Here is a 922,746-nt window from a genome sequence, read left to right as displayed (position 1 = left end):
CCTACAGAGGTTACATGGGCAAAAATTTCAATACCCTGTTGCTTTAAAAACAGTTTTGCAATTGCTCCGGCTGCAACACGGGCTGCTGTTTCGCGGGCAGAAGAGCGTCCGCCACCTCGGTGATCGCGGATACCGTATTTCGCATCGTAAACATAATCGGCATGGCTGGGACGGTAAACATCAACATTATGGCCATAATCTTTTGAACGCTGATCTTCGTTTGGGATAAGCAAGGTAATTGGTGTCCCGGTACTTTTTCCTTCAAATACACCCGATAAAATCTGAACGGTATCGCTTTCTTTTCTTTGCGTGGTGATTTTGGATTGACCCGGTTTACGTTTGTCGAGTTCTGATTGGATGAAATCCATATCAATATCCAATTGCGCCGGACAGCCATCAATAATTACCCCAATGGCTACGCCATGAGATTCGCCAAAAGTAGTGATGCGAAAAAGTTGTCCGAATGAGTTGCCTGCCATATTATTTAGAGGTGAGAAGCTAGATATGAGATTTGAGAAATACCCGGTTTACCATATCTGAACTTCAGTGTTTTAGTTTAAACTATTTAGGATGTTAGATTTGAGATTTATCACTCAAACCCTAAAACCTCGTAGGTGTTATTTAGTTGTCTTAATTTATTTTGTATCTTAATCCTGATGCATTCACTCACATTTCGTGTCTCACATCTCAGATCTGAGTGCTCAAATCTCTCTCACCTCAAATCCCGCTTTTTTCAAATCTTCCCAATAATAAGGATAAGATTTTTCTACTACCTGCATTTCTTCAATTTCAACTTCGTTAATCAACAGTGCAAGTGGTGCAAAAGCCATTGCCATACGGTGGTCCTCGTAAGTTGCAAAAGTAACTTGATCAGGAAAATGAAGGTTATCCGTATTTAAAGTATAAACCAGATTATCTTCTGTAAAAGTAACGCCTATTTTGGCTAATTCATTCTGAAGGGCCGCAATACGGTCTGTTTCTTTTATTTTTAGTGTTTCTAAGCCTGTAAAAGACATATTCTTACCCAAAGCTGCTGCAATAACTACGATAGTTTGTGCTAAATCCGGGCAGGTTTTTAAGTCCAAAACTTCTTTGGTATCTAAAGTAAGGCCTAAATTGCTAATGGCGATTCCTTTATCGGTTTTACTGGTAGCAATGCCAAAAATCTTCATGATATTCTTGATCTGGCTATCGCCCTGCAAACTTTTTTCTTTTAAAGCAGGTAAACTAATTTCAGCTTCATCTGCCAGAGCTGCAATGCTGTACCAGTATGATGCCGCACTCCAGTCGGGTTCTACAACCAAAGTGCCTGGTTTAAAAGTCTGTGGTTTAATGGAAATTGAATTTCCGTTCCAGTTATGTTCAATACCAACTTCAGCCAACATATCTAAAGTCATATCTACATACGGTTTAGAAGTAAGTTCACCTTCAATTTCTAAAGTTAAACCCTGAGGTAGGATAGGAGCAATCATCAGCAAAGCCGAAATATATTGACTGCTGATATCGCCTTTAATCTTTACCTGGGCAGTTTTTTGATCCAATGGACCAACAATATTCAATGGCGGAAAACCTTCAGCCTCTGCATAAGAAATATCAGCACCGATGGTTTTTAAAGCCTCTGCCAATATACCAATGGGACGCTGCTTCATCCGTTCTGTTCCCGTAAGTAAAAAATTACCATTTTTTGCCGAAAGATAGGCCGATAAGAAACGCATAGCAGTACCTGCAGGGCCAACGTCAACCAGTTCGGAGTTCGCAGTTTTCAGTTTGGAGTCTGCTCCCAACTCACTAGTCTCAACTCCCAACTTGTTTAGTATCCCATTTAAGGTTACCGTATCGGCAGCATTAGAAAGGTTTTCAACTTTAACCAGTTTTTTGCTTAATGCGCTAATAATCAGGGCTCTATTGCATTCGCTTTTCGAGCCTGTTAATTGGATTTCCGTATTGATATTCCTGGTTCCTTTAAAAGAAACTAAGGCGTTTTTCGACATTTTATTCTGTTTTTATTCTTAAATGTAAGTGTCAGATGGAAACACCTGACACCACATCAATAATGTTATATAGAGAGGATATCTTTTTAAGGTTGGGTTTCAACCTCTGCCTTAAACCTTTACCTTTTTAAAGATCTTTGTTTTTAAGATTTAGACTTTACCCTCCACCTTAAACCTTCAAACCCTCTACCTTATTATGCTTTAACCTCAGTATGTTGCTCTGCAGCAATGCCTTTTTCAGCTTTACCAGCATTCATAATCTCAGTTTGCTTACGGATTGATTCACCGTGCATTAATTCTAAGAATTTCTCGGTAAAGTTTAAGTCTAATTTTAAAGCTTTTGCAAAAGCGTGACCTTTTTTAATGATGGCATCCCAACGGTTAACCTGTAAAATAGTTACCTGATTATCACGTTTAAACTCACCGATTTTCTCTACAATAGCCATCCGTTCACCTAATTTCTGTAATAAGATATCATCAATTTTATCGATTGATTTACGTAGATCAGCCAATTTATCAGCGAAAGCTTCGTTTGGTGCTTCCGGTTCACGTACCGTTAAACGATCTACCAATTCAGCTAAAGCAGCTGGTGTAACTTGCTGTTTAGCATCTGTCCAGGCAACAGAAGGATCTACGTGCGATTCGATCATTAAACCCTGCATATCTAAATCCAATGCTTTTTGAGAAATGTAAGGGATCAGTTCACGGTTACCACAAATGTGACTTGGATCGTTAATGATCGGTAATTCAGGACAAAGTGTTTTTAACTGGATTGCAAGTTCCCACATCGGTTCATTGCGGAAAGAACTTTTCTCGAATGATGAGAAACCGCGGTGAATAGCCCCGATTTTAGTAATTCCTGCGCCATTGATACGCTCAATTGCACCGATCCATAACTGTAAATCTGGGTTAACCGGATTTTTGATTAGCACCGGAACATCATGGCCTTTTAAAGCATCAGCAATTTCCTGAACAGTGAAAGGATTTACCGTAGAACGTGCACCAATCCAAAGGATATCTACACCAGCTGCTAAAGCCTCTTCAACGTGTTTTGCATTGGCAACTTCAACAGCCGTTGGTAAGCCTGTTTCTGCTTTAGCACGTTTTAACCACTCTAAACCAATGCTTCCGATACCTTCGAATTCTCCCGGGCGGGTACGGGGTTTCCAGATACCAGCTCTCAATACCGATACTTTACCGGTAGCAGCCAATAAATGTGCTGTAGTTAATAATTGTTCTTCAGTTTCTGCACTACAAGGACCAGAAATGATTAATGGTTCGTTGTTTACGTTTAACCAGGTGTTTAAAGGCTGAATGTTTAAATTAAGTTTCATGATGACGGGTTTGTTTAAAGTCCAGAGTCCCTAGTCGGAAGTCTGAAGTTATATTTTAATTATTTTATTATTACAAGTTTGAATGTTCCTCTATTTGTCTTTGGACTCCTGACTTAGGATTCCTGACTTTTTACACTTTATCATTCTTCTGGTACTCTCCCAGGATATTAAAGTTTGATGTATATTTTAATGCCTTTCTAATGGCCTTATCATACTTTTCGGTACTTGGCCATTCTAAATCAACGTAAAAGTAATACTCGTTTCTTTTACCTAAAACAGGCATAGATTGTATTTTTGTTAAGCTTACCTCTTGTTCTGCGAAAATATTTAACACAGTTGCCAATGAGCCTGCCTTGTGTCCAACCTGAAAACAGATTGATGCTTTGTTTATTTTTTTCCTTCGTCTGTTTTGTCTTTTTTAAGGATCAGAAAACGGGTGTAATTTTTCTTGTTCGATTCTACCCGGCGTTCCAAAATGTTTAATCCGTAAAGTTCAGCAGCTAAGCTGTTTGCAATGGCCATGGTATCTGTTAATTGCTCTTCCTGGATCCGTTTTGCGCAGGCAGCGGTATCGTTGCTCTCTACAATTTTAATGTGTGGGTAATCGTAAAAGAAATCAATACACTGGCGAATGGCGATAGGGTGTGAAGTAACCACTTTAATATCCTCAAACTTTACGCCCGGTAGTGCCATTAAGTGCAACTGAATAGGTAAGTAAACTTCGCCCACAACCGAAAAACCAAAATCTCTGATCAGCGTATAGTTTGGCAATAAACTGCCGGCGATAGAGTTTTCGATAGCCATTACCACAAAGTCGGCATCGCTTTTCTCCAGCTTGTCGCAGGTTTCCTTAAAAGAATTACACTCAACAGTTTCAATGTCTTTACCAAAGAATTTGTAGGCGGCTTCTTCGTGAAAAGATGCTTTAATACCCTGAATTGCTACACGTTTTTTCGTTTCCATTTTTGCGTTAAAACAAAAAAGTCCCGGCTGTTTGCCGGGACTTTTTTATACATTTTAATATTGTTATATATCTTTTTGCATATTAGCCCCGGCTCTTACTAAAATAGTAAAAGTAACCAAAGTAATATGTGTTTGTAATTTGCATTTCTTTTTTTGTTGAGCCAAATGTAGTAACAAAATTTAATTTGTCAATAGGAAATTGAAAATATTTTTAATAGAATTAAATTTTGTTAAAAATGGGCTGTTTTTTTGATAGTTTTTTTTGTTTCTTGAAATGGCTTAAAAACGGATTTTTATATGGTTAGGATGTTATAATAACAGACAGATGGTTTCTTGTTGAATTGTATATTTAAATCATTTCTTGAGCTTTTTTGAGGTTTCAAGAACAAGATCCTTATAAAATTCACCAAAATAACTTGAGTAGTTACCGTTTTTTGAAATAACGGTAAAACTACTGCATGGATAGTGGTATTTGAAAAATAGCTTTTCTACAATTTGCTCCGAATCCTTAATCCATGGAATTGCATTTTTATATCTTTCGAGGCCCTTAATATCTTTATAGATATAAAATGTTTTAGCCTTGGCGATTTTGATAACGCCTTTTTCAATCTCTTTATAGGTCGAAATAGTAAAATCAATATTGCCTGTAGAATTGCAAGGGTCAGATCCCGGGTGATAAATAATTACAATTTGTTGTAAAGAGTCGATCTTTTTATGTGAAGCATTTTCTAAAAATGAAATGAGTTTTATCTTATCATTTATTTTACCTTGTTCTTCTCTGTTGATTAGTTTATGATGATTGGATGAATCACCAGGAATATCCAAAACAGCGTTTGTAATTCGTTTTTCTTCAAAGATAGATTTGCTGATTTCTTTATCGTTTACATCGAAATATCTTATTTTTTGAACTTCTTGTGCGTTTATAGCGAACGTTAGCAGAAGAATAGACATAAAGAAGAGCACTAGCTTTTTCATGATGATGTAATTTACTGCAATATGCTAAATTAACGACAAACATAAAGAAAGCGTACTGATTTTTGAATTGTGTGCATAGCATTAAGATTCCCGTTTGTGCCTATCGTGTGGACACAATTAATTATAACATTCTTCTATCGCTCTATGCCGCTGGGCATGGCACTTTGGAGCGCTAAAGTACCCAAAGCGCTTTGTCATCCGATGGCTATCGGATCCAGCAATAAGCCTTTTGCGCAATCTCACGCGCATCAAAAAAACAGCGGCACTTCGTTTAATCAGGTATTGTTTGTGTTTTCTTTGGTCTGATTGAGCCCTGCGGGGTTTGTGTTCAATATTTTTTTAAATTAGATCATAGGTTATGAACACAAAACCACTGCGTTTCAGGTTTGTTACTGCCATTTTTACTGTTCTGCACCTGTTTTTTTGATTTCCCCGGCTCTTGGGATTGACAGCGTCCTTGGTTATAATCCGTGCTTTATTAAAGTTAGTTAGCAAAACGCCTAAAAATACTTAAAAGATGTGTCCACACGATAGGTTTGTGCGGGAATGACGACTTTACTAATTGAGTACTATCAATAGAAGCGTAACCAGTACATACAGGCGATGAAACATCTGTTCGAAAAATGTTATCTGCGTTTATCTGTGTGCATCTGTGGTTAAAAAACAATAGCTAAAGCATATCACGAAAAAGGTCCGTGTGGATACACAGACCTTTAGCTTAATTTTTTATCCTGTAGAACTTAACTCTCCCCGATCGTTAAGGCCTTTTACTTTTTGCTGTTGCAGTTCTTCGTATTTTCTCTTTTCCTCGTCACGTAATTCCTGTTGCATAATTTTAGCAATTTTAGTGCTTCCGTCATGGCTCCATCCCGGTGGATTGAAAATGTATTTCACTTTATCCACGAATGTTGGTGCCTTTTTAACGTCGGCTGTTAAAGCAATAAACTCATGGAAAATAATATTTACAGGGCCGGTATCCTTTGGTTGTGTGGTTAAGCCGTATTTCACTACATCTTCAGGCAATTCTTCCTGGAAAGTGCCAAACCACCTGTCCCATAGGATTAATACCATACCCATGTTTTTATCTAAATAACGCACATTGCTGGCGTGGTGTACCCGGTGGTGCGATGGCGTAACGAAGATGTATTCGTACCATTTAGGGAATTTGATGTTGTATTGGGTGTGAACCAAATTTCCATAAATCTGGGTAACCAGGTAGGCAAAAAGAATATCAACCGCAGTAAAGCCCATGAATGCTAGCGGAAGATAAAAGAAAACCCTGTACAATGGCTCAAAAACAGTTGAACGGAAACCCGTGGTTAAGTTAAAGTGTTCAGATGAGTGATGTGTAACATGCATTGCCCAGAAAAAGCGTACATAATGACCAACGGTATGCAAAAACCAATACAGAAAATCCTGAGCTAAAATCAAAACAAGCCAATACACCCAAACATTTGAGATCTGGAATAAGCGGAATTGGTAACAATATTCCAGTAGAAAAAAGGTACCTGTTTTGGTGCCTAAATTAATTACAACGGCTGCCGTCATCAGGTAGATGTTCGTCCAGGTATCGCGTTTGGTATATAATTTTCTGTCGTGCTGATAGCTGAAATACATTTCAACTAAGGTTAAAACGATTACAAAGCCAAATAGCCCGATAACAGAAATGTCACTTCCGGTATACTTCATTTTATAAACTATTATAGTAATCTAAACTGCTTAAAATATCGGCTGTACTTACACGGCAGTTAAACGTGCATTTACCTATGCTTTCTAAAAGTGAGAATAGGATGTTTCCATCTTCGTTTTTTTATCACTTTTCATTAAATCTAAAAGTGTATTGTGGCTTTCTTTTTTGATGCGGTATTTAGGGTATAATGATAAGATATATTTACTGATATCTTCCAGTTCTTCCGTACTCAGCGTACTGTTATTAATGGAAAGCGCTGCCTCGCACACAAAACCAATGGCAATGGCCTCGCCATGTGTTAACGGATTTTCGTCGTTTGCCAAAGAGTAACCTTCTATAGCATGACCAATGGTATGACCAAAGTTTAAAATCTTACGCAGGTTTTTCTCATGGGGATCGATGGTTACCACTTCATTTTTAATTTCAACCGAGCGGTAAATGTCCGCTGCAGTCGGCGTTAAATAGCTGCTTGCCTTTAATTTCTCGTAGTAAGGCTTATCGTAAATTAAACCGTGTTTAATCATTTCGGCAAAACCCGATAAAAGTTGGCGCTCTGGCAGTGTTTTTAAAAAAGCAGTTTCAATAAAAACCATTTGCGGCAGGGTAAAGGTACCAACCATATTTTTTACATTGTCAATATCAATCCCGGTTTTACCACCTACCGAAGCATCAACCTGCGAAAGGAGGGTTGTAGGGATATTAATGAAATCGATTCCGCGTTTGTAGGTTGAGGCAATAAAGCCACCCATATCTGTAATTACGCCACCGCCCAGATTGATCATTAAACTTTTGCGGTCGGCTTCAAAATCCAGTAAGGTTTTCCAAATGCCGATACAGAAATCAATGTTTTTATTTTCTTCACCTGCCGAAGTTTCAATGAGGTCAAATTCAGAAAAATCTAAAATTGACTGAAAAAGGGGTAAGCATATTTCACTGGTATGTTCATCAGCAAGTACAAAAATTTTGCTGTATTTGTTGCTTTCTAAAAGTACTTTTAAAGCGGCTAAATCACTTTCGAAATAAAGGGTGTGTCCTGCGCTGGTGAGTGGTTCCATTAAATAATTTCTATTTTATTTTCCCCAAAAGTAATAATATCGCCAACTCTAACCTTGTAGCGTTTGCGGAATTCGACCTCGCCGTTAGTTTTTACTAAACCATCCTCAACAACAGTTTGGGCGTCACCACCACTGCCAACTAATCCGCTTGCTTTTAGCAGTTGGATTAACGGAATAAATTCGCCTTCTAATTTGAATTGTATCATTTTATGCAAAAATACGATTATTTAGAGGTTTTTAGTTTTAACAACCAATGCTTTTTATAATTTTGCACCAATCTGACTTATCATATAGTAAAAAATGGATTTATCCAACCAAAAACAACCAAATTTCGACAATACGGAAATTGCTTTCCGTCAAAAATCTAACCATGAGCTTAAAAAAGCATACTGGCTTTTTAAAATGATTGGCAATAATTTCCTGACCAAAGTTGGTCCGGCCATTACAAATTTCTTTTTAAATATTGGTTTGCCGATTCAGGGCGCTATCAAAGCAACCATTTTTCAACAGTTTTGCGGTGGTGAAACCATTGCAGAATGTAATAAAGCTATTGAGCAATTGGATAAAGGCGGGGTAGGTACCATTTTAGATTATTCGGTAGAAGGAGAAGAAGAAGAACAGGTTTTTGACGAAACCTGTGCCGAAATTATCCGCACGATCGTGCGTGCCGATGGCGATACCAAAATTCCGATTACGGTTTTCAAAATAACAGGTATCGGCCGTTTTGCGCTATTACAGAAACTGGATGCCAAAGAAACTTTAACTGCGGCAGAACAGACAGAATATGAAAAAGTAAAACTGCGTTGCGAAATGATCTGTAAAACGGCTTTCGATAAAGCTGTGCCAATCATGATTGACGCTGAAGAAACCTGGATTCAGAATACCATTGATGAGTTGGCGCTGGATATGATGCGTAAATTTAACCGCGAGCGGATTATTGTGTACAATACTTACCAAATGTATCGTCATGATAAATTAGCCGATATGAAAGCCGACCACTTAATAGCCAAAGCAGATGGTTTTATTTTAGGCGTAAAAATGGTACGTGGTGCCTACATGGAAAAGGAGCGTAAACGCGCTTTGGAAATGGGATATCCTTCGCCAATTCAGCCTGATAAAGAAGCATCTGACCGCGATTATAACGAATCTTTACGTTATTGTATTGATCATATTGAGGAGATCGCCATTGTTGCCGGAACGCATAATGAAGATAGCAGCCGCTTATTAACCTATCTTTTAGAGGAAAAAAATATAACACACAATCATCCTCATGTATATTTTGCCCAGTTATTAGGAATGAGTGATAACTTAAGTTTTAACCTTGCAGATTCGAACTATAATGTAGCAAAATATGTTCCTTATGGACCGATTAAAGCAGTAATGCCTTATTTATTCAGAAGAGCACAGGAAAATACTTCAGTGGCCGGACAAACTGGCCGTGAACTTGGTTTGATTGAAAGAGAATTAAAAAGAAGAAAACTGTAGTTCAGTTTTCAGTTCACAGTTGGTGGTTTTCAGTTAACAGAGTCGTCATTTCAAACGGAGTGCAACTAAGTCGAGAAATCTATGTCTGGCAGATCTCTCCATTTCACTGCGCTTCAGTCGAGATGACGATTTTTCATTTCGTATCGTCATGTCGGATTTATTTCAGCATCTTTCATGTCTTATAGTTTTTTTATTGTTATTGGAAATGAACATACAGTAGTCCTTCGGAACATGCAGCCTCGCTTTGCGCTGTATCTTTTTGGCTACCCTTCGACTTCGCTCAGGGTGACAGCCAAAAAGGATGCCGCTTCAATCGAGTTTAGTTTGCAAGGCTAATTTTTTATTATGCCTTGCAAAAATTACTTCTTTATATAAAACGATTGTAGTCAATAAGCCTTCTTTTTCGGAAATAAGCCCGAAGTATACTTGAGATAGCAATATCTTAACGTTTAAGACCCTGAAATAAATTCAGGGTGACGACCGCTTGTGAAAATCAGCTTGTTTTTTGGAAATGAGTGTGCAGTAGTTCTTCGGGGCATGCAGCCTCGCTTTGCGCTGTATCTTTTTGGCTGCCCTTCGACTTCGCTCAGGGTGAAAGCCAAAAAGGATGCTGCTTCAATCGAGTTTAGATGGAAAGGTCGTTTTTTAAACTGCTGAAAACTATTTCTTCACTACAAAAGATTGTCTGCCTGATAACAAATCGTAGAACAGGATAAAATCGCTCACTAAACTATAGCCTGGATATTGAAAAGTAGCAGGTTTGTTTTTCTCGAAAAAGAAATGCCCCACCCATGCAAAACCATATCCCAATACCGGTATCGCCAAAAAGAAATGCCAGTTGTGAAAAAGAAAGCCAGTAAAAAAGCCAGGCAAACCAAACCAGTACCAATAAAATGCAGGATACGCGATGTGGTATTCTTATGTTCTGACAAGTAAAAGGGTAGAACTCTTTTAGCGACTTGAACTTTTTTCTGACATATCCTAATTTACAAAATCCCGTTTGCTTTTAAAAAGGCACCCAGCTGTGCCGGTTTTTCGGTCATTAATAATGCATTTAAGCCCACTTTTTTAGCACCTTCTATATGTTGTGGGCTATCGTCTATAAATAAGGTCTCTGCCGGATCTAAGTTGTTTTCTTTTAATACCTGCTCAAAAATATTGGTATTGGGTTTGCGCAGTTTCATCTGTTGCGAGAAATAAGCTTTCTCAAAATAAGCATCGTAATTATTAATCTCGAATGTTGTCTTCAGGTAATTGATAATCCAATCGTAATGGATTTCGTTATTGTTGCTTAACAAAAAAGTACGGTATTTTTCTTTTACTTCAAGCAGTAAATCGTGGTTTTCTTGTATCGTTCCAATTAACAGGCTATTCCATGCCTCATCAATCTGCTGGTCGGTTAATTCAGGTTTGCCCGCGGCATTTCTAATTCCCTTCCTAAATTCGGCCGGAGAAATGGCACCAGTTTCAAAGTCATCAAATAGCTGGTTGTGCGCTTTGTGTGCAAAGAAATTTTCGATATCTGTAATACCCAGTTTTTGAAAAGAAGCCTGAGCAATTCTGAAATCTATATCAAATATTACGTTTCCGTAATCAAAAATAATGTTTTTAATGTTTTGCATGTAAATCTTCTGAATTTGCTGCAAAGATATTATTGCTGGATTAATGAAAGGTATTAAATCATCAATTTTTACAATAAAAAACCCGCAGTGCTTAATTGGCGAGTAATACTTTGTAGATGCGTCATTCCTAAATGATTGGGGATCTTAATGCTTAGTGGTATTTTCTATTTGCACTAAGATTCCCACCTTCACGGGAATGACGCAACATAAAAATAATTTTATTTATAGACCTATTTAGGCGCTACCGTAATCGATTGGATAATAGTCCGCTTCTTTTTATCGACTGTTTTTATCGCTTTAAATACGAAATAAATATCATGATTTTTTCCGTCCGAAATCATATTGACAGGCACACTTTTTTCTAAAAGTAGATTTCCCGATCATAATGCCTTTACTATCGTCCAATCTGATTTCGATTTCGCCATCCGATCCAGAATCAAGGTTCAGGAAAGAAAATTCAAATCCAGAAATACCGGTTAAATCAACATTTTTAACGGCTATCCAGCCGTTATCACTGGTGAGAATGAGTTTCTCCCCGCCATAAATATCTTTACGCTCAAAGCCTCCAAAATCGTTAATGTCGTCTGCATTAATTACATTACTTCTCAGGTTGATCACTTTTGTTGTGGTTAACGTTTTTTTAATGCTGTACCTCCTGCGTCTGTATAAGTTGCCTTTAGTGTTAAAACTGATTTCTTCTTATCAGTAGCAGCTGTTGGAATGATTTTGCCTGCAGTTGGAAGTGATGCTTTAACCGCTTCTTTATTACCTAAAGTCATAATCCACTCCGTAATTTTTTTAACTTCAGCTTCTTTCATCGCGGTGTGTGCAGGCATTGGTACTTCTCCCCACACGCCATGGCTACCGCCAATCACCTTTGAAGCCAGGTAATCAACCGCTTTAGGGTCGTTTTTATATTTTGCTGCAATTTTATCAAAAGCCGGCCCAATAGAAACTGCCGATTCTTTATGGCAGGTGCTACAATCAGATTTCAACATCAGTGCTTTACCAATGATGGTTTGTGCTGCCTGCTGATGACCCAATTGTGCGCCAGCCAAATCGGTTCCTTCTGTATAAGTATTTGAAATATATATGCGGTTATTGTTCACTTTAGCACCTTTATCGCTTACTAAAACTTTATAATCAACTGGTTTATTGGGAAAGTAAAAGCTCTTGTTTCCAGCTAAGTCTATAGTTACAGTTGGGTGTTCGTTCCCTGCATATACCGGTATCACCTGGCTTTTTGCCGAAGCTTTATTATTGTCTATTACGGTGACACTTACCGGATATTCGCCTGCTTTAGCGAAAGTATACTGTAGCGTTGGCCTGGTGGTGGTTTTGGTAATGCCTTTTCCCAGGTTCCATATATAGGTTAAAGGATCTCCATCAGGATCTTTAGCGGTAACTGTTGCCGTCATTTTATAAGGCAATAAACCACTCGTTTTCGCAATGTTCAGGCTTTCAACCAAGGGTGGGCGGTTACCTTTCATGTAGTCTATTCTGGTAATTGCAGCATCAGGGTTTTTGGTGAACCAGCCTTTACCGTACTCCAGGATATACAATTTTCCATCGGGACCCAATTCCATGTCAATAGGTGCTGCTAAAGAAACATTAGACATAAAGGGCTCCATGCTTACATAATCACCTTGTGCATTCATGGTTACCGCTTTAACCCAACCACGTACCCATTCATAAATAATCAGCTTCCCGTTATAATAAGCTGGGTAAGGTGAATTTGCTGAGGCATAGTACACCGGACCGGCCATTGCTGTTCGGCCACCTGCACCAACCTGTGGGAATTCTTTCGATTCTCCGTAAGGATACCAGATATAAGCAGGTTGTGCCGGCGGCAGTTGCTCTAAACCGGTGTTGTTTGGCGAATTATTGATCGGTTTTGCCGGATCAAATGCATTTCCATTTGCGCCATTGGTATAATCGTAAGCTTTATAAGGATAATTATTGCCAATAAATAAGGGCCAGCCAAAATTACCTGCTTTACGGGCCTGATTTACTTCGTCATAACCTCTGGGACCTCTCAAATCGTCATCGTCCGGTGCATCAGGTCCAACCTCGCCCCAGTATAAGAAGTTGGTTTTTTGATCTACAGAAATGCGGTAAGGGTTTCTGTTACCCATTATATAAATTTCAGGTTTGGTTTTCGGATTGTCTTTAGGGAAAAGGTTACCGTCCGGGATACTGTAAGTCCCATCTTCATTTACCTTGATTCTAAGTATTTTTCCCCTCAAATCGTTCGTATTACCAGCGGATCTCCTGGAGTCGTATTGTTCAAATCCCTTTCTATTGTCGAGCGGGGCATAGCCTTTGTTTACATATTGCTGTTTTGGAGCATCAAATGGGGTAGAGTTATCACCTGTTGATACATATAGCAGGTTATCTGATCCAAAAGCAATAGATCCTCCGGTGTGACAGCATATTTCGCGCTGAGAATAGAATTCCAGCACAATTTTTTCCGATTCTTTTACAATCTGATCGTTAACCAATTTAAATCTGGATAACCGGTTGACAGATTTATCAAATGGACTGTAAAAAAGATAGATGTATTTATTTACAGCAAATTTTGGATCTGCGGCCATACCCAATAAACCTTCTTCTGCATTTACATTAGGGGTGCTGGTTTTAAAATAAACATCTAGTTTACCCGCTTCTTTAATTTTTTTAGTCTGATTTTTATAAATCAATACCTCACCCCTGCGTTGGGCAACTAAAATATCCAGGTTTGGAAGTATCGTCATTTCAGTAGGTTCTGTAAATTCTCCTTGTGCAAGGGTAACCTTCACAAAGCGGTCCTGGTCTGGTGTGTCTATTTTATGTTTTGGAAAAAAATCGAAAGTTTTGCTTTCGTACACGTTTTTGTTCAATGTTGTTGCCGATATAAATACAAATGCAATGGCAGATAACAGAAGGGTAAAGGTTGTTTTCATTTATTTGGTTGAATGATTTTTAATAAATATAGGATATACTTTTATAGCCTTAAGTATTGTATCAAAATTTATGCGAAAAATAGCGGAATATATATTCGTTATCGATTGGTAAAATCATGAAATGATGGCTATTACAATGCTTGCTTAAAATTAGCCATCATACTAAAAATCAGGTCATATCATCAAAATATTATTCCTCAAAATCTGTATGGTTAGGTTCATGTTTAAAATCGTACAACCATAAGTTGTTTTTAATGCTATTTTTTTGTCAGTTTATTGTCATTGTCATTTTAATCTGTAACTTACCAAAATGGGCGATAAAGTAAATTTGATTCTTGGGATAGTTTCCCTTTTAGGTGGTTTTAGCGTTTTCTTTGTAATTTTTAGCGAAAAAAAGGGTTAGTTCAATTTTTAAATACTTTTTCAATGAGAAACTTCTTTCCATGAAGGTTTATTTTGATGATTAGCTATAATTGAGCATTCAAGTGAAGACTGGATTTATTGTCTGGTATTCTATTAATCCTTTTATTATTTAGGATAGTTGGACTATGCACTTATAAACGTAAACCAACAACCTGTTGTATGCCAATCGGGTCTTCGATACCGGTAAGACATTGCTTGTTGTATCGGTTTTTAAATTCAACTCTTGATTATTAGTGCTAACCATTGCTTGGTCTATTGATCTGTTATAGAAATTTAATTAATCGCTAAACTTTTTTTGTTTTTTGTATGTTTATTGAGTAAAATCTAAATAAAAATGCAAGGAACAGTAAAATTTTATAATGAATCTAAAGGTTTTGGTTTCATTATAACAGAAAACGGAGAAGAAATTTTTGTTCACGCTACAGGCTTAACTGATAAAATAAATCAGAATGATCGGGTGGCATTTGAGGTTGCTCAAGGTAAAAAAGGTCCTAGTGCGGTTAATGTGAAATTGATTTAATATTCCGATGAGATTAGGTACAGTAAAATTTTATAATCAAAAAGAAGGCGTTGGCAGTATTACACCATCAAATGGCGGAAGAGAGCTAAGTGTTTTTGCTCATGGTGTAGTCGATCCAATAAAATCCAATAATATTGTTCAGTTTGATATTGAATTTACGTCAAATGGTATTGAGGCCACTAAGGTAATTGTGCTATCTGCATAGATCAGTATTCTCGAATATCTTTTTATCCTATTATCATTTAATTATGTAAGCAAAAGAATGATGCTGATTTAACGATTCAATTCTTTAATCTGTATTACAGAAAGCATTTATCATTATAATAATTTATTTTAGCAGCTTGTAAGCAAATCAGATGAATTTGATCTTACAAATTGTTTATCCTTAAATTTTTATGATACAGCTAGAGCCTATCAAAGGTTTTTTTCGAAGAGAACGTGCGTTGCAGGCAATCTACCCCATGCGCATGTTGATTGTACGCGATGGAAATGGCTTTTTATGCATGAATTCTGGCGATTACACTTTGTTAAAAGGCAGGATTTTTTATTCCTGAAGAAGGCCTCGTTAGGCTTGATGGCGAAATTACTTCAGGTTATTGGTTGAGTTTTAGTAGTTTATTGTACGCAGAGTTTTTACTTCAGCACTTAGATCCGAAGGCTAAGAATCTCTTTTTAAATTTATCTTTCAGAGATCTTGATTCACACAAATCGACTAAAACTTATAGTTTACTCGATCAGCTAAAAAGAGAAATCAATGATAAAAAAGATATGCCCTTTTTAGCCCAGTACTTATCTTTATTTCTGGGTTATACAGCTGGTTTAGATGGCTATCTGGCTGCCTTAACTTTAGATGATTTACAGCAGGTATTGAGATTCAGGGCAATTTTAGAACAATTTTACAGGCAAGAAAGATCCATTCAATTTTACGCAGAAGGTATGGGGATGAGTGCTGGTAAACTAAATAGATTTTTAGATCGGGTGCTTGGAAAAAGCCTGACAGTGCTTATAAAAGATCGCATTATGCGCGAAGCGGAAGAATTATTGCTCAATAGCGATTATACAATTGATGAAATAGCTGAACTATTGGGCTTTGAACAAACTACTAATTTTAATAAGAGTTTTAGACGTCACAAGGGCATGTCTGTATTAAGATTCAGCCGCCTGGCCTAAATTCAATGAAAAATTGGTGCGTCTGCCAAAGAAATTTCATCAGCTTGATTTCATCTCTTCTAGAAGACAGGTATTCCAGACCTCACCACATTAATTGTTTTTGCGCCTAACGCGTAAAGCTTTGCTTACTGCATCTATTTTATCAGCCGCACCAATTTTACCTCCGCTAAAGTATTAAATCTTAACCTAAACAAGAAAAAATATTCCTAAAAATGCTACCTAATTGTATTTTAGCATTTACAGTTATGCGTCTGCCTTAGTTTTTCATGACTAAAATAAAAATGTAATCTGGTATTTATAGTTTATTCGCAATTGAAGTGTTACCCAACTGGCGTGCAGGTGTACCCTTCAGTAAGGGGATACGAGGAAGAGAAGCGTAAAAGCGAAAGACGGGAACACACGTGTTATTTATTGCAGGCTGAGCGCTCCAAATTTTAAGTATGGGTGTCGAATAGTAATAGATAATATTGCAGATGACAGGAAATGTAGGTGCTGTGGTTCCTGGCGTTTTGCAGTCCCGCTTTTTGTTTCAAGTCCTCGCTGCGCTGTGGGCTTTACATTGCAATCGGGTTTATGAACAAAGGTTCTGTACCTTGCATACCCTAAAAATTAAATGCTGCATTGTCCATTAGCCCCGGCTGGTGTGTTACCTTGCAGCAACGAGGTACGAGGCAGCGAAGCATAAAAGCGAAAGACGGGAGCACTACTTGTTATTTAGTACAGGGTACGCATTCCAGATCGTTGGTATTTGACAGGAGCTATGTTACAGATTCTTTGCTACAGCATGGAATGACAATCTGCTCATTAATTTTCAAACAAATAACCACTATAAGCCAGTCCTTTGGCTACACTTTTAAAATTATCGCCAGAGTTTAGCGGAATATGCGGGAATTTAGTTTTAAACAAGTTTTGGACTGCCGAAACCATTGATGTTCCTCCTGTTAAAAACAAACAGTCTATATCTCCCGGGTTGATTTTGTATGTTTCCATAAACTGATCCAGGTAAGTATCGATTTTGTTGATGTCTTTTTCGATGATGGAATTATACTGTTCGAGCGAAATATTTTCATCAATCTCAATTTCCATATTGTTATAGTGGAAAGTAGAAACGAGTTGGTCAGAAAGTTCAATTTTTGTTTTCTCTATTGATCTGAACAAAGAATAACCCAGGTTATTTTCGATCAAGGTAATCAGGTTTTTGAATTTCGGATCGTTTCCAGAGTAATAATAATATTCCTCTATCTCTTTCTGAATTTTTAAGCCGTTAAAAAAGTTCATTTTATCCCAGGTGCAGATATTTGCAAAAAGCGACTTGGGAACATTTAAAACCTTGCCGGGTGTGGCCTCGTACATGGTGTTTTTTCCAAAATACGGTGTGCCTCTATCCCACATAAATGCAGAATCAAGACTATCGCCACCAATATAAATTCCACCAGAAGCAATCATATCATTTTTACGGTCTTTACTGCCAACCTTATCTGGATCGAGAATAAGGTAAGTGAAATCTGTTGTTCCTCCACCCAGATCGGCTACTAAAACACGCTCTTTCTTAGTAATGTTTTTTTCGTAGGCAAACGCAGCTCCAATAGGTTCAAACTGAAATCGGACATCGGTAAAACCAGCACTTTCTGCTGCCTTTTTTAACCTGGTTTGTGCCAGTGTATCTTTCATTGTATTATCATCATCAAAGAAAACCGGGCGGCCTATTATGGCCTTGTGACATTCTTCACCAATAATCTGATCAGCCTTCATTTTTAAGTCTTTAAGAATTAAGGTTACCAGATCTGAAGCTGTATATCTTTTATTATGAATACGGGTTTCGGTAAAAGTAGTTCTCGAGAGGATTTGTTTGATAGATTTGATAAAGCGGCCTTTCATACCATCGCTTAAATAAGCATCTATTGCTTTTTCGCCAACGATATGACTTTCGCCATCCACAAGACTTTTTACTTCTGTAAAATAAATCAATGAAGGGATAGAAATCGTGTCTACAATTTCTTTCTTTTCTTCATCATAAATAGAAAGTGCCGAATTGGTTGTTCCAAAATCGATTCCGTATAAAAACTTACTCATGGTTTGCTATGCTGTGGTTGTCGGCTAAAATGGGGTTGCGAAAGTATTAAAAAAAGCGAGGCCTGAAAGCTTTTTAAGGTTAAAATATCCCTTGTATATAAAACCTTATTCGCTATATTTAAAAAAACATTCACGCTTTAAATTAATCACAGTTGAAAACTACTATACCCTTTTTACTGGGCTTGATTTTCCAGCTTTTTTGTATCAACACTGTTTCTTTAGCTCAAAAAATATACCCGATACCGTAAAGACAGGGATTTATGTTACGAGCATCCATGATATTGATTTTAAAGATAAAGAATATACCATTAATTTCTGGCTTTGGCTAAAGTATAAAAACAAGGAATTTAATTTTGCTGATAACCTGGAGATACCACAGGCCAAAACGGTCAGCAAATCATTTTCAACTATAGATAGCAGTGGTAATGAAGTATATATGCTAATGAAGTTGCAGTGTGTAATGAAAGATTCCTGGTCGATCAATAATTTTCCATTCGACCATCAATTGCTGAGGCTTTCTGTAGAAAATTCACAATTTGATTCGGCAGCCCTGGTATTTGTTCCTGATACTTTAGGTAAGCAGTTTGATCCCCGGTTTACCCTACGCGGGTGGAATATCGACAGTTTAAAAACTTCTACAGCCAATAAAATTTATGAAACGGCTTTTGGCGATCCAGGCATAAAAGTGCCAAGAACAGAATATAGTAGTTATAAGGTGAGGATAGGGATTAGCAGAGATGCTTTTGGCCTGTTCTGGAAAATGTTTTTAGGCATGTATGTTGCTTTTTTTATTGCATATATGTGCTTTTATATCCACGCAGACAGCATCGACTCGCGCTTTGGGCTAAGTGTAGGCTCTCTTTTTGCTGTAATTGGTAATAAATACATTATTGATGGTTCGCTCCCTGAATCGACTACTTTTACCCTGGTAGATACTTTGCACGGAATTACCCTAGTATTTATTCTGATCGTTATCATCTTAACAGCCTTTTCTTTAAAATTGATCAAAAGAGGAGAGGAGAAAAAAGCCGAAAGGTTTGATCGGTTTTTCTCCTTATCTCTTTTAACCGTTTATCTTCTTGTCAATATTTTCTTTATTTTAAAGGCAATAAATACTTAGGTTATTTAAAATAACTCACTAGTACCCAAATGCGCATTTACAATGCGGGTAATCTGCTGGCCGAGTTCTTTGGCATTGCCAATACCTACGCTTTTAAGCGCCGCCAGTTGGTCGGTGGTTCTGGGCATTTTTTCGGCAATAGAAAGTAATGCTAAATCAGACAGTACAGCATAATCCTGAGTGCCACGTTGCCGGGCTATTGTTTTGCGCCATTCAACCAGGTTTTTATAAACCTGAGGATTGGAAATCTCTTTTGGCTTAATGCTGGATTTAATCGGTTTTTCTCTGGTTGTTTATTGCCAGCGGCATGCAAGGTATTGATATAATCTTTGATCGAAAAGGGGTTCCATGAAATCTTAAATAAATCCAGCTTGATCTGGAGTGCATCTTTACAGTCGTTTAAAACAGTAAGGAGTTTGTCAGAGTGTGTATCATTATAAAAGTTGATGGCCACAATTTTTGCCGTTAAGGCAATGAGCTGTTCCAGTTTTGGAATGAAATAATCTGACGCTTTCTGCAAACGTTCCATAAAAGCACTTTCATTTGCAGGATTTTCATTGGTACTTATTTTCGAGAACTCCTTTGTAATGAAATTTCTGGCTACTTTAAAGATCTCATGTTGAAAGATCTGGTTTCCCTGTTCGTAAATAGATAAAAAAGCATTTTTCTCATCTTTATCGATCAGTTTGGAGCGCCCGAGTTTTTCCCAATCTTTGGCAATCAGCGAAAAATCCAGAAGCTCACGGATCAATCCCCACGCATATTGCTGCGTATAACGTGCCAGCAAATCAGCGGTAGGTTTATCCTGGTGAGCCGCTTTTGTGAAACTGATCACTTTGGCGTCGGTAATGATATTTTCGTTAACCACAGGCGATTTTAGGATAAGCCCTTCCAGGCTTCTGCAACGGCTCAGTGCTACGTAAGCCTGTCCATGGGTAAATGCGGTGCTCACATCAACTATTGCCTGATCGAAGGTTAATCCCTGGCTTTTGTGCACGGTAATGGCCCAGGCCAGTTTAAATGGATATTGCGAGAAGGATCCGGTACTGGTTTCGTCGATTTTATTTTCTTCGTCACTCAGGCTATATTTAACATTTTGCCAGATTTCTTTTTCTACTTCGATTTCCCTGCCACCGTTAGTGAAAGTTACTTTTATCGAATCTTGACTGATTGCGGTAATTTTTGCGGCTTTTCCGTTGTAGAATAGCTTTTTACCGGAAGAATCATTTTTAATAAAGATGACCTGTGCACCCAGCTTTAGCTGAAGTTTTTCATCGGTAGGATAGGCATCTTTAGGGAAATCACCACTTACCTCCGCATTGAATTCGAAAATTTCTCCGGGCAATTTTTCTAAACAGCCCTGGTTAATTTCATTAACCAGTTGGTTGTGTGTGGTGAGCGTGATGTAATCATCTTTCCATTCCTGATCTAAAGATGGATCGTAACGTTCATTCAATTTGGCAAGAAGGCCGGCATCGAGACTGTTTTCCCGCATCCCGTTCAAAATATCGAGAAATGTGGGGTCTGATTGACGGTAAACTTTATCTAAGGTGAACGTAAGCATTGGCGTAGACCTGAAAATCAGGCTATCGAAAAAGTAGGGGCTGGAATAATAACTACCCAGGATATGCCAGGCATCGTGAAAAATAGGAGAGAGTTGGTACAGATCACCGATCATTAACACCTGAACGCCACCAAAAGGACGGTTAGAGCCTTTAACACGCTTTAAAGTACGGTCTACAAAGTCAATCAGATCAACCCTAACCATACTAATCTCATCAATGATCAATAAATCAAGGCAGCGTAAGAGTCTTGTTTTTTCGTCTGAATATTTAAAATTACTTTCAGCGTTTTCATCAACAACCGGAACCAGGGGGCCGAAAGGAATTTGAAAAAAGGAGTGGAGCGTTACGCCACCAGCATTTATTGCCGCAACAGCGGTAGGTGCAACAATGGCAAAATTCTTTTTTGTGGTATCCCTAATCTTGCGTAGCAGGGTAGTTTTACCGGTTCCAGCTTTACCGGTTAAAAAAACAGGCTGATTGGTGGTGGCTAAAAAATCCAGAAGAAGTTGGTTGTCCGGGTCGGGCGTATTCATATCAATTACAAAATTAACCTATTCAAAATTGATTTGAGGGCAGGTAAGCAGGCGTTTTATCAACATTTTTTAATCGGAAACGAGGCTCAATAAAATGAAAATTAAAATTAAGCGCTTGAAAATGAGTTTATATTCTTTCTTTTTATAAAAAATGGTTAAAACATTTTCCTAATTTCAATTCAAATTTGTAACATTGCACTCGCAAAAAAGGAATACCTTTTTTCCGGGCCTATAGCTCAGCTGGTTAGAGTAGAAGACTCATAATCTTTTGGTCCCTGGTTCGAGCCCAGGTGGGCCCACTGAAAAAAACCGTCAAACGAAGAAATTCGGTGACGGTTTTTTGTTTTTCTGGGGGCCGATTACCAATTGGTTTATTTGATAGTAATTGGCAATGATGCAGAAGTTAAGCCATCTGCTGTTGCTGTTATGATTACTTTACCTGGTTTATTTTTAGCACCAATAATTGCCAGGGCCAAGCCATTGAATGCTTTACGATGATCGGCTTTGAACGATTCGTGGCTGGTTTGGCTTCCATTATCAACACCTGCCAGGAAGCTATCCGCTCCTGATAATTTGAATTTGACATCATTATCAGCATTCGGGACCATTATGCCATTCTTATCTACAATTTTAACCGTGATAAAAGAAAGATCATGATCGTTTGAACGTATGATGCTCCTGTCTGCACTTAATTCTATCCTGGCAGGTGGACCTGCAGTTTTAACTTCGGTAGTTAACACCACTTTGCCATTTTTGCGCGATATGGCTTTTAAGGTACCCGGCTCATAGTTTACTTTCCAGGCAATGTGCAGATCGTCGCCCTGTTTTGATTTTGTACCTAATGATTTGCCGTTCAAAAACAGTTCAACTTCATCGGCATTACTGTAATAGGCCCAAACATCAACTACTTTACCAGCTTCCCAGTTCCAGTGTGGTAATAAGTGGAGCACTGTTTTATTGGTCCATTCACCCTGGTACATATAATAAACATCCTTAGGGAATCCCGCCAGATCTACTATCCCGAAGTATGAACTGCGGGATGGCCATTGGTAAGGCCATGGTTCGCCTATATAATCGAACCCGGTCCAGATGAACTGGCCGGACAGAAAAGCATATTTTTTATATATTTTCCAGGTTTCCTCGTGGGTATGACCCCAGGGTGCCGAAATATTATCATAAGCGTTAACGGTATTATCGGCATTCATGGTCCATCTTACCTTTTTACCATTAACTACCCCGCCTCCCGGCCATCGTTTAATGGTATCGGGCGAAGTATTATAAACACCGCGGCTTTCCAGCGCCGAAGCAGTTTCGGTACCAATGAATTTTTTGCCGGGGTAGTCCTTCTGGAAAGTGGCCAGTTTATCGTTATGGTAATTGTAGCCTAACAAGTCAACAGCGCCTGATTCAACAATTTTATTGCCAGGGCCGGGTTCATTATTGCCGGTAGTGATTGGCCTTGTGGTATCCAGTTTGTGGATGATACCGGCAAGCTCACGGGCTATACGTGTCGCACTGGTATCTCTTTGCTCGGGTATTTCATTTCCAATACTCCATATCATCACCGATGGGTGATTCCTGTCGCGCAGTATCTGATCGGTCAGGTCGCGTTTGTGCCATTCATTAAAGAAAAGATGAGAATCGAACTGAGGCCTCTTATGAATCTGCCATACGTCAAATGCTTCGTCCATAATAATCAGGCCCATGCGGTCTGCAAGGTCTAAAAACGCTGGTGCGGGTGGGTTGTGGGAGGTGCGTATCGCATTAACGCCCATTTCCTTTAATATTTTAAACTGCCTTTCCAGCGCATGCACATTAAATGCAGTGCCCAGCGCGCCCAAATCATGGTGTTGGCAAACGCCATTTATTTTCATGTAAACACCGTTCAGGCTGAAACCTTTATCTATATCAAAATTGAAATAACGGATACCAAGCGGTGTTTCATACTGATCAACCACTACATTATTCACCAATATTTTAGTTTGTACTTTATACAGGAACGGTTTGTTAACCGACCATAATACCGGGTTATTAACACCGAAATTTTGGCTTACAGTAGTAACCGTATCCTTTAAATTAACGCCGTTAAGGGTTTTGCTTGCTACTACTTTACCATTGGCATAAATGCTGCTGACAACAGTAGCAAGTTTAGTATTGCCTGCCGCGTTTTTTATGCTAACGCTCAGGTTAACATCGGCATGGCTGGCGCTTACCTTTGGTGTGGTTACAAAAGTACCCCAGTAGTTAACGGCAATTTTGTTGGTACTTATTAGCCAAACATTGCGGTAAATGCCCGAACCGGAATACCAGCGGGAATTTGGCTGTAAAGAATTATCAGCCTTTACAGCGATCACATTTTTACCGCCATAATTTAAATATGGCGTAAGTTCATATCTGAAACTGATATAACCGTTTGGTCTGTAACCTAAATGATGGCCGTTTATCCACACATCGCTTTTTTGATAAACACCGTCAAAAGCAATATAGATTAATTTGTCTTTATCAGTTTGCGGAACGGTAAAGCTTTTACGGTACCAGCCTATACCGCCTGGTAAAGCGCCGCCTTCCACAGTAGCGGGGTTTTCTTTTTTAAATTCTCCCTCTATGCTCCAGTCATGAGGTAAATTTAATTTTCGCCAGCCGGCATCATTAAAATCAACATTTTGGCCGTTTGGTACGTCGCCCAGGTTAAAGGTCCAGTTTTGATCAAAATCCAAAACCAATCGTCCGCTTTGCGCATGCAAAGCAGGTGATAAACTGATCAGGATAAACAAGTAAAATAATTTTTTCATTTTGGTTAGAAATAATTATTAAATGTATCTATAACGTTTATTTATAACAAGTAATTCAGCGTAAATTATGTGTTATATTGGATATTGCGGTCCCTTGCTTAACCACCGTGTCCTGAGAAACAGAAATATCAATTCCGTATCGCTATGACCAAGCCAATTTGCTGATATCAAACATGTTTATAACATTTAGCTACACAGATCGGTGCTCTACACCCTAAGGGATTGTATCGTCAAGCCTTACGGATTTTCCAGATAGGCTGCCGATGTAACGTGATTATGCACGCTCCATGGTCGATGCCTCCATAGTTTCTGGCTACAGGTTTGGGTAACTGAAAATTCTGGTGAGATGAAGTTTGAAATTAATGTTGAAAAAGTTAATTTAGAGCACATTACGGATGCTTCTATCCCTTAAGAATAAACCAAATAAATGATTAATGTACATTTTGAATGTGAAATTTTAAGAGCCAGCAGGACCAGGCTATTGCAGTTAATTGAAACGAGTGATGATGAAATATTATTTAAAATTCCAGCAGGTTTTAACAGTAATATAATCTGGCAAATTGGTCATTGTATCACTTCTCAACAGCGGCACATGTATATGCGTAGTGGATTACCGATGTATATCTCAAAAGAATTCATGGAATCCTTTAAAATTGGATCTTCTCCACGTTCCTGGAAAATTAATCCGAGTGTTAATGAGGTGAAACGTTTATTGATTGATACCGTTAACCACCTTGAATCCGACTTGGGATCCGGTTTATTTGTGAACTATGAGTCTTTTGAGTTACCCATCGGATTTCAAGTGAAAAATCATATCGAGGCACTACAAGCCGCTAACTATCACGAAGCAGAGCATAGTGGAAAGATTTTTACTTACTTGAATCTGTTAATTAAAGAATAATTACATCAATGACCACACGCTTTCGCCTCATTACTACGAACGATCACAGCCGTCATTATCACCTAATACCACGACAGGAAACCCGCTGCAACTGGGTTCAAATAATCTGTACGTATATTTGTGATCACTGATTTTTTCAATGTGATACGTTTTTAGTATAGGAAGCTGTTTCAAAAATCAATGATCCAACCGCGTTTATACTGAGCGCATACTTAATGTATATCTAAGCTGTGGTTCGCTTGGTAGTGACCACTTATTAATTCAGTGAGCTTTTTAGTTAACTCTATACCTCTTAAATCTTTCGCAACGATGTTTCCCTTGGGATCAATCAATAAAGAACCTGGAATTGCCAGTATTCCGTAATATGTAGCAAGTTCTCCATTCCAGGTTTTCAAGTCAACCAGCTGCGTTCAGGACATTTTTAGCGCGGCTAATGCATGTAGCCATTCATCACGACTGTCGTCCAGGGAAATGCTTAAAATGGTAAAATTTTGATCCTTAAAAGTATTGCTTTTGTTCCACCTTTATTATAGGAAACGGGCTGCGAAAAACTATACTTCGTTAAAAGCAAAAAGAATGTGAGACAAAATAATCTGAACATATTTTAATTTAAATCCGAAACTTTTATAAAGTAGGAAAATCGAATAACATGTGAAATTTTTTAACTAAAATTAACAGTATTAATAAAGGTATGCATATTGGAAGAAGTTAAAATATGATCTGTTCAAGTTGGATGCCTTTACGCCATTGTTTCAAAAAATACAATTTGTAGGTTACGCCTTAGCTTTCACGGATTTCAAAAACATGAAACCCACTACACCCGATAGGATTGAAGCCGTTAAAATCGCAAACTTCGCTTCCGAAACATGGAGCACTTCGCTAAAAGAGAGCAGGGCAATAAAAATCGACATGGTAAAACCAATTCCGGCGAGCATGCCCAAACCTAAGATGTGTTTCCAGCCTGCCCCGGTGGGTAAATCGGCCCATTTCAGTTTCACGGCAAGCCAGCTGAAAAAGGTTACACCTATAGTTTTTCCTACAAATAAACCTACGATAATGCCGAGGCCCAGAGGAGAAACCAGTCCCGTAAGCATTTCTTTTTGGAAAGCGATATTGGTATTCGCCAGTGCGAAAACCGGCATAATGAGGTAATTTACGGGGATGGTTAAAAAATGCTCCAGTTTTTCCAATGGCGATTCGATGTCTGTTTCGTTGGTGGGGATGGTGAAAGCCAGTAATACACCTGCAATGGTGGCATGTATGCCCGAGTGGTGAATGAAATACCAGAGAAATATTCCGGGGATGAGATAGAATACAAGTTTCTTTACGCCGAAATAGTTCATTAAGCTTAAAATAACGAGGATACCTCCTGCCATAGCCAGGTATACGAAATGAATCTGGTTGGTATAAAAGATTGCGATCACGAGAATGGCACCTAAATCATCCACAATGGCCAGCGCAGCCAGGAATATTTTTAAACTGGTGGGTACGCTTTTACCTAACATGGCGATAATGGCGAGGGCAAAGGCAATGTCGGTGGCCATGGGGATACCCCAGCCTCCGGCGGTTTCTGTACCTTTATTAAATACCGAATAAATTAAAGCGGGAAAAAGCATGCCGCCCAGTGCTGCAATTACAGGCAGTGCTGCACTTTTCATGGAAGAGAGTTCGCCTTCTACCAGTTCGCGTTTGATTTCGAGTCCGACTAAGAGGAAGAATATAGCCATTAAGGCATCGTTTATCCACGCTAAAATGCTGTAGCTAATGGTGCCAAAGCCGATTTTTGTGGCTAAAAAGATTTCGAAACTTTCTTTTGAAGCAGTATTGGCTATAAGTAAGGAAATGGCCACGCAGATCAATAATAAAAAACCACCTACTTGTCCGGAGCGAAAGAAACGCTGAAATACTTCTAGATTGATGAGTTTAGCCATAGGGGTAAAAATAGGAAAAATGAAGGGGGAAAGGGGAAGTTTTTGTAAGGAAATCTATTATTTTAATGGTATGGATTTAGGTTCTATTGGAAGTTATCTAATACGGTCGTCATTCCCGCGCATGCGGGAACCTTAAAGCACTGGCTATTCTTTGTCTCGTGCTCGGGCTTGCCTCGGCTACCGATGAAAAATCGGTACAGGTCCGCAGCTGCCCAGAGGCTCTTTCTTTTTTCAGTTGTGTATATATTTTTATAGGCCTTCAAGCTTGCTTCGCAGGTTGGCTTGGCCCAAAAGAAACAAAAACCCAAGGCTTGCATCTTTTCTTGTAAAAAGCTACGAAATCTTGATAGCGGCAGTATCCAAGCTCTTATCCTTGCTTACTCCACCGCTCCCGCTTGATCCTGCCTTGGGCTGTGGGGTTGTGAGGGGAGTTGCAAAGATTTTCGTGCTTTTTCCGGCGGAAATATGCTAGGACGGATAGCAGGGTACAGGTCGCATGGAGCATATTACAGGGTGCGATAATTTTTTAAGTCCTTTCCCTTTCAGTAGGAAAGGTACAGATAGGCGGATAGGGGTAAGGCACTAAGACTAATAAAAAAGCCACAGATTTTTTAAATCTGTGGCTTTTCGTTTTTTCGTCATGCTGAACTTGTTTCAGAATCTATAAGACGCTGATCCCAATGTGAAATATATTGTTGCATTAAGATCCCCGCATGCGCGAGGATGACGACCATTATTAAAACTGAAATAATTCAGCATGATGGACAAGGGTTATTAAGGCTTTTTACCAATATTTACTCTGATATTGACTTCGAAATCGCCATCGGTGTAACCGCTGATGGCTGAGGTCGCGGTATTGTAATAAGCCATAAAATATAAGGTCGATTTGTAATTCATGCCAAAACCAACCGTAGCATTTTGCGTATTGTGGTACATGGCCATTACGTACAATTTATCGTTGGCAAAATTGGCATTCAAACCCGCATCCCATAGGTTATCGAAGTTTTTAATGCCCCTGAAAACACCTTTAGGCTCCAGGCTGATTCCGTTAATACCCGATCCCAGCAAGAACTTATAACTCAAGGCAGAATAAAAGGTGGGTTTATCGGCAAAATTTAAATCATCTTTTCTGAAAACTGAACGCATATTTGGCACGGCACCCTCAACGGTTAATCCTTTCGAGGTATAAGAGATCCCGAAATCGCCATCCAGGTAATAACCCCGATCGTTAAAACGGGCGATGGATGGGTCGTTAATATCGCTGTTTCTTACACTGTTTAAATCCAGTTTATCCTGACTTGCGCCAAAAGAGATTCCGAAGTTTAACTTCTGGTCGTCATTGTTTAACGGAAGGTGATAGGCAAAGGTTCCAACGGCTTTGGTGCGCTGGATGCCACCCGATTTCTCGTTATAGATGTTTACGCCCCAACCCACTTTGTTTACCTGCTGATCTAAAGTTACGCTCTGGGTAATGGGTGCACCCGGAATATTTGACCATTGTTTGCGGAAACTGCCGTTAATGTTAAACCCTTCGTTAATACCCGCCATAGATGGGTTTACGAGGTAACGGTTCTGGAAATATTGTGCATTGAGCGGAAGGATCTGTGCTTTTACAGATCCTAAAAATAATGTGCCTGCAGCAAATAGAAACGTTACGCGACGCATTTGCTTTATGTTTTTGGTAATTGCTTTCATGTCTGTAATTAGTCTCTAATGATATTGATATAACCTTTAAATGTACCGATGCCCTTACCTAAATCGATGATGTAATAATAGGTGCCTTCGTTTAGCGGGCTACCGTTTATTGTTCCATCCCAGTCATTGGTATAAGTTTGCCTGGTATATAAAACCCGCCCCGCCTTATCAAATATTCTTAAGGTATTGTTTGGATAATAATCGATGTTTTTTACGATAAATTTATCGTTATACCCATCACCATTAGGGGTAATTACTGTACTGGCTTCTAACTTATAATCTTCGGTTACGGTTATTAAAATCGTCTGATCGCTTACACAACCACTGGCATTGGTTACAGTTACTTTATAGGTGCCGCTTTGTTTTGGTCTGATGGTTGCCGATGCCATATTTTGTCCGTTGGTGATTTCAGCACCTGTCCAGCTGTATTGTACACCACCGGTTGCAGTTAATATAATGGCATCGCCTTTAGAGATGGTTACACCCTTATTGCTGCTGATGGAAATCACAGGTAAGGCGTAGACTGTTACAGTAGCGGTTCCGGTTTGCGCCTGACCGCAATTTGCATCTTTAACATTGACTAAATTATAGGCAAAAGTACCGGCTGCATTAGTGGGTGCCGAAACCGTTACCGATGCACTTGTAGCGGTTGTCGTTACAGTTTTACTTGTTCCGCCGTTAATGTTATAGGTAAAAGTATAAGGTGCGGTTCCGTTTGCACCGGTAAAGGTGATGGTTTGGGCGGCTCCGTTTAAGCAAACTGCTGATGCGCCAGCAATACTTGCTGTAGCGGTTGAAGTAACCGTTAATTTGAAAGTTTTAATGGTTTTGTCTACCCCTCCAAAATCTGTTCCGCCATTATCCATTACAGTTACGGTAATATTGGCTACACCACTTACATTGTTTTTTAGATGGTAAGTGATGGTACCTTTATCTGTACCATTTGGTGTTACGGTTAATAGATCAAACAGGTCAGCATGATCAGCAGTAACCGAAAGTGTAGTATTTTGTGCAGTTTCAGGACCAGCAGAAATTCCGGTTAAAGCAATGTTTTGGTTGGTTGAGGAATAACAAACTGCCTGGTTTTCCACCGCATCGATGGTGGGTGCAGCATTGCCGAATAAATATCTCGTTTTAATCGGATAGTGATCTGTTGTGGTAGAACTGTAATTGGTCACGAGGTTTTTAACGGCATCTAAAACCTCGGCAGAGGCCGGAATGTAGTTGAGGTTAAGGTTTTTTGTGATGATCACGTTATCAATTACGGTATTAAATCCGGCTGTAGATTGTTTTCCTGCTAAACTTAAAGGTAGCGTAACCGGGAAATAATTAGCTGTATCCTGGGTGAAATCGGAATATGAAGTGCCGGTACCTGCAGGCATTGGTGCAATGGTTTTATCGGCATCCAGTACATCGTTAAAATCGCCAAGAATAATAACTTTTTTGCCAGCAAGGTTAGCATCAAGCCAGTCTTTCAATTGTTTATTTCCGCCTTTTCTACGGTTATAGGCATCAATCTGATCGGCTGTTGGTCCTGTGTTTGCTTTCGCATGAATTTCAACAAAATAAACGGTATCCAATTTATTGTTGATTTTCACCTGTGCCTGCATCATATAAGGAAAACGGCCCGATGACCAGTTTTTGTAAGGGGTACCATCGGCACTGGTTGCAGGTACAGCAGGGTTATAGGTATCTCTTAAAATGCCTAAAGTCGAAATTGGCTTAATCAGATCGGTGCGATACATAAAAGCCAGTTTTTGTGCCAACGGATAGTCTGCATCAGCTTTATCATCAGCATAGGATCCAAATTCGCTGAATAAAACATTATATCCTGCCGGTAAAACGGTATTTCTGAACAAAGTGGTATCTACCACCTCTGCAAAACCATAAATATCTGCATTTAGATTGTTCACTATGGTTTTAACGTTAGCCGCCTGTAATACATCGTTCGATGGATCCTGAGCTGGGCTGCCAAACCATTCAATGTTCCAGTTCACTACTTCTAATGTGTTGGCAATATCAAAGGTATTTCCGGTTAAGGCTACGGTTTTATTTGCCGAACCGGTAGTAGTAATGCTTACATTGCCGGTATAACTGGTATTCACTACCGTTGGCGAAAATTTAGCATAAACTGTTGGCGAAGTATTGTTGATCTCGGCTTTTGGATAAGTGATGGTACTGCTATAGGCTCCGGTACTTGTTTTTGATAAGGTGAAATTAGCAGGAGCAGTTAAGGTGACATCGCCTGTTAAGTTGCCTGCAGAAAAACCAAAGCTATTTGCAGCAGAAGTGGTATTAACCGCCTGAAAACCAAAACTAAGGCTTGATGGCGAAGTAGTAATGTCAACCGCTGGAGGTGTGCTCGAATTGGTTACCGCAAAATCATCAACTGTCCAGCGGCTGGCTGATGAAGTGGTCGAGTTATATACAATAGCGATATAAATTGGCGTTGCTTTGTAGGCTGATAAATCTATATTGTCTGATTTGGTCCATTTATCGCTACCCGTTTCAGGGAATTTACCATCTAAACTGGTCCATGTAGCCAGTGCAGGATTACCCGAACCGGTATAGTTTGTAGAAATTTTAAGTTGTAATTTATCACCCGCGAAAGCAGATCTTGTCCAGAAAGATAAAATAGCATAATTAAATGAAGAAATATTTAAGGCCGGAGAAATCAACCAGTCCTCATTTAAAATATTACCGCCAGAATAACCATTAATCTGGAGGGCATTTCCTGCGCTCGTAACACCTGTAGGGTCGGTCGCGTCATGTCCGAAGGTAGTAGTACAGCCCCAGGTTTGCGGACCTGTTACGCTGTATTGGTAAAAACCATCAGACAAGGCAGAACTGCCTACTGTTGTACAGTTTTCAAAATTGAAAGCCGTTTGGTTAGGATCTACCGCCGCTCCTGTTAATGAAAGTGGAACCGAGGTTGCACCTGCACTGGTGTGTAAAACTGCACCTGTTGAATTGCCCACAGTTGTTGGGCTAAATTTTACATACACCGTTTGATTGGCGGCTAAATCTGCTACACTATAACTTAATGTAGTAGAAAAAGTAACGTTATCTTTAGAAATAGAATAAGGTGCAGTTGTTGTTAAAGTAGTGGCATTGGTTAAGTTTCCGGCCGAGAGTACATAGCTTTTTGAAGCTGATGTGGTATTTATTGCCTGGTTACTGAAAGCCAGGGTTTTTGGCGTAACAACTAAATAGGGGCCAGTTGTTGAAGTGGGTTCAGTTACCGAGCTGTTTTGCGGATTTGGTGTCCTTGGTACAAAATCTGACGAATTTTCATCGCTATCATATCCATTACCTGCAAATTCTTCTGTACCACCAATGCCCATGGTGGTGGCATTTGATGTTGCATTTGCTTTTCTTTCAATTGATGTGGTGTTGGTTGTGGCAGGTGCAGGGGCAGTACCTTCGTAGCCATTTGCTGTTCCATAACCAACTTTATCAATAATATTTGCATTAACCGGATTGGCACCTGTTTGAGGGGTAGCTAAATTGCTTAGCAATACTTTTCCTGTTGTACCCGATAAGGTGAGTGTACCAATCTTATCAGGTGTTGGTAAATCTAATGTACCACCTGTACCCGCTGAAAGTTGGATCAGGTAAAAACCTTTTGAGGCGATAGAACCCGATAAGGTGGTTGCTGCCCAGCTGCCCGTACCGGTAGCACTTGCATACTGCACGCTCCAGCCTGTTAAATCAACAGCGCTAAGGGTTGGATTATACAATTCGATAAAGTCGTTTTTATAGGTAGCGCCGCTGTTGCCACCACCGCCATAAACTTCAGAAATGACCACGTGATTGGCACCTGTTGGTTCTTTTGTCGAAGTGTTTTGCGGGTTTGGGGCCGTAACTACAAAATCGGTACTGTTGTTGTCGGTATCGTAACCATTTCCATTAAACTCTTCGGTACCGCCAACGGCTAAGGTTGCCGCTGTTGAAGTTGCACTTGCTTTACGTTCAATTGAAGTTGTATTGGAGATTACGGAAGTAGGTGCGGTTTCGAAACCGGTGGCTGTTGGGCCAAAGCCTACCTTATCAACTACCGCAGTGGTTGATGGATTGGCACCAGTTAAAAGCACATTTGAATTGCTTAAAATTACTTTTCCGGTTGTACCGGATAAGGTTAAAGTTCCGGTTGCATCTGGTGTAGGCAAATTAACCGTTCCACCTGCTCCAATAGCTTCCTGGATCAAGTAGAAACTTTTTGCAGGTATGCTACCCGTTAAATCTGTTTTTGCCCAGGTGCCTGTTCCGGTAGCATTTAAATACTGTACACTCCAGCCGGCTAAATCAACCGTGGTGTTACCTGGGTTATATAATTCGATAAAATCATTTTTGAAGATTGCGCCGGTGTTTCCGCCGCCACCATAAATTTCAGATATTACAACGTGGGTTGGCGCTGCGGGTGGAGTTGTGCCCATACCTGCCGTAGTAATGTTCTGTGTGCTTGCACCAGTGCTCGAAATACTAATATTGCCAGATGCTGCGGATGGTGTTGTAGGGCTAAAACGCGCAGAGACCGTTTTGCTTGTGGCAAGCTCAGCGACAGTATAAACTAGCGAAGCGCTATAAGTAATATTATCTTTTGATAGATAAAAAGGTGCTGTAGTGGTAATATTTACCACATCGGTTAAGCCCTTGGCATTTAAACTAAAGGTTTGTGCCGTAGAATTGGTGCCTGTATTTTGAGAACCAAAATCGAAAGCCGTTTGGTCTACTGTTAAAATTGTTGATAGTCCATTTCCGCTTACCGCAACATTAACCGGGCTGGCACCAGTGCTGGTATTGGTAATATTGCCAATGGCATTGCCGCCTGAAGTTGGACTGAAACGTACATAAACAAATGGAGATGCAGCCACTTCGGCTGTGGTATAACTGATGGAATTGCTGAAAGCAATATTATCTTTAGATACAAAGAAAGGTGCTGTCGAATTTATTAAAACAGCAGCCGTCAAATTGGCTCCTCCTAATGTATAACTTTGTGCTGTAGAATTTGAATTGATGTTTTGATCGCCAAAAAGAAACGTTGTATTTGAGGCTGATAAAACCGGCGTAGTTGTAGTATTGCCCTTTGGCGTGATGCTAAAATCGTCAATAGTGTAAATGCCATCGCTTCCTAAATCGTCTGTATCTGTCCAGCGGATATAAAGTGTAGCACCATTTGCCCAGGTAATTGCGTTGATGCTTCCAGAAACAGGGGTTTGGTTTGCTGGTAAGTTACCATCAATGCCGGCTGCCGTGGTTGTTGTTGTTAACTTTTCGTTAAGGTCCATGCCGGTAAGCGGGAGCCAGGTGGCCGATGCGTCGGCAATACTGGTGGCATTGAAGCTATATTCGAAATTTAGTTTTTCGTTAACCGTAGCCGTTGAGCCAGTTCGCCACTGTTCCATGACCCCCGATAAATCGATTGAGGTTACGGTGGCACCGGTGTTATTCTGAAATCCGGCCCCAAATCTCGGTACTAACGCGCCAGAGGCAAGGCTTCCTAACGAACGGTCGGCAGCTCCTGCTGTTCCTGCATTGTAAGCGGCTCCACTATTTGACGAAGCGGTGTAAACCGTTAACGTTAAGGCCGAACCAACGGCTGCGGCGTTTGTGCCGCTCGCTTTAACGGCACTCCATCCGGCAACTGTCGAAGTTCCTGTTGCGGTTATGCCGTCAAAATTTTCTGCTTTAGCGGTATTTATTGCCGATAATGAAACCTGGGCAGATAAATAATCCCCGAAAACCAGAAAAAATAAAATGAGAAGTAAAAATCTTTTCATAGAATAAGTTTTATTTATAGCAAATGTATAGGCAAAAGCCTTATAATCAGATTAACTTAATGTTAATTTAGGTGATTGTGGAAAAATAAATGTAATGAGGAATAATTTTATGATTATGCAGACGTTGACGTGCTTTTGGGAAAATCTTTTAGCAGATTAGGGACTAAAAATCTCTAGTGCGATTGAAACGGAAAGCCCAAAATCTCGATGTGAAAACCTACTGTTGACATATCTTTTGCAATATCCTTAGCATTGACCGTCATTGCCAGCTTGACTGGCAATCTTAATGCAAAAAGAAAGGTTAATTCGTTGTGCGTGAAGCTTTAAGATTCCCATTTTCACGGGAATGACGCAAGAAGAATGGAATTGTGTCTACATGGCAGGGAGGACTTGAAGAGCAAAGCAGGGCAGGAGACCGCCACAAAGAACCTGAAATTCACTTCTAAAAAAGCAATCTAATATATCCCTGATCAAACAGGTTTCCAGCTTATTCACGCAATTTTTATAAGTAAGATATTATAAATACTCTTCAATATTTCCTTTACCCTCACGGATGACTTCAAACTCGCCGGTGGTACAATCAATTACAGTAGAGGCTTCATTATCGCCATAACCGCCATCTATTACCAGGTCTACCAGGTCTTCATATTTTTCGTGGATCAATTCCGGATCGGTAGAATATTCGATTACATCATCATCATCTTTTATGGAAGTTGATAAGATAGGATTGCCGAGTTCTTTGACAATACAGCGTGCAATGTTGTTGTCGGGTACACGGATACCGACCGTTTTTTTATTCGAACTTAATAATTTGGGTACGTTGTTATTCGCATTAAAAATAAAGGTAAAAGGACCAGGCAGCGCTTTTTTTAATACCCTGAAAGTGGTATTGTCAATCGGCTTAATGTAATCAGAAATGTGCTTTAAATCATGACAGATAAAAGAGAAGTTGGCTTTCTCGGGCTTGATGCCACGTAAACGGCAAATTTTTTCGATAGCTTTAGGATTGGTAATATCGCAGCCCAAACCGTAAATGGTATCAGTTGGGTAGATGATCAAGCCACCTTTTTTCAGCACTTCAACAACCTGTTCAATGGCTCTTTCGTTGGGGTTTTCCGGATAAATCTTAATAAGCATAGCGTAAAAATAACAATTTAATGGTGTCAGTTGTTTAATAATCCTAATCTTTGTACTAACAAAACATACGCTAATCTATTATTATGAGAAAAGCTTTCGTTGCGATTGCCGCATTTTTAATTGCCCTAACCATTATGCTGGGTTTGTACCATCCTTTTTTATGGTGGACATTCATCTTCACCGGTCCTTTTGTAATTCTTGGTATTTACGATTTATACCAGCCTAAACACAGTATCGTAAGGAATTATCCTGTTTTCGGGCGTTTAAGGTATTTTATGGAAGAATTGAGGCCGAAAGTATATCAATATTTCGTAGAAAGCGATACCAATGGTACGCCTTATAACAGGCTAAACCGTTCATTAATTTATCAACGAGCTAAAAAAGACAACGATACCATTCCCTTCGGAACGCAGTTAAATGTTTACGATAATGGCTACGAATGGTTAAGCCACAGTATTGCTGCGATTTCACACCATGAGCTGAATTTAGATCCGCGTGTTACCGTTGGTGGGCCAGATTGTAAAAAACCTTACTCTGCCAGTATCTATAACATCTCGGCCATGAGTTTTGGTTCCTTAAGTCAGAATGCCATTTTAGCCTTAAATGGTGGTGCTAAAATGGGCAACTTTGCCCACAACACAGGTGAGGGTGGCATCAGCGATTATCACCGTCAGCCAGGTGGCGATTTAATCTGGCAGATTGGGACAGGGTATTTTGGCTGCCGTAATGCTGATGGAACTTTCAACTATGATGCCTATGCCGAAAGGGCACGAACGGATCAGGTAAAAATGATCGAAATTAAACTTTCGCAAGGCGCTAAACCAGGGCATGGTGGTATGCTGCCAGCCAAAAAGGTAACGCCAGAGGTTGCCAGGATCCGTTTGGTGCCCGAAGGCAAAGATGTCTTGTCTCCGCCGGCTCACTCGGCTTTTAATACACCTATCGGTTTATTGGAGTTTGTTAAAAAACTCCGTGATTTATCAGGTGGTAAACCCGTAGGCTTTAAACTGTGCATCGGTCGTAAAAGCGAATTTTATGCCATTTGCAAAGCCATGGTAGAAACCGGAATTTACCCTGACTTTATCACTGTTGATGGTGGTGAGGGTGGAACAGGTGCTGCGCCGCAGGAGTTTTCGAATTCGGTAGGTATGCCCTTGCGCGAAGGTGTGGCATTTGTGTATGATGTTTTAAATGGTTTTGATCTGAAAAAACACATTAAAATAATTGCTTCAGGTAAAGTGGCAACAGGTTTCGATCTGGTTAAAAATATAGCCCTTGGTGCCGATATGTGTAATGCTGCCCGCGGAATGATGTTCGCTTTGGGTTGTATTCAGGCTTTAGAATGTAACAGCAATACCTGCCCGACAGGAGTGGCCACGCAAGATCAGAGTTTAATGAAAGGCCTGGTAGTGGAAGATAAAACGGTTCGCGTTAAAAACTTCCATAACCTAACCGTAGCCAGTGCGGTAGAATTATTAGGTGCAGCGGGTTTAAGAGAAACACATCAGTTAAGCAGGGCCTATATCAACAGGCGCGTAAGCCCAAGTGTAATGCAGAGTTATCTGGAGACTTTTCCCTATATTCCTGCAGGTAGTTTGTTACAAACGCCTTATCCAACCCGTTACGAACTGGGAATGGCATTGAGTACTTCGGCCAGTTTTGCCCCAACAGATTATAAAGTTTCGGCGGTAGATTACGCACACGCCAATCCGTATGGTGATAGCATGCATGATGATGGACGATAACAGCCAGGGATAACTTACGAAGTTTCAAAGGGCAAAGGACGCTAGCGTTGGCAGAACTTCGTAAGTCTTTTCCGTATCGCCTTGGTTTTTGGCTATTTTTGGAAAAGCAGGTGCAGTAGTATTTGGGTTTGTTCAGTCCTGCTTTTTGCTGCAGTCCAACGCTGCGGGCTTTCCGCGTCAATCAGGTTTAAGTGGCAAGTAATGAAGAGGTATTAACGGATTAATCAGCAAATATTCAATCGGAACGGAAACCACCAATTTGCAACAATATGATCGCGAATGAATCGTCATCTCGACCGTAGTGGAGAGATCTTTTAATATGGTCCAAAGATCTCTCCATTTCGTTGCACTTCAGTCGAGATGACACCGATTTTTAGAATATATAATTAATAGGAGATAACTTCTGGGGTTTTCCCGTTAGTGTAAAAAAAGAAGTCAAGTTTTTAAACTTGACTTCTTTGATAATAGGCTATTTGTTTTCCCTAAACCCTAAACCCTAAACCCTAAACCCTAAACCTTCCTAAAACTCTGCGTTTTTCGGAAATCTCGGGAAAGCGATTACGTCACGAATGTTGGTCATTCCGGTTACGAACAATACTAAACGCTCAAAACCTAAACCAAAACCTGAGTGCGGTGCCGAGCCAAAACGGCGGGTATCTAAATACCACCAAAGCTCATCTTGCGGGATATTTAAATCTTCCATACGTTTCGTTAAACGATCCAAACGTTCTTCACGTTGCGATCCGCCAATCATTTCTCCAATACCCGGGAATAAGATATCCATGGCTGCAACAGTTTGTCTGCCTTCCGCATCTGGTTCGTTCTGGCGCATGTAGAACGATTTAATATCAGCAGGATAATCGGTTAAGATGACCGGTTTTTTAAAGTGTTTTTCCACCAGGTAACGTTCATGCTCACTTTGTAAATCAGCACCCCATTCATCAATCAGGTATTTAAACTGTTTCTTCTGGTTCGGTTTAGAAGACTTTAAAATCCTGATTGCCTCGGTATACGTTAAACGTTCAAATTCGTTGGCTAAACAGAAATCCAGTTTTTCTAAAAGGCTAAATTCGCTGCGTTCGTTCTGCGGTTTTTGTTTATCCTCTTCAGCTAAACGGGTATTTAAGAATTCTAATTCATCTTTGCAGTTATCTAAAGCATATTTTATGACATACTTCATCATATCTTCTGCAAGCTGCATGTTGTCTTCTAAATCTGCAAAAGCAACTTCGGGTTCAATCATCCAGAATTCTGCCAGGTGACGTGTTGTATTCGAATTTTCTGCCCTGAAAGTAGGGCCGAAAGTATAAATCTGTCCGAAAGCCATTGCTGCCAGTTCACCTTCCAATTGTCCGGATACAGTTAAGTTGGTTGCACGGGCAAAGAAATCCTGCGAGAAATCTACCTTACCGTCTTCCGTTCGTGGTGTATTATCGAAATCCAAAGTGGTTACTTTAAACATTTCGCCTGCACCTTCCGCATCACTTGCGGTAATTACAGGGGTATGCATGTACACAAAACCACGATCGTTGTAGAATTGGTGGATGGCAAAGGCCAAGGCATGACGCACCTTAAAAACCGCGTTAAAAGTATTGGTACGGAAACGCAGGTGTGCAATTTCGCGTAAAAACTCTAAACTGTGTTTCTTTGGTTGTAATGGAAACTTTTCAGGATCGCTATCGCCCAAAATTTCTACCGTTGTTGCCTTGATTTCGACAGATTGACCTTTACCAAGTGATTCGATCAATTTACCTGTTGCAGAAATGGCCGCGCCAGTTGTTATTCTTTTTAACAGCTCATCAGGTAAATTATTAAAATCGATCACAACCTGGATATTGCCCATGCAAGATCCGTCATTTAAGGCAATAAACTGATTATTACGGAAAGTTCTAACCCATCCCATAACCCTTACTTCTGTGTCAAATGCTGTCGACTTTAATAAATCTTTAATTTGCTGTCTCTTAATCATATTGTTATTTGTAAAAGGCGCAAATTTAGAAAAAAAATGTATCAGTTAGCAGTTTTCAGTATACAGTTTTCAGTTTTTTAGCATGAATCCGCTGCCAACTGAAAATTGCGAACTGTTAATTGCCAAGTCTTATCGTAAATTCTTATCTTGAAAAGATTTACAGCTAAAGACAATTTTAACATATCCATCTACAGCGCCTCATGAATAAGTTTGATATAGATAAACAAACCCTAACTGATTTAAACATATTTGAGGTTCATGGCTTAAATAAAAGTATTTTTTCTCTGTTCAAACTTACTTCTACAATTAAAGGCAATGATAAATTATCTGAAATTTTCAGATTGCCTTCCACAGATATTAAGATCATTACGGAAAGACAAGGTTTAATCAAATATCTATCCAATTATAACGAAGATTTAAACTTTGACCATACGAACATAGACTTTATTGAAAGTTATCTGGAGCAGAATGGTAAAATCAAATTCTATTCAAAGATTTCGGCATTAACTAAGTCTATCAATTATTTCTTTTATCCAAATCAGGCATATTATTTAAAAGAAAAAGGCATAAAGGAAATTATCTCTTTGCTTAAGAAGCTTACTGAAGTCTTTGCGACACTAGATCAAGAGGTTAAGCCTGCGCTGGTTAAAGAATTTAATGAGGTTGCTGGAATTTTATTTAAGCAAAAATTAATTAAAGCTATTGTTGAGCGGTTTGAGAAAAAGATTAACTTATTCGAATTAGAAGAGCTGGATTTTATGTTTAGGGGATCTGAGCTAATGACAATCAAGCGGTTTTTAGATTTAGTTTACCAAATTGATGCCTATTATGCTGTTGTTAAGACAGCCAGGAAATACAATTTATCCTTGCCAGATGTAAATGCAAAAGAGTCCCATCTGCGTATTAAAGGTGTTTTTCATCCTTTTTTAAATCATCCGGTTGCTAATGATATTGAATTTGAAATTGGTAAGAACGTCTGTTTCCTAACGGGAAGTAATATGGCTGGGAAATCTACTTTTTTAAAATCTGTTGGGATTTCTGTTTATCTGGCTCATTTAGGTTTTCCTGTTCCTGCAACCTATATGGAGACAGGAATTTGGCAAGGATTGGTGTCGACCATAAACTTGCCTGATAATTTAAATGAAGGGTTTAGCCATTTTTACAATGAAGTTTTAAGGGTAAAGAATGTTGCAGAGAAGATTAAAGTTTCTAAAAATATTTTTGTAATTTTTGATGAGCTGTTTAGGGGTACGAATGTTAAAGATGCATTTGACGGATCTTTATCTGTGATTAAATCATTTTCTGCAATAAAAGACTGTTATTTCATGATTTCAACTCATATTATTGAGGTTGCCGAAATATTAAAGGAGAATGAAAGTATTATGTTTAAATATCTATCTACCAAAATGGAGCACAACAAACCTACATTTACCTATAATCTTATGAATGGAATTACCGATGAACGGATAGGGATGTGGATTATTGAAAATGAAAAGATTGATGAAATTTTAAGCAGTAGAAATTTAGAATAGATTTCTACTGCTTTTTATGGCTGATGATATAAAACTATAAACTGCCTACTGTTGTTGTTGTTGCTGTTGTTGCTGCTGCATGGCTTCCATGTACTCCTGATAGCTGTTTTTGGTTCTCCCGGTAATTATTGATCCTGTGGGTTTGCTGTAATTCACCTCTTTTGGCTGGAAGTAAGTTTCCTGATCGTTAAAATCTTCATCATTATAACCTACAGATACATTAACTTCCATGATGTGTTCGAAGCCGCCTTTATAAACCCCTTTTACGGGTGAGCAGTCGGTAAAATTCCGGCCTACCGCCAGGCGGACATGGTTTTCGTTTACAATGCAATTATTGGTCGGGTCTAAACCTAGCCAGCCATATTCGGGCAGGTAAGCCTCCGCCCAGGCATGGGTTGCGCCTTCGCCCCGCATGCCGTCTCTGTTAGGGCAGATATAACCGCTTACATAACGTGCCGGGATGCCCGTTAAACGCAGCATGGCGGTTAATACATGTGCGAAATCCTGACAAACGCCCGCTTTTAGTTTTAGAATCTCCTCAATGGTGGTATCAACTGCCGTTACACCTTTAATGTATTCGAAATTGTTGAAAACATCCGCGCAGTATTTTATAGCGGTTTGGTAAGGGGTATCATCACGACCTTTAATGCTCAGGGCTGTTTCCTTTAATTGAGTTATCCCGTCAAAACTTTCCTGCCGTAAATAATCGATAAAGGGTACTTCAAATTTTAGGGCGCTTAAGCTGTTCCACTGCTCGCTGCTAAACATATCATCCTGTGGCAAAGGCTTCGGAAAAGTTTCTACACTTACCTTCGAAAAGATTTTAAGTTGGGTGTGCGGTTCGTTTTGGGTAAAAGTGCCCACTTCATTGCCGTAATAATCAATAAAAATTTCAATCTCCGGGCTTCCAGAGATATTCAGGTCGTGTTTAACCACTTTCTGAAAATCATCTTTAATTGGAAATAGAATAATCTGATTCGCACTATCCCGAACAGGTAATTCGTACTTATAATTGGTAATATGTTTGATTTTGAAAATTGGCATAATGTTTATTGTTATGTTTTACCACAGATAAAAAGGATAAACACAGATGAGAAATCAGTAAAGGAAAATCATATCTATGTTAATTGTGTCTATCTATGGTTAAAAAACTGTTTATGAATTTGCGAAATAATATTCATTTAGCAGGTTTCCGATGCCGAAGAGTTCGGCCCTGATTTCTGTAAGGTAATGGTGTAATTGCTCTTCGTTCATGGTGTTAACTGAGCTATAGGTAATCATACTTTTTAAGCGTCCTATTTTAAAAGACAGGTTATTGTAGTGTTCGATATTACTTTCGCTCTTTAACCGGTTAAAATATCTTTCAATATTGTTCATCGCATATAATGCCGAACGCGGAAAATCGTTATTAAGCATTACCAATTCGATAATGTTTTTTGCATCAAATCCCTGGCGATAGGTTTTCAGGTATAATTCATAGCCACCCAATGATAGTAATAAATGTTTCCAATAGGCGATATCAGTCAGCAGGTCAGGATTGTTGCTGATCGAACTGAATTTAATGTCCAGGATATCGATAGATTGGATGCTTCTTTCCAAATGTTTGCCGATTTTCATGAAACTTCTGCTTTCACCACGTTCCATTACGCTGTCGGCTGTGCCATGATATAACATTACCTGTTTAATCAAAACATCCAGGGCTGTTACCGGATCATCTTTTTGTACGTACCACAATAATTTCTCGTCTTTAACCGCATGGTAATATTCGTTTAAACATTGCCATAAGTCTTTGGGGATATGTTCCTGTACGCTCCTTGCATTCTCACGCGCAAGGGTAACGATGTTTAAAATCGAATTCTGGTTATCGCGGTTTAACAGGAGGTATTCGATCACGGCGCGACTATCATGCTGGATATTCAATAGTTCATTTTCGTCATCAGATGAAAAAATCCTGATTACGGGTTTCCAGGTGAATTCCTGTATGGTATCTTGTGAGGAAGCGTAATTTATTTTTAACATACGCAGCATGCCGTCGCTGCGCTCAACATACCTGCTTAACCAATATAGGCTTGATGCCACTCTACTTAACATATTCTGTATTCTAAGAAGTTAAAACCCATGTATCTTTACTGCCACCGCCCTGCGAACTGTTTACCACAAGTGAACCCTCTTTTAAGGCTACCCTGGTTAAGCCTCCCGGAACAATCGAAATACCATCTGGTCCATTTAAGGCGAAGGGGCGGAGGTCTATTCTGCGCGGAGCCAGTTTCCCATTAATAAAACACGGCGCGGAAGACAGGCTGATGGTGGGTTGGGCAATAAAGTTGCGCGGATCTTTCAGTACCTCAATTTTGTATTCATCGGTTTCCTTTTCGCTGGCCGCATGCCCCATTAACATGCCGTAACCCCCACTTCCGTTGGTTTTTTTGATTACCATGGTATTAATGTTTGCAAAAACATAATCAAGCTCATCTTTATTGCTGAGCTGATAGGTGGGTACATTCTTTAATATAGGTTCCTCATTCAGGTAATACCTGATCATATCTGGTACATAGGTGTAAACGGCTTTATCGTCGGCTACGCCATTGCCTACTGCATTAATAATAGCTACATTACCTTTACGGTAAGCACCCATCAGGCCTGCTACGCCCAGTACGCTGTTTGGATTAAATACTAAAGGATCGAGATAATCATCATCCACCCTCCGGTAAATTACATCAACCTGCTGCAGGCCGGTGGTGGTTTTCATAAATACCTTTTGATTTTTAACTACCAGATCACGCCCTTCTACCAATTCTACCCCCATTAAGCGGGCCAGGGTAGTATGTTCGTAATAGGCAGAATTATACATGCCCGGACTCAGCAGTACAATTGTTGGGTTCGAAACTGCTCTGGGAGAGAGACTCATTAAATTTTTATATAATATGGCAGGATATTCGGTTACGCTCCTTACGCCGCACTGCGGAGTCAGGTCGGGGAACAGCCTTTTGGTAATTTCCCTGTTTTCGAGCATATAACTAACACCTGATGGGGTTCGGAGATTGTCTTCCAGTACGTAGAACGTGCCATCGTGATCTCTGATCAGGTCTATTCCGGCGATATGGATGTAAATATCGTGCAATACATTTACATTGTGCATCTCCCTTAAAAAGTGCGGACAAGAATAAATTACATTTATGGGTACAATTTGATCTTTTAAGATAAATTGATTGCTGTAAATGTCTTTAAGGAAAAAGATTTAGCGCTTTTAGCCTTTGTTTTATTCCTTTTTCTATGAAAGACCACTCGATGGAAGTAATAATTCTCGGGATGATATCAAAAGGAAAGATTTTTTCGATGCCTTCACCGCTATCATATACCGTAAAGGTAATACCTTGACTCATAAATAGCTTTTTAGCGAGTTCTTCCTTTTTGTTTAGATTTTCGAGAGACTCTTTAGAGAAATTGCTGATGAAATTTGCATAGTGATTTCTGTAATTATCACCATTTAGAAACATTTCATCGTAAGTTTTGGGATGATTAAAATAATTTTTTATAAAATCTTCTATCATTTCGCTTAAATATTTCCTTAAATTATAATTTTTTGACTAAATAAATAGCTTTTAAGGGTAAATATTTGTTTTTGTAGTTAATTATGTCTGTTGATTTGATTTTTATTGTCTTAATATTAGTGTTTTATCTAATTTTTTATAAAAAAATTAAATTTTTTTATAAAAATACTTGCTGGTATGGATAAAGTTTGTACTTTTGTAATGCTCGTTAATTATTATTATATATTTGGTTTAAAAAAAGCGCTGGCAACGGCGCTTTTTTTATAAAAACTTAAAGACTTATTCATAATCAACATAAACCAAACAACCTAAACCAAGAAAGCTCCAGATAACTGGAGCTTTTCTTTTTTATATTTATTTCAATTGGTTAACTATAGGATAAAGCTTGGTGCAGAGTAGTAGTTTTGTCATCTCCACGCATGCGGGGATCCTAATGTGATATGCTTTTCCTTTTATAACTTATAAAATCCTTTTAGATCTGCGGTCCTTTTCTGCGCGATTAGCGGGAAACAAATGAATTTTGTAATTTAAGGTTTTTTCCGCAGATTTAAGAAGATAAGAAACGCAGATTAAACAGGTATTGAGTTAAGGATTAAGAAATGTCATCATCCTCGCTTATGCGGGAATCTTAATGCGATATGCTTTTCCTTTTATAACTTATACAATCCCTCTAGTTCTGCGGGCCTTTTCTGCGCGATTAGCGGGAAACAAATGAATTTGCATTTAAGGTTTTTCCCGCAGATTTAAGAAGATAAGAAACGCAGATTAAACTGATATTGAGTCAAGGGCTAAGAAATGTCGTCATCCTCGCTTATGCGGAAATCTTAATGCGATATGCTTTTCCCTTTTATAACTTATACAATCCCTCTAGTTCTGCGGGCCTTTTTTGCGTCCTCAGCGGGAAACAAATGAATTTGCATTTAGGTTTTTCCCGCAGATTTAAGAAGATAAGAAACGCAGATTAAACAGATATTGAGTTAAGGGCTAAGAAATGTCGTCATCCTCGCTTATGCGGGAATCTTAATGCGGTATGCTTTACAATTCCCTTTATAACTTATAAATTCCCTTTAAATCTGCGGGCCTTTTCCGCGTCATCAGCGGGAAACAAATGAATTTGCATTTAAGGTTTTTCCCGCAGATTTAAGAAGATAAGAAACGCAGATTGAACAGGTATTGAGTTAAGGGCTAAGAAATGTCCTCATCCTCGCTTATGCGGGAATCTTAATGCTATATGCTTTTCCTTTTATAACTTATACAATCCCTCTAGTTCTACGGGCCTTTTTTGCGTCCTCAGCGGGAAACAAATGAATTTGCATTTAGGTTTTTCCCGCAGATTTAAGAAGATAAGAAACGCAGATTAAACAGATATTGAGTTAAGGATTAAGATCCTCGCGCATGTGGAGATCTTAATGCTCTAGTACTGGTACTTCGTCAAATTTTTTTATACAAAAAAAAGCTACCCGATTTGGATAGCTTTCAATATAATGTTTTGTTGTTGTTATTCTTCAGAATAGGTGATTTTATTCACATGTTTATCGATTTCCCATCTTCCGGTACCTTCTTCACCAATCACTTCGAATAATTCTAATGCTCTGCGTGCTTTATACTCTTCTTCGCGTTGTTCTTTCAAGAACCAGTTCAAAAATTCCATGGTTACAAAATCCTGTTCTTTATGGCATTTGGCCGCCAGGTTTTTAAAACTCTGGGTAATGGCAATCTCTGCTTCTAAAGCATCTTCGAAAACTTCTCTAAATCCGGCAAATTCGGTTTTGATGCCAGAAACTTCCGGAGATATTGCGTTTCCACCCATATCCAAAACATATTTGAATAATTTCAATTGGTGTACTCTTTCTTCTTCAGATTGCTTTAAAAAATAATCTGCTGAAAAATCAAATCCATTTTGGTCACACCAGGATGACATGGATAAATATAGTGATGAAGAGTGTGCTTCTTTTTTGATCTGCTGATTTAATAATGTTTCAATATCCTGTGATATTAAACATTTAATGCGCATTAAGTCTTTCATAATTTTCTTTGCTTAACTAATAATACAAATGTAACATCAAATTAACCAGATTGTGTGATTTATTTGCAATATGAAATTAGTCTAAATTGCTGATAATTAGTTATTTGTAATCAGTTTAAATAAGGTGGGATGGATCATGTAAGAGGTAAGACGAATGATGGAAAATGGAAGGATAACGCGAGACGGATAGTGGTTGAGGATCAGAAGGATAAAGATCAGTTTTCAGTTGGCAATTTTCAGTTAGTAGTTTCCAATGAATTAAATCATGTGAATAATTTAGGATCAGAGAATGGTAATATATCGAAATCTACTTGGTGATCGTCATCCTGAGAGGTAGTTTATTGTGTAAAAATCAACATAAATGACAGTAATTAATCTGTGTTTAAAAAAAACTCGATTTTTCGTCCTTTCGAGCGGAGTGCTGCCTGTACCGATTTTACATCGGTAACGCAGTCTAGAACCCGAAGGCTCTGCGAAGCAAAATCTGTTTTAATAGATCTCTCCACTTCGCACTGCTTCGGTCGAGATGACGAGTTTTTTGGAATCTGTCAATGATAGCTTTTTGAAAGGATTTTTTTAAATGTTTCACAAGGCTTTTCGATACTTCGTCAAGCTCAGTACAGGCCAGGCTCAACGTGACAAATTCAATTGAATTCCAATTTATGATGGGGCTTCTGCGCACAGAATGGACAACCAATGAACAATATTCAATAAGCAATTATTGAATGACAGTGAGGTAAGCAGGAAATTTTGAGTTAACGGTTTTAAACTGGCTGTTGAATATCTGCAGTTAACCAGTTTAAACAACTAACCCAAAGAATAGTCGGCAATTTTCAGTTACCAATGGACAAATGACTAATGAACTAGTAAACTAATCTATAGAGGCAGTCGCTGATGATGTGGTTGAGTTTGAACATGGTGAAAGTACCATGCAACAGATCTTTTAAGGCAATAATTTCCAATGCACTTAATAAATAGATGTGTTCGCAACCATTAAAGGTAACCAGTTCGAAATCGGCTTTGTGGGTATTTAAAAGGAGTGCTTCAATATCAATCTGTTCTACAACAGCTTTTAATTTCTGAAGAGACAGGCAATTGAAACGTGCAAATTTACCGCCAAAATCTACATAAAAGCAGTTTAACTTATCTGACTGATAAATTGAACCATGAGTATTTGAGAATACGTTAACCAGTTGGTTAATATCTATACACGCTTTTTCCATCGGTTACAAAAATTGGTATTATTTAGATTAAATACAAATAAAAACCAAAATAAATTTAGAAGCGGTTTGGGTTAGGCGTTTAGCGGCACAGAGATGATGCCCAGAAGCTAATTATTTTATTTTAAAAACCATGTGATGGTATAATCCTCCCATAAACTGTTTCTCGTTCTGGATAACGAAATCCATTTTTTCGTAAAGCCTTAATGCGTTTGGATTATTTTGTTCTACCAACAGGCCAACATTATGATGGCCAAGTTGTTTAGCCCAGTCTATACCTGCTTTAATCAGCTGTTTTCCAATTCCTTTTCTCTGGGCTTCTGGATTGACGCTGATGCTATCCAGGTAAAACTCTCCATTTTCGGTTTCTGTGCCTTGGTTGACGTCATTTGCATGGTAGTGTGCGGCTACATAATGAAGAAATGGTTTGCGGAGTTCGGGCAGTTTTCCTCCATCATAAGCATTCAGTGATCCCAAGACTTTACCTTCTTCTTCATAGACCAGTGTATTTTCATAACTGTATTGATTGCCCTGTTGAATAAAGAAGTAGCTGAATATCTGATTGATTATATTTTCATCTTCAACATTGGTTAGTTTCTGAGCCAGTTTGTCCATGGCCCGGATAATCAATGGCACTACAACTGTAGCATCTGAAGGCGTTGCTGGTCTGATCATTTATACGTCGCTTAGCTTAAAGGTTTCTGCCACGCGGATTCCCTTTTCTGTGCGTTGGAGGGTACAGCATTCGTTAATGGGATCGTGCTCTAAGTACAATATATAGTTGTTATTAACGGCTTCTTCTAAAAAGGTCTGCTTTTCGGTTAACGTTTTTAGAGGGAACATATCATAAGCCATAACATAGGGCAGGGGCAGGTGACCTACCGAAGGTAAAAGATCAGCCATATACACAATGGTTCTGCCTTTGTAGCTGATTTTGGGCAGCATCATTGCATCGGTATGGCCGTAAGCAAAACTGATATTGATATTTTTTTGCCATTCGATATTTTCTTTTTCCGGCACAAATTTAAGCTGCCCGCTTTCCTGGATTGGCAGAATGTTTTCTTTTAAGAAAGAAGCTTTTTCCCTTGCATTTGGCTCTACTGCCCACTGCCAGTGTTTTTCGTTGCTCCAGTATGTAGCGTTTTTAAAAGCTGGTGAAAGTTTTTCGTCTTCTCTTATAATAGCTCCGCCCACATGATCAAAGTGCAGGTGTGTCAGGAAAACATCAGTAATATCTGCAGTGCTAAAACCCAATTTGGAGAGCGATTTTTCCATAGAATCATCACCATGCAGATAATAATGACTGAAAAATTTTTCATCCTGTTTATTTCCAATCCCAGTATCTACTAAAATTAACTGGTTGCCTTCTTCTATCAATAAACAGCGCATGGCCCAGGTGCAAAGGTTATTGCTATCGGCAGGATTGGTTTTTTGCCAGATGGCCTTGGGTACAACGCCAAACATTGCGCCGCCATCTAATTTAAATAAGCCTGTGTTTATGGTGTGGAGTTTCATTTTTTTAGTATCGAGTAGTCCAGTATCAAGTATTTAGTATCGAGTATCAAGAAGCTATTATTAAATATCAAGATTGGAATTGGCTAAAAATAAGAAAACCCTTTAGGATTAACTAAAGAGTTTCTGTAATAATATTGGTTTTATTTGTGGTGTTGGCCTTAAGCCTTCCACCTTTAAACCTTCTGCCTTATAGGTGGATCACTTCTCCGTAGGCATCAGCGGCAGCTTCCATAATGGCTTCGCTCATGGTTGGGTGAGGGTGAACAGATTTAATCATTTCATGACCAGTAGTTTCCAATTTACGGGCAACTACAATTTCGGCGATCATTTCGGTAACGTTGGCACCGATCATGTGTGCACCTAATAATTCTCCGTATTTAGCATCGAAAATTAGTTTTACGAAACCATCTTTAGCACCGGCAGCACTGGCTTTACCTGATGCTGAGAATGGGAATTTACCGATTTTTAATTCGTAGCCAGCTGCTTTTGCTGCTTTTTCGGTATAACCTACTGAAGCAATTTCTGGTGTGCAATAAGTACAGCCCGGGATGTTGTTATAATCTAACGGCTCAACATGCTGACCAGCGATTTTCTCTACGCAGATAATGCCTTCTGCAGAAGCAACATGCGCTAAAGCTTGTCCGCCTACTACGTCGCCAATGGCATAATAACTTTTAACTGAAGTATTATAAAATTCGTCAGTAACAATTTTGCCTTTCTCTGTTTTGATCCCTGTCTCTTCTAAACCAATGTTTTCGATGTTAGCTACAATACCTGCTGCCGAAAGCACGATATCTGCCTCGATAGTCTGCATACCCGAAGCAGTTTTAACAGAAACTTTACAACCTGCACCGCTGGTATCAACCGATTCAACACTTGCTGAGGTCATTACATCGATACCCACTTTTTTCAGGCTGCGTAACAATTGTTTAGATACATCTTCGTCTTCCACCGGAACAACGTTATCCATAAATTCTACAATGGTTACTTTGGTACCCATGGTCGCATAGAAATAAGCAAACTCTACACCAATAGCTCCAGAACCTACTACTACCATGCTTTTTGGTAATTCAGGAAGTACCATGGCCTGGCGGTAGCCGATAATTTTTTTGCCATCCTGTTTCAGGTTAGGTAGTTCCCTTGAACGGGCACCTGTAGCAATGATGATATTTTTTAGCACTTAGTTCCTGTTGAGAACCATCCGCACCTTTAACTTCTAATTTGTTTCCTGGTTTTACTTTACCAGTGCCCATAATGACGTCAATTTTATTTTTTTCATTAAAAATTGAACACCTTTGCTCATGCCATCAGCAACGCCACGGCTGCGTTTTACCACAGCAGCAAAATCTGCAGTTGCACCAGCAGTAGTAATTCCGTAATCAGCAGCATGATTAATATATTCGAAAACCTGAGCGCTTTTTAAAAGTGCTTTAGTAGGGATACAGCCCCAGTTTAAACAAATACCACCTAATGATTCACGCTCAACAATTGCAACTTTTAGTCCCAATTGAGAAGCTCTGATTGCAGCTACGTAACCACCTGGGCCGCTGCCTAAAACAATAACGTCGTAATTCATCTGTTTTTTAATCTATTTTAAAGAGATTTGTTTTTAATTGTTTTATACCTGTAATCTGCTCAATTATCCCTTAATACGGGTTGTCTACATCCAGATTACAAAATTTATAAGATCTTCATCCTGCAACAATCGCTCAAAACTAAAAAAAATGTCAATTGGCTTCGGTGAATATTGAGATAACTGTTAAAAATTACAATGATTGAATATTGTTGCCTCAAATTTATGGTTGCCTGTTGATTAGTGTTTGTGCTTTTGCCGATAAAAAGTAAATATTTAACGATAGGTTTAATTTATCGTGTTTTTACATAAAAAGTTATTGTTTACAGGCGTTATTGGAAAAATACCAACATTACATCGTCTTTTATGCGTAAATTATAACTAGCCTAAGGTTTTGTTATAAATAATCTATTTATATGATCAAAGTATTGATAAACTGAAAGTTATAATCTGCTCAATATGTGTTAAATGTTGAAAAGTTTTGCCTGACTTAATAATAATTTAACATTAGATGTTAAAATGTGTTAAATTTAATTAGGACATTTGCAGCTTAATATCATTAATTAGATTATTCAACAACAAAAAACATTTAAAAAACAAAGTATGAAGAAATCTTTACTTTTAAGATTAGTACTGGTTATTGTTGCATTTGTAAGTGTTACCATTGGTGCGAATGCACAGGTAACCTCATCATCAATGACAGGAACAATTAAGGATGCCAAAGGCGCCTTACCTGGAGCGAGTGTTAAAGCAACACATACGCCAACTGGTACAGTATATTCTGTGTCAACAAATAATGATGGCCGTTTTGTAATTAATAACATGCGTGTAGGCGGTCCTTATATTTTCGAAATCAGTTTTGTTGGCTATCAACCTGAAAAAGTAACTGGAGCAATGTTAAAGTTAGGTGAGCCTTACTTATTAAATCTTGTTTTAAGTGAAAATGGCAAACAACTACAAGAAGTTGTGGTTGCTGGAAAAAGAGATGCCGTATTTAGCAGTAAGAAAGTAGGTGCTTCTACCAATGTTAGTAAGGATCAAATTCAAAGCCTACCATCTCTATCACGTTCATTACAAGATTTTACACGTTTAACACCGCAAGCTAATGGTAATTCATTTGGTGGTATTAACAATCGTTTTAATGGCTTAACTATTGATGGAGCCGTAAATAATGATGCTTTTGGTTTAGGAAGTACAGGTGCGCCAGGTGGTCAGGCAAATACACAACCGATTTCTTTGGATGCGATTCAAGAACTTCAGATTGTTTTAGCTCCATTTGACGTTACGAACAGTAATGCAATTGGTGGTGGTGTTAACGCTGTAACCCGATCAGGATCAAATACTGTAGAAGGTTCAGCTTATTTTTTCGGAAGAAATCAAAACACAATTGGTAAAAGTGTTGATGGTACAAATGCCAAAGCATTACCTTTCCATAATTTTACTTACGGTGCAAGAGTAGGTGGCCCAATTATTAAAGATAAGTTATTCTTCTTTGTTAGTGCTGAAAGACAAAGTATTGTTCAACCTACAACTTTTAACTCAGGCGATGTTGGTGCAGTTTCTACAGCTGAGCTTTTAAGAATTGCTAAAGTTGCTAAAGATCGCTACGGGTACGATGCTGGTGGTATTGATGCATTTGATGCAGAAACTAGAAATGATAAATTATTTGCTCGTATAGATTGGAATATCAATTCAAAAAACCAATTAACCTTGCGTCATAACTATATTAAAGCTTATGATGATAACATTTCTAGAAGTGCAACATCTTTCCGATTCGCAAGTAATCTATATCGCTTTAATGATCAACAAAATAATTCAGTATTAGAGTTAAGAAGTGCTATTTCAAGTACTTTATCGAATAATTTAATTGTTGGTTACTCTAGAATTAGAGATACAAGAGCTACTGTTGGCGATTTATTCCCTCAAATCAGAATTAATGGTTTAGGTACTGGCAGTCAGTCTGCTACATTAGGTTCAGAAGCATCTTCAACAGCGAATGAATTAGACCAGGATATTTTCGAATTTACTGATAATTTTAAAATTTTCGCAAACAAACATACTTTCACAATTGGTACACACAATGAGTTTTATAAAATTAGAAACTTATTTGTGAATAATTTAGCCGGAAGTTATGCATGGAATAACTTAGCGGACTTTGAGTCCAATACTAAGCCTTCTGCAGCTACAAGTACTTCAAAAATTCCAGGAGATCCAAGACCTGCAGCTAGATTTAGCGCTGCACAGTTAGGATTTTACTTTCAAGATGAAATAGATGCTTTTAAAGGTTTTAAATTAATCGCTGGTTTAAGAGTAGATGTGCCATTAATTTTTGATACTCCATTAGCTAACCCTGATGTCGTTGCTACTTTTCCTAACTACAAAACTGATCAGGTTCCAAGTGGTCAAATACTTGTTTCTCCTCGTTTGAGCTTTAACTGGGATTTAACAGGAGATCGTTCGGTTCAATTGAGAGGTGGAGGTGGATTATTAACAAGTCGTGCTCCATTTGTATGGATATCTAATCAATTCTCAGGAAACGGTATGTTAACTAGTTCTGTTAGCGCACCAATTGGTACAGGAACCTTTATTCCAGATGTAAATAATCAATCGGCTGCTGGTGGTGTTGCTGGTACAACTTCGCAAATTAGTTTAATTGATAATAATTTCAAGTTACCTCAGGTTTTTAGAGCCAATTTAGCTGTTGATTTTAAATTACCTGGTGGAGTTCAGGCAACTATCGAAGGATTATATTCTTCTACAGTTAACAATATTTCATATAAAAATTTAAATATTAAACCTTCTGTAGCATCGATTAATCCCGCTTTGTCAGGTGGTGCAGATACCCGTCCACTTTTTGTAAATACAACGGCCGGTCGAGTAAACGGAGCTAAGTTTACTGAAGTTTATTTGTTACAGAATACGAGAAGCGGTTCAGCTTATAATGTAACTGCTCAGTTGCAAAAATCATTTGACCTAGGATTATATGCTTCGATTGCCTATACCTACGGGAAATCAGAAGATATTAACTCAGGTTTTAGTAGCACAGCAAGTTCTGGGTTCGGAGGTGTGTTAATTTCTAGAGATCCGCAAAACCCGCCTTTAGCTTATTCTAACTATGATCTTCGTCATAGAATAGTTGGAGCTTTAAATTACTCAATTAAATATGGTAAAAATAAAGCTTCAGCAACTACTTTTTCATTATTCTACGTAGGTAAATCTGGGACCCCATTCTCATATATCTATAATGGAGATCTGAACGGAGATAATTCAATTTCATCAGGGAACCCAAGTAATGATTTGATTTTTGTACCTCGTACCTTAAGTGACATTAAATTAATTCCTTTAGCTGCTTCAGGTTCTTTACCTGCTCAATCGGTAGCTGAACAATGGGCTGCTTTGGATAATTATATTAGTAACGATCCTTATTTAAGTAAAATTAGAGGTCAATATTCTGAGCGTAATGTTGCGAGAATGCCATGGGAACATCAGTTTGATGTTCGCATTATGCAAGACCTAGGTATTGTATTTAAAGGCACTAAAAATTCATTACAGCTTTCTGTTGATATTATTAATGTTGGTAATCTGATTAATAAAGATTGGGGCAGATCTTATTTTATCAATAATACTGCATACTCACTTATCAATTACGTAACAACTAGTGGCGGTGGTTTTACATTCAGAGCACCAACTGGTGGTGTTCCGTATGCACCATCTTCATTTCTATCAAGATGGCAAGGACAAGTTGGTATTCGTTATAACTTTAATTAATACGGAATACAGCATTAGAAGCCCTGATCATTCGATCGGGGCTTTGTTGTTTACTACCATTTTAAAACTAGCTGATTGTCTATCCATTGAAGTATTTTGCGTAATAAAATAACTACTTCATGTAAAAATAATAATTGCTAATTGTTGATGTGTATTTTTAATACGGAAAACAAAAAAGCTATTATGAAACACATGCTCTCTACGAAAATATTCCTTTCGCCAATTAGAATAATCCTGTTCTGCTTGAATTAGTTTGCCACGCCAGTGCTAATTAAACTCTACAAGCCTAAACTTCTGTGCCTTTTTAATAAGTCATTATTGTTTTATCTATTTAAATCAATCAATATGAATTAATTTTTTGAACATCTAAACATGAAAAAAATCTATTATGCTATTGTAGTGCTTATTATTTTTCGAGTGCTTGTAAAAAGAAAGCTTCAATTAAGGAAGAACAACAGGAGGCTCCGGGGAAAACCATTACCTATCATTTAAAAAATGGAGGCCAGGTAACAGTGGCCATTAATAGCAGAGGAGAATATGTTGTTGGCGGTGATGTTGTTTTGTCAAAAGACCAAATTGCCTATTTGGAGTATAATAAAGTAGGCAGTGGCAAAGAAACTACACACAGGAGTACTTTTACCGCTGAATTTCAAAAGTTATGGCCTGGTGGCATCATTTATTATGTGATTAATGATGCCAGCATAGTTCAGATATCTTAAATGCGATGAGCGATTGGGAGGCCAGCACGCCAATACGTTTTCTACAAAGAACAAACCAGGCTAATTATGTTAATTTTCAAGGAGCTCCACCCATGGGGGCGGCGATTCTCAATTAGGTATGGTAGGTGGGCAGCAGCTCATTAGATTATCCACAGGTGCAGATAAATCTACGGTCATCCATGAAATTGGACATGCCGTGGGGCTAATGCACGAACAAACCAGAACTGACCGCGATCAATATATAAATATCGATTTTTCCAATATCAATAATGATTGGAAAGATCAATACAAAACTTATGATGTGCTAGGTAGATCTGGATTTCAAATAGGAACATTTGATTATAATTCGGTGATGTTATATCCTTCAAGTGTGCCAGAAGCAAGAGTAGGTTCAAATACGTCACCACAAATGACTAGAAAAAATGGAACTACTTGGGGGTATAATTCTTATATATCTCAGGGGGATATTGATGGGGTGAACTATTTATATTCACCCTCAGTTTATGCTAGAATTTCGGTAGTTTATGATGATGTTAACTCTTATAGTAATATTGATGATGCGCGTCACATCTATATTAATAAAGCAGAATTTTTCAGTGATGCAAGTTATACAACTAAAGTAGTTCTTCAAAAGCCAATTGAATTAAAATATATTTATACTCATGAAGAAATTGGTCGCACCACGGAGATAAATGAAAGTAGGACTGTAATTGCTCCAGCTGGAGCTAATGAAGTATATTTAGGTGAATCCAGAGATGAGTATAGACTTGACTATGGTAATTATGTTTTCCACTTTATTTCTTCCTATCAGATTAAAAAATGGCGTAGGCTATAAGTTATAAATATGAACTTAAGAGAAATCTAAAGTGTAATTTATCAAATGTATAAGGCTCAAATAGTTTCAACAATTTTTAATTAAACTTAATTTCTAATAAAAGCTCCGATCATACAATTTGGGCTTTTAATAATACCAAAAGTTTTATTTAATGAATGGCGATTCGTGTAAATAAAAAAGGCTGCTGAAAACTTAATTTCAGCAGCCTTTTTACATTGTGATTTTATTTCTTAATTATAAACGAAAGTTCCTTTTTCGCTTTCGATGGTTACCTGTTTCTGATCGCCTTTTTCTACGCGACCGATGATCTGCGCATCGATGTTAAAGCTTTCAGAAATTTCGATAATGTGATCTGCAATCTCCTGAGGGACATACAGCTCCATACGGTGACCCATATTAAATACCTTGTACATTTCCTTCCAATCCGTGCCCGATTGTTCCTGGATCAATTTAAATAGCGGTGGGATAGGGAATAAGTTATTCTTGATGACATGGATATCATCATTAATGAAATGTAATACTTTGGTTTGCGCACCACCACTACAGTGTACAATACCATTAATCTGGCCGCGGTAGCTTTCTAAAATCTTTTTTAATTACAGGTGCATAAGTACGGGTAGGTGATAACACTAATTTACCAATAGTGGTTTTGCCGAAACCTTCGATTTCTATTTCTTCAGCCAGTTGTTTTTGCCCGGAGAAAACCAGGTCAAAAGGAACGGCCGGATCAAAACTTTCAGGGTAATTATTGGCTATTGATTTTTCAAAAACATCGTGACGGGCAGAGGTTAATCCGTTCGATCCCATTCCACCATTATATTCGGTTTCGTAGGTCGCTTGTCCATATGAGGCTAATGCCACAATTACGTCGCCAGGTTTAATATTATCGTTGCTGATGATGTCTTCGCGCTTTAAGCGACAAGTTACCGTAGAATCGACGATAATGGTTCTTACCAAATCGCCAACATCTGCAGTTTCGCCACCTGTTGAGTAGATAGAGATGCCCTGCTCGCGTAAATCGGCTAAAATTTCTTCAGTTCCGTTAATTACGGCAGCAATTACTTCGCCTGGAATGAGATTTTTATTTCGTCCAATGGTTGAGGATAATAAAATGTTATCGGTAGCACCCACGCAGATTAAATCGTCGATATTCATGATAATGGCATCTTGCGCAATACCTTTCCATACCGAAATATCGCCGGTTTCTTTCCAGTAAACATAAGCTAAAGAAGATTTGGTGCCGGCACCATCGGCGTGCATAATGTTGCAATATTCCTCATCTCCACCTAAAATATCCGGGATAATTTTGCAGAATGCTTTAGGGAAAATTCCTTTGTCGATGTTTTTGATGGCATTGTGCACATCTTCTTTTGAGGCAGAAACGCCGCGTTGATTGTACCTGTTATCACTCATGTTGCCGCAAAGATAGTTTTTTAAGGTGGAAGGTAAAAACATAGAAGCTAAAATGTAAAGTGAATAGTCTGAAGTAGGATGATTGCTTTATTTTCAAGGTGCCTAAAAAAGTGTTTTGCTCATTTTTTTGGAAGTGAAAGGTCGTTTTTCATAGGAGCCTGCAGCCCCGCTTTTCCTCCTGCCGTTTTAAATTTCGGGGATTAAAAAACTGTCGATTAAAACGGCATCCGTACAATCGGGCTTAAGTACAAGAGATAGGTTCTTTGTGGCGGATTTTTTTCTTCTACGGGTCCAACATCATTAAGTTAAGCGCCGCGGTTGTCAGTCTGAGCGTAGTTGAAGACTTCTTGTGGTTGATAAATGGCAAATAAATGCCCTTCGACTACGCTCAAGGTGACATCTCTTTGAGATTTATCCTTTAACATATAACATTGTGCACAGGCTTATCTGAAATAAACCTGATTGCATGGATGCTGTAAACGATGAATTAAAAAGGCAGTGAAAAATTTACAGCAGGAAGGAAAGCAGGGCTGGATTAACCAATGAGCACTGGTATTGCTTTCCAAGAAAAGCCTTTGCGAACGTAAATCACTTTTCGATTAGATCCTGAACCAAGTTCAGGAGGACGTTACGGTGGGGGATAACGATAACCAATTTCAATAATTAATCGATTAACTAGTTTACAGTTTTTATTGACAGTTTATTTGCAAAGAAAAACAACGAACCAATGAGTAACTATAACTAACGAAAAAGGGCGTAAAGTTAAACCTTACGCCCTATACCTTAAACCTTACGGCTTAAAAACTATTTCATAAATAATAATTCTCTGAATTTTGGTAAAGGCCAAACGCTATCGTCAACAATTTGCTCTAATTTATCAGCATGGTAACGGATGATATCGAAGTAAGATTTAACTTTCTCATCGTAGGCAATCGCTTTTTCGCGGGTATCTTCGATTTTGTTGGTTACTTTACGTTCTTCTAACATCGCATCGATATTGGTTTTCACAATTTCTAAATGCTCAGTTAATTTTTTAACGATATCAATAGAAACTTTGCTGTCTACACCGATTGCTTTTAATCCTTGTACATTTGCAATTAGAGAGTTTTGGTAAGCAATTGCAGCAGGAATAATAGCAGTGTTAGCTACTTCGCCCATTACACGTGCTTCGATCTGTAATTTTTTGTAGAAGTTTTCTAACATGATTTCATGACGGGCATGAATCTCACGTGCACTGTAAATACCTGTTGTAGCAAATAATTCAGCAGATTTCTCCGTTAAATAAGCATCTAAAGCTTTTGGTGTAGTTTTGATGTTTGATAAACCGCGTGCTGCAGCTTCATCTTCCCACTCCTGGCTGTAACCATTTCCTTCGAAACGGATGTTTTTAGATTCTTTGATGTATTTTTTGATCACGGTTAATAAGGCGATGTCTTTTTTATCACCTTTTTTGATCAGTTTATCCACTTCAACTTTAAATTTAACCAATTGCTCGGCCATAATTGCGTTTAAGATCGTCATTGGAGCAGAAGAGTTTGCTGAAGATCCAACAGCTCTAAGCTCAAATTTGTTACCTGTAAATGCGAAAGGAGAGGTACGGTTACGGTCGGTATTATCTAATAAAATCTGAGGGATTTTAGGGATACCTAACCAAAGTGCGTTATCTTCTTTGATTTTTTTGCTGATACGTGAGTGCTCAATCTCGTCTAATACATCGTTCAATTGTGAGCCTAAGAAGATAGAGATAATTGCGGGTGGCGCTTCGTTAGCACCTAAACGGTGATCGTTGCTTACTGATGCAATACTTGCACGTAATAAATCGGCATGCTCGCTAACTGCTTTGATTGTGTTTACAAAGAAAGCAAGGAACATTAAGTTATTTTTTGGCGTTTTACCTGGAGCCAATAAGTTTTTGCCGGTATCGGTAATTAACGACCAGTTGTTGTGTTTACCTGATCCGTTGATACCTGCATAAGGTTTTTCGTGTAATAAAACACGGAAGTGGTGACGACGGGCAACTTTTTCCATCAAATCCATCAACAATTGATTGTGATCAATTGCTAAGTTGATTTCTTCGTAAATTGGCGCACACTCAAATTGAGACGGTGCAACCTCATTGTGACGGGTTTTTAAAGGAATACCTAATTTTAAAGCTTCGTTTTCGAAATCTACCATGTAGCTGAATACACGCTCAGGGATAGAACCGAAATAGTGATCTTCTAACTGCTGACCTTTAGCAGACATGTGTCCGAATAAAGCACGGCCTGTTAACAATAAATCCGGACGGGCGTTGAATAACGACTCATCAACCAGGAAATATTCTTGCTCAATACCTAACGATGCATTTACTTTAGTGATGCTTTTATCGAAATACTGGCAAACATCAACAGCAGCTTTATCTAATGCCGCTAATGCTTTTAATAAAGGTGCTTTATAATCTAACGCTTCCCCTGTGTAAGATACGAAAACAGTAGGGATACAAAGGGTTTTACCTGCTTTACTTTCCATAATGAATGCTGGAGATGATGGATCCCATGCAGTATAACCACGGGCTTCGAAAGTATTACGGATACCACCGTTAGGGAAACTAGAAGCATCTGGCTCTTGTTGAACTAAAGCGCTTCCTGCAAATTTCTCGATAGCTCCATCGCCACTTGGCTCAAAAAATGAATCATGTTTTTCAGCAGTTGTACCTGTTAACGGCTGGAACCAGTGCGTATAATGCGTTGCGCCGGCACTCATTGCCCACGCTTTCATAGCGGTTGCAATTTGGTTGGCATCGTCTGAATTAATTAACTCACCCTGGTTGATAGATGATATTAATTTTTCATATACGTCCTTAGATAAGAAATCTCTCATTTTTTTCTTATCAAATACATTAGCGCCAAAAAAGTCAGAAATTTTTGCCGCTGGTGCTTTAACTTCTGGTGAAATTCTGTTTTGAGCCTCTTTTAATGCGATGGTTCTTAAGCTTTTCATTAATTCGTTATGTTTTTTGTCAAAAATAGTATATTTTATTAATTCCTGTTAAATAATCGTGAAAATTATATCAATTTTATTGAAAATGAAATAAAAAAATGTTTTTCGGGTGAGAAATTTCATTTTTTGTAAAGAAAAGAGATTTTTCGAATGTTTTGTGGAATTGATGATTTTGCTGCATCATGGTATAAAAATAAAAGCTATGTTCAACTCTTCTATTAACGTATACAAAACCGAGTGGCTCGATCTTGTATTTGCAAACCGCAACAAAAATTATGGTGCTTACGATTTAAGGTCTAAATCTTCGAAGATTATGACCAGGGCACTATTTGTATCAGGTAGTTTATTTGTGTTATTGTGTTTCTCGCCTTTAGTTTATGCGAAGCTCTTTCCGAAAGAAATTATTGTAGAAATACCTCCAACAGAAGTAAAATTGGATAATGTGATTCATCAAATGAAACAGGATCTGCCTAAACCAGAGGAAAAGCCTGAGCCAAAAAAGGCTGATCCGGTAAAGGTTAAAACGGTAGCCTTATCTAATAATATAGTTGTCGTAAATAAAGTAAATCTTCCAGATCCACCAACGATTAAGGAAATCGAGAATGCTGTGATCAGTGATAGAACACAAGAGGGGATTGTAGCTCCAAATTTGGTTATTCCAGAGGCAAAAGGTAATGGTGATGGAACAGGAACAGCTAAAGAAGGTACAGGAGAGAGTTCAAATGAAGTTGTTGGTTTGAATGGTGTTGATGAATACCCTGAATTTACTGGTGGTGCCAAGGCTTGGTCTAAATATATGGAACGCAATCTAAGGTATCCATCAAGGGCTCAGGAAGAAGGCGCAGCAGGAAAAGTATTTGTGAGTTTTGTGGTAGAAAAAGATGGTTCCATCACGGATGTGTCCGTAATTAAGGGAATCGGTTTTGGTTGTGATGAGGAAGCGATGAAAGTGATCAAAAAATCGCCGTTATGGAAACCGGGAAAAAATAAAGGGGTTCCGGTGCGTGTAAGGTATAATATGGCCATTAATTTCCAGATTTCTAATTAGAAGAGGATCTAAGATGTAGGAAGGGAAATGGATGATGGTGGGATTTCTAATTAACGCTCTTGGTTTTTAGGGAGATGTAGGGTTAGGTAATTGAACGGTTTGGGCGCGGTGCCCAGGCCGTTTTTTATGTAATCTGATTTAAATAGTTGCGTCATTTCGAGCGTAGTGCTACCTGTACCGATTTTACATCGGTAACGCAGTCTGTGAGGACACGGATCGTGGATGTTGGTAAATTGAAGCGGTTTGGGCGGTGCCCGGCCGGTTTTTTGTTCTCGTGGTTTTATTGTTGCTTTTTTTGGAAGGCAGGGACAGTGCCTTTTTGTAATTGCAGTCCCGCCCTTTGTTTCAAATCCTCACCCTCGTACCTCGGGCTGTGGGTTTTCCACTTCGGTCGGGTTTAGGTGGCAAGGCTGGTGGTGCTATTAAAGGTTTAACCTGGGGGCAGAAAGTCTTATGCCGAAGAACAGGCTTTTGTTCAATAAACCCGACAGAGCAGTTAGCCCGCGGTGAAGTGCAGCGGACGAGGACTATAAGCGATGGCGGGTGTACAGCAGCTATGAAAGGCGGAACGCTCATTTCATGATAAAATAAATCATTTAGAATAATACAAAAAAAACGTCATTTCGATACGATAGCTATTGGATGAAGCTTGCCGGTTTAAGCATCTGTTATTATTTATACATGGTATGCTTGTTTCACAGGTTTCATCGGTAGCGAAATAAAGAAATCTATTATAGATCTCTCCATTTCGCTGCGCTTCAGTCGAGATGACGGCACTATAAGGCACTCCGCTCGAGATGACGAGTGTATTTAACAAAAAATGGATGATGGTTTTTAATTCTATCATCCATTTTACATCTTCCGTCCAGGTATTACCCTTTGTTCTCAATCCACTTACGGGCATTTACAAAGGCTTCCATCCAAGGAGAAACTTCGTCTTTTCTGCCTTGCGGGTAATTTGCCCAGTGCCATTGGAACAATGAACGCTCAATGTGCGGCATCATCACCAGGTGGCGTCCGGTTTCATCGCACAACATTGCCGTGTTGTAATCGGAACCATTTGGGCTGGCCGGATAAGTTTCGTAAGCGTATTTGGCTACAATTTTATATTGATCTTCTGCGTATGGTAACGAGAATCTTCCTTCACCATGTGATACCCAAACACCTAAAGTGCTTCCGGCAAGGCTTGATAGCATGACAGAATTGTTTTCCTGTAAAGTTAACGACGTAAAAATACTTTCGTGTTTGCCACTTTTGTTATGCAACATTTTAGGTTTATCGGCGTGGTCTTTATTAATTAAGCCCAGCTCAACAAATAACTGACAGCCGTTGCAAATGCCTACTGATAAAGTATCCGGACGGGCAAAGAATTTTTCTAAAGCAATTCTCGCTTTCTCGTTATATAAAAATGCACCTGCCCAACCTTTTGCAGATCCTAAAACATCAGAGTTAGAGAAACCGCCTACTGCGCCAATAAACTGGATATCTTCTAATGTTTCTCTTCCGGTAATTAAATCGGTCATGTGTACATCTTTTACATCAAAACCAGCTAAGTACATGGCATTCGCCAGTTCGCGCTCAGAGTTACTTCCTTTTTCACGGATAATGGCTGCTTTTGGTCTGGGCTTGGTTTCGTCTATTACCGGTTTTTTACCATCGAAAGTAAGCGGGAAACTGTAATTTAAAACGTGGTTTTTATAATTGTTGTAACGCTCTTTAGCTAAGCCATTACCAGTTTGTCTGCTGTCTAATAAGTATGAAGTTTTAAACCAAACATCACGCAGGTGGTCGATATCAAAACTGAAGCTATCGGCAGCATTTTTAACCTCAAGGGTAGCTGAAGTGCTTACAGTACCAATTTTTTGGAAAGTAACACCGTTTTTGGTCAAAGTTGCCTCAACAGCAGCATCGGCCTGGAAAACAACGGCAATATTTTCAGCGAAGAGCAATTTAATGTTATCCTGCTCTGCTAAAGCCGATAAGTCTATCTGAGCACCTAAATCACGGTCGGCAAAACACATTTCCAACAGGGTTGTAATTAAACCACCGCTGCCAATATCATGTCCGGCCTGGATTTGACCTGCTTTAATTAATTCCTGTAAGGTGTTAAATGCATTTTTAAACTGATCTGCATCTTTAACATCCGGAGTTTCGGTACCTACCTTATTTAAAATTTGCGCAAATGATGAACCTCCCAGTTTATAACTATCGTTAGAAAGGTTGATGTAGTAAATGGCACCGCCATCTTTTTGCAACACCGGCTCAACTACTTTGGTAATATCATCGCAGTTGGCACCAGCCGAAATAATCACCGTTCCGGGAGCAATAACATCACCGTTTGCATATTTCTGCTTCATTGATAGGGAATCTTTCCCGGTTGGGATATTGATTCCTAAACCAATTGCGAAATCAGAACAAGCTTCAACGGCAGCATATAAACGGGCATCTTCACCTTCGTTTTTACAGGCCCACATCCAGTTGGCAGAAAGTGAAACACTTTTTAAACCATCTTTTAAAGATGCCCAAACAATATTCGAAAGTGATTCGGCAATGGCATTGCGGCTACCGGCAGCCGGATCAATCAGCGCCGAAACAGGCGAGTGACCAACTGAAGTGGCAATACCTTCTTTACCCTGAAAATCTAAAGCCATTACGCCGCAATTGTTTAAGGGTAATTGCAACGGACCAGCACATTGTTGTTTGGCTACACGGCCACCCACACACCTGTCAACCTTGTTGGTTAACCAATCTTTAGCTGCAACAGCTTCTAATTGAAGTACTTGTTCTAAGTAAGTGTTTAATTGGGTAGCATTATAATTAAGTTCACTGTATTTGCGATCTACCGTGGTATCTTCCATTACAACTTTGGGCGAGCTGCCAAACATGTCGGCCAACTCAAAATCCATCGGTTTTAAACCGGTAGTGGCCGATTTAAAGGTGAAACGGTGATTGCCGGTAACTTTACCTACGGTGTACATTGGTGAACGCTCGCGGTCGGCAATTTTTTGTAAGGTTTCGATATGCTCGTTGCCAATCACCAATCCCATTCTTTCCTGCGATTCGTTACCAATAATTTCTTTTGCTGAAAGGGTAGGGTCGCCTATTGGTAATTTATCAAGGTCGATTAAACCTCCGGTTTCTTCAACCAGTTCTGATAAACAGTTTAAGTGACCACCTGCGCCGTGATCGTGAATAGAAATGATCGGATTGTGATCGCTTTCTACCATACCACGAACGGCATTGGCCGCACGTTTTTGCATTTCAGGATTTGACCGTTGGATCGCGTTTAATTCAATTCCGCTTCCATGCTGACCCGTATCAGCAGATGAAACTGCTGCACCACCCATTCCGATTCTATAATTTTCGCCACCTAAGATCACGATATTATCGCCTTCCTGTGGTTTAAGTTTTTGCGCCTGGCTGGCTTTACCATAACCAATACCGCCGGCAAGCATAATCACTTTATCAAAACCCAATGTGCGGTTATCTTCTTCGTGTTCGAAAGTTAAAACCGAACCTGTAATTAGTGGCTGACCAAATTTATTTCCAAAATCGGTAGCACCGTTTGAAGCTTTGATCAGGATATCCATTGGCGTTTGATATAACCATTGTCTCTCTTGAACGCCTTGTTCCCACGGACGGTTATCCTCCAGACGCGAAAGCGCGGTCATGTAAACTGCAGTTCCGGCTAAAGGTAAAGAACCCTGCCCACCAGCCAAACGGTCTCTGATTTCGCCACCCGAACCGGTTGCAGCACCATTAAAAGGCTCAACAGTTGTGGGGAAATTATGTGTTTCTGCTTTTAAAGAGATTACGGATTCGAAATCGCTTACTGCATAAAAATCAGGCTCATCGGCACGTTTAGGTGCAAACTGCTGTACTTTCGGCCCCTTAATAAAAGCAACGTTATCTTTATATGCTGAAACAATATCGTTCGGGTTCTCTTCAGAAGTTTTGCGGATGAGCTTAAACAATGAAGTAGGCTGCTCTACACCATCAATTACGAATTTTCCGTTAAAGATTTTGTGACGGCAATGCTCTGAATTCACCTGCGAGAAACCAAATACCTCAGAATCGGTTAAAGGTCTTTCTAATTTTTTTGCCAATTTATTTAAGTACTCAACTTCTTCATCACTTAAAGAAAGTCCTTCCTTTTTATTGTAAGCTGCAATATCGGTGATTTCTAAAATCGGTTCAGGTTTGATGTTGATGGTATAAACCTCCTGATCAAGTTTGTCGTATTTTTGAGAAAGCATCGGGTCGTAATCTGAAAAATTCTCGTCAACCTGCTTAAATTCTTCAATCCTGATGATGCCTTGCATGTCCATGTTCTGGGTGATCTCCACGGCATTAGTACTCCATGGAGTAATCATTGCTGCTCTTGGTCCAACGAAAAAGCCTTTTAGAGCTGTTTCCTGCGAAATTTTGGCACCGCCAAATAACCATTCGAGTTTAGTAATATCAGTGGTAGAAAGCGCTTTGTCTGTTTGTAAAACAAAAATCGCCTGCGATTGACTAAGGAAGAAATGAATCATGCTTTTTTTTGAAGTTGCAAAAATAGCTTTTTTATATGAAAAAACAGGTGCGATACTAGGATTGAATGATAGAATTTTGAATGATTGAATGTCAAAATATATAATGATGGAATGAAGGGATTTTTGAATGAATGAATGGCAGGAGGCGAAATGATGAAAGCCTGGAGATAATTTGATTAATTGAGGGGGATATTTTGCAACTTTGTCCGGTTAATTCACTCATTCAATCATTTTGCCATTCAATCATTAATTTTTATGCTTCGAATCCACCACATTGCCATTATCTGTTCTGATTACGAAAAATCGAAAGATTTTTATGTAAATAAATTGGGTTTTACGGTTTTGGCCGAGGTTTACCGTGCGGAAAGGAAATCGTATAAACTCGATCTGGCGGTAAATGGTGTGTATCAGATCGAACTTTTTTCGTTCGAAAACCCACCTGCAAGGCCATCACGGCCAGAAGCACAAGGCTTGCGTCATCTGGCTTTTGAGGTAACGGATATTGAGAAAGAAATTGCTAGATTAAATGAACAGGGAATTGTAACGGAGCCGATCCGCGTTGATGAATTTACCGATAAAAGGTTTACTTTTTTTGCTGATCCGGATGGTTTGCCTTTAGAATTGTACGAAATTTAAGATGAGCATTTTTAAGTTTAAACAGTTCGATGTCGATCAAACAGGCTGTGCCATGAAGATTAATACAGATGGCGTATTGCTTGGTGCAACAGTTTCGCATCCTTCGCCAAAAAGAATCCTGGATATTGGCACAGGAACAGGCGTAATTGCTTTAATGCTGGCGCAACGTTTTCCTGATGCATTTATAGAGGCAGTGGAGATTGATCAACTGGCTGCTGAAACTGCGAGCAAAAACTTCCGGTTATCAGTTTTCAGTGAGCGCCTGAATATTAACCATGTTGCAATTGAAAAATATAATACGAATGAAAAATTTGACCTGATCGTATCTAATCCGCCTTTTTTTGTGAATGATTTAAAGAATGAGGAATTTAGAAAAGGCATCGCCCGGCATGCAAATGAAGATTTTTTAGTTTATTAGTTGAAAAATCTAACTCACTTTTGGCTGATGATGGGCAGATCTGGCTTATTTTACCGGTTAAACAGGCGAATGAAGCGATTGCGATCGCATCTCACTATGATTTATCGCTTGCTGAACGGATCAATATTCATTCTGATGAAAATAAACCTACTTTCAGGCAAATTATCTGTTTGAAAAGAGGCGAAGCGCTTTTAAAAGAAAGTGATTTTAATATTTATCAATCTTTAAAGGAACATACCCAAGAATACAAGCTTTTATTGAAAGACTTTTTCCTGGCTTATTAGAGTCGATTTTATGTCTCATCTGATATAATTCTTTTTATCTCATTATCATTTGTAATTTAGGAGGCATAATCTCACCTAAATTAAAATGAAACGTATTCTAAATGTATTCTTGCTGTGCTTCATGGCACTATCTTCTCTTGCTCAATCCAAAAAACAAAAAACTGGCGATCCTTTAGCCGGGATTGATACTTTGCTGAACAGGATCTTGAAGGATCAGCAAGTAGCTGGTTTTGCGGTAGCCGTAGTAAAAGGCGATCAGGTCATTTATAGTAAAGGTTTTGGTTACCGCGATGTCGAAAACAAAAAACCAGTTACGCCGAATACACTTTTTGCTATAGGTTCCAGCACTAAATCATTTACCTCCGCACTCATTGGTTTGCAGCAAAAAGAAGGAAAGCTTTCTTATGATGGCATTGCCACCTCTTATTTGCCGCAGTTAAAGTTTTATAATGATAATATGAACAGCCAGATTACCGTGCGCGATATGATGTGCCACCGCACCGGTTTATCGCGTTATGATTTATCCTGGTTTATTTTTAATACTTCCAACCGCGATAGCATCATACAGAGGGTGCGTTACATGGAGCCAACTGCTGCCGTGCGTGAGAAATGGCAGTACAATAACTTTATGTTTTTGGCGCAGGGTATGATTGTCGAGAAACTGACCGGAAAAACCTGGGAGCAGAATATTAAAGAAAAGTTTTTTGGTCCACTGGAGATGAACCGTTCAAACACCAATATTTTTGAATTTGAAAAGGATCATGATGCTTCTTTACCTTATACCATAAACGATAAAGGCGCAATCGAAAAAATCGATTATTTTAATATTGACGGAATGGGGCCAGCCGGAAGCATCAATAGCAGTGTAAACGATATGACGCACTGGTTAAAAGTGTGGATCAACGGGGGATCTTTTAAAGGAAAAGAGATTTTACCCACTTCTTATATAAGAGAGGCTGCAAGCTCTCAGATGGTAATGGGGGCTGGTTTACCCGAAGCGGATAAGGATATTTACCTATCTACCTATGGCTTTGGCTGGATGATCAGTTCGTACCGTGGGCATTATATGGTAGAGCATGGGGGCAACATCAATGGTTTTTCTGCAAGTGTGTCCTTTTTTCCTACGGATAAAATAGGTATTGTGGTTCTAACCAATCAGAATACTTCTAATGTTCCTAAAATTGTTTACAGCAGCATTGCCGACAGGGTATTGGAACTGAAAAATATCGACTGGAATGGTAGAGCGATTAAAGCAAAAAAAGAGGCGAAAGAAAGAGAAAAGGCAGCAAAAAAAACAGCTGAAAATCCCCATGTTCTAAATACCAAACCTTCACATCCTTTAAAAGATTACGATGGCCTGTTTGATAACCCTGCTTATGGTGTGATCAATGTATCGTTTAAAAACGATTCGCTTTTTGCTATGATGGGAAAAGAGAAACTTTTGCTTAGGCACTATCATTATGATGTGTTCAGCATCAGCGGTATCGATAAAAAAGGGAAGATTGATACGGCAGAAAGTGATCTGCGTTTTAATTTTATCAGCGGACAGGACGGCAAAATTGAAGGAATCAGTATTCCGCTTGAGCGGGGAATGAAACCTGCCATTTTTACATACAAACCAAGAACTGTTGAGTTGAGTGCTGCGGACTTAGAAAGTTATACGGGTACTTACGGAGAAAAGGGGATGGCTAAGGTATATTTAAAAGGCAAAATTTTGTTTGTTTCAGTACCCGGTCAGCCAGAATATGAAACCATATCAGTAGGAAACGATACTTTTAATTTTAAAAATTTAAAAGGCTTTAGTTTAAAATTCGAGAAAAAAGAGGGGGTATCAAAAGCTTCGTCCGTTTCGTTTATACAACCTAACGGGACATTTAAACAGGTAAGGCAAAATTAGAAGACAGCCCCATTATCAGTCCTGATTTGGAGCTGTGTCTATGATAATATCCTATAATTAAAAAAAGGATGATTCGTTGGGATTTGTTGCCGCTTAAGCTAAAAAGCATCTCTTTTATAGCTGTTTTAAAAAGGGGCAAAAATAATTTACCCGTAAATAAAGGTGTAAAACGCAGCGGATATTAACTTTACAAAATGAAAAAAATAGGATTAATTTCTGATACCCATGGTTTTTTAGATGATGCCGTTTTTAAGCACTTTGATGGGGTGGATGAAATATGGCATGCGGGAGATTTTGGTCCCAATGTTGCAGCACCTTTAGCTGCTTTTAAGCCTTTGCGTGGGGTGTTCGGAAATATCGATGATGGAGCGATTAGATCAGCCTTTCCAGAACAAAATCGATTTAGCTGCGAAGCGGTTGATGTTTGGATGACCCACATAGGCGGATACCCGGGTAGGTATTCATCTTTTGTAAAACCAGAAATATACACTAACCCTCCTAAATTATTCATTACCGGGCATTCGCATATTTTGAAAGTAATGTTCGATGAAAAGATTAAATGTTTGCATATAAACCCCGGTGCAGCCGGAAAACATGGTTGGCACAAGGTGAGAACCCTGATTAGATTTTGCATTACTGATGAAAATATTCATACCTTAGAGGTCATAGAGTTATCAGGTAGATAATGTAAAATTTACACTAAGTATGGTTTGTGGCGTTAAAACACTAGGACAATTTATTATAGAAAAACAGGCAGATTTTCCTTATGCCAAAGGTGAACTCTCCAGGCTGCTAAGAGATATTGGCATTGCCGCAAAAATCGTAAACCGCGAAATTAATAAGGCAGGTTTGGTTGATATTCTTGGCGATATGGGCACTACGAATATTCAGGGAGAAGAACAGAAAAAATTAGATGTTTATGCTGATGAGCAGTTTATTGCCGCACTAACCAGTGGTGGTGAATGCTGTATCGTGGCAACTGAAGAGGAAGATGAGATCATTCATATCGAATCGCCGGTTTCTCAGAATGCCAAATATATTGTTTGCATTGATCCTTTGGATGGTTCTTCAAACACGGATGTGAATGTTGCAGTTGGTACTATTTTTTCTATTTACAGAAGGAAATCCCTTGAGGGGAGAGCCAGTTTGGAAGATGTATTGCAAAAAGGTACACAACAGGTTGCTGCGGGTTACATTATTTACGGCTCATCAACCATGCTGGTGTACACGACCGGAAAAGGGGTAAATGGATTTACACTTGATCCATCAATCGGTGAATTCTGTCTTTCGCATCCTCAAATGAAAATACCCGAAACGGGCTATTTATATTCTGTAAATGAAGGGAATTATGTGCATTTTCCCGATGGCGTAAAAAAATATATCAAATACTGCCAGGTAGAGGATGAGGCAACTAAACGCCCTTATACATCGCGTTATATTGGTTCCATGGTTGGCGATATCCACCGGAATTTAATAAAAGGAGGAATTTATATTTACCCCACAACCTCACGTTCGCCTAACGGAAAATTAAGGTTGTTGTATGAATGTAACCCGATGGCTTTTATTATTGAACAGGCAGGAGGTAAAGCCAGTACAGGTTTTGAACGTATACTCGATATTAACCCAACTGAATTGCATCAAAGGGTGCCGATTTTTATCGGATCAAAAAAATGGTCGAAAAAGCCGAAGAAATGATGTTGCTATATACGGCAAAACCGATCTCTATCGAAAACAATGTAGATGCTAAACTGGAAGGTTTAAATGTTATCGGTGGATTGGATTAAAGCAAAGTTGTTTTATTTCTTTCTGCTTCAAAAAAAGTATCTATAGCCAGATTTTGCTTGTCTTGTGAAGCAAAAACAGCTAAACGGTCGCAACGCTCATTCTCCGGGTGATCGTTGTGGCCTTTAATCCAGATGAATTTTACTTTGTGAAGTTTATATAGTTCAAGGAACCTCAACCAGAGGTCTTTGTTTTTCTTGTCTTTAAAACCTTTTTTCACCCAGCCGAAAACCCATTTTTTTCAACGGCATCTACTACATATTTCGAATCCGAATAAACGGTGACCTGTTGGTTCAAACTTTTTAATGCCTCTAATCCCTTTATTACAGCCAATAACTCCATGCGGTTATTCGTAGTCATTCTAAAACCACCACTCAATTCTTTGTAGTGTTGTCCTGCCCTTAAAATGGTACCCCAACCACCTGGCCCAGGGTTTCCACTAGCTGCTCCGTCTGTATAAATTTCGATCATAAACGCAGTAAAGTTATGTTTTTAGGTTTAAAAAGTGCCTATTTTATCTGTTGCTGAATTTTTTTTCAATTTCAAATAATTGAATGTTAAGGAATTAAAAATTTGTTGTAAAAACATTGAAAAAAATATTTGCAGGGAATGTTAAAAGTCGTACTTTTGTGACATCAAAAAACACGGTGGCTGTAGCTCAGTTGGTTAGAGTATTGGTTTGTGGTGCCGAGGGTCGTGGGTTCGAGCCCCATCAGCCACCCCCAAGCGGTCAAAGGCTTTTCAAGAGGTTTTTGGCCGCTTTTTTTGCTCGTAACTCTTTGTTTTTCAGGTAAATAAGTTCGGCCACTCTGTTGACTTTCAGGGTTCGACATCTCCCTTCAGAAAAAGTCAACTTTTCTGGGAAAAAAAGTGCCAATTAAGAGCCTTTTTGCCTCAATATTACATATCTCAAAAAGTTTATCAAGTTCGCAAAGTAGCCTTACCGCTTTCTCAGCAAGGTTTTTGACCTGATTTGGTGTTGATTTCTGTACGTTCAGGGATCTTAAGTGAGACTCCAAGCTTACAACTGTCGAACCCACCTCTTCTTTGACCTTCCGGTGCTCCGCCGGAGTGATTTCTCCATCCAGCACGGGGATTATTCCAAAAGTGGGCAACTCGCTCCAGCTGGAAAATGTGCTGAGATGACATCTAAAGTTGTGTAGTTGGCTAATTTTCAGTATTGTTAAGGCGAGGTTTAAATGTGCTGAATTCATGATCATATTGTTTCCTCTAAATCCATACAGCAGGGTTAGCCTGAAAACCAAAATAAATTTACGCATGATCTATAGATCTCAATGACGTTGTCTGATCGAACTCAGCGTTCATTTGAAGTGAATCCGAATTTTAACTGAGCTTAAGGCCAGGGTCGATCTATTCAGAGTCTAAAGATATCCCACTAAAAGAGAATAAAATAAAACGTATTTAATTTTGTTAAAATCGTATCATTGTAGTACAATAAGGAATTATATGAAAACTTTTGATCAAACGGGGCAGTCTCGCAGTAGGTTATCGAAAGGTATACGCCTGAACTGGACGCCCGTAGAAAAAACTGAAAGTGTAAATATTACCACCAAGGTTATCATTGGGGAAATGGTTCGCTTCGAAAAAAATACTACTATTGAAGCACATTCGGCAAATCGTAAATTTCTGATTCCTTGACCTTCGACCATCTTGGTTACGAACTGAAATTCGTACAAAAAAAATATCAAAAGATGGTTCCGACCATTTTTTTCCTTGATATATAAACTTTGTTTTCCACCCGTCTTAATTATCTATTAACCGCAGATTTATCCCAACGTATCTTTTGGTTTCGTTGGCTACATAATCTACGGTCGCAGATCAGGAATACTGGAGGATGGAACTCACGCAGACCTTAAATTTAACGAAATGAACTGCAGGTAAATTGCAGCATATCAACAATAGGCTGTAAAACATTTTTTCTGAATTACAGCCCATATCCATCACTGCGCTTCACCAATTTTAACTTGCAGGTTTACTTAAGGTAGCTATGCGGTATTTTTGATTGGCCAGCCCCGAAAACCAGTACAGCTACCGCTTCCTGCCCAAATTTTGCTGCTGTTCCCGCATCCTTCGTTCTTCCTCTTTCCTTTTAATCTCCGCAAGCGTCTTCTCATCCAGCATCTGCTTTTTTTGATCCTTCTCCACCGGGCGGCCGCTACCAGACAGCCCCGGTTTGCGGTTAGCCAGCTGCGCTTTTATACCCTTAACATATTGATTGTTCTGTTCCTCCGCAAGAAAACTCTCTTTCACCTCCCTTGCCTCCAGAAATTCCTGCATCACCTTTGCCGTATCCGGGCTGCCGGTAAGCATCGCATGTATAAAAGTACCCTGCCTGGCAAATTCCTGCACTGCATCCACTGTTTTCAGTCCCGCCTGCGTCATTTCACGCTTACAGGCTGCTTTGGAGGCCTCCAGTTTCGCCGACTGGCTCTTTATCAGTTTTGCATTCAGCTCTTTCTGTTTCTCCAGTTCCTTAATCCGTTCGGGAGAAAGGCCCTGCTTAACACTATTATTTAACTGCTTATCTACGATAGCCTGCTGCTTGTTTAACTTCACATGCTCCTTCCTCAAACGGGCATATTCCTTTATTAATGAAAATAATTCCATAGCCTTTTGATTAAATGTCCTTATAATCCGCGCCTAAGCTGAAAGGCAGCTGCGCTTTTAAATAGCTGTCATTGAAATACTGCAGGCGGGCGGCTTCGATCGGGAAGCCCTCATCCGGAATGATGTATTGAAATGTTGAGCGCCTAAGCTCATCAGGCCGCATCACCGGCTCGGCCTGTACATTGGTGCTATAACCCTGGCTTTTACTGGTGCTATTGGTACCACCGCCGCGGCTGCTGCTTTCCGACACATTGCTGCCCTTGGTAATCAGCGTTTTTTGCCCGGTTTCTTTACTTAAAAGTTCTGCTGTCGACTGATCAGAAACCCCTAAATACTGCTTAAACCTGCAGTTCGTGGCAAGGGTTTCCCAGCGGTTGCCATAAATATCTTTGATCTGCGCCAGATCTTGGAAAACCAGATAAAGGTTAACCCCGAACTGCCTTAAATAACTTACCCCTTTTTCAATCAAATCCACCTTACCTAAACTCGCACACTCATCCAGAACCACCAACACCCTTTCTTCAGGCTCAAATAAATCCTTGGTCAGACTCTGCAGAATAGCAGATACCCATAATCTCGAAAGCCGGCCATAGGCGGCCGTTTTATTCAGTGGAAGCACCAGATAAACCGTCATCTTTTCGTGCTTTAACTTACTTAAATCGCAATCCGTCCTCGAAACTGATTTCTTAACAAAAGGATCGTCCAGAAATTCGGTATGCTTTAAGGTTGTCGATAAAATGCCATTCAATTCCTCCCCGCCGATCAGGGTAAATTCACTGATGATCTGCTCCAGGTATTCCGAATAAATCGAGGTTGAACACTGCGCCATCATCGTATCCAATAATTCAGGCGAACTAAATGTCTTCAGGATAAAGTTTCGAACGGTAACAAGATCTTTCGGCCCCTCTTCAAATGCCTCCGAAAAAGTCACGAACAATATCGCGTTGCGGATAATCATACGGCTGCGCTCGTCCCAGTGTTCAGATTGTCCGTCGGTTTTCAGCACCAGCGATTCCGCCAGAATATTGGCCTCCGCATAAATTTCATCATATTTTCCATCCAAGAAAAGCGCGGTGATGTACTGCATCGGGTTGATGCCCTTAATCATACTGCCATCCTGGGCATCAATGCATGGCAAAAGCTCCTCATAAAATTTACGGGCCTGCACCAGTTCTTTCAACACCTCAGCTGAAGCATTTGTGGCCGAAAGTTTTTTGATGTGCCGATCAATGCGTGCAAGTTTCGCCTTAACCTGCTTCAAACATTCCCCAAAGGGGTCAATGATCGCAATTTCCTGATCCAGCGAGTTGGCCCTGGAAAATACGCTTCTCAAAGTGATTTCTCCTTTCGGGTCATTAAATACACTAGAGCCATTATACACCAAAGCATTCGCCATAATGGAACTGGTTTTCCCCTTACCCGCTGCAGCAAGCACCAGCACATTTCCCTCACCCTTAAATGAAATGAAATCCTGATTATTATTTTTTCCCTGTTTGCTAATGCCCAAAATTACCCCACCTTTTTCCCGCAGGCCGTTGCGGTGCATTTTCACCCTCCTCCATAAAACGCCCCTTCCAGGGGCCACTGTCTCCGCTTAACTCAAAAACATAGCCGTAACCGGAAATCAGGCTCAGGATATAAATCAATAATGCAATTCCAATTAATATCAGCAGCGCCAACGGGTGGGTGAAAAAGAATATGATCGCAAGCAATATTAAGCCAAGCATATTCACCGTCGGACTGAAGATCTTCCGAAATGCTTTGGGGCTTAAAAGCACGTAGATAAATGCGCAAACCATGGCCAGCAGCACAAAATCCAAAAGTACATCCTGTAGCCCGCCAGTACTTGAGAACGCTTTGAACGAATTTACATCAAAGGCGCGCGCGCCTTTCAGCACGCCGCCAAGATAAACTGCCAGGACATATCCCACAAGAAGCACAAAGCCTACCTTGTTTACCAAAAACCTAAAAACAATTGCCATTAATTTTAAAAATCTTTCCATAACCTATCTTATTTGTTAGCACTCCATTCATTTAACCAATCGGATAGCTTATCCGACTTATCTGTTGATTCGTAGGCAACCAAACGTCCGTTGGTGTATTTGGAACCAAAATATTCCGTCCAAAAATCAGCTACACGCTGTACACCTTCCTCCGTTTTGATGATGCTGCTCGTTGCCCTTCCCAGACAGATGACATTTGCACCGCCCAAAGCTGGCAGCTGATTCGCGCCCGCTATACGTTTAAGCAACTGCTCGGCATCTGCCCTGAGAATACCCATAGGCTTATTAAAGGAAATCTCATCATCCGTCTGGATCATATCGGAAAGGATAATCAGGTAGTTGTGCGGCCTTAGATCATGATCCAAAAGCAGTTTGCTTTCATCTTTTTCCAAATCCGACTGCACATTGCGTATCGCCCAAAGAATATTGCTTCTATCGGCATATGGCTTGCGCTCGGCAAACATGCGCAACAGCATCGGGCGAATATGGGGCAGGGCATAGGCCTTGAAATGTTCCAGACGCTTTTCCATCCTGGCCTTTCCATTTGCCTCCATCATCTCCTCCGGGCGGTGAAACGGAGGGCCTGCCCAGGCAGTATCAGTTGCAGAAATAACCTTTTTATTGTAACCAAACGGTAAATCGTCATAGGTTTTAACCTTTAACAGATCTACCCTCAACACCGAAGCCGGATCCGAATAAGAACCTTTATCAATTACCCCGATTGATAATTTATCGCGGGCGCCAAGGTTCTTAAAAGCAATCTCGACCGCAGTGATGTAACTGTTAAGCTGTTTCTCGCTGATTGAATTGGATACATCAAAAAGAATATTGATGTTTCTTCTATAATCTTTTTCACCCTGAAACAATTCCGGAATATTGGTCGGAATATTCTTGCACTGGGTTAGCATAGCGATCACCATTAGCATCGCTATGGTGATCGTGAATTGGTTAATACTTTTCATATTGCTTAGTTTTTGTTGAAGTTAATTTTAGGTTTACCGTTCACAACTGTAGTTTTATGCCCCCTGGCTTCTTCAGTATCAGGATGGAGGTTAGCCGGCTGCACTAAATCTTCCACATCAGCTTTGCCTGCTCCTTCGGTTACATCCGCCATTGCTGTATCGGTGGTTCTGGATTGATAAAAGCCCTCAGGTTTTGATGTATTTTCAAATTCATTGCGAACTTTTTTATTACTATTATCGGTGGCCATCATCACCAAATACCTGGTATGATGCTCGATATGGCTTAAAAACTGGTTAAAGTCAGCAATAAACTCAATACCGTGACGGGAGGCCTTAGGAAGTTTGTTTTTTAAGTTGATTTCATTTAACTGTGCTTCAAAAAACTTAATATTCTTAAAAACCTTCGAACATTCCTCGAATAAAACGTCATTATATTTTTTAGGAATCGTCCGTTGAAATTCATTTAACTTCCTGCGCAAGCCCTTAACTTTTTCACGGTACCGTCCCTGTTCAACATAAGCCCTGATCAGAAACGAAAGCAATTTAACCTTGGAATATAGTAAGCCGCCGATAACCGGCAGGATGGCCGATAGGATTACCAGCGCAATGGTCTGAACGATTGATGCAGAGGTTTCAATGCTTTTTGAGCGGATTAAAGCAAAAAGTACAATCACCATATTCCCTAGTAGCATCAGCATAAACCAGATTCTTCTCTCCACGTTTTCCAGATTTTTACGCTGCTGCATTTTCGCATCATTAACCTGGCCTGGTTGGTAAATACTGCTGTTCACCTTACCGTTGCTGATATCATACTGTTCGCATAGCTCGCTTTCTTTTTCCTTAAAATAGATTTTAAAGAATTCCTCCGCTGCCAAAACGCTTAGTGCAGTGGTAAGGCCAGCCAATGCTATTCTTAAAGCAACCCAGCCCATACCGTTATCACCTCTGGCAATCATCAAACTTAATGCATAAAACGTCAGTGCACTTTCACAAAGGATAATCAGCGTTACAAAGAACACAAATCTTCTTTTTTCCGCTTTATTACCTTTATGCACATGTGCTGGTATCGTGTTTAACTTCCTCGGATCGTCATTCAGTGCATCCAGTTCTGCACGTGAAGCCGGAATCACGTCTCCAGCGGCGTCAGTGTTTGAAAGTTGAACAACTCTGTTCTGTAATGCAGCTACCTGACTTACTACATATTCAATTAATCCCTCAACGCTATCTTTTAATAACGCACCATCATTAAATCGGTTTAAAAATTTTTGGAATCTTTTCATTGTTTAGGTTCTAGTTAATGAAAGCTTTGTCTGATCCTGTTTCCAAACCTCAAAGCCGTTAAAGCCTGGAAACAACACCAATGCCTACGGAGGTACCATTCCGCGATTGGTATGATACAAAAGTGTTGCTAAGAAATTTATTTTTCAGTCAGACAGGCTTTTACGAAAAGTTTTTCCGTAAAGGATGAAAATGTGTTTTCGGAAGGAACGGTCAGCCAAGAGTTAGCTAACATTAATGTGCACAGATGGGCTATAAAGGAAATGGGGTAGCCTTTGCTATACCTACAGCTGGCTATAGTGCATGATCTATTATTTTTTGTAAACGTTCTTTAAGCTGATCTAATTTAGTGTCGGTGCCTTCCAGATGTTTGGGACATTGCGCTGGAAAAAAATCAATAGACCGAAGAAGTTGGTTGATTTCGAAAATAGAAACACTGTTAAGCACATCTTCAGTAATTTTTTTCTGCAAGGATTCCGATTTTGAAGCTAATTTTTTCTTCCCGACCAAAAGTTTATGGTCAGTTTGCATATAGTTATAAGCAGAAGGCAGCTCACATTCTAAATTACGATAAAGTAAATCGTCAGATGGATTTCCAAGGCCACTAAGAACGTGGATTTTAGCGAAATTCATCCCGAAGATATTATTACATATCAAAGCAAACATCCTAAAATTGCTAAACACTTCGAATTTTCCGTAAACGTCATTTTTTGTATTTTGCTTGAGGCTGATGAGATTGCTTATATTTTTCGGCAATCCATTGGATATGGCATGCTCATCTTCACAAAGGAATTCGTAAAGCGCAGTAAATAATTCGTCATACTTCTTCGCTATATCAATTTCCTTTTCTTCTGCATACTTAAAATACATATCGTAAGCCTCCAAAAGAGGATAACCAAGTTTAGTGAAAACTTTCTCCCGGTTGATCACCATTTCTTTAGGAGGAAGTCTCGGGTAGTAAACCTTTGTAGCCAGAATTTCTGACTTATATTCTCTTAGCAAAATCTCCCAGTTGCACTTTATCCATACATAAAACAGCTTAACCAGAAAATCTTCGTAGAACTCTTTTGGATGGGCCGTTCGTGTACAAAACAATAGATAAAGATTTCCAATAGGCTTGGGTGATCGCTCCATGTCAGACTGCTTCAATGCCATGGGTTTGACAATAACGCAAATATTTGGAAATTCATGTAGCTTCAGGTTTTTGTAAAGCTTTTCTGCATAGGTGTGAAGGTAGGTTTTAAAGTCAGGCTGGCTTTTGTAACTTTCTCGCTTTGAAGGTTTCTTTTCTTCGCCTTTAAAGAATGTCCACCATGACTCTTCATCATCGGCGAATTTCATCGACCTGGATTTAGATCCGGAAGTCGGGTTGGAGTGAAGTAATAATTGCGTCCGATATTTATACCAAGCAGGATGCTCAGCGACACTCGAGCCAAATATCTCGACGATTTCATTTATTGTTTGCCGATAATTTTTCATTATCTGTATTTCCTCAGAATCAGAGAAAGGACTATAAATCAAAGTTTCCCCGATTTCCTTCAGATCATTCAGTGAGGTACTTTCAACAATGGAGAATAATAGCTCATTTCTACTCACTTGTTCAAAGTAGTGTTTAATGAAATTCTGGATTTGGCTTTTATCAGCATTATTACCGACTAGAATACGGGATTCGTCTATCGATTCAAAAGAAAATGGTTGAGGATTGTCGGAGCGCATGGCTCTAATTTACTGTATTATAAGTGATTATTCCAAATAAAATTTTCAAGAGTTCCTTCGCCGTAGGTACATACCGTTTCCGCCAGGTCATCCTTCGGCCCGCGAGAACAGATGCACAGGTGGCGAGCACTCGAACGCACAAAACAACCTTTAGCTTTCAGCACGCGCATCACATCCTGACAGATATCCCTTGTCATCAGTTCCTGAATCTGCAGTCTTGCCCCATGTACCTCTTTCGCTAATCTGACCAGTTTTCCCAGGCCGGTAATAATCTCATCAGGCTGGTAATAAATATCGACAGTGCCAAAAAACGGTGCGAAATGATGCTCGCACATCGAATAAAAGGTAATGTTCTGCATTTTAACCAAACCGTTATAATCTTTTACATGAATAACATCATTCAGGACGTCTTCGGCATTCAGGGCATAACCTTTGAAAAGTTCATTGAAGGATTTTCGGATACGGTGTTCCGAGCCTATAAGTTTTTCGCGAACCTTATCATTTTCGATAAAGCTAAAAAGCGCTGCTAAATTATCTTCTTTCATTTCTTTTATAAATTTCTATAACCTGGCTGATGGTAAATTCAGGCTGGTTTAACATTTTTTCAAAAACTGCACTAATTTGTTTGCTACGTTATCCAGTTCGATGAGCATCAGATACGATACCTGCCTGGCGAGTTCCATAAAATCAGGGCAGCGTAAAAGCGCCGTGAATGGAACAGTCTTTATTAAAGTGTAGTTCCTTGGAAAGCCATCAAGTTTGATTTCAGGATTTGAGGATTCTGTGTTCTGATTACACCACTCCATAAGGTCACCCATGAAATCATCATTCGTATTGAGTACCTGAATCACCGTTTCCGGATTAATTTCCCTTATTTTTTCATTTAGTAAATCAACGGAATCGTCGATAAACTGCAGGGTATGGCTGATCAGAACCGTATTGATCTGCTCTTTACTTTCGAAATCAAAAAAATCGCACTGTTTTCTGACATGTCCAGGCTGGCAGGGATAATCGTGACGGCTGATTTTGTTTACATCGATCATAATGACCTTTTTATCTCCAAGTGCCTTAAAGGATATATCCCCAATTCCGGCCCCAACATCGAGTATCGGCGATTTTATATATTTCTGTACCGTGTGCTGCAGGTGATGACAGATAATCTGGTTTTCTTCACAGAATGTCTCTTTAAAATTATAGACATCCAGCGTCTGAATTGAATTGCGGAACCTCACTTAACTAAGTTTAAAAGGATTAAAGTTCGTTCTGGTGTCAAAATGGTCTTCATTTTCCACCTTCTTAAGCCAGTTGACGAATGGAATGCTTATCGGTAAAGCAATCACTTCCCAGCCGACCTTAAATAGCCATGCGGAAAGAAATACCGATAGCATCTCACTTAATGGCATAATTCCCAAAAAAGCAATCAGGATGAAAACGGAGGTATCAACGGCCTGTCCAACCAGGGTAGAGGCGATAAACCTAACCGACATCGATTTTCCCTGTTGTCTAACTTTTAATTTGGCTATCGTCAGCGAATTGACAAACTCGCCGCAGATGTATGCAACAATTGAAGCAATGGCTATTCTTGGTACCCTGCCCAGGATCACATCGTAAGCCTGTTGGTTCTGCCAGAAGTCAGCCGAGGGAAGCCTTCTTGTGATCTCCAGGGAAATGATCAAAAGCAAAAGGGAGAAAAAACCTGTCCATATTGCTTTCCGACTTTGTGTATATCCGTATACCTCAGTAAAAATGTCTCCAAATACATATACAATTGGAAAAAGTATGATGCCTGCAGGAAATGCGGTACTTCCAATCTGGAAAAACTTGGTATCCAGAATATTAGATATAACCAGACAGGCACAAAATAACCCGGTAATCACCGAGAAGAACTTGTATTGCTTCATATCGTAAATGATTAAGGATTAAATCTAGTCGAATTTAACCAGCAACTCGGTCAGTCTAACTATTTTATGCAGTCAGAATAAATTTAAGCGTTTGGATAATCTGCTCAACCGGCAATGATTCCTTATTCATCAGTCAGGTATATTATCAGTCCATATGTTCCGGCAACAAACCATTCGCCCTGATCTCATCCACCATGTCCGCAAAAGAACTTAAGAAACTGGAACTCACATTCTTTCTTCCCGTTAAATTAAACCAGTCTTGAAAGAATCGCCAGGCCGCTTCCACTTTGGCCTCATCCGTAGAACCTTCAATCGCTTCCAGATGCCTGCCCAGGGAGAGGTTGATAAACTCCGACAATATTTCCTCCGCGTCTCTAATTCTGCGTTTACGCTTAGCCGACCAGTCTTTACTCAACACCTGATACCAAAGCCTTTTGATCGACTGCCGGTCCAGCGGACTGATTTTAGCGGGGTACAGTTTGGTCAGTACCTGTTTTTCCTCCACCCCGATGGCCTCGAAAATAAATTCAATATTAAACTCAAAGGCTTGGTTGTTCCATAAAATATCAAGACGGTCCCACTCCTTTGCAACTTTTTTCGTCATTAGTCCCGTCAGCACAAAAAAAGTTACATTGAAAAGTATGGTCAGAAACGTCATTGAAACATTATCTTCAAAGCCGAGTTGAATCGTGGAGAAATCATAGGCCACCACCAGGAAATAAACTGCAAACGGAAAGTACTTTGCTATCCTGGAAAAGGCCATGTAAATTTTATGGTATCCGCGCTGCTCGGCGTCCTGCTTAAAAAGTTTTTTTGGAATGCTCAATACCTGCAGCATGGCCACGTACTCATACAGGTAATAGTGATGGTTCTTAAAGCCTGCATCCGTCCAGGCACGTTTGAAGGTGATTTTTAGGTTGATTTTCTCCCTGAACAGACTGAAATAAAAGATCACCAGTAAGATCGTCAGTAGCAGGCCACTATACAATCCAAGGTAATTGGTATGAAAGGTGATACCCAGTATCGGTACCTTGATGAGCTCCATGTGTTCAATCTGCGCATCCTCAAATTTGCTCAAGGAATTCATGATGGCTTCCCGCTCGTAAATATTATGCCCTTTGATGTAGTTGAGCGCTTTACCAATTTCCACGTATTTGTCATACCGGTCGGTCCAGTCTTCCGCAATCACCGGTGCCATTGCCGGATTCTGCAATCGGAAATTTCGAAGAACAGGGTATAAACGGTCAAGCTTATTTTTTAGCGCGCTTCTTGACAAGTATCCCGCGCCAGGATAATAAATCTTTTCATTCTGAATCATAAACTCAGATAAGCTCGCTACCGGTTTGCTCTCTTTGTTGCTAAGCTGCTTCTCATTCATCGACATCAGCTCCGATGGCAGAATAACATAATTCACCACATCTTTTTTAATCTCGATCTTGGATTTAAACCAGTTGAAGCTGGGCTTTAAAGAGTTAATCAAAGCCATGAGCACCAAAAAACTGGTGAAGGTGAGCAGTAAAAGAATGCTTCGGCTTCGCCGTGAGGATTCATCAACCGCCTTAAGCAATTGATCGGTACTAAAGGGCAGTGCCTTTAAAGCGTCTTGAGGAGCGTCCATAAAAAAACAAAATTTTTAGCGGTATCTTATTCTTAAAGCAGGTTAAGTGCTGGTAAGGGTATGCTGCTGAATTTTATCGGATCAACTGAAAAAAATAAGCGACTTAACAATCAAACCAGTATCGTAGCTAATTTAAAAATAAACAGCAAAGCTTAATATACTTAAAGTTAAGTATTTAAGATTTTCCTTAGCGTTAAAAATCAATTAGTTTTAAGCCGGAGCAGGATTAGCCATCAGAAGAGGGCATAGGTACCAATTTCATTTCACCAGCCCCATGATTTTCCTCAACACCAATCCCCAAATTTATTCACACCTTTTATCAATTTTCACTATGTTTACCCCTATAACCAAATGAACAGCCCAAACGAAAGTGCAGACCAGCAGCTCCTTAGCCTCCTCATCCAGGGAGAGGAGGCCGCCTATACCTTGCTTTACAACCGCTACAAACACCTGCTGTTTCTATTTGCATCCAAAAGACTTTCCGATCCCCAGGACGCCGAGGATATCCTGCACGAAATCTTCTTAAGCCTCTGGAACAACCGGGAAAGCCTGAACCCCGAGACCAACCTCAGCGCCTACCTGTATAGTGCCGTGCGTTACCACATCATCAATCAATACGCCAAGGCCAAAACAGCGGCCAGGTACCTCGATTCCTTTAACGATTATTTGAGCCAAAACCCAAATACCGAGGAAACCGACCACCTGCTGCGCCACAAAGAACTTGCCGCACTCATCGAAAAAGAAATCAGCCAGCTGCCAAAAAAAATGCGCGAAGTCTTCCAGCTGAGCCGCGACTCCGGATACAGCCGCCAGCAAATCGCCGAAGCACTCGGCCTGTCCGAGGAGACCGTGAAAAGCCATCTGCATCATGCCCTTAAAATCCTGAAAACCAAACTCGGAAGCATGAGTGTGCTGCTTTTCTTTTGATAGACATCCCAACAAAATCTAGTTTTTTCCAAATTGATTTTAGCAGATAAAGCCCCTTATCCGCTGACTGTTTTACAACGGCAGCACCTGCTGGCCGTCCGTCAATATCCTGTGTTAACGATACAATCAGCGGATACTGCTGAAGTGAACCTGATACGCATCATGTAAATGCCGGTTCATGCCCTGAGCCTGATGGCCGGCCTAATTTTGACTGGCAAAAATACTGCGCTCTACCGCCAGGGGGCAGTTATGCTGTATTCCTATAAGTGATAATATTTTAAAATAAATTTGTTATTTGTTTAATATTGAGTAATTTAGCTATAGTCTAAACCAACTCTCAAAATGGCCAAAAAACCTAAATCGCCCGTCAGGGCACAGGATTTGCCGGTGCAAAGCCCTGCCGTCAGAAAAAATCAAAAGCAGCCAACAGACTCAAAGCGCAGTCCGATAGGGAGGCTTACGAGAAAGCACTGGAAATACTTAACCCGCCTTATCAGCTGAGTGAAGAAATAAGCCTGCTCAATAAGGGTTTTTCGCTTACCGAACCGCAACTTGCCCAGGAAGACTTTCCCTACGGCTGGATATTGGCGGCAGTAACCAAAAATCCGACGCATGATGCCATCAAGTCTTATACCGCACAATGGCTGGTTCCCGAACCACCCCTGGATGACGGACATCTGCTGTTTGTGTTCATCGGCATCAGCAACGCGACCGAGCTGGTTCAGTGCCAGCTGCAATGGGGACACACCAACTGCGGGGGAGGAGGCGGTTACTGGTCGATTGGATGTACCCAGGTCCATAACAAAAAAGCCTATTGTGATGAGCAGAACATCGCCGTAAACCCCGGTGATGTCATCAGCGCATCCATCTCGCTCTACCGTTCCGAAAAACAACAGTTTTATTATGACCTGGCAATAACGAATGGGAAAAAAACAGTAAATATGCACTGCAATTACCTCATTGCGCCCAGGGACTGCTCGGTCGTGCTGGAATCCTACGGGGTGGAAAGGTCGGAAAACTTTCCGCCCAATAAATATACCACCATTGACAACATCCGCATTGAGACCGTAGCGGATAAAGCTATGCCCATCCAGTGGAAAAATAAAAGCCAGCAAAATCCGGATGGACAACACTTGGCCATACCCAAAATTGACAGAATCGCCTTATGGTATCATGCATTACCCGTTAACCCAGCAACACTATCATGAAATACTACCTGCTAACTATCCTATTTTCCATGCTGGCGCTTTTCACAGGAATCTGCCATGCCCAAAGCATTTACTTCAATGATAAGGGACAGGTGTTCGGCAACCTCCCCAATAAATTGGAAACCGGATCCAAGCTGACCTTTGAGGTTAGCGGTGAAGATTTAGGAACTGCCGCTCAAAAACAGATTTCCGAGCGGGCAAAAGCCTGTAAGACGCGCATCCTTGCCATCCAAAAGGACCCCGACATCATGGAGCAGTTAAAACTCGTATACCAGATTACACCGGACGATCTGAAAAAAGTGCTGACCGATATGGATGCCATTGACAAAGCCAGCCAAAGTTTAACCTACATTCCGGCGATAGACACATCCATTAGTCATTACCAGCTTTATTCAAAAGATATCAGCCTTACCTTTGATTTAAAGATACATTCAAACGTTCCTTTCGAATATAATAAGCCAGGCTGGACACTAAAATACCCCAATCAGAACCTGTTAAACCTGCAGCTTTCCAGAAACGAGCTGTTCAAGAAGTCGGTCTATAATTGGTACGCACAGACCAGGGTTTTATTCCACACCCCCGATGCAGGAAGCCTTTCAGACCTGAAAATTGCCAGTGAAAAAGCGAAGCCTGTAGCCCTCGCCATAAATGCCATTTTACAAAAGAGAAAAAATTACCTTAACAGCATTGATACGCTAAAGCGCTATAACCAACAACTGGATGTGCTTTTGGAAAAGCTCGACAAGCTTCCAGATATCTCACTACTGTCCGAAAACAAAAACTGGGTGCTGAAATGGCTGTGGCATGGCGGAGAAGGCATGCCTAAATTAAACCCATTTGATTTCATTTCGGACACGCGATACGAGCTTCCGGATACATCGGGGCTTCCAGCGAAGAGAATGGAGGTGTTTACCAAAGAAAATTTTTGAAATCTGTGGATTATACCAAAGTGGCAGCAGGTACCGTAGAGAATCTGGTGAAGCAAATCGCGGAAACCCGACTGGAAATAGGGAAGCAACTGAAAGCGTATGCAAAAATTTCCGGGCAAACTGCAAATAACCAAAAACTCATTGCGGATTTCGCCACTACCAATACCGCCCTGAACAAACTCTCCCTGCTTGCAAGCATCCCGACCGGCAGAAACCCGATACTCTATATGCGCCATCATGACGCAAGCGATGCGGGCGCAATCCTGAATACCCAGGAAGATCCCGAATACCTGGAGAGTGACCGTGTATTTATCTTAACCCACAACCTGATAGCAACGGAAAAAGCGGTGATTACGCTAAAATATGCAACCATAGCAACCGACCAGAGTCCCATGGCAGAACTGCTGACCGGTGTACTCAGGCAGCTCGATAAAGTTAAGGCAGACACCTATGGCGGAACGGCTGATGAAAAAGAACTCTTGCAGGTGAATACCAGATTCAATCAAAAACTGGCCAAGATTAAACCTAAGCTGCTTTACCTTAAAGCCATTGAATACATTCTGGCCCAGGAAAACCCCAATCTGGACATCAAGGAAATGCAAAACAAAAATGAAATCTACCACACCCAGCGCGACCGAACCCCAAAAATGGAAGGTGCCGTGCAGGCCACATATACCCTGGGGATTGCCGATGAGTCCAAAAAGAGGAAGCCGACACCACCGATGCCACGGCCATAGTCAAATCCTCCATACCCATCGACACCTTCCGCTACCGCGTCAATAAACTTTACCGCATATTCCCCATGGCCGGCATCGCCTATACAGTGAACGATTTCGCCAGCCTGAATGCTAATGCCACCAATACCGGTCCAGGTATCGTTGAAAACGAAAAGAAAACACATTTTTTCGCCGGTCTGAAAGTCTACCTCAAAAAAATTGACATCCGCAACACCAACTTCATCGGCGGCAAAGATAGCCATGGCAAAAATCTGTTCTGGTCGAGAACACATCTGGACGTCGGCTTCGACCTCTCGGATCCCCTTGGCAACATCTTTACCGGAGCAGGCCTTGATCCCTGGACGGGCATTTCGGTCAATTTTGGCGCCGTTTGGAACCGCTACACCTACAATACCTATACGTCCGGTATCCAAAGTAGCAGCCAAAAACGCTATCGCCCAGGATTTTACATCGGGATCTCCACCGACATCACCCTATTCGCCCAAATTGCCAAACTGTTAAGCCTATCCAAATGAAAAACCACATCCTGATTACCTGCATGCTTTTCCTGCTCGCAGTGCTTTTCTACCGCTGCAACAAATATGAAAACCTCAATGCGTCCGGCCTTAGCGGAAGACTTGAAATACGGGATACCCTGGCCGTCCCGGTCACCTCGACCATGAACAAAGTGAGCATATTTTTCAATGCCGGGAGTGATACCACGACTTATCTGTCCAAGACCCTGACCGACTCAATGGGCAATTTTTTCCTGCCCTCGACCGCTAGCAAAGATGCAGTACTGTACGCCAATTTCCTGAAAGACCATATTTTTTACAAAGGATCCGTTCAGCTCAATACCCTGGCAGGCGCGCAGCGCGGTGTCGTGCTCACCGTCAGGCCCGTATACCAGAACGGATTCGCCCTTTCCTTCGGTTCCTCCACAGGTCAACTGCCGAATTACCCTTTTCGTATATACGCCAACAGGTCCGCGGCAATCGTAGATTCAGCACGGTTCGCCATCCTTAACGATAAAACCAGCACCACGGGAAGCTACCGAAAATATAACATCCTGGCGCGCCGTTATTACATCACCGCAAAAGATTCCATAAGCGGTGCAAAAACCAAACTGCTGGATTCGATTGATGTTCCCGTTTCAGGCACGGTGAACAGAACGGTCACGGTTCACTAAGCCAACAGGCAGCAGGAAAGCAAGCTATGGTCTGCTTCTCTGCTGCCAACCTGGAAATCGCGGCTTCATTTCACCATATCCTTAACCGGATAGCCCAGCGTCAATAGCTTTTCTTTGATTTCTTTTTTACAGTTTCGATGCACCCGAATTCCTACAATTGCCTCCCTGGGAATCTTAACCGCATAGCCCAAAATATCCGCCGAATCATCCGGGATATTTCTGCCCGCGAGAATAATCCTCGATTCCTTTTGATAACTATACTTCTTGATAATACGCGTAAACATCTTGACAAATAATTCATCTGTTAATTTCGCGTTGGATAGAATGCCCATCATGCCCTTGTAAACGTTCAGGTTCCGGGATTCCTCCCAAAGCATATCCACTCCCGCCGCACTTTCAAACAGTGTCGGGTTTTTTCGGTAATCTACCCTTTTAAAACAGTCACCCAGCCCGATCTTGCGCGCAAAATGTTCCTCCAGCAGCGTTTTGTCGTATTCGACCACCAGGCCATCCCTGGCACCGGGATAAAAGCGCAAGGCATACTGCGTAGGGATCTTTCGCGTGAAACAGCAGATGCCCGCCCTGGCCGATTTTGCGGCAATATCCTGGTAATCCTCAAAGAGCCTGGTGAAGGCATCCAAAATGGCTTCATTTTCCTGCACAAACGCAAAGACATTTCCTTGATCTGGGGAATGGATAATCTGGCCAAAGTTTCGAGAGCATATTTTCAGTTGCTCTTAGAGGAAGATGGAGGCAATTATCCGAGCCGTGAGACCCATCATTTGTTTATGGCCATCTTGTACGATCTGCACGAGTTTGGAACAATAAACTCGGAACTGTATTCCATATTACCTGAAGATAATGTGTATAGGCGGTTGCTTGACAATTGGGACTCGGAAGACAGGGAGTTGTTGGCAACGCTTACGAGCGAAATCTGTGATTTCCATATTTATAGTGCACTAGACCTTAAAAACAAGTTTTCGGAAATTTTGTCGCTGGATTATATTCCATACGAGATCTGTTTGATAGAGACGATCAGAGCAAAACAGGGGCTTTTTACCATTGATTTTAACCACCCGCTTATGGAGACGCCAATGGCAAAGATTCCCGTCAAAAAAATTGAATGGGACTTGGAGAAGGATAAAATCTACCAGTACCTGCTAAAGGCTGCTTCGGTATAAATTTATGGGGTTAAGGTTTTGTAAATCAGGTAATTATTTGTGGTTTCGGCGTATTTTTTTAAATCTTTTTTCTGGCGATAATTAGAATCAGGAAAACTCATTTGTGTTCCACTGTAAGATCATCTATTAAAAACGATTCTCCCAACAAACAATATATTTCCATGTCAGGATATTCTGTGATGGATTCAAAAATAAGTGAGACCACAGCGTCCTGATAAAAGCATATTTTGTTGAGTTCAAGTGACTGTTCGAGGCTGGCATAGTCGCTGCTCACTGGTTTATAGTCTGACCCGGAGTATGCCGCATCTGTCAGTTCAACGGCTATCGCTGTTAGGAGTTTCTGTAAGATTTCTGCATTGAAAGTCCTTATCCATACTTCTGCCTGTAACATCAGATCACTAAAATCCGCTACACCGGGATCATCTTCCTCCAGATCCAGTTCCACTGTAACCCTACCAATTTCCATCAGGTTGATATTTCCGATAAGTCTACCTTCGAGAAGATGGAGATCCTTAAATTTTTCCATATAATTTATTTGATGGTAAATATCCATTCTAATATGTGGAAAATGGTGATTGTTTCTTTCGATTTTGATATCCTGAGCGTTATTGCCATTTTGCACCTTTTGCTTGTAGTCAAAAATAAAAAAGAATTTTTTATATCATATATTCGTGATATATTTTTTTTAAACTGGCGATATGATCTCAATTGCGGTTCCCTAAAAAAGATCCAGAAAGGGCTTTATCTTGCAAAATCTTTGATGATGCCTCAAAAAATCGCAAATTGCACGAAAGTTGAATCGGATGGCAAGAAAAGTTACAGATGGGCCAGTTAGAAACAAGGAGCGCACAAAAGCGAACCTGATCACTGCACTTGGAAAAATTCTGAAAAAAGATGGTTTTTCCGGGTTGAGTATCTCCAAGGTTGCAGAGGAGGCAAAAGTGGACAGGAGGCTAATCTATGACTATTTTGGTGGCATTGAGGGATTGATTAAAAAGTATCTTGAAAACAATGACTACTGGAAGATTAACCCTGAAGATATTGGTGGCATTGTAGAGGCGAGTAAAGCAGATTCTGGAAAAACCCTTGCCTATAGCGTTCTGGAGGGCCAGTTCGACAGCCTGATCAACAATGAAGAAATGCGGCGTATCATTACCTGGGGGCTCAGCGAAAAGTTGTCCATATTAAAGGAACTGGACCTTAAGCGTGAAAACATTGGCGATCAGGTATTGAGCGAGGTTTTCGACAAGCATTTTGCCTCTGGTGACAAAAATTTCAGAGCCATGTATGCCATACTGATGGGCGGGGTATATTACCTAACCCTGCATACGAAGATGCAGGAAAACCCATTCTGTGGGATAGACCTGCAGCAGCCTTCTGGACAGGAAGCGATCAAAAAGGCACTCAGGCAACTTATTGATCTGGCCTATTTGTAAGCATTATTTGAGATTAGCATTTTCAGTACACATGAATATTTTTTATTTAACTACTTTATCTCAATTCTGAAATGATTTCACTCACTTTTTGCTCATAGGTTTTATCTAAAAATTCATTATCGTACCAGAACTCCAGTTTTTCAATGACCTGGGGAAGATAGATAAATGTGCGGTTTTCAATATTGTCTTTTAAAATATCATTTGCCTTGGCTTCATCACCCAGGTGCCTGGCCATGATCACTTCATTGGCCCGGTTGACGTGTTCGTAAAGGCAGATTTTCCATTGGTTATAACCTTCCTGGGTCATTTTATCTTTTATCGGGTCGAAAAGAAAGGCCTTCGCCTGAATAATGTTTTGGTCTGCCAGGTCTACCGCTGGATTTACGAATGAATGGCCGAATTCATGGATGCAAATGGTTCGGAGTGACAGGGCATTACTATAACCTAAGTTCAGCTTTGCCACATCGTTTATTTCCCCGGGCTGGTTAAAGCTTGCAAAGATATTTCCAATTGTATTTTTGTCTCCAACGGCAAAACCAGAGCTGAAGGGGAGCGTTAAACTAGGGTAGAGGATATACTCGGGGACACTCTTACCAAAGTAGTTCTCCATTTCTGAAATGAAATTTTCTTTGGGCAGGTTCAGGGCAACCTCTTCGGTCATCTTTTTATAGTATGGAGTATATCTGGTCAGAAAATCCTGGAAATTCACCTCCATAAAAAAATCGTTGAAGGCTGTTACAAACCTTTCTGCATCTTCTTTCGATTTAAAATGGGTGATGTCGGTAACACTAGTCACCTTTGCATTTGGAAAATCATCCAGGCTCAGAATGAAATTTGAATAATGCAGATAGAAATCCCTGTCCAGATAGGTTTTGATCAGGTTAAGGTTTTTGGAATTTAAAAAGGGTTTGAACTCGAATGCTATTTTTGAAGTTAGTGCGTATAAATCCTTAAAAATAGGTGGCTTGTTCGAAAAGTCTGTAAAGTCCTCGTAATTAGCCAGGAGATAACTTAGTGCTAATAGTTCGATGTTCTTTTTGTAAATGATCCGGATGTCTTTTTTCTTATAAACAGGATAGCTCAGGCTGAATGAACCTGTCGCATTTTTGCCCGAGATACTGATTGCTGCCCCTTTATCAAGATTTATCCGGTAATGATTGACTTGATGCTGGTCAGCTAACTTTTGATTGTTTAATATTAAATCCAGCGTTCCCTTATCTGAATTGATTTTGGAACTTAAATAAACAACAGCATCCTTCTGCGCGCTGAATTTTAGTTTTTCTGTTGCGTTAAAGTTATCGTAAGTTGCTTTCCATTCGTGACCGGTCTGCGTGCTTTTTAAGTTTTTTGTGATGGAACACGCATTCAGCAGAATAGAAATAATGGATAGGAAAATTAGCTTTTTATTCATTTTTATCTTTTAATTTTCATTTTTTGGATCAATTGAACTTTTTTGGGTAATAAATTCTGATTCGCTTGTTCATTTTATTTTCTTGGCTTTCTGCAAGGTTTCTTCAATATTTTGGGTTAAAATTTTCGGCAAAAAATCTTCTCTTGGTGTCCCGTCGATGTGGTAAAGTCTTTCGGTTGGGAATTGAAACCCGATTTTAGTTTCCAACATGCGAAAGTTGGAAATTGCACCCAGCAGACCTGCCATTTTTGTCCCGATAATTTTTGCTCTTTCCATGCCATCAAAACCAATTGCCATTCCTTCTCCCATACTTCCTGTCCAATGGCCTACCAAAATATAAATTTTCCCAGTATAGATTTTCTTGCGGGGTGTTACGTATTCTAGCCAATGTCTTTTAGTCTAGTATTCTCTCTCATCAAATTCGTGAACCTGGAAGGGAAGCAGTTTATCAGTAAATCTTCCCATTATTGCTCTTGCAACGGTTGAATTTCCACCACTCGGTGTTTCCGTTAAATCAATAATTAAGTTTTTATATTGAAATAGACTATCGAACGCCTGATCGAATGCTGTGATGAGATTGTTGCTTCCCAGGGAATTATTGATTTTGATATAGGCGGTACTTTCATTGAGTACTTTACTGTAAAAAAGTTCATTTCTATTCCCATAGCTAACAGGATGAAAAGTTGTTGGCTTTCCATTTTCCGTTGCAACAATTTCCCTGTTTGAATCATGCGTTCCTGCAAAAAGCATATCAATGGCATATTGATACATTTTTTGATTGTACTGGTCGGCGAATTTCGGCAGGAATTTTTTTAGCTGTTCATCAATAGGTTTTCCGTTAAACAGGGTGACTTCCATTCCTATTTTTAAACCCGCCAAATCTGCCCCAAAGCCTTTCCTTAAATCTTTTATAAGGTACCTGTTTCCCGATTTTTCGATGTATAAATCTGAACCCGATGGAATTAACCTGTTGGATGTTTTCAGGTTTGTGCTTAATGAGGAATGTCCGTTATACAGTTCATTAAATATATTTTCGAGCAGCTGAATAAATTCATTGTCATTTGAAATTTTTCCGGCTTGCGGTTCGTAGATTTCTTTAACTTTCTTCCAGTCAATGTTTTGCTCTTCAAAGTATGCATAGTTATCATTAATGTCAGACCAAAAGCCATTGAAGTCTTTTTGATATTTTGTTTGAGCGAAAGCGGAGTAACCGTTAACGATAATTAATAGTGTTAGAGCGAATTTTGTCAAAAATTTATTGTTCATGGACCTGATTAGTTATTTAAAATAGTCAAAAGGGTATTGGGAATATAGGCCTGGATGAATCCCGTTCACGGCATGCTCAAATGCTTTGATTTCATTTCCGGATAGATCTTTTGAATCCAGAATCTCTTCTAGTTCAGCATATAAAAAGGCCATGCTTAAAAAATTGATAAAGCTGATGTTCAGGTTCATGAACTGATCAAGCTTTTCATATTCGCCCTGTTGGTGATCAAAAAAAGTAAGTATCCTGTTGCTCGATCCAAAAACCAACTGTCTCCTTGGCCGGTGCTACCAATCAACCATAGTATATTCCCGATCGTGGGATAGGCTTCCTGTACAATTTTATTTTCTTGTAAAACTGCTTCATATCCAAATAGCACAATATCTGGTGTAATTTCACAGCCAAGGTGGTTTGTAACGAAATTCAGGTAGGTAGAACTCACCAGCGGAAGCTTGAATAACTTTTTAATCGGTGAAGCGCGTTTAGGCAAACGGTTTAATAGGTTGTTCTCGGATTTTATAACATCATACATTTTACTGAGGTTAAAAATATAAATTAAACAAATGGCGTACCCGCACCTAATTATTCATAATAACTTTTTACCCCAATCCCAATTGTCCAAAAGTTTTTTGCCCTCTTCAAATCTTCGTTCAGCCAATCTTTGTTTTCCTCATATTTATGGTCAGCTTTCATTTCTGCGATGCTTTCCTCAACGCCTTTTTCTATTAATTGCCGCCAGATTCCCACTGAAATATTTAAAAACGCATAACAATACTCAGCTTCACTGTCGTCTATTTTACCATTATTTTTTTCGGCAAGGATTTCAATAAGTTTATCTGCCCCAATTTCAAATGGGTTGATTCCATAAATTGACAGCTCCGTATTTTCCGGAAACGGTCCATAAAGGAATTCTATAAACTCTGCATTTCCTTCGTTGTCAAAGTCGATACGGACATCGTACTGGTCATAAAAAAGTTGTTTTAAATTTGAACTTTTTGAAGGATTTCCCAATAATTTTTCAATCTCCAGTTTAGATTGTCCAAATGAAAGTTTTCCAATGTTTTCAATCTCGATTCCGTCTAATGGTAAAATTTCAATCCTGATCATTTTAATGAATATTTTTTAAAAACGCTTATGAAGTTTAAACCCGGTTGTTGAACCACAATACAAATATATCACATGTTTGTGATATTTGTCTATTTCTTTAACTTTGTGTTGTCGTTTTGTATTGAGCCAGCCGATACTGATGCAGCCATAGGCGATAGGATGTTAATTAACCAAAGCAATAATCAGAAAATATCTTCCGCGACTCGCTATATTTTAATGGAAAAAGCTAAGAGATATAATTAAAATAAACCATAAAAAATGAAAATTCTTTATATCGTTCCAATCATTTTACTGCTTGTATTTTTATGTTACCAGATTTCAAAAGAAGGTTTTGCAAAAGTTGAAGATCAATTACCAAGTAAATTTGTACAGTACAAGTCGATTGATAGTTTGGTAGCCATTAAGAGTGGAAACACTCAGATGAGCCTGCTACTGGAAAGCAAAAGGAACATCGAAATTTTTTTAACATCAGAGTACAATATTATTGTCTCTGGCTTTTCAGGTGAAAGGAAAAATTCATTTATTAGGCTCGACGCTGACGGGAATGTAGCCGATACGCTAATCCTGATGTCCAGACCTGAAGATATTGTGTTTCTGAAAGGTTTTATTATAGAGAAGCAGGCACATCAATATTACAGATGGAGCTTCAATGGTTTAAAAACGCCGATCAGAATTACTACACAAAATTCTGGTTTTGATTGGGATGATGAAAAACAAAGTAAACAACTTTCCGATATCGCCAAGCAATCCAAAGCTGTTTACGTGGATTATAACTTTGATAGTCCTGTTCCCCAAAAAAAGGTTGGAGAGGGCCTGCAAACTACTCAGGCGGTTTCCAGCTATGCTGTCATCACCTACATCATCGGCGATGAATGCTTTCAGTTTTACACTATTGAAGACGTGCGTAAGTATTTTTCATCAACTTATTTGCAGGAAATGTCATGGAATAATCTTTTCAAACGAATAAATAAGAAAAAATCTGCTGACGAAGAGATCATCAGCACACCAAACATAATGTACAAATATTTTCAGAGGTTAAAATTAGAAAAGGTTCGCTTTTCAGGAGGGGGAGGGAATGCGCCGGGTTTCACAAAAATGCTTTATCCCGGTTACCTGTTTACCGATGTGATTTTTAAAAATGATACCCTGAAGTTGAAGGAGTTCATGTATCTTGATGAAGAATCGCATGCTTCAATGGTAGAAATTGATGGCAAAAACATTGGTACGCTTTCTAAGAACAAAGTACAGCCCGTAATGCATATCAACGGGTATATGTACTATACAAATGATAAACTACAATACGCTTTATTTACCAATAATGATCAAAAGCTGTATTTGATCAAATAGGTTGCCGGAAGTCTAATATATACTAGTGAAAAAATTCAGAAACTTTCCGTCTTAAATTAAGAAGACTTTGAATAACTTTCGAAGAATTTTAATTTAACGACTTTCTGAATTCCAAAGGCGAAATATCAGTTTTAGCTTTAAATAATTTACTGAAAGACTGGGAATGCTCAAAGCCCAGTTCATAAGCAATTTCACTCACTGAAAGTTCAGTTGTTGAGAGTTTTTCTTTAGCTTTTTCAATTAGCTTTTCGTGGATGTATTGTTGTGTGGTTTGTCCGGTTAAAGTTTTCAACAGACTGCGCATATAATATTGCGACATATTGAATTTGTCTGAAAGAAGCTGAACACCCGGTAAACCTTTTTTCTTTGAGATTATTTCCTTCGAAATAATCTTTGAACAGAATTTCCAGCCGTTCTAAAAATTGATGATGCGCTTTGTGACGTGTAATAAATTGTCGCTGATAAAACCTTTCAGCATAATTTAAAAGCGTTTCCAACTGAGAAATAATAATGTTCTGACTGAATTTATCAATGTTGCTTTGATATTCCTGCTTAATATTATCAGTAATTTGCTGGATTTTCATTTCTTCATCTTCGGATAAAAATAAGGCTTCATTGACAGAATAATCAAAGAATTCATATTTCCTGATTGCGCCTGCCATTGGTGTATTCCAAAGAAAATCCGGATGAATCATCATCATCCATCCGGACGGATTTTTGCCATTCTCTTCTCGTATGACGCTCAGTATCTGATGTGGGGCCATGCAGAACATCACGCCTTCATCAAAATCGTAATCCTGCTGCCCGTATCTATATTTATGATTCATATCTCGTTTGACAGAAATCATGTAAAAATCAAACATCAAGCTCTGCTTTCCACTTTCCGGAGCTGGCGCCATATCTTCAAAATTTATCACACTGATGAGCGGATGTTTTGGCTTAGGTAAACCACGCAAAGTATGGAATTGAGCGATGGTTTTTATTCTTATCGGCGAATCAGACATCAGTTTAATATTTAATCAAATTTAATGAATATATAGATACAGACTATTTTGTCTCAGAGAAATAAACGTCATTTTGCAAATCTTCCATTAAAGTTGGGTATTGAGGATTCCAACCTAATGTTGCCTTAGTTACTTCACTTGAAGTCTGATTATTAAGCTTTGCAAAATGTGCAAACCAGCCGAAATGTTCTGCTGCTTCATCGTTTGTCAGGGAAACAACCGGAACCTGCAATTTTTCTGCAATAAATGTTGCAATGTCTTTAAACGGAATTCCCTGTTCTGCCACTGCGTGATATCTTGTTCCACTGATGAAAGGTTTCTCCAAAGCTAACCGGTACAATTTTGCTGCATCTCGTACGTGGACAGCAGGCCAGAAATTACTACCATCATTAATTATAGCAGCTTTTCTTTTTTCTTTTGCAATATTAATTGAGATTGGAACAAAACCAATTAAATCTCCTTTTCCATGAACCGATGGAGAGAGTCTTACAACGGCAACTTTCACACCTTTTGCGGCTACGGCATCGGCTGCATTTTCTGTTGCAATTCTGGGATGAGGATTGTTTGCGGAAAGGTCTTTTTCAGTTGTGATTCCGTCTTTTGAAAAAAGTGCAGTTCCTGAAGTGATGAGAAAGGGTTTGTCTGTTCCTAATAATGCTTCGCCTATTGTTTCAATCACTTTTCCATCAAGTAGACACATTTCCGCGAATCTCGTAAAATCGTGGACAAAGCCTAAGTGAATTACTGCATCTGAAGCGATAGCTGTTGATTTCAAACTATCAAAATCGTTTAAATCTCCGCGGTGCGCTTCTGCGCCGGCTACAATCAATTTATTTACTGATTCTTCCGAGCGGGCCAATCCCAAAACCTGGTGTCCATTGGCTAATAATTCCTGTACTACGGCAGTTCCTACGAAACCTGTAGCGCCTGTAACAAATACTTTCATTTTGATATCATTTAATGTAGCAAAGTTCAGATTTTGTTTCTGTACGCTTGTAGCCGAAAAGTGTTTTCTTGTAGCCGAAAATTTAAATTAAATTGGTGAGGTTAAAATAAAACTTAAAAGCGCTTAATTTCCGGTACATTCAATATGAATTTAGAAGGAAAAAGAATGCTCAGGAGTGCTAAATCAGATGACTCTTGAAGTTGATAAACCGGAAGATGTATTATAGCGTCTCGCAGAAAATAATTATGCAAATGCCGGAAACGTTCAATTAACAGGATGTGATAGGCATTGGATAGCCTTACGATTTATTTCCTGGTAAAATAAAAAATCAGCTTTGCAGTAGCATAAGCGGGGTCATTTTTATATGGCGCTTCAAGCGACCATGTCATTTTATTGTTATCTATGGTGACTTTGTAGGTTTCGGTGGGATTATTTGTAATGCTGATGTAGTTGACATTATTGCTGCTAGAGAAACTGTATGTATAGGTTCTTGTACCCCTAATATCATAACTGTTCACAGAGTTATTTTCAAAATACTCCCAGGTCTGCTCACCTGTACCAGACTGATCTACAGAATTTACCAGTTTCCCAGTCGCATCATAATACTCGATGATCACGCTCGTGGTGATCCAGTTACCCAAAACTTTTTGTTTAAGTGCGGCAGGATCGTTGTTTGCCGGAACATTTTCAGCATCTTTTTTGCAGCTGATGATAAAAATAAAAAGAACAAGGATGAATAGGGACAGTTTGTGTTTCATGTAGCGGATTTTTTCTGAACAACATTTAGCCATGAAAATAGTTTTGCTTATACAGCATGTTCCGGGAGTGTAAAATAGAATTGCGCACCATTACCTTCCTCGCTTTCTACCCAGATGTTGCCTTCATGTTTGATAAGGATTTCCCTGCATAGAAAAAGTCCTATGCCGAAACCGGAAACTGTAGGGCTTCCCTTAGAGCGGTAATAGCGGCCAAAAATCTTTTCCATCTCGCTCTTTTCTATCCCAGGCCCCTGATCTTTCACTCTAACCATCAGTCCTGCCTTATCTTTGCTGCATTGGATTTTTATATTGCTGCCAGGAGGCGCATACTTTATGGCATTTCCGACCAGGTTGTATATCACAGCTGAGATCTTATTGCGGTCTGCGAACACCCTCAGGCTACAGGTTGACTGAAAGGTGATCTTGTGTGTGCTGTGCATAAAGGAGAGCTCTTCCACAACTTCTTTAAGTAGCTCTGAGAGCTGGAAGGGTTCCTGCTGGAGTTCAAGACTCCCTGATTCCAGTTTTGAGATATCCAGAAAACCGGCAATCATTTTCGACATTTTATTGATCTGTATCTGCGATTTGTTTAATGCACGTTCGAAATTATCTCGGTTCATAGCATCAAGACGTGTTTTCATGATCTGGATGAAACCATTCAGGGAGGTTAGCGGGGTGCGGAGCTCATGGCTAATCATCCCTATGAATTCGTTCTTTCTGATCTCTTCGTTCTTTCTCATGGTAATATCCAGGCAGGAGGCAATATATCCGGCAAAAGAACCGTCGGATCGGAACCTTGGAGGGCACTGGCATAAATACCAGCGGTATTCGCCTTTGCTGTCGGGCATGCGGAACTCCATGTTGAAGACTTCCCGCTTTTTGAAACTTTCCATGTAAGCATTGATAAACTGCTGCTTTTCTTCCGGATGAATAAGATCAACCCAGCCATTGCGTAGCAGCTCTTCAATCTTTCTTCCGGTGACATTTTCCCAGCGCTTGTTAAAATATATACGGTTATTGTCCTCATCGCCAACCGAGATTAGTAGCTCGGTGCCTTCTGCCATGATCCGGAAACGTTCCTCACTCTCGGCGAGTTCGATAACTCTGCGCTCTACGCGCTCTTCAAGTTCAGAATTAAGCTCATGAAGTTCTTTTCTTGTCTCTTCCAAAACGGAGATGATATCCTTATAACCCTGGAGGGAGGTAAGTGTTTGTTCTGCTTTTTCAATTGCCTGTTCTTTCAGAACCCTTTCGGTAACATCAATCGCGCTGTTCAGTACGGCAATTACTTTACCTTCACTGTTTTTGATAGGTAGGTACTCAAAATCGAAGTAGTAGGTGCTGGTTTTTCCGTCAACCTTGAGTTCTGCGGGCGATCCCTGCCCGGAGCAGGTCTTGCCATCCAGCCATGCCTTACGGAACATATCAGGATAGGGCTGACCGCCAAGCTCAGGCAATGCATCCAGCAAGGATTTGCCGATGACATTGCTGTCCTTTCCCCATATCTTTAACATGGCCTGGTTTGCACTCTCGATGACCGCATCTTCCCCGCGGTGTACCGAGGTGGCTGTTTTCGTTAAACTATATATTTCCAGTAGTTCCTCACTGCTCATTAACCCATACCTGTGGTCCATTAGAATAACGCTTTAGCTGTAAATTTTCTTTCTTATAAACTTCTTTTAATGTAATTTTAACGTGAAAGTACCCCCTTATGTTTGAAGGAATTTGAATTTAGTTTTATAAGTAGTGCTATTTGGCTGTCTTTTTATGCCACTATCGCATATTCTACATCTGGGTTTTAGATGGTTTGCCAGGCTGATGTCCTGATTATTCATGAAAATCCGGGCTGTTATTGCTTTCCTTTTTTTCCGGTTTGTCAAAATAAAAAGCAATTATTTATGGCCTTTATGTGGTTATTTAAAGCTCTGGCAGAAATTTAATAGCTGTGGTCATGGAGTATAAAGCAGGGATGACTTTTCTTCAGCCCGGATATAAAAAGTTTATCTCTTATCCATCGATTTTAAATTGGGAGGCTAAATTGAAAGGTGGATCCTTTGCCCGGTTCGCTATCTACCCAAATCCTTCCATTGTGCCGCTCGAGGATTTCTGAACAGAGATATAGTCCAATCCCGAAACCTGCGATGGTTTGTGACTGATCATTTACACGGTAGTAACGCTCGAAAAGTTTCTCTATATCTTCCTTGCTGATTCCTCGTCCCTCATCGCTCACTGATACCACTGCGTTACTGTCTTCTATTCTGCAGTTGATACTAATTGCTGTTCCGGCAGGAGAATATTTGACCGCATTACTGATCAGGTTGGTTACCACATGTCCAATTTTATCCCTGTCGGCATTTACAAATACAGCCCCGGCCTGATGAAATATAATACTGTGGCTATTTGTTGTCACCCTGAATTCGGCCCCCATTTCGCTTATCAGATCTGATAGGTCGAAGTTTTGTTTCTCAATATGGATTTTCCCTGATTCCAGTCTGGAGACATTGAGAAAACTATTGATCATGCCAGTCATCTTTTTTAGCTGGTTGTTGGCTTTTTCCAATGCGGTTGAGGTAAAACTGTCCCCGCTTTTTTTAGCCTTGCTTTGCAGGAGCTGTACATAACCGGTTAGGGAGGTCAGAGGTGTTTTGAGTTCGTGGCTAACCATGCCGATAAAATCGTTTTTTCGCTGCTCGTCTGCTTTCATCTCTGTCACCTCGGACAGTATTCCGACCATTTTTACCGGTTTTCCCTGACTGTCGTACCTCGCCCGGCCATGTGCGCTGATCCAGTGCAGCGATCCGTCGGGCCACCGGATCTGGTACTCTCCTTTGTATATGCTGTGGTTTTCCTTTGCTATACGGACCAGTTCTCTGATCTTATCCCTGTACTCTGGAAGCATGGCTTCGAACATATCTCCATAAACGAAATCTTCTTCTGGTTTTTTCCCAAACATCCGCTTAAACTCTTGATTATACTTCATGGTCCCGCTATCAAGGTCAACTTCTGTAGATCCCAGTGACCCGGCGTCCATGGCGATATTCAGTCTGGTATTCATTTCAGAGATTTCCTGTCTGGCATTCACCTGTTCGGTAACTTCGGTGACTACCTGGAGAATGCTTCCAATTTTGCCATCTTCGTCGGCTATTGGCTGGTAAGTAAAATTAAAATATCGCTCTTCTGCTACACCGGATTTGAAAATGATTGCCTTGCTCTCCATGCCATGATAAGGTATCCCGGTTTCCAGCACGTCATGAAGAATTTTTAGAAAAGGCTGGTTTGCAATCTCAGGGAGTGCCTCTTCGAATCTTTTTCCCTCGACTGCTTCTGTTTTATTCCAGATTTCCAGCATCCGGTCGTTGGCACTCTCAATAATTAGATCAGTACCTTTAAATACATTGATTGCAACAGGTGCCTGCTGGATGAGCCGTCTGAATTTGCGCTCTCCTTCCGCCAGGTCTTCGATCAGCATTTCCATCTTTTCGTTGATCGTGAAAAGTTCCTCATTTGTGGCTAAAAGTTCTTCATTGGAAGCCCTGATCTCCTCATTGGAAGCCTCAAGTTCCTGGTTTAGAAAAGAAATCTTCTCCGTCCTTTCCTTTACCAGCACATCAAGTTTTCCGTTCAGTTGCTCCAGTCTTTCTTTCGTTGCATGGAGTTCTTCATTGGTTGCCTTAAGTTCCTCCATCGCAGTAGCAAGGTCCTCATTTTGAGTATTGAGCTTTTCATTGATGTCCTGTTCCCTTTTAAGAGACCCAACATGTTCATTTACCTCATCAATTGCTATTTGTTTAAAAAAACGGTCTGTAACATCTGTGGCGCTGTGCAGGATACAAATGGTTTTGCCATTTATATCAAGGATGGCCCGATATTCAAAATCGAAATAGAACAGCTGCTCTCTGCCGTCAACAATCAGTTTGGCCGGGGTATCTGCACCGGAAATGGTCAGCCCATCATCCCATACTCTGGCAAACATCTCAATAAAAGGTTGTCCCTTAAGCTCTGGAAGTGCCTCCTGTAGGGATTTGCCTATAACTGACCGGTCCTTGCCCCATATACGCAGCATTGCATCGTTTGCAAACTGTATATATGCATCCCGACCAATATGAAGGGCCGTCGCAGTCTTTGTATGAGTGAATATTTCAATTACCGTACGCGCATCAAGAAAACCGGGTGCAATGGACATGGGGTAGATTTTAAAGCTATAAAGTTAATGTATTGTGGTATATTCAAAAAATGAATCTATAACGTTTATTGTAATAAATGGTTTCATTATACCGCCATTTTTTATTACCCACAAGAAAGGCAGTTTGCGCTGAAACTTTTCTATTATGTCTGTGATGAACCGTTGCGGTGTTGAAATTTATGGCTTGCTATTTTGCTCAATGAGAGGCCAATCATTTGGATTTCCTGAATTTTATCACATGTTTTGTGAATCCTGTTCGCTTGGACTAGTCTTATTCCAGGTAGATATAATGGATTTTTGAAGATAAATGCACTTTCCGCTCTGATATTGTCAAAGAAATATCTGTGGCATTTGCTGTTATTCTTCCGTTTTCTGCCGTTTTTAATTAAACGAATGCCTGAACTCCAAAGGGGAAACATTTGTCTTTGTTTTGAAGAGTTTGCTAAATGATTGTGAATGTTCAAAGCCCAACTCATAAGCAATTTCCGAAACGGAAAGATTTGTAGTTGATAATTTTTCTTTAGCTTTTTCTATGATTGCGTTCTGTATGTACTGTTGTGTGTTTAGCCCTGTCAATGAACTCAGCATATCACTCAAATAGCGTTGAGACAGCTTTATTTCCGTGCTGATATATTTTACTGATGGCAAGCCGTTTTTCAGACTATTTTCATCTTCAAAATAGCTGTTTAAAAGTTCGTCCAGAGAAGTTATGATGTCGTGATTGATTGCTTTCCTCGTAATAAATTGCCTGTTGTAAAAACGATTGCTGTAGTTCAATAACAATTCTATTTGCGACACCAAAACATCCTGACTAAAACTGTCAATATTGTTGTCTAATTCATTGGTTATTGTAGTAAATAAATTGGCTATGATTTCTTTTTCTTTTGCAGATACAAATAAGGCCTCTGAAGCATCGTAAGAGAAAAACCCGTATTGATTTATTGTTTTTCCTAATGGATAATTTCGGATAAAATCCGGATGAAAATACAAGGCAATCCCTTCATAGCTCTCTGTCTCTTCGGGTGAAAAAACGATTTGTTTAGGCTTCAAAAACGCCAGTCCGCCTTCTTCAAAATCGTAATATCCCTGCCCGTATTTTATTTGTCCTGTGAAGGTAGGTTTAAAGGATATTTTGTAAAAATCAAGACTTATTTTTTGCCCTTTTGGAAACTTTTCCATCGAAACATTATTGTAGTCAACCAATGCAATCAACGGGTGCGATGGTGCAGGAAATCCCAGGATTCGCACCAATTGAGATATACGCTGAATGTGATTGATGTTAGATTGTTGGTGCATTTTTCGTTAGCGAATTTAATTAATTTTGTTTGGATGGACGAATCACAATGTCGCCAATTTCAACATCCTCCGGTTGGCTTATAGCATAAATTGCAGCATTGGCGATAGCCAGGGGGTTGATGGCAATCTGTTCCATGCCTTTTTGAATAGCTGTTTTCATTTCTGCGTTTTTAATGTTGTTCGCAAAATCTGTTTTCACAAATCCGGGTGAAATACCCGTGATGCGCATATTTCCGTCAGACTCTTGACGAAACGCCTCTGCAATCGTGCGAATGGCATTTTTAGTTCCTGCATAAACGCCCTGCGTGGGCACAATCTTTATTCCTGAAGTTGAAATGATATTGACGATATGACCAGATTGTTGTTGTTTGAAAATGGGAATTGCGGCCGCCATCCCGTACAAAACGCCTTTAAGGTTAATATCAATCATTTCTTCCCAACCTTCAATATCCAATTCGTCAATGCGGCTTAATTGACTAATACCTGCGTTATTTACAATAACATCCAATTTTCTGTATTGTTTAACTGCTGTATTGACCAGCCGCGTCAGGTCGGCTTTATTCTTCACATCGATTTGCGAAAAGGTGGCCTCGCCACCTTCGCATTTAATTTCTTCAATAACTTGTTGCAATTCTGCTGTTCTCCTTGCACCCAAAACAACCTTGGCACCGTTTTTTGCTAATGCTATGGCGATGGCTTTGCCCATTCCGCTGCTTGCGCCTGTAATGGCTACAACTTTTCCTTTAATATTTTCCATTGCTGTTCGTTTTTATTTGTCTATTTGTTTTTCTAAAAATTCGGGATAGCGCTCACCCACAAGGGTAATCCCATTTACTGTTGTGTCAATTTTTGTAATTTCGTCGGTTGTTAATACAATATTTGTACTGCCGATGTTTTCTTCTAAACGATGCAGTTTTGTAGTCCCGGGAATAGGTACGATCCAGGGCTTTTGCGCTAAGAGCCAGGTCAATGCTAATTGTCCGGTTGTTATATTTTTTTGTTGTGCAATCTCAGAAAGTGCATCCACTAAAACCAGATTGGCCTTTATATTTTCTTCGCTGAAACGAGGAATGATATTTCTGCGGTCGACATCTTCTAATTTTTTGTTGATGATACCTGTAAGGAAGCCTTTACCTAAAGGACTGAAGGGAACGAAACCGATTCCTAGCGCTGCCAACGTCGGTATGATTTCATCTTCCGGTTCACGCCAAAACAGAGAGTATTCGCTTTGTAACGCTGAAACAGGCTGAACTGAATGTGCTTTTCTAATCGTTTTAGCACTTGCTTCCGATAAACCGAAATATTTAACTTTGCCCTCTTGTATAAGGTCTTTTACTGTTCCTGCAACATCTTCTATCGGAACATTAGGGTCAACCCTGTGCTGATAAAGCAGATCAATGTAATCTGTTTTTAATCTTTTTAAAGATGCTTCGGTGACTGCTCTGATCGTTTCGGGTCTGCTGTCTAAACCTACCGCTGGTCTGGCATCCTTACAACCGAATTTTGTAGCAATTACCACATCTTTTCTAAAAGGCTGTAATGCTGTGCCAACAATTTCTTCGTTGGTGTAAGGTCCGTAAGCCTCGGCGGTATCAAAAAATGTGATCCCCCTTTCAACTGCGTTGCGTAGTAGTGTTATGGCCTCTTTCTGATCAAGGCCTTTGCCGTCCAGAAAGTTTAAACCCATACAACCAAAGCCCAACTCGGAAACTTCCAATCCATTATTTCCTAATTTTCTTTTTTGCATAATCCTTTTTTTAATTGTTTCCAGAACTGAATAAATTTCAGGTATAAAATTCCTGATTGCCGTGCTGTAAAAAGTAGCCCAATTGGTAATTGTTGTAGTCAGATTTTCAAAGGTTTTTTACACTATAGACAAGTCCGCTATATTTATCTAACGATTTGATGGTTTTCATATCATTGGCAGACGACTCAAAGTCAAATACATTGAAATTTTCACTGATCTTTTCCTTACTTGAAAATTTCGGATCTATAGAGATGTGTGACCAATTAGTTTAAACGGCCCCGTTATACCAATGACGAGCCAGTAGTTTATTGTTCCTTTAATTTTGGTGAGATGGGGCGATGACTTCTGGTTTTTCCAGTAAAAAACCTATAAAAGTCTTTTTCGAAAGGAACGACTGTCAGCCGTTGAAAGGCAGATTAACTGATGTAGTATTTTCTGGTTTTTAAAACAAGAATATGGTATGTTATTTATATAATTTTAAATGTCTTACTATTGAACTGATTTGTTATTTTAGCCATAGGCAGGTGATCGACCTATGATCAAGCTAAGCCATCAGTATTTTAAATCCAGGAGTTTACTATGCCAAGGAAATCATTGGCTTTACCTTTATCCTTTTTGCCATTTTCTTTTTCCTACATCAGCGGTATGAGCTCCATCAGCTTGGTGGAATACTCCGTTCACCTGATACGTTAATAATTGTACTTGGCATTACATTAACCATAGTTTATTGCCTTTGCCATGCCATTATGTACCGGTACAGCTTTAAGGCCATAGGTGCCAACATCAGCATGGGTAATGGGTTAAAGCTTTTTCTTAATAGGAACTTCGTTAGTGTGTTTCTTCCGGGTGGGGCGTAACCTCGCTTGCTTTTTCTCCGGCGAGATAGAAAAAGGTGGCGTAGGCCGGACCCGGATCAGTCTGGCATCCTATATATATATGGCCTCGCAGGAATTTTTACGGTGTTTATTGTTACCATCCCCGTGATGGTTTATTTGCTCTTTACCAGGCAACAGGTGGAGGGTGATTTATTGGCTTTCGCTGTACTTAGCCTAACCATTATCCTTTTGGTAAGCCTCAGTATTTCGTTCATAAAGAAAGGCTGAGCCTTAGAAAGCTTATCCGTTTCCGGCCGGATACCGAACTTATTTTAGAAGAAATTGCGGGCAGTATAATAAGCCTATAGCTTTAAATGTGGTCAATTTGCGATGCATTTAAAGATGAAACGTTATAATTTTGCTCCTACTGATTTTTAAGCCGGAAGGATGAGATAATCCTACCGGCTTTTAAGTAACAGGATGAAATAATGCTTGTTTAATTACCTATAAATGCTATCAAATCAGCATTTAGCTGATCCTTCGACGTGATGAAAAGTCCATGCGGTTCACCCTGATAAACAATGTATTTTGAACCGGGGATCATTGCAGCAGCCTGCTCACCTGTTGCTTTGATTGGCACAGTTTGATCTTCATCGCCGTGGATAACCAGGGTAGGTACATTTATTGACGAAATATCTCCCCTTAAATCAGTCGATGAGAAAGCCTTCGCACAGCCCAGCGTCGATTTTAAAGTTGCCTGCATCGCTACCACCAGGTCATTGGTCAGAATCTCATTGCTCACAGGTTTGTTTAGCAAGCCAACGCCATAGAACTGTTTCCCGAACCCACCAAGAAATCCGGCACGATCTGCCTGTATACCTGCTGCTATTTCATCGATTTTCTCCTGCGGAACGCCATCCGGATTATCATCTGTCTGTAACATGAATGGTGCTATTGAACTTATCAACACAGCTTTTGATACCCCTTTGCCTCCATGTCTGCTGAAGTATTTTACCACCTCGCCACCGCCCATAGAGAAGCCAACAAGCACAGCGTTTTCAATTCCAAGCTCGTCAATTACAGCTTTCAAATCATCTGCCAAAGTATCATAATCGTAACCTGCCAATGGTTTATCTGATTTACCGAATCCTCTTCTATCGTAAGTGATGCAACGGTATCCTGCATCAGTTAAAGCAGCTACCTGATAATCCCACATCTGGTGGTCGAGCGGCCAGCCGTGGATCAGTACTACAGGTCTTCCAGATCCTAAATCCTGATAGTGGATATTTACTTCGCTGCCATCCTGGGCTTTTGATGTTATAAATTTCATAGTTTAAATTAAAGATGTTTATGCCTTTTAAACACTGGAAAAAGAGATTATGTTCTTGAATCGGCACTGATATCCTACTTCCGGAGGTTTTGAAAATGGGGATAGACTAAAGAATTTGAATGGAATCAGGTCAATAATCGTGTTTTTTAAAGATATTTTATACTGCTGTTAGCGCTTTCAGGAAGGACCGGGGATTTGAAATGCTTGGAAACGAAGAATTCTTTTGTCTGATAACAGGATCGTCTGGATAAAAAGAAAGGGATTACCTTGAGGATATCCCTTATCAACTAACCAAACTAATGTATCCCGGGAACCACTCCGGAATCAGTTTATAAACGTATTGACACAGGAAATGTTTTAGAGCCTGTTTAAATTTTTATAGCAAATATTACATAGCATTTTACTGTCACGCTAAAGGATAATTTCTTTTATAAAAATCAATATGAACGACAGATGTACAAGAGAGGTGAATGGTCTCGAAGTATCGTTTCGACCGTAGTGGAGAATCCGAAGGCCCTGCGAAGCGAAATCTTTTAAATTAGATTTCAAAATAACCCGGTACAAAAATATCTCCATTTCGCTTCGCTACATCCGATAGCTATCGGATTAGGATGACGACCATTCTATGGGATAAATTTTATTGTTCTATGAGATATATCATCTCAGGAGATTTAGATCGGGTTGGTTTACTGTAGTCAATTAACTATTTTTACAGCAGAATGCAATCCGTAATAATCAGGCCGAAAAATGAGATATTGAAAAAGTACATTCAATACTTTTTATTTTTCAAGAAGACTGATGCAAATATTTTAAACTATTCTACTTTTCCAAATAACAACCTTTGCCTCGCAATTTACAGGGAAAACAAAATCGATTACATTAAAGATTCAGATTGCAATAATTGCTTAATTACACCGGGCACGGTTAACTTCAAAAGCAGATTGTTCGGGTTTCATAAGATGCCTTTCAATGTTGAGATCAGAACTTCTCTTGATCAGGTATGCATTCTTTTTCATCCGGCGGCATTAAGCGTTTTTACCCGTGAATCTTTTGAGGATTTAATAAGCTCAGATCATGTATTTGATATATTCAAAAACAGGAATGAATTTATTCTGGAGCAGATATTTGAAGAAGAAAATTTTTCCATCAGAGCTGATAAACTTGAAAGCTTACTGCTGGCAAATCTAAATGACAGGCAGCCCGAAAAACTCAAAGAGGCTTTGTACCTGATAGGAAAGGGTGGCGAACATCATCTATCTGTTGAAACCCTGGCCGGAAAACTTGGAATAAGTAACCCTACACTGTTCCGGTTATTCAAGAATAATGTGGGGCTGAATCCAAAATCTTATATCAGGACCTGGCGCTTTAGAAATATACTGAATGAAATACTTGATAAGCGAAGTGCTTTGAAAACCTTAACGAGTGCAGGGCATTCACATTTATATTATGATCAGGCCCACTTCATTAAAGACTTCAGATCATTTTCCGGTCATTCTCCAAACCAGCTCATCGATAAAATTTCCATTGAACATAATGACCTGGCCTGGATTTTCAACAAAAAGTAATTGTGAACGATTTTTACAATTTTAAGAAACAATGTCTTAGTTTCTTTGTGAAAAAAATATACAATGAAATACCTCTTTTCGATAGCTATCTTATTCCTTTTGACGCCTTTTCTGGTTGCCAATGCCCAAATTAGGGATGAATCAGAATTGCCCGGAATATCCTATCACCAGATGCTTAAAGAGCATGATACCCTCGTTTCCTACATCAAACAGATCAGTCCGGTAGTTTACTATAACAAAGAGGTGAGGGGTATCGACTTCAGTTTGCATGCAAAGCAGCTCAGAAAGAAAATTACTCCTCAAACCACGATGGGGCAGTATCTCATTATCATTAAAAAAACACTGAATGCTGCACAAGACGGTCACACAAGCCAGGTAAATTCCACTTTGCTCGACATTGTTAAAAAATACTGGATTCCCGCTAAGCTGGTATCTTTTGACAGTAGTGAAACCTCAAACATGTATCAGTATGCAAGGTATTTAAAAGAGGCCTATTATTCTAAAGCTGAGCTCAATCTGATCTATACTTCGGGAGAATATTATAATCTTCTGCCCTTTAGCTATCAGGGAAAAAAATATCCCGCCAGCATGAAACTCCTTAGCTGTAACGGCAAAAATATTCATGATTTTGTAAAATCACTCACTCTGCTTGTATCTCCATTGCGATGGGATAGGGTAAGGAACAGGGTTTATGATGAAAATTTTTACTGGCCGGCAGAAATCTATAAAAACGGAATCCTTAAGCTTACTTTCCTTGATCAAAAAAACATCAGGCACCAGCTTAACATTTCCAGTAAGGATACCGTAAGTTATCTTGCAGTTAAACATAACAATTATGGTTATTTTAGCCAGACCGATACGGTCATTACCCATTTTTTGAGAAACAGGGGATCTTTTATGCCAAAATCTCGGCGATGCGGGAAGAACTGGGCGATACGATAAAACGCCGGTTGGGGAGTGTTTTTCGGAGCCATAAAGTAAAAGGTGTAGTAATCGATATCAGGGGCAATGGAGGGGAAGTGACAATACGTATAACAAATTCCTCAGTAAATTAGTTAAAGACACGCTAAAGAAGAACGTAGTTGTAGCCAGAAATTTTAGTCCTTACATTCAGGCGCACTATCATATCAACAGGGACTCTGTACTTAAAAGCAGTATCTATACTTTCAATCCTGGCGGTCCGATATTGAAATCGCAAAAGATGTATTATATCAAACAGGATTTTAATTTCGTTGTTCCTGATAGCGTTACTTATGATTTTGATGGAAAAATATATGTGCTCCAGGATAAGTTCATTTACTCATCTGCCAGCAACTTATCGAGTTTGGCAAATAGCAGTGAGCAGCTGGTCAGCATCGGTGAGACGCCTGATTTACTGGGAGGACTTCAGGCCAGTACATTGATGATGATGTTACCCTTTAGCAAATTTATTTTTAGGGTTGAGCCCCAGATCGATCTCACAGATATCAAAGCAGTAGGTGATATTTTTCAGAACCATGTAGAATATCCGGTTCCCTACACGATTCAGGATTTATATCTGCGCACAACAACAAAAGATGAAATATTTGGGAAATCTTTTCTTTTAAAACACGACCCTATGTTCCAAAAAATATTGGAACTGGAGAAAAGTAATTAAATTCATAAAGGTCGTGATGGTGAGGAACGCCTGGGTAAATGGGTATTTTGATCAGGATAGCATTTAATTAGATGGCATGGAAGTTCTCAGGCTATTCAGAAAGCTTATACCCTGTCCCTGTGTTCGTATCAGGGCTGCTGGTTTTAGCCGATTGTAACATATTTACGTTTACGGCGCATTCTCAGACGGGCATGGAGAAACTGATCCCGTTTTAGGCAAGATGCACTGGCAAACCATTGTCCGATGTTCATCAATATTTGGGCCAGGCCAGTTAAATTATACGTGCGTCAAACCAACTAATGGTAGATGATATCATTGGTTCGTTCTTCAAGTTTTGGATCTGCGGGGAACTGGCGCAGGTAAAACTCTTCATAGTACGCTTTGATGATTGCAGCGAGCGGCGTTGCAAGCAAGGCGCCGGTAAGGCCGAATGCTGTTCCCATAGCCAGCAGCAGGAATAGTGATGACATGGGGTGGATATTCATTGTTGAAGACCTGAGTTTTGGCATTAGAAAATCAGAAACCAGCTCGTTAAGCAACAGGAAGAATACCAGGCACCAGAGGGCCGTTGCAGGACTTACCGATAGCGCCACCAACGTAGGGGGATAGCCATAATATAGAACCCGATTTTTGGGATAAGCTCAGAAAAGAAGGCCAGTGCTGCCCAGACAAGTGCGCCCGGAACATTCATCAATGTAAGGAAACCATATACCAGCACAGCCTCTATTGCGCCACCAATCAGATTGGATTTCATCCAGCCGACAAGCATGACCGACGTATGTTTCATCGCGTTTTCTGCTTTTTCCCTTTGCCTGACCGGAAATACGGTAAGATAGAGCTCAATAATAGGTTTTGGATTTCCTACGAAAAATACGACCATGCAGATAAAAACGATAAAAACGAAAACGCCACCCAGAACAGAAAATGAAAAATTTCCGATGCCCATAACCGTATTGCCGATGGAAGGTATTGCTGAGGAAATCGAAGTTCCGCCATCACTGATCTCCTTTCTGAGTTCTGGAAATTTGCTGAGCAGCGAATCCAGATAGCCAGACACGCTTGCATAATATTTTGGCAGGTTTCCGATTAGCACATCCAGCTGGTCACTCAGGTGTGGAACTACCATCCAGCCGAGTAGTGCGGTAATTCCAAAAATCACGAAAAACACAATCAGACTGGCCAGCCAGCGCCTCATGCCTTTTTTTCAAGGCGGCTTACCGGTGCATTAATGATCACCCCCAGAACAATGGCAAAAATGCCAAGAAGTACTACGCTAAGGATTTTAAATAAAAACCAGAGCAGAATAACCAGTCCTGCTGTGTAAAGGATGATTGAGGTTACTGTCCTGAATATCCCGTCGTTTGTTTTGATGCTCATGTGTAAAGTTAACCCCGGATAAGGATAAAAAGTTTGCATGAGTTTTAATGTAGGTGGAATGATGGGGATTTTCTGCTCTTCCATCTGGGAGTTTCGCAAAAAAGCAACTGGTTTTCATCTGCCATGGCCATCTTTTTCGAGTCTGTGTAGGAAAGCCTTAAAATCTTACACTTTACCAAATCTATTTTATCTTATGGTGAGGAGCGCTGTAACAAGATACATCATGGCTGATTTGTACAAAACTGAACCATTTCCGTACAAAACCGAACCCTTGCTTAGGCACAAGTAGCTAGTTTTGGAATCTCCAAATATGACTACTATAAATTATTATGAGATCGACAGTCGGGGCATTCCGCAAAGTTCCGGAAATTCTCCTACGCCATTTATATCGATGCCAATCTTTGAGAAGATTAACATCGGGTGGAAATGGGCAATTTATGCTTTTTTACTGTTTCTTACTTTTGCTATGGCCGGTTTACCCTGCCTCGCACAGGATGGATGCTACAGCCGCCTGGATAAGGATACCCTTACCATAGGCAATCAATTTATAGAGCGTAAGTTTATTTGGAACAGGGGGATGTTATCACTTACAGCCTAAGCGACAAAAAAGGCAGGCAAGTTTGGCTTAACAAGCTTAGAAACCCCGATTTTTACATTCAAGCCGGCACAGGCGCAAAAAATGGGCATTATGAGGTGTTAGTGAGAAAAGACAATACCGTCCAGATCTCCGCACAGGAAACCATTATTTCTTTTTCTATAGGCAGTCTCGATATCAGGCGAATTTACCGGATTAATGCTCAAAGTGCCTCAATCGCTTGCGAAACCTATCTGAAAGGGCAGGTTGAAGGGATAGCAGGGGGCAACCGGCCAATGCCGCTGACCAAAAAAACATTGAATTTGCTGATGACATGAAGGTTAACGGTTCTGCTGCAGTTTTAGATCAATTAAAGCTGGAAGGTTACCATTGGCTGGCTAAAGCAGTTGAATTTTTTGACGTAACCGACTGGAACAACAATCTTGTACTGGAGAATAAGTTTATCCCCTATCGAAAAAGAAGTTACCGGGGCAACCTGCTTTTCGCGCACAACCAGGAAAAAGAGGCCGGCTTTTTTTCTTAAAGGAAGCGCCAGCTTCCAGTGTACAGCTGGCCTATGGCGGTCAGGATTTTACGACTGAGTTTGGCCATTTTGCCGTAAACGGTTTGGGGCTAAGTGCCAGGGATATCCGTGCAGATGAGTGGCGCAAAGCCTATACGGTTGTGTTGGGCGTTTATAGCGGACAGGAGTTAGATCAGCTACAGGCATTACGTGCTTATCAGAAAACCATCCGTAAAAATGAGCCGCAGCGAGACGAAATGGTGATGATGAATACCTGGGGTGATAGGAGCCAGGATGCTAAAGTTAATGAACGGTTTAGCCTTTTAGAACTGGAAGCTGCAGCAAAGCTGGGGATCACGCATTTTCAGATCGATGATGGATGGCAGCGCGGAAAAAGTCCAAATTCTGCTTTAGCAAAAGGATCTTTTAAAAATATTTGGGACAATGCCAATTATTGGAAACCTGATACTGCAAAATATCCTAACGGACTCGGTCCGATCGTAAAGAGGGGCGAGGCGCTGGGCATTGAGATTTGCTTATGGTTTAACCCTAGTATTCAGCAAGACTATGCAGACTGGGAGAAAGACGCTTCGGCGATGGTTGAACTCTACCGGATGTACGGAATCAGGACATTTAAAATTGATGGACTCTCCATCCCCAACAAGCAATCGGAAATTAATATTGGTAAAATGTTTAGTAAAGTGTTAAGCGAAACAGAAAACCAGGCTGTTTTCAATCTCGATGCCACCGCAGGTCGCCGGGGCGGGTACCATCTTTTTACTGAATACGGTAACATTTTTCTTGAAAACCGTTACACCGACTGGCAAAACTACTATCCTTACTGGACACTTCGTAACTTATGGCAACTTTCTAAATATGTTCCGGCAGAGAAGTTACAGATAGAATTTTTAAATAAATGGAGAAATGCCGACAAGTATGGCAATGATCCTTTCGCTCCTTCGAGGTATGCTTTTGAATATTTATTTGCCAGTACAATGGCTGCCCAGCCCCTGGCCTGGTTCGAAGGAACAGGGCTTCCTGGAGAAGCATTGGGACTGGGAAAACTAATCGCAAAATACAAAAAGGTTCAGCACGATTTCCATCAGGGAACCATTTTGCCAATTGGTGAGGAGCCTTCGGGCAAATCTTGGACAGGATTTCAATCTCTTCAAAAAGATAGGGGTTATCTGATTGTGTTCAGGGAAAACACTCTGGATGCTGCAGGCATACTGGAGACGTGGTTTCCGGAAAATGTCCGGATACAGCTGAAGCCGCTGCTTGGACGGGGGAAGGCGATGATCCAGACCACTGGTCGTAAAGGTTCCCTGAAGGTAACATTACCCGTTATAAATGATTTCGTGATGTACAGCTATACCATTTTAAGATAAACCAATGAAACAAATTATATTATACTTATTCCTTTTAACGTTCCTTAGCATCCCCGCAACCGCCCAAAAGAGGGTTAGTGTTAATTCTCCCGACAGGAGGTTGCAGGTGGATGTAAGCATTGCCGATAGTATTTGTTTTCAGCTGGAACACGATAAAGAAGGGGTACTGAGTTCTGGTGCAATAGCCATGAAACTAGGCAATGGGAAAACCTTCGGTATCAAATCTCACTTAAAACAAGCTAAAACCATTACGGTTAAACAAGATATTCCCGCTCATTTTTACAAAAGAAACCATATAAGTGATCACTACTCAGAATTAACACTGGAATTCAGGGAAGATTTTAAACTGATTTTTCGACTTTACAATGAAGGAATGGCTTACCGTTTTGTATCTACTGGTAGCAAGGATTTTATCGTTAATGAAGAACTGGCCGCTTTCCATTTTCCAAAAGATTACAAAGCCTACATCCCTTATGTGAAGACTAAGGAAAAGGCATTGGAAGGACAATATTTCAATTCATTTGAAAATACCTATACCTACAGCAATCTGAGTAAAATGGATAACCGTAAACTTGCGTTTTCGCCTCTAGTAGTAGAATTGGATAAGGGAAAGAAAGTGTGTTTGGCAGAAGCTGATTTGCAAAGCTATCCGGGTATGTTTCTTTTTAATTCTGCCGGTGGAACCGTTCTGGAGACAAACTTTGCCACGTATCCAAAATCTACCGAACAAGGCGGACATAACCAGCTGCAACAAATAGTGACCTCACGCCAGCCTTATCTCGCTAAAAGTAAGGCTGGCGCAAAATTCCCTTGGCGAATGGCCATCGTAACAACCAGCGATAAAGCCCTGGCTGATAATGATATGGTTTACAAGTTAGCCGAACCCAGCCGGTTAAAGGATATTTCGTGGATAAAACCAGGAAAAGTTGCCTGGGAATGGTGGAATAACTGGGGCCTGAGTAAGGTAGACTTTGTTTCGGGGGTTAATACCGAAACCTATAAGGCTTATATAGATTTTGCTGCCAAAAATAAAATTGAATATGTGATTCTGGATGAGGGTTGGGCGGTGAACCTCAAGGCGAGTTTGTTTGAGATTGTACCTGAAATTAACCTGAAAGAACTCATTGCTTACGGGAAAACCAAAAATGTAGATATTATTCTCTGGGCCGGATACTATGCCTTTGAACGCGATTTAGAGCAGGTTTGCAGGCATTATTCCAAGCTGGGGATAAAAGGCTTTAAGATTGATTTCATGGATCGGGATGATCAGGATATGGTTGATTTTCACTACCGTGCTGCAGAAACGGCTGCTAAATATAAACTGCTGGTCGATTTTCACGGTACTTATAAACCCACAGGGTTAAACCGAACTTTTCCAAATGTAATCAACTATGAGGCAGTAAATGGTCTTGAGCAGATGAAATGGACCGGGTCTGAAATGGATATGGTTACCTACGATGTGACCATGCCCTTTATCAGGATGATAGCTGGCCCGGTAGATTATACCCAGGGAGCAATGCGTAATGCCACCCGGCGCAGCCATAGGGGAATAAATGATGAACCCATGAGTCAGGGAACCCGTTGCAGGCAGCTGGCAGAATATGTGGTTTTTGAATCTCCCCTAAATATGCTCTGTGATAGCCCTGATAATTATGCGAAGGAGCAGGAATGTACCGATTTTATCAGCGCTATACCTACGATTTGGGATCATACCATTGTACTTAATGGTGAGATTGGGCAATACATCACTACTGCCCGCAGGAAAGGAAACACCTGGTACCTGGGTGCTTTAACCAATTGGGAAGCGCGCAAACTTGATCTCGATCTCAGCTTTCTTGGCACCGGAGATTATGCTGCAGAAATTTATCAGGATGGTATGAATGCCAATAAAATCGCTACAGACTACAAAAAGGAGCGAATTGCTATCCCTGCTGATCGGAAATTATCCGTTAACATGGCGCAAGGCGGTGGTTTCGCGATGAAAATTTTTAAAAAATAAACGTGGTAATTTTATGAAACCAATTAGAACCATTTTTAATTTCCTCCTACTGATGTGTTGCTTTCTGTCGAATCTTTCTGCACAGGAGACTTTGGTTAATGTATATGGTAGAAAAACACAATCCCTTAACGGGAAATGGGAGGCAATTATAGACCAGTACGATCAGGGGAGGAAAAACAAAATCTACCTCAATAAAAAACCTGAAGGAAAAACAGATTTTTATGAATATGCCTTTGATGGTGGCTTAAAGTTGAATGTGCCTTCAGACTGGAACAGTCAGCTATCCGAACTGAAATATTATGAAGGCACTGTCTGGTATGCAAAACATTTTGATGCCCCCAAAAAACATCAGGGGCGTTTGTTTATTTACTTTGCTGCGGTAAGTTATCGTTGTAAGGTTTATCTTAATGGAAAAGAAATTGCTGAACATGAAGGTGGTTTTACGCCTTTTCAGGTGGAGATAACAGACCTGGTGCAGCAATCAGACAATTTTTAGCCCTGGAGGTAAACAATACCCGAACTGCAGATGCCATTCCGGCGAAATCATTCGATTGGTGGAATTATGGTGGCATCACACGCGATATAATGCTGGTTTCAACGCCTAAAGTTTTCATCCGGGATTACTTTATTCAACTGGACAAACATCGCAGTGATCAAATTAATGCGCAGGTTAAAATCAGTGATAACCAACATAATGTAGCGGTAATCGTCGAAATCCCGGAATTGAATATAAAACAAAAACTGGTTACCGATCAACAGGGGATTGCGAGAATGTCAATCACCAATGTAAAAAATACAGCGCTGGTCTCCGGCATCTCCGAAACTTTATCAGGTGTTTATATCTACTGCGACAGATAGGGTAGAAGAAATGATTGGCTTTAGAAACCTTGCTGTAAAAGGAACACAGATTTACCTTAACGACAAGCCGGTCTTTCTAAAATCTATTAGTTTTCATGAGGAGATTCCACAACGCAAAGGCAGAGCCTTCTCTGAAGCAGATGCCATGATGCTTTTATCTGAAGCGAAGGCTTTAGGTTGCAATATGATTCGTTTGGCACATTATCCTCAAAATGAATATACGGTACGCGCAGCCGAAAAAATGGGTTTTCTGTTGTGGGAAGAGACTCCAATATGGCAGGGAATTGATTTTGAAAACCAGGAAACCAAAAAGAAAGCCGGAAATATGATCAGAGAGATGGTTATGCGGGATAAAAACCGGTGCGCCCTCTCTTTTTGGGGCATGGCCAATGAAACGCAGCCATCTGTTGCCCGTAATGAATTCCTGAAATACCTGATCAAATGCACCAAAGATATTGATAGCACCCGTTTAATTACTGCTGCATTCGATCTGGTTCGGTTTGACCGGAATAAACAACGCTTTGTTATGGACGATCCTTTTATTAAAGAAATAGATGTAGTAGCCATTAATAAATACATGGGTTGGTACCATCCCTGGCCAGTTACGCCAGATAAGGCCATTTGGGAGGTTGCCAGAGATAAGCCATTGATTATTTCTGAATTTGGTGCAGAGGCATTGTACGGTAAATCAGGTGATGCTGATGTAGCGAGCTCATGGAGCGAGGATTATCAGGCCCGGCTTTATAAACACAACCTGGAAATGTTTAAAAATATTCCAAATCTCAATGGAATTTCACCCTGGGTATTGTTCGATTTTCGGTCACCGTTCCGCTTTCACCCTACTTATCAGGATGGCTGGAACAGAAAAGGACTGGTTTCTGATCAGGGATTCCGTAAAAAAGCCTGGTACATCATAGCAGATTATTACAAAAACATCAAATAAATTTATGAGGAGATATTTTTTAGCCCTGTTGTTAACGGTGTTATTATGGTGCAACCTTGCAAATGCACAACCATTAAAAACAGTTGTTGAAAAGGCCCTGGCTTTTTCTGAACAGCAAAGTCTTTTAATGGCCAGGAAATATGAACATGAAGCAGGAGTATTGCCCCGTTCATTTGAAGCTTGGAAAAACACGATATCTGATTCACGGTGGTGGTGTAGCGGATTTTTTCCTGGCTCGCTCTGGTATCTTTATGCGCACAGTAAAAATCCTCAGCTGCTGCAATATGCCAGGCTCTACACAGACCGGGTAGAACGCGAAAAATATACCACCGATAATCACGATGTGGGGTTTATGCTCTATTGCAGTTTTGGAAATGGTCTGCGTTTAACAGGACAAGAATCTTACAAGGAAGTTTTGCTTACGGGAGCGCAATCGCTGGCTACCCGCTATGATCCTAAAGTAGGGCTCATCAGGTCATGGGATCATAATAAAACCGTTTGGCAGTATCCGGTTATCATTGATAACATCATGAATCTGGAATTGCTTTTATGGGCCAGTAAACAATCGGGCAGCGAAAAACTGAAAAAAATAGCCCTTTCGCACGCCGATAAAACTATGGAGCATCATTTTCGGCCCGATTTCAGTTCCTACCATCTGGTTTCTTATGATCGCCGGACTGGTCTTCCGCATAAAAAACAAACCCATCAGGGCTATGCTGATGATTCTGCATGGAGCCGCGGCCAGGCTTGGGGACTCTATGGTTACACTTATCTCTATCGGGAAACCAAAGAAAAACGCTATTTGGATCAGGCCAATCACATTGCTAGCTTTTTGATCAATCATCCTAAAATGCCCGAAAATTTTATTCCTTACTGGGATTATAATGCTCCACAGGAAGCTAATACGCCAAGAGATGCTTCAGCTGCCTGCATTATGGCCTCAGCACTGACCGAATTGAGTGATTTTGTAAATGCTGACACCAGGAAGAAATACATGGAGGTGGTAGAAAAGCAAATCCGTACACTCGCTTCTGATGAGTATACGGCAAAGTTGGGCGAAAACGGAAATTTTATCCTGATGCACAGCACAGGGGCATTTCCGTTTAAATCGGAAGTTGATGCACCACTAACCTATGCAGACTATTATTATCTGGAGGCGCTCAGTCGTTTGAAGAAAAAGATTGTAACCCCCAGTTCAGCAAATGATGTTGGATATATCCAGCCCAAATCCCATTGAAATACCCTATATCTTTCTATGAATACGATAAAACCCTGTTACAAACCATTATTAACTGCATTTATTCTTTTAAGCTTTTTAACTGTAAAATCTCAAACCCAGACCGTAGATTTATCTGGCAAATGGCGTTTCCAAACCGATGTGATGGATTTTCGCCGGGCTTCGCTTTCTCCAAGATACAACCATGAACTGCAGGGCGAGATCCGGTTACCCGGAATAACGGATGATTATCAAATAGGTTACAAGGTACCCTATAAATATATCGACAGGCTTACGCGAAAATATGAGTATCTCGGACCAGCCTGGTATCAGCGGGATATCGAGATTCCCCAGTCATGGAAAGGGAAACAGATCTTTATTTATTTTGAGCGTACCAGCTGGCTAAGTTCCATTTATGTGGATGCCAAAGAGGTGAGTAAAAACGACTATGTAAGTGTTCCGCATAATCATAACCTTACAGCTTTTCTTAAACCTGGTAAAACCCATCGCATAACCGTATGTATCGATAACCGGTTTCAGTATAATACGCATAAATGGGACCATGCGCATACCGAATTTACACAAATTAATTGGAATGGAATCCTTGGTGAAATGAAAATGATAGCGGTTGATCCCGTTTATATTGAAGATTTACAAATCTATCCCAATATCGGTGAGCAATCTGTTGATGTAAAGATGGATCTGGCTAACAGGACAGGTAAACTGGTTTCGGGTAGTATTACATTTAATGTTGCCGGTAAGGATTATAATCTGGAAAAGGTGATGAAAGTAACCGGTAAAGACTCGCTGATCCATTTTGAAGGTAAAATATCACTCGGTAAAAAAATCAAACTTTGGGATGAGTTTCATCCCAATCTTTATACGCTCAGTTGCAAAGTAAGCAGCGATGCTGAAGGCGCAAGGTTTGAACATGAAAAAAGGCAACATTTGGCATGCGTGAAGTAAAACAAGGGAAAAATCATATTTTGATCAATAACAAACCTGTCCATTTGCGTGGAAACGTAGAAAATGCCGTTTTCCCAAAAACAGGCTATGCGCCGGTAAAAGAGGATGAATGGGAGCGGATCATGCAGCTGATGAAACAATATGGGTTGAACCACTTGCGCTTTCACTCCTGGTGTCCGCCTGATGCGGCATTTCGAATGGCCGATAAATATGGTGTTTATTTCCAGATAGAAATGCCCATGTGGGGTAAAGATGCTGAGCCGGATGAAGCACGATATAATTTCTTTAGGAGAGAGATGACAGCCATATTAAAAGAGTATGGAAACCACCCTTCGTTTGTATTGTACTGCAATGGAAATGAGATTACCGGCAATTTTGATTTTATTGAAGAGTTAACGGCCAAAGGCAGGTTGAAAGATAACAGACATCTTTTTTGCGGCTCTACTGCCCGGACACGGGTGAAATCAGATCAGTTCTACGTGTCTCAGCAAACCAATAAAGGACCTGTTAAAGTTTATGAGGGATTGCCTTACACCAACTGGGATGTGAGTCAGCAATCGGATGTAGACGTTGCGGTAATCTCTCATGAATCGGGACAGCGTGCCGTTTATCCAAATTTTGATGAAATTAAAAAATATGCCAATAGTCCGGTGGAACCCAGAAACTTTGAGATTTTCCGTGACTTACTGGAAAAAAACGGGATGCTGGACCAGGCCAGCGACTTTTTCAAAGCTTCAGGAGCCTTAACCGTGGTGGAGTATAAGGCGGTAGTAGAGGCATTGCTGCGTTCGGCAAAATCAGCGGGATTCCAGCTTTTGTCTCTTAACGACTTTCCCGGGCAAGGATATGCCTCTGTAGGTATTTTAGATCCTTTCTGGGATTCGAAGGGCTTGATCAGTCAGGAGAAATGGCGGGAGTTCTGCGGGCCAACTGTCGCATTACTGCGTTATGCCAAAAGCGCTTACTTTAATGACGAGGTATTTCAGGGAGATGCTGAACTGTATAACTTTAGCCCTTCTATATTAAAAAATGCAAAGATAGAATGGCTGCTTAAGGATGAATCTGGTAAAAGGTTAAAACAGGGGCGTTTGAAAACCCAAACACTGGGTAATGATGGTGTTTTTCCTATGGGTAAATTTACATTCGATTTAAGGGACATCAAAAAAGCAGAAAAACTAACAGTTTCAGTAGTAGTTAACGATACCATTAAAAACAACTGGAACATCTGGGTATATCCCCGAAACGAAAAACTTTTGACCACAACTGCTGATGTGCTTTATACCACAGTTTTTGATGAGCAGGCGAAACAAAAACTCGCTGCAGGAGGGAAGGTTGTTTTAACACCATTGCCTGAACAGGTACAGGGCCGCAAATCTGTTTTTCACAACCACTTCTGGAACCCCATTATGTTCGCCTGGCCACCAATGACCATTGGTTGCCTTATCCACAACGAAGAGCCGGTTTTCACAGATTTTATCACTGCTAATCATACCGATTGGCAATGGTGGGATATTTTAAACAATGCCAGGGTAATTGAAATGAAAGATGCACCGCAGGCATTGCGGCCTTTTATTCAGGTAATCGATGCCAACGACAATAACGAAAAATTGGGCATAGGTTTCGAAGCCCGGGTTGGGAAAGGTAAGCTTCTGGTACTGGCAGTAGATACTAAAAAAGATATGGATAAACGTCCGGCGACCCGGCAATTGCTAAAAAGCATTGATACTTATGTGAAGGGCGATCAGTTTAATCCTAAAGTGACGATAGATGAGCGGTTTATTCAGTCATTTATCATTAGGTAATTCGAAAATCAACCATGAAAAAAATAACTTACATCATTCTATTTCTTACAGTTCTATCCTGTAAAGGCATTGCTCAGGAGATCAGGTTTGAGCAGCAAGCCAGTATAAACCAGGTTTATTTAAAATCTCAGGAATCTAAAAACCTGTTGCCCATGAATGAGTTGAACCTAGAAACAGGTTATGCTTTATACCAGACAGATATTAATATATCTACGGAAAATCCTAAGCTCACTTTAGAAAATGTCCGCGATTATGCGGTAGTGTTTCTCGACGATAAATTGCAGGGAACGCTTGCCGATCAACATAAACAGCTTACGTTGAATGCAAGAGCCGGAAAGCATAAACTCCGGATTTTTGTAGAAAATATTGGCCGCATCACCTACGGCCCTGAGATTCTGGATAATTCGAAAGGATTGTTCGGAAGTATCACCCTTGATGAAAACGAAATTGAGGACTGGATGATTACGCCATTGCCCGTTAAAAACCTTGAGATTTCTAAACTGGTATTTGAGCAGAGAAAAGCATCGGCCTTACCCTGTTTATTTAAAGCTGAATTTAGCATACCACAACCATCAGCTTATTACCTCGACATTTCTGGCTGGGGCATGGGGGAGGTGTGGATGAATGGAACCTATGTTGGTGCTTACTGGGAAGAAGAAAAACAACAATCCATTCAGATTCCTTCAGAAGTGCTTAAGACCGGCCAAAATGAGATCGTTGTATTCGAATTAAAAAATCTCGGGCAGAAAAATATGAAACTCAGTACGCAAGCCATATTTCGTTAAAAATTAAAAAAATGACCAAACAGATAACCCTTTTAACTGCTTTAGTACTGATATTTAATGTTTTATCAGCACAGACTAAAAAAACAAAATTTTTATATCAGGATGCGCGCCAGCCAGTTGAACTGCGGATAAGCGACCTGCTGGGGAGGATGACTTTAGAAGAAAAGGTGATGCAGTTAAATCAGTACACTTTGGGCAGGAACGACAATGCCAATAACATGGCCGATCCGGTAAATGATATTCCGGCTGAAATTGGTTCATTGATCTATTTCAGCAGCAATGCGGAACTGCGCAACCGGGTGCAGCGAAAGGCTATGGAGCAAAGCCGCTTGGGAATTCCGATTATATTTGGTTATGATGTAATTCATGGTTTCAAAACCATTTACCCGATATCGCTGGCACAGGCCTGCTCCTGGAACCCGGATCTGGTGCAGCGAGCTACAGCCGTAGCTGCTCAGGAGTCCAGAATGTCGGGGGTAGACTGGACATTCTCTCCCATGATTGATGTTGCCCGGGATGGGCGCTGGGGCCGGGTTGCAGAAGGATATGGTGAAGATCCCTACACCAATGGCGTATTTGCTGTGGCATCTGTAAAGGGCTACCAGGGAAAAGACCTGTCGGGTCCGGTGAGCGTAGCAGCGTGCCTGAAACATTATGTGGGTTATGGTGCATCTGAAGCTGGCCGGGATTATGTGTATACAGAAATTTCCGATCAGACACTTTGGGATACTTATCTTCCTCCCTATGAAGCAGCTGTAAAGGCCGGAGCTGCAACCTTAATGAGTTCTTTCAATGATATCAGTGGTACACCAGGCACCGCAAATACTTACCTGCTGAGAACAGTTTTAAAAGAGCAGTGGAAGCACGATGGTTTTGTAGTTTCTGATTGGGGAGCCATAGAACAGCTTCGCAGTCAGGGGATTGCTAAAGACAAGAAAGAGGCTGCCTTGAAAGCTTTTAATGCTGGTGTAGAGATGGATATGATGAATCAAAGTTATGATAAACATCTTGCCGCATTGGTAAAGGAAGGGAAAGTAACACAGGCAGTCCTGGATGATGCGGTAAAAAGAGTACTGCGCATCAAATTTCGTTTGGGCCTTTTTGACAAACCTTATACCCCTGAAATTCCGGAAAAGCAACGTTTTCTGTTGCCTCAAAGTCGCGCTATAGCAGCCCGTCTGGCCGAAGAATCTATCGTGTTGCTTAAGAACGGGCATAATGCTTTACCCTTAACAGCGGTGAAAAATATTGCCGTGATTGGCCCTATGTCTAACAGCAAATGGCATTTGTTAGGCTCCTGGAGGGCGCACGGAAATGCCGAAGATGCCGGCACAATCTATGATAACATCAAACAGGAATTTGGAAATAAAGTGACGGTAACTAATGCGCAGGGCTGCGATTTTGATGGCACAGACCAGTCAGGTTTTGCAGATGCAAACCGCCTGGCCCAAAATGCAGATGCAGTAGTAATTTGTTTGGGGGAGAAAGCTAACTGGAGCGGCGAAAATGCTTCCAGATCTTCTATTTCGCTACCAGCAATTCAGGAAGCGTTAGTGGCAGAATTGAAAAAAAGTGGTAAGCCGGTTATTTTACTGATTTCCAGTGGTCGCCCTTTGGATTTAAGCAGATTAGAACCCATGTGCGATGCCATCCTGAGTATGTGGCAACCGGGCACAACAGGAGGAAAGGCAATTGCCGAAGTATTATCTGGAAAAGCTAATCCCTCTGGTAAGTTGGCCATCACTTTCCCTTATTCCAGCGGCCAGATTCCAATTTATTACAATCACCGTCAAAGTGCCCGCCCAAACCAGGGAAAGTATCAGGACATTACCAGTAAACCTTTGTATGAATTTGGCCATGGGCTGAGTTACACCACTTTCGACTACGCTGAATTGAAAGCCTCTTCTTTAAGCATTAAATTAAATGAAACTTTAAGGGTAGAGGTTGGCGTGAAAAATACCGGAAACCGCGATGGAATGGAGACCGTTCACTGGTATATATCCGATCCGGTGAGTAGCATTTCACGTCCGGTAAAGGAATTGAAGTTTTTCCAGAAACAATTCATCAGAAAGGGTGAAACAAAAGTGTTCAGTTTCCAGGTTGATCCCAAAAGAGATTTGGGCTTTGTGAATGCCAGGGGTGAGAAATTCGTTGAAGAAGGCGATTATTATATCATCGTTAAAGACAAAAAGATAAAACTTGAGCTGCTGAAGGAATAATTCTTCCTCAGCGGCCTAACCGGCAACAGTATGCTGTGCTGTTGAATAACAAAAATGCTTTTCTGGCCTGCATTGTACAAAAGTAAACCATTTCCGTACAAAAACGAACCCTTCAAACTATGGTTTAGAACTAGTTTTGTGCTAACCAGATATAAGAACCAAATATGAGGAGCACAGTACAGATCATCAATTTTACCTTAGCTTACATTCCGGTAAAGGCTAAGCTGGGGTTTGCCGGCGTACCTCAAAAATTGCCAATGCGATTCGCGGTAAAACCGGATTTTGATGCCGCGCTGTTTCCTCTTTTAAAAACCAGCCATAAAACGCCTCAAATTTAACAGTAAGCCACCAGACCCCTGAACCTCAAAACCCGCTGTTAAGTTTTCCATTATAGTGCACAGGAAATAAATAATTCAAATACTAACCATATATCACGCTAAATGATTAAAAAAATACAAATCAAACTTAAAGGCTACATTACAACGCTGGTGCTGTTATTATTCATACACGTTAGTTATGCGCAAGACCAGAAAAAAGTTACAGGAAAAGTTACCGACGAAAAAGGAGAGGTGCTCGTTGGGGTTTCCGTGAGGGTTAAAGGCAGCAATACGGGCACTTCAACTGATAAAGATGGTAATTATACCCTGCAGGCTGCCCCTGCTGCCATTTTGGTATTTTCCTATGTTGGCTTCAGTAACCAGGAAGCGGGTGTAAACGCCACGGGAGTAGTTGACGTAAAAATGGCTGGAGATAAACAACTCGACGAAGTTGTAGTGGTAGGTTATGGTACAGCCAAAAAAAGGATCTCACAGGTGGACTAGCAGTGGTAGGTAAGGAGCAGATCAATATGGTTTCTACCCCGAACTTAATGGATCGTCTGGTTGGTCAGGTAGCTGGTTTCAATATCACTACAGGTAATGCCGCCCCCGGACAAGACCAGACATTACTGATCCGTGGCGAAAACTCACTATCCGCCAGCAACAATCCATTAATCATTTTAGATGGAATTCCATATAGCGGCTCGCTTGTAGACCTCGACCCGAATAACATCGAAAACCTCACTATTTTAAAGGACGCTTCAGCGGTCGCTATCTATGGTTCACGTGGCTCAAACGGGGTTATCCTTATTCAAACCAAAAGAGGGATACTGGGTAAGGCACAGGTAAATTATAAAGGACAGTTGGGATTTGCAGAACCCATGCAGCGAATTGATGTGATGGGACCCAATGAATACATCAGGTTTAAACAGGATATCGGCAGATTAAGATTGGGCTATACCGGCGAACAGCTTGATCCAATTGCCGGAAACATCATAAGCGTTACTGAACGTGAAAATTACAAGAATGGAATTACCAGCAACTGGCAGGATTACATCTTTCAGAGGGGGATCACCATGGATCATCAGTTGAGTATCTCAGGCGGTACGCAAAATACCAAATACATGGCGGCTGCATCGTCGCTTAGTCAGGAGGGGGTAGTTTATAATTCGAAACTTTCCAGATTAAACGTTACGGCCAACATTGATCAGACTTTCAATAACTGGTTAACCGTAGGCATTGGCACACAGTTTACGCAAAGAAGTGATGGAGGAATTACCCCAAACATCGAACACGCAATTAAACAAAGCCCGTACGGAAAGTATAAAGATGCCGCAGGTTATTACGTTGCAGAGCCAATGGAATATTCGCTGATTGTAAATCCAATGCGTAATGTTAATGCAGATCAGGATCGGATTAACCGTAGTTTTTCCTTACCGGTTATGCTGATCTCAAACTGCCGGTGAAAGGCTTAACTGCCAGATCAAACTTTGGTTATAATTACCGTAACGGATTTACAGGAACCTATTATGGCCGCGATACTTTTGATGGAAGAGAACAGGCAGGTTTAGTGGGAGGGAAAGCAAGCGTTAGCAACAATCAGTATAACGATTATACCTGGGAGAATATCCTTAAGTACGAGCGTACTTTCGGCGATCACCGTATTGATGCTACAGGTTTATTCAGTATGAACCAGACCAGAAGTGTAAATACCACTCAAAATGGAGAAGGCTTTGTTACCGATGATACGGGTTACTTCATCATGGGTAATGCCAGCCGTAACATTACAAACGTTTCCGGTATTTCAGAAACAGCCATGTTATCCTACATGGGGCGCCTCAATTACGCCTATAAAGGCAAATACCTGGCTACATTTACCGGCCGCACAGATGGAGCTTCCGTATTCGCGGTAAACAGAAAATATGCTTTTTTCCTTCAGCAGCTTTGGCCTGGAACATCAGCGAAGAAAAGTTTGTGAAAGATAATATAAACTGGATTGATCTGGTAAAACTAAGGGTTTCTTACGGAGCTAATGGTAATCAGGCAATTACTGCTTACAGAACCTTAGACCGCCTGAATTCAAGTGTGAAATATACCTGGGGAGATGGAAGCACTGCGGTTAATACCGCTTACCTGGCAGGTGATGGTGTCGGAAATCCTAATTTGAAATGGGAAACTACCTATACAACCAATGTCGGCCTTGATTTTCAATTGTTTAAAAATCGCCTGAGCGGAACAATTGATGCCTATCTCTCCAATACAAAAGATTTATTAATGATTCGCACGGTGCCTATCATGAACGGTTACAGCCGCATCTGGGATAATATCGGGCAAACCCAGAATAAGGGCTTCGAGGTTACGCTGAATTCGCTTAACATCAATTCGGAAAACTTTAAATGGAATTCAACAGCCGTGTTTTCTTTGGATCGCGACAAGATTGTGGAACTTAGAGGCGATGGCCTGGATGATATCGGTAACAACTGGTTCATTGGTAAGCCCCTGAGAGTTTTCTACGATTACAATATGATCGGAATCTGGCAAAAGGGAGAGAACTATGCCCCTCAGCCGGGAGCAGGCGCCGGAGCTGCGAAACTGGAGGATGTGGATGGTAACGGAAAAATAGAACTCGCCGACAGGAAAGTAATCGGCTCAAAAATGCCAAGGTATACTGCTTCATTCAGCAACCGTTTCAGCTATAAAAATTTTTATATGTCTGCCCTGCTTACCGGTGTATTCGGTGTATGGCGTGATGATCACATGGCCAACATAGGCGCATGGACATTTGGCATCACGAACTATGTTCATCAAGCCAATTACTGGACCCCTGAAAATCCTGGTGCAACCATTGTTTCGCCGGGGTATACCAATAGTCTTGGGCATGGTTACTATAAGAAAGTTAGCTATGTACAGGTGAAAAACATCACACTTGGTTACCGGGTAGCACCACAACTGGCTAAAAAAGTTGGAGTAAGTGGAATTGATGTGAACGTCAGTGTGAATAATCTTGATACCTTCTCCAACATCAGGCAGGTACTCAATTATGACAATACCTGGATGGCCTCTTACCCCACTGCCCGCTCTTATATGTTCGGCTTAAATGTTAACTTCTAACCCATTACACAACATGAAAATTATTATAAAAACAAGCCTGGCACTTATAATGCTACTCTCAGTAAGTGGTTGTAAAAAGTTTTTGGTAGAAGAATTAAAATCAGAACTGGCACCAACCAATACTTATACCAGTACTTATGGATTTGAAGTTGGCAGTGCCGGATTGTATGCGCTAACCCGGTCTGAATACAATACTTATGGTGAAGGTGGTGCTTTCATTCACAATGGTGCCTGTCCATACGAAGCTTTACAGGCGGGAACAGATATCGCCGATGTGATTAATAGTGATGCATCGTTATTGCCATTTGCCAATCTTACGCTTGCTTCTTCCGATCGTTTTGTAGGGACTTACTGGAACTGGGCTTACAGCCTGATTTCCTCTGCTAATCTCATGCTGGTTTATGCCGAAAAAATACCAACTGGGATAACCCATCTGATAAAGCCCGTTTTCAGGCTGAAGCACGTTTCTTCCGTGCCTATGCCTACCGGTATCTGATATACCTGTATGGTGATGTACCTTATGTAGAAACCATATTATACGATTTTAAACTCAATTTTACCCGCTCACCAAAGGCTGAAGTGCTGGGGCATATTATTGACGACCTGAAATTCGCAACAGAAAATCTTCCGGCAAATCCAGATCAGGTGAAAGATGGAAAGCTGACTAAGTGGGCTGCTTATCATTTGCTAAGTGAGATGTATCTGCTGAACAAAGAATATGAACCTGCTGCACAGGCCGCTCTCGCAGTGATTAATAGCGGTTATTATAACCTTATGAAAACCCGTTTCGGAGCCGGTAAAGATAAGGCTGGCGATGTATTTAGTGATTTGTTCGTGGAAAATAACCAGAACAGAACAAAAAATGCCAATAAAGAAAGCATCTGGGTACTACAGTTTGAATTTAATACTGTTGGTGGTGGAACAAACTCTGACGACTGGACGCGCAGGGCATGGATTCCAAACTATTCTTCCATTACCGGATTTGTATTGGCTGACACGCTGGGTGGGCGTGGACTGGCGCAGTTAACCCCAATGAAATGGTGGGTTGGCACCACAGGTACTAATGCAACAGGCAACGTACCCGGTATATTTGAAACCGCTGATATTCGTAATTCAAACTATAACATCAAACGCAACTGGTATTATAACAATCCCGGAGAAACATCTTTATATGGTAAAAAAGCAAATATTACCGAGCAAACCTGGTTCTCAACAAAAACTTTGTTTCCTGCCATCACAAAATTTTTCTACGGCCGTGCCGAAAATCTTAGTTTAACAGGCAGTTACAAAGACCGTATGAAATTCCGCCTAGCGGAAACTTATCTATTACTGGCAGAAGCCTACCTGGGGCAGGACAATCCATCGAGAGCAGCCGATGCCGTGAATGAAGTCCGTAAGCGTGCCGGTGTTTCAGTAGTCACTGCCAGTCAGATGACGATAGATTTTCTCCTCGATGAGCGTATTCGTGAATTGGTGGGAGAAGAAACCCGCCGGTTCACGCTGATTCGTACAGGTAAACTGGTTGACCGGGTGAAACGTTATAATGCAGCAATCAAAGATAAAATCATGGATTTTCATAACCTCTGGCCCGTTCCACAGGCAATTATCGATGCCAACAGGGAAGCACCTTTTCCACAAAATCCTGGTTACGGTAAATAATGATGACCCTGCAACTACCTTGAAAATAGCATAACCATTAATTACACTCCATATTCATTTAAGGATGAAAAGAAATAAATATTTATATAAAATAATGCCTTTGGTATTACTGATAATTGGTTTGGTTGCCTGTAAAAAGGGTATTAATGATATCGGAAAAGTTCAGGAACAACTGGCTATTATGCCCTCGGCAGAAAGCATTGTACTTGATGAGAATAACCTGTCCAAAAATATTATCACATTTAACTGGAAGCCTGCCCGGCCACAATCGGATGACCATCTGGTATCTTATACTACTAAGCTGGATGTAGTCGGAAATAATTTTGGCTCTTCTACAGCGATTATGAACTATGAGGATGAAGGGACTTTCAGCAGGAGTTTTACTTCCGAACAATTGCAGAATTGGGCCAGTCAGAAATGGGGAATCCCGAACAATAAGGCGTTTACTTTGGAATTCAGGGTTGTTGCCCAATGGGAAGGAGGCGCCACTTTCGAAGCTCCCGAAGTACGAACAGTACAAATTAAAGTAACACCAATTAAAGCTGTCGTTTTTGATGCAGACAAGATTTTTTTATCAGGAAGTGCTGTGCCTGGTATAAACAAGGTTGAAATGACAAAAACATTCGAAAACCTGAATCAGTACGCTTACTTATTGAACCTTCAGCCTGGTGATTTACAGATTCCGGTAGACTATAAAGGTGCAACCAACTATATCGCTTCTGCTGATGCAAATACAGCTTTACAAGATGGCAGTGCGGTGGCCATAAAAACCAGGGAAACCGCATTTTCATGGAAGATAGAAACCGCCGGACTATACCGGGTAGTGGTAAATATGCAAAAAGCAACTGCCACCATCTATTCGCCCCTGCAGGCCTTAACCCCAAAAGTGGTAAACTGGACAGGCGACGGATCGGTAGCTCAAACCACAACCATTACCGATTTATGGATGCACGGCGCGATCAACAGTTTTGGTACACCACTAAAAATGGAATGCAGGGTGAGTTTAGCCGACCCGCAAATCCTGGTTTACACGGGAGCAAGGGTTGGAAAAACAAAATTCATTGTTTACGGTGGCACAGATAACAATAAAAATCTTGCCTACGCCTTTAGTGCCCCGCTTTCAGCCACTAATACTGCGCAAGACCTTACATTGGTGCAGGGAACAGTAGCTACGCTATCCGGAGGGTCAACAAGTGCACAGCGAAACTCATACTACACCATCCCGTCAGGCACTAATGTGCTGGTACTCGACCTGCGTAATATGACTATTCTCGCAGAAAAAAGATAGATCTCCATCAAAACAGTGAATCATTTATCAATCACATTAAGATTTTAAAAAGATGAAAACATTAAATTATAAATCAATCCTATCGCAAATTGCGATGACCCTGATATGTATCATGGTATTTGCATGTAAAAAAGCGGATCTGAGGAAATTACCAAAGCCGAAGGTACATTGGTTAAACCCAATTATAACAGAAGTACGATGTTCAGAAACCCGTTAAACGGCTGGGTGATGTATGGTTCAGGTTCTGGTTCAGCCAGCTACTGGGACACAGAATATTACGTGCCGGATCTTGGAAAAAAGTAAAAGCGATTGATTATGCTTCCGCTTGCTACATCCGTACCAGTTGGGCCACTTTTAACCCGGCCAACGGCGTTTATGCCTGGAGAGATCCAAGCACCGCAATTTATAAAATGATCAAAGCGGCAAACGATAAAGGTTTGCCCATTGCTTTCCGTTTTGTGGCCGACGGGCAGGATCAGGGCCTTAACACACCGCAGTTTGTGATTGATGCAGGTGCCAGGTATTATCTGGCAGATAGTAAATTTCCGGATCGGAAATCCCCTATCCACAGGATCCGGTTTTTCAGCAATACTATGCCAAATTTATTCAGGCGCTGGCCGAAGATTTTAACGATCCGAAGCGTACATCGTTTATTGATGGTTATGGACTTGGGAAATGGGGTGAGGGGCATGGTGTGATATATGAAGATCCCAATACCGCCACAGTGGCCAATACCGAAAAATATAAAACCGAAGTAATGGACTGGATTACATCTTTATATTCCAGGTATTTCACTAAGGTGCCTTTGATGATGACTTATCATCGTTTAATTGCGGATCCGGCCAGTGGAGGCTCGGTTAATGCCAACAGCACCCGTTTGCTGGAAATGGCAATCAACAAGGGATATAGTCTTCGTCAGGATGCATTCGGAATGACAGATTATTATCAAAGCTGGGAAAAGAATTTTGCAAAAACCTGGAACTTTAAACGTCCTATTATTATGGAAGGTGGCTGGATTACCAGCGGTACACACCGTTACTGGATTGATCCGAGTGGAAAATACAGGGAGGGGCATCCGGAAAGATGTACGCCAGGGCGAGTTTGATTCGTCAGCCGAAGCTTGCGTGAACATGATGGATTTCCGCATTGGGGATATCGAATCCTGGTTCTCAAAAGCTTTCAACCTCACTCAGCGTTTCATCTCTGAAGGTGGATATCGTTTATACCCGGATCAGGTTTACCTGCCCGAAAAAGTGAATAACGGAGCGGAAGCAATGATTACACACCGGTGGAGAAACATGGGATGGGGCTATTTTCCAAACAACATTCCGCAATGGAATTACAAGTATAAAGTAGCCTTTGCACTTTTAGATGGCAATGGAAATGTAAAGAAGATAATTATTGATACCAAAGCCGAACCTTCTGCCTGGCTGAAAAATAGTCCGGCTACCTACGAACTAAAAGCAAACATAGGTGTTCCTGCCGGAAGTTATACCTGGGCGGTAGCAATTGTTGATACTACAAAAGAAAACCAGCCAGGAATAAAACTTGCCGTGAATGGTGATATCACTTCTACAGGATGGCTGAAACTTATGGATGTAGCTGTTCAATAATCGCGGTTTAAAGTGGCTGTATTATAAATATAGAATTGTCAATCCTGAGGGATAATTTATTGGATAAAAATTGATATGAATGACATATAAAGTTTAATTAAGTAATATCCCTCGGGAAATCGTCATTCCCAACCCGATTAGCTATCGGGTTGATTGGGAATTCCACGGAGTACTCATGAAGAGCTTTGAAATAAGGGAATACTTATGAATAATCTTAAAACGTTTGCATTAAGATTAGCTTTGCTGAGCACTTTGTGGTTCCCGCATGCGCGAGATCATCCTATAGCTATCGGATGACAACCGAACCAGTGGATTCTGTCAATGGTAGTGAGCTTTTATTAGGACCTGTTTAAATGTTGTACAGCCTGCTAACCGTTGGCGATCATAGTGCGGGTTTTAAATGAATCCAATCACGATTGATATAAAATCAAATAGAAATCGAAATAAATTTATAGATAAAAAATTTTAATGGTAATTTCAAAACTCAAGACTTTACCTGCTTCTGCCTTTTGACCTTATGGATATCCGGAAAATCTCTTATTTGCTATTTTGTTGTTGTGCATTTCTGCTGCAAAGTGCGGCTGCAATTGATATTTCAAGATATCGGTTCCATGTGATGCCCGAAACATCATATTATGGAGGTATTCAGAGCATCACCAAAGACAGTTTGGGGAGAATCTGGTATACTGGTCCGGATGCTGTTTTTATGTATGATGGGAACAGCTTTTATCAGTTGAATGAATTGGCCTCAAAGAGCAATCCCAAGGTAAAATGGGCTTACGGTTCTCTGGTAACGGATAAAAAGGGTGGACTATTTTTGGCCACCAATCACGGTTTATTGAAGTTTAATTACGGCCAGTTTAATTTTGATTTGATTCTCCCGGGAAAAATCCGTTCGATCTGTGTCCATGACGACGGCAATCTTTACATGCTCTCTGGCGAAAGCCTGTTCATATATGATCGGGAAAAAAGGTTTCTAAAAAAATCAAGCTTCCTACCAGCAAGTATTTCAATAATGTGATCAGCCTGAAGGGAAATGTTTACCTCTCTCAGGAAAATTTACTTTACAGCTTCGATACCGGGGCAGCACGCTTTTCGGTTTTTACCAATCTGGGTCAAACCTCCTTTGTGGTGAACGATGCTGTGGCCTACCAGGGTGATTACTATTTCCTTACTCAGCGTGGAGGCATTTTCGTGACCGATGCTAAAGGTGTAATTAAGAAAAATATCCCAATAGCTGCTCCGGGTAACCAGACCACTATGGCTAAAAAAATCTTTATTGACCAGGTGGGCATGATGTGGGTAGCCACACAGTCGGGGCTGATGCTTTATGATCCGCAAACCCACGTCAGCAAGCTGCTTAAAATGAACCTGAACGATGCGTTTTCGCTGCCAAATAACTCTATATGGACCATTTATGGTGACCCGGATCAGGGCGCCTGGATTGGTACTTATGGAGGTAAAATCGCCTATTGTTCACTTTACGATGCTTATGTCCGATATTTTACACCCAGCCCGGGCGGACTAAACCACCCGGTAGTAAGTGGTTTTCAGGAAGATGATCTGGGCAATGTTTGGATTGCTACAGAGGGCGGTGGGCTCAACTATTGGAACAGGAAGGATGATACTTTTCGCCATTTTACCAAGGCAGAAGCCAACTCCATCAATTCTAACATGGTTAAGCGCTTAAAATTTGATCCAGGGCGAAAAAACTTATTTATTTCTTCTTTCAACGGGGGTATTTCTGCCTATGAAATGGCTACAAAGCGTTTCAGTAACCTTAACATCCTTTTACCCGGAAGCAAACAGCCTTTAACAGTGTATGATTTTGTACGTGATGCGGACGGAACCTGGTGGATGACCGATCCCGATAAAAACTTTTTCCACCGGAAGAAAAGTCAGGCAGCAGAAACGGAGATGGTTAAACTTACCGGCGCTAATGGCCAGGCGCTGGACCTGGAAATTGAGGCAATTTCGTTCGATAAACAGCAGCATCTTCGACTGGTTAGCCATCAGGGCCTGTATATCGCAGATCCAAAAACGCTTAAAGTGCTGCGACATTATGTAATCAAAAATGGCCCTTATTCGGTAAATCACCTTTGCAGCTATTATGAAGCATCAAATGGAGACCTTTGGCTCGGTACTTCGGGAAGAGGTGTCAATATTTTAAAAAAAGACGGACGTTACCTTAATTTTAACAGTACCAATGGTTTTCTTCCTAAAATTGTTTTCGGTATTCTTGAAGACGATGTTTCAGGAAATATTTGGTTTAGCACCAATGAAGGATTATACTTTTTCGATCAGAAAACTCAAAAGTTTGAAAAAGCCAGGTTTTATAAAGCAAACAGTTGTGGTTCTTTTTATTTACGGTCGGCCTATAAAACCAAAAATGGAGAGATGTTGTTTGGAGGTACAAACGGGTTTTTACTTTTTGATCCGCAATACCTCAACAAAAACCTGCAAAAACCAAGGGTGTTTTTTACCAGCTTATTAATCAACAACCAGCAGGTAAGCAATGCCTCCAAAGATTCTCCATTAGTCACAGACATTTCTACGCTAAGCAATCACAATGAGGGAAGGATTTCACTTTCCAGTAAGCAGTCGAATATTGAAATCCGTTTTTCGTCAAATAGCTATTTATCCGCAGATAAAAATCAATTTTCGTATCGCATGGTTGGCTTAAGTGATAAATGGCTTAAAACGAATACCAGTCAACACGCTGTTCAGTTTTTTAATTTGCCAGGTGGAGATTACATTTTTGAAATCAAGGCCTCCAACAATGACGGACTCTGGGGTAACGAAATTTCTAGACTCTATTTTCATGTAAATCCACCGTTTTTCTTATCCTGGTGGGCCTATTCCATTTACACTTTAATTGCACTGGGGCTTTTGTTTTTCATCATGCGGTATTATACCAATAAGAAGGTTTTTAAGGAACGACTGGCTTTGGAAGTGCTGAAAGAACAGAATATGCGGGATTTAAACCAGGCGAGAACAGATTTTTTTACTAATATTTCCCATGACCTCAAAACCCCGCTCACCCTGGTACTCGAACCACTGAAGCAGTTAAAAGAAACTGTCCAGAAAAATGACCATGCAACAGGTTATATGCAATTAATTGAGAAAAATGTTGCCCGCATACAGCGTACGATCAGTCAGTTGCTACGTTTTAGAGAGATCGAAAGTCAGAAAGTGACCCTAAACCCTCAGGTTGGTGATTTTATCAGTTTTGTGCACGATGTTTTCGGTCTTTTTGAGCTCTACGCGAACAAAAAAGAAATAGAAACCAATATCACTTCCCACGAAGACCATTTATTTGTAGCCTTCGATTATGATGTTATTGAAAAGATTTTGACCAATCTTTTCTCGAATGCCTATAAAATATACTTCAAACAAGGGCTATGTAGGGGTAAGGATTTATCAGTCTACGGCCGAAGAGCAGTTGCGGCCAGGTATTGAGCCAGATCACCTTGAACGGGAATACATCTCTGTAGAGGTGTTAAATACCAGTATAGGCTTTTCAGAAGAGCAGATTGCAACATTATTCACCTCCTTTAACCGGTTATCGTCTTACCGCCCTACTTTTGAAGAAAGCTCGGGCCTTGGCCTTGCCATTGTAAAAGAACTGGTTGATGCCATTGAAGGAAAAATCTGGATGGTAAATAAAACCAATAAAGTCTCTTTTACCATGATGCTCCCGCTTAAAAAAGAAGCAGGCTCCGGCGATATGCAGTCGAACGTATACGATTATACCATCTCTGAAATTGACGATATCCTTTTAGAAGCCGAAGAACCCGGCCATTCACTAAAGAATGTCAGGAAATCTACCAGCATTTTATTAATTGATGATGATCCTAACCTAAGAAACTATCTGGAACGCAGGTTATCTGAAAAGTATAATGTATACTTAGCCAGCGATGGCATGGAGGGCATTATTAAGGCTGAAAAAATCTACCCTCAATTAATCATTACTGATCTGGTGATGCCCAATACCAATGGATTTGAGGTATGCAGCCATTTGCGGCAGAACTTTAAAACCAGCCATATTCCTATTGTCATGATTTCGGGCATGGGCGATGTACACCAGAATAAAACTAAAGCGCTGGAACATGGCGCAACGGTTTTTATTGATAAACCTTTTGAAGTAGAATACCTTATTCAGCAGATTGATACCATCTTGAAAAATCAGCAGGAGATGAGGGAAATGTACAGCAAGCGGTTGGTAGTCGATCCTGCTAATGTGACCATTACTTCTATGGATGAGGAATTGCTGATTAAGGCCATGAAGTTTATTGAGCAGAATATGGCCAATCCGAATTACTCTGTCGACGATTTTGTGTCTGATATGAACACTGGAAGAACAATCCTGTACCAAAAGATCAATGATATAGTGGGCATGTCTATCAAAGAATTTATTCTAAACATCAGACTGAAAAGAAGTGCCTACTTGCTTGAACATGCAGATTTAACAGTAGCAGAAGTAGCTTATCAAACCGGGTTTAACAACGCCAAATATTTTAGTGTCTGCTTCAAAAAACAATTTGAAACCAGTCCATCTGAATATAAGAAACGCTATAGTTCAGAGAGTAATACCATTTAAAAACGCATACCGGGCACATAATTTACCGTTAGCAGCTAATAAGCTGGTTTAGTATAATATCTATAAAAGGGGCTATTGAATTATTGAAGCCCTGTAATTAACCAAATAAAACACATGAATCGTTTAAAAATTTTTCTCTTTATTTTATTTACAACCGGGCTTTTGTGTACACTGCCGGGGCAGCAAGTCTTTGCGCAACATCAACTCAAGGGGATGCATCCGCAACAACAGATTGATTTTGTTAAAAAGCAGATCAAAGCCAAAAAAGAGCCTTATCTGTCTGCTTATAAAGCGTTGATAATCAAAGCAGATTCAGCGCTGCAAGTGACACAACATGCAGTTGAAGATTTCAGTATTCCGGGCTTCTATTCAGACAAGGAAACACACCGCAGAACTTCTCTGGCCCTCCAGGTTGATGGTTTTTCAGCTTATAGTTGCGCCTTGGCTTATCAGCTGAGTGGGAAAACAAAATATGCTGATAAAGCAGTTTATTTTCTAAATGCCTGGGCATCCATTAATAAAAAGTATTCTCAATTGGATGGTTCGCTCGTGATGTCATACTCTGGTACCACCTTAATGATCAGCGCCGATTTGCTCAAGGACTATAAAAGATGGCAGCCCAGGGACGTAACGCAGTTTAAATGGTGGACTAAAAATGTATTTCGTGCTGCTGCAAACAGCATCCGGTATCGGAATAATAATTCTGGCGATTGGTCCCGTTTTGCCTCTCTCCTTGCTGATACCTACCTGGAAGACCATGAAGATCTGCAGCAAAACATTAACTTGATTAAAAAGGATCTTTTTGATAAGATTGCTCCAGATGGCCACCTGGTGGAAGAAGTAAAGCGCCAGGGAAAGGGTATTTGGTATACTTATTTTTCTTTGGCACCGCTCACTGCATCCAGCTGGGTAATCTATAACCACACGGGTGCAAACCTTTTTGAAGCCTCGAAGGATGGTGCATCATTTAAAAAGGCGCTTGATTATTTGTTTTACTACAATCAACACCCTAAAGAGTGGAAATTTTTCAAAAATCCGGATACAGGATCTGTCCATACAATAACAGGCTTCTGGCCGGCCAACCTGCTAGAGGCGATGAATGGAATTTACCCTTCGCCGCAATTTGATGACTTTCTTGCTCCATACCGTCCCATTATGTATACCACACATGATTATGCCTGGACATTCCCAACCCTTATGCCTTTACGTTTAAACGGATACCAATAAATTATTCACCATGAAAAAACATTTATTTAAACCATTATTGCTTGGCTGTGCCTTCTGCATCAGTTTATCTGCAAATGCGCAGCAAAAAAACATCCTAAGCCTCCTGCACTCTGTGCCAATGGATACAAATTGGTATGGGCCGAAGAATTTAACAGCAATGGCGCACCCAATCCGGCTAACTGGACTTATGAACTCGGATTTGAACGCAATGAAGAATCTCAATGGTATCAACGGGAAAATGCAAGGTGTGAAAACGGAAAACTAATCCTTGAGGCCAAAAGAGAGAAAAAGGCAAATCCTAACTTTAAGGAGGGAAGCAGCGACTGGAAAAAGAATAGAAGAGAAGCCGATTATACTTCTGCCAGTATCAAAACACAAGGATTGCACAGCTGGCTTTACGGCAGGTTTGTAATGCGCGGCAAAATCGATATCCGCGATGGCATTTGGCCAGCCTGGTGGACACTGGGAACAAAAGGATCCTGGCCTGCAACCGGTGAAATCGATATCATGGAATACTACCGGAAAAAACTCCTCGCCAATATCGCCTTTATGGGTTCGGATAGAAAAGATGCCTGGTTTAGCACAGAGAAAAATATAGATTCCCTGGGTGGTCGGGCATGGGCAGATCAATTTCACATCTGGCGAATGGACTGGGATGAAAACAGCATTGCGCTTTATGTTGACAACCAGCTTTTAAATAAGGTATCATTAGACCGGTTAGTAAACCAGAATGGCACCAATATTAATCCTTTTAAACAACCGCATTATATGCTGCTCGATTTGGCAATAGGGGGTAAACAGGGTGGAGATCCCTCAAAGACTACATTCCCGGCAAGGTTCGAAGTAGATTATATCAGGGTTTATCAAAAATAATCAATTAAGAAATGAAAGATATGAATTTAAAACAACTGCTTCTGATTTTAGTATTTAGCTGTTACAGCGGACTTAGCGCCTTTTCAGGTGAAACACCTGTAAAAAGGGATTCTACTTTAGAAACCACAAACATTTTTAAAACGATGCAGCGGGTTGCAGACTGGCAATTAAATACCTGGAAGAATAAGGGATTTAATCATCGAAAAGCAGATTGGACCAATGGTGCCTGCTACACGGGCATTTTTGCTTTTGGTAACCTGAAGGGCAATGAACATTACCTGAAAACGCTGGTTGATATTGGCGATGAGCTAGGCTGGAATACCGGGCATTTGCGCTTTCATGCAGATGATTATTGCGTAGGACAAACTTATGCACAACTCTACAGTAAGTTCAAAAAGAAAAAGATGATTGCACCTTTTATTTTGCAGGCCGATAGTATCATCAGCCAACCCCATAACGAACCTTTGAACTGGAAAAACAATATCCAAAAAAGAGAGTGGGCCTGGTGTGATGCGCTTTTCATGGGACCTCCTTCTCTGGCATACCTGAGTACCGCTACCAAAAACGAAAAGTACCTGAATACGGCTGTTAAATTGTGGTGGAAGACAACCGAATTTTTATATGATCCTGAGGAGAAGCTGTTTTTTCGGGATGAGAGTTTCTTTAATAAAAGGGAGAAAAACGGGCAAAAAATATTTTGGTCGAGAGGCAATGGATGGGTTTTAGCTGGTCTGGTAAGGGTATTGGAGAATATGCCGAAAAACCACCCAGATAGAAATAAACTGGTTCAGCTTTATAAAGATATGGTATCCAGGGTTGCCGGATTACAGCAGTCAGATGGTAGCTGGCATGCTTCATTATTAGATCCTGCGAGTTTCCCGGTTGAGGAGATGAGCGGTACCGGCTTTTTTTGCTATGCTATTGCCTGGGGTTTAAATCATGGTTTTTTAGAAAAGCAGCAATATCTTCCTGTTGTAGAAAAATCATGGAAAGCCCTGGCTTCTGCTGTTCATGAAGATGGTATGCTGGGGTATGTACAGCCAATTGGTGCAAGTCCGGATGCCGTAAATGCCAGTAGTACCGAGGTTTATGGCGTGGGCGCATTTTTGCTGGCAGGAACTCAATTGTACGAATACCTGAAGAAGCCAAAACAGGCACATTAAAATTATTGATATGAAGATTAATATGAAACTATGGTTTCCGGCTTTAGTTAGGTTCAGCATTCATTTTCTGCTATTGATTTGCCTGGCTGCAAATGTTTCTGCTCAAACCCGGCGGGATACATTACGCTTATTTATTATAGGCAATAGCTTTTCCCAAAATGCATCCACCTTTTTGCCGCAACTGGCAAAAGAAAGAGGAAAAACGCTCATTATCGGGCGCGCTGAACTTGGAGGGCATTCACTTGAGCAGCATTGGGGTTATGTAGAAAAAGCAGAAGCCGATCCTGATGACCCCAAGGGAAAACCTTACAGCGGAAAATCATTAAAAATGTTGTTGAGCCAAGGGAAATGGGATATTGTTACTATCCAGCAGTATTCTTTCCTTTCGGCAGACTCCTCCAGCTACTATCCCTATGCCGGCAAACTAATTGCCTATGTTAAGGCGTTGCAACCTCAGGCGCGTATTGTCATCCATCAAACCTGGGCGTACCGTACCGATGCAAAGAAGTTTGGGCGTATAGCCGAAGGCAAACCCGCAATGAGCCAGAAGGAAATGTGGCAGAAATCACGTGCGGCTTATCATCTCCTGGCAAAGCGGATCAATGCCCGGATTTTACCAGTGGGTGATGCTTTTGAAGTCGTGGCTAACCACAAAAAATATGGCTTCAAACCCGATCTTTTATTTAATTATAATCAGCCTACAGCTCCAAATCTACCAAATCAAACCCATTCGATCAACATCGGGTACTTCTGGAGTAAAAAAGAGCTGGTGTTCGATCCTAATCATGCCAACGATGCAGGGAAATACTTAGGTGGATTAATCTGGTATGGCATCCTGTTTGATGATTCAGTTAAAAATATCCGGTTTAAGCCAGAAACAGTCTCCGACGAATTTGCCCGATATCTTCGTAAAGTGGCAGCCCATACCATAAGTAAAAAACAGCCCGTAAAATAATTAGCGATGCTCATCCTCATTCCATTTGGGCTATTTTCGGTTCGCAAATCTCAAACTTTTTGAAAATAAACTGCAGAAATTACTCATCCGTACAAAAACAAACCATTTCCGTACAAAAGTGAACCCTCTGAAGCAGATAAGCATATAGATTTGTGTTAACCAAATAATAAACCTAACTAAGTATGACAACCCATTTCCCAACTATTCCCGCTATTGCAAACGAGGAAAACACAAAATCTGAATTACGAGCCAGTACATTGATAAGGCCCTTCCGTTTAATTATCATTTCCCGGCATCATGTTTAGCTTAAAAGTCTGCATCAAATTCAATAAAAATGCTTTTGTACTGCTTTCCTATCTCCTTTCCTAAATTCAGCTGATAAAAACTGAACCCTTTTAGAGAATTTACGAGGACACCTGTAAGGTATCCTGGAGATTCGTTATGCACGAAAGTGGAAGTATTTATAATCCTATAACTCTAACCATATATCAGATAGATGATAAAAAAAATAAACCTAAGGTCCAAATGCTGGCTTTCTGTGGTTGTTGCATTCTGGTGTCAGGCACAGGCATTTCCGGCCGAGCCCATAAAAATAACCAGCAGCACCCTTACCAAACGCTCCATACCGCTGTTTCAGGAAATAACCGGAACCGTTAAGGATGAGAAAAATCAACCCATTCCCGGTGCAACCATAAGAATAAAGGGAACCACTATTGGTGTTCAAACCGATCTGGATGGAAAATATAAAATTAATGTTAACCCTGGGCAGGTGCTTGTTTTTTCAACCATTGGTTTTGAAAGCAAAGAGATAACGGTTGGTGCTACCAGCGTAATCAGCGTTACTTTAACCTCAGCAAGCAGCTCGCTCAGTGAAGTAGTGGTAAACGGTTATTCTACACAAAGACGATCAGCCGTTACTGCTGCCATCAGTACCGTTTCTGGTCAGGATTTATTAAAAGCGCCGGTAACCAATGTTAACAATGCTTTGGCCGGTCGCGTACCTGGCCTGGTGGTGCAGCAAACCTCCGGACGTCCGGGGATTAATGGTGCAGCTTTGTATATCCGGGGACAGGTATCTCCCTCAGCTACAGCGCTTATTATTGTTGATGGCGTTGAACGGACTTCCTTCGGGGATATTGATCCCAATGAAATTGAAAGTATCAACGTCCTCAAAGATGCTTCATCTACCGCCTTATATGGTTTGAAAGGTGCAAATGGTGTGTTTGTGGTCACGACCAAAAAAGGCGTGGAGGGGCCGGCAAGGGTAACACTTTCAGGTAATCTCGGCATCATCAGTGCAACCTCCCGTCCGGAAATTCTGGGTGCCTATGAGAGTGCCGTGCTGTTAAGCGAAGGCCAGCAAAACGTTGGTGAATCGCGAACCTTTACCGATCAGGATTTAGCCATCTTTAAAGCCGGAAACGGCAATCCGCTACTTTATCCAAATGTGATGTGGTATGATGAACTGGTTAAGGACCATTGGATGCAAAACCAGCAAAACCTGACCATATCAGGCGGCAGTGAAAAAGTAAAATACTTTACCTCGTTCAGCCACATGCGCGAGGAAGGAAATTTTAAGGAATTTAAAACACCATTAGATTATTCTACCTCCCCGAGCTATAGCCGTTACAACTTCAGGGCCAGGGTTGGCATAGACCTGACCAAAACCACTAATTTTGAGGTTAATCTTGCAGGCCGGAACGAACACCGCTACAGTCCGGCAGGCATGAGCGAATATAATGACCCTGCGGGGGTAGTAAGTAACGGTATTGAAGGGCTTGTGGGCCGGGCGTTGAAAATGCCTTCATGGGCAGCACCGTTTTTTAAAGAATATATCAATTCCGATGATCCTAAAATTATTGCTTTGGATGGAAATTATAACCACATCGTAAATTATGGACTAGGTGGGGTAAATGCTTTCAACCCTTATGCTTTGCTCACCTACGGCGGATATGCCTTTACCGATAATAATATTGCAGAATCGATTTTCACCTTAAAGCAAAAACTTGATTTTTTAACCCAGGGCCTGAGTTTTAAGGCTCAATTTGGTTATGATGCCACACAATTATCCGGAAAGCTGCAACGTGGAAGTATAGGTTATCTAGAGCTGGATAGAGCGACTTTGGCACTAACACCTGTAGGTGGTACCTATAATGACTTTTTTGGGGCACCTGCTTATTCAAGAAGTGGTTTTACCAAAACGAATCTCCAGTTATTTTTAACCTACGGTAGGTCATTTGGCGAGCATAACCTGAGTGCTAATCTAATCGGTCAACGCGAACTTCAGGGCTCGGCTGCGGCTGCTGCTCCTTATGCCAATCAGGGAATCATCTCAGAGGCCACCTATAACTATGGAAATAAATACTTTATAACGGCCAGCGCCACTTATAATGGTTCGGAAAACTATGCCAAAGGTTACCGTTACGGATTTTTTCCGGCAGCAACGCTGGGTTACAATCTGGCCAACGAGGAATGGATGAAAAAATTTACCTGGATCAGCATGCTCAAAATACGCGGTTCTATTGGAAGGGTAGGTATTCCGAGTCCGGGAACAAGCCGTTTTTACTACCAGAACAGGTTTGGGGCCGGATCAAACGTAGTGTTTGGCAACCCGAACAGTAACTTCAGTGCTCCGACTTATACCCAGTTGCAATATGGCAATCCATTTATCACCTTTGAGGTTTCCTTAAAAAGAAATATCGGGCTTGATCTTTCTCTTTTCAAGGATAAGCTGAACATCACCGCAGACCTTTTTGATGATGAACGTTCGGATATTTTAACTACCCGTTCGGCAACCAGCTTTGCTACTTATGGAGCTACTGTGCCAAGTACCAATTATGGTATTAATTACAACCATGGATATGAGCTCTCGGTAACTTACCGGGATAAGATTAAAGATTTTACCTATTCCTTTACGGGAAATCTGAGTTATGCCAGAAATGAGCGCAAAGTACTAGACGAAGCGCCTGGTCTTGCAGAAAACCTTCGGGTATCTGGCAAGCCAATCGGTACCTATTTCGGATACCATGTTCTGGGTTTTTATGCAGATCAAAAGGATATAGACAGCAGTCCGATGAATAAAATTACCGCTTATCCTTCTATACCGGGCGATTTTAAATACCAGGACGTAAACGGCGATGGGATAATCAATAACCAGGATGTAATAGCCATTGGGCATCCTAATATCCCGGAGTACAATGCAAGCTTTAATATGCAGTTTGGGTATAAAGGATTTCAATTATCGGCACTGTTTAATGCGGTAACGAATGTAAGCTCAAATGTTGTGTTTCAAAGCGGTGGCCTTAATCAGTATTATGCACCGATGTTAAATAGGTGGACGCCTGGCAATACCAATGCAAGCTGGCCGGTAATTCGTCCGGGGCTGAATGCAAATCCTAATGAAAGTCTCAACGACTTTATACTGCAAGATGCTTCCTATATCAAATTACGAAATGTGCAGTTCAGTTACAGTTTGCCTAAAAAATGGATAACAAGACTCCGGTTAAATAGTCTTACCGTATTTGTTAGTGGTCAGAACTTAAAAACCTGGACCAATTTCTATGGAATAGACCCTGAAAATAGTTTGTCGGGAAATGCCTACGCTTCTTCCATCGCCACTATTCCCACTACCAAGGTTTTCAATTTTGGCCTCAATTTATCACTCTAATTAAAGGTTACAATCATGAAAAAATTCATATATCTTTTGTTTTTACTTTTTCTCTCTACTGGTTATTCCTGCAAAAAGGATTTTTTACAACGTGATGTGGGTATCCAGAGCGATCTTGAAGAAGTTTTTAAAGACCCGCTGCTGGCTTCCCGTTTTGGTGACTTTACCTATACCTTTTCTATCTCAGATTATGGTCGCTTGAGTGGGTACAAGGGAATGACCTCACAATTTACAGATGAATCCATTGCCAACAATGGTCAGATAGAAGTGGCGGCAATGAACAGTGGTCAGTTTTTAGATCCCGGGGCCTCAGATGTAACAGGCATTTACACCCAGATGTATCGTGGAATTAGAAATGCGAACCTGATGCTGGCCAACATGGATAAAACACCATGGACAGATCTTTACAATCCTAATTACATTAAAGGTGAACAACTTTATCTTCGTGCTTATTTTTATTTTGAGCTTTTAAGACGCTTTGGCGGAGTAGTGATATTAACCCAGCCACAGGATTTTACCGAGGCCTCTACAGATCTTCCCCGCAGTAGTTATGCAGAAACTTTTGCGCTGATTTTAAGTGACCTGGAACAGGCCATCACGCTGTTGCCATTAACCAATGCCGACTGGCCCAATCCGGCAGCACAATCTAACCGGGCTACGGGGGCTGCAGTGATGGCGCTTAAAGCAAGAGCTTTGCTATTCGATGCCAGCCCGTTAAATAACCCTGGCAATGATTTGGCAAAATGGAAAAAGGCTGCAGCCGCATCAAAGGCAATTATAGACCTGAATAAATTTTCACTGGAGCCCAATTATGCCAACGTACTCACTGTAGCAAACTCTAACGAATATATCCGGATCTGGCCGCGTGGAGGCCGTGGATTTATTGGTACTTACCTCAGCGATTTTTTGATTCCTACGAGTTATGGAGGAGCACAATCTAACCTTTCACCTGTTCAGAATCATGTTGATCTGTATGAAATGGCGAATGGTAAACCGATTACCGATGCCACCTCGGGATACAATCCACAAAATCCTTACCTCAACAGAGATCCGCGGTTTTATGTGAACATCCTTTACAACAATACCACCTGGCAGGGGCGGGCGGTGCAAACCTGGCAATCTGAACCCAATGCGCAGGGTATTATAACTTATGGAACTGATATCAGTACCGCCACGTCAATAACCAAAACCAGTTACTACCTGAAAAGGCTCTGGCCGGAAGCTTCACGTTCGGGCTCAACAGCATCAGCATTGCTCAATTATGTTTTCTACAGATATGCTGAAGTACTGATCAATTACGCCGAAGCTTTAAATGAAGAAACAGGGCCAACTGCTGAAGTTTATGATGCGGTGAATGCCATTCGCCTGCGGGCTAAAATGCCGGTTTTGCCAGTTGGTCTCAGTCAATCTGAAATGCGCGAACGCATCAGAAACGAGCGTGCCATAGAGTTCGCTTTCGAAGACATGCGTTGGTGGGATATACTTCGCTGGAAAAAAGGGCCTGAAATCGTTGCTCAGCCAATGAAGGCCATGAAAGTGATTAAAAATGCCAATGGATCTTTCAGCTATAATGTGGTAGAATTACCCGCATTTAAAAAGGTATTCAATAATAACATGTATTTATACCCGATTCCCAGAGCAGAAATGAATAAGACCAGTGGTGCCTTGAAACAGAATCCAGGCTGGTAGTTATTCAGTTATACATAATTTAAAAGATAAGAAATGACAAGATATATTAAATGTTCGGGCATTATGCTGGGCATCATCTGCTATCTGTTTACCTGTACAGCCTTAGCACAAACTACCGGTAAGCAGGAGACTGTTACAGGCGAAAATGCTAACCTGACAGACTCAACAGATAAATTAATAGAAATTCCATTTGGTACACGCAGCAGAGAAGAACTAAATTATGCCCAGAGTTCGCTTCGCTACAACCAGCTCAGTAAGGTGCCCATCAGCAACCTGTCTGGTTTACTTGCCGGGAGATTGAGTGGTTTTTTATTCAGGTGGACAGGTAATCAGCCTGGCGGGGGAAACGTATCCTATCAAATCCGCGGAAAATCATCTTATGCGCAAGGTGCTTCACCTGCTTTTCTGGTTGATGGAATTGAACGTGATTTCGAAGATATGGATATTAGCGAAATTGAAAGTGTAACGGTATTGAAAGATGCTGCTGGCTTAAACTGGTATGGCCTGAATGGAGGCAATGGCGCAATTCTGGTAACAACAAAAAGAGGTAAAGTAGGAGAGAACCTCATTTCTTTTGATGCCCAGGGTGGTTTTCAATCTGCCGGCAACCTTATTAAGCCCTTAAATTCCTTTGATTTTGCTACCCTGTATAATCGAGGGCTAACCAATGTGGGGCAGGCACCGGCTTATAATGATGCTGCCCTGGAAGGTTATAAAAACCATATTAATCCCTTTCTCTATCCGGACAACAACTACCTAGATCGCTTTCTAAACAAAAGGGCAGCTACACAAAGGTATGCGCTTACCTTCAGCGGAGGGAGTAATAGGGTGCGTTATTTCAGCTCCGTTAGTTACTTTAATCAGCAAGGTCTTTTTAAAGAAACTGAAACACCTAATTACAATTCTAATTATGGTTATAAACGTTATAATTTCCGTATCAATTTAGACTATGATGTTACTAAAACACTTACGCTTACGCTGTTGGCAGGGGTTAGGAGTGAGGTACGCAATGATGTTGGAGATGGCACCAGCACTGTTTTTAGTAACTTGTATAACTTGCCGCCAAATGCCTTTCCTATTTTAAATGCAGATGGATCTTACGGCGGAACCTCACTTTTTCAAAATAATCCCCTTGGTCAGTTACAGGCTACAGGATTCTCCAGAACCACAACTAATATTTTACTGGCCAGTATCATGGCCGACCAAAAACTGGATTTTATCACCAAAGGCCTATCCGCTAACTTATTCTTTTCTTACGATGGTTATGGTAATTATGGTGATGGCCTATCCGAAAATTATGCAGTTTTCAATCAGACAGTCACTCCTGTACAAACTTATCGTACGCCGGCGGTTATTGCTTACCGGACTGCAGCATTCCAAACCAATACCAAAAATAATGAACTCTGGTTTGGCTTAGATTACAACAGGAGCTTTGCTACAGATCATCAGCTAAAAGCCAATATACGTGCCCAGCAATATGTAAGTGCAGCGGTAGACCGGTTGGATTATCGTTCCCGTATGCTCGTGGGGAGAGCAGATTACAGTTTCAGACAGCGCTATATGCTGGGGTTTACGGGGAGTTACTCCGGGTCTGAGAACTATGCTCCGGGAAGACGTTTTGGCTTTTTTCCGGCAGTATCGGCCGGGTGGCTAATATCCAGAGAAGATTTTCTGAAGGATGCTTCAGTGCTTAGCTATCTTAAATTGCGGGGATCTTATGGTCGCTCGGGTAATATTGGTCCAACTTACGATGCAAATGGTAATGTGGTCAGGTTGCCATACCGTACGCTGTTTACCAGAGATGCAGGCCCATTCTTGGGCTCTACTTTTTCTACTTCAACCACCGCAAGACTGGTAAGTCCGGCGGGTAATCCCTTAACCACCTGGGAAAAAATTGACCGCCTGAATGTAGGTACAGATGCAGACTTTTTTAAGGGAGCACTTTCCTTCTCTTTTGATTATTTTGATGAAAAACGAACGGATATACTGGGGCCTGCAAACCTACCAGGTATAGTTGGAATTGCCATCGCGCAGGTAAATTCGGGCAAGGTAAGTAGTAAGGGGTTTGATGCCAGCGGAACTTTCAATAAAAAAATTGGTGAAGTGCTGATCAGTACCAACGCCAACTTTACCTATGCTAAAAATGTAATTTTGGAAAGAACTGAAAACGTATTGCCTAGTCAATCTACAATAGGCCGATATGTGAATGGCGGAAATTATTACATTGCGGAAGGTATTTTTCAGAGTCAGGCAGAGATTAATGCCAGTCCGAAACAAACCCTTTCAAGCCTTGTTGTGCCGGGTGATCTTAAATACAGGGATGTTAACAATGACAATGTAATAGACGCAAATGATGCAGTCTCAAGCGACTATACAGATATTCCGAAAATATTTTATGGATTTGGCTTTAATATTAAATATAAACAGTTTGATTTCGGAGCACAGTTTCAAGGTGTTGGTGGCAGAACCGTAGATGTCTCTGATATTGTATATGCAGGTCCAAACGGGTTAAACCAGCTGAGTTTAGATACCTGGACTCCAGCCACAGCGACTACGGCAAAATATCCGCGTATCGGAATCTCAGACAATGGAAACAACACAGCCAACTCTACCTTTTGGTTGTATTCAGGAGATTTTTTAAAACTCAGATCTGCTGAAATTGGATACAGTACACCACAAAGCCTGAACCAACGCTTACGATTTAAAGGCGCAAGGATTTTTGTAAGTGGCAATAACATCTTCTCAATTTCTAAACTCGGTGAACTGGGTATTGATCCCGAAACACCCAATGCAGGTCGTTTTTCGTCTTACCCTTACGTAAAAACCTTTGCAATAGGCTTAAATGTTAAATTTTAATTCAAAATGAAGATGAAAAAGAAAATATATGTAATGCAAATTGTTTTGGCTGTTGTGCTGATGAGCTTTGCTGCCTGCAAAGATGAATTCTTTGAACCTTCCTACAGTGAAGGTCCCGTTAATGAAGAAGCCATCTGGAATACCGACAGGCGTGTGCGTGAGTATTTAAACAACGGTTACAATTATATGCTGGCCAGGTACAACGTTGACGGCTCAGGTGCATTAATGGCCAGCGGAAGTGATGAAGCCGTAAATTCAAACTTAAACAGCAACGTAAACATCTTTAATAATGGCAACTGGAGCAGTTTAAGGACTTTTGATGAGCAGTATACCAATCTTTATAATGGCTTATGGGTGGTGAATACGTTTTTGGAGCGATCGCCCACGGCTGTAATCTTCCCGGCAAGCGATCTTCGCGGATTAAGAGGAGAAGCATTTTTTCTGAGGGGTTTATTTCATTATGAATTGTTTAAAAGATATGGCGGAATTGTCCTGGCCACCCGGTCCTTTTCACCTGTAGAAGACCTGAACATTCCCCGCAATGCTGTTGATGATGTGGTAAAACAAATTGTTAAAGATTGCGATTCGGCAATCAATCAGATTCCTGCAGCTTCTACCAGAGATTGGGACGCTGCTAATTACGGACGTGCAACAAAGGCTGCGGGAATGGCGCTGAAAGCTAAGACACTGCTGGTTTACGCAAGTCCTTTGTATAACCCGGGTAACGACCTGCAACGCTGGCAAAATGCCGCAAATGCCGCAAAGGATTTAATCGACTTAAATAAACACAGCTTATTGAGTATGGCCTTATTCCCGAACTTATGGGATTACACCACTGCTGCAACTTCTTACAACAATGAGGTTATCTTCGCCACACCGGCAAGTAATACCAATGCAATAGAAGCAAACAATGCGCCCATTAGCTTCACAGGCGGATTGGGCAGAACAAACCCTACTCAGAATTTGGTTGATGCTTTCGAGATGACCAATGGTAAGCCCATAACCGACCCTGCATCAGGCTATGATCCGCAAAATCCGTATGCGAACAGAGATTCGCGTTTAAACCAGTTTATTGTTTTTAACGGTGCAAATTTTAAAACAGGCAGTCTGACCCGGGCTGTGGAAACTTATGAAGGCGGGCGTGATAATGTGCCTTCCAATGTAAACAGTACAAAATCCGGTTATTACCTGCGAAAGTTTTTGAGTGGTAACGCTACTTACAACATCACGGGTACCACAAGTGTAAGACGGCCCTGGGTCTTGTTTCGTTATGCAGAAATTTTGCTCATCTATGCAGAAGCCCTGAATGAATTTAGCGGTCCGGATGCAGCGGTTTATGCTTCCATAAATGCTGTACGTAACCGTGCAGGAATGCCTGCACTGGCCGGGTTAACACAATCGCAAATGCGTGACCGGATTAAAAATGAACGCCGGGTGGAATTGTGTTTTGAAGAACAACGGTTTTTCGATGTCCGCCGCTGGAAGGATGGGGAAAGTAATTTTAACGGAGCGGTTAGGGGGATGAAAATCACGAAGGTGGGTACTGCACTCACCTATAGCCCTTTTGTAATTGAAAACAGAATCTTTACCAGCAAGAACTATTGGTATCCTTTTCAACAAACTGAACTCAATAAGGCAAATAAACTTATTCAAAATCCAGGGTATTGATGATGATGAACAGATTAAAATCCTTTGCTCATCAAGGCAGATTGCTCATCAGCTCTAGGATGAAAAAACAGTGATCTGCCTGATTGGGCTAAATTTTCTTTCGACCTGCTTATATGCGCAGAAAACAGATAAGTTTATGGGAGAAATCGTTAATTATGATGAAAGTAACGTCCCAGCTTATACCTTACCCGATATACTGCTTACCGCAAAGGGAGAAAAGGTAAAAAATACCTCTGCATGGGAAAAGAAGCGTAGACCAGAACTTTTAGCCCTTTTTGAAGAACATGTTTATGGAAAAACACCGGGTGGTTTAGATAGTTTAAAATTTGTGGTTACCAATGAGAAAGCCGATGCCATGGCAGGAAAGGCCCACTTAAAAGAAATAAAAATTACGGCATGGAATGGCGGCCATTCGGTATCCTTTCCTGTAGTACTCTTTATTCCCAACAAGCGAAAAACACCTGCTCCGGTATTTTTACTGATTAACAACCGAAGCAGCAGAAATACAGATCCGGAGAGAATAGAAAAGAGTACTTTTTGGCCGGCGGAGATGATAATCGATAGCGGTTATGCCATTGCTGCTTTTCATCATTCGGATGTAGCTCCTGACCGTAAGGATAGCTATCAGAATGGCGTATTAAAACAGCTGTTTCCTGCAGAACTGGCAAAAGATAATGGCATGAAGGCCATTGGCGTTTGGGCCTGGGCCGCCAGCAGGGTAATGGATTACTTCAAAACAGATAAAGAAATTGATTTTAACAAGGTTGCGCTGGTAGGGCATTCGCGAGGTGGTAAAACAGCCTTGTGGGCGGCCGCCCAGGATCAACGTTTTGCTATGGTATTCAGCAGTTGCTCAGGCAGTACAGGTGCATCGCTTGCAAGGCGTAAATACGGAGAAACCATAAGCCTGATCAATAAGCAGTTTGGTTATTGGTTTAACAATAATTACAAGAAATATAGCAATGATGTAAACAGCCTGCCTGTTGACCAGCACATGCTCATTGGTCTGATTGCCCCAAGGCCGGTTTATACAACCAATGCTACAGAAGATCGATGGGCAGACCCTTATGGCTCATTTCTATCATTGGTACATGCTAAGCCTGTTTACGACCTCTATGGTAAGAAAGTTAACCTTCCCAAAGAGATGCCTGGTGTCAATATCCCGATAATTAATTCGGCTATGGGTTACCATTTCAGGGAAGGAAAACACGACCTCAATATTTATGACTGGACAAATTTTATCCGTTTTGCCAATCTCCACTTTAAATCATGAGGTTTGGGCTTATGTTGTTGTTAGGCAGTTGATTATGTTGTTTTTCTAATTGCGTATGTGAAGAAAGAAAGTTGGTTAGTTTTAGTTGATGGAGGCATGCTGCAAAGCGCCTCCTTTTTTGTTTTCTTAATCACAAACCCTGTTATAGCTTTGAAACATAAAGTACGTGAGACTGTATTAAAAGTGAAATCTGGTAATTAAGGCCTGAATTTTATTTCGTTCTGCGTCATTCTCGCATAGGCGGGAACCACGGAGTGCTCAGTAAAGCTAATCTTAAAGCGCGCTGCAATAGCATTAGGATTTCTAGTTAATTGGGAACAAAGATGTATCAAAATACAATTTGCTCGGTGAGCCAGCATAAATCTTTTTGATACGGCCTATTTTTCTGTGTACTTGTGTTAAAACTTTGCGCGCTTTGCGGTTAAATCAACACTTAACGAGTTGAGGTTTGGGGGGCTAAGGTGCACCTGTATATTCTCACATTTCTGATTTGATTAAATCAAACATCGAAGATGCCTTTACAGTTATATAAAGTTATCTTTTTTGGAAAATGATCGTAATTTAAGCCCTTATAAGACATATTTTTCCATTGTGTACAAAATTGAACCATTTCCGGACAAAAACGAACCCTCCCGGGTCGCTCTTTGTGTATTTTTATCACAACCAAATTATATTCTTATGAGCTACTATCTTAAATTCCATTAAATGGATCGCAAGGTGAAATGGAAGGCTAATACATGTCGGTTAATTCATATATGATGGATTAAAACGTGCGTAACGCTTTTCATATCCGAAGTAGACAGTTTACTTTGGTCACCGGTTTTTAACCTTTCATGCTGATTCGGAACAAAGATTTGTCGACGATCTTTCCCCGAATTGGTAATGTCTCTTAATGTCAATCCCGTAGTTAGGTAACAACTGGTGCGCACTCAATTTAGCGTAGAAGCAAACTATTGCCTTAAGTTTCAAAATCGATGCAGCATTAATATAGCAAACTTTTAATCCAAAATTTAATATTTATTACCATGAAAAAAATCATTTTCGGGCATACCGGAAAGGCTGCTCTGCTTGCTTTTCTATGCTTGCATTCGCTTTCCTGTTCAAAAAAGGTGGAAGAAGATTTTTCGGAAACCTTTAGTAAGGGGCCTAAAAAAATGGCTGTTATTGCCAATAATTTGCTGGTCAAACCGGTATATAACAGTACGGCGGTATTAAGGAATCCACTAAACGGGTGGGTAATGTATGGCAAACGTGATGCTACCGATACTTATTGGGACAGTCAGTTTTTTGTCCCTGAATTGGGTACCAACGTAAAGGCGATAGATTATGCCTCTGCCTGTTATATCCGCACCAGTTGGAGATCGCTTAATCCCAGTCCTGGCGTTTATGCCTGGAGAGACCTTAACTCGCAGATTGGTAAATTAATCAATGGCGTTAAAACCAAGGGTTTGCCTATCGCCCTGCGGATTGTGGTAGATGGACGTGACCAGGGAGAAAATACTCCGGCCTTTGTGTTCACTGCCGGCGCTCAATATTGGTTATCCAACCCTGCAGTGCCTTCACAGAAAACACCCTTTCCACAGGATCCGGTTTTCAGGCAATATTACACCACGTTCATTGAAGAGCTCGCCAAAGACTTTAATGATCCCGTTCGCACCTCTTTTATTGATGCCTATGGATTAGGCAAATGGGGAGAAGCACATAATACCGTATATGCTGCTCCAGGGGTATTAACGGCCGCACAAACAGAAACCGTAAAGGAAGAAGTATTGGACTGGATCATGGCGCTCTACAACAGGACCTTCACCAAAGTGCCGCTGGTGATCAATTATCATAGACTAATAGGCCATCCTACCAGCTGGGGTGCAGCAAACCCTAACAGTGACCGCTTATTGGTGAAAGCGATAAATCAAGGATATAGCCTGAGGCACGATGCATTTGGAATGACCGATTATTACCAAAGCTGGGAGAAAAATTTTGCGGCAACCTGGAAACATAAACGCCCGATTATTATGGAAGGAGGATGGATTGTGAGTGGTACACACCGATATTGGATTGACTCAAGTGGCCAATATCGCGAAGGGCATCCTGAAGATGTAAGAAAAGGCGAATTTGACAGGTCGGCGGAAGCTGCTGTAAACATGATGGATTTTAGGGTTGGCGAAACAACTTCCTGGTTTCAAACCAGTTTTCCTCTGGTAAAACGCTTCAATGCGGAGGGAGGCTACCGACTTTATCCCGATGAGGTATCATTACCAAATGCGATGGCTAACGGTGCCACCGCTACATTGAGCCATCGCTGGAGAAATATGGGCTGGGGTTACTGCCCCAATAACATTCCCCAATGGAATTATAAATATAAAGTGGCCTTTGCTATTCTGGATACTGCCGGTGTGGTAAAAAACTTTTTATTGATGAAAATGGTGACCCTTCCAAGTGGCTGAAAGATAATCCTGTTACGTATAATTTTACAACACCGGCAATTAACTTGCCTGCTGGTAGTTATAAATGGGGGGTAGCCATCATTGATAAAACAAATGCTAACAAACCTGGAATTGCGCTCGCAGTTACCGGCGACTTTAAAAACGGCTGGCTGGAACTGGGTAGCCTGCAGATACAGGCTGAGCCTCCCATTGGTCAAACCGTTAAATTAAAAGGTCCCAATAACCTGTTTGTATCGGGCGAAAATGGTGAAGCGCCGATGAGATGTAATCGCGCGAGTGCTTCTGGTTGGGAAACCTTTACCATTGTTGATGCAGGTGGGGGAAAAATCGCACTGAAAAGCATGAACAAATATGTATCTTCTGAAAATGGCGCTGCAACCGGGATCACCTGCAACCGCACAACCATTAGTGATTGGGAAAAATTTGATTGGGTGGTAAACGCAAACGGGAAAATTTCCCTTAAAGGAGGTAATGGCAAATACATTTCTTCTGAAGATGGTCAGTCGGTAATGAAATGTAACAGGGCTGCTATTGCCGGCTGGGAGGCCTTTTCCCTGGAATAATGCTGAAGAAGGGTTAGAATAAGTGATTGTTCCCTCCCAAATTTTTCAGCTGATCACCATCATCTGATGTTTGCGTATAATGTGTTGATTAATTATAATGGGTTGCTCTTCATGGGCAACCCTCGTCTCATTAACGTAATCGCCTAGGGCTGCTTTTTTATGTCCGGAGAAAACTCGGACGTAAACCGGATATAGTTTTAAAAGCGATTGAATTAGGCTGAACAGTTCCGCCATTTCAAAACATTTCTAGCTTAGTAACGAACAAATAACACACAGGATTTATTTAAACACAAAAAAAGCTGTCTCATAAATGTAGAATTGTCATCCTGAGCTTGTCGAAGGACCTGTTTTAAGTGTCTTACAAGACGTTTCTACAGGCTCAACGTGACAAATTCAATTGAATTACAATTTATGAGACAGCTTCTTTTTGGCTTTCTGGAATTTCATCCCAGCGATACTTTATTTAGAAAAAAATATCACAGAGGTGATGATGATAATGCCTGGTGGATAGATCTAATTTTCCTTAAGGCCGTTTCTGATCATGTTCTTTTCCAGGTATTCGATTAGTGCCTGCGGATGATCGGTTTGCATACCCTGAATGCTTTTTTCATCGCCGCCGACCAGTCTTCATGCGTTTCACTACTGTTTTGGACATCAACAAAAATACTGATGCCCATAGACCTGATGATGGGCAAGAGTTCTTTTGATGGGATATTGTCTATGGCTTCCAAAGGCATTTTCTTAAGCGATTCCAACAGATCTTCTTTTGTTACAGCCATTCTGCTGAGCGTGGACATCAAAGGCATTTTTAGTGCATTTTTTCTCCAGGAAGCATATTGTTCACTGCTGTTAACGTAAACCAGGATTTCTTTTTCCATCCCGGCTTTTTTTATCTCGCTGTAAGCTTGCGCTACATCTGCAGCTTTAAAATCCAGGTAAATGTTGATTCTGTCTTTACAGGTCTTTAAGGCATCTTGGAAAGTGGCAATATGGTGTAAACTACCATCTTTGCCTTTAAGGATGAGTTTTTTCACTTCCTCCAGATCAAGGTCTTTTATCTTTCCTTTCCCATTGCTCACCTGGTCTACCTGATCATTATGCAAAAGCACAAGTTTTCCGTCTTTCGTGGTGCGCAGATCCAGTTCCACATAGTCGGCCCCTATTGAAATTGCCTCCTCAATAGAGGCAATCGTATTTTCAGGCTTGATTAAGTGGCTTCCCCTGTGGGCAATAACAATGAAAGCATTTTTGCTTTCAGGTAATGGCTGTAGCGCCTGCTGTGCAAATACCGTGGGGCAGAAACCGCTCAATACCATTGTTATCAATAGTATATTTACATTAAGTCTCATATTTTAAGGTTTTAGTGCTGGGTTCATATCTGTAAATGCTGCAGCATGATCCCGGTCTGCTTTTTTAACGAAAAAGCATCAAATAGTTCGCCCGAAGTTTTATAAGCCTCAAATTTAAGATTTGCCCCATCAACGTGGATCACCTGGAAAAGCTGCGTATTTTCTAACGATACATCCATCCATTTTGCACCATCTACCTGGTACATTTTAGGGCCTGCAACCGAAACCAGGTAAACGGGTCCGCTAATTTCCCTTCCAGATAGTCCCCTTGGCAGGTTTTGCCCACGGCTATAGGTATGGTCGTGCCCCTGTAGCACCAGATCGATATGATATTTATCAAACAAGGGTTTAAAACGTTCCCTGAATTCCTTATTGTCCCTGCTTTTTGCCGTCGAGAAAATAGGGTGGTGAAAGGTGATTACTGTCCAAAGTTTTTTATTTTCTTTTAACACTTTTTCAAGCCACTCATATTCAGCTTTGGCCGAAGCTTCGTCCAATATAATCATTTGTGAATCCAGAGAAATGATACGCATATCCTGGTAATCTACATAATAAACCGATTCTTCCAATCCCTTTGGTCCGTTGCCGGCAAATGTATACTGTACGCCCCAATGTGGATCAAGTACCAGTTTTCTTTTGTCATCCCGTACATATTCGTGGTTTCCGGGAGCGGGGAGGCTGGGAATCATACCATTGATAAAACCACCTCCATAATGCCATTCGCCCCATTCCTGATCGTTATTGGAACGGTTGATCAGGTCGCCGGCATGGATGATAAACCTTGCATCTGGTTGATGCGAAAATGCCTTACGGATTACTCTCGACCATTTTGAACGGATGTCGTTCTGTGCATCGCCCAGGTAAATAAAAGAAAACGGCTTACTTTTAACCGAAGCGGTGGTAAACTGAAACCACTCGCTCCAATGCTCTCCCGATCCAACACGGTAGGCATAAACCGTTTCCGGTTTAAGGTTGGTAAAAGTAACATGGTGGTATTTCGCTATTTCATAATTATTTCCGCTTCCCAACAGGGTAGAAGTTGCATCATAACTGGTGATGGATTGTTCGAGTGCCGGATTGGAGTCTTCGGCCTTGATCTGCGCTTTTGAAGCCTTAATCGTAGTATCGGTCCGCCAGTTAACGGTCTGGCTGGTGGCAGGGTCTGCGGCCCAGGTTAAAATCACGCGGTCCGGGAAATGCCCAGGTTTAAAATCCTGGGCATAAGTGTTAACCTCAACAGCTAAAACAGAGAGTGTAAATAGAAAAAGAGCTTTTATATATAATTTCATGGTTGTCATCGTTATGGAATTTAATTTATTTCAGGTACCACATTAAGGTGTACTGATTATCGGCACCGAAAACAGAAACGGCTTTTTGGTAATTAACGCGGTTTTTTGCGCTTTCCGAATCAGGGTACGTATAACGTTTTGGTATACCTCTTCCGGTAGCGAGCGGACCAGTAACAAAAGCAGGGTAGCCGGTACGGCGCTGATCAAACCACCCTTCTGAGCCTTTAAACAGCATGGCCAGCCATTTTTGGGTAATTAACTGCTCAAGCGTACCATCGTATTTTACCAGCGGTTGATCGTAATAACTTTGGGCAGCAGTTACGGCATAACTGCTCATCGATTCCCTTATGCCTTTATAGTACAGCGATTCTGCCGTTTCGCCGGGTACGGTAAGTTTTCCTTTTTGTATGGCTTCTGCTAAAATAAAACATTGCTCAGTATAAGTGATCAGGCTGGCTTTTAACAATGCGTTAGAAGCGCCTCCGTTTTTTCTGAAAAACGTAGAAGAGAAAACCGAAACATGATCTTCGCCACCGTTATAGGCAGATGGTGCATCGATGGCATTGGGTACTCCCACATACCGGCTCAGATCTACGGTAGAACCTGTGGTGCTTTTTACCGGTTCTACCCAAACGCCAAGTCTTGGGTCGGTCCTTTGGATCAGCCTGTCTACAAGTTCCTTGCTTACTTTGGTTTTCTGGTAATCGAAATCGATCATAGCCAAAGGCCCACCAGGCCAGCTATAAGCCGCAATATTGCCTAAATAGGCCATTTCGGCATTGTCTGCACTGCTTTCGAAGATAGGATATGCTGTTTTATCATTAACAATTTCCTGCATCTCGGTAAAGGCAGGTGTATAGTTTTTCGAGATGCGCAGCAACATCCTTAAGCGCAGCGAGTTGGCAAACTTTCGCCAGCCAAGCGCTTTTCCTTTAAACATCACATCGCCCTTAGCATTTATTTCCTGACTGTTACCCCTCAATATTTCGTTCGCTTCCTTTAATTCTTTCAAAAGATCCGGGTAAATGGCCTGTTGCTGATCGTATTCAGGGTAGATGAGGTTAGCCTCTTTCGATTTTAATGCCTGCGAATAGGGGATATCGCCATATAAATCGGTAAGGTAGCCAAAGTTAAAAGCCTTCATGATTTTACCGATGGCAACATACTGGTTCTCCGAACGTTTCTGTGCAGTTTCCATAAAGGTTTTATTCACCGCTAAGCGCGCATAAATATCATCCCAGTCAACCGGACCCCAATCTAACAGATCATAACCGGTATTTCGAACCAGGGTAAGGTAGCGCGCTGCCGAAGCCGGTCTTCTGTTAACCGCATTTTCCTGGTAGGCATAAGCGGTGGAAACCAATACATCCGATAGTAAAAACTCCGTATTTGTAGTTTCAGGTGCATTGGGATTGGTATTTATTTCTTCAAAATCTTTAGTACAGCTTGTTATCAATGCAAGCAGTAAGAAAAGAAGCGTTGTATATTTGAATTTCATTTTTGTACAGTTTAAAAGTTACAACTTAGTTTAAAACCGAATGAGCGTGTACCCGGTAAAGTCCAGTGGCCTACGCCCAGTTTAAAGCCTTCGGTAACACTCATGGTCGTTTCCGGGTCATAACCCAATCCATTGGCGGTCCAGGTATACAGGTTCCTTCCAATAAGTGATAACGATAGGTTACTGATGGGCAGTTTGCGGGTCAGTTTTTTATCAAACAGATAGGTTAACGAAGCTTCCCTGATTTTCAGGAATGAAGCAGAATAAGTTAATCTTTCGTAGTATTTATTATAAGTGTTGTTATAAAAGTCAGATGCTGCAATAATTACGGTATTTGGGCTAATGTTTCCGTTGGCATCTGCAATATAACCCGGAATAATCATGCCATCGTTCCGTTTTCTGCCCTGCGAATCCGTCCATGGTAAACCGCCGGTTTCTGCATCCCTACCTGTCAGGGTGTTGTCGGTCAAACCGGCATTGATCAGGCTTTTAACTACATAAGAATAAAAATTACCGCCCTTGCGCCAGTCTAAAAGTACATTTAAGGTGAAGTTTTTATAACTGAAAGTATTGTTAAAACCAATAGTAAAATCTGGATTGTAGTTTCCTACCTTGATGTATTCAGAATTGTTGCGGATATAATGACCTGTTTTATCCAGCAAGGCTGCTCCCGCATTTGGTCCGCTGGTTACTTTGGTATAACTCGGGGTATAGAAGTCGCCGATTTTTGTACCTTCCTTAATCAGGTAACGAATATTATCCCCGTCGGCACTGCCCATCGAATATTCTTTTAAACCTTCTGATAACTCAATAACTTTATTTTCATTTTTGGTGAAATTGACATTGGTTTCCCATTTAAAGCTGCCATCAAAAGGAACAGCATTTAATCCGATTTCCCAACCGCTGTTCTGGATATTTCCGGCATTAATTAAGCGGTTGGATGAACCTGATGCAATGGTGGTTGGGATGTTAATGATCTGGTTCCTTTTGTTTGTTTTATACCAGGTTACATCGATGCCCACACGGCTTTTGAAAAAGCGCAGGTCTCCGCCAAACTCGTATGAAGTAGCAATTTCAGGCTTCAGGAAGTTGTTTTTAAAGTTAAACTCAATGGTCGCTCTTTTTACATCGCCCCAGTCCTGGTTAAAAGGGATGGTATTGTACAATTGATAAGGGTCTGTATCACTACCCACCTGCGCCCAGTTGGCCCTTAGTTTAACGAACGAAAGCACGTCTGATTTGATCTGGAACACATCCGTTACAATTGTGCTTAAAGATGCGGAAGGATAAAAGTAAGAATTGCTGCCGGCTGGAAGTGTACTCGACCAATCATTTCTGCCCGTTACATCAAGAAAAACCATATCCCTGAACGATACCTGGCCAAGACCATAAATACTATTGATGCGTTTGCGGGAATTATATTGCGAATTTACAATAGTACCTGCCTGCGCATTGGCAATGTTGTAAACACCCGGAATACTCAGGCTCTCTGTTTTCTGCGCGGTTGACCTGTTGGTCTGATCCATTTGATTGCCTCCGGCAGAAAGACTCAAAGACCAATCCTGATTTAACAGTTTTTTATAGCTCAGTAAAAAATCAGTGTTTTGTTCCTTAAAGAAGGAATTATCTATACCATATCCACCGAATTTAAATCTTTTCGAACTAAAAGGGCGTTTGGTTTCGTGCGCTTCATTGTACATGTCAAGTCCGGTACGTACCATTAAGCTCAGGTTTTTGGTGATGTCGTAAACAGCCTGTACATTTCCGGTTAACCGGTTTCTGTCGTAGCCATTGGTATGCTCATAAGCTACAAAATAAGGGTTATCAGAATCATCTGCTGAAAACTGCTCGATGTTTTCCCTTCCTGGTTTCCAGTAGTTTTTCAGGTCGTTGATGTTCATATTAGGTGGAAGTGAATACAGCATCTGCGTAACACTTTCCCGGTAAGCCGACGGTCTGTTGTCGCTTTTATTGTTTACATAACCAATATTGGTACTGATCTTTAATTTAGGATGCAGCACATAGGTGGCAGAAAGGTTAAGCGTATTCCGTTTGAGGTCGGTATTGGGTACAATCCCTTTATTGGCCAGATTGGTGTAGGATAAGCGATAATTACCATCCGCATTTTTTCCGCTGATGGAAATGTTGTTGGTGTAGGTAGAGCCGGTTTCATAAAAATCCTGTGGATTATTAGGATGCGATACCCAATCGGTGGCAATTGGTTTTCCGCTGGCATCCAAAGGACTGTTCCATTGCAGGTGTTTGGTACCTGCATCGAGCCGCGGCCCCCAGGCAGATGAGGTGGAAGATGCCGGATCGTCGGTATATTCGCCTCCTCCAAAGGTGTGCTGAAAATGTGGGAACATCCATGCCTGATCGTACATGGCGTTTGAGTTAAAGTTTATCCCTAATCCCTTTTTGTTTACCAAGCCACTTTTTGTGGTAATCAAAACCACACCACTTCCGGCCCTGCTGCCATATAATGCTGCTGCACTTGCACCTTTTAATATGGTGATACTTTCTACATCATCCGGACTGATATCCGCAATCGGGCTACCGTAATCAACCGATGAGCGGCCAACTTCTGATGTTGCACGTAGCGAATGTGCCACCGGAACACCATCTACCACAAATAAAGGCTGGTTGTCCGTAGCGATTGACGATTGCCCCCGGATGGTGATAAATGAACTTGATCCGGGATCAGCACCCGTGCTTACTACATTTACACCAGCCACCTTTCCGGCCAGTGAGTTGATCACATTGACTTCTTTTACCGTGTTTACATCACTGCCTTTTACCGTGGCAATGGAATAACCAAGAGCTTTTTCGGCACGTTTAATACCTAAGGCGGTAACCACCACATCAGAGAGCGCCGTTTCATCAGGAGAGAGGTTGATGTTTAGTTCAGTTTCGCCCTTCAGGGCAATCTCCCTGCTTTGATAACCGATCATTTTAAAGACCAGCAGGGCCTGATTGTTTAATACATTCAGGTTAAATTCTCCATTTAAGTTGGTGCTGGTAGAATTGTTGCTGCCTTTTTCAATTACGTTTACCCCCGGCAGTGGCACACCTTTTTCATCAGTTACCTTACCTTTAATTCGTATTGATTTTTTGATAATGATCTGGTTTTTCTCGATCAGGTAAGTGAGTTGAAAAGTAGGTAATATCCGGTCGAGCAAAGCGCTTACAGCCTCATTTTCTGCCTTAAAACCACTTAGGTTTTGTTTCTCTACGGCATCTTCGTTGGTGTATACAAAATACAGGCCGGTTTTCTTTTCAATGGTTTTGAAAAGTTCCGTTAATGCTCCCTTTTTAATATTGATACTTACTTTAACGTTTAATTGTTGTGCATTTACCGGCGATGCCTGCCCTACAAAGAGCATGGTGGAGAGCATGATGTAAATAAGGGTAAAAAAACGCATTACGCTAAAAATTAATTGACTAGTCACTGCGGACTTTTTCATAACTTTGTTTGTTTTAATCTTGATGGGTTAAAATAAAATTTAAAATTTCTTAGCTGCGGCATGCGCCAACATGCTGCAGCTATCTTTTACTCGTTGTTTAGTTACATTTACCTCCTTTTATATAAATAATCTGTTTGTTTATGGTATAATGGATGTCAAATGTAAGCTCCAGTGTGCGCAACACCTCTCTTATGCTTACATTATCAAATTTTGCTGTCAGTTCACAGTTATCAAACGAGCTGTCTGAAACTACCTTAAGGGCATATTTGCGTGATATGGTCTGGAATACATCTTCCATCGGCGTTTTGTTGAAATACATTTTTCCGATCCGCCAGTCAGTTGATGTTTTGGCATCTTCCACATCTTCGCGTACCAGGAGTGCCAATTTCGTATTGTAAATTACTTTTTGATTTGGAAGAAGGTGGACAGCTGCTGATTGTGTGCCTGCTGAATCTCTCGAAACTGCTACCTTTCCGGTGAGTACGGTTACTTCTGGCCTGTAATTTTTCCATGCCCGGATGTTAAAACTGGTTCCAAGTACCCTGGTTTGGATATTCTGGCTTTTTACTACAAAAGGATGAGCAGGATCTCTTTTTACTTTAAAAAAAGCCTCGCCATTGAGTTTAACTGTTCTGATGCCGGCACGTTTCAGGTTTTGCGGAAAGCTGATGCTACTTCCTGAGTTTAACCAGATCTCGGAACTATCCGGAAGCAGCACATTAATGATTTTACCGGGCGCTGCAGTTTTGGTTGTCCACACAACCTGATTTTGGTTAACAGTCAATGGCCTTTTATCTTTAGCAATAAAAAAGATCAGTGCTCCAATAATTGCTGCAGCAGTTGCCGCTGACCACCATTTTAATTTTTTCAATTTTCTGACCGGAGCCGGATGGATTTGTTCTTTGATACTGGCAAAACTTTCCTTCCACAATCCGTCATCCGGTAGTTGCGCCGTGTCCTGCCATAACAATAACACCTCTTCTAATTCTAACTGCTCCTCACGATCACCATCTTTACCTACCCAATCCCTGAGCCTTTTTTCCAGCAATGCAATTTCAGCTTTGCTGCTGGGCAAATCTTCCTTTACAGCCAAATATTCGAGTACTAATTTCCAGGTTTCCTGATCCATTCCCATGCTTTTGTATCTACAGAGACAAGAAATGCAGGAGCAACTACGGGTCGAAACCTGTTAAGTTTGCGTTAATAAATTATTAACGCCGTGTTTTACCTGAATTCAGCGCTGTTTTGCAATACTTTTTGCTGAAGAAACTGAAAGCCTTTTACCAGGTGGTCTTCTACGGTCCTCACCGATATATCGAGTAAAGCTGCAATTTCTTTATAACTAAAGCCATCAATCCGATACATATAGAAAATAAGCCGTCGCCTTTCCGGCATCTGATCAATCAGTGCATAAAGTACACGGTTCCGGTCTTTATTTTGGAAAGCCTGTGAAGGCGTTTCTTTCCGATCGATAATTTCCGGGGCTTCTTCTTCGTTATCAATACGCAGAAGGTTTGCTTTTGGCGCTTTATAATAATTTGTAGCAGCATTTTTTATGGCACGGAATAGATAGGCTTTTTCGTTAGAAAGGATAGTTTCATTTTTCCAGATGGATATGAATACATCATTTAAAATAAGCTGCGCATCTTCTATATCCTTTACCAGGTAAATGGCGTACTTTTTCAGCGTGGGGTACATGCGGCGGTAAAGATCTTCGAAAGATTTTTCGTCAAACTTCTTCTTATTATTATTAAAACCGGCAGTATTGTTTTCGCCCATAAAATTATCGCGTCAAAATTAAAATTCAGAAACGATACACATATTAACTCAATATTAAATACTCATGGTAATTTCGCGTTCAGTTATAAATGATTTGAGAAGGGAATATTAAGCATTGGATACTATTTAACCTGTTTTTATTTGGGATATTTAGTTAGTGTTAAATTACAGGTAGGTTAATTCATTGTTAAGTATCTTTTTTATCTTGTTATAATGATAATTTAACATTAAATTTATCATTAGGTAATTTTGTATCAATGAAATTTCCTCTTTTTCTTTACTACGAGCTGCTGATCAGATTGACCATTTTTAGACCTGAGATTGGAGAATTCCGATCTGCACTGCCTTTTGATGATTATGTACTGCTCAAAACCGATAAGGGAATGATGGAGATCCCAACAGATATAATAAACATACAGTTCAAAGATCCAGGATTGATCCCGGAGCGTGAGATAGGCAAACTTGCTGCCGCCTTTCGTCCCTATAGCGAAATTGACTCGATGACCGGTGGGCCGGTTTCAAATGCCTCCTAAAGCGAGCTTAAAATATCACTTCGGCACTTACCAGAAATGCTGTCATAAGCAATTCATTGAGTGAACTTTATTTCATGTTGTATTAACATCACACCGGTATTTTGAAGATCAAAGTCAAACACAGTTTTACATTGATCCCAAAACATTCAGGCCAGGTTATCTGTGATTTATCTCATAGATTTATACCGGAGGTAAAAAGATGTGTTGCAGGCTAAATCGTTAATATGGAGATAGAAAAGTATCAATCCGGCCGAGATTTTATCGGCTTTGTGAACAATCTTTGTGCCTTGGAAGAAGATGCAGCCGCAATGCTTTCCAGGCAATTAGAAATCCTTCGTTTTAAAAAAGGACAGGCTATATTGGTGCAGGGAAACACCTGCAGGTACCTATATTATATTAACAGCGGACTGGTTAAAACAGGCTTTGAAAGTAAAGACCGCACTTTTGTTATGCGTTTTTTTGCCGAAGGCGAGATGTTTACCGTTTTGGATAGTTACCTCTCGCAGAAACCCTCTTCTTATGAAGTTGTGGCTTTGGAAGATACAGTGATTACGCAGATATCACGAACAGAAATGGATAAACTCCGTACCCGTTTTCACCACATGGAAACTTTTTTTGGGAAACTGGCTGCCATGGCTTCGGTTAATATGATGGCCAGGATCGGTGAAATATTGGAAGAACAGGCATCAGCGCGGTACGAAAATTTTGTAAAGGAAAATCCAGGCCTCCTACAGAGGGTGAGCCTTCGCGATCTGGCCAGTTACCTGGGCATTACCCAGGTTTCTTTAAGCAGGATCAGGGCTGGAATGTAATTTTTTATCATTTGATAAATTTTCACCGTCACAGATGTACTAGGTTTGAATATAAATTTAAAGGTGATGAAAACACAATTCTCTGTACCGCAAAAGTTAAGCCTGGTAATCGCGATTATTTTTACCCTGGTTGCACCAATAGTGGGATATCTTTCCATCGGATTGCCGCCTGTTATTATTGTGGGTGGATCTGCACTGATTGGTTTAGTATGCTGGTGTGCCACTTATCTTAAAAATCCCGTCGAACCAAAAATCATTTTACCACTTTTTCTGCTCACGGTTGCTGGTCTTCAGATCCACATCATAGAAGAGTACCTCACGGGTTTTGCTCCCGCAATGAGCAGGCTTTTTGGCATTCCATGGAGTGAAAAAAGTTTCTTGATGGTTTTTGCGCTGATTGGACCAACAATTTACACCCTTACTGCCCTTGGTTTGTATTACAGAATTCCGATTGCAGGTTTTGTTGCCTGGTTTATTTTTATAGGCCCGGGAGTAGCAGAGTTTACCCATTTTATTTTTCCGCTGATCAGGCCACAACTAAACGCAACAACATTGGATGCACTTACAGCGCCTATTCATGGAAAACTAATTGTCAATATGCGCAATTATTACCTCGGCACAACCGGAAAATATTATTTTCCAGGTATGTGGACAGCAATATTACCCATGATACCAGGTGTTTATGCCATTTACCGTTTGTTTAAGTTGAACAGATCCGCAAAGCTTCAGGAGTAGCCCCATATTACTAAACTGTTAAACTTTTGGTTTGCACTTTGAAATGTAAGCTGACTTACTACTTTTGCGGCGATCAAAAAGAAATGATCGTGTAGAGCGCTGGCCGGTAGCATGCCGAAGGTTCGATTCCTTCCTCTACAACTTTTCGGGCAAATGCTTCCGTCGTCAAAAGTTATTTAATGCAATCCCGGGCAGGCATCTGTAGGATATAGTTACATCAACAGGTCGTGAAGATGTTGTATGAGTGGTTTACTTCAGCCCTTATTTGAATTGGTCATGTTGGTCGTTATCGCTTCCCTCTAAGTGTTTGCGATAGTCCTGGATTACTATCAAAAGTTCATTTGCGTTCATATCCAGTTCTGATGCGGTCAGAGAGATCTGCAGGTTCCCGGCAGGATCCTGTATGCCACTGACTACCATGGCAGATAGTTTTTTTGAATGATGGGCATATAATGCGCTGCCTTGCCTATACTTAGTACCACCAGGGTATCCCATCCGGCTTTCGTAATGGAGATGTCGAGGATGTCTTTCCATGATATCAGACCTGCGGCTTTACTCACTGCGGTAACTTCTGAGTATATTCCTTCATTACTAAGTATGAGTAGGGGAGCTAAACGATTTAGGGAGATCAGCATCCTGATGATGACAATCAAAAGGATGATTCCTAAAGCGGCCGACACCCCCGCAAGTTTAGTGGCGATATTACCGGTGAATAATCCGATACTGTATAAAAATACCGCCACAAGTGCAATCAGGATGCCTGCGCAGATAAAGATAAGCTGCGCTGATTTTTTTGTTTCTGTAAAATTCCATTTACTGTATTTGAATTTTAACTACTTAATGCTGTAAATAGTTCACTTCAAAGCTGCCATACATCGCCATTTCAGCACTGTGGGATATGACAAGTTTTAGCTTTAATTTTTCAATTACTTCCTTCGCGAAACTGATGCTTCTGTTCAGGTCCTTAATCCCGCGTACTTCAATTCCCCGAGAAAGCATTTTGAATTTTGATGGCTCGAATTTTTCAATGAATTTTTGAATATCGGTTACTTTTTTGTTATCTGACATATTTTGATTTTTAGTGCTTATAACTTCGGGAAATGCTTTTTGTTTGCGCTCTTTTTGCACAGTGCTTTTTAAAATCGTCTTATCTATCGATGTTTTTTGTCTTAACGCCACTTTTTCTCTTTTTATGTATCAATGTTGCAGCGATTTACGGAGATTGCTGAGTACCTGTTAGCATCTTAAATCGGGAGCTTGTATTTTACAAATAATTTTAACAGGTCTTTCGGATACATAACAGTACAGCGCATCATTTGGACTGAGCCTATTGGCCGCTATCGATGGAATGCCCATTATACGTTTATACTAAAATACTAACTTTGGAAAATGAAGCCTAACCGCGTTATATTTTTTATATTCAATAATGTTCATCTTTTAGATCTGGCTGGTGCTGTCACCGTTTTTTATGAATCCGGATGCTGCGGAAAAAATTACGATTTACATTACGTTTCGCCGTATGAGCATCCTGGAGCCTCCTCTGGTCTGGGCTTTACTAATGTTGAGCCGCTCAGTTCAGTAACAGTAAACAGGAATGATATTGTAATCGTTGCAGGAATGGAAATTCAAAAATGGAACAGGGCAGATGACCAGCTGTGGATGCCCTGGCTGCGGTCTGCCGCTGCAACTGGTGCAACAATTTGTTCAATTTGTACGGCCGCCTTCGCGCTTGCTGCTACCGGACTTTTAAATGGGAAGAATTGCACCACACATTGGGCGTGGACGAAAGCTTTGCAACAACAATATCCACAGATTAAGGTAATAGAGAATAAACTATTTGTACAAAGTGACAGGATCTTTACCAGCGCCGGAATTGCCACAGGTATTGATCTCGCACTTTACCTCGTCGAAGAGCAACACGGAGCAGCTTTTACACACACTGTAGCAAAAGATATGGTGGTTTACCTGCGCAGAGATGGAATGGACTCACAAGACAGTGTTTATTTGCAAAACAGGCAGCATATTGATCATCATATCCATCAGGTACAGGATTTTATTATCAAAAATCTACATCAAAAAATAACAATTGGCGAACTGGCTGAACTGGTTTTTATCAGCCCACGCAACCTTACACGTTTGTTCAAAATTGCCACGGGAATAACCATCGGACAATATATCCAATCAGTGAGACAGGAAAAGGCCAAACATCTGCTCAAAACCGGGCATAAGATAGCCTGGGTAGCATGTCAATGTGGTTATAATAGTACGTCTCAGATGCGGAAGTTGGTTAGGGCTCGAAGTGTTAATAATTAGTCATAAATAGAATGGCCGGATCGTGACCATGTCTGTCCGGATTTATCGGCTGTATCCTATTAATTTTGGATTCAAATGATACATTTATGAAACAGCTGTTACACCTGCTCTTTTTTATACCCTGCCTGGCATTTTCGCAGGTCTATGCGAATACCTATGTGTGTCCTCCTTGTAACTGTCCTTGTGACACGCATACTTACCAACAACCCGGGATATGTGCGCATTGTGGGATGAAATTAATAACGAAAAACGAACAGGTTTTAAATGATCAAAAAAAAGTAACGGTCTGCTTTTACTTATATGATGGGGTAGAGGTTCTGGACTTTGCCGGACCGATGGAAGTGTTTTCCTATGCGGGGTTCAAAATTATCACCGTCGCAAAAACGAAAGCTCCTGTATTGTCACAGGGGATTTTGAAAATCACTCCGGATTACAGTATTAAAGACGCTCCGCAGGCTGATGTTTTTGCAGTATTTGGCGGTTCTGACGAGATAGCAACAGATGATCCTGAAGTTATTTCCTGGATCAAATCCAGGGATAGCACAACCAAAAGCTATTTTTCTGTCTGCACCGGGGCGTTTATTCTTGGCAAAGCTGGACTGCTTGATCAGCTTACCGTTACCACTTTTCATAAAAGCATAATAAATCTTCAAAAGGCCGTACCAAAGGCTAAAGTGCTTTCCAATGTCCGTTATGTTGACAATGGCAGGGTGATCACCACAGCAGGGATATCGGCCGGTATCGATGGAGCCTTACACCTGGTTTCAAAACTTAGCGGTAAAGAAGCGGCGCAAGCAGTTGCAAAACAGATAGAATATGATAAATATGTGCCTGAACAGGGTATGGATTTATCCCACTAAAAGTCTGCAGTTAAGCTAAACGGATATATTTTGGAAGTTGATCATGGACAACTATTGTGTTCCACGACACTTAAACAGTGATCGTGTTCTATGAACTTCAGTAATTAACCAGGTAATGGATGAGAACGTTAATCTGTTAAATTGCGGCCAGGTTTATCTTTTTCCTGCTCTTGGCGCTAAGGTCAGAAACATCCGCTTGCCTTCAAGTTTTGGGAATAACTCTACTTTGCCTACCTCTTCGAGGCCTTGCGCAAATTTCAGCAGCAGTATTTCTCCCTGGTCTTTGTAAACAATCGATCTTCCTTTGAAATGCACAAAGGCACGCACTTTTTCTCCGCTTTCCAAAAAGGAAACGGCGTGTTTGAGCTTGAACTGAAAGTCATGCTCATCGGTATTAGGCCCGAAACGTATGTCCTTGATGATGGTCTGTTTCGCCTTGCTTTTAATTTCCTTCTGCTTTTTTTCTGTTCGTAAAGGAATTTGCTGTAGTCGATGATACGGCAAACTGGCGGCGTGGCGTTCGGGGAAATTTCAACCAGATCTAAATCCAGTTCTTCAGCCAATTTGAGTGCTTCAGCCAGCGGATAGATATTGGTCTCAATATTATCTCCGGTTAAGCGTACCTCCGGTGAGGTGATAAAATTATTAATCTTGTGTTCTGCTTCTTTTTTTTTGAAGGGCAAGCGTGGCCCCCTGTAAAATCCTGCTTTTTTTAATGCCAAATTTGAAAAGTTTTAATGAAAAAATGATGTTAACCGGAGCGGTTAATTTCAGGATGAATGATAATATAGCTTTTTATGCCCATATATCCAAACCCCTAGTTAAATGATGACTATATGCGTAATTTTATGACGTTAATATGCCTTTAGGTACATCCAGACCTGGGGAGTCGTTGAGCTAAGATTGTCAACCCTTTAGCCTGTGGTTACCTGATTTACTGCCTTGTTTTCAGTCCTCAGTGCTTCAGAGGTGATCAATATAAATCCGGATATTAGGAGCAAAATAGCCAAAACCCGGAGGATTTTTTCCGTATTTTTGGTGTTAACCATCCTGTCAGGGCAGGTAAATCTGCTGATCCCTGTCACTTTTCTCCGTTCGTTTCTGCGCCATAGCGCAAAGAGGAAAATGAAGGTGCCGAAAACCAGCAGTAAGATGCCGCTAACCAGTGGTATTGTAGTGAAATTGAATGTCTCTTGCGTTTCCATCATATAAAATAGACCAACAGGTAGCAAAAAAGTTTAAAATAATATTTTTTTGCTGGCTATACACGTTGTATTAAAGGAAATCCTGACTCAATTTCTACAAATTCTAATTTCCGGCTTACCAATTTTTTTGGTTGAGTCTTCTAAAAAAATAAGTATGAAGATTAACTTAACTATCTAACTGTTTGAAGCGCCTTATCAAGTATATCATCGTGTCCATTAACGAAATTACCAGGATCTGTGGTAACCTTAAGGTCTGGTGGAAAACCAATGCCTTCATACATCTTTCCATCTATGTATTTAAATGCTGCAGAGGATGTATAAACAGATAAAATACCGTATATTTCGAATGGTCCGGCATTGTAAACGCCATAATTTGTGATCGGTCCGGTAGCTCCCCAGGTTTGTTCCCCAATTATGCTGACATTGGGTAGACAGCGAAGCGCCATTGCCGCAGCTTCTGCTAATGAGACCGTGAAATGATCGGTAAGGACAATAATTGGCATAGCAAGTGATCCGCCATCCTGGTCAGGATTAATGGCAGCACTAATCCACGGAGTATAGTTTTTTATTCCTCCGCCATTTTTATATCGTGTATAGCCGAAATTCAATCGTTTGTCAATGAAATGACCAACAAAGAAATTTAAATCCTCAATGTTTCCTCCCGGATTATTCCTAATATCAACAATAACAGCCGTTAAAAGTGATTTTTTTAACTTCAAACGATTAAAAAAATAGGATAGTGTTTCAGCAGCGGTGTTCTTTTCCTTGGATGTAAAAGCTTCTTTCAGCGAAAATAAATTACAATTAAAGTACAGGATTTGATTATTAATTAAGCCGCTGGTTACCTGCAATCTTTTGTTATCGCTGGTTATGAAATAACCTGATTTAAAGCCTTTATCCAAGTAAACCGTATCTATTGCAATGTAATTGTATGGTGTATGAAACTGCTTTGCCGCTATTTTTCTGGTAGCAGCAGGATAAATATAGCGGCCCGATAGCCCCATTAAATTGAAGTTTATGGTATAATGACCATCTGTTAAGCCTTGAGTGATTGACTCAAAGTAGCTAAAGGCTGTATTTAAATCATTATTATTGTTTGTTTTTAGGTTGGAAAATAAGGGCTGATATTTTTTGTACACATTATCCCAATTGGTCGTATCAATATCCCAGTAAACATAATTTGTACTCATTTGTGTCCAATAGCTTTTAAAAATCGCATCAAAACTTTGAAGATTATTTTTCGGGGTTGAGACATCCATCTCTTTCTTGCAGTTTGACTCGGCAAATAACAGAGATAAAATTAAAACCAACCTGATTATACGATTCCTTATCATTTTCTTTTGACTAAATTATAGGTAATCCCTAAAGAGACCGATGTGGTTTGGTTATAACTGGTCATATTATAAGCTGGATTATTTTTTTGCCGGTTAGAAATTGCGTAAAAATATCTGCCTGCAATAAACCCATCCAACTGTTGAAAGAAGTTGAATTGTAGCCCTAAACCGCCTACATAACCAAAATCGAATCGTTGATCTTTTTGCTTATCAAACCTATAGCTCTGACTGTAGGGAACTAAGTTAAATTCCTGACCATGCTGATTTTTAGCGCTGTTTACTGAGAATATATCCGGCACGGTACCGTCAATTTTGCTGTTTACCCAATAATCACCAAAGATACCAGCGTCAAAAAAATACTTCAATCTTTTTCCGATAACCGCATGCAAGGTTAATGGAATCTGTAAATACTTATTGCTATGATGTGTATAAATGCCCGCAAGTGAGTCTGTTCGACTAACGCTGTAATTCTTTTCAATAAGGCCTGGCATTGTTTCAATAGCTATTATATGACCTAATCTAAATTGAATTCTTGACGCAAAATAGTAACCATTTTGGGCATCAACACGTGTTGAAACTTTACTGAGGTCATTCGTTTTTAGAAAGTTACGGCTGACTCCTGCTTCAAAGCCCAACAATTGCTGGGCTTTTGAAGTAAGAGAAAATGATATTAATAATACAACAGTAATACCTTTGGATAGCCTCATTAGCCAGATTCTAGAATAACTTAATTGTGCATGTCATGGATTTAATCGATTATTCCATTTTGAAATAAAACTGGTCTATCCTAGTTTTAGGTATGACAAAAATAAAAAAACAGCCTTTTGAACTCATGAAACTCAAAAATCAAGATCTATAATTTTTAGTTAATTGTTGACCAAGTTGGCAACAAAACTCTTCACGATCAGCGAAGATGGAGCGCCATTATTTGGCACTACATTAAAGGAAACCCTTACGGCGACCTGCGTATTATTAACGGGTAAACTATGCTCCGCCAAATATTGTAAAGTAACTGACGATCCAGTATAAACGGAAAGTGAGCCAATGTTTTCATGTGTAGCATTAGCATTAAAGTTATAACCTGTATTTGGGTTTATCATCACCACCTGATAGGTTAAATTCTGAATGCTGGCGCCTGTTGCACTTGAATTAATAACAGATGTGTTTTGTTGAACTAATCTATTAAAAATTGACGAGTTAACAGTATACTGTATGGAGTATTGGTTGTAAGGGATATTTTGACCACCTTCGTTTACCAAAACCGATTGTCTGGTTGTGTGGACGTTTACAGTTGGTCTTGCACTCAAGTTAAATACGCCAAGCGGATGACCAATTAATGGAACCGGAGCACCTATTGTATTTGCAACAGTTTGACCTGGAAACACCAGGCTATTAGGAACTAATGGCTGGCTTCCTGATAATGTTCCGTTTAGTGATATGGTAGAATTCATTTTCAAATCTACTTCCTGCGAGTTGTTACTATTTCCACCGAAGATACCGCTTAGAAAGCCCGTTACGTTACCGGCTAAACCGCCGGCTGCCGCGCCACCTAAACCTGACAAAAATGTTCCCGATGCTGCTCCAGCTGTTGCAACGGTTCCGTAAATTTCTGCCGCTCCGACAATACCGTTGATCAATGTGCCTGCCAAATCAAAGCCGCTTGAGGGTTGAGTAATATTACCGTTTAAGGTACCTACATTGGTTCCGTTCAATGCTATTTGAGAAATGTTTACTGTCTTTGAATTCCACGTAAATCCTAAATGCGGATAAGTAGTATCTGCAAATGCAGGATCATAGCCTATTTCATACTGCATAGAATACCAGCCTCCGCCTACAGCTACACCCTGATTATTTGTTTTTACAAACGATGGTGTGCTTATATTAGGATCAACAATGTCAACCCCATCAAAATTCAACATTTTAGACGATGTGCTATTATCTGAGTAAGTGCTTAAACCATGTTCGATGCTAGAACTGTTTCCAAACAGTCCTGTAGGTATATAAAGATAATACCTTATTATGCCGCGATAGCGGTTATAAAGGGCAAAATATAATCCGCCAGCCGGTTGACTTGCAGCTGTTGCAATGACATTAGGATTAAACGTGTTATAAACCAGCTCCCATCCATCATTACTTTTATAGTCACTGACCAATGACGGGTCGATGTAATTACCAGATTGGCTCTGCCATGGAAGAGAAACTATCGGAGATGATCCCGCGACCGGCATTGTTGAAGCGGTTTCCCAGTTAAAATAATAATTGGGTACATCTTTTGTCGTAGATTTTACAGTAATGCTTTTGGACAGGTTATCTTTATGGCAACCTGAAAAAACAAATAAAGAAATTAGAAATGCAATTGCTTTGTAAGAAGTGGCTTTTTTCATTGGATGTGATTTGATTTAAATGCTGACTGAATATTCATCCAATGGTAGTTATCAAATGTTAATTGATGGTGATCAAATAGTTAAGTCTGTTTTTGATTTTAACCAAGGATCAAATGAATTTAGAATTTATTGTTAAATCACCTGAATAATAAAATTAGTAACTGGGTATGCCTGGTGGTTTTCTACGCCTTCACTACCTGTCAGCTGTTCCGTCTGAAACGATGCAAGTAGCTCTTTCCGATGATTATTCTTTTGCGTCAAAATAAACATCACAATAAAATGTAAACTATTCTGAGAAAATCCATTAAACTACCTGTTTCGTGATTAATATCAGGCGATGATTTAATACATTTATGGAATTTTTTCATCGTTGTTCGAAACAATAGATAACTTAAAATTGACTGAAGCAATTAAGTAGATTATATGAATATATTAGAGTTTTTAAAGCAGCCATGGCCTTGGTATGTAGCCGGTCCGCTAATTGGATTAACCGTACCAGCACTGTTGATCCTCGGCAACAAGTCGTTTGGCATCAGCTCTTCTTTGAGACACATCTGTGCAGCCTGCCTGCCTGCAAACATCCCTTTTTTTAAATACGATTGGAAGAAAGAAGCATGGAATTTGTTCTTTGTATTTGGGATTTTAATGGGTGGTGCCATCGCAACAGGACTTCTCTCCAATCCAAAGCCTGTTGAAGTTAACCCAAAGTTAGCCGCGGAGTTAGCCGGTTATGGCATTACCAATTACGATAACCTAATACCACAGGACATTATGAATTGGCCGGCGTTACTCACGTTAAAAGGCTTTTTGCTAATGGTAGTTGGTGGGTTTTTAGTCGGTTTTGGCACCCGGTATGCTGGTGGCTGTACCAGCGGGCATGCCATTATGGGTTTGTCTAATTTACAATGGCCATCATTAGTAGCCACCATTTGTTTTATGATTGGCGGATTCATTATGGCCAATTTAATTTTGCCCCACATTTTATTCCTCTAAACAATCATCATGAAACAACATACAAACACAGATTTTGAAACCCGCTCTTTAGATGCGGTGTGCGTAAACGAAAGTCAATTAACACACAAATGGTACCATAACATTAAATACCTGGTTGTAGGCGTACTGTTCGGCATTGTCTTCGTGAAATCAGAAGTGGTAAGCTGGTTCCGTATCCAGGAAATGTTTCGTCTGCAGTCATTCCAAATGTATGGCATTATAGGCAGTGCGATAGTGGTAGGGATGACTTCTATTTGGTTAATCAAAAAATTCGATATTAAAACCATTTACGGAGAAAGTATCGTATTTCATCCGAAGACTTTCAATAAAGGTCAGATATTTGGCGGCTTGCTATTCGGCTTTGGTTGGGCCATTACAGGAGCCTGTCCGGGGCCGCTTTTTGCGCAAATTGGAACGGGTGCAACGGTAATCTCTGTTACGCTTGTAAGTGCTATTGCTGGTACCTGGGTATATGGACTACTTAGAGGCAGGCTGCCACATTAATTTATTAATATACTGATATGTAGTCTTTTACGTGTGTGTATAATCGGCTAATCTTTCAATTCTTTATACAGTTATTTTCTAAGCGTCAATCTCAAATTGTTGTAATATTTTTAAGTTCAGTAAAGAGATTTTTATAAAGATATAGCCACCTTTACTGAGCCTTCATTACCTCTTTTTTATTGCAAAACGATTTTCGAATTGTTCTTAATGCTGGTTTTTTTGAGCTGATGGTAAAAGTAAAGGCGCTGCCTGTGCCAGGGGTAGACTGGACGCTGATTTGTCCGCCAAGTTTCTCAACCAAAAGTTTTACCGTCGCAAGGCCAATTCCGGTTCCGCTTTGGGCGAAGCGGTCAGAAGTGTTTAGGGTAACGTTCCTTTGAAAGATACGTTCCAGCTCTTCTTTTCTGATACCCATCCCGTTATCGCAAACGGTAATGTTGACCAGGTCGTCTTTAATTACACAATCTATTTGGATCAGGCAAGTCTGTTTGTCGTTATACCGCACCGAGTTGGTTAATAGGTTGATCATGATCTGATGGAGCGCGATTGCTGAAGTGTTGATCTCAATCTTTGCTTCCGGGTAGCTGATCTGTACATTTTCTGGAATGCTGAGCATAGATACCGTTCTGCGTAGAAAGCTACCAAGTTCAATGGATTCGTGTTGTGCCGTCAGAATTTCTGGTCTGATGGAATAGTCGAGCATGTCGTTAATCAGTTTCGCAAGGGTTTTTGCACTATTTAGGCTGGTTAATGCCAGCTTGTGCCCTTTATGGTCACCGCTATGGTTTAAGTGACGAGTCAAAAGCTCCGTACTCATAGAAATGGTAGTTAATGGGTTTTTGATGTCGTGGGCTGCAGCTGTGGCAAACTGCTGCATAAATTGATTGGTCTCAGCAAGACGCCTGTTCGCCTCGCTGAGCAGCAGTAGTTTCTTTCTTAATTCCATCTGGGCAATTACCTGTTTACCCAGTACCTTCAGCGACCAAAGCTGCTGCTCATCCAGTGTTCTTGGAATAGTATCTATCACGCACAGCGAACCAAGTTGCATCCCTTCTGAGGTTTGCAGTGAGATCCCTGCATAGAACGCAATATTGGGATCACCCGTAACGAGCGGGTTTTCGGCAAATCGCTGATCTTCCCTTGCATTGCTAACCATTAGTATTCCTGATGGATCAGTAATGGTATATGCGCAGAATGCATGTTCTCTGGGGGTCTGCTGAACATCAATGCCCAGCTTACTTTTAAACCACTGGCGCGAGCTGTCTACCAGGGTAATCAGCGCAATGGGCGTTCCACAGATCTGAGAAGCCATTTTGGTCAGTTCATCAAAATCCTCTTCAGGCAGGCTGTCCATAATCTGGTAAGAATCTAGCGCCTGTAATCTTTGCTGTTCGGTATCGGGAAGGTTTGGTGTATTGTTCAAATCGTGGTAAATTTAGCTTTAGTTTTTTCTTTAGAATCAGTTTCTGGTTGCCTTGAGCTTTCCACTCTTTTGGTACTGCTGGGTTTTGATGTTTTCCCACATGATCAGCCTGTCCTCGATTCTGGAAAATACACGGATATCCCCATCCTGGGAAATGACAATACCCAGGCTGCCGGTGTGCAACCAGCAATGAGCGATCATTGAGCGGTGCCGGGTACCAAAATGTTTCGGATCTATGGCGATCAATGACTTAGGGGTTGCGGTGGCAGTAGAGGATATATAGATCTTTCCTGGCATCTTTTTCGATCTGATTACCCCACCAAAACCCCGTGCTATCATGTCCTGTCCAAATAGCACTACACCGTCTACGCAGCTCTGGGAGGCGATGAAACTCACCGAACCCTTAATCTCGTTTGCCACTTCTGTTTTTGCATGCAGGGCGATTGTTTCCTGCTCATAGAGCGATCTGGTTACCGTTTGTTTGCCCGAAGCCAGCCGCTGGTCGATCATTTGCTCCGTAACATAATTGTTGATGGTCTGCTTCAGGTAAGCGATGATGGCAAGAAGCAACCTTTTATAGTTAAGCTCATATTTAATGTCGACGGCACTACTATCTTCTGAGATCAACACCGCTCCGCCATGATGATAGTTTTGAATTTTTAGCAGCAGCCTGGAAAGTGTTTGGGTCCAGATACTGTCTACAAATCCTTCCCAGTCTGCAAAATCTTCACCCGGATGGGAGGCAAGTAAAAAGGCCTTTATCTCGGCCCTGATTGCGCTGGCATTTTTTCTGATGATCTTGGATACTGGTCCAATGGTGAATACATCCAGGTAACGGGTAACCAGTACGTTCTGTTTTAGGGTAGCCAGCAGTTCGTAATCGAACATTACCTTAAGCGTGGCAATATCATCTATAAATACCTGGAACAGCCCGGGTTGTTCCGACCCTGATTCGGATTCATAATTCAGAAAGCTCTGGTAGTGCATAGCCTGGTCGATCATTCCCCAGATAAAGAGTTTTTCATCCTGATCATAATAGACTGCCAGCGAAGTTCCAGACGGGTCGGCTGCCTTAGATAGCTTGGTCAGAGACCTGATGTCGAGAGGAATGTGATGGCCGAATTCCACGCAGCTCCATCTTTCAGAAACGATTTTTCGCGGCGGATTGGGATCAGGGTTGGCAGGATCGATAAGCGTTACGGCCACCTTGGTCAACTCGCCCTCTTCGGTTCTCATCGAGGTGTAGAAAAGGCATTCGAAAAGTTCTTCAAGAACAATTAATGGGGGAGTGGCCAATGCCAACCTGCTATGGTTCAGCTTGGCATGGATATGCGCTGCAAGGTCCGTTGTTTTTGATTTTTCCTCAATCATTGCTTGATAGCGCTGTTATTTGGCTTGATATACGGTTTATAACAGCAGATAGATGTATAGTGTTTTTAAAAAAATAATTAACCACAGATAGGAAGGATGCACACAGATATGAAAATCCGTGTTTATCTGTGCTCATCTGTGGTTAAAAACTCTTAACTTAATGATATTGTTGGATTGGCCTTGCATTACTGAGCATTCCGTAATAGAAAGCTTAATATATAGTTAACATGGACACTGTATTTTTGTGCAAAATATTTTTGGTCAATCTAATTCTTCATGGTAAAGCATCAATTTCAAAACGATCCGTTGCACAATAGGGATGTTTTCGATCAGATTTACAAGGAGTACCATCAGGCTGTATATGCCAATATTTTTAAGCTGATCAAGGATGCTTCCATCGCCGAGGATATTCTTCAGGATGTATTTTTTGCACTTTGGGAAAATAAGGCTAAACTAGATCCCGAACAACCGGTATCTGCATGGTTATTTGTAGTGAGTTACAACAGATCAATATCTTACCTCAGAAAGAAAATAAAACAAAATATCAGCTATGTAGCTAGTTATGATCCTTTTCAAACTGTTGCCGAAGAAATATTTCCTGACCAATACCTGATCGAGGCAGAACTTAGTATGCTTGAAGAAGCTATAAATGCACTCTCGCCCCAAAAACAAAAGGTATTCAGGCTATGCAGGTTTGAAGGGAAATCGCAAAAAGAAACAGCACAGCTTTTGGGATTATCTACTGAATCGGTAAAAGACTACCTTAAACAATCCAAATACTTCATCAGGGAGTATATGCTGTCCAGAAATCCAACTGGTGGAATAATCAGTGTATCGGTTCTGGTGATGTTAGTCCATCTGTAGTTTTCTTAACGGTAACTTAATGTTTTAATAACATTTTTGGTCACCCCCATTTCGACTCCTTCCGCGTATTTACAGGCAGATGAACGAAATAAATCAACTCATAGATAAATTATGGTCTAACGAGATCAGTTTAGAAGAGCAGCATACACTCCTGGAATCTTTAAAAAAAGATTCAGCTGGGTTAAAATCTGATTTAAAAACTGGCTATGACGGGGAGCTGTCAAAAGGTAATAAAGAAATTACCGAAAAGCGATTCGAGCATATTTTAGCCAGGCTCCATATCCGTATGGATGAGCAGGAGATAAAACATAGTGCAAAAATATTTCCACTCTACCATTGGATAAAGATGGTAGCGGCAATATTAGTTGTTACTTTAGTTACAGCACTATATTTCAACCTTAATCATACCCCGCAGAAGAAAGGATTAACTGGTAACGATGTACAGATAAAAAAGAAATACTCAGGCAGCCATACAATTCTGGCAAAAGTGAGATGATTATAAATCTTTCTGATGGTTCACGCGTTACCCTGCAGCCTCAGAGTTCACTGAGTTATTATGAACCTTTTGATAGCAGAAGTAGAAATATCAGCATGAAGGGTGAGGCTACTTTCAAAGTTGCCAAAGATAAGCATCATCCTTTTATCGTAAGTGCAAATGGTTTTACCACAACTGCACTGGGTACTGAATTTACCATCAATACCAATAAAAAGGACCGGCTCACGGTAAAGCTGATAGAAGGGAAGGTAGTTGTTAAAGCTGGCTCAGAAAGCAGGATGAAAATGAGCGATGTTTATTTAATTCCCGGCGAGCAGTTATCCATTAATACCAGACTAAAGTTGCATAGCCTGATCAATTTTAAAGATCCGGATAAAGCAGTTAAGCCGCAACCAACACTAAGCGTGGCCACAAAGGATGCACTCTTATTTAATGAAACGCCTTTGAGTGAGGTGTTTAGCAGCTTATCTAAACGTTATGAGACTGGTCTTGTTTATGAGGGAATTGAAGAGGCCGAACTGCAGAAATTATACTTTACCGGTAGCGTTGGTGTTACCGAAAAATTAAATACGATACTGCCTGTTATCTGTAACATGAACGGGTTAACCTATAAACTTACCGCCAAAAGCATCACCATCAGCAAACAAAAATAATTTTTAAACCCTGGTTTTAAACCAAAATGAATGTCCCCGAAATGGGATAAAGGGACGCTATTGCTTAATTTTTAATTACATCATGCAAACAAACAAACTTAAAAAGACAATCAGAAAATTCAAATGTTTTGCCGCATTTGTGCTACTGACCATGATTACCCACGCTGTTTATGCACAGCAGAATACTTCCGTCAAAGGAACCGTAGTTGATGAAAAAGGTGCTACACTTCCCGGGGTATCGGTAATGATGGTAGATCAGACAACTAAAAAACAAGAAAGTACGGTTACCGATTTAAAAGGAATATTTGTTTTTAACAATGTTAAAATAGGAAACAGGTACGATTTTTCTTTTAATTATGTTGGATACGAAAAGAAAACATCACCGGCCTTTCTAATCAACCCGGGTACCAATAACTCTATCCTCATCCGTATGGAAACCAGTTCTTCAGGTTTGAATGATGTGGTGGTGGTAGGTTATGGCAGCCAGCGGAAAACCAGGATTACCGGAGCAATTTCGCAGGTGAAATCAGAGGAACTGAATAAATATGCGGGCAGTAACTTTGCCCAGCAACTCGCCGGTAAAGCAGCTGGTGTGGTAATTAATGATGCTTCGGCGCAGCCAGGCACCGATCCACAGATCGTGATTCGCGGTATCGGTACGCTTACGGCAGGCGTAAGTCCTTTGGTCGTGGTAGATGGTTTTCCGCTCTCTGAAGGAAGTTCGCTCAATACTGTAAATCCACAGGATATAGAAACCATTGATATTTTAAAGGATCCGGCATCAGCAGCCATTTATGGTTCAAGGGCTGCCAATGGGGTAATCCTGATTACCACTAAAAATGGCCGTTCAGATAAGAATACCGTTTCTTTCGACTTTTATACCGGTGCGCAGGTGCGTGCAGATAAAGTTGATCTTGTAGATGGTTATCAGTTTGCCCGGCTGAATACCGAAGCACGGGACTGGGGTTATGTGTCGAGAAACCCAGCAAACAGAAGTATTACAGATGATTATGCCACCAGGGTTTCGAAGGGTGCGAATAAAAGAGATTTAAGGTTAAACTACGTTCAGCCCTATTTAAATAACCAGCCAGGTTTAACCAATACCGATTGGCTGGATGAGATTTTTCGAACGGCACCCATCAGCAGTTATAATGTTGCGGTCTCAGGTGGAAACGATAGATCTAAATACTATTTCTCGGGCAATTATTTTGATCAGGACGGGATCGTGATAGAAACCGGACTGAAACGTTACAGCATGTCGTTTAAGTTTGATTCCAAACTCTCCAAATCATTTGATATGGGTTTGAGCATTAACCCAAGCTACAACCGTCAGAATTTTTTCCAGAATGATGCGAGCAGGAGCAGCGATGCCATTGGTGCCGCTCTGATCATGTATCCTTTTTTCCCTGCCAGAAACAACGATGGCGCTTTGGCCATAAGCCAGCAGATTACAGCGAATACACCAGAAGATGGTGCCCTTGGTGAAAATCCTGTTGCAATAATGGAAAAAACGAAATACAAGAAAAACCTGTTCCGCACCTTTGGTAATGCCTACCTTAATTTTAAACCCATTACAGGGCTTACCTTTAAATCACTTTTAGGTGGAGATTACAGTAATAATTTTATCGACTTTTTTACCCCATCTGATGTGGGCGAATACCGTACCGCAGCGCCCAAACCAGCCAGAGCGAGCGAAACAAATGGCTCGGTGATCAATTACCTTTGGGAGAACACCCTTACTTTTGAGAAGACCTTTGGGAAACACGATATCAATGTGCTGGCCGGAACCACTTTTCAGAAAGAATCTGGTAACAGTACGCTGGTTTCAGGTACCGGAATTCCTGATAATAATATTGACAACATCGCCGGTGCATCTTCATTTTCTGTGGTTCCGCAAAGGTACATCTGGACACAGCTTTCTTACCTGGCAAGATTACAGTATGCTTATGCAAACAAATACCTGTTTTCGGCAGCCATCAGGAGAGATGGATCTTCAAGGTTTGGTGAGGATGCCAAATGGGGTAATTTTCCATCGCTAACCGGGGGATGGATCGTGAGCAGAGAAGATTTTTTTCCAAAGGTAAACTGGATTGATTTATTAAAATTTAGGGCTACTTACGGCAAAGCCGGAAATAATCAGATTGGTAATTACAGCTCTTATGCCCTTGCAAATCCGCTAAGTTATATAAGCGGATCAACACTTCTTCCTGGCTTTGCTGCGGTTAACCCGGCAAACAGTACACTATCCTGGGAAACTAAAACTTCTTATAATTTTGGAATGGACTTAGGACTTTTCAAGGTCTTGAACCTTTCTGCCAATTATTATTCAATGGTCACTTCAGATCTTTTACTGCAGGTTCCCGTGCCCTCTCAATCGGGTTATGATAGCGCATTGCAAAACGTTGGCAGGGCCAGCAACAAAGGCCTGGAACTCGAACTCGCTGGTACAAATATTAAACTTGGTCCCTTAAACTGGAATTTTGGTGCTAATATTGCCACCAATAAAAATAAGGTATTGGAGCTGGGGCCGGGACAGAACCAGATTGTTACTGGTACCAATAGCGCATTCAGAACCAAAGTGGGTGGCCCAATTGCCGAGCTTTATGGTTATAATGTAACCGGTGTGTACAAAAACCAAATTCAGATAGACAACAGTCCGCACCTTGCCGGAACCCTGCTGGGCGATTATATTGTGCAGGATGTAAACAGCGATGGAAAAATAACGCCCGATGACCGGATGGGTTTTGGTACCTATGCACCAAAAATTACTTATGGTTTCAACAGTAGTCTGGCTTATAAAAGCTTTGAACTGAATTTCTCCATCAACGGAATATGGGGAAGGAAAATTTATGATAATGGATTAGTCAATATGGAATCCGGAGAAGGTTTCTCGATGGCCGATACTTATTATTACGAGAACAGATACCATCCTGTTAACAACCCTAATGGTTTTTTGGCGCAACCCAATACCAATTACTCGGCCAACAGGCTAAATACCAATGCCTCGAATATTTTCTTCCAAAAGGCTGATTATATCCGTTTGCGTAATGTTCAGCTTACTTATAACCTGTCTTCAAAATTATTGTCTCAACTAAAAGTATCCAGGGCAAGTGTATATGTAACCGGAAATAACCTGCTCACCGTAACTAATTTTCGGGGATTTAATCCTGATGCCACCAGCGATAACGTATTGACCTCAGGCTATTCTAATTCCAACTATCCCGTGGCCAGGTCTTTTGTAGCAGGTTTCAATTTAACCTTTTAATGTAAAGCAACATATTAATTATATGAAACCCTCATCAAGCTTGCCGCTTAAAAACCATAATATACCGATGAAAAAAATAATCAATAAAATACTTGTTACAGGAGGAATTTTCTGTCTTTTAGGGCTAACTTCCTGTACTAAAGAACTTGATCAAAAGCCTATTACCTCTAAATCACTCACTAATTTTCTCACTACAGAAACAGAAGTTGAAGAGTATGTGAACGCGGTTTACGGTACCTTACAATTAAACGGCTTATATGGCCTTTACCTGCCGGCCATCGGAGAAATTCCATCAGATAATACATTCGATGAGGTGCCTGCGAACGACAGCGGGATGTATGGCCAGCTCGATCAGTTTACCACCGTTGCCTCCAATGGCATGCTTTCAGATTTATGGAAGAATTCCTATCAGGGCATTCAGCGTGCCAATACCGTGCTGAACAGGATTGATGGTATCCCTTATGCCAGCGCTGCCGTAAAACAGGCAAGAAAAGGAGAGATGCACTTTATTCGTGCCCTGCTTTACTTTAATATGGTTAGGATATTTGGCGACGTACCGTTAGTGACCAAAGAAACCACTAATCCCAACGAATTTTTTGGGCAGGGACGGACAAATAAAGGTCTGGTATATGCACAGATCATTTCAGACCTGACCAATGCCATACAAGAATTGCCTGCAAGTACCACTACACAGGGAAAAGCTGTTAAAACAGCTGCTCAATCTTTAATCGGGAAAGTCTATCTGACTTTGGGTAAATTTGCAGAGAGTAAAGCTGTACTTGCTGATGTAGTTGCCTCCGGGAAGCATACGTTACTCGCCGAACCTGCAGATATTTTTTCGTTGAGCAACAAAAACAACAATGAAGTTATTTTTGCCGTGCAGTTTGCATCTGGCATAAACGGAAATAGTGAAGGCAGTTCAGCTTACCAGCAGTTCAGCCCATCGGGTACCATCAGTGGCGCAAAAGGCCATAACTTACCAACCAAAAGTTTCTACCAGTTGTACAGTGCTTCAGATAAACGCAAAACAGCTTATGTTGGTCTAATCAGTACCGGAACTCCTTTCTCTACTAAACTGAAGGCTTCAGCAACAACGCCGGTAGACGGAGGCAGTAATTTTGTGGTATTGCGTTATGCAGATGTATTTTTAATGCTGGCTGAAGATGAAAATGAGTTGGGAAATTGGGAGGTGGCAAAGACATATCTTAATATGATCAGAAAGAGAGCGGGTCTGACAGATGCCTCACAGGAAGGTGTAGTCGAGGTAAGGGCTGCTATTGCCCTGGAGAGAAGATTGGAACTGATAGGGGAAGGCCATCGTTGGTTTGATCTGCTTAGAACAGGTACTGCCATTTCGGTAATGAACGCCTGGTTTGCTTCGCAAAATATAACCACCAGAATTACAGACCGCGATCTGCTGCAACCTATTCCGCAAGACCAGATTGATACAGATCCTGCAATTAAACAAAATCCATAAGTACCATCCAATTTAAATAAAAACGAAATGAAAAAAATTATTCTGCACTTAGTTATAACATTTATTGCTTTTAGCGGGTTTGCACAATCAGTACCAGAAGCTAGCTTAAAAGAAGTACTTAACCCTAAAAGCCAAAGGGTATTGGTTACTGCCCATCGTGGCGACTGGCGCAATACGCCTGAAAATTCAATTCAGGCCCTTAAAAACTGTATTGCTATGGGAGTAGACATTATGGAACTGGATCTGAAGAAAACAAAGGATGGACATCTGGTGATCATGCACGATCAAACCATTGATAGAACCACAACAGGAAAAGGTAACGTGTCTGATTATACCCTGGCTGAAATAAAAACATTTTTCCTACGCTCAGGTTCAGGGCATCCAACCAAACACCATCTGCCAACCTTTATCGAAATACTGGCCATTGCGAAAGATAAGATCATTATTGACGTAGATAAGGGATATGATTATTACCCGCAGGTAATTAAGGAACTGCGCGAACAGGGAATGATCGGCCAGGCCATCGTGAATGTAAAAGGAAGTACACCATTACCCCAGATAGAACAGGAGGTAGGTAAAATTGAGGAAGACATTACCATTATGCCAATAGTGGATATGAAAAGAGCTGATGCTTCAGAAATTATTGCCAGTTATAAACCCCATCAAAAAACCATTATCCAGGCCAACTTCAGTACCGATACCTTACCGGTTTTAAAAAATATGGCCAGCCTGAGAGCAAATTACGGTTTATGGATCAATAGTTTATGGCCAGAACAGAACGGTGGTCATGATGATGACCTGGCAGTTGAAGAAAACAAAAAGGATGAAAGCTGGGGCTGGTTGATTAGCCGTAAAGCAAACCTGATTCAGACGGACCGGCCAAAAGAACTTATTGAATATTTAAGAGCGAAAAAACTTCATCATTAGTTTTTCTGGCTGGATTTTGATTAAGTATAGCTAAGTGTTGTATAGAGGCTGTATTATAAAGACTCCAATAGAATGGTCGTCATCTCGACCGGAGCAACGCGAAGTGGAGAGATCTATTTAGTTAGATTTCTCGACTGCGTTGCACTCCGCTCGAAATGACGGTAACACGAGGGAATTTTTACATGAAGATTAATTACTGTCTTTTATATTGGTTTTTATAAAATAAACTATCCTTCAAGATGACAACTCAATATTTATGATACAGCTTCTTGTTTAATATAGTTCAGTTCGAAATCAATGTTTTTGCAGAGACCAATTTAATGCCACTTTTTTTGCGAACAGACTATAGATTGGATTTATTTGATGAGATGGAGTAGATAGTTTTAGGTTTTTCCAGACTGGTTATTAAATTTAACCGCTTTCCTTTATCTTTGCCGCTAATTTAATATTCCCTTTTTGTGATCAATGTAAATAATATCTCCGTTTCATTTGGCGGAACTACCCTTTTTAGCGACGTAACCTTTTCGATAAACGAGAACGATAAAATCGCCCTTATGGGTAAAAATGGTGCAGGCAAGTCGACCATACTCAAAATAATTGCTGATGTAGCTAAACCTACTTCCGGTAGTGTAACAGGTCCGAAAGAAGCTGTGATAGCGTATTTGCCACAACATTTGCTTACTCAAGATCAGGTTACTGTTTTTGAGGAAACCATGAAAGCCTTTGCAGAGGTAAACCAAATGCAAAAAGAGCTTGATGAACTGAACGAGCAGCTTACTATCCGTACCGATTACGAAAGTGATGATTATATGAAGCTTATCGAGCGCGTATCAGAACTGAGTGAGAAATTTTATTCGATTGAAGAAACCAATTATGATGCAGAAGTAGAGAAGGTATTAAAAGGATTGGGTTTTGAGCGTAAAGACTTTAGCCGTCAAACTTCTGAGTTTTCAGGTGGGTGGCGTATGCGCATTGAGTTAGCCAAAATTTTATTAAAGAAACCTGATCTGATTTTACTGGATGAGCCTACCAACCACATGGATATCGAAAGTATTCAATGGCTGGAAGATTTCCTGATCAATTCAGCAAAAGCGGTAATGGTAATCTCACACGACCGTACCTTTGTAGATAATATTACCAATCGCACCATTGAGGTAACCATGGGCAGGATATATGATTATAAAGCTAAATATACCCATTATCTTCAACTGCGTGCTGATCGCCGTATACACCAGTTAAAGGCTTATGAAGAACAACAGCGTTTTATTGCCGATAACCAGGAGTTTATTGATCGTTTTAGGGGAACTTATTCTAAAACCTTACAGGTGCAATCGCGCGTAAAAATGCTCGAGAAGCTCGAAGTAATCGAAATTGATGAAGTAGATACCTCGGCATTAAGATTGAAGTTTCCGCCATCGCCGCGTTCAGGTCAGTATCCGGTAATGGTAGAAGAACTTACCAAAACTTACGGCGATCATGTTGTTTTTGAAAAAGCATCTATGGTGATCGAACGGGGAGAAAAAGTAGCTTTCGTTGGTAAAAATGGCGAAGGTAAATCGACTATGATTAAAGCCATCATGGGGGAGATAGATTTTGAAGGCGGTTTAAAAGTAGGGCATAATGCTAAAATTGGCTATTTTGCGCAAAACCAGGCCGCTTTACTTGATGAGAACTTCACCGTATTTGAAACCATTGATCAAATTCCGTTAAGCGACGGCTCAATAAAAATCAAAGACCTTTTAGGTGCCTTTATGTTCAGTGGCGATGATACCACTAAAAAGGTTAAAGTACTTTCTGGTGGCGAGAAAACGCGTTTAGCTATGATTAAGCTGTTATTAGAGCCTGTAAATGTATTAATCCTGGATGAGCCAACCAACCATTTGGACATGAAAACCAAAGACATTATTAAAGATGCCTTGAAAGATTTTGATGGTACATTAATTTTGGTATCGCATGACAGGGATTTCTTAGATGGATTGGTACAAAAAGTATTCGAATTCGGCAATAAACGTGTTCGCGAACACTTTGAAGATATAAAAGGATTCTTAGCCTATAAAAAAATGAATAGCCTGAAGGAAATTGAGCAGAGTTAACACGCTTTAAATACTAAATTTTTCAAAGCAGTTCTGAAAAGAACTGCTTTTTTGTTAGGAGTAAATGAGTTAAACGAATAATTTACTTTACAGTATTGGCAATTCTATATTTTTTAATGCCATTCTTTTTGCAAAATCGATAACGCATCAGGCTGATAATTTAATATTTATAATAAATCTACTATATCCATAGATAATATAGATATATTTATATATTTGCAGTGTAAATGTTACACATAACGATATGAACCATCTTTACATTAACAATTCTACATTACCTAAAGTTAAATTAAACATCGTTTTAAGCTTTGCTGAAATTTGTTGTGAGATAGATTCAGATTGTTGTATGTGCCGGTAACAACTTAGCGCTCGCCATAAATATTATTTAATATATCCTTATTATCCCTTTTTATGAATATCCTTTTCAGAAAACTGGTAATCAGCTTTTTGGTTATTTTTCTGACATGCTTTTTTTGAACTTTAAGCAGGCAGATCCCATTGTTAAATCTTATCCGGTAGCTTATTCTGTTTTATCTTGCTGTTCATCTAAGCTTCCAAATCGGTATGGGATAAAATTTACAGCATCAAATCCATCCAAAGAAAATTTTCCCCGCATTCGGGAAAAGGCTATCGCTGGAATGATATGGATAAACGGCGGAAGCTATTTAATGGGCGGGGATGATAAGCAGGCGCAGGCCGATGAATATCCAAAGCACCGGGTAAGTGTTAAAGGTTTTTATATTGATGTGACCGAAGTAACCAATGCCCAGTTTAGAAAATTCGTCAATGCAACACATTATAAAACTACTGCTGAGCGAACTCCCGATTGGGAGGTGATCAAAAAACAGCTTCCCCCCAACACCCCTAAACCTGACCCTGGTTTACTCGCAAAAGCTTCGCTGGTTTTTAAACCGAGTGTTAATAAGATCGATTTAAATGACTATTCTCAATGGTGGGTATGGACCAAAAATGCGGATTGGAAACATCCTCATGGACCAGAGAGCGATATTAAAAATAAAGATAATTATCCTGTAGTTCACATCTCTTTCGAAGATGCATTAGCTTATTGTAAATGGGCCGGAAAGCGTTTACCAACCGAAGCGGAGTGGGAGTGGGCAGCGAGGGGTGGGCTCGAAAATAAAATCTATCCCTGGGGTAATGAAGCCCTCAACATAGGTAAAGCGAAGGCAAACACCTGGGAAGGAGAATTTCCTAATCAAAACGCGAAGAAAGATGGCTACTATTATGCTGCACCGGTAAAATCTTATCAGCCCAATAACTATGGGCTGTACGATATGGCAGGTAATGTATGGGAATGGTGTTCAGATTATTACGATAGCAGATATTATGCAAGTGCCAAAGTTTTCGATAACCCCAAAGGTCCGGCTAAATCTTTTGATCCTGATGATACTTTTGCCATAAAAAGATCGATCAGGGGCGGATCCTTTTTATGTAATGCCAGCTACTGCTCCGGATATCGGGTTGCACGGAGAATGAAAACATCAGAAGACAGTAGTCTGGAACACCTTGGCTTCAGATGTGTAAAAGATAAATAACCAGATTCTTAACTATAAACCAAAAACAAATGAAAATGAACTGCAGAAAATAAAAAAGGGAAAAATTTTCATTTCTCCCTCCAAACTAAATAAATCTTCGAACCAGGTTCTCAATTGGCGTTGGCCCTGATTCAAATGGTAACTTAATTCTAAACAAAATTATGCAAAATTTCTATGAAGTACGTGCCCGGCGCACGCTTACTTCAAAATTTCTTACACAATACTTTAGGAAGCTATTCTCTGTTTCCTTCATCGGAAGAAAAAAATAACCTTCAGCTTCCTGATTTTATCGTTGCTGCTTGTACTTTCAAAAACTGGACATGCGCAAACCACCCCGCTTATTAATTCAACCTTAACCGGAACGGTTAGGGATGCCAGAACAGGTGAAACTTTACCAGGCGTAAATGTGGGCATAAATGGTACTACCCATACGGCACTAACAGATAATAACGGTGTTTTCCGTTTCGTAACCGGACAAAAGTTTCCGTATACGCTTACCATTAGTTTTGTTGGCTATAAAACATTGCAGGTAGTAGCCAACGGCTCGCCCCTTGAAGTAAAACTTGATGAACAGGTAAATACACTGAACAATGTAGTGGTAGTAGGTTATGGAACGCAGAAAAAAGCGATTTTACAGGCGCTCTTTCTTCTGTTCCCACTGAACTGAAAGGCGTTCCGGTAGCCTCGCCAGACCGGCTTATCCAGGGTGCAATTTCTGGTGCCCAGGTTACCCAATCCAGCGGACAGCCTGGCGGTGGGGTTTCGATCCGGGTACGTGGCGGAACATCTATAAACGCAGGGAACGAACCCCTTTATGTAATTGATGGTTTCCCGGTTTACAATGGCGATGCATCAGTTGACGCAGGTATAACCAACGGACCGGCTATCAATCCGCTTTCTGCAATTAATCCAGCCGATATCGAATCGATAGATATACTTAAGGATGCTTCTGCAACTGCAATCTACGGCTCTCGCGGTGCAAATGGTGTAATTCTGATTACCACTAAAAGAGGAAGCAAAAATAGTTTTTCCATTAACTATAGCGGTTATTATGGTACACAAAAAGTGAGTAAGAAAATAGGTTTAGAATGCCAGGGAATGGGGGATGCTAAAAAACGACGCCCTTACCGATGCCGGTAAAGCACCCTTTTATACACAGGCGCAGTTAGACCAGCTTGGAGAAGGAACCGATTGGCAGGGTGAGGCTTTCAGAACAGCGCCCGTGCAGAATCACAGCCTTTCAATTTCGTCGGGTAATGAAAAAACACGTTTATTACTTTCTGGAAATTACTTCAAACAAGAAGGGGTAATTTTAAATACAGGTTTTGACCGGTATTCGGCAAAGCTAAATGTTGATCATGAAGTAAACGCTAAATTCAAATTGGGGGCGTATCTGAACGGAAGTGTAACCCATGCTGATGTTGCGCCAAGCGGCATTGTGGCCAATATTCTTTCTATGGTACCCGTTGTTCCGGTAAAAGATGCTAATGGAAATTTTACGGCCAACAGTAGTTTTGGGGCAACGGTTGCAAATCCGGTAGCCACATTAAGCTTGCAAACCAACGAAACAAAAACCACCAGGTTCTTGGCCAACAGTTTTGGAGAATACACCATTATCGATGGACTAACAGCCAGGGTTTCACTAGGCGCAGATATCATCAATAACAAACAGAACAGATATCTGCCATCTACACTTTACGAAAGTCTGCCGGGTGGAAATGCATCAATAGGCGTTTTATCTACATTAAACTGGCTAAATGAAAATACGATTAACTACAAAAAAACAGTTAATGGAAAACACAGCTTCGATATACTTTTAGGTAATACACAACAGAAATCGGTTACCGAAGTTTTTACCGCCGGTGCTTCAAATTTTGTTAGCGATGCATTTAAATACAATAATCTGGCTTCCGGAACTGTACTGGTAACTCCAACATCATTAAAAACAGAGTGGTCACTGCAATCTTTCCTTGCCCGTATCAATTATGCTTACGATAATAAATACCTTTTAACCTTAACGGCCCGCGCAGATGGATCATCAAGGTTCGGTATCAATAATAAATGGGGAACTTTCCCTTCGGCAGCAATTGCCTGGAATGCCTCAAATGAGGAGTTTCTTCAGGGTATAAAAGCCATCAATTCGTTGAAATTCCGTTTTAGTGCGGGTGTAACCGGTAACCAGGAGATCGATCCATACCGATCACTTTCGCGCTTGTCAAGTTATCAATATACTTTTGCCAATACCCTGGTTAATGGTTTGGCTATTGCCAGTTTTGCAAACCCTGATCTAACATGGGAAAAAACAGCCCAATATGACTTTGGTATCGACCTGGAACTGTTTTCGGGCAGAATCCAGTTAACAACTGATGTGTATTACAAAAGAACTTCAGATTTATTGCTTGAAGTTCCGGTGCCTTATTCTTCAAGTTTGACCAGCGCATTTCAAAATTTAGGTGTGGTAAGAAACAAAGGGGTAGAGTTAGGGCTGAAAACCATAAACTTCCAGGGCGATTTTAACTGGACAACCAACCTGATATTTTCTGCCAACAGAAATAAAATTATTACGCTTGGTGGCGCGCCTTATTTCTTTGTGACAGATCCGGCCAGTCCCACCACTTTACCAACGCAGATTATTAAAGTTGGCGAATCGGTTGGTGCATTTTACATGTACGAAACTGATGGTGTAAATCCTGCTACGGGTTTACAAAAGTACAAAGACCTAAATGGTGATGGTGCGATAACGCAAGATGCCGACCGTAAGATTGTGGGCAGTTCACAACCAAAATTTTTGGCAAGTATTACCAACACTTTTAGGTACAAAAATTTCGATCTGTCGGTTTTCTTTAATGCCTCTTATGGGAACAAAATCTTCAACTGGACGCGCGCCAACCTGGAGTTAGGAACTGGTTATACCGGTGCTGTAGCAACATTGCTCGACCGCTGGACACCAACCAACCGGAATACTGATGTGCACAAAGCCATAGAAAACCCGGCAGTAACTATTTCTGATCGTTTTGTGGAGGATGGCTCTTTCCTCAGACTGAAAAATGTCTCTATTGGTTATAGCATTCCGGGCCGCTTACTCTCCAAATTTAAATTAAGTGCAATAAGGGTGTATGTTTCAGGTTCGAACCTTTACACGTGGACGAAGTATACAGGTTACGATCCGGAGGTAAGTACAAATGGGCAGAACTCGATAAGCACGGGGATGGATAGGGCAGCTTATCCGAATGCAAAATCAATTCAGGGTGGCATTAGCCTTACACTTTAATTTTTTCAAAATCTAATTTTTATTACGATGAAAATAAAATATTTTCTGTTGGCAATTGCTGTTGCCAGTCTTTCAGCCTGCGTAAAACTGGATGAAAACCCAAAATCATTCATCTCGCCAGAGCAATTTTACAAAACAGCTGGAGATGCCATTTCTGCTGTTAATGCCATATATTATCCAATGGTTGACAATAGTACAGGCGCACAGCCGATATATAACCGGTTGTTTTATACAGGATTGGATTTCCTCACGGATGATCTGGATGCTGGTCCTGGCTCTCCAAATGCAGAAGTAAGGGCACTTGCCAAGCTAACCCATGCTTCTACAAATTTGCGTATTCAACAAATCTGGACGGAACATTACGAGGGCATTAATAAAGCGAATATTGCCCTGGAAAGAATCCCCGCCATAGAAATGGATGGCAAACTTAAAAACCGCTTACTTGGTGAGGCTAAATTTTTGAGGGCCTTTTATTATTTCAATTTAGTCAGGCTTTATGGCGATGTTCCATTGCTGTTAAAAGACCAGACACAGTTGAGCATTGCTGAACTGCAGGTGCCACGAACACCGAAAGAACAGGTTTATCTGCAGATTATCAATGATCTGGAAACCGCTGCCTCTTTGTTCAAAGCGGGCTCAAGTGGCGAAGCAGGTCGCGCTACCGAGGGTGCAGCGGTTGCTTTGTTATCCAAAGTGTATTTAACCAGAAGAGATTGGGCCAATGCGGTAAAATATGCTGAAGCTGTAATTACAGGTACTTATGGATATGCATTATTTGATGATTATGCGCAGGTTTTTCTCCCAGCCTATAAAAATGGAAAAGAGCACATCTTTTCCGCACAGATAAAAGGAAGTACGATCAGTACCGGTCACTTAATTACCTCAAGTGATATCCGCTCCGGTGTTCCCGGATTAAAAGGATCCTATGGAAATCAGTTGGCTTTTTATACCGTTGGAAGCGATAATTTTTTCAGCTTGTACAAACTTTATTCAAGTAAGGATAAAAGAAAGCGTGTATCATTTGTTACCTATTATACCAGTCCGACAGACGGCAAAAAGTATGCAACGATCAATGCGCCTGGCGATTCTGTTCCTTTTATCAATAAAAACTGGGATCCTAATTATGCCAGCACCGGAAACTCTGATGCCAATATGAACATCTTGCGTTTTGCGGAAGTGATTTTGATAGACGCTGAAGCTGAAAATGAACTCAACGGGCCAACAGGCAAAGCTTATACTTCAATCAACAAAATCAGGAAAAGGGCCGGTTTGGCCGATTTAACAACAGGATTAACCAAAGATCAGTTCAGGGATTCTGTTTATCTGGATCGCCGCCTGGAACTGGTAGGAGAGTGCCACAGGTATTTCGACCTGATCCGCCAGACGGGAACCGAAGTTACAGGAGTTGGTCCTGAAGGGAAAGGGATTTTACTTAAGAACCTGAAACTCGTTGGAAAAACGAATGTAGCAGCGCGACATTATTTATACGCCATCCCACAAGGTGAAATTGATAGAAACCCAAAACTTACCCAAAACCCAGGCTGGTAAGAAACAAATTTTTAGAAAACCATAAACTTTAAATGATACGTATTATGAAAAGGATACATTATAAGATTGCGGGAGCAGCTATTTTAATATCATCGATATTTCAAGCAGCATCTGCACAAACATCAAAACCATTAACATCCGATCAGGGTTTTAAAGGCAAAATTGGCAGAACAGCAGCCGAATCTCAGGAATATTTTCCCGAAAAGAAAAAAGCGCCAGCGGGTGCGCCAAATGTAATTGTATTTTTAATTGATGATGCCGGTTATGGTACATCGAGTGCTTTTGGAGGTTTAATGCAAACGCCGGTGTTGGATAGTTTGGCCAATAATGGGTTACGTTATACCAATTTCCACTCTACAGGGGTTTGTTCTCCAACACGTGCTGCACTGCTCACTGGCCGTAACCACCATTCGGTACATATGGGGACCTTAAATTACAGCTCGAGTGGTTTCCCTGGTTATGACGCAATTATGCCAGCCGATAAGGGAACAATTGCCGAAGTACTGCACGAAAATAACTATAGCACTTTCGCTATAGGTAAATATCATGTTGCGCCGATTAATGAAATTACAGCAATTGGCCCGTATGATAGATGGGCTGTTGGTCGGGGATTCGATCACTTTTATGGATTTCAACTGGGGCATACCGATCAGTATCATCCAAATCTTTACGAAGACACTAAAGTTGTTGATCCTGAACCTAATGGGAAACACCTGACCACTTTACTTGCTGATAAAGCAATCAACTATATTTCAAATCAAAAATCCATTGCAAATGATAAACCTTTCTTCCTCTATTTTGCAACCGGTGCTATTCATTCTCCGCATCAGGTAGATAAAAAATGGAGCGATTTGTATAAAGGCAAATTTGATAAAGGTTGGGATTGGTATAGAGAAGAAGTTTTTGCCCGTCAGAAAAAACTGGGTGTAATACCCGCCAATGCTGTACTGCCCGATCGCGATCCTACGGTTAAAGCCTGGAATAGCTTATCGCCAGAGCAAAAGAAAGTATATGCCCGTTTTATGGAAATTTATGCAGGTTTCTTAACGCATGCGGATTACGAGTTTGGCCGCATTGTTAACTATGTAAAAGAAATCGGACAGGCAGATAACACGGTGATACTGGTAAGTATTGGTGATAACGGATCAAGTCACAGCCCGGAGCATGGTAGCTTAAACGGTTATATCAGCTCACTGGATGAAGATAAACAAGTTGCAGCGTTATATAAAAATATTGATAAATTAGGTACAGAACATTCTTTTGAAGATGCACCTTCAGGCTGGACGCAGGCAACCAATACACCGTTCAGGTTATGGAAAGCAGACCCGAACAGTGAGGGAGGTACACATCAGCCGCTTATTGTGTATTATCCAAATGGTCAGCTTAAAAAAGGTGATATCCGAGGTCAATACGGGCATGTAATTGATATTGCACCAACCATATATGAGTTAACGGGGGCAAAGGTTCCTGAAGTTATTAAAGGAAGTATACAGAAACCGATTGAAGGGACGAGTTTGGTTTATTCGTTTAAAGATGCTAATGCAGAAAACAGACACAAAATTCAATACTATGAGTTATTTGGAAAGCGGGCTATTGTGAAAGACGGCTGGAAAGCTTCTGTTTTTCATAAATCCGGGAGTGATTTTAATAAAGATGTATGGGAACTTTATAACCTGAATGAAGATTTTAACGAACGGATTAACTTAGCCGCAAAATACCCTGAAAAAGTAAAAGACTTACAGGCACTTTTTGAGCAGGAGGCCATTAAGTATAATGTATTTCCATTAAATGACAATGCCCTCGGCCACAGCGTCGGCGGGCGGGCCCGCAGCCCGTTTGGTCTTGATAAAAAGGTGGTGCTTTACCCAGGTATTGAGCAGTTTTTAACCCTTAGCGGACCACAGTTCCAGAACGATGCATTTTCTATTACTGCAGATGTTGATATCAAATCGGCAGGAGCGCAAGGGGTTTTATTTGCTACCGGTTCTGAATTTGAAGGCTTAAGTTTATTTATCAAAGATGGAAAATTTGTAGTGGCACATAACACAGGCAGCATCGTAAAGTATCTGGAATCGAATGTTCCGGTTTCGCTGGGCAGATCAAAACTGAAGTTCGAATTTAATTTCACTGCGCCGGCTCACGAAAGTAAAGATAAAAATGCACCTGCAGGTACTGAGGCTATTTATATCAATGATAAAAAAGTAGGCGAGCGTAATGTTGTTGCTGCAGAAGGTAGAATTGCAATATATAAAGATGGGATAGATGTAGGTGCAGACAGAAATTCGACTGTAACCGATCGTTACAAAGCACCCTTTAACTTTACCGGAAAGTTAAACAACATCACTATTGAATATAAATAAGACGATAAACAACGGGGCTGTCTCAAAATAACAGATTCAGCGCTGGCAAAAGAATTAAATTTGGCGATGTCGTCATGCTCAGCTTGACTGGGCATCTTAATGCTTTGATAGGTACTTAGTTGCCGTTCTCTCGTATTAAGATTCCCGTTTTCACGGGAATGACGACCTTTCAAAATATTATTCTGTCTAAAATCTCCAAAATCATTTCTGAGACAGCCCCTTTTTGTTTTATAACAATTTCTCAAATCGAAAAAAAATGAAAATAATACTCAGAATTTTTATGCTCGCTGTTTTGGCAAAAAACACATGGGCTCAGGATAAAGCCGGTAATCCTGTTTTTAATGGAAATAAATTGTTTGCTGATGTGAAGCAATATGTTGATTTTGGGATTCATAGAACTGCGACAGATGGCGACAACAAAACATCAGCATGGCTAAAAAATAAACTGGATAAATTAGGGTATAAAACCGAATACCTTTATTTTCCGGTGAAGCAGTATTTCTTGGAAAGTTCTTCAATAAAAGTAAGAGATAAAGTATTAAATGTGTTTCCGCTTTGGCCTGTTGCCCAGGCCAATGTTTCTTTAAATGCTGTTTTAGTTGATGCAGATAAGAACAAACAGTCTGTTTCGGGAAAAATTGCCATCATCAGATTGAAAAAAGAAGACCGTCAATACATTGACCGTTTAGAAAAAATCGATCGGTTTAATTATTTGATTGCCCGGCATGCCAGCGCTATAATTTTGATTGTGGATAATGATGCAGGCCAAATAGCAGCTTTAAATACCCAACCAGGTGCATCATGGAAAATCCCTGTGGTTCAGATTGCGCCAAAAGATAGCGCGCAGTTAATCAGCGGTACCACAGCCTCCCTTCAGATTAAAGGCAGTTTAAAAGACGTACAGGCACGTAATGTAATTGCCAAAATTGGATCTGGCAAAAAAGAAATAATTGTTTCTACTCCAATTAGCGGCTGGTTTACCTGTGGTGGAGAACGTGGACCTGGAATTGCAATTTTTAATGCCATTGCCGAATGGGTAAGCATTACCAAACCACCGTATACCTTTGTTTTTATCGCAAATTCATCACACGAACTGGAAGATCATAGGGGAACCCATGTATTTATTGATGAAAGGGCACCAAAGCCAGAAAATGTTAGGCTGTGGGTGCATTTAGGTGCAAGTTTTGCCATAAATGCTTATCAAAAAACAACAGACGGAATAAAAAAACTTGATGCTGCTGATCCTAAAAGAAGAGTTTATTATAGCTCAAATATGGAGAATACAATCCATAAAACCTTTGATAACAGATCGATTACTCAGCTGAAGGATGTTGCATTAGGAGAGCTTAGTGTAGCCAAAAAATACGGGTACGCTTCTTATTTCGGTTTTGTTGGCCCCGATTTTAATCCTTATTTTCACACAACAGTTGATGACCAGACCGCTACATCGCCAAAAATATTAGAAGAAACTGCTTTACTGATCAGGAATGCAATTGAATTAGAATTGGCGAATCACTTGTAATGAAATTAAATCGGGTTGCGTGATACGGTTAAATTAGCTTAGTGCATTAAAGTTGAAAAAAAGATCGATTAACACGCTCTATAATTTTACACTTAAGCACTTGCAAGACTGGATAATATGTCATGCAGAACTTGTTTTACAAGTAGACGTGGTTCGCATCTTTTATTGAAGAAAAGCCCTGAAATAAATTACCTTCGGCGAGCTCGCTAAGGCCCGGTTCAGGATGACGACCGCTAAATACAAATTGATTGAGGGAAAAGAAGCATTTAAGGATCTTTTCCCTTTTGATTTACTATTTTTATAAGCTAATGAACAAGCGCAGCAATTTCTTCCCCGGTTCCCACCTGGATAATGTCTGTTTGGGTCGCCCCAAAATGATCAATAGTCAAATTTGGTGCTTTGCTCATAACCAGCGTATGGCGATTGGTATTGCCTTTGAGTTTTAATGTGCTTTTGTCGAGAATTTCCGTATACAAGCCCTCGCTACTGGTATCAATATCGGCAAAGGCATTCCCTTTAAGAATGATCTGGAGAAATTTCGTAGTAAGTTTTGCTTCTGTTTTCACTACAGCATTTTCATCGGCCTCAATGCGGTAGATATCGTTTACATAAATAATAAGTTTACACTTTTCTGTATCGGGGCTGGTAATGCGCAGGGTCTCTCCCTGTTGCGTAACTTTCGCACTACCCGTGTTATCATCTGCATAAGATACTCCAACAGTTGGCCGCTGAACCAACATCACTTCTACATTGCCCTTTATCACAATCCTTCTAAAATTTTGAATTTTATAAAGTAATGTCGTGCTTTTTTCTGCAGCCTTTACATTTGGAAGGGTAACCATTAAGGTTATTACGGCAAATACCATAGTGATTAGCGTTTTAATTGAGGTTTTCATGTTGTGTTTATTAAATATTAAATTTTTTATGTTAGGGTGGTCTGCTAATATGAATCAGCTTACACCAATATTATTCAATTGCATGGTTAACCAAGCTAGTGCCAAAATGTAAATGTGACTTTAATCGCTCTGTAAGCGATATTTTTTGCTCATGGCTTGTCGGGACCTGTTCATTTCCGAACAGTTGATGTGCGACAGCGAACAGTTTTTTATAGCGTTAATAAAGAACTCCGGTTAAAAGCGAGATTAGTTGCTTCGTGCCTTATAATGACGCTTAAGTAACAACTGATATTTAGTGTTATTTTTTTGACCATATAAGACGTTTGAGGACCATACAAGTTTACATGTTCTTGTATGGTGTGAAAGCTTAAAGGATTATTTTATGGATCAGATGTTTTTAGGTGTCTAAGGCGGTTAATTAAACTGCGTAGTCTTTAATTTTTACGACCACCTCAGACATCTTAGCTCAATGAGTTTTGCAGCATATAAAATCTTAAACCTAATACGTTAGAAAGCGCATATAGGACATCATTCCTATTTTTTTCCAGGCCACAGACCTGATGGTTACTTATAATGACGACCATTTTATTGGATTCTCTCATTGATAACCTGTCGAAGGACTAAATTAAATAGGCCTTGGCAGGGCGTTTCGATACTTCGTCAAGCCCAGTATAGGCTAAGCTCAAAGTGACAATACGAATCGAATTTAACTTTTGATACAGCTTCATTATGCTTAAAAAGCTTCGAGCTTCAGAATCTGTGCCTTGTAAGCAGCAGGCAGAATCAGGTTTCTTAAAGGTTTGTTCAACTTGAGTTTCCTGCTTATTTTGTATAAAGTAATCACTTGTTTAATAGTTTTTCCTTCCCCCAGTTTAAGTAATTCATTCACTTTAAGCGGAACGATGAGTGCTTGTATTTTTCGCATTAACGAATATCTCAGAAAACCCAGGTGTTTTTTGTACTGATCAAAAAGATCATGAGAAAAGCGGCTATAAATTAAATTTTCCTGTAACTGTTGTTCATGCATCATTTTCCAGTCCGCAAAATTAGTAGGAAGTCCGTTTATTTCCATGCGGTGCCCAACTCGATAGAAAGTGGTAAATATTTCCTCTTTTTCTTTTAAAGTGAGTTTTCTTTCCAGCACTTCGAAAGCGCGGATGGAATAGCTAATCAGCATAAATAATACATCCCGATAGGCCCAATCTGGAATTTTAGCACCTCTTCCAGCTTCAACATGCCGATGAATTATCGTAATCTGATCTATCGCTGCATGGGCTTCAGTTAAAGTAGAAAATACGATTTTCTGCGCATAACCAACCGTAGAAAACAGTCTTCCCAATGGATTTTTAGGCAGTTTACCGGTAAAATATAACCAATCAACAGATTTATTCAGGCTAAACTCTGCTGCGGCACCGGCAAAAATAAAAAGAATAACATCCGTATTGCCCCATATTTTCCTTACGATGGAATGTTTATCTACAAAGTCCATAATGCGCTTATAATATTTCAATTTTTTTGATGTTGATTCGGCATAGTATCAACGGGATAATTCCGAGAATGCCAAAAGAACAATCGATCATTTGCCAAAATACCGGGATGTGACGGATATTTCCCGCAATTATAGCCAATGGTATAATCGCAATACAACAGATCATACCAAAGTCGATCACCCATTTGTTTTTTACAGGGTCTTTTAATGGACCGATAAAAAGCACGGCCAACATGAGATGGGCAAAAGCCAGCCAATCGGTGCCATAACTTAAAAACGGATAATACAGATTGGTTGTTTTAATGGCCTGATAAATTGTTCTAAGCCAGTTTTTAAGGCTAATTGGGCATGTTTCAATGTGTTTAACCAAATAAGCTATTTCGGTTTCTAACGGAAAAGCCGTTAATCCGCTTATCGCCAATCCAGCAATAATTGTACAGATATATATTTTGACGTGTAACCTTAGTTTTTGTTCTTCCGCATTCATCGCTTGCCAGTTAAATAATGTTGATTTGCCAGTAATTGCATCACTTGATGGTGAAGGTCTTTACGATTGTTCGCATTTACGTTTATCAGATAAAAAAGCTTTGATCCTGTTGCTCCAGTCCATCTCCAAAATAGCTGATCAATACTCTTAACCGTGCCATTGTCGAACCACCAGGCAGCATAAATCAGATCAGTTCCTTTGCTGAGGATGGCGGTGTAAATTTCAGTATTGGCTACTTTTTCTTTTTTAATATTATTAAAATCATAACCACTTCCTGTCCAACATAGTTTAGGGTCGTGCCCGGGAACATAAAATGCCGCAGGCTTGATATAGATCAGGGCTTCGCTATTTTCGAATTTGGATATTCCTGTTTCCAATTGTTTCTTCTTAAAGCCGGATAATTGAATTTGATTGTTAATAGGCGTCAATTGATCGGCTTTTATAATATTTCGGGCAATAAAAATAAGCAAAGCCAATAAGGTGATATGTAATAACTGAAACCTGATATTATAACTTACTGAGCTGCTTTGATTAGAAAGCTGCTTGACCGTCGAAAAACGTTTGATTATAGCTTTCGATATAAATATTAACGGCAAAATAACATAAATAGACAAGCAGATTAGCCCGATCGCATCATGAGAAATGGTACCAGGCATACTTTTGAAAAATACCAATAACAAGATCCTGAAAAAATTGCTGCAGATGTTTAATCCGATAGTTAGGAAAAACAATCCGCCAACCAGTATAAATCGTAACTGCTTATCTGTCTGTTTTTGGTAATATACCAATAAGAATAAACAGATGATGAGCGAAATAACGAGCATATTTAAGCCTGCGCAGGCCGGATCTACTGCAAAACTATGTTTTTCGAGTTCGATAATGTTCCCAACGGCAGTAGCTTGCATGCCTATTGCATTAAGAAGCGCTGTTACTTTGGTGGTAAGCCATAAGCGGATGGGGAAATCGACAGTGGAAATAAGATATTTAAATACCGGAGAAAGGAGAAAAAGTAAAAACAAAAAAGCTTCGCTTAACTTGCCCAGGCTATTTTCTATAAATAATAATGTCGCAAATAACAACGCAATAAAAAAGAAGGTCTTCACCGGTATACAAATAGCAAAAACAATTGTTATAACAGCAGGAATTAAGTACCTTAAAGAGAATTGACCGCTTTTAAAGTTGCAGATAAATGGAGAAAGCAGGAGTCCTGTATATAAATTTATACCCCAGTTTAAAAAGCCAGGTAGAAACCATAATAGTATAATAAAATACACGAAACTTATTCCCACAAACACAAAGGGAAAGACTGGTTTTTTGAGATTGATAGCTAACATACTATAGCCTTTTTATCTTTCCTTTTAAAAAAATATAGCTAATAAAGCTCAAGCAAAGGGCAAAAAGTGCCCACTCGTGTGGCTCTGGCACGGCACCTGATGATTTCATTGAAGCATTTTTTAAACTGTTTTTGTTCTCCTCAATATTAAAACGATCATAATCTTTTTGTGTTTCGAGTACGATTAAGCTCGATACGGGTGATACAATGAAAGCTTGCTCTGCCTCTGCAACTAAATCAGGTTTGATGTAATTTTTCGAGAAAAATCCGGGCCTACTTTTTTCATAATATCATTATAGGCAAATAAGCGTAACAAATGATTAGGGGCATTTTGAGTCTGTACATTATCTGCTTTTTTATCATTAAAGCTGCATCTTCAATTACAACAGTTTGCTCATTTTCTTGATTCTGTATAAATATATGATTGGCCATTAATTTATCCAGAGCTTCCATACTTCCAGACGAATAGTTAAATACCCTAAGTTCTTTTAATGCTTTCAGATATGGGCTTTCTAATAATCCCAGGTTAAAAAATGGATCTGTTTTGGCACTTTTAAATAATTTACAAGTTCCTTGCTAAAATGGCTATCCCCCAGGTCGTTTAGGTTAGGGGTTTGTACACCTCCCTTCGATACGAGTAATGTTTTTTCGGGAGCGCTTATTTCCTGGATTGGAAACAAGCTAAAAGTGTAGCCAGAAAGCTTGTTAAACAGCTCTTCGCGGTTTTGCGGTGTAAGTTTAATCATCGCACGATCGAAAACATAGACAGGTTTTTCTTGCGCCATCATGCAAACCGAATCGAATTCTGCTTTACTCCAGCTACGGTTAATGTCCAGATATATGCAATCTGGACTAAATGAGTTATATTTTTTATTGTAATTGGCGAGTTGATAACTGCTGCCAGCAAAAGAGAATGCTGCTGTTGATAATGGAGGTGCCAAACATGAAATACTTGCATTCAATTGCTGTTTTTCTTCAGATAAATAAACATTCCGATCGATTTCTTTAAAAGATTTGGGTAGTTTTAATCCCGTTATTTTGCCTGAACAGGTGAGTTGGGTAGTTTCTAAAGCATTGCTGGCAACCGGACCCTCAAAAAATATTGGTTGATAGATCAGCTGCTTTCCTTCTTTCCGCAGCGGGCTGGTTACACCAATCTTAAACTTGCGATTTTCTTTAGGCGTGCAAGGAAATATCCGTACTGTGATGGTATTGCCCTCTTGCCAATGAATTACAGAAGGATCACGTTGTTCTACACCTACAATGGTATTATAAGCAGAATCTGCTTTAGCTTTTGTAGTCAACCTCGATTTTTCTTCTTTTCCCGCTATCCATAACGATAATGAAGAAACAACCGAACCCTCTGAAAGATTAAAAGTGTAAATAGCTTCCTGACTGCTCCAGGAGGACTTAGCATTGTTTTTAATCATTACTGTTTTTTCGGTATAAGCCATTCGATAGGCCGGAAATAATCTAATGTTATTGATTGTACTTATGGTTTCGAGGTGGTCACCTGCCCATAAACGCTCTTGCGCCTGATGCCTTGCCCGATGTAATGATTTTAAAATATTGATTCTTTCTTTTTCATCAAGGTTAGGTTTTTTAAACAATAGTGTAGCAATCACCACTAATGGATCATGTTGTTGTTTCTCGTCAAATGATCTGTTAGGCATCCCTACCAAAAAAAGATGGTCTATATCCGCTTCGTGATACACGAATCCTGTTTTCAATAAACGTTCGGTAACAAAAGTTGGTTCAAGTTGCTGGGCCACTTCAACCCATGCAGGCAATTTCGAATCATTCAGACTATTTCTATTGATTATCGAGTTTATTTTTTCACTGGTTTGTTGCCATTTTAATGAGAAAAAGGTTAGTACGATAAGGGGTAATAGGCAACCAGCTGCCGTTGGATACCACAATTTTCTATCGATGCGTATGGCCTTTGTGATAAGGGCAATGGTAATGATGGTTAAAAATAATGGAACATAAGTATGAATTGAAATGCCTAAGGCCACTAAACCAATCAAACTGATGAAATAGAGCGGAAATAGAAATATTGAATAATAAATAAAAAGCATCAGGGCTAATCCAACAAAAAAGAAGAGAACATACCTGAATTTTTGTAAAAGGACCAATTTAAAGTTCGAGGCAAGGATTAGCGTAACAACCGACAGGATAATCCATATTGAGCACCATGTTACTGAGCTATCAAATACATTCATTTCGCGGTTTAAACTAAATGCGCTAATGAATAATAGAATGAGTAATAAAACCGTATGGTGTAATTTTCCTTGCCCCCAATGCCATTTATAATTCGAAAAAAGATGTACAATTAAACATATTTGATAAACTGCAGAAAGGGCATAGTTAACAAAAAATACACCTGTACTATTTTCCTGTTCGATATTGATGGTTAATCCAAAAGTGATTGCAGAAATGGCTACCATAATTAATCCGCCAAAGTATAGGGAATCCTGTGAGCGTAATTTATTCAATTGATTCATGTTTTTGGTTTTTAAAGTGCTTTGTATTTCAAAGTTAATATGAATAAAAAAAACAGCTTTTTTGCTGTTTTGTAAAGTGCTTTGTATTTCAAAGTAAGTACTAAAAATTGAACATTCCAAAAAAAGTTGAAGATTTTTGATATGATGAACTTTTTATCTTCTTGTATTGAGATTGGAAATAGAAGATAGGTTGCACTTAAAGATGATGGTGCAGGTTGACATTTGGAGCGAGTTTATATTTGGATAAACTACAAAGCAAAAGCGCCAGCATCGCGCTGGCGCTTTTGTTATCATTAACTAAACTAAATAAACGCACTGCTACTAGCAGTTCCTTCATTTGTTAAACAAATATCCTTCTGATTGACAATTAAAACGAAGGCGGTTGATAAATACGGAAAATGTCCTGCTGGGTAGGTTTTGGCGGAATTTAATTTTGTTTGTATTTTTAATGATACTTTTTAATGAAATTTTGTTCTTTTTTTTGTGATATGCATAAGAGTTAATAGGAGAGTATTCATATATTTGGGTATTCATTATAAAACTAAGCCTAAAAGAAATAAATAGACTAACCACTATAATGGAATTATACACCCCTGACCAAACAGATAGAGATATTTTAACACTATTACAAAAAGATGCAAGGCTGACCTATAAAGAACTTGCCGCTATACTACATCTTTCAAAATCTCCGATTCAGGAACGCGTAAAACGCCTGGAACGTTTAGGATTCATTTCTTCTGTTGTGGCATTAATTGATCCCAATAAATTCGATAACTGTATGATCTGCTATCTGCAGGTTCAGCTTACCAATCATTCTGTTAATACCTTTATGGTATTTCAGCAGGAGGTAAATAAACTGGATGAAGTACTGGAATGTTACCACACTACAGGTGGCTTCGATTTTATGCTCAAGGTTGTTGCCAGAAATATGATCGCTTATAATGATTTTCTAACCAATAAATTGGGGCGTTTAGATAATATAGGTACCCTGAATAGTTCACTAGTAATTACACAGGCCAAACGCGAAACTGCTCTGCCTGTATAGGGCTTAAAATAAGTATTTAATTGATGATCCCGAACCAATCAACCTAATGTAAACTTGATTGAAAACTGTGTTTCGTTAGGTTGTATTGTTTTTAGCGAGAAATCAAAGCCATGGTTTAAAAGAATTTCGCGCACTAAGGTCAGTCCAATTCCCTGTCCATCTTTTTTAGTGCTGAAGAATGGGCTGAACAGCTGTTCGGTATCTTGTTGAGAGATTCCCTTTCCGGTATCTGATATCGTGAGCATTTGTTTAGACTGATCTAGTGTTAATGTAATTTTTCCTGTATTTTCGATGGCTTCAATTGCATTTTTAACAATATTGATCAGTGCCTGTTCCATTTGTTCAACATCGGCCGAGATAAAATAGCTTTCATGGGTGCCTTCGAAATCAATTTTGATATTTTTTTCGTTTGCCTGAAAATACATAAGTTGGGTAACCGATTTTATCAGCTCAACCAGGTTTATTCTTTTTCTGTTTGCCGCTGGTAGTTTAACCAGATCCGCAAAGTTGCGCATAAAAATATTTAGGTTCTGATTCCTGTCTGCAGCAATCTTTAATGCATTTTTTAAGGAATAGTCCTGTTCGTTTAGCCACAGGTTTTGTTGTGATAGCGCGGTATTGATGATCGAATTTACTGGTCCAACGGTATTGTTTACTTCGTGTGCCATCATTCGGATCACTTTACTGTACACACCTTTCTCTGCCGCAAAAATTTCGGCGGTTACTTCTTCCATCATGATAAAAATACGCTCAAAACCCCGGTCAATAAATCTTGATTTCTGGATCTTATAGGTATGCAGCCCGTTAACGCGTACTACTTTAGAACTGCCTGTTTTTATTTCATGTATTTGTTTTTCAAGCAGATACTGGTTGTCGGTTAAAATTTCAGTCGCTTTTGGGTTAATCTGTTTAACCTGCTTATCGTAATCTAATATAATAATGCCGGTAGGAGAGGTCTGAATCAGTTTTTCGAGAAAAAAGTGCTGTTCCTGTTGTTTGGTCCGTTCAGTTCTAAGTTCATCGATCATCCGGTTGTAAACATCTACCAGTTCATCTACTTCTTTTTTGCCGGTAGATAGAAATTTAACATTAAAATCTTTATCCTTTATTGCCGAAACACCCTGCCTCAAAGAGGTAAGGGGCGCAATCAACTGTTTGTATAAACTCAGCGAAATCAATATCGAAATGATAATAAGTAGCTCAGCAAGCAAGAAAATAAGCTTATTTTCTTTAAAAATGAAGTAGCTCATCACCAGACAAATAAGGTGGAGCAGCACTAAAAAGAGGATATATTTAGTCTTCAGTTTCATTAAAAGGGATTTGATATTTTTCCAACCGGCGGTAAAGTGCATTTCGGGTAATGCCCAAAGATGCAGCGGCTTTTGTAATCCTGTTTTTATGGAAACTCATGGCTTGTTTAACCATCTCAGCTTCCATCTGGTCTAAAGTCATTGTGCCAACGCCAGGCAATTTTATTTTTTCGTTCCTTAAAGGAGATAAATTCAGTTGAGATTGAAATTCATCTATTCCCAATTCATTTTTATGGCTGATCAATATTGTTCGCTCTACCAGGTTTTTTAACTGCCTGATATTTCCTGGCAAGGCCAGTTGTTGCAACCAGCGCATTGCCGCTGAGGAGACGGACAAATCAGGACGGTTATAAATCTCTTTCATGTTGTTAATGAAGAAATTTACAAGTAATGGAATATCTGATGGACGTTCTCTTAAAGCAGGCAGATGAATGGTGATTAAATTGATCCGGTACAATAAATCTTCTCTGAACAGGCCCGAAGCCACCATTTCGTTCAGGTTTTTATTGGTGGCGCAAACTACCCTGGTATCAACTATTTTAGTGCGGCTGCTACCCAAAACCTCGTAAGTTCTGTCTTGCAGTACCCTTAATAGTTTTACCTGACTCGAAGCTTCAAGATCGCCAATTTCATCCAGAAATATAGTGCCCTTGTTTGCCATTTCAAAACGGCCGGTTCTGTCAAAACGGGCATCGGTAAACGCACCCCGGACATGGCCAAACATTTCACTCTCAAATAAAGAGGAAGAAATGCCGCCCAGGTTTACTTTTACAAATGGCTTGTTCATGCGGTTGCTGTTTTCGTGGATGGCTTCTGCAATCAGCTCTTTTCCCGTTCCACTTTCACCTGTAATCAAAATTGAGGCATTGGTAGATGCTACACGTCCAATGGTTTCGAGAATGGCCAGCAAACCCGGATCTTCCCCAATAATCTGCTTAAAATTATACTTTTTATCGAGCTCTTTTCGGCTTCTTGATAGTGTTTTTTTGCCGTTTAACTGTAGTAACGTTTCTACCGACTGTAGTACATAGTCATTATTCCATGGTTTATTGATAAAATCGTTTGCGCCCAGTTTCATTCCCTGTACCGCAAGTTCGATGCTCGCCCAGCCCGTAATCAATATTATAGGTAAAGCAGCATCGAAATTCCTGATTTTTTTGAGCAGATCCATACCTTCTTTGCCCGAAGTACCAATAGAAAAGTTCAGATCTAAAATAATAAGTTCAGGCTTTTGGGTTTTTACCACCTCAAAAGCCTGAACAGGACTATCTGTACTCACAATTTCATTTCCTGTGTTTTTTAAAAGAAGCGAAAGCGAAGTACGTACAGCTATATCGTCATCAACAATTAATATCATATACGAAGTTAAGATAAGTTATTCTTCGTGCAATGCAATAGCAGGGTGGATGCTGGCCGCCTGTTTACCGGGATATAACGAACAGAACAAAACCAGTAAATAAATGAATGCCACCGATAAAAGCATCGCAATGATGTAAACACCTGCGGGAACATTAAAAACACTGAGTAATGGAAATTGGATTGCAAAGAAACAACCAACCAGTAACGACATGGTAGCCAATATGATCGCTTCCATCACCAATTGATAAGAAACAGTTCGGCCGCTTGCACCGATAGCCCGGCGCAAGCCGATTTCTCCCTTCCTTTTATTGATGTTGTACCACAATACCCCAAATAAACCCAATGCAACATTAATAATCAGAAAACTGGCAATAATGATAAAAATAACCATTGGGATAATGGTTTGCTTATTTCTCTTATCGCGCATTTCATCCAGGTGTTGTATTTCCACCGCATTTTTTACTGTATTTGCCATAAACTTATACAGCTGGCTTTCAAAGGTAGCATCTGTACCCTCGCGCACTTTTATTAAAATATTGTGGGTGTATTTATGAAAAGAAGTATCAATTGGGTTAAAAATAGCGCTGCCAGCAGGCAAGAAATCACCACTTGCTTTAATGTCTTGCATCACTCCAATTACCTTTAACTTCTCTTTTTCATCGTAATTACCAATTAATTTCCCAGTTGCTTGTGCATTACCAAAAAGCTGTTTCTTAAGTGTTTCATTGATAACGATATTTTTATTATTGCTAACTGCATCTTCTGGTAAAAACCATCTGCCTTCCAATAATGGTACATTCCATACTTTTTTGTAATCAATACCAACGGTATAATTAGCTATATAATTAAACTTTTTTCCATTTTGTGTTAAACCCGTACTCGAAAAAGAATCTGAATATGGGTAGTTAGCGCCAGAGTATGCAATTCCTTCTATCTGAGGCATTGATTTTAAAGCTTTTTGAAGGTTATCGTAGAAAATTTTTAGCGAATCATTATTTTTGGTTAGAGCTCCATTATCGTAAGTAATACACCAAACTCTTTTATAATCAAATCCTAATGGTTTGCTATAATTCTGGTAATAGTAAGTGAGGAATGAAAAAACCGCAAATATAACCAGAAAAGAAACTAGTATTTCGGAAAGAAACAGGAAATTCTGTCTCCGTTTATTCCATATCAATTTAAATAAATGTTTAAACATAATAATATATTTTAATGGTTTACTGTGCTTTAAGGGCTTTTACAACATTTAATTTAGACATTCTCCATGCGGGGTAAACACCCGAAAATAAACCAAAAAATATGCAGGCGATTAAGCTGTAAAACAATACGGTAAAATTCATGCTGAGGCGCATGTTCGAGATAAGATTTGCACCATTGATCAAATGAATAACGATTACTGATAAAATAATCCCGATCACGCCACCTAAAAAAGTAAGAACTAGATTTTCTACAATAAACTGGTATACTAAGGTTTTAGAAGATGCACCGAATGCTTTGCGTACCCCAATTTCAGAGGAACGTTCCATAATTCTTGTAATATTGATATTGACTAAGTTTATGGTGGGCAGCAATAAAAACAACAGTGTAAAAAGACTAATGATCGAAACCACTTTTGTTAAGCCATTCGAAGTTCCATCACCTGCGATTCTTCTGGTTATATTGGCAAAAAACGGATCGGCGTTACAATATATTTTGTCGAAATCTTTTGGTAATGGTAATTTTTTAACCATCTGATCAAATTCCTTTTTCATTTTAGGCACATCAGCCTCACTTTTTGCCAGCAATATGGCATTGTATCCCCCCATTAAATCAATGTTTTTATAATCTTTTGAAATCGTATAGGGCAGGTACATATCACCACTAAAATTATAAAGCGTTTTCGATACATTTTCTACCACTCCAATTACCCTGTAGTTAATGTTATCGGCTGATATATATTTGCCAATTACCGTTTTTGTATCACCGAAATAAGCTTTTTTGTTTCTTCAGAGATTACCGCAACCAATTCTGCATTGTCTATTTCTCTCTGTTGAAAAGCTTTGCCTTCTAAAAACCGGTATTCCAGTACATTCCAGTAATCGGCATTGGTGTACTTGTATTCGATTACCAGTTTTTTATTGTTTACATAAGCATTTGATGCTTTTGCATTGGAAGAAATGGCCATCTTTTGCACCGTTTTTAAGGTAGAAACATAATGTTCGAAAAAATAAAAAGAAACATCGCTTCTGTTCATCCAACCTTCTTTGGTGTTTTTATATTCCATTGTGGAAACATAAAGAGAGCGGATTCTTTTATAGTCTGGGTAATCAGGACTTAAAATTTTATCCATAAAAGCGGTGGCTACCATCAAAATGGTGAGCGTAAAGCTAATCCCGAACAGGCTGATGAAGGTGAAGAATTTTCTCCGTTTCAATACAGCCAAGGCTATTTTAAAGTAGTTTTTTAGCATAACTTCGGATTATTGAACTTGTGAACCATCAAACAGACGCACCAGGCGGTGTGTTTTATGCGCCATACTTTCATCATGCGTTACCATAACAATGGTGGTGCCTTCATTTTTATTCAGGTTGATCAGGATATCCATAATCTCGTTCCCCATAGCACTATCTAGATTTCCGGTGGGTTCATCGGCTAAAATAATCTGTGGGTTGCCAACTATAGCCCTTGCAATGGCCACACGCTGCCGCTGACCGCCCGAAAGCTGCGTTGGGAAATGTTTTAAGCGGTTGCTTAACCCAACTTTTTCTAAAGCTGCAGTAGCAAGCACTTTTCGTTCTTTGGCTGATGAAGTACGGTACAATAAGGGTAATTCTACATTGTCCAGTACCCTAAGGTCATTGATCAGGTGATAACTTTGAAAGATAAAACCCAGTTTTTGATTTCTGAATTTTGCCAGTTTCTGATCTGAAAACCGGCTGATATCCTGTTCGTCGATTTCAATGTTTCCTTTTGATGGCTCATCCAGTAAACCCATGATATTCAGGAGCGTACTTTTACCACAGCCCGATGGCCCCATGATCGAAAGAAACTCACCTTTGGCAATATCCAGGCTGATTCCGTTGATGGCAAGTGTTTCTACCGTATCGGTCCGGTAAACTTTTTCAATGTTTTGTAAGCGAATCATAGTGTATAATTAGTAATTAAGATTTATTAATAGGTTATTTTTCTGTTTTTTTCGAAATCGTAAAGCGAGAGGTAACGGAGCTGGTAGTAAGCGCCCCAGAAATCGCGCAGGGATGAAACATAATCGCGTTTTGCTCTGTCGTTTTCCTGAAAGGCGATACTGAGGTCGGTAATGCTCAGGTTGCCCAGAACATACCGCTCGCTGGCAATTTTGTATTTTTCAGCAGCAATCTTTTCGGCTTCATCAGTAAGCAGAATCTGTTCTTTCATCATGTTAAAAAGCGTTACCTGCGTTACAATCTGTTGTTTAAACGTCTGTTTATCCTGCTCTACAGCATAGGTGATAAATTGCTCGTTGGCCTGAGCAGTTTTGGTCCGCGATTTTGACCTTCCCCAATCCATTACAGGGATAGCAAGCTTTAATTCGACAGATTGCTGGTTTTTTGGAGAGCGGTAAATGTCGAACGCGCTGTTTGCTGCATTAGAGAAACCAAGGTTAGCCCTCAAGGTTGCAGTTAAGCCATTTTCGCCTTTTGCTTTTGCTACATCTCTTTTGGCTTCGGCCAAACGGCGGATAAAGCCGATAGCATCCGAACGGTTTTCGAAAGCTTCGGCCAGAACTTTATCTGTAATGACGGTCATTTGGGCCACTACTGCAGGCATCTGCAGTTTAATCCTGTCGTCGCCTTCAATGCCAATGTAACTCCGCAAGTTTAAGGTGGCAATTTCTACATCGCGTTTTGCGGTACCCACTGCTTTCTGCGCATTTAACACTTCTAACTGAAGCTGCAGCATTTCATTTTTAGAGATTTTGCCCAATTCGAATTTTGTACCGGCAATGGTTAAAATGCGTTTGGTATTCCCATAATTTAAATCGGCAATGTTCAGGTTAACCTGTGCCAGTAACAAATCGAAAAAATACTCTGTAACCGTTATGGCAATTTTTTCCTGTGTTTCTATAAAAACCTGTTTGCTTTCATTGAATTTTAATGGTTCTATTTTTTTGTCCCATTTTAGGCTGTTAAACTGTAGTAAGGGTTGTGTATAACCAATGCCGTAGGGGATTCCGTTGTACAGCACACTTTTTCTGTCGAAATCGTCAAAACGCTGTAACTGTGTGGTCCCATAAATGTTTCCTCCGGTAGCGGCTATGCTCTGACTAAAATTTAATGTCAGTGAGGAGTTATCGTAATGTACAGGTTGAAAAAGTATACTTCCGTTGGGCTGTTGAACCTGTGTGTAGGTTTTGGTATATCCAGGCAAAATCCCTTCCAAAGCGAGTTGTGGCTGGTAATTTGATTTAAATGTGCGCCATTCCCAATATTTGGTTTCCTTTACGGTGATGGCCTGTTTGGCGGCAATAGAATTTGCCTTCGCCATTTCCACAACCTGCTGTAAGGTGAATTGCAAGGTGTCTGTTTTTGGAAATGCAAAACCTTTTAAAGTAACCATGATCAATAAACCCATAAGTAAAAATTTCCCCGCATAGTCTTAATTACTGATGGTTATGTTTTTTGTGTTTTTGTAATTGCCCATATCTGAGGTAATTACCTCATCACCAGCTTTTAGTCCGCTTAAAATTTCTACATAATCGAAATTGCTTAAACCGGTTTTAACGGTTCTGCGTTCGGCAATTCCATTTTTAAGTACAAAAACTTCTTGTAGGTTGGAGCCATTAAATGCCGGACCATTGGCAATCCTTAATACCCCGTTTCTGGTGGCGGTAACCAGAAAAACATCAACTTTTTGGTTTGGGCGAAGTTCTTTACTGTCTTTTTGGTTCAATTGAATGTCGAATGAAACAATAGCGTTGCTTACTGAAGGAGAGATGTTTACAATGGAGCCGCGTAACTGTGTATTGCCAATGCGGATAATGGCAGCCATATTGTTATGGATTTTATCCAGCAGGTTATCAGACATGCTTCCGGCAACTTTAAAGCCACTTAAATCGGCAATTTTGACCAAAGCATCACCCTCATGTACACTAGAGCCTATGTTTTTGTTTACCCAGGTAATTACGCCGGGCCTTGTTGCAATTACATCGGCCAGATCGAGTTTTCGTTTTAGCGCATCAAGATCATTCCTCTGGATGGCCAAAGCAATTTCAGCTTCCCTGATTTCGATTTTCATAGTCTGTTGTTTGCTCTTAATCTCATTTTCCAGTTGAAGTTTTTCCAGTTCAGCAACTTTTAAGTCAAGTTCAGCGCGTTCTACATCTTCCTTTGTTCCGCCGCCGGCTTTTAATAATCTTTTAGCTGAAGAAACCGCATCTTTAAGATTACTGATCCGTAATTGTTTAATGCTGTTATTGGATTTGATATCGAAAAAACTTTTCTCCAGATCTAATTTCAGCTTACGGATCTCATTTTCTTTTGATTCCATTTGAAACTGAAGTTTGCCATAATCCGTTTGACTCACCGATTTATCAAGTGATAAAATCGATTGACCTTTATTTACTTTGTTACCGGCATCCATTAAGACATTTTTAATGGATGCGTTTATCGGACTTGTTAAAACCTCTTCAAATTCAGGTAGTACCTCGCCGGTAGCATTAATGGTATTTTCGATTATTCCGGTCTCTACCCTGGCTGTAGTAATATCGGCACCGGTTAGCGATGGCTTAAAATAAAACCGCACCGACCAGATGATCATCGCCAGAATAATGATGATAATAAAAATGATGAGGTAAGTTTTCTTTTTCCTTTTCGAAGAAACTTCTTCTTCAATGAGTTTGTCCATTTAAATAATTTATACCAGGCTTACAATAGGGATGCCATTGTTAAGTTGCTGTTTATTAGTGATTTGTTTTTTATTTCAGATTTAAAAATGCCCGATATCGAACATCCTGTTTATTATCGGGCAAAAAAATGAAAGGCTGAAAGGTCCACCGATTTGCAACAAAAGATTTAAGGTCAAATATTTGTTACGGATAAAATCTTGCTGAATAACTACTTTAGTTAGATATTGGGTAACGGTTTATATTATAATAAGATCATATTCGCTTGTTGCAGCCTGCCGAATGCGGTAAAAGTATTTTTAGAACTGAAATCAAATTAACATCATACTATGTCGAATCGAAACAACGCAGCCGATACAACCGGAGCCTTAACAGATGCCGGAATAAGCCCTGATAAGAAAACATTTTTACAATCGCTCACCGAAGATTGGTGGGCAGTTATATTAGGGGCAATTATTATTGCGGCTGTGCTTTATTTAACCAGCAATAGTACTGTAATCAGTTTACCTGCATTTAAATGGGCAAATAGTGAAGATCTTTTGGGCAAGATATTATCGGGAGCTAACCTATTGCTGATTGTTGAAATGGGGGCTGTTTTTCTGGCCTTTGCTTCAATAGCTATAGGTTTATCGGGGGGTAATGTTGCACGGTTTGCTGGTGGTTTTGCACTTATCTATTTATTAGCCATTGTTTCCTTTATTATCGGAGGCAATAAAAGTGTATCCTATTTTGGATTGGAATATGTGGTATTTGCATTGCTTATCGGTATCGCGTTAGGTAATCTGATTAGGTTGCCCTATTGGCTAAAAGAAGCGGTGCGGTCTGAGTTTTATATTAAAACAGGTTTAGTCATATTGGGAACAACTATTTTGTCGGCCGATTTGATTAAAGCTGGTTTACCTGGTATCATACAGGCGGTTATTGTTGTTACCGTAGTCTGGTTTTTTCGATGTGGTTGAGCCGCAAGTTAAAAGTTGATGATGAATTTGGTGTGATATTGGCGTCAGCAGTATCTATTTGCGGAGTTTCTGCAGCAATTGTAGCTGCCGGAGCTATTAATGGCGATAAACGTAAATTATCTTATGTTACCACTTTAGTGTTAATTATGGCTATCCCGATGATGGTAATTTTGCCCTGGGCGGTAAAGTATTTTCATATACCTGAAGTAATTGGAGGAGCATGGCTGGGCGGTACTTTAGATACAACGGCAACCGTAACCGCTGCAGGCGATTTGGTTGGACCAATAGCCGTTAAAGCAGGAGTTATCGCCAAGTTTTCGCAAAATGTTTTTATAGGTGTAGCTGCATTTTTCATTGCAATATGGTGGGCCTATAAAAAACCTAAAGGGGAAGATGGCGTAATCCTTAAAGCAGAGCGCCCGGGATTGAAAATTGTGTGGGAGCGATTTCCTAAATTTGTATTGGGTTTTGTTGCGGCATCTTTAGTATTTTCTTTTCTTTTATCTCCTGCAACGGCGAAAAGTGTTGGGCCAACCTTAAATGGTTTACGCACGGTTTGGTTTGCAATCGCATTTATTTCTATCGGTATGGAAGCTAAATTTTCATCATTGGTAAAACTTCAGGAGAGAAACCTGCATTTACTTTTGTTACCGCACAAATATTTAATATATTCTGGACCCTTTTATGGTCGTATATTTTATTTGGCGGATATTTATTACCTGTGCCTGATTTTAAATAGAATGGGAATTGGGTTTAATGAAGTCGAGAAATTTTTAAACCTTCACAAAAATTGAAGTATCATCATTTTTCCACTACGATCGAAATGATAATACTTCAAAACCAATGTTTTATATACAGAATCGTCATTCCCGCGCAGGCAGGAACCACGCAGTGCTCAGCGAAGCTAATCTTAAAGCGCTTGAATTAGGATTATCCATAAGTTGTCCTTTTATTCAGAGGTATTCATCAGCGCTCTGTGATTCTCAATCAACACGAAAGTTATCGGGTTGGGAATGACGATTCCTCTCAGCCCACGATTGGTAAAAAAGCGACATTTCTGTCGATTTTTTACTCTTTTGGTTTCATTATTTTGCAAATGCGACAGTTTGCAATGCATTTGTATCCGGGTTACTCACTTCTGTTGTTAGTGCAGCAAATCTATCCAGGTTTAATTTTGGTGTTTTACTCATTACTAAGGTATGTTTTTCAGTAGCCCCGCTCAATTTTAAATCGGCATTGTCTTCGATTACGGTATATAAACTTTCTGTATCAGAATTGATTTCGGCAACAGCATTTTCTTTTAAAAATACCTGAAGATATTTCAAAGCCAATTTGCCCTCTGTTTTTACCACAGCGTCACCGGATGCTTTAACCCTGTAAATATTATTAACATAAAGTGTAATTTTGGCGACTTCATCATCTACAGAACTGATTTTTAATGCATATCCTTCTTGTGTTACTTTTACTTTGCCAGTATTGTCATCATTGTAGCTAATGCCTTCTTTCGATCTTTGAACTAAGGTGATTTCTACGTTTCCGTTTACGCTAACCTGGGTTACGTTTTTAGGCGCATAAACTTTAGTTGGTTGTTTCTCATCAGCCATTGCACTTGTAGAGAAAATAGCAGAACTTAATACGATAGCTGCTAATATAGATTTTGTTAAGGTATTGATTGAGGTTTTCATAATGCTGTTGTTTATATTTTTAATTAATACTTTGTGTTTGTTTTGTAGATAAGACGCCTATGCCCTTAAAACGTTGCAGCAGAAATATCGATATTATACCAACACAGCTAAATTGTCGACCAACTGGATTTAAAAACAGCCCAATGGTCGGATTTATTTTTGTATTCTAATGTTACGAGTTGCTGTTTGTTTAATTTCTGCTCTATCGCAGATTCTATTAATACAAAACTTAATAGTTAGATTTTATATTATCTTTAAACAAGAATTCTCAAAATGCTGCTGTATTTATTAATAAATTAGGAGCGGGAGGAATCTTGAGATCTAAATTTTTTTAACCAAATAATTTGAAAAATATATGAGAGGTGCGAAATTCAGCTATCCGTTTTTTTTGATTTGCCTGATTTATATCGGTTTTTGTGGTTTTATTTCAGAGAAACAGGTTTATCCGCGTTTAGGTATTGTATCTGGTCTGGCACAGGATAGTTTAGCTTATGCTTCTGGTTTTAAAATGATCGGTGAATCGGTTCCGAAGCTGCTTTCACCTGTATTAACCGATGATCAGTTTAATGCCAGTTTAAAAAGATTAAAGCAGCAAAATGTAAAGTATTAAGCTGTAACCTTTTTTTCCGGCGAACATAAAAATAGCTGGACCAGAGGTAGATGAAGCGAAGGTTTTAACTTATACCGAAACTGTTCTTTCAAGAGCGGGGCAAGCAGGTGTTAAGTTTATTGTTTTGGGTAGCTCGGGTGCAAGGAGCATTCCCGCAGAATATAATATCGTTAAGGCAAAATCTGATTTCGTTATTTTGGCTGGAAAGCTGGCGCAAATTGCAGGAAAATATAAAGTTACCATTTTGTTAGAGAACCTCGAAACCACCGAAACTAACTTCATCACTTCATTAAAGTCAGCAGCAGAGATAGTAAGGGAAGTTAATCATCCTAATTTCAGGCTCAACGCCGATATATTCCACATGATGCGTGAAGGAGAATCTCCTGATGAAATTATTGAGGCCGGTGACTTGATTGGATTTTCAGAGGTTGCCGAAAAACAAAACAGATCATTGCCTGGTGTTATGGGCGACGATTTTAAACCTTATTTAAGAGCTTTGCACAAAATAAATTATAAAGGTTTCATTTTTATTGAAGGGAGCATCAAAAATGCTGCTGTCGAAATGCCGCTAGCTTTCAAATATCTTTCTGCTCAGATTGCAGAAGTATATTCAGAAAAGAAAACAGATTGATGTTATCTCCTATCGAAGATATAACTTGACTTATTTCGATAATAACACCAATGATTGCATATTTGATTCTTTCGCAGCCTTATCAATTTTTGGTAGACTCATTTTTTGCCATTCTGGTTTCAAAGGTTAAGGGTAGATTTTCATTTTTACTAATCGCAGCGATGGCTCTCACTAAGTTAAGCATAAATTGACGGTCGATATTTCTAAACAAGGATAGGCTGTTCAGCTTTTTTAGTTTTAGATTCTATGGTTAGTGCATTTAAGGAAATACTGATATTTAAAGTGTAGAAACCCTCTTCATCAATTCCTGCGGTCATTTCTGCATGTTGATGGTAGGCATATTTGAGTCGGTTACTGATATTATCCATGCCTGAGCCAAAGCCTACCTTGCTTTTTATCGATCTCGGTAGATTACGGCTTTCGATATGCAATTTGCCATCAATAGTGTAAACATCAATAGTGGCCTTATTTTCTGCATCATTAAGGTTTCCATGTTTAAACATATTTTCCAGAATAGTAAGCAAAACAAGCGGAATGAGTTTAATTTCATCAAGATCAGGTCCGCTGGCAAACTCAATATAAATTGCACCCTGGGTAATTTGGTGCAGGCCGATCAGGTTTTCACACTGCGAAATTTCATCACTTAAACGGACATAACCTTCATTATGTTGCGTGCTGGCTGCAAAGCGCATCATATCAGAAAGATAAAGCATCACTTTAGCATCTTCCGGAGAGTAAGCACTTAATTTTTGGTGTACAAACTCAAATGTATTGAACAGCAGATGCGGATTAATCTGTGCTTTCATGAAAGCATTCTTAGACATGGCCAGTTCCTTATCCATCTTTTCCTTCTCAATAAGCATTTGAAAACGCTGTTTTTCGATACGGGATTTTTCTGTTTTTTCTTTAATAAACCGCTTTAAGAAATAATACCCTGTAGAAAAAAGAAGGAAAAAAGAACCCCTGTAAAGTACCTTGGTTATTCTGATCTTGAGACTTGGCAGTTGCCCGGGTAAAATATTGGTATAAGTATTTAGCAAAATGTCAACACCTGTAACTATGCCTAAATAAATCAAGATAGTTGATATAACAACCAGAGGAACTTTCCATACTGCTCCGTTATGAAATGCCGTTGCTTTTTCCAGCAGTAAAGCATAGGTATAAAATAAGGTGATATTAATCGTGTAATGAATAGCGTAGTTACCGAATGTACCTAACAGGCCAAGGAAGTAAATAACCATCACAGTCTCCCAAACGATAAATGCTGTCCAAGCAATTATGTGTATACGATATGTGTATAACCATCTTTGCAACGTACCGTTGCGCCATTTCAACCTATTCATAAAGGCATATTTACTATTTGTGTAACAACTAAAGTTATAGGGTGCCATTGCCGCTAGTTTTCGAAAAAAAACAATTATGAAAACTCAAAAATTAGCAAAAAAAACACTTTTTGTATTTAAAAAAAAACAGAGCGGAAAGATCAATAGGCCAACAACCATTTCTGAACCCACCACCACAACATTTACTACAGTTTCAGGTTTAATTTAAAACCATTAAATGTTTCCATCAGTAGCCGTTATTTTTTACGGCTACTGATGATTAACCTTTCGGAAATAAAACTTTTAAATTCGTTATAATAAATATCGCCAACCGTAAAGCTAATCTGGTTGTTCATGGTAATCCGATTGCCATCTATATACAAAATCTTATCAATCGCCACAATATAACCACGGTGTAATTGTATAAAACCGTTTTTGATGCTAAGCTGTTCCCGAACATCTTTTAAGCTTAAGTAAGCAATAATTACTTTTTCTACAGTATGTAATTTAATGTAATTATGAAAACTTTCAAAGGCAATAATATCTTCATATTTAACCATTACCGCACGGTGCTCTTCTTCCTTATTTTTCACCAGAAAATAATCCTCGTTGGCACCTCCAGTCATTTCATGTCCAAAAAGCCTGGTAATTGTTGTAGCAAATTTAGCATAGCTGTATGGTTTAAGCAAATAAGCATCTCCTGCAGCTTCAAAAGCATCAAAAGCATACTCCTGGTGAGAAGTAGTGAAGATGAGTTTTCTGGTTCTGAAGCGGATGGCTTTGGCCAGTTCCAGCCCCGAAATTTGGGGCATTTCCACATCCATAAAAATTACATCAACCGTTTCTGAATTGGCTAACTCCCTTAAGGCAGTAATTGGATCGGTATATTGCTGCACTAGCCGCATGTTTGGAGTATCCTCAATATATTTTTGTAGTCCCGCTAAGGAGCTGTACTGGTCGTCTATGGCTATGCACTTAATCATCTTCAAAAAATCTGGTTCTCTTATAACGAAATTACGCCTTTTCGTAACGAAAAGAATACTATCTGTACGCTTTAATTTTAAATTTTTTCCTTATTCACTAATTTAATAGAAAAATTCTCGATTAAGTTTACTAGATGCGGGTAATAGCTACAATCCATAAAATAATGCTAATACCGATAAACGTATACTCATCTTTACCGGATTTGCTAATCTATTATAAGTTTGAAATTTATTCAAATTAAGAGCAAGGGCCCAACTGCTTTGTTACAAGAATATACATATCCCTACACCCATGTAGTTGTAGCCATTTATTAAGCATTTCATGTTTTGTGTCATTGCATTGCAACGTACCTTACGGATTATGTTGGCTAAACGTCATTTGTATTCATTTAAACGTGAGTTGGTTTTATTAAAGATATTTTTGCAATACAGATTTTACTCCTTTAATTATGGCCGATCACTTATTGAAAAATGTACTTTATTCCGTTCTCGATCTTGCAACCGTTTTAGACGGTTTTACTGCTGCAGATACCTTTAAAACCAGTCTTGATTTAGCTAAACAGTCTGAAACTTTAGGTTATACACGTTACTGGTTTGCAGAACACCATAACATGGCTGGTGTGGCCAGTTCAGCAACGGCGGTACTAATTGGTTATATTGCTGGTAATACCAATAGCATTCGAGTAGGTTCCGGAGGTATTATGCTGCCCAATCACGCTCCCTTAATTGTAGCAGAACAATTCGGCACGCTGGCTTCGCTTTATCCTAACCGGATCGATCTGGGCTTGGGCAGGGCACCCGGAACCGATCAGGTTACGGCAATGGCCATCCGAGGTGAAAACTTTAATGCTGTTCATAGCTTTCCCAGGGATATTGAGAAACTGCAACAGTTTTTCTCTGCCAGTAATAACCGGGCAAGTGTAAGGGCTATGCCTGGAGAAGGTTTGGATATTCCGATCTGGATTTTAGGTTCGAGTACAGATAGCGCGCGCTTAGCCGCAGAAAAAGGACTTCCTTATGCTTTTGCCAGTCATTTTGCCCCAACCTATTTTGAACAGGCGATATCCATTTATAAAAATAATTTTAAACCCTCGGCATTTTTACAGGAACCCTATGTAATGGCATGTGTGAATGTGGTAGCTGCAGATACTGATGCGGAAGCAGAACGTTTATCAAGCTCTGTAAAACGTATGTTTTTAGGAGTGATAACAGGCAAAAGAGAATTACTAAAACCTGCCGTTGATGATATTAATGAATATTGGGGTCAGTTGGAAAAAGAAGCTGTAGAGCAGATGTTGTATTATTCTTTTATTGGTAGTGCTAATACCATTAAAGAAAATTTAGAAGCATTTGTTGTCAAATATGGCATAAACGAAATTATGAGCACCTCGCATATTTATGATCATCAGGCTAAATTGCATTCGAATAAAATTTTTGCAGGGTTTTTTGGGTAGTTGCGAGTCATATCAATCGCGTCATGCTCCCGCAGATATCGCTGATTGCGCAGAACCTATTGCTTTTTGACATTAAGCAGTTAATGAAATTAAGACTATATTGTTAAATCAATCGCATCATGTTCCTGCCGATATCGCTGATTACGCAGAACTTATTTCATTTTGACCATTAAATAGTTAATGACATTAAGACTCTGTTATAAATATCTGCTTCAATCTTCTTAGATCTGCGGGGGCTAATCGCTAATGTTCCTGCAGATATCGCCGATTAGCGCCGAATCCCTTCCATTTTACATCTTACATTTTCCATCATCACGTACACTTTAAGATTTGTTAATAATAAGGGAATATTGAGCTGGTAGCTTTGCTGTGAAAAAAGCACCATCCCTTGAGCGAAACTTTACTTTCATCTTTACAGTGCGGAAGCCATCTGGCCATGGAAAAAATCTACCAGTTTTATTGGGAAGATGTTTTTGATGCTGCGCTAAAAAAAACGGGTGATGAAGCCCTTGCACAGGATATTACCCAGGAGATTTTCATTTCGCTTTGGGAAAACCATAAAACGATTAACCTTTCCGGAAGCTTGGGTGCTTATCTGCATGGAGCCGTAAAATATAAGGTGATTAATTATTTCAGGTCGGGCAGTATTAAAGAACAGCACCAAACTGCGCTTACGACCCTGATGGATGAACAGCATTCTGCTGCTGCGGATGATAAACTAATTTTAAAAGAGCTTCACCTGGAGGTGGATGCCGCCATTGCGCTTTTACCAGAGAAAATGCAACAGGTTTTCTCGATGAGCAGAAAACAGGAAAAATCCATCAAAGAAATTGCTGCTGAACTCGACGTTTCTGTGCAGACGGTAAAGAACCAGATCTCTGCAGCATTAAAGCTTCTTAAAAAAGTCTTTCCTATATCCTGTTAATTGCTGTATTGATCGGCTTAACATAAAGTTAATCTATAGATAACATTTTTGGTTGGTACCGATCTGCTTTTCAACTGACATGTATTTAGATGACAGAAGAACAGGCAAAGGAACTGCTGCAGAAATATCTCGATCAGCAGGCAAGTCCGCAAGAGCAAAAAAAAGTTGAAGAGTGGTACGCTACACTTCAGTCAAAAGATGTGGCATTATCCGCCGATCGGAAAGCAGCGATAGGGGCGCAGATGTTTGCTCACCTTCAGGTGGCTATGCAAGAGAAGCCAAAACCCGTCAAAGTATTCAAACTACAATCTTTTATCAGGATTGCTGCCGCCGTATTCCTCATCATAACAATTGGAATAAGCGTTTGGAAACTCAATACAAAAGTAGCGCCTGAAAATCAGGTAACAGTAGTTACCGGAAATAAGCAACAGAAGCGAATTACTTTGTCAGATGGTTCGGTGGTTTTGTTAGGTCCGTCAGCAAAACTCTGCTATCCTAAAGCCTTTGCTTCAAACAGCCGCCATATTGCACTTAAAGAAGGGGAAGCTTTTTTTGATATTGCTCATCAGGAAAAAAGGCCGTTTACAGTGCATACAAGCGCCGGGGTAGACATTAAAGTTTTAGGGACCTCTTTCAAAGTTAAATCATATCAGGCAAATAAACAGCTGGAGGTGGCTGTAGTTACGGGTAAAGTGGCGGTGAGCAATCAAAAAGGTAACCCGGCTACGCTGGTCAAGGATGAGTTTTTAACTTATGATAAAAATGAGGGTCGCGCTGCTATCCGTAAAATCAAAGCGTCTGCTTTTATCGAATTTGCTTTCGATGGTGCAAACCTCAATCAGGTGATCACTAAACTCCAATATGTTTATAGCATTAAAATTTTGCTGAACGATATCACTTTGGGTAAACTTAAAACTACTGCATCCTTCAGCAGCAAACAATCGCCTGAAGAGATTTTGGATATTATCTGCAGTCTGCATCACCTCAGGTTCAATGCATTAAAAAATCATAAAACATTTAATATATACAGATGAGATAGGATATGATATAGAAATTATCTACGGTACCGGTCAGATCGTTCGCCGCAATCTTTCTTTCTGGCAATAAAAGCCAGTATAATTAAAGCTTTACAAAAATAAAATCAAACAAATTAAGCAATGAAAACAACCTCCGCTAAGAGGACACCAGCTCTTTACAAGATCATGAAATACTCATGTTTAACATTTACAATCCTCTGCATTTTTTGCAGCTCTATCCTCGCTTCGGCAGGTATGGCACAAAAATTAGAGAAAACTACGGTTAGTATTACCATCAATAAAGGCCGTAAGATGACCGAGATCATCAAAGAAATTGAATCCCGTACCGGGCTTAGTTTTGTGTACAATCCAGATCAGCTGCAACAAAAAAACATGTCTTTAAGTGGCGATTTTAACACAGAACCCGTAAGATCACTTTTAGACAGACTTGGTTTGCAGGTTTTAGAAAAAGGTGGATACGTGATTTTAAACAATGCCGTAATGAATAAGCCAGACCGGATAATCACAGGGGTAGTAAAAGATACCACAGGTTTGGCACTTCCAGGTGTTTCGGTGAAAGTATTGGGCACACAAAGTGGCACTATTACCGATGGAAACGGTGCTTATCGCATTGCAGTTGCCGCTGATGCCGTACTGTCATTCTCGATGATTGGTTATCAGACCATGGAAGCAAAAGTTGGCGAAAACCAGGTAATTAACATGGTTTTGAAAGAAGAACGCTCCACACTTGCCGATGTAGTGGTTGTAGGTTACGGTACACAGAAAAAGAAACCTTAACCGGAGCAATCAGTATTGTGGGGATGGATAAACTTTCTTCGCGATCATTAAATAGTGTAGGTGAGGTGCTTGCCGGAAAAACTCCGGGTGTAATTGTGACCAACGAGGGTGGCGATCCGACATCGATGCCTCGTATCAATGTTCGTGGCTCAGGCGGTATCAATGGAGAAAATGTACTTTACGTAATCGACGGATCTATCTTTTCGGGTACTCCACAGCTTAACCCTAACGATATTGAATCGATATCGGTGCTAAAAGATGGATCTGCAGCCATTTATGGCGCAAGAGCTTCTGGCGGTGTAATATTAATTACGACCAAAAAAGGTAAAAGCGGTAAGATGCAGATCAGTTTTGATGCTAAAATTGGACAACAAAGTGCCTGGAAAAAACTAGAATCATTAAATGCACAACAGCGTGCACAGGTTGCCGCAACTGCAGCTAAAAACGGTGGTACTACCATATTGCCAGCCTTTGATGCCGCAAAATATCCTGACGGGCAGATTACACGTACCAACTGGATGGATGAAGTGTTTAGAGATGGCTTATTGCAGGATTATAATGCTGCAATTAACGGTGGCTCTGAAAAATCGAATTATTATTTGAGTTTCAATTACCGCAATGCCGAAGGGATTGTGTTAAACACTAAAACCAAACGTTATAATTTCAGGATCAATACCGAACATGAGGTAACCAATTGGTTAAAAATTGGCGAAAACTTATCGTACAGCAGCACTAACGGAAACGGCGCCAATACCAGCAGCGATTATACGGGTGCTTTACTTTCGGCCATTTATTATCCTACAAATGCCACACCTTACAATGCCGATGGTAGTTTTGCAGGTTTACCTGGACCGTATGCCGGAGATTATGGCGATATTGTTAACCCTGTTGCCGATTTAATGCGTATTGATATCAACAACCCGGTAAATGTGTTGGTCGTTAATCCCTATGCCAATATTAAATTAGCCAAAGGTTTAAATTTTAGGTCTAACTTAAGCATCACCAAAACAGATGCTGCTTTTAAAAGCTTTACACCAAAAAGGCCTGAGGTAGGAAAACCCGTATTAAGCAATAGTTTACAGGAAAGCAGTAACCATAATAGCGATTTCCTGACAGAACAAGTGTTAAATTACAAAGGTACCTTTGGTAGCCATCAGCTCGATCTTACAGGTGGTTACTCATTTCAAAAAACACAATACAGAAATTTATTTGCTTCAGGATCAGGTTTTGACGATGAATCGCCACAATACAGGTACTTGATGAACGCCACAGTAATACAGCCTTCTTCCAGCGGTTACAGCGCACAGGCACTTTCGTCATTGTTTCTGCGGGCAAACTATAACTATCGCGAAAAATACCTGGTGTCGTTAATCGGTCGCCGTGATGGCTCGTCATTACTGACCAAAAATAACAGGACCCGGAATTATGGTTCAGCTTCTGTTGGATGGCTAATGAGCAAAGAAGACTTTCTTAAAGATGTAAGTTGGTTAAATGAATTGAAATTAAGGGGTAGCTATGGTTTTCTCGGTAATTTAGCGGCACTTACTTCTGCTGCGGTGAACCCATTGTTAAGTCCAACACAAAGTTATTTTGGCCAAACGCCAACTTTGCAAAATGGTTATGTTCAAACGGTTTTGGCCAATCCTAATATCGCATGGGCAGAATCTAAACAAACAAACTTTGGTGTTGATGTAGCCGTATTAGGCAGATTGAGTCTTACAGCAGACTATTTTGTTAAAGAAATTAATAAAATGATCCTGGTGAGAACATTACCCGGAACAGCAGGTTTAGGTACTCAGACCATTAATGCCGGTAAAGTAAAAGATAAAGGTTTTGAGTTAGGATTAAATTATAATAGTGATAAAAATGCAGCTTTTACTTATTCCGTAAATGCTACTTTAACCAAAATAAACAACAATATAGAAGAACTTATTCCTGGTATAGAAAACCAGGTTGTATCTACCAATTTCCGGAATGAAGTTGCCCCCCTTACCAATAGGGTAGGACAGCCACTGTATAGTTATTTTGTATTAAAAACGGATGGTATTTTCCAAAGTCAGGCAGAAGCCGATAACTATAAAAATGCTAAAGGACAAAAAATTCAGCCAAATGCAAAGGCAGGTGATTTTAGATTTGTAGATATCAACGGTGATGGATCTATTGACAGTAAAGACCGTTATTTTGCTGGTAGCGCTTATCCCGATTTCTCTTATGGGTTGAGCTTTAACGCAAGTTATAAAAATTTCGACTTTAATATTTTTGCACAGGGCGTACAAGGAAATAAATTATTCAATGCCGTAAAACGTACTACTTATAGCGCTAGTGGTCCTTCATACAACAAATTGGTCGGTATTTTAGATGCCTGGTCACCAGAAAATCCAGGTGGCAAAGTGCCGATTATTTCAACTAGCGATGCCAACGGAAATTTTGCAGCTTCTGATTTTTATGTGGAAAATGGCTCTTATCTGCGTATCCGTAACGTAACCCTGGGTTACAGTTTGCCAAAATCGATCGCTAATAAATTAAAAACAGGTGGTGTAAGAATTTATGCCACAGCAAACAACCTTTTTACCATTACTAAATATTCAGGCTTTGATCCGGAAATCGGAATGGACAACAACGGAGTAGATGTTGGCCGTTATCCGCAGGCACGAAGTTTTATCCTTGGTTTAAGTGTAAATCTATAATCAAAAACAACAATGAAAAAGAATTTTAAATATATCGCATTTGCAGTACTTGCTGCTTTTTCTTCATGCACAAAAGAACTTGATATCATACCTGAAGGGTCTCCATCAGCGCAAAACTTCTGGAAAACTAAAGAGGATGCATTGAAAGCCGAAGGTGGAATGTACGAAATCTATAATGCTGAAGATTTTTACGGTCGCGGGATGTTCTGGTTTATCAATGCCAGCGATGATATGGTTACCGGCCGTAACAAGCCAGAGGCTGATAACATTAAAAACTTTAACCGTACTTACGTAGGCGGTGGTTATACCGAAACGCAGTGGAGCATGCGTTATGCCATCATCAAACGTGCCAATGATATCATTACCAATGTGCCAAAGATCAATATGGATGAAAATTTAAAGAAACAGATCATTGGCGATGCTTATTTTAATGCCGGTTTGGTTTATTTTCAGCTGGCTGCAAATTATGGAAACGATAAAGCGGGTGTACCAATTGTTAAGCCTGAAACCGATGCATCTCAGCCTATTCCCCGCGCCAGCAATGTAAACGAGAACTACGATTATATTATTTCGCTTCTTTTAAAGGCAGCTGATAACCTTCCCCTGTTTTCGGCAATGAAACCTGCAGATTATGGTAAAGCACATAAAACGGCTGCCTGGGCTTACTTATCTAAGGTGTACCTTTTCAAAAAAGATTATGCCAATGCTGCAAAATATGCTGATATGGTTATCACTTCAGGTCAGCATGATTTAATTAATACGGGTTTTGCCGATGTTTTTAAAGCGTCAAACAACTGGTCTAAAGAATATATATGGTCGGTAGTTTGTACACCAAGCGGTGGCGGAACAGGCTGGGGTAGCAAGCTCCCGGGTGTAATGCTAACCAACAAAGCATGGGGTATTTATAATGGATGGGGTTATTATCTGCCAACCAAAGAACTTTACGATTCTTATGAAGCCGGCGATCAACGCAGAGAAGCTACCATTTTGAAACCTGGCGATAAATTTATGTTCTTTGGTGCCGAGCGTAGCTTTACTAAAGATGGGGGAGCAACTTCCAATTACCAGTTTAAAAAATACATGGAGCCGTTTTCTTATGCCAACCCAATTCCAACTCATGTTAACCCTAATGGTGATAATGGAACAACTGATTTAAATGTGCCATTAATGCGTTATGCCGAAGTTCTGCTGATCAAAGCAGAAGCTGCCATTAACCTAAACGGTGCAGGAGCGGGAGATACCGAACTGAACAAAATAAGGCTTCGTGCAGGTTTAAATGCTAAAACAGGAATGACTATAGATGACCTTAAACGCGAACGTCGTAATGAGCTTGCCGGAGAATGGGCAGATCGTCACCGCGATTTAGTAAGATGGGGCGATGCGCAATCCACTTATGCTAAACCATTACACGATTTTGATGGAATTGTAATCTGGCCGGCAAGAACTTTCAACCCACAGGTACACGATGTTTGGGCGGTGCCACAAAGAGAAATTGATAACAGTGCGGGCGTGATTAAACAAAATCCAGGATGGTAAAAAAAATAGGGATAAACTTTGCAGCGCTGGCCTTTGTGCTGGGGCTGCAAAGTGCATCTGCCCAGGTAAAACTGAGTGCAAACCGCGGACATAGCCATAACGATTATAAGCAGGAAATTCCCCTTTTAGCGGCATATTATGCCGAAATGGGATCTATTGAGGCGGATGTATTTTTAAAGGAAGGGCAATTATATGTAGCACATGAGGCTTCAGAAATTAAACCGGATTTTACACTTAAAAAATATACCTTGATCCGTTAGCCCGGTTTTTAAATCAAAAGGAAATCATCCCTATAGCAATGCAGCCTTAAAACTGCAGTTGGTGGTTGATGTAAAAGAAGATTACAAGCATGTACTACCTGTATTGCTAAAAGAGCTCGAAGGTTATGCTGAGGTATTCGATGCAAAAAAGAATGCCAATGCGATTAAAGTAGTGGTTAGTGGCGATATGCCTGCACCAGCCGATTTTAAAAATTATGATGAGAAATTATCTTTCGATGGCAGGCCGGCAACAACTTATACCGATGCGCAATTGGCAAGGGTGGCGATGATCAGTGATGATTTGAAAAATCACACCGTATGGAATGGAAAGGGCAATCCTACCAAAACCGATGAAGCAAAGATGAGAGCCACGATAGAGCAGGCACATCGTAAGGGCAAACCTTTCCGCTTCTGGGCTTCGCAGGATAGTCCGAACACCTGGATTGTGCTCGAAAGGCTTGGCGCAGATTGGATCAATACGGATAAACCGACCAAACTGAAAGATTTTTATCTTCATCAGGATAAACTGAGTTATACCAATCCAAAACCATATACAACCTATTCACCAACTTATAAAACCGACGGCCAGGACAAAGCACCCAAACATGTCATTTTGTTAATTGGTGATGGGATGGGACTGGCTGCAATCCACGCTGGGTTAATTGCCAATCATGGGGATCTGAATATGGCAAAGTTCCATTACATTGGCTTTTCTGAAACCGCTGCGGCTGATGCCGGAAACACCGATTCGGCTGCGGGAGGCAGTGCTATGGCAATTGGCTATAAAACCAATAACCGTTACATTGGCATGGGACCTGATGATCAGCATAAAACCAATTTAGTTGATACTTTATCCATCTTCGGTATCAAAAGTGGTATCATCACCGCGGGCGATCTGACCGATGCAACGCCAGCAGTATTTTACGCCCATCAACTCGACCGCTCATACAACGGCGCAATTGCGAATGATCTGTTAAGCAGCAAGGCCGAAGTTTTAGTGGGTTCTAACCGCAAAGCTTTCGAGCAGAATAAAAACAGCAGGCTTTTGGCAGATCTGAAAACTAAAGGTTTTCAGGTAACAAATAGTTTAGCTGATTTTGAAAAACAACATGAAGGCAAACAATTGGTTTTGCTTGATGATTCGGCTACCCGGCCGGTGACAAAAGGTCGTGGCGATATGCTTAAAAAATCCTTAGCACATACCGCGGAGATTTTATCGCAAAATAAAGCTGGTTTCTTCATTATGGCCGAAGGCGCGCAGATCGACTACGGTGGTCATACCAACGATTTGCCTTATCTCGTTACCGAATTACACGATTTTGACCGTACGATTGCCGAAGCGCTTCGCTTTGCTGATCAGGATGGTGAAACACTGGTGATCGTAACTGCCGATCATGAAACAGGAGGATTAACACTTTTAGATGGTGCTGCTGAAAAAGGAATGGTAAGGGGCGAATTTAGCACCAACGATCATACGGGTATTATGGTTCCGGTGTTTGCCTACGGTCCTGGCTCGCAAAACTTTACCGGTGTTTATCCTAATAACCAGATTTTTCATAAAATCATGAAGGCTTATCGTTTAGCGAAGTCCAAATAAAAAAGAATAAACCAAATCCCAATGGTGGTGTCTGTATACCAGAATACAATATCATTAACCACTGATGTACACAGATAAACACGGATCTATATCTGTGTGCATCCTTTTTGTCTCCCGAAAGAGCCTATCGTGTGGACACATCTTTTAAGTATTTTTAGGCGTTTTGCTAACTAACTTTAATAAAGCACGGATTATAACCAAGGACGCTGTCAATCCCAAGAGCCGGGGAAATCAAAAAAACAGGTGCACAACAGTAAAAATGGCAGTAACAAACCTGAAACGCAGTGGTTTTGTGTTCATAACCGATAATTTAATTTTAAAAAATATAGAACACAACACGAAGTGTCACTGTTTTTTTGATGCGCATGAGATTGTGTAAAAGGCTCATTGCTGGATCCGATAGCCATCGGTTGACAAAGCGCTTTGGGTACTTTGGCGCTCCAAAATGCGCAGCATTCTTGAACACAGCTAAAAACAACATTAACTGTGAAAAACTACCATGCCCCGCGGCATAGAGCGATAGAAGAATGTTATAATTAATTGTGTCCACACGATAGGAAAAACCGGGATAAGTTGTGGTTAATTACATTTACGTAATGACATTATTCACAACACCGCTTTTTTAATTCGTGTTATTTAACATACCGTTGCTACTTTTAACCCAACAAATAACAGATAATGGAAAGAAGATCTGCGCTCAAAAATATCGGTGGCCTGTTTTTGCTGCCAACCTTATCAAAAGTTTCGTTATCCACTGAAAAAAAGACCGTTTTAAGGGTTGCGCACATTACCGATGTCCATCTGAAAAATCAGTTTAATGCACCAGCAAGATTTGCAAAATGTTTGCACCACTTACAGGCGCAATCTCCAAAAGTAAATCTGATTTTAAATGGTGGAGATATTGTTTTTGATATGAACAAGGAAAACATGAATACCATTAATAATCAATGGAAACTGGTACAGGAAACCATGAAAAACGAATGCAGCATTCCTGTACATTACTGTTTGCGGAACCATGATATCTGGTGGAACGAAGATAGCAAAGGCGATGTTTTTTATGGAAAAAAATACGCCTTGGATAAATTGCAGCTGGTTAAACCTTACTATAGCCTGGTACAGAACGGCTGGAAAATTATTGTGCTGGATAGTACCCATTTGGATATCGATAATACCTGGTACATTGGCAAATTGGGCGATGAGCAATTAGATTGGCTTAAAAACGAACTGGAAAACACCAGTAAAACAATGCCGGTCATGGTGATGTCGCACATTCCAATCCTTACTGCACTATTGATGATAGAAGATAATATTGTAAACAAATGGACCATGCTGGGAGGAGATATGCATACCGATACTGCTAAAATTATTAACCTTTTTTATCAGCATCCCAATGTAAAACTGTGTTTAAGTGGTCATTTGCACATGCGCGATAAAGTTATATACAACAATGTGACCTATCTTTGCAATGGAGCGGTATCTGGTGCATGGTGGGAAGGCAACAGGAGGGAAACCGCACCAGGTTACGGTTTAGTTGATTTGTATGAGGATGGGAGTTTTGAAGAAAAATATGTGAATTACTAAATGATTGGCTTCCTAGAACCGTCATTTCGAGCGGAGTGTAATGAAGTCGAGAACCCGAAGGCTCTGCGAAGCAAAATCTATCGAGACAGATCTCTCCATTCCACTGCGTTCCAGTCGAGATGACGACTTGTTTTAGAAAGAAAGCTGCATTTAAGCCCTTTGCACTCTGCCCCCTGCTTATAAATAAAAAATTGATTATTCAAGATAAAGCCTTAAAACTATTCTTGTTATTCCCTTAACATTGCCTTCACATCCAGATCCTTGCTTTGTTCAAAAAAATTAAATGAAGAAAGAACTACTCACCCTAATCGTAGCCCTAGCTATCGGTATGGTATCGTGTAAAAAGAATCATGAAGAAACACCAGCAGAATTTACTTACCCGGCCGTGGCCGAAGTCTCCGATCCATCGGTACTTTTTACCACTGCAGCTGGTGTAAAAGTATATAACGGAGGTTTTGGATCAGCAGTTGCCGCCGATCCGAACTCGCCGGATGTTTTTTATATGCTGACCGACAGGGGGGCGAACGTTGCCGGACAGCTCGCAAACTCAATCATCATCGGAAAACCTGATTTTGATCCACAAATTGGAAAATTCAGGCTGAAAGATGGGAAATTGGTACTCGAACAAACTATCGAACTTAAAAATGCATCTGGAAATAAATTAAACGGACTTCCAAATCCTGCAGGAATGGGGGCTTCTGGTGAAACTGCTTATGACTTAAATGGACAGGTGATTGCTCCAAGTGCCGATGGAATCGACTCAGAAGGCTTGGTAAGAGCAGCTGACGGATCATTTTGGATCAGCGATGAATACGGTCCACATATTGCACACTTCGATGCAACTGGTAAAACAATAGAACGCATTAACCCATTTGGAACGGGAACCGGCGGGCGTACCATTCCGGCTGTATTTGCTAATAGAAGAGCAAACCGTGGCATGGAAGGTTTGGCCATTACCCCAGATGGAAAAACTTTGGTAGGCATGATGCAGTCGCCAATGTACAACCCGTCTAAAGCTGCGGTTGCGAATTCGGTGGTTTTAAGAATTTTGACTTTTGATATCGCAAGCGGAGCAACCAGGCAATACGCTTACCTGATGGATAATACTACTTTAACAGGCGTGAGCGATATTGTTGCCGTTAACAGCACTACCTTCTTAACTATTGAACGTGATGGATTGTATGGCGGCGCAGCAAGCAATCCGGCAACATTTAAAAAAGTTTTCAAAATAGACCTGAGTGGTGCTACCGATATTTCTGATTCCGGCAATGGTGCAACAGGAAAACTTTATGGTGGCAAAACCGTGGAAGAACTGAACAATGCAGCAGGTTTAAGCGCAGCGGGAATTACCCCGGTAAGCAAAGCGGTTGTTTTAGACCTGTTAAAAGATCTACCATCCATTTATCCGCACGATAAAGCAGAAGGTTTGGCCTTACTTCCTGGCAATATCCTCGTAATTTCTAACGATGATGATTTTGGTGTGGTGGATAATGGTGCAAGTGGCTTTGCACAAAAAATATTGCCTTTAACAAATTCGGTTGATAGAAACCGTTTATACTTTGTTAAAATTAAACTTTAAAGTATTTAGCCATGTATCAATTGACTCATGGCTAATTTATAACATGAAATAAGACATAAGTTGAAAATTACGTATACTTAGTAAGTCGGTAACTACCGTAATTTTACCTTTTTTATGTCTTTCTGCATACATTCAGGTTAAGATTGTTAAGTTTGGTATAACCTATCTTAATTTGCCTATGTATTATAGCTGTGCAATTGTCGATGATGAACAGCACGCCATTGATGTACTTCATGATTATATTGAAGACACCCGTTTTTTGAAACTCTTTAGCACCTTTAAAAATCCCATTGATGCATTAAAAACAATTGGTGCAGGTGATAAAATCGATTTTCTCTTTTTAGATATAGATATGGATGGAATGAAGGGGACTGAATTATCCCAGCATCTCCGCTCCAAAGCCAGGTTTGTGATCTACGCATCTTCCCACCTTGAAAATGAGGTGAGAAAAATAGATTCCAGCTTTGAATGTTATCTGGGCAAACCGATCTCCATGAAACGTTTTGCAGGTACCATTGATAAACTGATACGACTCAATAATCTGCCGATAAACAATTGAAATAGTTTATGATCGAACTTACTTACCTTTTTGAGCAGGAATTTTTAGACGATGTATCTTATCAGTTAATCCGGGCCGGTACCGAAGACCCCTGGTTAGTATTATCCGGATGCAAAGTGCTGGGTATTATTGATGAGGTTGAAGGATCATGGAAGCAAATTGCTGGAGGAGATATTCCACCAATGGTCATTAAAGGGATGGGCGATTTGATTAATATGCAGCAATTTAGCTGGTTGCCAGATCTGATTAAAAAACAATGGTCAAAATATGTACTTGATGTAGTTGTGGAAAATATAGACTGTTACGAAATAGTTTGCCATAAAGAGGCTTGTTCCAAACGTTTTAAACAACGCTTTACACTGGGTATTCATGCGCTGGCGCAAAGAGAATCGGCCATTACTTTTAAAGTACGTTGCTTTCAGAGATCTGATTATTATGAAGTAATTAAAGCGCCGGCGATTGATCGTTATGTTTAATTTTTTATCGCATTTCTGCTTCTGATAGTAGATAATTTCTAAAGTAAGTGACGTTCCGGTACTAAAATTCTCTTGCTTAAGTCTGGCTTAAGGATAAAACAATCTCAACGGTATGGTATTAATCTTGTTTGTTTTAAGATGTCAATGTAATATTTAAATTTGGCCAGATAAAACAATCCTCAATATGACCTTTGTAGAAAAACTGGAGGCCTTACGCCAATTAATGCTTGCTCAGCAAGTAGATGCCTATATTATTACCGCTGCAGATCCACACATCAGTGAGTATTTACCGGCACATTATAAGGCCATACCTTTTGCTTGTGGATTTACAGGATCGGCAGGTACGCTGGTCATTACCCAGGATTTTGCAGGTCTTTGGACTGATTCGCGATATTTTACACAGGCTGAAGCACAATTGAGCGGTACCGGTTACGAATTGGTAAAGTTGAAAGTACCGCATACACCGGAGTATATCAATTGGTTACTCGAAATTTTGCCAGGTGGCGCAAAAGTAGGCTTTAACCACGAGCTCATTACGGTGGCATTAGCACTCGAGATGAAGAATCGTTTAGCCCAGTATGAAATAGAAATAATTGATATTGATTTTATCAGCGCAATTTGGCCAGATCGGGTAGGGCTACCCGTAGAAAATGCTTTTTTAATTAACGAAGAAGCTGCGGGACTTAGTATTTCGGCTAAAATAAACGAAGTAAGAACGGCTTTAAAATTAAATAAAGCAAATTATCATTTTATTTCTTCGCTTGATGACATCGCCTGGCTGTTTAATTTAAGAGGAAAAGATGTAGATTATAATCCTGTAACTTTAAGTTTTGCCTTAATAACGCCTGCAATGGTAAAACTCTTTATCGATAAAAAGAAGCTGTCGCAAACTGATATTTCTACTTTAAATGAGCAGGGCGTAACTTTGCATCCTTATGGCGAAGTAGCTCAGGCACTAAAAAGTCTGCCAAAAAATATGCAGATTTTTATCGATCCAAAACGTACCTGTTTCGGTTTGTTCGAATGTTTGCCAAAAAGTTCCAAAATCATTGCAGGAATTAATCCAAGTGCACATTTAAAGAGTTTAAAGAATAATACTGAAATTAATCATATCCGAAAGGCGATGCTTCACGATGGGGTAGCTTTAACCAGGTTCTTTAAATGGATGGAAGATCATTTGAGCAGGGAAAAAATTACAGAGTGGTCTGCAGCAGAGAAATTGGCCTCCTTCAGAGCAGAACAAGCTTCTTTCGTGGGTTTGAGTTTTAATACCATAGCTGGTTATAATGCAAATGGTGCATTGCCACATTATAGCGTAACAGCAGAAAGCAATCAGGAAATTTTAGGTAATGGTTTGTTTCTTGTCGATTCCGGAGGCCAGTATTTGTATGGTACAACCGATATTACAAGGGTAATGCCTATTGGTAATTGCTCGGCAAGCCAGGCTGATGATTATACCTTAGTATTAAAAGGCCTGATTGAAGGTGCTAAATTAATTTTTCCGGAAGGTACCAAAGGTTATCAAATCGATTCCATCTGTAGAAAACCGCTTTGGGAACATTCCATAAATTTTGGTCATGGTACAGGTCATGGTATAGGTTTTTTTCTCAATGTACATGAAGGACCTCAGAATATTAGTCCTGCCAATGTAGATGTAGTCTTTAAACCAGGTATGATAACCTCCATAGAGCCTGGTATTTATCGTCCGGGGAAATATGGCATACGTATTGAAAATCTGGTTTTGTGTGTACCTAAGGGAAATAGTGAATTTGGCGATTTTCTCACTTTTGAAACCTTAACTTTATGTTTTATCGATACCGCTATCATCAATAAAACACTTTTAGCAACAGATCAGATCGCCTGGTTAAATCAATACAATCAAATGGTGTTTGAGAAGCTTAAGCCCATGTTGTCTGATGAAGAATCCGAATGGTTGAAAGTGAAATGTCAGCCTGTTTAATCATTTTTTACCAATGATTTTAAATATGATCGTCATTCCCGCGCAGGCGGGAATGTTAAAGCGCTTGCATGACGATTATTCATAAGCTTCCCTTGTTTTAAAGGCATTCATGAGCACTACGTGGTTCCCAGTCAACCCGATGGCTATCGGGTTGGGAATGACGTTGCGGTGAGTAAATGTGATCTCCACTCCAATGTTTTTCTAAAAAGCTGACCTCTCAGGGTATCGTTGATGCTAATGATTAGGTTTTCCCTTCATGTATGATAATCTGCGTTTTTTTTGCGTAATCTGCGGGAATTAAATGGACTAGTATTCAATATAATCGTTGTCAATCTGAGCTTGTCGAAGACCCTTATGCTATTTAGTGATCAATTGCTTAAATGTTTCTTATATCTCTTATGTGGTTAATAATTTGATATGGGGAATGAATTCCTGCTATTCACCATCGATCCCGCCGTCCACTTACTGCCATGCCCAACTTCTCGTAAATACACCAATTCTTTACCGATTTTGCGCTATTTTTAACTTCGATGCCTGCTTTATCTTTTAAATTTTAATTTTGATTTAACCACATTCCTAAATTTCCTTTATCATCATGATTATCGAACTAAAAAAGAAGAGAACCTTATCCATAATAGCTTTTGAAGCAATATTTTGCTGTATTTTATCTTTTATAAATATTGAGGTTGTTCTGGCCCAATCACCTTGGATTGCTTTAGGCAAAAAGCCATCTACGCTGGGACTGGAAAATGGATTTTCGACTTACAATGCCGGAGCATTTAACCTAAAGCTTGTTAAATCATCACAAACTGTAGCAGGTCTCCAGCCTAAAGTGGTAAAAGATTTTGATTTTGTACCGAGTGACAGTTTAAAAGTACGTAGTTCAGATGGTTTGTATCATTTGGGCGATATCAACCTGAAGTTGCGTTATATTGGCGAAGAAGCCTGGAAAAGCTACAGCACGGCCATGAAACGAAGCCCTGTGAAAAATATAGTGCCGGGTAAAAATGTACTCGCCGCTGCCGATCTGGCTCCAACACTTCCGGCTGATATCCCATTGCAGGTAAAAAGGATCTGGGAAATGTTGAACGGAAAGCTGGTATTGCGCTTCGAGCTTAAAAACAAGACCGATAAAAATCTGGAAATCGGTGCATTGGGGATCCCGATGATTTTCGATAATATTTTAGAAGGCCGTACATTGGAGCAAACTCATGCTAAAAATGTATTTTACGATCCTTACATCGGTAAAGATGCTGGTTATTTACAGGTTACCCGGTTAAGCGGGCATGCGCCTTCTTTACTGGTTGCTCCGTTGGGGCATACACCATTTGAAGCTTATAATCCACTTAATGACGACCGCACACCAAGGGGGATTGCTTTTGAAGGCTTTTACGAATGGATGGTGTACAGTAAAGCCTATGCTGAAAACGAATGGAAAAATGCCGAGCAATGGAATACACCTACTTCAATCTTTTTAAAGCCGGGCGAAAGCCGTAGTTATGCCCTTCAGTTTATTCTGTCAGGAACCGCAAAAGATATTGAAAGTAAACTGATCGAAAATAAAAGACCTGTTGCTATATCCGTTCCGGGTTATGTGCTTCCTAAAGATGTGGAAGGGAAATTGTTTATCAACTATGCTAAAAAGATTAAAACTATTCAGGTTCAGCCTGAAAATGCCTTAAAAATAGTTGCGTCAGGCTCAACCAAAAATGGCTGGAAAAGTTACGCAGTTAAGGGGAATACCTGGGGTAGAGCAAGATTATCTATTACTTACGAAGATGGATTGGAGCAAAGTATTAATTATAAAGTAATTGAAGCGGAAAGTGATGTCATTGCGGCTTACGGTAATTTTTTAACAACCAAGCAATGGTTTAACCAGGCCGATCCTGTTTTTAATAGAAATCCTTCTGTTATTACTTATGACAATGAAAAACAGCAACAGGTAATTCAGGATAACCGTGCCTGGATATCGGGTTTGAGTGACGAAGGTGGTGCGGGTTCATGGTTAGGTGCGATAATGAAGCAGTTGGTGCAACCCAAAAAAGAAGAGGTTGATAAACTGAAGCAATTTGTTGATAGTGTAATGTTTGGGAGGATACAACTTAAAAATGGTCCTCAGAAATATGGGGTAAAAAAGAGTTTGTTTTATTATGCACCGGATTCGCTCCCTAAAGATACTTATGATGCAAAGATCAATTTTAAAACCTGGTCTGCATGGCCAAAAAAGAAGCTGATAACCTGGGCCGGTCTTATAACTACCCGCATGTTGCAGCAGCCCATTGGGTGATGTACCGGTTAGCGCGTAATTATAGCGGCCTTATTGAGGAGCAGAGTTGGAAACAACACCTTATCGATGCTGCTGAAACAGGTATGGCTATGGTTAACATAGCCCCTTATTACGCACAGTTTGGTCAAATGGAAGGCACGGTATTTTATCTCATCTTAAATGACCTTAAAAACGAAGGACTAACAGATGAAGCAGCCAGGTTAGAAAATGAAATGAAGAAGCGGGCCAACCACTGGCGTTCATTACAATATCCCTTTGGTAGTGAGATGCCTTGGGATTCTACAGGTCAGGAAGAAGTTTATGTGTGGTCGAGCTATTTTGGCTACCAGGATAAAGCAAATGTAACGCTCGATGCCATATTAGCCTATATGCCTGTGGTACCGCATTGGGCTTACAACGGTAATGCCCGTCGGTACTGGGATTTTCTTTATGGAGGTAAACTCTCGCGTATCGAACGGATGATCCATCATTACGGTTCAGCGCTTAATGCCATTCCTGTTTTAATGGATTACCGCAAAAATCCAGGCGATTTCTATCTTTTACGTGCCGGTTACGGTGGGTTATTAGGTTCGATCTCCAATATCACCCAGGAAGGTTTTGCACCTGCGGCATTTCATGCTTACCCATCAACCTTAAAAAATGACGGCATTACCGGCGATTATGGATCTGGCTTTTTTGGCTATGCGGTTAATACATCATCTTACATTTTACAACATCCCGAATTTGGTTGGTTATCTTTTGGTGGCAATTTGGAGAAAAAGGGGAACGTCATCAATGTTAAATTAACTACAGCAGCAAAATCGTCGGTTTACATTGCGCCTGTGGGGCTTTGGATTAGTCTTGATGCCGGAACCATTGATGAAGTAGATTATAATACGGTAAATGGTGAAATTCGCTTAAAGCTAGCTAAGGCAAACGAATACCTACCTACTGCCTTGTTAAGGTTGTCGCAACCGACAAAAGTTAATGGAGTTGGTGTTTATTCCATAAAAGGCAATGGTATGGAGAAGAGAGGAGGATACGAATTCCCACTTTCAAAAGCTGATACCACTGAGATTATTCTTCAAAGATAATATCAATCCACCTACTGTCTGAGCCCCGTGATTAAAATTACGGGGCTTTGTATTTTCAATTAATTCTGATAATCAATCATATATATGCTTTATCAATATTATGTGTTGATATAATATATCTATATCATTTATATTCCAGATTATTAAAGTAAACATTGAACTTGGATAGACGTGTTTTATAAATCGAAAACCATTGATTTTGTTTCATTTATAACTACATATTTACTTCATATTAATTAATTTAAAATTTTATAGTTCAAATAAGTATATAATTTAATAGTGGTGTAGTCCATTTAAAAATTGTTTAGATGGTCCTCGTTTGTAGCGAGGATGGCTTGAGAAAGGCGGTTTTTTATGAAATAGATTAAGCCTGCTATTGACAGACTCCGATAGGATGGTCGTCATTCCCGCGCAGGCCTCTATCAAAACAGATTTTGCTTCGCAGAGTACTCCGTGGTTCTAGACTGCGTTCTGATGTAAAATCGGTACAGGTAGCCCTCCGCTCGAATGACGGTAACTCGGGGAATTTTTACGCGTAGATTAATTGCTGTCAATAATATTGATTTTTATACAATAAGTTACCCCCTCAGGATGACAAAAGAAACTTGATAAATGTGCTGTGTATCCGCTAAAAATTGTTAATGTTAACTTTTTTTAATCAGCCTTATTGTATGCAGATTTTATCCTTTTTTTCGCTAACCTGAAATTTATTGTGATTTTTGTGCCATAACCATAGCTTATAATTTGCAGATATACACCATATTTTATCCATTCATTTTAATTCTGATGCAATGAATATGGCTTTTTTGGATATTTGCTTAACACATAAAAAATATGTTTGAAAAGAAAGTTTACCTCCAAAGAAGAGCAGCACTAAAATCAAAGATAAATTCGGGAATATTACTCTTTTTGGGTAATGAAGAAAGCCCGATGAATTATAAAGACAATACCTATCATTTTAGGCAGGATAGTACCTTTTTGTATTATTTTGGGATCAGTGAGCCATCTTTGGGCGCTATTATAGATCTGGATGAAGATCAGGTAATTCTTTTGGTGATGAAATGGGAATTGATGATATTGTATGGATGGGCAGGCAGAAAACACTGGAAGAAAAAAGTTTGGATGCTGGTCTAGCCAAAGTTCTGCCTTTTGTGCAACTAAACACCTATCTTAAACAATGCCAGGACAAAGATCGTGAGGTTCATTTCTTACCTCCTTACCGTTCTGAGAATAAAATTAAATTGGCCAACTGGCTTAACCTGCCAATCGATCAGCTTAAAGAAAAAGCATCACTTAATTTTATTAAGGCTGTAGTGGCACAACGGTCGGTTAAATCGGTTGAAGAAATTGAAGAGCTGGATCGTGCTGCAGCAATATCTGCCGATATTCATTTAATGATCATGCAGCAGGCAAAACCCGGCATGTATGAACGCGAACTTGCAGCTAAAATTCATGGTGCTGCATTGGCTTCGGGCGGTAATCTGGCCTATCCGGTTATTTTAACGGTTCGGGGCGAAATTCTGCATAACCACTACCATGGCAATCAGCTCCGGGAAGGACAACTGGTTTTAAACGATTCTGGTGTAGAAACAGCTTTAGGTTATGCTGGCGATCTTACGCGCACTTTTCCCGTAGGCAAGAAATTTAGTGCTGAGCAAAAAGATGTTTATGATATCGTATTAAATGCTTACACGCATGGCAAAAATATGCTGGCACCGGGGGTAAGATACTTAGATGTGCATTTGGCTTCGTGTAAAATGCTGGCACAGGGTTTAAAAGATATTGGCCTGATGAAAGGTAATATAGACGATGCCGTGCAGACTGGTGCGCATGCCATGTTCTTTCAATGTGGAACAGGACACATGATGGGCTTAGATGTACACGATATGGAAGATTTAGGTGAGCAATATGTAGGTTATACAGATGAGCTAACTAAAAACACCAGCCAGTTCGGATTGAAATCGTTAAGGTTGGGCAAAGCGCTTGAAGCGGGTTATGTATTAACGGTAGAACCAGGTGTTTACATCATCCCGGAGCTAATAGACCGTTGGAAGGCCACTAACCAGTTTGCCGAATTTATTAACTACGATAAATTGGAGCAGTTCAGAAACTTTAGCGGCATCAGGGTAGAAGACGATTTTCTGATTACCGAAAACGGAAGCCGGATGCTGGGAAAATATTTGGCCTTAACTACGGATGAAATTGAATCGGTTAGGAGCGAAGCTTATTAGTAACGTTGGTTATTTGAAATGACTGTTGTTTTTTGTTTTGGAGCGCAGGTCCATTCGATTTTTTAAAGAATGTTCCTGCCATCCGCTTTATTCCGATGAAGGATCGGAATGCCCGCTGCTGTCAGGGCTAGATACGTAGGCAGAAGCACAGGACCAGGGTTAAATAAACCTGATAGAACGGATGCTCCCGATTTTTCATCGGAGCAGAAGAGAAAGCAGGACTACCGTAACCCATGAAAAGCTGCATTTGCTTTTCAAATTAATATTTTGCTATTGCTTTTGGAGCGCAGGTCCATTCGATTTTTTAAAGAATGTTCCTGCCATCCGCTTTATTCCGATGAAGGATCGGAATGCCCGCTGCTGTCAGGGCTAGATACGTCGGCAGAAGCACAGAACCAGGGTTAAATAAGCCTGATAGAACGGATGCTCCCGATTCTTCATCGGAGCAGAAGAGAAAGCAGGACTACCGTAACCCATGAAAAGCTGCATTTGCTTTTCAAATTAATATTTTGCTATTGCTTTTGGAGCGAAGGTCCATTCGATTTTTTAAAGAATGTTCCTGCCATCCGCTTTATTCCGATGAAGGATCGGAATGCCCGCTGCTGTCAGGGCTAGATACGTAGGCAGAAGCACAGGACCAGGGTTAAATAAACCTGATAGAACGGATGCTCCCGATTCTTCATCGGAGCAGGAGGGATAGCAGGACTACCCTAACCGATGAAAAACTGAAACTGCTTTTCAAATAATAATACGCTATTGCAACATAACAACCAGCAAAAAGATATGAAAAAAATAACCTCCTTAACCCTACTCTTCTTAACGTTTAGTACCCTGCTTTTTGCACAAAACCCCAAAAAGGTTTACACTTTGGCCGACACCTTAAGAGGAAGCTTAAATGCCGAACGGAACTGGTGGGATGTGCAGCGTTACGAACTTTCAGTTAAGCCCGATTACAATGATAAGAGCATAACAGGCTCAAATAAAATCGTATACAAAGTAGTGCAGCACAACAATGGTAATACCCGTATGCAGATCGATTTGCAGGAGCCATTAATCATTGATAGTGTTTTATATAATGGTGGTTCAAAGGTGAAATTCGAACATGTTGGCAGTGTCTGGTATGTACATGTGCCTGCACAAAAGTTATCGGCAATGAATAATGTCCATATCTTTTACCATGGAAAGGTACATCAGGCCAAAAGAGCTCCCTGGGATGGCGGTTTTATTTTTACTACCGATTCACTTTCACGTCCGTGGATGACCGTAGCCTGCCAGGGCTTAGGTGCTTCGGTTTGGTATCCAAATAAGGATCATCAAAGCGACGAGCCTAATCTGGGTGCATCTTTAACCATGACTGTTCCGGATACATTGGTGGCAGTAGGTAACGGGCGCCTGGTATTTAAAAAGGATAACCATGATGGTACCACGACCTATCAGTACAATGTTAAAAATCCGATCAGTAATTATTGCATTATCCCTTACATAGGTAAGTATGTTAATTTTAAGGAGAAATATGCAGGCGAAAAAGGTGCCCTTGATGTGAATTATTGGGTGCTTGATTACAATTACCCAAAGGCTAAAACCTACATGCCCGATCAGGTACATAAAATGCTGAAAAGTATGGAGCATTGGTTTGGTCCATATCCTTTCTATGAAGATGGTTATCAGTTAATCGATGCTTCGCATACGGGTATGGAGCATCAATCTGCGGTTTCTTATGGTAATGGGTACAAGTACGGCTACAGAGGCAGAGATATGTCTGGCAACGGCTGGGGTTTGAAGTGGGATTTTATCATTATTCACGAGAGCGGGCACGAATGGTTTGGCAACAACATTACTACCAATGATCTGGCCGATATGTGGGTACATGAAGGATTTACGAACTATAGCGAAACACTTTTTGTCGATTATATTTTTGGTAACCAGGCTGGAAATGAATACAATTTTGGGATTAGAAAAGGCATTAAAAATGATAGTCCTATTATTCCCCCTTATGGTGTAAATGCACAAGGCAGTGGCGATATGTATCCAAAAGGAGGCAACATGCTGCATTCCATCAGGCATAGTTTAAATAACGACGAACTTTTTAGATCCATATTACGAGGGCTTAACCAAACCTTTTACCATAAAACGGTAACTACTGCACAGATCGAAAATTATATTTCTAAAAAAGCAGGTTACAATTTTTCAAAGGTTTTTGATCAATATTTACGTACGGTACAGGTTCCTGTCTTTGAATATTACCTTAAAGATGGTAAAGCTTTTTACCGGTATAGCGACTGTGTTAAGGGCTTCAATCTCCCTTTAAGTTTGAAAAAAGAAGGAATTAAAACGCTTAAAATTATTCCTTCGCAAAACTGGCAGCAAATTACATTGGCCAAAGGGCAGAATGCACTTTTCACAAAATCGGGTATTGAATTTATGTACTACCTGCAGGTAAAAAACACAAAATAAATCATGGCGAAACAAAAAGGATAGGGGATGGTTCTCTATCTGACTGATTTTAAAGGTATTCTTGTTTGGCAGGACATTTTTTTGTGATATCTAATTTCACTTACAATTCCTTCTGGTTTTTTCCAATCAAATCTGTCTGATTGAAGTGGCGTATTTATGACTAATATCGGTTAAAATCCAACAATATTGCTGTTGGGCAATTTCCTAACTTTGAATATCGTTTATTTAGTTTTATCTCCGGTAATCTGATTAAATGATGCCTGGCGATTAGATCCGGTTTTTGGGTTTTAGGCCAGATTAACTTTTGAAAATATTATAAAAACATAACATTACAATGAGTATCAAATGGACTGGGGTTTTCCCTGCTGTAACTACAAAATTTACAGCAAATGATGAGTTAGATTTTCCGGCTTTCGATTTAAATATCGAAGCGCAATTAGAAGCAGGTGCTGAAGGGATAATTTTAGGTGGATCGCTTGGTGAAGCCAGTGTATTAACCGATGAGGAAAAGTTTGGTCTGTTATCGCATACCTTAACCGTGGTAAATGGACGTGTACCGGTTTTATTAAACATTGCTGAGTCAACTACAAAAAAGCAATCGAAGTGGCTAAAAAAGCCGAATCGCTAGGTGCACAGGGTTTAATGTTATTGCCGCCAATGCGCTATAACGCTGCTCCGGATGAAACTCTGGCCTTTTTTGGTGCCATTGCTGAAAGTACCAGCTTACCGATCATGATTTATAACAATCCTGTTGATTATAAAATCGAGGTAACATTAGATATGTTCGAGGTTTTGACCAAATACGATAACATACAGGCGATCAAAGAATCAACAAGGGATGTATCAAATGTAACGCGGTTAATCAACCGTTTTGGCGACCGTTTCAAAATCTTTACCGGAGTAGATCCGTTAGCGATGGAAAGCATTGTGATGGGTGCACACGGATGGGTTGCAGGTTTGGTTGATGCTTTTCCAAGAGAAACCGTTGCTATTTTCAGGTTGATTAAAGAAAATCGCATTGCTGAAGCACTAACGATCTACCGTTGGTTTTTACCTGTGCTTGAGTTGGATATTCATGCAAAATTGGTTCAATACATTAAATTAGCAGAAGTTGCAACAGGATTAGGAACCGAGGCCGTTCGTGCACCACGCTTACCATTAAGTGGAGCAGAAAGAGAGAAAGTATTGAAAATTATTAATGATGCACTAGCTGTTCGTCCGGAATTACCTGCAGGTAGCTGGGGGAAATAGTTTAAAAACCAAATATGAACGGGAAAAATATTGTAGCCGGCACTTATATTGAAATTAATGAAAGAAGCCTTAAAGCTGTTAATCCTGCAACGGGATTAACGCTTGATGGTGAGTTTTTTAAAGCGAACGAAAAACTTGTTGATGATGCCTTAACATCAGCAACATCGGCTTTCCAAAGCTATAGAAATCTTAACAAAGATCTTAAAGCAGTTTTTTAAACGCCATTGCCGATGAAATTGCTAATCTTGGCGAGGAACTGGTAAACAGGGCTTCGGCAGAAAGTGGTTTACCTTTAGCCCGTTTACAAGGCGAATTGGGAAGAACTACAGGACAATTAAGGTTATTTGCCAATCTGGTTGCAGAAGGCTCCTGGGTTGACGCAATTATTGATACCGCATTACCTGAAAGACAGCCTTTACCGCGACCTGATATCAGGAGAATGCTAATCCCAATCGGACCAGTAGTAGTTTTCGGTGCAAGTAATTTCCCACTTGCTTTTTCAGTTGCAGGTGGCGATACCGCATCAGCATTAGCTTCTGGTTGCCCGGTGGTTGTTAAAGCACATCCCGCACATTACGGAACCAGTGCTTTGGTAGGTGGTGCCATTGTTAAAGCAGCAGAAAAAACAGGAATGCCTAAAGGTGTTTTCTCTTTGTTGTATGATGATGGTTATACCATTGGTGCTGGCCTGGTTCAGCATCCGCTAACTAAAGCGGTAACTTTTACCGGTTCGTTTAAAGGCGGAATGGCCTTAATTAATCTTGCTCAGCAGCGCGAACAACCTATTCCGGTTTTTGCCGAAATGGGAAGTATTAACCCGGTAATCTTTCTTCCGCAAGCCATAGAAAATCAGGCAGAAGAACTGGCTAAAAAATACGCCGCATCTATTACCTTAGGCGCCGGTCAGTTTTGTACTAACCCAGGTTTATTGTTAGCGGTACAATCACCTGCACTCGAAAATTTTAAAGCCGTTTTAAAAGAAGCTATTTCAACTATTCCTTCGGCAACCATGCTTACTGAAGGTATTGCCAACAATTATGGTAAACTTTCTGCTGAAGTAGTAAACGAAAGTGGTGTTGCGCTTTTATCGGCGTCAACCGTAAAAAATACGGAGCTTCAAAATCAATCAGAGGCGAAAATTGCTCAGGTAAGTGCTGCCGATTTTATTAAAAATCCAAAACTCCGTGAGGAAATTTTCGGTCCATACTCTTTATTGGTTGTTGCTCAGGATCGTGCAGAACTGGAGCAGGCTATTGAAGTTTTGGAAGGACAGCTTACGGTAACCTTAATGGCCGAAAAACAGGAACTTCAGCATTACCAGACTTTGATAAACAAGCTGACTGATAAAACCGGAAGAATTATACTGAATGGTGTGCCTACAGGTGTAGAAGTTTGTGCTGCCATGCAACATGGCGGACCATTTCCGGCTACTAACGATAGCCGTTTTACTTCTGTTGGTTCTACTGCAATCAATCGTTTTGTGAGGCCACTGGCTTACCAGGATTGGGAACAGGAATTATTGCCGGATGAATTGAAAGATGGCAATCCATTGGGTATTTTCAGAACGGTAAATCAAAAATTAACGAAATCTCATGAGTAAAACTTTTTTTGTGTAGATGCACATACTTGCGGAAATCCGGTTAGATTGGTTGCAGGCGGAGGACCTCAGCTTATTGGCTCAAACATGAGCGAAAAGCGTCAGCATTTTCTGAATGAATTTGATTGGATCAGAAAAGGTTTAATGTTCGAACCCCGTGGGCATGATATGATGTCGGGTAGTATTCTTTATCCACCTCACGACCCTGCAAATGATGTAGCTGTACTTTTTATCGAGACTAGTGGCTGCCTGCCAATGTGTGGGCACGGTACTATTGGCACCATTACCATTGCTATTGAAGAAGGACTCATCCAACCGAAAATACCAGGGGTGATCAGAATGGAAGCGCCAGCCGGATTGGTACTGATTGAATACAAACAGGAAGGAAAAAAAGTAAAGTCTGTTAAGCTGAAAAATGTGGCATCTTACCTGGCCGCTGAAAATCTTCAGGTAGAATGCCCTGATTTAGGCACACTTACTTTCGATGTAGCTTATGGCGGAAATTTTTACGCAATCGTTGATCCGCAGGAAAATTTCCCCGGACTGGAAAACTATACCGCTTCGCAACTAATTAACTGGAGCCAGACCATAAGAAAACGCATTAATGAGCTTTATAGCTTTGTTCATCCACAAGACCCTACGATAAATGGCTGTAGCCATATCTTGTGGACAGGAAAAACAATAGATCCTGCATCAACTGCCAGGAACGCAGTTTTTTATGGTGATAAAGCCATCGATCGCTCGCCTTGCGGTACGGGCACTTCAGCCCGTTTGGCACAGTGGTTTGCAAAAGGAAAACTAAAACAGGGAGAGGATTTTATCCATGAAAGTTTTATAGGCAGCAAGTTTATTGGAAGAGTAGAAGAGGTGGTAGACCTGAATGGGATCAAAGCCATTATACCGAGTGTAGAAGGTTGGGCGAAGGTTTACGGCTATAATACTATAAAAATCGATGCTGAAGATGATCCCTATGCATACGGATTTCAGGTGATTTAATGAGTTTTTAAAAAGAATATCAGCAGTATAAATTAAAAGCATGTCGAAAGTATTAATTATAGGTGGTGGAATAGTAGGTTTAACTTCAGCATATTACTTGCAGAAAAGAGGCTACGAAGTAACGGTTTTGGATAAAGGAGATATTACCGACAATTGCTCATTTGGTAATGCAGGGATGATTGTTCCAAGTCATTTTGTTCCTTTGGCTGCACCTGGAATGATCAAACAGGGGATCCGTTGGATGTTCGACAGCAAAAGCCCCTTTTATGTTCGCCCATCTCTAAATATGAACCTTATTAACTGGGGTTTGAAATTTATGAAACATGCCACGGCAAAGCATGTAAGCCAGGCAGCAGTGCCATTACGCGATTTATCGTTACTGAGCAAAAAACTATATGAAGGCCTGGCAAAAGAGTCTGATTTCGATTTCGAATTAACCAACAATGGTATTCTGGCATTTTATAAAACAGAAAAAGCGGGAGAAGAAGAAGCACATTTAGCTGCAAAAGCAATTGAACTGGGCCTGGATATGGCTGTACTCACTGCCGACGAATGCCATGCCTTACAGCCAGATTTAAAGTTAGATGTTTTAGGAGCGGTACATTATCGTTGTGATGCGCACCTTTATCCAACAAAGTTGATGAATGCTTTGCTTAAGTATTTATTAAGCAATGGCGTTAAAATAGCGCATAATAAAGAAGTTGATAAAATGGAGACGGCAGGTAATCGCATTACAAAGGTTTTTACAGGTGGTATCGCCTGGGAAGCCGATCAGTATGTTCTGGCAACTGGTTCGTGGTCGCCTGCTGTGGCTAAAATGGCCGATGTTAAAATATCTTTAATGCCCGGTAAAGGTTATTCTTTTATGGAGCCTGAACCTCAGCAGCGTTTAACTATTCCTGCATTGTTATGTGAAGCCAGGGTAGCCATCACACCAATGAACGGTCAGATTAGATACGGCGGTACGATGGAGCTGGATAAGATCAATACCCGTATTAATATGCAAAGAGTTAAAGGGATTGTAGAATCGGTTCCGGCATATTTTCCCGATTTAAAACCTGCGGTTCCTTCAGAAAAAAATATCTGGTACGGTTTCCGTCCTTCATCACCTGATGGTTTGCCATACATTGGCAGAAGCGAAAAAAGAGAAAATCTGATCATCGCTACCGGCCATGGTATGATGGGTTTAAGTTTAGGACCGGCAACAGGTTTATTGGTTAGCCAGATTGTTTCAGGCATGGCCACTGATCTGAAAATGGAGCCATATAAAGTAGTTCGATAATAGGAATTTGTATTGTATGTTTAGTCATTACCAGACGCCATTTTTCAAAAAGGGTTGGTAGGATATGTTGAGAGGTACCGTCATCTCGACCGTAGTGGAGAGATCTTTTAAATTTTCAATAACCTGGTACAAAGATCTCTCCATTTCGCTGCGCTACAGTCGAGATGACGACTTTTCTATCGGAGTCTTTCAATGATAACTTAGTCTAAAAATAGCGTAGGCAATGTTTTAAAAACCTGATTGCTCTGCTACTTCTGGTTCTCAAATCAATGATTAGCTTACATTATTTCATTTGTTTTTATCCACTTTTCAGCAATTAGATTTCCTAAAAAAATAAGCACAACCAAAATTAATAGATCAACAATAAAGTATTTAAGAGAAAAGCCAAAATTCGATGTGTAACCCTGTTATTCGGGATTTGTAATCCCGTCTAAAGGGCTTTCAATCCTTTACTGGTGGATTTAAAATATATAATACCATAGGTTATACCGATTCCAATCGAGCTTGTTAATCTATAGGATTCTTTGTGTTCAAAACACGCTTTAAATCGTATTAACTATTTTGTTTCGTCTTCATGCAAAATGATAACAAAACACTAATAATTAATTATCCTATTATTTAACGTCATTAAATGATCAATTCTAGAGCAATTTCCCAAAAAAAGCCGGAATAGACTACTAAGTCAAAAACAGCAAACATTACTTGTTTAAATTAATCGTTTTAAATCTTGCATTACAGTGGGTTAACTAAATTTCTAGTAATTTTCCAGCTACCGGATTCATCATTAAATCCGTCATATATTATCAAATTATAGCAGGATTTTAACCTTATTTAAGTTTTATTGGTTTATTTGAGTTAATATTCATACATTCAATTTATAATCAACAACCAAACCTAACTAACTGAATCATGAAAGTATTACCATTTACCATGCTTGTTCCCGATGACAAGAGTGTGATATCGGAACATATTGAATCGCCTTTTTTTTACCAATATCTGCACCGTCACGATGAATGGCAGATCACGTATATCGAAAAAGGAGAGGGGACATTAATTGCAGGCAATGATATGCATGCTTTCCGATCGGGTGATATTTTTGTAATCGGGGCAAAACTTCCACACCTATTTAAAAGTAACCCCGAATATTTCTCTGCTGATAGCAATAAAACCATCAAAGCATGTTCCATTTACTTTAATCCGAACGGTATTTTAGCGGCTTTGTTTAACCTTCCTGAAATGAAGATGGCAAGTGGTTTTTTAGCTAAAAACAAACATGGTTTCAAAGTTCCGGCTGCTGCTACCAAAAACATGATCACCAAAATGTTAAATGTTCATGAGGCATCAGGAGTTGATGTATTGTTTAACTTTTTGAAACTGGTTAACAGTTTTCAGGATTTAAATGAAGATGTAGAATCCTTATGCTCAGATATGTATTCTTCTAACGTAACTGAAAATGAAGGTATGCGTTTGAGTAAAATCATTAACTTCATTACCGAAAATTACAATAATCAGATTTCATTAGAAGATGTAGCCAATGCTGCATTTATGACGCCACAGGCATTTTGCAGGTATTTTAAGAAACATACCGGGCATACTTTTGTGTCATTTCTAAATGAAGTGAGAATTAATGATGCCTGTAAAAGTCTTATATCAGGAGAAAAAGCCGATTGTATCTCAGGTGTGGCTTATAAGGCTGGCTTTAACAGCATTACCAATTTTAACAGGGTGTTTAAAAGTATTATTGGTCAATCGCCAAGGGCATATATCGATACTTATAATAATGTAAGCAGGGTGAGCTATATAGGGGCTTAAGCAAAAAGATATTTTTTATATTAAATAAGCGAACCATTTTTTCAAATGGAGGCAAACGCTATTTGCCTGTTTTAACCAAACCAAATGCAAAACAAATTAAACTTTTTCGCCATTTTTTTAATCGCTAGTCTGTTATCTGGCACTTTTGTACTGGCTCAAACACCAAATCAAAGCTTGTACGAACAAACCAGTGAAATGGGTACGCTGATTGTAGGTTACCAAAGAGATGTTGATGCCATTAATGATTTCTACTATCCTTATTCCGCAGGGGGTACTTATTCTTATCCGATGACTACTTTTAAAAGTCCGGAGCAAAGAAAACGTCTGCAGGATATCAATAACGATTACTTAAACAAGTTAAAATCTGCCAAATTTGAAGGCTTTAGTATTTATGGCAAGGTAGATTATATCCTTCTTAAAAAACAGATCGAATCTTCTGCATGGCTCTTAGGTAAAGAGGAGGCAGACTATAACATCCTATCAAAGTATTTTACCTTTGCCGATGCCATTTATGCACTCGAAAAATTAAGAAGAAGGGGTACTTATAAAGAAGGCGCTTTGCTGGCTGCAGAGATGGATGAAATTTCGAAGCAGGTTGATGCCCTGAGTCTAAATTTTAAGAAAGGAATATTAACGCCCGATCAGCTTAAAATGGCAGCAGCGATAACCTCAGGTTTAAAACACCGTTTAAAAGGCTTTTACCAGTTTTATATGGATTATGAGCCGGGTTTTACCTGGTGGGTACCTAAACCGTACGAAAAATTAGACCTGGCCTTAACCAGTTACGCTAAACTTTTTAACGATAATGGTGATGCTGCTCTTTCCCTAAAATCAAATAAAACAGAAATTAAAGGAAATCCTATCGGAAGGGAAGAACTGATCAGACAGCTAAATGCAGAGCTTATTCCTTACACACCGGAAGAACTGATCAAGCTTGCGGAAAAAGAATTTAAGTTTTGCGATGAAGAACTTTTAAAAGCGTCAGCCGCTATGGGCTTCGGAAATGACTGGAAAAAAGCTCAGGAGAAAATCAAGAACAGTTATGTGCCCTTGGGTAAACAGCCAGAGTTGATTGTAAAACTACAGGATGATGCCTTAAGTTTTATAAAGGCCAACGATCTGATCACTATCCCGGCACTTGCAGAAGAAACCTGGGGTATGGTCATGATGTCGGCAGAACGCCAGTTGGTAAATCCATTTTTTACCGGTGGGCGCGAAATCAGTATTTCTTATCCGACAAATTCGATGGAGGAAGACGATAAGTTAATGAGTATGCGTGGAAATAATCCTTATTTTTCAAGAGGAACGGTTCAGCACGAACTCTTACCAGGCCATCATTACCAGTATTTTATGAATAACCGTTATAAAAGCTATCGCGATCCTTTTAAAACACCTTTCAGCGTAGAAGGCTGGCCCTTATATTGGGAGCTTTTGCTTTACGATAAAGGTTTTGCCAAAACGCCTGAAGAAAAAATGGGGATGCTTTTCTGGCGGATGCACCGTTGCGCGAGGATTCTTTTTCGCTGAACTTTCACCTGGGTAAATGGACACCTCAGCAATGTGTCGATTTCCTGGTAGATCGTGTAGGGCATGAACGTGCCAATGCAGAAGGCGAAGTACGCAGATCTTTCAAAGGCGATTATAGTCCTTTATACCAGGTCGCGTACCTTACCGGTGGTCTTCAGCTTTTTGCACTGAAAAAAGAATTGGTTGATAGCGGCAAAATGAGCTTTAAGGATTTTCATGATGCAGTGATTAAAGAAAATTTAATTCCTGTAGAAATGATCAGGGCTACTTTAACCAATCAGCCCTTAACACGAGATTTCAAAACTTCATGGCATTTTTACGATCAGCTTAAATAAATAAACTTCAACCAACCTTAAAACCACCAAGCAACCGAACAGATGATTGAAAAAGAAACCACACAATTTAAACCCTCACTTAAACTGATGGATGCAACCATGCTTGTAGCCGGAAGTATGATCGGCTCGGGTATTTTTATTGTAAGTGCCGATATTACCCGAAATGTAGGCAGCTCTGGCTGGCTGTTAGTGGTTTGGCTGATTACAGGCTTCATGACGCTTACTGCAGCATTAAGTTATGGCGAATTAAGTGCCATGTTTCCTAAAGCAGGAGGACAATATATTTATTTAAAGGAAGCATACAATCCGCTGATTAGTTTTTTATATGGCTGGAGTTTTTTTACGGTAATCCAAACCGCAACCATTGCCGCAGTAGGTGTCGCATTTGCCAAGTTTACCGCTTATCTCATACCTGCATTAAGTGAAGATTTAGTTGCCATTGATTTAGGTTTTTTTACCATCTCACCCGCACAACTCCTGGCCATTGGGGTAATTGTTTTACTAACCTATATCAACAACAGAGGGGTAAATGGCGGTAAAATAATCCAGACAACCTTTACCGTGGCCAAATTGTTAAGCTTGTTTGGCCTGATTGTTTTTGGACTTTTCTTTTTAGATAAAGGAATCTGGAAAACAAACTGGGAAAATATGTGGGTTTTGGGACCTTTATCTGCCGATGGCAGTATTGGTTCTTATACTACTTTGGCTGCTTTCGGAGCCATTGCTGCCGCGATGGTGGGTTCGATATTCAGTAGCGATTCCTGGCACAATGTTACCTTTATTGCCGGCGAAATTAAAAATCCTGCGCGCAATGTTGGTTTGAGTTTAGCCTTAGGAACCATCATCGTAACTGTACTCTACATCCTTACCAATGTGATGTATACCGGTGTACTTTCATTACATGATATTGCCTACGCTGATAAAGACCGGGTGGCGGTTTCTGCTGCCAACCATATTTTTGGTACTGCTGGTACCATCATTATCGCATTAATGATTATGGTTTCGACTTTCGGTTGTAATAACGGTTTAATTATGGCTGGTGCCCGGGTGTATTACTCAATGGCCAAAGATGGGTTATTCTTTAAAAAAGTTGGTACACTCAACAAAAATGCGGTTCCCGGATTTGGACTCTGGATCCAGTGTGTTTTTGCCTGTTTATGGTGCATTAGCGGAAAATATGGCGATCTGTTGGATATGATCTCGTTTGTGGTGGTGATGTTTTACATGCTCACTATTTTCGGGATTTTTATCCTTCGTAAAAAACGGCCTGATGCCGAAAGACCTTACAAAGCCTTTGGTTACCCTGTCCTGCCAATCATCTATATGATAATGGGACTGGCCTTTTGCATATTACTGATTATTTTTAAACCCAAATTTACCTGGCCTGGATTAATTATCACATTAATAGGTATCCCGGTTTATTACCTGATTAAAGGAAATATAGCCCGCCAGGATTTGAAATCAAAAGATCCGGTTGATGTGAATGGTTAAAATACTAATGTTATTCATCAAAATCTAAAGAAAACCTGCAAAGCTGCAATACTATATTTACCCACAAAAAATCTGTAATGAGCATTTACGCAACCGTTAAAAAATCAATAGTTTTTATCTTACTAAGTTTTGTTTCCGCTCAATTGCTGGCACAGCAAGCCAGGTTGCAGCCATACACCCCAAATCCTGCTGAAGTGGCGGATGCCTATCAATTATCCTTGAAAATGGATACTACCTTACGTAATATTCCAACTAACAATGATATCATTCCCTTCTGGAAAAAAGACGGGACAGCATTTTGGTATAAAAAGAATCTTCCTGATAAAACATGGGAATATTATTATGTAGATGCCGCAACAGGTAAACGCCAGGCCGCATTTGATCATCATAAACTTGCGCAGAATATCGAAAAGGTTACCGGTAAAAAACAGAATCCACTAAAAATTCAGCTTGCTGAGTTATATTTCGCCGATCAGGGCAATACGGCAAAACTAAAAATACAAAATAACTGGTATCAGTTAAACCTGAATGATTATAGCTTAACCAATACCAATGATACCAATATTTATCGTTACAATGCCAAAAGACCTTTACAGCAAAGGAGATCGCGCTGGCAAGGAAACCGCGAATCTAAAAAATCGCCGGATGGCAAAAGTGAAATCCTGATCCGCGGCGGCAACCTGTTTGTCATTGATCTGGCAACCAAGGCTGAAACCCAGCTGAGTACCGATGGTAATGCCGATAAACCTTACGGCGAATTTGCCTGGTCGCCTGATGGAAAAAATATTGTGGCTTACAAAATCGATCCCAAAGAAATTAAAAAAGTATATTATGTATTAAGTTCTGTTTCGGGCACTACCCGTGGCGAATTAAAATCGAGAGAATATGCACAGCCTGGTGATGATTTTACGGCTTATCAGCCCTATGTTTTTAATATAGCGACAAAAACGACAATTAAAGTAGATGCCGACCCGATCGATTTCTTTGGTGCACCGGAACTGCACTGGCGCGGCAATAACAGCAGGTATTATACTTATGAGAAAGTAGACAGGGGGCATCAGCGTTTCAGGGTAATTGAAGTGGACGTTTTAACAGGGAAAACCAAAAATATTATCGACGAGAAAACCAAAACCTTCATTTATGAAAGTCGCATTTATACCAGATACTTACCTAAAACAAATGAAATATTGTGGACGAGTGAGCAAGATGGCTGGCAACACCTTTATCTGGTAAATGCCTTAACCGGAAAGCAGCAGTTAATTACAAAAGGAAATTATGTAGTTCGGGATATTGACAGTGTAGATATCGTAAAACGCCAGGTGTGGTTCAGGGCAAATGGAATGCATGCTGACGAAGATCCTTATTTTATCCATTACTATCGGATCGGGTTTGATGGAAAAGGCCTGGTAAACCTCACACCAGAAAAAGGTAATCATAACCTCAGCTTTTCTCCCGATCGGAAATATTATATCGATACCTATTCTCAGGTAAATGTACCACCGGTTAGCGAATTAAGGTTAACGGCAAGCACTAAAAAATTAAACGAAATAGAACATGGAAAAACAGATGCTTATTTAGCCACAGGTGTTAAATTGCCTGAAGTATTTGTAGCTAAAGGAAGAGATGGCAAAACGGATATCTGGGGCATTGTTTGCCTCCCTTCAAAAATGGATCCGGGTAAAACTTATCCTGTAATCGAAAATATTTATGCAGGTCCGCATGATAGCTTTGTGCCTAAAAATTTCCTGCCGGCCAGCGAAATGCAGAGTATTGCCGAACTGGGTTTTATTGTGGTACAGATTGATGGAATGGGCACGGCCAACCGGTCTAAAGCTTTTCATGATGTATGTTGGAAAAACATAGCCGATTCCGGATTTCCAGACAGGATATTGTGGATGAAAGCCATGGCGGTTAAATATCCAAATGCTGATATTTCACGTGTAGGGATTTATGGCACTTCGGCGGGTGGGCAAAGTTCAACAGGTGCACTGTTATCTCATCCTGAGTTTTATAAGGCTGCAGTTTCTGCCTGTGGTTGTCATGATAACCGAATCGATAAACAGTGGTGGAACGAACAATGGATGGGCTATCCGGTAGGGCCGCATTATGGAGAACAATCTAACATTACCAATGCAGGTAAATTACAGGGCAATCTATTTCTAATTGTGGGCGAAGCAGATGAAAATGTACCGCCGGAATCGACCTATCGACTTGCCGATGCATTGATCAAAGCAAATAAAAATTTCGATATTTTAAGCATTCCGGGTATGGGGCATAGTGATGGGGGAGTTTACGGACGCAGACGTAAACGCGATTTCTTTGTGAAACATTTACTAAATGCCGAAGCTCCAAATCCGAATATTTCAAAGTAGGGGTTCATTGGTAGAAGTTAGAATTTTTTCAAATACATCGGAGGGTTGATGGCAGATATACAAGGGACGTCATTTTCGCTGCGCTACAGTCGAAATGACGGCGACTTTTTAATTCTACCATTGGTAACTACAAGCAGAACTGGTAATTGTAAATTGCAAACTGGCAACTGAAAATTGGTCGCTGATTCATTCTATAATTAGACAGAATTAGTTATTTTAGCTGTAATAAATTACGCTATGAAAAATAACTTTTTGATTTTTGCCTTCTTATTCTTTTCTATTCCGGTTTTTGCACAAATAAAAAAGGCTTCGGTAAAAGATTTGGCATTTATGTCCGGAACCTGGGTGCAGAAAAGTGAATGGGGCGATTTGGAGGAATTTTGGAGCCGGCCAAATGGCGAAAGTATGATGAGCAGCTTTAGGTGTGTTAAAGATGGGAAAGCTTTATTTTACGAATTCGTTGTGATTGAACTTGAAGAGGGTTTGCCTGTGATGAAGATGCGGCATTTTAACCGCGGAAGCATTGCCTGGGAAGAAAAAGAAAAACCACTACTTTTTCCGCTGGTATCCTTAAAGGGAAAACTTGCTGTTTTTGAAATGAAGGATAAGTCGGTGAGATTAAGCTATCAATTGATTACTGAAAATAAATTAAGCGTTGTGCTGGAAGAAAAGGATAAAAACGGTCAGCCTAAAAAAGATATATTCAGTTTTACCCGAAAACTTTAAGTATTTTTCCATTCAAAATATTGACCTCCTGATATGTTGCCAAAAATTAAAATATCCTGTCTGTTTTTACTTGTGTTATTATCCAGCGCATTTGCTGCTCATGCATCGATAGATTTCTATCAGATCAAAATTTACCACTTAAAAACCGATGCTCAGGAAAAAACGGTGGATGATTATTTGCAAAAAGCATATCTGCCTGCATTACATCGAAGTGGAATAGCCAAAATTGGTGTATTTAAACCCATTGTAAGTGATCAGACTGGCGCTAACGAGAAACTGATTTATGTATTCATTCCATTAAAATCATTTAATGGAATTTTGGAACTGGATAAAAAGCTGGCAAAAGATAAACAATATGCTGTTGATGGTAAAGCTTACCTGGATGCGGTTTACACGGAGGCACCTTTCGAGCGTTTAGAATCAATTGTATTAAAAGCTTTTGAAGACGCACCTCACTTTATGCTACCTAATCTAAAATCGCCGATGAATGAACGGGTGTACGAATTAAGAAGCTATGAGGCACCTACTGAGAAATATTTTCAGAATAAAGTTCAAATGTTTAATAAAGGTGACGAAATCGGTTTATTCAAAAGATTAAATTTTAATGCCGTATTTTATGGAGAAGTAATCGCCGGAAGTCGTATGCCTAACCTCATGTATTTAACCACTTTCGAAAATAAAACAGATAGAGATGCGCACTGGAAAGCATTCTCAGCAGATGAATATTGGAAGAAACTTTCAGCAATGCCAGAGTATCAACACAACGTTTCTAAAAACGATACTAAATTTGTTTACCCAACAGACTATTCAGATTTTTAAGAAAGGCAAAAGCTGAAAGACTAAAGCAAAAAGGTAAACTAAATTCCGTGCAACTCTGTGCTTCCGTGGCAAAAAAACTAACCAGAAAGATCCTGAAATAAGTTACCATTGACAGACTCCAATAGAATGGTCGTCATCTCAACCGGAGCAGCGCGAAGTGGAGAGATCCATCAAAACAGATTTAGCCTCGCTGAGCACTCCGTGGTTCTCGACTCCTCTCGACGGTAACCCGGGGAGATTTTTACGCGTAGATTAATTGCTGTCAATCATGTTGATCTTTATACCATAAATTACCCCCTCAGAACGACGATCGCATGATCTGAGCAATGAAAATCTTAATGCCCTTAATTGCTTAATGTTAGAAAAGGCGAAAGCTGAAAGACTTTTCAGATAAACAGAACTGCGGATTGACCGGTTTTTGTGTAACAATAATTTAGCAAATTGTATCTTTACCTCCGCTAAAAGATTTTTTTTAGCTATTCTGTCGGTTTGCCCTTCTAATGATGAGATTTATAAAAGCATTTGGTTTTATTATGCAATTCTGGCTGTTTTTTAACAGCGTTAATGCGCAGGTACAAAATTCTATTCCAGAACATTATGTGCTTAAAACCTATGGCATTAATGATGGTCTCCCATCTAAAAATACTACCGTTGCTTTAAAAGATAAAAGAGGTTTTGTATGGATAGGTACAGAAAATGGGCTCTGTAAGTTTGATGGTTATTCTTTTAAAGTTTATGTAAATATTGCCGGCGATAGCACCTCTTTAACCAACAATTATATCAATGCTATGGTAGAAGATAGCAATGGTCATTTTTGGGTGGGTACCATGAATGGCTTAAACAGGTTTGACCCGGTTACCGAAAAATTTGAACGTTTTTACCATAAAGAAAACGATAAGGCTTCGCTAAGCAATAACAAAGTATGGTCTTTACTGATCGATAAAACCAACAAATTGTGGATTGGTACCGATGATGGATTTAACCTTTATAACAAAAATTCAAAAACTTTTAAGGTTTATCAACCCGATGCAAAAAATCAGTATGCTATAAAAGGAAAATCTGTTAATGCTATTGCAGAAGATGCCGCTGGCAATTTATGGTTGGGCAACTGGAGTAACGGACTGAATAAATTCGATCAAAAAACAAAGCGGTTTACCAATTACATGCAAAAGGAAATCGCGAATCAAAAAATCCGAACGATATCTGGACGCTCTGCCTTGATCATGATGGCATGATATGGATTGGATGTTATTGGAAAGGCGAGCTTTTCCGCTTTGATCCTAAAAGTGAAAAGTTTACAACCTATCCAGGTGTGGGCACAGGTAATTCTTCCGTATTTAATGTTTTAAGTCTAGGAGCCGGAAAATTACTGGTAGGTGGCAGCGCCGGAATATTCTGGGTAAATACAAAATTAAATAAATGGGAAAAAATAGATAAGCTCGAATTTTTTGCCAACGGCGGTTTATATCGTGATAAAAGCGGAATGATATGGCTCTGTGGTAAAAACGGCCTGACTAAAATTGATTTTAACCAATATAAATTTAATTTTATTTCACTTCCTTTCGGACAGGCAGAAATCAGGTCGATAATTAGTGATCGTGGCAGTTTTTGGCTGGGTACCAGCAAGGGCCTTTATAAATACAATCCAGATAACCGCTCCGTTACCAGGCTTTCGCACACCAGTAACTTAAACAGTTTATCCAGTAATGATATTATTAACCTGTCTGTTGATTTAAAAGGTCAGTTATGGGTAATGAGCGAGAACGGATTTGACCTGTATAACGAAAAGGAGAATAAGTTTGTACATCACCACCATCGTTCTGCATTGGGAAATTTTTTTAACGAGGATGTTTTCAGAGACCTGATAGAGGTAAATGATGGCGAATATTATTTAGCTACAGATGCAGGCTTAAAAATCTATAACGATAAAATTAAAGCCTATACGCATTACTATAATGATCCTAAAAATTTGGGCTCTCTGAGTAATAACCATTTATACTGCCTTTTAAAAGATGCGCAGGGAAATATCTGGATAGGGACATACGGGAGTGGCCTGAGCCGTTTTAATCCTAAAACAAAAAGGTTCAGCAATTACATGATCGATAATTCAAAAACGGGCGGAATTAGCAATAACATCGTAATTAGCCTTTATCTGGATTCGCACCAGAATGTTTGGATCTGTACCCGCGATGGATTGAATAAATATGTAGCTAAAACAAATACTTTCGAGATATATTCAAAACAAAACGGTTTTGCGAGCAATGTTTTTACCGATCTGGTAGAAGATAATAATGGCAAGCTGTGGGTAACTACCGAGCAAGGTGTATCACTTTTCGATCCTGTAAACAAAACGGTTAAAAATTACGATGAGAAAGATGGTGTTTATGCCAATGCTGCCATCTGTAAAAATGCGAAAGGAGAAATTTACCTGGCAGGAAGTAAAGGCATCGTTTATTTTAATCCACAACAACTTAAATACAATAAAGAAGCGCCTGCAGTTTACTTTTCTGATTTTTCGGTTTTTAACAAACTGATTCTCCCTGGCAAAGATTCTCCTTTAAAATTACCCGTTTATATGACGAAAAGTGTCACACTGCCTTACGATCAGAGTGTACTTTCTTTTGGCTTTGTGGCCTTAAACTATACACTTTCAGAGAAAAACCAGTATGCTTATTTTCTCGAAGGTTTTGATAAAAAATGGAATTATACTGGCAGCGAACATAAGGTTACCTACACCAACTTAAACCCTGGTAAATATATCTTGAGAGTAAGGGCATCAAACAACGATGGCGTTTGGAATAGGAAAGGAAATTCAATCCAGATCATCATTACGCCACCCTGGTACCGTACCTGGTGGGCTTTTGGTTTTTATGGACTGGCTTTCTTTGGCATTGTGTATGCCTATCTTAAATATCGTGAGCACCAATCTAACTTAAAATTTCAGATTAAACTGGCCCATGTAGAAAGTGAAAAAGAAAAGGAGCTGAGTGAAAAGAAACTATCCTTTTTTACCAACGTATCGCATGAGTTCCGTACACCGCTTACCTTAATTATCAATCCGGTTAAGGAGCTTTTGTATAAGAATGATAATAATGTGGATACTACTGATTTAAATATTGTGTACAGGAACGCTAAACGGCTTTTAAGTTTGGTAGACCAGCTGTTGTTGTTTAGGAAAGCAGATACTTACGGCGAAAAGTTAAAAGTGGCACCGATAAATCTGGTGAATTTGTGCAAAGAGGTATTTCTTTGCTTTATACACCAGGCCCGGTCAAAAAATGTAATACTCGAATTTAGCTGCACCGAAGAGGTGATTGCTTTTTACGCCGATCGGGAAAAAATTGAAATTGTGTTCTTTAATCTCCTTTCTAATGCGATAAAATTTACGCCGGAAGGTGGTAAGGTTAGGATGATTGTAGATAACAGCAAGGAAAATGTAATCATAAGTATTGAAGATTCAGGCTGCGGTATCACAGATGTGGCAGGAGAAAAATTATATGAGAAATTTTATCAGGATCCCGGAAACAAATCAGCTAAAGGTGGTTTTGGAATTGGTTTATACCTCGCTAAAAATTTTATTGAAATGCACGGAGGCACCATAAACTATACCAGTATAGAAAATAAGGGTACTACCTTTAATATCGCTTTGTTAAGAGGAGTGAGTCATTTTAAAGATGCCATCATATTACAGGAAGAATTAGTAGATACCGACTCTTCATTATTTAAAGAATTGATAGAAGATGAGATCAGCGCCAACAAAGTTGTAGAAGCTGCTGAAGGACCGATAGTGGATAACCAGCTGGCCATCGAACTAAAAAGCATGCTGATTATTGATGATAATCTTGAAATAAGAGAATACCTTAAACAGGTTTTTAGAATGGATTATCACCTTTACGAAGCCAGTACCGGAGAAAAAGGCTATGAGATGACGAAAGCGCTATTACCCGATATTGTGATCTGCGATGTAATGATGGATGGCATAACGGGTATAGAACTATGCAGTAAAATAAAAGAAGATGTTTCCATCTCTCACATTCCAATTATTTTACTTACTGCCATTTCTGCTCCGGAGGTTAAGCTTAAAGGAATTGAAGGTGGCGCCGACGACTATATCAGTAAACCTTTTGATAAGGACTTTTTAAAAGCAAGGGTAGCCAGTATATTAAAGAGTAAAAATGCCCTGCAAAAGTATTTTTATAATGAAATTACGCTCAACTCAAACAATACCAAAATCTCTGCAGAATACAAAGAATTTTTAGATAACTGTATCCGCATTGTAGAAGAACACCTTACCGATCCTGATTTTAATATCGATACCCTGTCAACCGCCCTGGGTATGTCGAGATCTAATTTATACCGTAAAATAAAATCCATTTCAGGTCAGTCTGCCAATGGCTTTATCCGTTTCATCAGGTTGAGGAAAGCGGCCGAAATTTTTATCAATACCGATAAAACCATTCAGGAAACCTCTTACATGGTAGCCATTACCGATCCTAAATATTTTAGAGAGCAGTTTTATAAACTGTTTAACATGAATCCATCACAGTATATTAAAAAATTCAGGAAGCCGTTTTCCAATCATATCCAATTAAATTCGACTGGCAAAAAAGGTAAATCATAAATTGTATTTATTTGCCCGTTTTTCTGCAATATGTCTTAAAACCTTATTTAGGGCATAATCCGGTCTGTTTGCCCCTCTAATTTGGATTGTTTGCACCCTATAGGAGTTGTTTGTTGGCGCTAATTTAGCCTTTCATAAAGCAGTGCTATAATCGCGATTCCGATAGAGGGTTCTGTTGGGTAGGTTATAAAATTGATCTGCTAACCAAATATTAAACTTGCAAACAAATATGAGAAGAAAAGTTCTGAAAGGATTTTTGCCAAAATTCTTTACAATTAAAACACTGGCATTTCTATTGATCGTATCCATCAGTTTACCGGCAATGGCATCTTTAGTTTCCGTTAAAACAGGGATAAAAAGACAGCTTAGAGAAATTGTGGTAACGGGTACAGTAACAACCGAAACCGGAGCTACATTTCCGGGGGTAGCGGTTAAAATTAAGGGAACCGAAAAAGCGGTTCAAACCGATGCAAAAGGTAAATTTAGTATCAGCGTGGCAGCCACTACAGACGTACTTGTTTTTTCTTATGTAGGCTACACCAGTCAGGAGCAAACAGTTGGCGATAGAACGACCATTAATGTTCAGCTTGGTTCTGATACCAAAACACTAAACGAACTGGTAGTGGTTGGTTATGGAACACAAAAGAAAGCAACGCTTACAGGATCAATATCGCAGGTAAAGGGAGCCGACCTGGTAAAGAGTCCGCAACCAAACCTGTCAAACTCTTTAGCGGGCCGGTTTTCGGGAGTTATCGTAAATAACCGCAGTGGCGAACCTGGCGTTGATGGTTCTACCATTACAGTAAGGGGCTTGCTACTACCGGGAGCAATAATGTATTAATTGTTGTAGATGGAATTCCCGGGCAAATTGGCGGACTTGAACGCTTAGATCCCAACGACATCGAAAGTGTATCGGTATTAAAAGATGCTTCTGCAGCTATTTACGGTAACAGAGCAGCCAATGGCGTAATTTTAGTGACTACGAAAAAAGGAAAAACGGGTAAACCAACTATCAATTATAGTTTTAACCAGGGCTTTAGCTCGCCAACAAGGTTGCCTAAAATGGCCGATGCTGCAACTTATGCACAGATTATGAACGAAATTAGTTTCGATTCCAATCCTGCAGGCGGTCTTAATCAATCTTACACCGCAGATCAGATCGAAAAATTCCGTAATGGTTCCGATCCGTTATTATACCCTAACACCGATTGGCTGGATCAAACTTTAGAAAAAACAGCTTTACAGAGCCAGCATAGCCTTTCTATTAATGGTGGTAGTGAAGATGTGAAATATTACATGTCCTTAGGAACTGTTTCTCAGGATGGGTTGTACAAAAATGGAGCAACTAAATACAATCAATACAATTTCCGTACGAATATAGATGCCAATGTTTCTAAGTACCTTAAAGTGGGCTTATCAGTATCAGGCAGACAAGAGAATCGCGTGTTTCCGCAAGTTGGGGCAGGCGATATATTTAGATCCATTTATAGGGCAAAACCAATTGCAGCGGCATATTACCCAAATGGTTTGCCAACAACGGGTATAGAAAACGCAAACCCTGCGGTGCAGGTTACCGATATCGGTGGCACCAATAAAAATCCTACACAGGTTTTAAACGGAATCTTAAGGGCTACATTTATTATACCAGGGGTAGAGGGACTTTCTGTAGATGGCTTTTTCTCGGCAGATAAATCAAATGTTTTTAGTAAAAAGTTTTAACAAACCTTACCTGTTGTATCAATACGATACAGGTTCACAAATCTACAAAAGTGTAATCGTTGGTGGTAACAATCAAAAAGCAACTTTAACCGAAAGCCATAAAAACGAATCGCTGCTTACTTCAAATATTAAATTGAACTATGCCCGTAAGTTTAACCTGCATGATATTAATGCTTTTGTGGGTTACGAACAAAGTGAAAATCATTTAGAATATTTCGATGCGCAACGCTTTAATTATTTATCTACATCACTGCCTGAGCTTTCGCAAGGCGGCACAGCCGCTACCGATTTTCTGAACTCGGGCTATAGTTCTAATTATAACCGCCGGAGTATAATCAGCCGTTTAGCTTATACTTATGATGACAAGTATCTTTTTGAAGGCCAGTTGCGTGTTGATGGATCATCCATTTTTCCTAAAGGGAAACAGTATGGTGTTTTTCCGTCCGCTTCTGCAGGTTGGGTGATCTCAAAAGAAAAATGGTTTAACGAAAGCGTTAAGTTTATTGATAACTTAAAAATCCGTGCATCGTATGGTGCGCTGGGTAACGATAATGTAAATGGTTTCCAGTATTTTGATAATTATGTATTGGTGGGCAATGGCTTCGTAGCTCAAAGCCCTGGTGCAACAACATCAACCATACAACCTGGCGTGAACCTGGTTAAATTGGCAAACCCAAACATTACCTGGGAAGTAGCAAAAAAACTCGATATCGGAATTAACGCTACAGTATTTAAAAACTTTAGCATCGAAGCCATTTATTTTCAGCAAAAACGCTCCGATATTTTAACCACCAGAAATGCTTCAGTACCAGGTTCTTCAGGTATCGTAAATCCATACGATGATAAGAGTGTGAACTATACGCCATTAGTACCTTCAGAAAATATTGGGAAAGTAAACAGTAATGGCTTTGAGGCTACTTTAGGCTATAACCATAATGGCGAGAATCTGAAATGGAATATTTCTGGAAATATAACCTATGCCAAAAGTGAAGTAATTTTTATTGATGAAGCCAGTGGTACTTTAGATTATCAACGCAAAACGGGCAGACCATTAAATGTTGATCTCCTTTACAATAGTATTGGCATATTTAGAACGCAACAAGAGTTAGATGCTTACCCCCATGTAAGTGGTGCTAAAGTAGGCGATTTGAAGTATTTGGATTATAATAACGATGGCAAAATTACTGCCGATGATCAAACCAGAACGCCATATAGCAATACCCCTCAAATTACTTATGGTTTAAATTTCGGAGCTTCTTATAAAAATTTCGATTTATCATTTGTTTTATCAGGCCAGGGACAGGTAAGTCAATACGTTTTGCCTGAAGCAGGAAGCATTGGTAACTTTTACAGCAGCTGGGCCGATAACAGGTTTAGTGCCGCAAATCCGAATGGAACTTATCCAAGGGTAACCGATCGTGCTTCGAATGCCATCAGTGGCGGACAGTTTACCAATACGTTTTGGTTAAATGATGCCTCTTTTTTAAGACTTAAAAACGTAGAGCTTGCCTACAATGTTAAAGCAGCATTTCTTCAAAAAATAAATGTATCTGGCTTAAGGTTTTATGCGAGTGCATTTAACCTGTTAACATTCTCAAAAGTTAAAGATTACGATCCTGAAGGAAACAATGGTAGTGGCCAGTTCTATCCACAGCAACGCATTATTAATTTAGGCGCTAATATTAAATTCTAAACACCATGAATAACAAATCAATATATACATCACTTTTAGGCCTGTCTCTTATCTCCATGAGTATTGTGGGCTGTAAGAAAGATTTTTTAAATGTAGAACCAACAGATCGTATTGCAACCACCACTGTAGAAACAGATACTGCGGTATTGGAAGCTTTTATAACGAACAGATACATTGGTACCCGATTGCAGGACAAAGAAGCGGATGGCTCTGCACCGGGTTTTGGCAGAGGTTTCGAGTATAGCATGTGGAGTTCTTTTACCGATGAATCTGTTTATAATAACGACGATGCTACCTGGTTAATCCAAAGAGGACAGTTGGAACCTGAAAATTTAGGAAGTGCGGGTGTATATTGGGGCAGGAGTTACAGAAGTATAAGAGAATGTAATTATGCGCTTGGTGTGCTTGCTAAAATTGAAATGAGCGCCGCGCATAAAAAACAATTGGTAGCAGAGCTTAAATTTGTAAGGGCTTTCCGTTACCAGGATTTAATTCGCAACTATGGCCGCGTAGTTTTAATGGGCGATAAGGTAACCAACCTAACTGATAATTTGCAGGATCCGGCATTGTTTCAACGCGCCTCGATTAAAGAATGTATAGATTATGTCGCTGCACAGCTTGACCAGGCTGCAGCAGATTTACCTTTAGATAATAGCGGAAGCTGGATGGTAGGAAGGGCAACCAAAGGTGCGGCACTAGCGCTCAAATCGCGCTTATTGTTATATGCAGCGAGTCCGTTGTATAATGCAGGTACCTGGCAGGCGGCTGTTACAGCAGCGCAGGCAGTTATTTCTTTAAATAAATATGGAATATATACCGGTGGATATGCGAACTTGTTTTTAACTGACCAAAGCAATGAGGTTATTTTTGCAAGGTTGTTTACCAAAAATGCCAATCATACCCACTTAGAAATTGCCAACGGACCAAACGGTTATGGCGGCTGGGGCGGAAATTTACCAATGCAGAACCTGGTTGATGAATATGAAATGGCCAACGGGAAACCCATTAGCGACCCTAATTCTGGTTACGACATCAATGAACCTTACAAAGGCCGTGATCCGCGTTTTGCCGCAACCATTTTATACAATGGAGCAGCTTATCGCGAGCGTAATGTAGAAACTTTTATTCCTGGGGGAAAAGACAGTAAAGATGGAAATGATAACTGGAATACCAGCAAAACCGGATATTACCTCAAAAAATTTATGAATGATGCCTATCCATTGCAAAACCCCTGGGGTAATGCAGGTTTTCAGCCATGGATCTATTTTAGATATGCAGAAATTTTGCTTAACTATGCTGAAGCGGCTAACGAAGCTTACGGACCTGACGCCGTTCCTGCCGGATCGACCATGTCGGCCAGGCAAGCCATTAATATGGTAAGGGCAAGGCCAGGTGTTAATATGCCTGAACTGGCTGTTGGACTTACGCAGACACAAATGCGTGATGCTGTTCGTTATGAGCGCAGGGTAGAGCTCGCTTTTGAAGAACATCGCTTTTATGATGTAAGAAGATGGAAAATTGCCGATGTAACCGAAAACAAACCTGCTGGCGGAATGATTATTACCAAAACAGGCAGTGGGTTTACTTATACACCTAAGGTTGCTTTAGACGGGCGCAAGTTTGAAACCAAACACTATTGGTTACCTATACCAAGAGCCGAAATTTTAGCTTCAGGTGGTAAACTGGAGCAAAACCCTGGTTACAATAAATAGAAATTAAGTTTTACATGGTAAAGTCATATCAACATATTAACAGTTTTTTTATCTGCCTGGCCTTATTTTTCTGTGGCAGAACAGCTCTTGCACAAGAAACTATTCTGAAAATAGAAATTGATCCTGCCAGCACATTTCAGACTATAGAAGGCTTTGGCGCTTCTGATGCCTGGAGTTGTCAGTTTGCCGGATTATGGCCTGCAGAGAAAAAGGATAAGATGGCTGATTTGCTTTTTAGTACCCAAACCACAAAAGAGGGGCAGCCCCTTGGTATCGGGCTTAACATCTGGCGTTTCAGTATTGGTGGCGGTAGTGCCGCCCAAGGTAAGGCAAGCGATATTGGCGACGAATGGCGTCGTCAATATGCTTTTTTGCAGCCAGATCGTACTTATAACTGGAACGCGATGCCAGGGCAAGTCTGGTTTTTAAAAGCAGCCAAAACCCGGGGAGTGAAACAGTTTATCGGCTTTGTAAACAGTCCGCATGTCCTGTTTACCAAAAATGGGAAAGCCTATTCTACAGATGGCAATTGCAATTTGAATTTTGAAAAACTTCCGGAATTTGCTGCCGATCTTGTAACTACCATCAACGGAATAAAAAAACAACCGGGATAGCGCTAAATTACCTTAGCCCTGCTAATGAGCCGCAGTGGAAATGGAATGAACACAACCAGGAAGGCTGTCCTTATAACAATAACGAACTTGCTCAACTTTACAGGGGTATTAATGAAGCCTTTGTTAAAAATCAGGTTAAAACCAAAATACAAATAGGAGAGGCTGGCCAGCTCGATTATTTATACGATAATGGCAATAGTGTAAAAGGAAACCAGGTATATCAGTTCTTTAATCCTTCATCATCCAATTATGTCGGCAATCTACCGGGCATAGATCAATCTATTTCCGGCCATAGCTATTTTACAACAAGTCCGGAGCAAAAGTTTATTACCGTACGAAAAAAAACAGGAGCGGCAGTAGCTCAGATAAAAGGTTTAAGGTATTGGATGTCTGAATATTGCATTTTAGGCGATAGTTTAATGAAAGGAGAAAAGCGCGACCTTGGTATGGCTCCTGCATTATTTATCGCCCGGTTAATCCATCACGACCTGATTTTATCAAACGCTACGTCATGGCAGTGGTGGCTGGGCATCTCAGCCAGCGATTATAAGGATGGTTTGGTTTATATCGACAAAAATAAAACAGATGGGCAGGTTTATGATAGTAAAATGTTATGGGCCCTCGGTAATTATAGTCGTTTTGTTAGTCCAGGGAGTAAACGCCTTCAGGTTAAAACATCCGGGGTAAATGTACCTCAGGTTGATGTATCATCCTATCTGCAAAATAAAAAGCTCGTAACAGTAGTAGTTAACCCTACAGAAAACGATCTTGATCTGGATATTGAGGTAAAGGGGAATAAACAAAAATTTGTTCAAACTTATGTTACCTCAGCCGAATATAATTTATCACCCTATAAACAATACCAGGATACCAAACGTGTTCGTATTCCGGCTAAATCTGTTACCACTGTACTCAGTAATTAAACCTGATTGATTTGAAATGATAACACACCTCATTTTTTAATCCCATCCTATTTGTTTGAGCTGAAAAGCACTTTATAAACCGATATGGGAAAACTATGTTTTTGATTTTTTAATATTTAACACATCCTAAATGAAACCTACCCTAAAACATGTAATGATTAAAGTAATTTTAATTACTTGTTTTGCCAGCTTTGGTGCATTCGCACAAGTTCAGCACACTTTTAAACTTGCAGACTCTGTTTTTCTGCTCGATAATAAACCTTTTCAGATCATTTCGGGAGAAATGCATTATCCCCGTATACCTAGAGAAGCCTGGCGCGACAGAATGAAAATGGCTAAAGCCATGGGTTTAAATACGATTGGTACCTATGTGTTTTGGAATGTGCACGAGCCTCAGAAAGATCAGTTTGATTTTTCTGGTAATAATGATATTGCCGAATTTGTGCGCATTGCAAAAGAAGAAGGCTTATGGGTATTGCTTCGCCCTAGTCCGTATGTATGTGCCGAATGGGAATTTGGCGGTTATCCATTTTGGTTACAGAATATTAAAGGTTTGCAGGTTAGGAGTAAAGAAACACAGTATTTAAAAGAATATAAAGAATACCTTACGGAGATCGGTAAACGTTTAGCACCTTTGCAAATTAACCATGGTGGCAATATCTTAATGGTGCAGGTGGAGAACGAATATGGTTCTTATGGAAATGATAAAGAATACCTGAAAATTAATGCTCAGCTGTTTAAAGATGCTGGTTTTGATGGTGTACTTTCCACCTGCGATCCGGTTCCGGCACTGGAAGGCGGTCATTTGGCGGGCTTGCTTCCAGGCGTAAATGGTATCGATAATCCAGCTCAGATCAGAACATTAATTAATAAATATAACAATGGTTCCGGACCTTATTTTGTACCAGAATGGTATCCGGCATGGTTCGATTGGTGGGGTACAAAACACCATGAGGTAGATCCAAAAACATACGCCAATAAGCTGGATACAGCACTTAAAGGTGGAATTTCTATTAATATGTATATGTTTCATGGTGGTACAACCAGAGGTTTTATGAACGGGGCCAACTTTAATGATTCTACAGCTTACGAACCACAGATTAGTAGTTATGATTATGATGCACCTTTAGATGAAGCAGGTAATGCAACAGCAAAATTTATGCTTTTTCGCGAAGCGATTAAAAAGAATCTGCCTGCAAACCAGATACTTCCCGATGTACCCGGCGCTAAGCCAGCAGCGGCATTGCCTGCAATTGCATTTGCCAAATCAACCGATATTTTTAGCCTGATTGGAAAACCAAAATTAAATGAACAACCACTAACCTTCGAAGCCCTTAACCAGCCCTATGGTTTTGTATTGTACAGCAGTACAATAAAAGGCGGACGCAAAGGTGTTATTAAAATCAACGAGCTGCGCGATTACGGATTAGTATATATCAATAAAAAACTTGTAGGTGTTTTAGACAGAAGACTTTACCAGGATAGTTTGATGCTTAATCTTCCTGCTGGCCATGTGCAATTGGATATCTTGGTAGAAAACATGGGGAGAATTAATTTTGGCCCTTACTTACTTAAAAATAATAAAGGGATTACTAAAAACGTAACTTTTAATGGAGAAGAAATTAAATCGTGGAAAATGTATCCATTGCCATTTGATAAAATAGATACGAAAAAAATGCAATCTAAAGTAAGTAGTCAATCTGCAGCAGCACTTAAATCAGCTACCTTTAATTTAACAAAAGTTGCCGATACTTATTTAGATATGCGCAAATGGGGGAAAGGACTGGTTTGGGTTAACGGACATAATTTAGGTAAATATTGGGGTATCGGACCGCAACAAACCATTTATCTGCCAGCAGAATGGCTTAAAAAAGGAAAGAATGAAATTGTCGTTTTTGAACTGCTTAAACCTGCGCAGAAGACGTTAACCAGTTTGGATAAAGCTATTTTAAATGAGTTGAAAAGCAAATAATATTTTCATTTCCTTTAAGTTAACGCTTCATCAATATAATTGAAGGACTTAAGAAAATTAAAATTTTAATTGTAACGATAGCCATTATGTTAGTATATGCTTAACATAATGGCTATTGCTGCTTTATCACTAACAGATGAACATATAGGTTGAATTTGATTTTTTAGCAATACATCTTTTTACGCAAAAGTTTTACGCATCAATTTGAAAGATACTTCTTTGCGGTTTCAGTTAAATCATGCTCCTGATTCTGCTCAATGTTTCGAGCCTCATGCCCGTAAATGAGGCCACGTACTTTAATGGTACACGGTTAATCAGGTGTGGGTAAGAAATCAGGAACCTTTGGTAGCGTTTTAATGCGGTAGGAAGCCTGCAGATATAGGCTCTCTCAGATGCTCCCTGAAAATAAATTTCAGTCATCTTTCTACCAACATAGTTTGCGATAGGAAAATTTTCGTAAAGCAGTTTCGACATTTCATGCGGAATCGCAATCGCAAATACCGGATCTATTGTTTCAATGTACTCATCAGAGCTTTCATTCTCCCATAAATTCCTGATGGTTCCTGCCAATTCGTTTTCTGCAGCAATCCAGGTGGTAATCTTTTTATTTCCCATTTTAAGGTAGCCATGTACTGCTCCTTCCAGAATAAGAAAAATGTAACGGTTGTATTTTAATGGCGAAGCGATATGTTTGTTTTTAGCAAAACGTACAGGGAATGTGTAACGGTTAATAATTTCCTCCATTTCTGGAGTAAGTGCATGGTAAGACCTAAAGACTGTAATAATTGGCGAGAAACCACCAAGCGTAGCCCATTTATCTTCACCATAAATATTTTCAATATTCATTAGGGTAAAGGAAGTATATATGTAAAAGTGAAAATAATTATAAAAATAAAAAAATCATTATTCTCCTTACAACCAAGGGGAATGTCGATTGCTAATCAGCTACAAATTCATAAAATTAGGGTAATATGTATTGCTGGTAATTCGCTTTTTGGTTGTTTAAGGTAAAAGGGTAATAACGATTCTAAGAGATTTTAGGCAGGTTAAATACATATTTCTTTAAGAGGTTTATTAACTTGGAATCAGCTAACTGAAAAGGAGAAAAAAATGATTTTTTTTATTCGCATTTAACATGATGATTCCTAAATATTTAACTCCATTTTATTTAGTTATTGTTAACTTTCTATTAAATATTTTGGATTTACCTTTTGCAAGAATGAATTTAATTCCTAACTTCGCAGCCTCGAAAGGGAGAAAATGATTCCGTAGCTCAGCTGGTAGAGCATTACACTTTTAATGTAGTGGTCCTGGGTTCGAATCCCAGCGGGATCACAAGAGACCTCACAGAAATGTGAGGTTTTTTTGTTTTATCCCCTCTGGGATTCGAACAGAAGTGCCGGCCTGGGTTCAATTTGTAAAAGGCTCAGGGCAGGGTTCGGGGTTTTGCGGGGCTGAGCCAATCCCAGCGGGATCACAGAAGATAGTATCAAAACTACGTAAAAGCTTGTAAATCTAATGATTGCAAGCTTTTTTTTGTTTTACCGGAAAACCCAAAATATGCAATAAATCGCATAAAAAAAGTGAGTGATTCGGTGAGTAGTTTTATAAAGTGGTATACTCACTAAAAACAACGTAAGTTATTGACTTACAAAAAGTTAAATCATTTAACGACTTGATACGATTAGACTGCAAGGCTAACTTTGTTAACTTTAAATCAGTCGATTATGAAAACTAATTTCAGTCTGCTCTTCTACCTGAAGAAACCAAAAAACTATCTTAAAGGTGCTGTTCCTGTTTATCTAAGGATTACTGTAGAGAAACCGTGCGGAGATGGCCACTAATCGGAATTGCGACCCTAAGCGATGGAATGCAAAGGGTGGCCTGGGCTATCGGTTCTAAAGAAGAGATCAAGGTGTTGAACACCCATTTTAACCAATTGTAGAATGCCGTTTATTATACTCATTAACGTGTTTTCGATATGGGCTTTCCGATTACAGCAGATGCAATTAAATCCATTTAACTCGGCACACTCACCAATTCCCATACCTTATTGGAATTGGAGGCCGTTGCATAACATAACCTAAGAATAAATAGGATTTATTCTGGTGTAGGTATTTGTAACGGATGGACTATGACAGATAAGCGTTATTAGGGACATGGAGAGTTGTGTAAATTTTTATTTTAAATTATGGCTTTGAAATAATTTCAGGTGGGGTTTTTATTTTCAACTGTTGTCATACCAGATCCCAGTCACAACTCTAGAGGATGGAAAGAAACAGCGGTAAAGGATTTAACAATTAATGTACTACCAGAAAGTTACTTGGAAAACATTTGGGATCTTATCACAACAGCAAGCATATATGCTACTGGGAGTTTTGATTTGACAGTTGGAGTGCCTGGTGATCTTCCTAATGCGATAGTTGCAAAAGAAGCTGCATTAGCTGCGAACACTACAATGATAGGACTTGAAAGAAGCTATGGAACAAAAGGACTAACAATTCTTATAAAATCTGGTACCTTAGGTAAATCGGTGGCTAAATTAATGCAAATACAACTAGGGGCAGTGATACCCGGTGCAAGAGTAAGTGCTAGATTAACAGGGAAAACGCCTCCTCATACATCGGTAACCGGAACAAATTGTCAATAAATGGATAATATAAAAGAAAAAATTTATCAGATAATCAAAAATCAGTTTCAAAGAGATTTTTTTATGATCAGGGTTCTATAACTACTACTGAAAATATTAATGTGCAAATCAAAAAATTTGAGAAGGAGAACCCAAATGCTTCAACTATTTTTTCAAGTAACCTGAGTAATAGCTTCCCAAATATTAAAATGGAAAACTTTACCCATTTTTTTAATCACGATAGATGTATAAGATTTCTTATTCAAATAAGTGAAGAAAAAAGATTTATATGTCAATTAAGTGTTTTTAATTATTTTTCGGTGTATCAACATAGTGCAAAATTAGCTCATAGTAGATATGAATATGAAGTACCTCATTACGTTAACATCAATGAATCAGAAATTTGCGATGAAATATATAGATGCAGTAACGTAAACTCAATTAGAGCAATTTGGTTAAGTAGAGATATTTTAAACGAAGTGGTAGATGAGTTTTCAATTCTGGATGATGATCCATTATTCCGGTATGAAATAAAAATTTCGGACATTCTTTTCACAGATCATTATATATAACGAGGAATGAAAATGTTTTCACGACGACTTCTTTCAAAAAACGGTCCAAACTGTTATTTACCATGGAGCCAAACATTTCAAATATATAAAACATCAACAGGTGTTGACTTAGCTGAAACAAAAAAGGCGCTGAGTTATATAATTAGTGCATTGGCACAAAAAATCCCAGTATTAATAGGTGTTGACAATAGATCGGGTGCCCCAGCAGCAAATCCAGATAACTCAACAGATCATTTTGTTGTTGTTGTAGGAATGGGGACTGACGAAAAAGGAAAATTTTTACAATTTGTAGATAACGCAACTAATAACCCTTCTACGGGTGCAAGTTTCAGTAACCGACTTTATTATAATTCTACTACAGGAAAAATCACAGGGAAAACAGCTGTTACTGACTATAGAAATTATCCGGGTATGCATGATTATATTGTCACCCAAGTTCGTAAAAGCATAAAAAAATAAAAAAAATGAGATATCTACAAATATTATTTGTCCTTTTATTGTTCACATGTAACAAATCTTACTCCCAAGTATATGACAAAGCTATTAAGGGCACCATAGTTAAGTTTCTAAAATGGCATAAAGAGGGAAAAGAAGAAAAGTTAGGAGAATACTATTTCGTACCCAGATATGACGGAACGGGAGACAGAAAAAGATATTTTGATCGTGATAGTTTAGAACTTTATTATAATAATTTTAGGCATAGTGGCTTAATTTCGGAATTATATATTGAGCAATTAAAAGAATATTTCAACTATTATGAAAAATTTCTTGGGGATAAGCCTAAAGATGGGGAATTGATCAAAATTGAAGGTTTAGACCAGGATATCGTACTCAACACGTTCGAACCAGAAGAAATTTTAGAAAATATAGGGACATTAAAAATCACTAAAATTTTAGTCATATATAATAAGGCATTAGTTGGGATAAATTTTAAGAGAAATGTTAATATGATTTTTCAATTGACAAAAACTGATAATAAATGGCTTATAGATTATATAGGGGGCGACAATACAAATAAAAATAGTGCATTTAGTCAATAACCTGTACCTGATGATCAAGTTCTCATCTTTCAAATATATTAATATTTGATAATTTGGATCAGGCAAAAAAGTTGGGGGGATAAATAATTAATAATACTTTACCAGCTCTTTAAATTCAGGTTGTCTATTTCCTTAAGGTGCTTGTCCTTGGTGTGTAACTTTAGGTCAAATTGCTTTGATACTGCGGCTATCCACATGTCATTCTCCGGTATTGGCTTACCTTTTTGCAACAAGGCAGTTTTGGTTAAGGCATAGTGATTTGCTGTTTCTTCATCAGCAATAAGAACATTACACCTTTCTAGAAAAGAGTTGAGTTGATCTGTTTAATGTGCTCTTTGGGTTAGCTTATCTGTAAGCACCCAGATATAGTTCTCCTAATACAGCAAAAGGAATATTTATTTCCTCCCCTAAGGTTTCAAGAAACGCTGTAATTGTTGGATTGCCTTTAAATAACTCAATAACCACATTAGTGTCTAATAGATTACTTCCAGTCATCTGCGTGGATTGTTTCACAAGATTCTGTAATTATACGTTCCATTTCTTCCGTCTCGTCCTTAGACCAGATTCCAGAAAAATCTTTTAAGCTTGGCGTTTTCTTAACTGTTCTATTATTGTTATTCTTTAATAGCTTCTCCAAAGCAGATAAAGTAGCTTCACTCTTTACTTTGAGCATTTCTTCTATCAAATGTAATTTACGTGTTTCTATGTGCATGGATATGATATTGAGTGTTAACACCAAAATAAAGAATTATTTCTAAAATAACCATACCCCTAAATCCTAATGAACTTGAACAAGTGCTAGTTATACATGTGATTTCAAGTTTTTAATTTTTTCGTGATCTTTATTTAAAACCATCTCGCTAGACTTTTGCAACGAAAGTTTTATTGTGGTATAGCTCCGATTTGAGTCATTAAAGCTAGCAAATCAGGTTGTCCTATTTCTTCAATTATCTGGTTGTCAGATAAACGATAAAAATTCATTGCGCTAACTGCGATCGGTTTTCCGGTTGCGGGTACGCCAAAGAAAGTTCCTTTATGGGTTCCCTTCATTGTAAATCTAACGGCTACTTTGTCATTTTCAGTGATCATATCTTCAATACTCCATTGAATATCAGGAAAGCCGCTGCGCATCATTCCTATAAGCGTTAGATAACCTTTAGGCCCTTGCAACGGATCAGCCTGAAACGGCACATAGAATTTCGCAGCTGGACTTATTAATTGTTGAGACAAATTTTCATCAGCAGTATTAATAAATTGTAAAAATTGATTGAGGAATTCTTTTGTTGTTCCCATTTTATATTTTTTTGACTTGTAAAACTGTGTTGTTATACAATGCAAAGATGGTTTACAAATGTCTCTTCAGCCAATAAACAAGCTTAATAAATAGTCTTAATGTAGTTTAAGGGTAACTATTATTTTAATGATATATCTTTTCTGATTTTGCTCAGAAATTCAGGTGTTATGCCCAAATAGGAAGCTATCTGAGCATTGGGTAATCTTGAAGATAACTCGGTATACTGTTCAAGAAAATCCAAATATCGTTGCTCTGCATTTGAACTGAAATTTTGTAACAAGCGGGTCTGAAGTTCAATAAATTTTTCCTCCACGATCACCCGAAAGTTTCTGTCAAACTTTGGTGAATTCACAAAAAGATAAAGCAAGTCTTGCTTCTCAATTTGCAAAATGGTAGAAGGTTCAATTGCCTCTATGAATAGTTTGCTTGGTTTTCCCGAATAGAAACTCCCCAGATCAGCAACCCAATCATTTTCTGCTGCAAACCTTAGATTATGTTCCGTCCCTTTTTCATCAATGCCATACATTTTAAAGCAGCCTTTCTCAACAAATGTATAATGTTTGCAAATAAAGCCCTCCTGTAAGATCATCTGTCTCCGTTTTATTTTCCTTGGCGTTACTCTTTCGGAAAGCAAAATTATTTCATCGGAATTTAGAGGAAGGTACTTTTTAAAATATTCAATTAAAGGTTGTATCGTCAAGTTTTTGATATTAAGCCTGTATAGTTTTTACAGAAAAGAGTTCCTAAATAAATCAGCAATTTAGAGCTGCAAAAATAGAACTAAAATTCTGTAAATCATTAGCAATGATAATTGGATTTTACGGTTAAATTCCCTAAGCTTAGCAGAATGCTCCTTGTTCTTTCCCTTTGAGGTATTTTGGGGGCTAAGCTTAATCCTATTAGTAATGTCCTTACGGCTGACGATCACATAAATCCTCCAACGCTCATTGGAAAACGATTTCACTATGCTGAAATCCCGAACCGCTGTTTATTGCCTTTTACCCCGTGCTGCTCCGACACAGCTATACACCAACAATACCTTAGGTTAACTTTCTCTTTACCTTTTATTTGGCTATTGTGAACCTGCCAATCGAAATCGAGGTAAATTTTTGATCTAGCTCATCTAAACCAAGGCTACAGCTCAACCGAAGTAAGTGTGAAGTAGTGTGCAAGCAGATACGAAGCAGACCTGGCCGGAAGGTGGCTTAAACGTGGGGTAGATGTGGGGTGAAGGTGGAATTGGAATATTCTTTTTGGAGATTTTTAATCAGATGGATCGATTTGGGTGATCATCCCTTTTTGATTATCCTAAGATACTAAAATTATGGTTTTCAGGGTTGTCATGATCAAAATTAAATAACAAAAGGCCCCTTTTTTACAAACCGCAGAATTAAGGCTCTGGTAAGAAAGGAGACATGGTAACAGCCTGATGGCATTGGAGATTTGGCCCATCTTTTCTTCAAATTATCCCCGAAAGCAAATCTTTTACGCTGCCTTCTACCGGCAATAGGGGTTTTTATATCTTGCAACGCTATTTTTTGCTTCGCAAAATGCTTTTGTGTTAAGTGCCGAAATCGCTGATGTAAGCCAAAATATAGTTTTACTTATTTTTTATGGGCTTGCATTTATGCCCGGGCCCCTCTTCGAAAATGTAACCAGTTGCCGTGCATCAGGTTTTTGACATACATGTCTCTTTATGAAACACAGTTTAAGAAGTTTACAGGCATTGAAGACCAGTATGGATATAATTTATCAAAAAAAATCAATAATGAACGCTTATCAAATATAACATACTTACTGATGAAGCCATTAGAGTCGGTTTTTCTGATCTGTTTGTATCTTTTTACGCAAAAGCCTGAATACCGCATCAGGAAACAGTATTTAATGGGAAAAGGCTAGGCGATTACAGAGGCCGTTTTTTATTTCTATTGATGATAAAGAAAACAATAACGAGAATTACTCCTGCCAGCACTACCCACACTATCGCTTGGCCAACAATATATCCTAATCCAAATGCTATATTTCCCATATTGGAAGTACCTTGTTGTCGGCTCGCCTTATTAGCGGTAATCTTTAAGGAATTGAAAAAGCGCTCCCGGGCGGGTTTAGAGACTTCGTCTTTATCCTTATCCGTCCAGAAGTCAACATAAAGCATTTGACTGTTCAGGAACAGAATCCTTTTAAACCGTAAATTTGATAAATTAGGATTGTTGGTTACATACTTAATCTCATATCCTTGCAACCCATCGAGATGGTAAGGCTTTTTACTGACAAGTTCGCCCTTTGATGTTTTTAATGTTCCTCCAATGAATCCGGAATAAAGGCTGTCAAGTTCATTGTGACTAAAACCTGCTCCGTTTTTATTAAGATCAGAAAGACCGGCAAGATAAAAGCCTGATGAATCACTATAATGATGTACATGTTGCCCTAAGGTATCAATGGTTTGAGGTTTATCAGGGAAGTCAATTGCGGCTAAATCGCCTAGTGTTTGATGGAAAAAACCTGCTCTAAAAGAGCATAAAACGATAAATAACACAAAAATTGTAAATATTTTTTTAGTCATAGAGGCTGTTCTGGTAATTTCATAATGGATTGAACGATGAGAAATAAGAATACAAGGTAATCATTGCAGCCAAAATGCACGAAGAATTGCGTATCTATATTATTTTATAGTTTGATATAAAATATGCTAAAGAATTAGCAAAAGGCAGGGCAATTACTCTATGATCCTGTACAATCCAAAACCGGGGGAATAAAGATATTTGATGCCGTGCAAGGCAATCACTTGTGGCAGAACCAAGTTCTCCGCCTTGAACTTAAGGTCACCTAATTTATAATAAGACATGTATACCGGAGAGGGAAGCCTGCCTTTTTTCCATCGAACTAAAACATCATCATCAAATTCTTTTACGTTTTTTGCAGTTCTCGAAAATTCACTGTTGAAAAGATAGTCATTGCGCACAAATAAGGTTCCATCTTTTATTTCAAAAATATTACATCGTTCCTGATGTACCGTTACATATTCACAAGGTTTGTAACCGTATCGTTTTAAAAGTGCTGTTTCATATTGATGAAGTGCCAAACGTTTTAAACTGTCATTTTCAATTTTAAGCGCTTCCGACTTTGCACTCAGACTGTCTGTAAAAACTACATTTTTGAAATCCTGGGATTTGCGATAATCCGGATAGAAGTATTTTTTACGATTAAAATAAAGATTACCCTTTTTATCTATAAAAAAAGGCAGGTCCCAGTCATAAGTTTTCTCAAAAATGATTCGTTGGTTTACGTCCATTATTTTAAACGGAGCATCACTTCTGTCTGGTTTCAAAAAAATCTGTCATCTTCTAAAAAGATAATTTCACTTAAATTTTGCATGTCTGTAACCAGCTTAAACTTACCCTGATCCTGAAGTAAATCAGAAATTAAAGGCACTTCCGGATGGCTATCCTTCTTTGGAAATGGATTACATGCTGAAGCTAACAGCATCATCATCAAACCGGCAAATTTACATCTCATGGTACGTTTTTAAGAGTCGAACCTGTAACAAAAACTGAACCATAAGCATGATTGCCGGTTTGCTAAGCATCCGGTATGTTTGGCTCTACAAGTTTAATGAGTTTTTCAAGGGATTCCTGCCAGCCAAGATAACACATCTCCAGGGGTATCATCGCGGGTATGTTTTCCTGCAATATGTTCAGGTCTGTACCTACGGATGTTTTTCTGAACCAGATGGTGTTTACGATGATACCCGGTAAATTTGAATCTTCAAACTTATCGGTGTATTTTAACAGTTCATTCGGAACAACCTCTAAGTATTCGCCACCAAACGCATTAGTACTTCCTGTGGTGAAATTCTGGAAAGACATTTTAAACGTGCCGCCCGGCTTTAAATCCATATCATGAATGATGCCGAGAAATCCATAAGGCGGCATCCATGATGCAAGTGCTGTAGGCTCTGTAAAAGCACGGTACACCTTTTCAGGGGATGCTTTAATAACTCTGTGTAATGAAACGCTGTTGTCTGACATACAATTATTTTTATTTTAGAATTTTACTTTGCTTAACAAAGATGACGTTATTACCAGATAATTTGCAGGGTTATATACGACAATTTACAGGGGATATCGGACAATATTTTCTTCGACAACATGGTGCAGGCCAGCTTTCGTTGTGGTTACCCACCAGGTGATTGATGGGTCTGATGGTTTCCTGATGTGATAATGAACGCCTATACCAAATGAGTTTTCAATGTTATGTAATTGAATGATGGGGGATGAATTTTAACCGAACCGGGATAGGCTAGGTATCACAACTTACATCGTCCCAATCTTGTTCTCCATACCTGATTAGCCAATTTAGGGCGTAATGCCTTTCATATACTACGCCGGAAATAGCTTCTTCAAGTTGGACGTTTGCCAATCTCGCATCTACACAAGCCCAGTCGATTCTGTAGTAAAGGTCATTTGCGTCCAGAATTTCAGCTGCAGATCTTGTTTCAGAGATGGAATTGATAAAAGTATTGGGGTCTTTTTCCGCACCAACAGGATAATCTTGTTCAGGGATGTCATTTAAATTGCAAAGTTGGCCAGGCAAATCAAGTTCATCAATCTTACCTAAGGCCCACATCAGCGTGTAAATACATTCGCTTTTCCAACTTTCCGTATTTTTCCGCGCTTCGGTAGGATTACCCAGGAATTCTTTTTCTGCAGGTGTGGTTTGTGCCCATAAATCGTATTGCTGCAAATAGGCAATTGCAATATCGGCCGGTATTACATTATTTGCAACAAAATTAGTGACGGCTAGCACGCATAACCTGGTCGCAATTTCTTTTGGTGTTCTGATTAAAGTTTCACTTTCAGCATTAATGCAGGGTAAACTTAAATTAACTTTGATGCTCCTTACTTTCAGTAATGCTTCACTTCTTTCTTTTCTTCTGATTTGGTCATCAGATAATTGAGATTGTTCCTTATCAAAATATTTCGACTCAATACTAACACTAAGTTTCTCAATTTCTGAATTTCCTGAAGTATCCAGAATTAGAGCTAAATTATTATCTAAAAAGTGTTGTCCGTCAGACTTGCTGATTAAAGTGCCTGGCTGTGTGAATATAATAGCATCAAACTCAGTTGCTAGTTTTTGAAGCAGTGGTTTTATGTCTTTGGTGTCCTGCGGTTCCTGTTCTACAGAAAACTCGCTATTTATAGTAGAGACTTTAGCCAGCAGCAAATGTTTCAACTGTTCATTTGATGCCGGTAATGATGTAATATATCCGTAAAGGCCTTTTAAGTTTGCCGTTAGCGGACTGTCGTCAATTTCCGGAAGCTGGTAGGAGGGAAAGGCCCTTTCACGATAGCTTACTCTAATCGTAACAGATGGACTAAATAACCCGCCTTTTATAACCAGTTGCGCTATTTTATCTTCACCTGGACCACTGATGGATAATATCCCTTTAGGGAATTCTTTCTGAAGCAGGTCTGCGATTTTTTCAAACCCAATGTAGTGGGAATAATACGTACAAATCATGTGTTTTACTTTGAACCGGTGATGAATCATCGCAACAAAAACTGAACCATACATGGCATGAATTTCGCTATTCCTGAAGCTTATTACTAAACACGCCATGAAATTACTAAATTACGCCGTAGCCTGCTTTTTCTGTTGTTATCTTTTTTCCTGTTCAGGACAGGTGGAAACCAAATCTAAATCCAATGACTCTTTAGCTAATGAAATGGTTAATGCATTCAAAGGCAAGAGTCTGGAAGAAATTAATGAGTTATTAAAAAGTAATTCCGAACAAATTGAAGGGCTTTTAAATTAATGGATACACGGCTGGAGATAACTCCTGCGAAAAGTAGTAATCCATCTTCTATTGAAGGCGTTATATCCGGACCTGCATTTACAATTAGCCCGGAGAAAATCATAGGACCTGCGCTTAATGAAATGGCTAAGCACTATGAGTTTTCACAAAAGATCTTCCCTGAAGGTTCGGTTATCACAACATCTCTTAAACCAGGCTATACCCCCGTTATTCAGGATCCTATAGGAAAAGACGGATCTACTGTTTTACGAAGTGAATTTATAGTGCATGGTTTATATTTTCATGACCATTCCAGTTTAAAAGACAACATTGGATCGGCAGACAGTCATGAAAATATTATGATTAAGGGGAGAAAGCCAATAGACAGCCTTAAAGCAACTGTAAAATATACCTATATCACTAAGATGGAAAAGGTGATATTGGATGAGAAACAGACAGAGAAAAAAATTGGTGAAGGTACTATAAAACTTAAACAGCTGGGCGACGGTTCGGCAACCTTTACCTATAACGGGCCTGAGGGATATCTGCTATCAATAGCAGGAATGGATACGCAAGGCAGATTGATTGATCATAATAGTTCGGCTACTAACTCAATTCCTTCAGCTGCTAAACGTAAATTTCTGGACGAACTTAATGAAGTTCTAAAATCTACAACGAAGAAGATCGACGCAGGGAAATATAAAAACGTGGATGAATTAATTACAGATCTAAAAGCTACCTTACCTTCATCAATCACTGAAAAAGATGCCGCTGAAACCAATTCCCAGTTGTCAAATTATCACTTTTATCAGGATATTTCCAAGATTGTGGTTTATTATGCTGCGGCTGTTAAAACGGTTGAATATCAGGTGACACTGAGAAGTGAGGATATTATAGCCACTGGTCTTTCTATAGGAATTGGTGAAAAACAAAGCGGTTATGGAATTGTACAGGCAGACGGCAGTTGGTTAATAAAACCTTCTTTCAAAATCCTTCATGCTATAAATCCATTTTATTACGGAACCTGTGAGGAGTATACTGCTGATGAAAAATGCGAATACTTTAGATTGGATGCGAAGAATAAAAAAATGATTCCATTTGAGCAAAGCAAGCTAAAAGGTTATGTACTGAAGCGTGCTTTAAATGCAAATCTGGTTCTTTTTCAACAGAGAAATATCGACCCCGCAAAAGTCTATGATAATGGAGTGATGGATAAAAATGGCAACGTTATCATGAAACCGGTTTACTATGACGTATGGATTGCAGGAAATTATCTGATTACCGCAGGAGAGAATGGGAAAACCAGTGAAGGAGAATTTGGTTTATACACACTAGCCGGTAAGCCAATTATTCAGGGAAGTGCCCAGCCAATCGGTAGTAAAGGTAATTTCATCTTTATTGAACAGGAGGGTAATCCGAATGATGGGAATAAAAAATATAAGTTACTGGATAACCGCTCAGGAAAAAGTTTTCTGCCTGAAGGGACCTTTGCACTAGAGACGAACTATGTTGGCGATGCCCTGCTGGTGAGCAATGGCAAGGGCAAATACCTGATGGATAAGAATAAAAACAAAAAGGCTGATCTATCTGAATATGTGGTAATCAAGCAATTTGTAGGCAATTACGCACTTGTAAAGTCGAAAGCAGGCTATTGGGGAGTGATTAACAATGCCGGAAAGCTGGTAGTAGCCTGCGCAAATACAAGTTTATCACCAGTATACAATGATATTACGCTAATTACCGATGCACAGGGGCCTGAAGGTAAACAGCGAAACGGATTGTTAAATATTGTAACCGGCAGAATGATTGTACCATTAATGTACAGAGGAGACAATGACGTAGCCTCTGTACATGGAGAAGCTTCAACAACCACATATTACATAGCTGGCAAAAAATTTGATGCTTTTGGCAAGGAAATGGAAAACTAAAGGCTGTGTAATAAATATAGAATTGTCATCCTGAGGGATAATTTATTGTATAAAAATCAATATGAATGGACAGGTGGATCTCGAAGTATCATTTCGACCGTAGTGGAGAACTATGTTAAAAGATCTCTCCACTTCGCGTTGCTGCGGTCGAGATGACGACCATTCCCTTGGAGTCTGGGAATGGTAGCTTGTCGAAGAACCTGTTGTAAATGCCTTACCAGGCATTTCTGGCTGATATTCCTTTGTGCCAGATAGATCAGTTTCAGCAGGATCAAGCAAAAAAGTTGGAGGCAAGCTTAATATCCCTTTTTAACAAGAATCGATCACACGAAATATCAATAATCAATATTTCCATTCTCCAGGTGGGCGATACGGAATATTTCTCTGGAGATAATGGCAATATTTTCTTTTAGCTCATCCAGCGAGCAGTTTATGGTGCCAATAGGAATGGGCAGTTCCATAATTTCTTCCAGAAATTCTATTTTTAATGAACAGCCTGGAGTATCTTCTGCGTTGCCTTTTAGCAGGGAGAAAATTTCGCTGGCTTCTTTTTTGTCTTTGCCAAGAGAAAATTTGCCATAGGTGATCTTTCCACCTGGTCCCTGAAGGCTGATATTGATGGTGAAACGGGTTTCCATAGCTAAACTGTTGTATTTTTTCTAAATAGACTGGAGTACATGATCAAATAAAAAGTGCCGCATGTAGCGGCACTTGGGAAATTATTGTATCTCAATCTGTCTGGAGACTGCTTTAGCTTCTTCCTTTTTTGGAATGTTAAGTTTGAGTATGCCATCTGTATAAGCGGCCTCGATACGATCAACATCAGCACTTTCCGGAAGGGTAAATGCTCTGGTAAATGAAGCGTAGCTATATTCCCGTCTGTTATAGGTTTTACCCTCATTATTGTTTTCGGTATGCTGCCCGGTAGAAATGCTCAACATATCCCGCTCTACGGATACCTTGAAATCTTCTTTTTTAACCCAGGTGCCGCCAGTTCGATGTGGTAAGCTTCATTTGATTCGGAAATGTTGACTGCAGGTACGCTGTTTAAGCGACGGTCGTTAAAAAAAGTATCGCCTAATACTGATTCAAAGATGTCATTAAAGCCTGGCAATAATGAACTGTTCTTTTTTCCGGATTGAATTTAACCAATGTCATAGTTTTTCTCCTTTTAATGTTTTAATAATAAATGGACTATAAATCAATTAATTTAACACTTTAACCTTCTTTCAAAGGTTACATCTCTGGTTAATCAAGCGCTGTGCCAGGGCGTTCAAGGCAGGTTTGCGAACGGTTTTACCTGAAAAATTTTCATTTTTTATGAAAATTTTTCAGTGCATTGCTGAAATTTTTTCAGTTTTACCCTTCTGTGCCTGGCCGCTCTTAAATGAGCGAAATGAAGTAATTTTAGCGTTAATGGCTCATTGCAGTTCAGCGTATTTTATTTGCTTTCTCCATTTTTACTTATTCTTAAAGCATTTCAGCAGGCAGCATCGGATAATAGCAACCAAAACCGGATATATGATGCGGACAATATCTTTTTCGAACCCCTGCCTGGCTGCTCAATTCGCCAATGCACCATAAATTAACATTAGGGTGTACGTTCAAAGTAGATGATATGGTTATCGAAGTTACCCTGATAAGGATTCCCTTTTGCCCGGAAACCATTGGCTACAAGAAATCGCTGACTGCTGGGGGTTGCTGTGGTAGAAAATATAATACCATGATAATCACTGATTTTTCTGAGTAACATCCGTTTTAATGTGCTACTGATTCCCTTTTTACGAACTGATTCACGGGTGAACGAATAACCGATTTCTAAAAATGGTTTGTCTATACCTGCGATAATACCAGCTTTTGTATACACTTCTTCCAGGTACGATGGACATGGCCTTTTAATAGCCGAAATGCCGACCAGTTTTTTTCCATTGTAGCAGAATGCAAGAAACGCTGCATTGAAAATCTTTAAGGGCAGATCAACAGGCGAAACTTTATTTCCCTGTCTCAACAATAAATAGAAGTGATGGAGCTGGATCATCGAACAATCATAGGGTCTTTTGATTTCAAAATGGCAATTGCGGAGAAAATTCGGTTGCTCATGATAGTCCTGATCAAATACCAGGTCGGTAGATATATTGTGGTTCATCAGAATAAATTTAGGTAAGGGTAGGAATGGCTGGTTTTTACGGCAGCTTATTTGTTTTTGATACTTAATGATGTACGTAAAGGACCTGATAAGGCAAGCATTTCGCACACTTTATCATTCCAGTCTATCAATGCATCTTCAGGTGAGGTTCCAAGGCCCGAAACATCGTGTTCCTCTTCAAAGGATAATACCGCATAAAAGCAATCACCATCCTGATATACGGAGGGCTTAAATTGCATCACAAAAGTGGGTAATCTATACCTGTTATAATCAAAATCTACCAGTTTTCCTGGTATCGTTCTGGCTTGCTGTTTCATCGCTTAATGTCTTATGGAAACATTGTTATTTACCTGTTTTTTACTTGTTGTAAGCAAACGTACCTGTAAAATAGCCAACCAATGTTTTCTTAAGGTTAGCTGATTATTGTTTGTTTGTTAAGTGTTTGATAGCGTTGTGTTCTGGAGGAAAAAAATGTTGGTTATATGTTTTCCGAAGGCTGGGGAGAGTAATGTCGTATCCTCATTTGTAAAAAAAGAAAACATTTTTTTAAAAGAAAGTTGCAGAGCTTTCCTGTTACTATGCGGCAGTAAATAAAGATATTCAATTTTTTAACAGAGATGTGATGAATGTAACGACAATAAAGATAAATTTTCTGCTGTACTAATCCTTTTTAATATAGATGCAGTCAGATACAAGTATACTTCCGTTCCTGAGGTGTGCAATGCGGAATATTCCCTGGAAATAATGGCAATATTTTCTTTTAACTCATTCAGCGAGCAGTTTATTGTGCCGATAGGAGTGGGCAATTCCTTAATTTCTTCCATAAATGCTATTTTTAACGAGTAGCCTGGAGTATCTTCGGCGCTACCTTTTACACAGTATCAGATAGCATGCGGCATGTACATCAGCCAACAATACGAATTGTTAAAAAATGTTAAAATATTTTGAAAAAAAAACAACTTTTTTTTGTTTTGAAGCCTCATCAGATAAGAAGATCAGAAAACATTTTTTAGAGCAATTATTAACATTTTGGTTTAGATTATGTCACTACAATTACTACCCAAACCCTTGCGGAAAGGCTTATTTCGCACATTTTTATTAATCATTTTTTTTGTGGCGGCCAAGCCACTTTATGCACAAAATCAGGAAACTCCGAAAGGGACATCTGAGTTTTCTGCCAAGCTGATTAACATCGAATCGGCTGTTAATGAACCGTTCCGCTTTTCCACTTCACTGCACAATGGATCAGCCAGCCAACAAGTTTACGAACTGAAGTCGGAATTGCCCATAGGATGGCAGATTAGCTACCGCGTAGATGGTAGCCTGGTAACCTCTGTTAATTTAGCAGGCGGCCAAACGCGGGAGATCGCCATCGAAATTACCGCATCCAATAACGCGGCTACCAGAAAGTACCTTATTCCTGTAAAAGCGGTATCCTCTTCACAGACGCTGCCATTACAACTGGAAGCGGTGGTTAAGGGATCTTATGGTGCCAGCATCGGTACGCCTGGCGGAAGGATGAGTGAAGAACTTACGGCTGGTTCTCATCAGGATATTGAGCTTGAGGTGCAAAATACGGGCACCTTGCCTTTATCCTCGCTGAGTATTTCTTCACAACTACCTACCGGATGGGAAGCAAGTTTTTCGCCAAGCCAGATTGAAAGACTGGAAGGTGGTAAGAAGGCGACCGTTAAAATGATGCTAAAAGTGCCGGATAAAACAATTGCCGGAGACTATAGTGCCACCTTTACCCTGGGCGGTAACAATGCCAATGCTCAGGCCCCCTTTAGAATCTTTGTTAAAACCTCTGTACTTTCCGGCTGGATTGGTATACTCATTATTGCACTGGCAGTTGCAGCAGTATATGTGCTCATCCGTAAGTACGGTCGTAGGTAGCCATTTTTTAAGAAACCTTAAAATCTTCAACCAGAAAGATGGAACCAATCATAGATTTAAAGGACCTGTGCAAAAGCTACGGTTCGCATGTTGCCGTTGATCAACTCAGCCTAAAGATTCCTCATGGCGAAATATTCGGGTTGCTGGGGCCAAACGGTGCGGGTAAGACTACCAGTATACTGATGATGCTCGGCCTGACTGAACCCGATAGCGGCACGGCCATTGTTTGTGGCCATAATGCCACACGAGATCCTATTGAAGTAAAACGAAAAGTGGGCTATATGCCCGATAATCTTGGCTTTTATCCACAGTTAACCGGTCTTGAAAACCTGGTATATATGGCAAGGCTAAACGGGTTGGCTGAAAAGGATATGATTGAAAATGCCCGTCGGTTCATGGAATTGGTAGGGCTGAAGTCAGCTTCAGATAAGCTAGCCTCCAGTTATTCCAGGGGTATGAAGCAAAGACTGGGACTGGCTGAAGTGCTTATCAAAAAACCGGAACTAATCATCCTGGACGAGCCTACTTTGGGATTGGATCCGAGCGGGGTGAAGGAGTTTCTTGAACTTATCAAATCTCTGCAGCAGGAACAAGGCTTAACTGTATTGCTTTCGTCGCACCACCTTCACCACGTTCAGCAGGTGTGCGACAGGGTAGGTATATTCGTGGATGGAAAGTTGCTTGCTACCGGGGATTTGCCTGCACTCTCCCGCGAGCTCTTCGGAAACACAGGTGTAGAGACCAGCATTGATCTGACTCAAATACCAGTAGATCCTGAGGTGCTAAAGGATAAATTCAGTAGTTTTCCGGAGTTTAATAGTCTGACTATTAACGGTGTGAGCCTGAAATTTAATACCACTGAAGACATCACCCCAAAACTTATTCGCATGCTTATCGAATCAGGTGCAGACATCCAGGCTGTAAGCCAAAAACAATATGGACTGGATGAGATCTATGAGAAATATTTCGAAAAAAACACAAATTTAACCCCAGAGCATGAAAGCGCTTAGCGAAAGCCATTATTGGGCAACAAACAAAAATAATTCAAAAGAAACTTACCAGCTCAGTCCTTTTAAGGTGATGGTGAGAAAAGAGGTATCAGATCACGTGCGTAGCTGGCGTTTTATCCTGCTGCTTGCTTTAGTAGTGCTCACATTTTTTGCCTCATTGTACATTTCCATGTCTAACATCCGGGCAACCTTTACCAATACCAACGATCCTGATCATGCGTTTTTTTACCTCAAGCTGCTCACAGCCACAGATGGTTCTATGCCACCTTTTCATGTCCTGATGAGTTTTTTAGCACCATTGCTTGGTATCACTATGGGTTTCGATGCCATTAATTCCGAACAGAACAGTGGTTCGCTGACAAGATTGTTAGCCCAGCCTATATACCGCGATAACATCCTGCTGGCTAAATTTTACAGCGCAATGCTCATTATTGCAACGCTGTTTATTGCCCTCACCTTGCTGATGATTGGCGGGGGACTGTTTGTTACCGGGGTAAGGATTGAGCCTCAGGAGTTTCTGAGAATTCTTGCCTTTGCCTTACTCACCATGGTTTATGTCGGTTTTTATTTAAGCCTGTCTATTATGCTTTCGGTTGCTTTTCGCCACGCCGCCACCTCAGCCTTAACTGGGCTGGGCATCTGGTTGTTTTTTACGGTATTTTATCCGATTGTGGTTAATCTGGCCATCAGGGCTTTTTTACCAGATGCAGCTTATCTGACCCAAAGTGAGACTATGGCCTACAATGAGTTAATTCTGAGTATCATGCGTATTGCCCCGGGGCAGCTATACAGCGATGCTGCAACGACCATGCTAATGCCATCTATCAGAAGTCTCGGGCCATTGAGTATGGAGCAGCTTTCCGGAGCCATTCCCTTGCCGCTTCCGCTACGGGAGAGCCTGATGATTGTGTGGCCGCAACTTAGCGGACTTCTGGCAGGCAGCATTGCTTGTTTTGCGGGCTCTTATTATCTTTTCATGCGTCGTGAAATCAGAAGTTAATGTCCGGATGATTGAATAAAATAACATTCCTGTTTAATTTCCGATTCCAAATCGAATGTAGTTGCCCAAAATGCTAATAGCCAGATCAGGGTGATCGCTTGGCTTTCTGCTCAATCCGGTTTTGGGTAGCTAACATTTAACTTATAATTTTTTGTTTTACTGACCAGATCCTGCCCAAAACAACCTCAATTCGATCATCAATCTGTCTTTGAATAAGATTAAAATTTTCGGCTGTTAATCTTTTTGGCTTAACCATAGTCAGATGTATTATACAGGTGCAAACGATGAAGGTTAAAAAGAAAGCTTCGAATACATTAGATAAAACCGGAGACGAGGAGGATAAAGGCATCTTCCCCAAAAGGATGATATTTTTTATTCTTTTGCTCAGCGCGCTACTAATGATCCTGATCTTGTTTAAAGCTTAATTTAGATCAGTTCATAGTGATTTAAGGCATCGCTGGCTGATCCTGAAGATAAAAGATCAATTCTCCGCCCTGAACCAGCGATTGATGTGTAATTTGATTTTTGGTAAAAGATTTTCCGTTTAAAGTGATTTTTGAAATGAAAATAGATTTTTTAGTCTTTTTGAAGGTTGTTATGGTTAATTTTTTGCCATTGTTAAAGGATATTACCGTTTGTGTAAATAAAGGACTGGTTAACTGGTAGTTTCCTGAAACAGGATCTACCGGATAAAAACCCATCGCTGCAAATACATACCATGCTGACATTTGTCCGGCATCATCATTACCACTTAAACCGCCAGCCCCCTCATCATACTCTTCTGCTAAAATACGCGATACCTGTTGTTGGGTTTTCCAGGGAGAAGTGGTGTAATTATACAAAAAGGGGATCTGGTGACCAGGCTCGTTACCGTGCCAATATTCCTTTTTGCCGAAAAGGGAATCCAGTTCATTTTCGAGATTTTTACTTCCGCCCATTAATTTAATCAATCCAGGCATATCATGCGGTACGTAAAAGGTGTATTGCCTTGGGGTTCCTTCCGTAATATAGGGTTCACGGTGGTCAGGATAAAAGGGCTTATACCAGGTGCCGTTTGCAAAGCGACCCCTGGCCATTCCCACCTGTTGATCGAATACATTTTTATAATTAGAAGCCCTCTCCATCAGTTGTTTATAGTCCGCAGTTTTACCCAGGTCTTTCGCTACCGTAGCCAAAGCATAATCATCGTAGGCATACTCAAGCGTTCTGCTCACCTGTTCCCGTTTGTGGTAAGCATCCGGAATGCTGTCTTCCATGGGGATATAACCATATTTCAGGTAACGGTTGATGCCACGGCGGCCTTTGCCGTTGAGGTAATCGGCAGAATCGGGCATCTGAAAGGCATTTTGCCGCATCAGGCGATAGGCTTCCTTTACATTATAACCGCGGATTCCCTTATTATAGGCCGAAGCCAGAAAAGCAGTAACGTGGTCGCCAATCATGGCTGCGGTATAATTATTCCAGCAGGGGAAAATGGGTAGCCAACCACCTTGTTGTCCTTTTAACACCAAGGAATTTGCAAAATCGTTAGTTAAATCGGGTTTTAAAAATGTGATAAGCGGTAATTGTGCGCGGTAAATATCCCACATCGAAAAATCATCATAATAATTTCCTTTGGTCAGTGTTTTTTTGAGGTAATTGCCTGCAAACTGAGGGTATCCACCATCTGCATCGTTAAATAAACGTGGGTGTTGCTGTGCATGGTAAAGCGCCGTATAGAATATCCGCTTGTTTTTTTCATTAGCGTCTTTAACCTTAATCTGGCCAAGTGCCTGCTCCCAAGCCCGACTTGTTTTAGCCACAACGGTTTCGAGGCTAGCGGTGTTGATCTCGGTTTCGAGGTTACGTTTTGCTGCAGCTATGCTGGTAAAAGAAGTACCGGCGTAAATGCTAATGCTTTCTCCTTTTTGTAATTTAAAGCCAACATAGGCACCTAAATCTGTCTGGTTTTGGATAGATTGATGTGCTGAAACATGGCCACCGCTAAATACACCACTTCTTGTAAAACCTTTTTTAATGCGGATGAAAAAATAGCCGCTAAAGCCCGCAGGCTGTCCCCAGCCCTGGTAAATGCGGTGAACAGGATTATACCCCGAGATTTCACCTCTTTGGCGGTCAATTTTAATATATCCTTTACCCTGATCACTATTTGGGGTAATTAACAGGTAAATACTATCTGCATTTAGTGCTGTCACTCTAATCAGGCCACAACGCAAAGTGGCGGTAGCTTCAGTACGGAGGTGATAGCCAGGTAAATTTGTTTTGTAATAAGCAGGTGTTGCTACTTCACTATGGTGCGTATAATCAGCAGCGTAATCTGTTGGGCTGGTTTTCAGCTTGCCAGAAATGGGCATGATGGTAAAGCTACCATAATCTTGCGTACACGAGCCGCTGATCCAGTGACTAGCCCTAATGCCATAAAATTTCTTGTTATTGTAATAATAAGGGGCAAGACATTTCTTTTCCGAAAGCTGAGTTTGTGGCGTCCACTGGGTCATACTAAAGGGTGGCGCAACGGCTGGTATGGTATTAGCCAACCGTTCTGTTTTGTCTTCTATATGCTGGCTGGCTAGTGTGGTACTCGCGGATGTACCCGAAAATGGCTGCACATATTTGATTACAGATTGCTGTGCGAAGGCCTTATTGCTAAGAAGGATAAAAAGCAATGAAATACTGGTATAAAATGTTAATCGGCTAGCCCGGTTTTTACTTCGTTTTGTAAACGTTTTAATCATTTTTATATCTGAAAAGTTCATCATTGCAGCGCTTTTATGGCCTCTTTCTGGTCAATAATATTTTTAATGTATACCTGATCTGTTTTTTTAAAACGATGCTGTTATTGTATACTGTTTTTTCAATTTCCTTAACGAGATTTACTGGTGCATTACCCCGATGGTTTTGCGGTATTTCTGATACATTTCCAGTGCCACATTTACCGGGTTTCCAACAGTTTTAGTCGGGTAGTCTTTTCGCTGATTCACCCATTTCCATTCCCAGTTGCTTACTTCTTCATTAAATTGGCTGGTATTAAAATCGCTTTGCTGTTTTAGTGATTGTTCGGCACGGGCAAAGAAAAGCTGCCACCTTGGTTTATAAAAATCAGTTAACAAGCCGCTCCATTGCCTGCAGGCATACTCGTTCAAGGGGCTTTTCGCATCACCCCAAAGGGTAATCAGGTCTTTGGCATTCATTTCGTAAAGTGCTTTTTCAGCTGGGGTTTCTCCCCATTTCCTTGCATCACTTACCCATGGCCCAAGCATAAAATCTTTTCTGGTGGCCAATAGCCTGTCCATATCATCAATCAGCTGGATAAATTTGCTACTTTCTTTTTTAAACGTAAGCAGGTCTTTTTTGCGGTAGGCCGCCACCATGTTTCTTTGTACGGGCAAGGCATAATTGGCCATTACCTGTCGGGTAATATCAACCAGATCGTATTGAAAACCATCGCTGGTTTTGCAAAGCGGTGCGGCTTTTACAAATTCATCCCAGGCCGGAAGCAAATCTTTTTCCTGGTAATTTAAGGTGGTTTTTGCCCAACGGGTTAACGAATCGAAAGTAGGACGTGCCTGAATAATCGATTCTGCACCATCTCTGATATATTGATCAGCCGGAACGTTGTATACGGTTTTACGCAATATTTCCCAACCTTTTAACGCATTTACATTACTTTTTCCGTAGCGGTTGCGCACAAATTTGGGTAACCAGGTTTTTAAAGCTATGGGTTTAGACTGCCAGGCATTATCCATCATTAACTCATAAAGTACCGGATTTTGTTCTATGCCCTCCATGCTCAATCCAATACCTTTCATTTTACCACTTTGTGGATCATTGAGTGCCTCGGCCGGCGCAGTTGCCACTACATCCATCCGCCCAAAAAGGTTGGTATTGCCACCAAAATTGTGCAGCATATTCCAGATCCATGGTTTACCATAAAAGCCTTGTGTCCTTTTCCAAACCGGTTCTATTTCGGTAGCCAGGTCGAGTAAAATCATCTTATCGTTTGGTACGGCCTTTAATAAGGCCTCTGTTTGTGGCTCTTTCCAAAATTTTCGATCACTGTAGAATAACCATCCCTGCATTACCCAAATGGCTTTCGGATCTGCTTGTGCCATACCGTCGTAAATCCTTGCGCTTAGTTTACCTAAAAAACCGGGATCGGAAGAAGGTGGCTCATTTTCGTTAAAAGTATCGGCAGAGTAAAGGTGATCGGTGCCCAATAATTCAGTTTGTTTTTGCAGGAATTTCTTCCCGATCTGCGCAAACATCGGGTCTTCCGAATCAAGAATATAAGTATCGGCAAAGCCATTGGTCCAGTTGGTGGCTTTTAACTTTGCCTGTGGAAATTTATTTTTAAATGCTGCGGGAACATGTCCGGTAAAGGCAGGCAGTACCGGTTTCATTCCCAGCGACCTTTGCCGTGCTAAAATTTTCTTTTGCAGTTCAAAGTGACTTTTCATCCAGCTTACCGGAAGCGGACCAGCCCAGCCATCAATATTACCCATCCAAAACCAGGAGAAATAAGCAGGACCGGTAAAAAAACCTTTAAGTTCTTCATCCGAAAAGCCCATTTCTTTGTATAAAAGGTACCAGGTATATTCTTCGCCGGTAATGGCGAGAGGCATGTTAATACCATGTAGTGCCATCCAGTCTATCTCTTTTTCCCAGCGCGGCCAATCCCACCAGCTCATACTGTAATTAAAAGTACAATAGTTTAAATAGTAACGGTAATCGTAGGGTGTTTCCTTTCTTAATTTCGTTTTTACAGCAGGCAGGGTAGCAGGCAAATTTAAATTTGTGCCATTCCAGGTAATCTGGCAGTGGGCATATTCAGTTAAGTAATAATAAAAAGCCGAAGCCAGGGCAACACCGCTGCTGCCACTAAGTACGATCTTGTTGTTGCTGCTTTCAATTTCAAAAACATCTTTACCGTTTACTGCAGCAATACTTTTGGTAACGAATGTCTGGTGTTGTTTTGGTAAAATCCGCGCAATAAGTTGATTAGATGAGACCAGGTATTCCTGAGACCACAGGTTAGTGAACGATAGTACGAGCAGTACTATGAATAGCATTTTTATTTTCATATCAAATTTTTAGGAACCACTTTTTATCGAAGAGGAACTTTAAGCCAAACAATTGTATTAGGAGTACACCTGTCCATACGCCAGCCTGTTGCCACGTGGCAGGGATGGTATTGATAATTCCACCGAAGAGGAAGTTAGCAGTAGATTCGAAGTTGAACAGACCGTGCGCAAAAATATAAATTAAGATGGAATTGGTACCCATCCATACCATGGGCATGCACCATTTTTGATAACTGCACACATCGATAAAATAATAGAAAAGTGCAAAAAGTATGATGCTCCAGCCGCCTGCAAAAAGTACAAAGGTGCTCGTCCACATGGTTTTGTTGATCGGGAAAAAGAAGCTGCCAGCGAGTGCAATTAGCAGTAGTGTAATACCCGCAATGATTAAATACAATACTTTTTTATTTGGATTGGGGCATACTGTTTTATCCTTTATAAAGCTGCCGGTAAATATGCCCAGCATGGCCGAGCAAATGGCCGGTATAGTACTCAGTAAACCTTCCGGATCGTAAACTACACGGTGAAGCTTGCCTGGAAGCAACAAACGATCTATATAAGCTGAAAGATTGCCCTCTGGCGTAAATATACCACTGCCAAAGCCTGGAACGGGTACAAAGCGCATGATGAGGTAATAGCCAGCCAGGATAGATACAAACCAGATGACCTGTTTTTTAAGTGAGGTATTCAGATAAATTAAAGCAGCAAAGAAAGTGGCCAGGCCGATACGACCCAGTACACTGGCAAAACGGATCTGCTCATAACCTTTCCATTGCAGCATGCCGTTAACTACTGCACCCAGTAAAATTAAAATCAGGGTTCTTTTAATCAGGGCATAATAAATTTTACCTGTTGATGCCTGCCCGGTCTCTTTTTCCATGAAATACTTCTGATAAGAAAAAGGCATAGATACCCCCGAAATAAAGATAAAAAGCGGGAAAATAAGATCGTAAAAGGTAAAGCCATTCCAGGGCGAATGGTGCAGCTGGTTGCTGATGCCTACTAAAATCTTTTCGAACAGGGAAAGGTTTGGGGTGCTTGCAATGGTCCAGTTGTACGGATCCCGTATCAGTGCATGGTCTTCTTTAATGCCATTGGCCAATCCATGAAAAATACCTTCGCCACTCACAATCCAAAACATATCAAAGCCACGTAAGGCATCCAGCGATAGGAGCCGCCTGGGTTTATTTTCAGGGGATGCTGTTGAAGATATGGTACTGGTTGTTTTATCCATGGTACAGATGGCGCTTATTTGGATTATTTTTTAATGAGTGTGTTATAAATAATTTCACCCTGATCGTTAATGGCTTGTACGCGTAATTGGTTGTTGCTAACCGAGAATAACATGAAGCCATATTCAGATGCCACCATTTCGGCATCGGTAATGAGTTTTACTGGTGTTTTTTCAGAAGCTGAACCAGAAATAAAATAATGTGTTTTTCCGGCAGGTTTAATATACTGCATACTGTGTTCGTGACCGGTAAGATACACATCTACGCCATATTTTTCAAAAGTTGATTTTAAGGAATTACGCACAGCTTTGGTATCATATGCACTCGGTGCGGCTGCCGCCTGTATAAATAGGGTGGTGGCCTACAACAATTTTCCACTTAATTGCAGGATCAGTATCGGCCAGTGTTTTAGCTATCCAACGTTTCTGTGCGGTGGTATCTTGTCCTTTAACATTTGGGCCATATTCGGCATTGCTGTAAAATTCGGGTATAAGCGGGTTGGTATCAATAAAAGCAATGAGTACCTGGTTATCGAGGTCTCCATTGATGGGAAATTTCTTCGCATAATACCGGGCCGGCATTTTCCACCTGCGGCTGATTTTTGAATAATCTACCTGTGCATCGGGGTTTGATTTATAATCGTGGTTGCCCAGAACAGGGTACCAGTCCCATTGTAATGAAAAATCGGTATATATATCTTCGAAAGAATATTTAAAAGAAGGATCTTGTGCGCTGATTACGCCACTGGGATAAAAGTTATCGCCGGTAGAAATAATAAAATTAGCCTTTACTTCGGATGCTGTAATACCCATTTGTTTGGCTACCTGTTTTTGATGATCGGCACCGTTCCGTCCCCAATCGCCCATAGCGATGAAATTTAAGGCAGTTGGATCTCTGGTCAGCACCTTTGTTGCCGTAATATTTTGTGAAGGCCTTTTGGTTATAGTTTGAGCATATAATGAACCCGAAATAACAAGGGGGAAAATCAGTAGTAATTTTTTAATCATAAAGGCAGGTTTAAGCTGTTGCAAGTTTAGGATAAAAAAATAAGAAGAGGCTATTTCATAAATCAATTTATCTTTGAATTTTGTCACGTTGAGCTTGTCGAAACGCCTTAAAAGACACTTTCGCAAGTCCTTCGACAAGCTCGGTATGACATCTGTATTTATGAGACAACCTCTTCTTATAAATTTGCTGGATATTTCTAATTGTATCCTGGATTTTGTTTCAATTTAGGATTTAAAATTAGAGCTGAGGCTGGAATCGGCATGAGTCGGTGAAAAGTTTGCGCATCCGTTTTAAAGCCCCATGTACCTTCATACTTTCCAAAGCGTATCATATCGTTACGGTGCCAGCATTCCCAGGCCATTTCTCTGCAACGTTCTTTATATAAGTCTTCTAAGGTAACTGAGGTCCATGCAGGTGAAGTAGTACGAACGGCACGTAACTGATTTACCAATGATAAAGCAGTTTGACCTTGTGTTGGTGTTGCGCCTCTCAATATCGCTTCTGCTTTCATTAACAAAATATCAGAATACCTGAAAACCGGTACATCATTATTCTGGTTTCTGCTGGATGAGGTACTGTCACAGTAAAATTTATTATTTCTGTATCCCATATTCCAGGCAATTTCATCGTTTCCGGCATCAAAAGGTCTTGATGCATCTCTAAGGGTAACATTTGGTGTAATATCAACCTGATAGGTAAGGGCATCTGCTCCATCTGAACCGGTATAAAATTGATCATATCCTTTTTTTGTGGTAGGCACTGTTACCGGTGAGCCATCATAATATGTCTGTAGTCCTTTGATCCATTGTGCATTCCTTTTATCATTAGGATCATTGAAATTAGCATAATATTCAGGCAAGGTACTCATTGGTGCACTTGGCGTAAATTTTAAGCTGTATTTTTTCTGTAAAGAACGAGGTAAGGAGTAACGCGAATAAATCATGGTACCATTACTAAAACCCGGATCGAAAGGGATCGCAAAAATAAATTCTTTGATCTGAGGTCCATTATCTATGAAAAACATTTTTCTGTAATCGCTTTCTAAGCTATAAGGAGAACCTGAAGCCCCAATAATGGCATCGCACATGGCTACTGCTTCATTGTATTTTGGTGTATTAATATAAACTTCTGCATTCAGGTACATTTTAGCCAGAATAGCATAAGCTGTATACTTATTTGGGCGGCCATAAGTCGCTGTTCCTACCGCGCTACTTAAATTAGGCAATACTTCCTTAAGTTCTGCTTCAATAAAGTTGAAAACTTCAAGGCGCGATTTGGTTTCAGGCGGCGTTGTTTGCCCGAAAGTGGTTACAACAGGAATATTCCCCCATAAATCCATCATCATGAATAATGCCAGGGCTCTGGTAGCCCTAACTTCTGCTACTGCTGCTGTTTTTCCCGGAGATTCAGCCGCATCTTTCAGTAAGAACAAGCTTTGATTTGCTTTACTTATGGTTGCGGAAAGCCAGCCCCAGCCACTATTTACATGGCCATTATCTTTAGTCCAGGTATGCTTATGGTGGTTTTCAAATACGCCACCATCATACCAGTTACCGCCCCTGGCAGGCATAATGGCTTCATCAGTACTTAAAGACTGCATAAAGAAATAATCGGTACTCCAGTTTTGGCGAAGCTGTACATATACCTGACCGGTTAGCTGTATAAAGTGTTGGTCTGTTTGAGGAAATGTTTCAGGGGTGAGCTGTGTTTCCACTTTCAAGTCCAGTTTATGGCAAGATGTGAACAGGCTTAGCGATAAAGCTGTACCTGCTATGTATTTAATAAGATTTTTCATCTTTTGTGATTTTTAATTAAATGATACGTTTAACCCGAATAAAAATGTTCTGGTTTTAGGGTAAAAGTTATTGGTATCTACACCCGGAGCAGTACCGCCCTGGTTAATTTCCGGGTCGATGCCTTTATAGCCTGTTATTACAAACAGGTTATTCGCTGTAGTATACAAACGGATAGCGTTTACACCAGGAATAAGACCTTTTTTGAAAGTATACCCAAGCGTAGCATTATCTAAACGCAGGTAACTACCATTTTCCAGGAACCTGCTCGAATATTTATAGGAGTTGAAATCAGCTGGTGATTCATTTTCAACCTCTACCGGTATATTGGTAAACTGTGCAGTGCTCGGTCTGAACAAATCAGCACGGGTAACGTTCATAATTTTAACGCCTAACGCCGCTCTCATAAATACACTTAAATCAAAATTCTTATATCTTAAATTGTTTGACCAACCTAACAGCGCTTTCGGTTGCGCATTGCCAAGAATATAATAGTCGGTTTTGTTAAGCGGGGTCTTTGTTATATTTCCTGCAGCGTCATAATACTGTGAAACACCATTTGCATCTTTACCTGCATACTTAAAGGTGAAAAAAGTTCCGATTGGCTGCCCTGGTTTTAGTATTTGAAGTGTTGCACCACTTTGTCCGGCACCATCAGGAGAAACAGTAAGGCGATCCTCGATATTGAATCTGCTATCATCTGATAAGGTAATGATTTTATTTTGGTTATGCGCCAGGTTAAATCCGGTAGTCCAGCTGAAGTTATCCGTGCTTACTGGCGTACCGTTTAAAGCCACCTCAATACCTTTGTTGCTCAGACTACCAACATTTGCCGTATAAGAACCTGCTGGGTATAAGTTCGGATCAACGCCAAATGTCAAAATCAGATCGGTTGTTTTTTTATCATACACGTCTACCGATCCTGTTAATCTGCCATTAAATAGTCCAAAATCTAAACCAATATTGGTTGTAGCCGTTTTCTCCCATCTTAAATCAGGGTTTTCATTTTGGATTGCACCATAGGCACCTTCTCTCGGTGAACCGTTATAATAAAATTGTCCTACCTGCCCGTAAATAAGTTTAGTAGTCAATGGGGCAAAACCAAGCGAGTTACCCGCAATACCATAACTACCTCTCAATTTAAGGGTTTTAATTACGCCTATATTTTTAAAGAAATTTTCCTGATCAATGTTCCATGCTGCACCTACAGATGGGAAATATCCCCATTTCTCATTAGCACCAAATACATTCGACCCGTCTTTTCTAATCGATCCTTGTAAAAGATATTTGTTTTTATAATTATAATTTACCCTTGCAAAATCAGAGATCATCAAAATTTCCTGATAAGTTACATTTGGATTAAAATCAACTCTAAAATCAGTTACCGCGTATGGGTTTCCCTAAACTTAAATTATTATAACTAACCTGGTTAATCGGGAAATTTGTAGAGGTAGCCTGAAACCCATCATTATTTAGCGATTGCTGATAAGAATAACCAACAACGGCATTGATGTCGTGGTCACCAAATTTTTTATTCCAGGTTAAATACGTTTCTATAATTTTATTGGTGTTTTGATAGGCATTTCTAACCGCCAAGCCATCTTTACCCACCAGGGTTACAAAGCTAGGTGTTGCCGGTGGTTCTGGCGTGTTACGAACATTGTTATACCTGGAAGTATAGATGTTATTATAAAATGCACCATAAACATTTTGGCTATTCTGGTAAGATGCAGAAACATCGTAAGAGAAGCCAAATGGTAATTTTAAGTTAACGGTTAAATTTCCTAAGATATTTTTATTCTTCAGGTTCTCTGTACCGTTTTCAAGCATAGAAACCGGATTATAATAGCTGGTCTGGATTAAGTTATCGAAATAAGACCCATCAGGATTTTTTACCGGTGCTGTTGGCAGGTAAGTAAGCATTTGCGATAGCACGGTATTACGATATGGAACCAGATTAGCGTTGGTTACCGAGTTGCTAATGTTCAATCCGATCTTCAACTTATCGTTTAAAGCTTTTTGTTCAATCCCGATGCGACCGATAAATCTGTCTAAATCGCTGGTTTTGATAATTCCTTCTTGTTTAAAATAATTTAAACTGGCATTGTAGGTAGTTTTTTCCGTACCACCACTTAAAGAGACGTTGTGGTTGTATGATAAAGCATTACTGCGTTGTACCTCGTTTTGCCAATTGGTATTAGCACCTTTATCATTGGCTGGTGTAAGGGCGGAATTGCTTTTCGCTAGGAATGCCTTTAACTGATCAGCATTCATCATGTCATACCGGTTAGATACGTTTTCTACACCAAAGTAACCATTGTAAGCAATCTGTGTTGCACCTGCTACACCTCTTTTGGTGGTTACCATAATTACACCATTTGCAGCCCTGTTACCATAAATAGCGGCAGCTGCAGCATCTTTTAGTACATCGATCGAAGCAATATCATCTGGTGCCAGAATTGAAATGTCGGCACCAACCACACCATCAATTACAAATAACGGCGATTGTGCACCATCGCGAAGGGTAGATGCACCACGCATAATGATTGCTGCATTTTGGCTAGGATCTCCATTTCTGGTAATGTTTAATCCCGGTACTTTACCTTGTAACATCTGGCCAATATCACTAATGGCCCCTTTATTCAAATCATCACCTTTAACCGTAGATATGGAACTGGTTAACGCTTTTCTTGAACTTTTACCATAACCCACTACAACCACATCATTAAGAGCGGCCGTAGATTCTAAGATAGTGACTTTATAGGTAGATGCTGTACCTACGGTAAGTTCTTTAGTTTGATAGCCCAGGAAACTGAAAAGAATTTTGTCGCCGGTTTTTGCTGAAATGCTGAATGATCCATCTGTACCTGTGGAAGTTACTTTCGAGGTACCTTTTACTGAAACAGACGCACCGATTACAGGCTGGTTTGTATTATCTAATAAATTTCCAGTAATTTTTCGTTCAGTTTGCGCGTAGGCAACATTGAACACCTGGCTGATAAGTAAAAGCAGCATAAATATGCCACTATACTTTAAGCGTGTACATTTAAATCTCATGATTTTTGTAAAATTAGATTCATAAATTGTTTATTTGGTTATTAATGTTTGGAGATAGAATTAAAATTTAATAGTAGCCGGTAAATATTTAGCCACCAGTGCTTTGTAATAAGGCTGCAGTTCTTCCCAGCTTTTCTGATTGGGGTTTTTAGAATATAAATCGTAAGGGTTAAACAGGTTAACCCATTTAAACATTTCATGGTCTTTTTCATTCATCAGGTGCTCATACGCATTTTCCCTGTGCTGTGAATAAAAGGAATGGTAACGGAGCATATATAAACCTGGTTCTGGCAGGTAGGGCTTCATCATGTGGTATACATATTCATCATGCCCCCAAGACATATCTACATGATCGAGGCCGCAATTTTGAGTGTAGACACCCAATTTGGTTTGATAAGTTTCATTATTATAATCGGGATTCTGACTGAAAAATTCCGGATAAACAATTTTATCTGAATACGCACATCCTACCGGGAAAGTATCACCAACTACGGCCCATTGTGGCTCTCCGAATAAACAAAGCACTTTACCCATATCGTGGATTAACCCAACCAATACCATCCAATCGGGATGGCCGTCGTTTCTGATGGCCTCAGACGTCTGCAACAGGTGTTGCATCTGGTCTAAATCGGTATCCGGATCAGAATCATCCACCAGCTTATTCAGAAAATCAAACGCACTCCAGATTGGCATCTCTTGCTTGTCGAACTTTAAGTAATCTGCTTTTTTCTGTTTTACGAAATCGTATGTTTGATAGGTATGGTTAAGCCTGTAAAACTCTTTTACACTGTCTTTTTCTGTTTCTTCGTAATTTCTGAACTGCTCTTCTTTTTTGTCAGCATTGATGTTTTTAGGATCCGGATAGCGGGTTAATATATCCTCTTCCCATTGATCAAGATTTTGCAATGGATTTTGATTGTCCTCTGAAGATGCACTTTGGTTTCTCATAAGGCTAGAAATTGATTTGTATGAAATTTTGTTGGTTGTTGGGTTAAAGTTGAGTTTTTGAAAGCTTAAAATTTTATGTTTCACCAACTTTATTTACTTAAACGATTACGTAAAATCCTGTTTTGGATTAAAAAATATGGTTTAAAATGTTTAAATTTAAGTAGTTATGATTTTTGGCTGATTTGACTGAACGTATGTTAGAGAAAAGACAAAAGAAAAAAATGAACGGTGATGTAACGATTATTTTATATTTTCGTTCGCGGCCAGATATTTATTCCGGTAGGAAAAGATATCGGCTGCTTACTCAGCTAACTTGTTTCTGAACATCAACTTCACCTGGTTATATCCGTATAGCCAGGAAGCAGCTGTTTTTGATGAAGTTGCTGGTGAAAAAAGGGAGGATTTGGCTTATCTCAATGCTCTTGGTGAAGCCAGGTAAACTTCAAAAAACTAACAAAACAAAATTAAAGACATGGCGGAAACAGTTAATATTAAGCGGTTGGCTCAGGAATTGAATATTTCTATTGCAACCGTTTCTAAGGCCCTCAACGACAGCTATGAAATCAGTTTAAAAACCAAAAACAGGGTGTGGACTTTGGCTAAGGAACTGAATTATACACCAAATCCGGCAGCGAGTAACCTTCGGAGCAACAAAACCAAAACTGTTGCAGTAGTTATACCCTGCGTAGCCAATAATTTTTTCTCCTTATCTATCATGGGAATTGAAGAAATAGCCCGACAGCATGGTTACCATGTGCTCATTTATCAAACCCATGAAAATATAGAAGCAGAAAAAGCTTTCACCAATAGTTTGTTAAACGGGAGGGTAGATGGTATTCTTACTTCCGTATCAAGCAGTGAATACAATAGTGAATATTACGCCAATCTGGTTAAGAAAATCCCTCTGGTATTTTTTGATCGGGTATATGAAAACCTGGATGCGGTTAAAGTAACTACTGATGATTATGAGATTGCTTTCCAGGCCACTGAACATTTAATTGAGTGCGGCTGTACCAAAATTGCCTATTTATTTGGCCTCGAAAATCTTCCGGCAGGTAAAGCAAGGTTTGCCGGTTATCTCGATGCACTGAAATTACATGGGATAATGGCTTCGGATGAAGTCATTGTTAAATATCATGATGACGAAGAATTTAACCTGCAACAGATCAAGGAATTGCTTGGGAAGTATAAACCCGATGCACTTTTTTCTTCTATTGAAGAATTCATCATTCCTGCTTATTGCGCTTGCAGGGAATTGGGTTTGCAGATTCCGGATGATATTAAAGTTCTCAGTTTTTCTAACCTGAGTACGGCAAAGCTCTTAAGCCCCTCGCTTACCACAATTTCGCAGCCTGCCTTCGAAATTGGACGTGAAGCGGCAAAATGCCTTTTCAAAACCCTTAACAATAAACAACTGGACGATGAACAGAATATCATATTGAAATCGGTGCTGACCAAACGCGAATCTACAGGTTGTTAACAGGCTGAATTTAAGTTATAGCTAGCTGATACGCGAAAACGTTTACGTAATTAAATAATCGAATTAAACCTTCAACATTGGGATTTTTTCTGACTTTTAAAAAAACCAAATGTAAAAAACCCTTATGAATCACTTGTCTGTATTCGATTATGTTGTTTTTTTAATGTATTTTATCATTGTTTCGGTATACGGCTATTGGGTTTATCGAAGCAAGAAAAAAAGCGTACTGATACGAAGGATTATTTTTTGGCAGAAGGCTCACTCACCTGGTGGGCAATTGGTGCATCTATCATTGCTTCTAATATTTCTGCCGAACATTTTATTGGCATGTCGGGTTCGGGTTTTGCTATGGGGCTCGCCATTGCCAGTTACGAATGGATGGCTGCCGCTACATTAATTATTGTGGCTATATTCTTTCTGCCCATTTACATTAAGAACAAAATTTACACCATGCCACAGTTTCTGTCTAACCGTTATAATAATACGGTAAGTACATTAATGGCAGTTTTTTGGTTACTTGTTTATGTATTTGTAAACTTAACTTCCATTTTCTTTCTTGGTGCCATTGCTATTGAAACGATTACGGGCATTCCTTTTAATATATGCATCATTTTCCTGGCTATTTTTTCTGCTATTATCACCCTTGGCGGCATGAAGGTAATTGGTTATACTGATGTGATACAGGTTTTTGTTTTAGTGGCAGGCGGATTGATTACCTGTTATATGGCGCTTAAACTTGTAGCTGAAAAATTGGATGCACCCAGCGTTTTGGCCTCTCTTCCATTATTGCGCAGCGAAGCATCTGATCACTTTCATATGATATTTTCTAAAGGAGATAAATTTTACAGCGAATTGCCTGGTATTGCGGTACTGGTAGGTGGTTTGTGGATCAATAATTTAAATTATTGGGGTTGTAACCAGTATATTGTTCAGCGGGCATTGGGAGCCGATTTAAAGACCGGGCGTAACGGATTAATATTTGCCGCATTTTTGAAATTACTCATTCCGGTAATTGTTGTTATCCCAGGTATTGCTGCCTATGTGCTTTATCAGCGTGGTTATTTCCATTCCGAAATGCTTGATGCAGCCGGAACTGTTAAACCTGATCATGCATACCCGGTTCTCATGAATTTATTACCCGCAGGAATAAAAGGACTTGCTTTTGCTGCGCTTACTGCCGCTATAGTAGCCTCACTTGCCGGAAAATGTAATAGCATTGCCACTATTTTTACACTTGATATTTACAAGAAGTTTATCAAACCCGAAGCATCAGAAACACGATTGGTTTCAGTTGGTCGCTGGTCTGTGGTTGTCGCATCTTTAATTGCTATCGTTATCGCTCCTGCATTGCGGAGTTTCGATCAGGTTTATCAGTTTATTCAGGAATATGTTGGTTTTATTTCGCCGGGTGTTTTTGCGATCTTTTTACTAGGCTTTTTCTGGAAGAAAACCACTTCACGTGCTGCGCTTGTCGCTTCTTTATTAACCATCCCTTTATCTGCTTTTTTTAAATTCCTGCCTGCGCTAAGCAGCGGCGCTATTGCACCGATTCCTTTCTTGAATAGAATGTCGTGGGTATTTGTGATTATTATGGTTTTAATGGTTCTGGTAACCTTAACGGATCCTAAAAGTAAAGATAACCCGCAGGGACTGGAGATTGATAGCAGCATGTTTAAGGTTACTCCGGCATTTACCATTGCCTCGGTTATTATTTGTGGTATTCTTGCAGCGCTTTATACCGTTTTTTGGTAAGTGAGTATGTACTTAAAATAACCCAATTTATATTTATAACGAATTGAGAAATGAAGATAAGAATTTTACTTTTTTTGCACTGCTGATTTCTTTCAGTGGGATGGCCCAGAATAAATTATATAATATTAAAAATTATGGTGCAGTTGGCGATGGCAAAACCAACGATGCAGCGGCCATTCAGAAAGCCATTAATGCCTGTTCTGCAGCAGGGGGCGGGCAGGTAATTGTACCCGCCGGGAATGTATTTTTAGCCGGTCCATTTAACTTAAAATCGTTTGTTGATTTAAGGGTAGAGGGTGGTGCTAAAATCCTGGCCAGTCCTGATGAAAAACTGTATACGCAAAGTGCTTTTAGAGAAAATAAAGGCGAGGGTACCATCTGGATAGGCGGAGAAAAGCTTGAACAGGTAAGCATTAGCGGAACAGGGGTGATTGATGGAAATGGAATTTCGTTTATGGGGGAGGAGCTTAGCGACTCGTATGTTTTAAAACCTTTTAATATTGTAGATCCGCGACCGCATTTGCTTACGCTAACCGGCTGTAATAAACTGAATATAGATGGGGTAACTTTTCAAAATTCTGCCTACTGGACCGTTCATTTAATAGGTTGTAATGATGTTTCGATATCGAATATAACATTACTGAACAGCATTAAGATCCGTAATAGTGATGGTATTGATCTGGATCACAGTAAAAACGTGCGGATTACCAATTGTTTTATCGAATCGGGTGACGACTGTATCTGCTTAAAAAACAGGCGTGAGTTTGAAGAATATGGCGCCTGCGAAAACATTGTGATCAGCAACTGTACCATGACCTCCAGCTCTTGCGCCATTAAAATAGGTTCTGAAAATATGGACAGGATTAGCAATGTACTGATCAATAATTGCAATATCAGAAAGAGTAACCGCGGTATAGGGATTCAAAACCGTGATGAGGGGACCGTAGATAATGTAATTTTTTCTAACCTGTTTATCGAATCAAAACTTTTTTCGGATGTATGGTGGGGTAAGGCAGAGCCGATTTATATCACCGCTTATCCAAGAGCAACCAGCAACAATAAAGATGCTGGCTGGCGATTGCCGAAGGGCCAAACCAAGGGCAAGGTTGGGGCAGTTAAAAATATTTATTTCAGTAATATCCGGTGTACAGGAGAAAGCGGAGTTTACATTAGTGGAGAAAGTCCGGATAAAATTTCCGAAATCTACTTTGACCAGGTGAGTGTTTACCTCGATAAAACAACAAAAGAAGCAGGAGGAGTATATGACCGCAGGCCAAGCAATGTTGAAGGGCTGGTTAAAAGTGCGATTGCGGGGTTTTATTTTGAAAATACCGGATACATCAGCCTGCTTAACAGCAATGTAGTATGGGGTACAAATAAGCCAGACTATGCAGGAAAAGCTTTGGAGGAAAAGAATGTGAGTAAACTTAAAACGGTTAACTTTAGCGAAACTACATTAGAGAAGTAAGGAAATTTTAAATACTTGGGCTGCGTTCGTGAACCAGCCCCTGCTGCGTTTTAATATATTAATTTATCTGTTGCTTTCCGTTGTTACTGATGTCAATTTCAGCTAATGCAGCTGTAATTTCATTAATAGTTTTGATACTGAAAACATGTCTGCCAGTTAACCACCTTTTGATTTCATCAGGATTAATATCCAGTATAAACGCAAGGTCTTTTTCAGATGAACCCTTTATTGCAAGTATTTCTGTAGTTTTAAGGGCAACTTCGAGGTTTAGCTGTTCTAGTTTCTCAATTGCTGGATTTCCGTTTTCTTCCAGCCAGATAGAAACAAAATCGTTTTCTTCCATTTTAGTTTTTTAACATTTAGCGTAACAGTTGATTGATCGGCAACTGGCTTTTAGAGCGGCAAATTTAGTGATTAAGCGTATTATTGCAAACCAGAATCAAAAGAGAAAGATCTTAATCAAATAAATCAATTTAAAAATGGCATCAGATCAGAAATTCGTAGACTTTGTTATCGATCAGATTGGTTATTCCGGACGTGTTACCTTTAAGAAAATGTTTGGTGAATACGGTTTGTATTTTGATGATAAGTTATTTGCGCTCGTGTGCGATAACAAATTGTTTGTTAAACCTACTTTATCGGGAAGAGCTTATATAATTGACGTTGTAGAAGCGCCACCTTATCCAGGTGCAAAAAATCAATTTTTAATAGAAGAGCAATTGGAAGATAGCGATTGGTTAAAAAAACTGATCAGCATTACAGTAGCTGAACTACCCGAACCCAAGCCACGGAAAAAGAAATGAAGACATGATTTAAAATTTCGTAACAAGATTGTTTTATTGCCCTGAATTAAGGCTTTTACTGCTGGAGCAGGGTTGTTGTAGTGCATATTTTAGCTATATTGGAAGTATGAAAAATTTATTCCTTGTTCTGTTATTATCACTTTCTTTTCACCCTTTATTCGCACAGCAAACGCAAAAGCCGATGCTTTATGGTAACAGCTGGATGGCCATCACCGGAAAGCCAATGGCAGCAACAGCGGGTGCAATGATCTTTCAGCAAGGGGGAAATGCTGTTGATGCGGCATGTGCCATGTTAGCTGCCACTTGCACCATGTGGGATACCTTGAGCTGGGGAGGAGAGACGCAGGCGCTGATTTACAATCCGAATACAAAAAAGGTGATCGCCATTAATGCGATGGGCGTTGCACCAACCGGAGCAACCCTAGCCTTTTTTAAAGCTAAAGGTTATAGTTTTCCGCCAGAATACGGTCCTCTGGCCGCCACCACACCAGGTACGCCCGGCGGCTTGATCTACATGCTGAGTAAATACGGCAGCATGAGCCTGGGTCAGGTTTTAGCACCTGCCATGCAGATGGCTGCAGGTTATGCCATAGAAGCACAGGCTGCAAACAGTATGGAACGGGATAAAGATTTGATTAAAACCTGGCCTTACAGTAAAAAGGTGTTGTTGCCACATTTGGGTGAGAAACGGGAGGCGCCAGAAGCAGGGGAGGTTTTTGTTCAAAAAGAGCTGTTGGCCACCCTAACCAAAATGGTTGAAGCAGAGCAAGCAGCATTAAAGAAAGGAAGCACCCGACAAGAGGCATTAATGGCCGCTTATGATCGTTTTTATAAAGGAGATATCGCAAAAGAATTTGTTCGCGGAAGCAAAGAACAGGGTGGTTTAATTACCATGGATGACCTTGCTAAATGGAAACCGGTTGAAGAAGAAGCGCTAAGCACCGATTATAAAGGAATCAAGGTGTATAAATTAAAACAGTGGACACAAGGACCTGTTTTACTGCAAGCTTTAAATATACTGGAGAATTTTGATCTGAAAGCAATGGGCTATAATAGTTCAAAATATATTCATACTGTTTATCAGGCAATGAACCTGTCGTTTGCTGACCGTGATTTTTATTATGGAGATCCAGATCAAAATCCTGCTGAACCAATAAAAGGTCTTTTAAGTAAAGATTATGCAAAACAGCGTGCATCACTTATTCAGTTTAATAAAAATGATGCAAACGTAGGCCCTGGCGATCCTTACCCATATGAGGGAAAGAAAAACCCTTATTTAAATCTGTTAAAAAGCAGGGGTTATAACCCGGATACAGCCAAACGTAATTTTGCACCAAAGCACGACCTGGGCAACAATACGCCAAAAGAAATTTATGAAGACCGCTTGTGGCGGGGAACAACATCTATAGAAGCTGCAGACAAAGCAGGTTGGGTAGTATCAGTTACCCCAAGCGGAGGTTGGCTTCCGGCCTGTATTGCCGGTAATACAGGTATTGGAATGAGTCAGCGCATGCAAAGTTTTGTGCTCGATTCTGCCTTAAACCCCTTCAATGTTGTTGCGCCTGGCAAACGACCAAGAGTAACCTTATCGCCCTCACTATTTCTCAAAGATGGTAAACCTCTTATAGCTGCTGCAGTTCAGGGTGGGGATACCCAGGACCAGAACTTACTGCAATTCTTTTTAAATATGGCTGAATTTGATATGAATGTGCAAAGGGCAACCGAAGCAGCTAATTTTAATACCAATCAACTTTGGCTTTCTCTGGGGGGGCTAAAACGAGCGACAGAGAACCAAAACCCGGTCAGATCTTATTAAATGCCAATACTAAAGAGGAGGTGCGTACTGAATTGAAAAAAATGGGTTATACACTCAGTTTTTCAGAACGTACCAGTGGCCCTATCAATGCCATTTATTTTGATTGGAAACACAATAGTTTGCAAGGTGGATCGAGTAACCATGGAGAAGATTATGGCATTGCATGGTAGTAAATTAGGATCGTAGTATACTGGGCTATAATTTTATTATTTGGTAGAAATAATGAACAAAATGCACGTGTCTAAACACGCTTAGTATTGAAATTTATAATGCAGTTAACTACTAAACGTAATTACAGTTAATATTTATAATTGCATGCTTTGATGAAGATTTGCATTTTCTGTCTCTGGATTTTCCGGCGCTTCACCTAATGGAACTATGCCACAAGCTGCCCATATAAATTTAAAAATATTTAGGAATTCGCATTGTATATCCCTTTCAGATTGCATTTCTTTTTCCATGTTGTGCCGCTCTAATCTGGTTATAAAACAAAGAAAGCTGGTTTGTGTTTGCTAAGATAATCCTTTAATGTAAGTATTGTGTTTCGTAAATGTTAAGATAATGTTTGTTTTGAAAGGGTAAGAATTATGTAGAAAAACAGCGATATGTTCCGGTTTTCTTTTTGCATTCTTCACAAGTAGTATAGGTTATTCCTGTTTCACTCCAACCACCATCTTTTCTTTCGAAAACACAAAACTCGCCATCAATTTCTACGCACCTTAATGTAGGTAAGAAAAATAGTTTATCTTTCTTAGCCCTTTTTTTCTTAATTTTCTCATTGTTAACAATGTTAAGGTTTCAAAATAATGGTGTCTTCATACCTCATAATAAGCGATACCTTATCGCCCAGTACATCATCAACCGATATCACTAATGCCTTGTTGCCGCTTAGCTGATTGTCTTGCGTGAGTATTACCTTTTCAATCCGGAGACTGTCTGAATTAAAGTTGGAGCCGTATCGTTTATCCAGTAAAAAATATATTTTGTTACTGTTCCTCTTGGTAGGCGTATAAGCTTTGCATTTAGCTGTTATCTTAAAAGTTTCATCAGCAAGGAGATAGGGGCCAGCTGCCCGGCTGTCTAAAATTCCGTAATAAAAAGGGCTAAAGCCTGTAGCAGTATCAGTATCTAACCATGGCCGCTGAACCGTGAAAAACAAGAAACTGTTCTTGTTTCCACTTTTTGCATCAAACAAAATGAGGTAAACATCATACTCGCTTTTGCCCCCACGGTTATAGGAAGTAAACTCATTTTTGCGTTGTTTACTCAGAACTGCCCAGTCTACAAAATGATTCTGTTCCATCCAGCCTTGTAGAAAACCTGCTTTATATACTCTTGCACTGATGGCATTCTTTTCAGCGGCCAGTATAGATTTACTTCCGCTGATCACATTTTGCAAAAACGCTTTATCAATGTCTTTATTAAAGTTAAACGGATGTTTTATGATGGTGCAGGAAGTGCTCAGCGCCACCAGCAAAAAGACAATGAGTTTACTGCTATTTAACTTTAACATAATTGACATTATTAAATGATCCTCCAATAAAAACCCTGTTCACATCGTTATTTGGGTGCAAAGGCATTTTGCCAATGACGTGTATCAGATCCTGAAAAGAAAATATAGTTCCGTTTTCACCCACCCTTAACGAACCCAAAACACCCGCATCAACACTAAAATGTTCATTTAGTCCAATCCTGAGATGATATTGAGAACTGTTGTAGTTCGAATCTTTTTTCTTTTCGACTGATCATCGGCAGACTGAGCATACGGAGGAACATCTATACCGATGATTTCAGAAAGCTCAAACAAAAATGGCTGGTAACCGGTAAACTGGTCGAAACTTAACTCGCCATAGTTAAAACCCTTGCGGGAGTGTACGAAGAATGAACCACCACCCGTCCACCAGCGATCAAAACCATCGCCAATGCCAAACCACTTTACAGGTGCAGCACCATCATTATAATAATTAAAGCTAAGTCCCGGCCCTGAAAGCGTAACCGAACCTACCACCTGGTTGCGCCGATGGTTATTGAATACAATATTGGTAGAGAGCAGGCCGAAATAATTGTTGTTTAAGTTAATGTTGTAGAAAGCTGAATTCTGCATCGTGCGAATCAGTTTATTGTAACTTAACGGATGGCCTCCATATCCGGCAGATATAGCGTTGGTAAAGTCTATTTCAACATTATCAATCAGGGGATTCAGATTGGTGCCAACAGTTTTCCTGTATATAGAAATGCTGCCTCCATAGTTTGCGATGAAGCTGTTTTTGTAAACGGCGCTCACTGCAAACCCGCCATAAAGGTTTACCCGGGAAAAGTTTGCTTTTTTCCATAGTTAAGATTTGCATTGAGTCCGAAACTGAAATATGGTGCATAAGCCCAATCTTTTTGAGCATAGGTATTACCATTAAAAAGGGCTAAAAAGGCTAATGCTATTAGGTATTTCATGGTAGAGCGACTTAAATATCAAGTTGTTAATACGGTAAATCCATACTTCCTGTAATCAGAACGCATGAACTTAATTTTAAGGTATAACAGCAATTTGTATTGGTAATGCAATTTAATTATTCTTGTACAGAATACAAATACCCGATATTAGGTATTTACTGGATTTTCAATATGTGATCAGGTTTTATACCCAATATTGGGTATTGTAATCTATCAGATGATCCGTTATATTTACGTATTCGATAACTGGAGCGCTTTAGGTTAAAGCAAGCTGTTATCTTCGGTTGAATGCTGTATATTTTCAATTGATTTAATATTATTCGGTATGTCCCCAAGTGGATTTTGTGCTGTGCCTTAGGGGCATTTCATCTAAAACCTTTCAACTTATGAATATCGCTGTTGCAGATTTACATTGCCACCCTTCAATGAAACCTTATGGGCGTAGCTTTCCCGATAGGGTACCTGGCACCAATCCTTTAATAAAAGACTGCATTTATTTCTATGGTGATCCACCATTTGTAAAAAAGATCCTCAATAAAATTTTAGGTATTACCAGCTTTCCCCAGGCGGGCATTCAGGCACTTGAAAAGGGAGGTGTCGGACTTATTTTTTGCTCACTTTATCCTTTCGAAAAAGGATTTGTCAGGAAAGGTGCCTTACCAGGTGATTTAGTTACCGATAGCGTAAACCTTGTTACTGGCATTGGAAAAGAGCGTATACATTACATTCAGGATCCACACAATGGATATTTTGCAGATCTGGAAAATGAATATGCTTTTTTAAAGGCTTTAGATGGAAAAGTTTTCACTTTTGGACCAAAAAAATTAGATATGTATTGCTGATAGATTTTCAGCATATTGCCCAAAGTGAAGATGATGAGGTGCGTACAGTCTACATTGGATTATCTTTTGAAGGGATGCATGCCCTTTACAATCGCTTTGAGGATGTAGGGAGCGACGATCCTTTGGTAAAACAAAGCTTAATGGATAACCTGGCAAAGGTAAAGGCCTGGCCGCACTGCCCGTTGTTTATCACTTTTGCCCATCATTTTTATAATGGATTATGTGGGCATGCCGCCAGCTTAACTGATTTTTCAGTAAAGCTGATCACCAATCAAAGTGTGATGCTTGGAACAGGCCTAAATGCATTAGGTAAGGATATGATCAGGGCATTATTATCCAAAACAAACGGAAAGCGGATCCTTATCGATATTAAACACATGAGTATCGCATCCAGAAAAGAATATTTCGAACTTTTGGATCAGGAATATAAGAATGAGCACATACCGGTAATTGTGAGCCATGGGGCAATATGTGGCGACGAGTATGCTTATAACTTGTTTTTAAGTTCGGATATTAACTTCTCTGACCGCGAAATTGTGCTCATTGGCCAGACTAAAGGGCTGTTTGGGATACAATTAGATGAAAGACGTATTGCCAGCAGTCATGAAATTGCACTATTTAGAAAGCACCTCGGGAGCGAGGCAATCTTGCTTCATGCTGCACTGTTTGTTTGGAGGCAGATTCGTTATATTGCAGTGTTGCTCGATATTAACAGGCTTCCCGCCTGGGACATTCAATGTTTAGGGAGTGACAACGATGGTATTGTTAATCCTATTGATGGGATATGGACCTCTGCCGACTTTGGATTACTGAAAGACAGACTTCTTATCCACGCAAATGCTTTTGTTGCAAATCCCGATTACAACATGTCGATGCCGGATAATTTGATATCAGGAGCAGAAATTGTAGAGAAGTTTATGAGCCGGAACATGCTCAGTTTTATGGAGAAAAATTTCAGATAATTTCCAGATGCAATATTTAATCTATAGAAAATGATATACAACGATCGAAAAGCCATGGATCCTTCTATAAAGAAATGTCTTATCGACAAATTGCTTAATAATCAAATTACGGTTAGCGAACTTGTTGAGTTGCGGCCGGAGATTAATGAGTTTGATCTCTCTGAAATTATTCAGCATATCTACGACCTTAATCTGGAGCAGGTACGGAAAATAGCAGCACTAGCGCCTGTTATGGCTAAAGTAGACGCATTAAAAAATAGCCAGCGTAATACCCGTTTTATAAAAAAGGTAAAAAATAATTTTCGTAAGCATAGCGCTAAGCATAACGGACTTAAAAACAGGGTAATAGTGGTAGAGGGCGATTCCTGGTTCAATTACCCGATCCTTTTAAGTGATGTAATCGACTGGGTTTCTATGGAAGAGAATATGGCTGTTTATAGTCTGGCCTCTGGAGGCGATTGGCTGATGAATATGGTTAGTGCCAAAAAATATGTCGAACAGCTTTCTACACTTCAGCCTGATGTATTTATCATTAGCGGGGGAGGCAACGATCTGGTTGGAAACCGGAGAATTGCAGCCATGGTTACACACAAGGGAGACTCTAATGAATTTGAAAATAGTGCATTTGCGAAATACCTCTATCAAAATGCAGCTAATCCGCCCGACAAACCTGAAGATTTTAAGCGGGGTATTCAGTTCATATCCAAAGATTTTTATGCTTTGTTGGCCTTTTTTCAACTCCAATATTACTTTATCATAAATGGAATTCTCACCGGAGGTAAAGGTAAGAGGTGAAAAGGGTAAATTTCCGGGCATACAGATTATTACACAAGGTTACGATTACGCCATTCCAAGCGATAAAAAGATAGCAGGGTATAATCCGCTAAAATGGTACCGGCTGTTTGCACGAACTTTTCTCGGACATGGCGGCTGGCTAAAAACGCCCTTACAGCTCAGGGGTATTTACGATTCTGAAGATCAGCGCAAAATTGTTTATGCCATGATTTACCTGTTTAATGAAATGATGATTGATATTGGACGTATTTTTACTGAAATGTTAGGGGAAAACCGGGTATTCCATATCGATTCGAGAGGATCAGTTGGTAAAGATGGCTGGACAGATGAATTGCATCCATTACCCCAACATTTCAAAAAAACAGCAGCGGCCTTTATTCATTGCATTAACAACCCAAATCAAAATGGAACTGCAGTTGTAGAAGTTTTAAAACAACAGGAAGGAAACCAGCAATGAAAAAGATATTAATTTTGGTTTTTATTACCATCTGTGGTATAATGTCTTTTCAGGGAAATATACTTCAGCAATTCAGCGGCAAAGGAATCATTAGTCTGGAACTCGCTAATAAAGATGCAGGAACGGAAATCATTTCGCTTTGGAGCGACACGCTTTACGGCGACCAAACACTTTTAAACCTCGCACAAAAGAATACACACCTCGATTTTCTGTTTATTTTGGTCTATGTATTACTCATCATGACCTTGTCTAATGCGCAAATGCAAAGAGAAAAAACAAGTTGGTTAAATGAATTGCTAAGATTTAATTTATTTCTGGCCTTTTTAATTGGCACAACAGATGTTGTGGAGAATATCAGGCTGATTCACAGCTTTCACCACCTTGGAAATCTGGGTGAGTTTTGGCGAACAGATTTTATTGCCTGGCCTAAATTTGTGATGGCAGGTTGGGTAATCCTGATCTACATTTTCTCCGTGATTAAGTGTTATTTTAATAAGTAATTTTGGTATCAACCGGTGTCCATCCCAACCGGTGCAGCTGTGGAGTGGAGAAATCTCCGGACTATATTTATGTTTCTGTAGAAAAGCAGCCATATTACCGCTTTTCAATAACCTTAAAAAACTTAACTGCCACCTCGCCGGTTATTGATAGATAAATATGCCTATCCTGATGAACATATAAATCATAGGGTTTCGATAGCCCCATGCTTTGGCACAGGGCTATCGAAATATTTATTATTTAAAAAGGGACGATTAAATTGCCCCGTCTTCTTTAACCATTTTATTAATGGCTTTTTGTACTTTGATTACATCTGTTTCAACTGTTTTTCTAACCGCTGGATCAAATGACGCTGCAAATTCTGCACCAATAGAAATCTGATCTTTTTCATTCAGTACATTGAGTACAAAAGCATGGCTTCCGAATTTAAATCCGCTTTTTATTTTGATCACGTCTTTTTCAAATATTTTCAAAAATTCGTAACTGTTGCTGATCTGATCAAAACAATCTCTTACCGCTTGAAAAACGAGGTGTGTTTCTATATTCAGACCGTTTATAATTACCGTAACCGAAGTGAGGTCATTTAGCTCCGGAAGAAGGTCTTCGCTGTAAATAATGTCTTTCGGGTCCAGGATTACGATGGTTTCCTGATCTGCATTTTCACCTGCCTGTTGTGATAATTGCATAGTGGCATTACCGTCTTTTAGGATAACAGTGTTTGCAGAAGTGTTTTCAATTTTAATATCGCTAATGGTATCTTTTATGATGCCTACAACTAGTTCGAGCGCTTTTGATTGGGTACTGTTCATTATGGTATTTTTTGCAAAGGTAAGGCTTGCCTGCGGTGCTGGATAATTATCTTTTAAATAAATATAATAATTATTGCTAAGTGTTTTATTTTTAACGGCTTAATCTTTTATTTTGGCTGGTGTTGTTTTATTTCAACTGTTTATTAAATGACGAAGGTAGAGCTACGGATTATCCAAAAATGATTACATGAGGGTAAACTGCTCTGTATTCTTATACTCGATTTCAGATATGCCGTGTACATCAAACTGATAGATGCTGAGTCCCGGATAGCTGATGAGCTAAAAGGAGTGCTCGGCAATTAATAAACTGGGCGGGCCGCCCGTTTTTTCCAATTGATTAATTCATTTCATGTAGTTAAACAGTCATAAAACCTGTTTTATCCTTATTGTTAAAATATTCAGATCATCCAAAAACAAGAGCCATTTTTGTGGATTTATTGTTTCTTCATCAAAAAAGGGTTATTAATTCTCTAAATTGGCAAAAAAGCATCTTTAATATTCTGTTTGTGGTTGTAAATCATCTTTTTATCTTTTAAATCATGATTTTCGGATAGCAAACATGAATTTCAACTTCATTTAAACTTCATAAATCTGTATTTATTTCGCCTTCGAATTAAATCATTGCGTAACCATAATTTATTGAAATCAATTAAGTGTCTGCAAACCGGTCGTAGACAGCTTTTCATTATAAATTGGTTGCCAGGGAAAACTAATTAGAGAATAAAAATAAATCAGATTAAAACCACTCAACGAAAAAAATGAAAAGAGTTCTCATGTGCTTAGGCTTGTGTACTTTGCTTTACGTAACAGGTTGTACCTCGAAGAAAGAAGAAAAAGAAGAAGTAGCTACTTATGCGGTAACCACGCCGCTAAGAATGGATACTTCGTTTACCAAGGAATATGTTTCGCAGATTAAATCTGTCCGGAATATCGAAGTTAGGGCCCAGGAAAAGGGCTATCTCCAAAATATTTATGTAGATGAAGGCCAGCGTGTAAAAGCGGGTCAGCTGTTATTTAAAATTATGCCAAAAGCAGCCCAGTCTGAGTTGCTAAAAGCACAGGCTGAAACTAAATCGGCAGAAATTGAGTTGGAAAACACCAAATTATTATCGGATAAAAATATTGTTTCCAAAAATGAACTGGCGATGGCCAAAGCCAAACTTCAATCGGCAAATGCTGAAACCTCACTGGCAAAATTCCACCTGTCAAATACCGAAATCAGGGCACCGTTTGATGGCACCATCGACCGAATTCCATTAAAACTGGGTAGTTTGGTTGATGAAGGCGCTTTGTTAACCAGCCTTTCGGATAACAGTCAGGTTTTTGCTTATTTCAATGTATCAGAGCCAGAATATTTAAACTACCAGAGTGCAGCAAAAGCAAAAGGACAGCAGGAAGTAAGTCTATTACTGGCCAATAACGAGTTGTTGAAATCTAAGGGTAAAGTGGAAGTGATAGAAAGTGAATTTGATAATGAGACAGGGAATATTGCTTTCAGGGCAAGGTTTAATAACTCGGATAACTTGCTTAGAAACGGCGAAACCGGTAAAATTCAGATGGTTGTTCCTTTAAAAAATGCCATTGTTATCCCACAGAAAGCAACTTACGATATTCAGGATAAAACTTATGTTTTTGTAATCGATAAAAACAATAAAGTACACTCCAGGGCCATCACCATTGCTGGTGAACTGCCGGATTTATACATTATTGGCGATGGCATCACAGTAGAAGATAAGATCTTACTTGAAGGTGTACAGAAGGTTAAAGACGATGATAAAATTGCCTTTAAATTCCAACAGCCTCAGGACGTGATGAAACAATTGAGATTGAAAACAGAATAATCTAAACCCCTCCATACTTATTTTATGTTTAGTAAATTCATACAAAGGCCAGTCCTTTCTATCGTAATATCGCTTATTATTGTGTTTCTTGGTGTGCTGGCCATCAGCTACCTGCCGGTTACACAATTCCTTCCATTTCTCCGCCCAAAGTAAATATTACGGCAGAGTATCCTGGGGCGAACAACGAGCTGTTAATTAAATCGGTAGTTATTCCACTCGAGCGTGCACTTAACGGTGTACCTGGAATGAAATATATTGCTTCTGATGCCGGTAATGATGGTGAAGCATCAATCCAGGTGGTATTTAACCTGGGTACCGATCCCAATCAGGCCTCGCTTAACGTACAGAACCGTGTAGCCGCTGTTACCAATAAACTTCCGCCTTTGGTGGTTCGCGAAGGGGTAAAAATCACCCGTGAAGAGTCGAACATGTTGATGTACATCAACTTGTACAGTAAAGACCCTAAAATGAACCAGAACTTCCTGTACAACTATGCAGATATCAACTTGCTTTCAGAGCTGAAAAGGGTTGATGGTGTGGGTTTTGCCGATATTTTGGGCGACAGGGATTATGCTATGCGTATCTGGTTAAAACCAGACCGTATGCAGGCGTATAAAATCTCAGTTGATGAAGTAATGAAATCGCTTGATGAGCAAAGTTTAGAAGCCTCTCCCGGTAAAACAGGAGAGAGTTCGGGTAAACGTTCGCAGGCTTTTGAATATGTATTAAAATATTCAGGTCGTTTTAATACCAAAGAGGGATATGAAAACATCGTAGTAAGGGCAACTCCCAATGGAGAATTACTTCGTTTAAAAGATATCGCTGATGTAGATTTTAGTGCTTCTGCCTATAACTTGTACTCTACCTTAAACGGAAAAGCATCTGCCGCGATTGTTTTAAAACAATCTTATGGCAGTAACGCCAGCCAGGTTATTAAAGATGTGAAAGCTAAAATGGCTGAGATTAAATCGGCATCATTTCCTAAAGGTTTAGATTACGAAATCAGTTACGACGTTTCCAAATTTCTGGATGCATCTATCGAAAAGGTTATCCACACCCTGGTAGAGGCTTTTATCCTGGTGGGTTTAGTGGTATTCCTGTTCCTTGGCGATTGGCGTTCAACCCTTATCCCAGCCATTGCTGTACCGGTATCGTTGATCGGAACATTTGTGTTTATGCAGTTCTTCGGCATCACACTCAACTTAATTACCCTATTTGCTTTGGTATTGGCCATTGGGGTAGTGGTAGATGATGCGATTGTAGTAATTGAGGCGGTGCATGCCAAGATGGAGCACGACAGACATCTATCGGTTTTAAAAGCTACACAGGAGGCCATGAAAGAGATTGGTGGAGCGATTATCGCAATTACCTTCTTAATGGCGTCGGTATTTATTCCGGTAGCATTTATGTCTGGTCCGGTGGGCATTTTCTATCGTCAGTTCTCCATTACCATGGCAACGGCAATTATCCTTTCTGGTATTGTAGCTTTAACGCTTACGCCTGCATTATGTGCCATTATGTTGAAGAATAATCATGGTTCAACCAAAAAGAAAACCATAATCGACCGTTTCCTGGATGGTTTTAATAATGGTTTTAACAAACTTTCTGGTAAATATGAACTGGTATTGAGCAAAGTGGTAAGCCGCAGGATATTAACCTTTGGTATATTGGTTGCCTTTTGTCTGGGGGTTTGGGGATTAAGTGGGAGTGTACCATCAGGCTTTATTCCTAACGAGGATCAGGGGATGGTGTATGCCATTATCCAAACGCCTCCGGGATCTACTTTGGAACGTACCGACCAGATTGCCGAGAAACTGCAAAAAATGTGTGAAGACATTGATGGTGTAAAGTCAGTTTCATCATTGGCCGGATATGAGATTCTTACGGAAGGTACAGGATCGAACTCGGGTACCTGTTTAATTAACCTGAAAGATTGGAGCGAGCGTAAACATTCGGCTGCAGAAATCATAGAAGAGCTTGAAGAAAAATCAAAATCTATCCCTGGTGCAACCATCGAGTTTTTCCAGCCACCAGCAGTTCCAGGTTATGGTGCAGCAGGTGGTTTCGAGCTTCGTTTACTGGATAAAGCGGGTAGCGGCGACTACAAAAAAATGGAAACCGTTGCCAACGATTTTGTAAGGGAACTGAATAAACGTAAAGAGTTATCATCCGTATTTACTTTCTACAGTGCGAGTTTTCCGCAATACATGCTTGATGTTGACAACGACATTGCGCAACAAAAAGGAGTAAGTATTGACAATGCGATGAACACCCTGTCAACTTTTGTGGGTAGTAACTACGAAACCAGCTTTATTAAATATGACCGCCAGTATAAAGTAATCGTACAGGCATTGCCTCAATACAGGGCTTTACCAGAGGATATCTTAAAACTATCGGTTAAAAACGATCGCGATGAGATGGTGCCATTCTCAGCCTTCATCAAAATGCGTAAGGTTTATGGTTTATCGGAAATTACCAGACACAATATGTACAATGCTTCGGAGATCAGCGGACAATCGGCTCCTGGTTACAGCTCCGGTGAGGCCATTAAAGCCATTACCGAAGTAGCCAAGAAAACCTTGCCAAGGGGATTCGGTATCGATTGGGCAGGTATTTCTAAAGATGAGGTATCAAGAGGTAATGAAGCTATTTATATCTTCCTGATCTGTTTGGGTTTCGTGTACCTTGTTCTGGCTGCACAATATGAAAGTTTCATTTTACCACTTTCGGTAATCCTTTCTTTACCGGCCGGTATTTTTGGAGCGTTTCTCTTCCTTAAATTATTAGGATTGGAAAACAACATTTATGCGCAGGTAGCCATGGTGATGCTGATCGGTTTATTGGGTAAAAATGCCGTACTGATTGTGGAGTTTGCGACGCAGCGCCATGCACAGGGCGCAACGATATTTAAGGCGGCAATGGAAGGCGCAAGTGTACGTTTCCGTCCGATTTTAATGACCTCTTTTGCCTTTATTGCAGGCTTGATTCCCTTGATGATTGCAAGTGGACCGGGGAAAATCGGTAACCGTACCATCGGATCTGCGGCTGCAGGCGGTATGCTTTTCGGTACCATTTTCGGGGTAATTGTGATCCCTGGGTTATATTATATATTCGGAACAATTGCAGCAAAACATAAGCTGATCAGAATTGAAGAAGAACATCCGTTAACTGAAGAAATTGAGAATAATGTTTAAAAATAATATTTATAAAGGCCTTGGATTAGTGCTAATATGCGCTGCATATACCGCCTGTAAGTTACCGGAAGTAGCCCAACGTGCCGAAAATAAAAATGTACCTGTGAGCTTTAATGGCTCACAGGATACAGTAAGTACAGCTGGTATTCAATGGCGTAACTTTTTTACAGATCCTAATCTGATCAACCTGATTGATACCGCACTAAAAAATAACCAGGAGCTGAATATTACCCTTCAGGATATCGAAATCGCAAAAAATGAAATCAAGGCAAAAAAAGGAGAACTTTTGCCAAATGTAACCTATGGAGTTGGCGCTGGATTGGATAAAGTTGGCCGTTATACGAGTTCAGGCGCCGGCGATGCCTCTACTGAAATTACTCCAGGCAAAGGGGTGCCAGAAGTATTGCCTGATTACCACTTTGGTTTGCAGGCCAACTGGGAAGCAGATATCTGGCATAAACTGCGCAATTCGAAAAAAGCAGCAATTAACCACTACCTGTCGACAGTAGAAGGTAAGAATTTCGTAATCACCAATTTAATTGCCGAAGTAGCCAATTCTTATTATGAATTGTTAGCCTCTGATAATCAGTTGGAAACGGTAAAAAAAACAATTGAACTCCAAAGCAATGCATTGGAGTTGATGAAGATCCAGAAACAGGCCACAAGGGTTAACGAACTTGCTGTACGTAAATTTGAAGCAGAGGTGTTAAGTTCTAAAAGTTTGGAATTTGATATTCAGCAAGATATTACCGAAACAGAGAATAAAATTAATTTCCTGTTAGGTCGTTTTCCTCAGCCAATCATTAGGGATAAATCTAGCTTTACCGATCTGGTACCTGCAACCATACACTCGGGTTTACCAGCTCAGTTGTTGGCCAACCGTCCTGATATTAAACAGGCAGAGTATGAACTAGAAGCTGCTAAATTAGATGTTAAAGTGGCTAAGGCACAGTTTTATCCATCATTGGGTATTTCTGCTTCAATTGGTTATCAGGCTTTTAATCCTTCATATTTATTAAGAACACCAGAATCTCTGATCTACTCTTTGGCAGGAGATTTGGCCGGACCGCTGATCAATAGAAATGCCATTAAGGCGGAATATTCATCTGCAAACGCCAAACAACTACAAGCTGTTTTTGATTATGAAAAGACCATTTTAAATGGTTATATTGAAGTAGCCAATCAGCTATCGAAAATCAGCAACCTGCAAAAAAGCTACGATCTGAAATCGAAACAGGTTAACGCACTTACGCAATCGATCGATATTTCGAACGAATTGTTTAAAGCAGCCAGGGCTGATTATTTTGAGGTATTGATGACGCAACGTGATGCTTTACAATCGAAATTAGAACTGATCGATACCAAAAAACAGCAGTTAAACGCTGTGGTAGACATTTATCATGCGCTTGGTGGTGGATGGAAATAGGTGAATACCACAGTCCCCTTAAATAATTACAATACTTTAAAGTATATTATCCCTATATCCAATCAGGCTGTTCCATTTGGAGCAGCCTTTTTCTTTTTTGTCATTCTGAGCGCAGCGAGGAATCTTTATAGCTACGCTCGTTTTCTAACAGGCGTTGAATACCTCTCGTTATCGTTGTTGCTGAGAAGGCTTTTCCAGCCGACAGCCAGCCCCGATTTTCGGGGAAGCAATCTTACAACAATCGCTATTAGCGTATGCATTACAATAACAACTTTTCTTTTTTGATCTCTGAGCAGTTTACAACGAGCACCCACCTTACAATTACCCTTTGTTCATTTATTTATCATAAAATTCATTTTGCAAACAATGCCTTTTGTCTGCGGTTATTTTATCATGGAATTTATCATCATATCTGAAATACAATGGGAAAAACAACATTTAAATTTGGCGAATTAGAAGTTAACCGTTTAGGTTATGGCGGAATGCAGTTAACCGGCAAGGGTGTTTTTGGCGAAGTAGAAGACCGCGAAAATGCGATAACCGTTTTGCGCGAAGCAGTTGCAAATGGCGTTAATTTTATTGATACTGCAGAGGCTTATGGGCCGAAGTTTAATGAATCACTTATTGCTGATGCCTTATCTCCTTTTCAAAAAGATCTCTTTATTGCAACTAAAGGTGGTTTTGATCGACCAGGTCCAGACAATTGGGTGCCTAAAGGTGCCCCTGAAAAAATCAGGCAGGATATTGAAGGAAGTTTACAACGATTAAAAGTAGATTCAATAGATTTATGGCAACTGCACCGCATCGATCCCAATGTGGATGTTGCCAAAACCCTGGCGCCTGTCGTAGAAGCTGTGAAAGAAGGCAAAATAAAAAATGTAGGATTATCAGAAGTAACCATCGATCAGATTAAACAAGTGCATGATATTCTTCCGATAGTTTCTGTTCAAAATTTATATAATCTTAGCAACAGGCAATGGGAGAGTGTTTTAGATTTTACGGCAGAACAAGGTCTGGCTTTTATTCCCTGGTTTCCTTTGGCTTCTGGTCCGCATAAGTTAGCGGATAAGATTAAAGTGATTGCCGAAAAACATAAAGCTACAACCGCACAAATTGCTTTGGCCTGGTTATTAAAAAGATCGTCAAATATCCTTTTAATCCCTGGGACAAAATCTGTAGAACATTTAAAAGAAAACTTAAAAGCCGCAGAAATCGAATTGACTGAAGAAGAATTTGAAAGTTTAGCGAATTAAGGAGAAGTTTTGAGCGTAGCGAGGAATATTTTTCTTTTTTACCGGTTTTAGCGTCTTTACTGGTCTTAGCGTCCTCGCTAAGACCTTTTTTATGAAATTTATTTTTTGCCACGGAAGCGCAGAAACACGGAAAATTCCTATTGATCTGTCACTCTGGGCGTAGTCGAAGAGCCTTAAACTAAAGTATTCAGTCAATATTGGTTCTCTTTTTTTTATAATTTATTTTTTTGCTACGGAAGCGCAGAAACACGGAAAATTTCCTATCGATCTGTCACTCTGAGCGTAGTCGAAGAGCCTTAAACCAAAGTATTCAGTTAATATTGGTTCTCTTTTTTTATAATTTATTTTTTTGCCACGGAAGCACAGAAAACATGGAAAATTCCTATCGATCTGTCACTCTGAGCGTAGTCGAAGAGCTTTAAACCAAGTATTCTGTCAATATTAGTTCTCTTTTTTTATAATTTATTTTTTTGCAACAGAAGCACAGAGAACACGGAAAATTCCTATCGATCTGTCAATCTGAGCGTAGTCGAAGAGCCCTGAACCAAAAAATTCAGTCAATATTGGTTCTCGCGTGCGCACAAATGAGAGTGGTTGGAGTTATTAAATTAATAATAGATTTAGAAGGGCCGTCATTTCGAGCGCAGCCGATAAATCTTTAAATTTGATTTCAATAACTTGGTTCGAAGATCTCTCCATTACGCTGCGCTTCAGTCGAGATCACGATTTTTCTTTTTTAAATAACTTTTCATCTTTTTTCCAAAATATTCCTTTATAAATAGGATATTTAAGCATGAAAAAAGTCTTCCTAACCAGCATTATTTTATTTTCTATCCTATTTCAAAAAGCCATGGCGCAAAATAAAACCGAAGATGTACCTGCAGTTTTAAATCATATCGCTGTTTATGTAAGCGATCTGAGTAAAGCCACTATTTTTTACGAAAGTGTTTTCAACCTTAAAATGATTCCTGAACCTTTTAAAGATAACCGCCATACCTGGTTTACCTTAGGGCCAGCCGGACAGTTGCATTTAATCCAGGGGGCAAAAGGAAATGAAACTTTTGATAAAAACGGGCATTTATGTTTCAGTGTTCCATCGGTTGACGATTTTGTAATGAAACTGAATGCTAAAAACATCAGTTTTGAAGATTGGGCAGGCAAAGAAAAAGGCATTACTCTTCGAGTTGATGGTGTAAAACAGATTTATTTCAAAGATCCGGACGGTCATTGGCTTGAAGTAAACGACGCGAAGTAAATTTTTTACTACGTATTAACTTTGTTTGGTCTCATCACTTATATTTAGTGCTTAGCCCTGATAAACTCATGAAAATATCTTGCCTTAAGCATCTTCTTGTACTTCTTTTACTTTTGGGATAACGCAACAGTCAAATGCCCAAAATGAAAAAGCCGAAGCCGATTTTCAGCAGGTTATGGAGAAATACAGTGCTATTGGCGCTTCAGTAGCTGTAGTAAAAGATGGCCAGATTATTTATACCCATTCGTTTGGTTTAAAAGATTTAGAGAAAAAACTGCCTCTAACCGACCGGGATATTTTTAGGATCGCTTCGATTTCTAAATCTTTTTCGGCAACATCAATCATGCAATTGGTAGAAGCGGGAAAAATTCATTTAGATGATGATTTCGGTGATCTGGTAGGTTTTAAAATCAGGAATCCAAAATTTCCTGATCAGAAAATTACCTTAAAAATGGCCTTGTCGCATACCTCCGGTTTAAATGATTCGCAGGGCTATTTGAACCTCGATGTAATTAATCCGGATAAAAACCCCGATTGGGCCAAATGTTATAATAATTATCCGCCAGGAAGCAAATTTGATTATTGTAATCTCAATTTTAACCTGATCGGCACCATCATTGAGAAAAAATCAGGAGAACGTTTTGATAACTATGTGAAAAACCATGTTCTGAAACCTTTAGGCCTTTATGCTGGTTATTGTGTCGATTCTCTTGATAGTACCCGTTTTGTAAGCCTGTATGAATATCATGCTGATACAAAATCTTTTAGTTCTTCGCCAACCGCTTATGCTCCAAGGAGAGCCGAAATTGCAAATTATGTGATGGGTTATAGTACACCGGTTTTTTCGCCAACAGGAGGGATGAAAATTTCTGCTAAAGATTTAGCTAAATACATGATCATGCACATGAATTACGGCACCTCGAATGGCGTTAAAATTATAAGTAAAAATAGCGCTAAAAAAATGCAAACTGCCTTAACTGATGATGAAGGATATGGCTTGGCCATCAGAACTGCAGATCACCTGATACCCGGGGTTAAACTTAAAGGACATACTGGCTCTGCTTATGGCTTATATAGTACCATGTTTTTCAATCCCAAAGAAAAATTTGGATTTGTAATCATCACCAATGGAATAAATGCAACTTATACCGATGGTTTCCCCGATTTCAGTCGCGCCGCTATTAACAGTTTGTACCAATCTTTTCTTAAATAAGATTTAAAGCAAGTTTGCCAGACCATTTTTATTCGAAAAGGTTGTTAAAATTTTAATACAGGCTTTGGGATGATTGATATTAGTTCCTTTCACTTTACCGTCAAAAACATTTTTTACAGGTGCCAAATCTATCAGATGTGAACAATCGGTAATTGTGTGATCATCTGTTTTTACTAAATTTCTGTTTTCGTTAATCTCGTAATCCATCTTCTCCATTATTGATTCGCAAACCTTTGATAAGTACTTCCGGATTTAATTTTCTCCATCATTAAATATTCTTTCAATATTGAAAATTCCATACTCTGAATGGCTTTAACAACTGATTTTAGTTGCTCACCTGTTACCCCTAAACGGGCTGCCCAATAATTGCGGTCTTGTTCGTCTGCGATTTCGATAAATTCTTTCCTCGCATTCATCGAATTTAATTGATATTCCATCTTATGAATTTTTGGTTAGTAATATTTAAGAAACACTAATAAATTACTTTTGGTTTTGCAGTTTTGTCAGTAAATTCTCAGATAAAGTAACATACCTGTTGAACAAATGAAAAATTACATAAATGGCGATGATTTTTTGCTTTAAAAACAATCTAAACGCTTAATTTCAGCATATAAATAGCGAGTATAGACTAATTTGAAGAAATTAGTAATATTTTCTTTACAAAAACATTAGGTTTTGTTGAATTACATTTTTATTATTGTATTGTAATATAATTTTTACAATGCTTAATTATTTTCTAGCCAATAATCAAAGTCTGTATCCAAGTCGAAAATATTATCAGGATAACCGGTTTGTATTATTTCTTTGGGTACTGATTACCCTGATTTTTGTAATAGATTCGTGGGCAACACATCGTTACAATAATTACCTGATTTTCGAGAATACATTTAGAAACTTACTGCACGAGCATTCGCTCTATGCTGTTTATCCGGCTTATCATGATGATGCGAATCATTATGGTCCCATTTTTAGTATGTTAATTGCTCCATTTGCAATCTTCCATAACTGGATAGGATTATTGTTATGGAACCTGTTTAACTGTTTCCTGCTTTTTAAGGCTATACAAACTTTGCCATTAACTGAAGATCAAAAAATAATTATTGGATATATTGCCATTCCCTGTTTGATAGAATCTATGCTTAACCAACAGTTTAATGCTGGTGCAGGTGCACTGATGATATTGAGTTATACGCTGGTGAATAAAAATAAAGGGATATGGTCGGCACTTTGCATTGTACTTGGTACTTTTATCAAACTTTACGGTATTGTAGGCCTGGTTTTTTCTTTTTTGCCAAAAAAAGCCGGCTTTTACCTTATGGTTGATTATGTGGTCGATAATATTATTCTTATTGCCCATGCTTTTAGCGTCTCCTGATTATGTGGTTCACTGTTATGTAGATTGGAAAAACTCTTTAATAGATAAAAACATGGTCAACGTGTTAGGCGGAGGGATCGATATTTCCATTATGGGTTTCTTTAGGGAGCTTTTTGGTGAAAAGAAAATACCGAATTTTCTATTCCTGATCCTTGGTGCCGTATTATTTATGTTGCCATTTATAAATATATCGCGTTTTAAAAAATGCAGATTCCAATTGATGATCCTGTCATCGGTATTGATTTTTCCAGTATTATTCAGCACTGGAGCGGAAGACTGTACATTCATTATTTCTATTGTTGGGGTAGGTGTATGGTATGTGAAAGAAAGTAACGCGGCTATGAAAAAGGTATTATTGCCCATTTTACTTCTAATTACGTGTAATTTCCCTCTATTATTATTTCCGGTATTTGCGAAATCGCACCCGTTATTTTTGGCTATTATCAGCCTGCCTTATTTTCTGGTGTGGTTAAGGGTTGTTTATACCGCCACTAAAAACAGGTTCGCCTATGCAGAAGAAACAGAGTCGGAAATGGTTACTGTGCTAATAGATTAAATTTTAAAATTTTATTTTTTTAAAGGTTTTAATACCCGTTTATAAAAACAGATGTTAAAACCTTTTTTGTTATCAGGCTGTTTTATAGCAATCTAATCAAAAATTATTATGGATGATAAACAAAAAAACGGGGGTGCTGATCGCGGTAGGATCAACATTAACGAGGGTTATGAGCTGGATTATTGGTCAAATAAATTTGGCGTGAGCAAAGATAAGCTAAAAGCAGCTGTGCAAACGGTGGGTACTTCTGCCCATGCAGTAGAAGATTTTTTAAAAAAATAAACATTGATTATGAGTCTGGAAAAATATGTTGCCAAGCGCGATTTCTCAAAAACGGCAGAGCCCAAATCAGGTGAAAGCAGCGATCCGAACAAGTTGCACTTTGTGATCCAAAAGCATGATGCATCACGCCTGCACTATGATTTCAGACTTGAAATGGAAGGCGTTTTAAAAAGCTGGGCCGTACCAAAAGGTCCGTCAACCGATCCCAAAACCAAACGTTTGGCCATGATGGTAGAAGACCATCCTTACGATTATAAAGATTTTGAAGGCATTATTCCGCAAGGCGAATATGGTGGTGGAACTGTAATTGTATGGGATGAAGGTACCTACGAACCAATTGAGGCTATAAACGGCAAAAAAGCACAGGAAAAGCATCTTTTAAAACAGTTAAAAGAAGGTTCGTTAAAAATTAAATTGAACGGAGAAAAACTTCAGGGCGAATTTGCGCTGGTTAAAACGCATGGAATGGGCGAAAATGGCTGGCTGCTCATTAAACATAAAGATGATTATGCCTCCACAAAAGATATAACCAAGGAAGATAAATCGGTTCTTTCCGGAAAAACTATCGAAAAGATGGAAAAAACATCAGATAAGGTTTGGAAAGAAGGAAAAGAGCAAAAAATAAAGCCCGAAAGAAAAAATCCCGGGCCGAAGGTTAAAAAACAAACAAAACCAGTAGGGGATGATAAAAGCATTGATGTGAAAGCCATCCTGAAAAAAGCGCCAAAATCGGCTATGCCTAAAAACATAAAACCCATGTTGGCTACGTTGGTGGATGAGCCATTCGATGATCCAAACTGGCAATACGAAGTAAAATGGGATGGATACCGGGCTTTGGCTTTTATCAACAAAGGAAAAGTGGAGCTCTTTTCGAGGAACAATAAATCATTTAACGAAAAGTTTTATCCTATTTACGATCTGCTTAAAGAATGGAAAATCAATGCCGTTTTGGATGGTGAAATTTTAGTGTTAAATGATAAAGGCATATCCAATTTCGGTTCATTACAAAACTGGCGAAGTGAGGCAGATGGTGAACTTGTTTTTTATGTTTTCGATATCCTTTGGTATGAGGGCAAAAACCTGATGGAAATGCCGCTTAATGAGCGCCAGGCCATTTTAAATGATATTTTGCCTACAGATGATGACCGTGTGCGTTTAGGTAAAGTTTTCAAAGCCAGTGGTGTCGATTTTTTGATGCCGCACAAAGGATGGGGTTGGAAGGCATCATCGCTAAAAAATGGATAGCACCTACGCTCCCGACCGAAGATCGAAAGAGTGGTTGAAAATTAAAGTGCACAAACGCCAGGAGGTTGTTATAGCCGGTTTTACCAAAAACGCTGATACCTCCAAATCTTTCAGCTCCCTTTTACTGGGCTTATATGAAAAAGGAAAATTGCAGTATGTAGGTAAAGTTGGTACCGGGTTTTCCGATAAACTGCAAAAAACAATGATGGAGCAGTTTAAGCCTATTATAATAGCTAAAAGCCCTTTTGAAAGTATTCCCGATGTAAATAAACCATCCCGTTTCAGACCAAATCCACCGAAGGCAAAAGCCACCTGGTTAAAGCCGCAGTTGGTTTGCGAAGTCGCTTTTACTGAAGTAACCGAAGATGGTGTTTTCCGTCACCCTTCCTTTCAGGGGATGAGGGAGGATAAAAAAGCGAAAGAAGTGGTTCGGGAAGAGGAAAAACCTACTCAAAAGGTTGTTGGTAAGGTGAAAGAAAAAGAGGAGCATGCCCATGCTATTAAACCGCCCAAAGGAAAAGAACCCAAAACCTTATTAAACCCTAAAGATGAAACACAGGTAAGAAAAATTAAAGGCCACGAACTTAAATTTACCAATTTGAGCAAAGTGTATTGGCCAGAGGATAAAGTAACCAAAAGGGATATGTTTAATTACTATTACCAGGTTGCTGATTATATTTTACCTTATCTTAAAGACCGGCCACAATCGCTTAACCGTTTCCCCGGAGGAATCCACGGGCCAAGTTTTTACCAGAAAGATGTAAAAGGAAAGGCACCAGATTGGACAGAAACTTTTCCGTACGAAAATGGCGAAGGGGAGAAAAAGGAATACCTGGTAGGTACGGATGAGGCTTCTTTATTATGGATGGCCAGTTTGGGCTGTATTGAAATGAACCCCTGGTTTAGCCGTGTGCAACACCCTGATAATCCTGATTATTGCGTCATCGATCTCGATCCGGATAAACACTCTTTTGATCAGGTGGTTGAAGCTGCCCTCGAAACCAAAAAAGTGCTTGATGCAATTGAAGTACCCAGTTACTGCAAAACTTCAGGCTCAACAGGCATGCACATTTACATTCCTTTAAATGCCAAATACGATTACGATCAGAGTCAGATGTTCGCTAAAATCGTTGTAAATCTGGTACATAAACAGATTCCTGACTATACTTCATTAGAGCGAATGGTAGCTGCAAGAAAAGGAAAAATGTATCTCGACTTTTTGCAGAACAGGCCAGGGGCAACCATCGCCGGACCATACTCTTTACGGCCAAAAGTGGGGGCAACCGTTTCCATGCCTTTGCATTGGGATGAAGTAAAACCTGGTTTGAAGATGAAAGATTTCAATATTTTTAATGCGATAGATCGTTTAAAAGTTGAAGGAGACTTGTTTAAAGGGGTTTTAGGTAAAGGTATAGACTTAAAAAAAGCCATAAATAAGGCCAAAAGTGTTTTTGGATAAAGATGAATGATCTTTTCCCGCTTTGATTATATTTGAAAAAAATTAAAATAATGATAGCACACCACGTTTTATTCTGGCTTAAAACCGATACCACTGACGAGCAAAAAACTGCCTTTCGCAATGGCTTACAAACATTAGAAAACATTGAAGTTGTTAAAACTTTTCATATTGGCGTACCAGCCCCGATTGAGCGTGCCGTTGTAGATACTACTTATACTTTTAGCTTGCTATTATTATTTGAAGATTTGGCTGCGCATGATGTTTACCAGGTTCATCCATTGCATAAAGCTTTCCTGGATGAATTCAGGGTTTATTTCGAAAAAGTTGTCATTTACGACGCAGAATAAAGATTTCATGCCTCCGATAAACCGGAGGCATTTTTTTAGGTTTTGATTTCTAATGGATTTCTGAATAGCACATTGTTATAGAACAGTCATTACCTTCATTCGGGGGCATCGGATAAAATGTAATGAAAGATACAGAAAAGCCTTAAGTATATGCTGTGCTTTATTCAGCGTGCCCTGTGGCTCAATGTGATTAAGGTAAGCCCATTGGCACAGATGGAAATAATTTAACCACAGATAAAAAGGATGCACACAAATGTGAAAATCCATGTTTATCTGTGTACATCCGTGGCTAAAAACCTTAACTTAATGACATTGGCTTGCTGGCTAAACAGTTTTATAAAGAAATGTGCTCTGCCCAACTGGTTTATGAAATCGTATATCACTAATTAAAAATACAATTTTATATACTTATTTATAAAGAATTTGTAATGCTGAAAAACCAAAGTGTTTTTGATTGCGTAAGTGTTTTAAACCGCGATCATTATGGAAAAAACAGCTAAACTTATTAAAAGAGCATCAATTAATATAAATCAGTTGGATAGCATTAAAATTGGTGATTTTTTATCTGATGAATATGGTAAATCGGGTAAGGTTTGTGAAATTGAAAAGATAAACCGTCATGGTGAATATCATTATTACTTTAAACTGCTAAAATCGGGTACCATATTGATTATTCTTTAATTCTTTCCAGGTTTAACAAATTGATTATATTTATGTTATGAGAAGATATCTTATAGCATTGTTTTTTTTATTGCTTGTTAATCAAGTTGTTTTGGCTCAAGCCATTAAGGGTAATTTCGCCATCAAAAATGTGCTTACCGGCATGCTGTTGCGCGTAAAAGATGCCAGCGGTAAAAATGGAACACCACTGGTAGCTTACCAACCGCAGAACTGGAAATGCATGACCTGGAATTTTATTGCTATTGAGGGGAATACTTATCAGTTAAAAAATCTCTTTACCGGAAAAACTTTTCAGCCAAAACCTAATGATCAAATTTTAGAGGAACAGCCTTTAACCCTGGGCAGCGATATTCAGCAATACGAATTCGAGCCTGCCGGAAAACATACTTATTTCATAAAACTCAAAGGAACCGATCTTTACCTCACGCCAGAGGATAAAAAAGTAACTACAAATTCAGCCATTATCCTGGCAAAGAAAACGAAAACCAAGGAACAGCAATGGACGATATATGAGCAAGCACCTACGATGTAAATGCAAAAAGCTCCATATCACTAAAACTGGAGCTTTTTGTTGATAAGCGCTTTTGCTTAAAATTTATAAGCTAATGTAGTCATAAACTGACGTGGAGGAATTGGGTTAACACTGTAGTTCTCATGTACAAAGTAATTTAACTCATTCGTAATGTTCGAAATTTTAGCCAATAATGAAAGCTTTTTCCAGTTGTAGCCGGCAGATAAATCGAATGTGGTAAACGCAGTTAAAGGAATTAACCTGCTATAAGTTTGTACCTTGGTGTCATTGTAACCACCGTTACGCGAACCTGTATAATAAGCAGATGCACCAAGCTTTAAGCCTTTAACACTTCCTTCCTGAAAAGTATAAAATAAAGTTCCGTTTGCAGTGTTTTTGGTAGAACCTACTAATCTTTGTCCTTCTATCACACCACCCACTATAACATCTTTGGTGGCATTAGGATCGGTTTGTGTTGGAGCTGCTATTTTTAAAACTGTTCTATCACGGGTTTCGGTATAACGAATAAAGTTATAACTATAACCTGCAATAAAATTCAGGCCTTTTACAATTGTACCTGTAATATCTAACTCTAAACCATCGCTTAACGATTTTCCATTAAGTTCCTTGATGTTTGCATCACCATTTGGTGCACCCTGAGCATTAATAAGGGCCTGTTGTGCATATTTGTCATTGGCAATTCTATACCAGGTTAGGTTAACTGATAACCTGCCTTTAAATAAATCATTTTTAACACCAGCTTCATATTGTTGCAAAGTTGAAGGATCTAATGGTGCTAAGTTAATGTCAGTTCCTGTATTTTGAACAAAATTGCTCGAATAACTTGCATAAACTGATGTCGTTTTCAATGGTTGGTAAATTAAACCAAGTTTTGGGGTGAAAGCACTTTCTACTTTAGATTTGTTTAAACTGTTTACGCTTAAAGTTTGTATGCCAGTGGCCAGGTTTGTGGTAACCGTTCGAGGCGTTTTTTGAAAGGTATAACGAACACCTGCAAGTACTTTAAATTTGTCTGTAACCGAGATCAAATCTTGAACAAAAGTCCCCATACGATATAACGGTGCAAAAGTTTCTGAAACAGTGTTTACGTTTGGCTCAATACCCGATCCGAAATAAGTTGATGGATCAAGCAGGTTAACGGTACCATAGTTAAAGGTAGTTAAGTTATTATTGTAAGTAAATCCACCACTCGTTGTGCGTGATTGATCTGCATCGGCACCAACTAATAACGTATGGGTTATGTTACCGGTTTTAAAGTAACCATTTAAGTTAACCTGCTCATTGTAAGTAAATTCTTTTGTTTTAGAACGGGTAACATTACGTAAAGCAAGGCCATATGGAAGCGGATTGGCTGCTTTTGTATCTGCAAATGGACGTTCTGCACTGAAATAATTACGGTTGTAAGATTGTAGGTTGGCCAATATATTCAACTTCCAGTTATCATTAAATTTATGGTTAAGGTTTAATTGTGTAGTAGCGGTATTCGTTTTATTGTAGGCCCAAGGCGCATTCACAAAAGCCTTACGGCCTATGTCTGCAATCTGGTTCTCCACCGTACCGATACCAAAATCTGGTGTCATGTTGCTTTTTAAATAATCACCTTGTAACAAGATGTCTGTTTTCTCGCTAATTTTATAGAGCAAAGATGGATTCACATAAACCCTGTTTGAGGTTACACTGTTTCTAAAGCTGGCCGCATCTTCATAAGTACCGATTAATCGAAAGGCCAAATTTTTAGTGATCGGGCCATAAATATCTGCGGTTGGTTTATACATATCGTAGCTACCTGCACGCATCGAAACTTCTCCACCATATTCGAATTTAGGTTTTTTCGTTACCATATTCACTACAGCACCGCCACTTACGCCGCCATAAAGTAAGGCTGCACTTCCTTTTAAAACCTCAACCGATTCTAAAGTACTGGTTTCGGGCATGCCGCCGCTTGTAGCACGTGATCCATTTTTGAAAACGTTGTTGGCGCCCAGGCTATAGCCACGGGCAAAGAATGTTTCGCCACTTACCGATCCGCGGTTTTCGCCAAAAGCAACGCCATTTACATTTTTTAATACATCACTTAAGCGGTTTGCCTGTTGATCGGTAATTACCTGGTTCCCGATAATTTGTACGGCCTGCGGAAGATCCATAGGAGCAATTGCAATTTTACCTAGGTTAACTGGCTTTCGATTGGGGGTTTTATAACCGTTAATGGCTACTTCATTTAATTGTGAGGAAGATTCTGCTATGGCGAAATCTGCATTTACAGTCTGACCGGCAATAACAGTAATTGATTTTTCCTGAGCTGAAACACCAATAGCAGATGTTTTAATCGTATAAGTACCAGGTGTTATATTTTTGATGATAAAGTTACCTTTCTCATCAGTTTGTGTCTTTTTACCTGTGTTTTTTAAATCAACATTTACATACACAGCTGGATTGCCATCGCTTGTTTTAACCGAACCCGAAACAGATCCATTTTTGATTTGTGCCATTGTATTCCCTGCTAAAAACAGAAAAAGAGCTATAATATTTAAAAGAATAGTAAATTTTTTATTCATTTTATTTAGATTAATTCTTAGTTGGCGCAAAGGAACTGTTTAATAAGCATAATAGCAAAATTATTTTTATTCGTTCTAAATAAGATTAGTGATTCTGTGAATATTTTTGAAATATATATCATCTCCTAATACGTATATTAGAACTGTTGTATCAGAACTATGCCAAGTAACCAGGATCATTTTTATTCCAATCTTTCAACTAATAAAATTCCTTTATACCAGCTATTGGTTAAAAAGCATTTGTTTAAGCAAATACCTTCAGATTGGCATGTAATCATTACTGATATTAAAAGTTCTACAGCTGCCGTTAATGCAGGTTTGTACGAAAATGTAAATCTTATTGCAACAGGGAGTATTGTTGCAGTGCTCAATACTGCTTTTAAAGCCAATATTACGGTGCCATTTTTCTTTGGGGGTGATGGAGCAACCTTTATCGTTCCACCTCGAATTGTAGACGGCGTGATGAAATCGTTACTGAAATATAAGAATAACACCAGCGAAAATTTTAAGATCGATTTAAGGGTTGGAATTGTACCTGTTGCAGAAATTTATGCCAGGGGACATAACCTTCAGATGTGTAAGTTTGCTAGCGCTGAAACATTTTCTATACCAATTGTTTTAGGAGATGGCTTGGCCTACGCCGAAAAATTGATCAAAGGAGAAGATTACCTGTTATCGGGCCACGATACTGTCAGTGATGAAATTGATTTAAGCGGCATGCAATGTCGATGGGATAAAATTGAACCACCAGAGAATAGTGAAGAAATTGTAACCCTTATCGTAATTGCCCAGGATTACGGGCAACAGGCGGATGTATTCAGCAAGGTGATTCATCACCTCGATCAGATTTACGGCTCTCCTGAAAAACGCCAGCCGATTTCGGTTTCTAAACTGATATTCAGGACAAGTTTTAACAGTCTGGGCCAGGAAATGAAACACCGTTTAGGGAAGATCAAACTTTTTGAACTTGTTAAGTCATGGTTCATCAATATCTATGGATATATTTATTTCCGAACAGACCGTGGTAAAAAATACCTGAAGCAACTTGTCGAAATGTCGGATACACTGGTAATAGATGGCAGGATAAATACAGTAATTACCGGTACCGCAAAACAACGTTTGGCATTAGCGCAAGTCCTTAACCAGCTTGAAAAAAATAATGAAATTTTGTATGCTTTTTACGTAAGTGGCGAATCGGTGATGTCTTGTTATGTAAGGGACCTGGAAGACGACCATATTCATTTTGTTGATGGAGCGGATGGAGGATATACCCGGGCCGCAGGGATCCTTAAACAAAAAATAAGCCATAAATTTAATGTTGAGTGATAAAAGTCAACAATTTAACAAACTACCCCAAACATTTGTGAAGGCTACTTGTATGATACTTAGTCTAATTCGATTAATCAAGATATCAGCATAGTCTACCGTAAATATGGAAAGTTATTCAAAGGTTTTAAGTAACGATCAACTTTTAGAGGTTCTTTTCCTATCTAAAGATGCAACAGCCATATACACGTCAGAACAAATCGTAATCGAAATGGCCAACGATGCCATGATTTCTTTTTGGGGTAAAGACCGCTCTATTATTGGCAAACGCCTGGAAGATGCCGTACCTGAGTTAAAGGGGCAGCCTTTTATTAATATGCTGAAAAATGTATTGCTAACAGGCATTACGGATAGTGGTGATGCTATCCCTGCCGAAACGATGAGAGATGGTAAGTTACAGACCGCTTATTATACCTACGAATACCGGGCCATTAAGGACGATTCAGGAATGCCATATTGTATTCTTCATACCGCGAGCGATGTTACTGATATTATGAAGGCAAAAAAAGCGATCAAGGAAACAGAACTGCAGCGGGAAGCGCTGGATCAGGAACAGATTTTAATCGGCATAAAGGAAGAACAGCAAAAGAATGATTTTATCAGTATGGTAAGCCATGAGCTGAAAACGCCATTAACTTCTATCAGTGCTTACTTACAGTTAATGCAGAGTCGAAGTTTAACAGATGCTTTTATCGCAAATACTTTAGCTAAGGTGCAAAAGCAGATCCGGAAAATGAGCACATTAATCAGCTCTTTTTTAAATGTATCGCGTTTAGAATCAGGAGAAATTCAATTGAACCTATCATATTTTGATCTGAATAAACTAATTCACGACCTTGTTGAAGATTTAAGTTTAGTATATCCGACTAATCAGATTGATTTTAAAGGGGGAGATTCTAAATTAATTTACGCAGATAAAGATAAAATTGGCTCTGTAATTTCAAATTTAATTAGCAATGCGGTAAAATATTCTGATCAGAATAGTACCGTTTTGATTCAATCTGCAAGCAGAGAGAATGAAATGAATGTTTCTGTAACGGATCATGGCATTGGCATTCAGGCCCATGATCTGGAAAAAATCTTTTATCGGTTTTACCGTGTAGAAAGCCACCAAACTAAAACCATTTCAGGTTTTGGGATAGGTTTATACCTCAGCGCAGAGATTATTAACCTCCATAACGGGAAAATATGGGTAGAAAGTAAGTATGGCGAAGGTTCTACCTTCCATTTTGATATTCCACTTGTTCCTTAGCTGATATATTCAAATAAAAAACACAATCTTAAATGCTTATTTGTTACTGTTAAATGAGCATTTCATCTATAAACCCTGTAAACGGGGAAATTATAAAAACCTATCAGGAAGATACTGAAGCGTTAATCGGTCAGAAAATCGATCAGGTACATCAAGCGTGGTTAAGTTACAGGGAAACCGATTATCAAAGCCGCTCGAAACTATTGCTGCAGGTTTCGAAACTATTAATCGAACGTAAAGATCAGTTGGCCGGACTTATGTCGCTAGAAATGGGGAAACCGCTAAAAGCTGGTGTTGCTGAAGTTGTTAAATGTGCCTCTGTTTGTGAATACTATGCTAAAAATGGTGCTGAATTTTTGGCTGATCAAACCATAAAAACCAGCGCATCCAAAAGTTACGTGAGCTTCCAGCCTATCGGTGTGGTATTGGCTATTATGCCCTGGAACTTCCCTTTTGGCAAGTGTTCCGCTTTTTGGCGCCGGCATTAATGGCCGGTAATTGCGGTGTTTTAAAACACTCATCAGGCGTTACAGGCTGCGCTATAGAAATAGAAAAAGTAATTGAAGATGCCGGCTTTCCTGCAAATGTTTTTAAAACGCTGATCTGCAATAGTAAAGCCATTTCAAAAGTAATCGAAAACCCCCACATCAAAGCCATAACCCTTACAGGAAGCACTGAAGCCGGTAAAAAAGTAGCCGAACAAGCAGGGAAACTGATCAAAAAAACAGTATTGGAACTTGGTGGGAGCGATCCTTATGTGATTTTGGAAGATGCTGATTTAAAAAAGACCGCCAAAATATGTGCAGAAGCCAGGTTAATTAATAACGGGCAAAGCTGCATTGCTGCAAAACGTTTCATTGTGGTAAAAACAGTTGAAGAACAGTTTACAAAATTTTTTAAAGCCGAAATGGAAAGTAAAAAAACTGGCGATCCATTGCAGAGCGATACTGATTTAGGACCAATGGCGAGGGCAGACCTTCGCGATGAGTTGCATCAGCAGGTTTTAAAGAGTATCGAACAGGGTGCAAAATGTGTTCTAGGTGGCGAAATCCCCGGTATGGAAGGTGATCATGCCTATTACCAACCCACCATATTAACCCATGTAAAAAAAGGCATATTGGCTTATGATGAAGAAATATTCGGTCCGGTGGCCGCAATTATCTCCGCAGACGATACTGAAGATGCCATCCGCATCGCCAATGATACCAATTTTGGACTGGGCGCAGCCGTTTTTACCGAAAATGCAGCATTAGCAGAAGACATTGCCCGGAATAAACTTGAAGCAGGATCTTGTTTTGTAAATGAGGGGGTTAAATCAGATCCCGCTTTGCCTTTTGGAGGCATCAACCAGTCCGGTTACGGCCGTGAATTAAGTATGTTCGGTATTCATGAGTTCGTGAATATCAAAACCGTGTACATCAAATAATAATATCCTATATGAAAGCAGTTAGAATCCACGAATTTGGCGGACCAGAAGTTTTATCTATAGATGAAATACCAGTTCCCCAGCCAGCACCAGATGAAGTATTGATTAAAGTGCATGCAACCAGTGTAAATCCGGTAGACTGGAAAATTAGAGAGGGACAAAGGAAAGAGAAATTTCCGGTAAAGCTACCTTTAACTTTGGGTTGGGATGTTTCTGGCACAATTGAGGCATTAGGCGAAAAAGTAAGTGCTTTTAGAAAGGGAGATGAGGTGTATGGTAGGCCCGATCCGACAAAAAATGGTGCTTATGCTGAATACATTGTGGTTAAAGCCAACATCATCAGCATTAAACCTACCAGTATTGGATATACTGAAGCTGCTGCGGTACCCCTGGCAGGTTTAACAGCATGGCAAGCATTATTCGACCACGGTTTGTTAAAAGCAGGACAAAAAGTACTGATTCACGCAGCAGCCGGTGGGGTAGGAACATACGCCGTACAATTTGCAAAATGGAAAGGAGCTTATGTAATTGGCACAGCCTCAAGTGCTAACATCGATTTTTTGAAGCGTTTAGGAGCCGATGAGGTAATCGATTATAAAATGGAAGATTTTGAGACCGCTTTAAGTGATGTTGACTTGGTTTTAGATACTATTGGCGGAGAAACGCAACTCAAATCGTTAAATATATTAAAAGACGGGGGAAGGGTAATCACCACCCTAATGCCAGAGTTTGTGGCAGAAGCGAAAGTGAAAAATGTTCATCTTATCGGTTTTACTACACAATCAATTCCCGATCAACTGGCTGAAATTGCCACTTTGATCGATTCTGGTAAAGTTAAACCTATCATAGAAAAAGTTTTGCCTTTTACCAGCGCCAGACAAGCTCAAACCGAAAGCGAGCAGGGACATACAAGAGGAAAAATTGTATTGCAGGTAATTTAGGGTAGGGAAGTCCGAAGTCGGATGTTAGAGGTCCGAAGAAATAATAATTCATATTGTTATCGTCCTTCTGAATTTATTCAGAAGGACGATAATATTCAGACTCTAAATCTTAATGATCTTAACAGCTTAATGGTGAAAAAGAACCTGTAACTCTTTTCACGTGTTTTGCTACTCGCTCAGCGACTTTCGGTAAAAAACAATGATTATTTTATATAAATATCCTTGCTAAAATCATTTTCCGCTACATCAACAGACTGTGGCTGGATAATCACAAACTTGATCACATTATATTCTGATTTTATTTTATCCCTCAGCCTGTCAATCGCATTGGTTAAATTGGTAGTGTTTAATTCTGCTTTAAATGTAAGAATGAGCACCAGCAATACTTCCTTTGGCGATTGATATTGGGATAATATGCTCGTTACCGTAATTACATCCTGATCATTTTCTGCCAGTTCTTTTATCTTCTGCTGTGTTTCTGGCGTTAAGCCTTCGCCCATTAATAAACTACGGCTTTCCCTGGCCAGTATAAAAGATACAAAGATTAAGAGTGTACCTACTAAAACAGAAGCCAGTCCATCTAAAAACGGAAGGTTTAAGTTGTGGCTTAACACCATAAATATAAAAACAATCAATAATCCTAAAACGGCTGCGCCATCCTCAAATAATACTAAAAAGCCAGAGGGATCTTTGCTTTTAATAATGGCTTTCCACCAGGGCAAACCTTTACGTGTTTTGTTAAATTCTTTCATTGCAATGATTAAAGAAGCGCCCTCGAATAAGAAAGATAATCCCAATACCACATAATTCCAGGTTGGATTTCCCAAAACTTCAGGATGGCGGATATGCGCAATCCCTTGCGAAATAGATACTACACCACCTAAACCAAAAATCATGATGGATACAATGAACGACCAGAAATACAGCTCTTTACCGTAGCCAAATGGCCGTGACTTATCAGGTGGTTTTACACTTCTTTTTAAGCCATACAGCAATAAAAGCTGGTTGCTGGTGTCAACCGTAGAGTGAATGCCTTCGGCAATCATTGATGAACTGTTGGTAAATGCCCCTGCAATGAATTTAGTTACTGCAATTAATAAATTGGCCGCTAATGCGCTGTAAATAGAATTGTTGGCTCTTGCCATAGATTAAGGAATGTAAAGGATTCATTTCTTAAACGGTTTTAATGTGATTTGGTTTTATAACGAGCGATGAAAAGATGCTGTATTCCCAATTCAATTGGGAATCTTAATGCAATACGCTTTAAGATTCCCGCCTTCGCCTATCGTGTGGACACAATTAATTATAACATTCTTCTATCGCTCTATGCCGCGGGGCATGGTAGTTTTTCACAGTTAATGTTGTTTTTAGCTGTGTTCAAGAATGCTGCGCATTTTGGAGCGCCAAAGTACCCAAAGTGCTTTGTCATCCGATGGCTATCGGATCCAGCAATGAGCCTTTTACACAATCTCATGCGCATCAAAAAAACAGTGACACTTCGTTTAATCAGGTATTGTGTGTGTTTTCTTTGGTCTGATTGAGCCCTGCGGGGTTTGTGTTCTATATTTTTTAAAAAATTAAATTATCGGTTATGAACACAAAACCACTGCGTTTCAGGTTTATTACTGCCATTTTTACTGTTGTGCACCTGTTTTTTGATTTCCCCGGCTCTTGGGATTGACAGCGTCCTTGGTTATAATCCGTGCTTTATTAAAGTTAGTTAGCAAAACGCCTAAAAATACTTAAAAGATGTGTACACACGATAGGCCTTCGCGGGAATGACGATTTTTTAACTCTTAAACGGCGTTATTTGATTGGTCTTGACCAGTACAAATAAACAGGACCGTCATTTCGACTGCAATGGAGAAATCTTTTAACAAAGTTCAAAGATCTCTCCATTGCGTGATGATTCATCCGGTAGCTATCGGATCGGGATGACGGCTATTTTTGGAATTTTTAACCTAAAATCTCATCAATTAACTTGATTTCAGTTTCACTGAATTTGATATTATCTAAAGCTTTAATTGAATCAGCAATTTGTTCTGGTTTACTGGCACCTATCAATACCGTTGTAATGCGGTTATCTTTTAAAATCCATGATAAAGCCATCTGTGCCAATTTTTGGCCACGTGCTTTTGCCACTTCATTTAATTTGCCGATTACTTCTATTCTCTCCGGGGTGATATTGCTCTCATTTAAGAAAACACCACTGGTAGCCACCCGCGAATCGGCAGGGATACCGTGTAAATATTTATCGGTAAGTAAACCTTGCGCCAATGGCGAAAATGGAATACAGCCTATACCATTTTGCTCCAAAACATCAAGTAAACCATTTTCTACCCAACGTTCAAACATAGAATATTTCGGCTGGTGGATTAAACACGGAGTACCGTTATCTTTTAAAATTTTAATGGCTTTTGCAGCATCTTCCGCCTGGTAATTTGATATGCCTACGTATAAAGCCTTTCCTTGTTGAACCATTAAGCTTAATGCCGCCATGGTTTCTTCAAGCGGAGTTTCTGGATCAGGACGGTGGTGGTAAAAAATATCAACATAATCCAGTTTCATGCGTTTTAAGCTTTGATCCAAACTCGATACCAGGTATTTTTTTGATCCCCAGTCACCGTACGGACCATCCCACATGGTATATCCCGCTTTGCTTGAAATAATCATTTCGTCACGGTAGCCCTTAAAATTTTCATGAAGAATTTTCCCGAAAACTTCTTCAGCCGAACCAGGGAGCGGACCGTAATTATTGGCTAAATCAAAGTGAGTAATTCCATTGTTAAAAGCAGCGTAGATAAGGTTTTTGCTGTTTTCAAAAACATTTACATATCCGAAATTATGCCATAAACCCAAAGATATTGCGGGCAATTTTAAGCCACTGTTTCCGCAACGGCGATATAGCATTTGGTCGTAACGATCTGTTGAGATAATCTCGTTCATATTTGTGGTTTGATTGCCACAATAATAATCAGTTTCAACGGATTTTAATGACCATTGGTTAATATATTATCAGTTTATAATTGATAATTACAAAATCAGCACTCTTGTTGCTGTAAATATTTGACTCAGGAGTAGAACAGTAATTATAAACTGCCTTCGTTTACTTAAAAGTTAAGATCAGGTAATTTTAATACTTCCACATTTTGTGATTATCAATTCTGCAAATCGTATCGTTGCTGATGTCTTAGGTAAATTATTCTATAAGATATGCTTTTTACTTATTCTAAATCGTTTTATTTGCAATATTATGTGATATCATTATATTTAAAAAAAATAAAAAATCTAAACCAAGTATTCCATTTTATGAAATTAAAATCACTAGCTGGCCTCGGCGTTCTGGCTGCAATCGGGTTTGTATCCTGCCAATCTGAAATCAAAAAAACTTCTTCTACAGATAGTTTGAAAAGCGACTCTGCTGGAGTTGTTAAACTAGTTCCCGATTCATTTAAAAAAGAAATTGATGGTAAACTAACAGCATTGTATACTTTAAAGAATAACAACAATGCGGAAGCAATTTTTACCAATTACGGCGGGCGCCTGGTTAGTTTATTAGTACCTAATAAAGATGGTAAGTTAATTGATGTGGTGGTAGGTTTTAAAAGTGTTGGTGATTACGAAAAATCTACCGAACCCTATTTTGGCGCAACTATTGGCCGATATGGCAACCGTATTGCCAAAGGTAAGTTTACGCTTGAAGGTAAAACCTATTCGCTGTTTACCAATAACGGGCAGAATACACTTCATGGAGGAAAAAAGGCTATCAATATGTAGTTTGGGATGCAAGCCAGCCCAATCCCAATACTTTGGTGCTACATTATCTATCAAAAGATGGCGACGAAAATTTTCCTGGTAATTTAGATGTTAAGGTCACTTACACCTTAACAGATGATAATGAATTGAAAATGGATTATGAAGCCAAAACAGATAAAACAACAGTAGTAAATCTGACAAACCATGCATTTTTTAATTTAAACGGCGATGGAAGCGGTACCATTTTAAACCATGAAGTGCAAATTTATGCTGATGAATATACTCCTGTAGATTCGACATTGATCCCGACCGGAAAAATTGTTAAAGTAGCCGGAACACCTTTCGATTTTAATAAAACCACAACTATAGGTGCCCGTATAGACGATAAAAATGAACAACTAATCTTCGGTAAAGGTTATGATCATAACTACGTACTTAATAAAACCAAGGCAATGGGCATGTACCACGCGGCTACGGTTAGAGGAGATAAGTCGGGTATAATAATGGATATTTATACGCAGGAGCCAGGTTTACAGTTCTATAGTGGAAACTTTATGCAAAGTAAAAATACTTTTAAAACTGGTGCTAAAGATGATTTCAGAACTGCAATTGCAATGGAAACGCAACATTTTCCGGATTCTCCAAACCAGCCTGCATTTCCTTCAACTGTATTAAAACCCGGACAAGTTTACAAGACAAGTTCAATCTATAAATTTACCAAATAACATTTGGTAATCCCTACATCTCTGTGATGATAACATGGTATACGGTCTGTGGAAACACAGGCCGTATCTGTTTAGAAAAGATCTTGTAGTACCGGACCGGTATAGTCTTCTATAAAAGCAATAATGTTATTGTAAGCAGAAAATTCTTCACTGGTGTGCATGGTGGTCAGTACAATACACTTCATCCCCGCATTTTGAGCAGCTTCAACGCCTTTTGGTGCATCTTCAAATACAATACATTGGTTAGATTCAACACCTAAAATTTCAGCACCTTTGGTAAATGTTTCAGGATCTGGTTTGCTGTTTATCACATCTTCTGCGCTTACTATCGCATTAAAATAAGAACGGATATTTAAATTATCGAGTACAAAATTAATGTTAAAGGGAATTGCAGCCGAACCAATAGCCATTTGAATGCCTGATTGTTTTGCTTTTTCCAAAAAATCGCCTAAACCGGCTATCAACGATAAATGTTTTTTATATGCAGCCTGATAGCGGTGTTCTTTTTCAATGGAGATCTGATCAATCTGTTCCTGAGAGAAATGACCTACACCAAAAACACGTTCCAACAGATCCTGGTTTTTACCGTACATCTGTTTTTTGACCGCATCAAAACTGATACTCGCGCCTAAATCCTTTGTAAGGATGTTATGCCATGCCTGATTATGAAAAGCCATGTCGTTAATCATGGTGCCATTTAAGTCGAAAAGAAAAGCTTTGGGTTTATCGTTCGTCATGGCGGCAAAATTATCAGATTTTTTTATGATTCTGTTAAAATACAGTTATCATTACGAAAATTTAACTGAAAATTGTTTGTTTACGGGGCGTAAACATTATGGAGAAAATAAATTTCCCTTCAATGTAATTTTTTGGCAATTACACTCGTTTTCATTTTTTTAAATTTAGTATTCAATTAATTGCAATGTATAGTTTAACACCAGAGATAAATATGATGACTGATGCGCATGATGAATGCGATGCACTTATTGATTATTTAAATGGACTGCAGCCATTAAGAAAAGAGATAATTGATCGGGCAAAAAACGAAACCTTCAAAATATCTGTGCGAAAGAATGAGGTTTTGCCAAACCTTAATAGTATTAATGGGGATTGCTTATGTTTCATTGTTAAGGGTTTAGTACGGGCTTTTATACTGGATGAAGAAAAAGACATCACTGCCTGGTTAATTGATGAAAATCACTTGATTGGTCGTATTCGAAATCCAGGGGCATTTGGACCAACTTACCAGGAACAGTATCAGGCACTGGAAGACTCCGAATTGCTTATATTTCCATATCGGTTTATTGATGATCTGTATGCAAAATTTCCCGAAACCAATATTTTAGCCAGAAAATTATTGGCTATACATTACCATATGTCGCAGGAGCGATCTATCTTGTCACTAATCCCTTCAGCAGAATTAAGGTATAAACAGTTCAAAATCAGGTATCCTGCTATAAAGTCTAGGGTGCCACTAAAATTTTTGGCAAGCTATTTAGGGATGCGGATTGAAACTTTAAGCAGAGTCAGAAAAAAGAAAAACTGCAAGAAAGGTGTTAGCGCCTGTTTAGAATGAAATGAAATTTATTTCGTATGTCGGTCTGAGCGTAGTCGAAGATCATTTCAACGCATAAATAAAGTGCTTCGACCAGTCTATCAATGACGGATTTAAAAAATTGCCATCATTTTGCCCTCTTGTATATTAACCTTTTAACATATTTGAAAAGGTTCTAACCTCTGCCATTAAGGTTATTTTGCAAATCGTTATTAATCAATATTTTATTGCTTACGCATTTCCATCCAACTAGGCCATATACAAATAAAATACCCCGTTCTGCGGACACCCTTTCTAAAAGAGGGGAATTATATGCCAAGTGATATTTTTTAGCATCCTTTATATTGATCTTTATGAAATAAGTTATTCCCAGGATGACAGCAGTGGGCTATTTATATTTGTTGTAAAAATTTAAACATGCGCTTAATCTTTTTTCTTTTTAAAATAAAAGTAACAAAGTGGAAAAAGGCAGATCAGGCCTAACAGAAAACCACCAACAGTATCTGTAAACCAATGCGCGCCCAGGTAAATTCTGGACGGGGCAATGGTGATCATCAAAAAGGCTGATAGATAAGTTACTATATTTTTGGTTAGCTTTGGCAAATCTTTCAACGTATTCATCAAAATAATTAAGAATCCAAAAAAGAGCGTATAAGAGAGTACATGCCCGCTCGGATAGCTTTGAAACCGGTTTACTTCCACCAGCCGTACGTAAAATGCAGTAGGGCGGGGACGGTTAATTACATTTTTTATACCCAGAATAATTAATCCAGATAATAATACTGTCGAAATAAATATTCCTTCGCGTTTATATTTCTGATAATAAAATATGATCGCCACTATTACTACTGAAAGTAATGAATAGGGAAGTTCGCCAAAAAAGCTGATGGCCAACATTAATTTATCTAACCAGTCTGCGTGGTATTGCTGAATAAATAACGAAGTTTTAATGTCAAAACCAAGTATGGGATGTTGTGCAATAAAAAAACTTAAACAAGTAAAAGCAGCAATTAGTAATGAGAGTATAAAAATTAATGTATTTCGTTTTAAAGGCATAGGCACAGATTGATAAAAAGCCAAAACTATGGATTTTATGTCAATAGAAGCAAAATTTTCAGCTTTTTAAATTGGACATTATTGAAAACAAAAGTCGGTAAAAGCCCAAATTTAATGGTATGGAAAACTACAGGCCAAAAATTTCATCAAGGAAATAAGCCGATTCATCAAGGAAATAAACCTATCTGTATAATTCTTTATGATAAGTTGAAATGATTTTTAATCTTCGGGTCAGATAATAAGGATATCTATGCTTAAGTGGTTGGCAGGATTAATTCCTGCCGACTAACGAAGCGCACCCTTCGACAATTTATTCATAAATTATATTTTTTGTATTAACGCTTCGGCCAAAGCCTACCTCCTTTAAATGAGGAGGTGCTTAGGTTGTTACCACATCTCCCGTTCTAGTTTCAGTTTTTAAATAATTTTACATTAAGAACACGTCTAAAATAATTTAGATACCTGTAAAAATATAATCCAATATATCATCAAAGTTAGCAGCCTATATTTATCCGGTTTTAATTGATTTAGCATCAGACTCTGTGATTTTTATAGCAAAAGGATGGGGAATTAGTTTCTGGACTGTTTTACAATATTTACGTTAATTACGTGTGGCGTTTTATTAGAGGAGAAATTATGGCACATCAGGTTCAGGTATTTTAGGTTGGTGTTGCAGGTATTGTTTTTAAATTATCGGTAGGTGATCAAGTAATTTTTGTGGCTGTTCATTAAATATCCGTAATTTGGTTTTTTAATTTGCAGAAAGCAAATCCTAACGCTGATGAAGACTAAGCTATTTTCATTTATTTTTTTCTGGTATTTATCATTCAGCTTTACGCCGAATATAGCAATAATACCAGTTTGCGTACTTTTTCCAAACCTTTAATTGTGTTGGTGCTTTTGGTGTGGCTATATGTTACTACAAATTTAAAAGGCCGTTTCCATAAAAGAGTTTTTACGGGATTAATTTTTGCCTGGGCGGGAGATCTGTTATTGATGTTGCAGGACGGTGGGACAAGTTTTTTTATCTTCGGATTGGCTGCTTTTTTAGTTTGCCATATTTTTTACATCAGGGCTTTTACACTCGATCATAAATCCAATCCAAGTCATAAGACGCCATATTTTTTATGGGCTGTGGGTGCATTTGCTATTTTCTGTTCTGGTTTGTTTTTCTATTTACAGCCGCATCTTGGGCCTATGCAGTTTCCGGTTTTAATGTATGCCATTATCATCTGTGTGATGGCCTTAATGGCAGTTAACCGCTACGGGAAAGTTAATATTTTTAGTTTTAAACTTATTCTTTATGGTGCGTTGTTTTTCTTGCTGTCTGATAGTGTTTTAGCCGTTAATAAATTTGCACAACCCATTCCGCAAGGTGGTGCGCTGATTATGGCTACTTACATGATTGCGCAATATTTAATTGTTTACGGTACTATTGAGCGCAAGTTGGTGGTAATGCGGACGGAAGTGTAGGGAGTTGTTTTGTACTTTGTCATGCTTCGTGCCTACCATTGACATGGCTCCAATATAAAGGTCGTCATCTCGATCCGATAGCTATCGGATGTAACGCAGCGAAATGGAGAGATCTATTTAGCTAGATTTAGCTTTGCTAAACACTCCGTGGTTCTCGACTGCGTTACCGATGTAAAATCGGTACAGGTAGCACTCCGCTCGAAATGACGGTAACTCGAGGGATTTTTATGCGTCGATTAATACTGTCATTTATAATGATTTATATGAAATAAATTAACCTTCAGCATGTCAACATATTTAAGGTCATTTCAAATTAAAAAGGATTTTCACTATACCAGGTTTATAAAACTCAAGACTGTAGAGAGAAGAAAAATATAAATCACTACATCAACCTTCATCTACTTTTCACCTTTCTTCTCCTTATCCAAAACTGTAAAAACCTGTACCAGGCGTTCTCCATTTTCATCAACTAAGGTTAAGGTATGTTTACCTGGTGGCGGACTAATGGCCAATTGATGAAAATTAGTAGTGGTGCTTACGTATTCATTATCAATGTGCCAATATATTTTAGCACCTGGATTTCTGTGTGCTGCATTAATCACAATTTTACCTCTTGATCCATCCTGTTCTAAAGGAATGTAAACTATCGCATTATTTTTTGGGTAAATGATCTCCATTACACTATTTCCACCTGAGAGTTCACAGCCAACTTTAAAAGGAGGGAGGGATTTATAATCGCTGTTTTTTATTTTATAATAATATTCCATGGCAGGTGGTAAAATAAACCAGCTTTTGTGCTGCATATTGGTTATACTTTCACATTGGTCGGTAACCCTGAAAGTGCCGGTTCTGTCTAAATGGACCAATTTGTGAAATGGACAAATGGAAGTCTTTTCTCCCGAAACAGGAACAAGTTCTTGTACCACATCAGTACAATATTCTGCTGCCTTGTAACCGCTTTTTTTGCAAATTTTAAGTTTTTTAAGTTTTGTTGTGGGCGTTTCGAACCATTTTCCATTGGGTAATAACCTGAAAATATCAAAGAGCACCGGCGCGGCTGCTTCTATTCCCACCAAACCAGGTCTGCCTTCACCATCTGCATTACCCACCCAAACGCATACGACGTAATTTGGAGTTAAGCCTACGGCCCAGGCATCGCGGAAACCAAAACTGGTACCTGTTTTCCACGCTATTCTTTGCGACGAGGAAAATTGTTCCCATAAACCTTCATCACCTGGGCGCATCACTTCTTCCATGGCATTAAAGGTTGCCCATATTGCACCATGATCTAAAAATGAGTTACGCTGATAGTCTTTTTCTTCTTTAGTTTTATTATTAAAGTAAGTTGCCTGTTTATAATCTTCAGGATTATAGAGGCCTTTGTAGGTGTTGAAATGGTTTAGCGTACGTACCATACCCATATAAGTATTGGCCAAATCCCACATCGTAACTTCACTGCCACCCAAAATTAACGACAAACCATAGTGATCTGCCGGCTGGTTCAGTGTTCCGATCCCCAATTTTTTTAATTTATCGTAAAAACGTTCGTATTTATACTGCTGCAACATTTTTACAGCCGGGATGTTTAGCGAACGGCTCAGCGCTTTATCTGCAGCAATAGCGCCGTCATAACCCAGATCATAATTTTGAGGCGAATAACCTGCTATTTGAGTCGGGATATCTGGAATTAAGGTGTGAGGCAATATGAATCCATCATTCATCATGCTGGCATAAAGCAAAGGTTTTAAGGTACTGCCCGGGCTGCGCGGCGCTTTAATCATATCTACATGACTTTGCAGATCAGGATTTTCCGGTTGATAAATATTGCCTACATAACTCACCACCTGACCAGTTCTGGCATCAAGCACTAAAGCTGAAATATTATTAATGTCGTTGGCTCTATAGCGGTTGTTATAGCGTTTTAATATCGAGTTTACTTTCAACTGGATGTTTTCATCTAATGTGGACGTAATCCTCGTAAAATTGATTTTTAAACTTGCTCTTTCTGCTTTAAAACGGTTTAATAAGTGTGGCGCATTTTGCGGTAGGGGCATGGGCTTGCCCGGAACAGGCTCTAACTTAGCTAAATTAGCCGTTGCCTGATCGATGTATTTTAGCCTGGCTAACTTATCTAATAAATCGTTTCTTTTTTGATCAGCCTGCTCGAGTTTTTACCGGGATGAACCAACGACGGGCTGTTTGGAAGAACGGCTAAGGTGGCCATCTCGCCCCAGGAAAGCGTTTGAGCATCGCGTCCGTAATAGCGCCAACTTGCAGCCTCCAAACCCACAACGTTACTTCCAAAAGGCGCATTAGCAGCATATAGGCCAATAATTTCTTCTTTTGAGTATCTTATTTCTAAGCGTAATGCTAAAATCACTTCCAATAATTTTTGCCAAACCGTTCGGTCTTGTTTTCGTGAGAGGCGAATTACCTGCATGGTTAAGGTACTGCCACCGCTTACAACGCTTTTGGCCCGCCAGTTCTGTCGCATGGCCCTGCTCATGGCTAAAATATCCACACCAAAGTGGCTATGAAATCGTTTATCTTCAAAAGCAATAATGCAATCCTTAAATTTTACAGGAACGCTATCGGCCACCGGGAAGCGCCACTGTCCATCGCTGGCAATTGCAGCACTCAGTAAATTGCCATTGCTGGCCTCAATTACATAAGAAGTAGGTGTTTTGAAAAGTTTGGAGGGTAAAGCGAAAAGAAATGCCAAAAGCAAGACAAAACAGATGAGATCAGAAATGAGAAATGCTTTTGGGATTTTGTTCATGTTGTTATAGAAACCTATCAGGTTTAGAAAACCTGATAGGTTTGAAATTTATTTGTTAATTTGTCTAATTTCGGTTCGTGTCTCCACGACCGAGGCTTTAGCGTAAAATTTACACTCGTAATTTTAACGAGGGTAAAATATATTTAATTTTACACTCGTTCTTATTGCCATGGTTCGTGTCTCCAAGAACCATTTTTACGTTTAAAATTCTAATCTTAAATCCTTTAAAAACGAATAATCAGTTTCATCCTTTCATAAAACGAGGCAGACGAATATAAATAATCTTCAGGATTCGTTGCTAATTGCCAGGGTTCCGTACACGGATTGTTGTGTAGGTAATCTAACTTTTGATACGCAATTTCTGGAGAGTATAAATGTATCGCTGGTGAATCTCTCTGCCAAAATTCATAATTTTTATTAATGGAATTTTTATAAAAATGAATAAGCTCATTTGGACTTAATAATTTTTTGAACTTGTGTGCCGTATATTTTAAAAATGAACTTTGGACTGTTTCTTTACCATTAAGTTCGTTTGTTCACCAAATAGTATGTATATGATTAGGCATGATAACAAAGGCAAAAATATCAAGTTTGCTTAGTTTACTCAAATGAACTTAAAATAATATGCTTAAACTCATCTTTTTCCAATAATTTCTGCCATTTGTTAATGGTAGCTGTCCAAAAATAAATTTTTCCGATTTCAATGTAATTCTTTCTGTTGGCTTCAAATAATTTATCCATTTTTATTAGATTTCAGTTTATAGAGATGCGAGCAGGGAGTAACTGTGGTTTTATTAAATTTCGGTTCGTGGAGACACGAACCGAGGCTTAAGAATTAAGGTTCTTTTCTTTTTTATAACTAAGGTTCGTATCTCACGAAAAATTAAACCTCTCAGGTTTTTAAAACCTGAGAGGTTTAAAGATATTCTATTTCACTACCTGCACCCACTTACCTGCTTCTGTGGCCGAAATATCATTATTATACATTGCTTCACATTGAACAGCCGATAAGTAATATTTACCCAGATAAGATGCGTTCAGCAATACCTTATAAACCAGGCTTTCGCCCTCTCTAACATTAAAGTAAGTGAAAACGCGATCATCCCTAATGTCCTGATAGGTAAAAGGAGATGAAGCTAAAATACTCTGGTTATCGTTCACGCGGGTATTAATAATTTCCCATCCCGAAGGGAAAATTTGAGTTAATGCCATTTGTTCGTAGTAACCCATCCTGCCAGGATTTTTTACCGTTACCTCTGCGTAGAAATCTGTTCCTTGTTTTAAAGTAGTAGGGTCTAGAACTTTTCCGTTTAAACGTTTGTAGCTCACACTCATATCCAAAACCTCAGGACGGTTGGGTAAAAAGTTGTTCTGACCAGCAACTGGTTGCCCTTCTAAAACCAAACGAACAAAAAGTACATTATTTCCATTGTTAGTAACCGATGCGGTATTGCCTTTAAAGGTTACAGGTGTGCTGTTAATATATTGATTTGAATTAACAGGTGCCGTTTTTCCATCTAATATATATTGGTACTGCAATTTATTGGCAGACTGATTTGAACCGCAGAATTTAGCGATAGCCAGCAAACTATAAGCGGTTGTTTGTGTGCTATACCAGGTGTTTTCACCAAGTTTGGCTGCTAAAGGTTGTAATAAACTGGCTGCTTTTGCTTTCTGACCGAGTAGGGTTAAGGTTTCTAAAATCATGGCTTGATCACGAACATCAGACCCATAAGTGCCACCCAGTTGCTTATAAGCCTGGATGGATGTATCCAGTCCTCTGATCATGTTCAGGGCCACCTCATTTTGCCCAGCTAGTTTATAAGCTGCTGCCAAACGCCATTTCGCTGCCACAGATAAATATTGGAAAGCTTTTAAACGGTTCATGGCAGCCATTTCAGGTTTTTTAGCCAATGCCAGCATGTATAAACGGTACGCTTGTGAAAGATCGCCACCATAGAAATTATTACTGTTTGGTGCCCAGTTTGTCGCTTTTGATTTTTGAAAGCGCAATAACTCATCCAGAAGGCCGACAGGTAAGGTATAACCAGCATTTTGTGCCTCAATTAAGAAATGACCGGCATAATTACTTCCCCATTCGTCAGATGTTCCTTCTCCAGGCCAGTAAGATAAACCACCATCAGTAGTTTGGAAACCTTTTAGCCTGTTTATTCCAGCTTTGATGTTTTTCTCTGTTTTGGCTTTCTGTTGTTCGTTCAATGGGCTCAACCGATCTAGAAATAGCTGTGGGAATATGCCTGACGTAGTTTGCTCAACACAGCCATGGGGATATTGAATGAGGTAACTCAATCTTTTGCCAAGGTTAATCGCCGGGATAGAAGATACCTCCAGTGAACCAGAATTGGTACCTGTCATTCCGATCGGTAAATAATTTACAGCCCATTTAGTATGTGGCTGAACAGTTGCAGAAACTACATTGGTTACATAAGGATTTGGATTTCTGATATCCATTTCTACATCGTAAACCGTTTTTTCGGCTCCACTTTGCGCGATCACTTTTACCCTGGCAATACCTACATTGTTCGGTGCTTTTACCTCGAAAGAAGTCATCTGCTCGCCCGTTTGTTTGTAGTAAAGCTGTTGTTTATTAGTGCCCTGAACAATTAAATTACTGGCCTGAAGCTGTACGGATACATTCTTAAGGTTATTCTCTGTAGCGAAAACGGTTACAGGCAGCGTAAAACTCTCACCTGGGCCAATTACCCTTGGCAAGGTAGCCAAAACCATTAAAGGCTTCTTAACCTGAACCGATTTTTCTGCAAAACCATAAGCTGCATCCTGTCCGGCAACTACCATAGCCCTCACCGCGCCAATATATTGCGGTAATTTAAATTTGTGTGTTTTACTTTCTCCTTTACCAATGGTAAATGGCCCCATAAATTTAACTACTGCTTTAAAGCGGTTCGCTTTAGCCGGATTAAGGTTTTTGTTGATGCTACCATCACCACCGATGCTTAAAATACGCTCTAAATTTCCACCCCATGCGCCAAGTACATAGTCGAATAAATCCCATGTTTTAACACCTAAACCTTCGCGGGCATAAAATGCGCCATGTGGATCCGGTGTTTTAAATCGGGTTAAATCCAATAAACCTTCATCAACCAGTGCAATGGTATAGGTCATTGCTTTACCGTTCTGCTCACCTACAGTAATGGCGTTTTCGGTTTCCGGTTTAATTTTATCGGCCATTTTAATGGTCGGTTTTAAAATGGTTTGCGGATCTTCTATAGAAAGTGGAATAGCTCCATACATTCTAATTGGTAAATCGTTAACTGTTTGTGCATGCGGTTGTAATAAAGTAATATTGGCAAAAACATTAGGTGCCATCTCTTTTTCAGCCTTGAACTTAAATTGCGTTTGTCCGGCTTTGGTATCTACCCAGAAGGTTTTTAATACCCGGCTTCCATTTTCAATTGAGATCAGTGCTCTTCCGTTTTTGCCCGTTGGAATAGTTAGGGTAATATCTTCTCCAACGGTGAATTTTTCTTTATTGGCCGTGAAAGATAACATAGAGGCCTCTGTTGGGTTGCTGCCTTGTTCGCGTTGTGCCCAGCCCGGCCAATCAATGTAAACAGATTTGCCGGTAACATGTCCGCCATTTACATCGCGTACTAAAATTAAATAACGGCCCCATTCTGGTTCATCAACACGTAAATTCCAGCTTCCTTTTCCGTTGAATAGGTTTACCTGATGACTTTCTACCAGTTTATTGAACTGGTTTTGAGTGAAATTGGCGTAAGTGTTCTGATCATCCTGTTCCCACCACCAGCGCCATTGTGTTTTATACAACTCTACTGTAACAGTTTTGGTGCCGCTCAATAATTTTCCATCGGTATTTACATTAACGATTTCAATTTTATGCTCTTTTCCGGTAACCAACATACCACTTAAACGATCGCCCTTTTCAGCACGGATCCCTAAATAGCTGTTGTATACGTGATAGGGAATACTGAAATTATCGATGCTGAAGTTACCTCCCGGTTCGAAAACTTTTGTGGTGAAATTTGCTCTTAATACACCAGGAGCAGTATTGTTCTCATTTAGATTGGTGTTAATCTGAGCGGTACCGTTTTGGTTTAATGTACCTTCGAAAATGGTTTTAACCTGCGATTCAAAGTTAACCGTAGGATTATCAAAACTAAAACCCTCAAAGCCTTTAAACTTGGTTTCGGTGGTGTTTAAGTTTACATCAACCTTTGCTTTTAAGTTTTGTGCAACGGCACCGAACAGCCATTTAGCAGATAGGGTAGCAGCTGAGGTTCCTGCGCTTAAATATGTTTTATTGCCAACGTTGAAATCAATTTTCAAGCGGTTTGGCATTACGGTTTCAATTTTTAAGGTTTTGGTAAAAGTAGCACCGCCTGCTTTCACTTTGGCCATCCAGTTACCTGTAGGTGCAGTACTTTCTGTCGCGGTTTTAAAAGTGTAGAATCCATTTAAAGACTTGCCATTAATCAATCTTTTATAAAGCTGGCCTTTAGGATTATAGAATTCCATGGTTACCGGGTAGTTGGCCGGAAGTTTTTTTAATTTATCTTCCAGAACGAAAGAAACAAATAAACTGTCGCCAGGTCTCCAAACGCCACGTTCTCCATAAATAAAACCTTTTAATCCACTTTGAACTACATCACCTCCCACATCGAACCGGCTTAAAGGAAGTGAGCTGCCATCGTCTAATTTAAGGTAGCCACGTTCCGAACCATTTTTAGCGATCAATAAAAATGGCTGGCGTTTCAGGTCAAAACTTGCAAAACCATCACCATCAGTTTTAGTCGTAAAAATGATCTGTTTCTGGTAATCCATTAATTCCAGGTTTATACCGCTCAATGGTTTTGCTGTCAATAAATCTGTTGCGACAATCAGCATGCTATTGTCGTTACCGCGTTTAGCCACTAAGCCTATATTTGAGGCAATTAAGTTTCTGCTAGCCCAGCGCTGGTTGGTATAAAATGATGGTGTACATGGATTGTCTTTATCATCCCATCTGTAATTTGGCGGATAATAATTATTATAACGCTGCCAAAAATCATCATCCTCATCAATCTTTTCACCATAACCTTCATAATCCCCATATTCACTTTCTTCATCATTACCATCGCCTTTTTCTACTCCGGCTTTGCAATTGTAAGCGTTATATTCCTGTCTGAAAGCAATAGTAACACGATACATCGCACCAGGTTCAGTACGGATCATTTTATCCAGATCGAGTGTAAAGCGGTTCTTTTTATGAAGGTTAAGCGCTTTATCTTCATCTAAGCGTACCGTTTTTTGCAGAATTGGTTTGGCTACTCTCCGCAATTCGTTACCATCTTTATAACTATTGGTTTGAAAAAACTGCGGAATGTTGTTTTCATAAATCTTGATCACTGTTACATCAACAGCCTTTAAATTAGTCGCTTCAAAAGGTAAAACCAATTTTCCTGAATTGGGTAAAATGGTGCCTGCGCCTGCAATGGTAACCGATGGTAGTTTATCTTCAAAAACAAGATTGGCTACTTTACCGGCGGTTAGCGTTTTGGCGTTGATATTTTCGACCCCTGCATTTACACTTAAAGCATAATTGCCTTTTAATTCTTCTGGTGCGTACACTTTAACCTGACTGGCATCAATGGTGTACCTAATATCGCTTAGGTTGCCCAGGGTGATCATACCGGTTAAATCCTGTCCTACACCAATTGGCTCAGAAAACTGTACCAATGCATAATCTTCTTCGCCCTGAATGGCTTTCATATCAAGGATTTCGAATTTATTTATGGACGGAACACGAACTTCTACTTCTCCTTTTTGATCGGCATCAATGGCATCACCATCCCATTCTAATTTTAAATTTTGGTCGTTACCCGTCTTTTTAATGCTATCGATGGTAAATTTCGAGGTGTTTTTAGCTGGATCATGTTGCCATTTGATTTTTAATTTCTGATCAAAATCCAGTGACAGCGTTTTTTCAATTTTACTTGTTTCTTCAACGTCGGCAGTAGCTACTTCACCTGTAAGTTTCATGTAATCCAGAGAAGTGTTGTTTTGCGACACCAATCCGTTTTGAGAAAGCATGATCCCCGGGGTAATTACTTTAAACTCAAAATCGAAGTCTTCAAGACCTTTTTCTGTAACAGAAACTTCCGAAAGTTTAAAGGTCGCCTCGTAGTTTTTACCTGGTTTAAGGCTTTCATCAGGTCTGAATTCAACCGTTTGAGGGTCTATCCAATAGGTTTTTCCAGAGATAGAAGGAGAGAAGTCGAAAAGTTCGCGGGTATCTGCTTTGCCCAGATCCTGCATGCCCGTTGCGGCATTAGCCAGGTGGACTCGGATAAAACTCTTTTTCGAAATGGTACCGGAAGTATAAGCTTCGATATATTTCGCATAAGCCTGGTTTTCTTCGTGATTTTTCTTTTTCCTGTTAAAATAAATAAATACGATTGCAACTATTGAAATAGCGAGCAAGCCAATAAAAATAAATTTCTTTTTTGAGGACGATTGGTAGGTAGATGGTTGTTCCATAAATGAAATTCGTTAAGATAAATGAGATTATAACGCTGCGGTTGCCGCAATTGTTATGCCGTAATTCACTCGAATATACCGAAATTCCACTGTTCCACCCGAAAATCAACTAAAATTGAAGTTAAAAGAAATAATGTTGAAAATTAAAGTGAATGGTTTGTTCATTTGCAGGGTTTTGAATATGTTTACAGCATCAACTTCAATAAAACCAGATATGACAAAGAAACTCTTAATTCTTTCGTGTTTATTAATTTCTATGCATTTTTGTTTTGCGCAAAAAACAAATGCAGAAAAAGAAGTAAATGATTCTGTAAGCAAACTGATCAGCTTAATGATAAATCCTGATAGTCTGGGTTTGGACAAATTGTTACTCAATAACCTGAGTTATGGCCACTCAAGCGGGAAAGTGCAAACTAAACAAGAGTTTATGCATTCGCTTCTTTCTGGTGAATCTGATTTTCTAGATATCAACTTAACGGATCAATCGGTTATTATTCAGAATAAAACAGCCTTAGTTAGGCATACCTTAAATGCTAAAACGAATGATAAAAATGTTCCAGGAAATGTAAAATTATATATTCTTTTAATCTGGAGTAAAGAAAAATCAGGCTGGAAGTTGCTTGGAAGGCAAGCTATTAAGGTTCTATGATTTTTTTACAATTTCGGAATCGGATTCCGAAATTGTAAATTTATAAAATGATAGAAAGAACTGCTAAAAAAGAACTTCTTGATTTAAGTAATCAATTTAAATCAGTAGCCGTAATTGGCCCAAGGCAATCTGGAAAAACTACCTTAACAAAAAATGTTTTTCCAGATAAACCCTATGTTTCTCTGGAAAATCCGGATACGCGTTTATACGCCGAAGATGACCCTCGTGGATTTTTAAGTCAATTTCCTAATGGAGCTATCTTAGATGAGGCCCAGAGGACCCCTAAGCTCTTTTCTTATATACAGCAAATTCTTGATGAATCGAAGTCTAAAGGAAAGTTCATCATAACTGGATCTAATAATTTCTTACTTCAAGAAAGTATTGTGCAAAGCTTAGCTGGGAGAGTAGCTTACATTAAACTGCTACCTCTTTCTATCCCGGAATTAAAATCTGCAAATTTGCTTGAAGAAAATATTAATAGTTTTATTCTTAAGGGCGGTTATCCACCTATCTATGATCAAAACATTCCGCCGAATAAATGGCACCAAAATTATATAAATACCTATTTGGAAAAAGATGTGAGGCAGATAAAGAATATTACCAATTTATCATTATTCGAAAGGTTTTTAAGACTATGTGCAGGTAGGACCGGGCAGTTACTAAATATGAACAGTTTAGGAATTGAAGTTGGGGTAGACAGCAAAACAATTGCTTCGTGGATTGCGGTTCTTGAAAGTAGTTTCGTGATACATCTACTGCGACCTCATCATCAGAACTTTAATAAACGTATAGTTAAAATGCCAAAGTTATATTTTTATGATACAGGATTGGCAGCAGCTTTACTTGGAATACAAAATGAACAACAATTGGATACTCACCCAGGTAAAGGAAGCCTTTTCGAAAATATGGTTATTATTGAAATGTTAAAATCAAGATTTAATTTAGGTTTAAGCGATAATCTATATTTCTGGAGGGATAATGTGGGGAATGAGATTGATGTTCTGATTGATGAAGGAGGTACGCTTTATCCTATTGAAATTAAGGCTGGCAAAACCATAAACACCGATTACTTTAAGGGCATTAATTTTTGGAATAAATTGACTTCTGGAATAGGAGGTACAATAATATATGCAGGAAATCAATCGCAGATAAGGAGTAATGATATTAATATTTATCCTTGGAACAGCATCGGTTGGAAATAACTAGACGGACAAGCGGTTAAGGTGCCTTAGCTGAGTTTGGAGTTGAGCGTTTGGAGTTGTGAGGACTAAATGCAGAAGAAAAAATTTATCATTTAATTTTTTCTTCATACTTTTAAATCGTTAGAAAAAGACTCCAGACTCACCACTCCAAACTCCCAACTATTTTATCATCACCCCCGGTCTGTTCACTAATGGAATTTTAATCAGATTAGAGTCGATAATGCTTTCAGGTAAGAAAATAAATTTTTTGTCGTAAATGGTACTGCCGATGTAATAGCTCAGCCAGTATTCGTTGGTTAAACCAAAAACCTCGGGATCAATGGCTTCTACGCCAGCAAAAGAATTTGCTTCCATATCACCAACAAAGTGCCTTAATACAGAAGTTTTTACCTGCTTACCGTCTTTTTCTCCATAACCCTTAGAGCTGATTAAAACATTGGTTATGGGTTCGTTTTTTAAATTGACGAGATAAACCGTCCAGCTTTTTACTTCAGGTGTTTCGCCCATTAATACAACGGCCATTGCGATATCTTCAACTGTATTTTCTGGTAAATCTGATTTCAATTGGGTTAACTGTTAAATTGTTTAATCGTACTGTGTAAATTAATGAATTTCAAGATGATCTTTAATCTTCGATTTAATTCTTCTTCGCTACAGCCTTTTTTGCCGGCGCTGCTTTTTTCTTTGCAGGTGCTTTTTTCTTCGTTTCAAAAGCATTAGGTACCTGTTCCACAATCATTTTCTTCACCGTTTCCAAATCAATGTCTGCCAGTTCTTCTGGTGTATATTTCTGCTTGGTCGCCTCGTTATTCCTTAATTTGAGCATCAGTTTACCAAAACGGATAAACGGTCCCCAACGGCCATTCTCAATAGAGATTTTTTCAGCATCCCAGGTTTTAATGTACCTGTTGGCTTCTTTTTCTACTTTTTTGCCGATTAAGGTATTAATATCTTCTTGTGTTAAATTGTCGAAATCATATCCTTTTGCCGGAATATTGATAAAAAGATCGTTCCATTTGATAAACGGACCAAAACGGCCTTTTCCTTTTGTTACCCCTAAACCTTCGTAAAAAGCAATCGGCGCATCAGCATCCATTTTCTCTCTGATAATTTCAACTGCTCTTTCGTAAGTTACCGATAGCGGCTCTTCGTTTTTAGGAAGAGAAATAAAACTTTCGCCCCACTTTACATAAGGACCAAAACGGCCAACCCCAATCATTACTTCCTTACCTTCAAAATCAGGAAGCTGGAAAGGAAGTTTAAATAGTTCAAGCGCTTCATCTAAAGTAATGGTTGCAACAGATTGTGTGCGCATTAAGCTGGCATACCGGGGTTTTTCCTCTTCATCCAATTCTCCAATCTGAACCAATGGGCCAAATTTACCAACCTTAGTATATACATTTTTACCAGTTGCCGGATCTAATCCCAATAAACGCTCACCTGTAGCACGTTCGGCAGTTTCTAAAGTGGTTTCAACTTCGCTATGGAAAGGATTATAAAAAGAATGCAGCATTTTGGTCCACTCTTGTAAACCTTGCGCAATTTCGTCAAATTCCTTTTCTACCTTGGCCGTAAAGTTAAAATCTACAATACCTTTAAAATGTTCTACTAAGAAATCGTTCACTACTTCACCTATATCAGTAGGGAAAAGTTTCGATTTTTCTGCACCGGTAATTTCCGATTTAATTTCTTTTTTTACCTGTCCACCAGCTAAAACAAAAGCAGTAAACTTTCGTTGTTTGCCGTCTCTATCTTCTTTAACCACATAACCACGGTTTTGTACGGTAGAAATAGTTGGTGCATAAGTAGACGGGCGGCCAATGCCCAGTTCTTCCAGTTTTTTAACCAAACTGGCTTCTGTATATCTGGCTGGCGGGCGCGAATAACGCTCCGTGGCCTGCATTTCTTTTAAAAATAATTCCTGCCCCTTACTTAAAGGAGGTAAAATTGCACCACCTTCTTTTTCTTCGTTTTCTTCATCATCCGTAGATTCCAGGTAAACTTTTAAGAAACCATCGAACTTTAATACTTCACCTTCTGCCACTAAATGTTCTTTTCTGGTTGAAGCGGTAATCTGTGCGGTTGTCTTTTCAAACAAAGCTTCACTCATTTGCGAAGCAATGGAACGTTTCCAGATCAAATCGTATAAACGTTTTTCTGAAATATCTCCATCTACGGTATGTCTGTCGAAATATGTCGGGCGGATGGCTTCGTGAGCTTCTTGCGCACCAGCCGATTTGGTTTTATAAACGCGGTGTTGGTGGTATTTATCTCCATAAGCAGATTTAATCTCGGCAGCAGCAGCATTTAATGCGGTTTCTGATAAATTTACAGAGTCTGTTCTCATGTAGGTAATCTTACCCGCTTCGTACAGCCTTTGCGCCACCTGCATGGTTCTCGCAACCGAAAAACCTAATTTTCTGGAAGCTTCCTGTTGCAGGGTAGAAGTGGTAAAAGGAGCGGCCGGATTGCGCTTTGCCGGACGGGTTTCTAAACTCGTGATATCGAATTTAGCATTTACACAATCCTGAAGAAATTTTTCGGCATCCGATTCACTTTCAAAACGTTGTGGCAATTCTGCCTTCACCATTTCTTTTCCTTTTCCGGTAGAAAACTGTGCAGTAATTTTATAAGCAGGGGCTGCATTAAAGTTTAAAACTTCGCGTTCTCTATCCACAATTAAACGTACGGCTCACGGATTGTACACGGCCTGCAGAAAGGGATGGTTTTATTTTTTTCCATAATACAGGAGAAAGTTCAAAACCCACCAAACGATCCAATACACGGCGAGCCTGTTGAGCATTTACCAGATTATAATCAATCCCACGGGGACTATCGATTGCTTTTAGAATTGCAGGTTTGGTAATTTCATGAAATACAATACGTTTTGTTTTCTCTACTTTCAGGCCTAAAGTTTCAAATAAGTGCCAGGAGATGGCTTCTCCCTCGCGGTCCTCATCGGATGCCAGCCATACCATTTCGGCCTCTTTAGCTAGTTTTTTTAATTCGGCGACAACATTTTTCTTGTCGGCGGGAACCTCGTAGGTTTGGGCAAAATTGTTCTTAATATCAATCGCCATATCGCCTTTAACTAAATCACGGATGTGGCCATAGCTAGATTTCACAAGGAAATCTTTGCCTAAATAGCCTTCTATAGTTTTAGCTTTTGCGGGTGACTCGACGATTAATAAATTTTTGGCCATGAAATACGTTTTTGTGCAAATAAAGCTATAATTAAAGCATAAATCCAAACCTGAGGAGAATTTAATACATTTTTTTTATTAAGTAAGTGATAAATATGTTGGTTTATAGTCCGATTTTAATGGGGTTTTAATCTTTTTTTTGAAAAGCAATAACAATGCTGTTAGGTTGAGGTTGGGCCCGCCCCGTTTCTGCCGATGAAAAATCGGCATCTCACTTCGGTCGGGTTTAGTTGGCTTGGCTGATGCTGCTATTCAGGTTTTAATAGCATTTTGCTAGTATGAAGCGATAAGAACAGACTTTGTTAATTAAACCGGATAGAGCGGAATAGCCCACAGCGCAGCGAGGACTATAAGCGATAGCAGGGCTACAACTGCGAGGAACTACTGCGCGCTCATTTCCCGATCAAAAGAAATAATGATTTATGATAAATAGCTGCCTCAATGGCAATACCTTAGGTGTTTTAATTATGGATATTACATAATTTACAGCCACATTACATCAGGACAACCGATTTGTACCTATATTCGTATATAAAATAAAAACAACGATGATCAGCACTATTCTAATCCTATTAAACTTATTGGCATCTCCACCAAAAAATGTTTACGATTTCAGCTTTAAAACCATTGATGGTAAGGAAATTAAGCTTTCTAAATTTAAAGGCAAAAAAATCCTAATTGTTAACACAGCATCTAAATGCGGTTTTACACCACAGTATGAAGATTTAGAAAAACTTCAGAAACAATATGGTAAAAAGGTCGTATTAATCGGTTTCCCGGCGGGTAATTTTGGCGGACAGGAATTTTCTACCAATGCAGAAATTAAAGAGTTTTGTACCGGGAAGTATAATGTTTCGTTTTTGCTTGCAGAAAAAGCAGTGTTAAAGGCGATGATATCAGTCCTTTGTTTAAGTATTTAACTTCTCAGACCAATACAGAAGAACAAGGCGATATTAAATGGAATTTTGAGAAATTTCTAATCAACGAAAAAGGAGAATTGGTACACCGTTTCCGTTCTAAAACAAAACCTACTGACGAAGCGATCGTAAAAAACCTGTAAAAGGATGTAAAATGGATCATGTAAGAGGGGAGATGAATCTCTTTCTTCTGCAAATTATTTAAAAGGTAAAGTGGTATAGCCATTTTGCCTTTTTTTATACACAATATAGGAGAGATTGGAGAATTTTGGGCAAGAGAAAGGGGCTTAAATCCATAAGCCCCAATAAACCAAACAAACTATTTATGAAGTTTAAATAAAACGCCTGTTTAGCTAAAAAGTTTTTGAAAAAAATAAATTTATTGGTTGATAATATTGCGTTAGCAGATCAATCACTATTTATGACGTAAAATCGGCGATACTGTAACCAAATTGATGGAAAAAGGTGGGATATTTTTGACGCTGAGATGTTAAAACAGGTTAAGCTGCTCGGGTTGGTATAGGTTGGGGTCGAAGCTGTAAACTTCAGGCATATTTTGCCTATTGCTAACGTAATAAAGCGCTGTTTCCTCATGTCTCGAAGCTACTTTTACAAGAGTATCACCGGCCACATGTTTAAAAAGATTTTCAACCAACTCTGCGTTATTATTATCTTTTGATAAGTGACTCAGTAAGAGATGGCTCATGTATGGCGCTTTGTGATTAATGAAAAGTTCCAGTGCCTGTGCATTGCTCAGGTGGCCATGGCCACCTGTAATCCTTCTTTTCAAAAAATAAGGATATTTACCACGCTCTAGCATCGCTGCATCATAATTGGCTTCTAAGAAAGCGGCATGACAGTTTTTGAAATGGCTAATTAAACGATCGCATACTGAGCCAATATCTGTAAAAACCCCAACTCTTACTTCATTACATTCAATAGTAAAACTATAAGGATCAGCGGCATCGTGAAATTTAGAAAAGGCGGTAATCTTTAAGTTGCCAATATGAATATGTTGTTGATGGTTTAATGAAAAGGTATTGTTTGCATCCAAAAGAAGCCGGCTGCTTTTTAAGGTAGCTGTACTGATGTAGACCGGGAGTTTATATTTTTTAGCAAAAACAGCTAACCCTTTAATATGGTCGCTATGTTCGTGCGAGATAAAAACAGCTTTTACTTTGCTTACAGGCAAACCCAAACGGTTCATCCGGGTTTCAACCTCTTTGCAGGTTAGGCCGATATCAACCAAAACAGCTTCATTATCATTACCTATATAGTAACAATTGCCATTACTGCCTGAATTGATTGATGTAAAATATAAAGCCATTTTGAGGTTGCAAGATAAGGCTTATTTGGCGAAGCAAAAAAGAAAATTATACTCTGACACCATTGTGTTCTACTAAACGCGAAAGCAAGGGTAAAAAAGCCTGGATGAGGTTGATTTCTTCAGAAGAAAAGATTTTTTCCATGGTTTGTACCAGCCATTCTTCTTTTATTTTTCTACTTGCAACAATATGTTTTTCGCCAAGTTTGGTTAAGCCGATAAAAACCTTTCGTTTGTCCTCTTCACTTGGAAAGCGCTCTACACATTTAGCATCAAACAGGCGGTTAATGATCTGCGAAATGGCTTGTTTGGATACTCTTTCCATGTCTGCCAGTTCTGTAGAAAGCATTTTGCCATGTTGTTCCAATAACGACATGGTCAGTAATTCAGCGTTACTAAAGTCTGAACTTACATTTTGCTTGCGTAACTCCCTGGTTAAGCGGGTAACGGTGCTTCTTAATTTTGCGGCAATCTCTTGTGTTTGAGTAGGCATATTATTGGTAAATAAACTTTACAAATATAAGGTTTTATTTCTATAGATGAACTAAAGAGCTTTTATTAGGTGTGTGAATTATGATGATAGCGTGATAAAAAGACGTGCTTTTTGTTTTGCAGTTTAATTAGGAATTTATACTTTTGTAAAGTTACTTTACTATTTTGATTATGAGTATTTTTCGTTCGTTAAGACATTACAATTACAGGTTATTTTTTACAGGCCAGGCCATTTCATTAATAGGTACTTGGATGCAGCGTGTTGCCATTAGTTGGTTGGTTTACCGTTTAACAGGTTCGGCATTTTTATTGGGACTGATTACTTTTTTAAGTTTAATCCCTTCGCTGGTACTGGCGCCTTATGCAGGGAGCTATGTTGACAGGCATAACAAGTATAAGATTTTAGTGATTACCCAGGTCATACTGATGCTTCAGGCTGGTGCTCTGGCTTTAATGATCTGGTTTAAGGTGTACGATATGTTCTGGATTGCAGCACTTGCGCTGGTTCAGGGCCTGGTAAATGCTTTTGATGTTACCGCCCGACAATCGTTAATGGTAAATTTAATTGATGATAAAGAAGATTTGCCCAATGCCATAGCCCTCAATTCTTCAATGTTTAATGCGGCAAGGTTGATCGGGCCGGCATTGGCAGGAATAATTTTAAGTACCTGGGGTGAAGATATCTGTTTCCTGATCAATTTCGTAAGCTTTATTGCTGTATTAGGTTGTTTGGTTATGATGAAACTGAAACTCACCAGGCATCAAAAATCGACAGAAAATATCTGGATAGACCTGAAAAAAGGCTACGATTATCTTAAATCATCTCCGGATTTGGCCTCTATGGTATTAATGATGGCCGCATCGAGTTTATTGGTAATCCCTTTTACTACTTTGTTGCCTGTTTTTGCAAAAGATATTTTTAATGGAAATGCCACAACATTTGGCTGGTTTGAAAGTGCTGCAGGGCTAGGGGCCTTCTTCGGGGCAATTTATATGGCTACTTTAAAGGCGGGTCAGAATCTACAGAAAATTGTTATGATGTCGGGTGTGCTGCTGGCTATTTCTGTTGTGGCGCTGGCTATATCCCCATCACTTATTATGGCTTTAATTTGCACCAGTATGGCTGCCTTAGGCTTAATGGCGCAAACTTCATCTATTAATACCTATTTGCAAACCCACGCCGATGATGTCATGCGGGGCAGGACTTTAAGTTATTATATTATGGCTTACCAGGGGGTATTGCCGATCGGAAGTTTATTGATGGGTTATTTGGCGCATATTTTTGGTACCCAGGTTGTAGTCGCCTTTGAAGGTGTTGCAGGGTTGTTGATTGTGGCTGCGTTTGTATATCATGAAAAACATAGAAATCAATTGAATAGCAGTGCGATGTCGCTGAATTAATATTTCGTCCGTTTTTTTGTGTGAGTGGTCGTCACCCTGAATTTATTTCAGGGTCTTAATAGATAAAGATGCTGAAATAAATTCAGCATGACGATCGCGTGGATATAAAGTTGCGCGCAAAACGCCAGCCGCTATACACTACCCGCATTTACCCGTGCACCATCAACTTACAATCGACCATTACTTTTTGGTAATTATGAATATCAATTTCTTTGTTAATCAATTGTATCAATAAAGAAATTGCATTTTCACCTACCGATTCGGGGTTTTCTTCAACAGAGGCGATAGGGGGTGAATCGAGATAACTGATGAAAGAAGTGTTGCCAAATCCTATACATTCCAATTTGTTAGTGTTCAAGTGGTTGGTGGATTTTAGGTATTTGATCGCATCGAATAAGATAGGTTCTTTAAAAGCCACAAGTGCAGTGGGTTTATTTTCCGGATAGACGAACAAATTCTTAATTGCCGAGATTGTATTTTCCTTATCAAAATCGGTATAAGCAACTAATTCTGATGAAAAAGGTAGCTCTTTATCCTTTAAGGCATTGATATAGCCATTAAAGCGATCGTGCGTGAAATTAATCATTTTGGGGCCACCCAAATAAGCGATCTTCTGATGCCCCCTGTCTATTAGAAACTTGGTAGCCTGGTAACAGCCCTGGAAAGTATTGCACAATACTTTGTGGCAGTTGAGGTTAAAACTCGGGTTCCGGGTATAATATACTACCGGAATGCCTATGTTTTCGAACTGGTTTAGGTGTGCAAAATCTTGTGTATACTTCGAAATAGCCACAATTAAGCCATCTACCCGGCTCCGCAACAGCATATTTGCAGATTGAATCTCTTTTTCCAGCTCATCGTGAGATTGACTGATAATCACATTGTATCCATTTTGTGTGGCAAACTGCTCTATTCCATAAATACTCCTGGTAAAAAAGTGATCTAAAAGATTGGGTAAAATAACGCCAATAATGCGCGATCTCTTTTCTTTTAAATTGATAGCTGATTTATTCGGCGTAAAATGCAGATCGCGTGCCATTTCCTGAACACGCTGCCTGGTGTATGCGTTTATGGTTGGGTAATTGTTAAGGGCTTTTGATACTGTTGAAACTGACATCTTTAACTTCTCAGCCAGGAATTTCAGTGTAACAGGGGTATTGTTCGTCATCTTTTCCAATCTCAGTACATAATTAAGAAAAAAGCAATTATTTCAAACGTTTGAAATGTATTTTCAGTAGATTTTATCGCGTTTTGGCCTTTTTAAAACCACTTAATCTGTTAAGCTTTTCTAAATTCGTTATCACAATATAAACCAAGCAAAAACAGAATCTTGCTCAAATTTAGGCTAGCGACAGAGAAACCGTCCGCAATTAATTGTTAGTTTTGAAACGATCAATTAATAATATTAAAACTTAAGTTATGCTAAAAACAACCTATAGCGTATTTTTAATCTGCTTTTCGCTTCTTTCATCATTCAGTTACGGTCAGGTTACGGCTATACAGAATATTCAGGGCCGGAAAATCCAGAGTCTTAATGGTAAATGGAATTATATTGTCGATCCTTACGAAAATGGTTATTATGATTATCGTCATGATCCATACGATCAATCGAAAACCGGATCCGGGGGCTTTTATGATGATAAAGTTCAGAAAGATAAGTCAGAGCTGATTGAGTATGATTTCGATCATTCGCCTCAAATGAATGTTCCAGGTGATTGGAATTCGCAATCAGAAAAATTAGAGCTTTACGAGGGCAATGTTTGGCTCCGTAAAAAGTTTGATGCAAAACCCGAAAAAGGGAAAAAATATTTCGTTTACTTTGGTGCAGTAAATTACGAAGCCCATGTTTATCTCAACGGTAAAAAACTAGGGGTACACAAAGGTGGTTTTACGCCCTTTCAGTTCGATGTAACCAATAATTTAAAAGCTGGCGAAAACTCCCTGGTGCTTAAAGTTGATAATATCCGTAAACAGGATGAAATTCCCACTGTAAATACCGATTGGTGGAATTATGGAGGCATTACACGTGATGTTTTTTAGCAGAATTTCCTGAGCATTTTATCAGTGATTACAAACTTCAGCTCGTTAAAGGAAATAATAACCTGTTAAGTTTTTCGGTAAAACTTGCCGATGCCACTGCCGGACAGGAAATCACACTTTCTATCCCTGAGCTTAAGCTCGAAAAGAAATACAAAACCGATGGCGAAGGTAAAATTGCTGATGAGTTTACCTGGAACAATTTAAGCTTATGGTCGCCCGAAACACCAAAATTGTATGCCGTAAATATTAAAACCGATAAAGAAAATATTAATGATAAAATTGGTTTCAGGACTATTCGGGTTGATGGCGATAGCATCCTGTTAAATGGTAAGTCTGTTTTTTAAGAGGAATATCACTTCATGATGAAAACCCTCTTTTAGCCGGGCGATTACGCTCAGAAGGGGATATGCGGATGATGTTGCAATGGGCAAAAGACATGAATTGTAACTACGTTCGGCTGGCACATTACCCGCATAACGAGGAGATGATTCGCCTTGCCGATGAAATGGGACTATTGGTTTGGGCCGAAGTGCCTGTTTACTGGACCATTAGCTGGGCCAACCCGGCAACCTATGCCAATGCCAAAAAACAATTGACTGATTTAATTGTACGCGATAAAAACAGGGTCAGTGTAATCGTTTGGTCGATCGGGAATGAAACCCCGCTTAGTGATGCCCGTTTAAGTTTTATGAGTAATCTGGCAGAAACTGCCCACACGTTAGATGATACCCGTTTGGTGGCTGCTGCTTTAGAGGTGCACCGAGAAGGGAATACGATCATTTTAAACGATCCTTTGGGCGAAAAAATTGATCTGGTTAGTTTTAATGAATATGCCGGCTGGTACTGGGGAGGTAATCCATCGGAAATTACCAAATACAATTTCGATATCAAATATAAAAAACCTGTGGTAGTGACTGAATTTGGTGGCGACGCACTAGGCGGGTTCCATGCTGATGAAAATACCCGCTGGAGCGAAGAGTACCAGGAGGCATTGTATAAAAACCAGATTACGATGTTGAGCAAAATCGGTGCTTTACGCGGGATGACGCCATGGATTTTAACCGACTTCAGATCGCCAAGAAGACAACATCCAATTTATCAGAATTTCTGGAACCGCAAAGGATTAATCAGTGAAACAGGTAAGAAAAAGAAAGCGTTTTATGTATTAAAAGATTTTTATGACCAGATGCAGGTTAAATATAAATAAATAAAGAACCATAATCTGTTGATTAACGGATCATCAGATTATAAAATATAATTTATGGATAAATGTGAGACTGCAACAGCAAGTAGTTTACACACGCCATTGTAAGGGTATAGAATAAATAAAAGAACTAAATAAATGGTAAAAGAAATAGAAGGCCTGTTTTCGTTAAAAAACAAGGTGGTAGTGGTTACAGGTGCTACGGGTGTTTTGGGTGAGGCTTTTGTAAATGGATTATGTACCGCTGGTGCTGTAATTGTTGTTATAGGAAGAAATGAAGAGGCTGCAAAACAAAGGGTTACTGATGTAACAAATGCAGGAGGAAAAGCCATTTATATAATTGCTAATGTATTGGATGAGCAGAACCTGCTTGATGCGAATGAAACCATTATCAAAGAATTTGGCCGCATAGATGCCCTGGTAAATGCAGCAGGTGGAAATGTGGCGGAAGCTGTGATTCAGCCAGGAAGTGATATTTTTGATCTTAATATTCCGGCCCTGAAACAGGCATTTGACCTCAATTTATTTGGAACCATTTTGCCTACGCAGATTTTTGGTAAAGAAATCGCAAAAAATGGGGGAAGTATCGTGAATATTTCATCTGTTTCGGCTAATCAGGCCATTACACGCGTATTGGGTTACTCACTGGCCAAAACTTCAATAGATTGTTATACCAAATGGATGGCTGTAGAACTGGCCAACCGCTATCAGGATAAAATCAGGATCAACTCAATTGTTCCGGGCTTTTTTATCACCAACCAGAACAGGGCTTTACTGACCAATGCAGATGGTAGCTTAACTGCAAGAGGGCAGGCCATTATTTATAAAACACCATTTAAACGTTTCGGTGCTCCTGAAGAGTTAATTGGTGCATTGGTGTATTTGCTAAGTGACGCCTCTAAATTTGTAAACGGCGAAAATATTAAAGTTGATGGAGGATTTACTGCATTCTCCGGAGTTTAAATATCTGTGTAATCATATAAATCAGTGTAATCATATATCATGAAAAAATTAGAACAAACCTGGCGTTGGTATGGGCCAAACGATCCGGTTAGCCTGCAAGACGTTAAGCAGGCAGGCGCTACAGGTATCGTGACTGCGTTGCATCATATTGCACATGGCGAAGTTTGGCCATTGGAAGATATTCAGGAAAGAAAAGCCATTATTGAGGCTGCCGGTTTAACCTGGTCAGTTGTAGAAAGTGTTCCCGTACACGAGGCGATTAAAACGCGTAGGGCTGATGCCGGGCAGTATATTGAGAATTATAAAACCTCTTTGCGTAACCTGTCGTCCTGCGGAATTAAGATTGTATGTTATAATTTTATGCCGGTTTTAGACTGGACACGTACGCAACTGGACCTGGAAATGACAGATGGATCGAAAGCGCTTTATTTTAACTGGATCGATCTGGCTATTTTTGATCTTTATATTTTAAAGAGGGAAGGTGCAGCAGCTGATTATTCGAAATCTATTTTAGATCGGGCTGCAGCTAAATTTGCTACCTTATCAGAACTGGATTTGGTTAATCTTCGGATCAATGTATTAATGGGGATCCCCAACGAGAAAGAAATCGAACTGGAGACCTTGCGCAACAGTATTAATGAATACAAAGCTATTGGTACACAGGGTTTAAAAGAAAATCTGAAATTTTTCTTATCTGCTATTGCTGAGGTTTGTACAGAGGAAGGCATTAAAATGACCATTCATCCGGACGATCCTCCTTATGCGATTTTGGGTTTACCAAGGATAGCAAGTACACTGGATGATTTTAATTACATCATCAAAGGAGTAGACCAGGCTTTTAACGGGGTTTGTTTCTGTACGGGTTCTCTGGGTGCCGGTATGGGGAATAATGCATTAGAAATCTTCAATGCGGTTAAAGAGCGGGTGTATTTTGCGCATTTACGTAATGTTAAAAAAGATGAAGATGGTAGTTTTTATGAAGCAGATCATCTAGGTGGTGATGTAAATATGTACGAAATCATGAAAGCATTAACAGAAGAAAATGCACTTCGAGATAAATCAATTCCTTTCCGTCCGGATCATGGTCACCAGATGCTGGATGACCTGGCAAAAGAAACCAATCCGGGTTATTCGGCTATCGGCAGGTTAAGAGGTTTGGCCGAACTAAGGGGATTAGAAATCGGGGTTACAGGGAATTATTAACCCAGAGTATCGGAACTAAATAAGCAGCCGTCACCCTGAATTCATTTTAGGGTCTTCCAGAATGCGCACAGATAAACATTGATTTATTCGTGCGCATTCTTGTATCCGCTTTTCGCCAACCGCCAAACACTTATCGTTGATCCTTATTATCCATAAATACACCCCAATTGCCAAAATTTTAACTCACCTTTGCTTGTGGCTTGAAATTTGAGTCTCTTAAAATTATGGAAAACAGCAATAATCCCAAGAAGAAAATTTTAACGCCTTCTGTTGTGCATGACGATTTACCAGAGGTTAAAAAGCCTGAACATTTGAGGAAAGTACCGCTGGATCACGATAGCGGATTGCCCGAAAATCCGGAAAGAAACTATCACCACGAAGAATTAAAGAGTATAACCTCCAGTCATGACGAAATCAGGCAAGCAGATGATGATATCTGGAATGGGGAAGACGCTTAATTTAGGTGTTAAACTTATAGTTATTTCCTATAAAAAAAAATAGACTTAAAATTATACTGCAATTTGTTGGTTAAAGTTAAACAAAGTCTAGAAAAAGAAAAAGCTTCCAGTTTTCACTGAAAGCTTTTTTTGTACCCCGGAAGGGATTCGAACCCCTGACCCACGGTTTAGAAAACCGTTGCTCTATCCAACTGAGCTACCGAGGCTCATTTTTAATGAGCTGCAAATATAGAAGTTCTATTTAATATGTAAAAATATATTTTAAACTATTTAGAATGTACTTTTTATATTTTAAATAAGTAATTAACAACGAAGCAATTAAAATTGAATCTTCATCATATTAATTTGTTTTTCGGCCTCAAAGACCTGATTATTTTGAATTCAACGCCAGCGAACGTTTCCGCTCGGATAGAACGGAAAAGGAATTTTATGAATGTTCAGGCGGAACAAGCGGTGGACAGAAAGAAAAACTGGCCTACACCATCCTAGTCCAAAGAAGAATGGGTGGCCGCAATGAGCGATAAGCGTATAGCAGCATTGCTCACCGATATGATGGCCTGAGATTTGCTAAAGCGCTGTATTGAATTTTTTGTACGGTATTTTATCCTGTAAAAATAAAACGCCATACCAATCGGTAGGCTTTATTAGGCTGGTATGCTGTGGTTTTAAGGTATAATCTTTTCCTGTTTCAATTTCTGGAATAAGCTGACAAAAGAATCTTCCGTGCTTTCAAAAGCAGTAAAACCGTATTTTCTGCTTTTAGACATATCGGTCATCACTTCCAGCGGCCTTCCTAAATCGAGGTCGGTATGCCAGGCTGAAGTCAACCGGTGAAGATTGCTTTCTTTCAGGCCGTATTGAGCGGCCATCCGGCCCCAGATATCCTCTTTATCTGCCATTTCTTTTTCCAGCGGCCTGATGGAACCGTCGTAACCATCTGCTTCAATTCCGAAATAAGCTGCTATTTTTTCCCATAACCATTTCCATCTAAAAACATCTCCATTGGTGATGTTGAACGCCTGATTTCTAGCATTTTCTGCAGTAGAGGCCCAGATAAGCTGTTTTGCCAATATTTTAGCATCAGTCACATCTGATATCCCATTCCACTGGGCTGCTGAACCTGGCCATACAAATTTTGCACCTGTTTCTTTGCATATACTTGCGTAAACAGCTAATGTAATGCCCATGTTCATCAGGTTGCCGATGGCATAGCCTATAACGGTATGCGGCCGGTGAATGCTCCAGGTGAAATGGTCCCTGTTTGCCGCTTCATACACTGCATCTTCCTGAGCATAATAGAAATTGGGGTAGGCTAACCTGGGATGTTCTTCCCTCACCGGTGTTTCAGGCCATATTCCTGCTTTCGCATAGGCTTCAAAAGGGCCCAGATAATGTTTTAAACCGGTAACCAATGCCACGTGGCGAACTGATTTTTTAGGAGCTAAGGCATTGAGCAGATTGCTTACCATGGTGCTGTTAACAATGATGTTTTCTGTTTCATTATCTTTCCTCATCCAGGTGGTAAATAAAACGTGAGTAGGACAAACATCTTTTAGTGCAACAGATAAACTTTCTTCATTTAGCAGATTAGCCTGAATAGTTTTTAACCCTTTAATAGGGATGCCGGGGTTTCTTGCCAAACCATAAGTAGTCCAGTTTTGTGCGATTAATTCCTCAGCAAGATTGCTTCCTGTAATTCCGGTTGAACCCACAACCAATGCAATATTTTCCATAATTGATGCCTTTTGTTAAATTTCTCTTATCACCACAAAAGTAAGAAGAGACCTTTGGTAAAATACTTGACCAGGATCAAGAGTTTATTATAGAAAAATTATTCATGAAATAATAGCTTTTTTCTTATCCTGCTAACCGTTTCCGGACTTAATCCTAAATAGGAAGCAATAAGGGTGTGTGGTATTCTTTTAACCATATCGGGATTATGGTGTACCAGCGAGCGATACTTTTCCATTGCAGTAGACTTATTCGAAATCATTAGCCGGCGATCTTTAGTAACCAGACTATTTTGATACAGGATTCTGAAATAGCGATCCATTAATGGAATCTGAAGCGTTAATGCTTCATAGTCATCAAAACTGATGAGCAGCAATTCGGCATTTTCGATAGCACTGATATTCAGCAGGGCTTTTTCCCTGTTGATAAAGCTATTGAAATCAGAAATCCACCAGCCTTCAAAAGCAAAAAGATTGATCCGGTCCTGACCCTTTTCATCGCTTACAAATGACTTTAGGATGCCGCTGCTTACAAATGCGAGATGATTGCAGATTTCCCCTTCGCGTAACAAAAATGCTTTCCGTTTGAGCCTTTTACCCGTAAAAAAAGTTTTCAGCAAGATCAGATCCGTTTGGTTCAAATCAACCTTATCACGAATATGTTTTATTAAAATTTCGAACATTCAATAATTAAGATGAATAATAATGCAATTTAAAATAAATTAACGGCCAGATTTAATATTGATGCATTTAAATAGGACGGTGATGATTGTTTAGTCCTGAAATAGCAATGCAAAAATGAATCGTTATGACAAGTATTAAAATTCGGGTTATCAAAAGTATACCCAAAAAGACTATTCCTTATCTTTTAAAGATCAGATTGTTTTCTGGATTGGACAACTTAATCATAACCCAGCAGGTAATAAGGTATTGTTTCCAAAAATTGGCATTAATAGCTTTGATTGAGCTTTGTACAAAGTTTAACCTTGATCATTGTATGTGCTGATACTCAACAGCCTCAAATAAAAATTTTAGTGAAGTAAATAGATCGTTTCAGACCTGAACACCATGTTGTATGATAGATAACATGATATTATATAGGGGAGGATCGTAACAATAAACAATGCATGCAGATTTAGGAACCATCTGCATGCATTGGAGAGCTGCCGGAACGACTATCCCTTCCGGGTTTTTGTCGGTTTACCAGCCATAATTTTGAACCAGGTTTGGATCTTTATCAATTTCTGATTGTGGTATGGGCATCAGGTAGTGTTTATCTGCAAAGACACGGTTTTGCAAGGTAACGGTTTTGTAAAATACAGCCACCCCCGCCGCCTCGCTGGATACATCCAGCCCTGTACTGCTCAGTTCAGCTGCTGAAGGACGGGCGTTTAGTCCTAATGCTGGGGCATTATCTACTGTTTTGGCAATTAGCCAGCGCCTTACATCCCAGAACCGGTGGCTTTCAAATGCCAGTTCTACCCGGCGTTCATTTTGGATCCGGTTGCGCATACCACCTTTAGTATTGTCTGCAGGCAGAATGGGCAGGTTGGGCATGGCCACCCGACTGCGTACCAGATTAAGGTATTGATAAACAGAGGGGTCTGGTGCATCAAGATATTCATTCATGGCTTCTGCATAGTTCAGGTATATTTCTGCCAGGCGGAAAATGGGAAAGTTACGCGTGCCGGTACCTGAATTGGCATTTCTATCATAACCGGGCGACAAAAACTTGCGGACATTATAACCCCAGGGATTTGTACCCGATTTGCCCGTTGCCCAACCATCTGTTATGCCGTTGCCGGCGCCATACCAGGCCAGTCTTACCGGACGCTTGGTGGCGTCGAACCGCCATACATCGTACTGGAAAAAGATACTGGCATAAAACCGTGGGTCGCGATCTTTGTACATGTTGGATATATTACTTACCGTTTGAAATTTCAGGCCATCCCATAACTGCCCGCTCCAAACCCCGGTAGTACTGTAGCCCGAACCTGTTTGGTTAATCGGATAACCATTTTTCATCTCATAAGCATCCACAAACTGCTGTAACGGGGTAAGTTTTCCATTTCCCTTAAAAGGGGAGCCATTGGGCAGATAATTACCATCAATATCGGTAGAATTACTGAGGATGCGCTGCAGGATGGTTTCGGTATAATCGCGCGTGTAAAACTGTGCCGCATAATTTTGTACCGGATTATCTGGAAAAGGCGCATACAGTTTGTAAATGCCCAAATCAATAACCGCTTTTGCTGCGTCTGCGGCCTTTTTCCATTTTTCTTTATCATAACTACTGTTAAAGAGCACTTTGCCATCTTTGTTTTTTATACTGGCGTAAATGGGATTGCCATTAAATAGCGGGCTAGCTGCATACAGCAAAGTCCGTGCTTTTAGTGCCAGTGCCGCGCCCCGGGTAATGCGGCCGGTTTGTGCCGCTTCCTGAGTGAGTGGCAATGCAGCTGAAATTTCATCACATTCTGAAGTGATAAAATTTACGACCTCATCTACCGAATTACGTGCTACCTGGGTATCTTCCAGGTTCCCGGGGTCTACATCGTTTGAGCTGGTAATTAATGGAACCGCTCCATAGCGTTTAAAAAGTTCAAAGTAAAATTGAGCGCGAAGAAAACGGGCCTCAGCTTTGTAACGTGGTTTCCAAATCGCATAATAACTTTCCCGATCCAGCGGTACAGGAACTGCGTCTATGCGTTTAATAAAGATATTGGCCCTGCGGATATCCTGGTATTTGCCAGACCAATTACCATACGGATTATCATTGGTGCTCCATGCGCCAAGGTTATATTTGTAGGCATCTACCGCCTCTCCATTATCGAACCAGTGGTGGTAGGTTTCATCTGTTGCAGCAGTTAAGGGTGAGGTCAGCTCATTCGGTAGTGCGTTGTATAGACGGGCCAACGCCTGCTCTGTCAGATTGATATTGTTATAAACATCATTTTCGCTCGAATATTCGGAGGGAACAACGTCCAGGTATTTTTTACAGGACGTGCTACTGAATAGTAGTGCTGCCAAAAGCAGCTTGATTATGTTTTTCATGGGATTACAATGAAGCATTTATTCCTAAGTTGATTACGCGCATTTGAGGATAGTCTCCAAATCCATTGGTTCGCTCCGGATCGAAAATCTTCATTTCAGACCAGGTAAAAATATTTGATCCGGTGGCAAAGGCCCTGATATTGGTGAGTCCGATTTTTTTGATCCAGGTTTTGGGCAATGTGTATCCTACCTCCACATTTTTAAGCCTTACATAATTGGATGATCTAAGCCAGAAGGTTGAGTTTTGGTTGTTATTTACATTGTTGGATGAAGATAATCTTGGCCATTTGGCATTTGGGTCAGGATTCTGGATGGTCCAACGTCCGTCCATATAGTCGGCCAGCACAGAGCTGTTGCTGGCGAAAGCCCATGCGGAAGTACCGGTTAACCAGAGTTTTCCTCCGGCAGCACCCTGGAAAAGGACATTCAGGTCAAAGTTTTGATAAGTGTAGGACACCGTTAAACCCAAAATTGATTTTGGGGTGGTTACCTGGCCTAGATAACCTTCATCCTGACTATTAATCACACCGTCATTGTTTCGGTCAAAGTATTTGATATCACCCGGGCGCACGGCACCAAATTGCTGGGTAGGGCTTGCAGCAATATCTGCTGCATCTTTAAATAAGCCAAGTGCAGTGAGGCCGTAAGCTTCATTGATCTGCGTACCTTTTAATCCCCGGTATGGCAATGCATATATCGGCTCGGCAGCATATTGTATCCGGTTGGTGGCATAAGAATAGGAGCCCCGTAACATCAGGTTGTGGCTGCCGAAACGTTTGCGGAAGGTAATTTCCCCTTCAAAACCTTTGTTGTCTACAATACCCGCATTGATGGCAGGTAAATTTTGAACACCCGTTACATTTGGAATGATGGCTGCCGTGGTCAGGATCTGCGAGCGCCTTTCGGTAAAAACATCCCCGGTAAAAGCGATCTGCCCTTTAAATAATTCGAAATCTACACCAATATTGGTTTTTTTGGACTGTTCCCAGGTGAGAAATGAATTCCCGGTGGCACTTTCCTGAGCACCGGAGTAGCCATCTCCATCTGCCGCCAGACCGAAGCGGTAGCCACTGCCGTTACCGGTTTGCCAGGTACTGAGGTAGGCAAAGCGGCCAACACTGTTATCAACACCTACTATACCATAAGACCCCCTTAATTTCAATAGGCTTACCACTTTAGAATCTTTCATAAACTGCTCGTTAGATATGATCCATCCGGCAGAGGCCGCCGGGAAAAGCCCATGCGACGCCCCTTCATAAAGTTCTCTGAACCATTATAGCCCGCATCGAATTCCAGCACATAACGCCTGTCAAATGAATAATTAACCCTACCTACTATTCCTAATTGTTTATAGGGTAAGGCAGCGATGGCGCCATCAGCCGTGGCCGTGGCCAGGAAACTTTGCGACTGGTTATACCGGAGCATCCCCGAAACCACATTTTTCTGCGCAAATGTCCGGTCATAGTTCAGGTAACTTTCAAAGGTCGATTTACGGCTACCGTTGGCAGCGATGGCGAAACCGAGCAAACCATCACCTGTGGTCAGTTCTTCATACCTGCCTTTGCTCAAGTCCGTTTCATTTTCGTTCGTGATAAACCTGTAGGTAGAATAATTGCGTTGTCGGGTAATGTTTCTGAAGTTCTGCGCATCGTAAGCAAAGCGTGTTCTAAAACTTAGTCCTTCGGTAACAAAGGGCAATTTTAGGGTAAATCCGATAATTGAGCTTAAGGTATTTTCAAAAAAGCGTCCATATCCAAACTGAGTTAAACGGCCGTAAGGATTGGCCGGTGAATCTTTTTGCCCGGACACCGAACCGTTTGGATTTGTTAAAGGATAAAGATAAGCTGGTGTATTGCGTATTTCAGACCAGAATGCGCTTGCCGTTTCTGTCGGATAGTTTCGATCGCGAACAATGTCTGAAAGATTGAGCTCCAACTTTAGTGTAGGCAAAAGATCAATATCAATGTTGCTTCTGAAGTTGTATTTATTCATTACTGCATTGATATTGTAGGCATTGAGGTCATCGTATTTGTACAATCCATCCTGTTTTAAATAGGCCATGGATACAAAATACCTGGCCGTTGAAGAGCCTCCGTTAACATTGAGGTTAGCCTGGCTCATCATGGATGAGGGCTTGATCAGTTCTTCTGTCCAGTTCACATTCGGATATAGGTATTGATAGGTTGGATTACTGCGGTCGCGGAATTTATTCAGGTAGGCATCGGTGTAAAGGTTGGCATTCAATCCGTCATTATTCAGGGCTTCCCTAAACAAGGTTAGCGCATCGAATGAGTCAAGGTATTCTGGCATATTGAACGGACGTTGTTGCGAAGTCTGTGCGGTAAGTGAAATAAGTGGTTTACCTGTTTTTCCCCGTTTAGTCGTAACCAGTACAACTCCATTTGCACCCTTCATACCGTAAACAGCTGTGGCAGCTGCATCTTTTAAAACGCTCACCGTTTCTACATCGTTCGCATCAATACCATCAATACTGTTCTCAATCCCATCAACCAACACCAGGGGGCTTTTGCCCTGGTAGGTACCAAACCCACGGATGTAAAGCGCAGAGCCGTCGGCCCCGGGCTCGCCACTGCTCTGTATGGTTAAAAGACCGGGTAAACGTCCGGCAAGGCTGTTGGTCAGACTGGCGGTTGGGGTGCGCAACAGTTCTTTTGAGCTCACCGAAGTAAGTGCACCGGTAACATTATTTTTCTGTTGGGTACCGTAACCTACTACCACCACATCTTCTAACATGGCTTGGTTCTGGCGCAGCTTAACCGCAATAAATCCGCGTGAACTGACGGTGACTTCCTGCCGGATAAAACCCACCATGCTATATACCAGCGTTGCATCTTCAGGAACTTTGATCAGGTAGCCACCATTAACGTCGGTAACTACACCATAGCCAGTGCGGCCTTTTATGCTAACCACTACGCCGGGCAGGCCGACCCCGCTGGTGTCGGTTACGGTTCCTCTGACTTCGATATCTCTCAATGCATAGTTAACAGAAAATATGTCAGGCATATTCTTTTTAGCCGTGTTGGCATGCACAAGGGCAGCAGAACAACAGCAGATCATCATGATGAAGAACACCTTACGGAAACCAAGGCTTCCGGCAGCAGCTCTTCCTTTATTGTAGTGTAAAAGTTTTCTCATAGCTGGTTAAATAGTTTTTTTTCAATTAGTGGTTTAAAATAGGTTGACAGATAGATGGCAGTCTTTCTGTTGATCAAGTTTTTTTTGGCATCATACATGATTTGATCCGGTTAGTGATATAAAAAAGGCTAAACAGTGCCCATCTTGCCGCTTTAGCGGCACAGTATAAGATGGGGTTATATTCATTGGCCTATTGTTCGTTGATGGGACAGGGGAGGTTTATCCCCGTACTGTTGGCGGTTCCGAAATCAGGTGATCCATCTGCCTTCCAGGAAAGCTGCTGCATTCTTGTCGTTCTGGCCTGTCCGGGATCATTTGGCATGTTGCGGGCGTGATAGATAAACCAGTTTTCGGTTTTCACCGTGCCGTTTTTATCGGTGTGGCTACTGGTAAAAAACCATTATGTCCAGGCCCATAGACCGCATTTTTATCACTCTTTACAAATACCTGTTTTTTGTTGATCCAGTTTTCTGCAAGTGCGGGGTCGCTGCCGGTTTTCAACTGGATCTGGGCCAGGCAGTAATGGTCACTGCTGTATCTGCTGGCCGAGAAAATGATAAATAAGGGGCTGTTGGCGTCGCGTTGTAGCATAACCGGTGCTTCGTTTACTCCTGCACCAAGAAAAGCGGGTTCCCATTTTTCCCAGTCGTTTGTTGGTGATGAGATCTTGATTCTCGGCCCGCTGATGGTCCAGGGGTTCAACATGGGCGCGAGGTAGATATATTGTTTATATTTCTCTGTTGGATTTTCCCAGCCCGACCAGACGAAATAGTTTTTATTGCTTACTGTAACCACAGAACCATCTATTGCCCACTGATCATTTGCCGGATCGGCAATTTTACCTTTGAAATTCCAGGTACCCTGGGTAGGATCTGCGTTATCATTTTCAAGCACAAACATGCGGTTACTATCATCTACACCCTTTTGTGCTGCAGCAACATAAATATACCATTTTCCCGCTAAAAAATGTAACTCGGGTGCCCATAGGTCGGCAGAATGATCGGTATTTTCAGGTGGGGTCCAAACTGTGGTTTCAGTAGCAGCAGCGAGTTGCGACATGGCCGTTGTTTTAGCTATTGCCACACGGTTACCTTTAGTTGAAAGAAAATAATAGTTTCCATTTTTCTGGGCTACAAAAGGATCGGCATGATCGCCATTGAGCAATGGGTTTTGAAAATACTTCACCACCGTGCCCTGTGTGGTGAGAATAGTATCTCCCTGAGAACTTTTCTGACAGGCTGTGGTGAAGAGCGGAAGCCCTGCAGCCATCAGGATAAAAAATCTGTTTCTCATAAAGTTTGAAATGATAGTTATTTGGTTTAGCCAAAAGTAGCAATCAAAAAACGGTATCGTTTCCATCCAAGGCCCGCTTTTCTTTAAATCAAAATCAGATAAATTATAAATATCTGAAATATAGTGTTTTATGAATATTTTGTGTTTTTAAAATCAAGACTTTTTTAATGTTCGAGGGGAGATAGCTACTACATTACTAGTTTTGGAACATGATATGGAAACAGCATTTTAACTTAAATAATAATTTATTGTATGTTTATGTACAGAGCCGCAGGCCAACAGCATTATTGATGATAAAGAAAATTTTTGCATTTATTATTCCGCTCCTTTATGTGTTTCCCGTTCATGCGCAAACTTCAAAAGTGGACAGTTTATGGAAAGTACTCAGGTTGGAACTTTCAACAGAAAACAATTATATCCGGCAAAAAGAACAAAAGATTGCCAGACTGCGTAACCAGCTTTCGGCCATTGCCACACCCAGGTATCTGGAGCGGTACAGATTGTTATCTGCATTATTTAATGAGTATAGTTCTTTTCGTTTTGATTCTGCTATTACAAATGCTAATAAATTAATTGCGCTTTCAAAACAGCTGAGCGATAAACAATACCTCATTCAAAGCCAGATGGGACTAGCTACAGTTTTGGTAAAGTCGGGCTTTTATAAGGAGGCTTTTGAAACAATTGCTGGAATAGATACCATTGGCGGCCCAGGTAAATTACATTTTGACTATCTAAATTTACGTGGCATGCTTTTCGATGAAATAGCGGCTTACAATAATGATGCATATTATGCCAGGGGCTACCGTAAGGCTGCCCGAAAAGAATTTGAAAAGGCGGGGAGTTTGATTGACCCAAGTGAACTTGAAAAAACCATTAACCTTGCTTTTTTGCATGGCTCCGGGCAAACTAAGCAGCCAGATGCAGCATTTTATTACCGCTATTTGTTGAATCACGATCTATCCGAACACCAGATTGCGATCATCGCCACCAGAATCAGTCATGCCTATTCAGGCGAGGATAAATTGATGTTGCTTACGCTTGCGGCAATTAACGATATCCGGTCGGCAACGAAGGAAACCTTTGCCATATTTTTGCTGGGGCAGGAACTGTTTAAAATGAACAGGAATGATGATGCTTATGTATGTATGCAGGAGGCGCTCGGTAATGCCGCTTTTTATGGAACCAGAAACAGGGCAGCACAGATCGAGTCGGTATTACCGCTCATTGCAAGCAGGCTGATAGAGGAAAAACAGCATGAAAAGGAAATGCTTTGGATTGGAATTGTGCTGTTTATTCTGGTGGCCATTGTATTGCTTTTCCAGTTGGTGCTTTTCCGCAAACAGATGATCCGGATTGAACAGAACGATCTGATCATTACAGAGAAGAATACAGAACTTGAAGATGTAAATGGCAAATTGTGGGAATCATCACGAATCAAGGAAGAACTCATTGGCCTGTTTTTTAAAACCTGTTCTTCCTACATCGAAACGCTCGATAAAGTAAAACGCAAAGCGCAGCACAACATTAAATTAGGAAAATATCAGGATGCCACCCAGGTGCTGGGAAATGTGCACATACAAAAAGAGAAAACCCAGCTGTTTAGTACCCTGGATAGCGTTTTTCTGACCCTTTTTCCGAACTTTGTTTCCTCTTTTAATGCACTTTTAAGGACCGATGAACAGATTGAGTTAAAGGAAGGGGAAATGCTCACCGCCTCGCTCCGTATTTTTGCACTGATCCGTTTAGGGGTTACCGATACGGAAACCATTGCCCGCATACTGGATTATACGGTAAATACGGTGTATACCTATAAGGCTCGTATGAAAGCAAAAGCATTGGTGCCTCCGGAGCAGTTTGAGGAAAAGATTATGGAAATTAAATTTACAGATGAACGCTGATGAAGCAGGAAGTGCCAAATATGTAAATAACACTTTAGGATATTACGCTAATTTATGAGCTATTGCAGTATCGTTTAACGGGTTGCGAAAAAGCTGACATAGATCCATAGTCCCGCATAAAGTAAAAGTACAATAGCGAAAAGTATGGCCATTACCAGGCCCATTTGTTTCCAGAAACTTATTTTCTTTTTTCCCCTCCAGGTTTATCGGGAAAATAGATGGATTTAATCAAGCTTGCTGCAACAATGATAATGATTACGCCAACGAACCAGCGCATCCGGTAAACCATGTCTTTCAGGTGCAGCCAGCGCGCAACCGTTTTTTCTACAAATGTACTGCTGCTGATGCTGGTCACATATTCTCCCATTTCTGAATAGCCTATTTTGATATCAAGTTGCTTCTTATCTTTAAGATAAAAATAAGCGTATGGCCTGGCTTCCATTTTCATGAACTTCCCATTCCGTAAAATTGTTACTTCGGTATGGTCAAAACCTAGTTTGCGTTTGAAAACTTTTCTTACCTCGATGATCTGTACTGTCGCAAGGGTCTGTTCCTTAACAGTCGAGTCCCAAAGCAAGCTGCTTTGTATAACCATATATTGGGTGGCAAAAGTTAATAGGGCACTATATCCCAACAGATAGCCTAAAAAACCATACCATTTAGCCTTTTCAGCAAATCCGGTTCTTAATGCAGCATATATGGCAACAGGTGAAATGCCTATCGCTACCCATTTTAGCAGGCCCGACTGTAGTTTGATTTCAGTCATTTCGAACATAAAACGTGAAGCCAGGTAGATGAATAACCATAAACTGAAATAGCTGATCAAGAACCAGGTTTCGGCTCTGCGGAGTTGATATTTTGTATTCATGGAGTTCAAGTTCGTTTTAGCATATTGATTCTGGTTATGCGATACCTTTATTAACAATAATTCTTCGAAAAGTATTAGGGAAAATAATAAAATTTGACTGGTTTTTATTTAAACCTTCGTAATGAATGTCTTGCGCAATAAGCATTAAAGATACTACATCTTAAAATTGCACAATTTTAATTTTTTTGGGGATCGCTTCAGAAATAATCAGCAATTTACGGGAATGAATAAGCTTGCTGGCAAAAGTAAACTGATCTAATATAAACTTTCCGGGCTTTTATCTACGGCATATCAGTTATGATACTTAAAATAAGGGGATTAATTATATCCATAATTAACCCCTCAATCTAAATTAACGCGCTCAAGCTTTCTCCTGTGCAGGACGTTCACCCCTTACATTACACCATAAGTAAAAATTTATCAGGCGGTTTTATGCTAACCAGCATAAATTGGTTCAGAAACGGGAGAATCAAAAAAAATGATTCAATGGATTAAATATAACTAAGTCTTTTCGCGGATAATATTAAACCTCCACACCTGTGATCGGTTTAGAAAATAAACCTCATCTGATCAGAATTTTCAAAGCCGGGCTTCTATCATTTTTGACAGAAATGAAATAAATGTTTAGAAATATCTATTGCTTACAGATGTTTTTTACAAATTCAAAAACTTTAAATAACAAAGCATAAACCTTTACTGGCATTTCCATGTTAAGAGCAAGAGAGAATAATAATCCAGTTATTATTAACATTAGATTAATGGCCGTCACATTTCACATTCAATGCGATAATTATAAAAAAATCATTTTTTGGAAATTACTCCAATATAAAAATGATTAGATCCAACCTAAAACTTAATTGATTATTATGACTTCCTTCAACTGGAAAAACATATTCCTAAACGATCTTGACATCACCATTGCGTTGGAAATTGGCATCCGTACCGTTATTATGTTTGCCCTTGTACTGATATTCCTGCGGTCTACCGGTAAAAAAGGAGTACGGCAGCTCAGTATCTTCGAGGTGGCCATTATTATTGCACTTGGCAGTGCTGCAGGCGACCCCATGTTGAGTGGTGAATCCGCAATCATTCCATCTGTATTGGTTTTCTTGGTGATTTTACTCATTTATAGGATCATTACCTTTTTTGCAGCTAAATATCAAAAAATTGAGAATATACTGGAGGGTGTACCTATGTATATTGTTGAAGATGGCAGGTTTACCATGAATGAACAAGGGGATGCCAATTTTGCGCAGGATGAATTTTTCGCTGAAATGCGTGCACAGGGCATTGAACATGTTGGTCAGGTGAGGGCTGCTTTGCTCGAAACCAACGGCCAGGTAAGTTTTCTTTTTTTTGACGATGAAGAGGTAAAACCAGGCTTGCCCATCTACCCAAAACTATATAATAAGAAATCTAAAGTAATAGCTGAGCCCAGACTTTATGCATGCACAAACTGTGCAGAAGTTTTACACCTAACGCATCAGCAGGCTTGCAGTCGTTGTAACAGAGAAGAATGGGTAGCCGCACTTAGCGATAAGCGTATTAAATAGTACTTGCGCCGACAAGCCGGCTTCAGACATATTTGCATTGGAGGATAGTGTAAAAAATATCCATATAATTTTGCTTGTATCTTACATTTTAAAGGCCTCGCCTGGTATATTACTTATTAAGATTATTTTTTTAGCCGTTCTTTTAGCTTAGCAATAATTACTTCGGCACTTTTGTTCTTTGGATTGAGTTTTAATGCCTTTTCATAATTTATAAGTGCTAAATCATACATTTCCAGCTCGGCATAGGTTTCGCCCAAACTGTCGTAAGCATTAGCACTTGATGGATATAAGTATACATTTAGCTTAAATAATTCCAAGGCATCTTTCAGTCTTTTCTGCGATACAAATTGATATCCCCAATCATTCACTTCAATTTCTGTCAGGACAAAATCTTTATTTTTTGATTTTAACTTTCTAACGGTTACATAAGCATTTTTGTAACCGTTCTTATCTAAAGCCAATTTCAAGGCTTTACCAGAGGGAGACATTCCGAAACCATTAGCAGCCTTCATATCCGGTATAAACACTCCTGCAAGTTCATCTATAAATCCATCAGGCGTACCACCCGATAAATTCGTTAATATGATAATGGAAAGATCATCTTTGGGATAAACAAATACAGCAGACCTTCCTCCACCTACAGGAGCCACTGCAGGATGCTCATTTCTTACTATAACCGGCCACCCTGCTGCATAACCATTAAGAAGTCTGCTAAAACCAGAGGTTTTTCCATTATTTAATATATCTGGCTTCCAAAGTGCTTCTAAACTTGATTTCTGCTTTAACAATACCATATTCTGCAGTGCAATAACCCAATTTGCCAATTCATTGGCTGTAGCGCTCATGCCTGCCGCCGTTTGTAATGGCATAGGGAAAGAAAAGAACATATTATTGAGCTTGCCTTTAGCAAATTGGTATTGGTTGGCTGCATTAGGTACCAGTTCTTTAGATGCACCAAACCCTGACTGAATGGTAAGCGGCATACCTACACTTTCCAACTGTTTTTTAGTAATATACTCCTGAAACGAAATGCCGCTGAGTTTATTGATAATAAGACCGAGCAGATAGTAATTTGTCTGATTATATCTAAATTCTGCACCTGCAGTAAAATCATTGGGCATTGCTAATACCTTTTTCCATGAAAGTTCAAAATTGTCAGCAATCATTACTGCTTCCTCTTCATCTACAAGATCAGGAATTCCTGAAGTATGAGATAAAAGTTGATGTACTTTTACCGTTTTCCAAGCTTCAGGAATATCTGTCAGGTACGTCGAAATCGGCAAATCCAGTTTTAATTTTCCTTCTTCCACAAGTTGTAGAATAGCAACGCCCACAAATGCCTTAGTAATGGAGTTGATTGTAAATACTGTTTTTTTGTTACAGCAATAGAGTCCTGAATATTGGCAATTCCATAATAGCCCGTTTTGATGATTTTACCATCTCTCACAATTGCAAGTTGTAGTCCTGGAATCCTACGTTTTTGCATCTGGTGCTGAATAAATATATCAATGCTGTCTGTTTGAGAGAAAGCGGAAAGGGTACATGAAAGTGATAGGGAAACTGCCAGAAAAAACTTCAAAAAATGTTTCATGTAGAATAATGGACTAGGTAAGGATAATGTCTGGAATAATGACGGATAAAGATATAGAGATATAGCAATCAATTTATATAAAACCTGAGAATTGCACGGTTTTAATCTCAAAATGGGTTTACTGGAAAACAAAGTCGTTAGAAACACATCAATAATTTAACTTTTGAAATGATTTTCGGTAGGCCAGAAGTATTGATAATAAATGAGTTAAGTAAAAATTAAAAAAGAATCCTGGATGTTTTTGAAATATGGCACAGGAAACGTTGCACGCTTATTAAGTACTAATGAGATACCTGAGCAGAATTACTGAACAAAATAGACAACCACATGCCCTTTTTGAGGGTAATTATGCATCAGGTAAAAATCAAAGCTGCATAAATTGCTTTTCAATATTTAAAGCAATATAAATTGGAGATTGTATATTTATAGTAGAATAGATCATGCCATAATCTCTGATTAAAAATCGCGGATGTGACAGATTAAACTTTGAAACAGCAGAACAATTGAATAACGCTATACAAGACAGGATGTTACCATCAATCATTGATCATATTAAACAAATTGAACATGGCTTTAAGCATATAATAGCGGCTGGCGATCAGATTTTAGCAGATCAGGAAGAGCATCATTTTGACCTTGCTCTAAAGCTTCTTGCCGACAACAGTTACCAGGTAAGGATGCTGGCTACCTATATTTTGGGGGAGCTTTCGCCAACCCATCCGGATGCGCTTCTGACCCTTAAGACACGGGTGGCAGATGATCAAAACTGGCGGGTGCAGGAAATGCTTGCAAAAGTTTTTGACCAATATTGCAAAGTTGCAGGTTACGAGAAAAGTATTCCTATTATTAAAAAATGGCTTTCAGACCCTAATCCGAATGTGAAAAGAGCAGTGACAGAAGGGCTCCGTATCTGGACAGGCCGCCCTTATTTTAAAGATCATCCGCATATTGCCATTACGCTGATCGGTACAAATAAATCAGATGATAGCGAATACCTGAGGAAATCAGTTGGGAATGCCCTGCACGATATCAGCAAAAAACATTCCCAAGCAGTGTTAGATGAGATTTCGAAATGGGATTTGAAGGAGAAAAAAACGGCATTTACCTATCAACTGGCTATGGGGAAGTGAATTCCAGATGTTGAGTCGAAAGACTGCGCTTAGATTTTATATGCGAATATAAACAATCTTGAAACAGGATTGGGCTTAGTTTACGACTACGATTGAAAGAAATCGATAAAAAGCTAACCGCCTTTATTGTTAAAAAAACATCTCATCCTCACTTTCGCCTGCGCTATTGCTTATTTTTGGGGCAAATGGTTATATTATAAAATGGATAACAAATTCTCAGATAATTCACAGGTTGCGGTTGTATCCACTTTTTCTGATCTTATAGATACAGCTTTTAAAGGAGATATTAATGCAGTTTGCTGGCATAGAGACCTGTTGGGCGATTTTAAGGAAATTGTATCCAAAATTGAATTGAAAGCGGATCTGACAGTAGTATCCATGGAAGATCTCCAGGCACTCGAGCTCTCAGAAAAAGGAAGTATGGCCAGGGCGGTTATCCTAAACGATTTTCAGTTGTTAACCGATGCCGGCGCATCACCTTCGCTGAACTTAATTAAAAGTTACGAACGTGATGAAGAATTCGATTTTATTTCAACAGATGTATATTCTTTTCACGTAGACCGGTCGCCGATTGCTACCGATACTTTTTTATGTACCTATTATGGTGCTGTAAGTGAAATCTTAGCCAATCACCAAGCTAAACAAAAAGTGCTGTTGCCAGAGATCAGGCAGAAGCTGCAGGAACTATATGATGGTACGGAGGAGGGGTTTGAATGTTTTTTGACGGAGCATTATTTCGACCTGCATTACCATGCCAAACCAGGGGCAATACCTGTAAATCTGGGATTGGGCCATTTGTGGAGACTGGCGGTAGATCATCCTGAGAAACAGTGTTTACCTTGTATCCATCGGGCACCAATAGAAAATAATGGGGAGTATAGATTGCTGCTCATCTGCTAAATTAGTCTGGGTTAAGTCTGTAATAGAATTGAATGTTATGGTTTTCTATTTTTCTCATGCGCTAATAACATTGGTAAATATATGTTATGCCCTATTCATCAATATAATTCAAATATATTTGCGACATGTTAAATAGCAGCATTTTTTTGCCTGTCATCATTATTGCTGGTATTGCTTATAGTATCCTGGCCAAAAAACTGACCATTCTGGCTGCGCTTACAGGCGGCACGCTGGCCTGTCTTATTTATATTGCCGCTGGTTACACAGGTGTTGCGATGATGAGCCTGTTTTTTATCATGGGTTCTGTGGCCACTTCCTGGCAAAAACATAAGAAGCAGTCTTTTGCCACAATAGCGGAAACTAAAAATGGACGCAGTGTGCTGCAGGTGCTGGCTAATGCCGGGGCTGCTGGTCTTGCGGCTATAGTGATTTTATTTTATCCCTCTTTCACTTATTTAATGCTTCCCGCAATGGCGGCAGCTTTTGCTTCAGCTACTGCAGATACGCTATCATCAGAGCTGGGGATGGTTTATGGAAAGCGGTTTTTTAATATTATTTCTTTCCAGCCCGACCGTTGCGGGATGGATGGTGTGATCAGTCTGGAAGGAACGGTGATCGGTATTGGAGGTAGTTGTATTATTGCTGCTATTTATGCGCTGGGGTATGAATGGAATATTAACTTTTGCTTTATCGTTATTGCTGGAACGGTGGGAAACCTGACTGATTCTATACTGGGTGCTGTACTAGAGCGCAAAGAGATAATAGGCAATAATATGGTCAATTTTTTGAATACATTAATTGCCGTGCTTGTGATGTTGATATTGGAAATTATTTTTATTTAAAATTGCTGTGAATAAGGTAGATACGATATGATTTTGATAGCGAAAATCATGTTCGCTTATGAATATCAGGCCGATTATACCTTGCTACCTTTAATTTTTCGATACCCTTTTTTAGTACGGTCAAAATTTATTTCTAGCCAATTTGTAATAAGTTTTTTTACGATATTTATCCTATTGTTTATTCCATAAGATCATGAAAAAAATCATTTTTGTTTTACTGCTGGCAGCCTGTGGATTTTCAGGTTACGGGCAAACTTATCAACCTATCACCAGCAAGAATAAAACCTACCTGGAAACATTAAAAGGAGTGAGTTACAGTTATAAACAGGGCGTTGTTACCCTGAAGAATAATGGCAACTATGCTTTAGGTACTGTGAGTGTTATAGCCTCATCAAAAGTTGACAGTACCCTTTTTGGGATTGCTTTGTTTGAGGATGGGATTGAAAAAGGGAGTCTGTTAAAGCCGAAGTTTATTTTACTACCGGTCGGGCCAAGAAGGTACATGAAGTGCCTTTAAAGCAGGTTGATCAGAAAAACCTGGTACTGTCTTTTGATAAGGCAACCCGTGCTGTAAAATAATGGTTTGCATTATTAATTTTTAAAGTGCTGATTTTGAACTTGCAGGCCAGGCATTACGGTGATAGTTTAGCAAAAGAAGACTGATTGCCCCAGAAAAATAGCCTGAAAATCAGTATTGTTAATTATTGAAGATCAATTTTACCATAACAGGTGATAAATATTTAACACTAGATTAATAATCGGTATTTAGATTTGCGGTGTAAATATTTGGTTAGTATTTATAAGTTTAGGTTAGTTGATTATAAATGCCCGGATGGATATCTGGGCATTTTATATTTTAAACCATACATGTAAAAAACACCTTAAAACGTCACTTACTCAATAGCGCCTTGACCCAGAAACAAATGCTTCTATATGGTTAAATGTTGCTTGCCAAAATTAATTTGCCCGACATTAAGTTGCTCAAATATGAAAACTAAATGAGATAATATTATATAAAATGATATAAGAATACCACGTCACCTACGTATGCCGGCTTCGGTTGGTCTTTAATTACAAGAGTAGCCTGAATGGTAACTTTAGTGATTCCCCTCAAATTACTGATACAAATTAATTTAGCTTTTAACTGCACTTCGTTATCCACTAAAACCGCCTGGCCAAATTTAAAACGTTCAATACCATAGTTAATTTCCATTTTAGTATTGCGAACATCTGCAATTTGCTTCCATAAATAAGGAATTAAGGATAAAGTTAAATACCCATGTGCAATTGTCGCTTTAAATGGTCCTTCATTTTTAGCTTTTTCCGGATCGGTGTGTATCCATTGATGATCCAGGGTTGCATCGGCAAATTTATTGATCTGCTCCTGGTCTATAGTATGCCATTGCGAAATGCCTAGTTCTTTACCTAGATGCGACTCATACTCTTCAAAATTATTGATCACCAACATATATTCTGTTTATAGGATTAGTACTGTTTTAACACGTCCTTTAGGTACAACAATCCCTCAGGTATATAGTTTCATTCACGTTTTTGTATTCAATGATAATCATAATAACGATGTGTTTAAAGGCTACGGATAAAAATATTTTTAAAAAACATTGCTCAATATTGCTTTGGTTTTTAGGTTATTTATAATCAGCTAGATAAGTGCCTAAGTTGCTGATTAAAAAATCTTAATAAAAGAAGTCCGGTATAAAAAAATGGCACTCGGTTGATCTGTGGCTAACAAATGCTGCTTGGTTATCAGTACATACCTGTTTTGAGAAAATGTAAAATATAAGATGGATGATGGAATCTTCCGAACGCTAAGGTCTTTATGGATAACCTAAATAGCCAGAGTCTAAATATTACAACTGCGAAAATAATATTTTTACCAGCCTTCTCGCTCAACACGAGCCATCTTTTTTATTTAGTAAGATCCGTTGATTTTGATTTTGTTAAATGTTATCTAAATATTTTATTTGATTTATTTAAATTAAAATTTAGATTTGTCTAAAATTATATTTAGATAAATCATTTGTATTCATGAAATCCCTGTTACTATATTGCTTCTGTTTTTTTATAACGCTAAATGCCATCGCTCAAAAGGTTATAGTTAAAGGAGTAGTGACTTCTCAGAATGAACCTGTAGAAAATATCACCATTAAAATTTTAGGTGCCAACAGATTTACAAAATCAAATAATTCAGGTACTTATCAATTAAGTGAGATCCCTTTTGGAAATTGCGATCTTGTTTTTTCAGGTGTAGGTTATCAGTCCAAAAGAATTAGGATAACATTAAAAGGAGATACAGTTTTTGTTAATGCTGACTTACTAAGTTTAGCTTCCGATTTAAATGATGTAGTGATTACCGGCGTAAACCGGGCAACACAATTACGGAAAAGTCCTGTGCCTATTGCTGTGCTTTCTAAAAAAACGATGGACCAAAACGTCAATACCAATTTGATAGAAGCCATTGTGAAGGGAGTGCCAGGAATTACGGCGGTTACCACAGGTCCAAATGTTTCTAAACCTTTTATAAGGGGCTTAGGTTATAATCGTGTGTTAACTTTATATGATGGCTTAAGGCAAGAGGGGCAACAATGGGGCGACGAGCATGGAATAGAGGTGGATGAATATGGCATTACCAGAGCTGAAGTAGTAAAAGGACCTGCCAGTTTAACTTACGGTTCAGATGCATTGGCCGGGGTAATTAATATGATTCCTTATACACCGAATTTTGAAGATGGAAAATTGAAAGGCGATTTTACCGCGAATTACCAAAGTAGTAATGGGATGATTGGTTCGTCGCTCGGACTAGCTTACATTAAAAACGATTGGAAATATAACTTTAGGGCGACCGGGAAAACAGCACATAATTATCAAAATAAAATTGATGGATTGGTATATGGAACAGCTTTTAGAGAATACAATTTATCTGCCAGTGCCAGGGTAGATAAGGCCTGGGGTTTTACTAAAACAGCCATTACCTATTACGATAATTTGATGGAAATTCCTGATGGCAGCAGAGATTCTTTGTCCCGAAGATTTACCAGACAGGTTTTGGATGATGGAGATGATATCAAAAACAGGCCTGTTGTGCCTGAAAGTGATCTAAAGACCTATTCCATTAACCCCTTGCATCAACATATCCAACATTACCGGTTTTACAACACCAGTCAGTTTAAATTTGGAACGAGTGATTTAAATTTAATGATTGGCGGACAGCAAAGTGTAAGGAGAGAATATAATCACCCGACATTACCAGGTCAGGCCGGGCTTTACGTTGTGTTAAACACTTTTAATTATGATCTTAAATACAACCTGCCCGATTTTGCAGGTATCGAAAGTACCATCGGGCTTAATGGTATGTATCAGGCAAACAGGAGTAAAGATGCTACCGATTTTCCTATACCCGATTATGATCTTTTCGATGTTGGTGCTTTTTACTTTGCGAAAAAATCGATGGGTAAGGTAGATGTTTCAGGAGGGATTAGGATAGACAGAAGAAATATACACTGGAGTGATTTTTATGTTGGTACCGATTCACAAACAGGTTTTGGTAAACAGGTAAGTTCGACCGATGCCACTGGAAAATTGCAATTCCCTTCTTTTAATAAAAACTATTATGGCGTATCAGGAAGTTTAGGTTTAACTTACAATATTTCCGAAAGGCTTTTGATTAAGGCCAATATTGCGAGAGGTTACAGGGCTCCAAATATTACAGAAATCGGTTCTAACGGATTAGATCCGGGTGCGCACATTGTATATCTGGGCAACAGGACCTTTAACCCAGAATTTAACCTTCAGGAAGATATTGGCATTATTGTTTACTTAAAAGATGCTGAAATAAGTGTGGAACTGTTTAATAACAACATTCAGAACTACATTTACCAATCTCGCTTAACCGATGCCAACGGAAATCCAGTGGTTATCGTTCCCGGAAACCTGACTTATCAGTACCAACAATCAAAAGCCAGGTTATATGGTGCAGAGATTTCTGTGAATCTCCATCCAAAGGCTTTAAAATGGCTAAGTTTTAACAATAGTTTGGCTTATACGGTAGGATTGAATCAAAACCAGGCGCTATTGGATCAGCACGGCGGCGATGCCAAATACCTTCCTTTTATTCCGCCTTTACAATTTAGAACGGAAATTAAGGCAACAGCGCAAAAGCCTGTTGGTATTTTTGATAAACCTTATATTAAAATCGATGCTGCTTTTTTCGCAGATCAGGATAAATTTTATGCGCTTGATAATACTGAAAGTTTTACAGCAGGTTATACTTTGATTAACGGAGGAATAGGGTCAGCCCTGAAAACAAGAAAAGGAAAAACCATCTGCGATATTTTTCTTCAGGCCGATAATATTTTCAATATCGCTTATCAATCTAATTTAAACAGATTGAAGTATTTCGAATATTACAACCGCTCGCCTAATGGCCGGTCAGGGATTTACAATATGGGCAGGAATTTGAGTTTTAAATTGATTATTCCAATTTAAGAGTGAAAATAATGAGGATGTATCATGATATCAAATTGTCATACAGAGCTTGCCGAAGTACATTGTTTAGATGTCTTAATAGCGTTTCGACAGGCTCAACGTGACAAATTCTAGGTTAAATAGCGATTTAAGATATAGCCTCTTGTTTTTTTCGTATTGCAAGGTTGAACGATAGCTTGTCTGGTTCGTTCAGGGAAGCAATCTTTTAATTGAAGGCATATTACTTGAAAATGAGCATTTAATCGTTCTTAGGGCTTGCAGTCCCGCTTTCGCTTATAGTCCTCGCTATGCTCCGGGCTATTCCGCTCAATCAGGTTTAGAAACAAAGGTTTGTGCACCCTGCAACCCAACAAATGAAATACTGTTTTGGCCATTTAGCTCCGGTTGCAGCATTACCCTGCAGCAACGAGGCACGAGGCAGCGAAGCGTATAAGCGTAAAACGGGCAGAAATTAGTTGTTCACAGTAGAGGCCTTGCGCTCCAAATAAAATGATGCCCTTTAATCAGGAAATAAGCGGTTCGTGCTACTATATAAGCATGTTCCCGCTTTTCGTTGGTATTGCCGGCGTGAAGCCTGCAGCTACCACTGCAATACGGGTTTAGGAACAAAGATTTGTGCATCCAGTAACTCCGAAAATGAAATATTATATTTGGCATTTAGTTTTATCTATATTTACCTGAAGCATATTATATTAAATACTTATAGCTATGGAAGCCTCTTTGAGCGAGCAGCGTTTAACTTTTTTAAGGCAGTCAATTGGCAAGGTCATTACCAATTCGCCTTCTAACTTTATGAACTGGCTGGCGCCTGTTTTAGTTAAAGCAGAGCATGGTATCCTGGTGTGCCGGTATACCATCCGTAAAGAAATGACCAATCCTTATCAAATTTTACACGGGGGCGTAACAGCAGGCATTATAGATGATTTAATTGGTGCAACAGTTTTTACTATGGGATTAAATGAACGGTATACTACTGTAAATAATTATATCGATTATTTTGCTACAGCCAGCGAAGGCGACGAAGTTGTTGCAGAAACCTCGATTGTAAAAAGAGGACGAACAATATTAAATCTGCAATGCGAAATATTTTTACCCTCAAAAAAGCGTTTAATAGCTAAAGGTTATTCCAATATGTTAAACATAGGTTAAGTCTTTTCTGTTAGCTTAAGAATTAATTATTAATTCCTTTAAATTGACGAAACATTCTCGTTTATAATTTGTTGTAAATTAACCAAAAATATAATGAGCCATGTTAGAAAATTATTCCACCCTGCAATTCAATGTGAGAGGCAAAATTTTTAAGGGATTTTGCATGCGTATTCAAGATGATTTTCACGAAACTTATGCCGTTGTTTTAGATGGCTACCATTCTTTCTGTATCTGGCTGGATAATAAAACAGAAAAATGGTGTGCTTCAAAAAACGTAGCAATTGATCCTGATGCTATTGATGAAATCATTACCAGGATATCTATTCCGCAACCATCTTGCTAATATTACGTAATAAAAATACTGAAGCATAAATCTTATAGCTGACCTATAGGATTTATGCTGCTTTACTCTTTATTCTCTTCTTTTTCCTGAATTGTCATTCTGAATGAAATGAAGAATCTTTAAAAGAAGGCGAATGGAAGGATTTGCAACTTTTTCCTGAATGAATACTCTTGGTGCGTATTGACTATTAAAACAGATTGCTTCGCTGATGAAGAATTTATTTCGCAATGACGACAAGGAGCTTGATACACCAATGCCTAATAAACCAATGACTAATGAACGAACCTTACGCAAAAAACATATAACTGAGTGCAATCGCCGTACAAACCCCAACTAAATCAGCCAATAACATCGAGCCGATAGCGTAACGCGTATTTTTAATGCCAACAGAGCCAAAGTAAACTGCTACTACATAAAAAGTGGTATCAGAAGCACCCTGAAAAACACCGGATAGCTTACTGGCAAATGAATCTGGTCCGCTTGAAATCATGGTGCTTACCATCATTCCCCGGGCAGCACCACCACTTAAAGGCCTGATTAAGGCTGTGGGTAATGCATCAACAAATTTGGTGTCGGCTCCAAAAAATACAAACATGTTTTTAATCCCGCTCATGATCACATCAAAGGTTCCGCTGGTTCTCAACATGCTTACGGCCACTAAAATTCCAACTAAATATGGGATAATTTTAAGTGCAGTCTCAAATCCGCCTTTGGCTCCATCGATAAATGCGTCAAAAACATCTATTTTTTTATAGAGCGCGCCCAATACAATCAATAAAAAGATCAATAAAATTATTCCGCCGCTTAATAAGCCTGAAAATGATTTTATACTTTCCGCATTTAATTTGCTCACATACCAAACCAGTAAGCCTACAACAGCAGAAATACTGAGTACCCAGGTAATGATAACAGGTTGAAGTAAGTTTATCTTTTGTTTAAAGGATACAATGAGCATGGCGGCCATGGTGCCAACAAAAGTTACAATTAAACATGGGATGAAAATATCAGTTGGGTCTTGCGCATTTTGAGTTGACCTGATGGCAATTACACTAACAGGAATTAGACATAAACCAGCAGCGTGCAGGCATAAAAACATAATCTGCGAATTACTGGCAACATCTTTATTTGGATTAAGCTCCTGCAAACTTTCCATCGCCTTTATACCAAATGGAGTGGCTGCATTATCTAAACCTAATAAATTGGCAGAGAAATTCATGATCATGTGTCCCATAGACGGGTGCCCTTTTGGAATTTCGGGAAAAAGTTTCGAAAAGAAAGGGCCAATAATCCTGGATAATAAACGGATGCCACCTGCTTTTTCGGCAATGCTCATTAAGCCCATAAATAAAGCCAATGTTCCGATCAATTTAATACAAAGATCAACCGCAATCCAGCAGGTTTCAATAATGCCATCTAATTTTAAAGGATTTAAGGGGTCGGATGATTTACCGATTACCATCCAGTTAAAAATATCGCTATGTCCGAAAAAGAAACATTTAATACTCGCTACAACGATAGCCACAATAATAAATGCCGACCAAATTCTGCTTAATGCCATTAGGGTTGCTTAGTTTTATTTGAAGGGGTTAAAATACCGCTTTTAAGCGAAAGTTCATAGTGGAGAAGTCCGGAGTCGATAATCTTTAGTCCGAAGTTGGATTCTGCATACTAAATAATGGTATATGGTCAATAATCAAATAGTTGATAGATTGCTTATTCAGAATATTTGACTAAGAGCTATTCGCAATGAAATCATCAACCCAAAACAAAAAGTCCATGGCCAGTATATATACTCCTAACCATGGACTTCTGACTTCGGAGTAACTAAGGTTTATCTTCTGTTAATTCAAAACCCCAGGTTTTTCCTTTTTCAGTAGCAGGGATTCCGCTTGTCATCCAGGCCGGAGCTTTTGCCCCTTTTAAATAATAGTCGAAAAATTGTTGTTCGCGAATTTGAATATCCTTACGGTTCTGGCGTTGAACCAGGTTGTGTGCCTCACCATTATAGTTTAACATCCAAACAGGTTTACCTAAACGGCGCAGAGCGGTAAACATTTCGATACCCTGATACCAGGGCACGGCACCATCTGCATCATTAGCCATGACCACAACAGGCGTATTAACCTTCGGAAACATAAATAGTGGAGAGTTTTCGATATATAATTCTGGTTTTTCCCAAAGTGTTGCACCAATACGGCTTTGTGTTTTCTCGTACTGGAACTGACGGTTCATACCGGTTTCCCAACGGATACCTCCATAAGCAGAGGTCATGTTAACTACAGGTGCTCCCGCCCAGGCAGCAGCATACATATTGTTTTGGGTAATGAGGTAAGCCACCTGGTAGCCACCCCAGCTTTGGCCCTGAATACCAATTTTACTACCATCTACCCAACTATTTTTCTTCAGACTTTCCACACCCGAATTGATGAATTCAACTGCTGACTTACCTGGGTGACCAGTTTCGTAGCTAATATCTGGCGCAAATACCAGGTAGCCGTTACTTACGAAGTAAGAAATATTTAAGCGGGATGGAGTAGGGGCCGGCGCTTGATAAGTATATAAGCCATCTGTTAGTTTTTCGTAGAAATAAGCAATCACCGGATACTTCTTATTTTGATCGAAATTTTCCGGTTTGTATAAAATACCTTCTGCCTTATAACCCTTTGGCGTAGTCCACTTAACCAATTCAGCAGTACCCCAATTGTAGTCTTTTTGTTGAGGGTTGGTATTGCTTAATTTGGTTTCAGTTTTGAAATCGGTGGTGATATAAACATTTGGCGATTCTACATAATTGGCTTTATCGTAAATGTAAATATCAGCATCTTTAGCTTTTACCAGGTTGGAGTATTTAAATTTAGCCATTACAACCAGTTCAGGCGCTTTAGATGAACCTACTTTGGTGCGATAAAAACCGTTTTCTTTTGTCAAATTGTTAAAGCCATCTAACCAAACTATTTCATTTGTTTTTACAAATTTGCTGTCTGCATTGCGTTCAAACCTGTTATCCTGTTGTACTCTTTCATAACGGAAAGTAAGGTTATTGGCCCTTCCGAAACCGGCGGTAATATTTTTTGGTGCCGCTTTTCCATCAGGAGAGAACGACCAGATATCATATTTATCGTAAATTAATACAGCCTTATCGCCTTCAGTCCAGGTGGCTAAACCATAAGCAGAAGGTAAATCGGGTACGTCGTTTTCTTCATCAACAAATTTTTCAGTTAATCCGGCAGTTAGTACGGTTAATTTGCCCGTGGTTATGTTATAAGTATTCCAGCTACCTGCTTTTCTATCAAAATATAAAACATAGTTTCCGCCAGGAGACGCCATAGCATATCCGCTTAAATTATCAATGATTTTCTTTTTGTGACCGTTTTTAGTGTCAACTAAATAGTAATCTTTTGTGGTAGAACCACTCCATTGTGATTCGATTCTACGACCATAGTCTGTAGATGCTAAAACCATATTGGCATCACCTTCCGCAATGATATTGGCATCCGGTAGTTTTAGGTCTGTTAATGGAATTACTTTAGGATCGCTGCTGTAAACATCAATAACGGATAAATAGCTTTTTTTGCTGTCCCTATCCGCATTTTTAAGCTGCATCGGCTGTAGATAATCATCTTTGTAGTTCCAAACATCAACTTTTGCCACTTCGAAATCTACGATTGTAGTATCTTTTGGCTTTTTAATGGGAGAGATGCCAAAAAATAATTTCTTGCCATCTTTACTGAAAATTATCTTTCCATCGCCATTCACAGACCATTTTGCAGGTAAGCCCGGCATATCAAAATCTACCAGTATCTGCGCCGTATCAAGTGTTAAAGAGTTGTAATAAATATTGTAATCTTTTATTTCTTGTTTCTCCGGACTTTGCTCACCCACAAAAGCAACATGTTCGCTTTCCTCATCAAAAGTGAAGTTTTTAAAACTTCCTTTCCCTTTAATCAAGGTTTTTAATGTGCCTTTTTCTGTATTGAGTAAGAATACACCTTGAGCTGCCGTTTTGTCCTTTTTAGATCCACTGCAGGCAAAAACCAACTGTTTGCCGTCTTTACTAAAATAATAATCGGTGACGAATTTATAGGTTTTATCTGTGCCTGTTAAAAGGTTTTTTACGACTAAATCAGTCCCTTCTTCAGTTTTACCTTTGGTAGCAGGTTCATCGTCAGCAAAATCAGTTTCACCATCTTTTTTCTCAGCCGGCTTTACTGTTTTCTTTGCTGTATCTGGCTTTTCAGTTAAATAAGCCATTACACCAACGCCTTCTTCAGGGAATTTGAAAGATTTTACCCTTGCTACTTTTGTAACAGCACTGGTAGTGAGGTTGAGGATCCCTAATGAATCTTTTGGCAATTCATCTGTCTTTTTCTTTTTAATTTTAGCCTGGCGCAAATCTTTATTTAATGGACGGATGTTAAATGCCGCGAACTTGGAATCATTGCTAAATTGCGGGTTCATCCCTCTTGGGATATTTATCTTTGCATTTGTTTTAATATTAGTAAGATATAATTGTGCATCTCCTTCTTGCTGTAAGATATTGTACATAGCCCATTGACCATTATTTGATAATTGCTTTGTGCCTACTGATTCCCAGGTATCATATACCGAATGATCTAGAGGTTTTTTTTGTGCGTAGGCAAAGCTGACAACGAAAAACAGAATAATAGTTAGTCTCTTTTGCATTTTTAAATTTATTAATTTGTTGGTTGAGATTTAATCTTCTAAAATTGGAATTTTTTAGCTTATTAGGAAACTTGTATACCAAATATTACAATAAAAAAGGGAATTTGAAAGGTAAAATGTAAGATGGATGATGGGATTTGTAAGAAGTCCGGGATCGGAGGACCGAAGTTTAAGTTTTCCAGAATTAACGTCTAACACCATGCGCTTAGTGCTCTTAGCTCCACGCCCTCTGCTTAAAACTAAAAACCCTCGATTGCTTTAAGCAATCGAGGGTTGTGGTATCAAAGGCTAAATTATTTTTTAGCTTGTTGTTGCTGACGCATATAGTCATCTAAACGCTGCTGGAATTTAGATTTTTTCTTTTTTCATCAGCTGGTCTGGCTTTGTTTTGCTGGATTAGCGCATGGATTTTCTCATCGTCAACCATTCTACGAATTAAGAACTGCTGTCCGAAAGTCATTAAGTTGGCTAAGAAATAATAATAGTTTAATCCGGCAGGGTAGCTGTTTAATACACCTAAGAAAATAACCGGCATAATGTAACCAATATATTTCATCTGACCGGTAGCACCTGAAACCTGGTTATTGAAATAAGTCATAATCAATGTAGAGATGGTCATCAATACACACATTAAACTTAAGTGATCGCCAATGAAAGGAATTTTTACGCCAAATTTGATAAACTCATCATAAGTTGATAAATCTTTCATCCAAAGGAAACTCTCGCCTCGTAACTCAAACAAGTTAGGGAAGAAGAAGAAGAAAGCCATAACCAAAGGCAATTGAAGCACCATTGGTAAACATCCTCCTAAAGGATTTACGCCAGCTTTCTTATATAATTTTAAATATTCCTGTTGAACCAATGTTGGGTTATCTTCGCCTACCTTAGCTTTAATTTCGTCCATCTCTGGTTTCAATACCCTCATTTTAGCCATTGATAAGTATGACTTGTAGGTAAGTGGCGATAAAGCAAGTTTTAACAAGATGGTTAATACCAGAATGATCAAGCCGTAGTTCCAGTTAAAGCTGTTTAAGAAATTAAATACAGGCAATACAATAAAGCGGTTAATGTATTTCAATGGCCAGTAGCCCATATCAACCTGCTGCTCTAAATCATATCCCTGCGCTTTTAAAGTAGAGAATTTGTTTGTTCCGAAATAGAATTCCATTTCGTAAACCTGGTTGGCTGTATGTACATAAGGCAATTGCATATTGGCATCATAAAACTTTACCTGCCCAGGAGCAGTTGGGATTTTAACTTCTAAACTTCCTTTTTCGAAAGCTTGTTTCGAGATTAAAGAAGCGGAGAAAAAGTGTTGTTTGAAAGAGAACCACTGAATTTTACCTTTTGATAATTCTTCTTTTTCATCTTTAGAAACACTTAGGTGGTTAACATCACCATCTAAATATTTGTAGTATGGTGCAGAATAACGGTGCTCACTTTCGATGGATTTTTCTTGTTGTAATAAAATAGTAGACCAGTTTAAACCAATCGTATTGCCTGCAATTACTTGTTGTAAACCAACTACATTAACATTGAAAGCTACTTTGTTGCTCAAAGCCTTTAAATCGTAAACATATTCTACGTAAGCATTAGCGCCATAATTGGCACGCATGGTAACCGTGTTACCTGTTTTTGTCGAAGTAAAATATAAATCGTTGGTATTAATTACCTTACCAGCTGCATTTAAACTTAAACCAAACTTGTTTTCGCTACCAGCAAATAAAATAAGTGGTTTACCCGTAAAGGTTTTTCTGTCCTTTAACTTCAACAGATGTAATTTTACCACCTTTATTACTTAAAGTGATTAATAAATTTTCGTTTTCTAAAACAGTATTGGCTTCAGTACCGGTTATGGCGCTACCAAAAGGGCCTTTTAAGGCTAAGGAATCTACAGCCGGATTAGCAATCGCTGCAGTTTTGGTGGTATCTTTTTGCGCAGGTGTTACACCAGCTTTTTCAAAGAATCTAAACGCTCTGTTTCTTTGGCTTTTTTCATTTCAGCCTCGTTCGGCCTCAAAAAGTAGAATGATCCTGCCAAAATGATCATAATCAGGAACAGTCCTGTAAAGGTATTTCTATCCATTATTTATGTTTGTACTGCTTTTAATTCGTTTTCTTTTTTGCAAACTCCATCGCAGCGGCGACAAATTTAACAAAAAGTGGGTGAGGATTAGCAACTGTTGATTTTAATTCTGGGTGAAACTGCCCGCCAACGAAAAAAGGATGATTTTTAAGCTCTACAATTTCAACTAAATTGGTTTGCGGATTCATACCTGACGCAATCATTCCTGCATCTTCATATTGCTTTAAATAAGCATTGTTAAATTCATAACGGTGACGATGACGCTCGTTGATATGAGATTTACCATAAATAGAAAAAGCCTTTGTTCCTTTTTTAATATCGCAAGGATAAGAGCCTAAACGCATGGTTCCACCTTTATTGGTTATTTTTTTCTGCTCTTCCATCATGTTAATTACCGGATTTGGCGAATTTTCTTCAATTTCTGTCGTGTGTGCATCTTTCAAACCTAAAACATTACGGCCAAATTCGATAACTGCACATTGCATACCCAAACAGATTCCGAAGAAAGGAACGTTGTTTTCGCGAACATATTTGATGGCATCAATTTTACCCTCAATACCGCGGCTGCCAAAACCTGGCGCCACTAAAACACCTTGTAAATGACTCAATTTCTCTTTGACGTTATCCGGGAAAATACCTTCCGAGTGGATATATTCTACCCTGACTTTACATTCGTTTCTCGAACCTGCGTGTACAAAAGATTCGATAATTGATTTATAAGCATCAGGTAATTCTACATATTTACCAATCAAGCCAATTTTTACTTCGGCAGTTGGGTTTTTTAAACGGCCCAGAAAATCTTTCCAGCTTTCCATATCCGGATCGTTTTTGGTAGGCAGTTTTAATTTCGATAAAACAGTTTTATCCAGTTGCTCTTTTAACATCAACAATGGCACATCATAAATAGTAGATGCATCCATCGATTCGACTACCGCATTGATGTTAACGTTACAAAATAATGCAATTTTTTTTCTGATATCAGCGCTGATGTGGTGTTCTGTTCTACAAACCAGTATATCTGGCTGTATTCCGTATTCCAAAAGGGCTTTAACAGAGTGTTGTGTTGGTTTAGTTTTTAATTCACCTGCAGCAGCTAAATAAGGAACCAGGGTTAAGTGGATAACAATGGCATTAGTACTACCTTCTTCCCACTTAAACTGACGAACAGCTTCGATAAATGGCAGAGATTCAATATCGCCAACTGTTCCTCCAAGTTCAGTAATCACAATGTCGTATTCACCACTTTCGCCCAAAATGCGCATGTTGCGTTTAATCTCGTCGGTAATATGTGGAACAACCTGCACCGTTTTACCTAAATATTCGCCTTTACGCTCTTTGTTAATTACGTTTTGGTAAATGCGGCCAGTAGTAATGTTATTTGCCTGCGAAGTTGGAACATTAAGGAAACGCTCATAATGACCAAGATCCAGGTCGGTTTCAGCACCATCTTCAGTTACAAAGCACTCTCCATGCTCATAAGGGTTTAATGTTCCTGGATCGATATTAATGTACGGATCGAATTTTTGAATGGTTACACGGTAGCCACGTGCCTGTAAAAGTTTAGCTAAAGATGCGGAAATGATGCCCTTACCTAAAGAGGAAGTTACACCGCCCGTAACAAAAATATACTTTGTCATGATTGATAATTTGTGGAATTAACCAGGCTTTTTAGGTCTGGTTAATTGTTTTTGTACGGGATACAAAGGTACAAAAAAATTATCGCTCGTTAGATACTTGCCCGAATATTTTTTAAGTGCATTATGTCTTTGATATTGACTGGTTTAAGGAAAAACACCGGTTTAAAGTATCAGCGTATAAAGTTCTTTTTTAATATCTTCTATCTTTCTGGGATTCTTTTTATCATCATAACGGGTATAGAGGTCGACCATTTTTTTGAAATCTTTTTCTGTGTCGGTTCTCTTTCCCTTTGCCGGAGCTACGATGTTTAAGATCGGAACATTTTTCGCTTCCACTTTTGTGGCAAACCAGGTGGTGTTGTAACGTGGTATGGCCAAACCTAATATCATTCCTGGTAAACCGGTAAATCCCTCCGGGCCACCTTTTAATAAAATTTCATCAGTATAAAAGGCCACCACTGTAACAGAATCGTTTATTACGGTTGTCGCTTTACGGCATTCATAACCTGCAATTTGGCGCACATCATGCATAATTTTCCATTGGAGATGGGGGATAGTATCTTTTAAAATGAAGTCTTCACCACTTACTGGTTTTCTGATTACCCTTGCTTTTTTACTAAAATCGGTATACATTTCATTGGTATTCTCACCAGCAATAAAAAAGAAATTATTGTCGTTTAAGGTTTCCTTCGGTTTAGCCTTATATATGGAGCTACTATCGTTAAAACTATAATCCCAGCTGGAAGTCCTGTACTTGCTCATTTTATCTTTAGCATCGTCTGATATCCAATCGTTTTCTGCAATTTGTTGCTTCTGGTTTATCTTTTTTTCAAATGTTATTTTTGCACTTCTGATGAAAACAGTTTGTGCCCTGATTATTGTAACTGCAAAAAATAAAATTATGCTTAATCCTAAATGTTTCATCTGACGTTATTTTTTGTCTTGTTCAACAAAGTTTCCGGTTAAATTATAGGTGACACCGATCAGTACATACCTTGGAATAAAACTGTTGGTATTCTCACTAATATTGTTACCGCCAACGTATCGATTGTAACCGATCCTTTCGGCTAAAATATCTGAAATCGCTACTTTTAATTCCAGTTCCTGAGCTTTAAGCATCTTCTTTGATAAATAGGCATTCCAGATAGCAACATTTACCGGCCTGCTGAACGAAGTGTTGGCAGGTTGGTATGATAATGATATTGAGGTGTTGAATTCGGTATTGTATGGCAGTTCGATGGTACCGGAAATTTCATGGTTATGGTAAAAGTTTTTACCATTATTTATGGAGCCGATAGATGAGCGGCTGTTTGAAAAGGTAAAGGATGGATCGTACTGAATTTGAAGTTTATCGCTATAGTAACTCAAGCGTGGGCGTAAACTGATACTATTGTTTACATTTTCATTCAGTTTATTGTTTAAAATAGAAACCGAGTTTGAATGGTTATAACTGGCATTTAAGCCTGTACTAAAATTAATCTTGCTGAAACTTTTATTAAAACTTGCGCCGGCGTAAAAATTGTTATTACCATTTAGATTGATGTAACTGCTGGTGGTTTTGTTTACCTCATCTACAGTACTCGTACTCACTACTGCATTTTTAGTAAAACTGTAGCCTCCATACACGTATGCGTACATTTCCGATTTTTGCTGGTAGGTATTTAAATTAAAGCCAAAATTATTGTTGAACGATGGTTTTAAATTTGGATTACCTTTTATTTCGTAAAGTGGATTGTTTATTTGCCTGATCGGTTGTAATTGGTCTAAGCCAGGCTGTCGCGTATTTCCGTTATAGTTTAAGGATACACTTGTATTTTTTCCGAGTTTATAGTTAAGATTACTTTGTGGTGCCCAGTTTAAGTAATTTCGGTTAAATTTGTTGCTTCGGTCTAAATCATTCAGCTCGAATGTTGTTTGTGTAGCTTCTGCACCACCAGACAAAGTAAATTTCTTTGCCCGATATTGTAATACCACCTTGCCTATATTCGAAAAATTATTAAAATCGAAATTATTACTTAGCGAATCGATCCGTTTATTATTTAATGATTTATCGAAAACCAGTTTATGACTATTGGAGTTTACCGTTTTAAAGCTATAGGCGGTTTGCAAGGAGAATTGTTTGTTCAAAGGTTCAGTATATGATATTCTTGCGCCAAGTGACGTTTCCTTGCCTGAATTATCATTGAGAAAGTCCTGAGTGATTGGCGGCCCTTTTGATACACCATTGTCATCATAATAATTGGTGACACTTTTACTGTTGCCGAGACTGGTGCCGTTTTTGGTTTCTGGTTGTAAATCGATAGACAGCGTTCTTCCTTTTTTGGCAAACTTTTTTGAATAATTGATATTGCCGTTAAACAGATTGTCAACTCCGTTGCTGTTGTTTGTTTGATCACTATTATTTACAAAAAAACCTTCACCGTTTTTGGTTTCGTTTGTGCTGGTGTACTCATTATTGTTTTTGTTTTTACTCGTGGCAAATGATATTTTTAATGTAGAAAGCGAGTCTATCTTAACATCCACACTTCCTTTTAAACTTTGTCCCGTACTTTTAGTTTCACTGTTTGTGCTGCCGGAACTAAAGAAATTTGTTCCATTAGGCAATAGTGACTGGTTTTTATAGGTTGTTCTATCTATGATATCCCGATTATTGCCTTTATAATTTAGTTTCAGGCCTACTTTATTTTCATTCCATTTATCGGAGAAGTGTGCACCATAACTGGTGATATCAGGCAAGCCGTTTGTTGGCGAAAAACCATCATCATCTCTGTTGCCGTACATAATCATAACGGTACTGCCATCATCGCCAACTTCAATTAAATCATAATCATTTCCTTTTAATTTGCTCATGGCGGCACTTGCCTTCGAATCCTGATTGATATTGGAGTTAAATCCAAATACTGCCGCTTTTAATTTGCTTTTATAGATGCCGGCCATGCCGCCAATGTTTTTAAAATGATTTAAGTCACTGTTCGCATCCAGAGTGCTGAGATAGCCGTTTTTGGCATTCTCCTTGAGTTTGATATTCATCACCTTCTCTTTGGCATCACCCTCTTTTATTCCTGATAACTCTTCTTCTTTAGTTTTTTTGTCGTAAACCTGAACTTCACTAACTGCATTCGCCTTTAGGTATTTCTGAGCCAGAAGCGGATCGTCGCCAAAAAATTCTTCTCCATCAACCAAAAGCGTATTTACGTCTTTTCCTCCTGCTTTTATTGCACCATCTTTATCTACCTCAATTCCAGGTAATCGCCTTAACAGATCCTGTAAATTGGCATGTGGTTTTACCGCAAAACTATCTGCCTGGTAGGTTATCGTATCGCCTTTCATGCTAATGGGCTGTTTTTGTGCCTTTATTGTCACCTCATTCAAAAGTGTGGCCTTACTGTCCATTGTAATATGGCCAAGATTAAATTTCGAGGAATCTGACAATTGGATATCCCTGATGAAATCGGCCATTTTTGGGAAGGTGATGACTAAAGTATAATTGCCTTTTTTAGGTTCGATAATTCGAATTCGCCATTGGCCCTGGCCCGAGTATCTTTAACTAAAATGGAATCTTTGCTTGATATCAGCAGGATAGAACTGTTTTGTAATTTTCTTTTCTCAACGGTATCGACCACAACGCCTTTTATGCTTGCTTTTTGTGCCAGTGCCGGAAAAAATAATAATGAAAAATAAAAACCGTGAATAGTTGCTTGAGCATGTATGTTGTAGAGAAACGTTAAATAATTTGTGTTTGGTTCAATGCTCTAAAGTACAACTATTTATTTAGTTTAAAAATAAATATTAAAATATTTTTTTATGGCGAAACAGAGGAGGGAAAGCTTAAAACGCAGAATGATAGTATTTTATTCCCCTGCCGCCAAAATCAGTTTTTTGATGAGTACAATCTGCCCTAAATGATAATAACTGTGTTCAATTACAGCTTCTAAATTCCGCAGGTAAGTGCCATACTTTTCGTTTACAAATACCTCATCAAATTTTTCTTCTGGCATTTTTTCTACTGCGATAACAAAAACTGAAGCATTTGTCAAAAAATCATTGATTAGTTTTTTCCAGTCTGCTTCTGAATGTATCGGAGGAAGATTATAACTATACTGGTCTTTAATTTCTAAAGGTCCACCATTAAATACATGTAAAAGTCCAAGCAGATAATAATTAATATGATAGGTTAGGGCCGCAATGGTATTTAAATTTTCTACCTGATGGATAGCCTCTTGCCAATTAACATTTTCTATCTGATCTCTATAATTGGTATTAGCTATCCAATAACCATTTAAAAAAATCTCTCTTAAGCGATTTGCAATAAAATCAGATTTTTTCATTGCTAAACTTTTAAATATTTTTGATTAACAACAATTATAATAAATTTTCACCTTCTGTTCTTTTTCGCTCCAGGCAATGTAAATGTTGTTCTCTTTTCCTAAACGGTATTTGAAGCCATTTAAACCTGATTTTTTCAATTCTTCATATAATGCTTTGTCGGGGGTGTAATTATCGGCTTTATCTTCTGGCATTACTGCTGGTTCAAGAAAATTATCATCGCTGAAGAAGTCGTCAGCAATGGTTTTTAAGAAAATAACCTGGTCTTTCTCTTTAGAAAGGTCAACATTTGGGTCGGTATTGTTAACCAGTTCTGTTCCCTTAATTTTAGCATTGTAAATCTCTTTTCCATCAGCATTTTTGATCGTGAAATTCAATACCATTTCTTCGGGTTTTCTGCCGGTAAGTTCTATTTTAAAAGTGTCTAAACGTTTTAAATCGGAAAAAGATTTAGCCAGACTTTGGTTCACATTTTTAAATTCAATGGCAGTGCTTTCCTTTTTATCTTTCGAATTACAGGCAACAAGTGCTAATAAACAGATGGTAACAAAGAGCGGTATATTTCTCATATTCAAAACTACAAATTTTATGTTTTAGTTCAGGTGCGTATTTTATGATATTCGTTAAATTTAGAAAGAATAGCCAATAGATAACCACAATTGAAAGTCGAAATAACCACCAGGAAGCTTATTTTCTAAATTATTTTGAATATGATAATAATCTCCGTAACCCAAGCCTGTCAAACCCTCTAAAAGAAAATGTTTTCCAGGAATAAAAGATACCCCAAATGTTCCGCCATAACGTAAAGAATTCGCTTTGAAATCCCTGTCATGACCCCAGCTAAAAAAGCCGGTATTGTCTACCGTGCCATGCGACACCACTGTTTTGTTCAGGTTTCCAAAATAGGCACCATAGAAAGCGTTAGCTTCTTTATTTTTAATTGGCCTGAGGTATTTTTTCGCCCGGAGTAAAAAGCCATTATAGTGGTAATAGTCGCGATAACCGAAGTTTTTAATTTCGCCAAAAGTATAAGCCGCTTCCAATCCATAAAGATTAGCAAAGGTTTTTTCTACAGATAGGGTAGGCCTTTTCGCCACTAAATTTAAGACATTGGTTTTTACAATTAATCCAGCCGGTTGCCTGGCAAAAATCGCATTACCATACACAATAGCGATAATTAAGAGTGTTTGCTTTGTCATAGATAAACTAAAATACGAAAATATTAGCGAAGCCATTAAATGTTATTGGATAATATCATTTTGTTCTTATATTTGCGTAACTGATTACGTAACTGATTTTATTATGAATTTTTTTGAAGAAGTAGGCAAAGTAGCTATAGGTAGCAGGTTAAGAATGTTAACTGATATGGTGACTGAAGACGCTGCACAGATTTATAAATTGTATAATATTGATATGCAGCCCAAGTGGTTTCCTGTATTTTATGCTTTGGTTCAGGAGAAAGAAAAAACGATTACTGAACTGGCTAAAGATATTGGCCATTCTCATCCATCTGTCAGCAAAATCATCAGTGAGATGCTGAAAAAAGGTTATGTTAAAGAAAGTAAAGACAAAACCGACGGACGAAGAAATGTAGTGAGCCTTTCTAAAAAAGGAGTGGAGATTTCAAAAGAAATAAAAGATCAGCTGGTTGATGTAAATGCCGCTATTGAAGAAATCTCAGCACAAGCGCAGCATAACCTTTGGGAAGCAATAGGGGAATGGGAGTTTTTATTGGAGCAGAAAAACTTGTTGAGAAGGGTAATGGAAAAGAAAAAGGAAAGAGATAGTTTAAAGGTTGAAATTGTAGATTACCTGCCCAAATACCAGGTAATATTCAGATCGCTGAATGTAGAATGGATTTCAGAGTATTTTACCATGGAAGAATCTGATTATAAAGCTTTGGATAATCCGCAGGGTTATATTTTAGATAAAGGAGGTTTTATATTAGTTGCACTTTACCAGGGTGAGCCTTTAGGCGTTTGCGCATTAATTAAAATGAACGATGGCGAATATGATTTTGAACTGGCCAAAATGGCCGTATCGCCAAAAGCCCAGGGAAAAAATGTAGGCTATTTATTGGCAAATGCTATTATTGAAAAAGCAAGGTCATTAGGTGCATCTAAAATTTATTTAGAAAGCAATACCATTTTAAAACCGGCCATAAATCTTTACCACAAATTGGGTTTTAAAAAAGTGGCAGGTAAGCCTACACCTTATGCGCGATGTAATATTCAGATGGAACTGGTGGTAAAATAGTCCGAAGTCGGTAGTCCGCAGTCTGAGGAAGATTAATCTCAAGTTATTAGCACTTGGCCATGAACCATCAAAATATCAACCATGAACCAACCAATGAACTAATGACTAATGAACCATAACCTTACTCGTGCTTCAGCGCATCCAATAGATTATTTAATTTTAGTAAATCTTCCGGAGTATCAATAGCAACTGTTTCAAGGTCGGTAACTTTTGTTTGGATATAAAATCCATTCTCGATCCAGCGTAGTTGCTCCAGGCTTTCAGCAATTTCTAAAGAAGAAGGTGGTAATTTGGTAATGGCTTTTAATGATTCGGTGCGGTAACCGTAAATCCCGATGTGTTTATAAAACTGGTGTTTTTCTGCCCATACGCCTGGTTCTCCGTTTCGGATAAAAGGGATTGGACTCCGGCTAAAATACATGGCCCGGCCATTTACATCAATCACCACTTTAGGACTATTGGGATTGTATACACTTTCCTGACTTTGAATAGATTTGATTAATGTTGCTAACTGTACTTTTTCTTCAGTAAAACAGCTTGTCAATAATTCAATTTGTGCAGGTTCGATAAAAGGTTCATCGCCCTGAATGTTGATCACAATATCAAATCCTGGTAATTGCTCAATCACTTCGGCACACCTATCGGTTCCGCTTTGGTGATCGGATGAAGTAAAGATAAATTCTCCACCAAACCTTTTCACTTCATCTGCAATCCGTACATCATCGGTGGCAATTACTACTTTTGATAAGCTTTTGGCTTTCGATGCTTGTTCATAAACTCTTTGGATCATGGTTTTTCCGGCAATATCTACCAAAGGCTTTCCGGGAAAACGGGTAGAGGCATATCGCGCTGGAATAATACCTATAGTCCTTAAATCTTCAAGTGGGGACTTTAAATTTTTATCGATCATATATTGTTGCTATAAAATTGATAAAAAACAAATATAAAGATCAATACAACAATAATAAAAGATACAGGATGAGCAAAATTAAATGTCCACCCAAGCAATTTTATGCGCTTTGGAACAATTAACCTGGAGTCTTTTTTATTGAAATAAAAAGTATCCCATTTCCAGTTTTCTGGATTTTCATGCTCGAAATCTTTTTGCATATTTATCGCATTAAAAATTAAACCATTTATTATGAACTCAACTCCCTTTTACGGGCTGGGGATTAAAACAACCCGTTAATCTCTGCCTCAATCGATTGGATCACCGTACCTAAATCTTCAGGATTATTGGTGAAATCCAACTTGTCTTTATCTAAAATTAATAATTTGCCCAGGTTATAACCTTTTATCCAGGCTTCGTATTTTTCGTTCAGTTTAGAAAGGTAATCGATACGGATCCCTGCTTCGTATTCACGGCCACGGCGCTGGATATTATTAACCAATGTCGGTACCGATGCACGTAAATAAACCAATAAATCCGGCGGTTTGATAAAAGAGGTAATATTATCAAAAATAGCACGGTAGTTATCATGATCCCGGGTAGTCATTAAAGCCATATCGTGGAGGTTCTCTGCAAAAATATGCGCATCCTCGTAAATGGTTCTATCCTGGATCACATTGCGTTTATTGACCTCAATATCCGTAATTTGCTGAAAACGGCTGTTCAGGAAATAAATCTGAAGATTAAAGCTCCATCGTTTCATGTCGCTGTAAAAATCTTCCAGATAAGGATTGTTGTCCACCGCCTCATATAAAGCTTCCCATCCATAATTCTTAGCCAATAAACCTGTTAAAGTGGTTTTACCGGCACCTATATTTCCTACAATTGCTATGTGCATCTTTTTTGCGTTTTGCGGTGAGCGTTTTGCGATAGGCGATTATAACGCCAACCGCCTGTCGCTTACCGCAATATTAATTAAAAACTTTTAAACCCGATTAAACTGCGTACCTCTCTTATGGTTTTTTGTGCACTTTCACGAGCCTTTAATGCACCATGTTTAGCCACTTGCCTTAAGTAAGAATCGTCTTTGGCAATGTCCTGGATGCGCTCGCGCATTGGTGCGGTAGCAATGATCATATCTTCTGCCAGTTGTTTCTTGAAATCGCCGTAACGGATCTGCATTTTATTATACAGGTCGTCAAAATGCTGATGAGTATCTGCGCTCGATACCACTTTCATTAAGTCGAAAAGGTTCTGGATCGGTTCAGGTTTTGGTTGGTTCTCTTCTGTCGGACCACCGTCACTAACCGCTCTCATTACTTTTTTACGAATGGTTTTCAGGATCATCAGATAGGTATACCGCATTGGCCTCACCTTCTGATTTACCCATTTTACCTTTTCCATCTAAGCCTGGTACTTTAACCAGTTTATCAGAGTAGCTAAAAGCATAAGGTTCTGGAAAATATTCTGTACTATACAATCTGTTGAAACGGTTTCCGAAAGTACGGGCCATTTCTAAATGTTGTTCCTGATCTTTTCCAACAGGTACTTTGGTCGCCTTATGGATTAAAATATCGGCTGCCATCAATACCGGATAGGTTAATAAACCCGCATTTACGTTATCAGGGTTGGCACGTACTTTATCTTTAAAAGAAGTACTACGCTCTAATTCACCCATATAAGCGTTCATGTTGAGGTATAAATATAGCTCCGCAATTTCGGGAACATCACTTTGTATATAAATGGTGCTGTTTTCTGGATCAATTCCACTTGCCAGATACTCCACCAAAACATGTTTGATATTTCCGTGTAAATCGGCTGGAGTAGGATGTGTAGTTAAAGAGTGTAAATCGGCGATAAAAAAGTAGCAGTTATATTCGTTCTGCATTTGCACGAAGTTTTTAACTGCACCATAATAATTACCCAAATGTAATTTTCCTGTTGAGCGAATGCCGCTCACCACTGTTTCTTTCATAATGGCACGAAATTAAAAATAAAATGTAAGCAATCCGCAAATCACCTTAATTTTCATGGTAAGAATTTTTAGTGTAGTCGTCATCTCGACCGTAGCGCAGCGTAGTGGAGAGATCTATGCTTATGCTTTTCATAGCGCTTGGTCTCTCATGCACAACTATACGGTATTTATAATTTGAAAATGAAAGTCAGCATTTCATCGGAGGCTTCAGTCCTTCTTTCCGTTGCAAGTCCTCGCTGCGCTGTGGGCTTTGCACTTCAATAAGGTTTATAAACAAATGTTTCTGCAAACATGGAGCCATTTTAACCTGCTAGCATCATCGAATCTAGAGTCTTCATCAAGCGGTCGTCATCTCGACCGGAGTTCCGTAGCTAAATCGTCATCTCGACCGTAGCGCAGCGCAGTGGAGAGATCTGTGAGCTGGTTCTTTCTGTTGGCCCTCACCACAATCTTGATCCTTAGTTTGAAATATCAAACTATTTTATATTTTTGGTATAACTATGATCCACTTTCTAAGGCAGGTACACCGGGTTTGGTTTTTATTCTGGATACTGTTTTTTTTCGCCCTCTTTTACCCCTTTTACTACATTACTTCACGTAATGAAAAATATTACAGTATTTTAAACTTTTGCCGTAAAGCCAATAGTTTTTTATGCAGTTTATTTTCAGGCGTTTTTTTCGTTATCAATACGAGGAAAAACTTGATCCTAAACAAACTTATATTTATTGCGCCAACCATACCTCTAATCTGGATATTATGATTTTTTGCATCATGGGGCATGGTAAATTCCATTTTATGGGAAAAGATGAGTTATTGAATAATCCTGTATTGGGCATTTTCTTTAAAACAATTGATATTTCTGTGAACCGCGACAGTAAAATTTCAGCTTTTAAAGCCTTTAAAAAAGCTGGCGAAAACCTTGAAAAAGGGATGAGCCTGATTATTTTTCCGGAGGGCAAAATTGATGACCATTATCCACCAAAGTTAGGCGAGTTTAAAAATGGTCCGTTTCGTTTAGCCATTGATAAAAATATCCCCTTGGTGCCTGTAAGTATTGTCAATGTTTGGAAAATTAATTGGGATGATGGCGCAAAATACGGAAGTAAGCCAGGAATTTGCGATATTTACGTCCACAAACCTATAAAAACATTAACCCTGGTTGATGTTGATTCTGATATATTGAAAGAAAAGGTTTACAGTTTGATCGATAGTAAGTTAATATAGATATGAATTTAGACGCAAAAACCATCCATAAAATAGCCGATCTGGCCCGAATTCATATTGATGAAAAGCAGGTGGATACGTTGATTCCTGAAATGAACAAAATTTTATCATTCATGGAAAAGTTAAACGAATTGGATACCTCAAATGTAAAACCATTGGTTTATATGAACGAATCGGTAAATGTTTGGCGCGAAGATGTAGTGAAACAAGAAATTTCTACCGCCTATGGTCTGAAAAATGCCGCAAAACATACCGACCAATTTTTTATGGTCCCAAAAATTATTGAAAAATAATGCTTTATCTTCAAGCTAATCCCACAGCTATGGGAGTTAATTCAGCATCATAAGATTAACATTTGTGCAGTAATTTTTAAATTGCTTGTAACATCTTACCTGCTATGCCTGTCTAAAAAAGAAAAAACATGGAGAAACCACTCATCACTATAAAAGAAATTGGCCGTAAATATGTTATTGGATCTGAAGTGATTCACGCTTTAAAATCAGTTTCTTTAGATATCAATAAAGGCGAATTCGTAGCATTGATGGGTCCATCTGGTTCTGGTAAATCAACCCTAATGAATATTTTAGGCTGTCTGGATACACCTTCAAGCGGAACTTATGTTTTAAATGGAACAAATGTGAGTCAGATGAGTGATGATGCCTTGGCAGAAGTACGCAACCAGGAAATCGGTTTCGTTTTTCAAACTTTTAACTTATTGCCACGATCAACATCTTTAGATAATGTTGCTTTACCTTTAATTTATGCCGGAACAAGCAAAAAGGATAGGGATGCGAGGGCAGCTAAAGCATTAGAAAATGTTGGTTTAGGTAATCGTATGGATCATAAACCCAATGAACTATCAGGTGGTCAACGTCAGCGTGTGGCAGTGGCGAGGGCATTAATCAATAATCCTTCTATTATTCTGGCTGATGAGCCTACCGGTAACCTAGATACCAAAACATCAGTAGAAATTATGGGCCTGCTTGAAGAAATTCACAGTAAAGGCAATACCATTATTCTGGTTACGCATGAGGAAGATATTGCGCAACATGCCCACCGCATTGTACGCATGCGTGATGGTTTGATTGAAAATGATTATTTAAACACCGATATCAAAAATGTATCTCCACGCTTGCAGGCCTTGAAAGATAACGGCAGCGATTGGGAGAAAATCAATTAACCCCTAAATTCCCTAAAGGGGACTTTTAGGACTAACCATATTATTCCCCCTTAAGGGAGCTAGGGGACATGAAAATCTACACTAAAACCGGCGATAAAGGGCAAACCTCACTAATAGGTGGTACCCGTGTACCTAAATATCATTCACGTATCGAAACCTATGGCACTGTTGACGAGTTAAATTCGTATATCGGTTTAATTATGTGTCAGGATATTGAACAGCATGACCAACATCTGCTAAAAGAAATCCAGGACAGGTTGTTTACCATTGGCGCGTCGCTTGCTGCTAATCCGGAAAAGTCTAAAATGAAAATTCCTGACCTGCACGAAACTGACATCAATTTGTTGGAAAGTGAGATGGATTTAATGAACGAAACACTGCCCGCCTTAAAACATTTTGTTTTACCTGGCGGAAATACTGTTGTTGCTTACTGCCATATTGCCCGGTGTGTTTGCAGAAGGGCAGAACGTTTGACAGTAGCGCTTGCAGAAAATAGCTTTGTAGATGAGCATGTAACAGTTTATTTAAATCGTTTAAGTGATTATTTATTCGTTTTGGCACGAAAACTGACCGTATATTTTAACGCGGAGGAAAACATTTGGATTCCGAGGGTATAATAGTGGAAAAATAAGTTTGTTTTGCTCAAAAATTTTAATATACTTTGCGCAATAATAAGAATTTAATTGAATTGAAGATATGTATTGGACATTAGAATTAGCATCGCACCTGGAAGACGCACCATGGCCTGCAACTAAAGACGAATTAATTGATTATGGTATCCGCTCTGGTGCCCCGGTAGAAGTAATTGAAAACTTACAGGCACTAGAAGATGATGGCGAACCTTATGAAACCATTGAGGAAATTTGGCCTGACTACCCAACTAAAGAAGATTTCTTCTTTAACGAGGACGAATACTAGGATTTTAAAACAGATAAAAGAACCTTTCAGTAAAACTGGAAGGTTTTTTTGTTTAAGTTGTTTTAACGATGTAAATCAGCAAGATAAGCGAAATCTTTACATTTTTTAAACAAAATCTAAAAGCCATGTGTTAATAATGCAAAATGTAACATTACTTAAAAAAATTAACACTATGGGAAATTTATTGTACTTAGTCGCAGTAGTATTGGTGATACTATGGGTGATCGGATTTGTATTTCACGGCTTCGGCGATGTTGGTAATATAATCCACGTATTATTGGTGATCGCAGTAATTGCCATCTTATTAAAGGTAATTGGTAGGGCAGCGTAAAAATGTATCGCACCTACATTCATTCGTTTAGAAGTAGGGAACACTTTGAAATAGATGGATTAAAAAAGGAGTTTCATTTTTGGAACTCCTTTTTTATGTTGTAATCAGATCTTGATTAACTTTTTACTCCTTTTACCAGTGCGATCGTCATGCTGATCCGATAGTTACCGGATTTATTTTATTAGTAGTTATATTGTATTAAAGACCTAATGGCTAATTATAGACAGCATTTTTCCTGCTATTTTAAGCCCCTGAAATGAACTCAGGACTCCGCTGTGTTAAATCACAGAAGAACCTGTATATTACTAATCGAATTTAAAGCTCTTAATTCTTCAATAAGAGCTCTGCTAGCTCGAGATCAATAGGGTAGGTAATTTTAATATTTCCTCTTTCTCCTTCGATGATATTAATCTCATACCCGACAGATTCTACCACACTTGCATCATCAGTAAAATGGGATTTGAACTCCTGGTCGTATGCTTCTTTAAGAATATTATGGCTAAAAGTTTGAGGGGTTTGTACCAAAAGATTTCATCACGATTTAATGCCGTTGTTTTGTCGTTTCTAAGCAAGCGTACGCTATCGCTGGATCGTACGGCTGAGATAACATTCCCTTGTAATTCAGCTTCTTTAAAACAGTTGTCTATAAGGGATTTGGAGACGAGCGGACGGACAGCGTCGTGAATGGCAACATAACTTTCCTCTTCAATAGCGGAAATGGCATTTTTTACAGAGTAAAAACGCTCTGTTCCGCCGTCTATAACCTGATGCGGTATCTGGAAATTAAATTCCTCGCATAATCTGGTCCAGTAACTCTGTTGATCCTTGTTTAGGACTAATAAAATTTTAGGTTGAGTATCGCTTTGTGCAAAAGCTTTTATCGTATGCATTAAAACCGGAAGGTTTTTGAGCAGTAGAAATTGTTTTGGGGTTTCTGTTTGCATCCGATTTCCAGAACCGCCTGCTACAATTATAGCGTAGTATTTCATAGTTGAGCGTTTAGGGTAAGGCGTTTAGCGCTAAACCGCCAAACGCCAACCGCAAAACTTATATAATTAGCATGGCATCGCCATAACTGTAAAATTTATATTTTTCTTTTACTGCAACTTCGTAAGCATTCATCACATTCTCATATCCGCCAAATGCACTTACCATCATCAATAAAGTAGATTCCGGGGTGTGGAAATTGGTAATCATGGAGTTTGCAATACTGAAGTCGTAAGGAGGGAAGATAAACTTACTAGTCCAGTCGTTAGCTGCTTTTAAAGTTCTGTTAGCAGAAACAGCCGATTCAATAGCACGCATTGAAGTAGTTCCTACCGCACAGATTTTTCTTTTATGCTCTAAAGCTTTGTTTACAATGTTCGCATCTTTTGGCTCGATGATAAATTGCTCCGAATCCATTTTATGTTTGGTTAAGTCTTCAACCTCAACCGTTCTGAAAGTTCCTAAACCAACATGTAAAGTTACTTCTGCAAATTCTACACCTTTAAGCTCAAGGCGTTTCATTAGTTCACGACTGAAGTGTAAACCAGCAGTTGGAGCGGCTACTGCACCCTCGTGTTTAGCGAAAATGGTTTGATAACGTTCTTTATCCTCGGCGGTAGCTTTACGTTTAATATACTTAGGAAGAGGAGTTTCACCTAAAATTTCAACGTTTTTTCTGAATTCTTCGTCAGTACCTTCAAATAAGAAACGGATAGTACGACCACGTGATGTGGTATTATCTACAACCTCGGCAACCAATAAATCGTCGTCGCCAAAGTATAATTTATTACCTACACGAATTTTACGTGCCGGATCTACCAAAACATCCCATAAACGTAATTCCTTGTTTAATTCACGAAGCAAGAAAACCTCGATGGTTGCACCGGTTTTTTCTTTATTGCCATATAAGCGGGCAGGAAAAACCTTGGTGTTGTTCAATATCATTACATCTTTGTCATCGAAATAACCTAAAACGTCTTTGAAAATTTTATGTTCAATTTTACCGCTGTCTTTATGTAAAACCATTAGGCGAGCTTCGTCGCGTTGTTCTGCCGGATTGTTGGCAACTAATGATTCAGGTAAGTTGAATTTGAATTGTGATAATTTCATTCTTGATGAATTTTTTGAGGTGCAAAAATACGAATTTAATTTTTCTTTTTCGTATTTTATCAAACGCAATTTGTGTATATAATGTTTTGATCATTTTAAATCAAATAATACAGTGCGATTAATGCATTGTAGACGTAAAATTAATTAGTTTTGACGATAAGCTGTAACCTTTTGAGAGGCTATGCATCTAACCTTTAATTATGATAATCTTTAGGCTAATAGGCGAGAGTTTCCGTTTTGCATTTGATGCATTACGCCAGAATAAATTGCGCACTATGTTATCGCTTCTGGCAATAACAATTGGTATTTTTACCATTATTGCAGTATTTTCTGCAGTAGATACCTTTCGTGGTAAATTGCAGGCCAGTGTAGATAAGCTGGGTTCTAACACCATTTACATTCAAAAATGGCCATGGAGTTTTGGGGATAATTACCCATGGTGGAAATATATGAACCGTCCTCAGCCTTCATTACGCGATTTTGAAGCCCTAAGAGAGCGAATTGAAAATGCTCAGGGCGTTACCTTCGAAATATCGACCAGCGATAGGACCATTAAATACAGAAGCAGTTCTGTTGAAGGGATTTCGGTATGGGCGGCATCGCATGATTTCAATAAAACCTGGAATTTCGAGCTTCAGGATGGCCGGTATTTTACTGAAAATGAAAGTAAAAACGGATCTCCGGTTTGTATTTTAGGTTCTGATATTGCCGATGGACTTTTTGATGGAGATGCGGCAGTAGGTAAACAGGTTCAGATTTTAGGAAGAAGATTAACGGTTATTGGTGTTTTTAAAAAGGAAGGAGAAGATATGTTGGGTACTTCTCTCGATAAAAACGTCAATATTCCCATTGCTTTTGCAAAAGGTGTTTTAGATATACAGAGTGAACGTTATGGTCCACAAATTACCGTTCGTGGTAAGGACAATGTGAGCCTGGAAGAAGTTGAAAGTGAATTGAAAGGTTTAATGCGCTCCATCCATAGGATTAAACCAGGCCAGGAAGAAGATTTTGCGTTAAATAAAACCACCATTATTTCTAATCAGTTAGATTCGATGTTTAAAATGGTGAATATTGCCGGTTGGGTAATTGGTGGGTTTTCGATTTTGGTTGGTGGTTTTAGTATCGCCAATATCATGTTTGTATCGGTTAAGGAACGTACTAATATTATCGGTATCCAGAAATCGTTGGGCGCGAAAAACTATTTTATCCTGCTTCAGTTTATTTTTGAGTCCATCTCGCTATGTATTTTAGGTGGTTTGCTGGGTTTATTACTGGTCTTTCTGCTCGCTTTGGGGATTGGAGCAGCGACAGACTTCCATATTATATTAGGCTTGAATAATATTGCTTTAGGTATCGGTATATCAATTATTATTGGCACTATCTCTGGCTTTTGGCCTGCATATTCAGCATCAAGGCTAGATCCGGTAGAGGCAATTAGAAGTTAATTTAGTTGGCAGTTTTTAGTTCGCAATTTGCAGTTACTCGCCTTATCGTAGTGAATAAACCTTATTGAAGTGGAAGCCTGCAGTATAGCGAGGACTTACAACGGAAAGAAGGATTGGACTCTCCGATGAAATGCTTGCTTTCATTTCCGAATCAGGAACACTATTCTAGTGGTCAGTGAGGCAATGGCTGGAAGGAAAATTAATAGGGTAACAAGCATCTGAGTTCTTTTATTTCTGGAGATAGATCTCTCCACTACGCTGTGCTCCGGTCGAGATGACGGCCTGGAGGTGGCAATGCAGTCAAGAATGATGATTATACTATAGAAATTCGGCTGAAGATCGTTTTTAGTTGCAATGCCCATGGTTCATAAACCTTATTGTAGTGGATAGCCCGCAAAGCCGGTTTTTCACCGGGTGCGGACTATTAACGGAAAGAAGGACTGAAGCCTCCGATGAAATGCTTGCTTTCATTTCCGAATCAGGAACACTATTCTATTAGTCGGTGAGACAACAGCTAGAAGGAAGGTTAGTGTGGTATCAAACGTCTGATTTCTTTTATTTCCAGATAAAAATTTCTTCACTACGCTGTGCTCCGGTTGAGATGACGGCCTGGAGATGGGAATGTAGTAAGACGATGATTATACTATATAAAACCCCTCGTTAAATTTAATTAATGAGGGGATTTCTGCTTACATGACTGTTAACTGAAAACAGCCAATTGTAAAAGACTAGGCTAATTTACCCAGAGCTTCTTTAATTCTTCTCAACGCTTCAACTAAACTTTCGTCAGATGCTGCATAAGATAAACGGATGTAGTTATTGTTTCCAAACGAATCACCACCAACGGTTGCTACGTGACCAACGTTTAACAGGTATAAAGCGAGATCTGACGAATCTTTAATTACGTTTCCTTCAGCATCTTTTTTGCCAAAGAAAGAACTGATTTCAGGGAAAAAGTAAAATGCACCATCAGGAAGATTCGTTTTTACACCTGGAATTTCATTTAACAGATTATAAACCAGTTCTCGACGGCGTAAAAATGCTTCTTTCATTTCTAGAACACTTGCTAAACCTTGCTCGTAAGCAACAATTCCGGCTCTTTGTGCAATAGAGCATGTTCCTGAAGTAGTTTGTCCCTGTAATTTATCGTTAGCGGCTGCAATTTCTTTATTTGCTGCAATGTAACCTAATCTCCAGCCTGTCATGGCAAAAGCTTTAGAGAAACCGTTAACAATGATTACGCGGTCCTTAACGCTGCTGAATTGAGCAATAGATTCATGTTTATCAACAAAGTTGATGTGTTCATAAATCTCATCAGATAAGATATAGATATTTGGATGTTTTTCGAAAACGGCAACCAGGGCTGCTAATTCTTCTTTACTGTAAACCGAACCTGTTGGGTTACATGGCGAAGAAAACATGAATAATTTCGATTTAGGTGTAATAGCTGCTTCTAATTGTGCAGGAGTAATTTTGAAATCACTTTCGATATCCGTGTCAATAAAAACAGATTTTCCTTCTGCAAGGGTTACCATTTCTGAATAAGAAACCCAGTAAGGTGTTGGGATAATGACTTCATCGTCCGGATCGATCAAGGTTAAAATAACATTTGATAAAGATTGTTTTGCACCTGTTGAAACAACAATCTGCGAAATATCATAGTCCAGGTTGTTTTCTGTCTTTAGCTTATTTACAATCGCCTGGCGCAGATCTGGATAACCCGGTACAGGTGAATAACGTGTATAATTTTCATCTAATGCCTTTTTAGCAGCATTTTTGACGTGATCGGGTGTATTAAAATCGGGTTCACCAACGCTTAAACTAATGATGTTAATGCCCTTAGACGCTAATTCGCGGCCAAGTTTGGTCATTTTAAGGGTTGCAGATTCGGATAGACTGTTGATTCTTTTAGATAAGGTGCTCATGGTTAATTACTTTGAGCGCAAATATATAAACCAAATATTATTCTGCACTAAAAAAGGCATAGTTTTTCTCATTTAATTTATTCGATAAGCGTATTTTTGAAAAAAATATTCCTGTGTCGGTAAAAAAGAAAGCGATAATAATTTCCTTGGTGGTGAGTGTGGTGTTGATGCTGGCTAAGTTTGTTGCGTATTTTATTACAGGTTCGAACGCCATATTAACAGATGCAGCGGAGAGTATTGTAAACGTAATAGCAGGTAGTTTTGCTTTTTACAGCATCTACCTGAGTACACAGCCCCGAGATGAAAATCATCCTTATGGACATGGAAAAGTTGAATTTTTCTCTGCCTTTGTGGAAGGAATATTGATTTTGATTGCGGGCGTGGTGATTATTTTCAAATCATCGTACAACCTTATTTATCCTCATGTAGTGGGCGAGTTGTTAACCGGAACACTAATTATTGGTATTACGGGCTTGATTAACCTAATAGTTGGACAATACCTGATTAATGTTGGCAAAGATGAGCATTCGGTTACCTTGCAAGCTGATGGCAAACATTTATTAACGGATACTTATACCAGTGGAGCGATTGTGATTGGATTAATCTTAATTCAGTTGACAAGTATTATTTGGCTAGATAGCTTACTCTCCTTTATAGTAGGTTTTTACATTGTTTATTCTGGTTATAAACTCACCCGGGGTTCGGTAGGTGGTTTAATGGATGAAAGCGATTTTACGCTGGTTGAAGAGGTGGTTGAAGTGTTGCAGAAGAACAGGCATAATCCCTGGATTGATGTACATAATCTACGTACTCAGCAATATGGTCCTGAATTTCACATTGATTGCCACGTAACGTTGCCTTATTATTTTGACTTAAATAAGGTTCACCGCGAAATATCGCAGATTGATGAATTGATCAATAAAAATGGCGTTCGTAAAGCAGAACTCTTTATTCATGCAGATCCATGTTTGCCCGAATGCTGTCATTATTGCCACATGAGCGAATGTCCGGTGAGGGCAGAGGCCTTTAAAAAAGAAATTGTGTGGACACCTGAAATAGTAATCAAAAATAAAAAGCATTTCGAAAATGAGCTACTTTAATGTAAGGGTTTATGGATTGTTAATTAACCAGGACAATGAGATTTTGGTAAGTGATGAGGAGGAATACGGTTTTCGTTTCAGTAAGTTTCCGGGTGGTGGATTAGAATTTGGCGAAGGCTTAATTGATGGATTAAAACGTGAGTTTATGGAAGAGTGCAATGCGGAAATTGAAGTATTATCTCATTTTTATACTACAGATTTTTTTGAAAAATCTTCATTTAATGATAGCCAGGTAATTAGCGTATATTATGTCGTTAAGGAAAAAGCTCCATTGCAGTTGGCCTTTAAAGATACCATTTACGATTTTGATGGAGATGGTGAAATTCTTCAGGCTTTCAGATGGGTGAAAATAGATGATTTAAGTATTGAAGATATCACCTTTAAAACCGATAAAACTGTAGCTCAGCTTTTAAAAAATCAATATTCAGCTAAATTATAATTATGATATCCGATAAGTCTCAAGCCTTAGCTTCTTCCTCCCCATTAAATTTAACTGAACGTGATAAAAAAGTAATCTGGCACCCCTATACCCAAATGAAGAATGCGCTACCGCACATCCCGATTGTGAGGGGTGAGGGTGTCTATGTTTTTGATGAAAATGGAAAAAGGTATATCGATGCGATTTCATCCTGGTGGGTGAATATTCATGGCCATTCACACCCTCATATCGCAAAAAAAGTAGCCGATCAGCTCAATGTACTGGAACATGTAATTTTTGCAGGCTTTACGCACGAACCCGCTGTATTGTTGGCAGAAAGGTTGTTGCCTATCTTACCGGGCAAACAAGATAAAGTTTTTTATACCGATAACGGATCAACAGCGGTAGAAGTGGCTTTAAAAATGTGCCTGCAGTACTGGGACAATAAGGGCACACCAAAAACGAAGATTTTAGCCTTTAAAAATGCCTATCACGGCGATACTTTTGGCGCTATGTCAGTAAGTGGGCGCAGTATTTTTACAGATGCCTTTAATAGTTTATTATTCGATGTTGAGTTTATCGATCTGCCCGAAGAGGGCAATATCTCATACCTCACCTCTCACATTTCAAATCTTACAGATACCGCTTGTTTTATCTTCGAACCACTCATTCTAGGATCGGGTGGCATGCTGATGTACGAAGCGAAATACCTTGATGAACTGGTTGCTGCCTGTAAAAAAGCAGGTATCTTAATTATTGCTGATGAGGTAATGACGGGGTTTGGCCGGACAGGCACCTACTTCGCCTGCGAGAAATTAACTAATAAGCCTGATATTATTTGTTTAAGCAAAGGCTTAACCGGTGGAACAATGCCATTAGGGGTAACCACCTGTACGAATGAGATTTTTGAAGCCTTTTTAAGCGATGATAAATTAAAAACGCTTTACCACGGGCACTCTTTTACCGCGAACCCAATTGCTTGTGTAGCTTCTTTAGCGAGTTTAGATATTTTATTGCGGGAAGAAACACTGATCAATATTAAAAGGGTAGAGGCTAAACATGCCATGTTTTTACAGGAGATTAAAGCGCATCCTAAAGCTAAAGCGGTTAGACAAACCGGTACCATTATCGCTATAGAGTGGGAAACAGGAAATGAAACTTCTTATTTAAGTAATCTGCGTAATTTATTGTATGCCTACTTCTTAGACAAGGGAATTATATTAAGGCCATTGGGCAATATTATCTATATCCTTCCACCGTATATAATCAGTGATGAAGATTTGGATTATATTTATGCAACGATAAAATTAGCACTAGAAGAAATATAGGTAGTTTGTAAGGTCGTAGCGAGACACTACGACTAGTAATTGTCTTTTTAGAATAGTCGTCATTCCCACGCAGGTGGGAATCTTAAAGCAACCTATAAATCAAACTAAAGTATTGTCTGTGGTGTAAGATGTTACCATCTTACACTTCATCAAATCTTTTAAGTATATGATAAGTCAGGTGGTAACACCTGACTTCACTATAAAAATCGACTTTAGAAGAAGTACAGGTGCTTTTAGGTCGTAATGCGACACCACAACCAGTATTAGATTTGAATACATCTCTTCTCATAAAGTGATTTGTATATTAACCGCTCAGGCAAATTTTAGTTTTTTTTTAAAAAAAACTACCCTAAAAGCATCTTGCTCATGTCCATATAAAGGATACTCCATCTTTGACCATCGAGATCAACAAAACCACAGCCATACATCCAACCATCTTTGTAACCAGGCTCGCCATAGAGTGTACCTCCTGCAGCTACCACTTTTTCTGCCAGGATGTCTACTTCTTCCGGACTTTCTGCATCAAAGGAGAATAATACTTCTCCGCCATTTCGTTTATCGGCAATGCTGGTTCCTGCAAAACTCTCGTACAATGCTTCTTCGAAAAGCATGATGGCTAGATTGCTTTCTCCGACTAAAAAGCAGGCAGAATCTTCACGTGCGCCATATTGGAGATTAAGGTTGAAGCCTAAGGCTGTAAAAAATGCTTTCGATTTATTAATGTCTTTTACCGGAAGGTTTATCCAGAGTGATTTTGTCATAACGTTTTATATTTTGTTGTGAGTAAAGATAGGTAACGAATTGTGGGGTTGACCTTGCTAAAAGCGAAAAACTACAGGGGTATTTGAGACAATTTAGGTTATTATGATTAGCTTATTTCTTCTATTCCTTATATGGTTAAAGTATTGCGGCAATGTTGCGCGTTATAAAGCACAATGCTTTATTAGCCTACGTTTTTAAATTTTATAACCTCAGTTCGATTAATACTTATTCACATTGACTAATTTTAAATTCTTGAAACTAGTGCGATCGTCATGCTGAATTCATTTTACAAGTAGAAATAGTGTTTTAAATCGTCTTGTAGCTACTACGTCGTCAGCATCTTTACTGCTAAATAGACCCTGAAATAAATTCAGGGTGACGGCTATGAAAGAAAAATGCCTGTAGTAGATTTTTAAAGGAATATTAATAATCGAACTGTGGTTTATAGGCTTATTGGTTAGTGATTTATTGTGCTAATTCTTACCATGTAAGGCATTTAAAGCCATTTCAGCTCATAATCTTAGGAATTGTACTTAAGCTTTGTACTTTTCGGACAGCCTTTTAAGCGCTACATTACAATAAGAAAGTGTAAGTATATCAATAAGCATTTCATCTGCTAATTCCGTTAGGTCAAAAATTGTCCAGCCTTGTTTGCCCCAGGCTCCTATAGCTTGCCGTATTCTGTTCAGTTCAAAATCACAAAAAACAGACTGATCGATTGCCGATAATTTGAATGTCGCCTGTTTTTTGAAGATTTAGCGTAGCAAAGATTTTCTTATTTACCCGGAATGAAGTTTTTTCGAAATGTAGCAGTTCAATAACTTCATCAAAGATAGGCAGTAAGCTATAAAGGTTAAACTATCCATCGGTTTTATTGCATGAAAGAAATCGAAGAACTATTGAATATTTGCTTCGGCAATTGGCTATTAATTTTAAGAGTTGACACTTTAACAGGTTTTTCATCTGTGTCGTAAAAATAAAGGGTATTGTTATTCAGTTTAAAAGGCAATTCGTTGGGCATACTGAAATGATACCGGGCTTTGAATTTTTTATTTGGACTGTAAAATATAAGCCAGCTATTTCCGTAGTATACCATGGCAGCCTTTATTCGGCTAAATTCTTTAACTACATAAAATAGATTTCTTTGATTTTTATCTGTTATTTTTCCTAGATATGTAGATCTGGTATCACCATTTTCCGTTTTTTGAAATATCTCCTTCCTAATATTCTTTTCAATTAATATTACATTTTGTGCAAAACATAAAGTAGATGAAAGTAACAATAGCAGGATTATTGCAGAATACCTCATTAGCATTGAATCAAGTTTTCTACAATTTGTACAATTTCTGTGGATGTTGCTCTGCGTAATTCAGAATTAAATTTAAAATATAACTATTGGATTGATAAGTGGATAAATCGTTCTTGATCGGCGCCAATCCATCTTCCAGGTAATTTTTGTCGGTAAAATAACCCATTCCATAAAATTTCCCGTTTTCTACTACTAAACAACTAAATTCTTCCTCTTTTCTGCCTTCGTCAACCAAGGCGAAACTGGGTTGCTGATTTTGGATATCGTTTAAAGCTGCATTTAATTTTTTGTTGTAAACGGCCACGGTTTCTATTCCGCTGCAGGCACCAAAACATTGCCCGTTTTCGTGTGCATAACATTTTGTAGCTGTTTTTTGGAGATAACAGAGCTTAGCACAAAGTTGGTATTTATTAATTAACTGGGTTAAAAAGTTATAACCTTCCAATAAACTGTTAAAACTCTGTATGGCATTATTATTCTTTTTATGTTTATCAACGGCTAAACGCAGGTAGCCGTTCTGATCTTCAAAAACGTATAAATCATATTTATGCTCATAACGTTTCATGGCCCGGTTGTTTTCGGGCCAAAGACGCTTAATTTCATTGGCTTCCAAAATTAAGGCCATCAGTTCAGTTCCGCAGATCACGAAGTCGACATGATGTATGGTACGCAAAAAGTCTTGCCTCTGACGGTTCGGGGTGTTCCCCGTAAAATGACTGGTTACGCGTTTTTTAAGGTCTTTGGCCTTACCCACGTAAACAATTTTGCCTTTACTATCTTTGAAATAGTAAACCCCAGGCTGATTGGGCAATCTTAAAATAGAAGCTTTATTTAAATGTGGCGGTAAAACCTGTTCTTTAGAAGTTTTCTTTAACATTTCTGGAATGATCCCTTCCAGATCATTATCCAATAACATATTAAAGAGGATGCTGGTGGCATCGGCATCGCCTGCAGCCCTGTGCCGGTTTTGTATCGGTATCTGGAGGGCCGTACACAATTTACCCAGGCTGTAAGAAGATTTACCGGGAATTAATTTCCTGCTTAATCTTACCGTACATAATTTCCTGCATTGTAAATCGTAGCCCGCAGCGGCTAAATGATGCTTTAAAAAGGAATAATCGAAATTTACGTTATGCGCCACAAAAACCTTGTCATTCAGCAACTGATAGATCTGCAGCGCAACATCAGGAAAAGTTGGCGCATCCTTCAACATGGCATTATCAATGCCGGTTAAAGCCGTAATGTAATCCGGGATCGGTTGTTTTGGATTGATCAGGGTAGTGTAAGATTCAACAATCTGATTGCCATCATGGATATTAATGGCAACTTCGGTAATGCCATTTGCTGAAGCATGACCGCCAGTGGTTTCGATATCTACAACTGCGTATAACATTAAAATAATTTGAAATACAAATCTATGCTAAAATAATTAGTATAAAAATAATTTTGATTATTTCTTTAGCATAAAAAAAGCGGCTACGTATTTAACGTAACCGCGCCTTTATTTTGTATGCAGATATTATTTAAGTTTACTGAGTAATTTGCTTAAATTAGGCTTAATACCAACAGAGATAGGTACAGTATTAAAAGTTCTGTTCTGGATTTTACTAAAACCGTACATATAACTCGCCTCCACAAATAAATTAGCGCCACCAATATTGTATTCAATACCTGCACCACCTTCGGCAATGCCCAATCCATTTGATTTATTATCCTGCGTAACCTGCAAAGTTGATGTATTAACGGCTGCCTGTGGGGTAAGTATAATTCCACCACCAGCACCCGCAAAACCATAAAATGCCCATTTGTTTACAATCTTACGGTAACCTAATGCTACATTTAATAAGTAAGTGGTAGCTCTTCCTTTTTGCAAGGTATAAGTGTATCCTGCATCTGGGGTAATCTGGTTGAAGGTAAAAGCATGTAAACTTACTTTAGGATAAAGGAACAAGCCGCCATCGCCTAGACCCAGGTTTAAACCTAATGATGTTGAAAATTTTGGCTTAAAATAATCTGAGGTTTCACCCATAGGGAATGCAAATCCAATTCCACTCATCGAATAGAGTTTGTCGGGTCTGTTTTGTGCTATTACCCTGGTTGATACCAGGGTAACCAGCAATAAAAGAGGTGTTAGTAGTTTTAATTTCATATCTGATTTTTTTAATTTTCGATTAAAGCATCTACTTTTCTGAGTAAATCTGCTATATTAAAAGGTTTTTCTAAATAATCATCGGGGTGATATTTTTGTGATGTGATGTAATTTTCATCATATCTGGCCGATGCCATAATAATTGGTATATGCGCTGTTTCAGGATTTAACCGTAACTCTTTAAATACGGCACGGCCATCCATGCCATTCAACATGATATCTAGAATAATCAGATCGGGTCTAAAATCTTTTATCGTTTTAAAAATATACCGTGGTGAAAGTAGTGGATAAACTTTATAATGCTCAGTTTCTAATACTTCCTGGAAAACTTCTAATACATCTGGATCATCATCCACAATCAGCACTCTTTTCAAAACAGATTAATCAATTAAATAATAAATAGATTATCCTAATACAAAATTTTGGACGTAATGTTTTGATTATGCATTAAAATGGATGGAAGATGCTGATAATGCGGGATTAAATACTATATAATGGCGTCAGGGCGGGGTTTTTCTTGTTGCAGATTGTTTTTGATAAAATTTTCGAAAAGTTCAGCATAGGATTCTGAAATGTTAATGGATACTTCAGCTGAGAGCAATATTTTATGATTAAGTACACTTTTGATATGCTGTTTTGCAATTACAACAGAAGGAGTAACCTGAATAAATGCGGGATGCTCTTTAAGCATTTTCAAGGTCTTGGTAAAATTAGATTTCGAACTCAAAAAAGCATTTTTTGTAGTTTTAAACTCAATATCATCTCCTATTTCTTCAACAGCAATTAACTCATTCAAATCTATTCTTACCAAGTCACTATTTTCTCCATGTAAAGGAATATAAAAGAAATGGTCGTCTAAAATGGAAAAAGGATGTTTGGCTTTTTTTCCGGTTGGGTAAAGGTTATTTATCGTTTTGGCTAAATGTAAAATAGAGTAGGGCTTAAGCAAATAAGCATCCGCCTCTACCTTGAAGGCATCAATGGCATACCTTGGGTGTGCAGTGGTGAAAACGAGGTATGTTGTTTTTTGCCTTAACAATGTTGCCAGTTCGATTCCGGATAGTGAGGGCATTTCGATATCCATGAAAATAATGTCTACAGGGTTAGATACCGATATCTCTGTCAGTGCCTGGAGCGGTTCGGTGAAAACTTGGATAAGCTTTAAATCAGGAAGCTTTTCCATATATGCCATTAAGCTTTCCAGGGAATGAGGATCGTCATCAATAGCAATACAACTTATTGACATTTCTTATAGGTTTAGTTAATGCAAATTACAATTTCGACAAGTAAAACGAAAAAAAAACACATTTGCAATGAATTTTTATGTATTCGGCAAGGAAAAATAGGTTTTTTTTGAGATTATGTATAATTTAAAATTTTTGTTTAAAGATATTAAAACAATTCCTTATTTAATTTTATAACAGCATTAGCTGAATACTGGTTTAAACCAGCAAAGTTGTTTTAAATTAAGCATTTGCAACAGGCTTTGGCTAAACGCTGGCAAGAATAACAACACAAAAAATTAAAGCAGAAATTTACTAAAAAAAAGATATAATGACTTGTATGATAATATATTGTATTTTGAAACGTAATAATTAATAGATATATTTAATAACCAGAGTAATTATTCTTAATTATCTAAAACAATATCCCCATGAAAAATAGAATCCAAACCATCAACAGATTAAACGTATCTATTACCAAAAAGGTTATTGAACTACAGGAGCAAGGTTACGATTGTGATTTTCTTCTGCTGGCCAATGGTAGTTTGCAATGTATGCAAACTAACTTCAATTATCCGTTGGGCACTGTAGCTATTAAACAGAGAGAACATGGCTACGATTTCTTCAGCCATTCTTACAAAAATGTACATACTATAGAGACAGGTAATGGTGAAAGAGGTGTATTATTGACAGAACAGCTATTTTAATCTGTAGTTTCCTGGTCTTCTAATTTATCCTTAACCTAAAATTTAAATACTATACCTGATCGGAACTATTATAGGCCACGCGAGTAAAACATAGAATGATCATGCTGTTGAGGGCCTGCTTTAATGCCATTTAATTCGTTCCAATATTTCTTCAAGCTAAGCATAAGACGGGTTCAATATAATAAAATATTTAGGGAGACTTGTTTTTGATACAGCCTCATTTAATCAAAGCGTTTAATTCTTGGTTTTGAACTATTGACTCAACGCCTTGAGGTTTTCTTTTAAAATAAATTTGCTGTAGATGTAGTGAAAACTTTTTTTCTTTTTTTGTTTAAGTTTTATTAAATATATTTAAACAAAATAATGACTTACTCTATTGCAGATCTTGAACAGCTTTCGGGCATCCATTCTCACACCATCAGGATCTGGGAGCAACGCTATAATGCATTGAGTCCGTTGCGATCCCAAGGCAATACGCGTTTATATGATGATCAGCAGCTTGTAAAACTATTAAACATTGTAACCTTAAATAAAAGTGGCTTAAAAATTTCTAAAATCTGCAGTCTCTCAGATGAGGAGATTGATGAACTTCTCGACCAGCAATTATATCATCCTACTGATGATAAGCAAGATGATTATTATGTTTCTCAACTTATAAAGTATGGTCTGGCCTTTGACGAGCCCTCTTTTAATCATTTAATTGATCAATGCATCGGTCAATTGGGGCTTTCTGGCTGCTATAGGAAAATAATATATCCTCTGTTGTTGCGCTTAGGCTTAATGTGGCGAAAAGACGATATTTGTCCTGCACACGAACATTTTTTATCAAATATTATCCGTCAGAAAATATTTACCCATATTGATAATCTTCCTATAAATGAGCATTCAGGCCAAAGTTGGCTGCTTTTTTTACCAGAGGACGAAGATCATGATATTGGGCTGCTTTTTGCCTGTTATATGCTGCGAATGCAGCATCAGCATGTTATTTTTTTAGGTAGCAAAGTCCCGCTGGATTCAATTAAACGGGTATTTTCTACCTTAAATGTTAGCCATGTGCTGCTTTTTATGGTAAAATCCAGATTAGCACCTGCAGCACAAGAATATATAGATCATTTATCCGAAATATGCTCGACCACTAAAATCCATCTTGCTGGAAATAGTCAGGTTATTGGTAAACTAAATCATATCGATCACATCAACTGGATTAAAACGCTTGATGAATTCGAAAAAACAATAGAATCCCTTATTTTACATGAAAGAAATTTTTGATCAACTATCTGCCGATTGTAGCCGGCTTACCACTAAATTATATAGTACCAGCTTTTCGTATGGTATTTATTTTCTTGGTAAAGAACTCCGACAACCCATACACGCTATTTACGGCTTTGTACGTTTAGCAGATGAAATTGTAGATAGCTTTCATCATTATGACAAGAAATTTTTGTTAGCTAAATTTAAGGAGGATACTTTCGAAGCCATTAACCTGGGCATTAGTTTAAACCCCATCTTAAATTCATTTCAGGAGGTTGTAAATCAATACCAGATAGATCTTGAACTTATTGTTCTTTTTTAAGAAGTATGGAGATGGATCTTTCTACACAAAAATACACTCCCGAACTTTACAACGATTACATTTTAGGTTCTGCAGAAGTAGTAGGCTTGATGTGCCTAAAAGTTTTTACCCATAGGAGCGATGTAGATTACGAACAGTTGAAACCTTATGCCATGAAGTTGGGCTCTGCGTTTCAGAAGGTTAATTTTTTGAGGGATGTTAAGGCTGATCATCAAACACTTAGCAGGAATTATTTTCCTAATGTTAATCTGGCGGTATTTTGCGATAATCAGAAAAGGGAAATCGAAGAAGAAATTGAAACAGAATTTGCCATGGCACTTACCGGTATTAAGCTATTGCCAGTTGCTTCCAGAAATGGTGTATATTTGTCTTATATCTACTATAAAAAACTATTTGCTAAGATAAAGCGCTTAAGTGCTGAAAAGATAATGACTGAACGAATAAGAATTTCGAACACCCGTAAAGTTGGTTTGATGTTTGATTCGATTATCCGTAATAAGTTAAACGTAATTTAAATGGAAGAGCAGGTTATTCTGGTTGATCAGGAAGATGTGCCGAAAGGGCAGATGGATAAAATGGAAGCGCATGAAAAAGGTTTATTGCATCGTGCCTTTTCTGTTTTTATTTTTAATTCTAAATGTGAATTGTTGCTGCAACAAAGAGCGGTGAACAAATACCATTCGAGTGGCTTATGGACGAATACGTGCTGCAGTCATCCACGGATTGGAGAAAGTAGTATCCAGGGGGCTAACAGGAGATTGATGGAAGAAATGGGTATTGCCTGCGAGTTAAACTTTTTGTTTAAATTTACATATAAAGCAATATTTGAAAATGGCTTAACGGAACACGAGATAGACCATGTTTTTTTTGGCATGAGCGATAAATTACCAGTTATAAATCAGGATGAAGTAGCCTCCTTTAAATATGTGGATTTGGATACTTTAGCAAATGATATTGCGGTTAATCCAGATGCCTATACACCTTGGTTAAGAATCTGTTTAGATGAAGTAATTTCACATGCATCAACGGCTAAAATAAAAAACGGGCATACAGCCTAAGCCATATACCCGTATCTAAATTAACGCTCTCGAGGACAAATATAGGACTACTTTAGAAAATTCCAATAATTTAATAATTCTTTTACTTTAAGATTATAGTTTGTTGTTTAATAAAAGGTTTTACTCTAATTTAAATGGTTAATAATTAGTGTTTTATGTTTGTATGCTGAAAAGTTTAATACAAAAAATATTTTTTAGCTAGCGGTATAGTTTTTGGCATTTTTCGCAGAAGTAAGTTTGACGATGTGTTTTGCCAAGTTCCTTTTTCTCTATTTTGTGTTTAAGCGGGCACTCTTTCTGACTGTATACTTGCCAATGTTTACTGAATGTATTTTGCTTTTTCCAGTTTAAAAAATCAAAACTATAATTCCGGGTATCGTTAACCAATGCTTTTAATTTTGCAGGTGGTATATTTTCAATTTTGGTCAGGGGATGTATGCGGTTACGGTATAAGACCTCATTTTTAATAATGTTACCCACCCCGCTAAAAATTTGCTGATCTAGCAATATGTCGCAAACCAGAGACAGGGGTTTTTCTTTCAATGTTTTAATAGCTGCGCTGCTGCTCCATTCATCAGCCATAACATCGTTTTCCCAATGGTAGTGTTTCTTAACATTTCCTTCCAAGAGGTCAACTTTGCAGGTATAGAAATTTAATTCATTGTTTTTAAAGATCAGCCCCAGCTTTAATGGCGTTTTTTTGCGCCCGTTAATTAAATAACTGCCAAACAGCATAAAATGAATACGGATGGTGAAATCGTTAAAACAGATCAGGAAATGTTTGCCCCAGCTTTTAAAATCCTGGATCTTTTGATGGAGCAATCTATCTTTATCGAAATTTTTAGCATTGCCTGCTACTTCCAGTACTTCCGGCTTACCCAGATGAAGCGCTTTGATTAAATCTTTTAATATCACGATTGTTGGACCTTCAGGCATATTATTCTTCCTCCAGTTTCTGGAACTTATATTTATCTTTAATTTTACTGTTAAAATATCTCCCTTTTGATCCGGATGCCTTTAACATCTCGTAAATCTTTCCTGGAACATTCTTATACAAATAAACCATACCGGTTACAAAAATGATTTTTAATGTTTCTGTAGCTGTATCATAACTAAAGTATTTGATTACTGATGACGGCATAATATCAGGTTATACGTTAAAAACAGCGCCCGTTATAAATGGTTTCAATCATTCTTGAGGGTTGATTCTTCTTTCTGAACTTTGATTTTTTCTTTCTTCAAATCAATACGGATAATGTTGTATAAGCTCATGTAAACGTTTGCAACCCATACTATCGAAAAAAAGAAATAATATAGCCACGGCAATCCGGATAAATTAAAGTGAATTTGGTAATAAAGAGCAGTATTAAAGTTACATAGTGACTAAAGCAATATTCGCAGGTAAAAACATAGAAAAATTTTCGTTTAACCAGCTTATCGCAATTCTTTGAACGGTCTACACAGAATTCGCGGGCTTCCCTAAATATTTCTTCTTTGGTAACTGTCCACGCGATGCAAGCTACAGGCAAAGCCATAATAAAGAGATAATAAAGGTGTGTTTCCATAGTAATCAAATCGGATTATAATACAACCTTAAACACTTGAAAATGTTTAAATAAGCAATAAACATTTTAATTAGATTTATGTTAATTAAGATATAGTTAATTATTTATTCTATGGAAAGATCAGAAATCATATCTCTACTTGAGGTAATCAATCAACAGGTTAGTTCTTCGGTTTTGGGCGGGATGGAAGAAGCGTATGAAGAATTAGAAAGTATAGGCCTGATTAAAATTAACCGGGATTCGGTGCAATGGTCGTCTGCGATAACACCTGCCGGCATTGCTTATTTGGGACACGATTAGAACAGATTATAATGTTTACCACATATGACGCAGGGTGAGGAGCATTGAGATCACAAAGCTGCCTGTGGCTGTCGATACTGAAAATAATCCTCGATGAATCGTCATTCCCAACTTGATTGGGAATCTTAATGCCATAAGTTTTAAAATTCCCGCTTGCACTAAAAATCAACCGTTATTTGGAACTTGTAGATGGTAGCTAAATCTAATACTCTTAGATGCATAGGTTTAATATTAACCATGTTAGAAATATAAGGCTGGGTGTTGTTATATGGTTAAAATGATTTGGAATCTGTTTAATCTTATATTTAATATCAAGATTATTTTAATTTGACTACTACCAGCGCCCGGTAGCCCTGATGGCAATGGAAATCCCTTTTGGATGATCATTGAATTGTCTAACTTAATGGTTTTAACCAAAAGGATTGTAATGTACAGCAGGACTGAACCCTCAATAATGGTTACTGGCATTGCGCTTCAAATAAATAACTTTCTATTTAACGATTGATTGCATTCCTACCAGGATCTTTACGACTAAACTTTGACCAATTTATTGTTGGAATTCTGCTAAATTTGCTGCAAGTTTAGAATTGTGCATAAACAAAATAAGTGGCCATTCTACCTGCAGATATGAACGATTTACAACTTAGAACGGTAAATGTAACCAGATACGTTACTCCTTTGCGCGAAGGTGGCTCGATGCCCGCCATTGCCGAGGCTGATGATAACTTTTTATATGTACTGAAATTTAGAGGAGCAGGACAGGGTCCGCGGGCTTTAATTGCCGAACTAATTGGTGGCGAAATTGCCCGTTATTTAGGTTTGCGTGTACCGGAGTTGGTTTTTGCTAATTTGGATGAAGCTTTTGGGAGAACAGAGCCCGACGAAGAAATTCAGGATTTGTTAAAAGCCAGTATAGGCTTAAATTTGGCATTACATTATTTATCAGGAGCGATAACGTTCGATCCAACAGTAACTACTGTGGATGCTAAACTCGCTTCGCAAATTGTATGGCTTGATTGTTTTTTGACCAATATGGACCGTACCTGCAGAAATACCAATATGCTACTGTGGCATAAAGAACTTTGGTTAATAGACCATGGTGCCGCATTATATTTTCATCATTCCTGGCAAAATTGGGAAGAGCAGGCCATTAAACCTTTCTTTTTGGTAAAAGACCATGTATTGTTGCCATGGGCTTCTGAACTGGAAAGTGTAAATGAAGAATTTAGTAAACTACTCAATTCTGAAAAGATAGCAGCGATAATTAATTTAATTCCTGATAACTGGCTGGAAGGCGAAACGAATTTTGAAAGCAAACTGGAGCATCGTAATGCCTATAAACATTTCCTTACTACCAGGTTAGCTCATTCAACTATATTTTTAAAAGAAGCACAGCATGCCAGAGAAATTCTTATTTGAGTACGCTGTAATTCGTGTAATGCCAAGGGTAGAACGTGAAGAATTTATTAATGTGGGCGTTATTTTGTTTTGTGCCAGGCAAAAGTATTTAAAAAGTGTGTTCACGCTTGATGAGCAAAAAATAAAGGCCTTTTCTACTGAAATAGATTTAGATGAACTCAAAGAAAACTTATGTGCTTTTGAAAGAATAAGTACGGCCGCAAAAGGATCTGGCCCCATTGGTCAATACGATCAGGCGTCTCGTTTTAGGTGGCTTACGGCAACCAGAAGTACTGTAGTGCAATGCTCAAAAGTACACCCCGGATTTTGTGACGATGCGGAAGAGACTTTATTGAGGTTGCACCAGGAGCTGGTTTTATAATGCTAAGTGCATGGCGCTAAGCGTTTGAACTACCTCTAAAACAAAATATATTCAGTTTCTGAACAATCCAACAATTAATCAGTTTACAATTGGCAGTTATCAATTAACAATCAAGCAATTCAACAATTAACTAATTTCCACAATTAAGCCATCTACCTTGCCAAAAGAATATTTCAAAAAACTCCAGGATCTGCTCGATACCGAACGCAACGAAGATTTACAATCGTACCTAAAACTTACTGAAAATACTTCGGCTGCTGATAGGAGAGCCCTGGGTTTAACCTGGTACCCTATTGCAATCAGGAATACAGAAATAGGCCGGGGTGATTATTTAACCATTGAGCTGGAAAGAACTACCCATCAGGATTTTTCCCATCAGTTCCGTTTTGGCGCTGCTGTGGTATTATTTTCTAATCACGATGCCAAAGAAGACCGGGTAGAGGGGATTGTCAATCATCAAAGTGGCAACAGGATGAAAATCAGCTTGCGTGTGGATGAACTGCCAGACTGGACCAGAGATGGCAAACTCGGCGTTGATTTACTTTTTGATAATAATAGTTATGATGAAATGCAGAATGCCCTTAAACAGGCTACGCATTTGGCAGAGAATGAATCGGAAAATAAACTGATCCATATTTTAACGAAAGGAGAAAAACCTTCATTTCAGGGAGAAGAGAAATTTATCATTCCCAATACACTAAACGACTCGCAGCAATTAGCCGTGAATAAAATTATTGCAGCCGATCATCTGGCTGTGGTTCATGGTCCGCCAGGCACCGGAAAAACAACAACACTGGTACATGCTATAAAATCGTTGGTTAAACACAGTGATCAAAAAATTCTGGTGGTGGCACCAAGTAATACTGCGGTTGATTTACTTACGGAGAAGTTAGCTGCTGAAGGGTTAAAAGTAATCCGTGTGGGTAACCCGGCAAGGGTTTCGGAAAGATTGCTTGCGGCTACGCTCGATCATCAAATGGCCGATCATCCGGAGATGAAAACCATTAAAGTTTTAAAAAAACAGGCCAGTGAGTATAAAAATATGGCCCACAAATATAAACGTAGTTTTGGCAAAGCAGAACGCGACCAACGCAAGGCCTTGTTTGATGAAGCACACAAAATTGGAAAAGAAGTAGAAAAAACCGAACAGTATATTATGGATAATCTGTTTACCAAAGCACAGATTATTACTGCTACACTGGTAGGGGCTAACCATTATACCGTTCGGAATTTAAAATATAATACGATTGTGATTGATGAGGCGGGACAGGCCTTAGAACCAGCCTGCTGGATACCGATTTTAAAGGCGCAGAAAGTAATCTTGGCCGGGGATCATTTCCAGCTTTCGCCAACCATAAAATCAAATGAGGCAGCCAGAAATGGTTTAGGTACCACTTTATTAGAAAAAGCTGTAAATCTTCATCCAGAATCGGTTGTGTTGTTAAATGAACAATACAGGATGAACAAAGATATTATGGGTTATTCGTCCAGGGTATTTTACAAAAATGCATTAAAAGCCCATCAGTCTGTTGCCGATAATTTATTATTTACCGGTGATGAACCGATCCAGTTTATCGATACGGCAGGTTGTAGTTACGACGAAAAATTAGACGGAACCAGCACAACCAACCCTGATGAAGCTGCGTTTTTGGTTAAACATCTTACGCATCTGGTTGCTGGTTTGATGGATCAAACCTCAACTGAAAGCTTTCCATCTATTGCTATTGTTTCTCCATATAAACAACAGGTTCAGATTTTAAATGCCCTGGTTCAGGAAAATGAAATTTTAATTCCATATCGAAATAAAATTTCGGTAAATACAATAGATAGTTTCCAGGGGCAGGAACGTGATGTGGTTTATATCAGCCTGACCAGAAGTAATAGCGATGGAAGTATAGGGTTTTTATCAGATACGAGGCGAATGAACGTGGCCATGACGAGGGCCAGGAAAAAGCTGGTTGTGATTGGGGATAGCGCTACATTATCGAAATCTAATTTTTATGCAGAATTTATTCACTATGCAGAACAATTGAATGCCTACCACAGTGCCTGGGAGTTTATAGACCTGTAAGTAAGTTAAACCTTTTCCAGTTTCTTTTCTTCTTCAAGCTTGCCCGATATACTTGCCCCTGCAATCAATAGTTCGTGCGTAATGGTTTTGGTGTATTCTGTAATTTCGGATTTAAAATCTTTTACTGATGAACCTGAGCGGATTTCTTCCAGTCTTTTTTCCCATTGTCCGGTAAGTTCAGCCTGTGCGATCTGTTTATCCTTCACTACTTCGTAAACAGCCAAACCTTTATTGGTAGGGACAAGATTTCGCTTTTCCCTTGTAATATATTCTCTGGTAATTAAGGTTTCGATAATGGATGCACGTGTTGCCGGCGTACCTAAACCACTATCTTTCATGGCGTAGCGTAATTCTTCATCTTCAATCTCCTTGCCGCATGTTTCGAGCGCTTTTAATAAGGAAGCTTCGTTGTACATTGGCTTAGGTTTCGTTTGTTTTTCTAAAAGAGATTTTTCTGTGACAGGCAATTGTTCGCCAACAGCAACTTTTGGTAATGCTGCATTGTCTTCATCCTTCTTATCATCTTCAGGGTCGTTAAAAACAGCCCGCCAGCCTGCAGATCGGATTACGGTTCCGTTGGCCACAAAAGTAACTCCTGATTGAATGGTTATTTTGGTTAACTCCTTGATACATTCCTGGTGAAATGCCTCGATCATACGTCCAACAACCATATCGTATACCGCTTGTTTATCCGGACTCAATCCATAAGCCTGTTCGCCTGTCGGTAAAACAGCATGGTGATCGGTTACTTTTTTAGCATTAACACTTCGTTTATTTAAGGCAATGGTTTGCAGAAACTGTGCCTGTTTTCCAAAATCAGCATGATCGGTGAATTTAGCAATCAGATCCGGAACGCCGGCAAAAACATCATCACCAATATAGCGCGATCCGGTACGGGGATAAGAAACCAATTTACTCTCATACAGGTTCTGCAGGATATTAAGTGTTTGATCCGCAGTATATCCTTTTTTCTTGTTGGCTTCCTGCTGCAAACTGCTTAAATCGTGCAGTAGCGGAGGGGGCTCTTTTCTTGGTTTAGCTTCTACAGCAGTAATGTTTCCACCTGTTGGAAAGCCAGAGGCCACATCCTCTACAAGCGCAAATAACTTTTCTACCTCTTCCTTTTCCTTATAGTTCGAGGTTGATATCGCCTTGAAAACCTGTTCATCTTTAGCAAGTAAAATGCTGATCTGGTAATAGGTTTGAGGAACGAAATTTTTAATCTCTAAAAAACGGGCACAGATCATGGCTAGAGTAGGTGTTTGTACCCTTCCCAAAGAAAGAACTGTTCTATTGCCTGCAGAAATACTTAGTGCCTGAGTAGCATTCATGCCCACCAGCCAATCCGACTCCGAGCGACAATGGGCTGAATTAAATAAAGTATCGTAATCTGTTCCGGGTTTTAAATTTCTGAATCCATCTTTTATGGCTTCATCTGTTTGTGAAGAGATCCAAAGGCGTTTGAATGGTTTTTTGCATTTCAGGTAATAATAAATGTACCTGAAAATTAATTCACCCTCACGCCCTGCATCCGTTGCCACAATAATTTCGCTGGCCTCATCAAAAAGTTTTTTTATCGTATCTAATTGTTTGCGTACTGCCGGATCTTCTACAAAACCATCTTTCGTTTTAATTTTTCTGACAGCAAGTTTGAATTTTTGTGGAAGCATGGGTAAATGCTGCTTCCTCCAGCCAATAAAACCATAATCCTGAGGAGGAGCTAATTGTAATAAGTGTCCAAATGCCCAGGTAAAAGAATATCCTTTACCTTCAATGTATCCATCTTTTCTGGTGGTTGCTCCAAAAACTTTAGCAAGTTCGCGACCAACAGAAGGCTTTTCTGCAATTACAATCTTCATGAATGGGCTTATCTTTTCAAGCCCAAAGATGATTAAAATATTGGCAACAGATTAAAAAAATTACTCACAATGCCTTTTAACATTCATTTTGGTAAACAATTATCAGATAACTTTGTCCATTATCTGGATCGGCAATTTTTATATTGAATTGATTAACAATCCAGTAATATCTCCATCTAAACGCTGCTATTATTTTAATGAATGGATAAAATTTACGAACTGAAAGGAAACAAAATTAAAGTTGGACTAGAGCCTCAATTAATCCGTGTGTACAGTAATGCTGAACTGTGGGCTTATCTGGCAGGAAAAGCAGATGCAAGACTTGAGCGATTCGAGCTTTTGGTCAATACAATTAAAGCCGACTATGAACAGCATTTTGGTAAAAAACTTGCTATTTCTAATGCTTCGCTGATTGTAGAAATTCTGGTACATGTATACTGCGATTACCTGGGTTTATACTTTAACCGCATTATACAAATAAGATGGATTCAGAATATCGTTAAAAAACTGCTCAAGCGTGCCGAGGTGGTGGATTGCGGCGAAAAAGAGGTAGACAGCAACCGTTGGGTTTGGGATTTGCTTGCAGGCAGCCAATCACTTTTCATTAACATCCTGCCCAAAAACCTAAACGCCAAAAATATTAAGCATTATTAATCCATTTGTGATGCAAAAAACTGTGATTGGTTTAAAGCTACGCTGGCTGCAAGGGTTTCGTTTAAAAAGGAAGAATAATATAACTGCTCTGAATTATTGATGAAAAGTACTGTTCGGTCTGAGATAGTATTAATCACATGATCTGCCAGTTTAGCGGGAACAGCGGGGCAACCCTGGCTTCTGCCCAGTCTACCCAATTCATCTATACTTTTCTGGCTTACATAACTTGCGCCATGAACCACAATTGATCTTTCTCTGGCATTGCTGTTAAAACCTTGATCCATTCCATCCAACTTGAGCGAACGACCATGTTTACCATTATAAATTTCGCCGGTTAAATAGAAGCCCAAACTGCTCTGGTTTGAGTTGATGTTATTCGAGAAAGATGAAGGTTTATCGCCACCACTATTTTGTCCGTGCGCTACCCAGGTGTTTAAGATTAGCTTTTTACAGGCTAAATCGATTATGTACAGACGTTTTTTTGTACTTTCCTGATCGAAATCGGCAATTGTTAAAATAGGTTTAGCATGTAATAAACCAGAATATTTCATATTATAAAACCCGGTTAATGCCTTTTCAAAAACCTGTTCATTTAATCCTGCAGAATCTAAATGAATTTCGTGGTATATATTTAAGATGTATTGATTGTACAGACTGTCTGCCGCTATATTTTTAATCGTATCTTGTTGTATCTGGGGTCGATCTATCGCTTTCCAACTTGTTCCGACAATGCTCATACCCGCTAAAAAAATCGTAGCAATGTCCAGGATGTATTTCTTCATTCAGTTTGGTTTGATAATGAGTTATTTATACGGTAGTTCTACTTAAATGTTGCCCATATTTATTTTGTAGGAATAAAAATACAGGTTGTTTTACACTCTCATGACTTAAGCGGTGATTATATAGCCGTTAAGTATGTGAATCTCTCTTTATTCAGAAAATTATGCTAACAAAGCCATTTATTTAGTGTTATCTCTTAAATCCCGGACTATGAAAATTTTATTAACTGGTGCAAATGGCTATATCGGAACAAGATTGCTTCCACTTCTTCTGGAAGAAAAGCATGAAATTATTTGTATGGTCAGGGATAAGCGTCGGTTCATTTCCGAATCTGAATTAAGCGATCAGGTAAAGATTATTACAGGTGATTTGTTAGAAGCTGAAACCTTAAACGAGATTCCTGAAGATATCGATGCCGCTTATTACCTGGTGCATTCCATGTCATCCAGCCAGACCGGATTTTCGGATATGGAAAAGGCCTCATCCGAAAATTTTGCAGAAGCGGTTAAAAAGACAAATTGTAAGCAGATCATCTATTTAACGGGCATAGCCAACGATGAACATTTATCCAAACATTTAGGATCGAGGTTAGCAGTGGAGGAAGAACTTAAATCATCGGGAAAAGCCTGCACCATATTAAGGGCAGCCATTATTATTGGCTCTGGAAGTGCCTCATTTGAAATTATACGTGATTTAACCGAGAAAATCCCTTTTATGATCACCCCAAAATGGGTCGAAACACGCTGTCAGCCAATTGGCATACGCGATGTTTTAGCTTATCTGATCGGTGTACTGCATAATGATAAAGCTTATGATCAAACTTTCGATATCGGTGGACCTGATATATTAACCTATAGAGAAATGCTTCTAGGTTACGCAAAAGAACGGGATTTGAAGAGGTGGATTGTTACAGTACCTGTACTCACGCCACGGTTGTCTTCTTTATGGCTAAACATGATTACACCTGTACCATATTCGCTTGCAAGGAGTTTGGTGGATAGCATGAAAAATGAAGTGATATGTAAGGATAACAGTATTCAGAAAGTGGTACCCCGGGATTGTTTAAGTTATGCAGCATCATTACATCTTGCCTTCGAAAAGATTGACCAGAATTCTATTGTTTCGAGCTGGAAAGATGCTTTGAATCGAGGTTATCTCGATTCGAATTTTATGGACCAGATTAAGGTACCACAAAACGGCACCTTACAATATAAAGTTAAAATGCCTTTTGAACGCAAAGCGGAAGAAGTTTTTGATAATATCTGGAGCATTGGGGGTAGTAGAGGTTGGTATTTTATGGATTGGCTTTGGCATTTGCGTGGCTTTTTAGATAAAATGTTTGGTGGGGTAGGTACCAGAAGAGGCAGGACCAGCAATACTGACTTACAGGCAGGAGATGTGCTCGATTTCTGGCGTGTACTGCTTGCCGATAAAAAGAGTAAAAGATTGTTATTATATGCCGAAATGAAAGTACCAGGCGAAGCATGGCTCGAATTGAAGCTGGTGGAGTTTCATGGAAAAGCTTTTTTATCGCAAATCGCTACTTTCAGACCAAAGGGTTTATGGGGCAGAGTATATTGGTATGCCATGTGGCCATTCCATATTATTTTATTTAAGGGGATGGCACGGCAGATTACCACTTACAGGCCCGATAATTAAATATATTTGCCTATTTTTGTCGCAAAAGTAGTAAAATGCCAAACGACGAAAATGATTATTCCTTCTGGACTAAGTACAAGAAATTTGCTTCTACAGAAATCCTAATGTACCTCATTATGATTATTGGAATCGGTTTGGGGATTATTTTTTTAAGCTAAGGGCGCTTTGTTTCCCACAGATTACGCAGAAAAGAAGCGCAGATTTTTACAATTATTAAAAAAGTGGTCTATTTCTTTAAGCTAAGGGCAAGTTTTAAATAATCAGCCGAATTTACATCATTTATAAATTTCGAAAATGCTGAGTACTGTTCCGCCGGGAATGTTCCATCATTTAAAACAAATTTTCGGTGATAGGTTAATTTGTTGCCTTCTATAGATATTTTACACACATATTGCCCAAAATCGCTTTTAAACGTTTTATCCTGTCCTATAATTAATTTGGTGTCTACATTATCAGGCAGGGTGTATACAATCTTATCTTCATCAGTATAACCCCGGTTAATGTAAACGGGTAGCGTTCTGTTCTTTATTTCTGGGATTGATCGTTTTATGTTAAAAGCATTGGGCTGTAAAAACATCTTATTCCCATTTACTGGTGCATAATTTCTGATATTGATTTTTAGATCTTCTATTAATTTAGGGTTAATATCTTTTTTCTGAGCGAAAGAAACTGTTTCAAAATCGATATTATCAATGTTGTAAGTTTCTTTTAATAACTTATGTTGTTCGGTTACAGGTTTACCAATCATTGATTCCTGATTTTCGTACTGGGAGCCAGTATAAACGGTACTCATTTTGCCTGAAATACTTCCATCTGGTTGAACAGTTAACTCGGCTTTACGTGTCTGCAAGTTCTCAGCTGTTGTTAGTTTTGGCGTACGCAATAGTTTTCCGCCATCGGCAGTACAGGCCAGTACCAGTCTATCATCAGTAAAATCGCTTAAAAAACCAAACGGAATTTTTTGGCTGGTACATTCCAGCCAGGTGGTATCGCCTTTTAAAGGCATACAAAGAATAATGTGATTACCCTGCACCATACTGGCGTATTTCGGATCCATACTCTTTTTTCAGAACCAGCTTCTACCACACAGTAATGCGATTCTATATCGGCTGCACTCAACAGGCTTTGCATGTAGTTTACCAAAGCTTTACAATCGCCATAACCTAGGCGGTCTACCTCGCCGGCCGCAATGGGCTGAAAACCCCCAATACCAATTTGTACGCTGATGTATCTTGTTTTGTCTTGTAAATACTGATAGATTTTACGCGCTTTATCTTTGTCCGTTCTTTCGTTTTTTACCAGATCTTTTACCATTTCAACGGTTGCAGGTGGCAAGGCTTTGCGTTCTGCTAATAAATCTTCATAAATCCATTTACCCAGCTCTTTCCAGTTGGTATAACTGCCTTTATGGTTGTAATAATAAAATGCTTGCGGCGCAATCTGGATATTGGTGGCATAAGTTTCGCGAGCCGGACTATAGGGTTCAGTTCTAACGGCCAGGATATTATTTACTTTCCAAATTGTTTTTTTCTGCTTATCATCAGTTAGTATTTCTGGTGTTGCACTATAATTCTGTGTTTTTATTCTTACCTGATCTGTTGGCTTACAAATAAAGGTATAGGTACTTTTCTCTACAGAAACATCATCTGCTGGTTTTGGACTCCAATCTGGAATAATCAGGTTTTGCTTATTTCTAATTTCATAATTGTAAACCAGGGTGTAAGGATATTGGTTTATTGATGGCAGATAGTGTTTTACGCGGCTATCAACAAATAAAGAGAATCCGTCGGCAGCGCTCATATCAGCAAAATCGTTCTGAGAAAACTTGTTAGTAAGTTTACCAACGCTATTGTAAACTTCTCCCTTTATGCTTTTAATCGAAATGTTTTTATCGTAATAGAGTACCAGCCGGGCTTCATCCTCTCCATTTTGGTTAAATACCGTAATGGCTTTTTTTACATTGAGCATTACATTATCAGGCGAGCGCATATCAATGGTTGTTTCTTCATTTCTGATGCAGGCATTGGCCCGGTTGCGCAGGTTAGCGGGAATTAAATCGACATCATAGTTGTCTTGCGCAAAGCCAACAGCAGAAATTAAAAGCAAGAAAAATACGGTAAATAAGAATCTCATTTAATTTGCCTTTTTTAATAAAAATTCTGTTTTCTGGTTCTGGATGATCTTGCTATAAAATTCCTTTAAGAAAAGATATTCTCCTGGTTGATAAATAGCATTGTTAAACTGTAAAATCTGACTTACGGAAATGGTGTTTTCATCCAAACCCGTCTGTAGTAAATACTTTCCACCAGCATCCGGCAAAGCAATAGCCATATCTTTTGGTTTTTCCAGCAATTGGTATTTTTCCGGTAAAAGTACATTGATGACGATGCGCTCGTCAGACGCTGCGCCTAAATCAACAGGATAGGTGCGTTCGTTTAAATTAAACGGATTTTTTGAAATGGTATTGATAAAAAATGGACTAAAATAAAACTGATCTCTATTGGTACCATCGTTTATGGTAAATTCCACCTCATATTTTTCTATCAAAGAATTTTCTACACTATCCAGGTTCAAAATTTGATGATCCAGTATTTTAATTCTGGTTAAACGTTCATCAAGTTTCTCGACATATTCATCCGGAGAATTGTATCGAAGAATATCTTTACGTTTGCTATATGCCGCGTAACCCATTGTGTAGGTAGTTAAAGTGCCGGTAATTTTCCCATCGGTAGTCATTTTTCCCATAAGAATATAACTGGTAGTTGTTTTCTGGCTGGCCTTTAAATCAATCCAGTAAGATGGTTTTTTCAAATTGATTACCCTTCCCTGGTCGTTAATGCACCGTAGTGGTAACAAACCGAAGGGTAACAGTGGTTCTGTAGCATCCAACAAATAACTTTTATCGGCAATATTCACTTTTGCAACCAGATAATTAAAATCGCTCATAACCGGATAAAGCTTGTTTACCGTTCCATTATCACGGGTAGAGAGTATAACGGCTTCCGCATCCAAACCAGCTGCAGAAAGTGCTGCAATTAAGCTCAGGTTAATATCTGCCACATTGCCAGATCTGTTTTCCAATGCTTTTTTAATATTATCTTCTGCGTATTTTCCGTAATAATTATTCCACTTGATCTGTTTTTTGATATAATTATAAATGGCTTTTGCTTTGTCTAAATCCGTTGAACTTCCTTTTGTGATTTCTGGAATGAGGTCTTTAAAAACATCTTTCCTTTTCATCTGGTCGCCCAGTGTTTTATAGGATGAGAGCTCATAATCAATATCTTTCCACGTTTTGGTATAGGACGTTTTACTACCGTTTAAATTCTGAACATCAGAAAGCTCGAAGTAGATGGCCGATTTGAAGTTACTCGGAGCAGTCATGTTATCTTCCTCAATAAATGCCGGAATATTTTTCATCACGTAGGTGATTTTTGAGCAATCGATAGCAACGCCTGAAAGCCTTAAACATTCTTTGCTCAATTCTGATTTTTGATCAGTCAGTTTTTGAAATCCGCGTAGAGAAACGTTATAGTTGTAAATCCCTGGAATATAAACCAAATACTCACTAATCACCTTTGGAATGTCGCCTTGAAACTCCCATGTTCTGAAATTAAATAAGTTGGGCGATTTTAACCTGTAACTATATTCAATTATTGAGCCTTCTTTGAGGTTCGGAAGGGTAAACTTGGTTAGTCTGGTGTATTTCGACCGATTTTCGGTGAAAATGGCTTGCCTGTCCATAATGGTTTCAACAAAATTATTGTCTACATAATTAAAGGTAGAAGCTTTTAAATCACTAATCGTCTCTTCGCGGGATTCATCTTTATAGGTTGGAATAACAATATTAGCTTCTTTAAAGCCTTCTTTATTGTAGATTTTAATTTTTACATGCTGTTCAAAAATCAACTCTAAACTGCCTGTAATGTCGTCGCGTTGAATTGATGCGGTACCAAATTCTTTTAAAACAACAGCATTCGCATTGCTGTCTAATTTTTTCTGTCGAATTCGTAATCGTCATAAGTGATTGATCCAAAGTTAAAGTTTTGAGCATGAGTGGTTAGTGATAAAAACAGAAGGAATAGTATGGCTAATATTTTATTCATTTGAGCGTATATAAATTGCCGCAATTTAACGCTGCAAAGTAACATTCTAAAATAATTTGACAATTAAATTTATAAATTAATAAAGCTGTTTTACAGAACTAATGAAACCTTTTTAGCATTTTTGGAAAAAAGAATTTGACATTCCGATTCAAATCTAATGTCGCTAATCTCACATCATAAGAAATGAAATTAAATTTAAAGCGTCCTCTAGCATTTTTTGATTTAGAAGCTACTGGAGTTAATGTTGGAGCTGACAGGATCGTTGAAATAGCGATTTTAAAAGCCATGCCAGATGGTTCCGAACTTATTAAAACCTGGCGGGTAAATCCGGAAATGCCAATTCCTTTGCAAACTTCGTTAATACACGGTATTTATGATGAAGACATTGCTAATGAGCCTACCTTTAAAACTTTAGCAGTAGAAATTGCTGAATTTATCGGAGATAGTGATCTGGCTGGATACAATTCAAACAAATTTGATATCCCAATGCTTTTAGAAGAATTTTTAAGAGCAGAAGTTGATTTTGACATGAACAGCCGTAAATTTGTTGATGTACAGAATATATTCCACCAAATGGAACAGCGTACCTTAAAAGCAGCGTATAAGTTCTATTGTCAGGAAGATTTAATTAATGCGCATGCTGCAGAAGCTGATGTTATTGCCACTTACAAGGTTTTACTTGGGCAGCTGGAAATGTACAAAGAAACTGAGTTTGAGAATAAACAAGGTGTAAAAAGCATTCCAGTTGTAAATGACGTAGATGCACTGCATATTTTCACTAATATTAATAAACCAGTAGATTTTGCTGGTCGTTTGGTTTACAATGATAGCGATGAGGTATGTTTTAACTTTGGTAAACACAAAGGTAAAACTACTGCTCAAGTATTTTCGGTAGAACCTAGCTATTATGCCTGGATGAAAAATGGCGATTTTCCATTGTACACAAAGAAGAAATTAGACGAGGAGTGGGCAAAGTTCAATGCGAAGAAAAATGAGAACAAGGCAGCACGACCTCAAAATAACACGCCTGCAAATAAGCCTCAGTATCAGCAGAAACCTCAGCCGAAGCCAGAAAAACCTGCTCAGCCGATTAATACGGATATGTTGGAACAATTGAAGATGAAATTTGGTAAGTAGTAGACTGGATAATTGTTAAACGCTATGCGCATTGCGCTAAGCCCTAAGCTAAAAAAATGAAATCTATAAAAATATTTAGCCTTTTACTGTGTGCAGCTTTTTACGCTAGTGCGCAAACTACTTTACCGATAGCACCCGTATTTCAGAAAACTTATCAAAAGGAAACCAGAAATGCGAATGGGAAACCCGGTAAGCATTATTGGCAAAATACTTCTAAATACAATTTGAATGTAGATTTTAATCCTGGCAGCAGGTTATTAAAGGGTAAGGTTCAGGTAACTTATACCAATAACAGTCCTGATACTTTGAAGGAAATCTGGTTTAAACTATATCCAAATCTATATAAAAAGGGTACACCAAGAAAATCAAAATTGGCAGAATCTGATCTTGGTGATGGAGTGACTATAGAAAAAATGGCAGCAAACGGCAAATCAATAAGTGATTTTAAAATTGATGGAACAAATATGACCGTTAATGTCCCTGCTGTTGTACCAGGCAAAACCATTAGCTTTTCTATTGATTATAGTTATACTTTAAATAAAGGATCGCATACGCGTACCGGACAGGTTGATGAAGGTTCGCATTTTGTGGCTTACTTTTTTCCGCGTATCGCAGTTTATGACGATGTAGATGGCTGGAACAAATTTCCATATACAGGTGCTGAAGAATTTTACAACGACTTTGATCAGTTTAATGCTTCAATTACGGTGCCCGGAGGTTATGGTGTCTGGGCCACAGGAGACCTGAAAAATCCTTCGGAAGTTTTTCAGAAAGATATTGTTTCGAGAATGTTATCTGCCGAAAAGAACGATGCTATAATTGATGTGATTACCGATAAAGATTTAGCCGATAAAAAAGTAACGCAGCCTAATGCTTATAATACTTTTAAATTTGAAGCCAGGCATGTAACCGATTTTGTATTTGCTTTGAGTGATCACTACTTATGGAAATCGAGCAGTTTAGTGGTTGATCCTAAAACGAAAAGAAGAACCCGTGTAGATGCTGTTTTTAACCATAAACATAAAGATTATTATGAAGTGATCGATTTTGCCCGTAAAACGGTAGAAGCGATGAGTTATACTTTTCCAAAATGGCCTTTCCCTTATAGCCATGAAACAATATTTGATGGTTTAGACCAGATGGAATACCCAATGATGGTAAATGATAATCCGGTTGATAATCGTACGGATGCCATTACCCTAACTGATCATGAAATTTTTCATACCATGTTCCCGTTTTATATGGGTATAAATGAAACCAAGTATGGTTGGATGGATGAAGGTTGGGCAACTATCGGTGAGTGGCTAATATCACCAATGATTGATTCTAGCATTGTAGATGAATATGGTGTGCAGCCTACTGCTTCATCTTCTGGCGGGAAAGACGATACACCAATTATGACTTTGACGCCTGATTTAAAAGGATCAGGCTCTTTTACTAACTCCTATCCTAAACCTGGTTTAGGATATTTGTACGTTAAAGATTATCTGGGAGATGAATTGTTTACTAAGGCTTTGCATACTTATATCCAAAACTGGAATGGCAAACACCCAATGCCCTACGATTTCTTTAACAGTATAAACGAGGGCAGTGGTAAAAATTTGAACTGGTTTTGGAAAGCCTGGTTTTTTGAAGATGGTGTGACCGATATGGCCATTAAAGCCGTAGATAAAACTTCAGGTGGATATACAGTAAGTATTGAAAATAAAAGTGTTAAGCCTTTGCCTATTGATTTAACGCTAACCTTTGAAGACGGTACCAAAGAAAAAAATCACAGTACTATTGGCGTATGGGAAAAAGGTGATCGACTGGTAAAAATTGAAGTGAAGACTACTAAAAAATTATCTAAAGTTGTGATGGGGAACCCACACACGCCTGATAAGATTAAAAGTGATAACAGCTTTTCGGTGAATTAAAGCGGGGGACGGTGAATTGATATTTAATGAGCTTGTTTAATGCGCATATTCGAAACCTTTAAGCCAGAAAGTGAACTAATAAGGAAATATGTAAGTTATTATTACCTGCACATCACCGATGATCAAAATGAAGAAAACGAGTATATTTGCTACCCTCATTATAACAATACCATCTCGTTATATAGCAGTCATCGTTTTAAATACGAACCAGACCATGCCATTTTGGAATTTGATATTGAGTCGAAACCCGTTCAGATTTATACCCCGATCAGAGAACGGCCATTAAAGGTTACGCAAATTGGATTTGTTTGTAAAATAGCTATTGTTTTTAACCCCTTTGGAATTAATCAATTTTTAAATGGTTCATCATTATTGACATTCGATGCAAATTTTTCGTTTTTTGAGGAGGAAGAAATTAAGCAGTTATTCGGAACAAGTAATATTGAAAAACTTGTTACTTTCGTTGATCATCTGCTTATTAAGCGATATGCTAAAGTTGAGAACTTATACATTGAAAAAGCATTAGACTTATTTCGCGATAACGTTGATGATATTTCAATTGACTCGATTGCTGAAAATAAACTTGGCATCAGCAGAAAACATTTAAACCGGCTATTTCATAAATATCTTAATATCAGTCCACAGAAATACAGGTCGATTGTGCGTTTTAGAGAATTAATGTCGAATAAGTTAAGTAATAACAGAGATCAGAATCTATCTGATCTTTCTCATCAGGCAAACTATACCGATCAATCTCATTTTATTAAAGCCTGCAAATTACTCACAGGTGTTGCTCCAGCCAAGTTTTTTAATGATGGAAAGATTATCGGTAAAGAGGATACCTTCTGGAAGTTTAGCAGTTAGCCAAATGTCCCAATTTTACAATTATGGCATCCAATTCTCTCTTAAATTTGAGGATCTAAATCAATAGCCATGAAGAAAATTCTGATCCTGTTTTTATTTTTAAGTATTGTTTTAAAACTAAATGCCCAAACCTATACCAGGTTAACCGATAGTGCATTAAATGTGATGTGGGATGCAAAGGATACTGTCGATTACAGGAAATCTCTAAACTTATACAAAAAGGCATTTATACAATTTCCAAAAGAGGTAAGCGACCAGTCTCTATATAAAGCATCTGTTTTAGCTTCAGAACTTAAAGATAATAATGGTGCATTCGAATATATAAATCATTTCCTGGCGCTAAATAATGATGAAAGAACTACATGGGATTATTTAACGTTTGAATATCCTCAAAATGAATATAAAAATCTTTTTAAAGATAGCAGATGGCCGGTCGTATTGGCGAAAGCTCAAAAGATGAAGTCAGTTTTTTTAAAAAGTTGCACGATCGGCAGGATGAATTCCAGGCTGGCCCCTTAAAACAGGACACTTATTTTAAAGCTAAGGATGGCAAACAAGCATATCAGGAGATTAAATCCTTTAATGCCTATCAGGCAAAAAAGTACATTGGTTATTCCGTCGAATTTAAAGTGACAGATAGTTTAATTACCTCGTATTATGTTAGTTTACCATCACACTATAATCCGAAAAAAAGCTATCCTGTACTATTTTTTCTTCATGGAGCGGTAAGTGGTAATGGCCTTTCGAGTTTTCAAAATGCATCCTGGGTTATGGATGGCTGGAACAGATATTATACCAAATATGCTGCTGTAAATGAGGTAATAATGGTTTATCCAAAAGGTTCAAAGAAATTTAACTGGATGAAACCTGATGATGGTTTCTTTATGGTACCAGCAATGCTAAAGGAAATTAAAAAATCCATCAATGTAGATGATGATAAAGTTTTCATCGCCGGGCATTCAAACGGAGCAACAGGTTCTTTTTCTTATTTAATGAAGCAACAAAGCCCGTTTGCCGGCTTTTATGGATTTAATACGCAGCCAAAGGTTAGAACCGGAGGCACATTTGTGCGCAATATTTTAAACAGATCGTTTTTTAATGTGTCTACGGATGAAGATTACTACTTCCCACCAGACGCAAATGATTCTTTAAATTTAATAATGAAAAAAATGGGGGCAGATTATCAGGATCACCGATATAAAGGGTGGCCTCACTGGTTTCCGCAATTTGATGAATCTGAGCCTGCTTACCAGTTATTATTTAAGGATTTAAAAAGCAGAACCAGAAATCCATTTCAAAAATCCATTTATTGGGAATGCGATGATGTGAAATATGGTAAAACAGACTGGATCCAGATTACAGCATTGGATACGGTCAATAAACCAGCAGATTGGCACAAAATAATAAATTTCGATATATTTAAAGTAGTTGACTATGATCAATCAAAAGATACAGTTATTACAACCGATACATTATTTAAAGCATTTAACTTTCCAAGAAAATCGGGGGCAGTTAGGGCTACATTTAGCAATAACGAATTTCATATAGAAACTTCACAGGTTAAATCGCTGACCATCTTTCTATCACCAGAAATGATTGATGTAAGTAAACCGGTATCTGTTTTTATAAATGGAGTTAAACGCACTGAAAAAATGGCTGTTTATGATAAAAAAATTATACTAGATAATTTTAATAAAACTTACGATCGCAAGGCAGTTTGGATTGATCAGATAGAACTTTTAATATCAAACTAATTTTCAGGTTTCAGAAAATCGATATTCCTTTTCAGTCCGGTAAATTTGGTGCGCTTAACTGCCGATCCTTTAAAAACCTTTTTAAAAACATCATCTGTAATTTCAGTGAGGTCTTTTGCGTTCAAATCCAGTAATCCATTCCCGGGCTTAAAGGCCTCTTCATTGTGCGCTTTGGAGAAACGGTTCCACGGGCAAACATCCTGACAGATATCGCAGCCAAACATCCAGTTGCTCATTTTATCTTTAAACTCATTTGGGATTTCATTTTTGAGCTCAATGGTGAGGTAGGAGATGCATTTCGTTCCATCCACAACCTGTGGTGCAATAATGGCATCAGTAGGGCAGGCATCTAAACAGCGGGTGCAGCTTCCACAGTAATCTGCCTGATAAGGATGATCGTAACCCAATTCCAGGTCAACAATCAATTCAGCAAGGAAGAAAAAAGAACCATCGGTTTTACTAATCAGGTTAGAATTTTTACCAATCCAGCCAATTCCTGATTTTTTTGCCCAGGCGCGGTCTAAAACCGGAGCAGAATCTACAAATGCCCTTCCAGAAACTTCTCCAATATTTTCTTCTATAAAATGAGTCAGTTCTTTTAATTTCTCTTTAATTACGGTATGGTAATCTTGTCCGTACGCATACTTGGAAATTTTTGGTGCGTTGGGGTCTGACTGTTTTTCTTCAGTATAATAGTTTAGCGATAAGGAAATTACCGATTTAGCGCCATCAACCAGTAATCTGGGATCAAGGCGTTTATCAAAATAATTTTCCATGTATTTCATTTCGCCATGACGGTTTTGGTTGAGCCAATTTTCCAATCTTGGCGCTTCCTCTTCAAGGAATTCAGCTTTAGCAATGCCACAGGCCATGAAACCTAAACGCATGGCTTCATCTTTGATCAGCTGGCTATATTTTGCATAATTGTTGTACACCGATCTGCAAAGATAAGGCTTAGGATTTAAAACATTTTCATTAATCACTTGTTCTAGAAACAGAAACTAAATTAATTAATTATGGTTCCTCCTGATTGTTGTAACACTACACAGGGAGAGCTTTTAAAGCATTAGCTATGGAAAATATAGATCCACAACATACGGAATCAGGAGAAGCTCCTAAACCGATTGAAAAAGATTACGAAAATCATAAAGAAGATCCGGGACCGGCAAAACCAGCCGTTACAGAGAAAGATGAAAATGGAGGAGGACAAGCCTTGAAGTGGGTATTACCTCTAGCGGTAATTATCGGTCTGATTATCTGGTTTGTGATGAGAAAATAATTAGCTTTAGATCAAAAATGAAATGCCGGTACATTAATTTGACCGGCATTTTTTATAGTACTTATTTTAAAAGTTTAACTTGGTAAAGGTCTTTCCGCCTGTCTTTTAATACTTTTACCGTTCCATAATGATGTAGTTCGTCTAATAAATGTAAGTCAACATCTACTACCAGTACCATTTCGGTATTGGGTGTTGCCTCTGCTTTGATGGCATTGGTTGGAAAAGCAAAATCGGACGGGGTAAAGACTGCTGATTGGGCAAACTGAATATCCATATTATTTACCTTAGGTAGATTGCCCACACACCCTGCAATGGCCACGTAACATTCATTTTCTATTGCTCTTGCCTGCGCGCAATGGCGTACGCGTGTATAACCGTTCTGTGTATCGGTTAAAAATGGTACAAATAAAATTTGCATACCCTGCTCGGCGTAAATACGGCTTAATTCAGGGAATTCTACATCATAACAAATCAAGATGCCCACCTTACCGCAATCAGTATCGAAAACCTGCACTTTATCGCCACCAATCATGCCGTAATATTTTTGCTCATTTGGTGTGATGTGAATTTTTCTATACTCATCTATTTTACCCGTACGGTGACAAAGGTAAGTAGCATTGTAAAGTTTACCATCCTCAATAAGTGGCATACTGCCGGTAATAATGTTTGTATTGTAGCTTAATGAATATTCATGCATTTTTTGTACAATCTCTTCCGTTTTTTCAGCAAGCTTTCGCATAGCCTCAATTTCTGGTAAGTGATTATACGGTTGCAACAGTGGCGTATTAAATAACTCAGGGAACATCACGAAATCTGATTTGTAACCGCTCAAAGCATCAACAAAAAATTCTACCTGTTCATAAAAAGCTTCCATATTTGGGAACAAACGCATTTCCCACTGCACTAAACCTAAACGGATAGTCATTGCCGAACGGGCAGAGGCATCAATACCCTGGTAATAAATATTATTCCACTCAATTAATGTCGCATATTCTTTCGATTCTTTATCGCCTGGCAAATAATTCTTTAATACTTTTCTGACGTGAAAATCATTCGAAATCTGAAAAGTTAGCGTTGGGTCGTAAATTTCTTTTGCCTTTACCTTATCTATATATTGTCTTGGGCTTAACTTCTCCGAATATTGATGGTAACCAGGAATTCTTCCGCCGGCAATAATGCTTTTGAGGTTAAGGCTTTCACAGAGTTCTTTCCGGGCTTCATATAATCTCCTTCCTAACCGTAAACCCCGATATTCCGGGTGCACAAAAATTTCGATACCATACAGGGTGTCGCCATTTGGATCGTGTGTTGTAAAAGAATAATCACCAGTAATCAACTTGTAGGTATGCCGATCTCCATATTCGTCGTACTCTACAATAATGGCAAGGGAACAGGCTACAACCTTATCATCAACTGCGATACAGAGCTGCCCCTCGGGAAAAATATTTATAAGTTTTGCAATACTTGATTTTGGCCAGATGGAACCGCCCATACTGTCGTAGGCCTGGAGCATAGATTCTTTAAGATCTGCGTAATCTTCGAGCGTTAGTTTACGTAATTCAATATTCATAATGTTTGATTTCTATTTTATGAACACCAAAAGGGCTTAAATGTTCAGATGGATTATATATTTCTTTGAAGATCCTGAAACAAGTTCAGGAGGACGAGCCACGAGATTTATCAAAATCCTCCTGCGATGCGTCACCCTGACCTGTAGTGAAACGGAAAGCTACGAAGTAAACTGAGCTTTAAGCGAGTTCACCGAAGGTAATTTATTTCAGGGTCTTTAAATCTTATTGTTCAATCTCAGTGGAGAGATCTTTAAACACTACGATACTAGATTTCTCCATTCCGTTGCACTTCAGTCGAAATGACGATTTAGCAAGAAAAAATCTTGTATTAAAACAATTTACCGGTTTGGCCAGGATAATTTTTCTTTAAGTGCTTGTAAGCCGCTTCGGTAACCTCGCGGCCACGTGAAGTACGCATAATATAGCCTTCCTGGATTAAAAAGGGTTCATAAACCTCTTCAATAGTACCTTCATCTTCTCCAACAGCCGTCGCAATGGTTTTTAAACCTACCGGACCGCCCTTAAATTTGTCGATAATGGTAACCAGAATCCTGTTATCCATCTCATCTAAGCCATGTTCATCCACATTTAGTGCATTTAAGGCATAGCGGGCTATTTCGGTATCGATATTTCCATTTCCCTTAATCTGCGCAAAATCTCTTGTTCTGCGTAAAAGAGCATTTGCTATACGGGGCGTACCACGACTACGGCGGGCAATTTCATAGGCACCTTCGTCACTTATAGGTGTTTTTAATATATCAGAAGAGCGTAGTACAATTGTGGTGAGTAGCTTAGCATCGTAATAAGCCAAACGGGCATTAATTCCGAAACGAGCTCTTAAAGGCGCCGTTAACAACCCAGAACGCGTAGTGGCACCAACCAACGTAAAAGGATTAAGCGATATCTGTACGGAACGGGCATTCGGGCCAGTTTCAAGCATAATATCAATTTTAAAATCTTCCATTGCAGAATACAGGTATTCTTCCACAAGAGGAGATAAACGATGGATCTCATCAATAAAAAGGATATCACCTTCATCCAGGCCAGTTAATAAACCAGCCAGGTCGCCAGGTTTATCTAATACCGGACCAGAGGTTACTTTTATTCCAGTTGCCATTTCATTGGCAATGATATGAGAAAGTGTGGTTTTACCTAATCCGGGAGGGCCATGCAGAAGAACATGATCTAAAGCCTCACCGCGGAGTTTCGCCGCCTGAACAAAAATCTTCAGGTTTTCCATCACTTTTTCCTGCCCCGTAAAATCTTCAAAAGCCTGTGGCCTTAAAACCCTTTCAATATCACGATCGGTAGGGGTCAGGTTGCTTGCTTCAGGGTCCAGGTTCTCATTCATACGGCAAATATAAAATTAAATGCTAAAAAAATTAGGATCTTTTGAATTTATCAGAAACAGTGAGGTCTTTTGATCCCGAAATATATTTATAAAAGCCTTCACCAGTTTTAGCACCTTTTTTCCCTGCCGCCACCATGTTTACCAGTAACGGGCATGGCGCGTATTTGGGATTACCAAAACCATCGTTTAATACTTTTAGTATGGCCAAACAAACATCCAGACCAATAAAATCGGCTAACTGCAAAGGTCCCATAGGGTGTGCCATTCCTAATTTCATTACGGTATCAATTTCATACACACCAGCTACGCCTTCATAAAGCGTGTAAATGGCTTCATTGATCATCGGCATCAAAATGCGGTTGGCTACAAAACCAGGATAATCATTTACTTCAACAGGAACTTTCTCCAAACTTTGGGAAAGCGACATAATGATACTGGTCGTTTCATCACTGGTGGCATAACCTCTTATTACTTCTACTAACTTCATTACCGGAACCGGGTTCATAAAGTGCATTCCGATTACCTTATCACCTCTTCCGGTTACAGCAGCAATTTGCGTAATGGAAATAGAGGAGGTATTGGAAGCAAGAATAGCATGTGCAGGCGCATACTCATCTAAATCCTTAAAAATTTTCAATTTTAAGTCTACGTTTTCGGTAGCGGCTTCTATAATTAAATCGGAACTTTGAACACCATCTTTTATTGACGTGTAGGTAGAGATGTTATTCAGAGTGGCTGCTTTATGATCTTCTGTTAAGGTTCCTTTTGCAAGCTGTCTGTCTAAATTTTTGGTAATAGTTTGTATGGCATTGTCCAATGCAGGCTGATTGATATCAATCAGGTTGACTTTATAATTGAATTGTGCAAAGGTATGGGCGATGCCATTTCCCATAGTACCAGATCCTATAACTGCGATTTGTTTCATCCTTTAGGAGATTAGAAAAAGAGAATTTACGAGTAACGATTAGTTGAAATAAAGATCTTGCTGTAAAGCTGATCTCTTTTGATTTTTATAAAAAACCTTATGGTGCTAACCTGGTTTTAGTCCAGATGCCTTTTATCAGTTCGAAGTTTATCCTGTCGTGCAACCTGCTTCTTCTTCCTTGCCAAAACTCTATTCTTGTCGGTTTTACGATATAACCGCCCCAATGCGCTGGTTTAGCAACACCTTTGTCGGTACTTTTAGCTTTAAGTTCTTCCACTTTTTCTTCCAAAAATGTTCTGTCCGGAATAATCTGGCTCTGTGGTGAAACTACTGCTCCAATCTGACTGGCAATCGGTCTGGTGTTGAAATAGGCTTCAGATGTTTCTTTATCCAGTTTTTCCACTGTTCCTTCAATTCTCACCTGTCTTTCCAGTTCAGGCCAGAAAAATACCAAAGCAGCGTAAGGATTGCGTTTAAGTTCTTTCCCTTTGGCACTCAGGTAATTGGTGAAAAACCTAAAACCGTCTTCATCAACCCCTTTTAATAACACAATACGCGCATCTGGTCGGCCAGCTTTATCAGCTGTAGCCAAAGTCATTACATTTGGTTCGTATATCTGGGCATCAACCGCATGTTGAAACCATTTTTGAAACTGGACAATCGGATCTTGATCAACGTCAGATTCGTCTAGCGAAGCGCTTTTGTAATCTTGGCGCAGGTTTTGTAGAAATTCATTTGTAACTTGCATACAACAAAAATAGGCATCTTTTACGGTGTAACAAATCATTATCATCATGCTGAACAATATAAAACCAAAAACCGGCCGCTTACTCATCTCGGAACCTTTTATGGCCGATCCTAATTTTAAAAGATCTGTGGTATTGTTAACCGAACATGGTGATGATGGTACGGTAGGCTACATACTCAATCAAGTAGGAAACCTGATCCTGAACGATGTTATTCAGGATTTATGGGATGCAAAAAACTACATTTACTTCGGTGGACCTGTTGCTGCGGATACCTTACATTTTATTCATAGGTGTTATGATAAATTGCAAAGTGGTGAAGATATAGGAAATGGTTTATACTGGGGTGGAAATTTTGAAACACTTAAAATCCTCTTAAATACTAATGCAGTAAGCCAGGATGAAGTGAAATTTTTTATGGGTTATTCAGGCTGGGATTATGGGCAGCTTGACCGGGAAATAGATCAAAATGCATGGATGGTGAGTGATATTTTTAATCCGGACCTTATTTTTAGTAATGATGATGAAAAACTTTGGCGGGATGTAATTGTAAATCTAGGCCCGAAATATGCGCATATCAGTAATTTTCCGGTAGATCCGAGTTTGAATTAGTTAGTTTTCAGTTGGTAATTGGCAGTTTTCAGTTTCCAGAAAAGTAATATTATAATAAAATGGGCGATGTAAATAGATTACATCGCCCGTTTTATTTTTACAGTTGAATAGACTAAAGACTCACGACTTAGGACTCAAGACTGTCAGCACTTTCTTCAACTTTTCTTCTTAATTCATCTTTATAAGCCTGCATTTTAACCGTTAAAGATTCATCAGCTGTAGCCAGGATCTGCGTAGCCAGTAAACCTGCATTTTTAGCAGCATTTAAAGCTACCGTAGCAACGGGAATACCATTTGGCATTTGTAAAATCGATAAAATACTGTCCCAGCCATCAATAGAGTTTGATGATTTAACCGGAACACCAATTACCGGTAAAGTAGTAATAGAAGCCACCATCCCAGGTAGGTGAGCAGCACCGCCGGCACCTGCAATAATTACCTTTAGGCCACGGCCTTGTGCTTCTTTAGCATAATTAAACATGCGTTCTGGTGTTCTGTGTGCAGAAACAACCGTAATTTCGTAGTTTATTCCAAATTCTTTTAATACATCAGCAGCATCTTGCATCACAGGTAAATCTGATTTGCTACCCATGATAATTCCTACTAAGGCCGAATTTGAATTTCCTTGACTCATATTTATTTTATTTCTTTTTTAACTTCTTTTATAATTTTGTATTTCCACTTTGATATTGGTTCCCCTTCAAGGGGCTAGGTGGCTTAAGCGATTACCTTCAATGTTTTTTGTACAAACCTTGCTTTTTCAATCGCCTTTTCCCTGTCAATATCTACAATGGTTACATGGCCCATTTTGCGAAAAGGTTTTGTGTATTTCTTGCCATATAAGTGAACATAAACGCCATCAATGGCCAATATTTTTTCTAAATTTTCATATCTGGCTACACCTTCAAAACCTTTTTCGCCAAGTAAATTAATCATAATGGCATTGGTAATGCTGCTGGTATCGCCTAATGGTAAGTTATAAATTGAGCGTAAATGCTGCTCAAATTGAGAAACATAATTGCCTTCAATTGTTTGGTGACCGCTATTGTGCGGACGAGGGGCTACCTCATTAACTAATAATTCTCCGTCTTTGCAAACAAACATCTCAACCGCTAAAATTCCGGTAATATTCATCGCAGAAGCTATGTTTTTGGCAATATTTTCTGCCTTTTGCTGCAAACTTTCGGCAAAAGTTGAAGGGGAAATTAAAAATTCTACCAGGTTGGCTTCAGGATTAAATTCCATTTCTACCATTGGGAAGGTTTTCATATCGCCATTGGCATTACGGGCTACAATCACTGCAACTTCTTTATCAAAATCGACCAGTTTTTCAATAATACAAGGCGCATCAAAAGCATTGTCAAGATCTGACGCACTATTGATTTTCATTACGCCTTTACCATCATAACCATCTTTCCTCAATTTCAGAATGTAAGGAAAATGAAAAGGACTATTTTCCATATCTTCCTTTGTATTTACAATCTGGAAAGGGGAGGTAGGAATATCATTTTCTTTAAAAAACTGTTTTTGTACGCCTTTATCCTGAATTAAACGGATTACCCTCGATTGGGGAAAAACTTTTTTACCTTCTTTTTCCAGCTGCTCAAGCGCATCGATATTTACTTTTTCAATTTCAATGGTGATGATATCGGCCTTTTTTCCGAAGTTATAAACGGTATCAAAATCGGTAATGGAACCATTTTCGAAATAATTTGAGATATGCTTACAGGGAGCATCAGGATCAGGATCTAAAACCAAAGTGCTTACATTATAATTGATTGCCTGTTGTATGAGCATTCTGCCCAATTGCCCGCCACCTAAAATACCTAATTTTAATTCGCTAATCTGTTTTGCCATGCGCTTGAAAATAATGCTATTTTTGCACAAAAGTAACCATAATAAATTTTATTGATGAATGCTGATGCAATAATTATTGGTGCAGGTGCTTGTGGATTGATGTGTGCGGTGCAGGCAGGCTATCTGGGTAAAAAAGTAATTGTGCTCGAAAAAAACGAAAAACCTGGTGCCAAAATTTTAATTTCTGGTGGCGGCCGCTGCAATTATACCAACCAATTCGCATCAGCTGAGCAGTTTATATCAGCCAATCCTCATTTTGTTAAATCTGCCTTTACCCAGTGGACAGTTGATGATACCATCAGTTTTTTTGAAACTTATGGCATAGCAGGCAAAGAAAAAACTTTGGGACAATTATTTCCTGATGATAAAAACGCCAAAGATGTGGTACAGGTTTTTACTTCCATCTGCGAGGATTTTGATCAGGAAGTTAGGTGTAGTGCTGATGTAAAAGACATTGAAATATTACCTGACGGCTTTAAAGTAAGTTATGAGAAGAATGGTAAAACTGTTGTTTTAACAGCAGCCAAGCTGGTAATTGCAGCTGGTGGCTTACCAATTCCAAAAATGGGCGCTACCGATTTTGCCTTGCGTTTTGCCAAAAAAATAGTTTAAAAATAATTGAAACTGCTCCGGCTTTGGTTCCCTTAACCATTACCGGCAAGGACGAAGAGTGGTTTTCACAGCTTTCGGGAAATTCTGTTTTTTGCGAAGTCAGCAATGATGAAATCGCTTTCGAAGAAAATATTCTTTTTACCCATTGGGGATTGAGTGGTCCCGCTATTTTACAGATCTCTTCTTTCTGGAGAAGAGGCGAAACGATTAATTTAAACCTGTTGCCCTATCAGGATATCGTAGCATTATTGGACGAGGAAAGAAAAACAAATGGTAAAACTTTACTGTCGACGCTGCTGAACCGGATTTATACCAAGAAGTTTACAGATGCCTTGGGCAAGTTTTTGCCTTTAAATAAACCTGTTGCTGCATTAACTAAAGGGGAAATCGATTTAATTGAACAAACAATCCACCATTTTAAAGTTAAACCCGCAGGCGATAAAGGTTACGATAAGGCCGAGGTAATGCGTGGCGGAATTGACACCAACGAAATTTCTTCTAAAACGCTGGAATGTAAAAAAATACCGAACCTGTTTTTTGGTGGCGAATGTTTAGATGTAACCGGTTGGTTGGGCGGTTATAACTTTCAATGGGCCTGGGCCAGTGGTTTTGTAATTGCGCAGCATATTTGACGATTCCTAAACCTATCAGGTTTTTAAAACCCGATAGGTTTGTAAGTCGCTCAGGTGACTAAGGTGGTCAATATCGTTTTGGAAATGAACGGCTGTAGTGCTTCGGATTGCAGCCCTGCTATCGTTCCAAGCCCTCACTCGCTCCTCGCTTTCCACTTTATCAGGTTTATTTAACCTAAAACAGTGGTTCTTTTGCAAAAATCTCAGATGCAATAAAACCACTTTACGCTTTAAAATTTACGATTAAATTTAGTAAATTTGATATACTATGGAATCATTAAAAGATATTATTTCAACCAACGCCGATATTTTGGGAGGTTTACCTGTTTTTGCAGGTACAAGAGTCCCGGTTGAAACCTTATTTTTTCATGTCGAAAAGGGAATCACCATTGATGAATTTTTAGAAGATTTTCCAAGTGTTTCTAAGAAACAGGTTATTAGTGTATTAGAGGTTGCTAATAAACTGATAACATCAGATCATATAGATAAAATCTATGAAATTGCTTCTTGATGAAAATCTTCCCAAAAGATTAAAAGAACATTTTGAAAGTCATGAGATTTATACTGTTCGTGACATGGGCTGGAATGGTGTTAAGAATGGAGAATTACTGAAGTTAATGATTGCCGATGAATTTGATGTATTTATTACTTTTGATAAAAATCTTCAATTTCAACAAAATTTTTCAAAATATACACTTCCGATAATCGTTTTGAATGCATTTGATAATACTTATCTGACATTAAAAGAATTTATACCTCAAATTTTATTATTACTGAAATCGAATCTCAAAGTTGGTGCAAACATCATTACCTACAAATAAACATTTGGCATAATTTCCCATGCCCAGGGTTTTTTAAAGGTCTTAAATGTTCTCAGTTGAGAAAAATATAATACCTCACTTGTTCTCCTATTAGCAATGTCTCTTCGGTGCAGGTTACCAACAGTGGTAAATAATTCACGCGTTTTGAAATCGTACACCCTTTCTGTCATATCGCCGCTGTTCTGGTTAAAGTAAAGATTGATGGCACTGGTTAAAAACCAATCTTTGTTTTCGAATTTAAAGGTATAACCCAATTCCCAGCGCCACTCTGATCCTCCTTGAAAACGGAGATAGAGTTGTTGGTCTTTAATCGCAATCTGCTGTAGCGGGTCGCCCAGTTTACCACCTTCTTCCGAGCGTAAAATAAAATCGTTGTTCTGTGTAGATAAACTTAAAGCACCTGTTGATTTATCTTTGAAAAATATGGCTAAAATCCTCGGTTTTTGTGTTTCCTTTATAATTGCGCTGCTGTTATCGCCATAAACCCGGGTTTCATCAATTGGTTTGTTGTACTCAAAAACCACTGCTAAATCGGCTGAACCATCATTGTTCAGGTCGCCCTCAACCTGGTCAATAATCATCCAGTTGGCTGGTGTAAATTGTTCAACAGAAGTGCCTTGTGTTTTAATTTTAGGAAATATAAATGTTTTTTGCGCAAAGCTGATTTGCACACAGAGCATCAGGATGGATAAACAAAAAACTTTCATTCAGGTAGAAAAAGGTGTTGATGTGAATATAAAACGTGTTTATCGGGGTTTTAGTTTGTCATTAAGTTCAAAGACAATTAACAGCCACGGAATCACAGAAAACACGGAGGATTAATCGCAGTTCATTTTCAGTTAGTGCAATAGTGTTAAAATTACAGCCCTAAACTTCTAAAATTCCCGTACTTTTGCAGAAAAAACAATTCCTTTTGAAAACCGAAATTCTTGCCATTACACCGCCATTTACCCAACTGAATACTCCATATCCAGCAACGGCGTATATAAAAGGTTTTCTGAATACCAAAAATATCAGCTCAACACAGGCGGACTTAGGAATTGAAGTAATTTTGGAACTGTTTTCTAAGAAAGGATTACAAGATTTATTTACGGTAGACAATCAAAAACCTAAAAGCGAAAACGCCAAACGGATTTTTGCTTTACAGGATGAATATTTAAAAACCATTGATGCCGTAATCGCCTTTCTTCAGGGGAAAACCCCAACCCTGGCCTTACAGATTTGTAGTGATGATTTTTTGCCTCAGGCTTCACGTTTTGCTGCTTTAGAAGAATTAGACTGGGCCTTTGGGGCGATGGGTACACAGGATAAAGCAAAACATCTGGCCACACTTTATCTGGAGGATATCTCCGATTATATTGTAGAGTGCATCGACGAAAATTTTGGTTTTAGCCGATATGCTGAACGTTTAGGCAGAAGTGCGAACTCTTTTGATGAGTTGTATAATGTTTTATTAAAAGAACCTACTTACATCGATCAGATCCTGATTTCGGTTTTAAAAGAGAAAATTAAAACGGTAGGGCCTAAATTATTTTTGATTTCGGTTCCTTTTCCGGGTAATTTATACAGCGCTTTCCGCTGTGCGCAATGGATAAAAGCTAATCATCCTGAAATCAAAATTTCTATGGGTGGTGGCTTTCCAAATACCGAATTAAGGTCGTTGTCAGATGTGCGGGTTTTTGAATTTTTCGATTACATTACATTGGATGATGGCGAGCTGCCAATCGAATTGTTGTACCATAACATTACGCACCCCATCCCGGCTGAAGCCCATTTTTACAAAAGAACTTTTCTTCTTGAAAATGGTAAAGTAGTTCACCGTAACGATGCTTTCAGAAACGACTACAAACAAGCAGACGTAGGCACACCCGATTATACAGGTCTGCTTTTGGATAAATATATTTCGGTAATTGAAATTGTTAACCCGATGCACCGCATGTGGAGCGATGGACGCTGGAACAAACTCACCATGGCTCATGGTTGTTATTGGGGTAAATGTACTTTCTGCGATATTTCATTGGATTATATCAAAGTGTATGAACCCGTTGCTGCTAAATTAATTGTAGACCGCATTGAGGATTTATATGCCAAAACGGGACAAAATGGTTTCCATTTTGTGGATGAAGCGGCACCACCAGCGCTGATGCGTGAAGTGGCTTTGGAAATTATCAGAAGGAAATTAGCGGTTACCTGGTGGACCAATATCCGCTTTGAGAAAAGCTTTAGTCAGGATTTATGTTTGTTGCTCAAAGCTTCCGGTTGTATTGCTGTTTCGGGTGGATTGGAAGTTGCATCCGATCGTTTATTGAAACTGATCGACAAAGGAGTGACCGTAGAGCAGGTGGCTAAAGTTACCCGCAATTTCACCGAAGCAGGAATTATGGTTCATGCTTATTTAATGTATGGTTATCCTACGCAAACGGTGCAGGAAACGGTTGATAGCTTAGAAATGGTACGTCAATTATTTGAAGTAGGCATATTACAATCGGGTTTTTGGCATCAGTTCGCTATGACAGCACATAGTCCGGTAGGCATGTACCCCGAAAAATTTGGCGTGGTTAAAGAAACGGAACTAATTGGAACTTTTGCCAATAACGATATCAATTATACCGATAAAACGGGGATAGACCACAATAAATTCAGCTATGGATTAAAGAAATCGCTCTTTAATTTTATGCATGGCATCTGTTTTGATTACGAACTGCAGGATTGGTTCGATTTTAAGATCCCCAGGACGAAAATTCCTGCTGATTTTATTGAAAGAGCATTAAATGAGGATGATCATTTTAACACTAAACCGACTGCAAAAGTAGTGTGGATAGGGGAAAGCCCTCGGCCGGTTATTTTACGAAATCGAAAAAAGGAAATACCTGGGAAATGGCCTCTCTTACCTTCCATCATAAAAAGGAAACATTTACCGTTCAAACCAATAAAAAAGAAGGCGAGTGGTTAACTGCCATTTTGAATAAAATTTCTATCTCTAATGAGAAAGTATATACTTTTCAGGAAATTAAGGTCGATTTTGAGATAGAATTGGAAAACTTTGAGCTTTTCTGGTATTCTAAGCCTGTTAATACCTTAAGAGAATACGGTTTGTTGGTTTTATAAGCTAATGTGAGCTTTAAAATGGCGATAATATGTTACGAAAGTTCATCATTTCGACCGCAGTTGAGAAATCTTTCTTGATGGATCTCTCCATTTCGCTGTGCTTCATCCGATAGCTATCCGATCGAGATGACGATTATCTATTAAAAACGAGTGCAAACATCGCTGAAATTACATCTTCATTTTAAAATGCGTGAGAAAATAGATAATACAGATGAGTATAATTGAATTTACGATGAGCAGCAACCAGGAAATAACAGCCCTCCGGTTTTTCATTACTGCAATAAAAGAAGTGATGTAAGCCATTGCAATCAATGCTAAAAACAGGTTTACTGTTTGGATGCCTAAAATGTAATAGCCACTATAAGAGAAAACCAGTAAGCTTAATATTAAGAATATAACTGAAGCGGAGGTATAGAGTTTGTTTGGTTTCATGTTGTATATTCTAAATTAACTGTTTTTCAAATCTTTTAATAGCCAATTCATTTTGGTATTTTGAGGTAAGTATTTAATTATTAGTCATTTATATTCTGATTGATGGTTAAGGTGTTGTGCGTTCAAAACATTAACTAATAAGAAAATATTAATGCTATATTTTTGACCATATAAGGGATGTAAGATCATGGAAGCTTATATGTACCTCATATGTCTTATATGGTCAAAAAATGTTTCTGAAATACTTGTTAGGTTTAATCACAGTGTGGAACGGTAAAAGTCCAGGTTTCTGATTCTCCGTTTGGAATAATATAACCATTTCCTCTGATATTCTCGAACCACAATTTGCCACGAAGTTTTTCTCTTGTACCTACTTCGTTTAAGGTGGCACTATCATAAAGGCGGCCATTGATCATCACATATTTGATTTTTTCCGAATTTCTAATGTCATCCAATGGGTTAGCATCCATAATCACCATATCTGCCAGTTTACCAACTTCTAGCGAACCAATTTCTTTATCCATGCCCAAATAGCTTGCCCCATTTAATGTTGCCGCCCTGATGGCCTGCATCGGACTAAAGCCACCTTGAACCAGCATCCACAGTTCCCAATGCGCTCCTAAACCCTGGATTTGTCCGTGTGCGCCAAGGTTAACCTTTGTGCCACCATCGGCAATCTGTTTCGTGGCTTTAGCAATATCAATGTGGTTATAATCACTGTATTCGGATGTGGTTCTACGTCTTGCCCTCGCATCTATAATGGACCGTGGGGTATAAGTCATTAATTTTTCGTTTTCCCAAACGTTGGTTCTATCGTACCAATAGTTTTCGCCCCATTGACCGCCGTATGCCACAATTAAAGTAGGGGTGTAGCCCACTTCGGTATTGTTCCAAAGCGTGGTTACATCTTTATAAACCGGTAAAACAGGGATACTGTGCTCAATTCCGGTATGGCCATCAGCAACCATATTCATATTGGTGAAAAAAGTAGAACCTCCTTCAGGTACAACTTCCATTTTTAACTGTCGGGCAGCTTCTAAAATCTGCTGGCGCTGCTCTCTGCGTGGTTGATTGTACGATTTTACCGAAAAGGCACCAACGGCTTTTAACCGGCGTAAATTGGCCAAAGCATCATCTAAACTGTTAATTACTACTTTAAAATCCCCATCAGCACCGTATAAAATAGAGCCGGTAGAATAAACCCTCGGACCAACCATTCTACCTGCCTTAAGCATTTCGCTTTGGCTAAAAACCATTTCTGTATTGCTTGATGGATCATGTGAAGTGGTTACACCAAAGGCTAAATTGGCCATATAGCTCCAGTCGCTCTGTGGCGTAATGCCATCCGGACTGGTGCGTAAATGCGCATGAACATCAACAATGCCCGGCATAATGGTTTTGCCATTTACCTCAATTACTTTGGCATTGGCAGGGATGGTTACCGCATCCGATTTCCCGATTGCAGTAATTTTATTACCATCGGTAAGAATGGTTCCATTTTCAATTACTTCATCACCTTTCATTGAAATAATTCTGGCACCTTTTAAAGCCAAAATTCCCTTAGGAACATCTGATTTTAAAACCAGATTGATATCGATAGATGAAGCTTCAGTTTTAGGCGTGGTACCATCAAAATTGAAAGCACTATTTACATCAATGGTGAAATATTTCGGTCCTAACGTCCAATGCAGGTTTTTACTGTCGGCACTCCATTGAATATAGGTTCCACCATCAGTAGTCACTTTTGTAACCGGAATAGCACTATTACCTCCCGATGCATCCTGCGCCATACCAATATTGATCATCGGTGTAATGTAAACGTTAAATAATTCGTTAAAGGCTACCCACTTATTATCAGGACTAATAACGAATTGGGTAGCATATTGAGAAGTAAAATGTGTTCTTTCGTTTGCCCCGTTTAAATCGATACTTTTCAGGGCTTTTTTACCATCAGCATAACTTTGAAAATAAATCCGGGTATCAGTATTGTTAAACTGCGGACGGATTCCATTGTCAGAAATTAAAATTTTTGCACCTCCATTGGCTGGCATAATGAAAATTCCGGTTCCACGCCCATAATTATAACCTAAGACATCATTTCCACTTCCTTTTCTGAAAACGATCCTATCACCTTTAGTCGAATATTGTGGAGAGTAATAAAAGCCTTTTTCATCGCTCAGGGTGATGGTTTTACCTGATTTTAGATCAGTTCTTTTTATTGCTCCACGCAATTCATCACTCCAGGTAGTATAAACTACATATTTTCCGTCAGGACTAAAAGCCGGTTCAAATTCGAAATCCAGACCATTCGTTAATCTTTCTGGTGTTCCGGTAGCTAATTCTTGTTTGTATAGATATCCTGCCGCATTAAAAACGATTGTTTTGCCATCAGGTGAGGTGGTAAGTTGTCTCAACATTTTCGCCGAAAATTCATTGCTGAAAACCTGTTGCTCAAAATGTAAAGCCTGTTGTACAGTTTGAATGGTATTTGCCTGAAAAGGAATGGTGCTGTTGATCAGTGTTCCAATTTCGGTTTTCCTGATTTTTCCTTTAGCATAAAAAACGATGCTTTTGCTGTCTGGTGTCCAGGCGAAATTCGGATAAACGCCAAAAATCGCCCAGGTTTCCTGCTGATCGTGTGATAAGTCCTCATTTACAGGCCATTCTTCGCCTGTTTTAAGATTCTGAACATATAAAGTAGATTTTAACCTTACCCGTTTCACAAAAGCAATTAAATTTCCATCTGGAGAAACCTGCGGACGACAAGCACCTCCCTGCTCATCAATTAAGGTAATTAATTTACCTGTTGTTAAATCCAGCTGACGGATGGCATAAATACTTCCATTAGGATCTTTACTGTATTCGAAATTTGGGCCAGGGCTTACATCTTCACTAAAGTAAACATATCTTCCGTCCGGCGAAACGTTAGGCTCACCCGCATCCTGTTGGTCGTTTTTACGTTTAGTTAACTGCACACCATCACCGCCGTTTATACTGTACATCCACATTTCTCCGGCGCCTAAAGAACGGCTTGCCGTAAAGTGCTTTCTGGCAATTATGTATTCGCTGTTTGGCATCCAGGTGGCATTGTTCAATAACCTGAAACTCTCTTTGGTAACCTGTTTTTTGCCCGAACCATCACGGTTCATGATCCAGATATTATCGCCTCCACTTTTATCGCTCGTATAAGAAATGTATTTTCCGTTAGGGCTAAAGCGAGGCTGTACGTCCCAGGCAACACCTCCGCTAATCAGTTTAGCTACTCCACCGCTAATGGGCATCACGTAGATATCGCCCAGTAAATCAAAAACAATTTCCTGTCCATCAGCACTTACATCAAGGTTCATCCAGGTACCTTCATCTGTGTTTAGCGTGAAATTTTTTGTAGTGCCCTGGTATTTTTCAACGTCCCACTTTTTTCCTGGGCAGCAGAACTGAAAAATAATAGTGAAAGAGCGGATAAAAAATAAAGGTGTTTCATTATATATTGGATGGTTATTTGAATAATTCTTGTATTTTTCTTTGAAGTAATTTTTTATCGGGTAGTTGTGTTTTGTATTCTGCGACTAAAGTGGGAGATAGACTTCTGCTCAAGGCATATTCTACCACTTCGTTATCTTTATCTTTGCAGAGGAGAATACCAATACTTGGGTTTTCATTTGATTTTTTAACATCTCTATCTAAAGCTTCCAAATAGAAATTTAACTGACCTAAATGTTCGGGCTTAAATTTATCTACCTTTAATTCAAATGCAACTAAACATTGTAAGCCACGATGGTAAAAAAGAAGATCAATATAGAAATCGCTATTCCCGACCTGTATTTTATATTCTTCACTAATAAATAAAAAGTCTTTTCCGAGTTCAAGAATAAAATTTCTCATTTCTAAAACTAAATTTTTCTGTAGATCGTTTTCGCTGTGAGGTTCGGAAAGATTTAGAAATTCAAATACATAAGTATCTTTGAATATGGTTTTAATCTCGTTTTGTAAAACTCTCACCACTGGTGAGAGTTTTGTATTTCCCATTATAGATATTTCGTAATGACTAGCGGATATCTGTCTTTCAAGCTCTCTCTTACTGTATTTTTCTTTTAGACAAAGTTTTAAATAGAATTCTTTTTCCTCAATTGATTTTAACCTGGAAAGAATAATCAGATTGTGCGTCCAGCTAATTTCTCTCAGCAGTGGTGAGAGTTTTGGATAATCTTTATAACTTTCATAAAACTGTTTCATACGCCAAAGATTTTTATCCGAAAAACCTTTTAAATCAGGTTCGTTCTTTGATAAAAATTCTGCTAGTTGCTTTACTACTGATTGTCCCCATTCGGCGTTTTTAACTCTGTTGTGTATATACTCACCAATATTCCAGTATAGGTTTATTAATGTAGAATTAACAGTTTTCAATGCCACTGCCCGGGCATTTTTAATTAAGCTGACAACATCTGCAAACTGCGTTTCTAACATTTAATCCTTCTTATTTAGCAAAGTTAATAATCTTTTCTAAAGATGATTTTTCAATTTCTAACAATAATAAGTGACGATTTTGGATTAAATGTATAGTTTTGATACTGCCGATTTATGACAGCAATAGAGATTTTACAAAAATATTGGGGACACCAGGCTTTTAGACCTTTACAGGAAGATATTATTGCTTCTGTTCTGGAAGGAAACGACAGTTTAGCACTATTGCCTACGGGTGGGGGAAAATCGATCTGTTTTCAGGTTCCGGCCTTGGTTAAAGATGGGATTTGTATAGTGGTTTCGCCGCTAATTGCGCTGATGAAGGATCAGGTAGAAAACCTGAAATCAAAAGGGATTGAAGCCATTGCCATTTATGCCGGGATGGGGAAACGGGAAATCGATATCTTGCTGGATAACTGTATTTACGGAAAAATTAAATTTCTTTATTTATCTCCAGAGCGTTTATTGTCAGATTTGGTGCGGGTTCGTATTTCCTATATGAATGTGAACCTGATTGCCGTAGATGAAGCGCATTGTATTTCTCAATGGGGTTACGATTTCCGTCCACCTTACCAACAGATTGCCAAACTCCGAGAAATTCTTCCCAATGTTCCGGTGCTGGCACTTACGGCCACAGCAACAGATTTTGTAAGGAAGGATATTATCGAGAAACTGGAAATGAAAGACCCGCAGGTTTATGTTAAAAGTTTCGCCAGGGACAATTTAAGTTATGTGGTTTTTGGGAATGAAGACAAATACAAAAAACTGATCGATATTTGCCAGAATGTAAAAGGAACAGGCCTGGTTTACGTTCGTAACCGCAGGGAAACTGCTGAAGTAGCCAATTTTATTAACCGAAATGGTATTAAAGCGGATTTTTATCATGCCGGATTGGAACGAGATGTTCGTTTCCTGAAACAGGAAGAGTGGAAAAACAATAAAACCCGTATCATGGTGGCTACCAATGCTTTTGGAATGGGAATCGATAAAGCCGACGTCCGTTTTGTGGTGCATTTAGATCTGCCCGAAAGTCTGGAAGCTTATTACCAGGAAGCAGGCAGGGCAGGACGCGATGAAAAAAGAAGTTATGCGGTCCTATTGGCCAATCAATCTGATATCCTTGGCTTAGAATCCCGGTATTTAGATAGCTTTCCTTCACCGGATGAAATCAGAAAAACCTATCACTACCTGGGCAATTACTTTCAATTGGCCTTTGGTGCCGGTGAAGGTTTAACCTTTACTTTTGATATCGCTGATTTCTGTAAACGGTTTAATATTAGTGTTTTAAAAACCATTTCTGCGTTGAAATTTTTAGAGCATGATGGTTATCTTACGTTATCTGAAAGTGTTTTTTTACCTTCAAGGATAATGTTCATCGCCAGTCATGAGGATATTTATCGTTTTCAGATCGAAAATAAGTCTTACGATGGCATTATCAAAACTATTCTGCGCTCGCACGGCGGCGCTTTTGATGGTTTTGTGAAAATCAATGAAGCCGATTTAGCCAAAAGAACGGGTTTATCTTATAAGGAAATCATTACTTTACTCAATAAACTTCAAAGCATTGAATTGCTTACCTATATCCAGCAAACCGATCAACCACAACTGCAATATGTTCGGCCACGGGTTGATATGGATCATTTTGATCTGGATGTGAAATATTTGGAACTGAGAAAAGAGATTTTACATAAACAGATTAATGCGGTGGTGGCTTATGCTTCATCTAATTTGTGCAGGAGTGTTCAATTGCTGGACTATTTTGATGAGCATCATGCTACAAAATGTGGGGTATGCGATGTTTGTCTGGCTGAAAAAAGAGCCGAGAGCCAAAATCAAATGGGAGAGGAAATCGAGTTCGAGGTTGTCTCTTTATTACAACAACAGCCTTTAAGTCTTGATGATCTTGTTACCAACATTAAAAATGGCGCTGAATCAGAAAGAATTGATGCCATTCGAGAATTATTAGATGCTGGTAAGATTAAAACTGATGGGAAGAAATATTATCTTTAGATGTGAGATGTGAGATGTGAGATGTGAGATGTGAAAGGTGAAAGGTGAAAGGTGAAAGGTGAAAGGTGAAAGGTGAAAGGTGAAAGGTGAAAGGTGAGAAAAATGCCCCTTAAGTTAGTAATAAATATTAGTTTTGTAATGAACTATTTAATTAGTGTAGTCTTCCGAGAAGCGAAAAACAAATGATAGAAAAAGATAATAAGAAAACCATACGCTCCTGGGCTTTCTTCGACTGGGCAAATTCTGCCTATAATTTAGTGATTACCTCAACCATTTTTCCTGTTTACTATGTTGCAATTACTACAACAAAAGCGCATGGTGACGAAGTAACTTTTTTTGGCAAAACGTTTATAAATACCGTTCTTTCTAATTATGCGCTTGCTTTCGCTTACTTATTAATGGTGGTTTTGTTGCCGGTACTATCTTCCTATGCAGATGCAAAAGGCAAAAAGAAATTCTTCATGAAATTGTTTACCTATATCGGATCCTTCGCCTGTATGGGTTTGTTTTTCTTCAAACTGGAAACTTTAGAAGCTGGAATTATTTGCTTCGTTCTGGCTGCAATGGGCTATGTGGGCGGTGTAATGTTTAATAATGCTTATTTGCCCATAATTGCTTCAACCAATAATCAGGATAAAGTAAGTGCCCAGGGATTTTCATACGGCTATGTTGGTAGCGTGATATTGCAGTTAATCTGTTTTGTTTTTGTACTAAAACCCGAACTGTTTGGAATTACTGATAAATCATTACCGGCTCAAATATCATTTTTGCTGGTTGGTATCTGGTGGTTTTTATTTGCTCAGATTCCTTTTAAAGTGTTACCTAAAGATGTTCCTAACGCAGGCTATCTGAACAAGGGAATTATTAAAAGCAGTTTTGGTGAATTTGTAAAGGTGTGGAATCAGCTAAGGCAAATGAAGTTTTTAAAAACTTATTTAATTGCCTTCTTTTTTATTCGATGGGGGTACAAACCATTATGCTTGCTGCTGCCGGTTTCGGCGCCAAGGTTTTAAAAATGGAATCGGGCAGTTTAATTGCTGTTATCTTAATTATTCAGCTTGTTGCAATTCTGGGTGCATGGTTAATGTCGGTTTTAGCCAAAAAAATGGGAAATATTAATGTTTTAATGATCGTTGTATTGATTTGGATAGGCTGTTGCATTTATGGATACTCCATAACCAATCAATATCAATTTTATGCCTTGGCCGCCATTGTCGGCCTAATTATGGGCGGAATACAATCTTTATCGCGTTCTACTTATTCAAAACATATTCCGGAAAATACAACCGACACTGCTTCATTTTTTAGTTTCTACGATGCCACAGAGAAATTGGCAATCGTAATTGGTCTGTTTAGTTTTGCATTTATCGAGGGTTTAACACACAATATGCGCCAATCCATTATTGCTTTGGCATCATTTTTTATAGTAGGATTGGTGTTTTTAGCGTTCCTGAAAAAAATCGGGCGCAATGAAACCGCAAATTTGTAAGTTTGCAGTCGTTTAGAATATGATGAAAGTAGAATTATTTGTGCCTTGTTTTGTAGATCAGTTATACCCCGAAACTGCTTTTAATACCTTAAGGTTATTGGAAAAATCGGGATGTAATGTTGCTTACAATTCGAAGCAAACTTGTTGTGGACAACCGGCATACAATGCGGGTTATTGGGATGAAGCTAAAGAAGTGGGCACAAAGTTTCTGAACGATTTCACCGAAAATACTTATGTGGTGGCTCCATCTGCATCATGTGTAGGCATGGTGAAAGGTGGATTTAATGATCTTTTTACCAATACCATTGTACACAACAAATGCCGGAGTTTGCAATCAAACATCTGGGAGCTTTCTGATTTCCTGGTCAACATAGCCAAAAAGGATTATTTCGGTGCTGAACTGGAAGGAAAAGCCGTTTACCACGATTCGTGCAGTGCTTTACGCGAATGCAAAATCAAAGATGAACCGCGCCAGCTGCTTTCTAAAGTACATGGTTTAGAAATGATCGAAATGGAAGATACCGATATGTGCTGTGGTTTCGGAGGTACTTTTGCAGTAAAGTTTGATGCCATTTCATCAGCTATGGCCGAGCAAAAAGTTAACCATGCTTTGGCACAACAAGCCGATTATATCATTTCTACCGATCTGTCCTGTCTTTTACACCTTCAGGGCTATATCGATAAAAATAACCTGCCCATTAAAACCATGCACATTGCTGATGTGCTTTGTAATGGTTGGTTGGAAAGTACAGAATATTAGCCCACGACCCCTAAAGGGTAGCACACATGTTGAGGGAAATGGTTTATCACGATAAATCTGCGTTAGGGCTTGTAAGGGTTCAGTACCGATTTTATCGGTACCGGAGCGAAGCGGAGCCCTGAAAAGCCTGACCCTTGCGTAGCTTGGGTAACGCCCAAATTAATTTGCATTTTACGGTTTTTATTAGGGCTCATATTAAAAAACCACTGCAATTGCTTTTTTAAAAACAAGCGCTATTGTAAAAAATAAATTACATCTGCCTTTAAACAGCCTGTTCAGCCAATCCGGCTATTGATTTTAACACAATTTAACATGCTTTACTTAGAATCTAAAATACCTTTGTTAAACCTTTTACAGGCTTTCATATCTAAACCACAAAACAAAATCAACAAAATGAAAAAAATATTCATCGCTTTATTAGGAGTAATGTCGATTGCAAGTGTGGCAAATGCACAAAAAAAGACTTCCGGAGCAATACAGTTTGAAAATACCATCGATCCTGCCGCTATGGCATCAGCCAGCGGTATACAGTTAACCGACCAGATGAAAGCCAGGATGCCTTCATCAAGCAAAACCAATTTTGAGTTATTATTTACCGCTACAAATGCCAGTTATATGCCTGTTGAAGAAACCGAAGATAGCAATGGAGCAGGTGGCGGTGGCGGCGGAATAGGTCGTATGATGATGCGTTTTGGTGGTGGTGGCGGCAACCGCGAATACTATTATACTTTCGCGGATAAAGGGCTTACCGAGGTATTCGACCTGAACGATACCACTTATTACATGCCTAGTAAATTAACTTTGTCTACATCTGGTCCGATTGGTTCGATGAGAATGGGGGTGGAAACACTAAAGATACCACGAAAGCGCAACCTGCTCCGGCACCAAAAATAGAAGTAGTGAAAACAGATTCTACTAAGCAGATTTTAGGCTTTACTTGTCACCAGGCCATTGTAAGATCAACAAGAGCAATCAAGATATTGGATATGGATAAAAATGTAGTGGAAGAAACCAAAATCTGGTATACGAAAGATTTAGGTTTCGATTTTTCTCCAAACCCAAATATGTGGACAGAAGGTGCGGTATTGGCCATTGAAGGTAGGGGTAACAGTTCGATTGCTAAAAGCATTGAATATAGAAATGTAAGTTCGAAAGATGTAACCGCTCCTAAAAAAGCGAAATTGATTACTCCTGAAGAATATAAAAATAAAATGGAGAACATGATGAAACGTTTTAGACAGAACAGACCAGGTGGCGGTCAGGGAAGAGCGTTTGGAATGAATTAATTCAGTTCGTTTCCAGACATCCGAAGTTTGAGCATAGACCTATGCTCAAACTTCGGATGTCTTGACATAAATTACCACCATAATGATTCTATCAGCCTTGAAAGTGTAAGCATTCAGGGCTTTTTTTGTATCATTTCTGAAAAGGTTTACTTTAGTTTTTGCATCTAAATGGAGAATAACTATTATTGGGGTTAAATAACCTAACCAAAAGTGATTACAGCGGAAAACAAAACAAACTTATTAGCAAGCAAACAGCATTTCGAAATTTTAGATGGATTAAGGGGGTAGCAGCCATTGTTGTGGTCATTTACCACTTTATGGAAATCGCGATTACCAATTATAATAAGAATTTTCTTTCGCATGGCTTCCTGGCTGTAGATTTCTTTTTCTGCTTATCGGGTTTCGTAATTGCTTATGCTTACGATAACCGCGCACCGCATATCGGGATCACGCAGTTTTTTAAACTGAGGCTGATCCGCCTGCATCCCTTGGTTGTAATAGGTTCAGTTTTAGGGCTGCTCACTTTTCTGATCGACCCATACAGCGATCTTTATGAAGTCTATGGGTTCGGGAAAACCTTTCTTTTGTTTTTATCCTCAGCTTTTTTAATCCCTTATCCGGCAATGCCTGAGCGGTACACCAATTTATTCTGCTTAAATGCCCCGGCCTGGTCATTATTTTGGGAATATATCGCCAATATCCTTTACATTTTTGTGCTTTACCGGTTAGGAAAAAAATCACTGATTGCCCTGGTCGTTATAGGTGCAGTATGCCTTTGTTTTGTTGCCGTGCGCGCTTCCAACATAGGCGGTGGCTGGGGAGGACAGAATTTCTGGGACGGTGGAGCGCGTGTGCTGTATTCTTTTACAGCCGGTATGTTGGTTTACCGTTTAAATTGGGTAATCAAAAATAAACTTGATTTTTTAGGCATGATCGTGCTTTTACTTGCGGCCTTTTTGGTCCCTTTTAATGATAAATACAACTGGATTACCGAGCCGATACTTGTGTTGTTTTTCTTTCCATTTTTAGTGGCATTGGGAGCTGGCACAGCATTAAATCCATCGCTTAAAAAGATCTGTAATCTCTCAGGCGAAATATCATACCCGCTTTATATGGTTCACTATCCATTTGTATGGATATTTTTAACCTATGTAGACGAAGTTCAGCCACCAGCATCCTCACTTTGGATGATTATCCCGGTTTCAGTACTGCTTTTAATCGTTTTCTCTTATATGGTAATGAGATTCTTAGATATTCCATTGCGCAAATATTTGAAAACCAAATTTTTGCTTTAATGTTATGATTAGTTGGTGGAGACACGAACCATCACGATAGTAAATCATTTAAACAAACAATTACGATAAAAAAATATGAAATTTTTTAAACCTGCTTTGCTTTCTATTTCTTTAATGCTGCTGCTTAGCTGTACATCATCAACGAGTGATTATGCCTATAATGAAAAAGTAACTTCCGTTTTTTTGCGACAGATGAGGCAGATCGACGAAACGGATAGTGTTTTTAAAGATACTTCGAAGGTTTATATAAAAGGATTCCCGGATTCTATTTCTTTATCAAACAAAGCAGAAAACCTGGTCAATAATTCGAGAATGGATCTTGCTGACATGGCAGATCTGAAACCCAGTAAAGCAGCTAAAAAATTTAATGAGGGTGTAATTGCTTATCTGACAGCCATAAATGATTATGGTAAAACGGCAAAACAAATGCTGCAGACAAAAACCATTAACGAAAAGAAAAAATTACATGATCAGCTGATGTTGAAGTATGAAAAACTGAATACATATCCTGATCGTGTGTTGGCAATACAGAAAACATATCTCGACGAAGTGGGGCTGCAAGCCAGGTAGAATTTCAACTTTATCTATCAATAACGTTATAAAATTCGTACCTTTGCACAAAATAAAATCACATTGTAAGTGATCTTTAAAACATTTTTATTTAAAAATTAAATCATAGTTGTAGATGATTAACATTACTTTACCTGACGGTTCTGTCCGTCAGTACGAAAAGGGCATTTCTGCCCATCAAATCGCATTGTCAATTTCTGAGGGCTTAGCCCGTAACGTATTAGCCGCTGAGGTTAATGGCGAGGTTTGGGATTCAACAAGACCGATCGAATCTGATTCATCAGTGAAATTGTTAACCTGGAATGATACTGCCGGAAAATCGACTTTTTGGCATTCATCTGCCCACTTAATGGCTGAGGCTTTAGAGGCACTTTATCCGGGAACCAAATTCGGTATCGGGCCGGCAATTGAAACCGGTTTTTATTATGATGTAGACTTTGGTGACCGTGAATTTTCTTCGGATGATTTCAAAGCCATTGAAACCAAAATGATCGAACTGGCTAAACAAAAGGAAACTTTTGTGCGCGAAAGTGTAAGCAAAGCTGATGCGGTAAAATACTTCACCGAAAAAGGCGATGAGTATAAATTGGATTTAATTGACGGCCTTGAGGATGGTAAAATTACTTTTTATACCCAGGGCTCATTTACCGATTTATGCCGCGGTCCACACATTCCTAATACTGGTTTTGTAAAAGCAGTAAAACTGATGAATGTGGCTGGTGCTTACTGGCGCGGCGATGAAACTAAAAAACAGTTAACCCGTATTTATGGGGTAACTTTTCCTAAGGCGAGCGAGCTTACTGAATATCTTTTAATGATTGAGGAAGCAAAAAAACGCGATCACCGCAAATTAGGAAAAGAGCTGGAACTGTTTGCTTTCTCAGAAAAAGTGGGCATGGGCTTGCCTTTATGGTTACCTAAAGGAACTGCTTTGCGCGAGCGCTTGGTGAACTTTTTAACTAAAGCACAGGCTAAAGCAGGTTACGAGCAAGTAGTAACACCACACATTGGTCATAAAAACTTATATGTAACTTCTGGCCATTGGGAGAAATACGGTAAGGATTCGTTCCAGCCGATTAAAACTCCACAGGAAGGAGAGGAGTTCTTCTTAAAACCGATGAACTGTCCGCACCACTGCGAGATTTACAAGACAAAACCGCGTTCTTACAAAGATCTTCCGGTTCGTTTTGCAGAGTTTGGTACCGTTTACCGTTACGAACAAAGTGGCGAATTACATGGTTTAACCCGTGTACGTGGCTTTACTCAAGATGATGCACACTTATTCTGTATGCCAGAACAGGTGAAAGAAGAGTTTAAAAAAGTAATTGATTTGGTGCTTTATGTATTTAAATCATTAGGTTTTGATAACTATACCGCTCAGGTTTCGTTAAGAGATCCGGAGAACAAAGCAAAATACATTGGTTCTGATGAGAACTGGAGACTATCTGAAAATGCAATTATCGAAGCAGCTGCAGAAAAGGGCTTAAATACTGTTGTAGAATATGGCGAAGCTGCTTTCTATGGTCCTAAGCTCGATTTTATGGTAAAAGACGCTTTAGGTAGAAAATGGCAATTAGGTACTATCCAGGTTGATTATAATTTACCGGAGCGTTTTGAATTGGAATACACCGGTAGCGATAACCAAAAGCATAGACCAGTAATGATTCACCGTGCGCCATTTGGTTCATTAGAAAGGTTTATTGCCGTTTTGATCGAACATTGTGCCGGAAACTTCCCGTTATGGTTAAGTCCGGAACAATTTATTATTCTTCCTATTTCAGAAAAATATGAAGAATATGCAAAAAAAGTTTTAGATGAACTAAATAATTCCGATATTCGCGGGCTGATTGACTTCCGTGACGAGAAAATTGGTCGCAAAATACGCGATTCGGAAGTTAAAAAGATCCCATACATGCTCATTATCGGTGATAAAGAAATGGCAGAAGGAAAAGTTTCTGTGCGTAAGCATGGTGAGGGAGATTTAGGTGAAATGACGTTGGAAGAGTTCAACAATTTATTAAGAAAAGAAATAACAGTTTAAATTAAATAGTACAAATTTGGCATTAGGAAGACCAGGATTTAACAGGGGACCACGTCCACCTTTTAAGAAAAAAGAAGCAGAGCATAACATTAATCAGTATATTAAATCGCCCGAAGTGCGTTTAGCTGGCGATAATGTTGAACCGGGGATTTATCCTTTGGCAAAAGCTTTGGCACTTGCTGATGAACTGGAATTGGATTTGGTAGAAATATCTCCAAATGCCGTACCGCCAGTTTGTAGGATTATTGATTACAGTAAATTTGTTTACGAGCAAAAGAAAAAGCAGAAAGAAATTAAAGCTAATGCGAAACAAACTGTAATTAAGGAGATCCGTTTTGGTCCTAACACCAATGATCACGATTTCCAGTTTAAATTAAAGCATGCAGTAAGCTTTTTAGAGAACGGTGAGAAAGTTAGGGCTTACGTGCATTTTAAAGGTAGAGCAATTGTTTACAAAGAGCAGGGAGAAATTTTATTATTAAAATTTGCCCAGGCTTTAGAAGATGTAGGAAAAGTAGAGTTATTACCTAAGTTAGAAGGTAAACGTATGTTCCTGACAGTTGCGCCTAAAGTAGCAAAAAAATAAAAATAGGTTTATAAATTAAAAAACAGGTTATGCCAAAAATGAAAACCAATTCCAGTGCTAAAAAGCGTTTTTCGCTTACTGGAACAGGTAAAATCAAAAGAAACAACGCATACAAAAGTCACATCTTAACTAAGATGAGTACTAAACGTAAACGTGCCTTAGGTCAAGCAAGTATCGTATCTGATGCTGATATGGGTAACGTTAAACGTATGCTTTGTATCGGAAAGTAATTTATTAATTCACCAGGTATCAGGCTTTAAGTTTCCGGTTAAAAGGAACGCCGCTTACCAAAAAACAACAACAACATGCCACGTTCGGTAAACGCAGTAGCTTCGAGAAGAAGAAGAAAAAGATCCTTAATTTAGCCAAAGGTTATTGGGGAGCAAGAAGTAAGGTTTATACTGTTGCTAAAAACACAGTAGAAAAAGGTTTGCAATATGCATACCGTGACCGTAAAGTTAAGAAAAGAGAATTCCGCGGATTGTGGATCCAACGTATCAACGCTGGTGCACGTCAACATGGTATTTCTTACTCTCAATTGATCGGTAAACTAGCTTCAAAAGAAATCGGTTTAAACCGTAAAGTATTGGCTGATTTAGCAATGAATCACCCAGAAGCTTTCAAAGCTGTAATTGATGCAGTAAAATAGAAATTTTCGCTTAGGCGATAATCATATTTAGAAAAGGTTCCGATGCAAATCGGGACCTTTTTTGTTTCATTTTGTTCGCCATCTCGACTGGAGTAACGCGGAATGGAGAGATATAAATCAAAAGTGCCATTAGACAGATTTTGCTTCGAAGAGCCTTCAGGTTCCCGACTTAGTTGTAGTCCGCCCGAAACAACGAATATTCTATGATAGAGCTAGTAGTTGTTCTGAAAACGCTTACCGCCAAGCGCTAAGCGTTTTCTTTTTATTTATTAAGGCGTTAGGCACATTAAGGTTATTGTACGCCGTGTAGCAATGAATAAGTGACTATTGACCGTCTAAATTTGTAGTTGGGGGACGTTTGGAGTCGATTAATCAATTTAGACAATTAACCGATTAACCCATCTCTGGTGAAACGTTTCTACCCCAAACTATTCGTAAACCTCATCCTGATTCCGCTTTGAAAATTGAGGATAATTTTAAAGATTTCTATCAGTGTTACCTTTTCAATTTTAGTCAAACTATCAATTTCAATAAAGTTATTAGGGGCAGCCTGATCATTGATAATAAGATTGGCCTGATGTTTTAATCTTAAACCCATCAGGTAATAGTACGATTGCGAAAGTTCGTTAAATTGCTCTTCGCTAAAAACACCCAGTTCTCTTAAGGCTTTTAAACGCTCGCCGGTATTTTCTTTTTGAAAGATCCTGTTCTGTAAGGCATAAACCCTTGCAAGATCTACAATAGGGGTCATGGCTGTTTTAATATCAAATACCTCTTTTTTATGGATTTTTTGCGTTCTGATATTTCTAAAATAAGTGAGCGGCGGCTCGTAGAGTAAGGCATTTTTCGCCAGGTATACGTAGAATTTTTCAATAGGTTTTTGTAATTCTTCATCAACAAAAGACCTTAGACTTTCCATAATAGCTAAATCGCCATAAATAGCCCTGCAATCGAAAAATGCAGCAAATTTTACAGCAGCTTCTGGCAAAGCCTCTTCTATCCAGTTTTTATAATTGTACTTCCAGTGCGATAGTGAATGCGTCCAGTTTGGGTTAGTGGCCATGTAGTCACCATCACAGTATACAAAACCCACAAAATTTAATTTATCCGAAACCTGGGTAGCCAGGTCAAGAAAATAAGAACGTACAGCTGCTCTATTTTCTTCTCCGGTATCTTCGTAAATAATGGCATTGTCCTGATCGGTTTTTAAGCTAAGCTCTTTTCTGCCCTCGCTACCTAAAACCATAAATACAAATTTTGCAGGTGGCGGGCCTAATTTGGCAATTACCTCTTCAATAATTTTAAAGGAAATGGTATCGGCAATAGTGGTAATTACCTCGTTTACAATTTTCGAATGCACACCTCTGGTCAATAGCTGTGATACTATACCAGGTACTTTCTGCCACTTTAGTTTTAAATCGCTGGTATTTACAGCCGACTTTACAGATTGGATAAAAACTAACGGAGATTCTGCCTGCTCACTTAACAGGCGATTTCTGCTGAGGAAACCAACATAATTGCCATTGTCATTTACCAATAAATAGCGAGATTTTTTACTGAACATCATCAATATTGCCTCATATACATAAGCATCAGGAGTTATGGTCACAATATTGGTGTCCATCACTTCATCAATCGGCAAATTTGCGTTCAGTTGTTTGGCAATTACATTATCTCTTAACGTAATATCGGTTACGAAGCCCAGATAAACGTCCTGATCACTTTTAATAAAGAGACAGCTGGTTTTCTGTTCAGACATTTTAATTGCCGCTTCAAAAATAGGTGTGCCAGGACTGCAGCTCACTATCTTTTTGAAAGTAATGTCTCCAATGCGGGCAGTATAAATTTGATCAGCTAGTTTATCCTCCATTAAAAAGTCCCTGTAAAATTCTTTTAAACGAAAATTCTTTTTCTTTTTCTTCTCCAGGTTAAAAGTATGCTCCTGATGGTAGGCTGAAGTTAAGCTAATTTTGCCTGTTTTTAAAAGGTGAAAGAAAATCTTTGCCGTGTTTAGTGTATCAGATAAAGCATTGTGGCTATTTTCGGGTAGTTCATTAAATAAAACGGTATAAAATTTATCCAGTTTTAAATGACTGATCACCGTATTGGTAATATAGGGGGCGCTTGCCTTCATCGTACAGAAAAAAGTCAGGTTTTTAAATATATTTTCTTTTCCAATGCGGTACAATTCAACATTGACCATGTGATAATCGAGCTCAATAAAATGCCCGATAACCAAAGGTTTATATTTTTCTATATCTTCAGAAAACTTCAACATCACATTTTCTTTGTTTTCACCATATTCATTCAGGTATTCAGGGGTGATTTTATGAATTTTTAATGCAGCCTTATCAATGGTGAAACCGGTATTTTTAATGTAGTGATTCTCCCGCTTAATTTCCTGATAAGATTGATCATAAATAATCCAGGCAATCTGGACAATATGCGGCCAGTTCTTTTCTTTAGAATAAGGTGCCGTCCAATTTTTAGGCAGGCCTGAAGTTTCAGTATCAACAACGAGGAAGTATGCTTGCAATTTTGAATGGTTAGCGTATAAGATTGATCTATTTCAAAGATAATTATTTAAGAACATAAACTATAATTATTCATGCATCCTTTCAATAAAGGCGATTTATAATTAAAGCTTTTTTTATTTGTTAAAGTGAAAGATTAACACTTATTTGGTGCCAAAATTTAATTAAAATATGCGCTCTCTATTATTTAGCTCCCTAGCTTATATTTTGTGCCTTGGTTCTGCTTTTGCTCAGGAAAAGCTCCAGGAGAACATGCACTTTAAAAAACTCGGTAATGGTTTGGAAGTACTGGTTGTAGTAGACCGGACGGTACCGTTGGTTACCATCGAAATGGCCTGCAGAAATGGTTCATTTACTGAAACCAACGAATTTAATGGCTTAAGTCACCTTTACGAACATTTATTCTTTAAGGCAAATAAAGATTATCCTGATTTTGAACGTTTAAATTCGAGAATGAACGATCTGGATATCAATTCGAACGCCACTACGAGAGAAGAAGTGGTAAATTATTTTTTTACACTTCCTGCGGCTAATTTAAAGCCTGGTTTAAATTTAATGAATTCCTCTATCCGTTATCCGAAATTTATAAAGGAAGATATGGCTTTGGAAAATGAAGTGGTAAATGCTGAATTTACAAGGCACGAATCGAGTCCGATATTTGCTTTGATGGAGGCTAATTCGCGCCACATGTGGGGTGCAAATTATTCCCGTAAAAATGTAATTGGTAGCCACGAGGTGATTTTATCAGCTACTCCATCAAAAATGGATTCGATTAAAAATAAATACTATTGGCCAAATAATGCTGTTTTGGTCATTGCGGGCGATGTTAACGCTGATGAAGCTTTTAACTACGTAAATTCTATTTTTGGAAGCTGGAAACGATCGCCTTTTGATCCTTTTGTAAAATGGCCAGTTCCAGAGTTTAAACCACTTCAAAAAAACGACTATTATTTTGTAGAATCAAATAAGAGCCCTGTTCCGTTTATGCTTTTTAGCTGGCATGGTCCAGATACCAGAAACGATATTCCTGCCACTTATGCTGCTGATGTTTTTTCTTTTATCGTTAATCAAAACGGTTCGAAGATGAAACAGGCGCTTATTAATTCTGGATTGGCCCAGCAGGCAGATGTAAATTATTATACGCAAAAATATACTGGTCCAATTAGCCTGATGGTGAGTCCTAACCCGGCAAAAATAAAAGAATGTTACCAGGAAGTGTTGAAACAAATCTCACTTTGGGGTAATGATGATTATTTGTCTGATCTACAGATTGAAAGAGCCAAAAGATTATTATCTATTGAACAGGTAGAAAGGAGAGAGGTTACTTCCGATTATGCTCATTTACTTTCATTTTGGTGGGCTTCAGCATCAATTGATTATTATACCCATTACGAAGAAAATGTAAATAAAGTAACCAGGAAAGATTTATTAGATTATGTACGCAAGTATATTAAAGATAAACCTTATTGCGCCGGCCTGATGATGGATAAAGCAGGTATGACCGGAGTGAAGCCAGAAACATTTTTTAAATCACCCAAATAACTTAACGCTCAATGAAAAGATTCATATTTTTAATCAATTTTATCTTAGTTTTTCATATAGTTAACGCGCAAACGAAAGCCATTTCATTTGATGTGAATGGTTTAAAGGTGATTTTAAAGTCTACCCAGAAGGAAACGGTTAGTATGAGTATGTTTTTTAAAGGTGGTGTAATGAATTATAACGCTGAAAGGGCTGGAATAGAAAACCTGGCTCTGGCATCAGCAGCTACCTGCGGGACTAAAAATTATAGCGTTGTAGATTATAAGGAGCTAGCTGATGAATATGGAATTGATATTGCTGGTTCATCAGGCACTGACTATGGTACAATTAGTATGGATTGTATCTCTAAGTATCTTGATCAGGGCTGGAAGCTTTTTTCAGATGCAGTAATTAACCCTGCCTTTGATAAAACAGAGTTTCAAACCACTAAAGAGCGTATGATTACCGGGATTTATCATAGTCAATCTGATCCTGAAACCAGGATTGAACAGCTGACTATGGAAACGATGTTTAAAGCTTCTCCTTATAGCATTAATCCTTTGGGCACAAGCAAAACCGTTGGCGGCCTCACCGCAGAAATGGTTAGCAATTATTACCATAATGAATTGCTGAATAAGAATAAAATGTTTTTGGTAGTTGCCGGAAACATTACAAAAGAAGAACTGGAAAAAAAATTCAAACTTCTTTTAGTGCGCTTAAAGGAAAAGATTACATCCCGCCAAATTACACCAATAAAACTTTAACTGGCGAACATTTGGTAATAGAGCAAAGGGATATTGCGACTAATTATATGAGTTGCATTATGAATGCCCCCGCGATGATGAATGCTGATTATTATGCTTTTGTGCTTGCAATTAATGCATTAAGTGGTAGTTTGAATTATGAACTGAGAACTAAGCTTGGGTTATCGTATGCGCCAGGCGCATACGTTAAAGTTCAGCAGATTCCATATACTTCTATGTTTGTAAGCACCACACAACCTAAAAAAGCGTTTAAAGCAATGATTGCTGTTTACAACGATATCAGAGAAGGGAAGTATGGCGAACGTTATCTTGAAGCATTAAAAAAGGACCATCGTGACAGGTACTACAGGCATCAGGAAAGTGCTGGTTCGATTGTAAAAGATTTAGGCGATGCTGAAGTTCTAGGGGATTTTAATATAAATGAGAATATGGTAGCAAATTTCAACAAAGTAAGCTTACAGGATATGAAAACCTCTTTTGCGAAATATTTAAAAGGTGCTATTTGGATATACCTAGGAGATGAACAAGTGGGCAGAGCTGCTTTTCAATAATTGTTGAGGGGCGTGATTTGTTCGTGATGTCAGATGTTACCATTTGATACCAAATAAGTTTTGGAACTGAAATTCTTCAATTCTCGTTTTTGGTTAATGAATCTAGATTTGTTTATAGTCAGATGGTAACATCTGACTACACAACTAAAGCTGCAATCATGAAAGAGAGTTGTCAACTTTCTAGCGAAAAGTTATTAAGTTGAAGACTCAAATGCTATTATTTACTAATCAGTAAAAATGCCACAGCGGCTAATACTGATCCGATTATTGGCCCAACAATCGGTATCCAGGCATAAGCCCAGTCGCTGCTTCCTTTTCCCTTCATTGGGATTAAAAAGTGAATAATACGCGGACCTAAATCTCTTGCCGGATTTATGGCATATCCAGTTGTTCCCCCTAAACCCAAACCAATTACCCATACTAAAAATGCTACCGGAATTGCGCCCATTGAGCCTAAACCAATAGGAGTGGTAACGGTTTCTTTCGTGCCCATACTGGCATCAGTAAAATAAAAAATCACAAATATTAAAACGAAAGTGCCGATAATCTCTGATAACAAATTTGACGTCATGTTTCTGATGGCGGGAGCAGTTGCAAAAGGAGCAGCCTTTAAACCCTGATCATCAGTGGCGTCGAAATGGTCTTTGTAAATGATCCAAACTATAAAAGATCCTGTCATTGCGCCAGCTAACTGTGCCATGATGTAAAATGGAACCAACGCCCAGCTAAAGCCTTTTCCGATAGCAAGTCCGAGGGTTACAGCCGGATTTAAGTGTGCCCCGCTATACGGGCCTGCAACAACAACTCCTACAAATACGGCAAGTGCCCAAGCCGTTGTAATCACCATCCAACCACTGTTATTGCCTTTTGTACCTTTTAACACTACATTCGCTACCACACCATTTCCTAAGAGCATCATTAGCGCGGTACCAATAAATTCTGCAAGATATACGTTCATTATAAAATTTTAAGCAATTTGTAATTAATTTATTAGGTTCAATCAGATTAACAGCAATTTGTAACCAGCATCTGTTTATATAAGGCTGTCTCATAAATATAAGAACTGTCATTCTGAGCTTTTCGAAGGACTTGCTTTAAATGTCTTACAAGGCGTTTAAATACTTCGTCAAGCTCAGTACAGGCTAAGCTCAACGTGACAAATTCGGTTGAATTACAATTTATGATACAGCCTCGACGATCACCATTTATTAGTTCTCAGCATTTACCCTGGCCGCTTTAACCGCCCTGTTCCAGCCCTTTATTCTTTCGCTATTATCAATTCCTTCTTCAGCAATAAAGGTTCTGTTAATTTTCCATTGCGAACGGATCTGATCGATACTTTCCCAAAAACCCGTAGCCAAACCAGCCAGATAAGCAGCGCCAATAGCGGTAACTTCTGTTACATCTGGTCTGATTACTTTACAATTCAACAGATCAGCCTGAAACTGCATCAACAAATCATTGGAAGTAGCGCCACCATCAACTCTTAATTCGGCGATATTTACACCTGCATCTGCTTCCATAGCTTTCAAAACATCCATGGTTTGGTAAGCAATACTTTCCAGGGCTGCCCTTGCAATGTGCGATTTGTTTGTGCCTCTGGTTAATCCTGTTATCGTTCCGCGGGCATGCTGATCCCAATGTGGAGCACCCAGACCTGCAAAAGCAGGAACAACATAAACTCCATCGGTATCTTTTACTTTTTTAGCCAAAGTTTCTACATCAGCAGACCTTGAAATAAAGCCCATTTCGTCCCTAAGCCATTGTACAACCGCACCGCCTATAAAAATACTTCCTTCAAGCGCATAATTTACCTTGCCGTTAATCTGCCAGGCGATGGTTGTTAACAGGTTATTGGCAGAAATTTTTGGTTTCTCTCCGATATTCATCAGCATGAAACAACCCGTGCCATACGTATTTTTTACCATGCCAATTTCGGTACACATCTGACCGAAAAGTGCTGATTGCTGATCGCCGGCTATTCCCGCTATTGGAATTTTAGCCGCCAGTATTCTTCCGGCGGTTTCGCCATAAACTTCGCTTGATGATTTTACCTCCGGAAGCATCTCTTTTGGAATGGAAAATAATCCCAGCAGTTCTTCATCCCAGTTAAGGGTATGGATATTATAAAGCATGGTACGAGAGGCGTTGGTTACATCGGTTACATGTTTTTCACCTGCTGTTAATTTCCAGATTAACCAGGTGTCGATAGTTCCAAAGGCAAGTTTTCCGGCTTCAGCTTTTTCCCTTGCGCCTTCTACATTTTCCAAAATCCACCGGGCTTTGGTTGCAGAAAAATAAGAATCGATGATGAGGCCCGTTTTCGCCTGGATCTTGCCCGCCAAACCTTGGGATTTAATTTCGTCGCAATAGGCTGAAGTACGCCTGTCTTGCCAAACAATAGCATTATAAATGGGCATCCCTGTTTCTTTGTCCCAAACTACTGTGGTTTCGCGCTGATTGGTAATGCCTATGGCAGAAATATCGTTTACGGTGAGACTGGCTTTTACAATTACTTCTGTAACAACGGCCAGCTGTGTCGACCAGATTTCCATCGGATCATGTTCCACCCATCCGGCTTTAGGGTAAATCTGCGTGAATTCTTTTTGCGCAATGGCAACAATTTCGCCATCGTGGTTAAAAATAATGGCTCTCGAACTTGTGGTTCCCTGATCGATAGACAAGATGTATTTGCTCATAATTAAGAATCTGGTTAGTGGTCTATGCCTTAACAGTTATTTTATAGGTTGATGATAAAGGTAACCATCAGCTAATTTATTAAAAGTTTGAATTTGATTGGCCTTCCAGTTTTCATCTGCCGATAATTCTTTGGCCAGGAGCAAGGCTACCCGTGGCGCCATATCCTTTGCAGCCTGAGCATCAATAAATAATACCCTTAGCCTTCTGCTTAAAATATCCTCTACGGTTTCGGCCATTTCATTCCTTGCCGACCAAACTACTTCGGCTTCTACAAAAGGAAAAGATGGATGTAACTGTTGCCCGAGACCTGGATTTTGTTTGATCAAAACCTCAATTTTATCACGGTCTGATCCATATATCGATAAATGATGATCTTCTTTAATGATATGGCTGCCATGGATGCTGAGATTTTCAGTTACACATGCTTTCGGTTCTAAACCGGCCTCAGTAATGGCCAAATCAACGGTTTCTTCAGCCATACGGCGGTATGTGGTCCATTTTCCACCGGTTATGGTAATTAATCCCTTTGCCGAGACGATCAGTTTATGATCCCTGCTGATTTCTTTTGTACTGTTCCCATCACCATTGGTAGGGGCGGCCAATGGTCGTAAACCAGAGAACACACTTAAGATATCTTTCTCAAGGGGCATGCGGTTAAAATAGCTTGCCGCAGTGCTCATAATAAAATCTACCTCTTCTTTTAAAGCACGTGGCTCAAGGCTGTGTTCATCCAATGGGGTATCGGTGGTGCCTACTAGCAAATGATCATGCCATGGAACCGCAAACAATACACGCCCATCAGCAGTTTTCGGGATCATTAAGGCAGATTTGCTGTTTAAAAAGCTTTTTTCCAATACCAGATGCACACCCTGACTGGGGCGGACCATCTTTTTCGAATCGGGATTGTTCATGTGCAGGATATCATCTACAAACACCCCTGTGGCATTAATTACTACTTTGCCCTTGAACTGTGCTTTTAAACCTGTTATGGTATCTTCTGTTTCGATCCCTGTAACGGTTTCGCCATATTTTAATAAACCAGTTACTTTAGTGTAATTTAATAATGTAGCACCTTTTTCGATAGCGGTTTGAGCTATATTGATGGCTAAACGGGCATCATCAAACTTTCCATCATAATACCTGATGCTGCCTTTTAAACCTTTTGCTTTAATGCCGGACATCATGGACAATGTTTCTTTTTTAGAGAAATATTTAGATTTCCCGAAACTGTATTTTCCTGCCAGCCAATCGTAAAGAGTAAGTCCGGTTAAATATTTAATAATGGAAAACCAATCGTAGCAGGGGATCAGAAATGCTTCTTTATGTACTAAGTGTTTAGCGTTCTGTTGTAACAATCCACGTTCTTTAAGGGCATGTCTCACCAGGCCAATATCTCCCTGGGCCAGATAGCGTACGCCTCCGTGCACCAGTTTTGTGCTCCGGCTCGATGTTCCTTTTGCATAATCAGCCTGCTCTACCAGTAAGGTTTTATAGCCACGGCTGGCCGCATCAAGCGCTGTACCCAAGCCTGTTGCCCCGCCTCCAATGATGATCAGGTCCCAATTTATGTTTTCTGCTACCAGCGGCTGATGTAATCTTTTCATTTTTATATTTAAAAGTAACAAAACGAAACAATACGCAATTATAAGAAATCGTAAGTGAAATGATATAATATGTGCGTTAAAAATTTATTAAATATTTGTGTAAAATATTTTATAGCATTTTTTTATTACTAATTTGCAGCACGCTAATTTAATATACTATGATGAATTTGGCTGAGAGGCACCAGTTTATTTTAAGTCGCCTGCAACGTGATCAATACGTAAATGTTGTGGATTTGTGTAAGGAATTGAAAGTGTCGTCTGTAACAATAAGAAAGGACTTAAAACTACTGGAAGACAAGAGCCTTCTGTTTAGAACACACGGTGGTGCAACCGTAAACAATCCATATACGGTAGATCGTCCGGTTAATGAAAAAGAGAAAATACAATCTACCGAGAAGAATAAAATTGGGATAGCTGCCGCTGCATTATTAAACGACAATGATTCTATCGTAATAGCATCAGGTACCACGGTACTGTATTTTGCGAAGAACATTGCGCCCGCAACAAACCTAACCGTTGTTACTTCTGCATTAAATGTGGCGCTGGAATTAATGCGCGAACCGAGTATTGAAGTAATACAATTAGGTGGGCTGCTGAGAAAAAGTTCTTCCTCCGTAATGGGCGCTTATGCCGAACAGGTTTTACAGGATTTTTATTTCAATAAGCTGTTTTTGGGGGTAGATGGAATTGATCTGGATTTCGGATTAACAACCACAAATGCTATGGAGGCCCATTTAAACCGCAAAATGATCGGCGCTTCACAAAAAACAATTGTACTGGCCGATTCTACCAAATTTGGTAAAAGAGGCTTTGGAAAGATATGCGGATTAGAAGAAATTGACCATATCATCACAGATAAAGGAATTTCTGAACAAATTGTAAAACATTTAGAAGGCTTGGGTGTTACTGTTACTATCGTGTAGCGCATTCCACGCGAACGGTAAATCCCAAACATATAATTTGAACATGGAAAAAAACGAATACACATTTTAGAAGACGATCAGGAGATCAGAAACGTGATTGAAATCCTGTTAAAAGAAGAGGGTTTTGAATTACAGCTTTCCTCATCTTTTGCAGAGCTGAAGAAAAATATCCAGGATGCAATGCCTGATCTTTTCTTGTTAGATGTAATGTTACCAGATGGAAACGGAGCTGAGATTTGCGAAGATTTAAAAAACGATATTTTTACCAAACACATCCCGATTATTGTAATGTCTGCACAGAACAATAGCGAGCAAAAAGCGATTGATGCCCTTGCAGATGATTACATCAGCAAACCTTTCGATATTGATGATGTGCTTGAACGTATTCATGCACAATTAAAAAGAAGTGCCGAAAACCGGACTAAAGTTTAGTTGAAACAGGATATAAAAAAAGAGAGAAGCTTAACCGGCCTCTCTCTTTTTTTGACCTGGATTTTTCTAGTCCTCGATTACCACTTTACCAATGGTTTTACCGCTTTCCAATAAACGGTGGGCTTCTTTTAAGTTTTCAACCGTAAATCCCTTCAATGTTTGGTTTAAGGTCGTTTTAAGTGTGCCATTGTCAAATAATTTGGCCAGTTCATTTAAAATGTGATGTTGCTGTTCCATATCATCAGTTTGGTACATCGAGCGTGTGTACATCAGTTCCCACGAAAAGGTAACACTTTTGTTTTTTAATTTGTTTAGCGCAATTGGAGTGGCTGAGCCTGTTATTGACACGATATGGCCCTGCGGTTTAATCAGCTCTACCAGGTCATCCCAGTAACTGTTCAGGTCTACAAAATCGAGAATAAAATCCACTTCCTTAAAACCTGCCGCACGTAATTCTTCAACCAGGTTTTTATGATTTACCACTACGTCTGCACCCATGGCTTTACACCATTCTTTTGTTTCTGGCCGCGATGCTGTAGTAATCACTTTTAAGCCACTTATTTTCTTCGCCAGCTGTATGGCAATGGAACCAACACCGCCTGCACCACCGATAATCAGGATGCTTTTTCCTTTGTCTTTTTGCTCACTGATGCGTATGCGGTCGTAAAGTGATTCCCATGCCGTAAGTGCTGTTAATGGCATGGCTGCTGCTTCAGTGTCCGTTAATGATTTAGGTTTTAAACCTACTATACGTTCATCGATCAATTGATATTCGGCGTTTGATCCGCTTCGCGTTAAGTCTCCGGCATAATACACTTCATCTCCGGCTTTAAAAAAGGTAACGCCTTCGCCAACAGCTTCAACTGTTCCAACAGCATCCCAGCCAATTACTTTCGGCGTTTCCAGTACAGTGTCTTTGGCGCTGTTCTGGCGGATTTTAAAATCAACCGGATTTACGCTGATGGCCTTTATTTTTACGAGCAGGTCGCGTCCTTCCGGCTGTGGAACAGGTGTTTCAAACGCGATAAAACTTTCGTTTTCGCTTATTGGGAGTGAGGTTTTAAATCCTATGGCTTTCATTGCTGATGAATTATTTTTAATTAAATATATTGTTTTTATATAGCAAATATAAACTGATATAGTTTTGTAAAACGCTGGCTTTTTTAAATCGCAAAAGGGGATGAGTCTTTAAGCCTTTAGAAGCTCATTTGTGAGTTAGTTGGTCTAAGAGGTAAATTTAATTCTGTAAAATCATCTCAAAATCCGTAATGTGCAGTAGATCATAACAATATATGATGGGAGTCATAAATATCGAACTGTTATGTTTTGATATTTATACCTGTAAATCAATGTGTTATGAAAAATAAAAATATTTGCAAAAGCTCCGCTACCATTAAGGTGATTTTTATTTCTTTAACGCTGTTTTGGGCCTTCTTATTGGTATTTAACGCTTTTGGGGTGCCCCTTAAAAACGCTGAATCAGTAAATGCCGATTCGCTCTCTATCAGAAAAGAAATCGCTGGCCTGCGTCCAAAACTGAATTACCCCAATCTTGTTGACCGTTTCTATCAGGAAAGATTATATAAAAATGCCTGGGTAAGGCAGGACACGGTTAAATCAGATGTCTGGATGTCGATGTTATTGATGGACTGCGTATTGCAGTTTGGCTTGAACAGAAACGATTTTCATCCCGATCAGCTCACTTATGATGCGCTTCGTCCGCTTACCAAACCAGGTGCCAAAGTACAAGAGCAGGAAGTTTTTGATATTTACTTAACGGATGCCCTGATTACCCTGATCAATCATCTTCATTACGGTAAATTTAATCCGGTAGTTACCACCGGGCGATTGGAATCGAAAATACCTTTGGGTTTTGATCCGGTGTTACAGCTCGGGAAAGCCATTGGGCATCCTAATTTTATGAGCAATGTTACATCGGCCCAGCCGCAAACAAATATGTATAGAATGCTCCAGGATTACCTCCATTTGGTAAAAGGGCAATATATAGACGATTGTTATGAGTTCCCGGAAGGTGATGCCAGAAAAATGGCCATTAATATGGAGCGGTTACGCTGGATAAATACTGACGATCGTTATTTTATACAGATCAATATCCCCTCATACACACTTAAGTTGATAAAGGATGATCGCATAGTGGTATTTAAAACCGTTGTAGGCAAGCCTTCCAGTTCTACGCCAGAACTGGAAAGTACAGTTAATAAAATCACCACGTCGCCAGACTGGAAAGTTCCGCATAAAATATTTACAACCGAACTGTTGCCAAAAATATGGAAAGATTCAACCTACCTGATCAGCAACCATTACAGTATTTACGACCGGAAGGAAAACGTGGTGCCTTTAACCAAAAGTACCATCGCCTCCATTAAGGCTAGTCCTAACTTGTATCATGCCAGGCAGTCATCTGGTTGTGATAATGCGCTGGGTAAGGTTGTATTCCGGTTTCCGAATATTTTTGATATTTACCTGCACGATACCCCGGAACAGCAATTATTTAAAAAACAAGAAAGGGCATTTAGCCATGGTTGTATCAGGGTAGAAAATGCTGGTTTACTTGCCGAACTGTTATTGCAGAATGATGGAGCAGCAGATAAAATGCCAGCTTTAAAATCATCAATGCTTAACATGATTAAAAAAGATTTTCGCCTTAAAAGTACTGTTCCGATAAAGATCACCTACATCACCTGCGAGATTAATGACGGTCAGCTCAGTGTATATCCTGATATATATCGCCGCGATCAGGTTTTGGAAAATTTAATGTTTCCCATTAATAATAAACTGGTAAAGAAGTAAAGTGCTTGTAATCACCTTTGGTTTTACCTACTGCTTATAGCATTACCATCTAAAACCTGATTTAGACCAATTTTTGTCCTGATGAAGAATGTCGTTATTTAAGCCATTGGCATAGGTGAAAAAACAAATAACCTTAACTTGCCCCGGTCTTTCGGGAGATAAAAAGGATGCACACAGCTATAAAAATCTGTTTTTATCTGTGGGCATCAGTGGTTAAAAACCTTAACCTAATGAGAATGCCTGATGACGGTAATTTTTGGTCGTGAAAAAGTGATCGCGGTCATTTTTTGTTTTGAGCCTTATCATCGCTGTATCAATTAAACCAAGGTAGTTTTGCTGTAGAAATTATTTGGTCATTCATTATGTCGGGGACCATTTTACATCAAGAAACACCATGTTACACTCCTTTCATATTCCTGTTTTAGGCTTGGGTTACTCTATTGATACCCCATTAAAAGTTGCCAGGTATGGCATTTCTTCCGTACTCTCTATTGTTGATGACGAATTGGTAGAGCGTATGCGGGCTTATCATTCACAGAACAGATCGGTGGATTTCGAGGCGATTGCCAAAGGTGAAAGCGATAGCCGTAGCCGACGCATTACTGCATACCTCAACCTTTTATCCGATTGCGTCAACCAGGATTTTAAAGCTTTAAAACAGCAGGATTTTAAGCGAGGGAATGATATCTGCCGCTATTTCGAACTTTTGCCCGATAACTCAAAATTAAAGCATGGTTACGAATTGATGATGGGGTATCCTGAAGGGGAAACCAAACAAAGCTTGCAATCCCTACTGAAAAATGCGATGCGCATGGGTACCATTGACGTTAACATTATGGCTAAGGTGGATAAAATGAACTATGTGAATGGCAAATACACTGGTGATGGAAATACAGATGCGCTAGCGGCTTTACGCGGTTTTGCAGAAAGTAAACTTAATGCTTCAATAGTACTTTCTGCTGGGATGAACCCCAAATTATACAGCTATATGGAACATTTTCCGGACTTTTTTCCAGGTGAAAATGCTTCATTAAAAAAGAGGATTATTTTAAAAGTAAGTGATTTCAGGTCGGCCTTGATTCAGGCTAAATTTTTGGCCAAAAAAGGATTATGGGTATCAGAGTTCAGGATCGAATCGGGCTTAAATTGTGGTGGCCATGCATTTGCCACAGAAGGCTATTTGCTGGGACCGATTCTGGAGGAATTTAAAACTAAAAAAAACGACATGTACCGGGAGCTTTTTGAAATGTATCAGCTTGCCTTGATGCAAAAGGAAATTCCGGTCGAAAAACAACCCAAGCAAAAGATCACAGTGCAGGGCGGAATCGGAACTGCTTCAGAACATCAGTTTCTGTTGCAACATTATCATCTCGATGCCACAGGCTGGGGAAGTCCTTTTTTACTGGTACCAGAGGTAACCAATGTAGATGCTGATACCTTATTACAACTTACCGGCGCAACAACACAGGATTTTTATTTAAGCAATGCCTCACCATTAGGGATCCGTTTTAATAATTTCAGGAACAGTACCATAGAGCAGCAGCGCACCGGGCGGATTGAAAAGGGGAGACCGGGAAGCCCCTGTACCAAGAAATACCTCTGCAATAATACCGAATTTACCGAACAGGCCATCTGCACCGCATCGCGGGAATATCAGCACTTAAAGATCAACAGCCTTAAAACAGCTAACCTAAGCGCTGATGAATATGAAAAGCAATTTAAGGAAATTACCGGAAAAATATGTCTTTGCGAAGGGCTCTGCTCTTCCACTTACTTAAAATATAATATTCTTAAACGCAAAGAAAATAAGGCGGTGGCTATCTGTCCGGGACCAAATCTGGCCTATTTCTCCGATGTATATTCTTTTGATGAAATGGTCGGTCATATTTATGGTAAAGTTAATCTCCTGGAGCAGGTAGAGCGGCCTCACGTTTTTATCAAAGAGCTTAACCTTTATATCGATTACCTGCAGGAAGATATTAAACAGCAGTTGCAGCAATTTAGTGATAAAAAGATAAAACAGTTAAACGGGTTTAAACAGCAACTGGCCGAAGGAATCAATTATTATAAAAAGCTTTTCAGCGAAATGACAGATCAGGCTTCTGACGACATTAAGCAATTATATGAACAGCTGGCAAGTTCGAAACATAAACTTGATGCACTGATTGTTGGCTAAGAAAAAAGATCGCTAATACTTTTATCTATATTTACGGAGATATACTTGAAGCATAATGGATAGGTCGAAATTTTTGGATGCAATTATTGAAAATGCTATTGATGGGATTATTACCATCGATGATAAGGGGATTATAGAACATTTAAATCCTGCTGCGCTTGAGCTTTTTGGTTATGGAAGGGAAGAGTTAGTGGGGATGAACATTTCGGTGCTGATGCCTGAACCCGATCATTCGCGTCATGATGGATACTTGTCCAGGTACGAACACACGGGGCAGAAACACATTATTGGCATCGGGAGAGAGGTTTCTGGCAAGCGTAAAGATGGTTCTGTATTTCCGTTCAGGCTGGGGGTGAGCGAGATCAAATTTAGTGATCGTAAAATTTATACGGGTTTTATCCACGACCTGAGCAAAGAAAAAGCCAACGAAGAACAGATTAAAAGTTATACCGAAAAACTGGAAGTTAAGATAAAAGAACGTACACAGGACCTGGTTAAACTCGTGTCGGAACTGGAAATGGCCAAAGAAAATATGCGTGCACTTTTTCAAAAGGAAAAGGAACTCAACCAGCTTAAAACCAGGTTTGTATCTATGGCCTCGCATGAGTTTAGAACACCGCTCAGTGCCATTCAGCTTTCAGCATCACTCATTGATAAATATACCACCAAACAGGATGTGGCCAGTGTGGAGAAGCATACCTTGAAAATTAAAAATTCCATCAATAACCTCACTACGATATTAAACGATTTCCTTTCGCTCGAGAAACTGGAGGCCGGGAAAGTGGAGGCATCGGTACAAGCTTTTAATATCATCAGTTTTGCCGAAGAAATAGCTGAAGAGATGCAGATGATGACCAAACAAAACCAGCATATTATTTACGAACATACCGGAACAACCGCAGAGGTTTACCTTGACCCGAACCTGTTGAAGAACTGCATCATCAACCTGATTTCCAATTCGATCAAATACAGTGGTGAGGATACGCTTATCCAGTTTAATTCCATTTTAAAAGATGATGAACTGATTTTAGAGGTTAAAGACAATGGGATTGGTATTCCGGCAGCCGATCAGGGCAATCTTTTCGAACCATTTTTCAGGGCACACAATACCGGCGATATTCCGGGAACAGGACTAGGATTGAACATTGTAAAAAGATATGTTGGCCTTATGAACGGCACCGTAACCTGCAATAGCGAGCAGCACTCGGGCACGGTATTTACCCTTATTTTTCCCTTTAAAAATAATTTTATAATTTAAGATCTATCCCATGGACAAGAAAGTTTTAATCATTGAAGATAACGACGATATCAGGGAAAGTACTGCTGAAGTGCTTGATTTGGCAGGTTATAAAACTTTTACAGCTAAACATGGAAAAATCGGTGTTGAAATGGCTGTTAATCATCTACCTGATGTCATTCTGTGTGATATTATGATGCCCGAACTGGATGGATACGGGGTTTTGTACCTGTTGAATAAAAATCCTAAGACGGCCAATATTCCTTTTATTTTCATCACCGCAAAAACAGAGCGGGCAGATATGAGAAAAGGCATGGAAATGGGCGCAGATGATTACCTCACCAAACCCTTTGATGATACAGAACTTTTCAGGGCGATAGAAAGCAGGTTTAAGAAAAAGCAGCAGGCCACCAGTTTTAGTTCAACAGAAAGCAATAGTGAAACGGTAATGGATGAACTGCGCAAAAAAGGTAAACCGAGAGGGGTAAACAGCAAACAGGTGATTTATATTGAAGGCGATGAACCTACACACCTCTATTACGTAAATAAAGGGCAGGTGAAAACCTACAAACGTTTTAAAGATGGGAGGGAACTTTCTTCAGGACTTTACCATGATGGAGATTTTTTTGGTTACGAAAGTTTATGCAACGGCGAGCTTTATGCTGAAAATGCTGCAACGCTCACTGAATCAGAAATTATCCATATTCCCAAAGCAGATTTTATGGAATACCTGCTCAGTCACCAGGCTGTATCTAAAACATTTATTGATCTGTTATCCGGAAACGTACGCGATAAAGGAAAACAGATGCTCCAACTGGCCTATTCCTCCGTAAGAAAACGGGTAGCCGAAGCCTTATTGCAGGTTGCAACAAAATTTGGCGATGGCATAGCAGATAGCTGCACCATCCGCATTTCCCGCGATGACCTTGCCGCACTGGTAGGAACTGCCAGCGAAACAGTAAGCCGGATGCTCGCTGATTTTAAAGATGAAAAACTGATCGATAAAACAGGTAATGCCATTAATATTCTCTCTATCGAAAAACTCAGGAATATTAAACAATAGCGTTCATTGGTACATTAGTCATTAGTTAATTGGGTTAACTGGTTAAGTCGGTTAACTGAGGTTAGGGTATTAATTTCCAAAGAGATCGTCATTTCGAGCGGAGCGTAACGCAGTCGGGAAATTTATCTGGATAGATCTCTCCATTTCGCTGCGCTACATCCAATGGCTATCGGATCGAGATGACGACCATATTATCAAAATTAGCTGAGTCTTAACTCCTAAGTTAGTTTATTGGTCATTTGTTTCTTTTTAAATCGGTTAATCCCCTCCAAACGCCCAACGCTACACTCAAAATGTAACCAGTATCATTTTTTTCTCTAAGCATTCTCACCTGTTGCCTTACACTTCCTTCATAGTTTTGTATCCATAAACATTGTATATGAAAGCTATAGCTTACAACATTAAGCCCGATGAAAAGGAATGGTTGGTACTGGCCAATTATAAAAAACACGATATCACCATAATTGCCAATAGCTTAACAGCCGATACGCTTTCATTTGCAACCGGTAAAGAAGCCCTTCTGGTTTTTAATAACGATGAACTCAGTGGTAACATGATATTAGGACTTAGGGCGCTTGGTATCAAGTATATCGCAACTTCATCTTCACAAACAGATCACCTCGACCTTACCGCTGCCGGACTTGCCGGTATGAAGATTGCCAATGTGCCATTGCTTTCCGATCAGGCCGATACCAAGGCGAGGATGGAGCAGGTTATCAAAAACCTCGATCAGTGGGCAGCTGGTAAATGCGTAGGCAAAGCCTGCTGCTGCCAGAACGATTGTGCAACGGCTAAAAAACTGTAAAGATGGAAAGTGCCGAATTGCTTAAAAAATATAATGTAGCCGCCCCACGCTATACCAGTTATCCAACTGTTCCGTACTGGGATATTAAAAATTTTAATGCAAATGGTTGGCTGGCCAGTGTGGCCAACACTTACCTCAGCTATAAAGAGGAAGGCATCAGTTTGTATATCCACCTTCCGTTTTGCGAAAGCCTGTGTACCTATTGTGGTTGTAATACCCGTATTACCAAGAATCATTCGGTAGAGGCGCCTTACATCCAGGCTTTACTTGCAGAATGGGGCATGTATGTGGATGCCTTGCGGGAGAAACCTAAACTAAAAGAACTGCATCTCGGTGGCGGAACGCCTACTTTTTTAGTGCAGAAAATCTCGGGCTACTCATTAACGGCATTATGCAAAATGCTACTTTGGCTCCTGATGCCGAACTCTCTTTTGAGGCGCATCCGGCCAATACCAGCAACGCACATTTAACAGCACTCTACCAGCTTGGTTTTAAAAGATTAAGTTTGGGGATACAGGATTTTGATCCGAAAGTTCAATTTTTGATTAACCGTTTTCAAACACCTGAACAGGTAGTTAAAGTAACTGGCGAAGCAAGGGAAATCGGTTATACTTCCATCAATTTTGATCTGATTTATGGCCTTCCGGGACAAAGCATTTCTGGATTAACAGCTACCATAAATGAAGTAATTACCATGCAGCCAGACCGCATTGCCTTTTATAGTTACGCACATGTGCCCTGGTTAAAACCCGGGCAAAGGCATTACACCGAAAAGGATATTCCCGCGGGAGATGAAAAATTTGCGCTTTATCAATTTGGCAGAAAGCTACTGCTTGAAGCCGGTTATAAAGATGTGGGAATGGATCATTTTGCACTGAAAAGCGATCTTTTGTTTCAATCGATGGCAACAGATAAACTCCACCGGAATTTTATGGGTTACACCAGTCAGCATACCCATTTACTTATCGGGCTCGGCGTTTCGTCGATCAGCGATAGTTGGACTGCCTTTGCGCAGAACCCTAAAACGGTAGAAGCTTATTTAGAAAAAATAGCACAGAAATTATTACCTGTAGAAAAAGGACATTTTTTAACGGATGAAGACCTCACCGTAAGAAAGCACATTCTTAATATCATGTGCAGGGCCAATACTGCGTACAGCGAAGGCATTCCCGAAAAGGTACATGAGCGGCTTTTACCCTTGTTAAACGATAAACTGGTCTTGATAACTGAAAAAGAAATCAGGATTACCACCAAAGGAAAGTCCTTCCTGAGAAATGTTTGCATGGCATTCGACGAAAAATTATGGCTTAAGCAGCCTAAAACACAACTATTCAGTTCATCAATATAAGAAATAATTACAATGGAAGATCAAAGTAAAACCACAACCAAAGCCATTTGCTACCACTGTGGAGAGGATCTGCCCAAGGTAAAATATCAAACAGACCATAAAGATTTTTGCTGTGCGGGCTGTATGGCTGTTTTCAAAATCCTTTCAGAAAACAACTTGTGCAATTATTATGTGTACAACAATAACCCCGGCAGGCAATTAAAAAATGAAAGCCATTTAGAATACCTCGACGATCCTAAAATTATCGATCAATTGCTCGATTACAAACATGAAAGTTCGAGCATCATTACGTTTTACATTCCCGCCATCCATTGCAGCTCCTGCATCTGGTTATTGGAACACCTTTATAAAATCAATCCCGCTATTTTCAGTTCACGGATCGATTTTCTCAAAAAACAGGTAACCATCAACTTCAACCATGAAGAAATTTCGCTAAAATATTTGGTAGAAACCTTAAACCAGATCGGTTACGAACCCCTGATCAGTTTGCAGGATGTGGTAAAGGCACACAGTACCTCGGTTGATAAAGTTTTAGTGCTGAAAATTGCTGTCGCAGGATTTTTAATGGGCAATGTGATGCTTTTTAGCTTTCCCGAATACTTTGGTTTATCAGGTTTTGAAAAACAGTTCCAGTCTTTATTCGGTTGGTTAAACCTGGCATTCTCCATTCCAGCGGCTTTTTATTGCGGACGAGATTATTTTACCTCTGCCATTACCAGTATCAAACACAAACACATCAATTTAGATACACCTTTGGCACTGATTATTGCCATATTGTTTTTACGCACCGCTTATGAAGTTATTTTTGCCACCGGCCCAGGTTTTGCCGATACCTTAACAGGCCTGGTCTTTTTACTTCTCATGGGGAAATGGCTTAAACAGCGAACTTATCACCACATCTCTTTCGACCGCGATTACCGTTCTTATTTCCCGATTGCGGTTACTACCTTACAGAAGGGCAAAGAGAAACCTGTATCCATTAATGATATTAAAATCGGTGATAGATTATGGATCAGAAACGGAGAACTGGTGCCTGCAGATGCCATTTTAATGAAAGGCGATGCCTGGGTAGATATGAGTTTTGTTACCGGTGAATCGGAGCCGATTCATAAAGTGCTGGGCGAAATCATTTATGCAGGGGGAGGCAAACTACCGAAGCCATAGAACTTGAAGTAATCAAGCCGGTTTCGCAGAGTTACCTTACCGGACTCTGGAATAACGAGAATTACAAAAACAATATCAATAAACAGAATTTTAACGATTCTGTCGCAAAATATTTCAGCCTTGGGGTTTTTCTGATCGCATTTTCGGCTACAGCTTACTGGTTGTTTCAGCACGATAGCCATAAGGCCTGGTCGGCATTTACCGCAGTTATTATTGTTGCCTGTCCATGTGTACTGGCTTTAAGCACGCCTTTCACTTTATCTGCTATCTTATCTGTTTTTGATAAAAAGGGATTTTATGTAAAAAATACAGATGCGGTTGAAGAACTCGCCAAATGTGATACCTTGATTTTCGATAAAACAGGTACCTTAACCAGTAATGAAAATGCCGAAATCTCTTTTAGTGGGGCCTTAACAAATGAAGAAAAACTGATAGTAGCTTCGCTATTGCGTAACTCTACACATCCTTTAAGCAGGCATATTTTAAAGGCTTTAAATGTTGAAAGATTTTATTCACTTAACGATTATAAAGAAGTGGTTGGTAAAGGTTTATCTGCCCGGATCAATAATCATACTATTTATGCCGGACATTTATCCATGATACCGATAACCGTAAAATCGGCTGGTGAAACCGGTGTGCATATTCTGATCAACCATACTTATAAAGGTTGTTTTGATATCAAACAGCAATGGCGGCCCGGATTGGCTCAGCTGGTTTCGAAACTCGCTAAATTTAATTTGCAGGTGTTATCGGGAGATACGGATAAAGACCGTTCCATGCTGACGACCATTTTTCCTGAAAACACTACTATCAGGTTCCGGCAGCGTCCGCACCAAAAACTGGATGCCGTTTTAAACCTCCAGGAAAGCGGGAATACCGTAATGATGCTTGGCGATGGCCTAAATGATGCCGGAGCTTTAAAGCAGAGCAATTTTGGGATCGCATTAACAGATAACATCAATAATTTTACCCCGGGCTGCGATGCCATTCTGAAGGGTGGCGCACTAAACCTCCTGCCGTATTTTATCCAGCTCAGCAAAGATGGGCTTAAGGTAATTAAAATAAGTTTTGCCATTGCCATTGCCTACAACTGCATCGGTATCTATTATGCCGTACAGGGAACATTATATCCATTGGTTGCTGCGGTGCTGATGCCAATTAGTACCGTTACCATTATATTATTCACCACCCTGGCCACCCGCTGGTTTGCCTGTAAAAATAAACTGATATGAATATCCTCTACTTTTTGGTTGGCTGCAGCGTTTTAATGGCACTCATTTTTCTGGGGGCCTTCTTTTGGGCTTATAAAACCGGTCAGAACGACGATGTGCATACTCCTGGTATCCGCGTATTGTTCGACGATGAAGTGATTGCCGAAAAAAGTGAAGAAGATCACTTTTCCAGCTAACCGCAATCATCCTTTATCTCTTGGCTGCAGGATACCTTTGATGTACAAAACATACAAAATTCCGCTTCTATTATGCAGCTAGAAAAATTTACTTACGATAACAGGATTGTCAGAAACTTTGGCATTGCCACCCTGGTTTGGGGAATTATAGGGATGACTGTTGGACTGCTTGTTGCCATGCAGCTCTTTAAGCCGGCAATGAACATGGGCAACCAGTATACCACTTTTGGTAGAATCAGGCCCTTGCACACCAATGCCGTGATTTTCGCCTTTGTGGGAAACGCCATTTTTATGGGCGTTTATTATTCGCTTCAGCGTTTACTTAAGGCCAGGATGTTTAGCGATGTGCTCAGCAAGATCCATTTTTGGGGCTGGCAACTCATTATCTTATCGGCCGTAATTACCCTTCCGCTGGGTTTTACTACCTCACACGAATATGCCGAACTCGAATGGCCAATCGATATTGCCATCACCCTCATCTGGGTGGTTTTTGGCGTAAACATGTTCGGTACCATTATTAAAAGGAGAGAGCGCCATCTCTATGTGGCCATCTGGTTTTACATTGCCACTTTTGTTACCATTGCGGTTTTGCACATTGTAAACTCTTTTGAGCTGCCCATTTCTTTTATGAAAAGCTACTATGTGTATGCGGGCGTTCAGGATGCATTGGTTCAGTGGTGGTATGGGCACAATGCCGTAGCATTTTTCCTCACTACGCCTTACCTGGGCATGATGTATTATTTCCTGCCAAAAATGGCTGGCCGACCTGTTTACTCCTATAAACTGAGTATCCTGCACTTTTGGTCGCTCATTTTTATCTATATCTGGGCCGGTCCCCATCACTTATTATACACCTCATTACCGGGATGGGCACAATCATTAGGCGTTGCTTTTTCCATTATGTTAATTGCACCAAGCTGGGGCGGTATGATCAACGGTCTATTAACTCTTCGTGGTGCCTGGGATAAAGTAAGAGAAGATGTGACCCTTAAATTCATGGTGGTTGCCCTTACCGCTTATGGTATGGCCACTTTTGAAGGCCCTTTATTGTCGTTAAAACAGATTAACGGAGTAGCGCATTTTACCGATTGGATTGTAGCTCACGTACATGTTGGCGCTTTGGGCTGGAATGGCTTTTTAACTTTCGGTGTACTGTACTGGTTAATCCCTCGTATTTATAAAACAGAACTTTACTCTAAAAAACTGGCAGGTTTCCACTTTTGGATCGGTACTTTGGGTATCCTTTTTTATGCTATCCCGATGTATTGGGCCGGTTTTACCCAAGGATTGATGTGGAAAGAATTTACCCCTGAAGGTTTATTGAAATACCCTAATTTCCTGGCTACAACATTGCAGATTATCCCTATGCATGTTTTACGTTCAATCGGTGGTGCACTCTATTTAACCGGGGTTATTGCAATGACTTATAACCTGGCCAAAACCATGCTTGGAGCTAAACTTGTAGCCAATGAAGCTGCCGAAGCCATGCCTTTAACCAAAATTGTAGTGGATAGTAGTCCTGCCGATAAAGCCTGGCATAGAGTGTTGGAACGTAAACCAATGAAATTTATGGTGCTCTCATTGATCATTATTCTAATTGGGGGAATGGTTGAGATGATGCCAACTTTTACTATTCAATCTAACGTGCCGACTATTGCAAGTGTAAAACCATACAGTGCGCTCGAGCTGCAGGGCAGGGATCTTTACATCAGAGAAGGTTGTGTAAACTGCCATTCACAAACTGTTCGACCTTTCCGCTCAGAAACCGAACGTTATGGAGAGTATAGCAAGGCCGGAGAATTTGTTTACGATCACCCGTTTTTATGGGGCAGTAAACGTACCGGACCAGATCTTCACCGTGTAGGGGGAAAGTATTCTGATGCCTGGCATTACAATCACCTGGCCGATCCTACTTCAATGTCGCCGGGAAGTATTATGCCACCATATCCATGGCTCATTGAACAGCAACTGGATATCAGCACTACTGCGAGTAAAATCAGGGCCATGCAAACATTGGGCGTGCCATATCCTGAAGGCTATGACAAACATGCCAATGAGGATTTAAAAATACAGGCTGAAAAAATTGCTTTAGACCTGAAGCAGAACAACATTAAAGTTAAAAGCGACCGTGAAATTGTAGCCATTATTGCTTACCTGCAACGATTGGGTACTGATATTAAAGCCAATAAAGAAACCATTCCTTCAAATCAATAAAATATGTTCAATCAGATCAAAGATTTAGCCGGTGGCGAAATATACCTCGTTACCTCTCTGCTCATGTTTATGGTGTTTTTTGTAATTGTTGGCGTTTACCTCTTCAAATTAAGCAAAAACCATATCAAAACCATGAGTGAAATTCCTTTTCAAGACAACAAAACCAATCAATATGAAGAAGATTAAACTATTGTTATTTTCACTGTTTTTATCGGCGGCAAGCTACGCTGCTGAACAAAAAACAGCAGAAGCTATAGTACCTTCTCAGCCTGGATTAGGACTTAGCCAAACTGAAATACTCATTATACTGCTTTTGCTTTTTGCATTAGTCCTGCTTTTTGTTTCGCTAACGTTGCTCAATGCATTTAAAGTAATGTACCAGGAACAGTTAAACCCCACTAAATATAGCGGACCTGTGAAGGAGGGGGCACTCGATTACGATAGCTGGTTGAAACAAAAAACGGTAAAACCTTCTATATGGGCAAAATTGTTGAGTTTAAAACCCATTGAAGAAGAAAAGAACCTGGTGATTGATCATGCTTATGATGGCATTAAGGAGCTAAACAATCCGGTACCGGCCTGGTTTAATTTCCTGTTTTTTGGTACGATGATTTTCGCTGCAGGTTATCTCTTTTATTACCACATTGGTGGCTATGGCGATCTGCAGGATAAAGAATACGAGAATGAAATGGCCAAAGCACAAGTAGAAAAAGCAGCCTATCTCGAAAAATCGGCCAATACCATTGATGAAAACTCCGTAAAGTTTGATAATACGCCAACGGTATTGGAAGATGGGAAAACGATTTTTAATACAAACTGTGTGGTTTGCCACGGCGATAAAGGGCAGGGGGTGATTGGTCCCAACTTAACTGATGATTACTGGTTACATGGTGGAGGTATTAATAATGTGTTTAAAACCATTAAATATGGCGTTCCGGAAAAAGGGATGATCAGTTGGGAGAAAAACCTCAATCCGAAACAGATCAGTGCCGTGGCTAATTTTATCTTGTCGTTAAAAGGAAGCAATCCAGCGGGTGCCAAAGCCCCACAGGGCGAAAAATACGAGGCGAAAGATGTAAAAGACAATGAGATGAAAGTAGCGAAAGATAGTGTAAACCAAGCAGATGTTACCAAAAAATAAACCGGAAAGTAAGGGCAAGGGCAGAAATTTCATTTACCCTAAAAAACCGTCTGGTAGATTGTACACCTACCGCAAGTGGGTAAGTTATATGTTGCTGTTATTTTTGTTCTCCTGCCCGTTTCTAAAACTTAACGGCGAGCAATTGGTGCTGCTGAATTTCATCGAAAGGAAATTCGTTTTCTTTGGGTTGATTTTCACCCCACAGGATTTTTACCTTTTTGCACTCGCCATGCTCATCTTTATCATCTTCATTGTATGTTTTACAGTGGTATTGGGCAGGTTGTGGTGCGGATGGGCCTGTCCACAGACCATTTTTATGGAGATGGTTTTCCGTAGGATAGAATATTGGATAGAGGGTGATGCCAGTAAGCAAAAGAAACTGGATGAAGGACCCTGGAACACCGAAAAGTTATGGAAAAAGGGAATCAAACATTTTATTTTTCTGATCATCTCTTTTGCCATCGCCAATACCTTTCTGGCTTATATGATCGGCTCTGATGTGCTGTTTAAAATCATCACCGAGCCCATTACGGGCCACGTTTCAGGTTTTATATCCATCTGGCTGTTTACTTTTATATTTTATGGTGTATTTGCTTACGTGCGCGAAGTGGTATGCACTGTAATCTGCCCTTATGGCAGGCTTCAGGGGGTGCTGCTTGATAACCAGAGCCTCGTAGTAGCTTACGATTTTACAAGGGGCGAACCCCGCGGACGTTTACAGCGAAATACACAAGAACAAAAAACTGGCGATTGTATCGATTGTGGCTTGTGTGTACAGGTTTGCCCTACAGGGATCGATATCCGCCAGGGAACACAGCTCGAATGTGTGAACTGTACCGCCTGCATCGATTCGTGTGATGAAGTTATGTTGAAAATAGGCAAACCCAAAAACCTGATTGGTTTCTTTAACCAGGATTTTATTGCAGAGCGGAAACCTTATAAAATTGGATTAAAATCTTATGGTTATGCTGCGGTTTTATTCGTGGTATTAATGGTTTTTTCTTCCCTGATTTATAAAAGAGAAAACATCCAGACCACCGTTTTAAGGGCCAGTGGTACTTTATACCAAAGCAGGGGAACGGATAAAACCAGTAACCTGTACAATGCAGAGCTGGTGAACAAAACCAATAAAGCGGTAAAATTTACTTTCAGGTCGCAGGATAGTAGTGATCAGATCGATTTTATTCAGCAAGCAACTGTTTTGCCAAAAGAAGGTACCGTGCACCTCACATTCTTTCTGATCAGGAAAAATAATTCGATTAAAAAATACAAAACGGATGCCGTTTTTCGAAGTGCTTGCCAATGGCGAGGTGTTGAGTACCGCGACAACTGGTTTTTTCGCACAGCCGGAAAGTGAATGATTGAAGGAGAGAATGAGAAAATAATTGAATGAGGGAAATAGAAAAGCAGTGAATTATAAGAGTAATAAAATGAGAAAATGACTCAATGAGAAAAAGTTAACGATAGAATATGGATTTGCCTTTAAACATTCTCTCATTCAAAACTCACTCATTCAATCATTAATTTAAATACAAAACGTATGAACTGGGGAACAAAAATAGTAATGGGGATGTTTGCATTTATGCTATTTATCGTGGGGATGGTGATTTACATGTTCCATGTGCACGGTAGGGACGCCCTGATCGAAGAAAATTATTACGAAAAGGGAATCAATTACAATGCAGAATACGATGCCAAACAGAATGTATTAAACGATGATGCCAGGCCTAAAATTACCATTACCCATACCCAAATTGTAATACAGTTAAAAGACAGTGCGCAATATGAGCTGGTATTGATGAGGCCCGCCAATAGCGATGATGATGTTAAACGAAAAGGAAATACCACCGGAGCTTCGCATCTTATCCTGGTAGATAAAACAAAAATGGCTAAGGGAATGTGGTTTATCAACCTTTCATGGCATGCAGAGGGCAAAGTATATCTTTTTAAAAATAACATTACCTTATGACCGACTATCTGCCATTGGCATTTTTAATGGGCCTGTTTGGAAGCCTCCATTGCGCGGTAATGTGCGGACCCATTATGCTAGGCATGCCCTTCAGAAAACAGGATTTCTTTAATAGTGCGGTTCAGCTTTTGTTATATCAGCTGGGTAGAATTGCTGTTTATACCATTTTAGGCTTGCTGGTTGGCATTTTAGGAAACAGCATACGCCTTTTCAGTGATCAGAAAACGTTGAGTATACTTATTGGTTCGGGATTAATCCTATTCACCGCTTTACAGTTAAATAAAACATATAGAAACCGTTTTTCAACGCTTCAGTTAAAGGCGATGAACCCGCTGAGCAAATTAATGGGGAAGGTATTTAATTTAAAATTATGGGGATTGTTTGCAGGTATGCTTAATGGCATTATCCCCTGTGGCATGGTTTACCTGGCCCTGGCAACGGCATTAAATACGGGCAATGTTCAATCGGGTGCTACTTTTATGTTTCTTTTCGGCCTCGGAACCACCCCATTAATGCTCATGATCTCGCTTGGGGGAATCTTTTTGAAAAAATACATCCGTTTTAACACCAATAAGCTTATTCCCTGGCTAATGCTTTTTATGGGCGCTTTACTCATCATGCGCTCCGCCGATTTGGGCATTCCGTTTTTTTCTCCCAAAAATACAGGCGGTTATGGGCATTCGATAGAGTGCAGGTAAATGGGTTTGGAGTTGGGCGTTGGGAGTCGATTAACCGATTGAATCATCGACCATATAAAGAAATTAAGAATTTAAGATTTAGATAAATCTTATAATACGATCGTCATTTCGACTGAGGCGCAGCGAAATGGAGAAATCTGTGAGCTAAGTTAAAAGATTTCTCCACTTCGCTCGAAAATGACGATTTTTGTAGGAACCAATGATCTGTTAACATATACTAGCGCAAGTCTTAGCGGTTAGGATAATGTGGGCTGGCTGACTTGTGCTTTTGAGATTAAGCTTTTATATTTAAGTATGAGTACAAAATATAAGTTTCATGATTCAACAGAAATATATTTTGTTTCTTTTGCTGTTGTGGGTTGGATTGACGTATTTACACGAGCTGTTTATAGAGATATTTTATTAGGAAGTTTATCTTACTGTAGAAAAGAAAAAGGACTTAAGCTGCATGCCTGGGTAATTATGAGTAATCATGTCCATCTAATTATAAGTAGTAAAGAAGGATATTTGTTGCCTAATATTATGCGCGATTTAAAGAAATATTCTGCCTTTAGGATTTTAAAAGAAATAAAAGAGAGCACGACCGAAAGCAGGAAGGAATGGATGCTCTACTTATTTTCGAAAGCCGGGCAACAAAATAGCAATAATAAAAATTTTCAGTTTTGGAGACAGGATAACCATCCAATAGCGTTAGATCCACATCTCGATATGTTTGACGAGCGGATTAATTACCTTCATAATAACCCTGTTGAGGCTGGAATAGTGGCAAATGCCGCTGACTATTTGTACAGTAGTGCTATAGATTATGAAGAAGGAAAGGGACTGATTGAGATTGACATGTTAATTTGCTAAAGTCCAAGTTCTGCATGGCACTAAGAATTTTCATAGAATTGGAGCAAAGGATGAATAGAGATTGATTTAACAAAGGCACAAGTCAGGCCATGGCATAGTCTGGAGGCGCTAAGACTTGCGCTAGAATCGGAACCAATGATCTGTTAACCGATTTGCATGAACCAATGACCAGTGAACTAATGAACATAATTCACTACTGCGTGCGTTTCTTCTCCTCCTCACTTGCCGAAGTTCTTTTCCTCGCTGCTGTAGGATTACCGCCCAGCCTGTACGAGAAACTTAAGGTAGCGCTGCGGGTATCGTTTTGCTCGTAAAAGCCATTGCGTTGATTTTCATAATTAACATCAATCCGGTAGGCATTTCCATAAAAAATATCGTTTACAGCCAGCCTTAAAGTTCCTTTACCTTTTAACAAACTTTTGCTCATACCAGCACTCACATCGTAAAGCCGTGCAAGCTTATAAATACCCTGTATGGTAGGGGAAGAGTACCATGCGCTGATTTCTGCTTTTAAACCCTGAGCTTTATTTAATGTAAAAGCATGGTTAGAACTTAGATAAATGCCCCATACATGATAATCGTAGCGGGCCTGTAAATATCCCGATTTTTCCTGGCGGTAGGAGCCCTGTGCATAATTGTTGATTTCCCACCATGAAGCCGCCTGGATCGGAAAGGAGGCTGAAAAGCCCGTCTCCTGGCTTAAATCGAGGTTCCTCTGGGTATCATAAAAGAGTTTTGAGCCATTATCCTGTACCGTGATATTACTAAAATAATCAACCACCCGCCTTAGGTAAAATGAAATATTATATTGCTGTTTGTAGGTATAACCCAGTTCGCCATTGTATATAAAAGCAGGTTGCAATGCCGGGTTGCCCTCCAGGTAGGTGTATGGACTGGTGTAAGATTTAAAAGGGTTAAGCCTCCAGTATTCAGGCCTGTTGATTCTCGAATTATAAGTGAGGTTTATTTCATGGTCCTTATTCATTTTATACGCCACAAAAAGTGTTGGGAAAAGCTTAAAATAGTTGTTTTGGTTATTGGTGTTTAATACCATTGATTGGCCATTTGTCTGGGTGTATTCGCCACGAAAACCGCCTTCAAAGCTCCAGTTACCTACATCTCCACTAATACTCGCGTAAATAGCCGATACATTTTCTGCATATTCAAAACGGTCGCTGCGGTTCGGTATCAATTCTGGGCCAGTGGCCTGATTATTATAAAAATCAAAGTTGTTACGGGTACGGATACTGCTGTATTTCAGTCCCGATTCAAAGGTCCATTTCTTCCAGAACTTATCCGTATAATCCAGTTTTCCCGAATAGATATCGATATTCTGGTTAGATGGAGTAAAGATGTGGTAATTGTCGGAAAGTAGATTGCCGTTGGCCAACGTGCCATAAGTATCTACCTGCTGACTGTTTTTGTTCTGATATGGCACATAATCCACATCTACGTTAATATTCCGGCCATTGGTATCCAGTTTAATCTTGTAATTAAGGTTAAAGCTATATTGGTAAACTTTTCCATTAGAAACGTTTTGCGTATGGAGGATTGAATCTGGTAATGGTTTATAGTTATTTACAATCGTGGTTAGCACCTGGTTCGGCCTGCTGTTGTTCCCATTGTAGCCATTTACCAAAATACCAATTACCTGTTTGCTGCTGAGGTTGTAGTCGGCACCAATTTTATAACTATTGGCATTTCCCGAGCGTATTCCCGATTTATCATTCCGCCAATCCGAGTAATTTTCAGGCGAGTCGAAAATAACATATTCATTTTCTGTATGGTCCTTTTTACGCCTGCTGTAGCCGTAACTGCCGTACACATTCAGCTTGTCTTTCCGATAATTGAATACCATACTCGGATTATAGCTGCTATAGGTTGATTGGGTATAACCGGCAGAAAGTACGATATTAAAACCATCACCTTTTGGTTTTTTAGAAATAATATTGATTACTGCACCACCCTGGGCATCGTATTTGGCAGTTGGATTAGCCATAATTTCTATTTTGGCAATATTATCTGAGGGCAAACTCCGGAGGTAGGCCGCCAGATCTTCACCCGATAACCTGATGGGTTTATCATCCATATAAATCACCACGCCTTTATTGTTTGCCGTTACCCCGCCATCAAAACGCGTTTGTACGCCAGGTGCTCTACCCAGCGCATCCCAAACCGTAGCACCACTGGCCACTATGCTGTTTTCGACATTGAATATCACCCTGTCGATTTTTCTTACAATAAGCGGTTTTGAAGCGGATACCGTGACCTGATCCAGGGTTTTATCGTCACTGATCATCATTATCGTGACTGAATCCATCGGAAGACCTAGTGCTTTGCTCATATCTTTATATCCAACGGCCTTCAGCGTTAAAACATAATTGCCTATAAAAGGCTGCTGAAAACTGAACAGCCCGTTTTTTGAAATCTGGACGGCTACGGTCGAATCTGCATGGTGCAGGGCAATGGTTACCCCATCAATCGGTTCGCCGCTTTTATCAGTTACCAAACCGTTACGCAACTGCGCTAAAGTGATCAGAGGGAAATATAAGAGAAGGAGTAAGAGGAACTTTTTCATGTTCCAAAACTAATGGCTAACCGTGTAAAGCAAGGTTAATATCGGTTAAATATGGTTAAATCTTCTGCCCAAACTTCCATTGATAAAATGATTTGTTCAATTTAGGGGGATGAAATGGCTAACTTCCAGATATGTTTTTCCTTTGGCGGTGATTACACTGATCATTAGTCTATGCCTGCAGTGTGCGTGGATAAGGCAATTGTATCTGGCGCAAAAGAAATCTGTTGCTACAATGCTCGAATCTATCGTTAGTGATGCTTCGCGACAGATCACCTATAAAAGTATTGCCAAAGGCCACGAGAAAAGTGCCCGTTTTCAGCAATTTTTCCTTTCTCAGGAGTGGTTGGCGCTCAGGCAGGCTTTTGATGAACTAAAGGTCGACAATCTGCGGAGCCGATTCCATTATGGGATTACCAATGATAGCTCGGTAGTGGAAATGAAAATGTCGTTTCTGAATGATGCTAAACTGAAATTCGACCATAAATCTTCAGCCATTACCGATGGCAAATCGCAACGGGAAGTTTCGTTACAAGATCAGCGCGACCTGAAAGTAATGGATAGTTTAGTGAACCATAAGCTCGATCAATTGGGTATGCCTATCAGAAGAAATTATGCCCTTTACGATTATTCAGATGGGAAACTGGTGAAAGGAAAGCCGATTACTAATGCTTCCTCTGCTTTCGTAAGCGGGAAATATACTTATAACCTTAAGTTTCAAAACAGGTATCAGCTGGTGGTGCCAAGCATTACCTGGCTGATCATTTATCAGATGAAATATTACCTCATTTCGTCGTTTATGATGTTGGTGCTTACGGCGGCAGCGTTTTACCTGCTCATCAGACTGATGAAAAACCAGCAGCTTTATGCGCAGGCGAGGATGAGTTTTACGAGCAATATGACGCATGAACTCCAAACCCCGATCTCGACGATTGCTGTTGCCCTCGAATCGATCAGCAAGTATCATTTAATTGATGAACCCGAAAAACTGGAGAATTACATCAATATCAGCCGCCACGAATTGCAGCGGTTGCAGGCGATGATCGAAAAAGTGCTAAAGCAGGAGCAGATGGATCTTGGAAAAACGAAACTACAGTTTAGTCTGTTCGATGTTCAGCCAGTACTGCAACAGGTTATTTACGCTATGGATATACAGGTGCAGGAGAAAAATGCAGAACTTATACTTTTGCAATCGGATGAACCTGTTTTTATCAAGGGTGATGTCATGCATATTTCGAATGTATGCTATAACCTGATCGATAATGCATTGAAATATTCTCCTCCTCATGCTAAAATTGAGGTATCCTGTAGCATTGCTGATCATGAATTAACAATCAGTTTTAAAGATAACGGCCCGGGGATAAATGAAATTTATCAGCAGCAGGTTTTTGAGCGCTTTTTCAGGATTTTTAACCAGGATAATATACACAATGTGAAAGGATCAGGCCTGGGACTTCACTATGTAAAACAGGTGGTGGAACTCCACGGCGGACGTGTTGCACTGCAGAGCAAAATAGGGAAAGGAAGTAATTTTATGATCATTTTACCAATGTATGAAGAAAACTAAGGTTTTATATGCTGAAGATGAGCCGTTTTTGGCGCGGATTGTCCTCGATGGTTTAACCAGCAGTGGTTACGAGGTTAATCTTGCTGCTGATGGGGCGCTTGCCTGGAAACAGTTTGTAGCAGAAAAACCCGATATCTGTGTGCTCGACATCATGATGCCGCAAAAAGATGGTTATACACTGGCGGCTGAAATCAGAAAATCGGATCCCAATATTCCGATTATCTTTTTGAGTGCCAAAGCCCTTACCGAAGATGTGGTGATGGGATTTAAAAACGGAGGTAACGACTACCTTAAAAAACCTTTCAGTATTGATGAGTTGCTGGTGCGGATGGAATCGCTGTTAAATAGATTTGGTCCTGCGAATAAGGGTGAAAATGAGGTAAATAAAAAATACCAGTTCAGAAACTGTGAACTTGATCCTGTTGGCCAAAAATTAAAAACTTCTGCAGGCGAATATTCACTTTCCTATAAAGAAACCGTTCTGCTCGAATTACTATTGAAAAACCGGAACAACATTTTGGAACGGGAGGATGCTTTGATTAAAATATGGGGAGAAGACAGTTTTTACAATGGACGCAGTATGGATGTTTTTATGGCGCACCTGCGCAAACTCCTGAAAAGTGAACCTGAAGTACAGATCATCAGTTTAAGGGGAGTGGGGTATAAACTGATCTGTTGACTGTTGCTTCCTACTATTGCAATAATAATATGCTGAACGCGATCAGGCTTTGATAAACTCTCCATGTTCACACACAATGTCATTGCCACAGTTCGTAATGGCTTCCAGAACAGGAACAAAACCTTTTCCAAAATTAGTTAAACTGTAAATAACCTTAATTGGTGGCTTTTTACCATACACTTTCCTTAGTACCAAAGCATCTTTTTCCAACTGTTTTAATTGAAGGCTTAATGTCATTTCGGTGATGGAGGGCATTTCCTTGCGGAGCTCGCTATATCGTTTAGGTCCGTTTTTTAAATGGTACAAAATTACCGCCTTCCATTTTCCGCCAATTAAATCCATCGTAAGGCTTACCGTACAAGGGTACGTTTTTCCTTTTAGTTTAACATAATCGCCTACACATTCTGTTTTCATCTTCAATTTTTCAGGCCTATCTGTTTTGATAGTTATTGCAAATGTAAATTACTCAAAATACTTTTGCAACTATAATAATGATAGTTTAAAAATCAAGAAAAAATGTTACATACTTCAATAGAAAATAACGCAACTTCACAAATTGAAAAACCGCTCATTACCATTGTTGGTATTTTGGGCAAGCAAGGTTATAGTGTTGCGCGTAGCCTACTGGCAAGCGGCGCTTACCGTATTCGCGGTATAACCCGCCGGCTTGATATTCCGGAAGCAGTTGAACTGGCGGAAAAAGGCGTTGAGCTTGTAAGCTTACCGCTCAGCCTTGGGTATAAAAAAGAGTTTACAGAAGCATTTCGTGGCGCAGATAGCATTTTTCTGATGACGCCGAACATTGCTCCGCCGGCTACCTACGAATTTGAATTGGGTAAAGAACTGGCAGATGCAGCTGTTGAGGCGGGGGTGCAACAAATCATTTTTAGTAGTCTGGAAAATGTAGACAAGTTAACAGATGGAAAATTATTCGCACCGCATTTCACAGATAAAGCCATGGTTGAAGCATATATCCGCACTTTACCTGTAAGAAGTTCATTTATCTATATGGCTTTCTTTTTTACTAATTTAATGGAATTTTATAACCCTCAATTAAAAGGTGATACGCTTGTATTTCCGATTTATTTACCGAAAAATTTTGCTGCGCCATTTGTAGATCCGCTTACTGCAACCGGACCTGCTGTTTTAGAGATTCTTTCAAATCCCGATAAATATTCAGGCAAATCCTTACCTGTAATTGGTGATATCATTAGCCCGCAGGAAATGGTTGATACTTTTACCAAAGTGACAGGTATAAAAGCTGAATACCGTTCGGCATATAAAAGGCAGGAAATGCTCCAATATTTCCCGGAATTTGCTTCAAATGATGTTTTGTTGCGAGAGATTTTAGGAATGGCAGAATTTGCTGTAGAATATGGTTACTTCAGTAACGAGCGTGACCTGCAATGGAGCCGGCAGATCAATCCGCGGACACTAAATTGGGAAGCGTTTTTACGCAAAACCAAGTGGAAGGGTCAGAAACTTATGTACTAAAAAGAATCAATCGAATTTTAAACGAAAATGTTGGCGAAATATAGAAACCCATCTCCAAAATCAATTGACGGAGGAACCGATGATCTCATTTGTTATCGACAAAAATTTAAGCAGATTTTTCTTGTCAAAAAGAAGGGTGATAAAATGATCGCCCTTCTTAAAAAAAAGTCTTATGCCTCCAGGATATTCGCCATCCTCATCAAGCTTTTTCTTTCTTGATTTTGTACCTGCTGAATTTTAAAGCACTTTGTTGAGGGGTTGTCTTGTTCATCACCAAATTAAAGGGCATGCCTTCTACCTCAATTGGTTGATCGTCAGCGATGTTAAAAAACATTTCTGTTATGCTTTTGTCTTCCCCAAGGCTACAGTATAGTTCCAGCCCTGATGTGGTTTGCCACTTTGCATAGGGCTGCTCGTTAGCATCTTCATAAAAAACGGTTTTTACGCCTAATATTGCAGAAATTTTATCTGGCGTTTGAGGAAAGATAAATTCAGAATTTTTATTTAAAAGGGTTTTAAGACCAGCATTTTTCTGCGCAAAAGAAAATAGCGCGAAGAGTTGAAATAGCAATGTTAATCTGAATGCAGTTGTTTTCATAGTATGATTGATTAATTGATAGTCAGTAGTTCTATAACAATTGTTGCTGGTGGGCAGCTGCTATCAGTTCGGCGACATTTTTGACTCCAAACTTCTGTATCAGGTTCCTCCGATGGGTATCTACCGTTAACGGACTTAAATAAAGTTCCTGGGCAATATTCTGACTGGTCTTTCCCTGCGCCACGAACGATAGGATTTGCTTTTCCCTTCTGGTGAGCTGTGGCGTGTTGCGTAACTGGTTCTTAGTTGGGCGGCTGATAATTTCTACTACTTCCTTACTGTAACAGATATCTCCTTTTACTGCCGCTGCAATACACTGTCGAAGCTCCTCAAGTGAACTGTTCTTAAGGAGGTAGCCACTGGCACCATTCTGTATGGTCTGCATAATAATGCTCCGCTCAGTGTGGTTGCTGAGGATAAGTATACTTGTAGCAGCGGATTGCTCTTTGATCATCTGGCAGAGTTCCATACCGCCAATATCCGGCAGGGTAACATCCAGCAGGACAAGATCTACGGGGTTCCTGCTTAAATAAGAGAGTAGCTCTACGCCGTTTGAAAAGCCGCCTACAATCTCCAGATTATCTTCATTTTTAAGTAGGGTTTTAAGCCCTTCAATAACAATGGGATGATCATCTACTATAACAGTAAGCAGTTTATTCATTGATGTTGGTTTTAAGTTCTATATCTATACTTGTTCCTTCGCCAGGAGCGGAATGCACTTCAAATTTCCCTTGCAGAAATGCGATGCGGTTCTTAAGATTATCCAGGCCCATTCCTTTTTTATCAGAAAGGGTGTCCATATCAAAACCCCGGCCATTATCTTCAAAAGTAATAAAAATAGTATTTTCGTTCTGGCTGCACTGTAGTATGAGGTTGTCAGCATGAGCATGTTTGATTGCATTTGATATGAGTTCCTGCACGATTCGGTAAATGTTCAGCTGCACATTCATCGCAATATCTTTTTGAATGCCAAACATTTCTGAAGTGATGTGCAAACCGTCACGCATGTAAAATTCGCACAGGTCTTTTAAAGCGGTTTCAAGACCAAACTTCAATAAGGTTTCGGGTACCATGTTGCGGGCAATGCGGCGCAGTTCCGTGACCGAGGTGTCCAATTGTCCGATAATGCGATGAAGGTCCTTATCTTCGGAGATGCCTGGCTGTGTGTCTGTCCAGCCTGAAAGTCCTATTTTAACTCCTGAGAGCATGCCACCCAGGCCATCGTGAAGATCCCTTGCAACCCGTTCTCTTTCGAGCTCTTCACCTTCAAGCATGGCTTTGGTAATTTTGAGCTGTTGTTTTCTTTCCATTTCGCTAAGCTGTTGCTTGTAATTGATCTCCTCCTGCTGTGCCAGCTTGCGCCGGCTCCGGGCCGTAAGAAGAACGAAAACGAGCAAAAGAAGCAGAAAAAGGCAGATCAAACCAAGTATAAGCCTGTATAAACGGTCGTTTCGGGCATTAAGCTGGGCCTGCTTGTTCTCCGATTGCAGTACCTGTATTTTCTGCTGGTTTCTTGCGCTTCTGTATTTTGTCTCCAGCTCATTAATCTTTACTTTTGTCTGGTCAGTGTTGATGCTGTCATTCGTCTGCCTGTATTTAGTCAGCCAGCGGTATGCCTCTTTATAATCCCCTAGCTTTTCACTCATTTTTGCCAGTTCCGAATAAATCGTTGCCCTGTCATTACTTTTGGCAGTCAAAGTTCCTTCTTTAACAATATCCAGTAATATCTGCCGGGCCCTGGCATAGTTTTTCTGCTTCTGATAGATATCATATCTGCTGAAAAAAATTGTTGGTAGACCTGTTTCTGGTTATACTTTTTAGCCAGCGGAATTCCTTTATCTATACTTGCGAGTGCTTTATCGTATAATGTTTTAGTGGTATAGTAAAGCGCCTCATTATAATAGTATATCGGATAGTTTAGAGAGGTGGGGTATGGCTTCAGCAGCCGTTGTGCCTTTTCCAGAAGTACCTGGGCTTTGTCTGCTTGGTTGTCATAACAATAGATGCTTACCCCTGAAAGATAGGAAAACAACAGATCAGTAGAACCAGGATTTTTGGTTTCCAGTAAGGCGATGGCTTTTTCATTATAGGCCGTCGCTTTTGAAAACTGGTAGTTGTTCATCAGGATAGTGGAAAGCTGCGTATAATAGTAAGCAATGCGTGCCGGATCGCCCGTCTTTTCTATAATAGGAATAGCTTTTTCCAGGGTTATTTTCGTCATAAAATCATATCCCATTTTGTCAACATTCATCAAGGCATAATTATACCATGATGCAGCCCGCTTTGCATAGGCGATTTTAGTGTTGAATGGAGAAAGTGCTTCTGCAGCTTTTTTAAAAGCATCGGATGCCTTCGCTTTGTTCCAGTTAAAATAATACTGCCCTTTAGAGAAGAGTGCCAGTGCATTTAAAAATTTATCGTTTTTGGCGGCAGCTGTACCTGCCTCCAGGTAGGCTTTACTCTTTAAGGTATCTTTGAATTTCCAATATTCTACCAATAGAAAATTGGTGCTCGCTCTTGAGCTATCTGTAATTTTTTTCTGTAGAATGTGCTGCAGGCTATCCAGATAATGCTGCTCATTAAGGGGAACCTGCTGTTGACCAACAGATTTAAATGAAACCAAAATACCTATCAGGAATAGAAAAAATTTTATCATGATTAAAAAGAAGTTTATTCATTAGCCGTAGATCAGGTTATCTTTTGGTAAGGAAAATTTACCTGTAAATATGAGACATAATTCCCAACCCTTCATCATTTCATCCATCTGTTATGAAAAATACCTAAAAACCAGTAGAAAAAAAACGGTAAAAATTGGTATTTCTTTTGGCTGATACAACCAATAGCTTTGCCCTCATACCTTAATTAGCATGAAACTATGAAAACAATAACCTTGAAAGAAGCTTTTTCAGCTAAAGTGACTATTAGCCGACAGTTATTAATCCATAAAATCAATACCATGAAGCTGAAAAAATATGCCCTTACATTTCTCTATGTAATATCAGCAACAGCTGTAGTTTCGGCACAGTACAAAGAACCGGAAAAAAAGATAAGGTGGAGATCTTCCGCCCGGAGATGGCATTCGACTCCCTGCAGGCAAAAAAAATGTTGGCAAAAGGGAGTGGTGTTATTAAAGGTGTAGCATATACGAAGCAGAAACATCCGCTTGGATATAGCGTTCCGTTCTCACCCCGTATACTGGCTAACAAAATGAAGGTAGTGCTTTTACCGGTAACACCTTATTTTGAAGAATGGCACAGGCTTAGAAAAGATAAAGAAAACATCAGGAAAAAACGTTTTGTCTATCTTTCTGATCAAGCTTACAGATATAGGCTTGAAGCAATCACAAATAGTGACGGAGAATTCACATTTCCAGACATGAAGCCTGGTAAATACTTCCTGCAGGGTATGCTGGATTATACCCTGAGGGGCAAGTATAATGCCTACACAGGTAGCGGGTATAACGACTATGGAGGGCGAACCGATTATTATCAGCAAAAAGAATATTCCAAAAATATCCAGGACCGGATTGAGGTGTTCGTAGAGGTAAAGGAGAACGGAGAGATTGTTAAGGTCAAACTGCATTAAATTCACAAAACAATAAACCTACATTATGTTAACAGATAAAAAAATTACGGGGGTTATAATTGTGCTATTACTGATCTCAGGAATTAAAGTACATGCCCAGTTCGGCGGACTGCTTGATAAAGCAAAAGAGAAAGTGACAAAGGCCGTTGAAAAAAAGATTGATAAAAATACCGCTTCAGAAAAATCCGGAGCTGCAATTAACTCAGGCAACAGCCATATCGTGACTGGTGATTCGCTGATTTTCGCAGAAGATTTTTCGGTATCTAAATCCGGTGCCACTGCCACAAGTTTCAAAACCAACGGAGCGGCTACTATTGTAACAGCAAAAGGGCAGAATGGGAAATGGATGGATGTAAGGGATAAAGCGATCTACAAATTTTCCCGTCAGCTCAACTATCCTAGGCGGTTTACCTTATCTTTTGATATCATTGCAAAAGCAGACCAGATAAAGGACATTGCTCCAATGTCATTTGGTTTTGCAAGCGATAACAGTGTTCGTCAGTACGAAAGCAATATTGGTACTTACGTGCAGCTCCACTATTACGATACCAACCAGGTTAATATAGGCAGTAATAAGCCTGAAAAATTCGTAAATACCACTTTTGATCTGGCCCCTTGGCTCAACCGTCCGCTTCATGTTGTGCTTTCTGTTGAAGGTGAACGAATGGCTGTCTATCTCAACAATGTAAAGCTTGCCGATACCATTTTGTTTAGTCCTGCTGCGGCAAAAAACTTTTATATCTCCGCACCCTGGGAATATGCTAACGATGCAGGTGTATTGGTTAGTAACTTTAAAGTTTCGGGATTTAGGAAATAGGAAATGATGGGGTGTATAATAAGTTGTAATTTTACTGTTAATTGTCAATATGGAGCTTAGCCTGTACTGAGCTTTACGAAGTATCAAAACGCCTTTAAGCATTTAAAAGAGGTCCTTTGACTATTTGTTCCGAAACTTCGGGAAGCTATCATTGACAGAATCCACTAGTTCAGTCGTCATCCGATAGCTATCGGATCTCACGCATGCGGGAATGTTAATGCAAAGATGGTACCGTCTGGAAGACGAAAAAAATCGTTCTTATTGATCAGTGATGAGGTGTGAGTAAAACCGGAAAAACGAAATGATGAAAATGTTAAATCAGGTAAAGTTAAATAAACCAGTTATTAAATTTTAACTTAAATTTCTACAATCAATTTTATGAATGATTATAAAAACATCCTTCTTTTTTGTACAATAACATTATTGCTAACTACAAATGTTGCTGCACAAAGTAACACTGGCAAAACGGACATTGATAGCGTGATGAGTAAAAGAATGTTCGAAAGTGGAATTGTCGGACTTGGTGCAGCCATTATCATCGATAAAAAAGTTGTCTGGAAAAAAGGATATGGATTTTCAGATATACAAAGCGGTGCAGCTTTCACCACATCAACCCTGATGAACATCGCATCAGTATCTAAAACGGTAACCGGTGCTTGCCTCATGAAAGCTGTAGAACAGGGCAAACTCTCCCTGGATGAGGATATAAACAACTATCTTTCCTTCAAAATTCACAATCCTTATTTTCCGGAAGATAAAATAACCCTTCGAAACTTATCTACTCATACTTCAGGACTTACAGACAGGTATCCTTTTTACACCGACAGCCTTTATTTTAACGGGAAAGATTCCCCACAGGTATTGGGCGATTTTCTGCAGAACTATTTTATGCCCGGTGGAAAGTATTATTCGAAAGAGAACTTCCTTAATCACAAATCCGGAACATTCCGTGAATATTCTAATATTGGTGCTGCACTTGCGGGTTATATTGTTGAAGTCAGAACGGGTCAAAAATTGAACGAATACAGTAAAAGATACCTGTTCGGTCCGTTGAAAATGGAAGATACCGGATGGTTTATGTCAGAGATAAACCTGAAAAAGCATACCAAACTTTACAAAAAACAGGATAATAACGTTAGGGAGATTCCTTTGTATGGCTGCACTACCTATCCAGATGGAGGTGTTCGCAGCTCGGTAGATAATCTAAGTAACTTCTTTATCTGCCTTTTAAATGATGGAAAATACAAAAACAGGCAGGTATTAAAAGCAGAATCCGTTATGGAAATGCTCAGATTCCAGTTTGATGAAGCCAATAAACCTGAAAATGTAAAACCTAAATCACTGAATTCAGGTATTTTTGGGCGACAAAGATGGGGGCTACCAGGATCGGACACAATGGATCGGACCCAGGAGTAAGGGTTTTTATGCTTTCTGATCTCAATAAGCAAGTTGGCGTTATCTTATTTATAAATACTTCGTTAAGTGAAAAGGAAGAAAATAAATTCTTTGAAATTTATGAAGATCTCTATCGATACGGCATTAAACTTAGAGGATAGGATATACGAAACCGGTGAGAATAATTAAAACTAGAATAGCATACCATTTAGATGAAAAAAACCTATAAACCGTTGATTCATTATTCTCTGTTGCTGTTTATGCTGGCCAGTAGCAGTTGCAAAAACGGTAAGAATGAAAATACCGCTATAGATAAACGGGAAAAGAAGCCGCTAACAACAGTTAAAGAGAAATGGCACTGGGGCAGTGGTAAAGATCAAAATACAACAGCGGGATATGCCCAGGTTGTTAAATCCGGCAAGGTAATTTACATATCAGGTGTTCCTACAAATGACCTGAGTCCAAAAGGGATCAGCGAGGTTTATGAAAGGCTTAATCAATGCCTTAAAGCATTTGGTGCTTCCTCAAAGAATGTTGTTAAAGAAACACTTTACACTACCGATATTGAAGCGATGAAAAAGTATAACGGTGCAAGGAAAGCGTTTTATAAAGACGACTTTCCTGCTGCAAGCTGGGTTCAGGTCAGTAGACTATATGAGCCCGATTCAAAGCTGGAAATCGAACTAATTGCACATCTCGAAGGTATTGAGGAATAAAATGTAAGCAATGCTCATTTCTTTGCCAGGGCTTGAATTTTATCATAAGTTGCCGGCCATTTCAGGATGCTAAATGTAAGCTTAACAAGATGGAAAAATACTTTATCTGAGATGATGAAGAAATTGAAAATCCAATTGTATCAGAAAAATTCCCACTAAAACTAACAGCATTTATAATAAAACAAAAATATGAAGACCTTTCTAAAATGGACCAAACGTATAGTCCTGGGCTTAGTTACCTTGCTAATATTGTTGCTCCTGATCGGATTTATTTTTGAAAGAATATCACGGAATGAAGCTGAAAAAATTAAACCTGATGGCCAGTTTGTAGAAGTTGAAGATCATCGTCTTCATTATTACAAAAGAGGGAACGGCGGCCCAACCATTGTATTTGAAACCGCATTCGATCCGGCCGGACATCTGCAATGGTACAATATTCAACAAGAATTACCAAGAACTTATACAAGCGTCTCGTATGACAGGGCCGGGATTTTATGGAGTGAGCGAGGTAAAAATCCAAAATCAGGTGAGGAAATGGCTAAAGAATTACATCTTATGCTGGAAAAAGCCAACGCCCCAAAACCATATATTCTTGTAGGCCATTCCTTTGGAGGAACACTTGTCCGGTTTTTTGTTAACAAATATCCGAAAGATGTTGCAGGCGTAATATTTGTGGATAGTCAGTGCCCCGATGACGAAAAATATTTATCTCACGAACTATTCAAAATGGTCAATCAGGGTTTGCCAGGTAGCTTTCTAAAATTCGCCAACACTTTTGGGCTCGCCAGATTAATGTTCAAAGGTATGTTTCCCAATAATAAACAATATGAATATCAAAACACCATAATGCCCGCTCTGCTGTACAAAAGTGCTGATGCATTACTGGAGGAACAGGATCAGATGCGTTCGATCAAAAATGAAGCATCAAAAATAAAATCTTTTGGCAATATTCCTCTTTATGTATTGACCGCCGCAGATGAAAAGCGCTTTGATTCTTCCATCAAAGATTTAAAACTGAAAACAGAGATGCTAAGTAAGTGGAATAAAATGCAAAAAGATTTTCTGCTACTTTCCACGGAAAGCAAACAAATCTTAATACCAAATAGCGGTCATTATATTAATCAGGAACAGCCAAAAGTTATCGAAACCGTAATCAATGATATGGTGAATAAAATATTACCTCAAAGATAAAATATCATATCTGACCTATTAATTTGAAGGTAGTAATACAGTTTTCTGGATACCAACGCTTACAAATATCGCATCGTTTTCAAAAACCAGGGAGAAGAGAATAGTCAGATTATAATACGCTTACAGTAATTTACTACATCATTTACACTGAAAATTTTAGGCCATAATATTATATATGAAAAGAATCCTGTTACTTATCCTGATTTTGCACAGCTACTACTTCATGCAAGCACAGCAAGTGCATGAACCATCTTCAAAAAATCATCCTGAATGGTCAAAGCCTTTTCCTCCTTTTCGGGTTGTGGGTAATCTGTATTATGTGGGCACAGCCGATCTGGCTTGTTATCTTATCGCTACGCCAAAAGGAAATATTCTGATCAACACCGGACTGGCATCATCAGAAAGGCTTATTGGGGAAAATATTAAAAAGCTGGGTTTTAAACTTTCAGACACCAAAATATTATTAACAACACAAGCACATTTTGATCACCTGGGCGCAATGGCTGCAATCAAGAAAGCTACAGGGGCTAAGTTCATGGTAGATGATGCAGATGCAAAAGTAGCGGCTGATGGTGGCCTTTCGGATTATGACCTGGATGGAAAGTTTTGTGTTTTTAAGCCTGTTAAAGTTGACCGCATCTTGCACAACAATGATACCATCAGGTTAGGAGGAATGGAACTAATCATGCTTCACCACCCCGGGCATACCAAAGGTTCATGTAGTTTTCTGCTCTCTATTAGTGATCAAAAAGAAAGTACAGGGTGCTGATCGCGAATTTGCCGACTATCGTTACGGAGAAAAATTTTGCAGATATTCCTGCCTATCCTAATATTGCAAAAGATTATGCCTACACCTTACAGCGTATGAAGAACTTAAAGTTCGACCTCTGGGTAGCATCACACGGCGTACAGTTTGATCTCCTTCAAAAACATAAACCCGGAGATACCTATAATCCGGCTGCTTTTATGGATGTTAAAAGCTTTTATGACTATATTGATGAATTGCAGGTAGAATATGATAAGAAAATTGGGAAGGGGTAAAAAATATCACCTACTGAACTAATACCCAAGGCAATTATATGGATCTGACTAGTATGTTATTAGCTAAAGTAGGCCTCGCCATGGATAAGGCAATGAATGCTTATCATGAGGATGAGGATATTATTTTCAATGATCTGTCTCGATCAAAGCGGTTTCATTATGATCCTAAATACATGCTTTCTCTTGGCTGGAAGAATAGTAATATCTGCATGTATCCAGGATGTGATCAAAGCGCGGTCAAGGCTTCACATACCATACAGAAATCAGCATCACTACGAAGCATAGCCCAGGATAATCACTTGTTAACCCCTAAATTTGATTATAGACGGGAAGTAATGGATCTTATTCCCATAGGTCTTAATGAAGCGTCAACCTTTCCCGGGTTTTGTCCCGGCCATGAGCAGTTATTCGGCGTTTACGAGGATAGGAAAGATCTGAAGGAAGAGGAGGATTTTAGGCTTCAGCTTTACCGGACGATCTGCCGGGAAATTATAGCCAATGAACGCTCTTTGAAAAGTTTTGTGCTACGTAAATCACAATATGTCACCTTTCGCGACGAAACCTTAAATGACATGATTCGCAAAGAAGCAATTGCTTTAGGGGTACTACCCGAGCAAATGAAACAGTTTACTCATGAGTATCGGGATCACCGGATAAGGTCTTTAAATGCGGCAATTGAAGAAATTAAAACGAATCTGCTTCATTTGGATGTCTTTTATCAGGAAATCTTTAATGATATTCGTAAAGCAAAAATTCAGAAGATCTTTTTCCAGGTGGTAGGGATGGATTGGGTTATTCCGTGTGCATTGGCAGGAAGAGGTGAGTTTATAGCGCAGACGAGATCAAAAAAGGTGAATGTAGAGGTAATAATAAATGTGATTCCTTACCATGACCGTACCTATGTAATTATTGGTACGCATCATAAAATGAAAGAACACCTGAAATCATATCTCAGGCGCTACACCGAGCATCCGATGAAGATGATTGCGATGATTGAAAGCTGGATGCTTTATGGTTCTGATCACTGGTTTTTACAGCCTGCTGTCTGGTGGGAGCTTGCTGAGGTCGATAAAGGCCTACTCATAGAGGAGATGTTTACCAAGAAAAATATTAATGAATTGCCACCCCTTCCAATATTCATAGGGTTAAGGTCGCAACTGAATAAAATGATGAATCCGTCAGATCAGGCTTAACAATTTTTATTTTATGGTTGTTTGCTCAAGGCTTTTGATGATGTTTTAGCCCATACTAGCACAAGTCTTAGTGCAATGGGGTATTGAGGCTGACTTGTGCTTTCAATAGATAATTTATCTATGAGATTGTTTTGAGCGCAAGTCAGGCAATAATGGGCCAGACCAGAGTACTAAACCTTGCACTTTAAAGGACACTATTATCCTAAAAAATCAACTATGAATTTATTGTATTCTTCACGCATCGGCAATTCGAAATCAGTATACAGATCCCGTTTATCTGCCGATACATATTCACTGGTTTTAGGATTAAACCCCGCTTTTTTTATATTTTTCCAATAAAATCCTATTCCTCTTTTTTGCCAGGCGGGAAGGTTGTTGAAATTGATGCCATATTGAAATAGTAATTCGTTTTTGGCCGCAATACTCATTCCTTCAATTTTAGAAGAAGCTTGGTTTTTGTTATGATTGTCCTGTCTCAACCGCCAATAGCAATGTGCATTCAAAGCATTTCTATGTGCATCTTCGCTGCGCCATCTGAAATAATCTTCAACTAATTTTTTGTTAGGAAGTTCAGAAATACGGCAATCAAATGCGCCAACATCTCCCAAAATGGAAGAAAATTTAGCACTGGCTTCGCCAGCCAAAACGGAAATGTATTTTCTTGCCTTTCGCCCAAAAAGATTTTCACTAGGGTGAAATAGCAACGATATTTCATCACTTTGGGTATAACCGTAAATGACATTAAAACCGCAGTTCATCAGATGTTTTACGGTCTCGATCATCATATTCCGGAATTTTTCATCAAACGGCGCGTCAAACTGATGTACTTCCTTGGTAAGCCTGGTAAAACCCCGGCCATCAATTCTGGCAACCATGTACATTTCAGGTAAAATACAACGATCCTGTGCGGTTTCATAAACCCTCATCTTAGCATCCAAATCATCAAATTTCATCTGACCATGGTTTAATAATAAACGAGTTATTCTCTGCCGTTACATAATATAGCTCGTCGAAACCCTCATTAATAGAGGGTAAGTTCAACTTTTAAAAGTTCCCCTTATACCAATTTCAGGAATCTTTTCTTTGCATGAGCGCTGATTATTACGTTCGACCGCATCAGTCAGTTTCGATTGAAAATAATATCCGGTTACTTTGAATTTGTTTGCCTTCGCAATGGATATATACTTTGCTCTTTCTTCTAGAGTAGGATTCGTATTGTCTACTACAAAAGGCTGAGAGGTGAGGATACAGGTTTCAATAAACCTGATTTCCTTATTTCTCGTATTTAATAAATCTAAGGAAATATGTACATGCGTTTTAAAAAACCTCTCTTTAAAAAAAGTAGTTTTTCCAGTTGCCTGAATGCCACAAAATATGATTGCTTCCATCTTCCTAAAGATTCGGTTTTATGGATACAAAAAAAGGAAGAATTATCATTAATTCTTCCTTTTTTTGATGCGGAGAGCGAGGGATTCGAACCCCCGGACCTGTTACAGTCAACAGTTTTCAAGACTGCCGCATTCGACCACTCTGCCAGCTCTCCGCTGCAAAAGTACAAACTCAGCTTAATTCTGCAAAGTCAGAAAGCTTTTTTTATATAAACTTGATAATTACTTAACACAGAGGGAGAAAAAATTATTTCTTCTGTATATTTTCTTCAATCGGCTCCGATTTTTTGAACAAATTAAAAGTAGGGCGGATGATCTTCACACTTCTTTTGCTTACATCAACGCTGGCATTGAGCTCAAAACCAATCAATAAAATCAATGAATTGAGGTAAAGCCAGATCATCACTACGATTAACGTTCCGATAGAACCATACACCTTGTTGTAAGAAGCGAAATGATTGATGTAGAAGGAAAATCCCCAGATGGTAAGAAAAGCCAGTATGGTTGCCAGCCAGGAGCCTGCGCTGAACAAGCGCCATTTTTTGGTGTGAGATGGACCGTAACGGTATAAAATGGAAATGGTGATGAAATACAGAATCGCCAATAATGCCCAACGGGTAAATTTGATGGTATAAACCAAAAAACTATCTTTTAAATGTAGCTCGTCGTTAATTTTGTTCAGCAGAACTTCACCCAAGGCCATGGCGCTAATGCAGATGATGATCGAAAAACAGATAATCACTGTTAGTACAAGCGCAATTAAACGTTGTTTTATCCAGCCCCTGGTTTCGATAATCAACGATGATTTATTAAAAGCCTTCATTAAGTTTTTAACCCCATTGGTAGCAAAAAACAGGGCTGATAAAAAGCCGAAAGACAACAAACCTGTATTTTGCTTTTTGATGATGTCTTTCAATGTTGTTTCAAAGGCATCAAAAGCATTGTGTGGCAGTACCAGCTGAATTAAATTTAAAAGCTGATCCTGGAAACCCTTTATCGGTATAAAAGGGATTAAAGTAAACAGGAAAATAATCCCCGGAAAAATGGCCAGCATGAAACTGTATGCCAGCGAGGAAGATTTGTTTACCAGTGCATCTTTGCCGATTTCGCGGAAGAAAAACGTAGCAACGGTATATAAAGGCAGAGGGCTAAATCCGGGCAAAACACATCCCTTAGTCCATTCTATAAACCTGGAATAGAATTTAAGATGTAATAATTGCCTGTGTAACCATTCCATTGTATTGGCTAATTAAAAAACACCGATAATTTTTCCATAAAATTTTCGGGTGGATTTGTCGGTTTATTTTTCTCCATGTCAACAAAAACCAGTGTAGTTGCCCCGATGTTGATGAGTTCTTCTTTTTCGTTATACAGCTCGTACTCAAAAAAGATCCTGATGCCGGGCAAGGTTTTGATAATTGTTTTTACGGTAATTTCCTGATCGTAAAGGGCAGGTTTAATGTATTTACACTTTAATTCTAAAACCGGCATCATAATGCCATCAGCCTCCATAGAACTATAGCTCATGCCCAAACTGCGTAACATTTCTACCCGGCCAACTTCGTAGTATTGTGCGTAATTGCCATAATACATATAGCCCATCTGATCGGTTTCGCCATAACGAACCCTGATTTTTGTACTGTGGCTATACATTATTTAAATATATTTCTTTTGTTTAACGCTTCACGGTATTTCCTGGCATTAATTTCGTGCTGGGCTTTATTTTCTGCGAAATTATGGTAGCCTGAAAAATCTTCCTTCGCGCACATGTAAATGTAATTGTTGTTATCGCGGTTTAATACAGCATCAATGGCATTAATACTAGGCATCATAATTGGTCCGGGAGGCAAACCTGCATATTTATACGTGTTGTAAAGCGATTGTACCTGCAATAATTTTCCTGTTACCCTTTTCACTGTAAAATCGTTGTTTGCAAAAATTACCGTCGGATCGGCCTGAAGCAATATGCCTTTATTTAAACGGTTTAAATATAAGCCCGCTATAATTGGCATTTCTTTGTCGTAAAGCGCCTCTGCATCCACAATTGAAGCCAAAGTGTACACCTGCGAAGGCGTAAGGTTTAAGCTTGCTGCTTTTTGTCTACGATCGGCATTCCAGAATTTATCATATTCCTTATGCATGCGCTCAAAGAAATCAACTGGTGAAATATTCCAGTACATTTCATAAGTATTCGGAATAAACATGGCATACACATTATCCTGGTTAAACCCATATTTACTGATCAGTGCTGTAGAATCTAACACATTGATAAAGCTCAGTGAATCGGCCTCCAGATTGCTGGCCAGGTAGGCCGCAAAGTTTTCTTTTTTACGGATGTTATGGAATTTCAATTTAACCGGATCCTGGTTTCCGGCTTTGATCAGGTTAATCAGTGTGCGGTTGGTCATTCCTTTTTTCAAACGGTAACGTCCGGGTTTAACGCTTGTAGCTAAATTCATTTTTCCGGCAGCTGCTGTAAAAGAAGAAATGCTTTTTACCAGATCTTTCTTTTTAATTTCTGCAATCAGATCATCGTATTTACTCCCGGTTTTGATATATAAATATTTTTGATTTTCGGTAACGTTAGGGGCAAAGTAAAGCCTGTAAATATTTAACGCAAAGTAACCAGCAATTAGAATTACAACAAGCGCAATAACTATTGCCACTTTTTTGCCTGTACTCATGTTCTTTTTTCTACTTCAGTCATCTGTAAATATGATACTTGTTTATTGTTGTTTGTTAGATAGGGTAATGTTAATCCTGGTGCCTATAGCCACTTTTGTTAACGAATCAACCAGCATAGGGTCTTGTTTAATAATAACAGCAGCAGCACTATCGGTAATAGGCCCATCATAAATGATGTTGCCTAAACTCAGGTTTGAACCCCTTAGGCTAAATTTAGCTTCATCCATGGTTAAACCCATTAACTGGGGAATATCTACTTCTTCATTTCCACGCCCATCGCCTAAAACCAGGTTAATCCTCGAGCCAACAGGTACAATCTGTCCGGCCGCAATAGGTTGACCGCCAAAGGAGGCTTCTAACACCACATCACGACTTACGTCAGGCTTATAGGTTGTATCTCCAAGCTTTAATCTCGAACTCTCTATAATGGCCTGTGCTTCCCTTAAAGTTTTAAACGCTATATCAGGGAATTTTGTATTCGGTGTTTTGCCTGCGTTAATGGTTAAATAAATGGTACGGTTATCTTTCACAAAGGTATTGGGGTCAGGATCCTGATCAATTACAATTCCGGCAGGTTGATCCATAATAAAAACAGAATCTACTTCATATTTTAATCCTGCATCTTCCAGTTTCTTAACTGCCTGCTCAAAAGATAAACCTTTTACCATAGGTACATTTAGGCCCTGTCCGTGTTTGGTGTAATATCTTAAACTAAAAAAGCAACCAATAGAAGCACTATAACGGTTACTATTGCGGCTAATATGTTGTTTCTAAACGATTTGGTTTTTAAATAATCTATAAATTTAGACATGAATCTTAATTTGGGTTATGCGTACAAGCTCAAATGTAACTATTTTAATGATGGATTGAATTATCGAATCTGTTTCTTCACTCAATCATTCAATTACTCACTCCTTCAATAATTCTACTTCAATAATACTAAAGCACAAAGATATTTATATTTTTGAGGATATATTTATATTCAATTTCTATTTATAAAAGGATTTTTAACATGAAGAAAACGATAGCATTGTTAACAGGCGGTACCACAGGCGAATGGGTTGTTTCTGTAAAAAGCGCAGCCACTATTGCTCAAAATATCGACCCCAATTTATACGATGTGTATAAAATTATGCTGAACGAAAAGGGCTGGTTTTATGAACCTGCCGATTCTGTTAAGATAGAAATTGATAAAAATGATTTTTCCTTAACACTTGAAGGAAGAAAAATTAAGTTTGACGGCGTTTTTATTGCTATCCATGGTTCTCCTGGCGAGGACGGAAAATTGCAGGGCTATTTCGATATGTTAGGTATTCCATATACCGCCTGCGATGCATTAACTTCGTCTATTACCATGAATAAAGGTTACACCAAAGCCGTTGTAGCGGGTATTGATAAGCTGTACACCGCAAAATCTGTTCAGATATTTAAAGGCGGCAACTACAATCTAAATCAGATTAAGCAGGATTTAAGATTGCCTTACTTTGTTAAACCCAACAGCGGGGGCAGCAGCATTGGCATGAGTAAGGTAAAACATGCTGACGATCTGGAAACAGCCATTGAAAAAGCATTTAAAGAAGATAGTCAGATTTTAATAGAAGAGTTTGTGAGTGGTAGGGAATTTTCGGTCGGCATTTTTGGCGCTGAGGGCAAAGTTATTGTTTTACCAGCAACAGAAGTGATCCCGAAAAATGAGTTTTTCGATTTTGAGGCAAAATATACGCCTGGCGCAACGGAAGAAATTACCCCAGGCAGAATGAGTGCCGAAGAAGTGAGCCGTGTGCAACAGGTGGTAAAGGATGTATACCAGAAATTAAATTGCAGGGGAGTGGTACGCATTGATTATTTCCTGGAGGAAGGAACCGGTAAATTTTATTTTATCGAAATCAATACCATTCCCGGACAAACAGCAACCAGTTTTATTCCACAGCAGGTAGCTGCAATGGGAATTACCCTGAAAGAATTTTATACTCTTTTAATGAAAGAAACGCTGGGGTAGTACTTGTGAATTTTGTCATTCTGAATGCAATGAAGATCTTTAAATAGTAGCATTGCTTTATGAACATATCTACTTTGTAAGCGCGGCAATTTAGGTCCAGTCTTTTATTTGTTAGGGATTATTCATTTATTTAGGCTAATTTTAATGGTATTTATGCTTGCTTCGCAGGCCTTAACTTCGTTCAGAATAACAAGTGACACATATAATTATATCAAAAATAATCTTTAAGATCTTTAACAGAGGTATCTAAAATATTGATTTGCCTAAACAACGATGAATATCCAAAAACTGATTGATAAAGGTTTAAAACTCAAAAGCTATTCAAAAGATTCAGTTATCTACGAGCCGGGGATGCAGCCCCGCTACGTGTATTTTATCAAATCGGGCGAGGTGCGAATGGTTACCGTGAGCGATGAAGGAAAGGAATTTATACAAGGCGTTTTTAAAATGGGGCAGTATTTCGGTGAACCTGCTCTATTAGTGAACCGACCTTATTTAGCCTTTACTATTGCCAATAAAGATTCGCAGATTATTGTGGTAAATAAAGAAGATTTTTTCGGACTGATTAAAAACGAACCCGATTTTAGCATGGAGTTGATCCGTACTTTAAGTAACCGCCTCTTTTATAAATCGATGATGCTGGAAGAACTGGCGAGCGAAAAGGCCGATCATCGGTTGTTAACGATTATCAATTACCTTCTTAACGATATTGCTGTAGGTGAAAATTTAAAAATAACGCGACAAGAATTAGCCGACATGACTGGCTTAAGGGTAGAAACAGTTATCCGTAGCACTAAAATATTAGCGGAAAAAGGCCTGATCAGAACCATTAAAGGGAAAATAGTAAAGGTTTAGCATGGCTTAACCAATTTATACAACAATCCTTAAACATGACTTAGATCATAAATTAGTATTTAATTTAGGCTTACCTTTGTACTATCAAATTAGAAGATTATGGCTGAGTTATCGAAATTCCAGGCTTTTGTACAGTGTAAATGCCCACGTTGCCACAAAGGAGATATTTTTACAGGGAGTGCTTATTCTTTCAGACTACAAAAAACCAATATCAACTGTCCGCATTGCAACTTAAAATTTGAGCGCGAGCCAGGGTTTTTCTACGTAGCCATGTTTGTAAGTTATGCCATGAACGTTGCAGAAATCATAACCATTGGTGTGGCATCGTATGTTTTGGGTTTAGCCTTAGTATATGAAAACTTGTGGTACTATGTTGGTTTAATCCTGGCCGGTGTTTTATTGTTGTCACCAATTAATTACCGCTATTCGAGGGTTATTTTTGCTTCATTACCTTACGCCAGGCTTACATTATGTTGCTGGCAGTGGAGACTAGTAAACTATAAATAAAAAGAGACTGTATCGTAAAACTGATTTCTCTTCAGGTTTTGTCGTGTTGATCTTGTCGAAACAGCGCTGCCAGAGCTATTTAATCTAGTCCTTCTACAGGTTTTTGTTCTTGTGTTTACATACTGAATCGAGACAATTCAATAAATTAAGTAACAGCGTGCTTTCGTCTCATTAAACCTATTATCAGATTGATGATCGGTAGTAGTTGAACAACTAAAAATCCGAGTAGCATTGCAGCGGTGCTATTCTTGAATCCCTGTGAATAATCTGTCGAGTCTGCGCTGGTAAACTCGGCCAGGGTAAGTGATTTGTTGAAATTATAAGTAGAATAACAAGCAAGAAAAAAGAATAAAATAGATAATAAAATGTGAGTCCAGCTCAAGATATTAGATGCTATAAATGATTTTAAAAATTTGTAGAATAATGCAAAAACGAATAAAAATATCGCATACCACCTAATGAGTGGAACATTATCGATCATATAATAACTGCCGTATATATTGAAAGCAAGATTAACTGCCGGAAGCAATAATGAAGCTGCCAAAAGAATGGTCGCTACTAAAACCAGGAAGTTATAGGTTTTAAAGATTTTTTTCATTTTTTGTTTGGCTTGAGGGGTTCCTTAATCTAAGTGTGTAATTGTTTGGAGAGCTATTTCACATATTTATGATCAGTTTTTTAATTAGAAAATGGGTGTTCAGTAATGCTTCGGAAGCAGCAGTCCCGTTATTCGCTATAGCTTCGATAAAAGATCGGAGGCTGACGCTTTTACCGGGTTTATAGAACAGAGGACTGTATAAAATACAAACGAAGACTACATTAAGTTCAAAAATCAGCCATCATTGCGAGAGGAACGACGAAGCAATCCTATCGCAGACAGGAAGATTGATTCATCCGATGAAAAATCGGCTTGTCAATATTAACTCGGAACCTTTCATTTCAGGCATTTTGCTACCGGTATGAAATCAGTATAGCTTCTGCTTTAGCTAATGACGACTAAAATTAATGATTTATAGAACTATTTATACAATCTACTAACGCTTTCACTTTTGTCTCTGAAGTAAGTTCATACCGGTATTCGTCATCAATACTGCCCATTTTGGTTTCCGTATTTCTGAATTCCATTTTACTTGGTACAAATTCCTTTGCTGAAGCATGAAATTGTGTAGCACCGGTTTGATCAATAAGGTTTTTGATGTTGTTTTCATTTATACCCGCACCAGGCATGATGGTAATGCGGCCATTGGCTTTTTTACCAGCTGTGCTAATTTTTCTGCCCCCAGAATTGCAGAAGAAGCACCTCCGGAAGTGAGCACTCTTTTTATGTTGAGTGAGATCAAATCTTCCAGTGCCTGATCCATATCGTTACTCATATCAAATGCCCTGTGGAAAGCCACCTCCATAGGTTTGGCCAGCGCAATTAATTCAGCGCATCTTTCTTTGTCGACAGTGCCATCAGCTTTAAGTATTCCAATAACTATTCCTTCGCAATTTAATGATTTGCAGATTTTTATATCTTCTTTCATTAATTCGAATTCTGTGCCGGAGTATAGGAAATCGCCACCCCTCGGACGGATAATCGGCCAGATTTCGATGGATAGATTTTTCTTCGCAAGTGCCAGCTGACCATAACTTGGTGTGGTACCACCTTCTGCCAGGTTATCGCAAAATTCCACTCTTTTCGCCCCGCCATTTTGAGCGGCTAAGGCTGATTGGTAAGAGTTAGCGCATACTTCTAAGCAAGGAATTGCTCCTTCATTCATGATATTTGGATTTATGTTCTACAAAGCGAATTTACTTTCTTATCGTCACCCTGAATTTATTTCAGGGTCAATTAAGTAAAGGAGACTACAGATCGCGCCTTCATTAAATAGTTAAAAATTAAATATTTACATCCGACAAACAATAAACTCTGATTAATAATAACTCTTGCCTTTGATCAAAAGATCTTGTTTTTCTGCATTACAAACCGCATAACTAAAGCCCTGTTGAATGGCATAAGCACCATATTCGCCTTTTTTATTGATAGCTAAAAATCCTACCTGTATATTTTTGGCAGTTTCGGGCTTCTTTTTAATGATGCGCATTACCGCTTCCTTACAGGCGGCTTCGGGTGTATAACCCTGGCGCATGAGTTCTACAACTAAAAACGAACCTACATTTCGTACTACCTCTTCGCCTACACCGGTTGATGTTGCGCCACCAACTTCATTATCTACATAAAGGCCAGCCCCAATTATCGGACTATCACCAATTCTACCATGTAATTTGTAGGCCATGCCACTGGTGGTACAAGCGCCGGAAATGTTTCCTTTCGCATCAATAGCCAACATTCCAATGGTATCGTGGTTATACTGGTTGCCTGGTAATTTTTGTGGGGCAGCTTTCTCGTAAAGTTTATTTTCGATATTCATCACCGGCGCATATTTCGCTGTTTTTAACCATTCTTTCCATGCTTTTTCGCTAGCCGGAGTGAGTAGATTCTCTTTTTTGAAACCCTGCTCCAAGGCAAACTGTAAAGCACCATCTCCAGCTAACATGACGTGCGGTGTTTTTTCCATCACCTTACGCGCAACCGAAATTGGATGCTTAATATGCTCGAGTGCTAAAACAGCGCCACAATTACCCAGTTCGTCCATAATACAGGCATCGAGCGTAACATGGCCATCACGATCCGGTAAGCCACCATAACCGACAGATTGATTGTGCTCATCAGCTTCGGGTACCCAAACGCCTTGTTCTACTGCATCTAAAGCACGTCCACCAGTTGATAAAACTTTCCAGGCATCAGCATTTGCCGCAATGCCAAAATCCCAGGTAGAAATTACAATCGGGAAATTTTCTGCTTTTGATGATTTTTTTGGAATTACATGCGCAATACTACTTTTATCAATGGCCAGCAATCCGGCCGATAGGGCAGACGCTTTTATAAATTTACGGCGGTTAAACATTTTTTTGGTTATTGTTGAAATTGGCTAAATAGTTAATTATTTGATTGTCGAATTGTTAGATTGTTAAATCGAACGATCGTGTTTGGTCATTTTGATTTGAACATTGGTTATCATTCATTAATCGTTTTACTTCCGTTTGAAATTGCAATCTGATTATTATTTAATTGTTAGGTTGTTGAAACAATCGTTCCTGTATGAAAATTGCGACTTGACTATTGGTTATTAATTTAACTGATCGTAAATCTATCCGCATCTTTTAGAAAAGGAAACTGTCTTCTGATTTTAAACAGTTCTTCGTAGTTGATACTAAAAGTGTATAAATCTTCATCTTCCGGTTTATAATAGACGGTATTGCCATACGGATCTAAACACATCGATAATCCACTGTGGTAAATCTGGTTCCCATCGTGCCCAACGCGGTTCACGGCAATTACATAACTTTGGTTCTCAATTGCCCTGGCTGGGATTAATGCCTTCCAGTGTGCCGAGCGTTTATCAGGCCAGTTGGCCACCAGGAGTAAGATGTCGTATTCCTGATCTACATTGCGTAACCAAACCGGAAAGCGTAAATCATAACAAATGGCCAATCTGATTTTCCATCCTTTAAGTTCAACAATGAGTTTTTCTTTACCTGGACTAAAGTGGTGGTCTTCATCACCCATGCCAAACAGATGGCGTTTATCGTAATGCTGGTTTTTACCATCCGGCTCCATCCAGATCAGGCGGTTAAAATATTGGTTATTTTCTTTAATAATCAAACTTCCTGTAACTACACAATTGTACTGATGCGCCATTTTTTGCATCCATTGCATCGTTTTACCACCCATTTCTTCCGCTAAAGCTTCAGAATTCATGCTGAAACCTGTGTTAAACATTTCGGGTAAAATGATAATATCAGTTTTCTCCCTTACACCCATCGACAATCTAAGTGCCAGATTCAAAAGGTTTTTCTCAATGTTTTCCCAAAAAAGATAGGCCTGAAAAACAGTTACTTTCAGATTTTCTATTTGAGTGTAAACAGGTGCTTCCATGGTATATCGGTTAAGTCTGGTTAAACATTTTTTAGTTTCCCGGCAGCTAAGGCGAGGGTAGCATTTTCTTTAGCAAAGCAGAACCTGATAATTTTATGATCTGTTGCTTTTTGGTAAAATGCAGAAACCGGAATGGTGGCCACTCCAAATTCCTTGATCAGCCTGATACTAAAATCGGTGTCTTTTTCGTCGCTGATATCGCTATAACTTGCACATTGAAAATACGAACCATTACAAGGCAAAAGTTTAAAGCGGCTTTCGGACAGGAGACTTCTAAAATAATCTCTCTTCTGTTGAAAGAAGCTGCCTATTTCAGTATAATTTTTTGGCTCTTTGATGTAATGGGCAATTGCTTGTTGCATGGGACTATTAACGCTGAAAACATTAAATTGGTGTACCTTCCTAAATTCTTCGGTCAATTTCTCTGGCGCCAAACAATAACCCAGTTTCCAACCCGTAGCGTGCAAAAGCTTACCAAAAGAGGCTACGACGAAACTTCTTTGCTTTAATTCCGGGTAGAGCATTACACTCTGGTGTTTTTGTTCATCGTAAATCAGGTGTTCATAAACTTCATCGCTCAGGATTAAAATATCGGTGCCACTAACGAATTTAATAAGCGATTTCATATCATCTGGTGACAAAATACTACCTGTAGGGTTTTGTGGAGTATTTAAGATGATCATCCTGGTTTTTGCGGTAAACAACTTCTTAACCATATCCCAGTCAATAGCATAAGTGGGTGGGGCAAGTTCGTAAGTTTTAACCAGGCCACCTAAAAGTTTAATGGTAGGTGCATAACTATCGTAAGCTGGTTCAAAAATGATAACTTCATCACCGGCATTGATAATTGCCGCTAAAGCTGTAAAAATAGCCTGTGTTCCACCTGCTGTAATGGTAATTTCTGTTTCAGGGTTATACTTTATATTGTAGAGTTTTTCAACTTTCTCTGCGATGGTTTCTTTTAAAAAAGTAGAACCTGGCATTGGTGCATATTGGTTAAAACCATCTTGCATGGCTTTATTTACCAATTCAACCAGTTTTGGATCACAGGCATAATCAGGAAATCCCTGAGAAAGATTAATGGCATTGTATTCAGCGGCAAGTTTACTCATCACCGAAAAAATGGTGGTACTTACGCCAGGAAGTTTAGATTGTATATGAAGCATCTTGTAAGCGAAAATAGGAAAAAAAGCTTAAGGCGTAAAAAACCTATTTCAAAAGCCATGCTGCAAGATTATAATAGTAGACGGAGAAAAACATTTTCAGCAGTATTAAACCCTCACTTTAAATTAACATCAATAACCTAAACAATAAACCCCTGGCTTTAGCAAATTAACCCTGGAATTTTGTATTATTTCAAATATATTGCTGCTTATTTAAAATTATTCCAAATAAACCCTTTTATTTGCACTTGAATCTTAATATCCATTAAATATGAAATTTAAGCACTTAACTGCTGCTTTTTTACTGATCATAAGTGCCTCTGCATTTATTAGTCCGAAAAAAGCTTTAAGAACATTTGTTTCCAATTACGAAAATGTATTGGGCACATCGTTAGAATTAAAATTTAAAACGAGCAGCCAGGCCGACGCGGATTTAGCAGAAGCCCGCGCATTAAATGAAATAGATCGACTGGATGATATTTTAAGTGCTTATAAAACTAACAGCGAGTTTAGTAAATGGATGGGCAATGGTAAACAAACTACCAAAGTTTCGACTGAATTATTTGAGGTTTTAAAACAGTTTGAAAATTATAAAGTGTTAACCAACGGTGCGCTTGATGCATCAGCCAAAGTAATAGGTGAGGTATGGAAAAAGGCAGTTGCCGAAAATCGTTTACCATCTGCTGAAGCACTACATCAGGCGGTTACTTTGGTTAAACAAAAACATTATATCTTAAATGAACGGGATAAAACGGTTACCCGTTTGGATGATGCACCATTAGCATTAAATTCTTTTGCGAAGAGTTATATCATTAATAAGGCTGCTGAGAAAGCTATTCAATCTCCTGGTATTGAAAACGTGGTCGTAAATATTGGTGGCGATATGGTGATTAAGGGAAACCAGCCTGAAGCTATCGAAATTGCAAATCCTAAAGCTGATGCTGAAAACGATGTAGCACTAACCACAATTAAAGTATCAAATATGGCTGTGGCAACCAGCGGTAATTACCGCAGAGGTTTTATGGTAAATGAAAAATGGTATTCGCATATCGTTGATCCGCGCAGCGGAAAGCCTGCTTCAGAAATAATCAGTGCAACGGTTATTGGTCCTGATGCCAGTGAAGCAGGTGCTTTAGCTACTTCTTTTAATATACTTTCTGTTGCCGGGATTGAAGCATTAACTGCGACTAGAAATGACATTGCATACTTGTTGATCACTAAAGATGGCAAAGAAATCAGAAGCAAGGAGTGGGCTAATTATGAGGTTGTTGTAAATAAGCCGGCTGGTGTTGTAGAAAAAGCAAGCAAAGCTGATAAACTTTGGAATACCAAATATGAGTTGGTGGTAAATTTAGAAATTGCCAATATAGAATCTACCGATGGTAAACGTGTCCGTCGCCCTTTTGTGGCCGTATGGATTGAAGATGCAGCTAAAACACCTGTGCGTAATCTGGCTATATGGTATAACAAACCACGTTGGCTACCCGATTTAAAATCATGGAACCGTGCCAACGGCGATGAGTTCAAAAAAGGAGCAGAAGGAAAGCTGAGCTCAACAAGTTCTGCTACACGTGGCCCCGGTAAATACAGCTTGTCATGGGATGGAAAAGACGATAACGGGAAATTGGTAAAAGCAGGCATTTACACTGTTTTTATTGAAGTTGCCCGCGAGCATGGCACTTACCAGGTAATTGCGAAAGAAATGAAATTTACAGGCTCGGCCCAAAAAGTAGAATTAACGCCAAATACAGAACTAACATCAGCATCTCTTGACTACAGAAAAATCGGAACCGCAAAAAAATAAGATAACGGTTGCACCTGGCGGACTGGGTAAAAAACAGGTTAAAAAAGAGATCGGTAAAGGTAAGGCTAAAAAGCGTTTAGCTGGTTTATCTCGCTGGTTGCACATTTACTTATCAATGGTGAGTTTTACGATTCTGCTATTCTTTGCAGTATCGGGCTTAACTTTTAAATCATGCAGATTGGTGTACTTCTGGTAAGGAAGTGGTTACTAAAGATGCTGGATTGGTAAACCTAAAATGGGTAAACCAACCTGATACCAATAAGATCAACAAGTTACAAATTGTTGAGTTTTTTAGAAGTAAACATGAAGTTAAAGGCGCATTAAGCGACTTTAGAATAGACGACAGAGAACTGAGCTTAACCTTTAACGGACCTGGTTACCTGGCCGATTCTTTTATAGACCGCGAAACCGGTAAATACGAATTAACCATAACCAGATTTGGTGCGGTGGCCGTAATTAATGATTTACATAAAGGAAGAGATTCTGGCAAGGCCTGGTCGTGGATTATAGATATTTCGGCAGTGCTGATGACATTGGTATCTATCTCAGGAATTATCTTAATCTGTTTTATTAAAAAGAAACGATTAAGTGGCTTCATCATCGCAGCGGTAGGCACAATGGTTTGCTATTTGATTTACAGGTTATTTGTGCCGTAGTTTTACGGCCCAACACAGGGAGAGGCCATATCATATTTGTGATTCCAATAGAATTGTCGTCATCTCGACTGTAGTGTAGCGAAATGGAGAGATCTATCTTGGCAGATTTCTCCACTTCGGTCGAAATGACGCCCCCCGAGATTGATTTTTATCCGATAAATTAGCCCTCGGTATGAAAATTCTATATTTACGATAGCCCAAGTGTCTGAGGGTAAATATTAATGCGTTATAACAGCCGAATCAGATGATGCATCAACTTCTGTAGTGATCAACCTTCTGCCGATTAATAAACAGCCTAAAGCGATAAATGCAGCGGCTGTCATGACCAAAGGCATGGGCACTACAGAGTGTTCGCTAAATAAACTCACCATTACCGAGGCCAAAGCGCCTAATCCCATTTGCAAAGCACCCATTAAGGCAGATGCACTACCAGCGTTTTTGGAAAATGGCGCAAGCGACAAAGCAGCCGCATTAGGATTAATTAGACCTAAACAGGCTAAAAATAATGCGATAAAACCTATTGTAGCATATAAATTTAACCAGTTGTTTAAAGCAAAAATCAAAAAGATTAAGCTGAAAATACATTGGGCAATAAGTGCATAGGTAACAATATTTTTGCTGGTAAACCATTTTAGTATTAAGCTATTTACCTGACTCGAACCAATAAAGGCTACCGATAGCAGCGCGAAAATCCAACCATAGCCAGTCTTACTCACTTCGTATATTTTCATAAATACCTGAGGTGATGAAGATACATAAGCAAATAAACCTGAAAAGGTGATTGAACTGATTAAGGCATACGTGTAAAATTGAGGCTCTTTTAAAACGGTAAAGAAATTGGTTAAAATGGGTTTAGGTTTTAGGGAGTAATTCAGATCTGGTTTATAACTCTCCGGTAACTTAAAGATTGAAGCCAGGAGCATCAAAACCGCCATCAAACCTAAAAATACGAATACATATTTCCAGCCTAATGCCGAGATTAAATAACCACCTGCTGTTGGCGCAAGCATCGGTGATACGGCAATCACCAGCATTAACGACGCAAACACTTTGGGGCTTTCTTCTACCGAAAACAGATCCCGTACCATAGCAACGGAGGCTACAGCCGTGGCACAGCTCCCAATCGCCTGAACAAAACGTAAAACAATCAACTGGTTTACATCAGTTACAGCTAGGCATAAAAAAGAAGCAAAAATATAGAGTCCTAAACCAAAGTATAAAGGTTTTTTCCTTCCAAATTTATCCAAAAGCGGACCGTACAATAACTGACCAGCAGAAATCCCGATAAAAAAGCTGGATAAAGAAAGTGCTACAGTTGATTCAGTACTTTTTAAATCTTTTGCAATATCCACAAAGCCAGGCAGGTACATGTCGATGGAGAAAGGGCCAAGGGCTGCCAATGATCCTAAAATGAGTATGAGATAGAAGTGTTGTTTTTTAGCCATGAAGATTACCGGAATTTGATGAGGGCAAAGATTGGGAGATTTAAGTTGTTAACCTATTTTTATGGTCGAACGATTGTAAAAATCATACTTTAATAACTAATTCGTAAAGAGGCATCTGCATAATCTTTGTATCAGCTATGTTAAAAATATGATGATTGCTATACTAAATCTGCTATTTATTTATAGATTTATAGTCTATGACTTTTAAGACAAAAGAAAGCCGTTTACTACTCATTCTGGGTAGCTTTTTTGTAGCAAACGCTATATTATCAGAGTTTATTGGAGTTAAACTATTCAGTGTTGAAGAAACGCTGGGGTTTAAAAAGTTCGATATCAATTTGCTAGGAGTTCCAAATCTATCGTTTGTGATGTCGGCAGGGGTATTAACCTGGCCAATCATTTTCATTATGACGGATATTATAAATGAATATTTTGGTGTAAAGCAAGTCCGTTTTTTATCTATCCTCACTTCAATTTTAATCGCATTTGCCTTTCTGGTAGTTTGGGGCTCTATGCATTTAAGCGCTGCCGATTTTTGGGTACACCAAAAAATTAATGGTGAAGACTTAAATATGAACAATGCTTTTGCAGGGATTTTTGGTCAGGGAATGTGGATTATTGTAGGTTCCATTACTGCTTTTATTATTGGACAGCTGGCAGATGTTCTGATTTTCCACCGGATTAAAAAAATTACCGGAGAACGTGCTTTATGGTTACGTGCAACCGGCTCAACATTGGTTTCTCAGCTGATTGACAGTTTTGTGGTGATTTTTATCGCGTTTTATTTAAACCCACAATACCATTACAGCTGGAAAATGGTCGCCGCAATTGGCTTGGTTAATTATACTTATAAATTTATTGTCGCCATTTTAATGACCCCGATTTTGTATATCGTACATGCGATAATTGATGGTTACTTAGGAAAAGACCTGGCCCACAAACTCATTAAAATGGCAGGTAGGGGATAACAACTTAACCAAATAATATAAAGATGAGATTTAATATTTTAGCGCTCTTTGCAGGATTTTCGTTATTGGCTTGTTCTAATAAAAAGGACAGTGGAAAAGGTCTTGAGATTCAGGGTACATGGCAATTGGTTTCGGCTACCACCATTGATAAAGGAAAAAGTGAAACCACTGATTATTCAGGGAAACTGAAGATGATCAAGCTATTTAATAACAGCCATTTTGCTTTTCTGAAACATAGCCTTGATCCCAAAGATACCACTAGTTTTGATGCAGGAGGGGGAACTTTCGTTTTAAAAGGCGATGATTATACCGAATACCTTGAATATTATAAAAACAAAGATTGGGAAGGCAAGACTTTTAATTTTAAACTGGCCATCCATAATGATACTTTGATTCAGAAAGGGGTTGAAAAAGTGGAGGCCGCCGGTGTTGACCGCGTAATTATTGAAAAATACATTAAGGTAAAGTAATGAAACGCAAAAGGTCAGACTCGCTCCGACCTTTGTACTTAACAACAAAACAAATAAAAAAATTAACCTTAAAAATAAATTATAGGGTTGCCAGTTCTGCGGCAAAAACATTTTCACTCAATTGCTCCTGTTTGTATATCTGTCTGCCGGTGTAGGCAACAAAAACAGATTGATCTAAAAGCAAATCACGGTTTTTTATCAAACTTTCTAACTTAACGGTCCCAACCACATATTTATAACTGCTTGCAGCATAACGTTCGCTGATGTTGTCAAATTCCAGTAGGGTAATCAGATCTTCATCCGCATAACGCAAATAAACTTCTAAAAGAATTTCTTCTGTATGTTTTACACCGTTTTCTGAGTGGTATTTTTTGTATTCATAACGGTAATCGTAACGTAAAGCCGCAATATCAGATAGTACAGCGGCACCAGTAGGGTGACCACCGGCACCTTTACCATAGAAAAACTGTTTATCAGCAAAAGCCGCCTGAACGGCTACGGCATTGTACTCATTTTCTACATTGTAAAGAAAATCGTCCTTAGCTACCAGTTTAGGGAGTACATAAGTCACAATATCTTTTGTATTTACCTTACGAGCCGTTGGTACCAACTTAATTTTGAAATTTTTCTCACGAGCATATTTAATGTCATAGTTAGAAAGGTTCTGTATACCGATGTTTAAAATGGCATCAGGATTTACAAACAAACCATAGGCATGTGCGGTAGCTATGGCCAGTTTATATTTCGGATCATAACCTCCCACATCCAGGATCGGATCGGTTTCTGCGAAACCTAAATCCTGTGCCTCTTTTAATGCCGAATCGTAACTTTGACCCTCGTTAAATATTTTGGAAAGGATATAATTAGATGAGCCATTAAAAATTCCGCTCAAAGCATGAAATAATTCATTGTCGTAATACTCTTCCAGGTTACGGATAATTGGAATACTGCCGCAAACGGCTCCTTCATACAATAAAGAAGTACCATACTCTTGTTGTAAATCTACCAGCTCTTTTAAATGCGTGGCGATCATTTTTTTGTTGGCAGAAACTACATTTTTACCATTTTTTAATGCCGTAGTTACAATTTCGTAAGCAGCATCAGCATCGTTAATTAATTCTACAATCGTATTGATCTCTGTATTGTTTAATATTTCGTTACGATCAGTCGTAAACAGATCCTTGTTTAGGGTACGTTTCTTCCTTGGGTCTTTTATCGCGATTTTAATGATCTCCAGGTTCAGGTTCTGGCTTTGGATGATATCCAACAAACCTTGCCCTACAACGCCAAAACCAAATAAACCGATTTTTAAATTCTTGCTCATTGTTATAAAGTGATTATACAGACAGGTGTATTACACCGATATAGCTGTTCTTATTTTTGTAATTTGTTTTAAATTTTGTGTTGGCATCCAGTTAATCACCTTCCACCTTTGTACCCTCAACCTTCCACCTATCTAAGCGGTATGCTGTAATCTGATGATTTTTTTATTCCGGCTTTCCTTAATAAAGTTTCCGATTACATTAGTGAGGGCATCTGTTTCGATCAAAAATCCATCGTGACCATAATCTGAATGCAAAGCACTAAATTCTGCTCCCGGAATATGATCGGCCAGGTATTTTTGCTCTGATAAAGGAAACAAAACATCATTTTCTATCCCGATTACTAAAGTATTTGCCGTAATTAGTTTTAGTGCATCTGCAATACTTTTGCGGTTACGGCCCACATTGTGGCTATCCATTGCTTTGGTTAAATAATAATAACTGTAAGCGTTAAAGCGGTTGATCAGCTTTTCTCCCTGATAGTTCTGATAAGAAGACGATCTGAAATTGTCTGTCTTATCGTTTACACTTTCTAACTGTGTACTGCCGTAAGCACTGTAGGTTCTATAACTTAAAAGTGCAATGCTTCGGGCTGTTTTTAAACCCTTGCTGCCACCGTTTGGTTGGTTGGCATAAAAAGTTCTGTCTGTTGTGATGGCTAAACGCTGGCTTTCGTTAAACGCAATTCCCCATGGAGAATGCGCAGCATTAGTCGCAATTAAGATCAGGTTTTCAATTTTATTAGGTTCCGAAATGCTCCATTCCACAGCCTGTTGCCCACCTAAAGAACCACCGATTAATAATTTAATATAATCAATACCTAAATGTGAAGCCAATAACTGATGTGCCGATACTAAATCCCGGATAGTAAATTGTGGAAACGAAAGATAATAAGGCAAGCCCGTTACCGGATTGGTACTTAACGGGTTGGTACTGCCATAATGAGAGCCTAAAACATTTGCACAGACAATATAATGCTCTTCCGGATTGAACAAAGCATTTTGACCGAACAAACCTTCCCACCATTCAAAAACATCAGCATTGGCAGTAAGTGCATGGCAAACCCAAATTACATTATCTTTATTTGCATTTAATTTGCCATAAGTTTGATAAGCAACTTGCAGGTTACGGATTTTTTTCCGCTCTCTAATTTGAACTGTTTATTATAATTATATGTTGATGCTGTACTCATTGTTTATTGTATTCGGAAAATGAACGGGCTTAGGCTGATAAACTCTCTGTAGGGATCTGAACATTTATAGATGCAAAAGCCTGCTCGAAATCGGCCTTAATATCATCGATGTGTTCAATACCGACTGAAACCCGTAATGCGTTTGGCTTTACACCTGCAGCCAATTGCTCCGCTTCACTCAATTGTTGGTGTGTGGTTGCCGACGGTTGGATAATCAACGTTTTGGCATCGCCCACGTTTGCGAGATGCGAAACCAGTTTTAAGTTATCAATAACCTGTGTGGCATTTTCTTTACTTCCTTTTAATTCGAAAGATAGAACCGCGCCGAAACCGTTACTTAAATATTTTTTTGCCAGGCTATTATATTTGCTGCTCGCTAATCCTGGATATTGTACTTCCTGAACTAATGGATGGTTTTCTAACCAGGTGGCCAGTTCTAAAGCATTATCAACATGGCGTTGAACGCGGAGTGATAAGGTTTCCAATCCTTGTAATAAAAGAAACGAATTGAAAGGTGATAAGGCAGGCCCTAAATCTCTTAGTCCTTCTACGCGCGCCCGGATAATAAACTGAATATTGCCAAATGGTCCGCCGATGCCAAAAACATCACTGAAAACCAACCCGTGATAGCCTGCTGATGGCTCAGAGAACTGAGGGAATTTTCCATTGCCCCAATTGTAGTTTCCACCATCGATGATCACACCACCAATACTCGTTCCATGGCCACCAATCCATTTCGTTGCAGATTCTACCACAATATTGGCTCCGTGTTCCAATGGTTTAAATAAATAACCGCCTGCGCCAAAAGTATTATCAACCACTAATGGAAGATCATATTTTTTAGCAATTGCAGCAATTTTCTGAAAATCTGGCACACTAAAAGCAGGATTGCCAATGGTTTCCAGGTATATTGCCTTAGTTTTATCTGTTATTTTAGCTTCAAATTCTTCAGGTACATCTGGATTTGCAAAATCAACATGGATACCCAAACGTTTAAAAGCAACTTTAAACTGGTTATAAGTTCCACCATAAATATGAGTAGAAGAAACAATGCTGTCGCCAGCTTCTAAGATATTATTTAGGGCAATAAACTGAGCGGCCTGCCCTGATGCTACTGCTAAAGCCGCTACACCACCTTCTAAAGCTGCAATTCTTTTTTCGAAAACATCATTGGTAGGATTCATGATCCTGGTGTAAATGTTGCCAAACTCTTTTAAGGCAAATAAATTAGCTCCATGTTCGGCGCTGTTAAATCCGTAAGAAGTGGTTTGGTAAATCGGCACAGCCCTCGAACCTGTTGTGGGATCTATTTCCTGGCCAGCGTGTAATTGTAAAGTTTCAAATTTATATGATGTTGACATGATTACTATTTTATTTTGTTGAACGATTAGATATGGTGGTTTAGGTTGATCCTAAAACCTGGCAGGGCGTATCCCGATGTTCGGGACCTTCCAGTTTGAAAGAAACAAAAAAGGAAGATTTTTTTAACTAATGTATGCAACAGCACATACAAATAACCGCACGCATATTGCAACAAGTAAAAGAAACAGAGTATTGTTCTGCCTTTTTAAGGTTTGCATTGGGTTCGCTTAGCGATTGAAGATTTAATGTTTTCATCAGTTCTAATTTATATCACCAGATAACACCATGCTATCCGGTCAGGAATTGGCACCTTCTCTTTCTGAGGGTTGCCAGTGGGTCATCGAGCCAGTCTCTCGCCACTTCTTTATAAATCAACCCGTGAAGATTGACTTTTATTTAGCTTTCCACCAAATAATATTTCAAATGTCTTAATTAAATTTTAATTCACAAAATAAAATTTTGATTTTTAAATTAACTATCTAAAAATGAACTCGTTATTTTTATGCTGAGTTTGCCATTTAAAATTTTTAATATAAAATTAACGCTTAATATTTTAAGTTTGTGCATCCTATCTAAATCGTAACTTTATGAAAAACACAAAATCACTATGTTTAGGACTGTTATTTATTGTAACGGGTTTAAACAATGCCAGCGCTCAATTTGGAGGCTTAAAAGATAAATTATTAAAAGTAGGCACAGCACAGGGTGCTAAAGCCCTGGGGGTAGACAGGTTTTTAAAACAACCCGCCGCTATTACTACTAGTTTTGAAGATGTAAACAGGGAAGGTGAAAAAATGCCAGACTTTGTTAATCCTTCAAAATTAAAAGCACAGCCTTTATATTTATTGCCCAAAAACCCTGAGGGTGGTTTTGTACTTTGCGAAGGATTGTACGAAATGACGAATAAAAGCTATTGTTTAAAAGCCGGAACATTTGCGCCTTCAAAAGGAGATGGTTACATGTTTGCACCGGTTTTAGGCCCGAAAGAAGAAATTGTGGTTTCTATTTTGAAAAGTGCAGAAAAACATCCTGAAGTAGAACAGCACGATATACAAGCGCTACTTTGGACAATTATTGCCAGAACAAAATTTGCCGATTACAACGGACAGGTTAAAGTAACTGCCCTTAAACTATTAACACCTAAACAGCTTACACAATTAGAAGGTGGCGCCCTGGGCATTTTGCCTTTCGATGTCATGGAAAAAGCTAAAGATCAATTGCCATCTGGCGTGAGGGCAGTTTTTGAGGCAGAAAATAATATCCGCCAATTGGTATCCTCTGGTAACTATACTTATGCTGATATGGAGAAATATGCTATAATAGCAGGGATGGCCCCGCCAAGAAGCGATGTGCCAAGTGGCATCTGGACGAAACATCCTGATGGTTATTATGTGCGTTATTTTCCTTCAGGATATTCGATTACCAAAGTGCAGGTATATGTACCAAAAGAATTGTTAGCTAACGGAAATAAATTGATTTATGATGCAGCAGGAGATATTGCTTGTCCAGCCAATACAGGCTCGCAACGTTTGGCGCAAACTAATGAGCCATTGGAGGCTAACTATTCGTTAAAGTTGACCACGATTTGTAATTCTAAGTAGGTTTTGGAAAATTAGGGTTCTGTAATCCTTATGCGATTGCAGTCCCGCTTTACGCTTTATCTTTTTGGCTACCCTTCGACTTCGCTCAGGGTGACAGCCAAAAAGGATATAGCTGCAATCGGGTTTAGCAACAGAGGTTCAAAATAACTATAAGAGGCTTTCTCATAATATTGTTGTCATCCTGAGCTTGTCGAAGGACCTGTTTTAAATATCTTACAAGGCGTTTCGACAGGCTCAACGTGACAAATTCAATTGAATTACAATTTATTATACAGCTTCTATTTTTTTAACCCAGCGCCTGCGCTAAATCGGCAATAATATCATCTACATGTTCCAGTCCTACTGAAATGCGGAGCAAGTTTTTAGGCGTTTTACTATCCGGCCCCTCAACTGAATAACGGTGTTCAATCAAACTCTCTACACCACCTAAACTCGTTGCCTGTGCAAATAGTTGGACTTTATTTACCACTTTATGAGCAGCTTCTGCATCGCCCTTAACTAAAAACGACATCATTCCGCTGAAATCTTTCATCTGTTTTCTGGCAATTTCATGCTGTGGGTGACTCTCCAACCCAGGATAAAAAACGGCTTCAACATTAGGATGTCCGTTTAAATAGTGGGCTACTTTTTTTCCATTTTCACAATGGCCCTTCATGCGGTAGGCCAGGGTTTTAATGCTACGCGTTAATAAAAAGCAATCGAAAGGAGAGGGTACTGCACCGCCTGTTTGCTGTATATTTTTGATACGTTCCCATAATTCATCTTTTTTTGCCGTTACTAATATCCCGCCGAGCACATCACTATGACCACCTATGTATTTGGTACTGCTGTGCATGACCATATCGGCGCCCAACAAAATCGGATTTTGTAAAATTGGAGAAGCAAAGGTGCTGTCGCAAACCAGGGTGATATTTTTTGCTTTAGCTATTTTGGCAATCTCTTCAATATCGGTAACCTTTAATAATGGATTTGATGGCGTTTCGATCCAGATCAGTTTGGTATTAGGCTTAATGCTCGATTGTATCAGATTTAAATCGGTTTGATCAACAAAATCAAATTCCAAACTTTCATTAAAAATGGTCAGCAGCTGTTTTTTAATTCCCCAGTACATGTCATCCGGAGCTATAATATGGCTACCCGGTTTTAAAGCCTGGAACATCGCTAATCCGCAGGTGTTACCCGAAGAAAAAGCAGCAGCATCTTCGCCATATTCTAATTTGGCTACAGTGTTTTCTAAAGCAGACCGGTTTGGATTGCTTACCCTGCTATACATGTGCCCACCGGGATAACCACCATCTTCGCCACGAAAAAAGTGGTAGACAGATTAATCGGCAGTGTAACATCACCGGTAGCGATCTTTACGAGATTAGAAGCGTGAATAGCAAGGGTTTCGGGTTTCATAATAATTGATTTTGATCGAAATGATTTCGGGAAGCAATTTAATAATTTGGCGCTAATTTAAGGTTCGTAATGGTTTTGGCAAGATTTATGTAACAAGTTTGTCGAAATTTAATTAAACAAAAAATGAAAAGATTATTTATAGCTATCGCAATAGCATGTTCTACTTTAGTAATGTTACAAAGTTGTAATACTGCAAAAAGAGTAACTGCAGGCGTAACAGGTAGCAGAGGTACAGTTGTTCGCGAATGGGTAGTGAGTAATGTAGCTTTAGAAGGATTGCCTGATGGCGCTGTTCAGGGATTATTTGGAGAGAAATCTTACAAATGTTTCCAGGGAAGTACATGGAACTTAACCAATAGTGGTAATGGTTCTTATACTTTACCGGCATCAAGCGCTTGTGGTTCGGTAATGCAGACTATTTTCTGGTCAGCTGCACCTAAAGACCAGACTTTCCAGTTCAAAAAAATATTTGAAGGTGATAAAGCTAAAAACGTAACAGAAGGTTACCGTTTGGTGTTAACTGATCTTTCCAGTACACAAATGATCTTGAAATCGCCAATTGAATTTGGTGGTAAAACTGCTAACATCGTTTTAACGTTTGTACCTGCAGCAAGATAATATCTAATATTGAAAAACATACCCTAGAGCACTTCTGAAAAGAGGTGCTTTTTTTTATATCAATAATTAACTGCAGCTGAATTGATTACATCAAAAACTTTCCTATAATAGTTTGAGATAGCTTTGTCACGCTGAGCGGAGTCGAAGCGCTTTACTTGTCAATTACAACAAGGCAAAATTTAGTCCATTTATTTCATGCGCCTGGTTCGATCTCTCCATTCCACTGCGTTTCAGTCAAGATGACGAAGTTAGTTAGGTTTTATAAAAGTATTAAATCTGTGTTTATCCGTGTTCATCTGTGGTTAATTAACATGCCCAACATTTAAAAATCGCGGTTTGTTACAAGAAAATGATTTTCAAATCGCCTCATTATTGTATTTTTGTTCAAAATAAATCAGGAATGAATACAACTGAACAAGTTGAAAAAATATTAGCTGATACCAATTTATCAACTGAATTACAAAACATAGCACACAAAGTTCTTCACGGACAGCGCATTACATTTGATGAAGGTGTGCATCTTTACGAACATGCAGAACTAGGTTACCTGGGTGTTCTCGCAAATTACATCCGTGAGAAAAAACACGGTGATAAAACTTATTTCAATCGCAATTTCCATTTAGAACCAACCAATCTTTGTGTTTACGACTGCAAATTTTGCTCGTACTCGCGTTTAATCAAACAAAAAGAAGAAGGCTGGGCTTTAACGATGGAGCAAATGCTTGATATCGTCAAAAAATACGATGGTGAACCGGTAACGGAAGTACATATTGTTGGGGGCGTACTTCCACAGTATGATGTAGCTTTTTATTCAGCATTATTCACAGCCATTAAGCAACACCGTCCTGATCTGCATATAAAAGCATTAACACCTGTAGAGTACCACTATATTTTCAAAAAAGCTAAAATCGATTACGCAACAGGTATGCGTTTGATGAAGGAGGCCGGATTGGAATCGATACCAGGTGGTGGGGCAGAGATTTTTCACCCGGAAATCAGGGAGCAGATTGCCAAAGATAAATGTACCGGTCAGCAATGGTTAGATATACATGAAGAATGGCACAAACTAGGCATGCGTAGTAATGCGACCATGCTTTATGGACATATCGAAAAATACTGGCACCGCGTAGATCACATGGAAAAACTTCGTGAACTGCAGGACCGTACAGGTGGTTTCCAGACTTTTATTCCATTAAAATTCAGAAATCAGCATAACCAGATGAGTAATGTACCCGAATCATCGGTAATTGAAGATTTAAGAAATTACGCCATTGCCCGTATTTATATGGATAACTTCGATCATATTAAAGCTTATTGGGCGATGATCAGTCGCGAAACTGCTCAGTTATCTTTAAATTACGGTGTGGATGATATCGACGGTACTTTGGATGATACTACAAAAATATATTCTATGGCCGGCGCAGAAGAACAAACACCAGCAATGAGCACTAAAGAACTGGTTAATCTGATTAAACAGGTAGGCAGAAAAGCAATAGAACGAGATACTTTATATAACGTGGTTACGGATTTTGAAAATGTTGTTTTCGAAGAAGAGAAAAAACCCCAGTATTATAAATTACCAGTGGTGAATTAATGATTGAATTAGAGAATGACTGAATGAGTGAATGAGTATATTGAGCGTTAAATTTAACATTCAATCACTCAAAAATCCCTCATTCAATAATTAATTAGATGAAAGAAATATACATCATACGCCACGGCGAAACGGAACTTAACAGACAAGGCATAGTACAGGGCAGAGGTATAAATTCTGACTTAAATGATTTAGGAAGGGCACAGGCGGAAGCTTTTTATCAAAAATATAAGGAGATTCCTTTTGATAAGATTTACACCTCTGATTTAAAGCGTACCTGGCAAACCGTTCAAAAGTTTATAGATGCTAAATTACCCTGGGAAAAACTCTCGGGATTAGATGAGTTGGCCTGGGGTGTTTGGGAGGGAAAACCGAATACTGAAGATGCGCGTGATGCTTTCCGTGAGATGTTACAGAGCTGGGAGAATGGAGATTATACCGCTCATTTTGAAGGCGGCGAAAGTGTACAGGACGTTTACGAACGTTTAAAACAACCCATGGAAGTTTTAATGACCCGGCCTGAAGAAAAAACAGTGCTGCTTTGTATGCACGGCAGGGCAATGCGTGTTTTTCTGTGCCTATTATTGGGTAAACCATTAAGTGAAATGACCGAATTCCCACACCAGAATACCGTGCTTTATAAAATGGGTTTCGAAGACGGAAAATTTACTGTTCTCGAATTTAACAATGCCGTTCATTTAGACGGTTTAGTAATTGAATAACTTCCACAGTTCGTCATCCTGATCCGATAGCTATCGGATTTGTTTCAGGATCTGTTGGCAGAATAAAGGGATTTGATTTATATAACGGTTCGTGAGGACACGAACCATGGCAAGTAAATGGGTTTCGAAGACTGAAAATTTACTGTTCTTGAATTTAACAGTGCCGTTCATTTAGACGGTTTAGTAATTGGGGAATAAACCGCCTCGGTTCGTGTCTTCACGAAACGAAACAAGTTATAGTTCGTTGACACGGACCATGGCGTAGAAACAGGTAAATAGTTTAGTAATTGGATAATCCGCTTATCGCAAACGCGAAGCGCAAAATATAACACCTTGAATAAGATTAAAATATCGGCTGTTGCCTATACCAACACCAAAGCTTTTATATACGGATTAGAACATTCGGACATTATAAATAAAATTGATTTAAGTTTAGATATCCCTTCAGATTGTGCAGCCAAAGTGATTAATGGTCAGGCTGATATTGGTTTAATGCCTGTAGCAGCAATTCCATTGGTTCCCAATGCGAACATCGTAGCAGATTACTGTATCGGCAGCGATGGCGGTGTAAATTCGGTATTCATTTTTAGTGAAGTTCCGGCAGCGGAAATAAAAACGGTAAGGCTTGATGCCCATTCGCGCACCTCTAATAATTTGGCCAAAGTTTTGCTGAAATTCTATTGGAAAAAAGAAGTGGAGTTTACTATCGATCCAACTGCAAAAACAGATGCTTTTGTTTTAATAGGAGACAGGACATTTGGTAAAAAAGGCGATTTCGCTTATGCCTATGATATGGGTGAGGAATGGAAAAACTTTACCGGTCTGCCATTTATGTATGCAGCCTGGGTGGCCAATAAAGAAATCTCACAAGAATTTAAAAACGAATTTAATACCGCTTTAAAATTTGGTTTAGATCATAGAAAGGAAGTACTACAGGAATTACCAGCATCGCCAAATTTCGACCTGGAAGATTATCTATACCATAAACTTCAATTTGATGTAACAGATGACCGCAAAAAAGCTTTAAATCTGTTTTTGGGGTATATTGAGCAGTTGTAAAGAAATATATTTCAAAGATTCGTCATTCCCAACTTGATTGGGAATCTTAATGCATTTTTAAAGGCTTTAAGATTCCCTCCTTCGCGGGAATGACGATAACTTTAGTTATAACTAGTGACTTTTCATTTTCCCAGCCACTTTTTCAAGCGTGCTTTTTAATTTGGTCAATGCGCCGGTAATGGCCAAATCGTAGGTATTTCCCAGGTTAGAAACTGCAATTGGTTCTTTACCGGTAATCCTGGCTTCCAACAAACATCTTTTATCATCTAAACCATCTTTACTGCCGTTTTCATCAGATAGATGAACTTCTAAACGCGTAATTAAATCGCTGTATCTGCTCAAACCTTCACTCAACTGGGTCTGGATTTTTTCGTCGTATTCCTGGTGTATGGTTAAATTTTTGTCGGTATTCAGTTGGATCGTCATAATTAAAAATATTAGGTTAAATTTATATTAGGTTAACAGATGAGTGAGGTTAATTGTTTCTATGGGTTAACTGGTTAATCGTATAAATTAGTTAACTGTATAAGTATGAGAACGATGATGCAATCGGTTAAAACAGCCCATTGTTTATAAACCAGATTGAAATGAAAAGCCCGTAAGTGAGGAACGAGCGCGGACTTGTAATGAAAAGCAGGACTGCACAATCCCAAATGCACAGAACCCCTCATTTCCAAATAATGGTTAACTGTTTAAATTGTATAAACTGGTAAACTGTTGAAGCAAGAAAACTATTATGTAACTGAGTTAAAACAGACCATTGTACCTAAACCTGGTAGGAGCGAACACGAGTGTAGCGAAGTAAAGCGGATAACAGGACTACACCAACTGAAATGCACAGAACCCTTCATTTCCAAATAGTGGTTAACTGTTTAAATTGTTATAACCGGTTAACTGTGATATCCTACGATTAACCGATCTAAACAGTTAATCGATTAAATCACTATTTTTTTTAACTTTTCAACAAAACAGCTGTAAAATGCTTATTCGTGTTATCTTTATGGCTTTTGTAAATTAATTTCAGTTTTGGCTAAAGACACGAATAAAGAAACCCTGTTAATGCAGCAATACAACGCTATTAAAGCGAAGTATCCGGGTGCACTTTTACTATTTAGGGTTGGCGATTTTTATGAAACCTTTGGCGAAGATGCCATTAAAACGGCACAGATTTTAGGTATAGTACTCACCAGAAGAGGCACTGGCCCAAATGGTGGCGCTTTAGAACTCGCCGGTTTTCCGCACCACTCTTTGGATAACTATTTATCTAAACTGGTTAGGGCTGGTCAGCGTGTGGCGATATGTGATCAGCTTGAGGATCCTAAAACGACAAAAACAATTGTTAAACGTGGTGTAACAGAGTTGGTTACGCCAGGTGTAGCTTATGGCGATAACATCGTAAATCAAAAATCGAATAATTTCCTGGCCTGCGTTTTCTTTGATAAAACACAACTGGGTGTTTCATTTTTAGATATATCAACAGGTGAATTTCTAATTGCACAAGGCAACAGCGATTATATTGATAAACTTTTACAGGGCTTTAAGCCAACAGAGGTTATTTTTCAGAAATCTAAAAGACAGGTATTTACCGAAAACTTCGGCGATCGTTTTTATACTTTTGGCTTAGATGAATGGCCTTTCACCACTGATTTTGGGAACGAAACCCTGATGAAACACTTCGAGGTTTCATCTTTAAAAGGTTTTGGGGTGGAGCGTTTGCAGAGCGGAATTGTGGCTGCTGGCGTTATTTTGCATTATCTGGGTGAAACTGAGCACCGTAATCTGCAACATATCAGTTCGATTGGGCGTATTGAGGAAGACCGCTACATGTGGTTAGATCGTTTTACCATCCGTAACCTCGAATTAGTGAATTCGCCAAACGATAACGCGGTAACTCTTTTCGATATTCTGGATCATACCTGCACCCCAATGGGTGCGCGTTTGTTGCAGAAATGGATTATTATGCCCTTAAAAGAGCTTAAGCCTATCCAGGAACGACTTGGTATGGTGGAGTATTTTGTAAAAAATGAAGAACTACAAGGCGAATTTCTGAATAACATTAAACAGATTGGCGATTTAGAACGACTCATTTCCAAAGTGGGCCTGCAGCGTGTTGGGCCAAGGGAACTGGTTGCTTTAAAACGCGCACTTTATCATATTGAAGCGGTTAAAAAACTGGCTGCTGATTCTAAAAATCCTTTTCTGATTAAAATAGCGGATCAATTGAATCCTTGCCTGGCCATCCGGGAAAGGATTGAAAGGGAATTACAGGCCGAGCCACCGGCATTGCTGATCAAAGGAAATGTAATTGCGGATGGAGTTGACGAAGATTTAGACCGCTTACGTAAAATTGCATTTGGTGGTAAAGATTATCTGGTTCAGATCCAGAAGCGTGAAGCAGAAGCAACGAGTATTCCATCACTAAAAATTGCCTTTAATAATGTTTTTGGCTATTATTTAGAGGTTACCCATACTCATAAAGATAAGGTGCCAGAGGGATGGATCCGTAAACAGACGCTGGTAAATGCCGAGCGCTACATTACGCCTGAACTTAAGGAATACGAAGATCAGATTTTGGGTGCAGAAGAAAAAATACAGGCGATTGAAATCCGTTTGTATAACGAACTGATGTACGAAACAGCCAGTTATATCAAACCGATCCAACTCGATTCATTTTTAATTGCGCAGTTGGATTGTCTATTGTGTTTTGCACAGTTAGCCGCTAAAAATCATTATAACAAGCCAAAAGTTACCGAAAATAAGGTGCTTGATATTAAGGGGGGCGTCACCCGGTAATTGAAAAACAGCTGCCTGTGGGAGAGGAGTATATCACCAATGATGTATATCTAGATACGGAAAGCCAGCAGATTATTATGATTACCGGTCCCAATATGGCGGGCAAGTCGGCCATTTTAAGGCAAACCGCACTGATTGTACTGATGGCGCAAATGGGTTCCTTCGTTCCTGCCAAGGATGCAGAAGTGGGTATTGTAGATAAGATTTTTACCCGGGTAGGGGCATCTGATAATATCTCTTCAGGAGAAAGTACGTTTATGGTCGAAATGAATGAAACGGCCAGTATCCTGAACAATATTTCAGATGATAGTTTGATCTTACTCGATGAGATTGGCCGCGGAACGAGTACTTATGATGGTATTTCAATTGCCTGGGCAATTGCCGAATTTTTGCATCAGCATCCAACAGCGCGTCCAAAAACTTTATTCGCTACGCACTACCATGAGCTTAACGAATTGGCCAATACCATGCCGCGCATTAAAAACTTTAATGTATCGGTAAAAGAAATGACCAATAAGGTGATTTTCTTAAGGAAACTGGTACCAGGTGGCAGTGAACATAGCTTTGGGATACACGTTGCGAAAATGGCCGGTATGCCAACAAAATTAATAGGGCGAGCCAACGAGATCCTGAAGAAACTGGAAATAGACCGTACGGAAGGGCAAAGTATAAAAGACAGCATTAAAAAAGTACAGAACCAGGCTTATCAGTTACAGATGTTCGCGATTGATGATCCTGTTCTGGTGAAAATCCGCGACACGCTGAATAATCTGGATGTAAATGCATTAACACCTGTTGAGGCACTGTTGAAATTAGACGAAATACAGCGGTTGATTAAGAATTAGGGAAGGTGTGGGGTGTAAGGTTTAAGGCATAAGGTCTTAGTCATCCAATACCCCATGCCATTAATATTGATACAATGGAAATAACCTTAAACCACTCACTTTATAACTTAGGCCTCAAAAAAAATGTTTTCTATTTAATAGCGCTCATGCTATTCCTGTCATCCTGTGGAACAAGAAAGTATACCGTTAAAAGTGACTCCAAAGCTTCTAAAGCTGCTGATGCCATGGCGAATTTAAAAAGCAAGCCGCTTTACCGTTTCATAACCGATTGGACAGGGGTGAGGTACCGTTTTGGCGGATTGGATAAAAATGGTGTTGATTGTTCGGGTTTTGCTTTTTTACTGGAAAAAGAAATTTATGGCGTTACGTTACCAAGGATTTCACGCGATCAGGCCAATGCGGTAAGAAGAAAAGATATTGATAACTTAAAAGAGGGGGATCTTGTGTTTTTCTCTTTTGGTGGCAACGATGTAGATCATGTGGGTGTCTACCTCAATAATGGTTTTTTTGTGCATGCCAGTACTACAAGAGGGGTAATTGTAGATGATTTAACATTACCGGCTTATCAAAAGGTTTTAGTCAAATCAGGATCGGTTAATTAGTTTTTTTTCAGGGCGGGGCGTCATTTCGACTGAAGTGCAACGAAATGGAGAAATCTTTAATATGGGTTTATTCATTCCCAACTTGATTGGGAATCGTAATGTCTTGGTAAGGTTGTTGGTTTCATTAAGATTAGCTTCGCTGAGCACTTCGTGGTTCCCGCCTGCGCCTATCGTCTGGACACATCTTTATTAAGTATTTTTAGGCTTTTTGCTAACCAACTTTAATAAAGCACGGATTTTAACCAAGGACGCCGTCAATCCCAAGAGCCGGGGAAATCAAAAAAACAGGCGCACAACAGTAAAAACGGCACTAAAAAACCTGAACGCAGTGGTTTTGTGTTCATAACCGATGATTTAATTTTAAAGAATATTGAACACAAACCCCGCAGGGCTCAATCAGACCGAAGAAAACACACACACAATACCTGATTAAACGAAGTGTCGCTGTTTTTTTGATGCGCGTGAGATTGTGCAAAAGGCTCATTGCTGGATCCGATAGCCATCGGATGACAAAGCGCTTTGGGTACTTTGGCGCTCCAAAATGCGCAGCATTCTTGAACACAGCTAAAAACAACATTAACTGTGAAAAACTACCATGCCCCGCGGCATAGAGCGATAGAAGAATGTTATAATTAATTGTGTCCACACGATAGGCCTGCGCGGGAATGACGGCCAACTGTTCAGAATGACATCCGTAGTTAAAACAAACTTCATCTTTTTTCGTTATCCATTTATGCGTATATTTTTTCTAATCTGCTTATCTTTAATTACTTATTCTGTTAATGCGCAGGTAAAACTGCTCAAATTAGATGACTTGGACAAACGCATCGCCAATGGAAAAGACACAACCTATGTAATCAATTTCTGGGCTACCTGGTGTTCGCCATGTGTGGCAGAATTACCGAATTTTGAGAAATTACGTTTAGCCAATTTAAAAAAGCCGGTAAAGGTACTTTTGGTAAGCTTGGATTTTAAATCTAAGCTGCAAAAGGAAGTGATTCCATTTGTTGAGCAACATAAGATTAATGCGGAGGTATTTCTTTTAAATGAGCCCGATCAGCAGCAATATATTGAAAGGATCGACAAAAAATGGTCAGGTGCTATTCCAGCTACATTGTTTGTTAACAAGAAAACCAGGCAATTTTATGAGAATGAATTTACCGAAACAGAACTGAAAAATACTTTGTTAAACTTAAAATAGATCATCATGAAAAGATTGATTTTAATGACTTTTATGCTCATTTCAGGAGTTGCATTGGCTCAAACTGAAGGTTATAAAGTAGGCGATATAGTTAAAGATTTCTCGCTGAAGAATGTAAACAACAAAAACGTTTCACTCGCCGATTATAAGGATGCCAAAGGTTATATTATCGTTTTTACCTGCAACACTTGTCCGGTAGCAAAAGCCTACCAGGAGCGAATTGCGGCATTAAATGCTATTTACGCAACTAAAGGTTACCCTGTTGTGGCCATTAACCCAAACGATGCAGGAGTTGTTCCTGAAGAAAGTTTCCAAAAAATGCAGGCTTTGGCATCTGAAAAGAAATTCAATTTCCCCTATCTGTTAGACCCTGATCACCTGGTAACCAAACAATTCGGTGCAACCAGAACACCGCATGTTTATGTACTGAACAAAACTGATAAAGGAAATGTAGTAGAATATATCGGCGCTATTGACAACGATCCGGAAGAAACAAACAGTACAAAAGTGGAGTATGTTAAAAACGCAATAAATGAATTATCGGTTGGTAAAAAACCTGCAATTGCTTCCACTAAAGCGGTTGGTTGCAGTATCAAATGGAAAAAAGGTTAAACATACCTTAACCACCATTGCCGGTGTGTTTCTTTATATTTTTTAAACCATCGGCAAGGCAAATACAAGGCTGCTACCACACCAAACCATATTAGATATACGATTGGCAAACTAAAGCCAAATGCCGCTGGTCTGAACAAAAACGGTACCTGCACAATTTCTTTAGTGTTATGTCCACTGGCAAAAAATATCACCACCAAGAGTGTATGTAACAGGTAGAAGTGTATTACATAATAGAAGAATGGTACAGCGCCATACACAGAAGTCATTCTGGTAAACCAGTTACTTAGGTTTTCGGTGAAAGCCAAAAATATGATAGCCGGACCTAAAGTCATAGATATATATTGCAATGAAGGTGGATATTTGCTTACATTGAAAAAAGCAAGTAAATTCTTGAACAGGTCATGATATTCTTTTCGAGGAACAGGATCGCCATATACATTGACCAACCTTAAAGCAAAAAAAGTAATATAGTAAGCGATCCGACAATTAATAAATTACGCTGTCTGCGTTTCGCTTCGTAGCTTTTCTTAAACCAGGCCCCAATTCCATAACCGATAAACATAACACCAGTCCACGGGAGGATGGCGTAAAAAACACCAACTAAATGATTGCCGGACAGCGGGACAACCGTCCCGGAAGCCGTAAAGAATATCTTCAATATTAATCCGCCGGCTGGATCCTGAGGTGCAGGGAATAAATTGAACATATTATGGCCAAAAACCAGTATTAACCCAATAGTCAATACTGTTTGATAAGAAATACGACTTACGAGCGCCAAAAAGACCATGCTCCAGCCAATGGCCCAGATGACCTGAAGAATAATGAAATTGTATTGCAGATTAAAAGTTAAGCCAAGTGATATCATTGCGATTTCGATAAAGACAAGCCAAAGTCCACGTTTAAATAAAAAAGCACTAGCTTGTGCCGGCGTTTTATTCTGAGCAGATAAATAAGCGGATAATCCGGACAAAAAAACAAAGGTTGGTGCACAGAAATGGGTAATCCAACGGGTAAAAAATAACATCCCGGTAGTGGTTTCAGGATTTAGCGGATCACCTATCATGGCACCAATATGAAAGAAATCTCTCGTATGATCCAGCGCCATAATGATCATCACTAATCCGCGAAGGATATCAACAGATAAAATGCGTTTAGACAGGGTAGTGTTACCGGCATTCATAAAAACAGGTTTGGTTGTTTAAATATACGCATTCAGAATTATTTTTACAGCCATACCTGATTACCTTAGGACATCAGAAGTAGACCTGAATCGATTTTCATAGATTGTGTAAGAAAATCGATTTAGGAATAGTCTAATTGACTATCATGATTTTGATGTTCGAAAAATTATCATAATATTTGTTAAGGGCTAACCAAATACTACGCTACCATTATCACTTATATGAATTGATAATAGAATGTGTTCCGTTCCTTAAAAATTAAACCAAAATATCATATACATCATAATGAAAAGAAGAACATTTATACAAAACACAGGCCTGTTAGGGGCAGGAGTTGTTGCATCGAAATTTTCTTTTGCGGCCAATCTTGCACCAGAATTTCCTGTGGTACGTGTAGCTGCCGCAAAACGACACTTTCAAAGTAAAGCTGTAGATGCTGCCATTAAAACCTTCCAGGCAAACGTTAAAAATCCTGAATTGGCCTGGCTGTTCGAAAACTGTTTCCCAAATACATTAGATACTACTGTTTATCATTCAGAAAAAAATGGCAGGCCAGATACTTATGTCATTACAGGTGACATTGATGCGATGTGGCTACGTGATAGTTCTGCCCAGGTTTGGCCTTACCTTCAATTTGTAAATGAAGATGAGCCGCTAAAAAAACTGATTGCCGGTGTAATTATCCACCAAACCAAATGCATTTTAAAAGATCCTTATGCCAATGCTTTTTATGGCGATGCCACCAAAGTAGGCGAGTGGAAAACTGATAAAACCGCTATGCAGCCGGGTGTGCACGAACGCAAGTGGGAAATTGACTCCTTGTGTTACCCTATCCGCCTGGCTTACCACTACTGGAAAAAAACAGGTGATAAAACACCATTCGATGCCGATTGGAAAAAGGAATTGAGGCCACTTTAAAAACTTTTAAAGAGCAACAGCGCAAAGCAGATAAAGGGCCATACCATTTCCAAAGGGAGACCACGCAGCCTACCGATTCGTTACCAATGGCGGGTTATGGTTTTCCTGTAAATCCGGTTGGATTGATCTGTTCTGCATTTCGTCCGAGTGATGATGCCACTATTTTTCCTTTCCTGGTTCCGTCTAACTTTTTCGCCGTATCTAGCTTAAAGCAGGCCGCAGAAATGATCAAAACCTTAAACAGCGACAAAACATTAGAAAGTAGTTTATTAAATCTTGCCGATGAAGTAAACGCTGCGCTTCAAAAACATGCTGTTGTAAATCACCCTAAATATGGTAAAATTTACGCCTTCGAAGTGGATGGTTTTGGCAGTTCGTATTTAATGGACGATTCGAACGTACCTAGTTTATTAGGTTTACCCTATCTGGGCGCCATGAAAATTGAAGATCCGATTTATCAAAATACAAGGAAATTTGCGCTTTCTAAAGATAATCCTTACTTCTTTAAAGGTACAGCGGCAGAAGGTATTGGTGGTCCGCATGCTGGTCAGGACATGATCTGGCCGATGAGTATTACCATGCGCGCGTTAACTTCTAAAGATGATGCCGAGATTAAATATTGTATAGATACCTTGCGTAAAACACATGCCGGCAAAGGTTTTATGCACGAGTCTTTTAATAAAGATAATCCTGAAAACTTTACAAGAGCCTGGTTCGCCTGGTCTAACACCTTATTTGGTGAGTTACTTTGGAGAACCTATCACGAAAAACCAGCTTTATTAAAAGCTTAATATAACCAACCGTATTGACTGGTGTTAGTGACTGAGTTTGATATTCAGTTCAATTTCTAATCAATACGGTTTCGGGTTTCTTTTACAACCCGATGTTAAATACTATGAATTTATACACCAATTGGGAATAAAACGACCAGTATAATGTAAAAGCGCTGTTAGAACAACTATTACTTTTTTTACTAATGTAAATATTTGTATTTTGCTCCAAATTATCTCCTTAAAGCATTGCAAAATTTTAGTAAAACCATTCTTAATGATATCGAATCTATAAGTAAGATTCCTGCAGTTGCACATATTTTAGAAATTGTTTGTAGAACCACAGGAATGGGCTTTTCTGCTGTGGCCAGAGTAACCTCTGATAAATGGACCGTGTGTGCTGTTCTTGATGAAATTAATTTTGGCTTACCAATTGGTGGAGAACTAAAGTTAGAAACGACCATCTGTAATGAAATCAGGCAGCATCAGCAAGCCGTTGTGATTGACCATGTTGATGAGGATGAGAATTTTAAGGGACATCATACACCAATGATGTATGGCTTTCAAAGTTATATTTCGGTTCCGATTATTTTAAAAAATGGCGACTTTTTTGGTACGCTCTGTGCTATTGATCCCAAACCGGCTAAGCTGAAAAATCCAACAATCACAGGTATGTTTACCATGTTTGCTGATTTAATTGCCTTTCATTTAGACGCACTGGAAGAATTGGCCAAAACAGAACAGGAACTCAAAAAAGAACAGGAAATAGCTGTTTTAAGAGAGCAGTTTATTGCTATTTTGGGCCACGATCTACGAAATCCGCTAAATGCAATATCGAATAGTGCACAGCTTTTATCGCGTTTAAATTTAGATGAACGTGGTGGCCGTATCGCTAAAATTATTAAAGATTCATCTTTTAGAATGAATGGTTTGATTGAAAATATGCTCGATTTTGCCAGTGGTCGTTTGGGAGAGGGAATTACCATCAGCAAAACACCAGACGAAGATCTGGAGAAATTACTTCTCCAGGTAATTGAAGAGTTACAGGCCATTTGGCCATCGAGAGACATTAAGGTAAACTTTAATTTCGCTTTCCCTGTTCATGCAGACGGGAAGCGGCTCGCGCAGCTTTTTCTAATTTATTGGCTAACGCTTTAAATTATTCCCCACCAGATTCTACCGTAGAAATTACCGCATTTAGCAATACCGAAGAGTTTAATCTTTGCGTAGCGAATATGGGCAAACAAATACCAGCTGCTGCTATGGAGCGTCTGTTTCAGCCGTTTTCTAGGGGAGAAGTAGAACCCAATCAAAAAGGCTTGGGTTTAGGTCTTTACATTGCCTCAGAAATTGCAAATGCGCATGATGGTACTCTTGACGTATCTTCTACACCTGAACAAACCTGTTTTACTTTACGCTTACCTTCACAAAAATGATCACTGTTCACGATAGTTTGCCAACATCAACACTTTTAGAAGTGAAGGTGGGAGAGGTGATAACAGACGGAAAGGGGCAATCTGGCACCGTTATAAGTATTGAAATCAGTGAAACGGATGAGTTTTTAATGTTTCTTTTCCAATTGGAAGGTGGCCACATTATTGTTAAGAAGCTTAAGCAGGTTTGCTAGCTACTACCTTTTACAGACTCCAATAGACTGGTCGTCATCTCGACTGAAGCACCGCGGAATGGAGAGATCTAATTCGTTAGATTGAGCTTCGCTGAGCACTCCGTGGTTCTCGACTGCGTTGCACTCCCCTCGAAATGACGGCAACTCGATGAATTTTTATACGTAGATTAATGCTTTCACTTATATTAATTTTATAAAATAAATTATTCCCCGGGAGGACAGTTGCATAGATAAGTTAATCTTATAAAATTGGCCTTGGATCGAATATTACCTGAAAGGATTTAATCTTGCCGTCTTCCAGTTTGTACCAGCCGCTTGAAAATATTGTTTTTTCACCCATGTTGATATCATACCACAGGCAAACTTCTTCCTGATCTACAAATACCTTTTTGACATCGTATTTGAATTTCATCTTTTTCATGTCTTTTATATATATATCAGCTCCATTTCTTTCGCCCATTACACCTTTAAAAATCATATCGTCTTTCAATTGCTGTCTGGCCAAATCAAATTCTTCCGCATTTAATGCATTGATAAAATCAAGTACAACAACTTTTGCATTATGTTCGGTTGTTATCTTATTGGATGTACGCATGGTATTTCTTTTATGATAAAACGGAAATTTGCAAAGGAATGTTTGAAATGAAGAGACTTAAAGAGTAAATAGACAGATTTTAATAGTAATGTTGTCATTCCTGCGCAGGTGCCATCGTGTGGACACATCTTTTTTAAGAATGGTTTGGGCATCATGCTAGCTGGCTTTAATAAACCACAGTCTTTACCGAAGGACGCCGTCAATCCCAAGTGGCGGGAGAATCAAAAAAACAGCTGCACAATGGCTCAAATAGCATTGCCAAACCTGAAACGCAGTAGTTTTGTGTTCATTAGCATTGAATTCAAAATTTAATATAAATTGAACACAAAACGAAGTGCCACTGTTTTTTTGATGAGCGTGCGCGGTGAGAAGCCACATTGCTGGATCCGATAGCCATCGGATGACAAAGCGCTTTGGGTACTTTGGCGCTCCAAAATGCGCAGCATTCTTGAACACAGCTAAAAACAACATTAACTGTGAAAAACTACCATGCAACCGCGGCATAGAGCGGAAAAAACAACATTTATCTCCAAGTATATTTTTAAGATATTAAAGTTTGCCATTAGGAGGAAAGATGCTGAAATAAATTCAATCTAATTCAATCCTATAAATCATCACCTGATCTCCGTGCTATCCTTCAAAATTATACACTTTACCAACCTGCGTTTTAAAACTGTATCTAAAATCATTTCCTGATTTTTCTTCGGCAATACCTTTAATTTTTTTAAGCGCATTCGGACTTCTCACCAAACAATCTTCGCCTGATAAGGATTTGATTGATAGTTTCACAACTTTACCATCCTTCCATTGCAGATCGGTAATTTCGAAATTACCACGGGCCCTTAAACCCTGAATACTTCCCGCTGTCCATTGATCAGGCAGAGCTGGTAAAAATTGTAATTCGCCAGCCTGGCTTTGTAAAAGCATTTCCGAAATGCCTGCGGTATAGCCAAAGTTTCCGTCAATTTGAAAGGGTGGATGTGCGCAGAACAGATTGGTATAAATTCCACCGCCTTTGTTATAATCGGTACCTGAGCCACCAACAGGCGTGATAAAGTTTTGTAAGATTTTATAGGCATGGTTTCCATCCTGTAAACGTGCCCAGAAATTCATTTTCCAGGCCATAGACCAGCCGGTTGATTCATCCCCGCGGGCAGTTAAAGTTACCCTGGCAGCTTTTGCGAGTTCCGGCGTTCTAATGGTACTGATCTCTCTGCCAGGATGCAAACCAAAGAGGTGTGAAATGTGTCTGTGTTGGTCAGTTGGATCATCGCGATCGGTTTCCCACTCCTGCAGCTGACCCCATTTTCCAATTTTAGGTTTTAATAAATGTGCTTTTAAATCAGCAATGTGTTTTTTGTAATCTGCATCAATACCTAAAACTTCAGCAGCTTCAATATAATTGGTAAACAGATCAAACACAATTTGTTGATCATGCGTTACTCCATCTTCGGTTGGTCCATGTTCTGGCGACCAGCCCAATGGAGATACCAATGTTCCATCTGGTCTTCTTTTCAAATGATCATCCCAAAATTCAGAGATTTCTTTTATAATCGGGTAAGCGAAATTCTTCAGGTAGTTTTTGTCTTGTGTAAAGGCGTAATGTTCCCAAAGCGCCTGTGCATACCAGGCACTTCCAGGGGTATTCCATAGAAAACTCATGCCGCCAAAAATATTATTTTCGGTTTTTACCGTCCAGCCTCTGGTATTGGGATACTGCTTGCGGGTTGCTATAGCACTCACTTCTCTCATGCTATTAATATAATCCAGGTAAGGAATCTGGCACTCTGATAGATTGGTCGGCTCAGCCAGCCAATAATTCATCTGGATGTTGATGTTAGAATGGTAATCGCTGCCCCAGGGTGGGGTATTACTTTCGTTCCAAAGCCCTTGCAAATTGGCCGGTAAGCCGCCCGGTCTTGACGAACTGATTAACAGATATCGGCCATATTGAAAAATTAAAGCTTCCAGTTCCGGGTCGGCTAACTTTTTATAATTGATCAGCCGCTGGTAAGTAGGCAGTTTTTGGGTGTCGGCATTACTTGTTCCAAGGTTTATAGCCAGGCGATTATATAAACGGCCATAATCCAGGATATGCGTTTTTAAAAGTTTATCGTAACTTTTGGTTTTAACCGCATTTAAAACACGCTCAATTTTAGTCGCAGGTTCTTCACCTTTCCAGTTTTGCCCGCGTTTGTTGATGTAATTGGTAGCTGCAGTAAAAATCAGGGTAACCGCATCTGCATCTGTTATTTTTAATTTTTCGCTGTCACCATCTTTAACAGCCTCAAGCTTCCCATTTTCTATTTTAACTACAGCAGTAGCCTGGTAAGTCATGCCGTTTGGTAGTTTACCACTGATTTGAATGGTATTTCCGCTGGCTTTTATAGTACCATCATGTGCATCCTTTAGGCTAATCATGGCTGAATAAGCTTTTTTCTGGTTAGCGGTGAAACGCAGCACCATCACTTTATCCGGAAAGCTGCAAAAATACTCACGTTTAAATTGGGTGCCGTTTTGTGTGTAGCTAATGGTATGCAATGCGTTAGTAATATCCAGTTTGCGGCTGTAGCTGGTAAATTGCTGATCTTTATTGTTGAAATCGATAAACAGATCGCCAAAGGCCTGATACATGCCGCGGTCATTTTCATCACCGGTCCACAACGTGTTATCGTTAAACTGAATGTGTTCCTGATCAACACCGCCAAAAATCATCCCGCCAATGCGACCATTGCCAATAGGGTAGGCTTCCGTCATCCATTTTTGTGCTGGTTTATTATCCCACATCGTAAAAGCAGGATTTTCTGTGTTTTGGGCCAGTAACCTGTTGGTGAAGCAGAGTATTAAGCACGATAATACGGCGCAAACAATGTGTTGCCTGTAATTTAAAAGCATGTTGGTTATTTGATTAGTGTGTAAATCAAAGATATATAAAATAGAATAGGTGACATGGAAAGCCAGGCAATAAAGCATCGCGATATTTGGCAAATTATTCAACTATTTAAGCATTAAATTTGCTATAAGATCTCCAGATCTTAGCATTTTGGGTTTGAATTTTCTTCATAAAAGCTGAGATCATTGATAGGGATTTCTAAACATTTGAAAGACTACAAGAACTCGTCATTGCGAGTAACCATCAGGTCAAGTGGCCTGAAAAAAATAGGAATGACGTCCTATATGCGCTTTCTAAATTATTAGGTTTAAGATTTTACATCCTGTAAAACTCAAGAGAGCTAAGATGTTTATGGTGGTCGTAAAAATTAAAGACTATGCTGTTTAATTAACCACCTTAGACAGTAAGAATATCTAATGCATTAAATAATCCTTTAGGCTTTCACACCATAAAGAAGTATAAGAACACGTAAGCTTATATGGTTCTTAAATGTCTTATATGGTCAAAAAAATAATACTGAATATCAGTGTCTACATAAACGTCATTGCTAGGTAAGGGGCAATCCTAATGCGATTGCAAGTAGCGACCGTTGTAAGATTGCTTCGTCGTGCCTCCTCGTATCAGATAGCTATCGGATGACGAATTTCTGATGGAATATGTGAATAGTAACTATTCTGATATTTTGTGGATAGGACTGATAGATTTTATATATTTGATATAACACTAAAACGTTTTATGTAAATGAAGTTGCTAACCAAATCCTTAACCATTCTCTTAATGGGAGTTATTGTGAGCCTGCACCAATCTCATGCCCAAACCAAATTAACACCATACGTAAATACGTTTATTGGCACGGCGCCTTTAACCGATCCTAAAATTTTAGGCTATGAATTACCAGAGGGCTGGCGATCGTGGGCTGGTTTAACTTTTCCGGGTAGCTCATTGCCTAACGCGATGGTGCAATTAAGTCCGGTTACAGAATTTGGCTCTGGCGCGGGCTACGAGTATGAAGACGATACTATTTATGGTTTTGCACACACCAATAAAGGCCACTGGAATCTCTGTAACATCCCCATTTTACCGCTTTCCAATCCTGGGGATAAGTTTGGATCAAAGTTTTCGCACAAAAACGAAAGTGCGGCACCAGGGTTTTATCAGGTTTATTTGGATGATTATCAGGTAAATGTAAAGCTTACTTCAACATTAAGAGCCGGATTTCATCAGTATGAATATAAAAACAATCACGATCGGCAGATACTATTTCTGCTCGGAAAGGCCAATAGTGGTGTTTCTACCTGGAATATCGAGCAGGTTGGCTCTTCCGCTGTACAGGGCTTTCAGGGTGGTGAGAATATTTATTTTTATGCAACTATAAACGGCAAAATAGATAAACTTAATCAAACAGATGTTGGCAAACGCTCGGGTTATGCCATTATCCATTTAGCTGATGGAAATACAGGACCCGTAGAATTAAGAATCGGACTCTCGTTTGTGAGCACTACCAATGCCAAAGAGAATTTAGAAAAAGAAATCGGTAATAAAACTTTTGTTCAAATCCGTAACGAAGCGACTGCAAAATGGGAATCACTTTTATCAAATATCCAGGTAAAAGGTGGTACTGAAAAACAAAAACAGATGTTATATTCGTGCCTGTACCGTTCGTTCTTATGGCCTGCTTTGCGCAGTGATATAAACGGTGAATTTAAAGATGCAAAGCACAATGTGGTAAAAGGAAATTTCAATTATTATACTGACCCATCGCTTTGGGATACCTACCGCAATAAAGATGTGCTTTTAGGTCTGATTACGCCTAAAGTAACCTTAGATGTAATTAAATCAATGAAAGATGTCGGCGATAAAACGGGTTTTATTCCTACATTTTTTCACGGCGACCATGGTGCCTCTTCAATTGCAGGCGCTTATTTGAGGGGGATAGATGATTTCGATATTAAAGGTACTTACCAGATTTTATTGCGTAATGCTAATGTGGATGGTGGGGCCCGTCCATTTGTGAAAGAATATATCGAGAAAGGGTATATTTCAGACCCTGATATTAAAAATCCGCATGTAGAAACCAAGGCCAGGGCAGGTGTTTCTAAAACGCTGGAGTATGCCTATGATGATTATTCGCTGGCCCAAATCGCTAAAAAACTAGGCGATAGCAGCAATTACCGCATCCTGATGGCCAGGTCGAAAAACTATAAAAATATGTTCGATCCAGGTACACGCTTCATGAGGGGCAGATTAGAGAATGGCGACTGGATTAAACCTTTTAATCCACAATACCCTTATTACGAATATATGTACAGAGAAGCCAATGCATGGCAGGATTCGTTTTACGCTCCTCATGATATGAAAGGTTTAATCGAGCTATATGGCGGAGCAAAAGGCTTCGAATCCAAGTTAGATTCTTTGTTCACTGTGCCCTGGAACCCGAAATATGTAGCAAGGAATGTTGAAACCATGATTGGTCAATACTGCCAGGGCAACCAGCCGGATCATGAAGCTCCTTTTGCCTATACCTTTATTGGCAAGCCAGAAAAATCACAAAAAATTATTGATAAGATCTTAAACGAATTATATGGTATAGGGGACGATGGTTTGGCGCTTTCAGGAATGGATGATGCCGGCGAAATGTCTGCCTGGTATGTATTCAGTTCTTTAGGTTTGTATACATTCTCTGCCACTGATCCAGAATACCTGGTTACCGCTCCGCTTTTTGATGAGATTAAATGGAAAACCAGTACGGGTAAATTGTTAACGATTAGCAAACCTGGTAAGGGAAGGGGCATTACCAATATTAAAGTTAACGGAAAAGCAAATAATGGATATTTCATCTCCCATGATTTGTTTAAAAATGGAGGTAAAGTAGAGATCGTTACACAATAAGCTTATTTTAAATAACGATTTATTTAAGAAAGAAAATCTATTTAGAAAGCGGTTTCATAAATAGGAAGCCGCTTTTTTGTTGATTTTTAATTGGTTATTGATAAAGAATTATTTTACAATAAATTTTCACTTTTAGTATAAAAATATTAATATTGATTTGAAAATCAGGTTATTGACTCAAATATTGTTAATTGCATGAGAAGATATACTGTAACACAAAGAAGCAGATACCCCCTTGTTTTTATTGAGATAGCTGGCGTCTCAATATTTTCTGCTTATTGGCTGTGTAAACAGTACGGCTGGGGTTGGATTATGGGTATTGCTATTTTCGTGACTTGCCTTGTCGCTATTGGGATGCTTTTTTCGGTTCAGAATTTTCCGTTACATTTTTTCGATCGTGTTTTCATTGGCCTGGGGATTTTTGGCTTTTATATTCGCTTCCAGTGCAAGCAAGTCTAACTTGAGCCATTGGATAGCCCTTATCTTAGTGTTCATTATAAGCCTTTTTATCCATCGTAGCTATTTTTATATCGAAACCAACAGTAAAAAGATAGACTTTAGGGCTTAATTAAAAATACACTCAGGATTTTAAGAATTAAGCGTGCAAGGGGATTAAAATCAGTTGATAAAATATTTTTATTTTGGTGTTGAATCACTAAACTTCCTTTTTAGATGATAATACCGAAATAACAGGCGGTCATACCATAGCGCACCAAGCAGCATTACAACAGGAAGTAATAATATTTTTAGCTGAAAATGCTGATATCCCAGTCCACCCAACATTCCGCCTAAAAAGAATCCGCTTATGATCATGGTTTTAAGGAAAATACTCCTGCGTATTGCTTTATATACTGAGTTTTCTTTGTAAAGCAATAATTGAGAAAGTTCTATACCCAAATCTGTGAAAAGTCCTGTCAGGTGGGTGGTTCTCACTACAGACTGCGAAACCTTGGTTACCAACGCATTTTGCAGTCCCATCGAAAATAATAAGGCCGAAGCTATAACTGATGGATACGTCTGATACCATGTAGGAGCTAAAAAGCAGGTCAAACTGATGGAAAGCATGATGCCGATTTCTATAGAGATAGGGATAATATAAGAATTGTGGGATCTGTATTTTGATGCCCACTCCATAATCAGCCCTGATACAAAGGCACCGGATAAAAAAAACAGTATATAATACAGATAGGTAAAAGCCATACTATAGTTCTCCAGGAAAAGTTGTTCAGAAAAAAATGCAAAATGTCCGGTTACATTCGTTGTTAAGGTATGTACCGACAAAACCCCGGAGATATTCACAATCCCCGCCACAGTAGATAAGATCGAGGCTAGTTGTAGATTATGGGAATAGGTACGGCCTTTCCCTTTGTGTCTGAACATCTGTAGATTCTTTACCCGCTAATTTACAAAATTCAATCGCAATCCCATTTAATAATGGTTCCGTTTATATTCTGTATTCAAGCATCTGGAGTCTGTAAAAACTTAAGGTACTACACATTTAAACATATTGGCAAACAAATACTGATAAAATTAATAGTATTGAAATTGGATATGCTGTTTAATTTTCCATTAAAGCTTTGCATCTATCAATTATTCACAGCTTAATTTTTAGATGTTTGTAGCGTCTGTCAGTGTTTTCACCAATGTACACCGCATATTCGATTGTGATGCAAAGAATGATCACCATGCCCAACCAAATAAAGCGGCTACAAGCTTTTCGAATATTTTTTACGTTATCATGAGGAGTATTTAAAGTTCAGAATTTGTTTATTTATATGTATAAACTTACGTATTAATCATTCTTTGCATATTTTATACGTCAGTTCAAATTGTTGATTTTTTATTGAGTGAAAGACAATTTTTAGCACATTAATCATCGAAATGTCATTGTGGCCGGGGATTTGCAGGGTGACAGCTGAATTAATAATCTTCCTGATATGATCAAAAATCTCTTATTTACGCTTCTAACCATCTCCATCACATCAACAATTTTCATTTCCTGTACAAAGTCAGTTGACGAAAAGCTGGAAGACCTGAGGAAAGAAAAGCTTGCTTTTGAAAAAAAGTAGCAGCAATTAAAAACGATAGCCTTAGAAAACAAGCCAAAGAATTTGGCGGAATGCTTTTCTGGTTCCAGGAGATTGACCTTGAGAACGAACGTCCGCCAAAGGATACGGTATATGATGAAAATCCATTCCTTATCCTAAAAGATTATGGTTCTACAGGCGACATGGCAAGTAATTATTTAGACGGTATCTTAGTGGAGAAGGACGAGTCTAGAGGTGATAAAATTGAACTGAAACTTCATTATCCCTTTGCCCTTCCATTTGCCCAAAAAACATCCTGGAAAAGTGTAAAATTTAACGACAATTCCAGTACAGACATTATTGAGGATGAAAATAACTCCCTCACCAGCAGACAAGTGGTAAGAACCAATTGGAACAACGAGGAAGGATTTGATATCCTTTATCCTGATGAAAAAATCCTATTCAGCAAAACCCGTTTCCCTAAACGGTTCTGTCGAAGCACAAATCCCAAAAGCCATCTTAAAGTTTACTTTCGCCGGCAATGAAAGAGGTGACACCAAAGAACAGCATGGCATTAAAGTGAAACTAGCAAGTGTTAAAGGGCATGCGGTAAGCATAGAAGTTGAAAATCCCAATAAAACAGACCCCGCAGTTGATACGGAAAAAATGGATTTAGTAACCATTTTGGCAACTGACAAAACAAAAAAGTTTTTGCACCAAAGTGGATCTTCCAGCGGTTCGGGCGAAATGTTTGATTTTTACAAAAAACTTTTAAATGAGGTTGTAGACAATCCGGAGAAAGTAGGCACACTACAACAGGACCTGGATGAGGAGCAACGTAAGTATGATGAAAAGCATAAAAATAGGTCATACTATTCCGCTTACTTTAAAGGCACGGTAGAGGATGTGGTGATTTATGTGATGGATTATTCAAAAGCTACGATCCGGAAAAGAACTTTTCATTGCCGGTTTATTCTTTTAAGGCAGCTGAAAGAGGTTATAACAGCACTGCTCCATACCAGGAAGTATTTGACATCCCAACTTATGCCACGGCCTACGACCCTGCTGTGGATAAGCTTTTAAGTACAAAGCCAGAGCTGTCTGCAGGAGAAATTGGCAGCAAAATTAAAATTGATCAATCGTCCATGACTTACACAACTCCATCCGGTGGTCAAGAGAAATGGCGGGTAAGCTTCGAATATCCGGAATTGATGAGTTCTTTTTTTATTAATAATATAAGCCGGTACGAGGACGCAAAAGAAGTCGCCTTTTTTGAGGAGCAGGATGGAAAGCAAATCTCCATTCCAAAGGATTCGATTGACTATGGCATCGGGGAATTTAACGGCACTGTTCCTGTGGTTGAATTTAACAGATCCAGCCTTAATTTTGTACCCAAGGGACTACTTGCAAAAGCAAAGTATGTTAAGGGAGTAATGCAGATTAATCTTGCCGAAATTTCCAAAGCCAGTTACCGCATCGATAAACTTCCTCCAGGAATCACGGTATCTGGCAATAAGGTAATGGTTGACGAGGCTATAATAAAAGATAAGATCTTAATTTATCCAAAGAATACTTCGGGAAGGTATTTAAAGAAAATTACTTCCGCGAGTTTCAGCAGGGGTGACAATTTCGGACCTTATATAAAGGCAGACTATTATTACGGGAAACCTTTCCTGCTTGAATGCTACCTGTTAAAGGGCAACCACCTTGTTGATTACCACTTCAATGTGAAATTAACTTATGATGAGCAGAAAAAAGAGGAAAAAACAAAATCAAAATAATCAATTTTTCAGGTACCTGAAGCATAACGGGTACTTGAAAAATTTTGAACACTAAGCATACCCCCTTAGTTTTCCATATTACTCAAACCTGATGTTGTGCCATAATTTTCGTATCTTAGCATAACTAAAAGGGTAATCACCCAATTTAATCCTTTGATTAAAAATCTCCAAAAAACATTCTAAAGTCCACCTTCACCCCACATTTACCCCACGTTTAGGCCACCTTCCGCCCAGGTCTGCTTCGTACTTACTTGCACGCTACTTTACACTTACTTCGGTTGAGTTTTAGCCTTGGTATAGATCAGATAGGTTAAAGATTTATCTTGCTTTAGGTTGGCAGGTTAACAATAGCCAAAAAAAGGTAAGGAGAAAGTTAGCCTAAGGTATTGTTGGTGTATAGCTGTGTCGGAGAAGGGCAGGTAAATAGGCAATAAAGGGCTGTTTGGGATTTTAGCATAGCGGATCCTTTTTAAACAAAAAATCCTACAACGAAGGTTGAAGGATTTCTGTGATTCCGCTGGGATTGGCTCAGCCCCACAAAACCCCGAACCCGGCCCTGAGCCTTTTACAAATCGAACCCAGGCCGGCACTTCTGTTCGAATCCCAAACGGGAATAAAACAAAAAAACCTCACATTTCTGTGAGGTTTCTTGTGATCCCGCTGGGATAATAACTTAATAATCCAAGCGACACTAAATGAGCAAGTTATAGCTAATAGTCAATTATCATTTCTGATTGGGCACCAGTTATTTTGACATGATTTGATTACGTTTAAAACATGATTTGATTACGTTTAAAACATGATTTGATTACGTTTAAAAGAACAACTTATTAATAAATAAAAGTAACAAAATTTCAGGACAAGCAAAAAAAGTTTTAAAAATATGTATCAAACTAGGGACTTTTTTTACCGAGATTTATACAATTATTTACGTCAATTTTGAAAGAATTCAATGAACCAAATCACTCCATTGAAAGAATCGATTCACAATATGAAGAACAGTAATTAATATAGTAAAAGTAAATGATTTATTGACGAAAAACTAAATGAATTAGTTAAATTACGTTATAAAGTATTTTATCTTTACGTTGTATTTAACCGATAATAAGATGGCAAAAAAGCTAGTTATGTTACAGGATCCCTATTCGAAGAGGGGTATTTAGTGAGAACACTAGGTGCACTAGTCCATACTCCTGATATTGCACTAACAGAACTAGTTGCCAATGCGTGGGATGCTGGAGCTACCAAGGTTGATATATTTATTCCAGAAGAATACCATCAGAAACTTGTCGTAGTAGATAACGGTACTGGTCTGTCAAAGGATCAATTTGAGCAACGGTGGATGAAGCTTGGGTATAACCGTTTAAAACACCAAGGTAAAAATGTAATTTTTCCTCCAGGAATATCGGGAAAAAGAATTGCATACGGTCGCAATGGAGTCGGTCGACATGGTCTACTCTGCTTTGGTACTGAATATACAGTACTGACAAGTAATGAAGGTAAATCTTCAAAATTTGTCGTTACTACATTAAATGAAGAGCAACCATTTGTAATAAAGGACGCTAAATATGGCAATTCGAATGTCGTGGGTACTAGGCTTGAGGTTGTGGTCACCAAAAATTTACCAAAGGCAGAAAAAGTTTTGAAAATTATATCTGCCAGATTCCTACACGATCCCAATTTTATAGTATCTATTAATAAACAGACCGTTAATCTGGAAGAACATTCTGGTTTAATTGATACGACAGAGTTAAAAGTGGGTAAAATTGTGCTTACCGCACATTTTATTGACTCATTGAAAAGCTCAAAATCAACGGCTTATCAAGGTATAGCTTTCTGGCAAAGCAATAGACTTGTTGGAGAGCCTTCTTGGATACTAGGATTTGAAGCGGTGCTAGATGGTCGCACAACTTTTGCAAAACGTTATACTGTTGTGATTAAAACAAATGACCTTGCAGAATATGTCTATGAAGATTGGACGGGTTTCAAAAAGGTAGAGACAATGGATAAAGTATATAAAGTTGTCTCAGATTATATTTTTAAAATGTTGGGTGAGATTGCCAAAGAAAATATTGAGGAAACTAAGTTACAGGTCACTAATGACTTTAAAAAAGAAATCGCCAGCTTATCTCCCCTGGGGAAATTTGAGGTAGATGAAGTAATTGAGGCAATTGCATTAGCTCATCCAACTGCAAGACCAGAGTCTTTAACTATTGCAGTTGAAGCTGTGATTAATCTCGAAAAAACAAGGAGTGGAAAAGAGCTTATGGCAAAGCTTGCAAAGTTGTCGGATGCGGATATTGATGGATTAAGGACTTTGTTAGATAAGTGGTCGATCAAGGATGCACTGATAGTTCTGGACGAGATTCATAATCGTCTTTCAGTTATTGAAGCTATTCGCAAACTGTCAAAGGATGAGAATGTGGACGAACTGCACGTACTTCATCCTTTGGTCACAGAGGCGAGATGGCTTTTTGGTCCAGAGTTCGAATCAGCTGAATATGCTTCTAACAGACAGCTACACTCAGCAGTGGAAACAGTATTCAAAAAAAGGATTAGCAAGGAGGTCTTCAACAATCATAAGCAAAGGCCTGATATTGTATTGCTAAATGATTCTACTGCTTCAGTTACAGGTACCGAGTTTTTCGACAGTGACTCTAATCTTTCAACAGTTAATAAGGTGCTAATTATTGAACTTAAGCGGGGTGCTTTCAAATTAACACGTTCTGAAAGAAACCAGGCACATGGATATGTTGAAGATTTTGTCAACTGCGGCTCACTGATTGGATCTCCATATGTTGAAGCCTTCGTTGTCGGAGATCAGTTCTCTGAAAAGATTACACCGATCTCAACGGTACAGAATGAAAACAAGATAGAACTAGGCAAGGTACGTATTACTACATTCAGCCAGCTTGTGGATACTGCTGAAAGGAGACTATTTGGTCTAAGGCAGAAATTGAATGAGAGATATGATGAGATTCCCGGAATGGATTTATTCGATCAAAAATATCCTGCTCAGCTTACTGTTGACTTTAAAAAAGACGGTACTAATGATTAAAGTTATCCATTCCAACTCAAGCAGTCATAGTAAATAGGATTTCCAGTCAATATAATCTACTATAAAGATAGCATTACCTAATATAAAATTTTAGGAAAATTTATGGCAATTACTTAGCTTTATCTATATAGTCAATTTTAACCAAATTATAACGTATGTACCTCAGCGCTCTCCACATACTCAATTTCAGAAAAATTGAGAAACTCAAGCTAATGTTCAATAAAGGCGTCAACGTGCTTGTAGGCGAGAATGATGCAGGGAAGTCGAGTATAATAGATGCAATTAGATTGGTAACAGGTGTACATGGTAACGATTATCTCAGAGTTTCAGAAGACGATTTTCATCATAACGGTTCTGTTCGCAGTACGCATTTGCAGATCACCTGTGAGTTTAGAAACCTAAGTACAGAAGAATCTGCATGTTTTTTGGAATGGCTTAGCATTGAGGGAAATGAATACTATTTGAAGCTAACTCTTTCCGCATTTAGGAAAGATCGGGGTAATTCCTCTTTTGAAGTCTTTTATGACACTCGAGCGGGTGAAGACGAAGAAAGTGGCTTTATTGGTGGGGAAGCGCGTGCAAAATTGAAGGCAACCTATCTCAAGCCATTAAGAGATGCTGGGCATGAGCTTGCGCCTAGAAGAGGATCAAGACTCTCACAAATTTTAGGAGCTTACGATATCTTTCAGCAGAAGCCCGATGTCATCCATCCACTTGTAGAAACAATGAACAAGGCTAATGCCGATATTACTGAATACTTCGAAAACAAAGAGGGTAAGGTGGTGTCCGATACTATTAACATCACATACCTAAAAGAGATTTCCTTACAAAACAATCCCTTGCAATCAAGGTTCGGGATTGTTGGAAGTGAATTAGGCAGGATATTGGAAAAATTAGAACTTATTGGAGTTTCGAATATTGATGAGACCAATATTGGGCTTGGTAGTAACAATCTTCTTTTCATAGCTGCAGAAATGCTGCTTTTAAAGAAGGATTCTGGGTATGTTGGCCTTAGACTATCGCTGATTGAAGAGATTGAGGCGCATATCCACCCCCAATCTCAGATCAACCTGATAGACTTTCTCAACAGACACTGCTCTAAACTTCAGTTTCAGAATATCATTTCTACTCATAGCAATTCATTGGCCTCGAAGATTGACCTGAACAATTTAATCATTTGCAAATCCGGAAGTGCTTTTTCCTTAGATTCTGCTTGTACATTATTAGAAAAATCAGATTATGCCTTCTTAGGAAGGTTTCTTGATGATACGAAATCCAATCTTTTTTCGCGCATGGTGTGATAATGGTCGAAGGAGATGCAGAAAACCTCATTCTTCCTAGTTTTGCAGAGAAAATAGGCTTACCTCTTCATAAATATGGTATTTCTATCGTAAACGTGGGGAACCTAGCATTAATGCGCTATTCGAGGATATTCAGAAGGAAAGATGGCAGTTCTATGGGCATCAAGGTTGCCTGCATAACAGATCGAGATATTCCACCAGCAGATGCTGCAACCTATTGTTATGAGGTCAAAAGAAGAAAAACTGGAGTACTTGAAACAGAATATCTTTTGTCATCTTCACGAAAAACAGAGGCGGACTACACTCCAACAGAAATTGCAGATCACATACAGAAAAAAGTGAAAAATATCGCGGAGGAGATGTCGAGGTTTTTATCGGCAAGACGTGGACGTTAGAATTCGAGATAGCGAAGAGTGTCTTAAGACACTTGATGCATAGGGCTGTACAGATTGCTCTTAAAACAAGTAATGGAGAAAAGGAATTGGATGCAGCCGCCTATAAGTTGCTCTCAAAAGATGCAGAAACAGAGCTGAATATTTGGATAGCTGCGGGTAAAACTACTGATCAAATTGCGTTGGAAATATATGTTCCTCTAGAAAGAAAACAGGTGTCAAAAGCTGTTGTGGCACAGATATTTGCCAGACTTTTAAAGGGTGACAGAGTCAAAGCTTCGGAAATTGTATGTGACGCTTCTTTGAAATATCTTATAGATGCGATTAAACACGTTGCCAATGTTTGATTTCTCAAAAATTTCAGTAAGCGACCAAGACATAGAATATGTTGAAAAGGTCTTCAGGTTTTCTTTTAATAATGCCCAGAAAGCTTTGATTAGGCACTGGGAGCCAGCCGATATACAGGCTTGCCCAGGAAGTGGCAAAACCACCACTTTAGCTGCAAAATTGATTTTACTTTCCCATAAAGTGCCAAAACATAATAGACACGGAATTTGTGTGATTACTCATACTAATACAGCAGTTGGAGAAATCAAATCAAAACTCGGTGACTATGGAAGTTTTTACCAACAATATCCAAATCATTTCGGCACCATACAATCTTTTGTTGATAAATATGTTGCCGTGCCCTTTTATAAACATCTGTACAAAAGTACTCCTTCGATAATTGATGAATGGGATTACAATGAGCTGATGCGCAATAGCTATCCCATGAAGGTTGATGGAACAATATCCTATCTTGATAACAACAATGTTTTTTTAGGAGGTCTTACCTTTAATAAGTTTGATTTTTCTGTGTCTACTGACTTGAATACTAGTGAAAAATGGGTATTACAGAAGCTAAAACCAGAAACTATGGCTAAGTATTACGAAAAGATTTGTAGCGCAAAGGAAAAACTTTTGTCTGAGGGATGGTTGAAATATGATGAAGCCTATGCACTGGCATTTCGGCACATCAGAGAACATGCGAAAATCATAGAATTTTTAAGGCGGCGGTTTCCGATTGTCTTCGTTGATGAAATGCAGGATATGGAACAACACCAACAAGAGATTATTGACCTAATTTTTGGGCAGGATACCGTTTTGCAGCGTATCGGCGATACTAACCAATCGATTTATGGCTACGGAAAGGCAGAACCTACATCCGAATGGAAACCAGTTGTGCGTGCAGATCTTGTTCTTGAGCATTCTAACCGCATTTCTGACCATTTGGCTGAAACAGTACGGGGAATTTGCTGGAAGCCACAGAATATGACTGGGTGGGCAAATACTAACCCGATTTCACCTGTGCTTTTCATCTGCAATCCAAGCAATATCGTTCAGGTAAAAGAACTTTTTGCAAAAATAGTAATTGAAAATGGACTTCATAAAAAAGGAAGCGTAAAGGTAGTTGGTGCAAGGAGAAGCGATTCAAGGCTAAATATTAATTCCTACTGGCCTGAATACAATAAAAAATACCTATCAAGTGAGCTTCCTAATCTGAATTCATTTCTTTCTGAGTGCCTTTCCGGAGTTTCTTCTGTTATCAATTTAAAACATTTCCGCAAAAAATTCCTAACCTGTTTCTGTTATTGTTTAAAACTTAATGGCTTGAAAAATCCTTTATCAGGTTTTTACTTTACACCGCACTCTTTTCTGAAATACCTGGCGCAGGGAGGAAATTCCGACAAGATTGGAAAAATCAATGTGGCTATCTCCGATTGGTTTCTTAGGCTTCGTAAGGGTGAAGATATCCATAACTCAGTCAAATCATACGTCTTGGCTATCATATCATTTTTCAATGTACAGGCGAATGTTATATTGAATACTTATCTCAGCGACATGGATGTACGAGAGTCTGTTCAAAAAGAGGAAATAAAAACTTATAGATATACTCATGAAGACGAAACCGTAGAGCTCATTTTCGATACAATACACGGGGTAAAAGGAGAGACTCATACTGCAACCCTTTATGTGGAAACTTACAATAGAGTTTATGATATCGGAGGTAAGTTATTAGATTTCATAGTTAGTGACGATAAAGGAAGAGATCGGATTAAAGCAAAGGATAATGCTTCTTACAAACGCTTGCCGCATGCATATGTTGCGTTGACCAGAGCCACAGATTTCTTTGCTATCTGCGTAGATGTTACACGTTATGGTTCTATACACAAAACTTATTTCGAAGATCCATCAAACGGTTGGGTGGTGAGATATATAGACCCAAGTGACAAATTTCTTTAATAGCTTTTTTGCTTAATTAGTCCTATGTCTTTTATTTTAATACTCCTAGTTTGATCCTACGCCTAATATTTGAAAATTAGTCAAAAATATTTTAGCAATATGGCTTGTTTAAATAATCCAAAAATTACGCATCTTACCATATTGACATACAGCGATAAGAGACAATTTGTTTGAAAAAGTCTTCGTTTGGCTTATAGTATAATTAGCTTCCATATCAAACCTGTGGTGCTTAGATTAAACTATCTTACTACGCAAAAGCTTTCCTTTGCAAATACCCATACCTGAACATATCCTATTTATTTTTGACAACTACCTAACAAGTACCCAATAGCTAAAAACCAACATTCACAATTTTGCCATACAATTCTAATATTTAAATTATGGCAACGATTGAATTCATAAGCAAAGAAGATCTGGAACAATTCAAACAGGAACTGTTTTCGGAACTAAGAAGACCAGGGCAAAACCTGCATAAAACAAGTGAACAAAAGGAATGGCTGAAAAGCTATGAAGTCCGCAAACTTTTGAGCATCTCGCCCGGAACGTTACAAAGTCTCCGTGATTCAGGAGCACTAAAATTTAGCAAAGTCGGTGGCTTGATGTTTTACAAGTACGATGATGTGGCGGCATTGATCGAGGGAAAAAACAAAAGTGGTCGCCACTAATTTTATAAAAAACAGATCGAAATACTACAATCCCAACAACCATTAATCAAGTAAAAATCCAAGTTCAGCAGCACTGATCTATGGGCAAAGTGCAAACACCCGAGTGTTTGGCAAGATGTATTTTTGTCCACAGGACAAAAAAATCTTGCCGCCCTTATGGTCGGAGCAGGCGCTCGGAACTCGTGCCTGCCTGAACTTCTGATACGTGCCAATATGAGTAGCATAAACAATGATAAACGACGGAAAAATTTTTGCTGCCCCATCATGACAAGGGTTAATAAAGAGACTTATCAGCGATTGGAAAATCTGCTTGCTGGTAGCACCTGCCAGAGCATGGGCGAACTTGCCAGAAAGCTCATAAAAAGGGAAAAGATCAACTGCACGCATACTGATGTAACCATGAATGCATCTATGGAACAGCTCACCAGCATCAGAAAGGAACTCAAGGCCATAAGAATCAACATCAACCAAATCACACGGACATTTAATCACCTTTCTGTTAGGCCGTTCGTTCAGTAGGCAGAAAATTAAGACTTGCTTTCAATCTTTATGCGTTCGCTAATCAGCCACATGGCTTCAAATAGTTTCACGAGCTGTTCGTAAACTGTGATTACTTCAGATTTGGACAGGCTTTCTTCCATGAAGGAGGTACTCAGCGCTTCGTGAAGCCATGTGTTCAGTATCTTTTTGTACCCGTCCAGTTTATAGAGCCTGAACATTTTCTTTAGTACAGATGAAGGCTTTACGATCTCCCGAATGCTCAGATTTTCTGGATAATCCCTTAGCTTCTTCCTTTCCGTTTTGATGTACCATTTTGCGATATCACTTTCCTGCTTGTCATCGAAGTCAAGTCTGCCAAGCTTGTGGCGCTGCAAGAGCCAGGCGGCCTCTATCAGCTTTATTGTCAGTTCGTAATTATAAACAAGGTAGTCTGGGCTACATTTTTTGATTCTTCGGATTCAAGCGCTGCATCGTTTCGCCAGCGTTTCAGCATCTTCAAATGATTGGGCAACCAGGAGTGACTGAAAAAATCGTTTACTACTTTTATCGGATCTGTTATTTCATCATTGTCAAGATAAACGATTCTGTTATCCGATGTTCTTTTTGTTTGCTTTTTCATTGGTACATAATTTGTTTTTTATCGGTAATGAAGCTATCATGAGCAATATTCGTTTCTGTTTGAGAGCGTATGCTCATGATGGTTTCATATTTTCAAATATTGGTCTGTAATATTTTTTCGATCTGTACATGATCAGCGTTTTTTAAGACTGCATAATCTGATGCCGATTTGGCAAGCAGTTCTATTTTTTCGCTGCACATCGCCTTTGCCAGTAAAAGAAAAGATGCGACCCTTTGATAGAGACGCTCCGCATCCTCCCGACAAACCGTAAAATCATCTTTATAACGTGAACCAGAATAACTTTTTGCCATTACATCAAATAAGCGCTCATCTTCGGGAGTGGACAGGAAAAGCTGAAATGGCTTTTCAGAAAAGCAAGTACACAAACGGAGCAGGCGGTAAAGGTTGTGGAACTCAGAACGATAGGCGATATTAACCCTAACCAGACAGATACAAGTCTGTTCTACAGCCTGATGGAGCATAAAGGCACATATTCCAAACTGTTCCTTCTCCAGACATTCGGATGCGCACATCAGAAATCCGTCAGCTAGTGGTATACGATGTTCATAATGTCTTATTGCTTTGATTGCGCCGTTTGTGGGGATAAACGCAGATATTGGATCACTGTCTAACAGTCCATCCTTACTATAGAGCAGTTTTCCATAGGTAAGCACTCCAATAAAAAAGCGGCTGTTTTGCTGTACCGCGTCCATAACCGATTGCCTGCCATGGCAGATCACGGTAATCGTTCCATGTTGATAATAGGTGTTGGCAAAATCCTGCATTTCGTAATCTATTCGGGTTGCCGTTTCGGTAACTACCAATAGGCAATAGTCGCAACTAAAATGACTTTGATTGTCATTAAAGCAGCCTTGGGAGTTATGAGTGTAGCGGTTCAGCGAAAAGTTGAAGATCTGTAGCGGTTCGAACTTCTGGGCGAGCCGATGGATAAACTCCCTGAAATAGACAGCGTGTTCGGCTTCTGGTGATAATTTTGGTTCCATATTGATCTCATTTAAGTTTAACATTAAATGAGTCCTGGAGATGCAGAAATAGGTGCGGAACTGCATCTCGTGGTTGCATAAAAGTTTCTGAAGCCTTACGTAACACGAGTGTACAGCAGTCCCGCACCTATTTTAGGAATACGCAAATATAGCATATTAATAAATAGGCTGGGTATTCTGCTGTCTTGCGTTACGGCTTCAGAAATGCAACCGCAAGACCATTAATATTTTGTTGTTGTTTAATCTTATATTCTGACTAACCAATAACCTAAGATAATCAGTTATTTGCAATACTCCAAATAAAAATACTCTTTTTATGGAGTGTGTAAATATGGAGCATTTGTTTTACTTTATTTCATGGCAAAAAGCAATCTCCTAACAAGTGAAAAGGAATTAAGGAAAATAGGCTTAAGACTAAAAGCCCTCCGCAAATCCAAAGGTTATACTAGTCCGGATAAGTTTTCCTATGAGAACAATCTGAACCGGTCGCAGTATGGTAAATATGAGGCAGGTAATACCAATATCACTGTTGGCACATTGATCAACATCTTAAATTGTTTTGGTGTGAGTTTGAGCGAATTTTTTAATGAGGACTATGATGGAATTGAACAGTCAAAATAATGGAGATAAATTATTTAAAAGGTGATGCCACCAATCCGCTGGGATTCTCGATTATGCAGGACCCTGTTTATCTAGAAAGCACGGGTTGGAGTAAATTATGAAAAACGAAATCGACATTTTATCTGATAGAGAAATAGAAATTTGGGACTATGCTGAATCTCAAAATGGAACGATGGACTTTGTAACCGAAAAACTTTCCGCGGAAGGAATATTCGAGGAGTATCGAAATATTCATAAGTCTTATCTTAAACTGTATTTTCGCATTGATAATGAAACTGCAAAGCTTGAGATCTTAAAGCGCATGATATTTTTGAATTGGTACGCTTTGATAGAGCCGAGTTGTTATACAGGAATTGAAGATCTTGACAATGCAACCGCATCTGAATCATATTCTATTTTAGATCAATATTTAATCGATGGAAAAATCGATTCAGAATTTAAGTGGATGTTGTCTTTTTATTCCAGTTGGGATTACACGATACTTCCATTTTCAGAAAATAAACTTGAAGCCTTAACTGCATTTGTAAAAGGGGTAGATACTTCCATTTTAAGCTGTCCTAAAAATCAGTTGCCAAAAGGCGTAATGGATAACAGGGGACAGATGGGGATTTATTGGATAAGTATGTCAGTTGAAAAGAAGATGATGTGAGCACCCAAAAAAAAGATATACAAGTCCTATGCTTAGCTATAAATGAATACATTAGCAATACAAAACCAGCAAATTTATGGCTCAAATACCACTGCTTACAGCTGCATTGGAGAATGTTTATGCCTGGTATATATAAGTTACTGTTAAGCTTAAGAGGACAATACAGTGGACAACAAAATTGAAACATATTCGACACTTTGGAGTTTGGTTGACCTCGATCAGACAGATCACAAACTGAAGGAAGTCGCGGTTCTCTTCTTAAATGCAATGAACGACTGGCCGACACAAGACCAGCACAAAATTGCAGACTTTGACAAAGAACTTAAAGAATATTTCGGCTCACCATTGACAACTGAGAAAATACAACTAAAGAAGTTTAACGGAAAAAATGCTTGGCAGGTTGAAGCGGGCAGTTCAATAGTTGAAGTCATTGACACTTCGGCAAGATTTTGCAATGAAAGTAACTTCGATAATATATTAAAAAATATTCTTGATTTCTATGAACAGGAATTTAAGAAGACTGACTTTATTGCACAACTGAAATATAGGACAACAGAACAAGGTGGTAGACAGACTCCAGCTAAAAGCGGTTACAGGCCACAAATAAAGTTTGACTTCATAGAAATGCAGACATCAGGACAACAAACTTTTATTGACAAGAAAACTGTTTTTCCTGGTGACACAGTTAACGCAAAAATTAAAATATTATCACCAGACTATTTTTCGGGTTGTCTGACAGAAGGAATGGTGTTTGAATTTAGAGAAGGTGGGACAGTTATTGGGACAGGAGAAATAAAAATATATCGTAAATGACAAACTTGAAAAAGCCAACCGGTAACAGCATCTAACCAGATGGCGGGGTTTCGCGTTCCTAAGACAGTAATGATGAAAAATCAGTACTAAATCATAAATTGCTTTCAATTAACCACGCTTTGTTGAAGGCCTGTATAAACAGAAATTATATGTTATTTAAGTATAAATCAGCCAAACATTTCATAATGCTGCTTTTTGCATTCTGCTTTATTTCATGTGCTACTATTTTCGAAGACAGTCCTCTTACGCTCTTGAAAGAGGCTTATAATCATAAAAAAACAAAAAAAGCCATGGTGTTTATGAAAGATGGGAACGCAACAACTGATAATTCGTTACATGTAATTCTGGAAAATGCAGATTTTGAATTAACCGAGGCGGAGTCAGGAAATGTTTTTATATTAGATGCTGACCATAACGCTGCAAAACTGGGTTCAAATGCGATAAACTTAACCTGGTTAAGTGAAAAAACTTTGGAAATCTCATTCGATTCAAAATTGAGGACATTTAAAAAAGCTGATGAAATAGATGGAGTGAAGATTGTATATAAAGAACGATAGAAATAAGGATATGAAATGGTAAAAGGAATTGAGCTGATGGTCTTGCATCAGTGTCTGGATCAGATCCAGTGTCCCTGGTGTAACTGTTTCTTTGTGTAACATCTGAGTTTTTCTTTGCTCAACTGAAAATATTTACAAACGGCCTCCATGGTTATATCAGAAAGATAGGTGATGTCTTCTTTGAGGGCTCGGATTACGTTTTCTCTACCATAAAACCTGATCATCTCTTCCCAATCCCTTGTATCGCCTTTATCAAGCACACGTTCGATAACGGTTTTGTAACTCCTGTTCCAGTCCAGTTTTTCGAAATCAAAGTCCCAGAACAATACCTCTGGAAGGTCTGGTCTTCTGACCTTTTGTATCAGTGGCTGCCTTTCAATTTTGATTTCATCGTTTTCGAATGGAACCTTTTTTTCGAAAGATAGTTGTTCAATGTATGATAGTTGTAGGCTGGGTAGCTGTCACAAAATCCCTTGAGGCTTGAAAACACATCGATATCTGTACTGGCAAATCTTTTCCAGTGCACAACTATAACTCTTTTGTTTAATTCCTTTAACATCCTACAAATCTAACTAAAACAGGAATTAATGCCTAATATTTTTAAATATTTGTCAGCTGACTGTGATGATTAAATTTATTAGTCTATATCATAGCTAGCTTTTTCTTTAGCACTGCCATATCTTCGCTTACCTTGATATCCAAAATCTTAGCATAATGCTGTGTAGTCCTTATATTGGTGTGTCCAAGCATTTTCGAAACGCTTTCTATCGGTACACCATTCAATAGCGTAACCGTTGTGGCGAATGTGTGGCGGGCAATATGCGAAGTCAGATTCTTTTCTATTCCACACAAGTCAGCAATTTCCTTCAGGTATTCGTTCATTTTTTGGTTGCTGGGAACCGGAAGAAGTGATCCTTTATTGAGGCAAACTTTGTTGGTGGAATATCTATCAACAATCTCAACAGCTGTTGAAAGTAGCGGAACCGACGATCTTGTTTTGGTTTTCTGCCTGTTGGTAAAGATCCATCGGTCGCCATCAATTCCCTTTCTGATATTCTCCTGTTTCAGTTTGAAGACATCGACATAAGCCAAACCAGTAAAACAGCAGAAAATAAAAACGTCTCTTACCTGCTTCAATCTATCCGATAAAAACTCTTTGCCCGCGATATGAGCCAATTCCTCTTTGTTCAGATAAAAGCGATCGACGTTCTTCGTTTTGCCTTTATAAGCGGTAAATGGGGATTTGTCTATCCATTCGTTCTCCATACAGATACGAAGGATCTTTCCAAGATTTTTAATGTTCTTTACCACATAATTGTTCGCACAGTTCTTATCAGACCTTAGATAATGGTCAAATCCGTTCAGAAATGCCTGGTCGATGGTTTTAATGTCCATATCGGCTACACCATATTTCAAAGGAATAAAAACTTTAAGGTGTCTTTCCAAAACTTTATAACGGTTCAATGTGCCACGGACGTAATCTTTACCCACAAGCTGCTCCATTTTTAGGTTATGGTCGGCAATAGCTTCCAATAGGGTATGGGAATTGGTGAGCGTACCAAGGTAACTAGATTTAATTGCATCTGCTGTAATCGGCAACCCCATATCGAAAACACGTTGATGGGCATAATAAACGGCATTCTGCAATTGGTCAAGATGGGTATTCAACACCTTGATCTCTTCTTTTGAGCCGATGGCTCTGCCACCCTTGGCGTTCCATCGTTTGGGGTCGCAATCTCGATTGGTGGCCATCTCTGCACGCTTTCCCTCTACGGTAATCCTCATGTAGATCGGCACATTTCCACTTACATAGTTCTTTTGCTTTTTCAGATAGAAAAGCAGGCTAAAATTGGTCTTCATAATCTAACGATTAAAGGTAAAACAAAAATAGCTTTGCAACTAAATCTACACAAGATGTTCAGTTTATAACAACCTGTACAATAAATGATTATGTACAATTCGGTGAGTCAATTTTAACCGTTTTGCCTTACTCACCGAATCACTCACCAAAGTTTTGTGAATTCATGCGATTTTTGGCAATTCCCTTAAAGCAAAAACCCTGCTAATCGTGCGATTGCAGGGTTTTATACGTTTTGATAGTCTTTGGTGTGATCCCGCTGGGATTCGAACCCAGGACCACTACATTAAAAGTGTAATGCTCTACCAGCTGAGCTACGGAATCATTTCCTTTTGTTTAAGGAGGTGCAAATATAGAGATAAATCCCTTCTTTGCAAATGTTTTTATAAAATGTTTTCGGCCTTCATCGTTAAAATTAGGTTATCAGTTTGTAACCTGCTGATTTTAAAATGGCTAAGCGCCAAAAATAATTTTCACCTTTTTAAAATAAAAGCTAATACAAACTAAACAGGTGTATAATTACCAGAATTTTTTATTTAGTGGCCTTGGGTATAAAGTTTAAAAACGACTGAAACTGTGCTTTGTGTTTGTTTTTATCGAGCTTAAAGTAGAAAGCACCACGCCTCGAGCTCGATTTATCTTTCTCGTTTTGTTTAATGAGTAAACCACTAGCCGTAATTTTACGGATAAAGTTACGGTTATCAATCGGTGCATCGTACACCTGTTCATATAAAGCCTGCAATTGCGGTATGGTAAAGCGTTTAGGTAATAACTCAAACAAAACAGGGTGGAGGGCGGCCTGGTAACGGATTTTATCCATCGCTGCTTTTACCATAATGTTATGGTCGAAAATCAGTTCAGGTACTTCTTTAAGCGTAAACCATTCGGCATGGAACTGATCATTAATCTGTTTGCTGTATTTATTGATGTCGATCAGCGCAAAATATACCACCGATACCGTACGCTCAATAGGATCACGATCGGGGCTGCCATAAGCATGCAGCTGCTCCAGATATACATCATGCAGGCCGGTAAGCTCTAAAAGGATTCGCTTCGCAGCGCCATCCAGGTTTTCGTTTTCGCCAATAAAACCGCCCATTAAGCTCCATTGATCTTTTATTGGCTCAATGGCCCTTTTAATAACCAAAAGTTTCAGTTGTTCGCCGTCGTAACCAAAAATAATACAGTCTACGGCAACCAATACAGGTTTTTGATTTAAATATTTTCTCATGTTTTAAAAAAGCAGATTTAATTTAGTATCGTTGTAATCGTTAATATAGTCCAAAATATTTGGATAATCGTTAAATTCTTCCCGGCTATGTGTAGTCGTTAACACCAGGCATTGCATACCTGCGTTTAAAGCCGATTCTACACCTTTAGGTGCATCCTCGAAAACCAGGCAATCGGCCGGTGCAACACCCAGGGCAGCTGCTGCCTTTAAAAAGGTTTCCGGATCGGGTTTGCTCATTTTTACGTCATCGGCACTTACAATGGCATCCAGGTAATGGCGGATGTTTAAACCATCTACCACAAAATCGATGTTAAAAGGAATAGCTGCCGAACCAATGGCCATCGGGATTTGTGCCGCCTTAGCCCGTTCCAGAAAATCATCCAAACCAGCTATTAATGCTAAATGTGGTAGATAACCCTCCTGGTAGCGTTTTTCTTTATCTACCGAAAGGCGTTCTATTTCTGCAGGACTAAACTTATCCTTACCAAAAACACGCTCCAGTACTTCGTGGTTTTTACCATACATTTCTTTTTTTACATTTGCGTAATCAAGTTTGGCACCTAAATCTTCGGTCATGATGCTGTACCAGGCTAATGTATGGTATTCCATATCGTTAATCATGGTTCCGTTTAAATCAAAAAGAAGAGCTTTGGGCTTGAAATTAAAATCGTGCATATTCTTGCTAAATTATGTGATTTTTTTTGATGTAGTGAATGATGATCAATATTAACAGAAATAATATTATAATCGTTAACCTGACGTTAATTATTTTTACTACTTTAGCTGTAACCAAAAATAAATCTATATGCAAGCATCAGGAGTTTTGCCAGGTAAAATTCACGATTGCTTCATCAACTTAAAACAATAATAACTGATGAAAAAACCATTTCTTAAGGCATTGCCATTGGCTACCTTGTGTGTAGCCCTTGCTTTTAGTGCATGTAATCCTAAAACCGATAAAGGTGCAACAGGCAGTACACAGCAAGATTCGTTAAAATACAGCGCAACCATTGATGGTAAAGCGGTTAAACTTTACACGTTGAAAAACAAACAAGGTGCTTCGGTATCGATTAGCAATTTTGGCGGCAGGGTAGTTTCGTTGTTGGTGCCCGATAAAAACAACAAACTAACCGATGTGGTACTCGGCTACGATAGCGTGGGTGCCTACCGTAAAAAAGGTGAACCGTTTTTTGGCGCATTGATTGGTCGCTACGGAAACCGCATTGGCAAAGGTAAGTTTACTTTAGACGGAAAAGAATACCAGTTACAGCTTAACGATGGTGTAAATACCCTGCATGGCGGTACCGATGGCTTTTACGGCAAAGTATGGGATGCCAAACAACTGGATAGTACAAAGCTTGAATTGAGTTACGTTTCTAATGATGGCGAAGCCGGTTACCCTGGTAAATTGGATGTGAAAGTAACTTATACTTTAACCGACGATAATTCGCTGCAAATTGATTATGCGGCTACTACTGACAAAACGACTATTGTAAACCTGACCAACCACGCTTATTTTAACTTGAACGGCGAAGGCGACAGTACCATTTTGGATCACGAACTGATGATTGATGCCAATACTTACACACCAGTTGATTCGACCCTGATTCCAACCGGAAAATTACAACCTGTTGCAGGTACTGCTTTCGATTTTAACAAAGCAAAACTAATTGGTAAACAAATTGGCGATAACGACGAGCAGTTAAAATTTGGTAAAGGTTACGACCATAACTTTGCCTTAACCCACCACGATGGTAAAACACCGGTGGCAGTGGTAAAAAGTACTAAAACCGGTATTATTTTATCGGTTATCACTACCGAGCCTGGCTTACAGTTTTACAGTGGTAATTTCTTAACCGGGGCTGATAAGGATGGTAAAGGCGGTAAATCTTACCCACACCGTTCGGCTTTCTGTTTAGAAACGCAACACTTCCCTGATGCACCAAACCACCCGAATTTTGCTTCAACCGTACTTAAACCGGGTGAAACCTATAAAACGAGTACAACCTACAAGTTTTCGAAATAAGGTTAGGCTGTATCATCAATATTGAATTGTTATCTGAGGGTTGATTTATTTCATCAATCAATAGGAGTGACAGGCGATTTTAATGAATTAATATATTGCGTGGAATCGTCATTCCCAACTCGATTGGGAATCGTAATGCCTTGGTAGGTTGCATTAAGATTCCCGCATGCGCGGGAACCGATGGCTATCGGATGACGACGTCGCTATTGAATTCTGTCAATGGTAGAGGGGATTTATTTATAAAAATCAATGTAGCTGACAGGAGAATTTTTAACGAACTGTAGGCTATGAGGAATCGTCATTGCGAAAAGGCTTCTTCAGCCGACGAAGCAATGACGATTTTTTCCTATTGAGTTTATTAATAGTAGCCTGTAGAAGCCTGCCGTTATGCTGTGTGAGGCGTTTCGATACTTCGCCGGGCTCAGTACAGGCTGAGCTCAAGGTGACAAATTCTAGAAAATCAGGGGTTGATACAGCCTTTTTATACTGCCAATAACCTTATACTTCCAATAACCTTTCAGGGAATTGCGAAATTTTTTCTATCGTAAGTTGCTGCATAATCTGGTATAAATGGGTTTTAAACATATTGATGGTATGTTCTCCGCCTTCATTACCTAAAGCACCAACTCCATACATAAAAGGTCGGCCCATAAAGTTGAATTCAGATCCAACCGCATGCGCCCTTGCCAAATCAACACCCGAACGGATTCCTCCATCCAGCATGATTTTGAGTTTTGATTTATAAACTTCATTTCCGGCGAGTTTAATTAAAGAATTGATCGATGATTCCCCCGCATCAATTTGTCGTCCACCGTGATTGGAAACAATCACCCCATCAACACCAATTTGTATGGCTGCCTGCATATCTTCATCGGTAGCGATGCCTTTTAATACCAACGGGCCTTTCCAGATTTCGCGGATGGCGGAAACTTTTTCAATATCAACCTTACCGGTAAATGTTTTGTTCATGAATTGTCCCAGTTGAGACATGTCCATTCCTTTTTCCATGTAAGGCTTTAAGGTAGCAAATGATGGAATGCCATGTTGCAGGGTTTTAATTCCCCATAACGGACGGGCAAAAGCCTGCAAGATATTGTTGATTGACATTTTTGGTGGAATAGATAAGCCACTCTTAATTTCCTTATACCTTAATCCAAATGCAGGAACATCTACCAGCACCACCAACACCGGGCACTCAACCGCTTTTAGTCTTGATAAAATATCATCCCTCAGTTTATTTTCAGTAGGATGATAAAGCTGAAACCAGGCTTTTCCTTCAGACACTTCGGCAATGCGTTCGATGCTACTGGTTGATACGGTACTTAATGTATAAGGAATATCGGCTTTAGCAGCAGCCTTTGCTAAAATTTCGGGTGCATTAGGCCACATCAAACCTTGCAAACCAATCGGAGATATCCCAAATGGAGCGCTGTATTTACGGCCAAATAATTCAACCGACATGTCGATATCTCCACCAACACGTAAGTAATTCGGTTTAAGGTAAATATTGTCGAAATCGCTCTCGTTTCGCGATAAATTAAGTCCCTCATTACAGCCCCCTCCAGGTAGTCAAAGGCAAATTTAGGAATCCTTGATTTTGCCTTTTTTCTTAAGTCCGCTACAGAAGGGAATTGGGGATTGTAAGGGAATGTAATCTTTTTACTCATATTTAAATATTGTATTGGTCAGATTGTGTTTTAAAATTGAAAACTAATGTTTTGTATTATATTTTCCATCCTGCACTATCTGCTATTTTTAATTTTAGTTAAGGAGAATGTAGAAAAATATTGTTTGCGCAGGTCTGATCTGTCATTCTGAACGAAGTGAAGAATCCTTTGCAAATAAAGCAACATCAAAAAGATCCTTCATTGCATTCAGGATGACAAATGAGGAGAAGATATGTCGTTAAACCCCATAAAAAGCTTTCGTATTATCGGTGAAAATTAATTTCCTTTCAGCTTCAGAAAATCGAGCTGTGTACTTAGTAACTAAATTAAACCAATCTTCATAAGGCCTGCTGATCAACATGACCGGCCAATCGCTACCATACATGATTCTTTCAGGGCCAAACGCTTCAAAGATCACATCGAAGCAGTTAAATAATTCTTTCTCCGTCCAGTTTTGCCAGTCGGCTTCAGCCAATAAGCCAGATACCTTGCAATTCACATTTGGGTTTGAAGCCAATATTTTAATGTTTGCGGCCCAGGCGGCCAAATCCTGACTTTTAACATCCGGTTTTCCACAATGATCCAATACAAATGGCTGATCGGGTACCTGATCAACCATTTGTATAATAGCCTCCAACTGATTGTGATAGCACAATAAATCGTAAGTATAGTTGTACTTTTTTAACAGCTTAACGCCTGCAATAAATCTTTCATTCAAAATAAATTCCGAATTTTCTGCCTGCAATACATGTCGCCAGCCTTTAATGGTTTTGAAATTGCTCCAATAGCTTAAACGTTCATCCAGGTTGGGATGAAGCAGGTCTACCCAGCCCACAATACCTTTTATAACCTCGTTCTGCTCAGCGAGTCTCAGCAGAAAATGATTTTCTTCTTCTGATTGATTCGCCTGCACCGCAATACAACCGGTAATCTGAAGATCGTTATAAACCCTCAAAAGGTTCTTCGGAGAAAAATCCTTTCGGATCGCCATCATCTCTTCATTGATCCAGCTATCCCTAACCGGATCAAAATTCCAAAAATGCACGTGCGTATCAATCATATAAAAGCGTTTAGAGTTTAAATATCTGATCCATTAAGATCCATTTTTCGCCTGGTTTTGCACCTGGCAGTGCCTGCTGGAATTTCCACATTAAAGTTTCCCATTCCTGTACTTTTGGATTGGCCAAATCAGCTTTTGCTTTTTCATCAAAAGAGAAGCTTTCGTTAACCTCCATAATCATACATAAGCGGTTACCTAGGAGATATATTTCCAGGTTTTCGATGCCTGAAGAACTTATACTTTCTTTAATCTCCGGCCAAACCGATTGATGGTACTGCTTATATTCTTCTATCAGTTTTTCATCATTTACAAGATCGAGTGTCAGGCAGTATCTTTTCATGTTAATTTCCGCTGTAAGCTTTAACCGTTTGTTTGCTTGTGCCCAGGCCATCAATTCCCAGTTCAACCACATCACCAGCTTTTAAATACCAGGGCTCCGGTTTCTGGCCTAAACCTACACCTGCAGGTGTTCCTGTGGTAATTACATCTCCAGGTAAAAGTGTCATAAACTGACTGATGTACGAAATCATAAAAGGCACATTAAAAATCAGGTTAGATGTATTTCCATCCTGTAAGGTTTTGCCGTTAACGGTTAACCACAGGCGAAGATTGTGTACATCGGCAATTTCATCCTGTGTAGCGATAAATGGCCCGATCGGCGCAAAAGTATCACAGCTTTTTCCTTTTACCCACTGGCCGTTTCTTTCGATCTGAAACTCACGTTCGCTGTAATCGTTGTGCAACACATAACCTGCAATGTGATCCAAAGCATTTTCTTCGGAAACATAACTCGCTTTTTTACCCACAACAATGGCTAATTCTACTTCCCAATCGGTTTTTTTGCTGTTTTTTGGGATAATCAGGTCGTCATTTGGACCAACAATAGCGGAAGTGGCCTTGAAGAATAAAATCGGTTCCGAAGGAATCGGTGCATTGGTTTCTGCAGCATGGTCTTTATAATTTAAACCCACGCAGATAATTTTAGAAGGACGTGCCAAAGCAGGACCAAGGCGCACACTTTTATCAACCTTGGGTAAATCAGCGGATTCGATGTCTTTTTTAAGTTTTTCTAAACCATCGCCACCAAAAAATTCTTCGTTATAATCTTTCACCAATGCAGAAACATCGAAATAATTATCGTTTACAATCACTCCTGGTTTTTCAGCTCCCGCTTCGCCAAATCGTATTAATTTCATTATATTATATTTAAAATGTGTTATTAATTATTTAAGGTCGTAAATCCACCGTCAATCGGGTAATCACAGCCGGTGATAAATGAAGCTTCATCACTGCACAAATATAAAGCCAGTGCGCCTACTTCTTCCGGTTTAGCCATTCTGCCGATAGGTTGTGTTTTAGAAAGCTTTTCGAACATTTCAGGGATATTATCCGGATAGTTTTTCTGTAAAAAGCCATCAACAAAAGGTGTGTGTACCCTTGCCGGAGAGATGGAATTGCACCTGATGTTTTCGCCAATATAATCTTTGGCCACACTCATGGTAATGGCTTTTACTGCACCTTTAGCCGCACTGTACACGAAACGGTCGGGCAGGCCGATCAAAGCCGCAATTGATGCCATATTGATAATCACACCGCCACCTGCCAAACGGATCTGCGGAATGGCTGCATGCAAACAGTTATAAACACCTTTAACATTTACGCGCATTACCCGGTCAAAGTCTGCTTCATCAGTAGTATCCGCCTTTCCAATATGTGCGATACCTGCATTATTGATCAGGATGTTGATGTGCCCGATCTCGTTAAAAACATCGTGAACCGCTTTATGATCAGAAACATCGCAGCCATAACTAAATGCTGTGCCACCGCTTTCCTTAATTTCATTAATCGTGTCCTGTGCCTGTTCAGTGCCCAGTTCGATGATGTGAACTTCGGCTCCCTGTTTAGCTAAAATGGTTGCAATGGCCTTTCCAATGCCGCTTCCCCCGCCTGTAACCACGGCTCTTTTGTTTTTTAGTGAAAACATGTATGGTTATAAATTATAATTGATTAGAATATAGAATACAAATAAAATAAATATTGTTGGTTAAAAATTTTATCTTCTTGTCTAAATATTAACAGATATTGTCATACTCCGCTTGTCGGCTCCTAACCGCCTTACCTTGCATAAATTTTACAAACGCGGAAAGCTAATTTACTTATATTTGAATATTATTTTTATATTTAAATAATATTTTAACCAAATATCACATTTCATCTTTCTGTAAAAGGAGAGTTGTAAGCCCCAAATTGAATGAGAAATTTTCTGATTTTTATTTCCTGTTATTTTCTATCGATCCCATTATCTCATGCAAATTACCGTGCACAAAAAACAATTGTCATTTCTACAGAGAACCATGTTCGGGTACGTTTTGGTGCAGAAAGAATTTCAAAAGCCTTAACTACATTAAATTATTCGATCAAAATCGAACAGAAAGACAAAATTGGTAGCATAGTTAATTTGATTGCTATTGGTGTATTTTCGGATAAACTTTTCGTTAATCATCTTCCTGCGGAAATTAAAAATAAGATCTCCATCACAAAAAAAGAGGGTTTCCATATTTATACATCAAAAAACGGTATAATTTATATAATCGGTAACGATGCATCGGGTGCTTTGTATGGCTGTATTGAACTAGCAGATCAGATTAAAAGTAAGGGTAAATTACCATTGCAGCTAACAATGTCCGACCAGCCAGAAATGGTATTACGTGGCACTTGTATCGGCTTGCAGAAACCTGATTATTTGCCAGGTCATGATGTTTATGAATATCCTTACACCCCGGAAACTTTTCCCTGGTTATACGACAAAGCTTTATGGATCAAATATCTCGATATGATGGTCGAGAACCGTTATAACTCGCTTTATTTATGGAATGGCCATCCCTTTTCTTCTTTATTGAGGTTAAAAGATTATCCGTACGCAGTGGAGGTAGATGAAGCTACGTTAAAAAAGAATGAGGAAATTTTTCAGTTTTTAACCACAGAGGCTGATAAAAGGGGAATCTGGGTCATCCAGATGTTTTACAATATTATTATCCCAAAACCTTTTGCGGATAAACACGGATTAAAAACTCAAGATCGGAACCGACCGATTATTCCTTTAATAGCTGATTATACCCGAAAATCAATTGCTTCCTTTGTAGAGAAATATCCAAATGTGGGTTTAATGGTGGCTCTGGGAGAGGCAATGGAAGGCGTTGGTCAGGATGATATAGACTGGTTTACCAAAACTATTATCCCAGGGGTAAAAGACGGATTAAAAGCGGCTGGGATTAAGGAAGAACCTCCAATTGTACTGCGGGCACACGATACCGATGCGCCGAGTGTAATGAAAGCGGCCTTGCCACTTTATCATAATTTATATACTGAAAATAAGTTTAACGGAGAGGCCTTAACTACTTATACACCACGTGGGGCATGGGCCGACTTAAACCGGAAATTAGCAGCCATTGGAACAGTTAACATTTCTAACGTGCACATTTTAGCTAATTTAGAGCCATTTAGATATGGTGCGGCTGATTTTATCCAAAAATCAGTGCAGGCAATGAATAAAATTTATGGCGCAAAAGGATTGCATTTATACCCACAGGCAAGTTATTGGGACTGGCCTTATGCTGCTGATGAAGTAAAAGGCAGGTTATTAGAGGTAGATCGCGACTGGATCTGGTATAAAGAGTGGGCGAGGTATTCGTGGAATTCGCAGCGCGATCGCAAACAGGAAATCGATTATTGGGGCAAAGAGTTGGCTGATAAATATGGTACCAACTTAATGGGTGGCAAAGCCATTTTGAATGCTTATGAAGAATCGGGAGAGATATCGCCAAAACTTTTGCGCAGATACGGCATTACCGATGGTAACCGGCAAACGCTGACTTTGGGCATGTTGACGACACAGCTCATCAATCCTTACCGATACGGACTCTTTACTTTACTATACGAATCGGAAGCCCCTGAAGGTGAAATGATTATCGATTATGCAGAAAAGGAATGGAAGAAGCAGGGACATGTTGGCGAAACACCCGCACTGGTAGCAAAAGAAGTGGTAGAACACGGTAAAAAAGCCATCCAATCCATTAATGAGGCTGCACCAAATGTAAAAAAGGATACAGCAGAATTTAGAAGGCTTAAAAACGATATTTATTGTTACGATGCCATGGCTAATTTTTATGCAGACAAAGTTAAAGCAGCACTTTGGATATTGCGGTATAAATATTCTAACCAGGTAAGCGATTTAGAACAGGCCTTGCCTTTCCTTCAGAAAAGTGTAGATCATTATACAGAACTGGTTAAGCTAACCGATCATAATTATCTATATGCCAATAGCATGCAAACAAAACAACGTAAAATACCGATGCGTGGTGTAGACAAAACTTTTATCCATTGGAGAGAAATGTTGCCCGTATTTACCAAAGAATTGAATCATTTTAAAAGAAGTATCGATTCATTAAAATCAATTAAACAGGGATCGATTGCTGCTGTCGAGCCGTATAAAGCAGCTGATGTAAAGTTGCTCAATACAACTGAAACGTACACCATTGCTAAAGATGTACAGCTTTTTAGGGACACAATTATTAAAATCAAAGAAGTTGCAGGACAGTTAACTGACTTAAAAGGCATTAAACTGAGCAAAGCACAACAAATTAAAAATGGGACAGAAATTAAGTTTAGCACCAATTCTCCTGTAAAGCTGTTGGTTGGCTTTTTTAACCAGAAAGATCCGCAATACCTGGCTCCGCCACAATTGGAAACCGATGCAAGTGCCAATAATTATGGTCAATCCGAAATTAAAATATCAAACGCTTTAGTGCCTTATGGTTTTCCACCGGTAAATGTACACGCGTATGCTTTCCCGGCAGGAACACATACTTTAAATTTAGGAAAAGGAGCCTGTTTGGTTTTAGGTTTTATTGATGATAAACAGGAACTGCGCATTTTTAACGCGGGTTTAGATGGCAGGGGAAAAGACATAGATTGGTTATTCGAATAATGGGAAATACAAGAAATTTTATAGTCACGGCAGCACTGTCGATATTGACATTTACTGGCTTTGCGCAACAAAAACCTACACTGGGAACAGAAAAACTGAAGAAATATGTGGATTATTTTAATTCAACAGATACGGAAGCGGTAAAGAATTATATTCCTAATAGCGAGGCTTTTAAATGGCTTGCCGATCAGGCTCCTTTATTCGAATGCCCGGATTCGGTATTGGAACAAAATTATTACTACCGCTGGTGGACTTACCGCAAACATTTAGTTAAAACGCCTGAAGGTTTCATATTTACTGAGTTTATCGAACCGATTAAACACGCAGGCAAATATAACTCAATAAGTTGTGCATTGGGTCACCACATTTACGAAGGCAGATGGCTGAAAGACAACAGTTACCTGAAAGACTACATTAAATTCTGGCTTTACCATGCCGATGTGGGCCAAACTAAACAGCGTTTCCATCAATTTAGCAGCTGGGTGGATGATGCGGCGTATCAAAACTATCTGGTGAAACCAGATCAGGGATTCCTGAAAGAAATTTTGCCGGCACTGGATAAAGATTACGGAAAATGGGAATCGGAAAGGCAGCTTAAAAACGGATTGTTCTGGCAGCATGATGTGAAGGATGGCATGGAAGAATCAATCAGTGGATCACGCAAAGACCAGAACCAGAGACCAACCATAAACAGTTACATGTATGGCAACGCCATGGCTTTAGATAAAATTGCGGAACTTTTAGGCGATAAATTACTTGCAGATAAGTATAAAAACAAAGCAACTGCAATAAAAAAACTGGTCCAGGATAGTTTATGGAATACTTCTGCGTCGTTTTTTGAAACGAGAAAAGCCAAAGGCGGCTCAGCTGAGGTACGGGAAGCCATCGGTTTTACACCCTGGGATTTCAATTTACCCGATGATAATGCCAATTATGCAAAAGCATGGGACCAGTTATTGGATACGGCCGGATTTAAAGCGCCATGGGGCTTAACCACAGCCGAAAGGAGAAATCCAACCTTCAGAACAAGAGGAACAGGGCACAGCTGCGAATGGGATGGAGCACTTTGGCCTTTTGCCAGCTCACAAACGTTAAAAGGATTGGCAAATCTGTTAACGAATTATAAAAAACATGGTAAAATGAATGCAAATATCTTTTATCAGGAACTGCATCAGTATGCGGCATCTCATGTCAAAAATGGAAAACCATACATTGGGGAGTATCAGGATGAAAAAACCGGAGAATGGTTAAAAGGTGACAATCCACGAAGTATTTTTTACAATCACTCTACCTTTAACGATTTAATTATCAATGATTTAATAGGCTTAAAACCGCGTCAGGATAATGTTTTGGAGATCTTCCCCTTAATTCCTAAAAATCAATGGGACTGGTTTATGCTGGATAATGTTTCCTACCATGGTAAAATAGTGACGATTTTATGGGACAAAACCGGTACAAAATATAACAGGGGCAAAGGATTATTGGTATTTGTTGATGGCAAAGAAATTTATAATGGCAAAGATTTGAAGCCTTTAAAGGTTAAGATGGATTAAATCAATTGTCCCCGGTCTGTGTCTGCACAGGCCAAAATTTTTTATTGGTCCGTGGAGACACAAACCAGGGCTTATAGAAAAGCGATAAAATCACTGATTCATTCATCCTCGTTACAAACGAGGACGATGTGGATGTAGGAAAATGGGCATAAATATACACGGTCGTCACCCTGAATTTATTTCAGGGTCTAAACAGCAAAAAGGATGCTGAAACAAGTTCAGCATGACGTGACTACTAAAGAAATCAAAGGAATAATGAAACGAGTAAAATACATTTTCAAAACCTTACTTTTTATAATTGCGTTAATTACGTGCTTAACCGCCAACGCCCAATCTTACTATAACGTAATCAAATATGGCGCAAAAAACGACAGCAGTAAACTGGCCACACCTGCCATCAAAAATGCGATAGAAGCCGCATCAAAAGCAGGCGGAGGTACCGTTTATTTTCCGGCTGGAAAATATTTAACCGGGGCAATTCACTTAAAAAGCAACATTACCATTTTGATTGATGCCGGTGCCGAATTGCACTTTAGCGATAATTTTGATGATTATCTGCCTATGGTGAAAAGCCGCTATGAGGGTGTAGACGTAACCAGTTTTTCACCGTTATTTTATGCCTATAAGGTAGAAAATATTTCGATTATTGGTCGTGGAATTATCGATGGACATGGTAAAAAGTGGTGGGATTTTGTAGAAGGTTATAAAGAAGGTCAACCGCGATCGAAGTGGCAGACCACTTTTGATGGTTTAAATAAGGATATCGTTTTACCTGACGATCCAAAACAGATGAAAAGAGGTTTTCTCCGTCCGCCGTTTATACAACCGATGTTCTGCAAAAATGTATTGATTGATGGAATAACCATCCGCAATTCGCCTTTTTGGACAATCAATCCTGAGTTTTGCGAAAATGTTAAAGTTCATGCGGTTACCATTAACAATCCTCATTCACCCAATACAGACGGTATCAATCCTGAATCTTGTAAAAATGTGCACATTTCTGATTGCCACATCAGTGTGGGTGACGATTGCATCACCATTAAATCAGGCAAAGATGCACCCGGAAGAAAAATGGCCATTCCGGCAGAAAACTATGTCATTACAAATTGTACGATGTTATCAGGTCATGGAGGAGTGGTTATTGGCAGCGAAATGTCGGGCGATGTACGTAAAATAGCCATCTCGAACTGCGTCTTCGACGGAACAGATAGGGGAATCCGCATTAAAACTGCCCGTGGCAGGGGCGGAGTGGTTGAAGAGATCAGGGTGAGCAACATCATCATGAAAAACATTAAAGATCAGGCCATTGTATTGGATATGCAGTATGCTAAAACAAATATAGAACCTGTTTCAGAGCGGACGCCGGTCTTTAGAAATATCCATTTCAGCAATATTACCGGTCAGGTTAACCAGGCAGGTTATTTAAATGGTTTGGAAGAGATGCCTATCGATAATATTACTTTCAACGACATCAATATGGAAGCTAAAACCGGTTTTTCTATTCAAAATTCCAGTCATATTGAGTTTCATCATGTAACCGTAAATACAGAATTGGAATCATCTTTAAAGGCAGCTAAGGTGAATAACTTGATTATAGATGGCTTGAAAAGCAACAAACCGCAAGCAAATTCAGCAGTAATCGATCTTAAAAATGTATCTGATCTGTTTTTGTACAATGCTTTCCCTGTAAAAGAAACGGCTACCTATTTGAAATTAAGTGGTGCGGAAACTAAAAACATATACCTTGGAAATAATAATTTCAGAAGGGTTAAGGAGGCCGTTAAAAAGGAAAAAGAAGTAACAGCAACGGTCGAAATTATTTCGGGCGATAAAGGACAGTAACATGAAGTTTAAACTTTTATCAGGCATTTTGTTTTTGATATTAACTGCGCATAGCGGTAGCAGTTTTGCACAACAAAACAACCATACTTTATGGTACACCAAAGCTGCCGAAAAATGGACGGATGCTTTACCCATCGGAAACGGCAGATTGGGTGCAATGATTTTCGCCGGAACAGCTGTAGATCATATCCAGTTTAACGAAGAAACCATTTGGACAGGCCAACCAAGAGATTATAACCGAAAAGGTGCGTATCAATATCTTCCTGAAATTAGAAAATTGCTTTTCGAGGGCAAACAAAAAGAAGCTGAAGCGTTGGCACAGGAGCAATTTATGGGGCTTCAAAGTACTTCAGGCGACCTAAAAGTTTGGGTAAATGAAATGAAAGCCGGAAAAGGTATTCAGGGAAACCCCACAATGGCTAATTTTGATGATAAACTTTGGAAAACGATAAAAGTACCTTCTTATGAGGGGTGGGAAGCCGTTGGTTTGGCAAATTTAGATGGTGCAGTTTGGTTCAGGACAACTTTTGACGTGCCAGAAAATTGGCTTGGAAAAGATCTGATCTTAGATCTTAACCGCATCCGCGACCAGGATTTTACTTATATCAATGGCCAGCTAGTTGGCAATACCGATAATACGGAACCTAGAAAATATACAATACCTGCAAAGTTGATTAAAAAAGGCAGAAATGTGATCGCTATACAGGTACTCAACTATTTTGATAAAGGCGGATTGGCAGGTTATAAGGATACTTCCAAAAAAATCGGCATTTATCCTGTTGGAAGCAGCGTAGAGCAAGGCATTTCCCTGGTTAAAGAATGGAAGTATAAAATTCAGGATGAAGATCCACCTGCCGTTCCTCAATATCAGGGTAGTTATCAGCCTTTTGGAGATCTGAACCTGTATTTCAAACAGACCAAATCTATTGTTACCAATTACAAAAGATCTTTGGATATCAGTACCGCCATTGCAAAAACCACCTATACTTTAAATGGCGTAAATTATCAGCGTGAGTATTTTGCGAGTCAGCCAAACCAGGCCATTATAATCCATTTAACGGCCGATAAAAAGGCATCCATTAGTTTCGATGCAGAACTTTCCAGCGCTCACCGAAAATCATCGGTAAAAGCTTTAGGAAATAATGTAATTGCCTTATCTATTCAGGTAAAAGATGGTGCGATTAAGGGAGAAAGCCGGTTAACAGCTTTAATTAAAAATGGATCGGTGAAGGTGATTAATGGCAAAATCAGTATCAATCAGGCCGATGAAGTAACACTTTATTTAACTGGCGGAACCAATTTTATCAATGCACAGGATGTTTCAGGGAACCCTGCAACGGCCAATATTAAAACACTCCATAATTTAAAAGGTAAAGCGTACACCGAAATTAAGCAGAACCACATTAAGGAATACCAAACTTATTATAACAACTTTAGCGTTGATTTTGGCACATCGGAGAATGAAAAACTACCGACAGATGAAAGGCTGGAAAAATTCGCAAGCGCTAATGACCCTGCATTTGCAGCTTTATACATGCAATATGGACGGTATTTATTGATTTCGAGTTCAAGGCCAGGAACACAGCCTGCTAATCTTCAAGGCATTTGGAACGACCTGCTCACACCACCCTGGGGAAGCAAGTACACCACCAATATTAACCTTGAAATGAATTACTGGTCGACTGAAATCCTTAATTTATCAGCCTTAAACGAACCACTTTTTAGTAAAATTAAAGGATTATCCAAAACTGGTGCCGAAACGGCAAAAGCATATTATAATGCGCGTGGCTGGGTTTTACACCACAATACTGATTTGTGGAATGGTACAGCCCCAATTAATGCCTCTAATCATGGTATCTGGGTAAGTGGTGGAGGGTGGCTAAGTCAGCATTTGTGGGAACATTACCAATTTAGTAAAGACCGTAAATTCCTCGAAACCGAGGCTTATCCTTTGATGAAACAAGCTGCTTTGTTCTATGAAGATTTTTTAGTGAAAGACCCAAAAACAGGCTGGTTGATCAGTAGTCCATCCAATTCTCCGGAAAACGGCGGTTTAGTAGCTGGGCCAACAATGGATCACCAGATTATCAGATCGCTATTCAGAAATTGTATCGCTGCTGCCGGGGTATTGAATATAGATGAAGATTTTAGAAAATCCCTGACAGAGAAAGTTAAACAAATTGCTCCAAATCAAATTGGGAAATACGGCCAACTGCAGGAATGGCTGGAAGATAAGGACGATACGACCAATAAACACCGTCATGTTTCTCATTTATGGGGTGTTTATCCCGGAAATGACATTACCTGTGCTAACAATGAAAAAATGATGCAGGCCGCAAAACAGTCTTTATTGTACCGCGGTGATGACGCTACTGGCTGGAGTTTAGCCTGGAAGATTAATTTCTGGGCCAGGTTTAAAGATGGTGATCATGCCATGAAACTGGTAAAAATGTTAATGAAACCGGCTAATAATGGGGCAGGGTCTTACGTTAATCTTTTTGATGCGCATCCACCTTTCCAGATTGATGGAAACTTTGGCGGTGCAGCCGGAATTGCCGAAATGATTGTGCAAAGCCATCAGGGTTATCTGGATATTTTACCTGCTTTGCCAGCAGCTATTCCAAATGGTGAGATTAAAGGTTTAAAGGCACGTGGTGGATTTGAACTGGATTTAACCTGGAAAAATGGCTTACTGACCTCAATTACTATAAAATCTAAAACAGGAGGAAATTGTAAAGTCCGTTATAAAAACAACAATATAAGTTTTGAAACTAAAATTGGTGAAACTTATAAATTGAATGGAGATTTGAAATGACAAGAGAGTTTAAAGGCATTTTAAAAAGTATTTTGAACGTAATGATGTCCGTGAGTACACGCACCTCGGCTATAGCCCTTTTAAAAAGTGTTTTGAACGTGATGAGGTCTGTGGGTGCACGTACCTCGGCTAGAAAGAATATGGCCTTCAAGAATTCCAAACGCCTTAGTCTTTGTTTCCACAGACGAAAATTGAAACATTTCACGCGCCATGGTTCGTGTCTCCACGAACCAATAACCGAGTCAAATTTTGCGTGGACACTTTTACTATCTTTTTGCGCTATTTTCTTAATGGGAATCAATTTCGTTCATGCACAAAGTTCAACCAGAAAAGATATCGCCTTAAACGCCAATTGGCTCACCATTGCCGATGATAAAAACAAAAATGCTTTTGATGGTTTTCAGTCGGCCGGCTACCACACCTTAAACTGGAAAAATGTTAATGTTCCACATAACTGGGACCAATACGAAGGCTACCAACGCAAACTTCATGGCAATAAACATGGTTATGCCTGGTATCGAAAAACATTCAAAACCAATGAAATTAAATCCGGCAAAAGGTTCTTTTTATACTTTGAGGGCGTTGGTTCTTATGCCACGATCTGGTTAAACGGTAAAAAGGTTGGCTACCATGCAGGCGGGCGAACAACTTTTACTTTGGATGTTACTGTTGCCATAAAATTGAATAACCACGACAATATTTTAGCTGTTCGGGCTGATCATCCCGCAAATATCCAGGATTTACCCTGGGTTGATGGCGGTTGCTCTACCGAACGCGGTTTTTCAGAAGGTTCGCAGCCCATGGGGATTTTCCGTCCGGTGCATTTAATGGTGACCAATGATATCCGTGTTGAACCATTTGGCATTCACATCTGGAACGACAATAAAATTTCAGAAAAAGCCGCAGTATTAAACCTGAGTACAAGCATTAAAAACTATAGTTTAAAACCTAAAAACGTATCTATAATTAACCGATTGCTTGATTCGAGCGGAAAGCGGGTTATGGAAATTAAAAAAGTGCTGATTGTCCCCGCAGGTAAAGAAATCCAGATTGATCAGCAAACCGGCAAAATCGTTCATCCAAAACTTTGGTCTTTGGAAAATCCATATCTCTATACTTTACAAACTACCATCATCGAGAATGGAAAAATTGTTGATGAATTGAAAACACCTTATGGCATCCGCTGGATCAGCTGGCCATCGGATAACGATTGGATTGGCGAACAGGCAAACCAAAAACAGTTTCTGCTAAATGGAAAGCCGGTTTTTATTAACGGAATAGCAGAATATGAGCATTTAATCGGGCAGAGTCATGCTTTTAGCAATGAACAGATCAGGTCGAGAGTGATGCAGATTAAAGCAGCAGGTTTTAATGCCTTCCGCGATGCACATCAGCCACACAATTTATTGTATTCTGATTATTGGGACAAGGAAGGAATTTTATGCTGGACACAAATGGCCGCTCACATCTGGTACGATACGCCCGAATTCAGGAAGAATTTTAAAACGCTTTTAACGGACTGGGTAAAGGAAAGAAGGAATAGTCCTGCGGTAGTGTTATGGGGATTGGAAAACGAAAGTACCCTGCCCGAAGATTTCGCAAAAGAATGTACCGAACTCATCCGTAAACTGGATCCAACAGCTTCTTCACAAAGAAAAGTAACCACTTGTAATGGCGGCAAAGGAACCGATTGGGATGTGCCACAAAACTGGACGGGTACTTATGGCGGCAATCCTTTAACCTATGGCGAAGATTTGAAAAGACAGGTTTTGGTAGGCGAATATGGCGCCTGGAGAACAATAGATCTTCACGATACTGATGCCAATGGAAAAGGGTACACGGAAAACAAAATGACCGACCTGATGGAAACAAAAGTGCGCCTGGCCGAATCGGTAAAAGATAAAACTGCTGGTCATTTTTTCTGGCTTTATAGCTCACATGATAATCCGGGAAGGGTACAGGGTGGCGAGGGTTTAAGAGATCTGGATCGGATTGGTCCTGTAAATTACAAAGGCATGTTTACCCCTTGGGAAGAACCAACAGATGTTTTTTACATGTTCAGGGCCAATTATGCACCAAAACAAACGGGAGCTATGGTATATATCGTTTCGCATACCTGGCCAAACCGCTGGACAAAACCCGGCATAAAAGATAGTGTTGTGGTGTATTCTAACTGTGATGAAGTAGAACTTTTTAATGATGTAAACGGACAATCTTTAGGTAAGAAAAAACGTGGGGCAATCGGTACGCATTTCCAATGGAACAAGCCTGAAATTAAATACAATGTACTTTATGCGGTAGGTTATGTAAATGGAAAAGCGGTTGCAAAAGATCAAGTAGTTTTGCAGAATTTACCTCAAAGTCCAAATTTTAACACATTAATTTCAGAGAGAAAACTTACTGTTCCTATGAAGGGTTATCATTATGTGTACCGCATCAACTGTGGAGGAGGCGATTATAAGGATGTGAACGGCAACCAATGGTCGGCCGACCGGAATTTAACTTCGGCTGATCATTTTGGATCTACCTCATGGTCAGCTAATTTTCCGGGTGTGCCCGATTTTTTCGCCAGTCAACGCCGTACTTTTCAACCTATTAATGGCACTAAAGACTGGAAGCTTTTTCAAACCTTCAGATACGGTAGGGATCAGTTAAAATACCACTTCCCATTACCTGATGGAGAATATCTGGTTGAACTTTATTTCATTGAGCCCTGGCTGGGAATTGGTGGTGGTTTTGATGCCAAAGCCATGCGTTTATTTGATGTGGCCTTTAATGGAAAGACGGTTCTTAAAGATTTAGATATCTGGAAAGAAACCGGCAGCAATACATTATTGAAGAAAACAATCAAAACTTCAATCAAAGGTGGCTTTTTGGATATTAATTTCCCTGAGGTGAAAGCTGGCCAGGCGGTGATCTCGGGTATTGCCATAGCCAGTTTAAACCAAAATATTAAACCTGCACCAGCAAGTAATTCGCTTTTAACCAAGATCAAAAATGCCCAATTAAACAGCTGGCTGGATATCGGAGATGAGCAATTTAAAGGAGAAAAATCAGCATTTACCGATTTGCCTTCAAATTTATATGGCGCAGAATGGCTAAAAGCCTCACGCGAACAAGAAAGTATCGAATTTACCGCTACTGATAGTGTTGATGTCTTTGTTGCACTCAATAAAACCAGCAGCGTTCCGCAGGGATTTGAAAATACCAAAAGCACTTTGAGCAACAGCAATAATGAAACGTTTGATCTTTATCGCAAAAGACTGATCCCGAACGAAAGAATCATTTTTGATGGTAGGATGGCCAGCGTTTTTGTGTTGCCCATTACTCATTTACAACCCGCTTATGATTTAAAAACGACCACAAGCTACAAAGCGACTGATGGCATTTTAGCTGGGAAAGACATTGCCAAAGCCATATTGATGGATAAACAGCGTGTAATTTTTAATGTTGCCGATCAGGGTAATTTAACCTGGAATATTTCAGTTGGCGTTGCCGATACCTATTCCCTAACCATTAAATACCACAACCCGTCTGCTCAGCCCTTGAAAGCCAAACTGGAGTTTTTATCGGCAGACGGAACCTTAATGAAAACTGAAATGGCTGAATTTGCCCCTACAAAAGAGGGGAAATGGAATTACCTGAGCACCAATACCGGAAGCATGATTAATGCCGGAAGTTACAAAGTACGCCTAACCGCAACAGAAACTAAAGGACTGGCAGTTGATGCTTTAGATGTTCAATAAGATAAGATGGTATAATATGTGGCCAAAATCTTATATTAATGATGATATTTAGCGATGCATATTTGTTTTAACCAAATTAATAAACGAGCCAACAAGTAATGAAAGGTCTTCCTGTATTCGATCTTGCGATCATCTTCATTTATCTTGTTGGGATGATATTAGTTGGGGTTTATTTTTCGCGAAAAAATAAAAACTCCGAGCAATTTACAAAAGCTTCGGGCCTGATTCCCGGATGGGCGATAGGTTTATCTATTTATGCAACATTTTTAAGCAGCAATACTTTTTTGGGCGTGCCCGGTAAATCTTTTGGCGGCAACTGGAATGCATTTGTATTCAGTATTTCGATGCCTTTGGCGGCATGGGTGGCTTCTAAATATTTTGTGCCATTCTACCGCAATACCGGAGAAATATCAGCTTATACCCATTTAGAAAAACGTTTTGGGGCATGGGCAAGGGTATATGCAGTAGTATGTTTTTTATTGACACAATTGGCCAGAATGGGATCTATATTTTTCGGGATCGCACTAAGCCTGCAGGCACTTACAGGTTATTCCATGCAGATGATTATGATCGTAATGGGTATATGTATCATTTTCTACACCGTTTTAGGAGGAATTGAAGCGGTAATATGGACAGAGGTGGTACAGGCCATTGTGAAAACCCTGGGCGCATTGCTCATTTTGTACCTGATTGTTACGAACATGCCGGGAGGTGTATCAAAGATTGTAGAGATTGGAAAATCTGCCGATAAATTTAGCCTCGGCAGTTTTAAATTCGATTTTGTCGGATCGTCGTTTTGGGTGGTTTTGCTTTATGGTTTTTTTATCAACCTGAACAATTTTGGAATGGACCAGAATTATATTCAGCGTTACCATACGGCATCATCAAGTAAAGCTGCTTCGAAATCAATATGGCTATGTGTTTGGTTATACATCCCAGCCTCATTGTTATTTTTCATTATAGGATCTTGCTTGTACGCTTACTATGAGGTTAATCCGGAATTGGTGCAGTCGATCAAACATCAGGTAGCTATTGAGCGCTTACCTTTACATGCTTCAGCAGCAGAGGTGTTGAAAGTGCAGAATGCTTTGGTCCCATCAGATTATGGCGATAAAATAATGCCTCATTTTATGGTCACCAGGATCCCGGTAGGTTTGGTTGGACTAATTGTTTCGGCCATTTTATCTGCAGCCATGAGTACCATCAGTTCTGGTATGAACGCTTCAGCTACCGTGTTTTCGGTAGATATTTACAAAAGATATTTCAAACCCGGCATCACCGAAAAACAAAATTTATCGCTGTTACATTTGGCTACCGTAGGATTTGGATTATTGGGTATGATTGCCGGGATTGCCATGATCGGTGTAAAAAGCATTTTGGATGTTTGGTGGGAGTTATCAGGTATTTTTGCGGCTGGAATGCTGGGATTGTTTTTATTAGGCATCATCAGCAAGCAAAGCAAAAACCATGAAGCCATCACGGCAACCATTATCGGTATTGCTGTAATTATATGGATGACATTTTCTTCACTTCTTCCTCCAGAATATGAAGTTTTTAGAAATCCTTTACATAAAAACATGATTATCGTAATCGGTACTTTAACCATTTTTTTAACAGGACTTTTCCTGACAAAAATTAAAAACAAAAAGACAAAAACAGTCCATTAAGCTCATTCAGATCTTTTCTGGTACAAAAAACATAGCACATTTACCATATCAAACTACAATGGAAAACTCACAAAAAGGGTTCATCCCGGTTATGCTCACGCCATTTTTGAGCAATGGGAACATCGATTATCCTGCTTTAACACAACTTACGGAGATTTATTTACAGGCAGGAGCTTCAGGTTTGTTTGCCAATTGCCTGTCAAGCGAAATGTTCGAATTAAGTGATAAAGAAAGAATCCAGGCTATAAAACATGTCATCAAAGCGGCAAATGGTGCTGTACCTGTTGTCGCCACCGGAACCTTTGGTGGTGAAATTGCCAAACAAGCCGATTTTATAAAGGAGGTAAGTGATGCAGGTGTAGAAGCTGTAATTGCCATTACCAGTTTATTGGCTAATGAGGGGGAAAGTGATGAAATATTTAACGACCGTGTGTTCGATCTGCTGCATCAAACGGATGAAATCCCAATGGGTTTTTACGAATGCCCTGTACCCTACAAAAGAGTATTAAAGCCACAGCAACTGGCCGATTTTGTTGCTACAGGAAGGGTAATTTACCATAAAGATACCAGCCTGGATCTTACTCAGATAAAAGAAAAACTTAAACTAACCGAGGGTTATGCTTTTGGTTTGTACGATGCCTACATGGTTCATGCCGTTGATTCGCTAAAAGCAGGTGCTTCAGGGTTATCCTGCATTCAGGGCAATTATTTTCCGGAGTTAATTGTTTGGTTATGTGATCATTATAATGATGAATCGCTTAATGATGAGGTACAGGCCGTGCAACAGTTTTTGATCGATAATATGGAGGTGATGCATCATGTTTATCCGGTAGTATCTAAATATTTTCTGCGAAAACGGGGTTTAAACATTTCTACTTTTACACGAAGAAATGTGGGGGCATTTACCACAAGCGAAGAGAAAGGAATGGAAACCTTGTTTGATGATTATACTTCATTGCGTAATAACCTGAATATTAAGGTTTTTATATAGTGGTACAGTCGTCATTTCGACCTAAGTGGAGAAATCTTTTAAATAGATCTCTCCATTTCGCTGCGCTACAGTCGAGATGACGATGAAATTCATGCTCATTCGTCATCGTGAATTTGTTTCAAAATCTATTTTGTAGGTAAGATGCTGAAATAAATTCAGCATGACGATCGCGAAAGAAATTTAATTCAAATACTTTCTTTTATAGTCCAAAGGCGTCATTCCTGTTACTTTTTTAAAGTGCCGGTAAAAATTAGATACATTATTGAAACCACAATCGAAACAGATCATTTCGGTAGGTAACTTATTTTCAATCAGGAAACGGCAGGCATGGCTCACCCTGATCTCGATCAGAAAATCATAGAAAGTCTTTTTCGTCATTAATTTAAAATAACGGCAGAAAGAAGTCACACTTAAATTACTCAACGATGCCACTTCCTCTAAAGTAATATCCTTTTTATAATTGCTGAGGGTATAATTACAGATTTTATTGATGCGTAAAGTTTCCGATTCGTTCGATTGATAAAAAGTATTTTTGCTGGTTACAATGGTCGAATACTCATCCGTTTCTGCCAGCGTTTTTAAGATCGAAAGTAAAATAATAATGCGGTCTAAATTCGTAGCATCAACAGCAGCCCGCATTAAATCAACCAGTTTATCTTTGGCCTTGCCTTTAATTACCATGCCACTTTTAGCTTTTTCGAACAATTTGGGGATCAGGTAAGCCTCTGGCAAAGTGAGCATATATTTGCCCAAACAATCGGGCAAGAAATGGATCACCATGGCTTCCGTTGTGAGGTCGGGATTATTCTGGAAGTACTCATCTTTACAACGCCAGGTGTGGGGCAGGTTTTCGCCTAAAAGCACCATTTCATCTGGTACAAAATTGCTGATATTGTCGCCAATAAAACGGACACCTTCACCTTTAATTACATAATGAAGTTCGAGTTCGGGATGGTAATGCCAGATGTTTCCAAAATCGGGTTTAATGTCGTGACGGATACTAAAAGAACTTTGTAAAGTAATGGGAACTTTATGAAAATGGGGTTTCATCTCAGGGTTAAAATATTTGGTTAGCACCGCAACAATTAACTCAACTAAATTTGTGCAGCAGGTCTAAAGTTAAACAGTTAAATGATAATATCCTATATTAATTGGCTAAAAACCATTAGAAAATTGTGTTTTTCTATGTTGAGTTTTGTATAAAGACCAATAGGCTTAACCAAATTACAAACAAACAAATTATTTTCCTATAAATTTTTTGTTTATTAATAAATTATGAGACAAGGGAAAATCACCAAAAATTCCACTAATTTAGGCTGGGTATTTAAACATCCTCTTCATCAAAACTGTTGGTGGTGGATGGATCCCGTTTAAATTTTAATGCTTCAAAAAAGCTCAAATTCCATTAAAAATATATTCAATTTAAAATATCAAATACATGAAATTATCCCTTTTGGCCTTTATGTTAACGTTCTCCGGCATGACAGCCATTTTTGCACAAACTAATGCCGCTGCTGATAAAGAAACCTATACCAAAATGATTACCGATCGTGCTGCTAAAATTGTGACCAATTTAGGCCTTACCGATGCCAGTAAAACAGAAAAAGTAACGGTTATTGTGCGCGATCAGTACAGCAATCTGAATGATATTTACGCGGCGCGTGATGCCAGGGTTAAAGAAATTAAAGAAAAAACAAAGATAGTAAGGTAGAACGCGATTCGGCACTGGCCAAAGATGGCCGCATTGTAGAAACAGCTTTAAACAAACTCCACAAAAAATACATCAGTAAACTTTCTGCACAACTAACTAATGAGCAGGTAGAGCTGGTTAAAAACGGCATGACTTATAATGTATTGCCCATCACTTACAAAGCTTATCAGGAAGAAATTTTAACGCTGACCGAAGATCAGAAAAAACAGATCCTAATCTGGTTAACCGAAGCGCGGGAGCATGCCATGGATGCAGAATCATCTGATAAAAAACATGCCTGGTTCGGTAAATACAAAGGCCGCATTAATAATTACTTATCAGCAGCAGGCTACGACCTTAAAAAGGAAGGCATAGAATGGGAGAAAAGGCGAAAGGCCAGGGCTGAAGCCAATTAAAATCAGAAAAAAACCAAACTAACCAAATAAACTATTATGATCTTTAAAACTTTACGAAAAACCCCATGGGTTTTAATGCTACTGCTTTGTGCTTTTACAAGCGTTTTTGCTCAACAAAAACAGATAAAAGGCAAGGTGGTGGATAAAAAAGACGGGCAACCCATACCCGGAGTGAGCGTTGGTATCCGTGGAAAAACCAACAATGTAAGTACCAATGATAAAGGAGAATTTGCCTTGGTTGCCGATCCTACCACCGATGTTCTCGTATTTTCTTATGTGGGTTATGCCCGCCAGGTGGTTACGCTTGCTGGTAAATCAACTTTGGAAATCAGCCTGGCTGAAGACAGTCAGAATTTAGATAATGACGCAGTAGTGGTAATTGGTTATGGATCTAAAAAGCGTTCCGAAATTTTGGGTTCAGTGGCCAATATTAAAGCTGAAGAAATACAGGATTTACCTGTACCAAACATTGCAGCAGCCTTACGGAATAAAATACAAGGTGTTGGTGTAAATACCGTTTCAGGTAAACCAGGTTCTTCTATCACCTTAAACATCCGTAATTCAACTGCTTCCGATCAATCAAAACTCTATGGCGTTACTTCCGAACCGCTTTATGTTATCGATGGAATTACCGTAACCCGCGATGAATTCGACAATATCGATATCTCTATGGTAGAAGATATTTCATTTTTGAAAGATGCTTCGGCAGCCATTTATGGTGCATCTGGTGCAAAAGGGGTTGTTTTAGTTACCACCAAAAGGGGAAAAGCAGGGAAACCTAAAATTAGCTATACCGGTTATGTGGGTTATCAGGATAATACCAGTGATGTGAAAATGCTCAGTGCTTATGATCATGCTACTTTACTGAATGATGCCAACAAAATTAAAAACGCCCCAACTTCATCCTTGTTTTCAGACGCTGATCTGGAAATTTTAAAAAACAATCCCAATAAGAGCTGGTTCGATGAGCTTTGGAAAGTAGCTTCAACCAACAGGCACAACATTAATATTTCTGGTGGTTCGGATGCCATTACCTTTTTTGCAGGCGGTAATTACTACAATGAAACCGGTAACTACGGAGGTATTACTTATAATAAATACGCTTTCCGTTCAGGTATGAATGCCAAGATTTTTCCGGGTTTAACTGCCGATGTAACCTTAAATACTGATTTTAACAAGAAAAACAGCGATACCTATAAAAATGGCGGGGAGAATGATCAGGCCTTTTTCCAACAGTTGATTACCACCCCAATGTGGGTACCTATACAGATTGATGGCAAACCCGTAAACTACAACGGAAACACCAATCCTTTAGCGGTTATCAATTCTGGCAATAACATTTACAGTAAATCGCAGGGTTTAAACATCAACGCATCATTAAACTATAGCCCTTCTTTTATTAAAGGTTTAACGGCAAGTGTACGTTTTGGTAAAAACAACAGGAGCGGGAGTGGTGGCCAGTATATTCCGCCATATACCGTTTATAATTTCAAAATGACCGGTCAGAACGGATTGTTGTACACCAACGAGCCTACTACAGCCATTACCGCTGTTGGTTTGGCTAATACCATATTATTAAAAGGTAACGATATGGCCTCGAGCTATCAGGCTATTGGATCATTAAGCTACAACCGTCAGATCGGTAAACACTCCATCACCGCTTTAGCTGCTTTCGATCAGTCAGAAAATAACAGCGAATCGCTTTCTGTATACTGGAGAAACCAGGTATTGCCAAATGTGAACCAATACTGGGGTTTTGATCAATCTACCTTCACCATGCAGGAAAACACCTTTGGTGAAGCCGTACAACGTTCGTTCATTACCCGTTTCAGTTACGATTTTGACAAGAAATACCTATTAGAAGCGATTGGAAGATGGGATGCCTCTTCAAATTTCGCTCCGGGTAACCGCTGGGGTTTATTTCCAAGTTTAGGCCTGGGCTGGGTAATTAGTCAGGAAAATTTCTTTAAAGAAAACGTAAAATTTGTAAGCAATTTAAAGGTCCGTGCCAATTATGGTATGGTTGGCGAAAGCCGTGTGGATGCCCGATTATGGCAATCGCGCTATAAGGTAGATCCGAATGGTTATTCTTATAACGAATCGATGTATGGTGGTTTAAATCCATCAATTTTGCCTAACCCTGATATTACCTGGGAGAAAGCACGTACCATGAACTTAGGTTTGGATGCAGCCTTATTTAACAATAAACTGAATATTACCTACGAGTTTTATCACCGGTATTCTTATGATATGTTTGATAAAGGCAATAACGAAAACTTCCCGATGTATGCCGGGTTCGAAGCACCGATTGTAAATTATCAGCAAAGAACATCCTGGGGTCACGAAATTACATTGGGTTACCGCACCAAGCTGGGTAAAGATTTTGGCATATCAACCGATGTGATGTTCGGTTTTGGCAATAGCCGAATCGACAGGATGTTTTATAACCAGTTCCAGTTATGGGATACCACTTACCCGGATCTTAAATACCAGTTTGGCACCAATCCAAATGTATACAATACCTCAAACTACGGGCTGATTTCGAAAGGAATGTTAAGGACACAGGCCGATGTAGATGCTTTATTGAATAAATATCCTACCTATACCATTAACGGATCAGTACCGCAAGTGGGCTGGCTATACTATGAAGATGTTAACGGCGATGGAAAGATCACTGAAAAAGACCAGACGCTAATGTTCAAAAGCCTTAATTCCTTTGGAGTTGGTTTTAACGTTGGCCTTACCTATAAAGCCTTTAGTTTGAATACGAATTTTGTAACCCGTTTTGGCGGAAAAGCATTTTTTGACACCAAATCTAAAGCTCCGGCAAGCACAACTGTAAATGTTCCGGCTTATTGGAAAGATCACTGGACACCAGAAAATACCAATGCCGAGTTTCCACGTTTTGATGATCCTTCTATTGCTGCTGGCTGGAATTCGACCTTCTGGGCAAGAAGCGGCACCATGATCAGGATAAACAACATGACGCTGACCTATAAAATGCCGAGAAATTTCATGAATAAATTAGGCATCGCCGATTCGCGATTTGTATTAACAGGCAATAACCTGTGGACAATCATCAATCCTTTAGATTACAAAGATCCTTATTCATCAACCATTTATGATTACCCTACGCTCAGAACCATCTCAGTAGGATTAAATGTAAGCCTGTAATGTTGTATCACTCTAACCAAGCTAAAATGATTTTAAAAAATAAAACCACATTGCTGATCGGAATGATGGCGATGCTTATCTTATTCTCTACTTCCTGCAAAAAGGATTTTTTCGACCTCGAAGATAGAAACGGAATGGATTCACGGATTTGGGATAATGAAGGTTCTATTCAGTTTCTTTTAAATGATACCTACGATGTAACCATGCCCGATTTCCCTTACGAAATAACGGCCGATAATGTGATTTATGCCAGTGATGAAGATAAATTTTCTTCTTCAGAATCAATTATGCGTAAGGCCATTGGGGTAAACGGGGTTTTAACCTCAAATGACGTAAAATTTATTGCCACCAAATACCAGGGCAATAAAGGTGATAACCGTTATTTCGATATTGCCCGCTGCAATGTTGCCTTAAAAGAAATCCCGAAAGGAACCTTATCACAAATTTCGAAAAACAAGTTGCGCGGACAGTTTTTCGCGCTAAGAGCCATTACCTATTTCCAGTTGGTAAGGCTTTATGGTGGAGTACCACTGGTGCTTGAAACACAGGATCCCGATAATTTAACGCTCACCGGGCGTGCAAAAGCATCGGCATGTTTCCAGGCCATTGTAAGCGATCTCGATTCGGCCATGAACCTGTTAAATGGAGTAACCTGGGTTGATGCTACCGAAAGAGGAAAATTTACCCGTCAGGCGGCAGCTGCATTAAAAGCAAGAGTTTTATTGTACTGGGCTAGTCCGCAATTTAATCCAACCAATAATCCCGCACACCCATTCGATCAAAGCAGGTGGCAAAAAGCTTACGAAGCCAATAAAGAAGCTTACGATATCTGTAAAGCTGCAGGGGCGTCGTTAATGCCAAATTATGCCGACATTTTCCTTAAAGAAGGAACGGCTAATCCTGAAGCCATCATCGTTCGTTCATATTCGGCCAAACTTTCTAAAAGAGGACAAAATGTAGAACAAAAAAGCAGACCTACAGAAGAAGGTGGCAATGCATCTGCTTTTACACCAACCTTACAATTGGTAAATGCCTACACCATGAAAGATGGTGTTCCGGTAGGGCAGGCCAGTTCTTTCACTTATGATCCGGTGGTGTTTTGGGTAAACCGCGATCCCCGTTTAGATGCAAGCATTGCTTATAACGGAAGTCCGTGGAAATTAAGCGGCCTGGCTACCCGTAAACAATGGTGTTACAATAGTGGCATTACCGAAGCATCACCACAGGGTTTTTATTTAAAGAAATTTTGCGATCCTGATCTTGCTAAAGGTTCAGTAATTAATGCCAACGATTTTGGTGGAAACGGTTTAGACTGGGTAGAGCTCCGTTTTGCCGAAGTCATTATAAATTATGCCGAATGTGCCAACGAAATCGGCAATTTACAAGAAGCGAAAGACCTGATTAAACAGATCAGGATCAGGGCAGGGATACAACCGGGAACTAAAAACTATGGTTTAGACCTGGCTACTTCAAAAGAACTGATGCGCGACCTGATTATGAACGAACGTATGGTTGAGTTTTCTTTCGAAGGTAAACGCTCATTCGATCTAAGACGCACCCGCCGTTACCATTTATTGAGCGGCCAGATGCAGACTATTCAATGGACAGTGAAAACAACCGCATTGAAAACCGAATTAGAAGCTGTAGGTACCAATGGTATCCGTTTCAGGGAAAGCATTAATGTAAACGACCGCGCTACGTTTGATAAATATTTTGCTGCAACCAACGTAAATCAAGGGCCTAATGGTTTTGGGATATTGGATACCTATTATTTTTACGCCCTGCCGTCTACATTTATGAATTCGAGTCCATTGTTAGATCAAACCATAGGGTGGGACGGTGGAACATTCGATCCGTTGTAAACCAATATTCATCAGTAAATAAAATTTAAAATGAAAAGAAATTTAAATATTGTTGGCCTGATCGTAATGGCAACAATTTTTTTACAGCCTGTAAAAAAGAAACCACTAATATATTTAACATGTTCGAAGATGTTACGGTAACCTATTCGGCCAAAAGCCCTTATGCTGTAACCAGTTATAAAGATGTAAACGTAGGCGATAGTGTTTATTTAGAATACACCATCGAATCGCCTAAAACAGATATGTATGTGGCCTGTATTTTCGAAACCTCATCTGCCATCCCTACAAAAATTGCACTGGATGATACACAGCGCAAAAAAGCTACAGGTATCGTTAAGCTAAAAATGGACACAAGGGTGGGGTTAATCTCTTACCGGATTTGGGCGTTGGATAAAGGTGGCATTTACCTGGGCGATGGTTACAAAACCATTACTTTAAATGTGCTGCCCGATTATAAATATTGGTCATCCAGAGAAATCTTTATTCCGGACACCGTTACCAAAGTAGCCAATTCTTATATTTCTTTAACCAGCGGACAACTATACAGCTACTCCAACGGTAAAGAGAACACCGATAAAATCGATCTTGGTATTTATCGTACGCCGGTAACGGCCAATGGTGTAAACGGTTATTTGTACAATACTTATGCTTTAGATGCCAATCCGATGCCATTTACCGCTTATGATATGAGCACATGGACAAATAAACGTGCAACCTTACTTGCTGCCCCAAAAACGGGACAAGCTTCAGCTTTCTTAAATTTAAGAACCGGTGCGCAGATTCTTACAGCAGGTAAAAGCGCAAAACCCACACTCAAATCTATTACTACGGGATTAATACCGGGCAGTTTATTTTATTTCTTAACGCCCGAAGGTAAGTATGGTGCTTTCTACGTCAATTCCATCTCCAGTAATAATTCATCCCGGGGAGTTTTCTTAAATGTTGATGTGAAAATTCAGAATTAAAACATGAAGTTTTAGGTAGACAATAATTTCACTTTTTGTTAAAAATCGAGGCAATTTAATTGTCTCGATTTTTTTATTTAAGAATATTTCATTTATATATGAATTAATTATATCTTGTATCGCCAAATCAAAACACTGGCTGTTGTTTATATATTTTATCCTTCAATTTGATAAGATCGTATAATAAATAGCGAACATACTCGCTAAAACAGGCAATTTTTGATTGCAACTTTGAATTACCATACTTTCTAACCAAAATATTTATCTAGATCCAAATAAAAAAATGAGCCAAATCACATCGATTTTTTTCACTTTAATTTTTATAAGCGTTAATCGAACGATTTATTTTGTTCTTCTTAACAACAAAAGTTTAAAAACTGATTGATCAGTGTAATTAGACAATTAGTTATAACATAAAGCATTAAAACGCGGGCCTCTAACCAGCCTAAATAATAATATTAACTAACCAAATAATAAAATGAACTTAAAATTTTTACGCAAAATTTCTTTGTCATTGCTTTTTATGCTACTGGCAAGCACAATCCTCTTTGCCCAGGACCGAAAGGTGACGGGAAAGGTTGTCGATCAGGCAGATGGACAGGGAATTCCTGGTGTGAACGTAAGCTTAAAAGGGATTCCGAGTAATGTAAGTACAAATTCGGATGGAAATTTTACCATTCAGGTAAAATCTGATGATGATGTGCTGGTATTTTCTTTTATCGGATACGTTAGACAGCAAATCAAAGTGGGTAAACAAACCAATATAGCCGTTCGATTGGTATCCGAAAACAAGAGCTTAGAAGATGTAGTTGTGGTAGGTTACGGTACTCAGAAAAGAAGTCATTTAACCGGTGCTGTGGTTGATATCAAAGCAGCAGAAGTAGAAGATTTACCAGCGAGTAACATCGGTGCTGCCCTGGCAGGAAAAATATTGGGTGTTGGTGTAAGTGGAGGTATTTCCAGACCAGGTTCTACTGCCAAACTTACCATCAGAAATCCAAACACTATTTTTTCTAAAGATGGTGGTTCTACAGATCCACTATATGTTATTGATGATGTAATCCAGATCAATCCTCAGAACGGGCAGCCAGATGCTACACTTTTTCAATAACCTCGATCCATCTGAGATTGAGAGTCTGTCTTTCTTAAAAGATGGATCAGCGGCAATTTATGGCACAAGAGCAGGTAACGGAGTCGTATTGGTAAAAACTAAACGCGGTAAAATAGGTCCTCCACGCATCAGTTATAGCGGTTCTTATGCAGTTAATGATGAAGCTTACCGAACCAAAATGCTTAGTGCCTACCAATTTGGCATGTATTATAACATTATGAACGGACCTAACGGCGCAAATGTAAATCCAACAGGAGCCTCTGCGGCGGATAGTTTTTTAGCCAGGATGAACTTGAACATTTTAAAAATATCAATTACGATTGGTTAGAAGACGCATGGAAATCGGCCTATAATATGAAACATACATTAAGTATTTCAGGAGGCTCAGACCGTGCAACTTATTTTGGTGATATCGCTTACTACAAACAGGATGGAAATCTTTCAAGTCTTGATTTTAAACGTTGGAATTTCAGATCAGGTGCCGATATTAAAGTTGCTACTAACCTAAAAGTGGGTTTACAGGTTTCAGGAAACAATAGTGAACTGATTAAAACTTTTAATAAAATTGGTAGCGAACTGGATGATAACGATTACCGTAACCTGATTCTTGCACCACGTTATGTTCCTATTTATATCAATGGATATCCTGTTAAATTACCAGGAACAACGAACGATTTTTCTACTTATCATTTCTATGAAATTGAAAAATTGGGCAATTTGGCTAATACCAGAACTACAAATTATACTGTAAACTTAAATGCTCAATATGATATTCCATTCGTAAAAGGCTTAAGTGCAAGAGCTGCATATTCGAGAAATATGGGCAGTAGCGCCGGCTCACAGATCGGTACAAAATATAATGTATACACCTTTAAAAAATTGGGCACCAACGAGCATATTTACGATGGCGCAACACAGCCAACTGCGCTTGTAGCTTCTAATGGTAACAGGCTTTATTATTCGAACACCACACAAAGTTCAACTCAATCGAACTTTGTGCTTACCTACAACAGAACTTTTGGAAAACATACCATTGGTGCTTTAGCAACGGTAGAACGATCAGAACAGGCTTATGATAACGAAGTGGTTTTTAAAGCGGATCCTATACAGCAAACAAATGGTCAGTTTAACTCAGCTACAGGAGCTATTGACGGAAGTACCACAAAATCAGAAGGTGGATCGCTATCTTATGTGGCCAGGGCCAATTATAGTTACGCAGATAAATACCTTGCCGAATTTATGTTCAGGAGTGATGCCTCAACCAAATTTGCACCAGGTAACTATTGGGGCAATTTTTACTCAGGTTCATTAGGCTGGGTAATTTCTGAGGAAGACTTTTTTAAAGTGCCGGGTATTGACTTCTTGAAATTAAGGTACTCTATAGGTTTATTAGGAAACGACCAAACCAAAGCCTGGTTATGGAGACAGCGTTATACATTCCAGGATGGTAAAGGAGCGGTTTTCGGTGGAGATGGTAATGCTACAGCAGGTTATAAAATGGAGGCGTCTCCAAATCCAGATGCAACCTGGAGCGACGAACTTAAAAACAACATAGGTATTGATGCTAAATTCTTAAAAAACCGACTTACATTTTCTGCTGATGGTTATTACAATCATGCCACCAACATCTTAACAGAGGTAACATCCAACATTCCAATTACCATTGGAGGCTCAGTAGCTTCACAAAATTATGCAACAGCAGATTATTTTGGTTATGAGCTTGGGATTGGATGGAATGATAAAATTGGAAAAGATTTCAGTTATGGAGTCGATTTCAGGTTTGCATGGTCAGACAATAAAGTAATTAAGGCAGATTATAACGCAAACGATATATTGTATCCATGGAATCCACGTAATGGCACCTCATCTGATGTTGGTAAATGGGGCTACGATTATTTAGGCATGTTCAAAGATCAGCAGGAAATTGATGCTTACGTAAATCAGTATAAAATCACCTCGGTTAACCCGGGCGCCGCAGGAAGCAGTTCAGCAGTTTTGGCAAAAGATTTAAAACCAGGTATGCTTTATTATAGAGATGTTAGAGGACCGCTACAACCTGATGGAACTTTTGCTGGCCCTGACGGCATCATCGATTTTAATGATCAGGTACAACTATCTAAAAAAGCTAACAACCACTACGGTTACGGTACAACATTGAAAGCCAATTATAAAGGAATTGGGATTGAAGCGGTAATTTCAGGCTCGTTTGGAGGGTGGTCGGAAATTGATGCGCGAAAAAAATGAACAATTCTATTTCCCGTACTTTTGCTAGTGTGCCAGAAATCTGGGGCGATATTTACGATCCGATTCTTAATCCAACTGGTACAATGCCAAATCCTAACTGGGAAGCTACAAGTTTAAGTCCAACTTCAAATTTCTGGAAAGTTTCTTCTTTTAGAATGCGTTTGGCCAGCTTACAGTTAAATTATTCTTTGCCAAAAGCTTGGCTCGAAAAAGTTAAAGTAAGCAATGTACGTGTTTATGCAACAGCCTTGAACCCTTATAATTTCTATAATCCATATTCATATAGAGACAGTGATACAGCATACGACGTTTTTCCTAACCTGAAAACGTTTTCTTTTGGATTAAACGTAACGTTTTAATAATTAAAAGTAGTTATACTATTAAATTTTAAAGACATGAAAAAGAATAAAATAATATATGTTTTGGTATCACTGGTAGTTTTAAGCGCCAGCTGCAAAGACAGTTTTTTAGAAGAGAAAAAAGATTATGCAGGCTTTAATGAGCAGGTTTTTCAAGAAGCATCCTTAGCTCAGGGATATGTAGATTATGTTTATGGTATGTTTTTGCCTGCCAATAACGGAACTCCGAATGTTCAGGTACAGAGTGCTACTGATAATGGTACTTACAGTTCGGCCTTTACCCAAACAACTGATGAACTGGCAGGTGAAACAGATTGGAATAAAGAATGGGCTCAGATCTCTTATGTAAATTCAAATGCTTTAAAATACTTTGGCCAGCGTTTGCCAAACAGTGTAGCCAATAATACCTGGACACGCATGAAAGAGATTAATCTTTTCCTTCAGGAAATTGACAAACACGGTTTAACAACAGATGTTACCAATAAATTTAAAGGACAGATGTATTTTTGGAGAGCCTGGCAATATTTCGAATTGGTTAAATTGTATGGTGGTGTACCACTAGTATTAACACCTCAAGACCCGATTGTTTCTTCTGGTCCAGCAAATGAAATACAAAGAAGTTCATCTTCTGCCTGTATCGAACAGATTGTTAAAGATTTAGATCTGGCAATTTCTTTATTGCCAGGAAAATGGGCAGGCGTAGATAATGGAAGGATTACATCAGGTGCTGCTGCCGCACTAAAAGGCAGAGTACTGTTAACATGGGCTAGTCCACTTTTTAACCGTACTGATGACCGGGCCCGCTGGGACAGAGCTTACCAGGCAAACTTGGCAGCAAAAACGTTATTAGAATCAAATGGTTTTGGTTTGTATAAAGTGGGAGGAACAGCAAACGGTGTGGCATGGGGAAATATGTTTACAGCTGATAACAGTATCGAATCTGTATTCGCTTTTGGCTTCAATGCGCTGACCACCGGAAACCCACAAAAAAACAATGGCTGGGAACAGGCTACACGTTCGCGTGAAATTAATGGGGCTGGATCAATATCTCCAACCAAGCAGATTGTTGATGCCTTCCCGATGAGAGATGGTAAACCGATTACAGCTTCATCTTCAACTTACCCATATTCTGATGCTAAGTTTTACAAAAATAGAGATCCACGCTTTTATAAAACTTTTGTATATAACGGTGCCATCTGGCCATATAGCGGAGCAACAAATTATAAACAATGGACTTATGTATGGAAAAAAACAGCTACAGCAGGTTATAATGGAACTACCGAAACTAAAGGCGCCAATGCTAGTGGTATCTATTTATGCAAAGCAAATAATCCAAATGCGAACAACTCCATCGGTAATTTTAGCAATAGTCCGACAGATTATATGGAAATAAGATTCGCTGAAGTAGTGCTTAACCTAGCCGAATCGGCTATTGGAACAGATAAGTTGAGCGAAGGCTTTGATGGAATCAAATCAATAAGAGATAGAGCAGGTATTTTAGCAGGCACCGATGGTTCGTATGGTATTGGAAATGGCTTAAGCCGCGACCAATTATTTGCAGCCGTATTAAATGAAAGAAAAATAGAATTTGCTTATGAAAGTAAACGTTTTTGGGATTTAAGGAGGTGGATGTTATTTGAATCAGGCGCAACTACAGCCAGATTAGGTTTTGCTCCATTAAACGGTACGCGCAGAACTGGTTTTTATATTGGCGTTAAAACAACTGCAGGTGCAGATTATGTTGGCGCAAATGATCCATTACTAAAACCTGCTACAGGAACGGCTCCGTTAATTGACAGAGACCCCGCAACCTATCCTGCAGGCATAACAACATACGATCAATACCTTGATTATCTTTACGATAACTATTTTAAGGTAAGTGTTCGGGATGATCTTGACAAAACAAGTCCAGCGAATTGGAAATTTACCTGGTATCCTCAATATTATTTCTTTGGAATCAATCAAACCGTATTATCGGCAAGTCCTTACCTACAACAAACAACAGGTTGGGATAGTATAAATAGTGCTGGCACGTTCGATCCACTGAAATAACAAGATCTTAGGGCGGTTTGCTCGCCGCCCTGGTTTTTTATATTTGGTTTTTAGAAAAAGGGAACATTAATTTGTTTCCTTTTTTTTCATTTAAGAATGTTACATTTATATATGAATATTATTTCTATCTTGTAACACGGTTGTGAAAATGAATTTGATTTGTTACAGCCATTTTAACCAAATGAAAAGATGATACAATACCTGGCCAAAATTATACAGTAAACAGCCAATTTTTGCATGCAATTTTGAAATATAATATACTTTCTAACCAAAACTTATAACCAAAGAAATAAACAGAAATGAGCCGATTTTTATAAAATTCCCGATTGACAATTTCACCAATCAAAAAATATCAGCTAAATTTCTTTTGCTTCTTTAACGGGCAAAACACAAATGAAAAAGAACTTTTTAAATCTGTTGTTCACAACAGCATTAATGCTCTCCGCTAATTATTCTTTCGCACAATATCCCAATATCCCTGCCGATGTGAAAAAGTCTTCCGATTCGATGATGAAAGAAGCTTATCATCAATCGGACATTGCCTGGGAAAAAGCCAAGCCTATTATTGCTAAAGAAGCAGGCGAAGGCAAACCATATATCCCATGGGCTGGCAGACCGAACGATTTGCCACAATCTAAATTATTGGCCTTTCCGGGTGCTGAAGGCGGAGGCGCTTATAGTTTTGGTGGTCATGGCGGTAGAGTAATCGTAGTAAAAAATTTAAATGATAGCGGTCCGGGGTCATTGCGTGATGCCTGTGAACAAGGCGGCGCAAGGATTGTAGTTTTCAATGTTGCAGGGATCATCAGGTTAAAAACCCCGTTAATTATCCGTGCACCTTATATTACCATTGCCGGACAAACGGCTCCGGGTGATGGCGTTTGCGTGGCTGGCGAATCGGTATGGTTAAATACACACGATGTAATTGTGCGTTTTATGCGTTTTAGAAGGGGCGAAACCTTTGTAGGCCGTAGAGATGATGCCATTGGCGGAAATCCGGTGGGTAACATCATGATCGATCACGTTTCTGCAAGCTGGGGACTGGACGAAAACATGTCGATGTACCGCCACATGTATAACGATAGCACTGGCAAAACCGAAGAAAAACTAGGAACGGTGAACATTACCATCCAAAATTCGATTTTTTCTGAAGCATTAGATTACTGGAACCATGCATTTGGTTCAACCTTAGGGGAGAAAACTGTGCTTTTGTACGTAACCTTTGGGCTGATAATGGTGCCCGGAACCCATCAATCGGTTGGAACGGAATTTTCAATTTCGCCAATAACGTGGTGTTCAACTGGAATAACCGCTCTACAGATGGAGGCGATTATACTGCGCAATACAACATCATCAATAACTTTTACAAACCAGGTCCCGTTACCGAATTAAAAGACCCGATCAGTTACCGCATTTTAAAACCAGAATCTGGTCGCAGTAAATTACCTTATGTGGTTTTCGGACGTGCTTATGTCGCTGGAAATATCATCGATGGGAATGAAAAAGTAACCAAAAACAACTGGGATGGCGGTGTACAGCTGGAAGATAAAAAAGGAAATCTAATGTCTTACGAGCAAGCCAGTAAATATTTCGCAGCGATGAAGGCAAAAGATCCCTTCCCAATGCCAAAAATCAGTATTATACCTACCTTACAGGCAAAAGATTACGTATTGGCAAATGCAGGAGCTACTTTACCAAAAAGAGATCCGGTTGATACCCGCGTAGTTAAACAGGTAAGCACAGGTAAAATCGAGGTGCATCCTGATGCCAAGCCGTCCGCTTTCCAGTTCGAACACCGCAGACTCCCTGGCGATTCTTATAAACAGGGTATCATTACCGAAGTTTCGCAGGTGGGTGGTTATCCGGAATATAAAGGAACACCTTACAAAGATTCAGACGACGACGGTATGCCTGACGCTTACGAACTGAAAAACGGTTTAAATCCGAAAGATGCTTCTGATGCCTCAAAAATCACCAAAAGTGGTTATTCTAATATCGAAGTTTATTTAAATAGTGTAGTTCCTGTTTCCATTGTAAAACCAAACTAAAATGCGCACCAGGAATTCAATTTTTAGCATTATTGCACTTTGTGGAATTGGAAATATGGCTTTCGCCCAATATCCGGTTATTCCGGAAGCGATGGAAAAGAAAGCTGATTCACTTTTGAAAAGCATCGAAGATAAATCGGAAAAGCAGTTTTTAAAGGTAAAATCCATTGTGGATGAAGAGGCCAAACACGGTAAACCCTATATTCCATGGGCAGCCAAACCAGGCGATTTGCCTCAATCTAAAATGGTGGCCTTTCCTGGAGCCGAAGGTGGTGGTGCTTATTCATTTGGTGGTCGTGGCGGTAAAGTGTATGTGGTAACCAGTCTTGATGATGCGGGCAAAGGAAGCTTACGGGAAGCCTGCGAACAGGGTGGAGCAAGAATTATTGTGTTCAACGTTTCCGGGATCATCAGGTTAAAAACACCATTGATCATTCGCGCACCTTATGTAACCATTGCTGGTCAGAGTGCACCTGGTGATGGCGTATGTGTCGCTGGCGAATCGGTATGGATCAATACCCACGATGTGGTGATCCGTTATATGCGTTTCCGTCGTGGTGCAACCGATGTTACCAGAAGAGATGATGCCATTGGCGGCAATCCTGTTGGAAATATTATTATCGATCACGTTTCGGCAAGCTGGGGACTGGATGAAAATATGTCGATTTATCGCCATGTATATGATCCTCAAGACGGTTCTAAACCTGTTAAATTGCCTACTGTAAACGTCACCATCCAAAATTCAATCTTTTCCGAAGCATTGGATACCTATAACCACGCTTTCGGAAGTACAATTGGTGGTTTAAATTCCACTTTTATGCGTAACCTTTGGGCATCAAACATCAGCAGAAATCCATCGGTGGGCATGTATGGCGATTTTGGTTTTGCCAATAATGTGATCTTCAACTGGTGGAACAGAAGTGCCGACGGTGGCGATAATGCCTCATTTTATAGCTTCATCAACAATTATTATAAACCAGGACCCATTACACCTGCCGGAGAACCAATTTCTTATCGTATCTTAAAACCTGAATCGGGTAGAGATAAAAAGTTCGCCAACGAATTTGGTAAAGCTTACGTAACCGGCAATATCATTGAAGGGAACGAAAAAGTAACCAAAAACAACTGGGATGGTGGTGTACAGCCTGAAAGCAAAAGAGATAAACAGAAACTATTGGATTCCATCCGTACGGATCAACCTTTACCTATGGCCAAGATTTCCATCATCGATACCAAAAAAGCTTATGATTATGTTTTGGCCAATGCCGGAGCTTCATTACCGGTTCGTGATGCGGTAGACCAACGAATTATTAAACAAGTAACAACCGGTAAAATTGAACACGTAGAAGAGGATAAATTACCTGCCAAACAAAGTTATGTAAAACGCCGTTTGCCAGCCGATTCTTACAAAAAAGGCATTATTTCGGATATTGCCCAGGTTGGCGGTTACCCTGAATATAAAGGAAAACCTTATGTGGATACTGATAATGATGGTATTCCCGATGCCTGGGAAACTAAAAATGGTTTAAACCCAAAAGATGCAAAAGACGCTGCCAAAATTTCGAAATCAGGTTATTCGAATATTGAAGTATATTTAAATAGCCTGGTGGATGTTAATAAGGTGAGGCCTGCGAAAGGTTAAAGAAGAAAGACTAAAGCTGAAAGACTGGTAATCTTCTTCTACAAAAAATCGTCATCTCGACTGAAGCGCAGCGAAATGGAGAGATCTATCTAGCAAAATAGATTTCTCGACTGCGTTGCACTCCGCTCGAAATGACGGCCAAAGAGAAGGGTATTCGATGCCTTTGTGGTCAAATAATAAAAATATGCCAAAAACTAACCATATATCAAAAGCAATACAACTAAAAACCTTCGCCATGATGGTTATCTTGTTTTTAGTTGCAAATTTGTCTTTTGCACAAAAAACAAAGCCTGTTGAGCCACCAAAACCCATCTACAAAGGCAAAAATGGTAAAATGGCTTATACCCCGGATGAACAAGGGAACCGCATTCCCGATTTTTCTTATGCAGGTTACATGGCAGGCGAAAAAGCCATTCCAACTGCTACAATAAAAGTTGTTGTTCCTCTTGCGAAAGGTGATGCCACTTTAAGGATCCAATCGGCCATTAATTATGTTTCAAAATTGCCTGTCGGGAAAGATGGTTTACGTGGTGCGGTTTTATTGGAAAAAGGAACTTACGAAGTTGCCGGAACATTAAAATTAACCGCCTCTGGCGTGGTGCTACGTGGCAGCGGATTTGGCGAAAACGGTACCATGATTTTTGCCACAGGCTTAGATCGCATTGGTGTGATCAGGATTTTAGGCAAAAAGAACCGAATTGAAGAAAAACCCATTGCCATTACAGATGCTTATGTGCCTGTAAATGCAAATAAAATTACTTTGGCAAATACCAACGGCCTTAAAGTTGGCGATAAAATCATCATCAACCGCCCATCTACTAAAGAATGGATTGAAACCTTAAAAACAGTCGAATTTGGTGGTGGTGAAAGTGCTTTAGGCTGGAAACCAGGAACCAGGGATATCCATTGGGACCGTAAAATTACCGCAATAAACGGATCAAGCATTACTTTTGATGCGCCAATTACTACTGCATTAGATGCTAAATATGGCGGAGGCACCGTTTCAAAATACCAGTGGGAGGGCAGAATTGCCCAATCGGGTGTGGAAAACCTAAAAATCGAATCAGATTACCATAAAGAAAATATTAAAGATGAATATCACCGCTGGACAGCCATCTGTTTAGAAAACGTAGAAGATGCATGGGTGCGTCAGGTGGTTTTTGAGCATTTTGCAGGTTCTGCCGTGAATCTACTCGAAACCGCTAAAAGAATTACCGTTGAAGATTGTAAATCACTTGCACCGGTTTCTGAGATTGGTGGCGAACGCCGTTTTACCTTTTTAACCACAGGTCAGCAAACGCTTTTCCAAAGGTTATATTCTGAATATGGTTACCACGATTTTGCAGTGGGTTTCTGTGCTCCGGGACCAAATGTTTTCGTTCAATGTCAGTCTTATTTACCTTTCAGTTTCAGTGGAGCGATTGATAGTTGGGCATCAGGTGTGTTATTCGATATTGTCAATATAGATGGACAAGCTTTAAGTTACTTAAACCGCGGACAAGATGGACAAGGCGCAGGCTGGAGTGCCGCGAACAGTGTTTTTTGGCAATGTAGCGCTGCAAGGGTTGATAATTTTCAACCACCAACCGCACAAAACTGGGCTTTCGGAACCTGGTCGCAATTTGCCGGAAACGGTTATTGGGACATGTCGAACGAGCAGATTCAGCCCCGCAGTTTATATTATGCTCAATTAGCAGACCGGATCGGGAATGATGCAGAAACCAGGAATTTTGTTCTTCCGGTTGAAACCGAAGCATCAAGCAGTCCGCCCGTTGATGTTGCCCAAAAACTCACAAAACTGGCTTACAAACCTGCTTTAACCGTTTCAGAATACATTGATGGGGCATCTGATCGGAATAAAATCCCGACAGAAACCGGGCAGGCAAAAAATATTGATAAAATTGGCTTGGATAAGGTGCTTCAGCCCACGCTTGCTAACGCGATGAGCATCAAAAATGGGTGGCTGGTTCGTGGGAATCAAATTGTGGTGGGGGATCGCCAGGATGTACCCTGGTGGAACGGCAGTGCCCGTCCTTATGGATTAAAAAATACTAAATTCCATATTACCCGTTTTGTTCCCGGTCGCTCAGGAAATGGCTTAACAGATGACCTTGATGAAATTACCGATTCGATGAAAAACGATTCGGTTAAGGTGCTTGATCATAACTATGGACTTTGGTACGACAGGAGAAGGGACGATCACGAACGCATCCGCCGCATGGATGGAGAAGTTTGGGCACCTTTTTACGAATTGCCTTTCGCCCGTAGCGGACAGGATAAAGCCTGGGATGGGTTGAGCAAATACGACATCACCAAATATAACCTCTGGTATTGGGACAGGTTGAAACAATTTGCAAACCTTGCCGATCAGAAAGGATTGGTGTTGATCCACGAAAATTATTTTCAGCACAATATAATCGAAGCTGGTGCACATTATGCCGATTTTCCATGGCGTACCGCAAACAACATCAATAATACGGGTTTCCCTGAACCTGTGCCTTATGCCGGGGATAAACGCATTTTTATGGCCGAGCAGTTTTACGACATCACCAACGAACACCGCAGGGCTATCCATAAAGCTTATATCAGAAAATGTTTAGAGAATTTTGACGGAAATTCCGGTGTCATTCAATTAATCGGTGCCGAATTTACTGGTCCTTTGCATTTTGTTCAGTTCTGGATCGATACCATTAACGAATGGGAGAAAGAAACAGGCAAACACCCGATTATCGGTTTAAGTGTGAACAAAGATGTTCAGGATGCAATTTTGGCCGATCCAAAACGTGCTGGAGTGGTTGACCTGATCGATATCCGTTACTGGCATTACCAGGCAGATGGAACCGCTTATGCACCACAAGGCGGATTAAGTTTGGCCCCACGTCAACATGCCCGTTTGCTAAAACCGAAGAAAACGTCCTTCGAAGAAGTTTATCATGCCGTATCCGAATACAAAAACAAATTCCCTGAAAAAGCAGTGATTTATTCGGCAGATAGTTTTGACAGCTTCGGATGGGCTATTTTAATGGCCGGAGGTTCGCTATCTAACGTAAGTAGTATAGATGCTTCTATTTTAAATCTTGCGTCCGCTATGAATCCATTTCTTCCGGCAGGCAAATCAGCAAAACAGTACGGATTGGAAAATGCAGGCAAAGCTTATATTTTATATAATGCTTCTACTGAAGCCATCAATCTCGATTTAAGTCAATTTTCTGGAAAATTTAATGTTAAAATATTGAATACCAAAACGGGAAAAGCCCTTAAAGAAGAGAAAATAAACGGTGGATCCGTAGTGAAATTAAATAAAGCAGCAGCAGGCGACGAAGTGATTATCATTAATAAAATTTAACATGAACTTTAAAACCAACATATTTTTAATTGCTATTATTTCCTGCGTCGCTTTTGGCTGTAAGAAAAAGCCTCATTTTGGAGATAAGAGCCTCCTGGTTTCTGAAAATGGCAGATACCTGACCACCGGCAATGGCAAACCTTTTTTCTGGTTGGGCGATACAGCCTGGTTATTGTTCAGCCGGTTAACCCGGGAAGAATCGAACACTTACCTTGAAGATCGTAAACAGAAAGGTTTTAATGTAATCCAGGTGATGTTGTTGCACGATGTTCCCTCAAGTAATGTGTATTTAGATTCATCAGTGGTTCATGCCGATATTTCAAAGCCGATGCTTACGCCGGGCAATGATCCAAAAGATTCACTGGCTTACGATTATTGGGACCATGTGGATTATATCGTTGATCAGGCAGCGGAAAAAGGTCTTTATATGGCCTTGGTTCCGGTTTGGGGTACCAATGTGAAAAATAAAAAAGTAAATAAAACGCAGGCAAAGGCTTATTGTGAGTTTTTAGCTAAACGTTATAAAGACAAATGGAACATCATTTGGTTAAATGGTGGCGATATTAAAGGAAGTGACGGTGCAGACGTTTGGAATACCATCGGTGAAACGTTAAGAGCCAATGATCCCAATCACCTCATTACTTTCCATCCAAGGGGAAGAACAGCATCATCACAATGGTTTCAAAAGGCTAAATGGTGTGATTTTGATATGATTCAATCAGGTCACCGCCGTTATGATCAGGATATTTCTAAAAATGAAAAATTGCATTATGGCGAAGACAACTGGAAATATGTCGAAGCGGATTATAAATTGAAACCTACCAAACCAACCATTGATGGGGAACCATCTTACGAGGATATTCCTCAAGGTTTGCACGATACCACACAACCCCGCTGGACAGATGCCGATGTAAGAAGATATGGTTACTGGTCGGTTTTTGCAGGTGCTTTTGGTTATACTTATGGCCATAATTCGGTGATGCAGCTGTACAAAAAGACAGATTTAAAACCTGCTTATGGTCCGAAAGACCAATGGATTACTGCCATTAACGCGCCAGGTGCAAAACAGATGCAATATTTAAAAGATTTAATGCTGGTACATCCTTATTTCGACCGCATACCCGATCAAACTTTAATTGCAGGTAAAAATGGCGAAAAGTACGATCGCATTCTTGCCACAAGAGGGGAAGAGTTTGCATTGCTTTACACCTATACGGGACGAAATTTCAGTGTACAAATGGGCAAAATTGATGGTGATGAAGTAAAAGCATCCTGGTTTGATCCAAGAACAGGTAAAACGATAAAAATCGGAGAATTTGAAAATAAAGGAATTAAAGAATTTAACCCGCCCGGCGAATCTGCAAATGGTAACGATTGGGTGTTGGTGTTGGAGGGGATATAAAAGAAGGTTGAGGGTTTAAAGGTAGAGGGTTTAAGGTGTATCATTTTAAAAAAATCGTCATTTCGACTGGAGTGTAACGGAATGGAGAAATCTATTGCGATAATCTAATAGGGATTTCACCCTGAGCGTAGTCGAAGGGCAATCTCTTTAATTATTACAACTTGAGGTCTTCGACTCCGCTCAGACTGACAGTTAAACTAAAGAAAATAAAAAACAGTGTTTAAACCAAAATCCATAGCATCATTTCGTTTCGCCATTATTGGCCTGCTTTTGTGCGGATTAAGCTCCTGCACCAAACAAGCCTATTTATTCACTTCTTTTCATGAACCCGCAACTGAGGGTTTAAGGCTTTTATACAGCTACGATGCCTACCATTGGACAGATTTAAACAAAACCTTTTTAAAACCTGAAGTCGGAATACAAAAAGTGCTACGTGATCCATCCATTGTTCAAGGGCCTGATGGAACATTTCATCTGGTGTGGACCTGCAGCTGGAAAGGTGATAAAGGTTTTGGTTATGCCAGTTCAAAAGATCTGATCCACTGGACGGAGCAGAAATTTCTTCCGGTAATGGAGAAAGAACCTAAAACCGTAAATGTTTGGGCGCCTGAAATCTTTTACGATGACGAGAAAAAGGAATATGTGATCATTTGGGCCTCAACCATCCCATTTCGTTTTGCAAAGGGAATAGAAGAAGAAGAAAACAACCACCGCATGTACAGCATCACCACAAAGGATTTTGTGACTTTTTCGGAGCTTAAACTCTTCTTAGATCCTGGTTTCAGTGTGATTGATGCGGTTATTGTGAAAAGGGCTGTTAAAGATTATGTACTGGTGCTGAAGGATAATACCCGTCCGAATAGAAATTTAAAGGTTGCTTTTGCAAAAAATGCTTTAGGTCCGTATGAAAATATTTCGGAAACCTTTAGCCCTAAATTAACAGAAGGACCAACGGTAGTAAAAGTTAAAAATGATTGGCTGATCTACTTCGACGCTTACGGACAAAAGATTTATTCGGCTTATAAAACAGCCGATTTTAAAACTTTTAAAGATGTAACAGCAGAAGTTTCAGTGCCAGAAGGACATAAACACGGGACAATTATAAAAGTGAAAAAGGAATTGATTGAGAATTTATTGAAATAGCGGTTACAAACCTCGTAGGTTTTTAAAACCTACGAGGTTTAAACTTAAATACTGTTGTCATCCTGAGGCACGAAGGATCTTTATAAGATGAAAAACTGGCTGAAAACCTCACTGTAAGCATTTGAGGTTAATTTCAGGAAGTGCTAATCGGCTAGAGAATCTTCCTTTGTCAGAATGACAGAGACCAAAATATAAACATGAATACATTTAAAATACTTTGTTTAACCCTGCCATTTGCACTTGCGATACAATCCTCGCAGGCGCAGGATACCGTGCGTTATACAGGTAAAACTCTGGTTAATGCCGATTATCACCACGGGCAGCTTTCGCCGGTGATGGGCGTACACAGCATCCAAACGTTTAGGGCAAACCGCGAACACCCAGAACTTGCCGAAAACTTTGGCTGGACTTACAACCACGCACCAATGTTAGCCTATTGGAACAACAAATTTTATATCGAATATTTAAGTGATCAAGTAGGCGAGAGCATCCCGCCAGGACAAACTTTAGTACAATCTTCAACAGATGGTTACACCTGGACCAAACCTGAAGTGGTTTTCCCAATTTACCGCATTCCTGATGGAACGACAAAAGAGGGTAGAACCGATGTAGCGAAAGATTTGGATGCCGTGATGCACCAACGAATGGGTTTTTATGTTTCCACTAAAAATGTATTCCTCGTTTTGGGTTTTTATGCCATTAGTTTCGATGCAAAAGACGATCCCAACGACGGGCACGGAATCGGTAGGGCTGTAAGGGAGATTCAGGCCGATGGAAAATATGGCCCGATTTATTTTATTCATTATAATCCCGGTTATTCAGAGAAAAATACCAAATACCCGCTATACACCAGAAGTAAAAGCAAAACTTTTATTGATGCCTGTAATGAATTGTTATCAAATAAGTTAATGACGCAGCAATGGAATGAAGAAGCAGATAGAAAAGATCCGCTGATCACTTTACAGAAACAATATAAAGCTTTCAGCTACTATCATTTACCTGATGGCAGAGTGGTGGGTTTATGGAAAAATGCCCTAACCGCAATCAGCACTGATAATGGCAAAAGCTGGCCTGAAAACGCTTCGCGTGCGCCTGGTTTTGTCAACAGCAATGCCAAAATCTGGGGGCAAAAACTTCGGATGGCAATTATGCCACCGTATATAATCCTTCAGAATATAGATGGCCTTTAGCCATATCAACCAGTAAAAACGGACTGGATTATACCAATTTATTGTTGGTAAATGGCGAAATCACGCCGATGCGTTATGGCGGTAATTACAAATCATACGGTCCGCAATATGTGCGTGGCATTGAAGAAGGAAATGGAAAACCAAAAGATGGCAAATTGTGGGTAACCTATAGCATGAATAAAGAAGATATCTGGGTTTCTGCAGTTCCGGTACCAGTTAATGATAAGGCAACGCAGCATGTAAATGATGATTTCGGTAAATTATCTGCTGATAAAGCGCTCGAAATGTGGAACATATACAGTCCGCTTTGGGCACCGGTAAAATTAGAAAATGGCACATTGATTTTAAAAGATAAAGACCCATTTGATTATGCAAAAGCTGAAAGATTGTTTCCTGCATCCCGCAAAATCATGACTTCATTCTCGGTTACACCAAAACAGAACGACTTTGGATTATTGGAAATTGAATTACAGGATGCAAAAGGAACCGCCACCGTTCGTTTGACTTTTGATAGCGCTGGAACGCTTAGTGCGAAAGCCGGAGCGCGTTATAAAAATTTCATGAAGTATGAAGCCGGCAAAAGCTATGATATCAAACTAAAGTTAGATGCTTTTACGCGGTTCTATACCATTACGGTGAACGGAAAAGAGGTGCTGACCAGTTTGGCTTTCCAGCCTGTGGCCGATGTTTCGCGGGTTGTTTTCCGCACGGGCGATGTTCGTCGTTTCCCTGATGTAGATACTCCGGCCGATCAGACTTATGATCTTAAAAATGCAGGCGAATCAACAAAAGAGGCGGTTTATTCAATTAAATATTTAAAAACGGAAAGGTTTTAGATGCACAATTTTACTAGAAATATCGTCATTGCGAGTTTTCGATCCTTCATCGAAACGAAGCAATCTTTCCAGTACGTCATTCCGACCGCAGTGGAGGAATCTTTGAACCAAGTTAAACAGATTTCTAGACTGCGCTGCACTTCGCTCGAAATGACGGCACTAATTATCCTTCTTTCTTTATTTTCCCTCTCCGCCAACGCCAAAATCCTATTGCCTCAGATTCTCTCCAGTAATATGGTTTTGCAACGTGATAAACCCCTCAATATCTGGGGTTATGCGGCTCCTGATGAGAAAGTTCAGGTCACCTTTGCAGGTCAGAAGAAAGAAGCACTTACCGATAAAAACGGAAACTGGTATGTGGTGCTGGCACCCTTAAAAACGTCTTCCAAGTCGCAAATAATGACCATTTCAGGTACAAACAAAATTGAATTAACCAATATTTTGGTTGGCGAGGTTTGGGTATGTTCCGGCCAATCGAATATGGAATATCAAATGCGAAAGCTGGCGAAAATTCCTAAGCCTAAGAATGAAAAACTGGGTTTCCCGTATGACGAAGTAGAAAAAGCTAAAAATTCACAAATCAGGATTTTCCTGGTAAATCGAAAAACACTAAACAAACCCGATTCTATCCATACAAGCTGGGCTGTAGCACAGGATTCGGCCTTGCGTGCCTTTTCTGCAGTAGGTTATTTCTTCGCTAAAGAAATTCAGGAGAAATTGGGTGTACCTGTTGGCATGATTTCTTCTGCCGTTTCTGGTAGCGCCATCGAACCCTGGATAGCACCAGAAGCTTTTGCACAGGAAGCATATTTTACAAATCAAAAAGTTAGCAACGACCCTGGAAAGTTTTATACACCAATGATTGAGCCGCTTGCGAAATTCAAAATCCGAGGTTTTTTATGGTATCAGGGCGAAACAAACTGTTTTTTGAATGAAAACATCAGTTATTCCTACAAATTAAAAACATTGGTAAACCTCTGGCGTAAAGCCTGGGGCGAGCAGATGCCTTTTTATTATGTGCAAATTGCACCATACGATTACAGTAAGCAAAATAGTAAAAAGGTTATCTTAACAGCTGATACCGAACCCAACTTCTGGGAGGCTCAACAGCAGATTTTACGCTTGCCAAATACTGGTATGATTTCTACTTCGGATTTGAATGACAACGGTGGAGATTTGCATCCAACCTATAAATGGGAAGTAGGCAGAAGATTAGCGCTATTGACTTTAGGTAAAACCTACAACCAAAAAATAGATTTTTCAGGTCCCGTTTACAAAAGTGTTTCTTTTGTTGGGGACAAGGCAATCCTGGATTTTGAATACTTGAAAACTGATCATTTATCTTCCATCACTGGATTTACAATTGCCGGAAAAGAGGGTAAATTCGTTAATGCTGAGGCTATTGTTAAATACGGAAAAGTTGTTGTTTCGGCAAAAGAGATTGAAAACCCCGTGGCTGTGCGCTACAATTGGAGCGAAAATCCAACCGGAAATTTTTACAGTAGCGGTTTACCCGCATTGCCATTCAGAACCGATAATCCATTAACCAAACAATTTAAAACCAATAAATGAGACTCAGATTTATACTTTTCTGGTGTTTAACAATAATGTTTTGTAGCGCAAAGGCACAGCAAACAGAAAAACTATATCTATCCGGAACAGGGAACGACAATACCGTTAACTGGGATTTCTTTTGTACCGCCGGTGCTAATTCGGGCAAGTGGACAACCATACCTGTACCTTCGAACTGGGAATTACAGGGCTTTGGAAAATACAATTATGGTTTTAACAAAGAAGAGAACAAGGGGAAAGAGCAGGGGCTTTATAAATACAGTTTTAACGTGCCAGCTGCCTGGAAAAACAAGGAGATCAATATTGTTTTTGAGGGCTCAATGACCGATACCGAGGTAAAAATCAATGGAAAACTGGCTGGAGAAATACACCAGGGATCTTTTTATGTTTTTAGATATGATATATCGAAATTAATTAAACTGGGAGGTGATAATTTACTAGAAGTGAAAGTATCCAAGCATTCTGCCAATCCATCCGTTAACGATGCAGAACGCAAAGCCGATTTCTGGATTTTCGGAGGCATTTTCAGACCGGTTTATCTTGAATCCTTGCCTTTAACACATATCGATAGAATTCAGATCGATGCCAAAGCCAATGGAAATTTCGATGCGAAAATAGCTTACACAGGCGATGTGGATAAAGTTGAAGTAGAAGTTTTTACGAAAGACGGAAAACGTTTTGGCGATCGGTTTAGCACCGCGATAAAGAAAGGGACGCAAAGCGTAATGCTTAACCACCTGTTCAACAATCCGGCTTTATGGTCTACAGAGTTTCCAAATCTTTATACTGCTACATTTACTTTAATTAAAAACGGGAAGGAAATTCATCAGCTTTCTAAAAATATAGGTTTCAGAACCGTTGAAGTAAAAGAACGTAATGGTGTTTACATCAACGGAGTGAAAATGAAATTTAAAGGCGTAAACCGTCACTCTTTTTATCCATCATCAGGTCGTACTACGAATAAAAAAATCAGTATTGCCGATGTGTTATTGATGAAGGAAATGAACATGAATGCCGTTCGGATGTCGCATTATCCTCCTGATGGTCATTTTTTGGATGTTTGTGATTCGCTGGGATTGTTTGTAATGGACGAGCTGGCTGGCTGGCATGGCACCTACGATACACCAACGGGTACCAAATTGATGAAAGAAATGATGTTGAATGACGAAAACCATCCTTCGATTATCTTTTGGGCAAATGGAAATGAAGGCGGGCATAACCGCGAACTGGATCATCTTTTTGCTGAAGAAGATATACAAAAACGTCCGTTAATTCACCCTTGGGAGATTTTTGGCGGTTTCGAAACCACACATTACCGCGAATTTAATTACGGAATCGGTAATTACGATCACGGACATCATATTTTAATGCCTACCGAATTTCTGCATGGCATGTGGGATGGCGGTCATGGTGCAGGCCTTGAAGATTACTGGAATGCCATGTGGAACAATCCGCTTTCTGCAGGTGGCTTTCTTTGGGATTTTGCCGATCAGGGGGTGGTGCGTACCGATAAGAACGGCGAACTGGATACCGACGGTAACCATGGCCCTGACGGGATTGTTGGTCCGTACCATGAAAAAGAAGGCAGTTTTTACACCATTAAAGAAGTCTGGAGTCCTGTTTTTGTTGAGAAAAGAGAAATGACTGCTGGATTTGATGGTTCATTTCTGCTCGAAAACCGTTATGCTTTTACCAACCTTAATCAATGTACTTTCAGCTGGAAATTAAAAAAACTAAAAGCAGATGAGGATGCTGAATTTAAAACAGGAAAAGCGGATGCACCAGATATCAAACCTTTAGAAAAAGGAAAATTAAAAATCAATCTTCCTGCTGATTGGAGAAATTTTGATGCACTTTACCTTACCGCAAACGGACCAGATGGCAAAGAATTATTTACCTGGAGTTTCCCAATTGCCTTGCCAAAGGATGATGCAGGGAAATTGGTGGTAAAACCGGAACTTCGAAAGTAATTTTAAAGAAGACGCTAAAACCTATCAGGTTTCAGCAAATGGCATCGATTTAACCTTTGATAAAACCACCGGTTTGCTCCAACAGGCTAAAAACACAAAAGGTATCATTCCGTTTTCAAACGGTCCGGTTTTACAGGAAGGAGAAAATAATTTTAAAAATTTCACTACAAAAATGGAAGATGGAAACCTGGTGATTTCATCCAAATTTGATAAAAAGAAAGTTTTAACACCCTTAAATGGACAATTTATCCATCTGGCTGGTTAAAAATGGAGGTAAATTATTTCCCATCGGCTTACTTTACCACTTTTGTGGGTTTGAATTTTTCTTATCCGGAGACTGAAATTAAATCAGTAGAATATAAAGGCAACGGTCTGTACCGTGTTTGGAAAAACCGGATGAAAGGCACGCAATTTGGAATATGGAAAAAGGATTATAATAACTCCGCAACCGGCGAAGCGCCGTGGCAATATGCCGAGTTTAAGGGTTATTACTCGAATATGTATTGGTGCGAATTTATTGGCAAACAGCAATCATTTAAAGTGATAACCGATCGCGAGGATGTTTTTTTGAGGTTATTTACGCCAAAAAAATCAAAAGATACCGAATACGATAACCTGAGTCCGACATTCCCGAATGGAGATATTTCATTTATGAACGGCATTTCGGCAATCGGCACCAAAACACAAAAACCAGAAACCACCGGACCAATGGGCATGAAACATGTATTTTATGATTTTGATAAAGACCCGATCAGGGCATTGAATATGACGCTGTATTTTGATTTTTCGGGGTTGTAGATTAACCGCAAAAAACGCTAAGTCTTCGCAAAGTAAAGAAGAAAAATAGCCCGCAGATAAGGCGGATTTACGCAGATGAGGGAATCGTTGGTCTGCGGAAATCTCCGAAATCTGCGGGAGCAAATAAAGAATAACTAAGAAAGTGTAATCAACCTGGAAGTGAATGAACATTAAAACCTACATATCGATCATCAGCATTTGCTTACTACCCTTTTTAAAAGTGGTGGCACAAATTGCTTTGCAGCATACCACCTGCGAGATGCTTGAAAATCCTTTGGGAATTGATGTTCAAAAACCAAGGTTTGCCTGGCATATCATTTCCAACGAGCGCAATGTAGTGCAAACCGCTTATCAGATTTTGGTTGCTTCATCTGCGGAAAAGTTAAAGGAAAATGAAGGCGATATATGGGATTCTGGTAAAGTAAATTCATCAGAATCGATTCATATTAATTATAATGGAAAACCACTCAATAGCAGACAAAAAGCGTATTGGAAAGTAAAAATCTGGACTAATGCTGGGCAAAGCGAATGGTCTGCGAATAATTATTTTTCGATGGGTTTGCTTTATTATAAAGATTGGCCCAAAGGATGGATCGGTTTCGACAGAGCCTTCCCATGGGATAACATCAAAACAGATTCGCGTTTGTCAGCAAGGTATTTCAGAAAGGAATTTCAGAGTACCAAACAGATCAAATCGGCTACAGCCTCAATCATTGGTTTGGGTTTATATGAACTTTATATCAATGGTAAAAAAGTAGGAGAAGACGTCTTGTCTCCATCGCCAACTGATTACACCAAAAATGTAAAGTATAATACCTACGACGTAACCAAGTACATCCACAATGGTAAAAATGCAATCGGTACAATTTTGGGTAATGGCCGGTTTTTCGCCATGCGCCAAAATGAAAAACCATATAAAATCAAAACATTTGGCTTCCCGAAAATGCTGCTGAACATCAATATTATAAACACCGATGGGACTACAGCCAATATTGATACCGATGATAGCTGGAAAGGCACAGCCGATGGACCAATCAGGGCCAACAACGAATACGACGGGGAAGAATATGACGCTACAAAAGAAGCTCAAGGTTGGAATAAAGTCGGTTTTGATGACAGTAAATGGTTAAAAGCCGAATTTGTGCAAGAACCAACAGGAACCATTGAAGCACAAATGAATGAAAATATGCGGGTAATGAATACACTAAAACCGGTTTCAATTTCAAAATTAACTGGCGGAAGGTATATCCTCGACATGGGGCAAAATATGGTGGGTTGGTTGCAAATTAAGGTAAAAGGGGCAAAAGGAAAACAGATTAAACTGCGCTTTGCAGAATCCTTGCAGGAGAATGATGAGCTTTTTACCGCAAATCTCCGTAATGCGAAATGCACCGATTTATATACTTTAAAAGGCGGAGAAACGGAAACCTGGGAACCCAATTTTAGTTATCGTGGATTCAGGTATGTTGAGCTTTCGGGGTATGGTTACGAGCCAACTGTAAATGATTTCGTAGGCAAAATAATTTACGACAACATGAAAACAGTAGGCACATTCGAAACTTCGGATGCTTTAACCAACCAGATTTTTAAAAATGCATGGTGGGGAATTGCAGGCTGTTATAAAGGCATTCCGGTTGATTGTCCGCAACGTAACGAGCGCATGCCATGGCTGGGTGATAGGGGCGCAGTAGCTTACGGAGAAAATTTCGTTTTTGATAATGGCAGGTTTTATGCAAAATGGTTGCAGGACATCCGGAATTCGCAAAAAGAAGATGGTGCTATTCCTGATGTTGCGCCTGCGTTTTGGAGGTATTACAGTGATAACATGACCTGGCCCGGGGCAATGCTTTTGGTTACAGAAATGCTTTACAAACAAACGGGCGATGTTGCTGCTGTTCGCGATAATTATCCGGCAATGAAAAAGTGGTTGGCTTACATGCAAGACCGCTATATGAAAGATTACATCCTTACCAAAGACAGTTATGGCGATTGGTGTATGCCACCAGTTACGATTGAGTCTGGAAGAGGAAAGAGTGCCGATAAAAAATATCCCTCTGAGTTAATTTCTACAGCTTATTATTATCATTTTACCCAGTTGATGATCCAGTTTGGGAAAGCCATCGGCAATGAAGAAGATGTAAAAAACTATGAGCTTTTGGGGAATCAGATCAAAGATGCTTTCAACCAAAAATATTATAACAAAGAAGGCTATTATGCCTCAAATGCATTAACCGATAACATTATTCCGCTTTATTTTGGGATGGTTCCTCAGAGTAAAGTAGAGACTGTTTTTAAAAACATCACGAACACAGTAGAAGTAACTAATAAAGGACATTTAAGCAATGGATTGGTGGGGATTCAGTGGCTAATGCGCTGTTTGAACGATTATGGCAGACCAGCTTTAGCATATACGGTGGCCACACAAAAAACTTATCCTGGCTGGGGTTACATGGTCGAAAATGGTGCCACTACGATCTGGGAATTGTGGAATGGTAATACCGCCGATCCGAAAATGAATTCCCAAAATCACGTGATGATGTTAGGTGATTTACTGATTTGGTATTATGAAAACCTCGCCGGAATTAAATCAGAAAGTGCTGCTTTCAAAAAGATAACAATGAAACCTGAAATGATTAACGGCTTAAATTCGGTAAATGCGAGCTATAATTCGGTTTATGGCTTGATAAAAAGTAGTTATACCAAAACAGCTGGTCAATTTAAATGGAATGTAACCATTCCCGCAAATACAACGGCAATGGTGTATATTCCTGCAAATAATAGAAATGAAGTTTCAGAAAAAATAAAATCGGTTAAAGATTTAAAATTTATAAAAATGGAGCAAAATAGAGCCGTTTATGAAATTGGTTCTGGTGATTATGCTTTTGTGGTGGAGAAGAAATAATTATTACAGCCGTCATGCTGAATTTATTTCAGCATCTTTTATGCAAGGCCGCCCTGCTATTAGACCCTGAAATAAATTCAGGGTGACGATTAAAAAAACACAATTATGAGAAAGCTATTAAAATCATTACTAACAATAACCTTACTGATCAGTTCAGTAAGCGCATTTAGTCAAACCAAAGATGTAGTCGTACCCGAGGATATTTTAACCAAAGCAAAAGAATGGGTGGCAACATTAAATTTAACCGATGCCGCGAAGAAAACCATTGTAGAAAATGTAATCGCAGTTCATTTAACCACTGTTAAAGACTGGCATAATGATCATCCTTCATCAACCGTTCCTGACGGGATAAATCCTGTAACCGGAAACAAATTAAACGACCTCGATAAACAAATTATTGCCGATTCTGCCATGCCTTCAACGGTACATCAGGCTTTAATGGATGGATTGAATAAAAATTTATCACCTCAGCAGGTTGAAGCAGTTTTAGATAAATATACTATCGGAAAGGTCGATTTTACGATGAAAGGTTACAAAGCCATCGTTCCGGATTTAACTGCAGATGAAGAAGCTAAAATCCTGTCATTCTTAAAACAGGCACGCGAACAGGCCGTAGATTATAAAAATATGAAAGAAATTTCGGCCATTTTCGAAATCTATAAAACCAAATCAGAGCAATTACTCAATAATAACGGACGCAGCTGGAGAGCGCTCTATAGTGCTTATACTAAAAAAATAAAAGAGGAGAAAGCAGCTAAACAGTAGGCAGTTTATTCAGCCAAATCGTCATTCCCGCGCAGGCGGGAACCACGCAGTGCTCAGCGAAGCTAATCTTAAAGCAAAGGATATGCAGTGCTAATGCATTAGGATTCCCAGTCAAGCTGGGAATGACACTAGCGAGTAGATTAATGAAAATTATGTTAAAAAGAAAAATATACATCACATTAGGGCTTATTTTCGCAGCAGTAATTACCGCCAACGCCCAGGTAGAAAAGTGGCAAACCGGCATTGTAAAACAGGAATTCCTTTATGACAAAGCGCCATTTCCATCGTGCCATTCTGCAACAATCGCCGAAACGCCAACAGGTTTAGTCGCTTCATTTTTGGAGGTACGAAAGAGCGTAATCCTGATGTTGAAATTTACATCAGCCGCTTTGTAGATGGCAAATGGTTAGCGCCGGTTTCGGTAGCTAATGGTATCCAACCTGAAGGTAAGCGATTACCAACCTGGAATCCAGTTCTATATCAGGTGCCCGGCGGAGATCTGTTATTATTCTATAAAATCGGACCTAAACCTTCCGAATGGTGGGGTATGATGAGAACTTCAAAAGATGGTGGCAAAACCTGGTCGGATGCCACTAAATTACCTGATGGCTATATCGGTCCGGTTAAAAATAAACCAGTTTTGCTAAGTAATGGGAATCTTTTTGCGCCATCAAGCAAAGAAGGCGACGGCTGGAAAATCCATTTTGAAGTAACCAAAGACAATGGCAAAATCTGGAGAACCATTGGTCCTTTGCCCGAAAATGGAATCAAAGCCATTCAACCCAGCATTTTACAGCATGAAAACGGCAAACTGCAGATTTTAGCCAGAACTGCCAATAGGGCAATTGTCGAATCGTGGTCTACAGATAACGGAGAAACCTGGTCGCCATTAACCAAAACTTCTTTACCAAATAACAATTCGGGAACGGATGCGGTAACCATGAAAGATGGTCGCCATGTTTTGGTGTACAACCATGTATTGCCCCCGGCGATTTAGCCAAAGGACCAAGAACACCATTAAATGTTTCCATTTCCAAAGATGGAAAAGAATGGTACGCTGCATTGATTTTAGAAGATTCGCCGATCAGTCAGTATTCTTATCCGGCAGTGATCCAAACCAGCGATGGCTTGCTACACTTCATTTACACCTGGAGAAGAGAAAAATCAAACATGTAGTGGTAGATCCATCAAAATTAAAACTAAAGAGAATTGAAAATGGTGTTTGGCCAAAACTGAAAGGTTATACCGCGCCAATACTTACTGAAATTAAAAACGAGGAGGGGTAAGATGATAAATGCTATTAGATATATAATTTCGAGGTTGTGGCGATCGTCATTGCGAGGAGGAATGGCGTGGCAATCTATCCTATCAAGAAAGATTGCTTCGGCTGATGAAAAATCAGCACTCGCAATGACGGGCAGGGTGTTTAGATACTTAGCTATATTATTTATTGTTTACCTATCTTATTTAAATAACGGCTTCGCCCAAACCCAAAACACCGACAACCTCTACAAAAAACCATTGGTTGATGTCCTCAAAGAAATCCAGACCAGGTTTAAAGTACAGATCAAATATTCGGAGCCTCAGGTAAAAGATAAATGGGTGAACTATGCCGAATGGCGTTTCCGAAGCGATGTAGATGAAACACTAACCAATGTGCTAATGCCATTGGATATGAAAGTAAACAAGGAAAAACCTGGCGTTTACAAACTTAAAGAGTACGAATATTACCGTTGGGAAGTGCAGGATGGCTGGGCTTATCTTGATACGCTAGCGACAAAATACCACGATAAAGCCAGCTGGGAAAAACGCAAAGGGGAAATCAAACCTGAACTTTATCAGGCCTTAATGTTATCACCTTTGCCTGCAAAACCTAATTCAAAACCGATTATCACGGCAAAAAGAGTTTTTGATGGGTATTCAGTAGAAAATATTGCTTTAGAAATATTGCCTGGTGTCTGGATCAACGGATCACTTTACAAACCATTAAATGTTAAGGGAAAAATCCCGGTGGTGTTAAGTCCGGATGGACATTGGGAAAAGCAACGCTACAGACCCGATTGCCAGATCCGTTGCGCCACCATCGCCAGGATGGGAGCAATGGCTTTCAGCTATGATTTATTTGCCTGGGGCGAATCGATGCTCCAGTTTAAATATGAAGACCACCGCCGTAGTTTAGCACAAACCGTGCAGGCTTTAGGTGGAATAAAGATTTTGGATTATTTCTCTTCTTTAAAAGAAACGGATACCAGCAGAATTGGCATTAGTGGCGGTTCAGGTGCCGGCAGTCACTCTATTTTAATGACTGCTATGGACGATAGGATTAAACTAAGCGCTCCGGTGGTGGCCATGTCATCATACTTTTATGGTGGTTGCCCTTGCGAAAGCGGAATGCCCATCCACCAATGTGGAGGCGGAACCGATAATGTAGAACTGGCCGCTATGGCAGCACCGCGACCACAATTATTAGTTTCTGACGGCGGAGATTGGACAGCACATACACCCCAGCATGATTTTCCGTATCTCCAAAAAATGTACGGCTATTATGGTGTGCAAGATAAAGTTGAAAATGTACATCTTCCGGATGAAAAACATGATTTTGGCATTAATAAACGCATTGCATTGTACGATTTCCTGATCAAGAACTTCAAACTTAATGGCGCCGCCGTTAAAGATAAAACCGGCAAATACGACGAAAGCAAAGTGACCATCGAAAAGGAAAACGCGATGTATGTTTTTGGTGATAAAGGCGAAAAATTACCTAAAAATGCAGTAATGGGCTTTGAGAACCTGGAAAAACTTTTTCCATTAAGTACAACAAAATAACAGATGGACACTCAGAACAGGAGAACTTTTATTGGTAATGCGGCTTTGCTCGCGGGCACTTTGATGATTCCTGATCAATTACTTTTTGCTGCAGAAAAGAAAAACAGGTATAAAGTTGCGGTAATTGACCTTATGATCCTTAAACGTCAAAAAATTAGCGCTTTACCACTTGCTAAAGAAATTGGTGCAGATGGTTTAGAGATCGACATGGGTGGTTTAGGGGATAGAGAAACTTTCGATAATAAACTGGCAGACCCGAAAATCAGGCAAGAGTATTTGGATAAAGCCAAAGAACTGAATCTGGAGTTTTGCTCATTGGCCATGACCGGATTTTACGCGCAATCTTTCGCAAAGCGGCCAACCTATCAAAAAATGATTCAGGACTGTTTGGACACGGCCAAAGCAATGAACATTAAAGTCGTTTTTCTGCCATTAGGCATTCAGGGCGACCTGGTCAAAAATCCTGAACTGAGAGAACCGATTGTGGAGCGGTTAAAAATTGCCGGTAAAATGGCAGCAGAAGCTGGTGTTATAATCGGTGTAGAGACTTCTTTAGATGCCAAAGGCGAATTGCAATTACTCAAAGATATCGGTTCAAAAAACGTAAAAAGTTATTTCAATTTTTCAAATGCCATAAAAAACGGAAGAGATTTACTTGAAGAATTAAGGATTTTAGGCAAGAAAAACATCGTTCAGATTCATGCAAGCAATGAAGATGGTGTTTGGTTACAAAACGATCCTAAAATCGATTTAAATAAAGTAAAAGAAACGCTTGATGATATGGGCTGGAGCGGTTGGTTAGTAGTAGAGAGAAGCAGAGATGCTAAACAGCCCACCAACGTTAAATATAACTTCAGTGCAAATACCAGCTACCTGAAATCGGTTTTTCAAGCCAAATAACTTATGAAGCAGATTAGCCTAACCATTTTCTTGATACTGAACTTGCTGTACCTCAAAGCAGATGCAGTAGATATTTATGTTTCATTAAATGGCAATGATACTAATGTTGGAACCAAAGAAAAGCCCTTGGCCACACTCCATTCTGCTATTAGAAAAGCACGAGAATTACGTCGCTTAAATGATGTTTCGATTAAAAATGGCATTACAATAATCATAACAAAAGGCTTTTATCAATTATACGAGCCTGTCGTGCTCCGTCCCGAAGATTCAGGGACAAAAGAAAGTCCGACAGAAATTATAGCCACTGAAAAAGTAGTTTTAAGTGGAGGTGTGAAAATAAAAGGTTGGAAAAAACTTACTGAAACTGTTGCAGGCTTACCAAAAGAAGCCATCGGGAAAGTTTGGGTAACCGATCTTCCAAACTTTGATGGGAGCGATCTGCAATTCCGTCAACTTTGGGTAAATGGTCAAAAAGCCATTCGTGCAAAAAACTACAATGGTGCTGCCATGGGCAGAATTTTATCATGGAATAGCAAAAACCAAACCTGTAAAATCCCACTCCAAAAGAACATCAATTTAACCAATATTAAAGGCATGGAAATGCTGATCCACCAATGGTGGGCCATTGCAAATCTTCGCGTAAAATCGGTTAAAGTGATGGGTAATACGGCTGAACTATCATTCATGCAGCCCGAAAGCAGGATTCAGTCCGAGCATCCCTGGCCGGCACCATGGATTTCGGAGAAAACAGGTAATTCTGCTTTTTACCTCAGCAATTCCATTCAATTTTTAAACGAACCTGGCGAATGGTTTGAAGATCTGCAAAACCATAAACTTTATTATTGGCCTAAAGCGTCAGAAAACATGATTAATGCCGAAATAATTGCTCCGGTATTAGAAAATCTGGTCAAAATTGAAGGAACAATAGACAATCCGGTTGCTTTTGTAAATTTTAAGGGCATTTCTTTTGAGCACAGTACCTGGTTAAGACCTTCCAAACAAGGTCATGTGCCACATCAGGCTGGCATGTACATGCTCGATGCCTATAAACTGGATAAAGCCGGAACACCTGATAAACCGACTTTAGAAAACCAGGCATGGGTTGGCCGACCAGCCTCAGCGGTTGAAGTGAATTATGCCCATCATACTTCATTTGAAGTTTGCCGCTTTGAACACCTTGCTTCAACAGGATTGGATTACAAAAAGGAACCGCAGATAATATAATTAAGGGAAACTTATTTAAAGATATTGGAGGTTCAGCCATTTTAGTCGGAACTTTTTCTGACGAAGCGACTGAAGTGCACTTGCCTTATAATCCATCCGATCAACGTGAAATATCGACCGATGATAAAATCGAAAATAACCTGATCACCGATGTAACCAACGAAGACTGGGGCGCATTGGGGATCGGTGTGGGCTATGTTCAGGGGATTAAAATTCTACACAACGAAATCAGCGATGTTTCTTATTCTGGTATCAGCATGGGCTGGGGCTGGACGAAGACGCCAAATGCGATGAAGAATAATACCATCAGTGCCAACAAGATCCATCATTATGGCAAACATTTATACGATGTTGCCGGAATTTATACTTTATCAGCCCAACCCGGATCTTTTATCACCGAAAATGTAATCGACAGCATTTACAAAGCACCCTATGCGCACCTTCCCGAACACTGGTTTTATTTATACACCGATGAAGGTTCATCATATTTCACCATCAAAAACAACTGGACTCCTGCTGAAAAGTACCTTCAAAATGCCAATGGTCCTAATAATTTATGGGAAGATAACGGCCCAAAGGTTTCCGAAAAAATTAAGCAAAATGCTGGTTTAGAAAAGCCTTTCCAATACCTGTTAAATGAAAAAGCAGCATATTCTAACAGCGCAATTAATCAGGCCGTAGATCAATCTGTCGTTTTTGAGTTAATTTTTAAATCTTCCGACGTTCCTACAGATCATGCTTTAAAAACTTTCGCGAAGGAAAATAATCTTCTGACAAGCGCTATTTACAAATGGAATAACCGAATGGTCATTTATACCTCCAGTTTAAAGGTTGAAAGTCTACAACAAACTTTAAAACGCTTAAATGCTACTGAAATCAAACTTTACGACGATTTATTTTACGATTTCAAGCGGGAGAAGAATTGTGGGGACAAACCGGCGGCAGAATGGGATAACATCATTTTATCGGCGAATTTAGTGAAAGACGAAAAGATGCAAAATGAATACCTGAAATATCATAAAACTCAGTTTGAGAAATGGCCTGAAATATCAAAAGGCTTTTGTAATGCAGAATTTCAGCGTTTGGCAATTTTTAAAAAAGACAGGCAGTTAATGTTGATTATCAGTATCCCAAAAGGGAAAAAATTAGACGATTTGAATCCAAAAACTACTTTAAATAATCCAAAAGTGGATGAATGGAATGCAATAATGAAGAAATACCAGGAAGGAATTGAAGGCACAAAACCTGATGAGGTTTGGGTGTTTTTTAAACCGGTTGAGTAATAGTAAAATCGTCATTGCGAGCCCCGATTTTTCATCGGGCGAAGCAATGTTTCAATCAAAAAGATTGCTTCGTCGTGCCTCCTCGCAATGACGAAAACAGAACAATAACGCTTATAAAAATAATATCATGTTAAGATTAGGGATTTTAGGATTAGGAGAGGGCAGAAGTACCATCTCTGCATCATTGGCAAGCAAAAAGTTTAAGCTGATCCAGATTTGTGATGCCAATAAAAAGCTTTGCGAAGAGCGGGCTTTAGAATTTGATTTTCAAAACTGGACAACGAACTATGAGGATATGTTAACCAGCGATAAAATCGATATGATTGCGATTTACACACCCGATCATTTGCATTTTGAGCACATAAAACTGGCTCTTCAACATGGAAAACATGTGGTTTGTACCAAACCATTTATTGATGACCTGGCACATGCAAACGAACTTTTGGAGCTTGCTAAAAAATCAAGAAAGAAAATTTTCGTGGGACAAAGTTCCCGTTTTTTCGAGCCTGCCATGCGCCAGAAAAAAGATTTTGAAGAAGGTTTAATCGGTGAACTGATTACGATAGAAAGTCATTACCACGCCGATCACCGTTGGTTTTTGGAAAAAGGATGGTCGTTAAAACAATCATTTAAATGGCTTTACGGAGGTTTAAGTCACCCAACAGATTTTATCCGTTGGTATTTGCCTGATATCGAGGAAGTAATGGGCTATGGGATGTTAAGCAGCAACGGTTTAAAGGCTGGTTTAAAAAATCAGGATACTATGCACTTTATTTTCAAGGCAAAAGATGGTAGAATTGCAAGGGTAAGTGGCGCTTATACCGGACCAACACAACCCGCAAGCCGCGACAGTGGCATGAGTTGCATCCTGCGTGGTACAGAAGGCGCTAGTCAGGCCGATTACCATGAGCTGCGTTATTCCGTTACTACTAAAACAGGTGAAGAGAAAATCATTACCTGGGGCGACTCCACTTTAAAACATTACTTCCGTTTTGAAGGGCAAAGCCACCATGCCGGAGAATACCAAAATTATCTTGAATACTTTGCGGATAGCATCAATAACAATTTTACAGCCTATCCTGATTTAAAAGAAGGAATTGGAACAGTAGCATTGTTGCAAGCCATGGATCAATCTTTAGAAACCGGATTGCCGGTAAAGATCGATGATATTTTAAAAGCCAATCAGATTACAAGGGAATCGATAGGACTTTAAAAGAAATATCGTCATTGTGAGGCAAGAAGCAATCTATTTTGCATGAAAGATTGTTTCGTTGTACCTCCTCGCAATGACGAAAAGATTAGCTATGGCTCGTATCTCCAAGAACTATAGCTATTGAACCTTAAAAAATCTGTGTTTATCCGTGTTCATCTGTGGCTAAAAACTATCGAAACCGTACAATCAAACTAACCAAATAAACCAATGGGAAACATAGTAGAACGTTTAACCAATTTAGATTACATCATCGTCATCGCATACCTCGTTATCCTGATGATTATAGGGTACCGGGCCAGTTTTTCGAAAAAGAAGAGCGAAGATGAAACCTTATTTCTCGCCAATAAATCACTTAACTGGAGCAGCATCGGCTTTAATATGTGGGGCACCAATGTAGGTCCGTCTATGTTATTGGCCTTTGCCAGTATCGGCTACAGTACGGGTATTGTGGCGGTCAATTTTGACTGGTATGCCTTTATATTTCTATTTTTACTCGCGATAGTTTTTGCTCCAAAATACCTCGCAGCAAAGGTGAGTACCATGCCCGAATTTATGGGCAACCGCTACGGCGATTCTACTCAAAACATATTGGCCTGGTATGCATTGGTGAAGATTTTAATTTCCTGGTTATCGCTTGGTTTATTTGCAGGAGGCTTTTTGGTGAGGCAGATCTTAGGCATTCCCATGTGGCAATCTGTTACTGTTTTAGTCGCTTTTGCAGGCCTGTTTACCTTTTTTGGCGGATTAAAAGCTATTGCCAAAGTGAATGTTTTCCAGATGATTTTACTAATTGCCGTTTCACTTTCTTTAATGCTTTTAGGCTTAAACAAAGTTGGAGGCATTTCAGCACTTTATGCCAAAACACCACATCATTTCTGGAATTTGGTACAACCCGCCAGCGATCCCAAATACCCATGGTATGCCATTTTATTAGGCTATCCGGTTGCTGCTGTTGCTTTTTTCTGTACCGATCAGTCGATGGTACAATCGGTCTTAGGCGCTAAAAACCTAAAACAGGGTCAGTTGGGTGTGAGTTTTATCGGTTGGTTAAAAATCCTTTCCCTACCATTATTTATTGGCACCGGTATCCTTTGTTATGTGTTATTTCCCGGCATAAAAGATCCTAACGAAGCTTACATGACGATGGTAACCAACCTGTTTCCTCCAGGCATGAATGGTTTGGTGATCGTGGTATTGATTGCCGTATTAGTGGGCACCATTGGTTCATCCTTAAATTCATTAAGTACTGTTTTTACCATGGATATTTATGTCAAAAAAATCAATCCACAGGCCAGTAATAAACAGATTATCAGCATCGGAAGATGGAGCGTTGTGGCTGGTTGTATATTTGCTGTTATTGTAGTGCTGGCGATCGATAACATTAAAGGATTAAACCTATTTGATGTTTTTCAATCCGTTTTGGGTTTTATTGCCCCGCCACTTTCAGTAGTATTCCTGCTTACCGTTTTCTGGAAAAAAACCACGAGAAAAGCAGTAAACTTCACGCTTTCTATTGGCTCAATCTTGAGTTTAGGCATAGGGGTAACTTATCTGTGGATTTTGCCCTCAAACAAATTTCCCTTTTGGCCACACTATTTAATGCTGTCCTTTTTCATTTTCGCCGGCTTATTGATCATTGCCATCCTGATTTCATTGCTGGATCGATCACCTAGCATTTATACGGTTAATGAAGAACATCAGGCCAATATAGAAAAACCGGCCAAATCGGTTTGGATTTCGTGGATTGCTTTGGCTGTTGTAATGGTTGCACTTTATATCTTCTTTAACGGACATTAAAATTAGAAGGATCGTCATTCCCAACCCGATAGCTATCGGGTCGATTGGGAATCTTAATGGACAAATAAAAAAATGAAAGTAATAAATGAACCACAGATGAAAAGGATACACACAATATAAAAATCCGTGTCTATCTGTGTCAATCTGTGGCTAAAAACTAAATAGTATGAAAACCCTAAAAAAGCTAATGCTCCTCATCATTTTCAGTGGCTCCGTTGTTCAGCTCTTCGCCCAAAAAGCCTCCTGGATCTGGTATCCCGGCGATTTCGATATTTACATGAGTAATGTAATGCAGAACCGCAGAACAGAAAGAGGCTCCTTTTTTCCTGTATTCTGGAAAATGGACAGTCACTATGTTTTGGTCGATTTTCATAAAGAATTTAACCTTACGCAACCTGAAGAAGTTAAACTTATTGTAGAAGGCACCTATAATGTAAAAATTGATGGCCAGGCCATTCCCGGTTTTCCAAAAAGCATCCAAATTCCTGCCGGAAAGCATAAATTGAGTTTAAAAGTTTACAATCAGGCGCATGTTCCCGCAATTTTTGTACAGGGCAAAACTGTTGTATCAGACGGAACCTGGCTCACCACTTTTGAAGATAAAGAATGGATTGATGCCAGCGGAAAAACTTCTGATAAATCAGGAACCACATTCGTTTCTGCTGGTTCCTGGAACTTAAACGATCCGAACCAATTGCCATCGCAATTTAAATTGCCCGTTGTCGCACAATCTGCGGTTAAATCAGAAAAAATTAATAACGGTGCAATCTCTGATTTCGGCAAAGAAACCTTTGGTTTTATAAAAGTACATGGCTTAAAAGGAAAAGGGAGCCTGAATATTTATTATGGAGAATCGAAAGAAGAGGCCTTATCTACCGAAAAATGTGAAACTTTAGACCATCTGGATATCGACCTCGCTCAGAAAAAGGATTCCATTATGCCGCTTTCCAAAGCCTTCAGATATGTGAATTTTCAACCCGGAAATGGTGTTTCTGCTGATTCCGTTTCCATGTTGTATGAATATGCTCCGGTAACCGAACGCGGAAGTTTTAAATCATCAGATGCAGAGCTCAATAAAATCTACGATGTAGCCAAATACACCTTCCATTTAAACACAAGGGAGTTTTTTATCGATGGCATAAAACGCGACAGATGGGTTTGGAGCGGAGATGCTTATCAAAGTTACCTGATGAATTATTATTCGTTTTTTGATGCACCAACGGTAAAACGAACGTTGCTGGCTCAGCGTGGTAAAGATCCGGTAACGGCACACATCAATACCATCATGGATTATTCTTTCTATTGGTTTTTAGGGATTTATGATTACTACAAATTTACCGGCGACCAGAAATTTGTGCAGGATATTTATCCCCGTATGCAATCGTTAATGACTTATATAGATGGCAGAAAGAACAAAAACGGGCTATTAGAATGGATGCCGGGCGACTGGATTTTTATTGATTGGGCAGACAAATTGAGCAAGGATGGCGAGGTAAGTTTTGAGCAGTTATTATATGCCAGAAGTTTAGAAACCATGGCTTTATGTGCCAAATTAGCCAACGATACAGAGGGTGCTGCCAAATATGATCAGCAAGCAAAATCGCTGAAAGCTAAGATTTTTGAGCTTTACTGGAATCAGCAAAAAAAGGCCTTGGTGCATAGCAGAATTGATGATAAACAAACTGATAACGTAACCCGGTATGCCAATATGTTCGGTATTTTCTTTGATTATTTTAGCCTGGAACAAAAATTAGCCGTTAAAGAAAATGTGCTGCTAAATGATAAGGTAGCGAAAATCACCACGCCTTACATGCGTTTTTATGAATTGGAAGCTCTTTGTGCCATGGGCGAGCAACCTTATGTTTTAAAGGAAATGAAAAACTATTGGGGTGGCATGTTAAAATTAGGCGCCACTTCATTCTGGGAAGAATATAACCCAGATAAAATAGGCACTGAACACTTGGCGATGTATGGCCGTCCGTTTGGAAAAAGCCTTTGCCATGCCTGGGGAGCCAGTCCGATTTATTTATTGGGGAAATATTATTTGGGTGTTCAGCCAACCACGCCAGGGTATGAAACTTATACCATTGAACCAAATTTAGGTGGTCTGGCGTGGATGGAGGGCAAAGTGCCTACCGCTAATGGTGATATCGCTGTGTATTGCAGTAAAAAGAAATCAGGGTTTCTTCTGCAACCGGAATTGGGAAATTAAGGTTTAAAAGTAAATCAAAACCTGTGGTTAAAGGTGCAACAATAAAAGAGCTTTCGAAAGGCGTTTTTGAGGTAACAATTGAAAAGGGCAGGGAATATGAGGTGAAGTATTCGCTTTAGCTAACGCTCGTTTCTAACGAGCGTTAAATAATTCATCGTTTACAAACGATAAAATCGTTTAGCTATTGATGCACTCGTTGAGAAACGAGCGCAAACATTTTTTAATTTAAACCTATCAGGTTTTTAAAACCTGATAGCAAAGGATATGGCCTAAACCCCAATCCTTTGCTCAATTTTCTTAACGCATTTCTGCGCTTCGGCCAGTATCACATCATTTTCGATCGCCTGATCTACATTAATCGCGTTTAACATCGAAATGGTTAAACAGGCGATGATTCCATTATTACCATTGATTCCAATGGGTACCGAAAGATCGGTTACACCCGAAACCGAATCACTGTTTTTGAAATACGAACCCGTTTGCTGAATATCTTCCAATGAAGTCAGAAAATCTTCTTGCTGGGCTTTAGGGTATTTCTTGAAAATAGCATTGTTTTTTAAAGTGGTATTTCGCTCATCCTCCTGCATGTAAGCCAATAAAACTTTCCCTGATGCGGTTAAAGGCAATGGGAATAAGTTTCCTTCTTCAATAGAAAGTGCAATCGGCCCCGGACTTTTAGCATGAATAATCACCATTACCTGGTTCATATACAAAATACTCAAATGGCAGGACTGACGGATCGTATTGGCAAGTTCTTCCAATGGAAATTGTGCTGCTTTGCGTAACTCATCAATAGGTGAGTGCCTGTGCGAAAGGTAAAAAAGCTTTAGTGATAGCCTGTATTTACCCGAAACCTCATCACGAAGAATATAGCCACGGCTTTCCAAGCTCATTAACATCCGGTAAATTTCGTTCGGTGTTTTCTCAATACCGATTGCAATTTCGGTTTGCGACAGTGGGATAGATTGTGCAGATAAATACTCCAGTATATCAAGTCCCTTATCTAAAGCAGGGGCCTGGTACTTCGATTCCTTTTCGTTCATACAGGTTTAAATTTGGCTGTAGCGTAATTTTTACAATTTCAAACATACAAAATGCTTTCCTATTTATCGAGGGGAAGATTTTGTAATTTAAATACGAATATATGTTTTCATATTTAAAAAAAACATTTATATTTGAATTGACGCTGTTTTATTAATCAAATCATCCCAAAAATCGATTATTAATAAGATTAAGGTATCAATTAACCATTTATAAACCAAAATTAACCATTGCTTTTGCGTAAAAAATTCCGCAATGCTAACCAAAGGATAATGAGCAGATTTCTGATTTTTTCTTGGCTTTATCTGTTGGCTATTCCGCTTTTCGCACAGGAGATTAAAGTGGTTGATCTGACTTGTGCTTATAGAAATAATCCTATTGGTATCGATTTACCTAATCCTAATTTAAGCTGGAAATTACAGTCATCCAAACACAATGTGAGGCAAACCGCTTATCAGATTTTGGTTTCTAGTAATTCCACAAACCTGAAAAAGAACATTGGCGATATTTGGGATACTAAAAAGGTAAATTCTGCTCAATCTATACAGATCACTTACGAAGGTGCTAAGCTATTATCTACCAAAACATACTATTGGAAGTTGCGTGTTTGGGATAATTTCGGAAACACATCAGAATGGAGTAATCAAGCCTATTGGCAAATGGGTTTATTAAAAACAGCCGATTGGAAAAACGCTAAATGGATTGCTTATGAGAAGCTCGCTGATTCAAATGTAAATACGCTCCCAACCGATGGAAAAAAAGATAAATACAACGCCAATAACATTTTACCGATGTTCCGCAAAGCTTTTGCAGTAACTAAAACCATAAAAAAGGCAACGGCTTTTATTTCTGGATTGGGTCATTTCGAAATGAGTTTAAATGGCGAAAAAGTTGGCGATGATTTTCTTGCACCCGGCTGGACAAAATACGACAAAGAAGCTTTATATGTTAGCTATGATATCACTAAACAGCTTAAAAAGGGCAAAAATGCTATCGGTGTAATGCTAGGTAATGGTTTCTATTATGTTCCGCCGGTTAAGGAGAGATACAGAAAATTAAAGGTGGCTTTTGGTTATCCAAAAATGATCTGCCGCGTGTTGGTAGAATATACCGATGGAAGTTTTACAAATATTATCAGTGATCAGAGCTGGAAAACCGCTCCATCGCCGGTTACTTTTTCGAGTATTTATGGTGGAGAAGATTATAATTCCAGCCTGGAACAAAAAGGCTGGAATTTAAGCAGTTTTAATGATAAAAACTGGAAAGCTGCCTTATTGGTTGATGGACCAAAGCTAAATGCACAAAAAGAAGAACCTGTTAAAATTTTCGAAAATTTCTCTGCTCAAAACATCACTGCCATAGCCAATAGCGAATGGGTTTATGATATGGGGCAAAATGCTTCGGCCATTATCGAGCTAAAAGTACGTGGTAAAAAAGGCGATACCATCCGCATTACACCTGCCGAATTATTGAAAGCCGATGGTTCAGTTACGCAAAAAAATATCGGTGGTCCATCTTATTTCACTTACATTTTAAAAGGCGCTGGTTTAGAAACCTGGCGACCAAGATTCTTTTATACCGGATTTCGTTACCTGCAGGTTAAAGGAGCTGTCCCGGCAGGAAAAGAAAATGCCCATGGCAAAGCTATTATTGAAGATTTAAAAGCTTTACACATTAGAAATGCGGCCGAAAAGGTGGGTGATTTCTCCTCTTCGAACGATTTATTCAATAAAACCTACAGTCTGATCGATTGGTCGATCAGGAGCAACATGGTGAGCGTATTTACCGATTGTCCGCACCGCGAAAAATTAGAGCTGGTTAGAAGAACTGCACTTAATGGGCAGCTCTGTACGCTACAATTATAATGCTGCGCCGCTCTTCAAAAAAGCATTGCAGGACATGAAAAACTCGCAGTTAGCCAGTGGATTGATCCCGGAAATTGCACCCGAATATGTGAAATTTGAATGGGGCGGAGATATGTTCCGCGATTCGCCGGAATGGGGCAGCAGCAGTATTTTAATGCCATGGTACCTGTATCAATGGTATGGCGATCAACAGGCTATGTTTGATTATTACCCAATGATGCGGCGCTACATTAATTATTTAGGAACCAAAGCAAATAACCATATTTTATCTCAGGGTTTGGGAGATTGGTACGATTTAGGGCCAAAACCACCCGGTGTTTCTCAACTCACGCCAATGGGCGTTACCGGAACAGCCATCTACTACTACGATTTAAAGGTATTGGAGAAAACGGCCACGCTTTTAGGTAAAAAAGCTGATGCGATGGCTTATTCAAAACTTGCCGTTGAAGTAAGAAAATCATTCAATAACAAGTTTTTTGATGCTAAAACAAAACAATATGCAACGGGTTCACAAGCGGCAAATGCCATGGCCGTTTATATGGGTTTAGTTGAAGAAGAGGATAAAAAAGCAGTAATCGACAACCTGGTTAAAGATATCCGCGACAGGAAAAATACTTTAACTGCAGGCGATATTGGTTACCGTTATGTGCTGCGTGTTTTGGAAGATGCAGGTCGATCGGATGTGATTTTTGATATGGACAGCCGCTCGGATGTACCAGGTTACGGCATGCAGATCGCCAAAGGTGCTACTGCGTTAACGGAATCGTGGGCGGCTTTACCAACAGTTTCCAACAATCATTTTATGCTCGGTCATTTAATGGAATGGTTACATAGCGGTATTGGCGGTATTCGTCAGGCAGAAAATTCGATTGCTTTTAAGCAAATTAAAATAGAACCAGAAGTAGTGGGTGATTTAACTTCAGCCAATGTAAATTACAATTCACCTTATGGCAAAATATCCACCAAATGGGAGAAAACAGATAAAAATTTCATGCTGGAAGTTAATATTCCGGTAAATACCAGGGCTGTAGTTTATTTTCCGGCATTGCCAAAAGGTGAACTTTCAGAAGAAAATCATGCAGCATTTACCGATGCAGGGATCGAAAACGGCAAAACTAAAGTTGCCATAGGTTCAGGCTATTACAAATTTAATTTAAAGTACAAATGAGAAAGATAAGCATCATGATTCTCCTTTTTGTTTGGGCTTTTAAATCAATCGCACAGCAAAATCAAACCATCTCTCCGGCAGAGATGGAAAAGATTTACCAGGAAGTTAAAACGCCTTATAAATATGGCTTGGTAATGGTTCCTGAGGATAAAGACCATAAAATGGATTGTCCGACTGTGTTTAAAAAAGGTAAAGATTGGTACATGACTTACCTCATTTTTAGCGGTCGCGGTTACGAAACCTGGCTGGCAAAAAGTAAGGACCTGTTACACTGGGAAAATCAGGGAAAACTGATGTCGTTCGCTGATGCAGGCAACTGGGACGATAACCAAAAAGCAGGCTACAATGCTTTGCTTGATATAAAATGGGGCGGAAGTTACAGGGTAAATCAATTTGATGGTAAATATTGGATGTCTTATTTCGGGGGAAAAGAAAAAGGTTACGAAGTAGAGCCCTTATCCATCGGGATGGCTTATAGCGCTAAACACCCATCGGTTGTGCAGGAGTGGAACCGTTTAGACAAACCCGTTTTAAGTTCTCTGGATAAAGATGTACGCTGGTGGGAAAACCGCAATAAACTATTTAAAAGCACAGTGATTGAAGATCAGAAAAGATTAACCGGCCATCGCTTTGTGATGTATTACAATGCTGTGGGCGATTCACTGGCAAACAATAAAAAAACACGCTGGTACGAACGGATTGGTATGGCAGTTTCTGAGGACATGGTTCATTGGCAGCGGTTTAATAAAAACCCTGTCCTTCATCATCCTGTCGGTATAACAGGAGATGCTGTATTACAGCAGATTGGCAAGTCTTATGTCATGTTTTACTTTGGAGCCTTTTGGCAAGACAGGAAAGGATCTTTCAACCGTTTCGCGGTTTCAAAAGATCTAGTAAACTGGACCGATTGGACAGGCGATAACCTGATTGAATCTTCAGAAAAATATGATGAACTGTACGCACATAAATCATTCGTTTTGAAGTATAAAGGTGTGGTTTATCATTTTTATTGTGCGGTGAACAAACAGGATCAGCGTGGAATTGCAGTAGCTACATCGAATGATTTAGGTAAAAGTAAGTTGGATTTTGTAAGCGAAATAAAGAAATAACATGAAGAGGCTACATAATTTTAAAGTTGTAATTTTTCTGACATTGGGTTTGTGGGCATCTCGTCATTGCGAGGCTAAGCTTCTCCCGAAACATTGGGAAAGCATTCCTAATGCGAAAGAACGTCCAACCCATAGTAGTAAGATTGCTTCGTGCCTCGCAATGACGACCAATCGAGATAAGACTGCGCCGGAATCCCGCACCAGAACCAGCTTTAACAAAGACTGGAAATTCTTCCTGGGCGATGAACCAAATGCTAAATTACCTTCTTACAATGATTCAAAATGGCGAAAAATTAACCTTGCCTCACGATTGGAGCATCGAAGGAAAATTCGATGAGAAAAACCCTGCAAAATCCGAAGGAGGTGGTTTACCCACCGGAACTGCTTGGTACAGAAAAGGATTTATTGCTCCTGCCAATTTTAAGGATAGATTAATCACAGTCGAATTTGATGGCGTATATAAAAACAGTGAAGTTTGGGTAAACGGTGAATATTTAGGCAAAAGACCTTATGGTTATAGTTCATTTTCTTATGAAATCAGCAAATTTCTAAAATCTGGAAAAAACATGATTGCTGTTAAGGTTGATAATTCAGCACAGCCTGATTCGCGCTGGTATTCAGGCTCAGGTATTTATAGAAATGTATGGTTAACCTCAACTGCTAAAGTTGCCATAAAAGAACATGGCGTTTTCGTTAAAGCGGGCTTTGTAAGTGGCGATTTCGGAGAATCGACAGATGGAGGCAATTTGAAGCCCGGGCAAGCAGTAGGTTTTGTAGCACCACAGGTTAGTTTTATAAATAAATCTGTAGATAAAACTAAAAAATACAAAATTGAGTTTTCTGTTCTTAATAAAGAAGGTAAACATGTCGCAAATTATCTTATTGCAGCAGATGTATTAGAAGATAATACGGGGAAAAATGTTTCTAGCCTGCTGATCAGTCAGCCAGAAATATGGTCAGTAGAAAGACCTTATTTATATACTTTACTGGTTAAAATCATCGATTCAGAAAATAAAATTATAGATGCACAAAGTACCACTTTTGGCATCCGGAGATTTAATTTTGATGCGATAAAGGGTTTCTCCTTAAATGGAAAACCGATGAAAATCCTGGGTGTTTGCCTGCATCACGATTTAGGGGCTTTAGGCGCTGCCGTAAATGTCCGTGCGATGGAACGCCAACTCGAAATTATGAAGAAAATGGGTGTAAATGCCATCCGTACCGCGCATAATCCGCCTGCACCTGAGTTTTTAGATTTATGTGATAAAATGGGCTTTTTAGTCATGGATGAAGCCTTTGATATGTGGGCGAAGAAAAAAACCAAAAATGATTATCACCTGAACTTTTCTGAATGGCATAAAGCTGACCTGGAAGATATGGTTAAGCGCGACCGTAACCACCCATCCATTATCCTTTGGAGCATCGGCAACGAAATCCGTGAGCAATTTGACAGTACAGGCATTGCGATAACAAAAGAGTTGGTCAAAATTGTTAAAAATCTGGATAATACCCGTCCTGTAATTTCTGCATTAACGGAAACAAAAGCGGAAAAGAATTTCATCTACCAGGCCAATGCGCTTGATATTTACGGCTTAAACTATAACCATAAACTGTACAAAGATTTCCCGAAAAACTATCCAGGTGTTAAGTTTTTAGCTACTGAAACCACCTCAGCACTTGAAACAAGAGGATTTTATGATACTGCAGATACCATCCGCCGTTGGCCGAAAGATGGTAAAACCAAATTCACAGCAGGTAATAAAGAATGGTCAGCATCTGCTTATGATAACGTTTCGGCTTACTGGGGTTCAACACATGAAGAAACGTGGAAGGAAGCTAAAAAATATGATCATGTGTCTGGTTTATTCGTTTGGACGGGTTTTGATTACCTGGGCGAACCTTTACCTTACCCTTGGCCGGCCAGAAGTTCTTATTTCGGAATTGTTGATTTAGCAGGTTTTCCGAAAGATTCCTATTACATGTATCAAAGCGAGTGGACCAATAAACCCGTTTTACATATTTTACCACACTGGAATTGGGAAAAGGGCAAATCGGTTGAAATTTGGGCTTATTATAACAAAGCCGATGAAGTTGAACTGTACCTCAACGGAAAATCATTGGGTAAAAAATCTAAACAAGGAGATGATCTCCATGTGCTTTGGAACGTAAATTTCGAACCGGGGACATTAAAAGCCATTTCGCGTAAAAACGGGAAAGAAGTATTGGTCCGCGAGGTAAAAACTGCCGGAGCACCTGCTAAAATTGAATTGATTGCCGATAGAAAAAACATCAAAGCCGATGGCAAGGATTTATCATTCATTACCGTCCGCATTTTGGATGCAGCAGGAAATGTGGTACCAAACGCCGATAACTTAGTCGATTTCAAAGTAGAAGGAAATGGCTTTATTGCTGGCGTTGACAATGGATTTCAGGCCAGCTTAGAACCTTTTAAAGCGAATTACCGCAAAGCATTTCATGGTTTATGCTTAGCCATACTGCAATCAACAGAAAAAGCAGGAACAATTAAGTTAAGGGCAACATCTGCAGGTTTGTCGCCTTCGTCGATCATAATTAAAACCAGGAAATAATGATAATACGCAGCTTTATAACCATCAAGTTACGAAGAACACAAAATAATGAAAGGGATTTTCTTGAATCGCTAGGCCGCGAAAAATCGTCATTCCCAACTCGATTTGGAATCTTAATGCAATAAGCTTTAGGATTCCCGCCTGCGCGGGAATGACGATTGCCTTGATGGAATCTTCCAATGATAGTCACATGAAATCATGCCGTGGTTCGTGTCACCGCGAACCACAAATTAAAAACCTATCGGTTGGTGTCTCACCAACCGAAAAAATTATAATAAAAACATGGTCGGTGGAGACACCAACCATTAGATAAAAATAAAGTGGAAAAGATAATTAATTTAAAAGGAATAACCTGGAACCACAGTCGTGGGCTTTTGCCGATGGTGGCAACAGCACAGCGTTTTTCCGAATTACACCCCAGTGTGCACATCACCTGGGAAAAAAGAAGTTTGCAGCAATTTGCCGATTTTTCCATTCAGGAACTGGCAGAGCGTTTTGACCTGTTGGTGATCGATCATCCATGGGCTGGTTTTGCTGCAAAAACAAAATCCATAGTGCCTTTAGATCTTTATCTTTCTGAAGATTATCTAAAAGATCAGGAAGAAAATTCCGTAGGTCAATCTTTTGAAAGTTATTTCTATGACGAACACCTCTGGGCACTACCCGTAGATGCAGCAACACCTGTGGCGGCATCGCGACCGGATTTACTCGCCGAAAAAGGATTGCAATTGCCTAAATCATTCGAAGATCTACTTGCATTGGCTGATAGAGGTTTAGTTGCTTTTGCAGGTATTCCGATTGATGTTTTAATGAATTTTTATACCCTTTGCTGCTCTTTGGGAGAAGATCCCTGCCAAAATGATGATGAAGTAATTTCAACTGAAATCGGCGTAAAAGTTTTAAAAATGTACCGGGAACTGGCGTCGAAAATAGATCAAGCAAACTTCAACAGAAACCCGATTCAGGTTTATGAAGCAATGACCTTAAGTGATGAAATTGCTTATTGTCCTTTTGCTTATGGTTATTCCAATTACTCGCGAAATGGTTATGCACGCAAAACCCTGCATTTTCACGACATGATTTCTTTAGATGGTAAAACCAACCTGAGAAGCACATTGGGTGGAACAGGTTTAGCCATTTCTGCTAAATGCGAAGCGTTGGAGCTTGCTGCCAAATATGTAGAATTTGTGGGATCACCTGCTTGTCAGTCTACTTTATTTTTCGAAAGTGGCGGTCAGCCAGGACATTTATCCGCCTGGAAAAACGAAGAAGTCAACCGCCAGAGTCATAATTATTTTCAAAATACCTTACCCGCTTTACAGAGAGCATTTCTCCGTCCACGCTACCATGGTTCCATGTATTTTCAGGATCACGCGGGTGATGTTGTCCGCGATTATTTAATGAATGGGGGTGATGAAATTCAGATTTTATCGGCCATGAACGAGTTATATCTGCAATCTAAAAGTTTAGTGTTATCATGAACAGACCGCTAGAAGAACTTTTGATTTTAGAGTTTTGCCAGTTTTTGGCCGGACCATCGGCAGGATTAAAACTGGCCGATTTAGGAGCCCGTGTGATTAAAATCGAACGACCTAAAACAGGCGATGCTTGCAGATCTTTATCTATCAAGAATCTTTTTGTGGATGAAGACAGTTTGCTTTTTCATACCATCAACCGGAATAAAGAAAGTTATACTGCCGATTTAAAAAATCCGGAAGACTTAGAAAGACTTAAAAAATTAATCAGTAAAGCCGATGTGATGACACATAATTTCCGCCCTGGTGTGATGGAGAAAATTGGTCTGGATTATCAAAACGTTCAAAACATCAACCCAAAAATTGTTTATGGTGTGGTAACCGGCTATGGAACTGAAGGTCCGTGGAAAAACAAGCCAGGTCAGGATTTACTGGTGCAATCCGTTTCCGGATTAACATTTTTATCCGGTGTTGATGTAGACGGGCCGGTTCCCTTCGGACTTTCCGTATCGGATATCATGTGCGGAAACCATTTGGCACAAGGCATTATGGCCGCTTTAATTAAAAGGGCAAAAACCAATAAAAGTGTTTTGGTTGAGGTGAGTTTGCTGGAATCCATTTTAGATGTACAGTTTGAAGTATTAACCACCTATTTAAATGATGGCGGTAAATTGCCCGATAGAAGCGGAGCAAAAGGCAGCGCTCACGCTTATTTAAGCGCTCCTTATGGCATGTACGAAACCAACGACGGTTATATTGCCATGGCCATGGGCAACCTGCCAAATATCTGCGCGATCATCAATTGCGATATTACTGATCTGTACGTAGAAGCTGGTTCAGCATTCGAAAACCGCGATAAATTAATCGTCCGCCTGGCTGAAACCTTTAAAAAAGAAAATACAAAACATTGGGTTGGTCTTTTGGAAAGTCACGGTATCTGGTGCGCAGAAGTACTGAATTATCAAACTGCTACAGCCATGAATACTTATAAAAGCTTGCAGATTGAGCAGGAACTGGATTTAGCTAATGGCAAAAAAATAAAGACGACCGTAAGCCCGATTCGTTTGGATAATCAAAAGTTATTTGCCAGTAAAGCAGCGCCAAAACTGGGTTTTGGAACAGCTGAGATTAATAAAGAGTTTGAGTTGAATTAATAAAATAAAGTCGTCATTTCGACTGAAGCGAAGCGGAACGGAGAAATCTTTGAACATAGTTAAAAGATCTCTCCGCTACGGTCGAGATGACGATTGATATTAAAAATAAAATTATGCTACCGCTTGAAGATTATTTAGTTATCGATTTCAGCCAGTTCCTATCGGGACCATCAGCAAGTTTGCGTTTGGCCGATATGGGTGCGCGTGTAATCAAAATCGAGCGATTGGGTGTAGGCGATATTTGCCGCACGCTCTACACCTCTAACCTGATCATGAACGGCGAATCGTCGGTTTTTCATGCCATCAACAGGAATAAAGAAAGTTTTGAGGTTGATTTAAAACGCGAAGAAGATTGCGAAATGGTACGCGAACTGCTTAAAAAAGCAGATGTCATGATCCATAATTTCCGTCCGGGGGTAATGGAACGTTTAGGTTTCGATTATCAATCCGTTATCGCTTTAAATCCAACCCTAATTTATGGCGAAATTTCAGGCTATGGCAACAACACGGAATGGAAAAATAAACCTGGTCAGGATCTACTTTTGCAATCTGTTACCGGCTTAACCTCTTTAACAGGAAATGCCGACAGCGGCCCTGTAGCAATGGGTTTATCCATTATTGATATGTTGGCAGGCGCACACCTGGCACAGGGAATCCTTGCTTGTTTATACCGGAAAGCGATAAAAAATGAGGGCGGTTTTGTACAGATCAGCATGATGGAATCCGCTTACGATTTCCAGTTTGAAACCATCACCACTTTTATGAATGATGGCGGATCGTTGCCCCAACGTTCGAAAAAGAACAATGCAAACGCATATTTAGGCGCTCCTTATGGGATTTATCAAACAGAAAACGGATATTTAGCCCTGGCGATGGCATCCATTCCACAGCTTGGTAACCTGCTCGGCTGCGAAGCATTAGAAGATTACATTGAAATCAGCGAGGCATTTGATAAACGTGATGGGATTAAGGCCATTTTGGCTGATCATCTTTTATCGGCCACTACCGAAAAATGGCTTTCCATTTTAGAACCAGCCGATATCTGGTGTGCGGATGTATTAAACTGGAATGCTTTAATGACCCATGATGGTTTTAAGGTGTTAAACATGGTTCAGGAAGTGGAAATGGTTGATGGTTACAAATATGAAACCACCAGATGCCCGATCCGCATTGATGGAGAAATATTGACTTCAGCAATTGGTTCGCCAAAATTAGGACAGGATAATGAAAAAATTATCAAAGAATTTATAACACAGCATACCACTGCAAATGCATAACCAAATAGAAACTTTCAGGATAGCCGTTCGTAAATTTGAGCCATTTGAAACTGCCATGCAGAAATTCTGGGATCAATATTGTACCATTTCAGGCTGTACACTAAAGTTGGAACTGGTGGTAATGGACCTGCACGAACTTTACGACAGTACTATTACTCAAAAAGGTTTGGCAAAGGGCGATTTTGATATTGCACACATCAGTACCGATTGGGTTTTGGAAGGCTATTCCGGCAATGATTTCGAAGTTTTAAATCCTTACATCAATAAAAACAAACCCGACGATTTTCCAAGAGGATGGAGCAAATCGCTTTTAGGGCTGCAGCGTTTCGGTTGGGAAGTGGTAGGCTTGCCATTCCATGATGGTCCGGAATGTTTTATTTACAGGAAAAGAGTTATTCGAAAGCGAGGCCGAACAGGCTAAATATTTTGCTCAATTTGGCAAAACCTTAACAGTGCCCAAAACCTGGGAAGATTTTCATCAGATTGCCCGTTATTTCAACCGCCCGGAACAAAATTTGTATGGCAGTATTTTCGCCTGTTATCCCGACGGACACAACACCGTTTTCGATTTTGCACTGCAATTATGGACGAGGGGCGGGACACTAGTTGATAAAAATGGTTTTATACAGATTAATACCCAGGCAGCCATTGATGGTTTAAATTTTTACCGTAAAATCGTGAACGATACTACTGCTGTTCATCCAAAATCTGGAGAATTCGAATCTGTAGCCGCAGGAATCGCCTTTTCACAAGGCGAAGCTGCCATGATGATCAATTGGTTTGGTTTTGCGGCTATGTGCGAAGTGGATGCCAATTCCAAGGTAAAAGGAAAAGTTGATGTGGAACGATTGCCATCTGCTCCAGGTAAAAACTCGGCATCGCTAAATGTATATTGGCTTTATACCATTGCAAAGGGCAGTAAAAATAAGGCTATTGCTTACGATTTTCTCCGTTATGCCCTGACTGCTGAACAGGATAAACAGCTCACCTTAGAAGGTGGGATAGGTTGCCGGATTTCGACCTGGAAAAATGAAGAGATCAACCAGATTATTCCTTATTACCATAAATTAGAAGAATTACATGACGTGGCCAATATGTTGCCACAGAAACAAAACTGGGCAGCTATTGCCGCTATCATCGATCAAATGGTTTTACAGGCCATCAATACCGATGCCGCAACCGAAGAGCTTATCCAGCTTGCACAGCACCAGATTAATGAAATTGACAAATGAGTATGGATATCAAATATAAACCAGAATTACCACAAACCAAACAGCCCATCATTATCATTGGTGCAGGAGGAATAGTGGCCGATGCGCATCTTCCTGCCTATAAAATTGCAGGTTTTGAAGTGCATGGCATTGTAAACCGGACCAAAGAGCGGGCGCAGAAACTGGCTGATGCTTTTGGCATTCCAAATGTCTACAATTCGGTGGCTGAAGCAGTAATATTGGCGCCAGCAAATGCAGTTTATGATTTAACGATCATGCCCGAGCAATACATTGAAACCTTGCAACAATTGCCCGATGGAAGTGCAGTATTGATCCAAAAACCCATGGGAGATGATTTTGCACAGGCAAAGGAAATCCTTGAGTTATGCAGGGTAAAGAAGTTTAAAGCAGCCATCAACTTTCAGTTGCGTTTTGCACCTTTTGTAAGCGCTGCAAAGTACCTCATTGATCAAGGTTTAATTGGCGAATTATACGATATGGAAGTCCGGGTGACGATTAAAACACCCTGGGAAATCTTCCCGCATGTAATTATTCATCCAAGATTGGAAATTCAGTACCATAGCATTCATTATGTCGATTTAATCCGTTCATTTTTGGGTAATCCCGAAAGTATTCTGGCAAAAACCTTAAAACATCCTGCGAAAAGTTTGTCTTCATCACGTTCTACCATTTTATTCGATTATGGCGATACCATGCATGCGGTAATCAATACCAACCACGACCATGATTTCGGTCCGAAACACCAGGAAAGTTATATTAAATGGGAAGGAACAAAAGGTGCCATTGTGGCTAAAATCGGTTTATTGATGGATTATCCGCATGGCGTACCTGATGTATTTGAATACTGCATAGTAGAAGATGGAAAAACTCCGGAATGGCAGACTGTTAAATTAGATGGCTCCTGGTTTCCGGAGGCTTTCATCGGTACCATGGCCAATTTAATGCGCTATAATGAAGGTTCAACCGATGTGTTGCATACCAATGTTGAAGATGTGATTCAAACCATGGCCGTTGTAGAAAGTGCCTATCAATCGAGCGATATTGGTGGAGTAAAGTTAAGGAGCAGTTAAAAAACTAAATGCTTAAACTTCGCAGGTTTTTAAAACCTGCGAGGTTTCGTAAAAAAAGATTAAAATTATGTATTTCAAATCAACATTTTTTGAAGATTACCAATTACAGGATAAACGTGTAACCTTAGGTCGGACCATAACCGAAACCGATTTTGTGGTTCATGCGGGGCATACCGGCGATTTTTTTCCGCACCACATGGATGCGGAATGGTGTGCAACACAACCTTTTAAACAACGTATTGCCCACGGAACCATGATTTTTAGTATCGGTATCGGTTTAACCGCATCAGAAATTAATCCGGAAGCCATGAGCAAAGGTTACGATAAATTACGTTTTGTAAAACCGGTTTTCATTGGCGATACCATCCACTCCGAAATTACCATTTCAGAAAAAGGGGAGAGCAAAAGACCTGAATATGGCACCGTAACCGAACACGTAGAAATCATCAATCAACATGGAGAAGTGGTATTGGTTTGCGACCATCTGCTTGTTGTAAAGAAAAAATAATTAACCTTTATCTTATGTCCCCTCCAGGGGATTTAGGAGTAAACCAAATATAATGAACCACAACACACAACCAGAAACTATAACACAGGGTGATCAATCATCGGGCAGAAAATACCTCATACCATTTATCTTCGTCATCAGTCTGTTTTTCCTTTGGGGAATGGCGCATAACCTCGATTCAAGTTTAATTCCACATTTACGGAAAGCTTTTAACTTAAGTAATCTCGAATCGATGTTTATTGATACATCGATTTTCTTAGCGTATTTTATAATGGCAATCCCGGCTGGAATTATCCTTAAGAAATGGGGATATAAAATCACAATGATTGTGGGGCTATTAGTATTTGCATTTGGAGCATTTTTATTTGTTCCAGCTGCAAATAACCTTTCGTATTTCACCTTTTTAATTGCATTATTTATCATTGGATGCGGTTTGGCTACTTTAGAAACCTCAGCTAATCCTTATGCAGCTGTTCTTGGTGATCCGGCAAAAGCAGCAACCCGCTTAAATTTAGCGGCTTCTTTTAATGGCTTAGCAGCAGCCGTGGCTGGTTTTATTGGTACCCGTTATATTCTATCAGGGAAAACCTATACTAAAGATGAGTTAACCAATATGACAGAGGCAGTGCGCCTGGCAGAAGCATCATCTGTTAAAGTGCCCTATATTATTTTAGGAACAGTTTTAGTTGCAATTGCTATAGCCTTTTGCTTTATTAAATTCCCCGAAATCAAAACAAAAAGTGTAGATGGTGAAGCAAAAGGTAGCTTTTTAGGAGCACTAAAACATAAGCATTTGAGATGGGCCGTTATTGCACAATTTTTTTATGTAGGTGCCCAGGTATGTGTTACAAGTTCATTTATCCGTGCAGCGCAACAAGGTGCTGGTTTTGATGAAAGAACCGCAGGCATTTATTTATTTATCTATGGTATACTGTTTACAGTTGGTCGCTTTGTAGGCACAGCCCTATTGGCTTATGTAAAATCACCTAAGTTGTTGTCTATTTACGCCTGTGTTGCCATCGTCCTATGTTTAATTGCGATAACAGTTAAAGGCCCAATTGTAGTGTATGCACTAGGTGGTTTAGGTTTTTTCATGTCGATCATGTTTCCAACAATATTTGCATTGGGCATTGAAGGTATTGGTGACGATACCAAACCAGGTTCCTCATGGTTGATTATGTCTATAATTGGGGGTTCGGTGGTTCCATTAACAATGGGTGCAGTAATAGATGCAAGCAATGACAATGTACAAATTGGCTACAGCATTCCATTAGTATGTTTTCTGATTATCCTTTATTTCGGCTTACGGGGTTATAAAATCGCACATAAATAATGATCATTTCTAAAAATATCAGGGTTTTATGCTTCGTACTGATCAGTCTTCACTTTTCAGCAAACCTTTTCGCGCAACAAAATGAAAATGCAAAACCCTGGGTATTTTGGTATTGGGTTAAAGGAGCAGTTTCAAAAGCCGGCATTACTGACGATCTGGAAGCCATGAAATCGAATGGCATTGCGGGTGCTTATTTAATGAGCATTCAAGGTCCTGATAAAACATCAGTTTATTCACCGCCTGCAGTTCAACTCACACCAGAATGGTGGCAAATGGTTGAATTTGCGATGACTGAGGCAAAACGTTTAAACCTAAAATTGGGTATGCACGTAAGCGATGGTTTTGCTTTAGCAGGTGGCCCATGGATAACGCCGGAACTTTCGATGCAGAAAGTAGTTTGGTCAAAAATAAACGTCAGTAATACAACTAATAAGATCTCTTTACCTCAACCTGAATCAAAAGAAAATTATTATAAAGATATTGCTGTTTACGCTTACCCTTCACCAATTGGCGAAAACATTTCAACACGAACCGTTATTCCTAAAATTACAGCCAGCAATGGTGCCGATGCCACAGGTTTAGTGCAACCGGGTAATAAGAAAAACTTTGGCTCAAATGAGCCTTGTTACATTCAATACGAATTTGAAAAACCTTTCACCTGCAGAACAGTGACCATTAAAGTGAGTGGAAATAACTATCAGGCACAACGTTTAGCCATTGAGGTGAGCGATGATGGTAAAGTTTTCCGCTCCGTTGGCAGGTTAGAAGCCCCGCGACATGGATGGCAGGATACCGATGAAGATGTAACGCATTCAATTGTAACCACCACCGCAAAATTTTTCAGGTTTATTTATGATAAAAAGGGTTCGGAGCCAGGTTCAGAGGATCTGGATGCAGCCAAATGGAAACCTTCTTTAAAATTGGTCAATCTGGAGTTATCTGCTGAAGCACAGGTTAACCAGTTTGAAGGCAAGAATGGTTCAGTTTGGCGAATCAGCAAAAGAAGCACCGAAGCAGAAATTGCTAAAAATCTTTGTGTGCCCTTGAATAAGATCATCAATCTAACAAACAAATTAAGTCCGGATGGAACCTTAAACTGGAAGGCACCAAAAGGCAGCTGGACCATTCTGAGAATAGGCCATACTTCAACCGGGCATACCAATGCCACTGGTGGTGGTGGAAAGGGACTAGAATGCGATAAATTTAACCCCGAAGCGGTAAAACTACAATTCAACAATTGGTATGGAGAAGCTTTAAAACATGGCGGACCCGAAATTGCCAAGAAAGTTTTAAGTGTTTTTCATGTGGATAGTTGGGAATGCGGCAGTCAGAATTGGTCGCCGGTATTTAAAGCAGAATTTTTAAAGCGAAGAGGTTACGATTTAACGCCTTATTTACCCATCATGACCGGATTACCTGTAGAGAATGTATCCGTGTCCGAAAATTTCCTTTACGATGTTAGAAAAACGATTTCTGAATTAGTTGTCGACCAGTTTTATAAAACGCTGGCTAAGCTGGCAAAGGATAAGGGGGTAACTTTTACGGCGGAAAGTATTGCACCAACCATGATGAGTGACGGATTGATGCACTACAAAACGGTTGATGTACCTATGGGTGAGTTTTGGTTAAACAGCCCAACACATGATAAACCGAATGATATGTTGGATGCCATTTCCGGAGCACATATCTATGGTAAAAACATTATCCAGGCCGAGGCTTTTACCACCGTCAGAATGGACTGGAATGAAAGTCCGGCAAATATGAAAACTTTGCAGGATAGAAATTATGCCCTCGGGATCAATAAACTCGTCTATCACGTTTTTACACACAATCCATGGACGGATAGAAAACCCGGAATGACCTTAGACGGTGTAGGTTTATATTTTCAACGCGATCAAACCTGGTGGAAGGCCGGAAAAGCCTGGATAGATTATGCTGAAAGAACGCAGAACTTGCTACAACAAGGAAAACCTGTTGTAGATATCGCCGTTTTTACTGGTGAAGAATTACCCCGCCGTTCAGTTTTGCCTGACCGTTTGGTAGAAATCTTGCCCGGTATTTTTGGTGCTGATGTAGTGGAAGCTGAAAAGAAGCGCCTGGCAAATGTAGGGGAGCCATTGAGGCAGATTCCGGCAGGTGTTACCCATTCCGCAAACATGGCCGATGCCGAAAACTGGGTAAATCCTTTGCGTGGTTACGCTTACGATAGCTTCAATCCCGATGTTCTAAAAACAGCAAGCGTTAAAGATGGTAATGTGATGTTCGAAAGTGGCGCAACATATAAAATATTGGTTTTCCCTGGCAACATGAAAATGAACCCGAATCACCAGTACATGAGTTACGAAGTAGTTAAAAAACTTTCAGTATTGGTTAAGGCAGGAGCTAAAGTGATTGTAGGAGATAAGCCAATTTATCAATCTGGAATTAAGCAGGTTAATAAGATTGAATTTGATAAAATTGTTGATGAAATTTGGGGAGGAAACTTTGAGTCTTTCAAAAACGGAGGTAAGCCTATTTATACTAGAAAACTTGGCTTAGGACAAATTTTCAAAGCTCCGTTTGAAGGTAATGATTTTACAAGTCTTGGTTTGGAAAAGGATTTAGATATCAACGAATTTCAGCCGCTGCTAAGCTCCCAAATTTTACCGACTAAACGCGTGGCATTTGTACATAGAAAAACTGTAGATAACGATATTTATTTTATTACAAATCAAGAGGATAAGGAAAGAGAATTTAATTTTTCGTTTCGGATGATTGGTAGAATTCCTCGAATTTATGATGTGGCCACAAACAATAATATTGATTTAAAAAGTTGGTCGTTTAAAGATGGTAGAACTTATTTTAATCTGAAATTGCCGGCAAACGGTTCAATATTCGTGATTTTTAAAGAGAAAACAGATTTAACTCAATTAAATAACGGATCAAATTCAAGCAGATTCAAATCCATTCAGGATATTTCCAAATCATGGCAGGCAAAATTCGATACGTCTTATGGAGGACCATCGAAACCTATAATATTAAACGATTTAACCGATTGGACAACAAACGCTGATAGCGCTGTTAAATATTATTCCGGAATTGCTGTTTATAAAAAAACCTTCAGTTTCGACGGAAACGAAAAGGGTAAAACATGGATTGATTTAGGCGAATTCTCCAGTATTGCAGAGGTAAAAATCAATGGTATAAACTGTGGCACCTTGTGGACGGCACCACACCGCCTGGATATCAGTAAGGCAATAAAAAAGGGCGAAAACAAAATAGAAATCGAAGTTACGAATACCTGGGCTAACCGTTTAATTGGCGATAGTAAATTGCCAGAAGATAAGAGGATTACAAAAACCACTGCACCTTTCCGTTTGGAGGAAACCATTAAATCCCGCTGGATTATTAGGTCCGGTGCTGATTCAAATGGAAGAAAAATAAGATATGAAAGCATTAAAAAATAGTGTATTTATAACATTGTGTTTGATCTCGCTCTGCGTGCAGGCACAAGATAAGGCTTTGGTCAATACATCAAATTCTCCTTACGCAAAACTGCACAGCATCAATATGACAGATGTAACCTGGACAAGAGGGTTTTGGGCCGATCGTTTTAAGGTAGCCACCGAAACCATGGTACCGAATATGTGGGCCATTTATAACGATCCGAAAATCAGTCATGCTTTTGAAAATTTCAAAATTGCCGCAGGTTTAGATACAGGTTCACACTCAGGACCTTCTTTTCATGATGGCGATTATTACAAAACTTTGGAGGCTGTAGCCGTTTTATATGCTTCTACGAAAAATCCAAAACTGAACGAAATGATGGATAATGCTATTGCCGTAATCGGTAAATCGCAACGCGAAGATGGCTACATTTATACCAAAGCGATGATCGAGCAGCGCAAAACAGGCTCTAAAAACCAGTTTCAGGATCGTTTGAGCTTTGAATCGTATAATATTGGCCATTTAATGACGGCAGGCTGCATCCATTACCGGGCAACTGGAAAAACGACACTGCTTAACATTGCTAAAAAAGCATCTGATTATCTCTACAATTTCTATAAATCAGCATCTCCAACTTTGGCAAGAAATGCAATATGTCCATCTCACTATATGGGTGTGGTAGAAATGTACCGTACCACTAAAGATCTGCGTTATTTAGAACTGGCGCAGCATTTAATTGCGATTAAAGGAAAAATTGAGGATGGTACAGATGACAACCAGGATCGGATTCCTTTTTTACAGCAAACCAAAGCCATGGGCCATGCCGTACGTGCAAACTACCTTTATGCCGGCGTTGCTGATTTATACGCCGAAACGGGTAAAGATTCACTTTTAAATACTTTAAATTTAATGTGGGATGATGTCAATCAGCACAAAATGTACATCACGGGTGGTTGTGGTTCACTTTATGATGGCACTTCGCCAGATGGAACGTCTTACAATCCGGCCGATGTACAGAAAATCCATCGAGGCATTTGGTCGTGATTTTCAATTGCCAAATTTTACCGCACATAACGAAACCTGTGCCAACATAGGCAATGTACTTTGGAACTGGCGCATGTTGCAGATTACGGGCGATGCTAAATATGCCGATGTAATTGAACTGGCTTTGCACAACAGCATTCTGTCTGGAATCAGCCTGGATGGAAAGAACTTTTTGTACACCAATCCACTGGCACAATCAGATGACTTACCTTTTAAACAACGCTGGTCGAAAGATAGGACGCCTTATATTGCATTATCCAATTGTTGCCCGCCTAACGTAGTTAGAACGATCGCAAGTGAGTGATTATGCGTACAGTACTTCAGATAAAGGACTGTGGTTTAATTTATATGGTGGTAATAACTTAAGTACTACATTAATGAATGGTCAAAAAATTTCATTATCCCAGGAAACCAATTATCCCTGGGATGGGAAGATCAAAATCAACATTAAGGAAACAGGAAACAAAGCTTATTCATTATTTTTAGAATCCCGTCGTGGACGCATGATGCACAGATCACCATCAATGGAAAAGCCGAAAATGTTAAAGCCATTTCCGGAACTTATGCAGAAATCAACCGCATTTGGAAAAAGGGCGATGTGATAGAACTAAATCTCCCGATGGAAGCTACTTTGATTGAAGCCAATCCTTTGGTGGAAGAAAACAGAAATCAGGTAGCGATAAAACGCGGACCGATTGTTTACTGTTTAGAATCGACAGATTTACCTGGTAAAAGTATTTTTAATGCTTTTATTCCAGCTTCGACTAAATTTGAGGCGAAACCAATTAATATAGATGGCGCTGTTATGATGAGTTTAGTAGGAAATGCAAAAATAGTAGCGCCAAACAACTGGAAAAATGTGTTGTACAGGCCCATTGAAGATAAAAATACAACAACATCAATTAAACTGGTACCATACTTTGCCTGGGGAAACCGCGGCCATTCAGAAATGTCGGTATGGTTGCCAGTGAGTAGGTGATATTTAGGTTTTACCATATAAGACATGTAAGAAAATATAAGATTATGGCAGTTAATAGTTATTAAGTAATAAACTAAGATGCGCTCAGGTGGCTCAGGTGGTCGATAGATGAGGCGCCAAAAATATACTATTGAGCTTACATGCCTCTTAAATGTCTTATAAGGTAACCAAAACTAAGGAGTCTTAAGTGATGAAAAACAATAACAAATGAAACTAAAGCTTTTAATTTTCTTAAACATTACCTGTTGCCTCATTGCATCAGCCACAGTTAAACCTGCATCGATTTTTACCGATCACATGGTGTTACAGCAACAAAGCAATGTTGCAATATGGGGCTGGGCCAAGCCTTCTACCAAGGTAAAAATCAACACCTCCTGGAACAAACAGAACTACACCATTACTTCTGATCAGAATGGTAAATGGAAAATAAAAGTTGCTACTCCGTCAGCCGGTGGTCCATACAATATTGAATTAAACGATGGCGAAAAACTTGTCCTAACCGACATTTTAATTGGTGAAGTTTGGTTTTGTGGTGGCCAATCGAACATGGAAATGCCTATGAAAGGCTTTAAAAATCAGCCGATAATTGGCTCCAACGAAGCAATTTTAAAATCGACCAATAAAAACATCAGGCTTTATACTGTTCCGCGTTCTTCCATCACCGAACGACAAGATAACAGCAAACCTTCACTATGGAAATTAGCTGCACCTGAAACCGTTTCCAATTTCAGCGCTACTGCTTGTTACTTTGGCTCCTTATTAAACGAAATATTAAATGTTCCGATCGGGATCATCAACGATAGTTATGGGGGTTCTACAATTGAGGCCTGGATGTCGCCCGAGGATTTAAAAGCATTCCCTGAGATTAAAATCCCTTCAAAAACCGACACTATAAAAGAAGTAAGCAGAACGCCAACAACTCTATATAATGGTATGCTTTATCCGGTAATCGGTTATGGCATAAAAGGTGCCATCTGGTACCAGGGCGAATCGAATTACGAACGTCCAGACCGCTATGAAGATTTATTCCCTGCAATGATTTCTTCCTGGAGAAAAAACTGGGATAATGGAGAGTTTCCTTTCTATTATGCTCAAATTGCACCTTATAATTATGCCCAATTGCCACCTTATCATGTTGGTGCAAAATTCAATTCAGCATTTTTAAGAGATGCACAACGTAAATCCTTAACTAAAATCCCAAATTCGGGAATGGCAGTTTTAATGGATATTGGCGAGGAAAAATCAATCCATCCCGCAAACAAAAAACAGGGTGGAACACGTTTGGCTTACCTGGCCCTATCCCAAACTTATGGCATAAAAGGTTTTGGTGCATTAAGTCCAAACTATGACTCTTTCACAGTTGATAAAACTAAAGCGGTCATCAAGTTTCAAAATGCAGCAAATGGTCTAACTTCGTTTGGAAAAGATTTGGCCTTATTTGAAGTAGCAGGTGCAGACCATAAATTTTACCCCGCAAAGGCAACTATAACAGGAAGCAGCATCACCGTTTCAGCGGAGCAGGTTAAGTTACCGGTGGCTGTTCGCTATGCCTTTAAAGATTTTGTAACCGGCGATTTATTTGGTAACGATGGGTTACCCGTTTCCTCATTCCGTACTGATGATTGGGATAACTAAGATGATTTTAACCACGAAGCCACTAAGCACACGAAGTACTTCATTTAAGAACTTAAATGTTCTTATATATCTTATATGGTCAAAATTTTTGAACCATGCCTCAGGTGTGCTCAGGTGTCTTAGGTGGTCAAATACCATATACCAAAAAATGTTAACCACAAAGACACAAAGAGAACAAGGTATTTTATGTAGGAACTTAAATGCTCTTATATATCTTGAATGGTCAAAAAACCTTAACCTTTTCTTTGTGCTCTTCGTGTCTTCGTGGTCCATACAATCAAATGCTTTTTCCCAGGAAAAATCTCCATCTAACGTGGTTTGGAATACCCAAAGCCTTAATTCATCAGAATCGATGCCCGTAGGTGGTGGGGATATCGGCCTCAACATCTGGGTAGAAAATGGCAATGTTTACCTGTACATGTCCAGAAGTGGTACGTTCGACGAGAACAATACCTTACTCAAAATAGGTCGTGTAAAACTCAAATTATCCCCAAACCCATTCCTAGGAAAAACATTCAAACAAGAACTGATCTTAAAAGATGGTTATGCCCAGGTTTCAGGCTCAAATGGTAAATTAAATACCAAAATCAATGTTTGGGTAGATGTTTTTAATCCTGTTATCCATCTAGATATTAAATCCAACCAAAAAATCAAAACTGAAGCCAGTTATGAAAGCTGGCGTTTTGAAGACCGCATAACCAAAGGCAAAGAGAACAACCAAAATTCGTATAAATGGGCGCCTCAGGGCATTGTAAAAACCTTTAAAGATGAAATTGCTTTTAAAAACAATACCCTTCAATTCTACCATCAAAATAAGCCCGAAACGGTATTCGATGTTGCTGTAAAGCAACAAGGCTTAGAAGATAGAAAAGCTGAATTATTCAATCCTTTAAAAAACCTGATTTTTGGAGGCTCAATGCAGGGAGATAACCTGTTTCCGGCGGGGAATTATGAAGGTGTTTATTTAAGTACACCTTTTAAAGCCTGGGTTTTGAAGAGTAAAAAAGCCTTCAAACGCTACCAATATTACCATTACATTAAATACTGTTACAGCAACCTCTGCAAAGCAATGGGAGCAAAGCTTAAATGTTATAAACAACAAAAATAGCCAGAAAGCAAGTATAAAATGGTGGAACGATTACTGGAAAAGAAGTTTCATTTATATTAATTCCAAAGATGAATCTGCTAATCAATCGGCTAAAAATTATCAGTTGTTCAGGTATATGTTGGGTTGCAATGCATTCGGCAAATATCCTACAAAATTTAACGGCGGTCTATTCACTTTCGATCCACAACTTACAGATACCGCTTTAAAATACACACCCGATTTCAGAAACTGGGGTGGAACACATACTGCCCAAAACCAGCGTTTGGTTTATTGGCCGATGTTAAAAAGCGGTGATTTTGAAATAATGAAACCCCAGTTCGATTTCTACCTGAATTTGTTAAAAAATGCTGAAATCAGAACGCAAGCTGCCTGGGGACATAACGGTGCCAGTTTTACAGAACAGTTAGAAAATTTTGGCTTACCAAATCCAGCAGAATATGGCTGGAAACGACCTGCAGATTTTAACAAAGGTATGGAATACAATGCCTGGTTAGAGTATGAGTGGGATACCGTTTTAGAGTTCTGTATGATGATTTTGGAAACGGAAAGATATAATGGCAACCACATCGAAAAATATCTGCCATTAATTGAAAGTTCTTTAACATTTTTCAAGGAGCATTACACCTATTTAGCCAAGCAACGCGGGGCAAAAACTTTAGATGCTGATGGACATTTGGTTTTGTATCCGGGCTCTGGTGCCGAAACCTATAAAATGGCCTACAACTCCACCTCAACCATTTCGGCTTTAAAAACCGTTTTGGAAAGACTTGTGGAGCAACCCAATTTATCTGAAAAGCAAAAATCAGAATGGAAAGCCATGCTAAAAACCATTCCACCAATTAGTTTTAGGGTATTCGATGGCCACACAACAATTGCTCCGGCGAAACTTTGGGAACGCGTTAACAATACCGAAAGTCCGCAATTGTATCCGGTTTATCCCTGGGGGATTTACGGCATCGGAAAACCCGGTTTAGATACGGCTGTCAACACCTATAAATACGATACCGATGTGCTAAAATTCCGGAGTTACGTAGGGTGGAAACAGGACAATATTTTTGCAGCAAGATTAGGTTTAACTGAAGACGCTTCAAAATTAACCACAGCAAAGTTAAAAGACTCTGGAAGGAGATTCCCAGCCTTCTGGGGACCAGGTTTTGATTGGGTGCCAGACCATAATTGGGGCGGCTCAGGCATGATCGGTTTACAGGAAATGCTAATGCAGGTAGACGGCAAAAACATCTACCTTTTTCCTGCATGGCCTAAAGATTGGGATGTGCATTTTAAACTTTATGCGCCTTACCAGACCACTGTTGAAGGACAATTAAGGGACGGAAAATTAATAGATTTACGAGTATTACCAGCATCAAGGAAAGCAGATATAAAAATAATGATTCACTAAGAGGTACCGTCTTCCTGAACTCGTTTCAGGATCTGAACAACAAGAGAAAGATGCTGAACTAAATTCAGCATGAGGAACGCTTTAAAATAATTAAAAAACTATGGATTTACAGTTAAAAGAAAAAGTTATTATCATCACTGGTGCTGCAAAAGGCATTGGCAGGAGCATTGCAGAAGTATTTGCTAAAGAAGATGCGATTGCTGTTATTGTTGGCAGAAAAGCAGAAGATAACCAGAAAGTAGTTGATGAAATTATTGCACAGGGCAAACAAGCAGAACAGTTTGTCGCAGAACTTTCCAATCCGGATGATTGCGGAAAAGTAATTAAAGAAATCGTTGCTAAATTTGGACGAATTGATGGTTTAGTAAACAATGCAGGCGTGAATGATGGGGTAGGTTTAGAAAGTGGAAATTACCAGGATTTCATGGCTTCTTTGCATAAAAACGTGGTGCATTATTACCTAATGGCACACCATGCCTTGCCAGAACTGATTAAAAGCAAGGGTGCTATTGTAAACATCACTTCAAAAACAGCAGAAACCGGACAAGGAAATACCTCAGCTTATGCTGCCGCTAATGGAGGTAGAAATGCTTTAACCCGCGAGTGGGCTGTTGAATTATTAAAATATGGGATCCGAGTAAACGCAGTGGTTGTTGCCGAATGCTGGACACCTGCTTACGAAACCTGGATAGAGACTTTAGACAATGCGGAAGAAAAACTAAAGGAGATTACTTCAAAAATCCCATTGGAAAACAGAATGACAACTGCAGAAGAAATTGCAAACATGACCGCTTTTTTAATGTCTAACAAATCAAGCCATACCACCGGACAAATTATCCATGTTGATGGTGGTTATGTACATTTAGACAGAGCTTTAGCGAACGCCTAGCTTAGTTCGCAGTTTTTAGTTAACAGTTTGCAAATTACAGTTAACCGATTAACCAATTTATACGATTTAACCTTCATTAAAATGAAAACCCTTACCTGTACCACACCCGGAACTTTTGAATATTCGGAAACAGAAAAACCTGCATTAAAAAAAATCACGCCATTATTAAAATTAAACGGATCGGGATCTGCGGAACGGATTTACATGCCTTTGAAGGCACCCAGCCTTTTTTAACTATCCCCGTATTTTAGGACACGAGCTCTCTGGTGAACTGGTTGAGATTGATGGAGCTGAAGGTTTTAAAACAGGAGAAGCCGTAACTTTGATTCCATATTTCAATTGTGGCGAATGCATTGCCTGCCGGATGAACAAACCAAACTGTTGTGTTAAAATGCAGGTTTGTGGGGTACATGTTGATGGAGGGATGCGCGAATATTTACAGGTTCCATCGAGAACGCTTTTACATGGCGAAGGGTTGAGTTACGATGAGCTCGCCTTGGTTGAACCTTTAGCCATTGGGGCGCATGGGGTTAGAAGGGCAGCTATTCAGCCCGGAGAGTTTGTACTCGTTATTGGCGCCGGACCAATTGGTTTAGGTACTATGGAGTTTGCCCGGATTGCAGGTGCAAATGTAATTGCGCTGGACATTAATGAAGACCGCCTGGCATTCTGCAAAGATAAATTGAAAGTGCCCTATATGGTTAACGCGCTTTCAGCTGATGTGGTCCAGCAACTGAGTGATATTACAAATGGGGATATGCCAACTGTTGTAATTGACGCTACCGGTAATCAAAAAGCAATTAATAATGCCATCAATTATATGGCTCATGGTGCAAGGTTCGTTTTAATCGGATTACAAAAAGGCGATTTAATCTTCAACCATCCGGAGTTTCATAAAAGAGAATCTACTTTAATGAGCAGCAGAAATGCCACTATAGAAGATTTTGAACACGTCATTAAATCAATGAAAGCCGGTTTGGTTAACCCAACCAATTACATTACCCATCAGGTTAAATTTGAGGAAGTAAAAGGTGAGTTTGAAAGCTGGCTTGATCCGAAAAATGGGGTGATTAAAGCGATGGTGAGTATAGAATAATCCTCATGTTTATAATTAAAATTAAAATAGGAATTTTAGTGAATTGATAGTCTGGGTAGAATCGTCATTCCCAACTTGATTGGGAATCTTAATGCAATAAGCTTTAAGATTCCCGCCTGCGCCTATCGTGTGGACACAATTAATTATAACATTCTTCTATCGCTCTATGCCGTTGGGCATGGCACTTTGGAGCGCCAAAGTACCCAAAGCGCTTTGTCATCCGATGGCTATCGGATCCAGCAATGAGCCTTTTGCGCAATCTCACGCGCATCAAAAAAACAGCGGCACTTCGTTTTGTGTTCAATATTTTTTAAAATTAAATCATCGGTTATGAACACAAAACCACTGCGTTTCAGGTTTGTTAGTGTCATTTTTACTGTTGTGCAACTGTTTTTTTGATTTCCCCGGCTCCTGGGATTGACAGCGTCCTTGGTTAAAATCCGTGCTTTATTAGAGTTGGCTAGCAAAAAGCCTAAAAATACTTAAAAAAGATGTGTCCACACGATAGGCCTGCGCGGGAATGACGAACTTCTACTAAAATCTGTAAATGGTAAATGAACGAAAAGCAGTTGAGAAATCTATAATAGATCTCTCCATTTCGCTGCGCTTCAGTCGAGATGACGACCACTCTAGATTTATCCTATTGGCTGGTCTCTTACCGACCAATAAACAAATTCCATTATTAAGAACAAAAAAAGCCGATAATCCTGAAATTATCGGCCTGAACATTGAGCGTTAATTAACTAAAAACTATTTATAGAAAACCTCATTCCAATGCAATTCATTTCTGAATTGATTGATTTTGGTATCTGCACCGATATTTACATATTCTAAACCGGCAATATTGGCAAAATCCAATAAATGTTCGGTAGTTAAGTTCTGGCTGTAAGCGGTGTGGTGTGCGCCACCAGCATAAATCCAGGCTGCACAACCTGTTTTCATATCAGGCAGTGGTTTCCAAAGTACGCGTGCCACAGGTAAATTTGGTAAATCATGTTCCGCTTCTACGGCTTTTACTTCATTCACTAACAGACGGAAACGGTTACCCATATCAATTAAAGATGCATTTAAAGCATCTCCACCAGCTACGTTAAAAACCAAACGTGCAGGATCTGCTTTGCCACCAATACCCAAAGGATGAACTTCTAAACTTGCTTTTCCACTTGCTAAAGAAGCATCAACTTCAAGCATGTGCGAGCCTAATACCATTGAATTTGCCGGATCAAAATGATAGGTATAATCTTCCATAAAGGCATTTCCACCCGCTAAACCAGCACCCATTACTTTACAGGCACGTACCAAAGCAGCGGTTTTCCAGTCACCTTCACCAGCAAAACCATAACCATCGGCCATTAAACGTTGTGCTGCAATTCCCGGTAACTGGATCATACCATGCAGATCTTCAAACGTATCAGAGAAACCTTTAAAACCGCCATCAACCAAAAACTTACGTAAACCCAGTTCAATTTTAGCCGCATCGTAAACCGATTGATGTCTCGCACCACCTGCCTTTAAGTCATCGGCCATGTCATAGGTAGCTTCGTATTCCTTTAATAACGTTTGAACAGATTCCTCACTTATTCCATTAATTACCGCCACTAAATCACCTATACCATAGGTATTTACCGCGAAACCAAATTTCATTTCAGCTTCCACTTTATCACCATCAGTTACCGCAACATAACGCATATTATCACCAAAACGGACAAATTTAGCTCCTTGCCAATCGTGCCATCCGGCAGCAGCCCTGCACCAGGTATCAATCTGTTTGGCTACTTCCTCATCCTGCCAATGGCCAACCACTACCTTACGGTCTTTACGCATACGGGTCACCATAAAACCAAACTCGCGATCGCCGTGAGCACTTTGGTTCAGGTTCATAAAATCCATATCGATCGTATTCCAAGGAATATCGCGGTTAAATTGCGTATGTAAATGCAATAAAGGTTTTTGCAAAACATTCAAACCTCTGATCCACATTTTTGCCGGAGAAAAAGTATGCATCCAGGTAATTACCCCAATACAACTTTCATCAATATTAGCTTGCTGTAAAGTTTCAAAAATCTCTTCTGTCGTTTTTACAATCGGTTTGTAAACCACCGAAACAGAGATATTTCCATTTTGGTTTAAGGAATCTGCCACTTGTTGCGCATGTTCTGCCACTTGTTTTAAGGTTTCTTCGCCGTACAAATGCTGTGTACCGGTAATAAACCAAACCTGTAATTTTTTTAAATCAATCATTACTATCTATGTTATTTTTAATTTATAATCTGTTTTCAAACCTCGCAGGTTTTTAAAACCTGCGAGGTTTATTAAATCCAATTTTATTCCTTTTTTGAAAAGCAAAATTCCGTATTTCATCGGTTACCGCAGTCCTGCTTTCCGTTTTATTCACCTACCTGCGGTTTGGGCTCATGCTCACTCCAATCAGGTTTAACTTACTTAGGCAAACCTTATAATGTTAAACCCGACAGCAGCGGCAGCTCCCGATTCTTCATCGGGACTATAGCGAATGGCGGGACTTTCGTTTCCTAAGTACTACTGCCAATGCTTTCCAAATTCTTTAAAATTTTTATATCATTAAGCCTCAAAATTCCAAACTAACAACTCCAAAATCATTTCTGTCCATAATAAGCCCCGGAACCATGCTTACGCTCATAGTGCTTCTCAATCAACGAATCTTTTAACCTTGGGGCCTGCGAATTAATCTGCTCGGTTAATAAAGCCATCTGTGCTACAGTTTCTAAAACCGCGCTGTTATAAACTGCTTTTTCGGCCGTTTTCCCCCAGGTAAAAGGAGCGTGGTTACCTACTAAAATCATTTCGACTTCTTGATAACTCAGGCCTAAACTTTCAAAATGGTTCATAATCTGGAAGCCCGTCTCATACTCGTAATTCCCTTTGATCATTTCATCCGCCATTGGTGGTGCACATGGAATATCGACGGTTAAATGGTCGGCATGTGTGGTTCCAAAAATTGGAATTGCCCTTTGTGCTTGTGCCCAGGCCGTACCATAGGTAGAATGTGTATGCACAATCCCCCCAATTTCTTCCCAGTGTTTGTATAAAACCGCATGGGTTTTAGTGTCTGAAGAAGGGCGTAAATCCCCTTCAACTGTGTTCCCGTCAAAGTCTACAATGACCATTTTTTCCGGCGATAAATCCTCGTAAGGCACACCGCTTGGCTTAATCGCAAATACTCCCTTTGAACGGTCGGCAGCACTTACATTACCAAAGGTAAAAAGTACCAGACCCAGTTTAGGCAACTGCATATTGGCCAGATAAGCCTGTTGTTTTATATCCTGATAGTTGCTCATGATAAATAAGGTTTTACATCTTTTTTATTGTATTTTTCCAGGTAACGGCCAAGGCCTAAATATTGCTGGTAATGCTGACGATAAAGCTTTTGCTTTTTCACATCAGGTTTGTATTCTTTCTCAAAACCAGTTCCCATGGCTGCCATCGCGGCTTCAATATTCGGATAAACACCTGCTGCTACTGCAGCGAACATAGCTGCACCTAAAGCACAGGTATGCTCGAAGCGGTGAATCCTGATTGGCATTTCCAATACATCTGCCATCATTTGCATGATATAAGCTGATTTTTTGGCTACACCACCAATACCGATAATCCCTTTTACAGGTACACCTTGTTCGTTAAAGCGGTCTACAATAGCCTTGGCACCGAAACAGGTGGCTGCAGCTAAAGCACGGAAAAAACGTGGTGCGTCAGTTCCTAAACCTAAACCGGTTATGGCACCTTTAAGTTCCTGGTTTGCATCCGGTGTTCTACGACCGTTTAACCAGTCAACTGCCAGTTCTGCGTAATCATAGTCTTCTAAAGCTTCAGCTTGTTTACTTAAACTGGCTATAATTTTGGCCTCCAGCTCTTCTTTTAAAGCAATTGCCGTAGCTTCATCTATTAGTGCCGATTCGGTCAATAAATGATTCAGTGGCCAGCTGATTAAATTTTTAAACCAGGCATAAACATCGCCAAAAGCAGATTGCCCCGCCTCTAAACCAGCCATCCCCGGAATTACAGAACCATTAACCTGTCCGCAGATACCGTTAATCAATTTGCCATCCAGATCCTGGTTAGGTGCAACCAAAATATCGCAGGTACTGGTACCCATTACTTTACTCAGGTAATAAGGCTCAATTTGTCCGCCCACCGCGCCCATGTGCGCATCAAATGCGCCAACGCCCACAACTACATCCGTGTTTAAACCCAGTTTTGTAGCCCATTCTTCGCTCAATGTTCCCGCAGCAACATCAGAGGTATAGGTATCGGTGAATAGTTTATCTCTAAAGCCGGCTAAAAGCGGATCAAGACTACTAAAGAAATCTTCCGGAGGTAAACCGTTAAATTCTTCTGCCCAAAGTGCTTTATGGCCAGCAGCACAACGGCTGCGCTTCATTTCTTTAATATCATTTCCACCACAAAGTAAAAATGGAATCCAATCACAGTGTTCTACCCAGGATGCTGCAGCTTTTTTAATACTTGAATCGACCCTTAAAATATATAGCAATTTAGACCAGAACCATTCAGAAGAATAAATGCCACCAACATATTTAAGGTAATTGGTGCTGAATTTTGTAGCATGCTCATTAATCTCCGCGGCTTCTTTAACTGATGTATGGTCTTTCCAAAGCACAAACATGGCATTTGGATTCTCTTCAAAATCTTTGGTTAAAGCAAGGGGAGTACCTGTTGCATCAACAGCAACCGGGCTGGAGCCGGTTGTATCAACTGAAATACCTTTAACCAAATGCGCAATTTCTGCACCACCGGCTTTGGCCAGGCAATCTTTTATGGTGTGGGTTAAACCTTCAATATAATCTAAGGGATGCTGGCGGAACTGATTAACAGCGGGTTTACAATATAAACCTTTCTGCCATCTTGGATAAAGAAAAACAGATGATGCTATTTCTTTCCCGTTTGCGGTATCGACTAGAACAGACCGGACAGAATCTGACCCGTAATCTACTCCAATTACATAGTTTGCGTTGCTCATAACAATAAATAAATGTCTAATTAACGTTTATTTATCCGGATTATAAAATTTTATGAAAATTTGTTAAAAAAAATATGCTGAAACATTTATCGGCTTGAAATAAATTTCAATAAAAAAGCGCTGCATTTCTGAAAGGCTTAACTTTAAATTCTTTTTGGAGTCAAATCAAAGGCGATATATTCAGGTTCGAAATGTCCTTGAGCACCATCGCAAAAAATGATTTATTCTGAGAAAGGACGGAACGGCAAATGGATAAAACTTCTTTACCTTTAAGCCATAACGTCACCGTTTTTATCCACAATTTCGTATCTCCTCCAATCTTTACTGATTATTTATTGTTATGTTAAGCAAGAAGCATTCACACCGAAATTAAAAGAAGAAGTGGAACACGCTTCGGAGTGAACGTATGACGGGAAATATGATTGCTGAAAATGCTATTTTTATTGAGGATAGCTTGACGGTGATAAGGAATATCAGTATACAAAGATCATATAAATTTGAAATAAACTATAGGCTTGAATTTCGTACATTATGAAAAATATTAATTTGCTTCTTGGATTAATGCTCTGCCTGGCTGCTTGTAGAGATGAAAAGCCAAAAGTGGTTGTGGGTAAATCTGATACATCATTAAAAAAGATTGATAATATTGCAAAAGCCCCTGTTAGACCAACAACCGGGTATATTTCGGTTGAAACCTGGATCGATGATTTTAAAAATTTCAGACGAGCGGTTTACCTTAAAGACAAAGCTAAACTGAAAACGTATTTTAATTTTCCGATTGTTGCCGATGAAAATTCCAGTTTATGGTTTATTGTGCAACTAAGTGAAACTGAGTGGAAAAAGCGGAAGGCAAAATATGCCCAGGCGGAACTATTTTATGAAGAAGATTTTGATCTTCATTTTGAAAAAATTTTCAATGCCGATTTTAGTAAAACCTTGATGAAAATCAAGACAGATAAACTTTTTAATGACCACCATTCTGAATCTCCTGTGTTTACAGTAACAGATTACACTTACCAGATGTTAGCTGATGTTCAGCAAGGAGATACTGTCCTTTACTTAAATATGAGTTTTGGAAATAATGGTGTTGATGAAAATGGCAAAAAAGTAAGTGAAGGTGAATATAATAATATATATATGTTCAATATCGTGGATGGTAAAACCATCCTTTTTAAAGGGCTTACCATGGCCGGTTAGTAAATACCGTGAAAAAAGCAGGTAACAGAGCAAAAAAGGTGTTCATGCCAATTATTCGAAAAGACAGTATTAAACCGTTCATTAATTTAAAAAAATAGCGCTATGAAAATAATAGTCTATACGATTTGTTTAAGTGTAATAATTAATCTTTCGGCCTGCAAAAATGAGAAAAAGCAAACCACAAGCAATACTATTTCAGTGGTTAAGGAAAATATTGATACTGCAGGCAGAAAGGCCGAAGCTAAAAACAGGCTTGAGTTTCCGGAACCTGATTTCTCAAAAATGGGCAATAAAGTTGCAGCTTTAATTCCACCTGGTTATGATATCGATATGGAAGCCAACGGAGATTTAAATCATGATGGCATAGAAGATAAGGTAATCGTGTTAATGAAGACCAAAGACACCACTGCTCATCGGCTCGCCCTGATATTATTGAAAATGGATAATACCTATCGCGTTGATGCTAAATCCTTTTCAATTCTTGGTTCAAAATTCAGGGAAGACGGATACCAGAATTATGATTTTGAAGATCTTAACATAGATAAAAATGGACAACTTATTTTTACACAGCAATCAACCGGACCCAACGGAAGTATAGAAAGTACTTTTAAATATATTAACAACGAGCTGGTTTTAACGCATATCAGCAGTTTTGCCATGGGTGCCGGTGGGCAAACTGAACTAAAGTTAGATTTGATTAAGGGTATTTTTGAGCAAACCAACATTAATACCATGAAAGAAGATATGCCAGCAGAAACCACTACCAAAAAGTATAAATTACCGAAGGTTTTATTCGCTAATAGCGACCCGAAAAATATCATGATAAATGCCTATAATAAAGTGGGTCAATAATAAATCAAGCTGTAGTTCTTGTAACTAAACAAAATGTATCTAAATGAAAAAATACTTATTGATTTTAACATTACTATTGATAAACAAAGTATTTGCACAACAAGAAAACAGGATGACTAAAAATACATCAGGCAGATATGTACAGGGGAGTCAGAACGGAATCTATATTTACGATGATGGCAGTTTTGCGCTATTCGGCTACGCAACACTTGTGTTGGGAAAATATACTTTAAGCAATAACCAGATCAATTTTATACCTGATATTCCAAAGCAGGTTTTTACCGTTCTGGGAAGAAAGAATACGGCTGTAAAAAGTGGCGTGAAACTAACTTTTGCCAGTGGATTTTTAAATGACGGACCAACTTATATCAAGTTCGATGATGATAGCCTGATGAATACTTTTGAGGAAGATTATGATGGCGGGGAGCCATACTATGTGATTGAATTGGCTCGAAGCCCGAAAACTTTAACCTTAGCTCAGAATACCATCAATCATCTATATCAAAACAATACCAATATTTTCAATTTAGATCATCATTTCAATGATTTTCTGCTCTTTCATCATAAAACTGTTGGCGAGCAGAAGCCTTTTTCGGCAACTTTTAAAACTGAAAATGGCAAAACCATTTTACAATCCCGTTGGGGTGATTTTAAGAAGAATGAAACAGGTGCTGATGCGGAGTTTGATACCTTTATCAGTAATTATAAAAAGCAACAGCAAAAAGGTAAGGAAGCGAAAGAATTTTACTTTAACAATGAATTGAAAACTGCCAATGGCTTTAATTATTTATCTGAAGCGTTTTCAGTTTTTGATATTAACAACTACATTTTAGATGAATCGTCTAATAAATTTATCCGAAAAGATATCTATAAAAAAGGTACTGATTATACCAATGCGGTTGCAGCAGATTATCATGATGAAAGTTACCTTTTAAAGTATGATGATATTAAAGTTGTTGAGCAAACGCTTACTGATTTTGGTAAAGTAAAGATAGGCCCAAAAGCATTGTTCAAGAAAGCTGGTTTAAATCAAAATGGTAATGGTTCTCAGAAAGAGAAAAAGTCAACCTTGCCTTTGATTACGGAACCATTAAAAACATTAGACACACAGTATCCGACAAAAGCAGAACCAGTTAAAATTGAAACGCCAAAAATTAAGAAGAAAAATTAGATCTCATAGATAATCCCTGATTTAAGGTAAACTAATTTCCGGACCCTTACTTTTCAAATTCCACCCAGTCTTTCAGGATGTAAACTGGAATTTGTACCTGTTGCGCCTGTACAACACTGGCTTTTATGAAGCTACCTGTGCTACCGATGTATGTAATGGATGTATTTTGCATTTCTGAGGTAGCATAATAGGCACCATAAGGACAACGGTATGGATTTCCTTTAACATCTGTTGTAAATACCGAAAAGAGTATGAGTTTCCGCGAGTTCGTATCCGGCTTTTCATAACCGAAAATCCTGTAATCGGCCCTGATGTTTCCATAGATGGTTAGAGTGCTATCATTTAGATTTATTGTTGCTTTTTGATAGGCTTCTTCGCTCATCTGCGTGGCTCCAATGTTTCTGATCGTATCTCTTCCGGCTGTTGTTTTTGCGAGCTGATTTTTCTTTTCAAGAGATTTAATGCTACCCGAAATGGTTTTTTCTGCCACAGGCTGATGTTGAATTTTCTGGTGTGATTGATCCTGGCAGCTTGTCATCATCATCATAAAGACGACCATTAAACAGCTTTTTAAGTTGTGGCGATGCATTCATTGTTATCGTTTTATGTTTATTGATTTAATAGATGCTAAAATATAAAAATAAGCGGCATTAAATGATTAACGTTATTGCTGTAACCGTGATACTGCCGGCATGAGCTATTCTATAGGTTTCAAATACAGCCACTTGGTAAAATTGAACGGGCTGTTGCGATTTTCAGAATCAAAGTATATATTTAGCCCTTCTTTAATCTGTTTTAATGGAGATTTCTGACCAAATTTTATTAAAAGACCTCCAGAATGGTAATCAATCTGCTTATGAGCTGGTGTTTAAAAAATATTATAAGGCGCTGGCTTTAAAAGCGTATCTGATGCTGGAGAACGAAATGGAGGCGGAAGACCTGGTTCAGAACCTTTTCATCTCCATGTGGGAGAAATCACAATTTCTTTCTGTTAATACTGCGTTGAAGGCCTATCTTTTCAAGGCGGTACATAACCAATGCCTCATGTGCCTCAGAAAAAGAAAAACCGATCAGCAGCGGCTGGATGAATATACCAATACACTTGATTTGATTACAGACGAAGAATTTTTATCAGATGCGGCGCATGAAAAAATGATTCAGTATGCGCTGGAAGAACTACCCACGCAACGTCAGAAAGCTTTTCAACTGGTATATTTAGAAGATAAAAAATATAAAGAAGCCGCAACAGAAATGGGTTTATCTGTCAACTCTGTTAAGACACACCTGAAACTCGCCGTTAAAATGTTGCAGGAAAAATTGATTTCATTCAGATAAACATTCACCTAATTTAAACATTAATGCATCTATCAATTAGCGATGGAATATAAAGAGGAATATATTAAAGGGCTTCTGTTTGAAAAAATGGCGGGAACGATCAGTGATGGCGATGATACAATTGCAGAAAAAGCAATCGCTGATATTCCTGAAATTAAAGCATACTGGCTGAAGCTGAAAACGAAAATGGATGAGCCTGGTGCCGCAACATTTTTATCATCACTGGATGAAAAAGCAGCGTGGCAAAAACTAAGTCCAAAACTGGCAGATCAAAAAACAAAACCACTTTTTACCGGAATTTAAAATACATTGCTGTTGCAGCCACGCTCTTGATCGGTATGCCGCTGGTATGGCATTTTTATGCAGATAAAGGCAGTAGTCATGGTCCTTCGCCATCAGCTATCCAAACTAATCAGGTATACCTGAAAACCAGTGACGGCAGGACGATTGAACTCAACACTGACCGTAACATTAACCAGAATGGTTTAAACGGACAAGCCAGAGCAAATGAACTGACTTATCATGCAGACCAGGCCACTGACGCAGATCAGGCTACGCTATATGTTCCGGCCACTAAAGACTATAAGATAAGACTGCCGGATGGTACACAAGTGTGGATGAATTCGGCTTCTACTTTGAAATTTCCCTATAACTTTAATCAGCAGATCAGGGAAGTTTATTTAACCGGTGAGGCTTATTTTGAAGTGGCACATGAAAAGAAACGAAAATTTATAGTGCATACAGCATTTGCCGATGTTCAGGTTCATGGTACTTCCTTTAACGTAAATGCTTATGATCAGGTAAGTTTTTCTACTGCACTTGTAGAAGGATCGGTTTCGGCTGTAAAAGACCGGCAGCTCATTGATTTAAAACCAGGCGAACAGGTGAACGCCATCCGGGATCGCCTCACTAAGCAACCTTTTGATGCACAGGAACTGTTGTCCTGGCGCAAGGGACTTTATTATTTCCACAATCGCTCGTTAGGCGATATTGCCCGGGTGCTTAGGCGCTGGTTTGATGTGAAAGTAGTTTTCAGTACACCCGATTTAGCGGAGCAAACCTTCACAGGCGAGGTCAATAAAACCATGCCACTTAAGGTGGTACTTTCCAATCTGGAGCTCAGTTCGGGCATTCGGGCACAGCTCAAAAATGGTATATTAATTTTTAAATAATTTTTTTCTTCAGCCATTCACCCATTTCAGTTAAAGTTGCATCTTAAGGAAAACCACTTATAAACTTTTAACTGTTATGAAAAAAATCTTACCCGAAAGAGTCGGCTTTGCTTGCCAATTGTTTTTATACTGCTTTTTACAGTGGTGATGGGCGCTCAATCCCAGGCTATAGGTAAAATCAACATGGAAGGCAAAAACATCAGCTTTGCGTCGGTATTTAAGAATATTAATGCGCAAACTGGCCTTACTGTTTTCTATAGCAATAAAATTCTGAATGATTCGGAGAAAATTACCGTCAGCTTTAAGCAGGCCGAACTGGATGAAGTGCTGAATGTCAGCCTGAAAGGTAAGGGACTCAGCTGGACGGTTAAAGAAAATTATATCATTTTGCAAAAGGCCATCGCAAAGCCGGCGGCCGAAGAGCATAAACCTACGGTATTGGCCAGTCCAAAAGCAGAAGATAAAACCGGGCTCATTACTGATGAAAATGGTTCGCCTATCCCCGGTGCAGGTATAAAAATAAAAGGCAACAGCAGCGGAGGAACGGTCAGCGATCAGAATGGACGCTATAAAATTAATGCAAATGCCGGTGATATCCTTATTTTTTCCTATGTGGGTTATACACCACAGGAAATATCGGTAGGAAGCGATAACCAGATTAATGTGAAATTACTTCCCCTGAATCAGAATTTAAATGAGGTGGTGGTGGTAGGTTATGGTGTTCAGAAGAAGGTGAATTTAACGGGAGCTGTTTCACAGATTTCGGGTAAAGATCTTGCCGCACGACCTGCCGGACAAACTTCAGCAGCACTGCAAGGTATGGCACCAGGGGTTACGGTAAGGCAAAGTTCGGGCCGGCCGGGTGGCGATGCCGGTACCATCAGGATTAGGGGAATTGGAACGATCAGCGATCCTAACCCGTTGGTGATGATTGACGGGATTGAGGGCAGTATGAATAATATTGATCCGAACCTGATTGAATCTATCTCCATCTTAAAAGATGCTGCGTCGGCTTCTATTTATGGTTCAAGAGCAGCAAACGGTGTGATCCTCGTTACCACAAAAAGAGCCGCTGCTGATCAGGTCAGCATTTCCTACAACAATTATATTGGCTGGCAGGAGCCAACCAACATGCCCGATCTGGTAGATGCGCTTGACCACATGCTTTTAACCAATGAGGCTTATGTCAATACTGGCCGTACCGCTCTATATTCTGACGCACTTATTCAGAAATACCGGGAGCAGAATGGCGCCAGTTCTGATCTTTACCCGAATACCGACTGGCAGAAAGAAACCTTAACCGGCTCGGGCTTGCAGCAAAGTCATTTTTTAACTATACAGGGCGGCACCCAAAAGGTAAAGCTGCTGGGTTCATTCGGGTTACTTGACCAGAAAGGGATCATCGAAAATTCGGGTTTCAAAAGATATACCATCAGAAGTAATGCGGATATTGCTTTTTCAGATAAGTTGAAGGCCAGGATAGATCTTCAGTACGTCAATGCCATCACCACTGATCCTTCAGCAACTTCTGATGCCATTTTTCAATGGATGAACAGTATTCCGGCCAATCAGATCGGGGTGAACCAAAGTGGCCAGTGGGGGTGGGATGGAATGGATTCAATCCCATTTCAGCCGGTAAAGAAGGGGGAGCTAACCGTACCAATGCACCTTTTGGCAGCATTAACGCAGCACTGAATTATAAGCCTGTTGAATGGTTAGAAATGGAAGCCGTTTATTCGCCAAAGTATGCCTTATCTTCATCTAAAAATTTCCGGAAAGCCATTCAGTCTTACCTGCCCAATGGGGCCACCAGCTATTTAACGCCTGCACTCAGTTCATTAACGCAATACAACAGTCAGTCTTTTTTTAACAATATGCGTGCAACGGTAACCGCATCCAAAACTTTTGGAGACCATAATCTTAAATTACTGGCCGGTGCATCAAGGGAAGACTATTTTAATCAATGGACCAATGCCTACCGCGATACCTATATTTTACCAGATTATCCTGTATTAAATGCGGGCTCTGCCCAAAACCAGCAGGCTACCGGCAGTGAAGAAGAATGGGCCCTGCAATCGCTTTTCAGCAGGTTTAACTACGTGTATAAAAATAAGTACCTTCTGGAGCTCAATGCCCGTTACGATGGTTCTTCCCGTTTTTCGGCTGGTAATAAATACGGGTTTTTTCCTTCAGCTTCTGCAGGCTGGCGCATATCGGAAGAAAATTTTATGGCCGGTTTAAAAAATGTAATCAGTGAGGCTAAACTTCGTGTATCATGGGGTAAACTGGGTAATCAGAACATCGGTACCTATCCGTCTATCACCACCATTTTGCTGGAGTCTTATACGCTTGGAAAGCAGATTGTGAATACGGCTGCTTTGAATACCCTGGCCAACAAGCTGATTTCGTGGGAAAGTACCGAGGAAAAAAATATTGGTTTAGATCTTACTCTCTTTAAGAACCTGAACATCACGGCAGATTATTACAGGAGAAGAACGAGCGACATTTTGTTACCGCTTGATATCCCCTTAATTGTAGGTTTTGAAAAACCTTATCAAAATGCCGGTGTAGTGGATAATATCGGCTGGGAGCTGGGGCTTACTTACCGGGGAAAGCTGAATGAATTTAATTACAATGTAAGTTTCAATATTTCCGACGTGAAAAATACGGTAATTGATATGCGTGGAATTAATCAGACAGGTTTAACCGTCAACCGTGAAGGTTATCCCATTGCATCGCTTTTTGGCTACCAGGCAGATGGATTGTTCGCTTCAGATGCCGAGGTGGCTACCCATGCCAAGCAGTTTGGATCAGTTAAGGCAGGTGATATCCGATATGTTGATCAAAACGGAGACAATATCATTAACGAATCAGATAAGATTGTGATGGGCAGCACCATTCCACGCTATACCTTTGCCACCAATCTAAGCGGTTCATACAAAGGCTTTGATTTTTCAGTGCTGGTTCAGGGTGTTGGCAAGGCCAATGGTTACCTGGCTGGTCCTGGTATTTTACCTTTTAATGTGGGTGGAGCTATCGGTGGCACCATCCGCGAAGACAATAAGGATCGCTGGACACCTGGCAATCCAAATGCCGCTTACCCCAGGCTGGCCTTTGGCGAAACCAATAATGAGCAGGTGTCTACCTATTTCCTGAAAGACGCATCCTATGTGAGGATAAAAAATGTTCAGGTAGGTTATACATTTCCGGTAAACATCGCACAGAAGGTTGCTTTGAAAAGGCTCAGGATTTTTGCAAATGGTTCAAACCTGGGCTCATTCGATCGCTTTTGGCAGGGATATGACGTAGAAGCGCCCGTGGGAGCCGGAAATATCTATCCACAGGTAAAGGTTTACAGTTTTGGTTTGGAAGCATCTTTTTAATTTAATACAAATGAAAAATAAAATATACTGTTCGATAATTGTTTTTTTATTAGTGGGATTATCCTCCTGCCAGAAAGATTATCTGGATAAAGTGCCTTTAAGCGGTCCTTCTGATGAAACCTATTTCAGCAATCAGGATGAGCTGGTACTGGCGGTGAATGGTTTATACCGTTATGCCAATTACGCTCCGCTGGATAACATGCCCTTGAACCTGCTCCTGGATAATGGAACGGATATAGGCTGGGACCGTAATAACGGCCCATTACAAAGCCTGGGCAAAGGAAACCAGGACAGCAATAATGGCCTCGCGATCAGCGTATGGACAGAAGCCTATCGGGTAATTGCAAAATGTAATTTTATCCTGGATAATATCGGTAAGGTTAAAGATAAATCTACGGCGGCCATCTATAACCGCTCCAGGGCTGAGGCGCGTTTTGTAAGGGCTTATACCTACCAATACCTGACCGATTATTTCGGCGGTGTCCCGCTGGTCACCAACGTGCTTACGCTCGAAACTGCCCAGGTAGCCAAAACAGAAAAGGCAGCTATTGTTGAATTTATATTAAAAGAGCTTACAGAAGCCGCTGTAGATTTGCCACTAAACTATTCAGGTGTTGATGTAGGGCGGGCTACAAGGGGTACTGCCCTGGCTTTTAAAGCCAGAACGGCATTAAATAATGCGAAATGGGCAGAGGCTGCAGAAGCTGCAAAGGCTGTAATGGATTTGAAAATATATAGCCTGCACAATAACTACGGCACACTGTTTTCCTATGCCGGTCAAAGCTCTCCTGAAATTATCTGGGCTTTCCAGTACCTCAAGGCATCCAGGATCAAAACACATTCAACACCAAATGCCCTGCTTTCCAGAAACGGACTGGGCTTTACCAACAAAGTACCGTCTCAGTCGCTGGTGGATGCTTTTCCCTGCACCGATGGACTTAACATTGACCAGTCACCACTTTTTGATCCGAAATCTCCGTATAAAAACAGAGACCCAAGGCTTACCTTTACCATCGCAGTGCCAGGCTCTATTTTTTATAATTACCAGTTTGAAACCCATCGCGACAGTGTAAAATGCTGGAATTACAATACCACTCCGGCCACACGCGTTGATAACCAGGATGCACTGAATGCCTTTGCCACTTTTACCGGCTATTGCTGGAAAAAATATGTCGATCTGGATGATAAGGCCGACCGCAGTAATTCTGAGATCAATGTGATTCAGATCCGGTATGCCGAAATACTGTTAATTTATGCCGAAGCGAAAAATGAACTTGGCCAGCTCGATCAGTCGGTATATGATGCCATTAACCAGGTAAGAGCCAGACCCAGCGTCAACATGCCCCTTATACCGGCCGGACAAAGCACCGCATCATTCAGAAGCCTGGTGCGTAAGGAACGTTTGTATGAACTTGCTATGGAAGGGCTCAGGTTGTCTGATTTAAGAAGATGGCGCATCGCAGATAAAGCCATGACAGGCAATTTTTATGGCAGAGTACAAAGAGGCCTGCTGGCCGGTCCGCCACAGATCGATGAAAACGGCCTCGCCAACTATAACAATGTGGCCAACCGGGCAGATCTGAGAATTATAGAAACAAGAGTTTTTGATACAGGCAGAGATTACCTTTGGCCGATTCCAAACATTGAAACCGTGACCAATCCGAAACTGACTCAAAACCCTAAATATTAAAGATGAGTAATAAAATCAAATTGACCATTTTAGGTCTTCTGATCACTTTGAACAGCCTAAAGGCGCAGCAGAAATTATATAAAAGTTATGACGTTTGTGTTTACGGCGCTACCTCCGCAGGGGTAATGGCCGCCTATACCGCTGCGCAGTATGGTAAATCAGTCTTGCTGATTGAGCCTGGAAAACATGTGGGTGGAATGAGTTCCGGCGGACTGGGTTTAACCGATATCGGGAATAAATATGCCATTAGTGGCCTGGCGCTTGATTTTTACAGGCAGATCGGTCAGCATTATGGTAAATTCGAGCAATGGATCTTTGAACCCCATGTGGCTGAAAATATCTTTAATACTTACCTTAAAAAGGCAAAGGTGCCGGTGTTGTACCAGAACCGGGTTACGGCAGTGAAAAAACAGGGCAACGTGATTACCGAAATCCTGCTGGAATCAGCTGATCAGCATTCGGTTGGCAGCGTAAAAGCCAAAGTGTTTATTGATTGCTCCTATGAAGGCGATTTAATGGCCAGGGCCGGCGTTTCTTACATGGTAGGAAGGGAAGCCAATACCACATACGGTGAAACTTTTAACGGGGTTCAGCTCACCAATGGTCACCAGCTTCCGGATGGGATTGATCCTTACAAAGTTAAAGGCGATGCGAAAAGCGGTTTGCTCTGGGGTATCACCAATGGTCAATTGGCCGCAAAGGGGAGTGGCGACAACAAGGTACAAGCCTACAATTTCAGGATTTGTCTCAGTAACGACCCTAAAAACCGGATTCCGATTACCAAACCTGCCCATTACCAGCCAGAGCATTACGAACTGCTGATCCGCCAGATGGAAAAAAGAACCTGGAAATCTTTGCAGGATGTTTTCATCTGGAGCAGGATGCCCAACCAGAAAACGGATATCAATAACCGCAACGGATTTTCAACGGATATGATCGGGATGAACTGGGATTATCCGGATGCAGATTACCGGAAGCGACAGGAAATATGGTCGGCCCACACGGATTATACCAAGGGTTTACTTTACTTTGTGGGCCATGACCCACGCATTCCGGAATATATCCGGGCAGAAATGAACGAGTGGGGATACCCGAAAGATGAGTACAGGGATAATGAAAACTGGACACACCAGCTTTATGTGCGCGAAGCCAGAAGAATGAAAGGTGCGCTGGTAATGACCCAGCACCATTGTGAAGGCCGGGAACTTGTTCCTGATGGAATAGGCATGGCGGCTTATACTATGGATTCTCATAACTGTGAGCGGCTGGTGGTGAATGGGATGGTTAAAAATGAAGGTAATGTAGAAGAAGGTGGTTTTGGCCCTTACCCGATTGCCTACCGGGCCATTACGCCTCAAGAAAAAGAGGCAGCCAACCTTTTAGTTCCCGTATGTCTTTCAGCTACACATATTGCCTATGGTTCCATTCGTATGGAGCCGGTATTTATGGTGTTAGGGCAGTCAGCTGCACTTGCTGCGGTAAAGGCAATAGACGGAAAATCAGCGGTTCAGCAGATTGATGTGGCCAGTCTTCAGCGCCAGCTCAAACAAGATCCACTGGCAGATGGCAGTGCGGCAGATATATTGATTGATAACAGTGATTCATCCAGGGTGAAGATGGCTGGGCAGTGGTCAGTACAAAAAAGGGGTGGTTATGGACCAGATTATTTCCTGTCTGACGGAAATATGGATACCAGCAGTTTCATCCGCTATTACATTGACCAGCACATTAAAGGCCGTTATGAAATCTATACCTACTATGCCAAACTTCCGGAAAGAAATGGAGTGACTGCTCTAAAAATATTTGATGGGAAAGGGCTCCGGGAAGTTGCCATAAAAGATGAGGAGGTCAAAGTAGTTGGGCAGACCTCCGGAGAATGGGTGAAACTGGGCGACTTTACTTTTTCAGGAAACGGAAAACCATACGTTGAAATAAGCGGAAAGGGGAAAAAAGTAGCGGCAGATGCAGTGCTGCTGGTTTCTGCCCGTAAATAAAAGGTAATAACCTGTTATGCCTAAAGGCAGGAAGCTGATTTAAAATAGCAGGAGTCACTTTCAGACAGCTCCTGTTGTTTACAATCCCGTGCATGACCTCCGGATATACGGCCAGAAATCAAAACTGGTTAAAGCATAATTATATCAAAAATTATCATTCATTTTAATGGAAAGTTATAATTTAGCGTCCATCTAACATCCTGAAAAATATTCATCTAAATTCGCAACATGAAAGCCGCTACAATTTGTTTTTTAATTTTATTTCCACTTTTTGGTTTTTCCAAGTCTGTCAGTAAAGACGAAATCCCATTCCAACTGTTACCCTCAGGGCATCTCCTGGTAAAAGCTAAAATAGATGATGTACAGGGCAGTTTTATTTTTGATACAGGCGCTGGTGTAACGGCATTTACCAGGAAATTTTTTGATCAACTTAAACATGCTAAAAAAGAGGATGGAGGCTATACCGCTTTCAGGGCAACTGGTGAGCGGTTGGATATAGATCTTTATCATGTTCCCAATTTTGAAATGGGCCCTTTTAAAAAAGCTGAAGAAGAAATAACTTTTATAGATGCAGATTTTGGCGGTATTGATGGCATTATATCCCTAAAACTGTTAGAAAACAGACCTTTTACGATTGATTTTGAGAAAAAAGTATTAAGACTCGAATCACCTGCGTCGCTGGCCGTAATAAAAAAGACGGCTAAAAAGTTAAGCATTCAATTGGAACAATCGCGGGAAAAATCGCTTAGTATTTTTTCTTATTTTAAAATAAACAATAAGCTCACTTTACAACTCTCACTTGATGCTGGTGCCGGAAAAGACGTTTACAGGCTTAATACTAAATACCTTAAGGCTTTAGATATAGATGTATCGGATACTACCCAGGTTAAAAAAATCCAAAAGAAGAGCGAAATCAATGAAACGTTTGTTTCTACTATTTACCGCACAAAATTAAAAAGTATAACGGCCAAAGATCAGCCGACTGTGTTTGTGAAGGATAACCCTGTACAGTTTGTAGATGGCCTGATTTATGATGGCATTATCTGGATCAACTGGCTGGGAAAAAGAATAACTTTTGACCTTGACGATAAAGCCTTACTGGTAGAGCGTTAACACCTTATTGACAGAAGTACATTAATTCACAGCTATGGCCGAGAAATTAAATTATACCATTGAGGTTTGTCAAAAGGAAAACGTAAAGAATATTATAGACGGCATAAACGAATACAATTTTAAGAGTGTACCTGCACTTGCTGAGGTCTGGACGCCACTTGAGTTTGTGGCCAAAGATAAAGCAGGTATTGATATTGGCGGGATACTAGGAGGAATTGGCTGTTGGAATGGCTTAGAGATCAATCTTCTTTGGGTTAAAGAGGAATATAGGCGAAAAGGACTTGGTTCACAGCTGCTAAAATATATAGAAAAGATTGCCTTAGAAAGTGGGGCAACAATTTCCATGCTGGATACTTTCGACTTTCAGGCGGAAGGATTCTATGTAAAAAACGGATATAAAGTGATAGGAGAAATAGCTGATTTTCCTAAAGGTCATAAGCGCATATATTTTGCGAAAAGATTCGATTACTAAACAGTTAAAAAGCCTTTACAATTTCATTTAATGCCGATCATGTAAACCCATTTTCCAGATTTATAAAAAAACAGGAAATGAAAAAAGCGCCAAAAATACTTTTAACCATTAGTTAAAAAAACCGTGTTCATATGCGTATCCGTGGCTAATCATTAAGATGAGTTGATTATTTGGAGCGCAGTTACTGTGCTGGTCGGCACCGGTAGTCCCGCTTTCCTTCCTGCCCCGATGAAAAATCTGTGGCATCCATTCAATCGGGGCTAAGAACAAGGGTTTCTGCCATGAAAAACCAGGCGCTGTTACTTAAACCTGATAGCGCAGGTTAGCCCGGAGCCCGGTTTAAGCACTGTTTTATGTTGCCTTTTATTGAGTGCTTGCTTGTTTCACAGGTTGCATCGGGGAAGACTAACAGCGATAGCAGGACTGCCGCCCTCAAAAAACACTGACGTTCGTTTTCAAAAAAATAATACACCCTTTTTACAAATACCCTATAGATATTTTTTCCCGGCCGTTGCAATAATCCTGATTTAACTTTAGCTTGCAGGCATTAAAAATCAACCTATTATTACATGGCCATTAATCTTCAAAAAGGACAACGCGAAAATTTAAAAGCTCCAAAATTTACCATCGGGCTGGGCTGGGACACTAACAATGCCGCCAGTGGTTACGATTTCGATTTAGATGCCTCGGTATTTATGCTGGGTGAAAACAGGAAATTGATTGCCGATGAATATTTCGTGTTTTATAACAATTTAACCTCTCCGGATGGCGCCCTTACCCATACCGGCGATAATTTGACAGGAGAGGGAGATGGTGACGATGAAGCGATCCATGTTGACCTTACGGTTGTAAATCCTGCAATCAGCGAATTGTGCATTGTGGTAACCATCCACGAAGCTTTGGCCCGCAGGCAAAACTTCGGACAGGTTAAAAACTCTTTCGTACGCATTGTAGATACCAATGGTGTAGAAATTATGAAGTATGAACTGGAAGAAGATTTCTCTATCGAAACCGCCGTCGAATTTGGCCGTATTTACCGCCGTAATGGAGAATGGCGTTTTGAAGCCGTAGGTGTAGGGATGAAAGGCGGACTTCAGGATTATGTAAATAAATACCAGTAATTGTTTTTTTGAAAGTTAGCAGAAAAATAATTTTAAGGGTTTCGATAATGGCAACATCTGGTTTTAACTCCATGTTAATCCCATGCATCTGTTTTCAATTACTAAAAATGAGTTGATCATTCGGAGCGCAGTTGCTGTGCGTATCGGTACCGACAGTCCCGCTTTACTTCCTGCCCCGATGAAAAATCAGGGGCATCCATCCAATCGGGGCTAGGAACATGGGTTTGTCGCATGGAAAGAAATCAACGTTTCCAAAAAAATCCGTGTGTACCGGTAGTTTATCATTAATATATTATGATTATTTAGAGAGCGAGGATATTGCTGATCAATAAAGAAAATATAAGACCTGACAAACAGTTGTCATAAGTACCCGATACCTTCGTTGCACAATTAAAATAATAGCAATGAATTTAATATCCACCCGCATCATTACCGCCCAGGTAGAAACACTCATCAATTTTTATGAACAGGTAACAGGCTTAACTGCCATCAGGTACACGCCTGATTTTGCCGAGTTAAAAACCCAAAGCGCAACATTGGCCATTGGTAGCACACGCACTTTACAGTTTTTTGGCGGCGACAATGTTGCCCAACCTGCACAGAACCATAGTGTGATTATCGAATTCAGGGTTAATGATGTACAGCAGTGTTTCGAACAATTAGCGGAATCCTTAAAAAGCGCAATCGTACAAGAACCAACCATTATGCCCTGGGGCAATCAGTCTTTGTTATTAAGAGATCCTGATGGCAACCTGGTGAACCTGTTTACTCCGGTAACGCCCGAAGCTGTAGAAAAGTTTAAGGGTAATTAAACCCCTGTGATAAGGCGATTATTTAAAGGCTGACTGATATCTTTCAGGATCGCAATTAAAAAGGGGCTGTCCGATCATTTCGAACAGCCCCTTGGTTTTTTCCTGTAAATAATTTCTGACCTGAATAATATTATTTTTAAAACGGATAAGAATAAAGTGTAGCGCTGATTTTAGCATCTTTTGCAATATTATAATTTCCATAGCCATAACCCAGATTCCGGTTTGTCAGGTTGTATACAATAAAATCGAAAGAAATATTCGATGGCAATTTTATCGATACCAATCCGCTTGCATCAGTTACTCCTTTAAGGGCGGATGAATTGATCACATCTGCAATATTACCCGAATTAAGTTTAATATCGTTGACCGGGTAAGCCACCACGCCCACATTTTTTAATGGAGATCTGTAATCGCTACTGGATATCAATGTGAGGTTTAAAATACCTGAGAATTCAGAAACTTTAACGGTCTTTTTTTCTCAGTATCTGCAACAACCTGAACAAATTCATCAGTACGGTATCTCACGTCATTGATAATGGCAGTATCGCAAATTACCAGGTAGTTTTTAGGCAATAGCTCAGGGAAATAAGCCACGCCGTCCTGATCTGTCCTTATTGTGGCTACCAGGGCATTAGCATTTGGGTAACTCGTGTTTAAAATGTTCTGCGCATCGTATAACGAAACTTTAGTCCCAGCCAAACCTTTCCCTGCATCATCTACAAGTTTATAACTTAATTTGCCAGAATTTACACCATCAACTAACTTAACATTGGTAATCTTTTTACAGGACAGTGCTAAAATAAACAGCCCAAACAGGACCATGATTTTACATTTCATATTATTATAAAAATAAGCGCGGTTACAATCAAACTATTGTTGATAGATGGTCATTAAATAGTTAACCGTAGCATCTTTTTGTACTGATACGCTATTATTATAATTGTATGAAGCATTGGTAACCGTATTATAAAGGTATACCGAATATTGCTTAGCTGAAGGGATTTTGAAAGTGATCAAACCGGCATCATTGGTAACTCCCGAATAATCGGCAACTTTTAAATTAGTAGCGGTAGTTGATGCGTAATTGAATTTATTTGACGGGATCATAATCACGCCTATATTTTTTAAAGGTTGATTATTATTGTAAGATCTCACTGTTAATGCAAATGTTCCAGAATAATCTGTCACTTTTGTTTCCTTAGCTTTAACTGCACCAGTACGCACCTGAACATACTCCTGAACCAGGTAAGCTACATTGTTAACTTTCGCAGAATCGGCAACAAGCAGGTAATTGCTTGGATTAAGGTCTCCAAAGTCAGCCAAACCGTTCGGGTCTGTTAAACGGGTTTCTAACAGGATATTGTAGTTTGAATAATAAGTATCCGTGCGGTCAAATAAAGATACTTTTACATTTGCCAATCCTTTTCCGGCATCGTCAGTTAGCCTATAGGTAAGTTTTCCACTGGTTGAAAGTGTAACATCAACGTTAGTAGTTTTTTTGCAGGAGATAAAAACTGCAACAAGAAGAATTAAGAGTGTTAATTTTGATTTCATATACATATTTATTTTGGGCGCAAATATAGAATAATGATTGAGCAATTATTAAATATTTTTATCCAATTAAAAGACAAAACAAATAGTGATTTGATAATCAGTGGACTTAGAAAATTGTATACAAAATAAATTACCAGATTTTAAACGAAATGTCTCTATATCCTTACGTAATAGCACATATTATCCATTAAAATCACATTAAATTTGTGCCCATCAGGATCAGTAAAAGTAAAACCATAATAATTGGCTTCATCTCTTTCCACTTGCTTGAGGATAATACCGCCGGCATTTTTAACCTGATCTGTAAATTCATTTACTTCCTCTTCAGTTTCTGCAGAAAGGGTAAAAATAATTTCACTTTTGTTTACAGGTCCTGGCGCTAAAAATTCATCTATTATTGAGCCTTGTTCAAAAAAATGGATCACAAATTTATCCCCGCCAAAAAGAAAACTTCCAATTGAGGAGCTTTGTTTGGTCCATTGGTGGTAAAACAATGCTGTATAAAATTGATTGCTGCGCTGCGCATCTTTTATGTTGTAATTGGTCCAAATTTTTGTTTTATCCGATCTGAAATTAAAATTATCGTTTAAACACGAAACCCAATAGGTGCCGGGGTCACATTTAACAGGGCTGTTTGTGCCAGAAAAATTTCGTTCCCGGTATTTTAGGAAGATTAAACAAGCAATGTAACCGGCTTAAATTTCTGAAGATATTTAAAGTATTTTTGACATTGATCCGTCTTCATTATCAAAATCCTTTTTAGTTCTAGAATGGGCAATAAAAGATGAAAATCGTATCCCAACAAGATCAACATAAAAATAATGGCAAGAAAACAGTTAAATAGTGGAAATGCACCGGGCGTTGAATTATCAAAAGCAAAAATAAACAGGAAAAGCTTGGGCAATGTGGCCCGTTTGCTTACTTATCTAAAACCCTATCGAGGCAAATTCATTGCTGCATTGTTTTTCCTCTTTTTATCAAGTTTGGTAGGATTGGCGTTTCCATCTTTTATAGGTGCATTAATTGATACCGCACAGGGCAAGCACAGCAATAATTACCTGCCCTGCACCATTCAGGGCATCTTAATGTTAGCCTTTATCGTGTTGGCATTGCAGGCAGTAGTGTCTTATTTTAGAATCTTATGGTTTGTCAATGTAGCTGAGCGCTCCCTGGCCGACATCAGGCGCGATACCTACTTTAAATTGATCACCTTGCCCATGAACTTCTTTTCGAACCGCAGGGTAGGTGAGCTGAACAGCAGGATTTCTGCCGATTTATCGCAGGTTCAGGATACCTTAACCACCACCATTGCGGAGATGTTACGGCAGTTTGTATTGTTTGTAGGTGGGATAGTTTTTATGGCCATCATTTCGAAAAAACTGGTCTTTGCGCTGCTTTTAATCTTACCCGTGATGATAGTGTTTGCTGTTCTGTTCGGCCGCTTTATCAAAAAGATTTCGCGTCAGGCTCAGGATAAAATGGCCGAATCAAACAGTATTGTTGAAGAAACCTTATCAGGCATTTCCAATGTAAAAGCATTTGTAAACGAAGCATTCGAAGCCACACGTTATAAGAATACCATCCGCGAGGTAGCAGATATTGCCATTAAGGGTGCTAAATTCAGGGGTATGTTTGTATCCTTTATTGTGCTCTGCGTTTTTGGAAGTGTACTGGGGGTAATCGGTTATGGCTGTATCCTGGTTAGTCAGCAGGAAATTACCTTTGGCGAACTTTTAAAATTTTCACTTTATGCGATGTTCCTCGGCAGTTCGCTGGGTAGTTTTCCCGAACTTTTTGCCAACCTTCAAAAAGCTGTAGGCGCCAGCGAAAGGGTACTGGAAATCTTGGGAGAGCAAGGAGAAGCTGTATCCATTACCGAAAAGGATAATGTGGTAAAGCAAAAAATAGTGGGGAATCTCACTTTCAACCAGATCAATTTTGCCTATCCCTCAAGGCCGGAAGTTGAAGTCTTAAATAATGTATCTTTTGAGGCCAAAGCCGGACAAAAAATAGCGATAGTAGGGCCAAGTGGCTCGGGCAAATCGACTACCGCAGGATTGATATTGCAATTTTACCATCCGCAAAGTGGCGAAATCCTTTTCGATGGCAAACCAGCCTCCGCCTATTCGCTTAGGGATATCCGGAATCAGATCGCAATTGTTCCACAGGATGTGATGTTATTTGGCGGAACGATATTGGAAAACATTGCCTATGGCAAGCTAACGGCTACAAAAGCAGAAATTATACAGGCAGCTAAACGGGCAAATGCGCATGATTTTATCAGCGCATTTCCTGAAAGCTACGAAACAGTGGTTGGAGAACGTGGGGTAAAACTATCAGGCGGACAACGTCAGCGCATTGCCATTGCCCGGGCACTGCTAAAAAACCCGTCTATATTGATTTTGGACGAAGCCACTTCTTCACTCGATTCTGAATCAGAACGCCTGGTACAGGAAGCCCTGGAAGAATTAATGAGTGGTCGTACTTCTATTATCATCGCTCACCGCTTATCAACCATTCGTGAAGCCGATAGGATTCTGGTAATGGAAAAGGGACAGATTATTGAATCGGGTACACACCAGGAACTCATTAGAAGTGAACAAGGGCTGTATAAGTACCTGAGCGGTTTGCAGTTTGAGGTGCAGCAGTAAAAAACAATAGGAAGCTGTAAAATTTAAACGTTAACAACTCAACGGATACAAGAATAAGAAGCTGTATCGTAAATTGTAGTTTAATTGAATTTGTCAGGTTGAGCTTAGCCTCTAATGAGCTTGATGAAGTATCGAAACACCTCGTAAAATATTTAAAACAGGTCCTTCACTTCGACTACGCTCAGTACAAGCTCACTACTATCAACAGATACCAAAAAAAGCTCGTCATCTCGACCGAAGCAGCGCGACGTGGAGAGATCTATCAAAAACAGATTTTGTTTCACAGAGCTTTCGGGTTCCCGACTGCGTTACCGATGTAAAATCGGTACAGGTAGTACTCCGCTCGAAATGATGGTAAAGCGAGAGAATTTTTACATGTAGATTAATTACTGTCATTTATATTAATTTTTATAAAATAAATTATTCCTCAGGATTGACAATTCTATATTTATGAGATAGCCTCAACGAGTTACAGACTCTTTTCTATTATTAATCCGTAGCGCCCTTTGGAATGCTACGGACAGACATGGGATAAACCAATTTGAGTTTTAGAGAAATCAGCAATAAGCCATCAGGTTATTGCTCTCTTAATTTTAGTGAGATGGGGTAAATGACTTCTGGTTTTTCCGCAATACGTTTTACTTATTAAATAGAGCCCCCAACCACTAATCTTGATTCATCGATAATCGTTTGAGCGAATGAGCTTCCTGAAATGCACTTCATCATCCTGTTAAAGGCTAACTTACCTAAATTATAACCACTGGTTTCAGCATAGGTAATTTCCGGGTAAAATAGCTGGGGAATCATGCCGTCGCTTATTGCGATAACGCCCAAATCTTTTGGCGCTTGCAGCCCTTTTCTTTGGATAGCTTTCATAGCACCCGCAAGAATTTCATCACTCATACAGAAAACGGCAAATTTTTCCCCGATATGTTCGGGCAGAAGCGCTAAAGTAATTTGTTCGGCTTCTTCTGAACTTCTGGCATGAACTGTTTTCAGTTCCACCTTTTTATCCTCTTTATATAATATTGAGGTGAACTTTTGGAACCGGGCTTTGGTGATCGACATATTTTTATCGCCAAAAATTGCCAATACATTTACTATGCCCTTTTTTAAAATTTCTTCAGCTGCTAGGATAGCCGCATGTTCATCGCCGACACAAATTTTGTTACAGGATTCATATTGCGGAACTTTATCGAAAAAAATAACCGGAATTCCATATCCATCCAGTTTCAAAAAAGGTTCTATCTCTATTGTTTCTGAAGTGATGGCGATAAAAATCCCTGATACACGTTTATGTTTGCAGCTTTTTAATATTTCCTGCTCAATTTTCGGGTCGTTTGATGAGCGATAAATAATTACAGAATAACCAAATATCCTGGCCTCTTCTTCAATGGCGCTGATAAAGGAGTGATAAAAGAAATTTGAAAGACTGGGGACCACAACCGCAAATTCTTTACTGCTGTGCGTACGTAAATTTACGGCATAAGGATTTGGATCGTATTCCAGCAATTCTGCAAGCTCGTTAATCTTTACCTTCGTCTCCGCTGAAATATCCGGATGATCTTTCAATGCCCTCGAAACTGTAGATATACTTACATTTAACCGTTCAGCAATCTTTTTTAAAGTGGGATTCTGTTTCATGGTTTATATTTGGTTAATCAAATATAAGTTTTCCACAACAAACATTTTCGCAAATGTTTCCGCAAACGTTTGCGGTTATAAAACGTCTATTTTAATGTTTTTACATTAATTATAACCTTATCTTCATATTATCAAATGAATGAGGTATTTCTGCAGATTAATTTTTGCGTAAGTGCTTCATCAGTTTAACCAAATATTAAAAGCGCATAAATTGAAGCCGGATCTTTTGGCTATGCTGTTTATTTATCAAAATTATGAGAAATTTTACCCCTGTTGTTTTAGTTTTCATTTTACTGTCTGTATTAAACTGCGCTTCGCAGCAGGCATCGCCTCTAACTGAGGGTAATAAGCCGGTTTTTTCTTCGTCAAATGATGCATATAGATATGAGTTAAATAGGGCCTATCATTTTGAAATAATGGATATCGGGAACGATCCCAGCGCTCATAAACTCATTGGTTTAAGGGCCTTTACCAATTGGGATAATTCAATTGCAAATAAATACTGGTTTACAACTACACCCCAACTTTTACTAAACAACGCTGATGAAACTGCAACAATAGCTAACCATACAATTAACCTTAAACCGTGGCAAGCTGTGGTTTTTAAACTTAATCAACATTAATATGATAGGGGCTCAGGCAGAAAAGGTTAATAATTTTTCATCGGCAGCGAAGTTGAATTTTTCTTCGATAATTGCCATGAACTTAGGTTTTTTGGCATCCAATATAGTTTTGGCTTGCAGCAAACCAATATGACACCCATTTACTCGTACCTGGGTGCAAATGCAGATCAGATTCCGTTGTTAAATTTAGCAGGCCCAATGACGGGGTTAATCATCCAGCCGATTGTTGGCGCAATGAGCGATAAAACAACGAGCCGATTCGGAAGAAGAAGGCCATATTTTTTAATTGGTGCGATAATTTGCAGCATTTGTCTTTTTGCTATGCCATACAGCAGTTCAATTTGGATGGCTGCCGGAATTTTATGGATTTTAGATGCCGGTAATAACATCACAATGGAACCATACCGGGCTTTTGTCAGCGATAAATTACCTTCAGATCAGCATGCACTTGGTTTTCTAACCCAAAGTTTTTTCACAGGTTTGGGGATTACGCTGGCTAATCTGACGCCTGGAATTTTGATTGCCGCAGGCTTAATCAGTATTCATTCCAGAAGTGGAAACAATATTCCTTATACAACTTATGCAGCATTTTTTATCGGGGGAGTGGTTTCTATCGGCTCCATTATGTTTAGCTGTTTAACCACAAAAGAAACTCCATTATCAAAAGACGAAATAAAAAAGATTAAGGCAGAAACTGGCGGTGTAGGCAGAATTTTTAAAGATATTATTGAAGCTTTTAAGGTGATGCCTTCTACCATGAAAAAATTGGGCATTGTTTACCTTTTTAACTGGTATGCCATGTTTGTTTACTGGCAATTTGTAACGCTTTGTCTGGCTAAAACTATTTATAACACAACTGATGCCGCCTCTGACGGTTTTGCTTCCGCACAATTACTTACCGGAACGGTTAATGGTGGCTATAACGTGGTAACTTTTCTCGTGGCATTTCCACTTGCATTTTTTGCACGAAAGATAACGGCTCAAAAAGTACATCTTATCAGCCTGCTGTTCGGAGGAGTGTGCCTTATTTGTTTGCCGTTGATTCATCATTCAGCTTTGTTATTCATTCCAATAATCGGCCTGGGCATTGCATGGGCAAGTATGATGGGCACACCTTATGCTATGCTCGCGGGAAGCATTCCAAAAGAAAAAACAGGAATTTTTATGGGCATTCTGAATATGTTTATCGTAATGCCAATGCTTCTGGAAACGATTACCTTCAAATACGTTTACCGGTACCTGTTAGGTCACAATCCTGAAAATGCAATTGTTTTTGCAGGTGTACTGATTACGGTTGCAGGATTTATGGTGTTATTAATTAAGAAAAAAGATAGGGGAGTTGTAATATAATGGTCGATTTAAAAGCATATAACGAGGCATTAAACCTTTTGCAACAGGCATCCACTCCGTTTGGATTTGTGGCAGCAGTGCAAGACCACGACAATTATAAACGCGTGTGGACCAGAGATGGCGTAATTACGAGTATTGCTGCCTTGCTAAGTGGTGAACATGATCTGGTAAAAACTGCAAAAGCTACAATTGAAACACTTTTAAATAATCAACATATAAACGGATTTATGCCGTCGAATGTTTCTCCTGAAAATGGTTCGGTAAGTTTTGGAGGCACGTCAGGCAGGGCCGATAATCCATCGTGGGCAGTTATCGGCTTATGTGCTTACACTTTATTAACAGGAGATAAAACGCTTTGGGTAAAACATCAGGCACAGGTAGATAAATGCCTTTCGGTTTTAGAAGCCTGGGAGTTTAACGGAAAACATTTGGTTTATGTGCCCCAAAGTGGTGATTGGGCTGATGAATATATTCAGCATGGCTACATCTTGTTTGACCAGTTACTTAGGGTTTGGGCCTTAAAACTGGCTTCAAAAATAGTTTCAAATAAAAACTGGAATGATAAGGCCCTGGACATTGTAAACGCAATAAAAGCGAATTATTGGAAGGTTGATGGACAGCCAAATGCCTACGCCCCGAATTTAGTCCACCAGTTGAAAGATGCATCAGCAGATTTTTGGTTAATGGGTTTTAACCCGGCCAGAATTTATAATTATTTTGATTTGCAGGCAAACACATTTTGCCTTTTAATTGGAACTGGTAATGAAACTCAAAATAGATTAGTGATTAATTATATAAAAAAACTACAAGAAAACCATCAATCAATGTTGCCGTCTTTTTATCCAGCGATAGAAGAGAATGATGACGATATGAATGAGCTGAAAAATAACTACGCCTATTCATTCAGAAATAAACCCGGGTATTTTCATAACGGTGGCTTATGGCCGGTTTGGAATGGCTGGCTGGCAGCAGCTTTAAGTTTAAGTGGAGAAACTGAATTTGCGAAATCGATTACATCAGCCATTCACACCTCAAATTCAAAGGCAGATTTATTTAACGAATGTTTACATGGTTCTACGCACAATCCATGCGGGGTACCGAATTGTACGTGGAGTGCTGCAGGTGCAATAATTGCTGAACAGGCACTTATAAGTGATGATTTTAAAGCGCTTTTTTAATTTTTAAAAGATTATTACGATGAATTCGACAAGAGGTATTTCAGCAAAAAAAGTTTTAGTAGTAGGCGAATTACTTGTAGATATGATATCTGATCAGAACATTGAATCTCTTGCGGTTTCCTCACAGTTTTCTACTAATCAGGGTGGAAGTTCAGCCAATTTATGTGCGAACTTAAAATGGCTTGGTATTGATGCAGAACTTGTTGCTACCGTTGGTGAAGATAATTTAGGATCTTTTTTAATTAATGAACTTAAAACAATTGGTCTGTCAGACAAATACATACACCGTTCGGCAAACAGGCAGACAAGTGTGATATTAGTCGCTAAAAATGAACATACACCGGATTTTATTCCTTATCGCAGCGCTGATTTGGCCATAAAAAGAGTAGAAGATGCTGTCATTAATTCATCGGATATGATCCATACAACTGCTTTTGCCCTGAGCAAAGAGCCGGCCCGAACCAATATCCTTCGTGCCTTTACCAAAGCACATGAATCAGGTAAATTTTTGTCGGTCGATTGGAATTTCGCCCCCTCCATCTGGCAGGAAGATGATGGCAAAGATGTTTTCAAAAAACTGATGAAAATGGATCCGTTACTAAAAATTAGTGTCGACGATTTGGAGCGTTTCACCGGGGAAAGCCTGACTATTGAGGAAGCTGTTAAATGGCTGGATAATCTGAATGCTCAGATAATCTGCCTTACCTGTGGGAAAGATGGTGTCTGGTTTAAAACAAAAAACCAGGCCTGGCGGCATAAGCCGGCACTTCCGGTAAATTCCGTAATTGGCGTAACCGGTGCGGGAGATGCTTTCTGGTCGGGATTTCTATCGGCATTTATACACGAAAAATCCATTGATGAATGCATTAGTCAGGCGCTGGAGGTAGCCAAATTGAAAATTGAAAAACCATATCCTTTGTATAAAAAATAATCATCATACTAACTAAACTAAACTAACAGAATTCATGAAACATCTACCACCTTAAGATTCAGCGTAATTATCTGAACTAAAAAAACAAAAAATTCTAACCAATTAAATCATTCCATTATGAACATGACTCTACCAGGCAATTGGTCTGTCTCGCCTGTGAAACAGAAATTGTACGCATTGAAGAAACTTACGTTTTTAAGTTTCTTTATGGTCCTTTTAAGCACGGCAGCTTTTGCGCAAACTGTGGTAAAAGGTATAATATTCGATAGTGATAAATTACCCTTACCCAGTGCAACTATACAGGTTGCAGGAACTAACACTAAAACACAAAGTGATGCAGATGGTAAATATCAAATTACGGTACCATCGCCAACATCACGGTTAATTGTGAGTTTCGTAGGTTTCGAAACACAAACGGTAAACGTTAACAATCAAACCCAGATTAACATCACACTGGCTTCGCTAAACAACCTGGATGCAGTTGTGGTTGTTGGTTACGCGTCGGTGAGGAAAAACGATTTAACCGGAGCCGCTACAACCGTATCGGCGAAAGACTTTAATAAAGGTCCTTTAAATGCACCCGACCAGTTAATTCAGGGCAAAGTTGCCGGTGTACAAATGATTAACAATAGTGGTCAGCCAGGAGGCGCTTCTACGGTTAGAATCAGGGGTAACTCGGCAATTACAGGAACAGGACAACCACTTTATGTTGTGGATGGTGTCGCATTAGATGGCCGTTCAGCAAGACCATCTACCAGTGCAGGTATCGGAACTGCGCCTGATGGAAATCCGCTAAACTTTATTAATCCTGCTGATATCGAATCGATGGAGATTTTAAAAGATGCATCTGCAACCGCAATTTATGGTTCACGTGCCGCTTACGGTGTGGTGTTAATTACAACTAAACGAGGTAAATCCGGCGATACGAAAATTGATTTCAGCGCATCTGCAGGTGTCAGTAATATTGCCAGGAGGGTAGATGTGCTTTCCGGAGATGAATACCGTGCAGCATTATCTAAATATGGCCTGGCAAACGGAAATTTTGGCACCAGTGTTGACGCACTCGATGCGATTACCAGAACAGCATATAATCAGAATTATGCTGTCGGGATAAGTGGTGGCGCAAACGGAAATACTTTCCGTGTTTCGTTAGGTTACCAGGATCAACAGGGTATTATCAAAACAACTGATTTTAAAAAATACAGTGCTGGTTTTAACGGAAACTTTAAGTTTCTGGAAAGCAAAAAACTTGGCCTGGATGTAAACATGATTAGTAACCAGTACCTGGAAAGTATAGCGCCAATTACGACCGATGCAGGTTTTACTGGAAGTTTAATTTCACAAGCATTGTCATGGAATCCCACACAATCCTTCTATAATCCGGATGGCAGCTTGTTTATCGATTACGGTTCAACAACCATAAATCCTTTGGCTGCACTGGCTGCAAATAATGATAAAACTAAAGTAACCACCATTTTAGGAAGCGTTTCGCCTTACTATAAAATTACGCCATGGTTAGAGTATCGTATGCTGGCCAGTGTTAATTACAGCACAGGTATCAGAAGGGCTTCAACAAGGAGTACTTTAAATCTTCAGGGTATTCAGCCAGATGGTAATTTCTTAGGTGGATATGCAAGTTATTCCAATACAGAATTAATTACACAACAATTTACAAATACTTTAAACTTTAATAAGGAAATTGCAAATAAGCTAAATGTGAATATGGTAATCGGATATGAATACTCAAATTTTATAAACAAAAGTGCAGTTAATACTGCAACTGGATTTGGAAATCTTCCTTTTGATTATACCGATGCATTTGAGGCTACCCTAAAGTCAAACAGAACATTCGTAACAAGCAACGATCCTACAACGGAATTACAATCCTATTTTGCAAGGGGTATTTTTAACTATAATAATAAATATATATTAACAGCAACAATCAGATCTGATGGCTCAACAAAGTTTGGTACAAATAATAAATATGGATATTTTCCTTCATTTGCAATAGCCTGGAACATTAAACAAGAAAGCTTTTTTTCTGATGTGAAATGGGTGGATTTATTAAAAATCAGAGCGGGTTATGGTAAAACAGGTAATCAGGATTTTCCTTCAGGCTCTTCCCAACAGCGTTTTGTGTATAGAACACCTAGTAAGGCCGGCGATCCTATTCCCCAGGTAGGTATCAATAATCAGAACGATAATCTAAAATGGCAGGAAGATAAACAAACTAACGTTGGTGTAGATTTTGGACTATTTGGAAATAAAATAACGGGAAATATAGATTATTTCAATAAAACAACAAAAGATCTGCTCTATCCACAAACAGCGTTTGCTCCTGCAGAGCAAGGAAATGTAATTACATGGAAAAATTTGAATGGCGAGATTGTCAACAAAGGCCTGGAGTTGAATCTGAATGCTAATATCATCGACAAGGATAATGTATCATGGTCTTTGGGTGGTAATGTAACTTATATCAAAAATACAGTTAAAAATCTAAATGATTTAATTAAAACTGGTTCATTAAACGGTCAGGGATTAAGCGATGTAACTACTGAAGTTATTCAAAATGGCCTGCCATTGTTTGCTATGGTAACCAGACAATACAACGGTTTAGCTGCGAATGGCTTCTCTTTATATACTGATGATGGATTTACAAAATATTATGTTGGTAATCCTAATCCGAAATTTATTATGGGCCTGAGTACAAATATCAGGTATAAAAAAATATCTTTTACTGCTAATTTTAATGGAGCATTCGGCCAAAGTATTTATAATAATACCGCAAATTCTGTATTGGCAATTTCAAACTTAGGCAATAGAAATGTCTCATCTGCACTACTAAATTCGGCGATTCAGGAATCATTGGCTAATCCTATTGCAGCATCATCCAGGTATATAGAAAAAGGAGATTATTTGAAACTGGCTAATGCGACAATTAATTACAATATCGGCAACATTGGTAAAGCAATCAAATCACTGAACATTTATGTTAACGGTCAGAATCTGTTTGTAATTACAAATTACACTGGTTTCGATCCGGAGGTTAACGTAAATAAAAGTGTTAATGGGGTTCCTTCAGCGGGGATAGATTATACCGCATATCCAACAGCAAGGACATTCAATTTTGGTGTTAATTTTTCTCTATAACTTAAATTTTTTTCAATATGAAAAATAAATATATTTTATGCCTGGGAGTAATAGCGATTACTTTTTCGGCCTGTACAAAACTTGATGAAGATCTGCACGGACAAGTAAATTCGGGAACACTTACTCAGGGAAATGTACCAGGGTTAATTTCTGCGACTTATATTGCAATGAGAGGCCCGTATCAGGCACCCTGGAATTGGTCTGCCTTACAGGAGGTAACCTCAGATGAAGCAATTGTACCTACAAGAGCCGGTGACTGGGATGATAATGGTGCATGGAGAGCGCTTCATTTACATAGATGGGCCGCAGATGACGGAAGAATATCCGGTGTCTTCAGGGATTTAAATAGTGTCAGTTATGCAGCTACTACTGTTTTAAGATTTAATCCTACTCCAGCGCAAGCTGCTGAAGCTCGTTTTCTTAGGGCTTTCGCCCAATTTTCTATTTTAGATGGCTGGGGGCAAGTTCCTTACCGTGAAACTGGAGAAGGTGTAACACTTCCTTCCAAGGTTAGAAATGCAGCCAATGAAATTGCTTATTTGATTAGTGAACTCACTGCTATTATTCCTGATTTACCAAATGGTCCGGCAAATGTGGCGAATAAAAATGCGGCTAAAACACTTTTAATGAAAGTTTACCTGAACAAAGGTGCTTTCTTAAACCGTGCTGCGCCAACTTTCGATGCAGCAGATATGGCTAAAGTAATCACTTTAGCTGATGAAATAGCAACTGGCGGGTACGTATTGTCAGCTAACTATTTCGATAACTTTGCCCCCACGAACAATGTTTTATCTAAAGAAAATATTTTTACTGCAGAAAATACTGCTGGAAATGATGGTAGCGATTTAGACGGTCAGTGGAAATGCACCTTACACTATAACCAAAATCCTAATGGCTATAATGGCTTCTCTTCGCTATCGAACTTTTATGACAAATTCGAAGCGGGCGATAAAAGAAGGGGTGGAGCTTACACCGGACAAACAAATGTTTCTGGCGTCAGAGTAGGCTTTCTTGTTGGTCAGCAGTTTGACCAAAATGGAGCTGCTTTAAAAGACAGGAAAGGTAATCCTTTGGCATTTACACCAGAGGTTGCCATCATCGAGCGCGATCCGAACCACCTTGAAGTTGCAGGTATTCGTGTAATTAAATATCCAATTGATTATGCCAATACGGGTTCGAAGAAACCGGATAACGACTGGGTTTATTTCCGTTACTCGGATGTTTTGTTAATGAAAGCTGAAGCGCAGTTAAGAACATCGCAAACGGCGCAGGCTTTAATATTGGTAAATTCATTAAGAACAGTTAGAGGTGCTTCAACTTTGACTAGCCTAACTCTGGATGTTTTGCTAGATGAACGTGGTCGCGAGCTTTACTGGGAAAGTTTCAGAAGACAGGATTTAATCCGTTTTGGGAAATACCTTGCAGCCTGGCAGGAAAAACCAGCCAGTGATGCTAAATATTTGTTATTTCCAATCCCTGATAATCAGCTTGGTAATCCAAACCTGGTTCAAAATCCAGGCTATTAAAATCCATTAATCCTGAAAGCCAGAGGCTGCAATTGTTAAAGATTTTCTATCCGCTAACAATTCAGCCTCTTGTTAGTTAAAATTTTTACATATTCTACAGAGCTTATGGTTATGAAAAAAATGTACTTTTCTTGTTGCTTGCGATAGTAACATTAAATTCAAACGCTCAAGACCCATGGAAAATAAGTGCTGATAGAATCGACCCTAATAAATATTTCGGAATAACAGCTGCCAACGGCATCATTGGTATTGTTTCCTCACCACAGCCATTTAAAGTTAAAAACGTGGTATTGGCTGGTACGTTTGATACCTATGGGCGCGGTCGTGTAAGCAATTTTCTTAACGGTTTCAACTTACTGAATATGTATATCGAAATTGATGGCAGAAGGCTTGATGACCAAAATACCAGCAACATGCTGCAGCAATTAGACATGAAGCATGGGGCTTTTACAACGCAATTGCTTTATGGCAAAAAAGCGAATATTAAATACACCTATTACGCATTACGCCATTTGCCATTTACGGTTTTAATGGATGTAAGCATCACGGCGAATGAAGATTTAAAATTCACTGCGGCAAGTGTGATGGAAACTCCGGATGCGCTTCGCGATGTTGAGAATTATTATAACGAAATAGACAGGCCGCATGTTACTTTAAGCCTGCTCACCTCAACTGCGAAAAGCCCCACAGGTAAATTGCAGCTATGTGCATCGAACAGTTTTTTGTTTACAGAGCTCCATGGCAGTGAGCCAAAAATTATCCACGAAATGTGGGATAATAACAGCCATTTAATGAAGTTCAGTAAAACGCTAAAGGCAGGTGAAAGCTATACTTATTCGGTTATTGGCAGTACGATAAGTTCTGCTCAACATGCGGATCCACTTAATGAGGCAGAAAGAATGACCATTTTTGCAAAGCTTGAGGGGCACGACCGACTACTTAAATATCATAATGCAGTCTGGGATGATTTGTGGAAATCGGATATTTTAATTGATGGAGCCCCGCAAACGCAGCAGGATGTACATAGCATGTTGTATCACCTCACTTCATTCTCGCGCGCGGGAACTTCCTATTCACTTTCTCCAATGGGCTTATCAGGCTTAGGCTATAACGGACATGTGTTCTGGGATACAGATATCTGGATGTTTCCGGCTCTCCTTGTGCTTCATCCTGATATTGCAAAATCATTGATTGAATATAGATTTGAACGACTGGAAGCAGCAAAACGGAATGCTTTTTCACATGGATTTAAGGGCGCTATGTATCCCTGGGAAAGTGCGGATACAGGCGTAGAAGAAACGCCTGTTTGGGCTTTAAGTGGCCCTTTTGAACACCATATTTCTGCCGATGTTGCATTGGCCGCATGGAATTATTATTGCGTAACTCAGGATAAAGTTTGGCTTAAAGAAAAGGGCTGGCCCATTCTGTCACAAACTGCCGATTTTTGGGCAAGTAGGGTAGAGCGTAACGGACCTAACCAATATGATATCAAAAATGTGGTGGCCGCTGATGAATGGGCGGAAAATGTAGATAATAATGCTTTTACAAACGCAGCTGCCAAATTGAATTTAAAAAATGCTAACCTGGCTGTAGCAATTTTAGGCTTGCCTCAAAATAAAGATTGGGAACTGGTCGAAAAAAACATTCCCGTTTTAACCTTTCCTGATGGTGTAACCAAAGAACATGCAACTTATAAAGGTGAAGGTATTAAACAGGCTGATGTTAATTTATTAGCCTATCCGCTGAAATCGATCACAGACAAATGTCAGATTGTTAAAGATTTAGCCTACTACGAAACCAGAATTCCTGATGAAGGCACACCTGCCATGACACATGCAATTTTTGCATTGTTGTATGCCAGAACGGGAAATGCTGAAAAGGCATACAAATATTTTACCGAGGCCTATCAGCCAAATCTAAATCCACCGTTCAGGGTGATTGCGGAAACTAAAGGAGGCACAAATCCATATTTTGCTACGGGTGCCGGCGGGGTTTTACAAAGTATGCTCATGGGATTCGGAGGTCTGGATATCACGAACAAAGGGATTATTCAAATTCCCAGCGTTTTACCTTCAAAATGGAAATCACTTAAAATTACGGGGGTTGGTATGGAAAAGAAAACCTTTTCTGTTGCAAATAAAAATTAAAAATTTGTCGTTTTGAACTTGTCGAAACCAGTAAATATTCCGACAAGTTCAATTTGACAGACTCCAATAGAGTGGTGGTCTTTCCAGCGTAGGCTTATCGTGTGGACACATCTTTATTAAGTATTTTTAGGCATTTTGCTATCCAACTTTAATAAAGCAGAGACTTTAACCAAGTACGCCGTCAATCCCAGGAGCCGGAAAAATCAAAAAAACAGGTGCACAACAGTAAAAATTGCACTAACAAACCTGGAACGCAGTGGTTTTGTGTTCATAACCTAGGATTCAACTTTAAAAAACATTGAACACAAAACAGAGTGCCGCTGTTTTTTTGATGTGCTTGAGATTGTGCAAAAGGCTCATTGCTGGATTGACAAAGCGCTTTGGGTACTTTGGCGCTCCAAAGTACATTGCCACCGCGGCATAGAGCGGAAAAACCAACATTTATCTCCAAAGTATATTTTTTAAGATAATTAAAGCTTGATATTGTCAGAAAAGATGCTGACGACGCAGTAGCTACAAGATAATTGAAAATACTAACTTCTACTTGTAAAATAAATTCAGCATGACGATGGACCTAGACGAAAACGCTAAAAAACAAATGTAAATTAACAGAGGTGTGTCCACACAATAGATGTAGGCAGGAACCACGCAGTGCTCAGCGAAGCTAATCTTAAAGCTTATTGCATTAAGATCATTCATTATTTTTTGTTTTTTTTATCGGCATTCATGACGATCCTCGGGGCCTATTCAACGCGCTAAAATCCATCTGTCATTTTTATATTGACCTTTATGAAATAAATTAGCGCCAACTTGACAATTATACATTTACTTTTTCATAAGTTTCAAAAGTACGCCGTTTGTCCAGCCGAAACCGTCCTGTAGCGGGTATTCACCGCCACCACCTTTGCCCGAAGTTTCGACCACATTATATTTTTCCATTAACTTTCCGGTTTCTTTAAAAACAGCAATGTTCTGGTTTATCCATCGGGTCGTGATCGTATCGGCGAGTTGATGATAACCGTAATGGTGTAATCCCTGAATACTTACATATTGTAAAGGCGCCCAGGCGTTTGGCGCATCCCATTGCTCTTTAGTTGTAGTAAGTGTGGTAATCAGACCACCTGTTTTCAAAAAATCTTTCTCAATTCTTTCTGAAACAGCTTTTGCCTGTTGTGGTGTAGCAATTTTAAAATAAAGAGGAAATGAAGCGGCTAAGGTAATTTGATTAGATAGACGCTTACTTTTCCAGTTGTAATCTGTAAAAAAATCTGTTTCGGATTCCAAAAGTACTTTAAAATGGCAGCTTTACGTTTATTGGCTTTTGCCGTAAACAAAGCTGCTTTAGTGGTATTTCCCGATTGTTTATTCGCTTCAGCTATCGCAATTTCCAAATTGTAAATTAAAGTATTCAAATCAACGGGTAACAAATCAGTTGTGATGATCTGATTAAAGCTTTTCCCATCAGCAAACCACCTGCTGCTAAAGTCCCAGCCAGATTCTGCTGCGGAACGTACATTGCGAAGAAAAACTGATGGGTGTTGTTTTGTTAATTTTGCAGCTTCAAAATCTTCCCGGTAAGATTCCTCACGGGGCTGGTCGCCGGCATCATAATAACGGTTTAAAATAGTTCCATCAGCTAATTTTACAGCGTGATTTGCGGCCTGCCCGTTTTTTAATGTTGCCGAACCTTTCATCCAGAAATTATACTCTTTTTCCAGCGCACCTTTGTATTCGCTTATTTTATAATCAGGATTATTTTGAGTAAGCAACTGAACCATTGCCGCAAAAAACGGAGGCTGAGAACGGGTTAAATAGTAGCTTCTATTTCCATTCGGGATAAAGCCATATTGATTAATCAGATAAGCGAAGTTATCAATCATATCTTTCATGATTTCTGTTTTACCCGCCTTTTGCAAACCTAACATCGTAAAGTACGAGTCCCAATAATAAATTTCTCTAAATCTCCCGCCAGGAACAATGTAGGGTTTTGGTAAAGGGATTAATGAGGTTTGGAACTTTGTAGCTGTATCAGGATTTCGCTTCAGAACCGTCCATAACGTATCCAAATGCTTCTCAATACCGGCGCTAATATCCGATTGGTAAATGGCATTATGATTTTCGGGCAAAGAGAAATATGTATTAACAAACGCTTTTAAATTAAATTCCTTCAAGTCTTTCTGCGATTGATAAGCAGCCATTATTTCCGAAGGTTGCATTTTAGGAATCGCATCTGCGAAAGATTTACTATCCAGATAAATTCTCGCCAATTGTACTTTCTCAAATAAATCCGGGTAGGTCGCTCTCGGACTTAATTCTTTCTGCGCAAATAACTGACTCGAGATCAATAGAAAACAAACAAACATCGTTGTTTTAAAGAAGTAGTGTTTGAGATTTTGTTTTTGCTGGCTCATATTATTATATTTAAAATTAAAGCTAATCAATTTTGGGTTTAATATTTAGGCGGTTGTGTGTAAATTGAAACGTTGGATTGAAATTTTCGTTATCTTCTAATGGTCTGCTTTTTATTTACGACGCTAATTTTAGAATAATGAAACATTACATTGCGATAATTATTGGTGCCGGCCAGGCAGGAGTACCGCTGGCAAACAGCCTCGCAAAGGCAGGAAAAAAACTGCAATTATCGAAAGAGCGTTTGTCTTTGATTTTTGTTGCCATTTTTTGTTTTTAATGACAAGCTACAACACACCTGCTACATTTTAGGACAAGACAATTGCAAAAAACTAAATACACTTTTCCTGCTGCAATGCATTGTAAGACCGAACTGCGGTAAACGCCGGAAAGCTTGAAACAGAATAAGGAGAGCTATTGTTTGCTATGCCAGCTTTGTACTTCAATCATCTTTTTTGCAAAGCGGTGCCCCAGGCTAGTTGCCGAAGGGCCATCGAAATGGGTACTATCTCCTTTATGAACCAGGCCCTCAGAAGTTGCCAGGCCCGTAAATGGTATGTTTTGCGGTACTTTAGCAAGTTCGGCATTAATTAACGCGTATTGCGCTCTATAGCGGCCAAGTTCGCCCACAATAAAAGGTAAGTTTGGGTTGCCTACTTCTTTTCTAATGGATTTTATAAGCGTATCCAGTTGTGCCAGGTACAACCTGGCTTTCTCCTCTGAGCTGTTGGCTTCACCCTGATGCCAGAGTACACCTTTAACAACTCCACATTTCATGGCTTCCCTAATGCGAAGTAGGGCATCATCATAGGGATGGGTACTGGTAGACTTATCGAAAGCTCCCGGCTTCCATCGTTCTATTGAAGTTCCGCCAACGGCACATGGGATCAGACCGATCTTAACGTTAGCATTTGCGTTGGCCATGTCTATTCCAAAGGCTAATCCGGGGCCTACACCATCTGCTTTGGGCTTATCAAAGTGCAGCGGGTTTCTGGCAGGTAGCCATTTATGATCCTTCGTGAACGTAAAAACCCTCGGGTGGCCCTGTTTTTGAAATTCGGGTGTTATGATTCCCCTCCCAGCCATGTTCGACTGCCCAATGAGAATATAAAGTTCAAAATCAGTGTTCTGGGAAAAGCAATGGCCAGCTAGGAAAATGATGAAGCCCATGGCTAAAAATACTTTTCTTATAATATGATTGGTTATAGCTAGTGTGTACATAATTCGATTTAACTTCCTGGGTTTAGTTTCTAATTTCAATTTGGTGCCAACCAGTTAGTTTTTTGCTTTTTCGTTTTAAGATTAGCCTACTCAAATTAGCGGGCCATGACGCTGCTAATCTTGCATCATCTATTTTTTTCAGTTCAACTTCAAAATCAAATACCTGTGGATCAAAAATTAACGATATGGTTTTTCCCTGAGGGTTTCTGATCTGGAGATTTCCTTTCGCTAAGGCCGATATAGTGCCGTTGATGAGAAAACTTAATGACGAACTTGTTCTAAATGCACTCAGCTTAAAATCTTCCCTCAATTTAATAACCCCTGTCTGATGCTCAAATATGAAAGCTCTCTTCCAGGTATCTACCTGTGCCTCTTTTGGGTAGGCCGTTGACAGTTCCATCGAAAGTTTGGTGACATCTCCTTTATTTTCAAAGGATACCTCTGTGGCCTGATAACTTTTTCCGGCCTCTTGCACTGCACCATTTATGGTTGGGCAATTATGCCAATCAGACCTGGTGTTCCAAATTTTATACCGATCAGGTCCAAATGTCTGCTTGTTATATACGCCTACACCAGCATCAATAATCAGGGGGTGCCGTCGTTGTAAACTATAAAGTTGCCGATATCGTTATGGTTATGGCTTTCTGCATTGTTACCACCTTTCACGGCAAGAAACAGGCCTGTAGCGCTTCCTTCGTTCTGTCTGGCCGTAAGTACCTGAACATCATTTAGCCAGGCATATTTTAATTGAGGTGCCGCTGGATTAAGGGATTTGAATTCATCCCTTACTGCTAAAGAATTTACAAAGCCATTGATGTTACCGAGGTCAAAAGTCTGGTCGCCGTTATTTATTTTTCTGATGTATGCTGCATACTCCAACAGCTTTTTATCTTGATATAATTTGCCAAACTTATAAACCTTCGTGGGATCCTGGGCGTTTGATGCAGTAGCATCGGCAAAATTTACATAATAATTTTGATCGATGTGGACCTTGTAAATGTAAGCACCTATCTGATGGATAAGTTCACTTTTAGAGAAATCTAACTGATGGTTGGAAAATACCGAAAGCAGGTCGATATAATCTATCAGCGCACCGCCAGCTATTCCCCAATAGGAGGGGCCTTCGTCACAGCCTCCGTCAGGGCTATACGAATTGAGGAAGATATCAACGCTTTTCATCGATTTTTCGATCATCGATTCCCGTCGGCTGGCATCATCTTCCGCTAATATGGCCGAACTGAGCACATTCGTATTGGTGAAAATATTCCAGTTGTTCATTTTTTTGCTGGTATGGAAACCCATCCACCAAAAATCGTCCCTGTTAAGGTAGGGATCGAATATGCGCTTTTTTAATTCTGCATCAATTCTTTCATTTAATAGGGGATAAGAGACACTAAATTTATCTCCAAACAAATACTTCGCATACGATAAAATCATGCCGGTATGGCTTGCAAAGAGATCAATAACAGGCTCATTTACGTCGGGCAAACCGTTACCGGCCTTTTGGAGGCTCATGTGAGCAGGTAATGCCCAGGTACTTTCTTCGCAGATGAGTCCAAGTCCATTTACAATTTCATTTAAATATCTGCCATCATTGGCCACCAGTTCTCCAATCATTAAAATGTTTAATTTGTTTCTACGGGCGAAGTAGTTATTCTCATAATTTACCCTGTTGCCTGTAGTTTTAAATTCATTAAACTGGCTTAAGGTTAATAATGTCCATGGCCTTTCTAAAGCAGCATCTGTGCCTGTAATAATTTGTTTCTTTGCATTGTCTGGCAGGGCATTAATTTGTGCCCTAAGCATTTCCTTACTGGTCTTTTTGATATGGTCAACAGCAGCGAATACCCCGGTGCTGTTTTTTGCCTGGTACAAACCGAAGATGTAGGAGCTGGTGTCCACCTGGGCCATTACTCCATAATGGCATAAAACAAGGGCTAAAAAAAGCAATTTCTTAAAGGTCATAATTAGGTTAGTCGATTTTACTAAGCGTTGGTTAGTGCTTTAAATTAATACTTACTTTTTTAACGGTTCCGGCATTTACATCTGCATCAACATCAACAATGGTTAGCTTGCCGTTGTTGAATTGTTGGAAAACACGGCCGCCAGAAACCAAATATGCGCCTTTTTTCATTACAAATCTTACCCTGCAGCCAGGAAGTTCGACTGGTAACTTATTTCCAATTACGGCAACATTACTGGTGGCTAACCCAGCATTGTTAGACTTAAATGTGAGCGTTAAGTTCAGTTTAATCTTGTTATAGGCATCGGTAGGGTTGGAGCAGAAGCGTAGAGGGTCGGTATAAGTGAATTTTTCTCCATCAATGCGGATAATGCGGAAAAACCCAAGAATTTGTTCCCATCGGTGATTTTCGCCACTCCTGCACACTACTCCTGGTCTAATTCTAATGGTAGGTGTTTTGCCCAGCGTATCTACGTGGGGCGTGTGGATATGTCCATTCACAATTAAGCCAATTTTTTGTTCGTTGAGGAAGCCGGTGTCAGCCCGATCATGACGATGTTGTGCCATAATCCGCAACTGGCCAGGTCCGTTAAGAGCCAGGAAATTTCGAAGTATTTTGCCTTGCAGGCCCGACATCGGTTTTTTATTGGGAATGTCTTTCTCCTGATCTCCCAGATAGTCGTCGATAAACATAAACCTGGTGCCTGCATAGGCGAGTCCAGAAACCCTAATGCCGCATAAAGCATTCCATTGGGCAGCTTTAGCGGGATGGTCATCTTCATTCATCCCATAAAAATCGTGGTTTCCCGGAACCGAGAATACCGGAGCATTGATATATTGCACACCTCTGTAGCCTTGGGCACCCTCAAAATAGTTTCTGTATTTTTCTTCTATGGTGGGCAGTTTGGTGTATCCCTTAATAGTATCGCCACCCCAGCCGCGGGCATCCTTATTAAATCGGGTATAGTCATGGATCAGATCTCCGGTTACAATAACAAGGTCGGGTGAGATGATGTTGGCAACCGTAATAAACCGGTCCATTAGCTGCAGTTCTTCAGCAAAGCCATTATCGGCAGATCCAACCCAGTTACGGGAAATATGCGTATCGGTGATATGGATAAAGCTGTGCTTCGGAGAAAATTGCTTAACCAGTTTAACCGATCGTCGGGAAATTTCAACTTCTCCTGCGGCATAGACCATAAGGTCATACATATCTTGCGGACGGCCTTGCGGTACAGTTACCCAGATCTTATTGTTGGTGTACATGGTGGTATAGGTATCGTATTCGAACCTCCCTTTGGATATTGAATCTATCTTTAACAAAACCCTGCTATAAGGACCTTTGAGTACAATGGAATCAATTTGATGCTGGGCCTTATTATTGTACAGGATATGAAATTGTGTTCCCGTTTTTACGATGGCAGGCGAGGCCCGAAAAGGGTAGACGATTCCTCCCGCCGGGATAAAAACCTGAGCAAGCCCATTTTTGCTTACCAGCAAAAGGAAGGTAAAAAGTAAGTATATGCTAATTTTTAGTGTTCTCATGGTACTATCGTAATTTCTATTTCCTTTAAAAGTTCTTTTTTGGAATTTATCCGGTTATTTGATGTGGCAAATACAGCTTTATAAACACCAGGTTTGGTGTAAATGTATTTGTAAACTGATGGCAGGGTTTCAGAAATGCCCTTGATTGGAATGCTTTTATCTGGCCCTAGTATAATTGTATTCAAATCTACAGCTTTACTTACTGCCCAGAAGTCGGTTTCCACCAGTTTTCCTTCATTTGTAATGTTGCCACGGAAAACAATCTGTCCATTACTCTGCGTAATCGAACTTCTGTTTGGCTCAATTATTGGCCCGGACTGTACCAGTGTCCAGGCTGCAGTTAATTGATCAATTGCTGCATTTTTTCCTAATTCTGTTACCGTATTAAGGGCCAAATCCCTAATGGTCCATGTCCTTTGCGTGCCGGTCGCCGCATCCTGAGGTTTTGTAACGTAACGAAATGCAACATATAAAGGTTTGGTTCTATCGGTAACCAGGGTTGATAAATCTAGTGTGCCGGAAGGAGCATATACAGCGTTTGCAGAACCTAAGGTGACTAAATCTGTAACGTTTTTAAAATTTCCTGCCCTTATAGATTCCATATCAAATTTTCCGTTAAAATCTGAAGATAGATATACACTAAGCTGATTCGCCTGGTTTCCATTCTGAACCCGTGACTGAAAAGAAAGAGAAATGGATTGAATATCTATTTTCCTTCCACCGATGAATGAATAATTGTTCAGGTACTCTCCAGAGTAAAAGGAAACAAAATCCGGATCGCCATCTAACTTGAAAATAACCGTGTCGCCCAATTTAAAAGTGGTTTTATTAACGGTAGCGTTGAATTCAGGCATATCTACAGTCTCCTTTTTACAACCAAGGAAAAGCAGTACCAGTAGTATCGCAAGTTTTCCTGTTAAATATTTTGTTTTCATGTCCTTTTATTTAATATCCTGGATTTTGTCTCATTAAACTATTTAAACTTAACTCTAGTGTTGGAATAGGCAATAGCAGATTACGGGCTTTTACATTGGTGTAACCCGTTGCACCATACTGAAGATTGGTAGGCGCATTGTTTAGGATGTCATTTTCTACATCCTTCATCACGTTGATAAATATTCCCCATCTAATCAAATCGAATTTGCGAAGTGCTTCATAGCACAGTTCTCTGGAACGTTCATCCTGGATTATTGCGCGAAATTTATCTTTATTAGGAGCATCTACGGCAGTAAAGTTTCTCGCTTTAGCCCTGGTTCTTACTTCATTTAATGCATCAAACGCTAATTTGGTCGGTCCGTTCACTTCATTTTCAGCCTCAGCGTACATTAGCAATACATCGGCATAACGCAATAGCGGAAAGTTTGTTGGTCCGAAATCGGGATTTCTTTGAACCGCTATTTCATCCTGGATCCGCCACTTTCCGGTATCTCTGGCGTAGATATCTGTTGGCAGAAATGCTAAGGTATCTGCTAAATTGCCACTAGTGATTACCGGAAAATAATAGGTTGCGATATTTCTATTTTTACGAACATCATGGGCATCATCATATTTGCGGTACAATACTGCAGTTGCACCCACTTCGGCATAGCCATATAATTGAGGAGATGTATTACGCACCGATAGCTTTTTAGCAAAACCACCACCCGGATAGATTGGATTTGACAATCCATTTCCTACAACTTCAACCTCCCATAAATTCTCGTTAATATCATATTTATCCTGTGTATGATTAATGAAAATTTGCGCGTAATCAGGATTTAATTTGTGTACACCCGATTTAATAACCATCTCCGACCATTTTCTGGCCTCCTCAAACTTCGACACATCATTTAAAGGCGCGCCGGCCATTTTTAGGCAAACTCTTGCCAGGATGCCTTGAACAGCTGTTTTGCTCACCCTTCCGGAAAATCCATAATCTTTGATGTTACCTACCAAACCTTCTGCCGTGATCATATCGCCCAGGATCTGGGCATATACCTCTTTTTGTGGCGTACGGGCATGATCTACTTCTAATCCGGAAAGGGTAGGCGTCAGGATCAATGGTACATCGCCCCAATTGTGTACCAACTGGAAATAAAAGAATGCGCGCAAAAACAAGGCTTCACCTTTAATTCTCCCTCTAAGCGTTTCATCCATTACAGGCTTATTGATATTAGCCAACAACAAATTAGCGGAGTTAATTCCAGTATATAAAGAACTCCAGGTAGTGGTAATGGTGTTATTAGAACCATCGGCATTATAAACAATCGGATCTATCTTAGCTGCTGATCTTTTATAAAATGCCTCATCGCTGCCAAAGGCCAAATCAAAAACCAGGTTTCTACCATATACACCTCTGTTATTAAGTTGGCTATAGATACCTGTAAGTGCCTTGTCGAGGTCGCCAGCAGACAAGAAATAGGTTTCTGGGGTGGTAAAGTCTTTAGGTGCTACATCAAGGTATTTTTCACAGGATGTTACCGTTAACATGATGATGAGCAGAGGGAATAAATATTGTATTTTCATAACTGATAATTAAAAAGTAAGGTTTGCACCAAATGTTATTGTTCTGGCACGTGGATAAACAGACCAGTCGAATCCTGGTGTCAGGGCAGAGTTATAGGCCGAAACCTCAGGATCATATCCCTGATATTTGGTCCAGGTATACAAATTCTGTGCTGACAAATTAAACCTTAAGGATTTTACTCCTATAGATTTCATTAATTTAGCAGGCAGCTGATAACCGAGGGAAACTGTTTTCAAACGTAAAAAAGAGGCATCTTCAATCACTCTGCTGGAGTAGGCATTCGGGCCATATCCACCTGTTCTATAATAAGTATTGTTTGGGTTTTCCGGCGTCCACCGGTTGGCATAAGTTGCAAACATGTTTTGCGACGAACGGCCAAAACCTTCAAATACGATTCTATTTGCATTCAATACTTCATTTCCGTAAGAAAATTGGAAGAATACGTTCAGATCGAAACCTTTGTACGTAAAATTATTAGAAAAACCGCCGATGAAATCAGGGTTGGGATTACCAATTACGGTATAATCACTTGTATTGGCAATTCCATCGCCATTAAGGTCGCGGTATTTGATATCGCCTGGTTGAATATCTTCGCGGTCGTTACCATTTGATGCGATTTCGGGTTTGAGCAGGTATTTTCCTGAAGGAAGTTTATTAAAATCTGCATATTGATAATTACCTTCCCAAATTAATCCATAAAACATGCCTATGGGTTCTCCAATTTTAGCCATATAGGCTGGCAAATTCCTATAGTTTGTATCCCAGTTAATTTGGCTAACCAATGCTGTTTGATTTTGCGTTAGTGCAAGTACCTCATTACGGTTAAATGCGATGTTGAAGTTACTAGACCAGCTGAATGTTTTATTCCTGATATTTGACGCTTCTAAAGTAAACTCCAGGCCCCTGTTTCCTACACTACCAATGTTCTTAAAAGAACGATCAAAACCTAGTGAAGGCGGCAGGGTCGCATTGAGTAATAGGTCTTTAGTGGTTTTTTTATAGGCATCTACATTTAAGTTTACACGATCTTTAAAAAAGATAACTCCAAACCTAAATCTGTTTGAATAGTGGTTTCCCATTTCAATTTATTATTGCCTAAATCTGTTGCAATCACTCCTCTTGATATTCCATTGTTAAAGGGATAGATTCCGGAGATAGACTGGAAAAGCGTAGACATATAAGCAAAATCACTTACCCTGTTATTACCAGTTGCACCTATTGTTGCTCTTAATTTTGCATCCGAAATAAATTTCAATGGTTTCATAAATTTCTCCTTACTAAAGCGCCACGCAATCCCACCTGACGGAAAATATCCGGTTTTATTCCCTTTGGAAAACTTAGAAGAAGCATCTGCCCGCATAGATAGGGTTGCTAAGTATTTAGATCCATAATTATACTGAACCCTGGATAAAAACGAAACAAGCGTATTATCGGTAGCGCTTGATGAAATGCTGTTTGGTACCCCTTCGTCTAAACCATAAACCCCAAGAGCTTCGTTTGGAATAAAGTTAGCCGTTGCACCAAAACCACTGGCACTTCTGCCTGAGATTTCAAATACACCAATTGCATTTAACTGATGATATTTTCCAAATTTCTTATCATAAGTAACCTGATTCGTGTTGACATAATTATTTACTTCAGAAAATGAAACTGAGCCGCTCACTCCACTTGCCTGGCCTTGTGGAGTTAAGGGACTTCCGGCACGTGTACCGGAACCGTCGAACGAATTTAACCTTGTCATTTCACGTGTGATACTTCCACCTACCTTAAACTTAAAATCGTTTAAGGTGTACTCTCCGTATGCATTGGCACTTAGTGAACTTCCGATCCTGTCGCGGAGCATATTTTCATAGTTCTTAAGGGGATTAAACCGCTTATCATTCACAATATCAACAGAAAGATCAATGTCTTCTTCTCCGACATCAACTCCCGGGTTTCCATTTACAGGTCTATATCCCCATACACTATACATCAATGCTTCAGATAAAAATGAACCTGAACCTGGAATAGGTGAACTGCCGAATTGCTTATTATGGCTATAATTGATGTTCCCCGCCAGCATGAACTTATCAGAAACGCTCTGGGTTATGCGCATACGTCCCTGGTAACGCTGGTAACCTGAAGTCACCAAAACGCCCTCCTGATCTAAATAGTTGCCTGAAAATGCATATTTGGTACCCTTTGTTCCACCGCTGATGGACAAACTGTGGTTTTGTTGTGCTGCACTCCTAAACATACGGTCTTGCCAATTTACAGCCTCTACATTACGATAAGACTCAAGAGAAGGACGATCTGCATTAATATATAATAAAGGAGCGAGATCTGGTATCCTTTCGAAGGAATACTTTACGAATTCGTAAGCATCAAATACCTCCATGCGCTGAATAACCTTTTGAGCACCATAACTGCCATCGTAAGCGATCACCGCAGTTCCCTCTTTACCAGATTTGGTGGTGATAATAATTACGCCATTGGAACCCCTGGCGCCATAAATTGCCGTAGCCGCGGCATCTTTTAGTGTTTCAATCGATTCAATATCATTTGGATTGATATTGTTGTTATTTGGATTTTCGATTGCAAAACCATCAATTACATAAAGTGGGGCATTTGTGCCTGTAATTGAATTTGCTCCGCGAATAATAATATTGATGTTCGACCCAGGCTGGCCGTCAACTGAGGTTACCTGAACACCTGCAATACGACCGGCCAAAGCTTCTTCGAAAGACCTTACCGGTGCTTTGTTCATGTCGGCCACATTCGCTGATCCAACAGATCCTACTAAATCTCTTTTTGCAACAGTACCGTAACCGATTACTATCATTTCATCCAGTTGTGAAACACTTTCCCTCAGCCTTACATCAATTATTTTTCTACCTGAGACGGCAATTTCCCTGGTATCATAGCCAATGGATTTGAAGATCAATATATCGTTACCATTAGGTACTTTTATCGTGTAAATTCCAGCGTTATCTGTCACCACAGCAAGAGCAGTTCCTTTCAATTGTACAATCGCCCCTGGTACCGGGCGGCCTGTGGTGTCTGTTACAGTTCCCCTGACTTCAATGGCTAATGACGGCGCCACTTTCTTTTCTTTAATGATTACTGTTTTTTCTTCGATGATGAAGGTAAAGGGTTGTCCTGAGAGACAGCTTTCCAGTGCATCGGTTAGCGACACATTTTTGATGTTCACATCAATTGGCCTGGCCTTCTCCAACATTTGAATGTTGTATATAAAATGATATCCGGTTTGTTTCCTAATGTCGGCCAGTATTGTGGCTATCGATGCCTGTTTAAGGGAAAGGCTTACCCGCTGTGCGAAACCAGCGGCTGAAACGTGCAATAGAAAGGCGATTAGGAAAAGGATTGTTAATTTAATGCGCATAACCCACTGTGTTTTATAGAGCTTTGAGGTACCTGATAAAGCAGGATTGTTTCGTATGTAAAAATTCATACATTTGATATGTTTTGTTTGGTTTGAATTTGTTATGATGGCAATATTTAAGGCTTTCCAAAGCGATTGGCCAGGAGTGTTCGAAGCACTTCTGGTTTTTTTGGCTTAGCCGGTCGATTGTAATGTTATGGCATAACAGTTACCCTCCTTCCTTCTATTTTAAAATGAATACTTCCGGTATATTCCAACATCCTGAGCACTTTTGCTGCTTCATCAAATCGGGATACTGATCCCGTAAAGCGCTGGTCAACGAAATTCTTGCTATAGTTAACATCAATATTATACCAACGGGATAATTTTCGCATAATGCTCTTTATATCTTCTTTAGTAAACTGGAAATATCCCTGTTTCCACGCTATCGCCTCTTCCAGGTCTGTTTTTTGAACAGTTATTTGGTGGCTTTCTATATTAAACAAGGTTTGTTCTCCGGGTTTGATTAATACAACATTATTTTCGGTAACCACTTTGACTGATCCTTCCATCAGCGTTGTTTTGGTGAGGGTCTCATTGGGATAACTACTCACATTAAAATGTGTTCCCAACACTTCTACCATCTGTCCCTGGCTGATTACCTTAAATGGCTTGTGTTTATTAGCTGCCACTTCAAAGTAGACTTCCCCAACAATTTCCACGGTTCGTTCAGCAGCACCAAAAATGTTTGGAAATTTTAATGAAGATTCCGCGTTTAGCCAGGCTCTTGTACCATCGGGAAGCTCAATCTGATATTGGCCGCCACGAGGTGTTCTTAAGGTATTATAGCTGACTTCGGGACCAGAAGATAACGCATTGGTGCCATTAAATGTTAATTTGCCACCTCCCAATTGTGCCACCATGGCTCCGTTCTTAGCTGTCATTAGCCCGGCTTTTGCATTGGATAATGGTATAACCGTTCCATCTGATAAAAGCAGTTCGGCCTGATTTGTTCCTGGCATTATCCTGGAAATGCTGACCGGCTTTTGATTATTGCGTTGTTCATTTGAATGATAGAAGAAAAGGCATATTGCCAGGCAGGCCGCGGCGCTCGTGATCACTAACCAATTTAGTCTTCTAGGTGGCTGGCTGGCTTTTCTTAGTTCCTTCCAGATATTGTTGTCCAGTTCCGCGTAGTCTGGGTGGCCGGGATCTTCAGCCGAAGCTGCCGTAGAATTATACCAGGATTCGACGATGGTACGTTCTTCTGGTGTACAAGTATGGTCAAGGTATTTCCTAATTAATTCTTCTGGTGTGCTACTCATATCTATCCGAATGTCGGTGTTATAGGTAGAGTAGGTTAACTAAAACGAAAGTGGTAGCCGAATTTGATTTTTTTTCTACAGCCAAAAAACCAGTTAAAGACAAATGCTTCCCAGTTTCAGGCGTAGGATCTTAAGTGCGTTATAGATCTGCTTTTTAACGGTCTGGTCTGAGATATCCATTTGCATGCTGATTTGCTGATAGCTGAAATGAGATTTTCTGCTGAGTTCAAACGCTTCGCGCATTTTTGTAGGAAGCATGGAAATTTCATGCTCGATTATTCTGCTCAGTTCATTTTCTCTTACCGCATGATCTGTGGTGTATTCACCTTGTTCTATAAAGTCTCCCAACGATTTCAGATGGTCTTTACGCACTTTTCTTTTATCGATTAGATCAAATACCTTGTACCTGATCATGCCATATAGATAGGAGCTGAGCGAGGTTTCTATATTTAGCGCTGGTGCCTTATTCCAAAGCGTCAAAAACAAATCCTGTATCAGGTCTCTAGCTTCTTCATCATTGGATAACATCCGTCTGGCATGACGAAACAGCATAACCCAGTAACGGCAATATATTTCCTGGTAAGCTGTTTGGTCACTGAGTTTCAACAGTTTTATCAACTCACCGTCAACAAGATCTTTATAAGCAGTTGCACGGTATTCCATATTAACTTCAGCTTTTAGGCACGAACAAAGATAATTCGGCTATGTTAAGCTATAATTAATAAATGATAGGGGTTTTATTAACTACCGGATTATATTTAATTGAGATATACCTTTGAAAACTGATGGTTTGCGCAGTTTGGTTGGTTAGCAAATGGACACATCAATCACTGGTTTTCTTGCCGCAGTGCATATCAGCAGTGAAGTTGGCTTTCATGTTGCAAAATTTTTACCAGTTCAGGCAGGGCAAAACAAAATCGGTGCAATTGATAGTATGAATTGGAAGATGACGAGTTAAAATCTTAAGTTATGGCGAAAATATTCATCACAGGCCCGGCCGATGGGCTGGGTTTATTGACAGCAAGGCAGTTGATTTAGGTAGGAAAATTAATCCGTGAATTGTCCTGTAACTGCCCTGATTGTTGTCTTGTAATACCTCAGCCTGCTACGTTCCTTTGTATCATAGAAATTAATGACAGCATAAGCTAAACAGCTTTGTTTAAAACAAAAGGAATTATGAAAACTGTATTGATTACCGGGGCAAACAAAGGAATCGGATTTGAAACTGCCAGGCAACTGGCCCAATTAAACTACTTTGTGTACTTAGGCAGCAGGAACAATAAACGTGGACTTGAAGCCATTCAAAAGATGAATGATCTCGGCATAACGAATGTAGCAAATATTCAAATTGATGTTGCCGATATAAATTCTGTACGCCAGGCGAGGCAGGAGCTGGAGGGTAAAATTAGCGCGTTAGACATTTTGATCAACAATGCGGCGACAGGTGGGGTATTACCTCAGGATTTCTCTACCCTTGATTTAAAAAACTTACGGGAGATTTTCGACACCAACTTTTTCGGTGTTATACAAACCACCCAGGAGTTCCTGCCATTGCTGCGAAAATCGGAGCGATCATCCATTATCAACGTTTCCAGTGAAGTGGGTTCACTCACCGCGCTGAGCGCACCGGGAGGAAACCCCAGCCGGGATAAATTCCATGCCTATGGTTCTTCTAAAACCGCACTGAACGCATTCACCGTAATGCTGGCAAACGAACTTCGTAACAGCGGCATCAGCGTTAACAGTGTCACTCCTGGTCATACCGCTACCGACCTTAACCAATTCCAGGGAACCAGGACGGTAGAACAAGGTGCCATGCCAATTGTTAAACTGGCCACTGGTCTTGAGCATGGAATTACGGCTAAATTCTTTAAAGAAGGGGGCGAGGCCTCCTGGTAATTCACCAACAAGGAACTACAAGCATGATATCACAGTGGTTTGCCTGATCAAGCTTCCTAAAGTACAGGTGACAAAGATTGCTCATTCAAACGCAGATAAACTCCTGAATTTAAAGATATAAAGTAATTTTGTATTAATGAAGAGCATTCCAGTAGATCAGTTGCAAAATAAGACCAATACAGGTCTTCAGGTCATCGCTTTTAAAGCTGATGACAAACCGCATCAAAACCAGATTTATGATGTTCACAGGGATGATCATTATATATTTTTCATTCTAAAAAAAGGTTCAGGAAAACTCAGGGTTGAATTTCAGGACATCACCGTTCCTGCCGGGCACATTTACTATGTATTGCCTTCACAAATTCATACCAAAGTACAGGGCGACCAGGCCGAAGGCTGGTTCCTTGCTGTAGACACTTCATTAATTGCGGGCAGCTTAAGAGATGTTTTTGAGAACAGGCTGAATCTCCAGTTACCCGGTAAATTATCCAAATACGAATTAACCCAATACGAAACCCTGCTTGGCCTTCTGCATAATGAGTTTACCCAGCGGCAAGGTAATCCATATTACCTGCCGATTATCCACGCCCTTGTCCAATCGTTTTTGGGAATGGCCGCCAGTAGCTATAATTCTTCAGACACCATAGCAAATAAACATACCCGCTCAGCGGAAATCGCCCGGAAGTTCAAAAATCTACTTTCAATAAATATAAAGGCCATAAAAAATCCATCTGCTTATGCTTCAATGCTTAATATATCAACAGGTCACCTAAATGAGGCGATAAAGGGTGTTACAGGTTCAACGGTAAGCTATTGGATACAGCAGGAAGTGTGCACTGAAGCTAAATGTTTATTGTATCATAGCGACGCGGATGTGAAAGAGATTGCTCATGAATTAGGATTTAATGATTACGCTTATTTCATTCGCGCTTTCAGAAAAGTGTGCGGAATCTCTCCTTTAAAATTCAGATCGCTTAACCGGAAGTAAAAAACCGGCACTTGCAGTTAGGGAGTCTGTTGTCATTTAAGAGAAACCATTTTAGGCTTATTTTTAAATTCTGCTACCATTTGCCATCTAAATACTGGTATGTTATTTATAACATATTTATATATACAGTTAACAAGCATTATATTCCATCTGAATATCACTTTCTATAATATAAAATTCCAGTGTGTAATTAAAGATGAACAAAGGCCTTTTATTGGTAGTTATAATTTTTTTATTTGCTTGTAGGAACGATAGAGGCAATCAGAAAGTTGGCAAGGTATAACCAAAAAAGGGGTTGAAGTGTTAAATTGAACTTTTGTGCTTCTATCAAAATTTGTATATTTACTTAACTAAAGGCATCAAATTCCGCCCTTCGGCAATAACTGCCAAGTTACAGGCAATTCTACAGAACATGCTATGAGAAAAACATTCTTACTGATTACAATTGGGCTTTTATCATTTAATCTCACATTTGGTCAGTCTGCGCAATACAAGCAACTTGACAGCTTATTTAACGCGCTTTTTAAGCAGAAAATGTTCAATGGAAATGTGCTGATTGCAGACAAAGGGAAAATGATATTTGAAAAAAGTTATGGTCTTGCTAATGAGAAAACCGGACAAAAACTTAATCACCAAACCATATTTGAGTTGGCATCTGTTTCCAAACAATTTACGGCGATGGGAATTGTTTTGTTAGAAAAACAAGGAAAACTGAACTATGACGACAAAATTTCAAAATATATTCCCGAATTAGCTTTTTACGGAAACATCAGCATCAGAAATCTACTTAATCACACAGGCGGGCTTCCTGACTATATGGAGATTTTTGAGGAAAAGTGGGATAAAACAAAATTTGCTACCAATCAGGATATTGTAGATGTCTTCGCGAAATACAGACCAAAAGTTATTTTTCAACCAGGCGAAAAATATCAGTACAGCGATACAGGTTATACTTTATTAGCGTTGATAATAGAAAAAGTATCAGATAAGACATTTGGAAAATTTTTGAGTGAAAACATCTTTCAACCCTTAAAAATGAGAAATACGTTTATCTATAGAAGTAGATTTGAGCCAAAAAAAATAGAGAATTATGCTCTTGGTTATGTTACAGATAGCTTAGGACACAAAGTACTTCCCGATAGTTTTGGAAAAGAATTTTACACGTATTATCTGGATGGAATAGTGGGTGACGGAACCGTAAATTCTACAACAGCGGATCTGTTAAAATGGGACAGAGCACTTTATACCAATAAATTGGTAGATGCAAAAGATAAAGAACTCATATTTAATTCTGCAAGAACCAACGATGGAAAAGAAACTCATTATGGATTTGGTTGGTTCGTAGGAAATTCGAAAAAATATGGCAAAATTGTCTATCATACCGGAGGTTGGCCAGGGTATTCCACTTATATAGAAAGGCATTTAGATAATGATAAAACGATAATAATCCTGCAAAATCATTCGGAAGCAAAAATAAATTCATTTCTGCAAAAAGTAAGAACGATATTGTATAATTAATCATAAAAAAAGAAAATGTATACTTTTTAAGGGAAGACCAGGATCGTTGCCTCATCTAACTTTTAGCTTTTAACCATTTCAAATACCCGGTATTTCTTTAGGTACCTGAAAAATTCTAAAATTTTAGAAGGTACAATTTCACCTTTCTTACCAGAGCCTTAATTCCGCGTTTGTAAAAAACAAGATCCCGTTTGCCCTTTAATTTTGATCATTCCATTCCTGACAGCCATAATTTTAGTATATTAGGATAATCAAAAGGATGATCACCCAACTCAATCCGTCTTATTAAAAATCTCCAAAAAAATATTCCAAATTCCACCTTCACGCCACATTTACCCCACGTTTAGGCCACCTTCCGGCCAGGCTTGCGTGGTACTTACTTGCACACTACTTCAACCTTACTTCGGTTGAGTTGTAGCCCTGGTGTAGGTCAGGTAGGTCAAAGATTTACCTCGCTTTAAATTGGCAGGTTAACAATAGCTCAAAAACAGATAAGGAGAAAGTTAGCCAAAGGTATTGTTGGTGTATAGCTGTGTCGGAGAAGCCCGGGTAAAAAGGGCAATAAACGGCTATTCGGGATTTTAGCATAGTAATCCTTTTTAAATAAAAAATCCTGCAATGAGCGTTGGAGGATTTCTGTGATACCCGCTGGGATTTGCACCTTGATTAAATATCAGCGATTATTCATTATCTAGGAGATTTTGGATTTGATAATCACCGAATGACTCACCTTTTACTTGTATCTTTTAGTTGCAATTGCTATATTTTAAATATACTAAAATTAAGTTTAAATTCAATTTAAGATTTCTCAATGAATTCCTTCCAAGACAGCAACAACGCCTCTAAGTATGCAATAGGCACTATTTTGTTTTCATTAAAGTATATGTAATCTTCCCCTAACTAGCTACGTTCAAAACTAAAGAATTCCAATTCATATTGCTGTTATTATCTTGCTGTAATGTGGGAAACTGGGGCTTGTTCAGCGTTGGGAGTTTTCATATATCAATAAGAATTCTACAGGTGTCAGATATTCCTAAATTTATAAAATACTACATTTATTTATGTAGCTGTTCTTAGGGAAGATTACTTTTTATGGTTTCTGTCGGTCTCTTTTTTTGTCCAAACACTACGACCGTATAAAAAGTTAAAAGGATAAGTAAAAAGATTTTATTCATATTACAGAATAAATGGCATAAATCAGGCGTATTTTTTTGGAAAAATACAGGTTTCAATTGGACTGAGAAAATTGATTGAAAAATACTTTTTCAAGACTGAATAGCGTCAGTTGATCCGCTGATTTTGTTCTAGTTAAACATTTTGTTAACAAAAACGACTTGAGCGGTTGCAATAGATCGGTCACACTTGAAATAATATCAAGAAAAATATCAGCATATTGGATGTGAGAAGACTAAAGCTACTGCTATAGCCTATAAAAAAGCCGTCCCTGCAATAAGTCATTATATATAGAAAATGTACTATCCTGTATAGCAGATTTGATAGATTTTTATAAAAACAATAAATATGAATAATTATTTATTGTTAACCTCAAAATAAAAAAAAATGAAAAAAGTGTTATTAACCACCGTACTGTTTTTCTCTATCATGGCAGCGTCTTTCGCTAAAACAAGGTACACTTTTCACACCACTTGTGGTACTACTGTACAAATCATCAGTGATCAAAATTGGAGTGATGCTACACTAACTTCAATGATGAATGGGATCAATGAGGCTGACTGTAATGAAACTCCAGGCTCGGTAGAGATTATCCGTTAATTTACCCATGTTTCTTCGTGGCTTCAAGGCCATGAAGAAATTTTATTTTTTTTTAAATCTAAGAGGGTAACTATTTGAGGTGCTGGTTATTCCGAAAAAAATAAATACCGATGTTAAAATCATTTTTTCTTGGCTTGATAATTCTCTTAACGGCTCAAATATCTTTTGCACAGTCTAAAGATAATGATCGGTTTGAATGGAGCGCCCAATATAAATTCTATTTCAAAACAGATAGTATGCAGTCTCAACCAAACTCTGAATATATGCTACTGATGTTTAATCAGCAAATTTCAGGTTTTAGGTCTGTATCCAGATTCCTCCTTGACAGTATTAGGAAAACAAGTAATTATAAAGAAAGGCCTCAAAGTGAGCGTGTTGCCATTGGAATGAAATACCCGACCAATTTTGAAGAGTATATTTTTACTGACCTTAACAAAGGACAAGTTACCGTTACCACTGTTGCTAATTTAAGTGTTCCAACCAGTCCTCAATATACTGAGTTTGTATCGCCTAAATGGCAAATCAAAAACCAGACAAAAAGAATCAATAACATTTCTTGTACAAGGGCGGAGACTGTTTTATTTGGACGCAAATGGATTGCTTGGTATGCTAATGATTATACTTTTCCCTTTGGACCATATAAATTTTATGGTTTGCCAGGATTGATTATAGAAATCGCTGATGCTACTGGTAGCTATCGATATGAACTTGTAAAGTTTAAAAAAGAGCAAATTATTTATCCCCGGGTTCCAGTGGACAATGTGCTAAAAGTTAGCAAAGCGAAGTGTTTGGAATTGTTTCGTACCGGAAAATATACAACAGCAATGTTTAAAAACGTTCAAATTGAAGGGCGCGGTCCTGAGTATTTTAAGCGTATGCAGGATGGCATGGACAAAAAGCGTAAGAGGGATAACAATCCTATAGAATTACAGCCGTAACCTTTGGGAATTCAGTAGCGCAATGTTCAGATGTACCCTTTTTCTGCTTATATTTCTATTTTCATTTTTAGCTAGAAGTCAAACTGTCGTTTCGGGAAGGTTATTTTCACCGAGCGGGGAGCCAATTCCGCACGGATCAGTTAGTGTAATGGTACCCGCTGACAGTGCAGTGATTTCATTCGTATTAAGCGATTCAGAAGGTAGGTTCAGACTTTCTTTCATCTCAAAGGTGAAGAAATTGCAATTGGTTATAAAAGCAATGAATTATGAAACCTTTTATCGATCGATTGAAAACCAAACTCAACAGTTAAATTTTAGTTTACGGCAAAAGGTGATTGAACTTGCAGAGGTTGATGTTCGAAAACCACCAATTGTAAAGAGAGGCGACACTTTAAGTTATGATTTAAATTCTTTTGCAAGCTTACAGGATCGTACTTTAGGAGATGTTCTTAAAAAAGTACCTGGTATAGAGGTGAGTGCTAATGGCCAGATTAGATATCAGGGGTTGGCCATTAATAAGTTTTATGTAGAAGGAAAGGATTTAATGGCTGGCAACTACGGAATTATAACGAATTCTCTACCAAATATCGATGTAGATAAATTGGAAATACTCCCAAACCATCAACCCATAAAGCTCCTAAAGGATAAACTGTATTCGCCGCGGGCCGCCATCAATATCAAACTGAGAAAAAATGTAACGACAACCGGAAGAGGGGAAATTGGTGGTGGATTAAGCCCACTCGCATGGCAAACTAAGCTTACACCGATGCTGTTTAGCAAAAAATACCAGTCGTTATTGAACTACAAATCAAATAATATTGGAGAAGACATCACTAAAGAAATGAACAATCTGGGTGTAATTGATGTTTCGGAGGGCATAACTAAAGAAAACACAGATAATAAGTGGATCAGCATCTCTCAAACTGTTCTGCCAACGATAGCTCAGGAGCGATATCTATTTAACCGGACACATGTCGCATCAGCCAACCTATTGTTTAACCTGACTAAAAAATTGGAGCTAACGGGAAGTGTAAGTTATCTGAACGACAGAATTGAGCGCGAGGGAGGGCAAGAAACGATTGTTAACCAGTATGATTCTTCTGGAAATCAGCAAGGTATCATTTCATATGGGCGTTCAAATTTAACACGATTGGCTAAACAACAAGTAAACGCAAGGCTCATTTTGACACAAAACACTGACAGCAATTTTTTAAAGAATATTTTGTTTTTCCAATATAATAGATCCAGTGATATTGGAAACATTAGGATTGGTAAATCTTCAATTGCACAGTTTCTTGCCTCCCCTGAATATGTGCTGCAAAATTCTTTGAGCTCGATTATCCCAATCGGAACCAAGAAAAAATATTCAGTCAATTTACATTCGTACATCAATTTTTCTAATGTAAAGCAGCATTATCAAGTTTCACCTTTAACTTCATTGTATTTCCCGGGTATATCTTTCGTAAAGCCAGATCTGCTAATTCAGGAGCTCTATCTAAAAAAATTGAATCAAAAAATACATTGTCATCATCACTTTCCTTCAATGATATTACTTTGACACCAAGGTTCGGTTTACAAGCTGATCGAAGTTTGCTTCGTTCAGGAATTTCGGATATCAACATTGCTCAAAATGGAGCAGATCGATACATCAACAATATCAGTTATACCATTTTTAGATCATTTGCGTCTATTGATTTTAATTACAGCGGAAGAAAACTTAAAATTCTTACATCGTTTCCTGCCAAAATTAACAATATCACTGCGCTTTCCAGGCTACATGATTTTCGCAAGGATCTGCATCTCAACACTTTTGAGCCAAGTTTGCAATCGGAATATCGACTCTCTACCAGGTATAAGATCGTTGCTACAGCAGCTGTTAGCAACGATTTTGCAACGTTGGAAACACTTTATCCTGGCTATATATTAAGTGGACTGGATTTTAGCTCTTATGGCTCGGACATTTCAAGAACCAGAACACAAAATTTAGGAACCAATCTTATTTATGAGAATGTCCTCGACAATACATCCTTTAATATTGGGTATAATTACTCAAATAAACTGGGAAATGTAATTTTTAACAGAAAAATTTATGAAAATGGACAACAAGTACTCGAGGCTCTTAATATGAAGAATCCACAAAGCTTCATCAATTATCAAATAATTCTGGCTAAATTTTTTGCTGAACAAAAAATCAATACCTCCATAACTTATCTCATCAGCAATGGGAATACAAATAGTTATGTTAATGGTACCTTTCTTAACAGCCATAGTTATGGTCAATCCGTAGGTTTAAAACTAAACTATAACAAATTAAAGTGGCTGAATATAGATTATAATGCAATAGCATCCTTTAACCGTGTTAAAAATAATTTTGACATAACAAGGTTCAATTCCTTATCACAAAAGTCTCAATTATTTATTTCTCCTTTTTTAAACCACAGTCTGGATGTAAGCCTCGATCAGTTTCGATACAACTTTTTGGGTAATACTTTTGTAAATTCCTTTTTAGATATAGGCTATCGATTTTCATGGACTAAAAAAAATAGATTTTGATTTAAAGTGGGCAAATATTCTAAATAAAAATAGTTACAGGCAGTTTATGGTGAACGAAAATCAAACAACTGAAGATGTATTTAAACTTCGTCCATCCCAATTATTATTCGCTGTAAAGTTCAACTTTAGGTAAAGTTTCAAATACTTACTACTGTGCTATCGGCTATCAGTATCATCTGAAAAATGATGACCCCTAATCCCCGGAACATTTAAGATTAAAGTAAAAACCTCGTTAAGGATGGAATAGTTTAAGGAAACCTGCTTTCCGTATTTATATTTAAGACGCTTTCTCACATTATTTAAACCCAATTTACTAGAATGAATATTGATGTTTTTTGATTGCACATTCCTGGTGGTAATAGTTAACGTATCGTTTTCATATAAAAAATCGATAACTGCCTGTTGCTGTGGATTTGAAAATTCTCCATGCTTGATCATGTTTTCTGCCAGGGTCAATAATACCAGCGGGATGAATGGAAGTGAAAGGATTTCTGGAGGATAGTTTAACCTTATTTCTGTTTTGATATTCCTTAATTGGTACAGTGAAAATAGCGTTTCAACATGTTTGATCTCTGTACCCAAGCAGATTACTTCACCCATATGATCTGAATCGATTGCGAAACGCATTATCCTGGAAAGATGGATCACGGCATCAGAAGCTATCTGTACATTATTGGTCATGGTATGATATATAAAATCGAGGGTATTGAAGAGAAAATGGGGATTTATTTGGGCTTTCAATAGCGAATTATGAGATTTTACTAATTCCTGCTCAGTTTTTTGCTGTTTAATGATGTTTTGCAGATGGAGCTCCTTTAACTGTTCTTTTTCGCGCTTTTCTACCTGTGTCCTTTTAAACACAAAATACCCTGTTGAAAAGAACATAAAATATATACCCCGATAAAGATTCTTCAGAATAAACTGCCTATCTAAAAGATATGGACGTTTAACCATAATTACATTGATATAGATCAATAATAAATTTGCCAAGTAGTGAAAAAAACATAGGTAGCCAGACTAATCATTATTACTAAAGGTAACCTCCAAAATGCTTGTAGATCTCTCCTGAAAGACCAGGGTAAGCCCAGGTCAGAAAAAAAATAAAAAAAAACGATTATCACTACATAATGGAAAAGATAAGTAACTGGATTCTCAAAAATATCAAATATTAGGCCTACAATTATGGTTTCGTAAACAATAAAGACAGACCATACAATAAAATGAACTGAGCTACTCTTTAATTTATCCAAAATCTTTTTCATGCATTTCCTGCTTTAAGTGTAGGTTAACGTCCATTTAATGTAACAATATTTTTTCCTGAAAGTAACCGAACTAAGTTGCAAAAAAATACAAAAACATGCAACAACAAAAGACAAAACTCAAAGCCAAAACTGTTTTTATTTTCAAAAAATCAAGCAGCTCAAATTATTTAAACTATGCAGAAACAGAGCCTACGACTACGCTTGTTACTACTGCGCAAACACATATCGCTAACAAAGGATAAAGCAAAGAGGAGGATTTACCTCCTCTTGGTTTTTATTAATTTTTCAGAAACGAATGAAAGAAAGTCTTTTTTGTAATAATCACCTACAGTCATCTCACAACCGTTAACCATTTTAATCGAATTACCGGAAATGTACTCAATATGTTCTTCTGCAAGAATGAAACTCCTTTGGAATCTTAGAAAACCTGGTTGACATTTGAATATATCTGAAACCTCTGACAAAGTCATATAGGTTAGTATTTTGCGTTTTAAAGTATGAATCATTACATAGTTCATTTTACTTTCTACAGCTACAACATCAGAGAATTTTATATTTAGCATTTTGTATCTGTCTTCTTTACTTTTGACTAAAAACGAAGCATTTTTATCGTAAGAGTTACATTTCCGACCATTTGAGGAGAATACTTTATTCATAGAGGTTAGGAATTCTCCTAACGTAAAAGGTTTCAAAAGATAATCATCAGCTTCAATTTTGAACGCCTCGTATCCATACTTGGTATGTGCAGTAGTGAAAACTATTTTTTTTGTTTTATTCCTGAGCATTCGGGAGAGTTCGATACCATTGATATTTGGCATATCGATATCCAATAGCACAAGATCTACGCAATCAACGGACTCGAAATATTTTAATGCTGCTAAAGGGTTTGTAAACGAAGCAGATAAATACAATCGATCGAAGTTACTCAAATATTTTTTTAAGCCCTCAATGGCGTGGGGCTCATCATCAACGATTACGCATTGGTACATATAGCAGAAAAATTAGATTACCTGAATTATAATTTTAGCTTTTTTCTGTCAAGAAATAGAACATTGTTTTAATTCCCTGTGGTATATGTATTGAAAACAACTTTCAGTAATACCGAGGATAGGGCCATTCCTTCCGGATCAGCATAGCGTAATTTTTAACATTCCTGTTCAATGAGTAACAAAGCTGCAAGCTTTTTCAAAATCAGTTTTCCTGATCTTACGCGAGAATTGAAATATTGGTCATAAGCCAGATGCAAAGCATCATCCTCAGCATTGATCAATAGTTTTCTATTCAAACTCCTGTATTTGTTCAAATGATTAATTGCCGCAAATACATCAGTGTACAATGTGAATGTATCCGCCAAATTGACCGATACAATTGGAGTTTGTATGATAATTTTGGCCCTGTCTATAAGTAGTCCAACATAATCGTTTGCCTCCACAATATCAATTGCCTCAAGCAAAAGTTGGTATTGGAATTCATCAATGTTAGCAGTTTTTACCATACAGTAAATTTAAGTTGATGTTGAAGCGTGAACCTGTTTCTATCTTCTTGAATATATTCAACAAAAGAAGTAAAAAAGAAGCTTAATCACTATAAACCTATCTATAAATTGTTAGTGATTATGTAGAATGATCAGAAGCAGGGGTAGAAATAGAGAATTAAAAAGGATAAATAATCCAGTAAGTGGCTGCTAGTCTACTTATGATCATCAGTTTTCATTTTATTTTTGGATCTGATCAGATTCTTATTTAAAAAATCCGTAAAACTTTTTTTGTAATATTCACGAACAGTAAGCAATAATCCATTTTTCATTTTAATGGTGTTTCCATCTATATAATCTATAAAATTATATGATATAATAAAACTTCGATGAAATTGCAAAAAACCTGTAGCTTGGCTCAAAACCTTAAACATTTCACCTAATGACATGTATGCGGTTACTTTTGCATTTAACGTGTATATACTCACATAGTTGAGCTGACTTTCCACAGCGATGACGTCACAATATTTAATAGCAACTATTCGATTTCCATCATCCTTGTTTTTAACAAGAAATGTCGAAATGTTATTGGATATATAATCTGTTGGTTTTATAAGTGCTTTGTTAATAGCGATCAGGAACTCGCCAAGCGTATAAGGCTTTAACAGATAATCATCCGCATCAGCCTTGAAGGCTTCATAACCATATTTAGTATGACCTGTCGTAAAAATAAGCTTTCTAGTTTTTGCTCGAATTGATTTCGACAACTCAATTCCGGAAATATTAGGCATATCAATATCCATAAGAATCAAATCAATATCTTTAAATGTCTCAATTTCAGTTAATGCCATATAAGGATCACTATATGCTGCTACCAAATCGATATTCGGTACGGATTCCAAATATTTTTTCAGTCCAACAATAGCATGTGGCTCATCGTCAATTATAATACATTTATACATTATTAATAGTTTGCTGATTAAAAATCTGAGTATTACATTAAATACCTACATATTAACTAAAAATCAAGTTTAATGCCTAATGTAAAGAAAAGTTCACAACAAAACAACATGAGAGTGCTGGTTTTGGATTTAGAGTGATTCGGCTTTAGGCATATTTTTTTAATCCATTCAGATAAAGCAAAGCACTTTTCAGAAATACCGTTTTACTGTATTTATAGGCGGACCAGCTAAGTTGATCGAAGAAATTACTGATAACGAAAAATTTAGTATCTATAATCTCTTGCCAGTATTCAAGGAAAAAAATATTTGATAATAACTTCTTAACGATTTGGTGGTTCCCTAAAAGCAAAGATCCTGCTAATCTTGCGATTGCAGGGTTTTATATATTTAGATCGTGATTGGTTTGATCCCAGAGGGAAATGTATACATGCTGATCTGTTTAAACTGTGAAACAGAAGCCAACCCTGCATGGGCTTAGACATTCATTTGCGACACACTTATTGGAGGCGGGAACAGTCATCAGGTATATCCAGCGTTGTTGGGCACAGCAGTACAAAGACGACCGAGATCTATATTTCATGTAAGTACAAAGCAGAAAAGTTTGATAAAAAGCCCACAGGATAGTTTAATATTTGAAATCTAATGATAGATTTCGTTAACTTAAGTGAAAAATATACGCTATAGCATAGCGCATATTTACTAGTTGGCAGTAATTTTGCAGAACAGACCTTGAAATAAAATAGAGATGGCAAAAAGTATAATTTTAACAGTAACAGTCTTGACTATTTTATTGCTGAATTTAACCTATTGTTATGGTGGTAAAGATACTCGTAACAGAACTGATACGAGTAACGATGATTATGTTAATCAAACTAAAATTATCCAATACATAATGAATTTTCAATTTTAGGAAAATGGCAAAGAACAGCCCAAAGTGAAAGTAATGGAGGTGCTAAAATTTATACTACACAAATAAAAAATGGAGAAATATTGTCGTTTGAAAAAAACAATAAAGTAAAAGATGAACAGTGAAATTTAGGAACTTATACTCTTGATAGAGAAAAACTAAAAATAACCCTAAATAAAAAAGAAGAATACTATTTTGTTTATTATGATAAAAAAGACGAAACAAAAATTTATTCGAATCCGGTAACCCCGAAATATCAAATAATTTGTGATGAAGGATGCGCTTATACTTATACAAAAAGATAATAATTGAATAAACAATGAAAACAATACTTACACTTTTCCTTTTAATAACTTTTACCCAAATATTTGGACAAACAGGCAAATTGTACAAAGGCACAATTAACAATACGATAAAAATTACACTTTATTTAGAAGGATTAGACGAAGGAATAAATGCAGACCCAATTATTGGAACATATAAATATGACAACAAAAAAAATTATATTTTATTAAAGGGTTTTCGAAATAATGACGGAAATATTAGTTTGGTCGAACTATCAACTGCAAATTTTTCAGGTACTTTTTTAGGTACCTTAACTAAAAATAATATTATAGGGAAATGGATAAGTGCAAATCAAAAGAAGAATTACATTTTTGAATTGACTGAAATTGTAGCTACGAAAGAACAAATAAATAATTTTCAAAAGGCAATCGTGGAAAAAGGAAACGAATTTAGAAATTATTAAAAAACTACCGCCAATAAGGGTCTACCTTCGGTGAGGACTTCGCCGTTTGGCCAAACGGGCTGAAGTGCAAAATTCAACGGCAGTTTTTCAATTGAACTTTATTTATAAAACCAGCTTTTGTGATTCGATTTTCCGCCCGAACGCAAAGGCCCAAAACGTTGGCGACAATTTTACAGAACCGTGAAAGAAAATTGCAATGAAAAAGTACCTTATCTTAATAATACTTACTTTGACAGTCTTGACAATTTTCATTTGTCAGATTGAAAGAAAAGAGGTTAAAAACTCAAAACAACTTAAAGAAGAAATAATTAAAGAAGTTGTGAATAAGTTAAACCCAAAAGATTCACTTTTTATAGTTACTGCGAGAACCCTCGGAGTTTGTGGAAACGATGAACGCTATGACGGATTTACAACACCAATTGAGAAATTTTCGGAAATAAAATTTATATTGGAAAATCCTTATTTCGTTGACGGAAGCATAGGCTTTAAAGAAAACTATCTGATAAATAATAAAACTATAATTACAGGTGGAGCTTTTGACAATGAGTTTGCTTCAAATACTTTAAATTTTAAGTATGATGAAGTGAAAAACGAAAAACAAGTGTATGACATTCAGTTCACTACAGTAAACAAAGACACGGTTTATGTTTCCATATTCGATTATTTTAGTAGAGAAAGGAGGAATGTTAAATTTAAAATGGTGCAAAAAAATTCAAAATGGAAAATTGAAACAACTGAATAAAAAGACATCGCAACCGCAAAATCGATCTTTGGCTTTGCAAGAATAAAGAAACTATTTGAAGTGGCTGTATATCTTGATACACCATACTTCCATTTTCAGAAAATAAACTTGAAGCCATAACTGCATTTGTAAAAGGGGCAGATAGTTCCATTTTAAGCTGTCCTAAAAATCAGTTACCAAAAGGCATTATGGATAAGAGGGGGCAGATGGGAATTTACTGGATAAGTATGTCAGTTGAAAAGAAAAATTAACGAATAGGCAATTCCCAAAAGCAAAACCCTGCTAATCGTGCGATTTGCAGGGTTTATATATTTGATAGTCTGTGTTGTGATCCCGGACGGAAATGGATACCTCCTGATCTGTTTAAACTTTAGCGTTAAACTTTGGGTAAGCTGTAACCGTTGTGATACGGGGCCAGCAGGTATTTATCGTTAACCTTCTGATCTGTAAACTGATGTTTGGCATTGTCCCATGATAGTTTTTGCCCGCTTCTGAAGGCAAGATTTCCCATTTGGGCAACGGTAGCTACATGCGCCGCATCCTGTATAGAACAATTCAGTTCTTCTTTTTTCTGGATCTCACCACACTAAAGAAATTAACCATATGATTGTCCAGTCCATTATCTGAGGATTTAACAAAGGGCTTACTCACTTTATTGCCACTTATCTTTTCTTCAATAACTTCCCAGCCTTGCCTGTTGAGGATCAGCGTGCCGTTGTTACCGATATAAGCAATCCCATGGTTGCGGTTATAAGAGCCGTTATCAATACCCATGGCAGAATCCCATACCATGTTGAATTTGTCGAACTCATATAGGGTAGTGAGCGTATCAGGCGTTTCTTCGTACAGATCGGGATAGGCGAAGCGACCGCCTAATGCAGATATGGTTTTGGGTACGGGTGAGTTCATACCCAGCAAGCCATAATCCAATAAATGCACACCCCAGTCGGTCATTAACCCGCCGGCATAATCCCAAAACCAGCGGAAATTGAAGTGATATCGGCTGGCATTAAATGCTCTTTTATTCGCCGGCCCAAGCCACATGGCATAATCAACGCCTGCAGGGGGTAAGGTATCAGGCACTATGGGAGCAGGTTTCATCCAGCCCTGGTAACACCATACTTTTACCGTTCTGATATTTCCCAGCTGGCCGCTCTTTACAAAATCTACCGCATCTTTAAAATGTTGCTGACTGCGCTGCCATTGACCTGCCTGTACCACCTTATTGTATTTTTCCTGCGCTTTAACCATGGTACTGCATTCGACAATAGAGTTGCCGACCGGCTTCTCCACATATACATCTTTACCTGCCTGTACGGCATGGATCATCATCAGGGCATGCCAGTGATCGGGTGTCCCGATAATTACGGCGTCGACATCTTTATTATCAAGCAGCGCACGGTAATCTTTATATCTTTTTACTTTTGCGGCATCAACATTCATCGACTTTAATTCGGCTATCCTTTCATCAAGCACGTTGGCGTCACTGTCGCACAGGGCGATCAGGTTTACGCCCGGTACTTTGAGGGCCGCCTTGAGGTCGGACCATCCCATGCCTTTGATTCCGATTACGCCAATATTGATTTGGTCGTTTGCGCCAATAGTCTTACTGAAAAGGGCATAGGCAGGATTATCTAAGGCAGAAAGCAGGGCAGTAGTTCCTACTGCGGTTGCAGCGTAGCTGAGGAAATTTCTACGGTTTAACATTTAATTTGGTCTATGGTTCATAATACTTTAAAGTAAATTACAAAATAATTAGTCGAGCATCCAGATATATCGTTAAAACTAATAAGAATGTTACCCATATTTTTGTCAACCCATCAGTTTATGGGTTACTTATTTGACTGGGCAGCAAAACCGCTAAAAAGAGGCTGTCTCATAAATCAATTAATCCATATATGTTGTCACATTGAGCTTGTCGAAATGCCAATTAAAGCATTTTTTACAAGTCCTTCGACAAGCTCAGGATGACATTATGTATTTATGAGACAGCCTCTTTCGTATTAGGTAATCGGCAACTATAGAGGTTTTTTCTATTTATCCCAAAAAATACGTGTGTCCATATTATCTGGTCCGCCATTGTCTGCAACCGCTGCCTGGTAATTTGTTAAATTTGCAGAAAGCTCAAGCGTTGGATAAACAAACCTGCGAACAAAACCACCAATTATATTTTGCCCTGCTATGGTATTGGGCGATAAGGCTGGAAAACCGCTCCTCCTGAAGTTAGCAAATGCCTCGGTACCATTGCCCCAGGAAGCCACCCAATATTGCGTATTAATCAGGTTGAGTGCATTTGCCGCATTATAAGCGTTAACGGGATTATTAATAAATGCATTTTGAGTAGCTAAAGGAATAATGGCTGCCGGGTTATAGGTTGTCCATTGGTCCATTGCCGCACGTATACCGTTAGCATAATAAACATCAGCTGTACTACCGCCGGTGATCCAGCCTCTAACAGCGGCCTCTGCCAGCAGGAATTGTGTTTGAGCGTGAGTGATGAAAAATTGTGGGGCGGTTAAACTGCCGAAAATACTGTAATTAACCTGGGAATAATTAAAACCCGAACCGTTAGCACCTCTAAACCCCGGAGCAGTTGGTAAAGTAGCACTGCTATAGCCTACAGGGAGTCCGAACTGATTTGCAGATGTGGTATCTGGTACGCTTGTTGGTGCAGCTAATGGGTTTGCATATTTACCGGATATAAACTTCAATCGCGGATCTCCGCTATTTTTTAGCTGATTTACAAAGGGAGCCGCTAAATAATAAGTATTTGCTATCGCCGTAATCGTCTGGCTCACGGGATTCACGTAAGTTGCATTGTATTTCAGGTAACAGTTGTCGGCATTTGATGTCATTACACCACCAGTTACCGCAGCTTGCACAATAGTTTGCGCTTTTGCCGGATCTATTTTACTATACCTCATACCTAATCGAAGTAGTAACGAATAACCCAATTTTTTCCACTGGGCGATATTGCCGCCATAAAATACATCAGCTTTAACGATATCCTTTGTTGGATCTAAAGCTGCCGTTGCCTCAGTAACTTCTTTGATCAGATCGGTATAAATCGCGGCCTGATTATCATATTTAGGGGTAAGCACATTTGATAAATAGGCTTGTCCGGCTTCACTATAGGGTACGTTTCCGTAAGTGTCTACCAGCATCATAAATTGATAAGCTTTCCAGATTCTGGCTTCATTATATAAATTTGTTCTTGCTGCATTACCTTTAATTTGGCTTAATATCTGGACCAGTAATTGAACAGGGCCTGAAGAGCTTGTTGCGCCACTATTTGTTCCTGTATATTCAGCATTCCAATTTTGCGAAGTATAGGTTTGATTCAGCTGATTAAAATTAAACGCCGAGGTGATTCCTGAAAACGGATTTACAAATTGCTGTACAATGGTTGGCTCAGTTTCCATTGTCGCTCCATGTGTTCCAAATTGTGCACTTGTAAACAGGAATGCCGCGTCGAGTTCTGTTGGATTATTTGGACTAATATTTAATTTATCAAACCCTTTATTGCAACTGGAAATTACTGGAATACAGATGGCGATGGCTATAATTCTGATTAAATTTTTCATATTGTATATAGAGTTAGAATTTTACGTTTAAGTTAAATCCGAAAGTACGTGTTGTTGGTAGCGATGCCTGCTCATAACCTGTTAAGTTATCCCCGCTTGAGGCTATTGCTTCGGGATCAATGTTCGGCGTATATTTCTTAATGATTAATACATTACGGCATACGGCAGATAACACTAAGCTTTTCACATATTTTTTATTGATAAATTTAGATAAGTCGTATCCCAGCGAAAGGCTTCTTAATTTAACAAAGCTTGAGCTGTAAATGAAAGGGTCTAAGATATTCGTTGAACGATAATTTGCGTAAAAATCTTCCGCATTTACAGCGGTGGTGTTTGGTAACCCGTCAGTAGCATTTACGCCAGGAAAAATTACGCCACCTACACGGCCAGGTAAAGACTCTTTTGATAAACCTTCTCTTAATAAGTTTAAACTGGTACTCGAAAGTACTTTACCACCTGCTTTATAATCAATATGGGAGATAAAGGTAAAAGCCTTTGTAATTTAATGTGTTTAGCCAACCCCCTGTTGCTGTAGGGAGGCCGCTACCAAAATTAACTGGTGTAGCACTTGCTACGGGTTTGCCTCCCGATAATACGATATTTCCGGAAGCATCCCGCTTGTAAGTTGAACCTACAATTTGGTTAAGGGGTAAACCTACCACGTGAACTATAGACCCAAAAAACTCAGGACTGCCCACTACAAGCTGCGATTGGTTGTTGGCTAATGACAATACTTTTGAAGAATTGAAAGCAGAATTAAAAGCCGTTTTCCAGGTAAAGTTTTTGTTTTGGACAGGGATTAATTCCAGGTTAAATTCTAATCCTTTATTGTCCAAACCACCTAAGTTAACTAACGTGGTGCTGTATCCACTTGCTGCAGACAGGCTGATTGGAACGGCTTGATTAGTCGTTTTTTTATCGTAAGCAGCCACATCCAGATTCACTCTGTTGTTGAACATACGTAACTCAATACCGATTTCTTTTTCATTTACGCCAAAAGGCTTAATCTGGGTATTTGGTGAAGCTGTTCCGTTAATACTGCCTAAAGGAAGCCCATTAAATGAATTTTGAGCTAGCAAAAATGTTAATGCATTGTAAGGAGCAACCCCTGGGCACTTCCTGTTTCTGCAACAGCAACTCTCAACTTTCCAAAATTTAACCATTTTGCATTTGGAAGTAATTCCGAAAAAACGAAACTTCCGCTGATTGAAGGATAGAAATAATGATCTATATCTCTGGCCAGTACCGAATACCAGTCTGTACGGCCGGTAACATTTAGGTATAATAAATTTTTGTAGGAAAACTCTGCAGTACCATACAATGAATTTACGGTTTGTTTAGTTAAATTGTAGCTCGAATTTGCCGTAACACCGTTTCCTATGGTGTATAAATCTCTGATGTAAAAGTTGGTTACCGCTTCATTAAATGTAGATGTAATTAAGGGAAAGTGATTACCACCTACTGTTGCATTAAATGAAAAATCTTTCCACTTGTGCCCGCCACCCAGCAGGAAGTCAAAATTATTCTGGCGTGTACTTGCTGTACTTATTCCATAGCTACCATTATATAGCCCTGTTGGTGCTGCAGATACAGCCAGCGTACCCGTTGGCGTGTTTGATTCATAAGTAGTTTGCAAAAGGTCCATATTTGCCCTGCCCTGAAGATATAGCCAATCAAAAAACTGATAGCGTACCACAGCAGTACCTAACAAATGATCTTTTGTTTGTCTTTGAAATTGCTTCGCTAATATCCAGTAGGGGTTGGTAACGGTTGCAAACCTCGAAGTAGGTGTTTCATTTCCGTTGGCATCTATTGCGCCTGCCTGGAGTACATCAAAAGAAATGGAGTTGGCCAACCTGTAAATTGAGGTAGGAATTGCATTTCCCTGTACGCCTACAAGTGGCGGATTGTTATTAAACTGGTGATCGTAGTTAACGTAAAATTGTGTAGATAACTTATCGGTAAGTTTATAGTTAATGCCAACGTTAAAAATCTTTTTATGATAATCGTTGTTTGGTATTATACCCTGAGCATCCTGATTAGAAAGGGACACCCGGAAACTTCCTTTGTCATTACCGCCAGAAAGTGCAACTGTATTACTCCACGATGGCGCAAGTCTGAAGAAAGTCTTTATCCTGTCTTTAACAGGTGCATACGGACGCTGAACGCCGTCGAACTGAAACGTTGGTACATTATCAAACGGCACACCAAAGCTCCATGCACCAGAACTCTGCGCAGTACCTACTGATGACGGACGAATATTATTCTCGCCTTGTCCGTACTCATATTGAAAATCTGTATAATCCAGTGCCTGGTTTACCGTAAAATTAGAGTTGAACTCAACACCTATGCCACTATTTTTTGATCCCGACTTTGTTGTAATAATGATTGCTCCGTTAACGGCACGAGAACCATACAGGGCTGCTGCGGTAGATCCTTTTAAAACAGTCATCGATTCGATGTCATCCTGATTGATGCCTTGCATATTATCTCCCTGATCCACATTTTGTGTATAACCATTACTGCTGCTTGCACCCTGCGACATTGGCAAGCCATTGATTACGATGAGCGGCGAATTGTCTGCAGTAAAAGATGATTGTCCACGTAAGCGAATCTTGGTACTCCCACCTGGTCCTGCGGCCGGTGGAGAAACGTCCAGCCCGGCGATTTGGCCCTCAAGCGAATTGGCGAGGTTAGTTGTACGGTTGGTTTGTAATGCCTCTACGTCGGCTTTTTGAGCTGAATATCCCAGGCTTTTGGCCTCCCTTTTTATGCCGAGTGCAGTTACAATAACTTCATTTAAAGCATTTGTAATCGCTACCATAGACACATTAACTACGGTTTTTGTATTTACTGTTATTTCTATGGGTTTATAGCCAACGGATGTGAACACCAATACCGCGTTATTATTGGTAACATTTATGGTATAGCTGCCAGATGAATTGGTTACAGCAGCATTCCGCGTTCCCTTTTCAACTACGCTTACGCCGGGCAGGCCAACGCCCTGTTCATCGGTAACTTTACCTGAGATTCCTATAAAGGCTATTTTTAACTTTTTGGTTGTTGAAGGCGTACTAAAGACTCCGGTTGTTAGCCCACCGGCTGACGCATTTAAGGGCTCGAAAAGAATGAATCCCATTAACACAGTATATGCAAATACCAGTGGAAGTAATTTTTTTTCATCATTATAATTTGGTTAGCATTGGTTTTTTAATAAAAAGCTTATATATCCCGGAAAACGTTGTGTAATCAATTTGGAATATAAGCAGTATAGCAACTAGGTGCCGTGGCTGGACGTTAAGTAAATCTATCTCATATTAAATATTGGTTAGTTAGTTAATTAAATCGCTGTTCTGATCATCTAAGGCAAACATGCTTAATGAAATATCTTGTTTGAAGAAAATAATTGCGGGAATAGAAGCATTACTTTCTTTTTATATTTGGTTTCGAAACAGTTATGTTACACAGGCAAATAAAGACAACTTTAATGAAAAGCAATTTCAGTATTGCTGCAAAAAATTGTAACATATTAACATAGATATGTCTTTCCTGATTTTGTTGTGTTTTAACAGGGTATTGTAAATCTATCTGTTTATCAATTGCTTATAGAAAAACCTTGGTGCAAAATCAATCTGATGTACAAATAATAAAACCTGGCGTTGTTAACATACTTACTATCAATAGGTAAATTAGATAGTCATTATATCGCACATAATTTATAATTTCATGCTATAGTTAACCAATTATAAACATGAAGGCTACGTTAAAAAAGGCTACTCCAAACCCGGAGCATTCCTTTAATATCCATAAGGATATAGGGCATGCGATATTAAGTGCCTGGCACTATCATCCCGAGTGCGAGTTATTGATTGTTAAAAGGAGCTACGGTACCTGCCTGATAGGCGACCATGTTGGTCCTTTTAAAAATGGTGATGTATTTTTATTTGGATCAAACCTGCCACATACTTTCCGGTGTGAACAAAAATACCTGGAAAACGATACGGAAAAAGTTGGAGAAACCATCGTGATTCTTTTTCAAAATAACATCTGGGGCGATACATTTTTGAACCTTCCTGAAATTAGTCCGATTGTTAAACTGCTAAACACAAGTAAGCTGGGTTTGCGTTTAAAAGGAGCAACTAAACGAAAGGTTGGCAAAATAGCAGAGGAAATGCTTAACGAATCGCCTGCCCGTAAATTAATTAGTTTATTATCTGCTTTAGAAATAATAGCTGCTACGAAAGAATATGAAATAATATCATCCAATGGCTTTAACCTGGAAGTAAACAGCATCGACCAGAGCCGCATTAACACCATTTTCGAATATACTTTTAATCATTACCACCAAAAAGTAGCATTAGAAGATGTAGCCTCATTAATTAACATGGGAAAGCACTCTTTTTGCAGGTACTTTAAATCCAAAACAAAAAAACATATATCCAGTTTTTAATGGAAGTGAGAATTGGAAATGCCTGCAGGTTGCTGGTAGAAGAGGAATTTAACATGACGGAGGTAGGCTATGCCTGTGGCTATAACAATATCTCTCACTTTTATCATCAGTTTAAAGCACTTACCAAAAAAAATCCAATGGATTACAGGTCCAGTTATATTAAAACGGAAGAGAGGAAATTTACCGAATAGATATTTGCTGGCTGCTTTTAGTGGGCATTTAGGTTAACACAATTCCTAAATCATTTTGCTTAAGGTGAGCTAATCTTTAAAAAAACGGTTAGTTAATCATGATCCTATTCTCACCAATCAGGTCATATAATCCTTAATTTTAGTATTGCAGCATTTAATTGTATTATATTAACATTATGCTGTAAATGTACTTTAAAAAGCATTTATTTGCTTTATTATTTACCGCCTGGATATGAAAATTGAGTTTAAATCTAATTTTCGATCCAAAAAAACTTAACCAAATATGATGAGAATCTATAATACCTCGAGCGGGATTATTATCAACCACAATAACCAATATTTCTTAACAGAAGAGAAAAGCTGGGACCGGTTTGTAAACAGAAGCAACCTTTTTAAAGTGATCAGTAGTGAGTTGCAACAGCTTCAGCCTAACGATGATTTACAAGCGCTCACCAATTCAGCTATTTTAACACCTATAGGTAACCAGGAGGTGTGGGCATCTGGTGTAACTTATTTTCGTAGCAGGGAAGCCAGAATAGAAGAATCAAAAGAAGCAAAAAGGTGGGGATTTTTATGCCAGGGTATACGATGCAGACCGGCCGGAACTTTTTTTTAAATCACCAGCTTACCGTACAGTGGGTTCCGGAGGAAAAATACGGATCAGGGCAGATTCTAAATGGAACGTACCTGAACCGGAACTGACCTTATTTATTTGCTCAGCAGGCACTATTGAAGGTTATACCATAGGTAATGATGTATCATCGAGGGACATCGAAGGCGAAAATCCGCTTTATTTACCGCAGGCAAAATCATACAATGGAGCTACCGCTTTAGGTCCTTGCATTTTAGTAACAGAGGGCCCAATAGATCCGGATACGAATATCAGCATCGAAATATCCAGAGATTCGGCAATCCTTTTTAAGGAGAAAATATCCATTAATCAAATGAAACGTAAGCACAAGGACTTAGTGGCTTACTTGTTTCGGGAATTGATTTCCCTCATGGTACTTATTTAATGACAGGTACTGGCATAATCCCTACAGATGATTTCACCTTACAAAGCGGAGACATGGTAAAAATAACCATTTCAGAGATTGGTTCACTTGTAAATACCGTAGCATGATAAACAAATTATAGGTTTCGAAACGGCTGCCAAAGCAAGTGAAACGATTGGTTCGATAAGCAGGGCTACCGGCAAAAAATCTAAATAGGAAGTTAAAAAATAGCGCAACATAGTATATCTGGATATGAAATCATATAGAAGTTCGACCTGGTTTGGGAAAAAAGATAAAATGGGCCTCATCTATCGCAGCTGGATGAAAAACCAGGGCATGCCTGAAGACATGTTTGATGGCAGACCGGTAATTGGGATTTGTAATACGTGGTCAGAACTTACACCTTGCAATGCCCACCTGCGTGATATTGCTGAAAGTGTTCGCCGCGGAGTATTGGAGGCTGGTGGCTTTCCGCTGGAATTTCCAATCATGTCATTAGGTGAAACGCTCATGAAACCCACTGCTATGTTGTTTCGTAACCTCGCTAGTATGGATGCAGAGGAATCAATAAGGGGCAACCCTATTGACGGAGTAGTGCTACTTACTGGCTGCGATAAAACGACGCCCTCTACATTAATGGGTGCGGCAAGTGTCGATTTGCCAACCATTGTGGTTCCCGGCGGCCCCATGCTAAACGGAAAATATCACGGACATGACATAGGCTCAGGAACAAGTGTATGGAAGCTGACAGAGGAATTAAAAAAAGGCGAAATTACTTATGATGAATATGCAGAGGTGGAAAGTTGCATGTCGCGTAGTCCTGGGCACTGTATGACCATGGGAACAGCTTCCACTATGGCTTGTATGGTAGAAGCGTTGGGCATGAGTCTTTCCGGTGGGGCAGCTATACCTGCCGTCGATTCCCGGCGGAAAAGGCTTGCTCAGCTATCCGGAAGGAGAATAGTTGAAATGGTTAAAGAAGACCTGAAAATTTCTAAAATACTAACACGGGATGCTTTTGAAAATGCAATTAAGGTAAATGCCGCGGTTGGAGGTTCTTCAAACTTTATTATTCACCTTACGGCTATTGCAGGGCGTATGGGTGTAGCGCTGAACTTAGATGATTTTGATGATATTGGCAGCAAAATGCCACTTCTGGTAAATCTTATGCCTTCTGGGAAATTTTTGATGGAGGATTTTTACTATGCCGGTGGTGTACCCACGGTTTTAAAACAAATGCAATCTGTTTTAAAAATGGATACCCTAACGGTAAGCGGGAAAACGCATGCCGAAAACATTGCCGATAAAGGAATAAATTACAATAAGGAAGTTATTTATGAATTTGAACAGCCGATCATTCCGGAAGCCGGAATTACCGTACTAAAAGGTAATCTTGCAGTTAACGGTGCGGTTATAAAGCCATCTGCAGCTACGCCCGGCTTAATGCAGCATCGGGGCAGGGCAGTAGTGTTTGAAGACATTGAGGATTACCATGCGAGAGTGGATGACCCTGATTTGGATATCGATGAAACTTGTGTAATGGTCTTGAAATCGGTTGGTCCGGTCGGCTATCCGGGTATGCCCGAGGTGGGTAATATGACTTTACCAAAAAAGCTACTTGACAAGGGCGTAACAGATATGGTAAGGATATCGGATGGCAGGATGAGTGGTACCGCATATGGTACAGTTATACTGCACGTATCGCCGGAGTCTGCTATTGGTGGAAATTTAGCGCTTGTAGAAAACGGAGATATCATTGAGCTCGATGTAGCCAATAAACGTATTCATCTTGAAGTGAGTGATGAAGTGTTAGCCCTGAGGCGAAGCAATTGGGTACAGCCAATTCCTGCTGCAACACGTGGCTATGTAAACTTATATATCAAACATGTTCAACAGGCAGATAAAGGTGCTGATCTGGACTTTTTAGTAGGCGGCTCAGGTTCAGCCGTAGCCAGAGACTCCCATTAACAGAAATATGGATGTACTGATTCTTTTAGGCTGTATAGTTATACTTGTATTATTAATTGCCTGGGCGAAGGTGAATACCTTTCTTGCATTTTTAATCGTATCTGTAGGGGCAGCCTTATTGCTAGGTATGCCAGCCGCCAGTATTCCGCAAACGGTTAATAAAGGATTAGGAGATACATTAGGATCTCTGGCAATCATCATCGTTTTGGGAGCCATGCTCGGAAAACTTGTCGCCTCCAGTGGTGCCGCTCAAAAAATAGCCACGGTATTAAAAAACACATTCGGCTATAAATCCGTAACCTGGGCCATGGCTTTAACAGGTTTTATAGTGGGCATTCCATTATTTTATAATGTTGGGTTTGTATTGCTTATACCCATTATTTTTTCTGTAGCCTATAACTATAAGTTACCCCTGGTATATGTAGGATTGCCTATGCTGGCATCGCTCTCCGTAATGCATGGTTTTTTGCCACCGCATCCATCGCCCATGGCTTTAGTTACTCAGTTTAATGCAGATCTGGTTAAGACCTTTACTTATGGTTTAATAGTGGCTATACCTGCAATAATTATTGCAGGTCCTATTTTCGCAAAAGCATTAATAAATATGCAATCCAGGCCAACGGTTACCCTACAAGCCGATGAACTGCCCGATAATGAGCTGCCAGGAATAACAAATAGTGTGGTTTCCGCATTATTACCTGTACTTATCATTTTGGGGACCACATTGATCACCAGGATATGTAATGACAATATCGCTGTGTTAAATTTTGCCAGATTTACCGGTGATCCAACTATTGCCATGATATTAACCATTTGTATTGCAACATACACCCTTGGGATGAGGTTAGGTAAAAAGCTGATTGACATTATGGTAATTTTTGTTGATGCAACAAAAGATATAGCAATGATCCTTTTAATAATCGGTAGTGCAGGTATTTTGAAACAGGTATTTGTAGAAACAGGGGTAAGTAACAGCCTTGCTGCAATTTTGCAAGGATTGACCCTGCCACCCTTGTTACTGGCCTGGTTAATAACGGCTGTATTAAGGCTTTGTCTGGGTTCGGCTACCGTAGCCGGCCTCACCGCTGCCGGTATCGTATATCCGCTTATCGGACCTCATGGTGCCGATCCAAATTTAATGGTACTCGCGGTTGGCTCAGGGAGCCTGTTTTGTTCTCACGTAAATGATTCCTCTTTCTGGCTATTTAAAGAGTATCTAGGATTGTCTATCAAACAAACATTTTTATCCTGGTCGCTGATGGAAACGCTGGTTTCCGTTATCGGACTTATCGGAATACTGATTATAAACCAGGTACTGTTTAGGTAAATCATCATTATCTTTAATAGATACAATATGTATAGTTTACAACATACTGTAAAGTAAATGGTTATGAGCCATTCGGTGAGTCAATTTAAAATTTTGCCTTACTCGCTGAAGTTTTGAGAATTTGTGCGATTTTGGCAATTCACTAAAAGTAAAAACCCTGCTAATCGTGCGATTGCAAGGGTTTTATACGTTTTGATAGTCTTTGGTGTGATCCCGCTGGGATTGGCTCAGCCCCACAAAACCCCGAATCTTTTACAAATCGAACCCAGGCCGGCGCTTCTGTTCGAATCCCAGAGGGGATAAAACATAAAAACCTCACATTTCTGTGAGGTTTCTTGTGATCCCGTTGGGATGTGAACTTCGTTCGATTTTCAGCGTTTAAAGGCTATCGGGAAGGTTTTTGAAAAGCGACTCACCGAATCACTCACCTTTTTGTCTGTATTTTTTAGTTGCAATTGCTATGATACAAATATAAAGAAAATAAGAGAGTTAAGCCGGGAAAATCGAATAGTATTTTATTTCAAATCTATTACCTTTGCGTAGATGAAATCGTAATAGGGTGTATATAATGCTGGCTCAACGCTACCACATCAAAACTTTCTCGATTTTTAATGCCTGTCGTTTCTGTAGAGCTTCTTGAAACCATGAGCGAACACGCTATACAAATTTTAAAACGCTGCGGCATAACGGAGTTAATAATTTATAATGGAAACCATACATACGGCATATAGTAGCTTAATAGCAACCATTTCTACTACCTATACCAATGGCAAGGTAGTAGCGTTAAGGGCTGTAAATAACCAGTTGTTAACTACTTATTGGCAAATAGGGCAACACATAGTAGAGTTTGAGCAAGGTGGTAAAGCTAAGGCCACCTACGGCAAGGCCTTATTAGAAAATTTATCAAAAGATCTTAAAAAGCTACATGGAAAAGGTTTTAGTCGTAGCAACCTTAATTATATGCGGTTGGTTTATGTGTGCTTCCAATTTGTGAGGAGCTTCCTCACAAATTGACTTGGACACACCTTTGCGAACTAGTAAAAATAAACGACCCATTAGAACGTAGCTTTTACCAGCAACAAGCCATATTAGAGAACTGGAGTACAACCGAGTTGATTCGTCAAAAAAACAGCTCATTATACCTTCGTTTGGCATCATCAAAAGATAAAGAAGGCATTTTAAAACTAGCACATCAAGGACAAATAGTAGCACAGCCAACTGATATTTTAAAAGATATCTATGTATTTGAATTTCTTAAAATAGCCGAGCCTTACCACTTATCTGAAACTGATTTAGAGCAACGATTAATTACTCATCTGCAAAGTTTTTTATTAGAACTGGGCAAAGGCTTTGCATTTATTGGTAGACAATATCGGATTACACTAGGCAACCGAAACCACTATGTAGACTTGGTTTTTTATCACCGTATATTAAAATGCTTTGTGTTAATAGACTTAAAAAGAGAGGAAGCCAATTACCAGGATGTAGGGCAAATGAATATGTATTTGGGCTATTTTGAAAATGAAGAAAATACCGAAAGTGACAACCCGCCTATAGGAATTGTTTTAGCCAAAGAAAAAGACGAATTGGTAATACAGTATGCTATGCATAATGTGTCTTCACAATTATTTGTACAAAAATACCAGTTGTATTTACCCAACAAAGAAGAATTGAGAAAAGTAATCGAAGACCAATTGAATAGAGAAACTGAATAAAAAAACACTTTTAAAAGATTGAGTCACTCGTCACAAGAAGCCAGAATATTATTATACCAATCTCTATTTCGGGGTCGTGAAGATATTTTTGCCATTCATTGGACAAAGGGAGCCAAAAGTGGCTATATGCCTGCAAAGTTATATGATCCTTATTTCAATAGAATTTATAAAAAACCTTCTGGTTCTCCAAGTTCAGAACCTGTAACTTATCTTTCACTAACCAATGATCAAGTCCAGAGACACCTTGAAGGAAAGCAGCTGATTGGTTTATATCCACTATTACAGGATAATAGTTCTTGGCTAATTGCAGCAGATTTTGATAAGAATAGCTGGTTGGACGATTGCAGAAGTTTCATCAAATTATGTGACGACTACAAAATTCCAGCTTATTTGGAGCGCTCTCGTTCTGGAAATGGCGGTCATGTTTGGATTTTTTTGATAGGGCTTATCCCGCTTTTAAGAGTCGAAGTATTGTCCTTGCGCTCCTTGAAAAATCAGGTGTGGTTTCTGCCTTCGATAAAAATTCAAGCTTCGACAGATTATTTCCAAATCAGGATAGGCTTTCGGGAAAGGGATTTGGAAATCTGATTGCCATGCCCTTTCATAAAACAGCAATGGAAGCAGGTAATAGCTGTTTTATAGATGCCAATACGACGTTACCATATGTTGACCAGTGGCAGTTTCTCGAAAGTATTAAGCGGATCTCTATCATCCAACTGGATAAAATATTTTTTTCATTAACCAATTCAAAAGTAGAAGAAGCCACCGCATCTGGAACGCTTAATATCTCCCTTTCAAATGCAATCGAAATAAAGAGCAACGAGATAAGTCCCGCATTAACCCATTTTCTAAAAGAGGAGCTCAACTTCTTCAATGCGGATTTCATCATTAAAAAGAACAGTGGACGAAGTACGTTTGGTACCAAGAGATATTTCAGGTTCATCGAGGAAGTAAATGGACGTGCCATTATCCCTAAAGGTTTTATCAGGAAGTTGGTTACACATTGTATTCAGCATAATATTCCGTATCAGCTAAACGACAATCGTAAATTACTGCCTGCAATAGGATTTTCTTTTAATGCCTCCCTGAAAGACTATCAACTTCCAGCTGTAGAAGCTGCTGCTAAAAAGGGTATTGGCATAATCGTTGCACCGCCTGGTTCTGGTAAAACTGTGGTGGCGCTAAAAATTATTGCGGATAAACGGCAGCCAGCGTTGATAGTGGTTCATCGTAAACAATTGGCCGATCAATGGGCTGAAAGGATAGAAGCATTTCTAGGGATCCCCAAACAGGATATCGGTAAGATTGGGCAAGGGAAGGCAACAATTGGAAAACAGGTTACGATTGCCATGGTACAAAGTCTTGCGAAAGAACTGCAAAAACCTGATGCAGTAAAGTTGGTTCGAGCTTTTGGAACCATCATCGTTGACGAATGCCATCATATTGTTGCCGAAACTTTTAAGGATGCCATCTCGCATTTCCATTCTTATTATCTATACGGGCTAACTGCAACGCCTTTCAGAAAGAACAGTGATGACAGACTGATTTTTATCCATCTGGGCGAAATAATTTCCGAACTGAAATCTGCTGATTTAGTGATTTCAAAACAGCCAGAAATCATCATTAGGAACACAGCGCTGGATGTTCCTTTTAATGCGAAAACAGATCGCTTTGAAACGTTATCAAATATATTGGTTCATGATGCAGATAGGAATAAACTCATTTTAAAAGACTTAGCATTTCAACTAAATACAGGAAAAAGAATCGTAATCCTTACAGAAAGAAAAGAACATATCGAAACATTGCAACAATATTTAAAGCAATACTATGAGACGGTTACTTTGAGTGGTGATGATTCTGAAGCTAGCCGTAACACCAAGTGGAAAATGTTAAAGGATGGAAACTATCAGGTGCTCATTACCACTGGGCAGTATTTTGGTGAGGGTTCCGATCTTCATAATGCCCAATGTCTGTTTCTGGTCTATCCATTTTCTTTTGAAGGCAAACTGATCCAGTATATCGGTCGGGTACAGCGTTCTGAGTTAACCCCCATCATTTATGATTACCGTGATATCAAGATCGACTATCTGAATGCCATGTTTTTGAAACGAAATGTCTATTACAAAAAGTTGATCAAACACCGAACATTATTTGACGACCCGATTGAAGAGGATGAGCCAGTAGAACAAACAAATAACGAAAAAAGCATTTTAGCTGATCAGGTGATAGAACGGAAGCTTAAAATAACCATAGCATCGCTTGATTTTCTATACGGTAGTATCGGGTTTCGTATCCCTATCCGTGAAGTTGGACATGAAGTATCATTCGATGTAGAAAACATCCACATCCGCCCCGAATTTGAAGTATTGAAGCCATATTTTGAAAAGTTTCTAAAAACGAAATCGATAGAGTTAGCTATCTGTATCATCATCGAAAATGGAGGTATCGTGGCCAAATCCGCAACCTCTCAAGACCTACAACAATTAAATAGAGAAGTTGTAGATAGTGTTCGTTTCCGCTTTGCCGAAAGGAATATTTTAATGAAATCAAACCTGTTAGGCAGGGGCGATAAAATATCCCAATTAAATACCAGTGATCCCAATACGTTATACGATTCTGGAGAAGAATTGCTTCAGGATGTCCTATGCAAAGGTAGTTATAGGCATAAGCTGCATCTCCAATATCTCGCTGAACAGCATTGTGGCAATATCTTAAAACTGAGATTTGTCATTAGTCCATTCGCATTTGTTTTTCTTATCAGAGGAATCGAACAATATCATATCATTATGGAAACCTTGGATACAGACGAGGCAACCTATATCTGGCAAATTCCGAAAGATATCGGATCGCTTAAAGCCTCACTCCTCGAGATTGATAATGATCTTTTGAAAATACGTAACGAAGGGCGTGCAGCATTTTTAGAATCAGCCCCTGTTAATTTTAGCCGTGTATTGCATGATTATACTGAGGAACTGAAAGGTTTTATTGTATGGAAGGATGATTTAGAACAGTGCTTGGTTTAGGGTGTGAATTTTGTTCAGTTTTAAGCGTTTAAAGGCTATCTGGAAGGTTTTTCGAAAAGTGACTCACCGAATCACTCACCTTTTTGTCTGTATTTTTTAGTTGCAATTGCTATTATTTAAATATACGATTTTTAAAAAAAAAAACCATTTGAAAAAAATTAACTATGATTTTAGTGAAACTATAAGGACTAAAAGACTTAGAATCTTTTAGTCGATGGTTTGAATACGCCATAGGTACAGAGCGTAAGTTTAAAGTTTTTCATCGCCAAACTTTTAAGTAAACCATGAAAAATTTCGATGAATATCGACTGCCTTCATGCTCTGCTTTTTTAACTGCCAAAATAATTTCATTCATTATAAATTGCGGTGTCGCCGATTTTGGTTTATGGGCGATATCAAATTCAGGGACTTGAGTTTTGAATGGATTTTTATCGGCCTGACAGCAGTACTTTGTGTTATCGGAAGAGCCCGCTATAAAAAATCAAGTCAGAAACCACAATCGAATTTTTAATTCAGTAATAACAAGGCACTTGAAGAAAGGTCTTTTATAATATTATACTTAAATCTAAATCGAAAATTTTCAGGGAATTCCTGTTCGAAAAATGCCCACTTGGACAAGTTGGGCATTTCGGCAAAAATGGCCACTCATTCCGCATTTAAACTGTCACCCCATTTCGCTTTAAAGTGACCACCTGTTCCGGGGCAAACTGGCCGTTCTGATCTTTAGATCAGCTCTTTTCGCCACTGGCTTTCGCGAATAATCTTTCAAATTCTGCATAAAATAAAAGCTCCTGGGAGCATATCTGCAATTCGGAATGGACTACGGTCGTTTCGCTGTTTTGGAGGGCTTATGGCGTTTTTCTGCGCGTTAAAATACCTACGAACGGATTTTGATCTTTAGGACGATCTGAATTGAGGATAAATCTGGCAGTAGAATGGATTGAACCGAAATGTTATGAGGAAAATGGATTTGAATCCGAAATGTATATTTGTTCAGAGGGAAAGGAACTTAAATGTGCATCATCCGGTAATCAAATTGGTGGCCAGTTTGGCCCGAAACAGAGGGGTCACTTTGATTGAAATATACAGTAATAGGCAACCCCATATCGAAAACACGTTGATGGGCATAATAAATGGCATTCTGCAAATGGTCAAGATGGGTGTTCAACGCCTTGATCTCTTCTTTGGAGCCGATGGCCCGGCTGCCCTTGGCGTTCCATCGTTTGGGGTCGCAATCCCGATTGGTGGCCATCTCCGCACGGTTTCCTTCTACGGTAATCCTCATGTAGATCGGCACATTTCCACTTACATAGTTCTTTTGCTTTTTCAGATAGAAAAGCAGGCTAAAATTGGTCTTCATAATCTAAAGATTAAAGTGAAACAACCCGAGAACCGATTTTCGGTTCGAGAGCTGCATCGCCGTTAAAAAATAATAAATAACAGTGATGCAAACATAGCTTTGCAACTAAATCTACACAAGATGTTCAGTTTGTAACAACCTGTACAATAAATGATTATGTACAATTCGGTGAGTCAACTTTAACCGTTTTGCCTAACTCACCGAACCACTCACCAAAGTTTTGTGAATTCGTGCAAAATTTGGCAATTCCCTAAAAGCAAAAACCCTGCTAATCATGCGATTGCAGGGTTTTATACATTTTGATAGTCTTTGGTGTGATCCCGCTGGGATTCGAACCCAGGACCACTACATTAAAAGTGTAATGCTCTACCAGCTGAGCTACGGAATCTACTTTGTTAAAAACGTTATCCGTTTCCTTTAAAGTGGTGCAAATATAGGGTTATAGACTGTTTCGTGCAAATAAAAAATCGCCAAAAGTGTTAGTGTATTGATTTATAGGCAAATTAATTATTCAGCCCTGATTTTTTAAATGGATTTGATATTTTTATTGCTCTTAATTTAAGATTAAGCCCTGTGAAATTCAACCTGTTACGCTATTTTTCACAAATGCGCTCCATATTAACCCTGCCAATTCAATAAAGTTAAAGATGAGGGAAATGGAAAAATATATACAAGATTCACTTTTTCTGAATAATACAGAAGGCATGTCAGATATAGCTACAACCATACGAAACCAACTATACCTAATAGAAGGAGGAGGTTCTTTTATATAAAATGCCTGTTATTGCAAAGCTTACCGGCAAAATCCAGAATCAAACCTATTGTTGATATTGCATTAGCGCATAGGGCTTTAGGCTAGTTGAGCACTAGCTAAAAGCCTTTTTTGTTAAAGTTGAAATTACGCAAACGTTTGACCCATTTTAATTAAATATTATTGTTTAGTTTGGCACAAACAAATAAACCGAACCAAAACTTTATGCAACAAACAACAAAACCAGGTCAAACCCAAAGACCAAAACCGCTTATTATTATTTGTGCGCTATTCTTTATTTTTGGCTTTGTGACATGGGCAAATGGAACCCTGATCCCTTTCTTTAAATTATCCTTTGGCTTATCAAATTTACAGGCATTCTTTGTAACCTTTGCTTCGTACATGGCTTATTTCTTTTTAGCGCTGCCTTCATCGTGGATACTGAAGAAAGTTGGCTTTAAAAATGGTATTGTTTTAGGTCTGGTGATTTTAGGACTGGGTTCCCTGATATTCATACCTGCAGCTTCAACGCGTACTTTTGGCTTATTCTTAACGGGTATTTTTGTTCAGGGAGCTGCCTTGGCATTGCTTCAAACCGCTTCTAATCCTTATTTAACCATTATCGGCCCTATCGAAAGCGCCGCAAAACGCATCAGTATAGCGGGGATTTGTAATAAATTTGCAGGAATGATTGTACCGTTGATTATGGGCAGTTTATTTTTGAAAAACGCTTCAGAGGTAGAGAAAAAGATACAGGCAGCTACTGGCGCGGTACACGAGCAATTGTTGAATGATGTTTTAGGTCGCGTAAATATACCATACATTGTTTTGGCCATCATTTTCTGTTTGTTCGCCATTTTTATCAAATTCACTGATCTGCCAGAGGTAGAGGTTGAAGAGGATATTATCGACGAAAGTAAAGGCGCAGTAGTAAAACACAGCAGTATTTTTCAGTTCCCTCACTTATTTTTAGGTGCCCTTTGTATTTTTGTATATGTTGGTGCAGAAGTAATGGCAGGTGATATTATCGGGATTTATGGCCGCGAATTGGGCATCAGCGTCGAAATCAGCGGAAAGTTAACCTCCATTACCCTTTTTAGTATGTTAATTGGTTATATCATTGGGATCATTACCATTCCGAAATACATCTCTCAACAAAAAGCACTTCGCATCTGCGCCATTTTAGGTATCATATTTACGGTTTTATCTTTCGCCATTTCGAACTGGTTTGCTGTAATTTTTGTAGCCTTGCTTGGTTTGGCAAACTCGTTAATGTGGCCGGCAATATTCCCGCTCGGCATCAGTCATTTAGGAAAATTCACCAAAATCGGTTCAGCTATTATGGTGATGGGTATTGCAGGCGGTGCAATTATGCCTTTATTGTATGCCTTTTTAAACGAAAAATTACACATCAATTTCCAATTGGCTTATCTGTTAACCGTATTGCCATGTTACCTTTATATTTTGTTCTTTGCTGTAAAAGGTCATAAAGCCGGACTAAAGTTAAAATAACCAAAACCAAATAAATTATGATTAAGCCCGGTCTATAATAGATTTGGCTTTCTTTTGCGATTAATTTTCAGTTATTTTGGCGAATTATAAACGAGACCTAAATCACATGTCTCACATCTTGATACTTGATACTCAATCCCCATATTTAACAATGAACAAAGCTATTTTTCTCGACCGCGATGGTGTACTTAACCACGAAATTTACGATTACATCTGCCGGGTTGAAGATTTTAAAATATTGGATTACCAGATCCCTGTACTCAAAAAATTCTTCGATGAAGGTTATTTGTTAATCGTAATCACCAACCAGGGCGGCATTGCACTGAAACGTTATACCGAACAGGAACTGGCCATTATGCACCAGATGTTAAGAAATGCTTTTGTAGCCAAAGGGGCCGATATTGCTGGCTTTTATTACTGTCCGCATCATCCAACTGTTGGCGGCGAATGCAAATGCAGAAAACCAGCATCGGGAATGATTTTAGATGCCATCGACATGTATGATATTGATCCGGCACAATCAGTTATGATCGGCGATAAACCCAGAGATGTTGAAGCAGCAAACGGGGCAGGAGTGAAGGGAATCCTGATTGAACCTGATGAGCAGATTAGCTATGAGAAGGTGAAAGAGGTATTGAAAAGAGAATCTTTAGTTTAGTTTGGAGTTCGGGGTTAGGAGTTTGGAATAAGCAAATCGCCCATACCAACATAATATGGAAAAGGTAATATGGAAGGTGAAACCTGCAATGGCAAGCGCCAGTAAAATCTTAATTACCTTAACTTCTTAATGGTCGAAAAATGTAAAATGGAGAAAGGAAGACTGGAGATGTAACCTGCAATTTGCCCATCACACCTATCTTACATCATCCATTTTATTAATTTGGGCGTTTTAACACGCTTATACACTATATCTTTTTGGCTGTCATTTAACTACGCTATCATTGACAGACTCCAATAAGAATGGTCGTCATCTCGACCGGAGCAACGCGTAGTGGAGAGATCTATCCAAACAGATTTTGCTTCGCAGAGCCTTCGGGTTCTCGACTGCGTTGCACTCTGCTCGAAATGAAGGTAATAAGAGGGAATTTTTACATGTAGATTAATTACTTTCCATTCCTATTGATTTTATAAAATAAATTATCCTTCAGGATGACAGCCAAAAAGGATGCCGTTCCCATCGTTAACGCAGAATGCCGCAATGACTTAAGAAGTTTAGAAAGGAAAGAAGCGAATGAATAACTTCGTCAGTCAGAAGCTTCTGAAATTCTATTAAGCTTTCCCTACCTAATACTTACGAAAATCTTTCCGCACGCCTTCCATTGAGTATTTCGTAAGTGCCGTAGCCATCTAGACCTGATTGAAATGGCATTCCGGTATTCGACTATTTTATATTTACCGAACATTACCGGAATATAATGTAAAGCAGGACTGCAGGAACCGATCTGCACTGTTCTTGCTCTCCAAAAAAATCATGTAAAATTGTAAGAGGGAAAACGGATGATGTAATCTGCAATTTGCAAGAACAAGCACCAATAAAGCCTTAATAGGCTTAACTTCTTAATGGTAGAAAAAAAGGAAAATGTAAGAGGGAAAAGGATGATTTGACATGCAAGAGCAAGCACCAATAAAACCTAAACTGTCTTAACTTTTTAATGGTACAAAAAATGGAAAAGGGGAGATGTAGCCTGCGCTTTGCCCATCATCCATTATACATCTTAGATTATCCATAAAACAAAAAATCCTAAGTCTTAAACCGGAAATCCGACTCAAGACTTAGGATTAAAGTCTTCCGACTTTAAATATTATTTACCCGCTGCTTTAGCGTGGTCAGCTAAGAAAGTAGCCAAACCGCTATCAGTTAATGGGTGTTTCAATAAGCCAACAATTGCAGCCAAAGGAGCAGTGATTACATCAGCACCTAGTTTAGCACAGTTTACAATGTGCAATGGTCCGCGGATTGAAGCTGCGAGGATTTGAGTTTCGTAACCGTAGTTATCAAAAATAGTTCTGATATCTTCAATTAAAACCAAGCCATCACTAGAAATATCATCTAAACGACCTAAAAACGGAGAAACGTAAGTAGCACCGGCTTTTGCAGCCAATAATGCCTGGCCTGCAGAGAAAATTAAAGTACAGTTGGTTTTGATTCCTTTTGATGAGAAATATTTAATGGCTTTAACACCATCTTTAATCATCGGAACTTTTACTACGATTTTCGGGTTCAAAGCGGCTAAAGCTTCACCTTCTTTAACAATTTCGTCAAAAGTGGTCGAAATTACTTCTGCACTTACGTTATCATCAACGATATCGCAAATTGCTTTATAGTGGTTAATTACATTTTCATCGCCGGTAATACCTTCTTTAGCCATTAAGCTAGGATTGGTGGTTACGCCATCTAAAATGCCAAGATCTTGCGCTTCTTTGATTTGATCAAGATTTGCTGTGTCAATAAAAATTTCATGTTTATAAATTCTTAAAATGATAATTAGGTTCTGTTGCTAGAACCCCTGAAGAATTTAATATCCCCCCTTCAGGGGGTTAGGGAGTAAAAAAGGGCAAGCACCTTCTATCGCACCGCTACAACCTTCTACCCTTGCTGCGTTCCCACCCTGGGGGAGTTCAAAGGGAGCTGGTCGTAAAAGACTTGCCCGGCCACAAAGGTAGAAAAAGAAGTTGTTTCGCAAAATGCATTTTTCTATTTTTTTTCTGTTTTAAGCTATGTGGCTGATTAGTAAATTAATAAAATTAAAATGTGTGTTTTCAGATTATATAAGGAAATACATGATAAACAAATTTTTAAGTATAATATTTGTATATGAATTTAATATTCATGAATAAATCAAATTAATAAAACGATTTATCATGGAATCTAGCTGGAAAAGCTCATTTATTGTACAATATTATCATTATAAATTTGATAATTATTAATGTGTAAAAATAAAAATATTTCAATTTAAAGACTTTAAATTACATAAGGACTAAAATTTTTCCAAAAAACATATCAACTCTGTAATTTTAAATTTGTTTTTCCTATCTTAGTGTTTCCTATACACTAACAACTAACGAGCAAAGAATGGAACCAAACAGTGGATTGTACGATGCGCAATTTGAACACGATGCCTGCGGTATTGGGTTCGTTGCACATGTGAAAGGGCGAAAATCGCATCAAATCATCTCTGATGCACTTACTATTTTAGAGAATCTAGATCATAGAGGGGCATGTGGAGCAGAACCAAATACAGGCGATGGTGCAGGTATTATGATTCAGATTCCTCACGAATTTTTTTACGACGAATGCTTAAAAGCTGGCTTTAGCCTGCCTGAAACCAATAATTATGGTGTAGGTATGTTATTTATGCCAAAGGATATCAGATCGAGAGAAGAGTGCAGAGAATTGATTTACCGTGCCGCCGAAAAACTTGGCCTGGAAATTTTAGGTTTTAGAAAAGTTGATGTCGACACTACGGATATTGGCAATATGGCCCTTTCTGTTGAACCGGAAATTGAGCAGGTGTTTATTGCCCGTCCTTATGCAGTAGCACCAGGAGCAGATTTCGAGCGTAAACTTTATATTTTTAAAAATTACCTGATTAAACTGATCGTGAACACCGTTCACGGAGGTAAAGATTTTTATATCGTTTCGCTTTCTGCGCAAACCATTATCTATAAAGGTCAGCTCACTTCATTACAGGTACGTACCTATTTTACAGATCTGAGTGATAAGCGCATGGTTTCAGCTTTAGGCTTGGTCCACTCGCGTTTTGCAACCAATACCTTCCCTTCGTGGAGGTTGGCCCAACCATTCCGCTTTATTGCGCATAATGGTGAGATCAACACTTTGCAGGGAAATTTAAACTGGTTTAGGGCAGGTGTTAAATCTTTTGCTTCTGCTTATTTTACACCAGAAGAACTGGACATGTTACTGCCTGTAATTGACGAAACGAATTCAGATTCAGGCTGTTTAGATAATGTTATTGAATTATTACTTCACTCCGGAAGAACCCTGCCTCATGTATTAATGATGTTGGTGCCGGAGGCCTGGGATGGTAACGAAGATATGGACCCGGTAAAAAGGGCATTCTATGAGTTCCATGCTACTTTAATGGAGCCATGGGATGGACCTGCAGCGATTGCTTTTACTGACGGTAAATTAATCGGCGCTACTTTAGATCGTAACGGTCTTCGTCCTTCCCGTTATGCCATTACTTCAGATGACCGTGTAATTATGGGTTCTGAGGCTGGTGCGCTAGCCATCGATCAAAGTACAGTAATCGAAAAAGGCCGTTTAACGCCAGGCAAAATGTTCGTGGTGGATATGGAGCAGGGCAGAATTATCAGCGATAACGAAATTAAAGGAGAAGTTTGCGGCAAGAGCCCTTATGCCGATTGGATTAACCAATATCAGATCCGTTTGGAGGAATTACCGGAACCACGTGTAATGTTTACTGGCTTATCTACCGAATCTATATTTAAATACCAGCAGGTTTTTGGTTATAGCAGGGAAGATGTAGATCTTTTACTTAAACCAATGGCCATTGAAGGTAAAGAACCAATCGGTTCAATGGGTACCGATACACCATTGGCTATTTTATCAAAACGTCCACAACATTTATCTTCTTATTTCAAACAGTTATTTGCACAGGTAACCAATCCGCCAATAGACCCGATCCGCGAAAAGGTAGTGATGAGTTTGGCCAGTTTTATGGGTAGTAACGGTAATCTTTTAGAAGAAAATCCACTACAAGCACATTGCGTTGCCATTAAACATCCTATTTTAACCAACCAGGAATTAGAGAAGTTAAGAAGTATTGATACAGGTGTTTTCCAGGCGAAAACTTTACAAACCTATTTCAGAGCTGATGGCAAGCCTGGTGCTATGGCTAAAGCCTTAGACCGTTTGTGCCGTTATGCGGTCGATGCGGTTGAGGATGGTTTCCAGGTAATTGTATTAACTGACAGGGCTATTGATTCTGAGCATGCTGCAATGCCTTCTTTACTAGCCGTTTCTGCTGTACACCATCATTTAATCCGCAAAGGATACCGTGGGGCTGTAGGTATTGTAATAGAGGCTGGTGATATCTGGGAAGTACATCATTTCGCCACTTTATTGGGCTTTGGTGTTACCGCAATTAACCCTTACCTGGCTTTAGAAACCATTAGTGAATTTAAAGAAGAATCGGGCTTATCAACAGAGCAGCTTACCAAGAACTATATCTACGCTGTAAATAGCGGTTTACTTAAAATTTTCTCGAAAATGGGCATCTCAACCTTGCAGTCTTATCAAGGTGCACAGATTTTCGAGATTTTAGGTTTAAATAAACAAGTGGTAAATACTTATTTTACGGGTGCTGTTTCTCGTATTGGTGGCTTAGGCCTGGATGAAATTGCAAAAGAAACGTTAATTAAACATCACCGCAGTTTTGGCCCGCTAACACAAACCGAAAACTTGTTGCCAGCAGGTGGAACATATAAATTCCGCCGTAAAGGTGAAGCGCATTTGTTTAATCCGCAGACCATTCACTTATTACAGAATGCTACGCGTAAAAACGATTACAATATCTTCAAACAATACTCTAAGTTGGTGAATGAGCAAACGCAACAGGCTTATACCATCCGTGGATTGTTCGAATTTAACTATAGCCGTCCTTCAGTTCCTTTAAATGAGGTAGAATCAACCGAAGCAATTTTAAAAAGATTTGCAACAGGAGCAATGTCCTTCGGTTCCATTTCTCACGAGGCACACTCTACTTTGGCAATTGCCATGAACCGTATCGGCGGCAAAAGCAATACCGGAGAAGGTGGTGAAGATGAAATGCGTTATACTAAATTGCCAAATGGTGATAGCATGCGCTCAGCCATTAAACAAGTTGCTTCTGCACGTTTTGGTGTAACGAGTTATTATTTAACCAATGCTGATGAGTTACAGATTAAAATGGCTCAGGGTGCTAAACCGGGAGAAGGTGGTCAATTACCAGGACACAAAGTGGATGATTGGATTGCAAAAGTTCGTCACTCTACACCAGGGGTTGGTTTAATTTCACCTCCACCTCACCACGATATTTATTCGATCGAAGATTTGGCTCAGTTAATTTTCGATTTAAAAAATGCCAATCGTGCCGCAAGAATTAATGTTAAACTGGTTTCGAAAGCTGGTGTAGGTACCATTGCTGCAGGTGTGGCTAAAGCACATGCAGATGTGATTTTGGTATCTGGTTTTGATGGTGGAACCGGAGCATCTCCGCTTACGTCAATCCAACATGCAGGTTTACCTTGGGAACTTGGATTAGCAGAAGCGCACCAAACTTTGGTAAAAAATAAATTGCGTAACCGTATTGTGTTACAAACCGATGGACAGCTTAAAACAGGCAGAGATATCGCTATTGCTGCATTATTAGGTGCCGAAGAATGGGGTGTTGCTACAGCAGCATTGGTAACTTCGGGATGTATTATGATGCGTAAATGCCATTTAAATACTTGTCCGGTTGGCGTTGCAACACAGGATCCGGAATTAAGAAAATTATTTACCGGTGATGCAGATCATGTAGTGAACTTATTTTATTTCCTTGCGGAAGAATTACGTGAGATTATGGCTGAATTAGGTTTCAGAACCATCCACGAAATGATTGGCCAGGCTGATATCTTAAAAGTACGCGAACTGCCTGCTGAAGACTGGAAACTGAAACACCTTGATTTATCAGCTATCTTATATAAGGCAGAAGAAAATGGCTTGCCTTTATTTAATACGGAAGGCCAGGATCATGGTTTGGATCAGGTTTTAGATCATCAGTTAATTGCTGCAGCACAACCTGCTATTGACAATAATGAGCCTGTATTTGCCAGTTTCGAAGTTAAAAATACCGACCGTGCATTGGGCACCATGTTATCAAATGAAATATCTAAAGTCCATTTAGGTGCTGGTTTACCTCCCGATACGATCAACTTTAAATTTGTTGGTTCGGCCGGACAGAGTTTTGGTGCTTTCAATACCCGCGGGGTAACCTTGTCACTGGAAGGTGAGGCGAACGATTATGTGGGTAAAGGATTATCGGGTGCCAGATTGGCTATTTATCCTTTTTCTAATTCAACTTTTATCCCTGAACAAAATATCATTATTGGTAACGTAGCCCTTTATGGTGCAACTTCCGGTGAGTTATTTGCCCGTGGCAAAGCGGGTGAGCGTTTTGCTGTACGTAACTCTGGTGCAACAGCTGTTGTGGAAGGAGTAGGCGATCACGGGTGTGAATACATGACTGGTGGTGAAGTGCTGATTCTGGGTGATACCGGAAGCAATTTCGCCGCAGGTATGAGTGGTGGTGTAGCCTGGATTTATGATGCCAATGGCACTTTTGAACGCAAGTGCAATAAAGAAATGGTTGATTTAGATCCACTGCAAGCTGAAGATGAAGAACGCATTTTAGCTTTGCTTAAAGCGCATATTCGTCTGACTGATAGTAAAGTAGCTGAGTTTATCTTAAGCGACTGGAAAACACAATCTGCTCATTTCGTAAAAGTATTCCCTAAAGAATACAAAGCAGTTTTAAGCAAACGTAACCAACAAGTAAAAACACACTAGGCCATGGGAAAAGTAACAGGATTTCAAGAATACGATAGAGTTGCGCCCACTAGAGAAGAGGCTGCAACACGTGTAAAACATTACGGTGAATTTTTAAATAATTTACCTTCACAAGAATTAAACAATCAGGCTGCCCGTTGTATGGATTGCGGTGTACCTTTCTGCCAGTCAGGCTGCCCGCTGGGTAACGTGATACCAGAATTTAACGACGCTGTTTATCAGGGAAAATGGGAATTAGCTGCCAATATTTTATTAAGCACCAATAATTTTCCTGAATTTACTGGTAGAATTTGCCCTGCGCCATGCGAATCTGCATGTGTGTTAGGCATCAACCGTCCGCCGGTTTCAATTGAGGAAATTGAAAAACACATTATTGAAATAGCTTTCGAAAAAGGGTTTATCAAAGCAAAAGCACCATTAATCAGAACTGGTAAAAAAGTAGCTGTAATTGGTTCAGGTCCGGCAGGCTTAGCTGCTGCTGCTCAGTTAAATAAAGTTGGACATGAGGTTACGGTTTTCGAACGTGATGATGCTCCGGGTGGTTTACTGAGGTACGGTATTCCTGATTTCAAGCTACAGAAAAATGTAGTAGATCGCCGTATCGATTTGATGAAAGAAGAAGGGATTATTTTTAAATGTAATGCCAATGTGGGCGAGAATGTTGAGATAGGTACTTTGTTACGCGATTTTAACGCGATTGTACTGGCTGGTGGTTCAACTATTCCGCGCGATTTACCTATTGATGGCCGTTCGGCTAAAGGTGTGCACTTTGCAATGGATTTCCTGAAACAACAAAATAAACGTGTAGCGAGCAGAACTGTTGAAGCAGAAGATATTATGGCTACCGGTAAAAATGTAATCGTAATTGGTGGTGGCGATACGGGATCTGACTGTATTGGTACTTCAAACCGTCATGGGGCGAAATCAGTTACACAATTCGAGATTATGCCAATGCCACCACAGGCACGTAACGAGCACATGCCCTGGCCAAATTACCCAATGTTATTAAAAAATACTTCTTCTCACGAGGAAGGTGCACAACGGGCTTGGTCAGTTAATACCAAAAACTTTATTGCTGATGAGAAAGGAAACCTTAAGGCGCTAAAAGTAGTTGATGTGGAATGGGAAATTGATGCGAACGGGCGTCCGGTTACTTTTAAAGAAGTAGCTGGTACCGAGAGGGATCTTCCATGCGAACTGGTATTATTAGCAATGGGTTTCTTACATCCTCAAAAAGAAGGTTTAATTGAGAAATTAGGTATAGAGTTAGATAACCGCGGAAACGTAAAAGCATCTGAACATACTTACCAAACCAATATTGCAAAGATTTTTGCTGCAGGTGATGTTCGCCGTGGACAATCATTGGTGGTTTGGGCCATCTCAGAAGGTAGAGAAGCTGCCCGTAAGGTAGACGAATACTTAATGGGAACAACTAAACTGGCATCGAAAGATGCAGTTGCATACGCTTAGTAGGTTTTAAATTCTATATTTTTTGGGTCGTGGTGCAAACCACGACCTTTTTTGTTTTAGGCTATTGACAAATCTCGTAAATAAGTCGTCATCTCGACTGGAGTGCAACGTAATGGAGAGATCTTTGAACTAAGTTGAGAAAGATTTTCTTTCATCATATGCGCTATTTCCGCCACGGAAACACCGAGACCACGGAATGAATTAACCACAGATAAATGGGCTGAACACAGATTTATTAGTGTCGTAAGAAAAAATGTTCTTGGAAAGATTCTTCAACTTCGCTATTAATGACAGACTCCAATAGAGTGGTCGTCTTTCCCGCGCAGGCGGGAATCTTAAAGCGCTTGCATTACGATTCCCAATCAAGTTGGGAATGACGAACTGCCAAAACCTGTCATCCAACTTCTCTAGTCTTAGCGTCGCGCTAAGGCCTTCATAATTGGTAGTTATTTCGCCACGGAAACACCGAGACCACGGAATTAATTAACCACAGATAAAAAGGATAATTACAGATTTATTAATGTTGTAAGAAACATGGTTTTTGGAAAGATTCTTCAACTTCGTTTTTAATGACAGGCACTAAAAATCGGCGTCATCTCGACCGGAGCAACGCGTAGTGGAGAGATCTTTTAACTATGTTTAAAAGATCTCTCCACTGCGGTCGAGATGACGATTTATCCTAACCTGCATCCAACTCCTTTTTTTGCTAAAATCCTGATCTATAGATAAATAGATCCTTAAGTAAATTTACTGCGTAGCTTCCCGCTTTCTACAGGTTAGGATAACGAACATGCTAAAAAAGTAGACTAAAACAACTTCAACTGCTCATTTATTGGTGGCTTTTCTTTCCCAAAAACTGTTCTGCCACCGTATTTCCAGCTTTCAGCACGTTCTTTTTGAATTACCTTTTCAAAATCCATATTTGGAACAAAGTCTTTTTCTGCATTACGGGCAATTTGATGGAGCGATTTTATCGCTTGCTGTTTATCTGTATTTCCAATCTTCGCTTTTTCAATTGCTTTTTGCAAAACACTTATGGTCTCATCATAAACATTTACCGGAACAGGGAAGGGATGGCCATCTTTGCCACCATGTGCGAAAGAATAACGCGCAGGATCAGTAAACCGGGAAGGCGTACCGTAAATCACCTCACTCACTAAAGCCATAGATTGTAAGGTTCTCGGCCCCATACCTTCGAGTAATAACAATTCCTCAAAATCTCCCGGTTCTTTTTCCTGTGCCAGCCACAATATACTTCCTAAACGTTTTAAATCTACATCTTTAGATTTTACATCATGATGATCGGGGAGTACCAACTTTTGTATTTCACTAAGCATCCTCGTGGGAGATTCAGCTGTCATACTCATCATGCTTTGCCTTGCCTTACCAGCATCATTAGCCGTTAAGTTTAGGATCTGACCTTGATTAATGCCACAGATTCCCGTATGGGGTTCTTCTACAAAAGATTTTAAGTTTTCAGAATGCCAATGGTATCTTCTTGCTGTTGCGCTACTGTCGCTCATGCCTTGTTGCACTACTGCCCAATCGCCTTCGTTACTTAAAATAAAACTATGAAGGTACAGTTGAAAGCCATCCTGAATGGCAGTATTATCTACTTTTGCACTTAGTTTACTCGCCCGAACCAATGCTGTACCATTTAACCCTGTTTTATCCGCAATTTTTAGAAGTTCATTTGGTGTTTCTCTGCTGTGCTTTCCTTTGCCTCCACAGATGTAAATTCCCAATTCTTTTGATAATGGATTAATTGATTTCTTTAAAGCACCCATTACTGAAGTTGTAATTCCTGATGAATGCCAATCCATCCCCATTACCGCACCTAAACTCTGAAACCAAAAAGGACTGCTTAAACGACGTATTACTTCTGCTTTACCATATTCCATCAGGATGGCTTCCGTTATAGCTAGTCCAAGTGTGGCCATACGCTGCGCCAGCCACGGTGGTACATGGCCATAATGTAACGGTAAATCTGCGCTTCCTGATCTTTTCAATGCTAACAAAATTAGTAAAATACATTTAATAAAACTAATTTTGACATGGAAAGAGCGGAAATAAGCCAATTAAATGTATTACACTAATGAGATAACTATTTGATGTAATTAAATCTTTTGATATATATTTCAAGATGCACAAGCTTATATTCTCTTAAATGCCTTATATGGTTAAATTATTGCCGTGATAATTAGAAATATTATTTTTTTTAACCATACAATACATACGAGGTTCATTTAAGGGCTTAAGCATTAACAATTTGCTATTGCTTTAAGATTCCCAATCAAGTTGGGAATGACGTAACGACAAAAACGATTCATGATATTTTTTGTTATTTTGAAAAACAATAATCCTGGCGAATACTCATTTATACATGCGAAAATTCTTACAACGTTTACTCAGTGCCTGGATTATTCGGATGTCGAATAGATTTGGTTCAAGGCCCAACCGTAAACGTATCCATGAAGCTTTAAATAAACTTTATAAAACTATTAATACCAGCCCTGGGAAACGGGGACTTATTTTTGAAGTTACCGATACTGATAAATTCATCATTCTGTCAGATCAGCATAAAGGTGCCCGCGATTATGCTGACGATTTCACTTTAGCTGAAAAGAATTACCTGAAGGCACTTGAATATTACAACCTGCAGGATTTCCATTATATAAATCTGGGAGATAGCGAGGAGCTTTGGGAAAATTTACTCGAATCTGTAATTAAACACAATAAGGAAACGTTCGAAGCAGAGAAAGCCTTTATTTCAAAAAATCATTTCACAAAGATATTTGGCAACCATGATTTATATTGGGATAATGATCCTTTAGCAGGATTTAACCTCAATAGAATTTACGGAACTAAAATCCGTATTTACGAAGGAGCAATTTTACGGATGCGAGTGGGAAAAAGTAAACTTGATATTTTCCTGACCCACGGACATCAGGGAGACTTGCAAAGTGACGGAAACTGGTTTAGCAAATGGTTTGTAAGTACAATTTGGGCTCCATTGCAATCGTACCTTCAAATTAACCCGAATACGCCTGCATATAACAACCAACTTAAAACAGCACATAATGCATTGATGTACAGCTGGGCAGCTACAAAAAAGAACCTTGCTTTAATTACAGGACATACACATCAACCGGTTTTTGCTTCGTTAACACACCTGGAACGGATTTACGTAAACCTGAATAAAGCCAAAAAAGAAAAAAATGCTGAAGGTCTTGCTGTTTTAAATGCAGAGCTTCGTAAGCTGATAAAAGAAGGAGATAAAGCACCAAGCTTTGGCAAATATAAACCTGGTTACTTCAATAGCGGATGTTGTTGTTTTAGTGATGGCGATATGACTGGTATCGAAATTGAGAACGGCTTTATAAGATTAATAAAATGGTCGTATCATAGAAATGCTATTCCTGAAAGGATTTTACTCGAAGAAATGAAACTCAGCGAATTATTAGATTTAAACTTATTTAATGGGTAACGTTACGAAAAATGTTGTACCTGAATCTTTTCCTTCGCTTTCTACCCAAAGCTTTCCCTTATGTATATCCACTAAAGCATTTACGGTGATTAGACCCAAGCCATAAGTATTTTCATGATCTGTAGGTACAGCAGTTAATGTTGCAAATTTTAAGAAAATTTTATCAAGATCGTACTCTGTTAATCCAACACCATTGTCTTTTATGGCAATAGTTACTTCATTTTCTACGGTTTGATGTGATATTTTAGTTTCCTTTCCTTTTGGAGAAAATTTAATAGCATTATCAAGCAACTGGCTAAAAATGACCTTAAGTTTGTCAGCATCACCAAAAATTTCAAGCGGAGCTTCAATATCGATCAAAACGGTTTGATTTTTCTGTTTAAGCGCTAAATCCAAATTAAACTTTACTTCTTCAATTAATTCTTTTAGGTCAACTTTTGTTTTTTTGGCTTAAATGAATGGGCTTCCTTACGGGCGGAACTCAAAAGACCTTCCAGATTGTCGATCATTCTTTTAGATTGCGTATTGATCTTTTCCGCAATCAGGCTAGCTCTTTCATCAATGCCAGGAATCCGTCCTAATAACTCAGATTGAAGTGAAATGGTCGTCATCGGGTTTTTAAGATCATGAACAAGTACATGTAAACGATCATCATAAGCCCTTAAAGCCTTTCTGATCGCAATTCTGGATTCCAGTTTTTCTATTACCATATCAGCCAGTAATTTCAACATACTGAGTTGTTTTTCTGTAGCCGCTTTAGGTTGGTCGCCTGCAGCGTAAATCTGGCCAATATCAAATCCATCAGGTGTGATGAATGGTGCGCTAACATAAAAAACAGATTCATCAGGAAACGATGAACCGATCTGAGATTTTATGAATATTTTTTCGGAAGCCTGAAAACAGATACCTGCATGAGGGACCTCAAAAATAGCAGCGGCCAATTGCGTTAACTGATCAAAAGCATTTTCGGCAGGTGTATCCAGGATATCATAATAACTTAATTTTGCCAGATGCAAATTTTCATTTGAATGAGGGTTATTTTCTGCTTGATCGATATTCATTAAGGCCTTTTTAATTAGGATAGGAATGAAAAACTAAAGGTAAAGATTATGATAATAATGTAAACAATTAAGTCGTAAATTCCGTTAATATAATTTACAGTAAATAGTGCGGCAAAACGTAAAATTACTACCAAAAAAGCTTAAACGATGAGATTATACATAGAGCGTAAACCGGTTAAGGTTAATCCGGATACTAAAAGAGTTATTGCCCGTTTTTTTCAACGGAGAGGAGAGAGCATTAGAAGTAATTAGAAAGGTTTTAGAGTTTTCAGACGAAAAAGTGTTTTCACTGATTTCGCCCATTTTGCAGGAATATTCGAAAAGGCACCGAAACATCACGAAGATTTTAACACGTCACTGCAAAAAGTTAAAAAAGCAGTTTATTGCATTGGGTACCGAATTGGAAGATGTAGATGAATATACGAGATTGCTTATCGGAGCCTATTTTACACACGAATATTCCATTGAATCGGCTGCATTTTTTAACCCGAGTATTGTTGATGATCCTGATCAGACCGATCTGGTAGAAGGAGAAAAGCGGGTAATTATTAGCTTCAGGGCTGTAGGTGAGGGGCACATTTCTTCCATAGTTTTCCGCCGTGCTTTGATCGATAAAAACAATAATATCCAGGTTTTACCAGTAGGCAATTATGTTGATGAGGCTGAGGTAGTTAAAAATGCAATCTACGTTAAAAAACTCTTCCTTAAAAAAGCGGCTTATGCGCAGATCGATCCTTCTGTGCTCGAAGAAATTGAAGCAAAACTGGACGATAAATTTGAATACACCAGCTTAAGCAATATCATTAAGGATTCAAAAAGTCTGCATAAAGAAAATCCAACACGACTGATCGAATACGATAAAATACTTTGGCTATCAGATACTTATCATACCATAACTTTTTCAAAAGATACCGATATTTCTGATCGTGTAATTTTTCCTATATCTGAATTTGAGCGTAAAGGAATTGAAGATGCACGTTTTGTAAAATTTATTAAAGATGACGGAAAAGTGCTGTACTATGCCACATATACAGCTTTTGATGGTTCTTTAATTATTCCTAAGCTGGTACAAACAGAGGATTTTTATGAGTTTAAGGTAATTCCGCTTTATGGAGATGGTGCACAGAACAAAAACCTGGCGCTATTTCCAAGAAAAATTAAAGGAAAATATGTAATGATGAGCCGGATAGATGGCTGGAATAATTACCTGATGTTTTCGGACAAGGTTAATGTTTGGGAGAACCCAATACTGTTAAAACAACCTCGTTACGATTGGGAACTGGTACAGATCGGTAACTGTGGTTCTCCGATTGAAACGGAGAAAGGCTGGATTGTGATTACCCACGGCGTTGGCCCGATGCGTAGATATTGTATTGGTGTAAGTTTGTTGGATCTGGAAGATCCGAGTAAAGAAATTGGTCATTTAAAAGAGCCTTTAATTATCCCAAATAACGACGAACGCGAAGGTTATGTACCCAATGTGGTTTATTCATGCGGTTCGATCATCAGCAACGGTGAACTGATTATTCCTTATGGATTGTCTGATTACAGCTCTTCTTTCGCAACAGTAAATTTGGAGCTGCTGTTGAATAAATTATTGGAAAACAACGATAAATAATTAACGATATTTTCTCATTACAACTAGTGTGATGAATTTAACATCATTAAACCTCGCAGGTTTCTGAAACCTGCGAGGTTTTGATAGCATAGTTCTTTTCATTGATCAGTGAAGAGAATGGTGATTACAATCAATATTCAGGTCTTTAAGGATACAAACTGGGGCAGTTGTGAATCTAAAACCCGAAAAATCACCTACCAAATTTAAATAAACCTGATAGAACGGAAAGCCTGAAGCGAAGCATGAGCGAGGACTTGAAGAGATAGCAGGACTGCTGTAACCGAAGCGTACTAAACCCTGATTTTCAAAATAATATTAACCGCCTAAGTCATCTGAGTCCATTTAAGGATGATTTGGCTTTTTCCTGCAAAAAGAGGCTGTCGCATAAATATAGAATTGTCATCCTGAGGGATAATTTATTTAATAAAAATCAATATAAATGAAGTAACAGATTTCTTATGCCATACAGCTCAGTCTTGCCTCGGCTCGCCGCCGCCGAAGGGCTCTTACTTTTTGGTATCAAAAAGTAACAAAAAATGCCGGCTGAAAATTTATTCATTTGTTGTTTATAACTTTTAGCTGCATTCATGAGGGCTTCGCCGTTTTCTTTTGAAGCAAGTGTTATGGCTAGAACAGTGCAGCCCGAAAAATTTATTGGGCCGGTTTTAAGTAGAACGGTGATACGGTGCTATGGCCTAGCTATACGGAAATGCATGATACCGCAATCTACTCATTAATAGGTAATTATAAATAACGTCAATCATAGCTTGTCGAATGGTCCTGTTTTAGATGTCTTACAAGGCGTTTCGACAGGCTCAACGTGACAAATTCGATTGAATTACAATTTATGATACAGTCTCTTGTAGAAAAATATTTTTATCGTGGTCTGTGATCTAAAATCCTAAGAACCACCTACCAAATTTAAATAAACCTGATAGAACGGAAAGCCCGGAGCGAAGCATGAGTGAGGACTTGAAGAGATAGCAGGACAGCTGTAACTCGAAGCGTGCCAAACCCTGATTTTCAAAATAATCCATTTAGGATGATCTGGCTTATTTATAAAAAAAGCTGGCTCATTTCTGAACCAGCCTTAATATTTATTTCCAAGACAAATTAATCTTAGCTACATTTATCTGCCTCTACTAAGGGGGAAGACAAGGTTTCATATTCTGCTTCTGCTGCTTTAAGGATGGCCAGGTGCGAGACAAAGTAAGCCAGCGTACTTTCGGCACCTTGATTTCTGTTGACGCTGTTAAATTGTAAGCCATCTGCACAGCCATGTGTTTCAAAATCGTACAATGGAATATGTAAGCTGTTTTTCCCTAAAAACCACTCATAGCTGATATGCATTAAACTTAAATACTTTTCATCTTTAGTTACTTCGAAGGTTTTAGCATAGAGTAAAACCATTGCCATCGTTTCTATAGCCTGTTGGTCATATATAGGATTTTTACCGTGTTTTTTCATCCATCCGGCATTGCCAACAGGATTTAGGTATCCGTTTTCGAAAGAAAAGCTATTTAAAAATTCAACACTTTCTATGGCAATTTTATAAGATGCAGTATTCCCGGTAACTTCATAATGATGAAGCAAGGCCAAAGGAAGTATTGCATTATCATAAGTAAGAATATCTTCAAACCAATGCCAATCGCCATCTTTATTGTCTTTATATGATGCCATTAATGAATTGGCCAGCAAATTGATTTCTTTTGTAATTAACTCATCGCCAGGATGGGCACACAGGTAATAGGATAGACCAATAATGGTATTTGCTTTTCCACGGAGGTATTTTAATTCTTTGAAATGTGGAATAGAGTGCGAAAATAATTCCCTGCCGAATTCACGGTAAGAATTGTTGGGTGCGCTGCAAACTAAATAGCCCAATGCCCAGATGGTTCGGCCGAAAGAATCTTCTGAGCCTATTTCATCCAAATAATTGCGGTTAAAACTCAGGAAATTCCTGAAATTCCCATCATCCGTTTGCATATATTGAATAAAACTAAGATAAACAGGCATCAATTTTAAAGCTTTAGGATTTTTATCCTGCTCTATAGCCATTAAAGCCATAATTAGAGCTCTGGCATTGTCATCAATACAATAGCCTTCCTTCAAATTTGGAATACCAAAACGGGCATGCTGAATGATTCCGGTATCATCTGTCAACAATGAAATATGGTTTAAATTAAGCGCTGGCATACCTTCAACATCAATAATAGGAGGAGTAATCCTTTCTGGTTTTTTTCCTGCAGCCAAAGCCTCATCTAATACGCTAAGATAAACACTTCCAATCGCCGGCCAACGAAGATTTAATCCATATTTATAAGCATTTTTCCTCAGCTTCTGATATTTATCTTGATCACTTAATAGCTCGTTTACAATGGTTGCCAATTGTACATCATTCTTAAAATCAAACAATTTGCCTCTGTTATCGGCTAAAAGTTCCTGCGCATGCCAATATGGGGTAGAAACTACTGCTGCACCAGCACCTACCGCATAAGATAGTGTACCACTGGTAATTTGTGCTTCATTTAAATAAGGTGTAATGTATAAATAACAGGCGGTTAAATATTGATGCAATTCTTCCTCAGATACAAATTTATTGACGAATGCAATATTATTTTCTACGCCCAAATCTTTCGCCAGTGCTTTTAAACTATCACGATATTCTTCACCGTTATGTTTTACCACACCGGGATGGGTATTGCCCAAAATCACATACAAAACATCAGGATGTTGTGCTACGATGTTGGGTAAAGCTTTAATCACCGTTTCTAAACCTTTATTCCTGCTAATTAAACCAAAAGTAAAAAGCACTTTTCGATTTTTAAACAGTTCACTTTGTGCAATTTCGTTATTTGGTATAGGTTCCAGATCCGGAACACCATGCTCTATTAATTTAATAGAAGCCTTAGGAATCTGGTAAATACTGGTTAAAAATAAGACTGCTTTTTTGCTCATCACCACTATTTTAGATGATTTAACTGCAATTTCTTTAATAATGGTCTGCTGCATAAAATTCGGTTCTTTTAAAACCGTATGCAAAATGGTAATGAATGGTTTTTTTAATCTGTTAATTAAAGACAATAAGAATACACCGCTATTGCCGCCATATATACCAAATTCATGCTCAATGATACAGCTGTCTACATCACTGTTATTGATAAAATCTGCTGCATCAATATAATCTTTTTGATTTTGTTGACGAATAACAAATTTTACTTCGTTTGGGTAATCGTGTTCATTAACATCATCCGATTCATTTAAGGCAACAACAAAACTTTTTTGCGGATTGTAAGCTGGATTTAAACTTAATGCATTAACCAAATTCTGATTAAAAGTTGCTAAACCACATTCGCGCGGAGGATAGGTTGAAATATAGGCGATTTTCATAATGTATTTCAAATAGGGTTGATACTTAAATAACATTACATTATCCAAATAGTTTGTGATTTCGTCAATTTACGCTTAATAAACCCAAAACAATCTGTTTTAGGTGCTTGTTAGTAAGTAAATATTAAGCTATGAGATCAATATGGAAAGGTTCGATTGGGTTTGGTTTGGTAAATATCCCGATTAAGTTGTTTTCAGGAGTCCAGAACAGTAATCTTGATTTAGATATGCTCGATGAACGCGATCATGCAAAGATTAAATTCCTTAGAGTAAATGAAAATACACATAAAGAAGTTCCTTATGAGAAAATAGTTAAAGGCTATTTTTTAAAAGACAGGTACATCGTTTTAGATAAGCACGATTTTGAAGAGGCTGCACCTGAAAAAACTAAAATTATAGAATTAGAGAATTTTGTTGATATAAAAGAGATAAATCCTATTTATTACGAAACTTCTTATTATACCGAGCCTGAAAAGCAGGGCAAAAAAGCTTATAGTTTGTTGTTAAAAGCATTGCAAAAATCTGGTAAAGCTGGCGTGGCCAGATTTGTTCTCAGGAATACAGAAAATCTCTGTGTTATTCATCCCATGGAAAACGTAATTGTAATCACAAAAATCAGATTCGAACAGGAAATCAGAAGCTTATCTGAGCTTAATAAGGTTGATGATATTACCATCACCAAAAAAGAAATGGATGTGGGATTAGCTTTGATCAAACAATATAGCTCAAAATTCGATTTGAGTACATTTAAAGATGATTACAGTACCGAATTATTGAAAATTATTAAAGCAAAAGCTAAAGGAAAACGAGCTACTGTGAAGAAGATGAAACCTCGAAAAGCTTCCAGTGATGATTTGTATGATCAACTGATGCAGAGCTTAGGTTCGAAGAAAGGAGCGTAGTTAAGTTGGGCGTTTTGCAAACGCTTACGCCAAGCGCTAAACAAAATCTTTCTGGAGCTAAACCTTATGTTTTGCTCCAGAAAGATTTAACTATTTAAAAGCAGCTTTCAATTGATCTGCGGCATAAGCCTGGGCAGCTTTCGCTTCAGGCACAAGTAGCGCCATCCCAAAAAATTCGTGTGTTACTCCTTCATAATTTTTACTGTTAACTTTTACCCCGGCAGCGCTCAGTTTTTCGGCTAGTATTACTCCATCATCATGTAAGGGATCTATTTCAGCCGTGATAATAGTTGTTGGCGGAAGTCCTTTTAAATTGGCATTAACCAATGATATTTTAGGGTCTTGCGCTTCGATCATGCTATTAAGGTATTTTTCGGTAAACCAGCTCATCATCGCTTTATTTAACGGCTTTGCATTTTCATACATTTTATACGATTTTGTATTCATATCTGCCTGAGCAATAGGATAGATCAAAACCTCGTGTACAGGAAGCATGATATGTTTGTTTCTGGCCATAATAGATACATTTGCCGCTAAATTCCCGCCTGCACTTTCACCAACCACTGCAATTTTTGCTGGATCAGCTTTTAAGTCAACTGCATTTTTTATAGCCCATTCATAGGCTGTAAAAGCGTCGTTATGTGCTGTGGGAAATTTGTTTTCGGGTGCTAAGCGGTAAGCTACAGAAACCACAATTGCATTAACCTGTTCAGCCAAAGCCTGGGCAGATGCATTATAAACATCTAAATTAGCGATAACAAAACCGCCACCATGATAATAAACAATGAGCGGATACGGTCCATTTCCTTTTTTAGGGGTGTAAACGCGCAAATGAATTTTACCATCATTAGCATCAATATCCTTACCCGTTGTATCTACCTTAGGTGCAGGGACAACAATATTATTTTGTTTGATTAAATCCATTACCGCGTCTGTGGGTGTATGATTCTTACGCGCATCAGTAGCACTTAAAGTTTCTAAAGGCTTATCCCCATAACTGTTTAATTTTTCTATTACGACCTGCATTTCCGGTTTTATTGTTTTTCCCCATTCCGGTGCTGGTCCTGCAGGTTTTAGTGCCGCATTCAGAGTAGAGTCAGCTATAGTTGAGTCTGTCGCTGCAGTGGTTTTAGTTTCACCTGTGCAGGCTGAAAGCAAAACAGCCATTCCACAAACAAAGGTGAAAGGTTTTAACAAGTTGGTTTTCATAGAATTGGTTTTATTTTTTAACTATTGTTCTATAACAGGATCGGTAAGACAAGTGTTTTTATTATTATACAACTTTTCAGAATTTACATAAATGGCAAACTTCTTATCGAATTAAAGTGTTGTTAAATAAAAGAAAAAGTATGCTAACAGAAATAACAGGGCTTCCAGATCATATTTTTGGCGTAAGAGCTACCGGAGAAGTTACAAGCGATGATATTAAGAGCGTTCTATTAACGGGTTTAAAAAGAACGGCCGACCGGTTTAAGGAAATCAGGTATTTGCTTGTTTTGGAAACTGATGTGAAGAATTTTACTGCTGGTGCCTGGGTACAAGACGTCAAAGCAGGTTTACAGAATTTTAACAAATGGAAAAAATTGCAGTAGTAAGCGCTGAAAAAGGAGTTGAGTGGTTTACTGATGTTTTCACCCTCGCTACACCAGGTAAATCAAAAGGCTTTAAACCCGAAGAAATAGAAGAGGCAAAGGCATGGCTGAATGCTGAAGATTAACAATTATAAAAGATGAAAAATTCTAAAACATCGGCAGAAAGTAGCAAGGCTACGGCACCGAAAAATACAAAAGCTAAAGGCGCTGATGATAAAGTTACATCAGCAAAAGATGCAAAGAAAGTAGATGTAACTAAAGACAAGGCAGTTAAAGAGAAAAACCAGTAATAAGAGACAGAGAATACTAATATGAAGATTGATGCCGGTAATATTGACCATTTTTATGATAAGGCCTATGATTGGATAATTGATAAAGGGCCATCTGTAATTTTAGGTATTGTGTTGCTTATTTTAGGCTTGTGGTTGATTAAGTTACTGGGAAAATGGATGCAGGGTGGTATGCACCGCAAAGATATAAATCCTTCATTACGCCCATTTTTAACCAGTTTAATACTCATTAGCTTAAGAATTTTACTCGTACTTACTGTAATGCAGATTATTGGCATTCAGCTTACTTTTTTAACAGTTTTGATAGGTGGTATTGGAGTTGCAGCTGGCTTAGCACTATCCGGTACGCTGCAAAATTTTGCCAGTGGTGTATTGATTTTACTATTAAAACCTTTTGTTGTGGGTGATAATATTATTGCACAAAGCCAGGAAGGAACGGTATCTTCAATCCAGATATTCTATACCATAGTTAAAACCTTTGACAATAGAACTGTAGTTATTCCCAATAGTAAATTATCGAACGAAGTGATTATCAATATCAGCAGAGAGGGTATTAGAAGATTGGATATTGAAATAAAATTTAGTTATGGGATAGACTATGATAAAGTGGTTTCCATTTTCAATAAAACAGTCGATGAATTTAGTTCTTGTTTAAAAACACCAGAACGGAGAATAGGCGTATCTGCTTTAGAAGATAGTGGTTTCAGAGCAAATATAAATGTTTGGGTCAATGCACACGGATTTACAGATACTAAACTCTCTTTTCTGGAAGTGTTAATGAAAAACCTAAAACTTGGAGGAATAAAATTGCCAGGTATGGCTGAATAAAAACTATTTCCTCAGCAAAGCATAAATCTTGTCCATCAACTCGTCGATGTTAAAAGGTTTGGCCATAAAATCATCTGCTTCTATACCATCTAATGTATAGTTGTTCGCATTATAACGGGCAGAAATCATTAATACGGGAATATGCATGGTAGACTCTGTCTCTTTAAGTTCTTTTAAAAGTACCCTTCCATCAACGTCAGGGAGCATAATATCCATAATTATTACATCTGGATTAAACTCCTGAACATGGTTAATAAAATCAGCACCTTTGTTCAGTCCATCAACATTAAAAGCTTCGCTTTCTAAAATAAGTGTAATAACATCAAGGATTGCATGGTTATCTTCAATAACTAAAATATTTTTCTTTGCCAAAGTTTGAATGATTTTTTTAAATTCAAACAAATATATAATAAAAAACAAATCTCAAATCCGAATTTATCAAATTAGAGACATTCTAAAATATACCCTTTATATTTGTTGATTCGTTAAATTAAATTTGCTGCAATAAAATACGTATGACTAAATTTTCTGTAGACCTAACCAATTGTGATAAAGAACCCATTCATATCCCGGGCAAAATTCAATCACATGGTTTTCTGGTAGCTGTTGACAAGAACAGCTCAACCATTACCTATATCAGTGAAAATACAGGAGATTTTTTACAAGAACAAGCCAGAAGCTTATTAAATAAACCACTGTCAGATTTAAATCACTCTATTAAACAACAAGACGCTGCGTTTAATATTGAAGATTTACTGAAACTGGGTATTATACGCAAAAGTTTCGATGCCATTAGCCCGCACCCCATCGAAATTAACGGACATCCGTTTTATCTCATTATTTCTTCATCAAAAAACGACTGGTTACTAGAATTTGAACCTGTTACGCTGCAATTCGACATTCAAAGTTCAATTGGCCGTTCAGCTTCATCCATGCTTCAGGGAAAAACATTTCCGCCTTATTGAAGGGGGCGGCCAAAGAAGTAAAAAAGGCTGATCAATTACGACCGTATTATGATCTACAAATTTTTGGAAGATGGCCACGGCGAAGTTGTTGCAGAAGAAAAAGAAGAAACATTAGAAGCTTTTTTTGGCCTGCATTATCCGGCATCAGATATCCCGAAGCAAGCCAGAGAACTTTATAAACTTAATTTAACGAGGCTAATTGCAGACGTAAACATAGCCGATTCAAAAATTATTACATTTAAAGAAAATGAAGCACTTGATTTAACCAATGGAGGCTTAAGAGCAGTATCTCCCATACATATTCAATATTTAAAGAATATGGGTGTTCACTCCAGTTTTAGTATATCCTTAATTTCTCATGGAGAGCTTTGGGGTTTAATTGCATGCCATAATTATAGTCCGAAATTTATTGATTATAAAGCGAGAGAAGGTGCAAAGCTAATCGGACAAATTCTTTCCTCTGCATTGGAATATCGCCAGGAAGAAGAAGACGCAAAAATTATTGAGCAATTTAAAAGTACCGCAAACATTCTTTCAGAGCATTTAACACGTGATAAGTATTTAATTGAGGCGATAACTACGCATAAACGTACTATTTTAAATGTTACCAAAGCGTCAGGTGTGGCCGTCATTTTCGAAAAATGAACTCAAAACTATTGGAAATGTACCATTGGAAGAAGATATAAGAGCACTTTCAGCATGGTTGAAAACGGCCAATGATGAGTCGATATTCTATACCCATCGATTATCTGAAATCTATTCTCCCGCTAAAAAATATAAATCTGTAGCTTCCGGTATTCTTTCCTGTATTATCAATAGGGAAATGGGTGAAATGGTGATTTGGTTTAAACCCGAAATGATTACCAACGTAAATTGGGCAGGAAATCCTGAAAAATCTGTAGTTCCATCAGAAAATGGTTTAATGAGCCTGTCTCCGCGTAAATCTTTCGAAATCTGGTCGGAGGTAGTGAACAACACGTCTGAAAAATGGATGGCTGAAGAAGTTGACTCTGTGTTAAGGATACGAGAAATTATCATTGCCGATATTAATAAAAAGGCGAATGAAATTAGATTACTTAATGAGAAATTGCAGGCAGCTTACGAAGAACTGGATACGTTTAGTTACACCGTATCACATGATTTAAGAACCCCTCTTACCTCGATTAAAACTTACGCAGAGCTGATGCTTAAAAACAAGAGCATAGATGATGGAGGTAAAAAAATGTTAAGCAGGATTTTAGCCGGCGCTGATAAAATGAACTCATTGATTAAGGAGATTTTAAATTTAGCAAGAGTCGGCCGTTCTGAGGTTAATTTTGAAACAGTCAACATAGAATCTTTGATAAAAGATATCAAAAGCGAGGTGTGGTCGGCCTATAAAGCAGATCATTCAGTGTTAATTTTAGGCCAACTCCCTAACATCAAAGGTGATAAAACCATGATTACGCAGGTTTTTACAAATTTAATTGGAAATGCTGTTAAATACTCTGCCATGGTTAATGAACCCAAAATCGAGGTTTCTTCGTATATAGACGGAGGAGAGATTATCTATTCAGTTAAAGACAATGGTATAGGAATTGATAACCGGTATTATGACAGAGTTTTTGAACTTTTTAAACGTATGGATAATGTGAAGGAGATTGAAGGATCAGGAGTGGGACTTGCTATTGTAAAAAGGGTTGTAGAAAAACATCATGGCAGAGTTTGGTTTGAGAGTAAGTTGAATGTAGGATCGACCTTTTTTGTAGCTTTTAAAAACAGATAAATGAAAACACCAGATATATTTTATGTTGAGGATGATATAGATTATGCATTTTTTATGCAAAGTGCTGTACAGGAAGTTAAGGATACACTGAATTTAACAATAGTTGAAGATGGGGTAGAAGCATTGAAAAAACTTCAAAATTTTGCTGAAAATAAAACTAAGCCGAAATTAATTTTACTCGATTTGAATTTACCAGGCCTGTCTGGTTTGGATTTATTAAAATTTATACGGGATATTCCTTATCTGAAAACCATACCCGTAATCTTGTTTTCAACATCTGATAATCCGGACGATGTAAAAGCCTCAATAGAATTTGGCGCCAATGCCTACCTTACCAAACCTGACGGTTACGAAAACTTAGTTAAATGTGTACATTCCGTACACGACTTTTGGTTTAACCAACATTTAAGGTTAAATTAAAATTGAATAAACAACATAGATAGATTCGGACATTAAGTCCGAATCTTTTTTATTTAGTAATAAACTCCCAAATATGATTTCCAATTTATTGAGAACTGAAACTGCACAAAATCATAAAACCTTAGAATCCTTGATGTTCGTTAATGAGATTATGAACAATTCGTTAAGTACAGATCAGTATAAAAAGCTATTAACTATTAATTATATTATTCACCAAAAATTAGAGAATACACTTGCAAATAGCCTGGACGCCGCTATTGCTGAGCAATTGGGGATGAAAGAACGATTGAAGCTAAATGCTTTAACGCAAGACTTAAATTACTGGAATATCAGTAGCTTAACCTTACCAGGATTAAATTTTGAATTATTTGTGCCGGAAATAAATACGGCAGAAGTTTTAGGCGCATTATATGTGCTAGAAGGGGCAACATTGGGGGGTAACGTAATAAAAAGGCATATTCTTGCCAATCCGAATTTTAAAAACCACGAAGATGGCCTAAATTATTATGGTGTTTACGGTGAGGAGCTTAGCACAAAATGGAAAATATTTGTTTCTGTAATCAATCAGCATATCTCTGAAGCGGATTATGAACGATGTGTAAATAGTGCCAACTTAACCTTCAATAACCTGATCAAGCTCTCTGAACAATTGGCATAAGTGATAATATTTTATCTACGAATTGTGAAAAATGGGGCTGCAATAAGTTCCAGGGCATTTTTTTGATTCTGAAAATGTGCAAAACTTATTGTAAATAAATATTTGCTTTCTGTTGTTAATTCAAGGTAAATATGTATTATTGAAAAAAATAAATTTTTTAAACCTTAAAAACATCAATTAGCGATGGAAAAATTCTCAAAAGTTAAAGCTGCTGTTGCTGCTATTGAAGCAGATGTAGAAAAATTTTATAATGCTGGCAATGCAGCTGCTGGTACTCGTGTGCGTAAAGCAATGCAAGATCTTAAAGTTTTAGCACAAGAAATCCGTGCAGAAGTAACTGACAAGAAAAACTCTGGAAAATAATATTTCGCGAGTATGAAACAAAAAGGGTTCTGGTATGCCAGGCCCCTTTTTGCGTTTATAGCATTTGTTATACTTAAGAAGTTTAACCGTAATATGTGCGTCAGAATTCGTAAGTCTCACAGGTTCGCACATCGTCACCTTGAACTTGTTTCAGGGTCTTAATGAGCTTACCATATAGATGCTGCAATAAATCCGATAGCTACCGGATCAGCATGAAGCCCACAAATTAATAACACCTATAAAAAGATAAAGCTCCCCATCGCGGAGAGCATCTATCCAACTAACAAAACATATTTTTTAACGGGCGATAAGCCTTACTTACATTTATCCTTTTTTAACCAATTTATATTCGATAACCGGTTTACCTCTTTCACCACCGTCGCCAGAAATGTAACTATTGAATTTCAGTTTATAATAATTACCTGCAGCATCTTTAATAATATAACAAAGATCACTTTTAACTGCACCGCCTGTACCTGCCTGGCTAGGCGAAGTTCTCCAGCTTGTTCCAATCACATCTTTTGCAGATAGAAAAGTAATACCAGCTAAATCAGCCTCTGTAAACGTTGAATAAGCGTCTTTTTTAGATACCATTGCTGCACTTACGCCGCCTAAGTTATTAATAGAAATAAAATCCTGAACCCAATAAGGCGACCCTAAACCAGAGTTAAACGTACTATAACTCCATGAAATATCCCATGCACTTTTTGCTGGTTCGGCCTGAACAATTTTATTGTTTTCTAATGAAACAAAAACCAGATTATAATCGGCACTTTTAGGCACATCCATAGTTTTTATTACAGTTTCATTTAGCCGGGCATATTGAATTTTATAACCAGAACCGTTACGGGTAACTTTTAATTTAAACCACTTGTCTTTATCCTTATTTCCTTCATAGCTTAATAAATAAACTTTATTATCTGCTTCGGTAGCACTTACTTCAGCAAAAGCTGTTTTAGTGACATTTCCATCCCAATAATCAACTAATGATACAGTAAGCGGATCCATGATGTCGTGATTTAAATTAACGTTTGTTCCAGGATCTGCCAGTGTAACAGCTGTAATATCGGTTTTTGAGGTAGCCGTTGCGGTAGTTTGATAGGAGGAGTTAAGTACAACTCTGAATTTACCATCAGAAGTTAACCCGATATTGAAGCTTTTTCTCTCTGCAGAAGTCTGTTTATTTGCGCTAAAATCTACATAAACGATATTTGTATAGTTTGATTCTGCTGTTTTGCCACTAAGTGTTAACGTACTTCCATCAGAAGGTGGAGCAATAAAAATGGGTTCATCGGTATCTTTTTTACAAGCTGTAAATGTTATTGCTAAAAAAGCCACAGCGATCATTGAGTTAAGTTTATTCATCTTGTTTTAATTATGTTATTATTGTTAAAGTTTATTCCAGTTATAGGTTAGCCCAAGTACATACGATCGACCATAACTATATGGAACATCGCCACCTATGCTATGCGCCCCGCCAGTAGCGGTTGAAGTATTGCTGAGTTGTGTAACATTAAAAAGGTTTTTAATACCAGCATTAATGGTTAAAGATTTAAACAGATTTTTGTTCAGCATTAAATCTGCAGTATGGAAATCGCCAATTTTTGTCAGTCTTACTGAGTTGGGATCGTTTTCTATAGTAAGTTTATAGTTTGGTAAGCTCCCCGTATATTTATAAAAGAGGCTGATACTCCCATTTATTTTCGGAAGCGTATAAGTTATATTCGAATTTACTTCCGTAGCCCAAGCAAATTCTGGAGTTTCCAATTGTGGATTGCTCACCCTTAAATCATTGTATCGGCCGATATATGATACACCCAGTGTAGCTTGAATATTTTTATAAATCAAGGTATTATCCAATGTACCACCAGTAGTTTTATATTTTTCTACGTTAAATAGTGAGGTTATAGTGTTATTTGTAGGAGACTGAGCAAAATTTATCCTGTTTTTAAATAGATTATAAAAAGCCGATAGGTTAGAGCGGAATTGCAAATCTTTCTCATGTATGCCTGACCATGCCAAAGAACCATTAAAACTATTCGATTCTTCTGCTTTTAAATTGGGATTACCCAAAATATTATGACTGGCATCTACAAAATCATAATACAATTCCCTCAAGGCAGGTGAACGAAAACCTTTCGCATAAGCCAAACGCAGATCTAAATCTTTTGTTAAAGTAAATTTGGTATTTAATGACGGAATTACAGGTGGAGCATCGTAAATGGAATTTTTAATAAACCTCAATCCTGGCCTTACTCTTATTCCACCGGTAAGTTTAATCTCGGCAGAAATAAACGCTGCATAATCATTGATGACCGGCGATCCGTTAATTCTCTGTCCACTGGCTGCATCTCTATTGTATTCGATTCCGGGCTGAAATACAATTGATTGATTCAATACGTAAATTGCAGTGGCCCTAAAAATAGCTGAGTTGAATTTTGCGATATCCTGTTCGCCCTGATCCACGCTTAATCGTTCTGTGTTGTTTGTAAAATTATGGATAACAGTATGGGTTGATCGTTGTAAATCGGTGTAACCTCCTATAGCTGTAACCTGTAATTTATCATTTACCCTCCATTCGGACTGCAATTGTTGCGTATAACGTTTGGTCGTGTACGTGGACAGCTTCCCTTCGAAACTTGATGGATTTATTCCAAAACGCGAATCAATATCCTCGTTTAGCCCATCTAAACGATACCATATATTGAAATTTTGATTTCTATAACCGATTTTAGTATTACCAAGCCATTGCTCCTTAGGCTTCCATTGATTTTTATGGCTGTTAAATTCTTCTAAAAATGCTGTTTTTGGAGCCATATTCCAGCCACCGAAATCGTTATGTGATGCACCAAGCAAAACACTCCAGCCTTTTTGCTGCCAACTAATACTCAGATTCTGATTATGCTGACCCGCACCATGGAGCAGGTTATATTCTTTTCCAGCTGTCTCTTCCTGTACACGCACATTAACGCTTAACAATGGCTTTCCGGGATTTTTGGTTATAATATTAATTACGCCGGCCAGAGCATCAGTACCATATATAACAGACATCGGGCCTTCTACAATTTCAATCCTTTCAATGGTATTAACGTCTATCTGATTTAAACTTTCGCGGGCATCCGATCGATCTACCATAGGTACGCCATCCAATAAAATTTTAATATTCCTGCCAGTCATTCCCATTAAAGAAACATCAGTTGTGCCTAAGGTTAAATCATTGCTAAAACGAAAACCGAGTTCGGTATTTAAAATCTGCTGTACATTGGTTGCTGCTCTTAACTTAATCCGTTCTGCACTTATGGTTTTTACATTGTATACCGAATTTTTCAAAGTCTGCGGCCCGTACTGTCCCGTAATTACTACCTCTCTCAAATCATTTGCCTTTGCTGTATCCATTTTAATTTCCTGAGCCACAGTAACAAATCCATAAAGCGATAAGGCAATTGATAAATATATCTTCATTTATTTAGACTAATTATAAATAATTATGCAAATTTGTAGATATTCAATAAAAGCAGATAACGTTAAACGGATAATTAATACCGCTAAACGGATTAAATAAATATGGAAGTTAAACTCTCTACCTATCCAGAAGGAAAAATTATTTATGAGCACACCTACCCTGATAATTTTGATGGTATTAAAGATGTAGAGGAGATGGTATCAGAGTTAAAAACAGCTCATGCCAACTTGCGTATAAACCAAAAGTGGTTTAGCGGGATTCATATTGCTATTGTAGAAATTGGCCCCCAAGAGGAAGAAAGTTTTAGCTTTGAATCTTCCCAACAGCATATTGGCTTTCTATTTTGTCTGAGCGGCACAATTAATTATTATAATAACAGGCACCAAAATAATTTTTTATCACTGGCTAAAAACGAGCAGGACTTTAATATAGGCAGGGTTAATTCGATTAAATTTAATGTAGTAGAGAAAACCAGTTATCTTTATATACAGCTCACCGAACAATATTTCTGCCAGGTAACAGGAGGAGAACCTGGCTATGAGATTAAAACAACCATCCAAAAATCCACCAGCCCGGAAATTGGTTTGATACTGCAGCAAATTATTTACCCCAGACACGAAGCTAGATTAAAGCGACTATTTTTGGAGGCCAGGATATTTGAATTGATTATTGCTTATTTTAATCAAAAACAAGAAAAACAAACAGGCATAATAAAAAAGAATGATATAGAAAAAATTCTAATGGCCAAACGATTGGTTGAGTACGATTTACAAAATCCGAATTCATTAATGGAATTATCGCGGAAGGTTGGTATTAATGATTATAAACTTAAAAGAGGTTTTAAGGAACTAACGGGATTTACTGTATTTGGCTATCTTTACAAGATCAGGATGGAAAAAGCCCATTATTTTTTATCCAAAGAAAAGAAAACTGTAAATGAAGTTTCTTTTCTTGTAGGCTATAAAAATGCACAACACTTTATTACTGCCTTTAAAAAGCAGTATAATATTTTACCAGGAAGTTTAAACAAAAGCCAGTAATTCAGCGCAAACGTTTGTTTATTCTTTTACTTCATTTATAATCAGATCAGACTCTACGATGGTATTGTAATAGGCCTGGTTTTCAGAATTAGGACTATGAATAAGATCTAACAGGATATTGGCGGCTTTCTGTCCCTGCAAATATGGATATTGCTCTACTGAAGCTACAGGTGAATTATCTAAGTAGCTGATAATAGGCAAATTTGCGTAACTCACTATATCAAAATCATTAATTACATTTAACTTTTTAAAGTATCTGATCAGAAACAGCGCTACATAATCATTAAAAGCAACGATAGCCGTTGGTTTTCTTTTGTGGTTTAAAAACTGTTCGGCAGCTTCTATTGTACCTTGTTCGGTTAAATCACAGTTTACTACTAAGGATGCATCGAATTTTAACCGGTTAAAAGTAATTGCCTGTATGTAACCATCCCTGCGCTCCTCACTTGCATATAAAGTATTAGGGCCGTTAATCATTCCAATACTTCTGTGTCCCTTTTTCAATAGATAGTTTACAGCTTTTACTGTTGCACTTTCCAGGCTACAAGCAACATAATGCACGTTTTTTAATGGCGGTATCCGGTCAAAAAATACAACTGGTATATTAAATGAATTAAGCTTTTCGAAATGATCAAATTTAGAAGTGTCTTTACTGATGGAAACCAATAAGCCATCTACCCGTTGATTTTTCATTTTCTCAACGAGCTTTACTTCCTGCTCATAATAATCGTGTGATTGTGCAAAAATTACCGTATAGTTTTTCTTAATAGCTTCATCTTCAATTGCAGAAATAGCGATGGAGAAAAAGTGCTCTGACAGCTCTGGTAAAATTACACCAATAGTATACGTTTTCCCTTTTTGAAAAAGAATAGCTGCATTATTGGGCTCATAGTTTAGCGACTTCGCCAGCTGCTTAATTTTCTCTCTCGTAACCGCTCCAATGCTCGGATGATCGTGCAATCCCCTGGAAACACTGGATGGAGAAATGTTTAAGATTCTGGCTATTTCTTTGATGGTTGTTGGTTTCGACTGCATTCTTGAGTGCTAAACTACATTAAATTTCTTTAATACTTAATAATACAAATTAATCAAACGTTTGCGCTATTTTTTTCCTCATTTCTTTCCGCTGTTATATAAATATCAATAATTTCGAAAAACTAATGGCGCTACTAAACTACTAAACCTTTACAATTATAGGCTTATCGAAAAATTAGCCATAGCACTTTTAAAGGGGTTCAATGCATGATAAAGTTAATAAGAATTGCGTTCACCTCAACAAATTTTTAATGAAACTTGTTTTATATACAATCTCATTTAAACGAAAAGACGAGAAGTGTTCGTACCACTCCTCGTCAAATTGGGTTATTTTCCTGCAAGCAGGTACAAAAGTTATCTAAGCTATATGTTTAACCCTTCCCAAAGGTATAAAATTTAGGGATGTTTAAATAGGGTTGTGCTTATTCTAATTGTTTAAGTTTATAGCAATGCTTTAACAACTTGAGGCATTGCCATTCAAATCTCTAAGAAGTAATCCATGCGTCATATATATCCAAAGCATGTTTTTTTGTAAAAGCATATTCATTACTTTGCTTCACTTATTAAATAACATGATAGCCTTATATATTGTACTCGTTCTCTTCATCACATTTTTAGTCATTACCAATCTTCCGGTTTTTGGGCGTTTGCCAAAAGGATTACGGCTGGAAAAAATCCGCCACCTAGCTAATTATCATGATGGTGCCTTGCAAAACCAGTCCTTAACGCCAATGCAACCTGATGGTGTTAGCTTTTTTAAGGTTTTAAGCGCATTTCTGTTCGAAAAACATCCAAATAAGGCTCCTCATGGAGCGCTTCCTTATACTTCACCCGACTTAAATGGCAGCCCTAAAAGCGATTCGCCTGAAATTATCTGGTTTGGACATTCCTCTTACCTGATCAAAGTAGCTGGTTTAAGAATTCTGGTTGATCCTATATTTAGCAAAACACCCTCTCCATTTTCATTTATCGGGAGTAAGGCTTTTTCGGGCACCGATGTACTAAAAGCAGAAGAATTTAAAAATATCGATATCCTGATTATCACACATGATCATTATGATCACCTTGATTATAGTAGTATTTTAAAAATTTCGCCAGAAGTTAAAACCATTGTCACTTCACTTGGAGTAGGTTCACATCTGGAGCGATGGGGAATTAAGAAAGAAAACATAAATGAACTGAGCTGGAACGAATCAATAACATTGTTTAACAACTTGCAATTAACAGCTGTTCCGGCGAGACATTTTACCGGGAGAAAGTTTAAAAGGAATCAAACGCTTTGGTCAGCCTTTGTACTGAAAACTACAAACTACCAGCTATTTTTGGGGGGCGATTCCGGATATGATACACACTTCGCTAAAATAGGTGAGGAGTTTGGTCCCTTTGATTTAGCCTTACTTGAGTGTGGGCAATACAACGCCTATTGGCCATATATCCATATGTTTCCAGAAGAAACCGTACAGGCCGCAATTGATTTAAAAGCAAACATTTTAATGCCTGTACATTGGGGTAAATTTAGCTTAGCCATGCATCCCTGGAATGAACCTATTAAAAGAGTTGTTTTAGCAGCAGCAGAGAAGCAGCTTCCCTTAGTTACTCCAAAATTGGGTGAAACCGTAATCTTAAACGAATATTTGCCTACGGAAAATTGGTGGCTGACAGAATAAAAATTAAACAATAATTGTACTATGGTGTTTAATTCTAAAAATCAAATACAATTATGAAAACTGATCTTGTTGAAATTTTTCAGACCATTAGAGCCGGAATACAACCATACGCCAGCCGCGGATATACGGTACATGAAAATTCGGAAAACGGGTATGATCTCTACAGTGAAAAAAATATTGAATTAAACGGCGAAAAAGTGACAGAACGCTTTTTTACAGGTGTTTATATTAACGGTGATGCTGTAGAAGTTAAAATCAATACGGATGAATTTTCTGCAGAAAATCACGATTTACACAATTTTGGAGAAAATAAAGCAGGTTTAAAAATTTCGAGCCTTGATGATACCAAATTAAAAGAAGTAGAAACTTTAGTGGAGATTATCCATACAAACTTTAAAGAAAAAGAATGGATTTAAAAATATGATGGTTAAATTTGCAGCAGATAATTTATTCTGAATAACTTTCTACTGATTGAACAACTTAATTTCCGAAGATAACTGGCACCATCAATTTAGTTTAGCACTTGCTCATCATAAAATCGGGTACTTTTTTTATCTAGAAGATGGATTTCAGTTGTTACGGATTAATCATCAATTGATCATCCACCTGGTTAGTTTAAACCATAAATTTATCCCACGCGATCTTATAGGTTTACAAAAAAATATCAGCGCATAGATACGAAACTCATTCACCTATGGGAAGATCTCTGGCTATCAAAACCAGATCAGGTTTTGGCGAGAATAAAATCTCTGCTTGGTAAAAATATTCGTATTCATGGCAGGAAAACCAAAGTATTCAAGATTACCAAACCTGTTGCTGATTCTTTTTTAATTGAAAATCACCTGCAGGGATCTGTAAACAGCCGTTATAAAATTGGTTTATTTGAAAAAGATGAACTCGTGGCTGTTGCTACTTTTTCGGCACTGCGTAAAATGAATCATACCGAAAATTATAAATCTGCAGAACTGATCAGGTTTGCAGTTAAAGCGGGTTATTCCATTACCGGAGGGTTAAGTAAACTGATTTCCTTTTTCGCTGCAACATATCAACCTAATGACCTGATGACTTATGCAGATCGGGACTGGTCAGCAGGAGAGGCTTATATCAAATTGGGTTTCAGGCAAACCGCCGTTTTGGAACCTCAGATTTACATATTGGATGAAAATCTAAATCGTCAGCTTAAAAAAGATCAGCAGGTTTTTGCACAAGAGGTATATCATACAGGAAGTTTAAAATTCATTCTCCAGTTTTAATGGATCAGCATAACCTCATTATCATTTTAGGCGCAACTGCCTCTGGCAAAACCAGGCTGGCCGTAAGCATAGCAGATGCTTTAAATGGAGAAATCATTAGTACCGATAGCCGTCAGATATTTAAAGGAATGGATGTTGGCACAGGAAAAGACTTGCAAGAATATCATATAAACGGCAAAACCATCCCTTATCATTTAATCGATATTTTAACACCTGGCGAGCGTTATCATGTAGATGCTTTTAAAAATGATTTCTATCAGGCCTTTGAATCTATAACAAAAAAAAACAAAATCCCTATCCTTTGTGGTGGAACAGGAATGTATATCCATAGCCTTCTGCAAAATCAAACATTTACTGCTGTTCCCGTAAATCAACAGTTGAGAGATCAACTAAATTTATTATCGAAAGAGGAATTGATTTTAAAATTGCAAAATGATAAAAGCCAGGAAACCGGCCATGTTGATCTATCCTCTAAAAAGAGATTAATCCGCGCATTAGAAATAGCAGATTATTTAAAACATCATACACTGGAAACAGTAGATCGCCCGGAAATTAAACCGATTATTTTTGGATTGAAGAATGAAGTAGAGGTGACCAGAGCTAAAATTTTAGCCAGATTAAACGAAAGATTCAATGCAGGCTTAATTGAAGAAGTAGCACAATTACTTAAAGAGGGCATTAGTAAAGAAATACTGGTTTTCTACGGACTGGAATATAAATTCATTGTGAATTACCTGGATGGATTATTAACTTTTGAAGAATTAAAGCTGAGACTTGGTACTGCTATTTGCCGATATGCCAAAAGACAAAATACTTTTTTCAGGAAAATGGAAAAGGACAATGTGGAGATTATCTGGCTGGATGCATCTGCATCAACAAACCTGTTAAAACAGTTAATACTTGAAAAGGTTTCAGTTGCTTCAAATTAACTTTATTGGTCATCTTAAGGTTGTCTTATCGCTTAAATTATATTAAAAAAGCCCTTTTGGCACAACCTTTGTATCTGTTGAAGATATTAGTTTAACTCAAAAACAATATCTTAAAAATGAAAACAATTACTAAAATTATTGCTACTTCAGCAGCTGTCGTGGCTTTATTCTTTACTACAAATGCTAACGCGCAATCAAGTCGGAACTTAGGAATAGGATTAAATGTAGGAGCGGGAACATCAACTGGATATGGTTTAGTGTTAGGTGGTGATATCAGATATCAATTTAACGTAGATAAGCAATTATCAATTCCTGTAACTGCGGGCTATAATAACTTTTCTAGAAAAGACTCTTACGGAGGTGGAAGCTTCGGCATAATTCCGGTTAAAGCAGGTGCAAAATATTTCTTTAATGATTCGGGTGCGGGTGCTTATGGCCTTGCAGAGTTAGGTGCTGGTTTTGGTACAACTAAAGGTTCTGGTACTTCATTTGTTTATTCTCCGGCAATTGGTTATGCATGGAGCAATGGTTTAGATTTAGCTGCTAAATACGAAGGTTACTCTAACAATGGTAGTATTGGTTTTGCTGGCATTCGCTTAGCTTACGGATTTAGCTTGTAATCATCCTGCTAGATAATATTTAAAGCCCCGACTTTGGTCGGGGCTTTTTTATTTCATAATATTCTGAAAAAAATGAAAATTTGAAAATCCGCCATAGATATTTTAACGTATATAAATTAAATCCTTAATTGATAACTTAAAATATCTTAAAATGAAAACAGCTACTAAACTTTTTGCAACGACTTTAACGGCTCTTGCAATTTTAACCACTTCTAATTTAAAAGCGCAAACAATGGGTTCCACCGAGCCAATGACTACCGGAAGCGGAATGGCTTTCAAAATCGGCGTAGGTGTAAATGCTGGATTATTTCCAGATCGTTCGGAAATGGATTATGGTTATGGTGCAGATGTAAAACTTCAGTATGATTTAAGCCCGTATGTAGCTGTTACAGCTTCCGGCGGTTATACCCGTTTAAAATGGAAAGGCAGCCCGCTAAAATTCGAATTTATTCCGGTAATGGGTGGTGTGAGGGTATTCCCAATTGAAAGAATGTATCTGGCTACCGAACTTGGTTCAGGTTTGGCCATAAAAGAGGGTGCCAACATGAACTTTATTTATACCGGTGGTTTAGGTTACGAATGGAAAAACGGTCTTGATCTTGGCGTAAAATATGAGGGGTATGTAAATAACAGCGCTTCCGATCTTTACTTCATGAAAACCGGACAATTTAACCTGAGACTGGCTTATAATTTTAAATTATAATTAGAACATCATTTAATTTTGGAGTCCCGATGAAAATCGGGACTTTTTTATTTATTTACCATTTTAATTGCTATTTTGAGCCGAAAACCAAATACAAATGAAAAGAATATTCGGACTAGTAATACTTACCGCTTTAATGGCCTGTAACCAGACAGACAAAAAATCTGCAAAAACTAAAGATTCAATAAAAACAGATTCGGCATCGGTTAAAAATGAGGTTTCTATAAAAGACAAGCAAAAATCTCAAATCTTTAACCAATATGTAGATTTAAAAAATGCACTCGTAAAATCAGATTCTGCCAGTGCACAAAAATCGGCAGCAACGTTACAAACGAGTTTGGCTGCCTATAAAGGTTGCGAGCCTACTGCAGCTGTTTCAGGGAAAATCGCTGCAAGCAAGAATCTCGCTTCGCAAAGAAAAGAATTCACTGTTTTAAGTGCCGATTTAATCGCCTTGCTTAAAAATGCAGAAATAGAAAAAGGCACGATATATGTTCAACATTGCCCTATGGCGAATAAGGGAGACGGAGGTGATTGGTTATCAACCGAAAAGGAAATTAAAAATCCTTACTATGGTAACGAGATGTTAGAATGTGGTAGAGTTGCCGAAGAGATTAAGGCAAAATAAGGTGCTAAAACGGGTTTAATTAAGCATGATTGTTACGTCATTTTGACTAATTATTCATATTAATTTAACAGATTTGTTATGCATGTATATTAATTTTATATAATTTAGAAAGCTATAAACATAATACAATAATATGTCAGATATTGCAGAGATAAAAGTTGATGGTAAGACAGTAGAATTGCCAGTAATTACAGGAACAGAAGATGAAAAGGCCATTGATATTTCGAAATTAAGAGATCTAACAGGCTTTGTAACTTTAGATACTGGTTTTAAAAATACTGGTTCTACAAAAAGTAAAATCACTTTTTTAGATGGTGAAAAAGGCATTTTAAAATACAGGGGATATTCTATTGAAGAGCTTGCGGCAAAATCGAGTTTTTTAGAGGTTATTTATCTGATTATCTATGGTGATCTTCCTACGCAAACTCAATTAGAAGGACTGCAGGCCGAAATCAGTAAACATACACTCATACATGAGGATATGAAGAAATTTTTTGATGGTTATCCATCAAGATCTCATCCAATGGGTCAGTTAGGCTCCCTGATCTTCTCATTGTCTACATTCTATCCTGAGTGCTTAAAGCCAAATCAAACCGCAGAAGAACAAGATTTAACCATCATCAAACTTTTGGCTAAATTTCCAACCATTGTTTCTTTCGTTTATAAAAAATCATTAGGTCATCCACTGATTTATCCAAAAAATAAATACGATTATGTAACCAATTTTCTTTGGATGACATTTGGACAACGTACCGAAGATTACGACGTAAATCCGATTGTGGTTAATGCCATGAATAAATTGCTTATTTTACATGCAGATCACGAGCAAAACTGTTCAGCATCAACCGTTCGTATTGTAGGTTCTTCTGATTGTAATTTATATGCTTCAATTGCTGCCGGTATTGCGGCACTATGGGGTCCACTGCACGGCGGTGCTAACCAGGCGGTGATCGACATGTTAGAGTTGATTAAAGCTGATGGCGGTGATACAGAGAAATGGATTGCAAAAGCGAAAGATAAAAATGATCCATTCCGCATGATGGGCTTTTGGGCACAGGGTTTACAAAAACTTCGATCCAAGAGCTAAAATTATTAAAAAAGCTTGTGATGATATTTTAGAAAACCTGGGCATTGATGATCCGATTTTAGAAATTGCTAAAAAATTAGAAGAAGCGGCTTTAACCGATCAATACTTTATCGACCGTAAGTTATATCCGAATGTAGATTTTTATTCAGGTATTATTTACCGCGCATTAGGCTTCCCATCCGAAATGTTTACTGTTCTATTTGCTTTAGGGCGTTTACCAGGATGGATTGCACAATGGAAAGAAATGCACGAAAACAAAGAACCGATAGGTCGTCCACGTCAGATTTATGTAGGCGAAACTGACAGAGAATTTGTTGAGATTAAAGACAGAAAATAATTCTATAAAACCCATAAAAAAACCACCCGAGTATCTTGGGTGGTTTTTTTATGGGTTCTATCCGTCATCTCGACTGGAGCAAAGCGAAATGGAGAGATTTTTAAAGAACGTTTAAGTGGATAGTTCAAAGATTTCTCCGCTACGGTCGAAATGACGATACAATTTTAGGTAGCTACGTAATAAATCAGGTTAATCATCACTATTTCCGATAGTTTAAAAGCTACTGCATACAGGATCAATATCCAGAATATTTTAAAAATTGTGCTCCACGTTTTGCGTTGATAAAAAATGGTAAGTGCCTTAAACATATACCAGAACAGAAATATGGTAACACCCACCTCAATAATTTTGCTGACAAAAGAATCTTCCCCAAAAACATGTTTCATTACCGGCTGAGTGATAATGGCGACGATAAAATAAACCATCATACCATGGATCGTAAAAATCAGGTGATCCAGATAGTAGATGTGGTTTTTTCTGAAGTTTAGCATAATAAACCAGGCCAGCAATGGCATCAATAAAAAATATTGCTTCGGGCGGTTATGCTCCAGAGTTTCCTGGATGACCTCAGATTTTTCTCCAAGTGTGATTGACCGCTTTTTAATCAGTCTATCGTACCAGCTATCTTGTTTGGAAACAGGCAGCTTTTTCTGTCTCAAAAGATAAGCTGCATAGGTACTATCATTCCTTTCGATGTGAATATCATTATATTCATCGATCATATCAGTTAGAGAATCAGACTTTAGTTTAGCATTTTCTGCATTAAGTCTATTTAATTCTTTCTCCTGATCAGCAAAACCAAGTTTTACAAATTCCTTCTTCCTGATTGCTTCGTTAATCGATCTTGTAGCTTTATTTGCAATTTCTTTAGATATACCTGTAAGCTTTAGTGCTTTATTTACACTATCTGTAACATTTTCATCCTTTTTCTTTTCGATACCAATATGTCCATTATCGGGGTCTTTTTCTACGTGTTTTGGCGAATACACCACCAAAAAATATACTATGGAAACAAAAATGTACATGCTTACCGGATTAATGTACCGGGCTCTTTTACCAGCCAAATAATCGAGCGTTACCTGCCCAGGCTTTGTTAAAAGAGGAGAGAGGGTTTGAAAGAATTTATTGTCGAAGTGAAAGTAATGTGCAATACTGTGGCTGATAAAAGCCCAGAAACTTTCTTTTAATTCTAAATTTGGCTGACCGCAATCACTACAATAATGTTTCTCAACATGAGCGCCACAGTTTAGGCAGTTGTGTTCTTTTCTATACTTACCAGCTGACATTGGAATAAATTGGAATTATAAATGATTAATAGCTTCTACTTCTGCCCGTGTATGTTTATGCTTAAATATGACCACAAAAACGACTGCAATAACAAGTACGTAAATGGTAAAAGTTAACCAGATGTTATGCCAGTCCTTTACATCAAGGGCCCTGCTGAGGTTTCCGTCAGGCAATACATCAATTCCTTTATTTTTAAGAAATTTAAGTAAGTGTACATTGTCTTCCTCACTTTTAACATATTTGGAGAGCGAAGCAATCGTACTGTAATAAGTGGTAAAGAAGCGGCTAATCATCCAACCTGAAACCAAACTGCCAAACACGGCACCAAAGCCATTAGTCATCATCATAAATAAACCCTGTGCAGAAGAACGGATTTTTGGCGCAGTTGATGTTTCAACAAACAGCGATCCTGATATATTAAAGAAATCGAATGCCATTCCGTAAACAATACATGAAGTAATGATCATCCAGAGGTTGGTTGAAGGATCGCCATAGGCGAATAAACCAAAACGTAGTACCCAGGCAAACATCGCAATTGCAATTACCCATTTAATGCCAAATCTTTTCAAAAAGAAAGGAATAGCCAGAATAAAAAGTGTTTCTGATACCTGCGAAATTGATAAAATGATGGTAGAATATTTAATGACAAATGATTCTGCAAAAACGGGGAATAATTTAAATTCATCCAGAAAAACATCACCATAAGCATTTGTAAGTTGCAAAGCAGCTCCTAAAAACATAGAAAAGATGAAAAACAACGCCATTTTGTAATCGGCGAAAAGCTTAAAAGATTCGAGTCCAAGTTTCTGTGCAAATGTTTTTTTATCGCTGATTAAATTTAAAGGCTTACAAGCAGGTAATGTAAAAGCATATATGCCCAATAATAAGGCGCTTATACCTGCAATGTAAAACTGGTTGGCACTGGCCTTATTACCCGTTAAATTGGTAATCCACATGGCAGCAATAAAACCAATGGTACCCCAAACCCTGATGGGCGGAAAATCTTTTATTACATCGAAATTGCCATTTTTTAAGGTGGTGTAACTGATCGAATTGCTCAGGGCTATGGTTGGCATGTAAAAACACATGGCGACCAAGATTACCCAAAAAAAGTATGCGGATCATTTACCTGTGGCAGGTAAAACATGGTTGCTGCGTAAAGTAGATGCAAGATGGCATAAAGTTTTTTCTGCGTTAATCCATTTATCGGCTAAAATACCGGTTATGGTAGGCATAAATAGTGATGCAATGCCCATCGTAGAAAAAATGATTCCAAAATCTGCACCATCCCATTGTTTGGTTCCAAACCAATAATTTGCAATTGTAATTAACCAGGCAGCCCATACAAAGAATTGCATGAAACTCATTATAGTTAAGCGAAACTTAACATTCATAATAATAATTTAGTTTGAATGATTGAAAGTAAAAGCTGAATATAGAACTATTTTAAATGATAATCCAAAATGAACCTAAATTATTTAAAATAATCCGGCTCATTTTAGAATTTAGCTTTTACAGAGGGGATTCGAGAGAAAAAACCTGACAAATTTTGAGCGGATAAACACTTTATATACCACAACACTAAGATGTTCCGCGCTTATTCAACTCATCTCTTAATCTTGCGGCCTTTTCATAGGCTTCTTCGGCAATGGCTTCCTGTAATTTTTGTTGAAGTTCCTCCAATGTTAAATCACCAAAACCCTGTTGCTGGGTTGAGGTAGGCAGGCTATCTGCTTCGGGTTCTTTGGCAATAGAATCCATATTTTCAAGAAAAAGAAAGTCATTACCTTCTATCACGATTCCGGCAGAAGCCAAAATAAATTCGTAGGTATAAATCATGGCATTAAACCGAACGGCCAAAGCAATAGCATCAGATGTTCTGGCATCAACTTCATGTGTATTTTTACCATCACTACAGATTAACTTTGCGTAAAAAACGCCATCAACCAGATTGTATATAATAATTTCCTTAATATCGATATGAAAAGTGTCAGCCATTGATTTGAATAAATCATGTGTTAATGGCCTACTAGGAGTCATTTTCTCAATTTCTATGGCAATGGCCTGCGCTTCAAATGCACCAATAATAATTGGTAAGCGACGGCGTCCATTTACTTCTCCTAAAACAAGGGCATAAGCGCCAGATTGAGTCTGGCTGTAAGATAAACCTACAATATCTAATTTAACTTTTTTCATATTTGTTTTCCAAACCTCGCAGGTCTAATTCGGGTGATAAGTTTTTTTTCGGTCTCATTGAAGGCTATCGCCATTTTAAAACCTGCGAGGTTTAAAGGTTTATTTTATGCTTTATGTGCTTTTAATGCTTCAATTAATTTTGGTACCACTTCAAAAGCATCACCAACAATACCATAATCGGCCACTTTGAAAAAAGGAGCTTCCGGATCTTTGTTGATTACAACAATCACTTTTGATGAGCTAACACCCGCCAAATGCTGGATAGCACCTGAGATACCAATAGCTATATAAAGATTAGGGCTGATAGCAATACCAGTTTGACCAACGTGTTCTGAATGTGGTCTCCAGTCTGCATCCGATACCGGTTTAGAACAAGCTGTAGCTGCTCCCAATAAATTGGCAAGCTCTTCGATCATTCCCCAGTTTTCTGGTCCTTTTAATCCTCTGCCTGCTGATACTACCAGTTCTGCATCCGGTAACGAAACTTTATCAGTAGCCCTTACAATATCTTTAATAACTGTGGCTAAGTCTGATTGTTTAATATCAGCAGCAAAGTTTTCTATAACTGCATCGGTTGCATTTTCTTTAACACCAAATGCATTTGGATTTAATGCAATTACTTTATTAGCCGATGTTAATTCGGTAATGGCGAATGCTTTACCTGAGAAAGCCGTTTTTTTAACCGAAAATTTACCATCAGTACCAGGTAACTCAACTGCACCATCCGCTAATCCCGCTTTAAGTTTTACTGCAATGCGCGGTGCTAAACCTTTACCAGAGAAAGAGTTAGATAAAACAACGATATCAGCACCTTCTTTTTCGGCAGCAGTAGCAATAACACTTGCATAAGCCTGATTTACAAAGGTTTTTAATTGATCGGCAGTTACATTTAATACTTTTGATGCACCATATTTACCTAATTCCTTTAATTCGCTGTCGGCTACATCGCCAATAGAAATTGCTGTTAAATTAGTTGATTGTTGATCGGCAATGGCTTTGGCATAAGATACGGCTTCAAAAACAGATTTCTTAAATTTTCCCTCAGCTTGTTCTACATATACTAATACTGACATATAATTTATTTCCTTAAAAGGATTTTAGTAAAATTTAATTTTTTATTTATTTTAAAAGTCCCCTTCAGGGGATTTAGTGGGTTAGATTACTTTAGCTTCGCTGTGTAACAAGCTGATCAACTGTTCTGTTTGATCGGCAGGAATTAATTTTACCGTTCCACGGGGAGCAGGAGTTTCGTATTTAGTTACTTTACTTACCTCTTCAATAGCAATTGCATCAACAACGGTTAAAGGTTTTGTTCTGGCGCTCATGATACCACGCATATTCGGAATTTTAGGTTCTGCCACACCTTCAGCGCAACTTGCGATAAACTTACCGGAAACGGTTAAAACTTCTTTACCACCTTCAATTTCTCGTTCAATAGTGGCTGTATCTCCTTCGAAAGTTAATTTTTTGATGATGGATACAGATGGAATATCTAAAAATTCGCCAACCATAGCTGCAACCTGATTACCATTGTAATCAATAGATTCGCGACCGGTTAAAATAACATCAAAATCTTTGTCTTTAGCGTATTCTGCAATTTGTTTAGCCACGAAATAAGCATCTCTCGGGGCTGCATTTACCCTAACTGCATCATCGGCTCCAATGGCCAGTGCTTTTCTGATGGTCGGATCGTTAGCTGCTTCGCCAACATTGATCACAGTTACGGTTCCTTTTCCACCTTCGCTTAACTCAATTGCACGTGATAAAGCGATTTCATCATAAGGATTAACAATATATTGCACTCCTGACGTATTGAATTCGGTATTATCATTAGTAAAAGTTATTTTTGTCGTCGTGTCTGGCACGTTACTGATACAAACTAATATTTTCATATGTTAATAGTGGTTTTTATTGCTATGAACGTTCCGGAACTAAAATTGTTTAGCTGCTGATCGGTTCATATATGATATCATTATTATATAAGGTCTTTCTGCAAATTTAATTAAAAAAGCAAGGAAATAAAATGTCATCCACCCGTTTAAGCAAGTTATTAGAATTTTTAGAGAGTGATGCTAACGACCCATTTATACTATATGCCTTAGCCACAGAGTATAACAATCTAAATGATAAGGAAAAAGCTTATTCTTTTTACCTTCAATTAACCGATAAACATCCTGATTATGTAGGAACTTATTACCATTTAGGCAAATTATTGGAAAAAGACGGGGAAAAAGAGAAAGCAATCGAAACCTACGAGAAGGGGATGCAAGTGGCCCGAAATAAAAGAGATATGCATGCCTTTTCAGAATTACAGGGCGCTTATAATACTGCCGCCGGATTAGATTATGAAGATGATTAAGCCATTTATCAGTTGTCAATTTTCAGTTAACAGTTATTAGCTTTGAATTAATGCAAACCAAACCCATCGCTGCCAAAAAGCAGTGGCTGTTTATCCGGAATGTAATTTTTTTTACTTTCACTTCTTTTGGCGGGGCGCAGGCACACCTTGCTTTGTTGCTTAAATATTTTGTTCAGAGCGCCAAATTTATCTCAGAGGAAGAACTTTTAGAGCTGAATGCACTGGCACAGGTTTTACCCGGACCAGCATCGACACAAACCCTTGTTGGGATAGCCTGGAAGGTTGGAAAACTTAAACTGGCAATTATCACTTTCCTGATCTGGATATTGCCTACTGCAACCATAATGACCTTTGCAGCAATTAGTTATGCTTTACTTGATCAAAAACAAAAGTTTAACGATATTTTAGAATATATCCAGCCCATTGCTTTAGGGATTGTAGCTTATGGCGCATGGAAACTAGGCAAAAAGGTTTTATCCTCTCAGGTTTCTATATTCCTGGCCATTGCTTCGGTTATTGTTACATTAGTTTTAAGAAATGCTTATGTATTTCCACTTTCTATATTGATCGGCGGAATGATTTCTTCAGCCATTGAAACGCCGAAGGAAGAAACGGAATTGAGGGTGAAACTTTTTCGAACATCAACCCTAAAAAAATGATCTACTTTTTAGGTGCTTTGCTGTTATTCGCCTTGGTAGGTGCCATTATCAATAGAACATCGCCCTTTAGTTTACCCATCCGTTTACTCGAAAACTTTTACCGTAACGGAATATTGGTTTTTGGAGGCGGACAGGTGCTTGTGCCTTTAATGTTTACTGAGTTTGTAGAGATGAAACACTATTTGCCTTCATCCGGATTCTTATCGGGTTTTGCATTACAGCAAGCCTTACCTGGTCCAACATTTTCTTTTACCAGTTACTTAGGTGCATTAAGTATGAAGAACTTTGGATACGGATTATGGGGGCAGATTTTAGGCGGATTAATTGGCGTAATCGGCATTAACTTACCAGGACTCATCCTTGTTTTATTTATTGTACCGTTTTGGGACGATCTGAAAAAGATTTCCAGAATCCGTCATAGCCTTTCCGGAATTAATGCCGTTAGCGTTGGATTTATTATTGCGGCTTTTGTGCTACTATTAATACCAATGGGCTTTAACTGGGTGTTTTTAGGGATTATGATCGCTACATTTTTATTGTTAAATTTTACTAAAGTTAGTCCACCTGTTATTGTATTAGCAGGTATATTAATTGGATATTTATTTTAGTAATAACAGATGAAGGTTTTGAATCTTAACTATAATTTGAAAAGCAATTACAGTACTATATAAGTTAATGTAGTCCCGCTATCACTGCTGCTCCGATGAAGAATCGGGAGCATTCGTTTTATCGGGTTTAGATTGATTGGCTTTCTGCTACCAGGCCAGTTTTTTTGTGCCAGTACCCATAGTTTTGCTTTTTATTAAAGTCGAAATACTTTTTTGCTATGACTACGTAGTTTATTGCAGAAAAAAGAACATGAATGACAGGGGAATTTAAATGAATTAATACATTGCGTGGGGTCGTCATTCCCAACTTGATTGGGAATCTTAATGCCATAAGCCTAGAGATTAAGATTCCCGCCTGCGCGGGAATGACGATCAATCTATTGAAGTCTGTCGCCCCAAGAGGAATAATTATCTCACAAAAATCATATCTATGACATGAAGATTTTGGAGCATTTTAGGTCGTGTGGGATTTTCTAAAAAGGTGGATCATCATCATTATAATCATCCATTTTTGAAGGACGGATAATGACATTGCTTTGTTTTTCGAAATCCTGAGATGGATACATTCCAGCAGACGGATCTGCAGCAAATGAATTTGGCGGAGCATTAAAATCATCTTCCAGATCCACGAACTTCACAAATTTACCAACGAATTTAAGCGGTACAATTCCGGTTTCACCGTTACGGTGTTTTGCAATAATCACCTCACCAATACCAGCCTGCGATCTTCCTTGCTCATCCTCGGTAATACCATAATATTCAGGACGATATAAGAACAATACCATATCCGCATCCTGTTCAATTGAACCCGACTCACGTAAATCGGATAACATTGGTCTTTTTCCCTGTAAACCTGGTCTACTCTCTACCGCACGACTTAACTGCGATAGGGCCAGTACCGGAACATCAAGTTCTTTAGCAACTGATTTTAGCGCTCTCGATATACTACCAATTTCCTGCTCACGATTACCACCGCCTTTTCCTTCGCCTTTACCATGCATCAACTGCAAGTAATCGACAATTACCAGTTGGATATCGTATTGTGATTTTAACCTTCGGCATTTTGCCCTGAATTCAAAAATATTTAGTGCAGGTGTATCATCAATTAAGAGGGGAGCTTCGGTTAAGCGGCCAATTTTACTGTGTAACTGCTGCCATTCCCATTCCTGTAAATTTCCTTTTCTGATTTTTTCCTGCTCAATTTCTGCTTCTCCAGAAATTAAACGATTCACCAGCTGAACCGACGACATCTCCAGTGAGAATACTACGGTTGGTTTTGCAAAATCGACGGTGGCGTTCCTCGCACAGGTTAATACAAAGGCCGTTTTTCCCATCGCCGGACGTGCAGCGATAATTACTAAATCTTGCTTTTGCCAGCCACCAGTTATTCTATCTAATCCTGTAAAACCTGTTGGTACACCAGTTAAACCATCTGTTTTGGTACGGAGTTCCTCTAGTGTGGCTAACGATTGTTTGATAATATCGTCCATTTTTTGCGTATCCCTACGCAGGTTATTCTGGGCGATTTCAAAAAGCCCTTTTTCTGCCTGATCTAAGAGATCAAAAATATCAGTGGTATCTTCGTAGGCATTTGTAATAATTTCAGTCGAAATTCTGATCAACTCACGCTGAATGTATTTCTGAGAAATAATACGGGCATGAAACTCAATATTCGCTGCAGAAGCAACGCGATTGGTCAAACTCGTAATGTAATAAGCACCGCCAACTATTTCCAGAGAACCTAAAGTCCTTAGTTCAGCGGTTACTGTTAAAATATCAACTGGTCGCGATTTTTGAAATAAAATATGAATCGCTTCAAAAATTTTCTGATGGGCAATGTTATAGAAAACCTCTGGCTTTAAAACATCAATTACAGCAGAAAGTGCATCTTTTTCGAGCATTAGTGCCCCAAGAACTGCTTCCTCAAGATCTAATGCCTGAGGGGGAATTTTCCCCTGTGAACTTATGGTATTACTTAACCTGCTTTTTCTTGCAGTCATACTGTTCTTTCCGCCTTGTTCATTATCGATACTCATTCCACAAAAGTAATTAAATTTTGATGGGGTTGCTTGAATTAGTTACTAGCTGTTTGTTAACAAATTGAAGCATAATCAGATTAAATTTTATTGCATTTGCGACGCTGTAAAAATTTTTAAACAATTAAATGTTAATAAGGAGTACATTGATTAGGGCTAAAACATTTTATTTGAATACTTTTGCCTAACAATTTCGAAACATGGATAATTTTAGAAGACCGCAACGCGCAAAAGAGAATAACGAGTTTGTATTTGGCATCAGGGCCGTAATAGAAGCCGTTAAAGCAGGAAGAGATATTGAAACCATTTATCAGCAACGCGGTTTGGGCGGGGAACTTTTTCTAGAGTTAAAAGCCCTTCTAAAAGATACCTTAATTCCATTAAACTCGGTTCCGGTGGAGAAGCTGAACCGCATGTCGCAGAAAAACCATCAAGGTGTAATTGCAGTAATTTCTCCAATTACCTATCAAAACATTGAAGACATTGTTCCTGCTGTTTTCGAAAAGGGCGAAGTTCCATTAATTTTGGTTTTAGATAGTGTAACTGATGTCCGCAATATGGGGGCAATAGCGCGTACGGCTGCTTGCGTGGGTGTTCACGCCATAGTTGTTCCATTAAAAAATGCGGCGCAAATTAATGCTGATGCTATTAAAACGTCTGCAGGTGCATTATTTAGCATTCCGATTTGTCGCCATGCCAACCTGCACAAAACCTGCTTGTTTCTGCAAGAAAGTGGCCTGCAGATAGTGGCTTGTACTGAAAAGACCAGTGATTTTATTTATGCACCAGATTATACCATGCCTACTGCCATAGTAATGGGTTCAGAAGATGAAGGAATTTCTAATGATCTGTTAAGGGTAGCCGATCATTTAGCTAAAATACCAATGGCTGGTAAAATCGAATCATTAAATGTTTCGGTAGCTGCCGGAGTAATTTTGTATGAAGCAGTTAGGCAGAGAACGGTTTAATGTTAGATGTAAAAGGTAAGAGGGTTTATGGAATTAATATAGATTAGTGCTTTCCATGGGTGCATCATACTGAGGATTAATTTATTTCATAAAATCAATATAAATGACAGTATAATCGACGCCTAAAAATCCCTCGAGTTACCGTCATTTTGATCGGAGTGCAACGTAGTCGAGAACCACAGAGTACTCAGCGAAGCTAAATCTAACTAAATAGATCTCTCCATTTCGCTGCGCTAAAGTCGAGATGACGACCTTTCTATTGGTGTCCTGTCAATGGTAATTGTTTCAGGATTTTTCTACAATAAGTAGTAAGATGGTAAAATGTAAGACGGATGATGGGCAACTATGCTACATCATCCATTTTACATCTCAACTCATCCATCTTTATATAAACTTGTTTCCAAATCTGGATTTAACCTCCGCTACAAACTCTTTAACTCTTTGCTCCTCATTTCTTGGGCAAATCATGAGCATATTATTGTTTTCAACCACAATGTAATCATGCAGCCCTTGTAAGATAACCAGTTTATCTTTTGGAACATTCACCATGCAATTCGATGAATCGAACATCAATACCTGCTCTGAAGGAATAACGGCGTTACCAACATAATCTTTTTCAGCCATTTCATAAATAGAAGCCCAGGTACCCAGGTCAGACCATCCAAAGTCAGATGGAAGCACATAAACATTCTCTGCCTTTTCCATAATGCCAAAATCGATTGAAATATTGGTGCATTGCAGATAGGCATTATTGATAAACGCCTTTTCTCCTCCATTATTCAATTCAGACTTACCAATATTAAATATTTCGTACATGTCTGGCAGATATTTTTCGAAAGCACTTAAAATCGCTTTAGCCGACCAGATAAAAATCCCGGCATTCCAAAGGAAATCGCCACTTTGCAAAAATGATTTTGCCAATTCCAAATTTGGCTTTTCAGTAAAAGTTTTAACTTTATGCAGATCTGTGTCAGTATTAAGCACATAATCAGTATGCTGGATATAGCCATACCCCGTGTCGGGACGGTTTGGTTTAATACCTAAAGTAATTAAACAGTCATTTTTAGATGCTGCATCTAATGATTGCTCAATAGACTGTATGAAGCCATCAATATCGGCAATGGTATGATCGGAAGGTGCTACCACAATGGTGGCGTTTGGATTTAGCTCCGCAATTTTTAAACTGCCATAAGCAATGCACGGTGCCGTATTTCTCATTAAAGGTTCCGCCAAAATCTGGTTATCCGATAACTGAGGTAATTGTTCTTTAATTAGGTCCGAATATATTTCGTTAGTAACGATAAAAATATTTTCGGGAGGACAGATATTTAAAAATCTTTCGTACGTGCTTTGAATAAGGGTCTTGCCTACGCCGAAAAAATCGATAAATTGTTTTGGATACTCTGTCCTGCTTACTGGCCAAAAGCGACTTCCGACGCCACCGGCCATAATTAATGCATAATAATTTTTATTCATTTTTAATTTTAAAAATTACACAATGCCTTCGTTAAGGAGATCGTGTAAATGGATGATGCCAAAGTAAGTATTTTGTTCAAGAACTAACAATTGTGTTATATTGTTTTGTTTAATAATGTCTAAGGCGTCAACTGCCAAGGCATCAAATTGTATGCTTTTAGGGCTTTTACCCATAATATCTTCGGCCTTTAAACCAGCTATAGAATTATTGTTCTCTAACATTCTTCTGATATCGCCGTCGGTAATTACACCCAATACATGGTTAGCTGAATCAACAACAGCAACAGCACCCAAACGGTTTTTACTAATTTCAATCAATACATCTTTTACAGAGGCAGTGGGGCTTATAGAAGGTTTTTCGTTTGATAAGGCTAAATCCCGTGCTTTTAGGTAAAGTTTTTTACCCAACGATCCGCCCGGATGGTATTTTGCAAAATCCGCTTCGTTAAATTCCCTGCATTCTAACAAACAGATGGCCAAAGCATCGCCCATTGCCAATTGAGCAGTAGTGCTGGTGGTAGGTGCTAAATTGTGTGGACAGGCTTCTTTTTCGAAAGAAGTATTTAAAATCAGATCTGCTTGCTCCGCTAAAAAGAATTCAACTCACCAACCATCCCGATTAAGAGATTGCCAGCTGTTTTTAACAATGGGGTAAGTACTTTAATTTCCGGCGTATTTCCACTTTTAGAAAGGCAGATGACAATATCATCTATTTGAATCATGCCCAGATCACCATGAATAGCATCTGCAGCATGCATAAAAATAGCAGGTGTACCGGTTGAATTAAAAGTGGCCACCATTTTTTGCGCAATTATTGCACTTTTTCCGATACCCGTAACAATTACCCGTCCTTTACCCTGTAAAATGCTTGATACGGCTTTTTCAAAATCTTTGTTAATATTCTTAGCAACATTTAATATTGCGGCTGCTTCAAGTTCTAAAGTGCTTATAGCTGACTGGATTATTGATTTTTTACTTTTCAAAGAGAAAATAATTGTTTGTTAATACTTGAATTTCTTGTAAAATTATGTTATTTTGGATACAAAAATAGCATCGCATATTTTATTACACAAAATGGACGTGAAAAAGTCGTTATTTGATAACCTACAAAATTTCTTCGGGTTTGATAATTTCAAGGGTGATCAGGAGTCGATCATTACTAATATTTTAGAAGGCAATAATACTTTTGTTATTATGCCTACAGGCGGAGGAAAGTCTATTTGCTATCAGTTACCTGCTTTAATGAGCGAGGGAACAGCAATTGTGATTTCTCCACTAATCGCATTGATGAAAAACCAGGTAGACCAATTAAGGGCATTTGGTGGAAATGACAGTATTGCTCACTTCCTTAATTCATCTTTAAACAAATCTGAAATTACTCAAGTTAAATCTGATCTCTTAAGCGGTCAGACTAAATTATTGTATGTTGCGCCAGAATCTTTGGCGAAGCAGGACAATATTGAATTTTTAAATCTGATTAAAATTTCTTTCGTTGCCGTTGATGAAGCGCATTGTATCTCTGAATGGGGGCACGATTTCAGACCTGAATACCGGAAAATTAAGCAGGTTATTGCAGGACTGGGAAATAATATTCCAATTATTGCATTAACTGCAACTGCTACGCCAAAAGTACAGCAGGATATTATGAAGAACCTCGGGATGACGGAAGCAACATTATTTAAATCGTCATTTAACAGGCCGAACTTATTTTATGAAATCCGTCCAAAAAGAGATATTACCAAAGAGATTATTAAATACATCAAATCTAATCCGGGTAAATCAGGAATTATCTATTGCCTCAGCCGTAAGAAGGTGGAAGAGGTGGCCGAAGCTTTAAACCTCAACGGAATAAGTGCATTGCCTTATCATGCTGGTTTAGATCCAAAAGTAAGGGCAGAAACACAAGATAAATTTTTGATGGAGGATGCTGAGGTGATTGTTGCAACCATTGCCTTTGGTATGGGGATCGATAAACCGGATGTACGCTTTGTAATTCACCACGACGTTCCCAAAAGCATGGAAGGTTATTACCAGGAAACGGGTAGGGCCGGCCGTGATGGTGGTGAAGGTGTATGCATTGCCTTCTACTCTCAAAAAGATGTAGATAAGCTGGCCAAGTTTATGAAAGATAAACCAGTTTCTGAAAGAGAAATTGGTACGCAGATATTAAAGGAAGTGATAGATTATGCTGAATCTGGTGTTTGCCGTCGTAAACAGATTCTTCACTATTTCGGCGAAAACTTTAACGAAACCGGCTGTAACTGCATGTGTGATAATTGCAAAAAGCCTAAAAAACAGTTTGATGCCGAAAGTCAGTTATCTACCGTATTAAAGTTTATTGAGAAATCTGGAGAGAAATTCGACGATGCGCATTTGCTGAATGTTTTCTTAGGCTTAGAAACGGCGCAAACCATTGCGTACGAACATAGCAAGGTTCCTGAATTTGGAATTGGTAAAGAAGAAGGTGAGTTGATGTGGAAATCGATTATCCGCCAGGCTGTTTTAAACAATTATCTTTTTAAGGATATTGATAATTATGGTTTATTGAAATTAACAAAGCAAGGGAGAGATTTTATTGTTAATCCTTATAGCCTTAAATTTATATTGAATGAACCCATAGAGAACGGTGCTGACGATGATGATGATGATGTAAAACAAGGCACAGGTGCATTAGATACTCATCTTTTATCACTGCTTAAAGAATTACGTAAAAAAATTGCAAAACAGAAAAGTGTTCCGCCATTCGTGGTTTTCCAGGATCCATCATTAGAGGAAATGTGTACACACTACCCGATTACGGTGGAAGAACTTCGCCAGATTTCTGGTGTAGGTTCGGGTAAAGCGATGAAATTCGGAACACCTTTTATCGAATTGATTAAAAAATATGTCGAGGATAACGATATCGAACGTCCTATCGATCTGATTATTAAAACTCAGGCCAATAAATCACAAATGAAAGTTTCGATCATACAAAATATCGACAGACAGATCGGTTTGGAAGACATTGCCGATTCGAAAGGCATTACTTACGAAGAAATCCTGAAAGAAGTAGAATCGATTGTAAACTCTGGTACTAAACTTAACCTAAACTATTTCATTGATGAAGTAATTGATGATGATAGACAAGATGAAGTTTTTGATTATTTCAGAGCAGCCGAAAGCGATTCTATAGACGAAGCGCTTAATGAATTGGGCGAAACCGATTATACCCGTGAAGAAATTCAATTGATGCGGATTAAATTCATGTCAGAATTAGGAAATTAAAAATCAGATATGAGATATGAGATCCTGGATTTGAGACAAACTCATATCTCATATCTCCTATCTCATATCTCATATCTCATATCTCAACTATGCTAGATTATTTAGATAAATTAAAAAATACAGATTCAGGAAATTTCTTTTTAATGGCAGGTCCATGCGCTATTGAAGGCGAGGATATTGCCATGAGGATTGCTGATAAGATTATAACCATTACCGATAAACTACACATTCCATATATATTTAAAGGTTCGTACCGTAAAGCGAATAGAAGCAAAGGGAGTTCTTTTACAGGCATTGGTGATGAAAAAGCTTTACGCATTTTAGAAAGGATCGGTAGAGAATTTGGCGTTCCAACCGTTACTGATATTCACGAAAGTGCGGAGGCTGCTATGGCTGCTGCCTACGTAGATGTGCTGCAGATCCCTGCATTTTTATGCCGGCAAACTGATTTATTAATTGCTGCTGCAGAAACAGGAAAAGTAGTTAATGTTAAAAAAGGGCAATTCCTTTCCGCAGGTTCTATGAAATTTGCTGTAGAGAAAGTAAAAGAAGCCGGAAATAATAAAGTAATCTTAACCGATAGGGGAAATACCTTCGGATATCAGGATCTGATTGTTGATTACCGTGGTTTGCCTGAAATGCAAGGTTTCGGTGTGCCGGTAGTGATGGATTGTACACACTCTTTACAACAACCTAACCAAAGTAGCGGGGTTACCGGCGGTAAACCAGAACTGATTTCAACCATAGCCAAAGCGGCAATTGCAGTTGGCGCAGATGGTTTATTTATCGAAACACATCCTGATCCTGCAAATGCCAAATCTGATGGTGCCAATATGCTTCATTTAGACTTGCTCGAAGAAACCTTATTGAAATTAGTTCGCTTAAGACAAGCTGTTATTTAATGACTAATAAAGAGGTTTTCTTAACTGCAGAATGGCGAAAGTTAGCCCTTGCGCAATATGCTGTAGATCAGTCAATTCTTCAAAAATATCTTCCTCCGCATACCGAATTAGATACGTGGCAAGGGAAGTACTATGTGAGTTTAGTTGGTTTTATGTTTATTAATGTAAAGTTACGAGGCTTTAATATTCCATTCCATACTAATTTTGAGGAGGTTAACCTGCGCTTTTATGTTCGATACAAAGATGATAAAGAATGGAAAAGAGGAGTTGTTTTTGTTAAAGAAATTGTTCCTTTACCCGCAATAACACTTGTTGCTAATACCATTTATAAAGAAAATTATCAGACATTGCCAATGAAACATGTTTGGATAACGCAGGAAAACCAGCTTGAGGTGGAGTATCTTTGGAAAAATAAAACATGGAATAATTTTCAGGTTATTGCTAATGCTCAGGCAGAAGAAATTACACCTGGCAGCAAAGAAGAATTTATCACCGAACATTACTGGGGTTATACAAATATTGGTCACAATAAAACCTCTGAATATGGGGTAGAACATCCGCGCTGGCAAACTTATCCGCTAAAAAGTTATAAAATCAACGTCGATTTTGGAATAAATTATGGTAATGATTTTGCCTTCTTAAATCATGCCCGGCCAGATTCTGTTTTCTTAGCAGAAGGATCAGAAATCAGGGTGCTTAAGGGAAAACAATTTTAGATGAGCTTATCATGATTCGAATCAAATCCGATGATCATGACCGCTCCAGGTTTTAATTGATTTTTTCTCTTAAAACCAAAATGCTTCCCAATATAATTGGGATGCATAAAAAAAGCAACATTATAATAAACAAGTTCGAACAATCCGTGAAGTAATTGGTTTTTATATTTGTTGATGTAGCTCCGGGGTGTAACTTTTCCTTTACTACTAATTTTGAAGGGGTTAGCCTTAGTTTTTTATATTAAATTTAAAGATAGAAATATGCTGGAAGTGTAGTTTTATCAAAGAATTTGACAAAACGACGGTCCCGGGTATACATCTGTATTTAAATATCCAATTATGAAATCTTCCGATCAGAAACCAAACCATGGCGACAGCAGGCGCGATTTCCTCAAAAAAGGCTCCGTAATTACAGCCATTGCATTAACGCCCAGCGTTGCAATAAAAGCAGCTGAAAGTAATACGGATGAACGTTTTGCCGAACTTTTTGAGAAAATCCCCTTAAAGCTTACGGTAAATAATAAAGCTTATCAAACAACGGTAGAGCCCCGGGTAACACTTTTAGATTATCTCCGGGAAGAATTACATTTAACAGGTACCAAAAAAGGTTGTGATCATGGTCAGTGTGGCGCCTGCACTGTTCATGTTGACGGACAAAGAATAAATTCCTGCCTCAGCTTAGCCGTAATGAACGAAGGAAAGAAAATCACCACGATTGAAGGTTTGGCGAATGGTGATACTTTACATCCTATGCAGGCTGCATTCATCAAGCACGATGGATTTCAGTGCGGTTATTGCACGCCCGGTCAGATTATGTCAGCCGTAGCCTGTGTGCGCGAAGGCCATACCAATTCCAGGGCTGAGATAAGCGAATATATGAGTGGTAATATCTGTAGATGTGGCGCTTATCCTAATATAGTTGATGCAATTATTGAAGTGAAGGAAGGAGGCGATACTGTATGATCAACTTTCAATACCTAAGAACAACCACAGCAAAATCAGCAATTGCTTTATTGGTAAAAGATAAAAACGCAAAATTCCTTGCCGGTGGTACAAACTTAATTGATCTGATGAAAAGAGGTGTTACTGCACCTGAAAAGCTTATCGATATCAATCATATTCCGTTAAAACAGATTGAGCAGGTTGGGAATAAAATCCATATTGGTGCCCTGGCTTCCAATTCTGCGGTTGCAGATCACGATCTGATCAAAGAAAAACTACCCTTACTTTCATTGGCCTTAAAGGCAGGAGCATCAGCACAACTGCGAAATGTAGCTACTGTTGGCGGTAACATGATGCAGCGTACGCGTTGTGGATATTTTTATGATATAGAAATGCCATGCAATAAGCGCCAGCCGGGAACAGGATGTGGGGCAATGGATGGTTTTAACCGGATGCATGCTATTTTCGGAACGTCAGAAAAATGTATTGCTGTTCATCCCAGCGATATGTGTATAGCTTTAATCGCCTTAGATGCTGATGTAATAGTGGCCAATGCTAAAGGCGAACGTAGAATACGATTTAAAGATTTTCATCGCTTAGCAGGGGATACCCCACAGTTAGACAATAACTTAAAGACCGATGAAATGATTATTCGTCTAGAAATCCCTTTAAATAATCTGGCTAAAAATTACCATTATCTTAAAGTTAGGGATAGGGCTTCTTATGCTTTTGCACTGGTATCGGTAGCAGCAGCATTTGAAATTAGCAATAATAAAATTACTGATGTTCGATTAGCAATGGGTGGGGTAGCGCATAAACCCTGGCGTTTAACTACATCAGAGATTTTTTTAAAAGGGAAAGAAGCTAGCTTAACCAATTTTGAGCAGGCTGCGCAATTGGCCATGAAGGATGCAAAAAGTTTTGGAGGAAATGATTTCAAACTAAAACTGGCACCCAATACGATTATTGAAGCATTAAACCTTGCAAAATCAAAAGCCTAGTTATGGAAAAGAGCATGTTAAAAGACGACAATGATCGCGTAGATGGATTTTTAAAGGTAACTGGGCAAGCCAAATATTTTGCAGAATATGAATTACCTGGCTTAACTTATGGTGTTTTGGTAACCAGTACCATCACCAAAGGGAAAATTACCTCACTTGATACTAAAACCGCTGAAAAAGCTCCGGGGGTAATTGCTGTAATTTCGCACCTGAATAAGCCATCGGCTGCTGCTTACGAGCAGGAAGGTGGCCCACAGATGAAGATTTTTTACACCGACAAGATTTTTTATAACGGACAGCCAATAGCCATCGTGGTAGCTAATACTTTCGAAAGAGCAACTTATGCTGCCTCATTGGTTAAAGCTACCTACGCTAAAGAGGAATTTAATACCGATTTTGAAAAAGCCCTAAAAGATCCGAAGGCTAAAAAACTTCAGGGGCAGGCTGACTATAAACGTGGTGAAGAAAATGCTTATAAAACGGCAGAAGTAAAGCTCGAAGAAAGGTACTTTCTACCGATTGAAACACATAACCCTATGGAATTGCATGGGATTATTGCCGATTGGCGACCAAATAACCAGCTTACTGTTTACGCCAAAACCCAGGGTGTAAAAGCTACGCAGGGCACTATTGCAAATGTCTTTAAAATTCCGATGGAAAATATCCGTGTGAATTCGGAGTTTGTGGGTGGTGGCTTTGGCATGGCCCTGCGCACATGGCCGCTTGAAATTGCAACGGTAATGGCTTCTAAACACATAGGTAAGCCCGTAAAAGTAGTTATTACCAGAATGCAGATGTTTACCATGGTTGGTAACCGACCAGCAGCCATACAAACCATTGGTTTAGGTGCTAATAAAGATGGGAAATTAACAGGCATTACGCATAGGGCATACGGAGAAACCTCCACTTATGAGAACTTTACCGAAGGTGTAGTGAACATGGCAAAATTTATGTACCAATGCGATAACGTAAATACTTCCTATGCCATTGTACCGGTAGATCTGGGTGTACCTATATGGATGCGCGGGCCAGGCGAAGCTACAGGAGCTTTTGCACTCGAAAGTGCAATTGACGAGATGGCATACGCTTTGGATATGGATCCACTGGATTTTAGAATCAAAAATGATCCTGAAACCGATCAGCAGAAAAACAAACCATTTTCTAGCAAGAATATTAAAGAAGCTTATAAAATTGGCGCAGAGAAAATAGGATGGCGCAACCGGAAAAATAAGCCTGGCAGCTTGATTGAAGGACCATGGCAAACAGGTTATGGCGTAAGTGTTGGGGTTTTTAATGCCAATAGGGGTAAAGCCAGTGTTAAGGGTATTTTAAAGGCTGATGGATCGCTGCTTTTACAAAGTGCAACCAGCGATATTGGCCCTGGTACAGGAACTGGCATGACTTTAATCGCTAATAAATTAATGAAGATTCCGGTAAATAAAATTACATTCGAATTGGGCGATTCGTCATTACCACCAGCACCAAGTCAGGGTGGATCGGCTACATTATCTACAGTAGGTTCGGCCGTTAATGATGTTTGTGTAGCACTAAATTCTGCCATTGCAGAACTGGCAGCTAATTCAAATATGGATGCTACATCCAATTTTGTTGATGTTTTAAAAAAGAATAATCTTCCGCAAATAGAAATAACCAAGGAAAGTCAGAGCGGTAAGGAAAAAGATAGTTACTCCATGTATTCTTTCTCTATCCACTTTGTACAGGTAAAGGTAAATAAGTTAACTGGTGTGGTAAAGATGAGTAAAATTGTTTCTGTAGGTGATTCCGGTACCATTGTTAGTCCGAAAACAGCCCGAAGCCAGATGCTGGGCGGTGCAGTTGGTGGAATAGGTATGGCTTTAACAGAAGAATCAATTATCGATCACCGTTATGGAAGATACATTAATAATAACTTTGCAGACTACCACGTTCCGGTGAATGCCGATGTACCAGAGATCGACGTTAATTTCATTAATAAACCTGATCCCTATATTAATCCGATGGGAGCAAAAGGTATGGGCGAAATTGCCTTGATCGGTTTTTCTGCAGCAGTAGCCAATGCCGTTTTTAATGCCACTGGCAAAAGAATCAGGACATTGCCAATTACACCCGATAAAGTATTGGATTAAAACAAGAGGAGTCAAGTTTTAAAAACTTGACTCCTCTAAATACCCTAAACAAAAAATGCGTTCTGTTGTAAATTGGAAGGCATTTTTTGTAAAGATTCTTCTCTTTCGCTCAGAATGACAATCTGAAAAAATTATTTAGCAACTGCTTTACCTGAATATGTTGCCGCTAATTTTAATGCATTGTAAGTATTTACAATTCCGCCACTGATACAAAGATCAGAAAAAGGAACAGAAACTTTTTCGGCACCTGGCTCTTCGCCTTTGGCATATTCTACGTTGTGGTTCACTTTAGTAACCGATTTAACGATAATTTCTTTTACTTGTGCTGCTGTTAGTTTAGGGTAATAAGAACGGATTAAGCCGGCTAAACCAGCCACAACAGGAGAAGCCATACTCGTACCATCTAAGTTTTTGTATTTAGAACCCGGTACGGTAGAGTAAATCTGAACACCAGGAGCGAAAACATCAACCTGTGTTTTACCAAAGTTAGAGAAACTTGCTTTTAATGTTTCATCATCTTTAGGACCTGAAGCACCAACGGTAATCCAGGATGCAATGGTTTTTTCATCTAAATCTTTATGGTTAGGGAAATTATTTTCAACATCGATATTTTTGTTTTCGTTACCTGCAGCCTGAACAATCAGTACATCTTTAGAGGCAGCATATTTCATAGCTTCATTAACTATGGCTTTATCCCAGCTATAAGCCTTACCAAAACTCATGTTAATTACTTTTGCGCCATTATCAACTGCATAACGGATTCCATTAGCCACATCTTTATCTCTTTCATCACCGTTTGGCGTACAACGAACACCCATAATGGCAACATGATCAGCTACACCTAAAATACCAAGTTTGTTGGTTCTATCAGCAGCAATAATACCAGCTACATGTGTACCGTGCATAGCGTCAGGACCTGCAACATCGTTATTGCCATAAAACCGCTCCTTATTATTGTTAGGATCATCGCCAACAATAGAACGAGGATCATAATCAAGATTTAAGTTATAATTGGCCTGGCGTGTATAATAATCAAATCCTTCTACAATCTGATCTTCGTAAAAATCTTTAAAACTGCCTTTTTCTAATTGTTGGCTCAATACATTTTGAATCCTGCCTTCAACCTCAGTAGCAGGTTTAAAGTTTTTAAAATCCTCTGCGGTTGGATTTTCTTTACCGATTTTCTTTACTACTGCATCTAAAGCATTTTTAAAACCAGTAATACCTGCCAGATTTGCCTTAGCTTCCGCTAATTGTTTTTCTAAATCGGCTCTTTCTGCTTTAAAAACTTCGAAATCTTTTTTATCTTTTTCTGCTACATTCGCATCTGTGGTATTTGCAAAACGTACCTGGTCGCGACGAACTAAACGGGTTAATTCTAAAGTTTCGAAGTTTACCGATCCTTTGGGGCCACCAATAAAGTTCCAGCCATTAATATCGTCGATATAGCCATTCTTGTCATCATCCTTTCCATTGCCAGCTATCTCTTTGGTATTTACCCACATAATCCTTTTTAAATCCTCGTGTGTAGCTTCTACACCGCCATCATTTACGGCAACTATAACCTTAACAGATTTTTTACCTTTTAAAAGTTCTTTATATGCTTTTTCGGTACTGATTCCGAAAGTACTATCACTTTTAAGATCAAGATTCTGCCAGTTGGCTTTTTGCGCATTGGCCAAAGTTGGTACTGCACTTACGAACGCAATACTTAACAGCGCTCTGAAAATTCTACTCTTATTCATTTATGTATTTTTGTATTAAACGGCGAAAGTTAATTTTAATTTTTTTATTGAAAGAAATTCTATTAATATTTTAAGATTTTCGCATGTTTTATTGCTGAGTTTTAGATAGCTTTCAATAGAAAAGTCGCCATTCCGACTAGAGCAACGCGGAACGGAGAGATCTTATATTGAAAGAGCTTCCGACTTCGTTGCAATCCGCTCGAAATAACGACTGATCTATATTAAAAAATGTCCTGATCTATTTTAAGCCAGCTGTAATCTTCTTAGCCATCTCGTCATGTGATTCAATTACTTTTAAAGTATTCGCAGCCCATTCTTTGACACTTTGGTCACGGTTTTCAATCCCCTGTTTAAATAATGCTACTGTTTTTTCATGATCGGTAACCATCATATCCATATAATGTTTGTCAAATGCTGTACCGGTCATTTTTTTCATTCCATCCAAATGGATCTGCACATCGGCAGGCAATGCATCAGGAGTAATCACTTTTTTGTTTTCCGCCAAAGCCTTTAATTCTGCATTCGCTTTGGTATGGTCGGCAAGCATTTTAGCTGCGAAATCTTTTACTTCGGTACTTTTAGCATTTTTTGCTGCAATTTTAGCTGCTTCAACTTCCATAATACCGCCTACAGCTGCTTTTCTTAAAAATGTTGCGCCTGCCTCATCAATACCAGATTCGGTACTTTCGGCACCGGTAACATGGTTACCGTTTACCATGGTGGTATCGCCGGAAACGCTGTCTTTTGTAGTCGCCGATTTTTTATCAGCAGTTTGACAAGCCTGAAAGGAAAGTGCCAAGGCAAAAGCTGTTGACAATAAAAATATCTGTTTCATGTTTTCTCTATATTTAATAAATTAGAAACAAGAGCACAGGAAAAAGGTTTTGTTGTTAAAGGTTATTGTGCCAGTCCGTATGGATTTTTAATAACAATAGCCATTAAACGCTCCGGATTTTCAACTGGTTCAAACCCAAATTGCTTATACAATTCATGTGCATCCAAAGTGCCCAGGCGATATGATCGTAAGCCCTGTAAATCGGGATGAAAAATCATAAACGACATCAGTTTTTTCGATAAACCCAATCCGCGGTAGCTTTCTTTAACATAAACATCACAAAGCCATGCAAATGTGGCTTTATCTGTTACCCAACGTGCAAACCCCACTTGCTCCTGATCTCTATAAATCCCAAAACAAAGCGAATTTTCTATTGAACGTTTTACAGTATCCAGCGGAATGCCTTTTGCCCAATAAGATTCTACACTTAAATAAGAATGTATGGCTTCGAGATCTAAAAGCTCCTTTTTATCAGAAAATATAAAATCATTTTCGCTGATTTCCATTTTGATTAATGATTGAATTTTGAATGATTAAATGAGTGAATTCTTTCAAAATCCACTTAAAGAATTAGCTGGTTTTTCCTAAGCCTCTTCCGCAGTTAACCTATTTAACCAGTTAAGCTTTCTAATTACGCATATTAATAAACTGCAATGGCTGATCGAAATCTTCATTTCTACAAAGGCTGATCACGGCCTGCAAATCATCAATTTTCTTTGCGGTTACCCGAACCTGATCATCCATAATAGATGGTTGAACTTTTAAGCCGCTGGCTTTGATTTTCGCCACTACTTTTTTTGCTGCTTCTTTATCCAATCCTTCTTTTATGCTGATTTCTTTTCTGATCATGTTGCCTGAAGCCTGTTGCTCGTCGCCAAAGTCTAAACTTTTCGGATCTAAATTCTGCTTCATCATCCGTGAAATAATGGAACCTTCGATCGCTTTCAATCGCATATCATCTTCAGTAACAATGGTTATTACATTTGTTTTTTATCCAGATCGATCGTGCTTTTCGACCCGTTAAAGTCGAATCGGTTAAGGATTTCTTTTTTAGCATTGTTAATGGCGTTGTCTAATGTCTGCGCATCAACTTTACTTACAATATCAAAAGAAGGCATGGTTTTAGCTTTAAAGTAAAAAAATAAGTAGATTTAATAGAAATTAATCCATCCTCACAAAAAAACGAAAATAATATGAAAACAACTAAGCCGAAGTCTCAAAAAAAGATTACAAAAAAAGAAATTAAAAAACAACTTGAGCAGTCAATCACGGATAAGTTTTTAGAAGTAATTAAAAGTTTAGGTCATGATGTATCGGAAATTAGTACGGAGGTGGGTAAAGCAAGTAAACGGGTGGCTAAAAAATTAACCAGGAAATTTACGATTGTGAAAGCTGATGTGGGACAAAAAATTGATGATTTGTTACATGCATCTAAAGAGAAGGCAAAAGCAGCGAAAAAACCTGTTACCAAGGCGATAAGTAAATCTGAAAAATCTGCTGAAAAAGTAGTTAAAAAAGCTGTCGCTAAGGCAAAACCAGTAGTACAAAGCATTAAAGTTGCAGCGATAGAAACTGAAGAAAAAGCAGAAAAGGTATTGGCAAAACCATTGGCGACAGCAAAAGAAGCTGTTAACGAAGCCACTAAAGTAACTAAAAAAGCGGATGGTAAAACATTAGAAACGGTTACTGATGTTGTTAAAAAAACAGTTGTTAAAGCTACCCCTGTGGTTAAGAAAGTTGTAAAAACCCCTGCTAAAAAATAAATTTGTTAACGTTAACATGCAAATGAATTAACATCGATTTAACAAATTAATGTGCAGTTTTGAACATCCCTGTTTTGGCAGGGATTTTTTATTTTTTTAAATGAGCAATAAGAAGATTCCATTTTTTAACCGCGAAATCAGTTGGCTTTACTTTAATGAACGTGTACTGCAAGAAGCGGCCGATGAAACAGTTCCGCTGATTGAACGGATTAAATTTCTATCTATATTTTCTTCCAATTTAGAAGAGTTTTATCGCGTTAGGGTGGCCACCATGACGCGGTTAACCAATCTGAACGATAAGGCTAAAGCACTTTTAGGATTTAATCCAAAGAAAATTCTGAATGAGATTAAAAATATTGTTGTAAAACAGGAAAGAAAATTCGACCAGCTTTTTCAGGCTACTTTAATCAACGAACTTGCTCAAAACAGGATTTTTATTTTAAATGATACTCAACTGAATGTAAGCAGGGGAGAATTCGTTAAAAATCATTTCAGGGATAAGATTTTATCTAATCTGGTTCCTATTATGCTGGATATGGATAAACCATTTCCAGAATTGAAAGACCGGTATCTTTACTTTTTTGTTAAACTTTCGAAAAAGGATACAAAGGTTAAAGAGAAATATGCACTTATTGAAATTCCACCTAATTTACCCCGGTTTTTAGTACTGCCCGAAACAAACGACCTCAAGTTTATTATTCTTGCTGAAGATATCATCAGGTATTGTTTAGACGATATATTTTATGTTTTTACTTACGATAATTTAGAGGCTTATTCAATCCAGTTAACACGGGATGCCGAATTGGATATCGATAAAAACATTAATGATAAGTTTATTGATGATTTAAAAAGCAGTTTAGAGAAGCGCAAAAAGGGAAACCAATGCGCCTGCTTTATGATTCGGCCATGCCCTTAAATATGCTCACGGTATTAGTGAATAAGCTTAAACTGGAAGCTGAAAGTTTAATTCCGGGTAACCGTTACCATAAGTTTGGCGATTTTATTGCCTTCCCGAATGTGGGTAAAAAGGAATTGGAATATGCACCTAACATACCGCTTAAGGTACACGATCTGCACAGAACCCAAAGCATGTTCAATAAAGTTGCACAGCGCGATTATTTGGTAAATTTGCCGTACCAATCTTATGATTACATTATTTTGTTCCTGCGTGAGGCGGCAATTGACCCGAAAGTAACCGAAATACAGATTACCTTATACCGTTTAGCTGAAAACTCGAAAGTAATCAATGCCTTAATTAATGCGGCTAAAAATGGCAAGGCTGTTTCTGTTTTATTAGAACTTAAGGCCCGCTTTGATGAACAGGCTAATATTTACTGGACAAGCCGTTTAATGGAAGAAGGGGTTAAAGTAAATTATGGTTTAACAGATTACAAGGTACACTCTAAAATCTGTCTGGTTAAACGGATTGAAAAGGATAAGCCGGTTTACTACGCCAATTTAGCAACGGGAAACTTTAATGAGAAAACGGCAGGTTTATACTGCGATCATAGCATTTTCACTGCGAAGAAAGAAATTACCAACGATCTGGTCAAACTTTTTGATGCATTGAGCAAGCGTACCGTAACCAGGGGCTTCAAACACCTGATTGTTTCACCACTGGAGAGCCGATCTAAACTGGTTAATTTTATCAATCGCGAAATCAGAAATGCCAAACAGGGTAAACTAGCTTATATCATGTTAAAGGTAAACAGTTTAGCTGATGAAGGCATTATTTCCAAACTTTACGATGCGAGCAATGCCGGGGTTAAAATTCAGCTTATTATACGTGGTATTTGCTGTCTGGTACCAGGCGTAAAAGGCTTTAGTGAAAATATTACTGCGATTAGTATTATCGATAAGTTTTTGGAGCATGCCCGGGTTTATATTTTCGGTAATAATGGTAAAAACGATATGTATTTATCATCTGCAGATTTAATGAGCAGGAATTTCGAGCATCGCGTGGAAGTAGGTTTTCCTGTTCTGGATCATGATGTTAAACAGGAGATTCAGGATATTATTGACCTACAGTTACAAGACAATACCAAATCGAGACAAATTAATGCCTTAAACAACAACAAATATCACAAAAACAGATTAAGTAAAAAAATAAGGGCACAAGTGGATATTTATAACTATTTAAAAACCAAGCATCAATCATAATGTTAAGATACGCAGCTATAGATATCGGTTCGAACGCCGTGAGGTTACTCATTGCTGATATTAGCAAACAAGACGGAAAATATAAATACAAAAAGAATACCCTTATACGTGTGCCACTCCGGTTGGGCGATGACGCATTCCTGGATCAATATATTTCGGATAAAAAATCTGCAGATCTGGTAAAAACAATGGCTGCTTTTAAAAATCTGATGGATGTTTATCATGTTTCTGAATATTTGGCTTGTGCGACATCTGCCATGCGCGAGGCCAGTAATGGAGAGGATATTGTTAAGCTGATTAAAAAAGAAACAGATGTTACTTTAGAGATTATTGAGGGGCAGCGGGAAGCGAATATTATTTATGCCAACCACATAGAAGAGGAATTAGACGAAAATAAAAACTACCTGTATATTGATGTGGGTGGGGGTAGTACCGAGTTATCTGTTTTTGTAAAAGGTACTCCAGAGGCATCAAGATCTTTCAATATTGGCACAATCAGGATGCTGGATAACCAAGACAAGGAAGAAACCTGGGAAGAGATGAAAGATTGGGTAAAAGAGCATACAAAAGAATATAAACATCTAGCTGGTATAGGTACAGGAGGCAATATTAATAAATTGTTCCGCATGTCGGATGAGAAGGAAAATGCGCCTTTATCGTTGCAGAAATTAAATTCCATGTATAATAAACTCACCAGTTACTCACTAAAAGAACGTATCAATACCCTGGGTTTAAATCCTGATCGTGCAGATGTAATTATCCCAGCTTGTGAGATTTATTTAACTTTAATGAAGTGGACGGGCATAAAGCAGATTTATGTTCCTAAAGTGGGCATGGCTGACGGGATTATTAAATTATTGATAGAAGAGAAGCTGGATTAATTTGGTTGTGGTTTGTGGAGACACAAACCACCCTACGGCTGATACAGCAGCGTGCTTTTTCCGCATCTTCTTATGCCTGTAATTATTAAAGCAAAATTTTCTACGAGCTTTAATTTTGGCAACTTATTCCTTTGCAGTCCCAGTTTTTTATTCAAAAATGCATCATTTTGTGAATCCAAAATAGATGCAATCTGACTCTCTAATAGCATATCAATATATCTTTCATTACAAACGAAAGATATTAATTCATTATTAATGAAAGATATTATTCATTATTAATGAAAGATTTTAAATATTGTTGTTTCACGAAATATCCAACCACAAGCTAGCATCATTCCATCGCCATTCTAAGAAACGTTTTCACTTCCTTATTAATATCTTCTTCAAAGAAAATCCTCAAATGGTGGTTAAATTGATTCGTTCCCGGCACCTGTATAATTTTAGTGAAGCAAAGGTTATCCTTATACGATTGATCGAAAGGAATAACCACGTGTACAAAATTTTTACCCAACTGCGTAATGTATGCGAAGGGTGTTTTAGATTCTATGGCAATCATGGATTTTGCAGGCCTGAGACTTATCTCTCCAAATTCGGCCAATTGTTCAATAAAAAAACGGAATAACCCTAAGGTATATTCCGTTTTTCCTTTTAAAAAGTCTGATAAATGTTTTTCTTCAGACAACATCATCTCTTAGTCTTCAAGTAACTTTGTTGCAGCCTCGTCGGTAAACCAGGTTAATTTACCGTCAATCGGATCGATTAACTGAGAAGGGTACAGATCTGTATTTTTTCTGTATCGCCAATCACATGCTTCAGCGCTTCGGCTTTATTCTCGCCAAATACCAAAAAGGCTACGTTATCTGCTTTATTAATTAACGGCGCAGTAAAGCTAATGCGATACGTATCCAGTTTTTCTACATATACAGCTGCTACGTTTACTTCTTCATCTTTAACCAAAGTAGTATGTGGAAAAATCGAGGCGGTGTGCGCATCATCACCCATACCCAAAAGGATTAAATCGAAAACGATGTCTTCACCATTAAAATGCTTGTCAATTGCTTTTTTATATTCGATAGCTGCCTTTTCTGGAGCCAAAGTAGTATCAACGTAAAAAATATGATCTTCTTTAATACCCAGTGGATCTAAAATGGTTTTCCTGGCCATTAAACCATTATAATTGTCATCATTGGCAGGAACATTACGCTCATCGCCAAAGAAGAAATATACTTTTTCCCAATCAATTCTGTGCTGCCCTTCAGTAGCAAGAAAATGGTAAAGTGCTTTAGGAGAACTACCGCCCGTAAGTACGAAATTGAAACGGTCGTTTTCTTCGATAGACATTTCTGCAATCTTGATTATGTAATCTGCCAGATCCTGGTTTAGTTCTTCTAATGTTTTATATATGAGTAGATTCATTCTGTCAATAATAAAATTCGTCATGCTGAATTTATTTCAGCATCTATCTTGATAAGACCCTGAAATAAATTACCTTCGGTGAGCTCGCTAAAGTTCGGTTCAGGGTGACGAAAGGGTAAAAATTTATTCCTTATTCTTCAGCGGTAAATTGAACCAGTGGAAACCATCTCTCGCAATAAGTGCTTCAGCTTCTTCTGGTCCCCAGCTATCGGCAGGATAGTTAGGGAAATTGATTGATTTTTTGCTTTCCCATGTATTTAAAATTGGCATAACCAATTCCCATGCTGCTTCTACCTGATCGCCACGCATAAACAAGGTTTGATCGCCCATCATGGCATCCAATAATAAGGTTTCGTAAGCTTCTGGTGTATCACCCTCGTAAGTTCCTTTATAATCAAATACCATATCAACAGGGTTTAATACCATGTCTAATCCGGGTCTTTTGGCCTGTACCTGCATGCGGATACTCATTTCTGGCTGTATGCTAATCACCAACCTGTTTTGTTGCCAGTTTTCGGTTACCTCTGATGAGAAAATTTGATGAGGCACATCTCTAAACTGAATGGTAATTAATGATGAAGTTTGGTTCAAGCGCTTTCCTGTTCTTAAATAGAAAGGAATACCTTGCCATCTCCAGTTATCAATATGAAATTTAACTGCCGCAAAAGTTTCGGTATTTGAGTGGGTATCAACGCCTTTTTCCTGGCGGTATCCCGGAACTTCCTTACCTTCAACCCAGCCTTTGCTGTACTGACCGCGAACGGTGTGAAAACGGATATCTTCTGCAGAAAAAGGACGCATTGCTCTTAAAACCTCAACCTTGCGATTTCTGATTTCATCGGCATCAAAATTAATGGGTGCTTCCATTCCAACCAAACAAAGCAATTGCAAGAGGTGATTCTGGATCATATCTCTCAAAGCACCAGAACCTTCATAATATCCACCACGATCACCCACACCTAACTGTTCGGTTACCGAAATCTGAACGTGATCGATATAAGACCTGTTCCACAACGGCTCGAATAATGCGTTGGCAAACCGGAAAGCCATCATGTTTTGTACGGTTTCTTTACCCAGGTAATGATCAATACGGTAGATCTGCTTTTCGGTAAAAATAGTGCTCAACAATGTGTTAAGCTCTTTTGCCGATTCTAAATCATGGCCAAAAGGTTTTTCGATAACAATACGGCTATTGTCTTCATCTTGCGTAAGTTTATATTTCTGCAGACATTCAGCAATAATCGGGAAGAAATTAGGTGCAACTGCGAGGTAGAAAATTACCTGTGTACCGGCACCAAATTCTTTTTGATATTTTTCTACAGCCGCTTTCAGGTTTTCGAAAGTTTTTGGCTGTGCAAAATCGGTAGGGCAGTAGTGGATCGTATTTCCAAAATCCTCCCATTTATCTTTTTTAACTTTTCCGCTTCGAGAAAACTCGTTCACAGCTTCTTCTAATGCAGTTTTGTAACTATCATCAGTAAATTCTGTCCTTCCGGTACCAATAATAGCAAACTTATCAGGCATGTAACCCTCCATAAATAAATTATATAGGGCAGGTGCTAATTTTCTTTTATTTAAATCACCTGTTCCACCAAATATTACAAAAATGGTTGGGTTTAATGCGGTTTTGGTTTTCATTTTATGTTTTTGTTCGTGAGTCTAATTAGTTTATGATAATTTATTCCAGTCGGCGTGGAAAACACCATCTTTATCAATACGTTCAAAGGTATGTGCGCCAAAGAAATCTCTTTGTGCCTGGATTAAATTTGAAGGCATGCGAGCTGTTGTGATGGTATCGAAGTAGGTTAGGGTAGATGCAAATGCAGGAATACCTAAACCAGAATTAATACATGCACTGATTGTTTTACGTGTTCCCAATAAAGTGCCTTTAATGATGTTCTGGATACCCGCATCACCGAATAGATGTTCAAGAGCATTGTTTTTATCATAAGCCTGATAAATATCTTCTAAAAATTTAGCCCTGATGATACAACCACCACGCCAGATTTTGGCAATTTCCTGTAACTGTAGATCGTATTGATATTCTTTTGATGCCTGAACCAGTAAATGCATCCCTTGTGCATAAGCACTGATCATAGAGAAGTAAAATGCATCTTCCAGTTCTTCAACTGTCGCCTCAATTTTGGTGTCTTTTTTATCAAAAGCTTCTTCTAAAGAAACCCTTAGTTTTTTAAATTTAGATAAATCACGGTTAGAAACAGCTTCGTTAATGGTTGGAATCGGCAATTGAAGTTCCATTGAAACCTCCGATGTCCATTTTCCTGTACCTTTAGAACGGGCTTCGTCTTTAATCTGATCTAAAAGATCATTTTGTGTTTCGGTATCTTTAAACAGGAAGATTTCGGCAGTAATTTCTAATAAGAATGATTGCAGCTTGCCTTCGTTCCATTTTTTGAATACTTTATAAATCTCTTCATTTGAATAACCTAAACCATTTTTAAGGATGCCATATACTTCGGCAATAAGCTCCATAATGGCATATTCTATACCATTGTGTACCATTTTAACAAAGTGGCCGGAAGCACCCGGACCAATGTAGGTTACACAAGGATCAGTCCCAACTTTTGCCGCTACAGCATCAAAAACCTCTTTTACAACATTGTACGCCTGTTTATCACCACTCCGGCATCATACTCGGACCAAACCGCGCACCTTCTTCACCACCAGAAATGCCCATTCCGAAGAAATGTAAACCATCTTTTTCTAACTCATCAACACGGCGGTTGGTATCTGTAAAATGTGAATTTCCGCTATCGATGATGATATCACCTTTGCTTAAAAGTGGTTTTAGTTCTGCAATAACGCTATCTACAATTGGTCCGGCTGGTACTAACAAAATTAATGTACGTGGTGTTTGTAAGCTCGAAATAAAGCTTTCAATATCATCAAATCCTTCTAAGTTGTGCGCTTTGCCTTCTTCTTCAAGCTTCGAGATCATCTTTTGGTCTTTATCGTAACCTGTTACAGAGAAACCCTTATCAGCCATGTTTAATAATAAGTTCCGGCCCATAGTGCCTAAACCAATCATTCCCAATTTATATTTTTCAGAATCGTTATTTGCCATTTTTTGTTTTTTAGAATGCACCCAAAATTAGGATTTACAAATTAATATTGCAGCTATTGTTGTTAAAAGATTGTAATAAAAAGATCAATTATTTTTTAGGCTCAACAGTAAAGATATTGTACTTATCGGCCAGTTTCCAAAGCTTTGCACCACCTTTAATCCCGTCTCTGTTGGTTACGATTTTAATATTATCTTCCAACTTAAAATTGATCTGTTTTGAATTTCCGCCACCTATATATAAGGTATCATAATTGAAAACTGTTTTATAAATTTCGATTACCTTTTTTAATCTTTTATTCCACCGTTCGCCCCCGATTTTTTCGAATGCTTTGTTTCCGATATAATCGTCGTAATCTTCCTCTTTATTGATTGGGAAATGCGCCAGTTCCAGGTGAGGAAGCAGTTCTCCATCAAACAATAGCGCTGTTCCGAAGCCCGTACCCACTGTAAAAACAATTTCGAAGCCTTTGCCATCAACAACCCCTAAGCCTTGTTGGTCGGCATCGTTTACCAAACGCACAGGCTTACCAAGCTCGTTGGCCACGCGCTGTGCAAGATCTACATCGGCCCATTTATTTTTAGCCAGGTTGGGAGCAGTTTTTACAATCCCATTTTTAACGTAACCCGGAAATCCGATTGATACACGGTTATAACTATCAGGAAAAGACTTAATTAGTTCAACAATACCTGTTACGATATCTTTTGGCGTAGCTTCCGGCGGGGTTTTGCTTTTTAAATATTCGGTAATCATATTTCCGCTTTCATCTAAAAGAACGGTTTTTATACTGGTACCGCCAATATCGATAGATAATATATTGTTGTTTTCAGCTTTTTTCTGTGTAGCCATAATTCTGTATTTATAATTCCGAAGTTCTACAAATAAATTAAAACAACAAACATTAAATGAATATGGAAGTAATTTAGGTGTAATAATATATTCTATAAAATCTATGTATTTAATAGAATATATTTAAGTTTGTTCCGTTAAACTTAAAAAAGATATAAATGGTTATGACGGTAAACTACCTTGCATTTGCTATACCAGCATTTTTTATTTTCGTATTTATTGAATTTAAGATCGCCCAGCATCAAAAAAAGCGAAGATATTCAAATATGAGAGTACGGTTGCAAATTTTAGTGTAGGTATTGCCGAAAGGTTGCTCAATTTATTTATTGCGGCAAGTTTTTATCAGGTGTACCATTGGGTATATGCCAACTATGCTATTTTTGATATTTCTACTAAATGGTATGTCTGGATTTTACTATTGCTAGCTACAGATTTTGTTTGGTACTGGTATCACAGGATGGGACATGAGATTAACTTTTTATGGGCTGCACATATTGTGCATCACCAGAGCGAAGAGTTTAATTTATCTGCAGCAGCGCGGATTACCACCATTCAGGCTATTTTTCGTAATGTTTTCTGGTGTGCCTTACCATTGCTAGGTTTTCATCCCAACATGATTATTACCATTCTTTTGGCTCACGGTGCTTATTCATTTTTTACGCATACACAATTGATAGGCAAATTGGGCTGGCTCGAAAATATATTGATTACGCCTTCGCTGCATGGGGTTCACCATGCTTCTGATGAAAAATATCTGGATAAAAACTACGGAGATGTTTTTGTTTTCTGGGACAAATTATTTGGCACTTTCCAGGCAGAAGAAGAGACACCTAAATATGGCTTAACACATCCCATTAAAAGTTATAGTTTTTTATGGCAGCATTTTCATTATTATTTAGAAATAGGAGAGGCTTACAGGCGTGCAAATGGATTTAAGGCCAAATGGAATGCTGTTTTCGGGAGTCCTGCATTAATGGATCAAAATATCAGGCCGATTTTAGAAGAACGTTATTATCAAAATAAATTACAACATGAGGCAAAACCTAAACCCAGGTTTAAAATTTATCTGAATATCCAGCTGATCATGGTAGTAGCGATGCTTACAGGTACAACCATGTTTTACGAATCGTTAACTTTAGTACATAAAGTAGCGATATTGATTTTTATCCTGGTTACCCTGATCAATATCGGCGCCCTGTTAGAGCAGCGCAAGTGGATTTATTACCTCGAATGTTTCAGGTTGATATTGGTATTCGGTTATTTCTTCCATAGCTTTAATATCATGGAACTTTTAATATTCCCGGTTGTAGGATTGATCATTCTTGAACGTAATTTTTCATTGAATAGCTTGTATAAAAAACACCTTTTTAACTATCAATCCAACACAATTAATACATAGGTAACTTAAAGGCAAAGTTTGCTTAACATTACCGTAACGTTGCTAAGCTACTTTTGCTGGTGAGATGAAGGATGTATATTTAAGCAAAAGTGATGAGGACTTAATGTCTTTATTGGTAAATCAAGACAGCCTCGCACTGGAAACCCTTTTTAACAGGTATTACCCTGCTTTATGCAAATTTACCTCTATTTACATTAAAGATTACAACAAAGCAGAAGAGCTTATTGCCGATCTTTTTATGAAGCTTTGGGACAAAAGAAACGAGCTTCAGATCAAATCGATCAAAAAATACCTGTTTGCTGCAGCTAAAAATTTAGCCTTTAATGAAATTCAGCGTGTAAAACTCCATATTTTAAGTGTCAATGATCGCGAAGATACACTCGATTACCCGGATACTTATTTAAATCCCCACGAACAGCTTACAAGCAGGGAATCCTATTCTGAAATTATGGATCTCCTAAACCTGTTATCCGACAGGCAGCGGGAAGTACTTTTAATGAGCCGCATCGATATGCTGGAGAAAAACAATATTGCCGATTTATTGGGCATTTCGGTAAGAACGGTAGAAACTTTACTCTACCAGGCCGTGAAAAACTTTAGATCGCTCACAACTGACCGATTGGAGATCTGATTCAATTTCATTCTTTTGCTTGAAAGTATATTTAATTTATTCTCAGTTTCCTTGAGAAGATTATTTATCAAAATATTACTTGCATTAGTTTTTGGAAATGCAGGTTCAGTTTTCCATGGCGGTTTTCAGTCCCGCTTTTGGTACGAGTTCCATGGAAAAATCGGAAGCTCTTCCCGACAATCGGGTTTATTTAACCCAGGTAGCTGCTCGGAAACATAAAGCCATTTTGCACAGAGAAATCAGAATAATTTGATTTTTTAACAGGCTGTTGTACCTAAACCTGACAGAAGCGGATCCCGATTTTTTCAATCGGGATATAGCGGATGGCGGGGCTAAAGAATCTATGAAACACTAACCTTTCATTTCCAAATCAGAATCATTTATCTTTTCCTTGATGAAACAATCCTTCAACATTATTAATCAATTTTGGTCACCCTTTATACTTAACAATTTGTTAACAATAAATTGATGTTTTTGGCTACGTATCGGCATCCATTAATCTGTCTTACATCCAGAACAGCATGACTAAATGGAAGAACGTTACTACAAATTAATAGAAGATTACAGCAAGAAAACCATTGGCAGTGAAGATTTAACTGATTTACTGATTTGGGTTGGAAGCAGCCAGCAGAATCAGCAGATTTTCAGGGAAAGCTTACAGGCCTTTGAGGCAGCAGATTATTCTCTGAAAAAACCTGTTAATCAGCAAAAAAGCTGGTTGGCCATTCAAAAACATATTGAAGATAGTGCTGAGCAATCGCTAATCATAAAAAGAATCAATTATAGAAAGTATTTTGCGATAGCCGCCGCAATCATGGTAATCTGTTTATTACCAGCACTCTATTTTAACAGTTTTCATTCAAAAAAACCGAAGTTATTGCTTATAACGAAATTTACAATCCGCGTGGACAGAAAAGGCTGATCACCATGCCAGATGGTTCTAACATCTATTTAAACGGCGATAGTAAAATCCGTTACGCACTCAATTTTAATACCAGCAGCAAGCGGATCGTTTATTTAGATGGTGAAGCTTTTTTTGACGTGCAGCACCGCACCAAACAACCCTTTATAGTTCATACCGGAAAAGTGAGCGCTACCGTTCTGGGTACTTCATTTAATATCAATGCTTATCCATCTTTAAAAGATATCACCATCACTGTGCAAACTGGTAAAGTCGGCGTGCTGTTTAAAAATAAGGCCACAACAGCCCCTGTTTATTTCCTCTTGCCGAATGAACAGCTTACCATCAATAAAAATAATGGACAGACAACAAAAAAGCAGGTAAATGCCATTGATTTTGATAGCTGGAGGGAATACAAAATCTTTTTTTATGATAAATCCCTGAGCGAAATTGCAGAGGTAATTGCCCGAGAGTATGATCTTGATATTGAAATTAAAACTGAAGCTTTAAAAGGGGTAAAGCTTACCGCAAAATTTGATAAATGTTCGGTAAAGCAGATTATGGATGTAATTGCTAAGCTATCTGACTCAAAATATACAATCTATGAAAACAAAGTAATTATTTATTAACAATAAACTATAAGGATAGATATGATATAAAATTACTATAACGAAAAATGGCTCGAAATGCTGGACACATTTCAAGCCCTGAAAATTGTATACTCATTTGACAAAGTAAAACTTAGTAAAGATATGAAAATTAATACCCGATGGATTAAAAATTTCCATCAGTATCCCTCAAAAGTTATGGTGATTACTACCATAATGATGTTGAATCTGCTCTCGTTCTCATTATATACCTATGCACAAAGCGATAAGAAATTTTTGTTCGAAGCGAATGGCATGACTTTAAAAAAGCTTTTGAAACTTTAGAAAAGCTAAGTGGCAATCATATTGCCTATAACAACAACCAGTTCGATGACCAGAAAAGGGTTTATGTTTCCAGAGGAATGAGATCAGTAAACGAAGTGCTCGATCTGCTATTAAAAGAAATGCCTTTTACCCATAAAGCAGGCGGTGGTGGCAATATCCTGATTACACCGAAAAATACAAATACCGGTAGGATTAACGGTAGGGTTGTTGACGAGAACAATGAGCCTATTCCAGCTGCCACGATTAAAATTGTAGAGATAAGTAAGGTTACACAAACTGACAATGAAGGAAATTTTACGATTCCTGTATTGCCTGGCACCTACACGGTTGAGGCAAGCTTTATTTCCTATCAAACCGGTAAAGTACAAAATGTAATTGTAGTTAATAATAATTTGACTAAAATCGGTATAATAAAACTTAAATCATCTGATAATTCATTGGATGATGTAGTTGTTACGGCTTTAGGTATCAAGCGTTCGGAAAGGGCATTGGGATATGCCATTACCTCTTTAGATAGTTCTGTATTTACAAATGCAGTAGCTACGAACTGGACAGATGCATTGTCTGGAAAAGTAGCAGGCCTTAACCTGGTCCGCAACAGCGGTCTGGCGGGATCTAACAAAATCATTCTTCGTGGTGAAAATAACTTAACCGGAGATAATGAAGCACTGATTGTAATTGATGGTGTTGTGGCCAGTAGCAGTGCAAAACGTACTGCCGGAACCGGGGGTGGCGTTTATGGAACATCTGGAGACATTTTGCCAACAGATTTTGGAAGTGCACTTAACGATCTGAATTCTGACGATATTGAAAATGTTACGGTATTAAAAGGCCCTGCAGCTTCAGCGCTTTATGGTCAGAGAGGAGCAAATGGGGCCATTGTAATTACGACCAAATCTGCCGGTAGCAGTAAGAAAAAATTTAATATTACTTTCACTTCTAATACTGCCTTCGAGCAAATTAACAGAGGACCAGATATTCAGCAAGAATATGGTGCAGGTGTAGGTGGTGCAAGTTATTACAGTTTTGGAACAAATGCAGATGGTGCAGATACCCATGCAACCAGTTCAACTTACGGGCCAAGGTTTGATGGTACCAGCATGTTTTTTCAATATGATCCAACTACACAAAAAGGAGGAACGACACGTACGCCATGGGTGGCATATCCAAATGCATTAGATGCGTTTTTTAAAACCGGCGTTGAAACCACAAACTCAGTTAGCTTAGATGGAAATGCCGGAAAAGTAGGTTTACGCTTTACCGCAAGCCATGGTAATAACGATTGGATAGTTCCTAATACAAGTTTAGAACGTACCTCTCTTGCCTTTTCAGGAAATAGTAATGTAACCAAAAAGTTAAACATTGTTTTTAAGGCCAGTTATAATAACAGGCATAGTGATAACTTACCTGCAACTGGTTATGGTAATCAGTCGTTAATGTACTGGTTTATGTTTGCCCATCCAAATATGAATTTAGATTGGTTTAAAAATTATTGGGTGGCCGGACAAGAGCAACGGAAATTTATAGACTTAACATCGAGTTTTCCGGAAGGACCTTATGCCATTTCTGAGCAATATTTAAATGGTCAGAGAAGAAACGGTATTCTTGGGAATATTCAGGCTACATATCGGTTTACTAATGATTTAACCTTGTTGGTACGTTCATCTATTGATTATAACCATGATATCCGCGAAACCAAGCGTCCGTGGGATGCTGCAGGCGCAAAATTTGCCCAAGGCTCTTATCGTGTCCAGGATATCAACTCGTATGAAGTGAACGCTGATTTTTTATTAAGATATAATAAAGATTTATCAAGAGATTTAAAACTTTCTGCCTCAGTAGGTGGTAGCCAGTTAAGAAACCGCTACAACAAATCGGAACTTCGCGCTGACGGATTAGTTGTTCCAGGTAATTATAGTTTAGAAAACAATCAAAATCCACTGATTTCGGTGCCGGATACTGCACGATATAACATCAATAGTTTGTATGGTACAATGTCTTTATCACTAAAAAACTATTTGTTTTTAGATTTAACCGGAAGACAGGATTGGAACAGTACTTTGGCATCGCCACTTCGAACAGATAATGTTGGTTTCTTCTATCCATCTGCAAGTTTATCTTTCATTGCGTCAGATTATTGGCAATTGCCTTCGCAAATCAGCTATTTCAAGCTTCGGGGTTCAATTGCCCAAGTGGGTAGTGGTGGAACGACGCCATACCGTACCGCATACAACTATACGCTTGCTGCGAACGGAATTTATCCTGGCGGGGCAATGACAAACCCAAGTATACTTCCAAATAATAACTTAAAGCCACTATCTACTACAACAGTTGAGGTTGGGGCTGAATTAAAATTATTTAAAAGCAGATTAAATTTCGATTTTGCTGCATACACCGGAAGTACAAAAAATCAGATATTAAGCCGTTCGATTGATCGTGCTACAGGATATTCAATCGCTGTATTTAATGCCGGAAGGGTAGATAACAAAGGCTTGGAAATGTCGGTAAATGCAACGCCTTTGCAGAGCAGATCATTTACATGGACGGTTAACGGAACGTTTTCTGCGAACAGAAATACCATTAAAGAATTGGCTGATAGTGCTGTAATATTACGTACAGGTCCAATTGGAGGTACACAAATCATAGCCAATGTTGGTGGAAGCCTCGGAGATATGTATGGTTTCGGATTGAAGCGTTCGCCTGATGGACAGGTAATATTCGATAATACCGGTAAAGCCATTCCAGATCAAACACAGTTAAAATATCTGGGAAATACCATGCCTAAATTTAGATTTAGTTTTGGTACAGGTATAACTTATAAGGGCTTTGCTGCTAACGTTTTATTTGACGCACAATTAGGTGCTGTTGCACACTCGTTAACCTTTGCAAGAATGGCTGGCCTGGGCAAATTAAAGCTGACCTTACCAGGCAGGTACGGCGGTTTAATTGGAGAGGGAGTAATGTTAAATCCTGATGGTGTTACTTATAGCCCCAATACCACAGTTGCAACTGATATTGGTGCATTTTATGAGGCTATGTATGGTTCTACCAATGCAGAAGGAAGTACTTTCAGAACCGATTATCTAAAATTCAGAGAGGCAAATATTAATTATACATTCTCAAAAAGACTGGTTTCAAGTTTGGGCCTGAGTCGGATAACCATAGGCGTGTATGGGCGTAATCTGTATACCTGGTCGCCGTGGCCTGCCTTCGATCCTGAGTTTGGTACATTATCTGGTAGCGATATCGTAACGGGTTTTGAAGTAGGACAACTGCCATCAACCAGAACTTTTGGTGCACGTTTAGTAGTGGGTATAAACTAATAAGAAAATGAAAAAGATTAAATATAGTATAGGTTATGCTTTCTTACTGCTGATGGGGACTTCATTTTTCTCCTGCAAGAAAGATTTCGATAAAATTAATACAGATCCGATTGGTGTACCAGAAGTTACGGCAGATAAATTGCTGGCACCTACTTTAACAAATGTATTGGGTGCAAACTTAATACGTAACCGGTCCATTAACAATGAACTCATGCAGGTTACAGTTTCTACTTTGGATGAGGTGCTGGAGGGTAGAATTTACAGATATGATATCAGAAGGCAACTGTCTGATGCGATGTGGAATTCCTGGTATTCCGAATTGACAAATATAAAGGATATCAATACCATCGCCAGCAAGCCAGGTGCAATTAACACTTCCTATCAGGGAATTTCCAGAATTGCCGAAGCGTGGACAATGCAGCTGCTAACAGATACCTACGGAGATGTGCCTTACACGGAAGCAAATCAAGGCAGGGCTGGTGTATTGGAGCCAGCGTTCGATAAACAAAAAGATATTTACATGTCGTTGCTGAATAAACTGGAAGAAGCCAATACACTTTTAACTGCAGGCCAGAAGATTGAAGCCAGCAGCGACCCGGTTTATAATGGAGATATTAGTAAATGGCGAAGATTTGGAAATTCATTGTATTTAAGGCTATTGCTTCGGATTTCAGGCAAGGCAGAAGCAAGTGCACAGGCCATAGCCAAAATTAAAGAAATCGTTGATACTAATCCAGCCAAATATCCGATCATGACTGATAATACCCATACGGCTAAAATTCTCTGGAATGGTACAAACAGTAGTACTGCTGTATATTCATCGCCATTTATGGTTAATGTTAGACCGGCAGATTTTCGGGGATCTGCCATTGTAGACTTTTTTATCAATAACCTGACTACCTGGGGTGATCCAAGAATAGATCCAACATTAGGTAAGAATGGTGTAAACCGGTGGAGTATAGCCGCTGGGCCTGCGGGCTATGTGGGTATACCAAGTGCTTATCCAATAGGTAGTGGAGCGCCAGCTAAACAAGCTTATTTTTACTCTGATGCACAATCGGGAAATCCGACAAGCTTGCAAACTGATGCTTCAACAGGGGTAATGATGAATGTGGCAGAAGTTGATTTTATTTTGGCTGAAGCTGCTGCAAGAGGCTGGATTAATGGTACGGGCGAAGCTTATTATTATAAAGGAATAGCTGATGGAATTAACTATTGGATGCCAGCTTTATACGTTAACGGTGATGATGCATCTGTAAGAGCTTATGCTTTAAGAGGTGACTTCAATTGGAATAATACATTGCCATTAGACAATAAAACTGTGGGCTCAGATAGCAAGTTGGAACAAATTCACTTACAAAAATATTATGCCTTGTTTTTAGTAGACTTTCAGCAATGGTTCGAGTACAGAAGAGTCGGTCACCCACTGCTTCCAAAAGGATCCAATTTATTAAATGGCGGAAAAATGCCGGTTCGTTTATACTATCCAATACTTGCCCAATCAACCAATCCAACTAATTATAAAAATGTATTAACTGCACAGGGACCTGATGATGTGAATACATTGATGTGGTGGCAAAAACCTTAAATACTATTGATGATGAAAAATAAATTAAAATATTTTCTTTTGCTTGCAGTTGTGATTATTACTTACGCAAGCTGCAAAAAGGAAAACGACTATCGCTATAAATTTTCAGAAAGTGGTTTCATTTCTAACTTTGATTTAAGAAGGTACTATAAAGGATCAGATCTTTCGCTTAATGCTGATGCTATAGGGGGTGCCACAAGTATAAGAGGTGTAGTAGTTTCTGATTTTAGATCCGGCAATTCGGTGGCAGGATTAATTGCATTGCAAAATAGCCGCATTAACGGTACAGCAGATTCGTTAAGGGGAATTTCATTCAATATTGGAGCAGCAGCTTCTAATTATGTTCCAGGAGATTCGTTACACATCAAACTGGATGGGGGGTATTAAAAAGGATTGATGGGGTTTTACAGATCACTGGGTTAACAAATTCTGCGATAACCAAAGTGGCATCAGGAAGAATCATTAAATTACAGGCGGCAAATACGAGCGCTATTCTAGCTAACCCAGATCGTTATGAAAGTACGTTGGTTGCTATTAACAATGCTGTTTACGACCCGGAGCCAGCGGGTGATGTAATATATTCTGGAGATAAAATACTAAATGATGGTTTTGGTCTTGCAACATTACGTACAAGTGCCAATGCTACTTTTGCAAATACGGCTGTTCAACCTTCAGGTAATTTTACAGGGGTAGTATACGTAACCGGCACGGGAACTTCAAAAAGATCGAATACCGGATGCGAACTGCAGAAGACTTTTTTATGTTCCGATGCCTAAGCTTTCTCCTGCAATTATTTCGGGATTTCTTGTAGATCCGAATGGAACGGATGGAAATTATGAATATGTCCAGTTTTTAGCAACGAAAGATATTGATTTTGCAGCCACCCCCTTTTCAGTTTATACCAGTAACAATGCTGGAGCAACTACTTTTCCTACGCTTGGATGGAACACAGGCGCACTTAGAACTTACAAGTTTAATCTTACTTCAGGGACAGTTAAAAAAGGTGAATTTTTCTATGTAGGTGGTGCTGGTCAGCGCATCAATGGGTCTGCTTCAACAGTTATACCAGCTTCAAAATGGATTTCAAGTGTAAATTATACTACAGTACCAGGCGCAAATGGTGTAGGAGATGTAACCGGTAACCTGTTAGCAAATAGTGGAAACGTTGCTGGTATAGCAATATTTGAGGGTATTAATGTTACACCAAATTCTATTCCATTGGATGTAATTTTCTATGGTGGTGCAAACGGTAGTTTTTATACTGCAGGCCCACCTGAGTATGGATTAAGAATTACCATCACAGACAAATTCGCAACCTATGCAGGAAAAGTTCCACAGGAATATTATGGAAAAGGTACAAATGATGTTTCCAAACGTTTCGCAGGTTTTCCAGCAGCTGTAAGTTTTGCCAGGTTAGGAGGCGTTTACAAGGCTACCAAAGGCGGGTGGGAATCAGTCAGAACAATGATAAGTGTTCCCTTAACCAATACCTCGGTACTCAGTGCAATCGAGACAGGTGGCGTCACAAGTTTAATTGACAAGTAAGAAACAAAAAGTCTGTATCATAAATATAGAATTTTCATCCCGAGCCTGTCGAAGGACCTGTTTTAAATGTTTTACAAGGCGTTTCGACAGGCTCAACCTGATAAATTCAATTAAATTACAACCATGATACAGTCTCAATATTATCAAAATTTAAGCCGTATGATTTAATATCATTAAAAATCATGAACAGAAGATCATTTATACAAAAATCAACTTTATTAACTTCAACAGTTTTCATCAGCTTAAAATCTTTTCCATCATCGTTATTCTCGGTTGATGGATTAGTAAGCGGAATGGTAACCAGCAAAGGTAAAGCTGTGGCTGGCGTAGTCATTTCTGATGGTTACAGCGTGATACAAACCAATAAAAGTGGCAACTATGAGATTAAACTTCATGAGCTGGCCCGTTTTGTTTGGATTAGCACACCTTCGGGTTATGAGTTTAAAACCGAAAGCAGTATTGCACGTCATTATTACAAACCAGATACTGCAGGCAAATTAAACTTCGATCTTAAACCATTAAAACAGAACGACAATAAACATAATTTTATCATTTGGGCCGACCCACAGGTGAAGAACAAAAAAGATGTTCAGCAAATGATGGAAACTTCCGTGCCAGATACAAGAGATGTGGTAAAAAGCATGGGAAAAGCACTGGTGCATGGTATCGGTGTAGGCGATCTGGTTTGGGACAACTTCGATCTTTTTCCAGCTTACGATGAAGCCATTGCCCAGATTGGGATTCCGTTTTTCCAGGCCCTGGGGAACCATGATCAGGATTACAGACAGGGTGGTGATGATACTTCCGATCGTACGTTTCAGGCTCATTATGGCCCAACATATTACTCTTTTAACAGGGGTAAAGCGCATTACGTGGTTTTAGATGACGTACGTTATTTAGGAGTAGAAAGAACTTATGATGGTTACATCACCCCAACGCAGTTAGAATGGTTGGCTAAAGATTTGCAGTTTGTGCCTAAAGATGCGTTATTGATCGTTTGCCTCCATATTCCAGTACACAATTCAGTTAAAAATAATGATGATTTTTATGCGGTTTTAAAAGATTTTAAAAACGTGCATATCATGTCGGGCCATACCCATTTTAATAAAAATGTAATCAAAAATGGCATTTACGAACACAATCATGGTACCGTTTGTGGTGGCTGGTGGACAGGCCCGATCTGCGAAGATGGCACGCCTCGGGGCTTCGGCGTTTATGAAGTGGACGGAACCAATTTAAAATGGTACTACAAATCTACCGGAAGAAACCGTAAAGAGCAGCTTGATATTTATGTAGATACCTTAACCAATCAAAAAAGATTAATCGCCAATGTTTGGAATTATGATCCTGAATGGAAAATAGAATATTTTCTGGACGGAAAAGCAATGGGTGTTTTGGCGCAACAGGATGGGTATGATCCTTTAGCTGTTAAATTATACAAAGGCGATAAGCTGCCAAATCCAAGGCCGTTTGTTGAACCTCGCTCAACTGATCACTTGTTCCTGGCACATTTTGAACCATCAGTTAAAAAGGTAAAAGTTGTTGCTACCGATCGCTTCGGGGAAAAATTTGAGGCAGAAATAGAAGCATAACCTTGCTTTAAGATGCAGTGATTAGAAATTTAATATAGATTTAATTAACCGCGTTAGATGTTAACACGTGATACCTCTATCTTGTGGGCTAATTAATAGAGGTTGTATCATAAATATAGATTTGTCATCATGAGTTTGTTGAAGGACTTCTTTATATACTTTTAAAGTGTTTCGACAGGCTCAACATGACATTATCTGGGCTGAAATCGCCTTTATGATACAGCCTCCTTGTAAAACTCCTTTTTTGGATATGAAACTTAAAAAAACAACAATTTTGGTTCTTTTATCCGCCTTTGCGGTAAAATCGAATGCTCAGGAAGTTAAGTTTCCCGCATTTAGCGCAGAGGCGCATCGTGGTGGGAGAGGCCTGATGCCTGAAAACACCATTCAGGCCATGTTAAACGCCATGAAAATAGAAGGAATTACCACTTTGGAAATGGATACCCACATCTCTAAAGACGGTAAAGTAGTGGTAACACACGATGATTACCTGAGTCCGGCTTTTATGCTTACACCTGACGGAAAAGATATTCCGCTAACAGATGCTAAGAAATATCCGATTTTTGGAATGAATTACGCTAAAATTAAACAGTTTGACCTGGGCACTAAATATTACGACCAATTTCCTCAACAGAAGAAGGAGAAAACATATCTTCCGCTACTTGCTGACCTGATTGATGCTGTTCAGTACGATATTAAAACCAATAAACGTAAACAGTTTTTCTACAATATCGAAACTAAATGCAACGAAAGCAGCGATGGGATTACCAACCCTAAACCTGAAGAATTTGTTAAACTTTTAATGAATGTAATTTTAAAGAAAAAGATCGCTGACTTTGTAATAATCCAGTCTTTCGATAAAAGGACTATTCAAATTATACACGAGAAATATCCTGAAATAAAAACTTCTTTTTGGTTGCCAATAAAAAAACATACGAAGAAAATATTGCCGATTTGGGTTTTAAGCCATTTATTTTAAGTCCGGTTTGGCAAATGGTTAACGAAGAAATGGTTAAAAAAGCACATGCTGATGGTGTAAAAATCATCCCCTGGACAGCCAATACCTTAGCTGATATTCAGAAACTAAAAGCTTTAAATGTAGATGGAATTATTTCTGATTATCCGGATATTTTAGTTCAGGCAAATTAGTATTTTCGACTTTATAAAAACGGGATATGAAAGCACTTTTAATTAAGTTATTAATCACCGCTGTTGTGTTTACCTTCAGTTTCACAGCAGCTTTTGCCCAGGTGGTTAAATGGGACAGTACCTATAGTCCTGGGAAATATATTGAGCAGGTGGCTAAGTTTAAAGCCGATCCAAAATCAAAAAAGGATATTATTTTTTTAGGTAACAGCATTACTGCCGGAACAGATTGGGCTAAACTTTTAGCTCTTCCACAAGCAAAAAACAGAGGGATTTCTGGTGATATTACTTTTGGCGTGTTAGAACGTTTGCAAGATGTAATTGATGGTAAACCAGCCAAAGTGTTTATCCTGATTGGTATAAATGATATTTCCAGGAATATTCCAGATAGTGTGATTTTAAGAAATTATAAAACAATAATTGCCAGAATCAGAAAAGGATCGAAGAAAACAAAAATTTACTTTAACACACTTTTGCCTGTTAATGCAGCTTTCGACAAGTTTAAAAACCATTATGGTAAAGACGAGCATATTCTTTGGCTGAATGATGAAATCAGAAAATTTGAAACTAAAAATGTAAGGGTGGTCGATCTGTATCCAAATTTTACTGATCAGGACAAACATTTAAGGGCAGAGCTTACTAAGGATGGGTTACATCTCATTCCTGCCGGATACCAGGTTTGGGCAGATTTTCTTAAAAAGTCTGGTTACTTAACTGAGAAATAATATGATTTGGAAAGAAGTCAAGCTCTAAAGACTTGACTTATTGGGAGTTAAACAGAAAGGTTTTGGCCAACTGCTTTCACTTTTTCTTTATCAATATTACTAAAGCTGGGTATACTGCCTAGCTTTTTTATTTTGGCATATTGGAGAATGTATCTTTCGGTTTCCGTATTCTCCTCACCATTAAAAATGATGCCTTTAACAGGGATTTTGTATTGTTTAAGCAGATTGACTGATAAAAGTGTGTGGTTAATACTGCCTAAATAATTTTGCGAAACCAATATCACTTCTACTTCCAGTTTTTTGATCAGGTCGACAATCAGCTCATCTTCATTTAAGGGTACCATTAAACCACCAGCGCCTTCAATAATTAAGTTATTATCAGTTAATGGAATATTGATTTTATCCAGATCAATGTCAACGCCATCTAACCTGGCCGATAAATGCGGCGATAGGGGTTGTGTTAATCTGTAGCTTTCCGGATGGATGACGGTTTGTGTGTTACTAATTAAACTATCTATTGTTATACTATCGCTCGTATCTAAATCTCCCGATTGGATCGGTTTCCAATAATCAGCCTTCAGCTTTTCGGTTAAAATAGCGCTTACCAGTGTTTTTCCAATGCCTGTTCCAATGCCTGTGACAAAATATTTATTCATTTAATTTAATTCTTGAAGGTGATTAACCAGTGAAATAATTTCTTCATCGGTATTAAAGGTGTGCAAGCAGATCCTGAGCCTTTCTTTACCTAGCGCTACTGTTGGACTTAATATTGCCCGTACATCAAAACCCTTGCTTTGCAAGTGAGCAGCGGCAAGTTTGGCTGCTTCATTTGATGAAAACAAAATACCCTGAATGGTACTTTCGCTATCAATTGCATTGATGTTCTGTTCTTTTAAGGTATTTCTAAATAGTGCAATTTTTTGGTGAATCAACTGGTGATCAATTTTATTTAAGTATTGGTATGCCGATCTAACTGCAGCAACATTATGGATAGGCGCAGCTGTGGTGTAAATAAACGATCTTGCAAAATTAATGAGGTAATGACGTAAGTTTTTACTTCCCAAAACAATAGCTCCATGTACGCCTAAGGCTTTTCCAAAGGTTATAATGCGTGCAAATACCCTGTCAGTTAGCTTAAGCTGATTGATTAATCCCCGACCGTTCGCGCCAAAAACACCTGTCGCGTGGGCTTCATCTACAATAAGGTTGGCCTGGTAGCGCTCGCAAATATTCGATATCGCTATTAACGGTGCCATATCTCCATCCATAGAATAAACACTTTCTACCACGACAAATATGTTTCCTTTTGATAGTTTTAGTTTGTCTTCGAGATCGTTTATATCGTTATGATGAAATTTAAAACGTGTAGCATGGCTTAATCTACAGCCATCTATAATACTCGCATGAATCAATTCGTCAGTAATAATGGTGTCGCCTCGTTGCGGCACGCTAGATAGTAGCCCAACATTCGCATCATAACCAGAGTTAAAGATTAATCCGCTTTCAGCCAGATGGAAACCGGCTATAAACTGTTCGGTTTCTTCTGTAAATTTGGTATTTCCACTTAACAGTCTCGAACCCCCAGCACCATTCAGATAATCGGGCATTGAAGCCAGGTTAGTGTTGATTAAATGTTTTAATTCACCAGATCTGGCAAAACCTAAATAATCATTAGAACAAAAATCAACAGGAAGAATGTTTGTTGATAGATTCCTGATCGAAAGCTTATCTTTTCGTTCCCGGAGTCTACCACTCATAAACTGATCAATTTTACTCATCGCCCAAAAGTAAAAAAAGCGTCCCGAATTATCGGAACGCTTTCAAAAATATAATTAATTACTGTTTGCACTGTTATCCTTGTGCAGGAGGATTGGAAACTACCGGTGCGCTGTCTTTTTTACCTCTGCCACCCATTCCTTTTCTCATTTTCTCACCTTTTTCTCTGGCTTCAGCACGGAAAGCATCCATTTTAGTTTTCTGATCTGCAGTTAAAACCGCATCAACTTTAGCTTTTTGTTCATCTATTGCAGCTTTGCGTTCTTTCATTTTGCCTTTCATATCGCTTTTATCTGTTGTTCTCCAGGCTTCCATTTTTTTGGCGTTTTCCAATTCAATGTTGTATATTTTGCTTTTTTGATCAGCGTTTAAGCTAAGCTGTTTCTCCAATCTGGAAGTTATCTTTTCTGCTCTTTGCTCGGCAGTCATCTTAGGCATTGCCCTTCTTGTTCGTTTCGTTGTGTCTTGAGCAAATGCAGCGGTTAAACCCATTACTGCAATTGCTATTGTTAAAATTGCCTTTTTCATGTTATGTTTATTTATGTGTTTGTTAAATTAATAGATACATAAAAACACAAACAGTTTAATCGGCAGTTGTTAAAAAATGTTAATTTTTATTTAATTGAGAAATTGATTTCTGCATTTGTGCCATCATCTGTGTCAGCGTTTCCATTGTTGGGTCTGGTGCAGGTTCTGGTAAAGAGGTAGATATATATGCTTTAGCTTTCCATATCTCCAGAATATCATCGGCAGCAATTGTATAAGCGTCGTATACCTTATTATCTGATATCAATTTCAAATCTTTATTCTCTCTGAAACGGTTGCCCGCTCTTTTATATACTACGCCTTCATTTTTACTAATCACAATGTACGTTTCGCCAGTTTTTACTTCATTCCAATTATCAAGATACTCACCGATAATTACACTTCCCGGTTGAACAGGTAACATACTATCGCCCATAATTTCAAAAGCCCTGAAGGTACCTTGTCTTAATGCAGCCAATGGAAGTTGAAATTTAGGCAGGTCGCTAATATATTGAGGGTCTGAAAAACCGTTTAAATAACCAGCACTCGCTTTAACCGGAACCAGTTCGATGTTTTCGCGATCGTTCTGATCGACAGAAATACTAAGTACCCTAAGGTTAGATCCCTGGCTTTTTGGCTTCGGTTTCCAGCTGTCAGATATTTTTTCATTGATGAATTCATCGATGGTAAGATCAAAGTATTCGGCTATTTTTTTTAGCAAATCATATTTCGGTTCCGCCCGGTCTTCCTCGTAAGCGCCGATGAGCGATCTCTTGATTTCCATAATATCAGCGAAATTTTGCTGTGTATGGCCTTTTTTCTTCCTGAGGTACTTTAAATTATTTGAAATATTTGACATAAAAATAAATTTTAAAATAAATTTGGAATTACTAAAATAGTTAGTAATTTTATGCTCATAAAGTTAGTAATATTATTTTGAATTGCAAGAGTGTATACTAAATAGTTTAGTTTTAAGTTTTAAATATAAGATCATGAAAAAGTTTGTTTATATCGTTACCGACAGAAATCGTACAAGTATGCATGTGGGCATGAGCTCTGATTTAATGAAGACACTGGATTTCTACAAACAGATGCCAAACTTGTTTTTTGATAACGGACAGCAATTAACCCGACTCGTTTATTTTGAGGAGTTTAAAACAGAAGCACAGGCTTTGATACGTTTTAAATCTATTAGCCGGTTTACACGCATGCAAAAAGAGCGTTTGGTAAGATCTTGTAATCCAGATTGGATTGACTTAACTATAGGCCTCGATTTCGAAAATATTCTTTTACATCGGAATATCACCAATCAGGTAAAGCTATCTTTCTCGGGTTTATCTTAATTGTTACGTTTATTAAACTATAGGAAATTAAACGATCTTTATAAAAAATGATTATTTATATTTTAATCGTTTTTAAAAATTTAGGAAAAGGCTAATTTTTTATTTTTTCGAGGAAAACATTTTCCAGAGCTTGAAGATTTTTAAAAAACTTACTTTTATCCATAAAAACTTCTGGATTATAAGGATCTCCTGATTTACGTTTATCATGCAGATCAAATTGATTTGCGTGAGAGGCAACCCAAAGATTAAAGTCAAGCTTTTTCATTGCTTTAAAAGTTTCAGTATAATCTTTTTGGATATCTTTATACGATGCAATTTCTGAGAATTTTCTATCCACAATTATGGATGGCATATTGGCAATCAAAATTTTGTAGCTAGAATTTTTATCTTTCGTATCAAATATAAAACTACATGATCCTTTAGTATGTCCGGGATGATGAAGCAGGGTTAAAGTAGTGCTGCCTAATTTAATTTTATCGTTATTCTTCAATAGGAAATCAGGTTTTGCGGGTTTAAAACTTACACCATATTTCCCAAGCTCATAATCTGATTTTCCGCCGGTTTCAAGTGCATCTGCATCTTTCTCATCGACATATAGTTTTGCACCGGTTTCTTTTTTAATCTCAGCCATTGCGCCTAAATGATCAAAATGGGCCTGGGTTAAGAGCAAAATTTTGATTGATTTATAATCAAATCCCAAAGCTTTTATATTTTCTTTTATTATGGAAAGCGAATTAGCTAAACCTGTGTTTATTAATATATTTCCCTTTTCTGTTACAATTAAATAGGAAGCTAAATCATAAGTGCCAACATAATACAGATTACCTGCAATTCTAAATGGCTCCGTAGCCTGAGACCATTCTTTTGGATTATTAGCTGGCTCCGTTACTGTTTGGGCAAAACCTAACAGGCTGCAGGAAAATAAAACCATTAAAAATATTTTTTTCATACGCGAATTCGCAATTTATTTCCCTTTTACCATCCTGGCGCAAATGTTAAACCAAATACTCCGGTTTTAACATCCTTTCTTTGAAAAGGAATCGCATAGTAAGGTTCTAAAACAAAATAGCCAAAAACGTTCACCCTTACCGATATACCAACACTCATTGCTGGTACACGTTCTGTTGTAGACTGATAGGTAACCGGTTTTCCCTTTTCGTCAAAAACGGGTTGTTTATTTGCATCTAAAACAGGTTCAGTAGTATAAGTTGGCTCACTTTTAAATTTTACCTTGGTATCGTTTGTCCATGCTAAACCCGCATCAAAGAATAAATTCAGGTCAGAGAATAAAAACTTAGAAGGTATAGCAGCTAATTTTTTTGGTCCTGTAAATGGCAGGCGAACTTCAAAATTAAATACGGCAATTTTACTTCCTGTTAATTGGTTAATATCAAAAGATTCTGATGATTGTGCGGAAGTACTTTTATAAATTGAGTTTGATTCATAACCTCTAATCAGGTAAGGATAACCAAGATACATTGGATAAAGTCTGTCAGCATCTTTACCAATTCTTAAGGTATTATAGCTTCTTACAGCAAATGTTACTGGCTTAGCCCTCCAATATTTACGGAGATCTGCCGTTACACCTGCAAAACTATAAGTACCCAAATATTTTTCGCCACTTACCCGGTATCTGAAACCATCGAGCGGGCCAGTCAGACCAAAGATTGAGTTATCGCCTACAAAGCCAGCGTTTAATTGATATAGTGTAAAAGAATTAAAAGGAATGCCATAATCCTGAGAAGCAACATCGTTAGAAATCCTGCTTTTGTCTGAACCTATGTAGTTCCCAGCCGAATTGTAATAATTGCTATATCTATCAACCCTGTAACTATAATGCGAAAATGAACCGCCCAACTCAAAACGGTGTATTTTACTAAATGGATAAGCTCCAAAAACCTGAAACTGATCTTCGAAAGTTCTAATAATGTCTGTTCTGTCTGCCAGGGCTTTAATAGTAGTGTTATCGCCTGTAGGAACATCTTCATAGCCGTAAGACCTAAAACCAGATACATACGGAATGTGAGAAACGGCAGCACCCCAATTTATTCTGCTTTTCTGATTAATGTAACCCACTAAGCCACCGGCATCATAAATCTCACCATTTACGGAGATGTTAGCAATAATCTGATTGGTTCCTAATATATCACTAAACATTCCTACTATACCACCAGAAACGCCAGTTCCAAAACGGCTGGTTGAAACACCTACACCACTATTTGCTAAATAATCTAACCTGAATTTTGGTTTGTAAGGAACCGTTTTCATCGAATCGGCCACTATTTTTTCGAAACGGTCAAAATTATTTAAATTAGAATTGATAATATTTACACCAATGTTTTCCATTGGAGGAAGTATAGCGGCATCGAAATTTTCTTCCTGGTTACCAATTCTTTTTGCTTTAAAGCTGCTTAACTTAGCATTATATAAGGTATAACGTTGGTAACGGTAATAGCTATATACAATATCATCTGTTGTTGACACCGAAATGGCCGGCGAAAACTCGGTAATTCCACTAATACCGGTAAAATAATCGGTTAACTGATCAACCGTATTATCAGCGAAATTGTATTTGTATAAATTTCTAAAACCATCTCTGTTAGATAGGAAATAGATGTTCTGACTGTTAGCAGAAAATTGTGCGTTCAGGTTATTCGCTCCCGGAAAAACATTCAAATTACTTACCTTTTTAGCCGCAATATCGTAAACAGCAAGGTTTATAGGCAAAACTGCGTTAATTACATTAGCCTGAATTGCAGCTCTATCTGATGAAAACACCAGTTTTGTACCATCAGGAGAATAACTCGGTGCATAATCAGAATATACATCATCGGTAATCTGCGTAACTGCTTTGGTATCGAGGTTGTAAGAGAAGATGTCACTTTGTCCTTCAACCATTCCTGAAAATGCGATATCTTTTCCATTTGGCGACCAGGTTAAATTACCAAACTGTTGCACCTGCGCCATTGGGGTTTGAGAAACGGTAGTGCCATTGGCAACGTTGATGATCATCATCTGGTTTTTACCCTGACTGAAAATACTGAAGGCAAACTGCTTACTATCCGGCGACCATGCACCTGCTGATTCTATAAAATTGAAATCATCAATGTGGCCATTGGAGATCTGGCTGCTGAGCTTCCTGATAATTCTTCCGGTTTTAGCATCTGCGAGAAATAAATCTATACCAAAAAGGTCTTTTTCAGACATAAAAGCCAAATACTTTCCATCAGGACTAAGGGCAGGGGCGACGTTCATATTGCCTGCGTTTTTATTGTCGATGATTTTTGTACCCGTAATTTTAATCTGCGAACTATCTGCTTTTAACATCGGCTTATAATGGGCATCGATGGAATTTTTCCAAAGACCAGACAATGTTTTATCGTCGTAACCAAATGTATATCTGATGGCATTTTCGTAGCCATATTTTGCGGTATTCTTAAACAAAGGAACAATGGTCGTATCACCATATTGAGAGCCGATATAAGTCCAAAATGCCTGACCATAACGGTAAGGGAAATATTTGTTAGAGTTGGTTAAATCTTTTAACGAAGGAATATCGCGGTTTAACATGGCATCGCGCATCCACATGGAAGTGAAGGCATCTTTTTTTCCAATAGAAAGGTATTCGGCCATCCCTTCAACCATCCAAAGTGGCGTTTGTCCAACATTTTCTAAGCTGATCGAATCTTTTTCTAATAAAAGATGATATTGAAAAGCGTGAACAAGCTCGTGACCTAACACATGTCTCGTTTGACTGTTCAACTCCATAACAGGCATAATTACCCTGTTTTTCAATGCCTCTGTAACCCCGCCGGTCCCAATTCCAATTTCTCCGTTAAGTACTGTAGTTTGCTGAAAATCAGGATGATTATTATACAGAATAATCGGGTTTTTCTTTAAAAAAGTATCTCTGAATACTTCCTGATGCATTTTGTACCAGGTTTCAGCATCTTGCGAAAAACGTTTTAAAAGTTTCTCGTTTTTGATATAATAATAGATCTCAAAATGGGGCGTTTGTAAAACTTTAAAGTCGAGTTTTTTATACCTTACCTTGTTTTGTCCGAAATATTGGGCCTTAGCAGAAAAAGAAAGAATAAGCAGGAGCAATAAAGAAGAATATCGCCTTAGTAAAGTAGAGCCTATTTTCATATAAGTGGTTTTAGTAATGAGTGTTGAAAAATTTACGAAAATGAAATGGTAAAAAATCTGGAAATAAAAGTAACAATTGTTTAAAAGAGTATTAAAAATTTAACACTTTTTAAATTCCACTACCTATTTTACACAGATAGTGAGCTATTTTGATTTATTTCGGTCCAAAAAACTATTGCTGATTGTTATCTTCGTTTTTCTTTCTTTCCTTTTCTTCCTGACGTTGTTTTCTTCTCAGTTCACGTTCTTCTTTTCTGGTTAGCGGAACCGTAGGGGTAACGGGATTTTGAGCAGGCTCTGTCTTCTTTTCTTCTTTTTTAACTTCAGGTTCATTGTTTACCGGTTCAGTAGTAACTGGTACTTCGGTAGGAACAGTAAAATCAGTAGAATCGACCGTTACGCTGTCAGTTGAAGTTGTATCCCTGATAATTCTTGGACTAGGGCAATTGTAAGTGCGGGTAATATCAACTGTTGCTTTAGGGAAGGGTCCGTAAGTATATCCTGATTTCGGATCGAGGTAAACTTTTTCCATAAACTTTGCAAAAATTGGCAGGGCAGTTCTCGATCCTTCACCTTGTTCACCGTTTTTAAAGTGGGCTGTTCTTTCATCACAACCTACCCAAACACCCGTTACCAGATCTTTAGTTAAGCCCATGTACCAGGCATCTACATAATCAGAAGAAGTACCTGTTTTACCACCAATCTGATTATTTTTCTTAAACAGGTTAGGCCATTCCCATAAGGCTTGGGAAGTACCTTCAGGTTCTTCCATACCACCACGGAACATATAGGTCATTAACCAGGCAATTTCTTCAGTTAAAACCCTTTTTGTTTTAGGTTTAAATTCGTCAATTAAATTGTTATCCTGATCGGTAATTTTCTCTACCAATATGGGGTCGGTTTTAATACCCTTATTCATGAAAGTAGCATAAGCTTTTACCATCTCGTAAACGGTAACATCATTTGATCCTAAACTTACGGATGGAACAGATTCTAAATGGCTATCAATACCACATTCGTGTGCATATTTAACCACGTTATCCCAGCCCACCTTTTCAGTTACCTGGGCAGTAATGGTATTTACCGATTTTGCCATGGCCCACCGTAAGCTCATTTCGCGGTAAGAAACACTGTAATCGGCATTTTTAGGCTCCCAGTATTTGGTCTGGCCCTTATCTTGATAAGCAATTTTAACCGGTTTATCAGTAAATTTATCACAAGGGCTCATGCCTTGTTCTAAAGCCGTTAAATAAGCAAATGGTTTAAAAGTAGAACCTGCCTGGCGTTTAGCCTGATTTACGTGATCGTATTTGAAAAACTTATGGTCTATACCGCCAACCCAAACTTTAATTTTACCGCTTGCGGGTTCCATGGTCATCATTCCCGTATTCATGATTTTTCCGTAATAACGGATTGAATCTAAAGTAGAGAATAAAGTATCGCGATCACCTTTATATGTAAAAATCTGCATCCTTTTCTTTTTATTGAAATAGGCTTTAACAGAATCTGGATTATTCGGGAATTTCTTTTGTAAAAGGGCATAGATAGGCAGGTTTTTCATTGCTCTATCCGGATAATCAACTTTTTGCTTTTCAGAATCGTACCAGGGATCTTCGTTACCCCATACACTGTAAAACCTGCGCTGTAAAATCCTCATCTCATCCGCAACCGCTTCTTCGGCATACCCCTGCAATCTTGAATCAATGGTCGTGTAAATTTTCAATCCATCTTCATACAGGTCGTAACCATTATCAGTACACCATTTCTCTAAATATTTTGCCACAGCTGCCCTTAAATAAGAGTCGCCATCGCTGCCATCCTGCATCTTGCCTTCTTTTAATTTGATGGGTTCTTTTGATAATTGCGTTAAACTATCTTTGCTCAGGTATTTGTACTTATTCATCTGCGCGAGTACCACATTTCTTCTTTCCAGTGCCTTTGCAGGATTTTTAGTTGGATTGTATAAGGTTGTGCCCTTTAACATTCCCACAAGCATAGCTGCATCGGTAGTGGATAAATCTTTGGCCTCTTTATCAAAATAAATCCGGCTCGCTGTTTTTATTCCATAAGTATTATTACCAAATGAAACGGTATTAAGGTACATCGTAATGATGTCGTTTTTAGAGTAATTAGATTCTAATTTTACTGCAGTCTGCCATTCTTTTAATTTTACAATCAATGTTCTTATTAATGGGATTTTAATTAATAATCCCTGTGATTTATTGTAACGTGTACGGTAAAGGTTTTTTGCTAATTGCTGGGTAATGGTACTGGCTCCACCATCCTTTCCTAACCCAATAACAGCGCGGCCAACTGCCTGTACATCAATACCCCAATGTTTATAAAAACGCACGTCTTCGGTAGCAACCAGCGCATGCAATACACTAGGTGCAATTTCATTATAATTTACAGGGGTTCTGTTTTCTTTAAAGTACCTGCCAATCAGTTTTCCATCGGCAGTATAAAGTTCAGAACCAACACGCAGGGTAGGTGCTTTAATATCCCGAACACTTGGTGAGTAGCCGAAAAGCCACAAAAAGTTTAATTGAAGCGCAGAAAAGAAAATTATTATAAAAAATAAAACTATTGTAGAATAACGTAAGTACTTGTTTTTTATCTCTTTAAACATATTGGATAAGATGATCTTTAGGTAAAAGCTGTGGCGTTAAATATAAAAAACTCTATATGCAAATTAACGTATTTAATTTACTTATTTTTTAGTTCTATATTTAAATTATCGACGCATTGGTTTATCTAAAATAATACATGATTATGAAAAACGAATTTAAAGGATTAATTGTACAGGGAGATAAGAAATTTTCTTTAAAAAACCATAAAACAGATTTTACCGGGGGTATAACAAAGAAAAAGCTAAAGATGCATTGGTGAATTCGAAAATAGAGCTAAACCACTTACAGGAGAAATTATATGCATCTGGAAAACATTCGCTTCTGATTATCTTTCAGGCGATGGATGCCGCAGGAAAGGATAGTGCTTTAGAGCACGTAATGAGTGGCTTAAATCCACAGGGATGCCAGGTTTACAGTTTTAAAGTACCTACCTCTAAAGAATATCAGCATGATTTTTTGTGGAGACATTATAAGGCCTTGCCCGAACGTGGACGGATTGGCATCCATAACCGTTCGCATTACGAGAATGTTTTGGTCTGCAAAGTACATCCTGAATATATTTTGAGTGAAAATATTCCGGGTTTTTCAGATGTAAAAAAGGTTAACAAAAATTTTTGGCAGCAACGTTATAAAAGCATTAAAAACTTTGAGGAACATTTAACCGCCAACGGAACAGTGATTCTGAAATTCTTTTTAAATGTAAGTAAAGCTGAACAGAAACAGCGCTTTCTGGATCGGATAGAGGATCCAACAAAAAACTGGAAATTTTCTTCCGGGGATATTAAAGAAAGGGCATTGTGGGATAAATATATGGATGCTTATGAAGATGCGATCAACGCAACAAGTACCGAAGAATTACCTTGGTATATTATACCAGCCGATAAAAAATGGTTTACGCGATTGGCTATTAGTGAGATCATTGTAGATAAGTTAAAAAGTTTAGATCTTGAATTTCCGGTACTGGGAGAGGAAGAAACAGCAAAGCTGAGTGAAACCCAAAGTATTTTGCTAAGTGAGTAAAAAAATGCAGGTCTATAAGCCGGGTTCTGTTTCCTGATTGCTCAGGCTTCTATCATTTATCCACTATAAACGTTGCCGTTTATCTCTAACGACCTACCCACTAACATCGGACGGGCAGCCCTTTATCCCGGCGTAAAGTCGGGATGTTAGCCTATTTGGTCTTTCAACTCCCGGGGTTTACAAACCACTGCAGTCGCCTGCAATGCTCGTGCGCTCTTACCGCACGTTTTCACCCTTACTCCGATAATCGGAGCGGTATATTTTCTGCTGCACTAATCCGTAATTCAGGTTTTCATTCCTGAATCCCTTTCCGTTAGAAAGCGGGATGCCCTGCGTTGCCCGGACTTTCCTCTCTTCCGGTTTTACCCGAAACAGCGATAGAACAACCTGCATTTTGCGCAAAGATGAGACTTTTTAAGCACAAAGTATCTAAAATATCATTATTGTGATATTTATTCGTTAGTATTTTTATAATAATGAATATTATTTACAATTCTGCAAATCTTTTGAAACCTTCGAATAAGGAACAAAGCCTTGCTTATTACCAAAAGAATTGGTTACAAAAACCATTACCTGTGCCACATCAATATCAGCCAGTTCAGGGAAGGCAGGCATTTTTTCTTTGTATTCTTTTCCGTGAATAATCAAAGATTCGTTTGTCCCGTTTTTAATAAAACATGCTAAACGAGATTTGTTTGTCTTTTAAAAATACAGAATCGGTAAGTGGAGGAGCAAGTTTACCTAATCCTTCGCCATTTTCGCCGTGACAATTCTGGCACTTGGCTTTATAAATATCTTTTCCGTTCGACATGTAATTTTGCAGATCGATGGTTTCCTGGTTTTGGCAGGAAATAATGATGCCTATAACAAAAATGAAAAAGATTGAATTGATGATGTACTTGCGCATGGATGTTTTGTTATTAAAATCGTTTCGAGCGGAATGAAATGGAGCCGAGAAATCTTTTAAATTAGCTTCAAAGATTTCTCTGCTCCGGTCGAAATGACGATAAATTCTATTTATTTTTTATATTCAGCTAGTAAAACCGGAATATCTTTTCTCAATTGTTCTACCTGGTCTTCCTTAGTTCCATCGTAAGCACCGCGAATTCTCCTGTCCTTATCAATCAAAACAAGGTAACCCTGGTGGATGTAACCGTCTTTAGCAGTACTGTCTTCGCCCACTGCCACTAAGTAATTTTTCTCGGCCAAAGTATATACGCTATCTTTAGTACCATAAAGAAACTGCCATTTCGGCCCATCAACGCCTAATTTTTGAGCATACTTTTTCAAAACATGGGGTTTGTCATATTTAAAATCGATCGTGTGTGATACAAACATTACATCAGGATTGGTTTTAAAGTCATTATAAACCGTCATTAAATTACGGTGCATGGTAGGGCAGATGGTGGTGCAGGAAGTAAAAAGAAATCGGCCACATAAACTTTGCCATCAGTCGCTTTATTTGTTGTGATCACACTATCCTGGTTTAGGAAAGACCAGGCAGGAATGGTTTGGTAAACGGTATCGATTTTTTCTACTCCAGCAGCATCTTTAACGGTTTCGGCATGGCGCTCTCCATAAAAAGGAAGTTTTTCTCTCTTGTTTGCACGACGCGAATAATAAACCTGCGCCTATTAGGATTGTGATGTAGCTGATATTTTTCATTGTGTTATAATTCAATAATTGATTAATATGTTCAAATGTACTGTATTTTGTTTTTTACTTTTTTATAAAAATCATTAAGCCGAGCAAGCTAACGGTTAAAATTAACAAGGCCGCTAATAAGATAAAGAAATCACGAAAGTTTTTCCCTGCCCAATCCAGGTAATGAAATTTGTGCAAAAAAGCAAAAGAATACCCTTCGTAACGATCGGCATCTGCAATTTTTGCAGCTAAACGGGATGTTTTGGTGTCGATATATAAGTTAGTGTGATTGGGAGTGTTATAAGTTAGTTTTACAACAGGGAGGCGTTTAAAAACAAACCCATATTCTCTATCATCGAATTTATAGAGTACGCTGGTTTTTATTAGTTTCGCTTTGCAAATGGCATTTTCAGTAGCGTTTGAACTACAACATTCCATTTCTGGCTCTTCTGTATCTTCTGATTTGTTTTCAAATTTATTCGCTAAAAATTTAGCGTATTCGAGATTACCGTTGTTGAGTTTCGAACTATCGTTTGCATTTATATAAATCGTTTCTTCCGGCAGATCTTCGGTTTTATTGTAGAATACCTGAAAATATACCTGTTTTTTAAACTTTACAAGGGAAATATTACTCAGCCTGTCCAAATCTAAATTTAAAATGTTATTGGGTATTTTAAGTTCACTAATATTGATGGTTGGCTGGTAAACTACATTTTGAATGGTATTTAATTTAAGCTTATTCATAATATGGTAAGCTCCACTAAATGCAAAGGTTAATGTTAATAAAGAAATGCAAATCCCAATCTGACGGTGATAAAGCCTTAAAAAACCAATTTTGCTTCCCTTTTTTGGTTTTTTAAATTTTTTCCAGAGCACACCATAAATTAAAATGCCACTTAAAGCAGATAAAGCAATAATGGACAATAAAGCCACCATAATACAAGTTTTAACGATGTTATTACTGATTGCTTCTAAAAATGACCAGCTATGAAAATTATCAAACAGCCATAAAAAGGTTTTTCTTGCATCAGTATTAAACGTAGCCAATTGAGATGAGGCTGTTTCTACATAAACATCCATGGCATCCTTTCGGTTAAAACTTACTTTCCAAACCGGAAGATATCTGTTTACATATTTATATTGCTGACTAAAGTCTGTTTGAACAGTAATTGATTTGATTTTGCTCGTACTATCTGCAATAAAATAACGAGCCAGGTATTCAGCATAAAGTTTGTCTCCATTGCTTAATGCTATTCCGGTTTTCGTATTAAAGTATTGTAAAATCGCCCTTGATACTTTTAAGCTGATAATAGGTTTGCTGATTGAAATTTACTATCCTGAAGTTTTTAAACTCCTGGATATTATTTTTACGCAAAACATCCTGAAATGTGAGTTGAATCTGCCCCTTATCGATGGATTTTGGTACTAAAATCTGATGGGCAATTTGCGGCTTAAACCAGTTGGATAAAAAAGGATGCATCAATCCGGATAATGTCCAAAAAATAACAGGAATAACCGTAATAAGACCAATAGTACGATGCCATTTGTACATATTACGCTTGACAATTTGTTTAAGATTTGATGTTTTATTATTCATCTTTAAAATTTTTATTTTAAATGAAAGAGGTAAAATGAAAACCTGACGCTATCTGATTAAATCTTTTGGTAATTCTATTTTTTTCCTGCAAAGTTATATTGGATTCCGAACACAAATGTTCTTGGTGCCGCAGGAGTAAAGGTGCTAGTATCTGTTGCATTATTTCCTCTGGTAACATTTGTTGCGTAAAGTGTATTTCCTAAATTCATTACATTACTATATACTTCGACAGCTTTAATTTTATATTCAATCCGGTAGTTTAGTAGCGTATAACCATCATATTTAACTGTGTTTATCTGATTTTGGTAGTAAGAAGATAAATATTGCAACTCTATTGACATCCGCAGATTTGGCAATTGTTTTGGATAGTAGTTTAACTCTGTATTGTATACCCAGCGTGGCGCAGATGGCATTTCGTAATTGTTCAGGTTCTGTAAAGCATCTTTAGGATTATCACTTACCTGAAAATTGATGAATTTGTGTATGGCAACTGTGCCGCCAAAACGGAAAGAAAATTGCGGATCGGGATTAGCGGTTATGCCAAATTCAATTCCACGATGCAAAAGTTTTTCCTGCCGATTGATAATCGGTTGAATTATCTGGTTGACGGATACTTAGCAACTCATTTTTGCCATCCATTTGGTAAATAGCAATATCAGCATAAACTTTATGGTTAAAGAATGTTGCCCAACCTCCAAGCTCGTAATTCTGGAAAGTTGCAGGCTCCAAATTGTAATAGAACTGGGCAGGACTGGTATTAGGCTTTGCCCTAAAAATTGCAGTTAAAGCGGTTGGCGAAAAACCCTGTGCGTAATTGGCATATAGCCCTTTCTCCTGATCGATCTGATAAGTTACCCCAATTTTAGGCGTTAACTTACTGTATGCTTTTTCACCAGCGCTGTTATCTAAATTATTGATATAAGTAAAGCTCATTCTGTCGTATCGGAGACCTGTAGAAAATCTTATTTTTTTACCGGTTCGAAATCATATTGCAGATAACTTGCTGCATTGCGGATTTTAGCGTTGTAGTTAGCCAATTGAATATCCGGACGTTCTTCTTTAAGGCTGTATTTTTCAACCGATTTTCCATCAGGACGAAGTTGTGCATTTAAATCAGTTTGATAAGCCCAATAATCGTTCGGAGAATAATCAAACATGGCTCCGGCAATTAATTTTGAATTTAAGAAATTGAAATGTTGACTGTGCTGCGCAATAACACCATAACTGTTGAAATTGTTAGCATTAATTTGACCACTTGCAGTAGTTTGGCCTGTTTTCCATCTGATACCATAGGAAGGATTTTGACCTAATTCATCGTTTCTGTTAAAAATGGTAACAAATGATTTGGCATTTTCATTCCATTCATGTTCAAGGGTTAACCGTGATTCTATTCGCATCCGATTTGCGGTAAGCGAAATCAGATGTGCTCAGGTAATTTCTGCTATAAAAAGCAATACTATCTACACTACCACTCATTTGGGAGTTGTATTTACCGTAAATAAAATTACCAATTAAGCGTGTTTTAGGAGTGAAATTATATTCTAAATGGGCATTTATTGTTTGTTTATTATAATCAGAAGCGGTCATCCAAGAATTGGTTTGTTTACTGGTTAAACCTCCTACATAGAATCCAAATTTTCCAATTGTAGCACCCGTACCAAACTGAAAGCGCTTATATCCCCAGTTATCAAATTGAAATCCTGCTTTAGCAGTGGGAACTATTGTTGGCCTTTGCATAATAAAATTAACAGCACCACCAATAGCTTCTGGTCCGTATATGGATGAAACCGGACCTTTTACAACTTCGATAGAACTAACCGTATATTGATTAACTTGTAAAAGGGCATTGTGATTAAAAACACCCATCGGACGAATAGGAACACCATCTTCCATATATAGATAATATGGATTGGTTGTAATTGGCTGTCGGATAGACATCATGTGTTGTTCATTGCCTAAATCAACCATTAAAACACCAGGCGTCTTATTTACCACCTCGAATAAAGTGGTGGCTTTCGTTTCGTCGATTAATTTAGCACTAAGTTTAGTTATTGCAATGGGCGTTTCGCTACGTAACGAAGCTTCTCTATTTGCCGTAACCATAACACTCTGCAAAGATCTGGAATCTGGTGTTAATTCTATATTTTGATTATTGTAAGCTTTAATTTCTACATTTTTATAACTGATGCAGCTAATTAAAATATCTGGTGAAAGCTGGCTGCAAGTTAATTCGAAATAACCTTCATTGTTGGTTTTTGTAGCATTAACGCTATTTTTTTCCTTAACCAGCGCAGCAACAACAGGTTCCTTTGTTTGTGTATCGTATATTTTTCCTTTAATCGTTTGGGCGTATGCGGCAATATTAAGGCATAACAAAATGCCTGTTAGTATTTTGAATTTCATTCTTTAAAAATTGGGTGGTAATTAATAGTTTAAAACTAACCTGCGTGATAACATTTGTATTTTATAGATAAACATGGTAGCATTAACGCCTGATTGGCATAAACTGGTGCTTTCTATTTTGTGTTATGAGTGGTTATAATTAAAAATTAACCCAATTTTGGAGGATGGAAAATGGATATGGAAAGATCTTTAACCGGTTTTTCGATGTAAAGATTTTCTGAAGTGATGATAAAATAGGGAATATGATGATTTAATGCAACAGTCTGAAATCTGGGTTCAGCCTCTATAACTCTTTTAAGGTTTTCCTGAACCTGCTTGTTTTTACCATCAAGCTCTTTTAGTTTTTTAGCCAGGAAACACTGTCCGTCGCAATGGAGTTCAGGATGTTCTTTGTTAATACAGAATACACTCGTAATATACTCTTTGTTCATTTTGTAGCCCGAATAAATCGCCAATTGCATGAAACCATTAGAAACGGTACAGGTAATTAAAAGATATATGAGGACTTTTTTGAACATTTTAATTGCGCTGCAAAAGTATTAAAGAATTTGGTTGCAGCAAAGAAAAATAAAAATTGGCTGATTTTAAATTTTAAAGTAGAACTTAAACTCTATAAAGTATAATATCTTCCAAGAATTTAAAGCCTTTAAGATTTAATGTATAAAGTTTTAAATCATGAAATATTGCGGTAGATGCAATTGAAGCATCTGGAAGATTAAGATTGTGTGATGAAGAAAATTGCTCCACTAATTTTACTGCTTGTGTGGATATTGGGGAAGAAATGGGTAGGACCACTAAATTATTGATATCTTTTCTGATTAAACTTAACTCTTTTTTGTTTCTGGCTCCATAAAGTAATTCTGCACAGGTAACATCTGAAATTGCAACGCTATTTTGACCAATGTTTTTAAAAGTTTCGATGACGGTATCATTTCCTTTATAAATTTTAATAAAGATGTTTGTATTAAACAGAACCATTATCTTTTCCAAGCTTTATCACGAAGTTCTTCCGGGTTAACATCGTAATCACTCCAAATGCCTTAGGATAAAGAAAATTCTACCACTTCAGTTGATTTCTCCGCATTAGTTATTCTTAATTCAGCATCAATATCCCACGATTTCAAAAAGTTCAACAAAGCATCAATCTTGCGCAGCTCTAAATTGTCTTTTAAGATTATCTCCGTCATGATATTATTTTTATTTTAAATGTAAGAAATCTTTGTTATCGATATGAATTCCTTAAACGACTGTACGGTTCGTATCTTACAAGTGATTTCAATATATTTTTGAGTTTATGAAGCGGCTTTACAGGCGTTTTTGGTTAAAATATTTTTTTCTATCTTGCCATACACAAAAATGAGACCTATGAAATTATTTAAAACTATCGCGTTGATGATGGTATTATCATCATGCGCCAAAAAGAAGTTCCGGATGTACCTCCAACCTTTAGTGATTTAGATTGGACCAGACTCGAAATTGCTGACGGGAGAGAAGCCCATGCTGTTTATGGGAATATTGATGATACATTAATGGTATCTACCTTAACTGAAATTTATCAAACTACTGATAAGGGCAAGACCTGGAAAAAAACAAAAGTAAATAATCAACCTATTTATGGTTTTCTGTCTGTAAAGGATACCATTTTTGGCTTACAGGCAAACGGTCTGAAAGATAAAGACAATCATAAACTGGCAACTTTTAGCCAGTATTTCAGTTTAGACAAGGGATTTACATGGGATTGGTGCGGTAAATTTGGAGTTTCGGAACAGCGATCTCAGGAATTTGCGAGCGTCTTTGTAAATAACCAGCTTAAAATTAAACTTAAAGAAAATTTAGAAGCTTTTGATGGTGGTCCGGCAAATGGCTCTGGCTATGTTCTGAAAAGTGATATCGAAGTTTTTAAAAACGGAACTTCAAAAATACTTGCAGTTCCATTTAATAATCAGCTTACCAACTTACACCTGGATAAGTCAGGAAGGCTTTATGTTTCTGCAACAAGGAGTATTCATGATAAAAACACAGGCAAATATGTTTCAACCGAAAAGAATCACCCTGCGATTATTTATATTTCTAAGAAAAATGTAAGAGAGTTGATTGACTAATAATCAAAATAAAATAGCGTCGTCATCTCTATCAGATAGCTATCGGATAGAGATGACGACACTAAACAAAAAAACACAGATGAAGATCATTCATCTATGTTTATCCTTTTTATCTGTGGTTAAAAAATCTATTTATGCTTGCAAATCAGCCATAACCGCTTTAATTTTTTCTCCTAATTCTTCATTCACTTTTTCAAAATTGGCTCTATCGGCCAAAGGCGCATTTACACTACAATAGAATTTAATCTTAGGCTCCGTACCACTCGGACGTGCAGAAACAATACTTCCATCTTCAGTTATAAACTGCAAAACATCAGAAGTTGGATAATCGAGTTTAGTTACTTTTCCGGTTACCAAATCAGTCTCCTGACTTAACTCGTAATCTTTCAGTACCGAAACTTTCGAGCCGCCCAATGTTGCAGGAGGGTTTTCCCTGAATTTAACCATCATGGCTTTAATTTCTTCCGCACCTGATTTGCCTTTTTTGGTTAGTGAAACCAGATCTTCTTTGTAAAGGCCATATTCTACATACATATCCAATAAGGCATTGTATAAACTTGCGCCTTTATCTTTATAGTAAGCCGTCATTTCAGAGATAAAAGCTGCAGAAACTACCGCATCTTTATCCCGTACCAAATCGCCGATCAAATAGCCGTAGCTCTCTTCGCCACCACCAATAAAGTATTTTTTGCCTTCCAGCTCGGTCATTAACTGACCAATGTATTTAAATCCTGTTAAGGTATTGTAGTAGGTTACATTTTTCTTTTTGGCAATCTCTTCGATCAGGTTAGAGGTTACAATGGTTTTCACAATAAACTGGTTGCCATCTAATTTGCCGCTGTCTTGCCAGGCTGATAACAGGTAATTGATTAATAAACTCCCAGTTTGATTACCATTAAGCAGTACCCACTCACCATTATTATCTTTTACGGCAATACCTACACGGTCAGCATCAGGATCGGTAGCCAAAACTAAATCCGCATCAATTTCCTTTGCCTTGTTCATTGCCAAGGTTAATGCATCTTTTTCCTCAGGGTTAGGATACACTACTGTTGGGAAATTTCCGTCTGGTGTACTTTGCTCTTCAACTAAAGTTACATTCGTAAAACCAAATTGCGCTAAAGCTTTAGGCACCAATGTAATTCCGGTTCCGTGGATAGGAGAGTAAACAATCTTTAAATCGTGCTGTCTTTTAATGGCTTCGGTAGAAATCGAAAGCGCCGCAATACCATCTAAATAAAGTTTATCTACATCTTCGCCAATCAATTCAATATTTGCATCAACACGATCAAATTTTACTTCATCAATGCTTTTAATTTTGTTTACCTCATCAATGACCAATTTATCATCAGGTGATGTAAACTGGCCGCCATCGGCACCGTAAGCTTTATAACCGTTATATTCTTTAGGATTATGCGAGGCGGTTAGCATTACACCACTTTTGCAACCAAAATGGCGCACAGCAAAAGAAAGTTCAGGTGTTGGTCTTAATGCAGAGAAGAAATATACCCGTATCCCGTTTGCAGAGAAAACATCGGCTGTAATTTTAGCGAAATAATCAGAGTTATTGCGACTATCATGCGCAATAGCAACTTTGATTTTTTCGTTCGGATATTTATTATTTAGATAATTGGCTAATCCCTGTGTAGCGGTTCCGATGGTGTATTTGTTTATGCGGTTCGAACCTGCCCCCATAATGCCGCGTAAACCTCCTGTTCCAAACTCTAAACTTCTATAAAATGCATCTGTTAATTCCGTAGTTGCATCTTTTTCCACAAGGGCCTGAATTTCTGCCTTGGTATTCTCATCATAGTTCCCACTTAACCACTGATTAATTGTGGCTTGCGTTGATTGGTCAATTGCCTGCATTGAGCTGTTTTTTTAGTTTAATATGTCATGTTTTAAGGATGATGTTTGGTTAAAACGTACTTATTTTAACTCATCCAAATTTTATTTTGTTGAGGGTGTTGCTTTTAAGCCGCTTTTGTTTAATTTCACGCCCCGATACAATAATAAAGAAAATCCAGTATTAATGTGAAGCGATTGTGTTTTTTTAAAAAGTAGCAAAACCAGTAAGGTTACCTTCATTTGATTACGGGTAAAAAACAATTTACAAATAGATGAAACCGTCATAATTTTTAAACCACCGCGTGGGATAAAAACATGATAGCTTTATTACCTTTAAAATAATTGGCAAGTAAATGAAAATATTAAAATTTGGGGGTACCTCTGTAGGTAGCCCTGAGCGCATGACGAAGTTGTTGGATATCATTAATCCAAATGAAGAACAGATTGTAGTTTTATCAGCCGTGTCTGGTACTACAAATAGTTTAGTAGAAATTGCAACTCATTTTTTAGCTGGGGATAAGAAGAAGGGCAGCGTTGCGATTGAAAATCTATACCAAAAATATAAAACCTTTGTTGTTGAGTTATTACCTTCTTCCGAATTTCAGGAGCAGGGAAATGAAGTAATCGATTATCATTTCGGTTTCTTAGCAGGCTTAGCGAATGATATTTTCACTTCAATTGAGGAAAAAGTAGTATTAGCGCAAGGTGAGCTGTTATCCACCACTTTATACCATATTTATTTAAAATCGATAGGTGTACCATCGGTATTGTTGCCTGCTTTAGATTTCATGAAAACGGATGAAGATAACGAACCTGATATTCCTTTCACCACAAAGCACTTAACACCTTTATTAGAACAGCATAAAGATAATAAATTATTCATTACACAGGGGTACATCTGTCGCAACAGTTTTGGCGAAGTAGATAATCTACGCCGTGGCGGCAGTGATTATACAGCATCATTGCTGGGTGCTGCAATTCTGGCTGAAGAAGTTCAGATCTGGACAGATATAGATGGAATGCATAATAATGATCCACGTATTGTTAAAGGTACTAAACCAATTGCACAGTTATCATTCGATGAAGCAGCTGAGTTGGCTTATTTTGGAGCGAAGATTTTGCATCCTCAATCGGTTTTCCCTGCACAGAAATATAAAATCCCGGTTCGTTTGTTAAATACGATGGAACCTTCTGCGGCGGGTACTTTAATTACGCATGATAGCGAAAAAGGTAAAATTAAGTCAATAGCCGCTAAAGATGGTATTACCGCAATCCGTATACAATCTAGCCGCATGTTATTGGCTTATGGTTTCTTGCGCCGTGTTTTTGAGGTTTTTGAGCGTTACAAAACACCGATCGATATGATAACGACCTCTGAGGTTGCTGTATCCTTAACTATAGATGAAACCGCCCATTTGCCACAGATTATCGAAGAACTGGAAAGTTTTGGAACCGTTGAGGTAGATACCGATCACAGTATTGTATGTGTAGTTGGGGATTTCGGTTCAGAGAAACATGGTTTCGCCAGCAGGGTTTTGGAAGGTTTAAAACACATTCCAATCCGTATGATTTCTTACGGTGGAAGTAACTATAATGTTTCACTTTTAATCTTAAGCGAGTATAAAACTGAGGCTTTAAGAAGCTTACACAATAGATTATTCGAATAACAGAAAAAAAGCGCCCATAATTACCATTAATCCGATCAGGAAGTGAAAAGCCAGAAAGCTTGATAGTAATAATCCATTTTTGTACTTTTTATAGGAGTTATATAAACCTGCTGAAAGGATAAGAACGATAAATATGGCGGCTGCTAGCTTCATTTTTTGATAAATAAAAGGAACAGTACAATGAAGAGTAACACGATAAAAAATCGAATTTTTCCATTGTATTGTTTCCGGGTAATTCTTCCATGCTTTAAATCCAGGTAATTACCCAAATAAATTAGCCCGAAGAATAAAATTAAAATTATAATAAGGAATTTGAACATGTTCGCCGATAAAGATATATCAAAGTTTAACAATATTGAAACGCCATTTTACTACTATGATACTGATCTGTTGCAAAAAACCTTGCATACTTGTGCAGATGCTGCAGCTCCATATCATTTCCATATCCATTATGCACTAAAAGCGAATTTCAACAGTGTGCTGTTAAATCAGATTAAAGAAATTGGTTTCGGTGCAGATTGTGTGAGTGCCGGTGAGGTAAGAAGAGCAGTTGAGGTGGGTTTCGATCACAAAAAATTGTATTTGCCGGAGTTGGCAAATCTGATAAAGAAATTAATGAAGCCCTTGAACTTGATATTTTTTGCTTTAATGTAGAATCTATCCAGGAATTAGAAGTGCTAAATGAACTTGCCGGTAAAAAGGTAAAACGGCTCAGGTAGCCATCCGTATCAATCCTAATGTTGATGCCCATACCCACCACAACATTACCACAGGCCTGGATGAAAATAAATTCGGGATTAATTCCTGGGATTTACCAGAATGCGCCGAAACGTTAAAAGCATCTCCAAACCTGAAGTTTATTGGTATCCACTTTCACATCGGTTCGCAGATTACCAATCTGGACGTATATAAAAACCTTTGCGTGCGTGTAAACGAATTTGCAGCCTGGTTTGAAGATAAAGGATTTAGCCTTAAAGTATTAAATGTTGGTGGCGGCTTAGGCATCGATTATTACAATCCTGATCACCAGATTCCTGACTTTGAATCTTATTTTAAGATTTTTAACGAGTTTTTAACCGTTAAACCTGGTCAGGAAGTACATTTTGAATTGGGAAGGGCATTGGTTGGTCAATCAGCATCATTAATTACGCGGGCACTATACATTAAAAACGGAAAGAAAAAAAACTTTGTAGTATTAGATGCAGGAATGACCGAATTGATGCGCCCCGCTTTATATCAAGCCTACCATAAAATCGAAAACTTGTCTCAAATCTCAAATCTCAAATCTCAAATCTCAATTAAATACGATATCGTTGGACCGATCTGTGAGAGTACCGATTGTTTTGGTAAAGAAGTAGAGCAACCTGAATCGTTCAGAGGTGATATTTTTGCCATCCGTAGTGCGGGTGCTTATGGTGAAGTAATGGCTTCGAAATATAACTTAAGAGATGCGATAAAATCGGTTTATAGTGATGAGATATAATTGTCACATTGAGCCTGTCGAAATGCTTCAAAGTTCTTCGACAGGCTCAGAATGACAAATCAATTATTTCTTCTTCGACGCGACAAACACAATTACCCCCGCTACCAAAATAATACCACCTGCGTAAGGAGGCCAATTCACAGATTTTTCTTTATCAGCAGATATTTGAATGGGGCCTGCGTCAACAATTTTTTCTTTTTTAGTGTAAGAGAAACCAGTCCAGATGAGCATAGCAATGCCCACAACGATTAATATAATTCCTAATGTTCTGTTCATAATATTTTATTTCTATCAGAACAGCATCAGGTCGATTATGTTTTATTGAAATGAATAGCCGAGACTTATCTTTTGCGCATAATTAACATTGTCAGCCATTTCATAAGAAAGAGAAAATCGCTTGATGTATAAGAAATAATTAAAAACCCAACCAAATGAATTTTTCCCGTTAATTTCATCGTAAGCTTTTGCCCCAGATCTGAAACTGTTTGCGAAATTAGGTGTACCGCCAAGAAAAAATCTAAATGCGTGCCTTATATCATGGTCATTTCTGGCTCTCCAGATCACTTCCGTAGATAATCCTGTTGTCCAAAGTACGTTTCTATTTGTTACCGCTACGTAATCTGGAATAGGATTGCTATAAACCTCTTGCCTGAATTTGGTATAAGCCCCGCCTTCGAAACTAAGTGCATTTTCAAAGTTGATGTACCTGAAATCTGTATTCCCGTTAGCTGAGGTATTATGAAGTCCGGCAGATAACCGTAAACCAACACCACTAATGGATTTTTGAAATGATGGAAGATAATTCTTTAAATCAGGTGTATTTTTATCCCTATCTCCACCTTTTGCTTTTCCTACATAACCGAAAATTCCATAAGAAATATTTACTTTTTGAAAGTATGTGAGCTGTTTATGTTTGCCATTCCTAATCCGAAATTGGTGCCGGTATTCGGAGAAGTAGAACCCGCATAACTTGCCGATACAGTTGTTAAGGTTTTTATGGTATCAGCACCCATTGCTTTTGGCATATAGCCCATATTGTTACCCAATACAGCTGGGGTAAGCAAAGATGTACAAGAAGTAAGTGCAGAAAGGAAAAGTAAAGAAGAAAGAGCGATAATTTGATTTTTCATTTTGTAATTTTTTATTTATTCGTCAAAAAAATCAACCAGTCCACCTAAAAAGTATTCCTGGATACCTTCGGTAAAATCTTTATAGTCTTCATCAGGGATATTGGTTTGTTTAAATTCTAATGATGTTCCTTTTTTATCTTCATGAAGTTTAATGGTTACGATAGAAGGTTCGTTTTCCTCTCCAAAATACCATTGTTGCACAATCTGCTTCCCATAAACAAATTCGATGTTTTTACCAGTAATATCTCCATCCCAGAAAGAAAATTCCGTTCCGGGTACTTCTTCAAACTCAACTTCAGCACCAGTCCATAATTTTATACTGGTTTCTTTGGTAAGGGCTAAATAAACTTCTTCGGGTGGGGCAGGTATGTAGGTATATTTTTTAAAATCCATAAATATTTTTTGATATAAAGCACAAAGCTAAGGATGTAATGTAAAGATTGAATAAAAGTTAATAAAATTAGGATCAGGACTATTTAAATGCATTTAATCCGGTCACATCCATGCCTGTAATCAGTAAATGTATATCATGTGTACCCTCATAGGTTACTACAGATTCTAAATTCATCATGTGGCGCATAATTGAATATTCACCTGTTATCCCCATTCCGCCAAGCATCTGACGGGAATTTCTGGCAATATCCAACGCAATTTCGACGCTGTTTCTTTTGGCCATTGATATCTGTTCTGCCGAAGCCCTGTTTTCACTTTTCAGTACGCCTAAACGCCAAACCAACAGCTGACCTTTGGTAATTTCGGTCACCATTTCGGCTAGTTTCTTTTGCTGTAACTGGAAACCACCAATAGGTTTTCCAAACTGTATACGTTCTTTCGAATAGCGCAAAGCAGTATCATAACAGTCCATTGCGGCTCCTAAAGCGCCCCATGCAATACCATAACGCGCCTGGTTTAAGCAACCCAATGGTCCTTTTAATCCGCTGATTTCAGGAAAAATATTTTCTTTAGGCACTTTTACATTGTCAAAAACAAGCTCACCGGTTGCCGAAGCCCGTAAACTCCATTTATTGTGTGTTTCCGGAGTCGAAAATCCTTCCATTCCACGCTCTATCACCATTCCCCTGATTTTACCAGCTTCATCTTTTGCCCAAACCACAGCAATATCCGCAAAGGGTGCATTACTGATCCACATTTTTGCGCCATTTAAAATATAATGGTTCCCTGCATCTTTAATATTGGTGACCATCCCGCCAGGGTTAGAACCATGATCAGGTTCTGTTAATCCAAAGCAGCCCATCATTTCGCCACTGGCTAATTTAGGGAGATATTTTTTACGCTGTTCCTCGGTTCCATAAGCATAAATAGGATACATCACCAACGACCCCTGAACAGAGGCGGTAGAACGGATACCAGAATCACCACGTTCTATTTCCTGCATTAAAATTCCATAAGCCATATAATCTAAACCTGCTCCACCATACTCAACCGGAATGGTAGGGCCAAAAGCACCAATATCGGCCAGACCTTTTATTAAATGTTTTGGAAATTCTGCTTTTTGTGCGTAATCTTCAATAATCGGGCTCACTTCTTTTTTACCCAATCTCTGGCCGTAGCACGGATTAATTTGTGCTCATCGGTTAATAATTCATCTAATAAATAATAGTCTGGCGCCTCGTACAGGTCTTTTTTTGCTGATTTGCTCATGTAATTTCGTATTATCTGGTTAAGAAACCGCGTTCATTTCAAAGGTAACAATTTACGGCAAGGGGCATTATATTCATGAATAAAAATTTAATTTTGCAGCTTACAGAATATACATGAGCCATTTCAAACAAACCGTAGCTTTAAAAGATGTAAAATGCTTTGCTCTGCATGGTTATTATCCGGAAGAACAACTTATTGGAAATCATTTTGTTATAGATTTAGAAACAGAATTTACACCAAAGGGTTTTGATGATGAACTGGAACAAACGGTTAATTACGAGGATTTGAATCACATCATCCTTGAAGAAATGAAACATACACAAAAGCTTTTGGAAACGGTTTTAAAGAATATTATTTCGAAAGTGATCGAACGCTATCCTTTTATAGATACAGTTAACGTGAGTATGAAAAAATTAAATCCACCTATGCCCGGTCAAATTGGGTACTCTTTTGTTAAATTATCTCACACTTCAGCCAAATAATGAATTTTACGAAAATTAATCCCGAAATTTTAGCAGAAATTAAAGCTGCCATTGGAGCAGATAAGGTTTTTACTGATGCGGAAAGTTTAGAAAATTACAGTCATGACGAAACGGAGGATTTGCGTTACCAACCAGAGTTGGTAGTAAAACCAACTTCGCCTGAAGAAGTTTCTGCTTTATTGAAAATCTGTAATACCCACCATGTTCCGGTAACGCCGCGCGGTGGTGGTACAGGCTTAAGTGGTGCCGCTTTGCCTATTTATGGTGGTGTTTCGCTATCAATGGAAAAATTTAAATCTATTATTGATATTGATACCGAAAACTTACAGGCAACTGTTGAGCCAGGGGTGATTACTGAAGAATTTATTAATGCAGTAGCTGAAAAAGGACTTCTTTATCCGGTTGATCCCAGCAGTAAAGGATCTTGTTTTATTGGTGGTAATGTGGCGCATGGATCTGGCGGCCCAAGGGTAGTAAAATATGGCACCATACGCGAGTATATCTTAAATCTTGAAGTGGTTTTGCCTGACGGCGATATCATCTGGACAGGCGCAAATACTTTGAAGTACGCATCAGGCTATAATTTAACACAATTAATGATCGGTTCGGAAGGTACTTTGGGGGTGGTCACAAAAATTGTAACCAAGTTATTGCCAAAACCCACCCAGTCTGTTTTAATGATGGGCGCTTTCAGTACCAATGAAGATGCCTGTGCAGCAGTTTCTGCGATTTTTAGAGCTGGAGTTACACCGTCGGCTTTAGAGTTTATGGAAAGGAAAGGAGTGGAGTGGGTAATCAAATTTGATGATATTAAATTCGACTTAAAAGATAATGTTGCGGCATTGTTGATGATAGAATTTGATGGAGATGATTTAGATGATATTTTCAAGAACTGCGAGAAAACCAATGTGGTTTTAGAAGAACACAACTGTACAGAGGTATTATTTGCAGATACTGCAGCTCAAAAGGAAGAATTGTGGCGGATGCGGAGAACCATGGCCGAATCGGTTAAATCTAATTCTGTTTATAAAGAGGAAGATACGGTTGTGCCACGGGCGGCTTTACCTAAACTCGTTAATGGAATAAAAGAAATTGGTACAAAATACGGTTTCGAAAGTGTTTGTTATGGTCATGCTGGTGACGGAAACCTGCATGTAAACATCATTAAAGCAGGCATGAGTGACGAAGACTGGAAAAACAAACTCAAATTCGGCATTGCCGAAATATTTGAATTAACCACGACATTAGGCGGAACTTTATCAGGAGAACACGGAATTGGTTTAGTGCAAAAGGAATTTATGCCGATCAAATATTCCGAAATCCACCTTAATTTAATGCGCGGAATTAAAAATGTTTTCGATCCGAATGGAATATTAAATCCCGGGAAAATTATGCCTGATGTTTCTAGCTCTTAGGAAATACTAAAAAATTATCTTCATTTCGAGCGGAGTGCAACGTAGTCGAGAAATGTGTCTCAGGAGTACTTTTAATTTAGATCTCTCCATTTCGCTACGCTTCAGTCGAGATCACGATCTGCATTTTTTTACAGCTGTTCAAAACCCAACATCTTTTGCTTTTCTTCTTCCGGGATTGCGGTGGGTTTACCTGTCGCATAATCAACCGCAATGCAAACGGTTTTACCTTTACTGCAGATTACCTCTTCAGTTCCTTTTAGTTTCACAATCTGGTAATCCAGGTCAAAACTGGTATTGCCTATCCTGGATGTTTTGACATGTATGGCTATTTTATCGTTCATTACAATCGGTAAAATATAATCCAGTTCTGCGTGGGCAATCACAATTCCGGTTTTCTTCCAGTCCCATTTTATAATTTCTTCCCAATATTTGGATCTGGCGATTTCGAGGTAGGTAAAATAGATCGAATTATTTACGTGTCCCATCATATCGAAATCAACAAAGCGCAAATGGATATTGGTTTTATAGTTGAATTTGTCTGAAAAAGCCTTGATATCTGTCAATTTGTCTTTCGATTTAGATTTATTTTGCCAAAATGTCTTAAAAATCATAAATATTTGAATTGGTATATAAGTTGAATAAGGTGAATTATCAATTTAAAAATAAAGAATAAGCGATATGACACTAGTAAATTTTAACAACAGAACCCGTAACACAGCTCCTTACTTTAACAATGTTTTTGATTCATTGTTTAGCGATGCCATCACTAAAAACAAAATCGTTGATAAATCGCCAAATGTAAACATTCATGAAAATGAAACTGCTTACGTAATTGAGTTGGCTGCTCCAGGTTTGAAGAAAGAAGATTTTCAGATCAATTTAAAAAAAGACACGCTTTCTGTTTGGGCAGAAGTTAAAAAAGACGAAACCCAGGTAGCTAAAAATTTTACACGTAAAGAATTTGAATATAGCTCATTTGCAAGATCATTTAATTTACCAGATAGCGCGGATGGTGATCACATTACTGCTGAATATAAAGACGGTATATTATCGATTAACATCAGCAAAAAAGACGATGCTAAATTACAGCATAAAGAAATTGTAGTATCGTAATAAAAATATTCTCGAAAGAGGGTTTTTCATAATAGTTTAAGTTTAGGTTTTATAAGGTTAATGCTGGATGGCATTAACCTTATTTTGTTTAGTTACTTCATCCCGGCTGAAGCGCAGCGGAATGGAGGTATTTACAAATCCTTCTTTTTAGATTTCTCCACTACGGTATAAATGACGTTTCTTTGGGGAGAGTATTTAGATTGATTTTAAGTTACATTCTTAAAATCACGTTAATCTCATTTTTCGTACTTTTGCCGCATGGAGAGAGAAATTCTGGATACAAAGCGTAAAGCACTTAAAATAAATCTTGACCCACGAATTTACGGTACCTTTGCCGAGATAGGCGCGGGACAGGAAGTTTCGAGAAACTTTTTTAATGCTGGTGCAGCATCTGGAACAGTTGCCAAAACGATGTCGGCTTACGACATGACTTTTAGCGACGCCATTTACGGAGCAGAAACCAATGGCCGTTATGTAAGTCAGAACCGCCTTTTGCAGATGCTCGACCATGAATTCGGCTTACTCAATGAGCGTTTATCTGGCGAAAAATATGAAAGCCGTACATTTTTTGCTTTCGCTGATACCGTTACTACCCTGAATTATAAACGTACCAATGAGCCGCATGGCTGGGTTGGTATTCGTTTCCAGAGCGAACCAGGTGGTTTACCAAATGAAATATTTTTTCACGTGCGTTTGTTGGATACCGATGTAAACATGCAACAGCGTGTTTTGGGTATAATTGGAGTAAACCTGCTTTATGCAGCATTTTACCATTATCAGGATCCAAAACTGATGGTAGAATCTTTAGCTGATAATTTAACCATCGGATCAGTAGAAATCGATTTGATTTCGGTTAAGGGGCCGGCTTTTCCTGGCGTAGACAATATCCTGCTTAATCTATATATGATTATGAAAGATTTTTCTGCAGCAGCCATTTTCGATTCAGATGCACATCCCCGTCAGGCGAAAGATCTTTTGTATAAGAAAGACATTATGATCTTGCGTACCAAATACTGTCAGAAATCGTTACCTAACTTTAACTTGTTCAATAAAGCTACAGATCAGTTTAAACGTACCAATAAAGTAGAAGAGGGAAACCTGGCGGTAATGATAGAGGTTTTGTTAACCAACGTTTTAACGGATGGACAAGAAACTCCTGATGATATCGACCTGGAAACTGTGGCTAAAAGAGCACAGGAAATGTGCGATACAGGCAATATTGTGATTGTATCCAATTTTACCCGCCACAACCGTTTGGCGAAATATTTGGCAAGGTGCAAGCCTAAAAGTGTTGGATTGGCAACAAACATCAATAACTTAAAATTTGTATTCAATTCTAAAAACTTCACCGGAGAAAACTACTCTGGCCAGTTATTGAGTTACGTAAATGATATGTTTAATACTAATGTGCGGTTATTTGCTTACCCTTTCCTGGATAAAAAGACGAATCAGGTAATTACTACAGCCAATATGCCAATAACACCAGAAGCTAAACCCTTGTTCGATTTCCTTTTGATAAATGGCTATATCACTGATATAAAAGATTATAGTGAGGATGAGGTGAAAACGGTGTAGAGCTTAATCTGATAAGCCTCGTCATCTCGACCGAAGTGCAACGTAGTGGAGAGATCTATCAACGCGAATTTTCATCATTGGAAAATTAAAGTCAGCATAATTATTGAAGATTCTTCACTGCATTTAGAATGACAAGGAGTGTTTAGTTTAGTTATCATTGTAATGACCAAGTGCTGAAACTATAGTAACGGTTACGATATCGTCTTCAAACAAACAAGCCTGTCTTTTCTATTAATTTGTCTCTACTAAAATCCAGTTAAATCATATTTTAGTTTTTCTGGATTTCCAATTCCAGTTTCAGGATGTTCATAAAGTTCTAGAATAATTTGGTTCACTTTTTTGATAGAACCTTTATCTCCTGATTTCTCAATGGCAAGTACATTATTTTGAGCTTTCTCTGATACAATTACTTTAAATTTTCCCATAATGATTTACTAGGGTCTAAAGTGATGTAATTACCATTCTTAACCGCCAAGCTCTTTTTTATTTTCGCCACAAATTCTGGATTGTAAGGACTTTCCTCTTCTTTTTGAAAAGAAACATCTAAAGCTTTTAAAACAGCTTCAATTGCAGCCTCCTGTTTTTATTTTTAGGATGTACGATTATAGTCATAACCATTGTTGTATAATAAAAAATAAGAAATTATTTAATCAACTGTCAATAATACATTACTATTGAAAGGACAGACTCTAAATATCAGTTCTGTACGAGAATCAAATTTAAGAACTCAAATCCTTACTAATCTGCAATGCTTCCTGAATAATTTCCTTTGGATAATTAGACATTTCTAAAATTTTGATTGCATTTTTGGTTTTAAGCGGACCTTCTTTTAGTTTATGATCAAAAATAAGCTCATTATCAGTTATCGTTTCGGTAAAATGATAAAGTTCATATTCTTCTGCAAGCATATTGGACAATTCGATATCGTGCGTCGCCACAAAAGTGAGGTTTAGCTCACGGTTTAAATGCGATAATATGGCCTTTGCTGCTGCAATCCTTTCTATGGTGTTGGTACCTTTAAATACTTCATCCAGAATAAAAAGATTCTGATCAGGATTTTTAACTGCTTCAATCAGTGTCGACATTACATCAACTTCCTCTAAAAAATAGCTTTTACCCTGAAATAAGTTATCGTCGATTCTTATTGAAGTGTGCAATTTAAAAAATGGTGCTTTATATGCTTCAGCAAAACAAACATAAATGGTTTGAGCTAATAATGAATTGATGGCAACAGTACGTAGAAAAGTTGATTTGCCCGACATGTTTGAGCCTGTAATCAACATGCTTTTCTGATCCAGCATTACTTCATTTTCAATACAGTTACCGATCAACGGATGCCTGATACCTTTAATTTCAATTCCTTTATATCGTTCAATAAATTGAGGTTCGCAGATCTGTTCACTTTCTTTTAATGAAGCTACAGCAATTGCCATATCTATCGACCCAACATATTGGTAGAGGTTTAAAATATCATCCTGATTATTTTCGATCAGCTTGATCAACTTAAAAAAAGTAAAGATTTCGATTAAGAAAATTGCTTTAATGATCTCGAACAGGTAAAGTGGTACCTGACTTAAATCGCCTTGACTATTTTGACTGAAATCCTGATAAAGAATACCGATTCTTCGCTGAAATTTCCTGAACATCGGAATGGCGTTTTTTATTTTATCAGCCTCGAATGGTATTTTTTCTTTTACAAGTTTTCTCCAAACGTTAATCAAAATATTAAGCTGCGAGAGTGATTTGGTAAAAATAAGCAGGTGTTTTTTATTCCAATAATTTAAATAAGTGGCATTAAATGTAATCAGCAGCAGTGCAAATATTAAACAGACTGAAACTTTAATGGATAAAATCAATAAGACTGCTAAAATGAGCAGATCTAAAGAAAGCCATTTAAACCAGGATGGTTTTTCAACCAATTTATTATTGAACAATAATACCACAGAATAGCTTTCGTTGCTGTTCAATTTTACAAGTTCTGCGCGAACTCTTTCTCTTATTTCTTGATTTGCGGCAAAGAAATCAGCCTGATTTTTAGTTTTTTAAGTTCCTCTAAGTTATTAGTTGGGTTTGCAAGTTTATTATAGAGGAATTGTTGCCCGATTTTACTTGTTGTGCGATCAATTTTTGCAAATAGCTGATCGAAATCGATATCGGCCATGGTTTGGTGAGAAAGCGTATGAAATACTTTCTCCTTTACATAATTAGCATACCAACTTGCTTTATCGAAATTGATAGGTTCTGTTTTTTCTTTTCCCCAGCTGTCTTCAAGTTCCTTTAAAATCTGCTTTTTCTTTTTTCTCGAATCAAAAAGAGCAAATAACATTAAAAGTATTATGGCTGCAATGCCGAATAAAATATAGCTCATGTAAGATCCTAAACGCACACAATATACAGGATAAATGCTTTTATTTTAATAACTTTTCAATTACCTGTTTATAGCTATCGCTTACCGGCAATTCCTTATCGTCAATAAATAAAGCGTTTTTTCTAATCGATGTTATTTGATTGATATTTACGATAAATGATTTGTGGATTCTTTCGAAATAAGCGGGCAGTTGTTCTTCTATACTTTTCATACTCATACGCACTACCGCGGCTTTCGGACTGATTGATATATGGATCTGGATATAATCTTTGAGTCCTTCTATGTAGGCAATCTCATTAAAATTGATCTTCATCAAGCTGTAGCCCACATTTACAAACATATAATCCTGTTTGGGCAGGTTGGTGTGTTCTGCTGATTGTTTAAGTTCGTAAAGATCTTTTGCTTTATTACAGGCTTTCATAAAACGATCGAGCGATACCGGTTTCATTAAATAATCCACCACATCGAGTGCAAAGCCATCCAAAGCATATTGTTTATAGGCGGTTACTATAATTACCATTGGCTTTTTAACCAGGCTCTGGATAAACTGTAAGCCGGTAATACCGGGCATCTGGATATCGATAAAAATGAGGTCTATCGATTGTTCCTGCATGATTTTATTCGCAGCAAAAGCATCATCACAGCTGGCTACCAATTCTAAAAAAGGAATACGGCTGATGTTGTCAGCCAGTAATTGCAGGGCTAAAGGCTCATCATCAATGGCTAAACATTTTATCATACTGTTAATTTTAAAGTGAGGTAAACATTAAACCAGCCATCTTTTTTCTCAATTTCCAGCTGATGTTCTTTGCCGTAAAGTAAATTTAACCTTCTGCTTACATTTGCAAGGCCAATGCCCGATGCAGCATCTTTTACCTCATTTTCATCTTCACTATATTTATTCCGGACAGTAAACGTCAAAAGTTCATTTTCTGTTTTTAAATCAACAAAGATCTGTGGTTTTTCGATCATCCCAACACCATGTTTAAAAGCATTTTCAATAAACGGGATCAGTAACATAGGTTCAATTTCATCAAACTCGCTTTCAATATTAATGTTCGTTTCTATCGCTACCTTTTTACCAAAACGTTGTTTTTGCAGATCAATATAAGCCTGCAGGTATTCGGTTTCTGTTTTGATGGACACCTTTTCCTCATCGGTTTCATAAAGCATATATTGCATCAAACCGGATAATTTCATCACTGTTGGCTCCAATTCATTGCTTTTTAGTCTTACCAATGCCACAATGTTATTTAAAACATTGAAAATAAAGTGTGGACTGATCTGCGAACGTAAAAATGAAAGTTCGGTTTTCATATTCTCCTGTTCGCGCTGCAAAGCTCTTTTCTCTTCGTTAATCCGGTCAGAAATCATGGTAAAAGCCGTACTGGCCGCAATAGTCAACAAAAATGTTGGTGTATTAAACCAAAGTGTACGGCCAAGGTTGAAATCAAAATCGGGCAGTAAAATCCTGAATAATATAGAGTGAATGGTAATGGCCAAAAGTAAACAGCCAATAAACGATAAACCATACCACAAATATTTCTTTCTATAAAAAAATGATGGAATTAAAACCTTATGATTTAAATAAAATATAGCAATCCAGTAAAAGTAACTGATGAAATTTAAGCGCAGGAACTGGTTTTCTTCGTAACTGCTTAGCGGGTGAGGGGGACGGCTACGGTTAACATTAATTATATAAGGCAAAGTGATCAAAACCACCCATACCAGAATATGGAGGGTAATTTTTATCCACTTTTTGGAGAAATTAATTGTCATTATTTTTTCTTTGGCGCTTTGCATCGCTAAGTTATTATTTATTATGTTTTTACGCTTTTGTCACGCCAATTTATTTCAGGGATCATGTTAAAATGCTTTAAGATCCCTACCTGCGCGGGGATGACGTGAGCGCTTAGCACTAGTGCTGATCGCTATTCGTATCTTAATGCATCAATCGGATCTAAATTAGAGGCTTTTTTAGCTGGATAATAGCCGAAGAAAACACCTGTAATGGCACATACAACAAAGGAAATAATGATTGAAGATTCTGAAATTAAAATTGGCCAGTTCAAAAAATAGGAGATGAGGTATGCTGAACTTACACCCAAAATCACCCCGATAATTCCGCCTGTAATACTGATTAAGATAGCCTCTATTAAAAATTGCATCAAAACATCTTGTCCGCGGGCACCGATAGACATACGTAAACCTATTTCGCGGGTACGTTCAGTAACCGAAACATACATAATATTCATAATCCCAATACCACCGATAAACAGTGAAATACCTGCAATAGCCGTTAAAAGAACGGTTAACATGCTACTGGTAGAACTAATGGTGCTGATTAACTCGGCCTGTGTACGAACCTGAAAATCATCAGTTTCTGACGCAGTTAACCTGTGGCTTTCTCTTATAGCGTCAGATATTTCGGTTGTGGCAGTTGCACTTGAAGCTTCGGTAGTTGCAGAAGCATAAATACTCTGTAGATAATTGGTTGCGGTGATCCTTTTTTGTACGGTAGTGTAGGGAGCTAAGATAATATCGTCCTGATCCTGACCAAAATTACTCTGCCCTTTTGGCTCTAAAATACCGATTACCTGAAAAGGAATATTTTTAAACCTGATGATTTGCCCGATCGGGTTACTTCCGTCAGGAAATAGGTTATCGATTACGGTTTTACCCAACAAACAAACCTTAGCGAAGCTTTTTACATCATTTTCAGAAAAAAGAATACCATCCTGGAGTTTTAACTGACGAATGTTCAAATACTCCGGGCTTACCCCGGTAATGGTTGTTGGCCAGTTATAGCCGCCCTTAATGGCCTGTCCGCTGGTAGAAACCACAGGGGATAAACCATTTATATTTTTAGACTGTAATTTTTGAATCGCTGTAATATCTTCCAGTTTTAGGGTTTGGATGCTGCTTCCCTGTAAACGCACACCACCAGGTTCATTGCTTTGGGGCATTATGGTAATCATGTTCGAACCCATTCCTGATAATGAAGACCTGATACTTTGTTTAGAACCTTCACCAATGGCCATCATGGCAATTACCGCGGCCACACCAATAATGATGCCGAGCATGGTTAAAAAAGCACGTAGCTTATTTCTTTTTAATGCCCTGAAGGCAATCTTTAATAAATTTATAATGCTCATGATCTTCTCAAATTAGTAATCATCCGATTCTGGTAAATTGGCAAGTGCCTCTTTGGCCGAACGTTGATTTTGGTTAATGCTGTCCTTTTGGATTTTTCCGTCGCGAAGCATAATGGTCCTGGTACTAAAAGCAGCGATATCAGGCTCATGTGTTACAAAAACGATGGTTTTTCCTTCTGCATTCAATTCCTGCATCAATGCCATAATTTCATAAGAGGTTCGGGTATCCAGGTTTCCGGTAGCTTCATCAGCCAAGATCATCACCGGATGATTAACCAAAGCCCGGGCAATCGCCACACGCTGTTGTTGCCCCCGGAAAGCTGACTCGGGGTATGATCAAACCGCTCGGCAAGTTTTACCGATTCGAGCGATTTAATGGCCCTTTCCTTGCGTTCTTGAGCCGTGATGGTTTTGTTGTAGAATAAGGGCAACTCAACATTCTCCAGTGCCGATGTTCTGGGCAAAAGGTTATAAGCCTGGAAAACAAAACCGATTTTGGTATTGCGCAAACCAGCCAATTCGTCACGGTTTAAGCTTTTAACATCAACACCATCAAGCAGATAACTACCTTCAGTAGGTTTATCTAAACAACCCAGGATGTTTAAAAGCGTCGTTTTACCCGAGCCGCTACTGCCCATAATGGTTACAAATTCGCCGGCCTTGATATCAAAAGTGATGCCTTTCAAAGCCCTGACGGTTTGATCTCCCATTACAAACTCACGTTTTAAATCGTGTATATCTAATATCTTCTGTTCCATTATTTCCTTCTGTTACCGCCCGGGCGTTTTGGCATAAAAGGACTGGATTGACCTTGTGCTGCCGCCTGACTTTTACCCATACTTTTTGAACCTGTAATTACTACATCTGCTGCTGCTAATCCTGATAAAACTTCAACATGTGTATTGTCATTTATACCGGTTTTAATTTTCTTCTGCAGCAATTCTTTTGGACTTTTTTGTACCCAAACATAAGCCTCATCTGCTCCGGCAGGTTTCCTGTCTGGGTTAATCCAGGTCATTTGATATTTACCCGCTAAAGTTGAATCCGGAGCAAATTTTATTGCCTTTGTAGGGATAAGCAGTGCATTATTTACCTCTTTAGTGAAGATGGTGATGTTTGCTGTCATACCTGGTTTTAACTTATTCGCATCATTTGAAGTATTGATGATGGTTTTATAGGTAACTACATTTGAGGAAATGGAAGGACTTAACCTGATTTCTTGTATGGTTCCTTTAAAAGTATCGTTTAAAAAAGCATCAACAGTAAACGTCGCTCGTTCTCCTTTTGAGATATCCCCTACATCTGCCTCATCTACAGAAGCTTCTACCTGCATTTTAGTCAGATCTTTCGCAATACTGAAAATGGTTGGTGTGCTAAAGCTGGCCGCTACAGTTGTTCCTTCACTAACACTCCTTGAAAGCACGGTTCCATCAATGGGAGAATAAATGCTCGCCAGCGACAGATTCTTTTCAGCAGAAGCGAGTTGAGCCTTAATGCTATTCGCCGATGCTTTTGAAGCATTATAGGTGTATAGTGCATTATCATAGTCTGCTTTGCTCACCGCACCAACCTTATACAGGTTACTTTGACGGCTGAAATTGCCCTGCTGGTAAACCAATGCACTCTGAGCACTTACCAGGTTGGCCTGATATTGATTTACAGTAGCCTCAAACAGGGTTTTATCCAATTCTGCCAATAACTGTCCTTTTTTTACCTTCGAGTTAAAATCTGCATATAGCGTTTTAATGGTTCCCGAAACCTGGGTACCTACAGCTACCGTATCGACTGGCTGAACCTTTCCTGTGGCCGTAACATTTTCTGAAATATAACCCATTTTAGGTTTTTCGGTTTCGAGAACAACCACCTGTTCTTTTTTGCGCAGCGCGAAGTACCAAACCGCAAACAACGCTACTACGATACCGATGATAATAAATATTGTTTTCTTTTTCATGATTCAAATATTAAGTAGACTAGGCGGTAGCCATCATCATGTATTTTAGTTAGTAATAGGAACTCCCGTATAAAAATTATAGATTTTGGTATAAAGGCTTGCTGTATATTTTGCCTGAACAAAGGCCTGTAATGCCTGTACATATAAATTTTTCTGTTGCAGGTTCTCTACAATATTATTGGTACCTTCTTTTAAAGCTGCGTTCGAAATCCTTAATGCCTCGCTTGTATATTTAAACTGTTCCTGCGCAGCGGCATACTGGCTATTTGCATTTTGTACATTAATGTAAGCACGTTCTACATTTTGAGTCAAAGTTGTTTTAGCATCTAAAAGTGATAAACGGGCCTGCTCGATACCAATATTTGCTTTCGCCACATTTGTTTTGGTCACTTTTCTATCAAAAATCGGGATGGAAAGTGTTAGGCCTAAGTTTTGATAAAAGCTATTATTTAACTGGTATCCATAACCTCCAATATTATTATTGTTATAACCTGCATTTAGCGATCCTCCTAAACTCAGCGTAGGGCGCAAGGTTGATTTTGCTTTGGCAAGTTCGGTAGTTTGAAGCTGGATATTCAATTCTCCGCTTTTAATTTCCGGACGGGTACGCAGGAGCTTGATCTTGTGCTGAAGCTAAATTGTCCAATGCCGGGGCAACTGCAACGGTATCGGTTGCACTTACTTCAAAAGGAGTAGCTGTAGGCAATTGCAACAGCTGTTTTAAAGTTAAAATATTTTGCTGTAAAGTATTCTGTGCAGTAACCAAAGTATATTTATCATTGGCGTAAGTGGCCTGCAACTGCAAAAGGTCTTTTTTGGCAATGGTTCCAAATTTAAATTGCTGCTCTGATTGTTTAACCTGAGCTTCGCTGGTAGTTAACAGATCTTTTAAATAGGTGATGTTTTCTCTGGCCAATAAAATATTCAGATAAGCTTGGGTGATGGAAATGGTAATGTCATTTTTAGCCGCTTCTACTGATAGATTTGCCGTTTGCAGACTGAGTTTTTAGACTTGATGTCGTTTTTTAAATAACTTCCATTGTAAAGCGTCATATCCGAACTTAAGCCAAAACCACTTGTATTTTGCAAACCAGATTTATAATTGGTGATGGCTTGTGAAACATTTCCGGATAAATTTGGGAGTACAGCGGCTTTTGAAGCAATTAAATTTTGCTCAGCCGTTTGAGAACTCAGCTTTAAGGTATTGATGCTGATATTTTTTTCTTTGGCATACTCGATAGCCGTTTTCAGATCCCAAACCTGTGGGATATCCTGAGCTTTGGTTTTGTAGCCCGCACTAAGCAAAATGAGTACGACAATATATTTAATGTATCTGCTCATGGCGAATAAATTTTGTGTCTATAGAACTATTGAACACAAAAATATATCCGGTTAAGACCGCATTTTAAAAATTGAGACCAATGCAGGAAATGCTGCGACGAAAGATTAAAACTTTGAGATTAGTCAGTTTTGAGTTTTAACAGAAAGCGTAGGCTTGTATGTTATTTTGACCATGATAAAGCTCGTCATTTCGAGCGGAGTACTACCTGTACCGATTTTACATCGGTAACGCAGCCGAGAACCACGAAGTGCTCAGCGAAGCTAAATCTATGGAGGTAGATCTCTCCATTCCACTACGTTTCAGTCGAGATGACGAAAATACGAATGGTAAATTAGGTTAAATCGTCCGTAATACCGAACCCGTTTCGTTTACGATCAAAATGTGATTTACACCACATTTTAGGGCGAAATTATTTCGTTGGTGCCCAACAGGGAAATTGAAAGCTACAGGATAATTGTATTCCTTTACTTTTTCTAATACGCTATCATAAATGGTTTTGCCGAATTCTTCGCCAACATCATCAGGTTTGATTTTAAAACCACCAACGATTAATCCCTTTAGGTTTTTCAGTTTGCCGCTGCGTTTTAGGTTCCACAACATCCTGTCAACGCTGTAGAGGTATTCGCCAGTATCTTCGATGAAGAGTATTTTCCCTTTTGTATCCAAATCAGAATCACTTCCTGCCAAAGTTTCGATGATACTCAGGTTTCCGCCCACTAAGATGCCATCAACTTTTCCTTGCCGGTTATTCATGTTAGAAGGAGCAGTATAGCCCATTTGTTCCCCAATCAAAGCATTTTTTATGGATAGAATTGTTTCAATCTGTATAGGTTCGGCTTTACTCCAATCATCAGGAAAACTATTGCACATTTTGGAATGGATAGAGGCAATGCCATAGTTTTTGGCCAAATGGCAATGTAAAACGGTAATATCACTAAAGCCAATAATCCATTTCGGCTTTCTTTTGAACAAAGAGAAATCGAGTTTATCGATTATCCGTATAAAACCATAACCGCCGCGGGCACACATAATGGCTTTAATTGTTGGATCATCAAGCATTTTCTGAAAATCCGCTAACCTTTCATCATCGGTACCGCCATAGGTAAAATCGCGTTTACCAATGGTATCGCCAATTTTTATGGTAAAACCCCAACTTTGCATCTGTAAAACTGAAGGCTGGATCTGCTCCAGGGTAATATATCCCGCCGGACTTGTTATTCCAATGGTATCACCAGGTTTCAAATAAGGAGGGATCTTAAATGATGAACTTTCGTTTTCAACGGTATTTGCGAGTGTTTTAAAAGCAGGAAGTATAGTTGCTGTCGCGATAAAGGAAGAAAGGAAATGTTTTCTGTTCATCTAAAATAGGAATGTAAATGCTAATATAGGATTTAAAATATTCGCATAAAAGAAAAGGGATTTATATCCATAAATCCCTTTTTTAAACCAAACAAATTAATCTGTAAAAGATTAGTATAATGTGAATTATATAGATAACCACGAATGAAATAAAATGTTTTGAGATTTTGAAAAAAATGTTTTGTTGGCCTTAGTGATAATTTATCGTTTAAAAATAAATATGAATGACGGCCATTAATTTACGCATAAATTCTCTCAAGTTATCGTCCTTTCGAGGTGATCAGATACCACTGCTCATTAAAATCTGTCTAGACAGATCTCTCCACTTCGCGTTGCTCTGTTCGAGGTGAGTGAAGCGAAGTATCTATTAATTACTTCACAGTTTTTTGACGCTATTAATGATTTGATAGCTCTTTAAACCGCTGTATGTGCCAAATAGCCCTGATGGAAACGAAAATACTTTTTGGTTCTTTTATATTGTATTTTCGAATTTTCACAAAAAGATTGCAGTGTACAGCAGGACCAAACCTTTACCATAAGCACTGAAACTGCGCTTCTAAATATCCGAAAGGTAGGGGCTTTGGTCGAGATCCTATGCTGTGCTCAAGATGACAGCATTTACGTAAAAGGTAAAGGCTACCCATCGCGGATAGCCTTTGCTAACAACAAAACAAATATAAGATAACCAAATCTTACCTGATTGAGCAGAATCAGGTAAAGTGCTATGAGATACACTTTGCGGCCTAGTAATGGATTCGAACCATTATAAAAAGTTTATGAAACTCCAACCTTCCCATCGGTCAACTGGCCCATTATTTATAACTGTCTTAATGCTAAATAATCTCTTAATTCTAAAATCTGTTCTTTATTTAAGCTATCTTCCTCTGCCGAATTCTGTGGCTCATCAGTTTCTGTTTTTAACGGATAGGTGAAGACCGGATATTCATCTATAGCAGGATATTGAAAATAAATAGACATGATTTTAGTTTTTAACAGTTCAACATATTTTTCTTATTGATTAATGTTGAGCAAATATATAAATAAGTATATAATATCTATAGATTTAGTAGTTATTATTTTCAATAACACATTAACATATTTATTTTCAGTTAATTATTTTTTAATGTAAGCTGTTTTTAATTTTATAAATAGCTCCAGATGATATAAAACTTGCAAAAATAAACAGATAGTGGTGCTAAAGTAACCAATCGCTGGCGGCATACATTTCGATGCCTTTAAATTCAATTTCAGAAAAGCTAATTATTTTAAGGATATTTGCAGTTCAACATTAAAATAGTAATTGTGTCTTTAGATAAATTAAAACTTAGTAAACCACTTGTTGCCGCCATGACTGATGCGGGATTTTTAACTCCAAAAGAAATCCAGGCCAGAACAATGTCGCGCATTTTAGGTGGACAAGATGTTATAGCGGTGGGACCGGAGGGTTCAGGAAAAACAACAACTTATGTTTTAGCTACTTTAATGAAATTGAAATACGCCTTTGAGGAAGCACCCAGGGCTTTAATTTTAGTGCCAGACGCAGAACATGTAGATCATGTTTTGGAACAATTTAAATTATTAAACCGGAACAGTACATTTAGAATTTTGGGAATTGATAGCCGTGGCGCTGTTGATACCCAAATGAATGAAATCACAGATGGCTGTGATATTATTGTTGCAGTACCAGACCGTGCACGTGCCTTATACCTGAAATTGGCATTAAATACGAACAAAATCCAGTTATTTATAGTTGATAATGCAGAGCTTATTGTTAAAAAAGGCCTGCAATTACCAGTTGTAGAATTAGCTAACAGTGCTTATAAATCTCAGCATGTGGTGTTTACCGAGGTAATGCACGAAAAATTGAACCACATGATTTCGCCTTTTATGAAAGATTCTACTACAACCATCGAGGTTGATGAAATAGGAGAAAAGCAGGCGGAAGTTTATCAGCAAATGCTTTATCTGGTACCGAATTTCAGAACAAAACTAAATCTGTTAATTTTATTACTAGGCGATACGGAAGTTTTTGATAAAGTTGTGGTTTTTGTAAATACACGGTTAACTGCACAAACAGTTTATAAAAACTTTAATCAGCATAAAGAAGGTGAAATTAGCATTTACCGCTCGCTGTTTTTTGATGATAAGGGTTATGATGATATTGATGACTTTAAAGATAACCCAAAGGCAAGAGTTTTAATTGTTGCGAATGAGAATTTAGGCGAACTCAATATTGAAGGAATTCCTTTTATCCTGCACTTTGAATTGCCAGAGCAGAAAGAAACCTTAATTCAGCGCATTGTTAAGCATGGCGATGAAGATGTGGTGGCCATTACTTTTTCTACCGATATTGAATTGATTGAAGTGAAAAAAATTGAACAGGCTATTGGCCAGAAATTAGAGATCATGGAATTGCCTGAAGATTTAAAAGTGGTTGATGCTGCTGATAAACCTAAGAAAAAGAAAGGTGCCGAAGAAGATGGATCTTCAGAGCGGGGTGCTGCATTTCATGAAAAAAAGCCAGCAACCTTAAAAACTACAATTATAGTGCAGGCACTAAAGCCAAAATGACCTATAAAAATAAAAAGGGATTGTCTTAATAACGGGGTGTCCCCCTGATCCGATAGCTATCGGATTTATTTCAGTGTATATTCCACCAAAAAAGATGTTGAAACGAGTTTATCATGACGATTTCTAATATAAAAAAAGCTCCTCAGAAATTAATCTGAGGAGCTCTTTCATTAACCGTTATTTACAATTAGTATAAAGTAAATTCTACACGACGGTTTTGTTGACGGCCAGCTGCAGTTTTGTTTGTTGCAATTGGTTGGTCAGGTCCATAACCTGTAGCTTCGATTCTTGATGCATTTGCACCTTGAGATACTAAGTAAGCTTTTACTGATTCTGCTCTGTCTTTAGATAAACGTAAGTTTAACTCTCTACCACCAGTATTATCAGTGTGACCAGCTAATTTTAAGCTGAAGTTTTTCTCTACTAATAAACCAGCAACGCGGTTTAAAGTAGCATAAGATTTAGAACGGATGGTTGATTTACCCAAATCGAATTCTAAGTTAGAAATCGCATCTTTAACCACTTTACGGTCTTCTTCAGTAATTACTCTGGTTTCTTTAATTACTTCGCGTTGAACTTTAATTGGGCAACCAGAACCATCAACAACTGTACCTGAAGCAGTTCCAGGGCATTTGTCAAATTTGTTTGCTACACCGTCATTATCGTCATCACCAAGGTCTTTCGCATATTGCTCTCTATCGCGTTGTGCATTTTGCTCAGCAGTAGATAATGCTCTTCTTAATTCAGCACTTTCTTCAGCACTTTGTTGACGTAAGTTAGCCAATGAACTGTAGTTTTGTAACTGAGGTTTTTCTTTACTGCCTAAAGCAAATTCTAAACCTGCATGTGCATAAGCAAATCTGTCGTTACTACCTGTGTTAACTCCATCAAATTTCGCAGATTTAACAAAATTTACATCGTAACCTAAATCTACATTAATCCCTTTAGCAACACCCAATTTAAAACCGGCACCTACTGGTACAAACCAGCCTTCTCTATAATAACCTGCGTCTTGCGTATTAGCCGGCATAGTAGTAGCGCCAGATGACATGTAACCTGCACCCGCTTTCAAGTAAGGGATAATTACCGCATTTTCATTATTGATGTTAATGTTGGCAACATTCCAAACTGCTGATAAAGCTCCAGACCATTGGATGTTGGTTTTGTAACCTGTGTTTGCTATGAAACCACCTGCACCGTTAGACGCTCTTAATTCTTCAACTTTACCAGCTAAGAAATCTGCTTGGATACCTAATTGAGGCAAAATTTGTTTTTTAATATAACCTCCGTAACCGATATGTTCTACTGGAGTTTCAAATTGGTGGTTAGAGTTACCAAAAATAGTTCTTGGCGTTAGCAAACCTCCGTGTACACCTACCGACCAGGTACGAAATTCTTTAGGAGAGAAACGTCCTGTGGAACTCGTAGTTGTTGGTGTATCCTGGGCAAACAATTGTGATGATAAACCTAATAATGCAACCAACATTGTTGATTTTGTAATTCTCGTATTCATGTTATTATATTTTTAAATATTAGTGTCTTAACAGTTTTTTTATCGTACTGTTTTGCATGGACTAAGAAAAAATCTTGCCAAACACCACGTTTATTACGCAAACAGCATATTATCAGAAGGTTAACAAAATAATTTTATTTCACAAAAAAGTTACGTAATGATAAATACTACCTATTTTTATGTACAGAATACTATACATTAGCGAGGGGCTAGAGAATAAAGTTCCTTTGAATTGTATGCATGTTATTAGAAAACTACGGCAATGGATCCTTCGATTACGCTACAATTGACGTTATTTTACAAATAATTATTAATCAGTATTTTAACTGCTTTCGCATTTCCATCCAGCTAGGCCATAGTACAGCATCTCCGTTCTACTTAAATCCGGCCTAACAAATTTTTCGGGCTACACTGCTTAAGCCAGCCTACTAGCTTCGAAAGAAAAATTTTCAGTCGGTGTTTTTTGTTTCTTTTTGACACCAAAAAGATGGAGCCCTTCGGCGGCGGCGAGCCGAGGCAAGCCCGTGCGTGGTATAAGAGAAGACAATTGTACGTCACTCATATTGATTTTAAACAATTTAATTAACCCTCAGGATTGACAAAACGAAGTTGGTGCCATCTGACAGATGATCAACATTTTGTGTTTGGAATTAATAATTTCGGCGGCGCAACCTGCCAATAGAATCTGTCTTCATCTGTGATAAAAGATCATTTGCTTATATAAACCTTAAATTACTTATATGTTAGAATAAAGTTCCTTTGAATTATATACTTGTTGTTAGAAAACTATGGCAATGGATCTTCGAATACGCTCAGGATGACAAAGTGAAGGAAAGAATTGTTCTAAATATGTTCTGTGTCAATCTGCGTCTCCGTGGCAAATTATTTGCGTTATTAGACATACTCAATGATTAGCGTAATCTTTCTCAGTGGCATCATCAGGCACAACGACAAAATTTTTACAGATATATCTCTATTAAATTTATATATTTCGGGCGAATTAACCGCTAATAAATCGATTAAACCAAATATTACTGTATGAATAAGGAAAAGTTGTTCAATGAAATCAAAGATTTGAGCATCATAAATTCTTTCTCTAAACACGAACAGCTTGTACAGGGAATCATTAATGGCCTTAATCATAAACTGATTGTCAAGGGCGACTTGTTGCCTTCGGTTAACGAAATGATGCGGGAAACTGGTTTTGCTAAAGAAACCATCGGAAAGGCCTATAAAGAGCTGATCAGCAGGGGATTTTAGAATCAAAAAACAGGATGGGCTATTTTGTAGCTACTGATGATACCGAACAGCACCTGAAAGTTTGTTTGCTGATTTACGCATTCGATACCTTCCAGGAAACATTTTACCAGAACTTTCGCGATCATCTGGGTGGTAACATTCAGGTTGATGTATATTTTCACCACAACAATTTTAGTGTTTTCGAGTCCATCATAAACAGCAACAAAGGCCAGTATGGGCTATATGTAATTGCACCGATAGAAAGTAATGAGGCCAAAGAAGTTTTGGAGCAATTGCCAAAAGAAAAATTATTGATTGTAGATCGCTATGTAAAACTGAAAGGCGATTATTCCTACATTGTTCAGGAGTTTGAAAAGGCTTCTTATAACGCTTTTTTAGAACTGGCACCCAGAATTAAGGAATTTTCGGAATTTGTTTTCTTCTTTAAACCTTCTTCTGCAGAGCCGAACGAAGTATTAATTTCCTTTAAACGTTTTATAAAAGAATTTAACATCAACGGAGTAATCAAAAACAATTACGAGGCAGGTAGTATTGCACCGGATAAGGTTTATTTTACCATACACAACCTCGAGCTTTGGGAAATGCTGAAAGATACCAAGGTTAAAGGCTTAAAAGTGGGTAAAGATCTTGGGATTCTTTCTCATAACGATGATAACGTTAAAGAGATCATATTTGATGGGATTACTACCTTTTCAATCGATTTTGCGCACATGGGCCGCTTAGCTGCCGAGTTTGTGCTGAGCTTAAAGCCCATTAAACAGGTAATGGAAAATAAACTGATCAGAAGAAATTCACTTTAACACCATCGCGTGGGAACAACGGCCATCATCAGTTTTATCCTGTTCACGGTTATGGCCGCGACCATCTCTTATTTCAAAACGAGGAAAACACAAAGATCAACCATTACGGGGTTTTTCTTTGCCAACCGCACCAATGGTTTTATCATTATCGGTGCTTCGCTGTTTTTTAGTAACATCAGCGCCAACCAGTTTATCGGCGAAAACGAATCGGTTTACATCAATAACATGTCAGTTATTGGTTGGGGGATTTCCTCCATTTTTGCTATGATTATCGTTTCTGAGTTTTTTATTCCCATTTATTTTAAAACCGGGATCCGTACCATTCCAGATTTTTTGGAGAAACGTTATGATAAACAGACTAAAACGCTGGTTTCGGTTATTTTTCTGTTTAGTTATATCATTAACCTGCTTCCATCGGTGCTTTATGGCGGTGCCGTTGCTTTTAGTAACCTGATCGATCTTTCTGGTTTTCACCTTTCTTATTGGGAAAGCATCTGGGTTTTTGTATGGATTATGGGCCTGATTGGTTCGATTTATACCATTTTGGGTGGATTTAAGGCCATTACCATTTCTGATACCGTATTGAGTGCCGGTATGCTGATCCTCATTATCGCCCTGCCATATTATGGCTTGCGTTATCTGGGTCAGGGCGATTTTTTCAGCGGACTTTCTACTGTACTGTCTACCAAAAAAGAACACCTCAATTCGATAGGGCGCAGTAATGATGCCGTTCCTTTTTCTACTTTGTTTACCGGTATGCTGATCGTTAACCTTTATTACTGGGGAATGGAACAATACATCATTCAGCAGGTGCTGGCGGCCAAAAGTTTGGAAGAAGGCCAAAAGGGCATTGCATTAACCTGTTTTGCTAAATTACTTTGTCCATTGCTGATCAATATTCCCGGCTTAATCGCAGTGCACCTTTATCCTGTTTTAACCAATACCAACCAGGTATTTCCGCTGCTTATTAAAGATGTACTGCCGCCACTTTTAATGGGTTTATCGGCCTGTGTACTTTTTGGGGCTGCCATCACCACTTTTAACGCCGGACTTAACAGTTCGAGTACCTTATTTCTCTTAAATTTATATAAACCTTTTATGGAGAAAAAAGGAAAAGTATTGTCTGATAAGCGTTTGTTGAGAACAGGACGGCTCTTCCAGATTTCGGTATCGTTGTTTGCTATGGTGTTTGCGCCTTTCATTATATTTTCGAAGCATGGCTTCTACGAATACCTGCAAAAAATCAGTGCCATTTTTAGTCTCCCCATCTTTACCATTATCTTTTTAGGCTTTATCACCAAAAAATGCCACCCATTGCCGCTAAAATCGGGATGCTTTTCTTTATTTCCTGTTATGTAATGAGTGAGTGGGTATTTTCTATACAACTGCACTACCTGCATACATTAGCCATCATCTTTATCATTACTGTTTTATTGATGTTATCCATTTCGAAGCTTTACCCCAAACAAATTCCCTATACTATGGTGCTGGATAACAAAATTGAAATTATTCCCTGGCAGAATAGACACTATTATCATGTTGTATTGATTTCACTCATGGCACTTGTCTTTTTTATTTTCTCTTCTTATATACTTGCTTAGCCCTGTATTTCAGTTGTTTATATATTTTATTTACCCGCTTGGAATATTAAATATTTTGTTTATCATTGTATCAGAAAATAATAGGATAGAATAGGATAGGATAGTTAAGTTTGTTTACCTGCTTTCAAGCATTTTATTCCCCATAGAGAAGAGGGTAACAAGTAAATAAATGTTAAAATCACTTGTCTGAACTATTGTTTTCATTAACCAAATAATTCCAAATTATGAGAAATTTTACAACTTATTGTGCAGTTATGCAAATCCTACCATCAATTGCTACAGGATGGCCGAAGGATATCCAACATCTGAAAAGGTATTAATTTCTGTCGATCTACATCTATCTACAATTTTTTAATTCATCATTTAAAAGCTTATTAGCAAATGAAGCAATTATTTTTGTTTTGTGGGCACCAACCGGTGTCTGGCAGGCTAAAAAATGCAATGGTATTGACAGGTTCGATGCTTGTATTTTTCCTGATTTTTATGCCTGTAAACAGTTATTCCCAAACAGGGAAGAAAACCATTACGGGTAAGGTTACCGA

At 39.0% G+C, this 922,746-nt stretch carries 775 protein-coding genes, 7 tRNA genes, 2 other RNA genes, 46 pseudogenes and 1 riboswitch (2 of these 831 only partly in view); of the genes and pseudogenes, 486 read left to right on the top strand and 344 right to left on the bottom strand.

Going from position 1 to position 922,746, the window contains the following annotated elements; genetic code table 11:
* The 8 genes and pseudogenes from aroC to ACQ86H_RS18095 form a co-directional block, all read right to left on the bottom strand.
* Positions 1–479, bottom strand: the beginning of a protein-coding gene (gene aroC, locus ACQ86H_RS18130; RefSeq protein WP_431292013.1) for a chorismate synthase. Its footprint begins 619 nt before the window's first position; the window shows 479 of its 1,098 coding nt (coding positions 1–479); it begins with the start codon at positions 477–479; its stop codon lies beyond the left edge, outside the window.
* Positions 480–701: 222 nt separating this feature from the next.
* A complete protein-coding gene (gene aroA, locus ACQ86H_RS18125; RefSeq protein ID WP_431292012.1) occupies positions 702–1,991 on the bottom strand; it encodes a 3-phosphoshikimate 1-carboxyvinyltransferase in 1,290 nt (429 codons plus the stop codon).
* A gap of 194 nt (positions 1,992–2,185) precedes the next feature.
* Positions 2,186–3,325, bottom strand: a complete 1,140-nt coding sequence (locus tag ACQ86H_RS18120; RefSeq protein WP_055907066.1) for a chorismate mutase — start codon at positions 3,323–3,325, stop codon at positions 2,186–2,188.
* A 130-nt stretch (positions 3,326–3,455) separates the two neighbouring features.
* Positions 3,456–4,288 (bottom strand): annotated as a pseudogene (locus ACQ86H_RS18115) (prephenate dehydratase).
* Positions 4,289–4,642: 354 nt separating this feature from the next.
* Positions 4,643–5,263 carry a hypothetical protein gene (locus ACQ86H_RS18110; protein WP_138823235.1) on the bottom strand — a complete coding sequence of 207 codons (621 nt, stop codon included), beginning with the start codon at positions 5,261–5,263 and terminating at the stop codon, positions 4,643–4,645.
* A gap of 726 nt (positions 5,264–5,989) precedes the next feature.
* A complete protein-coding gene (locus ACQ86H_RS18105) occupies positions 5,990–6,952 on the bottom strand; it encodes a sterol desaturase family protein (protein WP_138823237.1) in 963 nt (320 codons plus the stop codon).
* Between the two features lie 84 nt (positions 6,953–7,036).
* Positions 7,037–8,008 (bottom strand): 3-dehydroquinate synthase, encoded by a 972-nt coding sequence (aroB, locus tag ACQ86H_RS18100; protein WP_431292011.1) that lies wholly within the window; start codon positions 8,006–8,008, stop codon positions 7,037–7,039.
* The gene (locus tag ACQ86H_RS18095) at positions 8,008–8,214 is read right to left on the bottom strand and encodes an RNA-binding S4 domain-containing protein (protein WP_090497219.1); all 207 of its coding nucleotides are present in this window, start codon (positions 8,212–8,214) and stop codon (positions 8,008–8,010) included. The genes aroB and ACQ86H_RS18095 overlap by 1 nt, the downstream gene beginning before the upstream one ends.
* Positions 8,215–8,308: 94 nt before the next feature.
* Between ACQ86H_RS18095 and ACQ86H_RS18090 the strand changes: the two genes are divergently transcribed.
* The gene (locus tag ACQ86H_RS18090) at positions 8,309–9,493 is read left to right on the top strand and encodes a proline dehydrogenase family protein (RefSeq protein WP_138823242.1); all 1,185 of its coding nucleotides are present in this window, start codon (positions 8,309–8,311) and stop codon (positions 9,491–9,493) included.
* A 660-nt stretch (positions 9,494–10,153) separates the two neighbouring features.
* Here the strand turns inward: ACQ86H_RS18090 and ACQ86H_RS18085 are convergent.
* The 4 genes from ACQ86H_RS18085 to ACQ86H_RS18070 all read right to left on the bottom strand — a co-directional run bounded on the left by ACQ86H_RS18085 (position 10,154) and on the right by ACQ86H_RS18070 (position 14,057).
* On the bottom strand, positions 10,154–10,366 hold the full coding sequence (locus ACQ86H_RS18085; protein ID WP_431292010.1) for an Mpo1-like protein: 213 nt from the start codon (positions 10,364–10,366) through the stop codon (positions 10,154–10,156).
* A 113-nt stretch (positions 10,367–10,479) separates the two neighbouring features.
* Positions 10,480–11,115, bottom strand: coding sequence for an HAD family hydrolase (locus ACQ86H_RS18080; RefSeq protein ID WP_138823245.1), 636 nt, complete (start codon positions 11,113–11,115; stop codon positions 10,480–10,482).
* A gap of 315 nt (positions 11,116–11,430) precedes the next feature.
* Positions 11,431–11,733 carry a hypothetical protein gene (locus tag ACQ86H_RS18075; protein WP_431292009.1) on the bottom strand — a complete coding sequence of 101 codons (303 nt, stop codon included), beginning with the start codon at positions 11,731–11,733 and terminating at the stop codon, positions 11,431–11,433.
* 11 nt (positions 11,734–11,744) lie between these two features.
* A complete protein-coding gene (locus ACQ86H_RS18070; RefSeq protein ID WP_431292008.1) occupies positions 11,745–14,057 on the bottom strand; it encodes a PQQ-dependent sugar dehydrogenase in 2,313 nt (770 codons plus the stop codon).
* A gap of 757 nt (positions 14,058–14,814) precedes the next feature.
* On the opposite strand from ACQ86H_RS18070, the gene ACQ86H_RS18065 reads away from it, so the two are divergent.
* From ACQ86H_RS18065 to ACQ86H_RS18055, 3 genes are all read left to right on the top strand, one after another.
* Positions 14,815–15,000 carry a cold-shock protein gene (locus ACQ86H_RS18065; protein WP_138823249.1) on the top strand — a complete coding sequence of 62 codons (186 nt, stop codon included), beginning with the start codon at positions 14,815–14,817 and terminating at the stop codon, positions 14,998–15,000.
* A gap of 7 nt (positions 15,001–15,007) precedes the next feature.
* Complete coding sequence (locus tag ACQ86H_RS18060; RefSeq protein WP_138823251.1) at positions 15,008–15,205, top strand: cold-shock protein; 198 nt, start codon at positions 15,008–15,010, stop codon at positions 15,203–15,205.
* Between the two features lie 395 nt (positions 15,206–15,600).
* Complete coding sequence (locus ACQ86H_RS18055) at positions 15,601–16,170, top strand: helix-turn-helix domain-containing protein (protein WP_431292007.1); 570 nt, start codon at positions 15,601–15,603, stop codon at positions 16,168–16,170.
* 804 nt (positions 16,171–16,974) lie between these two features.
* Here ACQ86H_RS18055 and ACQ86H_RS18050 read toward each other — a convergent pair.
* The gene (locus tag ACQ86H_RS18050) at positions 16,975–18,243 is read right to left on the bottom strand and encodes an Hsp70 family protein (RefSeq protein ID WP_138823255.1); all 1,269 of its coding nucleotides are present in this window, start codon (positions 18,241–18,243) and stop codon (positions 16,975–16,977) included.
* A 199-nt stretch (positions 18,244–18,442) separates the two neighbouring features.
* Between ACQ86H_RS18050 and ACQ86H_RS18045 the strand changes: the two genes are divergently transcribed.
* On the top strand, positions 18,443–19,363 hold the full coding sequence (locus tag ACQ86H_RS18045; protein WP_431292006.1) for a hypothetical protein: 921 nt from the start codon (positions 18,443–18,445) through the stop codon (positions 19,361–19,363).
* A gap of 5 nt (positions 19,364–19,368) precedes the next feature.
* On the opposite strand, the gene ACQ86H_RS18040 is transcribed toward ACQ86H_RS18045, so the two are convergent.
* Positions 19,369–19,563 carry an HRDC domain-containing protein gene (locus tag ACQ86H_RS18040; RefSeq protein ID WP_431295427.1) on the bottom strand — a complete coding sequence of 65 codons (195 nt, stop codon included), beginning with the start codon at positions 19,561–19,563 and terminating at the stop codon, positions 19,369–19,371.
* Complete coding sequence (locus ACQ86H_RS18035; protein ID WP_431292005.1) at positions 19,560–21,461, bottom strand: ATP-dependent DNA helicase; 1,902 nt, start codon at positions 21,459–21,461, stop codon at positions 19,560–19,562. Before ACQ86H_RS18035 ends, ACQ86H_RS18040 begins: the two co-directional genes overlap by 4 nt.
* A gap of 225 nt (positions 21,462–21,686) precedes the next feature.
* Here ACQ86H_RS18035 and ACQ86H_RS18030 point away from each other — a divergent pair.
* Positions 21,687–21,760, top strand: a tRNA-Ile gene (locus ACQ86H_RS18030).
* Positions 21,761–21,832: 72 nt separating this feature from the next.
* Here the strand turns inward: ACQ86H_RS18030 and ACQ86H_RS18025 are convergent.
* Complete coding sequence (locus ACQ86H_RS18025) at positions 21,833–24,253, bottom strand: glycoside hydrolase family 2 TIM barrel-domain containing protein (protein WP_431292004.1); 2,421 nt, start codon at positions 24,251–24,253, stop codon at positions 21,833–21,835.
* Between the two features lie 427 nt (positions 24,254–24,680).
* Between ACQ86H_RS18025 and ACQ86H_RS18020 the strand changes: the two genes are divergently transcribed.
* The gene (locus ACQ86H_RS18020) at positions 24,681–25,154 is read left to right on the top strand and encodes a DinB family protein (RefSeq protein WP_431292003.1); all 474 of its coding nucleotides are present in this window, start codon (positions 24,681–24,683) and stop codon (positions 25,152–25,154) included.
* Between the two features lie 773 nt (positions 25,155–25,927).
* Here ACQ86H_RS18020 and nhaA read toward each other — a convergent pair.
* From nhaA to ACQ86H_RS18000, 4 genes are all read right to left on the bottom strand, one after another.
* A complete protein-coding gene (gene nhaA, locus ACQ86H_RS18015) occupies positions 25,928–27,085 on the bottom strand; it encodes a Na+/H+ antiporter NhaA (protein WP_138823264.1) in 1,158 nt (385 codons plus the stop codon).
* 774 nt (positions 27,086–27,859) lie between these two features.
* Complete coding sequence (locus ACQ86H_RS18010) at positions 27,860–28,780, bottom strand: PorP/SprF family type IX secretion system membrane protein (protein WP_138823266.1); 921 nt, start codon at positions 28,778–28,780, stop codon at positions 27,860–27,862.
* 8 nt (positions 28,781–28,788) lie between these two features.
* Entirely contained in the window at positions 28,789–34,560 is a 5,772-nt protein-coding gene (locus ACQ86H_RS18005; RefSeq protein ID WP_431292002.1) for a lamin tail domain-containing protein, read from the bottom strand.
* Between the two features lie 516 nt (positions 34,561–35,076).
* Positions 35,077–35,697: an L-threonylcarbamoyladenylate synthase gene (locus tag ACQ86H_RS18000; protein WP_086545539.1), complete on the bottom strand. Its 621-nt coding sequence runs from the start codon at positions 35,695–35,697 to the stop codon at positions 35,077–35,079.
* Between the two features lie 83 nt (positions 35,698–35,780).
* On the opposite strand from ACQ86H_RS18000, the gene ACQ86H_RS17995 reads away from it, so the two are divergent.
* Positions 35,781–37,442, top strand: coding sequence for an FMN-binding glutamate synthase family protein (locus ACQ86H_RS17995; RefSeq protein ID WP_431292001.1), 1,662 nt, complete (start codon positions 35,781–35,783; stop codon positions 37,440–37,442).
* Between the two features lie 520 nt (positions 37,443–37,962).
* On the opposite strand, the gene asnS is transcribed toward ACQ86H_RS17995, so the two are convergent.
* A complete protein-coding gene (gene asnS, locus ACQ86H_RS17990) occupies positions 37,963–39,411 on the bottom strand; it encodes an asparagine--tRNA ligase (protein WP_138823274.1) in 1,449 nt (482 codons plus the stop codon).
* 584 nt (positions 39,412–39,995) lie between these two features.
* On the opposite strand from asnS, the gene ACQ86H_RS17985 reads away from it, so the two are divergent.
* Positions 39,996–40,943 carry a MutS-related protein gene (locus ACQ86H_RS17985; protein WP_431292000.1) on the top strand — a complete coding sequence of 316 codons (948 nt, stop codon included), beginning with the start codon at positions 39,996–39,998 and terminating at the stop codon, positions 40,941–40,943.
* 45 nt (positions 40,944–40,988) lie between these two features.
* Here the strand turns inward: ACQ86H_RS17985 and ACQ86H_RS17980 are convergent, their stop codons facing one another.
* From ACQ86H_RS17980 to ACQ86H_RS17960, 5 genes are all read right to left on the bottom strand, one after another.
* Positions 40,989–41,987 (bottom strand): transglutaminase family protein, encoded by a 999-nt coding sequence (locus ACQ86H_RS17980; RefSeq protein WP_138823278.1) that lies wholly within the window; start codon positions 41,985–41,987, stop codon positions 40,989–40,991.
* A gap of 111 nt (positions 41,988–42,098) precedes the next feature.
* Entirely contained in the window at positions 42,099–43,022 is a 924-nt protein-coding gene (locus ACQ86H_RS17975; RefSeq protein WP_431291999.1) for an alpha-E domain-containing protein, read from the bottom strand.
* A gap of 22 nt (positions 43,023–43,044) precedes the next feature.
* Positions 43,045–44,121, bottom strand: a complete 1,077-nt coding sequence (locus ACQ86H_RS17970; protein ID WP_431295426.1) for a circularly permuted type 2 ATP-grasp protein — start codon at positions 44,119–44,121, stop codon at positions 43,045–43,047.
* 46 nt (positions 44,122–44,167) lie between these two features.
* Positions 44,168–44,494 carry a hypothetical protein gene (locus ACQ86H_RS17965; RefSeq protein WP_431291998.1) on the bottom strand — a complete coding sequence of 109 codons (327 nt, stop codon included), beginning with the start codon at positions 44,492–44,494 and terminating at the stop codon, positions 44,168–44,170.
* A 1,498-nt stretch (positions 44,495–45,992) separates the two neighbouring features.
* On the bottom strand, positions 45,993–46,520 hold the full coding sequence (locus tag ACQ86H_RS17960; protein WP_138823284.1) for a ferritin: 528 nt from the start codon (positions 46,518–46,520) through the stop codon (positions 45,993–45,995).
* Positions 46,521–46,649: 129 nt separating this feature from the next.
* Here ACQ86H_RS17960 and ACQ86H_RS17955 point away from each other — a divergent pair, with 129 nt between their 5' ends.
* Entirely contained in the window at positions 46,650–46,838 is a 189-nt protein-coding gene (locus ACQ86H_RS17955) for a hypothetical protein (RefSeq protein ID WP_431291997.1), read from the top strand.
* Between the two features lie 545 nt (positions 46,839–47,383).
* Here ACQ86H_RS17955 and ACQ86H_RS17950 read toward each other — a convergent pair.
* The 4 genes and pseudogenes from ACQ86H_RS17950 to lpdA form a co-directional block, all read right to left on the bottom strand.
* Positions 47,384–47,743 (bottom strand): hypothetical protein, encoded by a 360-nt coding sequence (locus tag ACQ86H_RS17950; RefSeq protein ID WP_431291996.1) that lies wholly within the window; start codon positions 47,741–47,743, stop codon positions 47,384–47,386.
* Positions 47,744–47,854: 111 nt separating this feature from the next.
* Positions 47,855–48,415, bottom strand: coding sequence for a GNAT family N-acetyltransferase (locus ACQ86H_RS17945; protein ID WP_138823290.1), 561 nt, complete (start codon positions 48,413–48,415; stop codon positions 47,855–47,857).
* On the bottom strand, positions 48,416–49,255 hold the full coding sequence (locus ACQ86H_RS17940) for an MBL fold metallo-hydrolase (protein WP_431291995.1): 840 nt from the start codon (positions 49,253–49,255) through the stop codon (positions 48,416–48,418). It lies immediately after the preceding gene.
* Positions 49,256–49,442: 187 nt separating this feature from the next.
* A pseudogene (gene lpdA / locus ACQ86H_RS17935) lies at positions 49,443–50,831 on the bottom strand (dihydrolipoyl dehydrogenase).
* Between the two features lie 600 nt (positions 50,832–51,431).
* Here lpdA and ACQ86H_RS17930 point away from each other — a divergent pair.
* The 3 genes from ACQ86H_RS17930 (at position 51,432) to ACQ86H_RS17920 (ending at position 56,150) form a co-directional block, all read left to right on the top strand.
* The gene (locus ACQ86H_RS17930; protein ID WP_138823296.1) at positions 51,432–54,596 is read left to right on the top strand and encodes a TonB-dependent receptor; all 3,165 of its coding nucleotides are present in this window, start codon (positions 51,432–51,434) and stop codon (positions 54,594–54,596) included.
* 512 nt (positions 54,597–55,108) lie between these two features.
* Positions 55,109–55,315 (top strand): hypothetical protein, encoded by a 207-nt coding sequence (locus tag ACQ86H_RS17925; RefSeq protein WP_431291994.1) that lies wholly within the window; start codon positions 55,109–55,111, stop codon positions 55,313–55,315.
* Positions 55,316–55,433: 118 nt separating this feature from the next.
* The gene (locus tag ACQ86H_RS17920) at positions 55,434–56,150 is read left to right on the top strand and encodes a M12 family metallopeptidase (protein ID WP_431291993.1); all 717 of its coding nucleotides are present in this window, start codon (positions 55,434–55,436) and stop codon (positions 56,148–56,150) included.
* 230 nt (positions 56,151–56,380) lie between these two features.
* Here ACQ86H_RS17920 and ACQ86H_RS17915 read toward each other — a convergent pair.
* Both ACQ86H_RS17915 and ACQ86H_RS17910 read right to left on the bottom strand, forming a co-directional pair.
* Positions 56,381–57,563: pseudogene (locus ACQ86H_RS17915) on the bottom strand (AIR synthase related protein).
* Positions 57,564–58,367: 804 nt separating this feature from the next.
* Positions 58,368–60,542 carry a glutamine synthetase III gene (locus tag ACQ86H_RS17910; RefSeq protein ID WP_121283457.1) on the bottom strand — a complete coding sequence of 725 codons (2,175 nt, stop codon included), beginning with the start codon at positions 60,540–60,542 and terminating at the stop codon, positions 58,368–58,370.
* 202 nt (positions 60,543–60,744) lie between these two features.
* Between ACQ86H_RS17910 and ACQ86H_RS17905 the strand changes: the two genes are divergently transcribed.
* The gene (locus tag ACQ86H_RS17905; RefSeq protein WP_431291992.1) at positions 60,745–61,590 is read left to right on the top strand and encodes an energy transducer TonB; all 846 of its coding nucleotides are present in this window, start codon (positions 60,745–60,747) and stop codon (positions 61,588–61,590) included.
* A gap of 872 nt (positions 61,591–62,462) precedes the next feature.
* On the opposite strand, the gene purL is transcribed toward ACQ86H_RS17905, so the two are convergent.
* The gene (purL, locus tag ACQ86H_RS17900) at positions 62,463–66,125 is read right to left on the bottom strand and encodes a phosphoribosylformylglycinamidine synthase (protein WP_431291991.1); all 3,663 of its coding nucleotides are present in this window, start codon (positions 66,123–66,125) and stop codon (positions 62,463–62,465) included.
* Positions 66,126–66,380: 255 nt separating this feature from the next.
* Here purL and gloA2 point away from each other — a divergent pair, with 255 nt between their 5' ends.
* From gloA2 to fbp, 6 genes and pseudogenes are all read left to right on the top strand, one after another.
* Positions 66,381–66,761: an SMU1112c/YaeR family gloxylase I-like metalloprotein gene (gene gloA2 / locus ACQ86H_RS17895; RefSeq protein WP_431291990.1), complete on the top strand. Its 381-nt coding sequence runs from the start codon at positions 66,381–66,383 to the stop codon at positions 66,759–66,761.
* A gap of 52 nt (positions 66,762–66,813) precedes the next feature.
* Entirely contained in the window at positions 66,814–67,179 is a 366-nt protein-coding gene (locus tag ACQ86H_RS17890; RefSeq protein ID WP_431291989.1) for a tRNA1(Val) (adenine(37)-N6)-methyltransferase, read from the top strand.
* A 20-nt stretch (positions 67,180–67,199) separates the two neighbouring features.
* Positions 67,200–67,463, top strand: a complete 264-nt coding sequence (locus ACQ86H_RS17885; RefSeq protein WP_431291988.1) for a hypothetical protein — start codon at positions 67,200–67,202, stop codon at positions 67,461–67,463.
* Between the two features lie 85 nt (positions 67,464–67,548).
* Positions 67,549–69,360, top strand: a complete 1,812-nt coding sequence (locus ACQ86H_RS17880; RefSeq protein WP_431291987.1) for a serine hydrolase — start codon at positions 67,549–67,551, stop codon at positions 69,358–69,360.
* A gap of 194 nt (positions 69,361–69,554) precedes the next feature.
* A complete protein-coding gene (locus ACQ86H_RS17875; RefSeq protein ID WP_431291986.1) occupies positions 69,555–70,046 on the top strand; it encodes a metallophosphoesterase family protein in 492 nt (163 codons plus the stop codon).
* A gap of 19 nt (positions 70,047–70,065) precedes the next feature.
* A pseudogene (fbp, locus tag ACQ86H_RS17870) lies at positions 70,066–71,144 on the top strand (class 1 fructose-bisphosphatase).
* On the opposite strand, the pseudogene rnhA reads toward fbp, so the two are convergent.
* Positions 71,141–71,613, bottom strand: a pseudogene (gene rnhA, locus ACQ86H_RS17865) (ribonuclease HI). The pseudogenes fbp and rnhA overlap by 4 nt on opposite strands.
* A 176-nt stretch (positions 71,614–71,789) precedes the next feature.
* Between rnhA and ACQ86H_RS17860 the strand changes: the two are divergent.
* Positions 71,790–71,863, top strand: a tRNA-His gene (locus tag ACQ86H_RS17860).
* 118 nt (positions 71,864–71,981) lie between these two features.
* Here ACQ86H_RS17860 and ACQ86H_RS17855 read toward each other — a convergent pair.
* Positions 71,982–72,422 (bottom strand): hypothetical protein, encoded by a 441-nt coding sequence (locus ACQ86H_RS17855; protein WP_431291985.1) that lies wholly within the window; start codon positions 72,420–72,422, stop codon positions 71,982–71,984.
* 187 nt (positions 72,423–72,609) lie between these two features.
* On the opposite strand from ACQ86H_RS17855, the gene ACQ86H_RS17850 reads away from it, so the two are divergent.
* Complete coding sequence (locus ACQ86H_RS17850) at positions 72,610–72,801, top strand: hypothetical protein (protein ID WP_431291984.1); 192 nt, start codon at positions 72,610–72,612, stop codon at positions 72,799–72,801.
* A 390-nt stretch (positions 72,802–73,191) separates the two neighbouring features.
* Here ACQ86H_RS17850 and ACQ86H_RS17845 read toward each other — a convergent pair whose 3' ends face one another.
* From ACQ86H_RS17845 to ACQ86H_RS17800, 10 genes are all read right to left on the bottom strand, one after another.
* A complete protein-coding gene (locus ACQ86H_RS17845; protein ID WP_431291983.1) occupies positions 73,192–73,770 on the bottom strand; it encodes a hypothetical protein in 579 nt (192 codons plus the stop codon).
* A gap of 10 nt (positions 73,771–73,780) precedes the next feature.
* Positions 73,781–75,316, bottom strand: coding sequence for a type IV secretory system conjugative DNA transfer family protein (locus tag ACQ86H_RS17840; RefSeq protein ID WP_431291982.1), 1,536 nt, complete (start codon positions 75,314–75,316; stop codon positions 73,781–73,783).
* On the bottom strand, positions 75,267–75,773 hold the full coding sequence (locus ACQ86H_RS17835) for a hypothetical protein (protein WP_431291981.1): 507 nt from the start codon (positions 75,771–75,773) through the stop codon (positions 75,267–75,269). Before ACQ86H_RS17835 ends, ACQ86H_RS17840 begins: the two co-directional genes overlap by 50 nt.
* An 8-nt stretch (positions 75,774–75,781) precedes the next feature.
* Positions 75,782–76,735 (bottom strand): hypothetical protein, encoded by a 954-nt coding sequence (locus tag ACQ86H_RS17830; protein ID WP_431291980.1) that lies wholly within the window; start codon positions 76,733–76,735, stop codon positions 75,782–75,784.
* 5 nt (positions 76,736–76,740) lie between these two features.
* Complete coding sequence (locus tag ACQ86H_RS17825) at positions 76,741–78,015, bottom strand: hypothetical protein (protein WP_431291979.1); 1,275 nt, start codon at positions 78,013–78,015, stop codon at positions 76,741–76,743.
* Between the two features lie 292 nt (positions 78,016–78,307).
* Positions 78,308–79,729, bottom strand: coding sequence for a hypothetical protein (locus tag ACQ86H_RS17820; protein WP_431291978.1), 1,422 nt, complete (start codon positions 79,727–79,729; stop codon positions 78,308–78,310).
* 17 nt (positions 79,730–79,746) lie between these two features.
* Entirely contained in the window at positions 79,747–80,274 is a 528-nt protein-coding gene (folE, locus tag ACQ86H_RS17815; protein WP_431291977.1) for a GTP cyclohydrolase I, read from the bottom strand.
* A 48-nt stretch (positions 80,275–80,322) separates the two neighbouring features.
* The gene (locus tag ACQ86H_RS17810) at positions 80,323–80,961 is read right to left on the bottom strand and encodes a hypothetical protein (RefSeq protein WP_431291976.1); all 639 of its coding nucleotides are present in this window, start codon (positions 80,959–80,961) and stop codon (positions 80,323–80,325) included.
* Positions 80,962–81,630 (bottom strand): queuosine precursor transporter, encoded by a 669-nt coding sequence (locus ACQ86H_RS17805; protein ID WP_431291975.1) that lies wholly within the window; start codon positions 81,628–81,630, stop codon positions 80,962–80,964.
* Between the two features lie 145 nt (positions 81,631–81,775).
* Positions 81,776–83,248: a hypothetical protein gene (locus ACQ86H_RS17800; RefSeq protein ID WP_431291974.1), complete on the bottom strand. Its 1,473-nt coding sequence runs from the start codon at positions 83,246–83,248 to the stop codon at positions 81,776–81,778.
* Between the two features lie 351 nt (positions 83,249–83,599).
* Between ACQ86H_RS17800 and ACQ86H_RS17795 the strand changes: the two genes are divergently transcribed.
* The 6 genes from ACQ86H_RS17795 (at position 83,600) to ACQ86H_RS17770 (ending at position 88,217) form a co-directional block, all read left to right on the top strand.
* Positions 83,600–84,175, top strand: coding sequence for an RNA polymerase sigma factor (locus ACQ86H_RS17795; protein WP_431291973.1), 576 nt, complete (start codon positions 83,600–83,602; stop codon positions 84,173–84,175).
* A gap of 584 nt (positions 84,176–84,759) precedes the next feature.
* Positions 84,760–85,383 (top strand): hypothetical protein, encoded by a 624-nt coding sequence (locus ACQ86H_RS17790; RefSeq protein WP_431291972.1) that lies wholly within the window; start codon positions 84,760–84,762, stop codon positions 85,381–85,383.
* Positions 85,380–86,312 carry a hypothetical protein gene (locus ACQ86H_RS17785; protein WP_431291971.1) on the top strand — a complete coding sequence of 311 codons (933 nt, stop codon included), beginning with the start codon at positions 85,380–85,382 and terminating at the stop codon, positions 86,310–86,312. The genes ACQ86H_RS17790 and ACQ86H_RS17785 overlap by 4 nt, the downstream gene beginning before the upstream one ends.
* Before the next feature lie 5 nt (positions 86,313–86,317).
* Complete coding sequence (locus tag ACQ86H_RS17780) at positions 86,318–87,049, top strand: hypothetical protein (RefSeq protein WP_431291970.1); 732 nt, start codon at positions 86,318–86,320, stop codon at positions 87,047–87,049.
* Between the two features lie 65 nt (positions 87,050–87,114).
* Positions 87,115–87,564, top strand: a complete 450-nt coding sequence (locus tag ACQ86H_RS17775; RefSeq protein ID WP_431291969.1) for a hypothetical protein — start codon at positions 87,115–87,117, stop codon at positions 87,562–87,564.
* Entirely contained in the window at positions 87,561–88,217 is a 657-nt protein-coding gene (locus ACQ86H_RS17770) for a hypothetical protein (RefSeq protein ID WP_431291968.1), read from the top strand. Before ACQ86H_RS17775 ends, ACQ86H_RS17770 begins: the two co-directional genes overlap by 4 nt.
* Before the next feature lie 65 nt (positions 88,218–88,282).
* Here the strand turns inward: ACQ86H_RS17770 and ACQ86H_RS17765 are convergent, their stop codons facing one another.
* Positions 88,283–88,879 (bottom strand): hypothetical protein, encoded by a 597-nt coding sequence (locus ACQ86H_RS17765; protein WP_431291967.1) that lies wholly within the window; start codon positions 88,877–88,879, stop codon positions 88,283–88,285.
* A 30-nt stretch (positions 88,880–88,909) separates the two neighbouring features.
* On the opposite strand from ACQ86H_RS17765, the gene ACQ86H_RS17760 reads away from it, so the two are divergent.
* Positions 88,910–89,398, top strand: a complete 489-nt coding sequence (locus ACQ86H_RS17760) for a hypothetical protein (protein ID WP_431291966.1) — start codon at positions 88,910–88,912, stop codon at positions 89,396–89,398.
* A 97-nt stretch (positions 89,399–89,495) separates the two neighbouring features.
* Here the strand turns inward: ACQ86H_RS17760 and ACQ86H_RS17755 are convergent, their stop codons facing one another.
* A complete protein-coding gene (locus ACQ86H_RS17755; RefSeq protein WP_431291965.1) occupies positions 89,496–89,924 on the bottom strand; it encodes a hypothetical protein in 429 nt (142 codons plus the stop codon).
* A 277-nt stretch (positions 89,925–90,201) separates the two neighbouring features.
* Here ACQ86H_RS17755 and ACQ86H_RS17750 point away from each other — a divergent pair, with 277 nt between their 5' ends.
* Positions 90,202–90,834 (top strand): TetR/AcrR family transcriptional regulator, encoded by a 633-nt coding sequence (locus ACQ86H_RS17750; RefSeq protein WP_431291964.1) that lies wholly within the window; start codon positions 90,202–90,204, stop codon positions 90,832–90,834.
* A 55-nt stretch (positions 90,835–90,889) separates the two neighbouring features.
* Here the strand turns inward: ACQ86H_RS17750 and ACQ86H_RS17745 are convergent, their stop codons facing one another.
* The 5 genes from ACQ86H_RS17745 to ACQ86H_RS17725 form a co-directional block, all read right to left on the bottom strand.
* Complete coding sequence (locus ACQ86H_RS17745; RefSeq protein ID WP_431291963.1) at positions 90,890–92,245, bottom strand: DUF4932 domain-containing protein; 1,356 nt, start codon at positions 92,243–92,245, stop codon at positions 90,890–90,892.
* Positions 92,246–92,314: 69 nt separating this feature from the next.
* Positions 92,315–92,578 (bottom strand): hypothetical protein, encoded by a 264-nt coding sequence (locus ACQ86H_RS17740; protein ID WP_431291962.1) that lies wholly within the window; start codon positions 92,576–92,578, stop codon positions 92,315–92,317.
* A gap of 66 nt (positions 92,579–92,644) precedes the next feature.
* Complete coding sequence (locus ACQ86H_RS17735) at positions 92,645–93,511, bottom strand: S41 family peptidase (RefSeq protein WP_431291961.1); 867 nt, start codon at positions 93,509–93,511, stop codon at positions 92,645–92,647.
* 185 nt (positions 93,512–93,696) lie between these two features.
* A complete protein-coding gene (locus ACQ86H_RS17730; protein ID WP_431291960.1) occupies positions 93,697–94,041 on the bottom strand; it encodes a hypothetical protein in 345 nt (114 codons plus the stop codon).
* Positions 94,042–94,091: 50 nt separating this feature from the next.
* Positions 94,092–94,616 carry a hypothetical protein gene (locus ACQ86H_RS17725; RefSeq protein ID WP_431291959.1) on the bottom strand — a complete coding sequence of 175 codons (525 nt, stop codon included), beginning with the start codon at positions 94,614–94,616 and terminating at the stop codon, positions 94,092–94,094.
* 258 nt (positions 94,617–94,874) lie between these two features.
* Between ACQ86H_RS17725 and ACQ86H_RS17720 the strand changes: the two genes are divergently transcribed.
* Positions 94,875–95,963 (top strand): hypothetical protein, encoded by a 1,089-nt coding sequence (locus ACQ86H_RS17720; protein WP_431291958.1) that lies wholly within the window; start codon positions 94,875–94,877, stop codon positions 95,961–95,963.
* Between the two features lie 88 nt (positions 95,964–96,051).
* Here the strand turns inward: ACQ86H_RS17720 and ACQ86H_RS17715 are convergent, their stop codons facing one another.
* From ACQ86H_RS17715 to ACQ86H_RS17670, 10 genes are all read right to left on the bottom strand, one after another.
* Positions 96,052–96,255 carry a helix-turn-helix domain-containing protein gene (locus tag ACQ86H_RS17715; RefSeq protein WP_431291957.1) on the bottom strand — a complete coding sequence of 68 codons (204 nt, stop codon included), beginning with the start codon at positions 96,253–96,255 and terminating at the stop codon, positions 96,052–96,054.
* The gene (locus ACQ86H_RS17710) at positions 96,200–96,967 is read right to left on the bottom strand and encodes an AraC family transcriptional regulator (RefSeq protein ID WP_431291956.1); all 768 of its coding nucleotides are present in this window, start codon (positions 96,965–96,967) and stop codon (positions 96,200–96,202) included. Before ACQ86H_RS17710 ends, ACQ86H_RS17715 begins: the two co-directional genes overlap by 56 nt.
* A 43-nt stretch (positions 96,968–97,010) precedes the next feature.
* Entirely contained in the window at positions 97,011–97,913 is a 903-nt protein-coding gene (locus tag ACQ86H_RS17705) for an SDR family oxidoreductase (RefSeq protein ID WP_431291955.1), read from the bottom strand.
* Positions 97,914–98,218: 305 nt separating this feature from the next.
* The gene (locus tag ACQ86H_RS17700; RefSeq protein ID WP_138823450.1) at positions 98,219–98,671 is read right to left on the bottom strand and encodes a hypothetical protein; all 453 of its coding nucleotides are present in this window, start codon (positions 98,669–98,671) and stop codon (positions 98,219–98,221) included.
* A gap of 47 nt (positions 98,672–98,718) precedes the next feature.
* Positions 98,719–100,284 carry a PAS domain-containing sensor histidine kinase gene (locus ACQ86H_RS17695; RefSeq protein ID WP_431291954.1) on the bottom strand — a complete coding sequence of 522 codons (1,566 nt, stop codon included), beginning with the start codon at positions 100,282–100,284 and terminating at the stop codon, positions 98,719–98,721.
* Between the two features lie 407 nt (positions 100,285–100,691).
* Positions 100,692–102,854 carry a PAS domain-containing protein gene (locus tag ACQ86H_RS17690; RefSeq protein ID WP_431291953.1) on the bottom strand — a complete coding sequence of 721 codons (2,163 nt, stop codon included), beginning with the start codon at positions 102,852–102,854 and terminating at the stop codon, positions 100,692–100,694.
* Positions 102,855–103,235: 381 nt separating this feature from the next.
* A complete protein-coding gene (locus tag ACQ86H_RS17685) occupies positions 103,236–104,150 on the bottom strand; it encodes a helix-turn-helix domain-containing protein (protein ID WP_431291952.1) in 915 nt (304 codons plus the stop codon).
* A gap of 19 nt (positions 104,151–104,169) precedes the next feature.
* Positions 104,170–104,907, bottom strand: a complete 738-nt coding sequence (locus tag ACQ86H_RS17680; RefSeq protein ID WP_431291951.1) for an SDR family oxidoreductase — start codon at positions 104,905–104,907, stop codon at positions 104,170–104,172.
* 12 nt (positions 104,908–104,919) lie between these two features.
* Complete coding sequence (locus tag ACQ86H_RS17675; protein WP_431291950.1) at positions 104,920–105,897, bottom strand: aldo/keto reductase; 978 nt, start codon at positions 105,895–105,897, stop codon at positions 104,920–104,922.
* Positions 105,898–107,208: 1,311 nt separating this feature from the next.
* Positions 107,209–108,042: an alpha/beta fold hydrolase gene (locus tag ACQ86H_RS17670; protein ID WP_431291949.1), complete on the bottom strand. Its 834-nt coding sequence runs from the start codon at positions 108,040–108,042 to the stop codon at positions 107,209–107,211.
* Between the two features lie 755 nt (positions 108,043–108,797).
* On the opposite strand from ACQ86H_RS17670, the gene ACQ86H_RS17665 reads away from it, so the two are divergent.
* From ACQ86H_RS17665 to ACQ86H_RS17655, 3 genes are all read left to right on the top strand, one after another.
* Positions 108,798–109,607 (top strand): helix-turn-helix domain-containing protein, encoded by an 810-nt coding sequence (locus ACQ86H_RS17665; RefSeq protein ID WP_431291948.1) that lies wholly within the window; start codon positions 108,798–108,800, stop codon positions 109,605–109,607.
* Between the two features lie 63 nt (positions 109,608–109,670).
* Positions 109,671–110,549: a hypothetical protein gene (locus ACQ86H_RS17660; RefSeq protein WP_431291947.1), complete on the top strand. Its 879-nt coding sequence runs from the start codon at positions 109,671–109,673 to the stop codon at positions 110,547–110,549.
* 259 nt (positions 110,550–110,808) lie between these two features.
* Positions 110,809–111,243 (top strand): hypothetical protein, encoded by a 435-nt coding sequence (locus ACQ86H_RS17655; RefSeq protein WP_431291946.1) that lies wholly within the window; start codon positions 110,809–110,811, stop codon positions 111,241–111,243.
* A 296-nt stretch (positions 111,244–111,539) separates the two neighbouring features.
* Here the strand turns inward: ACQ86H_RS17655 and ACQ86H_RS17650 are convergent.
* Together ACQ86H_RS17650 and ACQ86H_RS17645 are read right to left on the bottom strand one after the other, a co-directional pair.
* Positions 111,540–112,438: pseudogene (locus ACQ86H_RS17650) on the bottom strand (AI-2E family transporter).
* Positions 112,435–112,704 (bottom strand): hypothetical protein, encoded by a 270-nt coding sequence (locus ACQ86H_RS17645; protein ID WP_431291945.1) that lies wholly within the window; start codon positions 112,702–112,704, stop codon positions 112,435–112,437. The pseudogene ACQ86H_RS17650 and the gene ACQ86H_RS17645 overlap by 4 nt, the downstream one beginning before the upstream one ends.
* 226 nt (positions 112,705–112,930) lie before the next feature.
* Here ACQ86H_RS17645 and ACQ86H_RS17640 point away from each other — a divergent pair, with 226 nt between their 5' ends.
* The 40 genes and pseudogenes from ACQ86H_RS17640 to ACQ86H_RS17445 all read left to right on the top strand — a co-directional run bounded on the left by ACQ86H_RS17640 (position 112,931) and on the right by ACQ86H_RS17445 (position 157,426).
* The gene (locus tag ACQ86H_RS17640) at positions 112,931–113,218 is read left to right on the top strand and encodes a hypothetical protein (RefSeq protein ID WP_431291944.1); all 288 of its coding nucleotides are present in this window, start codon (positions 112,931–112,933) and stop codon (positions 113,216–113,218) included.
* Positions 113,185–113,532, top strand: a complete 348-nt coding sequence (locus ACQ86H_RS17635; RefSeq protein WP_431291943.1) for a hypothetical protein — start codon at positions 113,185–113,187, stop codon at positions 113,530–113,532. The genes ACQ86H_RS17640 and ACQ86H_RS17635 overlap by 34 nt, the downstream gene beginning before the upstream one ends.
* Entirely contained in the window at positions 113,529–113,738 is a 210-nt protein-coding gene (locus ACQ86H_RS17630; protein WP_431291942.1) for a hypothetical protein, read from the top strand. Before ACQ86H_RS17635 ends, ACQ86H_RS17630 begins: the two co-directional genes overlap by 4 nt.
* 83 nt (positions 113,739–113,821) lie before the next feature.
* On the top strand, positions 113,822–115,105 hold the full coding sequence (locus ACQ86H_RS17625; protein WP_431291941.1) for an alpha-galactosidase: 1,284 nt from the start codon (positions 113,822–113,824) through the stop codon (positions 115,103–115,105).
* Between the two features lie 4 nt (positions 115,106–115,109).
* Entirely contained in the window at positions 115,110–117,104 is a 1,995-nt protein-coding gene (locus ACQ86H_RS17620; protein WP_138823472.1) for a glycoside hydrolase family 97 protein, read from the top strand.
* Positions 117,105–117,117: 13 nt separating this feature from the next.
* Positions 117,118–117,600: a sugar-binding domain-containing protein gene (locus ACQ86H_RS17615; protein ID WP_431291940.1), complete on the top strand. Its 483-nt coding sequence runs from the start codon at positions 117,118–117,120 to the stop codon at positions 117,598–117,600.
* Positions 117,601–117,689: 89 nt separating this feature from the next.
* Positions 117,690–117,962 (top strand): hypothetical protein, encoded by a 273-nt coding sequence (locus ACQ86H_RS17610; RefSeq protein ID WP_431291939.1) that lies wholly within the window; start codon positions 117,690–117,692, stop codon positions 117,960–117,962.
* Positions 117,937–118,905 (top strand): glycoside hydrolase family 2 TIM barrel-domain containing protein, encoded by a 969-nt coding sequence (locus tag ACQ86H_RS17605; protein WP_431291938.1) that lies wholly within the window; start codon positions 117,937–117,939, stop codon positions 118,903–118,905. The genes ACQ86H_RS17610 and ACQ86H_RS17605 overlap by 26 nt, the downstream gene beginning before the upstream one ends.
* A 4-nt stretch (positions 118,906–118,909) precedes the next feature.
* On the top strand, positions 118,910–120,142 hold the full coding sequence (locus ACQ86H_RS17600) for a glycoside hydrolase family 88 protein (RefSeq protein ID WP_431291937.1): 1,233 nt from the start codon (positions 118,910–118,912) through the stop codon (positions 120,140–120,142).
* Positions 120,143–120,160: 18 nt separating this feature from the next.
* The gene (locus ACQ86H_RS17595; RefSeq protein WP_431291936.1) at positions 120,161–121,087 is read left to right on the top strand and encodes a sugar-binding domain-containing protein; all 927 of its coding nucleotides are present in this window, start codon (positions 120,161–120,163) and stop codon (positions 121,085–121,087) included.
* Positions 121,075–122,889, top strand: coding sequence for a glycoside hydrolase family 2 TIM barrel-domain containing protein (locus ACQ86H_RS17590; protein ID WP_431291935.1), 1,815 nt, complete (start codon positions 121,075–121,077; stop codon positions 122,887–122,889). The genes ACQ86H_RS17595 and ACQ86H_RS17590 overlap by 13 nt, the downstream gene beginning before the upstream one ends.
* A gap of 14 nt (positions 122,890–122,903) precedes the next feature.
* Complete coding sequence (locus ACQ86H_RS17585) at positions 122,904–123,674, top strand: hypothetical protein (protein ID WP_431291934.1); 771 nt, start codon at positions 122,904–122,906, stop codon at positions 123,672–123,674.
* 11 nt (positions 123,675–123,685) lie between these two features.
* On the top strand, positions 123,686–125,893 hold the full coding sequence (locus ACQ86H_RS17580) for a glycoside hydrolase family 3 N-terminal domain-containing protein (protein WP_431291933.1): 2,208 nt from the start codon (positions 123,686–123,688) through the stop codon (positions 125,891–125,893).
* A 164-nt stretch (positions 125,894–126,057) separates the two neighbouring features.
* Positions 126,058–126,231, top strand: a complete 174-nt coding sequence (locus ACQ86H_RS17575; RefSeq protein ID WP_431291932.1) for a hypothetical protein — start codon at positions 126,058–126,060, stop codon at positions 126,229–126,231.
* Positions 126,232–126,333: 102 nt separating this feature from the next.
* Positions 126,334–126,714 carry a carboxypeptidase-like regulatory domain-containing protein gene (locus tag ACQ86H_RS17570; RefSeq protein ID WP_431291931.1) on the top strand — a complete coding sequence of 127 codons (381 nt, stop codon included), beginning with the start codon at positions 126,334–126,336 and terminating at the stop codon, positions 126,712–126,714.
* Positions 126,715–126,716: 2 nt separating this feature from the next.
* Positions 126,717–127,676: a TonB-dependent receptor plug domain-containing protein gene (locus ACQ86H_RS17565; protein WP_431291930.1), complete on the top strand. Its 960-nt coding sequence runs from the start codon at positions 126,717–126,719 to the stop codon at positions 127,674–127,676.
* The gene (locus ACQ86H_RS17560; protein ID WP_431291929.1) at positions 127,673–128,188 is read left to right on the top strand and encodes a hypothetical protein; all 516 of its coding nucleotides are present in this window, start codon (positions 127,673–127,675) and stop codon (positions 128,186–128,188) included. Before ACQ86H_RS17565 ends, ACQ86H_RS17560 begins: the two co-directional genes overlap by 4 nt.
* Positions 128,155–129,321 carry a TonB-dependent receptor domain-containing protein gene (locus ACQ86H_RS17555; RefSeq protein WP_431291928.1) on the top strand — a complete coding sequence of 389 codons (1,167 nt, stop codon included), beginning with the start codon at positions 128,155–128,157 and terminating at the stop codon, positions 129,319–129,321. Before ACQ86H_RS17560 ends, ACQ86H_RS17555 begins: the two co-directional genes overlap by 34 nt.
* Positions 129,322–129,334: 13 nt before the next feature.
* Positions 129,335–129,817: a hypothetical protein gene (locus ACQ86H_RS17550; RefSeq protein WP_431291927.1), complete on the top strand. Its 483-nt coding sequence runs from the start codon at positions 129,335–129,337 to the stop codon at positions 129,815–129,817.
* A pseudogene (locus ACQ86H_RS17545) lies at positions 129,808–129,966 on the top strand (RagB/SusD family nutrient uptake outer membrane protein); the annotation flags it as partial. The gene ACQ86H_RS17550 and the pseudogene ACQ86H_RS17545, both read left to right, overlap by 10 nt.
* Before the next feature lie 51 nt (positions 129,967–130,017).
* Entirely contained in the window at positions 130,018–130,980 is a 963-nt protein-coding gene (locus ACQ86H_RS17540; protein WP_431295425.1) for a RagB/SusD family nutrient uptake outer membrane protein, read from the top strand.
* A gap of 100 nt (positions 130,981–131,080) precedes the next feature.
* On the top strand, positions 131,081–132,268 hold the full coding sequence (locus ACQ86H_RS17535; protein WP_431291926.1) for a SusE domain-containing protein: 1,188 nt from the start codon (positions 131,081–131,083) through the stop codon (positions 132,266–132,268).
* Between the two features lie 410 nt (positions 132,269–132,678).
* Complete coding sequence (locus ACQ86H_RS17530) at positions 132,679–132,966, top strand: hypothetical protein (RefSeq protein ID WP_431291925.1); 288 nt, start codon at positions 132,679–132,681, stop codon at positions 132,964–132,966.
* 26 nt (positions 132,967–132,992) lie between these two features.
* On the top strand, positions 132,993–133,373 hold the full coding sequence (locus tag ACQ86H_RS17525) for a hypothetical protein (RefSeq protein ID WP_431291924.1): 381 nt from the start codon (positions 132,993–132,995) through the stop codon (positions 133,371–133,373).
* On the top strand, positions 133,321–133,881 hold the full coding sequence (locus ACQ86H_RS17520) for a hypothetical protein (RefSeq protein ID WP_431291923.1): 561 nt from the start codon (positions 133,321–133,323) through the stop codon (positions 133,879–133,881). Before ACQ86H_RS17525 ends, ACQ86H_RS17520 begins: the two co-directional genes overlap by 53 nt.
* 616 nt (positions 133,882–134,497) lie before the next feature.
* Entirely contained in the window at positions 134,498–134,902 is a 405-nt protein-coding gene (locus ACQ86H_RS17515; RefSeq protein ID WP_431291922.1) for a hypothetical protein, read from the top strand.
* Positions 134,899–137,340, top strand: coding sequence for a ligand-binding sensor domain-containing protein (locus ACQ86H_RS17510; RefSeq protein ID WP_431291921.1), 2,442 nt, complete (start codon positions 134,899–134,901; stop codon positions 137,338–137,340). The genes ACQ86H_RS17515 and ACQ86H_RS17510 overlap by 4 nt, the downstream gene beginning before the upstream one ends.
* Entirely contained in the window at positions 137,252–138,481 is a 1,230-nt protein-coding gene (locus ACQ86H_RS17505; RefSeq protein ID WP_431291920.1) for a hybrid sensor histidine kinase/response regulator transcription factor, read from the top strand. Before ACQ86H_RS17510 ends, ACQ86H_RS17505 begins: the two co-directional genes overlap by 89 nt.
* A gap of 114 nt (positions 138,482–138,595) precedes the next feature.
* Positions 138,596–139,708, top strand: a complete 1,113-nt coding sequence (locus ACQ86H_RS17500; protein ID WP_431291919.1) for an alginate lyase family protein — start codon at positions 138,596–138,598, stop codon at positions 139,706–139,708.
* A gap of 129 nt (positions 139,709–139,837) precedes the next feature.
* Positions 139,838–140,581: a glycoside hydrolase family 16 protein gene (locus tag ACQ86H_RS17495; RefSeq protein WP_431291918.1), complete on the top strand. Its 744-nt coding sequence runs from the start codon at positions 139,838–139,840 to the stop codon at positions 140,579–140,581.
* Positions 140,582–140,601: 20 nt separating this feature from the next.
* Positions 140,602–141,744 carry a glycoside hydrolase family 88/105 protein gene (locus tag ACQ86H_RS17490; RefSeq protein ID WP_431291917.1) on the top strand — a complete coding sequence of 381 codons (1,143 nt, stop codon included), beginning with the start codon at positions 140,602–140,604 and terminating at the stop codon, positions 141,742–141,744.
* Between the two features lie 10 nt (positions 141,745–141,754).
* Positions 141,755–142,699 (top strand): DUF4886 domain-containing protein, encoded by a 945-nt coding sequence (locus ACQ86H_RS17485; protein WP_431291916.1) that lies wholly within the window; start codon positions 141,755–141,757, stop codon positions 142,697–142,699.
* A gap of 538 nt (positions 142,700–143,237) precedes the next feature.
* A complete protein-coding gene (locus ACQ86H_RS17480; protein WP_431291915.1) occupies positions 143,238–146,366 on the top strand; it encodes a SusC/RagA family TonB-linked outer membrane protein in 3,129 nt (1,042 codons plus the stop codon).
* A 15-nt stretch (positions 146,367–146,381) separates the two neighbouring features.
* Positions 146,382–148,055, top strand: coding sequence for a RagB/SusD family nutrient uptake outer membrane protein (locus tag ACQ86H_RS17475; RefSeq protein ID WP_431291914.1), 1,674 nt, complete (start codon positions 146,382–146,384; stop codon positions 148,053–148,055).
* Between the two features lie 33 nt (positions 148,056–148,088).
* Positions 148,089–150,911, top strand: coding sequence for a SusC/RagA family TonB-linked outer membrane protein (locus ACQ86H_RS17470; RefSeq protein ID WP_431291913.1), 2,823 nt, complete (start codon positions 148,089–148,091; stop codon positions 150,909–150,911).
* A 12-nt stretch (positions 150,912–150,923) separates the two neighbouring features.
* Positions 150,924–152,579 (top strand): RagB/SusD family nutrient uptake outer membrane protein, encoded by a 1,656-nt coding sequence (locus ACQ86H_RS17465; RefSeq protein ID WP_431291912.1) that lies wholly within the window; start codon positions 150,924–150,926, stop codon positions 152,577–152,579.
* Positions 152,580–152,715: 136 nt separating this feature from the next.
* The gene (locus tag ACQ86H_RS17460; RefSeq protein WP_431291911.1) at positions 152,716–153,852 is read left to right on the top strand and encodes a prolyl oligopeptidase family serine peptidase; all 1,137 of its coding nucleotides are present in this window, start codon (positions 152,716–152,718) and stop codon (positions 153,850–153,852) included.
* Positions 153,853–154,877: 1,025 nt separating this feature from the next.
* Complete coding sequence (locus ACQ86H_RS17455; protein WP_431291910.1) at positions 154,878–156,296, top strand: DUF4832 domain-containing protein; 1,419 nt, start codon at positions 154,878–154,880, stop codon at positions 156,294–156,296.
* A 44-nt stretch (positions 156,297–156,340) separates the two neighbouring features.
* Entirely contained in the window at positions 156,341–156,859 is a 519-nt protein-coding gene (locus ACQ86H_RS17450; protein ID WP_431291909.1) for a hypothetical protein, read from the top strand.
* Positions 156,860–157,270: 411 nt separating this feature from the next.
* Positions 157,271–157,426, top strand: a complete 156-nt coding sequence (locus tag ACQ86H_RS17445) for a hypothetical protein (protein WP_431291908.1) — start codon at positions 157,271–157,273, stop codon at positions 157,424–157,426.
* Here ACQ86H_RS17445 and ACQ86H_RS17440 read toward each other — a convergent pair.
* The 6 genes from ACQ86H_RS17440 to ACQ86H_RS17415 form a co-directional block, all read right to left on the bottom strand.
* A complete protein-coding gene (locus ACQ86H_RS17440; RefSeq protein WP_431291907.1) occupies positions 157,423–158,208 on the bottom strand; it encodes a glycerophosphodiester phosphodiesterase family protein in 786 nt (261 codons plus the stop codon). The two genes, ACQ86H_RS17445 and ACQ86H_RS17440, sit on opposite strands and share 4 nt — an antisense overlap.
* A gap of 23 nt (positions 158,209–158,231) precedes the next feature.
* Positions 158,232–159,497: a fibronectin type III domain-containing protein gene (locus ACQ86H_RS17435; RefSeq protein ID WP_431291906.1), complete on the bottom strand. Its 1,266-nt coding sequence runs from the start codon at positions 159,495–159,497 to the stop codon at positions 158,232–158,234.
* 25 nt (positions 159,498–159,522) lie between these two features.
* Positions 159,523–160,995: a SusD/RagB family nutrient-binding outer membrane lipoprotein gene (locus tag ACQ86H_RS17430; RefSeq protein WP_431291905.1), complete on the bottom strand. Its 1,473-nt coding sequence runs from the start codon at positions 160,993–160,995 to the stop codon at positions 159,523–159,525.
* Between the two features lie 11 nt (positions 160,996–161,006).
* Complete coding sequence (locus ACQ86H_RS17425) at positions 161,007–164,459, bottom strand: SusC/RagA family TonB-linked outer membrane protein (RefSeq protein ID WP_431291904.1); 3,453 nt, start codon at positions 164,457–164,459, stop codon at positions 161,007–161,009.
* A 97-nt stretch (positions 164,460–164,556) separates the two neighbouring features.
* On the bottom strand, positions 164,557–165,588 hold the full coding sequence (locus tag ACQ86H_RS17420; protein WP_431291903.1) for a FecR family protein: 1,032 nt from the start codon (positions 165,586–165,588) through the stop codon (positions 164,557–164,559).
* Between the two features lie 95 nt (positions 165,589–165,683).
* The gene (locus ACQ86H_RS17415) at positions 165,684–166,238 is read right to left on the bottom strand and encodes an RNA polymerase sigma-70 factor (RefSeq protein WP_138823515.1); all 555 of its coding nucleotides are present in this window, start codon (positions 166,236–166,238) and stop codon (positions 165,684–165,686) included.
* A gap of 257 nt (positions 166,239–166,495) precedes the next feature.
* Here ACQ86H_RS17415 and ACQ86H_RS17410 point away from each other — a divergent pair, with 257 nt between their 5' ends.
* The 3 genes from ACQ86H_RS17410 to ACQ86H_RS17400 all read left to right on the top strand — a co-directional run bounded on the left by ACQ86H_RS17410 (position 166,496) and on the right by ACQ86H_RS17400 (position 168,318).
* Entirely contained in the window at positions 166,496–166,771 is a 276-nt protein-coding gene (locus ACQ86H_RS17410; protein ID WP_138823517.1) for a hypothetical protein, read from the top strand.
* 224 nt (positions 166,772–166,995) lie between these two features.
* Entirely contained in the window at positions 166,996–167,583 is a 588-nt protein-coding gene (locus ACQ86H_RS17405) for a Crp/Fnr family transcriptional regulator (RefSeq protein ID WP_138823519.1), read from the top strand.
* 66 nt (positions 167,584–167,649) lie between these two features.
* Complete coding sequence (locus ACQ86H_RS17400; RefSeq protein ID WP_138823521.1) at positions 167,650–168,318, top strand: hypothetical protein; 669 nt, start codon at positions 167,650–167,652, stop codon at positions 168,316–168,318.
* A 261-nt stretch (positions 168,319–168,579) separates the two neighbouring features.
* On the opposite strand, the gene ACQ86H_RS17395 is transcribed toward ACQ86H_RS17400, so the two are convergent.
* The 3 genes from ACQ86H_RS17395 to ACQ86H_RS17385 form a co-directional block, all read right to left on the bottom strand.
* Positions 168,580–168,738 (bottom strand): hypothetical protein, encoded by a 159-nt coding sequence (locus ACQ86H_RS17395; protein WP_431291902.1) that lies wholly within the window; start codon positions 168,736–168,738, stop codon positions 168,580–168,582.
* Positions 168,732–169,061 carry a hypothetical protein gene (locus ACQ86H_RS17390; RefSeq protein ID WP_431291901.1) on the bottom strand — a complete coding sequence of 110 codons (330 nt, stop codon included), beginning with the start codon at positions 169,059–169,061 and terminating at the stop codon, positions 168,732–168,734. Before ACQ86H_RS17390 ends, ACQ86H_RS17395 begins: the two co-directional genes overlap by 7 nt.
* 94 nt (positions 169,062–169,155) lie before the next feature.
* The gene (locus tag ACQ86H_RS17385) at positions 169,156–169,386 is read right to left on the bottom strand and encodes a hypothetical protein (RefSeq protein ID WP_132402219.1); all 231 of its coding nucleotides are present in this window, start codon (positions 169,384–169,386) and stop codon (positions 169,156–169,158) included.
* A 321-nt stretch (positions 169,387–169,707) separates the two neighbouring features.
* Here ACQ86H_RS17385 and ACQ86H_RS17380 point away from each other — a divergent pair, with 321 nt between their 5' ends.
* Positions 169,708–170,631 (top strand): GlxA family transcriptional regulator, encoded by a 924-nt coding sequence (locus tag ACQ86H_RS17380; RefSeq protein WP_431291900.1) that lies wholly within the window; start codon positions 169,708–169,710, stop codon positions 170,629–170,631.
* Between the two features lie 65 nt (positions 170,632–170,696).
* The gene (locus ACQ86H_RS17375; RefSeq protein WP_431291899.1) at positions 170,697–171,491 is read left to right on the top strand and encodes a DJ-1/PfpI family protein; all 795 of its coding nucleotides are present in this window, start codon (positions 170,697–170,699) and stop codon (positions 171,489–171,491) included.
* A 153-nt stretch (positions 171,492–171,644) separates the two neighbouring features.
* On the opposite strand, the pseudogene infC (ACQ86H_RS17370) reads toward ACQ86H_RS17375, so the two are convergent.
* The 4 genes and pseudogenes from infC (ACQ86H_RS17370) to ACQ86H_RS17355 all read right to left on the bottom strand — a co-directional run bounded on the left by infC (ACQ86H_RS17370) (position 171,645) and on the right by ACQ86H_RS17355 (position 176,414).
* A pseudogene (gene infC, locus ACQ86H_RS17370) lies at positions 171,645–172,213 on the bottom strand (translation initiation factor IF-3).
* A gap of 653 nt (positions 172,214–172,866) precedes the next feature.
* Positions 172,867–173,886 carry a S41 family peptidase gene (locus tag ACQ86H_RS17365; RefSeq protein ID WP_431291898.1) on the bottom strand — a complete coding sequence of 340 codons (1,020 nt, stop codon included), beginning with the start codon at positions 173,884–173,886 and terminating at the stop codon, positions 172,867–172,869.
* A gap of 140 nt (positions 173,887–174,026) precedes the next feature.
* On the bottom strand, positions 174,027–174,737 hold the full coding sequence (locus tag ACQ86H_RS17360) for an outer membrane beta-barrel protein (RefSeq protein ID WP_431291897.1): 711 nt from the start codon (positions 174,735–174,737) through the stop codon (positions 174,027–174,029).
* Positions 174,738–174,896: 159 nt separating this feature from the next.
* Positions 174,897–176,414, bottom strand: coding sequence for a hypothetical protein (locus tag ACQ86H_RS17355; protein ID WP_431291896.1), 1,518 nt, complete (start codon positions 176,412–176,414; stop codon positions 174,897–174,899).
* Positions 176,415–176,837: 423 nt separating this feature from the next.
* Between ACQ86H_RS17355 and ACQ86H_RS17350 the strand changes: the two genes are divergently transcribed.
* Together ACQ86H_RS17350 and ACQ86H_RS17345 are read left to right on the top strand one after the other, a co-directional pair.
* The gene (locus ACQ86H_RS17350; RefSeq protein WP_246862754.1) at positions 176,838–177,407 is read left to right on the top strand and encodes a YeeE/YedE family protein; all 570 of its coding nucleotides are present in this window, start codon (positions 176,838–176,840) and stop codon (positions 177,405–177,407) included.
* A gap of 9 nt (positions 177,408–177,416) precedes the next feature.
* Positions 177,417–177,911 carry a DUF6691 family protein gene (locus tag ACQ86H_RS17345; protein ID WP_431291895.1) on the top strand — a complete coding sequence of 165 codons (495 nt, stop codon included), beginning with the start codon at positions 177,417–177,419 and terminating at the stop codon, positions 177,909–177,911.
* Positions 177,912–178,062: 151 nt separating this feature from the next.
* Here ACQ86H_RS17345 and ACQ86H_RS17340 read toward each other — a convergent pair whose 3' ends face one another.
* Together ACQ86H_RS17340 and ACQ86H_RS17335 are read right to left on the bottom strand one after the other, a co-directional pair.
* Entirely contained in the window at positions 178,063–179,334 is a 1,272-nt protein-coding gene (locus ACQ86H_RS17340) for a GAF domain-containing sensor histidine kinase (protein WP_431291894.1), read from the bottom strand.
* Between the two features lie 36 nt (positions 179,335–179,370).
* A complete protein-coding gene (locus ACQ86H_RS17335; RefSeq protein ID WP_431291893.1) occupies positions 179,371–180,705 on the bottom strand; it encodes a putative sensor domain DACNV-containing protein in 1,335 nt (444 codons plus the stop codon).
* Between the two features lie 276 nt (positions 180,706–180,981).
* Here ACQ86H_RS17335 and ACQ86H_RS17330 point away from each other — a divergent pair, with 276 nt between their 5' ends.
* From ACQ86H_RS17330 to ACQ86H_RS17265, 14 genes are all read left to right on the top strand, one after another.
* A complete protein-coding gene (locus tag ACQ86H_RS17330; protein ID WP_431291892.1) occupies positions 180,982–181,569 on the top strand; it encodes a sigma-70 family RNA polymerase sigma factor in 588 nt (195 codons plus the stop codon).
* Between the two features lie 79 nt (positions 181,570–181,648).
* The gene (locus ACQ86H_RS17325) at positions 181,649–182,065 is read left to right on the top strand and encodes a hypothetical protein (protein ID WP_431291891.1); all 417 of its coding nucleotides are present in this window, start codon (positions 181,649–181,651) and stop codon (positions 182,063–182,065) included.
* Entirely contained in the window at positions 182,062–182,718 is a 657-nt protein-coding gene (locus ACQ86H_RS17320) for a FecR family protein (RefSeq protein WP_431291890.1), read from the top strand. The genes ACQ86H_RS17325 and ACQ86H_RS17320 overlap by 4 nt, the downstream gene beginning before the upstream one ends.
* An 82-nt stretch (positions 182,719–182,800) precedes the next feature.
* The gene (locus ACQ86H_RS17315; RefSeq protein WP_431291889.1) at positions 182,801–185,983 is read left to right on the top strand and encodes a SusC/RagA family TonB-linked outer membrane protein; all 3,183 of its coding nucleotides are present in this window, start codon (positions 182,801–182,803) and stop codon (positions 185,981–185,983) included.
* A 67-nt stretch (positions 185,984–186,050) separates the two neighbouring features.
* Positions 186,051–187,460, top strand: coding sequence for a RagB/SusD family nutrient uptake outer membrane protein (locus ACQ86H_RS17310; RefSeq protein ID WP_431291888.1), 1,410 nt, complete (start codon positions 186,051–186,053; stop codon positions 187,458–187,460).
* A gap of 27 nt (positions 187,461–187,487) precedes the next feature.
* On the top strand, positions 187,488–188,387 hold the full coding sequence (locus ACQ86H_RS17305) for a glycerophosphodiester phosphodiesterase family protein (protein ID WP_431291887.1): 900 nt from the start codon (positions 187,488–187,490) through the stop codon (positions 188,385–188,387).
* A 458-nt stretch (positions 188,388–188,845) separates the two neighbouring features.
* The gene (abc-f, locus tag ACQ86H_RS17300; RefSeq protein ID WP_138823552.1) at positions 188,846–190,480 is read left to right on the top strand and encodes a ribosomal protection-like ABC-F family protein; all 1,635 of its coding nucleotides are present in this window, start codon (positions 188,846–188,848) and stop codon (positions 190,478–190,480) included.
* Positions 190,481–191,118: 638 nt separating this feature from the next.
* Positions 191,119–192,036, top strand: a complete 918-nt coding sequence (locus ACQ86H_RS17295) for a formylglycine-generating enzyme family protein (RefSeq protein ID WP_431291886.1) — start codon at positions 191,119–191,121, stop codon at positions 192,034–192,036.
* 292 nt (positions 192,037–192,328) lie between these two features.
* A complete protein-coding gene (locus tag ACQ86H_RS17290; protein ID WP_431291885.1) occupies positions 192,329–192,703 on the top strand; it encodes a carboxypeptidase-like regulatory domain-containing protein in 375 nt (124 codons plus the stop codon).
* Positions 192,700–193,176 carry a TonB-dependent receptor plug domain-containing protein gene (locus tag ACQ86H_RS17285; RefSeq protein WP_431295424.1) on the top strand — a complete coding sequence of 159 codons (477 nt, stop codon included), beginning with the start codon at positions 192,700–192,702 and terminating at the stop codon, positions 193,174–193,176. Before ACQ86H_RS17290 ends, ACQ86H_RS17285 begins: the two co-directional genes overlap by 4 nt.
* Positions 193,142–195,307, top strand: coding sequence for a SusC/RagA family TonB-linked outer membrane protein (locus ACQ86H_RS17280; RefSeq protein ID WP_431291884.1), 2,166 nt, complete (start codon positions 193,142–193,144; stop codon positions 195,305–195,307). Before ACQ86H_RS17285 ends, ACQ86H_RS17280 begins: the two co-directional genes overlap by 35 nt.
* A 27-nt stretch (positions 195,308–195,334) precedes the next feature.
* Positions 195,335–196,855: a RagB/SusD family nutrient uptake outer membrane protein gene (locus tag ACQ86H_RS17275; protein ID WP_431291883.1), complete on the top strand. Its 1,521-nt coding sequence runs from the start codon at positions 195,335–195,337 to the stop codon at positions 196,853–196,855.
* 44 nt (positions 196,856–196,899) lie between these two features.
* A complete protein-coding gene (locus tag ACQ86H_RS17270; RefSeq protein WP_431291882.1) occupies positions 196,900–199,215 on the top strand; it encodes an arylsulfatase in 2,316 nt (771 codons plus the stop codon).
* A 256-nt stretch (positions 199,216–199,471) separates the two neighbouring features.
* Complete coding sequence (locus tag ACQ86H_RS17265) at positions 199,472–200,737, top strand: PA domain-containing protein (protein ID WP_431291881.1); 1,266 nt, start codon at positions 199,472–199,474, stop codon at positions 200,735–200,737.
* A gap of 305 nt (positions 200,738–201,042) precedes the next feature.
* On the opposite strand, the gene ACQ86H_RS17260 is transcribed toward ACQ86H_RS17265, so the two are convergent.
* From ACQ86H_RS17260 to ACQ86H_RS17240, 5 genes are all read right to left on the bottom strand, one after another.
* Positions 201,043–201,633: a GIN domain-containing protein gene (locus ACQ86H_RS17260; RefSeq protein WP_431291880.1), complete on the bottom strand. Its 591-nt coding sequence runs from the start codon at positions 201,631–201,633 to the stop codon at positions 201,043–201,045.
* 733 nt (positions 201,634–202,366) lie between these two features.
* On the bottom strand, positions 202,367–203,143 hold the full coding sequence (locus ACQ86H_RS17255; RefSeq protein WP_431291879.1) for an oxygenase MpaB family protein: 777 nt from the start codon (positions 203,141–203,143) through the stop codon (positions 202,367–202,369).
* On the bottom strand, positions 203,130–203,609 hold the full coding sequence (locus tag ACQ86H_RS17250; protein WP_431291878.1) for a hypothetical protein: 480 nt from the start codon (positions 203,607–203,609) through the stop codon (positions 203,130–203,132). The genes ACQ86H_RS17255 and ACQ86H_RS17250 overlap by 14 nt, the downstream gene beginning before the upstream one ends.
* Complete coding sequence (xrtN, locus tag ACQ86H_RS17245; RefSeq protein WP_431291877.1) at positions 203,606–204,943, bottom strand: exosortase N; 1,338 nt, start codon at positions 204,941–204,943, stop codon at positions 203,606–203,608. Before xrtN ends, ACQ86H_RS17250 begins: the two co-directional genes overlap by 4 nt.
* 511 nt (positions 204,944–205,454) lie before the next feature.
* A complete protein-coding gene (locus ACQ86H_RS17240; RefSeq protein WP_431291876.1) occupies positions 205,455–207,446 on the bottom strand; it encodes an XrtN system VIT domain-containing protein in 1,992 nt (663 codons plus the stop codon).
* Between the two features lie 577 nt (positions 207,447–208,023).
* Between ACQ86H_RS17240 and ACQ86H_RS17235 the strand changes: the two genes are divergently transcribed.
* Positions 208,024–208,491 carry an Lrp/AsnC family transcriptional regulator gene (locus ACQ86H_RS17235; protein WP_431291875.1) on the top strand — a complete coding sequence of 156 codons (468 nt, stop codon included), beginning with the start codon at positions 208,024–208,026 and terminating at the stop codon, positions 208,489–208,491.
* 38 nt (positions 208,492–208,529) lie between these two features.
* Here the strand turns inward: ACQ86H_RS17235 and ACQ86H_RS17230 are convergent, their stop codons facing one another.
* Genes ACQ86H_RS17230 through ACQ86H_RS17195 form a run of 8 tightly spaced genes read right to left on the bottom strand, consistent with a single transcriptional unit; the run spans position 208,530 to position 217,022 of the window.
* Positions 208,530–209,801, bottom strand: coding sequence for a sensor histidine kinase (locus tag ACQ86H_RS17230; protein ID WP_431291874.1), 1,272 nt, complete (start codon positions 209,799–209,801; stop codon positions 208,530–208,532).
* On the bottom strand, positions 209,785–211,158 hold the full coding sequence (locus ACQ86H_RS17225) for a sigma-54-dependent transcriptional regulator (protein ID WP_431291873.1): 1,374 nt from the start codon (positions 211,156–211,158) through the stop codon (positions 209,785–209,787). The genes ACQ86H_RS17230 and ACQ86H_RS17225 overlap by 17 nt, the downstream gene beginning before the upstream one ends.
* A gap of 18 nt (positions 211,159–211,176) precedes the next feature.
* Positions 211,177–212,358, bottom strand: a complete 1,182-nt coding sequence (locus tag ACQ86H_RS17220; RefSeq protein ID WP_431291872.1) for an ABC transporter permease — start codon at positions 212,356–212,358, stop codon at positions 211,177–211,179.
* A 19-nt stretch (positions 212,359–212,377) separates the two neighbouring features.
* Complete coding sequence (locus ACQ86H_RS17215; protein WP_431291871.1) at positions 212,378–213,058, bottom strand: ABC transporter permease; 681 nt, start codon at positions 213,056–213,058, stop codon at positions 212,378–212,380.
* 47 nt (positions 213,059–213,105) lie between these two features.
* Entirely contained in the window at positions 213,106–213,609 is a 504-nt protein-coding gene (locus tag ACQ86H_RS17210) for an ABC transporter permease (RefSeq protein ID WP_431291870.1), read from the bottom strand.
* Between the two features lie 9 nt (positions 213,610–213,618).
* Positions 213,619–214,284 (bottom strand): ABC transporter ATP-binding protein, encoded by a 666-nt coding sequence (locus ACQ86H_RS17205; RefSeq protein WP_138823580.1) that lies wholly within the window; start codon positions 214,282–214,284, stop codon positions 213,619–213,621.
* Positions 214,285–214,310: 26 nt separating this feature from the next.
* The gene (locus ACQ86H_RS17200; RefSeq protein WP_431291869.1) at positions 214,311–215,750 is read right to left on the bottom strand and encodes a TolC family protein; all 1,440 of its coding nucleotides are present in this window, start codon (positions 215,748–215,750) and stop codon (positions 214,311–214,313) included.
* Positions 215,751–215,774: 24 nt separating this feature from the next.
* Complete coding sequence (locus ACQ86H_RS17195; RefSeq protein WP_431291868.1) at positions 215,775–217,022, bottom strand: efflux RND transporter periplasmic adaptor subunit; 1,248 nt, start codon at positions 217,020–217,022, stop codon at positions 215,775–215,777.
* A gap of 327 nt (positions 217,023–217,349) precedes the next feature.
* Here ACQ86H_RS17195 and ACQ86H_RS17190 point away from each other — a divergent pair.
* Positions 217,350–218,773: pseudogene (locus tag ACQ86H_RS17190) on the top strand (YeiH family protein).
* A gap of 291 nt (positions 218,774–219,064) precedes the next feature.
* Here ACQ86H_RS17190 and ACQ86H_RS17185 read toward each other — a convergent pair.
* The gene (locus ACQ86H_RS17185; RefSeq protein WP_431291867.1) at positions 219,065–219,664 is read right to left on the bottom strand and encodes a GIN domain-containing protein; all 600 of its coding nucleotides are present in this window, start codon (positions 219,662–219,664) and stop codon (positions 219,065–219,067) included.
* Between the two features lie 355 nt (positions 219,665–220,019).
* On the opposite strand from ACQ86H_RS17185, the gene ACQ86H_RS17180 reads away from it, so the two are divergent.
* Together ACQ86H_RS17180 and ACQ86H_RS17175 are read left to right on the top strand one after the other, a co-directional pair.
* Positions 220,020–220,274: a hypothetical protein gene (locus tag ACQ86H_RS17180; RefSeq protein WP_431291866.1), complete on the top strand. Its 255-nt coding sequence runs from the start codon at positions 220,020–220,022 to the stop codon at positions 220,272–220,274.
* Positions 220,275–220,299: 25 nt separating this feature from the next.
* Positions 220,300–220,905, top strand: a complete 606-nt coding sequence (locus ACQ86H_RS17175; RefSeq protein WP_431295423.1) for a sugar phosphate isomerase/epimerase family protein — start codon at positions 220,300–220,302, stop codon at positions 220,903–220,905.
* Between the two features lie 203 nt (positions 220,906–221,108).
* On the opposite strand, the gene ACQ86H_RS17170 is transcribed toward ACQ86H_RS17175, so the two are convergent.
* Positions 221,109–222,146, bottom strand: a complete 1,038-nt coding sequence (locus ACQ86H_RS17170; RefSeq protein WP_168202401.1) for a sensor histidine kinase — start codon at positions 222,144–222,146, stop codon at positions 221,109–221,111.
* Between the two features lie 178 nt (positions 222,147–222,324).
* Here ACQ86H_RS17170 and ACQ86H_RS17165 point away from each other — a divergent pair, with 178 nt between their 5' ends.
* Positions 222,325–222,456 carry a hypothetical protein gene (locus ACQ86H_RS17165; protein WP_256377611.1) on the top strand — a complete coding sequence of 44 codons (132 nt, stop codon included), beginning with the start codon at positions 222,325–222,327 and terminating at the stop codon, positions 222,454–222,456.
* A gap of 28 nt (positions 222,457–222,484) precedes the next feature.
* On the opposite strand, the gene ACQ86H_RS17160 is transcribed toward ACQ86H_RS17165, so the two are convergent.
* The gene (locus ACQ86H_RS17160; RefSeq protein WP_138823594.1) at positions 222,485–223,210 is read right to left on the bottom strand and encodes a LytR/AlgR family response regulator transcription factor; all 726 of its coding nucleotides are present in this window, start codon (positions 223,208–223,210) and stop codon (positions 222,485–222,487) included.
* Positions 223,211–223,659: 449 nt separating this feature from the next.
* On the opposite strand from ACQ86H_RS17160, the gene ACQ86H_RS17155 reads away from it, so the two are divergent.
* The 39 genes and pseudogenes from ACQ86H_RS17155 (at position 223,660) to ACQ86H_RS16965 (ending at position 275,145) form a co-directional block, all read left to right on the top strand.
* Entirely contained in the window at positions 223,660–224,664 is a 1,005-nt protein-coding gene (locus tag ACQ86H_RS17155) for an LLM class flavin-dependent oxidoreductase (protein ID WP_431291865.1), read from the top strand.
* A 388-nt stretch (positions 224,665–225,052) separates the two neighbouring features.
* The gene (locus ACQ86H_RS17150; protein ID WP_431291864.1) at positions 225,053–225,589 is read left to right on the top strand and encodes an RNA polymerase sigma-70 factor; all 537 of its coding nucleotides are present in this window, start codon (positions 225,053–225,055) and stop codon (positions 225,587–225,589) included.
* Positions 225,590–225,678: 89 nt separating this feature from the next.
* Positions 225,679–226,623: a FecR family protein gene (locus ACQ86H_RS17145; protein WP_431291863.1), complete on the top strand. Its 945-nt coding sequence runs from the start codon at positions 225,679–225,681 to the stop codon at positions 226,621–226,623.
* 237 nt (positions 226,624–226,860) lie between these two features.
* On the top strand, positions 226,861–227,403 hold the full coding sequence (locus ACQ86H_RS17140) for a carboxypeptidase-like regulatory domain-containing protein (protein ID WP_431291862.1): 543 nt from the start codon (positions 226,861–226,863) through the stop codon (positions 227,401–227,403).
* 23 nt (positions 227,404–227,426) lie between these two features.
* The gene (locus tag ACQ86H_RS17135; RefSeq protein ID WP_431291861.1) at positions 227,427–230,090 is read left to right on the top strand and encodes a SusC/RagA family TonB-linked outer membrane protein; all 2,664 of its coding nucleotides are present in this window, start codon (positions 227,427–227,429) and stop codon (positions 230,088–230,090) included.
* Positions 230,091–230,102: 12 nt separating this feature from the next.
* Positions 230,103–231,626: a RagB/SusD family nutrient uptake outer membrane protein gene (locus ACQ86H_RS17130; protein ID WP_431291860.1), complete on the top strand. Its 1,524-nt coding sequence runs from the start codon at positions 230,103–230,105 to the stop codon at positions 231,624–231,626.
* Complete coding sequence (locus tag ACQ86H_RS17125; RefSeq protein ID WP_431291859.1) at positions 231,620–231,886, top strand: hypothetical protein; 267 nt, start codon at positions 231,620–231,622, stop codon at positions 231,884–231,886. Before ACQ86H_RS17130 ends, ACQ86H_RS17125 begins: the two co-directional genes overlap by 7 nt.
* Positions 231,887–231,947: 61 nt before the next feature.
* Positions 231,948–233,483 carry an alkaline phosphatase gene (locus tag ACQ86H_RS17120; protein WP_431291858.1) on the top strand — a complete coding sequence of 512 codons (1,536 nt, stop codon included), beginning with the start codon at positions 231,948–231,950 and terminating at the stop codon, positions 233,481–233,483.
* A gap of 678 nt (positions 233,484–234,161) precedes the next feature.
* Positions 234,162–235,064, top strand: a complete 903-nt coding sequence (locus ACQ86H_RS17115) for a metallophosphoesterase family protein (RefSeq protein ID WP_431291857.1) — start codon at positions 234,162–234,164, stop codon at positions 235,062–235,064.
* 283 nt (positions 235,065–235,347) lie between these two features.
* The gene (locus ACQ86H_RS17110) at positions 235,348–236,643 is read left to right on the top strand and encodes an esterase-like activity of phytase family protein (protein ID WP_431291856.1); all 1,296 of its coding nucleotides are present in this window, start codon (positions 235,348–235,350) and stop codon (positions 236,641–236,643) included.
* Positions 236,644–236,821: 178 nt separating this feature from the next.
* Positions 236,822–237,202, top strand: coding sequence for a LytR/AlgR family response regulator transcription factor (locus ACQ86H_RS17105; RefSeq protein ID WP_138823607.1), 381 nt, complete (start codon positions 236,822–236,824; stop codon positions 237,200–237,202).
* Between the two features lie 8 nt (positions 237,203–237,210).
* On the top strand, positions 237,211–237,678 hold the full coding sequence (locus ACQ86H_RS17100; RefSeq protein WP_431291855.1) for a hypothetical protein: 468 nt from the start codon (positions 237,211–237,213) through the stop codon (positions 237,676–237,678).
* 184 nt (positions 237,679–237,862) lie between these two features.
* Positions 237,863–239,638: an aminopeptidase P family protein gene (locus tag ACQ86H_RS17095; RefSeq protein WP_431291854.1), complete on the top strand. Its 1,776-nt coding sequence runs from the start codon at positions 237,863–237,865 to the stop codon at positions 239,636–239,638.
* A gap of 595 nt (positions 239,639–240,233) precedes the next feature.
* A pseudogene (locus tag ACQ86H_RS17090) lies at positions 240,234–242,998 on the top strand (DUF5695 domain-containing protein).
* An 834-nt stretch (positions 242,999–243,832) separates the two neighbouring features.
* Positions 243,833–244,132 carry an aminopeptidase P N-terminal domain-containing protein gene (locus tag ACQ86H_RS17085; protein ID WP_431291853.1) on the top strand — a complete coding sequence of 100 codons (300 nt, stop codon included), beginning with the start codon at positions 243,833–243,835 and terminating at the stop codon, positions 244,130–244,132.
* Positions 244,084–245,229, top strand: coding sequence for a M24B family metallopeptidase (locus tag ACQ86H_RS17080; protein WP_431291852.1), 1,146 nt, complete (start codon positions 244,084–244,086; stop codon positions 245,227–245,229). The genes ACQ86H_RS17085 and ACQ86H_RS17080 overlap by 49 nt, the downstream gene beginning before the upstream one ends.
* A gap of 783 nt (positions 245,230–246,012) precedes the next feature.
* Positions 246,013–247,683: a M1 family metallopeptidase gene (locus ACQ86H_RS17075; protein ID WP_431291851.1), complete on the top strand. Its 1,671-nt coding sequence runs from the start codon at positions 246,013–246,015 to the stop codon at positions 247,681–247,683.
* A gap of 334 nt (positions 247,684–248,017) precedes the next feature.
* Positions 248,018–248,934, top strand: a pseudogene (locus ACQ86H_RS17070) (dihydrodipicolinate synthase family protein).
* A 14-nt stretch (positions 248,935–248,948) separates the two neighbouring features.
* Positions 248,949–249,152 (top strand): hypothetical protein, encoded by a 204-nt coding sequence (locus ACQ86H_RS17065; RefSeq protein ID WP_431291850.1) that lies wholly within the window; start codon positions 248,949–248,951, stop codon positions 249,150–249,152.
* A 5-nt stretch (positions 249,153–249,157) separates the two neighbouring features.
* Positions 249,158–250,534, top strand: a complete 1,377-nt coding sequence (locus ACQ86H_RS17060) for an aldehyde dehydrogenase (NADP(+)) (RefSeq protein ID WP_431295422.1) — start codon at positions 249,158–249,160, stop codon at positions 250,532–250,534.
* Positions 250,535–250,549: 15 nt separating this feature from the next.
* Positions 250,550–251,527 (top strand): annotated as a pseudogene (locus ACQ86H_RS17055) (4-hydroxyproline epimerase); the annotation flags it as partial.
* 40 nt (positions 251,528–251,567) lie between these two features.
* Positions 251,568–252,809, top strand: coding sequence for an NAD(P)/FAD-dependent oxidoreductase (locus tag ACQ86H_RS17050; protein ID WP_138823624.1), 1,242 nt, complete (start codon positions 251,568–251,570; stop codon positions 252,807–252,809).
* Positions 252,810–253,718: 909 nt separating this feature from the next.
* Positions 253,719–254,621, top strand: a complete 903-nt coding sequence (locus ACQ86H_RS17045; RefSeq protein ID WP_431291849.1) for an AraC family transcriptional regulator — start codon at positions 253,719–253,721, stop codon at positions 254,619–254,621.
* Positions 254,622–254,705: 84 nt separating this feature from the next.
* Positions 254,706–256,148 carry a DUF885 family protein gene (locus ACQ86H_RS17040; protein WP_431291848.1) on the top strand — a complete coding sequence of 481 codons (1,443 nt, stop codon included), beginning with the start codon at positions 254,706–254,708 and terminating at the stop codon, positions 256,146–256,148.
* The gene (locus ACQ86H_RS17035) at positions 256,124–256,483 is read left to right on the top strand and encodes a DUF885 family protein (RefSeq protein ID WP_431291847.1); all 360 of its coding nucleotides are present in this window, start codon (positions 256,124–256,126) and stop codon (positions 256,481–256,483) included. The genes ACQ86H_RS17040 and ACQ86H_RS17035 overlap by 25 nt, the downstream gene beginning before the upstream one ends.
* A 42-nt stretch (positions 256,484–256,525) precedes the next feature.
* Positions 256,526–257,974, top strand: a complete 1,449-nt coding sequence (locus ACQ86H_RS17030) for an APC family permease (protein ID WP_138823630.1) — start codon at positions 256,526–256,528, stop codon at positions 257,972–257,974.
* A gap of 77 nt (positions 257,975–258,051) precedes the next feature.
* Entirely contained in the window at positions 258,052–260,346 is a 2,295-nt protein-coding gene (locus ACQ86H_RS17025) for a S9 family peptidase (protein ID WP_138823632.1), read from the top strand.
* Between the two features lie 237 nt (positions 260,347–260,583).
* Positions 260,584–261,072, top strand: coding sequence for a DUF6265 family protein (locus tag ACQ86H_RS17020; protein WP_138823634.1), 489 nt, complete (start codon positions 260,584–260,586; stop codon positions 261,070–261,072).
* Positions 261,073–261,105: 33 nt separating this feature from the next.
* Positions 261,106–261,891 (top strand): NIPSNAP family protein, encoded by a 786-nt coding sequence (locus tag ACQ86H_RS17015; RefSeq protein WP_431291846.1) that lies wholly within the window; start codon positions 261,106–261,108, stop codon positions 261,889–261,891.
* A gap of 500 nt (positions 261,892–262,391) precedes the next feature.
* The gene (locus ACQ86H_RS17010; protein WP_431291845.1) at positions 262,392–263,126 is read left to right on the top strand and encodes a ligand-binding sensor domain-containing protein; all 735 of its coding nucleotides are present in this window, start codon (positions 262,392–262,394) and stop codon (positions 263,124–263,126) included.
* Entirely contained in the window at positions 263,021–266,512 is a 3,492-nt protein-coding gene (locus ACQ86H_RS17005) for a hybrid sensor histidine kinase/response regulator transcription factor (RefSeq protein ID WP_431295421.1), read from the top strand. Before ACQ86H_RS17010 ends, ACQ86H_RS17005 begins: the two co-directional genes overlap by 106 nt.
* A gap of 229 nt (positions 266,513–266,741) precedes the next feature.
* Positions 266,742–267,353 carry a carboxypeptidase-like regulatory domain-containing protein gene (locus tag ACQ86H_RS17000; protein WP_431291844.1) on the top strand — a complete coding sequence of 204 codons (612 nt, stop codon included), beginning with the start codon at positions 266,742–266,744 and terminating at the stop codon, positions 267,351–267,353.
* A pseudogene (locus ACQ86H_RS16995) lies at positions 267,353–267,457 on the top strand (TonB-dependent receptor plug domain-containing protein); the annotation flags it as partial. The gene ACQ86H_RS17000 and the pseudogene ACQ86H_RS16995, both read left to right, overlap by 1 nt.
* 30 nt (positions 267,458–267,487) lie before the next feature.
* Positions 267,488–268,231, top strand: coding sequence for a hypothetical protein (locus tag ACQ86H_RS16990; RefSeq protein WP_431291843.1), 744 nt, complete (start codon positions 267,488–267,490; stop codon positions 268,229–268,231).
* Complete coding sequence (locus tag ACQ86H_RS16985) at positions 268,209–269,924, top strand: SusC/RagA family TonB-linked outer membrane protein (RefSeq protein WP_431291842.1); 1,716 nt, start codon at positions 268,209–268,211, stop codon at positions 269,922–269,924. The genes ACQ86H_RS16990 and ACQ86H_RS16985 overlap by 23 nt, the downstream gene beginning before the upstream one ends.
* 5 nt (positions 269,925–269,929) lie before the next feature.
* Positions 269,930–271,636, top strand: coding sequence for a RagB/SusD family nutrient uptake outer membrane protein (locus ACQ86H_RS16980; protein ID WP_431291841.1), 1,707 nt, complete (start codon positions 269,930–269,932; stop codon positions 271,634–271,636).
* A gap of 14 nt (positions 271,637–271,650) precedes the next feature.
* Positions 271,651–272,250 (top strand): glycoside hydrolase, encoded by a 600-nt coding sequence (locus ACQ86H_RS16975; protein WP_431291840.1) that lies wholly within the window; start codon positions 271,651–271,653, stop codon positions 272,248–272,250.
* Positions 272,196–273,173 carry a glycoside hydrolase gene (locus ACQ86H_RS16970; RefSeq protein ID WP_431295420.1) on the top strand — a complete coding sequence of 326 codons (978 nt, stop codon included), beginning with the start codon at positions 272,196–272,198 and terminating at the stop codon, positions 273,171–273,173. Before ACQ86H_RS16975 ends, ACQ86H_RS16970 begins: the two co-directional genes overlap by 55 nt.
* Before the next feature lie 130 nt (positions 273,174–273,303).
* Entirely contained in the window at positions 273,304–275,145 is a 1,842-nt protein-coding gene (locus tag ACQ86H_RS16965) for a glycoside hydrolase family 35 protein (protein WP_431291839.1), read from the top strand.
* A 231-nt stretch (positions 275,146–275,376) separates the two neighbouring features.
* Here the strand turns inward: ACQ86H_RS16965 and ACQ86H_RS16960 are convergent, their stop codons facing one another.
* Entirely contained in the window at positions 275,377–275,991 is a 615-nt protein-coding gene (locus ACQ86H_RS16960) for a Crp/Fnr family transcriptional regulator (RefSeq protein ID WP_431291838.1), read from the bottom strand.
* 416 nt (positions 275,992–276,407) lie between these two features.
* Here ACQ86H_RS16960 and ACQ86H_RS16955 point away from each other — a divergent pair.
* From ACQ86H_RS16955 to ACQ86H_RS16935, 5 genes are all read left to right on the top strand, one after another.
* A tRNA-Lys gene (locus tag ACQ86H_RS16955) sits at positions 276,408–276,480 on the top strand.
* Between the two features lie 877 nt (positions 276,481–277,357).
* On the top strand, positions 277,358–277,795 hold the full coding sequence (locus ACQ86H_RS16950; RefSeq protein ID WP_138823647.1) for a hypothetical protein: 438 nt from the start codon (positions 277,358–277,360) through the stop codon (positions 277,793–277,795).
* 101 nt (positions 277,796–277,896) lie between these two features.
* Complete coding sequence (locus ACQ86H_RS16945; protein ID WP_431291837.1) at positions 277,897–278,346, top strand: hypothetical protein; 450 nt, start codon at positions 277,897–277,899, stop codon at positions 278,344–278,346.
* 6 nt (positions 278,347–278,352) lie between these two features.
* On the top strand, positions 278,353–278,805 hold the full coding sequence (locus ACQ86H_RS16940) for a hypothetical protein (RefSeq protein ID WP_431291836.1): 453 nt from the start codon (positions 278,353–278,355) through the stop codon (positions 278,803–278,805).
* Positions 278,806–278,810: 5 nt separating this feature from the next.
* A complete protein-coding gene (locus tag ACQ86H_RS16935; protein ID WP_431291835.1) occupies positions 278,811–279,386 on the top strand; it encodes a hypothetical protein in 576 nt (191 codons plus the stop codon).
* A 481-nt stretch (positions 279,387–279,867) separates the two neighbouring features.
* On the opposite strand, the gene ACQ86H_RS16930 is transcribed toward ACQ86H_RS16935, so the two are convergent.
* The 4 genes and pseudogenes from ACQ86H_RS16930 to ACQ86H_RS16915 all read right to left on the bottom strand — a co-directional run.
* Positions 279,868–280,098, bottom strand: coding sequence for a hypothetical protein (locus ACQ86H_RS16930; RefSeq protein ID WP_138823656.1), 231 nt, complete (start codon positions 280,096–280,098; stop codon positions 279,868–279,870).
* A 170-nt stretch (positions 280,099–280,268) separates the two neighbouring features.
* Positions 280,269–280,679, bottom strand: a complete 411-nt coding sequence (locus tag ACQ86H_RS16925; RefSeq protein WP_138823658.1) for an ester cyclase — start codon at positions 280,677–280,679, stop codon at positions 280,269–280,271.
* 119 nt (positions 280,680–280,798) lie between these two features.
* A complete protein-coding gene (locus ACQ86H_RS16920) occupies positions 280,799–281,269 on the bottom strand; it encodes a Crp/Fnr family transcriptional regulator (RefSeq protein ID WP_246862759.1) in 471 nt (156 codons plus the stop codon).
* A 231-nt stretch (positions 281,270–281,500) separates the two neighbouring features.
* Positions 281,501–281,614, bottom strand: a pseudogene (locus tag ACQ86H_RS16915) (DUF5712 family protein); the annotation flags it as partial.
* A 752-nt stretch (positions 281,615–282,366) separates the two neighbouring features.
* On the opposite strand from ACQ86H_RS16915, the gene ACQ86H_RS16910 reads away from it, so the two are divergent.
* Positions 282,367–282,579, top strand: a complete 213-nt coding sequence (locus tag ACQ86H_RS16910) for a DUF6688 family protein (RefSeq protein WP_431291834.1) — start codon at positions 282,367–282,369, stop codon at positions 282,577–282,579.
* A 4-nt stretch (positions 282,580–282,583) separates the two neighbouring features.
* On the opposite strand, the gene ACQ86H_RS16905 is transcribed toward ACQ86H_RS16910, so the two are convergent.
* From ACQ86H_RS16905 to ACQ86H_RS16885, 5 genes are all read right to left on the bottom strand, one after another.
* On the bottom strand, positions 282,584–283,243 hold the full coding sequence (locus tag ACQ86H_RS16905; protein ID WP_431291833.1) for a hypothetical protein: 660 nt from the start codon (positions 283,241–283,243) through the stop codon (positions 282,584–282,586).
* 153 nt (positions 283,244–283,396) lie between these two features.
* Entirely contained in the window at positions 283,397–284,008 is a 612-nt protein-coding gene (locus tag ACQ86H_RS16900; RefSeq protein ID WP_431291832.1) for a hypothetical protein, read from the bottom strand.
* Complete coding sequence (locus tag ACQ86H_RS16895; protein WP_431291831.1) at positions 284,005–284,196, bottom strand: hypothetical protein; 192 nt, start codon at positions 284,194–284,196, stop codon at positions 284,005–284,007. The genes ACQ86H_RS16900 and ACQ86H_RS16895 overlap by 4 nt, the downstream gene beginning before the upstream one ends.
* 62 nt (positions 284,197–284,258) lie before the next feature.
* On the bottom strand, positions 284,259–284,708 hold the full coding sequence (locus ACQ86H_RS16890) for an SRPBCC family protein (RefSeq protein ID WP_431291830.1): 450 nt from the start codon (positions 284,706–284,708) through the stop codon (positions 284,259–284,261).
* A gap of 271 nt (positions 284,709–284,979) precedes the next feature.
* The gene (locus ACQ86H_RS16885; protein WP_431291829.1) at positions 284,980–286,203 is read right to left on the bottom strand and encodes a DUF4272 domain-containing protein; all 1,224 of its coding nucleotides are present in this window, start codon (positions 286,201–286,203) and stop codon (positions 284,980–284,982) included.
* A gap of 97 nt (positions 286,204–286,300) precedes the next feature.
* On the opposite strand from ACQ86H_RS16885, the gene ACQ86H_RS16880 reads away from it, so the two are divergent.
* Together ACQ86H_RS16880 and ACQ86H_RS16875 are read left to right on the top strand one after the other, a co-directional pair.
* Positions 286,301–286,498: a hypothetical protein gene (locus tag ACQ86H_RS16880; protein WP_431291828.1), complete on the top strand. Its 198-nt coding sequence runs from the start codon at positions 286,301–286,303 to the stop codon at positions 286,496–286,498.
* Positions 286,498–288,405, top strand: a complete 1,908-nt coding sequence (locus tag ACQ86H_RS16875) for a hypothetical protein (RefSeq protein ID WP_431291827.1) — start codon at positions 286,498–286,500, stop codon at positions 288,403–288,405. Before ACQ86H_RS16880 ends, ACQ86H_RS16875 begins: the two co-directional genes overlap by 1 nt.
* Before the next feature lie 335 nt (positions 288,406–288,740).
* Here ACQ86H_RS16875 and ACQ86H_RS16870 read toward each other — a convergent pair whose 3' ends face one another.
* The 4 genes from ACQ86H_RS16870 to ACQ86H_RS16855 all read right to left on the bottom strand — a co-directional run bounded on the left by ACQ86H_RS16870 (position 288,741) and on the right by ACQ86H_RS16855 (position 290,868).
* Positions 288,741–289,043 carry a hypothetical protein gene (locus tag ACQ86H_RS16870; RefSeq protein ID WP_138823672.1) on the bottom strand — a complete coding sequence of 101 codons (303 nt, stop codon included), beginning with the start codon at positions 289,041–289,043 and terminating at the stop codon, positions 288,741–288,743.
* 81 nt (positions 289,044–289,124) lie between these two features.
* Positions 289,125–289,346, bottom strand: coding sequence for an Hsp20/alpha crystallin family protein (locus tag ACQ86H_RS16865; protein WP_431291826.1), 222 nt, complete (start codon positions 289,344–289,346; stop codon positions 289,125–289,127).
* A gap of 650 nt (positions 289,347–289,996) precedes the next feature.
* Positions 289,997–290,551, bottom strand: coding sequence for a hypothetical protein (locus ACQ86H_RS16860; RefSeq protein WP_431291825.1), 555 nt, complete (start codon positions 290,549–290,551; stop codon positions 289,997–289,999).
* Positions 290,552–290,598: 47 nt separating this feature from the next.
* Entirely contained in the window at positions 290,599–290,868 is a 270-nt protein-coding gene (locus ACQ86H_RS16855) for a hypothetical protein (RefSeq protein WP_121283211.1), read from the bottom strand.
* Between the two features lie 796 nt (positions 290,869–291,664).
* On the opposite strand from ACQ86H_RS16855, the gene ACQ86H_RS16850 reads away from it, so the two are divergent.
* Genes ACQ86H_RS16850 through ACQ86H_RS16840 form a run of 3 tightly spaced genes read left to right on the top strand, consistent with a single transcriptional unit; the run spans position 291,665 to position 294,457 of the window.
* Positions 291,665–292,447, top strand: a complete 783-nt coding sequence (locus tag ACQ86H_RS16850; protein ID WP_431291824.1) for an NEW3 domain-containing protein — start codon at positions 291,665–291,667, stop codon at positions 292,445–292,447.
* Between the two features lie 38 nt (positions 292,448–292,485).
* Entirely contained in the window at positions 292,486–293,457 is a 972-nt protein-coding gene (locus ACQ86H_RS16845) for an ABC transporter ATP-binding protein (protein WP_431291823.1), read from the top strand.
* Complete coding sequence (locus tag ACQ86H_RS16840) at positions 293,444–294,457, top strand: ABC transporter permease (protein ID WP_431291822.1); 1,014 nt, start codon at positions 293,444–293,446, stop codon at positions 294,455–294,457. Before ACQ86H_RS16845 ends, ACQ86H_RS16840 begins: the two co-directional genes overlap by 14 nt.
* A gap of 446 nt (positions 294,458–294,903) precedes the next feature.
* Here the strand turns inward: ACQ86H_RS16840 and ACQ86H_RS16835 are convergent, their stop codons facing one another.
* From ACQ86H_RS16835 to ACQ86H_RS16795, 9 genes are all read right to left on the bottom strand, one after another.
* Positions 294,904–297,216 (bottom strand): GH92 family glycosyl hydrolase, encoded by a 2,313-nt coding sequence (locus tag ACQ86H_RS16835; protein WP_431291821.1) that lies wholly within the window; start codon positions 297,214–297,216, stop codon positions 294,904–294,906.
* Between the two features lie 114 nt (positions 297,217–297,330).
* Positions 297,331–299,526: an alpha-N-acetylglucosaminidase gene (locus tag ACQ86H_RS16830; protein ID WP_431291820.1), complete on the bottom strand. Its 2,196-nt coding sequence runs from the start codon at positions 299,524–299,526 to the stop codon at positions 297,331–297,333.
* A 13-nt stretch (positions 299,527–299,539) separates the two neighbouring features.
* Positions 299,540–300,772, bottom strand: a complete 1,233-nt coding sequence (locus tag ACQ86H_RS16825) for an acyltransferase family protein (protein WP_431291819.1) — start codon at positions 300,770–300,772, stop codon at positions 299,540–299,542.
* Positions 300,773–300,795: 23 nt separating this feature from the next.
* Positions 300,796–301,074 carry a hypothetical protein gene (locus tag ACQ86H_RS16820; protein ID WP_431291818.1) on the bottom strand — a complete coding sequence of 93 codons (279 nt, stop codon included), beginning with the start codon at positions 301,072–301,074 and terminating at the stop codon, positions 300,796–300,798.
* Positions 301,075–301,084: 10 nt separating this feature from the next.
* Positions 301,085–301,777 carry a metallophosphoesterase gene (locus ACQ86H_RS16815; protein WP_431291817.1) on the bottom strand — a complete coding sequence of 231 codons (693 nt, stop codon included), beginning with the start codon at positions 301,775–301,777 and terminating at the stop codon, positions 301,085–301,087.
* 197 nt (positions 301,778–301,974) lie between these two features.
* Positions 301,975–303,573, bottom strand: coding sequence for a RagB/SusD family nutrient uptake outer membrane protein (locus tag ACQ86H_RS16810; protein WP_138823690.1), 1,599 nt, complete (start codon positions 303,571–303,573; stop codon positions 301,975–301,977).
* Between the two features lie 12 nt (positions 303,574–303,585).
* The gene (locus tag ACQ86H_RS16805) at positions 303,586–304,902 is read right to left on the bottom strand and encodes a TonB-dependent receptor domain-containing protein (RefSeq protein WP_431295419.1); all 1,317 of its coding nucleotides are present in this window, start codon (positions 304,900–304,902) and stop codon (positions 303,586–303,588) included.
* A 46-nt stretch (positions 304,903–304,948) separates the two neighbouring features.
* Complete coding sequence (locus ACQ86H_RS16800; RefSeq protein ID WP_431291816.1) at positions 304,949–306,628, bottom strand: SusC/RagA family TonB-linked outer membrane protein; 1,680 nt, start codon at positions 306,626–306,628, stop codon at positions 304,949–304,951.
* A gap of 60 nt (positions 306,629–306,688) precedes the next feature.
* Positions 306,689–307,576, bottom strand: coding sequence for an inositol oxygenase family protein (locus tag ACQ86H_RS16795; protein WP_138823695.1), 888 nt, complete (start codon positions 307,574–307,576; stop codon positions 306,689–306,691).
* A gap of 472 nt (positions 307,577–308,048) precedes the next feature.
* Between ACQ86H_RS16795 and ACQ86H_RS16790 the strand changes: the two genes are divergently transcribed.
* From ACQ86H_RS16790 to ACQ86H_RS16780, 3 genes and pseudogenes are all read left to right on the top strand, one after another.
* Complete coding sequence (locus ACQ86H_RS16790) at positions 308,049–309,056, top strand: LacI family DNA-binding transcriptional regulator (protein WP_431291815.1); 1,008 nt, start codon at positions 308,049–308,051, stop codon at positions 309,054–309,056.
* A gap of 124 nt (positions 309,057–309,180) precedes the next feature.
* Positions 309,181–310,808, top strand: a pseudogene (locus ACQ86H_RS16785) (sodium/sugar symporter).
* Positions 310,809–310,851: 43 nt separating this feature from the next.
* Positions 310,852–312,276 (top strand): glycoside hydrolase family 28 protein, encoded by a 1,425-nt coding sequence (locus ACQ86H_RS16780; protein ID WP_431291814.1) that lies wholly within the window; start codon positions 310,852–310,854, stop codon positions 312,274–312,276.
* Between the two features lie 58 nt (positions 312,277–312,334).
* Here ACQ86H_RS16780 and ACQ86H_RS16775 read toward each other — a convergent pair whose 3' ends face one another.
* Positions 312,335–312,619, bottom strand: coding sequence for a hypothetical protein (locus tag ACQ86H_RS16775; protein WP_138823703.1), 285 nt, complete (start codon positions 312,617–312,619; stop codon positions 312,335–312,337).
* 136 nt (positions 312,620–312,755) lie between these two features.
* Between ACQ86H_RS16775 and ACQ86H_RS16770 the strand changes: the two genes are divergently transcribed.
* The 3 genes from ACQ86H_RS16770 (at position 312,756) to ACQ86H_RS16760 (ending at position 315,065) form a co-directional block, all read left to right on the top strand.
* Positions 312,756–313,079 (top strand): TfoX/Sxy family protein, encoded by a 324-nt coding sequence (locus ACQ86H_RS16770; RefSeq protein ID WP_138823705.1) that lies wholly within the window; start codon positions 312,756–312,758, stop codon positions 313,077–313,079.
* A 106-nt stretch (positions 313,080–313,185) separates the two neighbouring features.
* The gene (locus ACQ86H_RS16765) at positions 313,186–314,895 is read left to right on the top strand and encodes a gamma-glutamyltransferase family protein (RefSeq protein ID WP_431291813.1); all 1,710 of its coding nucleotides are present in this window, start codon (positions 313,186–313,188) and stop codon (positions 314,893–314,895) included.
* Positions 314,896–314,936: 41 nt separating this feature from the next.
* Positions 314,937–315,065, top strand: a complete 129-nt coding sequence (locus tag ACQ86H_RS16760; protein WP_431291812.1) for a hypothetical protein — start codon at positions 314,937–314,939, stop codon at positions 315,063–315,065.
* A 135-nt stretch (positions 315,066–315,200) separates the two neighbouring features.
* Here the strand turns inward: ACQ86H_RS16760 and ACQ86H_RS16755 are convergent, their stop codons facing one another.
* From ACQ86H_RS16755 to ACQ86H_RS16740, 4 genes are all read right to left on the bottom strand, one after another.
* Positions 315,201–315,356, bottom strand: a complete 156-nt coding sequence (locus ACQ86H_RS16755) for a hypothetical protein (protein WP_431291811.1) — start codon at positions 315,354–315,356, stop codon at positions 315,201–315,203.
* 329 nt (positions 315,357–315,685) lie between these two features.
* A complete protein-coding gene (locus tag ACQ86H_RS16750) occupies positions 315,686–316,408 on the bottom strand; it encodes a hypothetical protein (protein WP_431291810.1) in 723 nt (240 codons plus the stop codon).
* A 168-nt stretch (positions 316,409–316,576) separates the two neighbouring features.
* Positions 316,577–317,179 carry a hypothetical protein gene (locus ACQ86H_RS16745; RefSeq protein WP_431291809.1) on the bottom strand — a complete coding sequence of 201 codons (603 nt, stop codon included), beginning with the start codon at positions 317,177–317,179 and terminating at the stop codon, positions 316,577–316,579.
* Between the two features lie 20 nt (positions 317,180–317,199).
* Positions 317,200–317,343: a hypothetical protein gene (locus ACQ86H_RS16740; RefSeq protein ID WP_431291808.1), complete on the bottom strand. Its 144-nt coding sequence runs from the start codon at positions 317,341–317,343 to the stop codon at positions 317,200–317,202.
* A gap of 386 nt (positions 317,344–317,729) precedes the next feature.
* On the opposite strand from ACQ86H_RS16740, the gene ACQ86H_RS16735 reads away from it, so the two are divergent.
* Genes ACQ86H_RS16735 through ACQ86H_RS16715 form a run of 5 tightly spaced genes read left to right on the top strand, consistent with a single transcriptional unit; the run spans position 317,730 to position 320,899 of the window.
* Complete coding sequence (locus ACQ86H_RS16735) at positions 317,730–318,185, top strand: hypothetical protein (RefSeq protein ID WP_431291807.1); 456 nt, start codon at positions 317,730–317,732, stop codon at positions 318,183–318,185.
* Positions 318,179–319,147 (top strand): hypothetical protein, encoded by a 969-nt coding sequence (locus ACQ86H_RS16730; RefSeq protein ID WP_431291806.1) that lies wholly within the window; start codon positions 318,179–318,181, stop codon positions 319,145–319,147. Before ACQ86H_RS16735 ends, ACQ86H_RS16730 begins: the two co-directional genes overlap by 7 nt.
* Before the next feature lie 30 nt (positions 319,148–319,177).
* Positions 319,178–319,942: a hypothetical protein gene (locus ACQ86H_RS16725; RefSeq protein WP_431291805.1), complete on the top strand. Its 765-nt coding sequence runs from the start codon at positions 319,178–319,180 to the stop codon at positions 319,940–319,942.
* On the top strand, positions 319,908–320,399 hold the full coding sequence (locus ACQ86H_RS16720) for a hypothetical protein (protein WP_431291804.1): 492 nt from the start codon (positions 319,908–319,910) through the stop codon (positions 320,397–320,399). The genes ACQ86H_RS16725 and ACQ86H_RS16720 overlap by 35 nt, the downstream gene beginning before the upstream one ends.
* Positions 320,396–320,899 carry a hypothetical protein gene (locus tag ACQ86H_RS16715; RefSeq protein ID WP_431291803.1) on the top strand — a complete coding sequence of 168 codons (504 nt, stop codon included), beginning with the start codon at positions 320,396–320,398 and terminating at the stop codon, positions 320,897–320,899. The genes ACQ86H_RS16720 and ACQ86H_RS16715 overlap by 4 nt, the downstream gene beginning before the upstream one ends.
* A gap of 252 nt (positions 320,900–321,151) precedes the next feature.
* Here the strand turns inward: ACQ86H_RS16715 and ACQ86H_RS16710 are convergent, their stop codons facing one another.
* Complete coding sequence (locus ACQ86H_RS16710) at positions 321,152–321,706, bottom strand: hypothetical protein (RefSeq protein WP_431291802.1); 555 nt, start codon at positions 321,704–321,706, stop codon at positions 321,152–321,154.
* 758 nt (positions 321,707–322,464) lie between these two features.
* On the opposite strand from ACQ86H_RS16710, the gene ACQ86H_RS16705 reads away from it, so the two are divergent.
* The 6 genes and pseudogenes from ACQ86H_RS16705 (at position 322,465) to ACQ86H_RS16680 (ending at position 331,888) form a co-directional block, all read left to right on the top strand.
* On the top strand, positions 322,465–323,547 hold the full coding sequence (locus tag ACQ86H_RS16705) for an efflux RND transporter periplasmic adaptor subunit (RefSeq protein WP_138823723.1): 1,083 nt from the start codon (positions 322,465–322,467) through the stop codon (positions 323,545–323,547).
* A 24-nt stretch (positions 323,548–323,571) separates the two neighbouring features.
* Positions 323,572–326,741 (top strand): annotated as a pseudogene (locus ACQ86H_RS16700) (efflux RND transporter permease subunit).
* Positions 326,734–328,167: a TolC family protein gene (locus ACQ86H_RS16695; RefSeq protein WP_431291801.1), complete on the top strand. Its 1,434-nt coding sequence runs from the start codon at positions 326,734–326,736 to the stop codon at positions 328,165–328,167. The pseudogene ACQ86H_RS16700 and the gene ACQ86H_RS16695 overlap by 8 nt, the downstream one beginning before the upstream one ends.
* 422 nt (positions 328,168–328,589) lie before the next feature.
* Positions 328,590–329,420, top strand: a complete 831-nt coding sequence (locus ACQ86H_RS16690) for an aldo/keto reductase (RefSeq protein ID WP_431291800.1) — start codon at positions 328,590–328,592, stop codon at positions 329,418–329,420.
* A gap of 793 nt (positions 329,421–330,213) precedes the next feature.
* Entirely contained in the window at positions 330,214–330,675 is a 462-nt protein-coding gene (locus tag ACQ86H_RS16685; protein ID WP_431291799.1) for a VOC family protein, read from the top strand.
* 118 nt (positions 330,676–330,793) lie between these two features.
* A complete protein-coding gene (locus tag ACQ86H_RS16680; RefSeq protein WP_431295418.1) occupies positions 330,794–331,888 on the top strand; it encodes a serine hydrolase domain-containing protein in 1,095 nt (364 codons plus the stop codon).
* A 3-nt stretch (positions 331,889–331,891) separates the two neighbouring features.
* Here the strand turns inward: ACQ86H_RS16680 and ACQ86H_RS16675 are convergent, their stop codons facing one another.
* Together ACQ86H_RS16675 and ACQ86H_RS16670 are read right to left on the bottom strand one after the other, a co-directional pair.
* The gene (locus ACQ86H_RS16675) at positions 331,892–332,095 is read right to left on the bottom strand and encodes a hypothetical protein (RefSeq protein WP_138823734.1); all 204 of its coding nucleotides are present in this window, start codon (positions 332,093–332,095) and stop codon (positions 331,892–331,894) included.
* Between the two features lie 8 nt (positions 332,096–332,103).
* On the bottom strand, positions 332,104–332,325 hold the full coding sequence (locus ACQ86H_RS16670; RefSeq protein WP_138823735.1) for a DUF3606 domain-containing protein: 222 nt from the start codon (positions 332,323–332,325) through the stop codon (positions 332,104–332,106).
* 284 nt (positions 332,326–332,609) lie between these two features.
* Here ACQ86H_RS16670 and ACQ86H_RS16665 point away from each other — a divergent pair, with 284 nt between their 5' ends.
* The 7 genes and pseudogenes from ACQ86H_RS16665 to ACQ86H_RS16635 all read left to right on the top strand — a co-directional run bounded on the left by ACQ86H_RS16665 (position 332,610) and on the right by ACQ86H_RS16635 (position 338,365).
* Positions 332,610–333,263: a glycosyltransferase family 87 protein gene (locus tag ACQ86H_RS16665; protein ID WP_431291798.1), complete on the top strand. Its 654-nt coding sequence runs from the start codon at positions 332,610–332,612 to the stop codon at positions 333,261–333,263.
* Positions 333,244–333,819, top strand: coding sequence for a hypothetical protein (locus ACQ86H_RS16660; RefSeq protein WP_431291797.1), 576 nt, complete (start codon positions 333,244–333,246; stop codon positions 333,817–333,819). The genes ACQ86H_RS16665 and ACQ86H_RS16660 overlap by 20 nt, the downstream gene beginning before the upstream one ends.
* 108 nt (positions 333,820–333,927) lie before the next feature.
* Positions 333,928–334,101 carry a DUF3606 domain-containing protein gene (locus tag ACQ86H_RS16655; RefSeq protein ID WP_431291796.1) on the top strand — a complete coding sequence of 58 codons (174 nt, stop codon included), beginning with the start codon at positions 333,928–333,930 and terminating at the stop codon, positions 334,099–334,101.
* A gap of 9 nt (positions 334,102–334,110) precedes the next feature.
* A pseudogene (ligD, locus tag ACQ86H_RS16650) lies at positions 334,111–336,805 on the top strand (DNA ligase D).
* Positions 336,806–336,855: 50 nt separating this feature from the next.
* Positions 336,856–337,152, top strand: a complete 297-nt coding sequence (locus ACQ86H_RS16645; RefSeq protein ID WP_138823743.1) for a Dabb family protein — start codon at positions 336,856–336,858, stop codon at positions 337,150–337,152.
* Between the two features lie 483 nt (positions 337,153–337,635).
* Positions 337,636–337,833 carry a hypothetical protein gene (locus tag ACQ86H_RS16640; RefSeq protein ID WP_138823745.1) on the top strand — a complete coding sequence of 66 codons (198 nt, stop codon included), beginning with the start codon at positions 337,636–337,638 and terminating at the stop codon, positions 337,831–337,833.
* 37 nt (positions 337,834–337,870) lie between these two features.
* Entirely contained in the window at positions 337,871–338,365 is a 495-nt protein-coding gene (locus ACQ86H_RS16635; RefSeq protein WP_431291795.1) for an RICIN domain-containing protein, read from the top strand.
* A 56-nt stretch (positions 338,366–338,421) separates the two neighbouring features.
* On the opposite strand, the gene ACQ86H_RS16630 is transcribed toward ACQ86H_RS16635, so the two are convergent.
* Positions 338,422–340,920, bottom strand: coding sequence for a TonB-dependent siderophore receptor (locus ACQ86H_RS16630; protein ID WP_431291794.1), 2,499 nt, complete (start codon positions 340,918–340,920; stop codon positions 338,422–338,424).
* Between the two features lie 240 nt (positions 340,921–341,160).
* On the opposite strand from ACQ86H_RS16630, the gene ACQ86H_RS16625 reads away from it, so the two are divergent.
* From ACQ86H_RS16625 to ACQ86H_RS16610, 4 genes and pseudogenes are all read left to right on the top strand, one after another.
* Positions 341,161–342,246, top strand: a complete 1,086-nt coding sequence (locus ACQ86H_RS16625; protein WP_431291793.1) for a DUF3095 family protein — start codon at positions 341,161–341,163, stop codon at positions 342,244–342,246.
* A 106-nt stretch (positions 342,247–342,352) separates the two neighbouring features.
* On the top strand, positions 342,353–343,498 hold the full coding sequence (locus ACQ86H_RS16620) for an ATP-binding protein (RefSeq protein WP_431291792.1): 1,146 nt from the start codon (positions 342,353–342,355) through the stop codon (positions 343,496–343,498).
* A 53-nt stretch (positions 343,499–343,551) separates the two neighbouring features.
* Positions 343,552–344,924: pseudogene (locus ACQ86H_RS16615) on the top strand (NAD-dependent succinate-semialdehyde dehydrogenase).
* Between the two features lie 11 nt (positions 344,925–344,935).
* Positions 344,936–345,865 carry an NADP-dependent oxidoreductase gene (locus ACQ86H_RS16610; RefSeq protein WP_431291791.1) on the top strand — a complete coding sequence of 310 codons (930 nt, stop codon included), beginning with the start codon at positions 344,936–344,938 and terminating at the stop codon, positions 345,863–345,865.
* Positions 345,866–346,068: 203 nt separating this feature from the next.
* On the opposite strand, the gene ACQ86H_RS16605 is transcribed toward ACQ86H_RS16610, so the two are convergent.
* Together ACQ86H_RS16605 and mgrA are read right to left on the bottom strand one after the other, a co-directional pair.
* On the bottom strand, positions 346,069–347,010 hold the full coding sequence (locus ACQ86H_RS16605; protein ID WP_431291790.1) for a cation diffusion facilitator family transporter: 942 nt from the start codon (positions 347,008–347,010) through the stop codon (positions 346,069–346,071).
* 811 nt (positions 347,011–347,821) lie between these two features.
* On the bottom strand, positions 347,822–348,811 hold the full coding sequence (gene mgrA / locus ACQ86H_RS16600; RefSeq protein WP_431291789.1) for an L-glyceraldehyde 3-phosphate reductase: 990 nt from the start codon (positions 348,809–348,811) through the stop codon (positions 347,822–347,824).
* A 363-nt stretch (positions 348,812–349,174) separates the two neighbouring features.
* Here mgrA and ACQ86H_RS16595 point away from each other — a divergent pair, with 363 nt between their 5' ends.
* Together ACQ86H_RS16595 and ACQ86H_RS16590 are read left to right on the top strand one after the other, a co-directional pair.
* Positions 349,175–349,642, top strand: coding sequence for a hypothetical protein (locus ACQ86H_RS16595; protein ID WP_431291788.1), 468 nt, complete (start codon positions 349,175–349,177; stop codon positions 349,640–349,642).
* A gap of 35 nt (positions 349,643–349,677) precedes the next feature.
* Positions 349,678–350,346: an aldose epimerase family protein gene (locus tag ACQ86H_RS16590; RefSeq protein WP_431291787.1), complete on the top strand. Its 669-nt coding sequence runs from the start codon at positions 349,678–349,680 to the stop codon at positions 350,344–350,346.
* A 71-nt stretch (positions 350,347–350,417) separates the two neighbouring features.
* Here ACQ86H_RS16590 and ACQ86H_RS16585 read toward each other — a convergent pair whose 3' ends face one another.
* Positions 350,418–351,083 (bottom strand): HAD family hydrolase, encoded by a 666-nt coding sequence (locus tag ACQ86H_RS16585; protein ID WP_138823766.1) that lies wholly within the window; start codon positions 351,081–351,083, stop codon positions 350,418–350,420.
* 185 nt (positions 351,084–351,268) lie between these two features.
* On the opposite strand from ACQ86H_RS16585, the gene ACQ86H_RS16580 reads away from it, so the two are divergent.
* Entirely contained in the window at positions 351,269–351,922 is a 654-nt protein-coding gene (locus tag ACQ86H_RS16580; RefSeq protein WP_431291786.1) for a Crp/Fnr family transcriptional regulator, read from the top strand.
* A 402-nt stretch (positions 351,923–352,324) separates the two neighbouring features.
* On the opposite strand, the gene ACQ86H_RS16575 is transcribed toward ACQ86H_RS16580, so the two are convergent.
* Entirely contained in the window at positions 352,325–352,981 is a 657-nt protein-coding gene (locus tag ACQ86H_RS16575; protein WP_431291785.1) for a phosphatase PAP2 family protein, read from the bottom strand.
* A gap of 837 nt (positions 352,982–353,818) precedes the next feature.
* Between ACQ86H_RS16575 and ACQ86H_RS16570 the strand changes: the two genes are divergently transcribed.
* The gene (locus ACQ86H_RS16570) at positions 353,819–354,430 is read left to right on the top strand and encodes a lysoplasmalogenase (RefSeq protein WP_431291784.1); all 612 of its coding nucleotides are present in this window, start codon (positions 353,819–353,821) and stop codon (positions 354,428–354,430) included.
* 398 nt (positions 354,431–354,828) lie between these two features.
* Here the strand turns inward: ACQ86H_RS16570 and ACQ86H_RS16565 are convergent, their stop codons facing one another.
* From ACQ86H_RS16565 to ACQ86H_RS16550, 4 genes are all read right to left on the bottom strand, one after another.
* The gene (locus tag ACQ86H_RS16565) at positions 354,829–356,484 is read right to left on the bottom strand and encodes a penicillin-binding protein 1C (protein ID WP_431291783.1); all 1,656 of its coding nucleotides are present in this window, start codon (positions 356,482–356,484) and stop codon (positions 354,829–354,831) included.
* A 77-nt stretch (positions 356,485–356,561) separates the two neighbouring features.
* The gene (locus ACQ86H_RS16560) at positions 356,562–357,209 is read right to left on the bottom strand and encodes a transglycosylase domain-containing protein (protein WP_431291782.1); all 648 of its coding nucleotides are present in this window, start codon (positions 357,207–357,209) and stop codon (positions 356,562–356,564) included.
* A 600-nt stretch (positions 357,210–357,809) separates the two neighbouring features.
* Positions 357,810–357,950, bottom strand: a complete 141-nt coding sequence (locus tag ACQ86H_RS16555) for a hypothetical protein (protein ID WP_431291781.1) — start codon at positions 357,948–357,950, stop codon at positions 357,810–357,812.
* A 186-nt stretch (positions 357,951–358,136) separates the two neighbouring features.
* Positions 358,137–363,728: an alpha-2-macroglobulin family protein gene (locus ACQ86H_RS16550; protein WP_431291780.1), complete on the bottom strand. Its 5,592-nt coding sequence runs from the start codon at positions 363,726–363,728 to the stop codon at positions 358,137–358,139.
* 214 nt (positions 363,729–363,942) lie between these two features.
* Between ACQ86H_RS16550 and ACQ86H_RS16545 the strand changes: the two genes are divergently transcribed.
* Together ACQ86H_RS16545 and ACQ86H_RS16540 are read left to right on the top strand one after the other, a co-directional pair.
* Positions 363,943–364,377 (top strand): nuclear transport factor 2 family protein, encoded by a 435-nt coding sequence (locus ACQ86H_RS16545; RefSeq protein ID WP_431291779.1) that lies wholly within the window; start codon positions 363,943–363,945, stop codon positions 364,375–364,377.
* 47 nt (positions 364,378–364,424) lie between these two features.
* Complete coding sequence (locus ACQ86H_RS16540; protein ID WP_431291778.1) at positions 364,425–365,579, top strand: ATP-binding protein; 1,155 nt, start codon at positions 364,425–364,427, stop codon at positions 365,577–365,579.
* A 159-nt stretch (positions 365,580–365,738) separates the two neighbouring features.
* Here ACQ86H_RS16540 and ACQ86H_RS16535 read toward each other — a convergent pair whose 3' ends face one another.
* Together ACQ86H_RS16535 and topA are read right to left on the bottom strand one after the other, a co-directional pair.
* Positions 365,739–366,143: a hypothetical protein gene (locus tag ACQ86H_RS16535; protein ID WP_138823786.1), complete on the bottom strand. Its 405-nt coding sequence runs from the start codon at positions 366,141–366,143 to the stop codon at positions 365,739–365,741.
* A 73-nt stretch (positions 366,144–366,216) separates the two neighbouring features.
* Positions 366,217–368,782: pseudogene (gene topA / locus ACQ86H_RS16530) on the bottom strand (type I DNA topoisomerase).
* Positions 368,783–369,330: 548 nt separating this feature from the next.
* Here topA and ACQ86H_RS16525 point away from each other — a divergent pair.
* Positions 369,331–369,702, top strand: coding sequence for a glutathione peroxidase (locus tag ACQ86H_RS16525; protein ID WP_431291777.1), 372 nt, complete (start codon positions 369,331–369,333; stop codon positions 369,700–369,702).
* Positions 369,687–369,842, top strand: a complete 156-nt coding sequence (locus ACQ86H_RS16520) for a hypothetical protein (protein WP_431291776.1) — start codon at positions 369,687–369,689, stop codon at positions 369,840–369,842. Before ACQ86H_RS16525 ends, ACQ86H_RS16520 begins: the two co-directional genes overlap by 16 nt.
* Positions 369,843–370,189: 347 nt before the next feature.
* On the opposite strand, the gene ACQ86H_RS16515 is transcribed toward ACQ86H_RS16520, so the two are convergent.
* Both ACQ86H_RS16515 and ACQ86H_RS16510 read right to left on the bottom strand, forming a co-directional pair.
* Positions 370,190–371,026: an MBL fold metallo-hydrolase gene (locus tag ACQ86H_RS16515; protein ID WP_431291775.1), complete on the bottom strand. Its 837-nt coding sequence runs from the start codon at positions 371,024–371,026 to the stop codon at positions 370,190–370,192.
* Between the two features lie 46 nt (positions 371,027–371,072).
* Entirely contained in the window at positions 371,073–371,516 is a 444-nt protein-coding gene (locus ACQ86H_RS16510; RefSeq protein ID WP_138823792.1) for a MarR family winged helix-turn-helix transcriptional regulator, read from the bottom strand.
* A gap of 170 nt (positions 371,517–371,686) precedes the next feature.
* On the opposite strand from ACQ86H_RS16510, the gene ACQ86H_RS16505 reads away from it, so the two are divergent.
* Complete coding sequence (locus ACQ86H_RS16505) at positions 371,687–372,916, top strand: MFS transporter (protein ID WP_138823794.1); 1,230 nt, start codon at positions 371,687–371,689, stop codon at positions 372,914–372,916.
* A gap of 148 nt (positions 372,917–373,064) precedes the next feature.
* On the opposite strand, the gene ACQ86H_RS16500 is transcribed toward ACQ86H_RS16505, so the two are convergent.
* Positions 373,065–374,033 carry a LacI family DNA-binding transcriptional regulator gene (locus ACQ86H_RS16500; protein WP_431291774.1) on the bottom strand — a complete coding sequence of 323 codons (969 nt, stop codon included), beginning with the start codon at positions 374,031–374,033 and terminating at the stop codon, positions 373,065–373,067.
* A gap of 302 nt (positions 374,034–374,335) precedes the next feature.
* Between ACQ86H_RS16500 and ACQ86H_RS16495 the strand changes: the two genes are divergently transcribed.
* From ACQ86H_RS16495 to ACQ86H_RS16470, 6 genes are all read left to right on the top strand, one after another.
* On the top strand, positions 374,336–374,956 hold the full coding sequence (locus tag ACQ86H_RS16495; protein ID WP_431291773.1) for a sugar-binding domain-containing protein: 621 nt from the start codon (positions 374,336–374,338) through the stop codon (positions 374,954–374,956).
* A 20-nt stretch (positions 374,957–374,976) separates the two neighbouring features.
* Positions 374,977–375,300 carry a hypothetical protein gene (locus ACQ86H_RS16490; protein ID WP_431295417.1) on the top strand — a complete coding sequence of 108 codons (324 nt, stop codon included), beginning with the start codon at positions 374,977–374,979 and terminating at the stop codon, positions 375,298–375,300.
* Positions 375,301–375,305: 5 nt separating this feature from the next.
* Positions 375,306–376,163 carry a glycoside hydrolase family 2 TIM barrel-domain containing protein gene (locus tag ACQ86H_RS16485; RefSeq protein WP_431295416.1) on the top strand — a complete coding sequence of 286 codons (858 nt, stop codon included), beginning with the start codon at positions 375,306–375,308 and terminating at the stop codon, positions 376,161–376,163.
* 135 nt (positions 376,164–376,298) lie between these two features.
* Positions 376,299–377,123 carry an SDR family oxidoreductase gene (locus ACQ86H_RS16480; protein ID WP_431291772.1) on the top strand — a complete coding sequence of 275 codons (825 nt, stop codon included), beginning with the start codon at positions 376,299–376,301 and terminating at the stop codon, positions 377,121–377,123.
* Between the two features lie 39 nt (positions 377,124–377,162).
* Positions 377,163–378,326, top strand: coding sequence for a mannonate dehydratase (gene uxuA, locus ACQ86H_RS16475; protein WP_431291771.1), 1,164 nt, complete (start codon positions 377,163–377,165; stop codon positions 378,324–378,326).
* Positions 378,327–378,550: 224 nt separating this feature from the next.
* Positions 378,551–378,784: a hypothetical protein gene (locus ACQ86H_RS16470; protein WP_138823802.1), complete on the top strand. Its 234-nt coding sequence runs from the start codon at positions 378,551–378,553 to the stop codon at positions 378,782–378,784.
* Positions 378,785–378,916: 132 nt separating this feature from the next.
* Here the strand turns inward: ACQ86H_RS16470 and ACQ86H_RS16465 are convergent.
* Positions 378,917–378,990: transfer RNA gene (locus ACQ86H_RS16465), tRNA-Arg, on the bottom strand.
* A 219-nt stretch (positions 378,991–379,209) separates the two neighbouring features.
* Between ACQ86H_RS16465 and ACQ86H_RS16460 the strand changes: the two are divergent.
* Positions 379,210–379,308, top strand: a pseudogene (locus ACQ86H_RS16460) (hypothetical protein); the annotation flags it as partial.
* 141 nt (positions 379,309–379,449) lie between these two features.
* On the opposite strand, the gene ACQ86H_RS16455 reads toward ACQ86H_RS16460, so the two are convergent.
* The 5 genes and pseudogenes from ACQ86H_RS16455 to ACQ86H_RS16435 all read right to left on the bottom strand — a co-directional run bounded on the left by ACQ86H_RS16455 (position 379,450) and on the right by ACQ86H_RS16435 (position 388,017).
* Positions 379,450–380,517, bottom strand: coding sequence for an SDR family oxidoreductase (locus ACQ86H_RS16455; RefSeq protein ID WP_431291770.1), 1,068 nt, complete (start codon positions 380,515–380,517; stop codon positions 379,450–379,452).
* Positions 380,518–380,615: 98 nt separating this feature from the next.
* Positions 380,616–381,197, bottom strand: coding sequence for a Crp/Fnr family transcriptional regulator (locus ACQ86H_RS16450; RefSeq protein WP_431291769.1), 582 nt, complete (start codon positions 381,195–381,197; stop codon positions 380,616–380,618).
* Between the two features lie 517 nt (positions 381,198–381,714).
* Positions 381,715–383,568: a RagB/SusD family nutrient uptake outer membrane protein gene (locus tag ACQ86H_RS16445; protein ID WP_431291768.1), complete on the bottom strand. Its 1,854-nt coding sequence runs from the start codon at positions 383,566–383,568 to the stop codon at positions 381,715–381,717.
* 4 nt (positions 383,569–383,572) lie between these two features.
* Positions 383,573–386,592, bottom strand: a pseudogene (locus ACQ86H_RS16440) (SusC/RagA family TonB-linked outer membrane protein).
* A gap of 489 nt (positions 386,593–387,081) precedes the next feature.
* Positions 387,082–388,017, bottom strand: coding sequence for a glycoside hydrolase family 43 protein (locus tag ACQ86H_RS16435; protein WP_431291767.1), 936 nt, complete (start codon positions 388,015–388,017; stop codon positions 387,082–387,084).
* Between the two features lie 209 nt (positions 388,018–388,226).
* Between ACQ86H_RS16435 and ACQ86H_RS16430 the strand changes: the two genes are divergently transcribed.
* Positions 388,227–389,915 (top strand): DUF6377 domain-containing protein, encoded by a 1,689-nt coding sequence (locus tag ACQ86H_RS16430; RefSeq protein WP_431291766.1) that lies wholly within the window; start codon positions 388,227–388,229, stop codon positions 389,913–389,915.
* Positions 389,916–390,093: 178 nt separating this feature from the next.
* Here the strand turns inward: ACQ86H_RS16430 and ACQ86H_RS16425 are convergent, their stop codons facing one another.
* Positions 390,094–390,783 (bottom strand): hypothetical protein, encoded by a 690-nt coding sequence (locus ACQ86H_RS16425; RefSeq protein WP_431291765.1) that lies wholly within the window; start codon positions 390,781–390,783, stop codon positions 390,094–390,096.
* An 866-nt stretch (positions 390,784–391,649) separates the two neighbouring features.
* Here ACQ86H_RS16425 and ACQ86H_RS16420 point away from each other — a divergent pair.
* Positions 391,650–392,336, top strand: coding sequence for a DUF421 domain-containing protein (locus tag ACQ86H_RS16420; RefSeq protein ID WP_431291764.1), 687 nt, complete (start codon positions 391,650–391,652; stop codon positions 392,334–392,336).
* Positions 392,337–392,458: 122 nt separating this feature from the next.
* On the opposite strand, the gene ACQ86H_RS16415 is transcribed toward ACQ86H_RS16420, so the two are convergent.
* Positions 392,459–393,670, bottom strand: a complete 1,212-nt coding sequence (locus ACQ86H_RS16415; RefSeq protein WP_431291763.1) for a serine hydrolase — start codon at positions 393,668–393,670, stop codon at positions 392,459–392,461.
* Positions 393,628–393,822 (bottom strand): hypothetical protein, encoded by a 195-nt coding sequence (locus ACQ86H_RS16410; protein ID WP_431295517.1) that lies wholly within the window; start codon positions 393,820–393,822, stop codon positions 393,628–393,630. The genes ACQ86H_RS16415 and ACQ86H_RS16410 overlap by 43 nt, the downstream gene beginning before the upstream one ends.
* 632 nt (positions 393,823–394,454) lie before the next feature.
* Between ACQ86H_RS16410 and ACQ86H_RS16405 the strand changes: the two genes are divergently transcribed.
* The 4 genes from ACQ86H_RS16405 (at position 394,455) to ACQ86H_RS16390 (ending at position 397,316) form a co-directional block, all read left to right on the top strand.
* Positions 394,455–395,057 carry a DNA alkylation repair protein gene (locus ACQ86H_RS16405; RefSeq protein WP_431291762.1) on the top strand — a complete coding sequence of 201 codons (603 nt, stop codon included), beginning with the start codon at positions 394,455–394,457 and terminating at the stop codon, positions 395,055–395,057.
* Positions 395,058–395,183: 126 nt separating this feature from the next.
* Positions 395,184–395,957, top strand: coding sequence for a DUF1826 domain-containing protein (locus tag ACQ86H_RS16400; protein ID WP_431291761.1), 774 nt, complete (start codon positions 395,184–395,186; stop codon positions 395,955–395,957).
* A 125-nt stretch (positions 395,958–396,082) separates the two neighbouring features.
* Positions 396,083–396,799, top strand: a complete 717-nt coding sequence (locus ACQ86H_RS16395; RefSeq protein ID WP_431291760.1) for a DUF92 domain-containing protein — start codon at positions 396,083–396,085, stop codon at positions 396,797–396,799.
* Between the two features lie 193 nt (positions 396,800–396,992).
* Positions 396,993–397,316, top strand: coding sequence for a hypothetical protein (locus ACQ86H_RS16390; RefSeq protein ID WP_431291759.1), 324 nt, complete (start codon positions 396,993–396,995; stop codon positions 397,314–397,316).
* A gap of 492 nt (positions 397,317–397,808) precedes the next feature.
* Here ACQ86H_RS16390 and ACQ86H_RS16385 read toward each other — a convergent pair whose 3' ends face one another.
* The gene (locus ACQ86H_RS16385; RefSeq protein WP_431291758.1) at positions 397,809–398,267 is read right to left on the bottom strand and encodes a MaoC family dehydratase; all 459 of its coding nucleotides are present in this window, start codon (positions 398,265–398,267) and stop codon (positions 397,809–397,811) included.
* Between the two features lie 578 nt (positions 398,268–398,845).
* On the opposite strand from ACQ86H_RS16385, the gene ACQ86H_RS16380 reads away from it, so the two are divergent.
* From ACQ86H_RS16380 to ACQ86H_RS16370, 3 genes are all read left to right on the top strand, one after another.
* Positions 398,846–401,302, top strand: a complete 2,457-nt coding sequence (locus ACQ86H_RS16380) for a TonB-dependent receptor (RefSeq protein WP_431291757.1) — start codon at positions 398,846–398,848, stop codon at positions 401,300–401,302.
* 708 nt (positions 401,303–402,010) lie between these two features.
* Positions 402,011–402,451 carry a PaaI family thioesterase gene (locus ACQ86H_RS16375; protein WP_431291756.1) on the top strand — a complete coding sequence of 147 codons (441 nt, stop codon included), beginning with the start codon at positions 402,011–402,013 and terminating at the stop codon, positions 402,449–402,451.
* Between the two features lie 163 nt (positions 402,452–402,614).
* Positions 402,615–402,794, top strand: a complete 180-nt coding sequence (locus ACQ86H_RS16370) for a hypothetical protein (protein ID WP_138823830.1) — start codon at positions 402,615–402,617, stop codon at positions 402,792–402,794.
* Between the two features lie 286 nt (positions 402,795–403,080).
* On the opposite strand, the gene ACQ86H_RS16365 is transcribed toward ACQ86H_RS16370, so the two are convergent.
* The 10 genes from ACQ86H_RS16365 to ACQ86H_RS16320 form a co-directional block, all read right to left on the bottom strand.
* On the bottom strand, positions 403,081–404,352 hold the full coding sequence (locus ACQ86H_RS16365; RefSeq protein ID WP_138823832.1) for a nucleoside recognition domain-containing protein: 1,272 nt from the start codon (positions 404,350–404,352) through the stop codon (positions 403,081–403,083).
* A gap of 266 nt (positions 404,353–404,618) precedes the next feature.
* Complete coding sequence (locus ACQ86H_RS16360) at positions 404,619–407,477, bottom strand: prolyl oligopeptidase family serine peptidase (protein ID WP_431291755.1); 2,859 nt, start codon at positions 407,475–407,477, stop codon at positions 404,619–404,621.
* Between the two features lie 331 nt (positions 407,478–407,808).
* Positions 407,809–409,266 (bottom strand): membrane protein insertase YidC, encoded by a 1,458-nt coding sequence (gene yidC / locus ACQ86H_RS16355; protein WP_431291754.1) that lies wholly within the window; start codon positions 409,264–409,266, stop codon positions 407,809–407,811.
* A 156-nt stretch (positions 409,267–409,422) separates the two neighbouring features.
* Positions 409,423–409,563, bottom strand: a complete 141-nt coding sequence (locus ACQ86H_RS16350; protein WP_431291753.1) for a hypothetical protein — start codon at positions 409,561–409,563, stop codon at positions 409,423–409,425.
* 20 nt (positions 409,564–409,583) lie between these two features.
* A complete protein-coding gene (locus ACQ86H_RS16345) occupies positions 409,584–411,200 on the bottom strand; it encodes a CTP synthase (protein ID WP_431291752.1) in 1,617 nt (538 codons plus the stop codon).
* A gap of 162 nt (positions 411,201–411,362) precedes the next feature.
* Positions 411,363–412,124: a GLPGLI family protein gene (locus ACQ86H_RS16340; RefSeq protein ID WP_431291751.1), complete on the bottom strand. Its 762-nt coding sequence runs from the start codon at positions 412,122–412,124 to the stop codon at positions 411,363–411,365.
* 6 nt (positions 412,125–412,130) lie between these two features.
* Positions 412,131–414,659 carry an outer membrane beta-barrel protein gene (locus ACQ86H_RS16335; protein WP_431291750.1) on the bottom strand — a complete coding sequence of 843 codons (2,529 nt, stop codon included), beginning with the start codon at positions 414,657–414,659 and terminating at the stop codon, positions 412,131–412,133.
* 392 nt (positions 414,660–415,051) lie between these two features.
* Positions 415,052–415,528, bottom strand: coding sequence for a DUF1572 domain-containing protein (locus ACQ86H_RS16330; protein ID WP_431291749.1), 477 nt, complete (start codon positions 415,526–415,528; stop codon positions 415,052–415,054).
* A gap of 24 nt (positions 415,529–415,552) precedes the next feature.
* Entirely contained in the window at positions 415,553–416,095 is a 543-nt protein-coding gene (locus tag ACQ86H_RS16325; RefSeq protein ID WP_431291748.1) for a hypothetical protein, read from the bottom strand.
* 60 nt (positions 416,096–416,155) lie between these two features.
* A complete protein-coding gene (locus ACQ86H_RS16320; protein WP_431291747.1) occupies positions 416,156–416,725 on the bottom strand; it encodes a hypothetical protein in 570 nt (189 codons plus the stop codon).
* Positions 416,726–416,828: 103 nt separating this feature from the next.
* Here ACQ86H_RS16320 and ACQ86H_RS16315 point away from each other — a divergent pair, with 103 nt between their 5' ends.
* Positions 416,829–417,782 carry a bifunctional helix-turn-helix transcriptional regulator/GNAT family N-acetyltransferase gene (locus ACQ86H_RS16315; RefSeq protein ID WP_431291746.1) on the top strand — a complete coding sequence of 318 codons (954 nt, stop codon included), beginning with the start codon at positions 416,829–416,831 and terminating at the stop codon, positions 417,780–417,782.
* A 121-nt stretch (positions 417,783–417,903) separates the two neighbouring features.
* Here ACQ86H_RS16315 and kdsB read toward each other — a convergent pair whose 3' ends face one another.
* From kdsB to trpS, 4 genes and pseudogenes are all read right to left on the bottom strand, one after another.
* Positions 417,904–418,692: a 3-deoxy-manno-octulosonate cytidylyltransferase gene (kdsB, locus tag ACQ86H_RS16310; RefSeq protein WP_431291745.1), complete on the bottom strand. Its 789-nt coding sequence runs from the start codon at positions 418,690–418,692 to the stop codon at positions 417,904–417,906.
* Positions 418,689–418,892: a DUF5808 domain-containing protein gene (locus ACQ86H_RS16305; RefSeq protein ID WP_431291744.1), complete on the bottom strand. Its 204-nt coding sequence runs from the start codon at positions 418,890–418,892 to the stop codon at positions 418,689–418,691. Before ACQ86H_RS16305 ends, kdsB begins: the two co-directional genes overlap by 4 nt.
* A 62-nt stretch (positions 418,893–418,954) precedes the next feature.
* Positions 418,955–419,569 carry a deoxynucleoside kinase gene (locus tag ACQ86H_RS16300; RefSeq protein ID WP_025144984.1) on the bottom strand — a complete coding sequence of 205 codons (615 nt, stop codon included), beginning with the start codon at positions 419,567–419,569 and terminating at the stop codon, positions 418,955–418,957.
* 77 nt (positions 419,570–419,646) lie between these two features.
* A pseudogene (trpS, locus tag ACQ86H_RS16295) lies at positions 419,647–420,646 on the bottom strand (tryptophan--tRNA ligase).
* A gap of 652 nt (positions 420,647–421,298) precedes the next feature.
* Here trpS and ACQ86H_RS16290 point away from each other — a divergent pair.
* The 6 genes from ACQ86H_RS16290 to ACQ86H_RS16265 all read left to right on the top strand — a co-directional run bounded on the left by ACQ86H_RS16290 (position 421,299) and on the right by ACQ86H_RS16265 (position 424,300).
* A complete protein-coding gene (locus ACQ86H_RS16290) occupies positions 421,299–421,871 on the top strand; it encodes a lysophospholipid acyltransferase family protein (protein ID WP_431291743.1) in 573 nt (190 codons plus the stop codon).
* Positions 421,872–421,873: 2 nt separating this feature from the next.
* On the top strand, positions 421,874–422,164 hold the full coding sequence (gene gatC / locus ACQ86H_RS16285; RefSeq protein WP_431291742.1) for an Asp-tRNA(Asn)/Glu-tRNA(Gln) amidotransferase subunit GatC: 291 nt from the start codon (positions 421,874–421,876) through the stop codon (positions 422,162–422,164).
* A 128-nt stretch (positions 422,165–422,292) separates the two neighbouring features.
* Positions 422,293–423,051 carry an ABC transporter ATP-binding protein gene (locus tag ACQ86H_RS16280; RefSeq protein WP_138823862.1) on the top strand — a complete coding sequence of 253 codons (759 nt, stop codon included), beginning with the start codon at positions 422,293–422,295 and terminating at the stop codon, positions 423,049–423,051.
* Positions 423,052–423,119: 68 nt separating this feature from the next.
* The gene (locus tag ACQ86H_RS16275; protein ID WP_431291741.1) at positions 423,120–423,668 is read left to right on the top strand and encodes a cob(I)yrinic acid a,c-diamide adenosyltransferase; all 549 of its coding nucleotides are present in this window, start codon (positions 423,120–423,122) and stop codon (positions 423,666–423,668) included.
* Positions 423,669–423,747: 79 nt separating this feature from the next.
* The gene (locus tag ACQ86H_RS16270; protein ID WP_010603503.1) at positions 423,748–423,969 is read left to right on the top strand and encodes a DUF2795 domain-containing protein; all 222 of its coding nucleotides are present in this window, start codon (positions 423,748–423,750) and stop codon (positions 423,967–423,969) included.
* 172 nt (positions 423,970–424,141) lie between these two features.
* A complete protein-coding gene (locus tag ACQ86H_RS16265; protein WP_138823867.1) occupies positions 424,142–424,300 on the top strand; it encodes a lmo0937 family membrane protein in 159 nt (52 codons plus the stop codon).
* A gap of 324 nt (positions 424,301–424,624) precedes the next feature.
* Here the strand turns inward: ACQ86H_RS16265 and ACQ86H_RS16260 are convergent, their stop codons facing one another.
* From ACQ86H_RS16260 to queA, 3 genes are read right to left on the bottom strand one after another with little or no spacing between them, the layout of a single operon-like run.
* Positions 424,625–424,825, bottom strand: a complete 201-nt coding sequence (locus ACQ86H_RS16260; RefSeq protein ID WP_431291740.1) for an IspD/TarI family cytidylyltransferase — start codon at positions 424,823–424,825, stop codon at positions 424,625–424,627.
* The gene (locus ACQ86H_RS16255) at positions 424,729–425,289 is read right to left on the bottom strand and encodes a 2-C-methyl-D-erythritol 4-phosphate cytidylyltransferase (RefSeq protein WP_431291739.1); all 561 of its coding nucleotides are present in this window, start codon (positions 425,287–425,289) and stop codon (positions 424,729–424,731) included. Before ACQ86H_RS16255 ends, ACQ86H_RS16260 begins: the two co-directional genes overlap by 97 nt.
* Positions 425,290–425,347: 58 nt before the next feature.
* Positions 425,348–426,397 (bottom strand): tRNA preQ1(34) S-adenosylmethionine ribosyltransferase-isomerase QueA, encoded by a 1,050-nt coding sequence (queA, locus tag ACQ86H_RS16250; protein WP_138823871.1) that lies wholly within the window; start codon positions 426,395–426,397, stop codon positions 425,348–425,350.
* 200 nt (positions 426,398–426,597) lie between these two features.
* On the opposite strand from queA, the gene ACQ86H_RS16245 reads away from it, so the two are divergent.
* Entirely contained in the window at positions 426,598–427,842 is a 1,245-nt protein-coding gene (locus ACQ86H_RS16245; RefSeq protein WP_431291738.1) for an ABC transporter permease, read from the top strand.
* 728 nt (positions 427,843–428,570) lie between these two features.
* On the opposite strand, the gene ACQ86H_RS16240 is transcribed toward ACQ86H_RS16245, so the two are convergent.
* Positions 428,571–429,767, bottom strand: coding sequence for a pyridoxal phosphate-dependent aminotransferase (locus tag ACQ86H_RS16240; protein ID WP_210419481.1), 1,197 nt, complete (start codon positions 429,765–429,767; stop codon positions 428,571–428,573).
* A gap of 113 nt (positions 429,768–429,880) precedes the next feature.
* Here ACQ86H_RS16240 and ACQ86H_RS16235 point away from each other — a divergent pair, with 113 nt between their 5' ends.
* The 3 genes from ACQ86H_RS16235 to bioA are packed head-to-tail and all read left to right on the top strand — an operon-like array spanning position 429,881 to position 432,613.
* Positions 429,881–430,867 carry a cation diffusion facilitator family transporter gene (locus tag ACQ86H_RS16235; protein WP_431291737.1) on the top strand — a complete coding sequence of 329 codons (987 nt, stop codon included), beginning with the start codon at positions 429,881–429,883 and terminating at the stop codon, positions 430,865–430,867.
* Positions 430,854–431,306 (top strand): NUDIX domain-containing protein, encoded by a 453-nt coding sequence (locus tag ACQ86H_RS16230; protein WP_138823877.1) that lies wholly within the window; start codon positions 430,854–430,856, stop codon positions 431,304–431,306. Before ACQ86H_RS16235 ends, ACQ86H_RS16230 begins: the two co-directional genes overlap by 14 nt.
* A gap of 2 nt (positions 431,307–431,308) precedes the next feature.
* Positions 431,309–432,613: an adenosylmethionine--8-amino-7-oxononanoate transaminase gene (gene bioA, locus ACQ86H_RS16225; protein WP_431291736.1), complete on the top strand. Its 1,305-nt coding sequence runs from the start codon at positions 431,309–431,311 to the stop codon at positions 432,611–432,613.
* Between the two features lie 344 nt (positions 432,614–432,957).
* On the opposite strand, the gene ACQ86H_RS16220 is transcribed toward bioA, so the two are convergent.
* The 5 genes from ACQ86H_RS16220 to ACQ86H_RS16200 form a co-directional block, all read right to left on the bottom strand.
* The gene (locus tag ACQ86H_RS16220) at positions 432,958–433,374 is read right to left on the bottom strand and encodes a VOC family protein (RefSeq protein WP_431291735.1); all 417 of its coding nucleotides are present in this window, start codon (positions 433,372–433,374) and stop codon (positions 432,958–432,960) included.
* 1,329 nt (positions 433,375–434,703) lie between these two features.
* Complete coding sequence (locus ACQ86H_RS16215; protein ID WP_431291734.1) at positions 434,704–436,077, bottom strand: exonuclease domain-containing protein; 1,374 nt, start codon at positions 436,075–436,077, stop codon at positions 434,704–434,706.
* 126 nt (positions 436,078–436,203) lie between these two features.
* A complete protein-coding gene (locus tag ACQ86H_RS16210) occupies positions 436,204–436,833 on the bottom strand; it encodes a hypothetical protein (protein WP_431291733.1) in 630 nt (209 codons plus the stop codon).
* 11 nt (positions 436,834–436,844) lie between these two features.
* A complete protein-coding gene (locus ACQ86H_RS16205) occupies positions 436,845–437,198 on the bottom strand; it encodes a response regulator (RefSeq protein WP_246862805.1) in 354 nt (117 codons plus the stop codon).
* Between the two features lie 122 nt (positions 437,199–437,320).
* Positions 437,321–438,079: a LytR/AlgR family response regulator transcription factor gene (locus ACQ86H_RS16200; protein ID WP_138823893.1), complete on the bottom strand. Its 759-nt coding sequence runs from the start codon at positions 438,077–438,079 to the stop codon at positions 437,321–437,323.
* A 408-nt stretch (positions 438,080–438,487) separates the two neighbouring features.
* On the opposite strand from ACQ86H_RS16200, the gene ACQ86H_RS16195 reads away from it, so the two are divergent.
* The 5 genes from ACQ86H_RS16195 to idi all read left to right on the top strand — a co-directional run bounded on the left by ACQ86H_RS16195 (position 438,488) and on the right by idi (position 441,394).
* Positions 438,488–438,763 (top strand): hypothetical protein, encoded by a 276-nt coding sequence (locus tag ACQ86H_RS16195; protein ID WP_138823895.1) that lies wholly within the window; start codon positions 438,488–438,490, stop codon positions 438,761–438,763.
* Positions 438,764–439,126: 363 nt separating this feature from the next.
* Complete coding sequence (locus tag ACQ86H_RS16190) at positions 439,127–440,032, top strand: MerR family transcriptional regulator (protein WP_138823897.1); 906 nt, start codon at positions 439,127–439,129, stop codon at positions 440,030–440,032.
* Positions 440,016–440,336 carry a phytoene/squalene synthase family protein gene (locus ACQ86H_RS16185; RefSeq protein WP_431291732.1) on the top strand — a complete coding sequence of 107 codons (321 nt, stop codon included), beginning with the start codon at positions 440,016–440,018 and terminating at the stop codon, positions 440,334–440,336. The genes ACQ86H_RS16190 and ACQ86H_RS16185 overlap by 17 nt, the downstream gene beginning before the upstream one ends.
* 5 nt (positions 440,337–440,341) lie before the next feature.
* Positions 440,342–440,851: a phytoene/squalene synthase family protein gene (locus ACQ86H_RS16180; protein ID WP_431291731.1), complete on the top strand. Its 510-nt coding sequence runs from the start codon at positions 440,342–440,344 to the stop codon at positions 440,849–440,851.
* Positions 440,852–441,394, top strand: a complete 543-nt coding sequence (idi, locus tag ACQ86H_RS16175; protein ID WP_431291730.1) for an isopentenyl-diphosphate Delta-isomerase — start codon at positions 440,852–440,854, stop codon at positions 441,392–441,394.
* Between the two features lie 198 nt (positions 441,395–441,592).
* Here the strand turns inward: idi and ACQ86H_RS16170 are convergent, their stop codons facing one another.
* Together ACQ86H_RS16170 and ACQ86H_RS16165 are read right to left on the bottom strand one after the other, a co-directional pair.
* Positions 441,593–442,330 carry a DNA-formamidopyrimidine glycosylase family protein gene (locus tag ACQ86H_RS16170; RefSeq protein ID WP_431291729.1) on the bottom strand — a complete coding sequence of 246 codons (738 nt, stop codon included), beginning with the start codon at positions 442,328–442,330 and terminating at the stop codon, positions 441,593–441,595.
* A gap of 1 nt (position 442,331) precedes the next feature.
* Positions 442,332–442,535: a KTSC domain-containing protein gene (locus ACQ86H_RS16165; RefSeq protein ID WP_138823904.1), complete on the bottom strand. Its 204-nt coding sequence runs from the start codon at positions 442,533–442,535 to the stop codon at positions 442,332–442,334.
* Positions 442,536–443,070: 535 nt separating this feature from the next.
* Between ACQ86H_RS16165 and ACQ86H_RS16160 the strand changes: the two genes are divergently transcribed.
* From ACQ86H_RS16160 to ACQ86H_RS16145, 4 genes are all read left to right on the top strand, one after another.
* Positions 443,071–443,259 (top strand): hypothetical protein, encoded by a 189-nt coding sequence (locus ACQ86H_RS16160; RefSeq protein WP_431291728.1) that lies wholly within the window; start codon positions 443,071–443,073, stop codon positions 443,257–443,259.
* A gap of 627 nt (positions 443,260–443,886) precedes the next feature.
* On the top strand, positions 443,887–444,678 hold the full coding sequence (locus ACQ86H_RS16155) for a HipA family kinase (protein WP_431291727.1): 792 nt from the start codon (positions 443,887–443,889) through the stop codon (positions 444,676–444,678).
* Positions 444,656–445,039 carry a DUF3037 domain-containing protein gene (locus ACQ86H_RS16150; protein ID WP_431291726.1) on the top strand — a complete coding sequence of 128 codons (384 nt, stop codon included), beginning with the start codon at positions 444,656–444,658 and terminating at the stop codon, positions 445,037–445,039. Before ACQ86H_RS16155 ends, ACQ86H_RS16150 begins: the two co-directional genes overlap by 23 nt.
* A 157-nt stretch (positions 445,040–445,196) precedes the next feature.
* The gene (locus tag ACQ86H_RS16145; protein WP_431291725.1) at positions 445,197–447,110 is read left to right on the top strand and encodes an AAA domain-containing protein; all 1,914 of its coding nucleotides are present in this window, start codon (positions 445,197–445,199) and stop codon (positions 447,108–447,110) included.
* 5 nt (positions 447,111–447,115) lie between these two features.
* Here ACQ86H_RS16145 and ACQ86H_RS16140 read toward each other — a convergent pair whose 3' ends face one another.
* The gene (locus ACQ86H_RS16140) at positions 447,116–448,969 is read right to left on the bottom strand and encodes a DNA topoisomerase 3 (protein ID WP_138823916.1); all 1,854 of its coding nucleotides are present in this window, start codon (positions 448,967–448,969) and stop codon (positions 447,116–447,118) included.
* A 201-nt stretch (positions 448,970–449,170) separates the two neighbouring features.
* Between ACQ86H_RS16140 and ACQ86H_RS16135 the strand changes: the two genes are divergently transcribed.
* Positions 449,171–449,623 (top strand): hypothetical protein, encoded by a 453-nt coding sequence (locus ACQ86H_RS16135; RefSeq protein WP_138823918.1) that lies wholly within the window; start codon positions 449,171–449,173, stop codon positions 449,621–449,623.
* On the opposite strand, the gene ACQ86H_RS16130 is transcribed toward ACQ86H_RS16135, so the two are convergent.
* The gene (locus tag ACQ86H_RS16130; RefSeq protein ID WP_431291724.1) at positions 449,620–450,405 is read right to left on the bottom strand and encodes a murein L,D-transpeptidase catalytic domain family protein; all 786 of its coding nucleotides are present in this window, start codon (positions 450,403–450,405) and stop codon (positions 449,620–449,622) included. The genes ACQ86H_RS16135 and ACQ86H_RS16130 overlap by 4 nt on opposite strands.
* A gap of 208 nt (positions 450,406–450,613) precedes the next feature.
* Between ACQ86H_RS16130 and ACQ86H_RS16125 the strand changes: the two genes are divergently transcribed.
* Entirely contained in the window at positions 450,614–452,062 is a 1,449-nt protein-coding gene (locus ACQ86H_RS16125; RefSeq protein WP_138823922.1) for an SDR family oxidoreductase, read from the top strand.
* A 226-nt stretch (positions 452,063–452,288) separates the two neighbouring features.
* Here the strand turns inward: ACQ86H_RS16125 and ACQ86H_RS16120 are convergent, their stop codons facing one another.
* Genes ACQ86H_RS16120 through ACQ86H_RS16110 form a run of 3 tightly spaced genes read right to left on the bottom strand, consistent with a single transcriptional unit; the run spans position 452,289 to position 455,971 of the window.
* Positions 452,289–453,119, bottom strand: a complete 831-nt coding sequence (locus ACQ86H_RS16120; protein WP_431291723.1) for a hypothetical protein — start codon at positions 453,117–453,119, stop codon at positions 452,289–452,291.
* Positions 453,059–454,195 (bottom strand): DUF3857 domain-containing protein, encoded by a 1,137-nt coding sequence (locus ACQ86H_RS16115; protein WP_431291722.1) that lies wholly within the window; start codon positions 454,193–454,195, stop codon positions 453,059–453,061. The genes ACQ86H_RS16120 and ACQ86H_RS16115 overlap by 61 nt, the downstream gene beginning before the upstream one ends.
* A complete protein-coding gene (locus ACQ86H_RS16110) occupies positions 454,196–455,971 on the bottom strand; it encodes a transglutaminase domain-containing protein (protein ID WP_431291721.1) in 1,776 nt (591 codons plus the stop codon).
* A gap of 380 nt (positions 455,972–456,351) precedes the next feature.
* Between ACQ86H_RS16110 and ACQ86H_RS16105 the strand changes: the two genes are divergently transcribed.
* From ACQ86H_RS16105 to ACQ86H_RS16085, 5 genes are all read left to right on the top strand, one after another.
* The gene (locus ACQ86H_RS16105; RefSeq protein ID WP_138823928.1) at positions 456,352–457,305 is read left to right on the top strand and encodes an exonuclease domain-containing protein; all 954 of its coding nucleotides are present in this window, start codon (positions 456,352–456,354) and stop codon (positions 457,303–457,305) included.
* 56 nt (positions 457,306–457,361) lie between these two features.
* Positions 457,362–459,221 carry a M1 family metallopeptidase gene (locus ACQ86H_RS16100; protein ID WP_431291720.1) on the top strand — a complete coding sequence of 620 codons (1,860 nt, stop codon included), beginning with the start codon at positions 457,362–457,364 and terminating at the stop codon, positions 459,219–459,221.
* A 39-nt stretch (positions 459,222–459,260) separates the two neighbouring features.
* On the top strand, positions 459,261–460,085 hold the full coding sequence (locus tag ACQ86H_RS16095; protein ID WP_431291719.1) for a helix-turn-helix domain-containing protein: 825 nt from the start codon (positions 459,261–459,263) through the stop codon (positions 460,083–460,085).
* 69 nt (positions 460,086–460,154) lie between these two features.
* Entirely contained in the window at positions 460,155–460,604 is a 450-nt protein-coding gene (locus tag ACQ86H_RS16090) for a hypothetical protein (RefSeq protein WP_431291718.1), read from the top strand.
* Positions 460,511–461,839, top strand: coding sequence for an alpha/beta hydrolase-fold protein (locus ACQ86H_RS16085; RefSeq protein WP_431291717.1), 1,329 nt, complete (start codon positions 460,511–460,513; stop codon positions 461,837–461,839). Before ACQ86H_RS16090 ends, ACQ86H_RS16085 begins: the two co-directional genes overlap by 94 nt.
* On the opposite strand, the gene queG is transcribed toward ACQ86H_RS16085, so the two are convergent.
* On the bottom strand, positions 461,836–462,726 hold the full coding sequence (gene queG, locus ACQ86H_RS16080) for a tRNA epoxyqueuosine(34) reductase QueG (RefSeq protein WP_210419519.1): 891 nt from the start codon (positions 462,724–462,726) through the stop codon (positions 461,836–461,838). The genes ACQ86H_RS16085 and queG overlap by 4 nt on opposite strands.
* Positions 462,727–462,911: 185 nt before the next feature.
* On the opposite strand from queG, the gene ACQ86H_RS16075 reads away from it, so the two are divergent.
* Positions 462,912–463,118 (top strand): hypothetical protein, encoded by a 207-nt coding sequence (locus ACQ86H_RS16075; RefSeq protein ID WP_138823936.1) that lies wholly within the window; start codon positions 462,912–462,914, stop codon positions 463,116–463,118.
* A gap of 61 nt (positions 463,119–463,179) precedes the next feature.
* Here ACQ86H_RS16075 and ACQ86H_RS16070 read toward each other — a convergent pair whose 3' ends face one another.
* From ACQ86H_RS16070 to pdxH, 4 genes are all read right to left on the bottom strand, one after another.
* Positions 463,180–464,688: a bifunctional GNAT family N-acetyltransferase/carbon-nitrogen hydrolase family protein gene (locus ACQ86H_RS16070; RefSeq protein WP_138823938.1), complete on the bottom strand. Its 1,509-nt coding sequence runs from the start codon at positions 464,686–464,688 to the stop codon at positions 463,180–463,182.
* Between the two features lie 329 nt (positions 464,689–465,017).
* Positions 465,018–466,040: a Holliday junction branch migration DNA helicase RuvB gene (ruvB, locus tag ACQ86H_RS16065; protein ID WP_121283333.1), complete on the bottom strand. Its 1,023-nt coding sequence runs from the start codon at positions 466,038–466,040 to the stop codon at positions 465,018–465,020.
* Positions 466,041–466,071: 31 nt separating this feature from the next.
* The gene (locus ACQ86H_RS16060) at positions 466,072–466,965 is read right to left on the bottom strand and encodes a 3-hydroxyacyl-CoA dehydrogenase family protein (protein ID WP_431291716.1); all 894 of its coding nucleotides are present in this window, start codon (positions 466,963–466,965) and stop codon (positions 466,072–466,074) included.
* A 97-nt stretch (positions 466,966–467,062) separates the two neighbouring features.
* Positions 467,063–467,713 (bottom strand): pyridoxamine 5'-phosphate oxidase, encoded by a 651-nt coding sequence (gene pdxH / locus ACQ86H_RS16055; RefSeq protein ID WP_431291715.1) that lies wholly within the window; start codon positions 467,711–467,713, stop codon positions 467,063–467,065.
* A gap of 46 nt (positions 467,714–467,759) precedes the next feature.
* On the opposite strand from pdxH, the gene ACQ86H_RS16050 reads away from it, so the two are divergent.
* On the top strand, positions 467,760–468,323 hold the full coding sequence (locus ACQ86H_RS16050) for a YqgE/AlgH family protein (RefSeq protein ID WP_431291714.1): 564 nt from the start codon (positions 467,760–467,762) through the stop codon (positions 468,321–468,323).
* Between the two features lie 127 nt (positions 468,324–468,450).
* Here the strand turns inward: ACQ86H_RS16050 and purE are convergent, their stop codons facing one another.
* Both purE and ACQ86H_RS16040 read right to left on the bottom strand, forming a co-directional pair.
* Positions 468,451–468,957 (bottom strand): 5-(carboxyamino)imidazole ribonucleotide mutase, encoded by a 507-nt coding sequence (gene purE / locus ACQ86H_RS16045; RefSeq protein WP_108198968.1) that lies wholly within the window; start codon positions 468,955–468,957, stop codon positions 468,451–468,453.
* A gap of 83 nt (positions 468,958–469,040) precedes the next feature.
* Complete coding sequence (locus ACQ86H_RS16040) at positions 469,041–470,180, bottom strand: 5-(carboxyamino)imidazole ribonucleotide synthase (RefSeq protein ID WP_138823946.1); 1,140 nt, start codon at positions 470,178–470,180, stop codon at positions 469,041–469,043.
* 54 nt (positions 470,181–470,234) lie between these two features.
* On the opposite strand from ACQ86H_RS16040, the pseudogene ACQ86H_RS16035 reads away from it, so the two are divergent.
* The 3 genes and pseudogenes from ACQ86H_RS16035 to ACQ86H_RS16025 all read left to right on the top strand — a co-directional run.
* Positions 470,235–471,355: pseudogene (locus ACQ86H_RS16035) on the top strand (NAD(P)/FAD-dependent oxidoreductase); the annotation flags it as partial.
* Between the two features lie 337 nt (positions 471,356–471,692).
* Positions 471,693–471,935, top strand: a complete 243-nt coding sequence (locus ACQ86H_RS16030) for a DUF433 domain-containing protein (protein WP_025144700.1) — start codon at positions 471,693–471,695, stop codon at positions 471,933–471,935.
* Positions 471,919–472,245: a DUF5615 family PIN-like protein gene (locus ACQ86H_RS16025; RefSeq protein WP_138823950.1), complete on the top strand. Its 327-nt coding sequence runs from the start codon at positions 471,919–471,921 to the stop codon at positions 472,243–472,245. The genes ACQ86H_RS16030 and ACQ86H_RS16025 overlap by 17 nt, the downstream gene beginning before the upstream one ends.
* On the opposite strand, the gene ACQ86H_RS16020 is transcribed toward ACQ86H_RS16025, so the two are convergent.
* The gene (locus ACQ86H_RS16020) at positions 472,236–472,952 is read right to left on the bottom strand and encodes a hypothetical protein (protein WP_138823952.1); all 717 of its coding nucleotides are present in this window, start codon (positions 472,950–472,952) and stop codon (positions 472,236–472,238) included. The genes ACQ86H_RS16025 and ACQ86H_RS16020 overlap by 10 nt on opposite strands.
* A gap of 206 nt (positions 472,953–473,158) precedes the next feature.
* Here ACQ86H_RS16020 and ACQ86H_RS16015 point away from each other — a divergent pair, with 206 nt between their 5' ends.
* Together ACQ86H_RS16015 and ACQ86H_RS16010 are read left to right on the top strand one after the other, a co-directional pair.
* Entirely contained in the window at positions 473,159–475,198 is a 2,040-nt protein-coding gene (locus ACQ86H_RS16015) for a B12-binding domain-containing radical SAM protein (protein WP_431291713.1), read from the top strand.
* Between the two features lie 8 nt (positions 475,199–475,206).
* The gene (locus tag ACQ86H_RS16010; protein ID WP_431291712.1) at positions 475,207–475,353 is read left to right on the top strand and encodes a hypothetical protein; all 147 of its coding nucleotides are present in this window, start codon (positions 475,207–475,209) and stop codon (positions 475,351–475,353) included.
* A gap of 168 nt (positions 475,354–475,521) precedes the next feature.
* Here ACQ86H_RS16010 and ACQ86H_RS16005 read toward each other — a convergent pair whose 3' ends face one another.
* The 3 genes from ACQ86H_RS16005 to ACQ86H_RS15995 all read right to left on the bottom strand — a co-directional run bounded on the left by ACQ86H_RS16005 (position 475,522) and on the right by ACQ86H_RS15995 (position 480,249).
* A complete protein-coding gene (locus tag ACQ86H_RS16005) occupies positions 475,522–475,785 on the bottom strand; it encodes a hypothetical protein (protein WP_138823956.1) in 264 nt (87 codons plus the stop codon).
* A gap of 254 nt (positions 475,786–476,039) precedes the next feature.
* A complete protein-coding gene (locus tag ACQ86H_RS16000; RefSeq protein WP_431291711.1) occupies positions 476,040–479,132 on the bottom strand; it encodes an amidohydrolase family protein in 3,093 nt (1,030 codons plus the stop codon).
* A 148-nt stretch (positions 479,133–479,280) separates the two neighbouring features.
* Positions 479,281–480,249, bottom strand: coding sequence for a PDDEXK nuclease domain-containing protein (locus tag ACQ86H_RS15995; RefSeq protein WP_138823958.1), 969 nt, complete (start codon positions 480,247–480,249; stop codon positions 479,281–479,283).
* 114 nt (positions 480,250–480,363) lie between these two features.
* On the opposite strand from ACQ86H_RS15995, the gene ACQ86H_RS15990 reads away from it, so the two are divergent.
* The 11 genes and pseudogenes from ACQ86H_RS15990 to rplT all read left to right on the top strand — a co-directional run bounded on the left by ACQ86H_RS15990 (position 480,364) and on the right by rplT (position 490,932).
* Positions 480,364–482,256: a RecQ family ATP-dependent DNA helicase gene (locus tag ACQ86H_RS15990; protein WP_138823960.1), complete on the top strand. Its 1,893-nt coding sequence runs from the start codon at positions 480,364–480,366 to the stop codon at positions 482,254–482,256.
* A 182-nt stretch (positions 482,257–482,438) separates the two neighbouring features.
* Positions 482,439–483,745: pseudogene (locus ACQ86H_RS15985) on the top strand (MFS transporter).
* A 22-nt stretch (positions 483,746–483,767) separates the two neighbouring features.
* Entirely contained in the window at positions 483,768–484,505 is a 738-nt protein-coding gene (locus ACQ86H_RS15980; RefSeq protein WP_138822254.1) for a (Fe-S)-binding protein, read from the top strand.
* A gap of 393 nt (positions 484,506–484,898) precedes the next feature.
* A complete protein-coding gene (locus ACQ86H_RS15975; RefSeq protein WP_431291710.1) occupies positions 484,899–485,399 on the top strand; it encodes a hypothetical protein in 501 nt (166 codons plus the stop codon).
* A gap of 5 nt (positions 485,400–485,404) precedes the next feature.
* Positions 485,405–485,791, top strand: coding sequence for a hypothetical protein (locus ACQ86H_RS15970; RefSeq protein WP_431291709.1), 387 nt, complete (start codon positions 485,405–485,407; stop codon positions 485,789–485,791).
* A 185-nt stretch (positions 485,792–485,976) separates the two neighbouring features.
* On the top strand, positions 485,977–487,086 hold the full coding sequence (locus ACQ86H_RS15965) for an acyltransferase family protein (protein ID WP_431291708.1): 1,110 nt from the start codon (positions 485,977–485,979) through the stop codon (positions 487,084–487,086).
* Positions 487,087–487,161: 75 nt separating this feature from the next.
* The gene (locus ACQ86H_RS15960) at positions 487,162–487,656 is read left to right on the top strand and encodes a hypothetical protein (protein ID WP_431291707.1); all 495 of its coding nucleotides are present in this window, start codon (positions 487,162–487,164) and stop codon (positions 487,654–487,656) included.
* A 115-nt stretch (positions 487,657–487,771) separates the two neighbouring features.
* Positions 487,772–489,697, top strand: a complete 1,926-nt coding sequence (gene thrS / locus ACQ86H_RS15955; protein ID WP_138820852.1) for a threonine--tRNA ligase — start codon at positions 487,772–487,774, stop codon at positions 489,695–489,697.
* Positions 489,698–489,713: 16 nt separating this feature from the next.
* Positions 489,714–490,283 (top strand): translation initiation factor IF-3, encoded by a 570-nt coding sequence (gene infC / locus ACQ86H_RS15950; RefSeq protein ID WP_051691975.1) that lies wholly within the window; start codon positions 489,714–489,716, stop codon positions 490,281–490,283.
* A 29-nt stretch (positions 490,284–490,312) separates the two neighbouring features.
* Positions 490,313–490,513 carry a 50S ribosomal protein L35 gene (rpmI, locus tag ACQ86H_RS15945; protein WP_029279105.1) on the top strand — a complete coding sequence of 67 codons (201 nt, stop codon included), beginning with the start codon at positions 490,313–490,315 and terminating at the stop codon, positions 490,511–490,513.
* Positions 490,514–490,635: 122 nt separating this feature from the next.
* Positions 490,636–490,932: a 50S ribosomal protein L20 gene (gene rplT, locus ACQ86H_RS15940; RefSeq protein WP_431295415.1), complete on the top strand. Its 297-nt coding sequence runs from the start codon at positions 490,636–490,638 to the stop codon at positions 490,930–490,932.
* A gap of 418 nt (positions 490,933–491,350) precedes the next feature.
* Here rplT and ACQ86H_RS15935 read toward each other — a convergent pair whose 3' ends face one another.
* Entirely contained in the window at positions 491,351–493,468 is a 2,118-nt protein-coding gene (locus ACQ86H_RS15935) for a DUF294 nucleotidyltransferase-like domain-containing protein (protein ID WP_431291706.1), read from the bottom strand.
* 169 nt (positions 493,469–493,637) lie between these two features.
* Between ACQ86H_RS15935 and ACQ86H_RS15930 the strand changes: the two genes are divergently transcribed.
* Genes ACQ86H_RS15930 through ACQ86H_RS15920 form a run of 3 tightly spaced genes read left to right on the top strand, consistent with a single transcriptional unit; the run spans position 493,638 to position 496,302 of the window.
* On the top strand, positions 493,638–495,008 hold the full coding sequence (locus ACQ86H_RS15930) for a M16 family metallopeptidase (protein ID WP_138820855.1): 1,371 nt from the start codon (positions 493,638–493,640) through the stop codon (positions 495,006–495,008).
* A gap of 11 nt (positions 495,009–495,019) precedes the next feature.
* Complete coding sequence (locus ACQ86H_RS15925; RefSeq protein ID WP_431291705.1) at positions 495,020–495,751, top strand: M16 family metallopeptidase; 732 nt, start codon at positions 495,020–495,022, stop codon at positions 495,749–495,751.
* Positions 495,682–496,302 (top strand): insulinase family protein, encoded by a 621-nt coding sequence (locus tag ACQ86H_RS15920; protein WP_431295414.1) that lies wholly within the window; start codon positions 495,682–495,684, stop codon positions 496,300–496,302. Before ACQ86H_RS15925 ends, ACQ86H_RS15920 begins: the two co-directional genes overlap by 70 nt.
* A 217-nt stretch (positions 496,303–496,519) precedes the next feature.
* Here ACQ86H_RS15920 and ACQ86H_RS15915 read toward each other — a convergent pair whose 3' ends face one another.
* The 3 genes from ACQ86H_RS15915 to ACQ86H_RS15905 all read right to left on the bottom strand — a co-directional run bounded on the left by ACQ86H_RS15915 (position 496,520) and on the right by ACQ86H_RS15905 (position 500,606).
* A complete protein-coding gene (locus ACQ86H_RS15915) occupies positions 496,520–497,260 on the bottom strand; it encodes an MIP/aquaporin family protein (protein ID WP_138820857.1) in 741 nt (246 codons plus the stop codon).
* Between the two features lie 250 nt (positions 497,261–497,510).
* Positions 497,511–499,001, bottom strand: coding sequence for a glycerol kinase GlpK (gene glpK, locus ACQ86H_RS15910; protein WP_138820858.1), 1,491 nt, complete (start codon positions 498,999–499,001; stop codon positions 497,511–497,513).
* 36 nt (positions 499,002–499,037) lie between these two features.
* Entirely contained in the window at positions 499,038–500,606 is a 1,569-nt protein-coding gene (locus ACQ86H_RS15905) for a glycerol-3-phosphate dehydrogenase/oxidase (RefSeq protein WP_138820859.1), read from the bottom strand.
* Positions 500,607–500,764: 158 nt separating this feature from the next.
* Between ACQ86H_RS15905 and ACQ86H_RS15900 the strand changes: the two genes are divergently transcribed.
* Positions 500,765–501,529, top strand: coding sequence for a DeoR/GlpR family DNA-binding transcription regulator (locus ACQ86H_RS15900; RefSeq protein ID WP_138820860.1), 765 nt, complete (start codon positions 500,765–500,767; stop codon positions 501,527–501,529).
* Positions 501,530–501,586: 57 nt separating this feature from the next.
* Complete coding sequence (locus ACQ86H_RS15895) at positions 501,587–501,961, top strand: response regulator transcription factor (RefSeq protein ID WP_431295413.1); 375 nt, start codon at positions 501,587–501,589, stop codon at positions 501,959–501,961.
* A 66-nt stretch (positions 501,962–502,027) separates the two neighbouring features.
* Here ACQ86H_RS15895 and ACQ86H_RS15890 read toward each other — a convergent pair whose 3' ends face one another.
* A complete protein-coding gene (locus tag ACQ86H_RS15890) occupies positions 502,028–503,041 on the bottom strand; it encodes a zinc-binding alcohol dehydrogenase family protein (protein ID WP_431291704.1) in 1,014 nt (337 codons plus the stop codon).
* A 276-nt stretch (positions 503,042–503,317) separates the two neighbouring features.
* Here ACQ86H_RS15890 and ACQ86H_RS15885 point away from each other — a divergent pair, with 276 nt between their 5' ends.
* The 17 genes from ACQ86H_RS15885 to ACQ86H_RS15805 all read left to right on the top strand — a co-directional run bounded on the left by ACQ86H_RS15885 (position 503,318) and on the right by ACQ86H_RS15805 (position 520,847).
* Positions 503,318–504,772 carry a L,D-transpeptidase family protein gene (locus tag ACQ86H_RS15885; RefSeq protein ID WP_138820863.1) on the top strand — a complete coding sequence of 485 codons (1,455 nt, stop codon included), beginning with the start codon at positions 503,318–503,320 and terminating at the stop codon, positions 504,770–504,772.
* Positions 504,773–505,166: 394 nt separating this feature from the next.
* Positions 505,167–506,948: a hypothetical protein gene (locus ACQ86H_RS15880; protein WP_431291703.1), complete on the top strand. Its 1,782-nt coding sequence runs from the start codon at positions 505,167–505,169 to the stop codon at positions 506,946–506,948.
* Between the two features lie 55 nt (positions 506,949–507,003).
* The gene (locus tag ACQ86H_RS15875) at positions 507,004–508,206 is read left to right on the top strand and encodes a PAS domain-containing sensor histidine kinase (protein WP_138820865.1); all 1,203 of its coding nucleotides are present in this window, start codon (positions 507,004–507,006) and stop codon (positions 508,204–508,206) included.
* Positions 508,207–508,216: 10 nt separating this feature from the next.
* The gene (locus ACQ86H_RS15870) at positions 508,217–509,248 is read left to right on the top strand and encodes a response regulator (protein WP_431291702.1); all 1,032 of its coding nucleotides are present in this window, start codon (positions 508,217–508,219) and stop codon (positions 509,246–509,248) included.
* Between the two features lie 379 nt (positions 509,249–509,627).
* Positions 509,628–510,053, top strand: a complete 426-nt coding sequence (locus ACQ86H_RS15865) for a lactate dehydrogenase (protein WP_246862763.1) — start codon at positions 509,628–509,630, stop codon at positions 510,051–510,053.
* A 2-nt stretch (positions 510,054–510,055) separates the two neighbouring features.
* Positions 510,056–510,523, top strand: a complete 468-nt coding sequence (locus ACQ86H_RS15860; RefSeq protein ID WP_431291701.1) for a hypothetical protein — start codon at positions 510,056–510,058, stop codon at positions 510,521–510,523.
* Positions 510,445–511,401, top strand: coding sequence for a coproporphyrinogen-III oxidase family protein (locus ACQ86H_RS15855; RefSeq protein ID WP_431291700.1), 957 nt, complete (start codon positions 510,445–510,447; stop codon positions 511,399–511,401). Before ACQ86H_RS15860 ends, ACQ86H_RS15855 begins: the two co-directional genes overlap by 79 nt.
* 12 nt (positions 511,402–511,413) lie before the next feature.
* Entirely contained in the window at positions 511,414–512,565 is a 1,152-nt protein-coding gene (locus ACQ86H_RS15850; RefSeq protein WP_431291699.1) for a heavy metal translocating P-type ATPase metal-binding domain-containing protein, read from the top strand.
* Positions 512,562–513,797, top strand: a complete 1,236-nt coding sequence (locus ACQ86H_RS15845) for a heavy metal translocating P-type ATPase (protein ID WP_431295412.1) — start codon at positions 512,562–512,564, stop codon at positions 513,795–513,797. The genes ACQ86H_RS15850 and ACQ86H_RS15845 overlap by 4 nt, the downstream gene beginning before the upstream one ends.
* On the top strand, positions 513,794–513,973 hold the full coding sequence (ccoS, locus tag ACQ86H_RS15840; protein WP_138820869.1) for a cbb3-type cytochrome oxidase assembly protein CcoS: 180 nt from the start codon (positions 513,794–513,796) through the stop codon (positions 513,971–513,973). The genes ACQ86H_RS15845 and ccoS overlap by 4 nt, the downstream gene beginning before the upstream one ends.
* 72 nt (positions 513,974–514,045) lie before the next feature.
* Positions 514,046–516,187: a cytochrome-c oxidase, cbb3-type subunit I gene (gene ccoN / locus ACQ86H_RS15835; RefSeq protein ID WP_138820870.1), complete on the top strand. Its 2,142-nt coding sequence runs from the start codon at positions 514,046–514,048 to the stop codon at positions 516,185–516,187.
* Between the two features lie 3 nt (positions 516,188–516,190).
* Positions 516,191–516,373, top strand: coding sequence for a hypothetical protein (locus ACQ86H_RS15830; RefSeq protein WP_121283362.1), 183 nt, complete (start codon positions 516,191–516,193; stop codon positions 516,371–516,373).
* Entirely contained in the window at positions 516,360–517,328 is a 969-nt protein-coding gene (locus ACQ86H_RS15825) for a cbb3-type cytochrome c oxidase N-terminal domain-containing protein (protein ID WP_246862764.1), read from the top strand. Before ACQ86H_RS15830 ends, ACQ86H_RS15825 begins: the two co-directional genes overlap by 14 nt.
* Positions 517,312–518,685, top strand: coding sequence for a cytochrome c oxidase accessory protein CcoG (ccoG, locus tag ACQ86H_RS15820; RefSeq protein WP_431291698.1), 1,374 nt, complete (start codon positions 517,312–517,314; stop codon positions 518,683–518,685). Before ACQ86H_RS15825 ends, ccoG begins: the two co-directional genes overlap by 17 nt.
* Before the next feature lie 183 nt (positions 518,686–518,868).
* Positions 518,869–519,297 carry a FixH family protein gene (locus tag ACQ86H_RS15815; protein ID WP_138820872.1) on the top strand — a complete coding sequence of 143 codons (429 nt, stop codon included), beginning with the start codon at positions 518,869–518,871 and terminating at the stop codon, positions 519,295–519,297.
* Positions 519,294–519,995, top strand: a complete 702-nt coding sequence (locus ACQ86H_RS15810) for a sulfite exporter TauE/SafE family protein (RefSeq protein WP_138820873.1) — start codon at positions 519,294–519,296, stop codon at positions 519,993–519,995. The genes ACQ86H_RS15815 and ACQ86H_RS15810 overlap by 4 nt, the downstream gene beginning before the upstream one ends.
* Before the next feature lie 294 nt (positions 519,996–520,289).
* On the top strand, positions 520,290–520,847 hold the full coding sequence (locus ACQ86H_RS15805; protein WP_431291697.1) for an REP-associated tyrosine transposase: 558 nt from the start codon (positions 520,290–520,292) through the stop codon (positions 520,845–520,847).
* A gap of 193 nt (positions 520,848–521,040) precedes the next feature.
* Here ACQ86H_RS15805 and ACQ86H_RS15800 read toward each other — a convergent pair whose 3' ends face one another.
* Positions 521,041–523,425: an outer membrane beta-barrel protein gene (locus ACQ86H_RS15800; protein ID WP_431291696.1), complete on the bottom strand. Its 2,385-nt coding sequence runs from the start codon at positions 523,423–523,425 to the stop codon at positions 521,041–521,043.
* Between the two features lie 109 nt (positions 523,426–523,534).
* Between ACQ86H_RS15800 and ACQ86H_RS15795 the strand changes: the two genes are divergently transcribed.
* Both ACQ86H_RS15795 and ACQ86H_RS15790 read left to right on the top strand, forming a co-directional pair.
* Positions 523,535–524,989 carry a sensor histidine kinase gene (locus ACQ86H_RS15795; protein WP_431291695.1) on the top strand — a complete coding sequence of 485 codons (1,455 nt, stop codon included), beginning with the start codon at positions 523,535–523,537 and terminating at the stop codon, positions 524,987–524,989.
* Complete coding sequence (locus ACQ86H_RS15790) at positions 524,976–525,668, top strand: response regulator transcription factor (protein ID WP_138820876.1); 693 nt, start codon at positions 524,976–524,978, stop codon at positions 525,666–525,668. Before ACQ86H_RS15795 ends, ACQ86H_RS15790 begins: the two co-directional genes overlap by 14 nt.
* Before the next feature lie 42 nt (positions 525,669–525,710).
* Here ACQ86H_RS15790 and ACQ86H_RS15785 read toward each other — a convergent pair whose 3' ends face one another.
* A complete protein-coding gene (locus ACQ86H_RS15785) occupies positions 525,711–526,082 on the bottom strand; it encodes a winged helix-turn-helix transcriptional regulator (protein ID WP_138820877.1) in 372 nt (123 codons plus the stop codon).
* Between the two features lie 102 nt (positions 526,083–526,184).
* On the opposite strand from ACQ86H_RS15785, the gene ACQ86H_RS15780 reads away from it, so the two are divergent.
* Positions 526,185–527,162 carry an NmrA/HSCARG family protein gene (locus tag ACQ86H_RS15780; RefSeq protein ID WP_431291694.1) on the top strand — a complete coding sequence of 326 codons (978 nt, stop codon included), beginning with the start codon at positions 526,185–526,187 and terminating at the stop codon, positions 527,160–527,162.
* A 199-nt stretch (positions 527,163–527,361) separates the two neighbouring features.
* On the opposite strand, the gene ACQ86H_RS15775 is transcribed toward ACQ86H_RS15780, so the two are convergent.
* The 4 genes from ACQ86H_RS15775 to ACQ86H_RS15760 are packed head-to-tail and all read right to left on the bottom strand — an operon-like array spanning position 527,362 to position 530,416.
* Complete coding sequence (locus ACQ86H_RS15775) at positions 527,362–527,760, bottom strand: hypothetical protein (RefSeq protein ID WP_431291693.1); 399 nt, start codon at positions 527,758–527,760, stop codon at positions 527,362–527,364.
* A 31-nt stretch (positions 527,761–527,791) separates the two neighbouring features.
* Positions 527,792–528,421, bottom strand: coding sequence for a response regulator (locus ACQ86H_RS15770; RefSeq protein ID WP_431291692.1), 630 nt, complete (start codon positions 528,419–528,421; stop codon positions 527,792–527,794).
* Positions 528,414–529,457 carry a sensor histidine kinase gene (locus tag ACQ86H_RS15765; protein WP_431291691.1) on the bottom strand — a complete coding sequence of 348 codons (1,044 nt, stop codon included), beginning with the start codon at positions 529,455–529,457 and terminating at the stop codon, positions 528,414–528,416. The genes ACQ86H_RS15770 and ACQ86H_RS15765 overlap by 8 nt, the downstream gene beginning before the upstream one ends.
* The gene (locus ACQ86H_RS15760; RefSeq protein ID WP_431291690.1) at positions 529,454–530,416 is read right to left on the bottom strand and encodes a hypothetical protein; all 963 of its coding nucleotides are present in this window, start codon (positions 530,414–530,416) and stop codon (positions 529,454–529,456) included. The genes ACQ86H_RS15765 and ACQ86H_RS15760 overlap by 4 nt, the downstream gene beginning before the upstream one ends.
* Before the next feature lie 395 nt (positions 530,417–530,811).
* Here ACQ86H_RS15760 and ACQ86H_RS15755 point away from each other — a divergent pair, with 395 nt between their 5' ends.
* The 7 genes and pseudogenes from ACQ86H_RS15755 (at position 530,812) to ACQ86H_RS15725 (ending at position 537,698) form a co-directional block, all read left to right on the top strand.
* A complete protein-coding gene (locus ACQ86H_RS15755) occupies positions 530,812–531,345 on the top strand; it encodes a carboxypeptidase-like regulatory domain-containing protein (RefSeq protein WP_431291689.1) in 534 nt (177 codons plus the stop codon).
* 25 nt (positions 531,346–531,370) lie between these two features.
* Entirely contained in the window at positions 531,371–532,162 is a 792-nt protein-coding gene (locus ACQ86H_RS15750) for a hypothetical protein (RefSeq protein WP_138820883.1), read from the top strand.
* A 378-nt stretch (positions 532,163–532,540) separates the two neighbouring features.
* Positions 532,541–533,578 (top strand): serine hydrolase domain-containing protein, encoded by a 1,038-nt coding sequence (locus tag ACQ86H_RS15745; RefSeq protein ID WP_431291688.1) that lies wholly within the window; start codon positions 532,541–532,543, stop codon positions 533,576–533,578.
* Positions 533,579–533,769: 191 nt separating this feature from the next.
* The gene (locus tag ACQ86H_RS15740) at positions 533,770–534,273 is read left to right on the top strand and encodes a RidA family protein (protein ID WP_138820884.1); all 504 of its coding nucleotides are present in this window, start codon (positions 533,770–533,772) and stop codon (positions 534,271–534,273) included.
* Between the two features lie 189 nt (positions 534,274–534,462).
* A complete protein-coding gene (locus tag ACQ86H_RS15735) occupies positions 534,463–535,464 on the top strand; it encodes an alpha/beta hydrolase (protein ID WP_431291687.1) in 1,002 nt (333 codons plus the stop codon).
* Positions 535,465–535,639: 175 nt separating this feature from the next.
* Positions 535,640–536,505: pseudogene (gene bla, locus ACQ86H_RS15730) on the top strand (subclass B3 metallo-beta-lactamase).
* Positions 536,506–536,558: 53 nt separating this feature from the next.
* Positions 536,559–537,698, top strand: a complete 1,140-nt coding sequence (locus ACQ86H_RS15725) for a hypothetical protein (RefSeq protein ID WP_431291686.1) — start codon at positions 536,559–536,561, stop codon at positions 537,696–537,698.
* Positions 537,699–537,895: 197 nt separating this feature from the next.
* Here the strand turns inward: ACQ86H_RS15725 and ACQ86H_RS15720 are convergent, their stop codons facing one another.
* The 7 genes from ACQ86H_RS15720 to ACQ86H_RS15690 form a co-directional block, all read right to left on the bottom strand.
* Positions 537,896–538,651, bottom strand: coding sequence for a tRNA(His) guanylyltransferase Thg1 family protein (locus ACQ86H_RS15720; RefSeq protein WP_138820889.1), 756 nt, complete (start codon positions 538,649–538,651; stop codon positions 537,896–537,898).
* Positions 538,652–538,735: 84 nt separating this feature from the next.
* Entirely contained in the window at positions 538,736–539,086 is a 351-nt protein-coding gene (locus tag ACQ86H_RS15715) for a hypothetical protein (RefSeq protein WP_431291685.1), read from the bottom strand.
* 70 nt (positions 539,087–539,156) lie between these two features.
* Positions 539,157–539,241 (bottom strand) — tRNA-Ser (locus ACQ86H_RS15710).
* Between the two features lie 92 nt (positions 539,242–539,333).
* Complete coding sequence (locus tag ACQ86H_RS15705; protein WP_138820891.1) at positions 539,334–540,323, bottom strand: YihY/virulence factor BrkB family protein; 990 nt, start codon at positions 540,321–540,323, stop codon at positions 539,334–539,336.
* Positions 540,324–540,331: 8 nt separating this feature from the next.
* On the bottom strand, positions 540,332–540,739 hold the full coding sequence (locus tag ACQ86H_RS15700) for an acyl-CoA thioesterase (protein WP_138820892.1): 408 nt from the start codon (positions 540,737–540,739) through the stop codon (positions 540,332–540,334).
* Positions 540,739–541,770, bottom strand: coding sequence for an endolytic transglycosylase MltG (mltG, locus tag ACQ86H_RS15695; RefSeq protein WP_431291684.1), 1,032 nt, complete (start codon positions 541,768–541,770; stop codon positions 540,739–540,741). The genes ACQ86H_RS15700 and mltG overlap by 1 nt, the downstream gene beginning before the upstream one ends.
* A gap of 42 nt (positions 541,771–541,812) precedes the next feature.
* Positions 541,813–542,439, bottom strand: a complete 627-nt coding sequence (locus ACQ86H_RS15690; protein ID WP_431291683.1) for a PASTA domain-containing protein — start codon at positions 542,437–542,439, stop codon at positions 541,813–541,815.
* Positions 542,440–542,783: 344 nt separating this feature from the next.
* Here ACQ86H_RS15690 and ACQ86H_RS15685 point away from each other — a divergent pair, with 344 nt between their 5' ends.
* From ACQ86H_RS15685 to ACQ86H_RS15675, 3 genes are all read left to right on the top strand, one after another.
* Positions 542,784–543,770: a D-alanine--D-alanine ligase gene (locus ACQ86H_RS15685; RefSeq protein ID WP_431291682.1), complete on the top strand. Its 987-nt coding sequence runs from the start codon at positions 542,784–542,786 to the stop codon at positions 543,768–543,770.
* Positions 543,771–544,043: 273 nt separating this feature from the next.
* On the top strand, positions 544,044–544,625 hold the full coding sequence (locus tag ACQ86H_RS15680; protein ID WP_138820896.1) for a Crp/Fnr family transcriptional regulator: 582 nt from the start codon (positions 544,044–544,046) through the stop codon (positions 544,623–544,625).
* Between the two features lie 99 nt (positions 544,626–544,724).
* Entirely contained in the window at positions 544,725–545,132 is a 408-nt protein-coding gene (locus ACQ86H_RS15675) for a DUF983 domain-containing protein (RefSeq protein WP_431291681.1), read from the top strand.
* A 145-nt stretch (positions 545,133–545,277) separates the two neighbouring features.
* Here ACQ86H_RS15675 and ACQ86H_RS15670 read toward each other — a convergent pair whose 3' ends face one another.
* The 5 genes and pseudogenes from ACQ86H_RS15670 to ACQ86H_RS15650 form a co-directional block, all read right to left on the bottom strand.
* Positions 545,278–545,730 (bottom strand): hypothetical protein, encoded by a 453-nt coding sequence (locus ACQ86H_RS15670; RefSeq protein ID WP_431291680.1) that lies wholly within the window; start codon positions 545,728–545,730, stop codon positions 545,278–545,280.
* Positions 545,731–546,134: 404 nt separating this feature from the next.
* Positions 546,135–546,895: pseudogene (locus tag ACQ86H_RS15665) on the bottom strand (copper homeostasis protein CutC).
* A 153-nt stretch (positions 546,896–547,048) separates the two neighbouring features.
* The gene (locus tag ACQ86H_RS15660) at positions 547,049–548,083 is read right to left on the bottom strand and encodes a N(4)-(beta-N-acetylglucosaminyl)-L-asparaginase (RefSeq protein ID WP_138820900.1); all 1,035 of its coding nucleotides are present in this window, start codon (positions 548,081–548,083) and stop codon (positions 547,049–547,051) included.
* Between the two features lie 227 nt (positions 548,084–548,310).
* Positions 548,311–549,114 (bottom strand): nitrilase family protein, encoded by an 804-nt coding sequence (locus tag ACQ86H_RS15655; protein WP_431291679.1) that lies wholly within the window; start codon positions 549,112–549,114, stop codon positions 548,311–548,313.
* A gap of 20 nt (positions 549,115–549,134) precedes the next feature.
* A complete protein-coding gene (locus tag ACQ86H_RS15650) occupies positions 549,135–550,280 on the bottom strand; it encodes a methionine aminotransferase (protein WP_138820901.1) in 1,146 nt (381 codons plus the stop codon).
* Between the two features lie 268 nt (positions 550,281–550,548).
* Between ACQ86H_RS15650 and ACQ86H_RS15645 the strand changes: the two genes are divergently transcribed.
* The 3 genes from ACQ86H_RS15645 to ACQ86H_RS15635 are packed head-to-tail and all read left to right on the top strand — an operon-like array spanning position 550,549 to position 552,737.
* Positions 550,549–552,081: a DUF2271 domain-containing protein gene (locus ACQ86H_RS15645; RefSeq protein WP_431291678.1), complete on the top strand. Its 1,533-nt coding sequence runs from the start codon at positions 550,549–550,551 to the stop codon at positions 552,079–552,081.
* Positions 552,047–552,277: a hypothetical protein gene (locus tag ACQ86H_RS15640; RefSeq protein WP_431291677.1), complete on the top strand. Its 231-nt coding sequence runs from the start codon at positions 552,047–552,049 to the stop codon at positions 552,275–552,277. Before ACQ86H_RS15645 ends, ACQ86H_RS15640 begins: the two co-directional genes overlap by 35 nt.
* Positions 552,278–552,302: 25 nt before the next feature.
* Positions 552,303–552,737, top strand: a complete 435-nt coding sequence (locus tag ACQ86H_RS15635) for a PepSY-associated TM helix domain-containing protein (RefSeq protein ID WP_431291676.1) — start codon at positions 552,303–552,305, stop codon at positions 552,735–552,737.
* Positions 552,738–552,955: 218 nt separating this feature from the next.
* On the opposite strand, the gene ACQ86H_RS15630 is transcribed toward ACQ86H_RS15635, so the two are convergent.
* Positions 552,956–554,182 (bottom strand): multidrug effflux MFS transporter, encoded by a 1,227-nt coding sequence (locus ACQ86H_RS15630; RefSeq protein WP_431291675.1) that lies wholly within the window; start codon positions 554,180–554,182, stop codon positions 552,956–552,958.
* A 197-nt stretch (positions 554,183–554,379) separates the two neighbouring features.
* Here ACQ86H_RS15630 and ACQ86H_RS15625 point away from each other — a divergent pair, with 197 nt between their 5' ends.
* Entirely contained in the window at positions 554,380–555,150 is a 771-nt protein-coding gene (locus tag ACQ86H_RS15625; protein WP_138820904.1) for a queuosine precursor transporter, read from the top strand.
* Positions 555,151–555,173: 23 nt separating this feature from the next.
* Positions 555,174–555,620, top strand: coding sequence for a hypothetical protein (locus ACQ86H_RS15620; protein WP_138820905.1), 447 nt, complete (start codon positions 555,174–555,176; stop codon positions 555,618–555,620).
* A gap of 79 nt (positions 555,621–555,699) precedes the next feature.
* Here ACQ86H_RS15620 and ACQ86H_RS15615 read toward each other — a convergent pair whose 3' ends face one another.
* From ACQ86H_RS15615 to ACQ86H_RS15605, 3 genes and pseudogenes are all read right to left on the bottom strand, one after another.
* Complete coding sequence (locus ACQ86H_RS15615) at positions 555,700–556,944, bottom strand: homoserine dehydrogenase (protein WP_431291674.1); 1,245 nt, start codon at positions 556,942–556,944, stop codon at positions 555,700–555,702.
* Between the two features lie 132 nt (positions 556,945–557,076).
* A pseudogene (locus ACQ86H_RS15610) lies at positions 557,077–558,134 on the bottom strand (homoserine O-acetyltransferase family protein).
* A 29-nt stretch (positions 558,135–558,163) separates the two neighbouring features.
* Complete coding sequence (locus ACQ86H_RS15605; protein WP_431291673.1) at positions 558,164–559,495, bottom strand: O-acetylhomoserine aminocarboxypropyltransferase/cysteine synthase family protein; 1,332 nt, start codon at positions 559,493–559,495, stop codon at positions 558,164–558,166.
* A gap of 263 nt (positions 559,496–559,758) precedes the next feature.
* Positions 559,759–559,869: riboswitch (SAM riboswitch) on the bottom strand.
* Between the two features lie 214 nt (positions 559,870–560,083).
* Between ACQ86H_RS15605 and ACQ86H_RS15600 the strand changes: the two genes are divergently transcribed.
* Entirely contained in the window at positions 560,084–561,097 is a 1,014-nt protein-coding gene (locus ACQ86H_RS15600; protein ID WP_431291672.1) for a hypothetical protein, read from the top strand.
* Between the two features lie 286 nt (positions 561,098–561,383).
* Here ACQ86H_RS15600 and ACQ86H_RS15595 read toward each other — a convergent pair whose 3' ends face one another.
* The gene (locus ACQ86H_RS15595; protein ID WP_431291671.1) at positions 561,384–562,370 is read right to left on the bottom strand and encodes a trans-sulfuration enzyme family protein; all 987 of its coding nucleotides are present in this window, start codon (positions 562,368–562,370) and stop codon (positions 561,384–561,386) included.
* Positions 562,371–562,621: 251 nt separating this feature from the next.
* Here ACQ86H_RS15595 and ACQ86H_RS15590 point away from each other — a divergent pair, with 251 nt between their 5' ends.
* The 4 genes from ACQ86H_RS15590 to ACQ86H_RS15575 all read left to right on the top strand — a co-directional run bounded on the left by ACQ86H_RS15590 (position 562,622) and on the right by ACQ86H_RS15575 (position 566,491).
* Complete coding sequence (locus ACQ86H_RS15590; protein ID WP_055907819.1) at positions 562,622–563,116, top strand: hypothetical protein; 495 nt, start codon at positions 562,622–562,624, stop codon at positions 563,114–563,116.
* A 400-nt stretch (positions 563,117–563,516) separates the two neighbouring features.
* Positions 563,517–564,710: an aminofutalosine synthase MqnE gene (mqnE, locus tag ACQ86H_RS15585; protein WP_431291670.1), complete on the top strand. Its 1,194-nt coding sequence runs from the start codon at positions 563,517–563,519 to the stop codon at positions 564,708–564,710.
* Between the two features lie 98 nt (positions 564,711–564,808).
* On the top strand, positions 564,809–565,432 hold the full coding sequence (locus ACQ86H_RS15580; RefSeq protein ID WP_138820912.1) for a histidine phosphatase family protein: 624 nt from the start codon (positions 564,809–564,811) through the stop codon (positions 565,430–565,432).
* A 333-nt stretch (positions 565,433–565,765) separates the two neighbouring features.
* A complete protein-coding gene (locus tag ACQ86H_RS15575; protein ID WP_431291669.1) occupies positions 565,766–566,491 on the top strand; it encodes a menaquinone biosynthetic enzyme MqnA/MqnD family protein in 726 nt (241 codons plus the stop codon).
* A gap of 111 nt (positions 566,492–566,602) precedes the next feature.
* Here the strand turns inward: ACQ86H_RS15575 and ACQ86H_RS15570 are convergent, their stop codons facing one another.
* The gene (locus tag ACQ86H_RS15570; protein WP_138820914.1) at positions 566,603–566,917 is read right to left on the bottom strand and encodes an HPF/RaiA family ribosome-associated protein; all 315 of its coding nucleotides are present in this window, start codon (positions 566,915–566,917) and stop codon (positions 566,603–566,605) included.
* A gap of 600 nt (positions 566,918–567,517) precedes the next feature.
* Between ACQ86H_RS15570 and mutS the strand changes: the two are divergent.
* The 4 genes and pseudogenes from mutS (at position 567,518) to ACQ86H_RS15550 (ending at position 572,544) form a co-directional block, all read left to right on the top strand.
* A pseudogene (gene mutS, locus ACQ86H_RS15565) lies at positions 567,518–570,129 on the top strand (DNA mismatch repair protein MutS).
* 74 nt (positions 570,130–570,203) lie between these two features.
* Positions 570,204–570,731 carry a C40 family peptidase gene (locus ACQ86H_RS15560; protein ID WP_138820916.1) on the top strand — a complete coding sequence of 176 codons (528 nt, stop codon included), beginning with the start codon at positions 570,204–570,206 and terminating at the stop codon, positions 570,729–570,731.
* A gap of 733 nt (positions 570,732–571,464) precedes the next feature.
* The gene (locus ACQ86H_RS15555) at positions 571,465–571,932 is read left to right on the top strand and encodes a TlpA disulfide reductase family protein (RefSeq protein WP_138820917.1); all 468 of its coding nucleotides are present in this window, start codon (positions 571,465–571,467) and stop codon (positions 571,930–571,932) included.
* Positions 571,933–571,938: 6 nt separating this feature from the next.
* A complete protein-coding gene (locus ACQ86H_RS15550) occupies positions 571,939–572,544 on the top strand; it encodes a thioredoxin family protein (RefSeq protein WP_138820918.1) in 606 nt (201 codons plus the stop codon).
* On the opposite strand, the gene ACQ86H_RS15545 is transcribed toward ACQ86H_RS15550, so the two are convergent.
* On the bottom strand, positions 572,541–572,894 hold the full coding sequence (locus ACQ86H_RS15545) for a hypothetical protein (RefSeq protein WP_431291668.1): 354 nt from the start codon (positions 572,892–572,894) through the stop codon (positions 572,541–572,543). The two genes, ACQ86H_RS15550 and ACQ86H_RS15545, sit on opposite strands and share 4 nt — an antisense overlap.
* Positions 572,895–572,995: 101 nt before the next feature.
* Complete coding sequence (locus ACQ86H_RS15540) at positions 572,996–573,727, bottom strand: DUF1624 domain-containing protein (RefSeq protein WP_431291667.1); 732 nt, start codon at positions 573,725–573,727, stop codon at positions 572,996–572,998.
* 385 nt (positions 573,728–574,112) lie between these two features.
* Here ACQ86H_RS15540 and ACQ86H_RS15535 point away from each other — a divergent pair.
* From ACQ86H_RS15535 to ACQ86H_RS15520, 4 genes and pseudogenes are all read left to right on the top strand, one after another.
* Positions 574,113–575,437: pseudogene (locus tag ACQ86H_RS15535) on the top strand (glycoside hydrolase family 125 protein).
* 228 nt (positions 575,438–575,665) lie between these two features.
* Positions 575,666–576,574: a GAF domain-containing sensor histidine kinase gene (locus tag ACQ86H_RS15530; protein WP_431291666.1), complete on the top strand. Its 909-nt coding sequence runs from the start codon at positions 575,666–575,668 to the stop codon at positions 576,572–576,574.
* Positions 576,559–576,852, top strand: coding sequence for a sensor histidine kinase (locus ACQ86H_RS15525; RefSeq protein WP_431291665.1), 294 nt, complete (start codon positions 576,559–576,561; stop codon positions 576,850–576,852). Before ACQ86H_RS15530 ends, ACQ86H_RS15525 begins: the two co-directional genes overlap by 16 nt.
* On the top strand, positions 576,849–577,043 hold the full coding sequence (locus ACQ86H_RS15520; protein ID WP_431291664.1) for a hypothetical protein: 195 nt from the start codon (positions 576,849–576,851) through the stop codon (positions 577,041–577,043). The genes ACQ86H_RS15525 and ACQ86H_RS15520 overlap by 4 nt, the downstream gene beginning before the upstream one ends.
* Positions 577,044–577,284: 241 nt before the next feature.
* Here ACQ86H_RS15520 and ACQ86H_RS15515 read toward each other — a convergent pair whose 3' ends face one another.
* Together ACQ86H_RS15515 and ACQ86H_RS15510 are read right to left on the bottom strand one after the other, a co-directional pair.
* The gene (locus ACQ86H_RS15515; RefSeq protein WP_138820923.1) at positions 577,285–577,638 is read right to left on the bottom strand and encodes a nuclear transport factor 2 family protein; all 354 of its coding nucleotides are present in this window, start codon (positions 577,636–577,638) and stop codon (positions 577,285–577,287) included.
* A gap of 630 nt (positions 577,639–578,268) precedes the next feature.
* Complete coding sequence (locus tag ACQ86H_RS15510) at positions 578,269–580,533, bottom strand: glycosyl hydrolase family 95 catalytic domain-containing protein (protein WP_431291663.1); 2,265 nt, start codon at positions 580,531–580,533, stop codon at positions 578,269–578,271.
* Positions 580,534–581,272: 739 nt separating this feature from the next.
* On the opposite strand from ACQ86H_RS15510, the gene ACQ86H_RS15505 reads away from it, so the two are divergent.
* Positions 581,273–583,420, top strand: a complete 2,148-nt coding sequence (locus tag ACQ86H_RS15505) for a GH92 family glycosyl hydrolase (RefSeq protein ID WP_431291662.1) — start codon at positions 581,273–581,275, stop codon at positions 583,418–583,420.
* Between the two features lie 636 nt (positions 583,421–584,056).
* On the opposite strand, the gene ACQ86H_RS15500 is transcribed toward ACQ86H_RS15505, so the two are convergent.
* The gene (locus tag ACQ86H_RS15500) at positions 584,057–584,800 is read right to left on the bottom strand and encodes a YoaK family protein (RefSeq protein ID WP_431291661.1); all 744 of its coding nucleotides are present in this window, start codon (positions 584,798–584,800) and stop codon (positions 584,057–584,059) included.
* Positions 584,801–585,539: 739 nt separating this feature from the next.
* Here ACQ86H_RS15500 and ACQ86H_RS15495 point away from each other — a divergent pair.
* From ACQ86H_RS15495 to ACQ86H_RS15460, 8 genes are all read left to right on the top strand, one after another.
* Positions 585,540–585,992: a hypothetical protein gene (locus ACQ86H_RS15495; protein WP_431291660.1), complete on the top strand. Its 453-nt coding sequence runs from the start codon at positions 585,540–585,542 to the stop codon at positions 585,990–585,992.
* 417 nt (positions 585,993–586,409) lie between these two features.
* Positions 586,410–587,228 (top strand): hypothetical protein, encoded by an 819-nt coding sequence (locus tag ACQ86H_RS15490; RefSeq protein ID WP_431291659.1) that lies wholly within the window; start codon positions 586,410–586,412, stop codon positions 587,226–587,228.
* A gap of 1,162 nt (positions 587,229–588,390) precedes the next feature.
* The gene (locus ACQ86H_RS15485; RefSeq protein WP_431291658.1) at positions 588,391–590,286 is read left to right on the top strand and encodes an ATP-binding protein; all 1,896 of its coding nucleotides are present in this window, start codon (positions 588,391–588,393) and stop codon (positions 590,284–590,286) included.
* 212 nt (positions 590,287–590,498) lie between these two features.
* The gene (locus ACQ86H_RS15480; protein WP_431291657.1) at positions 590,499–591,587 is read left to right on the top strand and encodes an ATP-dependent nuclease; all 1,089 of its coding nucleotides are present in this window, start codon (positions 590,499–590,501) and stop codon (positions 591,585–591,587) included.
* 2 nt (positions 591,588–591,589) lie between these two features.
* The gene (locus ACQ86H_RS15475) at positions 591,590–591,982 is read left to right on the top strand and encodes an ATP-dependent endonuclease (RefSeq protein ID WP_431291656.1); all 393 of its coding nucleotides are present in this window, start codon (positions 591,590–591,592) and stop codon (positions 591,980–591,982) included.
* Positions 591,983–592,017: 35 nt separating this feature from the next.
* Positions 592,018–592,326: a hypothetical protein gene (locus ACQ86H_RS15470; RefSeq protein ID WP_431291655.1), complete on the top strand. Its 309-nt coding sequence runs from the start codon at positions 592,018–592,020 to the stop codon at positions 592,324–592,326.
* On the top strand, positions 592,319–594,262 hold the full coding sequence (locus ACQ86H_RS15465) for a UvrD-helicase domain-containing protein (RefSeq protein ID WP_431291654.1): 1,944 nt from the start codon (positions 592,319–592,321) through the stop codon (positions 594,260–594,262). Before ACQ86H_RS15470 ends, ACQ86H_RS15465 begins: the two co-directional genes overlap by 8 nt.
* 380 nt (positions 594,263–594,642) lie before the next feature.
* On the top strand, positions 594,643–594,927 hold the full coding sequence (locus ACQ86H_RS15460) for a helix-turn-helix domain-containing protein (protein ID WP_431291653.1): 285 nt from the start codon (positions 594,643–594,645) through the stop codon (positions 594,925–594,927).
* Between the two features lie 78 nt (positions 594,928–595,005).
* Here ACQ86H_RS15460 and ACQ86H_RS15455 read toward each other — a convergent pair whose 3' ends face one another.
* From ACQ86H_RS15455 to ACQ86H_RS15440, 4 genes are all read right to left on the bottom strand, one after another.
* Complete coding sequence (locus tag ACQ86H_RS15455) at positions 595,006–595,398, bottom strand: hypothetical protein (RefSeq protein ID WP_431291652.1); 393 nt, start codon at positions 595,396–595,398, stop codon at positions 595,006–595,008.
* A gap of 56 nt (positions 595,399–595,454) precedes the next feature.
* The gene (locus ACQ86H_RS15450; RefSeq protein WP_431291651.1) at positions 595,455–595,802 is read right to left on the bottom strand and encodes a hypothetical protein; all 348 of its coding nucleotides are present in this window, start codon (positions 595,800–595,802) and stop codon (positions 595,455–595,457) included.
* A 29-nt stretch (positions 595,803–595,831) separates the two neighbouring features.
* Positions 595,832–596,047 carry a hypothetical protein gene (locus ACQ86H_RS15445; protein ID WP_431291650.1) on the bottom strand — a complete coding sequence of 72 codons (216 nt, stop codon included), beginning with the start codon at positions 596,045–596,047 and terminating at the stop codon, positions 595,832–595,834.
* Positions 596,048–596,139: 92 nt separating this feature from the next.
* The gene (locus tag ACQ86H_RS15440; RefSeq protein ID WP_431291649.1) at positions 596,140–597,051 is read right to left on the bottom strand and encodes a HEPN domain-containing protein; all 912 of its coding nucleotides are present in this window, start codon (positions 597,049–597,051) and stop codon (positions 596,140–596,142) included.
* A 357-nt stretch (positions 597,052–597,408) separates the two neighbouring features.
* Between ACQ86H_RS15440 and ACQ86H_RS15435 the strand changes: the two genes are divergently transcribed.
* From ACQ86H_RS15435 to ACQ86H_RS15420, 4 genes are all read left to right on the top strand, one after another.
* Entirely contained in the window at positions 597,409–597,672 is a 264-nt protein-coding gene (locus ACQ86H_RS15435) for a helix-turn-helix domain-containing protein (protein WP_431291648.1), read from the top strand.
* Between the two features lie 97 nt (positions 597,673–597,769).
* Positions 597,770–598,321: a hypothetical protein gene (locus ACQ86H_RS15430; RefSeq protein WP_431291647.1), complete on the top strand. Its 552-nt coding sequence runs from the start codon at positions 597,770–597,772 to the stop codon at positions 598,319–598,321.
* Between the two features lie 165 nt (positions 598,322–598,486).
* Complete coding sequence (locus ACQ86H_RS15425; protein WP_431291646.1) at positions 598,487–599,134, top strand: hypothetical protein; 648 nt, start codon at positions 598,487–598,489, stop codon at positions 599,132–599,134.
* A 299-nt stretch (positions 599,135–599,433) separates the two neighbouring features.
* Positions 599,434–599,691, top strand: coding sequence for a hypothetical protein (locus tag ACQ86H_RS15420; protein WP_431291645.1), 258 nt, complete (start codon positions 599,434–599,436; stop codon positions 599,689–599,691).
* 59 nt (positions 599,692–599,750) lie between these two features.
* Here ACQ86H_RS15420 and ACQ86H_RS15415 read toward each other — a convergent pair whose 3' ends face one another.
* The 5 genes from ACQ86H_RS15415 to ACQ86H_RS15395 all read right to left on the bottom strand — a co-directional run bounded on the left by ACQ86H_RS15415 (position 599,751) and on the right by ACQ86H_RS15395 (position 603,455).
* Positions 599,751–600,017 carry a DUF6922 domain-containing protein gene (locus ACQ86H_RS15415; protein WP_431291644.1) on the bottom strand — a complete coding sequence of 89 codons (267 nt, stop codon included), beginning with the start codon at positions 600,015–600,017 and terminating at the stop codon, positions 599,751–599,753.
* A gap of 316 nt (positions 600,018–600,333) precedes the next feature.
* Positions 600,334–601,551, bottom strand: a complete 1,218-nt coding sequence (locus ACQ86H_RS15410; protein ID WP_431291643.1) for a site-specific integrase — start codon at positions 601,549–601,551, stop codon at positions 600,334–600,336.
* 249 nt (positions 601,552–601,800) lie between these two features.
* A tRNA-Lys gene (locus tag ACQ86H_RS15405) sits at positions 601,801–601,873 on the bottom strand.
* A 208-nt stretch (positions 601,874–602,081) separates the two neighbouring features.
* Positions 602,082–602,780 (bottom strand): NUDIX hydrolase, encoded by a 699-nt coding sequence (locus ACQ86H_RS15400; protein ID WP_138820969.1) that lies wholly within the window; start codon positions 602,778–602,780, stop codon positions 602,082–602,084.
* 3 nt (positions 602,781–602,783) lie between these two features.
* A complete protein-coding gene (locus ACQ86H_RS15395) occupies positions 602,784–603,455 on the bottom strand; it encodes an HAD family hydrolase (RefSeq protein ID WP_431291642.1) in 672 nt (223 codons plus the stop codon).
* A gap of 199 nt (positions 603,456–603,654) precedes the next feature.
* Here ACQ86H_RS15395 and ACQ86H_RS15390 point away from each other — a divergent pair, with 199 nt between their 5' ends.
* Positions 603,655–604,806 (top strand): aldose epimerase family protein, encoded by a 1,152-nt coding sequence (locus ACQ86H_RS15390; RefSeq protein ID WP_431291641.1) that lies wholly within the window; start codon positions 603,655–603,657, stop codon positions 604,804–604,806.
* Positions 604,807–605,304: 498 nt separating this feature from the next.
* Here ACQ86H_RS15390 and ACQ86H_RS15385 read toward each other — a convergent pair whose 3' ends face one another.
* The 5 genes from ACQ86H_RS15385 to ACQ86H_RS15365 all read right to left on the bottom strand — a co-directional run bounded on the left by ACQ86H_RS15385 (position 605,305) and on the right by ACQ86H_RS15365 (position 609,517).
* On the bottom strand, positions 605,305–606,312 hold the full coding sequence (locus tag ACQ86H_RS15385; RefSeq protein WP_431295411.1) for an alpha-hydroxy acid oxidase: 1,008 nt from the start codon (positions 606,310–606,312) through the stop codon (positions 605,305–605,307).
* 399 nt (positions 606,313–606,711) lie between these two features.
* Entirely contained in the window at positions 606,712–607,533 is an 822-nt protein-coding gene (locus tag ACQ86H_RS15380) for an amidohydrolase family protein (protein ID WP_431291640.1), read from the bottom strand.
* 10 nt (positions 607,534–607,543) lie between these two features.
* A complete protein-coding gene (locus tag ACQ86H_RS15375; protein ID WP_431291639.1) occupies positions 607,544–607,873 on the bottom strand; it encodes an L-rhamnose mutarotase in 330 nt (109 codons plus the stop codon).
* Between the two features lies 1 nt (position 607,874).
* Positions 607,875–608,729 (bottom strand): fumarylacetoacetate hydrolase family protein, encoded by an 855-nt coding sequence (locus tag ACQ86H_RS15370; protein ID WP_431291638.1) that lies wholly within the window; start codon positions 608,727–608,729, stop codon positions 607,875–607,877.
* A gap of 23 nt (positions 608,730–608,752) precedes the next feature.
* Positions 608,753–609,517, bottom strand: a complete 765-nt coding sequence (locus tag ACQ86H_RS15365) for an SDR family NAD(P)-dependent oxidoreductase (protein ID WP_431291637.1) — start codon at positions 609,515–609,517, stop codon at positions 608,753–608,755.
* Positions 609,518–609,784: 267 nt separating this feature from the next.
* Here ACQ86H_RS15365 and ACQ86H_RS15360 point away from each other — a divergent pair, with 267 nt between their 5' ends.
* The 7 genes from ACQ86H_RS15360 to ACQ86H_RS15330 all read left to right on the top strand — a co-directional run bounded on the left by ACQ86H_RS15360 (position 609,785) and on the right by ACQ86H_RS15330 (position 625,134).
* Complete coding sequence (locus tag ACQ86H_RS15360; protein ID WP_431291636.1) at positions 609,785–612,520, top strand: alpha-d-galacturonidase; 2,736 nt, start codon at positions 609,785–609,787, stop codon at positions 612,518–612,520.
* Complete coding sequence (locus ACQ86H_RS15355) at positions 612,520–614,073, top strand: MGH1-like glycoside hydrolase domain-containing protein (RefSeq protein ID WP_431291635.1); 1,554 nt, start codon at positions 612,520–612,522, stop codon at positions 614,071–614,073. The genes ACQ86H_RS15360 and ACQ86H_RS15355 overlap by 1 nt, the downstream gene beginning before the upstream one ends.
* A 204-nt stretch (positions 614,074–614,277) precedes the next feature.
* A complete protein-coding gene (locus ACQ86H_RS15350) occupies positions 614,278–615,915 on the top strand; it encodes a glycoside hydrolase family 28 protein (RefSeq protein WP_431291634.1) in 1,638 nt (545 codons plus the stop codon).
* Position 615,916: 1 nt separating this feature from the next.
* Complete coding sequence (locus ACQ86H_RS15345; RefSeq protein WP_431291633.1) at positions 615,917–618,730, top strand: glycosyl hydrolase family 95 catalytic domain-containing protein; 2,814 nt, start codon at positions 615,917–615,919, stop codon at positions 618,728–618,730.
* Positions 618,731–619,020: 290 nt separating this feature from the next.
* Positions 619,021–622,476, top strand: a complete 3,456-nt coding sequence (locus ACQ86H_RS15340) for a malectin domain-containing carbohydrate-binding protein (RefSeq protein ID WP_431291632.1) — start codon at positions 619,021–619,023, stop codon at positions 622,474–622,476.
* A gap of 98 nt (positions 622,477–622,574) precedes the next feature.
* A complete protein-coding gene (locus tag ACQ86H_RS15335; RefSeq protein WP_138820983.1) occupies positions 622,575–624,143 on the top strand; it encodes a sodium:solute symporter in 1,569 nt (522 codons plus the stop codon).
* A gap of 58 nt (positions 624,144–624,201) precedes the next feature.
* Positions 624,202–625,134: a dihydrodipicolinate synthase family protein gene (locus tag ACQ86H_RS15330; RefSeq protein ID WP_138820984.1), complete on the top strand. Its 933-nt coding sequence runs from the start codon at positions 624,202–624,204 to the stop codon at positions 625,132–625,134.
* Positions 625,135–625,314: 180 nt separating this feature from the next.
* On the opposite strand, the gene ACQ86H_RS15325 is transcribed toward ACQ86H_RS15330, so the two are convergent.
* Positions 625,315–626,184 (bottom strand): AraC family transcriptional regulator, encoded by an 870-nt coding sequence (locus ACQ86H_RS15325; protein WP_025143623.1) that lies wholly within the window; start codon positions 626,182–626,184, stop codon positions 625,315–625,317.
* A gap of 388 nt (positions 626,185–626,572) precedes the next feature.
* Between ACQ86H_RS15325 and ACQ86H_RS15320 the strand changes: the two genes are divergently transcribed.
* The 32 genes and pseudogenes from ACQ86H_RS15320 to ACQ86H_RS15165 all read left to right on the top strand — a co-directional run bounded on the left by ACQ86H_RS15320 (position 626,573) and on the right by ACQ86H_RS15165 (position 670,076).
* The gene (locus ACQ86H_RS15320; RefSeq protein ID WP_431291631.1) at positions 626,573–626,845 is read left to right on the top strand and encodes a DUF3826 domain-containing protein; all 273 of its coding nucleotides are present in this window, start codon (positions 626,573–626,575) and stop codon (positions 626,843–626,845) included.
* A 14-nt stretch (positions 626,846–626,859) separates the two neighbouring features.
* Positions 626,860–627,240 carry a DUF3826 domain-containing protein gene (locus ACQ86H_RS15315; RefSeq protein ID WP_431295410.1) on the top strand — a complete coding sequence of 127 codons (381 nt, stop codon included), beginning with the start codon at positions 626,860–626,862 and terminating at the stop codon, positions 627,238–627,240.
* Positions 627,241–627,315: 75 nt separating this feature from the next.
* Entirely contained in the window at positions 627,316–630,414 is a 3,099-nt protein-coding gene (locus tag ACQ86H_RS15310; protein WP_431291630.1) for a SusC/RagA family TonB-linked outer membrane protein, read from the top strand.
* Between the two features lie 26 nt (positions 630,415–630,440).
* Complete coding sequence (locus ACQ86H_RS15305) at positions 630,441–632,276, top strand: RagB/SusD family nutrient uptake outer membrane protein (RefSeq protein ID WP_168202412.1); 1,836 nt, start codon at positions 630,441–630,443, stop codon at positions 632,274–632,276.
* A gap of 119 nt (positions 632,277–632,395) precedes the next feature.
* Positions 632,396–633,241 carry a hypothetical protein gene (locus tag ACQ86H_RS15300; RefSeq protein WP_431291629.1) on the top strand — a complete coding sequence of 282 codons (846 nt, stop codon included), beginning with the start codon at positions 632,396–632,398 and terminating at the stop codon, positions 633,239–633,241.
* A gap of 478 nt (positions 633,242–633,719) precedes the next feature.
* Positions 633,720–634,352 (top strand): carboxypeptidase-like regulatory domain-containing protein, encoded by a 633-nt coding sequence (locus tag ACQ86H_RS15295; RefSeq protein ID WP_431291628.1) that lies wholly within the window; start codon positions 633,720–633,722, stop codon positions 634,350–634,352.
* Positions 634,333–634,680, top strand: a complete 348-nt coding sequence (locus ACQ86H_RS15290) for a hypothetical protein (protein ID WP_431291627.1) — start codon at positions 634,333–634,335, stop codon at positions 634,678–634,680. Before ACQ86H_RS15295 ends, ACQ86H_RS15290 begins: the two co-directional genes overlap by 20 nt.
* Entirely contained in the window at positions 634,662–636,596 is a 1,935-nt protein-coding gene (locus ACQ86H_RS15285) for a SusC/RagA family TonB-linked outer membrane protein (RefSeq protein ID WP_431295409.1), read from the top strand. The genes ACQ86H_RS15290 and ACQ86H_RS15285 overlap by 19 nt, the downstream gene beginning before the upstream one ends.
* Positions 636,593–636,955: a hypothetical protein gene (locus ACQ86H_RS15280; RefSeq protein ID WP_431291626.1), complete on the top strand. Its 363-nt coding sequence runs from the start codon at positions 636,593–636,595 to the stop codon at positions 636,953–636,955. Before ACQ86H_RS15285 ends, ACQ86H_RS15280 begins: the two co-directional genes overlap by 4 nt.
* A gap of 36 nt (positions 636,956–636,991) precedes the next feature.
* Complete coding sequence (locus ACQ86H_RS15275; RefSeq protein WP_431291625.1) at positions 636,992–639,007, top strand: RagB/SusD family nutrient uptake outer membrane protein; 2,016 nt, start codon at positions 636,992–636,994, stop codon at positions 639,005–639,007.
* A gap of 393 nt (positions 639,008–639,400) precedes the next feature.
* Positions 639,401–641,055 (top strand): annotated as a pseudogene (locus tag ACQ86H_RS15270) (pectate lyase family protein).
* Position 641,056: 1 nt separating this feature from the next.
* Complete coding sequence (locus ACQ86H_RS15265; RefSeq protein WP_431291624.1) at positions 641,057–642,697, top strand: polysaccharide lyase; 1,641 nt, start codon at positions 641,057–641,059, stop codon at positions 642,695–642,697.
* Positions 642,698–642,881: 184 nt separating this feature from the next.
* On the top strand, positions 642,882–646,043 hold the full coding sequence (locus tag ACQ86H_RS15260) for a DUF6298 domain-containing protein (RefSeq protein WP_431291623.1): 3,162 nt from the start codon (positions 642,882–642,884) through the stop codon (positions 646,041–646,043).
* A 1-nt stretch (position 646,044) separates the two neighbouring features.
* Positions 646,045–647,445: a glycoside hydrolase family 140 protein gene (locus tag ACQ86H_RS15255; RefSeq protein WP_431291622.1), complete on the top strand. Its 1,401-nt coding sequence runs from the start codon at positions 646,045–646,047 to the stop codon at positions 647,443–647,445.
* Positions 647,446–647,661: 216 nt separating this feature from the next.
* Complete coding sequence (locus tag ACQ86H_RS15250; protein ID WP_246862767.1) at positions 647,662–648,588, top strand: glycoside hydrolase family 43 protein; 927 nt, start codon at positions 647,662–647,664, stop codon at positions 648,586–648,588.
* Between the two features lie 197 nt (positions 648,589–648,785).
* Positions 648,786–649,778: a hypothetical protein gene (locus tag ACQ86H_RS15245; RefSeq protein WP_431291621.1), complete on the top strand. Its 993-nt coding sequence runs from the start codon at positions 648,786–648,788 to the stop codon at positions 649,776–649,778.
* 44 nt (positions 649,779–649,822) lie between these two features.
* Complete coding sequence (locus ACQ86H_RS15240; protein WP_431291620.1) at positions 649,823–650,614, top strand: hypothetical protein; 792 nt, start codon at positions 649,823–649,825, stop codon at positions 650,612–650,614.
* 150 nt (positions 650,615–650,764) lie between these two features.
* Positions 650,765–652,186: a sialate O-acetylesterase gene (locus tag ACQ86H_RS15235; RefSeq protein ID WP_431291619.1), complete on the top strand. Its 1,422-nt coding sequence runs from the start codon at positions 650,765–650,767 to the stop codon at positions 652,184–652,186.
* Positions 652,187–652,221: 35 nt separating this feature from the next.
* Complete coding sequence (locus tag ACQ86H_RS15230; RefSeq protein ID WP_431291618.1) at positions 652,222–654,156, top strand: glycoside hydrolase family 2 TIM barrel-domain containing protein; 1,935 nt, start codon at positions 652,222–652,224, stop codon at positions 654,154–654,156.
* A 73-nt stretch (positions 654,157–654,229) separates the two neighbouring features.
* On the top strand, positions 654,230–654,421 hold the full coding sequence (locus tag ACQ86H_RS15225; protein WP_431291617.1) for a hypothetical protein: 192 nt from the start codon (positions 654,230–654,232) through the stop codon (positions 654,419–654,421).
* Positions 654,422–654,423: 2 nt separating this feature from the next.
* Entirely contained in the window at positions 654,424–654,954 is a 531-nt protein-coding gene (locus tag ACQ86H_RS15220; RefSeq protein ID WP_431291616.1) for a hypothetical protein, read from the top strand.
* A 163-nt stretch (positions 654,955–655,117) separates the two neighbouring features.
* Complete coding sequence (locus tag ACQ86H_RS15215; RefSeq protein WP_431291615.1) at positions 655,118–657,856, top strand: family 78 glycoside hydrolase catalytic domain; 2,739 nt, start codon at positions 655,118–655,120, stop codon at positions 657,854–657,856.
* Positions 657,857–657,961: 105 nt separating this feature from the next.
* On the top strand, positions 657,962–658,621 hold the full coding sequence (locus ACQ86H_RS15210) for a DUF3826 domain-containing protein (protein ID WP_431291614.1): 660 nt from the start codon (positions 657,962–657,964) through the stop codon (positions 658,619–658,621).
* Positions 658,622–658,907: 286 nt separating this feature from the next.
* Positions 658,908–659,618: a sialidase family protein gene (locus tag ACQ86H_RS15205; protein ID WP_431291613.1), complete on the top strand. Its 711-nt coding sequence runs from the start codon at positions 658,908–658,910 to the stop codon at positions 659,616–659,618.
* A 65-nt stretch (positions 659,619–659,683) separates the two neighbouring features.
* Entirely contained in the window at positions 659,684–659,797 is a 114-nt protein-coding gene (locus tag ACQ86H_RS15200) for a hypothetical protein (RefSeq protein WP_431291612.1), read from the top strand.
* A 171-nt stretch (positions 659,798–659,968) separates the two neighbouring features.
* The gene (locus ACQ86H_RS15195) at positions 659,969–661,447 is read left to right on the top strand and encodes an acetylxylan esterase (protein WP_431291611.1); all 1,479 of its coding nucleotides are present in this window, start codon (positions 659,969–659,971) and stop codon (positions 661,445–661,447) included.
* A gap of 3 nt (positions 661,448–661,450) precedes the next feature.
* A complete protein-coding gene (locus ACQ86H_RS15190; RefSeq protein ID WP_431291610.1) occupies positions 661,451–662,347 on the top strand; it encodes a sugar phosphate isomerase/epimerase family protein in 897 nt (298 codons plus the stop codon).
* A 3-nt stretch (positions 662,348–662,350) separates the two neighbouring features.
* Complete coding sequence (locus ACQ86H_RS15185) at positions 662,351–663,571, top strand: hypothetical protein (protein WP_431291609.1); 1,221 nt, start codon at positions 662,351–662,353, stop codon at positions 663,569–663,571.
* 80 nt (positions 663,572–663,651) lie between these two features.
* The gene (locus tag ACQ86H_RS15180) at positions 663,652–664,854 is read left to right on the top strand and encodes an L-rhamnose mutarotase (protein WP_431291608.1); all 1,203 of its coding nucleotides are present in this window, start codon (positions 663,652–663,654) and stop codon (positions 664,852–664,854) included.
* Between the two features lie 127 nt (positions 664,855–664,981).
* The gene (locus ACQ86H_RS15175) at positions 664,982–666,067 is read left to right on the top strand and encodes a Gfo/Idh/MocA family protein (RefSeq protein ID WP_138821014.1); all 1,086 of its coding nucleotides are present in this window, start codon (positions 664,982–664,984) and stop codon (positions 666,065–666,067) included.
* Positions 666,068–666,274: 207 nt separating this feature from the next.
* Positions 666,275–667,864: an SLC5 family protein gene (locus tag ACQ86H_RS15170; protein WP_431291607.1), complete on the top strand. Its 1,590-nt coding sequence runs from the start codon at positions 666,275–666,277 to the stop codon at positions 667,862–667,864.
* Positions 667,865–668,030: 166 nt separating this feature from the next.
* Entirely contained in the window at positions 668,031–670,076 is a 2,046-nt protein-coding gene (locus ACQ86H_RS15165; protein WP_431291606.1) for an alpha-L-rhamnosidase C-terminal domain-containing protein, read from the top strand.
* Between the two features lie 269 nt (positions 670,077–670,345).
* On the opposite strand, the gene ACQ86H_RS15160 is transcribed toward ACQ86H_RS15165, so the two are convergent.
* Positions 670,346–671,119 carry an IclR family transcriptional regulator gene (locus ACQ86H_RS15160; RefSeq protein WP_138821020.1) on the bottom strand — a complete coding sequence of 258 codons (774 nt, stop codon included), beginning with the start codon at positions 671,117–671,119 and terminating at the stop codon, positions 670,346–670,348.
* A 270-nt stretch (positions 671,120–671,389) separates the two neighbouring features.
* On the opposite strand from ACQ86H_RS15160, the gene ACQ86H_RS15155 reads away from it, so the two are divergent.
* From ACQ86H_RS15155 to ACQ86H_RS15045, 23 genes and pseudogenes are all read left to right on the top strand, one after another.
* Positions 671,390–672,982 carry a family 78 glycoside hydrolase catalytic domain gene (locus tag ACQ86H_RS15155; protein WP_431291605.1) on the top strand — a complete coding sequence of 531 codons (1,593 nt, stop codon included), beginning with the start codon at positions 671,390–671,392 and terminating at the stop codon, positions 672,980–672,982.
* A complete protein-coding gene (locus ACQ86H_RS15150) occupies positions 672,954–674,150 on the top strand; it encodes an alpha-L-rhamnosidase C-terminal domain-containing protein (protein WP_431291604.1) in 1,197 nt (398 codons plus the stop codon). Before ACQ86H_RS15155 ends, ACQ86H_RS15150 begins: the two co-directional genes overlap by 29 nt.
* Positions 674,147–675,259: a glycosylase gene (locus tag ACQ86H_RS15145; RefSeq protein WP_138821024.1), complete on the top strand. Its 1,113-nt coding sequence runs from the start codon at positions 674,147–674,149 to the stop codon at positions 675,257–675,259. The genes ACQ86H_RS15150 and ACQ86H_RS15145 overlap by 4 nt, the downstream gene beginning before the upstream one ends.
* Before the next feature lie 272 nt (positions 675,260–675,531).
* Positions 675,532–677,847: a glycoside hydrolase family 2 TIM barrel-domain containing protein gene (locus tag ACQ86H_RS15140; protein WP_431291603.1), complete on the top strand. Its 2,316-nt coding sequence runs from the start codon at positions 675,532–675,534 to the stop codon at positions 677,845–677,847.
* 320 nt (positions 677,848–678,167) lie between these two features.
* Positions 678,168–679,328, top strand: coding sequence for an ABC transporter substrate-binding protein (locus ACQ86H_RS15135; RefSeq protein WP_138821026.1), 1,161 nt, complete (start codon positions 678,168–678,170; stop codon positions 679,326–679,328).
* Positions 679,325–680,476, top strand: a complete 1,152-nt coding sequence (locus ACQ86H_RS15130) for a CaiB/BaiF CoA transferase family protein (RefSeq protein ID WP_431291602.1) — start codon at positions 679,325–679,327, stop codon at positions 680,474–680,476. Before ACQ86H_RS15135 ends, ACQ86H_RS15130 begins: the two co-directional genes overlap by 4 nt.
* 113 nt (positions 680,477–680,589) lie before the next feature.
* Complete coding sequence (locus tag ACQ86H_RS15125) at positions 680,590–681,753, top strand: CaiB/BaiF CoA transferase family protein (RefSeq protein ID WP_431291601.1); 1,164 nt, start codon at positions 680,590–680,592, stop codon at positions 681,751–681,753.
* Positions 681,746–682,174 carry a hypothetical protein gene (locus ACQ86H_RS15120; protein ID WP_431291600.1) on the top strand — a complete coding sequence of 143 codons (429 nt, stop codon included), beginning with the start codon at positions 681,746–681,748 and terminating at the stop codon, positions 682,172–682,174. Before ACQ86H_RS15125 ends, ACQ86H_RS15120 begins: the two co-directional genes overlap by 8 nt.
* Complete coding sequence (locus ACQ86H_RS15115) at positions 682,110–682,985, top strand: extracellular solute-binding protein (RefSeq protein ID WP_431291599.1); 876 nt, start codon at positions 682,110–682,112, stop codon at positions 682,983–682,985. Before ACQ86H_RS15120 ends, ACQ86H_RS15115 begins: the two co-directional genes overlap by 65 nt.
* 2 nt (positions 682,986–682,987) lie before the next feature.
* On the top strand, positions 682,988–684,055 hold the full coding sequence (locus ACQ86H_RS15110; protein ID WP_431291598.1) for a Gfo/Idh/MocA family protein: 1,068 nt from the start codon (positions 682,988–682,990) through the stop codon (positions 684,053–684,055).
* A gap of 67 nt (positions 684,056–684,122) precedes the next feature.
* Complete coding sequence (locus ACQ86H_RS15105) at positions 684,123–684,563, top strand: MaoC/PaaZ C-terminal domain-containing protein (protein WP_010603407.1); 441 nt, start codon at positions 684,123–684,125, stop codon at positions 684,561–684,563.
* Between the two features lie 52 nt (positions 684,564–684,615).
* A complete protein-coding gene (gene fucP, locus ACQ86H_RS15100; protein WP_138821036.1) occupies positions 684,616–685,896 on the top strand; it encodes an L-fucose:H+ symporter permease in 1,281 nt (426 codons plus the stop codon).
* Positions 685,896–689,342, top strand: coding sequence for a glycosyl hydrolase (locus ACQ86H_RS15095; protein WP_431291597.1), 3,447 nt, complete (start codon positions 685,896–685,898; stop codon positions 689,340–689,342). Before fucP ends, ACQ86H_RS15095 begins: the two co-directional genes overlap by 1 nt.
* Positions 689,323–690,366, top strand: coding sequence for a glycoside hydrolase family 127 protein (locus tag ACQ86H_RS15090; protein WP_431291596.1), 1,044 nt, complete (start codon positions 689,323–689,325; stop codon positions 690,364–690,366). Before ACQ86H_RS15095 ends, ACQ86H_RS15090 begins: the two co-directional genes overlap by 20 nt.
* Positions 690,332–690,670 carry a beta-L-arabinofuranosidase domain-containing protein gene (locus ACQ86H_RS15085; protein WP_431291595.1) on the top strand — a complete coding sequence of 113 codons (339 nt, stop codon included), beginning with the start codon at positions 690,332–690,334 and terminating at the stop codon, positions 690,668–690,670. Before ACQ86H_RS15090 ends, ACQ86H_RS15085 begins: the two co-directional genes overlap by 35 nt.
* Positions 690,671–690,743: 73 nt before the next feature.
* Positions 690,744–690,928, top strand: a pseudogene (locus tag ACQ86H_RS15080) (hypothetical protein); the annotation flags it as partial.
* Between the two features lie 36 nt (positions 690,929–690,964).
* On the top strand, positions 690,965–691,345 hold the full coding sequence (locus ACQ86H_RS15075; protein WP_431295408.1) for a hypothetical protein: 381 nt from the start codon (positions 690,965–690,967) through the stop codon (positions 691,343–691,345).
* 207 nt (positions 691,346–691,552) lie between these two features.
* Positions 691,553–692,980 (top strand): sialate O-acetylesterase, encoded by a 1,428-nt coding sequence (locus tag ACQ86H_RS15070; protein WP_138821042.1) that lies wholly within the window; start codon positions 691,553–691,555, stop codon positions 692,978–692,980.
* 313 nt (positions 692,981–693,293) lie between these two features.
* On the top strand, positions 693,294–694,088 hold the full coding sequence (locus ACQ86H_RS15065; protein WP_431291594.1) for a DUF5703 domain-containing protein: 795 nt from the start codon (positions 693,294–693,296) through the stop codon (positions 694,086–694,088).
* Positions 694,006–695,487, top strand: a complete 1,482-nt coding sequence (locus ACQ86H_RS15060; RefSeq protein WP_431295407.1) for a hypothetical protein — start codon at positions 694,006–694,008, stop codon at positions 695,485–695,487. Before ACQ86H_RS15065 ends, ACQ86H_RS15060 begins: the two co-directional genes overlap by 83 nt.
* Before the next feature lie 100 nt (positions 695,488–695,587).
* Positions 695,588–696,376, top strand: a complete 789-nt coding sequence (locus ACQ86H_RS15055; RefSeq protein WP_187594883.1) for an SDR family oxidoreductase — start codon at positions 695,588–695,590, stop codon at positions 696,374–696,376.
* An 81-nt stretch (positions 696,377–696,457) separates the two neighbouring features.
* On the top strand, positions 696,458–696,610 hold the full coding sequence (locus ACQ86H_RS15050) for a hypothetical protein (RefSeq protein ID WP_431291593.1): 153 nt from the start codon (positions 696,458–696,460) through the stop codon (positions 696,608–696,610).
* Positions 696,611–696,620: 10 nt separating this feature from the next.
* Positions 696,621–697,472 carry a zinc-binding alcohol dehydrogenase family protein gene (locus tag ACQ86H_RS15045; protein ID WP_431295406.1) on the top strand — a complete coding sequence of 284 codons (852 nt, stop codon included), beginning with the start codon at positions 696,621–696,623 and terminating at the stop codon, positions 697,470–697,472.
* A 750-nt stretch (positions 697,473–698,222) separates the two neighbouring features.
* Here ACQ86H_RS15045 and araA read toward each other — a convergent pair.
* The 3 genes from araA to ACQ86H_RS15030 form a co-directional block, all read right to left on the bottom strand.
* Entirely contained in the window at positions 698,223–699,713 is a 1,491-nt protein-coding gene (gene araA / locus ACQ86H_RS15040) for an L-arabinose isomerase (RefSeq protein WP_138821047.1), read from the bottom strand.
* Between the two features lie 374 nt (positions 699,714–700,087).
* Positions 700,088–700,789, bottom strand: a complete 702-nt coding sequence (locus tag ACQ86H_RS15035; RefSeq protein WP_138821049.1) for an L-ribulose-5-phosphate 4-epimerase — start codon at positions 700,787–700,789, stop codon at positions 700,088–700,090.
* A complete protein-coding gene (locus ACQ86H_RS15030) occupies positions 700,786–702,486 on the bottom strand; it encodes a ribulokinase (protein ID WP_138821051.1) in 1,701 nt (566 codons plus the stop codon). Before ACQ86H_RS15030 ends, ACQ86H_RS15035 begins: the two co-directional genes overlap by 4 nt.
* A gap of 531 nt (positions 702,487–703,017) precedes the next feature.
* Between ACQ86H_RS15030 and ACQ86H_RS15025 the strand changes: the two genes are divergently transcribed.
* The 3 genes from ACQ86H_RS15025 to ACQ86H_RS15015 all read left to right on the top strand — a co-directional run bounded on the left by ACQ86H_RS15025 (position 703,018) and on the right by ACQ86H_RS15015 (position 705,706).
* Positions 703,018–703,683: a hypothetical protein gene (locus ACQ86H_RS15025; protein ID WP_431291592.1), complete on the top strand. Its 666-nt coding sequence runs from the start codon at positions 703,018–703,020 to the stop codon at positions 703,681–703,683.
* Between the two features lie 102 nt (positions 703,684–703,785).
* Positions 703,786–704,535, top strand: coding sequence for a hypothetical protein (locus tag ACQ86H_RS15020; RefSeq protein WP_138821055.1), 750 nt, complete (start codon positions 703,786–703,788; stop codon positions 704,533–704,535).
* Between the two features lie 43 nt (positions 704,536–704,578).
* Positions 704,579–705,706: a hypothetical protein gene (locus ACQ86H_RS15015; RefSeq protein WP_138821056.1), complete on the top strand. Its 1,128-nt coding sequence runs from the start codon at positions 704,579–704,581 to the stop codon at positions 705,704–705,706.
* A gap of 46 nt (positions 705,707–705,752) precedes the next feature.
* Here ACQ86H_RS15015 and ACQ86H_RS15010 read toward each other — a convergent pair whose 3' ends face one another.
* Positions 705,753–706,265: a hypothetical protein gene (locus ACQ86H_RS15010; protein ID WP_431291591.1), complete on the bottom strand. Its 513-nt coding sequence runs from the start codon at positions 706,263–706,265 to the stop codon at positions 705,753–705,755.
* Between the two features lie 239 nt (positions 706,266–706,504).
* On the opposite strand from ACQ86H_RS15010, the gene ACQ86H_RS15005 reads away from it, so the two are divergent.
* From ACQ86H_RS15005 to ACQ86H_RS14960, 10 genes and pseudogenes are all read left to right on the top strand, one after another.
* On the top strand, positions 706,505–707,041 hold the full coding sequence (locus ACQ86H_RS15005; RefSeq protein ID WP_138821058.1) for an RNA polymerase sigma factor: 537 nt from the start codon (positions 706,505–706,507) through the stop codon (positions 707,039–707,041).
* A 42-nt stretch (positions 707,042–707,083) separates the two neighbouring features.
* Positions 707,084–707,344, top strand: a complete 261-nt coding sequence (locus ACQ86H_RS15000; protein WP_431291590.1) for a hypothetical protein — start codon at positions 707,084–707,086, stop codon at positions 707,342–707,344.
* Positions 707,281–708,213, top strand: a complete 933-nt coding sequence (locus ACQ86H_RS14995; protein ID WP_431291589.1) for a FecR family protein — start codon at positions 707,281–707,283, stop codon at positions 708,211–708,213. Before ACQ86H_RS15000 ends, ACQ86H_RS14995 begins: the two co-directional genes overlap by 64 nt.
* A gap of 147 nt (positions 708,214–708,360) precedes the next feature.
* Positions 708,361–711,596 (top strand): annotated as a pseudogene (locus ACQ86H_RS14990) (TonB-dependent receptor).
* Positions 711,597–711,606: 10 nt separating this feature from the next.
* Positions 711,607–713,286: a RagB/SusD family nutrient uptake outer membrane protein gene (locus ACQ86H_RS14985; protein WP_138821061.1), complete on the top strand. Its 1,680-nt coding sequence runs from the start codon at positions 711,607–711,609 to the stop codon at positions 713,284–713,286.
* A 2-nt stretch (positions 713,287–713,288) separates the two neighbouring features.
* Positions 713,289–715,280 (top strand): FAD-dependent oxidoreductase, encoded by a 1,992-nt coding sequence (locus ACQ86H_RS14980; protein ID WP_431291588.1) that lies wholly within the window; start codon positions 713,289–713,291, stop codon positions 715,278–715,280.
* A 228-nt stretch (positions 715,281–715,508) separates the two neighbouring features.
* A complete protein-coding gene (locus ACQ86H_RS14975) occupies positions 715,509–716,393 on the top strand; it encodes a retropepsin-like aspartic protease (protein ID WP_431291587.1) in 885 nt (294 codons plus the stop codon).
* 34 nt (positions 716,394–716,427) lie between these two features.
* Entirely contained in the window at positions 716,428–716,865 is a 438-nt protein-coding gene (locus ACQ86H_RS14970) for a GNAT family N-acetyltransferase (protein ID WP_431291586.1), read from the top strand.
* Between the two features lie 569 nt (positions 716,866–717,434).
* Positions 717,435–717,986, top strand: coding sequence for a TerD family protein (locus ACQ86H_RS14965; protein ID WP_138821066.1), 552 nt, complete (start codon positions 717,435–717,437; stop codon positions 717,984–717,986).
* A gap of 404 nt (positions 717,987–718,390) precedes the next feature.
* Positions 718,391–718,798 (top strand): VOC family protein, encoded by a 408-nt coding sequence (locus ACQ86H_RS14960; protein ID WP_138821068.1) that lies wholly within the window; start codon positions 718,391–718,393, stop codon positions 718,796–718,798.
* Positions 718,799–718,934: 136 nt separating this feature from the next.
* Here the strand turns inward: ACQ86H_RS14960 and ACQ86H_RS14955 are convergent, their stop codons facing one another.
* From ACQ86H_RS14955 to ACQ86H_RS14940, 4 genes are all read right to left on the bottom strand, one after another.
* Positions 718,935–719,225 carry a hypothetical protein gene (locus tag ACQ86H_RS14955; protein ID WP_431291585.1) on the bottom strand — a complete coding sequence of 97 codons (291 nt, stop codon included), beginning with the start codon at positions 719,223–719,225 and terminating at the stop codon, positions 718,935–718,937.
* An 8-nt stretch (positions 719,226–719,233) separates the two neighbouring features.
* Entirely contained in the window at positions 719,234–719,635 is a 402-nt protein-coding gene (locus tag ACQ86H_RS14950; protein ID WP_431291584.1) for a hypothetical protein, read from the bottom strand.
* A 33-nt stretch (positions 719,636–719,668) separates the two neighbouring features.
* Positions 719,669–720,352 (bottom strand): hypothetical protein, encoded by a 684-nt coding sequence (locus ACQ86H_RS14945; RefSeq protein ID WP_431291583.1) that lies wholly within the window; start codon positions 720,350–720,352, stop codon positions 719,669–719,671.
* 155 nt (positions 720,353–720,507) lie between these two features.
* Positions 720,508–720,846 carry a VOC family protein gene (locus tag ACQ86H_RS14940; protein ID WP_431291582.1) on the bottom strand — a complete coding sequence of 113 codons (339 nt, stop codon included), beginning with the start codon at positions 720,844–720,846 and terminating at the stop codon, positions 720,508–720,510.
* Positions 720,847–721,173: 327 nt separating this feature from the next.
* On the opposite strand from ACQ86H_RS14940, the gene ACQ86H_RS14935 reads away from it, so the two are divergent.
* Positions 721,174–723,003 carry an ABC transporter ATP-binding protein gene (locus tag ACQ86H_RS14935; RefSeq protein WP_431291581.1) on the top strand — a complete coding sequence of 610 codons (1,830 nt, stop codon included), beginning with the start codon at positions 721,174–721,176 and terminating at the stop codon, positions 723,001–723,003.
* A 645-nt stretch (positions 723,004–723,648) separates the two neighbouring features.
* On the opposite strand, the gene ACQ86H_RS14930 is transcribed toward ACQ86H_RS14935, so the two are convergent.
* Complete coding sequence (locus ACQ86H_RS14930; RefSeq protein WP_138821075.1) at positions 723,649–724,647, bottom strand: LacI family DNA-binding transcriptional regulator; 999 nt, start codon at positions 724,645–724,647, stop codon at positions 723,649–723,651.
* A 254-nt stretch (positions 724,648–724,901) separates the two neighbouring features.
* On the opposite strand from ACQ86H_RS14930, the gene ACQ86H_RS14925 reads away from it, so the two are divergent.
* The 7 genes from ACQ86H_RS14925 (at position 724,902) to ACQ86H_RS14895 (ending at position 735,552) form a co-directional block, all read left to right on the top strand.
* Positions 724,902–725,270: a hypothetical protein gene (locus tag ACQ86H_RS14925; RefSeq protein ID WP_431291580.1), complete on the top strand. Its 369-nt coding sequence runs from the start codon at positions 724,902–724,904 to the stop codon at positions 725,268–725,270.
* 129 nt (positions 725,271–725,399) lie between these two features.
* The gene (locus ACQ86H_RS14920) at positions 725,400–726,620 is read left to right on the top strand and encodes an MFS transporter (RefSeq protein WP_431291579.1); all 1,221 of its coding nucleotides are present in this window, start codon (positions 725,400–725,402) and stop codon (positions 726,618–726,620) included.
* Positions 726,620–727,798 (top strand): glycoside hydrolase 100 family protein, encoded by a 1,179-nt coding sequence (locus tag ACQ86H_RS14915; protein WP_431291578.1) that lies wholly within the window; start codon positions 726,620–726,622, stop codon positions 727,796–727,798. Before ACQ86H_RS14920 ends, ACQ86H_RS14915 begins: the two co-directional genes overlap by 1 nt.
* A 19-nt stretch (positions 727,799–727,817) precedes the next feature.
* The gene (locus ACQ86H_RS14910; protein WP_431291577.1) at positions 727,818–728,729 is read left to right on the top strand and encodes a carbohydrate kinase family protein; all 912 of its coding nucleotides are present in this window, start codon (positions 727,818–727,820) and stop codon (positions 728,727–728,729) included.
* 117 nt (positions 728,730–728,846) lie between these two features.
* Positions 728,847–731,879 carry a SusC/RagA family TonB-linked outer membrane protein gene (locus tag ACQ86H_RS14905; protein ID WP_431291576.1) on the top strand — a complete coding sequence of 1,011 codons (3,033 nt, stop codon included), beginning with the start codon at positions 728,847–728,849 and terminating at the stop codon, positions 731,877–731,879.
* Between the two features lie 17 nt (positions 731,880–731,896).
* Positions 731,897–733,405 carry a RagB/SusD family nutrient uptake outer membrane protein gene (locus tag ACQ86H_RS14900; protein WP_431291575.1) on the top strand — a complete coding sequence of 503 codons (1,509 nt, stop codon included), beginning with the start codon at positions 731,897–731,899 and terminating at the stop codon, positions 733,403–733,405.
* Positions 733,406–733,539: 134 nt separating this feature from the next.
* The gene (locus ACQ86H_RS14895) at positions 733,540–735,552 is read left to right on the top strand and encodes a glycoside hydrolase family 65 protein (RefSeq protein WP_431291574.1); all 2,013 of its coding nucleotides are present in this window, start codon (positions 733,540–733,542) and stop codon (positions 735,550–735,552) included.
* 825 nt (positions 735,553–736,377) lie between these two features.
* Here the strand turns inward: ACQ86H_RS14895 and treF are convergent.
* Positions 736,378–737,750: pseudogene (gene treF / locus ACQ86H_RS14890) on the bottom strand (alpha,alpha-trehalase TreF).
* Between the two features lie 350 nt (positions 737,751–738,100).
* Here treF and ACQ86H_RS14885 point away from each other — a divergent pair.
* Positions 738,101–738,241: a hypothetical protein gene (locus ACQ86H_RS14885; protein WP_431291573.1), complete on the top strand. Its 141-nt coding sequence runs from the start codon at positions 738,101–738,103 to the stop codon at positions 738,239–738,241.
* Between the two features lie 134 nt (positions 738,242–738,375).
* Here the strand turns inward: ACQ86H_RS14885 and ACQ86H_RS14880 are convergent, their stop codons facing one another.
* The 10 genes from ACQ86H_RS14880 to ACQ86H_RS14835 all read right to left on the bottom strand — a co-directional run bounded on the left by ACQ86H_RS14880 (position 738,376) and on the right by ACQ86H_RS14835 (position 750,545).
* Complete coding sequence (locus ACQ86H_RS14880) at positions 738,376–739,182, bottom strand: sialate O-acetylesterase (protein ID WP_138821087.1); 807 nt, start codon at positions 739,180–739,182, stop codon at positions 738,376–738,378.
* A 22-nt stretch (positions 739,183–739,204) separates the two neighbouring features.
* Complete coding sequence (locus tag ACQ86H_RS14875; protein ID WP_431291572.1) at positions 739,205–739,657, bottom strand: hypothetical protein; 453 nt, start codon at positions 739,655–739,657, stop codon at positions 739,205–739,207.
* Between the two features lie 110 nt (positions 739,658–739,767).
* Complete coding sequence (locus ACQ86H_RS14870) at positions 739,768–741,147, bottom strand: hypothetical protein (RefSeq protein ID WP_431291571.1); 1,380 nt, start codon at positions 741,145–741,147, stop codon at positions 739,768–739,770.
* Between the two features lie 31 nt (positions 741,148–741,178).
* The gene (locus ACQ86H_RS14865; protein ID WP_431291570.1) at positions 741,179–742,690 is read right to left on the bottom strand and encodes a metallophosphoesterase family protein; all 1,512 of its coding nucleotides are present in this window, start codon (positions 742,688–742,690) and stop codon (positions 741,179–741,181) included.
* Positions 742,687–743,625 (bottom strand): DUF5017 domain-containing protein, encoded by a 939-nt coding sequence (locus tag ACQ86H_RS14860; RefSeq protein ID WP_138821090.1) that lies wholly within the window; start codon positions 743,623–743,625, stop codon positions 742,687–742,689. The genes ACQ86H_RS14865 and ACQ86H_RS14860 overlap by 4 nt, the downstream gene beginning before the upstream one ends.
* Positions 743,626–743,635: 10 nt before the next feature.
* Positions 743,636–745,195, bottom strand: coding sequence for a RagB/SusD family nutrient uptake outer membrane protein (locus ACQ86H_RS14855; RefSeq protein WP_431291569.1), 1,560 nt, complete (start codon positions 745,193–745,195; stop codon positions 743,636–743,638).
* 9 nt (positions 745,196–745,204) lie between these two features.
* Positions 745,205–746,275 (bottom strand): hypothetical protein, encoded by a 1,071-nt coding sequence (locus ACQ86H_RS14850; protein ID WP_431291568.1) that lies wholly within the window; start codon positions 746,273–746,275, stop codon positions 745,205–745,207.
* A complete protein-coding gene (locus tag ACQ86H_RS14845) occupies positions 746,215–748,647 on the bottom strand; it encodes a SusC/RagA family TonB-linked outer membrane protein (RefSeq protein ID WP_431295328.1) in 2,433 nt (810 codons plus the stop codon). The genes ACQ86H_RS14850 and ACQ86H_RS14845 overlap by 61 nt, the downstream gene beginning before the upstream one ends.
* A 125-nt stretch (positions 748,648–748,772) precedes the next feature.
* Positions 748,773–749,882, bottom strand: a complete 1,110-nt coding sequence (locus ACQ86H_RS14840; RefSeq protein WP_431295327.1) for a FecR family protein — start codon at positions 749,880–749,882, stop codon at positions 748,773–748,775.
* Positions 749,883–749,975: 93 nt separating this feature from the next.
* A complete protein-coding gene (locus ACQ86H_RS14835) occupies positions 749,976–750,545 on the bottom strand; it encodes an RNA polymerase sigma factor (RefSeq protein WP_138821095.1) in 570 nt (189 codons plus the stop codon).
* A 513-nt stretch (positions 750,546–751,058) separates the two neighbouring features.
* Between ACQ86H_RS14835 and ACQ86H_RS14830 the strand changes: the two genes are divergently transcribed.
* The 7 genes from ACQ86H_RS14830 (at position 751,059) to ACQ86H_RS14800 (ending at position 759,551) form a co-directional block, all read left to right on the top strand.
* Complete coding sequence (locus ACQ86H_RS14830) at positions 751,059–751,781, top strand: SDR family NAD(P)-dependent oxidoreductase (RefSeq protein ID WP_138821097.1); 723 nt, start codon at positions 751,059–751,061, stop codon at positions 751,779–751,781.
* A 136-nt stretch (positions 751,782–751,917) separates the two neighbouring features.
* Positions 751,918–752,769 carry an AraC family transcriptional regulator gene (locus ACQ86H_RS14825; protein WP_138821099.1) on the top strand — a complete coding sequence of 284 codons (852 nt, stop codon included), beginning with the start codon at positions 751,918–751,920 and terminating at the stop codon, positions 752,767–752,769.
* Between the two features lie 417 nt (positions 752,770–753,186).
* Entirely contained in the window at positions 753,187–754,287 is a 1,101-nt protein-coding gene (locus ACQ86H_RS14820; protein ID WP_431295326.1) for a serine hydrolase domain-containing protein, read from the top strand.
* A 1,569-nt stretch (positions 754,288–755,856) separates the two neighbouring features.
* Positions 755,857–756,060 (top strand): hypothetical protein, encoded by a 204-nt coding sequence (locus tag ACQ86H_RS14815; RefSeq protein ID WP_431295325.1) that lies wholly within the window; start codon positions 755,857–755,859, stop codon positions 756,058–756,060.
* Between the two features lie 110 nt (positions 756,061–756,170).
* Positions 756,171–756,998 carry a GLPGLI family protein gene (locus ACQ86H_RS14810; RefSeq protein ID WP_138821104.1) on the top strand — a complete coding sequence of 276 codons (828 nt, stop codon included), beginning with the start codon at positions 756,171–756,173 and terminating at the stop codon, positions 756,996–756,998.
* Between the two features lie 259 nt (positions 756,999–757,257).
* On the top strand, positions 757,258–758,556 hold the full coding sequence (locus ACQ86H_RS14805; RefSeq protein ID WP_431295324.1) for a hypothetical protein: 1,299 nt from the start codon (positions 757,258–757,260) through the stop codon (positions 758,554–758,556).
* Positions 758,520–759,551, top strand: a complete 1,032-nt coding sequence (locus tag ACQ86H_RS14800; RefSeq protein ID WP_431295323.1) for a hypothetical protein — start codon at positions 758,520–758,522, stop codon at positions 759,549–759,551. The genes ACQ86H_RS14805 and ACQ86H_RS14800 overlap by 37 nt, the downstream gene beginning before the upstream one ends.
* Before the next feature lie 156 nt (positions 759,552–759,707).
* Here the strand turns inward: ACQ86H_RS14800 and ACQ86H_RS14795 are convergent, their stop codons facing one another.
* Positions 759,708–760,541: a histidine kinase gene (locus ACQ86H_RS14795; RefSeq protein ID WP_168202416.1), complete on the bottom strand. Its 834-nt coding sequence runs from the start codon at positions 760,539–760,541 to the stop codon at positions 759,708–759,710.
* A 367-nt stretch (positions 760,542–760,908) separates the two neighbouring features.
* Between ACQ86H_RS14795 and ACQ86H_RS14790 the strand changes: the two genes are divergently transcribed.
* The gene (locus tag ACQ86H_RS14790) at positions 760,909–761,055 is read left to right on the top strand and encodes a hypothetical protein (protein WP_168202417.1); all 147 of its coding nucleotides are present in this window, start codon (positions 760,909–760,911) and stop codon (positions 761,053–761,055) included.
* Between the two features lie 15 nt (positions 761,056–761,070).
* On the opposite strand, the gene ACQ86H_RS14785 is transcribed toward ACQ86H_RS14790, so the two are convergent.
* The 3 genes from ACQ86H_RS14785 to ACQ86H_RS14775 all read right to left on the bottom strand — a co-directional run bounded on the left by ACQ86H_RS14785 (position 761,071) and on the right by ACQ86H_RS14775 (position 763,249).
* Complete coding sequence (locus ACQ86H_RS14785; protein WP_138821107.1) at positions 761,071–761,802, bottom strand: LytR/AlgR family response regulator transcription factor; 732 nt, start codon at positions 761,800–761,802, stop codon at positions 761,071–761,073.
* A gap of 155 nt (positions 761,803–761,957) precedes the next feature.
* Complete coding sequence (locus ACQ86H_RS14780; protein ID WP_138821108.1) at positions 761,958–762,308, bottom strand: hypothetical protein; 351 nt, start codon at positions 762,306–762,308, stop codon at positions 761,958–761,960.
* A gap of 194 nt (positions 762,309–762,502) precedes the next feature.
* On the bottom strand, positions 762,503–763,249 hold the full coding sequence (locus tag ACQ86H_RS14775; RefSeq protein ID WP_431295322.1) for a LytR/AlgR family response regulator transcription factor: 747 nt from the start codon (positions 763,247–763,249) through the stop codon (positions 762,503–762,505).
* A 1,226-nt stretch (positions 763,250–764,475) separates the two neighbouring features.
* On the opposite strand from ACQ86H_RS14775, the gene ACQ86H_RS14770 reads away from it, so the two are divergent.
* Entirely contained in the window at positions 764,476–764,904 is a 429-nt protein-coding gene (locus ACQ86H_RS14770; protein ID WP_138821110.1) for a hypothetical protein, read from the top strand.
* Between the two features lie 196 nt (positions 764,905–765,100).
* Entirely contained in the window at positions 765,101–765,646 is a 546-nt protein-coding gene (locus tag ACQ86H_RS14765; protein ID WP_431295321.1) for a hypothetical protein, read from the top strand.
* 376 nt (positions 765,647–766,022) lie between these two features.
* On the opposite strand, the gene ACQ86H_RS14760 is transcribed toward ACQ86H_RS14765, so the two are convergent.
* From ACQ86H_RS14760 to ACQ86H_RS14735, 6 genes are all read right to left on the bottom strand, one after another.
* A complete protein-coding gene (locus ACQ86H_RS14760; RefSeq protein WP_431295320.1) occupies positions 766,023–766,157 on the bottom strand; it encodes a hypothetical protein in 135 nt (44 codons plus the stop codon).
* A 44-nt stretch (positions 766,158–766,201) separates the two neighbouring features.
* Positions 766,202–767,353, bottom strand: a complete 1,152-nt coding sequence (locus tag ACQ86H_RS14755) for a Gfo/Idh/MocA family protein (RefSeq protein WP_431295319.1) — start codon at positions 767,351–767,353, stop codon at positions 766,202–766,204.
* A gap of 326 nt (positions 767,354–767,679) precedes the next feature.
* Positions 767,680–769,230: a SusD/RagB family nutrient-binding outer membrane lipoprotein gene (locus ACQ86H_RS14750; RefSeq protein WP_138821113.1), complete on the bottom strand. Its 1,551-nt coding sequence runs from the start codon at positions 769,228–769,230 to the stop codon at positions 767,680–767,682.
* A 13-nt stretch (positions 769,231–769,243) separates the two neighbouring features.
* Entirely contained in the window at positions 769,244–769,417 is a 174-nt protein-coding gene (locus ACQ86H_RS14745) for a hypothetical protein (RefSeq protein ID WP_431295318.1), read from the bottom strand.
* A 280-nt stretch (positions 769,418–769,697) separates the two neighbouring features.
* Positions 769,698–770,309, bottom strand: a complete 612-nt coding sequence (locus tag ACQ86H_RS14740; RefSeq protein WP_431295317.1) for a TonB-dependent receptor domain-containing protein — start codon at positions 770,307–770,309, stop codon at positions 769,698–769,700.
* Between the two features lie 5 nt (positions 770,310–770,314).
* On the bottom strand, positions 770,315–772,369 hold the full coding sequence (locus tag ACQ86H_RS14735) for a SusC/RagA family TonB-linked outer membrane protein (RefSeq protein ID WP_431295316.1): 2,055 nt from the start codon (positions 772,367–772,369) through the stop codon (positions 770,315–770,317).
* A 612-nt stretch (positions 772,370–772,981) separates the two neighbouring features.
* Between ACQ86H_RS14735 and ACQ86H_RS14730 the strand changes: the two genes are divergently transcribed.
* From ACQ86H_RS14730 to ACQ86H_RS14685, 10 genes and pseudogenes are all read left to right on the top strand, one after another.
* The gene (locus tag ACQ86H_RS14730; protein WP_431295315.1) at positions 772,982–773,680 is read left to right on the top strand and encodes a hypothetical protein; all 699 of its coding nucleotides are present in this window, start codon (positions 772,982–772,984) and stop codon (positions 773,678–773,680) included.
* Complete coding sequence (locus ACQ86H_RS14725; RefSeq protein WP_431295314.1) at positions 773,680–773,871, top strand: helix-turn-helix domain-containing protein; 192 nt, start codon at positions 773,680–773,682, stop codon at positions 773,869–773,871. The genes ACQ86H_RS14730 and ACQ86H_RS14725 overlap by 1 nt, the downstream gene beginning before the upstream one ends.
* Positions 773,872–774,154: 283 nt before the next feature.
* The gene (locus ACQ86H_RS14720; protein WP_431295313.1) at positions 774,155–774,487 is read left to right on the top strand and encodes a hypothetical protein; all 333 of its coding nucleotides are present in this window, start codon (positions 774,155–774,157) and stop codon (positions 774,485–774,487) included.
* A gap of 19 nt (positions 774,488–774,506) precedes the next feature.
* The gene (locus ACQ86H_RS14715; protein ID WP_431295312.1) at positions 774,507–774,887 is read left to right on the top strand and encodes a fumarylacetoacetate hydrolase family protein; all 381 of its coding nucleotides are present in this window, start codon (positions 774,507–774,509) and stop codon (positions 774,885–774,887) included.
* Between the two features lie 231 nt (positions 774,888–775,118).
* Positions 775,119–776,834: an IlvD/Edd family dehydratase gene (locus tag ACQ86H_RS14710; protein ID WP_431295311.1), complete on the top strand. Its 1,716-nt coding sequence runs from the start codon at positions 775,119–775,121 to the stop codon at positions 776,832–776,834.
* Positions 776,835–776,841: 7 nt separating this feature from the next.
* On the top strand, positions 776,842–778,161 hold the full coding sequence (locus ACQ86H_RS14705; RefSeq protein ID WP_138821118.1) for a gluconate:H+ symporter: 1,320 nt from the start codon (positions 776,842–776,844) through the stop codon (positions 778,159–778,161).
* A 705-nt stretch (positions 778,162–778,866) separates the two neighbouring features.
* A pseudogene (locus ACQ86H_RS14700) lies at positions 778,867–779,249 on the top strand (DUF1016 N-terminal domain-containing protein); the annotation flags it as partial.
* 24 nt (positions 779,250–779,273) lie between these two features.
* Complete coding sequence (locus ACQ86H_RS14695) at positions 779,274–779,876, top strand: PDDEXK nuclease domain-containing protein (protein ID WP_431295405.1); 603 nt, start codon at positions 779,274–779,276, stop codon at positions 779,874–779,876.
* Between the two features lie 18 nt (positions 779,877–779,894).
* A pseudogene (locus ACQ86H_RS14690) lies at positions 779,895–781,399 on the top strand (TOTE conflict system archaeo-eukaryotic primase domain-containing protein); the annotation flags it as partial.
* Positions 781,400–781,471: 72 nt separating this feature from the next.
* The gene (locus ACQ86H_RS14685) at positions 781,472–782,899 is read left to right on the top strand and encodes a DEAD/DEAH box helicase (RefSeq protein ID WP_431295404.1); all 1,428 of its coding nucleotides are present in this window, start codon (positions 781,472–781,474) and stop codon (positions 782,897–782,899) included.
* Positions 782,900–783,908: 1,009 nt separating this feature from the next.
* Here ACQ86H_RS14685 and ACQ86H_RS14680 read toward each other — a convergent pair.
* Together ACQ86H_RS14680 and ACQ86H_RS14675 are read right to left on the bottom strand one after the other, a co-directional pair.
* Positions 783,909–784,259 (bottom strand): Arm DNA-binding domain-containing protein, encoded by a 351-nt coding sequence (locus tag ACQ86H_RS14680; protein WP_431295310.1) that lies wholly within the window; start codon positions 784,257–784,259, stop codon positions 783,909–783,911.
* Positions 784,260–784,574: 315 nt separating this feature from the next.
* A tRNA-Lys gene (locus ACQ86H_RS14675) sits at positions 784,575–784,647 on the bottom strand.
* Between the two features lie 588 nt (positions 784,648–785,235).
* Between ACQ86H_RS14675 and ACQ86H_RS14670 the strand changes: the two genes are divergently transcribed.
* Positions 785,236–786,522, top strand: coding sequence for a sugar MFS transporter (locus ACQ86H_RS14670; protein ID WP_431295309.1), 1,287 nt, complete (start codon positions 785,236–785,238; stop codon positions 786,520–786,522).
* A gap of 151 nt (positions 786,523–786,673) precedes the next feature.
* Positions 786,674–787,180 (top strand): D-glycero-alpha-D-manno-heptose-1,7-bisphosphate 7-phosphatase, encoded by a 507-nt coding sequence (locus ACQ86H_RS14665; protein ID WP_138821120.1) that lies wholly within the window; start codon positions 786,674–786,676, stop codon positions 787,178–787,180.
* 1,144 nt (positions 787,181–788,324) lie between these two features.
* On the opposite strand, the gene fsa is transcribed toward ACQ86H_RS14665, so the two are convergent.
* Together fsa and ffs are read right to left on the bottom strand one after the other, a co-directional pair.
* Positions 788,325–788,993 carry a fructose-6-phosphate aldolase gene (fsa, locus tag ACQ86H_RS14660; RefSeq protein WP_431295403.1) on the bottom strand — a complete coding sequence of 223 codons (669 nt, stop codon included), beginning with the start codon at positions 788,991–788,993 and terminating at the stop codon, positions 788,325–788,327.
* Between the two features lie 79 nt (positions 788,994–789,072).
* Positions 789,073–789,172, bottom strand: an RNA gene (gene ffs / locus ACQ86H_RS14655) — signal recognition particle sRNA small type.
* A 423-nt stretch (positions 789,173–789,595) separates the two neighbouring features.
* Here ffs and gltB point away from each other — a divergent pair.
* On the top strand, positions 789,596–794,095 hold the full coding sequence (gene gltB / locus ACQ86H_RS14650) for a glutamate synthase large subunit (protein ID WP_138821121.1): 4,500 nt from the start codon (positions 789,596–789,598) through the stop codon (positions 794,093–794,095).
* 3 nt (positions 794,096–794,098) lie between these two features.
* Positions 794,099–795,565 carry a glutamate synthase subunit beta gene (locus tag ACQ86H_RS14645; RefSeq protein ID WP_431295308.1) on the top strand — a complete coding sequence of 489 codons (1,467 nt, stop codon included), beginning with the start codon at positions 794,099–794,101 and terminating at the stop codon, positions 795,563–795,565.
* A gap of 806 nt (positions 795,566–796,371) precedes the next feature.
* Here the strand turns inward: ACQ86H_RS14645 and ACQ86H_RS14640 are convergent.
* Complete coding sequence (locus ACQ86H_RS14640) at positions 796,372–797,574, bottom strand: DUF763 domain-containing protein (RefSeq protein ID WP_431295307.1); 1,203 nt, start codon at positions 797,572–797,574, stop codon at positions 796,372–796,374.
* 374 nt (positions 797,575–797,948) lie between these two features.
* On the opposite strand from ACQ86H_RS14640, the gene ACQ86H_RS14635 reads away from it, so the two are divergent.
* Entirely contained in the window at positions 797,949–799,052 is a 1,104-nt protein-coding gene (locus ACQ86H_RS14635) for a metallophosphoesterase (protein WP_431295306.1), read from the top strand.
* On the opposite strand, the gene ACQ86H_RS14630 is transcribed toward ACQ86H_RS14635, so the two are convergent.
* Positions 799,038–799,412: a sensor histidine kinase gene (locus ACQ86H_RS14630; protein ID WP_431295305.1), complete on the bottom strand. Its 375-nt coding sequence runs from the start codon at positions 799,410–799,412 to the stop codon at positions 799,038–799,040. The two genes, ACQ86H_RS14635 and ACQ86H_RS14630, sit on opposite strands and share 15 nt — an antisense overlap.
* Positions 799,413–799,477: 65 nt before the next feature.
* Positions 799,478–800,113: a histidine kinase dimerization/phospho-acceptor domain-containing protein gene (locus tag ACQ86H_RS14625; protein ID WP_431295304.1), complete on the bottom strand. Its 636-nt coding sequence runs from the start codon at positions 800,111–800,113 to the stop codon at positions 799,478–799,480.
* A gap of 147 nt (positions 800,114–800,260) precedes the next feature.
* Between ACQ86H_RS14625 and ACQ86H_RS14620 the strand changes: the two are divergent.
* Positions 800,261–801,731: pseudogene (locus ACQ86H_RS14620) on the top strand (glycoside hydrolase family 130 protein).
* Positions 801,732–802,850: 1,119 nt separating this feature from the next.
* Here ACQ86H_RS14620 and ACQ86H_RS14615 read toward each other — a convergent pair.
* Positions 802,851–805,121 (bottom strand): glycosyltransferase family 4 protein, encoded by a 2,271-nt coding sequence (locus ACQ86H_RS14615; protein WP_138821127.1) that lies wholly within the window; start codon positions 805,119–805,121, stop codon positions 802,851–802,853.
* A 131-nt stretch (positions 805,122–805,252) separates the two neighbouring features.
* On the opposite strand from ACQ86H_RS14615, the gene ACQ86H_RS14610 reads away from it, so the two are divergent.
* A complete protein-coding gene (locus ACQ86H_RS14610) occupies positions 805,253–806,023 on the top strand; it encodes a Ku protein (protein ID WP_431295303.1) in 771 nt (256 codons plus the stop codon).
* 90 nt (positions 806,024–806,113) lie between these two features.
* Here the strand turns inward: ACQ86H_RS14610 and ACQ86H_RS14605 are convergent, their stop codons facing one another.
* A complete protein-coding gene (locus ACQ86H_RS14605; protein WP_431295302.1) occupies positions 806,114–807,232 on the bottom strand; it encodes an alpha/beta hydrolase in 1,119 nt (372 codons plus the stop codon).
* 140 nt (positions 807,233–807,372) lie between these two features.
* Between ACQ86H_RS14605 and ACQ86H_RS14600 the strand changes: the two are divergent.
* The 3 genes and pseudogenes from ACQ86H_RS14600 to ACQ86H_RS14590 all read left to right on the top strand — a co-directional run bounded on the left by ACQ86H_RS14600 (position 807,373) and on the right by ACQ86H_RS14590 (position 808,733).
* Positions 807,373–807,740, top strand: a pseudogene (locus ACQ86H_RS14600) (STAS/SEC14 domain-containing protein).
* Between the two features lie 12 nt (positions 807,741–807,752).
* Positions 807,753–807,905: a hypothetical protein gene (locus ACQ86H_RS14595; RefSeq protein ID WP_168202418.1), complete on the top strand. Its 153-nt coding sequence runs from the start codon at positions 807,753–807,755 to the stop codon at positions 807,903–807,905.
* Positions 807,906–807,926: 21 nt separating this feature from the next.
* Positions 807,927–808,733, top strand: coding sequence for a mechanosensitive ion channel family protein (locus ACQ86H_RS14590; protein WP_138821131.1), 807 nt, complete (start codon positions 807,927–807,929; stop codon positions 808,731–808,733).
* Positions 808,734–808,736: 3 nt separating this feature from the next.
* Here the strand turns inward: ACQ86H_RS14590 and ACQ86H_RS14585 are convergent, their stop codons facing one another.
* The gene (locus tag ACQ86H_RS14585; protein ID WP_138821132.1) at positions 808,737–809,105 is read right to left on the bottom strand and encodes a response regulator transcription factor; all 369 of its coding nucleotides are present in this window, start codon (positions 809,103–809,105) and stop codon (positions 808,737–808,739) included.
* Positions 809,106–809,248: 143 nt separating this feature from the next.
* On the opposite strand from ACQ86H_RS14585, the gene ACQ86H_RS14580 reads away from it, so the two are divergent.
* From ACQ86H_RS14580 to ACQ86H_RS14555, 6 genes are all read left to right on the top strand, one after another.
* Complete coding sequence (locus ACQ86H_RS14580; RefSeq protein ID WP_431295301.1) at positions 809,249–809,698, top strand: hypothetical protein; 450 nt, start codon at positions 809,249–809,251, stop codon at positions 809,696–809,698.
* Positions 809,699–809,746: 48 nt separating this feature from the next.
* A complete protein-coding gene (locus ACQ86H_RS14575) occupies positions 809,747–810,343 on the top strand; it encodes a GAF domain-containing protein (protein WP_431295300.1) in 597 nt (198 codons plus the stop codon).
* Positions 810,300–811,463: an ATP-binding protein gene (locus ACQ86H_RS14570; protein ID WP_431295299.1), complete on the top strand. Its 1,164-nt coding sequence runs from the start codon at positions 810,300–810,302 to the stop codon at positions 811,461–811,463. Before ACQ86H_RS14575 ends, ACQ86H_RS14570 begins: the two co-directional genes overlap by 44 nt.
* Positions 811,464–811,883, top strand: a complete 420-nt coding sequence (locus ACQ86H_RS14565; protein WP_138821134.1) for a response regulator — start codon at positions 811,464–811,466, stop codon at positions 811,881–811,883. It abuts the gene before it with no gap.
* A 73-nt stretch (positions 811,884–811,956) separates the two neighbouring features.
* Positions 811,957–812,541, top strand: coding sequence for a biliverdin-producing heme oxygenase (locus ACQ86H_RS14560; RefSeq protein ID WP_138821135.1), 585 nt, complete (start codon positions 811,957–811,959; stop codon positions 812,539–812,541).
* A gap of 183 nt (positions 812,542–812,724) precedes the next feature.
* Positions 812,725–812,904 (top strand): hypothetical protein, encoded by a 180-nt coding sequence (locus ACQ86H_RS14555; RefSeq protein ID WP_010602585.1) that lies wholly within the window; start codon positions 812,725–812,727, stop codon positions 812,902–812,904.
* Positions 812,905–813,228: 324 nt separating this feature from the next.
* Here the strand turns inward: ACQ86H_RS14555 and ACQ86H_RS14550 are convergent, their stop codons facing one another.
* A complete protein-coding gene (locus ACQ86H_RS14550; protein WP_138821136.1) occupies positions 813,229–814,269 on the bottom strand; it encodes an HmuY family protein in 1,041 nt (346 codons plus the stop codon).
* Between the two features lie 24 nt (positions 814,270–814,293).
* A complete protein-coding gene (locus tag ACQ86H_RS14545) occupies positions 814,294–816,366 on the bottom strand; it encodes a TonB-dependent receptor plug domain-containing protein (protein WP_138821137.1) in 2,073 nt (690 codons plus the stop codon).
* A gap of 102 nt (positions 816,367–816,468) precedes the next feature.
* Here ACQ86H_RS14545 and ACQ86H_RS14540 point away from each other — a divergent pair, with 102 nt between their 5' ends.
* On the top strand, positions 816,469–817,407 hold the full coding sequence (locus ACQ86H_RS14540) for a helix-turn-helix transcriptional regulator (RefSeq protein WP_138821138.1): 939 nt from the start codon (positions 816,469–816,471) through the stop codon (positions 817,405–817,407).
* An 18-nt stretch (positions 817,408–817,425) separates the two neighbouring features.
* On the opposite strand, the gene ACQ86H_RS14535 is transcribed toward ACQ86H_RS14540, so the two are convergent.
* Positions 817,426–818,442 carry a LacI family DNA-binding transcriptional regulator gene (locus ACQ86H_RS14535; protein WP_431295298.1) on the bottom strand — a complete coding sequence of 339 codons (1,017 nt, stop codon included), beginning with the start codon at positions 818,440–818,442 and terminating at the stop codon, positions 817,426–817,428.
* 572 nt (positions 818,443–819,014) lie between these two features.
* On the opposite strand from ACQ86H_RS14535, the gene ACQ86H_RS14530 reads away from it, so the two are divergent.
* The 8 genes and pseudogenes from ACQ86H_RS14530 (at position 819,015) to ACQ86H_RS14495 (ending at position 825,666) form a co-directional block, all read left to right on the top strand.
* On the top strand, positions 819,015–820,109 hold the full coding sequence (locus tag ACQ86H_RS14530; RefSeq protein ID WP_431295297.1) for an MBL fold metallo-hydrolase: 1,095 nt from the start codon (positions 819,015–819,017) through the stop codon (positions 820,107–820,109).
* Between the two features lie 53 nt (positions 820,110–820,162).
* The gene (locus tag ACQ86H_RS14525) at positions 820,163–820,525 is read left to right on the top strand and encodes a hypothetical protein (protein ID WP_431295296.1); all 363 of its coding nucleotides are present in this window, start codon (positions 820,163–820,165) and stop codon (positions 820,523–820,525) included.
* 315 nt (positions 820,526–820,840) lie between these two features.
* Positions 820,841–821,362, top strand: coding sequence for a hypothetical protein (locus ACQ86H_RS14520; protein ID WP_431295295.1), 522 nt, complete (start codon positions 820,841–820,843; stop codon positions 821,360–821,362).
* The gene (gene miaA / locus ACQ86H_RS14515) at positions 821,362–822,291 is read left to right on the top strand and encodes a tRNA (adenosine(37)-N6)-dimethylallyltransferase MiaA (RefSeq protein ID WP_431295294.1); all 930 of its coding nucleotides are present in this window, start codon (positions 821,362–821,364) and stop codon (positions 822,289–822,291) included. The genes ACQ86H_RS14520 and miaA overlap by 1 nt, the downstream gene beginning before the upstream one ends.
* Before the next feature lie 116 nt (positions 822,292–822,407).
* A complete protein-coding gene (locus ACQ86H_RS14510; protein ID WP_138821143.1) occupies positions 822,408–822,911 on the top strand; it encodes a hypothetical protein in 504 nt (167 codons plus the stop codon).
* Positions 822,912–823,062: 151 nt separating this feature from the next.
* Positions 823,063–823,614, top strand: a complete 552-nt coding sequence (locus tag ACQ86H_RS14505; RefSeq protein ID WP_138821145.1) for a porin family protein — start codon at positions 823,063–823,065, stop codon at positions 823,612–823,614.
* Positions 823,615–823,711: 97 nt separating this feature from the next.
* Entirely contained in the window at positions 823,712–824,242 is a 531-nt protein-coding gene (locus ACQ86H_RS14500; protein WP_138821146.1) for a DUF3347 domain-containing protein, read from the top strand.
* A gap of 133 nt (positions 824,243–824,375) precedes the next feature.
* Positions 824,376–825,666, top strand: a pseudogene (locus ACQ86H_RS14495) (citrate synthase).
* 164 nt (positions 825,667–825,830) lie between these two features.
* Here the strand turns inward: ACQ86H_RS14495 and ACQ86H_RS14490 are convergent.
* From ACQ86H_RS14490 to ACQ86H_RS14470, 5 genes and pseudogenes are all read right to left on the bottom strand, one after another.
* Positions 825,831–826,952, bottom strand: a complete 1,122-nt coding sequence (locus ACQ86H_RS14490; protein ID WP_431295293.1) for a DUF3667 domain-containing protein — start codon at positions 826,950–826,952, stop codon at positions 825,831–825,833.
* A gap of 15 nt (positions 826,953–826,967) precedes the next feature.
* A pseudogene (locus ACQ86H_RS14485) lies at positions 826,968–828,311 on the bottom strand (MFS transporter).
* Positions 828,312–828,534: 223 nt separating this feature from the next.
* Positions 828,535–829,149 (bottom strand): bifunctional nuclease family protein, encoded by a 615-nt coding sequence (locus ACQ86H_RS14480; protein ID WP_138821150.1) that lies wholly within the window; start codon positions 829,147–829,149, stop codon positions 828,535–828,537.
* A gap of 104 nt (positions 829,150–829,253) precedes the next feature.
* Positions 829,254–830,222 carry an electron transfer flavoprotein subunit alpha/FixB family protein gene (locus ACQ86H_RS14475; RefSeq protein ID WP_431295292.1) on the bottom strand — a complete coding sequence of 323 codons (969 nt, stop codon included), beginning with the start codon at positions 830,220–830,222 and terminating at the stop codon, positions 829,254–829,256.
* An 81-nt stretch (positions 830,223–830,303) separates the two neighbouring features.
* A complete protein-coding gene (locus tag ACQ86H_RS14470; RefSeq protein ID WP_138821152.1) occupies positions 830,304–831,041 on the bottom strand; it encodes an electron transfer flavoprotein subunit beta/FixA family protein in 738 nt (245 codons plus the stop codon).
* Between the two features lie 131 nt (positions 831,042–831,172).
* On the opposite strand from ACQ86H_RS14470, the gene ACQ86H_RS14465 reads away from it, so the two are divergent.
* From ACQ86H_RS14465 to ACQ86H_RS14455, 3 genes are read left to right on the top strand one after another with little or no spacing between them, the layout of a single operon-like run.
* Positions 831,173–831,508 (top strand): tetratricopeptide repeat protein, encoded by a 336-nt coding sequence (locus ACQ86H_RS14465; RefSeq protein ID WP_138821153.1) that lies wholly within the window; start codon positions 831,173–831,175, stop codon positions 831,506–831,508.
* 50 nt (positions 831,509–831,558) lie between these two features.
* On the top strand, positions 831,559–832,167 hold the full coding sequence (locus ACQ86H_RS14460; protein ID WP_431295291.1) for a chromate transporter: 609 nt from the start codon (positions 831,559–831,561) through the stop codon (positions 832,165–832,167).
* Positions 832,164–832,775, top strand: a complete 612-nt coding sequence (locus ACQ86H_RS14455; protein WP_431295290.1) for a chromate transporter — start codon at positions 832,164–832,166, stop codon at positions 832,773–832,775. Before ACQ86H_RS14460 ends, ACQ86H_RS14455 begins: the two co-directional genes overlap by 4 nt.
* Positions 832,776–833,248: 473 nt before the next feature.
* Here ACQ86H_RS14455 and dnaB read toward each other — a convergent pair whose 3' ends face one another.
* Positions 833,249–834,811 carry a replicative DNA helicase gene (gene dnaB, locus ACQ86H_RS14450; protein ID WP_147228789.1) on the bottom strand — a complete coding sequence of 521 codons (1,563 nt, stop codon included), beginning with the start codon at positions 834,809–834,811 and terminating at the stop codon, positions 833,249–833,251.
* Between the two features lie 200 nt (positions 834,812–835,011).
* Here dnaB and rlmB point away from each other — a divergent pair, with 200 nt between their 5' ends.
* Positions 835,012–835,779, top strand: a complete 768-nt coding sequence (gene rlmB / locus ACQ86H_RS14445; RefSeq protein WP_138821156.1) for a 23S rRNA (guanosine(2251)-2'-O)-methyltransferase RlmB — start codon at positions 835,012–835,014, stop codon at positions 835,777–835,779.
* A 384-nt stretch (positions 835,780–836,163) separates the two neighbouring features.
* Here the strand turns inward: rlmB and ACQ86H_RS14440 are convergent, their stop codons facing one another.
* Together ACQ86H_RS14440 and ACQ86H_RS14435 are read right to left on the bottom strand one after the other, a co-directional pair.
* On the bottom strand, positions 836,164–837,255 hold the full coding sequence (locus ACQ86H_RS14440) for a mannose-1-phosphate guanylyltransferase (RefSeq protein ID WP_138821157.1): 1,092 nt from the start codon (positions 837,253–837,255) through the stop codon (positions 836,164–836,166).
* A 15-nt stretch (positions 837,256–837,270) separates the two neighbouring features.
* Positions 837,271–838,238: pseudogene (locus ACQ86H_RS14435) on the bottom strand (KpsF/GutQ family sugar-phosphate isomerase).
* Between the two features lie 91 nt (positions 838,239–838,329).
* Between ACQ86H_RS14435 and recQ the strand changes: the two are divergent.
* The 6 genes from recQ (at position 838,330) to ACQ86H_RS14405 (ending at position 846,206) form a co-directional block, all read left to right on the top strand.
* Positions 838,330–840,519 carry a DNA helicase RecQ gene (gene recQ / locus ACQ86H_RS14430; protein ID WP_431295402.1) on the top strand — a complete coding sequence of 730 codons (2,190 nt, stop codon included), beginning with the start codon at positions 838,330–838,332 and terminating at the stop codon, positions 840,517–840,519.
* Positions 840,520–840,608: 89 nt separating this feature from the next.
* Positions 840,609–841,421 carry a 3-deoxy-8-phosphooctulonate synthase gene (gene kdsA, locus ACQ86H_RS14425; RefSeq protein ID WP_431295289.1) on the top strand — a complete coding sequence of 271 codons (813 nt, stop codon included), beginning with the start codon at positions 840,609–840,611 and terminating at the stop codon, positions 841,419–841,421.
* The gene (locus ACQ86H_RS14420) at positions 841,421–842,137 is read left to right on the top strand and encodes a YqjF family protein (RefSeq protein ID WP_431295288.1); all 717 of its coding nucleotides are present in this window, start codon (positions 841,421–841,423) and stop codon (positions 842,135–842,137) included. The genes kdsA and ACQ86H_RS14420 overlap by 1 nt, the downstream gene beginning before the upstream one ends.
* A gap of 339 nt (positions 842,138–842,476) precedes the next feature.
* Positions 842,477–843,100 (top strand): (2Fe-2S)-binding protein, encoded by a 624-nt coding sequence (locus ACQ86H_RS14415; protein ID WP_431295287.1) that lies wholly within the window; start codon positions 842,477–842,479, stop codon positions 843,098–843,100.
* A complete protein-coding gene (locus ACQ86H_RS14410) occupies positions 843,097–844,080 on the top strand; it encodes an FAD binding domain-containing protein (protein ID WP_431295286.1) in 984 nt (327 codons plus the stop codon). Before ACQ86H_RS14415 ends, ACQ86H_RS14410 begins: the two co-directional genes overlap by 4 nt.
* A gap of 2 nt (positions 844,081–844,082) precedes the next feature.
* Entirely contained in the window at positions 844,083–846,206 is a 2,124-nt protein-coding gene (locus ACQ86H_RS14405) for a xanthine dehydrogenase family protein molybdopterin-binding subunit (protein ID WP_431295285.1), read from the top strand.
* Between the two features lie 131 nt (positions 846,207–846,337).
* Here the strand turns inward: ACQ86H_RS14405 and ACQ86H_RS14400 are convergent, their stop codons facing one another.
* The 4 genes and pseudogenes from ACQ86H_RS14400 to ACQ86H_RS14385 form a co-directional block, all read right to left on the bottom strand.
* On the bottom strand, positions 846,338–847,951 hold the full coding sequence (locus ACQ86H_RS14400) for a S8 family peptidase (protein WP_138821164.1): 1,614 nt from the start codon (positions 847,949–847,951) through the stop codon (positions 846,338–846,340).
* Between the two features lie 238 nt (positions 847,952–848,189).
* Positions 848,190–848,786, bottom strand: coding sequence for a DUF4142 domain-containing protein (locus tag ACQ86H_RS14395; RefSeq protein ID WP_138821165.1), 597 nt, complete (start codon positions 848,784–848,786; stop codon positions 848,190–848,192).
* Between the two features lie 62 nt (positions 848,787–848,848).
* A complete protein-coding gene (locus tag ACQ86H_RS14390) occupies positions 848,849–849,292 on the bottom strand; it encodes a GNAT family N-acetyltransferase (RefSeq protein ID WP_138821166.1) in 444 nt (147 codons plus the stop codon).
* Positions 849,293–849,413: 121 nt separating this feature from the next.
* Positions 849,414–849,904, bottom strand: a pseudogene (locus ACQ86H_RS14385) (YajQ family cyclic di-GMP-binding protein).
* 75 nt (positions 849,905–849,979) lie between these two features.
* Here ACQ86H_RS14385 and ACQ86H_RS14380 point away from each other — a divergent pair.
* The 3 genes and pseudogenes from ACQ86H_RS14380 to ACQ86H_RS14370 all read left to right on the top strand — a co-directional run bounded on the left by ACQ86H_RS14380 (position 849,980) and on the right by ACQ86H_RS14370 (position 853,590).
* Positions 849,980–850,549 (top strand): hypothetical protein, encoded by a 570-nt coding sequence (locus ACQ86H_RS14380; protein WP_138821168.1) that lies wholly within the window; start codon positions 849,980–849,982, stop codon positions 850,547–850,549.
* 100 nt (positions 850,550–850,649) lie between these two features.
* Positions 850,650–852,709: pseudogene (gene ppk1 / locus ACQ86H_RS14375) on the top strand (polyphosphate kinase 1).
* Complete coding sequence (locus ACQ86H_RS14370; protein ID WP_138821170.1) at positions 852,709–853,590, top strand: exopolyphosphatase; 882 nt, start codon at positions 852,709–852,711, stop codon at positions 853,588–853,590. Before ppk1 ends, ACQ86H_RS14370 begins: the two are co-directional and overlap by 1 nt.
* Positions 853,591–853,921: 331 nt before the next feature.
* Here ACQ86H_RS14370 and ACQ86H_RS14365 read toward each other — a convergent pair whose 3' ends face one another.
* From ACQ86H_RS14365 to ACQ86H_RS14340, 6 genes and pseudogenes are all read right to left on the bottom strand, one after another.
* The gene (locus ACQ86H_RS14365; protein ID WP_246862776.1) at positions 853,922–854,278 is read right to left on the bottom strand and encodes a DUF5655 domain-containing protein; all 357 of its coding nucleotides are present in this window, start codon (positions 854,276–854,278) and stop codon (positions 853,922–853,924) included.
* A gap of 71 nt (positions 854,279–854,349) precedes the next feature.
* Positions 854,350–855,006, bottom strand: a complete 657-nt coding sequence (gene pgl, locus ACQ86H_RS14360) for a 6-phosphogluconolactonase (protein WP_431295284.1) — start codon at positions 855,004–855,006, stop codon at positions 854,350–854,352.
* Positions 855,007–855,129: 123 nt separating this feature from the next.
* Complete coding sequence (zwf, locus tag ACQ86H_RS14355) at positions 855,130–856,644, bottom strand: glucose-6-phosphate dehydrogenase (protein WP_138821172.1); 1,515 nt, start codon at positions 856,642–856,644, stop codon at positions 855,130–855,132.
* A 30-nt stretch (positions 856,645–856,674) separates the two neighbouring features.
* Positions 856,675–857,589 (bottom strand): annotated as a pseudogene (locus tag ACQ86H_RS14350) (NADP-dependent phosphogluconate dehydrogenase); the annotation flags it as partial.
* A gap of 52 nt (positions 857,590–857,641) precedes the next feature.
* On the bottom strand, positions 857,642–858,091 hold the full coding sequence (locus ACQ86H_RS14345) for an NAD(P)-binding domain-containing protein (protein WP_431295283.1): 450 nt from the start codon (positions 858,089–858,091) through the stop codon (positions 857,642–857,644).
* Positions 858,092–858,179: 88 nt separating this feature from the next.
* Positions 858,180–858,938, bottom strand: coding sequence for an ROK family protein (locus ACQ86H_RS14340; RefSeq protein WP_431295282.1), 759 nt, complete (start codon positions 858,936–858,938; stop codon positions 858,180–858,182).
* Between the two features lie 310 nt (positions 858,939–859,248).
* Here ACQ86H_RS14340 and ACQ86H_RS14335 point away from each other — a divergent pair, with 310 nt between their 5' ends.
* The 14 genes from ACQ86H_RS14335 to ACQ86H_RS14270 all read left to right on the top strand — a co-directional run bounded on the left by ACQ86H_RS14335 (position 859,249) and on the right by ACQ86H_RS14270 (position 872,720).
* Positions 859,249–860,337 (top strand): sterol desaturase family protein, encoded by a 1,089-nt coding sequence (locus ACQ86H_RS14335; protein WP_431295281.1) that lies wholly within the window; start codon positions 859,249–859,251, stop codon positions 860,335–860,337.
* A gap of 64 nt (positions 860,338–860,401) precedes the next feature.
* On the top strand, positions 860,402–860,968 hold the full coding sequence (locus ACQ86H_RS14330) for an RNA polymerase sigma factor (protein WP_431295280.1): 567 nt from the start codon (positions 860,402–860,404) through the stop codon (positions 860,966–860,968).
* A gap of 529 nt (positions 860,969–861,497) precedes the next feature.
* Complete coding sequence (locus ACQ86H_RS14325) at positions 861,498–861,890, top strand: hypothetical protein (RefSeq protein WP_431295279.1); 393 nt, start codon at positions 861,498–861,500, stop codon at positions 861,888–861,890.
* Positions 861,891–861,895: 5 nt separating this feature from the next.
* Complete coding sequence (locus tag ACQ86H_RS14320) at positions 861,896–862,498, top strand: FecR family protein (RefSeq protein WP_431295278.1); 603 nt, start codon at positions 861,896–861,898, stop codon at positions 862,496–862,498.
* Between the two features lie 123 nt (positions 862,499–862,621).
* Entirely contained in the window at positions 862,622–862,801 is a 180-nt protein-coding gene (locus ACQ86H_RS14315; RefSeq protein WP_431295277.1) for a hypothetical protein, read from the top strand.
* A 77-nt stretch (positions 862,802–862,878) separates the two neighbouring features.
* Entirely contained in the window at positions 862,879–866,124 is a 3,246-nt protein-coding gene (locus tag ACQ86H_RS14310) for a SusC/RagA family TonB-linked outer membrane protein (protein WP_431295276.1), read from the top strand.
* Positions 866,125–866,131: 7 nt separating this feature from the next.
* Entirely contained in the window at positions 866,132–867,712 is a 1,581-nt protein-coding gene (locus ACQ86H_RS14305) for a SusD/RagB family nutrient-binding outer membrane lipoprotein (RefSeq protein WP_138821178.1), read from the top strand.
* A 9-nt stretch (positions 867,713–867,721) separates the two neighbouring features.
* Positions 867,722–868,099 (top strand): hypothetical protein, encoded by a 378-nt coding sequence (locus ACQ86H_RS14300; RefSeq protein WP_431295275.1) that lies wholly within the window; start codon positions 867,722–867,724, stop codon positions 868,097–868,099.
* Between the two features lie 56 nt (positions 868,100–868,155).
* A complete protein-coding gene (locus tag ACQ86H_RS14295; protein WP_431295274.1) occupies positions 868,156–868,488 on the top strand; it encodes a hypothetical protein in 333 nt (110 codons plus the stop codon).
* Positions 868,481–869,257 (top strand): hypothetical protein, encoded by a 777-nt coding sequence (locus tag ACQ86H_RS14290; RefSeq protein WP_431295273.1) that lies wholly within the window; start codon positions 868,481–868,483, stop codon positions 869,255–869,257. Before ACQ86H_RS14295 ends, ACQ86H_RS14290 begins: the two co-directional genes overlap by 8 nt.
* 182 nt (positions 869,258–869,439) lie before the next feature.
* Positions 869,440–870,849, top strand: coding sequence for a calcineurin-like phosphoesterase C-terminal domain-containing protein (locus tag ACQ86H_RS14285; RefSeq protein WP_138821180.1), 1,410 nt, complete (start codon positions 869,440–869,442; stop codon positions 870,847–870,849).
* Positions 870,850–871,099: 250 nt separating this feature from the next.
* Positions 871,100–871,828: a glycerophosphodiester phosphodiesterase family protein gene (locus ACQ86H_RS14280; RefSeq protein WP_431295272.1), complete on the top strand. Its 729-nt coding sequence runs from the start codon at positions 871,100–871,102 to the stop codon at positions 871,826–871,828.
* Between the two features lie 14 nt (positions 871,829–871,842).
* Entirely contained in the window at positions 871,843–871,998 is a 156-nt protein-coding gene (locus tag ACQ86H_RS14275; RefSeq protein WP_431295271.1) for a glycerophosphodiester phosphodiesterase, read from the top strand.
* A 26-nt stretch (positions 871,999–872,024) separates the two neighbouring features.
* Entirely contained in the window at positions 872,025–872,720 is a 696-nt protein-coding gene (locus ACQ86H_RS14270; protein WP_431295270.1) for a GDSL-type esterase/lipase family protein, read from the top strand.
* A 47-nt stretch (positions 872,721–872,767) separates the two neighbouring features.
* Here ACQ86H_RS14270 and bioD read toward each other — a convergent pair whose 3' ends face one another.
* The 4 genes from bioD to ACQ86H_RS14250 form a co-directional block, all read right to left on the bottom strand.
* The gene (gene bioD, locus ACQ86H_RS14265; protein ID WP_431295269.1) at positions 872,768–873,376 is read right to left on the bottom strand and encodes a dethiobiotin synthase; all 609 of its coding nucleotides are present in this window, start codon (positions 873,374–873,376) and stop codon (positions 872,768–872,770) included.
* On the bottom strand, positions 873,377–874,498 hold the full coding sequence (locus ACQ86H_RS14260) for an aminotransferase class I/II-fold pyridoxal phosphate-dependent enzyme (protein WP_431295268.1): 1,122 nt from the start codon (positions 874,496–874,498) through the stop codon (positions 873,377–873,379).
* A 73-nt stretch (positions 874,499–874,571) separates the two neighbouring features.
* Positions 874,572–875,024: a hypothetical protein gene (locus ACQ86H_RS14255; RefSeq protein ID WP_138821185.1), complete on the bottom strand. Its 453-nt coding sequence runs from the start codon at positions 875,022–875,024 to the stop codon at positions 874,572–874,574.
* A 79-nt stretch (positions 875,025–875,103) separates the two neighbouring features.
* The gene (locus ACQ86H_RS14250) at positions 875,104–875,880 is read right to left on the bottom strand and encodes an XRE family transcriptional regulator (protein WP_086546492.1); all 777 of its coding nucleotides are present in this window, start codon (positions 875,878–875,880) and stop codon (positions 875,104–875,106) included.
* A gap of 133 nt (positions 875,881–876,013) precedes the next feature.
* Here ACQ86H_RS14250 and ACQ86H_RS14245 point away from each other — a divergent pair, with 133 nt between their 5' ends.
* Positions 876,014–876,364: a GIY-YIG nuclease family protein gene (locus tag ACQ86H_RS14245; RefSeq protein WP_138821186.1), complete on the top strand. Its 351-nt coding sequence runs from the start codon at positions 876,014–876,016 to the stop codon at positions 876,362–876,364.
* A 91-nt stretch (positions 876,365–876,455) separates the two neighbouring features.
* Here ACQ86H_RS14245 and blaB3PEDO read toward each other — a convergent pair whose 3' ends face one another.
* From blaB3PEDO to ACQ86H_RS14230, 3 genes are all read right to left on the bottom strand, one after another.
* A complete protein-coding gene (gene blaB3PEDO, locus ACQ86H_RS14240) occupies positions 876,456–877,313 on the bottom strand; it encodes a PEDO-2 family subclass B3 metallo-beta-lactamase (protein WP_431295267.1) in 858 nt (285 codons plus the stop codon).
* Positions 877,314–877,339: 26 nt separating this feature from the next.
* Complete coding sequence (locus tag ACQ86H_RS14235; RefSeq protein ID WP_431295266.1) at positions 877,340–880,513, bottom strand: peptidase MA family metallohydrolase; 3,174 nt, start codon at positions 880,511–880,513, stop codon at positions 877,340–877,342.
* Between the two features lie 172 nt (positions 880,514–880,685).
* The gene (locus ACQ86H_RS14230; protein WP_138821189.1) at positions 880,686–883,142 is read right to left on the bottom strand and encodes a transglycosylase domain-containing protein; all 2,457 of its coding nucleotides are present in this window, start codon (positions 883,140–883,142) and stop codon (positions 880,686–880,688) included.
* A gap of 256 nt (positions 883,143–883,398) precedes the next feature.
* Between ACQ86H_RS14230 and ACQ86H_RS14225 the strand changes: the two genes are divergently transcribed.
* Complete coding sequence (locus ACQ86H_RS14225; protein ID WP_431295265.1) at positions 883,399–884,163, top strand: polyphosphate kinase 2 family protein; 765 nt, start codon at positions 883,399–883,401, stop codon at positions 884,161–884,163.
* Here the strand turns inward: ACQ86H_RS14225 and rnpB are convergent.
* The 13 genes from rnpB to ACQ86H_RS14160 form a co-directional block, all read right to left on the bottom strand.
* Positions 884,163–884,557: RNase P RNA component class A (gene rnpB / locus ACQ86H_RS14220), an RNA gene on the bottom strand. The two genes, ACQ86H_RS14225 and rnpB, sit on opposite strands and share 1 nt — an antisense overlap.
* Positions 884,558–884,646: 89 nt before the next feature.
* Positions 884,647–884,811, bottom strand: a complete 165-nt coding sequence (locus ACQ86H_RS14215; protein WP_431295264.1) for a hypothetical protein — start codon at positions 884,809–884,811, stop codon at positions 884,647–884,649.
* Between the two features lie 19 nt (positions 884,812–884,830).
* A complete protein-coding gene (locus ACQ86H_RS14210; protein ID WP_431295263.1) occupies positions 884,831–885,070 on the bottom strand; it encodes a c-type cytochrome in 240 nt (79 codons plus the stop codon).
* Positions 885,071–885,180: 110 nt separating this feature from the next.
* Complete coding sequence (locus tag ACQ86H_RS14205) at positions 885,181–885,555, bottom strand: SCO family protein (protein WP_431295262.1); 375 nt, start codon at positions 885,553–885,555, stop codon at positions 885,181–885,183.
* Between the two features lie 327 nt (positions 885,556–885,882).
* On the bottom strand, positions 885,883–886,887 hold the full coding sequence (locus tag ACQ86H_RS14200) for a PepSY domain-containing protein (protein ID WP_431295261.1): 1,005 nt from the start codon (positions 886,885–886,887) through the stop codon (positions 885,883–885,885).
* 187 nt (positions 886,888–887,074) lie between these two features.
* Positions 887,075–887,404, bottom strand: a complete 330-nt coding sequence (locus ACQ86H_RS14195) for a hypothetical protein (RefSeq protein ID WP_431295260.1) — start codon at positions 887,402–887,404, stop codon at positions 887,075–887,077.
* A 74-nt stretch (positions 887,405–887,478) separates the two neighbouring features.
* A complete protein-coding gene (locus ACQ86H_RS14190) occupies positions 887,479–887,967 on the bottom strand; it encodes a TonB-dependent receptor domain-containing protein (RefSeq protein WP_431295259.1) in 489 nt (162 codons plus the stop codon).
* The gene (locus ACQ86H_RS14185; protein WP_431295258.1) at positions 887,951–888,337 is read right to left on the bottom strand and encodes a TonB-dependent receptor domain-containing protein; all 387 of its coding nucleotides are present in this window, start codon (positions 888,335–888,337) and stop codon (positions 887,951–887,953) included. Before ACQ86H_RS14185 ends, ACQ86H_RS14190 begins: the two co-directional genes overlap by 17 nt.
* 29 nt (positions 888,338–888,366) lie before the next feature.
* Positions 888,367–888,801, bottom strand: a complete 435-nt coding sequence (locus ACQ86H_RS14180) for a hypothetical protein (RefSeq protein ID WP_431295257.1) — start codon at positions 888,799–888,801, stop codon at positions 888,367–888,369.
* Positions 888,773–889,807, bottom strand: a complete 1,035-nt coding sequence (locus tag ACQ86H_RS14175) for a TonB-dependent receptor (RefSeq protein ID WP_431295256.1) — start codon at positions 889,805–889,807, stop codon at positions 888,773–888,775. Before ACQ86H_RS14175 ends, ACQ86H_RS14180 begins: the two co-directional genes overlap by 29 nt.
* Before the next feature lie 146 nt (positions 889,808–889,953).
* Positions 889,954–890,325 (bottom strand): hypothetical protein, encoded by a 372-nt coding sequence (locus ACQ86H_RS14170; protein WP_431295255.1) that lies wholly within the window; start codon positions 890,323–890,325, stop codon positions 889,954–889,956.
* Positions 890,326–890,410: 85 nt separating this feature from the next.
* Positions 890,411–890,797 carry a type II toxin-antitoxin system VapC family toxin gene (locus ACQ86H_RS14165; protein ID WP_431295254.1) on the bottom strand — a complete coding sequence of 129 codons (387 nt, stop codon included), beginning with the start codon at positions 890,795–890,797 and terminating at the stop codon, positions 890,411–890,413.
* 50 nt (positions 890,798–890,847) lie between these two features.
* Positions 890,848–890,994: a hypothetical protein gene (locus ACQ86H_RS14160; RefSeq protein WP_168202420.1), complete on the bottom strand. Its 147-nt coding sequence runs from the start codon at positions 890,992–890,994 to the stop codon at positions 890,848–890,850.
* Between the two features lie 222 nt (positions 890,995–891,216).
* On the opposite strand from ACQ86H_RS14160, the gene ACQ86H_RS14155 reads away from it, so the two are divergent.
* On the top strand, positions 891,217–891,909 hold the full coding sequence (locus ACQ86H_RS14155) for a hypothetical protein (RefSeq protein WP_431295253.1): 693 nt from the start codon (positions 891,217–891,219) through the stop codon (positions 891,907–891,909).
* Between the two features lie 132 nt (positions 891,910–892,041).
* Here the strand turns inward: ACQ86H_RS14155 and ACQ86H_RS14150 are convergent, their stop codons facing one another.
* A complete protein-coding gene (locus tag ACQ86H_RS14150; RefSeq protein WP_431295252.1) occupies positions 892,042–893,778 on the bottom strand; it encodes a phospho-sugar mutase in 1,737 nt (578 codons plus the stop codon).
* Between the two features lie 332 nt (positions 893,779–894,110).
* Here ACQ86H_RS14150 and ACQ86H_RS14145 point away from each other — a divergent pair, with 332 nt between their 5' ends.
* Positions 894,111–895,424: an aspartate kinase gene (locus ACQ86H_RS14145; protein ID WP_431295251.1), complete on the top strand. Its 1,314-nt coding sequence runs from the start codon at positions 894,111–894,113 to the stop codon at positions 895,422–895,424.
* Here ACQ86H_RS14145 and ACQ86H_RS14140 read toward each other — a convergent pair.
* On the bottom strand, positions 895,413–895,577 hold the full coding sequence (locus ACQ86H_RS14140; protein WP_431295250.1) for a hypothetical protein: 165 nt from the start codon (positions 895,575–895,577) through the stop codon (positions 895,413–895,415). The two genes, ACQ86H_RS14145 and ACQ86H_RS14140, sit on opposite strands and share 12 nt — an antisense overlap.
* Positions 895,578–895,742: 165 nt before the next feature.
* On the opposite strand from ACQ86H_RS14140, the pseudogene lysA reads away from it, so the two are divergent.
* Positions 895,743–896,907, top strand: a pseudogene (gene lysA, locus ACQ86H_RS14135) (diaminopimelate decarboxylase).
* A gap of 63 nt (positions 896,908–896,970) precedes the next feature.
* Here lysA and ACQ86H_RS14130 read toward each other — a convergent pair.
* The 4 genes and pseudogenes from ACQ86H_RS14130 to ACQ86H_RS14115 all read right to left on the bottom strand — a co-directional run bounded on the left by ACQ86H_RS14130 (position 896,971) and on the right by ACQ86H_RS14115 (position 899,699).
* A complete protein-coding gene (locus ACQ86H_RS14130) occupies positions 896,971–897,183 on the bottom strand; it encodes a hypothetical protein (RefSeq protein WP_138821201.1) in 213 nt (70 codons plus the stop codon).
* Positions 897,184–897,788: 605 nt separating this feature from the next.
* Entirely contained in the window at positions 897,789–898,037 is a 249-nt protein-coding gene (locus tag ACQ86H_RS14125; RefSeq protein ID WP_431295249.1) for a hypothetical protein, read from the bottom strand.
* Between the two features lie 15 nt (positions 898,038–898,052).
* Positions 898,053–898,430 carry an SRPBCC domain-containing protein gene (locus ACQ86H_RS14120; RefSeq protein WP_138821203.1) on the bottom strand — a complete coding sequence of 126 codons (378 nt, stop codon included), beginning with the start codon at positions 898,428–898,430 and terminating at the stop codon, positions 898,053–898,055.
* Between the two features lie 79 nt (positions 898,431–898,509).
* Positions 898,510–899,699 (bottom strand): annotated as a pseudogene (locus ACQ86H_RS14115) (acyl-CoA dehydrogenase family protein).
* Positions 899,700–899,812: 113 nt separating this feature from the next.
* Between ACQ86H_RS14115 and folB the strand changes: the two are divergent.
* Both folB and ACQ86H_RS14105 read left to right on the top strand, forming a co-directional pair.
* The gene (gene folB / locus ACQ86H_RS14110) at positions 899,813–900,181 is read left to right on the top strand and encodes a dihydroneopterin aldolase (RefSeq protein ID WP_431295248.1); all 369 of its coding nucleotides are present in this window, start codon (positions 899,813–899,815) and stop codon (positions 900,179–900,181) included.
* Complete coding sequence (locus ACQ86H_RS14105) at positions 900,181–901,596, top strand: FAD-binding oxidoreductase (protein WP_138821206.1); 1,416 nt, start codon at positions 900,181–900,183, stop codon at positions 901,594–901,596. The genes folB and ACQ86H_RS14105 overlap by 1 nt, the downstream gene beginning before the upstream one ends.
* Before the next feature lie 128 nt (positions 901,597–901,724).
* Here ACQ86H_RS14105 and ACQ86H_RS14100 read toward each other — a convergent pair whose 3' ends face one another.
* On the bottom strand, positions 901,725–902,207 hold the full coding sequence (locus tag ACQ86H_RS14100; protein WP_431295247.1) for an acyl-CoA thioesterase: 483 nt from the start codon (positions 902,205–902,207) through the stop codon (positions 901,725–901,727).
* Positions 902,208–902,274: 67 nt separating this feature from the next.
* Here ACQ86H_RS14100 and ACQ86H_RS14095 point away from each other — a divergent pair, with 67 nt between their 5' ends.
* Positions 902,275–902,709 (top strand): Hsp20/alpha crystallin family protein, encoded by a 435-nt coding sequence (locus ACQ86H_RS14095; protein ID WP_431295246.1) that lies wholly within the window; start codon positions 902,275–902,277, stop codon positions 902,707–902,709.
* A 258-nt stretch (positions 902,710–902,967) separates the two neighbouring features.
* Positions 902,968–904,284 carry a nicotinamide mononucleotide adenylyltransferase gene (locus ACQ86H_RS14090; protein ID WP_431295245.1) on the top strand — a complete coding sequence of 439 codons (1,317 nt, stop codon included), beginning with the start codon at positions 902,968–902,970 and terminating at the stop codon, positions 904,282–904,284.
* A gap of 245 nt (positions 904,285–904,529) precedes the next feature.
* Here the strand turns inward: ACQ86H_RS14090 and ACQ86H_RS14085 are convergent, their stop codons facing one another.
* From ACQ86H_RS14085 to ACQ86H_RS14020, 14 genes and pseudogenes are all read right to left on the bottom strand, one after another.
* Complete coding sequence (locus ACQ86H_RS14085) at positions 904,530–904,709, bottom strand: hypothetical protein (RefSeq protein ID WP_431295244.1); 180 nt, start codon at positions 904,707–904,709, stop codon at positions 904,530–904,532.
* The gene (locus ACQ86H_RS14080; protein WP_431295401.1) at positions 904,691–904,852 is read right to left on the bottom strand and encodes a DUF2683 family protein; all 162 of its coding nucleotides are present in this window, start codon (positions 904,850–904,852) and stop codon (positions 904,691–904,693) included. The genes ACQ86H_RS14085 and ACQ86H_RS14080 overlap by 19 nt, the downstream gene beginning before the upstream one ends.
* Before the next feature lie 151 nt (positions 904,853–905,003).
* Entirely contained in the window at positions 905,004–906,251 is a 1,248-nt protein-coding gene (locus tag ACQ86H_RS14075; RefSeq protein ID WP_431295243.1) for a MutS-related protein, read from the bottom strand.
* A gap of 29 nt (positions 906,252–906,280) precedes the next feature.
* Positions 906,281–906,652 (bottom strand): hypothetical protein, encoded by a 372-nt coding sequence (locus ACQ86H_RS14070; protein ID WP_431295242.1) that lies wholly within the window; start codon positions 906,650–906,652, stop codon positions 906,281–906,283.
* Positions 906,653–906,692: 40 nt separating this feature from the next.
* Entirely contained in the window at positions 906,693–907,391 is a 699-nt protein-coding gene (locus tag ACQ86H_RS14065; protein ID WP_431295241.1) for a LytR/AlgR family response regulator transcription factor, read from the bottom strand.
* Positions 907,388–908,431: a sensor histidine kinase gene (locus tag ACQ86H_RS14060; protein WP_431295240.1), complete on the bottom strand. Its 1,044-nt coding sequence runs from the start codon at positions 908,429–908,431 to the stop codon at positions 907,388–907,390. The genes ACQ86H_RS14065 and ACQ86H_RS14060 overlap by 4 nt, the downstream gene beginning before the upstream one ends.
* A 152-nt stretch (positions 908,432–908,583) precedes the next feature.
* Positions 908,584–909,807, bottom strand: a complete 1,224-nt coding sequence (locus tag ACQ86H_RS14055; RefSeq protein WP_431295239.1) for an ABC transporter permease — start codon at positions 909,805–909,807, stop codon at positions 908,584–908,586.
* A 12-nt stretch (positions 909,808–909,819) separates the two neighbouring features.
* Positions 909,820–910,565 (bottom strand): annotated as a pseudogene (locus ACQ86H_RS14050) (ABC transporter ATP-binding protein).
* On the bottom strand, positions 910,565–911,758 hold the full coding sequence (locus ACQ86H_RS14045) for an efflux RND transporter periplasmic adaptor subunit (RefSeq protein ID WP_431295238.1): 1,194 nt from the start codon (positions 911,756–911,758) through the stop codon (positions 910,565–910,567). The pseudogene ACQ86H_RS14050 and the gene ACQ86H_RS14045 overlap by 1 nt, the downstream one beginning before the upstream one ends.
* Positions 911,759–911,803: 45 nt before the next feature.
* On the bottom strand, positions 911,804–912,337 hold the full coding sequence (locus ACQ86H_RS14040) for a TolC family protein (protein ID WP_431295237.1): 534 nt from the start codon (positions 912,335–912,337) through the stop codon (positions 911,804–911,806).
* A 10-nt stretch (positions 912,338–912,347) separates the two neighbouring features.
* Positions 912,348–912,707: a TolC family protein gene (locus tag ACQ86H_RS14035; protein WP_431295400.1), complete on the bottom strand. Its 360-nt coding sequence runs from the start codon at positions 912,705–912,707 to the stop codon at positions 912,348–912,350.
* 23 nt (positions 912,708–912,730) lie between these two features.
* Complete coding sequence (locus ACQ86H_RS14030; protein ID WP_431295236.1) at positions 912,731–913,099, bottom strand: TolC family protein; 369 nt, start codon at positions 913,097–913,099, stop codon at positions 912,731–912,733.
* A gap of 337 nt (positions 913,100–913,436) precedes the next feature.
* Positions 913,437–914,459 (bottom strand): S66 peptidase family protein, encoded by a 1,023-nt coding sequence (locus ACQ86H_RS14025; RefSeq protein ID WP_431295235.1) that lies wholly within the window; start codon positions 914,457–914,459, stop codon positions 913,437–913,439.
* A gap of 816 nt (positions 914,460–915,275) precedes the next feature.
* Entirely contained in the window at positions 915,276–915,437 is a 162-nt protein-coding gene (locus ACQ86H_RS14020; RefSeq protein WP_431295234.1) for a hypothetical protein, read from the bottom strand.
* Between the two features lie 324 nt (positions 915,438–915,761).
* Between ACQ86H_RS14020 and ACQ86H_RS14015 the strand changes: the two genes are divergently transcribed.
* On the top strand, positions 915,762–917,030 hold the full coding sequence (locus tag ACQ86H_RS14015) for a DEAD/DEAH box helicase (RefSeq protein ID WP_431295233.1): 1,269 nt from the start codon (positions 915,762–915,764) through the stop codon (positions 917,028–917,030).
* A gap of 187 nt (positions 917,031–917,217) precedes the next feature.
* Here the strand turns inward: ACQ86H_RS14015 and ACQ86H_RS14010 are convergent, their stop codons facing one another.
* On the bottom strand, positions 917,218–918,543 hold the full coding sequence (locus ACQ86H_RS14010) for an OmpA family protein (protein WP_431295232.1): 1,326 nt from the start codon (positions 918,541–918,543) through the stop codon (positions 917,218–917,220).
* Between the two features lie 1,038 nt (positions 918,544–919,581).
* Between ACQ86H_RS14010 and ACQ86H_RS14005 the strand changes: the two genes are divergently transcribed.
* The 5 genes from ACQ86H_RS14005 to ACQ86H_RS13985 form a co-directional block, all read left to right on the top strand.
* Positions 919,582–919,803 carry a hypothetical protein gene (locus ACQ86H_RS14005; protein WP_431295231.1) on the top strand — a complete coding sequence of 74 codons (222 nt, stop codon included), beginning with the start codon at positions 919,582–919,584 and terminating at the stop codon, positions 919,801–919,803.
* A 14-nt stretch (positions 919,804–919,817) separates the two neighbouring features.
* Complete coding sequence (locus ACQ86H_RS14000) at positions 919,818–920,603, top strand: GntR family transcriptional regulator (RefSeq protein WP_431295230.1); 786 nt, start codon at positions 919,818–919,820, stop codon at positions 920,601–920,603.
* A 9-nt stretch (positions 920,604–920,612) separates the two neighbouring features.
* Positions 920,613–921,962 (top strand): solute:sodium symporter family transporter, encoded by a 1,350-nt coding sequence (locus ACQ86H_RS13995; RefSeq protein WP_431295229.1) that lies wholly within the window; start codon positions 920,613–920,615, stop codon positions 921,960–921,962.
* Complete coding sequence (locus ACQ86H_RS13990) at positions 921,908–922,204, top strand: hypothetical protein (protein WP_431295521.1); 297 nt, start codon at positions 921,908–921,910, stop codon at positions 922,202–922,204. Before ACQ86H_RS13995 ends, ACQ86H_RS13990 begins: the two co-directional genes overlap by 55 nt.
* A gap of 381 nt (positions 922,205–922,585) precedes the next feature.
* Positions 922,586–922,746 carry the start of a SusC/RagA family TonB-linked outer membrane protein gene (locus ACQ86H_RS13985; RefSeq protein WP_431295228.1) on the top strand. It continues 3,145 nt past the right edge of the window, so the window shows 161 of its 3,306 coding nt (coding positions 1–161); it begins with the start codon at positions 922,586–922,588; its stop codon lies off the right edge, out of view.

The organism is Pedobacter sp. P26 (assembly GCF_050632135.1).
Lineage (GTDB): Bacteria > Bacteroidota > Bacteroidia > Sphingobacteriales > Sphingobacteriaceae > Pedobacter.
This window is presented reverse-complemented; position numbering and strand designations above follow the sequence as displayed.

What these genes read in the sequence shown, in the direction of transcription:
- aroA (WP_431292012.1), bottom strand. Translation starts at nt 1,991, where the DNA reads ATGTCGAAAAACGCCTTAGTTTCTTTTAAAGGAACCAGGAATATCAAT.
- ACQ86H_RS18120 (WP_055907066.1), bottom strand. Translation starts at nt 3,325, where the DNA reads ATGAAACTTAATTTAAACATTCAGCCTTTAAACACCTGGTTAAACGTA.
- ACQ86H_RS18110 (WP_138823235.1), bottom strand. Translation starts at nt 5,263, where the DNA reads ATGAAAAAGCTAGTGCTCTTCTTTATGTCTATTCTTCTGCTAACGTTC.
- ACQ86H_RS18105 (WP_138823237.1), bottom strand. Translation starts at nt 6,952, where the DNA reads ATGAAGTATACCGGAAGTGACATTTCTGTTATCGGGCTATTTGGCTTT.
- aroB (WP_431292011.1), bottom strand. Translation starts at nt 8,008, where the DNA reads ATGGAACCACTCACCAGCGCAGGACACACCCTTTATTTCGAAAGTGAT.
- ACQ86H_RS18095 (WP_090497219.1), bottom strand. Translation starts at nt 8,214, where the DNA reads ATGATACAATTCAAATTAGAAGGCGAATTTATTCCGTTAATCCAACTG.
- ACQ86H_RS18090 (WP_138823242.1), top strand. Translation starts at nt 8,309, where the DNA reads ATGGATTTATCCAACCAAAAACAACCAAATTTCGACAATACGGAAATT.
- ACQ86H_RS18080 (WP_138823245.1), bottom strand. Translation starts at nt 11,115, where the DNA reads ATGCAAAACATTAAAAACATTATTTTTGATTACGGAAACGTAATATTT.
- ACQ86H_RS18070 (WP_431292008.1), bottom strand. Translation starts at nt 14,057, where the DNA reads ATGAAAACAACCTTTACCCTTCTGTTATCTGCCATTGCATTTGTATTT.
- ACQ86H_RS18065 (WP_138823249.1), top strand. Translation starts at nt 14,815, where the DNA reads ATGCAAGGAACAGTAAAATTTTATAATGAATCTAAAGGTTTTGGTTTC.
- ACQ86H_RS18060 (WP_138823251.1), top strand. Translation starts at nt 15,008, where the DNA reads ATGAGATTAGGTACAGTAAAATTTTATAATCAAAAAGAAGGCGTTGGC.
- ACQ86H_RS18050 (WP_138823255.1), bottom strand. Translation starts at nt 18,243, where the DNA reads ATGAGTAAGTTTTTATACGGAATCGATTTTGGAACAACCAATTCGGCA.
- ACQ86H_RS18035 (WP_431292005.1), bottom strand. Translation starts at nt 21,461, where the DNA reads ATGAATACGCCCGACCCGGACAACCAACTTCTTCTGGATTTTTTAGCC.
- ACQ86H_RS18025 (WP_431292004.1), bottom strand. Translation starts at nt 24,253, where the DNA reads ATGAAAAAATTATTTTACTTGTTTATCCTGATCAGTTTATCACCTGCT.
- ACQ86H_RS18020 (WP_431292003.1), top strand. Translation starts at nt 24,681, where the DNA reads ATGATTAATGTACATTTTGAATGTGAAATTTTAAGAGCCAGCAGGACC.
- nhaA (WP_138823264.1), bottom strand. Translation starts at nt 27,085, where the DNA reads ATGGCTAAACTCATCAATCTAGAAGTATTTCAGCGTTTCTTTCGCTCC.
- ACQ86H_RS18010 (WP_138823266.1), bottom strand. Translation starts at nt 28,780, where the DNA reads ATGAAAGCAATTACCAAAAACATAAAGCAAATGCGTCGCGTAACGTTT.
- ACQ86H_RS18005 (WP_431292002.1), bottom strand. Translation starts at nt 34,560, where the DNA reads ATGAAAAGATTTTTACTTCTCATTTTATTTTTTCTGGTTTTCGGGGAT.
- ACQ86H_RS18000 (WP_086545539.1), bottom strand. Translation starts at nt 35,697, where the DNA reads ATGCTTATTAAGATTTATCCGGAAAACCCCAACGAAAGAGCCATTGAA.
- ACQ86H_RS17995 (WP_431292001.1), top strand. Translation starts at nt 35,781, where the DNA reads ATGAGAAAAGCTTTCGTTGCGATTGCCGCATTTTTAATTGCCCTAACC.
- asnS (WP_138823274.1), bottom strand. Translation starts at nt 39,411, where the DNA reads ATGATTAAGAGACAGCAAATTAAAGATTTATTAAAGTCGACAGCATTT.
- ACQ86H_RS17980 (WP_138823278.1), bottom strand. Translation starts at nt 41,987, where the DNA reads ATGCCAATTTTCAAAATCAAACATATTACCAATTATAAGTACGAATTA.
- ACQ86H_RS17965 (WP_431291998.1), bottom strand. Translation starts at nt 44,494, where the DNA reads ATGATAGAAGATTTTATAAAAAATTATTTTAATCATCCCAAAACTTAC.
- ACQ86H_RS17960 (WP_138823284.1), bottom strand. Translation starts at nt 46,520, where the DNA reads ATGAAAGACTTAATGCGCATTAAATGTTTAATATCACAGGATATTGAA.
- ACQ86H_RS17955 (WP_431291997.1), top strand. Translation starts at nt 46,650, where the DNA reads ATGGATCATGTAAGAGGTAAGACGAATGATGGAAAATGGAAGGATAAC.
- ACQ86H_RS17950 (WP_431291996.1), bottom strand. Translation starts at nt 47,743, where the DNA reads ATGGAAAAAGCGTGTATAGATATTAACCAACTGGTTAACGTATTCTCA.
- ACQ86H_RS17945 (WP_138823290.1), bottom strand. Translation starts at nt 48,415, where the DNA reads ATGATCAGACCAGCAACGCCTTCAGATGCTACAGTTGTAGTGCCATTG.
- ACQ86H_RS17940 (WP_431291995.1), bottom strand. Translation starts at nt 49,255, where the DNA reads ATGAAACTCCACACCATAAACACAGGCTTATTTAAATTAGATGGCGGC.
- ACQ86H_RS17930 (WP_138823296.1), top strand. Translation starts at nt 51,432, where the DNA reads ATGAAGAAATCTTTACTTTTAAGATTAGTACTGGTTATTGTTGCATTT.
- ACQ86H_RS17920 (WP_431291993.1), top strand. Translation starts at nt 55,434, where the DNA reads ATGGTAGGTGGGCAGCAGCTCATTAGATTATCCACAGGTGCAGATAAA.
- ACQ86H_RS17910 (WP_121283457.1), bottom strand. Translation starts at nt 60,542, where the DNA reads ATGAAAAGCTTAAGAACCATCGCATTAAAAGAGGCTCAAAACAGAATT.
- ACQ86H_RS17905 (WP_431291992.1), top strand. Translation starts at nt 60,745, where the DNA reads ATGTTCAACTCTTCTATTAACGTATACAAAACCGAGTGGCTCGATCTT.
- purL (WP_431291991.1), bottom strand. Translation starts at nt 66,125, where the DNA reads ATGATTCATTTCTTCCTTAGTCAATCGCAGGCGATTTTTGTTTTACAA.
- gloA2 (WP_431291990.1), top strand. Translation starts at nt 66,381, where the DNA reads ATGCTTCGAATCCACCACATTGCCATTATCTGTTCTGATTACGAAAAA.
- ACQ86H_RS17890 (WP_431291989.1), top strand. Translation starts at nt 66,814, where the DNA reads ATGAAGATTAATACAGATGGCGTATTGCTTGGTGCAACAGTTTCGCAT.
- ACQ86H_RS17880 (WP_431291987.1), top strand. Translation starts at nt 67,549, where the DNA reads ATGAAACGTATTCTAAATGTATTCTTGCTGTGCTTCATGGCACTATCT.
- ACQ86H_RS17875 (WP_431291986.1), top strand. Translation starts at nt 69,555, where the DNA reads ATGAAAAAAATAGGATTAATTTCTGATACCCATGGTTTTTTAGATGAT.
- ACQ86H_RS17855 (WP_431291985.1), bottom strand. Translation starts at nt 72,422, where the DNA reads ATGCGTAAATTTATTTTGGTTTTCAGGCTAACCCTGCTGTATGGATTT.
- ACQ86H_RS17850 (WP_431291984.1), top strand. Translation starts at nt 72,610, where the DNA reads ATGAAAACTTTTGATCAAACGGGGCAGTCTCGCAGTAGGTTATCGAAA.
- ACQ86H_RS17845 (WP_431291983.1), bottom strand. Translation starts at nt 73,770, where the DNA reads ATGGAATTATTTTCATTAATAAAGGAATATGCCCGTTTGAGGAAGGAG.
- ACQ86H_RS17840 (WP_431291982.1), bottom strand. Translation starts at nt 75,316, where the DNA reads ATGCACCGCAACGGCCTGCGGGAAAAAGGTGGGGTAATTTTGGGCATT.
- ACQ86H_RS17835 (WP_431291981.1), bottom strand. Translation starts at nt 75,773, where the DNA reads ATGGAAAGATTTTTAAAATTAATGGCAATTGTTTTTAGGTTTTTGGTA.
- ACQ86H_RS17830 (WP_431291980.1), bottom strand. Translation starts at nt 76,735, where the DNA reads ATGAAAAGTATTAACCAATTCACGATCACCATAGCGATGCTAATGGTG.
- ACQ86H_RS17825 (WP_431291979.1), bottom strand. Translation starts at nt 78,015, where the DNA reads ATGAAAAGATTCCAAAAATTTTTAAACCGATTTAATGATGGTGCGTTA.
- ACQ86H_RS17820 (WP_431291978.1), bottom strand. Translation starts at nt 79,729, where the DNA reads ATGCGCTCCGACAATCCTCAACCATTTTCTTTTGAATCGATAGACGAA.
- folE (WP_431291977.1), bottom strand. Translation starts at nt 80,274, where the DNA reads ATGAAAGAAGATAATTTAGCAGCGCTTTTTAGCTTTATCGAAAATGAT.
- ACQ86H_RS17805 (WP_431291975.1), bottom strand. Translation starts at nt 81,630, where the DNA reads ATGAAGCAATACAAGTTCTTCTCGGTGATTACCGGGTTATTTTGTGCC.
- ACQ86H_RS17800 (WP_431291974.1), bottom strand. Translation starts at nt 83,248, where the DNA reads ATGGACGCTCCTCAAGACGCTTTAAAGGCACTGCCCTTTAGTACCGAT.
- ACQ86H_RS17795 (WP_431291973.1), top strand. Translation starts at nt 83,600, where the DNA reads ATGAACAGCCCAAACGAAAGTGCAGACCAGCAGCTCCTTAGCCTCCTC.
- ACQ86H_RS17785 (WP_431291971.1), top strand. Translation starts at nt 85,380, where the DNA reads ATGAAATACTACCTGCTAACTATCCTATTTTCCATGCTGGCGCTTTTC.
- ACQ86H_RS17775 (WP_431291969.1), top strand. Translation starts at nt 87,115, where the DNA reads ATGGCCGGCATCGCCTATACAGTGAACGATTTCGCCAGCCTGAATGCT.
- ACQ86H_RS17770 (WP_431291968.1), top strand. Translation starts at nt 87,561, where the DNA reads ATGAAAAACCACATCCTGATTACCTGCATGCTTTTCCTGCTCGCAGTG.
- ACQ86H_RS17760 (WP_431291966.1), top strand. Translation starts at nt 88,910, where the DNA reads ATGGATAATCTGGCCAAAGTTTCGAGAGCATATTTTCAGTTGCTCTTA.
- ACQ86H_RS17755 (WP_431291965.1), bottom strand. Translation starts at nt 89,924, where the DNA reads ATGGAAAAATTTAAGGATCTCCATCTTCTCGAAGGTAGACTTATCGGA.
- ACQ86H_RS17750 (WP_431291964.1), top strand. Translation starts at nt 90,202, where the DNA reads ATGGCAAGAAAAGTTACAGATGGGCCAGTTAGAAACAAGGAGCGCACA.
- ACQ86H_RS17745 (WP_431291963.1), bottom strand. Translation starts at nt 92,245, where the DNA reads ATGAATAAAAAGCTAATTTTCCTATCCATTATTTCTATTCTGCTGAAT.
- ACQ86H_RS17735 (WP_431291961.1), bottom strand. Translation starts at nt 93,511, where the DNA reads ATGAACAATAAATTTTTGACAAAATTCGCTCTAACACTATTAATTATC.
- ACQ86H_RS17730 (WP_431291960.1), bottom strand. Translation starts at nt 94,041, where the DNA reads ATGTATGATGTTATAAAATCCGAGAACAACCTATTAAACCGTTTGCCT.
- ACQ86H_RS17725 (WP_431291959.1), bottom strand. Translation starts at nt 94,616, where the DNA reads ATGATCAGGATTGAAATTTTACCATTAGACGGAATCGAGATTGAAAAC.
- ACQ86H_RS17720 (WP_431291958.1), top strand. Translation starts at nt 94,875, where the DNA reads ATGAAAATTCTTTATATCGTTCCAATCATTTTACTGCTTGTATTTTTA.
- ACQ86H_RS17710 (WP_431291956.1), bottom strand. Translation starts at nt 96,967, where the DNA reads ATGTCTGATTCGCCGATAAGAATAAAAACCATCGCTCAATTCCATACT.
- ACQ86H_RS17705 (WP_431291955.1), bottom strand. Translation starts at nt 97,913, where the DNA reads ATGAAAGTATTTGTTACAGGCGCTACAGGTTTCGTAGGAACTGCCGTA.
- ACQ86H_RS17700 (WP_138823450.1), bottom strand. Translation starts at nt 98,671, where the DNA reads ATGAAACACAAACTGTCCCTATTCATCCTTGTTCTTTTTATTTTTATC.
- ACQ86H_RS17695 (WP_431291954.1), bottom strand. Translation starts at nt 100,284, where the DNA reads ATGAGCAGTGAGGAACTACTGGAAATATATAGTTTAACGAAAACAGCC.
- ACQ86H_RS17690 (WP_431291953.1), bottom strand. Translation starts at nt 102,854, where the DNA reads ATGTCCATTGCACCCGGTTTTCTTGATGCGCGTACGGTAATTGAAATA.
- ACQ86H_RS17685 (WP_431291952.1), bottom strand. Translation starts at nt 104,150, where the DNA reads ATGCACCAACAATCTAACATCAATCACATTCAGCGTATATCTCAATTG.
- ACQ86H_RS17680 (WP_431291951.1), bottom strand. Translation starts at nt 104,907, where the DNA reads ATGGAAAATATTAAAGGAAAAGTTGTAGCCATTACAGGCGCAAGCAGC.
- ACQ86H_RS17675 (WP_431291950.1), bottom strand. Translation starts at nt 105,897, where the DNA reads ATGCAAAAAAGAAAATTAGGAAATAATGGATTGGAAGTTTCCGAGTTG.
- ACQ86H_RS17670 (WP_431291949.1), bottom strand. Translation starts at nt 108,042, where the DNA reads ATGAAATTTATAACATCAAAAGCCCAGGATGGCAGCGAAGTAAATATC.
- ACQ86H_RS17660 (WP_431291947.1), top strand. Translation starts at nt 109,671, where the DNA reads ATGAAATACCTCTTTTCGATAGCTATCTTATTCCTTTTGACGCCTTTT.
- ACQ86H_RS17655 (WP_431291946.1), top strand. Translation starts at nt 110,809, where the DNA reads ATGTATTATATCAAACAGGATTTTAATTTCGTTGTTCCTGATAGCGTT.
- ACQ86H_RS17645 (WP_431291945.1), bottom strand. Translation starts at nt 112,704, where the DNA reads ATGGAAGAGCAGAAAATCCCCATCATTCCACCTACATTAAAACTCATG.
- ACQ86H_RS17640 (WP_431291944.1), top strand. Translation starts at nt 112,931, where the DNA reads ATGACTACTATAAATTATTATGAGATCGACAGTCGGGGCATTCCGCAA.
- ACQ86H_RS17630 (WP_431291942.1), top strand. Translation starts at nt 113,529, where the DNA reads ATGAAGGTTAACGGTTCTGCTGCAGTTTTAGATCAATTAAAGCTGGAA.
- ACQ86H_RS17620 (WP_138823472.1), top strand. Translation starts at nt 115,110, where the DNA reads ATGAAACAAATTATATTATACTTATTCCTTTTAACGTTCCTTAGCATC.
- ACQ86H_RS17615 (WP_431291940.1), top strand. Translation starts at nt 117,118, where the DNA reads ATGAAACCAATTAGAACCATTTTTAATTTCCTCCTACTGATGTGTTGC.
- ACQ86H_RS17610 (WP_431291939.1), top strand. Translation starts at nt 117,690, where the DNA reads ATGCTGGTTTCAACGCCTAAAGTTTTCATCCGGGATTACTTTATTCAA.
- ACQ86H_RS17600 (WP_431291937.1), top strand. Translation starts at nt 118,910, where the DNA reads ATGAGGAGATATTTTTTAGCCCTGTTGTTAACGGTGTTATTATGGTGC.
- ACQ86H_RS17595 (WP_431291936.1), top strand. Translation starts at nt 120,161, where the DNA reads ATGAATACGATAAAACCCTGTTACAAACCATTATTAACTGCATTTATT.
- ACQ86H_RS17590 (WP_431291935.1), top strand. Translation starts at nt 121,075, where the DNA reads ATGCGTGAAGTAAAACAAGGGAAAAATCATATTTTGATCAATAACAAA.
- ACQ86H_RS17585 (WP_431291934.1), top strand. Translation starts at nt 122,904, where the DNA reads ATGAAAAAAATAACTTACATCATTCTATTTCTTACAGTTCTATCCTGT.
- ACQ86H_RS17580 (WP_431291933.1), top strand. Translation starts at nt 123,686, where the DNA reads ATGACCAAACAGATAACCCTTTTAACTGCTTTAGTACTGATATTTAAT.
- ACQ86H_RS17575 (WP_431291932.1), top strand. Translation starts at nt 126,058, where the DNA reads ATGAGGAGCACAGTACAGATCATCAATTTTACCTTAGCTTACATTCCG.
- ACQ86H_RS17570 (WP_431291931.1), top strand. Translation starts at nt 126,334, where the DNA reads ATGATTAAAAAAATACAAATCAAACTTAAAGGCTACATTACAACGCTG.
- ACQ86H_RS17550 (WP_431291927.1), top strand. Translation starts at nt 129,335, where the DNA reads ATGAAAATTATTATAAAAACAAGCCTGGCACTTATAATGCTACTCTCA.
- ACQ86H_RS17540 (WP_431295425.1), top strand. Translation starts at nt 130,018, where the DNA reads ATGTATCTGCTGAACAAAGAATATGAACCTGCTGCACAGGCCGCTCTC.
- ACQ86H_RS17530 (WP_431291925.1), top strand. Translation starts at nt 132,679, where the DNA reads ATGATCAAAGCGGCAAACGATAAAGGTTTGCCCATTGCTTTCCGTTTT.
- ACQ86H_RS17515 (WP_431291922.1), top strand. Translation starts at nt 134,498, where the DNA reads ATGCCCGAAACATCATATTATGGAGGTATTCAGAGCATCACCAAAGAC.
- ACQ86H_RS17505 (WP_431291920.1), top strand. Translation starts at nt 137,252, where the DNA reads ATGCCTATAAAATATACTTCAAACAAGGGCTATGTAGGGGTAAGGATT.
- ACQ86H_RS17500 (WP_431291919.1), top strand. Translation starts at nt 138,596, where the DNA reads ATGAATCGTTTAAAAATTTTTCTCTTTATTTTATTTACAACCGGGCTT.
- ACQ86H_RS17490 (WP_431291917.1), top strand. Translation starts at nt 140,602, where the DNA reads ATGAATTTAAAACAACTGCTTCTGATTTTAGTATTTAGCTGTTACAGC.
- ACQ86H_RS17485 (WP_431291916.1), top strand. Translation starts at nt 141,755, where the DNA reads ATGAAGATTAATATGAAACTATGGTTTCCGGCTTTAGTTAGGTTCAGC.
- ACQ86H_RS17475 (WP_431291914.1), top strand. Translation starts at nt 146,382, where the DNA reads ATGAAAAAATTCATATATCTTTTGTTTTTACTTTTTCTCTCTACTGGT.
- ACQ86H_RS17470 (WP_431291913.1), top strand. Translation starts at nt 148,089, where the DNA reads ATGACAAGATATATTAAATGTTCGGGCATTATGCTGGGCATCATCTGC.
- ACQ86H_RS17465 (WP_431291912.1), top strand. Translation starts at nt 150,924, where the DNA reads ATGAAAAAGAAAATATATGTAATGCAAATTGTTTTGGCTGTTGTGCTG.
- ACQ86H_RS17460 (WP_431291911.1), top strand. Translation starts at nt 152,716, where the DNA reads ATGGGAGAAATCGTTAATTATGATGAAAGTAACGTCCCAGCTTATACC.
- ACQ86H_RS17455 (WP_431291910.1), top strand. Translation starts at nt 154,878, where the DNA reads ATGAAAAAAATCATTTTCGGGCATACCGGAAAGGCTGCTCTGCTTGCT.
- ACQ86H_RS17445 (WP_431291908.1), top strand. Translation starts at nt 157,271, where the DNA reads ATGAGACAGCTTCTTTTTGGCTTTCTGGAATTTCATCCCAGCGATACT.
- ACQ86H_RS17440 (WP_431291907.1), bottom strand. Translation starts at nt 158,208, where the DNA reads ATGAGACTTAATGTAAATATACTATTGATAACAATGGTATTGAGCGGT.
- ACQ86H_RS17435 (WP_431291906.1), bottom strand. Translation starts at nt 159,497, where the DNA reads ATGAAATTATATATAAAAGCTCTTTTTCTATTTACACTCTCTGTTTTA.
- ACQ86H_RS17430 (WP_431291905.1), bottom strand. Translation starts at nt 160,995, where the DNA reads ATGAAATTCAAATATACAACGCTTCTTTTCTTACTGCTTGCATTGATA.
- ACQ86H_RS17425 (WP_431291904.1), bottom strand. Translation starts at nt 164,459, where the DNA reads ATGAAAAAGTCCGCAGTGACTAGTCAATTAATTTTTAGCGTAATGCGT.
- ACQ86H_RS17420 (WP_431291903.1), bottom strand. Translation starts at nt 165,588, where the DNA reads ATGGATCAGGAAACCTGGAAATTAGTACTCGAATATTTGGCTGTAAAG.
- ACQ86H_RS17415 (WP_138823515.1), bottom strand. Translation starts at nt 166,238, where the DNA reads ATGGGCGAAAACAATACTGCCGGTTTTAATAATAATAAGAAGAAGTTT.
- ACQ86H_RS17410 (WP_138823517.1), top strand. Translation starts at nt 166,496, where the DNA reads ATGAAATTTCCTCTTTTTCTTTACTACGAGCTGCTGATCAGATTGACC.
- ACQ86H_RS17405 (WP_138823519.1), top strand. Translation starts at nt 166,996, where the DNA reads ATGGAGATAGAAAAGTATCAATCCGGCCGAGATTTTATCGGCTTTGTG.
- ACQ86H_RS17400 (WP_138823521.1), top strand. Translation starts at nt 167,650, where the DNA reads ATGAAAACACAATTCTCTGTACCGCAAAAGTTAAGCCTGGTAATCGCG.
- ACQ86H_RS17395 (WP_431291902.1), bottom strand. Translation starts at nt 168,738, where the DNA reads ATGGTAGTCAGTGGCATACAGGATCCTGCCGGGAACCTGCAGATCTCT.
- ACQ86H_RS17385 (WP_132402219.1), bottom strand. Translation starts at nt 169,386, where the DNA reads ATGTCAGATAACAAAAAAGTAACCGATATTCAAAAATTCATTGAAAAA.
- ACQ86H_RS17380 (WP_431291900.1), top strand. Translation starts at nt 169,708, where the DNA reads ATGAAGCCTAACCGCGTTATATTTTTTATATTCAATAATGTTCATCTT.
- ACQ86H_RS17365 (WP_431291898.1), bottom strand. Translation starts at nt 173,886, where the DNA reads ATGAGTACAAATTATGTTTACTGGGATATTGATACGACCAATTGGGAT.
- ACQ86H_RS17360 (WP_431291897.1), bottom strand. Translation starts at nt 174,737, where the DNA reads ATGAGGCTATCCAAAGGTATTACTGTTGTATTATTAATATCATTTTCT.
- ACQ86H_RS17355 (WP_431291896.1), bottom strand. Translation starts at nt 176,414, where the DNA reads ATGAAAAAAGCCACTTCTTACAAAGCAATTGCATTTCTAATTTCTTTA.
- ACQ86H_RS17350 (WP_246862754.1), top strand. Translation starts at nt 176,838, where the DNA reads ATGAATATATTAGAGTTTTTAAAGCAGCCATGGCCTTGGTATGTAGCC.
- ACQ86H_RS17345 (WP_431291895.1), top strand. Translation starts at nt 177,417, where the DNA reads ATGAAACAACATACAAACACAGATTTTGAAACCCGCTCTTTAGATGCG.
- ACQ86H_RS17335 (WP_431291893.1), bottom strand. Translation starts at nt 180,705, where the DNA reads ATGATTGAGGAAAAATCAAAAACAACGGACCTTGCAGCGCATATCCAT.
- ACQ86H_RS17330 (WP_431291892.1), top strand. Translation starts at nt 180,982, where the DNA reads ATGGTAAAGCATCAATTTCAAAACGATCCGTTGCACAATAGGGATGTT.
- ACQ86H_RS17325 (WP_431291891.1), top strand. Translation starts at nt 181,649, where the DNA reads ATGAACGAAATAAATCAACTCATAGATAAATTATGGTCTAACGAGATC.
- ACQ86H_RS17320 (WP_431291890.1), top strand. Translation starts at nt 182,062, where the DNA reads ATGATTATAAATCTTTCTGATGGTTCACGCGTTACCCTGCAGCCTCAG.
- ACQ86H_RS17315 (WP_431291889.1), top strand. Translation starts at nt 182,801, where the DNA reads ATGCAAACAAACAAACTTAAAAAGACAATCAGAAAATTCAAATGTTTT.
- ACQ86H_RS17310 (WP_431291888.1), top strand. Translation starts at nt 186,051, where the DNA reads ATGAAAAAAATAATCAATAAAATACTTGTTACAGGAGGAATTTTCTGT.
- ACQ86H_RS17305 (WP_431291887.1), top strand. Translation starts at nt 187,488, where the DNA reads ATGAAAAAAATTATTCTGCACTTAGTTATAACATTTATTGCTTTTAGC.
- ACQ86H_RS17295 (WP_431291886.1), top strand. Translation starts at nt 191,119, where the DNA reads ATGATATGGATAAACGGCGGAAGCTATTTAATGGGCGGGGATGATAAG.
- ACQ86H_RS17280 (WP_431291884.1), top strand. Translation starts at nt 193,142, where the DNA reads ATGCTAAAAAACGACGCCCTTACCGATGCCGGTAAAGCACCCTTTTAT.
- ACQ86H_RS17275 (WP_431291883.1), top strand. Translation starts at nt 195,335, where the DNA reads ATGAAAATAAAATATTTTCTGTTGGCAATTGCTGTTGCCAGTCTTTCA.
- ACQ86H_RS17270 (WP_431291882.1), top strand. Translation starts at nt 196,900, where the DNA reads ATGAAAAGGATACATTATAAGATTGCGGGAGCAGCTATTTTAATATCA.
- ACQ86H_RS17265 (WP_431291881.1), top strand. Translation starts at nt 199,472, where the DNA reads ATGAAAATAATACTCAGAATTTTTATGCTCGCTGTTTTGGCAAAAAAC.
- ACQ86H_RS17260 (WP_431291880.1), bottom strand. Translation starts at nt 201,633, where the DNA reads ATGAAAACCTCAATTAAAACGCTAATCACTATGGTATTTGCCGTAATA.
- ACQ86H_RS17250 (WP_431291878.1), bottom strand. Translation starts at nt 203,609, where the DNA reads ATGAATGCGGAAGAACAAAAACTAAGGTTACACGTCAAAATATATATC.
- xrtN (WP_431291877.1), bottom strand. Translation starts at nt 204,943, where the DNA reads ATGTTAGCTATCAATCTCAAAAAACCAGTCTTTCCCTTTGTGTTTGTG.
- ACQ86H_RS17240 (WP_431291876.1), bottom strand. Translation starts at nt 207,446, where the DNA reads ATGAATCAATTGAATAAATTACGCTCACAGGATTCCCTATACTTTGGC.
- ACQ86H_RS17235 (WP_431291875.1), top strand. Translation starts at nt 208,024, where the DNA reads ATGGAATTATACACCCCTGACCAAACAGATAGAGATATTTTAACACTA.
- ACQ86H_RS17230 (WP_431291874.1), bottom strand. Translation starts at nt 209,801, where the DNA reads ATGAAACTGAAGACTAAATATATCCTCTTTTTAGTGCTGCTCCACCTT.
- ACQ86H_RS17225 (WP_431291873.1), bottom strand. Translation starts at nt 211,158, where the DNA reads ATGATATTAATTGTTGATGACGATATAGCTGTACGTACTTCGCTTTCG.
- ACQ86H_RS17220 (WP_431291872.1), bottom strand. Translation starts at nt 212,358, where the DNA reads ATGTTTAAACATTTATTTAAATTGATATGGAATAAACGGAGACAGAAT.
- ACQ86H_RS17210 (WP_431291870.1), bottom strand. Translation starts at nt 213,609, where the DNA reads ATGCTAAAAAACTACTTTAAAATAGCCTTGGCTGTATTGAAACGGAGA.
- ACQ86H_RS17205 (WP_138823580.1), bottom strand. Translation starts at nt 214,284, where the DNA reads ATGATTCGCTTACAAAACATTGAAAAAGTTTACCGGACCGATACGGTA.
- ACQ86H_RS17200 (WP_431291869.1), bottom strand. Translation starts at nt 215,750, where the DNA reads ATGGGTTTATTGATCATGGTTACTTTAAAAGGTTTTGCATTTCCAAAA.
- ACQ86H_RS17195 (WP_431291868.1), bottom strand. Translation starts at nt 217,022, where the DNA reads ATGGACAAACTCATTGAAGAAGAAGTTTCTTCGAAAAGGAAAAAGAAA.
- ACQ86H_RS17185 (WP_431291867.1), bottom strand. Translation starts at nt 219,664, where the DNA reads ATGAAAACCTCAATCAATACCTTAACAAAATCTATATTAGCAGCTATC.
- ACQ86H_RS17180 (WP_431291866.1), top strand. Translation starts at nt 220,020, where the DNA reads ATGAGAGGTGCGAAATTCAGCTATCCGTTTTTTTTGATTTGCCTGATT.
- ACQ86H_RS17170 (WP_168202401.1), bottom strand. Translation starts at nt 222,146, where the DNA reads ATGGTTATTTACTTCCTTGGCCTGTTAGGTACATTCGGTAACTACGCT.
- ACQ86H_RS17165 (WP_256377611.1), top strand. Translation starts at nt 222,325, where the DNA reads ATGAAAACTCAAAAATTAGCAAAAAAAACACTTTTTGTATTTAAAAAA.
- ACQ86H_RS17160 (WP_138823594.1), bottom strand. Translation starts at nt 223,210, where the DNA reads ATGATTAAGTGCATAGCCATAGACGACCAGTACAGCTCCTTAGCGGGA.
- ACQ86H_RS17155 (WP_431291865.1), top strand. Translation starts at nt 223,660, where the DNA reads ATGGCCGATCACTTATTGAAAAATGTACTTTATTCCGTTCTCGATCTT.
- ACQ86H_RS17145 (WP_431291863.1), top strand. Translation starts at nt 225,679, where the DNA reads ATGACAGAAGAACAGGCAAAGGAACTGCTGCAGAAATATCTCGATCAG.
- ACQ86H_RS17140 (WP_431291862.1), top strand. Translation starts at nt 226,861, where the DNA reads ATGGCACAAAAATTAGAGAAAACTACGGTTAGTATTACCATCAATAAA.
- ACQ86H_RS17135 (WP_431291861.1), top strand. Translation starts at nt 227,427, where the DNA reads ATGGATAAACTTTCTTCGCGATCATTAAATAGTGTAGGTGAGGTGCTT.
- ACQ86H_RS17130 (WP_431291860.1), top strand. Translation starts at nt 230,103, where the DNA reads ATGAAAAAGAATTTTAAATATATCGCATTTGCAGTACTTGCTGCTTTT.
- ACQ86H_RS17125 (WP_431291859.1), top strand. Translation starts at nt 231,620, where the DNA reads ATGGTAAAAAAAATAGGGATAAACTTTGCAGCGCTGGCCTTTGTGCTG.
- ACQ86H_RS17115 (WP_431291857.1), top strand. Translation starts at nt 234,162, where the DNA reads ATGGAAAGAAGATCTGCGCTCAAAAATATCGGTGGCCTGTTTTTGCTG.
- ACQ86H_RS17110 (WP_431291856.1), top strand. Translation starts at nt 235,348, where the DNA reads ATGAAGAAAGAACTACTCACCCTAATCGTAGCCCTAGCTATCGGTATG.
- ACQ86H_RS17105 (WP_138823607.1), top strand. Translation starts at nt 236,822, where the DNA reads ATGTATTATAGCTGTGCAATTGTCGATGATGAACAGCACGCCATTGAT.
- ACQ86H_RS17100 (WP_431291855.1), top strand. Translation starts at nt 237,211, where the DNA reads ATGATCGAACTTACTTACCTTTTTGAGCAGGAATTTTTAGACGATGTA.
- ACQ86H_RS17095 (WP_431291854.1), top strand. Translation starts at nt 237,863, where the DNA reads ATGACCTTTGTAGAAAAACTGGAGGCCTTACGCCAATTAATGCTTGCT.
- ACQ86H_RS17085 (WP_431291853.1), top strand. Translation starts at nt 243,833, where the DNA reads ATGTTTGAAAAGAAAGTTTACCTCCAAAGAAGAGCAGCACTAAAATCA.
- ACQ86H_RS17080 (WP_431291852.1), top strand. Translation starts at nt 244,084, where the DNA reads ATGGGCAGGCAGAAAACACTGGAAGAAAAAAGTTTGGATGCTGGTCTA.
- ACQ86H_RS17075 (WP_431291851.1), top strand. Translation starts at nt 246,013, where the DNA reads ATGAAAAAAATAACCTCCTTAACCCTACTCTTCTTAACGTTTAGTACC.
- ACQ86H_RS17065 (WP_431291850.1), top strand. Translation starts at nt 248,949, where the DNA reads ATGAACGGGAAAAATATTGTAGCCGGCACTTATATTGAAATTAATGAA.
- ACQ86H_RS17050 (WP_138823624.1), top strand. Translation starts at nt 251,568, where the DNA reads ATGTCGAAAGTATTAATTATAGGTGGTGGAATAGTAGGTTTAACTTCA.
- ACQ86H_RS17045 (WP_431291849.1), top strand. Translation starts at nt 253,719, where the DNA reads ATGAAAGTATTACCATTTACCATGCTTGTTCCCGATGACAAGAGTGTG.
- ACQ86H_RS17040 (WP_431291848.1), top strand. Translation starts at nt 254,706, where the DNA reads ATGCAAAACAAATTAAACTTTTTCGCCATTTTTTTAATCGCTAGTCTG.
- ACQ86H_RS17030 (WP_138823630.1), top strand. Translation starts at nt 256,526, where the DNA reads ATGATTGAAAAAGAAACCACACAATTTAAACCCTCACTTAAACTGATG.
- ACQ86H_RS17025 (WP_138823632.1), top strand. Translation starts at nt 258,052, where the DNA reads ATGAGCATTTACGCAACCGTTAAAAAATCAATAGTTTTTATCTTACTA.
- ACQ86H_RS17020 (WP_138823634.1), top strand. Translation starts at nt 260,584, where the DNA reads ATGAAAAATAACTTTTTGATTTTTGCCTTCTTATTCTTTTCTATTCCG.
- ACQ86H_RS17015 (WP_431291846.1), top strand. Translation starts at nt 261,106, where the DNA reads ATGTTGCCAAAAATTAAAATATCCTGTCTGTTTTTACTTGTGTTATTA.
- ACQ86H_RS17010 (WP_431291845.1), top strand. Translation starts at nt 262,392, where the DNA reads ATGATGAGATTTATAAAAGCATTTGGTTTTATTATGCAATTCTGGCTG.
- ACQ86H_RS17000 (WP_431291844.1), top strand. Translation starts at nt 266,742, where the DNA reads ATGAGAAGAAAAGTTCTGAAAGGATTTTTGCCAAAATTCTTTACAATT.
- ACQ86H_RS16985 (WP_431291842.1), top strand. Translation starts at nt 268,209, where the DNA reads ATGTTTTTAGTAAAAAGTTTTAACAAACCTTACCTGTTGTATCAATAC.
- ACQ86H_RS16980 (WP_431291841.1), top strand. Translation starts at nt 269,930, where the DNA reads ATGAATAACAAATCAATATATACATCACTTTTAGGCCTGTCTCTTATC.
- ACQ86H_RS16975 (WP_431291840.1), top strand. Translation starts at nt 271,651, where the DNA reads ATGGTAAAGTCATATCAACATATTAACAGTTTTTTTATCTGCCTGGCC.
- ACQ86H_RS16965 (WP_431291839.1), top strand. Translation starts at nt 273,304, where the DNA reads ATGAAACCTACCCTAAAACATGTAATGATTAAAGTAATTTTAATTACT.
- ACQ86H_RS16960 (WP_431291838.1), bottom strand. Translation starts at nt 275,991, where the DNA reads ATGAATATTGAAAATATTTATGGTGAAGATAAATGGGCTACGCTTGGT.
- ACQ86H_RS16940 (WP_431291836.1), top strand. Translation starts at nt 278,353, where the DNA reads ATGAAAATGTTTTCACGACGACTTCTTTCAAAAAACGGTCCAAACTGT.
- ACQ86H_RS16935 (WP_431291835.1), top strand. Translation starts at nt 278,811, where the DNA reads ATGAGATATCTACAAATATTATTTGTCCTTTTATTGTTCACATGTAAC.
- ACQ86H_RS16930 (WP_138823656.1), bottom strand. Translation starts at nt 280,098, where the DNA reads ATGCACATAGAAACACGTAAATTACATTTGATAGAAGAAATGCTCAAA.
- ACQ86H_RS16925 (WP_138823658.1), bottom strand. Translation starts at nt 280,679, where the DNA reads ATGGGAACAACAAAAGAATTCCTCAATCAATTTTTACAATTTATTAAT.
- ACQ86H_RS16920 (WP_246862759.1), bottom strand. Translation starts at nt 281,269, where the DNA reads ATGATCTTACAGGAGGGCTTTATTTGCAAACATTATACATTTGTTGAG.
- ACQ86H_RS16910 (WP_431291834.1), top strand. Translation starts at nt 282,367, where the DNA reads ATGTCTCTTTATGAAACACAGTTTAAGAAGTTTACAGGCATTGAAGAC.
- ACQ86H_RS16905 (WP_431291833.1), bottom strand. Translation starts at nt 283,243, where the DNA reads ATGACTAAAAAAATATTTACAATTTTTGTGTTATTTATCGTTTTATGC.
- ACQ86H_RS16895 (WP_431291831.1), bottom strand. Translation starts at nt 284,196, where the DNA reads ATGAGATGTAAATTTGCCGGTTTGATGATGATGCTGTTAGCTTCAGCA.
- ACQ86H_RS16890 (WP_431291830.1), bottom strand. Translation starts at nt 284,708, where the DNA reads ATGTCAGACAACAGCGTTTCATTACACAGAGTTATTAAAGCATCCCCT.
- ACQ86H_RS16885 (WP_431291829.1), bottom strand. Translation starts at nt 286,203, where the DNA reads ATGATTTGTACGTATTATTCCCACTACATTGGGTTTGAAAAAATCGCA.
- ACQ86H_RS16880 (WP_431291828.1), top strand. Translation starts at nt 286,301, where the DNA reads ATGAAATTACTAAATTACGCCGTAGCCTGCTTTTTCTGTTGTTATCTT.
- ACQ86H_RS16875 (WP_431291827.1), top strand. Translation starts at nt 286,498, where the DNA reads ATGGATACACGGCTGGAGATAACTCCTGCGAAAAGTAGTAATCCATCT.
- ACQ86H_RS16870 (WP_138823672.1), bottom strand. Translation starts at nt 289,043, where the DNA reads ATGGAAACCCGTTTCACCATCAATATCAGCCTTCAGGGACCAGGTGGA.
- ACQ86H_RS16865 (WP_431291826.1), bottom strand. Translation starts at nt 289,346, where the DNA reads ATGTTGAGCATTTCTACCGGGCAGCATACCGAAAACAATAATGAGGGT.
- ACQ86H_RS16860 (WP_431291825.1), bottom strand. Translation starts at nt 290,551, where the DNA reads ATGAACCACAATATATCTACCGACCTGGTATTTGATCAGGACTATCAT.
- ACQ86H_RS16855 (WP_121283211.1), bottom strand. Translation starts at nt 290,868, where the DNA reads ATGAAACAGCAAGCCAGAACGATACCAGGAAAACTGGTAGATTTTGAT.
- ACQ86H_RS16845 (WP_431291823.1), top strand. Translation starts at nt 292,486, where the DNA reads ATGGAACCAATCATAGATTTAAAGGACCTGTGCAAAAGCTACGGTTCG.
- ACQ86H_RS16840 (WP_431291822.1), top strand. Translation starts at nt 293,444, where the DNA reads ATGAAAGCGCTTAGCGAAAGCCATTATTGGGCAACAAACAAAAATAAT.
- ACQ86H_RS16835 (WP_431291821.1), bottom strand. Translation starts at nt 297,216, where the DNA reads ATGATGAACTTTTCAGATATAAAAATGATTAAAACGTTTACAAAACGA.
- ACQ86H_RS16830 (WP_431291820.1), bottom strand. Translation starts at nt 299,526, where the DNA reads ATGCTATTCATAGTACTGCTCGTACTATCGTTCACTAACCTGTGGTCT.
- ACQ86H_RS16825 (WP_431291819.1), bottom strand. Translation starts at nt 300,772, where the DNA reads ATGGATAAAACAACCAGTACCATATCTTCAACAGCATCCCCTGAAAAT.
- ACQ86H_RS16815 (WP_431291817.1), bottom strand. Translation starts at nt 301,777, where the DNA reads ATGATTAAAAAATTACTACTGATTTTCCCCCTTGTTATTTCGGGTTCA.
- ACQ86H_RS16810 (WP_138823690.1), bottom strand. Translation starts at nt 303,573, where the DNA reads ATGAAAAATCTTATTAAATACATAGCAGGTACAGCTTTATCGCTAAGC.
- ACQ86H_RS16805 (WP_431295419.1), bottom strand. Translation starts at nt 304,902, where the DNA reads ATGATCTCTGATTTTGCAAGGGTAAATTATAATTATAAAAACAAATAT.
- ACQ86H_RS16800 (WP_431291816.1), bottom strand. Translation starts at nt 306,628, where the DNA reads ATGAGATTTAAATGTACACGCTTAAAGTATAGTGGCATATTTATGCTG.
- ACQ86H_RS16795 (WP_138823695.1), bottom strand. Translation starts at nt 307,576, where the DNA reads ATGAGAAACCAAAGTGCATCTTCAGAGGACAATCAAAATCCATTGCAA.
- ACQ86H_RS16790 (WP_431291815.1), top strand. Translation starts at nt 308,049, where the DNA reads ATGGCGGAAACAGTTAATATTAAGCGGTTGGCTCAGGAATTGAATATT.
- ACQ86H_RS16775 (WP_138823703.1), bottom strand. Translation starts at nt 312,619, where the DNA reads ATGGAAGAAAACGATTTTGTTTCTATCTGGCTGGAAGAAAACGGAAAT.
- ACQ86H_RS16770 (WP_138823705.1), top strand. Translation starts at nt 312,756, where the DNA reads ATGGCATCAGATCAGAAATTCGTAGACTTTGTTATCGATCAGATTGGT.
- ACQ86H_RS16765 (WP_431291813.1), top strand. Translation starts at nt 313,186, where the DNA reads ATGAAAAATTTATTCCTTGTTCTGTTATTATCACTTTCTTTTCACCCT.
- ACQ86H_RS16760 (WP_431291812.1), top strand. Translation starts at nt 314,937, where the DNA reads ATGGGTTATACACTCAGTTTTTCAGAACGTACCAGTGGCCCTATCAAT.
- ACQ86H_RS16755 (WP_431291811.1), bottom strand. Translation starts at nt 315,356, where the DNA reads ATGGAAAAAGAAATGCAATCTGAAAGGGATATACAATGCGAATTCCTA.
- ACQ86H_RS16750 (WP_431291810.1), bottom strand. Translation starts at nt 316,408, where the DNA reads ATGTTAAAGTTAAATAGCAGTAAACTCATTGTCTTTTTGCTGGTGGCG.
- ACQ86H_RS16740 (WP_431291808.1), bottom strand. Translation starts at nt 317,343, where the DNA reads ATGAAATACCTAATAGCATTAGCCTTTTTAGCCCTTTTTAATGGTAAT.
- ACQ86H_RS16735 (WP_431291807.1), top strand. Translation starts at nt 317,730, where the DNA reads ATGAATATCGCTGTTGCAGATTTACATTGCCACCCTTCAATGAAACCT.
- ACQ86H_RS16725 (WP_431291805.1), top strand. Translation starts at nt 319,178, where the DNA reads ATGATATACAACGATCGAAAAGCCATGGATCCTTCTATAAAGAAATGT.
- ACQ86H_RS16720 (WP_431291804.1), top strand. Translation starts at nt 319,908, where the DNA reads ATGGAATTCTCACCGGAGGTAAAGGTAAGAGGTGAAAAGGGTAAATTT.
- ACQ86H_RS16715 (WP_431291803.1), top strand. Translation starts at nt 320,396, where the DNA reads ATGAAAAAGATATTAATTTTGGTTTTTATTACCATCTGTGGTATAATG.
- ACQ86H_RS16710 (WP_431291802.1), bottom strand. Translation starts at nt 321,706, where the DNA reads ATGAACAGTACCCAATCAAAAGCGCTCGAACTAGTTGTAGGCATCATA.
- ACQ86H_RS16705 (WP_138823723.1), top strand. Translation starts at nt 322,465, where the DNA reads ATGAAAAGAGTTCTCATGTGCTTAGGCTTGTGTACTTTGCTTTACGTA.
- ACQ86H_RS16695 (WP_431291801.1), top strand. Translation starts at nt 326,734, where the DNA reads ATGTTTAAAAATAATATTTATAAAGGCCTTGGATTAGTGCTAATATGC.
- ACQ86H_RS16690 (WP_431291800.1), top strand. Translation starts at nt 328,590, where the DNA reads ATGGGAAAAACAACATTTAAATTTGGCGAATTAGAAGTTAACCGTTTA.
- ACQ86H_RS16685 (WP_431291799.1), top strand. Translation starts at nt 330,214, where the DNA reads ATGAAAAAAGTCTTCCTAACCAGCATTATTTTATTTTCTATCCTATTT.
- ACQ86H_RS16675 (WP_138823734.1), bottom strand. Translation starts at nt 332,095, where the DNA reads ATGGATTACGAGATTAACGAAAACAGAAATTTAGTAAAAACAGATGAT.
- ACQ86H_RS16670 (WP_138823735.1), bottom strand. Translation starts at nt 332,325, where the DNA reads ATGGAATATCAATTAAATTCGATGAATGCGAGGAAAGAATTTATCGAA.
- ACQ86H_RS16665 (WP_431291798.1), top strand. Translation starts at nt 332,610, where the DNA reads ATGCTTAATTATTTTCTAGCCAATAATCAAAGTCTGTATCCAAGTCGA.
- ACQ86H_RS16660 (WP_431291797.1), top strand. Translation starts at nt 333,244, where the DNA reads ATGCTTTTAGCGTCTCCTGATTATGTGGTTCACTGTTATGTAGATTGG.
- ACQ86H_RS16655 (WP_431291796.1), top strand. Translation starts at nt 333,928, where the DNA reads ATGGATGATAAACAAAAAAACGGGGGTGCTGATCGCGGTAGGATCAAC.
- ACQ86H_RS16645 (WP_138823743.1), top strand. Translation starts at nt 336,856, where the DNA reads ATGATAGCACACCACGTTTTATTCTGGCTTAAAACCGATACCACTGAC.
- ACQ86H_RS16640 (WP_138823745.1), top strand. Translation starts at nt 337,636, where the DNA reads ATGGAAAAAACAGCTAAACTTATTAAAAGAGCATCAATTAATATAAAT.
- ACQ86H_RS16635 (WP_431291795.1), top strand. Translation starts at nt 337,871, where the DNA reads ATGAGAAGATATCTTATAGCATTGTTTTTTTTATTGCTTGTTAATCAA.
- ACQ86H_RS16630 (WP_431291794.1), bottom strand. Translation starts at nt 340,920, where the DNA reads ATGAATAAAAAATTTACTATTCTTTTAAATATTATAGCTCTTTTTCTG.
- ACQ86H_RS16620 (WP_431291792.1), top strand. Translation starts at nt 342,353, where the DNA reads ATGGAAAGTTATTCAAAGGTTTTAAGTAACGATCAACTTTTAGAGGTT.
- ACQ86H_RS16610 (WP_431291791.1), top strand. Translation starts at nt 344,936, where the DNA reads ATGAAAGCAGTTAGAATCCACGAATTTGGCGGACCAGAAGTTTTATCT.
- ACQ86H_RS16605 (WP_431291790.1), bottom strand. Translation starts at nt 347,010, where the DNA reads ATGGCAAGAGCCAACAATTCTATTTACAGCGCATTAGCGGCCAATTTA.
- mgrA (WP_431291789.1), bottom strand. Translation starts at nt 348,811, where the DNA reads ATGAACGAGATTATCTCAACAGATCGTTACGACCAAATGCTATATCGC.
- ACQ86H_RS16595 (WP_431291788.1), top strand. Translation starts at nt 349,175, where the DNA reads ATGAAATTAAAATCACTAGCTGGCCTCGGCGTTCTGGCTGCAATCGGG.
- ACQ86H_RS16585 (WP_138823766.1), bottom strand. Translation starts at nt 351,083, where the DNA reads ATGACGAACGATAAACCCAAAGCTTTTCTTTTCGACTTAAATGGCACC.
- ACQ86H_RS16580 (WP_431291786.1), top strand. Translation starts at nt 351,269, where the DNA reads ATGTATAGTTTAACACCAGAGATAAATATGATGACTGATGCGCATGAT.
- ACQ86H_RS16565 (WP_431291783.1), bottom strand. Translation starts at nt 356,484, where the DNA reads ATGCCCCTACCGCAAAATGCGCCACACTTATTAAACCGTTTTAAAGCA.
- ACQ86H_RS16560 (WP_431291782.1), bottom strand. Translation starts at nt 357,209, where the DNA reads ATGAACAAAATCCCAAAAGCATTTCTCATTTCTGATCTCATCTGTTTT.
- ACQ86H_RS16555 (WP_431291781.1), bottom strand. Translation starts at nt 357,950, where the DNA reads ATGGATAAATTATTTGAAGCCAACAGAAAGAATTACATTGAAATCGGA.
- ACQ86H_RS16550 (WP_431291780.1), bottom strand. Translation starts at nt 363,728, where the DNA reads ATGGAACAACCATCTACCTACCAATCGTCCTCAAAAAAGAAATTTATT.
- ACQ86H_RS16545 (WP_431291779.1), top strand. Translation starts at nt 363,943, where the DNA reads ATGACAAAGAAACTCTTAATTCTTTCGTGTTTATTAATTTCTATGCAT.
- ACQ86H_RS16540 (WP_431291778.1), top strand. Translation starts at nt 364,425, where the DNA reads ATGATAGAAAGAACTGCTAAAAAAGAACTTCTTGATTTAAGTAATCAA.
- ACQ86H_RS16525 (WP_431291777.1), top strand. Translation starts at nt 369,331, where the DNA reads ATGATCAGCACTATTCTAATCCTATTAAACTTATTGGCATCTCCACCA.
- ACQ86H_RS16515 (WP_431291775.1), bottom strand. Translation starts at nt 371,026, where the DNA reads ATGGCTTTATATTTTACATCAATCAATTCAGGCAGTAATGGCAATTGT.
- ACQ86H_RS16510 (WP_138823792.1), bottom strand. Translation starts at nt 371,516, where the DNA reads ATGCCTACTCAAACACAAGAGATTGCCGCAAAATTAAGAAGCACCGTT.
- ACQ86H_RS16505 (WP_138823794.1), top strand. Translation starts at nt 371,687, where the DNA reads ATGAGTATTTTTCGTTCGTTAAGACATTACAATTACAGGTTATTTTTT.
- ACQ86H_RS16500 (WP_431291774.1), bottom strand. Translation starts at nt 374,033, where the DNA reads ATGTCAGTTTCAACAGTATCAAAAGCCCTTAACAATTACCCAACCATA.
- ACQ86H_RS16495 (WP_431291773.1), top strand. Translation starts at nt 374,336, where the DNA reads ATGCTAAAAACAACCTATAGCGTATTTTTAATCTGCTTTTCGCTTCTT.
- ACQ86H_RS16480 (WP_431291772.1), top strand. Translation starts at nt 376,299, where the DNA reads ATGGTAAAAGAAATAGAAGGCCTGTTTTCGTTAAAAAACAAGGTGGTA.
- uxuA (WP_431291771.1), top strand. Translation starts at nt 377,163, where the DNA reads ATGAAAAAATTAGAACAAACCTGGCGTTGGTATGGGCCAAACGATCCG.
- ACQ86H_RS16470 (WP_138823802.1), top strand. Translation starts at nt 378,551, where the DNA reads ATGGAAAACAGCAATAATCCCAAGAAGAAAATTTTAACGCCTTCTGTT.
- ACQ86H_RS16455 (WP_431291770.1), bottom strand. Translation starts at nt 380,517, where the DNA reads ATGGAAAATATTGCATTGGTTGTGGGTTCAACCGGAATTACAGGAAGC.
- ACQ86H_RS16450 (WP_431291769.1), bottom strand. Translation starts at nt 381,197, where the DNA reads ATGTTCGAAATTTTAATAAAACATATTCGTGATAAGGTTGATTTGAAC.
- ACQ86H_RS16445 (WP_431291768.1), bottom strand. Translation starts at nt 383,568, where the DNA reads ATGAAAAACATAATCAAGCTGCTTTTGGCAGCACTACTATTCAGTAGC.
- ACQ86H_RS16435 (WP_431291767.1), bottom strand. Translation starts at nt 388,017, where the DNA reads ATGAGAAACAGATTTTTTATCCTGATGGCTGCAGGGCTTCCGCTCTTC.
- ACQ86H_RS16430 (WP_431291766.1), top strand. Translation starts at nt 388,227, where the DNA reads ATGATATGGAAACAGCATTTTAACTTAAATAATAATTTATTGTATGTT.
- ACQ86H_RS16425 (WP_431291765.1), bottom strand. Translation starts at nt 390,783, where the DNA reads ATGAATACAAAATATCAACTCCGCAGAGCCGAAACCTGGTTCTTGATC.
- ACQ86H_RS16420 (WP_431291764.1), top strand. Translation starts at nt 391,650, where the DNA reads ATGACTTCCTTCAACTGGAAAAACATATTCCTAAACGATCTTGACATC.
- ACQ86H_RS16410 (WP_431295517.1), bottom strand. Translation starts at nt 393,822, where the DNA reads ATGCAAAAACGTAGGATTCCAGGACTACAACTTGCAATTGTGAGAGAT.
- ACQ86H_RS16405 (WP_431291762.1), top strand. Translation starts at nt 394,455, where the DNA reads ATGTTACCATCAATCATTGATCATATTAAACAAATTGAACATGGCTTT.
- ACQ86H_RS16395 (WP_431291760.1), top strand. Translation starts at nt 396,083, where the DNA reads ATGTTAAATAGCAGCATTTTTTTGCCTGTCATCATTATTGCTGGTATT.
- ACQ86H_RS16390 (WP_431291759.1), top strand. Translation starts at nt 396,993, where the DNA reads ATGAAAAAAATCATTTTTGTTTTACTGCTGGCAGCCTGTGGATTTTCA.
- ACQ86H_RS16385 (WP_431291758.1), bottom strand. Translation starts at nt 398,267, where the DNA reads ATGTTGGTGATCAATAATTTTGAAGAGTATGAGTCGCATCTAGGTAAA.
- ACQ86H_RS16380 (WP_431291757.1), top strand. Translation starts at nt 398,846, where the DNA reads ATGAAATCCCTGTTACTATATTGCTTCTGTTTTTTTATAACGCTAAAT.
- ACQ86H_RS16375 (WP_431291756.1), top strand. Translation starts at nt 402,011, where the DNA reads ATGGAAGCCTCTTTGAGCGAGCAGCGTTTAACTTTTTTAAGGCAGTCA.
- ACQ86H_RS16370 (WP_138823830.1), top strand. Translation starts at nt 402,615, where the DNA reads ATGCGTATTCAAGATGATTTTCACGAAACTTATGCCGTTGTTTTAGAT.
- ACQ86H_RS16365 (WP_138823832.1), bottom strand. Translation starts at nt 404,352, where the DNA reads ATGGCATTAAGCAGAATTTGGTCGGCATTTATTATTGTGGCTATCGTT.
- ACQ86H_RS16360 (WP_431291755.1), bottom strand. Translation starts at nt 407,477, where the DNA reads ATGCAAAAGAGACTAACTATTATTCTGTTTTTCGTTGTCAGCTTTGCC.
- ACQ86H_RS16350 (WP_431291753.1), bottom strand. Translation starts at nt 409,563, where the DNA reads ATGGATAGAAATACCTTTACAGGACTGTTCCTGATTATGATCATTTTG.
- ACQ86H_RS16345 (WP_431291752.1), bottom strand. Translation starts at nt 411,200, where the DNA reads ATGACAAAGTATATTTTTGTTACGGGCGGTGTAACTTCCTCTTTAGGT.
- ACQ86H_RS16340 (WP_431291751.1), bottom strand. Translation starts at nt 412,124, where the DNA reads ATGAAACATTTAGGATTAAGCATAATTTTATTTTTTGCAGTTACAATA.
- ACQ86H_RS16335 (WP_431291750.1), bottom strand. Translation starts at nt 414,659, where the DNA reads ATGGCCGATTTCATCAGGGATATCCAATTGTCAGATTCCTCGAAATTT.
- ACQ86H_RS16330 (WP_431291749.1), bottom strand. Translation starts at nt 415,528, where the DNA reads ATGAAAAAATCTGATTTTATTGCAAATCGCTTAAGAGAGATTTTTTTA.
- ACQ86H_RS16325 (WP_431291748.1), bottom strand. Translation starts at nt 416,095, where the DNA reads ATGAGAAATATACCGCTCTTTGTTACCATCTGTTTATTAGCACTTGTT.
- ACQ86H_RS16320 (WP_431291747.1), bottom strand. Translation starts at nt 416,725, where the DNA reads ATGACAAAGCAAACACTCTTAATTATCGCTATTGTGTATGGTAATGCG.
- ACQ86H_RS16315 (WP_431291746.1), top strand. Translation starts at nt 416,829, where the DNA reads ATGAATTTTTTTGAAGAAGTAGGCAAAGTAGCTATAGGTAGCAGGTTA.
- kdsB (WP_431291745.1), bottom strand. Translation starts at nt 418,692, where the DNA reads ATGATCGATAAAAATTTAAAGTCCCCACTTGAAGATTTAAGGACTATA.
- ACQ86H_RS16305 (WP_431291744.1), bottom strand. Translation starts at nt 418,892, where the DNA reads ATGCAAAAAGATTTCGAGCATGAAAATCCAGAAAACTGGAAATGGGAT.
- ACQ86H_RS16300 (WP_025144984.1), bottom strand. Translation starts at nt 419,569, where the DNA reads ATGCACATAGCAATTGTAGGAAATATAGGTGCCGGTAAAACCACTTTA.
- ACQ86H_RS16290 (WP_431291743.1), top strand. Translation starts at nt 421,299, where the DNA reads ATGCAGTTTATTTTCAGGCGTTTTTTTCGTTATCAATACGAGGAAAAA.
- gatC (WP_431291742.1), top strand. Translation starts at nt 421,874, where the DNA reads ATGAATTTAGACGCAAAAACCATCCATAAAATAGCCGATCTGGCCCGA.
- ACQ86H_RS16280 (WP_138823862.1), top strand. Translation starts at nt 422,293, where the DNA reads ATGGAGAAACCACTCATCACTATAAAAGAAATTGGCCGTAAATATGTT.
- ACQ86H_RS16275 (WP_431291741.1), top strand. Translation starts at nt 423,120, where the DNA reads ATGAAAATCTACACTAAAACCGGCGATAAAGGGCAAACCTCACTAATA.
- ACQ86H_RS16270 (WP_010603503.1), top strand. Translation starts at nt 423,748, where the DNA reads ATGTATTGGACATTAGAATTAGCATCGCACCTGGAAGACGCACCATGG.
- ACQ86H_RS16265 (WP_138823867.1), top strand. Translation starts at nt 424,142, where the DNA reads ATGGGAAATTTATTGTACTTAGTCGCAGTAGTATTGGTGATACTATGG.
- ACQ86H_RS16255 (WP_431291739.1), bottom strand. Translation starts at nt 425,289, where the DNA reads ATGAAATACTACGCTATAATTGTAGCAGGCGGTTCTGGAAATCGGATG.
- queA (WP_138823871.1), bottom strand. Translation starts at nt 426,397, where the DNA reads ATGAAATTATCACAATTCAAATTCAACTTACCTGAATCATTAGTTGCC.
- ACQ86H_RS16245 (WP_431291738.1), top strand. Translation starts at nt 426,598, where the DNA reads ATGATAATCTTTAGGCTAATAGGCGAGAGTTTCCGTTTTGCATTTGAT.
- ACQ86H_RS16240 (WP_210419481.1), bottom strand. Translation starts at nt 429,767, where the DNA reads ATGAGCACCTTATCTAAAAGAATCAACAGTCTATCCGAATCTGCAACC.
- ACQ86H_RS16230 (WP_138823877.1), top strand. Translation starts at nt 430,854, where the DNA reads ATGAGCTACTTTAATGTAAGGGTTTATGGATTGTTAATTAACCAGGAC.
- bioA (WP_431291736.1), top strand. Translation starts at nt 431,309, where the DNA reads ATGATATCCGATAAGTCTCAAGCCTTAGCTTCTTCCTCCCCATTAAAT.
- ACQ86H_RS16220 (WP_431291735.1), bottom strand. Translation starts at nt 433,374, where the DNA reads ATGACAAAATCACTCTGGATAAACCTTCCGGTAAAAGACATTAATAAA.
- ACQ86H_RS16215 (WP_431291734.1), bottom strand. Translation starts at nt 436,077, where the DNA reads ATGTTATACGCAGTTGTAGATATCGAAACCACTGGCGGTCATGCTTCA.
- ACQ86H_RS16210 (WP_431291733.1), bottom strand. Translation starts at nt 436,833, where the DNA reads ATGAAATTAAAACTACTAACACCTCTTTTATTGCTGGTTACCCTGGTA.
- ACQ86H_RS16200 (WP_138823893.1), bottom strand. Translation starts at nt 438,079, where the DNA reads ATGTCAATAAGTTGTATTGCTATTGATGACGATCCTCATTCCCTGGAA.
- ACQ86H_RS16195 (WP_138823895.1), top strand. Translation starts at nt 438,488, where the DNA reads ATGAAAAATAGAATCCAAACCATCAACAGATTAAACGTATCTATTACC.
- ACQ86H_RS16190 (WP_138823897.1), top strand. Translation starts at nt 439,127, where the DNA reads ATGACTTACTCTATTGCAGATCTTGAACAGCTTTCGGGCATCCATTCT.
- ACQ86H_RS16185 (WP_431291732.1), top strand. Translation starts at nt 440,016, where the DNA reads ATGAAAGAAATTTTTGATCAACTATCTGCCGATTGTAGCCGGCTTACC.
- ACQ86H_RS16180 (WP_431291731.1), top strand. Translation starts at nt 440,342, where the DNA reads ATGGAGATGGATCTTTCTACACAAAAATACACTCCCGAACTTTACAAC.
- idi (WP_431291730.1), top strand. Translation starts at nt 440,852, where the DNA reads ATGGAAGAGCAGGTTATTCTGGTTGATCAGGAAGATGTGCCGAAAGGG.
- ACQ86H_RS16170 (WP_431291729.1), bottom strand. Translation starts at nt 442,330, where the DNA reads ATGCCTGAAGGTCCAACAATCGTGATATTAAAAGATTTAATCAAAGCG.
- ACQ86H_RS16165 (WP_138823904.1), bottom strand. Translation starts at nt 442,535, where the DNA reads ATGCCGTCATCAGTAATCAAATACTTTAGTTATGATACAGCTACAGAA.
- ACQ86H_RS16160 (WP_431291728.1), top strand. Translation starts at nt 443,071, where the DNA reads ATGGAAAGATCAGAAATCATATCTCTACTTGAGGTAATCAATCAACAG.
- ACQ86H_RS16155 (WP_431291727.1), top strand. Translation starts at nt 443,887, where the DNA reads ATGAACGATTTACAACTTAGAACGGTAAATGTAACCAGATACGTTACT.
- ACQ86H_RS16150 (WP_431291726.1), top strand. Translation starts at nt 444,656, where the DNA reads ATGCCAGAGAAATTCTTATTTGAGTACGCTGTAATTCGTGTAATGCCA.
- ACQ86H_RS16140 (WP_138823916.1), bottom strand. Translation starts at nt 448,969, where the DNA reads ATGAAGATTGTAATTGCAGAAAAGCCTTCTGTTGGTCGCGAACTTGCT.
- ACQ86H_RS16135 (WP_138823918.1), top strand. Translation starts at nt 449,171, where the DNA reads ATGGATAAAATTTACGAACTGAAAGGAAACAAAATTAAAGTTGGACTA.
- ACQ86H_RS16130 (WP_431291724.1), bottom strand. Translation starts at nt 450,405, where the DNA reads ATGAAGAAATACATCCTGGACATTGCTACGATTTTTTTAGCGGGTATG.
- ACQ86H_RS16125 (WP_138823922.1), top strand. Translation starts at nt 450,614, where the DNA reads ATGAAAATTTTATTAACTGGTGCAAATGGCTATATCGGAACAAGATTG.
- ACQ86H_RS16120 (WP_431291723.1), bottom strand. Translation starts at nt 453,119, where the DNA reads ATGGATCCGAAATACGCCAGTATGGTGCAGGGTAATCACATTATTCTT.
- ACQ86H_RS16115 (WP_431291722.1), bottom strand. Translation starts at nt 454,195, where the DNA reads ATGAGATTCTTATTTACCGTATTTTTCTTGCTTTTAATTTCTGCTGTT.
- ACQ86H_RS16105 (WP_138823928.1), top strand. Translation starts at nt 456,352, where the DNA reads ATGAAATTAAATTTAAAGCGTCCTCTAGCATTTTTTGATTTAGAAGCT.
- ACQ86H_RS16100 (WP_431291720.1), top strand. Translation starts at nt 457,362, where the DNA reads ATGAAATCTATAAAAATATTTAGCCTTTTACTGTGTGCAGCTTTTTAC.
- ACQ86H_RS16095 (WP_431291719.1), top strand. Translation starts at nt 459,261, where the DNA reads ATGCGCATATTCGAAACCTTTAAGCCAGAAAGTGAACTAATAAGGAAA.
- ACQ86H_RS16090 (WP_431291718.1), top strand. Translation starts at nt 460,155, where the DNA reads ATGAAGAAAATTCTGATCCTGTTTTTATTTTTAAGTATTGTTTTAAAA.
- ACQ86H_RS16085 (WP_431291717.1), top strand. Translation starts at nt 460,511, where the DNA reads ATGGCCGGTCGTATTGGCGAAAGCTCAAAAGATGAAGTCAGTTTTTTT.
- queG (WP_210419519.1), bottom strand. Translation starts at nt 462,726, where the DNA reads ATGCGTTTAGGTTTCATGGCCTGTGGCATTGCTAAAGCTGAATTCCTT.
- ACQ86H_RS16075 (WP_138823936.1), top strand. Translation starts at nt 462,912, where the DNA reads ATGGAAAATATAGATCCACAACATACGGAATCAGGAGAAGCTCCTAAA.
- ACQ86H_RS16070 (WP_138823938.1), bottom strand. Translation starts at nt 464,688, where the DNA reads ATGAATATTGAATTACGTAAACTAACGCTCGAAGATTACGCAGATCTT.
- ruvB (WP_121283333.1), bottom strand. Translation starts at nt 466,040, where the DNA reads ATGAATGAGAACCTGGACCCTGAAGCAAGCAACCTGACCCCTACCGAT.
- ACQ86H_RS16060 (WP_431291716.1), bottom strand. Translation starts at nt 466,965, where the DNA reads ATGAAACAAATCGCAGTTATAGGATCTGGTACTATGGGAAATGGCATC.
- pdxH (WP_431291715.1), bottom strand. Translation starts at nt 467,713, where the DNA reads ATGCAAGTTACAAATGAATTTCTACAAAACCTGCGCCAAGATTACAAA.
- ACQ86H_RS16050 (WP_431291714.1), top strand. Translation starts at nt 467,760, where the DNA reads ATGCTGAACAATATAAAACCAAAAACCGGCCGCTTACTCATCTCGGAA.
- purE (WP_108198968.1), bottom strand. Translation starts at nt 468,957, where the DNA reads ATGAGTCAAGGAAATTCAAATTCGGCCTTAGTAGGAATTATCATGGGT.
- ACQ86H_RS16040 (WP_138823946.1), bottom strand. Translation starts at nt 470,180, where the DNA reads ATGGCAAAACAGATTAGCGAATTAAAATTAGGTATTTTAGGTGGCGGG.
- ACQ86H_RS16030 (WP_025144700.1), top strand. Translation starts at nt 471,693, where the DNA reads ATGGAATCATTAAAAGATATTATTTCAACCAACGCCGATATTTTGGGA.
- ACQ86H_RS16025 (WP_138823950.1), top strand. Translation starts at nt 471,919, where the DNA reads ATGAAATTGCTTCTTGATGAAAATCTTCCCAAAAGATTAAAAGAACAT.
- ACQ86H_RS16020 (WP_138823952.1), bottom strand. Translation starts at nt 472,952, where the DNA reads ATGAAAGTTTTTTGTTTATCCATCCTGATGCTCTGTGTGCAAATCAGC.
- ACQ86H_RS16005 (WP_138823956.1), bottom strand. Translation starts at nt 475,785, where the DNA reads ATGAAACCAAACAAACTCTATACCTCCGCTTCAGTTATATTCTTAATA.
- ACQ86H_RS16000 (WP_431291711.1), bottom strand. Translation starts at nt 479,132, where the DNA reads ATGAACCTTGATGTAAGTGCTGATGGACAGGAAATTGTTTTTGATTTA.
- ACQ86H_RS15995 (WP_138823958.1), bottom strand. Translation starts at nt 480,249, where the DNA reads ATGTTAGAAACGCAGTTTGCAGATGTTGTCAGCTTAATTAAAAATGCC.
- ACQ86H_RS15990 (WP_138823960.1), top strand. Translation starts at nt 480,364, where the DNA reads ATGACAGCAATAGAGATTTTACAAAAATATTGGGGACACCAGGCTTTT.
- ACQ86H_RS15980 (WP_138822254.1), top strand. Translation starts at nt 483,768, where the DNA reads ATGAAAGTAGAATTATTTGTGCCTTGTTTTGTAGATCAGTTATACCCC.
- ACQ86H_RS15975 (WP_431291710.1), top strand. Translation starts at nt 484,899, where the DNA reads ATGAAAAAAATATTCATCGCTTTATTAGGAGTAATGTCGATTGCAAGT.
- ACQ86H_RS15960 (WP_431291707.1), top strand. Translation starts at nt 487,162, where the DNA reads ATGAAATTTTTTAAACCTGCTTTGCTTTCTATTTCTTTAATGCTGCTG.
- thrS (WP_138820852.1), top strand. Translation starts at nt 487,772, where the DNA reads ATGATTAACATTACTTTACCTGACGGTTCTGTCCGTCAGTACGAAAAG.
- rpmI (WP_029279105.1), top strand. Translation starts at nt 490,313, where the DNA reads ATGCCAAAAATGAAAACCAATTCCAGTGCTAAAAAGCGTTTTTCGCTT.
- ACQ86H_RS15930 (WP_138820855.1), top strand. Translation starts at nt 493,638, where the DNA reads ATGCGCTCTCTATTATTTAGCTCCCTAGCTTATATTTTGTGCCTTGGT.
- ACQ86H_RS15925 (WP_431291705.1), top strand. Translation starts at nt 495,020, where the DNA reads ATGAAAAGATTCATATTTTTAATCAATTTTATCTTAGTTTTTCATATA.
- ACQ86H_RS15915 (WP_138820857.1), bottom strand. Translation starts at nt 497,260, where the DNA reads ATGAACGTATATCTTGCAGAATTTATTGGTACCGCGCTAATGATGCTC.
- glpK (WP_138820858.1), bottom strand. Translation starts at nt 499,001, where the DNA reads ATGAGCAAATACATCTTGTCTATCGATCAGGGAACCACAAGTTCGAGA.
- ACQ86H_RS15905 (WP_138820859.1), bottom strand. Translation starts at nt 500,606, where the DNA reads ATGAAAAGATTACATCAGCCGCTGGTAGCAGAAAACATAAATTGGGAC.
- ACQ86H_RS15900 (WP_138820860.1), top strand. Translation starts at nt 500,765, where the DNA reads ATGATGAATTTGGCTGAGAGGCACCAGTTTATTTTAAGTCGCCTGCAA.
- ACQ86H_RS15890 (WP_431291704.1), bottom strand. Translation starts at nt 503,041, where the DNA reads ATGAAAGCCATAGGATTTAAAACCTCACTCCCAATAAGCGAAAACGAA.
- ACQ86H_RS15885 (WP_138820863.1), top strand. Translation starts at nt 503,318, where the DNA reads ATGAAAAATAAAAATATTTGCAAAAGCTCCGCTACCATTAAGGTGATT.
- ACQ86H_RS15880 (WP_431291703.1), top strand. Translation starts at nt 505,167, where the DNA reads ATGTTACACTCCTTTCATATTCCTGTTTTAGGCTTGGGTTACTCTATT.
- ACQ86H_RS15875 (WP_138820865.1), top strand. Translation starts at nt 507,004, where the DNA reads ATGGATAGGTCGAAATTTTTGGATGCAATTATTGAAAATGCTATTGAT.
- ACQ86H_RS15870 (WP_431291702.1), top strand. Translation starts at nt 508,217, where the DNA reads ATGGACAAGAAAGTTTTAATCATTGAAGATAACGACGATATCAGGGAA.
- ACQ86H_RS15865 (WP_246862763.1), top strand. Translation starts at nt 509,628, where the DNA reads ATGAAAGCTATAGCTTACAACATTAAGCCCGATGAAAAGGAATGGTTG.
- ACQ86H_RS15860 (WP_431291701.1), top strand. Translation starts at nt 510,056, where the DNA reads ATGGAAAGTGCCGAATTGCTTAAAAAATATAATGTAGCCGCCCCACGC.
- ACQ86H_RS15855 (WP_431291700.1), top strand. Translation starts at nt 510,445, where the DNA reads ATGCAAAATGCTACTTTGGCTCCTGATGCCGAACTCTCTTTTGAGGCG.
- ACQ86H_RS15850 (WP_431291699.1), top strand. Translation starts at nt 511,414, where the DNA reads ATGGAAGATCAAAGTAAAACCACAACCAAAGCCATTTGCTACCACTGT.
- ccoS (WP_138820869.1), top strand. Translation starts at nt 513,794, where the DNA reads ATGAATATCCTCTACTTTTTGGTTGGCTGCAGCGTTTTAATGGCACTC.
- ccoN (WP_138820870.1), top strand. Translation starts at nt 514,046, where the DNA reads ATGCAGCTAGAAAAATTTACTTACGATAACAGGATTGTCAGAAACTTT.
- ACQ86H_RS15830 (WP_121283362.1), top strand. Translation starts at nt 516,191, where the DNA reads ATGTTCAATCAGATCAAAGATTTAGCCGGTGGCGAAATATACCTCGTT.
- ACQ86H_RS15825 (WP_246862764.1), top strand. Translation starts at nt 516,360, where the DNA reads ATGAAGAAGATTAAACTATTGTTATTTTCACTGTTTTTATCGGCGGCA.
- ccoG (WP_431291698.1), top strand. Translation starts at nt 517,312, where the DNA reads ATGTTACCAAAAAATAAACCGGAAAGTAAGGGCAAGGGCAGAAATTTC.
- ACQ86H_RS15815 (WP_138820872.1), top strand. Translation starts at nt 518,869, where the DNA reads ATGAACTGGGGAACAAAAATAGTAATGGGGATGTTTGCATTTATGCTA.
- ACQ86H_RS15810 (WP_138820873.1), top strand. Translation starts at nt 519,294, where the DNA reads ATGACCGACTATCTGCCATTGGCATTTTTAATGGGCCTGTTTGGAAGC.
- ACQ86H_RS15805 (WP_431291697.1), top strand. Translation starts at nt 520,290, where the DNA reads ATGAGTACAAAATATAAGTTTCATGATTCAACAGAAATATATTTTGTT.
- ACQ86H_RS15800 (WP_431291696.1), bottom strand. Translation starts at nt 523,425, where the DNA reads ATGAAAAAGTTCCTCTTACTCCTTCTCTTATATTTCCCTCTGATCACT.
- ACQ86H_RS15795 (WP_431291695.1), top strand. Translation starts at nt 523,535, where the DNA reads ATGAAATGGCTAACTTCCAGATATGTTTTTCCTTTGGCGGTGATTACA.
- ACQ86H_RS15790 (WP_138820876.1), top strand. Translation starts at nt 524,976, where the DNA reads ATGAAGAAAACTAAGGTTTTATATGCTGAAGATGAGCCGTTTTTGGCG.
- ACQ86H_RS15785 (WP_138820877.1), bottom strand. Translation starts at nt 526,082, where the DNA reads ATGAAAACAGAATGTGTAGGCGATTATGTTAAACTAAAAGGAAAAACG.
- ACQ86H_RS15780 (WP_431291694.1), top strand. Translation starts at nt 526,185, where the DNA reads ATGTTACATACTTCAATAGAAAATAACGCAACTTCACAAATTGAAAAA.
- ACQ86H_RS15775 (WP_431291693.1), bottom strand. Translation starts at nt 527,760, where the DNA reads ATGAAAACAACTGCATTCAGATTAACATTGCTATTTCAACTCTTCGCG.
- ACQ86H_RS15770 (WP_431291692.1), bottom strand. Translation starts at nt 528,421, where the DNA reads ATGAATAAACTGCTTACTGTTATAGTAGATGATCATCCCATTGTTATT.
- ACQ86H_RS15760 (WP_431291690.1), bottom strand. Translation starts at nt 530,416, where the DNA reads ATGATAAAATTTTTTCTATTCCTGATAGGTATTTTGGTTTCATTTAAA.
- ACQ86H_RS15750 (WP_138820883.1), top strand. Translation starts at nt 531,371, where the DNA reads ATGTTAACAGATAAAAAAATTACGGGGGTTATAATTGTGCTATTACTG.
- ACQ86H_RS15745 (WP_431291688.1), top strand. Translation starts at nt 532,541, where the DNA reads ATGAATGATTATAAAAACATCCTTCTTTTTTGTACAATAACATTATTG.
- ACQ86H_RS15740 (WP_138820884.1), top strand. Translation starts at nt 533,770, where the DNA reads ATGAAAAAAACCTATAAACCGTTGATTCATTATTCTCTGTTGCTGTTT.
- ACQ86H_RS15735 (WP_431291687.1), top strand. Translation starts at nt 534,463, where the DNA reads ATGAAGACCTTTCTAAAATGGACCAAACGTATAGTCCTGGGCTTAGTT.
- ACQ86H_RS15725 (WP_431291686.1), top strand. Translation starts at nt 536,559, where the DNA reads ATGTTATTAGCTAAAGTAGGCCTCGCCATGGATAAGGCAATGAATGCT.
- ACQ86H_RS15720 (WP_138820889.1), bottom strand. Translation starts at nt 538,651, where the DNA reads ATGAAATTTGATGATTTGGATGCTAAGATGAGGGTTTATGAAACCGCA.
- ACQ86H_RS15715 (WP_431291685.1), bottom strand. Translation starts at nt 539,086, where the DNA reads ATGGAAGCAATCATATTTTGTGGCATTCAGGCAACTGGAAAAACTACT.
- ACQ86H_RS15705 (WP_138820891.1), bottom strand. Translation starts at nt 540,323, where the DNA reads ATGGAATGGTTACACAGGCAATTATTACATCTTAAATTCTATTCCAGG.
- ACQ86H_RS15700 (WP_138820892.1), bottom strand. Translation starts at nt 540,739, where the DNA reads ATGTATAGCCACAGTACAAAAATCAGGGTTCGTTATGGCGAAACCGAT.
- mltG (WP_431291684.1), bottom strand. Translation starts at nt 541,770, where the DNA reads ATGAGTACAGGCAAAAAAGTGGCAATAGTTATTGCGCTTGTTGTAATT.
- ACQ86H_RS15690 (WP_431291683.1), bottom strand. Translation starts at nt 542,439, where the DNA reads ATGGTAAAAGGTTTATCTTTTGAGCAGGCAGTTAAGAAACTGGAAGAT.
- ACQ86H_RS15685 (WP_431291682.1), top strand. Translation starts at nt 542,784, where the DNA reads ATGAAGAAAACGATAGCATTGTTAACAGGCGGTACCACAGGCGAATGG.
- ACQ86H_RS15680 (WP_138820896.1), top strand. Translation starts at nt 544,044, where the DNA reads ATGAATATCCAAAAACTGATTGATAAAGGTTTAAAACTCAAAAGCTAT.
- ACQ86H_RS15675 (WP_431291681.1), top strand. Translation starts at nt 544,725, where the DNA reads ATGGCTGAGTTATCGAAATTCCAGGCTTTTGTACAGTGTAAATGCCCA.
- ACQ86H_RS15670 (WP_431291680.1), bottom strand. Translation starts at nt 545,730, where the DNA reads ATGAAAAAAATCTTTAAAACCTATAACTTCCTGGTTTTAGTAGCGACC.
- ACQ86H_RS15660 (WP_138820900.1), bottom strand. Translation starts at nt 548,083, where the DNA reads ATGTTTAACCGCCGTAAATTTATAAAAGCGTCTGCCCTATCGGCCGGA.
- ACQ86H_RS15655 (WP_431291679.1), bottom strand. Translation starts at nt 549,114, where the DNA reads ATGGAAGCACCTGTTTACACTCAAATAGAAAATCTGAAAGTAACTGTT.
- ACQ86H_RS15650 (WP_138820901.1), bottom strand. Translation starts at nt 550,280, where the DNA reads ATGCTTCATATACAATCTAAACTTCCTGGCGTAAGTACCACCATTTTT.
- ACQ86H_RS15645 (WP_431291678.1), top strand. Translation starts at nt 550,549, where the DNA reads ATGAAATTTAAGCACTTAACTGCTGCTTTTTTACTGATCATAAGTGCC.
- ACQ86H_RS15630 (WP_431291675.1), bottom strand. Translation starts at nt 554,182, where the DNA reads ATGGCTAAAAAACAACACTTCTATCTCATACTCATTTTAGGATCATTG.
- ACQ86H_RS15625 (WP_138820904.1), top strand. Translation starts at nt 554,380, where the DNA reads ATGACTTTTAAGACAAAAGAAAGCCGTTTACTACTCATTCTGGGTAGC.
- ACQ86H_RS15620 (WP_138820905.1), top strand. Translation starts at nt 555,174, where the DNA reads ATGAGATTTAATATTTTAGCGCTCTTTGCAGGATTTTCGTTATTGGCT.
- ACQ86H_RS15615 (WP_431291674.1), bottom strand. Translation starts at nt 556,944, where the DNA reads ATGAGCAAGAATTTAAAAATCGGTTTATTTGGTTTTGGCGTTGTAGGG.
- ACQ86H_RS15605 (WP_431291673.1), bottom strand. Translation starts at nt 559,495, where the DNA reads ATGTCAACATCATATAAATTTGAAACTTTACAATTACACGCTGGCCAG.
- ACQ86H_RS15600 (WP_431291672.1), top strand. Translation starts at nt 560,084, where the DNA reads ATGAAAAACACAAAATCACTATGTTTAGGACTGTTATTTATTGTAACG.
- ACQ86H_RS15595 (WP_431291671.1), bottom strand. Translation starts at nt 562,370, where the DNA reads ATGTATAGCAGGGTAAGCAATCCAAACCGGTCTGCTTTAGAAAACACT.
- ACQ86H_RS15590 (WP_055907819.1), top strand. Translation starts at nt 562,622, where the DNA reads ATGAAAAGATTATTTATAGCTATCGCAATAGCATGTTCTACTTTAGTA.
- mqnE (WP_431291670.1), top strand. Translation starts at nt 563,517, where the DNA reads ATGAATACAACTGAACAAGTTGAAAAAATATTAGCTGATACCAATTTA.
- ACQ86H_RS15580 (WP_138820912.1), top strand. Translation starts at nt 564,809, where the DNA reads ATGAAAGAAATATACATCATACGCCACGGCGAAACGGAACTTAACAGA.
- ACQ86H_RS15570 (WP_138820914.1), bottom strand. Translation starts at nt 566,917, where the DNA reads ATGACGATCCAACTGAATACCGACAAAAATTTAACCATACACCAGGAA.
- ACQ86H_RS15560 (WP_138820916.1), top strand. Translation starts at nt 570,204, where the DNA reads ATGGAAATAACCTTAAACCACTCACTTTATAACTTAGGCCTCAAAAAA.
- ACQ86H_RS15555 (WP_138820917.1), top strand. Translation starts at nt 571,465, where the DNA reads ATGCGTATATTTTTTCTAATCTGCTTATCTTTAATTACTTATTCTGTT.
- ACQ86H_RS15550 (WP_138820918.1), top strand. Translation starts at nt 571,939, where the DNA reads ATGAAAAGATTGATTTTAATGACTTTTATGCTCATTTCAGGAGTTGCA.
- ACQ86H_RS15540 (WP_431291667.1), bottom strand. Translation starts at nt 573,727, where the DNA reads ATGAATGCCGGTAACACTACCCTGTCTAAACGCATTTTATCTGTTGAT.
- ACQ86H_RS15520 (WP_431291664.1), top strand. Translation starts at nt 576,849, where the DNA reads ATGATCACTGTTCACGATAGTTTGCCAACATCAACACTTTTAGAAGTG.
- ACQ86H_RS15515 (WP_138820923.1), bottom strand. Translation starts at nt 577,638, where the DNA reads ATGCGTACATCCAATAAGATAACAACCGAACATAATGCAAAAGTTGTT.
- ACQ86H_RS15510 (WP_431291663.1), bottom strand. Translation starts at nt 580,533, where the DNA reads ATGCTTTTAAATTACAGGCAACACATTGTTTGCGCCGTATTATCGTGC.
- ACQ86H_RS15505 (WP_431291662.1), top strand. Translation starts at nt 581,273, where the DNA reads ATGAAGTTGCTAACCAAATCCTTAACCATTCTCTTAATGGGAGTTATT.
- ACQ86H_RS15500 (WP_431291661.1), bottom strand. Translation starts at nt 584,800, where the DNA reads ATGTTCAGACACAAAGGGAAAGGCCGTACCTATTCCCATAATCTACAA.
- ACQ86H_RS15495 (WP_431291660.1), top strand. Translation starts at nt 585,540, where the DNA reads ATGCTTTTCTGGTTCCAGGAGATTGACCTTGAGAACGAACGTCCGCCA.
- ACQ86H_RS15480 (WP_431291657.1), top strand. Translation starts at nt 590,499, where the DNA reads ATGTTCAATAAAGGCGTCAACGTGCTTGTAGGCGAGAATGATGCAGGG.
- ACQ86H_RS15475 (WP_431291656.1), top strand. Translation starts at nt 591,590, where the DNA reads ATGGTCGAAGGAGATGCAGAAAACCTCATTCTTCCTAGTTTTGCAGAG.
- ACQ86H_RS15470 (WP_431291655.1), top strand. Translation starts at nt 592,018, where the DNA reads ATGCATAGGGCTGTACAGATTGCTCTTAAAACAAGTAATGGAGAAAAG.
- ACQ86H_RS15465 (WP_431291654.1), top strand. Translation starts at nt 592,319, where the DNA reads ATGTTTGATTTCTCAAAAATTTCAGTAAGCGACCAAGACATAGAATAT.
- ACQ86H_RS15460 (WP_431291653.1), top strand. Translation starts at nt 594,643, where the DNA reads ATGGCAACGATTGAATTCATAAGCAAAGAAGATCTGGAACAATTCAAA.
- ACQ86H_RS15445 (WP_431291650.1), bottom strand. Translation starts at nt 596,047, where the DNA reads ATGAAAAAGCAAACAAAAAGAACATCGGATAACAGAATCGTTTATCTT.
- ACQ86H_RS15440 (WP_431291649.1), bottom strand. Translation starts at nt 597,051, where the DNA reads ATGGAACCAAAATTATCACCAGAAGCCGAACACGCTGTCTATTTCAGG.
- ACQ86H_RS15435 (WP_431291648.1), top strand. Translation starts at nt 597,409, where the DNA reads ATGGCAAAAAGCAATCTCCTAACAAGTGAAAAGGAATTAAGGAAAATA.
- ACQ86H_RS15430 (WP_431291647.1), top strand. Translation starts at nt 597,770, where the DNA reads ATGAAAAACGAAATCGACATTTTATCTGATAGAGAAATAGAAATTTGG.
- ACQ86H_RS15420 (WP_431291645.1), top strand. Translation starts at nt 599,434, where the DNA reads ATGAAAGATGGGAACGCAACAACTGATAATTCGTTACATGTAATTCTG.
- ACQ86H_RS15410 (WP_431291643.1), bottom strand. Translation starts at nt 601,551, where the DNA reads ATGAAGACCAATTTTAGCCTGCTTTTCTATCTGAAAAAGCAAAAGAAC.
- ACQ86H_RS15400 (WP_138820969.1), bottom strand. Translation starts at nt 602,780, where the DNA reads ATGAGAAAATATTTAAATCAAAAACCTGTATTGGTTGCCGTAGACTGT.
- ACQ86H_RS15395 (WP_431291642.1), bottom strand. Translation starts at nt 603,455, where the DNA reads ATGCACGATTTTAATTTCAAGCCCAAAGCTCTTCTTTTTGATTTAAAC.
- ACQ86H_RS15390 (WP_431291641.1), top strand. Translation starts at nt 603,655, where the DNA reads ATGAAAAAACCATTTCTTAAGGCATTGCCATTGGCTACCTTGTGTGTA.
- ACQ86H_RS15380 (WP_431291640.1), bottom strand. Translation starts at nt 607,533, where the DNA reads ATGATTGATACGCACGTGCATTTTTGGAATTTTGATCCGGTTAGGGAT.
- ACQ86H_RS15375 (WP_431291639.1), bottom strand. Translation starts at nt 607,873, where the DNA reads ATGAAAAGATACTGCCTGACACTCGATCTTGTAAATGATGAAAAACTG.
- ACQ86H_RS15370 (WP_431291638.1), bottom strand. Translation starts at nt 608,729, where the DNA reads ATGAAATTAATACGATTTGGCGAAGCGGGAGCTGAAAAACCAGGAGTG.
- ACQ86H_RS15365 (WP_431291637.1), bottom strand. Translation starts at nt 609,517, where the DNA reads ATGTTTTCACTAAAAAACAAAAGAGCCGTGGTTACAGGCGGGGGAAGC.
- ACQ86H_RS15360 (WP_431291636.1), top strand. Translation starts at nt 609,785, where the DNA reads ATGAGAAATTTTCTGATTTTTATTTCCTGTTATTTTCTATCGATCCCA.
- ACQ86H_RS15355 (WP_431291635.1), top strand. Translation starts at nt 612,520, where the DNA reads ATGGGAAATACAAGAAATTTTATAGTCACGGCAGCACTGTCGATATTG.
- ACQ86H_RS15350 (WP_431291634.1), top strand. Translation starts at nt 614,278, where the DNA reads ATGCTGAAACAAGTTCAGCATGACGTGACTACTAAAGAAATCAAAGGA.
- ACQ86H_RS15345 (WP_431291633.1), top strand. Translation starts at nt 615,917, where the DNA reads ATGAAGTTTAAACTTTTATCAGGCATTTTGTTTTTGATATTAACTGCG.
- ACQ86H_RS15340 (WP_431291632.1), top strand. Translation starts at nt 619,021, where the DNA reads ATGGGAATCAATTTCGTTCATGCACAAAGTTCAACCAGAAAAGATATC.
- ACQ86H_RS15335 (WP_138820983.1), top strand. Translation starts at nt 622,575, where the DNA reads ATGAAAGGTCTTCCTGTATTCGATCTTGCGATCATCTTCATTTATCTT.
- ACQ86H_RS15330 (WP_138820984.1), top strand. Translation starts at nt 624,202, where the DNA reads ATGGAAAACTCACAAAAAGGGTTCATCCCGGTTATGCTCACGCCATTT.
- ACQ86H_RS15325 (WP_025143623.1), bottom strand. Translation starts at nt 626,184, where the DNA reads ATGAAACCCCATTTTCATAAAGTTCCCATTACTTTACAAAGTTCTTTT.
- ACQ86H_RS15320 (WP_431291631.1), top strand. Translation starts at nt 626,573, where the DNA reads ATGAAATTATCCCTTTTGGCCTTTATGTTAACGTTCTCCGGCATGACA.
- ACQ86H_RS15310 (WP_431291630.1), top strand. Translation starts at nt 627,316, where the DNA reads ATGCTACTGCTTTGTGCTTTTACAAGCGTTTTTGCTCAACAAAAACAG.
- ACQ86H_RS15305 (WP_168202412.1), top strand. Translation starts at nt 630,441, where the DNA reads ATGATTTTAAAAAATAAAACCACATTGCTGATCGGAATGATGGCGATG.
- ACQ86H_RS15300 (WP_431291629.1), top strand. Translation starts at nt 632,396, where the DNA reads ATGTTCGAAGATGTTACGGTAACCTATTCGGCCAAAAGCCCTTATGCT.
- ACQ86H_RS15295 (WP_431291628.1), top strand. Translation starts at nt 633,720, where the DNA reads ATGAACTTAAAATTTTTACGCAAAATTTCTTTGTCATTGCTTTTTATG.
- ACQ86H_RS15290 (WP_431291627.1), top strand. Translation starts at nt 634,333, where the DNA reads ATGCTACACTTTTTCAATAACCTCGATCCATCTGAGATTGAGAGTCTG.
- ACQ86H_RS15280 (WP_431291626.1), top strand. Translation starts at nt 636,593, where the DNA reads ATGAACAATTCTATTTCCCGTACTTTTGCTAGTGTGCCAGAAATCTGG.
- ACQ86H_RS15275 (WP_431291625.1), top strand. Translation starts at nt 636,992, where the DNA reads ATGAAAAAGAATAAAATAATATATGTTTTGGTATCACTGGTAGTTTTA.
- ACQ86H_RS15265 (WP_431291624.1), top strand. Translation starts at nt 641,057, where the DNA reads ATGCGCACCAGGAATTCAATTTTTAGCATTATTGCACTTTGTGGAATT.
- ACQ86H_RS15260 (WP_431291623.1), top strand. Translation starts at nt 642,882, where the DNA reads ATGCCAAAAACTAACCATATATCAAAAGCAATACAACTAAAAACCTTC.
- ACQ86H_RS15255 (WP_431291622.1), top strand. Translation starts at nt 646,045, where the DNA reads ATGAACTTTAAAACCAACATATTTTTAATTGCTATTATTTCCTGCGTC.
- ACQ86H_RS15245 (WP_431291621.1), top strand. Translation starts at nt 648,786, where the DNA reads ATGAATACATTTAAAATACTTTGTTTAACCCTGCCATTTGCACTTGCG.
- ACQ86H_RS15235 (WP_431291619.1), top strand. Translation starts at nt 650,765, where the DNA reads ATGACGGCACTAATTATCCTTCTTTCTTTATTTTCCCTCTCCGCCAAC.
- ACQ86H_RS15230 (WP_431291618.1), top strand. Translation starts at nt 652,222, where the DNA reads ATGTTTTGTAGCGCAAAGGCACAGCAAACAGAAAAACTATATCTATCC.
- ACQ86H_RS15220 (WP_431291616.1), top strand. Translation starts at nt 654,424, where the DNA reads ATGGAGGTAAATTATTTCCCATCGGCTTACTTTACCACTTTTGTGGGT.
- ACQ86H_RS15215 (WP_431291615.1), top strand. Translation starts at nt 655,118, where the DNA reads ATGAACATTAAAACCTACATATCGATCATCAGCATTTGCTTACTACCC.
- ACQ86H_RS15210 (WP_431291614.1), top strand. Translation starts at nt 657,962, where the DNA reads ATGAGAAAGCTATTAAAATCATTACTAACAATAACCTTACTGATCAGT.
- ACQ86H_RS15195 (WP_431291611.1), top strand. Translation starts at nt 659,969, where the DNA reads ATGGCGTGGCAATCTATCCTATCAAGAAAGATTGCTTCGGCTGATGAA.
- ACQ86H_RS15190 (WP_431291610.1), top strand. Translation starts at nt 661,451, where the DNA reads ATGGACACTCAGAACAGGAGAACTTTTATTGGTAATGCGGCTTTGCTC.
- ACQ86H_RS15185 (WP_431291609.1), top strand. Translation starts at nt 662,351, where the DNA reads ATGAAGCAGATTAGCCTAACCATTTTCTTGATACTGAACTTGCTGTAC.
- ACQ86H_RS15175 (WP_138821014.1), top strand. Translation starts at nt 664,982, where the DNA reads ATGTTAAGATTAGGGATTTTAGGATTAGGAGAGGGCAGAAGTACCATC.
- ACQ86H_RS15170 (WP_431291607.1), top strand. Translation starts at nt 666,275, where the DNA reads ATGGGAAACATAGTAGAACGTTTAACCAATTTAGATTACATCATCGTC.
- ACQ86H_RS15165 (WP_431291606.1), top strand. Translation starts at nt 668,031, where the DNA reads ATGAAAACCCTAAAAAAGCTAATGCTCCTCATCATTTTCAGTGGCTCC.
- ACQ86H_RS15160 (WP_138821020.1), bottom strand. Translation starts at nt 671,119, where the DNA reads ATGAACGAAAAGGAATCGAAGTACCAGGCCCCTGCTTTAGATAAGGGA.
- ACQ86H_RS15155 (WP_431291605.1), top strand. Translation starts at nt 671,390, where the DNA reads ATGAGCAGATTTCTGATTTTTTCTTGGCTTTATCTGTTGGCTATTCCG.
- ACQ86H_RS15150 (WP_431291604.1), top strand. Translation starts at nt 672,954, where the DNA reads ATGGGCAGCTCTGTACGCTACAATTATAATGCTGCGCCGCTCTTCAAA.
- ACQ86H_RS15145 (WP_138821024.1), top strand. Translation starts at nt 674,147, where the DNA reads ATGAGAAAGATAAGCATCATGATTCTCCTTTTTGTTTGGGCTTTTAAA.
- ACQ86H_RS15140 (WP_431291603.1), top strand. Translation starts at nt 675,532, where the DNA reads ATGATTCAAAATGGCGAAAAATTAACCTTGCCTCACGATTGGAGCATC.
- ACQ86H_RS15130 (WP_431291602.1), top strand. Translation starts at nt 679,325, where the DNA reads ATGAACAGACCGCTAGAAGAACTTTTGATTTTAGAGTTTTGCCAGTTT.
- ACQ86H_RS15125 (WP_431291601.1), top strand. Translation starts at nt 680,590, where the DNA reads ATGCTACCGCTTGAAGATTATTTAGTTATCGATTTCAGCCAGTTCCTA.
- ACQ86H_RS15120 (WP_431291600.1), top strand. Translation starts at nt 681,746, where the DNA reads ATGCATAACCAAATAGAAACTTTCAGGATAGCCGTTCGTAAATTTGAG.
- ACQ86H_RS15115 (WP_431291599.1), top strand. Translation starts at nt 682,110, where the DNA reads ATGATGGTCCGGAATGTTTTATTTACAGGAAAAGAGTTATTCGAAAGC.
- ACQ86H_RS15110 (WP_431291598.1), top strand. Translation starts at nt 682,988, where the DNA reads ATGGATATCAAATATAAACCAGAATTACCACAAACCAAACAGCCCATC.
- ACQ86H_RS15105 (WP_010603407.1), top strand. Translation starts at nt 684,123, where the DNA reads ATGTATTTCAAATCAACATTTTTTGAAGATTACCAATTACAGGATAAA.
- fucP (WP_138821036.1), top strand. Translation starts at nt 684,616, where the DNA reads ATGAACCACAACACACAACCAGAAACTATAACACAGGGTGATCAATCA.
- ACQ86H_RS15095 (WP_431291597.1), top strand. Translation starts at nt 685,896, where the DNA reads ATGATCATTTCTAAAAATATCAGGGTTTTATGCTTCGTACTGATCAGT.
- ACQ86H_RS15090 (WP_431291596.1), top strand. Translation starts at nt 689,323, where the DNA reads ATGAAAGCATTAAAAAATAGTGTATTTATAACATTGTGTTTGATCTCG.
- ACQ86H_RS15085 (WP_431291595.1), top strand. Translation starts at nt 690,332, where the DNA reads ATGTACAGAAAATCCATCGAGGCATTTGGTCGTGATTTTCAATTGCCA.
- ACQ86H_RS15070 (WP_138821042.1), top strand. Translation starts at nt 691,553, where the DNA reads ATGAAACTAAAGCTTTTAATTTTCTTAAACATTACCTGTTGCCTCATT.
- ACQ86H_RS15055 (WP_187594883.1), top strand. Translation starts at nt 695,588, where the DNA reads ATGGATTTACAGTTAAAAGAAAAAGTTATTATCATCACTGGTGCTGCA.
- ACQ86H_RS15050 (WP_431291593.1), top strand. Translation starts at nt 696,458, where the DNA reads ATGAAAACCCTTACCTGTACCACACCCGGAACTTTTGAATATTCGGAA.
- araA (WP_138821047.1), bottom strand. Translation starts at nt 699,713, where the DNA reads ATGATTGATTTAAAAAAATTACAGGTTTGGTTTATTACCGGTACACAG.
- ACQ86H_RS15035 (WP_138821049.1), bottom strand. Translation starts at nt 700,789, where the DNA reads ATGAGCAACTATCAGGATATAAAACAACAGGCTTATCTGGCCAATATG.
- ACQ86H_RS15030 (WP_138821051.1), bottom strand. Translation starts at nt 702,486, where the DNA reads ATGAGCAACGCAAACTATGTAATTGGAGTAGATTACGGGTCAGATTCT.
- ACQ86H_RS15025 (WP_431291592.1), top strand. Translation starts at nt 703,018, where the DNA reads ATGAAAAATATTAATTTGCTTCTTGGATTAATGCTCTGCCTGGCTGCT.
- ACQ86H_RS15020 (WP_138821055.1), top strand. Translation starts at nt 703,786, where the DNA reads ATGAAAATAATAGTCTATACGATTTGTTTAAGTGTAATAATTAATCTT.
- ACQ86H_RS15015 (WP_138821056.1), top strand. Translation starts at nt 704,579, where the DNA reads ATGAAAAAATACTTATTGATTTTAACATTACTATTGATAAACAAAGTA.
- ACQ86H_RS15010 (WP_431291591.1), bottom strand. Translation starts at nt 706,265, where the DNA reads ATGGTCGTCTTTATGATGATGATGACAAGCTGCCAGGATCAATCACAC.
- ACQ86H_RS15005 (WP_138821058.1), top strand. Translation starts at nt 706,505, where the DNA reads ATGGAGATTTCTGACCAAATTTTATTAAAAGACCTCCAGAATGGTAAT.
- ACQ86H_RS15000 (WP_431291590.1), top strand. Translation starts at nt 707,084, where the DNA reads ATGGAATATAAAGAGGAATATATTAAAGGGCTTCTGTTTGAAAAAATG.
- ACQ86H_RS14985 (WP_138821061.1), top strand. Translation starts at nt 711,607, where the DNA reads ATGAAAAATAAAATATACTGTTCGATAATTGTTTTTTTATTAGTGGGA.
- ACQ86H_RS14980 (WP_431291588.1), top strand. Translation starts at nt 713,289, where the DNA reads ATGAGTAATAAAATCAAATTGACCATTTTAGGTCTTCTGATCACTTTG.
- ACQ86H_RS14975 (WP_431291587.1), top strand. Translation starts at nt 715,509, where the DNA reads ATGAAAGCCGCTACAATTTGTTTTTTAATTTTATTTCCACTTTTTGGT.
- ACQ86H_RS14970 (WP_431291586.1), top strand. Translation starts at nt 716,428, where the DNA reads ATGGCCGAGAAATTAAATTATACCATTGAGGTTTGTCAAAAGGAAAAC.
- ACQ86H_RS14965 (WP_138821066.1), top strand. Translation starts at nt 717,435, where the DNA reads ATGGCCATTAATCTTCAAAAAGGACAACGCGAAAATTTAAAAGCTCCA.
- ACQ86H_RS14960 (WP_138821068.1), top strand. Translation starts at nt 718,391, where the DNA reads ATGAATTTAATATCCACCCGCATCATTACCGCCCAGGTAGAAACACTC.
- ACQ86H_RS14950 (WP_431291584.1), bottom strand. Translation starts at nt 719,635, where the DNA reads ATGAAATGTAAAATCATGGTCCTGTTTGGGCTGTTTATTTTAGCACTG.
- ACQ86H_RS14945 (WP_431291583.1), bottom strand. Translation starts at nt 720,352, where the DNA reads ATGAAATCAAAATTAACACTCTTAATTCTTCTTGTTGCAGTTTTTATC.
- ACQ86H_RS14935 (WP_431291581.1), top strand. Translation starts at nt 721,174, where the DNA reads ATGGCAAGAAAACAGTTAAATAGTGGAAATGCACCGGGCGTTGAATTA.
- ACQ86H_RS14930 (WP_138821075.1), bottom strand. Translation starts at nt 724,647, where the DNA reads ATGAAACAGAATCCCACTTTAAAAAAGATTGCTGAACGGTTAAATGTA.
- ACQ86H_RS14925 (WP_431291580.1), top strand. Translation starts at nt 724,902, where the DNA reads ATGAGAAATTTTACCCCTGTTGTTTTAGTTTTCATTTTACTGTCTGTA.
- ACQ86H_RS14920 (WP_431291579.1), top strand. Translation starts at nt 725,400, where the DNA reads ATGACACCCATTTACTCGTACCTGGGTGCAAATGCAGATCAGATTCCG.
- ACQ86H_RS14915 (WP_431291578.1), top strand. Translation starts at nt 726,620, where the DNA reads ATGGTCGATTTAAAAGCATATAACGAGGCATTAAACCTTTTGCAACAG.
- ACQ86H_RS14910 (WP_431291577.1), top strand. Translation starts at nt 727,818, where the DNA reads ATGAATTCGACAAGAGGTATTTCAGCAAAAAAAGTTTTAGTAGTAGGC.
- ACQ86H_RS14905 (WP_431291576.1), top strand. Translation starts at nt 728,847, where the DNA reads ATGAACATGACTCTACCAGGCAATTGGTCTGTCTCGCCTGTGAAACAG.
- ACQ86H_RS14900 (WP_431291575.1), top strand. Translation starts at nt 731,897, where the DNA reads ATGAAAAATAAATATATTTTATGCCTGGGAGTAATAGCGATTACTTTT.
- ACQ86H_RS14885 (WP_431291573.1), top strand. Translation starts at nt 738,101, where the DNA reads ATGAAACATTACATTGCGATAATTATTGGTGCCGGCCAGGCAGGAGTA.
- ACQ86H_RS14880 (WP_138821087.1), bottom strand. Translation starts at nt 739,182, where the DNA reads ATGTACACACTAGCTATAACCAATCATATTATAAGAAAAGTATTTTTA.
- ACQ86H_RS14870 (WP_431291571.1), bottom strand. Translation starts at nt 741,147, where the DNA reads ATGACCTTTAAGAAATTGCTTTTTTTAGCCCTTGTTTTATGCCATTAT.
- ACQ86H_RS14865 (WP_431291570.1), bottom strand. Translation starts at nt 742,690, where the DNA reads ATGAGAACACTAAAAATTAGCATATACTTACTTTTTACCTTCCTTTTG.
- ACQ86H_RS14860 (WP_138821090.1), bottom strand. Translation starts at nt 743,625, where the DNA reads ATGAAAACAAAATATTTAACAGGAAAACTTGCGATACTACTGGTACTG.
- ACQ86H_RS14855 (WP_431291569.1), bottom strand. Translation starts at nt 745,195, where the DNA reads ATGAAAATACAATATTTATTCCCTCTGCTCATCATCATGTTAACGGTA.
- ACQ86H_RS14850 (WP_431291568.1), bottom strand. Translation starts at nt 746,275, where the DNA reads ATGGGAAACCACTATTCAAACAGATTTAGGTTTGGAGTTATCTTTTTT.
- ACQ86H_RS14845 (WP_431295328.1), bottom strand. Translation starts at nt 748,647, where the DNA reads ATGAATTTTTACATACGAAACAATCCTGCTTTATCAGGTACCTCAAAG.
- ACQ86H_RS14840 (WP_431295327.1), bottom strand. Translation starts at nt 749,882, where the DNA reads ATGAGTAGCACACCAGAAGAATTAATTAGGAAATACCTTGACCATACT.
- ACQ86H_RS14835 (WP_138821095.1), bottom strand. Translation starts at nt 750,545, where the DNA reads ATGGAATACCGTGCAACTGCTTATAAAGATCTTGTTGACGGTGAGTTG.
- ACQ86H_RS14830 (WP_138821097.1), top strand. Translation starts at nt 751,059, where the DNA reads ATGAAAACTGTATTGATTACCGGGGCAAACAAAGGAATCGGATTTGAA.
- ACQ86H_RS14825 (WP_138821099.1), top strand. Translation starts at nt 751,918, where the DNA reads ATGAAGAGCATTCCAGTAGATCAGTTGCAAAATAAGACCAATACAGGT.
- ACQ86H_RS14820 (WP_431295326.1), top strand. Translation starts at nt 753,187, where the DNA reads ATGAGAAAAACATTCTTACTGATTACAATTGGGCTTTTATCATTTAAT.
- ACQ86H_RS14810 (WP_138821104.1), top strand. Translation starts at nt 756,171, where the DNA reads ATGTTAAAATCATTTTTTCTTGGCTTGATAATTCTCTTAACGGCTCAA.
- ACQ86H_RS14805 (WP_431295324.1), top strand. Translation starts at nt 757,258, where the DNA reads ATGAATTATGAAACCTTTTATCGATCGATTGAAAACCAAACTCAACAG.
- ACQ86H_RS14790 (WP_168202417.1), top strand. Translation starts at nt 760,909, where the DNA reads ATGCAACAACAAAAGACAAAACTCAAAGCCAAAACTGTTTTTATTTTC.
- ACQ86H_RS14785 (WP_138821107.1), bottom strand. Translation starts at nt 761,802, where the DNA reads ATGTACCAATGCGTAATCGTTGATGATGAGCCCCACGCCATTGAGGGC.
- ACQ86H_RS14780 (WP_138821108.1), bottom strand. Translation starts at nt 762,308, where the DNA reads ATGGTAAAAACTGCTAACATTGATGAATTCCAATACCAACTTTTGCTT.
- ACQ86H_RS14775 (WP_431295322.1), bottom strand. Translation starts at nt 763,249, where the DNA reads ATGTATAAATGTATTATAATTGACGATGAGCCACATGCTATTGTTGGA.
- ACQ86H_RS14770 (WP_138821110.1), top strand. Translation starts at nt 764,476, where the DNA reads ATGAAAACAATACTTACACTTTTCCTTTTAATAACTTTTACCCAAATA.
- ACQ86H_RS14765 (WP_431295321.1), top strand. Translation starts at nt 765,101, where the DNA reads ATGAAAAAGTACCTTATCTTAATAATACTTACTTTGACAGTCTTGACA.
- ACQ86H_RS14760 (WP_431295320.1), bottom strand. Translation starts at nt 766,157, where the DNA reads ATGGGAAATCTTGCCTTCAGAAGCGGGCAAAAACTATCATGGGACAAT.
- ACQ86H_RS14755 (WP_431295319.1), bottom strand. Translation starts at nt 767,353, where the DNA reads ATGTTAAACCGTAGAAATTTCCTCAGCTACGCTGCAACCGCAGTAGGA.
- ACQ86H_RS14750 (WP_138821113.1), bottom strand. Translation starts at nt 769,230, where the DNA reads ATGAAAAATTTAATCAGAATTATAGCCATCGCCATCTGTATTCCAGTA.
- ACQ86H_RS14735 (WP_431295316.1), bottom strand. Translation starts at nt 772,369, where the DNA reads ATGGGATTCATTCTTTTCGAGCCCTTAAATGCGTCAGCCGGTGGGCTA.
- ACQ86H_RS14730 (WP_431295315.1), top strand. Translation starts at nt 772,982, where the DNA reads ATGAAGGCTACGTTAAAAAAGGCTACTCCAAACCCGGAGCATTCCTTT.
- ACQ86H_RS14725 (WP_431295314.1), top strand. Translation starts at nt 773,680, where the DNA reads ATGGAAGTGAGAATTGGAAATGCCTGCAGGTTGCTGGTAGAAGAGGAA.
- ACQ86H_RS14720 (WP_431295313.1), top strand. Translation starts at nt 774,155, where the DNA reads ATGATGAGAATCTATAATACCTCGAGCGGGATTATTATCAACCACAAT.
- ACQ86H_RS14710 (WP_431295311.1), top strand. Translation starts at nt 775,119, where the DNA reads ATGAAATCATATAGAAGTTCGACCTGGTTTGGGAAAAAAGATAAAATG.
- ACQ86H_RS14705 (WP_138821118.1), top strand. Translation starts at nt 776,842, where the DNA reads ATGGATGTACTGATTCTTTTAGGCTGTATAGTTATACTTGTATTATTA.
- ACQ86H_RS14680 (WP_431295310.1), bottom strand. Translation starts at nt 784,259, where the DNA reads ATGAAGACCAATTTTAGCCTGCTTTTCTATCTGAAAAAGCAAAAGAAC.
- ACQ86H_RS14670 (WP_431295309.1), top strand. Translation starts at nt 785,236, where the DNA reads ATGCAACAAACAACAAAACCAGGTCAAACCCAAAGACCAAAACCGCTT.
- ACQ86H_RS14665 (WP_138821120.1), top strand. Translation starts at nt 786,674, where the DNA reads ATGAACAAAGCTATTTTTCTCGACCGCGATGGTGTACTTAACCACGAA.
- gltB (WP_138821121.1), top strand. Translation starts at nt 789,596, where the DNA reads ATGGAACCAAACAGTGGATTGTACGATGCGCAATTTGAACACGATGCC.
- ACQ86H_RS14645 (WP_431295308.1), top strand. Translation starts at nt 794,099, where the DNA reads ATGGGAAAAGTAACAGGATTTCAAGAATACGATAGAGTTGCGCCCACT.
- ACQ86H_RS14635 (WP_431295306.1), top strand. Translation starts at nt 797,949, where the DNA reads ATGCGAAAATTCTTACAACGTTTACTCAGTGCCTGGATTATTCGGATG.
- ACQ86H_RS14625 (WP_431295304.1), bottom strand. Translation starts at nt 800,113, where the DNA reads ATGAATATCGATCAAGCAGAAAATAACCCTCATTCAAATGAAAATTTG.
- ACQ86H_RS14615 (WP_138821127.1), bottom strand. Translation starts at nt 805,121, where the DNA reads ATGAAAATCGCCTATATTTCAACCTATCCTCCGCGCGAATGTGGTTTA.
- ACQ86H_RS14610 (WP_431295303.1), top strand. Translation starts at nt 805,253, where the DNA reads ATGAGATCAATATGGAAAGGTTCGATTGGGTTTGGTTTGGTAAATATC.
- ACQ86H_RS14605 (WP_431295302.1), bottom strand. Translation starts at nt 807,232, where the DNA reads ATGAAAACCAACTTGTTAAAACCTTTCACCTTTGTTTGTGGAATGGCT.
- ACQ86H_RS14595 (WP_168202418.1), top strand. Translation starts at nt 807,753, where the DNA reads ATGAAAAATTCTAAAACATCGGCAGAAAGTAGCAAGGCTACGGCACCG.
- ACQ86H_RS14590 (WP_138821131.1), top strand. Translation starts at nt 807,927, where the DNA reads ATGAAGATTGATGCCGGTAATATTGACCATTTTTATGATAAGGCCTAT.
- ACQ86H_RS14580 (WP_431295301.1), top strand. Translation starts at nt 809,249, where the DNA reads ATGACTAAATTTTCTGTAGACCTAACCAATTGTGATAAAGAACCCATT.
- ACQ86H_RS14575 (WP_431295300.1), top strand. Translation starts at nt 809,747, where the DNA reads ATGATCTACAAATTTTTGGAAGATGGCCACGGCGAAGTTGTTGCAGAA.
- ACQ86H_RS14570 (WP_431295299.1), top strand. Translation starts at nt 810,300, where the DNA reads ATGTTACCAAAGCGTCAGGTGTGGCCGTCATTTTCGAAAAATGAACTC.
- ACQ86H_RS14565 (WP_138821134.1), top strand. Translation starts at nt 811,464, where the DNA reads ATGAAAACACCAGATATATTTTATGTTGAGGATGATATAGATTATGCA.
- ACQ86H_RS14560 (WP_138821135.1), top strand. Translation starts at nt 811,957, where the DNA reads ATGATTTCCAATTTATTGAGAACTGAAACTGCACAAAATCATAAAACC.
- ACQ86H_RS14555 (WP_010602585.1), top strand. Translation starts at nt 812,725, where the DNA reads ATGGAAAAATTCTCAAAAGTTAAAGCTGCTGTTGCTGCTATTGAAGCA.
- ACQ86H_RS14550 (WP_138821136.1), bottom strand. Translation starts at nt 814,269, where the DNA reads ATGAATAAACTTAACTCAATGATCGCTGTGGCTTTTTTAGCAATAACA.
- ACQ86H_RS14545 (WP_138821137.1), bottom strand. Translation starts at nt 816,366, where the DNA reads ATGAAGATATATTTATCAATTGCCTTATCGCTTTATGGATTTGTTACT.
- ACQ86H_RS14540 (WP_138821138.1), top strand. Translation starts at nt 816,469, where the DNA reads ATGGAAGTTAAACTCTCTACCTATCCAGAAGGAAAAATTATTTATGAG.
- ACQ86H_RS14535 (WP_431295298.1), bottom strand. Translation starts at nt 818,442, where the DNA reads ATGCAGTCGAAACCAACAACCATCAAAGAAATAGCCAGAATCTTAAAC.
- ACQ86H_RS14530 (WP_431295297.1), top strand. Translation starts at nt 819,015, where the DNA reads ATGATAGCCTTATATATTGTACTCGTTCTCTTCATCACATTTTTAGTC.
- ACQ86H_RS14525 (WP_431295296.1), top strand. Translation starts at nt 820,163, where the DNA reads ATGAAAACTGATCTTGTTGAAATTTTTCAGACCATTAGAGCCGGAATA.
- miaA (WP_431295294.1), top strand. Translation starts at nt 821,362, where the DNA reads ATGGATCAGCATAACCTCATTATCATTTTAGGCGCAACTGCCTCTGGC.
- ACQ86H_RS14510 (WP_138821143.1), top strand. Translation starts at nt 822,408, where the DNA reads ATGAAAACAATTACTAAAATTATTGCTACTTCAGCAGCTGTCGTGGCT.
- ACQ86H_RS14505 (WP_138821145.1), top strand. Translation starts at nt 823,063, where the DNA reads ATGAAAACAGCTACTAAACTTTTTGCAACGACTTTAACGGCTCTTGCA.
- ACQ86H_RS14500 (WP_138821146.1), top strand. Translation starts at nt 823,712, where the DNA reads ATGAAAAGAATATTCGGACTAGTAATACTTACCGCTTTAATGGCCTGT.
- ACQ86H_RS14490 (WP_431295293.1), bottom strand. Translation starts at nt 826,952, where the DNA reads ATGTCAGCTGGTAAGTATAGAAAAGAACACAACTGCCTAAACTGTGGC.
- ACQ86H_RS14480 (WP_138821150.1), bottom strand. Translation starts at nt 829,149, where the DNA reads ATGAAAAAAGTTAAATTAGATATTGTAGGTTTATCTTACAGCCAGACT.
- ACQ86H_RS14475 (WP_431295292.1), bottom strand. Translation starts at nt 830,222, where the DNA reads ATGTCAGTATTAGTATATGTAGAACAAGCTGAGGGAAAATTTAAGAAA.
- ACQ86H_RS14470 (WP_138821152.1), bottom strand. Translation starts at nt 831,041, where the DNA reads ATGAAAATATTAGTTTGTATCAGTAACGTGCCAGACACGACGACAAAA.
- ACQ86H_RS14465 (WP_138821153.1), top strand. Translation starts at nt 831,173, where the DNA reads ATGTCATCCACCCGTTTAAGCAAGTTATTAGAATTTTTAGAGAGTGAT.
- ACQ86H_RS14460 (WP_431295291.1), top strand. Translation starts at nt 831,559, where the DNA reads ATGCAAACCAAACCCATCGCTGCCAAAAAGCAGTGGCTGTTTATCCGG.
- ACQ86H_RS14455 (WP_431295290.1), top strand. Translation starts at nt 832,164, where the DNA reads ATGATCTACTTTTTAGGTGCTTTGCTGTTATTCGCCTTGGTAGGTGCC.
- dnaB (WP_147228789.1), bottom strand. Translation starts at nt 834,811, where the DNA reads ATGAGTATCGATAATGAACAAGGCGGAAAGAACAGTATGACTGCAAGA.
- rlmB (WP_138821156.1), top strand. Translation starts at nt 835,012, where the DNA reads ATGGATAATTTTAGAAGACCGCAACGCGCAAAAGAGAATAACGAGTTT.
- ACQ86H_RS14440 (WP_138821157.1), bottom strand. Translation starts at nt 837,255, where the DNA reads ATGAATAAAAATTATTATGCATTAATTATGGCCGGTGGCGTCGGAAGT.
- recQ (WP_431295402.1), top strand. Translation starts at nt 838,330, where the DNA reads ATGGACGTGAAAAAGTCGTTATTTGATAACCTACAAAATTTCTTCGGG.
- kdsA (WP_431295289.1), top strand. Translation starts at nt 840,609, where the DNA reads ATGCTAGATTATTTAGATAAATTAAAAAATACAGATTCAGGAAATTTC.
- ACQ86H_RS14420 (WP_431295288.1), top strand. Translation starts at nt 841,421, where the DNA reads ATGACTAATAAAGAGGTTTTCTTAACTGCAGAATGGCGAAAGTTAGCC.
- ACQ86H_RS14415 (WP_431295287.1), top strand. Translation starts at nt 842,477, where the DNA reads ATGAAATCTTCCGATCAGAAACCAAACCATGGCGACAGCAGGCGCGAT.
- ACQ86H_RS14410 (WP_431295286.1), top strand. Translation starts at nt 843,097, where the DNA reads ATGATCAACTTTCAATACCTAAGAACAACCACAGCAAAATCAGCAATT.
- ACQ86H_RS14405 (WP_431295285.1), top strand. Translation starts at nt 844,083, where the DNA reads ATGGAAAAGAGCATGTTAAAAGACGACAATGATCGCGTAGATGGATTT.
- ACQ86H_RS14400 (WP_138821164.1), bottom strand. Translation starts at nt 847,951, where the DNA reads ATGAATAAGAGTAGAATTTTCAGAGCGCTGTTAAGTATTGCGTTCGTA.
- ACQ86H_RS14395 (WP_138821165.1), bottom strand. Translation starts at nt 848,786, where the DNA reads ATGAAACAGATATTTTTATTGTCAACAGCTTTTGCCTTGGCACTTTCC.
- ACQ86H_RS14390 (WP_138821166.1), bottom strand. Translation starts at nt 849,292, where the DNA reads ATGGAAATCAGCGAAAATGATTTTATATTTTCTGATAAAAAGGAGCTT.
- ACQ86H_RS14380 (WP_138821168.1), top strand. Translation starts at nt 849,980, where the DNA reads ATGAAAACAACTAAGCCGAAGTCTCAAAAAAAGATTACAAAAAAAGAA.
- ACQ86H_RS14370 (WP_138821170.1), top strand. Translation starts at nt 852,709, where the DNA reads ATGTTAAGATACGCAGCTATAGATATCGGTTCGAACGCCGTGAGGTTA.
- ACQ86H_RS14365 (WP_246862776.1), bottom strand. Translation starts at nt 854,278, where the DNA reads ATGATGTTGTCTGAAGAAAAACATTTATCAGACTTTTTAAAAGGAAAA.
- pgl (WP_431295284.1), bottom strand. Translation starts at nt 855,006, where the DNA reads ATGAATCTACTCATATATAAAACATTAGAAGAACTAAACCAGGATCTG.
- zwf (WP_138821172.1), bottom strand. Translation starts at nt 856,644, where the DNA reads ATGAAAACCAAAACCGCATTAAACCCAACCATTTTTGTAATATTTGGT.
- ACQ86H_RS14345 (WP_431295283.1), bottom strand. Translation starts at nt 858,091, where the DNA reads ATGGCAAATAACGATTCTGAAAAATATAAATTGGGAATGATTGGTTTA.
- ACQ86H_RS14340 (WP_431295282.1), bottom strand. Translation starts at nt 858,938, where the DNA reads ATGGCTACACAGAAAAAAGCTGAAAACAACAATATATTATCTATCGAT.
- ACQ86H_RS14330 (WP_431295280.1), top strand. Translation starts at nt 860,402, where the DNA reads ATGAAGGATGTATATTTAAGCAAAAGTGATGAGGACTTAATGTCTTTA.
- ACQ86H_RS14325 (WP_431295279.1), top strand. Translation starts at nt 861,498, where the DNA reads ATGGAAGAACGTTACTACAAATTAATAGAAGATTACAGCAAGAAAACC.
- ACQ86H_RS14320 (WP_431295278.1), top strand. Translation starts at nt 861,896, where the DNA reads ATGCCAGATGGTTCTAACATCTATTTAAACGGCGATAGTAAAATCCGT.
- ACQ86H_RS14315 (WP_431295277.1), top strand. Translation starts at nt 862,622, where the DNA reads ATGAAAATTAATACCCGATGGATTAAAAATTTCCATCAGTATCCCTCA.
- ACQ86H_RS14310 (WP_431295276.1), top strand. Translation starts at nt 862,879, where the DNA reads ATGAGATCAGTAAACGAAGTGCTCGATCTGCTATTAAAAGAAATGCCT.
- ACQ86H_RS14305 (WP_138821178.1), top strand. Translation starts at nt 866,132, where the DNA reads ATGAAAAAGATTAAATATAGTATAGGTTATGCTTTCTTACTGCTGATG.
- ACQ86H_RS14300 (WP_431295275.1), top strand. Translation starts at nt 867,722, where the DNA reads ATGATGAAAAATAAATTAAAATATTTTCTTTTGCTTGCAGTTGTGATT.
- ACQ86H_RS14290 (WP_431295273.1), top strand. Translation starts at nt 868,481, where the DNA reads ATGCCTAAGCTTTCTCCTGCAATTATTTCGGGATTTCTTGTAGATCCG.
- ACQ86H_RS14285 (WP_138821180.1), top strand. Translation starts at nt 869,440, where the DNA reads ATGAACAGAAGATCATTTATACAAAAATCAACTTTATTAACTTCAACA.
- ACQ86H_RS14280 (WP_431295272.1), top strand. Translation starts at nt 871,100, where the DNA reads ATGAAACTTAAAAAAACAACAATTTTGGTTCTTTTATCCGCCTTTGCG.
- ACQ86H_RS14275 (WP_431295271.1), top strand. Translation starts at nt 871,843, where the DNA reads ATGGTTAACGAAGAAATGGTTAAAAAAGCACATGCTGATGGTGTAAAA.
- ACQ86H_RS14270 (WP_431295270.1), top strand. Translation starts at nt 872,025, where the DNA reads ATGAAAGCACTTTTAATTAAGTTATTAATCACCGCTGTTGTGTTTACC.
- bioD (WP_431295269.1), bottom strand. Translation starts at nt 873,376, where the DNA reads ATGAATAAATATTTTGTCACAGGCATTGGAACAGGCATTGGAAAAACA.
- ACQ86H_RS14260 (WP_431295268.1), bottom strand. Translation starts at nt 874,498, where the DNA reads ATGAGTAAAATTGATCAGTTTATGAGTGGTAGACTCCGGGAACGAAAA.
- ACQ86H_RS14255 (WP_138821185.1), bottom strand. Translation starts at nt 875,024, where the DNA reads ATGAAAAAGGCAATTTTAACAATAGCAATTGCAGTAATGGGTTTAACC.
- ACQ86H_RS14250 (WP_086546492.1), bottom strand. Translation starts at nt 875,880, where the DNA reads ATGTCAAATATTTCAAATAATTTAAAGTACCTCAGGAAGAAAAAAGGC.
- ACQ86H_RS14245 (WP_138821186.1), top strand. Translation starts at nt 876,014, where the DNA reads ATGAAAAAGTTTGTTTATATCGTTACCGACAGAAATCGTACAAGTATG.
- blaB3PEDO (WP_431295267.1), bottom strand. Translation starts at nt 877,313, where the DNA reads ATGAAAAAAATATTTTTAATGGTTTTATTTTCCTGCAGCCTGTTAGGT.
- ACQ86H_RS14235 (WP_431295266.1), bottom strand. Translation starts at nt 880,513, where the DNA reads ATGAAAATAGGCTCTACTTTACTAAGGCGATATTCTTCTTTATTGCTC.
- ACQ86H_RS14230 (WP_138821189.1), bottom strand. Translation starts at nt 883,142, where the DNA reads ATGTTTAAAGAGATAAAAAACAAGTACTTACGTTATTCTACAATAGTT.
- ACQ86H_RS14210 (WP_431295263.1), bottom strand. Translation starts at nt 885,070, where the DNA reads ATGCGCAAGTACATCATCAATTCAATCTTTTTCATTTTTGTTATAGGC.
- ACQ86H_RS14205 (WP_431295262.1), bottom strand. Translation starts at nt 885,555, where the DNA reads ATGCACCGTAATTTAATGACGGTTTATAATGACTTTAAAACCAATCCT.
- ACQ86H_RS14200 (WP_431295261.1), bottom strand. Translation starts at nt 886,887, where the DNA reads ATGGATGTTTATGTAGAAACAGCCTCATCTCAATTGGCTACGTTTAAT.
- ACQ86H_RS14195 (WP_431295260.1), bottom strand. Translation starts at nt 887,404, where the DNA reads ATGAATAATAAAACATCAAATCTTAAACAAATTGTCAAGCGTAATATG.
- ACQ86H_RS14185 (WP_431295258.1), bottom strand. Translation starts at nt 888,337, where the DNA reads ATGAGCTTTACTTATATCAATAATTTAGATAACAGCGCTGGTGAAAAA.
- ACQ86H_RS14180 (WP_431295257.1), bottom strand. Translation starts at nt 888,801, where the DNA reads ATGCGAATAGAATCACGGTTAACCCTTGAACATGAATGGAATGAAAAT.
- ACQ86H_RS14175 (WP_431295256.1), bottom strand. Translation starts at nt 889,807, where the DNA reads ATGAAATTCAAAATACTAACAGGCATTTTGTTATGCCTTAATATTGCC.
- ACQ86H_RS14170 (WP_431295255.1), bottom strand. Translation starts at nt 890,325, where the DNA reads ATGTTCAAAAAAGTCCTCATATATCTTTTAATTACCTGTACCGTTTCT.
- ACQ86H_RS14160 (WP_168202420.1), bottom strand. Translation starts at nt 890,994, where the DNA reads ATGACGGAGATAATCTTAAAAGACAATTTAGAGCTGCGCAAGATTGAT.
- ACQ86H_RS14155 (WP_431295253.1), top strand. Translation starts at nt 891,217, where the DNA reads ATGCGCCAAAAAGAAGTTCCGGATGTACCTCCAACCTTTAGTGATTTA.
- ACQ86H_RS14150 (WP_431295252.1), bottom strand. Translation starts at nt 893,778, where the DNA reads ATGCAGGCAATTGACCAATCAACGCAAGCCACAATTAATCAGTGGTTA.
- ACQ86H_RS14145 (WP_431295251.1), top strand. Translation starts at nt 894,111, where the DNA reads ATGAAAATATTAAAATTTGGGGGTACCTCTGTAGGTAGCCCTGAGCGC.
- ACQ86H_RS14140 (WP_431295250.1), bottom strand. Translation starts at nt 895,577, where the DNA reads ATGAAGCTAGCAGCCGCCATATTTATCGTTCTTATCCTTTCAGCAGGT.
- ACQ86H_RS14130 (WP_138821201.1), bottom strand. Translation starts at nt 897,183, where the DNA reads ATGAACAGAACATTAGGAATTATATTAATCGTTGTGGGCATTGCTATG.
- ACQ86H_RS14125 (WP_431295249.1), bottom strand. Translation starts at nt 898,037, where the DNA reads ATGAAAAATCAAATTATCGCTCTTTCTTCTTTACTTTTCCTTTCTGCA.
- ACQ86H_RS14120 (WP_138821203.1), bottom strand. Translation starts at nt 898,430, where the DNA reads ATGGATTTTAAAAAATATACCTACATACCTGCCCCACCCGAAGAAGTT.
- folB (WP_431295248.1), top strand. Translation starts at nt 899,813, where the DNA reads ATGAGCCATTTCAAACAAACCGTAGCTTTAAAAGATGTAAAATGCTTT.
- ACQ86H_RS14105 (WP_138821206.1), top strand. Translation starts at nt 900,181, where the DNA reads ATGAATTTTACGAAAATTAATCCCGAAATTTTAGCAGAAATTAAAGCT.
- ACQ86H_RS14100 (WP_431295247.1), bottom strand. Translation starts at nt 902,207, where the DNA reads ATGATTTTTAAGACATTTTGGCAAAATAAATCTAAATCGAAAGACAAA.
- ACQ86H_RS14095 (WP_431295246.1), top strand. Translation starts at nt 902,275, where the DNA reads ATGACACTAGTAAATTTTAACAACAGAACCCGTAACACAGCTCCTTAC.
- ACQ86H_RS14090 (WP_431295245.1), top strand. Translation starts at nt 902,968, where the DNA reads ATGGAGAGAGAAATTCTGGATACAAAGCGTAAAGCACTTAAAATAAAT.
- ACQ86H_RS14085 (WP_431295244.1), bottom strand. Translation starts at nt 904,709, where the DNA reads ATGGGAAAATTTAAAGTAATTGTATCAGAGAAAGCTCAAAATAATGTA.
- ACQ86H_RS14070 (WP_431295242.1), bottom strand. Translation starts at nt 906,652, where the DNA reads ATGAGCTATATTTTATTCGGCATTGCAGCCATAATACTTTTAATGTTA.
- ACQ86H_RS14065 (WP_431295241.1), bottom strand. Translation starts at nt 907,391, where the DNA reads ATGATAAAATGTTTAGCCATTGATGATGAGCCTTTAGCCCTGCAATTA.
- ACQ86H_RS14060 (WP_431295240.1), bottom strand. Translation starts at nt 908,431, where the DNA reads ATGACAATTAATTTCTCCAAAAAGTGGATAAAAATTACCCTCCATATT.
- ACQ86H_RS14055 (WP_431295239.1), bottom strand. Translation starts at nt 909,807, where the DNA reads ATGAGCATTATAAATTTATTAAAGATTGCCTTCAGGGCATTAAAAAGA.
- ACQ86H_RS14045 (WP_431295238.1), bottom strand. Translation starts at nt 911,758, where the DNA reads ATGAAAAAGAAAACAATATTTATTATCATCGGTATCGTAGTAGCGTTG.
- ACQ86H_RS14030 (WP_431295236.1), bottom strand. Translation starts at nt 913,099, where the DNA reads ATGAGCAGATACATTAAATATATTGTCGTACTCATTTTGCTTAGTGCG.
- ACQ86H_RS14025 (WP_431295235.1), bottom strand. Translation starts at nt 914,459, where the DNA reads ATGAACAGAAAACATTTCCTTTCTTCCTTTATCGCGACAGCAACTATA.
- ACQ86H_RS14020 (WP_431295234.1), bottom strand. Translation starts at nt 915,437, where the DNA reads ATGTCTATTTATTTTCAATATCCTGCTATAGATGAATATCCGGTCTTC.
- ACQ86H_RS14010 (WP_431295232.1), bottom strand. Translation starts at nt 918,543, where the DNA reads ATGAATACGAGAATTACAAAATCAACAATGTTGGTTGCATTATTAGGT.
- ACQ86H_RS14005 (WP_431295231.1), top strand. Translation starts at nt 919,582, where the DNA reads ATGAATAAGGAAAAGTTGTTCAATGAAATCAAAGATTTGAGCATCATA.
- ACQ86H_RS14000 (WP_431295230.1), top strand. Translation starts at nt 919,818, where the DNA reads ATGGGCTATTTTGTAGCTACTGATGATACCGAACAGCACCTGAAAGTT.
- ACQ86H_RS13990 (WP_431295521.1), top strand. Translation starts at nt 921,908, where the DNA reads ATGCCACCCATTGCCGCTAAAATCGGGATGCTTTTCTTTATTTCCTGT.